Source organism: Caballeronia sp. SL1002 (genome assembly GCF_057814995.1).
In genome coordinates this window covers 1,494,350-2,417,095 of sequence record NZ_JBYMUW010000002.1, presented here as the reverse complement: position 1 = coordinate 2,417,095, position 922,746 = coordinate 1,494,350, and the positions used below count along the sequence as shown (strand labels likewise).

Below are 922,746 nucleotides of genomic sequence, written 5' to 3'. Positions count from 1 at the left end.
AAGGACGGCCGTGTCGCGGCGCTGCGCGTGCCGAAGGGCGGCGAACTGTCGCGTGGCGATATCGACGGTTACACGGAATTCGTGCGCATTTACGGCGCGAAGGGTCTCGCGTGGATCAAGGTGAACGACATCGCGAAGGGCCGCGACGGCCTGCAGAGTCCGATCGTGAAGAACCTGCACGACGCGTCCATCACGGCGATCATCGAGCGCACCGGCGCTCAGAACGGCGACATCATTTTCTTCGCGGCGGATCGCGCGAAGGTGGTGAACGATAGCCTCGGCGCGCTGCGTCTGAAGATCGGCCATTCGGAATTCGGCCGCAACAACGGGCTGTTCGAGAAGGGCTGGAAGCCGCTGTGGGTGACGGATTTCCCGATGTTCGAATACGACGAGGAAGACAACCGCTACGTGGCCGCGCACCATCCGTTCACGAGCCCGAAGGACGAGCATCTCGAATATCTCGAAACCGATCCGGCCCGTTGCCTCGCGAAAGCGTACGACATGGTGCTGAACGGCTGGGAAATCGGCGGTGGATCGGTGCGGATTTATCAGGAAGACGTGCAGAGCAAGGTGTTCCGCGCGCTCAAGATCAACGCGGAAGAAGCGCGTCTCAAGTTCGGCTTCCTGCTCGACGCGCTGCAGTACGGCGCGCCGCCGCACGGCGGTATCGCGTTTGGTCTGGACCGCATCGTCACGATGATGGCCGGCGCCGATTCGATCCGCGACGTGATCGCGTTCCCGAAGACGCAGCGCGCGCAGGATCTGCTCACGCAAGCGCCGAGCGAAGTGGACGAGCGCCAGTTGAAGGAACTGCACATTCGTCTGCGTCAGCCGGAGCAGAAACCGCAGTAATGCTGTCCGAGTAACAAAACGAAAAGGCGCCGTGTGCGCCTTTTTCGTTTTTTGAGTTACATTCGTCGGCCAGTCTCGAAAAAGTTGCGCGCCGTGCCGACCATGATCAAGCCGTCGAAAATTCCCGAATCCGTTCTCGTCGTCATCCACACGCCGGAACTGGACGTGCTCGTAATCGAGCGCGCCGATTACCCCGGCTTCTGGCAATCGGTGACGGGCTCGAAGGACCGGCTCGACGAACCGCTCGCGCTCACGGCCGCGCGCGAGGTGGCCGAGGAAACCGGCATTGTCGTGGGCGAGGGTCTCGTGCCGGAGAACGCGTTGCTCGACTGGCATCATCGGATCGAATACGAAATCTATCCGCAGTGGCGGCATCGTTATGCCGAGGGCGTGACGCGCAATGTCGAACATCAGTTCAGTCTGCTCGTGCCGCACTGTCTCGAAGTCACGCTCGCACCGCGCGAACACACCGCGCATTTGTGGCTGCCGTTGCGCGAGGCGGCCAACCGGTGCTTTTCGTCGTCCAATCGCGAGGCTATTTTGCAGTTGCCCGAGCGCCTCGCCGCGCATAGCCGATGATCGGGTTCACGCAGAAACGCCGTTTCGCACGCCTGAAACATCTGTTCTTTTCCGGACGCCGCCCATTGCGGCTCTGTTTCACGGTCGGCAACGAGGTTCGGCTGTTCAAATGCGGCGTCGAATTTTTCCCGGCGCTGATCGAGCGGATCGACGAGGCGCTGCGCGACGTCACGCTGGAAACCTACATTTTCGCCAATGACGATATCGGCCGCGCGGTCTCGGCGGCCCTGACGCGCGCGGCGGAGCGCGGCGTGCGCGTGCGCGTAATTACCGACGGCATCGGGACCGATCGCAAGCTGCCGCTCTTTGCGCAGTGGGAAGAGGCGCGCGTCGAGCATCGCATTTACAACCCGCATTTGTTCGGCGCGCTGGGGTTTTCGCGCACGCATCGCAAGCTCGCGGTGATCGACGACACCTACGCGTTTTGCGGCGGCGTGAATATCGTCGACGATTTCGAGCAGGAAGGCGTTCATCTCGACCACGCGCGCTGGGACTTCGCGCTGGAAGTGAAAGGCCCGGTGGTCGCCGACGTGCGCGAGGCGTTCGATCTGCAGTGGCAGCGCATCCGGCTCGGCGTGAAGCCGCACACGCCGCGTCCGCCGAACTGCGAGCCGGGCGACGCATCCGCGCCTCAGTCGATGCCCGAACCGATGCGCGAGGCGACGCGCCGTTCGGCGCGTGCGCGTCGGCGCGCGCGCGCGGGCGATATCCACGCGGTCGATCGTCCGTGTGTCGCGTTCGTCGCGCGCGACAATCTGCTGAACCGGCGCGCGATCGAAAAGGCGTATCTCGCCGCCATCGCTCACGCCGAGCGCGAGGTGCTGCTCGCGAATCCGTACTTCATGCCGGGTCGAAAGTTGCGGCGCGCGCTCGTGCATGCCGCGCGGCGCGGTGTGCGCGTGAGTCTCGTGATTGGCCGCAAGGAATTCGTCGCGCTCGACTACGCGACGCCGTTTCTGTATCGCAACTTGCTGAAATACGGCGTGCGGATCGCGGAGTACGAAAAGACGATGCTGCACGGAAAGGTCGCCGTGGTCGATTCCAACTGGGCGACCGTCGGTTCGTCGAACCTCGATGCGCTGAGCCTCGTGCTGAACAACGAGGCGAACCTCGTGCTCGTCAATCACCAGGAAATCGGCGCGCTACACGACGCGATCCTGAAAGCATTCGACGAAGCGCGCGCCATCGACGAAAAACGCTACGCCGCGCGTCCGCTCGGTGAGCGTTTGCTTAATTGGCTCGCCTACAACACGTACCGCACGATGATGAAAATGCTGACCATCGGTCGGTACGACTAACGGGCTGCTCGTCTGCACGTACCGCCGACAAAAAGTGAACCCGGGCAGGCACTAACAGGCAGGCCGGACACAAACAGCCACAATGAACGCCGAACTCGGATTTGTCTTATCGACTAGCGCGTTTATTAGAAACTCGTTTCTAATAAAGCGCTTGTCTCAATAACGGCTGGCACCAATAATAGTACGGCCGTTCGATTTTATGCGGTCACACAAGAACGGTAGAAGATCATGCGAAAAGGCGAGCAGACGCGCGTTGCAATTCTCGATGCGGCACTGGACCTGGCAAGCCGCGACGGAATGGAAGGGCTGACAATCGGCTTGCTGGCCGAGCGGATGCAGATGAGCAAGAGCGGCGTTTTCGCGCATTTCGGTTCGCGCGAAGATTTGCAGGTGGAAGTGGTGCGGGAATATCACCGTCGTTTCGAAGACGAAGTGTTTTTCCCGAGCCTGCGCGAAGCGCGCGGCTTGCCGCGGTTGCGCTCGATGATGGCGCGCTGGATGGAAAAGCGGATTCAGGAAGTGACGACGGGCTGCATCTACATCAGCGGCGCGGTCGAGTACGACGATCGCGCGGCGAGCCCGGTGCGCGAGCAGCTCGTGCACAGCGTGACGGTCTGGCGCGCGGCGCTGACCCGCGCGATCAATCAGGCGAAGGATGAGGGGCATCTGCGCCCGGATACCGATCCCGCGCTGATGTTGTTTGAACTGTATAGCTTCACGCTCGGTCTGCATCACGATGCGCGCTTCCTGCACTTGCCGGAGGCCGTGCAACTGACGCGGGACGCGCTGGAAAAAACGATAGTTTCGTATCAAACCGATAACCGGTAGCGCGACGCACGAAAATCGACGAATTTCGGCGGCGCTCCCGGATTGATTTCCTGAACACTTGGAGAGACACATGGGACAGTACGCCGCGCCGCTGCGTGACATGCAATTCGTTTTGCACGAAGTGCTTAATGTCGAAGCGGAACTGAAGAACATGCCGAAGCATGCCGACCTCGACGCCGAGACCATCAATCAGGTGCTCGAAGAAGCGGGCAAGTTCTGTTCCGAAGTCATCTTCCCGCTGAACCAGAGCGGCGACCAGGAAGGCTGCACCTACGAGGGCGACGGCGTCGTTCGCACGCCGAAGGGCTTCAAGGAGGCGTATCGGCAATACGTCGAGGCGGGCTGGCCCGCGCTCGGCTGCGATCCCGAATTCGGCGGCCAGGGTCTGCCCGCGTTCGTGAACAACGCGCTCTACGAAATGCTCAACTCGTCGAATCAGGCGTGGACGATGTATCCCGGTCTCTCGCACGGCGCGTACGAATGCCTGCACGCGCACGGCACGCCCGAGCAGCAGAAGGTGTTTTTGTCGAAGCTGGTCTCGGGCGTCTGGACCGGCACGATGTGCCTGACCGAGCCGCATTGCGGCACCGACCTCGGCATGCTGCGCAGCAAGGCCGAACCGAACAGCGACGGTTCCTACTCCATCAGCGGCACGAAGATCTTCATCTCCAGCGGCGAACACGACATGGCCGAGAACATCGTCCATCTGGTGCTCGCGCGTCTGCCGGGCGCACCGAACGGCACGAAGGGCATCTCGCTCTTCATCGTGCCGAAGTTCGTGCCGACCGAAGCCGGCGAACCGGGCGAGCGCAACGGCGTGAAGTGCGGCTCGATCGAGCACAAGATGGGCATTCACGGCAATTCGACCTGCGTCATCAATCTCGACGACGCCCGAGGCTGGCTCGTCGGTGAAGCGAACAAGGGCTTGAACGCCATGTTCGTGATGATGAACGCGGCGCGTCTTGGCGTCGGCATGCAGGGTCTCGGCCTGACGGAAGTGGCTTATCAGAATTCGCTGCAGTACGCGAAGGATCGCCTGCAGATGCGCTCGCTGACCGGCCCGAAAGCGCCGGAAAAGGCGGCCGATCCGATCATCGTGCATCCGGACGTGCGCCGCATGCTGCTCACGCAAAAAGCCTACGCCGAAGGTGGCCGCGCGTTCGCATACTGGGCGGCGCTCAATATCGACCGCGAACTGTCGCACGCGGATGAAACCGTGCGCCGCGATTCCGCCGATTTCGTCGCGCTGCTCACGCCGGTCATCAAGGCGTTCCTCACGGACAACGCGTTCGAAGGCACGAACATGGGCATGCAGATCTACGGCGGCCACGGGTTTATCGCCGAGTGGGGCATGGAGCAGTACGTGCGCGACGCGCGCATCAACATGATCTACGAAGGCACGAACTCCATTCAGGCGCTCGATCTGCTCGGCCGCAAGATTCTCGGCGACATGGGCGCGAAGCTGAAGAAGTTCGGCAAGCTGGTGTCGGATTTCGTCGAAGCGGAAGGCGTGAAGCCGGAAATGCAGGAGTTCATCAACCCGCTCGCGGATATCGGCGACAAGGTGCAGAAGCTCACGATGGAAATCGGCATGAAGGCGATGGCGAATCCCGATGAAGTCGGCGCGGCCGCTGTACCTTATCTGCGTACCGTCGGGCATCTGGTGTTCTCGTACTTCTGGGCGCGCATGGCGCGTATCGCGTTGGACAAAGAAGCCGAAGGCGACCCGTTCTACAAGGCGAAGCTCGCCACCGCGCGCTTCTACTTCGCGAAGCTGCTGCCTGAAACGGCATCGACGATCCGCGCCGCGCGCGCTGGATCGAAGACGCTGATGGAATACGACGAAGCTTTGTTCTAAGCCTCAACTACCGCGCGCTGTGTATCCCTGCAAATTCCGCGGATACGCAGCGCGTCGTCATCTCAAGCCGCTTCGTGCGAAGCGCACCGAATACCACACTCCCGGAGGCAAAACGTGAGCAATCTGAAAATCGCCAAGGTGGCCGTACTCGGCGCCGGCGTGATGGGCGCGCAGATCGCGGCGCACCTGATCAACGCCCGCGTGCCGGTCCTGCTGTTCGACCTGCCCGCGAAGGAAGGCCCGAAAAACGGCATCGCGCTGAAGGCGATCGAGAACCTCAAAAAGCTGTCGCCCGCGCCCTTCGGCGTGAAGGAAGACGCGCAGTACATCACGCCCGCGAATTACGAAGACGACATCGAGAAGCTCAAGGAATGCGATCTCGTGATCGAAGCGATCGCCGAGCGGATGGACTGGAAGCACGACTTGTACAAGAAGGTCTCGCCGTTTATCGCGGAAAACGCGATTTTCGCGACCAACACGTCGGGTCTGTCGATCACGGAACTGTCGAACGGTTTCTCCGATGAACTGAAAGCGCGCTTTTGCGGCGTTCACTTCTTCAACCCGCCGCGCTACATGCATCTGGTCGAGTTGATCCCGACCGTGTCCACGCGTCCCGAAATTCTCGATCAGCTCGAAACGTTCTTGACGAGCGTGGTCGGCAAGGGCGTCGTGCGCGCGAAGGACACGCCGAACTTCATCGCGAATCGTGTCGGCGTTTTCTCGATTCTCGCGGTGATCGCGGAAGCGCAGAAATTCGGCCTGCGTTTCGACGAAGTGGACGACCTGACCGGCGCGCGCCTCGGCCGCGCGAAGTCGGCGACCTTCCGTACGGCGGACGTGGTCGGCCTCGACACGATGGCGCACGTCATCAAAACAATGCAGGACAACCTCGTCGACGACCCGTTCTTCTCCGTGTACGAAACGCCCGCCGTGCTCGCCGGACTGGTGAAGCAGGGCGCGCTGGGTCAAAAGACCGGCGCCGGTTTCTACAAGAAGGAAGGCAAAGCCATCAAGGTGCTCGATCCGAAAACGGGCGGCTACGTGGATGGCGGCGCGAAAGCCGACGAACTGATCGGCCGGATTCTGAAGCGTCCGCCAGCGGAGCGTCTCAAGCTGCTGCGCGAATCGGAACATCCTCAGGCGCAGTTCCTGTGGGCGATCTTCCGCGACGTGTTCCATTACATCGGCGTGCATCTGGAATCCATCGCCGACAACGCTCGCGACGTCGATCTGGCGATCCGCTGGGGTTTCGGCTGGAACGAAGGCCCGTTCGAAGGCTGGCAGAACGCTGGCTGGAAGCAGATTGCGACGTGGGTGCAGGAAGACATCGACGCTGGCAAAGCGCTCGCGAACGCGCCGCTGCCGGCGTGGGTGTTCGAAGGCGCGGTCGCCGAAAAGGGCGGCGTGCACACGGCGGAAGGCTCGTGGTCGCCGCAGGCGCAAAAGTTCGCGCCGCGCTCGGACCTGGCCGTCTATGGCAAGCAGGTGTTCCGTGCGCCGCTCGCGGGCGAAACCGTCGATCCGAAAACCTACGGCAAGACGCTGTTCGAGACGGAAGCGGTGCGCGCGTGGGTCGATGATCGCGCGGGCGAGGACGACGTGGTGATCGTGTCGTTCAAGAGCAAGATGAACACGATCGGACCGTCGGTGATCGACGGTCTGACGCAAGCCATCGAACTCGCCGAGAAGGATTACAAGGGCGTGGTGATCTGGCAGCCGACGTCGCTGAAACTCGGCAATCCGGGCGGCGCGTTCTCGGCCGGCGCAAATCTCGAAGAAGCGATGCCCGCGTTCATGATGGGCGGCGCGAAGGGCATCGAGCCGTTCGTCAAGAAATTCCAGCAGGGCATGCTGCGCGTGAAATACGCGAGCGTGCCGGTCGTCGCGGCTGTGTCGGGCATCGCGCTCGGCGGCGGATGCGAACTCGTGCTGCATTCGGCCAAGCGCGTCGCGCATATCGAAAGCTATATCGGGCTGGTGGAAGTGGGCGTCGGTCTCGTGCCGGCGGGCGGCGGCCTGAAGGAAGCGGCATTGCGCGCGGCGGAAGCGGCGAGCGCGGTGAACGCAACCAGCGACCTGCTGAAATTCCTGCAGAAATCGTTCGAAAACGCGGCCATGGCGAAGGTTTCCGCCTCCGCGCTCGACGCCCGCGCGATGGGCTATTTGAAAGCGTCCGACACGATCGTGTTCAACGTGCATGAACTGCTCGACATCGCGAAGAAGGAAGCGCGCGCGTTGTCGGCGGCGGGTTACCGTGCGCCGTTGCGCGTGACGCAAGTGCCGGTCGCGGGCCGCTCGGCCATCGCGACGATCAAGGCGTCGCTCGTCAACATGCGCGACGGCCGCTTTATCAGCGAGCACGATTTCCTGATCGCGAGCCGGATCGCGGAAGCGGTGTGCGGCGGCGATGTGGAAGCGGGCAGCCTCGTGGATGAAGAGTGGCTGCTGAAGCTCGAACGTCAGGCATTCGTCGATCTGCTCGGCACGCCGAAGACGCAGGAACGGATCATGGGCATGTTGCAGACCGGCAAGCCGGTTCGTAACTAACGCGCGCGCAAAACAGGAGTTAAGCATGAGCAAGCAATTGCAGGACGCATACATCGTCGCCGCGAGCCGCACGCCGATCGGCCGGGCGCCGCGTGGCATGTTCAAGAACACGCGGCCGGACGAACTGCTCGTCCACGCTATTCGTTCCGCCGTGGCGCAGGTGCCGGGGCTGGACACGGGGTTGATCGAGGACGCGATCATCGGATGCGCGATTCCCGAAGCCGAACAAGGGCTGAACGTCGCGCGCATGGGCGCGCTGCTCGCCGGCTTGCCGAATACGGTCGGCGGCGTGACGGTGAACCGCTTCTGCGCGTCGGGCGTCACGGCGCTCGCGATGGCGGCGGACCGCATTCGCGTCGGCGAATCGGACGTGATGATCGCGGGCGGCTGCGAATCGATGAGCATGGTGCCGATGATGGGCAACAAGCCGTCGTTGTCGCCGCATATTTTCGACCGCAATGAAGACGTCGGCATTGCCTACGGCATGGGCCTGACCGCCGAGAAGGTGGCCGAGCGCTGGAAGATCAGCCGTGAGGCGCAGGACGCGTTCGCGGTGGAATCGCACCGCCGCGCGCTCGCCGCCCAGCAAGCGGGCGAGTTCAACGACGAAATCGCGCCGTTCATGTTGAACGAGCGTTTCCCCGATCTCGCGACCGGCGAAGTGCGCGTGAACTCGCGCGAAATCCGGCTGGACGAAGGCCCGCGCGCCGATACGTCGATGGAAGGGCTCGCGAAACTGCGCGCCGTATTCGCGGCGAAAGGCTCGGTCACGGCGGGCAATAGCTCGCAGACGTCCGATGGCGCGGGCGCGCTGATCGTCGTGAGCGAGAAGATCCTTAAGCAGTTCAACCTGACGCCGCTCGCGCGTTTCGTGAGCTTCGCGGTGCGCGGCGTGCCGCCGGAAATCATGGGCATCGGTCCGAAGGAAGCGATTCCCGCTGCGCTGAAGGCGGCTGGGCTGAAGCAGGACGATATCGACTGGATCGAACTGAACGAAGCGTTCGCCGCGCAATCGCTGGCGGTGATTCAGGATCTGGGCCTCGATCCGTCGAAGATCAACCCGCTCGGCGGCGCAATTGCACTGGGCCATCCGCTCGGCGCGACCGGCGCGATCCGCGCGGCGACGGTGGTGCACGGCCTGCGCCGCCGTAACCTGAAGTACGGCATGGTGACGATGTGCGTCGGCACCGGCATGGGCGCGGCGGGCATTATCGAGCGGATGTAAGCGTCGGCGCGTGGATTGAAATTGAACGACGGTTCGCGGGCTTTGACTTGCGGACCGTTTTTTACTTTAGGAGACAAGATGGACATTCTCATCGAACGTGCCGACGGCGTGTTGACTATGACGCTCAACCGGCCTGAGAAGAAGAACGCGATCACGGCCGCGATGTATCAGGAGATGGCCGACGCCTTCTTCGAAGCCGAGAAGGACGCGAGCGTGCGCGCGGTGCTGATCCGGGGCGCGGGCGGCGTGTTCAGCGCGGGCAACGATCTCGAGGATTTCGCGAAGTCGCCGCCGTCGTCGCAGGACGCGCCGGTGTTTCAGTTTTTGCGGCGGATCAGCGGCGCGCAGAAGCCGGTGGTGGCGTCGGTTGCGGGCGTCGCGGTGGGGATCGGTACGACGATGCTTTTGCATTGCGATTTGGTCTACGCGTCGCGGAGCGCGAAGTTTTCGCTGCCGTTCGTGCAGTTGGGGTTGTGTCCGGAAGCGGCGTCGAGTCTTTTGTTGCCGCGGATCGCGGGGTATCAGCGGGCGGCCGAGAAGCTGCTCCTCGGCGAGGCGTTCGATGCCGACGAGGCGGCCGGGATGGGCTTCGTGAATCGCGTGATGGATGCGGACGAGGTGGACGCGTTTGCGTTCGCGCAGGCCAGGAAGCTGGCTTCGTTACCGGCGTCGTCGTTGCGGGTCAGCAAGGCGCTGATGAAACACGCCGATGCTGGCGAGGTTGGGCGTCGGATGGACGAGGAGGCCGGGCACTTTTCGCAGATGCTCACTTCGCCCGAGGCTCGGGAGGCTTTTAAGGCGTTTTTTGAGAAGCGAAAGCCGGACTTTCGTCGGTTTGAATGAGGGCGCTGGCGCTGGCGCCGGGGGCGGCTTTAGGGTGGGCGGAGTAAACCGTCTGATGCTCCGGCGCTTTCTGGGAACTTGCTTTCGTGTAGGTTTATTAGCACGCCGCTATGCGCGGCAGCAGTCACTTTCTTTGCTGCTGCAAAGAAAGTAACCAAAGAAAGCAGCTTATCCGGCTAAGTGTCCACCACGAATAACGTTGGGGATAGGCGCGCAAGCTGATTCGGTTAGCGCGCGTTCATTGGTATTGGCACAGCATGTCAGTTCCATCCTCGCTGCGCTCGGAAGACGGGCACAGCTCACAACCAGCGGTCGGTTTCGTTTTGCGGTTATGCCGTTCCGGCAGGCACTTCGTGCCTGCCGGGATGAATGACCGGTTCCACTCTGTTGTGTGGTGCGATGGCCGAATCAGCTTGCGCACCACTCCGGGAAACCGTTCGTGGTGGACACTTAGACGGACTAGCTGCTTTCTTTGGTTACTTTCTTTGCAGCAGCAAAGAAAGTGACTGCTGCCGCGCACAGCGGCGTGCTTATAAACCTACACGAAAGCAAGTTCTCAAAAAGCACAGGCAAACAAAAGCAAAAGCGCCAGCAAAACCAACACCGCCGTCCCAGCCGCGTGCATCGCTAATGAACGCACACGAAAGCGCGTTCCCAGCTAGCACAGGCAAACGAAATCCAAAGCGCCAGCAAACCAACTAGTCCACTTCATACTCCACAAACCCATTCTCCCGAGCAAAACTAACAAGCCGCAAATGGGCAGCCCGAGCGATAGAAATAGCCAGCGACGTAGGAGCGGAAATCGTCACGAGCATCGGCACGCCGACTCGCGCCGCCTTCCGTACAAGTTCATAACTCGCGCGGCTGGATAAAAACACAAACCCCTGCGTGGTATCGACGCGTTGCAGGACCAAATGTCCAATCAGCTTGTCGAGCGCGTTATGCCGCCCGACATCCTCGAACGCGTAGCGAACCGCGCCGCTCGCATCGCACCACGCCGCGGCGTGCAGCCCGCCCGTCAGCTTCGTCAACTGCTGATGCGCGGGCAATTCGCGCGATGCCCGCGCAATCGCGTCCGGCGCGAGGGACGCCAAAAAGCCCGTATCGGGTACGCGTTCCGGCTGCAAATCCAGCAACTCGATACTCTCGATACCGCACACGCCGCATCCCGTCCGCCCGGCCAATGCGCGCCGCTTATCCTTCAACGCGACAAAAGCCTGCTGCACGACCTCCAGATGCACCTCCGCGTGCGGCAGCGCGCCGTCGCGGAAAAACACCTCGATATCATGAATGTCGCTGCCACGTTCCACGATGCCTTCGGTGAGCGAAAAGCCCACCGCGAAGTCTTCGAGGTCGCGCGGCGTGCACATCATCACCGCATGCGAAATGCCGTTGTAGACGAGCGCGACCGGCCATTCCTGGCCGACGCTGTCGTCAGTCACGGTGCTCGCGCCCTCGCGATGGCGTCGTACCGGCCGCGCAAGATAACCCGGCTGGTCGTCGGTTTCGAGTTGGTCCACGTTTCGTTCCTGAAAACTAATCACACGATGAATCGGGCATAAGGTTTGCTGCTTTCTGGTGCAACACGTATATTTTGCCGTTCCAGGCCCCTACAATAACCGAAGCTGCCGACGCACGCGCGCCACGTCCAACGCCCGCCGCGTGCTCGCTTTCACCGCTAACGAGGCTACCGTCATGGGACTTTACGACGCTGCGCGTCTGTTCGAATTCGAAGTGGAATCGTCCGAAAACCTGCGTTTCATCCCGCTCGCCGTGCGCTATAACCTCGACCGCTTCGGCATGCGCATCTCGCTCGAACAATGGCAGATGCTGCCGCACGACGACCGCGTTCTGCTCGCGCGTTTTCCGGTCGAAAACGATCGCGAGATCGAGCCGAACTTCGATCGCGCGCTGATCGAAATGCTGAAAACGCATCTGAATACCGAACCCGAACAGTTTCCCGCCGATACCGACCCGATCTGGGCGCACACGGACGCCGTCCCCGAAAGCGTGATCCGCCAGAGCAGCTTGCAGGGACTCGGCGCGCCGAGTCTCTCGCGCTGGGGCGAGCTCGATTCGTTCAAACGCTACGCGCTTGCCAAACTGTCGCGCAAGAACGAGGTCAATCACGACTTCCTGCCCGCGATGCGCGAATTCGGCCTGGCCGACTAGTTAGGAGGCGAAGGCGGTAACGTTAGGCGGCAACTTGGGCGGCATCCTAGGCGGCAACTTCGGCGGCAGATTAGGCGGCAAATTTGGGCATCAGTTTAGGCGGCAACCCAGGCGACGACCTAGGCCATAACCCAGGCGGCAACCAAGCCACCCACCAAGCCACCCACCAAGCCACCCACCAAGCCACCCACCAAGCCCGCTCGCCGAGCGGGCCTGCCTGCATCAACCGATCCGCGCATCTCCCGGTGCAAATCCCAAGCGCCGGAAAAAATACCCCCGCGCATGGCTAAAGTTCGCCCGCTCGCTGCCGTTATCCGGTTGTCGGCGCGTGGACGCTCAATCCGCGCGCCGTCTGCCTCGCCTCTGATTCGAGCGGCGAGCGTCTAGCCGTCTTTCGCTCCCGCCTTTCGGATCACGCTCGCATACATGATTTATTTCATCTCCCGGCGGCTGCTCGTTCATATCGCCGTCGTTCTCGTCGCGATCGGCGCGAACGCGTTCGTGGCCTACGGACAAATCACCGATCAGCGCGCCGCCGACGGGCGCACGCTGCGCTCGATGAGCCAGATGCGCGATCTCGACGCTTATCGCGGATCGCTCGGCGAAGCGCTGACGGCGCTCAGCCGCTATGAGGCCGCCGGTACCGTCGAAGCGGCGTCCGCGCGCGCTGCACGAACCGCCCATGTCGACGCGCTGGAAAGCCGCCTGCGCGCGCAGTTCGCGCCCGAAGCCGGCATGACGGCCGCGTTCGAGCGCGTGGCACAACGCGGCCGTCAGATGCAGGCCGCCGCCGCGCGCGCCTTCGCCCGCGTGGGCGCGGCAGCGCCGGACGCGCCGCGCGATTGGGTCGATGCGGCGTTCGTCGAGTTGGGCGAAGATCAGCAGGCGCTCGATGCCGAAATCGCCGAGGTCCGCGCGCGCAGCGACCGCGGCTTAAGCGAATCGCTCGCGCAATCCGCGCAGGCGTCGGGCCGCGCGATGCTCATGCTGATCGCGACGATGCTGCTCGGCAGCGCCGTGCTGATCTACACGTTCGCCACGCACGAACGCTCGGCGCGCGGCAAGCTGCGCATCGCGCGCGCGAAGCACCTCAGCAACGAGCGCTTTCGCGGTCTCTTCGACGCGCATCCGGTGCCGATGTGGATCGTCGATGGCGTGACGCTGCGGTTTATCGCGGTGAATCCGGCGGCGATCGAGCATTACGGCTTCAGCGAGCCGGAATTCCTCGATTTGACTTTGCACGACCTGCACGCCGCCGACGACTTCGACCGGCTGGCGGCGCGGCTCGCGCGGGGCGTCGGCGAGACACAAGGTGCGCAACGCTCGGCGGGCGTGTGGCGGCAGCGCTGCAAGGACGGCGCGCAGATCAGCGTGGATATGTCGTATCACGGGCTCGATTATTCGGGACGTCCGGGCATCTTCATGCTCGCGAACGACGTCACCGACCGGATCAACGCCGAAGCCGAAGCGCGGCGCTCGAACCAGATGCTGGAATCGGTCATCGACAATATTCCGCAGCGCGTGTTCTGGAAGGATCGCGAGTCGCGTTATCTCGGCTGCAACACGGCGTTCGCCCGCGACGCCGGTCTTGCCTACAACGAACAGGTGGTCGGCAAGACCGACCATGATCTGCCGTGGCGGCGTTCGGCCGAAATGCTGCGCGCCGACGACGAAGACGTGATCGTGTCGAGCGTGCCGAAAATGAACTGCGAGCACGATGTCATGGTGAACGAAGACCTGCGCACGGTCGTCACCAGCAAGCTGCCGCTGATGGACGGCGAAGGGCAGATTATCGGCGTGCTCGGCTCGTATCACGACGTGACCGAGCGCAAGCGCGCCGAACTCGCGCTGCTGCTCCAGAGCCGCGCGCTCGACGCCAGCGTGAACGCCATTCTGATCACCGGCGCGACCGGCGGCGGCAACGTGATCGAGTATGCGAATCCGGCGTTCAAGCGCATTACGGGCTACGAGCCGAGCGAGGTGATCGGCCGCGATTGCCGCTTCCTGCAAGGCGACGACCGCGAGCAGGACGGACTTGAGTCGATCCGCCGCGGCCTCGCGGCGAATACCGAAGTGAGCGCCGTGCTGCGCAATTATCGCAAGGACGGCGCGCTGTTCTGGAATCAGCTTTTCGTCGCGCCCGTACCGAACGTGCAGGGCCAGACGACGCACCATATCGGCGTGATCAACGATGTAACGGACCTGATCCGCTATCAGGAGCAGCTCGAATATCAGGCGAATTACGACGGATTGACGCGTCTGCCGAACCGCAATCTGCTGCGCGACCGACTTCAGCATGCGATCGAAACGGCGCGGCGGCGCGAGACGCGGCTGGCGGTGGTGTTCATCGACCTCGACGGGTTCAAGAATGTGAACGACAGTCTCGGCCACAGCGTCGGCGACCGCTTGCTCGCGGTCGTCGCGGAACGGCTGTTGCGCTGCGCGCGGGCAAGCGATACGGTCGCGCGCCATGGCGGCGACGAATTCGTGATCGTGCTGCCCGACATGGCCGACGAGCAACCGTTGATCGCGTGGATGGAGCGCGTGCGCGCGGCGATTTCCGAGCCGGTACTGCTCGACGGCACGGAGCTTTACGTGGGTTGCAGCATGGGCGCGAGCCTGTTTCCGCAAGACGGCGACGACGCGGAAACCGTGATGAAGAAGGCCGATCTCGCGATGTATCGGGCGAAGGACATGGGCCGCAACACGTTCCAGTTCTTCCAGCCGGAGATGAACGCGAGCGTCGGCGCGCGGATGAACGTCGAGCGGCGTCTCAGGCGCGCGCTGCGCGACAGCGAATTCCTGCTGCATTACCAGCCGCAGGTGGACCTGGCGACGGGCAGGATCGTCGGCGTGGAAGCGCTCGTCCGCTGGCTCGATCCCGAGCACGGGCTCGTTTCGCCGGACGCGTTCATTCCGGTCGCGGAAGAGTGCGGCCTGATCGGACCGATTTCGGAGTGGGTGCTGCGCGAGGCGTGCCGTCAGAACAAGGCATGGCAGGACGCCGGGCTGCCGCCTGCGCGTGTCTCGGTGAATCTTTCGGCGCGGCAGTTCCAGCAGCGCGATATCGCGTCGCTCGTGATGTCGGTGCTGGCGGAAACCGGCCTCGCGCCGGAGTTTCTGGAACTCGAACTGACGGAAAGCGCGATCATGCGCAACGCCGAGGAAGCCGCGACGATGCTCGCGGAACTGGCGGCGCTCGGGATCGGCATCGCGATCGACGACTTCGGCACCGGTTATTCGAGCCTCAGCTATCTGAAGCGGTTTCCGGTGCACCGGCTGAAGATCGACCGCTCGTTCGTCGCGGATATCGGCGCGTCGGGCGACGACGAAACCATTACGTCGGCCATCATCGCGCTCGCGCATTCACTGGAATTGCAGGTGATTGCGGAGGGCGTGGAAACGTCGGCGCAACTGGATTTCCTGCGCGCCCGCGACTGCGACGAAATGCAGGGCTTCTTCTTCTCGCGTCCGATGCCGCGCGACGCGATCCCCGGGCTGCTCGAGCACGGGATTCTGCTCAACTAAGGCTTGGGACGGCGTTCAGTCGAGCGAGGGCAACGCGCGCGGACGGCGGTCGCTGTCGGTTGCCACGTAGGTCAGCGTGGCTTCCGTCACCTTCACCACGTCTTCGCTCAGGCTCATGCGCTGCGCCCAGACTTCGACGGCAACCGTTACCGACGTGTTGCCCGTCTTCACGATATCCGTATAAAAACTCAGCAGATCGCCGACAAACACCGGCTGCTTGAAGATGAACGAATTCACTGCGATGGTCGCGACGCGGCCGTTCGCGCGCCGGCTCGCCGGGATCGAACCGGCGATATCGACTTGCGCCATGATCCAGCCGCCGAAGACGTCGCCGTGGACGTTGGCATCGGAAGGCTGCGGGACGACGCGCAGCGCGACCGGCTTCTGGGGAAGTTGCAAGTGTTCGTTCATGGGGATTCCAGTTAATGAGGCGGGCGACCGCTGCGGGCGACCGGCTCCCGGCGGCGCGGTCAGCGGCGCGCCGGGCCTTCTGCGACAATGCACGGATAACGATGTCCCGCGCTCGCGGCATTGATTCCGCCGCGCGCGAAGGAAGCCGCGTGGGAACATCGAATTGTACGGGAAAGCACGCATTTTCGATGTGCGCCCGCCCCGCGATACCACGCCGCCGCGCGCCGTTCATGCCCGCGCGCGGACCTATGCAGAACACGAATTCATGCGCCGCAATTCCAATGCCGAACCGGCTCCCGTAGCTCAAGGACCGCGCAACGACTGGCAGACCATCCGCTCGCTGCTGCCTTATCTCACGACCTACAAATGGCGCGTGACCTTCGCGCTGACGTGCCTGATCGGCGCGAAGGTGGCGAACCTGGGCGTGCCGATCGTGATGAAGAAGATCGTCGACAGCCTTTCCTCCGTGCAGCATCTGACCGCGCTCGGACGCGCGCAGGATTCGGCGGCGCTCGTCTTGATCGGCGGCGTGGGGCTGCTCGTGGTCGCCTACGCGGTCGTGCGTCTTTCCACTTCGCTTTTCACCGAACTGCGCGAAATCCTCTTCGCCAAGGTGACGGAAAGCGCCGTGCGCCAGCTCGCGCTCAAGGTGTTCCGCCATCTGCACGCGCTTTCGCTGCGGTTTCATCTGGAACGGCAGACGGGCGGCATGTCGCGCGATATCGAACGGGGCACGCGCGGCATCCAGCAACTCGTTTCGTATTCGCTCTACAGCATCCTGCCGACGCTCGTCGAAGTCGGGCTCGTGCTCGGCTTTCTCGTGACGAAGTACGAGGCGTATTACGCGGTCGTCACGCTGATCGCGCTCGTCACTTATATCGTGTTCACGGTGAAGGTGACGGAGTGGCGCACGCACTATCGCCGCACGATGAACGAGCTGGATTCGAAGGCGAATTCGCGCGCGATCGACTCGCTGCTGAACTACGAGACGGTCAAGTATTTCGGCAATGAGGAGTGGGAAGCGCAGCGCTACGACGAAAACCTGCGGCGCTACCGGGCGGCGGCGATCACGTCGCAACGCTCGCTTTCGATGCTCAATTTCGGCCAGCAGGCGATTATCGGCACCGGGCTCGTGTTCATTCTCTGGCGCGCGACGCACGGCGTGATGGCCGGGCGTCTTACACTCGGCGATCTCGTGCTCATCAACACGTTCATGTTGCAGCTCTACATCCCGCTCAATTTTCTCGGCGTGGTGTATCGCGAACTGAAGCAGAGCCTCACCGACATGGACCGCATGTTCACGCTGCTCGGCGCGGGGCGCGAAGTGCCGGACGCGCCCGATGCGCCGGCGCTCGTCGTGCGCGGCGCGGCGGTGCGCTTCGAGAACGTCAGCTTTTCCTACGAAGCCGCGCGCTCGATCCTGCATCGCGTCGATTTCACGATTCCCGCGGGGACGACGACGGCGGTGGTCGGCCATAGTGGTTCGGGCAAATCGACGCTCGGCCGGCTGCTTTTCCGCTTCTACGATCTCGACCGGGCGAACGGCGGGCGCATCTCGATCGACGGGCAGGATATTCGCGACGTCACGCAGGATTCGCTGCGGGCGGCGATCGGCATCGTGCCGCAGGACACGGTGCTCTTCAACGATTCGATCTACTACAACATCGCGTATGGCCGGCCGACGGCCACGCGCGATGAAGTGATCGCAGCGGCGCGCGCCGCGCATATTCATACGTTTATCGAAGGGCTTCCGGCGGGTTACGACACGCCGGTCGGCGAGCGCGGGCTGAAGCTCTCGGGCGGCGAGAAGCAGCGCGTCGCGATCGCGCGGACGCTTTTGAAGGATCCGCCGCTCCTGATCTTCGACGAAGCCACGTCCGCGCTCGATTCGAAGTCCGAGCGCGCGATCCAGCACGAACTCGATCTCATCGCACGGGAGCGGACGACGCTTATCATCGCGCACCGGTTGTCGACGGTCGTGCACGCGCAGCAGATTATCGTGATGGATCATGGGCGGATTGTCGAGCGTGGTACGCACGCTGAATTGCTGCGGGCGGGGGGACTCTTTTCGCAGATGTGGGCGTTGCAGCAGGAACGCGCCGCTGAGCCGGAGGCGGTCGGTGGGCCTGGCGGCTGAGTAAGCCGACGGGTTTGGTTTTGCTGGCGCTTTTGCTTGGGTTTCTTGGGCGCTTGTTGCGAACTTGTTTTCGTCTACGTTCACTAGCTCTGGCCCTGTCCAGAGCGGCCGTTGTGGATCTGCTGGCGCTTTTTGCTTTTGTTTGCATGCGCTTCTCGAGAACTTGCTTTCGTGTAGGTCCATTAGCTCGCCGCTGTGCGCGGCAGCAGTCACTTTCTTTGCTGCTGCAAAGAAAGTAACCAAAGAAAGCAGCTTATCCGCCTAAGTGTCCACCACGAATAACCGCACGGATAGGCGCGCAAGCTGATTCGGCTAACTCGCAGTTATTGGTATTGGCACAGCGCCTGTCAGTTCCATCCTCGCTGCGCGAGGACGACGGGCATAACAAAAAACCGGCGGTTTGGTTTGCTTTGGTTTTCTTCGGTTATGCCTTACCGGCAGGCACTTTGTGCCTGCGGGGATGAATGAGCGGCTCCACTCTGTGGTGTGGTGCGATGGCCGAATCAGCTTGCGCACCACTCCCGGAAACCGTTCGTGGTGGACACTTAGACGGACTAGCTGCTTTCTTTGGTTACTTTCTTTGCAGCAGCAAAGAAAGTGACTGCTGCCGCGCATAGCGGCGTGCTAATAGACCTACATGAAGGCAAGTTTCCAAGAAGCGCAAGCCGACAAAAGCAGAGAGCGCCAGCGAATCCAAACCGGAGCTCCCCGAAACCACAGGCGCACAAAAGCAAAAAGCGCCAGCAAACCAAAGCCCGTCCGCCCTGCACAGGGCAGAGCTAAGAGACCGACACGAACGCACGTTCCCAGAAACCGCAAGGCAACCCCGTCCCGGACACCCAACCCCGCGCCATCGCGCCCAGCTAAAATACGACCTCCCGCGACGCTCGCCCACGTCCGCCGCGCCAATGCAAGCACGAGGTCCGCATGGAACTGAAATGGCTCGAAGACTTCGTCTCGCTGGCTGAGACTCGCAGCTTCAGCCGGTCCGCCGAACTGCGGCACATCACCCAGCCCGCGTTTTCGCGGCGCATCCAGGCGCTGGAAGCGTGGCTCGGCACCGAGCTCATCGACCGTTCGGTCTATCCGACGCGGCTCACGCAAGCGGGACAAGTGTTCTACGAACAGGCGCTCGCGATGCTCTCGCAATTCCACGAAGCCCGCACGCTCTTGCGCGGACAAGGCGGCGCGCCCGCCGCGACGATCGAATTCGCGGTGCCGCACACGCTTTCGCTCACCTATTTCCCGCGCTGGCTGCAGCATATCGAGGCGCGGCTCGGGCGGATTCATACCCGCCTGCGCGCGCTGAACGTGCACGACGCGGTGTTGTCGCTGGTGGAAGGCGGCTGCGATCTCGTGATGGGCTATCACCATCCAAGCCATCCGGTCGCGCTCGATCCCGCGCGCTACGACATGCTCACGCTCGGCACCGAGCCGATCAGCCCGTTCTCAGCGCCTGGCAAAGGCGGACGTCCGCGCTATACGTTGCCCGCCAGCGCCGATGCCCCCGCGCCGTATCTGTCTTACACGCCGAACGCGTATCTCGGACGCATGACCGAGGTGATCATCGCGACCGCGCCGACGCGCCTTCATCTCGACAAAGTGTACGAAACCGACATGGCCGAAGGCCTGAAAGCGATGACGCTCGCGGGCCACGGCGTCGCCTTCCTGCCCCACAGCGCGGTCGAGGATGCCGTCGAGCAAGGCCAGTTGATCCGGCTCGATCGCGCGACCCGTGGCACGCCCGCCGGCCAGTTCACGCTCACCATGGAAATTCGACTGTATCGCGACAAACTTGCGTCGCAGGGCGACGACCCGCGCCAGGCGCTGATGCGCGCATTATGGGAAGCCGTCGGCGAGGAACTGGCGCGCGAACGGGCGATTGAGTAAATGTTTTGATGGTTATGCGCGAAACGCATAACGGGATAGCGAAACGGCATTGGATTTCGCGATGCGGTTTTTCGACAATGTTTATACCGACCAACCGCTGGAGCGTAGATGTCATCCCCGAAGCAGGAAACGCCGTCTTCCCCGTCGCAATCCGCCCTCGTCAAGCACGCCATTCCCTCGTATCTCGACGCCAACGATCTCGGACCGTGGGGCAACTATCTCCAGCAGGTCGATCGCGTCGCGCCGTATCTTGGCCCGCTGTCGCGCTGGATCGAGACGCTCAAACGCCCGAAACGGATTTTGATCGTCGATTGCCCGATCGAACTCGATAATGGCACGGTCGCGCACTTCGAAGGCTATCGCGTGCAGCACAACACGTCGCGCGGACCGGGCAAGGGCGGCGTGCGTTATCACCAGGATGTGACGCTCTCGGAAGTGATGGCGCTGTCGGCGTGGATGTCGGTGAAGAACGCGGCGGTCAACGTTCCGTACGGCGGCGCGAAAGGCGGTATCCGCGTCGATCCGCGCACGTTGTCGCGCGGCGAACTCGAACGGCTCACGCGCCGCTACACGAGCGAAATCGGCATCATCATCGGACCGAACACCGACATTCCCGCGCCGGACGTGAACACGAACGAGCAGATCATGGCGTGGATGATGGACACGTACTCCATGAATCAGGGCCAGACGGCCACCGGCGTCGTGACCGGCAAGCCGATCTCGCTCGGCGGATCGCTCGGACGCAAGGAAGCGACGGGACGCGGTGTGTTCGTCGTGGGCACGGAAGCGGCGCGGCGCACGGGCTTCGAGATCGAAGGCGCGCGGATCGCGGTGCAGGGCTTCGGCAACGTCGGCGGGATCGCGGCGCGGCTCTTTCAGGAAGCGGGCGCGAAGGTCGTCGCCGTGCAGGATCACAGCGGCTCGCTGCATAAATCGTCGGGTATCGACGCGGTCGCGCTGCTCGAACACGTCGCCCAGCATGGCGGCGTGGGCGGTTTCCCCGGCGCGGAACCTATCGCGACCGATGAATTCTGGACCGTCGAAAGCGACATCCTGATTCCCGCCGCGCTGGAAGGGCAGATTACCGAGAAAAACGCGCACAAGATCCGCACGAAAATCGTCGTGGAAGGCGCGAACGGCCCGACCACGACCGCCGCCGACGACATTCTCCACGACAAGGGCATTCTCGTGATTCCCGACGTGGTGGCGAACGCGGGCGGCGTGACCGTGTCGTATTTCGAGTGGGTGCAGGACTTCTCCAGCTTCTTCTGGACCGAGGACGAGATCAACCAGCGTCTGGAACGCGTGATGCGCGAGGCATTCGCCGCCGTCTGGCAGGTGGCGAGCGAGCACAAGGTGTCGGTGCGAACGGCTGCGTTTATCGTCGCGTGTTCGCGGATTCTGATGGCGCGTGAAATGCGCGGGCTGTATCCGTGACCGGACCGGCAGCCGTCTGAAACGCGGGCGTCATCCTTTGGGGTGACGCCCGCGTTTTTGTATGAAAACACCGTTAGAATGCACGCCGTGCGGGGTTCGCGCGGGGGGCGTCTCAAAAAAGCCAAAGTGTGGTTAACAATCATTCTTTCAAATTAATTACCCTGCTAAACTTGCCCCGTTTTCGCCAAGGAGATCCAACAATGATGGTTAAAAAAGCTGCGCTGCTGCTGGCCGCACTGGGTGTTTTCGCCACCGCCGCTCAAGCACAAGACGCCGGTACGCTGAAGAAGATCAAGGACACGGGCGTGATTTCGCTGGGGCATCGCGAATCGTCCATCCCGTTTTCGTACTACGACGATAAACAGCAGGTTATCGGCTACTCGCACGAATTCGCGCTGAAGGTGGTGGAAGCCGTCAAGCAGAAGCTCGCGCTGTCGGACCTGAAGGTCAAGCTCACGCCGGTGACGTCGCAAAACCGCATTCCGCTCGTGCAGAACGGCACGGTCGATCTCGAATGCGGCTCGACCACGAATAACGCCGAGCGTCAGCAACAAGTGGCGTTCTCGAACACGATTTTCGTGATCGGCACGCGCCTGATGACCAAAAAGGATTCGGGCGTGAAGGACTGGGCGGATCTGAAAGGCAAGACCGTCGTGACGACGGCCGGCACGACGTCCGAGCGCCTGCTTCGCAAGATGAATCAGGACAAGAGCATGGGCATGAACATCATCAGCGCGAAGGATCACGGCGAGTCGTTCCTGACGCTGTCGACCGGCCGCGCGGTCGCGTTCATGATGGACGACGCGTTGCTCGCCGGCGAGCGTGCGAAGTCGAACAATCCGAACGACTTCGTGATTGTCGGCGCGCCGCAATCGCATGAGGCTTACGGCTGCATGCTGCGCAAGAACGATCCGGAATTCAAGAAGGTCGTGGACGACGCCATCGCCAAGGTCGAAACCTCGGGCGACGCGGACAAGATCTACAAGAAGTGGTTCGAAAGCGCGATTCCGCCGAAGGGTTTGAACCTCAACTTCCCGGAAAGCGACGACATCAAGGCGCTCTACAAGAGCCCGAATGACAAGGCAATCGACTAATCTGGTTCGGGTTTGAGTGAACGAAACGGAAGGAGCATTGCGCTTCTTCCGTTTTTCTTTGGAGTGAGTCCATGTCATACCACTGGAACTGGGGCATCTTGCTGAGTCCGGTCTCGACCGGCGAGCCCACGACGTACCTCGGCTGGCTGATATCCGGCTTCTGGGTGACGATCACCGTGTCGCTCGCGGCGTGGGTCATCGCACTCGTAGTCGGCTCGCTGTTCGGCATTCTGCGCACGGTCCCGAACGGCAAGCTCGCGGCAATCGGCACGGTCTACGTGGCGATTTTCCGCAACATTCCGCTGATCGTGCAGTTTTTCATCTGGTATCTCGTGATACCCGAACTGCTGCCCGTATCCATAGGAAACTGGTTCAAGCAATTGCCGCCGGGCGCGCAGTTCTTTTCGTCGTCGATCATCTGCCTCGGGCTTTTCACCGGCGCGCGCGTGTGCGAGCAAGTGCGCTCGGGCATCAACGCGCTGCCGCACGGACAGCGTGCGGCCGGTCTCGCGATGGGCCTCACGCAATGGCAGACGTACCGCTATATCCTGATGCCGGTCGCGTACCGCATCATCGTGCCGCCGCTCACGTCCGAATTCCTGAACGTGTTCAAGAACTCGGCGGTGGCGTCGACCATCGGCTTGCTCGATCTGTCGGCGCAGGCGCGTCAGCTCGTGGATTACACCGCGCAGACGTATGAATCGTTCATCGCGGTGACGCTCGCGTACATGCTGATCAACCTCGTCGTCATGCAACTGATGCGCTGGGTCGAAGCGAAAACCCGGCTGCCCGGCTACATCGGAGGCAAGTGATGCATCAATTCAACTGGAGTGGGATTGTCGGCGCATGGCCGACGCTCTGGACGGGCGCGATCATCACGCTGCAGATCACGGTGCTGGCGATCGTGGTCGGTATCGTGTGGGGCACGGTGATCGCGCTGTTCCGCCTGTCCGGCATCAAGCCGCTCGAATGGTTCGCGAAGCTCTACGTCACGCTGTTTCGCTCGATCCCGCTCGTGATGGTGCTGCTGTGGTTCTTCCTGATCGTGCCGCAGTTGCTGCAAAACGTGCTCGGGCTGTCGGCGGATATCGACATTCGCCTGGCTTCCGCGATGGTCGCGTTCTCGCTTTTTGAAGCCGCGTACTATTCGGAAATCATCCGCGCGGGCATTCAGGCCGTGGCGCGCGGGCAGGTGAACGCGGCGTTCGCGCTCGGCATGACGTACCCGCAAGCCATGCGGCTGATCGTGCTGCCGCAGGCGTTTCGCGCGATGGTGCCGCTCTTGCTCACGCAGGCGATCGTCCTGTTTCAGGATACGTCGCTCGTGTACGTCATCAGTCTCGCGGACTTTTTCCGCACGGCGACCAACGTCGGCGATCGCGACGGTACGACCGTCGAAATGGTTCTGTTCGCAGGCGCGTGTTATTTCGTGGTTTGCGTGTTGGCATCGGCCCTCGTCAAAAGTCTTCAGAAAAAGGTCGCAAGATGATCTCTATCAAGAATGTTTCCAAGTGGTACGGCCAATTCCAGGTTCTGACCGATTGCTCGACCGAAGTGAAAAAGGGCGAAGTGGTGGTGGTCTGCGGCCCGTCGGGCTCGGGCAAATCCACGCTCATCAAGACCGTGAACGGCCTGGAGCCGTTCCAGCAGGGCGAAATCACCATCGACGGCAAGTCGGTCGGCGACAAGAAGACCAACCTCTCGAAGCTGCGCGCGAAAGTCGGCATGGTGTTCCAGCATTTCGAACTGTTCCCGCATCTGACGATCGTGCAGAACCTGACGCTCGCGCAGATCAAGGTGCTCGGCCGGACCGGCGATGAAGCCACGGCGAAGGGTTTGAAGCTGCTGGATCGCGTGGGACTGCGCGCGCACGCCGACAAATACCCGGGTCAGCTTTCGGGCGGCCAGCAGCAGCGCGTGGCGATTGCGCGGGCGTTGTCGATGGATCCGATCGCGATGCTGTTCGACGAACCCACGTCCGCGCTCGATCCCGAGATGATCAACGAAGTGCTCGATGTGATGGTCGAACTCGCGCAGGAAGGCATGACCATGATGTGCGTCACGCACGAAATGGGTTTCGCCAAGAAGGTCGCGCACCGCGTGGTCTTCATGGACCGCGGGTTGATCGTGGAAGACGACAAGAAGGACGAATTCTTCGCGAATCCGAAGTCGGATCGCGCGAAGGATTTCCTGGCGAAGATCCTGCACTGAGATTCACCGTGCAGTTCGCATGAAAAACGCGGCCTGGGTTAAACCGGGCCGCGTTTTTATTTGGTGTTGTCCTGAATCGTGGCGTCCGGTGCGTTCTTCTTCACCGATTCGATCCCGTGATCGCGCGCCGACGCGCTGCTATAAGCCTCGCTCGTGCCGATCACTTCATGGTTGCCCGCTTTCAGGTTGAAGTACGGCGCGCCCGCCTTGTTGTCCTTCTTCTCGTAGCGTTCGTCTTGACCGAGGCAATGCCGTGCTCGGCGGACGCGCGCGTCACGTACATCTCGCTTTTGAGGATCGGCTCGCCGTTGCCGGCCCTGAGATTGAAGTAGAACTGCCCGTTGCTGGCTTTATCGATGACGAACTTCCCTGACATGGCCTTTCCTCTCGTTCGCGGTGAATGAAAGTGCAGTCTTGCGTCTATTCGATCCCGAGTTCCGTTTCGACCGCCGCCGTCGTCTCGATCTTCAGCACCGATTCAACGCAGACCTTGCAAAGCGGCTCGGCGGCTTTTCGCGCGACTTCGTCGGGCACAGGAATGTTCGCCGTCTTGAGCAGCGCGCCGTGCTGGAACATCGCGAGATCGCCGGGTTCGAAGCGCGTCCAGATTTCGTCGTCGGTGAGCGGCGAGGTGGCGATCACGGCCACGCGGTCTTCCGGCGTCGTGTATTTCGCGAAGTCGATCGACATGTCAGCGTCGATCAGATGCGCCGTCGAAAACGGCCAGCTCCGCACGAGATAGTAGAGATGCGTCGAGCAGTGCGAGAACAGCGCCTGCCCGTTCGACATCAGGAAATTGAAGACGCCGTGCTGCGTGATGTCGGCGGTGAGTCGTTTGAGCGTGGCGAAAAGTTCGTCGAGCGGCGGCTGCGAGCCGGGAAATTCGCGACGCAAGCCTTGCAGCAAGGCGCAGAACGCAAGTTCGCTGTCGGTCGTGCCGACCGGCTGATACACGCCGGTCAGTTCCGGCGCGTAGTTCTTCAAGTCGCCGTTATGCGCGAAAATCCAGTGACGGCCCCACAGTTCGCGCATGAACGGATGGCAGTTTTCCAGCAGGATATGACCCTGCGTGGCTTTGCGGATATGCGCGATGGTGTTCTTCGATTTGATCGGATAACGCTTCACCGTTTCAGCCAGCGGGGAACTCGCCGACGATTGATGGTCGATGAACAGCCGGCACGCCTTGTCCTCGAAGAAGGCGATGCCCCAGCCGTCGGCGTGGTGGTCGGTCACGCCGCCGCGCGCCGCGAAGCCGGTGAACGAGAACGTCACGTCCGTCGGCTCGGCGCAGTTCATTCCAAGAAGTTGGCACATGTTGCTGGGACTTGCAGTCTTGTGGATGGAGCGAATTGTTACAATACTGGCTTCCCAAGCATATCACCGAGCGAATCGGCAAAAAAAATGGAATCGTCCGCTGACGCGGCCGCACCGTTGTTGAATTTCCACGGTCCGGCGCGCCGGTATGCGATCCTTTTACCCGACGCCGAGCCGATTGCCAGCGAACGCGCCGGCCGCTTGAGTCCGTTTATGCTTGTCCGTCCCGCCAACGCTTTCGCCGTCATCACGCCATGTCCGCTCCTTCGTCCGCTGCCGTTGAATCTCCGGTTAAATCCGACTCCATCACGCTCGCCCGTCCCGACGACTGGCATCTGCACGTGCGCGATGGCGAAATGCTCGCGGCTGTCCTGCCGCATACCGCGCGCCAGTTCGGCCGCGCGATCATCATGCCGAACCTGCGCCCGCCGGTGACGACGACCGCGATGGCCGCCGCGTATCGCGAGCGGATTCTCGCCGCGTTGCCGAAGGACGGTCCGGGTGCGCGCTTCGAGCCGCTGATGACGCTCTATCTCACCGACAACACGCCGCCCGACGAAATCCGCCGCGCCCGCGAAAGCGGTTTCGTGCATGGCGTGAAGCTTTATCCGGCGGGCGCGACCACGAATTCCGACGCGGGCGTGACGAGCCTTGCGAAGTGCGCCGCGACGCTCGAAGCGATGCAGGAAACCGGCATGCCGCTCCTTATCCACGGTGAAGTGACCGATTCGGCGATCGACTTGTTCGACCGCGAGAAGGCATTTATCGACCGCGTGATGATTCCGTTGCGCCGCGATTTCCCGGCACTGAAAGTGGTGTTCGAACACATCACCACTAAAGATGCGGCCGATTACGTGCGCGACGCCGAAGGCCCGATCGGCGCGACGATCACCGCGCATCATCTGCTGTACAACCGGAATGCGCTGTTTGTCGGCGGGATCCGGCCGCATTACTACTGCTTGCCGGTGCTTAAGCGCGAGACGCATCGCGTGGCGCTCGTCGAGGCGGCGACTTCGGGCAGCGCGCGCTTTTTCCTCGGCACGGACAGCGCGCCGCACGCGAAGGGGCTGAAGGAGCACGCGTGCGGCTGCGCGGGTTGTTACACGGCGCTGCACGCGCTGGAGCTGTACACCGAAGCCTTCGATCAAGCCGGCGCGCTCGACAAACTGGAAGGCTTCGCGAGCTTTTACGGCGCGGATTTCTACGGCCTGCCGCGCGCCGCCGACACCGTGACGTTGAATCGCGAAACCTGGACCTTGCCGGCGGAATTTTCGGTCGGCGATGCGGAGGTCGTGCCTTTGCGCGGTGGCGAGACGATCGGCTGGCGGATGGTTTGACGCTGCTGCGGCACGCTTCGTGACTTCAGAATTCGAGGCGATCGACTGGCTGCGGCCGTGGCTCGCGCCGCTCCGACGCCGTGGCGAGCGCTGGCAGGCGGCAGCGCTCGCGAGCTACAGCGATTACCTTTCGATCCTCAACGTCGATGCCCGCGCGGCGTTTCAATTAACCGGACGCGGAAAGCCGCTCGCCTTCATCGCGCAGGACGACCTGCCAGCGGGTGCGTCGTACGAGGGCCATATCGCCGCGACCGGATGTGTACCGACGCGCCATAACCTGCACGATTTTTTCAACGGCGCGATGTGGTTCCAGTATCCACGCGTGAAAGCGGCGCTGAACGCGCGGCAGGCGGCGGAGATCGACGCGCGGGGCATTGGGCCGACGCGCGGGCGCACGCGCGACGCGCTGACGCTGATCGACGAAAACGCGGTGTTTTTCGCGAGCGCCGATCCCGCGCTGTCCGGCGCGCTGCGTGAGTTCGACTGGCGAGCGCTGTTTATCGACGGCCGCGCCGCGTGGGGACATCGCTGCGAGGCGCGCATTTTCGGCCACGCGCTGTTGGAAAAGCTCGTCTCGCCGTACAAAGCGTGCACGGGACACGCGCTGATCGTGGACGTTCCGGCGTCGTATTTCTCCGCTTCCGAAGAAGAACGCCGCGCCACGCTCGATTCCGCCATCGCCCAGCGGCTCCTCGATCACCCGCTTACAAGCCGCGACTTCGCCCCGTTGCCCGTGCTCGGCATACCGGGATGGTGGGCGGCGAACGAATCGCCCACTTTCTACGAGGACCCTACGGTTTTCCGCGCCGGCCGCGTCGTTCGCGCGTGAGCCGCCAGGCGTCGGCTCCGACCGGCGCGCATGTTAAACTCGCGTCCGCAAAGCAGGCCAGGCAATCGCGGCTTTTCCGGTTTCGGCCGGCGAGGGCGAGGAAAGTCCGGACTCCACAGGGCAGGGTGATGGCTAACGGCCATCCGTGGCGACACGCGGAACAGGGCAACAGAAAGCAAACCGCCGATGGCCCGATGCAAATCGGGATCAGGTAAGGGTGAAACGGTGCGGTAAGAGCGCACCGCGGCTGTCGCGAGACAGACCGGCACGGTAACCTCCACCCGGAGCAATTCCAAATAGGCAGGCGCGCATCTTCGGATGCAGGACGGGGCCCCCGTCTCGTTTGCGGGTAGGAAGCTTGAGCGCGTCAGCAATGGCGCGCCTAGAGGAATGATTGCCACGCGCACCGGTTTTCGGACCGGCGCGTGCACAGAATCCGGCTTATCGGCCTCGCTTTGTGAAATACGCAAAAAGCCGGCGTCAGTGATGACGCCGGCTTTTTCTTTTAGTTTTTCTTTTGGTTTTCTTTTGGCTTGTCGTTGGACTGCGCGCGCTCGGAAGCGCCGCGTTCAAACCGCCACGATCTCGAACGAGTGCGTCAGTTCGGCGGTCTTCGCGAGCATGATCGACGCCGAGCAGTATTTATCGTGCGAGAGGTTGATCGCGCGTTCGACGGTCGTCGGATTCAGGTTCTTGCCGGTCACGGTGAAGTGAAAGTGGATCTTTGTGAACACTTTCGGATCTTCGCTCGCGCGATCGGCCTTGAGCGCGACCGAGCAGCCCGACACTTCCTGACGGCTCTTTTTCAGGATCATCACGACGTCATAGGCCGTGCAGCCGCCGGTGCCGAGCAGCACCATTTCCATCGGACGCGGCGACAGATTGCGCCCGCCGCCTTCCGGCGCGCCGTCCATCGTGACGAGGTGGCCGCTGCCCGTTTCGGCGGCGAACGCCATGCCGTCCTGTCCCATCCAGCTCACTTTGCATTCCATGCTCGACTCCGGCGCGTTCAAAACGTTATTTTACAAAACGTTATTGTAGCGTTACCGACGAGCGCGGGCGCGGGACGCATAGAGGCATGTCCCGGTTGATATTTAACTCAGACACGTTCGGCTCAAAACATCTTGTCACGCGAATTCCCCGCTTGCAGGAAGGGTTTTTACTCACTTTGAATGAACTTTTGACGTTTGAAATTAATGCTAATGCGCTGAATAGAAAGGGAAATTCGAGGGTTCATCGCTCTATTGCTGAATTTTACATAGTGAGATTCGATTTCACGATGCAAATATTCTTGCTTTGCAATAAGTGCCTGCCTATACTCGCTTCATTGGTTGTCGCAGTTCGACAAATCTACCGTGTCTCCTCCACCTCCTCCTTTGGTGGATTAAACCCGAGCCTCTAGGCGCTCGGGTTTTTTTTTCGTCGGCTGATTTCGGAAAAGCGGGCGGCACGTCGCAGCACGGGCCGGAAGACATGCAGGTTTTGACGCGGAACCGAAAAAGCCCTTATAATTCAAAGTTCTCTTCGCACCATGCCCGCGAGGGGGAACCAGGGAGAGCCTGCACGCGCCTCGATGCGCACTAATACAAGCGGGACAAGTCAGGGCACAGTTATTTTTTTGGATCGATCATGAAGACGTTTTCCGCAAAAGCCCATGAGGTTACGCGTGAATGGTACGTGATTGACGCGACGGATAAGATTCTCGGACGTGTCGCCAGTGAAGTGGCACGCCGACTTCGCGGCAAGCACAAACCCGAGTTCACCCCGCACGTCGACACTGGTGATTTCATCATCATCATCAACGCCGGCAAGCTGAAGGTCACGGGTAACAAGACCACGGACAAGAAGTACTATCGTCACTCGGGTTACCCGGGCGGCATCTACGAAACGACGTTTGGCAAGATGCAAGAACGCTTCCCGGGCCGCGCGCTCGAGAAGGCGGTCAAGGGCATGCTGCCGAAGGGTCCGCTCGGCTACGCGATGATCAAGAAGCTGAAGGTCTACGCCGACGCAACGCATCCGCATACGGCTCAACAGCCTAAAGCGCTCGAGATCTAAGGGGAGCCCATATGATCGGTAATTGGAATTACGGTACGGGCCGCCGCAAGAGCGCCGTTGCACGCGTCTTCATCAAGGCAGGCAAGGGCGACATCATCGTCAATGGCAAGCCTATCGCTGACTACTTCTCGCGCGAAACCTCGCTGATGATCGTGCGCCAGCCGCTCGAACTCACGAGCCACGCCACCACGTTCGACATCAAGGTCAACGTGACGGGCGGCGGCGAAACGGGTCAAGCCGGTGCGGTTCGCCACGGCATCACCCGCGCGCTGATGGACTACGACGCAACGCTCAAGCCGACGCTGTCGAGCGCTGGCTTCGTGACTCGCGATGCACGTGAAGTGGAACGTAAGAAGGTTGGTTTCCACAAGGCACGTCGTCGGAAACAATTCTCGAAGCGTTAAGCCGTATCGGTTGTCTTGCCTTTTGGCGAGACCGCTGCAAAAGCCGCCTGCGTCATGCGCCGGCGGCTTTTTTCATGGGCGGCGAGTTCGCGGAATTTACACAGTGCCGAGATAGCCTATTGATTTCATGGACTTCCAGCACGATATTGAGATCAGCCCTACAATAGCGGTTAGAAGCTTTTTTGGAGAGTTCGAATGAACGCTGTCACCGACACCCCCACGACCGAAATGCCGTTGCCGTTCGTCTTCACCGACGCAGCCGCTGACAAGGTCAAGCAGTTGATCGACGAAGAAGGCAATCCGGAATTGAAGCTGCGCGTGTTCGTGCAAGGCGGCGGATGCTCGGGCTTTCAATACGGTTTTACGTTCGACGAAGCCGTGAACGAAGACGACACCGTGATGGACAAGAGCGGCGTCCAGTTGTTGGTGGACTCGATGAGCTACCAGTACCTCGTCGGCGCGGAGATCGACTATAAAGACGATCTCAACGGCGCGCAGTTCGTGATCAAGAATCCGAACGCCTCGACCACATGCGGTTGTGGATCGTCGTTCTCGGTGTGATTGCCTGCTAGATGCAGCAAAAGAAACGGAGCCTCGCGGCTCCGTTTTTTATTGCCCGCGCGTTTGCCGAAAAATCTATCGCGGATAAATCGCCCCCAGCACGCGCTCGCCCGCCGCGCCCGTCACCGCCGCCACGTTGCCCGGTTCGCGCGCGACACAACGCATCGCGAGCCACGCGAACGCGAGCGCCTCGACTTGCTGCGGCGGCACGCCGAGCGCTTCGGTCGTCATGACCGGCACGCCCGACACGCCGCTTTGTTCGAGCGCCTTCTGAATCGCGTCCATCAACACCGGATTGCGCGCGCCGCCACCGCAGACGTACACCGCGCGGCAATCGGAGGCGTGCCGCTCGATCTCGCGCGTCACGCTCACCGCGGTCAACGCGACCAGCGTCGCTTGAACGTCGGCGGCGGGAACGGTCGCGAATGCCGCGAGTTTCGCGTCGAGCCACGCCGGATTGAACAAGTCGCGGCCGGTGCTTTTGGGCGGCTGCTGCTCGAAAAACGGTTCGTCGAGGAGCGCATGCAGCAAGGGCCGATTCACCTCGCCTTGCGCTGCAAAGTGGCCACCTTCGTCGAAGGGCTTGTTCAGATGACGCTGCGCCCATTCGTCGAGCAGCGCGTTCGCCGGGCCGCAATCGAAGCCGCGCACCGAGCCGTTGGCCGACAGGATCGTGATATTGCTGATCCCGCCCAAATTGCAGACCACGCGCGTCTCGTTCTTTGCGCCGAAGACGGTCGCGTGAAACGCCGGCACGAGCGGCGCGCCTTGGCCGCCGGCGGCGACGTCGCGGCTGCGGAAATCGGCGACGACGTCGATATTCGTCATTTCCGCGAGCAGCGCCGGGTTGTTGATCTGCAGCGTGTAGCCCTTTTCAGGCCGATGGCGCACGGTCTGCCCGTGGACGCCGATCGCGCGGACTTTCGCCGCCGAATGGTTGCTCATGCTCTGCAGTTCGTGACAGCACACGGCGTAGCGCGTGGCGAGCGCATGGGCCGCGAGCGCCGCGCGTTCGAGTTCGTTCTCGCCGGGCGCCTGCAATGCGAACAGCGCGTCGCGCAGACCCTTCGAGAAACTCACGTGCGCCTCGCCGATCACGACCGGCGGCTTGCCCGCCGCGAATTGCACGGCGACGCCGTCCACGCCGTCCATGCTCGTGCCGGACATCAAACCGAAGTACACGCCGTCCGCCGCGCCGGGTTCGATTGCTTCGGATTTTCGTCCCACGTCGTTCTCCTGTTCCTACTGCGTTTTTCCGTGAAGGAAGCCGATCAAGCGGGATTATCCGCGTATCGGCGGAAATGGTTAAGCCGTCAGAAAGCGCCACGCACGTCGCGACGGGCGAACTCGACGGCAAAAGCGGGGCAGACGGCGGCGGCATCGCGTAAAATCCGTTGTCTGAACAAGGGATTGCGCGCGTTTTCCGTCTGTCGAAAATGTCGCAAATCACCCTTCGGCCCCCGTGCCGCGCCAACTCATTCCGGCGCCGCGCACCCGGCCAGCCATCGAATCGATTTCACTCCAAGAAGCCGCAAAGCATGAGCACTGATTCCACCGCCGTCGCCCCGAAATCCCTGCCGATCACCGATGAAGTCCGCGCCGCGCTCGCCATTGCGAAGCGCGGTTGCGACGAGCTGCTGATCGAAGATGAATTCGCGCAGAAACTCGCCCGCAGCGCCGCGTCGGGCAAGCCGCTGCGGATCAAGCTCGGCCTCGATCCGACCGCGCCGGACATCCACATCGGCCACACGGTCGTGCTGAACAAAATGCGTCAGTTGCAGGACCTTGGGCACACGGTTATTTTTCTGATCGGCGATTTCACGTCGCTGATCGGCGATCCGTCGGGCCGCAACGCCACGCGTCCGCCGCTCACGCGCGAGCAGATCGAGTCGAACGCGAAGACGTATTTCGATCAGGCCGCGCTCGTGCTCGACCGCGAAAAGACCGAGATCCGCTACAACAGCGAGTGGTCCACGCCGCTCGGCGCCGAAGGCATGATCAAACTGGCGTCGCGCTACACGGTCGCGCGCATCCTGGAACGCGAAGATTTCACCAAGCGTTTCCAGGGCGGCGTACCGATTTCGATCCACGAATTCCTCTACCCGCTGATGCAGGGCTACGACTCGGTCGCGCTCAACGCCGATCTCGAACTCGGCGGCACCGACCAGAAATTCAATCTGCTGGTCGGCCGTGAACTGCAGAAACAGTACGGTCAGGAACAGCAATGCATCTTGACGATGCCGCTGCTCGAAGGCTTGGACGGCGTCGAGAAGATGTCGAAGTCGAAGCACAACTACATCGGTATCAGCGAAAAGCCGACGGATATGTTCGGCAAGCTGATGAGCATCTCCGACACGCTGATGTGGCGCTATTTCGAGCTGCTGTCGTTTCGGAGTATCGAGGAGATTGCGCAGTTCAAGAAGGAAGCCGAAGGCGGGCGTAATCCGCGCGATTTCAAGGTGCTGCTCGGGCAGGAAATCGTCGCGCGGTTTCACTCGGCGGCGGATGCGGAGCGCGCGCTCGACGATTTCAACCATCGCGCGAAGGGCGGCGTGCCGGACGATATTCCGGCTGTCACTTTGAGCGGTGCGCCGCTTGCCATCGGCCAGTTGCTGAAGCAAGCCGGACTGGTGCCGTCGACGAGCGAAGCGCTGCGCAATATCGAACAGGGCGGCGTGAAGATCGACGGCGCGACGGTGTCGGACAAGGGTTTGAAGATCGATGCGGGCGAGTTCGTCGTGCAGGTCGGCAAGCGCCGCTTTGCGCGCGTGACGCTCGCGGCCTGATGATCGCGCTGATCCAGCGCGTGCTGCGCGCCGAAGTGCGCGTGGGCGAGCGCGTGACCGGCGCGATCGACGCCGGATTGCTCGCGCTGGTCTGCGCGGAGCGCGGCGACAACGAGGCCGCCGCCGCGAAACTGCTCGCGAAGATGCTCGCGTATCGCGTGTTCAGCGACGCTGCGGGCAAGATGAACTTGCCGGTGCAGAACATCGACGGCAACGGGCGCGCGGGCGGCGTGTTGCTGGTCTCGCAATTCACGCTCGCCGCCGATACATCGAGCGGCCTGCGCCCCAGCTTCACCCCCGCCGCGCCGCCGGACGAAGGCCGTCGTCTGTTCGACTACTTCGTCGCCGAGGCGCGCGCGAAACATCCCATCGTCGAAACAGGCGAATTCGGCGCCGACATGCAGGTATCGCTCGTGAACGACGGTCCTGTCACCTTCTGGTTGCAAGTGAATCCATGACGACGCAAGTGCTGTTTATCCGCCACGGCGAAACCGACTGGAACCGGATCAAGCGGATTCAGGGGCATATCGACATTCCGCTCGCCACAACCGGGCTCGTGCAAGCCGAGCAGCTGGCGCGGCGGCTCGTGCGCGAAACGCAGGAAGGCGCGGCGCTTGACGCGGTGTATTCGAGCGATCTGGAGCGCGCACAGCAGACGGCGCGCCCGTTTGCCGATGCGCTCGGTTTGCCGCTGCAATTGTGCGAAGGCTTGCGTGAGCGCTGGTACGGCGCGTTTCAGGGTTACGACAGCGCGGAGATCAGCCGGAAATATCCGGACGATTACACCGTGTGGCAAAGCCGCGATCCGGACTTCGCGCCGCCGGGCGGCGAGTCGCAGCGTGTGTTTTTCGAGCGCGTGCGGGCGGCGGTCGCGCCGATCGTCGCGGCGCATCCGGGCGGGCGGATCGCGTGCGTCGCGCATGGCGGCGTGCTCGACTGCGTTTATCGGATGGCGACCGGTACGCCGCTCGCGGTGCCGCGCAACTGGCATCTGCTGAATTCGAGCGTCAACGTGGTGAATTTCGACGGCGAGACGGCGAGCGTGGTGTCGTGGGGCGACATCGCGCATCTGGCGTCGGGCAGCAGCGACGACGACGTCAAGGCGCCCGCGTAGGCTGTTTTTTTAGCTCTTAGCGTCCCACAATTCCTGGACCGGGCCCGCGTCCGGCGCGGCCAATCCGAAATGGCGGTAGGTGAGCAACGTGGCGACGCGTCCGCGCGGCGTACGTTGCAGGAAGCCTTGCTGGATCAGATACGGTTCGAGCACGTCTTCGATCGTATCGCGCTCCTCGCCGATCGCGGCCGCCAGGTTGTCCACGCCGACGGGGCCGCCGTCGAACTTATGCAGGATCGCTTCCAACAGTTTGCGGTCCATCAGGTCGAAGCCGACGGGATCGACATCGAGCATTTTCAGCGCGGCGTCCGCCACGTCGGCCGTGATGTTGCCGTCCGCTTTCACCTCGGCGAAGTCGCGCACGCGCCGCAGCAAGCGGTTCGCGATACGCGGGGTGCCACGCGAGCGTTTCGCGATTTCAAGCGCGCCTTCGGGCACGATTTCCGCCTTCAGCAACGCAGCCGAGCGCGTCACGATGCGCGCCAGTTCGCTCGCGTTATAAAACTCCAGTCTCGACACGATGCCGAAACGGTCGCGCAGCGGATTCGTCAGCATGCCCGCGCGCGTGGTGGCGCCGACGAGCGTGAACGGCTGCAGATCGAGCTTCACGCTGCGCGCGGCCGGCCCTTCGCCGATCATGATGTCGATTTGATAGTCTTCCAGCGCCGGGTACAGAATTTCCTCGACGACCGGCGAGAGCCGGTGAATTTCGTCGATGAACAGCACGTCGTTCGCTTCGAGATTCGTGAGAAGCGCGGCGAGATCGCCTGCGCGTTCGAGCACGGGGCCGGACGTCTGCCGCAAATTGACGCCCATTTCGCGCGCGATGATGTGCGCGAGTGTGGTCTTGCCGAGGCCTGGCGGGCCGAACAACAGGACGTGGTCGAGCGCCTCGGAACGGCGCTTGGCCGCCTCGATGAAGATTTCAAGCTGACCGCGGATTTTCTCCTGACCGACGTATTCGTCGAGTTGGCGCGGACGGAGAGCGCGTTCGAAGGCTTCCTCGTTCCGCGAGACCGGCGTGGCGGAGATGATGCGCTCGGCGGCGAGTTTGTCGGTTTCGATCATTGGTGGATTGTACAGCGCCGGGTTTTGGTTTTGCTGGCGCTGGGGGGCGGGGTCGGTTTGGCGGTCTCTTGAAACTTGGTTGGGTTTTGGTTTGCTGACGCCTCGATGCTCTTGTTTGCGTGCGCTTCTTGGGAACTTGCTTTCGTGTACGTTTATCAGCACTGCCCCTGTCCGGGGCGGGACTTACTTTCTTTGCTGCTGCAAAGAAAGTAAGCAAAGAAAGCAGCGTGACCGTCTAAGTGTCCACCACGAACCGTAACCGGGAGTGGTGCGAAAAAACAGCCGTGGCATCGCACCACCAAACAGAGTGGAGCCTGTCATTCATCCCGACAGGCACGAAGTGCCTGTCGGGAAGGCACAGCTAAAAAACCGAACCAAACCGCCGGTTTTCAGATATGCCCATCGTCCGCGCGCAGCGAGGATGGAGCTAAGAGGCGCTGTGCCAGTCCGAACGAACGCGCGGTGGCCGAGTCAGCTTGCGCGCCTATCCGCAACGTTATTCGTGGCGGACACTTAGGCGGATAAGCTGCTTTCTTTGGTTACTTTCTTTGCAGCAGCAAAGAAAGTGACTGCTGCCCCGCATAGGGGCGAGCTAATAGACCTACACGAAAGCAAGTTCTCAAGAAGCGCACGCAAACAAAACGCATAGGGGCGTCAGCAAACCAAACCCAATTCAAGTTTGCAGAAACCGCGAAAAGTCCAACCCGCAAACCCGAAGCTCTATCCCTTAGATAGAGCCTTAAGCGCGAGCTTGATCCCCTCGGAAACGCCCGTCCCAGCGGGCACATTCTTGACCGCAGCGACCGCTTCCTTCTCTGAATACCCCAGCGCCAACAGTGCATTCAGAATATCGCTCGCGTGATCCGGCGCGGAAACCGTCCCGGCGGCAACGCCCAGGTCCGCCCCGAGCTTGCCCTTCAACTCAAGCAGCAACCGCTCGGCGGTCTTCTTGCCGATCCCCGGCGTGCGCGTCAACCGCGCAGCATCCTGCAAAGTGACGGCCTGCGCGAGTTCCTGCACGCTCATCCCCGACAGCACCGCAAGCGCCATCCGCGCGCCGATCCCGCTGATCTTGAGCAATTCGCGAAACGTCGTGCGCTCCTGCTGCGTGCCGAAGCCATACAGCAGATGCGCATCTTCACGCACGATCAATTGCGTCAGCAGCACGACCTTCTCGCCGTTCTGCGGCAAGTTGTAGAACGTGCTCATCGGTACGGAAATTTCATAGCCGACGCCGCCGCAATCGACGAGCAAATGAGGCGGATTTTTTTCCAGCAGAACGCCGGCGATACGACCGATCATGGTGTGTGCTTTTTATAAAGTTAATCGAGGACCGATTCAGCCGATCAGCCGCCCGCGCCGCACGCGCAAGCCCTTTTTGGCGAGCGACGGCGCAATGCCGCCGAGCATGGCGAGCGCGCCGCCGCCGTGCGCGTGGCAGATCGCCATGCCGAGGGCGTCGGCGGCGTCGGTGCTCGGCACGCCCGACAGCGCGAGCAATCGCACCACCATCTGCTGCATTTGCTCCTTGGTCGCGCGCCCGTAGCCGACCACCGCCTGTTTCAACTGCAGCGCCGTGTATTCCGCGACCGGCACGCCGTTCGCGACGAGTCCGCAAATGGCCGCGCCGCGCGCCTGACCTAGTAGCAGCGTCGATTGCGGATTCACGTTGACGAACACTTTTTCGATCGCCGACTGGTCGGGATTGTGCTGTTTGACCAGCGTCGAAATGCCTTCGAAGATGGTGTTGAGGCGTGACGGAAGATCCGCATCGGCGGTTTTGATGACGCCGCTCGTGACATACGTCAGCGTGTGTCCGGTCTTCTCGATCACGCCGAAACCGGTCACGCGCAGGCCGGGGTCGATGCCTAGGATTCTCATTGGATTCGGTTCGTAACGGACGCTCGGGGGATTCGGCCGCGCGTCATTACGCGACCATGGCGCGCGCTAACGGCGCTGACCAACGGCGCGGCCTTTGCATCTTACTTCGGATCGGCGGGGAAACGCGTGTTGCGCGAAAGCGCGGAGGAGGAGAGTGCTGCCGGTGCGCGTTCGGGGTTTTCACGCCGAACGCGCACCGAGATTGAATCTTAGTGCCGGAAATGGCGCGTGCCGGTGAGGACCATCGCGACGTTGTGCTCGTCGGCGGCGGCGACCACTTCGTCGTCGCGCATCGAGCCGCCCGGCTGGATCACGCAGGTCGCGCCCGCGTTCACGACGACATCGAGGCCGTCGCGGAACGGGAAGAACGCGTCCGATGCCACCGCCGATCCGGCAAGCGTCAAGCCCGCGTTCTGCGCCTTGATGCTCGCGATGCGCGCGGAATCGACGCGGCTCATCTGGCCCGCGCCCACGCCGAGCGTCATGCCGCCCGCGCAGAACACGATGGCGTTCGACTTCACGAATTTGGCGACGCGCCACGCGAACAGGAGATCCTCCATTTCCTTCGGCGTCGGATGACGTTTCGTCACGACGCGCAATTCGTCCGGCTGAACGTTCTTCGAATCGAGCGATTGCACGAGCAGGCCGCCGCCGACGCGCTTGATATCGAACGCGTTATGACCGTCGCCGAGCGCGATTTGCAAGAGGCGCACGTTCTGCTTCGCGGCGAAAACCTGCTTCGCGGCGTCGCTGAACGAAGGGGCGATCAGCACTTCGACGAATTGCTTCGCCACCGCCTGCGCCGCCGCTTCGTCCACTTCGCCGTTGAACGCGATGATGCCGCCGAACGCCGAGGTCGGATCGGTCTGGAACGCCTTCGAGTACGCTTCGAGCGCGTTCGCGCCGATCGCGACGCCGCACGGATTCGCGTGCTTGATGATGACGCAGGCCGGCACGTCGAAGGTCTTCACGCATTCCCACGCCGCGTCGGAATCGGCGATGTTGTTGTACGACAGCTCCTTCCCTTGCAACTGCGTGTAGTTCGCGAGCGCGCCGGCGGGCGAGCTCAGATCGCGATAAAACGCGGCGCTCTGGTGCGGATTTTCGCCGTAGCGCAGGTCCTGAACCTTCGTGAACGCGAGGTTGAAGGTGGACGGATACGTATTGCGACTCGCGTGCTTGAGTTCGTCGGTGAGGCTCGTCAGGTAGTTCGTGATCGCGCCGTCGTATTGCGCGGTGTGCGCGAACACTTTGGTCGCGAGGCGGAAGTTGGTCGGATAGCCGACCGCGTTGCCGTTCGCGCGCATTTCATCCAGCACGGTCGCGTAATCGGCGGGATCGACGATCACGGTCACGTCGCGATGATTCTTCGCCGCCGAACGCAGCATCGTCGGGCCGCCGATATCGATATTCTCGATCGCGTCTTCCAGCGAGCATTCTTCCTTCGCGACGGTTTCGACGAACGGGTAGAGATTCACGACCAGGAGATCGATGGTCGGAATGTCGTGTTCGGCGAGCGCGCTCATGTGCGCCGGCAGATCGCGGCGCGCGAGAATGCCGCCGTGAACCTTCGGATGCAGCGTTTTCACGCGGCCATCGAGCATTTCCGGGAAGCCGGTGTAATCGGCGACTTCGGTGACGGCGAGGCCCGCGTCGGCGAGCAGTTTCGCCGTGCCGCCGGTCGAGAGAATCTTGACGCCGAGTTCAGACAGCGATTTCGCGAAGTCGACGATGCCCGACTTGTCGGAAACGGAGATGAGCGCTTGCTTGATCATGGTGAAGACGAAGGAGCCGAAGTAAGAATGCGGTTGACCGTCGCGACGGTCCGGAGAATCAAATCAATCCGTGCTGTTGCAGCTTCTTGCGCAGCGTGTTGCGGTTGATGCCGAGGTATTCGGCGGCCAGCGACTGATTGCCGCCCGCCCGTTCGAGCACCACTTCGAGCATCGGCTTTTCGACACACGAAATAACCATGTCGTACACGTCGTGCGGATTGGATCCGTCCAGGTCCTGGAAATAGCTGTCCAAGCTCTGGCGGACACATTGTTCAATGTTATGTCTGCTCATGCGGCTAGTCGGTCTGTGTTGTTTTGCCCGTCGCAGGATTCTTCGGCCGTGCTGTCCGACTCCCCGGTTTCGTCTACATAGACGAGACGGTCGGACAGCGCCTTTTGTGCGTCGAAAAATTCGTTGACGGCGAGCAGTTGCTCTCGTGTGGTATCCAGCGTGTTCATCCGATGTCTGAACGTATTGGCGCCAGAAAGGCCGCGAGTGTACCAGCCGATGTGCTTGCGCGCAGTACGCACGCCGGTGAATTCGCCATAAAAATCATAGTGATCTTCGAGGTGGTGATTCATCACCTGCTGGATTTCGTCGATTCGCGGCGCTTCCATCCGCTCGCCCGTCAGAAGGAAGTGCTCGATCTCGCGAAACAGCCACGGACGGCCCTGCGCGGCCCGGCCGATCATGATCGCGTCCGCGCCCGTGACGGCCAGCACATGACGCGCTTTCTCGGGCGTGGCGATGTCGCCGTTCGCCACCACGGGAATGCGCACGGCGGCCTTCACCGCCGCGATGGTTTCGTATTCCGCGTCGCCTTTGTACAAGTCGGCGCGCGTGCGGCCATGCACGGTCAGCATGGAAATGCCCGCTTCCTCGGCGATCCGCGCAATGTTCAGCGCATTCTTGTTCTCGCGATCCCAGCCCGTGCGGATCTTGAGCGTGACCGGCACCGCGTCCGGTCCGACGCCGACCGCCTGCACCACGGCTTCGACGATGCGCTGCACCAGCGCTTCGTTCTGCAGCAGCGCGGAACCCGCCGCGACATTGCAGACCTTTTTCGCCGGACAACCCATGTTGATATCGATGATCTGCGCGCCGTTCGCGACGTTGTGTCGGGCAGCTTCGGCGAGCATCTGCGGATCCGCGCCCGCGATCTGCACGGAAATCGGCTCGACCTCGCCTGCGTGGTTCGCGCGGCGCAGGGTCTTCTCGCTTTTCCAGAGTTGCGCGTTCGACGCCACCATTTCGGAGACGGCGTAACCCGCGCCCATCCGTTTGCACAACTGGCGGAACGGACGGTCGGTCACGCCTGCCATCGGAGCGACGAACAGGTTGTTGCGCAGAACATGAGGCCCGATGACGGGCGTGGCGATGGACATGGAAAGAAGGGCGGCAACCCGCGCGGCAGATTCGGCGCGGCTCGCGAAAACGCTGGAGGAAAACGCGTATTTTACCGCGAAGCGCGTGCTGAAATTAAGTGCAATCTGATGCCAAGTCTTTAAATCTTCTATGAAACCCGGCGCGGTCATAGAGGATAAGTCGGCATCTTTCGCCACTTATCCCGCTGCGAGCGCGACGGGGAAAGCTGTTTAGCGACGCTGACCAAACATCATCTGGCGCGCGAGCGCCGTCTTCACCGGCGGCACGAATTCGAGCGCGGTCAGCGCCAGCCCGCGCAACGCGGCGAGCGGCGGAAAATCGACCGTGAACGCGCGCGCGAGCGTATCGGTCGCGGTGATCGTCAGACGCCGGTCGAGCGCGCGCCGCTCGGCGAAACGGGCGAGCGCGAGCGGGTTGGCGCCGTACTGCGAGAGCGCGTCGACCAGCGCGTGCGCGTCGCGCAGGCCAAGGTTCAGCCCTTGCCCCGCCACCGGATGCAGCGTCTGCGCGGCATTGCCAATAGCGACCGTCCGCCCGTCGACCAGCGCATGCAGCGCGTTCAGGCCGAGCGGAAAGGCGGCGCGTCCGCGGATCGCGGTGAAGCGGCCCATGCGTTCGCCGAACGCCGCGCCGAGTTCGGCGAGGAAGGCGGCGTCGTCGAGTTGATTGCGTCGCGTGGCTTCCTCGGGCGTGCAGCACCACACCAGCGAAAGATCGGCATGACGCGGACCGCCGCACGGCAAAAGTGCGATCGGTCCTTCGCGCGTGAAGCGCTCCCACGCAACGTTCGGCTGCGGCGCGCTCGCGCTCACCGTGCCGATCAGCGCGGTCTGGCCGTAATCGCGCGTGTTCTTGGCGGGATCGGTCTCCGTGTACAGGCCGCCTTCCGCGTTCACGAGCAGACGCACGCGGATCGTGCGCTCGCCGGCGGCCGAGCGCAGTGGCAGTGTCACGCCGTCGCCATCTTTGAGCGGCGCGAGCGCGGTCGTGCCGGTGAGCCATTCGATCCGCCGCGCCCGCACCGCGTCCGCGAGCGCGCTGACCAGCGAACCGTAGCGCACCACGTAACCGAGCGCGGGCAAGTTGTGCTCGTCGTGATCGATCAGCGTCCGGCCAAAGCGGCCGCGTTGCGAAACGTGAATGCGCTTGATCGGCGTGGCGTCGGCGGGAAAGGCGAGCGATTCCAGCAGCACGCGGCTGCCGTGCGACAACGCGAGCGAGCGCGGATCGGCGGACGCGGCTTCCGGCGTGCGCGCGTCGATCAGCGCGACCGACAGCCGCTGCGTCACGCTCCGGCTCGCGAGCCAGCCCGCGAGCGCGAGCCCGACCGGCCCCGCGCCGACGATGGCGATATCGAAATCGAAATGGGATGGGGCTGCGATGGCTTCGGTCGTCATAGTCGGTTCGTGTCGCGCATCAGCGCTTCGATTTCGTCGGCGTCGACGGGCACGTCGCGCGTCATCAGCTCGCAGCCGGTCGCGGTGACGATGGCGTCGTCCTCGATCCGGATGCCGATATTCCAGTAGCGCTCCGGCACGTCGTCGGCGGCGCGGATGTACAGTCCCGGCTCGATGGTGAGCGTCATGCCGGCGACGAGCGTGCGCCACGGACGCGCGCCTTGATCGTCGAGCGCGCCCGCGTGGTCGCGATAATCGCCTGCGTCGTGGACATCCATGCCGAGCCAGTGGCCCGTCCGGTGCATGTAGAAACGCTGATACGCGCGTTCGGCGATCACATCGTCGACGCTCGCGAATTGGGTCCGGTCGAGGATGCCGGTGTCGAGGAGGCCTTGCGACAGCACGCGCACGGCGGCCTGATGCGGCGCGTCGAAACTCACGCCGGCGCAGGTCGCGTCGACGGCTGCGTATTGCGCGGCGAGCACGATGTCGTAAATCTCGCGCTGCGCCGCCGTGAACCGGCCGCTCGCCGGATACGTGCGCGTGATGTCGGACGCGTAGCCGTCCAGTTCGCACGCCGCGTCGATCAGGATCAGGTCGCCTTCCTGCGCGATCGCGTTGCCCGCCGGATAGTGCAGCACGCAGGCGTTCGCGCCCGCCGCCACGATCGATCCATACGCGGGCGCCTGCGCGCCGCGCCGGCGGAGGGTGTAGAGCAATTCCGCTTCGATTTCGTATTCGCGCATGCCGGGCCGCGTTGCGCGCATCGCGCGGCGGTGCGCTTCGGCGGAAATCGATCCCGCGCGCCGCATGACGGCGAGTTCGTGTTCGTCCTTCACGAGCCGCATTTCGTCGAGGAGCGGCGTGATGTCGTGCATCGACGCGGGCGCTGCAATGCCGCTGCGGCTTTGCGCGCGCACCGCGTCGATCCAGCCGCGCACTTTTTCGTCGAGTTCGGCGCTACTGGCGAGCGCGTAATGCAGCGCGGGCGAATCCGCGATCATGCGCGGCAGTTCGGTATCGATCACGTCGATTGCGAACGCGGCGTCGAAGTCGAACGCGGCGCGCGCGCCTTCCGGGCCGAAGCGGAAACCTTCCCACGTTTCGCGTTCGACGTTTTTCTCGCGGCAAAAGAGCGTCGATGCCGGCTCGCCATGCGCGATATCGGCGCTGGCGTCGAGCACGAGCGTGGCTTCGGGTTCGGTGAAACCGGTGAGGTAATAGAAGTAGCTGTCGTGGCGGAACGGATAGTCGGCGTCGCGATTGCGGGCGACTTCACGCGCGGTCTGCACGATGGCGACGCCGCCGCCCGTCGCGCGCAACGCCGCGAGGACACGTTCGCGGCGGGCACGGAAGGGGCAAGCGTCGACGGAATGGGCGAGTTCGTTGGAGGCGTTCATGAAGCGATTGTAGCGCCCGCCTACGAATCGCGATGCCTTGTCGAATGCCGCGGCGAATGCCTCGGCAGACGCGCCGCGCCGCGTTATTCCGGCGCGCTTTCCTGCGGTGCCGGACGATTGCGCACGCTGCCCGCGATCAGGTCGAAGCGGAACAGGCGGCATTCGAGCGCGCCGTTAAAGAGCGGCGTTTTCGTCGATTCGCGCAGCCGCATCATGCCGGGCAGTTTGCGGTCGGAGGTCAGCACGTAGGCGCTCCAGCCGGGAAAGCGCTGCTTGAGCGCATTGCCGAACGAGATGAAGAATTCCTGATCGGCCGGATCGGGCTGGGCGCGCAGGAACGCTTCTTCGTCCTCGTCGCGGCCGCGCGTGCGGCTCGTTTCGCGAATTTCGCCGCGCGGACCACGCCCGCGCACTTCGATCCGCTCGCCATACGGCGGATTCGCGACCAGGATGCCGGGCGCGTCGGTGGGCGGGACCATGTTGCGGGCATCGACCTGTTTAAGCGCTTGGGGCGGCAGCCCGGCGCGCGACATGTTGGCGCGCGCTTTATCGAGCATGTCGCCGGAGATGTCGCTGCCGAAAATCTGCAAGTCGGCGCGCGATGCCGCGGCGGCGCGTTTTGCATCGACGGCCGCGACTTTCAGCTTTTGCCACGCGTTGACGTCGTATTGCTTCAGCTTTTCGAAGCCGAACCGGCGCTCGACGCCCGGCGCGACGTTCAGCGCGACCTGCGCCGCTTCGGCTAAAAACGTGCCGCTGCCGCACATCGGATCGTAAAGCGGCGTGCCGGGCGTCCAGCCGGTCAGGCGCAGAATGCCCGCCGCGAGATTTTCGCGCAGCGGGGCCGCGCCTTTATCGAGACGCCAGCCGCGCTTGAAGAGCGGATCGCCGGAGGTATCGAGATAGAGCGTGCATTCGTTGATGGTCAGGAACGCGAAGACGCGCACGTCGGGTTGCGCGGTATCGATGCTCGGCCGCGAGCCGCTCAGTTCGCGCAGACGGTCGCAGACCGCGTCCTTCACGCGTAGGGTCGCGAATTCGAGGCTGCGCAGCGGCGATTTGATCGCGGTGATATCGACGCGCATCGTCTGGTTCGACGTGAACCACTGTTCCCATTGCTGCTGGTAGGCGAGTTCGTAGATGTCGGTTTCATTGCGATACGCGCCTTGCGCGATCTTCAGCAGCACGCGGCTCGCGATACGCGAATGCAGGTTCGCCGCCATGCCGGCCGCCCAGCCGCCGCGAAAATGCACACCGCCGGGGACTTGCGCGCCCGGTTTGAACGCGGCGCCGTTGAGATGGCGCTGCCCGATTTCGGCGAGTTCAGCCGCAAGCGGCGCCTCGAGACCGCGCGGGCAGGGGACAAACCAGTCGAAGAGGGAAGGGGCCATGGGTGGGTGCGGGGAGAGGTTCTGTGAAGGCGACATTGTACGCGGGGGGCGGGTGTGGCGATTCTCGCGATGCGCCCGCGACGGGATTCCGGTTACGCAAAATGCCAGCGGCCCGCTTCCGGCGGGCCGCTGGCACTGGTCAAATCATGGCGGTTTCACTCCACCGCCTTCACCATATCCTCCACCACCTTCTTCGCGTCCCCGAAAACCATCATCGTCTTATCCATATAAAACAGCTCGTTATCCAGCCCGGCATAACCCGCCGCCATCGAGCGTTTATTCACGATAATCGTCCGCGCCTTATAAGCTTCCAGAATCGGCATCCCCGCGATCACCGATTTCGGATCGGTTTTCGCCGCCGGATTCACCACGTCGTTCGCGCCCAGCACCAGCACCACGTCGGTCTGTCCGAACTCGCCGTTGATATCCTCCATCTCGTGGACGAGTTCATACGGCACCTCCGCTTCGGCCAGCAGCACGTTCATGTGCCCCGGCATCCGCCCGGCCACCGGGTGGATCGCGTAACGCACGTCGATGCCCTTTTCCACCAGCTTGTCGGTGAGTTCCTTCAGCGCGTGCTGCGCGCGGGCGACCGCCAGCCCGTATCCCGGCACGATCACAACGGTTTCCGCGTTGCCGAGCATGAACGCGGCGTCGTCGGCGGAACCGGACTTCACCGGACGCTGCTCCGTCGCGCCGCCCGCCGCCGCCGATCCGCCTTCGTTGCCGAAGCCGCCGAGCAGCACGTTGAAGAACGACCGGTTCATCGCGCGGCACATGATGTACGACAGGATCGCGCCCGACGAACCGACCAGCGACCCGGCGATGATCAGCATCGGATTGTTCAGCGAGAAGCCGATGCCCGCCGCCGCCCAGCCCGAGTACGAGTTGAGCATCGACACGACCACCGGCATGTCCGCGCCGCCGATCGGGATGATGATCAGCACGCCGAGCGCGAACGCGATCAGCGTCATCGCGACGAACGGCAGCCACGACTGCGTCAGCATGAAGATCACGCCGAAGCCGACCATCGCGATGGCGAGCAGCAGGTTGATCATGTGCTGGCCCGGATACACGACCGGCGCGCCCTTGAACAGGCGGAACTTGTACTTGCCCGAGAGCTTGCCGAACGCGATCACGGAACCGGAGAACGTGATCGCCCCGACGAACGTGCCGATGAACAACTCGACGCGGTTGCCGTACGGAATCGGTTCGCCGAGCGCGGCGAGGCCGAACGCGGACGGCTCGGCGACCACCGCATACGCGATGCAGACCGCCGCCAGACCGATCAGCGAGTGCATCGCGGCGACGAGTTCCGGCATCTTGGTCATCTCGACCTTCGCCGCGACATACGCGCCGATCCCGCCGCCGATAATCAGCGCGGCGAACAAAAGCCCGAGCCCAAGGCCGAGATTCGAGCCGAGATACGACGCCTGCTTCACGATCAGCGCGATGGTCGTGAGGATGGCGATCGCCATGCCGGTCATGCCGAACGTGTTGCCGATGCGCGCGGTTTTAGGATTGGACAAGCCTTTCAGTGCCTGAATGAAGCACACCGAGGCGACGAGGTACAGCAGCGTGACGACATTGAGGCTCATCGCGTTGCCTCCTTGTCCACGGCAATTTTCTTCGGCTCTTTCTTCTTGAACATTTCGAGCATGCGCCGCGTGACGAGAAAGCCGCCGAACACGTTCACCGCCGCGAGCGCGACTGCGACCGTGCCGAAGAACTTGCCCGCGCCGCCGACCGTCAGGCCCGCTGCAAGCATCGCGCCGACGATGACGATCGCCGAAATCGCGTTGGTCACGGCCATCAGCGGCGTGTGCAGCGCGGGCGTGACGTTCCAGACGACGTGATAGCCCACGTAGATCGCGAGCACGAAAATGATCAGGTTAATGACCGTGTGATTGACGAGTTCCATGATGTCTCCTCAGGCGGCCCGCGTGACCTGACCGTCGCGGCACAGAAGCGTGGCCGCGACGATGTCGTCCGCGAGATCGATATTGAGCGTGCCTTCGTTCGTGACGATCAGCTTCACGAAGTCGAGCAGGTTGCGTGCATAGAGCGCGGACGCGTCGGCAGCGACCATCGAGGCGAGATTCGTGTAGCCGACCAGATGCACGCCGTGTTTGGTCACGACCTGATCGGTCTCGGTCAGCGGGCAATTGCCGCCGCGCCGGCCTTCGAATTCCGCGCCGCGTCCGGCGGCCAGATCGACGATCACCGAGCCGGGCTTCATCTGCTGCACGGTTTCGACCGAAATCAGCGTGGGCGCGGGACGGCCGGGAATCAGCGCGGTCGCGATCACGATATCGGCGAGTTTCGCGCGCTCGTGAACCTGCGCCGATTGCCGCGCGAGCCAGCTCGGCGGCATCGGCCGGGCGTAACCGCCCACGCCCACCGCCGCTTCGCGTTCCTCGTCCGTCTCGAACGGCACATCGACGAACTTGCCGCCGAGCGATTCGATCTGCTCTTTCACGGCGGGCCGCACGTCCGACGCCTCGATCACCGCGCCGAGCCGCTTGGCCGTGGCGATCGCCTGCAGCCCCGCGACGCCCGCGCCGAGAATCAGCACGCGCGCGGCTTTCACGGTGCCGGCGGCGGTCATCAGCATCGGCATGAAGCGCTGATACAGGTTCGCGGCGACCAGCACGGCCTTGTAGCCGGCGATGTTCGCCTGCGACGACAACACGTCGAGGCTCTGCGCGCGCGTCGTGCGCGGTGCGGCTTCGAGTGCGAACGCGGTGACGCCCGCGGCGGCGAGCCGCGCGGTGTTCTCCGTATTGAAGGGATCGAGCATTCCCGCGATCACCGCGCCGCGCTTGATCTGCGCGAGTTCGGTGTCGTTCGGTGAATGCACCTTGAGAATCAGATCGGCGGCGAACGCAGTGCCCGCATCGACGAGTTCCGCGCCGGAAGCGGCGAAGGCGTCGTCTATATAGCTTGCGGGACCGCCCGCGCCGCGCTGCACCGTAACCCGGTGACCTTGCGACACGAGCTTCTTGACCGTTTCCGGTGTGGCGGCGACGCGCGCCTCGTTCGCCCGCGTCTCGGCGGGCACTCCGATGTGCATTTCCATCCTCCTGACGTTTTTAATTCTTTGCCAAAAGTCGGAGGAATACGCACCGACTTCCGAGATATATCAGATGCAAGAAACCGCGTTTCGCCACTGTAACCGAAGAAGGTGCGCAATTTGCTGCGATCCCACCCGTACTCAGTGAAACTACGGAGTCACGCGTGGAAACCCGCAAAACGGTAAAATAACGATCCATGAAACCAGACCATTGGGCACCGCACGTCACGGTGGCGGCCATCGTCGAGCGCGAAGGGCGCTTTCTCGTGATAGAAGAACACACGTCGGCCGGGTTGCGCATCAACCAGCCAGCGGGGCATCTGGAGGCGGGCGAGACGCTCGTCGAGGCGGTGATCCGCGAGACGCTGGAAGAAACGGCGCACCGTTTCGAGCCAGAGGCGCTGGTCGGCACGTACATGACGCATTTCGAACGGCCGGGCCGCGACGTCACGTATTTGCGCTTCACGTTTTGCGGCGTGGCGGGCGAGGCGCTGGACCGGCCGCTCGATCACGGCATCGTCCGCGCCATGTGGCTCACCGCCGACGAACTGCGCGCCTGCGCGCACCGGCATCGTACGGCGCTCGTCCAGCAATGCGTGGACGATTATCTCGCCGGGCGGCGCGTGCCACTCGATTTCATTCATACACATTCCGTCGCGCCCGCGCGAGCCTAGATCTTCGTCAGGGCGCGCCGCGACTTAAGCAAACGGTAGCAACATGAGCAAGCAAAAAGTCGTGGTGGGCATGTCGGGCGGCGTGGATTCGTCGGTGACGGCGTGGCTGCTCAAGGAGCAGGGCTACGACGTGGTCGGCCTTTTCATGAAGAACTGGGAAGACGACGACGACGGCGAATACTGCTCGACGCGGCAGGACTGGATCGACGTGGTGTCGGTGGCGGATCTGATCGGCATCGACGTGGAAGCGGTCAACTTCGCCTCGGAATACAAGGACCGCGTGTTCGCGGAGTTCCTGCGCGAGTATTCGGCCGGCCGCACGCCGAATCCGGACGTGCTCTGCAACGCGGAAATCAAGTTCAAGGCGTTCCTCGACCACGCCATGTCGCTCGGCGCCCAAACCATTGCCACAGGCCATTACGCGCGCGTGCGCGAGCAGGACGGCCTGTTCCAGTTGCTCAAAGCGACCGATCACACGAAGGATCAATCGTATTTTCTGCATCGGCTCAATCAGCAGCAGTTGTCGAAGACGCTTTTTCCGCTCGGTGAAATGCCGAAGACGAAAGTGCGCGAGATCGCCGCGCAGATCGGTTTGCCGAACGCGAAGAAAAAGGATTCGACGGGAATCTGTTTTATCGGCGAGCGGCCGTTCCGCGAATTCCTGAACCGTTACCTGCCGACCCAGCCCGGTCCGATGAAGACGCCGGACGGGAAGATCGTCGGCGAGCATATCGGGCTTGCGTTCTATACGTTCGGCCAGAGGAAGGGCATCGGGCTGGGCGGCGCGAAGGAAGGCAGCGGCGAGCCGTGGTTCGTCGCGGGAAAGGATATGGCGAGCAATACGCTCTTCGTCGTGCAGGGACACGACCATCCGTGGCTTTTGGCGCCCGTGCTGGAAGCGGGGAATACGAGCTGGGTGGCGGGCGCGACGCCTTCGGAAGGCGCGCTGTGCGGGGCGAAGACGCGGTATCGACAGGCGGATGCGGCGTGTGCATTCGCCGCTTCGGCCACGCAGGAAGGGCATTTCGAACTGCGCTTCGACGAAGCGCAATGGGCGGTGACGCCGGGCCAGTCGGCGGTGCTGTACCAGGGCGATGTGTGTCTCGGTGGCGGAATTATCGAGCGCGCTTTCACGGCGCGGGAGCCGGAGTCCGAGTCGCAATCGCGCGCCGTGGCGTGATCGGCGTCGGGCGTGTTGTGCAAAAACGGGCTTCGGCCCGTTTTTTTTCGATATCCGCGGCGCGCCGGGTTCTTTCCGGACGGCGAATTCCTATTTTGATACAACGATTTAGACGAATCCGCAGACAAACCTTGACTGTCTACCTATGAGTAGGTAAATATCGGGACGGAGCTTCGTTAAGTTAAGTTAAGTTGTGGCTAGAAATTTACTGCGGGTCATCGCTCATGGATAAAAACACAGTACGCGACCAACTGCTGGAACACGCTCAGGCACTCCTCATGACGCGCGGCTATAACGGCTTCAGCTATCGCGATCTGGCGACGCTCGTGGGCGTCAAGACGTCGAGCATCCACTACTACTTTCCCGCCAAGGACGATCTCGTGCTGGAAGCGGTCAACACGTACAGCGCGGAAATGCTGTCGTCGGTGTACGCAATCGATAGCTCCGCCACCGCCGATAAAAAGCTCGACCGTTATGCGCGGCAGCTTGGCCGGATTGCGGATAGCGGCGAGCGGATCTGCCTGTGCGGCATGCTTTCAGCCGATCTCGATTCGCTGTCCGAACCGGTCCGCCAGGCGGTCCAGGCCTATTTCCGGGCGAATGAGTCGTGGCTCGCGAAGGTTCTGGCCGAGGGCGAGGCGCAGCAAACGCTGATCGCCAACGGGCAGCCCGATAGCGCGGCCCGCGCGCTGTTCGCCGCGTTGCAAGGCGCGTTGTTATCGGTACGGCTGTTTGGCGCGCGTACCCGATTCGATGAAATCACGCTGGGAGTGAAACGGACGCAGTGAACCGTATCAGCCGTCTCTGAACACCAGTTTGACAAAGGCAAGCAAAGGTGAAATTCGAATTTTTCACCCGTCTCAAAATCTACCTCTAGGTAGATAGATTTTGTCCGATTTTCGCGGAATTTCTAGATCGGGATGCACTGAATTTGGGCGACAGCCGGAGGCCGCATGATTTCAGTGCCTCTCAAGGCCAAAAACGCCGATGATTTGAGTGTGATCCCGGAAGCCAATTATCTATCTACGAGTAGATTAACTGGGGAGCTGTCTCAAGCCGGCATCGTATCGATAAACGATTGCCGCTGCGACAAACGCTGGAAATGCTTCGCGAGATTCGGATGCGCATCACGCCAGTCGAGTTCCGGCATGCGGAAATCGAGATAGCCAAGCGTGCAACCGCACGCAATATCCGCGAGCGTGAAGTGATTCGCCGAGCACCACGGCTTGGCCGCAAGCCCTTTCGCCATCGCCTTCAAACCGTCGTCGATCTTCAGTTGCTGGCGCGCGACCCACGCGGCATTGCGCTGCGGCTCTTCGCGCAATACGGTTTCCAGGCGCATCAGCACGGCGGCGTCGAGCATGCCGTCCGCGAGCGCTTCCCAGCAACGCACTTCCGTGCGCTCGCGCCGTTCCTGCGGCAACAGTTTGCCGACCGGCGTCAGCGTATCGACGAATTCGCAGATCACGCGCGAATCGAACACCGCTTCGCCGTCGTCGAGCACGAGGCATGGCACCTTGCCGAGCGGGTTGAAGGCGTGGATTTTCGAATCGGGCGCCCAGACGTTTTCGAGCACCAGTTCGCAGTCGATCTTCTTTTCCGCCATCACGATCCGCGTTTTGCGGACAAACGGGCTGCTGAGCGAACCGATCAGTTTCATCATCTTGGTTTTGCGGCTGGAGAGCGGAAGTGGTCTTGGAGATTGATCTTAACCGCCCCGAACCTTGCGACGAAGATTTCGAGATAGCGGCGTTGTCGCCCGGCGACAACGCCGCGCGAACGCGGCGGCGCGGCGAAATACGCGCCGATGCCGTGTTAGGCAAGCGCGCCGCATCGGCGTAACGGGGAACGCGCCCGGAAGCGTTCCGGATGCGTTCCGCCGTTATTGACCGGTCGAGCCGGTTTGCGCGGTAACGGCGCTCGGGCAAGGGAGCACGGTGGCCGCGACCGGTTTCGTTCCCGGTGTCTTCGAAGCAGCCGGCGGCGCGGCCGGCATGGGCGCCGCGCTCACCGTTCGCACGCCTGCAGAAATCTCGGCGGCGAGTTGATCGACGGCGCGCCGGTGGCCCGCCACCAGATCGTCGAAACTCGCGCCGACCGGCTGCTGCGCGAGCGTCCGGCACGTCAGCACCGCCTGATTGGCGACGCCGCGCACGCTCCACACGGCGTCGATCAACGCCTGCTTCGCCGGCCACGATTCGAACCGCTGCACGTTCACCTTCACGCGATACACCGGCACGCTGTCGGGATGCGGCGTGCCGTACACGTCGATCGTGCCGAGTTGCTGCGTGAGATCCGACGACAGCGCGCGCCGCACTTCATCGGCGGGAAGCGAGGCCCAGCGGTCGTCTTCGAGCACGTTGACCTGCGCGGGGCCGGTCTGCACGACGATCTGGGTCCGCGCGTTCTGCTGCGGCATATCGACGGGCGCGACTTCCAGATAAAACGGCGAAGGCGTCGCCGACGACGAATGGATCTCGCCGCCGAGCGTATAAAAGCGGGCGCTCGGCGAGGAACTGCACGCGGCGAGCGCGAGGACGGCGCCGGTTGCGACGGCGGCGGCCGCCAGCGATGAACGAGCCTGGACGGACGTCATGGTTTATCTCCTGGTTTGCCGCGCAACAACGATTCCGGATGACGCTCCAGATAATCGGAGAGCGCATTGAGCGACTGCAGCGTGCGTGTGAGTTCCTGCAACGCCTGATGAACATCGGATTGCAGCGGCGAGTCTTGCTGCAGCGTCGCCTGCGCCTCACCGAACGTCTTCTTCGCGGCGTTCAACGTGTCGCGCGCTTCCGGCGCGACCTGCGTGTCGAGTTGCTTGAACAGGCTGTTCGCGTTCATCAGCGTGCTGTTCAGGTTCGTGCCGATCTCGTCGAACGGAATCTTGTCGAGCTTCCGGGCGATATCCGCGACCTGCAGTTGCAGTTCATCCAGCGTGTTCGGCACGGTCGGCAATTCCACCGGGTCGGCGTTCACGTTGACCTTGACAGGCGCGGCCTTCGGGAAGAAATCGAGCGCGATGTACAACTGGCTCGTCAGCAAGTTGCCGGTTCGCAACTGGCCGCGCAGACCGTGTTGGACAAGCCTTTCGAGCAATTGCTGGCCGAGCGCCGTGCCCGGTTCCGGCACCGACTGCCGGAAGCGCTTGCCGAGCCGCTCGGGATAGACGTTCAGCGTGACGGGCATCTGGAAACTGCGCGATTTCGGATCGTATTCGATCGCGATATTCGTCACCTGACCCAGCACGATGCCGCGGAAATCGACCGGCGCGCCGACCGACAGCCCGCGCAGCGACTGATTGAAATTCATCACGACGCGCAGCGGCTGGCCGTCCGGATCGCGCATGGCGTCGGTTTCGTCCGAACCCAGGCGGAACGTCATGTTGTCCGGCGCCTGCGGCCCCGGCTGCTGGTTGGGCGGCGTCTGGAACGCGATCCCGCCGAGCACGACCGTCGCGAGCGACTGCGTATTAAGCGTGAAACCGTTCGAATCGAGCCGCAGATCCACGCCGCTCGCGTGCCACCAGCGCGAATTCGTGCCGATGTACTGGTCGTAGGGCGCATTCACGAACACGTCCATGGTCACCCCGGTGCCGTCCTTGTCCAGTTTGAACGCGACCACTTGCCCGACCTGAACGCGACGATAGTAAATGGGCGAGCCGATATCGATCGAGCCGAGCGACTCGCCGCGCAGCGTGAAGCGGCGGCCTTTCTGGTCGGCGGTCACGGCGGGCGGGTTTTCCAGCCCGACGAATTGAGTCTCGTCGTCGTCTGATTTCCCCGCGTCCACGCCGATATACGCGCCCGACAACAACGTGCTCAGGCCCGATACTCCGCTCGCGGCCACGCGCGGACGCACCACCCAGAAGCGCGTGTCCTTCACGGCGAAGTCCGACGCTTCCTTCGTCAACTGCACGTCCACGAGCACGCGCGAATGATCTTTCGAGAGGTTGATGGTCTTGACCGTGCCGACATCGACATCCTTGTACTTCAGCTTGGTCTTGCCCGGTTCGAGCCCTTCCGCGCTGACGAAACTGATGGTGATCGTCGGCCCGCGTCCCGCCACCGATTTCACCACGAGCGCAATGCCGATCAGCGCGGCAATCAGCGGAATCACCCACACGAGCGACGGCAGCCAGCGGCTGCGCGGTTCGATCACGGGTTCGGGCAAGTTCGCCGGCAGGCCGCCGATGGGTTCGTCAGGTTGCTTTGGCTCGTTCGGCCCTTGCGGACTAGTCATATTTTTTACCTGAGGGTTCGATGTTGTCCCACATCAGTCGCGGGTCGAATTGCATGGAGGCGAGCATGGTCAGCACCACCACGCCGCCGAACGCGAGCGCGCCCGGCCCGGCGGTGATGACCGCGATCGACTGGAAGCGCACGAGCGCGACGGTCAGCGTGACGACGAAGACATCGAGCATCGACCAGCGCCCGATCCGCTCGACCGCGCGGTACAGCGTCGTGCGCTGGCGGGGCCGCCAGACCGAACGTCGCTGCACGTTCCACGTGAGGAATGCGAGCGTGCCGAGCTTGAGCATCGGCACGAGAATGCTCGCGATGAAAATGATGGCGGCAAGCGGATAGTCGCCGTCGTTCCAGAACAGCGCGACGCCGCTCATGATGGTGTCGTCTTCCGAGCCGACGATCGACGACGTGTGCATGACCGGATAAAGATTCGCCGGAATGTACAGGATCGCGGCGGTGATGAGCAGCGCCCAGGTGCGCGCGATGCTGTCCGGATTGCGCCGGTGCACGGTTGCGCCGCAGCGTGCGCAGCGCTGGCGCTCGACGGTGATCGCGCGCGGCTGCACGAGCCCGCATGCGTGGCAGGACACCAGGTTCGAGCGCGACGCGGTCGTGTAGAAAACCGGTGCGGCGGCTTCGGCGTTTGTGTCTGGCGGAGCGGCGGGCGCCGTGTCCGGCGTGTCGGGCTGATTCACACTGCTCATGTTCGCGGACTCTGGCTGGTTTGGGCCGCGTCGGCGTTCTGGTGCGACGGCTCGGTCGGGCGCAGCATATCGAGCGGCGAATCGGGCGGCGAACGGCGTTTCGGCAGATCGGCGGCGATATCCCAGAGGGCGCGCGGATCGAACATGACGACGACGGCGAACATCAGCGTGAGTGCGCCGAACGCGAACAGCGCGGCTTCCGGGATCACGCGCGCGAGGCTCACCATTTTCACCAGCGTGACGACCACGCCGAGCATGAACACTTCGATCATTCCCCACGGCCGCACGAACTGGATCGCCCGCAGCACATGGTTGAAGCCGACCGGCACGAAGCCCGCGCGCAACGGCACGAGCACGTAGAGCAGCGCGAGCAGTTCGGTCATCGGAAAAAGGATCGTTGAGCAGAACACCATCACCGCGACGATTTCCATGTTTTCGCTGCCGAGCGCCATGATCGCGCCGATCAGCGTGGTTTGCGTGGTGAGCCCGTTCGCGTCGAGTTCGACGATAGGAAACGCCTGCGCGATCAGGAACGTGATGAGCGCGGCGAGCGTCACCGCGCAGATCTTGTCCAGATTCGACGAGACGCTCGCGTACAGCGTCGCGCCGCAACGCGGGCATTTCGCGGTAGTGCGGCGCGGCAACGCGCGCTTCGAGAAAAGCGCGTCGCATTCGTGGCACGCGATGAGATCGTGATGGTCTTCCATAGGTCGAGATGCCGAGGCTCGCGGGGGCGTTCGTGGTGGGCGCCGTGATTCGACGGCGGCGGCCGCTACGAGCTGCGCGCCGGACCAGCCGGCATAGTATCAAACGGTTTGACGCGGCACAGCACGAAGCCTGCCAGCCCACTTGGATACAGCCGCTGCGCGCGCCGCTGACACGCTACCAATACTGCATTTTCGGACCGTTGCACCGGTGGAATAGTTCGTTGCAACAGCGAGAAGATGCCTTCCAGAGTCTTGCTGCGTGCCGCTGGGACTCAATGCCGGCGGGCATCGTGCATGAACGGCGGTACTTTTTGCCCGCTCTCACGCAATGTTTCCCGTTCGGGTACGATGGCGGCCTCAAACACCGATCAGCACGCGCTGGCCGGCCCCGAATATTTTCATCAGGTCCGCCATGGAAAGCCGTCCCAACTTTTCGACCGCTCAATATAGCGGCATCGCCATTGGCCTTCACTGGCTGATCGCCTTGTTGATCGTGTGCGGCTTCTATCTCGGCTGGATCATGACGGACATTCCGGGGTTCACGCCGACCAAGCTCAAATACTTCTCGTGGCACAAGTGGATCGGCGTGACGGTGTTCGCGCTCGCGCTCATCCGGACGATCTGGCGCGCGACCCACGCCGCGCCCGCCATGCCGCGCCAGATGCCCGCCTGGCAGAAGGGCGCCGCGCATGTCACGCACTTCCTGCTCTACGCGCTGATGCTGGTGATTCCCATCTCCGGCTATTTCTACAGTTCGGCCGCGGGCATTCAGGTGGTGTATCTCGGCGTGGTGCCGCTGCCGACCATCATCGGACCGGACAAGGTCCTGAAGGGCACGCTGCGGCTCGTCCATATCGTGCTGAATTACGGCTTGCTCGCGCTCGTCGTCATGCATGTGCTCGCGGCGCTCAAGCATCATTTTGTGGATCGCGATGGTTTGCTCGGCCGCATGCTGCCGTTCCTGAAATAAGGCTTATGCAGTCGATTGTTTCCCGGCTGTTCGCAAGCCATTTCGCGACGGCTGATTGTTTCCGGATGGTTTTGATTTCCAATAACGCGTTACGCGAATTTCGCCGAGCGGGAATGTTAGGCGCGCCGAAATCGTTTCAATGAGTTTAAAGGGCAGACATGAAAGCGAATTTTTCCCGTTGGATGCTGACAGGCGTTGCCGCTGCTGCGATCGTCGTGGCGGTATCGGCGAACGCGCAGGTCGATGTGTCGAAGAGCACGGTCACGGCGACCTCGAAGCAGATGAACGTGCCGGTCGACGGCACGTTCAAGAAGTTCACGGCGCAAATTGCCTTCGATCCCGCGAAACCAGCGGGCGGCTCGGCGAATCTGTCCATCGACACGGGCAGCTACGATCTCGGCGACGACGAATACAACAAGCAGGTTCGCGGCAAGGACTGGTTCGACAGCGCGGCGTTTCCGGCTGCGACCTTCGTCTCGACCGGCATCACGCCGGCCGGCGCGAACCAGTTCAAGGTCGCGGGCAAGCTCACCATCAAGGGCAAGTCGCAGAATGTGACCGTGCCGGTCACCGTGACGCAGCAAGGCGCGACGCAGACCTTCGACGGCACGCTGCCGATCAAGCGCACGCAATTCGACGTCGGCGCGGGCGAGTGGAAAGACACCTCGGTGGTGGCCGATGACGTGGTCATCAAGTTTCATATCGTCGCCGCGAAGAAGTGAGCGGCACGCGGCAATTGGCGCAACTTTGCGCAACAACCAGTTAGGAGAATCACTTGAAAAAGAACATTCTGATCGCAGCGGGCGCGCTCGCAGTCGCCATGTCGGCCAGCGCCATGGCAGCCGAAACGACCTATCAACTCGATCCGTCGCATACGTATCCGAGCTTCGAGGCTGACCACTTCGGCGGCGTTTCGGTGTGGCGCGGCAAGTTCAAGAAGAGCAGTGGCACGGTCACGATCGACCGCGCGGCGAAGACGGGCACGGTGAACGTGACCATCGACGCATCGTCGATCGACACCGGCAACGCCAAGCTCGACGAGCATCTGCAAAAGGCCGAGTTCTTCGACGTCGCGAAATTCCCGACCGCCGAATACAAGGGCACGTCGATCAAGTTCGACGGCGATACGCCGGTCGAAGTGGTCGGCACGCTGACGATGCACGGCGTGACGAAGCCGCTGAACCTGAAGATCGACTCGTTCAAATGCTTCCAGAACCCGATGCTGAAGAAGGAAGTGTGCGGCACGGAATCGACGGCGACCTTCGATCGCGGCGATTTCGGCATGGACTACGGCAAGGCCTATGGCTTTAACCTCAAGACGACGCTGCATATCCAGGCCGAAGGCATCAAGCAGTAAGCTTCGCTGGTTTCCCGGCTGGACGAAAGCCCGCTTCGATTTTCGAAGCGGGCTTTTTTTGGCTTTTTGTTTTTGCCGTCTTCGGCTTTTACGTGCGACGAGCCGATAAAAAACCGCCTGTCGAAAAGACAAAAGGCCGGTTCGCGAGAACCGGCCTTTGTTGTTGCTTGCGCTACTGAGCGACGATAACGCTCAGACTTCCGCGCCCGCGTTCGGATCGTTCGGATCGTATTTCGGCTTCTTGTCCGACACGAGGTCTTCGCGTTTCACGCCGAGCCACATCGCGATCGCGGCGGCGACGAACACCGACGAATAGATACCGAACAGAATGCCGACTGTCAGCGCCAGCGCGAAGTAATGCAGCGTCGGGCCGCCGAACAGGAACATCGAGAGGACCATCATTTCCGTACAGCCGTGGGTGATGATGGTTCGCGACATCGTGCTCGTGATTGCATGGTTGATGACTTCGATCACGCTCATCTTGCGTTGCTTCCGGAACGTCTCGCGGATCCGGTCGAAAATCACGACCGATTCGTTCACCGAGTAGCCGAGCACGGCGAGAATCGCCGCGAGCACGGACAGCGAGAACTCCCACTGAAAGAACGCGAAAAAGCCAAGGATGATCACCACGTCATGCAAGTTCGCGATCACGCCGGCGACCGCGTACTTCCACTCGAAGCGGAACGACAGGTAGATCACGATGCCGATCACCACGCACGCGAGCGCGAGCAAACCGTTGGTCACCAGTTCCTTGCCGACCTGCGGACCGACGAACTCGACGCGCTGCAACTGCGCTTGCGGGTCGGCGGTTTTCAGCGCGGTCATTACCTGATCGCTCTGCTGGGCGGAGGTGAGGCCGGTCTTCAGCGGCAAGCGGATCAGCACGTCGCGGGACGTGCCGAAATTCTGCACTTGTGCGTCGGCGTAACCTAATGACCCAAGCGTGCCGCGCACGGGTTCGAGCGGCACGGCTTGCGGATACTGCACCTCGATCACCGTGCCGCCGGTGAATTCCACCGACAGATGCAGCCCGCGATGCACGAGGAAAAACACGGCCGCGAGGAACGTGATGAGCGAAATGGCGTTGAACAGCAGCGCACGCTGCATCAACGGCAAGTCACGACGAATACGGAAAAATTCCATGATCTATTCTCCGGGGCTCAGTTTGAAGAGCCCGGTTTCTTCGGGGCATCGACGCCCGGCCCGGAGCGGCGGCGCACCGTCGGCTTGCCGGTGCGGGCGGGAGCGGATTGTTTCGGCGCGCGCGCTTGCGCCGGGACCGGCGCCTTGACGCGCGGCGCGGCCTGCACGATTTCATCGACGGCGGAATCGTCGCCGCGCTGGTTCGCGAGATACGCGGCCGTGGCGCTGGCGGCATCGCCTTCCGGACGCCACACCTGGCCGATCGCGAGCGACTGCAGTTTCTTCTTGCCGCCGTACCAGAGGTTCACGAGACCGCGCGAGAAGAACACGGCCGAGAACATCGAGGTCAGGATGCCGATACAGTGGACGACCGCGAAGCCGCGCACCGGGCCGGAACCGAACGCGAGCAGCGCGAGGCCGGCGATCAGCGTGGTCACGTTCGAGTCGAGAATCGTGGCCCAGGCGTGCGAGAAGCCGTTCTGGATAGCCAGTTGCGGCGGCGCGCCGTTACGCAGTTCCTCGCGGATCCGCTCGTTGATCAGCACGTTCGCGTCGATCGCCATACCGAGCGCGAGCGCGATTGCGGCGATACCCGGCAAGGTGAGCGTGGCCTGCAGCATCGAGAGAATCGCGACCAGCAGCAGCAAGTTGACCGACAGCGACAGCATGGAGATCAGGCCGAACAGCATGTAGTACGCGATCATGAAGACGGCGATCGCGGCGAACCCGTAGGTCACCGAGTGAAAGCCTTTCTTGATGTTGTCCGCGCCGAGGCTCGGACCGATCGTGCGTTCTTCGATGATGTCCATCGGCGCCGCGAGCGAACCGGCGCGCAGGAGCAGCGCGAGGTCGGTGGCGGCTTGCGGCGTCGGCTGGCCGGTAATCTGGAAGCGGTCGCCGAGTTCCGACTGGATGGTCGCGACCGTCAGCACTTCGCCCTTGCCCTTTTCGAACAGCACCATCGCCATCGGCTTGCCGATATTGTCGCGCGACACGCTGCTCACCGCGCGGCCGCCGGCGGCGTCGAGACGGATGTTTACCGACGGGCGCTGATGTTCGTCGAAACCCGCCGACGCGTCGATGATGCGGTCACCGGTGAAGATCACCTGCTTGCGCAAGAGAACCGGCGCGGAGTTGCCCTGCGTGAAGAGTTCGTCGCCCGGCGGGACCGGATCGTTCGGGCCCGGATGCGTGTTGGTCGGATCGGCGAGACGCGATTCGAGCGTCGCCGTGCGGCCGATGATGTCCTTCGCCTTCGCCGTGTCCTGTACGCCCGGCAGTTCGACCACGATGCGGTCGGAGCCTTGCTGCTGGATGACCGGTTCGGCCACGCCGAGTTCGTTCACGCGGTTATGCAGCGTCGTGATGTTCTGCTTGAGCGCGCCGTCTTCCACCAGCTTTTGCGCGGCCGGCGTGAACGTGCCGACGACCTGATAGCCGTCGCTTGCCTGACGCGTCGCCCACTGGAGTTCGGGCACGCCCGTCACGAGTTGCGTGCGCGCGGCGTCGGCGACGGACTGGTCGGCGAAATTCACGACCACCGACTGATCCACGCGATTCACGCCGCCATCGCGGATATTCTTGTCGCGCAGGAGCGCGCGGGCATCGGCGGCGTCGGAATCGAGTTTCTTGTTCAGCGCGCCCGCCATGTCCACTTGCAGCAGGAAGTGGACGCCGCCGCGCAAGTCGAGGCCGAGGTACATCGGCAGCGCGTGCAGTGCGGTCAGCCAGCGCGGCGACGCAGCCTGCAAATTCAGCGCGACGACGAATTGCGGATCGGTGGGATCGGCGTTCAGCGATTTCGTCAGCAGATCCTTCACGCGCAATTGCGTGTCGGTGTCTTTCAGGCGCACGCGGATATTCGCGTTGGCCGACGTGTTGTCGAACGTGACTTCGTCGGCGTTGACCTGGTTCGCTGCGAGCGCACTCTCGACTTTATCGAGCGTGGACGAATCGAGCTTGACCGTTGCCTTGCCGCTCGACACCTGCACCGCCGGCGCTTCGCCGAAAAAATTGGGCAGCGTGTAGACGAGGCCGATGACGAGCGCCACCAGCATCACGGCATATTTCCAAAGAGGGTAACGATTCATGGGGATGGCCGAACGGGAAAGTTGGCGTGGGAGAGAGCGATGCGTCCGGCGATGAACGAGGGGCCGCGAGGCCGCGCCGGACGCGAAGAACGGGTCTTACAGCGACTTGATCGTGCCCTTCGGAAGAATCGTCGTGACAGCAGCCTTCTGGATGGTGATTTCCGTGCCTTCGGCGATTTCGACGCCGACATACGCTTCCGTCACCTTCGTGACCTTGCCGACGATCCCGCCGTTGGTCACGACTTCATCGCCCTTCGCCATCGCGCCGAGCATGTTGCGGTGTTCTTTCTGGCGCTTCATTTGCGGGCGGATCATGATGAAGTACAGCACGGCGAACATCAGGATCAGCGGCAGGAAACTCATGATGCTGGATTCGGCGCCACCTGTGCCTTGTGCAAAGGCATTGGAAATAAACGACACGTTGGTCTCTCCGTTATAACAATCGATCAAAATTAGCCGGCTATTCTACCACCGGCCCACGTCGCGGCAGCGCTGGAATGCGCTTTGCGATCAAGCTGTTAAAGTGCGACGTAGGGATATTGTAAGGCTTTCGTTGCGAAGGCTAGTCGATCCCGCGCGCCCGGTTCTCGTGAAACAGCTTCCGGAACGCATCGAAAGTGTGGTTTTCGATGGATTCACGCACTTCGCTCATCAACTGCAGGTAGTAGTGCAGGTTGTGAATCGTGTTCAGTTGCGCGCCCAGAATTTCGCCCACGCGATGCAAATGGTGCAGATAACCGCGTGAGAAATTACGGCAGGTGTAGCAACCGCAGCTTTCGTCGAGTGGCTTCAGCGAGTTCTTGTGCGCGGCGTTGCGAATTTTGACGTCGCCGAAACGCGTGAACAGCCAGCCGTTGCGCGCGTTGCGCGTCGGCATCACGCAGTCGAACATGTCCACGCCCGACGCCACGCCCGCCACCAGATCTTCCGGCGTGCCGACGCCCATCAGGTAGTGCGGTTTGTCGGCGGGAAGCTTCGGGCCAATGTGTTCGAGCACGCGCATCATGTCTTCCTTCGGCTCGCCGACCGACAGCCCGCCGATCGCGAAGCCGTGAAAGCCGATATCCGCGAGACCGGCGAGCGATTCGTCGCGCAGATCCTCGAACATGCCGCCCTGCACGATGCCGAACAGCGCATTCGGATTCCCGAGTCCGTTAAATTCGTCGATGGAGCGCTTCGCCCAGCGCATCGACATGCGCATGGAATCGGCCGCGTCCTGATGCGACGTCGGCACGCCTTTGGTGGCGTACGGCGTGCATTCGTCGAATTGCATTACGACGTCGGAATTCAGAATCTTCTGAATCTGCATTGAGATTTCCGGCGAGAGGAACAGTTTGTCGCCGTTGATCGGCGATGCAAACGTGACGCCTTCTTCGGTGATCTTGCGCAGATCGCCCAGCGAAAACACCTGAAAACCGCCGGAGTCGGTGAGGATCGGACGATTCCAGTTCATGAAGCGATGCAGGCCGCCGTGCGCGCCGATCGTTTCCAGTCCCGGCCGCAGCCACAAATGGAACGTGTTGCCCAGAATGATCTGCGCGTTGATTTCCTCCAGCTCGCGCGGCTGCATCGCTTTCACGGTGCCGTACGTGCCGACCGGCATGAAGATCGGCGTCTCCACGACGCCATGATTCAGCGTGAGGCGGCCGCGTCGCGCCTGACCGTCGGTCGTGATGAGATCGAATTTGAGGCCGTTATCGGGCTTCGGCGGGGTTTGACCGTCGGTCATTCGTGACTCCTGTGCCACCGGAATACAGTCCGGCGCAAATGTTGAGCGGGCCTCGACGGCCCGCGCTAGCGATGGGTAAATGCAAAAACGGCCCGCATTTTACTGCGCGCGCGTGAGGAGCATGGCGTCGCCGTAGCTGAAAAAGCGGTAGCGCTCCTGGATTGCGTGGCGATAAGCCTCGCGGATCGTCTCGACGCCCGCGAACGCGGATACGAGCATCATCAGCGTCGATTTCGGCAAGTGAAAATTCGTCACCAGCCGGTCGACCACGCGAAACTCGTAGCCTGGCGTGATGAAGATATCCGTTTCGGCGGTCGCCGCCGCGAGCGGCACGCCCGCATTCGCGGCGTCGCGCGCGGCGGCTTCGAGCGCGCGCATCGACGTGGTGCCGACCGCGATCACCTTGTTGCCGCGCGCTTTCGTGGCGGCGATCTTGTCGGCGAGCGATTGCGGCAGGTGGTACCACTCGCTGTGCATCTTGTGATCGGCGAGATTTTCTACGCGCACCGGCTGGAACGTGCCCGCGCCCACGTGCAGCGTGAGCGTCGCGCGTTCCACACCGCGCGCGTCGAGCTGGGCGAACAGCGCGTCGTCGAAATGCAGGCCCGCCGTCGGCGCGGCCACCGCGCCCGGATTGGCGGCGTAGACGGTCTGGTAACGCGTTTCGTCGAAGGCGTCGGGATCGTGCTCGATGTACGGCGGCAGCGGCAGACGGCCGTGTGCCTCGATCAGCGTCAGGCAATCGGCTGGGAAATGCAGCGTGTAAAACGGTTCGACACGCTCGCCGACGGTCACGTCGAAGGCATCGGCGAGACGCAGCGTGGTGCCGGGCGCGGGACTTTTGCTCGCGCGGATCTGGGCGAGCGCGGTTGTCGCGCCGGTCAGCCGCTCGACCAGCACTTCGATCCGCCCGCCGCTGGCCTTCTGGCCGAGGAAACGCGCCTTGAGAACCTTGGTATCGTTGAACACGAGCAGATCGCCCGGCGCGATCAGGCCGGGCAGTTCCGCGAACTGGCGGTCGGTGAGCCGCGCGGGCGACCGGCCGTTGTCCACGTCGAGCAGACGGCTTGCGCTGCGCTCCGCGAGCGCCGTTTGCGCGATCAACTCGGGCGGCAGATTAAAATCGAAATCGGAAAGCGTGAGCATGGGAAATGTATCGGTGCGCGGTGTCGATGCGCGGTTTTTGATGCTGATTCGGGGCGTGTTCGCGTGGGCGGCGGGCCATGAAAGTCGTTTTCACGGCGGCGGCGCGGGCATTTATGATGACGAACCACGCCGCCCGAGCCGCGCACGAAGCCGATATTGTACTTGCGAAGAGAGTAGATGCCCTTGCCCGACCGACGCCCGCTTTTGACCACCGACGCCGACGCGAACGCCGACGCGAACGCCGACGCGAATGCCGCCGACGCCGACGCGCCCGAGCGGCTGCCGGCGCGCAAGCGGACGAAAAGCGGCGGCCTCGCGCCGGCCGAACCGCTCAAGGGCGCGAAAGCCGTCGCGAAGAAGGCCGTCGCGCTGCCCAAAACCGTCGATAAGCTCGCGAAGCTCGGCCTTCACTCCGATATCGACCTCGTGCTGCATCTGCCGATGCGCTACGAGGACGAAACCAGCCTCACGCCCATCGGCGAACTGATTCCCGGCGACAACGCGCAGGTCGAAGGCGTCGTGTTCGACAACGAAATCGCGTACCGGCCGCGCCGCCAGTTGCTCGTCAAACTGCACGACGACGCCGGCGAGGAACTCACGCTGCGCTTTCTCAATTTCTACGGCTCGCAAGTCACGCAAATGGCGATCGGCAAGCGCCTGCGCGTGCGCGGCGACGCGCGCGGCGGCTTTTTCGGGATGGAGATGGTGCATCCCGCGGTGCGTCCGGTCGACGAGGACACGCCGCTGCCGCAGGCGCTCACGCCCGTGTATCCGAGCACGGCGGGCGTGTCGCAGGCGTATTTGCGCAAGGCCATCGACAGCGCGCTCGCGCGGGTGACGCTTCCGGAATTGCTGCCCGAGAAGATCGACCGCGCGCATTTGCGGCCGCTCGATGTGCCGGGTCTGCTGGATGCCGTGCGCACGCTCCATCATCCGCATGCGGATTCGGACGAGCACGCGCTGATCGACGGTTCGCATCCGGCGTGGACGCGCATCAAGTTCGAGGAATTGCTCGCGCAGCAGTTGTCGCTCAAGCGCGCGCACGAGGAGCGCCGCACGCGCGCCGCGCCCGCCATGCCGCGGCGGACGAGCGAGCCGCAGTCGCTCGTCGCGCGCTTTCTGGCGGCGCTGCCGTTCAAGCTGACGGGCGCGCAGGAGCGTGTTTGCGCGGAAATCGCGGGCGAACTCACGTTGCCGCATCCGATGCAGCGCTTGTTGCAGGGCGATGTCGGCAGCGGCAAGACGATCGTCGCGGCGCTCGCGGCGGCGCAGGCCATCGACGCCGGTTATCAGGCCGCGCTGATGGCGCCGACCGAGATTCTCGCGGAGCAGCACGCGCGCAAATTGCGCGGCTGGCTGGAACCGCTCGGCGTGACGGTCGCGTGGCTGGCCGGCAGTCTGAAGGCCAAGGACAAGCGCGCGGCGCTCGAAGCGGCGGCGTCGGGCGGCGCGCAACTCGTGATCGGCACGCACGCGATCATTCAGGACGCGGTGGAATTCGCGCGGCTCGGCCTCGTGATCGTGGATGAGCAGCACCGGTTCGGCGTCGCTCAACGGCTCGCGCTGCGGGCGAAGGCGAAGAACGCGGCGGACGGCGCGCGCGATTTCCAGCCGCATCAGTTGATGATGTCGGCGACGCCGATTCCGCGCACGCTCGCCATGACGTACTACGCCGATCTCGACGTGTCGACCATCGACGAACTCCCGCCCGGCCGCACGCCGATCCTGACCAAGCTCGTCTCCGATTCGCGCCGCGACGAAGTGATCGGCCGCGTGCGCGAGGCGGCGCTGACGGGACGGCAAGTGTACTGGGTGTGTCCGCTGATCGAGGAAAGCGAGACCTTGCAGTTGCAAACGGCGGTCGAAACCTACGAGACGCTCGTCGCAACGCTGCCGGAACTGAATGTCGGACTCGTTCACGGCCGGCTCGCGCCCGCCGAAAAAGCCGCCGTGATGGACGCGTTCACGAAGAACGACGTGCAGTTGCTCGTCGCGACGACGGTGATCGAAGTGGGCGTGGATGTGCCGAACGCGTCGCTGATGGTGATCGAGCATGCCGAGCGTTTCGGGCTCGCGCAGTTGCACCAGTTGCGCGGGCGCGTCGGGCGCGGCAGCGCGGCTTCCGTGTGCGTGCTGATGTACGCCGGGCCGCTCTCGCAAACGGCGCGCGCGCGTCTCCAGACGATGCGCGAAACCACCGACGGCTTCGAGATCGCACGGCGCGATCTCGACATTCGCGGACCCGGCGAATTTCTCGGCGCGCGGCAATCGGGCGCGGCGATGCTGCGTTTCGCGAGTCTCGAAAACGACGGCTGGCTGATCGAGCCGGCGCGGGCGGCGGCGGATCAGATGCTCGCGGAGTTTCCCGATGCCGTCACGCAGCACTTGACCCGCTGGCTTGGCGCGCGCGAGCATTTTTTGAAGGCTTGAGCCGCGTCTTGACGTCGGTAACGTGGAAAAGTGATGAGCCTGTGAACTCGCGGCTGCGTCGTCGGTCCCTATTTCACCCGGCGTGAAACGCGGGCGGATACAGCGTACCGGCGGCAAGTTGGCGAATCGCCGCGCCGGGTGTATAAGTCAAACCTATCGAACTAACGTCGCTGATTGGTCCCAAATGACGCTTACTGAATTGAAGTACATCGTCGCGGTGGCACGCGAGCGGCATTTTGGCCGCGCCGCCGAGGCCTGTTTCGTCAGCCAGCCGACTTTGTCGGTGGCCATCAAGAAGCTCGAGGACGAGCTCACCGTGCAGATTTTCGAGCGCGGCACGAGCGAAGTCAGCGTCACGCCGGTCGGCGAGCAGATCGTCACGCAGGCGCAGCGCGTGCTCGAACAAACGCTTGCCATCAAGGAAATCGCCAAGCAGGGGAAGGACCCGCTGGTCGGGCCGCTGCGGCTCGGCGTGATCTATACGATCGGGCCGTATCTGCTGCCGACGCTCGTCAAGCAGATGATCAAGGCCGTCCCGCAGATGCCGCTGATGCTGCAGGAAAATTACACGTTGAAGTTGATCGAGTTGCTGAAGCAGGGCGAGATCGACGTCGCGATCATGGCGCTGCCGTTTCCCGAAACCGGTTTGATGGTGCGCGCGCTCTATGACGAACCGTTTGTCGTCGCGATGCCGGCGGGTCACGCATGGGAAAACCGCGCGAAGATCGATCCGGACGATCTGAAGCAGGAAACCATGCTGCTGCTTGGCAGCGGCCATTGTTTCCGCGATCACGTGCTGGGCGTATGTCCCGAATTGATGCGTTTCTCGCAGAACGCGGATGGTATTCAGAAGACTTTCGAGGGATCGTCGCTGGAAACGATTCGGCATATGGTCGCGAGCGGGGTCGGGATTACGGTGCTGCCGCGGATGTCGGTCATGGAAGTGAAGCCGCACGCGGCCGGCGTCGATGCGGGATTGCTCAGCTACGTTGCGTTCGATGATCCGGTGCCGGATCGCCGCGTTGTGCTCGCTTGGCGGAAGAGCTTTACGCGGATGCCCGCCATCGATGCGATCTGCGATGCGATCGCCGCTTGTGATCTGCCTGGCGTCAGTAAGCTCGATATGCCTATCGCGGTGAATTGAGTGGGTTTTGCCTAGCGGCTGTGGACTGGTTTGCTTTGCTGGCGCCCTTTGCTTTTGTTTGCCTGTGCTTATTGGGAACTTGCTTTCGTGTAGGTTTATTAGCACGCCGCTATGCGCGGCAGCAGTCACTTTCTTTGCTGCTGCAAAGAAAGTAACCAAAGAAAGCAGCTTATCCGGCTAAGTGTCCACCACGAATAACCTCGCGGATAGGCGCGCAAGCTGATTCGGCTAACTCGCAGTCGTTCGGATTGGCACAGCGCCCGTCAGTTCCATCCTCGCTGCGCTCGGACGACGGGCACGTCAAAGACCAACGGTCGGTTTGGCTTCCTGGGTTATGCCCAACTGACAGGCACTTCGTGCCTGTCAGGATGGATGAGCGGCTCCACTTTGTTGTGTGGTGCGATGGCCGAATCAGCTTGCGCACCACTCCCAGAAACGGTTCGTGGTGGACACTTAGACGGACTAGCTGCTTTCTTTGGTTACTTTCTTTGCAGCAGCAAAGAAAGTGACTGCTGCCGCGCATAGCGGCGTGCTAATAGACCTACACGAAAGCAAGTTCCCAAGAAGCGCGTGCAAACAAAAGCAAACAGCGCCAGCAAAACCCAACCGTGCAAGTTCCCAAGAAGCGCGTGCAAACAAAAGCACACAGCGCCAGCAAAACCCAACCGTGCAAGTTCCCAGAGGTACGGGCATCGGAGCGGTGTACCCAACCAACCCCGCTCCCCAAAAGCGGCCCCACCCTGGGCCGCTTTATTTTTACCTATCGCATAGATTAATTTAATCGAATTAGAAATATCGATAGCGTTTGCTATGCTCGTCGCAACAAACCAGAGACAACGGACATGACGGACTCGGCCAAAACATACCGCGATGTGCTCATCGACCTGCTGGCGAATTTCGCTCGCGTTTGCTGAACCTGAACCCACTCGAATTCGACCAAAAAGAGGAACACCCCATGACCCAGCGCACGCTCACGACGGCTTCCGGCGCACCTGTTGGCGATAACCAGAACTCGCAGACCGCCGGCCCTCGCGGTCCCGTCACGTTGCAGGATTTCTGGCTGATCGAAAAGCTGGCTCATTTCGACCGTGAAGTGATTCCGGAACGCCGCGTTCACGCAAAAGGTTCGGGCGCGTTCGGGACGTTCACCGTCACACACGACATTTCGCGTTTCACGAAGGCGAACATTTTCTCGGAAATCGGCAAGCAAACGCCGCTGTTCATGCGCTTTTCGACGGTCGCCGGCGAGCGGGGCGCCGCCGACGCCGAGCGCGACGTGCGCGGCTTTTCGGTGAAGTTCTACACCGAGGAGGGCAACTGGGACGTCGTCGGCAACAACACGCCGGTGTTCTTTATCCGCGATCCGCTGAAGTTTCCCGACTTCATCCACACGCAAAAGCGCGATCCGTACACGAATCTGCGCAGCAACGTAGCGGCGTGGGATTTCTGGTCGCGTCATCCGGAATCGCTGCAGCAGGTCACCATTTTGATGAGCGATCGCGGCATTCCCCGGAATTATCGGCAGATGCACGGCTTCGGCTCGCACACGTTCTCGTTCATCAACGCAAGCAACGAGCGGCATTACGTGAAGTTCCACTTCAAGTCGCAGCAGCCGCTCGAAAATTACACGGATCAGGAAGCGGCCGCCGTCGTGGCGCAAGATCGGGAAAGTGCGCAGCGCGATCTCGTCGACAACATCGATCGCGGCAATTTCCCTCGCTGGAATCTGCGCGTTCAGGTGATGACGGAAGCGGAAGCGGCCGCGTATCGGATCAATCCGTTCGACGTCACGAAGGTGTGGCCGCACAAGGATTACCCGTTGATCGACGTTGGGGTCCTGGAGTTGAACCGTAACGCGGCGAATTATTTCGCGGATGTCGAGCAGTCGGCGTTCACGCCGGCGAACGTGGTGCCGGGTATCGGCTTCTCGCCGGACCGGATGTTGCAAGGGCGGCTCTTTTCTTACGGCGATACGCAGCGTTACCGGCTCGGCATCAACCATCATCAGATTCCGGTGAATGCGCCGCGCGCGCCGGTGCAGAACGCGTTTCATCGCGATGGCGCGATGCGGACGGACGGCAATCAGGGCGGCCGCGTGAACTACGAGCCGAATCGCTTTGGCGATTTCGCGCAGGACGCGAGCGTGAACGAGCCGCCGCTCGCGGCAGGCGACGTGGCGCGCTACGACCATCGCGAAGACGGCGACTATTTCAGCCAGGCGGGCGCATTGTTCCGGCTGTTCGACGCGGCGCAGCGCGAGCGCTTTTTCGGCAACATCGCGCGGCACATTTTCGGCGTGCCGAACGAGATCGTCGAGCGGCAGATCGAGCATTTCCGGCGCGCCGATCCGGCATACGCGGACGGCGTGATCCAGGCGCTCGCCACGTTGGGGCAACACGTCGGCGTGGCGCAGGAACTCGCCGTGAAGTAACGGCAACTCAGGCATTCACGGGGAACGACCATGACACAAGCTTTGATGGCGATCGAAAAAGCCGCGCGCGCAATCGATGAGAAAGGGCTGCGCGCGTCGCGCGGGACGCGGATTGCGCTCGGTTTCGGAATCGTCGCGGCGGGTTACGGCGCGATCGTCGTCGAAGCGTTGCGCGGCAGCGGTGTCGTGTGAAGGTGCGTCGCCACGCCGCGCCGCAAAAGGCCGCGAGCCGTATCGCGTACCAAGCCGCGTAGCGGGCCGCGCCTTGTTTCTAAGATAAACTGTCGAACGCTCGAACGGCCGTGCCCGGTGCATTCACATCCCGTCGCGCGGCGTTCGCACCGTTCGTATCACTCTCTCAAGGAGTCATCATGGCGAAGAAGGACACTGCACCGTCAGTCAATATCGGTATCAGCGACAAAGACCGCAAGAAGATTGCCGACGGTCTGTCGCGTTTGCTGGCCGACACGTACACGCTATATCTGAAGACGCACAATTTTCACTGGAACGTCACGGGGCCGATGTTCAACACGCTCCACCTGATGTTCGAAACGCAATACAACGAGCTGGCGCTCGCGGTGGATTCGATTGCCGAACGGATTCGCGCGCTCGGCGTGCATGCGCCGGGCAGCTATCGCGAGTTCGCGAAGCTCTCGTCGATTCCGGAAGCGGACGGCGTGCCGGCGGCGGAAGAAATGATTCGCCAGTTGGTGGAAGGTCAGGAAGCGGTCGTGCGCACGGCGCGCGAGATTTTCCCGTACACCGACAGCGCGAACGACGAGCCGACCGCCGACCTGCTGACGCAACGCATGCAGACGCACGAGAAGACCGCGTGGATGCTGCGCTCGATGCTCGCGTAAGGTCGATTGCGTCGATGTTTCACGAAACCCCGCGCTCGAAAGAGCGCGGGGTTTTTTATATGGGCGGCGGCATCGGATGTGTGGGTCGCGCTGCCTTAAAATGATGGCTGTCGCATTAATCGGCCACGTCCATGTTCGCCCGTCTACCGCTTTATTTCCGACTCGTTCGCCTCGATAAACCCATCGGCAGCCTGTTGTTGCTGTGGCCGACGCTCAATGCGCTGTGGATTGCCTCCGACGGTCATCCGCAGCCGATGCTGCTGGTGATTTTCGTGATCGGCACGATTCTGATGCGTTCGGCGGGCTGCGCGATCAACGATTACGCCGATCGCGATTTCGATCGGTACGTGAAGCGCACCGAGAACCGGCCGCTCACGTCGGGGAAGATTCGTGCGTGGGAGGCGGTGGCGCTGGCGGCGGCGCTGTCGCTCGTCGCGTTTTTGCTGATATGGCCGCTCAACGCATTGACGAAGGAACTGTCGGTGTTCGCGTTGTTCGTCGCGGGGAGTTATCCGTTCACCAAGCGATTTTTCGCGATTCCGCAGGCTTATCTGGGCATTGCGTTCGGCTTCGGCATTCCGATGGCGTTCGCGGCGGTTCAGGATCACGTGCCGATGCTCGCGTGGATCATGCTGGCGGCGAATGTGTTCTGGTCGGTGGCCTACGACACCGAGTACGCGATGGTCGATCGCGACGATGACGTTCGCATCGGCATTCGCACTTCCGCGTTGACCTTCGGCCGATTCGATGTGCTGGCCGTGATGCTTTGCTATGGGGCGACGTTGGCGGTGTACTTGTGGATCGGCGTAACGCTCGCGTTTGGGTGGATTTACTGGATCGGCTGGGCCGCCGCTTTGGGATGCGCCGTTTACCACTACACGTTGATTCGCGGACGCGACAGGATGGCCTGCTTTGCCGCCTTTAAGCATAACAACTGGTTGGGCGGCGTCTTGTTTGCGGGGATCGCACTGCACTATGCGGTTTTGAAGTGAACTGGGTTGGTTTGCTGGCGCCCTTTGCTTTTGTTTGCCTGCGCTTTTTGTGAACTTGCGTTCGTGTCGGTTTATTAGCACGCCGCTATGCGCGGCAGCAGTCACTTTCTTTGCTGCTGCAAAGAAAGTAACCAAAGAAAGCAGCTAGTCCGTCGAAGTGTCCACCACGAACCGTATCCGGGAGTGGTGCGCAAGCTGATTCGGCCATCGCACCACAAGACGGAGTGGAGCCGCTCATCCATCCCCGCAGGCACAAAGTGCCTGCCGGTACGGCATAACCGAACAACCGAACCGAACAACCAAACCGACCGCTCACCGATGGTTTTTGATGTGCCCGTCGTCCTCGCGTAGCGAGGACGGAACTGACCGGCGCTGTGCCAATCCGAGTGAATGCGCAGCAACCGAATCAGCTTGCGCGCCTATCGGTGTGGCTATGTGTGGTGGACACTTTTAGGCGGTCACGCTACTTTCTTTGCTTACTTCTTTGCAGCTAGCCAAAGGAAGTGATTGCTGCCCCGCACAGGGGCGAGCTAATAGACCGACGCGAGAGCAAATTCCCAAGAAGCGCGTTGCTAGGCTGGGTATGCCCGTCGTCCGAGCGCAGCGAGGAGGGTCCTGACAGGCGCTGTGCCAATCCGAACGAATGCGAGTTAGCCGAATCAGCCTGCGCGCCTATCCGTCTGGTTATTCGAGGTGGACACTTAGCCGGATAAGCTGCTTTCTTTGGTTACTTTCTTTGCAGCAGCAAAGAAAGTGACTGCCGCCGCGCATAGCGGCGTGCTAATAAACCTACACGAGATCAAGTTCCCAGAAAGCACAGGCACACAAAACAAGGGCGCCAGCAAACCAAATCCTGCCGAGCAGCACACCAAACCCCAACCCCAAAAAACGCCCAGCGGGTTCGTTCAACCCCGCCCCATCTCCTCGCCCATCTCCCGCGCCCGAGCATCGGCCGCCAACACGCCCCGCACGATCGCATCCTTAACCCCTTGAGCATCGAAAGACGCCAACGCGGCGGCCGTCGTCCCCCCCTTCGACGTCACACGCTCGCGCAGCACGCCCGCCGGCTCTCCCGACTGCGCGGCAAGCTGGGCCGCGCCCGTGAACGTGGCAACCGCAAGCGCGCGGCCTTGTGCATCGTCGAGACCTAGCTGCCGGGCCGCTTCCTGCATCGCTTCGAGGAAATAGAACACGTAAGCCGGACCGCTGCCGGAGATCGCGGTGACGGCGTCGATCTTGGCTTCGTCGTCGAACCAGACCGTCTCGCCCACCGCACCCAAAACCTCGGAAGCCAGCGTGCGCGCGTCATCGTCCACGCCATCGAGCGCCGCCAGTCCCGTCACGCCCATGCCGATCAAAGCCGGCGTGTTCGGCATGGTCCGGACGATACGTCCATACCCGCCGAGCCAGCGCGACAAATCGGCCGCGCGAATCCCGGCCGCGATGCTGATCACCAGTTGCGATCCAAGATGTGGACGCAACGCGGCGCTGACGTCCTTCAAAACCTGCGGCTTTACGGCGAGCAGGACGGCGTCGTAGTTCCCGAGCGTGGCGTCGATGGCCGCGCCCGTCGCGATGCCGAAATCTTTCTCGGTGCGCGCGCGGGCTTCGTCGTTGATATCGACGGCGTAGAGATCCGCGGGCGCGACGCCGCGCTTGATCAGGCCGCCGATCAACGCCGCAGCCATGTTGCCGCCGCCGATGAATGCAATTTTCATAATGGTTTCAGTCATTTAGTGGTTGTAGCTGCGCGCGCCGAAAATGGCGCTGCCAATCCGCACGATGGTCGCGCCTTCCAGAATGGCCGCCTCCAGATCCGCCGACATGCCGATCGACAACGTGTCGAGCGGCAAACCGTCGGCGCGCAACGTATCCATCAGTTCGCGCAAACGCGCATGCGGCGCGCGCTGCTGGTCGAGCGTGCCGCTGGCTTCGGGAATCGCCATCAGGCCGCGCAGCCGCAAGCCGGGCAACGCGGCGATCCGATGCGCGAGCGCGGCGGCCTCCGCCGGTTCGACGCCGCTCTTCGACGCCTCGCCGCTCACGTTCACCTGCAGGCACACGTTGAGCGCGGCCGCGCCTTCAGGCCGCTGTTCGGAGAGACGCTCGGCAATTTTCAGCCGATCCACCGAATGCACCCAGTCGAATTGCTCGGCGACGAGCTTCGTCTTGTTCGACTGCAGCGGTCCGATGAAATGCCACTCGATCTGCGCGCGAAGATCGGCGAGCGCGGCGATCTTCGCGACCGCTTCCTGCACGTAGTTTTCGCCGAACGCGCGCTGGCCGGCGTCGAACGCGGCGCGCACGTCGTCGGCGGGGAAAGTTTTCGTGACCGCGAGCAGTTCGACGGACGCGGCATCGCGTCCTGCGGACGCGGCGGTATCGGCGATACGTTGCCGGACTTCTTCGAGATGCTGCGCGATGGCGGAAGCGGACATGGCAAGTTCAGGCGGCGCGTGGCGAAGCGTGAATTATACGGACGGCACCTTGGAAACGTGCCGTCCGCGCTTAGCCGTAAAGCAGATGTTCGAGCAGTTGAATCCAGTGCGTGACGGGCGTCGCCGTGCCGCTCTGCAAATGCGCGATACAGCCGACATTGGCCGACACGATCAATTGCGGCTCCAGCTTGTCGAGCTTGCTGAGCTTCTGATCGCGCAGGGTGTAGGAGAGCTTCGGCTGGAGCACGGAGTACGTTCCAGCGGATCCGCAGCACAGGTGGCTATCCGCCGGGAGCCGAACTTCGATACCCAACGCCGTCAGCAACGCCTCGATCCGGCCGCGAATCTGCTGTCCGTGCTGAAGCGTGCAGGGCGGATGGAACGCCACCGTATGTACGCCGCGCCGCCGCGCGAGCGTGACGAGTTCCTCCTCGTAAAGCGGCAGGATTTCGGCCAGATCGCGCGTCATTTCCACGATCCGCGCCGCCTTCTGCGCATAAGCCGGATCGTCGCGGAGCAGGTGCGCATATTCCTTCACCGTCGCGCCGCAGCCCGACGCGTTCATCACGATCGCCTCGACGCCTTGCTCGACATACGGCCACCACGCGTCGATGTTGTTGCGCACGTCGTCCAGCGCGTCCTCGTTATAGCCGAGATGCAGCCGGATCGCGCCGCAGCAACCCGCGCCGGGCGCGCTCACGGTCTCGATGCCGAGCGCGTCGAACACGCGAGAGGTTGCCGTGTTCACGTTCGGCATCATCGCGGGTTGCACGCAGCCGTCGAGCATCAGCACCTTGCGCGCGTGCGTGCGCGTGGGCGGCGCGAGCAGCTTTTGCGGCAGCGGAATCTTGGCGCGCAGGCTGCGCGGCAGGAGCGGCCGGAACTGCTGGCCGAGTTTCATCGCGGGAGTGAAGAGCGCGGCGTTCGGCAGGAAATTCGCGAGCAGTTTGCGCTGGATACGCTGGCGCAGCGGCCGCTCGACCTTCTCTTCCACGACCTTGCGGCCAATTTCGACAAGCCGCCCGTATTGCACGCCCGACGGGCACGTCGTCTCGCAGTTGCGGCAGGTGAGACAGCGGTCCAGATGCAGTTGCGTGCTGCGCGTGACCGGCGCGCCCTCGAACATCTGCTTCATCAGGTAGATGCGGCCGCGCGGGCCGTCCAGTTCGTCGCCGAGCAACTGGTAGGTCGGGCAGGTAGCCGTGCAGAATCCGCAATGCACGCACTTGCGCAGGATGGAATCGGCTTCGTCGCCGTCGGGCGTGCCGCGAATGAAATCGGCGAGGTTGGTTTGCATCGCGTGGGGCTTCGCTCCGGGACTCAGAAATCGGGATACAGACGGCCGCGATTAAAAATGCGGGCGGGATCGAAGGCCGCTTTCAAGCCACGATGAATTTTCATCAGCGGCGCGGGCAGCGGCGTGAACACGCCGGCGTTACGGTCGTAGGCGAGCCCCGCGCGAAAGATCGTGGCGTGGCCGCCCGCCTGCTTTGCGCTGATCCGGACGGTTTGCGGATCGGTATCGGTGATCCACCAGCGCTGCGAGCCGCCCCATTCCATCAGTTGCTCGCCGGGCAGTTGCAGCGGCTCGGCAATCGACGGCAACGCGAGGCGCCAGAGCGCGGCCTTCGGCTGGATCACGGCGAAAAACGGGTCGGTCTGCTCGCGCATGCCGCCCCAGAACCGGCCCGCTTCGACCGCATCGACGACTTCGCCGCCGAGCGACAGACGCGCCGATTTCACCGCCGCTTCCGCGCCCGCGAGCCGCAATGCGAGCGTGCCGTCGCGCCACGCGCTCGCCGACAGCGGCAGCGCGTGGCCGCCCCATTCGTTGAGCTTCCTCACGGCGTCGGTCGCGTGCATGTCGAATTTGAGCGTGGCTTCAGCCACCGGTTTCGGCAAGACCTTGATGGACAGTTCGAGTATCAGGCCGAGCGTCCCGAGCGACCCCGCGATCAGCCGTGACACGTCGTATCCGGCGACGTTCTTCACGACCTGGCCGCCGAAGTGCAGCACCTGGCCCTGGCCGTTCATCACCACCGCGCCGAGCACGAAATCGCGCGGCGCGCCCGTCCACGCGCGGCGCGGGCCGGCCAGACCCGCCGCAATACATCCGCCGATGGTGGCGTCGCGGCCGAAATGCGGCGGCTCGAAAGGCAACATCTGGCCGCATTCGTTGAGCGCGGTTTCCACTTCGCGCAGCGGCGTGCCGCTTTTGACCGTGATCACGAGCTCGGCGGGATCGTAGGCGACGATGCCCCGATGCATGCGCGTGTCGAGGATATCGCCGTCCAGCGTTTGTCCGTACCAGTCCTTGGTGCCGCCGCCGCGAATGCGCAGTGGCCGCGCCTCGCCGGTCGCGCGGCGAACCCGCTCCGACCAGCCCGCGACGATGTCGTCCTCTTCCATGGTGTCCTGCTTTTTATCTGCGGTTCTTATGGCTCTGCAACCGATTGTAATGGCCCCATCGGGCCGCCACACTCGGATGAAACGTGGATGCCGCCCGCGGTTAAAAGCGCGGGATATCCGGATGCGGCAGCAAGCCGCCGCGAATATGCATCTTTCCGTACTCGGCGCAGCGCGCGCGGGTCGGGATGCCTTTATCGGGATTGAGGAGGCCTGGCGGGTCGAAGGCGCGCTTGACCGCATGGAACGCGTCGCGCTCCTCGGGCGAAAACTGCACGCACATCGAATTGATTTTCTCGATGCCTACGCCATGCTCGCCCGTCACCGTTCCGCCCAGTTCCACGCAGGTTTCGAGGATGTCCGAGCCGAACGCCTCCGCGCGGTGCCATTCGTCGAGATCGTTGCCATTGAACAGAATGAGCGGATGCATGTTGCCGTCGCCGGCGTGGAACACGTTGATGCAGCGCAGCCGGTATTTGCGCTCCATGCCTTCGATACGCGCAAGCAGTGGCCCGATCGCCCGGCGCGGCACCGTGCCGTCCATGCAGTAGTAATCGGGCGAGATGCGGCCCGCCGCCGGGAACGCGTTCTTGCGGCCCGACCAGAACTTGAGCCGTTCGGCCTCGGACCGCGAAATCTGGATGCGCGTCGCGCCGTTCTCGCGCAACACGGCCGTCATGCGGACGATTTCCTCGGCCACTTCCTCCATCGTGCCGTCCGATTCGCACAAGAGAATCGCCGCGGCGTCGAGGTCGTAGCCCGCCTTGACGAATTCCTCGACCGCGCGTGTCGCGGGTTTGTCCATCATTTCGAGCCCGGCCGGAATGATGCCCGCCGCGATGATTTCGGCCACCGCGTTGCCGCCTTTCACCACGTCGTCGAAGCTTGCCATGATGACCTGCGCGGTCTGCGGCTTCGGAATCAGCTTGACGGTGATTTCCGTGACGATGGCGAACATGCCTTCGCTGCCGATCAGCACTGCGAGCAGGTCGAGGCCCGGCGCGTCGGGCGCGAGCGAGCCGAATTCGACCACGTCGCCTTCCATCGTGATCGCCCGCACGCGCAATACGTTGTGGCAGGTGAGGCCGTATTTCAGGCAATGGACGCCGCCCGAATTCTCCGAGACATTGCCGCCGATCGTGCACGCGATCTGCGATGAAGGATCGGGCGCGTAGTACAGCCCGTAAGGCGCGGCGGCTTCCGAGATGGCGAGATTGCGCACGCCCGGCTGAACGGTCGCGGTGCGCGCGTATGGATCGACTTCGACGATCTTGCGGAACCGCGCGAGCGACAGCACGATGCCGTGGCGGATCGGCATTGCACCGCCCGACAGGCCCGTGCCCGCGCCGCGCGGGACGATCGGCACGTCGAGCCGCAGGCAGATCTGCACGACGCGTTGAACCTGCGCCTCGGTTTCCGGCAGCGCGACGGCGAGCGGCAGGCGCCGGTAGGCGGCGAGTCCGTCGCATTCATACGCGGCGGTGTCTTCGTCGCGATACAGCAGGCAATGGGTCGGTAATACCGCCATCAGCGCCTGCACGACTTCGCGCTGGCGCTGCGCCAGCACGTCCGGCGTGAGTTCGGCGGATGCGTTCATGTCTCCTCCCGGCAAATGTGCTTCGCGATTGCACGGTTCGGCCCTGTTTTCAGCCGTTCGCGCTATCTTGCGCGATTGTCGTGCGCGCGTCGATCCGGAGGTTTACCGCCGGATCGACCCGAATGATGAATGCGCCCGGGTTCCGGGCGCTGCTTGGGGCGTTGGCGCGGTTCGGCGTTTCGGCGTTTCGGCTATACGCTGCGGCAGCGGCAGCACGCCGGGCCGCGTCAAACCGGACCACTTCAGGCCGCGTAGCTGAAAATCTTGCCCGGGTTCATCAGGTTTTGCGGATCGAGCGCGTGTTTGATCGAACGCATCACGTCGATTGCGTCCTCGCCGTGCTCTTCAACCATAAAGCCCATCTTGTGCAGCCCGACGCCGTGTTCGCCCGTGCAGGTGCCGTTCATCGCAAGCGCGCGCTGGACGATCCGGCGATTGATCCGCTCCGCTTCCTCCATTTCCTCGGGCTTGTCCGGGTCGAGCAGCATCGCGACGTGGAAGTTGCCATCGCCGACATGGCCGACGATCGGGCACGGCAAGCTCGATTCCTTCAGATCGCGCTCCGTCTCGATCACGCATTCCGCGAGCCGCGAGATCGGCACGCAGACGTCGGTCGTGACCGCGCGGCAGCCCGGTTTCAGTTGCAGCATCGCGAAATAGGCCGAATGGCGCGCGTTCCAGAGCCGCGTGCGGTCTTCCGGACGCGTCGCCCATTCGAAATCCGCGCCGCCGTTGTCCGCGACGATTGCCTGAACCGTTTCCGCCTGTTCCTTGACGCCCGCCTCGGTGCCGTGGAATTCGAAGAACAGCATCGGCGACTCGCGCAGCGTGAGGTTCGAATGGCGGTTGATCGCGCGCACGGCCAGCGCGTCGAGGAATTCGACCCGTGCGATCGGCACGCCCATCTGGATGGTTTCGATCACGGCGCGCACGGCGTCGCCCATCGACGAAAACGCGCACACCGCCGCCGACACCGCTTCCGGCTGCGGATAAAGCCGCACGGTGATTTCCGTGATCACGCCGAGCGTGCCTTCCGAGCCGACGAAAAGCCGCGTCAGGTCGTAGCCCGCCGACGATTTGCGCGCGCGCGTGCCGGTCTTGATGACGCGGCCGTCCGCCAGCACGACGGTGAGCGCGAGGACGTTTTCGCGCATCGTGCCGTAGCGCACGGCGTTCGTGCCGGACGCGCGCGTGGCCGACATGCCGCCGATGCTCGCATCCGCGCCCGGATCGATCGGGAAGAAGAGGCCGGTGTCGCGCAGCGCCTCGTTCAACTGTTTGCGCGAAATGCCCGGCTCGACAGTCACGGTGAGGTCTTCGGCGTTGATCGAGACGACCTTGTTCATCTCCGACAAGTCGATCGACACGCCGCCCTGCACCGCGAGCAGATGCCCTTCCAGCGACGAACCGTTGCCGTAGGGAATGATCGGCACGCCGTGTTGCGCGCACAGTTTCACGATCGTCTGAACTTCTTCCGTGCTGCGCGCGAACACGACGGCGTCGGGCAGTTGCGGATCGAACGGCGATTCGTCGCGGCCGTGATGCTCGCGCACCGCCTGCGCGGTCGAGACGCGCTCGGCGAACGCGGCTTTGAGCGCGTCGAGGAGGCCGGACGGGAAGGGGCGGCGCACGGCGAGAGGGGGAACGGGATGATTCACGTGATGTCTCCAGACTTCGGGCTTTAGCGGTTCCCTTTTCCGTGCGTTATCGCGATTCACCGGAATTAGGACTCGGCTTATGGACGTCTATCGGGTTATTTTACGCCGGAAGGCCGTCGCGCCGGGCCGCCTATAATCGGCGGGATGCTGGCCGGATTAACAGGGAGAGATGATGGGCAACCGTTTGAGCAAGATTGCAACGCGCACCGGCGACGACGGCACGACCGGTCTCGGCGATGGCCGACGCGTGCAGAAAGACGACGCGCGTATCGCGGCTATCGGGGATGTCGATGAACTGAACTCGACGCTCGGCGTGCTGTTGTGCGAGCCGCTCCCCGACGATGTGCGCGCTGCGCTGGTCGAAATCCAGCACGATCTTTTCGACCTCGGCGGCGAGTTGTGCATTCCGGGCCACACGATGATCGAAGATGGGCATCTCGCTCAACTCGATATGTGGATCGCCGAGTACAACGCGACGTTGCCGCCGCTTGCCGAGTTTATTTTGCCAGGGGGCGCGCGCGCGGCGGCGCTCGCGCATGTTGGGCGCACGGTTTGCCGGCGTGCGGAGCGGGCGATTGTCGCGCTCGGACGCGTCGATGCCGTCAATGGGGCGGCGCGGCAGTATGTGAACCGTTTGTCGGACTTGTTGTTCGTGCTGGCGCGGGTGTTGAATCGCGCGGCGGGTGGGGCGGATGTGCTTTGGAATAATGAGCGGAGGAGGTGACCGGTTTGGTTTGCTGGCGCACTTGCTTTGGTTTGCGTGCGCTTTTTGTGAACTTGCGTTCGTGTCGGTTTATTAGCACGCCGCTATGCGCGGCAGCAGTCACTTTCTTTGCTGCTGCAAAGAAAGTAACCAAAGAAAGCAGCGTGACCTACTAAGTGTCCACCACGAACCGTAACCGGGAGTGGCGCGCAAGCTGATTCGGCCATCGCACCACACTACAGAGTGGAGCCGCTCATTCATCCCGACAGGCACGAAGTGCCTGTCGGAACGGCATAACCAAACCAAACCAAACCAAACCAAACCAAACCGACCGCCGCCTGCCGCCTGCCGCCTGCCGCCTGCCGATTTTTGATATGCCCGACGTCCTCGCGCAGCGAGGATGGAACTGACAGGCGCTGTGCCAAAAGGAATAACTGCGCGCTAACCGGGTCAGCTTGCGGGCCTATCCGCGAAATTATGTGTGGTGGACACTTAGGCGGACTAGCTGCTTTCTTTGGTTACTTTCTTTGCAGCAGCAAAGAAAGTGACTGCTGCCGCGCATAGCGGCGTGCTAATAAACCTACACGAAAGCAAGTTCCCAAGGAGCGCCAGCAAACAAAGCAAGTGCGCCAGCAAACAAACCAAGTGCGCCAGCAAACAAAACCAAGTGCGCTCCAAGGCAAACCGCTCAGTTGCCGCTCCCCCGAACCACGCGCCGCGCCTTAACGCTATCGGCGAGTCCTTCGAGCACTTTCACGCTCTCTTCCCACCCGATACAAGCATCCGTGACGCTCTGCCCATAAGTCAACGCGCAGCCTTCCTTCAAGTCCTGCCGCCCGGCAACCAGATTCGACTCCACCATCACGCCGACAATCCGCTCATCGCCGCCGGCAACCTGGCGGCCGATATCCGCGCACACCGGAATCTGGTTCTCGTGCTTCTTGGAACTGTTCGCGTGGCTCGCGTCGATCATCAACCGCGCGGCAAGCCCGGCCTTGCCGATATCGCTGCACGCCGCATCGACGCTCTCGGCGTTGTAGTTCGGCGCCTTGCCGCCGCGCAGGATGATGTGGCAATCCTCGTTGCCCGCCGTCGACACGATGGCCGAGTGGCCGCCTTTCGTCACCGAGAGGAAATGGTGCGGCTGCGACGCGGCCTTGATGGCATCGACGGCAATCTTCACGTTGCCGTCCGTGCCGTTCTTGAAACCGACCGGGCACGACAACCCCGACGCCAGCTCGCGATGCACCTGCGACTCCGTCGTGCGCGCGCCAATCGCGCCCCACGAGATCAAATCCGCGATGTACTGCGGGCTGATCATGTCCAGATATTCTGTCCCCGCCGGCAAACCGAGTTCGTTAATGCGCAACAGCAGTTCGCGCGCGGTGCGCAGGCCATCGTTGATCTTGAAACTGCCGTCCATGAACGGATCGTTGATCAAGCCCTTCCAGCCCACCGTCGTGCGCGGTTTCTCGAAATACACACGCATCACGATCTCCAGTTCGCCCGCGAACCGCTTGCGCTCTTCGACGAGCCGCCCGGCATATTCCATCGCCGCTTTGGTATCGTGGATCGAGCACGGCCCGACGATCACGATCAACCGGTCGTCCATGCCGTGCAAGATGCGGTGCATCGCGCGGCGCGAGTTGTAGATCAGCGTCGAAACCGGCTCGGCACAGGCGAATTCGCGGATCAGGTGAGCGGGCGGCGTGAGTTCTTTCAATTCGTGGATACGGACATCGTCGGTGTTATGGGGGGGCATTTCGGTTCTCCGGGAACTCGGTTAGGCGTTGTTCTGATCAAAACGTTGGGCATAAAAAAACCGCCAGATTCGCTGGCGGTTTTTCGAAGATTCCGGGTTTTTTACGACTACGACTCACCCTCTCGATCCGCCAGCGGCTTGAGATGCCAAAAGAAATAAAAATAAAACTTGGCGGACATGGCGGTTTTCGGTCGTTCGTCGAAAAAGAGTGAGTGCCTTTATAACCGCAATGATGCGCGATTGACAAGCAGGGAGTCTGCAAAATGCGGATTATCCGCATGGTTAAGCGCAAACTCGCTCGAAATGTGTGTTTTCGATGCGGGGAATCCGCACGGGAACGGGCGCTCCCGTGCGGAAAACAGGCGTTTAAACCGTCCCGCCGACCGTCATCTTCTCGATGCGCAGCGTAGGTTGCCCCACGCCCACCGGCACGCTCTGGCCTTCCTTGCCGCAGACGCCCACGCCCGTATCGAGCGACATGTCGTTGCCGATCATCGTCACGTACTTGAGCGATTCCGGCCCGCTGCCGATCAGCGTCGCGCCCTTGACCGGATACGTGATCTTGCCGTTCTCGATCATGTACGCCTCGGACGCCGAAAACACGAACTTGCCGTTGGTGATATCGACCTGACCGCCGCCGAAATTCACCGCGTACAGCCCGTTTTTCACCGATGCGAGGATTTCGCCCGGGTCTTTGTCGCCGTTCAGCATGTACGTGTTGGTCATGCGCGGCATCGGCAGCGCAGCGTAGGATTCGCGGCGCGCATTGCCGGTCACCGGCATTTTCATGAGCCGCGCGTTCAGCGAATCCTGAATGTAGCCGGTCAGAATGCCGTCCTCGATGAGCGTCGTGCACTGCGTGGGGTTGCCTTCGTCGTCGATATTGAGCGAGCCGCGGCGGTTCGGCAGCGTGCCGTCGTCCACCACGGTCACGCCCTTCGCCGCGACCTGTTCGCCCATCCGCCCCGCGAACGCCGACGATCCCTTGCGGTTGAAATCGCCCTCCAGACCGTGGCCGATCGCCTCGTGCAGCAGCACGCCCGGCCAGCCCGGCCCGAGCACGACGGTCATCGCGCCGGCCGGAGCAGGGCGCGCGTCCAGGTTGACGAGCGCGGCGTGGACCGCGTGATCGACGTAGGACTCAAGGATCGCGTCGGTGAAATAGCCGTAGTCGAAGCGGCCGCCGCCGCCGCCGCTGCCGATCTCGCGGCGGCCGTCTTTTTCGGCGATCACCGTGACGGATACGCGCACGAGCGGGCGGATGTCGGCGGCGAGCGCGCCGTCGCTGCGGGCGACCAGCACGACGTCGTATTCGCCCGCGAGGCCTGCCATGACCTGCACGACGCGCGGATCGCGGCTGCGCGCCATTTGTTCGACGCGTTCGAGCAGCTTGACCTTGGCGGCGGCGTCGAGGGAATGCAGCGGATCGGACGGCAGATAGAGATCGCGGCCGGCCACGCCCGTCAGCGCACTGGCCGAGCGGATTTTGTGTTTGCCGCCGCCCGCCTTTGCGATCGAGCGCGTGGCGATGGCGGCCTGGCGGATGGCGTCCGGCGAGAGGTCGTCGGAGTAGGCGAACGCCGTGCGGTCGCCCGCGACGGCGCGCACGCCGACGCCCTGGTCGATGCTGAAACTGCCCGATTTGACGATGCCTTCTTCGAGGCTCCACGCCTCGCTGCGGGTCGCCTGAAAATAGAGGTCCGCGTAGTCGATCTTGTGCGTGAAGATCTCGGCGAGCGTGCGCGTGATGAGCGCCTCGTCGAGTCCGTAGGGCGTGAGCAGAACGTCCTTCGCGGTTGCGAGATTTCGGATGCCGGGTTCGATGATGTTCATGCGGTGCCTGTCGGTGCCTGTTACGAGTTCGGTGAGGTATCTGACTATTCTAACGTCGCCGCCCGGGTGCGGCTTGAGGGGCGGCGCGGTCCGAAAGTGCGTTTTAGGACCTATGCATTCAGCCTAGCACGCGATGACGATACGCCGGCAGGCTCTGCCGCACGGCCGCGATGCGCGCCGGGTCGAGATTGCCTGCGACCACGCCCGCGCTTTCGTCCCGCACGGCGACGATTTCGCCCCACGGGTCGATCAGCATGCTGTGGCCCCAGGTCCGCCGGCCGTTTTCGTGCTTGCCGCCCTGCGCCGCCGCGAGCACGTAGCACTGGTTTTCGACGGCGCGCGCCTTGAGCAGCGTTTCCCAGTGCGCCTCGCCGGTCGTGTAAGTGAACGCCGATGGCACGACCATCAGCGCGCAGTCGCCCATTTTCCGGTAAAGCTCGGGGAACCGGAGGTCGTAGCAAACCGACAATCCGACGCGCCCGAACGGCGCGTCGAACGTGACGACGCCGCTGCCGGGCCGGATCGTGCGGGCTTCGTCGAAGGATTCCGCGCCTTTTTCGAAATTGAACAGATGAATCTTGTCGTAGCGCGCCGCCTGCACGCCGTCCGGATTGAAGACGAGCGTGGTGTTGAGCACGCGCGACGGTTCCTCGGAAGCGAGCGGCAGCGTTCCGCCGATCACCCAGACACGATGCTCGCGCGCGGTATCGGCGAGAAATTGCTGGATTGGACCGTCGCCCGGCGTTTCGCGGATGGCCAGTTTGTCCGTGTCCTTCGCGCCCATGAAGCAGAAATACTCGGGCAAGAGGACGAGTTGCGCGCCGTCGCGGGCCGCTTCCGCGATCAGCCGCCCGGCGTCCGCGAGATTGCGGTCGCGATCCGGCGTGCTGACCATCTGCAACGCGGCGACCCTGAAAAGCGCGTTGCGCTCGCTCGATGTCTCGTTCATGTCTGCTGCCGTAGCCGGTGAATGTTGCGCGCTGGAAAATGCCCGGAGATGCTGCCCAAACCAGGCCCGGCGGGCGTCCTGGCACTTTAATCGACGGTGGCCGCAGCGGGTTTTTCGATCTTACCCTGATCGTGATCGACTCGCTGGACCACTGGTTTCGTCCACGTTCCCTTGATGGAATAGTCGCGCGCGAATGCCTTGCCGATCGATTTCGAGAGCAGCAAGTCGGCGGCAAGCGTGCCCAGTCCGAGCAGCGGATTGATGACGGCCGCGCCGATCGCGACCGCGCCCGCGCTGATGGTCGGCACGACGCGCGCGTGCAGATCCTGCGTCTTGTCGGGCAAATCCACCGCGCCGGTCATCTCGACGCGCGCCGGGGATGTGACCATCGTGAAGTCGTTCGTCCGCGCGATGCCGTTGTCGATTTTGGCCGATCCGGTGATCCGGTCGAACGGCAAACCATGACCGACGACATCCTCGAAATGCAGCGTCAGAAAATGCGCGAGGCTCTGCAGGCTCAGGATTCCGAGCAGTTTGGCCGCGCCGGGATCGACTTTCAGGATGCGTCCGTGACGCAGATCGACGGCCAGGTCGCCATTGAGCGTCGGCAGGTCGGGACTCGTCGGACCGCCGTCCCAGACGGCTTTCCCCGACATCGAGCCCGCGCCCGCTTCCATCGTGCGCGGCAGGCCGAGCCGGTCGAGCAGCAGCCCGGCGTCCTTCACGTCCAGCTTGAAATTTGCCGCCGTGCGGCGCGGCGCGGCTTCGTCGCCGGATTCCGGACCCGCCGCCGAGCGCCAGTTCGCGCTGGCCGTCAGTTGCGCGTCCGGGTTGACGAGTTCCAGCCGGTCGAGATACCAGACCGGCGCGCCGCTTTCCACGTCGTTGCGCGCTTCCACCTGAAGCCGGCCGAGCGATCGTTCCCGCACGACCAGTTCATTGACGATCAAATCGATCGACGGCATGTTGCGGCTCGGCCGCTGGATCACGCGTCCGACCAGATCGTTTTCCGCTTTCTCCGGGATCACGACGCGCGCAAAACGGGCGGACAGCGCGCCGGGGCTGTCGCGCGTTGCGCCCGGCGTCCACGCCACGTAGCCGGAAACCTGATTCGACGCGATGTTGGCCTGCCACTTCCGGTCGTGCTCGCTCGCGCCGATCACGACGTTTTCCCAATGGCGGTTGAGCAGTTTGAGCGTGGTGAAATGCAACGCGACGCGCGTCGGCAGAAACTGCTTCACGTTTTGCGCGAGCGGCGGCTTGGGCGCGGCGCTCGGCGGCGGCGGCGGGTTGATCTCGGCGGCGAGCTTTTGCCAGGCGTCGGCGTCGAGTTCGTCGATATCGACGGTGGCCGCCACGCCTTCCGTGGGCAAATCGGCCGGCTTGTTCACGCCGATCGCCCCGCGCACGACGGTGATCGACTTTCCGCTGCCCGCCAACAAGTAATGCGCGTTGAGCGCGCCGAGCTTGAGTTGCGCGTCGTGGATGTCTGCGGAGTCAGCGGTGTCGGCGCTCGACGGCTCGAACGTGAACGAGAAGGGCATCGGCGTGCCTTGCGACTTCGTGAACGGCGCGGGGAAATCGAGCGCGAGGCCGGTCAAGTCCGAACTCGCCTCGATGCTCGGCAGCGCTTTCTTGATGCCGCGCACCCGCAGTCGATACGGCGCCGTGCCGTTCAAATGCCGCAGAACCTGCTGAGTCTGCGGGTTGATCCGCACGTTCAGGGCCTGCGCTGCGTCCGCGCCGATCCGTCCATCGACGCTGAAAGCATAGCGGCCATCGGGCGCGACGCCGCCGTTCGCGCGAATGTCGCCGCCGAGAAACCGGCCGGTCAGTCCGTCGAGCGAAACGGTTTTTTCCGCGAATTCCGCCCGTCCGCGCAGGCGCGTTAGCGGCGGGAAATCCGCGTAGGCGAGATCGTTGCCGCCGAACGTGAGCGAGCCCTTGTAGCCGACTTTCAGCCGCTTCGGCTTCGTGACCGGCGCGCCGGGAATGGGCGGCGGCGCGCGCGGAATGGCGAGTTCGAGCGCCAGCGCGGCGTCGCCGGTTGCGCGGATCTTCGTGCCGACGTGCTGCGACAGCGGCCCGAGCGAACTGTTTTCGACGTAATCGAGCATGTCGGTGAGCGGACCGTGCGCGTGGCCGTCGATCATCAGTTTCGACTCGCGATTGCCCAGATCGTCGATCCGTCCCGTCACTTTCGAAACCGCGACGCCACGGTAATGGCCGCGATCGACGTCGAAACTCAGTTTGTTTTGCGCCAGCTCGAAACGCCCGTCGATGCCGTCGAACGCGGGCCACACGTTCGGCGTGCCGTTCAGCATTTTTCTCGGCGGATACGGCGACGGTTCGAAACGCCCGCCCGAAAACGGCGCGACGATCTGAAACTTGCCGGCGTCCGGAAAGCGGTTATAGGGGAAACGCGTCAGGTCGCCGTGTACTTCGATCGTGCCATGGCGCGAAATGCCGGCCTGCAGCGCGTGACCGAGATACAGCCGGATCTTTTCGCTCAGGCTCGTCGGCAGATAAAGCGGCAGGCTCGTCACCTTCAGGTAATCGACATTGGCCTTCAAATCGAGCGAGCCGCGCCCGTGGCCCGGATTCGAGTAATCCGCCGTGACGCTCGCCGCCGCGTGCTCATTCTTGACCCGCAGCGAGTCGATATGCGCGGTGATCGCGGGGCGCGGCTCGCCCGGCGCGTCGGCGAGGGTCCAACTTGCGCGCCCGGTCATTTCGTCGAAAGTCAGACGCGGATTGTCGAATACGCCCGGCAGCGTGATCGCGACATTTTGCGTCTTGATGACGATACTGCCGTGCGACTGATCCGCATCGATGCTGCCCCACAGGTTCTCGACGCCCGGAATGCCGGCGCGCGGATGATAGGTCGGCGTGAGGCCCGGTCCCGGTTCCTGCGCCTGCACGCTGATGCCTTCCAGGCTGCCCTTGAGCGCGTAGTGAACGAACGGTCCGCTGCCTTGCATGCGCTGCTCGCGCGCGGCCTGTTCGGTGGGCGGCGCGGCGCGCTCGACGAAGATCGAGTAATCGGAAACCAGCCCGCGCGGGTTATAGCGCACGAGTTCGTTGAGCACGCGCTGCGGCAGCGGCAGCGCGCGGGCGAATTCCGCGACCAGCCCGAGATCGACGCGGTCGCCGGCGAGACTGAACAACTGCCCGCGATTGACGGCGGCCGGCCGGAACCGCGCGGTCAGAGTGTTGAAGGCGAGCAGGCGCGTCAGCGGCGTGCCGTCGGCAAGCGCCGCCTGACCCAGTTCCGCGTGGACGTCGGCGAGACGCAGCGTGTAGTCGTTGTCGTGCTGGTCGAGCGTCCAGTTGAAATCGGCGACCGGCATGTCCAGGCGCGGCTGCGTCGGCCGAACGCGCAACGCGACTTCGGTGCTCGTCAGGTCGCCGCTCGCCGATTGCAGATTACCGCCCGCGAAATTCGCCCAGATGCGGTTATTAAAGCGGCCGCTGTAGGTCTGAAACGGCATCTTCAGATACCGCGAAAGCGTCGGAAGATCGACCGGGCCGGTGGACAGATAGGCGCGTCCGCTCCAGTTCTGCGGACGGCCGACCGGCTGGAACGGCTGATGGCGGAAGTCGGCGCGGAAATCGAGCGGACCGTGCAGTACTTCGCCGTCGGCGGGCGCGGAGAGGGCCATCTGGTGCCGCACGCCACCGCTCACGATATCGAGCCGGATGCGCTTCAGCACGAGTTCCGGCGCCTGACGTTCGGCGTCGCGCCAGCGCAGCGTCGCGTCGCGCAAGGTGATGGACTGCTGGTTCAGCAGCCACGTCATGAATGCGTTGTTGCCGGTGCGCTGGCTCGGAATGGGCACGCCCGCGACGCTCAGGTTGCCGTCGGCCGAGCGCGCGATGATCACGTCGGGTCCATCGACGCTCAGGTCCGACAACACCGGCGCGAGCCGGACGAGCGAGCGCCATGAGACCGTCGCGCTCGCGTGCGGAACGGCGAGGCCGGGCGCGCCGTCGGCGGTATCGATACGAAGATTGTCGATATCGACCGAAGGCTGAAGGCCGGACCAGCGTCCGGTAAGCCTTCCGATATGCAGTTGCGCGTGCAGCTTGTCCGAGACCATCTGCTCGATCCGCGGCCGGAACGAGTCGATTTGCGGCAGAACGGCGTAGCGCAGCGCCAGATAGATGCCCGCGACGCCGAAATACAGCACGGCGGCCAGCGCGAAAACGACTTTGAATACACGCGACAACGCACGCTCCGCGCGGGGGCGGGGCTGAGCTTGTCCAACTTCGGGCGGGTCGACGGATTCCTTTCGGTCGGACATGCGGCTACGTTTCGGCGATATGGTAGTTTTGTGTGTTTGACGCTGAAATGTAACACAGCGCAGCGCCGCTCACGCGCCTCGACGGATACAGGATGTAACCGTGAAAGCCACGCCCACACTGCGTTTGCGGCTGTCGTTCCGGTCTCGTCACAACGCGCCAAGACCGCATTCAGACCTGCCTCTTTCCCAAAGCAACTAGCGAGCCCGACCTCTTCATGACCGACGTTTCTCCGCACAGTTCCGAGCGCAGCGCCCACTTCTCGAATTACGCCGCGCGCATGTATGCGGCGCGGCCGGACCTCGCCGCGAAAGTGGCCGACTGGGCGGGCGTGCCGGTCACGCGGGCCTGGGTGGAAGCGCGGTTCGCCGCGCTTTATCAGGCGGGTCCGGCGGGCGAGGCGACGCTTCGCACCGCGCTGCGGCGCTTGCGGGCCGAGGTGTTCTGCACGGTGATGGAGCGCGATCTTGCCGGCCACGCGGACGTCGCGGAAGTGACGAGCGCGATGACCGATCTCGCCGAAGTGGCGATTCGGAACGCGCTCGCCGTTTTGTCGGCGGAACTCGAAACGCTGTTCGGCGAGCCGCGCGGTCCTGAGGGCGAACGGCTGACGCTGGGCGTCGTGGGAATGGGCAAGCTCGGCGGGCGCGAGCTCAACGTGTCGTCGGATATCGATCTGATCTTCGTCTACGAGGACGACGGCGAAACGGCCGGAGGCCAGCGCGCGGCGCTCACCACGCAGGAATATTTCACGCGGCTCGGGCGGCGGCTGATCGGCGCGCTGGCGGAAGTGACCGAGGACGGTTACGTGTTTCGCGTCGATATGCGGCTGCGGCCGAACGGCGATTCCGGCCCGCTCGTGTGCAGTCTCGGCATGCTGGAGGAATATTTCTACGTGCAGGGCCGCGAGTGGGAGCGGTATGCGTGGATCAAGGGACGGCTTGTGTCGGAGGGCGAAAGCGAGGCCGCGCGCCGCCTCCAAACGCAACTGGACGCGCTTGCAACGCCGTTTATCTATCGCCGCTATCTCGATTTCGGTGTGATCTCGGCAATCCGCTCGCTGCATCTGCAGATTCGGCAGGAAGCGCAGCGCCGCGCGTCCATGCGTCCCGACAAGGCCGACGACATCAAGCTCGGACGCGGCGGCATCCGCGAAATCGAGTTCAGCGCGCAGGTTTTTCAGTTGATCCGAGGCGGCCAATCGGCCGAATTCCGCATTCGTCCGACCTTGGCCGTGCTCGAACGCGCCGCCGCGAACGGGTTGATCGCGCCGTCCGTCTGCGACGATTTAAGCGTCGCCTACCGGTTCCTGCGCGAACTCGAACACCGGCTGCAATACCGCAACGACGCGCAAACGCACGCGATGCCCGTCGCGGAAGACGAGCGCGCGTTGCTCGCCGCGTCGCTCGGTTTCGCCGATTACGCTGCGCTGATGACCGTGCTGAACGGTCATCGCACGCGCGTCGAGGAACAGTTCGACCAGATTTTCGCGGACAAGGTGAACGGCGACGGCGGCTGCGGCGTGGCGGACGATTCGGCGGCGTCGTGGATATGGAGCAGCGCGCTCGCCGACGACGGCGCGGAGGAAGAACTCACCGAACGTCTCGCCGGTTTGGGCTTCACCGCGCCCGCCGAAACGCTCGCGCGGCTGCACAGCGTGTGGAACTCGTCGCGTTACGCGGGCTTGCCCGAGCGCAGCCGCGAGCGTTTCGACACGATCGCGCAGCGCGCGCTCGAAGCCGCGCCATCCATCGATCCGCCCGCGCGGCGTGGCGACACCATCGCGCGTCTCTTTGACCTGCTCGAAGCCGTGAGCCGGCGCGGCGCGTATCTCGCGCTGCTCACCGAATATCCAGCGGCGCTCGACCGCGTGCTTTCGGTGCTCGGCGGATCGCGCTGGGCGGCGGGTTATCTGATCCGCCATCCGCAATTGCTCGACGAACTGCTCGACGATGAAGCCATCGCGAGCCCGTTCGACTGGCCGGCGTTCAAGCTCGGCTTGCGCGCGCAACTTGCCGCCGCCGACGGCGCCGAGCAGCAGATGGATTTGCTGCGGCACGCACATCAGGCCGAAGTCTTCCGCATTTTGCTGATCGACCTCGCGGGCAAGCTGACGGTCGAACATGTCAGCGACCGGCTCTCCGAACTGGCCGACGCCGTGCTCGACGTCACTATCGAAACGGTGTGGAAGCAGTTTCCGAAGCGGCATCGCGAGACGCCGCTTTTCAGCGTGATCGCTTACGGCAAGCTCGGCGGCAAGGAACTGGGCTACGCGTCCGATCTCGATCTGATCTTCCTCTACGACGACCCGGACGACGCCGCCGACGTCTACGCGATGTTCGCGCGCCGTCTCGTCACCTGGCTCACCACCGCGACCGGCGCGGGCACGCTTTTCGACGTCGATTTGCGGCTGCGTCCGAACGGCGAATCCGGCATGCTGGTGACGAGCCTCGAATCGTTTCGCCGCTATCAGATTCGCGAGGGCGATGCGGCGAATACCGCGTGGGTCTGGGAACATCAGGCTTTATCGCGAGCGCGCTGGTGCGCGGGCGATGTCGCCATCGGCGAGCGTTTCGAGCAGATCCGCGCCGAAGTCCTCACGATGCCGCGCGATCACGCGCCGCTTGCCCGGGAGATTGTCGCGATGCGCGAGCGCGTGTCGGCGGGGCATCCGAACCGGACGCCGTTGTTCGACCTGAAGCACGATCGCGGCGGCATGGTCGATATCGAGTTCATCGTGCAATTCTGGGTGCTGCTGCACGCGCGCGAGCATCGTGAATTCGTGCGCAACGCGGGCAATATCTCGCTGCTGCGGATCGCGTCCGAATGCAACCTGATTACCGCCGACGAAGCCGAGATCGTGGGTGCGGCTTATCGGCTGTATCGGAAGTTGCAGCACAAGCTGCGGCTCGACGGGATGGAGAAGGCGCGCGTCGAACCGGCGCACGTCGAAGTGGAGCGGGCCGTCGTCACGCAGTTGTGGGAACGGGTTTTCGGCGACGTGCCGGCGTGAAAAAGCCCGGAATCGTGAGATTCCGGGCTTTTTTTACGGCCTTGTTCCCGTTCAAGCGGCCAGCATTTCCTTCGCGTGCTTGCGCGTGGTCGCGGTAATTTCGATCCCGCCCAGCATGCGCGCCACTTCTTCCACGCGCTTTGCCCGGTCGAGCGGCGTCACGGTGCTGACCGTGCCGCCCGCCGAGTCGCCCGCTTTCGCGACCTGAAAATGATGATCGCCGCGCGCCGCCACTTGTGGCAAGTGCGTGACGCAAAGCACCTGACGATCGCGTCCAAGCTGATGCAGCAAACGTCCGACCACTTCCGCGACGCCGCCGCCGATGCCCGTGTCCACTTCGTCGAAAATGAGCGTGGGCGTCGGACTGGCCGTGCTCGCGATCACCGCGAGCGCGAGGCTGATGCGCGCGAGTTCGCCGCCCGACGCGACCTTCGCGAGCGGCCGGAGCGTGACGCCGGCATGGCCGGCCACGCGAAATTCGACTTGCTCAAGTCCATGCGCGCCGCCTTCGTTAAGCGGCACGAGGGCGACCTCGAAGCTGCCGCCCGTCATCGATAACTCCTGCATCCCGCCCGTGACTGCCGCGCCGAGCGACTTGGCGGCTTTGCCGCGCGCCTTCGACAGCGCCTTCGCCACGGTGAGATACGTGTCCTTCGCCTTCTCCACGGCGGCACGCAAGCCTTCGAGATCGGCGGCGGCGTCGAGTTGTGCAAGCTGTTGGCGGCGCGCTTCGTGTTCCTCGGGCAGCGTTTCCGGCGGCAAGCGGAACTTGCGCGCGGTGGAATGCAACTGATCCATCCGGCGCTCGACCTGCGCGAGCCGCTCCGGATCGAGTTCGAGCCGCTGCGCGTAGTGCGAGAGCGAATAGGCCGCTTCCTGCAACTGGATCTCGGCGGGTTCGAGCGACGCGAGCACATCCGACAGCGCCGGGTCGATATCCGTGAGACCGCGCAATTTCGAGACGATCGCAGCAAGTTGCGTAATCATGGCGTCGTCGGATTCGGAGAGCGCGGACAGCGCGCCCTGCACACCTTCGATCAAACTCGCCGAGTGCGAAAGCCGATGATGCTCGGCGCTCACGTCTTCCCATTCGCCCGGCTGCGGCGAGAGCTTGTCGAATTCGCTCAGTTGCCACGCGAGCCGCTCGCGTTCCAGTTGCAACTCGCGGTCGCGGCTTTGCGCCGTTTCGACCGCCTGCGTCGCGTCGCGCCAGGCGCGATAGGCGCGCGTCACGTTCGCGGCGGTGTCGGTCAGACCCGCGTGCGTGTCGAAAAGCTCGCGCTGCGCGTCCGGGCGCATTAACAACTGGTGCGCATGCTGGCCGTGAATATCGACGAGCATTTCGCCCACTTCGCGCAATTGCGCCAGCGTCGCGGGCGTGCCGTTGATGAACGCCCGCGAGCGGCCGTTCGCGTCGATCACCCGTCGCAACATCACGGTATCCGCTTCGGAACCGGCAGACGCGAGCGCATGTTCGTCGAGCCAGCGCGCGACCGCTGCGTGCGTCGCGAACTCGGCGGTAATGTCGGCGCGCGTTTCGCCCGTGCGGATCACGCTTGCATCGGCGCGCGCGCCGAGCGTGAGCGCCAGCGCGTCGATCAGGATCGACTTGCCCGCGCCGGTTTCTCCGGAAAATACAGTGAAGCCGCGATCGAATTCGAGGTCGAGCGCGGCGACGATCACGAAGTCGCGAATCGAGAGGTGACGGAGCATGGAGGCGGTGGCTTCAGGTCTTGGGATCGTCTTCGTGCGACGGATGTTCGTTCCAGTGCAGCTTTTTGCGCAGCGTGGCGAAATAGCTGTAGCCGACCGGATGCAGCACCGGCACCGTATGCCGCGAGCGCCGCACTTCGATGGTGTCGTTCAGCTCGACGGCGGTGAACGACTGCATGTCGAAATTCACGTTCACGTCGCGGCCGGAAATGATCTGGATGCCCACTTTCGAGTCGTCGGGCAGCACGATCGGACGATTGGAAAGCGAATGCGGCGCGATCGGCACGAGCACGAAACCTTCCAGTTGCGGATGGAGGATCGGCCCGGCGGAGGAGAGCGCGTACGCCGTGGAACCCGTGGGCGTTGCGACGATCAACCCGTCCGAGCGCTGGTTGTACATGAAGCGGCCATCCACCGACACGCGCAGTTCCGCCATGCCCGACACGCCGCTGCGGTTCACCACGACGTCGTTGAACGCGAGCGCGTGGTAGATCGGCACGCCGTTACGCACGATCCGCGCTTCGAGCAGCGTGCGCTCTTCGCGCTCGTAACTGCCGGCGAGCATCTGCGGCACGATTTCCTGCCATTCGGCGAGCGAGATGTCGGTGATAAAACCGAGCCGCCCGTGATTGATGCCGATCAGCGGCGTCTTGTACGGCGCGAGTTGCCGGCCGATGCCGAGCATAGTGCCGTCGCCGCCAAGCACGACCGCGACGTCCGCGCGCGCGCCGATTTCCGCCGGCGACAGCGCCGGGTATTCGCTCACGCCGGTCTCTCCGGCGGTGCCCGCTTCGAACACGACCTCGAAGCCGCGTTTGGCGATGCACGAGGCGAGCGACGTCAGCGGCTCCCTGATGCCGGGCGTATTGTTGCGCCCCACGAGCGCGACGGTCTTGAACTGGGTGCCAATTTCCATGCCGGCATTACACCATAGGTGAGAGTCGAAAAGAACCGTGGGCGAACCCGGCGTTCCGGCGTTCCGGCGTTCGGGCGTTCCACGTCCCCACGTCCCGACCCGCGCGCGAGAGCGACGGGCTTTATCGACAATAGCCGTTAGAATGGAGCACGTCCTGAAATGAGGCCGCGCCCAGATGTCCGACCGGCGCGTTGCCGCTCGCCGTTCCCTAACACGTTGAGCTAAAATTTCCCCATGCTAGATCCACGTGCACAAACCCTCCTCAAAACGCTGATCGAGCGCTATATCGCCGAAGGTCAGCCGGTCGGTTCGCGCACGTTGTCACGCTACTCCGGCCTCGAACTCAGCCCCGCCACCATCCGCAACGTGATGTCGGATCTGGAGGAGCTCGGGCTGGTCGTGAGTCCGCATACCTCGGCCGGGCGCATTCCGACGCCGCGCGGCTACCGGCTTTTCGTCGATACCATGCTGACCGTCGCCACGCCCGACGACGAAGCCATGACCACGGCCGTCAAGACGCGTCTGCAAGGCGGCGAGCCGCAGAAGATCGTCGCGGCGGCGGCGAGCGTGCTGTCCAACCTGTCGTCTTTCGCGGGCGTGATTCTCACGCCACGGCGCAGTCACATGTTCAAGCAGATCGAGTTCATGCGCCTGTCGGACAAGCGCATCCTGCTCATCATCGTGACGCCGGAAGGCGACGTGCAGAACCGCATCATGGCGACCCAGCGCGACTATTCGCCGTCGCAACTCACCGAGGCGTCGAACTATATCAACGCGCACTTCGCCGGTTTGTCGTTCGACGAAGTGCGCCGCCGACTGCGCGAGGAAATCGATCAGTTGCGCGGCGACATGACCACGCTGATGCATGCAGCGGTGGCCGCCAGCACGGACGAAACCGATCCCGGCGACACACTGCTCATTTCCGGCGAGCGCAACTTGCTGGAAGTGGCGGATCTGTCGTCCGATATGGCGCGATTGCGCAAGCTTTTCGACGTTTTCGATCAAAAGACGAGCCTCCTTCAATTACTCGACGTATCGAGCCACGCCCAAGGCGTGCAGATATTTATCGGCGGCGAGTCGAATCTCGTACCGATCGAAGAAATGAGCGTGGTGACCGCGCCGTATGAAGTGAACGGCAAGATCGTCGGCACGCTCGGCGTGATCGGGCCGACGCGCATGGCGTACAACCGCGTGATCCCGATCGTGGATATCACCGCGCGGCTGCTGTCCATGTCGCTCAGCCAGCAATAGCGCATCCATCAGTGCGTCCGGAAACTCTGCGCCTTCCGAGCGTCACGCGCCACTAGGCCGAATGGCCGATGCCGCGCGGCGAACCCGCGCCGCTATAATGTTTTTCACTCCACGACGCCATTCGCCCGGCCGCTCCCTCCATGCGTTTCGACCTTGAGTTGCCCTCGCAGCCTTCCGCATCGCATCGCGTAGGCGTGTTGCTGATCAACCTCGGCACGCCCGACGCGCCGACGCCGCGCGCCGTGCGCAAATATCTGGCGCAGTTTCTATCGGATCCGCGGGTCGTCGAGATTCCGGCTTTCCTCTGGCAGATCATCCTGCGCCTCGCGATCCTGCCGTTCAGAAGCCGCGCGTCGGCCCGGAAATACGCGCAGGTCTGGATGCCGGAAGGCTCGCCGCTGCGCGTGTACACCGAGCGTCAGGTGGACGCGCTCCGGCGCCTCTTCGCGGCGAACGATTACAGCGTGATCGTCGATTACGCGATGCGTTACGGCACGCCAGGCATTCCGGCCATGCTGAATCAACTGAAGCTCGAAGGCGCCGAGCGCGTGCTCATCGTGCCGATGTATCCGCAATATTCGTCGTCCACTACCGCAACCGCCTTCGACGATGCCTTCACCGCGCTCAAGCACGTGCGCAACCAACCCGAAATCCGCACGATCCGCCATTACGCCGATCACCCGGCCTATATCGGCGCGCTGGCCGAGCAGGTGCGCGAGTACTGGCGGCAGCACGGCGCGCCGGATTTCGCCGCCGGCGACAAGCTCGTGCTGAGTTTTCACGGCGTCCCGAAGCGCACGATGAATCTCGGCGATCCATACCACGATCAATGCCAGCAAACCGGATCGCTGCTCGCTGCCGCGCTCGGCCTGACGCCGGTGGAATGTCGCGTGACGTTCCAGTCGCGCTTCGGACGCGCCGAATGGCTGCAGCCGTACACCGCGCCGACGCTCGCCGAACTCGGCGCGGCGGGCGTGAGCCGGGTGGACGTGTTCTGCCCGGGCTTCACGGCGGATTGTCTGGAAACGATCGAGGAAATCGGGATCGAAGTGCGCGACGAGTTTCTGCGCGCGGGCGGCAAGCATTTTCACCGTATCGCATGCCTGAACGCTTCGCCCGCGTGGATCAAGGCGCTGGGCGAGATCGTCGCGCAGAACCTGCAGGGCTGGCCGGTTCATGTGCGCGAAACGCTGAGCGCGGCGGCCTGAGTAATCGAATCGTCACCGATGAACTACAAAATATCGACTGAACCCGGCGCGCGTCTGCGTATCGACAAATGGCTCTGGGCGGCGCGCTTCTTCAAGACGCGGTCGCTCGCGAGCGATGCGGTCGAAAAAGGGCGCGTGAGAATCGGCGGGGCCAACGTGAAGCCGTCGAAGGACGTGCGGGTCGGCGATCTCGTGGAAATCGATGTCGACCGGCTGATCTGGCAGGTGGAAGTGCTCGGAATCTGCGAAGTGCGCGGCCCGGCGCCAGTGGCGCAGTCGCTTTATGCGGAAACGTCCGAAGGGCGCGAGAAGCGGGTCGCCGAGAGCGAGCGTCGCAAGAACTTCCGCGAGCCCGCAGCAAATCTGCAAGGCCGCCCGACCAAGCGCGACCGCCGCATTATCGACAAGCTTTCGGGTCCGGATTGAAAAACTGCTCGACGGTCGCGTGGATGCCGCCGTACTCGGAGGTGCGCGCCGTGACCGCGCCGGACATGCAGATCGTGGTGGTTCCCGCGACGAGTACCAGCGCGACCACCGCAATAACCAAGGTCAGTTTCATTGGTACCCCCAGGACGAGAGGCGAACGGAAAACAGCGGGATTTGGCAGTTCGGAAAGCCATGCAGGGACTAGGGGTTAACCTGCGCTCACGAAAGCCTGATCGAAGTGTAGGTGACCAATGGGGGCGGCTCAATGTGAATCTGATCCCGTCTGCAAAATGGTTGTAACGGCGCGTTTCGGTTGCCTCGAAACCATCCGAAAAATGATTCGCAAGCCCTTGAAAACGCTCGGCCACAACCCAACGTGAGCCGCTAGAGCCCAAAGCGCCACGCAGCCCGACTCCCGGTTGTCGCGTATTTGCAACGAGGAGGATCCTTGAATCCATTGGCTTCGTTGTGGCGGTTTGCTTCCGACTTCACTCACAGCAAGACAATCAGCGACATGGAAAACACGCAAGAGAATTCAGCGAGCCAGCAACCCACGCCCGCCGACGACGCAGCGCGCCAAGCCGCCGAGGCCCAGGCGCAACAGGCCGCAACCCAGACGGCGCAAGGCGCGGACGCAACGCCCGCCGTCGATGCGAACGAAACCGAGGCGCAACTCGCCGAGGCGCAGCTCAAAATCGCCGCGCTCCAGGAGGAGTTTCTCCGCGCTAAGGCCGAAACCGAAAACGTGCGCCGCCGCGCACAGGAAGACGTGACGAAGGCGCATAAATTCGCCATCGAAAACTTCGCCGAGAACCTGCTGCCGGTGCTCGACAGCCTGGAAGCGGCGCTGGCCGACGGTTCGTCGGATCTCGCGAAGGTCCGCGAAGGCGTCGAACTGACGCTGCGCCAGTTGACTGGCGCGCTCGAAAAAGGTCGCGTCGTCGCGTTGAATCCGGTCGGCGAGAAATTCGATCCGCACCGCCATCAGGCCATTTCGATGATTCCGGCCGAGCAGGAACCGAACACGGTCGTGAACGTGCTGCAAAAAGGCTACGTGATCGCCGACCGCGTGCTGCGTCCGGCGCTCGTGACCGTCGCGGCACCCAAGTAAGCATCCGGCCGGACACGCGTGATGGCGCACGTTCCGGTCGATGCCACCGCGTTTTCCGTCTTCGACATGCAGGAACTCGGCGCGGACGACTTCGACGCCGGGCTTGCATCGGCCGGCGACGCGCTCGCGGTGGTGTTTTTCTGGGGCGTCGACTGCTTCAACTGCGAAATTGCGAAGAAGGCGATGCTCGCCCAGCCCGACGCCATCCGCGCGCTCGGGCTGAAATGGTTCCATAGCAACGTCTACGAGCATCGCGAACTCGGCCGCCGCTTCGTGCTGCACGGCGTGCCGACGTGGTTCTTCTTCTACCGCGGCAAGCGGCTCGGCCGGGCGACCGGCTGGCATGGCCTCGGGCAGTTCGAAGCGGCGGTCGCGGCGGCGCGCGAGAAAATCCGCGCGCTCGGCGGCGCGGTCTGACGCGGTTTACCGCGTGGGCTGAAAAAAAGAAAAGACTGCATCGTATTTAGGGTCTTGAAAACGATGCGAACGCACTTATGTTGCGTACAGGTATGAATTTTGGGCGTCCGGCCCGGTTAAATCGGCGAAAAACGGCCCTTTTCCAGGTTCCGGACCCGCTGCGATCAAAGTTAGGAGAAACCAAAAATGGGCAAGATTATCGGTATCGACCTCGGCACGACCAACTCGTGCGTGGCGATCATGGAAGGCAATACGGTCAAGGTCATCGAGAATTCGGAAGGCGCGCGCACCACGCCGTCGATCATCGCTTATGTCGATGAAAACGAAATTCTCGTCGGCGCGCCGGCCAAGCGTCAGTCGGTCACGAACCCGCGCAACACGCTGTACGCGGTGAAGCGCCTGATCGGCCGCCGCTTCGAAGAGAAAGAAGTGCAGAAGGACATCGCATTGATGCCCTACAAGATCATCAAGGCCGACAACGGCGACGCCTGGGTGGAAGCGCGTGATCAGAAGCTCGCGCCGCCCCAGATTTCGGCCGAAGTGCTGCGCAAGATGAAGAAAACCGCTGAAGACTACCTCGGCGAGCCGGTCACGGAAGCCGTGATCACGGTTCCCGCGTACTTCAACGACAGTCAGCGCCAAGCCACGAAAGACGCAGGCCGTATCGCCGGTCTGGAAGTGAAACGGATCATCAACGAACCGACCGCAGCCGCGCTCGCGTTCGGTCTCGACAAAGCCGAAAAGGGCGACCGCAAGATCGCCGTGTATGACCTGGGCGGCGGCACGTTCGACGTCTCGATCATCGAAATCGCGGATGTCGACGGTGAAATGCAGTTCGAGGTGCTCTCGACCAACGGCGACACGTTCCTTGGCGGCGAAGATTTCGACCAGCGCATCATCGATTACATCATCGGCGAGTTCAAGAAGGAACAAGGCGTCGATCTGTCGAAAGACGTGCTCGCGCTGCAACGCCTGAAGGAAGCGGCGGAAAAGGCGAAGATCGAACTGTCGTCCACGGCGCAAACCGACATCAACCTGCCGTACATCACGGCCGACGCGTCGGGTCCGAAGCACTTGAACCTGAAATTTACGCGTGCGAAGCTCGAAGCGCTGGTCGAGGAACTGATCGAGCGCACGATCGAGCCGTGCCGCACTGCCATCAAGGATGCAGGCGTGAAGGTCGGTGAGATCGACGACGTGATTCTGGTCGGCGGTATGACGCGTATGCCGAAAGTGCAGGAAAAGGTTAAGGAATTCTTCGGCAAGGATCCGCGCCGCGACGTGAACCCGGACGAAGCCGTGGCCGTGGGCGCCGCGATTCAGGGTCAGGTTCTGTCGGGCGACCGCAAGGACGTTCTGCTGCTCGACGTAACGCCGTTGTCGCTCGGCATTGAAACGCTCGGCGGCGTGATGACGAAGATGATCAACAAGAACACGACGATCCCGACGAAGCACGCTCAAACGTACTCGACGGCCGACGACAACCAGGGCGCCGTGACGATCAAGGTATTCCAGGGCGAACGCGAAATGGCGGCGGGCAACAAGCTGCTGGGCGAGTTCAACCTTGAAGGCATTCCGCCGGCACCGCGCGGCACGCCGCAGATCGAAGTGACCTTCGACATCGACGCGAACGGCATCCTGCACGTCGGCGCGAAGGACAAGGCGACCGGCAAGGAAAACAAGATCACCATCAAGGCGAATTCGGGCCTGTCGGACGCTGAAATCGACCAGATGGTGAAGGACGCCGAAGCGAACGCTGAAGAAGATCACAAGCTTCGCGAGCTGGCCGATTCGCGCAATCAGGGCGACGCGCTGGTCCACAGCACGAAGAAAGCGGTGGCCGAGTACGGCGACAAGGTCGATGCAGCCGAGAAGGAAAAGATCGAAGCAGCGCTGAAGGACCTCGAAGACACGCTGAAGAGCGGTTCGAGCGACAAGGCGGCGATCGACGCGAAGATCGAAACGCTGGCAACGGCCTCGCAAAAGCTCGGCGAAAAGATGTACGCCGACATGCAGGCAGCGCAAGGTGCGGCGGGTGCCGCAGCGGGCGCGGCGGGTGGTGCCGAAGCCGGTGCGGGCGCGAGCCAGCCGCACGACGATGTCGTCGATGCGGATTTCAAGGAAGTGAAGAAGGACTAAGTCATTGAACCGCGCAAGCGTTTCATCGGCTAGACCGGGTCCGAGATGTCGCGTGGTTACGCGCGGTATCGCGCGAAACCGGCAGGTCGAGCGAGAGCGAAGATAAAGAACGCGCCTGGCGAGCCTTTTGGCTCCCCGGGCACGTTGTTTTTTTAGAGGGCGCGCGTGTTTGCTGCGATTGCGGCATCGGGCGTCCAGAGAGTCACACGGGTCGCGAGACCCCCAAGCATCTAAGAGGCAGCCGCTTGGCCGACACGGCCGGTGGCGTTGAACCGATATGGCGAAACGGGATTACTACGAGGTTCTGGGCGTCGCGAAGAATGCGGGCGACGACGAAATCAAGAAGGCGTATCGCAAGCTCGCGATGAAATATCACCCCGACCGCAATCCGGACAACAAGGATGCGGAAGAGCATTTCAAGGAGGCGAAAGAAGCCTATGAAATGCTGTCGGACTCGCAAAAGCGCGCGGCTTACGACCAGTACGGCCACGCAGGCGTCGATCCGAACATGGCCGGCGCGGGCGCGCAGGGCTTCGGCGGTTTCGCCGACGCGTTCGGCGATATCTTCGGCGACATCTTCGGTCAGGCGGCGGGCGGTGCAGCCGGCGGACGCGGTGGCCGTGGCGGTCCGCAGGTGTATCGCGGCGCGGATTTGCGCTACAGCATGGAAATCACGCTGGAGCAGGCGGCGCATGGCTACGACACGCAGATCCGCGTGCCGAGCTGGGCCAATTGCGACATCTGCAAGGGCTCGGGCGCGAAGCCCGGCACCAAGCCGGAAACCTGCCCGACGTGTAACGGGCAAGGCACCGTGCGCATGTCGCAGGGCTTTTTCAGCATCCAGCAGACGTGCCCGAAGTGTCACGGCAGCGGCACCTACATTCCTGAACCGTGCGCGCACTGCCACGGCGCGGGCAAGGTGAAGGAAACGAAGACGCTGGAAGTGAAAATCCCGGCGGGTATCGACGACGGCATGCGCATCCGCTCCGCCGGCAACGGCGAGCCGGGCATCAACGGCGGTCCGAGCGGCGACTTGTATGTGGAAATCCACATCAAGCAGCACTCGGTGTTCGAGCGCGACGGCGACGATCTCCATTGCCAGATGCCGATCCCGTTCACGACGGCGGCGCTCGGTGGCGAGATCGAAGTGCCGACGCTCGCGGGCCGCGCGAGCTTCACGGTGCCGGAAGGCACGCAGTCGGGCAAGACGTTCCGTCTGCGGGGCAAGGGCATCAAGGGTTTGCGTTCGAGCATCGCGGGCGATCTTTACGTGCACGTTCAGGTGGAAACGCCGGTGAAGCTGACCGAGCAGCAGCGCGATATTCTCAAGCAGTTCGAGAAATCGCTGGTCGAGGGTGGTTCGCGGCATAGTCCGCAAAGCAAAAGCTGGTTCGATCGGGTGAAGAGTTTCTTCGATTGATGCAATGACACAAGTTCAGCGCAACGCCACGTTCGCGCTGCTCGACGATTGCGACGCGACCGCCGAAAGGCGGTCGAGTCGTTTATACACGGGCTTCGCGCACGAACACGCATGCACGGACGGCGCGCAACTCGACGCCGTGTGCGCCGCCGTGCAGCGCGATCTGGACGCAGGCTTGCACGCGGTCGTCCTCGCGGCTTACGAATTCGGCCGCAACCTTCAATTGGCGCAACCCGGCGATGCCGCGTTGCGCTTTTTGTTGTTCCGCGATTGCGCGTTTTTGTCGGCGGAGGAAGCGGGCGCGTGGCTCGCGAAGCACGACGACGGCGCGGTGGCCGGCGTGGCGGGGATCGAACCGAGCGTGACGCGCGAGGCGTTCAACCAGGCGATCGACGCGATTCACGACGCATTGCGCGCCGGCGATTCGTATCAGGTCAATTTCACGATGCGCCTCGCGTTCGACGTGTTCGGCACGCCGCTCGCGCTTTACCGGCGCTTGCGGGCGCGCCAGCCGGTGCGCTACGGCGCACTGATCGCGTTGCCGGAAGCCTCGGGACGCGCTGTTCTCTCGTGCTCGCCCGAGCTTTTCATCGAAAAGCAGGGCGACACCTTGCGCGCGCGTCCGATGAAAGGCACCGCGCCGCGCGATGTCGCGCCCGAGTTTCTCTCCGGCGATCCAAAAAACCGCGCGGAAAACGTGATGATCGTGGATTTGCTGCGCAACGACATGTCGCGCGTGGCGGTGACCGGCTCGGTCCGCGTGCCGGCGCTCTTCTCAGTCGAACCGTACAACGCCGTGTGGCAGATGACGTCGACCATCGAAGCGCGCGTGCGGCCGGGAACCGGTTTCGCCGATCTCCTGCGCGCGCTGTTTCCGTGCGGATCGATCACGGGCGCGCCGAAATACAAGACGATGCAGCTGATCGACGCGATCGAAAGTACGCCGCGCGGGCTTTATACGGGCGCGATCGGCTGGCTGGATCGGCACGGCGATTTGTGTCTGTCGGTCGCGATCCGGACGCTGCTGGTGAACGGCGCGCGCGGCGAGATGGGCGTCGGCGCGGGCATCGTGCTGGATAGCGTCGCCGGCGATGAATTCGAGGAGTGTCGATTGAAGGCGAGCTTTCTGACCGGCGCCGTTCCCGGCTTCGCGTTGTTCGAGACCACGTTCGCGACGCGCGAAGGCGTGCGGCATCTCGAACGCCATCTGGCGCGGCTCGATGCGAGCGCGCGCTACTTCGGTTTTCCGTGCGACTTCGCTGCGCTGCGAGCGGCAATCGAGCACGAGTGCGCGGATTTCGACGCGGCGCAGTCGTATCGGCTGCGCGTCGAACTCGATAAAAGCGGCGCATTCGCGTTGACGCACGCGCCGCTCGCGCCATTGGCGCACGACACGGTGGACGTGCTGCTCGCACCGGACCACGGCTTCGCCCCGCAATGTTCCGACGATCCGCTGCTGCGCCACAAAACCACGCGTCGCGAGCAATACGACCGCGCGTGGCGCGCGGCGGAATCGGCGGGCGCGTTCGATATGCTGTTTTTCAACGAGCGCGGGGAGGTGACCGAAGGTGGCCGCACGAATGTGTTCGTGCAACTCGATGGCGTCTGGGGGACGCCGCCGCTCGCGGCTGGACTGCTGCCCGGCGTGATGCGCGGCGTGTTGATCGAAGAACTCGGCGCTGTCGAGCGGCCGGTCAGTCGCGCGGATCTCGAACGCGCCGGATCGATAGTGCTGTGCAACGCATTGCGCGGCGCGGTGAATGCGCGGCTGCGCTGACCGCGAAAATCAGAACGTGTGTTCCGGGCCGGGGAAACTGCCGTCTTTCACTGCCCGGACGAACGCCTCGACGGCCGCGAAAATGCTCGGCTGTCCCTGCATGAAATCCCTTACGAAACGCGGACGCTTGCCAGGGAAAATGCCGAGCATGTCGTGCAGCACGAGCACCTGACCCGAGCAGTCGATTCCCGCGCCGATCCCGATCGTCGGAATGGCGATCTGCTCGGTCACTTCGCGTGCGAGCAGTGTCGGTACGGCTTCGATCACGAGCAGCTGCGCGCCCGCGTCCTGCAGCGCGAGCGCGTCGCGGCGCATCTGGGCGGCCGCGGCGTCGGTTTTGCCCTGCACCTTGAAACCGCCGAAAGCGTGGACCGATTGCGGCGTGAGGCCAAGATGCGCGCAGACCGGAATCGACCGTTCGACCAGAAAGCGTACGGTATCGGCGAGCCATTCGCCGCCCTCGATCTTCACCATTTGTGCGCCCGCGCGCATCAGTTGCACGGCGTTCGCGTAGGCTTCCTCGCGCGAACCGAGCGTGCCGAACGGCATGTCGGCGACAATGAGCGCGCTCTTGTTGCCGCGCGCGACCGACGCCGTGTGATACGCGATATCGGCCAGCGTGACCGGCAACGTCGTGCTGTGACCTTGAAGCACGTTGCCGAGCGAATCGCCGATCAACATGACATCGACGCCCGCGCGATCCAGCAGCGCGGAAAAGCTCGCGTCGTAACACGTCAGCATCACGATTTTTTCGCCTGCGCTGCGCATCGTCTGAAGTTTCGGGACGGTGATCGCGCTGCGGCTGGTTTCCTGCAAGTACGTCATGGAAGTTTCCGGTGATACGGCGCGTCGCTTCGGCTCAACCGGGCGGGGAGCCAAAGCGGCCAGAGCGGCTCAGAGCGACATGCCTTTGACAAAGAATTCCTTGCGCCCGCGCATGGTTTCGATGCGTTCGACGAGCAGCGCAAGATCGGCTTCGGAATCGAGCGGATTCAGATGTTCTGCGTTCACCGTGAGCAGCGGCGTCGCGTCGTAGTGATAGAAGAAATCGTTATAAGCGTCGCACAATGCGCGCAGGTACGCATCGGGAATCTGCAGTTCCATCGGCATCGCGCGTTTCTGAATGCGCGCGAACAGCACTTCCGGACTCGCCTGCAGATAAACCACCAGATCCGGGGCGGGCGCGCTCGACTCGATGCGCGCGGCGAGTTCGCGATACAGCGCGAATTCGTCGTCGGGGAGCGTGAGACGCGCGAACAGCGCGCTTTTTTCGGTGATGAAATCCGCGATCAGCGGCGCGTGGCTGTTCAGCGCCGACGCCACGTCCCGCGTCTGCTTCATGCGTTGCAGCGCGAAGTGGAGCTGGGTCGGCAGCGCGAAACGCGTGGTGTCGTGGTAAAAGCGTTCGAGAAACGGGTTGTCCTGTGGACGCTCGAACAAGGTACGCATCGACCAGCGTTCGGCGAGCAGCGTCGCGAGCGTCGTCTTGCCGACGCCGATCGGTCCCTCGATGGCGATATAACGATGCGGCGGCGCGAGTTGCGGCGCGGTGACGGTCAGCGGCGGCGCAGCGCTCATCGAATGTTGTCCTCGGGTTTTGTTGCGGCTGGCGCCCGCGCGCCCAGCAGCGGACATTGGCAGGTCGCGACCTTTTCGATGCGCTGCGCGTGAACGCCGGCGAGAAAGGTATCGGCGCGGCCTTGCTGCGGAATGATCGCGTCGACGTCGAGTTCGACGAGCGGCACCAGAGCGAACGCGCGCTCGGTCAGACGCGGATGCGGCACGATCAGATCGGCTTCGTCGATGATCGTGTCGCCATATAAAAGAATGTCGAGATCGAGCGTGCGCGGTGCGTTGCGATACGGCCGCTCGCGCCCGAAATGCTCTTCGATGGTGTGGCAAAGACGCAGCAACTGCCGCGCGGGCAGCGTGGTTTCGATCCGCACGACGCAATTGAAATAGTCGTCGCCACCGGCGTCGATGGGCGCGGTGCGATAAAGGCTCGATTTTGCGAGCACGGTGATCGTGTGTTGCTGGGCAAGACACACGACCGCGTCTTTCAGGGTCTGGCGCGCGTCGCCGAGATTCGCGCCGAGGCCCAGATAAGCTACCGTCATGGCATAAGTCCTACGACTGTCGTTCGGCGGACAGCGAGCGTGGAACGTGGCTCAGTGCGTCAATCGTCGTGGCCGCCGTCGTACTGGCCGCCTTCGCGATCGCCGCGATCTTCACGATCCCCGGCGCTCGCGCCGCCCTCCATTCCGTCGCCCGGTGTGCGGCTCTTGGCGTTACTGCTGCGCCGCCGTCGTTTTTTGGGCGCCCGGTCCTTCCCGCCTTGCGAGAGCAGTGCTTCCCGCGCGGCCATGTCCCCGCTGATGAAATCCGTCCACCACTGTCCAACTGCGCTATCCAGTTCGCCGGATTCGCAACGGAGCAGGAGGAAATCATAACCTGCTCTAAATCTTTGGTGTTCCAGCAGCTTAAGCGCACTTCTTCCCGAGCGTTTTTCGAGGCGGTGCTGAAGGCCCCAGATTTCGCGCATATCGGATGAAAAGCGCTTGTGGATGGCGAGCTTCTCGGTCTGCATGTCGAGCACGTCGTCCATCGCGCGATGCAGCGCGGGCACGGGGAATTCGCCCTCGGCCGTGTACTGGTTCCAGCGCGTCTGCATGTCGTTCCACAGCAGCGTGGCGAAGAGAAAGCCGGGGGAAACCGTCTTGCCCGCGCGCACGCGCTCGTCCGTATTGGTGAGCGCAAGCGTGATGAATTTCTCGCCGTGCGGCTGTTCCAGCACGACGTCGAGCAACGGCAGCACGCCGTGATGCAGCCCTTCGGCGCGCAGCCGCGTGAGACACGCGAGCGCGTGGCCCGAGAGCAGCAGCTTGAGCATTTCGTCGAAGAGACGCGCGGCTGGCACGTTGTTGATGAGTTCCGCGAGTTGCTTGATCGGCGCGCGCGTCGATTCCTCGATTTCGAAGCCGAGCTTCGCCGCGAAACGCACCACGCGCAGCATCCGCACGGGGTCTTCGCGATAACGCGTCGCCGGGTCGCCGATCATGCGCAGCAGGCGCGCGCGGATGTCGGCCATGCCGTCGTGGTAGTCCAGCACGGTTTGCGTGGCCGGATCGTAGTACATCGCGTTGATCGTGAAGTCGCGGCGCGTGGCGTCTTCGTGCTGCTCGCCCCACACGTTGTCGCGCAGCACGCGCCCGCTCGCGTCCACCGCGTGCGTGCGCGAATCCAGCTCGCCTCGGCGCAGGCGCGGCGGCGGCGGCGAGGGCGGCGCGTCGGCGGGGGTATCGACGAGCGCGCGGAACGTGGAAGTCTCGATGATGTCCTGCCCGAACTGCACATGAACGATCTGAAAGCGCCGGCCGATGATGCGCGCACGGCGAAACAGCTTCTGCACCTGATCCGGCGTGGCGTCGGTTGCGACGTCGAAGTCCTTCGGCGCGACGCCGAGCAGCAGATCGCGCACCGCGCCGCCGACGATAAACGCCCGGTGGCCCGCCTGCTGCAGTCCGTCGGTCACGCGCACGGCGTTCTTCGAGATGAGCGCCGGGTCGATGCCGTGAATGTCCGACGACAGAATGACCGGCACGTTCGGATCGCGCTTCGCCGGCGCGGCGGTTTTCTTCGCGCGGGTCTTGCGGGCGGCGTCGGTGGCGCGGGCGGGAGCGGCGGTTTCCGTCGATACGTCGGCGGGCGGCGTGCTTTCCTGACCGAACAGCTTGCGGATGAGTTTTTTGATCACGAGTTTTGAAAGAGGTCCAGGATGCGCCAGCCTTTTGCCTGCGCGTGCGCGCGAAGGGTGTCGTCGGGGTTGGTCGCGATCGGGTCGGTGACTTTTTCCAGCAACGGAATGTCGTTGTGGGAGTCGCTGTAGAAGTAGCTGTGCTCGAAGTCGCCGAGCTTTTTGCCAAGCGAGGCGAGCCACGCTTCGGTGCGCACGATCTTGCCTTCGCGATAGCTCGGCGTGCCGGTCGGACGGCCGGTGAACGCGCCGGCCGGGTCGTTATCGACGGTTTCGACTTCGCACGCGATCAGCGTCTCGATGCCGAACGCATCGGCGATCGGCGCGGTAATGAAGGCGTTGGTCGCGGTGACGAGGCAGCACAGGTCGCCGTTGTCCTGGTGCTCGCGCACGAGTTCGAGCGCGGCGGGCACGATGCGCGGACTGATGACTTCGCGCATGAACTGCGCGTGCCAGTTGTCGAGCTGCGCGCGCGAATACTGCGCGAGCGGCCCGAGCATGGCGCGCAGATAAGCCTGAATGTCGAGCACGCCTGCCTTGTAATCGGCATAGAAGGCATCGTTCTGACGCGCGAATTTTTCCGCATCGACGATACCGAGCTTCACCATGAAGCGGCCCCATTCGTGGTCGCTGTCGGTCGGGATGAGCGTGTGGTCGAGATCAAAGAGGGCGAGGTTCATGGGAGCGCATTTTACTTGAAGCGGGTTGAAGCGTTCTCGGCTTCGTCGGCCGGAAGGCGGGCGCCGAACAGGTCGGCTGGCGCGGCGGGATCGCGGGAGGGCGTTTCGGCCGCGATTTCGCTTTCGGCCGCGTCGGAATTTGCTTCGGTCTCGCGCGCGCGTGCGGCCGCGACCCGTGCGATCACGATGCGCAGAAACGGCAAGGTCACCGCGCGTTTCTGTTCGAGCGAAAAGCGGTCGAGTTCGTCGAGGAGCGCCATCAGGCTCGGCATGTCGCGGCGAAAATGCGTGAGCAGATAAGCGGGCACATCGTCGGCGAGCGCGATGCCGCGTTCGCGCGCGGCGTGTTTGAGCACCGAGGCCTTGCCTTCGTCGGTGAGCGGGCTCAGGTGAAATACCAGACCCCAGCCGAGCCGTGTGCGCAAGTCCTCGCGCACCGACAAACCCATCGGCGCGGCGCTGCCGGTCGCGACCAGCGCGCTCGTCGGATGCGCGCGCACCTCGTTGAACAAGTTGAAGAGCGCGATTTGCTGGGCGCCGGACAAGCCGTCGCAATCGTCGATGGCGTAGAGCGTCACGCGTGGATCGAACGTGAACGCGGCGAGCGCGCTCTGCGGCCCGAGAAAGCGCGCGCGCCCGGTCGCCTCGTGGACGAGCGCCTGCAGCAGATGGCTGCGGCCGCTGCCCGGCTCGCCCCAGATATAGAAGGAGCGATCGGCGACCGGACCGGCCGCGAGCGCGCTTTCGAGTTCGCGCAGCCGCGTCACGAGTTCGTGATTGCTGGCGGCGAAAAAATTGTCGAAAGTGGCAGGCGGCGGCGTGCCGAGATCGAGCGTCAGTTGGCGTTGCACGGGAAGTCGGTTCCGTCAGGGCTTATCTTGAAAAACGAGGTGCGGGTACTGCTGGTCTGCCAAAAGTCCGCCAAACGCCGCGCCAGTTCTGGGCGCGCGGTCTTTATACGAATTAATCGGTCGCGCCGGTCAATCTCGAAAAGGCTGCGCGCGGAGTTCGCCCACGCGCGGACTGGATAGAACGGCCAAGCTTCGGACCCAGGTGTCGTCGGAACGGGAGAATTCCAGCCAACCGGCCGGCATCGGGTAAAATCGCATTTTACCGACCTTCTCGCTTATCCCCCATGAATCAGCCGAAATCCGCCCCCGACGCACAAGGTTTGTCCTACCGCGACGCGGGCGTGGACATCGATGCCGGCGACGCGCTCGTCGACCGCATCAAGCCCTTTGCCAAAAAAACCCTGCGCGACGGCGTGCTGGGCGGCATCGGCGGTTTCGGCGCGTTGTTCGAAGTGCCGAAAAAGTACAAGGAACCGGTGCTCGTGTCGGGCACGGACGGCGTCGGCACGAAGCTGCGCCTCGCGTTTCAGCTGAACAAACACGACACGGTCGGCCAGGATCTCGTCGCGATGAGCGTCAACGATATTCTCGTGCAGGGCGCGGAACCGCTCTTTTTCCTCGATTATTTCGCGTGCGGCAAGCTGGATGTGGACACGGCGGCGACTGTCGTGCAGGGCATCGCGCAGGGTTGCGAGCTGTCGGGTTGCGCGCTGATCGGCGGTGAAACGGCTGAAATGCCGGGCATGTATCCCGATGGCGAATACGATCTGGCGGGCTTTGCGGTCGGCGCGGTCGAGAAAAGCAAGATTATCGACGGCAGCACGATCGTGCCGGGCGATGTAGTGCTCGGGCTGGCGTCGAGCGGCATCCACTCGAACGGGTATTCGCTGGTGCGCAAGATCATCGAGCGCGCGCAGCCGGACCTGAACGCCGATTTCGACGGGCGCTCGCTTGCCGACGCGCTGATGGCGCCGACGCATATCTACGTGAAGCCGTTGCTCGCGCTGATGCAGCAGATCGCGGTGAAAGGCATGGCGCACATCACCGGCGGCGGCCTCGTGGAAAACATTCCGCGCGTGCTGCGCGACGGTCTGACCGCCGAACTGGATCACGCCGCATGGCCGCTGCCGCCGCTGTTTGCGTGGCTGCAGAAGCACGGCGGCGTCGCCGATGCGGAAATGCACCGCGTGTTCAATTGCGGAATCGGGATGGTGGTGATCGTGTCCGCCGCCGATGCGGAAGCGGCCACGGGCTTGTTGTCGGCCGCGGGCGAGCAGGTCTGGAAGATCGGCACGATCCGCGCGAGCGCTGAAGGCGAAGCGCAGACCGTGGTGGTTTGAACGGCCGTTGACGTTGCAGGATTGGAAAAGCCGCTCTCGAAGAGCGGCTTTTTTGCGTTTCGGGGCCGTTAAAACTGGGGCGTTAGCGCTATGAAAGCCCGAGCACGCGTTCCAGTACGGTCAGCACTTGCGCGCTCGCGTCCAGTGCGCAGCAATCCACGCCGATCCGCTCCGGCATCGCGCGTAGCCACGTCAACTGGCGCTTACAGAGTTGCCGCGTCGCGAAGACGCCACGATCGCGCATGGTGTCGTAATCCGTTTCGCCGTCGAGATATTCCCACGCCTGGCGATAGCCGACGCAACGCATCGACGGCAGTCCCGGATTCAGATCGCCGCGAGCGCGCAGCGCTTCCACCTCGCCGATAAACCCCGCCGCGAGCATTGCATCGAAGCGCGCAGCGATCCGCGCATGCAGCACGGCGCGGTCCGACGGTTCGAGCGCGACCGGTACGAACTGGCGACGCGCGCTGTCCTCGGGAAGGCGCGGCTTGGCGAGCAGCGTCGACATCGCTTCGCCCGTCAGCATGAACACTTCCAGCGCGCGCTGGACGCGCTGCGAGTCGTTCGGCGCGAGCCGCGCGGCCGTGGCGGGATCGACGGTGGCGAGACGCGCGTGGAGCGCGGGCCAGCCATCGCGAGCGGCATCGGCTTCGAGCGTCGCGCGCAATTCCGGGTTCGCCGCCGGCAGATCGTTCAAGCCCTCGGTGAGCGCCTTGTAGTACATCATCGTGCCGCCGACCAGCAGCGGAATGTTCCCGCGTGCCTCGATCTCGCCGATCAACCTCAGCGCGTCGGCACGAAATTCGGCGGCGGAATAGGCCTCGGCGGGATCGACGATATCGATCAGATGATGCGGCGCGGCCGCCCGCTCAGCGGCGCTGGGCTTGGCTGTGCCGATATCCATCTCGCGGTAGACGAGCGCCGAATCGACACTCACGATTTCCACCGGATGACGCGCCGCGAACGCCAGTGCGGCGGCGGTCTTGCCCGACGCGGTCGGGCCGAGCAGGCACGCGATGGATTGTGTCGAGGAGGCGCCGCTCATTGGCCGCGCATGAAGAGGCGGTCGAGGTCGCCGAGCGTCAACTGGAACCAGGTCGGACGGCCGTGGTTGCATTGATCGGCGCGGTCGGTGGCTTCCATCTGGCGCAGCAGTCCGTTCATTTCGTCGAGCGTGAGGCGCCGGTTCGCGCGCACCGCGTGATGGCACGCGAGCGTGCCGAGCAATTCGTGCTGGCGTTCGGTGAGCACGCGCGAGCCGCCGTAGGCTTGCAGATCGGCGAGCACGGCGCGGGCGAGCGACTGGAGATCGGCGTCCTTCAGGAGCGCGGGCACGGCGCGAATGGCGATGGAAGTGGGCGACAGCACGGCCAGATCGAAGCCGAGTGCATCCAGCGTCGCGCGTTCTTCCTCCACGACGCCGATCTCGACAGCATCCGCGTTCATCGAAACGGGAATGAGCAGCGGCTGCACGGCAATCGCACGGTCCGCGAGCGCGTTCTTGAACTGCTCGTAGAGAATGCGCTCGTGCGCTGCGTGCATATCGACGATCACCAGCCCCTGCGCGTTCTGCGCCAGCACGTAAATACCGTGGATCTGCCCGAGCGCGAAGCCGAGCGGCTGCTCGGCGGTTTCCGCGCGGTAGCTCGCGAACGGCGACGCGGCTTGCGGCGCGTCGCTCGCGTTATCTTCAGCATGCTCGCCGATTGTCGCGCCTTGCGGCGTGCCCGCGTTCACGTCGCGACGGCCGAACAGCGCGTCGTAGAGCGCGAGCGGCTGGGCGACCGGCAGCGTGCCTTGCGCCATGCGCGACTGGCGCAGCCACGTCGTGCCATTCTCGCTCGCGCCGGCGTGATTGCGCGTCAGTGCATCGCCGATGGTGTTCAGCACGCCCGCGCCCGTGAGCGGCCGCGCGCTGAACGACGCCGGCCCGGTCGGCTCCAGTTGCGCGGCGTGCCCGCCTGCGGTCGTTTCCGGCGATGCCCCTGCCTGCCGCGCGAGCGCGCGCTGCACGGCGTGGAACACGAACTGGTGGATCGAGCGGGAATCGCGGAACCGTACCTCGATTTTCGACGGATGCACGTTCACATCCACCGCTTCGGGCGGCAAATCGAGAAACAGCACATACGACGGATAACGGTTGCCGTGCAGCACGTCCTCGTAAGCCGCGCGCACCGCGTGCGTCAGCAGCTTGTCGCGCACGAAACGTCCGTTGACGAAGAAATACTGCTGATCGGCGCGGCCTCGGCTTGCGGTCGGCAAACCCGCGCAACCGTAGACGGCGAGCGGCCCGGCGCGTTCGTCGAGCGGCAGATGCGCGGTTGCAAACACCTCGCCGAGAATTTTAGCGACACGCGTCTGCGGATCGCTCGCGTTCCAGTGCTCGACAGCCTTGCCGTTATGCAGCACGGAAATCGCGACATCGGGACGGGCGAGCGCCGTGCGCCGGATCATTTCGAGACAGTGGCCAAGTTCGGTCTGTTCGCTTTTGAGGAACTTTCGGCGCGCTGGCGTGTTGAAGTAAAGCTCGCGCACTTCCATCGTCGTGCCGACGGTGCCGGCGGCGGGCGTGATCGCGCCGGTCTGTCCGTCGATTCGCGTGGCGTGCGCGCAGGTGTCGGTTCGGCTCGTGATGAAAAGCTCGGCCACCGAGGCTATCGACGCCAGCGCTTCGCCGCGAAAACCGAGCGTCGCGACGGCTTCGAGTTCGGCGAGCGAGCGGATTTTGCTGGTGGCGTGGCGCAGAAGCGCGAGCGGCAACTCGGCGGGCGGAATGCCGCAGCCGTCATCGGCGATCACGATGCGCTTCACGCCGCCTTCGTCGAGTGTGATGCGCAGACTTTGTGCGCCGGCATCGAGGGCGTTTTCGAGCAGTTCCTTCACCACCGAGGCCGGCCGTTCCACCACTTCGCCCGCCGCGATCTGGCTGATCAACTGGTCGGGAAGCGGCTGGATGGCGCGCGCGCGGGGCATGGCGGCGGGCGCGGACGGCGCGGCGGCGGCGTCGGAGATTTCGGTGGTATCGGGCATGCCCAAATTATAACGATTCGCGCACGGCGGGCTTCGGCCAGCACTTTCCCACGGGGTTTTGGCGGGATCGGCTTAGGGTTTGCTGGTTTTTGGCGCGGCAAGTTTCGGTATCATGGCGCGTCTTGGTCGTCTGGCGACGTGGCCTTTCGGGCCGCGCGGTTTATCGCCCGTGACGTCTGTTCACCGCCGGAGCGATCGGCTCACTTTACTTTTTCGTCGGGGAATTCATTTGGACACGCTGCTACAGTTTCTGAGCCTCATCCTTCACATCGACAAATCGCTCGGGTTTTTCATCGAGAATTACGGCGGCTGGGTGTACGCAGTGCTGTTCCTGATCGTGTTCTGCGAGACGGGGCTGGTCGTGTTCCCGTTCTTGCCGGGCGATTCGCTGCTGTTTATCGGCGGCGCGTTTGCGGCGACCGGCTCGATGGATCTCGGCGCGCTGATCGTGCTGCTGCTGGTCGCGGCGGTCGGCGGCAATACGCTGAATTACTGGATCGGCCGCAAGATCGGCCCGAAGGTTTTCGATACGAACCTGCCGGTGATCGAACGATTCCTCGACCGCGCAGCCCTGCAAAAAACCCACGATTTCTACGAGCGGCACGGCGGTAAAACCATCGTGATCGCGCGTTTCGTGCCGGTCGTGCGGACCTTTGCGCCTTTCGTGGCGGGCGCTTCCTCGATGAATCACGGACGCTTCCAGCTTTTCAACGTGCTCGGCGCGCTGATCTGGGTGCTGCTGCTCGTGTTGCTGGGCTACTTCTTCGGCAATATTCCGTTCATCCGGCAATATCTGAACGTGATCGTGCTGGTCGGGATTGGCGCCGCCGTGATTCCGATCGCGCTCGGCGCGCTGTGGAAAGTGCTGCGGCGCGCGCCTAAGGCTTGAGGTACTGAGGGTCCGAGCGACGCACGCGAGACGCGATGCAAAAAACAGCGAGGCCGCCATCGGGCGGCCTCGCTGTTTTATTTACGTGAGCGCTAGAAAGCGATCAACCGCGCCGGAACAGCCGGATGATGAAGAGCAGCACCACGGCGCCGATCACCGCTGTCGCGATCGAGCCGATCCAGCCGCCGCCGAGCGTGATGCCGAGCATGCCGAACAGCCAGCCGCCGATCACCGCGCCGACGATACCCACCAGAATATCGACGATCAGGCCAAACCCGCCGCCCTTGACCAGCAAGCCGGCGAGCCAGCCCGCCACCGCGCCGATGATGAGCCACGCGACCAAACCGTGTTCTATGAATGCCATGTAGAAGCCTCTGTTAAAAGTTGAATGTTCGATGCACCCGCATCGGGCGTGCAGAATTTAGCCGACGCGCGGTGTCGCGTGGACGTTTCAGAAGGTCAAAGTTTGTCTGCGTGAGAGCGGTGCAAGGTGCGCATGGACCCCGTGTCAGCACCGGATGACGGGCTTCCCGGAGGATTTCGATGGAGCTTTCCTCTGGTCCGGCCACGCGTCGCGCTGTGATACTTTCGCGGGTTGCGGGATGAATGAGCACGTCGAAGCGTCGCGACTTGAGCGGCGGTGGCGGCCGTGAGTTGCCGCCAAATGTTTTATGCTCGCGAAGGTGTCGAAAGTGATTGACGAAAAAACAGGTGTGTCGAGTGGGTCGGGGTGGCGTTCGGTCCGGATGGCGTTGGCGATCGCCAGCGCGGTCCTGGCGATGTCGGGCTGTGGCATATTCGGCTGCGGCGGCGCGGCATCGAATGGCGGTGGATTCGGCGGATGCGTCGCCGGGACGCGGTTCTGATGGGCGGAGCGTTTGCCGGATGGCCGGAAACGTTGAAAAAACAAACAGGGCAGGGATTGGAAGTATGGCGGTAGCACGTTCAGTTAAGTTTTTCGCGACGACGGCATGGGCCGTCGTGATTGGAACCGGGTTGGCGGCGTGCTCTTCGGAGCCGCGTATTCCGGCGCCCGTGGTCGACCGTTCCAGCGGCAGCGCGCCGCCGGTCGCGCAGAGTGAGCCGCCCGTTGCGCCGGCGCCCGCGCCGGCCGCGCTCGCGCCGCTCCCGCTTGCGGGACCGGGTTTTTATCGCGTGAAGCCCGGCGATACGTTGTACGGCATCGCCCGGGCGCAGAAGCAAAAGCCCGCCGATCTCATCCGGTGGAACAACTTGCCGCCGAGCATGCAGGTGAATATCGACCAGTTGTTGCGCGTCGCGCCGCCAGGAGCGGCCTCGGCATCGGCGGACGACTGGAATAAGTCGTCGTCCCAGCCGCCTTTGCTGGGCGTCGCGCCGGGAGCGGCTGAGCCCAAGGCTGCGCCGCCGGCAGCGCATGAAGAGGCACCCGCGGTGTCGAAGGGCGACATTGCGCTTGCATGGCCCGCTCAGGGCGACGTCGTGACGAAGTTCGGCGGAGGCAGCAAAGGCATCGACATCGAGGGCAAGGTCGGCGCGCCGGTGAAAGCGGCCGCACCGGGCAAGGTCGTGTATGCGGGCTCGGGCTTGCGCGCTTACGGCCAGATGATCATCGTGAAACATAGCGGCGACTACCTCACCGCCTATGCGCACAACAGCAAGCTGCTCGTGCGCGAAGGCGATACGGTCAAGCAGGGCGCGACCATCGCCGAAATGGGCGTCGGCACGAACAACAAGCCGCTGCTGCACTTCGAATTGCGCAAGTCGGGGCAGGCGGTCGATCCGCTGGCGTCGCTCGGCAAGGGTGGCTGAGATGACTGTGCGCATTGAACGAGGAGCAGGTTGGTGAGAAAAGTTGCGATCATCGCGTGGCTCGCGGCCGGACTTCTGGCAGGCTGCGACAACCAGCAGGGCGACGACGCCATGAACAAGCTCAAGGCGTTTTTCAACGCCGTGAAACCGGACACGCTGCTTCTCAAGAACCTCACGCCCGGCGTGACGACGGAGGCGGAAATCCGCAACCAGATGGGCGAGCCCGACTCCACGCGTACCTTCACCGACGGTTCGAAGCGTCTCGAATATCCGCGCGGCCCGGCGGGCACGACGACCTACATGGTCGATATCGATGCAGCCGGCAAGTTCGTCGCCGTGACGCAAGCGTTGACGGCGGCGAACATCGCGAAGATTCGTCCCGGCATGACGATGGACGAAGTGCGCCGGATCCTCGGCAAGCCGACGACCATCGCCGAATATCCGCTGAAGAAGGAGCGCGTGTGGAGCTGGCACTGGCTCGAAGACGGCGTGAATCGCGATGCGATGTTTAACGCGCATTTCGGGCCGGACGGCATCGTCACGACCACGTCGCGGTCCGAATCGGTAGGTGGCGGCAGCCGCTAACACGACGATGGCATACAGGAAAAGTAATTCGAGTGCGGACGCACGCCGCGCGTTGATGACGTTGGCGTCGGCGTTTCGGGACGCACGGGCGGCGCGCCCGGCGGACGTTCTGCCTGCATGGGAATGCGCGGGCGGCCATGAGTGGGACGATACCGTGAGCGCGTCGCGAAACGTGCGCTGCATGAGTTGCGCGGCCCAGCGGCGCGAAGCGCATCTCGCGCGGTTTGGCGACTTTGCGCGGGCTCGTGGCGGTGAGTTGCTGAGCGAGCGTTACGTCGATGCTTCGACGCCTTTGCGTTGGCAATGCGCGCATGGGCACACGTGGGATGCGACGGCGGGCGAGGTGGAGCAGCGCTGGTGCGTGGAGTGTGTGCGGCAGAAGCGGTATGAGGATGCAGTGATCGCAACGGTCGACGAGGACTGAGATTTTCGGCGCCTGGCTTACGGCGCATAGCGGAATTCCCACTGCTGATAAGTTCGCGCGGCGCCAAATTCTGCCTGCTCGGCGCGAAATCGGGCTGTTTTGATGGGTCTTCGCGACGACGCGCTGCGCACGCCCATCACGCCTCCTTCCGCAGACACAATGGGTACGAACGGCCTGCCGGTAAGCGGATCGGGATAGAGCCTGCGCAAATAGCGGCGCATCCCCGGATAGCGTGGATCGCGCAATAGATCACCGAGTTTCGCCGGATACGGCCGCGCGCCCGTTGGCGTGCTTTGAACATATTGGCGAATGGCATCGCGATACAGATTGCCCGTGTAGATCAAGTCCGCCTCGGCTGCGCGCTGGTTCGACCGGGCGAGATTCTCAAGCAGCTTGCCGAGTCCCAGCGTAATGAACAGGACCATGAGCAACGCCCAGAAATAGGCGACGCCCCGCTCGCGTCGCCGTCCCGGCCATTTTCTTACCACGCGTCGTACTCCGTGCCGTCAAGCGCTTTCCCGCGCGCGCCGCTTTTTACGTCGACGACGCGTTTGTTGTCATCATCCATACCGGGAATGGGCACCCAACTGTCATTGCGGTTCGTCACCGGGTCCAGCGGCAAGGCCCGCAGATAATGGCGCTCCGTCAGCGCGGCGAGCTTTTCCGGATATCTGCCCGTGTCGCTGTAGTACTCGTCGAGCGCCCGGCGCAGGACCGCGAGATTCGCCTTCAACGCGGCTTCTTTCGCGCGGTCGGTCTGATGAACATAGCGCGGCGCGACGATCGAAAGGAGCGTCGCCACGATAGCCAGCACGACCAGCAGTTCGATCAAGGTAAAACCCCGTCTGCGCGCTTTCAGAGGCATTTTTTGGTCACCATTTTCGATACGGGACGCCGTTGGTCCCTTCGCGTTCACTCAGCGAAAACACGTCGTACACGTCGGTGCCTTCCTGCGGGTCGTCGGCGTCGCTTGCGTAGCTGCGCTTACCCCAGGTATCTGCGGAGGGCGCAGATCCTGCCGGATTCATCGGATCGCGCGGCACGCGGCGCAGAAAGTAGATTTTCCGGCCCTTCGGATCGCGCTGGTTCACTGTGCCGGTCACCAGATCGTCCAGCGACTTCGGGTAACCGGTCGAATCCAGCGAACGTGCGATGCGGCCTTCGTCGCCGGCTTGCTTGTAGGCGTCGATCGCGGTCCGGACTTCGCGCAATGCGTCTTTCAGTTCGCGCTCCTTTTCGTGCTGTTCGTGCATTTTCGCGAAAGGCGTCGCGACCGACGCAACGATCGCGACCAGCGCGACGGTGACGATCATTTCGATCAGCGTAAAGCCGGTATTGAACCGGCTCGGCTCGGCTTCACGGCGACACGACGATTTGCCTGGGCAATGCGACCGTGCTGGGAATCTGCACATGGCTCTCTTTCTCCACTTTTACGTTCTGCAATGACAAGTTGAGCGGGCTGCCTGCAGGACGATCAGCCTGGAACGAAATCATCGCGAGCGAGCCGTCGGCCGTGGCCTTGCCGATCGAAATATGGACGTTGTCTCCGTTCCGCTTTGCATTCAGCACGACCCCTGTGCGCGGTTCGACCTTGAGCATCTGGATATCCGGCCGGTCCAGAACAAGATCGAGTTCCGCTTGTTCGAAAGCCGGTCCCTGGGCGAGCAGATTGACCGTGAAACTGCTGTTCGCCGCAGTCTGCGAAGGCGCGGCCAAGTCGAAACGAATCGCGTCAGTCCGCACCTCGGGATTAGCCGGTGCGCTCAGCGCCCGCAGGGCCGGTGACGGCGCGACGACGGCGCCGGTGTCGGCGGGTGCGGCGGGAGGCGGCAAGCTATCGGAATCGCTGTACTGCGCGGCGGGCGTGAGACGCAACGGCCGCGATGACACTTGCTCGGCCGTGCCGCTCGGGAACGTCTGAGCGTAGGAATTTGGCATCGCCAGCGAGCGCACCACGTGCGGCGTGATCAGCAAGACGATTTCCGACCGACTGCCGCTATCGGTCGTGTTGGAAAACAGTCGCCCGAGCAGCGGGATTTTCCCCAAACCAGGAAGATGCGTGCCGGATTCCTGGCTGTCGCTCTTGATCAAACCCGCCAATGCCTGGGTTTCACCTTCGTGCAGGCGCAGCACGGTCGTCGCGTTGCGTGTGCCGATCTGGTAAGCAAGCAGGCCGGTGGACGAGGAGCGGACTTCCTTCACGATATTGCTAACCTCCAGCGCCACTCGCATTGTCACGTCGTTGTCGATGTGAATCTCGGGTTCCACGTCCAGCTTCAGGCCGACGTCGAGGTAGCTGACGGATTCCGTGATGGCGCTCGAAGTCTGGTTGACCGTCGAGGTGATGACGGGCACCTTGTCGCCGATCAGCACGCTGGCCTTTTCGCGGTTCAGCACGCGGATGCGCGGATTGGCGAGCAACCGCGTGCTGCCGCTGGTCTGGCGCAGGTTGAGGACCGCGAGCGGATCGGGAAACGTCAGAGGGAAACTGTTCTTGTTCAGGCCTCTCAGTTGATCGATGGTCAAGCTGGCGGGTAAGCCGGCCGGTCCGACCATGCTGGCGCTCACGCTGGTGGGAAACTGAATGCCCACGTTGAGCAGATCGTTGGAATTGACCTCGAGGACTTCAACGTCGAGCATGACCTCGGGGCTGGCGATATCGTAAAGGTCCAGCAACCGGAGAATCGTGTCCTGAACCGTTTCGGTATCGCGCACCACCAGCATCTTCAGCCGCTCGTCCACGTACATCGACTTCGGCGCCACGACCGTGCGCAGCATTTCCTGCACTTTCTTCGGATCGGCGCTGTTCAGGTAATAGGAGCGCACGACCAGATCGTCATAGCGCTTGCGCTTTTCTTCGGTGGCCGGATAGATGAAAACCGTGCTGTCGTTGAGGATCTTTTTGTCGAGTTGCGACGTTTGCAGGATCAGATTCAGCGCGTCCATGACCGTCGTATTGCGCGCGTAGATCGTGGCGCGCAGATCGGGACTGACGTCCTTGTCGAGTACGAAGCCGATGCCCGATGTCTGGGTCAGGATCGCGAGGACGGAGCGGATATCGACGTCCTTCAGTTCGAGCGTGACCGGCGTCTGCAATGACTGGTTCAGCGCGGGCAGCATCATCGCCGCGCGGGTGTATTTCGCGTCGATTTGCTGCAAGAGCTGGCGCGCCATCACGTGAGCGGCGTTCTCCGACAGAATCGCGTTCAGCAATTGCCTGGCGGTTGCGGCATCGCCTTTCGCGAGCGCGGCCCGAGCTTCGTCCAGTTCCGTCTTTTCGCGCTGTTCACGCGCGATCAATGCGATTCCGCGCAACGCCTCCGTGTTCTGCGAGTCATACCGCAGGACGTCCTGATAGGCCGTGAGCGCATCGTCGACATGGCCGTTCGCGCGCGCTGTCGCCGCCTTTTCCATCGACGTCTGCATTTGACGGTCGCGCTGCGCGATGTACTTCATCCGGTATTGCTCCGGATTTTCCAGCGACGCCAGGCGCATCTGGTCCAGACCTTCGACCGCCTTTCCTTCCTGGAGCAACGTGTTGCCGCTGTGCCAGTTGCCATAGCCGGCACATCCGCCGACGCCCGCCATCAGGACGCTCACGACCAATCCCCGTGCCAGCCGCCGGGTATCGCGGGTATCGCGGGGCGCGCGGGGCGCGCGCGCGTGCGCCGATAACGCGCGATACCAGAATTGCCGGTGACTCATCTGTTTACCTGTTCGATCAATTGCTGTTGCAACGGGTGACTCGCGATAAAGTTTTGGCCGACCTGTCCGGCCGCGACGCCACCGGGACGCGGCGGCGCGTTTCCGCCTGTCGCGATCAGTCGTGTTTCGTTGGTTTGCAGGTGACGGAGCGTGACGCTTTCGGTTGAGATCGACTGGACACGCCAGGTGCCGTTCAAGACTTCTCCCGTGCGGAGCACGGCGGGGTCGCCGCTCGACGCGAAGAAAACCTGCACGATGCCGTCCTTCACGATGCGGCCCAGATAAACCACGTCCGGCTGATTCGGCGTGACGGGTAGCGGCGGCAAGGGCGGCGTGACGTTTGCATCCGCGTCCGCCTTCGCGTGTGGCGCGGGTAGCGGCGGTGTACTTGAAGCAACCCTTGCGGATGATGTCGGCGGCCCGGGTAGCCGAAGCCGCGCCCACGGCTTGTCTTCCACATAAGCGACGCGCGCCGCGGGGGTTTGCGTCGCGGGCGTCGGCGCGGGGAACGGCAGCGGCGATTCGACGGGTTCGGCGCGGAGCAACAACGCGATGGCGCCCACGACGGTCGCGACCAATACCAGTTGCACGGAGGGAGAAATGGTCATCCTCACTCAACGGCCTTTGGACGCGCCCGGTAGTAAAGATCGACCTGAAGTTTCTGTTCGACCTTCAGGGTGCCGTCGGCGCCTTTTGCGTAGGCCAGTCGCGCAATCGCCAGATTCGCAAATGCGTCGAGGGCGGCTTGCAAGAATTTTCGTTGTTGCACTTCCTCGCCGCGCAGGTCGATCTGCAGGGAGAGAGCGATGATCGGCAACGCCGGCAGGGGTTCGTAACGGTAATCGACGCGCACGAGTGCGACGCCAGCCCGGTCCGCGAGTGCGTTCAACGCACGAAGCTGCTCCGGATATTTCTCGAACTCAGGCAGCGCGGCTGCAAATTCAGTGCTGACATCGCGTCGCGTTATCGGCTTCATGGCTGAAGCCGGCTTCGAAGATTGCAAGGCAAGGTACGGAGCGAGCTGCAATGTCGCGCGCTGGATTTCCGCATGCAGCGGGAGATCGACCGTGCCGATCAAAAGGATCCACAAGCCCAAAAGGCCCGCCCCCGCGCTATGCCGCCACTCGACTCGGTTTAATCGACATGTGAGATGCCAGGAAATCAACCGCCGCCAATTTTTGCCGGTCACGGCCGGCCCCATTCGGCGACAAGCGAAAACGAGACACCAGCCGGAGCCGAGACGGGTAGTGGCGGAGGGCTTGCGTCGGCGGCCGGCAGGGCGCTTGTGTCTTCGTTTTTCGCCTGGCTGACCAAACGCACGGACGCCCACGAGCGGTCGCCCTGCAGCGCCACAACGAAATCGAACACGTCCTGTACCCGGCTCGCGACGCCACTGATATTTACGCGTCGGATCGCGCCCGCATCCGGCTCCAGTGTGAGCAACTGGAGTCCAGGCTTCGCTGCCCGCTGAAGGCTGTCCAGCACGTCGAGCCACGGGTATCGCATTTGCGCGAATACCTGGTCGAGCGCAGGCGGCGGCGCGGCCATCCGATATTGGCGCGCCGTGACGTGCCGGGCTGTAGCGTCCACGCGTTCGATCGCGTCTTCACGCTGCGCGAGCAGATGCTGCCGCCACCACAGCGCGTGGACGCAGCCCGAGAACGCGATCACGCAAACGGCGATCCACGGTCGATTCCACCATCGCCGTTCGGCGAAGTTCCAGCGAAGACGGCTCATTCAAAACACTCCGCAGAGCGCGTAGGCGAGACGCGGATCGTCGGCGGGCACGAGACCCTCAGGCGCGAGACCCTTGGGCATTCGTTCGCCGTCCAGCGGTGCCGGCGCGCGACCGATCGGAAACACCCAGGTCGCGTTACAAGGCAGCGGCGGCGAACGGTCCTCGGAAAACGGCTGTACCGTCAGCGAGAGAAGATGCCCGCGCTCATAAGCAATACGCATCAGGCGCGGGCCTTCAATGAGGGCAAGTTCGCCATTTTCGTTCTTCGTATGGACGAGCAAGCGGTTCCAGACGACGCTCAGAGCCGTCTCAATTCGACGCGTGCGGCACTTGTGATGAACCGAAAAGGCTGTAAGCGCGCGGATTTTTTCGTCGGAAATCAGCGCGACGAGGCGCGGCCGGCCGAAGACAAGCGCGGCAAAGCGCAATCGGTGCGCGGAAAAGGGGAGATCGCCGCTCGCGCACTGTTGCGCGAACAACGCCGCCGCCAGCGTGCAGCAAAACGAGGGGTCGGAAAGACGCTCATCCCACGGCAGAACGATATAGCGCACGTGATCGATGCCGACGATCCATTCGATCCCGCCTCGGTGCGGATGCGCTTGAAGCCAGCTCGCAAGCGCTGCGAGCGCGGGCGCGACGTCGTGCATGCCGGACCGGCCGGTCGCGACGAACGGAAGAATGATCTTCGACGTCAATGCCGGTCTTAACCGGCCGCGCACCGTGCAGACGGCCAACGCATCGTGTCCGAGATAGACGCGCAATCGTTCGGACCGGCCGAGTCCGGCAACCGTGCTGCTTATCCGTCTCGCGAATCGAAGCAGACTAGCCCGCATACGTGACACGATTTATCTCCTCCAGGGTCGTCTGGCCGAGCCGCACCGCATCGACCGCCTGCTCGCGCATCTGCCGCATCCCGCGCTCGCGCGCCATCTCCTTCAGCTTGCTCGCCGGCGTCTGCTGCAGGATCGCTTCGCGCAGGTCGTCGTCGAGTGTCAGCACTTCGGCGAGTGCGCGCCGGCCCCGATAACCGCTCCCACGGCATTGCGCGCAACCGCTGCCCTTTCGTAACAGGCCGCCCGCGAGCTGCTCGCGCGTGACGCGCGAATCGTGCAGAAGCGAATCGTCTGGAACGAACGGTGCGGCGCAATGGGTGCAGACGAGCCGGACGAGCCGCTGGGCCACCACGCCGTTGAGCGCCGTGACGAAGCTATACGGGTCGATCTGCATATGCCGAAAGCGGCTCAGTACGTCGAAGACGTTGTTTGCGTGGACGGTGGTGTAGACCACATGACCCGTCAGCGCAGCCTGAATCGCGATCTCCGCTGTTTCGCGATCGCGAATCTCGCCGACCAGGATCCGGTCGGGGTCGTGGCGCAGGATGGAGCGCAGCCCGCGCGCGAATGTCAGCCCCTTCTTTTCGTTCACCGGAATCTGCAGGACGTCGTCGAGCTGGTATTCGACCGGGTCTTCGATCGTGATGATCTTGTCGTCGCCTCGCTTGATTTCGGACAGCGTCGCGTAGAGCGTGGTGGTCTTGCCCGAGCCCGTCGGGCCGGTAACGAGGAGCATGCCGTAGGGCTGGTTCGCGAGCCTGCGTATCACCTGGCGCGTCGTCGGGTCGATGCCCAGCGTGTCCAGATTCAGTTGCGCCATGTCGGTCGTGAGCGACTGACGGTCGAGGATCCGCAGCACGGCGTCTTCGCCGAACAATCCCGGCATGATCGAGACACGGAAATCGACTTCACGTGCCTGGATCGATACCGAAAATCGGCCATCCTGCGGAATGCGTTTTTCGCCGATATCCAGTTCCGCCATCACCTTCAAACGCGACACGACCTGTTCGGACAGGCTTGGGTCGGCAAGCGCGCGCGCCGTGGAAATCACACCGTCGATCCGATACTTGATGGTCAGTCCGCGCAGCGAGTTTTCGAAATGGATATCGGAGACGCGGTTACGGTGGGCATCGTAAAGCGTCGAATTCACGAGGCGCACGACCTGGCTTTCATTGCTGGCGATCGATGTCAGCGAGATCTCTTCGGCCTCTGGCGCGCTTGTGTCCGTCCGGTCGAGCCGGATCAGTTGAGCGAGGGCGTCCTGATCGTTGCCAGAGCGGGCAAGCAACGCCTTCAGTTCGAGCGGATGGGCGAACGCGACATCGAAGTAGCCGTCCAGCCGGTAGCTCGCGAGTGACATCAGCGAATCGTTCCACGGATCGTCGCAGACAAAGGTCCGGGCCCGTTCGCCTTCCGCCTCGTGGAGAACCACGCAGGTGTGCTGCAGACACTCCGCGTAACTAAACGCGGAAAAATCGGGCGTCATGGCTTCCATGCCGGACAGCCGCAGCAATGCCAAGCCGCTTTCGCTCGCTGCAAACAACAGCGTTTCGTCGGGCGTGAATCCTCCGAGCTTTTCCAGCACGGCCAAAACCGGCTCGCCGTCGTTGCGCGCGAGCTCGGTCGCCTTCGCGAGCAGCGCCGCCTGAGTTGCCTCCCCGGTCTGCCGATCGGTCATTGCAGGCTCCCGGCCAGATCGAAAATCGGCAGGTACAACAGCACCACAATCGCACCGATGCCGATTCCCATGAAGAGCATCAACACGGGCTCGACGAGGCGGGCAAACCGTTCGACCCACTGCATGATCTCGCGCTCATGGAACATGGCCGCCTGCTCCAGCATGCCGGCGATCTGGCCGTTGCGCTCGCCGGCGTGCAACAGGCGCCACGCGATCGTCGTCATCAGACCTTCGTTCTGCAGGCTCTCGCTCATTTTCCTGCCTTGAGAAATGCTCGACATCGCGCGGGTCAGGCCCGCCTGAAGCGGAAGCGGCAATAGATCGCGCGTCATTGCGAGCGACGGCAACAGCGCGACGCCGCCTTGCAGCAACATGCCGAGGGATCGATAAAAGCGCGCCAGTTGCATCAGCTTCAAGGTGCCGCCGATCCACCGGATGCGTCCGAGCCACGCCAGACATCGTTGCTGGACGGCCGGGCGCGAGGGCAGCGCGACGGCGGCGATAAGTGTCACAGCGAGACCGCTCAGCGACACGATCGAATGATCACTGACAAACAATCCAAAGCCGATCAGCCATTGCGACAGAAGCGGCAAGTCGGCATGCACCATTCCTTCGTATACGTGTCCGAAGCGGGGCGCGAGGAACCACAACAGAAAGAACGCAACGACAACGCCCGTGAGCAGCAACATGGCCGGATACAGCGAAGCCGAAATCAGTTTCTGACGCACGACGCTGACCTGTCCGTGATATTGCAAAAAGCGGTCGAGCGCCTGCGTCATGCCTCCTGTCTGCTCGCTTGCCGCCACCATGGCGACGAATAACGGCGAGAAACAATCCGGATGCGCGGCCAGCGCGATCGAGAACGCTTTGCCTTGTTGCATGAGGCGATTCAGTTCGGACAGGACATGGTGACCTTTCGATTCAACGCGGGCGTCCGAGCGGTTTTGCCGCCAGCGCTCATCGAGCGTATCGAGCGCCTCTGTGAGCGCAAGTCCGGCGCGCAACAGTGTGAGTAATTCATAGACGAACAGCGATAAGTCGAATCGGTCGCGCCGGAAATAGCGGGCAAGAGAAAAGTGGCGGGACGCGCCCGATCCGCGCGCATTGGCAGCGCAGACCTCCACGATTTGCACTCCCGCTTGCCTTGCGCACCGTACCGCTTCCTGTTGAGCGTCGTCGCGGTTCCCCGCGAACAGTTCGAATTGCTGCAATTGCCCGCGTGCATTCAGCGAGAGCAGCACAAATTTCGTCACGATGCTGGATCACTTTCCGGTTAAAGCCGACTCTCTGACGTCAAGGCTCAGTTATGGATCTCGGGATTTGTATTGGCGCTGGCCGAACTCTTGGCTGCGCCACCCGACGTGATGTCGAAGTCCGTATTGTGCGTACCGGGGTAGATGTACAGATACGGCTTGCCCCACGGATCCGGCGGCACAGGCTTGCTCAGATAGGGACCGCTCCAGCCAGATGCGCCGCCGGCGGGCGCCGTCATGAGCAGCGTCAATCCTTCTTGCGAAGTGGGATAACGGCCGATATCCAGTCGCAATTGATCGACCGCCTTGCTCAAAACATTAATCTGCGCCTTCGCCGTAGTCACTTTTGATTTATCGACGTTGGCAAATAATCGCGGTCCCACGATGCCGGCCAGCAGCCCGATAATCACGAGAACAACCAGCAACTCGAGCAAGGTAAAGCCTTGCCGGCATTTAATCATTCTATTGCTCGCGAGGATGACGGCTTTCCCGTGAGTTGCATTGGACTGATTTTTCTCTTTAATCATCGTCTCACGTTCTTTACTTGAAATAACACTTAGTCATACAGAGTATCCGATACTGAGTTGCGCTCTTGCGGCGGCTTGTCGGCGACCCGGCACGTTCAAGTGCGCGGCCCACGCGGGTCTGAAGCATCGCACATCCGAATTGTGAATTGCAATGTCCATCTCGGATATTTTCGTTTCCGATAGCGCGGGTTCGATAATTTGGCGTTTTTTGTAGGGATCGATAATTAGGGTTGAAAGCTGGGTGGGCATTTCATACCATGAGTCCACGAGTTTCCAGTTCGAAAAAGTTAGGCAGGCTAACAATATTGTTTTAGCCGGCTTAGTTTAAAAAGGCCGATTAACTCGAACAAAAATAATGCAAAAAAGGGGTGAGACAGATGCTTAAGAACGAAGCAGGAGTGGCGCGTGGAATGGGCGATTCGGTCGCCGTTTCTCGCGGCTGGGCGGCGCGACTCGGACTGCGCCGGACGCTCGGGTTTGCGGCTGGTATTGCGCTACTCACGTTATCCGCCGGCGCGTACCCGGCCAGCAGCATCAACTACACGTACGACACGCTGGGCAGGCTTAACAAAGTCTCATATAGCGACGGCGTCAAGACCACCACCATCACCTACAGCTACGACGCCGCGGGCAACCGCACGAGCGTCGTCAGCGCATCGCCGTAAGCGTCGCGGGCCGTCGACGCTACGGCGGCTAGCGGGATACATCGGCGGGTCCCACCGGACTTTTCCGCGCCCAAGACTGGGCGTGAAAGGGATGGTCGTGTCCGATGCCGTCTCGCGAATCCTGAATCAAGCCTTTATCTCTTGAGCACAAGGGAGGGGCCGCTGCGCGCGCAGGTTGGAGACATTCGATGCGATCGCGGCGAGAAGCGCCTAACTACAGAACCACTTCCAAGGAAACGATCGATGTCCGAAGCTGCATCCGTAGGCATCCGCGCGCGCAGTCGCCGTGTTGTCCGCGCACGAAGATGGATTCGCCCTGCCGTGCTTCCCGCACTCGCAGGTCTGCTCGCCTCGTTTCTGAATGTCGCTCACGCCGGCAATCTCCAGTTCTCCAGCGCCACGCCGGCGATTGTCGATATCACCAACACGGCGAACGCGCAGCAAGGTTCGCCGGAGCCAGTCATTCGTCGCGGTCGCGAGACGGCGGCGGCAAGCTCGCGCTCGGCATTGATCCAGCCGGGGCGAGAATTCGCGCCGCAGCCGAACACCCTCAGAGCGGTCATGGCGCCCGTCAGCGACGCGGATGCGGCCGCGCACGATCAGCAGGCAGCCCGCGACGTGCCTGCGGGCGTCAACGCGAATGGCGCGATCGAAACCATCGCGAAGCTCGATGCCAAACGCAAGCATGGCAAAGTCGAGCAAATCAATTTGCAGAACTTCGCGCCGCCGAAGGCGCAAATGTCGCGCAGCCTCGGCATTACCGATTCCAGCGGTATCGTCCATAACGATGCGCCACCGGGGCCGGCGTCGATCGCGGAACTCGCCCGGGCACTGCGCTATCACCCCGACCTGATCTATCAGTTCGTGCGCAACAACATCGAAATCGACCCGGTGCGCGGCATCCACAAAGGGGCGCTCGGCGCGGTGCTGGACAATCAGGGGAGCCCGTTCGACCAGGCGCAGTTGATGGTGTCGCTGCTGAGAACGTCGGGCTACGACGCGAAGTTCGTGCGCGGGGTCGTCAAGCTCAGCGCGCAGCAGTTCGGTGACTGGTACGGCGTGTCCACGGACAACGCCTGCGCCGTGCTGAACCTGATGGGACAGTCGCAGATTCCGGTCTACAGCATCAACGCGACGCAGGCGGGCAGTTGCCCGGGAACGAGCGCGCAACTGACCGATATCTCGATTGAGCACGTTTGGGTCAAGGTCAATATCGACGGCACCTGGTACACGTTCGATCCGAGCTACAAGCCGCATACGGTGAAGCCTGGCATCGACCTGAGCGCGGCCGAGGGTTATAACGCGGCGGCATTCTTGAGGAATGCAACCTCGGGTACGACCGTCACGCCGGATCTCGTGCGCGGCGTGAACCGTACCGGCATTCGCGCAGACCTGCAAACGTCCTCGATGAATCTCGCGAGCTGGATCCGCAAAAACAAGCCGACGGCTACACTCGGCGACATTATCGGCGGCAAGGCGATTGTTCCGTTCTTCGGCGGCGCCGTGCGGCAGACGCAGAATCCCTTGCTGGATACGCGGTGGGCACCCGAAGAGTGGACCGACATTCCCGCCGTCTACAAGCCCACGGTGCGCGTGGTCTATCAGGGTATCGACCAGACCTTCACGTCCGATGCCATCTATGGCAAGCGGCTGACCATCACGTACAACACGTCGAACCAGCCTGTGCTGAAACTCGACGGCGTGGCGATCGGCGCGCCGGGCAGCGCGGTCGCGCCGGGCGCGGACAGCGTGGTGAGTTTCGTCGTATGGCACAACGCCTACACCAGCGCGGCGTCCGACCATGCGTTCGACCAGCACATCAAGGGCGGTGGCACCTATCTGATCGTCAATGGCTGGGGGCCGACAGGTCGCGGCTTGTCGCAAAACTATCTCAGTTATCTGGAGACCATCCGCGCGGCGGGCAACGCAGATAACAGCGAACCCGTGCTCGGCGCGAGCCTCGGCGTCATGGGCGCGCAATGGGTGTCGCAAACGACCGCCAGCGCCGCCATTACCGACCGTCTCGCGAACGCGTACACGGTCCAGCAGCACCAGGTCGGCCTCGCTGGATTCGACAACGGTCCCTATGTCGATTTGCCGAGCAACATGAGTTCCACGGTCCAGATGGCCGGCGACACGAACCTGGAAAGAGCGGTCTTCGACAGCAGCGCAATGCATCTGTCGATTCTAGAATCGACTGCTGTCAATCAGACTTCGGGCGTGTCGGCGGTGTCGACGGTCAAGCTGCTCGACCTGGCGATGAATCAGGGCCAAACGATCTACAACACGGGTGGCGGCCACTACGCGACGGCAATCCAGCCTTCGCTGGTCAATTGCAATGCCCAAGTCGACAACTTCAAGAGTTATATCAACCAGGGCTACCGGTTGCTGATCCCGGGCAACTGCCAGATTGTGGAGAACAACTGGAAAGGCGTTGGTTACTTCGTGCGCGGAGTTGGCAATACGCGCCTGCTTGGTTCGACTATCAGCGGCGGACTGTCGGGCGGCTACTACTCGACGCCCCAAGTGGCGCCTGCCTACAACGTCAACACGATCAACGGCTCGCAGTCGCCGTTCGGCCTCGACAAATCCCCGGGCAACGTTGCCACTGGGGGCGACCCCATCGACATGCTGCACGGCAATTTCCTCTACGAGCATCAGGACGTGAAGACCGGGCTCGGCGATTCGCCCGACAGCCTGAACTTCCAGCGTCTTTACAGCAGCGGAATGAAGAGCCAGTCGGGCCCGGTCGGCCGGGGATGGACGCACAACTATGACATTCGTCTGCGCACGGCATCGGATGGCTTCCTTGGAATGGGCGAGCGCTCGGCGCTGGATGCGGTCGCGACGATCGTCGAACACAAGGCGTCGCTCGACCTGCTGAACGATCCGCTGGCGCCAGCCGAAAAATTCCTGAGCGCAGTCGTGGCCCAGCGCTGGTTTGGCGACCAGCTCATCGATAACACCCGCATCGCGACGTTCGGCTTGAACGGCGAAGTGTTCGTGCGCTTGCCCGATGGCAATTTCAACGCCCCGCCCGGCAAGGCCGTCGCGCTGACGCCGTATGGCGCAACGACGATTTACTCGACGCTTAACGGTGGCCGATATTCGTTCGTCGACGGCAAGGCCGCGCGCTACGATCAGCCGGAAGGCAAGGCAATCGACTTTACCTGGAGCGGAGACTTGCTGACGAAGGTGAGCAACCACGCCGGCCGCAGCTTGACGTTGACGTACTCGAACAACCGCTTGCAAAGCGTCGCGAGTCCGCAGCAGACCGTAGGCTATGCCTACGACTCAGCCGGCAATCTGAGCAGCGTAACCGATCAGGACGGCAACGCGACACGATTCGAGTACGACCAGCCCGGGCGGATCACGAAGTTCTATCAGCAGAGTTTCGCCGGCACGCCGGTGGTGACGAACGTTTATGACACGCTCGGCCGTGTGCAGACGCAGACGAGCGCCGCGGGCAACTTGTTCAATTACTACTTCGCCGGTTACCGCACCGAGGAAGTGGGCCCGGGCGGGTCGAGCCGGACGAACTATATCGACGGCGAAGGGAATTTGCTGCAGGTCGGGGACCCGGTGGGTAACTGGACGTTGAAAGACTTTGACGGCCAGAACCGGCTGGTGCGCGAGACGCGTCCTGAAGGCAATCACACGGACTACGCTTACGACGACGCGACCTGCGCGCTGACTTCGACCGGCTATGTGCGCGGTTGCACGCACAATGTGGCGACCGTGTCACGCTATCCCCGTCCGGGCACGAGCGACCCGGTACTGGTCGATCGGTTCACCTATAACCAGACTTTCGGCAAGGTCGTCACCGCCACGGACGCGCGCGGCCAGCTTACACGGACCTCGTACAACACTGTGGGACAAGCCACGAACATCACGCGGCCGGCGGTAAATGGTGTGTCGCCTGTTACGACATTCACCTACGAAGCGGTCGAGGTCGCGGGCGGCGGCAGCGTCCCGCCGTTCTACCGCCCGGTGCGCGTGACCGAGACGCTGGACGCGACGCGAAGCACTGCGACGGCGATCAGCTACGCAGCCGACTACACCCCGTCGACCACCACCCAGGATGCGGACGGCCAGGCGATCAAAACGGTCACCACGTTCGACACGGAAGGACGGTTGTCGACGAGCAAGCGCGACGGCATCGCGCTGGTCACGAACGCCTACGACAAACGCGGCAACGTGACCCGAACGAACGCGAACCTGCTCGCGGGCGATGAAGTGATCGCTTACGACGCCGACAGCCGCGAGACCATCCGAGGCGTGGCGATCACGGGCGGCGCGATGGTGACGTGCCGTCGTTACAACGCGATGGGCGACATCGTGCGCGTGTGGGGTCCGACGAAGACCGCAAGCGTCGCGACCTGCCCAGCCGAATCCGCACCGACGCCGATCACCGACACGACCTACGACGACCATCATCGCCCGTTGCGAGTGACTCAGTCCTTGGCCGCGGCCGACGGCGGCCCGCGCGTCACCGAGACGCAGTACTACGCCGACGACACCGTGAAGAGCATCCGCCGCGCGCTCGGCACGGGTCTGGAGCAAAGCTACGCGAGCTACACCTACAACCCGAACGGAACGGTCGCGCTCACGAGCGACGCAAAGGGCAACACGACGGTGAATCTGTACGACGGCCACGACCGTCTGTACCGCACGCACTATCCGCTGAACGGACAGCCGGGTATGGGCGATGCGAACAACTTCGAGCAGTACACGTGGGACGCAAAGAGCAACCTGATCGCGTTGAGAAAGCGCGACGGCCAGACCGTCACGCAGACCTTCGACGCACTCGACCGGCTCACGACGCGCACGTTCCCGGGCGGCATCGGCAACGTGCAGTACAGCTACGACTTGCGCGGTTTGAAGACGGCGTCGCAGTACGTCGACGGCAGCCACACGGTGACGAACAGCTACGACGGCATCGGCCAGTTGACGCAGACGAACGCAGGCGGCAGAACGCTGCGCTACACCTACGACGCAGCGGGCAACGTGACCGATGTGGCGTGGCCGGACGGCTTTCACGTCGCGACGACCTACGACACCTACCGCCGGCCATCGCAGATGCTGGAGAACGGCACGCTGAGTCTGGCGAAATACAGCTACGACGTACTGAACCGACGCACGCAGGTGGATCTGGGTAACGGCACGCGCACGGAACTCACCTACGACACCCAGGGCTGGCTGTCGAACCTGAACCACCGCTTCACGAGCAGCACGGAGGATTGGGTCGGGAGCTTCACGCGTAACCAGCTTGGGGACATCAAGCAGGCGAGCGTATCGAACAATCGATACGGCTGGACGCCTGCTGTTTCGACGAGCGCGTACACGTCGAACGCGTTGAACCAGTACACCGGCGTCGCGGGCAAGGCGGTGACGTATGACCTCAACGGCAATCTGACGAGCGATGGGGTGTGGACCTACGGCTACGATCTGGATAACCGTCTGAAGACGGCGAGCCGCGCGGGCACGAACGCGACGCTCAAGTACGACGCGCAAGGCCGGCTGATGCTGAGCACGGTGAACGGCGTCGATACGGGGCTGATGTACGACGGTCAGAAGCTCGCGGCCGAGTACGACGGGGCGGGGACGCTGACGCGTCGGTATGTGTTCGGTCCGGGTGTCGATGCGCCGTTGGTGCAGTACGAAGGCGCGGGCACGAGCGCGAAGAGCTGGTTGTACGCGAATCAGCAGGGCAGCGTCGTGGCGCTGGCGAACGGGACGGGGGCGACGACGGCGAGTCCGGCCTATGGGCCGTTTGGGGAGACGGACGGGACGTTTGCTTCGAGGTTTGGGTATACGGGGCAGCAGTATTTGGCGGGGTTGGGGCTGTACTATTACAAGGCCCGGATGTATTCGCCGGGGCTTGGAAGGTTCTTGCAGACGGATCCGGTGGGATCGAAGGATGATCTGAATCTGTATGCGTATGTGAAGAATAATCCGGTGAATTTGACGGATCCGACGGGGTTGATTGCGTCGCTGTCGGGGAACTTTGGAATCAACGCGACGGCGGCTCCGGCCACTGCGCCCAAGCTTAATGCGCCAGCGATCAGCATGCCGGCAACAGCCGCGGGAACTCAGGCGGGGGTTCAGGTTGCTGTCACTGGAAACTGGTTTGTCGATAAGATTGTGGTGCCGATAGTCTGTCTATATTGCCAACTTCAAGGACAAGAGACTCTACCTGAAGTCCAGTCGGCACCATTGTCTCCTCCGACACCATTCATACAGAAGCCGCCGAAGCGAGATTAATAAACACAGATAGTCCCGGCTTTGCCGTGGGATGCTTACTTAGACGGAACGAGAAAAGTGACGAATCCGATCGATTGGGATCAAGAACCTGATTTGGCAGCGCTCCTGCACGCGATTGATGTGACACGAGTCAACCCTTCGGAGGGAGAGGTGCTGCTGCGCGGGCTTATCGAAAAAGGCTCTGTCCACGCCATGGTGCATCTAGGCTATCTATATGCTCATCGCATCGAAGACGCTGGCGGCTCCGATCTTTGTGAGGCTGAACATTGGTATCGGATGGCATGTGAGGCGGGATCGCCGGAGGCGGGATTTCATTTGGGACGTCTTTATCTAAAGAATCAGAGTAGTGATCAGGCTCGGGAGGCTTTTGAGATTGGCGCGGGTCGTGGTTACGCACCATGCCTTTTCCATTTGGGACGGATTTATCGGGATGGTTTGGGTGTCGAGTCACAGTTTGACCGGGCGCGCGAAATGTTCGAGCGTGCCGCCAGCCTCGATCATATATACGCAAAGCGAGCACTTGGAAGACTGCTACTTTCTGGTCGTTTTGGATTCGCGGGGCGACTCAAAGGGTTGAGGTTAGTTCTTGTCGCAGCAATTGATGCCACCAAAGAGATTCAAAGAAATCCGGATAGCGAGCGGTTGAAGATATGAATTGCCGCCTCAACGGATAAGCCGAAATACGCCGTTGGGGCTGTACTATTACAAGGCGCGGATGTATTCGCCTACGCTTGGAAGGTTCTTGCAAACGGATCCGATCGGTACGAAGGATGATCTGAATCTGTATGCGTATGTGAAGATTAATCCGGTGAATTCGACGGATCCGACGGGGTTGATCGCGAAGACCCAAACTGGGAGTAACTTTAATACCAATGTAGCGGCGGCTCCGGCCACGAATCTGAATGCACCGGCGATCAGCATGCCGGCGAGTCAGATGGGCGATGCGACTCAGGTCGCTGGCGTGAAGAACGGCGACACTATGGGGAACAATGCCCGTGAAAATAGGCAGGCTCAAGACGTTGCCGTGCAGCTTCGATTAAGCGTTCCACAAGCCGATGAATTGCACCGTGCGATTACTAAGCAGGGATATGACTATCAAGAAATCCTTAGGATTGGAAGGGAAATAGCTGGTAAATAATGGAGTGAATAGGGTGCTAAACATAGAAGATATCTTTGCTCCGGTAAGTGGGGAAATCGCTTTCTCAATTACGCAAACTCACGGAAGTTGTTTTTTTATCGAGTTCGGAAGCCCTCACTTGAAAATTCGTGAGCCCAGTGATCCGAGGCCCGACGCAACCGACAGAGTGGCAATCAGCCTACGAAGGCGTCGAGTGTATGTTGTTGGGACGTGGTCGCTTCTTGTCCAGGATTGCAATTGGACGCTGACAAACGAGCAAAAATCTGTCTGTCAGGCGGATACGCCAGAGGATATGGAGAAGCTGTTTCGAGGCGTCGAAGGACAATATCTCGTATCTGTGAGCGTTGTTCAGGCGACGAAAACATGCACGCTGGAGTTCGATCTTGGCGGAAGTTTGAAATTATGGCCACGAAGCGACAGGGATCCGGACCTCGATCCCGAAGAAGATCAATGGCACCTTAGTTATAAGGATGGGTCGTCGGTCGGTTATACAAACGACGGCTCAATCGTGGCTGAGGCAAAGAGCGAACCGGACAAAACCTAAGCGATTGCTAAGCGATACTGTTGCATAACCGAAGGGCCGCGTCAGCGGCCCTTTGCTGTTTTAAGCGGCGGTAAAAACAAGTTTGCGCCGCTCGACGGTGATACGTACGTGCTGGCCGGGAGGAATCCGGCGTGTTCGATCCATCGAGCGGAGAGCTCGATCAGGCGACGATCACCTACGGATCGCTCAACGTCTCAGGCGGCAGCGTCCCGCCGTTCTACCGCCCGGTGCGCGTGACCGAGACGCTGGACGCGACGCGAAGCACCGCGACGGCGATCAGCTACGCAGCCGACTACACCCCGTCGACCACCACCCAGGATGCGGACGGCCAGGCGATCAAAACGGTTACCACGTTCGACACGGAAGGACGGTTGTCGACGAGCAAGCGCGACGCCATCGCGCTGGTCACGAACGCCTACGACAAACGCGGCAACGTGACCCGAACGAACGCGAACCTGCTCGCGGGCGATGAAGTGATCGCTTACGACGCCGACAGCCGCGAGACCATCCGAGGCGTGGCGATCACGGGCGGTGCGATGGTGACGTGCCGTCGTTACAACGCGATGGGCGACATCGTGCGCGTGTGGGGTCCGACGAAGACCCCGAGCGTCGCGACCTGCCCAGCCGAAGCCACCCCGACGCCGATCACCGACACGACCTACGACGACCATCATCGCCCGTTGCGAGTGACTCAATCCTTGGCCGCGGCCGACGGCGGCCCGCGCGTCACCGAGACTCAGTACTACGCCGACGACACCGTGAAGAGCATCCGCCGCGCGCTCGGCACGAGTCTGGAGCAAAGCTACGCGAGCTACACCTACAACCCGAACGGAACGGTCGCGCTCACGAGCGACGCAAAGGGCAACACGACGGTGAATCTGTACGACGGCCACGATCGCCTGTACCGCACGCACTATCCGCTGAACGGACAGCCGGGTATGGGCGATGCGAACAACTTCGAGCAGTACACGTGGGACGCAAAGAGCAACCTGATCGCGTTGAGAAAGCGCGACGGCCAGACCGTGACGCAGACCTTCGACGCACTCGACCGGCTCGCGACGCGCACGTTCCCGGGCGGCATCGGCAACGTGCAGTACAGCTACGACTTGCGCGGCTTGAAGACGGCGTCGCAGTACGTCGACGGCAGCCACACGGTGACGAACAGCTACGACGGCATCGGCCAGTTGACGCAGACGAACGCAGGCGGCCGGACGCTGCGCTACACCTACGACGCAGCGGGCAACGTGACCGATGTGGCGTGGCCGGACGGCTTTCACGTCGCGACGACCTACGACACCTACCGCCGGCCATCGCAGATGCTGGAGAACGGCACGCTGAGTCTGGCGAAATACAGCTACGACGTACTGAACCGACGCACGCAGGTGGATCTGGGTAACGGCACGCGCACGGAACTCACTTACGACACCCAGGGCTGGCTGTCGAACCTGAACCACCGCTTCACGAGCAGCACGGAGGATTGGGTCGGGAGCTTCACGCGTAACCAGCTTGGCGAGATCAAGCAGGCGAGCGTATCGAACAATCGATACGGCTGGACGCCTGCTGTTGCGACGAGCGCGTACACGTCGAACGCGTTGAACCAGTACACCGGCGTGGCGGGCAAGGCGGTGACGTATGACCTCAACGGCAATCTGACGAGCGATGGGGTGTGGACCTACGGCTACGATCTGGATAACCGTCTGAAGACGGCGAGCCGCGCGGGCACGAACGCGACGCTCAAATATGACCCGCAAGGCCGGCTGATGCTGAGCACGGTGAACGGCGTCGATACGGGGCTGATGTACGACGGTCAGAAGCTCGCGGCCGAGTACGACGGGGCAGGGACGCTGACGCGTCGGTATGTGTTCGGTCCGGGTGTCGATGCGCCGCTGGTGCAGTACGAAGGCGTGGGCACAAGCGCGAAGAGCTGGTTGTACGCGAATCAGCAGGGCAGCGTCGTGGCGTTGGCGAACGGGACGGGGGCGACGACGGCGAGTCAGGCCTATGGGAGTTTGGAAGACGGATGGGACGGTGCGTCACCTTACGCTTCTCGACGCGCGGCCCGGCCCCCTCTGATGCCACTTACCCCAAACGACAAAGGGCTGCGCGAAGCGCAGCCCTTTGATTTGTCTTTGGTAGGCCGTACGGGATTCGAACCTGTGACCAACGGATTAAAAGTCCGCTGCTCTACCAGCTGAGCTAACGACCCAAAGAGCCGAAATTATAGTCACCGGCGTTACGGTTTGTCAATCCCTGTGCCATCGCGAATCAAAAATCCGCGCATCGAAACATAATAAAGAACTCGATGCAAAAAGAAAAAGCCCGCAGCACAGCGCTGCGGGCTTTCTCATCGAGAGGCGCGAATTTACACTGCTTCGCTTACTTCACCTGCGACATCTTGCTCTGTGCCGACTGCACGACCTCGGTGCCGGCGTACTGCGAGACGATCTGTTCCAGCGTCTTCTTCGCAGCGGCTTTCTGACCCTGCTCGATCTGGTTGTTCGCGATCGCGAGCAGCGCTTCGGGCGCTCGCGGATGCGTCGGATAGGCCTTCACCAGATTCTGCCAGACTGCCGTCGATCCCTTGTAGTCGCGCTGTGCGTACAGCGCATTGCCGAGCCAATACTGCGCGGTCGGCTGATACGGGCTTTCAGGATACTTCGCTACGAACGCCTTGAACGATGCAGCGGCGTTCTTGAAATCACCGTTACGGAACTGCGTCGACGCAGCGTTGAACGATTCCGTCTCGCCCGGCTGCACGGAGCCCTGCACGCCATCCACCGTCTGTTGCTGGGGCTCGAATTTCTTCACCCGTGCATCGAGATCGGCGTAGTAGTCCTTCTGCTGTTTCTGCAGCGTGGTCAACTCGTTGGACATGTCCTCATTCTGACCTCGAAGCGTCGCGACCTGCTGATTCAACTGGTCGATACGGTTCGATTGATCGAGGATCGTGCGTTGGGCGGCGGACAACTGGTTCGACAGACTGTCCGTCTTCGTGCGCAGGTCGAGCACGGCCTTGCGCGCTTCGTTGTCGTCGAACACGCCGGCATGCGCGGACGTGCCGACGAACGCCGCGCCAATGAGGCAGGCGGCGGCGAGAGTGCGCAACGAGTTCGTGCGCGAGGGGAAGCGTTGCAACATACGGCGACTCACCCGTGACTGGTTACGTTACTGTTGATAAGCGAGATCGGCGCGGCGGTTTTGCGCCCACGACGATTCGTCATGACCCGTCGTTTGCGGCTTTTCCTTGCCGAGACTGACGGCTTCCATCTGCGAATCGGCAACGCCCAGCAGCGACATTGCGCGACGCACTGCTTCAGCACGCTTCTGGCCGAGCGCCAGGTTGTACTCGCTCGTACCGCGTTCGTCGGTGTTGCCCTGGATCAGGACGTGACGCTCCGGATGACCCTTCAGATATTGCGCGTGTTGCGACAGCAGCGGCTGGTAGTCGTCGCGAACGGCGTAGCTGTCGAAGTCGAAGTAGATGCTGCGCTTTGCCAGCGGGCTGTTCGGGTCGTTCAGCGGATCGACGTTCACTTGCTGAACCGCGTTCGGATCGGTTTGCGTGCCGATTGCGCCTTTGTTAGCGTTCGCGCCGTCGTCGAGCTTGACGCCCGAATGACACGCGGCCAAAGCACCGACCATAGCGACTGCAAAGCCGATACGAAGTTTGGACATCATGGTAACTCTCCTAGTGTTATTGCCTGACAACTGCATAAGTTATTGCACGAGTTATCGCACAGGTTATTGCATGAACGGACCCCAGGTCGGCTCGCGAACGCTGCCGCCCTGTACGGACAAGACTTGCCGGGTGCGACCATCGGTCGACACGGCTGCCAACACGCCACGTCCGTTCACCTGGGTGGCGTAGAGGATGTACTGACCATTCGCCGCGAAGCTGGGCGATTCGTCATGCGTCGTGTCGGTCAGTCCCGTCGCCGTGCCGGACCCAAGGTCCTGCAAATACAGCTTGAAACCGCCGCCAGTGCGCGAAATGTACGCGACTTGCTTGCCGTCCGGACTCACGCGCGGGCTCGTATTGTAGTTGCCCGTAAACGTGACGCGCTGTGCCGCGCCGGCGTTTTCGCCGTTCGCGGACATCTTGTAGATCTGGGGCGCGCCACCGCGGTCGCTCGTGAAATAAATGGAATTGCCATCGGGAGAATAGGCCGGCTCGGTATCGATCGAGCTGCCTTGGGTCAGGCGGCGCAAACCGCTGCCATCCGCGTTGACCTGGAAAATCTGCGTGTTGCCGGTGCTCGACAGCGCCACCGCCAACCGGCGGCCGTCCGGCGACCACGCCGGCGCGCTGTTATTGCCCTTCTGGTTCGACACCACGACGCGCTTGCCCGTCGGCAGGTCGTGGATATACACCACCGGCTTTTTCTTCTCGAACGAAACGTAGGCGACCTTGGTGCCATCAGGCGACCACGCCGGCGAGATGATCGGCTCCGGGCTCGACAGGGCGATATGCGCGTCCTGGCCGTCGGAATCCGAAATTTGAAGCTGATAACGCCCGCCCGTCTGAATGACGTACGACAGCCGCGTCGCGAACACGCCACGCCCGCCGAGCAGCTTCGCGTAGATGTAATCCGCGACCTTGTGCGCGCTCATGCGCAGCCCGCTCTCCGGGCTTACCAGCGAGAGGCCGCCGAGGCTCTGCTGCTTGACCGTATCGTAGAGACGGAAGCGCACTTCGAATTGACCGTTCGCGAGACGCGTCACGCTGCCCGAAACGAACGCGTCCGCGCCTTTCGCCTTCCAACTGCCGAGATCGACGGAATCGGTTTCCGACACGGCGGTGCCGCCCGCGTCGATATTCGTGAACTTGCCGCTGCGCTGCAAATCCTGACGGATGATCGCGCTCACTTGTTGCGGCGAATTCCCCTCGTTCGCGAAATTCGCGGTGGCGATCGGAAACTGGGTCGAACCGACGCCCGTCACGAGGACATTCAACTGCGCGTGCGCTGCACCGCCGACCGCGATCAGGCACGATGCCACCAGCGTTTTCAGGCCAAGCTTCGTCATCAAACTCATGCTGTATAGGTTCCAGAAAAAGCGTTTTTAACTATCCGCGACTGCAAGACAGACCGGCGTCCGCACAAATCGTTCCCGATCACGCGTCGCGCCGATCAGCCTCCAGCGGGCCGCAGCGTGATTGTGAACGTCGCGGGCGCCTGGCCGTTGGTGTCGGTCGGCATCGGATCGGAACGCTGCACGGCGCGTAGCGCGGCCTCGTCCCATTGATCGTTGCCGCTCGAACGGCGGATCGTTGCCGAGAGCAGCGTGCCGGTTGGCGAACACCGCACTGCAACAACCGTTTCGAGTCCCGCCGTTTCACCCGCCCAGACGATATTCGGCCGCACGCGGCGCTGCACCTTCTCAGCGTATCCCGCCGACGTCGCCGTACCGCCCGCGCCGGTTCCCGTGCCACTCTTCGCCAGCCCTTCGCCGCTCGAACTCGTGCCGCCGCCTGCCTGTCCCTGCAACTGCGCCAAGCGCGCGCGGCGTTCCGCATCGACCTTGGCTTTCGCCTGGGCATCGGCCTTCGCCTTCGCCTGGGCGTCGGCTTTCGCCTTCGCCTGGGCGTCCGCCTTGGCTTTCGCCTGCTCATCGGCCTTCGCCTTGGCTTCCTGCTGATCCTTCAGTTGCTCAGCTTTCTTGTCTTCGGCCTGCTTGTCCTGCTGCGCCTTCAACTGTTGCTGCTTTTGTTGTTCGAGCTGCTTTTGCTTGTCGGCCTGCTTCTGCTTTTCCTGCGCGGCCTTCTGCGCGGCGGCCATCGCAGCCTGCTGCGCGGCGAGTTGCTGCTGGCGCTTGGCCTCGGCTTCCTGCTGCGCCTGTTGTTGCTGGCGACGTTGCTCGTCTAGTTGCGCTTCACGCGCCGCCGCTTCCTGCTTGCGTTTCTTTTCCTGCAGCGCGATGTCCGCCTCGTCGTCCTTCGCGGGCGGCGGCGCGGGCTGCACTTTCACAGGCGCGGGCGGCGGCGGGAGAGGGCGGGGCGTGAGCGTGTTGAGATCGGGGATCTCGGTCCAGATTTCCGCTTCGGCGCCGGCCGGCGTGTTGTTCTGCCAGTTGACGCCGTGATACAGAAACCAGCCGAGCAGCACATGCATCAGCGCGGCGAGCGCGAATGCTTTCCACGTGCCGCGCTCGCGCGGCGGCCGGATCGGCCTCAGGGATCGGGCGCGGGTCTGCCTGGCGGTCATTGCGATTTGACTAGCAACCCGACGCGTTTCACCCCGCGCGCCTTCATGTCGGACATCACGTTCATGACGACTTCGTATTTGACGGTTTTGTCGGCGGCGATCACGACCGGCTGATCAGGATGCAATTCCTGACGATTCAGCACGAACGAGTTGAGTTCGTCCTTCGTCATATTCTGTTGCTGCGCGGCCGCGCCTTCTTCCTTGTAGCGCACGTTCATGCTGCCGTCGGCCTTGATATTGACGACGACCGGCGGCGTCTGCTCTTGCGGCTGCGCATTGCCGACCGTCGGCAGATTGATGATGGACGGCGAAACGAGCGGTGCCGTCACCATGAAAATGACGAGCAAAACGAGCATCACGTCGATATACGGCACGACATTGATGTCGGCCATCGCGCGGCGCGAACTGCCGCGCATGCTGGAACGCATTGGGCCTCCTGCCATCGTTGCTCCTTAGTGCGCCTGGCGCTGCAAGATGTTCGAGAACTCTTCGATAAACGTTTCGAAGCGGATCGCGAGACGGTCGATGTCGTGCGCGTAACGGTTGTACGCGACCACGGCGGGAATTGCGGCGAACAGGCCGATCGCGGTGGCGACGAGCGCTTCGGCAATGCCCGGCGCCACGTTCGCAAGCGTCGCCTGCTGCACGTTGGCGAGCCCGCGGAACGAATTCATGATCCCCCAGACCGTGCCGAACAGACCGATATACGGACTGACCGAGCCGACCGACGCGAGGAACGCCAGATTCGCTTCGAGGACGTCCATTTCACGCTGGAAGGCCGCGCGCATCGCGCGGCGCGAACCGTCGAGGATCGCGCTCGGATCGGTCATGCGGCGTTCCTTCGCTTTCAGAAACTCGCGCATGCCGGATTCGAAAATGCGTTCGAGCGCGCCGATCGTGTGGCGATTGTTCGCCGCGCTCTGATACAGCGCCTGCAGGTCGCCGCCCGACCAGAAATCGCGTTCGAAACGCTCCGTTTGCGCGCGGGCGCGGCGGATCGCGAACCACTTCCGGAAAATGAAAGTCCACGAGAGCAGCGACAGCAGCAGCAGCAGCGCCATCACGGCCTGCGCCAGCAGGCTCGCGTGGATTACGAGAGAAATGATCGACAGGTCTTGTGTAGTGTTCATAAAGGTCCGCTGTTACGTCCCGAAAGGGGCGTCCGGTCGACACACGCCCGTTCGCCGCCCGGTTGGGCGGCAAGCGCGGGCTGGACGCCGGCTCATGCTGGGTGCTGCATCCCGTAACGGACGCGCAGTGCTCTGCTTAGTGCGCTTCACGCCGATACGAGTTCATTGGCTGTGTTCAAACGAAACGGACGAGCTCCGGGTTGACAACGCATGCTCACCCGCCGCGATCCCGCCAACTCCGACGGGACCAACGCGCAGCGCCTCGAGAACGTGCGCGGGAATGGCGGTGGGGCGGATCGACGCGTGATCGACCGAGGCTACCCGGATGTCGCCGGTTGCCAGCAGAACCTCGCCGCGCCACGCTTCCTGATGGAAATCGACCGAAGCCCGTCCCAGCCGCGCGATCCGGCTTACGATCCGCACGAGATCGTCGAGTCGCGCAGGCGCGCTGTAATCCAGCGTTGTGCGCTTCACGACGAACACCACGCCATGCGATTCGACGAGCTTGCGCTGGTCGACGCCGCACGCACGCAGCCATTCGGTGCGCGCCCGTTCGAAAAACTTCAGATAGTTGGCGTAAAAGACGATGCCGCCCGCGTCCGTGTCCTCGTAATACACGCGAACCGGCCATTCGAAGTTCAAAGGGCCGTTCGCCTGCGGAGGCTCGCTGCTAGACATATTCATCCATACATTTTACCGGAAGCCGCGCGGGGCACGCCAAACTGTCGTGCCCCGCGTGCCATTGCGCCGCGTCAGCCGCGGTGAATTTGCAACGGACCGAAGGTTTGCGCGACCGGCATGAGTTCGATCGTGTTGATGTTGACGTGCGCCGGACGGGTCGCGATCCAGTAGATGGCGTCCGCGATGTCCTCGGCGGTGAGCGGCTGAACGTCCTTGTAGACGCCGGCCGCTTTCTCGTCGTCGCCCTTGAACCGTACGTTCGAGAATTCCGTGCCGCCGCACAGTCCCGGCTCGATGTCGGTGACGCGCAACGCCGTGCCCGCGAGATCGGCGCGCAGGTTGAGGCTGAACTGGCGCACGAACGCCTTGGTTGCGCCGTACACGTTGCCGCCCGGATACGGGTAACTCGCCGCGACCGAGCCGAGATTGAAGACGTGCCCGCGATTACGCTCGACCATGCCCGGCAGCAGCGCGCGAGTCACGGAGACGAGGCCCTTGCAGTTCGTGTCGATCATGTTGGTCCAGTCGTCGAGGTTCGCGCGATGCGCCGGTTCGAGCCCGAGCGCGAGGCCCGCGTTGTTCACCAGCACATCCACTTGCGCGAACGGTTCCGGCAGCGACGCGATGGCCGCATCGATCCCGGCGGCGTCGCGCACGTCGAGTTCGACCGGCAACAGCGCGTCACCGAGTTCCTTCGACAGCGCGAGCAGTCGATCCTTGCGGCGCGCCGTCGCGATCACACGATGGCCGCCCTTAACGAAAGTACGGGCGATGGCGGCGCCGAATCCGGCGGATGCGCCTGTGACGAAAACGATCATGTTCGGAATCCGTTTGGTTGAGACAAGAACGGCCGGCGCGGCGCAAAACCCGGCGAGCCGCGCCGGCAAAGGCGAACAGCGTACTTCCAATGGTGCGGCGCGGCAAGCCGCGTAGCCGGCTAGTGTATTTCGCTCAGTGCAAAGATTAACGTTCAAACCCTATTTTTAACATACCGGGAAATGCGATCCCGGAACGCACGCGCGGCCCGGTTGCCTATTCGGATGCAGCCCATTAAACTACACCGCTCTAACCCTGCGTGACTGGCGATAGAATCTTCGGATTCAAGGTGGAAAAACCCACCGGGAAGCGCAGGGTGTCGTTTTGCCGTTCGCCTGGGCAGCTGAGATCCGCGCGCCGTCGTTGCGTTGCCGGAGGCTGTCCGTCTTGCGCGAGTGAATTCTTCGCTCCGCCGCGCCCGGACTTCTCCCGCTTCCCTCGCTTTGCGCCGTCGAGTATCACTGCATCGGCGGTGTGCGTGCACGCGCGATCCGGTCAACCTGTACCTATCCAACGGAAAACGTATGTTTGACAGAGCCCAAAGCACCATCGCCCAAGTCGATCCCGAGTTGTTCAAGGCGATCGAGCAAGAAAACCGCCGCCAGGAAGATCACATCGAACTGATCGCCTCGGAAAACTACACGAGCCCGGCCGTCATGGCCGCGCAAGGCTCGCAACTGACGAACAAATACGCCGAAGGTTATCCCGGCAAGCGCTACTACGGTGGCTGCGAATACGTGGATATCGTCGAGCAATTGGCTATCGACCGTGTGAAGGAACTGTTCGGCGCGGAAGCCGCGAACGTGCAGCCCAACTCGGGTTCGCAAGCGAACCAGGGCGTGTTCTTCGCGATGCTCAAGCCGGGCGACACGATCATGGGCATGAGCCTCGCCGAGGGCGGCCATCTGACGCACGGCTCGCCCGTGAACATGTCGGGAAAGTGGTTCAAGGTGGTGAGCTACGGCCTGAACGAAGCCGAAGACATCGACTACGACAAGACCGAAGAACTCGCGAAGGAACACAAGCCGAAGCTGATCGTGGCCGGCGCATCGGCGTTCGCGCTGAAGATCGACTTCGAACGTCTCTCGAAAATCGCGAAGAGCGTGGGCGCTTACTTCATGGTCGATATGGCGCATTACGCGGGTCTGATTGCTGCAGGCGTCTATCCGAACCCGGTTCCGTTCGCCGATTTCGTCACGACCACCACGCACAAGAGCCTGCGCGGCCCGCGCGGCGGCGTCATCCTGATGAAGGCGGAGTTCGAGAAGCAGATCAACTCGGCCATTTTCCCGGGCATTCAGGGCGGCCCGCTCATGCACGTGATCGCCGGCAAGGCGGTGGCGTTCAAGGAAGCGCTCGCGCCGGAGTTCAAGGAATATCAGCAACGCGTGGTCGACAATGCGCGCGTGCTGGCTGAAACGCTGGTGAAACGCGGTCTGCGCATCGTGTCGGGCCGCACCGAAAGCCACGTCATGCTCGTCGATTTGCGCGCGAAAAAGATCACCGGCAAGGCTGCGGAAGCCGCGCTCGGCGCCGCGCACATCACGGTGAACAAGAACGCGATCCCGAACGATCCGGAAAAGCCGTTCGTCACGAGCGGCGTGCGACTCGGTTCGCCCGCGATGACCACGCGCGGCTTCGGCACGGCGGAAGCCGAAGCGGTCGGCAACCTGATCGCCGATGTGCTGGACGCGCCGGAAGACGCGGCGAACCTGGAACGTGTCCGCGCGAAGGTGGCCGAGCTGACCAAGCGTTTCCCGGTCTACGGCTAAGCAATGCACTGCCCTTTCTGCCGTCACGACGACACGCAAGTGGTGGATTCGCGCGTGTCCGAGGACGGCGCGGCGATCCGGCGGCGACGCCGCTGCCCGGCCTGCGACAAGCGTTTCACGACGTATGAGCGGGTCGAGCTGGCGTTGCCGTCGGTCGTCAAGAAAGACGGCAGCCGCACGGAGTTCGATCGGCGGAAGATTGTCGCGAGCATGCAACTGGCGCTTAGAAAGCGCCCGGTTGCGGCCGATGCGGTCGACGCGGCGGTCGCCCGCGTCGAATATCAGTTGCTCGGCAGCGGCGAGCGCGAAGTTCGCAGCGAACGACTCGGTGAGCTCGTGATGAACGAGCTGCGCCAGTTGGACACTATCGCCTACGTGCGTTTTGCGTCCGTGTACAAACGTTTCGAAGACGTCTCGGAATTCGAGGACGTGCTCGAAGAGTTTCGTCGCGCGGCACCTCGCAAACCTGCTTCCCGCAAGCGCTAGACCTCGTTTCATCGCTTTTCTCCCGTGATCGCTTCGACAGTGTGTCGGAGTTTTTGCGCGTCCGATACTCGTCCGAACGGCTAATGGCGGCGCCCTGAATTTCTGTCTAGATTGAGCGCTGGTCTCACTCTTTCGTCAGGAATGCCAATGATCCGCCGCGCTCGTCCGGGCTTCACGCTCGTGGAACTTTCCGTCGTCCTTGCCGTGATGGCCGTGCTCGCGACCTTCGCGACGCCTTCGTTCATGGCGTGGCGCGTGCGCGATCAGGTCGATGCGCGGGCGCGAGCATTGATCTCCACGCTCGTGCTCGCCAGATCCGAAGCCGTAAGACGCGGCGCGCGCGTGACGCTGTGCCGGATCGACGCGGCGCGGCATTGTCTGGCGGCGGGCAAGCCTTGCGAGAGCGGCTTGATCGACTGGTCGTGCGGCTGGGGATTGTTTGTCGACCGCAACGGCGATGCGCCCGCCATGCTGCGGATGCAGGCCCGCGCGTCGGCGATCGCTATCGCCGGCGCGGCGACCGAACTGTCTTTCACGCCGCCGGCGGGGCAAGTGATCGGCGGCTTCCGAAGTTTCGATTTCAGTTCGCGCGGCGGTGTGTCGCGTGTCGGACGCTGCGTGCGTCTCGCGGCGGGCGGGCGTGCGCGAATGACGGCGACGGCTTGCGGAGCAGGATCGTGAGGCGCGCTTCGAGGTGGGCCCGCGGGAATTCGCTGCTCGAAGTGCTGATCGCGCTGTCGATCACCGCTGTCGCGTCGCTGTCCGTGATCGCCGCGCAGACCGGTCTCGCGCGCAATGAGCGCGGGCAACTCGAACGTGCGCGCGCGACGTTGATCGCGGATTCCGTCGCGGAAGGGATTCAGCGCGACGCGGACAGTGCGCCGGTCGTGGCGCTCTGGACGAAGCGGGCGGCGTCGATGTTGCCCGAGGGCGAAGCGAGCGTGGTCGAGCGCGGCGACGGCATGCACGTGGCGCTCGTCAGTTGGCGCGCCGCGGAAACCGGTCCGCGTTCGGCATGCGCCGAGCCGGGCGGTCGTCCGGGCACGGCATGCATCGCCGTGACGTTCGCGCGATGAGCCGCCGCCTCGCATGGTCCGCGCCGCGCGGTCACACGCTGCTCGAACTCATGATCGCGCTCGCGCTGGGGATGCTGGTAATCGTCGGTTCGCTCACGCTTTATCGTGGGCAACGCGCCGCATTCGAGCGCGCCGCCGATCTCGCGCGTATCCACGATGCGGGCGTGGCCGCGCTCGACCTAGTCGGCCAACAAGTGCAGATGGCTGGGTTCGCGTCGTCCGGAAACGTCGCGTCGAACCTGCCCGCGCTGTTCGGCTGCGTGCAGGGACGCACGATCGGTACGGACGACGCGCCGGCTTGCGAGACACTCGCGAGCCATTCCGATGGCCTGCTCGTGCGCTACGCCGCCGACGCGGTGGCGACCTGGCCGTCCGCGTCCGGCACGCCTACCGATTGCCTCGGCCAGAGCACGGGCGCGCAGATCGTCAACCGCTATTACGCGAAAGCCAGCAGTTCGACCGGCGAGCCGGAGTTGTACTGCGAGGGGGCGGCCAAGCAGGCGCAGCCGCTGGTCGAGGGCGTCGAGCGCTTGCGTGCAGCGTACTGGATGCCGGGGGCGGCGGCCGCGGTCGATGCTGCCGGCGTGGGACGCGACGGCTGGCGGGCAGTGAACGCGGTCGAGCTGTGCGTGCTGGTCCGAGGTGAGCCGACGGGCGCGGCGCGTCCTGCGGTTTATACGGATTGCGACGGTTCGCGCGTCACGGCGACCGACACGCGAACACATCGGGCGTTTTGGCGGCGTGTCGCGGTGCGCAACGCGGCTGCGCCGGGATCGCTCAACGGGAGCTCATCTTGAAGTCAGCATCTGTATCGGAATCGCGCGGCGTCGCCTTGCCAATCGTCCTCCTGCTTCTCTCGATGACGCTCGTCACGATGGCTGCGTGGCTCGAAACCAGTATCGCGGCGGGACGCGCCAGCGCGAACATGCGCGACCGGGTGCAGGCATTTCACGCCGCCGACAGCGCGTTGCTGCGTTGCGTCAAGCTGATCGGCGGGCCGTCGGCGCGAACGGCCGCTGGTCCGGAACCCGCTGGCTGGCGCAGCAAGGCGTCGTTCGATGGCGCGGGCGCATCGGCCATTCAGCCTTTCGCAGTCTGGCCTTACTCCGTGCGCGTGCCGCAATGTTTGATCGAGGCTTGGCCGGGCAGCGGGAGTGCCTATTTACTGACGGCGCGAGGCTTCGGCTCGGGCGTCGAGACGCAAGCGTGGCTGCAGATGTTTATCGACACCGGGGATACAAGCGAAGGCGGCGCGGTCCGTCGATGGCGACGGGTCGTCGCGCGGCCATTTTAGGAGGTGCCATGCCTGTTTCACTCACGCGATCACGCGGATTCAGCCTGCTCGAACTGATGATCGCGCTCGGCGTCGCGGCGATCATCGCGACTTTCGCACTGCCGGCTTATCGCACGCATGTGGCAAAGGCGCATCGCGTGGACGCGGCGACGGCGCTATTGCGCGCGGCACAGTTTATCGAGACGGCGCGGATGGCACAGACCGCGGATGCCGCGATCACGCCCACTTTGGCCGCTGGCTATGATCAGGCGCCCGCGAGCGGCGCGCCGACGTATCGATTGAAGGTTCTGGCGGAAAACGTCGCGAATGGCGGTTATACGATCGAGGCGGCGCCGCTCGCGAACGGCGCAATGCGCGGCGATCCATGTGGCGTGTACTTTCTCGATGCGACGGGCGCGCGCGGAAACCGCAGCGACGGCGATTCAACCGAAGGCGGAGGCGCCGAAATCTCGGCCGACCAGTCGGCCAACTGCTGGGCCAGCCGATGAAGCGGCTAGAAAATGGTCGGATCGACGGCGTCGTTCGAGGTTTCGGTCGTCGTCGTTTTCATCTGCTGCCAGACGCGGAACGCTTCCCACCCGGCCAGCCCGAGCCCGCCCCATTTGAGCAGCGGCTTCGCGCCGCGCAGCAGTTTCGTGCGGACCGGCTTGGTCAGGACGACCGACGCGAGCGACCCGACGAACGGATATTGCCTCAGCAAACCAGCAATCCCGTTCATCCCGCCCGCGCCGTTCATCAGGCCGCCCAGCAGGCCGAAGAGGCCGTTGGCCGAACTCGCGCCCGCGCCGCTGCCGGACTTGCCCCAGCGTTTTCCCTGCGAGCGCCCCGGAAACAGGAGCTTGAGAAAGCTGAAATGCTTGACCGAATAGCGCAGATCCGACGCGGCCTGCGAAATTTCCATGCGCTCGACATCCGCGCGCGCGATGAGCAGTTCCTTGCGGAGTGCGCGCATATGCGGCGTGCTCAGCTTACGCGCCACGCGTTTTTGCGCCTTGAAGGTTTCGTCGAATTGGCTCATGGGGCTCACGGTCGCTGGTTGGGAAACGGCTCGGTTGATCGGATGGCGCGAAATGGTCGTCGCTGGTGGCGGATCGCAACGCGCTCAGCGGAACATGTCGCGATCCTTCTGGAACTCGGCGAGCGTGCCGTCGAACATGTTGGGTGCATCGCGCAATCCGTTCCGTGCACGCAAACCGCACGCAATCGCGACCAGCGCATAGACCAGCGTAATGCCCGCGAGCGACTGCCATCGGTACGTGTCCCAAAACGCAATCGCGACCAGCACGGTGAGCGTGATGAGCGCCATCATCGTCAGCATCATGGCGGCGAGACCCAGGAACAGCACGCCGATCAAGCGTTCCTTTTCTTCCTGCAGTTCGATGCCGACGAGTTCGAGACGAGTCTCGAAAATGGCGAATGCCGAACTCAGAATCCGGCTCAACGGTCCGGGTGCCGATTGCTGCGGTTGCCTTTCAGTCGTCATGGCGAGGGCGCGAGGAGCGTGTTTGGGTGACGCGGTGGATGACCATGCCAAGCGGCGTCAACCGCGAGGGTCCGGTGTGAAACTGGCCGCCAGGTCTCGACCCGGCTGGGTGCGCGACCTGGCATGCAACTCAGCGGCGGTTGATCAGCAAGCCGATCACGACACCCACGCCTGCGGCGATGCCGATCGACGCCCACGGATGTTCGTGCACGTAGTCGTCGGTCGCGCGCGCAGCCTTCTTGCCTTTTTCGACCACGACGACCTGTGCGTCAGCGGCTCTTTCCTTCGCTTGCTTCAAGCGGCTCAGAGCGGTCTCGCGCAGCTCGGACGCACGCTCGCCGGTGGCGCTTGCAGCCTGCTTGAGCAGGTCTTCAGCATCCGCGAGAACGGTTTTGATATCCGACATGAATCGCTCCTTGTTAATTTCTGACATTGATGGCTCCAATCGGTGAGGCTACGCGAATCGTAACCAAAGATGTGGTCGCTGACGAGCGCCCATCCGGCCTCTTGGAAAGCACTGTGTGCACGATTTGTTCCTGCCGCCGAAAGTACGCGTGACAGGCGTTTCGAACGGCATAACGACGCCGTGACCATTATGGATACGATCTGTCCCGTAAAAGTTTCCGTCGGTGGTCTGAAAATTACAATTCGATCTGTGCATCTGACGGAATGTTCGTTCGTTGTGCAGCAGCGCTCCCGTATGCTCTAATTTTGAGCGCGCTTCGCATGACTGTCGCGCGCGTCCGTGCCCGATGTTTGGTTACGCCCAATTCAACGTATCGGTCGCGCAATCTGCATGCAGCGCGGCCGGATTGAAATTTAAGGAGATGCACCATGAGCTTACGTCTTGGCGATACCGCGCCTGATTTCGAGCAGGAATCGAGCGTCGGACCGATCAAGTTCCACGAGTGGCTGGGCGATAGCTGGGGCGTGCTGTTTTCCCATCCGGCGGATTTCACGCCGGTCTGCACGACGGAACTCGGCCTGACGGCGAAGCTCGCGGGCGAGTTCGAGAAGCGCAATGTGAAGGCGATCGCGCTGTCGGTGGATACCGCCGAGTCGCACAAGGAGTGGATCAAGGACATCAACGAGACGCAGGCGGCGAATGTCGGCTTTCCGATTCTGGCCGACGGCAATCGCAAGGTGTCCGAGCTGTACGACATGATTCATCCGAACGCGAATGCCACGTTGACCGTGCGCTCGCTTTTCGTGATCGATCCGCAGAAGAAAGTGCGGCTAACCATCACGTATCCGGCGAGTACGGGACGTAACTTCGACGAAATCCTGCGCGTGATCGATTCGTTGCAGCTCACCGACAGCCATCAGGTCGCGACGCCCGGCAACTGGAAGCAGGGCGACGATGTGGTGATCGTGCCGTCGCTGAAGGACGAGGAAGAGATCAAACGCAAGTTTCCGAAGGGCTACAAGGCCGTGCGTCCGTATCTGCGTTTGACGCCGCAGCCGAACAAGTAAGCAGCCGGCCGGCACGCAATAAAGCCAACGCGAATGCGTTGGCTTTTTTATTGGCCGCCGCAGCGTTGCGCCGGTCAGAAAAACGCCTGAATCCCGGTTTGCGCGCGGCCGAGAATCAGCGCGTGGATGTCGTGCGTGCCTTCGTAGGTGTTCACGACTTCCAGATTCACCAGATGGCGCGCCACGCCGAACTCGTCCGAAATGCCGTTGCCGCCGAGCATGTCGCGCGCGAGCCGCGCAATATCGAGCGCCTTGCCGCACGAATTGCGCTTCATGATCGAGGTGATTTCAACCGCCGCCGTGCCCTCGTCCTTCATGCGCCCGAGCCGCAGAACGCCTTGCAGACCGAGCGTGATTTCCGTCTGCATGTCGGCGAGTTTTTTCTGCACCAGTTGGTTGGCGGCGAGCGGCCGGCCGAACTGCTTGCGATCGAGCGTGTATTGCCGCGCCATGTGCCAGCACGCCTCCGCCGCGCCGAGCGCGCCCCACGCGATACCGTAGCGCGCCGAATTCAGACAGGTGAACGGTCCTTTCAGGCCGCTCACGTCCGGCAGCATGTTTTCCGCCGGCACGAAGACTTCGTCCATCACGATTTCGCCCGTGATCGACGCGCGCAGCCCGACCTTGCCGTGAATCGCGGGCGCGCTCAGACCTTTCCAGCCCTTTTCGAGGATGAATCCACGAATCGCATCGCGGCCGTCTTCTTCGAGCTTCGCCCAGACGACGAACACATCCGCGATCGGCGAGTTCGAGATCCACATTTTCTGGCCCGACATGCTGAAGCCGCCATCCACCTTTTTCGCGCGCGTTGTCATGCTGGCAGGATCGGAACCGGCGTTCGGCTCGGTCAGCCCGAAGCAGCCGATCCATTCGCCCGTCGCGAGTTTCGGCAGATACTTTTCCTTCTGCGCGGCGCTGCCGAACGTGTTGATCGGCACCATCACGAGCGACGACTGCACCGACATCATCGAGCGATAACCGGAATCCACGCGCTCCACCTCGCGCGCGATCAGGCCGTAACTCACGTAATTCAGGCCGGGACCGCCGTACTGCTCGGGAATCGTTGGCCCGAGCAGGCCGAGTTCGCCCATTTCACGGAAGATCGCCACGTCGGTTTTCTCGTTCCGAAACGCGTCCAGCACGCGCGGCGCGAGCTTGTCCTGCGCGTAAGCGTGCGCGGCGTCGCGAATCATCCGCTCTTCGTCGTTGAGCTGCTGATCGAGCAGCAGCGGGTCTTCCCAGTTGAAACGAGCCTCGGCCATCTACGTTCTCCTGAATCCGTCCTTGACGGTAGTTCCGCTATGCGGAACAATGTTTTGCAAATCAAAGATGAGTGTAGCATCCGATGCCGACCGACTCCATCCGTAGAGCCGACCCGCTTTCGAGCAGCGAACCGGTCGACGAACGCCGCTTCGTCGTGGCGCTCGCACGCGGGCTGGAATTGCTGCGCGCCTTCCGGCCGGGCGAAACATTGCTCGGCAACCGCGACTTCGTCGAGCGGACCGGGTTGCCGAAAGCGACCGTCAACCGGCTCGCCTACACGCTCGCGACGCTCGGCTATCTTCGCTTCGACGAACCCGCCGGCAAATACGCGCTCGACACAGGCGTGCTTGCGCTCGGTTTTTCGCTGCTGGCGGGCGCCGATACGCTCGAACTCGCGCGGCCGCACATGCGCACGCTCGCGCGCGAGATCGGCGCAGCGGTGTCGCTCGGCTGCCGTGACGGGTTGGACATGATTTATCTGGAGACGATCCGCAGCGAGACCGCGCTTACGCTCGGACTCGCGCCCGGCTCACGGCTGTCGATGCTGACGAGTTCGATGGGCCGCGCGTTCCTCGCCGTGCAGGAACCGGACACGCGCGAGGCGTTGCTCGCGGAGTTGTCGGCGAAGGAGAGCCCAGCGTTGCTCGCGGCCACGCGCGCATCGTTCGTGGATTTCGAGCGCGACGGCTGCTGCTATTCATTTCGCGACTGGCATGACGACGTCAACGCGATCGCCGTGCCGTTTCGCGATGTCCGCAACGGCCGCTGGCTGGTGTTGAGCAGCAGCGGACCGGCGTCGTCGATGGATGAGGCCTATTTTCGGGAGACGATCGGCCCGAGGCTGCGCGCGCTCGCCGCGCGCCTCGCCTAAAGTTTCGTGCGAACTTGCCAGAGTTCGGGAAAGAGCACGACATCGAGCATCTTGCGCAAATACGACGCGCCGCTCGTGCCGCCCGTGCCCTGTTTCATACCGATAATCCGCTCGACGGTCGTAACGTGCCGAAAGCGCCACTGACGAAACGCGTCCTCCAAATCGACGAGTTCCTCGGCCATCTCGTAAAGCTCCCAATGTTCGCGCGGCGCGCGATATACCTCAAGCCACGCCGCTTCCACCGATTCATCGTGCTGTGTCGGCTCGCTCCAGTCGCGATCCAGCCGCGCGGGCGGGATCGGGAAGCCGCGCCGCGCGAGCAGGCGAATCACTTCGTCGTAGAAGGAAGGCGCGGCGAGCGTCGCCTGAACTTCAGCCAGAATCTCGGGACGATGCGTGTGCGGTTTAAGCATCTGCACGTTCTTGTTGCCCAGCAAAAATTCGATCTGCCGGTACTGATGCGACTGAAAGCCCGACGATGCGCCCAGATACGGACGGATCGCCGAATATTCGGACGGTGTCATCGTGGCGAGCACGCTCCACGATTGCACCAGCTGCTCGAAAATCCGCGAGACGCGCGCGAGCATCTTGAACGCGGGCGGCAAGTCGTCGCGATGCACCGCGCCGAGCGCCTCGCGCAACTCGCTGAGCGCGAGCTTCATCCAGAGTTCGCTCGTTTGATGCTGCACGATAAACAGCATTTCGTTGTGATCGGGCGAACGCGGATGCTGCGCCGTCAGAATCGCGTCGAGCGACAGGTAATCGCCGTAGCTCATCGAATCCGAGAAATCGAGCTTGGCGTCGTGCCAGCCTTCTTCCGAGGATGCGTTCCCATAGCCCATCGGACAGCCGGAAGTAGGTTGCGTCATGGCCTGCTCCTTACGTTACCGCGCCGCGTTCGGCGAATTCCGGCGCGCGCCAGGCTTCAGTCTGAAGCACGTCGCGCATTGTTTCCACGGCGTCCCAGACGTCGGCGAAACGCGTGTAGAGCGGCGTGAAACCGAAGCGCAGAATGCGCGGCTCGCGATAATCGCCGATCACCCCGCGCGCAATCAGCGCCTGCATCACCTCGTAGCCGTGCGGATGCTCGAAGCTCGCCTGCGAGCCGCGCTCGGCGTGGTCGAGCGGCGTCACGAGCGCGAGCGGAAACTCGCCGCATCGCGTTCGCACGAGTTCGATGAACAGATCGCTCAACGCGAGCGATTTGCGGCGGAGCGCCGCCATATCGGTTTGCAGGAACACGTCGAGCCCGCATTCGACGAGCGCCATCGAGATGATCGGCTGCGTGCCGCACAGGAACCGGCCGATACCGTCGTCCGGGCGATACGCCGGGTTCATCTCGAACGGTTTTTTGTGGCCCCACCAGCCGGAAAGCGGCTGCGAAAAAGCGTTCTGATGCCGCTTCGGCACCCACACGAACGCGGGCGAACCCGGGCCGCCGTTCAGATATTTATATGTGCAGCCGACCGCGTAGTCCGCGCCCGCGCCGTTCAAATCGACCGGCACCGCGCCCGCCGAGTGCGCCAGATCCCACACCGCGAGCGCGCCCGCGCGATGAATCTGCGCGGTCAGCGCCGCCATGTCGTGCATGTAGCCGGTGCGGTAATTGACGTGCGTGATCATCGCGGTCGCCGTGTCGGCGTCGATCGCTTGCGCGAGTTCGGCGGGGCTATCGACGAGACGCAGCGTGTAGCCGCGATCCAGCTGCTCGATCAGACCTTGCGCAATATAGAGATCGGTCGGGAAATTGGCGCGTTCGGACACGATCACGCGGCGATTCGGATCGCGCGCGTTCGCCAAGCGCACGGCCGCCGACAGCACCTTGAACAGGTTGGTCGAGATGGAATCGGTCACGACCACTTCGTCTTCGGCGGCGCCGATCAGCGTGGCGAGCTTGTTGCCGAGGCGCTTCGGCAGCGCGAACCAGCCCGCCGTGTTCCAGCTCCGGATGAGGCCTTCGCCCCATTCCGCGGCGATCACCTCGGCGGCCCGTGCGGCCGCGGCTTTCGGCGGGACGCCGAGCGAATTGCCGTCGAGGTAGATCACGTCGTCGGCCAGTTTGAATTGCTCGCGCAGCGCGCCGAGCGGGTCGTCGCGGTCGAGTGCGACGGCATCGTTACGATGATTCATGGAAATGTCCGGTTCTTCGAGTATAAAAATTCAGGGAAGCGGGCGCAGGACCGCGCGCACCGGACTGGCGTCGAGCGTCGTCAGTTTCAGCGGCAGCGCGATCAGTTCGTAGTCGCCGGCCGGAACGGCGTCGAGCACGAGACCTTCGAGTATCGCCATGCGGTTCGCGCGGATCCGGCGATGCGCGTCCATGGTTTTCGAGTCCTGCGGATCGAGCGAAGGCGTATCGATGCCGATCAGCTTGACGCCGCGCGAGGCCAGCAAGTCGATCGTCTCCGGCGCGATCGCGCAAAACGCGCTGTCCCACGCGTCGAGCGGCGCGCGCGCGTAGGTGCGCAGCAGGACGCGCGGCGGCGGGTTGTCGAGCACGGCGAGAATTTGCTGCGGCGTGACGACCGGCGAAGCGCCGATGCAATGAATGACGCGGCACGAGCCGAGGTACGTATCGAGCGCGACATCGCCGATCGGCGCGCCGTCGGCGTCGTAGTGGAGCGGGGCGTCGGCGTGCGCGCCCGTATGCGGCGACAGCGTGATCCGCGCGACGTTGACGGGCGAACCGGCTTCCATGCGCCAGACGCGCTCGATGCCGACCGGCGTATCGCCTGGCCACACGGGCGTTTGCGGGTGGATCGGCGGGGAAATGTCCCAGAGAGAGGTCATAACGGAGGTTTTGGCGCGTTTAGGATATGGCTCAAATCATAGTCGCGACGTGCTGGAAAGTGATTGCGAAATAACCACCCAAAAGATCGCGGCTTAGAACATAATTCGATGAAACAGCGCCAGGGAGACTAAAAATGACCGGGTTCACGCTCGATGCAACGGATTGCCGTATTTTGGCCGTACTGCAGGAAGACGGAAGGATCAGCAATTTGGACCTTGCGGAACGCATCGCGCTGTCGCCGTCGGCGTGTTTGCGCCGGATGCGGCTGCTGGAAGAAGAAGGGGTGATCGCGAGTTATCGCGCGTGTCTGGATCGTGAGCGGCTGGGTGTCGAACTGGAGGCGTTCGTGCATGTGTCGATGCGCAACGACCAGGAAAACTGGCACGAGAAGTTTGCTGCGGCGGTGCGCGAGTGGCCGGAGGTGGTCGGCGCTTTTGTCGTCACTGGCGATACGCACTACGTGCTGCGCGTGCTTGCCCACAATCTCAAGCATTACTCGGATTTCATTCTTAGCAAGCTTTATAAGGCGCCGGGGGTAATCGACATTCGGTCGAATATCGTGCTGCAGACGATGAAGGATGAGGCTGGCGTGCCGGTGGCGTTGATCGACCGGAGTTAGCCGTTGGCACTTGGGTGGGCTTTTGCACCGCTCGGGCTGTTCGCGCTTTCGCGGAACTTGCTTTCGCGTAGGTTTATTAGCTCGCCGCTGTGCGCGGCAGCAGTCACTTTCTTTAGCTAGCTGCAAAGAAAGTAACCAAAGAAAACAGCACGGAATTCGCGCCGTGGGGGCGGCTTCAGGGTGGGTTACACCGTCTGATGTTCGGGCGGTTTCTGTGAACTTGCTTTCGTGTCGGTTTATTAGCACGCCGCTATGCGCGGCAGCAGTCACTTTCTTTGCTGCTGTGTACAGACCGGAGACATAGCTGACAGGTGTACGGAGACATGGTTGACACTTTCGGGTAATCGAACGCCCGAAATCCTCCCATGCCCTGGAACGTAAAAGACACCATGAGTCTCCGACAGGAATTCGTTCAACTCGCCACCCAACGGAGCGTGCCGTTCAGCGAGTTGTGCCGACGTTTCAACGTCAGCCGCCAGACCGGCTACAAGTGGCTTGCCCGCCACTCGACGCAAGGCCTTGAAGGTCTCGTCGATCGCTCGCGTCGTCCGCACGACAGTCCCGCGCGCTCATCCGATGAGATCGTCGCCGTCGTGCTCGACCTGCGCCGCGAGTACGGCTGGGGCGGACGCAAGATCGAGCGTCGTCTGCAAGATCTCGGCCACGCCAATGTGCCCGCACCCTCCACGATCACCGAGATCCTGCGCCGTCACGACCTGCTCCACGCGCCTGAGGACAGACCGCAGCGGCCCTGGCAGCGCTTCGAGCACGAGCATCCGAATGCGCTGTGGCAGATGGATTTCAAGGGCGATTTCCCGACCCTGGAGGGTGGCCGCTGTGCGCCGCTGACGGTGCTCGACGATCACTCGCGCTTTAACATCGTGCTCGCCGCCTGCGGCCGGACAACCACGGAAGTCGTGCAGACCGAGCTCGAGCGGGCGTTTCGCTGCTATGGGCTACCGTCACGCATCAATACCGATAACGGTGCGCCGTGGGGTTCCCCGAGCGCGCCGGGCCAGTTGACCGAGCTCGCGGTGTGGCTGATCAGACTGGGTATTCACGTGAGCTACAGCCGACCGTATCATCCTCAGACGAATGGCAAGGATGAGCGATTCCATCGGTCGCTGAAAGCTGAAGTGCTGGCGCGGCACGTGTTCACGACCCACGCCCACGTGCAGCAGGAGTTGGAACGCTGGCGACAGGTGTACAACACGCAACGCCCGCATGAGGCGCTGGACCTGGCGACGCCGGTGAGCCGCTACCAACCCAGCCCGCGAGCGATGCCCGAGCATCTGCCAGAACCGCAATACGGGCCTGCCGATGAAGTGCTGCGGGTCAATTCAAATGGCCTGGTGCGTTTCAGAGGCGAGGCGCTGCGTCTGTCGACTGCGCTCAAAGGGCTGTACGTGGCCGCACGTCCAAAGCACGACGAAGACGGCGTAATTGAGTTCTGGTTTGCCCATCAACGCATTGCAAAACTTGACCTGAAAGCAGCAAAACCCTGAACATCAGGTGTCAACGATGTCCTCGTACATGTGTCAACTATGTCTCCGGTCCGTACACTGCTGCAAAGAAAGTAACCAAAGAAAGCAGCTTATCCGCCTAGGTGTCCACCTCGAATAACCACGCGGATAGGCGCGCAGGCTGACTCGGTTAGTGCGCAGTTATTCGTTTTGGCACAGCACCTGTCAGTTCCATCCTCGCTGCGCTAGGACGATGGGCATAACTCGCTTATGCAACACGCTTTCTGAGAACCTGTATTCGTGTAGGTTTATTAGCACGCCGCTATGCGCGGCAGCAGTCACTTTCATTGGCTAGCTGCAAAGAAAGTAACCAAAGAAAGCAGCACGGAATTCGGCGCCGTGGGGGCGGCTTCAGGGTGGGTTACACCGTCTGATGTTCGGGCGGTTTCTGTGAACTTGCTTTCGTGTAGGTCTATTAGCACGCCGCTATGCGCGGCGGCAGTCACTTTCTTTGCTGCTGCAAAGAAAGTAACCAAAGAAAGCAGCTATTCCGCCTAGGTGTCCACCTCGAATAACCACGCGGATAGGCGCGCAGGCTGATTCGGTCGTCACGCAGTCGTTCGAATTGGCACAGCGCCTGTCAGGTCCATCCTCGCTGCGCGTGGACGACGGGCATACCTGAAAACCGTTGGTTGGTTTGGTTTTTCCGGTTATGCCTTACCGGCAGGCACTTCGTGCCTGTCGGGATGAATGAGCGGCTCCACTCTGGTTTGTGGTGCGATGGCCGAATCAGCTTGCGCACCACTCCGGGTTACGGTTCGTGGTGGACACTTAGACGGACTAGCTGCTTTCTTTGGTTACTTTCTTTGCAGCAGCAAAGAAAGTGACTGCTGCCGCGCACAGCGGCGAGCTTATAGACCTACACGAAAGCAAGTTTCCAGAAAGCGCAGGCAACAAAACCAAAAGGCGCCAGCAAAACCCAACCGCGCCAGCAAAACCCCAACCGCGCCAGCAAAAACCTCAGACCGGTCCGAGCGTATGAAACTGCCCCGCCTGAAACACGAGCGGCGCAGTCCCCTGCGCATTCTCATGCACGCCACACCGCTCCACCTCGCCGACAAAAATAACGTGGTCGCCTTCCTGATAGCGGCTCCGGTTGTGGCACTCGAACCACGCCAGTGCGCCGTCCAGCACCGGCATGCCCGTATCGCCCGCCGCGTGCGAAACGCCGGCGAACCGGTCGCCCTTGACGGTCGCGAAGCGCTTGCACAACTCCATCTGCGATGCCGCCAGCACATTCACCACGTAATGGCTGTTCGCCTGGAACACGGGCATCGAAGCCGATTTGGTCGCGAGGCTCCAGAGCACGAGCGGTGGATCGAGGGAAACCGAGTTGAACGAACTGGCAGTAATGCCGATCAACTGCCCGGTCGGCGCTCGCGTCGTGATGACGGTCACGCCGGTGGCGAACTGGCTGAGTGCGCCGCGGAAGGCGTCGACATCGAAATTCGGGGATTTAGCGCGTTTCATCGGGCAAAGGTGTCGTGTGCAACCGGACCGGCCGCGCGTCGCGCATGAGTCGGAAGGACTTCTCGGAAGTCATGTACAAAATAGGCGAATTGTTCGGATTCTAGCGGAATCGCGGCGCGGGCGGCTCCCGAAGCCCGCATCGATGGCGGATCTTTTCAAGGCGCGCCGCGCGCGAAACCTTGAGAAAACATACGCCGCACCCATCTTTTCTGTCCGTGTGAACCCGAACCAAGGAGCGGCAGCCATGACGCAACACTCAAGCCACACAGGACGCGAGACCGCGACACTCGGCGGCGGTTGTTTCTGGTGTACCGAGGCGGTGTTTCTCGGCGTGGAAGGCGTGCTGGCGGTCGAATCCGGCTACGCGGGCGGCCAGGTGCAGAATCCATCCTACGAGCAGATTTGCGACGGTGAAACCGGTCACGCCGAAGTCGTGAACGTGGATTTCGATCCGTCGGTGATCGGCTATCGCGAGATTCTCGACATCTTTTTCGCGACGCACGATGCCACGCAGTTGAACCGTCAGGGCAACGACGTCGGCTCGCAATATCGCTCGGCGATCTTCACGCATTCCAACGCCCAGCGCGAGACGGCGCTCGACGCGATCGCGCAGCTTCAGCGCGACGACCTCTACGGCGGCGAGATCGTGACGCAGGTGACGCCGCTCGACGGCAACTATTTCCCCGCCGAGGCGTATCACCAGAATTACTTCGCGCGGCATCCGGATCAGGGCTACTGCGCGTTTATCGTCGCGCCGAAGGTGGCGAAGTTCCGGCAGAAATTCGCGCATCGTGTGAAAGGTTAAGCCTTCTTTTGCAGCACAAAAAGCCGCTCCGAATTTTCCCGAGCGGCTTTTTTTCGCCCTTGCTATGCCGGTTTTCCCGTCGCCCGCACGATCTCCTGCGCCAGCGCGATGCACGAAAGCGGCGCGGAGCCTTCCGCCTTGTTGTTCGCCGCGATCATCACCGGCTGGCCGGCCAGCGCGTAACGCGTGGCGAGTTCGGCGAGCGCGCGGCGCGTGTCCGGGTCTTCGTCGATGAGTTGGTCGAAGGGCTCGTATTTCGCCTTCGCCTGCTCGTACTTGAAGCCGCTGTGCAAACTCCAGCGCACGACGAGCGGCCCGAGCCGCGCTTCGTCGAGCAATTCGAGCGCCTTTGCCTGACGCCAGAGCGGCGGCATCCGTGCATGAACGCCGAGGCAATATCGAACGTTGGCATCGCGCAGCACGCGGATAAAGCGCGGCGTCAGCATCACCGCGTCGCGCAACTCGACGGCGTAGCACGCGCCGCCGTCGAGCGGCGGCAGGGCGTCAAGGAACGCGGCCAGCCGGTCGAGGAACAGCGCCGGATCGACGATCATCGCGTCCGGCAGCGGCGAAATCTGGAACACGAGCGCGCCCGCTTTCGCGCGCAGACCGTCGATACACGGCCGCACGAACTCGTCGATGGCGATGCGCGCGTTCAGGAACGCCGTGTTCTCGCCGGCGGGCGCGCCGCGCTCGCCGCGCAGCACGGCGTCGGTCACCGAGGCGGGCGCCTTCACGATAAAGCGGAAGTGCGCGGGCACCTGCCCGGCGTAGCGCGCGTAGTCGGCGATGGAAAGCGGCGCGTAGAACGACCGGTCAATCGATACCGAACGTAGCAGCGGATGCGCGCCGTAGGCACTCAGGCCGTCGCGGGAAAGCTTGGCGCTGCTGTAGGCGTCGCCGTAGACGATATCGCGCCAGCCCGGAAACGACCACGTGGACGTGCCGAGATGAACGCCCGGCGGAAGTTGCTTCGCGAGCGCATCGAGTTCGGGGGCGAGGGTCGCGGGCAACACGCCGCGCGATTTGGGCGGTCGGGCGGCAGAGACGGACGGCGGCGCGTCGGCTTCCGTCGCCGCGCCGAACAGGTCCGCTTGATCCGCGCCGCTCAGAGCGCCTTCTCGTACATGTAGCGGCGCGACCACGGAAGCGTCGTCGCGCTGCGGCCCGCTTTGCGGCAGACGATCTGGTAAATCGAGACGTCGTCGTTGACGAACGCGTAGGCGCAGCCTGCCAGATACACGCGCCAGATGCGGAATTTTTCATCGTCGACGAGCTTCCTCGCCTCGTCCGCGCGACTCTCGAAATTTTCCGCCCACAGGTCGAGCGTGCGCGCGTAGTGCCGGCGCAGGCTTTCGACATCGGTCGCCTCCAGCCCGCCGCGTTGCAGCGCTTCCAGCGCGAGGCTGATATGCGGCAGTTCGCCGTCCGGGAACACATAACGGTCGATGAATTCGCCCGCGCCGAGCGCCGTTTCGCCGCTGTCGGCGTCGGTGGACGTGATGCCGTGGTTCATCGCGATGCCGTCGTCGGCGAGCAGTTCGCTCACCTTGCCGAAGTACTCCGGCAGGTTCTTGCGACCGACGTGCTCGAACATGCCGACGCTCGTGATCCGGTCGAACTGGCCGGTGACGTCGCGGTAATCCTGCAGACGGATTTCGATTTTGTCTTCGAGTCCGGCGTCGCGCACGCGCTGCGTCGCGAGGTCGAACTGGTTCTGCGAAAGCGTCACGCCGACACACCGCGCGCCGAACTTCTGCGCCGCGCGCAGCACGAGCGCGCCCCAGCCGCAGCCGATATCGAGCAGGCGCTGCCCCGGCTGCAACTGGATCTTGGTGAGGATGTGATCGATTTTCTTGAGTTGCGCGGTGTCGAGATCTTCGTCGCCATTCTCGAAATACGCGCACGAATACACCATGTTCCGGTCGAGCCAGAGCTGGTAGAACTCGTTCGACACATCGTAGTGGTACTGGATCGCCTTGCGGTCCGAGATCTTGGTGTGCGTGAAGTAGCGGCGCACGCGCGCCAGCTTGCCCGCATGCGTGACCGTGCTTTTCGCGAGCGAATAACCAATATCGATAATGTCCGACAGCTTGCCTTCGATATCGATCTTGCCCTTGACGTAAGCCTCGCCGAGATTGTCGAGGCTGGGTTCGAGCAAGTAGGGCAACGCCGTCGCGCTTTTAACGTGCAGCGTGACCTGCGGCGCGGCGAAACTGCCGAAGTCGTGCTGCTGCCCGTCCCACAAGACCAGACGCGCGGGCAGATTCGCCCGGTTCCGAACGTCCTGCACCCACTGCGTCAGCTTCTTCTCCCAGAACATGCTTGTTTCTCCGCGCTTGGATGAAATTAAAGCAAGGCTTGCATCTTCATGTTCATGCCGCTTGGGATCATGCCGTGGTGTCGCGGGACTCGGGACGGCTCCGTCACACCGCGCCCGATTTCACGCGCGGTGGCGAAAAAGCCGATGTGGTCCGCGAGGAACCGTCCAAGCGAGGCGCCGTCAGGGCGAAAGTCTCGACGTGCGCCAGTTGCCGTCCGTGGTTTCACGTGTGTACACGAGACGGTCATGCAGCCGCGAAGGGCGGCCTTGCCAGAATTCGATGTGGTCGGGTACGAGCCGGTAGCCGCCCCAGTGCGGCGGGCGCGGCGGGTGATCGCCGTATTGCGCGATGATGTCGCGCTCGCGGGCTTCGAGCACCGCACGGCTTTCGATCACCTGACTCTGCTCCGACGCCCAGGCGCCGATGCGCGATCCGAGCGGGCGCGACGCGAAATAGGTGTCGCTTTCCTCGGCGCTCGTCCTGACGACAAACCCCTCGATCCGCACCTGGCGTTCGAGTTCGATCCAGTGAAACAGCAGGCTCGCGGCGCCGTTCGCGGCGAGTTCGCGGCCCTTGCGGCTTTCGTAATTCGTGAAAAACGTGAAGCCGCGCTCATCGACGCCCTTGATCAGGACGATGCGCGCCGACGGCCGGCCACGCTCGTCGACTGTCGCGAGCGTCATTGCATTCGGTTCGGGTAATTTGGCGTCGAGTGCTTGCGCGAACCACGTTTCGAATTGACGAATGGGATTCGTATCGACATCGGACGCGTCTAGCGATCCGATCGAATAGTTTTTGCGAAGGTCGGCAAGTGTGGTCATTTTTATGCAAACGCTACAATCGCGTCAGTATAGTCAAGGTCACGAATTCTTGCGTCGGAGTGCAACGAACGCAATGACCTGCATCACGGCTCTGCCCGTTGTTTTAAACCTTTCAACCTGATTCTGTGCGAAACGCGTGAAGCGTGCCCTTCACGTCGATTAAGGCAGAATACGCAATTCGGCGAAAGCTTGCTGATATCGTTGCTATCGGCGCGATTGAAAAAAACCAGCGCACTTTCGTGCTGGCCGCGCGCCCGTATTTCTCTGTCGGATCACATGAACGCTTCTACCGTTTCAAATTCTAGCGCCGGCCAGACCGGCGATGAAACCGCCGACCGCGCGCGGCGCTTCGGCGGCGTCTCGCGGCTGTACGGCCCGGCTGCGGCCGCCGCATTCGAGCGCGCGCACGTCGCGGTGATCGGCATTGGCGGCGTGGGGTCGTGGGTGGCGGAGGCGCTGGCGCGCAGCGCGATCGGCCGGCTCACGCTGATCGATCTCGACAACGTGGCCGAAAGCAATACGAACCGCCAGATCCACGCGCTCGACGGCAACTATGGCAAGGCCAAAGTAAGCGCGATGGCCGAGCGTATCCGGCTGATCGACCCGGCGTGCGACGTGCGCGAGATCGAGGACTTCGCGGAGCCGGACAATTTCGACACGATGCTGGGCGGCGGTTTCGACTATATCGTCGATGCGATCGACAGCGTGCGGACCAAGACCGCGCTGATCGCGTGGTGCGTCGAGCATCGCCAGCCGCTTATCACGGTGGGCGGCGCGGGTGGCCAGTTCGATCCGACGCGTATCCGTATCGACGATCTTGCGCTCACCATTCAGGACCCGCTGCTCTCCAAGGTACGCGGCCAGTTGCGCAAGCAGCACGGTTTTCCGCGCGGCCCGAAATCGAAATTCAAGGTGAGCGCGGTCTATTCCGACGAACCGCTGGTCTACCCGGACGCGCCAAGTTGCGATATCGGCGAGCCTGCGCCGGGTCCCGCCGGTCTGAATTGCGCCGGGTTCGGATCGAGCGTGTGCGTGACGGCGAGTTTCGGCTTCGCCGCCGCCGCGCACGTTCTGCGCGATCTGGCGTTGAAAGCGCGACGATAAAAGAAAATGGCCAGCTAATTAGCCGGCCATTTTCTTTTTAAAGCCTTTCAAAATTCGACGAATCAAATTATTGAAAGGTATTTCAAAGAATTCAAACCCACCGCGCGATTAATTCATCGCCGCGCTGAGTTTGCGCCGCCATCGCGAGACGATTTCCGGCTGATGCGCGGCGAGATCGAAAACCGATAGCATCGTCTTGCGGCCGACGTCGTCCATGAACGCGCGGTCGCGCACGACGATCGCCAGCAGATGTTCCAGCGCGCCGTTGTAGTCGCGGCCCGCGATCAGCCGGTTCGCCAGCGCGAAACGCGCTTCGAGGTCGTCGGGATTGGCGTTCACGGCGGCGATCAGCGCGTCGGCGGGTGGCAACTCGGCGGCGGCATCGGCGGCGTCCAGTTCCGTTTTCAGCGCGTTATAGCGCGCGTCGATCCCTTGCGTCGTCTTCGGCGAAAGCAGCGCGTCTTCCGCGCGCGCATCGTCGATCCGGTTCGCCGCGAGCAGCCACTCGATCAGGTCGAGCCGGGCGTCGTCGTAACCGGGGTCCATCGCGAGCGCGGCCTTGATGAGGTCGATTGCCTGCTCCATATCGCCCGCCGCGTAAGCCGCGTGCGCCGCCCGACGCTCGGCGTCCGCGCCGTCCGGCACGAGCTTGTCGAGGAACGCGCGCAACTGGCTTTCCGGCAGCACGCCGATGAACTGATCGACCGCGCGGCCATCCGCGAACGCGATCACGTGCGGAATGCTGCGCACCTGGAAGTGCTGCGCAAGTTCCTGATTCTCATCGACATTCACCTTCACGAGCTTCCATGCGCCCGCCGCCTCGGTTTCGAGCCGTTCGAGCATCGGCCCAAGCGTCTTGCATGGGCCGCACCACGGCGCCCAGAAATCGACCAGAACGGGCGTGAGTGTGGAAGCCGTAATCACATCGTTTTCGAACGTGGCGAGTGTTGTTTCCATGGTGTTCCTCCTGATTCAAAAGCGCGTGGGCATCACCGGACATTGGGGCGCGAGCCACGGAAATCAAGCCTGACGGGCGATTGCCGCCACGTCACGCGCCGTGCGTCACGCTTCGGGCGCATTGTTTTCGCGGCGTGGCGGCGGCAGCGGAATGAACTCGGTTTCGCCGGGCACGTGGCCCATGCGCTGCTCGCTCCACGCAATCTTCGCGGCCTCGATTTTTTCCCGCGCGCTCGACACGAAATTCCATTCGATCAAGCGCTTGCCATCGAGCGGCGCGCCGCCGAGCAACATCGCAATCGCGCCGCGCTCGCTCTTCAGCTGCGCGTTGCCGCCGGGCGCGAGCACCGCCATCTGACAAAGCGGCACCGCTTCGCCGTCGATACTCAGGTCGCCTTCGACCAGATACACGCCGCGCTCGGCGTGCTCGGCGTCGAGCGTGAGTTCGCTCCCCGCCGCGAATTGCGCGGCGACATAGAGCGTCGGCGAAAACGTGCGCGTGGGCGCGGTCGCGCCGAACGCGCTGCCCGCGATCACCCGCAGCGTTACGCCGTCGCGCTCGATCTGCGGTAGCGTCGCGGCGGGATGGTGTTCGAACGACGGCTCGACTTCTTCGTCGGCTGTGGGCAGGCCGACCCAGGTCTGGATGCCGTGCATCGTCTGGCCGGCGGCGCGTTCCTCGTCGGGCGTGCGCTCCGAATGGACGATGCCGCGGCCGGCTGTCATCCAGTTGACATCGCCGGGGACGATCTTCTGCACCGAGCCGACGCTGTCGCGATGCATGATCGCGCCTTCGAAGAGGTAAGTGACGGTGGCGAGGCCAATATGCGGATGCGGCCGCACGTCGAGTCCCGCGCCGGGCACGAGCGTTGCGGGTCCGATGTGGTCGAAAAAGATGAACGGACCGACTGTTCGCACGGCCAGCGCGGGCAGAACGCGCCGTACCGTGAGTCCGCCGACATCGTGCTGATGCGGCTTGAGAAGCGCTTCGATCGAAGAAGACATGGAATCCGCCGGAGTATGCGTTCGAGGTTCGGAATTTTGAGACGTGTACTGACCCGATTCTAACTGCCAGTTTCGACGAACGTCCTGGCTGCCACCAAGTTGACGCCTGGCTGCTGGATCCAGGCATGCATCACTATTTCACGCAACCTCAAAAAGGAGTTGAACATGACCAGGAATCGACTTTTGACCGCTTTGACCGCCGGCCTGATGGCGACGGCTATGTCTACGGCCGCTTTTGCGCAATCGGATGCAGCCTCCATGCCGATGCAGGATTCGACCGCCAACGGCGCGGCGTCGGGTACGACCACGCATCACAAGGCCAAGAAGCACCACCGCAACAATGGATCTTCGACGGGCGCTGCGGCTGCCAAGGAAAAGACGCCTGACGTGACGACCGGCGCGAGCGCGGCGGTGACGAACGGTCAGGGCAAGTAAGACGACCGATAGCATCCCGAGAGCGGCCTGAGAGAAAAGCCAGAGAGCGAAGCGCCCGCACCGGTCACGGTGCGGGCGCTTTTTTTCGTCTGCAGGAAACGCCGGTTTGTACAAGCGAGTTGCAAAATCGTCCGTTAAACTGCCCGACTCACTCAGATAACGTATTCGGAGACGGCGATGTCGCCCAAGGATCTCGCGCTTGCATCCGTGGTCATTCTGGCCTGGGGCGTCAATTTCGTCGTTATCAAGGTCGGCTTGCACGGTGTTCCGCCGATGCTGCTCGGCGCGCTGCGCTTCACGCTCGCCGCGTTCCCGGCCGTGTTCTTCGTGAAGCGTCCCGCGATTCCGCTCAAATGGCTGTTCGCCTACGGCCTCTCCATTTCGCTCGGCCAGTTCGCGCTGCTGTTCTACGGGATGTATGTCGGCATGCCGGCCGGTCTCGCGTCGCTCGTGTTGCAGGCACAGGCGTTTTTCACGCTCGGTTTCGCCGCGCTGTTTCTCGGCGAGCGTTTTCGCGCGGCGAATCTCGCGGGTTTGCTGATCGCGGCGTGCGGACTGCTGTTGATCGGCGTACACGGCGGCCAGGCGATGACCGTCGCGGGCTTTCTCTTCACGATCGCGGCATCCGCGATGTGGGCGCTCGGCAACGTCGTGACGAAACTGATGGGACCGGTCGATCTGCTTTCGCTCGTCGTTTGGGGCAGCCTGATTCCGCCGCTGCCGTTCCTCGCGTTGTCGCTGATTTTCGAAGGCCCGGCGCGCATCGAGACGAGTCTCGCGAACATTCCGCTGCAGTCGGTGCTGGCTATCGCGTATTTGTCGTTCGTGGCGACGCTGCTCGGCTACAGCCTGTGGGGCAAGCTGCTCACGCGTTATCCGGCGGGGCAGGTTGCGCCGTTTTCGCTGCTGGTGCCGATTATCGGGCTGGCGTCGGCGGCGCTTCTGCTCGGCGAAAGCTTAAGCGCAATGGAAATCGCGGGCGCGGCGCTGGTGATGGCGGGACTCGCGGTGAACGTGTTCGGCGGGCGGCTCTTCGCGCGCTTTAGCAGCGCGTCACGATAAAGCCGCCCTTCATTACGTCATGCGGTTTTTCGCGAGCGGCGGATTGGCCGCGAAATAGCGCTTGATGCCTTTCATGATCGCGTTCGCCATCTTGTCGCGATAGGCGTCGTCGTTCAGGCGCGCCTCTTCGTCCGGGTTGCTGATGAACGCGGTTTCCACGAGGATCGACGGAATGTCCGGCGCCTTCAGCACGGCGAAACCGGCCTGTTCCACCGATCCCTTGTGCAGCTTGTTGATATCGCCGATCTCGTTCAGCACGAAGTTGCCGTAGCGCATCGAATCGCGGATCTGCGCGGTCGTCGACATATCGAAAAGCGCGCGGTTCACGCTCGCGTCCTGCGTCTTCACGTTGATCCCGCCGATCGAATCCGACGCGTTCTCCTTGTTCGCCATCCAGCGCGCCGCCGCGCTCGTCGCGCCGTGATCGGACAGCGCGAATACCGACGACCCGCGCGCCGACGGCGTCGTGAACGCGTCCGCGTGGATCGAGACGAACAGGTCCGCACCGACGCGCCGCGCCTTTTGCACGCGCACGTTGAGCGGCACGAAGAAGTCGGCGTCGCGGGTCATCATGGCGCGCATGTTCGGTTGCGCGTCGATTTTCGAGCGCAGCTTCTTGCCGATATCGAGCGCGATATGCTTTTCGTAAGTCCCGTTCCCGCCAATCGCGCCAGGGTCTTCGCCGCCGTGTCCCGGGTCGATGGCGACCGTCAACAGGCGCGTCGTGCCGGACTTTTTCGGTGTGGAGAAACCGTAGTTGTCGTCGTCCGCGTCGGTTGAATCGTCTTGCTTGGCGATGGCCACGGGCGGCGGCTTGATCGCGGGCTTCGGTCTTGCGAGCGGCGGCAACGGCGCGGGCGCCTCGTTGCCTTGCGCGTACTTCTGGAAAAATTCGTCGGTGTTGTCGGGCAGATTCGGCTTCGCCGGCGTGGCCGGACCCGCGAGGGTGGAAGGCGGCGGATTCGGATTCGCGTCGTTGAGCGTCTGCTGCTTTTTCTCGGACTGCGCGAGCAGTTCCATCAGCGGATCGGGCGCGACGGCGGGGTACAGGTCGAACACGAGCCGGTACTTGTAGCTACCGATGGGCGTCAGCGTGAACACCTGCGGCTTCACCGATCCTTTCAGATCGAACACCATCCGCACGACATGCGGCTGATACTGACCGATCCGCACCGACTGAATCTGCGGATCGTTCGGCGTGATTTTCGACACCAGATCCTTCAGTTCCTGATCGAGATCGAGGCCGCTCAGATCCACGACAAGCCGGTCCGGACCTTGCAACAACTGTTGTGTGTTCTGCAGCGGCTGATCGCTTTCGATCGTCACGCGCGTGTAGTCGCGCGCGGGCCAGACGCGCACGCCGAGCACGGAACTCGCGTGTGCGAGGCGCGGGCCGAGCAGCGCGAGCGCGATGGTCGACGCACTCGCGCGCAGCACCTGGCGGCGACGCCAGTTATGCGCGGCGCTCGCCGTCGATTCGATCGAATGGAACGGCTTGATCAACATCTTTCGAGACATGTCTTTCCTGTTTCGCTATACGCCCGCGCGACCAGCACGCGGCCTTCGCCTTCGATTTCCAGCGCGAACTCCAGATCCGGCACGCCGAGCAGCCCGCCCGCCTGCTGCGGCCATTCGACGAGACACAGCGCGCCCGCATCGAAATATTCGCGAAAGCCCGCGTCGGCCCATTCCGCGGGATCGGCGAAACGGTAGAGATCGAAGTGATACACGTCGAGCGCGCCCGCCGCCGTTTCGAGCGAATACGGCTCGACCAGCGTGTAAGTCGGGCTGCGCACGCGCCCCGCGTGACCGAGCGCGCGCAAGGTCGCGCGCACGAGCGTGGTCTTGCCCGCGCCGAGGTCTCCGATCAACTGGACCTGCAAGCCGGCAAATCGTTCGTTTTGCGGTTCGTTCTGCGGTTCGATGCTGGGCGCGCGAACGGCGTCGATGGCGGAGGCGAAGCGCTCGCCGAACGCGAGCGTCGCGGCTTCGTCGGGAAATTCGAAGCGGCGTTCGAGACGGCATTCGACACGCGCGCGGTGCGCGGTGCCGGGTGCTTCATTTGATGGGTCGGAGCTTTCGGGCATGCGTAAAATGTCGTGATGAACCGATTGCCGGAACACTCCGCAGCAACCACGGCGGCGTCCGATGAGACCGCCGGGGACGCGCACAGCCTCGATATCCACGACGAAGCCGCGTTGGCGGCGCTCGCGGTGCGCATCAAGGCGTGGGGGCGCGAGCTGGGGTTCGGTGCAGTCGGCATCAGCGATACCGACCTGACGGATGCCGAGGCGGGACTCGCGTCCTGGCTTGAAGCGGGCTGCCACGGCGAGATGGATTATATGGCGAAACATGGGATGAAACGCGCGCGCCCGGCCGAGCTTGTGGCCGGTACGCGACGTGTCATCACCGCGCGGATCGCCTATTTGCCGGCATCGACGCTCGGTACGGACGCGGAAAATCAACACGGCGAACGGCGCGACTGGCGCGCGGTGGAATGGTCGCGTCTCGCCGATCCCGCTGCGGGCGTCGTGTCGATTTACGCGCGCGGCCGCGATTATCACAAGGTCATGCGCCAGCGCCTGCAGCATCTCGCCGAGCGTATCGAAGCCGAGATCGGGCGCTTCGGCTATCGCGCGTTCACCGATTCCGCGCCCGTGCTCGAAGTCGCGCTCGCGCAAAAGGCAGGCGTCGGCTGGCGCGGCAAGCATACGTTGCTGCTGCAACGCGACGCGGGGTCGCTGTTCTTTCTCGGCGAAATCTACGTGGACATTCCGCTGCCGCCCGACGCGCTCACCGATCCCGCGCGCGCGCCCGAGCACGAAGGCGCGCACTGCGGCCAATGCACGCGCTGCATCGCCGCGTGTCCGACCGGCGCGATCGTCGCGCCGTATCGCGTGGATGCGCGGCGCTGCATCTCGTATCTGACGATCGAACTGAAAGGCAGCATCCCGGCCGAACTGCGTCCGTTGATCGGCAACCGTGTGTACGGTTGCGACGATTGCCAACTTGTCTGTCCGTGGAACAAGTTCGCGCAGGCCGCGCCGGTCGCGGATTTCGATGTGCGTCATGGGCTCGACCGCGCGTCGCTCGTCGAACTGTTTGCGTGGAGCGCGGACGATTTCGACGCGCGTCTGCAAGGCAGCGCGATTCGCCGGATCGGCCATGAGCGGTGGCTGCGCAATATCGCGGTCGCGATGGGCAACGCGCTGCGTTCGCCATTGACGGGCGACGCGCGATCCGCTGTAGTCGATGCATTGCGCGCACGGGCCGACGATCCGTCGGAACTTGTGCGCGAGCATGTGCAATGGGCGCTGGAGGCCGCATGACGAACCGCGAAACCACTCAATTCGACGCCGTGATCGACGCGCCTTTCGGCCGCGTCGGCATTCGCACGACGCCGCAGGCGGTGCGCGAGATCGTGTATTTGCCGGATAGCGTCGAAACCGTCGAGCCGCGCACGCCGCTCGCGGCCGAAGCGGCGGCGCAGATTCGCCGCTATTTCGATCACCCCGCGATGCACTTCGATTTGCCGCTCGCCGCTGCGGGAACTGCGTTCCAGCAGCGCGTTTGGAACGGCATCTGCGCGATCCCGCCGGGCGAAACGTGGACCTACGGGCAACTCGCCGCGCAAATCGGCAGCGTGCCGCGCGCGGTCGGGCAGGCGTGCGGCTCGAACCCGCTGCCGATCGTCGTGCCGTGTCATCGCGTGGTCGGCGCGGCGGATATCGGCGGATTCGCGCATCATTCGGGCGATGGTTTTTTCAGAGACGTAAAACGCTGGCTGCTGGCACATGAACGCGTAAAAGAGACCATGAAAGAAACCCATGAGCACTGAACTCGCCGAACCCGTTAGGTTGCCCGGACTGAGCGCGAGCGCGGCCTCGATCGACCAGTTTTGCGACGCCCTCTGGCTCGAACACGGACTGGCGAAGAACTCGCTCGATGCGTATCGCCGCGATCTGCGCCTCTTCGCCGAATGGCTTTCGAAAGCGCGCGGCGCGTCGATCGACGCCGCCCGCGAAGCGGACGTGAACGCGTACATGGCGGCGCGTCGCGGCGACAAGGCCACGTCCGCGAACCGCCGTCTCTCCGTGTTCCGGCGTTATTACGCGTGGTGCCTGCGCGAACACATCGCAACCGACGACCCCACGCTCAAGCTGCGTTCGGCCCGCCAAGCGCCGCGTTTTCCGAAGACGCTCAACGAGGCGCAGGTCGAAGCGCTGCTCAACGCGCCCGACGTCGAGACGCCGCTCGGTCTGCGCGACCGCACGATGCTCGAACTGATGTACGCGAGCGGTTTGCGCGTCACCGAACTCGTGACGCTGAAAACCGTGGAAGTGGGACTGAACGAGGCGGTCGTGCGCGTGATGGGCAAGGGTTCGAAAGAGCGCCTGATACCGTTCGGGCAAGTCGCGCACGACTGGATCGAACGGTATTTGCGCGAGTCGCGGCCCGCGCTGCTTGGCGCGCGCGCCGCCGACGCGCTGTTCGTCACCGCGCGCGGCGAGGGCATGACGCGCCAGCAGTTCTGGAACATCATCAAGCGCCAGGCGCTGGTTGGCGGCGTGAACGCGCCGCTCTCGCCGCACACGCTGCGTCACGCTTTCGCCACCCACTTGCTCAATCACGGCGCGGACTTGCGCGTCGTGCAAATGCTGCTCGGCCACTCCGACATCTCGACCACGCAAATCTATACGCACGTCGCCCGCGAACGTTTGAAGATCCTGCATCGAGAGCATCATCCGCGCGGATAGTTTTACTGCCGGATCAAAGCCCCTCGCGCAGCTTGTGCTTGAGAATCTTCCCCGTCGATGCCGCCGGCAACGCGGCCAGCACGCGGATTTCTGCCGGGCGCTTGTAGGGCGCGAGCCGCGCGGCGCACCAGTCGGTCAGATCGGCGGGCAGCATGTGTACCGACGGCACGAGTTCCACGAACGCCACCACTTCCTCGTTGCCTTCGACCGCGCGGCCGACCACCGCCGATTGCACCACGTCGGGATGCGCGTTCAGCACGTTCTCGACCTCCGCCGGATACACGTTAAAGCCCGAGCGGATGATCAGCTCCTTGCTGCGTCCGACGACATGCAGCGCGCCGTCCGCGTCCTGCCGCGCGAGATCGCCGGTTTTCAGCCAGCCATCGGCGGTCACGGTCGCGTGCGTTTGCGCTTCGTTGCGGTAGTAGCCGAGCATCACGTTCGGTCCGCGCACCCACAATTCACCGACTTCGCCCGCCGCCACGTCCGCGCCGTCCAGTCCGACGAACCGCAACTCGACGCCCGGAATCGGATGACCGGCGGATAGATCGGCGCGCGGCGCATCGAGCCGGGTCTGCGCGACGGTCGGACTGCTTTCGGTCATGCCGTAGCCGTTGTGCAATGTCATGCCAAACACCGATTCGACCCGCGCTTTCAACGCGGCATCGAGCGGCGATCCGCCCGAATACGCAAAGCGCAGCGCGGGCGCCCGCCACTTCTCGCCGTGCGTGTGCAAGTGTTCGAGCAGCTTCGCGTGCATCGCGGGGACGCCCTGGAAGATCGACACGTTCTCTTGCGCGAGCGCTTGCCGCACGGCGTCCGGCGCAAAACGCGGCGCGAGCCTGAGCGCCGCGCCCGCGAACAGGCTGCCGAGACAGACCGACGCCAGCCCGTACACATGCGAAATGGGCAGCACGGCGTAGACCACATCGCCCGGCGCCACGCGACGCAGCGCGCTCGACACCGCCGCGATGTACAGCAAATTGCGATGCGACAGCATCACGCCTTTCGGCGCACCGGTCGTGCCCGTGGTGTAGATCAGCGCCGCGCACTGGCTGGCGGAATCGGCTTCGACCGGCTCGGCCTCGGCGGTCGTATCCAGCGTGTATTGCCACGCGCCGAAGCTCGAACTTGCCTCGACGGCTTGCAGACGCGCGGCGTGCGCGGCGGCATCCGTCGACGATTCCACGGCAAACGCCGTGACACGCGGCCGGGCGTGCTGGCGGATCGTATCGAGTTCGCCAGCCGACAAACGCGCGTTCGCGACCAGCGCCCACGCGTCGAGCCGTGCCGCCGCGAACATCAGCACGATCTGCGCGATGCTGTTCTCCGCGACGATCATCACGCGGTCGCCGCCGCGCACGCCGAGTTTGTCGAGGGCATCGGCGGTCGTGTCGACGGCGGCGAGGAGCGCGGCGGCGTCGAGCGAGCGCGTGTCTTCGATCAACACGCGATGCGCCGGATCGCGGCGGGCGAGCAGCGCGGGAATGTCGGAAATACGATGGGGCAGGCGGGCGAGGTCGAATTCTTCTGTCATCTCAGATCTCCGCGCCGCGCGTGAGACCGCGCGCGATAATCACCTGCTGGATTTGCGACGTGCCTTCGTAAAGCCGGAACAGGCGCACGTCGCGATAGAAGCGCTCGACGCCGTATTCCGCGATATAGCCCGCGCCGCCGTGAATCTGCACCGCGCGATCCGCGACGCGCCCGCACATTTCGGTAGCGAAATACTTGGCGCACGACGCCTCGATCGACCCATTGCGGCCTTCGTCGCGACGCCGCGCGGCATCGAGAATCATGCATTCGGCCGCGTAGATGTCGGTTTTGCTGTCGGCGAGCATGCCTTGAATCAGCTGAAACTCGACGATCGGCTGGCCGAACTGACGCCGTTCAGTGGCGTAGGCAAGCGCGTCGCGCAGCATGCGTTTGGCCGCGCCGGTCGCGATCGCCGCGATGTGGATGCGGCCCTTGTCGAGCACTTTCATCGCCGTCTTGAAACCGACGCCTTCCACGCCGCCAATCAGTTGCGCTGCCGGAACGCGGCAATCCTCGAAGATCACGTCGCTCGTATGTGCGCCGCGCTGACCCATTTTCCGGTCGGGCTTGCCGACGGAAAGCCCCGGCGTCTCGCGCTCGACGATAAACGCCGAGATGCCGCTCGCGCCTTTTGCGTCGCTCGTGCGCGCCATCACCGTGTAGATGCCCGCTTCCGGCGCATTCGTGATGTAGCGCTTGGTGCCGTTGAGCACGTATTCGTCACCGTCGCGGCGGGCCGTTGTCTTGAGCGACGCCGCGTCCGAGCCTGAATCCGGCTCGGTCAGGCAAAACGAGCCGATCAGGTCGCCCGCCGCAAGCCTTGGCAGATAGCGCGCCTTCTGTTGCTCGCTGCCGTCGAGCAAAATCCCGATCGACCCGATGCCGTTATTCGTGCCGATCACCGAGCGAAACGCGGGCGAAGTCTGGCCGAGTTCGAACGCGATCCGCACTTCCTCCTCCATCGTCAGACCGAGGCCGCCGAATTCCTCGGGAATCGTCAGCCCGAAAAGGCCGATCTCGCGCATCGCGGCGAGGACGTCGGCGGGAATCTGGTCGGTTTCGTCCACTTCGGCCTCGCGCGGCACGAGCGCCTCACGCACGAAGCGTCGAATCGTGTCTTCCAGCAAAGTCTGCGTTTCGAGATCCCGAATCATGTGTGTCTCCTGATTTTGTTGCGGCCGCTGCGTATCGTCAAAGCGCTGCGAAGATCATTTTCGAACGATCGTGCCACACGAAGTTCCCCCGCACAATTGGCCGTTCGGCCGAATGGTGGACGCGCCGCGCCGCCGTTACAATGCGCGCATGTCGAAAACAAAACACGTCTCCGAGACGCCCGCTACGCAGTTTTTGCGCCGCAACAAAATCGCGTTCGGCGAGCATCCTTACGATTACGTCGAGCACGGTGGCACGGCGGAATCCGCGCGCCAACTGGGTGTGGATGAGCATTGCGTCGTGAAAACGCTGGTGATGGAGGACGAGCACGCGAAACCGCTCATCGTGTTGATGCACGGCGACCGCACCGTTTCCACCAAGAATCTCGCGCGGCAGACCGGCGCGAAACGTATCGAACCGTGCAAACCGGAGGTCGCGAACCGGCACTCGGGCTATCTCGTCGGCGGCACGTCGCCGTTCGGCACGAAAAAAGCGATGCCGGTTTTTGTCGAATCGAGCATTCTCGATCTCGACACGATCTATCTGAACGGCGGCCGGCGCGGCTATCTGCTGAGCATCGCGCCGTCCGTGCTGACCGGCGTGCTCGGCGCGAAACCCGTGCAGTGCGCGAGCGTCGATTAAAATGCGCGCCATCCCCGATACGTTGAAAGAGTTGAATCCATGAACAATCTGATCGTCGCGATCGCGGCCTACCTGATCGGCTCGATTTCGTTTGCCGTCGTGGTGAGCGCGGCCATGGGCCTCGACGACCCGCGCTCCTACGGCTCCGGCAACCCGGGCGCGACCAACGTGCTGCGCACTGGCAACAAACTCGCCGCCGTGCTCACGCTGCTCGGCGACGCGTTCAAGGGCTGGCTCGCCGTCTGGCTCGTCGTACATTTCGGCGCGCGCTTCGGTCTCGACTCGACGGCCATCGCGCTCGCCGCGATCGCCGTGTTCCTCGGCCATCTCTATCCGATATTCTTCCGCTTTCAGGGCGGCAAGGGCGTCGCGACGGCGGCGGGCGTGCTGCTCGCGATCCATCCGGCGCTCGGTCTCGCGACGCTGCTGACGTGGCTCATCATCGCGTTCTTCTTCCGGTATTCGTCGCTCGCGGCGCTCGTGGCGGCAGTTTTTGCGCCGTTCTTCCAGGTCTTTCTGTTCGGGCCGAGCCGCATCTCGATCGCCGTCGCCGCGATGAGCGCGCTGCTCATCTGGCGTCATCGGGGTAATATTTCGAAGCTGCTGAACGGGCAGGAGAGCCGGATCGGGCAGAAGAAAAAGACTGCGTAAAAGTGCGTCGTTTCAAACGAAAAAGCCGCCCGAGGGCGGCTTTTCGCGTATTCCGGCGGATCAGTCGCGGAAGTTGTTGAAGTCGAGCGGCGTGTCGGTCACGTCCTTCTTCAGCATCGCGATGGCGCTCTGCAGGTCGTCGCGCTTCGTGCCGGACACGCGCACCGCGTCGCCCTGAATGCTCGCCTGCACCTTGATCTTGCTGTCCTTGACCAGCTTGACGATCTTCTTCGCCAGGTCGCCCGAGACGCCTTTCTTGATCTCGACGATCTGCTTCAGCTTGTCGCCACCGATCTTCTCGATCTTCTTGTAATCGAGGAAACGCACGTCCACGCCGCGTTTCGCGAGTTTCGAGAGCAGCACGTCCTTCACCTGGCCGAGTTTGAAGTCGTCGTCTGCAAAGAGCGTCAGTTCGCGCTCTTTCTGCTCGACGCGCGCATCCGAACCCTTGAAGTCGAAGCGCGTGGAAATTTCCTTGTTCGACTGCTCGATCGAGTTTTTCACTTCGATCATGTTTGCTTCGCTGACGACGTCAAACGATGGCATCTCTATTCCCCTTCGTTGAGGCAAGCGCGCGGCGTAACGCACGCGCGCACTCGCTATAATCACGGACCGAACGTCATTCTACCGACGCCGTCCTGTTTTGCCCAAGCGCGCCGCTTGTTGCTCCTTGCCTGGTTTTGCCGTTTCCATGTCCGAACTCCCGCTGATTCCCGACTTTTCCCTGCACGCCCACAACACGTTCGGCTTCGACGTTCGCGCGCGTCTCGGCGGCACGCTGGAAAGCGAGCAGCAGGTCGCCGCGCTCACGAACGATCAGCGCCTGCGCGATTCTGCGCGGCTCGTGCTCGGCGGCGGCAGCAACGTCGTGCTGACGCGCAATTTCGACGGCGTCGCGTTGCTGGTCCGGATCGCGGGGAAGCGCGTGGTGGACGAGAGCGCCGACGCGTATTTCGTCGAAGCCGGCGCGGGCGAAAACTGGCACGATTTCGTCGCCTGGACGCTGGCGCAAGGCATGCCCGGACTGGAGAATCTCGCGCTGATTCCCGGCACGGTCGGCGCCGCGCCGATCCAGAATATCGGCGCTTACGGGCTCGAAATGGGCGAGCGCTTCGAGCGCTTGCGGGCGGTGGATATCGCGAGCGGTGAAACGGTGGAAATGGATCGCGATACCTGCGCGTTCGGCTACCGCGATAGTTTCTTCAAGCGGGCGGGGCGTGGGCGCTTCGTCATTACGTCGGTGGTGTTTCGTCTACCGAAAGCGTGGACGCCGCGCGCGGATTACGCCGATATCGCCCGCGCGCTGGGCGAGTCGCAAAGCGAGGGACCGAAAGCCATTTTCGACGCCGTGGTCGCCGTGCGCCGCGCGAAGTTGCCGGACTGGACGGTGCTCGGCAACGCGGGCAGTTTCTTCAAGAATCCGGTGGTGAGCGCGTCCGCCTTCGAGATGTTGAGCGCGCGCGAGCCGGAGATCGTGTCGTATCGCCAGCCGGATGGGCAGGTAAAGCTCGCGGCGGGCTGGCTGATCGACCGATGCGGCTGGAAAGGGCGCGCGATCGGCGCGGCGGCGGTCCACGACCGGCAAGCGCTCGTGCTCGTGAACCGCGGCGGCGCGACGGGCGCGCAAGTGCTCGAACTCGCCGAAGCCATCAAACGCGACGTACTCGCGCGCTTCGAAGTGGAGTTAGAGGCCGAACCTGTATGTTTGTAGGGTTGGCTTAGCGCGTAAAAAAACCCGCCATCGGCGGGTTTTCTCTGACGCGAAGAAAAATCAATCGCCGCGCTGACGGCGCGCGTTTTCCGCGATCCGCATCCGCAACGCGTTCAGCTTGATGAAGCCGCCGGCGTCGGCCTGGTTATACGCGCCGCCGTCGTCGTCGAAGGTCGCGATGTTCTTGTCGAACAGCGTGTTCTTCGAATCGCGCGCCACTACCGACACGCTGCCCTTATACAGCTTCACGCGCGTCCAGCCGTTCACCTTGGCCTGCGTATGGTCGATCAGCACCTGCAGCGCCGCGCGCTCCGGGCTCCACCAGTAGCCGTTGTAAATCAGCGAGGCGTAACGCGGCATCAGGTCGTCCTTCAGATGCGCGACTTCGCGGTCGAGCGTGATCGACTCGATACCACGGTGCGCCTTCAGCATGATCGTGCCGCCCGGCGTTTCATAGCAGCCGCGCGACTTCATGCCGACATAGCGATTTTCGACCAGATCCAGACGTCCGATGCCGTGCTTGCCGCCCAGACGGTTCAGTTCGGTGAGCATGTCGGCGGGCGACAGGCGCTTGCCGTTGAGTGCGACCGGGTCGCCGTGCTCGAATTCGATATCGAGATATTCCGGCTGATCCGGCGCATCTTCCGGCGCGACGGTCCAGCGCCACATATCGGCTTCCGCTTCCGCCTTCGGGTCTTCCAGATGGCGGCCTTCGAACGAAATGTGCAGCAGGTTCGCGTCCATCGAGTACGGCGCGCCGCCCTGCTTATGCTTCATTTCGATCGGAATGCCCGCTTTTTCCGCGTAAGCCAGCAGCTTTTCGCGCGACAGCAGATCCCACTCGCGCCACGGCGCGATCACTTTGATACCCGGCTCCAGACCGTAATAGCCGAGCTCGAAACGGACCTGATCGTTACCCTTGCCGGTCGCGCCGTGCGACACGGCTTGCGCGCCAGAAGCACGCGCGATCTCGATCTGACGCTTCGCAATCAACGGACGCGCGATCGACGTGCCCAGCAGATATTCGCCCTCGTACACGGTATTCGCGCGGAACATCGGGAACACGTAGTCGCGCACGAACTCTTCGCGCAGATCTTCGATGAAGATGTTTTCCTGCTTGATGCCCAGTTGCAGCGCCTTCTTGCGCGCCGGTTCGAGTTCTTCGCCCTGGCCGATGTCGGCCGTGAACGTGACGACTTCGGCGTCGTAGTTGTCCTGCAACCATTTCAGGATGACGGAGGTGTCGAGGCCGCCCGAATAGGCGAGCACGACTTTCTTGATATCGCTCATGGTGAACTCGTGTGGCTCGTGACAATGCGCGCCGCAATGTGCATCTGGACGCGGGGAAAACGCTATTTTGACATTAAATCGCCGCGTTTCCGCAATTTCGGCCGCAATTTCGGGATAGTGCGGCGCTTAAATCGTGTGCTGCCACAAGCGCTGTGGCCTAGTGGTTGAGCTTGCCGAGCAGCAGATATTCCATCAGCGCTTTCTGAACGTGCAGCCGGTTTTCGGCCTCGTCCCAAACGACGCTCTGCGGCCCGTCGATCACTTCCGCGCTCACTTCCTCGCCGCGATGCGCGGGCAGGCAGTGCATGAAAAGCGCGTCCGGATTGGCGCGCGCCATCATTTCCGCGTCGACGCAATACTCGGCGAACGCCTTCTTGCGCGCCTCGTTCTCCGCCTCGAAACCCATGCTGGTCCACACATCCGTGGTGACGAGATCGGCGCCCGCGCACGCTTCGTTCGGGTCGTCGAATTCCTCGTAGAACGGCGCGCTGTCCTCCGACACCAGCGCGCGGTCGAGCTTGTAGCCCGCGGGCGTCGAGAGCCGCAACTTGAAGCCGAGAATCTGCGCCGCCTCGATCCACGTGTAGAGCATGTTGTTCGCGTCGCCGACCCACGCGACGGTCTTGCCCGCGATCGGCCCGCGCAGTTCGTAGAACGTGAAGATATCGGCCAGAACCTGACACGGATGGTATTCGTTCGTCAGGCCGTTGATGACCGGCACGCGCGAGTTATCCGCGAAACGCTGGATGATTTCCTGGCCAAACGTGCGGATCATGATGATATCGACCATGCGCGAGACCACCTGCGCCGCGTCTTCGATGGGTTCGCCGCGGCCGAGCTGCGTGTCCCGCGTGGAAAGGAACACCGCGTGACCGCCGAGCTGGAAAATGCCAGCTTCGAACGAGAGACGCGTGCGCGTCGAGTTCTTCTCGAAGATCATCGCAAGCGTGCGGTCGTGCAGCGGATGATACGTCTCGTAGCTCTTGAACTTGCGCTTCAGGATGCGCGCGCGTTCGAGTACGTATTCGTAATCGTCGAGCGAGAAATCCTTGAACTGAAGGTAGTGGCGAATTTTTTTGGCGGTCATGAAACGCAGACGGCGGCTCGGGCCCGGTGGGAATTTAGCCGGACTTCGCCGCCGAAAAGGGTGGTATCACAAACGAGCATAAAGGAATTTCCCGCGTTTGACGAGTCGGCCAAAAGGCATAGGCGCGATTGCAGGGGCGCGCCGCGAAGGCCGGTCGCAAGGCGTTTGCAGGCTTGTGTGCAGTGCGGAAAAAGGGCTGCTGCTGTATAATCGTTGAGGTTTCAGCGCGGCTTCAAACCAGCGAATTCAGTGAGTTAGAACGGTTTGAAAAGCGTGGTGACGAGCGTGGTGAGTGGCGGATTTGACCGGCAGCGCGGCTTGCCGGAGGGACGCCAGGCAGGCTTGCAAACCCCGCGCCGTTCCGTCTCCGTTGCCTGAAACCAAATCCGATGCCGATCGCTGCATCGTCGTGGTTGCGGTGGTCGCCCGTCTAAAGTTCCGTGCTCGGCGCCCACGCGTTGCCGCTCATGCATGCGCGTTCGCCGGCCTTCTGCGCCGGCCGTCAAATAGGTATTCCTACATGGCCGAAACAACCCCGACCGAGTTCTTCATTCAAGGCGTTACAAAAAGCGGCAAGACGTTTCGGCCGAGCGACTGGTCCGAGCGACTTTGCGGTGTGATGTCCGCGTATGGCCCGGCGCGACGGGGACCCAACGCCCGGCTGCAATATTCGGTCTACGTCCGGCCGACCATGTTGGGCAACGTGAAAACAGTCATTCTCGACTCGCGGTTGCGCGACATCGAACCCATGGCTTTCGACTTCGTGATGAACTTCGCGAAGGACAACGATCTGCTCGTTACCGAGGCGTGTGAACTTCCGCCGCATCACGGCACGCAGCAGCGTTAAACCAGAAATTGGTGTCTGGCAGACAGCAGGCCAGACAACAAAAAAGCCCGCGAAAGCGGGCTTTTTTGTTGCTGAAGCAGCTGAAACAGGGCAGCTCAACAGGAGGCGGCGGCCGGAGTGGGAGCCATCGCGCCGAACTGATATCGAGTTATTCGACTCGGTCGGACACAGACTCCAACGTTTCCGGCGGCGAGCCGGAATTACTGTGCTGCTGCCGGAGCTTGCAGACCCTTGATGGCTGCAGCCAGGCGGCTCTTATGGCGAGCGGCCTTGTTCTTGTGAACGATGCGCTTGTCGGCGATGATGTCGATCGTCTTGACCGAGTTCTGGAAAATTTCAGCAGCCTTGGCCTTGTCGCCGGCGTCGATCGCCTTGCGGACAGCCTTGATGGCGGTGCGGAACTTCGAGCGCAGTGCCGAGTTGTGCGAGTTTGCTTTTGCGGCTTGACGGGCGCGCTTGCGTGCTTGTGCGGTGTTTGCCATGACGGTTCCTTATCCTGTTCCAGCTATATGTTTCAGCGCTTCCCTCATCGCTTCCGGCAATAGGCCGCACAAGAGAAATCGTATGCGCTGCTTTGATCTAAACCCTTGGGAACGATTGCCCGAGAGCGCAAAAAACGTCGAAAAAAGACGCGAAGGCACCGTATAGACACCTTTACGGAGCTTCGAAACCGGAGATTATAGCAACGAAATACGAGATGTGACAAGCCTGACCTGCGTGGCCGACGCCCGGCGGCTAGCCGAAAGAGCTAAAAAGGGAACCACATCGGCTCACGGCGGACCAATCGCGGTCCTTCATTGCGTTCCCCGCTCACTCCCACGGCGAATTCTGATCTATGCGGTCCATCCCTCGAAGGCCGCACTGCGCCGCCCGTATAATAAGCGCCCCATGAATCTATTCCGAGCCCTCCTTACCGTCAGCGGCTTCACGCTGCTGTCGCGCGTGACCGGTCTGGTCCGCGAAACGCTGATCGCGCGAGCCTTCGGTGCGAGCCAATACACCGACGCGTTCTACGTCGCCTTCCGGATTCCGAACCTGCTGCGCCGTCTCTCGGCGGAAGGCGCGTTCTCGCAGGCCTTCGTCCCGATCCTCGCCGAGTTCAAGAACAGCCAGGGTCACGACCCAACCAAGGCGCTCGTCGATGCGATGTCCACCGTGCTCGCCTGGGCGCTCGCCGTGCTGTCGGTGGCGGGCGTGGCGGGGGCGTCGTGGGTCGTGTTCGCCGTGGCGTCCGGTCTGAAGCAGGACGGCCAGGCCTACACGCTCGCTGTCACGATGACGCGGATCATGTTCCCGTACATCATCTTCATCTCGCTCACGACGCTCGCGTCAGGCGTGCTCAACACCTACAAGCAATTCTCGCTGCCCGCGTTCGCGCCCGTGTTGCTGAACGTGTCGTTTATCGGCGCGGCTATTTTCGTCGCGCCCCACATGAAAATGCCGGTCTACGCGCTGGCTTACGCGGTGATTGTCGGCGGGATTTTGCAGTTTCTCGTGCAGTTGCCTGGCTTAAAGAAAATCGCCATGGTGCCGCGGATCGGCCTGAATTTTTTCCGCGCGCTGCGGCATCCGGGCGTGAAACGCGTGCTCTGGAAGATGGTGCCCGCGATGTTCGCCGTGTCGGTCGGACAATTGAGCTTGATCATCAATACGAATATTGCGTCGCGGCTCGGGCCCGGCGCGGTGTCGTGGATCAACTACTCCGATCGTCTGATGGAATTTCCGACCGCGCTGCTCGGCGCGGCGCTCGGCACGATCCTTCTGCCAAGTTTGTCGAAAGCGCACCTCGACGGCGACGCCACCGAATATTCCGCGCTGCTCGACTGGGGCCTGCGCATTACGTTCCTGCTCGCCGCTCCAAGCGCGGTCGCGCTCTTATTTTTCGCCGAGCCGCTGACAGCGACGCTCTTTCACTACGGAAAATTCGATGCGAATTCCGTCGTGATGGTCGCGCGCGCGCTCGCGGCGTACGGCATCGGGCTGACCGGCCTGATCCTGATCAAGATTCTCGCGCCCGGCTTCTACGCGAAGCAGGACATCAAGACGCCGGTGAAAATCGGGGTCGGCGTGCTGATCGTCACGCAACTGAGCAATTACGTTTTCGTGCCGATTTTCGCGCACGCCGGCCTGACGCTGTCGATCGGGCTCGGCGCATGCGTGAATGCGTTGCTGCTGTTTATCGGATTGCGAAAGCGCGGCATTTATCAGCCGTCGGCGGGCTGGCTGCGCTTTTTCGTTCAGTTGATCGGCGCGTGCCTCGTGCTGGCCGGCGTGATGCACTGGGTGTCGGGCAATTTCGACTGGATCGGCATGCGCGCGGACCCGCTGGAGCGAATCGTGCTGCTCGGTGCGTGCCTCACGGTCTTTGCCGCGCTATATTTCGGTATGCTCTCGGCGATGGGCTTCAAGTACGCGTATTTCAAAAGGCGAACGCTTTGACGACAAGCACGCGCATCCTCGATTATTTTTCGACGCTGGTGGCGGAAGACGAAAGTCTGCCGCTGACGGAGGCGGCGCTGTCGATTGCGCAGGACGCTTATCCTGATCTCGATATTCAGGGCGTGCTGGCCGAAATCGACGAACTCGTGCTGCGCGTGCGCCGCCGTATGCCCGATAACGCCGACATCAAGCAGAAAGTCGGCGTGCTCAACCGGTTCTTTTTTCGCGAACTCGGCTTTTCGAGCAACCTCAACGATTACTACGATCCGGACAACAGCCACCTGAATGTCGTGCTGCGGCGTCGGCGCGGCATCCCTATTTCGCTGTCCGTGATTTATCTGGAAATGAGCGAGCAACTGGGTATTCCGGTGCGCGGCGTCTCGTTTCCCGGCCATTTTTTGCTGCGCGTAACGACGCCCGACGGCGACGTGATGCTCGATCCGACGACCGGGCATTCGTTGTCGGAAGCGCAGATGGTGGATTTGCTGGAACCGTTTGTGCAGCGCGTCGGCGAGTCGATCGGCAGCGCGCTGCGCATGTTGCTGCAACCCGCGACGCGGCGCGAAATCGTCACGCGGATGCTGCGCAATCTCAAGAGCGTCTATCTTCAGACGGAACGGTGGCAGCGTTTGCTCGCCGTTCAGCAGCGGCTCGTGATCGTGTTGCCGGGAAGTATCGAGGAAGTGCGCGACCGTGGATTCGCGTATTCGCGGCTCGATTATCTTCGGCCCGCGCTCGAAGACCTCCAGCATTATCTCGATGACCGGCCGGACGCCGAGGACGCGACCGTCGTGGAAACGGAGCTACACGATTTGCGGCAGCGCACGCAGCACGACGGCGATTGAGCCGTTCGCGCAAAAGAAAACGGCGGCCCACGGGCCGCCGTTTTTTGTTTTCGCCAGCTTATTTCGGCTGCATCCGGATCGCGCCGTCGAGGCGGATCACTTCGCCGTTCAGCATCGGATTGTCGAAAATCTGCTTCACGAGCATCGCGTATTCCGCCGGTTTGCCGAGTCGCGACGGGAACGGCACCATTGCGCCGAGCGCGTCCTGCACTTCCTGCGGCATGCCGAGCAGCATCGGCGTCTCGAAGATGCCGGGCGCGACGGTCATGACGCGGATCGCGTTGCGCGAGAGGTCGCGCGCGATCGGCAGCGTCATGCCGACGACTCCGCCCTTCGACGCGGCATACGCCGCCTGTCCCATCTGCCCGTCGTAGGCGGCGACCGACGCCGTGTTCACGATCACGCCGCGCTCGCCCGCCCCGTTCGGCTCGTTTTTCGACATCGCGGCGGCCGCGAGCCGGATCATGTTGAACGTGCCGATCAGGTTCACGCCGATGGTTTTCGCGAACAGATCGAGCGGGTGAGGGCCGTCGCGTCCGACCGTTTTCGACGCCGGCGCGATGCCCGCGCAGTTCACGAGACCGCGCAGCGAGCCGAGTTGCGTCGCCGCTTCCACCGCGCGCGCGCCGTCCGCTTCCTGACTCACGTCGCATTTCACGAAAACGCCGCCGAGTTCCTGCGCTAGCGCTTCGCCGTCGGCCTGATTCATGTCGGCGATGACCGGCTTGCCACCGTGCTCCGCGACAAGCCGCGCGGTCGCCGCGCCGAGGCCCGATGCGCCGCCCGTGATCAGGAATACGTTATCTCGAATCTCCATGCTGATGGCTCCTTGGTTAAATCTGCGTCGTTCGGGCGATTGTAGCCGGTGGCTTTTTTTGCAACGTTCGAGCGTCGGGCGCGCCAGCGCCAAGCGTAAAAAAACCCGCGGGTAAGCGGGTTTCGTGCAGTGCTGCGTGTGTCAGGCGTTACTTCAACGCATCGACCACGCGGGCGCGGATTTCATCGACCGTGCCGAGGCCCGAAATACGACGATATTCCGGCGCCTTCAGGCCGTTCGTTTCGCCGTGCTGCGACCAGTTGTTGTAGTAATCGATCAGCGGCTTGGTTTGCGCGACATACACGTCGAGACGCTTCTTCACCGTCTCTTCCTTGTCGTCGTCGCGCTGGATCAGCGGCTCGCCCGTCACGTCGTCCGTCATGTCGTTCTTCGGCGGATTGAACTTGACGTGATACGTCCGTCCCGACGCCGCGTGCACGCGACGCCCGCTCATGCGCACGATGATTTCGTCGAACGGAACGTCGATTTCAAGCACGTAATCGATCGCGACGCCCGCGTTCTTCATGGCATCGGCTTGCGGCAGCGTACGCGGAAAACCGTCGAACAAATAACCATTCGCGCAGTCCGGTGCCTGGAGGCGTTCCTTCACGAGATTGATGATGAGCGTATCCGGCACGAGTTCGCCGGCGTCCATGAAACGCTTTGCTTCGACGCCGAGCGGCGAACCCGCCTTCACAGCCGCGCGCAACATGTCGCCGGTCGAGATTTGCGGAATGCCGAACTGTTCCTTGATGAAGTTTGCCTGAGTGCCCTTGCCCGCGCCGGGGGCGCCCAACAGGATCAAACGCATGGTGATATCTCCGAATCGTATGAAAACCGCAGCGGCGCGAGGCTTAATCTGGCATCCGGGAATCACGCGGGCGCGCACGGCGGCGTCGGAAAGACATACGGGCAGAGCCGTTTCGGAAAGAGACGGCGCGACCCAGTCGACAGCGGCGCAACGTGAGCGATGGCGCTGACCGGATGGCTCGCGCAAACGCCCGATTATGCCACGCCTTGCAACGGTCGCGGCCGTAAAAAACGGCTGAGATGCCCGTTATACGGGGCGGAGCGGGGTTTACGATGAGCGCGCGAGAACTTGCGGGCGACCCGACCGCGACCCGACCGCGACCCGACCGCGACCCGCGTGCGACCCGCGTGCGACCCGCGTGCGACCTTAGGTCGCGCCAGGAAACAGCGAGCGGACGCGCGCGAGATCGGCGGGTGTATCGACGCCCGGCGGCGGTGCGTCGTTCGTCACCAGCACGGCGATGCGCTCGCCATGCCACATCGCGCGCAGTTGTTCGAGCGCCTCGGCTTCCTCGATGGGCGCCACCGCGAGCGTCGGATAAACGCGCAGAAATTTCGCGCGATACGCATACAGCCCGATATGGCGCAGCACGTTCGTCGGCAATGGCGAGCGCGCCGCGATCTCGCCGACGTTCGGCCAGTGCTGCTGCCACGCATCGCGCGACCACGGAATCGGCGCGCGCGAAAAATACAGCGCGACGCTGTTTGCGTCGAGCACGACCTTGACGACGTTCGGGCTGAACACGTCGGCGGGATCGTGGATGGGATGCGCGGCGGTCGCGATCGCGCACGACGCGTGCGTCGCCAGATGCGCGGCCACGTTGCGCACCAGCGCGGGGTCGATGAGCGGCTCGTCGCCCTGCACGTTCACGACGATGGTGTCGTCGCTCCAGCCGAAATGGGTCGCGACTTCCGCGAGCCGGTCCGTGCCGTTCGGATGATCGGCGCGCGTGAGCAGCACTTCGATGCCGTGCGCGTTCGCCACCTCGACCACGCGCTCCGAATCGGTCGCGATGAGCACTTGCTGCGCGCCCGACAGTCGCGCGCGCTCAGCGACACGCACGACCATCGGCTTGCCGCCGATGTCCGCAAGCGGCTTGTCCGGCAGGCGCGTGGACGCGAGACGAGCGGGAACAACGGCGATGAAGGGCGGCGTGGCAGCGGGGGTTTTCGACATGGCGGACTGGGCGGGAAAATCAGTTGCCGGCCGGCTTGATCGGCTCGACGGGCGTGCCTTCGACGGTCTGGCGCGCTTCTTCGGTCAGCATGACGGGAATGCCGTCGCGGATCGGGTAGGCGAGTTTGTCGACGCTGCAGATGAGTTCCTGCGCGGCGCGGTCATACGTGAGCTGGGTCTTGCAGATCGGGCAAACGAGAATTTCAAGCAGGCGTGCGTCCACGGAGTTTCTCCACAACTAGAGCGATGAGGCGGGGGCTTAGGACGGCTTCGACTGGTACGACCCAGATGCGCGCGTCGCGCCAGGCCCCGAATTTTACTGCATCCTTCTCGGTGATCAGGATCGAATCCGCGTCCACTGCGCCGAACGGATTGTCGCGATACGTGTAGTGGTCGGGGAACGCGCGGGTCGTCGGCGCGATGCCCGCTGCGCGCAGGGTGGCGAAGAAGCGCTCGGGCGAGCCGATGCCCGCCGCCGCCGTCACCTTCTCGCCCGCGAACTGCGCGAGCGGACGGCGCACGGCGGGGTCGTCGAGAAGCCAGGCGTCTCCCGATTGCAGGTCGAGCGGGAACGTGTTCGGCCACGGCGGCAGCGCGCGCTCGTAAGGGCTGTTGATGAGCGTGGCATCGCGATGGCGCGACATCGGCTCGCGCAACGGACCGGCGGGCAGCAGAAAGTTGTTGCCGCCGAGCCGGTCGTCGAACACCACGAGTTCGAACGCGCGGGCGAGCCGGTAATGCTGCAGGCCGTCGTCGCTCACGATCACGTCCACCGACGGATTCGCCTTCAGCAACGCTTGCGCGGCGGCCACGCGATCCGGCGCCACCACGACCGGCGCATGCGTGCGCCGAGCGATCAGGAGCGGCTCGTCGCCGACTTCGTCGGGCGCGCTCGTCGACGTGACGGCGGTGGCTTCGGCGATCTTCGCGCCGTATCCGCGCGACACCACGCCCGGCGTGTAACCCGCCGCGCGCAACGCCGCGACCAGCGCGATCACGGTCGGCGTCTTGCCGGTCCCGCCGACCGTCACGTTGCCAACCACCACCACCGGCACGCCGACGTCGATCTGCTTGATCCAGCCGAGCGCGAAGCACGCGCGCCGAACCGCCGCGACCGCGCCGAACACGCACGCGAACGGCGTCAATGCCCACGCGACGTAACCGCGCTTGCGCCACTCGCGGGCGAGGAAATTTTCGATCGGCGGTTTGAAGTCAGACATGGCAGGCTCGGGCGGCTTGGCGGATAACGCGCGTCGTCGGGACGCGTAACGGATGTCGCCTTTGCATCGGCACGGATTCTCCAAAGGATGGACGGCGCGGCGCGTAGCCCGCGTCGCCTCGGACCCGGCACTCTAGCGCGGCGCACGCGCGGACGCCAGTCGCGCCCGGCGCGAGATAGCGCTCGCGATGGCTTTGCCAGCCTGTGGATAACTCTGTGAGCAACTTGGCGACCAAATGCCTGGGATCCGCGTCAGGCAAGACTTGCTTCGAGAAAACGCCTGATCTTTCATGGAAAACCGTTATAAAACAACGATATAGAACGAGCCGATGCGGGTTCCCGGTCGGCCTTTTCCGCCAATCGGTAATTCCTGCCATGTGGACACTTGCTACACTTCGCGACGTTTTCAACGCCGCTTGTCCGATTCGCGTATCGTCCGTCTGGCCGACTTCTCTGCCTGCCCAAACATGAATTCCGAAGCCCTCACGCCCGCCGCCGGCGACGCCGTCATTCCCGTTTCCGCGCTTAACCGAGCGATCGGCTCGATGCTGGAACGCTCGTTTCCGCTCGTCTGGGTCGGCGGCGAAGTGTCGAATTTCACGCGTGCGGCGAGCGGCCACTGGTATTTTTCGATCAAGGACGCGCAGGCGCAGATGCGCTGCGTCATGTTTCGCGGACGCGCCCAGCACGCCGATTTCACGCCGCGCGAAGGCGACAAGATCGAGGTGCGCGCGCTCGTCACGATGTACGAACCGCGCGGCGAACTGCAACTGAACGTGGAAGCCGTGCGACGCACCGGTCAGGGGCGTCTCTTCGAAGCGTTCCTGCGGATGAAGGCGCAACTCGAAGCCGAGGGCTTGTTCGCCGCCGAGCGCAAACGCGCGCTGCCGGCGCATCCGCGGGCGATCGGCGTGGTGACGTCCTTACAGGCTGCCGCTTTGCGCGACGTGCTGACGACGCTCGCGCGTCGCGCGCCGCACGTGCCGGTTATCGTGTATCCCGCGCCGGTGCAGGGCGCGGGCGTGTCCGCGAAGCTCGCCGCGATGGTCGATAGCGCGAGCCGCCGCCGTGAGGTGGACGTGCTGATCGTGTGTCGCGGTGGCGGTTCGATCGAGGATTTGTGGGCGTTCAACGAGGAAGTGCTCGCCCGCGCGATCGCCGAGAGCGCGGTGCCGGTGGTGTCGGGTGTCGGGCACGAGACGGATTTCACCATCGCCGATTTCGCCGCCGATGTCCGCGCGCCGACGCCGACCGCCGCCGCCGAACTCGTCAGCCCGCAGCGCGTGTTGCTGCTGCGCGATCTCGATCAACGGCACGCCACGCTCGCACGCGGTTTCGGCCGGATGATGGAGCGCCGCGAGCAACAACTAGACTGGCTCGCGCGCAGGCTCGTGAGCCCGGCCGAACGGCTCGAACGTCAGCGGACGCATCTGCGACAACTTGCGACGCGCCTCGTTTCCGCTGGCGCGCGCCCCGTTCGCGACGCGCGCGGGCGTTTCGCGCTGGTGCAGTTGCGCTGGCAGCGCTGGCGTCCCGATCTCGATGCCGCGCGCGAAGATCTGATGCGCGTCGCGACAAGGCTCGACAGCGCACAGACGCGCCGTCATGAACGCTCGGCCGCGCGGGTCTCCGAACTCGCCGCGCGTCTCGCCGTGCTGAGTCCGCAGCGCACATTGGAACGCGGTTACGCAGCGCTCATCGACACGCAGACGGGCCGCGCCGTACGCACGCCGGGCGCGCTCAAGCCGAAGCGGGCGCTGACCGTTCATCTGGCGGAAGGATCGGCGGATGTGCTGCTCGCGGATGTCCAGCCGCGTCTCTCCGACGAATTCTGATCGCCGTTTCCACCGATGAATCGGCGCGCGGAAAAGCACCTCGCGGACCTGTAGTTTTGACGCTCGCGAGCCGTGCGCCGAGCATTTTTTACGCCGCGAAAACGCACCGGAAACCGATCCTGCTCATAAAGGCCCGTGGTTTGCGGGGTTATCCCAAGTCGCCTACAATCGAGTGCTCCACTGCCTCACTCCTCAGATCCCCACAATCAACATAGAAGGAAGCTCGCAAAATGGAACATACGCTCCCGCCGCTGCCGTTCGACAAGAACGCGCTCGCTCCGAACATGTCGGAAGAAACGCTTGAGTACCACTATGGCAAGCATCACCAGACCTATGTGACGAATCTGAACAAGCTGATTCCGGGCACCGAATTCGAAAATCTGTCGCTCGAAGAAATCGTCAAGAAGGCGTCGGGCGGTGTGTTCAACAATGCAGCACAAGTCTGGAATCACACGTTCTTCTGGAACAGCCTGTCGCCCAAGGGTGGCGGCGCTCCGTCGGGCGCGCTCGGCGACGCGATCAACGCGAAGTGGGGCTCCTACGACAAGTTCAAGGAAGAGTTCGCGAAGGTCGCGATCGGCACGTTCGGCTCGGGCTGGGCGTGGCTCGTGAAGAAGACGGACGGTTCGCTCGATATCGTTTCGACGAGCAACGCGGCCACGCCGCTGACCACGGATTCGAAGGCGCTCCTGACCATCGACGTGTGGGAACACGCTTATTACATCGACTATCGCAATGCGCGTCCGAAGTTCATCGATGCTTACTGGAACATCGTGAACTGGGAATTTGCCGCGTCGAATTTCGCTGCATAAAGCTGAAGGTAGCGCGAACGTTGGGGTCTACAGTCGAACGTGTCGCGCTTAGAAAAGAAAAGCCCTCTGACGAGGGCTTTTTCTTTTTGCGCAGCCAAATACGTTTACCGTCGATTCGTCGCCGCATCCCAGTTGATATCCACGCACAGCACCTGCAATCCGCGCGGCGTTTGCGCGGCGATCGACGCCGTTACGCACAAATGCGCCTCGTTGATCGACAAATACGGGGCCGTCAAATGTACGCGGCCCGGCGAACGCAGCGCCTCGATGAAATACGGACGCCGTTCCCAACTCGCGCCTTCCGAATGCAGCAGCGGCCGGAAACGCTTGGCGCGCTGCGATGCGCGCGCGGCCGGCAGCACGTTATCGCCGATCTGACGTCCGGCACCGTCGAGCAGGAAACAGCGCGCCGTTTCGTGAAGCTGCAGCAAGTCGTGCGTCGCGAGCACAAGCGCCTCGCCTCCGATCAACCGCGTCGCCGCGTTCTCCAGCCCGGTGACATAAGGCGCGAGCCGCGTGGCTTGGGCACGTTCGCGGGCCCACACGCGTTCGCGCGAGGCCGCCGACAACGCGTCCATCACGCCCTGCGCGGCCTGCGGCTTCACCGCTTCGACGCTCGGCCCCGCGAAGTACGCGCCCTGCACGAAATCGACGTTGCATTCGAGCGCGATCAGCGCGTCGCGTTCGGTCGATAAACCGCCCATCAGCACTAGCTGTCCCGATTCGTGCAGCAGCGAAACCAGCCCCGGCAGCACGCGCTCGATATGCGAATGCTCGCTCGCCTGCTGCAAAATGCAGCGGTCGAGCGTGACGATATCGGGCCGCAGATGCCACACGCGGTCGATGTTGGAATGCTTCACGCCGAACCCGTCGAGCGCGATCAGGAACCCCGACTTGCGCAGCGAATCGATGATTTCCGCGAAGCGCGTGGTCTCGCCGCCCGCTTGCTCGGGCACTTCGAGCACGACGCGCTGTGGCGGCAAGCCGATCACCTTCAACGCGGCGAGCAGCGCGTCGCCGTAGCTCGTGTCCATCAGCGCGGCGGGGTGCAGGCTTAAGAAGAGCCATTCGTCGTCGCTGTCGAAGGCGAAGAAGTTGCCCAGATGCAGCGATTCCGCGAGCCGCCCGAGTTCGAGCAGGTCGCCGCGCCGCGCGGCCTGCGTGAATACTTCATGCGACGGCACATGCCGCTCGGAATCGTCGCGGGCGCGCAGCGACGCGTGATAGCCGACCGCGCGCCGATGCGACACCGAAAAGACCGGCTGAAACACGCTGAACACGGTGTATTCGCCGTACAGAACGGTGCGCCGCGAGCCGTCGTCGCCCGCCACGGGACGTGGCGGCTGGAAGCGGGGAGGGTCGATATCAACCATGCTCATGGTAGGTGGCAATGCCGGATGCGAAAACACACGAGTTTACAGGATAGGCGAAGGAAGCCACGAGCAAGAAGCATGCGCATGTGCAACGTTTTCGGGATGGCCGCGCGGCCTGGCGGTGCGTTGCATTGGCTGGCTTGGCGCGAAATCGGACGTGCGTTTCGGCGCTTTCGCCGCACCTCGCAGGTGCATCACGCACGCTGCGATGGCGGAATAATGCTGCCCGCTCCGTCCGTTTCGGCTAGATCGTTCGGACTAGTGCGATTCAGATGGATCGGTCTTGTTCGGCGCGACCGCGCGGATTTCCGGCGCCAGTTGCGCGAAGATCCACGCGGAAGCTGCCGTTATCACGCCGACGCAGAGAAACGTCGCGTGGAACGCAGGCAGCGAGTTGGTCGCGGTGACGCGCGGCAGGAGATCCGTGAAGGTCGCGAGGATCGCGCCCGCGACGGTCACACCGAGGCTCATCGAGAGCATCTGGACGAGCGAGAACAGGCTGTTGCCGCTGCTCGCGCCGCCGGTGCCCAAGTCTTTCAGCGTGAGCGTGTTCATCGCGGTGAACTGCATGGAATTGACGCTACCGAAGATCGCGAGTTGGACAAGCCGCAGCCACATCGGCTGGTGCGCGCTCGCCAGCGAAAAGCTCGCCATCATCAGGCCGACCAGCACGGTGTTCACCACGAGCACCTGCCGGTAACCGTAATTCTCGATCAGCCGCGTCACGACGCGCTTCGCCGCCATGCCCGCGGCGGCGACCGGCAGCATCATCAACCCCGCCTCGAACGCGGAAAAGCCGAGGCTCACCTGGAGCAGAAGCGGGATAAGGTAAGGCATTGCGCCGCTGCCGATCCGCGCGAACAGGTTGCCGAGCAAGCCGACGCTGAACGTGTGGATCTTGAACAGATCGAGCGGGAAAAGCGGTTGCGCCGCGCGCGTGGCGTGCAGGCCGTAAGCGACGAAGCAGCCGAAACTCAGGATCAGCAGCACGAGCACGATGGCGTGCTGAAGGCCGAGATCGGCGAGACCGTCGAGCGACACCGTGAGCGCGACCATCCCGGCCGCGAGCAGCAGGTAGCCTGGCAGGTCGAAGCGGGCGGTCGCCGGGTTGCGGCTGTCGGGCATGTAGAGACGCGTCGCGATACAGCCGGCGATCCCGACCGGCACGTTGATCAAAAAGATCCAGTGCCACGACGCAATCTGCACGAGCCAGCCGCCGAGCGTCGGGCCGATCAGCGGTCCGATCAGCCCCGGAATCGCGACGAACGACAACGCCGACAAATACCGCTCGGCCGGAAACACGCGCAGCACGGCGAGCCGCCCGACCGGCAGCAGCATCGCGCCGCCGACACCTTGCACCACCCGGAACGCGACGAGTTGCGTGAGCGTCTGCGCGTTGGCACAGAGCAGCGAGCCGACCGTGAACACCAGAATCGCGCTGAAAAAGACGTGCCGCGTGCCGAGTTTGTCGGCGAGCCAGCCCGAGACGGGAATCATCATCGCCATCGTGAGCGAATACGCGATCACCACGCCCTGCATGCGCAGCGGCGCTTCGCCGAGACTGCGCGCCATCGCGGGCAGCGCGGTATTGACGATGGTCGAATCCAGCGTCTGCATGAAAAAGCCAGTGGCGACGAGCCACAGCATGATCGTGAGCGAGCGACCCGACGGCGGCGGCGCGGCGGTCGAGGTGAGGGTGTCGGGCATGGTCTGCGCAGCGGGTCCGGGAAAGCGGTGCGGTGATTTTAAGCGCTTACGGCGTTGATCCGCTGTCGCCTTCGACCGTAGACTGGGCTTCGTCTCAAAATTTCCGCGAGGCCGACATGACGCCGCTCGAACAGATTTGGCACGCCGCCGCTTGCGATCCCGCCGCGCTCGACAACGTATCGATCGATGGCGACGATCCGCAATTGCCGTCCGTTTACCGCATCGGCGCGCTGGCAGGCGCGACGATCGCCGCGTCCGCGCTCGCCGCCGCAGAGTGTTTCCGCGAGCGCACCGGCCGCGCGCAGACGGTCGAGGTGGATCTGCGGCGCGCGTGCGTCGCGTTTCGCAGCGAGCGGTATTTGCGGATCGACGCGGGCGCCGCGCCCGAATTGCGCGACCCGCTGATGGGTTTTTTCGAAACGCGCGACGGCCGCTGGATCCAGTTGCACACGAACTTCGCGCATCACCGGGCGGGCGTCGTGCGCGTGCTCGGCTGCGCGGACGACCACGCGTCGGTCACGCAGGCGATTCGCGGCTGGGACGGCGCGACGCTCGATCAGACGCTCGCAGACGCGGGTCTGTGCGCTGCGCTGATCCGCTCGCCCGATGAATGGGGCGCGTTGCCGCAGGCGCAAGCGGTCGCGTCGTTGCCGCTGCTGGAGGTGCTGCGGATCGGCGACGCGCCGCCCGAGCCGATTGGCGCGACCGAGGCCGCGTGTCCGCTGTCCGGCGTGCGGGTGCTCGATCTGAGCCGGATCATCGCCGGGCCGGTTGCTGGGCGCACGCTCGCGCAGCACGGCGCGGACGTGTTGCTCGTCAACGGGCCGCATCTGCCGAATATTGCGCCGCTCGTGATCGACAACGGGCGCGGCAAGCGTTCGGCCGCGCTCGATCTGCGCGAGCCGTCCGCGCGCGACACGATGCAGCGCCTCGTCGCCGATGCCGATGTCTTTCTTCAGTCGTATCGACCGGGCGCGCTGGCCGCGCTTGGTTTTGGTCCCGAGGAGGCGGCGCGCTTGCGGCCGGGGATCGTCTATACGACGGTTTCGGCTTATGGGCACGAAGGTCCGTGGGCGCAAAGGCGCGGCTTCGACAGCCTGGTTCAGTCCGCGAGCGGGATTGCATGGACCGAGGCGCAAGCGGCGGGGCAGGCCGCGCCGCGTCATCTGCCGTGTCAGGCGCTCGATCACGCGACGGGTTACCTCGCCGCGGTCGGCGCGATGGTCGCGCTGCGGCGGCGGGCGATAGAAGGCGGAAGCTGGCTCGTGCGCGTGTCGCTCGCGCAGACGGGCCGTTGGTTACAGTCGATGGGAACGCTGGAAAACGGTCAGCGCGCGGCCGACCCGACTATCGACGATGTGCGCGACGCGCTGCAAACCGTCGACTCGCCGTTCGGCGGCCTCACCTGCACGCAACCGGCGGAGCGCATGTCCGCGACGCCGCCGGGCTGGTCGCGCCCGCCGGCGCCGATCGGCACGGACGAAGCGCGCTGGTGAGTGGCTTTACTTGCGCAATTCCGCGACGAAATCGTAGTAGTCGTTGCGGCAGTAGGTGTCGGTGAGTTCGATCGCGCGTTGATCGGCGGTATAGCCGACGCGCGTAATCAGCAGCAGCGCGTCGTGCGGCGCGATGCCCATTTGCCCGGCGATCTCCGCGCTCGCGTTGACCGCGCGGAAATGTTGCAGGGCGCGAACGATCGACAGACCGCGTTGTTCGAGAAAGCTGTAGAGCGAATCGCCGATCGCTTGCGGATCGGGGATCAGCGCGGCCGGGAAGGTGGAGTTTTCGACAGCCATCACGATGCCATCCGCGAGCCGCAGACGGCGCAGGCGCGTGACGGCGGCGGCGGGCGAGAGCCCGAGCTGGATGACTTCGTCGCGATTGGCCGGTTCGATCACGCGCGAGATCCACTTTGAACTGGGCGTGAAGCCGCGTCGGCGGAGCATTTCGCTGAAGCTCGACAGCCGCGACAGCGGGTCTTCGTAGCGCGGCGTGATGAAACTGCCCGCGCCTTGCGTGCGGCGGATGAGCCCTTGCTCGACGAGGAGCGCGATGGCTTTTCTCGACGTGATGCGCGAGACCCCGAGCGCCTCCGACAGAACCCGTTCCGACGGCAGCGCCTCACCGGCGTTCCAGCGATTATCGTGGATCGCGTTGGCGAGTTTGCGGGCGAGTTGCAGGTAGAGCGGAGTGTCGCTGTCCGGGTCCGGGCGCAGGTCCCGCCAGCGGTCTTCCGTGATCGAGTTCATAAAGCGGACGCATGAGGGCCAAGGGGGCGATTTTAACGCGCCCATGGGGGTTGCTTTTGTTATTTTGGGGCTTTCACGGACGGGGGTCGGCTGGCGCCGGGGTTTGGTTTTGCTCGCGCCCTTGCTTTTGTTTGCTGGCGCTTCTTGGGAACTTGCTTTCGTGTAGGTCTATTAGCACGCCGCTATGCGCGGCAGCAGTCACTTTCTTTGCTGCTGCAAAGAAAGTAACCAAAGAAAGCAGCTTATCCGCCTAAGTGTCCACCTCGAATAACCCCGCGGATAGGCGCGCAGGCTGATTCGGCTAACTCGCAGTTATCGGTATTGGCACAGCGCCTGTCAGTTCCGTCCTTGCTGCGCTCGGACGTCGGGCATATCTCACAACCGGCGGTCGATTTGGTTTGGGTTGTACTGTTATGCCGTTCCGGCAGGCACTTTGTGCCTGTCGGGATGGATGAGCGGCTCCACTCTGTAGTGTGGTGCGATGGCCGAATCAGCTTGCGCGCCACTCCCGGTTACGGTTCGTGGTGGACACTTAGACGGACAAGCTGCTTTCTTTGGTTACTTTCTTTGCAGCAGCAAAGAAAGTGACTGCTGCCGCGCATAGCGGCGTGCTAATAAACCTACACGAAAGCAGGTTCCCAAGGAGCGCCAGCAAACAAAAGCAAGGGCGCGAGCAAAACCAAACCGGAGCAAGTTCCCCGAAACCGCAGGCAAACAAAAGCAAAGGAGCGCCAGCAAAACCAACCCCCGACCATCTCAGGCCGTGGCCGCCCCCCCAACCCCGCGCACCGTGCGCATATAAAGCGCGACCGACAGCGCCACAGCCATCGCAGAAGCGACAGCGGCAAACAAGAACACGGACCCATAGCCGAACTCACCGGCGATATACCCCGCGAGCGGCCCGGTCAACCCGAGCGACAAGTCGAGGAACACCGAATACGCCGACAGCGCCGCGCCCCGGCTCGCGGGCGGCACGAGCCCAACGGCTTCGACGCCAAGCGCCGGAAACACGAGCGCAAACCCGAACCCGGTCAGCCCCGCGCCCACGAGCGCGATCACCGGATCGGCGGCCAGCCACAACAGCAAAAGCCCCGCGCATTCAAACGAAAACGAGACGATCGCGACGCGAAACCCGCCGAACGCCTTGATCGTGTTCGCGAACAACAACCGCGACCCGACGAACAACGTGCCGAACACGGTCAGCGAGAGCGCGGCATTCGGCCAATGATGCGCGGCATAAAACAGCGTGATGAACGTGGCGATCGACCCGAATCCCGCCGATCCCAATGCCAGCCCAAGCCCATGCGGCAACACGCGGAAAAACACGCTGCGATACGACATGCGCTCGCCGTGGACAATCGGCACCGGCGCCATGCGCGTTGCGCTCCAGTATCCGATACCGCCGAGCGCAATCACAATCACCCCAAGCGCCGCGAAGCCGAGCGTATGTTCGATCGCCACGCCAAGCGGCGCGCCGATCGCCAGCGCGCCATACGTGGCGATGCCGTTCCACGAAATCACCTTGGCGTTCTGCGTCACGCCGACCCGCCCAATGCCCCAGGTGATCGCGCCCGTGCCGACCCAGCTTTCGCCGAACCCAAGCACGAGACGCCCAAGAATCAGCAGCGTGAGGCTCACCGCGTGCCATTGTTCCGCGAGCGCGGCGGCGAGCAGCAGCACTCCGCTGATCGCGCACGCCGTCAGGCCGTACAGCACGGTCTGCTTCGGGCCGATGGTGTCGGCGGTGCGGCCCGCGAGCGGACGGGAAGCGAGCGTCGCGAGGTATTGCACGCTGATCGCCGCGCCCGCCATCACCGAGCCGTAGCCCAGATCCGTATGCACGAAGCCCGGCAGCACCGCGAGCGGAATGCCGATGGTCAGGTAGCACAGGAACGTAAAGGAGACGACAGCGACGATCCGCCCGGTAATGGCGAGGTCGCGACGGCGCTGGGACGTGGAGTCGGTGGACATAGGGGTAACTGCGGGGTTGAAAACGGCGGAAAGACGTGATTGTCACATATGTTGCGCTGCAGTGTCGGCCGTTTTCCCCGCCGGGATCGGCTGGCGGCGCGCATTTTCGATTCGCGCGGGCATCCGCTCAGGCCTGCTGGATAAGGCTCAGCGGCGATATCGGGATGGGAGTATGGCGTACATGCAATGCCGCCTATGGGATGTGGTTTTTGTCGATGTTAGCTTTCGAACCGTCAATCAAAGCGATTGAAGCGGTTTTCACGCGGCGGCGCGTCATCAATAGTCCGGCCGCATGAAATTCGCCGAAAACCATCGCCACAGGCTGCGCGGCACGCCGCGTAACCAGCACAAGAGCCGCAAAACCCAGTTCCCGCGAGACCCGAACATGAGCCAGCCGATCCGCTTTTACCACCGCAACGCGATCCGAGAAGTGAGCGACGCCGACACCACCCGCACGGTGCTGCAGTATCTGCGCGAGGACGCGCGCTGCACCGGCACCAAGGAAGGCTGCGCCGAAGGCGATTGCGGCGCGTGCACGGTCGTCGTCGGCGAGCGGGATACGAAGGGCGGCATGTCGTTCAAGGCGGTCAACGCGTGCATCCAGTTCCTGCCGACGCTCGACGGCAAAGCGCTTTTCACCGTCGAAGATTTGCGCCAGCCGGACGGCTCGCTGCATCCGGTGCAGCAGTCGCTGGTGGATTGCCACGGCTCGCAGTGCGGTTTCTGCACGCCGGGTTTCGTGATGTCGATGTGGTCGATCTACGAAAAGCACGGTCATGCGACCACGCAATGCGCGAAGAAAACGGTGCCGACGCGCGATGAAATCGGCAATGCGCTGACCGGCAATCTGTGCCGCTGCACGGGCTACAAGCCCATTCTCGACGCCGCGGAGCAAATGTTCGACGCGCCCGCGCCGCTCGCGCCGGTCGATGTCGTCAAGTTGTCGGCGACGCTCGCCACGCTCGAACGCGATGACACCTTCCACTACGAACGCGCGAATCGTCGCTACGACGCGCCGCGCACGCTGGACGCGCTCGCGCAGATCAAGGCCGAGCGCCCGGCCACGCGCATTCTGGCGGGCAGCACGGACGTCGGCCTGTGGGTGACGAAGCAGCTTCGCGATATCGGCGACATCGTGTATGTCGGGCAGATCGAGGCGCTGCGGCGCTGCGAGACGACCGACGACTGGATCGAACTCGGCGCGGGCGTGACGGTCGAGCGCGCTTATGCGGAACTGGCTAAGCAATATCCCGAGCTCACCGAAATGTGGCAGCGCTTCGCCTCGCTGCCGATCCGCAACGCGGGCACGATCGGCGGCAATGTGGCAAACGGCTCGCCGATCGGCGATTCCATGCCCGGCCTGATCGCGCTGGGCGCGCGGGTGATCGTGCAGAGCGTGGACGGCACGCGCGAAATGCCGCTCGAAGATTTGTACCTCGCGTATCAGAAGAAGGACATGACGGAGCAGGAATTCGTCGCCGGGCTGAAGGTGCCGACGCGTCGCGGGGCGCGCGAAAAGCTGCAATTCCGCACCTACAAGCTCTCGAAACGCTTCGATTCCGACATTTCCGCCGTGTGCGCGGCGTTCTCCTTCATCGCGGATGGCGAGACGATTCGCGAGCCGCGTATCGCGTTCGGCGGGATGGCCGCCACGCCGAAGCGCGCGTCGCATGCGGAAGCCGTGCTCACCGGCGCGCTCTGGCACGAAGCCACGGCGCAAGCGGCGATGGCCGCGCTCGGGAAGGACTACGCGCCGCTCTCCGACATGCGCGCGACCAGCAACTATCGTCTCGACACCGCGAAAAGCGTGCTTTACCGCTTCTGGCTCGAAACGCGTCCGCACAATCCGCTGCCGAAACAGGCACTCGACGTCCGGGCCATCGCGCTCGTCGAAGTACAGTAAAAAGAAGGAACCGAGATCATGAATCAGCAAGCAGAAGCATTCCTCGCCGACGCAGAGACGCTCGCGAACGAGGCGGACACCTTCCAGCAAGTCCACGTTTCGCGTCCGCACGAATCGGCGCATCTGCACGTGAGCGGCCGCGCGACCTACACCGACGACATTCCGGTCGTCGCGGGCACGCTGCACGCCGCGCTCGGCCTTTCGGCGAAACCGCACGCCAAGATCCGTTCGATGGCGTTCGAAGCCGTGCACGCCACGCCCGGCGTGGTCGCCGTGTTCACGGCGGACGACATTCCCGGCACGAACGAATGCGGCCCGATCATCCACGACGACCCCGTGCTCGCGGACGGCGTGGTGCAGTTCGTCGGCCAGCCGATGTTTATCGTGGTCGCGACCTCGCACGACATCGCGCGGCGCGCGGCGCGTCTCGCGAAGGTCGAATACGAAGAATTGCCCGCGCTGCTGACCGCGCAGGAAGCGCGGCGCGAGGCGTCGTATGTGATTCCGCCGCTGAATCTGGCGCGTGGCGATGCAGCCGGCAAGATGGCACAGGCGGCGCACCATGCACGCGGCGAAATGCTGCTCGGCGGGCAGGAACAGTTTTATCTGGAAGGGCAGATCGCCTACGCGGTGCCGAAAGACGACGACGGCATGCACGTCTACTGCTCGACGCAGCATCCGACCGAAATGCAGCATCACGTCGCGCATCTGCTCGGCGTGGCGTCGCATAACGTGCTGGTGGAATGCCGCCGGATGGGCGGCGGTTTCGGCGGGAAGGAATCGCAGTCGGCCATTTTCGCGTGCTGCGCGGCGCTCGCCGCGTGGAAGCTGCTGTGCCCGGTCAAGCTGCGCCCGGACCGCGACGACGACATGATGATCACCGGCAAGCGCCACGATTTCCACTACCGGTTCGAGGCGGGCTACGACGATCGCGGCGTGATCGACGGGGTGTCGGTGGATATGACATCGCGTTGCGGCTTTTCGGCGGATTTGTCGGGCCCCGTGATGACGCGCGCCGTCTGCCACTTCGACAACGCGTACTGGCTGCCGAACGTGCAGATCGCGGGCCATTGCGGCAAGACCAACACGCAGTCGAACACCGCGTTTCGCGGTTTCGGCGGGCCGCAGGGCGCGTTCGGTATCGAGTACATCATGGACGACGTCGCGCGTTCGCTCGGCATGGATTCGCTCGATGTGCGGCTGAACAATCTCTACGGCAAGACCGAGAACAACCAGACGCCTTACGGCCAGATGGTCGAAGACAACGTTCTGCAGGAACTGCTCGGCGAGCTCGAAACCACGAGCGAATACCGGCGTCGCCGTGAAGCGGTGAAGGCGTTCAACGCGCAGAACGAAGTGCTGAAGAAGGGGCTGGCGCTGACGCCGGTCAAGTTCGGCATCGCGTTCAACGTGACGCACTTCAACCAGGCGGGCGCGCTGGTCCACGTCTATACCGATGGCTCCGTGCTCGTGAATCACGGCGGCACGGAAATGGGCCAGGGCCTGAACACCAAGGTGGCGCAGGTGGTCGCGCACGAACTGGGTATCGGCTTCGAGCGCGTGCGCGTGACGGCGACCGACACCAGCAAGGTCGCGAATACCTCGGCGACGGCGGCCTCCACCGGAACCGATCTGAACGGCAAGGCCGCGCAGGACGCGGCGCGGCAGATTCGCGAGCGGCTCGCGGCGTTCGCCGCCGAAAAGTTCGGCGGCGGCGCGGTGGAGGCGAGCGCGGTGCGCTTCGCGGCGGATCGCGTGATGGTCGGCAACGATGCCATTCCGTTCGGCGAAGTGGTCGCGAACGCGTACCGGGCGCGCGTGCAACTGTGGTCGGACGGTTTCTACCGCACGCCCAAGCTCTACTGGGATCAGGCGACGTTGCAGGGCCGGCCGTTCTACTACTACTCGTATGGCGCGGCCGTGTCGGAAGTGGTGATCGATACGCTGACGGGCGAAATGCGCGTGCTGCGCGCCGACGCGCTGCACGACGTGGGCGCATCGCTCAATCCGGCGCTGGATGTCGGGCAGGTCGAAGGCGCGTTTATCCAGGGCATGGGCTGGCTCACGACCGAAGAATTGTGGTGGAACGCGGGCGGCAAGCTGATGACGCACGCGCCGTCCACCTACAAGATCCCGACGGTGAACGACTGTCCGCCCGATTTCCGCGTCAAGCTGTTCAAGAACCGTAGCGTGGAAGACAGCATCCACCGCTCGAAGGCGGTCGGCGAGCCGCCGCTCTTGCTGCCGTTCTCGGTATTTTTCGCGATCCGCGATGCAGTCGCGGCAGTCGGCGATCACAAGGTGAACCCGCCGCTCAACGCGCCCGCCACCGCCGAGGAAATTTTGAAAGCGGTGAACGCGGTGCGCTCCGTCACGGCGGGAGCGGCGCGATGAACGCTGCGCCTCTGCACATCGTGCTGTTCGGCGCGGGGCACGTCGGCCACGCGCTGGTGCGCGTGCTCGGCGCGTTGCCTTGCGTGGTGCAGTGGGTGGACGCCCGCGACGAACTGTTTCCCGACGAAGTGCCGGCCAACGTTCAGATCGAGCCGACCGACACGCCGGACGTGATCGTCGATGAAGCGCCGCCCGGCGCGTATTTCCTCGTGATGACGCACGACCATTCGCTCGACTTTTCGCTCGCAACGCGCATCATGCGGCGCGACGACTTCCGCTATTTCGGCATGATCGGTTCGAAGACCAAGCGCGTGAAGTTCGAGCGCCGTCTCGCGGATCGCGGCGTCCCGCTCCAGCGGATGAGCGAAATGACTTGTCCGATCGGCGTGGAAGGCATCGTCGATAAAGCGCCTGCCGCGATTGCCCTCGCGGTCGCCGCGCAATTGCTGCGCGTGCGCGACGACACATCGTGCATCGGCGCCGCTTGGGCGCAACACCGCGCGGTCGTCTAAACCGGCGCGCGGGTTCCGGCGCCGGCGTCCACGACGCTGACCGGACCCGCCTTCTTCCCCGTCAATTTCTCCGTCACGCCCGCGACGAGTTCGCGCAGCCACGTCACGTCCGTCGGCTGATCGGGCTGCGGCGTCCAGAGCTGATAGCACTTGATCCGCGGAAACGGCACCGGCGAGTCGAGCACCGCGAGCGGCAGCATCGCCGCGTAATGCTGCGCGAATCGGCGCGGCGCGGTGAAGATCAGATCCGATTGCAGCAGCACTTGCGGCACGAGGCCGAAGTACGGAATCGTCGCGACGATACGCCGGCGGATGCCCGCGCGCTCCAGCCCGATATCGATCGGATGGCGCTTCACGCCGCTGTAAGGCGTCGGTGCGAGATGCGCGGCGAGCGCGTAGCGTTCCGCGCTGAGCGGCTCGCGGGCGAGCGGGTGGTTCGCGCGCATCAGGCAGACGAAGACGTCGCTGAACAGATCCTGGCGGGCAAAACGCGTTTCCGGCTTCGCCCAGTTCGCGATCACGAGATCCAGTTCGCCCGAGTCGAGCGCCTTTTCATGGTCGCGGGTCGGGCTGAGCGACTCGATTTCCAGATGCGCGTTCGGCGCGGCGTCGCGGAACGCGGCGATCAGCGTCGGCATCAGGAAGTCGTTCAAATAATCCGGCGCGGCGATGCGGAACGACCGGCGCGAGGTGGCGGCATCGAAATCGCCGTGCGGCGTCGCGACGAATTCCACCTCGCGCAGCGCGCGCTGCGCAGGCGCGAGCAGCGACTCGCCGTATTCGGTCGGCACCATGCCCTGCTTGCCGCGCACGAGGATTGGGTCGTTCAGGATTTCGCGCAGACGCCGCAGCGCCGTGCTGATCGCGGGCTGCGTCTGGTTCAGCCGCAGCGCGGCCTGCGTCACGCTGCGCTCGATCAAAAGCGTGCGAAGCACGCGAATCAGCCAGATGTCGAGGGAATCGGCGAAATCGTTCATGTTGGGTTGCTGGCGCCCTGCTTTTGTTTGCCTGTGTGTGTCTGGGAACTTGTTTTCGTGTAGGTCTATTAGCTCTGCCCCTGTCCGGGGCGGGACTCACTTTCTTTGCTGCTGCAAAGAAAGTAAGCAAAGAAAGCAGCTTATCCATCTAAGTGTCCACCACTCATAACAACCCGGATAGGCTCGCAAGCTGATTCGGCCATCGCGCACTTGCTCGAATTGGCACAGCACCTGTCAGATCCATCCTCGCTGCGCTCGGACGACGGGAACACTAAAAACCGACGGTTGGTTTGGCTCTTTGTGGTTATGCCGTGCTGGCAGGCACTTTGTGCCTGCCGGGATGAATGAGCGGTTCCACTCTGTTGGGTGCAGCGATGCCCGAATCAGCTTGCGCACCACTCCCATGAAACGCCAGTGGTGGACACTTAGAAGGTCACGCTGCTTTCTTTGGTTACTTTCTTTGCAGCAGCAAAGAAAGTGACTGCTGCCGCGCACAGCGGCGTGCTAATAAACGTACACGAAAGCAAGTTCCCAAAGAGCGCAGGCAAACAAAAGCAAGAGCGCCAGCAAACCAGAAGCCGTGCAAGTTCCCAAGAAGCGCAGGCAAACAAAAGCAAGAGCGCCAGCAAGCTAGTACCTGTGGAAAGTTTCCCAAGAACCGCCCGCAAACAAAACAAAACCCAACCGCGCCAGCAAACCACCCCGTCCATCAGGTTAAGCCGTTTCGCTACCACCGCGCCATAGCGGGCGCGCTATGCACGGGATAGCGCGCGTTCTTATTCGTCCGATGCCGGCGCGTTTTTCAGGTCGCCTAAGTCCCGCGTGCCCGGCGGCTGCATCGGCAGTTCGCTGATGCGGCGCACTTCGCGTCCGTCGAGCCAGTTCGGCGAACGCGCGACGTAAAGCAGCATCGGCAGTGTGTCCTCGCCCCAGAAAAGCTGATCGTTCATGATGAAACTCGGCGTACCGAACACGCCGAGCGAAATCGCGCGGTCCGTGTTGGCCTTGAGCGTCGCCTTCGTTTCTTCGAGTTCGATCATCTTTTCGCCGTCCGGCAGGCCGACGTGCTGGCACAGATCGCGAAAGCCTTCCGGCGTGGACGGATCGCGTCCCTCGCGCCAGATGAACCGGAAAATCTCGCGGATACACGCCATCTCGCTGCCCGCCGCGACCGCGAGACGAAGCGGTTTGCTGGAATCGAACGGATGCGACGGCGGCATCTTGAACGGAATGCCGAGCTGCTCGGCGCGAAAGAGCGCGTGCCGGTACGTGAACACGCGCTTGGACGGAATCTGCGCGGCGTACGGCTGGCCCCAGTGTTCGAGGAGCGTCATCAGCCGGACGGGCGTAATTTCGAACGGCATCGCGGGCCATTTGTCATGCTGTTCGAGCAGCAGATACGAAAACGGCGAGATGAAGTCGAAGAAGAAATACGGCTGGCCGGGACTGGCCGAAGACGGGGCGCTCATGACTCTCTCCGTGACGGGTGCGGCTCTGCGGGCGCGCAGGCTTCGTGTGCGGTTCTTAGGTGTCTGGTTGTTATCTTACGTGCTGCATCAAACGGTGTCCGTCGCCGGACTCGCCTCGGCGACGCCCGCCGCGTGCGCGAGCGCCAGGCGCTGGCGCACGAAGCCGATGTGCTCGCGCAGCACGTAGAACTGGTCGGCGTAGGCGAGCGGCACTTTCATCCGGTTCACGGCGTTCTCGATCGCGTCGATCCGCTCGATCAGCGCCTCACGCTGAACGTGGTCCGGGTCGCTCATCGCTTCGCGTTCTATTGCAATCAGCGCGCCATAACAGCGGTAGAGCCGCGAGCGCACGCGCCACCGGTACAGCCCCGGCACGAGCCGCAAGCCCGGAATCAGCACCACGATGATCGGCACCAGCAGCACGATCACCCGGTCCGCGAGGCTCGCGACCCAGAACGGCAACGTCCGGTACAGGAAGCTTTTGCCTGATTTGTAATAACGTTCGGCGTCGTCGCTGATGCGGAATTCGTGGACCAGCGGCGCCGGAAATTCGTTCGCCTGCTGCAAGAGTGTCGCGCGGCCATGCACTTCGCGCGCCGCTTCGATCAGCAAATCCGACAACGCCGGATGCAGTCCGTCGCGGGCGATCAATTCGGCGGTCGGCGCGATCAGGTGAACCGGACGCGGCGGCAGGTTCTTCGCGAAATCGAACGCGCCCATCGGCATGTCGATCACTTTCAGATACGGAAAGCGCCGCGCGTAGGCGTCGGCTTGCGTGAAATCGAACAGCCGAATGCCGGGCGTGCGCAGCAATTTCCCCATCGTGGGCGGCTGCGCGGAGTCGCCCGTGAGAAACGCAGCGTCGATCGTGCCGGCGGTCAGCGCGGCGGCGGCGTCGTCGCCCGCGAGCGGCAGCAATTCGGTGTCGCCGCCCGGCTCGATCCCGTTCGCCTTCAGCAGCGCGAGCGCCAGCGCGTGCGTGCCGCTGCCTTCGGCGCTGATGGCGAGCCGCCGGCCCTTGAGTTCGGAGAGCCGCGTTTCGAGCGGACCGCGATAAAAAACCGCGAGCGGAACATAGGCGACGCTGCCGAGCGACATCAGATTGTCGTGCGTTGCGCCGGGTTTGCTCACGCCGCCCTGCACGAAGCCGACATCGACGTTCGATTTGGGATCGTCGAGGCGCTGGAGGTTTTCGAGCGAACCTTGCGACTCCAGCACGTTGAGCGTGATGCCGTTGCGCGCGAGGATCGCCTTGTATTTTTCGGCGTCGTTCCAGAACGAACTGCCGCGCGTGCCGGCGGAAATGGTCAGCGTATTCGGCGGCGCGGGCTGGATCAGGCGCACGGCAAGGTAGATGGCCGCCGCGCTCACGACGAGGATCGGCCCGAAGGTGAGCGCGAGATCGCGCCAGGAAATCGCGACGAAGCGCGCGACGATGCGCGGCGGGGTTCGGCGTCCGGAAGGCTCGGTCATGTCTGTTTCGAATACGGAAAAGGCGCTCGGGCGGCCTGTTCGAGAGGATTTCGTAAAAAATATGGGCGGCTGCGGGGCCGCTTACCTTCAGTGGAGTATCGCCGGGCCGTCGCCGAAATTGCTGCGATCGCGTCCTGGCCGCAGCGATGGCGTCGCCGGATCCGGTGTCGCCGATGGTACATGAGAACGGCTAGCCGCCGCGCTCAAGTAAAGCCCGAGGTCCGGTTCGCGGCGGCTTTATCGGCGCGGATGCCCGGGCACGGCGTCAGCTCGGTTGGCGCCCGCGCGACGCACCTTCTTAAATGCTTTGCGCTTCTTGCTGCGCTGGATTAAATTGACGTTCGCCGCTGCAATAAGCTGCGCCCGCCACGTCTACCCGGCATTTGGAACACACCAGAGCAGAACCGGGCGCGTCGCGCGATTGGGTGCAGGTTAGGCAGCAGGCCACGTTCGATCGGAACGGTTTCTGGAGGAACCGGCAGACCGGCCGAACGTTCGTTTTTTTGCGCGCCTCTCGCAACACCGTGTCATCACATCAGCCGGTTCGCCGGCGCATAGTGCATGTCGGCGGGCATGAGCCAGTCAGGTCACGCCGCTTTTCGCCGGGTGCAGCGCGTCTGTGAGCCGCTAGATGTCGTAGCCAAGCCGCTGGGTTGATGCGGTCCAAATAGAAGTAACAACTGTGCGAAGTCAAAGCGAAGCAAAAGGAGAAACTATGAAAGCAGTCGATATGTTGAAGGCACTGGGCGTGGTCGTATGCGTGACGGTGGCGTCGAGCGCGTTTGCGCAGGCAAGCGATGCAATGGCCCCGGCCGCGGATTCCGCCGCAACAACGAAGGCAGCGAAGTCGGCGACCAAGAAGACCGATCGCAAGCTCGGTCTGGACGTCCGCCGCGCGCTGTCGAAGGCACAGGGTTTTGACGTGTCGAACGTGTTCGTGCGAGCACGTGGCGGCGCGGTCACGCTGACCGGCACGGTGCCGGAAGGCGCACAGATCGCCCAGGCTGAAGAAGTGGCCAAGGGCGTGGCTGGCGTGACGTCGGTATCGAACAAGATATCGATCGGCACGCAAGGCGGTCAGTAAGTCATCGCGGCATAGCGCCACCTGCGTTTCGCGCAGGCGGCGTGGCTCCGACTGATTATTTAGAAAGGCTCCGGCGCTTGCGCCGGAGCCTTTTTTCGTCTTGGCTTCCGTGGCGGAAGTGCTTATCGGCCAACTGGGCCGACAAGCCGCGATAAACCAAGCCGCTAGCTCGCGCTGGAAAGCCACGGCTTCCAGCCGCCGAATTCGCTGATATCGACCGCGCCGTCGAGCCCGTAAGGCTCGCAGATGAACCCGGTTTCGAACGTGCCGTCGTCGAGTTCGACCTGCCCGAGTCCTAACGGCGCGGGAATCCCGGTCAGGAACGAGCCGAGTTCGCTGCTCGGCATCTCCCACACTTCCACGTCGATCGCGACGCCGCCATCGCTCACTCGCACCATGCCTGGCCGACGCACCGCGCCGTCCTCGCCTTTGAGCGCGTAAAGCCGATACGCCGCCGCGCTCTTGCCCGCGCGCACGAGCCGCGCGCCGCGACGCGTCAACTGGCCGTTGAGCGGCAATCCGTCGAGATGCGCGCCGCACACGACCACGCGCGCCCGATCCGAGCGTGCAGCGCGGGCGGGCGCGGCGGTATCGAGCGACGCGCCGCCGACGAGCGGAAGCGGGAACGTGCGCTGAAGCGTATCGGCGACACTCAGCAGATATTGATCGGTGAAGGCGCGCCCGAACACCGTGACGCCCCACGGCAAGCCGTTCTGCATGAACGCCGTGGGCGCGGCGACTGCGGCGTAATCGAGCAGGTTCATGAAGTTCGTGTAGTAGCCGAGCAGCGAATTCGGGCCGATCGGATCGGCTTCGAGTTCGGCCAGCGTCACCGGACGCGGAAAACTCGGCGTGAGCACGAAGTCGAGACCGCCAAGCGTGGCATCGCAGGTTTGCTTCAACGCCTGCAGCCGATACTGCGCGCGGAACGCATCGACGGCCGTCGTCCCCGGCGCTTTCGCGAGCACGTCGCGGATCACGGGCAGCACGGCCTCGGGCTGGGTTTCCAGCAATGCGCCCGCGACGCTGTAACGCTCCGCGACCCACGGACCTTCGTACAGCAGCTTCGCGGCGTCGGTGAACGGCGTGAAATCGATTTCGACCGCCGTGCCGCCCGCCGCTTCCAGCCCGGCGAGCACTTGCGCGAACAGCGCGGGGCTTTCGACGCAGCCCGCGAATTCCAGCTTCGAGGGCACGCCGAAGCGGAATGGCCGCAAGCGCCCGAACGCGCTGGCGTCGTTAAATTGCGGGTTGGCGCGGCTGTATGCGTCGCGGCTATCGTGCGCGGCGGTCAGCGCGAGCAGTTCGCTCGCCTCGCGCGCACTCGACGTGAAATAGGTCACGCAGTCGAGCGTGCGGCACGCGGGCACGACGCCCGCCGTCGAGAGCAAGCCTTTCGTGCCTTTCAGGCCGACGAGGTTGTTCAGCGCGGCGGGCACGCGGCCCGAGCCGGCGGTATCGGTGCCGAGCGCGAAACTCGCGACGCCGAGCGCCACCGCGAGCGACGATCCCGCGCTCGATCCGCCCGACGGATAATCGGGTAGCACGCTGTTGCGGCACTTGCCGTAAGGCGAGCGCGTGCCGTTGAGGCCGGTCGCGAACTGGTCGAGATTCGCCTTGCCGACCGGCACCGCGCCGAGCGCGATCAACTGCGCGACGAGCGTGGCCGATTCGTCCGGCGTGTAGGCGAACGCGGGGCACGCGGCGGTGGTCGGAATGCCCGCGAGGTCGATGTTGTCCTTGATCGCGAACGGAATGCCATAGAGCGGCAGCGTTTCGATGTCGCGTGCTTCGAGTGCGTCGAAATACGGCGCGAGTTCCGCTTCGCTCAGTACGTGGATGAACAGATGATAGTCATCGTTCAGCGCGACGGCGCGCGCGCGAAGCTCGCCGATCAGCGCGCGTGGCGTCGTCTTTTTGGCGCGATAGGCGGCGCGCAGCGTGGAAAGGCGCAAATCGAATGAGGTCATACGTTAGGTCCCGTTGATGTGCCTAGCCGCGGGCAATGACCGCGACGCGTTGTCCCGCGCGCACCGGCGAACCCGGCGCGACATACACGTCGCCGACCGTGCCCGCGCAGGGCGCGCAAACCGAAATCTCCATCTTCATCGACTCGATCACGAGCAGTACGTCGCCCGCCGCAACCGTCTCGCCCGTCGCGACGCGCACCTGCCACAAATTCCCCGCGATCTCGCTTTCCACGGCCACTTCGTCGTCCGCGAGCGGCGCGTCTTCGGTGGCGGCGGCGGGCGGCGGCTCGATGCTGTCCTCGTTCGCGCCCGCTTCGCGCCAGCGCTCGCGTTCGGCCTGAAACGCCGCTTGCTGACGACCTCGAAACTGCGCGATGCCGGCGGCTTCGCGCGTCAGAAAGTCTTCGTAATCCGCGAGAGACAGGGTTGTCTCCTCGATCCTGAGCGGATAGCGGCCGAGCGGAAAATCGGCGCGGATCCGCAGCAATTCGTCAGCCTCGACTTCGTAGAAGCGGATTTGATCGAAGAAGCGCAGCAGGTACGGACGGCCCGCGAAGTCCGCGATCGCACGATAGCGGTTCCACATCTGCAGCGTGCGTCCGACGAACTGATAACCGCCCGGACCTTCCATACCGTACACGCAAAGATACGCGCCGCCGATGCCGACAGAGTTTTCCGCCGTCCACGTGCGCGCCGGGTTGTACTTGGTCGTGACGAGCCGATGACGCGGATCGAGCGGCGTCGCGACCGGCGCGCCGAGATAGACATCGCCGAGACCCATGACCAGATAGTTCGCATCGAACACGATGCGTTTTACGTCGTCGATGGAAGCGAGGTCGTTGATCCGGCGAATGAACTCCAGATTGCTCGGGCACCACGGCGCGTCCGGGCGCACTGTGGTCATGTATTTGTCGATGGCGAGACGGCACGCCGGGTCGTCCCACGAGAGCGGCAGATGCACGATGCGCGACGGCGCGCGCAAATCCTTTTTCAACAGCACGGCCTGCCATTCGCGCTCGACTTCTTCGAGCAGTCGTGCGAGCGGCAGGCTTTCCGGCCGATAGTGAATCTGCAGCGAACGAATGCCCGGCGTCAGGTCGATCACGCCCGGCAACGCGCGCGCTTCGAGCGCTTGCATCAGCGCGTGGCCGCGAAAACGCAGCACGAGATCGAGTTCGGCGGGACCGATTTCGAGCAGCAGATGCGTGTCGCCGGAAAGCCGTGCGACGAGCCGCTCGTGATCCGAACCGGTGTCGAGCACGATGGGCGACGCGAGCGCCGGTGAGATTTCAAGCGCGGGTAGCGTGAGCGGTTGCAGCGTGGCAAGTTCATGAAGGCGCGCGGCCATCGCGTGCCGGGCGGCGCCGATGGAAACCGGCGTGAAGCGCACCTTGTCGCCCGCTTTCAACTGGCCGATCTGCCAGAGATCGGCTTCGATGATCGTCACTGGACACACGAAGCCGCCGAGGCTGGGACCGTCCGGTCCGAGAATGACCGGCATGTCGCCGGTGAAATCGACTGCACCGACGGCGTACGGATTGTCGTGAATATTCGACGGATGCAGCCCCGCCTCGCCGCCGTCCTCGCGCGTCCATTCCGGCTTCGGTCCGATCAGACGCACGCCGGTGCGGCTCGAATTGAAGTGAATCTCCCACTCGGTCGCGAGGAACTGCGCGATATACCGCTCGCTGAAATATTCCGGCGCGCCGTGCGGTCCGTAGATCACCCGCAAGGTCCGTAACGTTTCGGCGGCGGGCGAGGGCGGCAACGCCGCGCCCGACGTTGGATCGTGAAGCGCGTTCAGATGCAGCACGTCGCCCGCGCGCAACGCGCGTCCGCCGTGACCGCCGAACTGGCCGAGCGTGAACGTGCTGCGGCTGCCGAGATAGAGCGCGACATCCAGACCGCCGCGCACGCAGAGATACGCGCGCGCGCCCGCGCCGCGAATCGTGCCGAGCGCGAGCGTCTGTCCGGCCGCGACGAAAAAGCTCGTGCCGAGCGGCCGCTCCGAATCGTCGAGCAACACGGGCAGCGTCGCGCCGGTGACGGCCACCACAGCGTCGGTGTTGAAGCGCAAGGTCGGACCGCTCATCGTGATTTCGAGCGCGGCGGCGCTTTCGTCGTTGCCGAGCAGACGGTTTCCCAGTCTCAACGCGCGGTCGTCCATTGGACCGGACGGCGGAATACCGACGGCCCAATAGCCGAGCCGTCCCGGAAAATCCTGCACGGTAGTTTGCGTGCCGCCGCTCACGATTTCCACCGTATTCGCGCGATACCGTAATCCTTCGAGACAGCGCGTCCACGGTTCACCGGAGGCGAACGGCGTGTCGTCGATGATCTGGCGCAGATAGTCGCGGTTCGTCTCCACGCCGTAGAGGCGCGTGGCCGCCAGCGCACGTTCGAGCGCGCGGCGTGCGTCGTCGCGCGTCGGCGACCACGCGATCACCTTCGCGAGCATCGGATCGAAATAGGGCGGCACTTCGCAGCCCGCTTCGATCCACGTGTCGATGCGCAGCGCGCGGCCATCGGCGGCCGGGAACGAGACGTCCGTGAGCAAGCCGGGACTAGGCTTGAAATCGCGGCCCGGATCTTCGGCATAAAGACGCGCCTGGATCGCATGGCCTTGCGGCTTGAGCGACGCTGCAAGCTCGGCGAGCGGCGCGAGCGTGCCCGCCGCGAGTTCGATCATCCAGCGCACGAGATCGACGCCCCATACCTGCTCGGTCACGCCATGCTCGACCTGGAGGCGCGTGTTCACTTCCAGAAAATAGAACTGCTCGGCCGCGCTGTCGTAGACGAATTCGACCGTCCCCGCCGAGCGGTAACCGACCGCGCGGGCGAGCCGGATCGCGGCTTCGCACAGCGCGTCCGCCATGCCGTCCGGCAGCGACGGCGCGGGCGTTTCCTCCAGCACTTTCTGGTTGCGCCGCTGTACCGAACAATCACGAACGCCGAGCGCGATGGCATCGCCCCGGCCATCGCCGAATACCTGCACTTCCAGATGGCGCGCACGCTCGATGTACTTCTCGATAAACACGCCCGCGTCACTGAAATTGTTCTGGCCGAGCCGCTTCACCACGTCGAAATGCGCGTTCAGATCGGCGGCGTTCCAGCACACGCGCATGCCGATCCCGCCGCCGCCCGCCGTGCTTTTCAGCATCACCGGGTAGCCAATTTTTTCGGCGGCTTGCAGCGCGGCGTCGATGCCTTCGAGCAGTCCCGTGCCTTCGAGCATCGGCACCCCCTCGCGCGCGGCGATCGCGCGGGCCGTGTGCTTGAGACCGAACGCACGCAATTGCGCGGGCGTCGGGCCGATAAACGCGATCCCCGCTGCTTCGCACGCTTCGCCGAATTCGGCGTTCTCGGAGAGAAAGCCATAGCCGGGATGAATGGCCTGCACGCCGTCGCGGCGCGCGATATCGAGAATCTTCGCGACGTCGAGATAGGTGGACGCGGCCGGGCCGTCGCCGAGCGCGTGGGCGGCATCGGCTTCGCTCACATGCAGGCTCGCGCGGTCGGCTTCCGCATAGACCGCGACGCCCGCGACCTGAAGCTCGCGCAGCGTTCGGAGGATACGGCGCGCGATGGCGCCGCGATTGGCGATCAGGACTTTCTCGAACATGAGATGAGCGCAATGCGTGGGCGGGCCGTCCCGCCACGTGAGAATTGCATGCCGCGGTCGTCCGCGGCAGCGCGCGCTTTTAGCGCTGCTTTAGTTCGTCGCGCGTACGCGTGCAGCTTCGTCCCGCGCGCACGAGCAGCACGAAATACAGCCAGTCGCGCACGCGCTTCAGTTCCATATCAGCAACTCGGCGGGCGTCGGGTTATACGCATTGCACGGGTTGTTCAATTGCGGACAGTTCGAAATCAGCACGATCACGTCCATCTCCGCGCGCAGTTCCACGTACTTGCCCGGCGCGGAAATGCCGTCTTCGAACGTGAGGCCGCCATCGGGCGTGACCGGCACGTTCATGAAGAAGTTGATGTTCGCGCCGATGTCGGTTTTCGACAGACGTCCGTCGTGCGCGCACGCACGCAAATAGTTGTCCCTGCAACTATGCATATAGCGCTTTTCCAGCGCGTAACGCACGGTGTTGCTTTCCTGGGCGCATGCGCCACCGAGCGTGTCGTGACGCCCGCACGTATCCGCGACGATGGTGAGCATCGGATTGCCGAGGTTCGAATACAGCACGGTGCCGGTAGTCAGGTACAGACGCTTCTGGCGGCGCAGCGTGCGCTGCGGGTCGAAGCGTTCACGCGGATCGGCGAGGCTGTAGAAGAGCGTATCGACGGCCTGGTTGCCTTCGAGATCGAGGATGCGCAAGGTCTGGCCCGCTTTCAGTTCCTTGAGCCACGGTTCGCCCGCGGCGAGCGTCTCGCGGAACACGGCGGCTTCGGGTTGCAGGCGGCTTTCGGTCAGCACGCTGGTCATATCAGTTCTCCGCTCAGAGGAAAAAGCGATCGGTGTTGATAAAGCCGCGCACGTTTTCATCGCACGAGGTGCGGCACAGTTCGGCCACTTCGCGCTCGGCGGTGCTCAGTTCCAGCTTCACGGGTTTCGGTGCGTATTCCGGGTTCGTATCGAGTGGATGCTGGATCGCGGTGAGCACGACGAGCGTGTTCATCGGCGCGTAGAGTTCCACCGTGTCGCCCGGCTTGGAATTACCCGCGACGAACTGCAGCGCGCCGTCGTCGGATACGTCCACGCGGCTGAACAGGTTGAGCGTCATCAGCAGGTCGGACACGTTGAGTCCCCACTTGCCGAGTTCGACCAGCAGGTTGTCCGTGCCGTTGCGATAAAACGCGTTACGCAGCGACTGATAATTGCCGTCGCCATATTTCTCGTGCACTTCGTCCGCATTCGATACCCCGCCGATCGCGTCGTGCCAACCGCACGTATCGGCGACGATCGCGGCGAGCACGCGTCCCATGTCGGAGTAAAGGCAGTGTCCGGCGGTGAGCTTCGCGGTGTGCTGGCACTTGAGCGAATCGGGCAGATTCAGGCGTTCGCTTTTTTCAGTGGCGTTCACCATCATGACGCTCACGTTCGCGCCGCCGCGCAGGTCGGTCAGGCGCAACGACTGGCCGCGCTTCACGATCAGCGAAGCATGTCCGCCGCCGGGAACGGTTTCTTCGAGCAGCAAAGTCATGTGTCGGGTTCCTCAGACCGCGACCGCATCCGCGCGCGCCGCGCCTTCCACGGCGGCTTGCGCCACGTGAAGGGACGACGCCGAATCGCGGCTGTGGTCGAGTGGAATGTTGTAGGTGATGCGCGCGCCGTAAGCGCCGGGCGCTTGCGGGTCCACGCGCACCTTGTCGAATACGAGCACGCGGCTGCCGAGCGTGAAGCCTTCCTTCAGATCGTGCGTGACCATGAAAACCGTCACGCCTGTTTCGCGCCACAAACTCAGCAGCAATTCGTGCATGTCTTTACGGATGCCCGGATCGAGCGCGCCGAACGGTTCGTCGAGCAGCAGCACGCGCGGCTTCATTACGAGCGCCTGGGCGATCGCGAGACGTTGCTGCATGCCCCCCGACAACTGATGCGGAAACTTGTCGAGCGACGCGCCGAGACCCACGCGTTCGAGCATCGCGACCGCTTCGCTCACGGCGTTGCGGCGACGCGCGCCGAAGAGCCGCCCGGTGAATTTTGCGTGCGGCAGTTCGAGCCCGAGCAGCACGTTGCGCATCACGCTCAGGTGTTCGAACACGGAATAGCGCTGGAACACGACGCCGCGATGCGCGTCCGGTTCAGGCGGCAACGGCTTGCCGTCGAGCAAAATCTCGCCGCGCGTCGCGCGTTCCTGGCCGAGCAAGAGGCGCAGAAAGGTGGATTTTCCGCAGCCCGACGCGCCGACCATCGAGCAGAATTCGCCTTCCTTGATGGTCAGGTTCAGCCGCTCCAGCACGACCTGTTCGCCGTATTCCTTCCAGACGTTGCGGACTTCGATCATCGCGCGCCTCCGCCGTACCACGGGAACGCGGCTTTGGTGAGACGGCGCAGCGCTTCGTCCATGAGCCACGCGAGCAGCGTGATCCACATGACGTAGGGCAGGATCACGTCCATCGCGAGATAGCGGCGCACGAGGAAGATGCGATAGCCGAGGCCGTCCGTCGATGCAATCGCTTCCGCCGCGATCAGAAAGAGCCACGCGGAACAGAGCGAGAGCCGTAACGCGACGAGCAGGCGCGGCAACAGTTGCGGCACGATCACGCGCAGCATCAGCGTCCAGCTCGATGCGCCGAGCGTCTGCGCTTTCACCCACAGCTCGTTCGGAATTTCGCGGGCGCGCTGCTGAAGATCGCGGATCATCATCGGCGTGATGCCGATCACGATCAGCACGACCTTCGACAGTTCATCGAGTCCGAACACGATGAACAGAATCGGCAGCACCGCGAGCGGCGGGATCATCGAGATCACCGTGATGAACGGCGACAACGTGGCCGTCACGAGCGGAATGCTGCCCGTCAGGATGCCCGCGACCAATGCGATCGACGCGCTCACCACTAGCCCGATGGCGAGCCGGCGCAGGCTCGACGTCGTATCGGCCCACAGTAGATGCTCGCCGGTGCGCTTGTCCTCGGTGAACGCGTATTGCTGGATCGCGTCGCGCATCTGCGTGGCGCTCGGCAGGAGCTTGTCGTCCGCGTTGGCCGCGAGGCGCATCGACGAACTGGTGAAGTACACCGCCACCAGCACGATGAACGGCATGAGAAGCAGCATCAGCGCGCCGCCTCGGCTGGGATGTCGGTTGATGAGTCGCATCGGAACGCCCTTGGCTGTTGCGGATTTAGAGCTTGCCTTCGGCCGCCATGCGCACATAGCTCGGATCGAAACGCAGCTTCACGTTGCTCTTGCTGCCGACGATCACGCCCTTGTCGAATGCCATGCCGACCGCATCCGGATTCGGCGCGCCCTGGCCGAGCAGACCGTGATCGAACGAGAACTTGGCGACGCGCGTCATGGTTTGCGGCAGCGTCGGGCTGGTCGCGAAGTCGAGCGCGGCCTTGGGCGTGTAGAAGAGCGCGGTGGTCGAGAGTTGACCCTTGAAGCCTGCGAGATCGGTGCCGGACGCCTTCGCCATCGACGTCAGCGCCGCCGTGCTGGTGCTGCTCTGCGCGTGCATCAGCGCGACCATTTCGAACCAGGCGCCGGTGAGCGCCTTGCCAAGCGCCGGGTTGTCCTGGAGCGTCTTGGTGTTGACCACCATCATGTCCATGATTTCGCCGGGCACCTTGCTCGAATCGAACACTTCGGTCACGTTCGGCTGCGCCTTCAGATCGGCGAGCATCGGGTTCCAGGTCACGGCCTGCTTGACGGCGGGCGTCGCGAACGCAGCGGAGATATCGGCATCCGACGTATTGACGACCTTGATGTCGCGCTCGCTCATGCCCGCGGATTCCAGCGCGCGGGCCAGCAGATAGTGCGAGACGGAGAGCTCGACGAGGTTGATCGACTGGCCTTTGAGGTCGGCGACCTTTTTGCCCTTGCCCTTGATGAGCACGCCGTCGTTGCCGTTCGAGTAGTCGCTCACGATCAGCGCGGTCGAATCGACGCCGCCGGTCGCGGGAATGGTGAGCGCGTCCATGTTGGTCATGGCGCATCCGTCGAACTTGCCGGCCGTGTACTGATTGATGGATTCGACGTAGTCGTTCAGTTGCACGACGTCCACGTTGATGCCGTACTTCTTGGCCCATTTGGACACGATGCCTTGTGTCTTGGCTTCGCCCCAGGGCATCCAGCCGGCGTAGATGGTCCAGCAGACCTTGAAGTCCGTGCGGGCGGCGAATGAGCTTGAGGCGTAAAGCGAGGCGAGCGAGAACGCGGCAATGCCGATAAGACGGGAGAACTTGGGCATGGATGACCTCGGAAGGCGGTTGATGACGGCAGGAGCGGCGCGACGTTTCGATCGCGTTCTCTCCCGGGCTTTTATCCCGCCGTGTAACCTCGCCTGAGGTCGACAACTCTCGGACCAGCATCCGCGCGAAGCGGACCGGAACCCTAGTCGTCCATTGACAAATTGTGCGTGCTAAACCGGTGAAGCGCCGGCTCCTTGAATTGTTTCAAGCGATAAGCATGCCAGGCGCGTCGGCCTTACGTGGTAAGGATGGACGCGAAGCTGACGGTATGGGATGCACGACAATGAAGCGCGCCACGCGATACGAAAGCGCGCGTCGCACGAATCGGGTGCGCGGTTTTTCGAGGCTAGGGCGCGGATGCGGCTGAGGCCGGCACGACTGGCGCCGGTAACGCCGGAAGTGGCGCCGGCGCGATCGCAGTGGCCGCAGCAGCGGGCGCCTGCACGACGATCGGCGTCGGCGTCAGGTCCGGCGAATTGAGTATTAGCGAGGGCGCGAGCGTGCGGGACTGCACGGTATCGCCGGGAACGGGCGAACTCGTCGGCACCGTTCGCAAGTAAAAGCCGACCAGGCTGAAAAAGCGATCGTAGAACTTGCCCGCCGGGACGGTTTCGCTGGAAATCTTCACCATCGCGTCGCTGTTCGAGCGGATCGGCAGCGAGAGCGAGCCGAGCACGCTCAGGCCCACGCTCGCCGATGTATCGCTTTTCTTCAGCGCGTAGCCGTCCTGCACGGCGTTCACATACGCAATGCTCGTGTTGCTGGCGTTCTCGCCCGGCGTACACACCACGTGAAACGACACCACGACGTGCGTTTCGGCCGCCGGCTGGAAATTCTTGGTGGCATCGACGGTGTCGGGTTGTGTCATCGTCGTCATGTAGCCTTGGGAGAGCAACGCGCGCCGGGAGGCTTCGCAGGTCTGCGCGGTGGTGGCGTCGAAGTTGTGCGCGTAGGGGGTCGAGCCGGTGTTGAACAACTCCTGCTGGTAGCTCGGCGTGGGAGCTTCCTTGCCGCCGCACGCGGCGAGGAAGGCGAGCGGGACGCAAACGAGAAGGGTGCGGAGAAACGGGCTTTGCATGACGGCGACGGGTCGGAACACGGCGGAGGGCCGGTATCGAGTTTGGATCAGCGGGGCTAGATTGTAGTGCGCCCGGCGCGCGGACGTAAAAAAGCAATTGAATCCGTTGGTTACATGAAAGCGGGGCGGCGCTGCGGCGGGTTTGAGACAACTGGAAACTCCTTCTGCACCTATTTCGCGCCGAAAGGGGACAACCCTTCTTGAAATTGTCAAACGGCGTGCCATATAATTGGCACTCGTCGCACTAGAGTGCTAACAAGATTTCCGTCCGGTGGCATGGGCTCGGCTCAACAGCATGCCGGATGGGTTTTCCCGCGTTTCTTCAGTCTCAATCAAGAGAGGAGTGTGTATGAATCTTCGTCCTTTGCACGATCGCGTCATCGTTAAACGTCTGGATCAGGAAACCAAGACTGCGTCGGGCCTCATCATCCCCGAAGCTGCAGCCGAAAAGCCGGATCAAGGCGAAATCCTGGCCGTCGGCCCGGGCAAGCGCGATGACAAGGGTACGCAGAACGCCCTCGACGTCAAAGTGGGCGACCGCGTGCTGTTCGGCAAGTATGCCGGCCAGACCGTCAAGGTCGACGGGCAAGAACTGCTCGTGATGCGCGAAGAAGACATCATGGCCGTTCTGGTCAAGTAAAACCCTTCCAAGTACGTTCGGCTTCGTGCGCGCTTAGCGATTGATCCACGATCTCGCGGCGGCGGCGCAAAGCCTGAAAAAACTGAAACGAATCAAGGAGTTTGGATATGGCAGCTAAAGACGTCGTGTTTGGCGATTCCGCACGCGCAAAGATGGTCGAAGGCGTGAACATCCTGGCCAATGCAGTCAAGGTCACGCTGGGTCCGAAGGGTCGCAATGTCGTGCTCGAGCGCAGCTTCGGCGGCCCGACGATCACGAAGGACGGTGTTTCGGTCGCGAAAGAAATCGAACTGAAAGACAAGCTCCAGAACATGGGCGCGCAGATGGTCAAGGAAGTGGCTTCCCGGACCAGCGACAACGCCGGCGACGGCACGACGACGGCTACGGTTCTGGCCCAGTCGATCGTCCGCGAAGGCATGAAGTACGTTGCATCGGGCATGAACCCGATGGACCTGAAGCGCGGCATCGACAAGGCCGTGACGGCTGCCGTCGAAGAACTGCGCAAGATCAGCAAGCCGTGCACGACCAACAAGGAAATCGCTCAAGTCGGCGCGATTTCGGCGAACAGCGACACGTCGATCGGCGATCGCATCGCTGAAGCGATGGACAAGGTCGGCAAGGAAGGCGTGATCACGGTGGAAGACGGCAAGTCGCTGGAAGACGAGCTGGACGTCGTGGAAGGCATGCAGTTCGACCGTGGCTACCTGTCGCCGTACTTCATCAACAACCCGGACAAGCAAGTCGCGCTGCTCGAAAACCCGTTCGTGCTGCTGCACGACAAGAAGGTTTCGAACATCCGTGACCTCCTGCCGGTACTGGAACAAGTCGCCAAGGCTGGCCGTCCGCTGCTGATCATCGCTGAAGATGTCGAAGGCGAAGCGCTGGCTACGCTGGTGGTGAACAACATCCGCGGCATCCTGAAGACCGTTGCTGTCAAGGCTCCGGGCTTCGGCGACCGTCGCAAGGCGATGCTCGAAGACATCGCCATCCTGACGGGCGGCCAAGTGATCGCCGAAGAAACCGGCCTCACGCTCGAAAAGGCAACGCTGGCTGAACTGGGCCAGGCGAAGCGTATCGAAGTGGGCAAGGAAAACACGACGATCATCGACGGCGCAGGCGAAGCCACGACCATCGAAGCGCGCGTGAAGCAAGTTCGCACGCAAATCGAAGAAGCGACGTCGGACTACGACCGTGAAAAGCTGCAAGAACGCGTGGCCAAGCTGGCAGGCGGCGTTGCAGTGATCAAGGTCGGTGCTGCGACCGAAGTCGAAATGAAGGAAAAGAAGGCACGTGTCGAAGACGCACTGCACGCAACGCGCGCAGCGGTGGAAGAAGGCATCGTGGCAGGCGGCGGCGTTGCGCTGATCCGCGCTCGCAAGGCGATCGAAGGTCTGAAGGGCACTAACGCCGATCAGGACGCAGGTATCAAGATCGTGCTGCGCGCGATGGAAGAGCCGCTGCGCCAGATCGTCACGAACGGTGGCGAAGAAGCCAGCGTCGTGGTGGCAGCCGTTGCAGCCGGTCAAGGCAACTACGGCTACAACGCGGCAACCGGCGAGTACGTCGATCTGGTCGATGCAGGCGTGGTCGATCCGACGAAGGTGACGCGCACGGCACTGCAAAACGCGGCGTCGGTGGCGGGTCTGCTGCTGACGACGGATTGCGCTGTGTCGGAACTGCCGAAGGAAGATGCTCCGATGGGCGGCGGTATGCCCGGCGGTATGGGCGGCATGGGCATGGACATGTAATTTCGGCTTAAACCGGAATGGCATGACGGTGCGGGATTCTTCGGAATCGCGCACTGGACAAGCGAAAAACCCGCGAGACACTCGCGGGTTTTTTTATGCGTGCGCGGTTCTCAACAGCCATGTGAACCGTCAAGCTCGCGCTATTTCGCGTTTTGCACGCGCATCTGCTCGGCGACGGCTTTGTAGTCGTAGGTCGGGTAGAACTCGGTCCGGTAACCGCCCAACGCGGTGGTTTCAATCGCGCGGTTCACGTCGCGCAATTTATCGGCGGGGACGCGCAGCGTCACGACCTGGCCAATTCCCATCATCACGTACCACGACACCACCTGCACGCCGGGCGGCGGGAATGCTTTGAAAAAGCCCTGATCCTTCAGTTGCTCGTTGATCTTGCCGAGCGTCTTCGATTGATCGTGCTTGAGGAAAATGGTCAGCAGGAAAGTGCCGTCGCCTGCCGGTACGGCGTTCTGCGGTGCGTTCTGCGGTGCATCTTGCGCGAAGGCCGATCCCGAAAAGAGCAGGGCAGCCGCCAGACCGAACGTGGCGATCCATTTGCGTCGTGTACGCATCGAGTGTCTCCATCGGATAAAAACGGGTGAGTTCAGCCCGGCGCGACCGGACTCGCCAGATGCAGCCGGCTCGTCAGGCGCAGCGCGTTGGGCTGCGCGCAACCTTCGGCGGTGTTGTCGAAGATGCACCAGACCTCGCGCGCCTTCTTCGCGCGCGCCTGCATGCTGTGCGCGAGCGCGTCGAGATACGGATAGTCGTAGGACGAACGGTATAGATCCGGCGAGCCGTGCAGCCGGAAATACGCCAACGACGGGTCCGCGCGATGGCGTATTTCGCAGCCGTCCGGCTGCGGATCGGCATCGACATACGCGATGCCGTGCGATTTCAGCGCTTCCGCCGAACTCTTCTGGAACCAGCTTTCGTGACGCGCCTCGCACGCGACCGGCAGCGCCGTTCGCGCGCGCAGCGCCTCGAAGAACGGCACAGCGACGGCGGCATCGAAGACGAGCGTGGGCGGCAGTTGAACGAGCCAGCAGCCGAGTTTGTCGCCGAGACCGGTCGCATTGGCGAGGAATTCGTCGAGCAGCGTGTCACAGCCGACGAGCCGCGCGTCGTGCGTGATCGCCTTTGGCACCTTGACCGAGAACCGGAACGACGCCGGCACGCTGTCGCGCCAGCGCACATAGGTTTCGGCGCGATGCGGTTTGTAAAAACTGGAGTTGATTTCGACGCAGGTGAGCACCTGCGCGTAGCGTTCGAGGTGCGAGCCTTCCGATGGAAAGCTCGCGGCGACGGCGTTCGACAATCCCCAACCGGCGCAGCCGACACGCATCGCGCCGTGCGGCGCGGGCTTATGCAGATGAAGCGATCGATTTGGCATCGGTCGTTGGCAACGCAATGGACGGCGGTTTAGGGAAGGCCAGCGCTTCGGTGACGCATTTTCAGTGCCGGGCTTCCCCCGGCGCGGCAGGCGGCAAATCGACGACGGCGGGCGGCGTTTCGTCGTCGGCGTCGTTCGAGCGCGCCCAGAAGAAACGGTCCGGCAAATACGCGCCCATGCCCGGCCGGAACGCGGCCCGAGTGGCCTGGAACAGATATTCCTGCGCCTCGCGTGCGGCTTCGGCCGGTTCCTGGCCGTTCGCGAGCAGCGCGGCGATGGCCGAGCCGAGCGTATCGGTCAGGCCCATGATGCGATTCGGCCCGCGATCCCAGATGTCCTGGCGGATCTGGCCTTCCTCGCTGTAAAGCGTGTTCACATGCCGATGCGTGCCGGTTTCCGTCGCGAGAATGTATTCGCAGCCCTGCGCCAGAAGGTGGGAAATGGCGGCGTCGAGGCTGGGCGCTTCGGCGTCGCCGTCCGGCTGCGCGAGTTGCAGCAGCGTGGCGTGATCGGCGACCAGCATGGTGGTCTGCGGCACGAGGAGATCGGCGAGCGACTCGCGGAGTTCGTCGGCGGCGAGCACGTGTTCGTCGTCGAGCGTGAAATCGGGCGCGAGGATGAGCGGGACGTCGTCGTAGTCGGCCACCACTTCGGCGATCGCGCTGACCACTTCCGCGCGCGTCGCCGCGCCGATCTTGAACGCGGCGACCGGCATGTCTTCCAGCAGCATGCGCGCCTGCGTCGCGACGGTGTCGGGGTCGAGGCCGGTCACTTCGTCGCAGGTCGCGGAGTCGCGCACCGTGTAGCCGGTCAGCACGGACACGCCGTGGCAGCCCATGCTCGCGAGCGTGAGCAGGTCGGCTTGCAAGCCGGACCCGCCCGTGGGATCGGAGAGGGCGAAGGTGAGGACGATCGGAGGGGTGTCGCTGGGCATGACAAAAGCGGACATGTATTTGGGTCTGGCAAGATTGCGGCAGCCGCCGAGGAGTAAAGCCGAAACGGCGCAAACGTCCCGATTATGCGGCCTAACGCTACGGCGGGGCGCGCTTTCCAGACAAATTTCCGACGAAATCGCTCGTATTTCGCCACTTTGTGGGAACGTCTGCCATTCCCGGTCAACGACGGCGCGCGAGTTGTCCGGACAGCGACCTGAGGCCGCGGCCAGCGCCGGGTCGCTAGGCATCGCGACGGCTTCACGGTACCATCATGACCTTAATTTCAACCGATGTTTCGACGCGTATAAGTATGGAATATAGAAGCTGGATGTGCCTGATCTGCGGCTGGATCTACGACGAAGAAGCGGGTTTGCCCGAGGAAGGCATTGCGCCGGGTACGCGCTGGGAAGACGTTCCGATCAACTGGACGTGCCCTGAGTGCGGCGCGCGCAAGGAAGACTTCGAGATGATCCAGATCTAACCGAGGCCGATGCCCCGCGCCGCATGCATGTCCGTCGATCCGGCCGTCATGCGGCGCGCGTATTTTTGCCGGATTCCGTCTGCGCTGGATCGCGTGGACGAGTCACGACCGAACGCACCGTGCGTCTCAGCAAGATGCCGGGCGATTGACAGAGAGGTCTTGCCCATTTTCGGGCCTGACGGCGGCAACGGCGCGCGGAGTCGAACCCAGCGCCGTCTCGCCGTGATGCAGTTCAACCTGCGCGGCGGTTGCTCGCGGCGCAGCTCGTGAGCGCTTCCATGACATCTCCAACCGGTATTGCCGATTCATTCGAAGCGTTGCCCAATCCGCGCGGCGGTGCCGTGCGTCTGGCCGAACGCGCGCTCGCCGATGCCCAGCATGCGTTCCAGCGGCAGGGCGACACACTCGGCGCACTGCGTCGGGCGATCAACGCGTTGCACGCGGCCGGCTGGCAGACCGCGCAGCAATTTGCCGAGACGCTCGCGCTGGTCGCGCCGCTCGGCGAGGTATCGAATGGCAGCCGGGCGCGTTTTGCCGATGCCCTGCGCGATTTCGGCGCGGCAGTCGAGCGGCGCAACCTGCGCGAACTGGCGTGCTCGACCACGCTCTTCGGCCACTATCGCGCGCTCAACGCGCTGATTGCCGCCCACACGCGCGCCGCGCCGGTCGCTTTCGACGATCTCGCGCTCGGCGGCCGCGCCATCGCGCCCGCGACGCTGCGGCCGATCGCGTCGGAACGTCTCGCCCGCGTGCGCGCCCACTACGAGCGCGCGCTGCTCGTTTTGCTGCGCAGCCCATCGAACACCACCCCCGGCACGGCTGATAACGACGCTGAATCGTTTGGTCGGCTCGACGAATGTCTGCAGGAACTGGCCGGTCAGGATCCGTATGACTTTTGGCGGCTCGCAGCAAGCACTGTGCGTTCGCTGCGCACGCGCGCCGCGAACGAACCGGTCGAGAGCGTCGCGGAGAATAGCGCGAATGCGAACGCGAATGCGTCCGCCGACGCCAAGCGTCTCTACGCCCGTTTCAACTTGGTACTCGCCGATCAGGCGCACGCGTCGTCGTATGCGCCGAAATCGCTGGTCCGCGCGACGCTCGCGCTGCTGTGGCGCGATCTGGCGCTTGGCGGGGCATCGGCGGACGACGCTGCGCACGTCGATGTTCTGCGCGATTACGGCCTGACCGTTGACTGGCACGTTGCGGCAACGGAGGCATCCGACGCAGCATGGAAGGCGGGCGCGAGCGAAGCGGGCGCGCCTGGCGATACCGCAACCGAAATCGCGACGCGCGATCTCGGCGTGCTGCGCGTGAACGCCGCCGCCTACGAAGATTTCTTGCAGGGCGCGGAAACGTCGATCGACGTGCTGCTTGCGCGCGGCAACGAGGCGCGGGAAGGCGCGGCCGTGGACGAACACGCCGCGCTGCATGCCGCGGACGCGTCGTATCGGCTGGGCGCGGCGGCGTGCGCGCTCGGGCTCGGCCATGTCGCGCTGCTCGCCGATACGCTCGGCCTCGCGTGGCGGCGGATCGCCTATGAAGGCGCGAACGGCCAGAACCTGCACACACTCGACCCCGCCGTGCCCGAGCGCGCCGCGCAGACGCTCGGCGCGATGCTGCATCAGGCGGCAGCGGGCATTGCGCCGTCGGAAGCCGGCGCGTCGGTCGCGGCCCTGACCGTGATGATCGAGCGTCCCGCGCCGATCCGCTGAACGCGTTTTACTCGCGCGGCGCGGCGGATTTCACGACGTCGTAGCGCAGGAGCGTGCGCTTGCGGGCGACGTCGTGATCGACGATGGGCAGCGGGTAATCCGCACCCAGCGAGAGTTTCGCGGCCTTCAGCGCATCAGGTTTCGAGCGCCACGGCGCGTGGATATCGCGATCGCCGAGCGTCGCGATTTCCGGCACGTAATGGCGGATGAACTTACCTTTGGCGTCGAATTTCTCCGACTGCGTGATCGGATTGAAGATGCGGAAATACGGCTGCGCATCGCAGCCGCTCGACGCCGCCCACTGCCAGCCGCCGTTATTCGACGACAGCTCGAAGTCGTTCAGCAGCGCCTCGAAATACGCTTCGCCACGCCGCCAGTCGATCCCCAGATCCTTGGTCAGAAAACTCGCTACCACCATGCGCAGCCGGTTGTGCATATAGCCGGACTGGTTGATCTGGCGCATCGCCGCATCCACCAGCGGATAACCGGTCTGTCCCGCGCACCACGCGGCGAAATGGGCGTCGGCGGCGTCGCCTTGTTCCCACTTGATGCGGTCATATTCCGGCTTGAACGCGCGATGATCGCCCGGCACGCCGACATGTGGAAAATGGTGCAGCACCGAAAAATAGAAGTCGCGCCAGACCAGTTCCGACAACCACGTTTCCGCGCCTCGATTGCCATGGCGCTGCGCGTCGTGGGCGCTGCGCACGAGGGCGCGGATCGAAATGGTGCCGTGCCGCAAATGCACGCTGAGATAGCTCGGCCCTTTCACCGCCGGGAAATCGCGGGTGCGGTCGTAATCGGCCATGCGGTCGAGGAAGTCGTCGAAAAGCGTGAACGCACCCGATGAACCCGCTGGCAATGCTGGCGCGTGGCGCGCATCGAAACCGAGCGCGGCAAGCGTCGGAATCGCGTGCTTTACGTGGCCGGGCGGCCGGCCGAGCGCATTCAGATGATCCTCCGACGCATACGGCTTAAGCGAATCGGGCGTAAGCGACGCGAGCCAGTTACGCTTGTAGGGCGTGAACACGGTGTACGGCTTGCCCGCGCCCGTCAGGATCTCGTCGCCATCGAAGATGGTCTGGTCCTTGAAGGTGAAAAACGCGACATCCGCGCTCGCGAGCTTTTGCCCGACCGCTTCGTCGCGGGCTTTCGCGGACGGTTCGTAGTCGCGATTCGCGAACACCGCGCTCGCGCCGCACTCGCGGGCGAGCGCGGGAACCTCGTCGAGCGGCACGCCGTGGCGCACCATCAACGCGCCGCCCGCGTCGCGCAACACCTGATCCAGTTCAACCAGGCTCGCGTGAATGAACGGGACGCGCCGATCGTTTTCCGGCAACGAACCGATGATTTCGCGGTCGAAAACGAAGGCGCACAGGACCCGGCGGCAGCGTGTAAGCGCGTGATAGAGTGCAGCATGGTCTGCCACGCGAAGGTCTCGTCGAAACCAGACAAGCCCCAGGTCAAAGTCGGCCATCTCGTATCGCCTTTGCTAAAATCCGAATTATGTCCAAGACTTCCGATCGCATCAATTTGACGAATCAGTTCCTGATCGCCATGCCAAGCATGGCCGATCCGACGTTCTCGGGAACCGTAGTCTACCTTTGCGATCACAGCGAGCGCGGTGCGCTCGGCCTGGTGATCAACCGGCCGACCGATATCGACCTCCAATCGCTTTTCAATCGTATTGACCTCAAGCTGGAAATCGAGCCACTTGTGCATCTGCCAGTCTATTTCGGCGGCCCGGTGCAGACCGAGCGCGGCTTTGTGCTGCACGAACCGGCGGAAGGCGACGCGTACACGTCGTCGATGAGCGTGCCCGGCGGCCTCGCGATGACCACGTCGAAGGACGTGCTCGAAGCGGTCGCGAGCGGCAAGGGTCCCGAGCGTTTCCTGCTCACGCTCGGCCACGCCGGCTGGGGCGCGGGGCAACTCGAAGAGGAAATCTCGAAGAACGGCTGGCTGACGGTGGAAGCCGATCCGCGCATCGTTTTCGACGTTCCCGCCGAGGAAAAGCTCGAAGCCGCGCTGTCGCTGCTCGGCGTGTCGCTCTCCATGCTCTCGGGCGAGGCCGGCCACGCATGACGGGTGACGCATGAACGCGGCCACGTTGCTCGCGTTCGATTACGGTGAAAAGCGCATCGGCGTCGCGGTTGGCAATACGCTCACGCGCCACGCGCGCGCGCTCGTCGTGCTCGAAAACCGCAATCGCGAATACCGTTTCGAAGCGCTCGGCAAGCTGATCGAGGAATGGAAGCCCGATGCGATCGTCGTCGGCATGCCGCTGCATCCGGACGGCGCGCCGCACGAAATGAGCGCGCAGGCGAAGCGCTTCGGCAATCAGGTGAACGGCCGCTTCAATCTGCCGGTGAGCTGGGTCGATGAACGCTATTCGTCGGTCGAGGCGAAAGCGGAGTTGAAGCGCAGCGGCGCGAAGCCCAACGCGCGCGGCCGTTTCGATGAAATCGACGCCGAAGCCGCCCGCATCATCCTTCAACAATTCCTAGACGGACTAGCCGACGACCATGAGTTCCATTGACGCCGAGGCGTTGTATCGCGTGCTGCTCGACCAGATTCGCTTGGCGCGCGGCGAGTCGCTGGCGAGTCCTGGCGGCGCGGTGCTGGTCGGCATTTACAGTGGCGGCGCGTGGCTCGCCGAGCGGCTGGCGAAGGATCTCGGCGCGGCGGAATTCGGCGTGGTGAACGTCTCGCTGCATCGCGACGACTACGCCAAAAAAGGTCTGCACAGCCAGGCCAGCCCGACTTCCTTGCCGTTCGCGGTGGATGGCCGCGAAATCGTGCTGATCGACGATGTGCTCGCAACCGGGCGCTCCGTGCGCGCGGCGCTCAACGAACTCTACGATTACGGCCGCCCGGCCTCCGTCGAACTCGGCGTGCTGGTCGATCGCGGCGGCCGCGAACTGCCGATGGCGGCGCGCTACGTCGGCTCGACGGCCGACGTCCCGGCCGACGCCAATCTCGTGCTCGCCCGCAACGCCGACGGCGCGTTCGCGTTCGAAACCGAAGTCCGCGCCGGCTGAACGCGCGGCGCGCGGTTAAAAATCTTCAAGCGATATTCAGGACCGACATGAACACCGTCACTCAGGGTTCTGCCGAGAGCCGCGCGCCGGACCCGTTCCGCTACGGCTTTCTCAAGGGCAACCCGCAACTCACGAAAAATGGCGAACTGAAGCATCTGCTGACCATCGAAGGTCTGCCGCGCGCTATCGTCACGCATATTCTCGATACCGCCGAACAGTTCGTGAGCGTCACCGACCGCGAAGTGAAAAAGGTGCCGCTCCTGCGCGGCAAGTCCGTCTTCAACCTCTTTTTTGAGAATTCGACGCGCACGCGGACCACGTTCGAGATCGCCGCGAAACGGCTTTCGGCGGACGTGCTGAATCTCAACATCAACGCGTCGTCGACGAGCAAGGGCGAGTCGCTGCTCGACACCATCAACAATTTATCCGCGATGCACGCCGACATGTTCGTCGTGCGCCATGCGTCGAGCGGCGCGCCGTATCTGATCGCCGAGCATTGCGCGCCGCATGTGCATGTGATCAACGCGGGCGACGGCCGTCATGCACACCCGACGCAAGGGCTGCTCGACATGTACACGATCCGTCACTACAAGCGCGATTTCACGAATCTGCGCGTGGCGATCGTCGGCGATATCCTGCATTCGCGCGTTGCGCGCTCGGATATCCACGCGCTGACCACGCTCGGCGTGCCGGAAGTGCGCGCGATCGGGCCGCGCACGCTGCTGCCGAGCAATCTCGACCAATTGGGCGTGCACGTTTATCACAATCTCGACGAAGGCCTAAAGGGCGTCGACGTGATCATCATGCTGCGGCTGCAGAACGAGCGCATGAGCGGCGCGCTGCTGCCGTCCGCGCAGGAATATTTCAAGAGCTGGGGCCTAACGCCCGAGCGGCTCGCGCTCGCCGCGCCGGACGCGATCGTGATGCATCCGGGACCGATGAATCGCGGCGTCGAAATCGACTCGCAAGTGGCCGACGGGCCGCAATCGGTGATTCTGAATCAGGTGACGTTCGGCATTGCCGTGCGGATGGCGGTGATGGGCATCGTGGCCGGGAATAGCGACTAACAATGAAGATCCATATTCAGGGCGGCACGCTCATCGACCCGGTGGCCGGCACGTCGGCCAAGACGGACGTTTTTATCTCGGGCGGTGAAATAGCGGCTATCGGCGCGGCGCCCGCCGGATTTCAGGCGGACAAAGTGATCGACGCGGCGGGGCTGACGGTTGCGCCCGGTTTCGTCGATTTGAGCGCAAGGCTTCGCGAGCCGGGCAACGAACACCGCGCGACGCTCGAATCCGAGATGGCGGCGGCGCTCGCGGGCGGCGTGACGAGCCTCGTGTGTCCGCCGGACACGGACCCCGTGCTCGACGAGCCGGGTCTCGTCGAAATGCTCAAGTTCCGCGCGCAAAAACTCGATCAGGCGCATGTCTATCCGCTCGGCGCGCTGACCGTCGGTCTCAAGGGCCAGGCGATCACCGAAATGGTGGAACTGACCGAGGCGGGCTGTATCGGCTTTTCGCAGGCGGATTCGCCCATTCTCGACACGCGCACCTTGCTGCGCGCGCTGCAATACGCGACCACCTATGGTTACACCGTGTGGCTGCGGCCGCAGGACGCTTATCTGGCGGACGGCGGCGTGGCGGCGAGCGGCGCGGTCGCGTCGCGGCTGGGGTTGTCGGGCGTGCCGGTGTCGGCGGAAACCATCGCCCTGCACACCATTTTCGAACTCATGCGCGTGACGGGCGCGCGCGTTCACCTGTCGCATCTGTCGTCGGCGGCGGGCGTCGCGCTCGTGCGCGCGGCCAAGGCCGAAGGGCTGCCGGTGAGCTGCGATGTGACGATCAACCATGTGCATCTGATCGACGTGGATATCGGCTATTTCGATTCGCAATACCGGCTCGATCCGCCGCTGCGTTCGCAGCGCGATCGCGAAGCGATCCGCGCGGGTCTCGCGGACGGCACGATCGACGCGATCTGTTCCGACCACACGCCGCTCGACGACGACGAAAAGCTGCTGCCGTTCGGCGAGGCGACACCGGGTTCGACCGGGCTGGAACTGCTGCTGTCGCTGACGGTGAAATGGGCGCGCGAAGCCAATGTGCCGCTTGGAAAAGCGCTGTCGCGCATCACGACGGCACCCGCCGACGTGCTGAAACTGCCGGCGGGGCGGCTCGCGGCGGGTTCCGCAGCGGATGTGTGTCTTTTCGATGCCGACGCCGAATGGCGCGTCGATCCACGCAAGCTGAAAAGCCAGGGCCACAACTCGCCGTTCCTCGGCTACGAACTACCGGCTTGCGTGCATACGACGATCGTGTCGGGCCGTATCGCGTTCGAGGCGCGCTGACGATGGCGTTCGGCTGGCGCAAGACGCGGCTCGCTGCTCATCTGCTCGCGGGCATGTGGACTGTCGCGACGCGCTTTCCGGGTGCGACTGCCGCCACGCGGCTCGAACTGAACCGCGCGTGGTCGCGCAAGATGCTCGCGCTGTGCGGAATGAAACTGGTGGTCCATAACGACGCCGCGCGGCTGGATGCGGGCGTGCTGGTGGTCGGCAACCACATTTCTTGGATCGATATTTACGTGATCAACGCGTGGCGGCCGACGCCGTTCGTGTCGAAGGCGGAGATCCGCAATTGGCCGCTGGTCGGCTGGCTGGCGCAGCAACTCGGCACGGTGTTTATTCAGCGCGAAAAGCGCAGCGACGCAAAGCGGATCATGCACGAGCTCGCCAACCGGCTGTCGAGCGGTGAAATCATGTGCGTGTTTCCAGAGGGCACGACGTCGAGCGGCGCCGCGCTCCTGCCGTTCCACGCGAATCTGTTTCAGGCGGCGGTGTCGGCGTCGTCGCCGGTGCAGCCGATCTGTCTGATGTACGAAGATGCGAACGGCCGGCAGTCGCTCGCCCCCGCCTATATCGACGATCTGACGCTCGCCGATTCACTCCACGCGATGCTGCGCGCCGCGCCGCTGACCGCGCATCTTTACGTGTGCGATGCGCTGGCGCCGGGTGCGGATCGGCGGCTCCTGGCGAGCGAGGCGCAAGCGGCGATCGAAACCGCGTTGCGTTCGATGCGCGGCGAACCGGCGCTGCGACCGGCTGCGGTTGCCGTCGAGCCGCTTGCGCCGTAGCGGTCGGCCTGACCGTTCAGGTTTTCGCGCCGCAGTTCACCTGGAAGACGGTGCGCGCGGCGGGATCGGCGGTGAGGCGCACGGCGGTGAGCTTGTTGCCCCACACGCAGCCCGAGTCGAGACAAATTACGTTATCGCGCATCAGGAGGCCGAGCGCCGCCCAGTGGCCGAACACGACCGTCACGTCTTCCGTGCGCCGGCCCGGCACGTCGTACCACGGCAGATATCCGGGCGGCGCCGATTCCGGCCCGCCGTTCGCCGCGAACTCCATCTCGCCTTCCGGCGTGCAAAAACGCAGCCGCGTGAGGGCGTTGTAGGTCACGCGCAGACGCTCGATACGCGTCAGTTTGCCGCTCCAGCTATTCGGCTCGTTGCCGAACAAGGCGGCCAGCGTCTCGATCCAGTCCGGCGCGCGCAATGCCCGTTCGAGTTCACTGGCGAGTTCGAGCGTCAGTGCCACATCCCATTGCGGCAAAACGCCCGCGTGAACCATCAGCATGCCGTGCTCGAAGTGAGCGAGCGGCTTGTGGCGCACCCATTCGATGAGATCGGCGGCGTCCTTCGCGGCCAGGATTTCGTCGATGGTGTCGCCTTTCTTCGGTTTGCGCAGTCCCGCCGCGACCGACAGCAGATTCAGGTCGTGATTGCCCAGCACGACCGTCGCCCGACGCCCAAGCGCGATCACGTCGCGCAGGGCGTTCAGCGATTCCGGGCCGCGATTGATGAGGTCGCCCGCGAACCAGAGCGGCGTCTCGGGGGTGGGCGCGGCTTTGCGCAGGAGGCGTTCGAATGGCTGGCGGCATCCCTGGAGGTCGCCGAAGGCGAGGGGGGCAACGGTCGCGGATACTTCGTTCATCGGAATGGGCAGGATCCAGGAAAGAGTGCGGAACGACGGCTTGCAACATTATGCGTCACGGAAAACGCCGACGCCGGGGCGGAACGGTTCGCGAGGTCGGCGCCATCGGGCGGTCGAAAACAAAGGCGCGCCGCGGTATCCAAATGTTAGCGGTGTCGTATTTGCACGCGTGGCGCTTATAATTAGTGCCTATTCGACGGAAGTCGGCAGCGTGTATTCCGAGTCAGAACTGCCATAACTTCCGCATGAGCGTGCTTGGAAACGCAATTATTTCCACATTCAGAGGGCCGTGTTGCGGCGCGCAACCGGTTCGAAAAAGAGGGCTTCTATGATTCTCGTGACGGGCGGCGCCGGGTTTATCGGTGCCAACTTTGTGCTTGACTGGCTGCAAGGGTCGGAGGAAGCGGTTCTCAACCTCGACAAGCTGACCTACGCCGGCAACCTCGGGACATTGAAATCGCTGCAAGGCAATCCGAAGCACGTTTTCGCGCGCGCGGATATCTGCGATCGTGCTGCGCTCGATGCCTTGCTCGCCGAGCACAAGCCGCGCGCCATTCTGCATTTCGCCGCCGAGAGTCATGTCGATCGTTCGATTCACGGTCCGGCCGATTTCGTGCAGACGAATGTTGTCGGTACGTTCACGCTGCTCGAAGCCACGCGTTCGTACTGGAACGCGTTGCCCGCAGCCGAGAAGGCGGCGTTCCGCTTCCTCCATGTGTCTACCGACGAAGTGTTCGGCTCCCTCTCCGCGACCGATCCGCAATTCTCCGAAACCACGCCGTATGCGCCGAATAGCCCGTATTCGGCGACCAAAGCCGGCTCCGACCATCTGGTGCGCGCGTATCACCACACTTACGGCCTCCCGGTCCTCACGACCAACTGCTCGAACAATTACGGTCCGTACCAGTTCCCGGAAAAGCTGATCCCGCTGATGATCGCGAACGCGCTTGGCGGCAAGCCGCTGCCCGTTTACGGCGATGGCCAGAACGTGCGTGACTGGCTGTATGTCAACGACCATTGCAGCGCGATCCGCGAAGTGCTCGCGCGCGGCACGCCGGGCGAGACGTACAACGTCGGCGGCTGGAACGAGAAGAAAAATCTCGAAGTCGTGCACACGCTGTGTGATTTGCTCGACCGCATGAAGCCCAAGGCCGAAGGCTCGTATCGCGATCAGATCGCCTACGTGACCGACCGTCCGGGCCACGATCGCCGTTACGCGATCGACGCGCGCAAGCTCGAGCGCGAACTCGGCTGGAAACCCGCCGAAACGTTCGAGACCGGTCTCGCGAAGACCGTCCAGTGGTATCTCGACAATCAGGCATGGGCGGACGAAGTCGCTTCCGGCGAGTATCGGAAGTGGGTCGAAACCAACTACGCCACGCGCGCTTGAGGAACTGAACATGGCGCGCAAAGGCATTATTCTCGCGGGCGGTTCGGGCACGCGTCTCTATCCGATCACGCATGTCGTCTCGAAGCAGCTGCTTCCGGTGTACGACAAGCCGATGATCTATTACCCGCTCTCCACGCTGATGATCGCCGGCATCCGCGACGTGCTGATCATCTCCACGCCCGCCGATACGCCGCGCTTCGAAACCATGCTCGGCGACGGCAGCCAGTGGGGCATGAACATCCAGTACGCGGTGCAGCCGTCACCGGATGGTCTCGCGCAGGCGTTTATCATCGGGCGCGATTTCATCGGCAACGATCCTTCCGCGCTGATCCTCGGCGACAACATTTTTTACGGACACGACCTCGCGAAGCAACTGGAAAGCGCCGACGCGCGGACCGACGGCGCGACCGTGTTCGCGTATCACGTGCATGATCCCGAGCGTTACGGCGTGGTCGAATTCGACAAGTCGTTCCGGGCGCTGTCGATCGAGGAAAAGCCGCTGAAGCCGCGCTCGAACTATGCGGTGACGGGCCTGTATTTTTACGACAACGCGGTGTGCGACATTGCTGCGGGCATCGTGCCGTCGCCTCGTGGCGAACTCGAGATTACCGATGTCAACTCGCGCTATCTTGAGCAAAAGAAGCTCGACGTCGAAATCATGGGGCGCGGCTATGCGTGGCTCGATACCGGCACGCACGATTCCTTGATCGAGGCCGCGACGTTTATCGCGACGCTGCAAAAGCGGCAGGGGCTCGTGGTGGCGTGTCCGGAAGAGATTGCTTACCGCCGTCAGTGGATCGGCGACGAGCAATTGCTCGCGCTTGCGAAACCGCTCGCGAAAAACGCCTACGGACAATATTTGCTCAATCTTCCCAAGGACCTAGTTGCATGGCCATCCAAGTAACCGCCACGGCAATCCCCGACGTCAAGATCATCGAACCGAAGGTTTTCGGCGATGCACGCGGCTACTTTTACGAAAGCTTCAACGCGCGTGAATTTGCCGAACAGGTCGCGCCGGGCGTCGAATTCGTCCAGGACAATCACTCGCGCTCGGGGCGCGGCGTGTTGCGCGGGCTGCACTATCAGATCGAACATGCGCAGGGCAAGCTTGTGCGCGTGGTGGAAGGCGAGGTGTTCGATGTCGCCGTCGATATCCGCAAGAGTTCGCCGACGTTCGGGAAATGGGTTGGCGTGACGCTTTCGCAAGACAATCATCGCCAGCTTTGGGTGCCGCCCGGTTTTGCGCACGGTTTTGTCGTGGTGTCCGAATCGGCGCAGTTCCTCTACAAGACCACGGACTTCTGGTATCAGGAACACGAGCGCAGCATCGTGTGGAGCGATCCGGACATTGGCATCGACTGGCCGATCGACGGCGAGCCGCTGGTGGCGGCGAAAGACGCGGCGGGCAAGCGATTGTCCGAAGCCGAGGTGTTCGCATGAGCACGCTTTCTTCTGAGCGCAAGATCCTCGTCACCGGCGTGAATGGACAGGTCGGTTTCGAACTGGTGCGCTCGCTTCAGGGTCTGGGCCAGGTCGTTGCGATGACGCGCGAACAAGCCGATCTGTCGAATCTCGACCAGCTTCGTAGCATCGTCCAGACGATTCGTCCCGCGCTGATCGTCAACCCGGCAGCCTACACGGCGGTCGATCGCGCCGAGGGCGAGCCCGAACTGGCGATGCGCGTGAATGGCGAAGCGCCCGGCGTGCTGGCTGAAGAAGCGAAGAAGATCGGCGCGGCGTTGATCCACTATTCGACCGATTACGTGTTCAATGGCGACAAAGAAGGCGCGTACGTCGAAGACGATCCGACCGATCCGCAAAACGTCTACGGCCGCAGCAAGCTGGCGGGCGAGCAGGCAATCGCGGCGAGCGGCGTGAATCACCTGATTTTTCGCACGAGTTGGGTGTACGGTGCGCGGGGGAAGAACTTTCTGTTGACGATGTTGCGGCTGGGGGCGGAGCGACCGGAGCTGAAGATCGTCGCCGATCAGTTCGGCGCGCCCACCTGGAGCAACACTATCGCGACGCTCACATCGCATGCCGTCGCGCAGGCGTTCGCCGCGTCCGACTCCGGCGAATGGTGGAGCGAGCGCTCGGGCGTGTATCACCTGACGGCATCGGGCTCGACGTCGTGGCAAGGTTTCGCCGAGGCCATCTTCGACACGGCGGCGCTCGAAAAGCGCCCGCAGGTCACGGGCATTCCCGCGGCGGATTACCCGACGCCGGCACGCCGGCCGTCGAATTCGCGCATGTCGAACGACAAGTTCGCGCGCGTGTTCGGTTTGCGCTCGCCCGACTGGAAGGACGCGCTCGGGTTGTGTCTGGAAGCGCGTTGACGGGCTCGGCGGCGCGTGTGCGCACCGGGTGCGTCGTCGTGTTCTACCGGCCGGATCGCGCATGCGTCGAGCGGGCGAACCGGCTGGCTTCGGTTCATCGTGTGGTCGTGGTGGACAATTCCGAAGAGCGCGTGACGGCTGAAGCGCTCGGGTTGTCGGCTGACATCGCTTATCTTCCGAACGGTGAAAATCTTGGCATTGCGACCGCGTTGAATCAGGGCGTCGGGCGGCTGATCGACGAGGATTTCGACTCCGCACTGCTCTTCGATCAGGACAGTTCGCCCTCGATCGAATTGCTCCAGCAGTTGCCGCTAGTCCTCGCGGACCACGTAGCGCGCGGCGAGCGAATCGCTCTGGTCGGCCCAGCATACGACGACGCCCGCCTTGGCGGAGTGGCCCCATTCGTCCAGTTCCGCTATTTCAAGCTGCGGCGCATTGCGCCGGTCGGCAATACGCCGATCGACGTGGATTTCCTGATTACATCGGGGTCGTGCGTCAATCTGCGGTGCTGGCACGAGATCGGCCCGATGGACGACGACCTGTTCATCGATTTCGTCGATCTCGAATGGTGCGCCCGCGCCCGCCACAAAGGGTTTCGTGTACTCGGCGTGCCGTGGCTCACGCTGACTCACGAACTCGGCGACGAGCCGGTTCAGGTGCTGGGTCGAACTTATCCGATGCACAGCGCCGTGCGGCATTACTACCTCTTTCGCAACGCCGTGGCGCTGATGGCCCGCGGTTACATGCCGTGCACCTGGAAATCGACCGAACTGGTGAAGATGCCGCCGCGGCTACTGATCTACGCGTTGCTTCCGCCGCGCAATGGCGTGCATCTGAAGATGGCATTCAAGGGAATCTGGCACGCGCTGCGCGGCCGCGCAGGTCGGCTGTAACGCGTAACCCGCGAGAAGCGGCAAGGGCGCGCCGCGAAGTTATTCGAACTGCCCGATCCGCGGAGGATCCGAGAGGGCGAACGGTGAAACGTCCGTTTTGACCGTGAGGTTGCGGTTGTACGCGGGATCGTTCGCGATCAAATCCGGCCAGCGCGCTTCCATCCAGCGGACTTCACGCACGAACCGCTGGTATTTGTCGGCGTCCATGTCCGAGCCGCGCGTGGCCGACTCGTAGTGGTACAACTCCGCGTGCGGCGTCCAGACGTTCCGGTAACCGGCCGTGAGCACCTTCAGACAGAAATCGACGTCGTTGAACGCGACCGCCAGTTCTTCGTCGAGTCCACCGACTTCCTCGTAGATCGATTTGCGGATCACGAGGCACGCCGCCGTCACAGCCGAAAGATTCTGCGTAACGACCGCGCGGCCGAAATACCCGAGTTGCCAGCGTCGCAACTGGTGGTGCATATGCCCCGCGACCCCGCCGAGGCCGAGCAGAACGCCGCCGTGCTGGAGCGTATCGTTCGGATACCAGAGGCGAGCGCCGACCGCGCCCGCGCCAGGTTGCGCGGCGAGGCTCACCATTTCGCCGAGCCAGTCGGGCGTAATCACTTCGATGTCGTTATTCAGCAGGCACAGGTATTCGCCGGTCGCTTTCGATGCCGCGCGGTTGTTGAGCGCAGAGAAGTTGAACGGAGAATCGTCGCGCAGCACGCGGATCTTGCTGTTGGCGGCCAGCGCGCCGAAGTAGTCGAGCGTTTCCTGCTTCACGCTGCCGTTATCCACGATCAGGATTTCGTAATCCGGATACTGTGTTTTTTCCAGCACACTGTCGATGCACTGGCGCAGCAACTGGACGCCATCGCGCGTTGGAATGATGATCGACACGCGCGGCGCCGGCGTCGGCACCGCATATCGAACACGCAGTTGTCCGGCTTTGCCGAACGGTTCCTCGACGCTCGCTTCGATGCCGCTGCGCTGCAAATGTTCTTCGATCGCCCGGATTCGCGCCGTGTGCGCATAAGGTTTTTCGCTGCCGCTCTGCGCCGTGCTGCCCGGCATGATGCGCCAGTGGTACAGCACGTGCGGAATATGGACCACGCTGCCGTGACCCGCGATCTCGATGCAGCGCAGCGTCAGATCGTGGTCTTGGCTGCCTTCGAGACCCTTGCGAAATCCGCCCGCTTGCCGCACTAGCGCCGTTTCGTACACGCCCAGGTGCGAGAAGAAGTTCTGCGACAGCACGAGGTGCGGATTCCAGTCCGGCTTGAAGTAGGGCGCGGTGCGCACGCCGTCGACCGTGAGTTTGTCTTCGTCGCTGTAGAAGAGGCGGCCGGCCGGGAACCGGTGCGCGTATTGCGCGACCATGAAGAGCGCGTGTTCGGGGAGGATGTCGTCGTGATCGAGCAGCGCGACGAATTTGCCCTGCGCCAGTTCCAGCGCGCTGTTGCTCGCCTCGGAAATGTGGCCGTTGACCGGACGGACCGTGTAGCGGATGCGCGGATCGGCGGCGGCCTCGGCGAGCACGCGGGCGACTTCGGGGTTCGGCGAGGCGTCGTCGGCGATGCACAGTTCCCATTGCTCGTACAACTGCGCGCGCACGGAGCCGATCATCTCGCGCAGCAGTTTTTCGTCGCTGTTATAGGTCGGCACGACGATCGAGATGAGCGGCTTGTCGGGCAGTGCGGCGATAAGGCGGCGAACCTCGGCGCGCTTTGCGTCGTCGAAGGAATCGAAACGTTCGATCCATGCGTGGTAGCGCTCGTCGGATGGCGGACCGTCCGCGAAACCCATGCCGCTGTTCAATCGCTCCAGCCGGCCGAAGATGCCGCGCGGACCTTCGCGCTTGACGATGGTCCAGTAGTAGCCGAGCGCGCTTGCGAGCCCACCCCGAACCTCCGCCTGACGACGGATGGTGTGCGCCACGCGCGGCGCCATTCGTGCGCACTGGATGGCGAGGCGCAATGGCGCGGTGATGCGCCAGGAAATCGATACGTGCCGATTTTTCGGCTCTTTCTCAAGCCCGGCTGTTCCGGCGAGTTCGTCCCGAACAGGAGCCGCGTCGTTTCCGGATGCTTTGATTTGCTCCTTCGTGTCGTCCGACGCGGTGCCGGGGACCGAATCGCGCTGCGGTTCGTCGGGGTGTTGGCCTGGCGTCATAGGTTAGGCGCGGAGATGTTCGCGTTATTCAGAGCAACGATGATTCGAACGGAGGCCAAGCTTTAAGCTTCTTCCACAGCGTCGCGAACGAACAGAGCAATATTGCTCATCGGCTGGCCGATGAGGCCGGTCGTCACGCTCGGCGATTCCGATTTGACGATCAGTACGTCGTGCACGCAGTCCAGGACCGTGGGAGCGGCGCCGTCGCCGCGGACCTCGGCAATCAATACGGTGAATGCGTAGTCGCCGGGGGGCAGGATGGGCATGTCGAACAAGAATTCTGCGTCCAGTGCTTTCGCGGATTTGGACGTCTGACCCTCGTGCGTTTTGGCAAGCGAAGTGTCATCCCCGAACAGCGTCTGTCCGAGCCGGTCTTTTACAAAGAAGGCTATCACCGGTGTTGTACCGTGTTCCGGTCGCTCGGCGCGAATACTGAGAAGCACCCGTTCACCGCCGACGACCCAATTGACCGGCGAACCTTGCGCGTTGGTCAGACGCGCGGTGGTGATGAGCGGCGTGTCCCGCTGCGTCGGAAGGGCGTGCGGATCGACGTTCAGAGCCGGGGCCGATAGTTCTTCGCGCCTCGGTCCGCCGAAGCGTTGCCGCTGGTCCGCCATTTGTATGGTGGCGTTCAAGCGGGCCGCGGGCGGGCTTGCTTTGCCGTCGCCCGCGCCAAGATCGGCCGGGCTGGCCCACGAGGGTCCGTCGCCCTGTTGCTGCCGATAGAACGCCTCGAAATAGCGGGTGCAGACGTCGTTTGCGTCGCCGGACGCCTGGATCACGCCCCGGTCCAGCCAGATGACCCGTTTGCACAGTCCGCGGACGGCCGACGAGTCGTGGCTCACGAAAAGTACCGTTCCGGTCCGCTGGAAGCGGCGCAGAAAGCGCATGCATTTTTGGGTAAAGAACGCGTCCCCGACCGAAAGCGCTTCGTCGATAACGAGCACGTCGGCATCGACGTGAGCAATAACCGCGAACGCCAATCGGACGAACATCCCGCTCGAATATGTTTTGACGGGCTGATCGATGAATTGACCGATATCGGCGAACGCAATGATTTGCTCGAGCCGCGCGTCGATCTGCTCGCGGGACAGGCCGTGCAGTTGCCCGTTCATATAGATGTTTTCGCGTCCGGTGTACTCGACGTCGAATCCGGAGCCTAGTTCGAGCAGCGCGGCAATGCGTCCATTTGTCTGCACTTCGCCGCCGCTTGGCGCAAGCGTGCCGCAGATGATCTGCAGCAAGGTGCTTTTACCCGAGCCGTTGCGCCCAATGATGCCGACGGTTTCTCCGCGCGCAATCTCGAAGTCGACGCCCTTGATGGCCCAGAACGTCCGCACGCATTGTCCGGCGTGCCGGAAGAGCGCTTGTCGAAACGACGGCACGGGTGCGATCGTTCCCAACAATCCGTAGAGGCTGCGCTTTAGCCGATCAGCGGGTTTTTCATAGGACTCGAATCCCTTGGTCAGCCCGATCGCGCGGATTGCAATGTCAGATGACATCGGCGAATCCCCGGCGAGTCTTTTGAAACCACGCAAATCCCATCCACGCGACGAAGACGGCGATCGCTGTGTATACGCCCCAGCGGCTCCAGTCGATCGGATGACCCCAGACGAGCACATCCCGGCTTTGCTCGATCGGATAGGTCATTGGATTCAGATAAACGAAGGTGCGAAACCGCTCCGGAAGCGATGACACGGGGAAAAATACGGGCGACAGGAACATTAACGCGGTGATCAAGACCCCGATGGTCTGGCCGATGTCACGCAAATATACGCCGGTCGCCGCGAGTGTCCAACTCACGCCCAGAATGAATACGCACAGCGGAGCGAGCACGATGGGCAAAAGAAATGCGGTGGGCGGCACGTTGCCAGCGATGCACCATTCAGCGACGAGCAGGATGAAGACGCTTACGCAAAGATGGAAAAGGGCCGACAGCAAGGTCACGCAAGGAAGGATTTCGAGCGGAAACACGATCTTCTTCACGAAGTTCGCGTGCGAAAGGATGAGTGTCGGCGCGCGGCCGATACACTCCGAAAACAGGTTGAACATGATCATCCCGGCAAACAGGACGACGGCAAACTCACCCTTCGAAGCCGTTTCGGCGCCGCCGCCACCCCAGCGCGACTTGAACACCGAACTGAATACGAACGTGTAGATGCATAGCATTAGCAGGGGGGTCAACAAGGACCAGAGAATGCCGAGGAACGACCCTTTGTAGCGGCCGACCGCGTCGCGCTTGGCAAGATCCAACATGAGGCGCCGGTTTTTCACCAGCGATGCTGCGAGGTATCGCGGCGAAACGCTAAATATATCCATAAGCCGGTCGTCGATTCTCAGTGATATTTTGTCGCGCATCGGGTTCATGGAACCTTCTAAAGACGCGCCGGATGCCTTTTGCCGTGCAGGACGATGACCTGCGTGGAGCTAGCCGACAATTATCTCATACGCGTATCGCGCGAAGCGTTGCGAAGCCGAATCACGACGCGGCGAAATGTAAATGCTGCAACGAAGTCTGAGTCGCGGGATCGGCCTTGCGCCACCCGTGGCCGTGGCGAAAAACGCCAGAACGCCCGTCCCGTCTCGATGACTCCGCCGACTGCGAGGCCAAAGCGGCTGAGCTTTACCCAGTCCATCTCATATTGTGAAATGCATGAAACGAGGTAAAATCGCATTCCCAGTTGGGACTGTGCGCGTGGGGAATCTATGTAGGTCGGCGATTCATCTTCGGCGCGTGCGCTAAATCAATCCTAGGGTTGTTGAGGGCCAAACTTTACATGTCGGAAATTTCAGTGATCAAAGCTTCTGGCATCAGCAAAGGCTTTGCGTCCTACGAGCGCCCAGCCGACCGTCTTAAACGAAGCATGCTCGGCGTTGCGGCTCGATTTTCGCCGCATGCCGCCGGCCGGCGCGCGGCGTTTGCTCGCGCCGATGCGTTGTCCAAGGTTTTTTGGGCTTTGCACGACGTCAGTTTTTCGGTGGCCGCCGGCGAAACGGTTGGCATCATCGGGCGGAACGGGTCCGGCAAGAGTACGCTGCTGCAGATCGTCTGCGGTACATTGGCCCCGACAGCCGGCGACATCCGCGTGCAGGGCAGAGTGGCCGCGCTCCTTGAGTTGGGTTCGGGTTTCGACGTGGAGTACACGGGGCGGGAAAACATCTACCTGAACGCTCAACTTTATGGCCTGTCGCGCCAACAGATCGATCAACGCTACAACGATATCGTGGCATTCGCGGACATCGGCGAGTTCATCGATCAACCCGTCAAGACTTACTCGAGCGGCATGTTCGTGCGTCTGGCGTTCGCGGTAATCGCCCATGTCGATGCCGACATTCTCGTGATCGACGAGGCGCTCGCGGTCGGGGATGCGTTCTTCAATCAAAAGTGCTTCCGTTTTCTTGACGAATTCAGGAAAACCGGCACGATACTTTTCGTGAGCCACGACACCTCGACGATCAAGAAGCTCTGCTCTAAGGTCATCTGGATCGACCACGGCCGCGTCATGAGACAGGGCGACCCCGAGGAGGTATGCACAGCCTATCTCGAAGCACGTTACATTTCGTCGTCCGCCGCAGTGGCGACCCCGGGGATGCATGCAATCGGGAGCACGATTCCAGTCGTCGACGAACGGCGCGACGTCATCAATGCGTCCGCGTTGCGCAACGACATACAGGTTTCGAGTTTCAATCAGCAGTCGCAATCGTTTGGTTCGGGCGGTGCCCGCATCGTGGACGTCGCCCTCGTCGACGAAGCAGGCCGGCGCCTTGAATGGATCGTCGGCGGCGAAAATATAACCTTGCAGGTTTCAGTGGTTGCCGGAGAGTCGCTCGTCTCGCCGATTATCGGATTCTTCCTGAAAAACGAACGCGGTCAGGATCTGTTCGGCGACAACACATTCGCAACTTTTGCGGACAGGCCGGTGTCGTGTGGCGTGAACGACCTGCTGTGCGCCGAATTTTCGTTCGTTATGCCGATATTGCCTGTAGGCAGTTTCACGATCAGCGTTGCAGTGGCCGAAGGGACCCAGTACAACCATATTCAGCTTCATTGGATCCACGATGCGGTTCCGCTTCGGGTGCACAGCTCGCTCGTCCAGCACGCGCTGATCGGTATTGCGATGCTCCGCCTGGGAGTGTCCGAGGCAGCCTGACCTCCGCACCCGAGTCCGGGCGCAGCCGGTGTTGTGTTGCTGACAACTCGCAACTTTGTGTCTTTCACCCTATTCGACAGTTTCATCGAGAGCTACGTCAAGCAAGTAGCGCAGGATTTCAAAACATGACAAAGCAAGTCCGAACGTTTCGGTTCAAAGGCGCAGAGGACGGCCACGAATTCACCGGGGAACGCTATCTTCCCGGCGTGGCTGGGCCGATCCAGTACGAGCATTACCATCGGTATCTGTTTTCGGCGCCGCTGTGCGAAGGCAAGGAGGTTCTTGATATCGCATCCGGAGAAGGTTACGGGTCTGCCGTGCTTGCTCAGGCCGCCCGGTCAGTGGTCGGCGTCGATATCGATGAGCAGGCCGTCGTGAACGCTCGCTCACGTTATGGCGATCAACCGAATCTGCGCTACGAGCACGGCAGCGCGACGGCAATCCCGCTGCCGGACGCGTCAGTCGATATCCTCAACTCGTTTGAGACGCTAGAGCACTTTCACGAGCACGAGGCGTTCATGCTGGAAGCGCGTCGCGTCTTGCGGCCGAACGGCCTGATGATCATCTCGACTCCCAACCGCCCGGTTTATTCGCCGCCCGGCTCGCCGCCCAACGAGTATCACGTGCGCGAGCTCGATCGCGAAGAGTTTGTCCGGTGGCTGAAGACTGGCTTCAAGAATTTCGTGCTCTACGAACAGAAGCCGACCGCCGGCTCACTGCTGTTCCGCGAAGGTCGGGAAGGCGCGCGCGAGACAACTTATTGGTCCGAGACCGAGGTGGGCGAATACAGGTCGACGCAAGGGCTCGTCGCTCCGGTCTATTTTATCGCCATCGCATCCGACGGGCCGATTCCCGAGCCGGATGACAACGTTCTCGAAGGCAGCTTCTCGTTCGCTCGCTACGACCATGCGCGCAACGGTCGCATTGGCCAGCAGGCCGTCGAAATTGCCCGACTGACTGGCGAAACGCTTGAACGGGGCGACGAGATCGGACGCTTGACCGCAGAAACGGTCCGTCTCACCGAAGCCACGTTAGCGCGTGATGATGAGATTGGCCGTCTGACGGTAGAGGCCGTTCGGCTGAATAATGAGGTAATCACTCGCGAAAACGAAATTGCGCGGCTCAGCGCAGCGCTGGACGAGCTTCGTGCCCAGCAAAGCATGCCCGAGAAAGTCTCCGCGCAACTTGCCGAACTGACTACGCAGGTCAAAAACTCGAATGTCCTCCTGCGGGCATTGCAGAGCAAGTCGGTCGCTGGCCCCGCGCCGGCTCCGTTGGACAGTGGGCTCAGAAGCGAGAACGATGCACTGCGCGCCCAAGTGAATGCCCTCATGCATTCCACGTCCTGGCGTGTGACGCAGCCGCTGCGGTACGTCTCGCGACGCCTGGGCCCGGCCACGCGAACGCTGAGCTCGACAGCCGGCAAGGTCGCTGCCCTGTCCGGGCTCGACACGGAACAGAAGTTTTCTGCCGACGGCATGCGGCCCCTCCCGGAGCCGCCGGTCCCGTTCGTACAGGCGGTACAGCCGCGGGCGACTATCGTCGTCGTTCAGTCTCCCGGGGGCGGGGCAGCGCTCGACAAGTGCCTGAAGGCGCTGAGCGCACACACCAGCGCTGTCCCGTATTCAGTGTCAGTCGTGGGGAATGGCGATGCCGATTCCCTGCAGGCACGATTCGGTGCGCAATTAGTCCATAGCACGGAAGCCGCTGATTCGTTGTCCGCGTTGCGAGACAGCATCGGCCGGGTCGACGGTGAGTTCCTCGTGATGGTATCGGACCAACTGAGCGCTCACCCAGGATGGCTCGGTGCCGTGGACGAAGCGTTCGCGCGGTTTCCCGACGCGGCGGCGATCTCCTCGCTGATCCTGAGCGAGGACGGGACCGTGGACGCTGCGGGGGCCGCGATCGAAGCAGATGCGCGGCTGCGCCCTAACGGCGCAGGCCTTGCGCCGGCCGACCCTGCCGTCAACGCCGTCATGCGCGTAACGTGCGCGGGGTCCGGGTTCATTGCGATCCGACGCGAAGACTGGGAGCAGATATCGAGCGAATTCGGCGCAGAAGCTCCATTTCGAGCCGGACTGGTGTCGATCGGGCTGCTGCTGTCCGCGCGCGAGAAGAATACCTATCTGCAACCGTTCGCCCGCTTCACACGGTTTCAGCAGCCGGCAATCGCGGAAGATGCCGGCGATGACGACAAATGGAACGACGCACATCAGCGCTGGACCCTCCGCCAGCGTTTCGACAAAATTTTTGCTGCTTCCGGCGCTGACGGCGACGTGCTGGCGCTTGCCGCGCGTCCGAAGATCGTCATGGTGGATGCGTTCGTGCCGAAGCCGGATCAGGATTCCGGTTCCGCCGACGTGTTCTGGTACATGCGAATTTTCCACGCATTCGGCTACCAGGTGAGCTTTATCGCGGCTTTCGAAGAAACGCCGCTCGAGACCTATGCCGACGCGTTGCGCCGCTGGGGGGTACGAGTTCAGTACGCGACCGGTCTGGAGTCTCTGAATCGGCTTGTCATCAATGAGGCTAGTGACGCGCAGGCCGTGCTCGTCCAGCGTGTCATCGTGGCCCGTCACGTGATCGAATCGCTTCGAAGCGGCGCGCCGGATGCGAAAGTGATCTTCGGCACTGTCGACCTCCATTACCTGCGCGAGGAGCGCGCGGCCATTCACGAGCGCTCGGCGCAGGCTCTCGATTACGCGCTGTCGTTGCGCCGCGAGGAAATTCGCGCGATCAGCCTGTCGGACGCGACGATTGTTGTGAGCCGTTTGGAGAAAGACATCGTGACTGGCGTTTTGCCCGGCGCGAACGTTCATCGCATTCCGATTCCCCGCATGCCGACTCGCTCGGCGAACTCGTTCGCTGAGCGGTCCGGCGTAGTGTTCGTTGGCGGATTCGCGCACCGTCCGAACATCGACGCGGTTATGTTCCTCGTCAAGGAAATCTGGCCGATCGTGCGGCAGCGCCTGCCGGACGCCATGCTCCGCGTGGTCGGCAGCAACGTGACGCCTGTTGTCCAGGCACTGGACGATCCCGCAGCTGGCGTGAAGATAGTCGGCTTCGTCGAGGATCTCAGCGACATTCTGGATACCGCTCGGCTCTCTGTCGCGCCGTTGCGGTTTGGCGCGGGGATCAAGGGCAAGGTGGTCTCCAGTCTGTTGCACGGGCTGCCGTGTGTTCTGAGCAAGGTGGCGAGCGAGGGAATGGGGCTCGTCGATGGGGAAGAAGTGCTGGAAGGCGAGACTGCCGCGGAGATCGCCGCTGCGATCGTTCGTCTGCACGAAGATCCCGCGTTGTGGACGCGTATTGCCGACGCTGGTTTCGCCGCGGCGCTCGGCGAATACTCGGTGGAAAGCGTGGCTGCGAAGCTATCGGAGCTGCTCGATTCCATCGGTTTGATCGATGACTCCCGCGAGGTTCGGGCGACTGTGTTCAACATCAAATAACCGATAAATATCAGACGGCCTGTTCCGGAAATTTCATGCTTCAGTCTCTACTTTCGTTGTTTCGAAAATCCCCGCCGCGCCGTGTCGACGGCAAACTTGGCGTCTTGATCGAACTCGCTTCGTTCGACAAGGGCGGCCTCGAAAAAGTCGTCCTGGATTCGGCGATCGCGTTCGACCGTCAGCGGTTCGATGTGACGATCGTCACGCCGGGCAAGGTCGGGCATCTCGGCACGGTGGCGAAGGACGCCGGTTTGCGCGTCGTCGGCTTGCCCGCTAACGACATTGCTGGAAGTTACGACCGCCTTCTAAGGTCGCTGGGCGTCGATGTCGCGATGTCACATTTCTCCGACGTGGGCTATGCGTTGTTCGCGAAGCACAAGATCCCGAATATCACGTTCATCCATAACGTCTATGCGTTTTTTTCTACGGCGCAGGCGGAGTCCTTCTCGCGCAACGATCAATATGTCGATTGCTACGTGTCGGTCTCGAAAAACGCGACACGCTACGCGGTCCAGAATCTCGGGGTGACCGCCAGCAAAGTGATCACGGTTCCGAACGGCTTGATCATCGCGGAGCACGAAGCACGCGACCGGAAGCCGATCAAACTGACTCGCGCCGAGCTGGGACTCGCCGACGACGACTACGTATTCGCAAACATTGCGTCTTACAACCTGCACAAAGGCCACTACGTCATGGCGGATGCCATGCGACATTTGCTTCAGCAGCGTCGCGACGTGAAAATCCTGTGCGTGGGGAACGTGATCTATCCGCCGCATGTCGAGGCCTTGAGACAGTATCTTAAAGATCATGGCCTCGAAGAACACATTCTGATGCCGGGATATTTCCCGGATGTGGAAGATGTGCACCGTGTGACCGATGCGTTCTTGCTGCCTTCGTTTATCGAAGGGTGGAGCATTGCGATGAACGAGGCGATGTTCTATCAAAAGCCTATGATTCTGACTGATACGGGGGCGTCGGCGGAAGTAATCGAGTCTAATGACATTGGGATTCTGGTGCCGAACGAATACGGCGACACGCCCAATTTGACCTCGACGATACTAGATGAGCTGGCTTACGCGCCACGCAGCTACAAGATTGCCCCGATACTCGCCGATGCCATGAATCATATGGCAACGAATCGCGACGAGTGGAAGGCGAAAGCGGCTGACGGCCGTCGGAAAATTTACGAACGTTTCGATTTCTCAAGTATCGTGAAGCGATACGAAGAGATCATCGAGAATGTGGTTAGGACCAAGAGCCGTTAAGGCGCGGGTGAGAGGACGGCATGCTTGAGCCGGTAAAAAGAATATATCGCTTTATCAGGTGGCGGTTCAAACCTGCAGTGTGCTTCTATCTGGGCAATCATCTCTTCATGAACTACATGCCCTATCGGGTGCGGCACGGGTTCCTGCGGCGTTTTTGTCAGGTCCGGATCGGGCACGATTCCAGCATTGCCATGGGTTGCTTCGTCACCGGTTATCACATTTCGATCGGCAATAACACTGTGATCAACCGCTATACATATCTTGACGGCCGGGTGCCATTGACGATCGGCAACAACGTCAATATCTCCCATTACACGTTGATCCAGACGCTGACACATGATCCGCAGAATCCGGATTTCGTATGCTTGAGCAAGCCCGTAGTGATCGAGGATCACGTCTGGATAGGGGCGCGTGCGATCATAAGCCCGGGCGTGCGAATCGGCGAGGGTGCTGTCATCGGCGCGGGTTCAGTGGTCACGCGAGACGTGCAGCCTTACACGATCGTGGCCGGTAATCCAGCCCGTTTCATCAAGGAACGCTCGCGTGATTTGCGGTACATATCACGTTATTTCCCGTTCTTCGATACGGACATTCAATAGCTGGCGCCGGTTTTCGCGTCAGGCTCGCTACTACTTCTCTCTTCGCTATGTCGATTTTTAAACCGCGCCGTACGGCAGCTCGACTCACGACACCCGCTATTTCAGTGGTGGTGCCGCTGTATAACCACGCGCGCTATATCGAAGCTGCGCTCGAAAGCGTTTTGTCCCAGACGTCGCCCGCCGACGAGATTGTCCTGATCGACGACGGTTCTTCCGACCACGGGTTCGAGCTCGCCGAACGCGTGCTGAAGAAGGCGCCGCATGCGAAGCTCTACAAACAAGACAATGCGGGCGCGCACAACACGCTCAATCGTGCCATTGGAATTAGTCGCGGCGACTATATCGCGGTACTGAACTCGGACGACATTTTCACGTCGACCAAACTGGAACGTTGCAGAGAGATTATTCACGAGCGTCCGGGCGTTGGTCTTCTTGCAGGAAAGCCCGGCATCATGGACGACAACAGTGTCAGACAGGACAATGGGACAGCTATTGACTGGCTAGGCCGCGCGGCCCTTTTCCTCGAAGAAACGGCGCTTCCACAACTCGCGCTGCTGAACGAGAACTTCGTTGCCACGACGTCGAATATGGTTTTTTCTCGCGCCCTATGGGGCGCGGCGGGTGGGTTCCAACCGCTTCGTTACTGTCACGACCTCGATTTCCTGATGTTTGCCTACGCGAACAGTTCGGTGTTTCTGGATCACGAAAACGAGCACATCGTCTATCGCGTTCACGAAAACAACACGATCAAAGAGGATCTCAGCAAGGTGCGGGTGGAGATTGCAGCAGTCATTGCGCAGGCTCTGTTCTCATCGGGTCCGCAACTTTTTACCGCGGGACTGGGGGAGGGCGACCTCACAGCATTCGTGCGGTTCCTCCGAAACAAGCAGCTTACCGAAATGCTCTGCTTCTTTCAGACGGTCCTTCCCGGTTTTCCGAGCCGCGCTGCGTTCTACGAATATGCCGCGGACGTCCGTAATGCTGCCGCATTCCGCGCGGCCGTCACAGGTTGACGCGCCCCGAGCGTTGCCGGCCTTTCTTCGCTAATCAGTTAGCTTCTACTTAATGACGATACCGACAGCATCTCCTCTTGAAAGCACGTCCTTGCCGATGCCGTCGCCGGTTCCACTCCAGGCAGTGATTCTGGCGGGCGGATCGGGCACACGGTTGTGGCCGCTGTCGCGCGAGCATTTTCCGAAACAACTTATCGGACTTCTCGGCGAGGAGTCGCTGCTCCAGGCGACGGCACGGCGCCTCGACGCGCTTCAGGGAATACAGCCCATCGCCGAGGAAGTGCTCGTGGTGTGCGGTGAGGATCACCGGTTCACGACAGCCGAGCAGTTGCGAAGCATTGGTCGAACGGGACGGATCATCCTTGAGCCGGCTGGCCGCAACACGGCTCCTGCGCTGACCCTGGCGGCGCTCGCATTGGTAGAAAGCGGCAAGGACGCCGTGATGGTCGTGATGCCCGCCGATCACGCGATGATCGATCTCGCGGCCTTCGCTGAAACGGTCGCTGTTGCCGCCGACTATGCCGCCAACGGGCACGTCGTGACCATGGGAATCGTTCCGACGCGCGCCGACACCGGTTACGGCTATATCAAGGTCGGGGAGAGCCTTGCCGGCAGCGGGGGTTATCGTCTTGAACGGTTTGTGGAGAAGCCCGGCAAGGATCTAGCCGAGCGTTACGTGATGTCGGGGGAGTTCTGGTGGAACAGCGGGATATTCGTTCTGCGCGCTTCGGTATGGCTGAAGCTGATCGCGCACTTCCGGTCCGATATAGACCAGGCGTGCCGACGCGCGTTCGCCGCGTTGGAAGCCGACCGTGATTTTGTTCGTATCGGCAAAGCCGAGTTTGTCGCATGCCCATCCGAGTCGATCGATTTCGCGGTCATGGAGCATCTCGGGGATGCGTCGTCGCCGGCTACGGGCGTCGTTGTCCCATTGCGCGCCGGATGGTCTGATGTCGGATCATGGGATGCCATTTGGGAATTGCTCCCCAAGGACGAAGCCGGAAACGTCGCGCGCGGTCGCGCGATGTTCGATGGCGCGGTGAATACGTACGCGCACTCCGAAGGGCGGCTGATCGCATGTGTGGGCACCGAGGACTTGGTGGTCGTCGAGACGCCCGATGCGATTCTCGTCGCGAAGACTTCCGAGGTGCAGCGGGTAAAGAACATCGTCGCGCGCATCAAGGCCGAAAAGGGTTCGGAGGCGGAAAATCATCGCAAGGTTTATCGGCCGTGGGGATATTACGATTCGATCGACAGCGATCGGGGCTTCCAGGTAAAGCGAATCGTCGTGAACCCGGGGGCGCGTCTGTCGCTGCAGATGCATCATCACCGCGCGGAACATTGGATCATCGTAAGCGGAACGGCGCTTGTCACGCGCGGGGAAGAAACCTTGTTACTCTCGGAGAACGAGTCCACCTACATTCCGCTCGGTCAGAAACACCGGTTGGAGAATCCGGGCAAGGTGCCGCTCGCGATGATCGAAGTGCAGTCCGGTAGTTATCTGGGCGAAGACGACATTGTTCGATTCGACGACAAATACGGCCGATCTTGAACCTATGTTGCCGCGGAAACCAATCGCCGCCGCTGCGACTCGCCCTCCGCAAACCCTGTTCAGGATGAGTAGCCGAATACGCGCAGCGCTTCGGCGGCGGTGGTTTCGCAATGCTGGACGATAGCGGGGTCCAGTTCGTTTTTCCACGACGTCGCGCGTTGGGTCAGAAACGGCTGCGAAAGGTTCCGGTGACTCTGGTCATGGCGCAGCGCCGGCGCGCGGCTTGCGTTATCCAGCATGGCATCCTCGAAAGGCAGGCGCAGGAAAGATGTCGTTTGTGACAATACGTCTCTCGGATTGCCGACGAGGTCTTCATAGCGGGCGAACATATAATTTGGCCGCCCGGACATGGTGTTATGCACGTGCAAGTTTGTGTAGTTCCATAGGCGCGGAAAATATTCTTCGATTCCGGAAGGTGCCCACGAGACGTTCTTTAGCGAAGACATCACGCCGCGTACGTCCCGCACAATGTGAACAAACTTGACTTCTGAATTGAGTAAGCCCACTTGTTCAAGTTTTCGGATCGAGAGCAGGTCGTCGGGCGTTTTGTCGCCGCCGACGATCTTGCCGGCATTACGTGCAATACGGCCATAAACTGCCTCAAGAACACCCGCGAGTGACGGCTCAGCATTTTCCAGCACTTCGCCAACCTCGATAACGCTAATATAAGGTGCCAGGACTTCGGCATAGTCGTCGGTCGATGTAATGATCGTCTTGATTAATTCGCGAGACTTATTCCAGTCGCTGATGCTTCCGATGACATGCGCGATCGGACTGATGAACGTCGTCTGATTTGGGATAAAGATACCGCTGTGCAAATTGAGCGATTCTTTGTAAAGCGTCGTGCCTGAGCGCGGGGAACCGAGCAGAATGAACATTGATGATGAAATCCGGGTTGAGAACCGTTAAATGCGATGCGCGCTGCAGTTGCGCCGCGGAGCAATCGCGGCGTCTGGTAGAACCAGGGTAGCTTAATGCCAACGATAATCGTCGGCAACCTTCGCCTATTACGATCGAAATAATTCTTTTGAAGTAGACGCGTTCTCAATAGTCTTCGTTGAGGAAGGACAGGGCGTTCGCGGAAAGTTAATGTCAGAGAAGTCGCATATCAGGACCAAGTGTTGGTAGCAGCGCAGACCCGCACGCTTCAAATGTCGTGCAAATTTGCAGCGCATATTGCAGCGCATATCTCAGCGCATATCTCAGCGCATATCTCAGCGTGAACGGAATCCTTTGGAAGGTGTGGGAAATAGACCGCCCCAAACAGAGCAATGCTCGTGAATATTGCCTGACCTCCTTCGGATCTTTTGCTGGATATATTCCGCAATCTGCTTTCGTGAAAAGTCCGCGAGTTATCGTCTCCTCAATGCGTTGAGCCTACACCTGCCGAAGTCATCACTCCATCGCCCCGGACCCCGGCGGCCTTTGGTTTTTGGGACGGAAGTGGGCAAGATCGGTCTTATTGACGCGACGCATCCGCGCGCTAGGGATTGGCGGCGCTTCGCTGGCAGCGCTTGAGGGGTGGGATGCACGCGAGGCGCGGTCGTATAATTCGTCGCAAATACATCGTGGAGTGTGCTTTTGAAACAGTTTGCCAAAAATTCGGCCTCACCGTTCGAACGGATGTTCGACGTAAAGTCGATGATCCGATTTGCAGCGGTATTAGGCTTGGGCATGTTCGTATTGTCGGCATGGCTGGCCGTCGAGTATCGAAACACGCCGATCCTGGGTTTTCACGCCTTTCGGCAGACACAGACTGCGCTGACGTCCTACTGGGCATGCCACGGAGGGCTGCACAGTGCCTATTGGACGCCGGTAGGCGGATATCCCTGGTCAATTCCTTTCGAATTTCCAATCTATCAATGGGTCGTTTCGCTGATAGCGTGCCCGCTGAGCTTGGCCCTCGATCCGGTCGGACGTCTCGTAAGCTACGCTTTTTGGATCGGTTCGCTAGCCCCTGCGCTTAAAATCGCAAGACGGTTGTTTGGAGCGCGAGCACCGCTGTATTTTTGGATTTTCTCGGCACTGTTCCTGTCGGCGCCGCTTTATCTCTTCTGGGGGCGCGCGTTTCTTATGGAAAGCGCGGCCCTTTTCTTCGCGCTGTACTTCATCGCTTACGCGCTGGAGTTGATCCGAGGCGACGACCGCTGGCTCGATGCTGCGCTTGCCGGCGTGTTTCTCACGCTTGCCATCCTGCAAAAATCGACGACTGTCCTGCCATTGTTGATCTTCGCCTTGCTTTATTTGCATCGCGTATGGCCGGATATACGGACCCGATGGTTGCGGTCGGGCGGCCTATGGAAAGGTATCGTAGGTTTCGTCATTCCCCTGTTGATCGGCGTGGCCTGGGTCAAATATTCGGACCACGTCAAGATGGCGAATCCGTTTGGTCAGTTTCTGACCTCGAGCGCCTTGAGTGCGTGGAATTTTGGCACTTTGGAAGGCCGTATCGGCAGCGGATTGTGGGTCAACGTCATCTGGCATCGCATTATCGAAGCGAATATCGCCGGGCATCTAGGCGTGTTCGTCATCATCGCCGGGTTGGTATTCGCACGGGCAAAGCGTGGCTTGATCCTGTGGGGCGTCGGCTTGTTCCTGCTGTTTTTCATGGTGTTCGAGAATCTACTGTTTGTGCACGACTATTATCCGGTCTCGAACACCGTCTATCTGATATTCGCGCTCGCCGTCGCGATCGGCGCATTGGTCGAGGAAAAACCAAAGTTCGCAGCGCTGTCGGCGCTCGCGATGGCCGGCGTAATTGCGTTCAACCTTTACGGATATTTCGAAGGACATCTCTTCGACGAGGAACGCCAGGCCTATAACGATAGCTACCCCATCCTCGCAGTTGCGAAATTCCTGCGCGAGCATACGTCGCCCAACGATCCGCTTCTGGTGTACGGCGATGACTGGAGCAGCCAGGTGCCTTATTACGGCCAGCGACGAGCGTTCGTCGTACCGCATTTCTTCTCGCCGTATTTGGCTCCGCTCGATATGCCGGAGAAATATCTCGACCGTGGACCGGGTGCGGTGCTGGTTTGCGGAGCAGCTCGCCAGGAAACGGAAGTCACGCAAAAGATCGCGGCTAACTTCTCGTCCTGGCCCAAGGCCGCTTTTGAGATGTGCGACATTTATCTGCGCGGAAAATAGTTTTTGAAGGGTGATACGTCAGAGCCCGGGCTCGGCGACGCAGCCGTCGAGAGGGCCCTTTCGGCATGAATTGCTTGCCTTGTTGCATCGAAGACTAGCGCATCATTTTTCGTCCAACACAATCGTGCGGTTGGGCGGAAAATTCATACGGATGGCGGTTCCTTCACGCGAGATCACTGTTGCGTCGCCGGTGACCGACGCGTGGGGAAACGGTTTCAGCAACATTCCGATCAACAAGAGCGCAGCGCATAAACGGCCCGCTGTGTAGCGGCCGCGGTAGATCGCGAACAGCAATGCGATCATCATCGCCACTTCCGGCAGCAATACGTAGCGCGCGCCGTAACCAGACCAGTGAATGAGCGTGCCAGGCGTCGCTTGACGAACCACACCGAGGCACCACAGTCCGGCGGCGACCGCAAACAGCGGCGCGGCAACCAGCGTCGGTCGGCGTCCGTTGAAGATCGCAACCGCAACCAATGCGACGATCAAGGCGATCCGCACAAGCGGGGCAGGCAGATTGCTTTGCAGAATGTGCGGATAGAAAACTTCGTACAGCGCGCCGCGCGCGTAATCCGCGATCCACGGATAACCGGCAAACGTCGGTCCCGGCATGTGCGCAGAGAACAATACGAAAGCACCGAGCTGCAGGACACACGCCGCGAAGTACGGCAGGAGTGCCTTCCAGCGGCCGCGCTTGCCGGCCACGAGAATAGCGATAGCCGGAGGCAACATCACCACGCCGAAAGGTCCAGTCAGACCAAGGATGAAACTGCCCGCGCGCCGGCCTAAGGTATCGTGGCCCGTGCACAAATCGACTAGCAGAAACGCGAGGACCGGCGCGAACAGCCATTGCAAGTTTGTCAGCGTGACGTAGACTTCCGGCGATTGAGGCACGATGAACGGCAGCACCGCGACCGCCAGCGCGCCGGCGTCGCCTGATGGCCCGCGCGGGAAATGTCGCCGCGACAAGCCGAATAGCGAAGCGCCGATGACGACATACACCGCAATACTCGACCAAGCGAAGCCGTGCGGAAATCGTTCTGGTTCGGCGAGCAAAACCCAAGCGCCGACGATCAGCCTCGGCACTGCGTGCAAATAACCCGCGTAAGGTGTCCACACAGCGCGGACGCCCAATTCCGCCGCCTGCGCCACGAAAACCACGCCGTCCTCGGCCCACATGAAGCCATGGAAGATTCGATGGGGATACTTGACGATACAGATGAGCGCCGCGAGAAACCCGGCCGCCCACGCCTTGATCCCGGCATGCTCTAAATCAGCTAGCTGTGTTTGGCTCATTGAGTTGGGCGTCTGAGCTTCGTCGGACAATCGCGCTCAATGCTTGAAACTCCACTTTTTATGCCCGATGTAGCTGGTGAAAACCGGTACAACCACGCCGACCAGATGCGCGAGATCGCGGGCATGCGCGACGATCCCGACACGTGGAAACACGTAGTAAGCAAGCCCCATGCTGACCGCCCACGTTTGAGCCACCGCCACGAGATTCACAAGGGTGAAGAACAGAACGGATCGCCCGGTCGACTGCGTGCTTTTAGTGAACACGAACAGCTTGGCGAGAACAAACGCCGTAATCATGCCCGTAATATACGCGACGACGATTGCGGCCGAATAGGGCATCCATTGGTTATAGACGATCCGGCTGCCCCAGTTGACGGCCGCAGCAAAGCCGCCCGTCAGCAGGAACAATAAGAAGCTCCTGGAGACGAACGTACGTTTCAGGACCGAGTGCGCTCGCGTCATATCATCTTCGCCATCTTGCGCGAGAGGTCGATACTTTCCGAAATACCGCGGTCTTCGGGATAGTAGTACGACGTATCGGCGACCAGCAGTCCCTTGACGGGGAGTTGAATCGGCGGCAGCCGGTCGAGGTAGCCCGGCTCGCAGATCGGCTGCGCATAGCGGTAACGGCTCGCCCTGACGTCGATAAAGTCGTCGGCCGTCAATGCCGGATTGATCTTCATCAGATAGCGCTTCACCTTGTCGATGAACACCGAGTCCGCTTCCTGATATTTCGGATGCTCACCCGGAATGTAGAACGGCACATAAACCACGTGATGATCCAGCGGGCGCAGATTGGTGTATTCCACGATGCCGGGAATATCCATCTCGGGATCGTTCGTGTTCAGCCAGAAATTCTCGGTGACCGCTTTTTTCAGCTTCACGATCACACAAACTACCGCGACATTCTTCACGCTACGAAAAGCGTCCAGCACGTCCGCGGGCAGATCGGGCATTACGCGCGGTACGTAAGGCAGGGGAATCGTGCTGATGACCTTGTCGAAGGGCAGCACTTCGCCGCCGACCTGCACGCCCGTGACCTGGCCGTTCTCGATCGCCACTTTCTGCGCGGGCGTGCCCAACCGGAACTCGCCGCCATTCGCTTCGATATAACGCCGCATGCCTTCGAGCAAGGTATCCGAGCCGCCGTCGAGATAGCCGAGTTTCTCGTGAAAGATGTTGTATCGCGAGCGGCCGATTCGACGGATCCGACTCCAGATCCACGCCGCCGAAAGATTGTCCGCGTAATCGTAGAACTTGTAGTCGAACAGACGCCGCCACAGCACTTCCCAGGCTTCCTCGCCGATCCAGCGACGAATCCAGCCGGTCGCCTCGACATGATCGAGCGGCTTCCAGTCCTTGCGCTTCGTCGAGAGGAACGCGTGCAGTCCATAGCGGAATTTCGCCACGAAACTCAAGCCCTTGAATTTCAGCAGCGCCATCGGGTTTCCCCACGCCTGTACGCGGCCTTGGTAGAAGTAGCCCATTTTTGTTTCGCGCCACTGCATCTTGTCCGCAAGGCCGAGTTCGTCCAGTACCTTCAGAAACGCATGATCCGAGATCGCGTGAAAGTGGTAGTAGCGTTCAATGGAAAGCCCACCGAAATCGAAGCACGCAGCCATCCCGCCGACGCGGTCGTCCGCTTCGAAAATCACTGGCTTGCGGCCGTCCTTAACGAGTTGATAGGCCGCGCCGAGACCCATCGGCCCGGCTCCCAGTATTGCAATGCGCTCTGCGGTCATGGTTTGGGTTTGCTCAGAATTCAAGGGCGATGTGACTATAAGTCGGATCGTTGAAGGTCTCGTCCATCGCTGCCGCGAACGGCGTCGCGCGAATATTGAAGATGCTTTCCCAATCGATTACTTCGAATTCATCGCCAGCGGTGAGCGCCTTGAGCTGATCGGCAGTGAAAGGCGGATTCTTGTCGAAGATCGCGTAGATCTTCAGCAACACGTAGAAGAGATGGTACGGAATCTTCACGATCGTGCAGGGGGCTTTAGTCGCGCGCTTGATCTGACGAATGATGTCGATATAGTCGACCCGTTCGAGTCCGGTGATGTTGAATGCCTGGCCCTTGATGCGTGACTCGATGCAGCTGATGATGACGTTGCAGAAATCGCCCACGTAGAGCGGCTGGCGCATGAACTTGCCGTTCCCCGGAATCGGGAAGACCGGTACGCGATGCATGAAGCGCGACAGCCAGCCGAGATGCTTGCGGTCAAACCAGCCGAACATCAGCGTGGGCCGCAGCACGACGCATTCGATACCGGACGCGAGAACGATCTCTTCCTGCTCACGTTTGGTCTCGGTGTAGAAGTCCTCGCCGACCGAATTCACCACCGACGAGCTGATGTGCACGGTATAGGGAATTCGATAGCGCTTGATTGCGTCGAGAATATTGCGGGTCGCGACGATGTTGTTGCGCACGAACGGATCGCGTGTCGGCGCGCCGATTTGCGCCGCGAGCAGTACCACGAGGTCAGCACCCTCGAAGTACTTTTCCCACTCGCCCGGTTCGGCCAGATCGGCGTAGATCGCGGTCACGTCGGGATGGACTTCGCGCAGAACGTCGAGATTGGCCTTGTGTTTGTCGATGACGACCAGATTGTCGTATCCGCGCGCTTTCAAGCGCGCGACAAGATTCTGGCCGACAAGGCCGGCGCCGCCCGGAAGAAGGATTCGCGTCTGATTCATACCAATACTCGTTGAGTGAAATTGCGCTTTGCAAGCGGGGTAAAGACGGCTTCGCGATTACGCGTTGCGGGAACCGTCACAGCGACGCGCGCTTGAACATAAACTTCGGCACCGACCGGATGATCAGCATGATGATCGACCAGAACCACGGCGTGTACAGCACATCCCGGCGCTTTTCGATACCGCGCACGATGTCCTTCGCCACCTTTTCCGGCGTCGCGACGAGCGGGCCCGGCAGCGGCAGGCCGGCGGTCATCGGCGTGGCGACGAAACCGGGCTTGATCGTCATGACGTGCACGCCCGACTTGAACAGACGCGCGTTCAGCCCTTCGCAGAAGGCGCTCAGCGCGGCTTTCGCGCTGCCGTAGAGATAATTCGACGGCCTGCCGCGATCGCCCGCCACGGACGAAATCACCGCCAGCGCGCCGCTCTTTTGCGCTTCCAGCACGTTCGCGATGGGCGTGAGCAGCGCAATCACCGAGACCGCATTCGTGTTGAATTCGCGAACCGCGAGCGCGGGATCGGTCTGGCAAGCGGCTTGATCCGGCAACGTGCCCGGCGCGACCAGCACGATATCGATCGCGCCGAGTTCGGCCTTGCACGCGTCGAGCATCGCGGCGTGCTGGTCGAGGCTGTCGATATCGAGTTGATGACACACGGCGAGTTTCGCGCCGCGCGCGGTGAGATCGTCCGCGACTTGCTGGAGTCGCTCGCCGTTGCGCGCGACGAGAAAGAAGCGCGCGCCTTGCGACGCCCACTGGCGAGCGCATGCAGTCGCGATGGCCGACGTTGCGCCGACGATCAAAATCGTTTTCATATTCTGGTAGTCCGTTCCCAGAAACGCGACAGCAACGCAGGGTCGCGCAACGCTTCCAGTTCTTGCCATTGAGGGTAGGCGCCGCGAAAATCGGCGCCTGACATATGTGCGTCCTTGGCAGGATAGATACGCCCGCCGGCCTCGCGGACAATCGTGTCGAGCTGGGCGAAAAGCCGCGCGTTCAGCGCGTCGCGCTGCGGAAAATCCAGCGCGAGCGACGCGCCTTCGAGCGGAAACGACATCAGTCCCGGCGAGCGGATCGCGCCGCAGCGCTTGAGCACCGCGAGAAACGAGCCGCCGCCGCTCTTCGCGATCGCATCGAGGATAGCGCGGATCGCGTCGCGCGAAACCGCTGCCGGCACCACGCACTGATACTGCTGAAAGCCCGCGCGTCCATAGATACGGTTCCAGTGCAGCACGCTGTCGAGCGGGTAAAAATACGCGTCGTAACCGGTGCGCGTGCGCACCTCGGTCTCTTTCTGGCGGCGATAGTACAGCTCGTTACCGACGCGCAAGGTCGCGCGATTGAAAATCGGCACTGGCAGCGTGAACGGCACCGAACGCTTCTTGCTGGCGGCGACTTCGAGCCCGCCGTCGGGCGCGTGATCGCCGACCATCAGAATGCCACGCCCGAGCGCGCTTCCCCGGCTTTGGCAATCGACCCAGGCAACGCTGTATTCATGCAGCGGATCGAGTTCTTCGGAGAGCGTGAAAAACCCGTCGAGATTGGCGAAGCGAATGCTCCTGACGTCGATCATGCTCGACTGGACCGGCATCAACTGAATCTCGGCCCACACGATCAACCCCGTCAGCCCCAGCCCGCCGATCGTCGCGCTGAAAAAATCGGCATGCTGATCCGGCGCGCATTCCATTTGCGTGCCGTCGCTGCGGACAAGCATGAAGCGCCGCACATGCCGGCCGAACGTGCCGCGCACGTGGTGATTCTTGCCGTGGACATCGTTCGCGATGGCGCCGCCGAGCGTGGCGTACTTGGTGCCCGGCGTGACCGGCAGCATCCAGCCGCGGGGAATTGCGACCTCGAGAATCTGCTCGAGCGTGACGCCCGGTTCCGCGCGCAGCACGCCGGTTTCCCAGTCGACCGCGATCAGCCGGTCGAGCGCCAGCGTCTGGACGACCTGTCCCGACGCCGCGAGACAACTGTCCCCGTAGCTGCGGCCATTGCCGAACGGCAGCGTGGTGAAGTTGCCGGCGAGCGCGTCGCGCCACACCGGCGAAACGGCATCCCGCCACGCAACGACGTGTGCCTCTTGCGGCGCACGGGGATACCGGCCCCAGGATAGGACGGTCGTCATTATCTAGGTCGCCGCCCAGAAGACGATCCCGCATAGCACCACGATCGCGATGCTCACCCGGTCGCGCGCGGCGAAGACGATCGGGTCGTCGTGCATCAGCCCGCGATGCGCGATGATCCATGTGCGGCTGACCCAGTAGAGCAGCATCGGGCAGACGAGCCAGATGAACTCGGGATTGCGGTACAGCACGGCGGTGCGGCTATCCTGGATATACATCGCGAGCACGAGCACCGCGAGATATCCCGAAGCGGAACCCAGCGACGACACAAGTGGCAGATCGCTCGCCACGTAGCCGCGGCCGCGCGTTTTGACGAGCCCGCGCTCTTTCATCGAATGCAGTTCCGCGTAGCGCTTGACGAACGCGAGACTCAGGAAGATGAACATCGAAAACGCGAGCAGCCAGAACGTGAGATGCGCGCCGATAGCCGCCGTTCCCGCAATGATGCGAACTGTATAGAGCCCGGCGAGCGTAACGACATCGACCATCACGCGGCGCTTGAGCACCATCGAATACGCGAGCGTCAGGATGTAATAGCTCGTGAGGACCGCGACGAAGGCCCACGGCAAAAACGCGCAGGCAATTGCGAACGAAGCGACCAGCAGGACGGGAAAAAGTGCGAGACCCCAGGTCAGCGGCATCGCGCCCGAGGCGAGCGGACGGCGCCGCTTCACGGGATGATGCCGGTCGTCTTCCAGATCGAGCAGGTCGTTGAGCAGGTACACACTCGACGCGCACATGCCGAAGGTCAGGAACGCGATCACCGCGGCGATCACCAGTTGAGGCTGATTGACGAAATGACCGGCGAGCAACGGGACGAAGATCAGCAGATTCTTGAGCCACTGATGCAGGCGTAGCGATTTGGCCCAGACTTTCAACTGCTTGGGGCGATTCTCGAAGACACGTTCGACATTGCCGTTTTTTTGGGCGGCCCGTTCTACGCCCGGGAGCGGATTGACAACGTATGCGCGGTCGGCCGCTTCCCAGACCGGTACGTCGTCGTGCGAATTGCCGACGTAATCGAAACCTTTCTCGCCGTAGGCCGCGATGAGTGCATCGCGCTTCTTCCCGGCCGACAAATTAACGCTTTCGCTGGTCGCGAAGACGCGGTCGAAGATGCCCAGATGAGCGGCGATTGCCGCCGCGAAGCGCTCATGGCTCGCGGTGGCGAGAACGATCGTGCGGCCCGCGGCGCGGGCTTCCCGCAGCCATTCGAGCACCTGCCGGTCGTAGGGCAGCACGCTCACGTCGATATGTGCCTTCTCCGCGAGCCTCGACTTGAGCTTCGGCTTGCCGCCGCTCGCGAGCCATTGAATCGGCTCGTAAAAGCGGTGTGGTGCGGATTTCAGGAAGGCGAAGCCGCTCTCGACGAGGACGTCCGAGTGAATCAGCGTGCCGTCCAGATCGACAACGATCGGTTTGCTACCCATTCAGTTTTAACCAATAACGAGGAATGTTTGAGTGGAAACGGTCTGGGTAGACCGCCCTCCGGGTCGGCGCTGGGAATGCCCGATCGGCCGTCGCGGACCGCTACTTTACTATCGGACGCGCGATAGCACAAAACGGCGGTATTTGCGGACACCGTTTTTCTGGGTTTACTGTAGGGTCGGCTGATTGCCGGTCGGGCGCGGGCTACTTTGGAAGAATGGATTACAAATCGAGCGACTAGCGCAACGGTGGCACAGACGTTTTTTGATCAACGATCGACGTAATGAAAGTAGCGGCGGATGGTCCGTACTTGCGGTCACTTCTCGATCTGGCAATTCCGTTCGCGGAACGGTCAACCGCTGCCTGAACTGTATGAACGTCTTTCACCAGGAAACAATGGTCGTTCATTTTACAAGCGTGTCCAAATAATCGCGTCGGCATTTTGAATCGGCGATTGGCGTATATGGTGTAAAATTTTTGTACGAAATTACATCATTCTCCGGAGGGCGTTTGAGTAATGTACTTGGAAGGGTCGCAAGGTCGGCAGCGTGGCGCACTCCGGTTGGGCGTCGTGTTCTTTCTGAGCGGGCCGAGAGCGCTCGACTGATTTCAGAGGCGCGCGCCCAACGAGACGAGTTCGCAGCGAGACTCGACTCCCTCGCGACGAATTTCGATGCACTGACCTCCGAGCGTGATGCCATCGCACGGGAGCGAGACGCACTGAAGATTATCCGGGACGTCCTCCAGTCCGAGCGAGACGAAGTCCAATCGAAACTCTCGAAATATGGTGATGGTCCGCCTTTTGTTCCAAACGGGCATTTTTATTCGCCCGTTCCATCGCAGACAGAAATCCGCCGGGATGCGGATCGTATTTTTTCCGCGTGGCCGCGGACTCTTCCGGAAATAAATTTGCGCGAATCCGAGCAACTGGCGCTGCTTGAGAAAATCGCACTCTTTTATCCGGATCTCCCTTTCGGCGACCAGCGCACCAATAGCTTGCGCTATCAATACGAGAACACCGCATACGGTTGTTCCGATGCGATCTTTCTTAACGGGATGCTTCGGCATTTGAAGCCGAAGCGGGTCATTGAGATTGGTTCGGGACATTCGTCGTGCATGACGCTGGACACCAATGATTTGTGGCTGGGCGGCGAGGTGGACTGCACGTTCGTCGAGCCGTATCCGCAGCTTCTGCTTTCTCTTTTGAAAGACGGCGACGCCGATCGCATTACCGTTCTACCGGATCGAGTGCAGACGGTGGACCGGAAGATTTTCGCTCAGCTCGAAGCAGGCGATATCCTCTTCATCGATTCCACGCACGTCGGAAAAACGGGCAGCGACGTCAACCATCTTTTCTTCGAAGTGCTTCCGGCGGTAGCGGACGGCGTCTATATTCACATTCACGACGTTTTTTACCCGTTCGAATATCCGAAAGCCTGGATTGAGCAAGGAATTGCGTGGAATGAACAATACATGCTCAGAACGTTCTTGCAAAACAATTGCGATTACGAAATCGTATTATTCAATACATTCCTAACGCATTTTCACGCAGATTTTTTTGCCGCAAAAATGCCGTTATGCCTAAAAAATAAAGGCGGTAGTATCTGGCTCAAGAAGACTGGTTCGCGTACCAACGGTCCGCTTGTCCGGCCAGAGCAGATTGGTTGATGACAATATTGCGCGAACACCGAAACGCGGTTTGTCGGTTTTTGCGGCGCGCGTTTAGCACAATCCTCTAGCAATTGGGGCGTCGATCATCCGCTTTCCGAATTTGCCGAAAGGATATTTTATTTTATTCGGAAAGCGGATTTTGACGTAGGGCATTGCCTCCCTGAACTCTCCCCGCATCGAATCCCCGGCGCTCCGTCATACCCGACCCCAAACATTGCGAATTCCCGACCTGTTGACTCGTGAGCGCTAGCGCACAGTTCCGGCCCTTGATGAATTCGAGAATGCCACACATGGACCGAAGCGTACATCGGGTGTTTTGCTGCCCGGCTGCGCCTCGAACACCCCAAAATTTTATCGATTGACCTTCTGGTCAGCGATGAGTCCCAGTTACCCGACGCATGTATCGCAGAGGTCGACAGGCCTCCTGCGTACGTATCCGAAGATTAGCCAACCCACGCCGAAACGTCCGCTCCGCACTGGCGAGCATGAAGTTGCATGCACGATCGGCGATCGGCCAGGACGGGCGCGGGCTCGATGACCGCGAGGGTCCGTTAATCGAGTCGGCCATGGCGTCCGGTAGCACCCACCCAGATTTTGCAACGGAGGCTCAAACGTATGACCAACGTAAAAAACCCGTGTGTCGTTCGTGCACGCGCACCGCTTCGGCTCGGACTGGCGGGCGGCGGAACTGACGTGTCGCCCTATTCGGACGAGTTCGGCGGGTTTGTCCTCAACGCAACCATCGACAAATTTGCCTACGCGACCCTCGAGCCGCGCGACGACGGCAAGACGGAACTCGTCGCCGCCGACAACTCCGTGCGCTGGACAATCGGCTCGCGGCCGGTCATGGACTTGGTGAAGGGGCTGGAACTGCACGTTGGCGTCTACAACCGGATCGTTCGCGATTTCAACAATGGCGAGGCACTCTCGCTCACCATCACGACTCACTCGGAAGCGCCGCCGGGATCGGGTCTCGGCTCATCGTCGACCATGGTGGTCGCGCTCGTGAACGTTTTCGTGGAGTATCTGCAGATTCCGCTCGGTGAATACGAAATCGCGCAATTGGCACACGACATCGAACGCGTCGATCTGAATTTCGCGGGCGGCAAGCAGGATCAGTACGCGGCGGCGTTCGGCGGCTTCAATTTCATGGAGTTCTACGGCGACCGCGTGATCGTCAATCCGCTGCGGATCAAGCAGTCGTACAAGGCGGAACTCGAATCGGCGCTGGTGCTGTTTTATACCGGCGTGTCGCGTGAATCGGCCAAGATCATCGAGGAACAGACCGCGAGCGTCGTCAGCGGCAATACGACCTCGCTCGACGCGCTGCATCGCGTGAAGCAGGAGGCGACGCGCATGAAGGAAGCCATTCTCAAGGGCGATTTCGAGCAGTTCGCGGAATCCATGCGGCAGTCGTGGACGTCCAAGAAGCAGATGGCGGCGAGTATCAGCAATTCGTCCATCGATGCGATTTACGACGCGGCCATCGAGGCGGGCGCGCGCGCCGGCAAGGTGTCGGGCGCGGGCGGCGGCGGTTTCATGATGTTCATCGTGAATCCGACGCGCCGTCCGGACGTGATCCGTGCGCTGGAGAAATTCAACGGTCAGGTGATGACGTGCAATTTCACGGAATACGGCGCGTATTCGTGGAGAACGCAATGAGTGGCGCCGTGAAGACGCCGGCCGCGAATGGCCTTCCTTTGCCCGCTCGCATCGTGCGCGAGTTCGTCGACTCCAGCTATCGTCCAATCGCATGATTCCAGCAATTGTTCTGGCGGGCGGTCTCGGCACGCGCCTGCGCTCGGTCGTGCCCGATCTGCCCAAGCCGATGGCGGAAGTCGCCGGCAAGCCGTTTCTCTGGTGGGTGCTGCGGCGTCTGGAAGAGCAGGGCGTCGCGGACGTTTATCTGTCGGTCGGCTATAAACGCGAAACCATCGCCGGTTATTTCGGCGATGCATTCAACGCCATGCGCCTGCACTACGTGATCGAAGACGAACCGCTCGGCACTGGCGGGGCGATCGCGAAAGCGTTCGCGCAGATTCCCGGCGACGAAGCGTTCGTCCTCAACGGCGACACGATGGCGCTGCTGGATCTCGCGGCGCTGAGCGCGGCCGGTCGCGAAGGCGCGGCCGACGTGACGATGGCGGTCGCGCATCTCGACGACGCCGCCCGCTACGGCGCGGTGGATTACGAGCCGACCGCCGCGCGCCGTGTCGTCGGATTCCGCGAGAAGGGGCAGACCGGGCCGGGTTATATCAACGCGGGCGTGTACTGGTTGCGTCGCGATGCGCTCGCGCGTTACGCGCTGCCGCAGCGCTACTCGTTCGAGCAGGATTTCCTGCACGCGCATCTGGCCGATTTGCAGGTTCACGCGGTGCCGTCGGTGAGCGATTTCATCGATATCGGCGTGCCCGAGGACTACGCGCTGTCGCAAACGGCGGTGCCCGCGATGTTCTCAGACGCATGAGCGCGGCCGTTCCCGCGCTTTTCCTCGATCGCGACGGCGTGATCAACGTGGATATCGGCTATTTGCACCGGGCGGAAGACTGCGAGTTCGTGCCGGGCATCTTCGAAGTCGTGCGCCGTGCGCGCCGGGCCGGTTACGACGTGTTCGTCGTGACGAACCAGGCGGGCATCGCGCGCGGTTACTACAGCGAAGAAACGTTCGATTCGTTCACTCGCTGGATGCTCGACCAGTTCGAAGCCGAAGGCGCGCCGATCACGAAGGTCTACTACTGCCCGCATCATCCGAGCGCGGGACAGGGCGAATATTTGCGCGAATGCGAATGCCGCAAGCCCGCGCCGGGCATGCTGCTGCAGGCGGCGCGCGAGTATCCGGTGGACTTGACGCGCTCGGTGCTGATCGGCGATTCCGCAACCGATATCGACGCCGCGCGCACGGCGGGCGTGCCGACGCGCATTTTGATCGGCGATGCAAAAACGCCCGGCGTTGCGGGCGATTTCATTGCGGTGACGAGTCTCGTCGAGGCAATGGAAGCGCTTCACTGGTACTAAACGGGCGAGATATCGCCGATGCAGGCGATCTCTCCCTTTTCCTCCCCGCCGGGTCAGCGCGGGAAAATCAGTGTCGCCTGCGACTCCAGCGTCGCCCGATAATCGCGGTGCCGTAATGACCGGCATGGGCGAGTTGCTTTCCATTACAATTCCGGTGCTTTTTAAGGCACCGATGAAAAACGACATCCATTCCAATAACGAGAAGCCCGCTTTTTAAATGGCGACGCTAACTGTTTCTCCGACCCGAGAAAGCCATTTGACCGGATACATCGCTCCCGAGCCGCGAGCGGGCAGGGTTTGTTGCATTCGTAACAGTGGGCAACGGGCGTTGATCGCCGTGGCGAACGGGGACAGACTTCAGTTTGTGAAATGCCTGAGTTGCGTCAATGGCTTGTTCGCGCGGGAAGCCGGTCCGGATCGCACCGCTTTTCGTACCCTGATATGAATCGAATTTCTGCCGAAACCGGCGATCGCACGGGAATTTCGGTCTCGGTCGTGATTTATCACCCCGAGCCCGGCTTACTGGATCTGACGTTCTCGAGCCTGCTCGCGGCGCTCGACGCATGCACGAGCGACCGCGCCGGACTGCTGGAACTCATCGTCGTGAATAACGGCGGCGGCGAATTCATCGAGCCGGAACTCGCTTCGTTCGCGCGTCCGAATCTGACCACGCGCTTTATCACCGGACACGGCAATGTCGGTTACGGGCGCGGCCACAATCTGGCGATCGCGCAGTCGCACAGCCGTTTTCACCTGATCCTGAATCCGGATATCGACCTCGACCGCGAAGCGCTTGCGAACGCCGTCCGGTTTCTCGATACGAACCCGCAAGTCGGGCTGCTCACGCCGTGGATCGGCGGCGAGGACGGCCGGCAACAATTCCTTTGCCGGCGCTTTCCGGCCGTGTTCGACCTGTTCGCGCGCGGCTTTTTGCCGGCGAGCGTGCGGCGCTTCTTTGCGCGGCGGCTCGCGCGCTATGAAATGCGCGACGTGATCGACGAGACCAACGTGCTCTGGGATCCGCCGATCGTAAGCGGCTGCTTCATGCTTTTTCGGACCGATGTGCTGAAGCGTCTGAACGGCTTCGATCCGCGCTATTTCCTTTATTTCGAGGACTACGACCTGAGCCTGCGGACGCATGAAGTCGCGCGTGTGGCGTATGTGCCGTCGGTGCGCGTGCTGCATCACGGCGGCGGCGCGGCGAAGAAGGGCAGCACGCATGTGAAGTTGTTCGCGGCGTCGGCGTTCAAGTTTTTCAACCGGTTCGGCTGGAAGTGGTTATGAGCGACGGACGCGTTGGACGGATTGTGGTCAGCGGCGCAAACGGGTTTGTCGGACGTGCGGTGAGCCGGTTGCTGATCGAGCGCGGCGTGCCGGTCAACGGACTGGTGCGCGCGGGCGCCGAATGCGAGCCGGGTGTGACGCCGCTTCTGATCGATTCGCTCGACCTCGTCGCGCCCGCCGCGCTGCAAGGTGCGTCGGCGGTGATTCATCTCGCGGCGCGCGTGCATGTGATGCGCGACGACGTCGCCGATCCGCTCGCCGCCTTCCGAGCGACGAATGTGGCCGGCACGCTGGCGTTGGCCGAAGCCGCGCATCGCGCGGGCGTGCCGCGTTTCGTGTTCATGAGCAGCATCAAAGCGCTCGCGGAAACGGATTCCGGGCGGCCGCTCACCGAGCGCGATGAGCGCCGGCCACCGGATCCGTACGGTGTATCGAAGGCGGAGGCCGAGGTGAAATTGCTGGAATTCGGCGCGCGCTCGGGGCTGGAGATCGTCGTGATCCGCACGCCGCTCGTCTACGGGCCGGGCGTGCGCGCGAATTTCCTGAGTCTCTTCGACGCAATCGCCAAAGGCTGGCCGCTGCCAATCGGCGCGGTGACGGCGCGCCGAAGTCTCTGCTACGTCGGCAATCTGGCGAGCGCGACGGTCGAATGCGCGACGAACCCGCGTGCGGCCGGCGAGATTTTTCACGTGACGGACGGCGACGATCCGAGCGTCGCTGGCCTCGCGCGGCTCGCCGGGCGTCATCTCGGACGACGCGCGCGGCTCGTGCCGGTGCCGGTCGGCTGGTTGAAGCTCGCCGGGCGGATCACGGGTAAAAGCGCGCAGATCGACCGTCTGACCGGCAGCCTGCGAGTCGATTCGACGCATATCCGCGAGCGCCTTGACTGGACGCCGCCCGCGACGCTCAATGAAGGGCTGGCCGCGACCGCCGCGTGGTATCGCACGCCGCTCCCGACGTACCCGCCGCGCGCTGAAACCTTGCCTGACTGAACTGGTAGAACCGATGAACCCGATGTTGTCCCCTTTATTCGTCAAAGCGCCGTGGGCGTCGGCGGCTTGCGTCGCGTTGCTCGCGCTCGGCGCGTGCGCGGCGGTGCTCGCTGTCCTGCTGAAAAGCGGCCTCGCGTGGCGGCTTGCAACGGATGTACCGAACGACCGTTCGCTGCATACCCGGCCGACGCCGCGCGTGGGCGGCTGGGGCATCGTCCCGGTGAGCTGCATCGCAATGTGGCTGGTCGCGCCGTCGATCTGGATGGCCGCGTTGGGCGCGGCGTTTCTCGCGACCGTCTCGCAAATCGACGACCGGCGCGGCTTGCCCGCCCGCGTGCGCTTCGGCGCGCATCTCGCCGCGGTGGCGGTGCTGATCGCGGTGAATCCCGCGCCGGTGCCGTGGTGGGCGCTGGTCGCCGTGGGTTTCCTGATGCTGTGGCTCGTGAATCTGTACAACTTCATGGACGGCGCGGATGGTCTCGCGGGCGGCATGGCGCTGTTCGGCTTCGGTGGGTACGCGCTGGCGGCGCTGACCGGACCCGTGCCGCAACTGGATCTCGGCTTGGCGTGCGCGGCGGTAGTGGGCGCGGCGGCGGGTTTCCTGCTGTTCAATTTTCATCCGGCGCGCATTTTTTTAGGCGACGCCGGTTCGATCCCGCTCGGTTTTCTCGCCGGCGCGCTCGGATATTGGGGCTGGCTGAAGGGCACGTGGCCGGTCTGGTTTCCGGCGCTGACGTTCGCGCCTTTTATCGGCGATGCGTCGGTCACGCTCTTGCGGCGTCTTATTCGCGGCGAAAAGTTTTGGCAGGCGCATCGGGAGCATTATTATCAACGCATGGTGCGGCTTGGCATGGGTCATGCTCGCACGGCGTTCGTCTGGTACGCGCTGATGCTCGCGGGCATCGCGCTGGCCAATCGTGCGCTGGGTTTTACGCCGGCCGGTCAATGGACGGCCGTGGCAGGCTGGGCGGTTGTCGTGGTGCTGGCGGGAATGCTCGTCGATATTCGCTGGCGGCGGCATGAAATCCGTCTTTCGGAACACACTGGAGGTCCACGCGCATGAATCGCTTTAAAGCATCCTGGCTATCGGCCGGCGCGTTCGCATTCGATCTCTTCGCGGTCGGCATCACCTGGCTCGCCGCCTATGCAATCCGCTTCAACGGCTCGGTGCCTGAAATCTACTGGACCGGCGGCCTGATCGCGCTGATGTGGGTGGTGCCGGTCTACGGCATCCTCTTTCGCGTGCTCGGCCTTTACCGCGGCATGTGGGTGTTCGCGAGCCTGCCAGACCTGATGCGCATTTCGAAGGCGGTTGGCGGCGGCGCGCTGGTCGTGATGGTCGGCGCGGTGATGACGCAGCCGACGCCGGTCATCCCGCGCTCCGTGCTGATGGTTGCGCCGCTGCTGCTCTTTCTCGCGATGGGCGGCGCGCGCGCGTTGTACCGCGCGACCAAGGAGTTTTATCTGTACGGCGGGCTGGTCGGTCAGGGTAAGCCTGTGATCGTGCTCGGCGCGGGCCGCGCGGGCGCGAGCCTCGCGCGCGAACTGGCGCGGTCGAGCGAATGGCGTCTGGTCGGCCTGCTCGACGACGATCCCGCCAAGCAGGGCCGCGAAGTGCTCGGCCACAAGGTGCTCGGCGCAATGAGCGAACTGCCGCTGTGGGCCGAAGAACTGAAGACGGATTACGCGATCATCGCGATTCCGTCTGCGTCGGTCGAAGCGCAGCGGCGCGTCGCCACGCTCTGCGTGCGCGCGGGCGTCAAGGCGATGGTGCTGCCCGCGCTTTCGCCGCTCACGCAGGGTCAGGCGTTCCTCTCGCGCGTGCGGCAGATCGACCTGGAAGATTTGCTCGGCCGCGAGGCGGTCAAGATCGATATGCCGCACGTCGAGAAACTGCTGCACGGCCGCGTCGTGATGGTGACGGGCGCGGGCGGGTCGATCGGCTCGGAGTTGTGTCGGCAGATCCTGCGGTTTTCGCCCGCGCAGTTGCTCGCCTACGATCTCAGCGAATTCGCGATGTATCGGCTGACGGAGGAACTGCACGAGAAGTTTCCGGAGTTGTCGGTGATTCCGGTGATCGGCGATGCGAAGGATTCGCTGCTGCTCGATCAGGCGATGTCGCGCTACACGCCGCACATTGTTTTCCACGCGGCCGCGTACAAGCACGTGCCGCTGATGGAGGAGCAGAACGCGTGGCAGGCGGTGCGCAATAATGTGCTCGGCACGTTGCGGGTCGCGCGCGCCGCGATCCGCCACGACGTGCGGCATTTCGTGCTCATCTCCACCGATAAAGCCGTCAACCCGACCAACGTGATGGGCGCGAGCAAGCGTCTCGCGGAGATGGCGTGCCAGGCGCTCCAGCAATCCGCGCCGCGCACGCAGTTCGAGACCGTGCGTTTCGGCAACGTGCTCGGCAGCGCGGGCAGCGTGATCCCGAAATTCCAGCAGCAGATTGCGAAGGGTGGACCGGTCACGGTCACGCATCCGGAGATCACGCGCTTTTTCATGACGATCCCCGAGGCCGCGCAACTTGTGTTGCAGGCGTCGAGCATGGGTCAGGGCGGCGAGATTTTTATTCTCGACATGGGCAAGCCGGTGAAGATCGTCGATCTGGCGCGCGACCTGATCCGGCTTTATGGGTTCTCGGAAGAACACATCCGAATCGTGTTCACGGGGTTGCGGCCGGGCGAGAAGCTGTACGAGGAACTGCTCGCCGACGACGAAACCACGACGCGCACGCCGCATCCGAAATTGCGGATTGCCCGCGCGCGCGAGGTGCCGGATCATTTCCTCGATGATTTGCTGCCATGGCTGATGCAGCACAGAGTGCTGTCTGACGAGGAAGTGCGGCGCGATTTGCGACGGTGGGTGCCGGAGTATCAGACGACCGCGGCGCCGGTCTTGCAGAGTGTGCCCATTGCGCGGGAGATTCGCGATTCTCGGGAAGCGGGGTGAGGTTGGGTGGGGTTTGGTTTGGTTGCTGGCGCCCGGGTTGGGGTGTTGCTTTGGTCACTGACGCGCTCGCTGGAATTCGCCCTGGGTTTTGGTGTGCTGGCGCTTGGTTCTGTTTGCCTGTGCTTCTTATGAACTTGCTTTCGTGTAGGTCTATTAGCACGCCGCTATGCGCGGCAGCAGTCACTTTCTTTGCTGCTGCAAAGAAAGTAACCAAAGAAAGCAGCTTATCCGTCTAAGTGTCCACCACGAATAACTGCGCGAATAGGCGCGCAGGCTGACTATGGCAACTCGCATTCGTTGGTATTGGCACAGCGCCTCTCAGTTCCATCCTCGCTGCGCTCGGACGTCGGGCATATCTCACAACCTTCGGTCGGTTTGGTTTGGTTCGGTTCGGTTCGGTTTGGTTTGTTCGGTTATGCCGTTCCGACAGGCACTTTGTGCCTGTCGGGATGAATGAGCGGCTCCACTCTGTTGTGTGGTGCGACCGCCGGATCAGCTTGCGCGCCACTCCCGGTTACGGTTCGTGGTGGACACTTAGACGGACTAGCTGCTTTCTTTGGTTACTTTCTTTGCAGCAGCAAAGAAAGTGACTGCTGCCGCGCACAGCGGCGTGCTAATAGACCTACACGAAAGCAAGTTCCATAGAAGCGCCCGAACATCAGACGGTGTAACCCACCCTGGAGCCGCCCTACGGCGCCGAAACCCGTGCTGCTTTCTTTGGTTACTTTCTTTGCAGCTAGCCAAAGAAAGTGACTGCTGCCGCGCATAGCGGCGAGCTAATAGACCTACACGAAAGCGAGTTCACAAGAAGCGCCGGCAAACAAAACCACAAGCGCCAGCAAAAACCAAACCCCGGGGCGCCAGCAGCCAAACCAAACCAAACCAAACCCACGTACAAGAAAAAACCCGGGTTTTTTTCAAAACCCAAAGGACAACGCGACCTACCGCCTAGTCGCCACAACTGTCCGCCGTTCATGCTGACCGCACCCAAACTCCACCGCTAAGCCATGACGGATCGCCGTACCTTCCTTGCTCATTCGATCGCGCTCGCCTCGCTGGCGGCCTTCCGCCAAACCCAGGCCGCCGAGGCGTTCTCTCACGCAAATTTCCTCGATGCCCGCGATCTCATCACGCCATTCCAGCACGGCGCAAAAGGCGACGGCATCGCCGACGATACCGCCGCGCTCAACGCCATGTACGCACGCGCCCGCACGCTGCGCCGCCGCGCGGTATTCCTGCGCGGCGGCCGCTTCCGCTTAAGTGGCGGGATCGACGCGCGCGGCGTCGCGACCATCGGCGAGGGCGCCGTGCTGCTGATCGTGCTGAATAGCGCGTCGGCAAGCAACGCGTTCGACTGGGGCGGCACGGACACGTTCGTCACCGAAGTCACCTTCGACCTGTCCAATCGCGGACGCGAAACAATGCAAGGCGTCGTGAACAGCGTCAACGATGCATCGAACCAGCGGTTTTTCCGCAATCGCGTGGTCGCGCGCACGACGGAAAAATCCGGTGTGCAGTCGAACATCTTCGGGATGTGGTTTCTCGGCACGGGACTGGATGGCCTCTTTGTCGAAAGCAACCAGTTCGAGCGATGCAGCTACGGGGTGCAGGTGAACAACCAGCAAGGCATGGACGCGAACGTGCGCAAGAAGCCGCTCGGCAGGCCTTCGCGGCATATTCACATCGCGGGAAATAGCTGTATCGATGCGACCATCGGCGTGAATACGCCGCACATTTTCTGCTCGGACGTGGTGATCGAAGGCAATACGATCACGCCGCGCGCGTTCCAGCTCGATCTGCCGCTGAACGTGGCGCACGTCACGCAGATCGCGATCACCGGCAACACGGTTACGTCGAACGCGGCGAGTGCGAACGGTACGCTGCATATCGAGGACGCGAGCGGCGCGGTGACCGTCACCGCGAACACGGTCACGGTGCTTGGCGCGAACAACGGTATCGAGATCGGGCTGGACCCGAGCGTGAGCCACGACGTCATGCAGAAAACGCGCGCCGTGATTTCCGGCAACCACATTCAGGGCGCGGGCCCGCGCGCCGGCACGTCAGGCATTCTGCTGCCGGACCCCGGCACCGTCGATACCGTTATCGCCAGCAACTACGTCGCGGGCTTCGGCGAAGGCATCACGGTGGTCGCGGCGAGCAACGTGCAGGGCAACACCGTGACGGGCTGCGGCACGCCGCTCAACGTCGCGCGAGACAGTCTCGTCGCGACGAATGTGATCAGGAAGTAAGGCCGTCCAGCGGGGTGGCGTCGCGCATCGGCGCGATCGCCATCGTGGCGGTGGCAGCGACGGCAGCAGCGGCAGCCGCGGCAGCGACGGCGGGCGCGGCCGGCATGATCGGATTCGCGGCCACGAAGTCCGGCGCGTGGCGCGCGGCGAGACGGCGGCTGGCGGCAGGCACGAACGCCATCAGCATGACGTAGGTTGCCGGTGCGCCCGCGATCGGCTGCGAGATCAGCGCGGTGACGAGCAGCGGCGAACACGCGGCCATCTTCCGCCAGTCGATCTTCGTGCCCGGCCGCCACGCGGACAGGATCATCACCTGGCACACGAAGCCGAACAAGCCGATCATGCCGAGCTGCGCGAGCAGACAAATGCCGTCGTTCTGCTCCTTGCCGGTGTAGAGGCCATAGCCGATCGGATTGATCATCGCGTTGTCGATGGCGCGCGAGATGGACGCAGAGCGGTCGGAGATCGACGTGCCATGCGTGGCCGCCTTGTCTTCGAGACCGATGTACGGCGTGTAGAGCGCCACCGGATACACAAGGCTCACGAGCACCAGTGTGACGAGCGCGCGGCCGATCTTGAACTGCGCGCGCGTGAACAAATAGATCAGGCCGATGGTGAGCGCGAGCAGCGCGATGCCGAGCGACGAGAACGCGCAGATCGTGCCGGCAACCAACCCGAACATGATGATTTTCGAGCGGCGCGTGAACGCTTCGTAGGCGAGACAGAAACACGCGACCGCCTGATAGATGCCCGCTTCGCGGAAGAACGCACAGTAGCGGTCGAGCTTGACCGCGCCGGACACGTAGTCGCTATACAGCATCGAGAACGGGAAGTAGATTGCGCCGGTGGTCGCTGTCGGATCGACGTTGGCTTCCGAGTAACCCTTGACCGTGACCGTGAAGAGATAGAGCGGCAAGCGGCCGCCGAGCAGCGAGGTCAGCGCGACCGTGATCACGCTCGACAGGCCGAGCAGCGCGACCACCGTGCAGAACTGGCGGAAGAACAACCGGTTCGCGCGTTCGTCGATGAGGAACACGCCGTAGCACAGCACCACGACGAGCGTGGTGAAGAATTCCTTCATCGTCCAGAGCAGTTCGGACCGCTCGAAGTAGATCGAGATGGGTCCGATGTACACCCAGTAGATCGCGAGCAGCCCGAATAGCCCGGCCATTTCGCCGCGCAGGCGCTGGTTCGAATAGCGCTTGGTGCGGAAACTGTGGAAAAGGTGCAGTCCGGTGAGCGGCAGCGCAAGCGCCATCCCGAGCGCGGTGAACTGTTCGCCGAGCGCGGACGGCCGCATCAGGAACAGGTTCAGCACGAGGCCGAGACTGATGAGACTGGTCATCGAGGGAAGCCGTTGCGGAAGGAAAGAACGCATCTTGATGCCCACCAGATTTCTAGGTTGGTCGATTTAGTCCGGCAGCGTCGATTTGATTCATTCCTCTGGAATGAACGGCGTGTGCGCTTTCGAACGGATTAAGTCGGCGCGCGATTAAATTAATCGAACGCATCCTGCTTTAATTCGGTCATGCAAATACAAAAGTTCCGGGTAAATACGAGTGAAGCTGCTGCCAGGTTTCTGACTGAATGAGTTATCCGCACGGGCTTTATGCGCGTGCGAGGAACTTTGCCCCGGCGCAGCCGAAGCGAACAACCGAAGCGAACAACGAAAGGGAATGACAAAACGCCGCGTCATGTGCGAAAGCGACTAAACGCCTTACACGCCACGCGGATGAACTACGGTGAAGCCCCGAAGACTGGTCGGCCGCAAACGCCGGCGCTCAAGGCGCGTGCGGTTCGAAGCCATTGCGCGAACCGGTACGGGGGAACTCGTGGCTACACCCGTCCAGTCACGTCAATTTACAGCCGCAGCTTAGGCGTTCTTCGCCATCGAAAATAGTAAATTCGACCGGGCGGCGTAAAGTTCGGGTATTTTGGCGGTCGTTGGCTATCGAGTGGTTAATTGGAATGACTAAATGATTTTATGCGTGAGGTTTCGCGCACAGGATTAAGCGATACGCATTTTAATAGCGCAATCGTTTGCGGTTTTTATTCGCGTCGCCGATAAAAAAATCCCGCTCGGGTAAAATGCCGTCATGACGAAACCCGATAGCGCGCTTTCGGCGGACTACCTCGACGAGGCATCCGCGCTGACTCACGCCGGCTCGCTGCTGTCCCCGGCGGGCGACATGGTCGCGTCCTACGATCTTGAAGTGACCGACGCACCCGCCACGGGATTCCGGCCGCTTTCGGCGCTCGCGGATATCCGCAACGCCAATGTCGCCACGTTCGATCCGGACTATGCCGCGCATGGCGAAGTGCATATCGTGAACGGCATGGGCGTCACGCTCGGCGATTCGATCATCGGCCTCACCGCGTTGTTCGCGATCCTCAGGCGTTATCCGCAACTCCGCTTCACGTTGTATCGGCCGGCGCGCGCGCCGCGTTATGTGCAGCATCTGTATGAACTCGCGGCGGCCAGTTCGAACGCATTCGTCGAACTACGCGGCTTGCCGTTTCCCGCTCGCGCACTGCCCGCCGATGCGCTCGCCATCGATCTCGGCAATCACCTGTTCTGGCCGCGCTTCGCCACGCTGCCGATGATCGATTTTTTTCTGTGGGCGCTCGGCGTGACGCCGGAAAGCGTGCCGCCGGGCGACAAGCGCAACGCGTGGCTCGCGAGCCTCGAACGCCCGGCGAATCCGTGGCAAGGCGGCGAGTACGCGCTGCTGTGTCCGTCCGCGAGCACGCCGGTGCGCAGCATCCCCAAGCGCTTCCGCGCGGCGCTGGTGGAGCGCATGTGGCAGACGAGCGGGCTGCCGGTCGCCGGCTTCGGTCCCGTCGATCACCCGCGCTACACCGATATCGCGCCGCATTCCGCCGATACCGCCGCGTTCCTCGGCTGGGTGGCGCGCGCTCGCCACGTGGTGAGCGGCGACTCGGCGGCGGTGCATATCGCGGCCGGATTCGATGTGCCGACCACCGCGTTCTTCACGACCATCGCGGCCGCCCTGCGCGTGCGCGACTATCCGGCGTGCGAGGCGGTGACGCTCGCGTTGCCCGGGATGCAGGGCATTCAGGCGAGCGCGCGGCGCGCGGATATCGAACGCGTCGAACGTGCGTTCGGCGAACTGGATATCGCGAACCTGCGGCTGGCTATCTAAGCTGACCAACCGCGTCGCCGGTGTCTTCGCGATCCGCCGGAACCGTCGTACTATCTCGTTCTCTCTACTCAACGCTCGCACGCAGCGCGCCTTTCGCGCCTCCCGCGAGCCGACCGGAAAAACGAGCATGGACCGCTTCCTTGCGATGAAAATCTTCGCGCGCGTCGTCGAGTCGGGTAGTTTCTCCAGAGCCGCCGACGCGCTGCGCCTGCCGCCGGCGAGCGTGTCGCGCACCGTGCAGGCGCTCGAAGCGCATCTCGGGGCGCGGCTTCTGAACCGCACGACGCGCAGCATCAGCATCACGGAAGACGGCGAGACCTATTACGAGCGCTGCGTGCGCGTACTCGGCGAAGTGGACGACATGGAGTCGGCGCTGTCGCAGTCGCGGACGAGTCCGAAGGGCAAGATTCGCGTGAGCCTGCCCGCGCTGATGGCGAAAAGCACCGTGATTCCCGCGATTCCCGCGTTTCTGGCCGATTTCCCCGACATCACCGTGGAGTTTCACCTGAGCGACCGCCAGGTGGATATCGTCGAAGAAGGGCTCGACTGCGTGATTCGCGTGGGCGAGGTGGGCGATCTCGGGTTGGTGGCGAAGCGGATCGGCTGCTATTCGCAGATCACCTGCGCGTCGCCGTCGTATATCGAAAAATACGGTGAGCCGATCACGCTGGAAGATCTCGAACATCACGTTTCGGTCGGCTACGTGATGAACAATTCGGGTCGCGTGCGCAACTGGGAATTCGTCTCGGACGGCGAGACGCGCACGGTGCCGATGCGTAATCACATCGCCGTGAACGACGCGGATTCGTATTTCGAGTGTGGCCTGCTCGGCCTCGGTTTGATTCAGGGTTCGAGCTACACACTCGAAAAGCACCTGGCGAGCGGCGCATTGCGCGAGGTGCTGAAGTCGTATCCGTCGTATCCGCGCGTGGTGTCGATCCTGTATGCGGCGAACCGGCATCAGCCGCGCCGCGTGCGGGTTTTTATCGACTGGGTGGCCGATCTCTACGCGCGCTTGCCGGCGTTGCAGACTGCGTGAATTAAATCAGAAGGGCAGATTGCTGCACAGCCACGGCGAGTAGTGAACGATCATGCGCTGGAACGGCGCGTGATGCCCGTAGGCGATGGATGAAACGGCGAGCAGTCCGAGGCCCGCGAGCACCGATCGCGGCATCCGGCGCGGCTGGCTGAAAAAGCGCCGCAGGAACAGAAGCGCGATCCCGCCGCCAAGCAACCATCCCACCACCACTTCGATCGGCGTGTGCGCGTCTTCCACTACCCGGCCGACACCGATCGTCGCTGCAAGGAGGAGTCCGGCCACCGCGCCCGCGCGATGCCAGCGCGCTCTCGCGCTCCCCGCGACCAGCGCGATCGCCACGGTCCAGACGGCGGCGGCGAGCATCGTGTGGCCGGAGATCACGCGAAATTGCACCGAAGGAATTTCGACGCCGCATCCCGCATAAAGAATCTTGCTCGCGCCGACGAGCGTCATGCCGACCGCCAGTACGGCCAGCCAGCGCAGCGATTCGCGGCGGTCGGCGGCGTGCAGCCACATCGCGCAGGCGAGCGCGAGGGGCAGCAACAGCGCGGCATCGCCGAGATTCGTGATCCAGCCGACCGCCGCCCAGCCGAAGTCCGTCATTCTTCTTCCAGCTTGCGCCGGCCCGCCAGCCGGTATTCCGTCGGCGAGATCGACAGGCGTTTGCGGAAGATTTTCGCGAGACCGTCGCCGCTGCCCGCGCCGCAACGCCGCGCGATTTTATCGACGGGGAGATCGGTTGCCGCGAGCAGCATGCAGCTTGCGTCGAGCCGCGCGCGCAGCAGATATTCGGACGGCGTGAGGCCGATCTGCGCCTTGAAGCGGCGCAGGAAATTGCGCTCGCTCATTGCGGCGACACGCGCGGCGTCGGCGATGGAAATAGGGCGGATGTAGTTTTCGCGCATCCAGCGCGCCGCTGCGTCGATTTTCTGACGCACGCCGCCGGTGTCGGTGTCGTCGAGGACAGTGGCGAGCTTCGGCCACGCGCCCGGAATCGAACGCTCCGACACTTCGCGCGCGACGCCCGCGCCGTGGTCGCGCTTGATGATCGAAAGCGCCGCCGCGATCGGGCCTTTCGGGTCGTCGAGCGTGAGCGTCTGTTCCGCGATCACGAGCGAGTTCGCGAGCGCGGACGCCGCGGCGGAATCCTCGGCGAAGTCGAGCGAGCGGTTATGGAGCGAGAGATTTGCGGCGTCGAGAATCTGCGAGCCTTCGCCGATCGCCTTCACGAACGGTATTTTTGGCGCGACGCGGGCGAGACGGCGGCGCAGGACGACATCGTGCCGCGCCTGCTGCGCGCCGACGCCACCGGCGATAAAAAGCGCGTCGCAGTCGTTCATCCAGCGCGATTCGAGGCTTTCCGCCCAGATGCGCATGGAGCAGCTGCTCGCCACGCTGCCGCCTTCGCTCGACACGAACATCAGCGCGTAGTTCGGCTCCGAGCCAGTGGGTTCGTGGGGCGCGGCGTCTCCTCGCGACTCGTGAAGTTCGTTGGCCAGCGAGAAGACTTCCGAGATGGAACTGACTTCGACCAGCGAAAAGCCTTCGAAAATAAGTATCCCGATGCGGCGCGCCATCGCGGGCGGCGGCGCGTCCGATTCCGAACGGACGACCTGAAGCCGTCCCATGCTGTTCGCATATCCCATCAACAGTCTCCGTGTCCGATAACGTGTAGCGGGAAGCCATCTCTTATGCGTCGCACTATACGCGGCGCATGCAACACATCGTCCGGGTAGTCGGAAAAGCACGAGATGTTGGCAGATGGTTTCGATATTCGAGTAATAAGCTGGGTTTTCCCTAGTCGGACGAATGACGCGCGGCGCGCGGGCTTGTGTAGCGCGCTTTTGACGTGCCGTTTCGATGCGGCCCCGAACACCAACCCTAAATAAAAGAGGCGAGCATATGCTCAAGGTACGCAAGGCGGTTTTCCCGGTCGCGGGGCTCGGTACGCGCTTTCTCCCCGCCACCAAGGCGAGCCCGAAGGAAATGCTGCCCATCGTCGATAAACCGCTGATCCAGCACGCCGTGGAAGAGGCGGTGGCGGCCGGTATCACGGAAATGATCTTCGTGACCGGGCGCGGCAAGCGTGCGATCGAGGACCATTTCGACAAATCCTATGAGATCGAGGCCGAACTGCAGGCGCGCGGCAAACAGCAGTTGCTCGACCTGGTGCGCAGCATCAAGCCGAGCCATGTCGATTGTTTCTACGTGCGTCAGGCCGAGCCGCTCGGTCTCGGCCACGCGGTGCTGTGCGCGGAAAAGCTGATCGGCAACGAGCCGTTTGCCGTGATGCTCGCCGACGACCTGCTGGACGGCGTGCCGCCCGTGCTCTCGCAGATGATCGACGTGTTCGATCATTACCATTCGTCCGTGGTGGGCGTCGAGGAGATCGATCCGGACGATTCGCGCTCGTATGGCGTGATCGACGGCAAGCCGTGGGACGACCGTCTCTACAAGATGTCGCGCATGGTGGAGAAGCCGGAACCGGCGTTGGCGCCGTCGAATCTCGGCGTGGTCGGCCGTTACGTGCTGATGCCGCGCATCTTCGAACATCTGCGCCGCCAGAAGCCGGGCGCGGGCGGGGAGATTCAGCTGACCGATGCGATCCAGTCGCTGATCGCGCATGAGCAGGTGCTCGCGTATCGCTACGACGGCAAGCGCTTCGATTGCGGCAGCAAGCTCGGGTATCTGAAGGCGACGGTTGAGTTCGCGCTGCGTCACCCGGAAGTGAGCGTGCAGTTCGAGGCTTATCTGCGGGAGTTTTTCGCGGCTAAGAATGAAGCGAAGGTGAAAAGCGAAGTAGCTGTTACGGACGAGGATGCGGAATTGACGGATCTGGCTGCTTGATGGAGGAGGTCTAGCCGGCTTTGCGTGCAACGCACGGAAAGCCGGAATTAGTTCGCTATGCAATGACTTCGTTGCAGTGACTTCGTTGCGATGACTTCGTTGCGATGACTCAGGCCCGCCTTCGTGCGGGCTTTTTGTCGACGTGCGTGAGCATTGGCGGGCCGCTTTTCCTGAGCGGCCCGCTTTTTTGTGGCCCGCGCCCCCTATCGAAAATACGCTTTCGTATTCTCGTGTACGTCCTCGCGTCTGAGCAGGTCGGTGGGCAGAATCCACGCGTAATCGCTGTGCTGATCGAAGCGGCCGATCGGCACCGTGCCGCCGAGCGTCATCGCGTATGCGAGCACGACGTAATGCGTGGAAATGCCGGGCGCGCCGGAAAAGTTATCGCCGTATTTATGCTCGAATACACCGAAAAATCGCGAGGCCGAGCGTTCGACGCTCGCCACGCCCAGTTCGTCGTTGACGATGCGCGTGAACGCGCTGTCGAGCGACTCGTCCTTCTTGATCCGGCCGCCGGGCACGAACCACGTGCCCTTTGCCGGCCGGTTGCGCCGCTGTCCTACGAGTACGCGCCGATTGCCGTCGGTGACGATCAGGTCGATCGAGATGAGCGGCGTCAGGCGAACGACGTCCAGGAAATCCAACTCGCTAAGCATCATGGCTCCGCATTATTGTGTTATTCAAACCGCGCCGGTGTCCGCGCGCGCGGCTGCATGCCGTTTTGATTTTATGGTTCGCAGCGCCAGCCATCCGACAGTCACCCCAGACTGTCAGGCGCGTTTTAACCGTGTGGTTCACATCGTGAGGTAAAGCGGGATTGCTGCGATACCGCGCGTTTTTACGCGCGGCATGCACCGTTAAGGCGAATTCAGTTTAGCCCGCCGCAACTGCGGCGGCGACGCCGTTGCACTGGCGAAAACCGCCGAATGATCGGCAGCGCGGGCCAATCGCACACGTTGTGGGAACGCTTGTCACGGCGCTTCTAAACCCGCCGGCGCGTTGACGTTTGCGCGCATCGCGGCGGCGTTGTCGGAGACGACATAGAGCGGCGCTTCGCTTAAGCGCAACTCGATGCGTCCATCCGCATAGGGCTTCGTCGCGGCGTTGCCCATCATGTCGAAAACGACGACCTTGCCCGACGTTCCCGCGCTGTCGACGATGAGCGAATAGGGCACGGCGCGGATCGCATCGAAGCCGTTCTTCGCGGGCCACGCGGCGTTATCGTGACTCCATAGCGCCGTGACGATGCGGCCACCGTTGAGCCGCTGGAACGCATAGGCATAGACGCCCTTCGGCGTGTCCTTGACCGCGCCGAGTGTGGTCGTCCCGTCGATCAGGCGCGTCATCGCCGCCACGCCGAGCGCGGCGGGCTTCGGGCTGATCTGCGTCTGGCCGAAGCCGCCGCCCGCGTTCACGAGATCGAAGAAGAGCCCGTAGCCCACCTCGGGCGGGTCCGCTGCATAGAACACGAAGCTCACGTCCGCGCCTTCGCCGAGCAGGATCAGATGCGTGCGCGCGACCACCGCGCCTTGCGCATAAAGCACGTTGGCGCTCGGCGTCGACGCGCCGTATTTGCTGCCAATGTCGTAGCTGATGCCTGTCTCGGTGATAAAGAGTTTCGCGCCGGGCTTCATTGTGTCCGCCATGACCCGGCGCAGCGCGCGCATCGAGGCGGGCAGCGATTTCGCGGCGTTGGCCGGGTTCGCGTCGCCATCGAAACGCTCGGGCGGATGCGACGGCGACGTTCCGACGTCGTAATAGCCATGCGCGCTGATGCCGTCCAGATACTTCGCGATACCCAACGGCGCGAGCCGCTTGAGCCATTCGGTATTGGTGCCGAGCATCGCGAGCGTCACGCCCATGACGACCGCGTGCGGATCGCTCGCGTGGATGCCTTCGTAGGTCGCCTTGTACATCGCGACGAGATTGGCGTCGGTGTCGCGCCACGGCAAGCCGCCTTCGTAATCCGGCTCCCACGTGACCTGATAGTAATTGTTCGATTGCGTCGGGAAGTACTTCGTGCGCACGCGGTCGGACTCCTGTCCGACCTTCTTCATGTACGCCTCGTATTGCGCGAGCGAGGCGGGCGCGTAGCTGTGCGTGTCCTTGCCAGTCTTGTTCGCCCAGCCGGGAATGCCGTCGAGCTGGATCAGCCGCAGCAGGTCGCCGGGTTTCAGATACGGCGACACGTTATCCGCCGATGGATTGAACGTGTTCGGCGCTTTCGGCTCGGTCACGTACCAGTTGCGGTTGTCGTTGACCCAGGTGAGGCCGAGCTCGGTGTAGAGCGGGCGATAGCCATCGCCGGAACAGCAGGTCTCGCCCGGTTTCAGATACGCCGTGCCCTGGCCGCCGAACCGGTGCTGGTCCGCGTGCGCGTAGTTCACGGGCGGCAGCGCGCGCGCGATATCGGGCAGCACGCCGAACGTGGCGATGCCCGCGGGCCGCGTGCCGCGCGAGGGTAGCGTGGCGTGCTTTGAAGCTTGATTCGAGCCGAGCGTCGCCGCGATGGCGAAGTAACCCGCCGCCTCGGATTTGCAGGTCAGCGTGTAGGTGGCCGCGCCCGCCGCGACCGCTATATTGCCGCTCGACTTCACGGTGCCCCAGGCGTCGCGGATCGTCCACGCGAGGGTATCGGCGGAGGCGGTGCGCGTGGTGAACGCGATCCGCACCGGTTTGCCAAGCGCGAACAGGCGTGTGCCGTTGCCGCCGGGGGTGTCGGCCTCGACAGCCGCGCCGCCTGCCGGTGCGCCAGTGGACGCCGTGGCCGCCGTGGCCGCCGATGGTGCGCCGCAAGTCAACGGCAAGCTCGCGGCTGGCGCGTCGGCCCGAGGCTGGGCGGCGGCTTCCGGGGTTTCGGCCGGCGCGGAGGCGGCTTGATCGCATCCGCAAATCGCCAGTGCTGCCACGCAAATCGTGGCCGTGCCGAAGTGTTGTACCCAGACGACGCCAGACTTTTTCATCGCGACGTTGGGACTGAGCGTTTTAGCGGCTGATTTCATGGTTTCGCCCGGGGTGAACGGCGGTTGTACTGCGTCGATAAAGATGAGCTTCGCCCGCGGGATCGGCCGTGATGATGCGCGAATGAAACGTTTTTCGATCGATCTGACAAATGTGCGCAAGGTCGGCCCGCCGAGGCTGAATTTCGGCGCGGTCGGCGCAAAACGCGGCAATCGGGGCGAACGTCGGCGGCCTTGAAACCCTTACTGCGCGGCCCTGCCGGGTGAGTACGCTGGTTTTGCGCCGTATCGAAACGAGGATATGACACGCCCCCGCCAAGCACCAGCCATTGCACTGACGATTGGCGGGTGGTGCCAGCATCGAGCGGGCGGGGATTTGCGCGCGTATCGCGTTGCACATCGACCACGGTCGCGATCCGCGTCTAGCCTGTTACAAGTCCGTTACAAGTTCGACGCATTCGCGTTGTCACGCGCGAGCACATCGCAATCGCCTCGCTTCGGTCTCTTTTACCGATACGCACGAGCCTCGCGTCGATGCGAGCGGCGGATATTTCTCCCGCACGCGCGGAGGCTTCCGCCGATTCTTCACACCCTTGAAACCGACCGGCCGACCGTTACACGATCCGATCCACCAAGCGCCGCGCGACGCGCGCCGTTAGTGCCTAAACCGTGTCCGACCAGGACAGGCAAGGCTCCGCGCCGAAATGGGGCATTTGACTGTCCGCGGTCATGGTGCGTCGCAGCATCATTGATCCTACGAAAATGTGCGCTGGGCAACGGTTTAGAGCAGACGAATGCTGTTAAAAGAACGCGTGATCCGTATGTGCGGAACCGCATTTATGGAGTTGCATCGATTAATCAAATCGATTAATCCGGCGCTACTGAATTGCAATATGTATTAGATGAATGCGGAATCAAATCGGTAATGAGCGGACTTTGAGAATCGAAAATCCCGGGCAGTCAATGTCGTTCAGTCCGGGATGATGTTTCAGAAGTGCAACAATTGTGAATTATCCCTGGATGGGGTTGCCAGACCGGTGCGCAGTGTGTACACCGCAAACCCTTACAGATAAAGGCTTCGTGACCAAAACGCAGGGCTCGTCGAAAGCCTTGCGCCATGCACCATCCTGTCACGTGGCGAACGGGCGTTTCAATTTAAATCGAAGGCGCAATAGCGTTTTCGGGGAGGCTTTTTCAATGTGCGCTCCGCCTCATACAAATACAATTTCCCGTAAAACACGATGAAAACCATGAGCATAAAAAACATTGTCTGTTTATGATTCTCCCAGCGGAACTAATCCGCCAACAACTCGCCACCATCGGTCACGGCACCCCGGCGTAAATCGGGGATGTGCATGATGCAGCGCAATGGCAGCGACTTTTCAATAAGCCTTGGATTCACGCATGTTGCAGAGGATGACCATGCCTTACGCCAGTCTCGAACCCGCGGTCATGGGGTGGTTGCCCACTTCGACCCGTAGCACGCAGTCCGAGGTACGACGCATCGCTATCCTGCTGTTCGACGGCTTCTCGCTTCTCGGAGCCGGAATCGTGGCCGAGGTGTTCCACATGGCGAACGAACTCGCCGCAGCGAAGGCGAACACGGCGTGTACCTACGACGTGCGCTTTCTCTCGGTGGAAGGCGGCAACGTCGCGTGTTCGTCGTCGGTGCGCGTTTGGACGGACGGTATGGATGCACGCCATTACGGCGGTTTCGACGCGCTGTTCGTGGCCGGCGGGCGCGGTGCGGACGGTGCGGCGGGCGACGAACGGATCATCGAATGGGTGCGGCGCGTTCACGCCAAGACCACGGTGGTCAAGTCGATCTCCGAGGGCCGCAAGGTGCTGGACGCAGCGGGTATCGGCAACGCGCACGAATCCCATGCGCGTTACGGCTCGGCCGCGATGCACCTGGCCCGCGACGAGCAGGGCGCCGACGCCGGCGACCGCTATGAGTCGATGAAGGGCGCGCTTTTGATCGTCAAGCGCGATCTGGGCCTGGAAGTATCGCGCGGTGTCGCCGAGCGGCTGATGCCCGGCTCCGCCGCGAAGCTCGTCTCGTTGCTCGGCGATAGCGGGGCGGCATCGGCGGGCGACAAGATCCGGTCGGCGGCGCGCTGGTTGCAGGACAACTGCGAGCGGCCGATTTCGGTGGTGGACGCGGCGCAGGTCGCCGCGATGAGCGAACGCAATTTCCTGCGCCGCTTCAAGATCGAGATGGGCATTACGCCGTCGGATTATCTGCTGCAGGCGCGGCTCGCCGTCACCTGTGCATTGCTGACCGATTCGGAACTGCCGGTCGACAAGATCGCGCGGCGAAGCGGCATGGGCAACGGCGACCGGCTCGCCAAGATCTTCCGGAAGCGGCTTCTGATTTCTCCAACCGAATACCGGATGCAAAGCCGGCGCGATACGAACGGTTAACGCGTCGTCAGTTTGAACCCAAGAAATTCCAGTTCCAGAAAGTCTAACGAGGTAGTCCAGGCCACGCGGTCTGGCGATAAGCCATTCGATAAACCGCTCGGGCAGAACGTCCGAACGCAAGAACTTGCAGGCGGGAGTCCTAAGATGAAAGCAAACGAAGTACAGGCAACAGGGGCAGCAATGGAAAGTGGCGCGGCGGATGCAGTGCCGGCGCGTTGCCGCCTCGTGCCGGTGATCCTCGCGGGTGGTTCGGGCACGCGTCTGTGGCCGATGTCGCGCGAGCAGTTTCCGAAGCAACTGATCGGCATTGTCGGCCCGGATTCGCTGCTCCAGGCGACCGTCCTGCGCATGAAGGATTTCCCGGCCGGCTGGAAAGTCGCGTCGGATCCGATCATCGTGTGCGGTGAGGAACATCGCTTCACGACCGAAGAACAGGTTCGCGAAAGCGGCGTGAGCGCTCGCATCATCGTCGAGCCGGCCCGGCGCGATACCGCGCCTGCGCTGACGCTCGCGGCGTCGCTCGCGTGCGCCGACGGCGAAGACGCGATCATCGTCGCCATGCCCGCCGATCATTCGATCGCCGATCTGCCCGCGCTGCATCGCGCGATCGCGGTCGCCGCGAACTACGCGCAAGACGGCGCGATCGCGACGCTCGGCATTCCGCCGACCCGCCCCGACACCGGATTCGGCTATATCCGTCTCGGTGCGGCGTTCGAAGACGGCGCGCAACGCATCGAGCGTTTCGTCGAAAAGCCGGCCGCCGAACTCGCCGCGCAATACGTCGCGTCGGGCAATTACTGGTGGAACAGCGGCATTTTCGTGGTGCGCGCCAGCGTGTGGCTCGCGGCGCTCGAACGCCTGCAGCCGGAGATGCACAGCGCGTGCGTCGAGGCCCTCGCGCAAGGCCGCGCCGATGGCGCGTATCTGCGACCGGACGCCGAAGCGTTCAACCGCGCGCCGTCGGATTCGATCGACTACGCGGTGATGGAGCGTATCGGCGACGCCGGTTCGCCGTGCCAGGGCGTGGTCGTGCCGCTGGTCGCGGGCTGGTCGGATCTCGGTTCGTGGGACGCCGTCTGGGACGCGATGGAAAAGGACGAGTCGGGCAACGTGGCGAGCGGCCGCGTGGTGTTCGAAGGCGCGACCTCGAGCTACGCGCGTTCGGAAGGCGGGCGGCTGGTTGCGTGCGTGGGCACGACCAACATCATCGTGGTGGAGACGGACGACGCGATTCTGGTCGCGGATCGTTCACGCGTGCAGGACATCAAGGGCCTCGTTTCGAGGATCCGTGAGGAGCACGCGCCGGAAGCGAACGCGCATCGCAAGGTGCGCCGGCCGTGGGGCTTTTACGACTCGATCGATCACGGCGACCGCTTCCAGGTGAAGCGCATCGTGGTCACGCCGGGTGCGCGCCTCTCGCTGCAATTGCACCATCACCGCGCGGAACACTGGATTGTCGTGTCCGGCACGGCGCTGGTCACGCGCGGCGACGAAGAGTTTCTGCTGAGCGAAAACGAGTCGACGTACATTCCGCTCGGCGTCCGGCATCGGCTTGAAAACCCGGGCAAGGTACCGCTCGAAATCATCGAAGTGCAGTCGGGTACGTATCTGGGTGAGGACGACATCATCCGCTTCGACGACACATACGGACGCAGTTGACACGAATCAATTCCGCTACGGCCGGCTGACGGCAGTTCGGGGAGAGAGAAGATGCGCGATACACAGGGCTTGCTGGCACGTCTATTCGACGTCGCCATGATCATCACCGGCGCGGCGCTCGCGTCGTACATCCGCTTCGATCATATTTCGGAGCACAGTTTTTTCGCAGCGTTCGTCGCGTTCGCGGCGGCGTTCTCGCTCGCGCTGTTCCCGACCTTCGGGGTCTATCAGTCGTGGCGGGGCCGCTCGAAACTCGTGCTGGCGAGCCAGGTGTCGCTGGCCTGGCTGATCGTGCAGGCCTGTGCGCTCGTGCTGATGTTCTCGCTGCACCGGCTCGATTACGTGTCGCGCCTGTGGTTCGCTTACTGGACTGCGATGTCGGGCGGACTGCTGATCGCCGGACGCCTCGTCACGCACGTCGTGCTGGCCCGCATGCGCAACGCCGGCATGAACCTGCACACGGTCGCGGTGGTCGGTTGCGGCAAGCATTGCGACGCCATCGTGCGCAAGATCGACCGCTCGCCGACTTCGGGCTTCCGTGCGACCGCCGCCTATAACGCGACGCCGGACACGGTGCAGTTCAACACGCGCGTTCCGGTGTTCGAAGAGCACGATGCGTTCGTCAACTATGTGCGTACGCAAAACGTGACCGAGGTCTGGCTCGCGCTGCCGCTGTCGCACGAACGCACGATCATGAAGTTCGTGAACGAGTTCCGCGAAGACCTGATCAACGTGCGCTTCATTCCCGACGTGCGCAGCCTCGCGCTGTTCGAAGGCGGCATGACGGACCTGCTCGGCGAGACGGCCATCAATCTGGTGGCGTCGCCGCTGTCGGCAAGCTCGCTCATGCAGAAGGAAATCTTCGACCGCCTGTTCGCCGCCGCCGCGCTGCTCGCCGTTTCGCCTGTGCTGATCGGCTGTGCGCTCGCCGTGAAGCTGACCTCGCGCGGACCGGTGTTCTTCCGCCAGCGCCGCAAGGGCGCGGACGGACGCGTCTTCCGTATCTACAAGTTCCGCTCGATGCGCATGCACACCGAGCAGGCCGGCGTCGTCAAACAGGCGACCCGTAACGATCCGCGCGTGACCCGCGTGGGAGCGTTTTTGCGTCGCACGAGCCTCGACGAACTGCCGCAGTTCATCAATGTCCTGTTCGGGGATATGTCGGTGGTGGGACCGCGTCCGCACGCGCTGGAACATGACGACCTCTACCAGAAGGTCGTCTCGGGATACATCCATCGCTATCGGATCAAGCCCGGCATTACGGGTTGGGCCCAAGTGAACGGTTTCCGCGGCGAGACCGATCTGATCGAAAAAATGGAGGGACGTGTTGCGCATGATTTGTACTATCTGGGTAACTGGTCGTTCGGACTTGATATGCGAATCATTTTCGCGACGATCTTCAAGGGATTACGCCACACCAACGCTTACTGATGCAGGGGACGACCACAATGTTTAACCAACAACAATCAAGCAGCGCCGCGCCGGCCACGGAACGTGCTGCACCGGGAACGCGATTCGGGGCCATTGCGACGGCCGCCACCATCTGCGTAATGCTGTCAGCTTGCTCGTTCGCACCGGGCATGCGCATGTCGACGCCTGCAACGCTCGCCGAAACGAGCACCGACAGCGGCGATCCTGCAACCGAAGTGAATATTCCGATCACCCCGATCGACCTGACGCTCGTGCGCAAGATGCGCGCATCGGCACAGGGCGACGCCACGGCGGCGGATCCGCTGGCGCCGCTGTACACGAAGCCGGGCCCGTATCTGCTCGGACCGGGCGACGTGCTGCAGATCGTGGTGTGGGATCACCCCGAACTCGTGGCTGCACTCGGCCAGCCGGCGCAGAACGTCCGTACCTCGGACGCGGGTCCTGGCTTCGTCGTCGAGTCCGACGGCACGCTGACGTTCCCTTATGTAGTCGGCTCGATCAAGGCCGGCGGCAAGACGGCCGAACAAGTTCAGCGCGAGGTGTACACCCAGCTGAGCAAGGTGTTCGTGAAGCCGCAGGTCACCGTGCGCGTGTCGTCCTACCGGGCGGGACAGGTGTATATCGACGGCGAAGTGCGTCTGCCGGGTTCGCAGCAGATCAACGACATTCCGATGACGCTCACCGAAGCGATCGGCCGTGCGGGCGGTTATACGGCCGCAGCCGACCAGGGTCGCCTGCAGCTCGTGCGTGACGGCGTGTCGTATCCGATCAGCGTCGCGGGTCTCGTCGAGAAGGGCAAGAGCCCGAACGCCATCATGCTCAAGCCGGGCGACACGCTGCGCGTTTCCGCCCGCGATGAAAACGGCATCTACGTGATGGGTGAAGTGAACAAGCCCGCGACCGTGCTGCCGATGAAGAACGGCAAGCTCACGCTCTCCGACGCGATTTCGCAGGCCGGCAGCATCGACCCGCTGACGTCGAACCCGCGCGAACTGTACGTGATCCGCAACGGCCAGACCGACAATCCGTCGATCTACAAGCTCGATGCACGTTCGCCGGTCTCGATGCTGCTCGCGAATAACTTCGAGCTTCAGCCGAAGGACGTCGTTTATATCGATAACAACGGTCTGGTTCGCTTTAGCCGCGTGCTGAATCTGTTGTTGCCCGCCATTAATGCCGGCCTGACTGCCGCCATCGTGACGAAGTAAGCGATGAAATAAAAGGATCAGGTATTAAGGTAGTAAGTTTTACGTAACGGGATTCAGGTTTCACGTTTTAAAAAGTATTAGGTATTAAGTAATAAGAAGCGCACATAACGCAAAAAGTAAAAAGTATAAAAAGTAAAAAGCAAAAGTGACACAGACCACGGCGCGCCCCCCGGGGGGGCGCGCCGACCCGAAGCAGTAGTCCGACTGAGTGAGCGACACCATCATGGCAATCAACTTCGATACCCGATACTCGGACGTCTCGACCGGAGACGAATTACGTTTGTCCGATTATCTGGCAGCAGTACTGGGGAACTGGCGAATCGTGGCGGTTGTAACGCTTGCGGTCGTCGCATTAGGCACGGCATACGCGTTTTTAGCGCCGCCGGTTTATCGCGCCGACGCAATGATTCAGGTTGAAGAAGCTAATAACAATAACAATAATAATAATGCTAATGCGGTTCAGACGGTGTCGCAGATGTTCGATGCGAAATCCACGACCGCCGCGCAAATCGAGTTGCTGCGTTCGCGGCTCGTGGTCGAGGACACGGTGCGCAGCCTGCACCTCGACATCACCGCATCGCCGCGTTATTTCCCGGTGATCGGCGGCTTGATCAGCAGCACACTGTCCACCTTCGACATCCCGATGCCGGCAGGTCTCATGTCCCGTTTCGCATGGGGCAATGAGTCGATCAGCGTGCCGCTCTTCGATACCCCGAAGGAGCAGTACGGCAAGACCTTCACGCTGACGGCGGGCGAACACGGCGCCTATGTGCTGAACGACCCGGACGGCATCGCGATTCTCAACGGCCGTGTCGGCGAGGAAGTGAGCGGTCAGTCGACGCTCGGCCCGGTCCGTATCAAGGTCGACCAGCTGGTCGGTCCGGCAGGCTCGCAATACGAACTGCAACGGGCGTCGACGCTCGGCACCATCGACGCGCTGCAACGCCGTCTCTCGGTCGCTGAAACGGCGCTGCAGTCTGGCATTATCGGCGTGAGCCTGGAAGGCGGCGACAGCAAGCAGACGACCGCGATCGTCAACAACATCGCCCGCCGCTTCGTCGCTCAGGACGTGGAAAAGCGCTCGCTCGAAGCCGAGCACACGCTTGACTTCCTCGACCAGCAACTGCCGCAACTGCGCGCCCAGCTCGACCAGTCGGAACAGCGCTACAACACGTTCCGCAATCGTCAGGGCACGGTCGATCTCTCGGAAGAGAGCCGTCTGCTGCTGCAACAGATCGTCGATAACAAGACCAAGCTCACCGATCTTCAGCAACAGCGCGCGGAACTGTCGCAACGCTTCACCGCGAACCATCCGTCGGTCGCCGCACTCGACGCACAGATCGGCGCGCTGTCCGGTGCCCAGACGCGTCTCGGCAAGAGCGTCGCTGTCCTGCCCGATACCGAGCAGACCGCGCTGCGTCTCCTGCGCGATGTCCGCGTGAACACGGAGCTGTACACGAACCTGCTCAATAGCGCACAGCAGTTGCGTATCGCGAAGGCAGGCCAGATCGGCAACGTGCGCGTGGTGGACTTCGCCGAAGCCGCTGACGACCCTGTTCGTCCGAAGCGCCTGATCGTGATCCTCATCAGCGCCGGTATCGGCCTCGTGCTGGGCATCCTGGTCGCGTTCGTGCGCAAGTCGCTGTACGGCGGTGTCGAGCGTCCGGAAGAAATCGAACGTCAACTCGGCGTGCGTGTGTTCGGCATCGTGCCGCGCAGCGGCGAGCAGCTTCGCCTGCAACGCAAGGTCGGTCTGCGTCACGAAGGCATGCACGTGCTGGCCGCCAAGGCGCCGGAAGACGCAGCGGTGGAAGGCATTCGCGGTTTGCGTACGTCGCTCAACCTGCAACTCGCCGATGCTCGCAACAACGTGGTCATGCTGACGGGCTCGCGTCCGGAAGCCGGCAAGTCGTTCCTCTCGGTGAACCTCGCGACGCTCGTCGCTTCGTCGAGAAAGCGCGTGCTGCTGATCGACGCCGACATGCGCCGCGGCGACATTCACTCGCACTTCGGCGTGCGTCATCAGCCGGGCCTGTCGGACGTGCTGATGGGCGCGGAAGCCGGATCGGCCGTGCTGCACGACGTGCTGCCGGGCGTGGACCTGCTGACGAAGGGATCGCTGCCGTCGCATCCGGCCGAACTGCTGGAAAGCGACCGCATGAAGGAAATGCTCGACGAACTCGCGCATCAGTACGACCTGGTGATCATCGACACGCCGCCTGTGCTGGCTGTCACCGACGCCACGGTCATCGGCAAGCACGCCGGCACCAGCCTGCTCGTGGTACGCCACGGCAAGAACCAGGTGCCGGAGATCGGCGAGGCGATGAAACGTCTTGCGCATGGCGGGGTGAACATGAAGGGCGTGCTGCTGACCGACGTTCCGCAATCCAGGCTGCTGATGGGCAGCACCTATGCGGGCTACTACGGCTACGAAAGCATCGCCGAATAAGCATTACAAGCGGACACAAAGCATGGCCGCGCGCGTGCGGGGCATACACGCGGCCCATCCAATCGGGTATCGGGTTAAAAAGAGAGGCACATGATGGCTCAAAAAGTCGCGTTGATCACTGGCATTACGGGGCAGGACGGATCGTATCTTGCAGAATTGCTGCTTGCGAAGGGCTATGAAGTTCACGGCATCAAGCGCCGTAGCTCGCTCTTCAACACGGACCGTATCGACCACCTGTACACGGACCCGCATGAAAGCGGCGGCCAGAAGCTGTTCTTGCACCACGGAGACCTGACGGATTCGACGAGCCTCTTGCGCATCGTGCAGCGTGTCATGCCGGACGAAATCTATAACCTCGCCGCGCAAAGCCACGTTGCGGTGTCGTTCGAGGAACCGGAATACACTGCGAACGCGGACGGTATCGGCGCGCTGCGTATTCTCGAAGCCATCCGCATTCTCGGCCTCGAAAAGAAGACGCGCTTCTACCAGGCATCGACGTCGGAACTGTACGGCCTCGTGCAGGAAACGCCGCAGAAGGAAACCACGCCGTTCTACCCGCGCAGCCCGTATGCAGTCGCCAAGCTCTATGCGTACTGGATGACGGTCAACTACCGCGAAGCGTATGGCATGTACGCCTGCAACGGCATCTTGTTCAACCACGAATCGCCGGTGCGCGGCGAGACCTTCGTCACGCGCAAGATCACGCGCGCCATCGCGCGGATCGCGGTGGGCCTGCAAGACGACCTGTACCTCGGCAATCTGTCGGCGCTGCGCGACTGGGGTCATGCGCGCGACTACGTCGAAATGCAATGGCTGATGCTGCAGCAGGAACAGCCGGAAGACTTCGTGATCGCAACGGGCGTGCAGTACAGCGTGCGTGACTTCGTGCAGCAGGCCGCAGCCGAACTCGGCGTGCACGTGCGCTTCGAAGGCGAAGGCGCGAACGAAGTGGGTATCGTGGATCGCGTCGAAGGCCGCGAAACCAAGATCGCCCCCGGCAAGGTGATCGTGAAGGTCGACCCGCGTTACTTCCGTCCGACCGAAGTCGAAACGCTGCTCGGCGATCCGTCGAAGGCGCATTCGAAGCTCGGCTGGCGTCCGGCGACGTCGTTCTCCTCACTCGTGAAGGAGATGGTGCGCTCGGATTACCAGATCGCCCGGCGCGACGCGCTCGTCACGCTGGCGGGCTTCAAGGCTCTCGAACATCACGAGTAAATCATGGACAAGAACGCACGCATCTTCGTGGCTGGGCATCGCGGAATGGTCGGGTCCGCGCTCGTCCGGCGGCTGACCGACGCGGGGTACAGCAACATCGTGACGCGCACTCGTGCGCATCTCGACCTCACCGATCAGGACGGCGTCAATCTCTTCTTCGAGGAGCAGAACATCGACGTCGTGTTTCTCGCGGCGGCGCGCGTGGGCGGCATTCTCGCGAACTCGACGATGCCTGCGTCGTTCATCTACGAAAATCTCGCCATCGAGACGAACGTGATTCACGCGGCCTGCAAGTACAACGTCGCGAAGCTGGTGTTCTTCGGTTCGTCGTGCATCTATCCGAAGGCCTGTCCGCAGCCGATCAAGGAGGAATATTTGCTGACCTCCGCGCTCGAGCCGACGAACGAGGCCTACGCGATCGCGAAGATCGCGGGCTTAAAGCTCTGCGAAGCGTACAACCGCCAGTACGGCACGAAGTTCGTTTCGCTGATGCCGACCAACCTGTACGGTCCGAACGACAACTACGACCTGAAGAGCAGCCACGTGCTGCCCGCGCTGATCCGAAAAGCGCACGAGGCGAAGTTGCGCGGCGACGCGTCGCTCGAAGTGTGGGGATCGGGCATGCCTAAGCGCGAGTTCCTGCATGTGGACGATCTCGCGGCGGCGGCCACGTTCCTCATGGAGAGCGACGTGAGCGACGGCGTGTTCAACGTCGGCGTGGGCGTCGATCTGACGATCCGCGAGCTGGCGGAAGTGATCTGCCGCGTCGTGGGCTTCGAGGGCGAACTGGTGTTCGATGCAACGAAGCCGGACGGCACGATGCGCAAGCTGCTCGATGTATCGAAGCTCGATGTGATGGGATGGCGCGCATCGATCGCGCTGGAAGACGGAATCCGCGCGACGTATGCCGACTTTCTCGCGCGCAACGAAGCACAGCCCCAAGCGGCGGTCGCGGCATGAGCGCAGTTCTCCGTCCATTGCAAGGCAAGAAAGCGACAGCGTCCGTTACGATTTTTCATAACGTCGTCTGGTCGCGGCACAAGGGCGCGGTGCTGTCCGCGCTTCACAATATCTCGGGGGCGGGGACGATCGAGTATTCGATGGTGCAGATCGCGGACACGGAGCATGACCGCATCGGCTTCTCGGATGTCGATTATTCGTTTCACAGCTATCCGATGAAAAAGCTGTACGAAGGCTGCTACGAGGACGTTCCCACCTGGCGCATGACCGCGCGTCTCACGTGGGAAGTGCTCAAGGCGAAGTCGGACCTCGTCGTGCTGCCGGGGTATCACCGTCCCGAGTACTGGGCGATGATGGCCGCTTGCATCGTGACGGGCAAGCGTCGTGCGGTGTTCTGCGATTCGACGAGCCGCGACCAGCCGCGCAAGATGGTCACGTCAATTCCGAAGCGCATTTTCTTCGCGCTCTGCGACGGCTATTTCGGTTTCGGCGTGCGAAGCCGCGAGTATCTGATGTCGCTTGGTGCCAAGCAGGAGAAGATCTTCATTCCCTGCCAGGCTGCTGCGCTGCCGCGTTCGTTCTCGCCGGAGACGGCGTTGCCGGATCGTCTGCATTACCGTGAAGGCAACGCGCCGGTGTTCGTGTATGTCGGCCGGCTCTCGCCGGAAAAAGGCATCGGCACGCTGCTCGAAGCGTTCGCCGTCATCAAGCATCGTCTGCCGGACGCGAAGCTGCGGATCGTCGGAACGGGCCCGATGGGCGAGGCGCTCAAGCAGAAGGTGAAGGACATCGGCCTCAGCGATTCCGTCACGTTCCTCGGCAGCTTGCAGGACGAGCCGCTCTCTCGCGAATACTTCGGCGCGACCTGCATGGTGCTGCCGAGCATGAGCGAGCCGTGGGGACTCGTCGTGAACGAAGCGCTGAGTCACGGCTGCCCTTCGGTCGTCAGCGAAAGCTGCGGCTGCGTGCCGGAACTCGTCGTGGATGGCGTGACGGGTTACTCATTCCCGGCGGGCGATGTCGGCGCATTGCAGCGCACGATGTTGAAGGCAGTCGAAGCGTTTTCGGACACGGCGGGCGTGGCGAAACGCTGCATGGATGTGATCCAACGCTTCGATCCGCCGTCCGCCGCGGCGAACATTGCGCGCGGCTGCGCACTGATGCTTATGGATTGACGCCAGTATGGCGCGTCCGGGCGCGGGGGGTGCCCGGATGTTTGCATCGAACGGTTTGGCGCACTTGGCGGGCGAGGGTGGAGATCAAGCATGAAGATATTGATTTATGGGCTGAACTACGCGCCCGAGCTGACGGGGACCGGAAAATACACGGCGGAGATGGCGGAAGCGCTGGTTGCGGCGGGACATGATGTGCGCGTGGTGTGCGCACCGCCGTACTACCCCGAGTGGAAGATCGGGGAAGGCTATTCGAACTGGCGCGCGGCGCGCGAAACGCTGCGTGGCGTGCGCCTGTGGCGCGCGCCGCTGTGGGTGCCGGCCAAGCCGACGGGCATGAAGCGCATGGTGCATCTCGCGTCGTTCGCAGCGGCCTCGCTGCCGGTGCTGCTCGCGCATGCGTGGTGGCGTCCGCAGGTGGTGATGACGATCGCGCCGAGCCTGTTGAACGCGCCGGCGGCGCTGGCGATCGCGCGTCTTACGGGCGCGCGTTCCTGGCTCCATATTCAGGACTTCGAGGTCGACGCGGCATTCGATCTCGGCTTGCTCAAGAGCGAACGCGCCGGACGCGCGGCGCTCGCGGGCGAGCGCTGGCTGATGCGGCGCTTCGATGTCGTTTCGACCATTTCGGAGAAGATGATCGAGCGCGCGCTGCGCAAGGGCGTCGAAGGTACGAAGGTATTCCGCCTGCCGAACTGGGTGGATACGACCGCGATCTTCCCGCTTGATCGAACCAGCGCGTTTCGTCGCGAACTCGAGATTCCGGAGCACGCGAAGGTCGTGCTGTACTCCGGCAACATGGGCGCGAAGCAGGGGCTCGAAGTGCTGGCCGAAGCGGCGGCTGCGATGGCGTCGAACAAGGATATCGTGTTCGTGTTCTGCGGCAATGGCGCGACCAAGGCGGCGCTGCAGGCGCGCTGCAACGGCTTGTCGAATTGCCGGTTCATCGCGCTGCAGCCGGTCGAGCGTCTGAACGAACTGCTCAATCTTGCGGACGTCCATGTTCTTCCGCAACGTGGCGATGCTGCCGATCTCGTGATGCCCTCCAAGCTGACCGGCATGTTCGCAAGCGGCCGCGCGGTGATCGCGATGGCGATGCCCGGCACCGAGTTGTTCGATACCGTCGCGCCGCGCGGGATTGCGGTGCCGCCGGAGAACGTCGAAGCCTTGTCGGCGGCGATTGCCATGCTCGTGGACGACGCCGGGTTGCGCGCTGAGTTGGGCGCAGCGGGACGGCGTTTCGCGCAGGAAAAGATGTCGCCGTCGGCGGTGCTCGGTCGTCTCGATGAGAAGCTGAGACTGTTGATCGGGTTGCGCCAGCTTGAGTCGGCGGAGACGCGCGCGCCGCGAGTGAGCGATGTCGTAGTGACGGAGAAGGTGGAGTAGGGGCGTGATGCAAGCACTAAAAAGGCCGTTCAGCAGCGATGCTGAACGGCCTTTTTACATCAGCCAAATCCACGCGAAAATTAAAGCCCTTACCAAGGCGACTTATAGATCGCGATCGGCGCGCGCGGCGGCGGAGGACTATTCTTTGCATCGGCCTTGGTTTGCTGGCGATACAGCGCAGCGTTCGCGCCTTCTGGCGAATCGATCGGCTTGGTGTCGTGATTGCGTGCAACCGGCCGATACACCACGCCACCGCGACGCGCAGGCTCGGTGCCGATGGGCTGACTAAGAAGCGCGTCGGTCGGCGAGGCGTTGGTCAGCGCTTGCGCCTTTTTGCCGTTGAGCGGCGTTCCGTAGGGATCCTGATACGTTTGCGGCGCACCGAGGAGATCGCTCTCCGGTGCCGCCGCCGCTGCATCGGCCGCTTGAGCCGCGTGCGCGCCCGGCGCGAACGCGAGGGTCGCCGGGATGACGAACGTGGCCACGCGCATCGTGAAGCGCGTGAACAAGGTCGGTCGGGTAGGGCTTTTCATCGTGGTTCTCCCGCGTGCTGGTCGAAAGTTTTAAGCGCGCTCATATGCGTCAATACGCGTCTAATAAGCTGATAAATCGCGCCATACGTGCGTGACTATACGATCGTAATCGCACTGCCGCGTGGTCGCTTTCGTACACAAAAACAGGATACTTCGCGACTCCGCCCGATCCCGCCAAAAGTCTTTCCGATGCGGCCATTCGTGCTGTACCGCACCAGGTGGCGAGGACGCTTCATCGATAATCCATCACACGCATAGTGCATTTAAAACGAAAACATGCGATGGATCTTCTGGACACTAAAGCGCTCGCCGCAATCAAGGCGCGGTCCGGTGGTGCGGACGTCGAGGACGTCTGGAGCGGCAAACGGGGCGCGCACTCGAGCGCGACGTGGGGCAATGACTCGGGGGTCAGTCACATGGACAGGACAGTACAGCAGCGCCGCGCCAAACCACGCGGCGAAGCGCACGAAAAGCCAGGCAAGCATGAGCGCACCGTAAGCATCGGCGCGCCGGGCCGCGTGATCGATTTATCGGCGGCAGGCCCCGGCAATTATGTCGCGCGGCGTGGCTTCGCGACCGAGCTCGTCTGGTTTTTCGTCGAAGCGTGCTTCATCAATAACAAGCTGAATCCGGTGTCCGCCGTGCGGGTAGCGTTGCTGCGCGCGTTCGGCGCGCGGATCGGCAAGAACTGCAGAATGCCGCATCCGATCCGCGTGAAGGCGCCGTGGAATCTCGAAGTCGGCGACAACTGCTGGTTCGGCGTGAACGCGTGGCTTTACAACCAGGCGCCGATCCGCATCGGCTCGAACGTGTGCGTCTCGCAGGGCAGTTTCTTAACCACCGGTTCGCACGACGCGGCGGGCAACATGGACCTGCAGGTCGCGCCGATCGTGATCGAGGACGGCGTGTGGATCACGTCCAATTGCGTCGTGCAGATGGGCGTGACGATCGGCCGTTCCGCGCTCGTGACGCCGCTTTCAGTGGTGCATCGTTCGCTCGAACCCGAAGGCGTGTACGGCGGCAATCCGGTGCGATTCCTCAGAAAGCGTTTTCCTTCTTAAGACAATTTAGCGGCACACGTCGGGCACTTTGTGTGTGCGCGTCATTCGGCCGTCGATCAGCCGGAGATGAAAAGGCTTGGCCGGACATACCGCTATGTTGGCGGGTTAATCGATTATTCATGGCCGAGTATTAGAGGCAAAAGAAGAGACGAACTAGAACAAAAAACGTCGTGATACAGCGGCGAAAAGTAATAAGAAATAGAAGTCGAGAACAATAACAGCAGGGAAATCCGTTCCAGTTGCGACTGTCATGCACGCGTTGTCGATGCATGCATCGCGATGGAGAACGAGAGGTCGATCGGATCCGGGCGTGGTCCGGCCCGCAGCGGGTGCGTTTGCGCTCACGCTGCGGGCCGAAGACGGGAAGCCACGCGGAGACGGCGTTTCGATAATGGTCGCGATGGCGGACGGTTCCTCGGGGAACTCAGTAAAACCGCTGCACATGAGAAGGGAGTACGGGGCATGTTCATCGACAGCCGCAGTGTAGAAGAGCGCGCAGTGATTGAGACCACGGTTTGCATCATCGGTGCGGGGGTGGCCGGGATCACCCTCGCGCTGGAAATGGAGAAGCAGGGCATCGCTGCCGTGCTGCTCGAAAGCGGCGGCTACAAAGCGGACAGCGAGACGCGGGACTTGTATCGCGGCGAGAACGTAGGCATTCCCTACGAATACGCCGATGGCTGCCGCAGCCGTTTCCTCGGCGGCAGCAGCAACTGCTGGGGCGGCTGGTGCCGTCCGCTCGATTCGTGGGACTTCGAAAAGCGCGACTGGGTGAAGGATAGCGGCTGGCCCTTCGGCCTCGACGAGCTGCGCCCGTACTACGCGCGCACGCATGCGTTGCTCAAACTCGGCGAGAACAATTTCGAGCCGGCGTACTGGGAAGCGGCGATCAATCGCAGCGACGTGAAGCGGCATCCGTTTCCGAGCGGAAAAGTGCGCGATACGATTTCGCAGTTCAGCCCGCCGGTGCGTTTCGGCAAGGTGTATCGCGAGGATCTGGAGCGCGCGAAGAACGTGCGCGTGTTCCTCTACGCCAATGCACTGAACATCGATACCAACGCCGAGGCCAGCACGGTCACCAACATCCAGGTCGGCACGCTGTCGGGCCGGCGCTTCTCCGTCAAGGCGAAGATGTTCGTGCTGGCGACGGGCGGGATCGAGAATGCGCGGCTGTTGCTCTCGTCGAGCGGCGTGCAGAAGGCGGGTCTTGGTAACGGCAACGATCTGGTGGGCCGCTATTTCATGGACCATCCGCGGATCATGCAGGGCAGCATCAACTTCAAGAAGCCGTGGGCGCGCAACAAGCTCTACGACATCAAGTATCACTATCAGAACCGCGCGGTGTCCGCGCACGGCACATTCATCTCGTCGCAATTCGCGCTGACGAAGGACGTGCTCGAACGCGAGAAGTTGCTGAACGCGCGCGTCTGGTTCTATTCGCTGTTTCGCGGCGAGAACACCGAGGGCGCGGAAGCGTTGATCCGCTGCAAGCAGGCGTTGCTGAAGAAAGACCAGCCGGGCTGGAATTTCTCGAAGGACGTGTTGACGATGGCGACGCATCCTGTCGATACCGCCTGCTTCGGTCTTGCGCGTCTGCTTCAACCGCGCGCGCTTATCACCGATGTGAAGTTCCAGACCATCGTGGAAGCCGAGCCGAATCGCGACAGCCGCGTCACGCTGTCCGACAAGAAGGATGCACTCGGACTGAACCGCGTGAAGGTGGACTGGCAACTGACCGAACTGGTCAAGCGCACGTTCGACCGCACGGTGCAGTTGCTCGGCGACGAAATGCAGCGAACCGGTGTAGCCGATGTGCGCCTCGACACACCGCTCGAAGGCCGCGAATGGCCGAAGGAAGTAGAGGGCACGTGGCATCACATGGGCACGACGCGCATGCACGATTCGCCGAAGGAAGGCGTGGTCGATCGTAACTGCAAGGTACACGGCATCAGCAACTTTTATGTGGCGGGCAGTTCCGTGTTCCCGACTGTCGGCGCGAATTTCCCGACCATTACGATCGCAGCGTTGTCGTTGCGGCTCGCCGAGCATGTTGGACGTGCTTTGCGCGGTGGCGAGGGAACGCTCGCGACGGTATCGTCGATTGTCGTGCCGGGGACGGTGGGGGCCGTTGATCGCGCGGCCGATGCGGAGTTGCCGTTTGCGGCTTCGGCTTCGGCATTGCACTTGCCGAATGATCTGGCGTTTATGGCCAAGAAGTAGCACGGGGGGCGTGGCCGCGGGGTGGGGTTTTTCGCCTGGTGGCCACGCGCTTTGTGAGAACCTGCACGGGGGTGGGATGCTGGCGCCCTTGCTTTTGTTTGCCTGTGCTTCTTGGGAACTTGCTTTCGTGTAGGTCTATTAGCACGCCGCTATGCGCGGCAGCAGTCACTTTCTTTGCTGCTGCAAAGAAAGTAACCAAAGAAAGCAGCTTATCCGTCTAAGTGTCCACCTCGAATAACGTTGCGGATAGGCACGCAAGCTGACTCGGTTAGCGCACAGTTATTCCTATTGGCACAGCACCTTTCAATTCCGTCCTCGCTGCGCGTGGACGTTGGGCATAACTGGCCTCGCACGCGCTTTCTGGGAACTTGTTTTCGTGTGCGTTTATTAGCACGCCGCTATGCGCGGCAGCAGTCACTTTCTTTGCTGCTGCAAAGAAAGTAACCAAAGAAAGCAGCTTATCCGTCTAAGTGTCCACCTCGAATAACGTTGCGGATAGGCACGCAAGCTGACTCGGTTAGCGCACAGTTATTCCTATTGGCACAGCACCTTTCAATTCCGTCCTCGCTGCGCGTGGACGTTGGGCATAACTGGCCTCGCACGCGCTTTCTGGGAACTTGTTTTCGTGTGCGTTTATTAGCACGCCGCTATGCGCGGCAGCAGTCACTTTCTTTGCTGCTGCAAAGAAAGTAACCAAAGAAAGCAGCTTATCCGTCTAAGTGTCCACCACGAACCGTAACCGGGAGTGGCGCGCAAGCTGATTCGGCCATCGCACCACACTACAGAGTGGAGCCGCTCATCCATCCCGGCAGGCACAAAGTGCCTGCCGGAACGGCATAACAGAACAACCGAACCGACCGCTTACCGACGGTTTTTGATGTGCCCGTCGTCCTCGCGCAGCGAGGATGGAACTGACAGGCGCTGTGCCAAAAAAGAGCAACTGCACGCTAACCGAGTCAGCTTGCGCGCCTATCCCGGTTGTTATTCGTGGTGGACACTTAGCCGGACAAGCTGCTTTCTTTGGTTACTTTCTTTGCAGCAGCAAAGAAAGTGACTGCCGCCCCGCATAGGGGCGTGCTAATAGACCTACACGAAAGCAAGCTCACAAGAAGCACAGGCAAACAAAACCAAAGCGCCAGCAAACCAAAGCCCCTTCAAATTCCCAGAAAACGCTAGCCGCCAACGCCCCCGTCCAAATCTAGGACTCAAACGAAGCCGGCATGGCACCACGCTCCCCCACGCGAACGTCACCGGCAGCGCCAGCCCGCACCACCCGCAACAAATCCTTCGACATCGCATCAACGGTAAATCGCCGGGCGAACGTGTCGAGCGCATGACGCCGCATCGCGGCCGCCTTGTCGCGCGGCATACAAAGCCAAGCCCGCAGCATCGCGGCTGCACTCTCGACCGTGTCCGATGCCACCAGCCCCGCGCCATCGGCCTGAACCTCGCGCCAGATATTCACCTTGTCGGAGATCAGCACCGGCAGCCCGCAACCCAGCGCTTCGGCGACCGCAATGCCGAAGTTCTCCTGGTGCGACGGCAACGCGAACGCATCGCTCGCATAGAACGCGCCCCACTTGAGATCGCCGCTCAACATGCCCGTCCACGTCACGCGCGCCGCGATGCCGAGTTCGGCCGCGAGGCTCCGCAGCATCGCGCCGTATTCGCCGCCGTCGGGACCGGCCATCACGAGATGCGCCGCCGGATCGATCGAGCAGGTCTGCGCGAACGCTTTCAGAAGCAGATCGCAGCCCTTCTTCTCATGGATCCGCCCAAGGAACAGGATCAATCGTTTGTCGGCGAGCGCCGGATGGGCCGCGAGAAAACGCTCGCGCAGCGCCGCGCCGTCAGTGGGCGGCGCCTTGGTGCCGAACGCCACCACTTCCTCGTTCGCGCGGTACAGCCGGAACGACTGGCGCGCGAGCACGCGTTCTTCTTCGGCGGTGAAGAGCACGCGTTCGGCATCGCGCAGCACGCGATACTCCGCCCACGGCCAATAGAGACATTTCTTCAGATGCTTCAACGGATACGTCCGTTTGAACCACGGGTCCAGCATGCCGTGCGGAAACACGTAGTAGCGCACGCCGCTGCCCCGCAGCGCTTTCCACGCGCCATAGCTGTGGTATTGCCACAGTCCATTGACGATCACCGCATCGAATTGCTTCGCGTGTTGCTTGAGCCACGGCACGAGCGCCGGGCAGTAACCATAGTTGCCCTTCGACGGCCCCAACGCGTGAACCTTCAGCGGAAACGATGCGAGCCAGGCGGCGGCGGGATCGTCGAGCGTGACTACTTCGACATCGTGGCCCATCGTCTGGAGGCTGAGGCCGCTTTGCAGCACGCCTTCGGTCGGGCCGCCCGCACGCGGGTCGATCGTCGACAGCAAATGGAGAATCTTCATAAGCGTGAGGCCGTTGGAAGAAGATGAAGGCCCGCGCGAGAAGTGCGGGCCATGCGTTTCGATCAGGCGGTCGGCGCGAACGAGCTCGACGCCGATGGCGGCGAGTGACGTCCGGTCGCGACGTGCGGAAGACTGGGCGTCGTATGCGGCGGCAGCATGTCGTGCTGCGGCATGGGCGCACTCTCCGGCGCGTCGATGATGTCGCCGTCGAGGTCGTTCACCGGCTTGGCGCCCGCGGACGCGCGGCGATACTGCTCGGATTGTGCTTCGCGCATCCGAGATGCATGGGCGATCCGCGCGCAGGTCGCGACCAGGAGCCCCAGCGCGATGCCGAACACGAGCCCGGAATGGCGATTGCCGAGCGGATTGCCGCCAATGGACGTGGCGGGCAGTGCGGCGAGCACCAGCAGCGCGCGTCCGAGGACCGGCAAGTACAGCGTGCCGGGTGCGCTGCGCCGCCATGAGCGGTACGCGACGGATCCGCGATACAGCGCCCACAGCACGCCGAGCGGCAGTGCAAGCCCGAATAGCAGGCCGCCCGCGAAGATCTGGTAGACCCAGAAGTTGTGGCCGGCCGTCCATTCGTTGATCGCGTAGAAATCCTGCAGCGAGATCTGTCCGGCGAGGTCCGGCAAGTAGGACGGCGAGTAGCGGTAGTAGTGGCCGTAGCCCATTCCCGTCAGCATGGATTCCGCCGACGACATGGTCTGGTCGAATTGATCCTTCATTTCGGCGAGACGCGTGATCGTGGTCGGATCGCGGCCCGAGGCCGTTTCTTGCGACGCGAAAATACGCGTGACCCAGTGCTCGGCGACGCCCGGGAACATGGCCGCCGCGCCGAACGTCATCGCGCCGATCAGCGAGCCGATTGCCGCGGCGCGCACGCCCGCTTTAAGCAAGTGCTTGAGCGACGGGGCGCTGAGCCAGGTCGCGAAAATGAACAGCAAGATCGTGCCGACGAGCAGACTGCGCGTCACGCTCAAGAGCTCGATCACGACCGTCACGAGAAACAGGGCGATCATCACCTTGCCCATGCGCTTCGCGACGACGAACTCGTGCAGCAACAATCCCTGCAGGCAGAGGAAGGTCACGGACACGATGCGAAAACGCAGGTCGTCGAGCACGCCGATCGTCGCGACGCCGTAGGCGAAGCTGAAGAAGAGCGAGAACACCATCGACCAGAACATGGCCCGTTCGATCTGTTCGAGACGTTCCTGATTCCACGGATGATAGGCGACCACGTAGCCGAGCAGGAACAGCAGGAACGGCAGCACCACGCGCAGGTAGTTGCCGATGTCGTTGCCCTGCAGGATCTGCGTGAACGCGCTGCCGGCGATCGTGAGCACGAGCGTACACGTGATAAAGGTACGCAAACGCGAACGCACGGTGAAGCGCGGCGCGATCAGCACGAGGATCAGGCCACCGAGTACGGGTGGAATGGTCAGCAGAATCTGGATGAGCTTGCTTGCGTTCTCGCCGCTCTTGAAGTCGAAGGCGAGTGGCAGCATCAACATCCAGATCCAGAAGACAACGAATTTGTTTCGCATGATGTGGTCTTCTCCCGTCAGCGCGTCTGGCTGCATATGACGGCGCGCTGGCCGTCGTTTTGCCGGGAAAGCCCGCTGGCGTTCAAGCGCCTTTTAATGATGGCTCGCATATCCCCGGTACCCCTTTCTCTGTTTGTCGGAATATATCAGCGGGCGGCGGAGCGGACGTCTGGCGCGGCGTCTAAGAGCTAGCGTTCGGCGCGAAACGACAGCCGGCCTGTGTGCGGCGAAGCACGCAAGGCGCGACGCGGCTCTGCGCGTTTTTTTGGCGGACGTGAAGCGTTTGGTTGCGAACGGTTGCGAACGGATGCGAACGGCTCGATGGCTGCAACTGACCGGATGTTGGCCGATCCAACCGGAAAACTCGGCCGAAGATTGCACTGCGGGAAATATATACATCAACAAACTCCCGCCCGGTGCATTACGCGCCGGACTACGGGGACATTGCAGTGCAAGTGAAAGACGGGGCCGCGCAGCGACGCGCGGCTTCATAAAAAAAGGCTCGCCATAATGCGCCGGCAAAGCCCGGCGCGTGGCCCGTCGTTAAATGAGACCTTCAAGAAGGGGGAAGGTATGGGCTTGTTCGGTGCAACTCGCATGCAGGTGCCCAACCGGTCGATAGAACTCGATTTCATCCGGGGACTCGCGATCATCGCGGTGATGGGATATCACTTTCATTCGTATCCGACTGGCAGCGCCTTGATCGCTGCCATCGAATATCCTCTTAAAAGCTTCGGCCACGAAGGCGTGAATCTGTTTTTCACGCTGAGCGGTTTTCTCGTCGGCGGATTGCTGCTGAAGCAATATTCGCAGGAAGGCCGTATCGACGCGGGGCGCTTCATCATTCGCCGGATCTTCAAGATCTGGCCGGCGTATTACGTGCTGATCCTGTTCCATGTATTCGCGGGCCGTCATCCGACCAGTACGTTCCTCGTGCAGAATCTCACGCACATGCAGAACTACTTCGGATCGTCGATTGCGCAAACCTGGAGCCTCGCCGTCGAGGAACATTTCTACCTGTTCCTGCCCGCATTGCTGATCGTGTTCTCGCGCATGCGGCTGCACGCCAACGCCATTCTCGGCGTGCTGTTCGCACTCTGCGCCGTCGTGCTGATCGCGCGCAGCGCGGCCGTGTCGAACGGCGATTTGCAGGGCACGTTCTTCTATACGCAATACCGTATCGACAGCCTGCTGTTCGGCGTGATTCTCGCGGGCATCTACTGGCTGAAGCCCGACGTGTACCAGTGGTTCGCATCGCGCAAGTGGCTGCTGGTTTCAATGGTCGTGCTGCTCGCCGCGTGGATGGTGCTCGCCACGCCTAACGTCGCACTCGACCAGAGCATCGGCTACACGATCCAGGCTATCGGCTTCACTGCGCTGATCGTGCTCACGCTCGAATATTCCGGCTCGATCAAGACGTCGTGGCTGTATAAGATGATCGGCTGGATCGGCGTGTATTCGTATGGCATTTACCTGTGGCATTCGCTCGCACTCGCGCCCGGAGACATGCTGATCCGCAAGTTCACGGCGTGGGGCGTGCCCGCGATTCCCGCGTGGTGTGCGGTACTGGCCGCGCAGTTTTTCATCGCGATCGTGGTGGGCTACGTGACGACGCGCGCAGTCGAATTCCCGTTCCTGCGCATTCGCGACGCGCTGTTTCCCGCGAAGCGCAAGAAGCCCGTGGTCGATGTTCCGGTGGTCGGGGGACAGGCTTCCTGAAGGTTTTATCGGCAGAAAAAAAACGGCGCGCAGAAATGCGCGCCGTTTTTTTTTAACGCGATGCGTCTTAAGCGATCGCCTGACGCAGCGTCTGCTTGAACTGAGTCAACGTATTGCGCGCGAGCAGATGCGAGCCTGTTGCCGGACGCGCGGCACCTTCAGCGAGCACCTGATCGAGCGCACGGTCGATCGATTCGCGCGACAGGTCGGCCACCACCGGGCCAAGCTCGCCGGTCTTGCAGAACCAGCCGATCAACCCGTCGGCCGTGGCGATGACGGGCTTCGCGAAACGGTAAGCCTGCACGAGCACGCCGCTCATGCCGTAGTGGCCCTTGTAGCCGAGCCACACTGTGTCGCAGGCGGAGAAGAGATCGAGCTCGGTCTCGGCGGAAATGAAGCGGTCGAGAATCACCGGCGGCGGCGTGAGCCGGGCGGCGGCCGTCTGCAGATACGTGCGGATTTCGTCGTCCTCGGCGCCCGCGACCACGAGCGTCGGCGCGTCGCGGCGCAACGCCAGCGCTTCCACCAGTTCGACGATCCCCTTGCGCTCCGTGATCGCGCCGTAGACGAGCACGTGCTTGCCCGCACCGAGGCCGAGCCGCGCCTTCGCCTGCTGCGGATCGGCGGCGCGCGCGTCGGGGAATGGATCGGCGAGATAGTCGATCGTCGCCGCGCCGCGCGGCGGCTGGCCCTTCCGGCGCACGATGCCGGACCACCATTCGGTGAGCGTCGGGTCGATGGTGAGCAGCGTCTTCATGCCGCCCGCGCGGATGGCGCGCTTGAAAAGCTGCGCCTTGACGCCGTTGACGAACGGCCGGTGCGGCGCTTTCACGCCCACTTCGCGGTGATGAAAATTCGAGCGCATCGTAATGCCGACCCACGGCGTCGCGCCGAACGGCGAGCCGAGAAACGGCAGCGCGAGAAAGAAGTAATCGACGTAAGGCACGACCACGAGCGCGACCTGCCGCCCGCGGCTCGAGACCTGATAAGCGTGGCGGAAATCCCGCAAAAAGCGCACATAACTCACCGACGACAACCCGCGCCCGCCGCGTTCCGGCGGCGGCACGAGCGCGATCTGCAATTCGGGGCGGTTCTCCGCCTGGATCTGCTTGACGAGCGGATGCGCCGCGTTGACCGGCTCCGTCACGATCAGACAGCGGTAACCCGCCTCCATGTAGGCGTTTGCCGCCCATTCGGCGTAGCGCCAGCGATGGCCGGTGAAATTCGGTTCGATAATCAGTACGGTGTCGTGTGGCATCGTGTGTGCGCAGGGAGTGGGCCGGTATAGCGGCCGGTGCGTCAACACTAGCACCGCGCCGCCGCGTCCAATCGCCAATCTCCAGCTTTTTTGCGGCGTCAAAAGACAGTGCCGAAGCTCACATCCAAGGCCGAATACGCCTATCAGATGGCGTCCGCCGCAGCGCGCGCCGCGTTACCTTGGCGCAAACGTGGAATAAACATCCGGCGCAGGTTCGACCTGCCCGCACCACACCGTCGAGCGGCGGAAAAAGCGTCGGATAGCCATGACGCTGCGCGGCTCGCTTCAAGTCATGGATCGCTGTACCGGGGAATTACTTTGAGAACTGTCCGCCTTTCCTTCCTGCCGGCGCGCGCGCGGTTCGAACCCGATGCGGCCTTCTGGGTGCTGCTCCAGCAGGTCGTCGTGCGGGGACTCGTCGCGGTGAAGTTTCTCGCGATCGGCCGCATTCTCGGGCCCGCCGCCATCGGCGCGGTCAGCGTCGCGCTGCTCGCGGTGGCGATTGCCGAAGCACTCAGCGACACCGGCCTCGCGCAAGCCGTCGTGCAGGGCCGCGATGCGCCGGACCGCAACGAACTCGGCGCGGTCTGGACGACGCTCGCCACGCGCGGGCTGCTGATCGCCGGGCTGCTCGCCGCCGTCGCGCCGTTCATGACGAACCAGTTCCATCTGCAAGGCTCGATGGGTCTGCTGCTGCTCGCGGCGCTCCTGCCGCTGATTCGCGGCATGGCGTCGCCGGCGTATTTCGTCGTCACGCGGGAGCGCGGTTTTCAGCATCTTGCGGGGATCGAAACGTCGTCGGCCTTCGCCGATTGCGCGATCGGCCTCGTCTGCGCGCTCTCCGGCGCGGGCGCATATTCGATGCTGATCGGGCTCGTCGCGGCGGAACTCCTCAAGACCACGCTGACCTGGACCACGATGTCGCCGCGTCCGCCGCTGCGTCTCAAGTGGTCGGGAATCGGCCATTACGTGAACTTCAGCCGCTGGATCTGGGCGGGCAGCGTCGTCAATCTGCTGCTGAATCAGTTCGACAAGGTGATCGTCGGGCGTCTGCTCGGCCCGGCGCAACTCGGCGCGTACCAGATGTCGTCGAAGCTCGCGCAGATGCTGCTCGCCGATGCCGCAACCGCGATGTCGCAATACCTGTTTCCGACTTTCTCGGCGCACTTCCGGCGCGACGCGCATTCGGCGTCGCGGCTCTTTCGCAAGTATTTGCTGCTCGCGGCCATCGGCCTCGCCGCGCTCGTCATCCTGTTCCGCCTGCTCGCGCAGCCGCTCTTCGAACTGGTCCTCGGGCCGGCGTGGCTGCCCGCCGTGCCGCTCTTCCGCATTTTCGTGATCAACATGGCGATCGGCGCGCTGATCGCGGTGCTGGTGTCGTGGCTGCGCGCGATCGGTTTGCCGAAGGTCGCGACGCACGCGGCGATCATCCAGGCCATCGTGCTGTGCGTGACCGTGCCGGTGGCGCTGCATCTGTGGGGCGTGACGGGTATCGCCTGGTCGATGACGGCGGGACTCGGATCGGCGGCTAGCTGGATGATGTTCCGGATCGCGCGGGAGACCTCGGGCGCGGGCGTGACTGAAGCGTGAGCGAGTAGACGCTCTGCCTGAAATCAAAATTGGACGATGCACCACGCCGGGCCGCTACACGCGGCCCGGCGTTTTTTTGTCGGATGAAACTTTGAGAAAACGCATGAGAGAACGTAGATTCGCGACTAAATCCCACATTGTGCGGATCCTGCCCAACTCGCCGAAAAGCCTTTGTTTTGTGATATCCAAGTAAGCACGGGCTGCATTTCAAGGCTCTCGCGGCGTCTCGCCGCTGCCATCCGGTGCACCGAAACGGATCAGCCGCCCAGCGGCAAAAGCCGTTTCTCGCAACCGCGCGCACACTCGATCCTGTTTTTTCCGCAGCGAACGCAGCACCGCAGTCCGGGCGGCCGCGCATGTGTGCGTCCAGCCCAGCACCGGCATCACGATTCACCGAACACGCCATTCCATCGATCCGCCTCATTTATCGGGAGCACTACATGACTTCGGCAACCCAGAGCACCGGCAGTTTTGTCACCGCCAAAGACGGCACGGCGATTTTCTACAAAGACTGGGGCAGCGGACAGCCCATCGTGTTCTCGCACGGCTGGCCGCTCGACGCCGACGCGTGGGACGCGCAGATGCTGTTCTTCTGGCAAAAGGGCTTTCGCGTGATCGCGCATGACCGGCGCGGCCACGGCCGCTCGGGACAATCGTCCACCGGTAACGAGATGGACACCTACGCCGACGATCTCGCCACCGTGCTCGACGCGCTCGATGTTCAGGGCGCGACGCTCGTCGGCCATTCCACGGGCGGCGGCGAAGTCGCGCATTACATCGGGCGGCATGGGACGAAGCGCGTCGCGAAGGCGGTGTTGATCGGCGCGGTGCCGCCGTTGATGCTGAAAACCGAAGGCAATCCGGACGGCGTGCCGAAGGACGTTTTCGACGGCATCCGCGCCAATGTCGCGAGCAATCGCTCGCAGTTCTACAAGGATCTCGCGATGCCGTTCTACGGCTTCAATCGCGATGGCGCGAAGGTTTCGCAAGGCGTGATCGATGCGTTCTGGCTGTCGGGCATGCGCGGAGGAATCTCCGGACAGTACGCATGCGTCGAACAATTCTCGGAAGTGGATTACACCGAAGACCTGAAGAAATTCGACGTGCCGACGCTGATCCTGCACGGCTCCGACGACCAGATCGTGCCTATCGACAACGCCGGGAAGAAGTCGGCGAAGATCGTGAAGGACGCGACGTTCAAGGTGATCGAAGGCGGCTCGCACGGCATGTGTACCGTGAGCGCCGACCAGATCAACGCCGAACTGCTGGCGTTCATCCAGTCGTAAAAGGCCCGCTCGACGGACTAATAAAGGCGGCGCGTGCCGCCTTTATTTTTTCACCGGATGCGCGCGGCGGAACACCATCCAGCGCGGCGCGCGAAAGCGCACGATGCTCATATAGAGCCATACGTAAGTCGCCGCGAACACGACGACAAAGCAGAACAGATGCACCGTGTGCCGCCAGAACAGCGTCGCGGGAATCACGGCGACGAGGCACAGCAGCCACAAATACGGCGACGTCAGCGAGTTGCGTCGTGTGAGTTCGCGGGCGTTTTGCGCGCCGACGGCCCAGCGCATCAGCCGCTTGTAGACGAGCATGTGCAGATGAACGCCGTCGGGAATACCGGGCGACATGCCGCGAATGAATTTTTTCCGGTAGATCGAAAAGCAGGTTTCGAAGATCGGATACATGAAGAGCAGCACGGGAAACCACGCGGAAACATCGCGGTTGCGCATGACGAGCATGATCGACAGTTCGCCCAGCATGAAGCCGATGAAGTACGCGCCGCCGTCGCCGAGAAAGATGAGGCCAGCGGGGAAGTTCCAGATGAAGAAGCCCATCACCGCGCCCATCATCGTGAGCGACGCCGAGAGCACGATCGGGTCGTGCACCTGGAACGCCACGTAGGCGAGCGACGCGAACATCATGAACGCGACCATCGAGGCGAGGCCGTTGAAGCCATCGATGATGTTGATCGCGTTCGCGAGCGCCGCGACCGCGATGACGGTGACGAGACACGACACGACCGCGTAGCCGAGCAGGAAATCGAGCGGCGGCACGCTGATGCGCGTCACGGCGATGTTCAGGATGAAGTAGGCGAGCGCGGCGGCGGCCATCGTGCAGACGAGGCGCGCGAGCGGACTCACGCGCTTCGTCACATCTTCGATCAGGCCGGAGAAAAACGCGGGCATCCCGCACGCGATCACCGCAAGAATGCCGCCGGACACCGCCGGATACGTCCAGTGCAACTGCACGGCGGACACAGTGAGCCCGATCAGGATACCCACGCCGCCGATACGCGGCACCGGCCTCGCATGGAATTTCTGCACACCGGCAAGATCCGTATCGCCGATGAAGCCTTCATGCAGATGCGCGAATCGCACGATCAACAACGTGACAAGCAGCGAAATCAGAAAACCGAGCGAAAAACTAAGCATGAAGAGCAACCGTCGGAAATAACGTTTAAGCGAAACCGCGCGGGTTTTGCGACTGCCAGCGCCAGTGATCGGCGCACATGCGTTCGATGCCGTATTGCGCGCGCCAGCCGATCAATTTTTCGGCCGCCGACGGGTCTGCATAGCACGCGCCGACATCGCCCGGACGGCGCGCCACGAGTTCATACGGAACCGGCCGGCCCGACGCCGCTTCGAACGCCTTCACTACGTCGAGCACGCTATAGCCGTGACCGGTGCCGAGATTGACGACGAAGCTCGCGTCGAGCGACTTCAGCGCGTCGATTGCGGCGATGTGACCGCGCGCCAGATCGACGACGTGGATATAGTCGCGCACGCCGGTGCCGTCGTGCGTGTCGTAGTCGCTGCCGAAAATACGCAGGCGTTCGAGCTTGCCGACCGCAACTTGCGCCACATACGGCATCAGATTGTTCGGCACGCCCGCCGGATCCTCGCCGATCATGCCACTCTCATGTGCGCCGACCGGGTTGAAATAGCGCAGCGTCGCGATGCGCCAGGTGGGATCGGCGAGTTCCAGATCGCGCAGAATCTGTTCGGCGATCAGCTTGGTCTGACCGTAGGGGTTCGTCGCGGAAAGCGGAAACGACTCGTCGATAGGCACGCTTTGCGGCACGCCGTACACCGTCGCCGACGAACTGAACACGAAGTTCTTCACGTTGCGCGCGCGCATCGTGTCGAGCAGCACGAGCAGGCTGTCCAGATTATTGCGGTAATACGCGAGCGGCTTCGCGACCGATTCGCCGACCGACTTGAGCGCGGCGAAATGGATCGCGGCGGTGATCGGATGCGCGTCGAACACGGCATTGAGCGCGGCTTCGTCGCAAGCGTCGGCCTCATAGAACGACAGGTCGCGGCCCGTGATCTTGCGCACGCGTTCGAGCGATTCCGCGTTGCTGTTGACGAGGTTGTCGATCACGACCACGTCGTGGCCTGCCGCGAGCAGTTCGACGCAGGTATGCGAGCCGATAAAGCCCGCGCCGCCCGTGACCAGAACGGTCTCTTTTGCCTGCGCCCCTGCGTGCTTGGCGGGCTCAGTATTGCTGTTCATAAAATCTCTCCGGGATGCTTTATGGCGCGTCGACCGACGCGCGGACGTCGCTGCTTTTCAGAGCGAAACCCCTGTTATTGCGCGTATTGTGCCTTTATACCGCTCGACCACCTGATTTTCGTCGAATTCGCGCGTCACCTTTTCGCGGCCCGCAACGCCCATCGCGCGGCGCGTTTCGCGGCTCATCGTGAGCATGCGTTCGAGTTGCGCGGCAAGACTCGCCGCATTTTTCACCTCGCAAAGCAGGCCCGTCACGCCGTCGTCCACCACTTCGCGGCAGCCCGGCACGTCGGTCGCGACGATAGGCCGGCCCATCGCCGACGCTTCCATCAGCGTGCGCGGCACGCCTTCGCGATACGACGGCAACACGACGCAATCGGCGCGCGCGATGAACGGCTTCACGTCGTGCGCCTCGCCGAGATACTCGACCACGCCTTCCCGCGTCCACGCGTCCACGTCGCGCTGCACGATCGCGCTCGGATTATCGACACCGACCGGTCCGAGCAACTGAAAGCGCGCATGCGGATATTTCCGGCGCAATTGCCGCGCTGCTTCGACATATTCGGCAACGCCCTTGTCCCATAGCAGACGGCCGATCAATACGAAAACGAAGCCGTCATGCGTTGGCGGCGCTTGATACGCGTATTCGTCGAGATCGACGCCTTCGCCGTGCAAAAGCCGCGCGCGCTCTGGATGCACGAGCAGGTTTTGATCGACGAAGGCGGCACGGTCGTCCTGATTCAGGAACCAGACTTCGCGCGGAAAGCGGAATGCAAAACGATAAAGCTGCTTGGCGATCTGCGCCGTCCGGCTCTTCTGGATGAACACATAGCCAAGGCCGGTCGTGACCGCGATCGACGGTACGCCCGCGAGTTTCGCGGCCAGCGTGCCGTAGATATTCGGCTTGATCGTGTAGTGGAAAACGATCTGCGGACGGCTCGCGCGATATTCGCGATACAGCGCGGCGAGCGTTTTCAGGTCGTCGCGCGGGTTCGTGCCTTTCGACGCGACGGGCAGATCGACGCAGCGGCAGCCCATTGCTTCAAGAAGCTCGAAGGTGCGGTCGCGCGGCGCGATCACGGTGACCTCCGCGCCGCGTGCGACGAGCATCGTGATGAGGCCGCGCCGATACGTGTAGATGGCCCACGCGGTGTTGCAGACGAGCGCGATGCGAAGGCGGGGAGTGTCGGCGTTCATGCGGGCTGTGATGTCGTTTTAGAGTGCGGGCATTAAGCCGCGCGGACGCGAAACAGGCGCGATTTGAGGCTGCGCAGCGCGCCATACGGCAGCAGCAGATGCGCGAGACTTTTCGCCACCCCGATCCAGTCGGGCGCATTGCCCGCACGGAAGTAACGCAACTGCAGCCGCAGCGTTGACAGCGTCTGCGTGCGCCGTTTCGTGGCGCTGATGCCGTGCTCGTTGAGTTCGTAAAAGAGGCCGAATTCCGGCAGATTCGCGCCGTCGTGACGCTGCATGAGGCGCAGCAGCAGATCGAGATCTTCGGCGGCGCGGTATTGCGCGCGGTAATTGCCGACGTCGAGCACGGCGCCGACCCGCAACATCAGCGACGGATGCGCGAAACACGAACGCATCAGCAAGACGCGGCGGATCGCGGCGGGATCGGCGGGCGGCCTGAGATCGAAAAGCGGCGCGCCCTGCATGTCCACCACGTGCGTCCACATGCCGAGCGCGGCCACTTCCGGATGCGCTTCGAGATACGCGCGCTGTTTCGCGAGCCGCTGCGGCGTGGCGAGATCGCCTGCATCGATACGCGCCGCGTAGCGCACGCCGCGCGCGGCGAGCAACTCGATGCCTGTTTGCAACGCGCGCTCGATACCGCCGTTTTGCGGCATCCGGTGAATGTCGATTATGAGACCGGCCACCGTGGGCGCGACGATCGGCGGCGTGCTGCCGTCATCGACGATCAGCACGCGCACCGGCGCGTCCTCGCAAAACGACGCGAGCGTGCGTTCGAGATCGGCCTGGCCGTTGAACGCTGGAATCAGCACGGCGACGTCATTCAAGGTCGAGTCGTTCATGGACGCAATTTCATACGCAGATAATAAAAATTCACGGTCGCCGCCGCGAGATAACCCGCAGCCAATCCCGCCAGCGCGCCGTAGCCGCCGAGCCGGGGAATCGCCGCCCAGTTCACCGCGAACGCCACGGCGAGCGCGAGCAGCCACTTGGCGAGCAACACGAACTTCGCCTGGTATTTCAGCACGATCAGATTGCCGATCGCCTCGATCCCCGCCGGGACGGACAGCCACACGGCCCAGCGGAAAATATCGGCGGCGCCCGCGTAATCCGGGCCGAACACGCGCGCGATGATGAAACCCGCGAGCAGATCGAGCACGATCGCGCCGCCGATCATCAAGAGCGCGGTCATCGCGATCAGCCGCAAGACATTGCGCCGGAGCAGCGCCGAATCCTGCACGCGATAAACGAACGCCGGCGCGAGCGTTTGCGCGAGCATCAGCGCGAGGGTGATCCAGTTTTCGTTGAGTTGCTGCGCGGCGGAATAGCGGCCGAGATCGGCGAACGACAGATGATGCGCGAGCATCAGACGGTCGAGTTTCAGGAACATATACATGCAGATCAGGCCGAGCCAGAACACCGTTCCCGCGCTCGCGAAGTGGCGGAACAGCGCCGGGTCGAAGCGCCAGCCGAGCTTGCCGCCGTGACGCTGCATGTAATAGAGGAGCAGCACGCCGCCGATCGCCGCCGCTTCCGCCGCCCACAGCCAGCCGAAACGCGCGGGCGAGGCGGCGGCGCGCACCAGCACGAACACGAGCGCGGCTTTCAGGATGGCCGTCGTCATGCTGGTCAGCAGTTGCGGACGGCTGAACGTCAGGCTTTGCAGCCACGCGTTGATCACGCCGACGAACGGCTCGCGGAACAGCATCGTGACGGCAAGGCCCGCCAGCATCGCGCCGACCAGCGGATCGGTCAGACCCGCCGCGATGCCGCCCCAGGTCAGCACGAGCGCGAGCGCCGAGACGCCGATCCGCAGCACGAACGCGCTGCCGAGCACCGTGCCAAGTTGCCGGGGATCGCGCGCGACGATGGTCGGCACGAGGATTTCAGCGCCGCACACCCACGTAATCGGCGACAGCACGAGCAAAAGCGTGTTCGCGTACTGCCACTTGCCGAACACGTCCGGACCGAAATAGCGCGCAAGCAAGCCGCTGATGACAATCGCGACCGCGATCTGCGTCAGCCGCTCCAGCCCGAGCCAGACGATATTCGACAGCGCGCGCGCGACGTCGGGATTGGACAGGCTGCGCTTCAGCATCCGCCGCACCGGTTTTCGCGCGGACGTGGCACGCCGTGTGCTGGCAGCGTTGGGCTGAACGTCGCCCGATGCGGCGAAAGCGGCGCGGCGGAGTGTGCGCTGTACCGCAAAGGTCGCATATTCGGGGTCCGAGAGGCCCGGTGGCGTGAAAGCATTGGATTAGAATAATTGCGCAGGAGAAAACGTCCGGACCGGCGGCCCAATCCGCCCTGAACCGCGCCGGACCGCCGGGAGAGTGCGATTATAGGTGCGAAGGCAGGGCCGATGGGAGCGCAGGTGCGACGTCCTGATCCTGCGCTCGGTGCCTTTGCCCGGCCCGGAGATATTTCGTTTTTTCAAAATGGCTTGAGCACGCATCGTGTATGTTCGTGTGCTCATGCACCTCGGCGATATTGAGCGGCGTCCTCGCGCCGCTTGACATCGCCCCGCCCGCTGGCCGACCCGCCCGGATCATCAATTACTAGACAGGTAGCCATACCATGAGCCAGTCCCAGATTTCCCAGTCAATCTTCAAGGCCTACGACATTCGCGGCATTGTCGGCAAGACCGTCGATGCGGACGTCGCGCGCAATATCGGGCGTGCGTTCGGCAGTGAAATTCGCAAGCAGGGCGGCGACTCCGCCGTCGTCGCGCGCGATGGACGGCTGTCGGGACCGGAACTCGTCGGCGCGCTCGCGGACGGGCTGCGGCAGGCAGGCGTCGATGTGGTCGATGTCGGCATGGTGCCGACGCCGGTCGGCTATTTCGCGGCCAGCGTGCCGCTCGCGCTGCCGTCGGGCGAACGCCGCGTCGATTCGTGCATCGTGGTGACGGGCAGCCACAATCCGCCGGATTACAACGGCTTCAAGATGGTGCTGCGCGGCGCGGCCATCTACGGCGAGCAGATCCAGACGCTCTACAAGCGCATCGTCGATAACGACTTCACCGAAGGCGCCGGCACTTACACGGAATACGATATCCAGCAGGTCTATCTGGACCGCATCGTGAGCGACGTGAAGCCCGTGCGCCCGATGAAGATCGTGGTCGATGCAGGCAACGGCGTGGCCGGCGACCTCGCACCCCGTCTTTTCAAGGCGCTCGGCTGCGAACTCGTGGAACTGTTCACCGATATCGACGGCACGTTCCCGAATCACCATCCGGACCCGGCGCATCCGGAAAACCTTCAGGACGTCATCAAGGCGCTGAAGGAAACGGACGCTGAAATCGGCTTCGCATTCGACGGCGACGGCGACCGTCTCGGCGTCGTGACAAAAGACGGCCAGATCATCTATCCGGACCGCCAGTTGATGTTGTTCGCGCAGGAAGTGCTGTCGCGCAACAAGGGCGGCCAGATCATTTACGACGTGAAATGCACGCGCAATCTCGCGAAATGGGTGCGGGATCAGGGCGGCGAGCCGGTGATGTGGAAGACCGGCCACTCGCTCGTGAAGGCGAAGCTGCGCGAAACGGGCGCGCCGCTCGCGGGCGAAATGAGCGGTCACGTGTTCTTCAAGGACCGCTGGTACGGCTTCGACGACGGCCTGTACACCGGCGCGCGGATGCTGGAAATCCTGTCGCGCGTGGACGATCCGAGCAAGCTGCTCAACGACCTGCCGAATTCGCTGTCCACGCCGGAACTGCAACTGAAGCTGGAAGAGGGCGAGAACTTCGAACTGATCGCGCGTCTGCAGAAGTCCGCGAAATTCGAGGGCGCGGACGACGTGCTGACCATCGACGGCTTGCGTGTTGAATATCCGGATGGCTTCGGCCTCGCGCGATCGTCGAACACGACGCCGGTCGTCGTGATGCGTTTCGAAGCGGACAGCGAAGAAGCGCTCAAGCGCATCCAGGAAGATTTCCGCCGCGTGATTCTCGCGGAGAAGGCCGACGCGAAGCTGCCGTTCTAAGCTAAACGCAGCGTAAAAACGGCGCGGTGGCGTGGCTACCGCGCCGTTTTTCTTTGCGCGGCGTGCGCGTGGGCGTCCGGTTTTCGCGCTTCATGCGGCCATCCCGCGATAAAATCGCCCATCTCAATTTTGACCCCGCGCCGTGGCGGTTCGCACGGCGCTTATCGTCTCCAGCGTGCAAAAGATCTTGATTGTCCGGGTGTCGTCGCTTGGCGACGTCGTCCATAACATGCCGGCCATCGCCGATATCCGCCGCCGTCATCCCGGCGCGCAGATCGACTGGCTGGTCGAGGAAAGTTTCACCAGCCTGGTCGAACTGGTCGACGGCGTGCGCCGCGCGATTCCGTTTTCGCTGCGGCGCTGGCGCAAACGCCTGCTTTCCGCCGATAACTGGCGCGAGATCGGCGCGTTCCGGCGCGCGCTCGCCGCCGAGAAATACGATCTGGTGATCGACTGTCAGGGACTCATCAAGACCGCGTGGGTCGCGGGCTGGGCGCGCGGGCCGCTGATCGGTCTCGGCAATCGCACCGACGGCGCGGGCTACGAGTGGCCGGTGCGTTTCTTCTACGACAAGCGCGTGGCGATCGAGCCGCGCACGCATGTCGTCGAGCGCACGCGGCAACTGGTCGCGGCGGCGATCGGCGATCCGCGCCCGGAGCCGACCGACGCGATCGACTTCGGCCTCGATACGCGCCGCGCGGCGCTGGCGTTGTCCGAGACGGGGTTGAACCTGCCGGTGCCGTATGTCGTGTTCGTGCATGCCACCTCGCGCGCCGACAAGCAATGGCCGGATGCCGCGTGGATCGAACTCGGCCAGACGCTGGTGCGGCGCGGTGCGTCGATCGTCTTGCCGTGGGGCAGCGAAGCCGAGCGCGCGACGAGCGAAAAGCTCGCGAAAGAGTTCGGCGCGGCGGCCATCGTGCCGCCGAAGCTCACGCTGCCGGCGGTGGTCGGGTTGATCGACGGGGCGGCGGCGACGGTGGGCGTCGATACCGGGCTCGTGCATATCGCGGCCGCGCTCAAGCGGCCGACGGTCGAGTTGTACAATTTCTCGACCGCGTGGCGCACGGGCGGCTACTGGTCGCCGAACGTGATCAACCTCGGCAGCGCGAGCCAGCATCCGACGCTGCAGCAGGTGAAAGCGGCGCTCGCCGGATTCGGGCTGCTGTAAGCGTCGGCGCTTCTGACGACGCGGCGTTTGCGCGCCGTCAATTGCCGCATCTTTCAGCCGGGGCCGTCGAAAGCCGCGTTGAGCGAAAATGCGCTACCGCGTCCCGCCACGCTTAACCGAATATCGAAGGCACATGACCGAATCTCAAATCATCGAAGTCGCTTCCGCCGACTGGCAAGCGGCGAACCTGTCCGTGCCGCGCGAGACGCTGCTCGCGGGCGTCGAGCGCGGCAAGGTGCTGTACTTTCCGAATTTGCGTTTCACCATCGCGGGCGGCGAGCAGGCGCTGCTCGACCCCGCCATCGCCGATCCCAAGCGCAAGAACATCAGCCTCGCGCCGAACGGCGGCGTGCTCGCCGGCGTGCTCGGCGATGCGGTCACGCAATCGGCGGTGCGCGCGCTGATCGGGCGCTATCAGGCGAACGCGCGCTCGTTGATCGACGGTCTTTTTCCGGAATATCGCGGGCGGCTGCGCGTCGCGCCGACGAGCCTGCGACTGCATCGCGTCGAAACACGCGATACCTCGTGGCGCAAGGACGACAGCCGTCTGCACGTCGATGCGTTTCCGTCGCGGCCGAACTACGGCGAGCGCATCCTGCGCGTGTTCACCAATGTGAACCCGCAGGGCGCGCCGCGCGTGTGGCGCGTCGGCGAGCCGTTCGAGGACATGGCGCAACGTTTTCTGCCCGCCATCAAGCCGCAGCTTCCGGGCGCGCCGTGGCTGATGAACCTGCTGCACATCACGAAAACACCGCGCAGCGACTACGACCATCTGATGCTGCATCTGCACGACGCGATGAAGGCCGACATGGATTATCAGAAGACCTCGCCGCAAGAGGAGATGCCGTTTCCGCCCGGCAGCGTGTGGGTCTGTTTCTCCGATCAAACCTCGCATGCCGTGATGTCCGGCCAGTTCATGCTGGAACAGACATTCTTCCTGCCCGTCGATGCAATGGCGCAGCCGGAATGCGCGCCGCTCGGCATTCTCCAGCGCCTCAAGGGCAGGGCGCTGGTTTGAGCGCGGCGCGCTCATTCGTGCACGCGCGGGCGGCCGCATGCTGATGCGTATCCTGCGGCTGATTTATCGCGCGCTGTGGTGCATCGTCGCGCCGCTCGCCGTGCTGCGCTTGCTGATTCGCTCGCGGCGTGAGCGTGGTTATCGCGAGCATATCGGCGAACGGTTTGGTCTCGGCGCCGGCCGGCACGCCAGCGATCTCGCGCCGCTGATCTGGGTTCATGCCGTATCGGTGGGCGAGACGCGCGCGGCGCAGCCGCTTATCGAAGCGATGATGAAGGCGCATCCCGACGCGCGCCTCCTGATTACGCACATGACGCCGAGCGGCCGCGCGACTGGCGAGCAGTTGTTCGGCGATCGCGTGCTGCGCGCGTATCTTCCCTACGATCACCCGGTGCTCGTCCGCCGTTTTTTGCGCGCGTGGCGGCCGTCGCTTGGGATCGTCATGGAAACGGAAGTGTGGCCGACGCTTATCGACGAATGCCGGCGCGCCGATGTGCCGCTCGTCCTCACGAACGCGCGGATGTCGGCGCGTTCGTACAAGCGCGCGGCGAAATTCGGACGCGCGACCCGCGACGTGTTCGGCGGATTCGCGCGCGTGCTCGCGCAGACGCCGTCCGATGCCGAGCGCCTGACCGCGCTCGGCGCGCGCAATGTCGCCGTGCTAGGAAATCTCAAATTCGACATGAGCGCGCCGCCCGAACTCGAAGCGCGCGGCCATGCGTGGCGCGCGGCGATTGGCGCGCGGCCGGTGTGGGTGGCGGCGAGCACGCGCGAGGGTGAGGAAGCGCTGGTGTTGCAGGCGTTTGCCGCGCTGAATCAGCACGTGCCGGATGCGCTGCTGATTCTGGTGCCGCGTCATCCGCAACGATTTGGCGAGGTCGCGGCGCTCGCGGCGAGTGCCGGGTTCGTGTGCGAGCGGCGTTCGGTGTGGGCGCCGAAAGCGGTGGCGGCGGGATCGGGCGTCGATGCCGCGCCGCCTTTGGCTGGAAGCGTTCAAGTGCTGCTCGGCGATTCGATGGGTGAGCTTGGCGCGTATTACGCGGCGGCGGATCTGGCGTTCATCGGCGGGAGTTTGCTGCCGCTCGGCGGGCAGAACTTGATTGAAGCGTGCGCGGCGGGCGTGCCGGTGCTGATCGGACCGCACACGTTCAACTTCACGCAGGCGACGAACGACGCGATTGCGGCGGGCGCGGCGCTGCGTGTCGCCGATCCGGCCGAGCTTGCGGCGGGTTTGCGCGAGCTATTCAACGACAAGCCGCGAAGGCTCGCGATGAGCGCGGCGGCGTCGGCGTTCGCGGCGCGGCATCGGGGGGCCACTGTGAGGACGGTGGGGGTGTTGGGGGCGTTGTTGGAGGAGTAGGCCGTGCGGCGGGGCTGGCGCGGGTTGAGGGTTTTGCTCGCGCTCTTTGGTTTTGTTTGCCTGTGCTTTCTGGAAACTTGCTTTCGTGTAGGTCTATTAGCTCGCCGCTGTGCGCGGCAGCAGTCACTTTCTTTGCTGCTGCAAAGAAAGTAACCAAAGAAAGCAGCTTATCCGTCTAAGTGTCCACCACTGTCCGTTTCCGGGAGTGGTGCGATAAAACAGCCGTGGCGTCGCACCACTGAACAGAGTGGAGCCGCTCATTCATCCCGACAGGCACGAAGTGCCTGTCGGTAAGGCATAACCGGAAAGACCAAACCAAACTGACCGAAGGTTGCGAGATATGCCCGACGTCCGAGCGCAGCTAGGACGGAACTGACAGGTGCTGTGCCAATCCGAACGAATGCGAGTTAGCCGAATCAGCTTGCGCGCCTATCCCTGTTGTTATTCGAGGTGGACACTTCGGCGGATAAGCTGCTTTCTTTGGTTACTTTCTTTGCAGCAGCAAAGAAAGTGACTGCTGCCGCGCATAGCGGCGTGCTAATAAACCTACATGAAGGCAAGTTCCCAGAAAGCGCCCGAACATCAGACGGCGTAACCCATCTCAAGCCGCCCAATGGTGCCGACCCTGTGCTGCTTTCTTTGGTTACTTTCTTTGCAGCTAGCCAAAGAAAGTGACTGCTGCCGCGCATAGCGGCGTGCTGATAAACCTACACGAAGGCAAGTTCCCAAGAAGCGCCCAAGCAACCAAAGCAAACAACGAGCGCGAGCAAGGCCAAAAATAGTGCAATGTGCGTCATATAGGTCAAAGCAAACCCAGACGCGAGCAAGCACCAACCCCGATCACCCGGCGCGCCGCGCCAATATCCCGTCCACGCAAGCCTCGAACCGCGCATTACTCGCATCGACCCCAAACTCCCGCGCCCGCACCGCGGCGCCGCGTTCGAGTTCCCCGCGCAACGTGTCATCCGTCACCACCCGGCCCATCGCACCCGCGAGCGCCGCCACGTCGCCCAAAGGCACCAGCAACCCATACCGTCCACCATCGAGAATCTCACTCGGCCCGGTCGGACAATCGGTCGCCACCACCGGCTTTTCTAGCGCGAGCGCTTCGAGCAGCACCATCGGCATGCCCTCGTAGCGCGAACTCAGCACGAGCATCCGCGCGCGCCCGACCAGCGCGTGCGGATTGTTCCGATACCCCATGAAATGCACGCGCGCCGCAACGCCCAGTTCGGCCGCGAGCGCTTCGAGTTGTCCGCGATGCTCGCCGTCGCCGACGATCACCAGATCCTCCACCACGCCGCGCTCCCGAACCAGTTGCGCATACGCACGCAACAGCGTCGCGTGATCCTTCTGCACTTCGTCGAGCCGCGCGACCGACACGATGTACGGCGCGGCGCAAGGCGGTGGCTCGACGGCGGCGGCGCTCTCGCGAAGCCGCGCGATATCGATGGCGTTCGGCAACACGAAAAGGTTATGCAGCTTGCCGCCGAACATCGCGACGGCTTCGTCGGCCATGTGCTGGTTGAGTGCGGCCACGCCGTCGTATCGCGCGTATTGCGCCATCAGGCGGCGCATTTTGCGCGCGCGGCCGCCGAGCCGGGCGTCGAAGCTGAAGTGGTTCACGCCGAGCCACGCCACGCCGAAACTGCCGGCGAGACGCCGCAGCGACATGTCGTAATCGACGATGATGTCGTGCCGCCGCGCAAGCGCCGCCACGCGCGAGCGCACGTAAGGACGCACGGCAAGCGTGTTGAACACGTCGCGCGCGATGCGGCCGGTCTTGCTCAAACGCTTTGCGTATCGGCGCGACTGGAAATAGTTGAGCGCGGGGCGATCGGCGAGAATTTCGACCGGCACGTCCGCCGGGATCAGCGCCTTGAACCGCTGCTCGAAAGCGGGCGACGTGAACATGACCGACAGCGTCACGTCAAAACGCGTGCGATCGAATACGCGCAGCCATTGAATGAGCGACGACTCGATCCCGCCGTCGCCGAAATCGACGATATGAAACAACACGGACGTGCGCGCGGTTTTAGCGCGCACGTCGTCGGAATTAGGCATGTGGGGCACTTTCTGGCGACGAAACGCCCGCGAACGCGCAAGCGTATGAAGAAAATTGCGAAGCCGTCATGCTACCGCAATCGTCTCGCCTTCCGCCTCGTGAGGATGTGCCGCCGCCTACGCCGCGAGTAATCCCTTCTTCTCGATGAAGCCGATGATCGCGTCGAGCCCGTCCAGCGCCTTCAGATTGCACATGACGAACGGCCGCTCGCCGCGCATCTTGCGGGCGTCGGACGCCATGATGTCGAGATTCGCGCCGACGTAAGGCGCGAGATCGATCTTGTTAATCACGAGCAGATCCGACTTCGTGATGCCCGGCCCGCCCTTGCGCGGAATCTTCTCGCCGCCCGCGACGTCGATCACGTAGATCGTCAGGTCGGAGAGTTCCGGGCTGAAGGTCGCGGCGAGGTTGTCGCCGCCCGATTCGATGAACACGATGTCGGCGTCGGGGAAGCGCGCGACCATCTGATCGACGGCTTCGAGGTTGATCGATGCGTCTTCGCGGATGGCTGTGTGCGGGCAGCCGCCGGTCTCGACGCCCATGATGCGCTCGGCGGGCAACGCGCCAGCGACGGTCAGGAGGCGCTGGTCTTCCTTGGTGTAGATGTCGTTGGTGATGGCGACGAGGTCGTACTTTTCGCGCATCGCCTTGCAGAGCATTTCGAGGAGCGTGGTCTTGCCGGAGCCGACCGGACCGCCGACGCCGACGCGCAGCGGCGGCAGTTTCTTGGTTCGGCGGGCGGCGGAGGAATAGGCGGGTGCGTTCATGTCGTTAGCGTTCAGGAGCGGAAAAGCCGCGAATATTGCGATTCGTGCCGCGCGGACAAGATGCCCAGTTGCGGCGCGAACGTGTTGATGGCGTGCGGCGGCGTGTCGAGTGCGCGCTGCACGGCTTGGTCGATGGGCGCGCGCAGCGCCACGATAATTCGCTGCCCGGCGAGCTGCCCGAGCGGCACGGCTTTCAGCGCCGCCGCCGCCTGATTCTCGACCCAGCTAAACGCGTAGGCGGCGAGGGCGGCGTCGGTCGCGGCATTGTGTGCAAACGCCGCGTAGGCGAATGCGGAGGGCTGCGAGATCGGCTTGATCGTGTTGAGCGTGGCGCGCCGTTCGGCATCGCCCCATTCGAGTTGCGTACACAATTGCGCGAGCGACCAGCCCATTTGCTGCGTCTCCCGGCGCAATTCCGACGACTCTCGGCTCGCCAGGAATTCTTCATCGGCAGAGGCGAGGGCGGCTGCTTCGTGACGATGCCACCGTTCGATCTGATGCGCGAGAAACGGCAACTCGCCGCGCGCGAGCACATGCGTGAGGCCGCTCGCGATCCACTCGCGCGCGCTGTCGCCATCGTGGATCAGGCCGTGCTCGATCGCCGCTTCCAGCCCCTGCGAGTAACTGAACGCGCCGATCGGCAACGCGGGCGATGCGAGATGCAACAGCGCCGTGAGTTCAGCGATGCGCATGGCTGCAGTTCGAGTGATCGCCGTGGTCGTGCCCGTGATCGTGTGCGTGCTCATGCGCGTGATCGTGGCCATGCTCATGCCCGTGATGCTCGTCGAACACTTTTTGCGCGAGCGCGTAGTCTTCGACGAACGTCTCGTCGTGGCCGTGCTTGTGACCGCCGCCATACGCGCCCGTTTCCGGCTGGAACGGCGCGTTAGCGTGCTCGACCTTCGTGCCGAGACGACGCAGCATGTCTTCGAGCACCGGGTCCGCTTCGAGTTTCAAATAGTCCGCGCCCACTTCGACCGGCGTGTGACGGTTGCCGAGGTGATACGCGGCGCGCGTGAGCGTCAGCGCGTCGGGCGCGCGCACGACGAGCACGGACTCCTCGGCCGCGACGACGGCGACGAGCGCGCCGTCGTCGGCGACCAGCACGTCGCCGTGACGGAGCACGGTGCCGCGCGGCATCACGAGCGCGACTTCTTCGCCGTTGTCGAGCGTGGCGGCGAGCCGGCTTTTACAGCGCGCGTCGAAGGGCAGGGTGAGCGTCGCGGCCCGCTTGACCAGCACGGGCGCGAGTTTCACGGTGACGCGTTTGTCGATGGTGCGCATGGTTTAGAACAGGAAGTAACGTTGCGCCATCGGCAGGACGGTTGCCGGGTCGCAGGTGAGCAACTGGCCGTCGGCCACCACCTGATACGTTTCCGGATCGACGGTGATGGACGGCTGCCACGCGTTGTGGATCATGTCGGCCTTCGAGATGTTGCGGCAGTTCTTCACGGCCACGACGTTTTTCTTCAGGCCATAACGCTCGGCCACGCGCGCTTCGACCGCCATCTGCGAAACGAAGGTGAGGGACGTCTTGCCGAGCGCGCCGCCGCGGGTCGCGAACATTTCGCGGTAATGCACCGGCTGCGGTGTGGGAATGGACGCGTTCGGATCGCCCATCTGCGCGACGGCGATCATGCCTCCCTTCACGATCATCGCGGGCTTCACGCCGAAGAACGCCGGTTCCCAGAACACGAGATCGGCCCACTTGCCCGGCTCGATCGAACCGACTTCATGCGCGATGCCGTGCGTGATCGCGGGGTTGATCGTGTACTTCGCGACGTAGCGTTTCGCGCGGAAGTTGTCGTGGCGCGCGGTGTCCTCGGGCAGCGTGCCGCGCTGCACTTTCATCTTGTGCGCCGTCTGCCACGTTCGGATGATGACCTCGCCGACACGGCCCATCGCCTGCGAATCCGACGACAGCATGGACAGCGCGCCGAGGTCGTGCAGGATGTCTTCGGCGGCGATCGTCTCGCGGCGAATGCGCGATTCCGCGAACGCGATGTCTTCCGCGATCGACGGGTCCAGATGGTGGCAGACCATCAGCATGTCGAGGTGTTCGTCGAGCGTGTTGATGGTGTACGGGCGCGTCGGATTCGTCGATGAAGGCAGCACGTTCGATTCGCCGCATACCTTGATGATGTCCGGCGCATGGCCGCCGCCCGCGCCTTCGGTGTGATACGTGTGGATCGTGCGGCCCTTGAACGCGGCGACCGTCGCTTCGACGAAGCCCGATTCGTTCAGCGTGTCCGTGTGAATGGCGACTTGCGTGTCGGTATCGTCGGCGACCGACAGGCAGTTGTCGATGGCGGCGGGCGTCGTGCCCCAGTCCTCGTGCAGCTTGAGGCCGATCGCGCCGGCCTTCACCTGTTCGATCAGCGGCGCGGGCAGGCTCGCGTTGCCCTTGCCGAGAAAGCCCAGGTTGACCGGCCAGCCGTCCGCCGCTTGCAACATGCGCTCCATGTGCCACGGACCCGGCGTGCAGGTGGTCGCATTCGTGCCGGTCGCCGGACCCGTGCCGCCGCCGAGCATGGTGGTCACGCCGCTCGCGAGCGCTTCGTCGATTTGCTGCGGGCTGATGAAGTGGATGTGCGAATCCACGCCGCCCGCCGTCACGATCATCCCTTCGCCCGCGATCACTTCGGTGGCCGCGCCAATGGCGATGGTCACGCCCGGCTGGATATCCGGATTGCCGGCCTTGCCGATCGCGAAAATGCGGCCGCCCTTGATGCCGATATCGGCCTTGACGATGCCCCAGTGATCGAGGATCAGCGCGTTCGTCACGACGGTATCGACCACGTCGTCGGCGACGCGCTGCGACTGGCCCATGCCGTCGCGGATCACTTTGCCGCCGCCGAATTTCACTTCTTCGCCGTAGGTGGTGAAGTCGCGTTCGACTTCGATCACGAGCTCGGTGTCGGCGAGGCGCACCCGGTCGCCGGTGGTCGGGCCGAACATTTCCGCGTAGGCGCGGCGGCCGATGCGTAGCGTCATTTCGATGATCCTGTTTTTATGCTGGAGTGGAACTCGGACTTGGGCTGGTTCAAAGCGGGCCCATCACGAGGCCGTTGAAGCCGTAGACCGCGCGGTCGCCCGCGAGCGCGACGAGTTCGACGGTGCGTTCCTGGCCGGGCTCGAAGCGCACGGCGGTGCCGGCGGCGATGTTCAGGCGAAAGCCGCGGGCCTTGTCGCGATCGAACGCGAGCGCCGTGTTGGTTTCGAAAAAGTGGTAGTGCGAGCCGACCTGCACGGGGCGGTCGCCGGTATTCGATACGACGACCGAGACGGTTTCGCGGCCAGCGTTCAGCTCGTGCTCGCCATCGTCGATCAGATATTCGCCGGGGATCATGCGCGGCACCTCGTCAGGGGAATCAGGGAATCGGATGATGAACGGTCACGAGTTTGGTGCCGTCGGGGAAGGTTGCCTCGATCTGAATATCGGGGATCATTTCCGGGACGCCTTCCATCACGTCGTCGCGGGTGAGGAGCGTCGTGCCGTAGTGCATCACTTCGGCGACGGTCTTGCCGTCGCGGGCGGCTTCCATCAGCGCAGCGGAGATGAACGCGATCGCTTCCGGATAGTTCAGCTTCAGGCCGCGGGCGCGGCGGCGCTCCGCCAGCAGGGCTGCTGTGAAGATCAGCAGTTTGTCTTTTTCTCTTGGAGTTAGCTTCATTGGTGGGTTGTCGCTTCGCTTGGGGTTTTGGGTTTTCGGTTTTGCTGGCGCTCGTTGTTGCTTTGGTTACTTGGGCGCTTCTTGTGAACCTGTTTTCGTGTGCGTTTATTAGCGATGCCCCTGTCCGGGGCGGGACTCACTTTCTTTGCTGCTGCAAAGAAAGTAAGCAAAGAAAGCAGCTTATCTCTCTAAGTGTCCACCACACATAACCTCGCGGATAGGCTCGCAAGCTGACTCGGTTAGCGCACAGTTATTCGTCTTGGCACAGCGCCTGTCAGTTCCATCCTCGCTGCGCGAGGACGACGGGTGCATCTCAAACCTCGGTTTTCGTTTTGCCCTGCTGGCAGGCATTTATGCCTGCCGGGATGAATGAGCGGCTCCACTCTGTTCAGTGGTGCGATGCCACGGCTGTTCTATCGCACCACTCCCAAAAAAACGCCAGTGGTGGACACTTAGACGGATAAGCTGCTTTCTTTGGTTACTTTCTTTGCAGCAGCAAAGAAAGTGACTGCCGCCCCGCACAGGGGCGTGCTAATAAACCTACACGAAAGCAAGCTCCCAGAAAGCGCCCGAACATCAGACGGTTTACCTAGACCACCCTCAAGCCGCCCCACTGCGCCAAATCACCACGCTGCTTTCTTTGGTTACTTTCTTTGCAGCTAGCCAAAGAAAGTGACTGCTGCCCCGCACAGGGGCGTGCTAACGAACCTACACGAAAGCAAGTTCCCAGAAAACGCTAAGCTAACAGCAGCAAGCGCCAGCAAACAACCCCGTGCAAGCCTCCCGAAAGCAAGCCCCAAGCGCCAGCGTCAACCCTACACTTATTGAATAAACTTGCGCAATTCGATCGAGCTAGGCCGCTCGAAAATCTCCTCCGGCGTGCCGCTCTCCCAAACCCGCCCCTGGTGCATGAACACAACCTTATTGCTAACGCGCCGGGCAAAGCGCATCTCGTGCGTGACCATGATGAGCGTCATCCCATCGCGAGCAAGTCCCTCGACGACAGCAAGCACCTCACCCACAAGCTCGGGATCGAGCGCCGACGTAATCTCGTCGCAGAGAAGCACCGTCGGCTTCATCGCCAGCGCGCGCGCAATTGCAACACGTTGCTGCTGTCCGCCCGACAACTGCTCAGGATAGGCATCGAACTTGTCGCCGAGACCGACGCGCTCCAGCACCTGCTCCGCCGTCGCCCGCGCCTTCGCCTTGTGAACCTTCTTGACCACCGTCTGCGCAAGCATCACGTTTTGACCGGCGGTCAGATGCGGAAACAGGTTGTACTGCTGAAACACCATGCCCACCTTGAGCCGCAGCGCGCGCAAATCCGCATGCCGGGCGTCCATGTGCTCGCCGTCGATCTCGATCGAACCTTCGTCGATACTCTCCAGTCCGTTGAGCGTGCGCAGCAACGTGCTCTTGCCCGAGCCGCTGCGTCCGATGATCGCCACGACCTGACCCGGCTCGACCTGAAAGTCGATGCCCTTCAGTACCTGGTTCGAGCCGAACTGCTTCTTGAGATTGCGCGTTTCAACGAGCGGCATTCCATTTCCTTTGCAGCGTGCGCGCATAGCGCGTGAGCGGATAGCAGAGCACGAAGTAGATCACCGCGACGGTCCCGTACACCACGAAGGGCCGGAACGTCGCGTTGGAGATCATCGTGCCGGCTTTAGTGAGTTCGGTGAAGCCGATAATCGATACGAGCGCCGTGTCCTTCACGGCCTGCACGCCGAAGCCGACCGTCGGTCCGATGGCGATGCGCGCGGCTTGCGGCAGGATCACGTGGCGAAGCTGCTCGAAGTAATTCATCGCGAGGCTCGACGACGCTTCCCACTGTCCCTTAGGCACCGCTTCCACGCAGCCTCGCCAGATCTCGGCAAGATAGGCGCTCGTGAAAAGCGTAAGACCGACCGTCGCGGCGATCCACGGCGCGACCTCGATGCCGAGCAGCGGCAAGCCGAAGAACACCACGAAAAGCTGCATCAGGAGCGGCGTGCCCTGAAAAATCTCGATGTAGCCCTTCACGATGGTGCGCAATAACCGCGAGCCGGACACGCGCATGATCAACAGCGCGAACCCGACGATCCCGCCCGCGACGAACGAGACGATCGACAGCACCACGGTCCAGCGCGCGGCGAGCAGCAGGTTGGTGAGGATCTGCGAAAAGGTGAATTCGATCATCGCGCGGCTCGCAGGTTGCGCGCGAACAGGCGCTTGCCCGCTGCGTTGAGGAAGGCGCGCAGCACGATCGCCATCGCGAGGTAGGCGACGGTGATGAGGAAGTACGTCTCGAACGCGCGGAAGTTGCGCGACTGAATATAGCTCGCCGCATACGTCAGGTCGGGCACCGAGATTTGCGACACGACCGCCGAGCCGAGCATCGTAATGACGATCTGGCTCGTGAGCGCCGGGAACACCTTGGCAAGCGCTTGCGGCAACACGACATGGCGAAACGTTTCGCCGCGCGTCATCGCGAGCGATGCCGCCGCTTCGTGATGACCCTTCGGCACGGCCGCGATACCCGCCTTGACGATCTCGACCGAGTAAGCGCCGAGGTTGAGCGTCATCGCGAGAATCGCGGCGACGTATTCGTCGAGATGCACGCCGAGTGCGGGCAGCCCGAAGAACACGAAGAACAGTTGCACGATGAAGGGCGTGTTGCGGATCGCTTCCACGTAACCCGCGACGAGATTTCGCACCCACGCGTGGCGGCTGTCGCTACCCGCCGCGCCGGCCACGCCGAGCCCGAGGCCGAGCACGGTCGAGACGGCGGTTAAGGCGAGCGTCGTCGCCGCGCCGCTCGCGAACATGCCGGCGTACTGGCCGAGGTCGCCGAACTGGAGTTCATAGGCCATCGAATCGCCTTGAAAAGAAGGGTTAGAGGCCAGCCGGCAGCGGCGCGTTAAACCACTTCTTCGACATCGTTTCGAGCGTACCGTCCTTCTTTGCCTGCGCGATCGCGGTATCGACCTTGGCGAGCAGGCGCGGTTCGTTCTTGTTCATCCCGACGAAACACGGCGAATTCTTGATGACGAATTTCGGCTCCGGACGACGCGGCGGATTCTTCGAGAGAATCGCCGCCGCGACGATATTGCCCGCCGCGATCAGTTGCACCTGACCGGACAGGAACGCCTGGATGGTGGCGTTGTTGTCCTCGAAGCGCTTGATGGTCGCGTTCGGCGCCATTTGCGTCAGCGCGATTTCCTCGAGCGCCCCGCGCGTCGCGCCGACCGTTTTGCCGGTGAGATCGGCGGGGCCGGTCACTTTGATATCGGCGGGGCCGAACACGCCCTGAAAATACGGCGCATAAGCCGCCGAGAAATCGACGACCTTCTCGCGCTCGGGCGTTTTGCCAAGCGACGAGATGACGAGATCGACCTTGTTCGTGCTCAGGTAGGGAATGCGGTTCGCGCTGTTGACGGGCACGAGTTCGAGCTTCACGCCGAGCGATTTCGCGAGGACCGCGGCCATGTCGATGTCGTAGCCTTGCGGCTTCATGTCCGCGCCGACCGCACCGAAGGGCGGATAGTCTTCCGGCACCGCAACGCGGAGCGTGCCGCTTTTCGTGATGGTGTCGAGGGCATCGGCGTGGGCCGCGAGGGGCGCGAAAGCCGCGGCGGAGACGGCTAGGATGGCGGCGAGCCAGGCGCGGCGTTGCACGTTCATGGTGGTCCTTGGTTTGCTTTCGTACGCGCCCCGGGGTGCTCCCGGTGGTCGCTTGGTTTTTGTTTCGGGTTTCCCCATTCGGCAATCTCCTAAGCGAGAGTCATGCCATGCGGGTTTAGGCTTTTGTAATGGACCTTAGACGGACTCTGGTTTTCGTTTGCACGTGTTTGGTGCTCTATTTTGTGCCGTTTTGGTGCGCACGTGAGGTGGGTTGTGGTTTTCACCTACACGGGTTTGGTTTTGCTGGCGCTTTTGGTTTCTTTGCCTGTGCTCGCTGGGAACTTGCGTTCGTGTAGGTTTATTAGCACGCCGGTATGCGCGGCAGTAGGCACTTTCTTTGGCTAGCTGCAAAGAAAGCAGCACAGGGTTCGGCACCGTCGGGCGGCTTGAGATGAGTTACGCCGTCTGACGTTCGGGCGCTTTCTGGGAACTTGATTTCGTGTAGGTCTATTAGCACGCCGCTATGCGCGGCAGCAGTCACTTTCTTTGCTGCTGCAAAGAAAGTAACCAAAGAAAGCAGCTTATCCGCAGAAGTGTCCACCTCGAATAACCTTGCGGATAGGCACGCAAGCTGACTATGGCAACTCGCATTTGTTGGTATTGGCACAGCATCTGTCAGGTCCATCCTCGCTGCACTCGGACGACGGGCGCACCTACAACCAGCGCTCGGTTTGGTTTATTCGGTTATGCCGTTCCGGCAGGCATTTATGCCTGCCGGGATGAATGAGCGGCTCCACTCTGTTTGGTGGTGCGATGGCCCAATCAGCTTGCGCACCACTCCCGGTTACGGTTCGAGGTGGACACTTAGGCGGACTAGCTGCTTTCTTTGGTTACTTTCTTTGCAGCAGCAAAGAAAGTGACTGCTGCCGCGCATAGCGGCGTGCTAATAGACCTACACGAAAGCAAGTTCTCAGAAAGCGCAAGCAAACAAAAGCGACGGGCGCCAGCAAACCACCGAGCACAGGCAAACAAAAGCAAGGAGCGCGAGCAAACCACCAACCGTAGAAAAAAAATCGAAGCGCGCCAGCAAACCCAACCTCTCAAGTCGTCCAAAGCCGCAGAGGCCGCGCCTCAACCCCATGCACGACACCTCGCAACCGAGTCCAACACTCGGTCAGCGCAAGCTGCAACCTCTCCATGGAACCACTAGCGGCGCGCACAACAAGCACCCCCGGCGCGACGCACGAAGCCGCGCCGCGAAACGCGTGATCGAAGGGAAGGGTAGCGGTCAGCGACTCAGCAAGTGCATCGACGCAAGCGGGCGACACCGCCCACAACGTGCCATAGGCGGGAAACCCGCCAAGCCCCTGCGCGGCATCGCGCAAAGCATCGCCGGCATCGAGCAGATTGCGCTCGAACCACATCAAGCGCCCATCGGCGCCGACAATCCGCGAGACCGATTGAAGCCGCCCGTTCGCCCAGCGCTCGCCGGACGCCTGCCGCCCCAACTGCATCGCGTCCCAGCCGATCACGCTCGCGCCCGCCGCGACGCGCATCGTAAATTCGAGCTCCACATTCGATGCCTCGAACACGATGTTGTTCTGCGGCAGCCAGTCGAGCTTCGCCCCTTCGCCGACCCGTATGTCGATACGCTGCGTCGCGAGCTTGCCGTTGGACTTGTACCACTTGGTCGCGCCCGGCGTGGTGACGACACCATGCGTGCCGGCAGCGAGATCAAGGTCGATCGCCAGCCGGTCCCCGCCCGCGACGCCGCCCGGCGGATGCACGATGACAGCGTGGCAAATGCCTTCGCCCTCGGGATAGAGCGGGCGCTGCAAACGCAACGGCCCCACATGGCGACGATGCGTGAGCGCGGTGCGCGTGTTCTGCCGCGTGAAGCCGAGTTCGAGCCGGCCGTGCCATTCGGACGCGTCGGACGCGTCGGACTGCGGATGACGCGCAAGTGTTGCGTGAGGTTCGTGATGCATAGGCGAGGAGTCTTGAACAAGCCGTCATAGTACGGCCGGCGTCAGACTGCAATCAACTCCCGCACGCCGTGCTCTTCCATCTCCGTGCCCGCGCCGCCCGCGACGATCTCGCCGCGGCTCATCACCCAGTAACGGTCCGCGAGTTCGCGCGCGAAGTCGTAATACTGTTCGACGAGCAGCACCGTCATGCCCATTTCATCGACGAGCTGCCGCAAGGTCCGGCCGATATCCTGAATGATCGACGGCTGAATGCCTTCGGTCGGTTCGTCGAGAATCAGCAGTTGCGGCTCGCTCATCAGCGCGCGGCCAATGGCGAGTTGCTGCTGCTGGCCGCCGGAAAGATCGCCGCCGCGCCGGTTCTTCATGTCCTTCAGCACGGGGAAAAGTTCGTAGATCTTGTCCGGCACTTTCGAAGGCGCCTTGCGGCTCGCCGCGCCGACCATCAGATTTTCCTCTACCGTGAGCCGGCCGAAAATGTCGCGTCCCTGCGGCACGTAAGCGAGTCCGCTTGCGACGCGCTTATACGTCGGCATCGACGATATCTTCGTGCCGCGCCATTGGATCGTGCCGCTCTTGGTGGGCACGACACCCATCAAACAGCGCAGCAGCGTCGTCTTGCCGACGCCGTTGCGGCCGAGCAGCACGGTCAGCGTGCCATCGGGCACGGTCATTTTCACATCGCGAAGGATGTGGCTGCCGCCGTAGTACTGGTTGAGCGATTCGACTTCGAGCATTGCCTTTTCCCTTTCCTTTTCTTCGCGCCTAGCGCCCGAGATACGACTCGATCACCGCATCGTTACGCTTCACTTCATCGAGCGTGCCGTCCGCCAGCACGCTGCCTTCTGCCATCACCGTGACCTTGCCCGTCGCGCCGGAAAGCGCGGCGACGAACTCCATGTCGTGTTCGACCACCATCATCGAACACGTGCCGCGCAGCTTGTTCAGCAACTCGGCGAGTTCCATCGTTTCGTGGTCGGTCATGCCGGCGGCGGGTTCGTCGAGCAGCAAGAGCGCGGGCTGCTGCATCAGCAGCATGCCGATCTCGAGCCGCTGTTTCTGGCCGTGCGAAAGCTCGCCCGCGAGCCGCGTGGCGTCATGCTGAAGGCGGATCAGTTCGAGCGTTTCCTCGATACGTGCCTGCGATTCGCGATCGAGCCGCGCGCGCAGCGACGCGAACCAGCGCTTGTCGGTCTTCATCGCGAGTTCGAGGTTTTCCCACACGGGATGGTTCTCGAACACGGTCGGCTTCTGAAACTTGCGCCCGATGCCCGTTCGCGCGATCACCGGCTCCGACATGCGCGCGAGATCGAAGGTCTGGCCGAGAAAGACCTTGCCCGAATCGGGCCGCGTCTTGCCGGTGACGACGTCCATCATCGTGGTCTTGCCCGCGCCGTTCGGCCCGATCACACAGCGCAACTCGCCCACGTCGATCGAGAGCGTCAGCTTGTTCAGCGCGCGGAAACCGTCGAAGCTCACGGTGATATCTTCGAGATACAGGATCGTGCCATGCGACACGTCGATCTCGCCGGGCGCGAGCACATGGCCCAGCCCGGTGATGCCGTTCATGTTGCGCTCGGGCGTGTCGCTATCGGGCTGCTGCGGAATGGGCGGCAAATCGACGATCAATGCGTTGTGTGCGGTCATTGTGCGTGGCCTCCGGCTTTCTTCTTGCGCAGCGCCATGTCGATGAGACCCATGATGCCGTTGGGCAAAAGAAGGGGCACGAGCGTGAAGATCAGGCCGAGAAAGAAAAGCCAGTATTCAGGGAAATTGGCCGTGAAGAAACTCTTCGCACCGTTCACCGCAAACGCGCCGATGATCGGCCCGATCAGCGTGCCGCGTCCGCCGACGGCCACCCAGATCGCCATTTCGATGGAGTTGCCCGGCGACATTTCGCCAGGGTTGATGATGCCGACTTGCGGGACGTACAGCGCGCCCGCGATGCCGCAGAGCACGGCCGACACGGTCCAGATGAAGAGCTTGTACGAGAGCGGGCTGTAGCCTAAGAACATCAGCCGCGATTCGCCGTCGCGCACGCCGGTCACGACGCGCCCGAGCTTCGACGTGACGATCCAGCGCGCCGCGAGAAACGCGAGCACGAGCACCGCGAACGTGATGAGGAAGAGGGCCGTGCGCGTGCCCGGATGCGTGATCGGGAAGCCCGCGATGCGCTTGAAATCGGTGAAGCCGTTATTGCCGCCAAAGCCGGTCTCGTTGCGGTAGAACAGCAGCATCGCGGCGAACGTCATGGCCTGCGTGATGATCGAAAGGTACACGCCCTTCACGCGCGAACGGAACGTGAAGAAGCCGAACACCCACGCCAGAATGCCGGGCACGAGCACGACGAGCGCAAGCGCATACCAGAGATGCTCGGTGCCTTCCCAGTACCACGGCAGCTTGTGCCAGTCGAGGAACACCATGAAGTCCGGCAAGTCGCTTTGATAATTGCCCTCGCGTCCGATCGAGCGCATCAGGTACATGCCCATCGCGTAGCCGCCGAGCGCGAAGAAGAGCGCGTGGCCAAGGCTCAGGATGCCGCAATAGCCCCACACGAGATCGAGCGCGAGCGCGCCGATGGCGTAGCACATCAGCTTGCCGACGAGCGTCATGCCATAGGCCGACAGATGGAACACGCTCGTCTCCGGCATGACGAGGGTCGCGATCGGCACGCAGATTCCCATCGCGATGATGAGCGCGATCAGTGCGAGCCAGCCGTTGCGCGGCAGGAGCGACGCGCGCGGCGGCAGCCCGAGCGCGAAGCCTTCGCGGATCGCGCGTTCGTCGGGTTGCGGCTCGACGTCGAGATTCGCGGTGACGTTGGATGCGTTCATGTCAGGCCTCCGCGCTGCGGCCCTTCAAGGCGAACATGCCCTGAGGACGCTTCTGGATGAAGAGGACGATCAGCACCAGCACCGCGATCTTCGCGAGCACCGCGCCCCAGAACGGCTCCACCGCCTTGCTGATGAGCCCCAGCCCGAAGCCGCCGATCACCGTGCCCGCCAACTGCCCGACGCCGCCGAGCACGACCGCCATGAAGGAATCGATGATGTAGCTCTGGCCGAGATCCGGCCCGACGTTGCCGATCTGCGAAAGCGCACAGCCGCCGAGGCCCGCGATGCCCGCGCCGAACGCGAACGCATACGAATCCACGCGCGCGGTTTTCACGCCGACGCACGCGGCCATCCGGCGGTTCTGGGTAACCGCGCGTACGAACAGGCCGAGCCGCGTCTTCGTCAGCACGACCCACGCGAGCAGCACGACGACAATGGAAAAGCCGAGGATGGTGAGACGGTTGTACGGCAGGATCAGGTTCTGCATGACCGAGACGCCGCCGCTCATCCACGATGGGTTCGTCACCTGCACGTTCTGCGCGCCGAAAATCGTGCGGGTCGCCTGGATCAGGATCAGGCTCACGCCGAACGTGGTGAGGAGCGTTTCGAGCGGACGTCCGTAAAGATGCTTGAGCACGAGCCGTTCGAGCACGATGCCGACCACGGCCGCCGCCGCGAACGCGACCGGCACGGCGAGCAGCGGATACCAGTCGAACAGCGACGGCGCGTAGTGCTGCACGAGGTTCTGCACGACATATGTGGCATACGCGCCGATCATCAGGAATTCGCCGTGCGCCATGTTGATGACGCCGATCAGCCCGTAGGTGATCGCAAGCCCGAGCGCGGCGAGCAGCAGCACGCTCCCGAGCGACAGCCCGGCGAACAGCGTGCCCGCGATCAATCCGCGCTTCTGGATCGAATCGAGTTCTTCGATACCGGCTTGCGCCGCCGCGCGCACGCGCGCATCCGGCTCCGTGAACGTGCCGTCCGCGTTTTTAGCGACAATCGGGCGCAGCAATTCGTTCATGTCGAGGTCGTGTCGCGCGGCGACCAGCTGCACGGCATCGAGCCGCTTGGCGGGATCGGCGTCGTGCAGCGCGGTCATCGCCCAGAGGGTGTCGAGGCGCTTCTTGAGCGTGGCATCGGTTTCGCTCGCACGCGCACGGTCGATCAGCGGCTTCATCGACGGATCGGGATTCTTGAGCAACTGAGTGACGGCATCCTGGCGCTTGGCGATATCCGGCGAGGCGAGTTGCAGTCCCGACAGCGCGCCCGCGACTTTCGCGCGCAGCAGGTTGTTGAGCGTGACCGGCTGCGCATCCGGCGACGCGACGATCTTGCCGGTCAGCGGGTCCTTGTTGCCGTCGTCCGTCTGCACGTACACGTGGCCGTTGTCGGTCGCGACGAGCGAACTGTCGGCGAGCGCGGACAGCACGGCGACCGAAGGCGCATCGGCATTGGCGATGAGTTTGTCGATGGCGGCGGATTTGGCGTCGAAGTCGTCGGCGGCGAGCGGGGCGAGATCGTCGGCGGACAGCGCGGCGAACGCGGCAAGCGGCGAGGTGGCAATCAGCAGTGCCACGACGCCACGGCGGGCAAAGCGTAGGAGCGAACCGGTCATGGTGGCCTTTCAGTAAGACGGGGCGCGACGTGAAAACGCCGCGCCAGGTTGGCGCGGCGGCACGGCATGAAGCATTAAGCCGAAACGCGCGGAATCAGGCGACGCGCGAGCGGCGCAGGAACGCGGGAATCGAGCTGACAACGTCCGGCTTCCCCTGGTTGCCCGGAATGTACGGGCTCCACGGTTGCGCGCGGATCGCGGTCTTGGTGCGCCACACGACGTTGAACTGACCGTCGGCGCGCACTTCGCCGATCATCACCGGCTTGTGCAGATGGTGATTGCCGTCCATTTCCAGCGTGAAGCCCGACGGCGCCGCGAACTTCTGGCCGATCATCGCCACGCGGACCTTGTCCACGTCCGTGCTCTTGGCCTTTTCGACCGCCTGCTTCCACATGTGGATGCCGACGAACGTCGCCTCCATCGGGTCGTTGGTCACGCGCTTGTCGCCGCCCGGCAGGTTGTTCTTCTTCACCCAGTCGGCGAACATCGCCTTGAACTTCGTGTTCTCCGGATTCTTCAGCGACATGAAGTAGTTCCACGCAGCCAGATTGCCGACCAGCGGCTTCGTATCGATCCCGCGCAGTTCCTCTTCGCCCACCGAGAACGCGACGACCGGCACGTCCGTCGCCTTCAGGCCCTGGTTGCCGAGTTCCTTGTAGAACGGCACGTTCGAGTCGCCGTTCACGGTCGAGATCACGCAGGTCTTGCCGCCTTGCGAGAACGTCTTGATATTCGCGACGATGGTCTGGTAGTCGGCGTGGCCGAACGGCGTGTAGACCTCTTGAATGTCGTCGTCCTTCACGCCCTTCGAGTGCAGGAACGAGCGCAGGATCTTGTTCGTCGTGCGCGGATACACGTAGTCCGTGCCGAGCAGGAAGTAGCGCTTCGCGCCGCCGCCTTCCTTGCTCATCAGATATTCGGTGGCCGGAATGGCTTGCTGGTTCGGCGCCGCGCCCGTGTAGAACACGTTCTTCGACATTTCCTCGCCTTCGTACTGCACCGGATAGAACAGCAGACCGTTCAGTTCCTCGAACACCGGCAGCACCGATTTGCGCGAGACCGAGGTCCAGCAGCCGAACGTCACCGCCACTTTGTCTTGCGAGATCAGTTGGCGCGCCTTTTCGGCGAAGAGCGGCCAGTTCGAGGCCGGATCGACGACGACCGGTTCGAGCTGGCGGCCCAGCACGCCGCCGCTCGCGTTGATCTGGGCGATGGTCATGAGCGCAGTGTCTTTCAGCGATGTTTCAGAGATCGCCATCGTGCCGGACAGCGAGTGCAGGACGCCGACCTTGATCGGACCGGTGTCGGCGGCTTGCGCCTTCGAAATCGGCAATTGGCCCGCGATAGCGAGCGCGCCGGACATCGAGCCGAACTTCAGGAGACTGCGTCGTTTCATGTATTTCCCCTTGCCGATATGTTGTGGTGAGTCGTTGTACAGGTTTGTTTTTTGGCGGGTTGAATGCCCGAGTACCAGTGACCAGCACAAATGACACTGCAAGGGGTATGCCAATGGGTATGAATTGCTGGCGCGGCGGTTGGTGCGCCTTGGTGTGGCGGGCGTTTGCGGACTTTTGGTTGCTCCGCCAAGGGGTGTCCGTTTTGGTGCACACGTCGGGTGCGCGCTTTGTTGTGGTGCGGGAGGAGCGTCGACGATGCGCCGGGTGGCGTGGGTCGGGGTTGGGGTTGGCGTACGCCGTTGGGTTGCTTTGCGCTTTTGGAAATTTGTACGGGGCTTGGTTTTGCTCGCGCTCGGTGTTGCTCTGGTTTCTCGGGCGCTTCCTGGGAACTTGCTTTCGTGTCGGTCTATTAGCACGCCGCTATGCGCGGCAGCAGTCACTTTCTTTGCTGCTGTGTACAGACCGGAGACATAGCTGACAGGTGTACGGAGACATGGTTGACACTTTCGGGTAATCGAACGCCCGAAATCCTCCCATGCCCTGGAACGTAAAAGACACCATGAGTCTCCGACAGGAATTCGTTCAACTCGCCACCCAACGGAGCGTGCCGTTCAGCGAGTTGTGCCGACGTTTCAACGTCAGCCGCCAGACCGGCTACAAGTGGCTTGCCCGCCACTCGACGCAAGGCCTTGAAGGTCTCGTCGATCGCTCGCGTCGTCCGCACGACAGTCCCGCGCGCTCATCCGATGAGATCGTCGCCGTCGTGCTCGACCTGCGCCGCGAGTACGGCTGGGGCGGACGCAAGATCGAGCGTCGTCTGCAAGATCTCGGCCACGCCAATGTGCCCGCACCCTCCACGATCACCGAGATCCTGCGCCGTCACGACCTGCTCCACGCGCCTGAGGACAGACCGCAGCGGCCCTGGCAGCGCTTCGAGCACGAGCATCCGAATGCGCTGTGGCAGATGGATTTCAAGGGCGATTTCCCGACCCTGGAGGGTGGCCGCTGTGCGCCGCTGACGGTGCTCGACGATCACTCGCGCTTTAACATCGTGCTCGCCGCCTGCGGCCGGACAACCACGGAAGTCGTGCAGACCGAGCTCGAGCGGGCGTTTCGCTGCTATGGGCTACCGTCACGCATCAATACCGATAACGGTGCGCCGTGGGGTTCCCCGAGCGCGCCGGGCCAGTTGACCGAGCTCGCGGTGTGGCTGATCAGACTGGGTATTCACGTGAGCTACAGCCGACCGTATCATCCTCAGACGAATGGCAAGGATGAGCGATTCCATCGGTCGCTGAAAGCTGAAGTGCTGGCGCGGCACGTGTTCACGACCCACGCCCACGTGCAGCAGGAGTTGGAACGCTGGCGACAGGTGTACAACACGCAACGCCCGCATGAGGCGCTGGACCTGGCGACGCCGGTGAGCCGCTACCAACCCAGCCCGCGAGCGATGCCCGAGCATCTGCCAGAACCGCAATACGGGCCTGCCGATGAAGTGCTGCGGGTCAATTCAAATGGCCTGGTGCGTTTCAGAGGCGAGGCGCTGCGTCTGTCGACTGCGCTCAAAGGGCTGTACGTGGCCGCACGTCCAAAGCACGACGAAGACGGCGTAATTGAGTTCTGGTTTGCCCATCAACGCATTGCAAAACTTGACCTGAAAGCAGCAAAACCCTGAACATCAGGTGTCAACGATGTCCTCGTACATGTGTCAACTATGTCTCCGGTCCGTACACTGCTGCAAAGAAAGTAACCAAAGAAAGCAGCTTTTCCGTCTAAGTGTCCACCACGAATAACCAAACGGATAGGCGCGCAGGCTGATTCGGTTAGCGCGCAGTTCACAGTATTGGCACAGCACCTGTCAGTTCCATCCTCGCTGCGCTCGGACGACGGGCATGTCGAAAAACCGTCGGTTGGTTTGGTCTGGTTTGGTTTGGTTTGGTTTGGTTTGGTTTGGTTTGGTTTGGTTTGGTCTGGTCTGGTCTGGTCTGGTCTGGTCTGGTCTGGTCTGGTCTGGTCTGGTCTGGTCTGGTCTGGTCTGGTCTGGTCTGGTCTGGTTTGGTTTGGTTTGGTTCGGTTTGGTCTGGTCTGGTCTGGTTTGGTTTGGTCTGGTTTGTTCGGTTATGCCGTTCCGGCGGGCACTTTGTGCCTGCCGGGAGGAATGGGCTGCTCCACTCTGTTTCGCGGTGCGGCGGCACGGCTGTTCTATCGCACCACTCCCACAAAACGCTAGTGGTGGACACTTAGACGGACAAGCTGCTTTCTTTGCAGCGGGTACAGACCGGAGACACACGGCGGCAAGAAAGTGACTGCCGCCGCGCACAGCGGCGTGCTGATAGGGCTACGCGAAAGCAAGTTTCCAGGAAGCGTGTTGCTAGGCAAGCGATGCGCGTCGTCCGAGCGCAGCGAGGATGGAACTGACAGATGCTGTGCCAATACCAACGAATGCGAGTTGCCATAGTCAGCTTGCGCGCCTATCCGCGAGGTTATGAGTGGTGGACACTTAGGCGGACAAGCTGCTTTCTTTGGTTACTTTCTTTGCAGCAGCAAAGAAAGTGACTGCTGCCGCGCATAGCGGCGTGCTAATAAACCTACACGAAAGCAAGTTCACAAGAAGCGCGGGCAAGCAAACCCAAAAGCGCCAGCAAACCCAAAAGCGCCAGCAAACCCAAAAGCGCCAGCAAACCCAAAAGCGCCAGCAAACCCAAAAGCGCGAGCGGACCACCCCCGTCCTATCGATTAACCGTCCGCGCTGGCACACTCAGCGCCAAGACCCCGCCAAGCACCAAAAACGCGGCAAGCATATACATGCCGCTCGCATTCGACCCAGTGGACGTCTTTAGCCACCCCACCAGATAAGGGCTCACGAATCCCGCCAAATTTCCGATGGAGTTGATCATCGCGATCCCCGCCGCCGCGCCGGTGCCGGCAAGGAACGCCGTAGGCAAGCTCCAGAACAGCGGCAGCGTAGTGAGGATGCCCATCGTCGCGAGCGTGAGGCCGAGCATGGCGAGCGCCGTGTTGTTCGCCCACATGACCGACAGCACCAGGCCGACCGCGCCGATCGCCGCCGGGATCGCGATGTGCCAGCGCCGCTCGCCGCGTTTGTCGGCGCTGCGGGCGACCAGCAGCATGCCGATCACCGCCGCGCCGAACGGGATCGCGGAAAGCAGGCCGATACTCAGCGCATCGGTCACGCCAGTCGCCTTGATGATCGTCGGCAACCAGAAGCTCACGCCGTATAAACCCATCACGAACGAAAAGTAGATCAGGCTCATCAGCCACACGCGCGGGCTCGCCAGAATCTCGCGCACCGGCATGTCTTCTTTCTCGACGTTATCGGCGGCGATATTGCGCTCCAGCAACGCGCGCTCGTCCGGCGTCAGCCATTTTGCGCGGCTGATCCGGTCGTCGAGCATGATGAGCACAAGCACACCGACCACCACCGACGGAATCCCCTCCAGCAGAAACAGCCACTGCCAGCCGTGCCAGCCGTTCGCGCCGTCGAAGTTCTTCATGATCCAGCCCGACACCGGCCCGCCGATCAACCCGGACAGCGCGATCGCCGTCATGAACAGCGTCGTCATGCGCCCGCGCCGCCGCGCCGGATACCAGTACGTGAGATACAGAATGATGCCAGGGAAGAAGCCTGCTTCGGCGACACCGAGCAGAAAGCGCATCACGTAAAACATCGCGGGCGTGGTGACGAACATCGTGAGCGCGGAGATGATGCCCCACGAAATCATGATCCGCGCGATCCACACGCGCGCCCCCACTTTGTGAAGGATCACGTTGCTCGGAATCTCGAAGATGAAATAGCCGAAGAAGAAGATGCCCGCGCCGAAGCCGTAGACGGCATCGGTCAGGTTGAGATCGGTGACCATCTGGAGCTTGGCGAACCCGACGTTCACGCGATCGAGATAGGCAACCACGTAGCAGAGCAGCAAGAGCGGCGAAAGCCGCCAGGCGACTTTCTTGTACGTGGCTTCCTCGAATGCGGTCGGCGGCGCGCCAGCGCCAGAATGTTGCAGCGGGCTTGGCTGACTTGCCATCGTCGTCTCCGGTGTTTTTATATGGCTGGATTCTAGCCGCTCGGACGCGGTTGTAAGGCATCGTTTAGGATCGGGAAAACACCGAGGCCGCGCCGTTCTTCAAGTAGCTGGGACGGCGCGGCGGCATCGGCTAGACGCAGCGCCCGCCGTCCACTTCCAGCGCGACGCCGGTGACGAACTCGGCTTCGTCGGATGCCAGATAGAGCGCCGCGTTCGCGATGTCCTGCGGCGTCGAAAGGCGCCCGAGCGGAATGCCGGCCAGGAATTTCTGGCGGTTCTCGGGCGTGTCGTCCATGCCCATGAACTCGGTGAGGAGACCCGTCGCGCCCATCACCGGATTGATACAGTTCACGCGGATCCGGTCAGGACCGAGTTCGGCGGCGAGCGCCTTGCTCGCGATAATCACCGCGCCCTTGCTGCCGTTGTACCAGACGAGGCCGGGGCGCGGCCTGACGCCCGCCGTCGATGCGATATTGATGAAAACGCCGCCGCCCTGGCCGCGAAAATACGGCACGAACTGCGCGACGCTCCAATAAATGCTTTTCACGTTCACCGCATACACGCGGTCGAATTCGTCCTCCGATACTTCCAGCACCGGCTTGTTGCGGTGCGTCGTTCCCGCGTTGTTCACGACCACTTGCACGCTGCCGAAATCGTCGATGGCGGCGTCGAAGAGGGTTTGCCAATCCGCTTGCTTCGTCACGTCGCCGGCCACCGCGATCGCACGTCCGCCCGCGAGCGCGATCTCGCTCGCCACGCGCTCCGCCGCCGCGCCATTCAGGTCGTTCACGACGACATTCGCGCCTTCGCGCGCGAACGTCCGCGCGATGCCTTCGCCGAAGCCGGACCCGCCGCCAGTCACTATCGCAGTCTTGTTCTTCAGTCGCATTCGTGTCTCCTCCATTGCGTTTTTCGACGATCAGCCATGCCGGATGGCGATGGTTTTCAGCACCGTGAAGCCGTAGAGCGCTTCGAAACCCTTTTCGCGGCCGTGTCCCGAGTGCTTGACGCCGCCGAACGGCAATTCGACGCCCCCGCCCGCGCCGTAGTTGTTGATGAACACCTGCCCCGAGCGCACCTTGCGCGCCACCCGCATCTGGCGGCCGCCGTCGCGCGTCCACACACCGGCGACGAGGCCGTAGTCGGTGTCGTTGGCGAGCTTGATCGCGGCGTCTTCGCTGTCGAACGGCATCGCGACGAGCACCGGCCCGAATACTTCCTCGCGCGCGAGCCGATGGTCGTGCGGGACGTCGCGCAGGAGCGTCGGCGCCTGATAGAACCCGCCCTCCGGCGCTTCCGCCACGACCTCGCCGTGAGCTGCCATCGGAATGCCGTCGTGCTGGGCATCGGAGAGAAAATCCCACACGCGCTGCTGCTGCTTCGCGCTGATGAGCGGCCCGCAATCCAGATCCAGCTTGCTCGGGCCGACGCGCAATTCGGTGAACGCATCGGCGAGACGCGCGAGCAGCGGCTCGTAGGCGCTCCGCTCGATCAACACGCGACTGCCCGCCGAGCACGTTTGTCCGGCGTTCTGCACGATGGCCGAGACGATCACCGGCAGCGCAGCGTCGAAATCGGCGTCGGCGAAGACGATTTGCGGCGACTTGCCGCCCAGTTCGAGCGTGACGGGGACGTGGTTGTCGGCGGCCATTTTCACGACCGCCGCGCCGGTCGCGGGCGAGCCGGTGAACGAGATATGGTCGATCCCCGGATGATGCGCGAGCGCCGCGCCCGCTTCGTATCCGTAACCGGTGACGATATTCAGCGCGCCTTCCGGCAGACCGGCTTCGGCGGCCAGTTCGGCGACACGGAGCACCGACAGGCACGCGTCCTCGGCCGGTTTCACCACGCACGCGTTGCCGGCCGCGAGCGCCGCGCCGACGCTGCGCCCGAAAATTTGCAGCGGATAGTTCCACGGCACGATGTGGCCGGTCACGCCGTGCGGCTCGCGGATCGTGAGGACGGTGTAGCCGTTTTGATAGGGCAGCGTTTCGCCGTGCAGTTTGTCGGCGGCGCCCGCGTAAAACTCGAAATAGCGCGCGATGCCCGCCGCGTCGGCGCGCGCCTGCTTCAGCGGCTTCCCGGTGTCGCGCGCCTCCAGGTTGGCAATTTCGTCGTGACACGCGCCGATCAGCATCGCGAGGCGCGCGAGCACGCGTCCGCGCTCGGCGGCGCTCGCGTGGCCCCACGCGCCTTCGTAGGCGTGCCGCGCCGCGTGGACGGCCCGGTCGATATCGGCGGCTGTTCCGCGCGCGAGCTGCGTGAAAATCTGTCCATCGGAAGGATCGACGACGGGAATCGTCTCGTTGCTCGACGCGCCGACCCAGCGATTGCCGATGAAATGTTTGGCTTCTTCCATGCGTCTCTCCTGATTCAGACTGCTTTGCGTTTGCTTTTCCTTGTTTCGCTTTGATTGCGCGGCGCGTCCCGGTTCCGCGCCCGAGGGATTTCCCGCATCCGGCGGCAAGCCGCGATGGAGCGCGACGGCCGTGTGCTATGGCCGGACGGGTTTTCCGATTGGCTATAATGCACGCAATCGCGCTGTTTCATGCGCGGGCCGCGAGCAGGAATCGACCCGTGCGAAACTACCCGCATCAATCGGGCCGCGCAGCGTGTCGCCACCCGGTTTCCCCGATCTCCAGCCATCAACTTTCCAGAGAGTGCTCATGAGCTTCAATAACGTACCCGCAGGCAAGGACCTTCCGCAGGATTTCAACGTCATCATCGAAATTCCGGCGCAAAGCGATCCGGTGAAATACGAAGCCGACAAGGACATGGGCCTGCTCGTCGTCGATCGTTTTATCGGCACGGGCATGCGTTATCCGGCAAATTACGGTTTCATCCCGCAGACGCTCGCCGGCGATGGCGATCCGGTCGACGTGCTGGTGATCACGCCGTTTCCGCTGCTGGCCGGCTCGGTCGTGCGCGCGCGCGCGCTGGGCATGCTCGAAATGACGGACGAATCGGGCGTGGATGCGAAGCTTGTTGCCGTGGCGCACGACAAGATTTGCCCGATGACCGCGCATATGAAGGGCATCGACGATGTGCCCGCGTTTTTGAAGGATCAGATCAAGCATTTCTTCGAGCAGTACAAGGCGCTTGAGAAGGGCAAGTGGGTGAAGGTCGAAGGGTGGGCGGGGATTGATGCGGCGCACAAGGAAATCACCGAAGGTCTGGCGAATTTCAAGAAGTAAGGTCGGGGTGGCGCTGGCGCTGGGGTGTTTTGGCCGCTGGCGCGTGGGATTCGCTGGTTTTGTAGAAAGCCGCACGAGATTCCGATGTTTAGGCATCGGCGGTTCGTGCGGTTTTGTTTTTTGTTGGCACCCAGTTTGATTTGCTCGCGCTTTTGATTTTGTTGTTCTGCGCTTGTTGGGAACCTGATCGGGGTTTGGTTTTGCTGGCGCCCTCTGTTTTGGTTACTCGGGCGCTTGCTGGGAACTTGCTTTCGTGTAGGTCTATTAGCACGCCGCTATGCGCGGCAGCAGTCACTTTCTTTGCTGCTGCAAAGAAAGTAACCAAAGAAAGCAGCTTATCCGCCTAAGTGTCCACCACGAATAACCACGCGGATAGGCGCGCAGGCTGATTCGGCTAACTCGCAGTTATTGATATTGGCACAGCGCCTGTCAGTTCCATCCTCGCTACGCTCGGACGACGGGCTTATGCCAAAACCGGCGGCTTGGTCTCGGTTTCGCTTTTTGAGTTAGCCGTGTCGGCGGCCGTTCTCAAAAAAGCGGCGGTCGACCTCCTCAAACTGGTCTAGGTTCGGTTTCGGTTTCGGTTTCGGTTTCGGTTTCGGTTTCGGTTTCGGTTTCGGTTTGGGTTTCGGTTTCGGTTTTTAGTTTTGCCGTTCCGGCAGGCACTTCGTGCCTGCGGGGATGAATGAGCGGCTCCACTCTGTTGGGTGGTGCGATGGCCGAATCAGCTTGCGCACCACTCCCGGAAAGGGTTCGTGGTGGACACTTAGTAGGTCACGCTGCTTTCTTTGGTTACTTTCTTTGCAGCAGCAAAGAAAGTGACTGCTGCCGCGCATAGCGGCGTGCTAATGGACCTACACGAAAGCAAGTTCCCAGAAAGCGCATGCAGACAAAAGCACGAGCGCCAGCAAAAGCAAAGGGCGCTAGCAAACGCAACGGGCCCCTATACCCCGTCAGCCTCAACAACAACAACCCCCTCAGGCACGACCGACCCCAACGTCCTCGTCCCGGCAACCAGCGCGCGCTTCTCAATCGCCGATAACCGCTTAACCCAATACTCAGCGCGCGAAGCCTCCGACCGCCCGGTCAACTCAAACGACGCCAGCACGCGCACCGGCTTCCTCGACCGCGTATAGCGCGCACCTTTGCCGCTCGAATGTTTATCGAAGCGCGCTTGAACATCGGTGGCGATGCCGGTGTAAATGCTGCCGTCGGCGCATTCGATCAGATAGAGAAACCACGGCATGGGCAGGCGTCACAGTGGAAAAGGCGCTCGTATTATCCACGAAGCCTGGATGCGGCAAGCCCGAAACCCAATGACGCGCCGCCGCACGATTTTCCGACTTGCGCGAGAATAGACCTTTCGCGGCGTGCCGGAACCGAACATCGTTCGTCGAAGGCGGCCGCGCATAGCCCAACCAGCGAGGTAGCCTGTTGAACCGCGACGTCGAAATTCATGTCGTCGATACGCTCGACGCCGTTCCCGCCGACGAATGGGACCGGCTCGCCGGCGACAATCCGTTCGTTCGCCACGCGTTCCTGAAGGCGCTCGAAGACACCGGCTGCGCGGCGGCCGGGACCGGATGGCGTCCACATCATCTGTTGCTCAAGCGCGGCGGCGCGCTCGCCGGCGCCATGCCGCACTACGTGAAGGCGCACTCGCGCGGCGAATATGTCTTCGATCACGCCTGGGCCGACGCGTTCCAGCGCCACGGTATCCGCTATTACCCGAAAGGGCTGTCGGCGGTGCCGTTTTCGCCGGTGACCGGTCCGCGTCTGATCGCGCCGACGCATGAGGAACGCGTGCTGCTCGCGCGCGGGGCGATCGAATTGACCAAGCGGATGAAGCTGTCCTCGCTGCACGTGCTGTTTCCCGAGGAGCAGGATCTGGAGGCGCTGACCGACGCGGGCTACATGCTGCGCGAAGGCGTCCAGTTCCACTGGGAAAATCTCGAAGGCGACGGCTACGCGAATTTCGACGCCTTTCTCGCCGCGATGAGTCACGACAAGCGCAAGAAAGTGCGCCAGGACCGGCGTCGCGTGACCGACGCGGGCGTGCATTACACCTGGTTGCGCGGCGCGCAGATCGACACGGCCGCGCTCGATTTCTTCTACGCGTGCTACGAAAACACGTATCGCGAGCACTGGAATCCGCCGTACCTCAGCCGCGATTTCTTCGCGCAGATCCACGCTGCCGCGCCGGACAGCATGTTGCTCGTGATCGCGCACGCCGACGGCGAACGGCTCGCCTGCGCACTCAACATGATCGGTGGCGACGTGATGTATGGCCGCTATTGGGGCACGCGCGAGTTCGTCTCCGGACTGCATTTCGAGACGTGCTACATGCAAGGTATCGAATATTGCATCGAGAACGGTCTGGCGCGCTTCGAAGGCGGCGCGCAGGGCGTCCACAAGATGTCGCGCGGCATGCTGCCGACGCCGACCTGGTCCGCGCACTGGGTGGCGGACGCGCGTTTCGCGCACGCGATCAGCGAGTTCCTCGACGAGGAAACCGCCGCGATGGACCAGCATATCGTCGAGCTTGAAGCACACACGCCGTTCAGGAAGAAGACCTGAAACCCGCATGCGATAATCGACGGGCTTCGAGCCCCGTTTCAGCGCCCTCATTCTCATCGACATGAAAACCCGAATTGCACTAGCCCAGATCAACGTCACCGTCGGCGATTTCGCCGGTAACGTCGCGAAAATCGTCGATGCCGCGCGCGATGCGCACGCGGCGGGCGCGAAACTGCTCGTCGCGCCGGAACTCGCGCTGTCGGGTTATCCGCCGGAAGATTTGCTGCTGCGCCCGGCGTTTTACCGGGCGAGCGCCGACGCGCTCGCGCAACTGGCCGCCGCGCTCAAAAGTTTTCCGGGGCTCCACGTGCTGGTCGGGCATCCGCATCGCATTGACGCTGAGTATGACGCCCCGATCGCGCGTGGCCTGCCGCCGGTGGACACGTTCAACGCGGCGTCGCTGATTGTCGATGGCGAAATTGCCGGCACTTATCTGAAGCAGGATCTGCCGAACACCGAGGTTTTCGACGAAAAGCGCTACTTCGCGTCGAATCCGCAGCCGTTCGTATTCGATCTCGACGGCACGCGCTATGGCGTGGTGATCTGCGAGGACGCGTGGCACGCGTCCGCCGCGCAATTGGCGAAAGCGGCGGGCGCGCAAGTGCTGCTGATTCCGAACGGCTCGCCGTTTCATCTGAACAAGGAATCGGTGCGCTTCGACATCCTGCGCGCGCGGATCCGCGAAACCGGCCTGCCGATGGTCTATGTGAATCTCGTCGGCGCGCAGGACGAACTCATTTTCGACGGCGGATCGTTTGTGCTCGACGGGGAAGGCGAACTGATCGCGAAAATGCCGCAATTCGACGAAGCCGTCGGCTATGTCGAATTCGACGGCGCGACGCCCGAGCGCGCGGCCATTGCCTCGGATTTGTCGGTGGAGGCGCAGGTTTATCGCGCGCTGGTCGTTGGCGTGCGGGACTATATCGGCAAGAACGGATTCCCCGGCGTGATCATCGGCTTGTCGGGCGGCGTGGATTCCGCGCTCGTGCTCGCGGTCGCGTGCGACGCGCTCGGCGCGGACCGCGTGCGCGCGGTGATGATGCCGTCGCAATACACCGCCGACATTTCCACCACCGACGCCGCCGACATGGCGAAGCGCGTCGGCGTCAAGTACGACGAAATCGCCATTGCGCCGATGTTCGAGGCGTTTCGCGGCGCGCTCGCCGACGAATTCCGCGACCGCGCGGAAGACGCCACGGAGGAGAACATCCAGGCGCGCATTCGCGGCACGCTGTTGATGGCGCTCTCGAACAAGTTCGGCTCGCTCGTGCTGACGACGGGCAACAAGAGCGAGATGGCGGTCGGCTATTGCACGCTTTACGGCGACATGGCGGGCGGCTTCGCGGTCATCAAGGACATCGCGAAAACGCTGGTCTACAAGGTGTGCCATTACCGCAACCAGACCGACGCGTACGGCCTCCGCAACGTGATTCCCGAGCGCATCCTGACGCGCGCGCCGTCGGCGGAACTGCGCGACAACCAGACCGATCAGGACAGCCTGCCGCCCTACGACGTGCTCGACGCGATCATGCGCATGTATATGGAGGAAGATTGCTCGCTCGCGCAGATCGTCGCAGCGGGTTATTCGCCGGAAGACGTGAAGCGCATTACGCGCCTCATCAAGATCAACGAATACAAGCGCCGTCAGGCACCGATCGGAATTCGCGTGACGCATCGCGCGTTCGGCCGCGACTGGCGCTATCCGATCACTTCGCGGTTCACGGAACCGCTCGCGTGACTCGGTGAAACCGGAAAACGCGGCTAGAATCGAAAGCATTCGTCTTCAACATTCGTCCATTCGATAGAGGCACGCCATGAAACGCATCACCGCAGTCATCAAACCCTTCAAGCTCGACGAAGTTCGCGAAGCACTGGCCGAAGTCGGCCTGACGGGCCTGACCGTGACGGAAGTGAAGGGCTTCGGCCGGCAGAAGGGACATACCGAGTTGTATCGCGGCGCGGAATACGTCGTCGATTTTCTGCCGAAGGTGAAGATCGAAGTGGTCGTGGCGGACAGCCAGACGGACCAGGTGATCGACGCGATCATCGGCGCGGCGCGCACCGGCAAGATCGGCGACGGCAAGATTTTCGTGTCGGATGTCGAACGCGTGATCCGGATCCGCACCGGCGAGGAAAACGAAGCCGCCGTATAACGTTTCACCCGCCCGCGTTAATTTCCAGCGCGGGCAACTGTTTCACCCGCCCGGGTTAATTTCCAGCGCGGGCAACTGCAGTTCATTTTCGGGCCTGGCCGGGCGTGCACCATCGTGTTGCGCGTCCGCCCGGGCCCGAGTCGCTTGGGCGGTCAACCGTCGTTCCCCATTTGTTTCGTTTCGGCCCATGCGAAAGCGATGCGGTAACATCGGCATTCCGTAGACTTTCTGTAAGGATTTGTAGATGCATCACGCGATCGGCTTCATTCAGGATCTGGCGGTGATCATGGCGATCGCAGGCGTCGTGACCGTGCTGTTTCACCGCCTGAAGCAGCCGGTCGTGCTCGGTTACATCGTCGCGGGCGTGATTATCGGGCCGTACACGCCGCCGTTTCAATTGATCCACGACGAAGCCACGATCCAGACGCTCGGCGAACTCGGCGTCGTGTTCCTGATGTTTTCGCTCGGTCTCGAATTCAGTCTGCGCAAGCTCTTCAAGGTGGGCGCAACGGCGTTCGTCGCGGCGCTGTCCGAGATCGTGCTGATGATCTGGATCGGCTATGAAATTGGCCGCTGGTTCGGCTGGAACTCGATGGATTCGCTGTTTCTCGGCGCGATGCTCGCCATTTCCTCCACGACGATCATCGTCAAGGCGCTCTCCGAACTCGGCATGAAGGGCGAGAATTTCGCGCAGTTGATTTTCGGCATCTTGATCGTCGAGGACATCCTGGCGATCGCGATGCTCGTGCTGCTCTCCGGCATTGCGCAGACCGGCTCGGTCACGGCGGGCGTCGCGTTCGCCACGCTCGGGTCGCTGATGCTCTTCATGACGGTGTCGCTCGTGGTCGGCATTCTGATCGTGCCACGCGCGCTCGATTACGTCGCGCGCGCGAAAAGCGACGAAATGCTGCTCGTTACCGTGCTCGGTTTCTGCTTCGGCTTTTGCCTGCTGGTCGTGAAGATGGATTACAGCATCGCGCTCGGCGCGTTTCTGATCGGCGCGATCATGGCCGAGGCGCGCAGTCTGCATCGCATCGAAAAACTGATCGCGCCGGTGCGCGACATGTTCTCAGCGATCTTCTTCGTGACCATCGGCCTGATGCTCAATCCCGCCGTGCTGGTCGATTACTGGTGGCCGATCGCCGTCATCACGGTCGCGGTCGTCGTGGGCAAGATCGTGTCGTGCGGGCTCGGCACGTTCCTCGCGGGCAAGGACGGACGCACATCGATGCGCGTCGGCATGAGCGTCGCGCAGATCGGCGAGTTCTCGTTCATCATCGCGTCGCTCGGGTTGTCGCTGAAGGTCACGAGCAGCTTCCTGTATCCGATCGCCGTCGCCGTCTCCGCGCTCACCACGCTCTTCACGCCTTATCTGATCCGCGCCGCCGATCCGATCACGCGCCGGATCGCCCGGTCGATGCCCGAACCAGTTGCCAATACGTTCGGCCTTTATTCGCAATGGCTCGCGAGCCTGCGCCCCGACAGCGGCGGGCCAACTATTTTCAGCATGACGCGGCGGATCGTGCTGCAGATCGCGGTCAATCTCGCGCTGGTCGCGGCGATTTTTCTCGCGGCGTCGTACTCCGCGCCGTTCGCGACTGGCTATTTGTCGCGCTGGCTGCCGAACGACGATACCCAGCGCGTCGTCTTGTGGAGCGTGGCGCTTGCCGTATCGATGCCGTTTCTCGTCGCGGTGTATCGCAAGCTCGAAACGCTCGCGCTGCTGCTCGCCGAAGTCAGCGTACAGCCCGCGAAAGCGGGGCGCTTCACGAGCGCGATCCGTTCGACCATTTCCGGCCTGATCCCGATTCTCGCGATGTTCGGCGTGTTCCTGCTGGTCGCGGCGCTGTCGGGCGGTATCTTGCCGCCGTTCGGGCTGATGATCGTCGTGTTGTTGTGCGCGGCTTTATTGCTCACCGTACTCTGGCGCTGGTGCGTGAAAATCCACGCGACATTGCAGATCGCGCTGCGCGATACTTTCGACGAACCTCACGATCACGCCTAATACGACGAAGTACGATCTTCTCGATAGAGAACGCGCACAGGCGCGAGATTCCCGCAATAATGTGAGCAAATGTTTGAAGCTTTGCCGCGGTCGGACCGGAGGCGGATAATTAACTTCTGTCCATTCTCGAAGCGCCTCGCGCGCCTGACATAAGAATGAGCGAAAAAAACAAGCCTTCGAACGCCGGTAAGCCTGATGCCGGTAAAACCGGCGACGCGCCTGACGCCGCCGATCCGTCCGCGATTCCGGACGCGACAACTCCACCTCCCGTTTCCGAGAGCGCCGACATTCCCGCAGCCGCCGCGCTTAGGTCCGACGCCAGCGCGGCCGAACGGGCATCGACGGACGCGCCCGCGAGTGCGGCCAACGTAGAACCCACCGATCCCGCGAAAGCGCGCCGCGACGATGCGGCGGCCGCCCGCGCGTCGGCTGTCAGCGCGACGGCCGCCCAGGAGGCGAATGCGCGCGCGAAGGCGTTCGCCTCGGCCCGCCCGGCAGCGCCCGCAGGCTCCGCACCTGCCCCCGGCTCGCGCGCAAGTCTTGCGCAAAAAGTGGAAAGCGCGACCGAAGCTGAAGCCGCTGCGTCGGCGTCGGCCTCGGCATTGGACGTGGAATCGGTGGAAACCGTCGTGCCGCCGCCGGCGGTTGGCTTGCCGCCCGATTTCACCTCGACACCCGATATCACCGCCTCAAACCCGCCGCCGATCCCGCCCGAACCGCCGCCCGGATCGCAGGCGCCGCCCGCGTATCTGAAGCATTCGGACTCGGCGTGGTCGGTGTTCGGGCGGGTTATCGCGGCGCGCACGCGACAGCTATTCGATCGTGCCGGACAGCGGATCACGCAGCGCACGTTGAAAATCGGCGTATCGGCGCGCATTTTTCATCCGGAACCGGGCGCGAAAGGATTGCGCGGCAAGACGCTCCAATATCTGGAGGAATCGATCGCGCATTGGGTGATGTCGCGCGATGTGCTCGTCTTCATGATCCCGACGGTCGGCCATCAGGGCATGCTGCATCCGAGCAATATCCGTTTGCGCGATTACGCCAAGCATCTCGACGGCCTGCTGTTGCAAGGCGGCGCGGACGTGTCGCCGCAGTCTTACGAGGAATCCGCGACGCGTCCCGAATGGCCGGGCGACCGCGTGCGCGACATGTACGAGCTTGAGTTGCTGCACGAATTCATCGAATCGGGGAAGCCCGTGCTCGGCGTGTGTCGCGGCTGCCAGTTGATCAACGTCGCGTTCGGCGGCACGTTGTATCAGGACATCGCGACCGATGTACCGACGGCGGGCGTCCACGTGAACGATCAGTACGATCAACACCGGCATCCGATCCGGTTTCCGGAAGGATCGACGCTGATCAACATGTTCCCCGGCCATCGCGAAGCCATCGTCAACTCGATCCACCATCAGGCGGTCCGGACCATCGGGCGCGATCTGAATATCGAGGCGGTGTCCGCTGCGGACGGCATCATCGAAGCCATTCGATACCGGCGCGCGCCGTTCGTCATGGGCGTTCAATGGCATCCGGAGTTTCACCGCGCGGGCGGCGACGAGTTGCTCGACTGCACGCCGCTTCTCGACACGTTCTTGCGCGTCGCTCGCGAAACGCGTTTTTGATAGGGCGCCGGGCGCGCGAGCTGCGCGCAAACGCGAAAAAGCCGTTCCGAAGATCTTCGGAACGGCTTTTTTACGACAGGATTTACGGTCTGGCGAATGCGGTTAAAACGTAGGCAAGCCCGCTTCGTTCTGATTTTGAAGCTGCTTGATTTGCTGTTGCAGCGTCCGCAACTTCTGCTCGGCGACGAGCTTGTCGCTTTGCAGCGCCGCCGCTTCGACCGAGAGGCTTTGTTGCTGCTGCGTGACCTGCGTGTCCTGCGCCTGGGCGACCGCGATATCCGCGGAAAGACGGCTAGCACGATCGACGGAAAGCGCGATCACGCGTTCGAGCAGCGCCTTTTGCGCCTGCAACTGCGTCCGGCGGATTTCACCGTCGGCGAGCGTATAGCTCTTGCGCGCGAATTGCGCGTAGAGCGTGTCGGCGCGGCTCTCGTCTTGCGTCTTGATCACGCGCCAGAACTGCTTGTCCTGAAATAGCGCGACGTAATACACCACTTCTTTCGGATAGAAAAACAGACTCGCGCCGTAGTTCGCGTTGTAGGTGACGCGCAATTCCGTCAACTTGTGCGCATCGACCATCTGTTTGAGTTCCGCGACATTGCCTTGCGCCGGTCCGGCCGGCGCGGAGTCGGGGAGCGCCTCGGCGTCGTTTGCGGCGGAGAGCGCGGCGGTTTCCGTCGAAATCGCGGGCGCGGGCACGCTCAGCAATTGCGGTGCGCGCGCGTTCGCGACGGACAAAAAAGCGCCGGCGAAACAAAGAACGCATAGGACAACTGCGCGCGGAAGAGGGATCGATGACTTCATGTGAGCGAGACGCCAGGAAAAAAGTTGAGGCAAATATCGGGGACGCGGGGCGGGATCATTTCGAGAACTCGGCGGGCGCGTCAGTGATGCGGCGATGGCTCAGGCGTTCCGCCGTCACGCTCGCCGATGCGCGACCCGATGTGGGCGCGCTGTTGTCGTCGAGGGTCGGCGAATGCTGGAGCATGCCGTAGAGTTCCGCCGAACTGAGTGAGCGGTCGGCGGCGCGTCCAGCCGATACGCCCACATCGCGCGCGACCACGACGCGGCGCGGCGTGGCATCGATCGCGTCGGCGGCTTTTGCGGCTTCTATAGCGTGACGCCCGGTCATCCGAGCGGGAACATCGGCCACCGGGACTCGGACGCTGACAAGCGCGCGGCGCGCGGGTTTCCGCGATGCCGACGGATCGATGTCCTGCACGGTGGTCGGGATACGTTGCGCTCCGCGAGCGCCGGCGTGCGCTCGCGTTGCCGATTGCGTGGTCTTTTCGGCCGCTTTGGCGTGACGCTGATTGATGGCTCGCGCGGGCTTCGCGGCTACAGCGATCGGTTTCGCCTCGACTGCCCCGCGCGCCACCGGTGTCTCGGATGTCGCGACCGCGCTTGCCACGATGGTTGGTGTGTCGACTGCCTTCGTTGTGAGGGGCCGTGTATCGGCCAGTTTCGCCACGATCGTCGGCGTGTCGGCCTTCGGAACGATGCTCGGTGTGTCGACCATCGTGGCCGGCGCTGCGACCTGCGTCCGTGCGATGACCGGCTTATTTGTGCGGGCAGGCGAAAGCAGCATCCATCCGATCAGCGCAACGCTCCCGAGCGCGATGCCGCCGCCCAGGAACATGCGGCCGTTGCCCGACGCCGGGACGGTGCGCGGAATATGCGCAGGATGGACGGAGAAGGCGGGTTCGTCGGTTTCCGAGGAAGCGGCGACCGGAGGTGACGCCAGTGGGGCAGTTATCGGCGCGGCAGGTTCTCGAATCCGGGCAAATTGTCCCCAGAAGCTGACCGGTTGGTAGCGCAACGGAAGCACAGGACGAGTCGACGCGTCGACATAGCCAGTCAGGCAATACGCGGCGTAGACCGCGATTTCGTACACGTTCAGGGCGGGGCGCGGCGCCGTCAGCGTCCACTCGCGGCCGAACATGGCGAACTGGTTTGCCATCGGGTTCAGGGATGGCAGAAGGAGATCGCCACGAACGGTGATCAATGGAGCGGTCATGTGTCTTCTCGTTAGCGGGGGCGGGCGACGACGGCACTCGGTATCGAGCATGGCGGCGGTTAGACGGCACGCCTTTGACGGCCACAGAAGCAGTTCGGAATGCTATGGGTTTTGAGTTCGCATCCATATCAGAACCTTCCGAAATGGACGCTTAACTCGTATTCAGCAGGGTGACCGGCTGCATGGCGCAATTTCGCACGGGCGCAAAGTTGCGCCTGCTGCGTAGGCTAAAAGATAACTACGCGTAAGCTAATGTTAATGTTCAATTAAACGAAATTAACCGACGTTCGACCGCTGCATATTGATTCAAGCCGCGTTAATATTCGGGATACGCACCTTTCAACTGTAATACTGGTTAACCCTAATGCGGGTCGCGGGCGTGAAATCTTGTCGAATTTTTGGGTAATTCGCTCTTTCTCGCGCTGTGTGTTCCGCTGGTTTCATCGAGAGAGTCATGTCCACGTCGTCCCACGCAGCGCTCCCGAACGAGTCGAAATTCAAGACGGTTTTCCGCGTCGTCAGCGGTAACTTTCTGGAAATGTACGACTTCATGGTCTACGGCTATTACGCGTCGGCCATCGCCAAGACCTATTTTCCGAGCGGCAACGAATTCGCCTCGCTGATGCTCGCGCTTTCGGTGTTCGGCGCCGGATTCCTGATGCGGCCGGTCGGCGCGATCGTGCTCGGCGCCTATATCGACCACCACGGCCGGCGCAAAGGCCTGATCCTCACGCTTACGCTGATGGCGATCGGCACGGCATGCGTCGCGATGGTGCCGGGCTACGCAACCATCGGCGTGCTCGCGCCGATCATCGTGCTGGCCGGACGCCTGTTGCAGGGCTTCTCGGCGGGCGTGGAACTGGGCGGCGTCTCGGTGTATCTGTCGGAGATCGCGACCAAGGGCAACAAAGGCTTCTATTGCGCGTGGCAGTCGGGTAGCCAGCAAGTGGCCGTCGTGTTCGCCGCGTTGATCGGCGTGGTGATGAACCAGATGCTACCGGCCGACCAGATGACCGCCTGGGGATGGCGCGTGCCGTTCCTGATCGGCTGTCTGATCGTGCCGTTCCTGTTCATCATTCGCCGTTCGCTGCGCGAAACCGACGAATTCCTCGCGCGCAAGCATCGTCCCGACATGCGCGAGATCGCGCGCTCGATGGTGCAGAACTGGAATATCGTGATCGCCGGCATGGGCATGGTCATCATGACCACCGTGTCGTTCTACATGATCACGGCCTACACGCCGACCTTCGGCAAGGAAGTGCTGAAGCTCTCGTCCATCGACGCGCTCGTCGTGACGGTGTGCGTCGGCTTGTCGAACCTCGTCTGGCTGCCGCTGATGGGCGCGCTCTCCGACCGCGTCGGGCGTCGTCCGGTGCTGCTCGTGTTCACGATTCTCACCATCCTGACCGCGTATCCGGCGGTGCAATGGCTGGTCGCCGAGCCATCGTTCGTGCGTCTGCTCGAAGTCGAATTGTGGCTTTCGTTCCTCTACGGCAGCTACAACGGCGCGATGGTGGTGGCGCTGACCGAAGTGATGCCCGTCGATGTGCGCACGACCGGTTTCTCGATGGCCTACAGCCTCGCGACCACCATCGGCGGCTTCACGCCCGCGATCTCGACCTACCTGATCCACGCGACCGGCAACAAGGCCGCGCCGGGGATCTGGCTGGGACTCGCCGCGATCTGCGGTCTGGTCGCGACGCTCGTGCTGTACCGCTCGCCGGATGCGCGCAACCAGTACAAGACGGCCTAGCTTTTCGGTTCTTTGGGCTGTCGGAAAATGAAAACCCTCGCCGTGGCGAGGGTTTTTTATTTGCCGGCGGCGAGACCCGCAGCGATATCCGCGGCGATCCGTTCGATCACGCCGCGCCACGCGCCCGGCTCGGCCTGCCGGAACAACTGCGCTTTCGGATACCACGCGCTGCCCGGCGTCTGATCGCCCCAGCGCCAGTCGGCGGCGAACGGCAGCATCAGCCAGAGCGGGCGGCCGAGCGCGGCGGCGAGGTGCGCGAGCGCGGTATCGACGGAAACGACGCCGTCCAGACGCTCGACGATCGCGGCGGTATCGGCGAAATTTTCGAGACGGCTTTCCAGCCGGTGAATGGAACTTGCGCGCGGATGCGCTTTCAGCGCGGCGCGATCCTCCGCGCTCAAGACGGGCTGCAACACGATCCAGTCGATCCCTTCGAGCGCGAACAGCGGATCGAGCAGCGCGAGCGGCGCGGAGCGCGTTTCACCGGGCTGAATGCGCCCCGACCACGCAATCCCGATATTGCGCCGCGCCTGGCCGCCGAGCGAGCCGCGCCACTTGCGCCGATACGTCGCCGGGACGACGAGGTACGGCATGCGCGCCGGAATATCGTCGATTGAAGCGATACCCAGCGCGAGCGGCAAGCTCATCAACGGACAGAAGGCGTCGGCTTTCGGGGCGGGATCGGCGAGACTTTTCAGTTCCACCTTGGCGGCGTGCGCGGCCGGTTCGAGCAAATCGATGAGCGCGGGCTGCACCTGCAGTACGATCTCGCCCGCGCGCTTCGCCGCGAACGGGACGAAACGCATGAACTGGAGCGTATCGCCGAAACCCTGCTCGGCGCGGATCAAGAGCGTGCGCCCGGGCATCGGCTCGCCGTCCCAGCGCGGCGGGAGCGGCGGGAGCGGCGCGAGCGGTCCAAGCGGTCCGAGCGGTGCAGCCGGCCCCGGCAGCGGCGGCACGGCGGCGGGCGTATCGAGACGCGCTTCGTAGGCAGGCAGGCCCCGCGCGTAATCGCCGAGCGCCAGCAGCGCCAGCGCGCGATTCAGGCGCGCGGCGGCGGACCCGGCGTCGAGACGCATCGCCTGATCGTAAGCGCGCACGGCGGCGCGATGGCGACCAAGCGCCAGATGCGCATTGCCGAGACCAAGCCACGCGACCCCGTATTTCGGATCCAGACCGACCGCGCGTTCGAATTGCGGCAGCGCTTCGACATGACGGCCGAGCGCGGAAAGCGCATGACCGAGCCCGAAATGCGCGGGCGCGAAGCGGGGTTGCAGGCGAATGGTGGTTTCGAGCGCGGCGACCGCTTCCACCGGACGACCCACACCGTCGAGCAGATTGCCGAGATTGAAATGCGCGGCCACATAGTTCGGCTCGGCGGCGATCGCCGCGCGAAACTGCGCGATGGCGCCTTCGGGATCGCCGAGCGCGTTGAGCGCCATGCCGAGATTGTTGTGCGCGCCCGCGTGGCCCGGACGGATGGCGAGCGCGCGGCGGAACGCGCGGGCGGCATCGTCGAAGCGGCGCATGCCGGAGAGCGCGTTGCCGAAGTTGTTCCACGTCGGCGCGTCGTGCGGTTGCAGGCGCAGCGCTTTTTCGAAGGCATCGGCGGCGTCTTCGTGACGGCCGGACGCCGCGTAGGCATTGCCCAGGTTGTACTGCGCGAGCGAAAAGCCGGGCTGGAGTGTGAGCGCGTTACGAAAGCGCTCGATGGCATCGTCGAGACGGCCGAGCGCCTTCAGCGCATTGCCGAGATTCAGTTGCAGGCCGGCGTCGCCCGGACGCAGGTCCACCGCGCGCCGCACGAGCTCGGCTGCCTCCGCGTGCTGGCCTTGCTGGTGGCGCAGCACGCCGAGCAGATGCAAGGCGTCGACATGGGAGGGTTCTGCGGCGAGCGCGGCCTGATAGTCGCGTTCCGCATCGGTCAGGCGGCCGTCACGATGGGCCGCGAAACCGCGGGCAAAGACAGTGTCCATGACGGGAATCGAATACTTAAGCCGCTATTTTCCCACACCCGCGCGCCGGATTGACATTTCCGGACCGCCTTCGATAACATGTGAACACCTATTCAACTGTTTATGCGGATGGCCGTGGCCTCGACTTTTATCGCGTCCGACGAGCGCGTCGTACCTCTCGCCGATCTGTTCCGTCTGCTCGGCGATCCCACGCGGCTGCGCATCGTGCTGGCGTGCGTCGACGAGAAGCGCGCCGTCGGTGCGATCGCGGCGTTGCTGGGCTTGTCGGCATCGCTCGTGAGCCATCACTTGCGCTTGTTGCGGGCGGCGCGAATCGTGCGGGCCGAGCGGCAGGGCAAGCAAGTGTTCTATCTCGCCGCCGACCGTCACATTAGCGGCATGCTGGCCGAACTGCTGGAACACGTCGCCGAGCCGCAAACCGATTTCACCCCGGATAACGAATAAATGAACGCGCACTCGCACGAGCAACACGAGCATCAAGAAGGCCACGCGCATGAGCACGCGCATGAGCACGCGCATGACCATAAGCACGCCCACGCCCACGCCCACGATCACGGCGCGGGCGGCCATCATCATCATCACGCACCGCAGGCGGGCCAGGGCCGCACGTTCGCGATCGCCGTCGCGCTGAACGTGATTATCGTGGTGGTGCAGGGCATCTACGGTTTCATCGCGCATTCCACGGCGCTGCTGGCGGACGCCGGCCACAACCTGTCGGACGTGCTCGGCCTTCTGCTCGCGTGGGGCGCGGTCTGGCTCGGTACGCAGAAGCCGTCGCCGCGTTACACGTTCGGCCTCGGCAGTTCGTCGATCCTGGCCTCGCTCGCGAACGCTGCGCTCCTGCTTTTCGCGTGCGGCGCGATCGTGCTCGAAGCGATCCAGCGCCTGCTCAATCCCGCGCCGGTCGCGGGGCTCGACGTGTTTATCGTGGCGACGCTCGGGTTGGTCGTGAACGGCTTCTCGGCGTGGCTCTTCATGCGCGGCAGCAAGGAAGACCTGAACGTGCGCGGCGCCTTCCTGCACATGGCCGCCGACGCCGCCATCTCCGCCGCGGTCGCGGTGAGCGGGCTGATCATCCTGTACACGGGCGCGAGCTGGATCGATCCGGTGATGAGTCTCGTGGTGGTGTCGGTGATCGTCTACGGCACGTGGGGCCTGGGCCGCGACGCGATGCGCCTCGCGATGGCGGCGGTCCCGCCGTCCGTCGATCCGACACGCATCAAACTGTATCTGGCGGCGCTCCCCGGCGTGACCGATGTCCACGACATGCACGTCTGGGCGCTCTCGACCACGGAAAACGCGATGACCGCGCATCTCGTGATGCCGGCGGGCCATCCGGGCGACGTGTTTATCGACGGCATCGTGCAGACGCTCTGCGACGAATATTCGATGCACCACGCCACCTTGCAGGTCGAGATGGGCACGACCGAGCATCATTGTGCGCTGCACGCCCGCACGCAATCTCATTAAAGCCGGCTCGGGCAGACGGGCAACGGCGCCGGGCCAAATTTCGGGATGAGCGGCGTACACTGGGCAGGATGACGTTTCAGGGAGAAGTGCATGTTTGCCCCCAAGCGCTATCCGCACGAGAAACTCGACGTAGCGCCGGTGCTGATCGCGGGTGCCGGTCCGACCGGGCTTGCCGCCGCGATGAGCCTTGCCCGCGCGCGCATTCCGGTGCGCCTGATCGACCGGGCGCGCGAGCCCGCGCCTTATTCGCGCGCGATCGGAATTCAGGCGCGCACGCTCGAACTGCTCGAACAACACCGGATCGTCGAGCCGTTTCTCGAACTCGGTCACCGCGCGCGCGTCGCCAATCTCTATTCGAACGGCCAGCGTCTCGCGCACCTCGATTTCGATCCGCTTCAAACGCGTTATCCCTATCTCCTCTTTCTCGATCAATCCGTGACCGAGCGGCTCCTGACCGAGCATCTCGAAACGTTCGGCGTGTGGATCGAGCGCGGCGTCGAACTCACTGAATTTTCGCAGGGCGCGGCGGGCGTGCAGGCGACGCTTCGGCACTCGAACGGCCGCGAGGAAGTGCTGCGTCCGTCGTACATGATCGCCGCCGACGGCGCGCACAGCACGGTGCGGCATAAACTCGACGTCGGTTTTTCGGGCAAGACTTTCGAGCAGACGTTCCTGCTCGCCGACCTGCATGCCGACACCGAATGGCCCGACGACGAATTCCACATCTTCGCGTCGGGCGAAGGGTTGGCCGCGCTATTTCCGATGGGCGGCTCTCGCGTGCGGTTGATCGGCGATCTGGCGCATCCGCCCTCCGAGCCGACCGGCCCGACGCTTGACGGCTGCCGCGCGCTGGTCGAGCGGCGCATTCACCATCAGGTGAAGGTGTCGTCGCTCGCGTGGTCGTCGTACTTTCACCTGAACGCGCGGATGGTCGATCGTTTGCGGCATGACCGCATCTTCCTGGCGGGCGACGCCGCGCACGTTCACAGCCCGGCGGGCGCGCAGGGCATGAATACGGGCATTCAGGAAGCGCTCAATCTCGGCTGGAAAATCGCGCGGACCCTCGGCGGCGGTGCGCCGGACCGGCTGCTGGACACGTATCACGCCGAGCGGCATCCGATCGAGCGTGACGTGCTGCGGCAAAGCAGCCTGCTCACGCAGGTGGCGAGCGCGGAGCACGGGCCGCTAAAACTGATCCGCGAGCATGTGATGCCCGCGCTAGCGGCGGTCGGGCCGCTGCGCGACGCCATGCGGCGCACGGTCAGCGAACTGTCCATTCACTACCGACGCAGCCCGCTCACGCTGGAGCGCATTCTGGACGGCGGACCGCGCGCGGGCGAGCGCGCGCCGGATGCGCGCGTGCATGTCGTGGATGGGCCGCTCGGCCGCGCGCCGGGAATCGGCTGTCTGTTCGACCTGCACGATCCCGGATACTTCTCGCTGTTCCTGCTCGTCAGTCCCGCCGACGAAGACGATATCGGCCTCGCGCCCGCGACGCTCACAGTGGCGCACGCTCTGCGCGACGCGGATCTGAGCGGACTGGTGGAGTCGATGGAAAAGGTGCTGGCGGGCTCGGTGCGGGTCTGGCGCATCACCGATACTCCGGGCGAGCGCGCCCATTCGCTCACCGATAACTACGGCCGCACGCGGCCCGCGTTCTATCTGGTGCGCCCGGACGGCTATATCGCCGCGCGCGGACGCGCGCCGTCCGACGCTCACGCGCTGCTGCATCATTGCGAGACATGGTTCGGCAAAAACGCGAGTGCCGCGGACGAATCGCCGCGGCACAGGGAACACACCGGAGATTAAGCCGCGACTGCCGGCGTCAGATCGGCGCGATGCTCTTCCAGCGCCTCACGCACGATCTTCGACATCGCGGCGCTCGCCGCCGGATCTTCGAGCGAGTTGAGAATCGCCGTACGCATGCGCGGCGCCCAGAAGCGGCGAATGTGATCGGCGATGCTGTCGGTCGCTTCATGCTGGTCCGGCAGCGAATCGAAAAAATCGCCGATCCGGTTCGCCATGTCGATCAGGTTGTCCAGATCCATCTTATTTCCCCGATGTCGCGGCGAAGTCGCGCAGGTTCAAGAATTCGAGCTGCTGCTCGTTGAACTTCGAATAGTCCTTCTGCCATTGCGACGGCTGCTCGACCGGCATCACCTGAACCGCCGTCACCTTGTATTCCGGACAGTTCGTCGCCCAGTCCGAGGAATCGGTCGTAATCACGTTCGCGCCGGATTCCGGGAAGTGGAACGTGGTGTAGACGACGCCCGGCTGCATCCGCTCCGTGATCTTCGCGCGCAGCACGGTCTGCCCGGCGCGCGATTCGATCCCGACCCAGTCGCCCGTCTTGATGCCGCGATCCTCGGCGTCGTGCGGATGAATCTCCAGCCGGTCCTCATCGTGCCAGCGCGAATTCTCGGTCCGGCGTGTCTGCGCGCCGACGTTGTACTGCGAGAGAATCCGGCCCGTCGTCAGCAGGAGCGGGAATTTACGTGTGACCTTTTCCGGCGTCGCGACGAACTTCGTGATGACGAAACGGCCCTTGCCGCGCACGAATTCGTCGATATGCATCGTCGGCGTGCCTTCCGGCGCGTCTTCGTTGCACGGCCACTGGATACTGCCGAGTTCGTCGAGCCGCTGATACGACACGCCGTGGAACGTCGGCGTGAGGCGCGCGATTTCGTCCATGATCTGCGACGGGTGCGTGTAGTTCATCTCGTAACCGAGCGCGCGGGAAAGACGAATGGTGACTTCCCAGTCGGCGAGACCGGGCAGCGGCGGCATGACTTTACGCACGCGCGAGATGCGGCGCTCGGCGTTGGTGAACGTGCCGTCCTTTTCCAGGAACGACGAACCCGGCAGCAGAACGTGCGCGTATTTCGCCGTTTCGTTCAGGAAAATATCCTGCACGACGATACATTCCATCGACGACAGCGCGCCCGTCACATGATGCGTGTTCGGGTCCGACTGGACGATGTCCTCGCCCTGGCAATAGAGGCCCATGAAGGTGCCGTGCGCGGCGGCGTCGAACATGTTCGGAATGCGCAGGCCCGGCTCCGATTGCAGCGTGCAGTCCCACGCTTCCTCGAAAAGGGCGCGCGTGGCGGCGTCGCTGATATGGCGGTAGCCCGGCAGTTCGTGCGGGAACGAGCCCATGTCGCAGGAACCCTGCACATTGTTCTGGCCACGCAGCGGATTCACGCCGACGCCTTCGCGGCCGACGTTGCCGGTCGCCATCGCCAGATTCGCGATGCCCATCACCATCGTCGAGCCTTGCGCGTGCTCGGTGACGCCCAGGCCGTAGAAGATCGCCGAGTTGCCCGGACGCGCATAGATCCGCGCGGCTTCGCGCACCAGTTGCGCGGGGACGCCGGTGATCGGTTCCATCGCTTCCGGCGAGTTTTCTTCGAGTGAAACGAAGTCGCGCCATTGTCCGAACGCGCGCGCTTCGCAGCGCTCGGCGACGAATTCCTCGTTCACCAGCCCTTCGGTCACGATCACGTGCGCGAGCGAATTGATCATCGCGACGTTGGTGCCGGGGCGCAGCGCGAGGTGATGCGACGCCTTGATATGCGGGCTATCGACGATATCCGTGCGGCGCGGATCGATCACGATCAGTTGCGCGCCTTCGCGGATGCGCCGCTTCATGCGCGACGCGAAGACCGGATGGCCGTCGGTCGGATTCGCGCCGATCACGACGATCACGTCCGATTGCTCGACCGACGCGAACGTCTGCGTGCCGGCCGATTCGCCGAGCGTGGTCTTGAGACCGTAGCCGGTCGGCGAGTGGCAGACGCGCGCGCAGGTATCGACGTTGTTGTTGCCGAACGCCGCCCGCACGAGTTTCTGCACGAGATACGTTTCCTCGTTTGTGCAACGCGACGACGTAATGCCGCCGATCGAATCGCGGCCGTACTTTTCCTGGATGCGGCGGAATTCGCTCGCCGCGTAGTTGATCGCTTCGTCCCACGACACTTCGCGCCACGGGTCCGTGATCTTTGCGCGGATCATCGGCTTGGTGATGCGGTCCTTGTGTGTGGCGTAGCCCCACGCGAAGCGGCCCTTCACGCACGCGTGGCCTTCGTTCGCCTGGCCGTTCTTGTTCGGCGTCATGCGCACGACCTGATTGCCCTTCATCTCGGCTTTCAGCGAGCAGCCGACGCCGCAATACGCGCACGTCGTCACGACCGAATGTTCGGCCTGGCCGAGCATGATGACGGTCTTTTCCTGCAGCGTCGCGGTCGGGCAGGCGGCCACGCACGCGCCGCACGACACGCATTCCGATTCCATGAACGGCACGTTTTCACTCGCCGCCACGCGCGATTCGAAGCCGCGCCCGGCGATGGTCAGCGCGAACGTTCCCTGCGTTTCCTCGCACGCGCGCACGCAGCGATTGCAGACGATGCACTTCGACGCGTCGTAGGTGAAGTACGGGTTCGACTCGTCCTTCTTGTCCTTCAGATGGTTCGCGCCTTCGTAGCCGTAGCGCACTTCGCGCAAGCCGACCACGCCCGCCATGTCCTGCAGTTCGCAGTCGCCGTTGGCGGGGCAGGTGAGACAGTCGAGCGGGTGATCGGAGATATACAGTTCCATCACGTTTTTGCGCAATGACTGCAGCTTGTCGCTCTGCGTGCGAACTTTCATGCCCGCTTCGACGGGCGTCGTGCACGACGCCGGATAACCGCGCTTGCCTTCGATCTCGACGAGACACAGACGGCACGAGCCGAACGGTTCGAGCGAATCCGTCGCGCAGAGCTTCGGCACGTTCACGCCCGCTTCGATCGCCGCGCGCATCACCGACGTACCGGCCGGCACCGTCACCGCTTCGCCGTCGATTTCGAGCGTCACGTCAACATCCGCGTGACGCAGCGGCGTGCCGTAATCGGTGAAGTCGAAGGGATCGCCCCGTTTGACCGATGCCGCGCTCTTGCATGCGCAATTGCCGGAACCGCAACCGTTGTTCGTGTTTGACATTTTTCTCTCCAACTTACGCCGCTTTCTGCGACGGCTCTTTCGCGAGACCGAAGTCTTCGGGGAAATGTTCGAGTGCCGACAGCACCGGGAAGGGCGTCATGCCGCCCATCGCGCAGAGCGACCCGGACACCATCGTGTCGCACAGATCGCGCAGCAGGCCAACCTGTTTCGGCGAGGTATCGCCGTCGCGAATCTTCGCGATGACTTCAACGCCCCGCGTCGAACCGATCCGGCACGGCGTGCATTTGCCGCACGATTCGAGCGCGCAGAAGTGCATCGCGTACTGGGCGAGTTCGGCCAGGTTCGAGGTGTCGTCGTGGATCACGAGGCCGCCGTGGCCGACCACCGCGCCGACCTTCGCGTATTCCTCGTAGTCGAGCGGGATGTCCCACTGGCTTTCCGGCAGATACGTGCCGAGCGGGCCGCCCACCTGCACCGCGCGCGCCGGACGGCCGCTTGCCGTGCCGTCGCCGTATTCGTAGATCAATTCGCGCAAGGTCACACCGAACGCCAGTTCCACGAGCCCGCCTTGCTTGACGTTGCCCGCGAGCTGGAACGGCAGCGTGCCGCGTGAGCGGCCCATGCCGAAGTCTCGATAAAACTGCGCGCCTTTCGCGAAAATGATCGGCACGGTGGCGAGCGTGATGACGTTATTGATGACCGAAGGCTTGCCGAACAAGCCGACCAGCGCGGGCACCGGCGGCTTGGCGCGCACGATGCCGCGCTTGCCTTCGAGCGATTCGAGGAGCGCCGTTTCTTCGCCGCACACATACGCGCCCGCGCCTTTCGCGACCGCCAGTTCGAAAGCGTGCGGGCTGCCAAGCACGCTTTCGCCCAGCCAGCCGGCCTCGCGCGCCCGGTCGATCGCGCGATTCAGCGTCGCGATCGAATGCGGATATTCGCTGCGCACGTAGATATAACCTTGCGTCGCGCCGGTCACGACGCCCGCAATGATCATCCCTTCGATCAGCACGTACGGATCGCTTTCCATGACGAGCCGGTCGGAGAAGGTGCCGGAATCGCCTTCGTCGGCGTTGCAGACGATGTACTTCTGATCCGCCTTCGCGCCGCGCACCGTGCGCCATTTGATGCCGGCCGGGAACGCCGCGCCGCCGCGTCCGCGCAGGCCCGATTCGATCAGCGCTTCGCAGGCGGCGTCGCCGTCGGCGGTCAATGCATTACGTAAGCCGTCGAGGCCGCCGTGCGCGACGTAGTCGTCGATGGAGAGCGGGTCCGTGATGCCGATGCGCGCGAACGTGAGCCGCTGCTGACGCTTGAGCCAGGGCAGTTCATCGACCACGCCGATCCGGCTCGCGTGCGCGCCGCCTTCGATCAAGCCAGCGTCGAACAGCGCGTCGAGCGTGTCGGAATCGACGTTCGAATAGCCGATACGGCCCGCCGCCGTTTCCACTTCCACCAGCGGTTCGAGCCAGAGCATGCCGCGCGAGCCGTTCCGCACGATCTGCACGTCGATACCTCGTGCCGCGGCGCGTTCGGCGATACCGGCCGCGACCTGATCCGCGCCGAGCGCGAGCGCCGAGGAATCGCAAGGAACGTAGATGCGTGTCATGCCGTCTCCTTCGCCGTGTTCGCGGCTTGTGCAGCGGCGAAGAGCCGGTCGAACTTCTGCGGCGTGACTTTCGCGTGCATCTCGCCGTTGATCATCAGCGCGGGCGACAGCGCGCACTGGCCGAGGCAATACACGGATTCGAGTCCGGTTTCGCCGTCGTGCGCATGATGCTGATCGTGGAAATGGCAGCCCGTGTGCGCCTCGATATGCTGCGCGAGCGCCTCCGTGCCCATGCTGCGGCAGGCTTCCGCGCGGCAAAGCTGCACGGTCACGCGCGCGGCCGGTTCCGAGCGGAAATGGTGATAGTAGGTGATCACGCCGTGCACTTCGGCGCGCGAAAGCGTCATGGCTTGCGCAAGCGGCCCGACGACATCCGGCGGCACGAACCCGACTTCATCCTGAATGGCGTGCAGCACGGCGAGCAGCGAGGCACCCGGGACGACGTGACGTTGCACGAGATCGGCGGGACGGAAAGCGTGTGGGTCTATTGCGTTCATGGGGCTCCTCCATTCCTCGGCATATGTTTATCTATGCATATTTCGGTCTTATAATTCGTTCGCCGAGCTGGTGAAATGAACAATAGGTGTCGGCGTTTCCTTTGGCAATAGGAAGGAGGAGTACATATGATCGATGTGGAATGCCGGGCCGAACTCATTTTGCGCGACGCCGATGGCCGCGAAGCCAGTCTCAGCGCGGTTGTGCCGCTTTTGCTGCTCGTTTCGCAAACGGGAAGTATCGCCAATGCCGCGTCCGCTAAGGGTTTGTCCTATCGGCATGCGTGGGGTTTGCTGCGCGAAATCGAGACGCGGCTGGGCGGCGCGCTGATCACGAAATCGCGCGGGCGCGGCTCGGTGTTGTCCGAACTCGGGGAATCGGTGCTGCGCGCGCAACGGACCTGCGCCGAGCGGCTCGACGCGCCTTTGCAAAGCGTGGCGCACGAGATCGCGGGCGACCTGAACCGGCGGCTCGCGCGCGAGATTTCACAGGTGCGCATTCACGCGTCGCACGGCTACGCGGTGGCGACATTGGTTGGCGCGCTTTCCGCCGAGCGGATTCCGGCCGAAATCAAATACCGTGAAAGCGGGGAGTCGGTGAGCGCGCTGGCGCGTGGCGAGTGCGAACTGGCTGGGTTTCATCTGCCGGTCGGCGAATTCCGGGCGACCTGCGCGCAGATGTACCGCGCCTGGCTCGATCCCGAGCGGCATCAACTGATTCATCTGACGCGGCGCACGCAGGGACTCTTTCTGCAGAAGGGCAATCCGAAAGGCATCGAGGGATTGCGTGACCTCGCGCGCGGCGATGTGCGTTTCGTTAATCGCCAGCCGGGTTCCGGCACGCGGATGCTGCTGGATCTCGCACTGCGGCAGATCGGCGTCGATCCCGATCAGATCAACGGCTACGCGACCAGCGAACTGACGCATTCGGCGATCGCCGCGTTCGTCGCGAGCGGCATGGCCGATCTTGGTTTCGGCGTGCAGCCCGCGGCACAGCATTTCGCGCTCGACTTCATTCCGGTGATCGAGGAGGACTATTTTTTCGCCTGCGAGCGCGGCCGTCTCGACGATGCGCGCCTCCAGAGCGTGCTGGCCGTGCTCCGGGGCCGCGCGTTCAGCGACAGCGTGGGGCATCTGGAAGGTTACGATCCGGCGCATTGCGGCCAGATTCTCGACGTTAACACGGGGCTCGCGGGCTAGGAACATGAGACGGCGGCCGATTTCTGAAACGAACTGTAAAATGCGCGCGCGGGCATAACCTGCCGTCTATCTCGATTTAAGTTAACCTAGCGGTTCGCCGTTACGCACTACGCGCCGCATCCACGGCGCCGATATTCCATGAAACTTCTGTTCGCTGTTTCCGCCTCGGCGTTGTTTGCCGCCGGCGTCGTGTCTCTTGCTCCCGTCGCGTTCGCGCAGAATTCGCCCGGCATGCCCGGCGGGATTCTTCAGGACGAGTTCCGCATCAACGAGCATCCGCAGATGCCGTTCGGCGCTTCCGCGCCGTCGGACAAATATCAGCATGGAACGTCGCAAGCGCGCCGCCGCGCCGACAACGGCGACCCGAACGGCTGCAACCTGAAGTGTCCGCTCGACGAGAAGTAGAGCCCGTCCGGCACACAGAAAACGCCGGAAAGCGAAACGCGGATTTTCCCTCATCGGCCGATGGAAGCGGGCTTGCAACGCTTCCACTCCGCGCCGAACGCGCATCCGTCGCGATGCGTTTGCTACCCCTCATTCCCGGCCGAAAAATACGAACCGACGGCATCGCTGACGTGCCGGCATCGGGTATTGTTGGCGTGCGCGATGTGAGAGGATGCCGATTGCCGGCCGAATTTCCCGACGCCATACAAACTAGAACGCGCCGGCCGGAATCCGGCCCCCCGTCGCGAGGGCGACGCGACCCAAAACCGGTATAGACCAGCCGGAAGTCGCTGCATGGGCAAGGCGCATGAGAGATGCCGAAGGGATAACAATGCGAATTCTTCAAATAGTGCTGGCTCCGCGCTTGTCCGGCGCGGAGGTGATTGCGAAGGGCGTGGCAATCGAGCATCGCCAGGCGGGGCATCAGGTCTGCATGGCATCGCTGATGCCGGAGCAGAGCGATTTCGAGCATATCAGCGCCGAACTCAGGGAGCAGGGCGTGACTTGCGATTTCCCTGCGAAAGAGCTGGGACGTCTCGGCCGGATGGTTTTCCTGCATCGCGCGATCCGCCGATTCCGGCCCGACGTGATCTTCGCCCACGCTACCATCGCGGCGCTGTATGTGCGCGCGCTGCCGACGCGGGTGCCGATCATCTGGGTGATGCACTCCGGCGCGAACGATTTCGCCAACAACGCGCTGCAGTTCGCGGAGCGGCTGCTGTCGAGCCGGGCGAAAGCGGTGATCGGCGTGTCGCAGAAGAATATCGATGAATACGTGCGCGACATCCGCACGCATCCGTCGATGATCGTGATACCGAACGGTGTCGACATGACCAGCTTCGCGGCGGCCGGTGGCGAACCCGCACCGGCATCGACGACCAAGCAGATCGTGCAGATCGGCCGCTATATTCCCGAGAAGAATCAGCTGCAGACCGTGCACGCGTTCGCGCGCGTCGCGATGGCGTGCCCCGACGCGCGTTTGTTGCTGTGCGGCGTGATCGAGAATCTCGACTATTACGCGCAGATCGTGAATCTGGTCGCGCAACTGGGACTTGAAGACCGCGTGGAGATTCGCGGCCCGCAGTCGAACGTGGCGCAGATCCTCCGCACGTCGCAGGCTTTCGCGATGCCGTCGAGTTTCGAATCGCAGGGCATTGCGTTTATCGAGGCGCTGGCGTCGGGCGTGCCGGTGGTGGCTAACGCCATCGCGCCGTTCATGTTCGCGGAATCGTTCGAAGCCGTCGAATTGCTCGATACCGCCGACGCCGACATCTACGGCGCCGCGCTCCTCGCCGCGCTCAAGCAGCCGCGCTCGGCGCGTCCGCTCGCCGGTTTGAGCCTGCAAAGCACCGCCGACCGCTACCTCGCCATCGCGCAGGACGTTCTGAAGCCGCGCGCGCGGGAATTCGAACTAGCGCGCTGAAAGGCGCGATTTTGTTCCTAGCGGTATTTTGTCGTTGCAGCACGCCGAGCCACTGGCTCGGCGTTTTCGTTTGCAGCCTCGCGCAGATCGTGCGCCGGTGATTGCTATCGCACGGAACGTGCTGAAACTGCATCCGCATCCGCAACCGCAACCGCAACCGCAACCGCAACCGCATCCGCAACCGCAACCGCAACCGCAACCGCAACCGCAACCGCAACCGCAACCGCAACCTCATCGACACCGAAGCGCTCCAACGCCGCATTACTGCAGCGTGTCGAGCCACAGCGCTTCGGAGAAAAGGCCGGGTAGATCGCCCCAGATTTGCGCAGGTCCGAGTCTGAACGACGGATCGACGGCGTAGCCCGTCAGGCTCGGCGCACCGCCCGTGTAGTAAAAATCGCCGAGACGGACGTTCGCGCGCTTGAACAGCACGAGCGTCTGCGCGCCGTGTACGCGCGCGAGCGCCGGCATCGCGTCGGCGTAGGACGTGCCGTTCAGCCGCGCAATCTTGACCGGCTCGCCGAAGCGCGCGCCGCCCTTCATCGCCCAGACGTCGACCGCCGCGCGATCGCCGCCCGGCTGCAGCACGAGCACGTCGTCGATTCCGTCGCCGTCGATGTCGCCCGCCACCACCTTGGCGAACGCCGGCGCGAATTCCGTGAAAGTATTGCCGCGCAGACGCCCGGTGAACTTGCCGTTCCCGCTGGCGAGCTGGGTGACGGCGAGCGCCGAATTCACCGTTTCCAGCGCGATCAGCCCCGTATGCGCCGATCCGGCGACGTGCGCCGGCAGAAAACGCGCCTTCGCGCCGATACCGCTCGCCGCCATCCACGAGGCAGGCGCGCCGCCTTGCTCGACGATCCAAAGGTCGAGCGTGGCGTCGGCGCGCTTCTGCGCGATCATCACGCTCGCCCGGCCGGTGCCGGTGAAGTCGGCGGCGACGTATTGCTGCGCCTGATCGGGCGTCCACGCCGCGCCCGTCTGCGCCCATAGGCGCGGCGCGTCAAAGCGCGTGCCGGTGCTGCGCATCAGCCAGAACGCCGTGCCGCCCGCTCGCGGCGCGATCACCATCAGGTCGTCGCGGCCGTCGCCGTCGAAGTCGGCGAGCAGGAAGCGCGCGCTGTCGAAGCAAAGCGTGTCGCCCGAGCAGGTGGGTTTGGTCGCGAACGGGTCGAAGCGAACGGTGTTCATGTACCACGATTCGGCGGTGGGTAACCGCGACATGCCCGCGACCCAGACGTTGAAGCCGGGGCCGTCCTTGCGTCGCTGGAGGTAGACCGTGCTTGGACGTTTATCGCCGCGCACGTCGCCGTAAAACGCGGCCTGTTGACGAAGATCGGTCCATTGCGAGTAGGGCGTCGGCGACCAGCGCGAGCGCGCGGTCATCGACGAACAGCCGCCCGCGACCGGCCCGCCGCCTTGCTCGGCAAGACAATGCCCGAGCGGCGTATAGACGATGCCGAAATCCCACGGCGTCCATTTCTGCGCGGCCTCGGCCGCGTTGCAGGCTTCCTCGGCCAGCACGCCGCCGCGCTCGGCGACGCACTGCAGCGTGGTTTCATCCACGAGTTGCGCGGTGTTTTTCTCGCCCGGCGCCGCCGCGACGGGCTGCCAGTGCCAGTTCTGCGTCTTCTCGCCCGAGCAGGCGGCGAGCACGGGCCGCCCGAGCGCGCCCGTCGAGCTAAGACATTGCGACGAATATTCGTTGACCAGCTGGCCCGTGCGCGGCCGGAATTCGTGGCCCGGCTCGCTCGCGCTGGATTCGGTCCAGTAACGCCGCGCGATCCAGTTGCCGTCCCATTGGTATTCGCCGAAGACGTGCTCGCCGTTGTCGTCGCCGTCGACGGCGAAGTAGGACGCGACGTCGTCGCGCTTTTTCTGGGTATCGGCGGCGTCGAGGTTCTTTGGCATCCCGCCCGTCGGATAGGTGACGTGATAGGCGATCGGCACGTCCCGCCCGAGTCCCTGCGCCACCACGCGCGCGATACGCGCGGCGTAGATGTGATCGGGATGTTCGAGGAACGGCACGGTGTCCGGATTCAGCGTGTAGATGGCGGTAGCCGTTTCCAGCATCTGATGCAGCGTCGCGACGAGCGCGGCGCGGTCGTAGCGCGCGGGCTGCGAGCCGTTGTTGTCGGCGGGGAAACTATCGAGTGTCGCGCCTTGATCCCATAACAGGCCGAGCGGCACCTTGCCGCCGCGCACCGCGCCGCCCGGCAGGCGGATCTCCAGCAGCTTGACGCGCGGCTGCTGCGTCAGGACCATCTGGTGAACGGGCTTGCCGCCATAGGTTTCGACCGATTCGGTCCACTCGTCGGCGACGCCCGCCATGCGCGCGTAGGCGAGCCGCGTGCCTTTTTCGCGGAGCTTCACGTAGTCGAATTTCGCGCCGTTCGCCCCGCCGATCAGATGCACGGTCGTCACGCACCAGCCTGCGTCGAGTTTGTCGCTGATGCCGGGATTGACGAAAAGCAGGTCGTCGTCGAGGTGCGCCACGACCGTGACGAGCGTGCCCGCGTGACAATCGGCCGCACGCGCCAGATTCGATCCGAACGCCGCGCACACGGCGATCGCGAGCGAGAAGAGGACTTTTACCGCCGATCGCGCCTTGCTGCTCGCCATACTTCCCCCGACAGGCTGTTTTTATCTGACAAGACGGCACTTTGCGGTGTCGGAGGCGGCGGAGTCGGTGGTCGACCGAACATGTATGAAGTTTCGACCATCGCACGCGCGACAAAGACCGTCGTATAACAAAAAACCCCGCCCGACTTGCGTCGAGCGGGGTTCGTTTGCTGAAGCGGGGAGCTTCACCGCAGAGTGTTTGGTGGAGGCGGCGGGAATCGAACCCGCGTCCAGTAGCGCTCTACGACCAGTTCTACATACTTAGTTCTGTCATTTGATTTAACCGGAACGACGCGGACGAACACGCTTCGTTACAGCGATTCACTAAATTTTCGACCCGGGCGTCGTGACGCCACCAAGGCTTATCTGACGTATATGACCTCTCGCGGTATTGCTACCGGTCTTGCGACTCTAGTCCGTCAGTAAACTAGGGAGAGGCAGGCGGCCCTTAGGCTGCCAGTGCGAACGTTTCGTCGTTTGCAGTTACGTTTTTCCCATTGATTAACGAGGTGACGGGTCCTCGGTATGCCCTAGCCGCTTCGCAACCCCTGTCGAAACCAGGTCGCCCCCAAAAGCGAATCGAAATTATCCCACATAAGCCGCCGCCGCGTGAACGGCATTCGGCATTCCACTTTCAGCCGATATCGCGCAATAAATGCAGCAGTTCCGCCGTATTCGCGGCGACGTGATTGGCGTGCCATTGGGTCGGCGGGATATCGTCGCCGCAGTAACCGTAGGCCGCCGCGATCGTAATCATGCCCGCCGCGAACCCCGCCTGCACATCGCGCAGATCGTCGCCGACATAGACAACCCGCTCCGGCGCGACATCGAGCAATTCGGCCGCGTAGAGCAGCGGCGCCGGATGCGGCTTGGAGTGCGGCGTCGTGTCCCCGCAGACGAGGCACGCCGCGCGCGTGTCGAGCCCGAGCAAAGCGACGAGCGGTTCCGCGAGCCGCGTCACTTTGTTGGTCACGATGCCCCAGCGCACGCCGCGCGCGTCGAGTTGATCGAGCACGGTTTCGACGCCTGGAAACAGCGTCGTCTCGATGCACAGATCCGCTTCGTAATTGGCAAGAAATTCCGCGCGCATTGAAGAAAAGTCAGCGTGCTCCGGGCCGATTTCAAACGCCGCGCCAAGCAAGCCGCGCGCGCCCGCCGACGCAAACGGCCGCAACGCTTCCAGCGGACGCATTTCGAGACCGCGGTCGTGGCGCATCTTGTTCACCGCGGCGGCCAGGTCGGGCGCGGTATCCGCGATCGTGCCGTCGAGGTCGAACAGCACCGCGTGGCACAGGCCGAGCGACGTGTCGCTCGCTTCGCGCTGCAGCAACGGCGTGGGATCGTCGCTCACATTGACGCGCTCGGTGACTACTCGCTCCGATCCGGATTCCGATGATTGATTCATGGGTTCATGCTCGCATGGGTTCATGCCTCGCGGCGGCAGGCCATCAGATAGTTGATGCTGGTGTCGTCGGAGAGGCCGAACTTCTTGGCGAGCGGCCGGTAGGTGATACCTTTGATCTCGACGGTCAGTAATTCTGCGATTCGCGTGAATTGCGCAAGTTCCGACGGCTTGATGAAGCGCGCGTAGTCGTGCGTACCGCGCGGAAGCATGCGCGCCAGATATTCGGCGCCGATTACCGCGAACAGATACGCCTTCGGATTGCGGTTGAGCGTGGAGAAGAAGACCCAGCCGCCCGGTTTGACGAGCGTAGCGCACGCGGCGACCACGCCCGCCGGGTTCGGCACGTGTTCGAGCATTTCCATGCAGGTGACGACGTCGTAGGTGCCCGGCTCGCGCGCGGCCAGCGCTTCCGCCGCGATTTCCTCGTATTGCACCTCTACGCCGCTTTCCAGGCTGTGCAGATCCGCCACGCCCAAAGCGCTTGTCGCCAGGTCGATTCCCTTGACGCTCGCACCGCGCACCGCCATCGATTCCGACAGGATCCCGCCGCCGCAGCCAATGTCGAGCACGCGTTTGCCGCTCAAATGCGCGTGCGCGTCGATCCAGTCGAGGCGGACCGGATTCAGTTCGTGCAGCGGCTTGAATTCGGCGTTCGGGTCCCACCAGCGATGCGCAAGCTCGCTGAATTTTTCGAGTTCGTGGGGATCGACGTTGGTCATGGAAGCGGCCCTCAAAGTCTGATTCGATAAGCCACGAGTATATAGGCGGCGGCGGAGGCGGGCAAAAGCAGGTCGCGCCCGGCCCACGTTCCAAATCGCCGCGAACGGCGCGGCGGCGTTTCCGGCGCAAAAGCGCGCGGACATAAAAAAACCCCCGCCTGAGCGGGGGTTCGACCTGCGGCAGTCCGACGCTTACTGCGCTTGACGCGAGGTACCAACAACTTCGACTTCCACGCGACGATCCGGTGCGAGGCAAGCGATAAGTTGCTTGTGGTTCTTCTGGTTGCAACCGGTCGTGACCGGGTTCTTCTTGCCCTTGCCTTCCGTATAGATACGGTTGGCTTCGATGCCCTTGCTGACCAGGTAAGCCTTCACAGCTTGAGCACGGCGCAGCGACAGACGATCGTTGTACTTGTCCGAACCGATACGGTCGGTGTAGCCGGTAGCGACCACAACTTCCAGGTTCAGGCCGCCGATCTTCGATGCGAGATCGTCCAGCTTTTCCTTACCAGCCGGCTTCAGGACTGCCTTGTCGAAGTCGAACAGAGCGTCAGCTTGGTAAGTAATCTTTTGGCTCGAAATGGCGGGCGGCGGCGTGACCGGAGCCGGCGGCGTCGGTGCTTGAGCGACCAGAGCGCCGTCGCACTTTGCGTTTGCCGTTGCCGGCGTCCAGAACGCATCGCGCCAGCAAAGCTCGTTCGTGCCGTTCATCCACACGTATTCGCCCGTGCCGTTCACCCAGTTGTCATTCACGGCTTGTCGCGATGCCGGCACGGACTGTGCCGAAGCCGATGCAGCCATAACTGCGGTAGCTGCAATGAACGCGAGCTTTGAAAGTTTATTCATATTTCTCCTCTCGAAATTGAGATTACCGCAGGTTTACTGCGAGCCTTGTTGACGAAGACAAGTCATACATTGCTCGAAGTATAACATTACCGCGGAACAAAACGCGCTGTGTAGACTTCGAGCAGTGTCTAACTTTGTGCGTTGGCATTTTGCCATATCGTTCCCTTGCAACGATAAAAATATCCGTGGCCCCTATGCGGCCGCAACCTTATGTGGTGCATGAGCAACAAGAAAGGGACAGAAAACGACTGCGATGCCGCACGTCTTCTGAGCGCACATTTTGTGCCCACCCGGAACTTTTTCACGTTTCAAGAATACACTTTTTTTCGCTTGCCGATTTTGGTGGGGACGCAACAAGTGAGGCGGCATCATAGCCGTTTCAAATGACGAATTCCTATCGCAGGATGCAGCATTTTGTAAGTAAAAGCTGCAGCGTCGGCAGGAATTGCGATCCGCACACTATGTATACGCAGCGCGTCGGGGCGCGGATGTCGCGCATGTTAGAATCGCGTGATGCGCTGCCTTCGCGGCGCCGTTGCGAAATGACCCGAGCGACCAGAAAGGGCGTTTGCGGCTGTCTGGAAGGCGCGTGGTGCGCCTAAACGGCACCGAAAGCGTGCAGGTAGCCTGGTCACCGTCGCACAGTTCAAGAAACGGATAATGGATCAATTCGCCAAAGAGACTCTGCCAATCTCCCTCGAGGAGGAAATGCGCCGTTCGTATCTCGATTACGCGATGAGCGTGATCGTGGGGCGCGCGCTCCCTGATGTCCGCGATGGCCTGAAGCCGGTTCACCGTCGCGCGTTGTACTCGATGCACGAGTTGAACAACGACTGGAATCGCGCCTACAAGAAGTCGGCGCGTATTGTCGGCGACGTGATCGGTAAGTATCACCCGCACGGCGACGCCTCGGTGTACGAGACGATCGTCCGGATGGCGCAGCCGTTCTCGCTGCGCTACATGCTGGTCGACGGCCAGGGCAACTTCGGTTCGGTCGACGGCGACAACGCGGCGGCGATGCGTTACACCGAAATTCGCATGGCGAAGATCGGCCACGAACTGCTCGCGGACATCGACAAGGAAACCGTCGACTTCGGCCCGAACTACGACGGCAGCGAGAGCGAGCCGCTGGTGCTGCCGGCGCGCATTCCGAATCTGCTGATCAACGGCTCGGCCGGTATCGCGGTCGGCATGGCAACGAACATTCCGCCGCATAACCTGCGCGAAATCGTCGATGCGTGTATGCATTTGCTGAACAATCCCGATTCGACGATCGACGAACTCATCGAGATCGTTCCGGCCCCCGATTTCCCGACGGCCGGCATCATCTACGGCGTGGCGGGCGTGCGCGACGGTTATCGCACCGGCCGCGGCCGCGTCGTGATGCGCGCGACCACGCACTTCGAGGAAATCGATCGCGGCCAGCGCATGGCGATCATCGTCGACGAAATTCCGTATCAGGTGAACAAGCGCACGCTGCTCGAGCGCATCGCCGAACTCGTCAACGAGAAGAAGATCGACGGTATTTCCGATATCCGCGACGAGTCCGACAAGAGCGGCATGCGGGTCGTGATCGAGCTGAAGCGCGGCGAAGTGCCCGAAGTCGTGCTGAACAATCTGTATAAGCAGACGCAGCTTCAAGATACGTTCGGCATGAACATGGTCGCGCTCGTCGACGGCCAGCCGAAGCTCCTGAACCTGAAGGAAATGCTGGAGTGCTTCCTGTCGCATCGGCGGGAAGTGCTGACGCGGCGCACTGTATACGAGCTGCGCAAGGCGCGCGATCGTGGCCACGTGCTCGAAGGTCTGGCGGTGGCGCTCGCGAACATCGACGAGTTCATCGCGATCATCAAGGCCGCGCCGACGCCGCCGATCGCCAAGCAGGACTTGATGCTGAAGTCGTGGGATTCGGAAATCGTCCGCGAAATGTTGTCGCGCGCCGAAACCGAGGCTTCGGGCGGCCGCGAGGCGTATCGGCCGGAAGGTTTGAATCCGGCTTACGGCATGCAGGCGGACGGGTTGTATCGTCTGTCGGATGTGCAGGCGCAGGAAATTCTGCAGATGCGTCTCCAGCGCCTGACCGGGTTGGAGCAGGACAAGATCGTCGGCGAGTATCGCGAAGTCATGGCGCAGATCGCCGATTTGCTCGACATCCTGGCGCGGCCGGAGCGCATCCGCGCGATTATTGTCGACGAGTTGGCGTCCATTCGCAGCGAGTTTGGCGACGATCGCCGTTCGCGCATCGAATTGAACGCGACCGAGCTGAACACGGAAGACCTGATCACGCCGCAGGAAATGGTCGTGACCATGTCGCACACGGGCTACGTGAAGTCGCAGCCGCTGTCCGAATACCGCGCGCAAAAGCGCGGCGGACGCGGCAAGCAGGCGACGCAGATGAAGGAAGACGACTGGATCGACACGTTGTTCATCGCGAACACGCACGATCACATGTTGTGCTTCTCGAACCGTGGCCGCGTGTATTGGGTGAAGGTTTATGAGGTGCCACAGGGTTCGCGCAATTCGCGCGGCCGTCCGATCGTGAACATGTTCCCGCTTCAGGACGGCGAAAAGATCAATGTCGTGCTGCCGATCAAGGAGTTTTCGGCGGACAAGTTCGTGTTCATGGCAACCGCGCTCGGCACCGTCAAGAAGACGCCGCTCGAAGCGTTCAGCCGGCCGCTGCGCAAGGGCATCATCGCGGTGGGTCTGGACGAGGGCGATTACCTGATCGGCGCGGCCATCACCGACGGCCAGCACGACGTGATGCTGTTCTCCGACTCGGGCAAGGCAGTGCGTTTCGACGAAAACGACGTGCGGGGCATGGGCCGCGAAGCGCGTGGCGTGCGGGGCATGCAGCTCGAAGACGGCCAGCAGGTCATCGCGCTGCTCGTCGCGGGCGGCGAAAACCAGTCCGTGCTGACGGCGACCGAGAACGGTTACGGCAAGCGCACGCCGATCAACGAATACACGCGCCACGGCCGCGGCACAAAGGGCATGATCGCCATTCAGACCTCCGAGCGCAACGGCCGCGTGGTCGCCGCGACGCTCGTGGAGCCGGAAAGCGAGATCATGCTGATCACCAATTCCGGCGTGCTGATCCGCACCCGCGTTTCTGAGATACGCGAAATGGGGCGCGCAACCCAAGGTGTTACACTCATCAGTCTTGACGAGGGTACCAAGCTGTCGGGGCTGCAGCACATTGCCGAGGCAGAAGCGGAAGCTGAACTCGACGCCGATCTCGAAGGTGACGTCGGCCCGGTCGATGAAAAAGACGCCGGCGACGCGAGTGACGCTTGAGTCGCATGCTTTTGTCGCATGAGTCTTCGCTGATATCAATCGCTTGAATACGTCGTGCTGGCGAGCTTTCGCCGGCGCGTTCCGTCCCGGGAATACGGGTTCGGGCCGCGCGCCGGAGAACATGCCGCCGCACGACGCTGGAAACGAATAAATTTCAAAGGGAGTAATGATGCAAAAAGGATTTAAACAGTGGATGTTGCTGGCTGCTTTCGTGCCGACGCTTGCGATGGCGCAATCGCTTCAGAATCAAGCGAGTGCTCCGGCAGCCCCCGCCGCCACTGCGAATGACCCGGCGAAGCAAGCAGCAATCAAGGATCTGCTGGACGCAATCGACGCACAGAAGCTGGTCGGCGCGATCGGCAACAGCGCGCAAATGCAGTCGAAGCAACTCGTGCCGGCCATCCTGTCGGACGCGTTGAGCGAAAACAAGACGCTGAACGACAAGCAGAAGCAAGCTGCCGTTCCGCAATTGCAGAAAGACACGGTGCCGAAGCTGGTTGACTCGGCAGGCCAGGTGTTCGCGACGGACTCGTTCCGCACGGATGCGATGCAAGCCCAGTACGACGCGTACGCGAAGTACTACACGACGGCTGAAATCAAGGACCTGACCACGTTCTACAAGAGCCCGACGGGTCGCAAGTTCATCCAGGTCCAGGACCAGGTTGGCCGCGACGTCGTGAACGGTCTGATGTCGAAGTACATGCCGCAAGCGATCAAGGCAACGCGCACGCAAGCCGACAAGGAAGTGGCAGCGGTCAAGCCGGCCAAGTAAGCACACGTATTTCCGTCCGCTTCCAAGCGCGGCGCGCTTCGGGCGCGCCTCGCTTGGCGGCTATCCGGGACGGATGCGATAATGGCTGTTTGCGCGCGAGCGCAAGCAGCCATTTCTATTTCAGGCGCGGTTTTCGGCGAAAAATCCCGAATTCGGAGTGAAAATCCGGCGGATTTCAGCGTGCGAGAGCCGCCCCTGCCATTCGGGGTCATCAGATGCGCGTGTTCAATTTCTCCGCCGGTCCTGCGGCAATGCCCGAAGCAGTGTTGCGCCAAGCCGCCGACGAAATGCTCGACTGGAACGGCAGCGGCATGAGCGTGATGGAGATGAGCCATCGCGGCACCGAATTCATGTCGATCCACGAAGCCGCGCTGCACGATTTGCGCGAACTGCTGAATGTGCCGGCGTCGCATCGCATTTTGTTCTTGCAGGGCGGCGGGATCGGCGAAAACGCCATCGTGCCGATGAACCTCCTCGGCGCGCGCCAGACGGCCGATTTCGTCGTGACCGGTTCCTGGTCGCAAAAGTCGTTCAAGGAAGCGCAGAAGTACGGCACGCCGCACATCGCCGCGAACGGCAAGACGGAGCAGGGTTTCACGCACGTGCCGGGCATTGCGGAATGGCATTTGTCCGACGATCCGGCCTACGTGCATCTCTGCACGAACGAAACCATCGACGGCGTCGAGACGTTTGAAATCCCCGATCTGGGCGACATTCCGCTCGTCGCCGATGCGTCGTCGCACATCCTGTCGCGCCCGATGGATATCGCGAAATACGGCGTGCTGTTCGGCGGCGCGCAGAAGAACATCGGCATGGCGGGCGTCACGGTCGTGATCGTGCGCGAGGATCTGCTCGACCGTGCGCTCGCGATCTGCCCGTCGGCGTTCGAGTGGAAGACCATCGCCGCGAACAATTCCATGTACAACACGCCGCCGACCTACGCGATCTACATCGCCGGACTCGTCTTCAAGTGGCTGAATGCGCAGGGCGGCCTCAAGGCGGTCGAAGCAATCAATATCGAGAAATCGAAGCTGCTGTACGACACGATCGACGCCAGCAGTTTCTATCTCAACAAGGTCGAGCGTCATTCGCGCTCGCGGATGAACGTACCGTTCTTCCTCGCCGACGAAACGCGCAACGACGCGTTCCTGGCCGGCGCGAAGGCGCGCGGGCTGCTGCAACTGAAGGGCCACAAGTCCGTCGGCGGCATGCGCGCGTCGATCTACAACGCGGTGCCGCTCGAAGCCGTCACGACGCTTGTCGACTATATGAAGGAATTCGAGCAGTCGCACGCCTGATCCGCGTTGCATCGAGCGCCGCGATGCGGCTCCTTTTCACTGGCCGGCACGTCCGGCCGGAAACATCAGGCCCCAGATTCCACGCATGGACGACGAACTCAATTCACAACTGAAGCCGCTGCGCGAGCGGATCGATGCGCTCGACGCGCAACTCATCGAACTGCTGAACAAGCGAGCCGCGGTGGCGCTCGAAGTGGGCGAGGTGAAGAAGCATTTCAACGCGCCGGTGTTTCGTCCCGAGCGCGAAATGCAGGTCATTCAGCGCCTGCAGGACGTGAGCGCCGGGCCGCTCGCGCCCGAGCACATCAGCGCGATCTGGCGCGAAATCATGGCGGCGAGCCGGGCGCTGGAGAAGAACCTGCGCGCCGCGTTCCTCGGTCCGGTCGGCACGTATAGCGAACAGGCGATGTTCGAGTACTTCGGCCGCTCGATCGAAAGCGTGCCGTGTCCGTCGATCGACGAGGTTTTCCGCTCGGTAGAAGCCGGTGCGGCGGAATTCGGCGTCGTGCCGGTCGAGAATTCGGCGGAAGGCGCGGTGTCGCGCACGCTCGACTTGCTGCTGCAAACGTCGCTTGTGATCGGCGGCGAACTCGCGCTGCCAATTCATCATAATTTGTTGACGGCGTCCGGCACGCTCGATGGCGTGACGCGCGTGTTCGCGCATCCGCAGGCGCTCGCTCAATGCCAGCAATGGCTGAGCGCGAACGTGCCGTCGCTCGCGCGGCAGGCGGTGTCGAGCAATGCGGAAGCGGCGCGGCTCGCGGTCGGCGATCCGACCGTGGCGGCGATCGCCGGCGACCGCGCCGCGACGCATTACGGCCTCGGCACCGTTTTCACGATGATCCAGGACGATCCGCACAACCGCACGCGTTTCGTGATGATCGGCAAGCAGCCGACCGGCGCGAGCGGACACGACCAGACGTCGCTGATCGTCTCCGTCACAAATGAACCGGGCGCAATGTTCAAGCTGCTCGAACCGCTCGCCCGCCACGGTGTGTCGATGACCCGTTTCGAGTCGCGCCCGGCGCGCGTCGGCACGTGGGAGTACTACTTCTATATCGATATCGAAGGTCATCGCGACGATCCGTCGGTCGCGGCCGCACTCGCCGCGCTCGGCGAAAAGGCTGCGTTCCTGAAGATCCTCGGCTCGTATCCGCGAGCGCGCTGAGCGTCTCAGCGCGCGTCGCCGCAGTTTTCTGCCGCGTTTTTCTGAATTTCACCGACTGCCCGCAGCAGCACAGATTGGAGACACTTATGGCATCGCAATTCGGTCCGTCCTACGTTCGCGCCATCGCGCCCTACATCGCCGGGAAGCCGATTTCGGAAGTCGCGCGCGAGTTCGGCCTGGACGAATCGACGATCGTGAAGCTCGCGTCGAACGAAAATCCGCTCGGCATGCCCGAATCGGCCAAACGCGCTATGGCGCTGGCCGTCGAGGAGCTGGGCCGTTATCCGGATTCGAACGGCTTCGAGCTGAAAGCCGTGCTGAGCGCGCGTTACGGCGTGCCGCCGGAATGGATCACGCTCGGCAATGGCAGCAACGACATTCTGGAAATGGCGGCGCACGCGTTCGTCGAGAAAGGGCAGGCGATCGTCTATTCGCAATATTCGTTCGCCGTTTATGCGCTGGCAACGCAGGGTCTCGGCGCGCGCGCGATCGTCGTGCCGGCGGTGGCCTACGGTCACGATCTCGACGCGATGCTCGCCGCCATCGACGACGACACGCGCCTCGTGTTTGTCGCCAATCCGAATAATCCTACGGGCACGTTTATCGAAGGTCCGGCGCTGGAGGCGTTCATCGCAAAGGTGCCGCGCCACGTGGCCGTCGTGCTGGACGAGGCGTACACCGAGTATTTGTCGGCGGAGAACCGCTACGACGCAATCGATTGGGTGCGGCGGTATCCGAACCTGCTCGTCTCGCGCACGTTTTCCAAGGCGTTTGGCCTCGCGGGTTTGCGGATCGGTTTCGCAATTGCGCAACCGGAACTGACCGATCTGCTGAACCGTCTGCGTCAGCCGTTCAACGTGAATTCGCTCGCGCAGGCGGCGGCGATTGCCTCGCTGCAGGACACCGCGTTTCTCGAAAAGAGCGCGGCGTTGAACGCGGAAGGTTATCGGCGTCTGACGGCGGCTTTCGACAAACTCGGTCTCGAATACGTGCCGTCGCACGGCAATTTCGTGATGGTGCGCGTCGGCCACGACGATGCCGCCGGCGCGCGCGTCAATCTCGCGTTGCTCAAGCTCGGCGTGATCGTGCGGCCGGTGGCGAACTACGGTTTGCCGCAATGGCTGCGCGTGACGGTCGGGCTGCCGCAGGAAAACGAAGCCTTCATCGCCGCGCTCGAAAAGACGCTGGCGGCTGCCTGAAACCCGCGCCGCAAGGCGCGCTTTTATCCAAGCTCCGTGGCCGCGTTCACTTTCAATAAACTGGTAATTTTCGGCGTCGGCCTGATCGGCGGGTCGCTTGCGCGCGCGTTGCGCGAGCGCGCGGCGTGCGCGGGCGAGATCGTGGGCGTCGGACGCTCGGCGCAATCGGTCGCGCGCGCGCTCGAACTGCGCGTGATCGATTCGGCCGCGCCGCTCGACGACGACCCCGCGCTCGAAGCCGCGCTGCACGGCGCGGATTTCGTCCTGATCGCGGCGCCGGTCGCGCAGACCGGGCCGCTGCTCGCGCGCATCGCGCCGTTTCTGGATCGCGACACGATCGTGACGGACGCGGGCAGCACGAAAAGCGATGTCGTCGCGGCGGCGCGCGCGGCGCTTGGTAACCGCGTGTCGCAATTCGTGCCGGCGCATCCGATTGCGGGCCGCGAGTCGAGCGGCGTCGATGCGGCGCTGCCCGATCTCTATGTGGATCGGAATGTCGTGCTGTGTCCGCTCGCCGAGAACGCGCCCGCCGATGTCGAGCGTGTCGCCGCGATGTGGCAGGCGGCGGGCGCGTGCGTACACCGCATGTCCGAATCGCAGCACGACCGCGTGTTCGCGGCGGTGAGCCATTTGCCGCACGTGCTGTCGTTCGCGCTCGTCGAGCAGATTCTCGGCGCGCCGGATGCCGCGCTGAAGTTTTCGTTCGCGGCGGGCGGTTTCCGCGATTTCACGCGGATCGCCGCGTCGAGTCCGGAAATGTGGCGCGACGTGTGCATCGCGAATCGCGAGGCATTGCTCGCCGAACTGGACGCGTACACGGCGGTGCTCGCGCGATTCCGCGAAGCCATCGACGCCGCCGACGGCGCCGCGCTCGAAACCGCGTTCGCCCGTTCGCGCGTGGCCCGCACGGAATGGCAGGAACGCGGGGGCGTGGCTCCCGCGAAATCGTCCGGCGACGTCGCCGGAAAATAAAGGACACATCATGGAACACCTCGATCTCGGACCCTTTTCGCGGGCGTCCGGCACGGTGCGGCTGCCGGGTTCGAAGAGCATTTCGAATCGCGTGCTGTTGCTTGCCGCGCTCGCCGACGGCGAAACGACGATCACGAATCTGCTCGATTCCGACGACACGCGCGTGATGCTGGCCGCGCTGGCGACGCTCGGCGTCGCGGTGAATAACGACGGCGAGCGCTGCGTCGTGACCGGCACGGGCGGCGCGTTTCCGTCGAAAAAGGCCGATCTGTTTCTCGGCAACGCGGGAACCGCGGTGCGTCCGCTGACCGCCGCGCTTGCCGTGAACGGCGGCGAATATCGTGTGCACGGTGTGCCGCGCATGCATGAGCGGCCGATTGGCGATCTCGTCGACGGTCTGCGTCAGATCGGCGCCGCGATCGATTACGAAGGCAACGAGGGCTTTCCGCCGCTCAATATCCACGCTGCGAAAATCGCCATCGACCGGCCGATCCGCGTGCGCGGCGACGTGTCGAGCCAGTTCCTGACCGCGTTGCTGATGGCGCTGCCCGTCGTTCAGGGCCAGAGCGCGCCGGTGACGATCGAAGTAGACGGCGAACTGATTTCGAAGCCGTACATCGACATCACGATCCGGCTGATGGCGCGATTCGGCGTGATCGTCGAGCGTGACGGCTGGCAGCGTTTCACGGTGCCGTCGGGCGCGCAGTACCGCTCGCCGGGCGCGATCATGGTCGAGGGCGACGCGTCGTCGGCGTCGTACTTCCTGGCGGCGGGCGCGCTGGGCGGCGGGCCGGTGCGGGTGGAAGGCGTCGGCCGGGCGAGCATCCAGGGCGACGTGGGTTTCGCCGACGCGCTGACCCGCATGGGCGCAAACGTGATGATGGGCGACGAGTGGATGGAAGTGCGCGGCGTCGAATCCGACGACGGCAAGCTCGCCGCCATCGACATGGATTTCAACCTGATCCCCGACGCCGCGATGACCATCGCGGTCGCCGCCTTGTTCGCGACGGGCACGACGACGCTGCGCAATATCGCGAGCTGGCGCGTGAAGGAAACCGACCGGATCGCCGCGATGGCGACCGAGTTGCGCAAGGTCGGCGCGACCGTGGAAGAGGGCGCGGACTATCTCGTCGTCACCCCGCCGGCCGCTTTGACGCCGAACGCCGCCATCGACACTTACGACGACCATCGCATGGCGATGTGTTTCTCGCTCGTAAGTCTTGGCGGCGTGCCGGTGCGCATCAACGACCCGAAGTGCGTCGGCAAGACGTTCCCGGATTACTTCGAGCGCTTCGGCGCGCTCGCTAAAACATGACTGTAATAAAGCATCGCACTGGATTGACTCAATGAAACCGACTCGCCCATTCCATCAGACCCCCGTTATTACCATCGACGGGCCGACTGCGTCGGGCAAGGGCACGGTCGCCGCGGTCGTCGCGGCCACGCTCGGTTTCCATTTGCTGGATAGCGGCGCGCTGTATCGGCTGACGGCGCTGGCAAGCGTGCGCTACAACGTCGATCCCGCGGACGCCGAGGCGCTCGCCAAACTCGTCGAGCAGCTTCACATCACGTTCCGGGAAGGTCTGGCGCAGCTCGACGGCGTGGATGTATCGAAGGAAATTCGCGCCGAGGACATTGGCAACCGCGCCTCGGCGATCGCGGTGCATCCGCAAGTGCGAACGGCGCTGATCGCGCGCCAGCGCGCGTTCCGCAAGCTGCCGGGGTTGGTCGCGGACGGCCGCGACATGGGCACGGTCATCTTCCCGGACGCGACGCTAAAGGTGTTCCTGACCGCCAGTGCCGAAGCCCGCGCGGCCAGACGGCATAAGCAATTGATCCAAAAAGGATTTTCTGCTAATATGGAAGACTTGCTACGAGATTTGCGTGAGCGCGACGCGCGCGACAGTAGTCGTTCAGCCGCCCCACTCAAGCCCGCAGCGGATGCTAGGACGCTCGACACATCCGGCTTGTCCATCGCCGAAACGGTGGATCAGATCATCGGGTGGTTCCAGGCGGTTAGTGTCTAGTAGTTGTTAGCAGCAAGCAGTAGAGGCTGGCGTTCAGAATTAAGCGCCGGTTTGCAAGGTGCTCCGCGAGACACATGAGGTGACGAACGGAGCGTGTTTTAACCCTTTAACCCCGCATGGCGTTCGCCTTTTTTGCCATTAGCCTGTTTCTATGACGGGCAGGCATCGCGAAGCAGCCGCGCAACTATCGATTTTTATGTCCGACCTGCAAACTTCCAACCCGAATACCGAATCTTTCGCGGCTCTGTTCGAAGAGTCGCTGACCAAGCAAGACATGCGCGCCGGCGAAGTGATCTCCGCCGAAGTCGTGCGTGTTGACCACAATTTCGTGGTCGTCAATGCTGGTCTCAAGTCCGAAGCCTACATTCCGCTCGAAGAATTCCTGAACGACGCGGGCGAGGTAGAAGTGCAGGCGGGCGACTTCGTTTCCGTCGCGATCGACGCGCTGGAAAACGGCTACGGCGACACCATTCTGTCGCGCGACAAGGCGAAGCGTCTGGCTTCGTGGCTGTCGCTGGAAAAGGCGCTCGACAACAACGAACTCGTGACCGGCACGATCACGGGCAAGGTCAAGGGCGGCATGACCGTCATGGTCAACGGCATCCGCGCGTTCCTGCCGGGTTCGCTCGTCGACACGCGTCCGGTCAAGGACACGACCCCGTACGAAGGCAAGACCCTCGAATTCCGCGTCATCAAGCTCGACCGCAAGCGTAACAACGTCGTGTTGTCGCGCCGTGCCGTGATCGAAGCGACCCAAGGCGAAGAGCGCGCAAAGTTGCTCGAGACGCTGAAGGAAGGCGCGATCGTGGAAGGCGTGGTCAAGAACATCACCGATTACGGCGCGTTCGTGGACCTGGGCGGTATCGACGGCCTGCTGCACATCACCGACATCGCTTGGCGTCGCGTGCGTCACCCGAGCGAAGTTCTGTCGGTTGGCCAAGAAGTCACCGCGAAGATCCTCAAGTTCGACCAAGAAAAGAACCGCGTTTCGCTCGGCATCAAGCAACTCGGCGACGATCCGTGGGAAGGCATTTCCCGCCGTTACCCGTCGGGCACGCGCCTGTTCGGTAAGGTTACCAACATCACCGACTACGGCGCATTCGTCGAAGTCGAATCGGGCATCGAAGGCCTGGTTCACGTGTCGGAAATGGACTGGACGAACAAGAACGTTGCACCGTCGAAGGTTGTGCAACTGGGCGACGAAGTCGAAGTCATGGTTCTCGAAATCGACGAAGACCGCCGCCGTATCAGCCTCGGCATGAAGCAGTGCAAGCCGAATCCGTGGGACGACTTCAGCCGCAACTTCAAGAAGGGCGACAAGCTGCAAGGCGCAATCAAGTCCATCACGGACTTCGGCGTCTTCATCGGTCTGCCGGGCGGCATCGACGGTCTGGTTCACCTGTCGGACCTGTCGTGGTCGGAAACGGGCGAAGAAGCTGTTCGCAAGTATAAGAAGGGCGACGAAGTCGAAGCCGTTGTTCTGGGCATCGACGTCGAGAAGGAACGCATCTCGCTGGGCATCAAGCAGCTGGAAGGCGACCCGTTCAGCAACTTCGTCGCGATCAACGACAAGGGCGCCACGGTTGACGGCGTTGTGAAGTCGGTGGACGCGAAGGGTGCTGTTGTTACGCTGACGGCTGACGTCGAAGGCTACCTGCGCGCTTCGGAAATCGCTCAAGACCGCGTCGAAGATGCACGTAACGTGCTGAAGGAAGGCGACAAGGTTAATGCGATGATCATCAACATCGATCGCAAGTCGCGTGGCATCAACCTGTCGATCAAGGCCAAGGATTCGGCTGAACAGCAGGAAGCAATTCGCGGTCTGGCATCGTCGGATTCGAACGCAGCTGCTACCGGCACGACGAACCTCGGCGCGTTGCTCAAAGCCAAGCTCGACGGCCAGAACAGCTAAGACCTAAGGGTATTGCTGCAGAATGACCAAATCGGAATTGGTCGCCCAGCTGGCCTTGCGATTTCCGCAACTTGTACTTAAAGATGCGGATTTCGCGGTGAAGACGATGCTCGATGCGATGTCGGAGGCGCTTGCCAACGGCCATCGTATCGAAATTCGTGGCTTCGGCAGCTTCGGCCTCAATCGTCGTCCGTCTCGTGTCGGGCGCAACCCGAAGTCAGGTGAGAAGGTGTTGGTACCGGAGAAATTCGTACCGCACTTCAAGCCGGGCAAGGAATTGCGTGAACGCGTAGACGGTAAGGCAGGAGAGCCGATGACGGCCTCGAACGAGGATGACGACGATCTTTGATCGACGTCGTAAGTCGGGAAGTCCGGCCAGCAGGCATTGACCGGAAAAAAGCACCCTCAGGGGTGCTTTTTTTTCGTCTGCGATTTGAGTCGCGGGGAGTGCGGCGCGGATTAAGAAGCCGAAGGTGGACGCGCTCCGATGCGTGCGCCGCTTGCTTCCAAACGAAGCGCGGACCACAGCGTCGAGCGCGCTACAAGCTTACCGATACCAACGGTTGCACTCCCGGCCAGACGCATCAATTACAATACCGGACACCTCGGCGCGGGCGCAAACGCACGCGAACATTGGCGCACGGCTTCCGAGCCGGCGCCACTGCTCGATCGCTGCGATAAATCCCGATGCCGTCCGACCTTGCCGCCAAGAGACCTTTTATGAAATTTTTCGTCTGGCTGATCCGCGTGCTGGTTTTCGTGTTGCTGCTCGTGCTGGCGCTCGCCAACACGCAAACGGCGACCCTCAACTTCCTGGCCGGGTACTTCTGGCAGGCGCCGCTGATCCTGATCGGACTGGCATTTTTTGTCGTCGGATTGTTGGCTGGGCTATTGTCTGCGTTGCCTGCGCTGTTCCGCCTTCGCATGGAAAATGGCCGGCTCAAGCGCGAACTTCGCGTCGCGCGGGATGTGCCCGTCGTGCCGCAAGATCCGCCGATGCCCCCGCTGATCTGAGCCGACGCGGCTGCACGCACGTTGATCGACGCCAAGCGGACATGACCAAGCGTCAGCAAACGGATGCGGGCAAAATCGGGCTTCGCGTGAACGCCCGATACTAATAAGACTTTCAGACTATTCGCATGGATCTAGATTTTTGGTGGCTGCTCGTTGTTCCGGTCGCGTTTGCGCTCGGCTGGATCGCGTCGCGCTACGACCTGAAAACGCTGCTCTCCGAGAACGCGAATCTGCCGCGCTCGTATTTTCGCGGCCTCAATTTTCTGCTCAACGAACAACACGATAAAGCCATCGACGCGTTTATCGAAGTGGCGAAACTCGATCCCGAAACGATCGAATTGCACTTCGCGCTCGGCAATCTGTTCCGGCGTCGCGGTGAGACGGATCGCGCGATTCGGGTGCATCAGAATCTTTTGAGCCGTGCCGATTTGCCGGTCGCGGAGCGCGATCACGCGTTGTTCGAACTGGGCCAGGATTTCCTGAAAGCGGGCCTGCTGGATCGTGCCGAGGAAACGTTCCGTTCGCTCGAAGCCGGCGAGTACGCGCTCGGTGCGCAGCGGGCGCTCTTGACCATTTATGAGATAGAGAAAGACTGGAACAAGTCGATCACGACCGCGCAGCATATCGAGACGATGGGTGCGCCGTCGCTGGCGAAGGAAGTTGCCCAATTTCATTGCGAACTCGCGCAGGAAGCGCTGCAGCGCAAGAATCCCGCCGACGCACGCGCGCAACTCGATCTGGCGCTCGCGGCGAATCCAGACAACGTCCGCGCGACGATTCTGGTCGGCGATGTGGATGCAGCGGACGGCGATCTGACCGCGGCAATCGCTTGCTGGGCGCGGGTGGAAGAGCAGAATGCGGCTTATTTGCCGCTGGTCGCCGAGAAATTAATGAAGGCGTACAGCGAACTTGGCCGCGCGGACGAGGGCGTCGATCTGCTGATTTCGTATGTGGATCGCTATCCGTCGAACGACCTGCTCGACGCCGCGTTCAAACACGTGGCCGAGTTGCGCGGTCTGGAGGCCGCGCACACGCTCGCGCGCAATCAGATGCAGAAATCGCCGAATCTCGCCGGCATGACGCGCCTGCTCGAGGCGCAAGTGGCGACGGCCGAGGAGCCGCGCCGAAGCGAGCTGGAATTGATGCGAGCGCTCGTCAAGCAGCGCACGAAAAACCTGCCGCGCTACACCTGCCAGACCTGCGGGTTTCGGGCGCGGCTTTTCTACTGGCAATGCCCCGGCTGCAGCGGCTGGGAAACGTATGCGCCGCGGCGGGTCGAGCCGATCATCGCTTCGACCTGACGCCCTCGCGCGAAGAGCGGGCGGGACAGCACACCGCCACGCGCCGGATCGGCGCGGCCCATGAACGGCATTAATCAATAGCGGGAACGCGTATGAAAATCACCATCATCGGCACGGGTTACGTTGGCCTCGTGACAGGCGCGTGTCTGGCCGAAATCGGCCACGACGTGTTCTGCGTGGACGTCGATCCGCGCAAGATCGAAATTCTCAACAATGGCGGCGTGCCGATCCACGAGCCGGGCCTTCAGGAAGTGCTGAAGCGCACGCGCGCGGCCGGGCGCATCCAGTTTTCCACCGATGTGAAGGCGAGCGTCGAACACGGCGAAATCCAGTTTATCGCTGTGGGTACGCCGCCCGACGAAGATGGCTCGGCGGATCTGCAATACGTGCTCGCGGCGGCACGCAACATCGGGCGCTACTCGAACGGCTTCAAGGTGATCGTCGATAAATCGACGGTGCCGGTCGGCACGGCGCAGCACGTGCGCGGCGTGGTCGAGGAAGAATTGAAGGCGCGCGGACTCGAACCTTCGGGCGCGCATGGATTTTCGGTCGTGTCGAACCCGGAGTTCCTGAAGGAAGGCGCGGCGGTCGACGATTTCATGCGTCCGGATCGCATCGTGCTCGGCGCCGACGAAGACGAAGCCGGCCAGCGCGCGCGAGAGAGAATGAAACAACTCTACGCGCCGTTCAACCGCAACCACGAGCGCACGCTGTACATGGATGTGCGCTCGGCGGAATTCACGAAATACGCGGCCAACGCGATGCTCGCGACGCGTATCTCCTTTATGAACGATCTGTCGAATCTGGCCGACACGGTCGGCGCGGATATCGAGGCGGTGCGGCGCGGGATCGGCTCGGACCCGCGGATCGGCTATCACTTTCTGTATGCGGGCTGTGGTTACGGCGGCTCGTGCTTCCCGAAGGACGTGCAGGCGCTAGTGCAGACGGCGTGTGAAAACGGTCATCGGCTGCGGATTCTCGAAGCCGTCGAGGAAGTCAACGATGCGCAGAAGTCCGTGCTGCTGACGAAGATCGTCAAGCGCATGGGCGAGGATCTGCGCGGACGCACGTTCGCGGTGTGGGGCCTCGCGTTCAAGCCGAACACCGACGACATGCGCGCGGCCTCCAGCCGGACGCTCATCAAGTCGCTGCTGGAACGCGGCGCGACGGTTCGCGCCTACGATCCGGTCGCGACCGAAGAAGCGCGCCGCGTGTTCGCGCTCGATCTCGCCGATACGCCCGACGCACTCGGCCGTTTGCACTTCGAGGACACGCAGAAGGACGCGTTGCCCGGCGCGGACGCGCTCGTGATCGTCACGGAGTGGAAGGAATTCAAGAGCCCGGATTTCGCGCATCTCAAGAGCGAGCTGAAAATGCCGGTCATTTTCGACGGCCGTAATCTGTACGAACCCGAAGCGATGGCGGAACTCGGCATCGACTATTACGCGATAGGACGTCCCCATGTCGAACTCGAAAACGCCGGCCGTGGCTGACAGCGGCGCGATTCCGGTCGTGCCGCGCGCGCGCATTGCGGCGGCGCGCGTGTTGATCGTCGGCGATGTGATGCTCGACCGTTACTGGTTCGGCGACGTCGATCGCATTTCGCCGGAAGCGCCGGTGCCGGTCGTGCACGTTCAACGCAAGGAAGACCGGCTCGGCGGCGCGGCGAACGTGGCGCGCAACGCGTCGGCGCTCGGCGCACAAGCGGGCTTGCTGTGCGTGGTCGGGCACGACGAGCCGGGCGAGCGGATCGTGGAATTGCTCGGCGAAAGCCGGGTCGCGGCGTATCTTGAGCGCGATCCCGAGCTGCTGACCACCATCAAGTTGCGCGTATTGTCGCGGCAGCAGCAGCTTTTGCGCGTCGATTTCGAGAACACGCCCACGCATGAGGTGTTGCGCGCGTGCCTGGAGCGTTTCGAGTCGCTCTTGGCCGGGCACGACGTGATCCTGATGTCGGATTACGCGAAGGGCGGCTTGACGCACGTCACGCAGATGATCGCGGATGCGAAGCGCGCGGGCAAACCCGTGCTGGTCGATCCGAAGGGCGACGACTGGGATCGTTATCGCGGCGCCACGCTCATCACGCCGAACCGCGCGGAATTGCGCGAGGTCGTGGGGCACTGGAAGTCGGAAGCGGATTTGCACGAACGCGTCGCCAAGCTGCGCGCGGAGCTGGATTTCGACGCGCTGCTGCTCACGCGTTCCGAGGAAGGCATGACGCTCTTCACGAACGAGCGCGTGGTCCACACATCGGCCGATGCGCGCGAAGTGTATGATGTTTCGGGCGCCGGCGACACGGTCATCGCGACCGTTGCAACCATGCTGGGCGCGGGTGTGCCGCTCGTCGACTCGATTGCCTACGCGAACCGCGCGGCCGGAATCGTGGTCGGAAAACTGGGCACCGCCACCGTCGATTACAACGAACTTTTCGCCTGAAATCACCATGACCATCATCGTCACCGGCGCGGCCGGGTTTATCGGCAGCAACATCGTGAAGGCGCTCAACGAGCGCGGCGAGCAACGCGTGATCGCGGTGGACAACCTCACGCGCGCCGACAAGTTCAAGAACCTCGTGGATTGCGAGATCGACGACTATCTCGACAAAACCGAGTTCGTCGAACGTTTCAAGCGCGGCGATTTCGGCCGCGTTCGCGCGGTGTTCCACGAAGGCGCGTGCTCGGACACGATGGAAACCGACGGCCGCTACATGATGGACAACAACTTCCGCTACAGCCGCGACGTGATGGACACGTGTCTCGCGACGGGCGCGCAGTTTTTGTACGCGTCGTCGGCGGCGACTTATGGCGGATCGGACCGGTTCGTCGAAGAGCGCGAAGTCGAAAAACCGCTGAACGTTTATGGCTATTCGAAGTTCTTGTTCGACCAGATCGTGCGTCAGACGCTGCCGAAAGCGCGTAGCCAGATCGCCGGTTTTCGCTATTTCAACGTCTACGGTCAGCGCGAGACGCACAAGGGCCGCATGGCGTCGGTGGCGTTCCACAACTTCAACCAGTATCGCGCCGAAGGCCGCGTGAAGCTCTTCGGCGAGTACAACGGCTACGGCGCCGGCGAGCAAACGCGCGACTTCATTTCGGTGGAAGACGTGGTGAAGGTGAACCTCTTCTTCTTCGATCATCCGGAAAAGTCGGGCATCTTCAATCTCGGCACGGGCCGCGCGCAGCCGTTCAACGACATTGCATCGACTGTGGTGAATTCGTTGCGCGCGCTCGACGGCGAAGCGGCGCTTTCGCTCGCCGAACTCGTGCAGCGCGGGTTGATCGAGTACATCCCGTTCCCCGACGCGCTGCGCGGCAAGTACCAGTGCTTCACGCAAGCCGATCAGTCGAAGCTCCGCGCAGCCGGCTACGACGCGCCATTTTTGACCGTGCAGGAAGGCGTCGATCGTTACGTACGTTGGCTATTCGGCCAGCTATAAAAGCGCGCGCCGTTTTTCTACACTGAGTCTCCCGGTCAGCGATCGACGCAGGCCGGCTTCTCCAGGGAGACTCACCATGATCAAGAAACTCGTTGCAGCTTTTGCGCTGTGCATGTCGATCGGCTCGGCCTTCGCGGCGGTCGATATCAATACGGCGAATAACGACGCGCTGCGCGGCATCAAGGGCATCGGGCCGGCCAAGGCGAAGGCGATCCTCGACGAACGCACCGCACACGGTCCGTTCAAGGACGCCGCCGAACTCAGCAAGCGGGTGAAGGGCATGGGCGGCAAGACGGTGGATCGTCTGCAAGCCGAAGGTCTGACCATCGGACCGGCCACACGCGCGGCGTCCGCGAACGGCTCCACGGTCGCCGCGACATCCACCGCGCCCGCCAATCCGGCGAACGCCGCGAACCACGCCGTGACCGTCAAGAAGTAGCCGTAGGTGAGCGTGCGGGCTGGCGCGCCGGCCGGTTCGCACGTTTCGTCCTCGGTTTGGTTTGCGTGCTTTGTTCGCGTGTGTCGTTGCTCGGAGCAGAGTTTCTCCTTCAGCCGTCGTTCGATTCTGGATAAGTCCAGCCGGATGAGTCTGGCTCCCGCGTCCTTCTCAGCGCGGGCTTTTTTGCGTGGTTCGGGGCAACTTCCGCGGCTATCCCTTGGAGCTATAGGGGCGAGCGGCAACACATCTGGCGCTGGGCTACAATCGACGGACTCCCCGCATTGAACGCACGCGTCCTGGTTACGCCGCACTCCATCGGGCGCCGCGCACGAGCACTGCACAATCACGCACAACACGTACCGCTATGGCTTACATGACTATCGAAGACACGATCGGCAATACGCCGCTCGTGCAACTCGTCCGGATCCCGGACGATGAAATTCGCAGCCGCAACAACGTGATTCTCGGCAAGCTGGAGGGTAATAACCCGGCGGGATCGGTGAAAGACCGGCCCGCGCTCTCGATGATCAAGAAAGCGGAAGCGCGCGGCCGCATCAAGCCGGGCGATACGCTGATCGAGGCGACGAGTGGCAACACCGGTATCGCGCTTGCGATGGCGGCGGCTATTCGCGGCTACAAGATGGTGCTGCTGATGCCGGAAGATCTGTCGGTCGAGCGGCGTCAAAGCATGGCGGCTTACGGCGCGCAAATCGTGCTGACGCCGGTGACGGGCGGCATGGAATACGCGCGCGATCTCGCTGAGCAGATGCAGCGCGAAGGCAAGGGCATCATCCTCGATCAGTTCGCGAATCCGGATAACCCGCTCGCGCACTATGAAACCACGGGTCCCGAACTCTGGCGCGAGACCGAAGGCCGCATCACGCACTTCGTCTCGGCGATGGGCACGACCGGCACGATCATGGGCGTCTCGCAATATCTGAAGGAACAGAACGAGCGGATCGAGATTGTCGGCGCGCAGCCGGAGGAAGGTTCGCGTATTCCCGGCATACGCAAGTGGCCGGAAGCGTATCTGCCGAAAATCTTCGACCGAAGCCGTGTGGATCGTGTGGAGAACGTTAGCCAGGCGGCGTCGGAGGCGATGGCGCGGCGGCTGGCGTCGGTGGAAGGCATTTTCTGCGGCATTTCGGCGGCGGGCGCGTGCGAGGTTGCGCTGCGCGTTGCGCGTCAGGTTGAAAACGCGACCATCGTGTTTGTCGTCTGCGATCGCGGCGACCGGTATCTGTCGACGGGCGTTTTTCCGGCTTGATCGGCGTAGTCGGCGGGCACAAAAAAACCCGGGCTTGTCCGGGTTTCTTTGTATCTGGAGGCAGCAGCGTTTATTGCGCAACCGGCACGTCGCCCGCCGCCATGCGCGCCTTCACCGCTTCGCCCAACTGGTACACCGCCAGCGCGTAAAAGAAGCTGCGGTTATAGCGCGTCAACACGTAGAAATTCTTCAGGCCCAAGGTGTATTCCGTCGCGCGGCCCGGCGTCGGCAAGTCCACCACGGTGATCGGCGTACCCGACTCGGCCGCCTGATTCACACCCGGTTGGTCCATCAGCATGCCCGCGCGCAGCAGTTGCGAGAGCGACCAGTGCGGCTCCGGCTGCCCATCGGCGGCGGCTTGCGCGATGCCTTGGCTACCCACGTCGCCCGCGATCTTCCAGACGACCGGACGGCCCGTTTCCCAGCCATGAACTTTCAGGTAATTGGCGACGCTGCCGATGGCATCGGCCGGGCTCGTGCGCAGATCGATACGGCCATTGCCGTCGAAATCGACCGCGTATTGCACGATGCTGCTCGGCAGAAACTGCGGAATGCCGATCGCGCCGGTGTAAGAGCCGAGCACGGTTGTAGGATCGATTTGAGAATCGCGCGTCCAGACCAGGAGATCTTCAAGATTCTTCCGGAACGTCGCTTGCCGTTCGGCGCGGTTCGGCGTGTTCGGGTAATCGAAGGTGAGCGTGGTCAGCGCGTCGAGCGCGCGGAAGTTGCCCATGTAGCGTCCGTAAATCGTCTCCACGCCAATAATCCCGACGATCACCTCCGGCGGCACGCCGAACTGCAAGGACGCGCGCTGCAACGCGGCCTGATTCGCGCGCCAGAACTTCACGCCCGCTGCGATCCGCACCGGCTCGATGAAGCGCGACTGATACACGCGCCAGTTCTTGATCGACGGCGTGGGCGACGGCGTGACGAGCTTCACCGCGGTCGCCGAATAGCTGACGTGGTTGAACAGATCATGCAGCGCGGCCGAATCGAAGTCGTAGCGCGCGACCATGTCGTTGATGAACGCATCGACGTTCGGACTGTTCGCGTAACGCTGCGGCACGATCTCCTCTTCGAACTCCTGGCCTTGCTGCGTAGGCGTCTGCGGCTGAGACTGCGCCCACGCGCCGCTCGCGCACGTCACGCTGAGACCGCACAGCAGCGCGACCGACGCGGCGCGCTGTCTGCTGAACGGGTCGGTGAGCGAGTTTGCAAGCGGGGACAAACGGAGCATCGAGAGAGGCTTCAATGCGGATGAAGCCAGCGTGGCAAGCGGAGCAAACTTGAAGGTCATAGTGTGCGTGGTTGTGGCAGGCGTCGGAGAGTCGGGGCAGTATAACCGACGCTTAATCGGCGCTCGTGTGCGGCAGGCGCGGCGCGGAGCCGATTTCGTGGCGCGTGTGGTAACTTAATGTGGACGATGCGTTGGACGATGCGTTGGACGAAGCGCGCCGCCCGCGCCACGAACCATAAGACGAGAGAGACCCGAGACACGCGGCGCTTTATCGAGTGCCGCCATCGAGACATCATGGCGACCGGTTTTTACACCCACAGTGACTGCCTGCTGCACGACATGGGGTCGTGGCATCCCGAATGCCCGGCGCGTTTGCAGGCGATCGAGGATCAACTGATCGCGAGCCGTATCGATGCGCTGATCGAGCGTGAAGACGCGCCGCTCGCAAGTATCACGGATCTCGCGCGCGTTCACACGCCGGCGCATATCGATTACATCTCGAGCCGCGTGCCGCTGGAAGGCCGCGTCGAGATTGACCCGGACACCACGATGTCGCCCGGTTCCTATCGCGCGGCGTTGCGCGCGGCGGGCGCGGCGGTCGCGGCGACCGATGCGGTGATCGAAGGGCGTTATGAAAACGCCTTCTGCAGCGTTCGGCCGCCCGGTCATCACGCCGAACCCGCCCGCGCGATGGGTTTTTGTTTCTTCAACAACGTCGCGATTGCCGCGCGTCACGCGCTGGACGTGCACGGCCTGCAGCGGGTCGCGGTGATCGACTTCGACGTGCATCACGGCAACGGCACGGAAGCCGCCTTCGCGGGCGATCCGCGCGTGCTGATGTGCAGTTTTTTCCAGCATCCGTTTTATCCGTTCACCGGCGCGGACGGCCACGCGTCGAACATGGTGAACGTGCCGCTGCCCGCACGGACCACGGGCATGACGATGCGCGAAGCCGTCGATCTGATGTGGCTGCCGAAGCTCGACGCGTTCAAGCCGGAGATGATCTTCGTATCGGCCGGGTTCGACGCGCATCGCGAAGACGATCTCGGCAACATGGGTCTTGTCGAGGACGACTATACGTGGCTCACCGAGCAGATCCGGCGGGTTGCCGCGCGACACGCGGGGGGGCGGATTGTGAGTTGTCTGGAAGGTGGGTATAACTTGTCGGCGTTGGGGCGTAGTGTGGTCGCGCATGTTCGTGCGCTGGCGCAGATTTGATGGGTTTTGGGACTGGGGGTGGTTCTGCCGGTGCTCGTTGGTTTGGGTTCTTGGGCGCTTTCTGGGAACTTGCTTTCGTGTAGGTTTATTAGCACGCCGCTATGCGCGGCAGCAGTCACTTTCTTTGCTGCTGCAAAGAAAGTAACCAAAGAAAGCAGCTTATCCGGCTAAGTGTCCACCACGAATAACCGAGCGGATAGGCGCGCAGGCTGACTATGGCAACCCGCATTCATTGGCATTGGCACAGCGCCCGTCAGGTCCATCCTCGCTACGCTTGGACGTCGGGCATATCTGAAAACCGTTGGTTGGTTTGGTTTGGTTTGGTTTGGTTTGGTTTGGTTTGGTTTGTTCGGTTATGCCGTTCCGGCAGGCACTTTGTGCCTGTGGGGATGGATGAGCGGCTCCACTCTGTTTCGTGGTGCGATGTCACGGCTGTTCTATCGCACCACTCCCGGAAACGGACAGTGGTGGACACTTAGATGGATAAGCTGCTTTCTTTGGTTACTTTCTTTGCAGCAGCAAAGAAAGTGACTGCTGCCGCGCACAGCGGCGAGCTAATAGACCTACACGAAAGCAAGTTTCCAAGAAGCGCAAGTCACCCAGTCGGTGTACCAAACCCAACTCAACCCAGTTCAGTCCAGTCATCCGAATTAAGAAAAAACTCCGCTGTTTTTCAACAGCCCAGGCGACTAACGCCCCTGCGAGCGCGCCAAATCGGCGCGCACAACCGTCCAGTCGATCACAGCCTGAATCACGCGATCCCGGTCCAGGTCGTTGAGCGTCTCGTGATAACTCCCCTGATAAATCATCAGCGTGGCGTCAGTCGAGCCGACGTTCGCTTCGAACTCGCGGCTGCCGGCAGGCTCAGTGAGCGTGTCGGCGTCGCCGTGGAACACGAGCACCGGCAATGTGATGGACTTGGCGCCAGCGGCGATGCGCTTCATCGCGTCGAGTAACTGTGCGCCGGTCCGCGCGGGCACGGCGTCGTGGTGCACGAGCGGATCGCGCCGGTTCGCCTCGACCACGCCGCGCGCCCGCGACAGCGCGGCCGGATCGATTTTCAGCGCCGGAAAGCGCGGCATCACGCGGCTGACAACCTGGCTCATTGCGAGCATCCAGCGCGGCACGTCGTTGCCCGGCTTGAGCGCGGCGCTCGACAGGATCAGCCCGGCAAGACGCCGTGTCGACTTCGGCAGGCGCTCGGCGGCATACAGCGCGGCAATCGATCCGCCCATGCTGTGTCCCATCAGGATAAGCGGAACGTCGGCGGGCGGGGTCGCCGCGCACACTTCGAGGAGCGCGTCGGCGTCGAGCAGATATTCGTCGAAGTGGCGAATCCACACGCGCTCGCCCGACGAACGCCCATGGCCGCGCAGATCCACCGCCACCAGTTCGATGCCCGCCGCGTTCAGGCGCAGCGCGAACGCGTCGTAACGCTGGCCGTGCTCTGCGAGTCCGTGAATCAGCGCGATCCGCGCGAGCGGCGCAGCGAACGCCGGGACGGCCTGCCAGCGATGCAAATACAGTTCGACGCCCTGCCGCGTCTTGATCGTGCTGGTCGAATAAAGGCCGCGTTCGGCTTGAGCCATGAGGGAATCCAGCAATTTTGAGATGACGCAGATGATAGTCGGTCAAACGCGCGACATGCGCAAAAAGCGTGCAACGGCGCGCCTTTAATGCCAGGAAGTAATTAGCGGATCGGAATTCATTATTAAACGTGATGACAACGCTGCGGTAAAATTGCGGATTCAGGCTCAATCAGACGGCGGCCGGCTGCCCGGGTGGAAACACTCAGCGGGAAAGCCCTCCGCCGTTTGCCGTTTAAATGATCGAAATACGCAATCTTTCGCAACGTTTCGCGGGACCCCGAGGTTGGGTCGAAGCGTTGCACAACGTCAATCTGACGATTCCGGCCGGCGAAGTGTTCGGCATCATCGGGCGCAGCGGCGCGGGCAAGAGCACGCTGGTGCGCACCGTCAACCTGTTGACGCGGCCGAGCGAAGGCAGCGTGATCGTGGATGGACGCGATCTCACGACCCTCAACGCCGCGCAATTGCGCGCCGCGCGCCGCGATATCGGCATGATCTTTCAGCACTTCAACCTCCTGTCGTCGCGAACGGTGTTCGACAACGTCGCGCTGCCGCTCGAACTCGCGGGCATGAAGCGCGCCGAGATCGAGGCGACCGTGTTGCCGCTGCTCGATCTCGTCGGCCTCACCACGCAAAAAGACCGTTATCCCGCGCAGATCAGCGGCGGGCAGAAGCAGCGCGTCGGCATCGCGCGGGCGCTGGCGAGCAAGCCGAAAGTGCTGCTTTCGGATGAAGCCACCTCCGCGCTCGATCCCGAAACCACGCGCGCGATTCTCGACCTTTTACGCAAGATCAACCGTGAACTCGGCCTGACGATCGTGCTCATCACGCACCAGATGGACGTCATCAAGCAGGTGTGCGACCGCGTCGCCGTGCTCGACGCGGGTCGCGTGGTGGAAGAGGGCAAGGTCGTCGATGTGTTCATGCAGCCGCATCACGAAGTCACGCGCGCGCTGATCGGCGATGTGATCGCGCATGAACTGCCGCCGGCGATGAAAAAACGCGTCGCCGAGCGCCTGAAAACCGGCAGCGGCCACTTGCTGCGGCTCGCGTTCACGGGTTCCGGCGTCGATCAGCCGATTCTCTCGGAGACCATCCGCCGTTACGAACTGGATTTCAACATCCTGCACGGTCAGATCGACGAGATTCAGGGGCAGGCGTTCGGCTCGCTCGCGGTGCTCGCGGGCGGCCAGCCGGTGAAGGTCGCGGAGGCGATCGCGTTTTTGCGTACACAGGGTGTCGTGGTGGAGGAGTTGTCGCATGTTGAGTGAAATGCTGGATATGTTCGTGCAGTCGTTCTGGGAAACGCTCGTGATGGTGGGCATTTCCGGGCTGATCGGCGCGGCGCTCGGCCTGCCGCTCGGCGTGCTGCTCTATCTCACCGACCGCGACGGCGTGCTGCGCAATCTCCCTGTGAATCGGGTGCTCGGCGGCGTCGTGAACGCCGTGCGATCCACGCCGTTCATCATCTTGCTGGTCGCGGTGATTCCGTTCACGCGGTTGGTCGTCGGGTCGTCGATCGGCACGATGGCCGCCGTCGTGCCGCTCACCATCGCCGCTGCGCCGTTTATCGCGCGGCTCGTCGAAACCGCGCTGCGCGAAGTGGATCGCGGCTTGATCGAGGCCGCGCAGGCGATGGGCGCGACGACCAGCCAGATCGTCTTCAAGGTGCTGCTGCCGGAATCGCTGCCGGGCGTGGTGGCCGGGCTGACCATCACGTTCGTCTCGCTCGTCGGCTATTCGGCGATGGCGGGCGCGATCGGCGGCGGCGGTCTGGGCGATCTCGGCATCCGCTACGGTTATCAGCGGTTTCTGCCGGAAGTCATGCTGACGGTGGTCGTGATCCTGATCGTGTTCGTGCAACTCGTGCAGTCGTTCGGCGACTGGCTGGTGCGCCGTCTGAGCCACAAATAATTCGGTAAAAACCAAAGGCAGATTCATGCAACGTCGTTTCATTCTCAAATTCGCGGCGCTCGTGGGCGCGACAGCGCTCTTCGTGAACGTCGCGCACGCCGACGAAAACATCAAGGTCGGCGTGACGGGCGGCCCGCATGCACAGTTGATGGAAGTCGTGAAGCAGGTCGCGGCGAAGAACGGCCTGACTATCAAGATCGTCGAATTCTCGGATTACGTGCAGCCGAACGCGGCGCTTGCCGCCGGCGATCTCGACGCGAACAGCTACCAGCACGCGCCGTATCTCGACGCGCAGGTGCGCGACCGCGGCTACAAGCTCATCAAGATTGCCGAGACGGTCACGTTCCCGATGGGCATCTACTCGAAGAAGGTGAAGTCGCTGGCGGCGCTGCAGCCGGGCGCGCGGATCGCCGTGCCGAACGATCCGACCAATGGCGGCCGCGCGTTGCTGCTGCTGCAAAAGCTAGGCGTGATCAAGCTGCGCGCGGACGCGGGTCTGAAAGCGACGCCGCTCGATATCGTCGATAACCCGCGCAAGTTGAAGATCGTCGAACTCGACGCGGCGCAGATTCCGCGCTCGCTGAACGACGTCGACGCCGCCGCGATCAACACCAATTTCGCGATGGAAGCGGGCCTGAAGCCGAAGTCGGACGCCATCGCGATCGAAGATCCGAAAGGGCCGTACGCGAACATCATCGCGATTCGCGCTGTGGACAAGGACAAGCCGTGGGTCGCGAAGCTCGTTGCGGCGTATCACTCGCCGGAGGTGAAGCAATTCATCGAAGGTAAGTACGCGGGCGCGGTGATTTCGGCCTGGTGAGCAGGGCTTTTATATGTTCGCTTCAACCCGTGCCCGGTTTTTAGAGGCCGCGGTCGAGGACCCGGGTTTGCCCCCGGGTTTTTTTCTATTTAAAATAGAACGGTCGTTCGATAAGATTCGGACATATCTGATGGTGCGGTTTCGCAAAAATTGCTCTCAACCGGCAGGCGGTCAGTGGCGGGCGCCACTCGTTATAATGTTGGCCGGGTTGACGTATTCGTAACTTTGGAGCGTGTGCATGAAAATCTTGGTGCCAGTCAAGCGCGTGGTCGATTACAACGTGAAGGTCCGAGTGAAGTCGGACAACACGGGCGTCGATATCGCGAACGTGAAAATGTCGATGAATCCGTTCGACGAGATTGCGGTGGAAGAAGCCGTGCGCCTGAAGGAAGCGGGCATTGCGACCGAAGTGATCGCGGTGTCGTGCGGCGTGACGCAATGTCAGGAAACGCTGCGCACGGCGATGGCGATCGGCGCGGATCGCGGCATTCTGGTCGAATCCGCCGACGAATTGCAGCCGCTGGCGGTCGCGAAAATTCTGAAGGCGCTGGTCGATAAGGAACAGCCGCAACTGATCATCCTGGGCAAACAAGCCATCGACGACGACTCCAATCAGACCGGCCAGATGCTTGCCGCGCTGGCGGGTTTGCCGCAGGCGACGTTTGCATCGAAAGTGACCGTGGCCGACGGAAAAGCCACCGTCTCGCGCGAAGTGGACGGCGGCGCGGAAACGCTGTCGCTGTCGTTGCCGGCTGTCATCACGACCGACTTGCGTCTGAACGAGCCGCGCTACGTGACGCTGCCGAACATCATGAAGGCGAAGAAAAAGCCATTGGAAACGATCAAGCCCGCGGACCTGGGCGTCGATGTCGCGCCGCGTCTGAAGACGCTGAAAGTGACCGAGCCGCCGAAGCGCTCGGCCGGCGTGAAGGTCGCTGACGTGAAAACTTTGGTCGAGAAGCTGAAGACCGAAGCCAAGGTTCTGTGAGGGAGATGAACACAATGACAATTCTGGTAATCGCAGAACACGACAATGCGTCGATCAAGGCGGCGACGCTGAACACGGTCGCGGCGGCGTCGAAAATCGGCGGCGATATTCACGTGCTGGTTGCGGGTTCGAACGCGCAAGCCGCAGCCGATGCTGCCGCGAAAATCGCCGGTGTCGCGAAAGTGCTGCTGGCCGATGCGCCGCAACTGGGCGACGGACTCGCCGAAAATATCGACGGCACGGTGCTGTCGATCGCGAAGAATTACTCGCACATCCTTGCGCCCGCGACCGCTTACGGCAAGAACATCGCGCCGCGTATCGCCGCGCATCTGGACGTCGCGCAAATCAGCGACATCACCGCCGTGGATTCCGCCGACACGTTCGAGCGCCCGATCTATGCGGGCAACGCGATCGCGACGGTGCAATCGAGCGATCCGATCAAGGTCATCACCGTGCGTTCGACCGGTTTCGATCCGGTCGCGGCGGACGGCGGCAGCGCGGCGGTCGAGAAGATCGAAGCCGCCGCGGACGCGGGCATCTCGCAATTCGTGAGCCGCGAACTGACGAAGCTGGACCGGCCGGAACTGACGTCGGCGTCGATCATCGTGTCGGGCGGCCGGGGTCTCGGCAACGGCGAGAACTATACGCAAGTGCTCGAACCGCTGGCCGACAAGCTGGGCGCGGCGCTGGGTGCATCGCGTGCAGCGGTCGACGCGGGCTTCGTGCCGAACGATTATCAAGTCGGGCAAACCGGCAAGATCGTCGCGCCCCAGTTGTACGTGGCGGTCGGCATTTCGGGCGCGATCCAGCATCTGGCCGGCATGAAGGACAGCAAGGTGATCGTCGCGATCAACAAGGACCCGGAAGCGCCGATCTTCGGCGTGGCGGATTATGGTTTGGTCGGCGATCTGTTCACGGTCGTGCCGGAGCTGGTGAAAGAACTCGGCTGATCGAAGCCCGCACTCAAGGCTGAGAACGAAACACAAGGGGCGCGTCGATTGCGCCCCTTTCCACATCTGAAGTGGGAGGAGAACAAAAATGACCTATACGGCACCCGTCAAAGACATGCTGTTCGTGATGAAGGAACTCGCCGATCTCGACAGCATCGCGGCGCTGCCCGGCTTCGAGGACGCGAACTTGGACACCGCGCAAGCCGTGCTCGACGAAGCCGCGAAGTTCAACGGCGAAGTGCTCGCGCCGCTCAACGTCGAGGGCGACAGGCACCCGAGCACCTGGGCGAACGGCGCAGTCACCACCACGCCTGGTTTCAAGGAAGCGTTCCGCCAGTTCAGCGAGGGCGGCTGGCAGGGCGTGCTGCATCCGGTGGAATACGAAGGGCAGGGCTTGCCGAAGCTCATCGCCACGCCGTGTATCGAGATGATGAACGCCGCGAACATGTCGTTTGCGCTGTGTCCGCTGCTCACCGACGGCGCGATCGAGGCCCTCCTGACCGCCGGCACCGACGAGCAGAAAAAGTTGTACGTGCCGAAGCTGATTTCGGGCGAATGGACCGGCACGATGAACCTCACCGAGCCGCAAGCCGGCTCTGATCTCGCGCTGGTGCGCACGCGCGCCGAGCCGCAGGGCGACGGCACGTTCAAAGTGTTCGGCACCAAAATCTTCATTACCTACGGCGATCACGACATGGCGGACAACATCGTCCACCTCGTGCTCGCGCGCACGCCGAACGCGCCCGACGGCGTGAAGGGCATCTCGCTTTTCCTCGTCCCGAAATTCATGGTGAACGCCGATGGTTCGCTCGGCGAGCGCAACGACGTGCAGTGCGTGTCGATCGAGCACAAGCTCGGCATCAAGGCGAGCCCGACCGCCGTGCTGCAATACGGCGATCACGGCGGCGCGGCGGGTTATCTGATCGGCGACGAAAATCGCGGTCTGGAATACATGTTCATCATGATGAACGCCGCGCGGTTCGCGGTCGGCATGCAGGGCGTTGGCGTGTCGGAGCGGGCGTATCAGAAGGCTGTCGCCTACGCGAAGGATCGCGTGCAAAGTCGTCCGGTGGATGGATCGGCGCGTCAGTCGGTATCGATCATCCATCATCCCGATATTCGCCGGATGCTCGCGACCATGCGCGCGCTGACCGAAGGCGCGCGCTCGCTGGCGTACGTCGCGGCCGCGCATTGCGACCTCGCGCATCATCTCCCTGACGACGAAGCGCGCGCCCGACATCAGGCGATCTACGAATTTCTCGTGCCGATCGTGAAGGGCTGGAGCACGGAGCTATCCGTCGATGTCGCGAGTCTCGGCGTGCAGATTCACGGGGGGATGGGCTTCATCGAGGAAACGGGCGCCGCGCAGTATTACCGCGACGCGCGCATCCTGACCATCTACGAAGGCACGACGGCCATTCAGGCGAACGATCTGATCGGCCGCAAGACCGTGCGTGACGGCGGCGCGACCGCGCTCGCGATCCTCGCGCAAGTCGATCAGACCATCGCCGCACTCGCCGAACGCGACGGGCAGGCGTTCATGTCGATGCACCGTCACTTGAGCGCGGCGAGTTTGTCGCTCGCGCGGGTGATCGAGTTCGTGGTGGCGAGGGTCAAGAGCGATCCGAACGCGGTGTTCGCGGGCAGCGTGCCGTATCTCAAGCTGGCGGGGATCGCGCTGTCAGGCTGGCAAATGGCGCGCGCGATGTTGATCGCGAGCGACAAGCGCGCCGACGACGAAAAGTTCTACGGCGCGAAGATCGCAACCGCGCAGTTCTTCGCGGAACATATTTTGTCGCAAGCGCCGGGAATCGAGGCGTCGATCGTCAGCGGCAATGGCGCGGAAGGCATTCTGGCGCTGAGCGAGGATCAGTTCTGAGTTCTTGTTCTGCAATAAAAAAAGGCGCCGCGGCGCCTTTTTTATTGCAGCAATCGTCCGATGGTCATGCGTAAGCCGGTTGCGGCTGCGTCGTTTTCTCGCCGAGATAACGATGGACGGAGATGTCGTCCGATTGAATGGCGGGCTGCTTGCCCGACATCAGATCGGCGAGCAACTGGCCGGAACCGCAGGACATTGTCCAGCCGAGCGTGCCGTGGCCGGTGTTGAGGAACAGGTTCGGCAGCGGCGTGCGTCCGACGATAGGCGTGCCGTCGGGCGTCATCGGACGCAAGCCGGTCCAGAATGACGCCTTGGCCGTGTCGCCGCCGCCCGGGAACAGATCGTTCACGCACATTTCCAGCGTGTCGCGGCGCGCGGCCTTGAGCGATTTGTCGAAGCCGACGATTTCCGCCATGCCGCCCACGCGGATGCGGTCGTCGAAACGGGTGATCGCGATCTTGTAGGTTTCGTCGAGCACCGTGGAAACCGGCGCGGCCGCGGCATTGACGATCGGCGCGGTGAGTGAGTAACCCTTCAGCGGATACACCGGAATCTTGACGATATCGCCCAGGAATTTCGTCGAATACGAGCCGAGCGCGACGACATACGAATCGCCGCGCACCATTTCGCCGCCGCACTGCACGCCCGCGATCCGGCCGTTCGCGACGGCAAGCGCGTCGATCGGCGTGTTGTAGCGAAATTTCACGCCGAGTTCTTCCGCCATCGCGGCGAGGCGAGTGGTGAATTTCTGGCAATCGCCGGTTTCGTCGTTCGGCAGACGCAATCCGCCGGTCAGCTTATGCGACACGGCGGCGAGCGCCGGCTCGGCCTTAAACAGTTCGGCGGGTGTGAGGAGCTCGAAAGGCACGTTGGCATCGCGCAGCACCGCGATATCCTTCGCCGCGCCGTCGAGTTGCGCCTGCGTGCGGAACACTTGCAGCGTGCCGCCGGTACGCCCTTCGTACTGGATACCCGTATCGGCGCGCAATGCCTGCAGACAATCGCGGCTATATTCAGCGAGGCGCACCATCCGCCCCTTGTTCACCGAATACCGCGCTTGCGTGCAGTTTTGCAGCATTTGCCACATCCACTGCAACTGGAAAGTCGTGCCGTCGAGACGCATCGCGAGTGGCGCGTGCTTTTCGAACATCCATTTGATGGCCTTGAGCGGCACGCCGGGCGCGGCCCACGGTGACGCGTAGCCGGGCGAAATCTGGCCAGCGTTGGCGAAACTGGTTTCGAGCGCGGGACCGGCTTCACGGTCGATCACCGTGACTTCGTGGCCCGCGCGGGCGAGGTAATAGGCGCTCGTCACGCCGACAACGCCGCTTCCCAGAATAACGATTCGCATGACTTCTCCGAGCAGATTCGAGCTGATCCGTCAGTGCACGCGTTCGATGTTTGATCGAAGACAATATGTGACGGCATACATAGTGTTATCGACTATGATATTGACGCAGATATAGTTTTTGTTATTGTTTTTGGCGTTTTTTCAGTAGAAACCCATGCGAACTCAACGAAATCCAGTACGTGCACTCGACAAACTCGATCACAAGATTCTGAAGATTCTTCAGAAGGACGGGCGCGTCGCGATGAAGGATCTCGCGGAACAGGTCGGACTGTCGGTCACGCCGTGTATCGAGCGTGTGAAGCGCATGGAGCGCGACAACGTCATCATGGGATATTTCGCGCGCGTGAATCCGCAGGAATTGGGCGCGGCGCTGCTCGTGTTCGTCGAAATCACGCTCGATCACAAGAGCGGCAACATGTTCGAGCAGTTCCGGCGCGAGGTCCAGCGCATTCCGGAAGTGCTTGAATGTCATCTGGTGTCGGGCGATTTCGATTACCTCATCAAGGCGCGGATCGGCGAAATGGCCGATTACCGCAAGCTCCTCGGCGACATTCTTTTGCAATTGCCGGGTGCAGTGCAGTCGAAAAGCTATGTGGTGATGGAGGAAATCAAGGAGACGCTGACCATTTTCGTGGACGTGTAAACGGCGCTTGCACAGACTTGGAAAACCTGTATATTCATACAGTGTTTTTGTGTTTCTGAGTATGCATCCATGCCATCTGAGCCCGACGACCGCGAGTTTCCCATCGCCCCGCCCGTGCCGCTTAAAGGGCGCGGTGCGGTCTCGAACATGCAAGGGCGCTATGAAAAAGACGCGCGTGAAGCGGTGGACGACGGCTGGCTTCACCTTGCCGACGAAAACGAAGACGGCGGCAGGCCGGCGTTGCGTACCCATGTGTTCGAGGAGCGGGCGAAGAGCATCCTGACGCGCAACGCATCGCCCGATATTCCCTTCAGCGTTTCGCTTAATCCGTATCGCGGCTGCGAGCACGGTTGTATCTATTGCTTCGCGCGCCCGACGCACAGCTATCTGGGTTTATCGCCGGGACTCGATTTCGAGAGCCGGATCTACGCGAAAATCAACGCGGGCGAGTTGCTCGAACGCGAACTGAACAAGGCGTCGTACCAGCCGGAACCTATCGCGCTGGGCGTCAATACGGACGCGTATCAGCCCGTCGAGCGCGATTTGCGGATTACGCGGCGGGTGATCGAAATTCTGAGCGAACGCGGTCACCCGTTCGCCGCCATTACGAAGTCATCGTTGATCGAGCGCGATATCGATTTGCTTGCGCCGATGGCCGAGCGCGGTCAGGTAATGGCCGCGGTCACCGTCACGACACTCGATGCCGACATCGCGCGCACGCTCGAACCACGGGCGGCGACGCCGTCGCGTCGGCTGCGCACCATCCGGGCGCTGAGCGATGCAGGTATTCCAGTGGGCGTGAGCATCGCGCCGGTCATTCCATTTGTCACGGAGCCGGATCTCGAGCGAGTGCTGGAAGCGTGCGCCGAAGCGGGGGCGACGAGCGCGAGCTATATCGTGTTGCGCTTGCCTTGGGAAGTCGCACCGCTGTTCAAAGACTGGCTCGGCGCGCATTTCCCGGACCGGGCGGATCGCGTGATGAGCCGCGTGCGCGACATGCGCGGCGGCAAAGATTACGATTCTGATTTCGCGACGCGCATGAAAGGCGAAGGCTTATGGGCGGATATGCTGAAACAGCGCTTTCATAACGCGGTGAAGCGGCTCGGGCTGAATGGGCGTCAGCGCGGCATTTTGGACATGTCTGGGTTTCAGCGTCCGGAACCGGCAGCGCGTACGCGAACTCCGGTCAAACCGGAGAGCCCGCAACTGAAGCTTTTTTGAGCCGCGCTTCAGGTCCTACTGCGAAAGCGTCTTCGCGGCTTCTACCTGAGATTCGAAGTAGGTTTGGAACGTGAGCGCCAGCGCAGTCATCAGCAAAAACGCGCCGACCAGCAACGAGAACATGACGATGAAAATCACCGTCCAGCCGGAATCGCTTTCGCGACCGGTGTTTGCATTGAACTGGGCGTCCCATTTCGCGTCGGGACGCAAGCCGTAGACGATCGCCGAGAGAAACGCCGCGAGGAGCGAAACCGCGCCCGGAAACGCGAGCACCCAGCCAATAGCCGAGGTACGCTCGGTCGCGGCGAGCAGCGCGTAACCGGCCGCGCCAGCCAGAATCCCGACAATGTGCGCCCAGCCGAACTTGTCGCGAAAACCGTACAGATAGAAGCGATGCGCGCCGATACTGCCGAAAAAGAACGCGAGCGCGGCGGTGAGCGTCTTCGAGCGAAAGCGATTGGACGTGACGGATTCAGGTTTCGATGGCGGCATGACGGAAGCGGAAGGCGAGGGATTCATCGGCGAGTCGGGATGGGCGGTTGAGGGCGAGCGTGGACGCGGCATTTTACGCCGCGGGAGCATACGGCTGCGGCAAAGGTCGGTATCAGGGTCCGGTGTAAGTCACTCGATAGATCGCGCCGGCGTAGTCGTCGCTGATGAGGAGCGAGCCGTCGGGCATCGGCAGAACGTCGGCGGGGCGGCCCCAGACGGTGCCGTCCGGGTTCAACCAACCCTGGGCGAAAACCTGCTGACGCGGATGCTCGCCATTCGGACCCGCCGCGATCTGCACGACCCGGTAACCGACCTTCGAACTCCGGTTCCACGAGCCGTGCTCCGCGATGAACATCGTGTTCTTATAAGCGGCCGGGAACATCGAACCCGTGTAAAAACGCATGCCGAGCGCGGCGACGTGCGCGCCGAGCTTCGCGGCCGGTGGCGTGAAACGGCTGCACGGATGCGTCGGACCGCCAAACTGCGGGTCGGCGATATCGCCTGCATGGCAGTACGGAAAGCCGAAGTCCATTCCGGCGCGCGGAGCGCGGTTGAGTTCGTCGTTTGGGCGATCGTCGCCTAGCAGGTCGCGGCCGTTGTCGGTGAACCAAAGCTGCTTCGTGCGCGGATGCCAGTCGAAACCAACCGTATTGCGGATCCCGTGCGCGAAGACCTCGTACTGGCTGCCGTCCGGGTTCATCCGCGCGATCAGGGCGTAGCGCTTGCGATCCGACTCGCAGATGTTGCACGGCGCGCCGGTCGGCACGTACAGCTTGCCATCCGGGCCGAACGCGATGAATTTCCAGCTATGCGAGTCGTCGGTCGGCAACGTATCGATAATGACCGCCGGTTGCGGCGGGGAATCGAGATGCGCGTCGATATCGTCGAAGCGAAGAATTCGCGACACCGCGCTCACATAGAGCGCGCCGTGGCGAAACGCCACGCCGGCCGGCGTGGTGAGCCCGGATGCGATCACGTGGCGGCGCACGGCCCGGCCGTCGTTCAACTCCAGCGCATACACGTGGCCGTCGAGGCTCCCCGCGTACAAAATGCCTTTCGGCGATAGCGCGAGCGCGCGCACGGTGGGCACGTCATCGCTCAGCACGGAGATACGAAAGCCGGGTGGCAGCACGATCTTCTCGATCGGCAGCGCGGCCTGCACAGCGAACGCCGCGCTGAAGAGGATCGCGGCGAGCACCCCTTTTAAACACGCGGACGCTCGGCTTTTGTCATCATTCCTGCCGCCCATACCCCGCTTCACGCTAAAATCCATCTTGTTCTCCGTAGAACAGCCACGAGTTTTATGCCGTGGCGAACAGTTTGCCGGGCGCTCGCGTGTCGCGCGCGCCGACCGGCATCTCGATAAATCCGGTTAAGTGTTTGTTAAGGCACCGGTTTCCCGCTATAATCGCGTGTTTTGGTAGTTCCGAACCCCGGTTTTCAAGGATTTCAGCATGGTCATCATCCGCTTGGCTCGTGGCGGCTCGAAGAAGCGCCCCTTTTACAACATCGTCGCAACTGATTCGCGTAGCCGCCGTGACGGCCGCTTCATCGAACGCGTCGGTTTCTACAACCCGGTCGCCACGAAGGGCGAAGCCCTGCGTATCGCCCAGGATCGCCTGACGTACTGGCAAGACAACGGCGCGCAACTGTCCACGACCGTTGCACGTCTCGTCAAGCAATCGCAACAAGCTCAGCCGGCTGCTTAAGTGAACGTCGGCGGTGACGTGTGCCGCACGCCGGCACATCCGATCCGATCGAATTTCGCTGCCGAGGTTCGCTTGAGTTTTGCTCAGACGTTCGTCCATGTCCGCGCGTGATTCCGGCTCAGGCCAGTCGCGCGGCGTCAAGCCGGGCGCTCAGCCTGAGCAAGCCGAAGAAGCTGCAAGTAGTGCCACGTTTGGCGCGTTTGTCCGCAAGCCGGCAACGCGTCGCGTGGCGCTCGACGTTCCGGACACGGCGTCCACGTCGGCATCCGCGTCGATCGATCCGGTCGATTCCTTGCCGGACGACGCCGTGGAAGTCGGTGCGATCGTTGATGCGTATGGCCTGAAGGGTTGGGTCAAAGTCGTGCCGCACGCGAACGCGGGGCATGGCGGCGACGCGATGCTCGCGGCAAAGCGCTGGTGGCTCGTGAAGAACGACAGCCGGAAGTCGGCGCGTTGTCTGCAGTCGAAGGTGCATAGCGACACGGTCGTGGCGCATCTTGCCGGCTGTGACGACCGCGATACGGCCATGGCGCTTCGCGGGCACACGGTGCACGTTTCACGCAGCGATTTCCCGAAGCTCAAGAGCGACGACGAATTCTACTGGGTCGATCTGATCGGCCTGGACGTCGAAAACGAGGCGGGCGCGGCACTTGGCCGTGTCGCCGACATGATCGACAACGGCGCGCATTCCATCATGCGCGTCGAATATCCGACTACCGCAAAGGACGGCAGGCCCGCTATCGGCGAGCGCTTGATTCCGTTCGTCGGCGTGTACGTCAAATCGGTGGATCAGGCGGCGCGGAAGATTGTCGTCGACTGGGATACCGACTACTAATAACAGGAGAGAGCGATGCAGTTCGATGTCGTCACGCTCTTTCCCGACATGTTTCGTGCGCTCACCGACTGGGGTATCACCAGCCGGGCGGTGAAGCAGGAGCGGTTCGGCCTGCGGACATGGAATCCGCGCGATTTCACGTCCGATAACTACCGCACAGTCGACGATCGTCCCTACGGCGGTGGCCCCGGCATGGTCATGCTGGCGCGACCGCTGGAAGACGCGATTTCCGCGGCGAAAGCGGCGCAGGCGGAGCAGGGCATTGCGAGCACACGCGTTGTGATGATGTCGCCGCAGGGCGCCACGCTCAATCACGATCGCGTAATGCACTTTGCGCACGAACCCGGTCTCGTGCTGTTGTGCGGCCGTTACGAAGCGATCGACCAGCGATTGATCGACCGCGTGGTGGACGAAGAAGTCAGTCTCGGTGATTTCGTGCTGTCGGGCGGCGAATTGCCTGCGATGGCGCTGATGGATTCGATCGTGCGCCAGCTTCCCGGCGTGCTGAACGACGCGCAATCTGCAGTGCAGGATAGTTTTGTCGACGTGTTGCTCGACTGTCCGCATTACACGCGGCCCGAGGAATACGACGGCGTGCGCGTGCCCGATGTGCTACTCGGCGGTCATCACAAGGAAATCGAAGCGTGGCGGCGCCGCGAAGCGCTGCGTAACACGCTGACCAAGCGGCCCGATCTGATCGCGCGGGCGCGCAAGAACAAGATGTTGAACCGTGCCGACGAGGCATGGCTCACGAGTCTCGCAAAAGAAACGTCGAAGGCCGACTAGGTTTTCGATCCTCGCGCGGGACGCCCAGGCGGCGCGGACTTAACAGAACGCGCCAGTTGTAAATCCATCCTCTACCGGGGCCACGCGTTTGCGAGGCACACAACTCCGGCAAGATGGCACCAGGAAACAGTCATGAATCTGATTGAAAAGCTTGAGCAGGAAGAAATCGCTCGCGCGCTCGGCGAGAAAACCATCCCTGTATTCGCTCCCGGCGATACGGTGATCGTCAGCGTCAACGTGGTCGAAGGTACGCGTAAGCGTGTCCAGGCTTACGAAGGCGTCGTCATTGCCAAGCGTAACCGCGGTTTGAACTCGAATTTCATCGTCCGCAAGATTTCGTCGGGCGAAGGCGTCGAGCGTACGTTCCAGACCTACTCGCCGCTGCTCGCGAGCATCGTCGTGAAGCGTCGCGGTGACGTGCGTCGCGCGAAGCTGTACTACCTCCGCGATCGTTCGGGCAAGTCGGCTCGGATCAAGGAAAAGCTCGTGTCGAAAGACCGCGCTGCCAAGGCGTAAGCGTTATAGCCGGTTTGCTGTTCGGCTGTAGGAAAAAGCACCCATCCGGGTGCTTTTTTCTTTGGTGTGTTCAAATTGCAGTTCGCTCATTCATCCCGTCCTCCGTTCCGTGTCTGCCAGCAAGTCCACTCCGCGCATTTTCGAGCCCGAACGCCTGCCGATTGAATCCGTCAGCGACGACCTGCCGCAAATCGACGCCGATCGTCTGAGCGCGGCCGGCCTGCGCGCGCGCTTCCAGCAGACGCGCGAGTGGACGCAGGAAGCGCCCGAGGCGCGGATCAAGGCGATCGGCGGCGATCCGCGCGTCGCTTCGGTCCTGATCGCGCTCGTGCTGCGCGACGAAGGCCTGACCGTGCTGCTCACGCAGCGCGCGGATCATCTCTCCGATCACGCCGGCCAGATCAGCTTCCCGGGCGGTCGTCGCGAACCCGAAGACGCCGATGCCGCCGCGACCGCGTTGCGCGAGGCGCACGAGGAGGTCGGCCTCGATTCGAGTTGCGTGGAAGTGCTGGGCGCGATGCCCGACTATCTGACCGGCACCGGTTTTCGCGTGACGCCCGTGGTCGCGCTGGTGCATCCGCCGTTCGAACTTCACGCCGATGCGCTGGAAGTGGCCGATATTTTCGAGGTGCCGCTCGCATTTCTGATGAATCCCGCGCATCACGAGATACGCGTTTTCAGCTGGGAGGGCGGCGAGCGTCGTTTTTTCGCGATGCCGTATTCGCCGGGCGAGAACAAGGCGCCGTATTTCATCTGGGGCGCAACGGCCGGCATGTTGCGCAATTTCTATCGCTTTCTCGCCGCTTGAGCCACGCGGCCGTGCGGCAGGGCACGCCGCGCGCGGTTTTATGCGCCAAACCGCGTGCGGCGCTGTGCTATCGTTACACGAAATTCGTATAACTCGAATGTCCTGGCGCAACGCATGACTTTTTTCTCCGTATTGCTGGCTCTCACCATCGAGCAAGTGCGCGCGCTCTCGCCGCACAATCCCATCTCGGCGCTGCTTCAATATCATGCGGAATCCGCTGCGCACGGATTCGACGCCGGCAAGCAGAAGCATGGCGTGCTCGCGTGGCTCGTCGTGGTCGTCCCGTGGACGCTTGCGGTCGGCATCGTCTATTACGTGCTGTTCCGGATCAACTTCGTGCTCGCGTTCCTGTGGAACGTGGTGATCGTCTATTTCACGCTCGGTTTCCGGCAGTTCAGCCATTACTTCACCGACATCCATCTCGCGCTCAATAACGACGACGTCCCGCGCGCCCGCGAAGTGCTCAGCGAGTGGACCGGCCTCGACACCGTGGATATGCCGGTCAGCGAAATCGTGCGGCACACGCTCGTGTACGCGGTGGTCGCGTCGCATCGGCATGTGTTCGGCGTGTTCTTCTGGTTCCTGATCCCGATCGGCCCGGCGGGCGCGGTGCTGTACCGGATCGCCGAGTATCTGGCGCGCTCCTGGGGCACGCCGACCGACGAACGTACGGCGGCGTTTTCATCGTTCGCGCGACGTGCGTTTTTTTATATCGACTGGTTGCCGGCGCGGCTGACGGCGCTGGGTTTCGCGATTGTCGGTAATTTCGAGGACGCGATCTACGCGTGGCGCAATCACGCGCGACAGTGGCCGGATGCGAACGAAGGCGTGTTGCTGGCGGCGGGCAGCGGCGCGCTCGGCGCGCGGCTGGCGGGTCCGCTGGCGGAGCCGTTGAGCGTCGAGGCGCTTGCTGTCGGCGATGCGAGTCCGCTTCCGGTCGGCGATGACTGCACGCCGCGCACCTTGCAATCGGCGGTCGGCCTCGTCTGGCGCGCCGTGATTCTGTGGATGCTGCTTCTGCTGATGCTGACGATCGCCGTCTGGCTGGCCTGATCGTTCAGTCGTTCAGCGGATCACGCGCCGTGCCGCACTGCCAGCACACCGTGAATTGCGCTTCCAGCATTTCCCCGCACTGATCGCAACGCCACGCCCGCGCGCTCGCCGCGGGTCCGTTGCGCGCGCGTTCCAGCAAGCCGAGCGCGAGCTTTTCGTCGCGATCGTCGACGAGCCAGATCTCCGGCGCGCACTGATCCGCTGGAATTTCTCCCAACGCGCCGTTCAGATACCGGTTGTGCAACTCGCACGGCACGCCAGCCGTGGCGAGCACGTTGATCCAGTGGTGAGCGGTGATCAGGTTCGGCGCGCGCGTCAGTTTTTTCATGTCGTTATGAGGTGACGTACGAGCCGGGATCGAACATCTATCGCACGATCTGGCTGGCTTCGTGAACGAGTTGCGCATACAGCGCGTGGCGCTCCCGCTTGATCTTTCCGGCTTCCACCGCTTCTAGAATCGCGCAGCCGGGTTCCTGCAGATGATGGCAGTTATAAAACCGGCATTTGCCGAGATACGGACGGAAATCGGCGAATGCGCGCTCCAGTTTCCCTTCCGACAGGTGATGCAGGCCGAATTCCTGAAAACCCGGCGAATCGATCAGCGATCCACCACCCGGCAGCGGATAAAGCCGCGTGAACGTGGTCGTGTGACGGCCGCTGTTCAGCGCGGTCGATATCTCGCGGGTCGCGACTTCGGCGTTCGGCACGAGGATATTCACGAGCGTCGATTTGCCCATGCCCGACTGGCCGAGCAAGAGCGTCGAGCGGTCCTTGAGCCGCGCGTCGAGTTCCGTGTGAACGGTGTCGGGCGACGCTTTCGCCGATAACTCGACCACCGTGTAATTCATCTCCCGATACAGCGCGAGACGTTTGCGGGCGAGCGGCATCGCGGCTTCGACGTCGATCTTGTTCAGCACGATCAGCGGTTCGAGCCCGTGCGCCTCGGCGGCAATCAGCGCGCGTCCGAGCAGATCCTCGCTGAAATGCGGCTCGGTGCCGAGCACGATCAGCAGTTGATCGAGATTGGCCGCGAAGAGTTTCGACTTGAACTGATCCGACCGGTAAAGCAAATTGCGGCGCTCGCCAATCTCGACGATCACCCCCTGATCCGCCGACGACTGCTCGTATCCGACGCGGTCTCCCACGGCCACTTCGCTTTTCTTGCCGCGCGGGAAACATTGCAGCATTGCGCCGCCATCGATTGGCGCGACCAGATAATGCCGGCCGTGCGCCGCGATGACGGTTCCTTCCAGACGCGCGCCCTTCATGCGGCGAACTGCATCAGGCGGTCGATGCGCTGCGACGCCGGCGGATGCGAGTAATAGAACGCGGTATAGATCGGATCGGGCGTGAGCGTCGATGCGTTGTCTTCGTAGAGTTTGACCAGTGCGTTCACTAGATCCTTCGGGTCGGTCTGGCTGGCGGCGAACGCGTCGGCTTCGAATTCGTGCTTGCGCGAACTGAGGCTGCCGAGCGGTGTGATGAAAAACATGAAGACGGGCAGCGCGAGCATGAACAGGACGAGCGCGAGGCCGCTGTTGTCGCCGACGAGCGACGGCCGCACGCCGAGCCCTTCGTAGAACCACACGCATTGCGCCAGCCAGCCGAGCAGCGCGAGCATGACGAGGCTGATCGCGAATGTGACGATCAACCGTTTGATCACGTGACGCCGCTTGAAGTGGCCGAGTTCGTGCGCGAGCACGGCTTCGATTTCGCTGCCGGACAGGCGCGCGAGCAGGGTGTCGAAGAAAACGATGCGTTTCGCCGCGCCGAAGCCCGTGAAATACGCGTTGCCGTGCGCCGAGCGGCGGCTGCCGTCCATCACGAACAGGCCCTTGGCGGCGAAACCGGTGCGCGCCATCAGGTTCTCGATGCGCGTACGCAGCGCTTCGTCGCGCAGCGGCTCGAACTTGTTGAAAAGCGGGGCAATCAGCGTCGGATAAAGGATCAGCACGAGCATCTGGAACACGACCCAGACTACCCACGCCCACAGCCACCACAGCGCGCCGGCTTGCGTCATCAGCCAGAGCGTGACGAACAGCAGCGGCAATCCGATCGCCGCGCCGAGCACGACGCCTTTCAGGAGATCGCCGAAAAAGAGCTTTTTCGTCATGCGGTTGAAGCCGAATTTCTCCTCGATCACGAAATGCCGGATGTAATCGAACGGCAAGTCGATCACGCTCGTGATCGCGACCACCGCCGCCACCAGCGCGATCTGCCCGACGTAGCCGCGCCCGAGCCAGCCGGAAATGGCGAGATCGAGCTGCTGCACGCCGCCGAGCAGCGTCAACGCGACCAGCACGACCGCGCCGACCACGACTTCGACCATGGTGAGGCGCGTGCGCTCGACGGTGTAGTCGGCGGCGCGCTGGTGTGCGGCGAGCGCGATCGTGCCGGTGAACTGCGCGGGCACGCCGCCGCGATGCGCCGCGACATGCCGGATCTGGCGCGAAGCCAGCCACAGCTTGGTTCCGACCATCGCGACGAGCGCCACGACGAACACGACTGAGAAAGCGAGATTGAGATTGGACATCCGGGGATTCCGAGATTTAACTATGCGAGAATTATAGGTTCTTGCCGATTGCCGCGCGTGGCGCTTTGTGTGCGCAGCGCTCGCGGTTTCCACCTATTCAGGCCGCTTCCATGACCGACATCCTCAAGCCATCCGACGAACCCAACCTTGTGCGCAGCGACATGAATCTCGTGTGGCTCGACATGGAAATGACGGGCCTAGAACCCGACAGCGACCGCATTATCGAAATTGCGGTCGTCGTGACCAATTCGACGCTCGATAAGATGGTGGAAGGGCCGGTGCTCGCCATTCACCAGGACGAAGAAGCGCTCGGCAAGATGGATGAATGGAACCGCAACACGCACGGCCGCTCGGGATTGATCGAGCGCGTGCGTGCATCGACGGTCAGCGAAGCCGAAGCCACGCGGCAAATTCGCGACTTTCTCGGCGCTTATGTGCCGCCGGGGAAATCGCCGATGTGCGGCAATTCCATCTGCCAGGACCGCCGTTTCATGGCCCGCTGGATGCCGGAACTGGAAACGTTTTTCCACTACCGCAACCTCGACGTCAGCACGCTGAAGGAACTGTGCCGCCGCTGGCAGCCGGCCATCTACAAGGGTTTCCAGAAGCGCGCGATGCACACGGCGCTGGCCGATATCCACGAATCCATCGACGAACTGAAATATTACCGCCAGCATTTCCTGATTCCCGCGGCGAGCGAAGCGGCCTGATGCTGACTGCGGCTTAATTTGCTTTCGGCGGCCGGATCGCGCTTTTCGGCCTGAAGGCGGCCACCACTTCAGGCCGCAATTCCATATACGGCCCGCCGATCAAGTCGATGCAATACGGCACCGCTGCGAAGATGCCGGGCACGGTGGTGCGGCCATCGGCGTCGCGCAAGCCTTCGAGCGTTTCTTTGATCGACTTGGGCTGCCCCGGCAAGTTGATGATGAGCGCGGCGTGATCCGGCGTTTCGCGGATCACCGCGACCTGCCGCGACAAGATGGCCGTCGGCACGAAGTTCAGGCTGATCTGGCGCATCTGCTCGCCAAAGCCGGGCATGGGTTTCGTCGCCACCGCGAGCGTCGCTTCCGGCGTGACGTCGCGACGCGCGGGGCCGGTACCGCCGGTGGTCAGCACGAGATCGCAGCGCGCTTGATCGACGAGTTCGATAAGCGTCGCCGAAATCGTGGCCGCGTCGTCCTGGATCAAGCGCGTTTCCGCGCGCCACGGCGAACTCAGCGCGGCGCCGAGCCACGCTTCGAGCGACGGAATGCCCTTGTCCTCGTAGACGCCCTGCGAGGCCCGGTCGCTGATCGACACCAGACCCACCACCAGTTCGTCCGGATGATTACGCTTCGTCGTCTTGATCGTCATTTTCGTGATCCGCCGCGTCTTCTTCGTCGTCGTCCGTCACGCCCGCCGCGGTTTTGATCCACTGGAACAGTTCGCGGAAATAGCGCGGCGGCTTCTGCTGCTCGCGTTCCTTGCGCGCATTGCGGATCAGCGTGCGGCCTTCCTGCGGATCGACGCCCGGATGCTGGCGGATGAATTCGGTCAGCGCGGCGTCGTCGGCGAGCAGCTTTTCACGCGTCCGCTCGATCCAGTGCAGCTTCGCGGTCTCCGCCTTGTTGACGCCGCGATGCGTGTCGAGCGCGGTGCGCAGCGCGGCCGTTTCTTCGTCGGTGAGCGAGCGCATCACGCGCCCGACATACTGAACCTGGCGGCGGCGGCCTTCGTGATCGGTGATACGGCGCGCCTCGCGCACGGCATCGTCGAGCTTTTCGGGCATCGGCATGCGCTTGAGCGCGTCTTTAGGCAGCGCGATCAGCGCCTCGCCCAGCACCTGCAGCGCGAGCATGTCGCGCTTGAGTTGGGATTTGCTGGGACGGTCGTATCCGAACTCGCTGCCATCGTTTTCGGCGGCGGCGGCCGGTTCCATCGGTTGAATGCGGGTTTTACGGTTCATACCGATATTGTAACGTGCCGGCCGGTGCAAAACGTCCGGCGGAGCGCGGCGCGGCCCGGCGGCGCGCATGAAGTGGACGGGCCAAGCGCGGCGGTCCTTGTTATGATCGCGTGATACGTCCTGCAACGGGGTCGCCGAGTGCGCGGCATGCAGGCAGCGAACATGCGGGCCGCAAGCGGCCCGACTCCCAAAGGCTACGAAAAATGGCAGCAGACATGGACGTCAAGCAACGCTTTTTCCCGCATACCCAGGACGAACTGAAGGAAATCGCGTCCGATATCCTGCGTCACGCGAAGTCGCTCGGCGCGTCCGACGCCGCGACCGAAATCTCGGAAGGCGACGGCTTGTCGGTGAGCGTGCGGCGCGGCGAAGTCGAGACGATCGAACATAACCGCGACAAGATGGTCGGCGTGACGGTGTTTATCGGCAAGAAGCGCGGTAATGCGAGCACGGCCGACTTCTCCAGCGCGGCGCTCAAGGACACGGTCGCGGCCGCGTACAACATCGCGCGCTTCACGGCCGAAGACAGCGCGGCGGGTCTCGCGGAAGCGGAACTGCTCGAAACCGCGCCGCAGGATCTCGATCTTTATCACCCGTGGGAAATCGACGCCGAAGAAGCCGCCGAACTCGCGCGGCGGGCGGAAGGCGCGGCATTCGCCGTCGATCCCCGCATCAAGAACTCGGAAGGCGCGAGCGTCTCGGCGCAGCACTCGCAGTTCGTGCTCGCGACGTCGCGCGGTTTTCTCGGCGGTTATCCGTTCTCGCGGCATTACGTGGCGTGCGCGCCGATTGCCGGCAGCGGGCGCGACATGCAGCGCGACGACTGGTACACGTCGAAGCGCAGCGCCGCCGATCTCGCGAATCCGGAAGCGGTCGGCCGCTACGCCGCTGAGCGGGCGCTTGCGCGGATCGGCGCGCGCAGTCTCGATACGCGCAAGTGCCGCGTGCTGTTCGAAGCGCCGCTCGCGGCCGGCATTCTCGGCGCGTTCGTGCAGGCGGTGAGCGGCGGCGCGCTGTATCGCAAGACGACGTTCCTCGTCGATACGCTCGGCAAGCCGGTGTTCGCGCCGCACATCCAGGTGCTCGAAGACCCGCACGTGCGCGGCGGCATGGGCAGCGCGCCGTTCGACGAGGAAGGCGTGCGCACGAAAAAGCGCAGCGTGGTCGAAGATGGCGTGGTGCAGGGTTATTTCCTGTCCACGTATTCGGCGCGCAAGCTCGGCATGCAGACGACCGGCAACGCGGGCGGCTCGCACAACCTGTCGCTCCGCAGTTCGCTGACGCAATCCGGCGACGACTTCGAAGCGATGCTGAAAAAGCTCGGCACCGGTTTGCTGCTGACGGAACTGATGGGGCAGGGCGTGAACTACGTGACGGGCGATTATTCGCGCGGCGCGTCGGGTTTCTGGGTGGAGAACGGCCAGATTCAGTATCCGGTCGAGGAAATCACGGTGGCGAGCACCTTGCAGGAAATGTTCCGCCATATCGAGGCGATCGGCGCGGATACCGTCGTGCGCGGGAATAAGGAAATCGGTTCGGTGCTGATCGAGAAGATGACGATTGCCGGGCAATAGGGTTATTACGTAAGAAGAGCGTATTAAAAAAGCCCGGATGATCCGGGCTTTTTGTCGTCTGGCGTGTCCGCAGCTTTAAATCCGCAATTGCCGCATTGTTAAAGCGTTATGCGCGATTGAGGGAAGCGCGCGCGGCGGGCCGACGAAAAGACTTGCAAGCCGCCCGCAAAGCGCCTTTTAAAGCATTCTAAAGCGGCGCTCCCGACGCGTTCACTCAATTATTACTTACCCTCGATTTCCATTACTTACGATGGTATGAAACGAACGCATAAATAAAATCATTCGGCGCCAGCGCGCGGTGCGTCTCGCGCGAGACTTCTTCCCACTGTGCCGGATCGGGGGCGTCGAGATGCGCATCGCCTTCGAAATCCGCATCTATTTCGGTCACGATCAGTTTATTCGCGCGATGAAACGCATCGCGATACAACTGCGCTCCGCCGATCAGAAACGCTTCGCCCGCGCCGTCACGCGCGGCGAGTGCGAGCGCCTCGTCGAGGCTCGTGACCGTATCGCAGCCTTCGTAGCGGCGCGTGGCATCGCGCGACACCACGATATTGCGGCGGCCGGGCAGCGGCCGGCCGATCGACTCGTGCGTCTTGCGACCCATCACGATGGGCGCGCCCATCGTCGTGCGCTTGAAGAACGCGAGGTCTTCCGGCAAACGCCAGGGCAGTTGGTTGTCGCGGCCGATCACGCCATTGCGCGCACGGGCGACGATCAGGGTCAGCGTCGTCATGTCTGGATAGACTGGGTAGAAGATTGGCAAAGGTTAGCGCGCCCAAGAGCGGCGCGGCCCGATTCTACCCGACGCGCCCACAGGCGCCGCTCATCAATCGTGCTTGAGACTCACCGGGGCGCATGGCTGAACGAGCGCCATGGTGCCGGCGGCCGCCGCGTGCGTATTCGCAGCCGGCAGCGGGATCGCCGCGGGCGTGTTCTCGTCCCACAGCGTGACCTTGACGCCGCGCTGCGAGACCATCGAGACGCGCGCGGGCCGCGTTGTCGCGCCCGTCTCGCCCTCGCAAGGCGGCGTCTGTCGACTCGTAACCGCGCCCGGCACGGCGGGCGCGGCCGTGGCGGCGAACGTGCTTGCATCGGCCGATGCGGCGCATAGCGCGACGGCGCCGACGGCAATCTCGGAACAGATAAACGACACAGGGCGCGGATTCTTTCGCATGACGGCCTCCGGTAGCTGTCAGGCTTTAGCGAAAGCTGTGCCACTTGGCGCAATCCGTTGCGGTTATTGAAGTCAGTTCGAATTCACGGCCAAACGGGACGCCGCACCTAACGAAAACGTTTCACCTTTGAAACGGGTTCCTTCAAACAGCGTGAATTACGTGATTAAGCGGAAGATAAGCGGAAGAAATACGTCAGGCTTTATGTCTTAATAAAGTACCTAACGGCTGTTTTGCGAAATGATTCCGAAGTACATAGATCGCGTGCTGGGCGGGCGTTTGCGGTGTGATCACGACTTTCTTATGGATATTTGTTTGCCACGGTTCTGCGGTATAGTAGTCTCTCAAAAACAGCATCAATACAATCAATAAAGACTTTCGCGAGACCGCGCGGCACGAATGCCGTCGCCGGGGTAGGCCGATTGAAATAATCGAATGATCGTTCGTCGTTCAATTGAGGCACTGTAAATACGCGATTTTGTCCAGGTTCCGCGCGCCGGAACCATTCAGCGACCGTTGAGAAAGGATCTGAATAATGGAAGTCGCTCGGCGGCAACTTGTCTATGTGACGCGAGAACCGAACAAGGCGCTCTGCGACCGGTTCGAGGAGCGCGGTTGGCACATTGAAATCGTGGCGTCGGCGCGGGATGCGCGGCGCACGCTGCGGCACGACCTCGCCACCGGCGGGCTGCTCGACCTGTCCAGCCGGTTCGAGGCGCATGAGCTCGCAAGTTTCGAAGCAGCGCTCACGCTGACCAACGTCGGCTGGGTCGCGGCGACCGTCGCCGGGCAACTCGAAGACGCTGCGGTGCGGCGTCTCATCCGCGATTATTGTTTCGACTATGTGACGGTGCCGAGCTCGAACGATCGTATCGTCGATTCCGTCGGCCACGCGTATGGCATGGTCGCGCTGCACGAACCGGCGGCGGGCGCCGACGTGGGCGACGGGCGCGCCGAGGGCGAAATGGTCGGCTCGTGCGACGCGATGCTCGCGCTGTTCCGCTCGATCCGCAAAGTAGCGATGACGGACGCTCCGGTGTTCATCTCGGGCGAATCGGGCACGGGCAAGGAACTCACCGCAGTGGCGATCCACGAACGCTCCGCGCGCCGCGACCAACCGTTCGTCGCGATCAATTGTGGTGCGATTCCCGCGCATCTTCTGCAATCGGAGCTGTTCGGCTACGAACGGGGTGCATTTACGGGCGCGAACCAGCGAAAGATCGGCCGGGTCGAAGCGGCGAACGGCGGCACGCTGTTCCTCGATGAAATCGGCGATCTGCCGCTCGAAAGCCAGGCGAGCCTGTTGCGCTTTTTGCAGGAACGCAAGGTGGAGCGGCTCGGCGGACACGGCTCCACGCCGGTCGATGTGCGCATCATTTCCGCGACGCACGTCGATATGCAGACGGCGATGATCGAAGGCCGCTTTCGTGCCGACCTGTATCACCGTCTGTGCGTGCTGCAAATCGACGAACCGCCGCTGCGCGCACGCGGCAAGGATATCGAATTGCTCGCGAAACACATGCTCGACCGTTTCAAGAAGGACGCGAGCCGCCGTTTGCGCGGGTTTTCTCCGGACGCGATTGCCGCGATTCATAACTACGGCTGGCCGGGCAACGTGCGGGAACTGATCAACCGCGTGCGGCGCGCCATCGTGATGTCCGAAGGCCGGCAGATCACCGCGCGCGATCTCGAACTCGGCGAATACGTGGAAGTCGCGCCGGTTTCGCTCGCGCAAGCGCGCGAAGCGGCCGAACGCCAGGCGATCGAGCTGGCGCTGCTGCGTCATCGCGGCCGTCTCGGCGATGCCGCGCACGAACTTGGCATCTCGCGCGTGACGCTGTATCGGCTGCTGTCGTCGCACGGCATGCGCCATATCGAAGTGGACGTGCCCACCGAACACGCGACGCGCGGCTGACGCCGCCCTTGCGCATCGGGCGGCCGCCCGGTGCGCGTCGCGCATTTCTCGCAAGTCTCCCCGCGCTTGGTAAAATCACGGCTCATCGCTCACAGTGAACGGCCGCGAACGCGCGTCGAAGGAATCACGAATGAAACAGTATCTCGACCTCGTCCAGATGATCCTCGACACGGGAACCTGGCAGGAAAACCGCACCGGCATCCGCACGATCAGCATGCCCGGCGCGATGCTGCGCTTCGATCTGAAGGACGGTTTCCCGGCCGTGACGACCAAAAAGCTGGCGTTCAAGTCGGCGGTCGGCGAATTGGTCGGTTTTCTGCGCGCGTCGCGCAATGCGGCGGATTTTCGCGCGCTCGGCTGCAAGGTCTGGGACGCGAACGCCAACGAGAATCCGCAGTGGCTCGCGAATCCGTATCGCGAAGGCGTGGACGATCTCGGCGATGTCTACGGCGTGCAATGGCGCCAGTGGCCGGCGTACAAGGTGCTCGACGCCACGTCCGCCGCGCAGATCGCCGATGCCGTGAGCCGGGGTTATCGCGAAGTCACGCGCTTCACTGAAGGCGGCAGCGAACAAGTGCTGCTGTACAAGGCAATCGACCAGTTGCGGCAGTGTCTCGACACCATCATCAACAATCCGACCGACCGTCGAATTTTGTTTCATGGTTGGAACCCGGCAAAGCTCGACGAGATCGCGCTGCCCGCGTGTCACCTGCTGTATCAGTTCATTCCGAACGCGGCCAAACGCGAAATCTCGCTCTGTCTCTATATTCGCAGCAACGATGTCGGCCTCGGCACGCCGTACGGACGGCATATTACGTATTGTCTCCATAGGCGGAAGCCTGATGTGGCGGGCACGGTGCCAGTAGGAACTTTTGGAGACCGGCTCCATAGGGACTTGGACCGAGGCAGTGATTTCGCCACGCGCAGGCTCCACTGACGAACGTTTGCATACACCACAGCGTTTGCCACTTGCCGGAGGCGACGTTCGGTCCCCTTTTATGTCTTAGCCGTTGTACGAATGCAATGAGCTTTTGAGGTAGCAAGCGACACCACCGAATTTGACCGGTGTCGTGCCGATGACGGTTACATTCTTGCGGAATCTAAATAAGTACCGACCTACCACTGATATTGGCTTCCAGCCGAGTTCCGGATGGCACTTTTGGGGAAAGTACCACTTTGCCTTAGTGTCACCGCGCTGCACTGCTACTTATCCACATGCAATCCACAGGTGCGTGGATGCCGGTTGCGCCTCCCAACGAACCCGCCTTTCTCTTCCACGTTGCTGCTGTTCAAACTTGCGCTCCCTATAGGTTTGATGTTCACGCCCTAAATAAACAGGGCGTAGCCGCTGCCGGGCGATTCGCTGACTTTTCTTTTGTCGTCGGTTCCAAGAAAAGGCGCCAGGCCAATGACTCTTTACACTCTAGCGGGTTCGTCGTGACCGCCTACCGTTTATGCAGGCTAGCATTGCGGTGAGGTAGGCGCTCGCACATTTCCGTCACCCATCTGCGCACAAAGTCTCGCCCGTCATCATCCAGTTTTGTCAGCAAGCGCGCGATATCCGCTGCCTCGTCCGCCGCGCGATTCGTCGTGCCTCGCAGTAACGCTTCCAGTGGTACCTCGAAGATGTCGGCTAGCTGAATAAGACGCGGCAACGGCGGCAGCGCTTGGCCGCGCTCAAATCTGCTGATGGTCTCTTGTTCCACACCGAGCATCTCCGCAAGCTGCTCCTGCGTCAATTCCCGCGCCGTACGTTCCCGCGCAATTGCTTTTCCTAGCTTGTTTGCAATACCTGTCGTCTGCTTCGCCATTGCCACGCTTTTTGTTGTTTGACCACATGCAGTGTCGGGGCAGCGCTCATGGAAGTTAACGACATGAAATGTGGCAAAACGACTTTTCATGTATATTTCCCCTGATAGGCTGTACCGAAGGTTTGTGCGGGCCAACCAAGTGTGAGTAACGACACGCGAGGACAGTTAGAAGTTATCAATCTCTCTACCGGTCGCACGGATTCGGCCGTCACCACGGCTTGGAGAGTACCCTCGTCTACTGACCGGGCCGCCAACGTCGGATGCGAAATCTCCACCGGTCGCTCCTTAATTCCGGGCTACGAGGTCGACCATTTGCGACGCAACAACCCTCGGTAGCGGTTAACGTTGACCTTGGTATTTTTCCCACAAAGTTGGAGCTCGGATGGTTATCGTTTTCTTTTGCATCAGCGGCGTACTTGGGGCCATTCGTCGGCACCCGTCTATAACGACGCGGGACATTGAAGCTGAGGCGACTCGTTCATTGGACACTGACTGCCGGCTGTTCGCAAAGGCTATTGAGCCGTTTCCGGGTGCAGTCGTTGTCGTCGCTAACGATTGGTCGCTCTTCTTTGACCTCAACGTCCTGAGGCAGGAGTGTGTTCCATTCGGCCACCGCATCGTGAACTCTGTGAAACTCCTCAGTGACACGAAGGAAGACTCGATACTGGCATTTATGGCCTCCCGGTCCGAACAGTACGTCGTGGTCGCGTCGTCGGATTTCGAGTTTAGTGAGGAGACGGCGGGAAAGCGCGTCAGCGTTGGTTCGGAAACGGGTTTTGACGAGGATGCTGCCGACCGCCTGCGAGCGATTCTCGGAGGATACGGCGAGGACGCCACAGGGCCTTTATCTGCTGACGAAGTCCTGAGAGCGACCGTCAACAATCCGATGCTGCGACGTATGCAAAGTTACCTCAACGCATCTCAGGTGGCGAACGAGTCGAATGCTGAACGCAGACTCGTCAAGATGCTGCGTGCTGCAGAAACAGAGACGGTCGAATGAGGGCACCGCCTCAGGCTCCATTACTGCCGCGTGCGCGCGCGTGCCGTTGAAATCGCGCAGATATGCTAATGGCCTTGTGAATCATGGTAACGCGTAAGGTTCTTTTTCTGGATATTGATGGCGTCTTACACCGAGGCAATTCTTATGTTTCGGGAGCGCGCATCGTAACGAGCGCGCCTGGCAGAATCCAGCTCTTCGAATACCTGCCCGTGCTGGTTGAGCTCTTAAGCTCTTATCCAGATGTTGAGGTAGTCCTTTCGTCCGACTGGTCTTATCGATTCGGGGTCGACTCTACGCGGGACATGTTGCCAGACTCGTCATTGCGTAAAAGAGTAACCGCAGCTACGTACCAAGGTTGTGAATTCGAAGAAGTGCTTTGGCCGATGTTGTCTCGCGGAGCCCAGGTTTTGGACTATGTTCGCCGTCATTCCTTACTGCACTGGCTAGCAGTCGATGACAGGCGTGACGGTTTCGGGGCGCACCGGGAGCGATTGGTCCACTGCCAGTCTGACTACGGACTAGGGGATGCTGACGTGGTCGAGCTACTACGCTGCAGACTGCAGCGTTTCTTTTCTTAATCGAAGGTGGCCGGCGTCGCTGTATCGATTCGACGACCACAGAGCGGGCATTGGAGATTGCGGATGCGAACCAGAACACCTCGCACAAGAGCACCCGTTGGATTGCAGAAAAATTTGGAGCGAGAGCTTGCCGTCGCTATCGATTACGGCGTTCGACGGGCACTCGATATCTTGACTCCGCGTGGTTACGTTTGCTTGATGACGATGTCCAGCTTCGAACTCGGATGTGCGTTCAAAGCGGCTCTTCGAAATGAACTCTACGAACGGCGGCGAGGTGCGGCGAGGCGACGCACAACTGCGTTGTAGGCGGTGGAGAAGCGATGAGCAACCCAGACGAGCGGCCGGTTCTTTGGGATGCACGTGTCTGCGCTGGCAAGTATCTATCAGAAGCAAATACTCGTGGCTCGCGTGGACGTTGCTCTTTCTAGACCGAAAAGAGGTCTTGTGCGCGACAGTAAGATGCAGGGCCTCGGTGCTAACAACGTAACCAGCTAGAGATGCGAGGAGGAAGTAACTTTGACGATGCCTGACGAACGAACCCGTGCATTGCTAAATGCGCGCAGGCTGCTATCTGACGTTTCGCAGATTACCTCGGCAACGGACGTCAATGAGCTCCGACAACGTGCCGAGGATGTACTACGTCATTACCCAGACGACGGCCTGACAGCCTTGATTGCAACACAGTCGTCCTGGCTTCAATGGCCGTGCAGGTCGATGGACACCTTATCGAAAAAAGTAACAGACGATGGCGAAGTAGTTGCGGGCTTTAAGATGCCGGATAGCATCGCGATGGGAAATTTCCAGCCGAGCAGGCGGCAAAAAAGGAGGATTGAGGCCGGGCTCAGGGAACATCGCCTTGCGCAGGCAAACGGACGGCCGGCGCCAGAGCGTCTCATTCGCAGATGGAACTCGGAAGCCGGAATCCGCTTGCCAAGCCGGAGCGAACCGTCGAAACTGAATTGCCCTAAAGGGTACTCCCGATTCCGCAGGGGCCTCGTGCCGTTCCTCAAGCGTCTGTTCTTTCGATAAGGTCTTTTCGTAGTCGGGCATTGCACTACGCCCTCGAAGGGCAGCCACACGCCGTCGACCACGTTGGCGGGTGCCGTGCTGCCTGCGGCTTCTGTCAGAATTCATACGCAGATTTTTCTAATGCTGCCGACACTATTGTTAGTGATGGGCTTCAACCCACGGAACCTCCGGCATCGTGTCCGCTCCGAGGTGAAGCGAATCCCTTAGCTCCAGCGTTCAGGACGTCGCGCCCCACGGCAGGAGGAAATCGGATGAAAGTCCGCAAACTGAAGCGCGCGCGAGGCCGAGTCACGCTCAGCCACGCATGCTTACCTAGCGACGAAGCGGCGCGCGTATTACATGTGTCCTCGGCTTATTTCGATGGTTTGGCGAGGGCGGGCGAGTTGGTAGCAATCCGGCGCACGCGAGACGGCCGCGCGTGGTTTCGAATGGCGCACTTGCTAGCATTCAAAGAGCGGACCAAAGCCGAGCAACAGGCCGGAATAGACAGGATGATAGAAGCTAGTCGGCGGATGGGTCTTTACGATGCTGAGCTCGATAAATTGCCGCTACGCTGAAATGAGTTTTGAGCCGTTCTGCAGTGGTCGATGATTGAGCGCGTCGTTTAACGTATCGAACTCTTCGTCGGGTGATGCCGTGCCGCGAGCCAAGGTCAGCATTCAAAATGCGGATTCACTTCGCGGGCCGTCCCCGACGACATCTAGCGCCCAGATGTAAGCGCTAACTTTTGACCTATCTGATGACATCATGATAAACGTTCATGGCATGCTGTCCGTTAGCATCTCAAAATTCAAGCAGAGCCCAAAGAAGGTGGTTAAAGAGGCTCGCACAGTACGATGAGCACTCAAGCCCTTGGCTCTGAACGAGTGCGCGAAGGGCTCAAGGATATCTTGTTGGGACCAGCGCAACTTTATGAAGCGTTGCGTGCCAAGTCCACCAGTGCAGACGGAACGACTACGTCACGCTAAATGGAGTCTGTCGCACAGGTTTTTCCCCCGAATATCTTAAGTTTCGATAAAGGTGCCGTCGCAAAGATAGCAGTAAGGCCGGTCGCGAATCCCGAGGTCTGCCAGCCAACTGTTGTCATTGTGGAAACTAACGGTCCCCAACCAAGAGAACCCAATCTCCGTTTTGCGGGCAACGCGTTTACATAGCCTTTTGATATCGGACCCGCGCGTCGGCCTCAAGAATTCGAAATACGTCCGAATACTTGGCGTCGTATGGATTGGGAAGTACGATTGCAACTGGGGACCGGTCGAGCGCTTTCATTACATGCACAAGTACGAATTGTTCCCGGCTACGCCTGCCTCTCGCGCCAAGCTCCATTGCCAAGCGGATTTCCGACGAACCCAGTTTGAACGTCTCTTCAGTGCCAGTCGATGATTTCACCTCGACGCGAAACAGCCTTCCATTTGCTGAAAAGGAAAAGTCGCATCCGCGTGTATCATCGGCGACGTTTAGCGGAAACACATACTTGCTGTTCTCGGATATCCACGAAGACGCCGAGACAACGTCAGCGCCATACTGTCTTTGTAGCATCCTGAATGCAAAAATTTCACCGGCCAGACCGACAAGTTCGTCGACCGCTTTGGGGCGCCGAGGCGGCAGCGAGAAAGCATTGCTCGACATGTTCTGACGGCGACTGCCCTTTGCAACATCAAACCTTTTGAGCGGCGCGGTCGCAGTTAGACTTAATGGGGTGCTATTCGCGATAGTTGCGTCGGGAATCTTTGTATGCAGGAGTGCCCAAAGTTCCTGCCGATTGTCCTCGGAACTGTCGAACTTCTCGCCGCAGACCTCGACGGTGTTCTTGGAACGTATGAATTCGAGTTGCAGATTCTTGAGTCGTTCTCGGGCACCATCCAGCTCATCATCGGTTATGGCGAGACTGGCCTGTAACGAACGGACGCCGTCTGCCAATTCCATTGCAGTGCGGAACGCTGTCAGTTCGCTGTGCAGGCTAGACTCGCAAATAATCCGAAAAACCTGCGATTCTGTCCAGAAAAGAGCGCTACCGTCACTGGATAGTCGACCCGCCACCGCAGTTTCATAGGCGTCGGTATGACCACGCCATTCAGGCAGGTCAATTGACGTAGACATCTTAAGCCACCAAGCTAGGCGTATCCTTTCGATGCCTTTCACAACTGATTCGACAAGTTGATTGTTTTTCCGAACGCACTCGTCAGGGTCGATGTCGAGCGAAATCCCGAGCGCTTCGATTCTCTCAATAAGATTCGGTACCGAAAGCGATTGGCTTACTGCCGCGTGGAGGTCCGCATCATGTGACCATTTCGACAGAAGGTCTGCAACTGGACTCATGGCAGCAGCAAAGTCCACCTCCCAGAAAGTTTGTGAAAGGTCAATAGTTCGTCTTAGGTTCGAGTAGTCGAAAAGGAAATCTGCCATCGACATGTCGCTGCCGTTTCGGATAAGTGCAGCAACGAGTCGCTTCACAGTGCTCGCGGCAATCTCGACGCATGCATCGAACTGCGAAGTCCAATCGCGATTGCCTATGGGGGAGGCATCCATCTCCTTGAGCACCTCATTCCAGCGCGGCAACGCAAGACGTTCGGGTGAAGCCATCGACACTGATTTTCCGAACGAGAACATGCCCTGACTTTCCCGTGCGATGTTCAACACCGTGTCCAAATCCATTGCAGCGAGTTGCGTCGTCGCCAAAATCGCCTTCAGTTCCTCCTCGTTCGGTGCGGAAAGTATGTCGTCCGTCTCTGGTTCAGAGCCGAATACATTGACAAGGACGTGAAGCAGACGAGCCATATGTCCGACATCGCCGCGAAGATGCTCTCTAACCAGAAGCAGGTTTTCTTCCGAGATGTGCAATGGCGCGAGAAGTGACGCCACGTCGTCTGGCTCGTATTCAATCGTTGTTAGCTTCCCGAATATCAGTCTCAAGGGTAATTCAAGGTCCTCTCGGTCTATCGCTTGAGATAAAGCGGAACTCAACTCGGCTGGTTGGCTCCTGCAATTTTCGGACGCGAGGATGGTTTTCGAATCTGCATCCCATGCGCAGGGCACGTCTGCGTTCACTAGAGGTGTAGTGTCGTCTCGAAAAATCGCGATTTTTAACGATGACACCCACTCGATGCGCAGCGCCCTCAACTTTTCTGCACGCTGCTGAAAGGCTGGCGAGTGAACGCCACGTAGCTGACCGTAAAAAGCCACTAGCGCGAGCATCGGCGATACTAACCACGAAAGCTCGCTTTCTATCAGGAGCGTGCCACCACCGCTTTCCCACGTGACATTCTCGACCAACGGAACTCGCCTTAGCTGGGAGGTCAATTGAATTGCGCCGCCATACGCCTTGCGAAACCAGGGGGCCAACAGGCGTGCGTCTGCGAAATGGATGGTCACTACTGGAATTCCAAACCTTTCGAGGTCGGCTACAAATTGACCTCGGTCAGGAAGATAGGCCGGTGAGTCGGTTGACGCAGCCACCGCCTCGAGCCGTGTGTCTGCTCCTCTTACCGGAAGCCGCGACAACGCCGCGCCGTCCGTAGGGGGGCGGAAGCGATTCCACGCATCTCGAATCTGTCCAAGCAGTATGTTGTCATCAGGGGCGTCATCGCTCCCAATCGAATCCGTAAGTGCCTTGATGAGACTTGGGTCGGTCGTCTCATCATGCAGGTTCAAGAATGGCAAGCCGAGCGTGTGTAGGGATGCAGCGAGTGCCGGAAATGTATCAAGCCGCTTCGATAGAACAAGTGGTAGTGGTTTCAAGTGAGCGTAGTGCTTAACTCGTCCCGCCATCGCATTGGCGGGAACGTGCCATCTGTCAGGCAGTCGTGCCCACTCTGTCGTGCTGCCTTTCGTAATCGGAAGCCAATGCGCATTGCGCAGGAAGTGCGTAAGAGGACCGGTTACATGCATGCGGTGCGAATGCCCCCCCTGTTTTGTCAGGCTCAACGGTGTAAGACCAGACTTCCAACTTGAGAGACTGTGGAAGATTAACTCGGCAAGCACTAGTTTCGTAGCACTACTCATGTGACCAAAATCGCGAAATCCCGGGAAGACGAAAAAATCGTCTACTGCGTACGGTTGAGCATTCGCATAGGGGATATGCATTTCCCGCGCGACACAAGCGCAGTATTCGCGCCACTCGTCGGAATGGAAGCTTTGTGGCGGGGTGGGCGGAAGGGAAACGTGCGAAGAAGAAGCGTAGAAGCCGCTCGGCCAGTCCCGTGAAGAAGTCGGCTGAAGTCTTAGTCCGTCGTAGACCCCTCCCTCGACAAGGGCCTGCTTTCTACGGTCTAGGGTGCCGATTGAATCCCAAACGTCATGTTCGGGATTAAGTAACAGGCGACTCCTGGCGTGGGTGGCGGATTCCAGTTCCGATGCGGCGAGATATTCATAGACAAGAGGGCCCGACGTGCCCATCCATCCGTCTCCGAAAGTGGTCTCAGACATCGGATACCAGCCTCCGAGGCACGGAACAGGTATATCGCGGAGGAGCTTAGAAGTGGTGGCCGCACTCCGCCCGCTTGAAAGAAGTTGTCCCATCAGACGAAGCGCCCAACGCATGATGTCCCGACACAACTCGGAGTGGGGACCTTCGAGCGAGAGCGGCAGCTTCGGGGTCAACTTAAGTAGAACGTCGGAAAGAATCGTGTCGACGCGGAACTGCGATACGAGTCCATTTCCAAGATAAGTCCGAACTGAGGTTTGCAGAGTAGGCCGGTTCGTTTCATACGTCTGAATTTTGTCGCTCAAAAACGCAACCTGCCGCTGCAACGACACTGGGATGTCCGATACGCCACCTTCATCAGCAATATCACCGTCGTCCTGCGTGCCCTGGCGCCGAAGGAAGAAGACGGCACTTTCCGAGTCGACCTTGTGCAGCTTGTCATCCGTGCCAAGGAGAATGTCCAAAGACTGCAATTCTTTTTGGCCTTTTGGCAATAGAGCGGAAACGTCCCGCCAAAATGCATTCCAGTCACAATCGGTCGAGACCAAGGTGGCGGCGACATTCGCGACGGTGCCGGCAATTTGATTGGGAAGCGGGTCAGCTCCGACTGACGGATATCGAATCGACGCCAGTGTCCTGATTTGATGTGTTCTCGAGCGTAGACAAGAATGGAAGATGGAAAAGGTCGCACAGCTACGCAGTACGGCGTCGGTGAGCAATTGGGCTTCAACCCGTGCAGGAACGAGTGAGGTCTCGTTCAGCGGCGTCCATCCGGATTCGCTCAATATTATCGGGTCTTTGTCTAGCGATACACCGGCTTCAGACGCTGCCGTGTCGAGCAGGTCTTGCCATCGCTTCACTGCTTCGGGGTCGTTGCCAACTGGCGACAGGATGTCGATGATGGCCCTTGCCTCACTCTCCCCCTTGCCGGCCAACTGCTGTTTCAACGTGTTGACGCACAGCTCGCCGGCGGTTGTCAAAAGTTGCTCATTGTACGGGTCTTCAAATGGGATAGACGTTCGACTCATGTCGCCGAAGAACGGCGCATTGACGTGGACGGCGCTGCCTGTCTTTACACGCGTTGGAAGATATATGCTGAATCGACCTTCGTCAGGGTCGTCGCCCAAGCGAACGGCAATCGAAACTGGGATGTCCGTAATCTCCGGCCACCTACCCGGCAGTGCAGAAATGGCTGAACGGAACGTTTCCGGTGCGTCGCTCACGTGCAGTAGCGTGCTCCATACGGCGTACTCGAAACCTGAACCGTCAGCATCGGATATCGATACCCGGGTGCCGTCAGACTCACCGTCAAATGGCGTCGAAGTGCGCATGTAACAATGGGTCTTAGTACCCCAGACTTGAAAATTAAGACTCCCCAGTTTTTCAAGAAAAATGACCGTTTGTGGGGACAATTCTTCGAGCTGGCTCAGGACCTTAGCTTGCAACGAGCGGGCCTTAAGCGGCAGTCTGACAACCGTTGAGAAACCCCGCTCTTCCAATCGATGGATAGCTTCGCTATCGGTCACGATAATTGGCTCGGGCAAGAGGTAGGGCGATAGATACTTGGTCTCTGATACAAGCCAGTCGGCTCCTTTCTTTGACGTCCGACGTCGGTATTTTTCTACGGTGTCTGAGGACCATTCAACCAGAGGTCCGCCCCCGACTGGTGACATTGGAATCGTGCCCTGTTCTGCAAGCTCAAGCATCGGACCGACGATGGCCTGTATAACTTCAGGGCGAAAGCCGAAGCAATAGCCGTCAAACACCTCACTTGCTCGGTGAGCCCGTGAGTAGATTTCTGGGCGCTCTGATATCTCGAGAACGCTCCGGAAGCCGATGCCCTTGTTCCCTATGCTCTTTTGCGGGTCCTTGTCACTTTGACCGAGCTGGGAGAGACGCTCGAAGTTCGACGCTGAAAAGGGGATGCCGTCGTTGGCCACGAAGAGCGTTCCATGCTCCGAATCCGAGGGGTCGAAGATTATCTCGATGCGGTTAGGTTCCATCTGCGACGGGCCATTGTCGAACGCGTCGTGGGCATTTTGGATGAGCTCGATAAGAAAGCGGCCGTGATACTGATGCTCGACCTGTTGGGTCAAACTGTGCAGGCTGCGATAATTGGACACGCCTTCCGCGATTTCTGTCATGAACACGCGAATTTTTGCGCCAGTGAGCTCGGAGACGTGCTGCAGGCTCGGTGGTATTAGGGCTTGGGTGTCGGCAACTGTGGCCAATTGATTTCCCTCTTGCTGGTCGTTTTTTGAGCGGTGAGTCTGCATTCTGGCCCGGCTGTTTAACGGCTCCGTCGATGTTGGTGAGTTCGACTCAAAGCGAAGACAGTGACCATTTGGTCTACCGCTTTTTTGAGGGCGGCTGCTATCGACAGCAACACGGCCCGAACCATCAAGATGTGCGCGTCCCTAATGGAACCCTCCGTTGTGCGTGATGTAGACGTCGCGAAGTAATCCGGGCACTTTTCGTTCATAGACTTCGCAAATCGAGTCGGCGCTTTCCCGCTCGTTCGCCAGATAGAGTTGCTCAACACATTCTGTTATTTCGGCAGGGTCGTAAGTTGGTACGAACGACTGAAGTGTAGCGTTGAAAATCTGCCCGATTTCTTCAGGGTGAGCCTTTACTAGTCGGGCTAGGTTTGACACCAGCACAGAGCCGTTGTGCGCAACATCTGCGTATGGCGCGCACTGCATCCACAGAGTCAGTGTCGATGGAGTCAACTCATCGATAAATGCGGAAAGAAAATTTAGCTTGGACAGCAGCTCCGTGCACTGCTCCTCACAGCCGGTAATCCTCGTGGAAAGATATGTCCAAAACGCAATAATCCGTGGAACCTGCTCACGGGGGATGCTTCCGCGCAAGGTCCAAAGGAACCACACGATTTGACCCAAGTTGTTTGTGGATATATCGGCGAGTACTTGACTAATCGAGCTGGTCGCATCGTCAAGTTCCTCGAGTCCGGAAAGATAGGCGAAGGTAATGTATTGACTCGCTCTTTCCCGTGTTTGCCGATATGACATGCTTTCTGCCGCCAATTGTGCAAGCACGCCGGAAGAACGAAGTGCTAAAAACAGAGGCTGAGAATAGTATGGGATACCACTGAACCCATGGGCCGCACTTTTCCACAGTTCTTCATCTTCTAGGGGAAAGATGTTTGCTATGTTGTGAAGAGTCCACTCTTCGCTTAGGTACAAGAGCTGTAATAGATGCCTCGCCGCCAAGGCATGGAACTCATGGTCGCGCCTCTCTCTCGATTTCTGGAGCAGCTCGTTCCATGGAGCGTGTATCCGTTGCCACGCATGCTTACGGTCGCCCCCGATTCGGTCCTCGCTGCGGCCGACGTGCAGCGCGTAATCGACCAACGTCCAGATGGCACGTCCGTGGACCGTGTTGAGAGCCGTGTCCATCGGAGCATCGAGCGAAAACTTCCTTGAGGGAAGAGTACGCGTCGACAATGTCGAGACGACCAATCCGATTTTCTCCAAGACGTCGTTAGGGAATTGAAGGTCTGGCCGTTCGAGAGCCACTCTTAATAGGTCAACCATCGCGTTGAGCGCGCGTTGAACTTCATACCCACCATCAGTTGTGGCTTCGTTAGTGTAGGAGGTCCAGGTGTGCGCCGACGCACAAATCTTGGCGCAGAACTGGACCACTTGCTGCCATGGAATTTCGAGCCCTTCATTGAATCGTGCAAACAAGCCAGCGAACAGGGCCTCCTGATAGGTCCAGCGAAGGTTACCGAACCGGTCCATGTCGCTTACGAATTTTTCGGGAGCCCGTTTGACTACCTCTCTTACAACCTGCGCGAGCCCCGTGATGCTATCTTCATTCCTGCGGCCTGAGGGGACGAAGTCCGTCAGGTATTGGTATATTCCCGCCGTCTCCATTGCGACCATCTGTTCGAAGGATATCGGGCTGGCTTCAGAGAAAACGGTGACCTGAGGGGATGCGTAAGGGAGCTCTGGACGCCCTTCGACAGGTCCGTACTGTTGCACAAGCGCGTCGAATGCTTTGTCTATATTGTCGAAGCCTTGATTCGCGAGCGAAGACAACCAGTCGCGCCGGAGGTTTCCGTTGTAGTAGTCAGCTTTGCTCTGGTCGCTCCACTCACCGGACAAATTCATGATGAGATGGAAAATTCTTGTCTGCTCCGCCATCGAGAACTGAAGAAAGTTGTTCTTTAGAAGAAGGTAGAGTTCATGTTGGTGTTCAATGACAAACCAGGAAGAGTCGAGCGCTTCCCAGAACGCTTCCCTTACCGCCTGATAGTGCGCTGAAGTTGCATGAAGTGCTACACGCTTCAAAGTGGCAAATTCTGACGTTAGCAGCGAGCGGATATAGAGGATGGCTTCGCCGGGAGCGTCTGAGCAGCAGACGTCAAGCACATCGCGTAATCCATTTATCAACGAATCCCTGGCGTTCGCAAGTTCGTATTGCGTTGCTCCAGTTTCTATCGTTTGTCGCCAGATATACCCATACCTGTCGTCCTCTGGGTTTTTAAGGGCTTCAGTCAAGCGCTGGACCAAGTTTGGGATGCAAGCCGCGCCGCATTTTTTTGCAACGTCTCTGGCGCGTGCGGCCATCATCTCGGACAACCAGTGGTCAGTTATAACCGACGTTGCCTCGCCAAATTTATTACCGTCGGAATCTGCTTCGATACCTCTTACCCGGCACAGGACATTGAATAACGCTTTGACTTTGTCAGGCGCCTCAGCCGATTCGTCCTCTAGAAGCCGGGGAAGCAGATGGAAAGCCAGTTCGTAGCCGAAGAGGGATGTGTCGAATCGGCTTTCGAACCATCGACCTGTCAGTTCCAGTAGATGGGTAGGGACCAATGCCGGTGGCAGCGCAGTCAGGCATTTGGCGAAGAACCACCACGTCCGGTCATTGTCCGGACCGCCGAGCTCGGTGACCTGTTTGATGATGCTGGTTATTTCGGTCGCTATGCGGTCGTCAGTACCGACCGAGCACTCTCCTGATAACCGCTCAAGGTACGGAAGGCAGGACCAAAGCGGTATTAAAACAAGTTGCGCGTCTTGTTCGGACGGCTTTGGCGCAGGATTGCGGTTTGGGTCGAAAAAGCCTGCCGCAAGAAAGTCATCAAACCACTCCTTGCCTTTGACTCGAGCGAAAAAGTACGCAGCCAAGTCTTCGTCGTCTGCGATAAGCTCGAAGGCAGCCTTTCGCCATGGTTCTGACGCTGATTTCGCGATTGCCTGGTCTATCTGCTCCTGCTTCTGTACGAAGTGCGGAGGGCGGACATCAACCTGTCCTGACCAAGACTCGATGACGCTGACGAGCTCGCTGTGGCCGCTTTTGTCGATACAGAATGGAACGAGGTTTATCCCGCACTGGTTGCGGAAATAGCGTTGCAGATAAAAAACCTGGACTTTTTCAGAACTTAGGTACGGAAAAAGAAGATAGTGCCGTGCGTCACTAGGCGTCGGGTTGGCCCGAACAATGTAATCCAATACTTCCATGTCGGACATGCTGTAGCCGAGGAACAGCACTGTCTTGCGACTGAACAGTTCGCGCAGAAAGGCGTCAACATACCCATCGGCGTAATGCTGAATGTAGTCACTCAGCGAAATGACCATTCCGCGTGGGTCGGCGCAGCTGCCATGTAGATGCAATACGGTCCCTGGTTCGTCTAGCCGCGCGATATTTAGGTCGTTACGCTTATGAAATATCTTGCGTGCGCTTACTGCCGGGCCGCCAGTCGGCAGAGAGATATCAATGGGAGCCGCAGTGATTGGAGATGTGGGCGTCTCGTCGAGCCAACGGTCATAGTTAGTCGTGACAAAGACCGCACCGATGCTTGCCAGAAACTGATACAGACGTACTCCGTCGTCGCGTGGTGAACCCGCTGGATGAAGAATCCGGTCGAAGTCGATATCCGTTTCCGCACCAATCCATATCTCCTTGGCGACAGATGCCTTGCGTCGGGCGTCGGGTATGCTTTTCAATTGCTGCGAGGCGGAGTAGTCCAAACCGACCTGCCTGGCCAGTTGGTCAATCATTCCGTGGGCGAAGTCTTGCCACGACGGACTCCCGCACAACATCGATGCGCCGGCCCCGACAAATATCACCAACTCACCCCTTCGTGCCGCTTCCTTGATTAGCGTTGGCGCTTCATACGGGTCCGCAAAGGCTGTCAACCGGTCCATGCTCACAAAAATGCCCCGCAACGTGATGCGACGTAGCCGAATGGCCGTAGAAAAATCGTTCCTGCGATTTGCACGGCCAATTTTTTGAAACTAACATGTTACTGCGGTTGCATGAACAACTGGTCCTGCTTAATATTTGGTTCTCGCCCTTCCACAACCCATTGTCTATCGCCGGCGCTCCAGTCTGTGAAAGGCGGCATCGGACCTACAGAACGTCCTTGAAAACGATGGAGTACCTATCAGGATGTCGGACTGCGTGTTTGTATTCCGGCGTAAATCCTCGTTTTTTTAAATAATCCTTATGTTTTTCAATTTCATCTGGTGTCATTCTAAGTCCGAAAAACACCGTTCTTAGTGATTTTTTCGTAAACTCAAGCGTGCCCCATCCTTCCTTTTCTATGGTCTTGATGTTGTGCGCATGCTTTCGTTTCAGGTCTTTGCTGCCGCTTTTTATTTCGTCCCAGTACTTCTCAATATTCGATTTCGCGCGAAGATAAGATTCTTGAGTAGCTGGATAGCCTCCTTGTGCGCGAGCACGTTTTCTCAAGACTCGGAAATGGTAGTCAATGGCCTCCTCCTGAGACGCCGAAAAATCGAAATCAAGTATTCCGTCAAAGGGGTCGTTAAAGCTGGACGCCTTTGCGAAGAATAATTCTGATTTATCAAAATTTTCGAGGTAAAACAGTTTTCAAGCGCGTCGAAATTTATAGGTGGACGATATTTGTATAGAGTGGCCATTGTTTCTTTGATTTTGGCGATAGACTTGCGGGTTGGTCTTTGGTTTTGGCGGACTGCGGGTTAAGCCCTCGCAGTTTTTAATGCTCGCGATAAGCGGCGGCGATTGAGTGTCCAACTGAATACGCTATCGAAGCCCTTAGCATAGTTTAAGGCAAAGAAATGGACAACGCAGCCGATGCGCGCTACGGGCATGCCTCGCTGGCAAAAACCGCGAAGTTGGACGACGCGGCGGCCTCGCCGTCAGACACGCGTCGCGCTTGCCATCGACACAACCGACCTGGCTTGCTGTATTGAATTTGAAAGCTTGGTCTTCGAGCATTCGGTGACCAACATTTTTGGTCGTCGTAATCCTTTGGTGGCGAGTTGACAACGTTTACCTGACGTGAGCGAGCCCGGGTCGTGGGCGGTCAGGGGGTAAAGGGCAAGCCTAGCCAGAACGGGCTGGGTCGCGGACGCGTCTGCGACGATGACCTAGCTTTGGCTGTGTTGTATGCGGTGACTACAAGTTAGAATTGCGCGAAACCGGTTTTCCGAACGAAAATTCATGGCTGACAACAAAAAAGTGCATAACTCGAGCAGCCTCAGATTCAGGCGGGCCAGAAGCCGGGCCGAAAAGCTCGGACAGATTCCGACGCCAGCTGCGATTGCTCGTCTTCTGGCCTTGAGCATCCCTCTCTACTCACGCCGAGTGCTAGACCTAGGAGCTGGTAACGGCGCGCTCGCAACGAGTGTGCTAGATAGATGTAAAAGGAGCCGGGCTCTTCTGGTCGACATTGATGCGCACGCTCTGCGAAATTTAGCCGGTATTCCGTCCGCACGGGGGACGACCGAAACCCTCGATGTTCTGCGGTCCCCCCTTGTCTCGCAGCTGCGTGTGGATGGCGAGCGTCCCGACGTCGTTGTCTCGAACCCGCCTTATGCCATGGCACGCTTGGGCCAAGCTTCAATTGACCGCGTTCGACAAGTCTTTCCTGAGATTGTCGACCAAGGCGGCTGGTTGCGAAGTGACGTCGCCTTCGCGGCGCACGCTTGGTCCCTGATTTCTCCGCAAGGGACGATAGCCTTGATTGTGGCGTCACCTATTGTGACTCAGCCCGCGTTTGCGTCGGTTCGGCAGCAGTTCATCTCAGGCTTATCGAATTTGACTGTGACTCAACTGGCACCCAAGACGTTCGGTGGCGCGGAAGTGGACGCGTTCCTGATAACTGGACATAGGGGCCCCAGCCGCAAGCGAAGTGTCCAACTTCGAAAATGCTCAATCGATGGCTCGATTGTTGCCGAGCGGCGGGTGAGCTACGAGGAAGCACTGCGCAGGATGGACTTTGGGTATCACGACGCGATGGCCGTGATGAATGCCGGAGACCGGCATGTCGCAGGAACTTTGACCTCCCTCGGCGCAGCCGTCACGCGCGGCAGTCGCTCTCGTAAGGAATACGCGGGCCTTGGGTACGAGGCTTTTCACACGTCACACTTCTCGGCCGCAATCGACGATTTGCACCTCACGGGTGGGCGCGACGGATTCCACAACGCGCACGGCGGGGACATATTGCTGGCCCGAGTCGGTTCCCGCTGCTTGGTTCGTGAGGCGCGGGTTGCTGCGGGTTCAGGCTTGTTCACGGATTGCGTTTTCCGCGTGCGAGTCCCTGATGAGCATCAACAGCGGATTTGGAACTCACTGAGCAGCGATTTCGGTCGCGAGTGGCGTCAGACGCATGCTGTTGGAAACTGTGCGAAACACATCACGGTGACGACATTGTTGTCGATGCCGGTCCTCGTCTGAAGTAAGCAAACACTACATTCTTACGCTCGTGTAAATGACATACGCGGATTGCCAAGCGGCCTTTGACGCCGGAACATTTGAGCGGCCGGACGGCCTGGAGTCACTCAAGTTAGCGCTGGTGCACTGCAATTTTCTTGATGCGGAGCAAAAGCCGGCTTCCCCCTCGGAGGCCGAGATTGATGAGGCTATCCGCACCAACGAAAATTGGCCAAACTGGGCGCTGGGACTTCCAGACCGGTGTTACTGGCAGGGTGCCCGCGACACAACAACTCGCGAGGTGTGGTTCATTCGGAAAGCGCGGGACTTGTTTCACGATACGGAAATAGAAGAGCTTTTCCTCGAAGAAAAGATTGAGGAATTCCTTAGACGAGACGCATCGCGTACGGTCTGGGTTAGTGATGGTGTCGTGGAGGGCGGCGGCGAGGTCAATCCCCAAGCTTGTACAGCCGCTGAATTGTATTGTTCGCTAGGTCTGTACAATCGGCTGTTGAATGCGGGTGAGAAATTGGCGTTAGCGTACGTAACGAGTAGCGAAACCTTCAAGCCAACGGTCGCGGACGCTGGAGGCGCGTTTTTCTGGCGGGAAGGAAGCGCAGAAGCGACCCACGGGCTGACCGTACACCTAGGAACTGGGCAACAAGCTCTCCATGAATGGGTCGCGCATCCGGATGCGCTAAAAACTGTCGCCGGACGCAGCTTCGTCCGCGTGCTCGATGCAGACCTGGACACCACTGACGCGGGTATTTCCGATGCGTATTGGAGCGCAGGCCAACAACGCGTAGTTAGGTACAGGGAGGGCCATGACCATCAGAACTGACCATGACGTGCTGTCCGTACTTCGGGCGCTCCAGGGCGACGCGAGCGTTGGTAAGAGTTCGACGGTAGAAGACGCGCTACTCTCGTTGCTCCTGCGCGCGATTCCAGAGCCCGTTGACGCATGCGGGTTGGTCTTGCTCGCGGCGAAGCAAGCGTGGGATAGCGAAGACGGGGAGACGCTCAAGCGTCTGGCGAGGGTGGTGAACCGGCTCAGAGAGAAGGACACCTTAGCTGTCGACCTGGACTGCGATTGGGCGATAGAAGCGCTGAATCGGGACCCCAAAATCGTGTCGTCCGCTATCGAGCGTGCTCCGGAGGCCATTGCAGCTCTCACGGCGATTGTGGCGAATTCGGCGCGGGCCTCAAACGTCCAATGGCGAGAGATAGTCAATCAGGTTCGCACCATCGCGGCACGCGGTGCGGCTGAGCCGACGTTGGCGTCGTACGCGTTGAGAGACATTTGCTTTTATTCTGCGTTAGGCAGTCTTAAGGCGCATGACTTGTCTGTATATGTTGGTGCGGCAGAGGGAATGCTCGAAGCAGGAACCGATTTCGGCGCCGAATTATTCACTGTTGTTAGAGAGATACTGACGAGCACGGACGAGAAGGTCGCGATGACGGCGGTCGTCTCTTGCGGACAACTAATCGCAGCGAATATGGGACTGCGTAAACCGAACGAGTACGAACAAGTGCGCGAACGTGTCGAGCGGGTTGTCGCTCAGGCTCTGAGCAAGACTTACCCGAACTCCCAGAAGGACAAACTTATAAATTTCCACGCGAGGGTCGCTCTGGTCACCGACCGCACTTCGCCTCGTCACCTAATCAGAAGAGCAGCATGAGCGAGACAAGGTTCGTCGCGTTTTATTCGTTCAAAGGTGGCGTCGGCAGAAGCATGACGCTGGCGAATGTTGCATATCACCTCGCGAAGGAAGGCAAGCGAGTTCTGGTGGTGGACTTCGACCTTGAGGCTCCAGGCCAGTCGTTCAGCGACCTATTTCGCGGGATATCCGTGTCTAAGGGCGTCCTTGAGCTACTGACTGCATTTGTAGAGGCCGCGAACTCCGACGATGGCATCAACCGTTTCTTGGATACTTTTGACCTTTCGCACTGGACTGCAATCAGTCCTCTTTCCTCGGACAAGACATCACCGATTCAAGGGACCATCGCGCTGTTGCCTGCCGGTAACTTTGAGGACCCCTCGTACGAGAGGCGTCTGGCAGAGTTCAAATGGGATAGCTTCTATGAACAACGAGGCAGAGCGTTCATAGAAATATTGAAAGAGAGAATTCGGGCAGCCGGCTACGACTATGTCCTGTTAGACAGTCGGACTGGCCTTACAGACGTCTTCTACGTTACGACTTTGGACTTCGCAGACACCGTCGTAATGATGTCTGGGTTGAACCGCCAGAATGTCGCGGGGATACGCAAAGCATATGAATTGCTCCAGTCGCCCAAAGCGAGCGAACTGTATGGCCCTCGGCATATGCTGCTCGTCGCGTCACCCGTGCCCGACGTTCCGCTCGACGACAGGCGCCGCCGTCAGAACGACATTCTCAATGAGTGGCCAGATGCACCTCCATTCGATGTTTTCATTCCATACGTTGGGGAGTTGGCTCTCACCGAACGGCTGCTTTCGTACGAAGGCGACTACCTAAGGCAACCAACTTCCTATGGGCAACAATGCGCCGACCTCACCTCGCGCATTGTCAACAGGACTACAACGTCCGCACCTCAGTCGGATGTGAAGCCCAGTAACCCTTTCTCGATTGTTCGTCGCGACTATATCTCGGAAGATGACCTTGTTCGTTACTATGTGGACCCAGGCAATGTGACAGTTGACGCTCTCCAGGAGTTTCCGCCGGTCATCGTGACAGGGGCACGGGGCTCCGGGAAGACTACGTTAGCATCAATTTTTTCGCTTGAGGCTTGGTTGGCGCGGGCGCGAGCTGAGGGTGCTGTCGCCCATCAGCAGTTGCCGGCCCACATAGGCCTTTATTTCCGAATCGATGCGGACATCCTGCGAAGTTTCGCCCCTGCCGACGACGCAGTGAAACTGTACGAGCAGCTATTCAACCAATACCTCGACCTGACTATTGCGCAGAAGGCTATCCGCGTCTTGGACAAGCTTTCCCCGCTGGGGTCATGGCTGGCTGAAGAACGACTGTTCAGGCGCATGTATCAACAGTTCGGTTACTCAGCGCCCGAAAGCGAACTCAATAAGGGCTCATTCCTCGATTTCATTGAGGACCAGTTGACGCTTGTTACGCTCATCCTCAACAACCCTGACAAGAAGTTTCCCGAGCTTACGTTTGCGCAGCCGAATGCGCTCCTAAAGATACTAGCGGCCGAAGTAGGCCAGTCTGAGATTCTTCGTGACCATTACTTAGCCATCTCAATTGACGAGTTCGAAAACTTTCTACCTTTTCAGCAGCGAGTGGTCAACACGCGACTGAAACAAACCAAACGTGAGGACGGGGTCACTTGGAGGCTGTTTTCCAGGTCGGAAGTATTCCTAACCGCCGAGACTTTGACCAATGACCAGCGCATCGAGGAAACACACGATTTCAGGTCATATTCGCTCGATGAAGTGACGTTTGCCGAATTCGAGGTCCATGTGACGAGAGTTGCCAATAGGCACCTCGAGCTCAATCCATTTTTTAAGGGCTTGGGAGTTAACGACATTCAGCAACTGTTGGCCGCGCTTTCTGATGAGGAAGAAGCTTTGCTTCTCAAAAATTCGGGTAGGAAGCTCAGGCCCCTCATCGAGTGGGTGGAGAAGAGCTTTCCGGATGATGTAGACCTCATCACAGCTTTTATTGAGGCAGAGCCGAATTTTCTCAGGGCCGCGACGGCTATCGTCGTCATGAATCAAGGCAGTGGGTCGTCGGGTCCGAAGAGTCCAAGTGCCGTTATCAAAGCTTTCAGAAGAGACGACGCGGTTGCCAAAGATTGGTACGCGAACTACAAACGCGGAGCACTGTTCTGGTTATGTACGCTTTATCGGAAGAACAAGCTTTATGCCGGCCAAGCTGCGCTTCTCGGGCTATCTGGCAGGAACATGAGGTACTTTCTCGATTTTTGCAATCGCGTTGTCGCGCAATGGCTCAGCATGTACGACTCAGCTGACCGCTCCTCGCTTCTGCCAATCTCACCGTCGGTGCAAGACGAAGCAATCCGCAGCCAGGCAGTGGACTACCAACGCAACGTCCAACGCACCGATAAGAGTGCAAGACAACTGTATCAACTCATCGAGCGGCTAGGACGTGTTTTCGAAGCAGCCCACAAGAGTCCGCGACAGAGCGAACCGGAGATTAACCATTTTGCTATCAAGGAGACCGGCGCGCTTTCTGAGACTGACAGGAGCGCGCTGACGAAATATCTTCATGACGCGGTATTCGAAGATGTCCTAAAGCAGCTTCCCGGGACGAAGCAGAAAAATCTGCGCAGCGCGCGACTCGACGCTTGGCAACTCGCTCCACGGTTTGCCCCGCTGTTCGATTTGTCGACGCGAAAGAAGAAGAGCCTGGATTTGACCGAAGAGGACCTTTTTACATTTTTCTCCGGGACGGACGATGCGTGGGGCAAACTCTTCAACAAATTCAAGAACCGATTCAGCGCGAATGAACTAACCGAGTCATCCTCTGAAAGGCCGGATGAGGTGTCGCAGCCTCGACTGTTTTGACCGTGCCCTGCCGATGAAATATCTACTCACGAATGCTCCTGAAGCCTCTGAGCCGCGAAGTCTTTGCGTCGGAGCAGTGTTGAGCGAGCACACGCAGGTGCACGTTAGTCAGCAAGGTGTTGGCAGCGAACTGTCATTTCGCGTGTCTATAGGTGAAGTTGAAGCGATTGTTCCCTGGATGAAGTTCGGAACGCACATGACGCGTCTGCTTGACGGCGTTTCCGAACTGGACATAGACGTAACCACGTTCTGCTGTGAGACGATTTTTCATGTCGTCCGGTATGCCCTTAGTGTGGAAGTGTCCGTTACGTACCACTACGTCACGCCGATGTCTTACACATTTTCACGGGACCCGTTTCAGCTGCAAGAGCGAAGCGATATCTGCCAGCTTCCTGGATACGTCGCGCGAGTGGGTGATAAGGAGAATCAGCGCCTGCGGCATGTGCTCGCTCTGGGATTTGACGAGGGGCGCGCCCAGAAGTTTGTCGAGCGATATGCTTGGCATGCTGTGGACACGATAGCCTTGGTTGTTGACCCAGAATTTGTGGCTGACGGGCGGCTGCAGGCCCTCTCCGCAGCAAAGGCCTGGCTTGAGGAATTTGAGGAAGCAAATCCCCAAGTCCTTAGAACCGTCACAGTCGCTCCATCGGATATCGCCCGAATGCTTGCTGAAACGCTGAGGAGCTGCGACGCCATGGACATTGTTCTGCTTGGTCCCAAGACACTCACTCTTGGCGCGGCGCTTTTCTGTAATTTCTTGACGGACGCCGAGCGGCTGCGGGTGAGAGTACTTACAGATTTCGCCATTCCGGTAAGTTCGCGCTCTAACGGTGTGGGGACGCATTTAACCTATCGACAGCAGGACGTTTTGAGTGCTGTCGAAACGGTGACCTAACATTGCCTGCTGGGAAACCCGTGGTTTCGTTTGGCCAACCACCAGTCTTTTGCAATTCAAAGATTCCCGCGCGCGTCGTTCGCAGGGGCGCCAGGTCGTTCACCGTGTTTGCCCCTTCAACGCTGCGTCAAGCTAACGATTGCGCGTCGGGCGTAAAATTGCGTACCTCGCCAATCGTTTCGTCGCACTTCCTAAACTTTTATCCAGTTTTTGGGTAATTTAGACTCGAAAAGCGCGGAAATAGGGTCGATTACACTTGTTGCCGCGATTAGTATTTCCCTGTTGCGTTTCCATTGACAACGGATAGCTATCCTATAGGTGAATTTTCAAATATTTCGAAAAGGACAGAAATTTCGCTGTATGCACTTTTTGAGTGAAAAATACTGCACAAGTCCAGACATTGCGTAAAGAAGAACCGACTTATTTGCGTCTTAAGACTATACGGCCTTTTTTTGCAACTACACTGTCTCCATAGACCGACGACGACCACCTCATGGACAAACCTTATCTCGCGATACTTGCTCAGTTGTTCGAGCGAGGCACTTTGAAATCTGACCGAACGGGCACGGGTACTCGTTCCATCTTCGGTGTGTCTTACAGACACGACCTCGCTGATGGCTTTCCTCTGCTCACAACGAAGAAGCTTCACGTCCGTTCGATTCTGCACGAGCTCCTCTGGTTCCTACGTGGAGATACGAACACCTCCTACCTAGTCGAAAACGGAGTGACGATTTGGGATGAATGGGCTACTGAAGACGGCGACCTTGGGCCCGTCTATGGAGCTCAGTGGAGATTTTGGAAGAATCCGGACGGCTCCACAACTGACCAGGTCCAAGGTGTCATTGAATCACTGCGGAAGAAGCCTGATAGTCGCCGTCACATCATCAATGCTTGGAACGTCTCATATCTTCCCGATGAGTCAAAATCCCCGGTTGAGAACGCCCGTGCGGGCAAGATGGCGTTACCGCCGTGCCATGTCATGTACCAGTTCTACGTAGCCGACGGGCGACTGAGTTGCATGCTGACTCAAAGGTCGGGTGACTGGTTCCTTGGCGTCCCCTACAACGCAGCGTCCGTGTCGTTCCTCACGCACATGATTGCTCAGCAAGTTGGGCTTGAGCCCGGCGAGATTGTCCATTCAATCGGCGATGCTCATCTTTATCTAAACCACTTGGAACAGGCAAAGCTCCAGTTGTCTCGTGAACCTCGCCCGTTGCCGAAGCTGATTATCAAGCGCAAGCCTGACAACATTCTCGACTATCGCTTCGAAGATTTTGAGATTGTTGGGTATGACCCATTGCCTCACATTTCCGCACCGATTGCAGTGTGAGCCAGCGGTCGGTATGCCGGCACCGCGTCCTGACTTTCTGAGCGAGGCAGGTATGTCCGAACCAGTCTGTGAGAGCAAAGCGATGCCCGGCAGACGGACCAATTTTTCGCATTTTTACCGCATTTTGCCCCCGTGGTTCGTCAACCGCGCCGTAAACGCCATAAAGGCGATGAAGGGCGAAGTGGACGAAAAAACGTGGTTCGACAACTACGTTGCTCGGCTGTGGGACGTCCTTGAGATTCTTGCGGAGCACTCCGCATGTGGCGGCATCAAGTGGTTGCAAGAAGGGGAGATGGAATATGACGCTGCGGCACTGAGCGCCCTCTTCTATGAGAGGACAGAGAACCCACATCTCGCGGAAAAGACCAGGTCGAAGATTCGGAACTGCATCAACAAGGTCTCTAGGATTCTGGTCCGAGAGAACGTATTGTCCGAGGTACTCAACATCAGAGGCAGCCTTACTGCGAAGCAGGCGGAGTCCGGCAAATCGTTGTATACAGTTCCTGGAAGTCGTCGGGTCCATAAAGCGCCCCCGCCTCAAAGTGATTTTGTTATCTTTTCTGAGGAACATGGTCGGTGTTATGACTACCGGGACTTTGAGAGTTTAGGCGAGAAGTTCATGCGACGCCTCGTGCCGGGCCTGGAGGTAGTCTATAAAAACCTCGCTACAGCGGAAGCGAAAGACCAGCACGAAGTCATGCAAGATTTCCTCCGCTTCCTTGTCGAACGGAAGCGCACGTGTCCAGACGACGGCTTTTTCTCCGAACTTGACGGCGACGCATATCGGACTTTAACCGATACGGATTGGGAGGTCGAGATAGGGTTTTGGAGGGAAGTGCAGCGGACGTACACGTCGAGCGGCGTGAAGCACAACATTCAGACCGGCAGCGAGCGAGTGAAATTGCTGGGTCGGGTACTTTTGTCGCTCGCTCAGCAATCGATTCTTCCAGCCATCCAGGTCAAGGGGTTCAGTAAGGCAAAGGCACGGGCCACCGTGGTACGTCGGACGAGACCTGTATTGGCGCAGCTACCCGTGAAGCCAACGAGCCATGTCTCTGAGGATATACCCGACGCGTTGGCTGCGTCGCTATTGCGTTATTTCCCCGAGAAGTCGCTGTTCGATGAGGCGAAGGAATTTCTGGGAGCTTTATATGTTGAGATGGGGCCGCAAAAACTCGCCGGAGTGACTCCCGAGAGCGCAGCTAAGATGATGTTTGACTTGAACGCAGGGAGACTGAAGGCTCTGCGTGAATACTTCGAACAGGAATTTCTCGCCTGGTGGCGGCACTGGAAGTTTGGCCAAAAAGCGCTTCGGTCAGCGGAGAAAACCGGGCCTGAGATTATCGAACTCGTCGACTCGGACCGCTACACGGCAAGTGAGCGGAAAGCCAACTCTGCGAAACTTTTTGGCGAACTTGATGACCAAAAACAAATCGGCAATCTGCTGAGATATATCTTGTCGTGTCATGATGGACTTATAAGTGACATACATGGGCGCCTACATCATCTATCACTTAAATTGGGGGGTAAAGAAATCATAAAGGCTTACCTTCATCCACACCCAGAAGCAACGATTGCCCTCTGGGGGCTGGTGATGATTGATACCTTCGCCAACGCCGAGGTGGCCAGAGAAATGCCGTGGAAATGCATTCACAAGAGCGCGGCGACTGGGTATAAAAAGCTCAACCTTGGAATAAAGGCACGGGCGCTTGGCAAGAGGATTCTGGATGAATTGCCATCTAAAAGCGAAAGCCACGAACTGACTGTCCCGCAGGCCTTGATTGCATACAAGCGCATGGCTAAACGCATGCGTAAGCTGGCAGCCCAACACGATGAGGGCGACTTTCTGTTGCTATACGAGTATCGCCGGGAAGTTAAGGTACTTCCGGAGTGGACTGGACGTAATCGCATGAAGTTAATGCTGGAACATGATGCGAGATTCGCGAGTTGGGGGCTTACCCCCTCAATGATTCGACCATCAGCTTTAATGAATGCCGAACGTGCAGACGAAGTTCACCTGCCTAGGGCGCAGGTTTACGCTGACCACAGCAAACGCGACACTACTAAAAAGTCATACACCGGGCAGACGCCCTCGCGAATACTAGCGTATCAGGAGGTGCGAAAGTACCAAGAGATATATCAAGCAGTGACTATCCTGTGGGATAAGTCATCGGCAGATGCACTCGGACTTTCGCAGGAGCAAGTCAAACACCTTCGAAGCGAAGCCGCCAGGACAGGGATGGGCGTTGCTTGCCTCGATTCAAAAGCAGGTGTGCAGCCAGGAACAAAAAGGGGAGAGGACTGCGACCAGATGGGAAATTGTTGCGATTGCTCGCAGCGATACGTTGTGGCTACGGAAGACAACTTTGCAGACCTGGTGTTGCTAAACAACTATACGACCGAGAAGGTGCAGAAGTCTGACGCCATGGGAGCCGTCGCAGACGAGAAGGTCATCAGATGGAAATGCTTCACGGATGCCGTGATTGACAAGGCGTCGCAAAGTTCCGCCGCTGCGATTCTTCAGAGAGGCAGAGCGTTGGCTCAGTCTCGAAGAGCCGAATACTTCAAGGCAATTTTTTCGGAGAAGTAGGGTGACCTCAAAATCATACTATGCGTACGACCCAGCAACTTCGTACACCGAAATAAATCCGCATCAATTGCTGACGCATCAGCCAGACTGGTGCATCGGTCCGATTACCGGGCTGGTGTGGTACGTACGGAATCCCGGCAGTAAGAAGCCGTCCAAAATTAACTTTGACTATCCGTTGCCCAACGGAAAGCGCCTGCCTGACTATCCGAACCTTTTGGAAACCAGCCGGCGTCTCGTTCGCTTGATGCGCGACGGCCCTAATGCAACACTCCACACTCGTGACACGCTCGCCCAATTCGCAGGTGCACTGCGGTGTTTGGTTTGCAGTATGGTCCTGGAGGACAAATTCCAGTTTCGAGAGCTGACAGGCGAGGATGCTAAGGACTATGCCCTCAGGGCAAGGTTTGGCGTCCAGAGCGTCTTGGATATAGAAGACCGTTTGGATAAGGAGTGGAACAAGCTTACACAACGTGCCGGATTTGCGCCGACCGATTCTGCGGACGAACGCATCTCGAAGGCTCGAAAAGTCATTCCGCTAAAGAAAGGAAGCGGAGCAAACTCCAAGCTTGACGGATTCGAACTCCTGAGGCGACTGGGCTTTGAAACTGAGCAGATTAGCGGCCTCTTGAGCACGATGTTGCGAAGATTTGAACTGGAATGTCACTCGGCTGGTGGAGCTGAGATTTCAGTTGAGGACATCGAGGAGGAGCTAGTTACTGATGAGCAATTGCGGCGCTTGCTTATGCCGCTGGCCGAGCTCTACGCGCACCGGCGTTTCCTGAACGATGCATTAAAAATGCATCCGTTCAACGGTCAAAGTGCAGGCGTAGTCGCAAGGCAACTCGGTCGCGAGGTGGGCAGGACGAAGCTTCCGTCGATTGCGCAGGCGGTGACTTTTATCGACCGCTGCGCGCGATGGGTTCTGCACTATGCGCCTGCGCTGCTAGCGGAGGCCGGTATCAGATTTCAGGAAGACCAAGTCAAATCCGGAGGTAAGTACACCGTTGAGGTCCTCTTCAAGGGCGCGAAGACTTCCGGCCCGTCGTCTCCGTTTCCTCTTTCTACGGGCCGAGGCGCCAGACGGGGCGCGGCTACTCTTGGAGCAGGTGGGGAGGAAACGGCGAATTTGAGTCTGAAGCGGGCCCTTAGTTTCCTATCCGTCGCATGTGCCGTCCTAATCGCCGTCTTCAGTGCACGCCGGGCATCCGAGATTTGCGGGTTGAGAAGTGGTTGTATTAACTTCGACGCCGCCGGCGACCCATGGATGCGCGTCTTCATCCACAAAAACCTCCAACAGGAAGTCTCGGTGCCTGTGCCTAGGTCCGTTGTCGCTGCAATTTCAGTACTCGAAGCATTGAGTAAGGAAGCTCGCGAAACCTCAGGAACCGACTTCCTGTTTCAGCGCATGTGGAATGGCCAGGTGATTGGGTTATCGAAGGAGGACAAACTCCCGGTGTTTGGCTTTGGTGTCATTCTCGGGGAATTTAGTGTCTTGGTGGATACGCCTCGGGACGACGAAGGACGCAAGTGGATATTTAGGCCCCATCAGTTCCGAAAGTTATTTGCAGTGCTTTATGTTTGGGCCTACGGAGGGAGACTGTCCACCCTATCTTGGTTCCTAATGCATAACGACTTGGATATGACGTGGCGCTATGCGTCCGACGAAACGCTCGGCCAGTACATCGCGATGGCTGACAGACAGAAGACTGCAACCGTCCTGACACAGGCAGCTTTAGGGCAAGCGGAATTCAAGGGGCCCGCCGCTAGGGAGTTCAACGAACTCGCTGCAAGTCTGTACGACGAATACGCACAATCTACTCAGGTGATTTCTGAAGCACGCCTTCACGAAAGAATTATCCGCCACGTTGAGTCCGCTCAGTTAGTTATTACGGGATTCCCTTGGGGATACTGCGGTCGTTTGTGCCATAAAACCGAGGAGGCAGCATGCGGTGCTTCAGCCACTGCAACTCAAGCGGAACTATTGCAAAAGGGGAGTCTTGTAACATGCGGCGACTGCAGTCTGTCGTTCGACACTATCGAGTTTCATCCATTCGTTGCCGCAATGATGCGAAGACATTCAGAGGTTGTTGACGCTGGAATGGCTCCGGCAATCATACTCAATGCTAGCCGGTGCGTTGTTAGCGCTTGCACAAAGAGGCTCGAGACCTGGGAAACTAGGAGGGAATCGCAATGACCGTTGGGAACACACACATTTCGCAGGTGCGCCGCACGGAGTTGACCGAGCGCTTTCAGTGCAAGGTCGACGCATTGAGAGACATTGTTAAAACTAGAGAGTGGGCTGCAGGGCCTGCTGGTCCATCACTGACCAAGTTTTGCGAGTGGTCCTCGGATGAGTTCTTGGTCGAACCCATCTCTTATAGCGCAATACACAAGGACGTCGACGAATACAACCGCCTTCGAGGAGAAGCTGAGAAGTTGCTGAAGGCATTGAGAATAGGCCGGGCTGGAGGCACACCGTCTGGACGCAAGACTGTTACATCGCTGACTAATGAGCTAGCCGTGACGCAACAGTTGAGTCAGAATTTTCTGGACCAGTTGACCATGTTGCGGGTTCAACTCGAGACCGAGCGAGCCGAGGTGTTAAGGTTAAGAGGCGACCTGAACTCTAGTAGGGCCACTCGAGGAAAAGTCGTGCCCATCAAGAAAATGGGTAAATCCAATTCCAGACGGAGTCCAAAATGAAAACGTTGACCGACCCGGATGGATTTCATATTGCCATTACTAGCGAAAATTGCGTTATCGAGGGCGGCTCATGGGCGGGCATCCCTATCATGGTCGGCCCGAGCGGAGTGGTTGATGTCGATACTTCTGATTACTTTCGATATCAGGTGATTAATAACAATTGGAAGATAAATACTAGCCGAACCAACGCCGAAGCGATTCAGCATTGTATGAGCTACAGCCACTCTATCGGGTGCGAGTTTTCAATGGTGCGGGATACTGAGCTGCGAAAGTGGATAAACGCTCAACGTAAAGCAGGCGTTAAAAATAATGTCATTGTGCAAAGAGTAAACATAGTGTACGGGTACTTTCAATGGGCGGAGACAAACGGTCGCACATCAGGCGCCGTAAATGTTGACGGAAGGCCGCCATTGGTAGCTCCGCGCATATCGTCTAAAAGAGTGGTACAGAAGAATAAGCGGTCGGGCTACGAGAAGGTTAGCTATCAGGCAGAAGTGTGCCCAAAGCGAATACCTGATGAACTTCAGGATACTCCATCGCATGCTGATGTCGCCGCACTGCAGGTTGCGGCAACGACCTCTTTTAGCCAGGCGATAGGCGAAAGAAATAGCTTGATTATTCGGTGGGAAGCGCACGGAGGGATGCGTAGATTCGTAAGCGCGCGATTTCCCACACCTAGCTTGCGTTGTTGAGAAGGCTCACGATTGCGTCCGCAACCTCACTTTGCGGACGCAATCCATGACAGAAGATGACCTCAGCTTTTTGCCCCTACGCGTGACGCGTGTTGGTGTCGGCGGCAAGCGAAGCTTCGATCCGACGGACAAACGACGACTCGTCGAAGCCTGTCTGCGGCCAGGCGCTTCGCTATCGGGCCTCGCCCTGAAGGCAGGCGTTAATGCCAACCAGTTGCATAAATGGGTTCAGGCGAGTAATCGCGCCCGGCCCCCGATCGGGCACAACGAGCCGGTCGCACCGTCAGCGTTTGTTCCGGTCGTAGCGATCGACGAGCCGACAGCGGTCATGGCGTCCGCGCCCGCGTCGCACCACGCCACCAGAGCAGAATCATCCCGCGTTTCGCCACGCTCAACACGACTGGCACGGCTGTCTGCCCATCTGCCCAATGGCGTGAAGCTTGAGCTCGAATGTTCAGCAGAGGACGTGGCAATCGTTAATGCGATGGTCGTCGCATTGGGAGCGCGCTGATGTTTCGGTTCGAAGCCGACCTGGCGGTCTTCCTGCATCGCGAACCGATCGACTTCAGGGCCGGCATCAATAGCCTCGTGACGCTCGTCGAGCAGTCCATGCAGCTCGATCCGTTTGCACGCGCCGTGTTCGCCTTCCACAACCGCAAACGCGACCGGGTCAAACTGCTGTTCTACGATCGCAACGGTTTCTGGATGATGTTGAGGCGCCTCGAAGAAGACCACTTCGTCTGGCCAAGCCGGCAGCAAACCGTAGTCAAGCTGACGAGCGAGCAGTTGCACTGGCTCCTGGAGGGCATCGACATTGATGCTGTGCGCCGCCACCCGGTACGGTCGTATCATCACGCCAGTTGAGCATTGCGCGTCACCTGTCAGCGTCAGCCGGCCTGTTACAAATTCCCGTAAACCCATCGCGCGCGACACTTCGTTATCGTGGAAGCATGAACGAGGACGACTTCTCCCGATTGCCGCCAGCCGCCCAGGCCTATATCCGTGAACTCGAGACACGCAATCGGCAGCTGGGCGAACGGATCACGCAGCTCGAAGAGCAGTTCCGCCTCGCGCAAAGCAAGCGATTCGCCCCAAGCAGCGAGAAGCTCAAGGATCGCGTCTTCGACGAGGCCGAACAGGTCGTCGGCTCCGAACCCGACGACATGGACGCCGGCGCCACTGACGACGCGTTTGTGCTCCCCGACACGGGCCTGCCGGATCCGCCGGCACCCACGAGAAGCAAACCGGGACGTAAGCCTTTACCGGCGCACCTGCCACGCCAACGCATCGAATACGATCTGCCCGAGAGCGCGAAGGTATGCCCGTGCTGCGCGCACGCGCTGCACCGCATGGGCGAAGAGCTCAGCGAACAGTTGCACATCGAAGTCAAGGCGTCGGTGCTTCAGCACGTGCGCTTCAAGTATGCATGCCGCCACTGCGAGCGCCACGCCGAGCGCACGCCGGTCATCACCGCACCGATGCCGGCCCAGCCGTTGCCGGGCAGCAATGCCAGTGCGGCGATGATCGCCACGGTCACCGCGGGCAAATACGTTGACGGAACACCGTTGTACCGGATGGCCCATGCGCTGGCGCGCGCGGACATCGAAGTCGGACGCGCTACGCTGGCGAACTGGATCATCCGGCCTGCTGAGTTGCATTACAGCCGTCTGTACGAGGCGCTGCGCAAGACACTGCTGTCGCAACAGCTGATTCACGGCGACGAGACCACGGTACAGGTGCTCAAGGAGCCGGGCAAAGCCGCTCAGAGCACCTCGTATATGTGGGTGTACCGTAGCGCTGAAGACTGCTCTGAACCCGTCGTGCTGTTCGACTACCAGCCAGGGCGCGCTCAGCAATATCCCCAGGCGTTCCTCGCGGGCTACAAGGGCCTGCTGATGACCGATGGATACGCCGCCTGGCGCACGCTCGAAGGTCCGATGCACTTTGGTTGCCTGGCCCACGCCCGGCGTGCCTTCGTGGATGCCCTCAAGGGCATGAAGAAACCAGGCGGGCGGGCCGCACATGCACTGGAATACTTCAAGGCGCTCTACCAGGTCGAAACACTCGCAAAGGGGGATCTGCCCGAAAGCGAGACGCGCGTCGATTACACCTTCCGGCTGCGCCAGCTACACAGCGTGCCGCTGCTCGAATCCTTCAAGAAATGGCTTGACGAACTGGCACCGCAGATCCTTCCTGAGAGCCTGCTGGGCAAGGCGATCTCCTATACACGCAATCAGTGGACGTACCTGAGCCGCTACGTGAACGATGGGCGCGCCCCAATCGATAACAACGTGATCGAGCGTGACATCAGGCCATTCTGCACCGGCAGATCCTCATGGATGTTCAGTGACACGGTTGCTGGCGCGAAGGCCAGCGCCATGATCTACAGCTTGATTCTCACGTGCCGAGCGTGCAACGTCGAACCTTATGCGTATCTCGTACGGGTACTCAGCGAATTGCCGCAACGAGCATTAGACGCCGATGTTACCGACCTGCTGCCGTTTAACTTCTCGAAGCATACGCCTTGACCGCTTAACAACGCTTGATCCAACCACCGTATTGACGCGACTGTTGCCACGCGGTCACGTTGGTCCCGTGTGCCAGATCGAGCGCTTACGTAGATTCGAATGTCGGGCATTGCAAGTGTGCCAATTGCCATCGCGAGAAAAGGCGGTTCTGGCGCTAGCGCGGCGCGAAGCACTCGAAGTGAAGTTGGTGGAAACAAAGAACAGTCGACAACGTATCATCTTGGTTTTGCCGGATTTGATTGAAGACACTTGGGATTACATTGAAAATCAGCGGAGAGCTATTGTCGAGAGGTTCAGCGCCAAGCGTCCGAACAGGGCCCTTCCCAAGGAAGTTTTACTATCGAATAAAACGGGGTTGGCGCTTACTGACAAGGCAATCACGAACGTGTTCACCGCCCTATTTTCTCGTGCTCAGGTGTCGGGTCACGAGCATCGTTTGCGCGCAACGCACCTTTATTATCTATTTGAAGCTAGGCTCGATGCAGAGGAGGCGCGAATGGTCTCGCTGGGCAGGTCGCGGTCGGAGGTGGACTATGAATTGGTATTGCGGATGGTGGCCGACCAAGCGGGACACAAGAGCATCGAAAGCCTTCGTCCATATCTCAATCTAGCGCGAAAGCGGAGGCGCAACCGGAAAGAGGTAGAGGAAGCCGTCACGTTAGAACAGAGTATTGCTTATAAGAAGGCTGAACTCGCTGCGCTTGAGGCGCAATGCGCTGCACGACGCGAAGAAAATGCGGCTTTGGAAGCCGCAGCGATGAAGTAGAAAATGGCGACGAGAAACGAACTCATCATCGAAACGGCCAGAGACCAGAGAGCGCTTGAGTGGCTGGTGCGGCAAGCCGGGTGGGGCCGCATAGACGAGGTTTTAGCCGCGTTGCCGGGTAAAAGAAAGCCCTACGTCTCAAACATCGCGAAAGCGCTGCATATGGTTGTGCCGGAGTCCGTATTAGTGACTCCGGCGGAGCAAGCTCGCCCCGAACTTAAGAAGATATTGGACTATCTGAAGCAAAAGTGACGCTAACAACTATTTTTCAGTTTCCTGAGTCAATGGTCCGCGCGCTTGAGTCGTGACCGCGAACCCGCCGGCACAACATGCTCGGCTCACGGTGGCATTCTAGTCATACATTTCGAGAATACGGGGTGCTGTCGCTCAAATTTCGGTCGGCGTCGTAAAAATACCATTCGACCCCTGTTGATTGATTTTTAAGTTAATAAAATTTTGAACTGCGTTCGTCCCAGGCCGGCCGGCCTGGGACGAAGTCCTCGTTCCGGCAGGAACGAGGACCGGATTTTAGAAATATTGATTCAGGTAACCAGTGGTATGGATACGATTTCGGCGATAGACCCGTCAATGTGCCATAACCGTTTAATCTGACCGAAGGCGCGGCGCTGTTGCATCTCGTTGGACGGCTGACGGGCTATACGCCGCGCTGGTTTACATATTTTATCGGCGACGCGCATATTTACGAGAATCAGCTCGACATGCTCAACCAGCAACTAACGCGCGAGCCTTATCCCGCGCCGCAGCTCGTGTTGTCTGAGCGCGTGCCGGATTACGCGGTCACCGGGCGATACGAACCGGAATGGCTGGAGAAGATCGAGCCGTCGGATTTCTCGCTCGAAGGGTATCGGCATCACGAAGCGCTCAAGGCGCCGATGGCGGTTTAAGCTTCATCGCTTCAATGAAACGCGCGGCTTTAAGCCGCGCGTTTTGCGTTCTGTGTCCGATAACGGCGCCTAACTACGGCGAAAGAAACGCCTCGAAATGCGCGCGGCCGCTTGGCGTCACGCGTAAAACGCGACGCTTCGCCGTCGACTCGATCCAGCCGTGCGCCGTGCAGGAATCGAGGAATGCCGCGCCGAGCGCGCCGCCGAGATGCGGCCGCCGCTCGCTCCAGTCGATACACGTACACGCGAAACGCCGCCGCCGTGCGCGCTCGGCGGAGAGGTCGATCCCCAGCCGCGCAAATTCGAGCGCGCCTTCCGGCGTGGCGACAAGCGTGGTCGGACTGGGCTGCTTTTGCACCGCGTCGGGCTCGAGCCAGCGCCGCGTCATCAGACTGTCGAAAATCCGCACGGCCAACTCGCCCGCCAGATGGTCGTAGCAGGTGCGCGCGTAGCGCATTTCGAGCGGCACGGCGGACGGCGGGCGCGCCGGTTCGCGTTCCGGCGCGCTCACCTGCGCCAGATTCGCCAGCGCCTCGATCGCGGCGGCGATATCCGGCGTGGCGATCCGGTAATAGCGATGCCGGCCGCTCACTTCCATCGCGAGCAACCCGCTCTCGGAGAGCCGCGCCAGATGGCCGCTCGCCGCCGACGGCGATAAACCCGCGATCATCGTCAGCTCGCCGGCGGGGCGCGCGGTGCCGTCCATCAGCGACCACAACATCGCCGCGCGGCCCGGATCGGCGAGCAAAGCGCCAATTCGCGACAGGCCGGGGAAATGGCGGGCGCGCGCCTCGGGGTCGTCGTGGGCGAGAAGGGTCCTGGTCATGGCGTTTCTCCGTTGGAGTCTTAAGCCCTACTTTATCCGGGCCGGACAGCCGATGGTTCAGCGCGCGATGAAATGTCGATGCATCGCGAAGCCGCCCGCTGGCGCCGCGCGCGCTTAGAATGGTTCTTTCCGTTTCGACGTCGAAGTTCGAGGTAAGCCATGTTCAAAATTGTAATTGCCGCGCTCGCCGTGGTTCTGGGCTGCGCCGCGTGCGCGGGCGGCGCATCGTCGTCGGGCGCGTCGCCGTCTGGCGCGTCGCCGTCTGGCGCGGGATCGGGCAGCATCACGATGTACGGCACGGTCGACGAAGGCATCACGCTGCGGAAATAGTCCGCCGCGCAGCTAGTCCGCGCAGCCAGCGGATTTGTGCGCTCGTATAATCCGCGTTTCCATCCCGATAAAGCCGGATTCACCGGTCGCCCCCCATGAACACGCCGATCCCGACTCCGCCCGCCACCGCCTCGGTTGCCGACCGCTCCGAAACCACCTTCCGCTTTCTCGCCGAGCCGACCTCCGTGAATTTCGGCGGCAAGGTACACGGCGGCGCCTTGATGAAATGGATCGACGAAACCGGCTACGCGTGCGCCGCGATGTGGTCGGGCCGCTATTGCGTGACGGTGAGCGTCGGCAATATCCGCTTTCGGCGGCCGATTCTCGTCGGCAACGTGGTCGAGTTGCGCGCGCGTGTCGTCGCGACGGGCCGCACCAGCATGCATCTGCATATTTCCGTGCACGCCGGCGACCCGAAGCGCGCCGAATTGCAGCAGACGACGGATTGCCTCGTCGTGTTCGTCGCCGTCGATGAAATCGGGCAGCCGGTGCCGGTGCCGCCGTTCGTCCCCGTCACCGACGAGCAGAAGCGTCTCGCGAAATACGCGATGGACGTCAAGGACGCGCTCGACGCAATCGTCGAGTTGAAGCCGGAGGAAGTGGCCGCGGGCAAGGTCTGAGGTAAGACCGTCATTGGTTAAATCAGAGATTTCTCATTTATCGGGCAAGGGTTGGCGGGCATAGTCCGTCCTCGTTTCGCGGGCGCTCCAAGGCGGCGCGAGAGCCACGAACCTCGATGAAGGAGAAATGCATGAGCTGGGCTGCGGGATACAACAATTCGGTTGCATACACGACGGGCTTTTATCAGGAACAAAGCCCGACCTGGCTGAAGGCCTGCCTCGTGATGCAGCGCGTCGCGCCGCCGGCCGGCGGCAAGTTCACCTATTGCGAACTGGGTTTCGGCCAGGGTCTCACCTCGCTGATTCTCGCCGCCACGCATCCCGAGGGCGACTTCTACGCCTGCGATTTCAACCCGCTGCATGTGATGGCGGCATCGTCCGTTCGCGACGAAGCGAAGCTTGGCAATCTCACTCTGCTCGAACACAGCTTCGGCCAGTTGGCCGATGGCGAAGCCGCTCTCCCGATGTTCGATTTCGTGACACTTCACGGCATCGTCTCGTGGATTTCGGCCGAAACGCGCGGTCAGATCGTGCGTTTTCTCGCGCGATATCTGAAGCCGGGCGGCGTGGTGCAACTCAGCTATAACGCCATGGCGTCGTGTGCGCAAGTCATGCCGTTGCAGCGCCTTCTCACGGCGCACGCGAAGCATCGCAATGAACAGTGGGCGGGCGCAGCGGCGTTCGCTCAGAAGCTGGTCGCGCAGACGGCGTTCCATTTCGAGCGAAATCCGGATTCGAAAGCGCGCGTGAACACCTTTGCCGACGCGGATCAGCGTTATCTCGTGCACGAATACATGCACGAGCAATGGACGCCGTTCCATTTCACCGATATCGCCGCCGAACTCGCCGACGCCAAGCTGACCTACGCGGGCAGCGCGCGCTTTGTCCAGATGGCGCCGGTCGCGTGGCTGACGGGCGAGCAGGCGGAACTTGTCGCGTCGATCGGGGACCCGGTTTTCGCCGAGGAAGTGCGCGATTTCTTCTGTAATCGCGGGTTCCGCTCGGATGTCTTCGTGCGCGGCAAGGCCACGCTGACCGACGCGCGTCTGCGTGAGGAAGCGAAACACGTTTATCTGTGGCCGGTCGCCGGCGCGCAGTATCGCGCGAGCGTTCAACTGGAACATGCCACGATCGACCGGAGCGAAGACGCGCACCGGCCGCTGTACGATCTCCTTCGCGCGGCGCCCGGGGAACTCACCCTCGATCAGGTGCTGAACGCGCCGCAACTGGCGGCGAACAACGACATCAACGCGATCATGCAACTCGTGCGTTTCTCGATCGCGGCGGGCGAAACGTTGATCCGCTACGGCGAAACGCAACCGGCCGACGCAGCCGAGCGTCTGAACGCCGTGTTGCTGAGCCGCGCGGAGTTGGGCGAGGGCTGGGACGCGCTGGCGTCGCCGCGCATGGCCGGCGGCGTGCCGGTCGGCTTGCTCGACCAGCTGGTGATGGCCGCGATGCAGGGCAGCGCGGGAAAGAAGAACGACACCGACACGATCGTCGAACGGGTTCAGGCCGCGCTCGTGCGTACCGGACTCGTGCTGCGCGTGGGCGGCGAGCCGCCGGCGCCCGAGGATATCCCGGCCGCGCTACGCAAGATCCTCGCGGATTCGGGCGCGCTGCTCGTCGCGAATGCGAAATCGCACGGGCTGTGGGCTACCGTCGAATAAGCGCGGGTTGATCGAGCGGTAACGGCAGCAAAAAAGAAGCGCGGCTCTGGGCCGCGCTTCTTCGTTTCTAAGTCATGCGTTCTAAGCCATGATTTGCGGTGCTGATTCAGCGCGCGCCGACCATCTCATCTGGTTTCACCCACTCGTCGAACTGCTGCTCGGTCACGTAGCCGAGCGCCAGCGCCGACGCCTTCAGCGTCGTGCCTTCCTTGTGCGCCTTTTTCGCGATTTTCGCGGCCTTGTCGTAGCCGATATGCGGATTGAGCGCTGTCACCAGCATCAGCGATTCATTCAGCAAACTCTCGATCCGGCTCTCGTTCGGCTCGATCCCGACCGCGCAGTTATCGTTGAAGCTCTGCGCGCCGTCGGCCAACAGGCGCACGGACTGGAGCACGTTGTGCGCGATCATCGGGCGGAACACGTTCAGTTCGAAATTGCCGCTCGCGCCGCCGAAGTTCACCGCGACATCGTTGCCGAACACCTGGCAGCAGAGCATCGTCACGGCTTCGGACTGGGTCGGATTGACCTTGCCCGGCATGATCGAACTGCCCGGCTCGTTTTCGGGAATCGACAATTCGCCAAGACCGCAGCGCGGGCCGCTCGCGAGCCAGCGGATGTCGTTGGTGATCTTCATCAGCCCCGCCGCGATGGTTTTCAGCGCGCCGTGCGCGGCGACGAGCGCATCGGCGGCGGCCATCACCTCGAACTTGTTCGGCGCCGTTTCGAACGGCAGGCCGGTCAGGCGGCCGATCGCGCTTGCCACCTTCACCGCGAATTCCGGATGCGCGTTCAGGCCCGTGCCGACCGCCGTGCCGCCGAGCGCCAGTTGATAAAGATGCGGCAGCGTCGCCTCGACGTGGCGGATGCCCTGATCGAGTTGCGCGACGTAGCCGGAGAACTCCTGGCCGAGCGTGAGCGGCGTCGCGTCCTGCAAGTGCGTGCGGCCAATTTTCACGATATCGGCGAACGACTTGGCTTTCTGGTCGAGCGTTGCGCGCAGCGTCTTCAACGACGGCACCAGATGCTTGACGATGGCGTAAGCAGCGGCGATATGCATCGCGGTCGGAAACACGTCGTTCGACGATTGCCCGCGATTCACGTCGTCGTTCGGATGGACTTGGCGCGCTTCGCCGCGCTCGCCGCCCATCAGTTCGCTCGCCCGGTTCGCGATCACCTCGTTCAGGTTCATGTTGGTCTGCGTGCCGGAACCGGTCTGCCAGACGGCGAGCGGGAACTCGTCCGGATGCTTGCCCGCGATGATTTCGTCGGCGGCGGCGATGATCGCGCGCGCCTTGTCGTCGGCAAGCACTTTCAGGTCGGCGTTCACCTCGGCGGCGGCGCGCTTCACCACGGCGAGCGCGTGAATCAGTTCCGGCGACTGTTTTTCGCTCGAAATCTTGAAATTCTGCAGCGAGCGCTGGGTCTGTGCGCCCCACAACTTCGCGTTAGGAACGGCAATTTCGCCGAACGTGTCCTTTTCGAGTCGAACGTCGCCTTTGGTATCGTCGGTCACATCGTCGGTCATGGCTTCATCACTCCTTCAGGTTCGCAGGGCGGCACGCGCCGCGTGTCATTCGTTATAGCTGCTGGTCCACGGGCAGCATCATGAAAAGTCCGGTCATCGCGTTGCGGTAGAGACCGGCGTTCGGATCGAAATTGTAGGTAACCGTCGCGTTGTTCTCCTCGGTCGTCCAGACGAGCGGCGACATCGGCGAGCCGGTCGCGCGCAACGACGCGAGTTCGGCGGGCGAGGCGAGCTCGACGCGATAACTCGACGCCGGCTGCACGCTGCGGTCGAACAGCTTGGCGGCTTGATCGGCGATCGGCTTGCTGTAGACCACGAGCGCGAGTTCGGTGTTCAGATCGGCCGAACGCGGATCGAGATTCATCGAGCCGATCACGAGGATACTGCGATCCACGACATACGCCTTGGCGTGCAGGCTCGCGCGCGACTTCGAGCCGAACAGCCCGGCGCGCGGCGCGCTGTCGCCTTCGGCCTGCACCGGCTTGAATTCGTACAGTTCGACGCCTTCGCGCAAAAGCGGCTCGCGATACGGCGCGTAGCCCGCCTGCACGGCGACCGCGTCGGTCGCGGCGAGCGAATTGGTCAGCACGGCCACCCGCACGCGGCGCGCGGTGAGATCGCCGAGCGCCTTCACGCCGACGTCGTGCGGCACGAAATACGGCGACAGCACCAGGAACTCGCTCTGCGCGTTGCTCACGAGTTCGCGGAGGCGCTCCATCGGCGGGCTTTTGTAGTCCGGGTCCGGATGCTCGATCTTCGACGGCGAATCCACTTCGAACTCCGTGCGCGCCCAGACGAGCCCGAGTTCGTCGCGGGCGATCTGCTGGGCGAGCGGCGTGGCGTTCAGCGGCCGGGCGTTCAGCGCGTCCGCCTGCGAGCGCCAGTGCTGGCGCAGGTCGTCGCGGGTGGCGTCGAGATCGGCGGGATCGAAATTTTGCTTGTTCAGCGCGCGCAGCGGATACGCGATGCCGCTGTTCCAGTAATCGTCGAAGCTCGCGGAGATCTTTTGCGTGACCGGGCCCGCGGCGAACGCATCGAGATCGCGGAACTGGAGCGTCGCGCTCGCGCTGAAATACGAATCGCCGAGGTTGCGGCCGCCGACGATCGCAATCTGGTTATCCGCGATCATCGCCTTGTTGTGCATGCGCCGCGTGAAGCCGTCGATCTTCGTGAAGAGATTCGTCGTGCGCTCCGAGAAACTGCGGGTCGCGCTGCCGAACGGATTGAACACGCGAATCTCGATATTCGGATGCGTGTTCAGCGCGGCCATGATGCGGTCGATGTCCTTGAAGTTCAGATCGTCCACGAGCATCCGGACCCGCACGCCGCGATCCGCCGCGTAAAGCGCCGCGCCGAGCAGCAGCTTGCCGGTGTTGTCCTCCTCGGCGATGTAGTACTGCATGTCGAGCGTCTTCGTGGCGGCGCGGGCGAGCGCGACGCGGGCTTGCAGCGCGTCGGTGCCGGTCGGCAGCAGCAAGATGCCCGACTGGCCCGGATGCGCGTGTTCGAGCGGCGCGAGGGCGTCGCCGAGCGCCGTCTGCGTGGCGGCGGGCAAAGCGTGCGTGACGGGGCGGTCGAAAGCGGTAGCGGGCGGGCGCGTGGCGCAGGCGCTGAGCAGCACCGCGGCAAGCGCGGCGGCCGCTAAGCCAAGCGTGCGGCGGGACTGAATCAAGAGAGGCGTGAATGCGTGTGTTGCTGAAAAAAACCTGCTTTCCGACACGTCGAATCCTCAAGGTGACTGTTCCATGGCCCGCCGCGAGGATCGCGCGGGCGCCAGGATCTCGCATTAGCAAGGATCGTGCTTGGAACCAGTATCCATGGGAGATTTTAGGGGATTTGGGATTGGGTCGCGCAATAGGCACGTCACAAGCGCGCCTTTCGCCACATTGCCGAGCCGAAAGCGGACGAAAAAAAGCCCGCTCTGGGAGCGGGCTGAATACCCCTGTCACTGGAGTCTCAAGGAGACGGCTCAATCCTAGCAACGGCCGCACGCGCGGCCAACCAACGATGCGTGCTTTGCTTATGCGCGTGATCTTCGGCTGAACGCTAGGCCGGATGGCGCGGCGCGGTGCCACCCGCTTTCGCGTCGCGCTCGGCCGCCAGCACGCCCCGCTCGACGATCCGCCGGCTTAAGCGATGAAAACGCAGCGTCATCAGCGCGGCGACGCTCGCGAGCCCCGCCGCCAGCCCCCACCACAGGCCCTTCGTGCCCGCCTCGAAGTGAAACGCAAGCAGATAGCCGGTCGGAAAACCGATTCCCCAGTAGCCGAAGGTCGCGGCGAGCATCGGAATGCGGGTGTCCTTCAGACCGCGCAGGCAGCCGGAACCGACCGTCTGCATGCCATCGACGATCTGAAACACCGCCGCGACGCCCAAAAGCGACGTGGCGAGCGCGACGGTCTGCGCGTTCGCGGGGTCGTCGAGCGTGAGATACAGCCCGACGATCCAGTGCGGCGCCACCACCAGCACCGTGCCCGACAGCATCATGAACGCGACGCCCAGCGCGATCGCGACGAAACCCGCGTGGCGCGCGGCCAGCGGGGCGCCCGCGCCGATCCAGTACCCGACCCGCACGTTCGCCGCCTGGCCGATCGCGAGCGGCACCATGAACGCCACCGACGCCACGTTCAGCGCGATCTGATGCGCCGCGAGCGGCGCTTCGCCGAGCAGGCCGACCGTCATGCCGGTGGCGAGTTAGAGCGTCGATTCGACGCCGTAGGTGATGGCGACCGGCCAGCCGATGCCGAACAGTTCGCCCATGAGCGGCATCTGCACGCGTGCTGCGGTGACGAAATGCCGGTAGCGCGGCCGCAGATGCAAGAACGCGACGAGCGCGAACGCCGTGAGCCAGACGGTGATCGACGTGGCCGCCGCCGAGCCGAGAAAGCCGATGCGCGGCAGCCCGTAAGCCCCGTGGATCAGCCCGTAGTTCAGGAAACCGTTCACGAACACGCCCGCAATCGACACCCACAACAGCCGCTTCGCCGCGCCGATCGCGGGCAGGAACGCGCGCATCATCCCGATGCCGATCAGGCTTCCCGGCGCGCCCCAGCGCAGCACCGCGCAGTATTCGCCGACATTCCTCGCGAGCGTCGCGGGCTCGTTGAACGCGAGCAGGATGGCTTCGGCGTAGCTCAGGAGCGCGAAGGCGGGCACCGCGAGCAGCACGGACAGCAGCAACCCGGTCCAGTAGATATGCGGCACGCGATGTTCGGCATTCGCGCCGCGCGCATGCGACACGGACACGCTCACCGAGGTCAGCACGCCCTGCAGCAGCGTCACGACGACGAAGAACAGGTTCGCGCCGAGACCGCCCGCCGCGAGCGCATCGGGGCCGAGCGAGCCGAGCAGGATGGTGTCGGTCACGCCCATCGCCATTTGCGAAAGCTGGGCGATGGCGAGCGGGGCGGCGAGCCGCGCGGTATCGACGGCGTGGCGGGTCAAGCTTGGCGGCGCGTTGGCCGGACGGATAAAGCCGGATTGCATGATGAATTCGGTTGAGAGGCGGGCGCGCCGGAAAGGATACCCGTGCAGCCGCCGCGTTTTCGGACTGGAATAAAAGCGCGGAACGCGTGGAGCAAAAGCAACGGGCGGTGCGGGAAACCGTTTCAGGTTCCGCACCGCCCGCTCGTTCCAGCAACTGAAATGAAACCGAAATTGGAACGAAAGACGACTAGCTTATTGCTTGAGCGTCGCCATGTCGATGACGAAACGGTACTTCACGTCGCTCTTCAGCATGCGCTCGTAGGCCGTGTTGATCTGGTCCATCGGGATAATCTCGATGTCAGACGTAATGCCGTGCTTGCCGCAGAAGTCGAGCATTTCCTGCGTTTCCGCGATCCCGCCGATCAGCGAACCGGCCAGCGACCGGCGCTTGAAGATGAACGGGAAGATCTGCGGCGACGGATGCGGATGCTCGGGCGCGCCGACCAGCGTCATCGTGCCGTCGCGCTTGAGCAGCGTGACGAACTGGTCGAGGTTGTGCGACGCCGCGACCGTGTTCAGGATGTAATCGAAGCTGTTCGCGTGCTGCGCCATCTGGTCCGCGTCCTTCGACACCACCACTTCGTGCGCGCCGAGACGCTTGCCGTCCTCGATCTTGCTCGGCGACGTCGTGAACAGCACGACATGCGCGCCGAACGCCGCCGCGAGCTTCACGCCCATGTGGCCGAGGCCGCCCAGCCCGACGATCCCGACTTTCTGCCCCGGCTGCACGTTCCAGTGGCGCAGCGGCGAATACGTCGTGATGCCCGCGCACAACAGCGGCGCGACGGCGGCGAGTTCGAGGTTCTCGGGAATTTGAAGCGTAAAGGCTTCATCGACGACGATCGACTTCGAATAGCCGCCCATCGTCATTTTGCCGGTGTGCTTGTCCGGCGCGTTGTACGTGCCGACAAAGCCTTCCGGACCTTCGCAATATTGTTCGAGGCCTTCCTTGCAACTGGCGCACGTGCGGCACGAATCGACCATGCAGCCGACGCCCGCGAGCTGGCCGACCTTGAACTTCGTCACTTCCGCGCCGACTTCGACCACCCGGCCGACGATCTCGTGACCCGGCACGACCGGATACACCGCGTTCTGCCATTCGTTGCGCGCCGTGTGCAGGTCCGAGTGACAGACGCCGCAATACAGAATGTCGATGCGAACGTCATGCGCGCCAGTGTCGCGGCGATCGAACGAGTACGGGCCGAGCGGCGCGTCGGCGGATTCGGCGGAATAACCTAGCGTCTTGAACATGGAGAGGCTCCTTTTGGGGCATTGAGCGTGATTGGCTTGCTGGACGAGTGAGCGCTCGGGCGAGGAGCGCCGGTTTGCCAGCAAGGGAAAAACGAGAGGGCGCGAGCGGCTGTAGGGCGGCGCGCCTGAAACGAACTTCGGGGCTGAATCTAACGATACGAGAGGATGCAAACGCCGCCGAAGCGGCGCAACAGCGGCCGGGCGTCGACGGTTGAGGGACGTTACCACCGATGGCGAATCTCTGCCCGATGCGCCCGCGCGATCGCTGACCGAGGCTCAAGCCGGCTTGAGCACCTTGATCTTCGATCCATCGAGCATCACGGTCTGGCCCGCGCGGATCTTGCACGTCTTGCGCAATTCGACGCGGCCGTCGACTTTCACGTCGCCCATTGCGACGCGCGCCTTGGCCGAGCCGCCGCTGTCGGCGAGGCCCATCAGTTTCAGCAGATTGTGAAGTTCGACGTAGTCGCCGGTCAGGGCGAATTCGAGTTGCGGCATGGCGGAGTTTTCTTGGGGGTCAGGAAGGCGCGCGGGCGGATGCCCGAAGCGGCGGCGGACACTGGACGAATCCCGCGCATCGCGCCGCAAGATCGCCATGATAAGCCACGCGGGCATGCGCCGTGCTGTACCGACGGCGCACTGCCGCTTGCGTGAACTTTGATTTTCCCAAATGTCAGGAAATGAAACCTTCGGTAACAATGACTGGTTTTCGCGAACTGACAGGCGAGCGGCGGGTCAATCCTTATGATCGATGCAGTCCCGGTCGTTCTCAACTCGAAGAAGGCGGGCAGCCCGCAAGACGCTAGAAGTACTACGGCATCGCGTTGAATTGCGGCTCGCTCGCGGATCAAAGACAAACCGGAAAAGGAACTACAGATGACTCAAGTTCGAAACCTGCTGTTGGGCACCACTGCTTTTATCGCCATCTCCACTGCGGCTTTCGCGCAGACACCGGCCACTCCCGGCGCCGACGCCGGCCAGATGTCCGCGCAAGTGCAGGGCGCGCCGGGCGTGACGCCGCCGCCGCAGAACCTGGTCGCGCCCGCGCCGACGGACCCGCTGGTTCAGAAGCGCAACGCGAACGCACAGGCGAACGCGGAATACAAGGCATCGAAGAAGGCTTCGAAGGACGCGCGCAACGCCGCCAACAAACAGGCGAAGGCGCAGTACAAGGAAGAACTGAGCAACGCCAAGATCAACCGCAAGGCCGACAAGCAAGCCGCGACCGCCGAACTGAAGGCTGCCGAGCCGAACGGCCCGGATCACCCGACGCTGGAACATTGATAGCCGTCTCTGGACGAGGCATGGAGCTTCGTCCAGCTTGCCGTGCAGCAACCCGTGCAGCAACCCGTGCAGCAACCCGTGCAGCAACCCGTGCAGCATGCCAATAACACTCGAATAGAAGAGCACCAACATGACATCGACCAGCAAAAAACTCAGCGCGTTGCTTCTGGCCGGCGTATTCGCCACGGCCGCGGGCGCTGCGTTCGCACAATCGTCGAGCACCGCCGCGCCGATGACGCACGCCGACAAGAAGGCCGCGAAGAAGCAGGCGCAAGCCGACAAGGACGCCGACGTCGCCCAGGCTAAGGCCGACAAGAAGAAGACCGAATCGCAATCGGAAGCGAACGAAGCCGCCGCCGATGCGAATCTGAAGAACGCGAAGAAAGCCCAGTAAGCCGTTGCAGTCCGCTTGAACGCTGCAAAACGAACGCCGATTGCCCGCCCGGTTCGCCCGTGCGGGCCGTTTCGTTTTTAGGGCCAAAAGCCTGCCGCGCCAAGGACTTGCACACGCGGGTTGTATGGATATACAGTGTGCGTCACCTTTCCCTCGAAGCCACCCGTGCTGACGCTCAACCGACCCGCTCCCGCCGATTTCCCCTATCTCTCGAAGCTCAACGATGCCCAGCGCGAGGCCGTCGAGTTCGGCGCGGACGAGGCGGACCGGATCGGCGGGCCGCTGCTCGTGATCGCGGGCGCGGGGTCGGGCAAGACCAACACGTTGGCACACCGCGTCGCGCATTTGCTGGTGAAGGGCGCCGATCCGCATCGCATCTTGCTGCTCACATTTTCACGCCGCGCCGCGCAGGAAATGACGCGCCGCGTGACGCGCATCGCGATCAACGCGCTCGGCTCGAAGGCCGCGATCGCGCAAGGGCTGCAATGGTCGGGCACGTTTCACGGCATCGGCGCGCGTTTGCTGCGCGATTACGCCGATCTCGTCGGCTTGTCGCCGTCGTTCACCATCAACGACCGCGAGGATTCCGCCGATCTGATGAATCTCGTGCGGCACGAACTCGGGTTGTCGGCGAAAGAAAAGCGTTTTCCGGCCAAATCCACGTGTTTTGCGATTTATTCGCGCGTGGTGAACACGGGCGCGTCGCTCGCCACCGTGCTCGATCAGGCGTTTCCGTGGTGCCGCGAATGGGAAGCCGATCTTCGCGCGCTGTTCGCCGCTTACGTGAACGCAAAACAGGCGCAAAGCGTGCTCGATTACGACGATCTGCTGCTCTACTGGTCGCATCTCGCCGCCGAGCCCGAGATCGCGGCGGACTTGTCGAACCGTTTCGACCACGTTCTCGTGGATGAATATCAGGACACCAACCGTCTGCAGGCGTCCATCCTGCTCGCGATGAAACCGGACGGGCGCGGCCTGACGGTGGTCGGCGACGACGCACAGTCGATCTACTCGTTTCGCGGCGCGACGGTGCGCAACATTCTCGATTTCCCGGCTCACTTCGATCCCCCCGCGCGATGCGTGACGCTAGAACGCAACTACCGGTCGACGCAGCCCATTCTGGAAGCGTCGAACGCGGTGATCGGACTGGCCGCCGAGCGGTTCACGAAGAATTTGTGGACCGACAAGGCGTCGGCGCAGAAGCCGCGCATCGTCACCGTCGCCGATGAAGCCGATCAGGCGCGCTATATCGTCGAGCAGGTGCTCGAAGCGCGCGAGGGCGGCATGACGCTCAAGTCGCAAGCCGTGCTGTTTCGCACCGCGCATCACAGCGCGGCGCTCGAGATTGAACTGACGCGGCGCAATATTCCTTTCGTGAAGTTCGGCGGCCTGAAGTTTCTGGACTCGGTGCACGTCAAAGACGTGCTCGCGGTGCTGCGCTGGGCGGAAAATCCGCGGGATCGCGTGGCCGGGTTTCGTGTCGTGCAACTGCTGCCGGGCGTCGGGCCGGCGATCGCGGGCCGCGTGCTCGATCAGGTCGCGGCGGGAGACACTGCGCGCGCGCTCGCCGGATTTGCCGCGCCGGCGCGCGCGAGCGAGGACTGGCCGCAGTTCGTCGCGATGATGGCGAAAGTGTGCGGCCGCGAGAGCGGCTGGCCCGCTGAATTCGAGATGATCCGGCGCTGGTACGAGCCGCACCTGGAGCGCAATCACGAAGACGCCGCGATCCGCCACGGCGACGTGCTGCAGATGGAAAGCATCGCGTCCACTTACCCGACGCGCGAGCGGTTTCTGACCGAACTCACGCTCGATCCGCCCGATGCCACGAGTGATGAATCCGGTGTTCCGTTGATCGACGAGGATTATTTGATTCTCTCGACCATCCATTCGGCCAAGGGGCAAGAGTGGCGCAATGTGTTCGTGATGAATGGCGTCGATGGGTGTATTCCTTCGGATCTCGGGACCGGTAGCGAAGCTGAGATCGACGAGGAACGGCGGCTTTTATATGTCGCGATGACGCGCGCCAAGGAGGATCTGCACATCGTTACGCCGCAGCGGTTTTATGTGCACAATCAGGCGCATCTCGGGGATCGGCATGTTTGGGCTTCGCGGACGCGGTTTATTCCTGCGGAGCTTTTGGCGCGGTTTGATGCTGCCGCTTGGCCTGTTGTTTTGCGCGGCGGGCCGCCTACTGCTTCGGGGCTTGCTGCTGCCGCGCGGGCCAAGGTCGATATCGCTGCGCGGCTTAAGAAGATGTGGGAGTGACTGTCTTTTTGCGCTGCCGGGAAACTTGCTTTCTTTTTGATCTATTAGCGATGCCCCTGTGCGGGGCGGCAGTCACTTTCTTTGGCTAGCTGCAAAGAAAGTAACCAAAGAAAGTAACCAAAGAAAGCAGCTTATCCGCCCAAGTGTCCACCACTCATAATTTCGCGGATAGGCGCGCAAGCCGATTCGGATATCGCGCAGTTATTCGAATTGGCACAGCGCCTGTCAGTTCCATCCTCGCTGCGCTCGGACGTTGGGGCTTTCCGGGCCTGGCGCTTGTGCCGTTTGCTTCTCTTTCTTTATCGCTGCGCGCGCGATGGTTTCGGCGTTCGCGCCGGGGGCGCGAAGATCGCGCGGAGCCAGGACGCGAAGCGCGTGAAGCCGTCGTAGGGTTCTTCTATGAACAAATCCGGCTTCAGCGAGCGCAAATATTCCAGCACTTGCTGCGCTTCCTGCTTCTGGATCGAACCGTGGAAGATGCCCAGACGCAACAAACATCGCAATTCGCCCAGCTTCTCCCGCGCATTCGATCCCACACTATGCTCGACCGCGATCTTCGTCTCGTAGACGCGCTGCCGCAACGAATCCGCAAGCCGCCACGCCGGCGTCTGCATCTTCGCCTCGACCTCGGTAATGTCCATCGCCGCCGCCTTCATCTGCGCCGCCAACGCATCTATCTGCGACTCGTCGCCCTTCGCCTCCGTCACGATCGCCGTCGCCCACGCTCGCGATGCCTTCACCAGATCCTCAGCCTTCCAGTCGGACCGCACCGCAAAACTGAAACCGTGTTCCGCCGCCTGACCGATCAGAATCTCCACGACCTCCGGAAATTCCTTGTCGAGCGCGCGTTTTGCCCACGCGTACTGGCCGTTTTGCAGCATGCGCTGCACGGCCTGCTCGGTGAGCGGCGTTGGATTGTCGAGCAGCTTCGCGCGCAGGAAATCCTCGAACGACGGCGTGATGAACTGCGGATCGAATTTGAGCGACAGACGAATGAACGACTCGAAATCGCGTTTCAGCGAATCGATCGTCTCTTCCCGCAAATTGAGGGTGATTTGACCCATGTGTGTTCCCGGTTCCGTCCCGAATTAACATCGGGATCGGCAAATACTTTCGGCACCCGAGTAGACGGGGCCATTCGACTCTTATTACGGCACTCGCGCCGGGAACTTGAGTGCTTTATCGTCGCCGCTCCTAGGCGATCACTACCAATTGCCAGAAGAAGAACACGGCAAGCGCCGCGCCGATCGTCACTAGCGGCCGCCGCGTCGCCACGCACACCGCCACGCCCGCAAGCGCGGCGATGAGTTGCGGATTGCGCCAGGTGATTTCCGCGCCGCCGCCGTGCGGGGACACGGTCATCGGAACGATGATCGCGGTCAGCACCGTCACCGGCACAAAGCCGAGCGCGGTCTGGACCACAGGCGGAAACGCCAGGCGCTCGCCGAGCACGAACACGGCGGCGCGGATCAGGTAGGTGACGAGCGCCATGCCGAGAATCAGGACGACATAGCTCGAAAACATCGTGTGCAGAACGGCGCTCATTGCGTGCGCTCCTTGTGATGCGGCTTGGCTGCGCGCGGCGGACGGGCGCGGCCGGCGCGCTTATCGCCGATCAGCGTCAGCGCCATGCCCACCGCGATGCCCGCCAGCACGGCCGCAAGCAAACCGAGCTTGTACGGCCACGCTTGCCACGCGAACGACAGGACGCCCGCGGTGAACGCCGCGCCGATAAACCGCACGGCGACGAGCTGCGGCACCACGATCGCGATAAACGTCGCGACCATCGCGAAATCGAGGCCGAGCGCCTGCAAGCCGGGAAAAGCCGCGCCGAACAACAAGCCGGCGAGCGTCCAGAGCTGCCAGTTGAGATACATCGCGAGGCCCGAGCCGAAGAAATAGTACGGCCCGGTTTCGCCCGGCGCGCGCTTTCGATAATGCGCATAGACGACGGCGAAAACCTCGTCGGTCATCATCGCGGCGAGCGTGAGACGCCAGCGCGCGGGCAAATGCGCGACGTACGGCGCGAGCGTTGCGGAATAGAGCAGATGGCGCAGATTGACGACGAACGTCGTCGCCCAGACCACGGCGAAACTCGCGTGCGCGGCAATCAGTCCCACGCCGATAAATTGCGCCGATCCCGCGAATACGGCGAGCGACATCGACTGGCCGTGCCAGAGCGCGAGCGGGCTCGCGGTCACGAGCGTGCCGAAGATCACGCCGAACGGCGCGGCGCCGATCATCATCGGAATGGTGTCGCGTGCGCCCGCGGCGAATTCGCCGAGGCGGTTGTTGTTGACGGTGGACGGGTCTGACGGGCGATTCACGGTTTCCTCCTGAGGCAGCGAGGATACGGCCAATCCTGCCTCCGAGACTTGTACGTTCTTGCGGTGTGCGCTGAGCCGTGAGCGATTAAGCGATTATCGCCATCGACCCGGCGACACACCGTACGCACGCTTGAAATGCCGCGTGAAATGGCTTTGATCGGTGAAACCGCTGGCGGCGGCGATCTCGGTCACCGGCACGCCCGCGCGCAACGCGCCGAGCGCCCGCAGCAGGCGCATGTGGTTGCGCCACGCGTGCGGCGCGAGTCCGGTTTCGCGCGTGAAAAGCCGTGCCGCATGAAACGTCGATAACCCGACGCTCGCCGCGAGTTCCGCCAGCGTCAGGGGCTCGGCGAGATCGTCGGTGAGGCGCGTTTTCATGGCTTCGACGCGCACGGCGTCCGCGTGCAGGCGCGCGCGCGTGACGCGCGTATCGGCGTGGCGCGCGACGAGCGTGGATACGGCATCGACGAGTGCAGTTTCTGCTGCGAGCGGATCGGCGGCGGATTCGAGCGCTTGATGCGCGCATACGAGGCGATGGGCGAGATCGGGATCGCGGATGATTTCGGCTGCGAACCACGGCGTGGGTTGCTCGCGTCCGGCGATTTCGCTCGTGAGCGATTGCACGAAGTCCACTGGCAGATAGAACACGCGATACCGCCAGCCTGCATCGACCGCCCGCGCGCCGGTATGCACCTCACCGGGATTGATGACCGGAATGGAGCCCGCCTCGGCGACGAAGTGCGACCCGCGATAGTCGTAGCACTCCGCGCCCGCCTCGATCACCGGGACGGCGTACGCGTCGTGCCAGTGCGGCGTGAACGCGTGGTCGTAGTACTCGGCGGTTAGCATGTCCGCGTTGGGGACAAGCGGCGAGCGCCAGTACTTTGCGGAGTTGCTGAAGCGGGGGAGGGACATGGGGCGGTGGACTGAGCGTCGGTCGGACAGTTTACCGCGAACGGATTCGGTTGCTGGTGCGCGTTGTTTTGGTTTGCTGGCGCTTTTTGTTTTTGTTTGCCTGTGGTGTCTGGGAACTTGCTTTCGTGTAGGTTTATAAGCACGCCGCTATGCGCGGCAGCAGTCACTTTCTTTGCTGCTGCAAAGAAAGTAACCAAAGAAACCAGCGTGACCTACTAAGTGTCCACCACGAACCGTTTCCGGAAGTGGTGCGCAAGCTGATTCGGCCATCGCACCACTCGACAGAGTGGAGCCGCTCATCCATCCCCACAGGCACAAAGTGCCTGCCGGAACGGCATAACCAAACCAAACCAAACCAAACCAAACCAAACCAAGCTAGACCAGACCAAACCGACGGTTTTTATATATGCCCGTCGTCCTCGCGTAGCGAGGATGGAACTGACAGGCGCTGTGCCAATACCAAGAACTGCGAGATAGCCGAGTCAGCTTGCGCGCCTATCCGCGAGGTTATTCGAGGTGGACACTTAGGCGGATAAGCTGCTTTCTTTGGTTACTTTCTTTGCAGCAGCAAAGAAAGTGACTGCTGCCGCGCATAGCGGCGTGCTAATAAACCTACACGAAAGCAAGTTCAAAAGAAGCGCAGGCAATCAAAAGCAAAAAGCGCCAGCAAACCAAAACCCACCAGCAAACCCAAAACCCGCACGTAATCAAAAGCAAAGGGCGCCAGCAAACCCAAAACCCCCATTCTATTTGACGGGAATAACCGTCCCCTCAGGCACGGGCACGGCCGTCACACTATTCTTAGCGCTCCCGGTCGCAATCCGATCGCTATAAGTTAGATAAACGAGCGTATTGCGCTTAGCATCGACAATCCGCACCACGTGCAACGTCTTAAAGATGAGCGACATCCGGTCAGAAAACACATCGGCTTTCTGCTTGAGCGGCGCGGCGATCTTGATCGGTGCGACTTGGCGGCAGGCGATCGACGCTTCGGTCGGATCTTCGGCAATCCCGAGCGTGCCCTTAACCCCGCCCGTCCGCGCGCGCGAAACGTAGCAAGTGACGCCCGCGACGCCAGGGTCGTCGTAGGCTTCCACACTCACGCGATCAGAGCCGGTGAAGCGAAAATTCGTGTTCACACTCGCGATTTCCTCGGCGTGAGCGAACGTCGCGCCCGCAGCCAGCAAGGTAACGAAGCACGAGGTAGCGAGGCACGAGTTGATGCGGACGGCACGTTTCATCGGAATCCTTCGGAAAATGAAAAAGGCGTCGTATTGTAACGACGCCTTCGCGCTTGTCTCACGCCTCTTGTTTCCGGCCCAGCCGGAGAGCCGTGATTTCAGTGAAAAATCAGATAAAGGATCACCAGCACGACGACCGGCACACCAAGCAACCATCCGAGTAGATAAGGCATTTTTTGTCCCTCCCGTTCGATATCTGTTTTCGATGAATCCAGTATCGATGAAGCGAGCGTGCGCCGGTAGCAGAGGCCGTCCGATATGCGTGTAGGCGCTGTCCTATGCGCGATTATTCAGACCTGACGGTATAACGCGTCTCCTGACGATACCGCTCGCCCGGCCGCAGTATCACGCGTTCGGCCTCGGGCATGTTGACTTCGTTCGGAAACCCGCCCGCTTCGAGGCAAAAGCCCGCATGCTTGGCGTATTGCCCGCCGCCCTTGGCCAGCGCGCCTTCCAGATAATTGCCGGTGTAGAACTGCAAGCCGCGCTCGGTCGTCGCGACGACGAGTTCGCGGCCGCTCGCCGGATCGACGACCTTCGCGACTTCGCGCAACGTGGGCATTTCGGTCGGCGTCGCGCCGCCGCGCAGCACGTAGCAGTGGTCGAAGCCGCGCGCGAGCGTGAGTTGTTCGTCGGGTGTGTCGAGGCGCGCGCCGAGCGTCGCCGGTTCGCGCAGATCGAACGGCGTCCCGGCGACGTCCGCGCGATGCGTCGGGATCAGTGTGGAATCGACGGCGTAGAACGCGTCGGCGTCGATCGATACGCGATGCCCGCGGATATCGGCCGAACCCGAACCCGATCCCGAACCCGATCCCGATCCCGATCCCGCCAGATTGAAGTACACGTGATTCGTCAGGTTGATCGGCGTGGGCGCGTCCGAGAGTGCGTCGTAGGCGATGGTGAGCGCGCTGCCCGCGTCGGTTTCCTCGAACGTATAGTGGACCGTGACCGTCAGCGCGCCCGGAAAACCGGCTTCGCCCGCGGGCGAATAGTGCGTGAAGGTGAGTGCGTCGCCGCTCGGATCGGTCTGCCAGCGCGCGCGGTGAAAGCCGCTGAAGCCGCCGTGCAGCAGGTTCTCGCCCTGATTGCGGTCGAGCGCGTAGTCCACGCCGTCGAGCGTGAAACGCGCCCGGGCGATACGGTTCGCCCAGCGCCCGATCAGCGCGCCCATGTAGGTCGTGCCCGATAGATAGTCAGCGGGACGGTCGTGGCCGAGCACGATATCGGCAAGCTGGCCGTTGCGGTCCGGCGCGAACCACGAGACGATCGCGCCGCCCAGATCGCTCACCGTGACGCGCGGGCCGTCCGCGCGGCCGAGCGTGTAGAGATGGATGGGCGTGGCATCGTCGACGAGGCCCCAGCGGGTGACGTGTGTGGACATTCGGTTTCCGTTCGAAAGGTAAGAGCGGGGAGAGCGGATCAAAGCGGCGCGGCTGCGCGCCCGTTTTTCGGCGGACGCTCGCGATAGAGCGCCTGCACGTAATCGAGATGACGCCCCGCCGCGTCGCGTGCGGCAGAGGAATCGCGGGCGGCGATCGCATCGAAAATTGCCTGATGCTGCGCGAGCAGATTCGCCTCGACGTCGTCGTCGTAATCGACCAACCGGTGCGACGTGAGCATCGTCTCGCGGATCAATTCGTGCAGTCCGTGCATCACATGCGCGAGCGCGACGTTGTGCGTCGCGTCGGCGATCGCCAGATGAAACGCCGCGTCGCGCTCGGCGATCCGCGTGCGTTTCGGCTCGGCCGCCGCCGCTTTCAGCGACTCGAAGGCGCTCGCGATACGCGCCAGATCGGCGTCGGTCGCGCGCTCCGCGGCGTAGGCGGTCGAAAGAGACTCCAGCCCGTGGCGCAATTCGAGCACGTCCGCGCTCGCATTCGGATGCGCGGAAAGCAGCGCGGCGAGCGGATCGGACACGAGCGGCGCGGTCACGTCCGACACCAGGAAACCACCGCGTGCGACCGCCCGGATAAAGCCATCGGATTCGAGCCGGATCAGCGCTTCGCGCAGCGACGGCCGCGACACGTTCAGTTGCTCGGCCAGTTCCCGCTCGGCGGGCAGCCGCTGACCCGGCAGCAGCGCGCCACTGGAAATCAGCGCGCGGATCTGGTCCGAGACGACATCGGACAAACGCACGCGCGAGTAGGAATGAACGGGCTGAAAAGTCATTAGAGCAGGAGGATTCGCAAGGTTCTGGCCGATGAGACCAGCGGATTATCCTAGTTTGACACGAAAGAGCACAAACCTTAAAGTCGTGGTCAGACCAAGCTGACCAACGCTGGCATTTCATGCGCGCGTCGGCACCATTCCTCACGCCCCGACGCTCATGAAAGTTGCTCTTTTCGTTCCCTGTTTCATCGATGCCTTCTATCCCGAGGTCGGCGTCGCGACGCTCGAACTGCTCGAACGGCTGGGCGTCGAAGTCGATTATCCTGAGTCGCAAACTTGCTGCGGCCAGCCGATGGCGAACAGCGGCGCGCAAAAGGAAGCGGCGGGCGCGGAGCGCGTGTTCGCGCGAAATTTCGCCGATTACGACTACGTGGTCGGTCCGTCGGCGAGTTGCATCAACCATGTGCGCGAGCACCTGACCGCCATCGAGCAAACCGCCGCCGTGAAGAAGGTCCGGGCGAACGCGTTCGAACTCACCGAATTTCTTCACGACGTGCTGCAGGTGCGCGAGTTTCCGTGGGCCGAATTTCCGCATCGCGTGGGGCTGCACAACAGTTGCAGCGCGATCCGGCATTTGCGCGAGGCGTCGGCATCGGAAATCGCCGAGCCGCCGTTTTCCAAGCCGCGTGCGCTGCTCGAACGCGTGAGGGGCATCGAATTCGTCACGCCCGCGCGCCCCGACGAATGCTGCGGCTTCGGCGGAACGTTTTCGGTGACGGAGGAAGCGGTGTCGGTGCGCATGGGTCAGGACAAGGTGCGCGACCATGTCGGCGCGGGCGCGCAGTACATCGTCTCCGGCGACATGTCGTGTCTGATGCACCAACAAGGCTGCGCCGAGCGGCTGAAACTCGGCGCGCGGTTTATCCATATTGCGCAGGTGCTGAACGGAGCGCGCGAATGACCAAGACAGTGCGGATCGACCACGCGAAGGCGGCGGGCGCGTTCATCGCGAAGACGGATCACGTCGCGTTTCACGACAAGCGGCTGTGGGACTTGCGCTCGAAGCGCGATGTTCAGGCGCACGGGATTCCCGAGTGGGAAACGCTGCGCGATCTGGCGTCGGGCATCAAGGAACATACGCTCTCGCATCTCGCCGACTACATCGAGCAATTCGCCGATCAGGCCGCGCGCAACGGCGTGATCGTGCATTACGCGTCGACCGCCGAGGAGCACAACGAGATCGTGCATCGGCTGATGTCCGAGCGCGGCATGACGACGCTCGTCAAGAGCAAGTCCATGCTCACCGACGAATGCGCGATGCGCGCGTACCTCGAACCGCGCGGCATCACGGTGATGGAAACCGATCTCGGCGAGCGCATCCAGCAACTCGACGGCCAGGATCCGAGCCACATGGTCGTGCCCGCCGTCCACAAACTGCGTGCCGACGTGGCCGAGCTGTTCGGCCGCACGATCGGTACGGACCCGACGAACAACGACATTCACTATCTGGCGGAAAGCCAGCGCATGCATACGCGGCCGTACTTCGTGCGCGAGAAGACGGCGGGCATGACCGGCTGCAATTTCGCGGTGGCGGAGACGGGCACGGTGGTCGTCTGCACGAACGAGGGCAACGCCGATCTGTCCGCGAACGTGCCGCCGCTGCACATCGCGTCGATCGGGATCGAAAAGCTGATTCCGCGCATTTCGGACCTCGGCGTATTCGTGCGGATGCTGTCGCGCAGCGCGCTCGGCTCGCCGATCACGCAATACACCTCGCACTTCCGCGCGCCGCGTCCGGGCACGGAAATGCACTACATCCTCGTCGATCACGGCCGCTCGGAGCGGCTCGCGCTCGACGATTTCTGGTATTCGCTGAAGTGCATCCGCTGCGGCGCGTGCATGAATACGTGTCCGGTATATCGGCGAAGCGGCGGGTTGTCGTATGGCGGCACGTATTCCGGGCCGATCGGCGCGATCATCAATCCGACCTTCGATCTGAAGCGCTATAGCAGCTTGCCGTTCGCATCGACGCTGAACGGCAGCTGCACGAGCGTGTGCCCGGTGCGCGTGAATATCCACGAGCAGATTTACAAATGGCGCGAGGTGATCGCCGCGCAGCACGAGGTGCCGTTCGTCAAAAAGGAAGTGCTGAAGATGGCGGGGCGGCTGCTCGCGAGCCCGACGCTTTATCGCGCGACGGTGGCGTCGCTCGGCGGCGCGCTCAAGCGGCTGCCGAATTTCGTGCTGTATAACCCGCTGAATATCTGGGGACGTCAGCGCGACTTGCCGGACGCGCCCGCTGAGACTTTTCACGAGTGGTATCGCAAAAATCGGAAGGCGCAGAAATGACGAACGACACGTTGAACACGCCTGCAACCGCTTCCTTGGGCACGTCGCGCGACGCGTTCATCGCGCGGATCCGCGCCGCTCAGCCCGCCGCGCGACCGCTCCCCGATGTTCCGCTCTTCAGCGCCCGCCAAGACGACCGCGTCGTGCGCTTCACCAACGCACTCGCGATGATGGGCGGCACGTGCATCGAGGCGAGCGGCTTGGACACCGTGCGCGCGCTGCTTGGTGAACGCTTCGGCCCGGAGGCAGTGATTGCGTCGGCGGTGGCGGGGATCGAGGGTAACCGGACGCTCGATGCGAACACGGTGCCGTCGTCGCTTCAGGACGTCGACGTGGGCGTGGTGCGAGGCCGCTTCGGCGTCGCGGAAACGGGTTCGGTGTGGTTCAGCGAGGACGAATACATCGTCAATTCGATTGGCTATCTGGTGCAGCATCTGGTCGTGCTGCTCGATCCCGCTCAACTCGTCGATGGCTTGCAGGACGTCTACCGACGACCGGACTTCAAGACAGCGCGTTATGCCGTGCTCGTCACGGGACCATCGGCGACGGCGGATATCGAAGGCGTGCTGATTCGCGGCGCACAGGGCGTGCGATCGCTGACGGTTGTGTGGCTCGCATAGCGGCGTTCAATAACCAAAAGACCAAAGCAAAAAGCCCAATCTTTCGATTGGGCTTTTTGCTTTGGAACCTTTTGGCTCCCCGACCTGGGCTCGAACCAGGGACCTACGGATTAACAGTCCGGCGCTCTACCAACTGAGCTATCGGGGAACATCTGCAGCACAGAAATGAAATTATATGAGGGGTTATGTACCCTGTCAACACCCTGCGTTCATCTCGATTTAAATTTTTTTGCGGCCGTCTTTGGATGACGCTTTAACCGAGTGGCAGGGGCGCTGACGTCCCTCGCAAGACACCTTATTGCTCGCCTTATCGTTCGAGCAGGTCGAGCTTTTCCTTCACGTCCTTGAAGTCGTCGGCTTCCGGCAGCGGCGCCTTCGTCTTCGTGATGCTCGGCCAGTTGCGCGCGAGTTCGGCATTCAGTTCGGTGAAATGCTGCTGGTCGCCGGGGACGTCTTCTTCGGCATAGATGGCGTTCACCGGACATTCGGCCACGCACACGGCGCAGTCGATGCACTCGTCGGGATCGATCGCGAGAAAGTTGGGACCTTCACGGAAGCAATCCACCGGGCACACGTCCACGCAGTCGGTATAGCGGCACTTGATGCAGCTTTCGGTCACAACGTGAGTCATTCAGGCTCCTGCATGCGGAATTCGGTGGGGGCGGCGTCCAGTGCGGCTACATAGGCCGGGCACGTTGCGCGCGAAAGCCGGTATTGTAGCGTACCGGTAAATATCAGCGCGAGCCCCGTGCAGCGCCTCTTATATCGTTTCGTGATTAGTTTATGGGAGCGTGCGCCAACGCTCATCGGCGCGTGCCGCCGGGCCGCGCGATCCGTCGCCGATTGCGCATTCGGGTAACATGACATGAAGCTGCGGGGCGCTTGAGCGCGGGCTCCGTCATTCGTGTTTCGTTTGTCCGGTTGGAACCATGATCATCAAATCGCTGCTCGATACCGATCTCTACAAGTTCACCATGATGCAGGTCGTCCTGCATCATTTCCCGGCGGCGCACGTCGAATATCGCTTCCGCTGCCGCACGCCGAACGTCGATCTCACGCCGTATATCGACGAAATCCGCGAAGAGATCCGCGAGCTTTGCGAGTTGCGTTTCACCGAAGACGAACTCGACTACCTGCGCCGGATGCGCTTCATCAAGAGCGATTTCATCGACTTCCTGGCGCTCTTTCACCTAAGCGAAAAGTCCATCACGATCACGCCGTCGGCCAAGCAGAATGGCGAGATCGATATCGAGATCGTCGGTCCGTGGCTGCATACCATTCTGTTCGAGATTCCGGTTCTCGCCATCGTCAACGAGGTCTATTTCCGGAACACGCAAATGCACGCCGACTACGAAGTCGGCCGCGACCGGCTGCGCGACAAGATTCAGCTTCTCGGCGCGCGGCCTGAATTCTCGGAATGCAAGATCGCCGATTACGGCACGCGCCGCCGCTTCTCGCAGCGCTGGCACGAGGAAGTGATCCTCACGCTGAAGGAAGGTCTCGGCGAACAGTTCGCCGGCACGAGCAACGTCTTCTACGCGATGAAACACGGCCTGCGTCCGCTCGGCACGATGGCGCACGAGTACTTGCAGGCGTGCCAGGCGCTCGGGCCGCGTCTGCGCGACTCGCAAACCTTCGGCTTCGAAATGTGGGCGAAGGAGTATCGCGGCGACTTGGGTATCGCGCTGTCCGACGTGTACGGCATGAAGGCGTTCCTGCGCGACTTCGACATGTATTTCTGCAAGCTCTTCGACGGCGCGCGCCACGATTCGGGCGATCCGTTCGACTGGGGCGAGCGCCTCATCAAGCATTACGAGGAGAACCGCTGCGATCCGCGCACCAAGGTGCTGGTGTTTTCCGACGCGCTGGATATTCCGAAAGTGCTGCAACTCTATGAGCGTTTTCGCGGACGTTGCCAACTCGCGTTCGGCGTCGGTACGAACCTGACGAACGACCTCGGCTATCAACCGCTGCAGGTCGTCATCAAGATGGTGCGCTGCAACGGCCAGCCGGTCGCGAAGCTTTCCGATTCGCCGGGCAAGAACATGTGCGAGGACAAGGCGTATCTCGCGTATCTGCGGCAGGTGTTCGAGATCGCGCAGCCGGTCGGCGAGCCTTGATCCGCCGACGTTAGCCGTTTGGCGGGTGCGCCACGAGAAGGGCGCTCGTTATAATCGCCGTTCAGAGGCTAACGAGGACAGCATCATGGATACATCGGCCGCCCGCCGAAACATCTTCGCCCGCATTCGCTCGGCACAAAAGCGGCCCGCCGCGCCGAGCCAGTCCGAACGCGATGCCGTCGCCGATTATCTCGAACGCCATCCCGCCGGGCCGCGTCCGCCGATGCCCGAAGACGTCACCGGGCGTATCGCGCGCTTCACCGACGAAGCCGCGCGCCTTTCCACCACCATCGCCGAAGTGTCGCAACTCGCCGACGCGCCCGCCGAGGCCGCACGCTATCTGACGTCGCTGAATCTCGACGCGCGGGTGGTCGCGTGGCCGTCGCTCGCCGCGCTGCCGTGGCGCGAGGCGGGACTCGACGCCGAGTTCCGCAAGCCCGCCGACGCCGATCTCACCGGCATCACCGGATGCTTCTGCGCGACCGCCGAAACCGGCTCGCTCGTGCTGCTGTCCGGACCCGACACGCCCGCGTCCGGCGCGCTGTTGCCGCAGACGCATATCGCGATCGTGCCGGCGTCGCGCATTGTCGACGGTCACGAAGATGCCTTCGCGCTGATCCGCGCCGAACGCGGCGAGTTGCCGCGCGCCGTGAATTTCGTGTCGGGTCCGTCACGCACCGGCGATATCGAGCAAACCATCGTTCTCGGGGCTCACGGGCCTTACCGGGTGCATGTGATCATCGTGCTCGAAGCATGAGCGCCCGACGCGTTGTTCTTGCCGCGACGCTCGCGCTGGCGCCTGTGATCGCGCACGCCGCCACGCCCGACGGCGCCGCGCTCTCCGCGTTCTGGGCCATTCCGTTCGCCGGTATCCTGCTGTCGATCGCCATCGGGCCGCTCGCTGCGCCGAAGCTCTGGCATCACCACTTCGGCAAAATCTCGGCCGCCTGGGCCGTGCTTTTTCTGGCGCCGTTCGCGTGGCGATTCGGCGCGGATACCGCGTTCGCCGCGTTCGTCCACGCGGCGCTCGAAGAATACGTGCCGTTCATCGTCCTGCTCACGACGCTCTATACCGTGGCGGGCGGAATTTGCATGCGCGGCAATCTGCATGGTTCGCCACGGCTGAACACGGGTCTGCTCGCGCTCGGCGCGGCGCTCGCGAGCATCATGGGCACGACCGGCGCGGCCATGCTGCTGATCCGGCCGCTGCTGCGCGCAAACGACAACCGCAAGCACGTCGTGCACGTGGTCGTGTTCTTCATTTTTCTGGTGGCGAACGCGGGCGGCGCGCTGTCGCCGCTCGGCGATCCGCCGCTCTTTCTCGGCTTCCTGAACGGCGTGAGTTTTTTCTGGACCACCGTCCACCTTGCCGCGCCGATGCTGTTTATCTGCGGCGTGCTGCTCGCGCTCTTTTTCGCGCTCGATACGTATTACTTCCGGCACAAGGAAGAATCGCGCAGCGCCTTTCTCGATCCCTCGCCCGACACGCCGCCGCTCGGGATCGACGGCAAGATCAACTTCGTGCTGCTCGCGGTGGTGATTGGGCTCGTGCTGATGAGCGGCATCTGGAAGCCGGACATTCACGTGGATATTTTCGGCACGCACGTCGCGCTGCAAAATCTCACGCGCGACGTGCTGCTCGCGCTGGTCGCGGTGGCGTCGCTCGTCCTCACGCCGAAAAGCGCGCGCGCGGGCAATGCGTTCGAGTGGGCGCCGATCGCGGAAGTCGCCAAGTTGTTCGCGGGCATTTTCCTGACCATCGTGCCGGTCATCACGATCCTGCGGGCGGGCGAATCCGGCGCGTTCGCGGGTGTCGTGCATCTGGTTACGGGCCCGGACGGCAAGCCGCACGATCTCGCGTATTTCTGGGCGACGGGCCTGCTTTCATCGTTCCTCGATAACGCGCCGACCTATCTCGTCTTCTTCAATCTCGCGGGCGGCGACGCGAACGCGCTGATGACGACCGGCGCGACCACGCTCGCCGCGATCTCGGCCGGCGCCGTGTTCATGGGCGCGAACAGTTATATCGGCAACGCGCCGAATTTCATGGTCAAGGCCATCGCGGAATCGCGCGGTGTGCGCATGCCCAGTTTCGTGGCTTACCTCGGCTGGTCGACGGCGGTGTTGCTGCCATTGTTCGTCGTCACCGGCTGGCTATTTTTCTAGGAGAGTTCGATGAAGAAGGTGTTGGTGTCGCGTCCCGTGTTTCCCGAAGTGGTCGAGCGGCTGAAGCAGTATTTCGACGTGGACGCGAATCTGGGTGACGTGCTCAGTCCCGCCGACCTCGTTGTGCGTCTCGCAGACAAGGACGGCGCGTTCGTCGCGGGCGATCCGGTCGGCGAAGCAGTGTTCGCAGCCGCGCCCCGGCTTTCGGTGGTCGCGAACATGGCGGTCGGCTACAACAATTTCGACATGGCGGCGTTCGACGCGCACAACGTGCTCGGCACCAACACGCCCGACGTGCTGAACGAAACCACGGCGGACTTCGGCTGGGCACTGATGATGGCGGCCGCGCGCCGCGTCGCGGAATCCGAGCATTTCCTGCGCGCGGGCAAGTGGGGCAAATGGTCGTTCGACGCGTTCCTCGGCTCGGATGTGCACGGGTCGACGCTTGGCGTGATCGGCATGGGCCGGATCGGCCAGGCGCTCGCCCGGCGCGCGCGCGGCTTCAATATGCGCGTGATCTATCACAACCGTTCGCGCGTTTCACCCACGATCGAGGCGGAACTGAACGCCGAATACGCGTCGAAGGAAGATTTGCTGAAGCGCGCCGATCACGTCGTGCTGGTGCTGCCGTACTCGGCCGAAAGCCATCACACGATCCGCGCCGCCGATCTCGCGCTGATGAAACCCACGGCGACGCTCACGAATATCGCGCGCGGCGGGATCGTGGACGACGCGGCGCTGATCGAGGCGCTGCGCAACAAGACCATCGCCGCGGCCGGGCTGGATGTGTTCGAGGGCGAGCCGAATTTCAATCGCGATTTCCTGACCGTCGATAACGTCGTCCTGACACCGCATATCGCGAGCGCAACCGAGGCCACGCGCCGCGCCATGGCGAATCTCGCCGCCGATAACCTGATCGCTGGATTGGGTGAGGGGCCGCGCGCCGGCAATCCGCCGAATCCGATCAATCCCGGCGTTCTCGGTCAGGCGCGTTCATGATCCTCTGGTTGTCGGGCGCAATCGCCGTGCTGGCGGTCGCGCTGGTGATTGCACTTTTGCTGCTGCTGAGAAACCGCGCGTCGGACGATATCGAAGACTCGTTCGCCGCATTGGCCGACCGGATCGACGATATGGGCGAGGCGCACGCCCGCGCGCAGGAACGGCTCGAGCGCGGCATGCGTAGCGAGGTCGCGGAGAGCGCGCGTGCCTCGCGGACCGAGGCGGGCGCGGGTTTCGCGCAGTTCCAGCGCACGCTGCTCGCGCAACTCGCGAGCACGGCGAGCGTGCAGAACGAACAACTCGCGCATCTTTCCTTGGCGAACGATCGGCGGCTCGCCGAAGTGCGCGATACGCTGGAGGCGCGTCTGAAGGCGATCGAGGCGAACAACGCGTCGAAGCTGGAAGAAATGCGCGTGACCGTCGATGAAAAGCTGCATGCCACGCTCGAACAGCGGCTGGGCGAATCGTTCAAGCAGGTGTCCGACCGGCTAGAGCAGGTTCATCGCGGGCTGGGTGAAATGCAGACGCTCGCGGCGGGCGTCGGCGATCTGAAAAAAGTGCTGACCAACGTCAAGACGCGCGGCACGTGGGGCGAAGTTCAGCTCGAAGCGCTGCTCGAACAGGTGCTCACGCCGGATCAATACGCGAAAAACGTCGCGACGATCCCGAAAAGCAGCGAGCGCGTGGAGTTCGCGATCAAACTGCCGGGCCGTCACGATGCGCCCGGCACGACGGGCGGAAGCGTGGCGACGCCGGTGTGGCTGCCTATCGACGCAAAATTTCCCCGCGAGGACTACGAGCGTTTGATCGATGCGCAGGATCGCGCTGACCCGGTCGGCGTGGAAGAGGCGTCGCGCGCGCTGGAAGGGCGGGTGCGCGCGGAAGCGAAGGCCATCGCCGAAAAGTATGTCGCGCCGCCGCACACGACCGATTTCGCGCTGCTGTTCCTGCCGACCGAAGGGCTGTACGCGGAAATCGTGCGTCGTCCGGGTTTGACGGATTTGCTGCAGCGGGAATATCGCGTGAGTATCGCCGGGCCGACCACGCTCACCGCGTTGCTCAATAGCTTGCAGATGGGCTTTCGTACGCTCGCGATCGAGAAGCGTTCGAGCGAGGTGTGGCAGGTGCTCGGCGCGGTCAAGACGGAGTTCAGGAAGTTCGGCGACGTGCTGGCGAAGACGAAAACGCAGCTCGAAACCGTGACGCGCTCGATCGAACAGGCCGAGACGCGCACGCGTCAGATGAGCAAGAAGCTGCGCGATGTCGAAGCGTTGCCCGGCGAGGAGTCGGCGAATCTGCTGGGTGAAAGCCGTCCGGATGAAGATCCGGACGAGCCTTGAAGTCGAGCGTTAAAGCTTTAAGGCGGTCAAGCGTCAGCCGGCGCGCGCGAGACCTTCGAGCGCGTCGCCGGTGATGCGCACGATGCGCCAGTCGGGCAGCACGGTTGCGCCCATTTTCTCGTAGAAGTCGATGGCGTTCTGGTTCCAGTCCAGCACCGACCACTCGAAGCGTCCGCATCGACGTTCGACGGCAAGCGCCGCCAACGCGCGCAACATCCGTTTGCCGAGGCCGCTGCCGCGCTGATCGGGCTGCACGTAGAGGTCTTCGAGATAAAGGCCGCGCTTGCCGAGAAACGTCGAGAAATTCTGGAAGAAGAGCGCGTAGCCCACCACCTTGCCGCTTTGCTCGGCGACCATCGCCTCGGCGGCCGGCCGCGTGCCGAAAAGCGCGTCGCGCACGCCGGGTTCGGTCGCGATGAACAAGTGCGTGAGCTTCTCGAACTCGGCCAGTTCGAGCATCAACGCGTAGATCGCGCTGACATCGGCGGGCGTGGCGGCACGAATGGTCGCGTTCATCACGCTTCCTCCGGCGCGTCGGACAGCACGATTTCGATCCCGCCGAACCGCGACGCGACCCAGTTGTACGCGTGGCAGGCAATCCACAGCAGGACGAAGCCGAGGATTGCGTTGAGCAGCAGCGCGCTTGTCACCGTGCTCACTTCCACCGACCCGTAACGGAAAAACGCGACCAGCACGCCGAGCAGCACGATCGGCACGCTGAACGTCAGGTACACGAGAATCAGCGCTTTCGCCGTCTGGCCCGGTGCGATGAAGGAAATCTGTTTTTTCATTGAAGGAAGGGTCCCGTGTGTCGATGTTGCGAATGCTTGTGATGCAGGAGTCGTGTTCATATGAGCCCGTCAAAAGGTAGGATCTCGACGGATTCGCCGGCGGCGACATCGCCGCGTTCGTGTTGCAGGACGATAAAACAGTTCGCCGCGCTCATGGAGCTGAGCACGCCCGAGCCTTGCGGTCCCGTCGATACCACTTGCCAGCCGCCATCCGCGCCGCGTTTGGCGACACCGCGCTGGAATTCGGTGCGTCCGGCGCGCTTCTTGAGCGGCTCGGTGGCGACCGCCGCGAAACGGGGCAGCACGTGCGGCGCCGCGCCGGACATTGCCAGAAGCGCCTCGCGGACAATGAAATAAAACGTCGCCATCACCGAGACCGGGTTGCCCGGCAAGCCGAAGAACAACGCCGATTCCCCTTCGCCCGCGCGCGGACCGGACCACAGGCGGCCGAACGCGAGCGGCCGGCCGGGGCGCATCGCGATCTTCCAGAACGCGATATCGCCGAGTGAATTCATCAGGTCGCGGGTGAAATCGGCGTCGCCCACCGACACGCCGCCCGACGTAATCACCACGTCGGCTTCCTGGGTCGCGCGGCGCAGCGCCGCGTCGAGCGAAGCGCGATCGTCGCGGACGATCCCGAAATCGAGCGGTTCGACGTCGAGCCGGCGCAGCATCGCGTAGAGCGTGTAGCGGTTGCTGTCGTAGACGCAGCCCGGCGCGAGCGGCTCGCCGACCGGGCGCAATTCGTCGCCGGTGGAAAAGAACGCAACGCGCAGACGCCGCCTGACCACGACTTCGGCGATCCCGAGCGACGCCAGCAAGCCAAGGTCGGATGCGCACACGACGCGTCCGCGCGCGAGCGCCGGCTGGCCTTTCGCGAGATCCTCGCCCGCGAGCCTGCGGTTCGAGCCCGGACGAAGCGCGTGGGCGGAAAAGCGAATGGCGTCGCCGTCGCGCGTCACGACTTCCTGCGGCACGACCGTGTCACAGCCGGGCGGAAGCAGCGCGCCGGTCATGATGCGAACGCATTGCGAGGCGAGCGGCGCGATATCGAACGGGCGTCCGGCGAGCGCGGTTCCGGCGACTCGCAGCGTCATATCCGACACGCCTTCCAGCGACGAGCCGGCGAACGCGTAGCCATCCATCGCGGAGTTGTCGTGCAGCGGCACGTCCATTGGCGAGATCACGTCTTCGGCCAGCACGCGGCCGAGCGCGTCGTGAAGGCCGACGCGCTCGATCAAGCCGTCCTGACTGCCGTTGCGCGCGCCACGCGGCGTCGCCCATTCGCGCACGATCTGCTGCGCGGCGCGCACGGGCAGGGCATTGGGATCGTACTGGTCGACGCAGCTTGAAAAGTGCTTGGGCGTGGTCATTCGGAACGTGTCGCGGCCGGGACTGGGCGAAAGAGGTTGGGCTTCAAGCGGGGCGGGTCGCGCGAGTTCTGGCTCGCCGCGATTGATGCGTAGCAGGTGCATCGCAGGACTGCGCGATTAACGGCGTTCCAGCCCGGCAAGCTGCTGCAAATCGTTGACATTGTAAAACGCGCGTTCATCGGCGAATGCCACTTCCACGGTCCTGTGGCGCGCGTACCACGCGCGCACCTTGCGCTCGCCCGTGCGCAGCCACGCTTCGAGGTCGTCCGCGAGCGCTACGCGCAACAACGCGAACACCGGTTGCAGATCGCGGCGGCCCGCGTCGTCCACCACGACGGCCAGCGCGATATCGGCGTCTTCGGCGACGAGCGCGGCGGACAACTTTTGCGCGAGCGACGAATCGACGAATGGCGCGTCGCACGGCGCGGTCAGCACGAATTCGGTCTCCGCTGCGCGCAATGCTTCCGCGATTCCCGCGAGCGGGCCGGGGAAATCGGCGAACGCGTCTGTCACGACGCGCGCGCCGAACGGCTCGCCGAGCGCCGCGTAACGTTCGATATTGCGGTTCGCGCTGATCAGCATCGCCCCCGTTTGCGGGCTCAGCCGGCGCATGACGAGGAGCGCGAGCGGATCGCCGTCGAGCAGTTGCAGCCCTTTATCGACGCCGCCCATACGCGCGCCGCGACCGCCCGCAAGGACGACGCCCGTGATGGTTTCTCTGGAGAGCGGCGCGACGGCGGCTTGGACTTCCGCAATCACCCTAGCCGCCGATGTACGACATTTCGACGCGCGGTGCGTCGGGGTTCGCGGCGGGCAATGCGCCGCTGCCGCGCAGTTGCGAATAGCGGTCGCCGCGGCCCTGCCAGATGCGGGCGATCGCGGTGCCGACGATTTCGTCGCTCGCGCCGCTGCGCACCAGGCTGCGGAGGTCGTGTCCTGCGTTGGCGAACAGGCAGAGATAGAGCTTGCCTTCGGTCGAGAGCCGCGCGCGCGTGCAGTCGCCGCAGAACGCGCGCGTCACGCTCGAAATCACGCCGATTTCGCCGCTGCCGTCCGCGTAGCCCCAGCGTTGCGCGGTTTCAGCGGCGCTGTGACCTTCGAGCGGCACGAGCGGGAAGTGCGCACCGATCCGCGCGACAACCTCCGCCGACGGCAACACTTCCGTCATGTTCCAGCCATTCGACGCGCCCACGTCCATATATTCGATAAACCGCAGCACGGCGCCGCTGCCTCTGAAATGCCGCGCCATCGGCAGGATTTCCGCGTCGTTCGTGCCGCGCTTGACCACCATGTTGACCTTCAGCGGCGCGAGACCGGCGGCGTGCGCGGCGTCGATGCCCGCGAGCACGTCGGCGACCGAGAAATCGGCGTCGTTCATGCGGCGGAAAAGGGTGTCGTCGAGCGCATCGAGACTGACCGTGACACGCGACAATCCCGCATCCTTGAGTGACTGAGCCTTGCGGGCGAGCAGCGAGCCGTTGGTGGTCAGCGTGATGTCGAGCGGCCGGCCGGCAGGTGTCTGCAAGCGCGCGAGCGATTCGATCAACCGCTCGATATTCTTGCGCAACAACGGCTCGCCGCCGGTCAGCCGGATTTTCTCGACCCCGTGCGCGACGAAAATCCGCGCAAGCCGCTCGATTTCCTCGAACGAGAGCAACGCGGAATGCGGCAGGAACGGATAGTCCTTGTCAAAGACATCGCGCGGCATGCAGTACACGCAACGGAAATTGCACCGATCGGTCACCGAGATGCGCAAATCGCGGAGCGGCCGCGCGAGCGTATCCACGACAATTCCGCTCGGCGTCGCGATGCTGCCCGCGAAGTGCGGGATGCTGACGGCCGAGCTGATTTCGGTGAGCGGAATGATGCGTCGTGACATGGCGTTTCGGGCTGGTGGGGCGGTATCGCGTGCTTTGGCTTAAATTGGGAAAAGCATGCCGCTTTCAATTGCAAGTATTTTCCTATTCTAACGGATGCACCGCTTCGGAACTTGCGGCCTATTTGTGCAGCCAACGCAAACCACTTATGCAAAAAAAACGCCACACGACTTTCGTCGGTGGCGTTTTTCTAAGCGCCGATACCCAAAGGCACCGGCGCGACGGGTTGACGCTTAGTGCGCGTCCTTGCCCGTTTCGACTTGCTGCATCGGCGCTGCGTCGAGCGGCGGCAACGGCTTGCGCTCACGCGGAGCGCGTTTCGGCGCTTCGAGTTGCGCGGCGGCAGTGGACGCGGCGCGGAGCTTGTCCTCGTCCGTGTTGACCCAGACGAGTCCCGCCGTGTCCAGCATCGGCTGCAGCGCTTCTTCCTTCAGCGGCGCAGCGGCCTGAACCGGCGATGCGGCCTGAACGGGCGCAGCGGCCTGAACCGGTGCCGGCGCGGCGGTTTCCACCGGCGCGAAGGTTTTAACCGGCTCCGACACGACCGGCGCGCTGGCTTCGGCCACGACCGGCGCGGCTGCGGCAACCGCTTCGACCGCGACCGATTCCGGCGATGCCACCACCGCCGCCGTCTTCACCGGCTCGGCTTCGACAGCAGGCGTTTCGACTGCAGGCGCGGCCACTTCGACAGGCTCGACAGCCTCAAGCGCCTTAGCCGGCTCGACGATTTCTGTCGTTTCCGCGGGCGTCGGTGCATCCGCGAACGGATCGACCTTGGTGTCGGAGAGCTTCGGCGTCGGTCCGAACGGGTTCTCGACCGGTTGCGACACCGGTTTCGTGAACAAGTCAGGCGTCGGAGCGAGGTTTTCTTGGGCCGTTTCGGTTTGCGACGTTTCGGCCCGCGCTTCCACGCGGGCTTCTTCGTGCAGCGCCGTCACGCTGGCAGCCGATTCGGCGACCGGCGCCGCAACAGCCGCCGCAACCGGCGCCGCAACAGCCGCCGCAACCGGCGCCACTGCTGCCTCTGCTGCTTCTGCCGCCTCTGCCTCTACCCGGCGCGGACGCTCAACGCGCGCCACCGGTTCCGCCACGACGCGTTCCTCGACGTCCTGCGAAACGCTGGTGTCGAACACGCCAGCTTGCGCCGACATGCTGTCCGTCGCGCCTTCGCTTTCCGCGAGATCCGCAGCGTGATTGACGGTCACGCCATCTTCTTCCCGCTCACGACGACCACCACGACGGCCCCGACGACGGCGGCGGCGTTCTTCACCGTCGCGTGCTGCCTGATCGCCTTGGGTCGAATCGAAGCCCGCATCCTGCGCGTCGGCCTTCGCCTGTGCGGCTTCGACGATATCGGCCGCGACCGTTTCGCCTTGCGTCAGCGCCTCGACGGCGGCTTCCGGCTGCGGCTTGCGGCGTTCACGACGCTCGCCGCGTTCCGGACGATCCGTCCCTTCCGTGCGTTCCGCTGCATTGCGATCCTGCCCGCGTTCGCCACGTTCGCCACGATTTTCACGCGGCTCGCGCGGTTCACGGCCTTCCCGTGCTTCGCGCGGTTCGCGATTCTCGCGCGGCTCGCGGCCTTCGCGTGCTTCACGACCCTCACGCGGCTCGCGGCCTTCACGGCCAGCGCGCGGTTCACGGCCTTCGCGTGCTTCACGCGGCTCACGACCCTCACGCGGCTCGCGATCGTCGCGACGGCCCTGACGGCCGCCCGTTCCCGCGGCTGCGCCGCCCGTGCCGGTTGCCGCAGCCGCGCTGTCACGCGGTGCTGCGCCGCCACGGCGATTGCGGTTGCGATCGCCGCCGCGTTCACCGGTGCGCTCGCCACGGTCAGCGCGATCGCGCGGAGCACGCGCGGGCGCGGCCGTTTCGACCGGTGCCGGCGCCGGAGCCGGTTCCGGCTGAATGCCGAACAGGTTCTTCAGCCAGCCGATAAACCCGCCCGCCGCCGGAGCGGGAGCCGCGACAACCGGAGCAGCCGCCACCGGCGCCGTTTTCACCGGTGCGCTCGGCGCCGGCTTTTCGGGCGTGATGCCCTTGACCACCGCTTCCTGCTTCGGCTTCACTTCCTCGGCGCGCTTGCTGTAGCCGGTTTCCGATTCCAGTTCGGTCGCGGCTTCGACGGCCATCTTCCACGAAGCGCGCGGCTCGTCGAGGCGCGCGTCGTCGTGACGCAGGCGTTCGAGCTTGTAATGCGGCGTTTCCAGATGCTTGTTCGGAATCAGGACGACGTTGACCTTGAAACGCGACTCGATCTTGTTGATTTCGCTGCGCTTTTCGTTCAACAGGAAGGCGGTCACTTCGACCGGCACCTGGCAATGGATTGCCGCGGTGTTTTCCTTCATCGCCTCTTCCTGAATGATCCGCAGCACTTGCAGCGCGGACGATTCGGTATCGCGGATATGGCCCGTGCCGTTACAGCGCGGGCACGTCACGTGGCTGCCTTCGGACAGCGCCGGACGCAGACGCTGACGCGACAGTTCCATCAGGCCGAAACGCGAAATCTTGCCCATCTGGACGCGCGCGCGGTCGTGCTTCAGCGCGTCTTTCAGGCGCTGTTCGACTTCGCGCTGGCTTTTCGCCGACTCCATGTCGATAAAGTCGATCACGATCAGGCCGCCCAGATCGCGCAAGCGCAACTGGCGCGCGACTTCGTCGGCGGCTTCGAGGTTCGTGCGCGTGGCCGTTTCCTCGATATCCGCGCCCTTGGTCGAGCGCGCCGAGTTCACGTCGATGGCAACGAGCGCCTCCGTGTGGTCGATCACGATCGCGCCGCCCGAGGGCAGCGGCACCGTGCGCGAATACGCGGTCTCGATCTGGTGCTCGATCTGGAAGCGCGAGAAGAGCGGTACGTCGTCGTGATAGCGCTTCACCTTCGAGAGGTTGTCGGGCATCACGATGTCCATGAAGGCGCGCGCCTGGTCATGGATTTCGGTCGTATCGATGAGAATTTCGCCGATATCCGGCTGGAAATAATCGCGAATCGCGCGAATCACGAGGCTGGATTCGAGATAAATCAGCATCGGCGTGCCGGCGACGCCGCTCTGCGACGCCGCTTCGATCGCGCGCCACAGTTGCATCAGGTAGTTCAGGTCCCACTGCAGTTCTTCGGCGGAACGGCCGATCCCCGCCGTGCGCGCGATGATGCTCATGCCTTCCGGCAATTCGAGCTGCGCCATGGTTTCGCGCAGTTCCTGACGCTCGTCACCTTCGATCCGGCGCGACACGCCGCCGCCGCGCGGGTTATTCGGCATCAGGACGAGATAGCGTCCGGCGAGCGAGATAAACGTGGTCAGGGCCGCGCCCTTGTTGCCGCGTTCTTCCTTTTCGACCTGAACGATCAGTTCCTGGCCTTCGCGCAGCGCGTCCTGGATGCGCGCGGAGCGCATGTCCACGCCTTCCTTGAAATACTGGCGGGCGACTTCCTTGAACGGGAGAAAACCGTGGCGGTCTTCGCCGTAGTTCACGAAACAGGCTTCGAGCGAAGGCTCGATGCGCGTCACGACTCCCTTGTAGATATTGCCTTTGCGCTGTTCGCGCCCGGCGGTTTCGATGTCGATATCGATGAGTTTTTGCCCATCGACGATGGCGACGCGCAATTCTTCTTGCTGCGTCGCGTTAAACAGCATGCGTTTCATTGAACGGCTCCAGAGCGGCTCTGCCGGCCTTCATCTAGCGAATTCGTGCGGTTGTCAGTCGCACGAAGCGGGAAGGCGGGCGCGCCGCGCTTTTTTGTGTTGTCACAAAAGCACGCTGGAGCGGGAGATCTGGCGGGGAGAATTGCCTGAAGCAGGACTGGAACCGTTTAAGCGACGGAGCGTAATCTCACGCGTCGCGGCGGCCAGACCTTGGGGCACATGCGAAACGGCTTCGACACGCCGTGCATCAACGCGGCTCGTGGCACTTGGGCGCGCACGCGGCTGGTTCGTTCGTCTCCTGGAGACCGTCCGAGCCGGCCACGCCGCCCGCAAAAATGCCGGAATTGTCCTGATGCGGCTTCGGGGCGCGGTCCGCGCAAACTGGCGCGATACGAATGACTGACCGACGACTTCGAAAGCCGCGGTCAGGCCGCGGCGGCAAGTCGTGGGCGTCGAAAGCTCCCGTCGACCTGCCTTGGGTGTCTCGCCTCATTGCGACATGCACTGCGCTTCGCCGGATTCAGCGCAGCTGGCAGTTCACATCGACGTTTCTTCGCAACCGGCGAGCTTTGATTTCCGCTCCGCTCGATACCTCTTGATACCCGAGCCGGAGCCGGAAGCTGCCCGATGTTGAGTCGGACGGCCTCGCATCTCGCCGATAAAATTCTTTTTTACCAAAAATCCGTTACCGGTCGGCGATCGACTCAACCGAACGCGCCTGTGGGCGTCGTCCCTGCCGCGCGATATCGCCGTGCGTGCAACTCGTTACTCGATTTTCCGGGTGAGCAACTGACCCTGGGCGCAAGTAAAATGATGGTTTATCGCCTGCACCTGTACAGTCTGATAATTCCGGCCAAATTTATTGGCTTTTTCAGATTGCTCGCAAATTATATTCAGAATGAATGAGTTAGGCAAAATATCCCAGCAAAAGCCCGCAAGCGAGCAGGTCTCGATGATCGAGATCGACGAAAACTCGGCCGGGCAGCGCATCGACAACTTCCTGCTGCGCGTCTGTAAGGGCGTGCCGAAGAGCCATATCTACCGTATTTTGCGCAGCGGCGAAGTGCGCGTGAACAAGGGCCGTATCGACGCCGCGTACCGGCTCGAAATCGGCGATCTCGTGCGCGTGCCGCCCATTCGGCTTGCGCAATCCGATGCGGCCCCGGTTTCGTCGAATGCGCCGGCCGCCGAGTTTCCCATTTTGTTCGAAGACGACCACATGATCGTCATCGACAAACCGTCGGGCGTCGCCGTTCACGGCGGCAGCGGCGTGGCATTCGGCGTGATCGAGCAATTGCGCAATGCGCGTCCGCAGGCCAAATTCCTCGAACTGGTGCATCGGCTCGACCGGGAAACCTCCGGCGTGCTGATGCTCGCCAAAAAGCGCTCGGCGCTCGTGAATTTGCACGAGCAAATCCGCGAGAATCGCATCGACAAGCGGTACTACGCGGTCGGCCACGGCGATTGGGACGCGGGCTGGGGGCGTCGGCGGACCGTGAAAGCGCCGCTGCACAAGTATCTGACCGCCGACGGCGAGCGCCGCGTGCGGATTCAGGAAGACGGCTTGCCGTCGCATACGGTGTTCAATTTGATCGAGCGCTGGAGCGATTACGCGTGGGTCGAGGCGGAACTCAAGACCGGGCGCACGCATCAGATCCGGGTCCACATGGCGAGCCTCGGGCTGCCAATCGCGGGCGACGCCAAGTACGGCGACTTCGCGCTGAACAAGGATTTGCTGCGCACGAACGCGAAACCGTCGCTCAAACGCATGTTTTTGCACGCTTACCGGCTGAAACTCGCGCATCCGGCGACCGGCGAAACGCTTCAGCTGGAAGCGCCGCTGCCCGCGGAATGCCGCCGGTTCATCGAACAACTCAAACAGCTATCAAGCGAGACCCAATAAATGGCCCGGCAGCAATTTGATCTGATCGTGTTCGACTGGGACGGCACGTTGATGGACTCCACGGTACACATTACGCGCAGCATTCAGGCGGCCTGCCGCGATCTCGGGCTGCCGGTTCCCGGCGACGAAGCCGCCAGTTACGTGATCGGACTCGGCTTGCGCGAGGCGCTGCAAATCGCCGCGCCGACGCTCGATCCCGCCGATTACCCGCGCCTCACCGAGCGTTATCGTTTCCACTATCTGGTGAAGGATCAGCAAACCGAGTTGTTCGATGGCGTGCGCGACATGCTGCGCGACCTGCGCGACGAAGGCTATCTGCTCGCGGTCGCGACGGGGAAAAGCCGGGTCGGCCTGAACCGCGCGCTCGATCAGTCGCGGCTCACGAGCCTCTTCGACGGCACCCGCTGCGCCGACGAAACCTTCTCGAAGCCGCACCCGGCGATGCTCCACGAACTCACGCGCGAACTGGGGCAGGATCTGAACCGCACGGTGATGGTCGGTGACACGACGCACGATCTGCAAATGGCGCTCAACGCTGGAGCTGCGGGCGTGGGCGTCGGTTACGGCGCGCATCGGGCGGATTCGCTGGCCGCGCTGCAGCCGAAATTTTGTGCCGATAGCGTCGCGTCGCTCGCGGGGTGGCTCCGGGAGAACGCATGAGCGACGCGGTCCGGATCTGTGCGGCTGAGGATTTGCTCGATGGCGGCGCGGGCGTTCGCCGCGCGGCCGCCGACAGCAGCGGCGACGCGGTGGTATTTTTCGTCCGTTACGATGGCAAGCCGCACGGCTACCTGAACCGTTGCGCGCACGTTCCGATGGAACTCGACTGGTCCGAGGGACAATTCTTCGAAAGCTCCGGGCTTTATCTGATGTGCGCGACGCACGGCGCGATCTACGAACCCGACACGGGTAAATGCGTCGGCGGCCCGTGCCGTGGCGCGCGGCTGCGCAAGGTCGAAGTGGAAGAGCGCGATACGCCCGAAGGCCGCGCCGTTTTCTGGCTGCCCGACGCCGATCTCCGTCCCGCTTGAATTTTTCATCCTATTTATTCTCTGGCCCTTCAGGCGACGCATGTCCGAACAAACACCGAACGAACCGAACGATCCTCTCGATCAACCCCGCCCCGCGCCCGCCGGCGAGAACTGGGAGCGCGCGGCGCTAGAGCGCATCGCGCTTGCCGCGATCAACGAACAGCGCGCCGCGCGGCGCTGGAAAATCTTCTTCCGCTTCGCGTTCCTGGCGGCGCTGGCTGCAATCGCGTGGGGCGTCTTCGATTTCACCGGCGGTGAAAAAGTATCGCGGACCGCGCGCCACACCGCGCTCGTCGATCTGCAAGGCGAAATCGCGGCCAACGGCGACGCCAGCGCCGACAACATCAACGGCGCGTTGCAGGACGCGTTCGAGGACGCGGGCACGGCGGGCGTGATCCTGCGTATCAACAGCCCGGGCGGCAGTCCGGTGCAGGCGGGCATTATCTATAGCGAAATCAAGCGTTTGCGTGCCAAATATCCGGCGAAACCGCTGTATGTCGTGGTGGACGACACGTGCGCGTCGGGTGGTTATTACGTCGCGGCGGCCGCGGACAAGATTTACGTAGACAAGGCGAGCATCGTCGGGTCGATCGGCGTGCTCATGGACGGTTTCGGCTTTACGGGCTTGATGGAGAAGCTGGGCGTCGAGCGGCGTCTCCACACGTCGGGCGAAAACAAGGGCGCGTTCGATCCGTTCTCGCCGGAAACGCCGAAAATGAACGAGCACGCGCAGCAAATGCTCGATGAGATCCACGCGCAGTTCATCGACGCCGTGAAAAAAGGCCGGGGCAAACGGCTCAAGGACGATCCGGAATTGTTCTCCGGCATGTTCTGGACGGGACAAAAGAGCATCGAACTGGGCCTCGCCGACGGCCTCGGCGACGCGGATTACGTGGCGCGCGAAGTCATCAAGCAGCCGGATATCGTCGATTACACGCAGAAGGAAAGCATCGGCGAAAAGGTCGCGCGGCGTTTCGGCGCGTCGATAGGCAATGCCGCCTTGCATACGCTGATGCTCGGCGGGAAGCTGCAGGTGCGCTGAACGGGTTTCTGCCGGGACGATCCAAGAGCAGTCCGGCTGCGCGAATTAAAAAAAGCCCCGCTTGTCGCAAGCGGGGCTTTTCTATATTTGGGTGCAACTTTGGGGCGAGGAAGCGAAACGAACGGCCCGCTAGTTGTAGGACATGGTGAAGGTGGCGAGCGCTTTAATGGAACCCGAAGCAAGTGTGCCGGTCGTCCTCACGTATCGCGCGGAAAGCGGAATCGTGAGATTGCCGGCCGGCGTTGCGCCGACGAGCCACTGATTGGTGGTGCCTGGCGCGGCCGAGTCGGGACCGTAGGAAACCTTGATGTCGCCCGATCGACGCAACTCAACGCCGACGCCCGCGGCGGTCGAGCCGCTCGCGAGACTGAGCACGTCGGTCGTGTTCGATGGGTTTGTCGCGTCGGTGAACGTAATCGACACTCGGGCTCCGGCCGCGCAAAAGAGATCCAGCGAGAATTGCTGCGATCCGGCGGCATCGCCCGCGGATTGGAGCGAGCGCGTGCTGATCGTAGGCAGTGTCACGGGAACGCTTGAATTCTGCACGGAGCAGGATTGCTGGCGAATCGTGCCGCTGGCGCTGCCGGTGTAGAGATCTGCCTGCGGCCAATCGTTCGGCTGGAAGTCATTTTTGAAGCCCACGCTGACTTTCGGCACCGATGTGAGTACAAGTGTTCCCGCCGCAATCGGACCTGTGGCCACTAACTCGGCGACGACCGAAGAGGGCATGGATTGATCACTCCAAATGGCTCCGGATCTGGGACAGGTCAGTTTTGCCGTTTGGTTGGTGATAACCGCGCTTCGCTCGTTGCATGCGTCTGCGTAAATGGTATAGCGAATGCCGAGGCCGGCAATACTGGTCGGATAGACGTCGGTCGTACCCGCGACGGGTGCAACGCTCACGTTGAAGTACGGCAAATGCGTCGCAGACGTGACAGCCGGCACAGTGGCGGTGAACTGGCAGGACATGACGAAAGGTTCCGGCGGCATGGTTTTGATCGTCTGGCCGGGACTTGCATCCTTGGGCACGGAAATGTAACCCGTGTTTAAGATTTTGGCCGCGTTGCCCATGCTGCAGGCCAGCGTGGCATAAGCGGATGAGGCCGAAAAGAGAAAAGCCATCGCAGCAAGCAAGCGGAGCGCATGCTTGAATGCGCGCAGGCTGGACGCAGACCCGGCAGGTCGCCCGCAAGCGTTGGAGGACGTCCTTTGCTGCACATCTTGACTCACTGAGCGGTTCCTTTTATTGAGCTGATTAGCGTCGCTAAGAAACTGGCAACGCGTGCCGGCATTTCGGACGCTTGCTTAGTGCGACGCCGAGTGCGGAATTGGAAGAAGCACTTTAATTGCTAAAATGTGTCGTCTAAATAAGACGAATCTCAGTCTCGAAATAGTCGCGACGGACAAAGTACCGAGTTAGATCGAGAATTGGTGCGCCGGGGCGCTCAGATTCAAGCGCCGAGCAGCAGGAAAATCGCGGGCCGCTTGTGCAACTCGGGCGCGGCCTTTTTCTTCCAGTCGGCGACGGTGCGCGTCAGGATCGTCTCGGTCGGCAGCGTCAGATCCACCGCGACGCACACCAACGTAGACGGCGCGCACGTTGCGATCAGCGTGTCCAGCAGCGCACGGTTCCGGTACGGCGTCTCGATAAAAATCTGCGTCTGGCTCGCCTTTCGCGACAACTGTTCCAGTTCGCGCAGACGCTTGCCGCGCTCGGCGGCATCGACGGGCAAATATCCGTTGAACGCGAAGCTCTGGCCGTTCATGCCCGACGCCATCAACGCCAGCAGGATCGAACTCGGACCGACGAAGGGGACCACTTTCACGCCGCGTTCGTGCGCGCGGCGGACCAGGAGCGCGCCCGGATCGGCGACGGCGGGGCAGCCCGCTTCCGAAACGAGCCCGGCGTCCGTGCCCGCGAGAATCGGTTTGAGCAGCTTTTCGACCTCGCCCGGCGGCGTGTTCACGTTGAGCTCGCGCACCTCGATTTCCTGGATCGGCCGTTCCGTGCCGACCTTTTTGAGGAACGCGCGCGTGGTCTTGGCGTTTTCGCCTATGTAATAGTGCAGCTTCGCGGCCTGCGCGCGGACGGGCTCGGGCAGGACTTCGGCGAGCGCGGCGGCGTCGCCCTCGCCGAGCGTGTTCGGGATCAGATAGAGGACGCCGCTCATGCTGCCCCCAATACCGGAAAGCCGGCGCGGCGCAACATGCGCGTGAGCGCGATCAACGGCAAGCCGATCAGCGCGGTTGGATCGTCGGATTCGATCGCCTCCAGCAGCGCGATGCCGAGACCTTCGGCTTTCGCGCTGCCCGCGCAGTCATACGGCGTTTCCGCCCGCAGATAGGCGTCGAATTCGGCGTCGGGCAGATCGCGAAAATTGACGCGCGTGACGATATCGGCCGACTGAACCTCGTCCGTGCGGCCGTCGAGGAGACACAGCGCGCTGTGAAATTCCACCCGGCGGCCGCGCATCGCCTGTAATTGCGCGAGCGCTTTCTCGTGACTGCCGGGCTTGCCGATCTGCTGGCCGTCGAAAGTGGCGACCTGATCCGAGCCGATCACAAGCGCTCCGGGCGCCTGCCGCGCGGCCGCGCGCGCCTTCGCGATCGACAGCCGGACGGCCGTTACTTCGGGCGTTTCGCCCGTAGCCGGCGTTTCGTCGATACCGGGCGCAATGACGTCGAACGGAATGCGCAGACGTTCGAGCAACGAGCGCCGATAAGGCGAACTCGACGCGAGAACAAGGCGCGGCGGCGGATTTGAAGCGTCGGACATGAGAGAGATCGCTAGAAAACAGTGAGAAAGAAGGGCGCGGCGCGCGGGATGCCGGCCGTCCCTTAAGTGTTTGACTCCAAAAGACAAAACCGATATAGTTTTGGGCTTTTCATCGGTATGTATTCTCGTTCAAAGCCGTAGCTGGACGCTGAACCGGCAGGTAACCCGGTCGATAAAGCAGCAAGACCACGCCTGAGTTTGCGCGATTTTCACTTCGGGCAAACCACACCAGCCGGAACGCATCGCGCGGTGCATACTGAAGTTTCATCGTTTCATCATAAGTACCACCGGCCCATTGCAGGAGCGCACATGACCCAAAATCCTGGCAAACCTGCGAGCCCCGCCGATCTGCGCGCGCTCGATGTTTTCGAGTTCGCCCAGAGCAACCGGCAAGCAGCCGGCGCCGTGCGCGTCTCGCAACTGCCGCGCATGTTAGCCGAAACCCCGGCGGATGCGCCAGACCGCGATACCGTGTTCACCTGGCAAGCCGAAGGGTCGACCCAGCCCGAATTGCAGGACAACGGCATCGAGGCGCCGCAGCCTTATTTGCGGCTCGCGGTGCACGGTTCGGTATGGATCGAGTGTCAGCGGTGCTTATCGCCGTATTCGCAGCATCTGGACGTCGATGCAACGTATCGCATCGTAACGACCGAAGAGGAAGCCGACGAGTTTCCGCTCGACGACGATGAAGTCGAGGTGATTGTTGGTTCGCGCCAATTTGATCTCGTCGACTTGATCGAAGAGGAGTTGTTGTTGGCCTTGCCGCTCGTGCCCAAGCACGACGTGTGTCCCGAAGTGCACGAGAGCCTGATCACCGGCGCCGAAGGCATCGAGGGCGAGCCCGCCGAGGGTTCGGAAGATGGTAGTGAAGGCGCTCCGGCAGGTGATGAACCCGTCCGCCCGAACCCGTTTGCCGCGCTCGAAAAGCTCAAGCAGGGCGGTCCCGGCGACAAGAAGCATTAATCCCGTGGCGCGATCCGCGCGCGGCAGGCTCGATTGGCTATTCGGCCATAGGCCGCCCGCCAGTCGAGCTGTGTTAGAATTCGCAAAATTTTTCTGGAGTTATCATGGCAGTTCAGCAAAACAAGAAATCGCCGTCCAAGCGCGGCATGCATCGTTCGCACGACTTCCTCACGGCAGCGCCGCTGGCCGTCGAGCCGAGCACGGGTGAAGTGCATCTGCGTCACCACGTGAGCCCGAACGGCTACTATCGTGGCAAGAAAGTCATCAAGACGAAGAACGACTAAGCGAACGACGGTCTCCCCGTCTCGCGTCACCGTTTTGAATTACGGTCGCTCGCGCTTGACATTTTCCCGGTTTGACAGAAAGGCGGCATTTATCTGCCGCTTTTTTGTGCCTGAAATTCGTCGCACTCCATGACTGTAAAGATCACCATCGACTGCATGGGAGGCGACCACGGCCCGGCCGTGACGGTTCCTGCTGCCGTCAGTTTCGTGCGCGCTCATCCCGATGCGCATTTGATGCTCGTCGGGATCGAGTCCGCGATACGCGCGCAACTCAAGAAGTGCAAGGCCGTCGACGAACCTCGTCTGACCGTCGTTTCAGCGACCGAAGTGGTCGCGATGGACGATCCGGTCGAAGTCGCTCTCCGCAAGAAAAAAGATTCATCGATGCGCGTCGCGCTGAACCTCGTGAAGGAGGGACAGGCGCAAGCGTGCATTTCCGCCGGCAACACCGGTGCGCTGATGGCCGTCTCCCGCTACGTTCTCAAGACGCTCGCCGGTATCGAACGGCCCGCCATCGCCTTCGCGATGCCGAGCCAGCGCGGCTACACGACCGTGCTCGACCTCGGCGCGAACGTCGATTGCGAGCCTCAGCATCTGCTCCAGTTCGCCGAAATGGGCCACGCGCTCGTCGCGGCGCTCGAAGGTCGCGAGCGGCCGACCATCGGTCTGCTCAATATCGGCGAAGAGGTCATCAAGGGCAACGAAACCATCAAGCGCGCGGGCGAACTGCTGCGCGCGAGCACGCTCAATTTCTACGGCAACGTGGAAGGAAACGACATCTATAAAGGCACGACGGATGTGGTGGTGTGCGATGGTTTCGTCGGCAATGTCGCGCTCAAGACCTCGGAAGGTCTCGCGAAAATGCTGACCGACATCATCAAGGAAGAGTTCGGCCGCTCGTTGCTCACGAAGGCGATGGCGCTCGTCGCGATGCCCGTGCTCAAACGTTTCAAGCGACGCGTCGATCCAGCGCAATACAACGGCGCGGCGCTGCTCGGCCTGCGCGGGCTGGTCATCAAGAGCCACGGCTCGGCCGAGGCGTTCGGGTTTGAGTGGGCTATCAAACGCGGGTATGATGCCGTCAAAAATGGCGTGCTCGAACGCCTCGTGCGCGCGATGGAAGAAAACGCCGCACCGTTGCAGCAAGCGGCGCTCGACGCGGGCGCGACGGGATCGGTTCTATCGGGCGCCGTCGCCGTTCCCGATCAGCCGAACCAGCCGGCCCAGCCCGGCGCCGCGCTACCCTCGAAGGCATAATGGCTCAATCCAATCTCTACTCACGCGTTATCGGCACGGGCAGTTATCTGCCGCCGGACCGCGTCACGAATCAGGATCTGGCGGACCGGCTCGCAAAGCAGGGTGTCGAAACAAGCGACGAATGGATCGTTGCGCGCACCGGCATCCACGCGCGGCATTTTGCCTCGGCCGATCAAACCACCAGCGATCTCGCGCTCGAAGCATCGCAAAAGGCGATCGAGGCAGCCGGGATCGACGCGCAATCCATCGATCTCATCATCGTCGCTACGTCGACGCCCGATTTCGTGTTCCCGAGCACGGCGTGCCTGCTGCAGAACAAGCTCGGCATCAAGAACGGCGGCGCGGCATTCGACATTCAGGCGGTCTGTTCCGGTTTCGCCTACGCGGTTGCAACCGCCGACGCGTTCATCAAGAGCGGCGCGCATCGCACGGCGCTGATCGTCGGCGCAGAAACCTTCTCGCGCATTCTGGATTTCAACGACCGCACGACCTGCGTGCTGTTCGGCGACGGCGCGGGCGCGGTGATCCTGCAGGCCTCGGACGAACCGGGCGTGCTGGCAAGCGCGCTCCACGCCGACGGCAGCCACGCGAGCATCCTGTGCACGCCGGGCAACGTGAACGGCGGCGTGATCGCCGGCAGCGCGTTCCTGCACATGGACGGCCAGGCAGTGTTCAAGCTCGCGGTCAACGTGCTGGAAAAGGTCGCGGTCGAAGCGCTCGAAAAAGCTGGCCTTTCGTCTAACGAGATCGACTGGTTGATCCCTCACCAGGCAAATATCCGCATCATGCAAAGCACCTGCCGCAAATTGCGTTTGCCGCAGGAGCGGATGGTCGTGACGGTCGGCGAACACGGCAACACGTCAGCGGCGTCGATTCCGCTCGCGCTCGATGTCGCCGTGCGAGACGGCCGTATTCAGCGCGGCCAGAACGTGCTGATCGAAGGCGTCGGCGGCGGCTTCACGTGGGGCGCGTCGGTATTCCGTTACTAAAGCGGCCGCTCGCGCCGCGGCCCGCTGTTTTTGCGCGGGCCGGTGAGCGCGCGCCCGCTCGCTTTCCCCATTCATCGAGGACGATATGAAATTTGCATTCGTTTTTCCCGGACAGGGTTCGCAGTCGATCGGCATGCTCAACGCATTCGCCGATCACGCCGTGGTGCGCGAGACCGTGCAGCAGGCATCCGACGCGCTCGGGCAGGATCTGGCCAAGCTGATCGCCGAGGGTCCGGCCGAGGAGCTTAATCTCACCACCAACACGCAGCCGGTCATGCTTACCGCCGCCTACGCGATTTATCGCGTGTGGGAGAAGGAAGTCGGCGTGCGTCCGGCGCTCGTCGCGGGGCATAGCCTCGGCGAGTACACGGCGCTGGTCGCGGCGGGCGCGCTCGCGTTCGCCGATGCCGTGCCGCTCGTGCGGTTTCGCGCGCAAGCCATGCAGAACGCGGTGCCGGTCGGGCAGGGCGGCATGGCGGCGATTCTCGGCCTCGACGACGACACCGTGCGCGCGGTTTGCGCGGAAGCGTCGGCGGCGGGTGTCGTCGAAGCGGTGAATTTCAATGCGCCGGCGCAAGTCGTGATCGCGGGCGCGAAGGCCGGCGTGGAGAAGGCGTGCGAACTGGCGAAGGCGAAGGGCGCGAAACGCGCGTTGCCGCTGCCGGTGTCGGCGCCGTTCCATTCGTCGTTGCTCAAGCCTGCTTCCGATCAACTGCGCGAATATCTCGCCGGTGTCGAGATCAAGGTGCCGGAGATTCCGCTGATCAATAATATCGATGTCGCCACGGCGTCCGAGCCGGCCGCAATCAAGGACGCGCTCGTTCGCCAGGCGGCGGGCCCGGTGCGCTGGGTGGAATGCGTCCAGGCGTTGGCGCGCGAAGGCGTGACGCACGTGGTGGAATGCGGTCCGGGCAAGGTGCTCGCGGGTCTCACCAAGCGGATCGACGGCACGCTCGTCGGCGCGTCGATTTTCGACCCGGCTTCGCTTGAGGAAACGCGCAAGCTGATCGCGGGCTGATCGCAAGTTAAAACTCGCAAGAACGGACTGAATACCGGACAGGACACGATGGAAAAGACTCTCGACAAACAAATCGCGATCGTCACCGGCGCGTCGCGCGGCATCGGCCGGGCAATCGCGCTGGAACTGGCGCGCTTGGGCGCGACGGTGATCGGCACGGCCACGAGCGAAAGCGGCGCTGCCAGCATCACCGAAGCATTCGCGGAAGCGGGCGTGACGGGCCGCGGCGCGGTGCTGAACGTGAACGACGCGGCTGCGGCCGACGCGTTCATCGACGCCACCGTCAAGGAGTTCGGCGGCCTCAACGTGCTGGTGAACAACGCGGGCATCACAAAAGACCAGCTCGCGATGCGCATGAAAGACGACGAATTCGACGCGGTCATCGATACCAACCTGCGTGCCGTGTTCCGCCTCTCGCGCGCCGTGCTGCGCCCGATGATGAAGGCGCGCGGCGGCCGGATCATCAACATTACGTCGGTGGTCGGGTCGTCGGGTAATCCGGGACAAGCGAACTACGCGGCCGCGAAAGCCGGCGTAGCGGGCATGACGCGGGCGCTCGCGCGCGAGATCGGCAGCCGCGGGATTACCGTGAACTGCGTCGCGCCGGGCTTTATCGATACCGACATGACCAAGGTTCTTCCGGAAGAGCAGCGGACGGCGCTTACCGCGCAGATCCCGCTCGGCCGGCTGGGCAGCACCAGTGACATTGCGCATGCCGTGGCGTTCTTGGCTTCGCCGTTTGCCGGCTATATCACCGGCACGACGCTGCACGTGAACGGCGGCATGTACATGTAATAGGGTATTCGTTTAATATCCGCGCCTTGAGCGGCGCGCAAAATGCTCGGGTGAGAGCGGCATTGGCGCGTTGGCGAAATGCGCGGTAAGGAACGATGTCGATGTAAATGCGCGGCGAGTTCGGATGTACGCTGAAGAAGCGCCACGCAAGGCATTACATGAATTGAAGGCGGTTTTTTGCAGGTGCAAACCTGATAAAATGCGCGCACTCGTATTTTTGAACTTAATTTCCCTCGGAGGGCTGCATGGACAATATCGAACAGCGCGTGAAGAAGATCGTCGCCGAACAACTGGGCGTCGCCGAAGCCGAAATCAAGAACGAAGCATCGTTCGTGAACGACCTGGGCGCTGATTCGCTCGACACCGTCGAACTGGTGATGGCTCTGGAAGACGAATTCGGCATGGAAATCCCGGATGAAGAAGCCGAGAAGATCACGACGGTTCAACAAGCAATCGACTACGCTCGCGCGAACGTCAAGGCCTAAGGCCAGACGCGCCAGCGAATTTCGTAGCTTCGGGCTTGCCGCTCTGTCGCGACCGAAACCGATTTAACAGCCACAGGGCTCACAGGGTGGTTTCCTGTAGCCCCTGTGGCTTTTGCTTTTTGTCATCTATGGAAAAGGGGTTACCGTGAGCCGTCGTCGTGTTGTTGTTACAGGCCTTGGGCTGATTTCGCCTGTCGGCAATACCGTTGCCGACGGCTGGTCGAATCTGGTGGCGGGCAAGTCCGGCATCGCCAATATCACCAAGTTCGACGCGTCGAACTTTTCGACTCGCTTCGCCGGCGAGGTGAAGGGCTTCAATGTTGAGGAGTACATGCCCGGCAAGGAAGCGCGCCATATGGACACCTTCATCCATTACGGCATCGCGGCGGGCGTGCAAGCCATGCAGGACAGCGGCCTCGAGATCTCCGAGGAAAACTCGGAGCGCGTGGGCGTTATCGTGGGTTCGGGTATCGGCGGCCTGCCGATGATCGAAGTCACGCAGACCGAACTGCTCAATCGCGGCCCGCGCCGCATTTCGCCGTTCTTCGTGCCCGCGTCGATCATCAACATGATCTCCGGCCATCTGTCGATCCGCTTCGGCCTCAAAGGCCCGAATCTCGCCATTGTCACGGCCTGTACGACGGGTCTGCACTGTATCGGCGAGGCTTCGCGCCTGATCGAATACGGCGACGCCGACGTGATGATCGCGGGCGGTTCGGAGGCGACGGTTTCGCCGCTCGGCGTCGGCGGTTTTGCGGCGGCGCGTGCGCTCTCGCAGCGCAACGACGATCCGGCGACCGCCAGCCGTCCGTGGGACAAGGATCGCGACGGTTTCGTGCTCGGTGAAGGCGCTGGCGTGATGGTGCTGGAAGAGTACGAGCACGCGAAGGCGCGCGGCGCGAAAATCTACGCAGAAGTCACGGGCTACGGCATGAGCGGCGACGCGTACCACATGACCGCTCCGCCCGAAGACGGCGACGGCGGCCGCCGCAGCATGCTCAACGCGATGAAAAACGCGAAGGTCAACCCGGATGAAGTGCACTATTTGAACGCGCACGGCACGTCCACGCCGCTCGGCGACATGGCGGAAACCACCGGCATCAAGCGCGCGTTCGGCGACCACGCGAAAAGCATGGTCGTCAATTCGACCAAATCGATGACCGGGCACTTGCTCGGCGGGGCTGGCGGGCTGGAATCGGTATTCACGGTCCTGGCTATCCACCATCAGATTTCGCCGCCGACCATCAACATCTTCAACCAGGACCCCGCCTGCGACCTGGATTACTGCGCAAACACGGCGCGGGACATGAAGATCGATGTTGCGCTGAAAAACTCGTTCGGCTTCGGCGGAACGAACGGCACGCTCGTTTTCAAGCGTCATTGAGCCGCCGTTGAGCGTTCTGCGTCCGGTTATGCCCAGGGGAAAGGCGTTGCCGGACGCGAATGGCGCGTCTGGCTTCAGCTAGGCCGTTCATGGGGCCTGCGTTGTGCGGTGACGGGTTTTATCGGCGTGGCGACGCTGGCGGTCTTTCGCTGCGTGGTCGAGAACGCCACCCGCGCACCGATTTTCGACGCACCGGTCGTGGCCGCACTCTGCGCGCTGGCGCTCGGCGCGCTAGCCCGGGCTTGGGAGCGGCGCCAGCCGCCCGCTTTCAGTCTGGGGATCGACGGAATCGTCATGTTCGACGCGCGCGGCGGGTCGCGCCATCTCCGCATTACCGGTTGCGCGCAATGGAGCGATATCCTGCTCGCGCTTACGCTACAACCGGAAGGCGGCCGCCCGGAGCGGTTGATCGTCGCCGCCGACGCCGTCGATCCCGATACGTTCAGGGAATTGTCCGTCCGCGCTCGCCGGGGCGCCGAGGCGAAGCTGTAAAGACTGTAACCGCTGATGAGCACGCAGCGTGGTCCGTGGACGGTAACGCTACAATAGCCGTCCGCGATGCACCCCAAAAGTTAACGGATTTCCCAGGTGAGCGAAAAAGAAATCGACCAAGTGCTGGTCGAACGCGTGCAGAAGGGCGATAAGGCGGCGTTTGAATTACTAGTCGCCAAATACCAACGCAAGATCATCCGATTGATCTCGCGCCTCGTGCGGGACCCCGCCGAGGTCGAGGACGTAGCGCAGGACGCGTTTATCAAGGCGTACCGCGCTTTGCCGCAATTTCGTGGCGAATCGGCGTTTTATACCTGGCTTTACCGTATTGCGGTCAATACCGCAAAGAATTACCTTGCCACTCAGGGACGCCGCGCACCCACTTCTACCGAAGCAGATGCGGAAGAAGCGGAAACTTTCTCCGACGCGGACCAACTAAGGGATATCAACACGCCCGAGTCGATGTTGATGAGCAAGCAGATCGCCCAGACGGTCAATGCTGCGATGGCGGTTTTACCGGAAGAATTGCGCACCGCCATTACTCTTCGTGAAATTGAAGGATTGAGTTACGAGGAAATCGCCGAAATGATGGGTTGCCCGATCGGAACCGTCAGATCCAGAATTTTTCGTGCTCGCGAAGCCATTGCGGCAAAATTGCGTCCTTTGTTGGACACTCCTGAAGGCAAACGCTGGTAGACAGCGAGGTTGCGCGGGGACTGGGACGCGATATCTGAGTTAGTTGGTGTCACTACGGGATGTAGTCAAGATGGGGAGCATCATGGGGTCGGTCTCGATGCAGTCACAAGCAGGCTCGCGCGGCGAGCGGATGTCGGCGTTCGTTGACGGGGAATCGCTCGGCGAGATTGGGAACATCAGTCAATTTCTCGCGGATCTGAGCAATCAGGATCGCGCGGCGTGGTCGGATTACCATTTGATCGGCGACGCGCTGCGTTCCGACGATCTGGCGGTCAGTCCTGCGACCAGCAGCGCGTTCATGGCCGCGTTCTCGCAACGTTTCGAGGCGGAAGCTCACGTGCTCGCGCCCGCCGCGCTGCCCGCTGTAAGCGAAGCGAAGGCGCGTGGCGGCCTGCTGCGTCGTCGCGTGGTGCCGGCTTTTGCCGTTGCCGCCGCCGCGGCCACGCTGACGTGGATCGTCGTGCCGCAGTTGCAGGGCGTCGACAACCACGCTGGCAGCGCTCAGATGGCGAGCGCCGCGCCGGATTCGCTGCAACGCGTGGCCATGGCTTCGCTGCCCGCCGCGACGGTGCAGACGCCGGTGGTGGAAGCGAATATCATCCGCGACGCCAATCTGGATCAGTATCTCGAAGCGCATCAGCAGTTTTCGCAACAGCCCGTGGTGCCCGGCTCGATGCCTTTGATTCGCGCTGCCGTCACCTCGCAAGGCCAATAATCTGATGCAAAGTTTGCGGTTGAACAAAACGACGTACTGGGGGCGGTTGCCGGCTTTGATGTTCTGCGCGGCCGCGTTGTTTTCCGCAACATCGAGCGCAATGGCTCAAGGCGACGATCCGATCGCCACGCGCAAGACCGCCGCGGAATTGCTCAACCGGATTCACGAGGCCGCTCAGCAGCAGAATTACGAGGGCACGTTCGTGTATCAGCGGGGCGCGACGGTGCAGTCGTCGCGTATCGTGCATGCGGCCGCGCGCGGCGAGGGCGAGTACGAATCGCTGGAAAGTCTCGACGGCAAGCCCCGCAAGATGCTTCGCCACGACGACGACATGTACACCTTCGTGCCCGAACGGCATTTGCTGGTCGTGGAAAAGCGCCAGAGCAAGGATTCGTTTCCCGCGCTGCTAGCCGCGAGCGGCGAGCAGGTGCTGTCGGTCTACGAGCCGAAATTGCTCGGCAGCGACCGTGTCGCGGGCCTCGACAGTCAGGTCGTCGAACTCGATCCGAAAGATTCCTATCGTTTTGTCTACAAGTTATGGGCCGATTCGCGCACGGGTTTGCTGCTACGCGCGCAAACGCTCGATCCGGACGGTCAGGTTCTGGAGCAGTTATCGTTTTCGCAGGTGCGGATCGGCGGTTCGGTCGATCGCGCGCCGATTGTGAACGGCATCAAGAGCACGGCGGGCTGGACGATCGTGCGTCCGCCAGTGCAGGCCGTCGATATGGCGGCGCAGGGGTGGCAAATGACGCCGAACGTGCCGGGTTTCCGGATCATCCGCGAATTGCGTCGTCCGATGGCGTCGCGTGAAGCGGGCCAGCCGCCCATTCCCGTCGATCAGGCCGTTTATTCCGACGGTCTCGCCGCGATTTCGATTTTTGTCGAGCCGGTGGAGAAAAATTCGCGTAAGGAAGGGGCCGGCAGCAACGGCGCGACGCATGTGCTGGTCAAGCGTCGTGGCGATTTCTGGATAACCTTGCTCGGCGAGGTTCCGCAGGCCACATTGCAGCAATTTGCTTCTGCCATAGAATACAAGCCTTCCAAGTAATCCCACGGCCAACGATATGAGCAACTTCTCGCTGCGTAAATTTTTCGCGGCCGCGGCAGTCGCCGCGTGCCTGCCGTTCGTCAGCCTCGCGAGCCCGTCGGCCGCGGCGGCGACACCGGCAGCGAGCTTGCCCGATTTCACCACGCTGGTCGACCGGGTTGGGCCGTCGGTCGTCAATATCCGCACGACATCGCGTGTCGGCACGAGTTCGGATCTGCGCGGCCTGCCGCCCGGCATGGACGACGGCGACATGTCCGAGTTTTTCCGCCGCTTCTTCGGGATTCCGATGCCCGGACAGCCCGCACAGCCGGGCGCGCCGCGCGGCGGCAATGGCGACAACGGCGGTCAGGGCGGCGGCGGCAAGGGCAACAACCGCGGCGGCCCGCCGTCGGATAATTCAGATAACCAGGACAATTCCGAGCAAAGCAGCGGCGTTGGCTCCGGGTTCATCCTGTCGGCGGACGGCTACGTGATGACCAACGCGCACGTCGTCGACGACGCGGACACCATCTACGTCACGCTCACCGACAAACGCGAGTTCAAGGCGAAGCTTGTCGGCGTCGACGAACGCACGGACGTCGCGGTCGTGAAGATCCAGGCGACGAACCTCCCGGCCATCACGATTGGCGATTCGAACAAAGTGCGCGTCGGCGAATGGGTGCTGGCGATCGGCTCGCCGTTCGGCCTCGACAACACGGTCACGGCCGGCATCGTGAGCGCGAAGGGCCGCGATACGGGCGACTACTTGCCGTTCATCCAGACTGACGTCGCGGTGAATCCGGGCAATTCCGGCGGCCCGCTCATCAACATGGCGGGCGAGGTAATCGGCATCAATTCGCAGATCTACAGCCGCACCGGCGGTTTCATGGGCATTTCGTTCGCGATTCCGATCGACGAAGCCATGCGCGTCGCCGAGCAGTTGAAGACGACGGGCAAGGTCGTGCGCGGGCGGATCGCAGTGGCGATCGGCGAAGTGACGAAGGACGTCGCCGACTCGCTCGGCTTGCCGAAAGCGCAGGGCGCGCTGGTGTCGAGCGTCGAGGCAGGCGGTCCGGCCGACAAGGCGGGCATCCAGCCGGGCGATATCATCACGCGCTACAACGGCCATAGCGTCGATACGGCGACCGACCTGCCGCGTTTGGTCGGCGATACGAAGCCGGGCACGAAGGCCACCATCACCGTGTGGCGCAAGGGTCAGTCGCGCGAACTGCCCATCACGATCGCCGAAATGCAGCCGGACAAGGTCGCGAAAACCGACGACAAGAAACCGCCCGCGCCGAAAGAACGCGCGAGCAACGCGCTCGGCATGGCCGTGAGCGATATCCCGGCCGATCAGAAAAAGGCGCTCAAGCTGACGAGCGGCGTGATGGTCGATGCCGTGGAAGGTCCGGCGGCACGCGCGGGCTTCCAGAAGGGCGATATCGTGCTGCGGATCGGCGACACCGATATCACGAGCGCCAAGCAGTTCGAGGCGGCCGCGCAAAATCTCGACCCGAGCAAGATGGTCGCGGTGCTCGTACGTCGCGGCGACAACACGCAATTCGTGCCGCTGCGCCCGCGTGCAGCAAAGTGATCCGCACGGTGTGAAACCCGCGCCGCTCGTGCTGTTCGGGCGCGCGTGGTGTCATCTTTGCGACGATTTATACGCGGCGCTCGAACCGCTGGCAGCGGAATTCGGCATCGAAATCGAGACCGTCGATATCGACGCGCAGCCCGAACTTGTGGCGCTCTACGACGAACGCGTTCCGGTGCTGACGCTCGATGGCGTTGAACTTTGTCACTACCATCTGGACGCGCCGCGCGTTCGGGCCGCGCTGGAAGCACGCCGGGCATCGACGTGAATGTGCCGGGCGTCCGACTGGGCGTCGTCCGTAAAAACCGACGGCCGAACCCCTTTTCAGCTAAAATGCTGGGGTTTTCCCCCTATTTTCAAGGCGTGCTCCGCGTTTAGTCAGGGCGCGCCTTTTTCGCTTGATCGGCACTGAATGAATCATATTCGTAACTTTTCGATCATTGCGCACATCGATCACGGCAAGTCCACGCTCGCCGATCGCATCATCCATTTGTGCGGCGGCCTGTCCGATCGCGAGATGGAAGCGCAGGTTCTCGACTCGATGGATATCGAGCGCGAACGAGGCATCACGATCAAGGCGCAGACCGCGGCGCTGAGCTACAAGGCCCGCGACGGCCAGATCTACAACCTCAACCTGATCGACACACCCGGACACGTCGACTTCTCCTACGAAGTCAGCCGTTCGCTGTCGGCGTGCGAGGGCGCGCTGCTCGTGGTCGACGCGAGCCAGGGCGTCGAGGCGCAGACGGTGGCGAACTGCTACACGGCAATCGAACTCGGCGTGGAAGTCGTGCCGGTGTTGAACAAGATCGATCTGCCCGCTGCCGATCCCGAAAACGCGATCGCGGAAATCGAGGACGTGATCGGTATCGACGCGACCGACGCCACGCATTGCAGCGCGAAGACCGGCCTCGGCGTGGTCGACGTGCTGGAAGCGCTGATCGCGAAAGTCCCGCCGCCGAAGGGCGATCCGGAAGCGCCGCTGCAGGCGCTGATCATCGATTCCTGGTTCGACAACTACGTCGGCGTCGTGATGCTCGTGCGTATCAAGAACGGCACGCTGCGTCCGAAGGACAAGATCAAGATGATGGCGACCGACGCGCAGTATCCGGTCGAGCATCTCGGCGTGTTCGCGCCGAAGGCCACGAACCTCGCGTCGCTGTCGGCGGGACAGGTGGGCTTCATCATCGCGGGCATCAAGGAATTGCAGGCCGCGAAGGTCGGCGACACGATCACGCACGTCGCGCGACCCGCAACCGAACCGCTGCCGGGCTTCAAGGAAGTGAAGCCGCAGGTGTTCGCGGGGCTTTATCCGGTCGAGGCGAACCAGTACGACGCGCTGCGCGATTCGCTCGAAAAGCTGAAGCTGAACGACGCGTCGCTCCAGTACGAGCCGGAAGTGTCGCAGGCGCTCGGTTTCGGTTTCCGATGCGGCTTCCTTGGGCTTCTGCACATGGAAATCGTCCAGGAACGGCTCGAGCGCGAGTTCGACATGGACCTCATCACGACCGCGCCGACCGTGGTCTACGAAGTCATCAAGCGTGACGGCGAGCTCATCCACGTCGAGAATCCGGCGAAGATGCCGGAGCCGTCGTATATCGAGGAAGTGCGCGAGCCGATCGTCACCGTGAACCTCTATATGCCGCAGGAGTATGTCGGCTCGGTCATCACGCTGTGTACGAACAAGCGCGGCCAGCAGATCAACATGCTCTATCACGGCCGTCAGGTGCAACTCACCTACGAGATTCCGATGGCGGAAATCGTGCTCGATTTCTTCGACCGGCTGAAGTCCACCTCGCGCGGTTATGCGTCGATGGATTACGAGTTCAAGGAATATCGCGCGGCGGATGTGGTCAAGGTGGACATGCTCATCAATGGCGACAAGGTCGACGCGTTGTCGGTCATCACGCACCGTTCGCAGAGCCAGCATCGCGGGCGCGAAGTGGCGTCGAAGATGCGCGAACTGATCCCGCGCCAGATGTACGACGTCGCGATTCAGGCGACCATCGGCGCGAACATCATCGCGCGCGAGAACATCAAGGCGCTGCGCAAGAACGTGCTGGCGAAGTGCTACGGCGGCGATATCTCGCGCAAGAAAAAGCTGCTCGAAAAGCAGAAAGCGGGCAAGAAGCGGATGAAGCAGGTTGGTTCCGTCGAGATTCCCCAAGAGGCGTTCCTCGCGATTCTTCGCGTCGAAGATTGATCGCGGCGGCCTTCGGGCTGTTCAGCGATTGCCGTCGAACCCATACTTTCAGAAACACACCGGAACCGATTGATGAATTTTGCGTTGATTCTTTTGATCCTCGTCTTGTTGACGGGTGTTGCATGGGTTCTCGATAAACTGGTTTTCCTGCCGCAGCGGCGCCGCGCCGCCGAGGCCGCGGTCGCGGAGTTCGACCGCCAGCAGGAGCGCGTGGGCGAGCGCTTCGCCGATGAAAACGCCGCGCAAACGCGCTCGCGTCTTCACGACGAAAAACTTCGCCAGCCGTGGTGGCTCGAATATTCGGCGAGCTTTTTCCCGGTCATTCTGGTCGTGTTCGTCGTGCGGTCGTTCGTGGTCGAGCCGTTCAAGATTCCGTCGGGGTCGATGGTGCCGACGCTGCTCGTGGGCGACTTCATCCTTGTGAACAAGTTCGAATACGGTCTGCGTCTGCCGATCAGCAACACAAAACTCACGAACGGCAGCCCGCTCTCGCGCGGCGACGTTGTCGTGTTTCGTTACCCGAAAGACGAATCGGTCGATTACATCAAGCGCGTGATCGGCCTGCCGGGCGACACGGTCGCGTATCAGGACAAGAAACTGACGATCAACGGCAAGCCGGTTCCGGAAACGGCGCTGCCCGATTACTTCGACGACGAACGCATCGGCTACGCGAAGCACTTCGAAGAAGACTTGGGCGGCCGCAAGAACGCGATCCTGAACAACACGGCCGTGCCGCCGTTCGTGATCGGCGCGGACGACTTCCCGTTCCGCGACAACTGCGTGTACAACGCGCAGGGCGTGACGTGCAAGGTGCCGGCGGGCCACTACTTCATGATGGGCGACAACCGCGACAACAGTGCGGACAGCCGCTACTGGGGTTTCGTGCCGGACCAGAACGTCGTCGGCCGCGCGTTCTTTATCTGGATGAACTTCAGCGACCTCAAACGCGTGGGCTCGTTCAAGTAATGTCCGTCGCAACGCCAACACGCTGATTCGCGCGAACACGCCGCTCAATGTGCGGCGTGTTCGTTTTGCGCGGCGCGAGTGATCGATCGTCGATCGTCGCGCGTCGCGCATTTCGTCTCACGCATTTCCTCTCATCTTCGAAACTGCGTGAAGAAGGTCGGCTAACGCTTTTTCACCACGCCTTTTTTGCGCTGTGCGGCCGGATTCGCCCCTTCCGGCGCCCGCGTTATACTCTGTCCATGCCCTCAACCCCGTTGGAAAGCCGGCTGCGGTACGAATTTCGCAATGCGGAATTGCTGCGCCAGGCGATGACTCACCGCAGTCACAGTGCCACGCACAACGAACGGCTCGAATTTCTCGGAGATTCCGTTCTAAATTGCGTGGTGGCTGCGCTTTTGTTCCAACGATTCGCAAAACTGGACGAAGGCGATCTTTCTCGCGTGCGTGCGAACCTAGTCAAGCAACAATCGCTTTATGAGATTGCGCAGGCTTTGAACGTTTCGGAATCGTTGCGGCTGGGCGAAGGCGAGTTGCGTAGTGGCGGTTTTCGCCGTCCGTCGATTCTCGCCGACACGCTCGAAGCCATTTTCGGCGCGGTCTTTCTCGACGGCGGATTCGACGCGGCGCACACGGTCATCAAGCGGCTTTACGCGCCCATCCTCGATAGCATCGATCCACGCACCATTGGCAAGGACGCGAAGACGCTGCTGCAGGAATATCTGCAGGGCCACAAGATCGCGCTGCCGACTTACACGGTCGTCGCGACGCACGGCGCCGCGCACAACCAGCAGTTCGAAGTCGAATGCACCGTGCCGAAGCTCGACGTGAAAGTGTCCGGCTCGGGCGCGAGCCGGCGCGCGGCCGAGCAGGCGGCGGCAAAGAAGGCGCTCGACGACGTGATCGCCGCCGCGCCCGCGCTCGCCGTCAAGCCGAAGCGCAAGGGCGCGCGCGCCGCGAAGCATCTCGAAGCCGAGGTCGTGCCGGGCGTGACGGGCGTCCAGACCGCGCTCGATCTGCGTTCGCCGAGCGCGAAGGAACGTGCGCGTAACGGCGAGATCGCGCCGCTCGCGGTGATCCGCGCGGCGCATGTCGAGCCTTCGGCGGGTGCGTTTGCCTCGGCCGAAAAGCCGGCCGATAAGCCCGAGCGTCACACGCTTCACCGCACATCCGATAAAACCGAGCGCGCCGAGTCCAGCGGTGGCGAGACCAATGCGGCCGCAGTCGCCACGCCCGCCGACACCAGCCAGACCCGCGAGACCCACGAGCAGCACGAATCGCAAGAAACCCGTGTTGCACGCGCGGCCGACGCCGGCCACTGACGCCTTATATTCCGGCGCGCCGCGCGCGCCCAACGACTTCTGCAGCACACATATATGAACGCTCCCGCTTCCACTGGTTTCCGCTGCGGCATGGTCGCGATCGTCGGCCGGCCTAATGTCGGCAAATCGACGCTGATGAACGCGCTGGTCGGCCAGAAGGTCAGCATCACGTCGCGCAAGGCGCAGACCACGCGTCACCGCATTACCGGCATTCATACGCTGGACGACGCGCAGTACATTTTCGTCGATACGCCCGGCTTCCAGACCAAGCACAGCGGCGCGCTGAACCGCTCGCTCAATCGCGCGGTGACGTCGACGCTGACCTCGGTGGATGCGATCCTGTTCGTGATCGAAGCGGGCCGTTTCGGTCCCGACGACCAGAAGGTGCTCGATCTGATCCCGAAGGGCACGCCCACGCTGCTGATCGCGAACAAGCTCGACCACGTGACCGACAAGGCCACGCTTTTTCCGTTCATGCAGAAGACGGCTGCGCTTTTCGAGTTCAAGGAAATCGTGCCGATGTCGGCGAAAAATATCGACGATATCAAGCGCCTGATGGACACGGTCAAGCCGTATCTCCCGGAAGGCTCGCCGATCTACGGCGAAGACGATCTCACCGACCGCAGCGAGCGCTTCCTGGCGGCGGAAATCCTGCGGGAGAAGGTGTTCCGCTGGACCGGGGACGAATTGCCGTACACGAGCACGGTGCTGATCGATAAATTCGAGACGGAAGGGCGCTTGCGCCGCATTTTCGCGACCATTCTGGTTGAGCGCGACACGCACAAGGCGATGATCATCGGCCAGAAGGGCGCGAAGCTTAAGCAGATCAGCACGGAAGCGCGCCTCGACATGGCGAAGCTGTTCGACGGTCCGGTCTATCTCGAAACCTTCATCAAGGTTCGGAGCGGCTGGGCGGATAACGAGGCAGGACTTCGCGCCTATGGGTACGAGTGAGGGCGCGAACGAGGCGTGGATGACCTCGCCCCCGTCCGATCCCGACGACACGTTCAGCGCGGACGCCGGCGCACCCAAGCCTGCCGCTAAAAAGCGCCGCAGCGCGCCGGACGCGTCCGCTGCGCCTGCCGCGCTCAAGCGGCCGCGCGCCGCGCCGCGCTCGGACTACCGCATCGCGGAGCAGCCGGGATTCGTGCTGCACAGCTATCCGTATCGCGAGACGAGCCTTGTGATCGACGTGTTTTCGCGCGATCACGGCCGCGTCGCGCTCGTCGCCAAGGGCGCGAAGCGTCCGCATTCGGCGTTGCGCGGCGTGTTGCAGACGTTCCAGCCGCTTGGGCTGTCGTGGTCGGGCAAGGGCGAAGTCCGCACGCTGACGAGCGCTGAATGGGTCGGCGGCATGCTGCCGCTCGGCGGCGACGCGCTGTTGTGCGGTTTCTACGTCAACGAACTGCTCGTGAAGTTCTGCGCGCGCGAAGACTCGCATCCGCAACTCTTCAATCACTACGTTCTCACGCTGTCGCGTCTCGCGCACGGCGAGCCGGCGGTCCAGGTGTTGCGTTCGTTCGAGCGCGTGCTGCTGCGCGAAACCGGCTACGCGATGGCGCTGAACCGCACCGTCAGGCGCCAGAGCGTCGAGGCTGCGCGCAAATATGTCTTCGATCCCGAGCGCGGCGTGCGCGAAGCGTCGGATGAGTGGCCGGTTCAGTGGCCGGTGATCGCCGGACAGACGCTGCTCGACATGGAAAACGACGACTACAGCCGCCCGCAAACGGCGGCACAAAGCAAGACGCTGATGCGTTTCCTGCTCAACGTCTATCTGGGCGGTACGCCGCTCGCCACCCGTCAGATTCTCATCGACCTGCAAAACTTATGAGCTTCTTTCTGTCTTCATCGTCGAATGTGATCGATCTCGGCGTGAATATCGACCACGTCGCCACGCTGCGCAACGCGCGCGGCACCCGTTATCCGGACCCGGTCCGCGCGGCGCTCAGCGCCGAGGAAGCGGGCGCGGACGCGATTACGCTGCATCTGCGCGAAGACCGCCGCCATATCGTCGATGCGGACGTGCGCGCGCTGCGTCCGCTCCTCAAGACGCGGATGAACCTGGAATGCGCGGTGACGCGCGAAATGCTGGATATCGCGTGTGAGATCAAGCCGCACGATGTCTGTCTCGTGCCGGAAAAACGCGCGGAATTGACGACGGAAGGCGGTCTCGATGTGGCCGGGCAGTTCGAGGCGGTGAAGGCCGCGTGCGCGCAACTGGCGCAGGCGGGCGCGCGCGTGTCGCTTTTCATCGACGCCGACGAGACGCAGATTCGCGCCGCGCACGAAGCGGGCGCGCCGGTGATCGAGCTGCACACGGGCCGCTACGCCGAAGCGCACGATCCGGCCGAGCAGCAGCGCGAGTTCGAGCGCGTCGCGAAAGGCGTCGATTTCGGCAATTCGCTCGGCCTGAAAGTGAACGCCGGGCACGGCCTGCATTACACGAACGTGCAGCCGATCGCGGCGCTGGAAGGCATCGTGGAACTGAACATCGGCCATGCGATCGTCGCGCACGCGATTTTCGCGGGCTGGGAAAACGCGGTGCGCGAAATGAAGGCGATCATGGTCGCCGCGCGCCTTTCCGCCGCACGCTAAAACGGAGCGCTCGACATGGCGATCTACGGAATTGGGACGGACGTAGTGCAGGTGAGCCGCGTTGCAGCGGTGATGGAGCGCACGAAAGGGCGTTTCGCCGAGAAAGTGCTCGGCGCCGACGAACTGCGTATCTATCACGCCCGGCGCGCGCGGTCGGAAGTACGCGGACTGGCGTTTCTCGCGACCCGTTTTTCCGCTAAGGAGGCGTTCTCGAAGGCGATCGGCCTTGGCATGCGCTGGCCGATGACCTGGCGCGCGCTCCAGACGCTCAACGAGCCGACCGGCAAGCCGATCATTGCGGCGTCCGGTGAACTTGCCGACTGGCTCGCCGTGCGCGGCATCACGGCGCAGGTCACCATCAGCGACGAGCGTGATTACGCGGTGTCGTTCGTGATCGCCGAAACTCATCCCTGACCTTTTGCTCATTTCCCTTTGAATTCAATGAAACGCACTCCCGGACCGGTCATGCTCGACGTGGCCGGCACGACGCTCGATCACGCCGATATCCGGCGCATCGAGCACCCGAATACCGGCGGCATCATTTTGTTCGCCCGCCATTTCACCGATCGCGCGCAACTCGTCGCGCTCACCGACGCGATCCGCGCAGTGCGGGACGATATCCTGATCGCGGTGGATCATGAAGGCGGCCGCGTCCAGCGCTTTCGTACCGACGGTTTCACGGTGCTGCCCGCGCCCGCGCGTCTCGGTGAATTGTGGGATCGCGACGTGCTGCTCGCGACCAAAGCCGCGACCGCGTTCGGTTTCGTGCTGGCGGCCGAACTGCGCGCGTGCGGCGTCGATATGAGCTTTACGCCGGTGCTGGATCTGGACTACGGCCAGTCGAAGGTGATCGGCGACCGCGCGCTGCATCGCGATCCACGCGTGGTCGCGATGCTCGCGAAGAGTCTGAATCATGGTCTCGCCCTCGCGGGCATGGCGAATTGCGGCAAGCATTTTCCCGGACACGGCTTTGCGTCGGCGGATTCGCATGTCGCGATGCCGGTGGATGACCGGCCGCTCGATGCCATCCTCGCCGAAGACATTCAGCCTTACGACTGGCTCGGCATGTCGCTCGCCTCCGTGATCCCGGCGCACGTGATTTATCCGCAAGTGGACGAAAAGCCCGCCGGATTCTCGCGCGTCTGGCTGCAGGACATCCTGCGCGGCAAGCTCGGCTTCAATGGCGCGATTTTCAGCGACGACCTCTCGATGGAAGCCGCGCGCGCCGGTGGCTCGCTCACCGAAGCCGCGACCGCAGCGCTTACCGCGGGCTGCGACATGGTGCTGATCTGCAATCAGCCGGACGCGGCGGAAGCGGTTCTCGATTCGCTGCGCTTCACGCCGTCGCGCGCGTCGCAGCAGCGTCTGCGGCGCATGCGGCCGCGCGGCCGCGCGTGGCGCTGGAGCAAGCTGATGACGCTGGTCGAATATCAGCAAGCGCGCGCGCTGATCGAGAGCGTGCTGAAATAAAAAACGCCGCCGTTGTTTTTAGCAACGGCGGCGTTTTTTTATTGGTTTTACGCGTTCAAGGCTCGATCTTCATCCGCTGAAGTTTGTTGTAGAGCGTCTTCGGGCTGATGCCGAGCAAAGTGGCCGCGCGATGACGCGTACCGCCGACCGCATCGAGCGTCGCGCGAATCAGCATATCCTCGACATCCGCGAGCGCCGTGCCGACCGTCACCATCAGGCTGCTGCCGTTCAGGCCGCGTCCGCTCAGACCGTTCTGCTCATCTACTCGCAGCGTTTCGATCACGTCGCCCGACGCGTGATAAGCGCGCCGCACGCGCTCGCGCAGTTCGCGCAGATTGCCCGGCCACTCGTTCGCCATGCATTCGCGGATAAATCCCGGCGTCACGCGTTTCGGCGCGCCGCTCGTGATGCCCGCCACGTGATTCTCACGATTCAGTTCATCGACGAAACATTCCGCCAGAAGCGCGATGTCCTCGCCGCGATCCCGCAACGGCGGCAGCGCGATCGACGATGCGTTCAGGCGCAGGAAAAGATCTTCGCGCAGTGAACCGTCGTCGACCGCATCGCGCACGGGCTTGCGCGTCGTGGCGAGCAGACGGAAATCGGTGCCGATGCGGTTGCTGCCGCCGACCCGCATGAAGGTTTGCGAATCGAGCGCGCGCAACAGCGCTTCCTGCTGAGCCGCGGGCAGTGCGTCGATCTGGTCGAGCAGCAGCGTGCCGCCGCCCGCCTGTTCGAGCAGCCCCGGTTCGCGGTTTTCCGCGCCGGCGAACGCGCCGCGTTCATGGCCGAACAGAATACTTTCGATCGAGCGCCCGTTTGCGTCGCGCGGCGCCGAGCAGTCGAACGAGATAAACGGGCCTTTGCGGCGGCGGCTCAGTTCATGGATCGTACGCGCCGCGACTTTTTTGCCCGTGCCCGTCTCGCCGCAGATCAACACGCCGGCTTCGGTCGGCGCGGTGTGTTCGATCAGATCGTAGACGTGCTGGATCGCGCCGCTGCGGCCCATCATCGCGCCGAAGTGGCCGAGATCGCGCAGCGTCGTGCGCAGCACCTGCACTTCCTCGGTCAATTCGTAAGGGCGCGGAATGCGGGCGAGCAGGCTGCGCAATCGCGGAATATTCACGGGCTTCAACAGATAATCCCAAATCCCGTGGCGCAGACCTTCGATCGCGCTTTCGACCGTCGCATTGCCGGTCATCACGATCACCGGCACCGCGCCGTCGGGCGGTTGGGCGGGCATGTTGTGCAGCAGGTCGAGCCCGCTGCCGTCGGGCAGATTCAGGTCGACGAGCACGACGTCCGGGATAAACCGCGTCAGCGCGGCGCGCGCTTCGGCGAGCGTCGTGGCGGTATCGACCGAGAATCCGTCGGCCGTCAGAATCGCGGAGAGGCCGGAGAGGCTATTAGGGTCGTCTTCGACAATCAGGGCGTGTGGCATGGCGGACACAACGTATGAAAATGGTCTGTAATTCGCTTCGGCGCGGACTGCCGTTCTGGCCCGTCTGCGCCGGGCGCGTGGTCGCATGGCGTGCTGTTTTCCGCGTGTTGCCGGACTTGCGCGCGCTGCGTGGTCTCCTGCGTCCTGCTTGCTTCCTTCTACCTGCTGCTACTGCGGCTTCACATGGAGATCGTTTTTGACGGACTGGACGCCCGACACGCTGCGGCTCACGGCGACGGCCTTCTGAATCTGGTCCGGCGAATTCACGAAGCCCGACAACTGCACTTCGCCGCGATACGTTTCGACGCTGACCGCCAGCGACTTGAGGCCGGGATCGGAAAGGAGAGCGGTCTTCACGCGGGCCGTCGTCGCGGTGTCTGTGGTGTATTCGCCGGCCGATTCGTGTGTCGGCGTCGAGGAGCAGGCGGCCATTGTGGCGAGCGTGGAGCCGGCGATCGCAATGGCGATCAACAGTCGTGCAGGGACTTTAATATGCATTTTTTAGCGTTATGAGTTTGCGATCCGAGACTATAAGCAGCATTCATGCCAATCGTGCCGAATGGGGTAAATACCTGCGGCCGTACACGAATCGGCCAATTGCAGCGGCGCCACCATTCGCCGATATTGCTTTGAGCGTGGCTGAACCGGTAAAGTTTGCCTGAACATAGCCAAAACTTCACGCAAAAGAAAAAGCGCCCATCGCGGGCGCTTTTTCTTTTGCAACAAGTACGGATTTTGCCGCCGTGAGCGGCGATGCGACCGGAACGTCCGGTCACACCGTGACGGCCGTGGCGCTTACGCGCGGCTGCGGTACTCGTTCGTGCGGGTGTCGATTTCGATCTTGTCGCCGATCGCGCAGAACAGCGGCACTTGCAGTTCCAGACCAGTGTTGATCTTGGCGTTCTTCAGCACCTTGCCCGACGACGTATCGCCCTTGACAGCCGGTTCCGTGTAGATGATCTCGCGGATCAGCGTGGTCGGCAGTTCGACCGAAATCGCTTTCTCGTTGTAGAACACGACTTCGCACGGCATGCCGTCTTCGAGGTAGTGCATCGCGTCGCCCATCATTTCGGCTTCGACTTCGTACTGGTTGTAGTCGGCGTCCATGAACACGTACATCGGATCGGCGAAGTACGAGTACGTCACTTCCTTGCGCTCGAGCAAGACGACGTCGAATTTGTCGTCGGCCTTGTAGACCGATTCCATGTTCGCCGCCGACAGCAAGTTGCGGAACTTCATCTTCACGACAGCCGAGTTGCGGCCCGATTTGTTGTACTCGGCCTTCTGCACGACCATGGCATCGCTGCCGATCATCACGACGTTGCCAACGCGGAGTTCTTGTGCGGTCTTCATCATAAAAAACTGTCCTGTACGAAATTGAGTTGCTTCAATAGTGCTCGACGGCTCACGGAGGATTCGGACTTATGCCGAAACGCGCGAGGCGCATCGTGGAATCCCGTCCGGCGCGCCCGCCGAAGCTGTCGCGGATGCCGCCTGAGGGCTGGACCGGTGTTCGCGCCACCTGCAATATTCGGGACTCTATGAGAAGCCCGAGGATAGAGCGAGTGACAGTGAAATTCCGCGAATTGCTGCGAAATTGCCGGTTGCCGCGCCTCACCGTGCTTGGCGTTCGGAAGCCAGCCGGGGATTCGTCGACAAGCCGGGAGAGAAGCGATGTTCGAGGCGCAATAAACGCTGTGAAAGCGATGCAAACCACTCGAACTGCGCGACATACTGGCGGATCGACGAACAGGCGGGCGATGAACTGTAAGCCGTTGGATAACCGCTTATTTTAACTGAGTTTTTGCGAATTCCGCCAGATTTCCAGCCAGGTCGCCGACCGACGCCAGTTCGCGCGCCCACGCGGCGCCGCGTTGCGCGAGCGCCGCGCGGTGTCGCCAGAAGTCGCCCCAGTCCACCGATCCGACCCCGTTCCACGCATGCCAAAAACGCGTCACCGACGCGCGGGCGTCGTCGGCGAGACCTTGCGTGTAGTGCGCGAGCGCGGCGTCGAGCTTTGGCAGATGCGCGTCGTCGGCTTGCGGGTAGATGTGCCACACGAACGGCTTTTGCGCCCATTGCGCGCGGATGAAGGAATCCTCGCCGCGCACGAAATTGATATCGGCGGCCCAGAGCAGACCGTCGAACAGCGGTTGATCGACGAAACCGAGCGCGTGCGCCGTGAGCGCGCCGCTCTCGGCACGCGATCCCGCGCGAAAGTGCGGCAGGCCGAAAAAGCGGGCCAGCGTGCCCGACACGCGGCCTTCCGGCGCGAGCAGCACGATCGGCGCGGCGGGCGTGGCGGCGTCGCGCCATTGCGCGAGCAGTGCGTCGAGCGCGGGGTTTTCATACGCGAAGAGCGCGATCACCGTGGCTTCCGGCGGCGGCGCGGCGCAGCCGGCGCGCTCACGCCACCAGGCATCGGGCGAAAACGCCGCGCGGGACGTATCGAGCGTGCTTTCCTTCAGCACGCCGCCGGTGCCGGGACCGAGGCCCGGAAAAAAGAACGTTTTGACGAGCGGATAGCGCGGATGCGGCGAAGGACGCAGATGGAAATCCGCGACCCAATCCTCGGCGCTCAGATATTCGAGATTGATCCACACCGGCTTGCGCTCGCGCCGCGCCATCGCCGCGACGTACACAGCGGGCAGCTCGCAGCCGAACGCTTCGATCACGACATCCGCGATCTGCAGCGTGTCGCCCGCGTGCGACGGCGTGTGCCAGTGTTCGATCGTGACACCGGAGGCCGTCTGACGGTCAAGCGCCGCATCGACTTCGCCGCACAGCGCGCGAAAGGCCTTGAGATCGTCGACATAAAGCCGCACTTCCCAGCCGTGTTCCGCCGCCAATTGGCGCGCGAGCCGCCAGCAGACGCCGATATCGCCGAAATTGTCGATGACCTCGCAGAAAATATCGCAGGCGAGGTCGGTAGGCGCTGGGGTGGCGGTCGAAGGTGACATTGGCGGGTGTCCCGGGCCGCGACTCGGCCGCGTAATGTTCTAAACTGGCGATTCTAAGGCACGGGCGTAAGGCACGGGCGTTGCAGCTTCACGAAGGCGCGGCGCTGAATTTCAGCCACGCCATCCCAGCCCACGAAGCCGACTTCTCTCACTGCGCTGCATGACCGACACCGACGTTTTCGATCCGAAGAAGTTTCTTGCCCAGTTGCCGCATCTGCCGGGCGTCTACCGCTACTACGACGCCGCCGGAAACGTGCTCTACGTTGGCAAGGCGCGCAATCTCAAAAAGCGCGTGTCCAGTTACTTCACGAAAACGCTGCACTCGCCGCGTATCGCGATGATGGTCACGCGCATCCGCAAGATAGAGACGACCGTCACGCGTTCCGAAGCTGAAGCGCTGTTGCTTGAGAATAATCTCATCAAGGCTTTGACGCCGCGCTACAACATCCTGTTTCGCGACGACAAGTCTTATCCGTATCTCAAGCTGACGGGCCATCAATTTCCGCGCATGGCGTATTACCGAGGCGCGGTCGACAAGAAAAACCAGTATTTCGGTCCGTTTCCCAGCGCGTGGGCGGTGCGCGAAAGTATCCAGATTCTTCAGCGCGTGTTTCAGTTGCGGACTTGCGAGGACTCCGTCTTCACGAATCGCACGCGGCCGTGCCTGCTGCATCAGATCGGCCGCTGCACGGCGCCGTGCGTCGGCCTCGTCACCGACGAAGACTACGCGCGCGATGTGTCGAACGCGTCGCGCTTTCTCCTTGGCCGGCAGAGCGAGGTGATGAGGGAACTCGAACAGAAAATGCACGCGTTCGCCGCCGATCTCAAGTTCGAGCAGGCCGCGGCCGTGCGCAACCAGATGAGTTCGCTGTCCACGGTGCTGCATCAGCAGGCAATCGAGGTGGGCGGCGACAACGACGTCGATATTCTCGCGGTCGTCGCGCTGGGCGGGAAAGTCTGCGTGAACCTCGCGATGGTGCGCGGCGGCCGGCATCTCGGCGATAAGGCGTATTTCCCGGCGCACGTCGAAGCTGCGCTGACGGCGGCGGAAGGCGGCGTGGAAGACGAGATCGTCGAGGACGTGGCGACCGTGGCGGTCGCGGAGTTCGATGGCGGCGTTTATGCGGGTGCGGAGGCGCAGGCGGAAGCCGAAGTCGGAGCCGAAGGAGTCGAAACGGAAGGAGCAGAAGCGGAAGCGGAAGCGGAAGGAGCAGAACCCGAACAACAAGTCACCGCCGAAGAAGAAACCGAAGAAGAAATCGAGGAAGGCCCCGAAGAAGAAACCGAATCCCAACCCCCACGCGAAGGCGCGCTCGAATCCGAAGTGCTCGAAGCGTTTATCGCGCAGCATTACCTGGGCAATCGCATTCCGCCGGTTTTGGTCGTGAGCCACGCGCCGGCGAGCCGCGAACTTGTTGGTCTACTGATCGAGCAGGCCGGGCATAAGGTCAGCCTGCTGCGCCAGCCACAAGGCCAAAAGCGCGTGTGGCTTTCGATGGCCGAGCAGAACGCGCGGCTCGCGCTCGCGCGGCTGCTCTCCGAGCAAGGTTCGCAACAGGCGCGCACGCGCACGCTGGCCGATACGCTCGGCCTGGAGATGGACGATCTCGCGCAACTGCGGATCGAGTGTTTCGACATCAGTCACACGATGGGCGAGGCGACGCAGGCGTCGTGCGTCGTGTATCACCATCACAAGATGCAATCGGGCGAGTATCGGCGCTACAACATCACGGGCATCACGCCCGGCGACGATTACGCGGCCATGCGCCAGGTGCTCACGCGCCGTTACGAAAAGATGGTCGCGCAGGCCGCCGCCAATGCCGCCGATGAAGCCGCGCGCCAGCCCGACGCCGATCCCAACCCCACGCCCGACACCGCCGAACCGCCCGCGGCGGGCGGTCTGCTGCCGAACATCGTGTTGATCGACGGTGGCAAGGGGCAGGTGGAAATCGCGCGCCAGGTGTTCGCGGAACTGGGGCTCGACCGGGGGATGCTGGTCGGCGTGGCGAAGGGCGAGGGGCGCAAGGTCGGTCTGGAGACGCTCATTTTCGCCGATGGCCGCGCGCCACTCGAACTCGGCAAGGAGAGCGCGGCGCTGATGCTGGTCGCGCAGATCCGCGACGAAGCGCACCGTTTCGCCATCACCGGCATGCGCGCGAAACGCGCGAAGACGCGGCAGACGTCGCGGCTCGAAGAACTCGAAGGCGTCGGCGCGAAACGGCGTCAGCGGCTGCTGTCGCGCTTTGGCGGGCTGCGTGGCGTGCAGGCGGCGAGCGTGGAAGATCTCGCGAGCGTCGAAGGCATTTCGCACGCGCTCGCCGAGCAGATCTACCGCCAGCTTCACTGACAACTTCATTGACAGCCTTGTCCGACGTGCCGCGCCGCCTTGTGACATGAGGATCGACGCGGCACAATGGCACCTCCCAATCCGATTTGCGCCTGAGCCGATGCCGTTCAACCTTCCGATTTTCCTGACATGGCTGCGAATCGTGCTGATTCCGCTCGTCGTCGGCATCTTCTATTTGCCGGACGTGATGATGAGCCCGGAGCATCGCAATTTGCTCGCCATGGTGATCTTCGTGCTCGCCGCGCTGACCGACTGGTTCGACGGCTTCCTCGCGCGCAAGCTCGACCAGACGTCCGCGTTCGGCGCGTTCCTCGATCCGGTCGCCGACAAGCTCATGGTCACGGCCGCGTTGCTCGTACTCGTGCAGCTCACGCGGCTAAACGCGGTGATCGCGCTTGTGATCGTCGGGCGCGAGATCACGATTTCGGCGCTGCGCGAATGGATGGCGCAGATCGGCGCGTCGAAGAGTGTCGCCGTGAATTCGCTCGGCAAATTCAAGACCGTCTGCCAGATGGTCGCCATTCCGATGCTGCTCTTTTACGGCCAGTTGAAGGTCACCGGCACGCAATACGTGATCGACACGCGCGTGTGGGGTTTGTGGCTGATCTATGTCGCCGCGTTCCTGACGGTCTGGTCGATGCTCTATTACATGAAGCTCGCATGGCCGCAAATTCGCGAAAAAGGCGGGATGCTATAAATTGCGCGATCGAGTGAAAGGGCGCATACAAACCTGTTGACAGGCGTTCGAGGCTTCTACATAATCTCGTTTCTGTCGGGTGAGCGCAAAAACGCAACGCCATAAACGACGGAAAAACGACGGAAAAATGCGGTAAATCAGCAGCAAATAAGCGGGAGTAGCTCAGTTGGTAGAGCGCAACCTTGCCAAGGTTGAGGTCGCGAGTTCGAGCCTCGTCTCCCGCTCCAGTTTTCAAATCGTTCGAGTCACTGAACGGTTTTGCTCGAAGCAAGATAGTTGAATTTGGCAGCATTCAGGAAGTAACCAAGCAGCACATGCGGGAGTAGCTCAGTTGGTAGAGCGCAACCTTGCCAAGGTTGAGGTCGCGAGTTCGAGCCTCGTCTCCCGCTCCAGTCCAAAGGGGAAGCAAGGCTTCCCTTTTTGTTTGGTGGGCCAGTGGATCGGCAAGTTCACGCAGAGCGCGTTGAATCATCACCAGACACCGCTTACGGCGCGATAGCAAAGCGGTTATGCAGCGGCCTGCAAAGCCGTTTAGGCCGGTTCGACTCCGGCTCGCGCCTCCAGTACGGTGAAAAGCCCTGACACGTCAGGGCTTTTTTTCGTCTGCGCGCGGCATAATTGCGGGTCCTGAAATCCGAAATGCGACCACGCCGCCATGCACGCCTCGTCCATGGGGCGGCGCGCGAGCGGCCCGATATGACCGATCACACCACTTCGCCATCAACGTTCCAGTGGCGCTGGAAATCCTTCGACACACTCACGCCCACCGAAGTCTACGAGATGCTCGCCGCACGCAGCGCGGTGTTCGTCGTCGAGCAGAATTGCGTCTACGGCGATATCGACGGACTCGACGCCGACGCGTGGCATCTGTTCGCCTATGGCGCTGGTGAACGGCCGGCTCTCGCGGGTTATCTGCGTGTGCTGCTGCCAGGTTTTCCGGATACTTCCGAAACCGACGTGCGGATCGGCCGCGTGCTGACGACCGCGACTTTTCGCGGCGCGCGTCTCGGCAGCAGCTTGCTCGCCGAAGCGCTCACGCACATCGCGCGGCAATGGCCCGGCCGTCCCGTCAGCCTGCACGCGCAGGCGCATCTGCAGGGCTTTTACGGCGCGTTCGGCTTCACGCCGTCATCCGACATTCACGACGAAGACGGCATTCCCCACGTCTGGATGCGTCGCGCGTAAACATCCCGGCGCATGCCGCCGACTGCGTCCGGCCGCGCGCGGGAACAAAGCGTGCATGGACCGCTTAAAGCCGATAGCGCCGGCACGCCCGCCGGCTTCTCGAAATCGACGACGAGGCGCGGTAAGATGCGCCAAACTTTGCCGGTGACGTGCCGGCTGAAAAGGCAAACTTCGATGCAAATCCTCCCTGGTTCACTTCCCGACTCGCTGCCGCTCGCCGAGACCGCTTTCTTTTTCGACTTCGACGGCACGCTGGTCGAACTGGCATCGACGCCCGACGGCGTGATTGTGCCGCCCGCCGTGCCCGGCCTGCTCGCGACGCTGCGCCGCGAAACCAACGGCGCGCTGGCCGTGGTGTCGGGGCGCGGGATCGAGAGTATCGACGCGTTTCTCGGCATGCCAGATCTGCCGGTGGCGGGACTGCACGGTGCCGAGCGGCGCGATTCGAATGGCGATGTGCAGCGTATCGGTTTCGACGACGAGCGCCTGTTGCGCATGGAGCACGTGCTCGCGGCGGTCGTTACGACGAATCCCGGCATGCTGCTCGAAATCAAGGGCGCCGCGCTCGCGCTGCATTACCGCAACGCGCCCGACCGCGAGCCGGCGGCGCGCGCGGCGACGGAACAACTGGTCGCCCAGTACGCCGATGCCTACGTGCTGCAGCCCGGCAAGATGGTCTACGAAATCAAGCCGAAGGACGTCGACAAAGGCCGCGCCGTGCGCGCGTTTCTAAAGGAACCGCCGTTTACGGGGCGGCGACCGGTCTTCGTCGGCGACGATCTGACCGATGAAAAGGGCTTTGCCGTGGTGAACGAATTCGGCGGCCTGTCGATCAAGGTCGGCGCGGGCGACACGCTCGCGCAGGTGCGGATCGACTCGGTGAGTGGATTTATCGATTGGTTGCAGGTCATTGCAGGGCCGCGTTCGTGAGCCGTCTCATTATTGTTTCGAACCGGGTCGCGCCGATCTCGGAAGGCGGACCGGCGGCGGGCGGCCTGGCGGTGGGCGTCTACGATGCCCTGAAGGAAACCGGCGGCATGTGGTTCGGCTGGAGCGGCGACGTGCTGGCCGCCGCGCCCGAGGGCATCCGGCTGGAAGAGCGCGGACCGGTCACGTTCGCGACCATCGGCCTCGTGCGGCGCGACTACGACCAGTACTACCGCGGTTTTTCGAACGCCACGTTGTGGCCCGCGTTCCATTACCGTCCGGATCTGATCCAGTTCGATCGGCACGAATTCGACGGCTACTGCCGCGTGAACCGATGGCTCGCCGCGCAGCTTGCGCCGCTGCTCAAGCCCGACGACGTGATCTGGGTTCACGACTATCACCTGATTCCGTTCGCGCAGGCGTTACGCGAGCTCGGCGTTAAGAATCGCATTGGATTCTTCCTGCACATTCCGTTTCCGGCGTCGCAGGTTTTGCTGAGCGTGCCGCGTCATCGGGAATTGGCCGAGGCGCTGTGCTCCTTCGATCTGCTTGGTTTCCAGACAGGGCCGGACTTGCGCGCGTTTTGCGATTACATCGAGAGCGAGGCGAACGGGGCGATCGAGCGTCACGCGAACGCGCCCTATGAAGTGAGCGCCTTTGGGCGGACGCTCAGGGCGGGGGCTTATCCGATCGGCGTCTATCCGGACGAAATCGCCGCGCTCGCGAAGGATGGCGAGAGCGGGCGGGACGTGCAGATCGTGAAAAACACGCTGCATGACCGCAAGCTTGTGATGAGCGTGGATCGGCTGGATTATTCGAAGGGGTTGGTCGAGCGGTTTCGCGCGTTTGAAAAACTGATCGAGCATCAACCGGCGCAGCGCAACAGCGTTTCTTTTTTACAGATCGCGCCGCCGACGCGTGCGGATATGGATGCGTATCGCGATATTCGTCTGCAACTCGAAGCGGAGTCGGGGCGGATCAATGGGCGTTATGCGGAGCTGGACTGGACGCCGATTCGCTATATCCATCGACAGTACGAGCGGCCGGTTTTGGCGGCGTTGTTTCGCGCATCGCACGTGGGGTTTGTCACGCCGTTGCGCGACGGGATGAATCTGGTGGCGAAGGAATATGTGTCGGCGCAGGATCCCGAGAATCCGGGCGTGCTCGTGCTTTCGCAGTTTGCGGGCGCGGCCCAGGAGTTGAATGGGGCGCTCGTTGTTAATCCGCTGGATATCGATGGGATGGCCGATGCGCTGGCTGTGGCGCTTGCCATGCCCAAAGAGGAGCGCATTGCGCGCTATTCGGAGATGTTTGCGCAGTTGCGCAGGAATAATGTCTCCGTCTGGCGGGATAATTTTTTGCGCGATTTGAACGTATAGGAGGGGGAGGGCGCTGGCGCTTGGTTGGGTTGGGTTGGTTTTGTTTGCTTGCGCTTCTTGGGAACTTGCTTTCGCGTAGGTCCATTAGCACGCCGCTATGCGCGGCAGCAGTCACTTTCTTTGCTGCTGTGTACGGACCGGAGACATAGTTGACACATGTACGAGGACATCGTTGACACCTGATGTTCAGGGTTTTGCTGCTTTCAGGTCAAGTTTTGCAATGCGTTGATGGGCAAACCAGAACTCAATTACGCCGTCTTCGTCGTGCTTTGGACGTGCGGCCACGTACAGCCCTTTGAGCGCAGTCGACAGACGCAGCGCCTCGCCTCTGAAACGCACCAGGCCATTTGAATTGACCCGCAGCACTTCATCGGCAGGCCCGTATTGCGGTTCTGGCAGATGCTCGGGCATCGCTCGCGGGCTGGGTTGGTAGCGGCTCACCGGCGTCGCCAGGTCCAGCGCCTCATGCGGGCGTTGCGTGTTGTACACCTGTCGCCAGCGTTCCAACTCCTGCTGCACGTGGGCGTGGGTCGTGAACACGTGCCGCGCCAGCACTTCAGCTTTCAGCGACCGATGGAATCGCTCATCCTTGCCATTCGTCTGAGGATGATACGGTCGGCTGTAGCTCACGTGAATACCCAGTCTGATCAGCCACACCGCGAGCTCGGTCAACTGGCCCGGCGCGCTCGGGGAACCCCACGGCGCACCGTTATCGGTATTGATGCGTGACGGTAGCCCATAGCAGCGAAACGCCCGCTCGAGCTCGGTCTGCACGACTTCCGTGGTTGTCCGGCCGCAGGCGGCGAGCACGATGTTAAAGCGCGAGTGATCGTCGAGCACCGTCAGCGGCGCACAGCGGCCACCCTCCAGGGTCGGGAAATCGCCCTTGAAATCCATCTGCCACAGCGCATTCGGATGCTCGTGCTCGAAGCGCTGCCAGGGCCGCTGCGGTCTGTCCTCAGGCGCGTGGAGCAGGTCGTGACGGCGCAGGATCTCGGTGATCGTGGAGGGTGCGGGCACATTGGCGTGGCCGAGATCTTGCAGACGACGCTCGATCTTGCGTCCGCCCCAGCCGTACTCGCGGCGCAGGTCGAGCACGACGGCGACGATCTCATCGGATGAGCGCGCGGGACTGTCGTGCGGACGACGCGAGCGATCGACGAGACCTTCAAGGCCTTGCGTCGAGTGGCGGGCAAGCCACTTGTAGCCGGTCTGGCGGCTGACGTTGAAACGTCGGCACAACTCGCTGAACGGCACGCTCCGTTGGGTGGCGAGTTGAACGAATTCCTGTCGGAGACTCATGGTGTCTTTTACGTTCCAGGGCATGGGAGGATTTCGGGCGTTCGATTACCCGAAAGTGTCAACCATGTCTCCGTACACCTGTCAGCTATGTCTCCGGTCTGTACACTGCTGCAAAGAAAGTAACCAAAGAAAGCAGCTTATCCGCCTAAGTGTCCACCTCGAATAACCTTGCGGATAGGCACGCAGGCTGACTCGGCTAACTCGCAGTTATTGGTATTGGCACAGCGCCTGTCAGGTCCGTCCTCGCTGCGCTCGTACGTCGGGCATATCTCACAACCGGCGGTCGTTTTGGTTTGGTTTGGTTTGTTCGGTTATGCCGTTCCGGCAGGCACTTCGTGCCTGCCGGGATGGATGAGCGGCTCCACTCTGTGGTGTGGTGCGATGGCCGAATCAGCTTGCGCACCACTCCCAGAAACGGTTCGTGGTGGACACTTAGACGGTCACGCTGCTTTCTTTGGTTACTTTCTTTGCAGCAGCAAAGAAAGTGACTGCTGCCGCGCATAGCGGCGTGCTAATAGACCTACACGAAAGCAAGTTCACAGGAAGCACAGGCAGACAAAATCACCGCGCGCCAGCAAACCCCACCGTTCAAGCCGTCTGCTGATGCGGCGGCAGAGCAACAGCAGGAGGCAACTTCCCATGCTGCTTAGAAAGCAGCTCCCGATAAAGCCCGGGCCTATCCCGCAACTCCTCCGGCGAACCATCGTCGATAACCTTCCCCGCGCTCATCACGATAATGCGGTCGAAGTTCTGCAACGTCGACAACCGGTGCGCGATCGCGACCACCGTCCGTCCGACCATCAGCCGGTCGAGCGCCTGCTGAATCGCTTCCTCCGATGAACTGTCGAGCGCGGACGTCGCTTCGTCGAGCAGCAAAATCGGCGCGTTCTTGAGAATCGCACGCGCGATGGCGATCCGCTGCCGCTGTCCGCCCGAAAGCTTCACGCCCCGATCGCCGACAATCGTGTCGAATCCCTCAGGCATCGCTTCGATAAAGTCCGAACAACGCGCCTCGCGCGCGGCGGCGAGCACTTCTTCGCGCGTCGCGTCCGGCCGCCCATACGCGATGTTTTCGTACACCGTCCGGTGAAACAGCGAAATGTCCTGCGGCACGAGCGCGATCGACTGGCGCAAGCTGTCCTGCGTGATCAATGAAATATCCTGCCCGTCGACCTTGATCGAGCCGCCCTGAGCCTCGTAAAACCGCTGCAACAGCGCGAGAACCGTCGATTTGCCCGCGCCCGACTTGCCGATCAGCCCAACCCGCTGACCCGGCTCGATATGCAGATGGAAGTTATCGAGAATCGGCCGGCGGCGCGGATACGCGAACGTCACGGCGTCGAAATCGATCCGCCCGCCTTGCGGCACGAGTTCCGTGGCGTCCGACCGGTCCGGCATGCCGTGCGGCTCGAGCAGCGTCTGCACCGCCTCGGAAAGCCGCGCGACGTGCTGCGTCACATCCACAAGCGCGACGGCCAGGTCACGCGTGCCGTGCAAGATCGTGAAACCAAGTGAACTGACCAGCACGATATCGCCCGACGTCGCGCGCCCCTGCGACCACAGCCACAACGCCCAGCCGAGCAGACCCGCCGACAGAATCGCCGTCACGACCGCGTGGAATAGCCGCAGCTTTTCAAGATAAAGCAGGCTTTGCTGACGCGCGACCATCTCGGCCTTGACCGTCGATCCAAAGCGCTTCTGCTCGCGGAACGTCATGCCGAACGCGCGCACGAGCGCCATGTTGCCGATCACGTCGACCAGTTCGCCGTCCACCGACGCCGCCTTCGACGCGAACGTGTGATGCCGCGCCGAGCCGCGCCCGGCAAGCCGGTAGAGCACGAGCGCGAGGATCGCGGAGGCGAGCATCAGGCCGCCGGCCATCAGCGGATTCACCGCGACGATCATCACGATCGCCCCGATCACCGCGATGCACGGCGGCAACACGTTCCACGCCATCGTGTTCTCGGCGGTGTAGATCGCGTTCGAGGTCGCGGTGATCCGGCTCGCGAGCATGCCGGGCTGTTTCTCGGAGAAGTAAGTGGGCGAGTGGCCGCTCAGGTACTGGAAGAGATCGCGCCGCAAATCGCCCGTCACGACGACGAACGCATGCGCGCCGACCCAGCCGCCGACCCGCCAGAGCAGGTTATCGGCGGCGATCAGCCCGACCAGAATCATGAAGGCGCCCCAAAGCGGGCCGGGATGTCCACGGCCCTGGCCGAGCACGTCGATCAGATGTTTGATCGCGTATTGCGAGGCGAGCGCGCAGCCGACCGCCGCGAACACGCTGACGAGCACGATGCTATGGGCGACGGGATGGCGGCGAATGTAACGGAACAGGAACGCAAGCGGGCGATGCGCGTAGCTCGCTAGCTTGGCGTTGTGCACGTTACGCTGGGAGACGGTGAGTTGGTCCAATTGGGTCGTTTTTTGGTCGAGTGGTGCGGTTGAGCCGGAGTGCGCCTGCGGAATGCGTCTGGGTAGCCTGCCTGAAACGCGCCTGAAAAATGAAAACGGCGCCTGCACTGCTTGCCATGCCTGTCTGCAAAGCCCGCGCGATGGCGGCGAACAACACGATGGTTGAATTGTAGCCAGTAAAGCCGGAAGGCAAATGCTCCAATTCATCGGGCCCGGCATGCACCCGTGATGTGCCCGATGCCAGGTCGGGCGGCCCTGAGCGGCTGGAACGGGCCGCATTGTAAGCAATGTGCGGCCGTTTCGGCGCGCGTAAAACGAAACTTGCGGCAGTTTTTGCCGTATCGACGCGTTTCGCGACGACTTCGGCATATTCCCGAGGAGTTTGCGAAGCACATCCCGGTCCTGAGCCACTGCTCGCGGCGTTCGAACGTCGCTACCGTTCGCGATACTCGATCAATGTAGAACTGCCTTAATAAACAAGGGTTTGCAAAGTGTATCCTCGTTGTAACAACGTAAATAAGTTGAAATGCATCCGCGCGACCCGTGTAAAAACGTCCATACTCAGCTCCGGGTTTGCCCTTAGGAATTTCGACAGGATTTTGTAGGTTCCGGTCAACCCGTCCGCCCGACGTGCGTTTATTGCTGGGTGTGCGGCGCTTTTACGAGATGGAACCGAAATTGCTCTTGTGGGCCATCCGCACAATCCGGTGATCAGCGACCCGCGCTTTTTCACTCGTGCAAGACACGCCGCTGGACGATCAGCGCGAAGTAACCGCCCGAGCCGAGCGATTCGCTTTCGATACGAAACAACCGTAATACCAGTCTGAATCTTTATTAGGAGTCTCCGACATGCGAATCGCTCAAATCGCGCCCCTCCACGAAGCCGTCCCGCCGAAACTGTATGGCGGCACCGAGCGTGTGGTTTCCTATCTGACGGAAGCGCTGGTCGACGCGGGGCACGACGTCACCCTCTTCGCGAGCGGCGATTCGATCACGTCGGCGAAGCTCGAAGCCTTCTGGCCGCAGGCGTTGCGCCTCGATCCGACCATCCGCGACACGATGGCGCCGCACATGCTGCTGCTCGAAGAAGTCCGCCGCCGCGCCGACGAATTCGACGTGCTGCATTTCCACATCGACTACTACCCGTTCTCGCTGTTCGCGCGCCAGCCGGTGCCGTTCCTGACGACGCTGCACGGCCGTCTCGACCTGCCCGAACTGCAGCCGATCTTCAACACGTTCAACGACGTGCCGGTCGTGTCGATATCCGATAACCAGCGTCAGCCGCTGCCGCAAGCCAACTGGCTCTCGACGGTTTATCACGGTCTGCCGGAAAACCTGCTCACGCCGATCCCCAACGTCGAACCGGGTTATCTCGCGTTCCTCGGCCGTATTTCGCCGGAAAAGCGTGTCGATCGCGCGATCCGTATCGCGGCAGCCGCGGGCATGAAGATCAAGATCGCGGCGAAGCTCGACAAAGCCGACCGCGCTTACTACGAAGAGCACATCAAGCCGCTGTTCGCGCTGCCGCACGTCGAGTACATCGGCGAAATCAACGAGCAGCAGAAGACCGAATTCCTGGGCAACGCGCACGCGCTGCTGTTCCCGATCGATTGGCCGGAGCCCTTTGGTCTCGTGATGATCGAGGCGATGGCGTGCGGCACGCCGGTAATCGCGTTCAATCGCGGTTCGGTGCCGGAAGTGATTGAGAACGGCGTGTCGGGCTTTGTCGTCGAAGACGAACTCAGCGCGATCGCAGCCGTGAAGCGTCTCGACACGCTGCCGCGCGCGAAGGTGCGTCAGGCGTTCGAAACGCGCTTCTCGTCGAAGGTCATGGCCGAGCGCTACGTCCAGTCGTATGAGGAACTGCTGCGCCAGAAGCGCCGCACCGTCCTGCGCGAAGTCAACGCAAAGTAAGACTCCGACGGCCGGGCGAAAGCCTTTAACGACCGTCCGCGGCAACCGACGCCCCGTGCGCCTTCCGGCTCACGGGGCGTTGTCACAATCACACGGTTTTGGTGTCCCGCCGCGCACGGCACGACGAAAAACCTGACGAAATCGGTAACGTCCCTATAATGTCCGGGCTTCGCGGCGAGCGGAGCGCCGCGTGGGAAGCCGCGCGGCAAGCCACATGGGTCACGGACAGGAGCGAAGTCTTGGCGAGAACGAAGCAAACCAGCGCAAACCCGGCACCGGGCGCGGGCACCGTTTTCGCGCTGCGGGCGATCGGGCTTGTTCTCGTCGCGCGCTGGGCCTTTTCCATGTCGCAGATGGGCTATCTTTCGTCGATCCGCGCGATGACTTCGTCGCCGTGGGCCTGCATCAATCTCGTTCTTCTTTTCCTGTTGCTGTTTTTGCCGGGCGCGAAAGCGCGCGCCGAACGGCCGCTGCATCCGCTGCCGCAATGGCTGCGTCAGGCGTTGCGCCTCCTTGCGCTCCTGAGTTTCGCGTTCGCGGTGTTTTCGGTCGGCATGTTCGTCTGGCAGGCGGGCTGGCGGCGCGCGCTGCACGCGCTTGCGGAAACCAATGGCTGGCTGATCGCCGCGCCCGCGCTGTACGCCGTGGTCATATGGATTTGCCGGCCGCGCGCGCTGTGGCGCACGAATATCGCGGCGCGCCGTTTTGCGATCGGCCGCTACGCCATCTCCATCGATCCCGCGACCCGCACTGCCGTCGTGTGGGCCGAAAGCCGCAAGCTCGGGCAATATGATGCGCGGGAGTTATCGGTGCGCTGGGCTTCTGGAACGTCCGATTCGAGCGCCTCTGCCCGGAAAACGCGTCGTCCGAAGATCGAATTGCTGTGGAATTCGCCCGCGGCGGCAGGGCACAATCGCAAGACCGTTTTCCGCGCCGCGCTTAAGAGCGAGGGCGATCGCAGCGCCGCCCGTGCGCTCGACGGCACGTTGCGCCAGGCATCGGTGCCGGTTCTGCTAGTGGGCAGCACGTAGTCGGCTCGCAGGTTTCGTCGGTTTCGCGGAATGCTCGATATGCCAGGGAGGCGCACATGGAGATGCGTTGGTTGCTCGCGGCGATTCATTTACTCGCGTTCGGATTCGCGTTTGCGTCGGTGCTGGCCCGCGCCCGCGCACTGCGTCGCCTCGATCCCTCCAATTCCCTGAATGCCAACGCGCCCGGTCTGCGGGACGTTTTTCGCGCCGATGCGCTGTGGGGAATCGCCGCGCTCGTGTTGCTCGTGACCGGCGCGATGCGCGCGTTCGGCGGCTTCGAGAAGGGCGGTTCGTACTATCTGCATGAGCCGCTGTTCCATTTGAAGATGACGGCGCTCGTCGTCATTCTGTTGATCGAGATTTCTCCGATGCTCGCGTTGATCCGCTGGCGCATCGCCGCGCGGCACGGCGGCGCGGTCGATCTCGGGCGCGCGCGGCGTTACGCATGGATGAGCGATCTCGAAGCGGGATTGGTGATGCTGATGGTGATCGCGGCGACCGGAATGGCGCGCGGCGTTTGGGCGGGATGAATGATCAATAAACGCCGTGAAAATCCGGCTGGCCAAATAAAAAACCCCGACGCTTTTCAGCGCCGGGGTTTTCCGGCAAACGTTCCGTGCTGCGAACGTCTGCCTCTGTCGTGGTGGGTAGTACTGGGATCGAACCAGTGACCCCTGCCGTGTGAAGGCAGTGCTCTACCGCTGAGCTAACCACCCGAAGAGAGCCGAATTATGTCAGAGCTTTTTCTGCTCGTAAAGTAGTTCTTTAACGATTCTGCGCATTTATGCCGCTGCGTCGGCATTTTCCACCACGGCTGGGGCGCGCCATACGCTCGTCCCTTTCACCGCCTTGTCGAGTCCGTCGAGCAGCGCGGCGTGCGCGCTCAGTTCGTCGTCGGTGGCGACGATGATGGTCAAATCCAGGTCATCGAACGCAATGCCCGGCATGGCTGTCGCGCCGGCAGCGGGCGTATCGCCGTGCATGTCGATGACGAGGCTTTCCTGGCCGCGCGTCATCGCGAGATAGACTTCCGCGAGCAGTTCCGAGTCGAGCAACGCGCCGTGCAGCGTGCGGTGCGCGTTGCTGATGCCGAAGCGGTCGCACAGCGCGTCGAGCGAATTGCGTTTGCCGGGGAACATCTGCTTCGCCTGCACGAGCGTATCGATTACGCCGCCCGACACCTCGGTCACGCGCGGCAAACCGACCAGCCCGAACTCGACGTCGAGAAAGCCAATGTCAAACGGCGCGTTATGAATGATCAGTTCGGCATCGGCGATAAAATCGCGCAATTCGGCCGCGATTTCGCTGAATTTAGGCTTGTCGCTCAAAAATTCAGTGGTGAGGCCGTGTACTGCGAGCGCGCCCGGATCGCTGTCGCGGCCGGGGTTCACGTAGAAGTGCAGGTTATTGCCGGTAAGCCGTCGATTGATCATTTCGACGCAGCCGACTTCGATAATGCGGTCGCCCGTGCGGGCGTTCAGGCCGGTGGTTTCGGTATCGAGTATGAGTTGGCGCATGTCGTAACAGTTGGTTAGCCTTCGGCGAGCGAGGTCACGCCGCGATTGGCGAGCGCGTCGGCGCGCTCGTTTTCCGGATGTCCGGCGTGGCCCTTCACCCAGCGCCACTCGATCTCATGCTGGACGACGAGCGCGTCGAGTCGCTTCCAGAGATCGGCGTTCTTGACGGGCGTTTTGGCCGCGGTCATCCAGTTTTTCTTCTTCCAGCCGTGGATCCACTCGCTGATGCCTTTCTGCACGTATTGCGAGTCGGTGTGGATGACGGCGCGCACCGGGCGCTTCATCGCTTCCAGCGCGGCGATCACGGCCATCAATTCCATGCGGTTGTTGGTCGTGGCCGGTTCGCCGCCGAACAATTCCTTTTCCTGGTCGCCGAAACGCAGCAGCGCGCCCCAGCCGCCCGGGCCGGGATTGCCCTTGCAGGCGCCGTCCGTATAGATGTCGATAATTTTTGCGGAGTCTGAAGTCATCAATGCTCGTTGCGTGTGTGCGGTGCGGCGACGGGCGCGAGGCCCGGCGCGAGGGCGGGTTTCTTCAGCTTGCGCGGGCCGATCAGGCGCATGCCGCGCACGCGCTTGATCGCCGTGATCATGTAGGCCGCGCCGAAGATCGGCCACCAGCGGTCGCCCGCGGGCTCCATGAACTGATAGCGTTCGAGCCATTTGTCGTTGACGAGGGGCGGACGATAGCAGCCGAAGCGCCCGCGTTCAAGGTCGAATCCGAGCAGCTTGATCCAGTCCTTAATTCGCGTGAAGGCGATCATTTCGTGCGCCGCCGGCACGAACGGCCGCCCCGCGACCTTGCCGAGCGACTGCCGCGCCCCCCAGAGGCTCAGCGAATTAAAGCCGAGGATAATAAGCTGGCCTTCCGGCATCAAAACGCGCTCGGCTTCGCGCAGCAGGCGGTGCGGATCGCTCGTGAATTCGAGCGTATGCGGCATCACCAAAAGATCGACGCTTTGCGCCTCGAACGGCAGATCGAGCAGGTCGCACCAGACGGCGCTGCGGCCTTCCGGGCCGTGCAGTCCGCGCGTGGCGGACGGTAGCGACGACACGCCGGCGCGCGCGTGACCCGCCCCGAACGCGCTCGGGAAGGTGTACGGCGCGCTCGCGCCGCTCGCCGCGTCGAGGACCAGCCCGCGATACGGCATGCGGTTCTCGCGCAACGCGTCGAGTTGCGGCAGGCCGAGTTGCAGCGCGTGATAGCCGAAAATATCCGACACCACGCGATCGAGCTGCGCCTGCTCCCATTCGAGCACGTAGCGTCCGGGTGCGGAATCGGTCCAGGCGGGCCAGTCTATAATCTTTCGGTCTGACATTTCGGAGTGGTCGCTTGTGAAAACGCTCGCTAGGGAAACGCTTGAGTACGTGCCGGTTCCGGCCTTCGACGACAACTACATCTGGCTCATCTCGGACGGGCAAGACGCGGTGGTCGTGGACCCGGGCGACGCGGCGCCGGTTCAGTCCTATCTCGCCGAACGCGGCTGGCGACTGACCGCTATTTTACTCACGCACCACCATCGCGACCACGTCGGCGGTGTCGCCGATCTGCTCGTTAGCCATTCGGCCGATGCACCCGGCGGCCAGATTCCTGTGTACGGTCCGGCTGGCGAGCGGATCGACCATCTCACATCGCGCCTGAAGGAGGGCGATCGCGTGACGATCGCGCATCCGGCGCTCGAATTCTCGGTAATGGACGTGCCGGGCCACACGGCGGGGCACATCGCGTACTTCCAGCCCGCCGACCCGGACGGCGCGCCGCATTTATTCTGCGGCGACACGCTGTTCGCCTCGGGCTGCGGACGTCTTTTCGAAGGCACGCCGAAGCAGATGCTCGCCTCGCTCGACGCGCTGGCCGCGCTTCCCGATGCCACCTTCGTTCATTGCGCCCACGAATACACGCTTTCCAACATCCGCTTCGCGCTCGCCTGCGAGCCGCGGAACGCGGCGCTCGTCCAGTGGCAGCGCGACGCCGAAGCCTTGCGCGCCGCCCATCGACCGACGCTCCCCACCACCATTGCGCACGAAAAAGCGGTCAATCCGTTCCTTCGCGCAGGCGATCCGGCCGTGCAGGGCGCGCTCGCCGCGCACGCGGACCGGGCGATGACGGACCGGCTCGACGCGTTCACCGTGATGCGCGGCTGGAAAGATAAGTTCCGCTAACCCGCAACATCGTGGGGCGAACTTCATGCGAAACGGTGGAAACTTCGCCAGATCGTGGATTTTGCTCGCTTTTTTGTCTTTTATATTGACGTGACAAGTGCGGTTCCGTACTATCGGCTCCAAATTTCCAAGCATTATCTTTTGGAATCCGAGACGTTCATGCGATTGATTTTAAGTGCGCTACTCGTCCTGACGCTGGCAGCTTGTGCCAGCCAGGGACCCGCGACCAACTCCCTCTCTTCACTGCCTTCCAGCCAGCAAGCCGTAGCCGACGCAATCCGCAAGAACGCCACCGCCAAGGAAACCATCAACGTCGATAAAACGTCGGTCGATTCGCTCGCCGGCGCCGATGGCGATTTGTGGGGTCGCATCCGTCGCGGCTTTCAGGTTCCGGATCTGCAAAGCGATCTCGTCGATATGCAGGTCAACTGGTACGCGCAACGCCCGGATTACGTCGAGCGCATGACCGGCCGGTCGCAGAAATATCTGTATCACATTGTCGAGGAACTCGAGCAGCGGCACATGCCGACCGAACTCGCGCTCTTGCCGTTCATTGAGTCCGCGTACAACCCGCAGGCGCTGTCGGTCGCGAAGGCCGCCGGGATGTGGCAGTTCGTGCCGGGCACGGGCCGCGACTACAACCTCAAGCAGAACATGTGGCAGGACGAGCGGCGCGACGTGCTGGCGTCCACCAGCGCCGCGCTCGATTATCTTTCGCGTCTGCACGACATGTTCGGCGACTGGCATCTGGCGCTCGCAGCTTATAACTGGGGCGAGGGCAACGTGCAGCGGGCGATCGCGCGCAACGAAGCGGCGGGGCTACCGACCGATTATCAAAGCCTGCGGATGCCGAACGAAACGCGCAATTACGTGCCGAAGCTGCAGGCGGTGAAAAATATCGTCGCGAATCCGCAGATGTACGGCCTGACGCTGCCGGATATTCCGAATCACCCGTATTTCGTGACGGTCACAACCTCGCGCGATATCGACGTGACCATGGCCGCGAAGCTCGCGGGCATGACCGTCGAGGAATTCCGCTCGCTCAATCCGTCGTTCGCGAAGCCGGTCATTCTGGGCGCGACGAATCCGCAGATCCTGCTTCCCTTCGATAACGCCAGCGCCTTTCAGCGCAATCTCAAATCGTATTCGGGCGCGTTGTCGTCGTGGACCACGTACACCGTGACCGAACGCGCGCGGCCCGCGGCGATTGCCGAGAAGATCGGCGTGGACGCCGACACGCTGATGTCGGTGAACCGGATTCCCGCGGGCATGCGGCTGAAACCGGGCTCGACCATCGTCGTGCCGCGCAACGACGACGACGATGAAGACATCAGCGCCGATGTCGCCGAAAGCGCGGTGCTCGCCGTCGAGCCGGACGTGCCGGACACGCGCAAGATGCTGATCCGCGTGCGCCGCCAGCAGTCCATCGCGACATTTGCCGATCGCTACGATGTCTCCGTCGGTCAGGTGCGCGCGTGGAATCGTACGCGCCGCGACTCGCTGATGCCGGGCCAGGTCGTCGTGTTGCACGTGCCGGTCGGGCGCGCCGTGCCGGCCGAGCCGGGTCCGGTGCGGGTTGAAACGGTGTCGTCGTCGAATCGTTCGGGCGGCGGGGTGTCGAGGATCGGCACGCGGGTTCCTGAATCGAAGGGCTCGGCGCACGGCGCGAAAACTTCATCGCGGACGTCGGCGAAGGCGACCAAAGTGTCGGACAAGCCCGCGAAGGCTACGAAGACCGTCGCCGCACCGGCCACGAGTCACGCGAAGTCGTCAGAAAAGGCGAAAAAGAAGTAAGCGCGAACGCGCTTCGGCGCGTTCAGATATCCCACGCCGTCACCAAGGTGACGGCGTTTTCGTTTGCGCGCGCCGGTTACACTTGGTCTTTAAGAAAAAACATAAATCGATCGCATGACGTCCTCCGTCCGCCTGCGCGTCTTTTTCCTGTTCGCGGCAGGCTATTTCGTCTCGTATGTGTTCCGCGGCGTCAATCTGGGCTTCGCGCCGACCATCACGCAGGATCTCGGCCTGTCCGCCGCCGATCTCGGGCTGCTCACGTCGCTTTACTTCATCGGCTTCGCGCTCGCGCAGATTCCCGTCGGCGTGCTGCTCGATCACTTCGGCCCGCGCCGCGTCACGGCGGGCATGCTGATCTTCGCGGCGCTCGGGATCTGGATTTTCGGCGGCGCGCACAGCTTAGGCACGATGATGCTCGGGCGTTTGTTCATCGGCGTGGGCGTTTCCGTGTGTCTCGCGGCGGCGTTCAAGGCGTCGGCGCAGTTCTTTCCCGTCGCGCGACTGCCGCTCGTGAACGGCTTCACGATGGCGATGGGTGGACTGGGCGGCGTGGTCGTCGGTTCGCCGCTCGCGACGCTGCTCGCGTTCGCGAGTTGGCGGAGCGTGTGCGTCGGGCTTGGCGTGTTCACGCTCGGGGTATCGGCGGCGATCTGGTTTCTCGCGCCCGAGCGTCGCGACGAACGCGGCCACACGAGCATCGTGACCCAGTTCAAGGGCACGCTGCAGATTCTGCGCAGCGCCGTGTTCTGGAAGGTCGCGTCGTTTTCCGTCGTGACGCAGGGCGTGTTCTACGCGATGCAATCGCTCTGGATCCGCCCGTATCTGCTCGATGTCATGCGTCTCTCGCCCAGCCACACGGCCGCGCTGGTATCGCTGCTGGGCTTTGCGATGATGGCGGGCTGCATCGGATTCGGCTCGGCGGCGCGCGTTCTGGAGCGGCGGGGCGTGTCGGTCTATGCGTTTTGCGGGATCGGCATGGCGCTGTTCGTTGTCGTGCAGATTTTGATGGTGTTGCGTGCGCCGTTGCCGCCCGCGCTGCTGCTCGCGGCTTATGGCGCGTTCGGCGGGACCGGCATTCTGAGCTACGCAATCATGGCCGAATACTTTCCGTCGCACATGATCGGCCGGACCAATACCACGCTCACGCTCGTGATCTTCGTGCTGATTTTCGGCTTTCAGGTGGGCGTCGGCGCGGTGCTGTCGCACTGGCCGATCGACGGCGGGCGTTATCCGGCGACGGCGCACCTGAGCGCGTGGGGCGCGCTGATCGTCCTGCAGATCGCGAGCGCAGTCTGGTACGTGCTGCCCAGCCGCGCGCTGGACAAGCGCGACAGGAACGACCATTCGGCAAGTGCCGTCTCTCAAAAATAAGCGCCGCAGCCGGTCAGGCCCGAGCGCCGCGCGTACCGGAGCGCGCCGGGCGGCCGCAGCGTCTCAAATTTGGCGGAATGGGCGTTCTCGGGCTATAATTCGAAGGTTTGAGCACATCAACCCGCACCCTAGCGCCTACCTCCCACTTACCGTTCATCCGCCGCGCCTTGCCGCGTGCGCCCATGCCCGAGCGCCTGTGCAGTTCTCCTGATAGCGGAGTGACGAGCCGGCGGATCCGCGAGGCCGAGCGCCGCACTGCAACCACACGCGATGCGGGTCCGTGCGCGCCACCAAACAGGCAGCGCGCGACCCCGAAGGTCGGATAAACAGGTCGGCAACAGGGTGTTCCCCCAAGGAGCCTCCCGTGTTGCCGTCATTTTCCCCAGCACTTCTCGCACTCGCCGACGGCACGGTCTTTCGTGGTCATTCGATCGGAGCTTCCGGTCATACGATCGGTGAAGTGGTGTTCAACACCGCCATCACCGGCTATCAAGAGATTTTGACGGATCCGAGCTACGCTCGCCAGATCGTCACCTTGACCTATCCGCATATCGGCAACGTCGGCGTGAACGCCGAGGATGTCGAAGCCACCAAAGTCCATGCCGCCGGCCTGATCATTCGCGATCTCCCGGTTCTCGCCTCGAATTTCCGCTCCGAACAATCGCTCGCCGACTACCTCAAGGCTCAGGGTACGGTCGCGATTTCCGGTATCGATACGCGCAAGCTCACGCGCATTCTGCGCGAGAAGGGCGCGCAGAACGGCTGCATTCTCGCCGGCGATGACGAAGCAAAAGCGCTCGAACTCGCGCGCTCGTTCCCGGGTTTGTCGGGAATGGACCTGGCAAAAGTCGTCTCCACGAAAGAGCAGTACGAGTGGACGCAAAGCGAATGGCGCCTCGGCAGCGGCTACGGCACGCAGAACGCACCGAAGTTCCGTGTGGTCGCGTTCGACTACGGCGTGAAGTACAACATTCTGCGCATGCTCGCCGAGCGCGGCTGCCACGTCACCGTGCTGCCGGCCGAAGCCACTGCCGCCGACGCACTCGCGCTCAACCCGGACGGCATCTTCCTGTCGAACGGCCCGGGCGATCCGGAACCGTGCGAGTACGCGATTGCCGCGACGCGCGAATTCATCGCGCGCGGCATTCCGACCTTCGGCATCTGCCTGGGCCATCAGATCATGGGCCTCGCGGTCGGCGCGAAAACCATGAAGATGAAGACGGGCCACCACGGCGCGAACCATCCGGTGAAAGATCTGGAAGACGGGCGGGTCGTCATCACGTCGCAGAACCACGGCTTCGCGGTCGATGCCGCCACGCTCCCCGCAAACGCCAAAGTCACGCACGTCTCGCTTTTCGACGGCACGCTGCAAGGCTTCGCGCTCACCGACAAACCCGCGTTCTGTTTCCAGGGTCACCCGGAAGCGTCGCCCGGTCCGCACGACATCGCGTACCTGTTCGACCGCTTCATCGGCCTGATGGAAGGCCAGAAGGAAGCGGCGTAAGCCAGCCGAGAGCGGCGCGAAAAGACGGGCAGCACAGTACAGAACACAGCAATACATTACCGAGAGCAGTTATGCCGAAGCGGACAGACATCAAGAGCATCCTCATCATCGGCGCGGGACCGATCATCATCGGCCAGGCGTGCGAGTTCGATTATTCGGGCGCGCAGGCGTGCAAGGCGCTGCGTGAGGAAGGCTACAAGGTCATTCTCGTCAACAGCAATCCCGCGACGATCATGACCGACCCGAACACAGCGGACGTGACGTACATCGAGCCGATCTCGTGGGAAGTGGTCGAGCGGATCATCGCGAAGGAGCGCCCGGACGCGATCCTGCCGACGATGGGCGGCCAGACCGCGCTCAACTGCGCGCTCGAACTTTTCCATCACGGCGTGCTGGAAAAGTACAAGGTCGAACTGATCGGCGCGTCGCCGGAAGCCATCGACAAGGCCGAAGACCGACAGAAGTTCAAGGAAGCGATGACCAAGATCGGCCTGGGTTCGGCCAAATCGGGTATCGCGCATTCCATGGAAGAGGCGCTGCAGGTGCAAGCCGATATCGCGGCGCTAACCGGCAGCGGCGGCTATCCGACCGTGATCCGTCCGTCGTTCACGCTGGGCGGTTCGGGCGGCGGGATTGCATACAACAAGGAAGAATTCGAGGAAATCTGCCGGCGCGGCCTCGATCTTTCGCCGACGCGCGAACTGCTGATCGAAGAGTCGCTGCTCGGCTGGAAAGAGTACGAGATGGAAGTGGTCCGCGACACGCAGGACAACTGCATCATCGTCTGCTCGATCGAAAACCTGGACCCGATGGGCGTGCATACCGGCGACTCGATCACCGTCGCGCCCGCGCAAACGCTCACCGACAAGGAATATCAGGTGCTGCGTAACGCGTCGCTCGCGGTGCTGCGCGAGATCGGCGTGGATACGGGCGGTTCCAACGTGCAGTTCGCGATCAACCCGAAAGACGGGCGCATGGTCGTGATCGAGATGAATCCGCGCGTGTCGCGTTCGTCCGCGCTGGCGTCGAAGGCGACCGGTTTTCCGATCGCGAAGATCGCGGCGAAACTGGCCGTGGGCTACACGCTCGACGAACTGCGTAACGAAATCACCGGCGGCCAGACGCCGGCGTCGTTCGAGCCGACTATCGACTACGTCGTCACGAAAATCCCGCGTTTCGCGTTCGAGAAATTCCGCGAAGCCGATTCGCGCCTGACCACGCAGATGAAGTCGGTCGGCGAAGTGATGGCAATTGGCCGCACGTTCCAGGAGTCGTTCCAGAAGGCGCTGCGCGGCCTGGAAGTCGGCGTGGACGGTCTGGACGAAAAGACCACGAGCCGCGACGAATGTATCCGCGAGATCGGCGAACCGGGTCCGGACCGGATCTGGTTCCTCGGCGACGCGTTCCGTCTCGGCCTGACGCCGCAAGAAATTTTCGAGGAAACCTCGATCGATCCATGGTTCCTCGCGCAGATCGAACAGATCATCCTCAAGGAAAAGGCGCTGTCCGGCCGCACGCTGGAAAGCCTGTCGCGCGAAGAACTGCTGTATCTGAAGCAGAGCGGTTTCTCGGATCGGCGTCTCGCGAAATTGATGGGTTCGGACCAGACCGCCGTGCGCAAGTTGCGCCACGCGCTGAAGGTGCGCCCGGTCTACAAGCGCGTCGATACCTGCGCGGCCGAATTCGCGACCAACACGGCCTACATGTACTCGACCTACGAGGACGAGTGCGAAGCAAACCCGACCGACAAGAAGAAGATCATGGTGTTGGGCGGCGGCCCGAACCGGATCGGACAGGGCATCGAATTCGACTATTGCTGCGTGCACGCCGCGCTCGCGATGCGCGAGGACGGCTATGAAACCATCATGGTCAACTGCAATCCGGAAACGGTCTCCACCGACTACGACACGTCCGACCGCCTGTACTTCGAATCGCTGACGCTCGAAGACGTGCTTGAAATCGTCGACCTCGAAAAGCCGGTTGGCGTGATCGTGCAGTACGGCGGCCAGACGCCGCTCAAGCTCGCGCTCGATCTCGAAGCGAACGGGGTGCCGATCGTCGGCACGTCGCCGGACATGATCGACGCCGCCGAAGACCGCGAGCGTTTCCAGAAGCTCTTGCAGGAGCTGAACCTGCGCCAGCCGCCGAACCGCACGGCGCGCGCCGAAGACGAAGCGCTGCGTCTCGCCGAGGAAATCGGTTATCCGCTGGTGGTGCGCCCGTCCTACGTGCTGGGCGGCCGCGCGATGGAAATCGTCCACGAGCCGCGCGACCTCGAACGCTACATGCGCGAAGCCGTGAAGGTTTCGCACGATTCGCCGGTGCTGCTCGACCGCTTCCTGAACGACGCGATCGAATGCGACGTGGACTGCATTTCGGACGGTGAAGCCGTGTTTATCGGCGGCGTGATGGAGCACATCGAACAGGCGGGCGTGCATTCGGGCGACTCGGCCTGCTCGCTGCCGCCGTATTCGCTGGCGCAAGATACCGTCGACGAACTCAAGCGCCAGACCGGCGCGATGGCGCGCGCGCTGAACGTGATTGGCCTGATGAACGTGCAGTTCGCGATCCAGCAGGTGCCGCAGGAAGACGGCACGAAGAAGGACGTGATCTACGTGCTGGAAGTGAATCCGCGTGCGTCGCGCACGGTGCCGTATGTGTCGAAGGCGACCGGCTTGCCGCTCGCGAAGATCGCGGCGCGTGCGATGGTCGGCCAGAAACTCGCCGATCAGGGCGTGACGAAGGAAGTCATTCCGCCGTACTTCAGCGTCAAGGAAGCGGTGTTCCCGTTCGTGAAATTCCCGGCGGTCGATCCGGTGCTCGGACCGGAAATGCGTTCGACCGGCGAAGTGATGGGCGTCGGCCGCACGTTCGGCGAGGCGCTCTTCAAGTCGCAGCTCGCGGCCGGTTCGCGTCTGCCGGAGTCGGGCACGGTGCTTCTGACCGTGATGGACGCCGACAAGCCGAAGGCCGTCGAGGTCGCCGGCATGCTGCACGAACTGGGCTACAAAATCGCCGCGACCAAGGGCACGGGCGCTGCGATTCAGGCGGCGGGCATCCCGGTGAAGGTGGTGAACAAGGTGAAGGACGGCCGTCCGCACATCGTCGATATGATCAAGAACGGCGAGATCGCGCTGGTCTTTACGACCGTCGACGAAACGCGTGCCGCGATCGCCGATTCGCGTTCCATCCGCATGAGCGCGCAGGCCAACAAGGTCACGTACTACACGACCATGTCGGGCGCGCGCGCGGCGGTGGAAGGTTTGCGCTACATGAAGGACCTGGAAGTCTATGATTTACAAGGCCTGCATGCTCGCCTAAACTAAGGCCTCGGTTTTATAAATCAGTCTTGGCATCAAGGGCCGCGGTTAAGCGGCGTCCTCCCAAAGTTACCGGGAGGATGCACTTAACCGCGGTAATTTTTTTACGGCGGTATTTTGCCTCTTGAGTTGTTTATGAGCACAGTTCCATTGACCAAGCGCGGCGCCGAATTGCTGCGCAGTGAGTTGCAACGCCTGAAATCGGTCGAGCGTCCGGCCGTCGTCAATTCGATCGCGGAAGCGCGCGCTCAGGGCGATTTGTCGGAGAACGCCGAGTACGACGCGGCGAAGGAAAAGCAGGGCTTTATCGAAGGCCGCATTGCCGAGCTCGAGTCGAAGCTGGCCGCGGCGCAAGTGATCGACCCGACCACGGTGGAAGCCGACGGGCGCGTGGTGTTCGGCGCGACGGTCGATCTCGAAGACCTGGATTCGGGCCACAAGGTGACCTATCAGATCGTCGGCGACGACGAAGCGGACATCGAGCACGGCCTGGTTTCGATCAGCTCGCCGATCTCGCGCGCCTTGATTGGCAAGGGCGAAGGCGACGTTGCGTCCGTGCAGGCGCCGAGCGGCGCGCGCGAATACGAGATCATCTCGGTGCGTTACGTCTGATGGCGCAACGACTCTTCCGGATCGTGGCGATGGTGTGGGTCGGTAGCGTGCTTACGCTGGGTTATATCGCCGCGCCGGTGCTCTTCGCGATGCTCGACCGCACGTCGGCGGGCTCGGTCGCGGCGCAACTGTTCCGGATCGAGGGCTTTCTCGGCGTGGCGTGCGCGCTGATCCTGCTGTTGATCGGCAATCGGATGGTGCGCAGCGGGTTCGCCGATTATCGCCGCGTGCGGTGGATCGTCGCGGGCATGTTGTTGTGCGTGCTGATCGGCTACTTCGGGCTGCAGCCGTTCATGAATTCGATGCGGGTCGCGGCGCAGGAAGCCGGCACCGATCTCGCGCATTCCGCCTACGCGAAGCAATTCGGCATGCTGCACGGATTGTCGAGCGCGTTCTATCTGGTGGAAAGCGTGCTGGGACTTTTGCTGATCTGGCGTTTGCCGAGTCAGCCTGCGGCGGTGCCGGCCGGTTCGGCCGTCGCTCGCGGACAATCGGCGAGTGTCGCCGCGCGCCGCGCGCGTCGGTGAATCTACGCGGGGATTTCGGTCAGCGCGCTTGAGATAGCGCGCATGACCGAAAGCGCCGGACCTGGATCCGGCGCGGTTTCTTCGCTGCTTACTTCGACGTCTGGTGCTGACGCTTCGCGCTCGTCTGACGCTTCTTGGCCCGCTTGACATTGCCGCCTGCGGTCACGCGTTCATTGCCGCGAACCAGGAGTTTCTGTTTCTTCGGCTTGCGCACGGCGGGTGCATCGCGCGTGATCTTCACGGCCTTGACGATACGCGGCGCCGCGCCCTTCGTGGACGGTTCGCCTGCGGCTTCGCGGGCGCTCGGCAGGGCGGTACGCTTCGAGCCGGGGTTCTTCACGCTTTTCGCGGGCGCGACGGTGCCTTCCGGGCGCCAGATCACGAGCAGCTTGCCGATATGCTGGATTTGCGCGGCGTGCAGACGATCGGCGATCTCGTCGTACATGGCGATGCGCGCTTCGCGGTCGTCGCCGAAAACGCGGATTTTGATGAGCTGATGCGCGCCGAGGTGGACCTCGATCTCGGTCAACACGGCTTCGGTCAGTCCTTCAGCGCCGACGATAACGACGGGCTTGAGCGCGTGGGCCTCGGAACGCAGGTCGGCACGTTGGGCGGGAGAGACTTTGAGGGCTGGCATGAAAAGTAACGGGCTCGACTAAAATAAGGGGCGCCAGAGCGTGATCTGGCTAAAGAAAACGGACTTGAACGGCGTATTGCGAAAGGCGGGCGTGGTTGCAAAGATAGCTTGTCAACCGACCCGGACACGATGACTCAGACTTCCGGCGCGAAAAAGGCTTTCGGCGCGCGGCGGTTACAGGAGCCGGGCCAACCACGCAAACTTTCACTGAACGGCGACTGCGCGATAACTACGGTCGGAGTGCGGGCTGCAGTCGAGCAGACTGCCAGCGCCAGAGAATCAAACATCGCCATCAAGCGACGAAGGGCGCCATCACAGCGCAATTAAACGCGATATCGGCTAAGAACGACGCGACTGCACGGTATCGGCGCGATGAAAAACGCCACAACGGCAACGCGAAAAACAGTTCAACCGGCGGCGGCTGCATCAGCATAACGCGTCGGCCGGGTCAATAAGACGCGTATTATCCGCTAAAAGCATTGCGGAATGCAGCAAATTAATGCAGCAGGCGTCGCGCGACATCACCCTCGTTTCGCGCAAAAACGCGTCTACGCACACTACAAGGCAGCAAGAGTTCTTCTCAATGGCAAAAAATCGCTTCAATCATTCGTGGTTGCATGACCACATCAACGACCCTTACGTGAAGCTCGCGCAGCGCGAAGGGTATCGCGCACGCGCTGCCTACAAGCTGAAGGAAATCGACGAGCAGGACAAGCTGATCCGTCCGGGTCAGGTCATCGTCGACCTTGGATCGACACCCGGAAGCTGGAGCCAGTACGTGCGTAACAAGCTCGCGCAGGGTACGAAGCGCGACGCGACGCGCACGGGCGGGATCGACGGCACGATCATTGCGCTCGATTTGCTGCCGATGGAGCCGATTGCCGACGTCACGTTCATCCAAGGCGACTTCCGCGAGGACTCGGTGCTCGCGCAGCTGCGGGAAATTCTCGGCGAGCGTCAGGTAGACCTTGTAATTTCAGACATGGCCCCCAACCTCTCGGGAGTGGCAAGCGCGGACGCGGCGCGGATCGAGCATCTTTGCGATCTTGCGCTGGAGTTCTCGCAGAATCACCTGAAACCGGACGGCGCCTTGATAGTGAAAGTGTTTCATGGCAGCGGTTACAGCCAGATCGTTGAAAAGTTCAAGCATCAGTTTAAAGTCGTTGCGCCGCGCAAGCCTAAGGCGTCGCGCGATAAATCGTCCGAAACGTTTATTTTGGGCAGGCAGCTCAAGCGTCCCGCCTGATCTGCGTCAAATTTGGCGAAAGGCAGTTGAAAGTTTAGGGCTTTGCCCAATATGCCGGAAATCGCGCTCCATCCGCTATTTACGTGGTAGCTAAACGTTATGGCAGGGGTTATCGGACTGGATTAGAATGCTTTAGTGGTGCCGCAAGGCGAATGTAGGCGCCCGTCTATGAGTGAAGGAGTGGTGCTTTGAACAACAATATGTTCTCTAAGGCAGCAGTGTGGCTCGTAATCGCACTGGTGCTGTTCACGGTGTTCAAGCAGTTCGACAAGCCCCGCGTCCAGGAAGGCGTTTCGTATTCGCAGTTCATGGACGACGCGAAAAGCGGGAAAGTCAAGACAGTCACCGTTCAGGGCCGTAACCTCACGGTCACTCCGGCAGATGGTCAGAAATATCAGATCGTGTCCCCCGGCGACATCTGGATGGTCGGCGACCTGATGAAGTACGGCGTGCAGGTCAGCGGCAAGGCCGACGACGAACCGAACGCGCTCGTTTCCGCGCTGTATTACCTCGGACCGACAATTCTCATCATCGGTTTCTGGTTCTACATGATGCGGCAGATGCAGGGCGGCGGGAAAGGCGGGGCGTTTTCGTTCGGCAAATCGCGAGCGCGGTTGATCGACGAGAACAACAACGCCATCAATTTCACCGACGTCGCGGGCTGTGACGAAGCCAAGGAAGAAGTGTCCGAACTGGTCGACTTCCTGCGCGATCCGCAAAAATTCCAGAAGCTTGGCGGGCGGATTCCGCGCGGCGTGTTGCTGGTCGGGCCTCCGGGTACGGGTAAGACGCTCTTGGCTCGCGCGATCGCTGGTGAAGCGAAAGTGCCGTTCTTCAGCATTTCGGGTTCGGACTTCGTGGAAATGTTCGTCGGCGTGGGCGCGGCTCGTGTGCGCGACATGTTCGAGCAGGCTAAAAAGCATGCGCCGTGTATCGTGTTTATCGACGAAATCGACGCGGTCGGTCGCCATCGCGGCGCTGGCATGGGCGGCGGTAACGACGAGCGCGAGCAGACGCTGAATCAGATGCTCGTCGAAATGGACGGCTTCGAAGCGAATTCGGGCGTGATCGTGATTGCCGCGACCAACCGTTCGGACGTGCTCGACAAGGCGCTGCTGCGCCCGGGCCGTTTCGACCGTCAGGTCTACGTCGGTCTGCCCGACATCCGTGGCCGCGAGCACATCATGAAGGTGCACTTGCGCAAGGTGCCGATTTCGAACGACGTCGATGCTTCGGTCATTGCACGTGGTACGCCGGGATTCTCGGGCGCCGATCTCGCGAACCTCGTGAACGAAGCCGCATTGTTCGCGGCGCGGCGCGGCAAGCGGATCGTCGAAATGCAGGATTTCGAGGACGCGAAGGACAAGATTTTCATGGGTCCGGAGCGCAAATCGGCTGTCATGCGTGAGGAAGAGCGTCGCAATACGGCGTTCCACGAGTCGGGTCACGCGGTGGTGGCGAAGCTGTTGCCGCATGCCGATCCCGTACACAAAGTCACGATCATGCCGCGTGGTTGGGCATTGGGCGTGACGTGGCAGTTGCCCGAGCATGATCGTGTGAATTTGTATCGCGACAAGATGCTCGAGGAAATCGCCATTCTGTTCGGTGGCCGGGCTGCGGAAGAAGTGTTCCTCAACTCGATGTCGACGGGTGCGTCGAACGACTTCGAGCGCGCGACCAAGATGGCGCGCGACATGGTGACGCGTTACGGCATGTCCGACGTGCTCGGCACGATGGTTTATGTCGATACCGAGCAGGACGGCATGTTCGGCAAGATGGCGTCGAAGACGGTGTCGGAAGCGACGCAGCAGAAGGTCGATGCAGAGATTCGCCGGATTCTCGACGAGCAATACGGGCACGCCCGCAAGTTGCTCGAAGACAATCGCGACAAGGTCGAAGCCATGACGAAGGCGCTGCTCGAATGGGAAACCATCGATGCAGACCAAATCAGCGACATCATGGGCGGTCGTCCGCCGCGTCCGCCGAAGAACCTGCCGCCGCCGTCGGGCGATGCGCCGGGTAGCGGCAACAGCGGCACGGAAGTGAAGCCGGGCAACGCAACCGCGCCCGCCTGAGTTTCTAGCCGTTCGATCAAGGGCTGGTGTGTTCGCACACCAGCCCTTTTTCATTCAACGCGCACCGAAGCGTCCCGGCACATCGTTTCCTCATGTATTTCTTCAGATAACTCGCTTGATTAATACCCAGTCGCGGTCTTTACTGACCAGAGAACCCGCCACGCCGCTTCGATGCGGTCGGTTCACGCTCGCATTCGATCGCCCGCTCGTGATGGGAATCCTCAACGTAACGCCGGATTCGTTCTCGGACGGCGGTCGATATATTTCGCGCGAACGGGCGATCGAGCGTGCCACGCAGATGCTGGCGGACGGCGCGGATATTCTGGATATCGGCGGTGAATCGACGCGGCCTGGCGCGCCGCCCGTGCCGCTCGACGAAGAACTGGAGCGCGTCGTGCCAATCGTCGAGGCGTTGCGCGGCGCGAACGTCCCGCTTTCGGTCGATACATACAAGCCTGCGGTGATGCGCGAAGCGCTGAAAGCGGGCGCCGACTTGATCAACGATATCTGGGGTTTGCGGCAGGATGGCGCGATCGACGCCGTTAAAGACAGCAATTGCGGCCTTTGCGTGATGCATATGCTCGGCGAACCGCAGACCATGCAGCTTCACGCGCCGGATTATGCAGATGTGGTGCGGGAGGTGCGCGGCTTCTTCGAGGAACGGATCGCGACGCTGACGGCAGCGGGCATCGATCCAGCGCGCATTTGCCTCGATCCGGGCTACGGATTCGGCAAGTCGGTGGTCGAACATAATTACGCTTTGCTGGCGGGCCTGGCCGCGACCTTGCCCGCGGGCTCGCGCTATCCGCTGCTCGCCGGCATGTCGCGCAAATCGATGCTTGGCGCAGTCACTGGGCGCGCGGCGGGCGAACGGCTGGCGGCGAGCGTCGCGGCGGCGGTGTGCGCGGCGGAGCGGGGCGCGGCGATTATCCGCGTTCACGACGTCGCGGCGACCGTCGACGCGCTAAAAGTGTGGCAAGCGGTACGCGAAGCGAGCCGCGCGGAATAAGCCGTCAAGGGGAAAGCTTCGCGGGGTCCCAACGATGGCGAACAAATCTCGATAAAAACGGCGCACGCGCGGGCGCCAATTTCACAAGTACGCAGACGCATAAACACGCGCGTCCCCGTCTGCGCTGGAGGGTCACGGAACAATGGCACGTCGATATTTTGGAACAGATGGTATTCGCGGCAAGGTCGGCGATGCGCCGATCACCCCCGATTTCGTGTTGCGGCTCGGCTACGCGGCGGGCAAGGTGCTGGCCGGCGCGGATCGCTGGGCGGCGAAGGGCGGTCGGCCGACCGTGTTGATCGGTAAGGACACGCGGGTTTCCGGCTACATGCTCGAAGCTGCGCTGGAGTCGGGATTTTCGGCGGCGGGCGTCGACGTGATGCTGGCCGGCCCGATGCCGACGCCCGGCGTCGCGTATCTGACGCGCGCGTTGCGGCTCGCGGCGGGCGTGGTGATCTCTGCCTCGCACAACCCGTATTACGACAACGGCATCAAGTTTTTCTCCGCCGACGGCAACAAGCTGCCTGACGAAGTCGAACTGGAAATCGAGGCGCAACTCGACCAGCCGATGTCTTGCGCGCCATCGGAACGGCTCGGCAAGGCGAAGCGGCTCGACGACGCGGGCGGGCGCTACATCGAATTCTGCAAGAGCACGTTCCCGGCGAGTTTCGACTTGCGCGGCATGAAGCTGGTGGTCGATTGCGCGCACGGCGCGGCGTACGACGTCGCGCCGCACGTGTTCCACGAACTGGGGGCGGAGGTCATCACGATCGGCGCGTCGCCGAATGGCTTCAACATCAACGACGGCTTCGGCGCCACCGCGCCGGATGCGCTCGTGCGCGCCGTACGGGCCAACAACGCGGATCTTGGCATTGCGCTCGACGGCGACGCGGACCGGCTGCAAGTCGTCGATGCGTCGGGCCGCCTCTTCAATGGCGACGAATTGCTCTACGTGCTGGTGAAGGACCGCATCGCGACCGATGGGCAGGTGAACGGCGCGGTCGGCACGCTGATGACGAACATGGCCGTCGAAGTGGCGTTGAAGCAAGCGGGCGTGCAGTTCGTGCGCGCCGCGGTCGGCGATCGTTACGTGCTGGAAAAGCTGCGCGACAACGGCTGGCAACTCGGCGCGGAAGGGTCGGGCCATATCTTGTCGCTGGATCGGCATTCGACCGGCGACGGCATCGTTTCCGCCTTGCTCGTGCTCGCGGCCATGAAACGCAGCGGGAAGACGCTCGTCGAACAGCTCGACGGTGTGACCTTGTTCCCGCAAAAGCTGATCAACGTGCGGATGAGCGCGGGCGCGGACTGGAAAAATAGCGACGCCATCAAAAAATCCATCGCCGACGCCGAACGCGCGCTCGAATCGAGCGGACGCGTGCTGATTCGCGCGTCGGGAACGGAGCCGGTGCTGCGCGTGATGGTCGAGGCTGCTGCCGAAAAAGACGCAATTCGGCACGCGGAAACGATTGCGCAGGTCGTAAAGGACGCAACATCTTAAGTATGTGCTGTAGTGAAAAAAGCCGTTTCCGGGAGACCGGAAACGGCTTTTTGCGTTCTATATCCCAAATTTCGCGCTGGCTTCCCACAATAACGCGGCACGCCTTTCATCGACGTAAGCCCAGTGACACGCTGGCTTCACGGAGAGTCATATTACTGTCACAGTGAAACCCTATCCTTCGGCTTGTCGTGTCATCCGCTCACAACCTGGAGGTCTCATGAAATTGATGCAAACCGCGCTGGCTGGCGTTATTGGTGCTCTCTTCGCCATCTCCGCGCAAGCCGCCGACATTACCGGCGCGGGCAGCACCTTCGCAGCACCGATCTACACGAAGTGGGCCGACGCCTACCAGAAGACCGGCGGCGGCAAGGTCAACTATCAAGGTATCGGCTCGTCGGGCGGTATCAAGCAGATCGTCGCGAAGACGGTCGATTTCGCCGGCTCGGATGCGCCGCTGAAAGACGACGAACTCGAAAAGCAAGGGCTCTTTCAGTTTCCGACAGTGGTGGGCGGCGTGGTGCCGGTCATCAACGTGCCGGGCGTGAAGGCGGGTGAAGTGACGCTGTCGGGCGAAGTGCTCGGCGACATCTACCTCGGCAAGATCAAGAAGTGGAACGACCCGGCGATCGTCGCGTTGAACCCGAAGGCGAAGCTGCCGGATACCGATATCGCCGTGGTCCGCCGCGCCGATGGTTCGGGCACGAGCTTCATCTGGACGAACTATTTGTCGAAAGTGAACACGGAATGGAAGTCGAAGGTCGGTGAAGGTTCGACCGTCAACTGGCCGACGGGCACGGGCGGCAAGGGCAACGACGGCGTCGCCGCGTTCGTTCAGCGTCTGCCGGGCGCGATCGGCTATGTGGAATGGGCGTACGCGAAGCAAAACAAGATGACCTACGTCGACCTGAAGAATGCGTCGGGTACGGTGGTCGAGCCGAAGACGGAGACGTTCAAGGCAGCGGCCGCGGGCGCGGACTGGTCGAAGTCGTTCTACCAGATCCTCACGAACGAGCCGGGCAAGAACGCATGGCCGATCGTCGGCGCGACTTTCGTGTTGCTGCACACGACGCAAGAGAAGGAAGCGCAGGGCGCCGAAACGCTGAAGTTCTTCGATTGGGCGTTCAAAAACGGCAATCAGGCGGCTAACGACCTCGATTACATCTCGCTGCCGGACGCGGTCGTGGCCGAAATCCGCACGCAATGGAAGTCGAAGGTGAAGGACGCTTCGGGCAAGTCGGTTGCGCAATAAGAAGTCTCTAAAACTGTCCTAAGCTGGTTCAGTAGGACGGCAAAAAGCAGCTTTACCGCGCGGCAGGTGCCGCGCGGTTTCTCCGAAGGCTCCCATGTCGGAAATCCATCTCTCGTCGACCCCGCCCTCGAGCCGCGCCCAGCGCGCGCCGAGCCGCCTCGGCGACATTTTTTTCGGCGGTCTCACGCGGCTCGCGGCTGTCGTCACGCTGCTTTTGCTCGGTGGGATCATCGTTTCGCTGATCTACGCGTCGTTGCCGACCATCGAGAAGTTCGGGCTCAGTTTCCTCTGGCGCTCGGAGTGGGATCCTCAAGCCGATGCGTTCGGCGCGCTCGTGCCGATCTACGGCACCATCGCAACGTCGATCATCGCGCTCATCATCGCCGTGCCGGTCAGCTTCGGCATCGCGCTATTTCTGACCGAACTGTCGCCCGCGTGGCTGCGTCGTCCGCTCGGCGTCGCGATCGAACTGCTCGCCGCGATTCCGTCGATCGTCTACGGCATGTGGGGCCTGCTCGTCTTCTCGCCGATCTTCGCCGCCTATTTCGAAAAGCCGCTCGGCCATTTGCTCGGCGACGTGCCGCTGATCGGGCGCTTCTTTCAAGGGCCGCCGATCGGTATCGGCATTCTGTGCGCGGGCGTGATTCTGGCCATCATGATCATTCCGTACATTGCCTCGGTGATGCGCGACGTGTTCGAGGTCACGCCGGTGCTGCTGAAGGAATCGGCGTACGGAATCGGCTGCACGACCTGGGAAGTCATGTGGAAGATCGTGTTGCCGTTCACGCGAAATGGCGTGATCGGCGGTGTGATGCTCGGCCTCGGCCGCGCGCTCGGCGAAACCATGGCGGTGACGTTCGTGATCGGCAATACCAACTTGCTGGATAACGTGTCGCTCTTTTCGCCCGGCAACAGCATCACGTCGGCGCTCGCGAACGAATTCGCCGAAGCGAGTCCGGGCCTGCATACGTCGGCGCTGATGGAACTCGGGCTGATTCTGTTCATCATCACGTTTGTCGTGCTGTCGCTCTCCAAACTCATGCTGCTTCGCCTCGAAAAAGGGGAGGGCGCAAAGTGAGCCAGCCCACGATGAAATTCCCCGGTTCCGAAGACACTGCGCAGATGGAAGCGACGCGCATCAAGTTGCAACGCCGTCGTCGCGGCACCAACGCGGTCGCGCTGGCGATGTCGCTCGCGGCGATGGCGTTCGGTCTCCTGTGGCTCGTGTGGATCCTGTTCACGACGCTCAAGCTCGGTGTCGGCGGATTGTCGGTCGAGCTATTCACGCAATCGACGCCGCCGCCGAACACGGATGGCGGCGGTCTCGCGAATGCGATCGTCGGCAGCCTGATGCTCGTGCTGCTCGCCACGTTCATCGGCACGCCGCTCGGCATTCTGGCGGGCGTGTATCTCGCGGAATACGGCCAGAAGAACTGGCTCGCGAGCCTGACGCGCTTCATCAACGACATTCTGCTGTCCGCGCCGTCGATCGTCATCGGGCTCTTCGTCTACGCGCTCGTCGTCGCGAAGATGGGCCACTTCTCGGGCTGGGCGGGCGTCGTCGCGCTCGCGCTGCTGCAGATTCCGATCGTGATCCGCACGACGGAGAACATGCTCAAGCTCGTGCCGAACGCGCTGCGCGAGGCCGCGTTCGCGCTCGGCACGCCGAAGTGGAAGATGGTGCTGTCGATCACGCTGAAAGCGTCGGTGGGCGGGATCGTGACCGGCGTGCTGCTCGCGGTGGCGCGGATTACCGGCGAAACCGCGCCGCTCTTGTTCACGGCGCTGTCGAACCAGTTCTTCTCGTGGAACATGAACCAGCCGGTCGCGAACCTGCCGGTCACGATCTACAAGTTCGCGATGAGCCCGTTCCCGCAGTGGCAATCGCTCGCGTGGGCCGGTGTGTTCCTGATTACGCTCGGCGTGCTCGGATTGAACATCCTCGCGCGCGTGATCTTCTCGAAAAAGTAAAGGTGGAGTGATTCCATGAATATGGTCGAAAGTGGTGTCAGCCACCTGAACGCGGAAGCGAATACGGTGGAACGCGGCGCGGTTCCGGGCAGTTTCAAGCCGACGCACAGCGCGCCCGCGCTAGATTCGATGAAGCCGAAGATCGAGGTGAACAACCTCAACTTCTTCTACGGCAAGTACCACGCGCTGAAGAACATCAATTTGCGGATTCCGGCGAGCAAGGTGACGGCGTTCATCGGACCGTCGGGTTGCGGGAAATCCACGCTCCTGCGCACGTTCAACAAGATGTATGCGCTTTATCCGGAGCAGCGCGCCGAAGGCGAAATCCTGATGGACGGCGAAAACCTGCTCGACACGAAGCGCGATATCTCGCTGCTGCGCGCGCGCGTCGGCATGGTGTTCCAGAAGCCGACGCCGTTCCCGATGTCGATCTACGACAACATCGCGTTCGGCGTGAAGATGTTCGAGCAACTGTCGCGCTCGGAGATGGACGACCGCGTGGAATGGGCGCTGACCAAGGCGGCGCTCTGGAACGAAGTGAAGGACAAACTGCAGCAAAGCGGCTATGGCCTGTCGGGCGGCCAGCAGCAGCGCCTGTGCATCGCGCGTGGCATCGCGATCCGGCCAGAAGTGCTGCTCCTCGACGAACCGTGCTCGGCGCTCGACCCGATCTCGACGGGGCGGATCGAAGAACTGATCGCCGAATTGAAGAACGACTACACGGTGGTGATCGTCACGCACAACATGCAGCAGGCGGCGCGTTGTTCGGACTACACTGCCTATATGTATCTGGGCGAACTGATCGAGTTCGGCGATACGGAAAAGATCTTCATCAAGCCGGTTCGCAAGGAAACGGAAGACTACATTACCGGTCGCTTCGGCTAATCGCCGCGCCGGAAAAAGGACTACAGGGAGCACACATGTCCGATAAACATCTGTCGAGCCAGTTCGATGCCGACTTGAATGCAGTGTCGTCGAAGGTGCTGGAAATGGGCGGGCTGGTCGAGTCGCAGATCATCAACGCGATGCAGGCGCTCAACACGTTCGATATCGGCATTGCCGACCAGGTGATCGCCGCTGAAACGCGTCTGAACACGATGGAAGTCGAGATCGACGAGGAATGCAGCAACATCATCGCGCGCCGCCAGCCGGCCGCGCGCGACCTGCGTCTCTTGATGGCGATTTCGAAGACCATTACCAATCTCGAACGCGCCGGCGACGAAGCCGAGAAGATCGCGAAGCGGGTGAAGCGTATCAATGAAGACGGCGCGGGCCGCACGGTGAATATCGCGGAAATCAAGCTGTCGGGCGAAATGGCGGTATCCATTTTGCGCCGCGCGCTCGATGCATTCGCGCGCCTCGACACGGTGGCCGCCGCGCAGATCGTGCGCGACGACAAAGCGATCGACGACGAATTCCGCGCCTTCGTGCGCAAGCTCGTCACCTACATGATGGAAGACCCGCGCACGATTTCCGCCGGCCTCGACTATTTGTTCATCGCGAAGGCGGTGGAGCGGATCGGCGACCACGCGAAGAACATCGCGGAGTTCATCATCTACATCGTGAAAGGCACCGACGTGCGCCACATTTCGCGCGACCAGCTCGAACGCGAAGCACTCAGTTAAACCGCTTCACTCTAAATAAAAGGTCACAGAGGTGCCGATGCCCAGCAGCATTCTCGTCATCGAAGACGAACCCGCGATCTCCGAATTGATCTCGGTGAATCTGCAACACGCAGGACATTGCCCGATCCGCGCCTACAACGCGGAACAGGCGCAAAACCTGATTAGCGACGTACTTCCCGACCTCGTTCTGCTCGACTGGATGCTGCCGGGCAAATCCGGCATCGCGTTCGCGCGCGAACTGCGCGGCAACGAGCGCACGAAGCATATTCCGATCATCATGCTGACCGCGCGCGGCGACGAGCAGGACAAGGTGCTCGGCCTCGAAATCGGCGCCGACGACTACGTGACCAAGCCGTTCTCGCCGAAGGAACTGATGGCGCGGATCAAGGCGGTCTTGCGCCGCCGCGCGCCGCAATTGACCGAGGACCTGGTCGCGATCAACGGACTGCGCCTCGATCCGGCGACGCATCGCGTAGCGGCGAGCCATTCCGGCAGCGACATCAAGCTCGATCTCGGCCCGACGGAATTCCGGCTGCTGCATTTTTTCATGACGCATCCGGAGCGCGTGCATAGCCGCACGCAATTGCTGGATCAGGTGTGGGGCGACCATGTGTTCGTCGAGGAACGCACGGTCGATGTGCATATCAAGCGGCTGCGCGCGGCGCTCAAGCCCGCTGGCTGCGATGCTATGATCGAAACGGTGCGCGGCAGCGGCTACCGGCTGGCAAAGAGCGCCTGAGCGCCTGATCGGTTCGCCGTTCAAGCGCCGACGCACGCACGCGCCAGACGCCTTTCACTCGTTTTTCCGCTAATACATGAACATCATCTGGGCGCGTTCGCTCGTGTCCCTCGCGTTGCTTGGCGGACTGAGCGCTATCGTCGGCGCGCTTTTTGGCGTGCGGGCGGCGCTCGTCTTCGCCGTCGTCATGCTCGTCGTGCAGAGCTTCTTCAGCACCTTTCACACGCAACGTCTCTGGCGTCTGCTCGATGCGCCGGTCTACGGCGAAGTGCCGAGCGCGCCCGGCATCTGGGGCGAAATCTATTACCGTCTGCACAAGCTCGCGAAGCGCTGGCATGCGCAGGTGCGCCAGGTCGAACAGCAGCATTCGCGCTTCATCCAGGCGATTCAGGCGTCGCCGAACGGCGTTGCGATGCTCGACGACCGCGATCAGATCGAGTGGTGCAACGCGATCGCCGAGAACCATTTTGGGCTCGATGCCAAGCGCGATTTGCGCCAGCACATCACGCATCTCGTGCGTCAGCCCGACTTCGTGCGGTACCTGAATTCGCATCATTACGAAGAGATGCTCGTGATGCGCGGCATGGGTGCGGACCGGCATAACGTGTTGTCGGTGCAGGTGTTTCCTTACGGCGAAAACCGCAAGCTGGTCTTGACGAACGACATCACCGAAATCGAGCGCACGGATTCGATGCGTCGCGATTTCGTCGCGAACGTGTCGCACGAACTGAAGACGCCGCTGACCGTGCTGTCCGGTTTCCTCGAAACGATGCGGGAGATTCCGCTCGGCGAGGCTGATCGCGGGCGGTATCTGGAGATGATGGAACAGCAGGCCGTGCGCATGCAGAACATCGTGCGCGATTTGCTGGTGCTCGCGAACCTTGAAGGCGACGCGCGTCCGCCGGGCGACGAATTGCTCGACATGCGCGCGGTGCTGCGCCATCTCGAAGACGATGCGAACAGCTTGTCGGGCGGCCGTCACCGCATCACGTTCCACGCCGATGAAGCGTTGACGCTGGCGGGCGCCGAGACGGAGATCGTGAGTGCGCTCGGCAATCTCGTGACCAACGCGGTGCGCTATACGCCGGATGGCGGCACGATCGACGTGACGTGGCGGCGCGTGCAGGATCGCGCGGTGTTTTCGGTGCGCGATAGCGGGTTGGGGATTCCGGCGGAACATATACCGCGTTTGACCGAGCGGTTTTATCGCGTGGATCGGAGCCGGTCGAGGGATACCGGTGGCACGGGGCTGGGGTTGGCTATCGTCAAGCATGTGTTGCAGAGGCATCACGCCGAGCTTGATGTGAAGAGTGAGGAAGGGCGCGGGAGTACGTTTGCTGTGCGGTTTCCGGCTGCACGGACGGCTTTTCGGCGGTCTATAGCGGTTTGATTTGGCGCTGGCGCTTGGACGGGTTGTTCTATACGCCGTCTGATGCGCTTGTGCTTTTCTTGGAACTTGCTTTCGTGTCGGTTTATTAGCACGCCGCTATGCGCGGCAGCAGTCACTTTCTTTGCTGCTGCAAAGAAAGTAACCAAAGAAAGCAGCTTATCCGCCTAAGTGTCCACCTCGAATAACCTTGCGGATAGGCACGCAGGCTGACTATGGCAACTCGCATTCGTTGCTATTGGCACAGCACCTGTCAGTTCCATCCTCGCTGCGCGAGGACGACGGGCATAACAAAAAACCGGCGGTCAGCGGCCGGTTTGGTTCGTGCGGTTATGCCTTACCGACAGGCATTTATGCCTGTCGGGATGGATGAGCGGCTCCACTCTGTTTAGTGGTGCGACGCCACGGCTGTTCTATCGCACCACTCCCGGAAACGGACAGTGGTGGACACTTAGACGGATAAGCTGCTTTCTTTGGTTACTTTCTTTGCAGCAGCAAAGAAAGTGACTGCTGCCGCGCATAGCGGCGTGCTAATAGACCTACACGAAAGCAAGTTCCCAAGAAGCACACGCAAACAAAAGCAAAGAGCGCCAGCGAACCAAAACCCGAGCAAGTTCCCAGAAAGCGCACGCAAACAAAAGCAAAGGGCGCCAGCGAACCAAAACCCGAGCAAGTTCCCACTAAGCACACGCAAACAAAAGCAAAGGGCGCCAGCAAAGCCCAAGCACACGCATAACCGAACCGCGCCAGCATAAACAAGGCGCTAGGAACAAAACTTCCCCAACAACCCCAACTGCGCGTTGCGCATCGACTTCCCCGGCCGCCGCCGCTTATAGTGCCCGTCGCTTTGCATGAGCCACGCCGACTGGTTATCGCCGAGAAACGCCGACAAACCTTCCGCAATCACGCGACGCTTCAAACGCCGGTCATTCACCGGAAACGCCACCTCGACGCGTCGGAAGAAATTCCGGTCCATCCAGTCGGCGCTGGACAGATAGACATTCTCGCCGCCATTCGCGTAGAAATAATAAATGCGGTGATGCTCCAGAAACCGCCCGATGATCGAGCGCACCGTAATGTTCTCGGACAAATCGGCCACGCCCGGCTTCAGCGCGCACACCCCACGCACGATCAAATCGATCTTTACGCCCGCCTGCGATGCCTCGTACAGCGCGGCAATAACCGTCGGCTCCAGCAGCGCGTTCATCTTCGCGACAATGCGCGCGCGCCGTCCCGCCCGCGCGTGATCGGCCTCGGCGCGGATCGCGTCGATCAGCTTCGGATGCAACGTGAACGGCGATTGCCACAACTGATGCAACTGCAACTCGCCGCCGATCCCGGTGAGCTGCTGAAACACGTGATGCACGTCTTCGCAGATGGACTGATCGGCGGTCATCATGCCGAAATCGGTATAGAGGCGCGCCGTGCGCGGATGGTAATTGCCCGTGCCCAAATGCGCGTAACGCTTGAGCGTCATGCGCCCGTTCTGGGCGACACGCCGCACGATCAACATCATCTTCGCGTGGCATTTATGGCCGACCACGCCGTACACCACGTGCGCGCCGACCGCTTCGAGCTGCGACGCCCAGTTGATGTTCGTTTCCTCATCGAAACGCGCGAGCAGTTCCACCACCACGGTCACTTCCTTGCCGTTGCGCGCGGCCTGCATGAGCGCGTCCATCAGCGGCGAATCGGTGCCGGTGCGGTAGATGGTCTGCTTGATCGCCACCACATGCGGATCCTTGGCCGCCTGCAACAGCAGTTCGAGCACGGGCTGAAAGCTTTCATACGGATGATGCAGCAGGACATCGCCCTGATCGATCACGTCGAAAAGGCTCGCCGCATTCGCGATCGCCTTCGGCACAGCCGGGATGTGCGGCACGAACTTGAGGTCCGGCCGATCCACCATTTCAGGCAACTGCATCAAGCGCACGAGATTCACCGGCCCGTTCACGTGATAGCAGTCGCGATCGTTCAGCTGACTCTCGTCGAGCAGACGCCGGATCATGTGCGGCGGCGTCTCCGCCGACACTTCGAGCCGCACCGCGTTACCCAGATGCCGCGCGGGCAATTCGCCCTGAAGCGCGACTCGCAGGTTGGTGATTTCGTCTTCATCGACGAACAATTCGCTATTGCGCGTGATGCGAAACTGGTTGCAGCTTCGCACGTGCAGATGCGGAAACAGTTCTTCGACAAACCGCTGCAGCAGCGAACTCAGCAACACGAAGCCGTGCGGATAGCCCGAAAGCGCTTCCGGCATACGCACGAGGCGCGGCAGGGCGCGCGGCGCCTGCACGATGCCCATCATCGCCTGGCGGCCGAACGCGTCCTTGCCTTCGAGTTCGACGACGAAGTTCAGGCTCTTGTTGAGCACGCGCGGAAACGGATGCGCGGGGTCGAGTCCGATCGGCGTGAGGACTGGCAGCAGCTCGTTCTGGAAGTAGTCGCGCGCCCAGTCGGTCTGCGCTTCGCTCCACGTCTCGACACCATGAAAATAGATACCCTCGCTTTCGAGCGCGGGCAGCACGGTGTCCTGCAGCATCGCGTATTGCTGGCGCACGAGCCGGTGCGCGCGTTCCACCACGAGGCCGTAGACATGCTGCAGCGACATGCCGTCGGGCGAGAGCGTGCCGGGATTGTCGCGGATCTGCTCTTGCAGACCGGCCATGCGGACTTCGAAGAATTCGTCGAGATTGCTGCTGGTGATGCAAATGAAGCGCAGCCGTTCGAGCAACGGCACCGAGGTATCGGCGGCTTGTGAAAGCACGCGTTCATTAAAACCCAGAATGCCCAGTTCGCGGTTCAGTAAGGGATAGCGGATGGACATCGGCGAAAAGTGTGGTGGGTCGAGAGGACAAAGGAACGTTGGAAAATCCCACAGTAAGATGACGCCTTGATGACATACGAAGTGTCACAAATTCTTCGCGGAAAGGGAATAGCGTCGCGAAAGCGCGGCCGTCGCGTCGACCATGCGCCCGGCCGCTTAGAATAGAATTGCTGCAGCGCCGCGCGTGGCAGGTTTTATCGCGGTTCTTTCCTACGAATCTGGACAATCCCGATGGTCAATCACCCGCATCTACTCGCCGCCGTCGACCTCGGATCGAACAGCTTCCGGCTTATCGTCGGGCGCGTCGAGGAAACGCCGGCCGGCAGCCAGATCTATCAGGTCGACGCCTTGCGCGAGCCCGTGCGCCTTGCCGCGGGCCTGTCGCGGGACAAATATCTCGACCGTGCGTCGCAGTTGCGCGGCTGGGACGCGCTCAAGCGTTTCGGCGAACGGCTGCGCGACTTTCACCCCGATCACGTCCGCGCGGTCGCGACCAACGCGCTGCGAGTCGCGAAAAATGCCGACGAATTTCTCGCCGAGGCCCAAAGCGCGCTTGGCTTCCCGATCGAAGTGATCGCCGGGCGCGAGGAAGCGCGCCTGATCTACGCGGGCGCGGCGCATTCGGTGCCGGCGAGCGCGGGCAAGCGGCTTGTCGTGGATATCGGCGGCGGATCGACGGAATTCATCATCGGCTCGCATTACGAGCCGATCCACATGGAAAGCCTCTACATCGGCTGCGTGAGCCACAGCCGCCAGTTCTTCGCCGCCGGCAACGTCGACGAATACTCGATGCGGCAAGCCGAACTCGCCGCCAAGCGCGAAATCGAGATCATCTCGGGCGAGTACAAGCAGACCGGCTGGGATCAGGCGATCGGATCGTCGGGCACGGCGCGGGCGCTGGCCGAACTGATCGAGGCGAACGGGTTCAACGATCCAGGCGTCACGCACGGCATTTCGCGCGGCGGGCTGGAGCGCCTGAAGCGCGCGGTCATCAAGGCCGAGAACGTGAACCGGCTGAAGCTCGTCGCGCTGAAGGCCGACCGCATTCCGGTGCTCGCGGGCGGGTTGTCGATCATGCTCGGCGTGTTCGAGGAACTGGGCATCGATTACGTCGATACGACCGACGGCGCGCTGCGGCTCGGCGTGCTGTACGACCTGCTCGGGCGATCGCAGCATCAGGACATGCGCACGGTGACGGTGGAAGGATTCAAGCGGCGTTACGGCGTGGACGCCGCGCAATCCGACCGGATCGCTGAACTGGCGATCAGCTTCTACGAGCAGCTCGACGAACCCGACGAAGAGCGCCGCCAGGAAAGCCGCATGTTTCTCGCGTGGGCGGCGGCGCTGCACGAAATCGGGCTGTCGATTGCCCACAGCGCGTATCACAAGCACTCCGCGTACATCGCAAGCCACGCGGACATGCCGGGTTTTTCGCGCACCGATCAGGCGCGGCTCGCGGCTCTGGTGCTCGGTCATGCGGGCAAGCTCGGCAAGTTGTCGCAGGCGCGCGATGTCGACTGGACGCTGCTGTTTTGTCTGCGGCTCGCGGCGCTTTTGAGTCGCCGGCGCGCCGATGTGGGGCTGCCCGCGATCGAGGTGAAGCAGGCGAGCGGCGGCTTCGACGTGCGTCTCGCGAACGACTGGGTCGCGAAAAATCCGCTCACCGATTACAGCCTCGTCCAGGAAGCGGCCGAGTGGGAGAAGGTCGGCCAGCCGTATCGCGTGGTTTATACGGAAGACTGAACGGTCGAGCACATTCGATAAAAAGCCCTGCCGGAAGCGATTTCCGGCAGGGCTTTTTTATTTTGCGTTCAGCGCGAGGCGGCTTTCGTGCTCGTGTCGCCCATGAAGTGCCGGGCGTAGCGCGCGTTGATATCGGTCAGGCGGAACAGCGTGAGAAAGTCGGCCGTGTTGAAGTCCGGATCCCAGGCGGGCGCGCCGCAAATCTTCGCGCCGAGCCGCAGATAGCCCTTCACGAGCGGCGGCGGGCTGACTTCCGCGCCGGTGCGCAACTCCTCGACAGGCAGCGGCGTGTGCGCGAACGCGCGGTATTCGGGCGCGGTGAGCGCATCGCGGCTGAGCGAGCAATAGAGATTCGCCGCGTAATGCCCACCGTCGATCATCCCGACGCTCGCGCAGCCGAGCATTGTCTCGTAGCCGTTTTGCTTCATGTAGGCAGCGAGCCCGCCCCATAGCGACATGATGACGGCGCCGCTGCGGTAATCGGGATGCACGCACGAGCGGCCGACTTCCACGAGTTTCGGGCGCAGGTGCGTGAGGCGCGACACGTCGAATTCGCTCTCGGCGTACAGGCGGCCGATACGCGCCGCCTGGTGCGGCGGTAGCACGCGGTACGTGCCGACCACTTTCAGCGTATCGAGATCGCGCACGAGCAGGTGATCGCAGTATGCATCGAACGCATCGACGTCGAGGCCCGCCGGGCCTTTCAGATGCGCGCCCATTTCCTCCGAGAACACGCGATAGCGCAGGCGTTGCGCCTCGCGGACGGCGTCGTCGGGGCGCGCCCACGACACATGCAGGCGATGCTGACCCGCGACGGTTTCGGCCGCGCGCGGCAGACGGCGCGGATCGAGCGAGAGCGGCAGGGCTGGCGTCGACGGATTTTGCATTGGCGTTCCTCGATAGGACTGGGTCCTTGCCAATGTAGTAATTGCGAATGACGCTCGCGTGGCGCGGGGGTGACGTTTCAATGAACGAGAAGGGGCGCTGGCGCTTGGTTTTGCAGTGGTCTTTGGGGAACTTGCTTTCGCGTGCGGTTAGCAGCGATGGCCCTGTCCGGGCCGCGGTTTTTGGTTTTGCTGGCGCTCGTTGCTTTTGTTTGCCTGTGGTGTCTGGGAACTTGCTTTCGTGTCGGTTTATTAGCACGCCGCTGTGCGCGGCAGCAGTCACTTTCTTTGCTGCTGCAAAGAAAGTAACCAAAGAAAGCAGCTTATCCGGCTAAGTGTCCACCACGAATAACTGCGCGGATAGGCGCGCAAGCTGACTATGGCAACTCGCATTCGTTGGTATTGGCACAGCACTTGTCAGTTCCATCCTCGCTGCGCTCGTACGTCGGGCATATCTCACAACCGGCGGTCGGTTTGGTTTGTTCGGTTATGCCGTTCCGGCAGGCACTTCGTGCCTGCCGGGATGAATGAGCGGTTCCACTCTGTTGTGTGGTGCGATGGCCGAATCAGCTTGCGCACCACTCCGGGAAACCGTTCGTGGTGGACACTTAGACGGACTAGCTGCTTTCTTTGGTTACTTTCTTTGCAGCAGCAAAGAAAGTGACTGCTGCCGCGCATAGCGGCGTGCTTATAAACCTACACGAATGCAAGTTCCCAGAAAGCACAGGCAAACAAAGGCAACGAGCACGAGCGCCCGCTCAAAGCAAATCCGGACACGTCACCGCGCGCAGAACGGCCTGCGCACCCCCACCTCGCGTGCGCCCCTGCAACCACCAGATTCCCGATTTCTTGACCGACCATTCGGCTTCATCGCCGGTCATGAGCCACGATGCAACCTGGCCGATCGTCGGCTGATGACCCACCACAACAACCGTCTGCGCGACGCCCTCCGGCCAACCGGCTGCATCGAGCAGAGCCTGCGCGCTGCCGCCCGGCGCCAGCTCGCGCACCACGCGATACTGATCGCCGAACGCCTCGGCAGTCTGGATCGTTCGCGTGGCGGGACTCACGAGAAAGACGGCGTGATCGCCGAGACGACTCTTCAGCCATCTGGCCGTTGCCTGCGCCTGCCTGCGGCCTCGCGCCGTCAACTGCCGGGCGAGATCGCTCGACGCCTGATCTTCGGCCTCGGCGTGACGCCAGAGAATAAGGTCCATGCGCATTTCTCCTCGGTGATCGGATGTTCCGCGGATGCATCAAGCGCGCTAAAACACGCGCGCTACAGCAGACCGCAGAATCCATTCCAGTATCTTCGACGCTTTTCGTTGCACCCAGTTCGGGAAAACGCTAGAATCTGCGGCTTGGCTTCGGAGCGTAGCGCAGCCTGGTAGCGCATCTGATTTGGGATCAGAGGGTCGTAGGTTCGAATCCTATCGCTCCGACCACGATATAAAAGTAGGGGTTATGAGTTTGCACTCATAACCCCTTTGTCGTTTTTGCAGCTTTCGCACTTCAGCCGTTCCGCGCCGGTCACATTGCCGATACTCTCGGCTTCGCGTCGGAACGGCTCTCTACGGACAGGTTCATGCCGCGCATCGTTATCGCCTTGATTTTCGCCTTGCCGCTCGCGCTCGCCGCGTGCGTCGCCGATCCCGATTCCACGTCGAAGAAACACACGCCGCCGCAAGATCCGCCCGACTATCACGGCGTCCCCACCGACACGCGCCCGCCCTCCATGCTCGACAGCCCGGCCGTCGGCCAGCCGAAATAACGGCGTCATGGCCGCGGCGTATAATTGCGCGATGACGACGCCCGCCACCGAAGCCCCCGATTTGAGCGATCACGCCACCGATCACCCGGGCGACCACGCGCGTGACCACAATCACGCGGCGGCGTCGGCCGAGGCGCTGCAGGCCGCGGTTTCAATGGCCGATGCCTACTGCCGCGAACGCGGCCAGAAGCTCACGCCCATCCGCCGCACCGTACTCGAATTGCTGCTCGCGTCGGGGCGCGCAACCAAGGCTTACACGCTGCTCGACGAGATGCGCGCGATGCATCCGAACGCATCGCCGCCGACCGTTTATCGCGCGCTCGATTTTCTGCTGTCGGCAGGGCTGATCCACCGGATCGAATCGATCAACGCGTTCACCGTGTGCCACGACCTCACGCATTGCCAACACGGCGTGCTCGTGGTCTGCCAGAAGTGCGGCCGCGTGACCGAATTGCCGCAGCAAAAGCAATTGCGCCAGAGTCTTGTCGCGCAAGTCGAGGCGAGCGGTTATCGGCTTACCGGCGACGACATCGAATTAAAAGGCGTGTGCCCCGCATGCCAGGCGGCGGAAGATCCGGCCGCCCATCTGCACGATCAAGCGGTTCGGAATCCCGGGCACTAATCTGGGAGCAAAAGTAAAAAAGACCGCTCAGCGCACGCTGAAGCGGTCTTTTTTTGCTTGTTCGTCGGGCGAGTTCACGCAAAAGTCTTACGACAGCGGTAATATTTCGCGTCATTCACTTCGCGCTAACCGCTGAGCCGACGATGCACCTGCTCTGGATTGTCCTTCTCGTATGGCCGGTGGCGATCGCGTTGCTGATCGCGTTCGCCGTGCATATCGATCCCGCGTCGGGCCGCGTCAGTCAATTCGGACGGCCGGGGCGACGCGCAAACGCATCGTCGCGGCATCGTCACTTCATTGCTTGCAGCGGATCACCATCGACCGGTTCTTGATGTTCGTGCCGAAAATGCCGGCCACCGAGCCACCCGCGGTCGCGCCATTATCGGCGTCCTTCGAGATCACGTCGTAGCCATACGCACCGCAGGTTTCGCCAGCCTTTTGATAGCATTCCGCCCAGCTCGCGCTCGCGTCGCCGCCGCTGCAGTTGATGGCGAATCCGGCGTCGCCCGAGGGCAGGTAGGTCATGGTCGAGGAGTTGGCGCAGCCCGCGAGCACGAGTACCGCTGCGAGCGCCGTGGCTCCAAACATCATTTTCATCGAGTTTTTCCTCAATACTTTGGGTCGGCGCGCGGCAGGATTTGACCGTGTTCGAGCCAGATTTACCGCGTGGGCAGGTAACGCGCCGGATCGATCGAGCGTCCGAGATAGCGCAGTTCGAAGTGCAGCATGACGCGGTTCGTGTCGGTATCGCCCATTTCCGCGATCGGCTGGCCTTGCGCAACGCTCTGGCCTTCCTTCACTAGCAGCGCGCGATTGTGCGCGTAGGCGGTCAGATAATCGGCGTTGTGCTTGATGATCAGCATATTGCCGTATCCGCGCAGGCCGTTGCCCGCGTAGACGACCGAACCTGCCGCAGCCGCCACGATCTTCGTTCCGGGAACGTTAGCAATATCGATGCCTTTCGAGCTCTGGCCGTCGAAGCCGCGGATCTGGCTGCCCGCGGCCGGCCAGACGAGCGCGATACTCGTGGCGGGCTTGGCGGCGGCCGTGTTGGCGTCGCTACCGGACGACGGCGCGCTCCTTCGCGGCGCTGGCGCGGTGGATTGTGCAGCGCCAGCCGATCCCGCCGGCGGCGCGATACGCAAGACCTGGCCGACTTCGATCGCGTCGCTGTTCGGCAGGTTGTTCCAGCGCGCGATGCTCTGCACCGACGTGCGATTTTCCCGCGCGATCTTCGAAACCGTATCGCCCCGTTCAACCCGGTAAAACCCCGGCCCGACCGGTGCCGAGCCACATGCGGCGAGCACTGCGATCAGCGACACGCAGATGAGCCGTCGAATTCTTTTTGCCAACTTTCAACCCCGGAATGCGCCGCCGCGAGCAGAAGGTGCGCGGCGGACCGAAACGTCTGATTTTAACGTCTCGTACGCGCGACGGCGGAAAACCCGCGTCTCCGCCATCGCGCGCCATTGTTTTCGCGGCGTCGGCCGATCACTCGACCGGCGTGACGACCAGGCGCAGCGTCGCCGTTTCTGTCTTGCCCGGCGCAAGCCAGCGCAGGCCGCGCCCGTTGTGGATCGCGTCCGGCAGGCCGAGCCACGGTTCGACGCAGTAGTAATCGACGGTGTCGGACGCCGCCCAGGTCGTCACCGCGTACCAGGACACCGAATCCGGCTGATCCAGCTCGAAGCGGACCTCGCGCTTCAGGCCCGGCGTGATGAAGCGCACGGGTTGTTCGGCTGGACCGGTAAAGCAATGAAACTGGTCGATGATGCTCGCGTCGTCGAGCGTATAGCGCGGCGAACCGGCCGTGGCCTCGCTGATCGTGCCGTCCGGAAACTGGCGGCGGCGCTCCGTGCGCGGCAGTTCCACGCTGCTGATCGCGCGTTGCTCGTGCGGCAGATCGAAGTAGAAATGATGCCCGGCGTAGTAGGGCAGCGGCACTTCGCCCGGGTTCGAGGTGGTCAGTTCGACTTCGAGCGTCGTCGCATCGACGATGCGGTACGCCGCCTCGAAACGAAACGCAAACGGATAACCTTCGCGGGTCGCGTCGCTATCGACGAGCGTCGTGCGTACGCCGTGACCGTCCGCGTCGCGCGTGAACGTAAACGGCAGAACGCGCGCGAAGCCGTGCATCGCGAGCGGACGCACGACGCCTTCCGCGTCACGCCACTTGCCGATTTCGCCATCGACGAAATGCCGGCCCAGGAACGGAAACAGCAGCGGGTTGCCGCCACGGATTTTCGCGAAGTCCGCCAAATCCGCGCCGGCAGGCCAGTGCAGCACATCCTCACCGCCGACCTGCCAGGTCATGAGCCGCGCGCCTTCGGTCGGCGCCACCTTGATGGATGCGCCGTCGCGCTCGATTTCGATGATGTCTTGCTCAGATGCCATGATTCATCCCGCTCCCAGTTAGCGATTCAAGCCTGAATTATCCGATACGGCCCGCTTGCCGCGCGGCTCCGATACCGCGCCGCTCATTGTCCTACGGGCAAACCCTTTGCGGGAAACTGCGGCTGACAAAAACCTGTCCGTTGTGACAATAATGCGTACAGAAATGTCGGGTAACCCACTGACGAGGAGCGGAAATGGATCTGGCGATGACAATGGCACTGGCGATGTTCGGCATGTTCAGCGTGAGCACCGCGCTGTTCCTATATAAGCTCAAACCATAAAGCCATATCGCCGTTTCAGGGAATTAATAGCAGCGAATTAGGCCCGCCTTTCGGCGGGCTTTTTTATTTATTACATTTTTATTATGTTTAACTGACGATTAATTATTCTGTCGGAAGTGTGCGTCAAACGCTTGGCCCGTTAATTCGCGGACGGCATAATCGGTCCCGTTTGCGCGCCGTGCGGCGATGCAACACAGTCACGATATTTCGCCGACAAGCTCATCACGCACGGCGCGCGTTAATCTCCACGACCAAGGATCGACGCGTGACACTCTGGTTTCTGATCTTTCTCAGCGTGCTGCAAGGCGTGACCGAATTGTTTCCGGTCAGCAGTCTCGGCCATACGCTTCTCGTCCCCGGCCTCATCGGGATGCATATCGACAAACACGCGCCGCAATTGCTGCCCTTCCTGGTGGCGCTGCATCTCGGCACCGCCTTCGCGCTACTCTGGTATTTCCGCAAGCGCTGGATTGCGCTGATCACCGGCTGGTTCGCATCGTTCGGCGGACGCCGCAACGACGACGCGCACATGATGTGGGCGCTGATCATCGGCACGATTCCGACGGGGATCGTCGGGCTTGTGCTCGAAAAGCGGCTTGAGTCGATCTTTCACGATTTGCGGATCGTCGCTGCCGCGCTGATGGTGAACGGCGTGTTGCTGTGGGCGGGCGACCGGCTGCAGCGCGCGCGCGCGACGCGTGCGCCCGAAAATCTCACGTTCAAGCAGGCGTTTCTGGTCGGACTGGCGCAGATCGGCGCGTTGATCCCCGGCTTTTCGCGCAGCGGCCTGACGATCATCGCGGGTGTCGGCGCGGGAATGACGGCTGAAAAAGCCGCGGAATTCTCGTTCCTGCTCGGCACGCCGATCATCTTCGCCGCCGGCGTGCTCGAATTGCCGAAGCTTTTCCACGCACCGGACCAGCTCGGCGACGCGCTGCTCGGCGGCGTGCTGACCGGCATCGCGGCGTATCTGAGCGTGCGCTTCCTGATGCACTATTTCGAAGGACGCGGACGGCTGGCGTCGTTCGGCGTGTATTGCGTGATCGCGGGGGCGCTGTGTCTAGGCTGGTTCATGACGCATCCGCAGCCGATCTGATTCGCTGCATGGACGCGGGGTGCGCTGGAACAGTCCGGCGCGCTCCGCGATGAGGTAAAATCCTCGCTCTTCTGGAACGCGGCAGTAGCTCAGCTGGATAGAGCATCGGCCTTCTAAGCCGAGGGGCGGGGGTTCGAGTCCCTCCTGCCGTGCCAGAGACCTCGCTTCATCTGCGTTCATGTCAGAACGCATCACAGCCACCGCATCACCCACGCCCCTCAGCAAGCCGTGCCCTCCGCGCGCCCACTCGCGTGCGCATCGCTTTCGCGTAGCCATGCGGCGCGAACACCCACGTCAGCGCGATCATCGCCGCGACGCCAGCGAGCAGCATTCCCCACGACACCGTAAATCCGCCGCTAGCATCGCGCGCAATACCCGCGACGATCGGCGCGACCGCCGCGATCACGAAGCCCACGCCCTGCACGAACGCCACGAGCCGCGCGGCGAGAGCGGGTTGATCGGCGTGATCGAGCGTCATTACTAGCGTGAGCGCAAACGCGCCGCCCAAGCCCGCGCCGAGCAGCGCGACCACGACGAGCGGCGCTTCGAGCGGCGCGAACAGCAGCATCGCGAAGCCGCACGCCTGCGCCGCCAGCGCCGCCGCGAGCCACGGACGACGATCACGGCAACGCGCCGCCGCCATCGGCAACAGCAGGGCGCTGGCGGCCTGGAAGACGGTCATCATCGCGAGCAGCGCGCCGCTCTCGGCGACGCTCCAGCCGAGTTGCTGGTAATACGCCGGCAACCATGCGACGAGGCACGTATAACCGCCGTTCACCACGCCGAAATGCACGCCGAGCGTCCACGCGCGCCGGTTGAAAAAGAGCGACGAATGCACGGCGCGCGTGTCGTCGCGATGCACGCTGAACGATCGCGCGAGCCACCACCACAACGCAAGCGCTACCACCGCCGGCATCGCCCAGAACGCGAGGCCGGCGTGCCACGACACCATCGCCGCGATCTTCGGCGTGACGCTTGCGCCGAGACCGCCGCCGGCCATGATCGATGCCGAATACAGTCCCATCGCGAACGGCAGGCGGGACGTGAAGCGCGCTTTCATCACGCCCGGCAGCAACGCCTGAACGACGGCGACACCCACGCCCGCAACGACCGCGCTCGCGATCAGCGCGCCGCCGGTCTGAATGAGCGCGCGCGCCGCACACGCGATGGCGATCGCGATCAGTCCAACCGCGACACCTCGCGCCTCGCCGATGCCGCGCGAAAGCAAACCCGCGCCGAACGCGCAGATGCCCATCGCGACCACAGGCAGGCCGGTCAGGAGCGACGCGCTCTGAAAAGCGAGGCCGGTCGAGTCGCGGATCACGCCCATGAGCGGGCTGATCGAGGTGAGGAGAGGCCGCAGATTCAGCCCGATCGAGACGATCACGAGCAGCCAGACGAAGTCGGTGCGCATGGCTTTCATGTTCGATATCTCCGTAAAATGGTCAACCAAAATGCGTTAAGATGGTTGACCAAAAGACGAAGCCTACACGACTCGCCACACTGTGACGCGACCGAATAGTGCTTATAACAGGCGACATTCTCTTCATGTCCAGCAAAGAAAATGCGGTCTCAACCGATCTCTCCATCGACGAACGCGTCCACGCGTCGATCACCGCGGCCTTGCTCCAGGGCAAGCTCGCGCCGGGCGCGCAACTGGTCGAACGCGATCTCGCGGCGGCGTTCGGCTGCACGCGCGGCACGATCCGCAAGGTGCTGACGCGGCTTGGTTTCGAGGGCAAGGTCGTGCTGGAGGCGAATCGCGGCGCGTTCGTGCCGTCGCCTTCGGCGCCGGATATCCGGCGTGTTTATCGGGCGCGGCAGGTGGTCGAGGCGGGCGTCGCGGTGACGTTGTGCGGGAAGCTCAGCGCCGCGCAGCAACGCAGTTTGCGGGCGCATGTGAAGCGCGAGGCGCGGGCGTCGAAGGAAGGGCGCGTCGCGGACAGCGTGCAGCTCGCGGGCCAGTTCCATCTGTTGCTGACCGAGCTCGCGGGCGCGCCGGAACTCGATGTTTTCGCGGGACAACTCGTCGCGAAGACGGAGTTGTACAAGGCGCTCTTCGATCCATCGAAGGCGTCGAGTTGCTCGGCCGACGAGCATCGGCACTTGATCGACGCGCTCGTGGCGGGCGATCTACCGGCCGCGCTCGATACACTGCGCGCGCATCTCGACGAACTCGAAGCGCGCGTGATCGCGCGGGCCGATGCGCGCGGCGAAAACGATCTCGCCGCGCTGTTCGGCGGCGATATTCAGCACGAGTAAATCAAGCGGCGATTCGCCCTATTTGGCCGCCGTACGCGTGGCATTCTCTTCGCGCCAGACGTTGTCCTGCACCGTCACCTGTTTGGGAATCAGCTTCGCCTGATAGAACGCATCGGCGACACCTTGCTGAGTCGTGACGATCTGATCGTTGATCGGCGTCGCGGCGTAAGGCACGCGGCGAATCCACTTTTCGACGATAGCCGTATCCAGCCCGATCTTCGGCGCGAGCAACGCGGCGGTCTCTGTCGGATGCTGCGTCACCCACGCCCCGCCCGCGCGCAATTGCTCGATCACGGCGCGCACCGCTTGCGGATTTTGCTGCGCGAACGTGCGCGTCGCTTCGTAGAAATTGAACGGCTTCGGCAGGCCGGCGTAATCGGCGAGCGTTCGCACCTTCAACGTCTGCTGCGCCGATACGTAGTACGGATCCCACACGACCCACGCATCGACGTCGCCGTTTTCGAACGCGGCGCGCGCGTCGGCGGGCGGCAAATAGACGGGACGGATATCGGCGAGCGTGAGGTTCGCTTTCTTCAGCACTTCGAGCAGCAGGAAGTTCGAACTCGATCCCTTTTGCAACGCGACGCGGCGGCCTTTCAGGTCGGCGAGCGCGCGTACCGGCGAGTCCGCCTTCACGAAGATCGCCTCGTTACTTTCGCCGCCCGGCTCCGCGCCGACATAAACGAAATTGACCCCGGCCGCCTGCGCGAACACGGGCGGCGGCGCGCCGGTGTAGCCGAAGTCGATACTGCCGCCGTTCAGCGCCTCCAGCAGTTGCGGACCGGCCGGAAACTCGTACCACGAGACCGTGTAGCCGAGCGGCTTGAGCTTCTGTTCGAGCGTGCCTTGCGCCTTCAGGACGGCGAGCAGGCCCGCCTTCTGATAACCGACGCGAATCTGATGACCCGGCGCGTCCTCGGCAAAGGCGAGCGGGGCGGCGGTGAGAGAAAGCAGGGCGGCAAGCAGAAGCGGGCGAATGGATTTCATGACGGATCGGAGGTTTCTCGGCAGGACAAATTAGTCGATGTCCAATGACCATATCGGGCCGCGCGCCACCCGTCGACCAAGCGATCGTTCGAAGCTAATCACGAACTGCGTGAAATCTAATCCGGGCTTCAAATAAAACAGAAAGGGCAGCCGAAGTTGCCCTTTCTCGTACTGAAGGAATCAACCGATGCGCGCCTTTAGAAGCTCAGCGCGTTGGTCAGATCGCCCATCGGCTTGTTGCCGTTCGCGGTGAGCGCGGCGTCGCGGGAGACGAGACCCGGCAGGTTAGGCAGCGAATAGCGATGCGTGATGAAGCGCAGGATCGACGTGGTGTCGTATTGCGTGTGATCGACGAAGCCTTTTTTCGCGTACGGCGAGACGATCAGCGCCGGAATCCGCGAACCCGGGCCCCAGCGGTCGCCCTTCGGCGGGCCGACGTGATCCCAGAAGCCGCCGTTCTCGTCATACGTCACGATCACGACCATGTTGCTCCACTGCGGGCTCTTCTGCAGATGCGAGATCAGATCCGCGATGTGGGCATCGCCCGATGAAACGTCCGTGTAACCCGCGTGCTCGTTCAGGTTGCCCTGCGGCTTGTAGAACGACACTTGCGGCAGCGTGCCCGCGTCGATCGCCTTGATGAACTCCGAACCGGCCAGGCCGCCATCGCGCAAATGCTGCGTGCGATTCGCCGTGCCCGGCGCGAGATCGGCGAAGTAGTTGAACGGCTGGTGATGCGTCTGGAAGTTCGGCACCGAATTCGTCGAGCCGTAGATGTTCGTTGCATCGGTGAGCGCCGCGCCCCACGCGCCGCCGTACCACGCCCACGACACGCCCGCGTTGTTCAGCAAGTCGCCGATATGCTGTTGCGTCTGCGGCGGCAGCGTCGTGGCGACAGTCGGATCCGCGAGCGTGGCATCGCCGCCCGACGGCGCTTTGTTGCCGCTCGGCTGATACGGCGGCTGCATCGTGTTGATCGCGTAGAAGTCGGGCGTGAGGTTGCCGGAATTCACGAACTTAGGAATGCCCGTGATCGCCGACGCAGGCGAATTCGACGCAAGTTGCAGCGAGACGCCGTCCGCGTTCACGGCGGACACCGAGCTTGCGGCGGGGCTCGTCGATGCGTTCGGATACACCGGCGTGCACGCGCAGATGAGCCACTGGTGGTTCAGGAACGAACCGCCGAATGCGCCCATGAAGAAGTTGTCGGCGAGCGTGTATTGCTGCGCGATCTTGTAAAGCGGGAGCTTGTCGGCGTTGGTGTTGTAGTGGCCCATGACGAGACCGCCCGAGTCGGCCCACGCGGCGAACTTGTCGTTCTTGCCGCCGTCGATCTGCATCTGGTTCTCGTAGAAACGGTGATACAGGTCGCGCGTCGTGACGGAGAGCGGCAAGTTGAAGCCCGCCGGATCGTCGATGGCGAATGGCGAGTTCGGCAGGTTCACCGTCATCGCTTGCGTGATCGCGGGCGTGACGCCGGTCGCGGTGAGACCGTTCCAGATCGGCGGAAGCGTGCTGAGCAGGCTGCCGTCGCGGTCGAGCTGCTGCGAGTTCGCCGCCGTCACGTTCTGCAGGCCGTTCGCGCCCGGGAAGTTACCGTACAGATTGTCGAAGCTGCGGTTTTCCGCGTAGATCACGACGATGTTCTTCACCGACGAAATATCGGCGTGGCTGTCGTCGTGGCCGCCACAGGCGTACAGGCCGAATGCGGCGAGGGCCGTGAGCGGCACCGCGCAGACGAGTTTCTTGTTCATCAGAGTCTCTCTCTTGTTGGGGAGCCGGCGAACCTTGTAATCACTTGTCGCCGACGCCGTGCAGTCTCGCAGGCGGATTTGACGCACGCATGTAAGGGAGCTTACGAATGCGTAATTTTCAGTAAGCGGTGAGTTAAGGCGCGGCGGTGGCGTCGGCTTCGCGCGGTGTCATGCGTTCGACATATCGGTGACATACGCTGCGGCTTCCCTGGACTTTGCTGCTTCGCCCATGCCCGCTTTTCATCGCTTGCCGTTCGCCGTATCGACACTCGTTTTCGCCGCATTGACGGCCGCGCTCACGGGCTGCGATTCGCATGCGTCTAGCCCTGCGGCCAGCAATGTCCCAAATGCGGTTCAATCTGCAGGCACCGCGACGGCGGGCAAGACCCGCGCCGAAGTCTTCGCGGCGACCTCGCAGATGACCGTCCTCGGCGAAAAGATTTTCTTCGATCCCTCGCTGTCCGGCTCCGGCAAGCTTGCTTGCGTGTCGTGCCACAGCCCGCAACACGCGTTCGGGCCGCCGAACGCGTTGTCCGTGCAATTCGGCGGCAGCGACATGCATCGGCCGGGCTTTCGCGCGGTGCCGTCGCTGAAATACCTGCAATCGGTGCCGCAATTCACCGAGCATTTCCACGATTCCGACGACGAAGGCGACGAGAGCGTCGATGCCGGCCCGACCGGCGGCCTGACCTGGGACGGCCGCGCGGATCACGGTGCGGATCAGGCGCGCATTCCGTTGTTGTCGTCGTTCGAGATGGGCAGCACGCCCGCGAAAGTGGTGGCCGCCGTCAAGGCCGCGCCCTACGCCGATGCGTTCCGCCAAACTTTCGGCGCGACGATTTTCGATCACGACGACCACGCGTTCGCCGCGATCCTGAGCTCGCTCGAAGCGTTCGAGCAGAAGCCCGCGACGTTCTATCCGTACACGAGCAAGTTCGACGCGTATCTCGCCGGCACGACCAAACTCAGCGCCGCGGAAATGCACGGTCTGGAGCTTTTCAACGACGAAACCAAGGGAAATTGCGCGGCCTGCCACATCAGCCAGCGCGCGAAGGACGGCTCACCGCCGCAGTTCAGCGACTTCGGCTTGATCGCGATCGGCGTGCCGCGCAACCGCAATCTGCCGATCAACAAGAACGCGAGTTATCACGATCTCGGCGCGTGCGGCCCCGAGCGGACCGACCTGAAAGGACGCGACGAATTTTGCGGCCTGTTCCGCACGCCGTCGCTGCGTAACGTCGCGACGCGCAAGGTGTTTTTCCACAACGGCGTCTATCACTCGCTCGACGAAGTCGTGCGCTTTTACGTCCAGCGCGATACGAATCCTGAGAAGTTTTATCCGGTGTCGAAGGGGGTGGTGCAGAAATATGACGACTTGCCGAAACGTTACTGGGCGAACGTCAATACGGAAGCGCCGTTCGATCGCAAGCCGGGCGACAAACCCGCGCTCGACGAGAGCGAAATCAAGGACGTCGTGGCTTTCCTGAATACGCTGACCGACGGCTATCAGCCGGCGAAAACGGCCGCGAACGGGATTGTCGCGGCCAAGGCGAACTAGCTGGCAAGCAGCCGGCAGAGCACCATCAACGCGACGAAAGACGCGCCGAGCAGGGTCATGCCCAACCACGTGAGCGCGCGCGGCCATTTCATCGGCACGCCGGACCACGGCTCGATGGACCACGGCGCGGCGGACAGCGGCTCAGCGGGGCGCCGCACGAGCATCCGGTCGAGCGCGACGACCGAGCGCGGCACGCTTGCCGCGCACGCGATGCACGCGCCGCAGAAAAGCCAGTACATCCACGGCGAGAAGTTGTTCGTAAGCAGGGCGATCATGGCGGCTCGCGGAAAGAGAAGAGCTTTCAAGCTTATCGGCGGCCAGTTTTTGCGCCCATCAGATCAATCTCAAAATTACCCGCGGCTTCTCCATGCGATGGCGCCGCGACCCGCCAATCCCTCGCTCAGGGCCGCGCGATAACGTCGCCAGGCGATCAACGCGCCGCGGCCTCATGCTATCCTCGATGAACCCGCCCGACGCGGATTGCCAGTCCCGGCGCCGCGTTTCGGCCACGCAACGCTCATCTCGACGAGGATCTTCCATGCCGATTCACACCCGCCCGCTGATGCACGCCCTCATCTGTTCCGTGAGCGGCGCGGCGCTTCTCGCCGCGTCCGTCGGCGCGTCCGCGGCGAACCTCGGATTTCTCAACGACACGCCGATCAGCTACATGAAGCAGCGCGACATGCAGGCGCTCAACGGCGCGGCGCGCAAGGCGCTCGAGACCAAGCAGGACGGCGAGTCGCTCGACTGGAATAACGAAGGCGCGGGCAATCCGGTCAAGATTCACGGCACCGTGACGCCGCAGACCACGGAAAAAACCGGCGACAAAACTTGTCGCAAGATTCAGCTCACCGCCATTGCCAAAGGCCAGACGCAAACCTGGGCGCCGACCGCGTGTAAATCCGGCGAAGGCAAGTGGCAGCTTCAGAAGCAATAACGCCGCACGCCGATGAATCCGCGAATCGTCGCGAGGCCCGCCCGATGACCGAGCGCACGGTATCGTGCGGCGTCGTCATTCTGAACGCGACCGGCGAGGTCCTGCTTTGTCACGCCACCGAGACGTCGCATTGGGACGTACCGAAAGGGCAGGCCGAGCCGGGCGAGATGCCGGTCGAAGCGGCACTGCGCGAACTGGTGGAAGAAACCGGGATCGTGCTCGACGCCGCGCGGCTTAAGGACCTCGGGCGGTTTTTGTATCGGCGGGATAAGGACTTGCACCTGTTCGCGGTGCGCGTGGGCGCTGAAGTGCGGCTGGAAGACTGCGTCTGCGAGTCGTATTTCCCGCGCCGCCGCGATGGCACCATGATTCCGGAAATGGACGCGTATCGCTGGGTCAACCCGGCGGACGTCGATCAGTACGCGAGCCGCAGCCTCGCACGGCTTTTCCAGACCACGCTCTCGCTCGCCGAACTCGACCAGACGCTCGCTTAGTACGTCGTCTTAATCCAGCGCGCGGTCGTTCGGATTGGCGAACAGCGCCTTCATTTCCGCCGACATCGGGAATTGCAGGTTGATGCCGTTGGGCGGAATCGGCTGCATGAACCAGGTGTCGTAAAGGCGCGCGGCTTCGCCCGAGCGCTGCATCCGCGCGATGGTGTCGTCCACGAGCTGCTTGAACGCGGGGTCGCCCTTGCGCATCATGCAGCCATACGATTCGCGGGCAAGCGGTTCGCCTGTCACCCAGTAATCGTGCCGCGCCGCGCCTTCCTGCGCGATTTTTCCGTACAAGAGCGGATCGTCCATGACGAATGCCACCGCGCGATCCGTCTTCAGCGCGTGGAACGCCTCGGCGTGGTCGCGCGCGCTGATGATGCGCAAGTTGAGATCGCGATCCAGCGACATTTGCCGGAGCATGCGCTCGTCCGATGTTCCGGCGGTCGTCGCGACGGTTTTGCCCGCGAGATCGGCGTAATCGCGAATACCCGATTTGCGCTTCACCGCCATCCGGATGCCGTACTGGAAGAAGCTGTTCGAGAACGCGACCATCGATTCGCGCTCGCGGACGTGCGCCGTCGATCCGCATTCGAGATCGACCTGATTGTTCACGACGAGCGACATCCGGTTCGACGAATTCACCTGCACGTACTTCACGGCGAGCGACGGGCGATTCAGCCGGGTCCTGATGGCATCGACCACGGCGAGCGCGATGGCTTGCGAGTAGCCGACCGGCTGCTGATTGGCGTCGAGATAGGAAAACGGCACTGACGATTCACGCGCGCCCAGCACGACCGCGCCGTTCTCCGCGATCTTGCGCAGCGTGGCGGACGCCTGCAAGGGATCGGTCGATGCGGCGCGTGCGGAAGGCGGGGAGAACAAAACCGCCGCGAGCACGCCGACGGCAAAAACAACGCGGCTGAAGTACGGCGAATTCATCGTGCTCCTCGCTCGATACGGCAAAGCGGGCGTGCCGGCCGGCATCGCATGAGGCGCGGCCGGCCGGGCGAAATCACGCCGGCTTGCCCCAGCTGTCGCGCAGGCTCACGATGCGGTTGAATACCGGCGTGCCCGGCTTCGAATCGATGCGATCAGCCACGAAATAGCCGTGCCGCTCGAACTGGAAGCGATCTTCCGCGTTCGCGCTCTGCGCGCTCGGCTCGACGTAGGCGGTCGCGATGCGCTTCGAATTCGGATTCAGCGCGTCGAGGAATTCCGCGCCGCCCGCGCCCGGTTGCGGTTCCTTGAACAGCCGGTCGTAGATGCGCACTTCCGCCGCGCAAGCCGCCGCCGCGCTGAGCCAGTGAATCGTGCCCTTCACCTTGTACGTGTTCGCGCCGTCCGTGCCGGATTTGCTGTCGGGGAAATAGTTGCAATGAACGGCGGTGATATTGCCGTTTTCGTCCTTGTCGGCACCCGTGCATTCCACGACGAAACCATACTTCAAACGCACCTTGTTACCCGGAAACAGGCGGAAATAGCCCTTCGGCGGCGCTTCGCTGAAATCCTCGCGCTCGATCCACAATTCGCGCGAGAACGGGAACGTGCGCGTGCCGCGCTCCGGATGATGCGGATGCACCGGCGCGCTGCATTCCTCGTTCTGGCCTTCCGGATAGTTATCGATAATCAGCTTCAGCGGATCGAGCACCGCGATCGCGCGCGGCGCTTTTTCGTCGAGATCGTCGCGCAGCGCGCCTTCGAGGATGCTCATGTCGATCCACGAATCCACCTTCGTCACGCCGATGCGCTCCGCCATCAGCCGAATGCTTTCTGGCGTGAAACCGCGCCGCCGCACACCGACGATGGTCGGCATGCGCGGATCGTCCCAGCCTTCCACGTGGTTGTCCTGCACGAGTTGCAGCAGCTTGCGCTTGCTGGTGATCGCGTAGGTCAAATTGAGTCGCGAAAATTCGATCTGTTGGGGAAGCGGCCGCGTGAATACGCCGTCGTCGGCGAGTTGCGCGAGGAACCAGTCGTAAAGCGGCCGGTGATCTTCGAATTCGAGCGTGCAGAGCGAATGCGTGATGTTTTCGAGCGCGTCCGACACGCAATGCGTGTAGTCGTACATCGGGTAGATGCACCACGTGTCGCCCGTGCGGTAATGGTGCGCGAAACGGATACGGTAGATGACCGGATCGCGCATGTTGAAGTTCGGCGAACTCATGTCGATCTTCGCGCGCAGGATGTGCTCGCCTTCCTGGAACTCGCCCGCCTTCATGCGGCGGAAGAGGTCGAGGTTTTCCTCCGGCGTGCGGTCGCGATACGGCGAATTCGTACCCGCTTCGTTCGCGGAGCCGCGATTGGCGCGGATTTGTTCGGCCGACTGGCTATCGACATACGCCTGGCCGCGCTGGATCAGCGTTTCGGCGAATTCGTACAGCTTGTCGTAGTAGTCGCTCGCGAAGTAGATGTGCTCGGTGCCGTCCTTGTTCCAGTCGTAGCCGAGCCACTTCACGGCGTCGATGATCGAGTCGACGTACTCGACGCTTTCCTTTTCCGGATTGGTGTCGTCGAAGCGCAGGTGACACACGCCGCCGTAATCGCGCGCGATGCCGAAGTTCACGCAGATGCTCTTCGCGTGGCCGATGTGCAGATAGCCGTTCGGCTCGGGCGGAAACCGCGTCTCCACTCGCTGCGACCATTTGCCGGTGCGATTGTCGTCGTCGATGATGTTGCGGATGAAATTGGATACCGCTGGGGCGTCGTTACGATCGGTGTTCATGCGAGAAAAGGAGAGCGGACGAGGGCGCGCAATGCGTTCGGGAAGTCTTTATTGATATACCGATTCTACCTTAGCGGGCGCGCCTGGGCTTCCCGGCTGGCCGCGCCGGGCAGCCAGCGTGGCGCGAGCGAGACGGAAGCGAGACCGAAGCGACACGGAAGCGAGACGGAAGCGAGACGGAAGCGAGACGGAAGCGAGACGGAAGCGCCACGGAAGCGAGACCCGCGCCGGCGCGCGCCCGATCTTTCCAACGCTTACCGGACCCGTCCAACGGCCCCCCGGACAGCTACCTTTCGCCCTTCGAAGGCCGTTCCATGGTTACACATGGCCGCGTTCCACCACCGGCGTGTTTCTGGCGTAACCGGACGTAAATCGCGTTGCGACGGCGTTTCGGCCAATTTTAAGATTGCGCCGCGTATGAAAATCAAAACAGACAAAAGGAAAAATAACAGCATGAATACGACCACACGCTTTACCTTGAAGACCGTTGCGATCGCCACGCTGATCGTGAGTCTTACCGCCTGTGCGGGCCTGAGCCGCCAGCAAACCCACGCCGCCATTGGCGCGGGCGCGGGCGGCGCGCTCGGCTACGTGCTGACGGGCGGCCCGCTCGGCACCATTGCAGGCGCGGCGGCGGGCGGTTTGATCGGCGCGGGGACGCGGTAAGCACGCCAGGCGCGGCTAGATAACCTTCGACGCCCTGAGCGCCGCGATTCGCGCGTCGTCGTAGCCCAGCACGTCGCGCAGCACGCTTTCGGTGTGCTCGCCGAGCGTCGGCGGATGCGAACGCGCTTCGGTCGGCGTCGCGCTCATCTTCACCGGATTGCCGACCAGTTTGACCGTGCCGCCGCCCGGATGCGGCAGATCGGCGCGCAAGCCGCGCGCGATCACCTGCGGATCGTCGAACACTTCGCCGAGATCGTTGATCGGACCGCACGGCACGCCCGCCGCTTCGAGCGCCGTGAGCCACGCGTGCTTGCCGCGCTCGCGGACCATCGCCGCGAGGATCGGCACGAGCGTCTCGCGGTTGCGCACGCGCGATGGGTTGGTCGCGAAGTCCGGGTGATCGGCCAGTTCGGGCCGGCCGCCCGCCGCGACGAACTTGCGGAACTGGCCGTCGTTGCCCACCGCGACGATGATCCAGCCGTCGCTCGTCTGGAACGTCTGATACGGCACGATGTTCGGATGCGCGTTGCCCCAGCGCAAGGGCGGCGCGCCGCTCGCGAGGAAGTTGGTGTTCATGTTGGCGAGCATCGCGACCTGCACGTCGAGCAGCGCCATGTCGATATATTGGCCTTCGCCCGTCCGGTCGCGGTGCGCGAGCGCGGCGAGCACGCCGACGCTCGCGTACATGCCGGTCATCAAATCGGCGATCGCGACGCCCGCCTTTTGCGGGCCGCCGCCCGCCTGGCCGTCGCGCTCGCCGGTGATGCTCATGAATCCGCCCATGCCCTGAATGATGAAGTCATAGCCCGCGCGGCCCGCGTAAGGCCCGGTCTGGCCGAAACCCGTCACGGAACAGTAGATCAGATCAGGCCTCACGCTTTTCAACGATGCGTAGTCCAGCCCGTACTTCTTCAGCTGGCCGACCTTGTAGTTTTCGAGCACGACGTCGCTTTGTGCGGCGAGCGCGCGGATCACCGCTTGACCTTCCGGCGTCGCGATATCGACGGTGACGGAGCGCTTGTTGCGGTTCGCCGCCAGGTAATACGCGGCTTCGCGGGTGTCGTCGCCCGCCGCGTCTTTCAGATAGGGCGGGCCCCAGTGGCGGGTGTCGTCGCCGAACTCGGGGCGCTCGATCTTGATGACATCGGCGCCGAAGTCGGACAGGGTCTGCGCGCACCAGGGACCGGCGAGCACGCGGGTCAGATCGAGGACGCGGATATGGCTCAAGGCTCCCATTTTCGGGTTTTGTCTCCGTGGTTTGGCAAGTTCGACGGTGTGTACGGAACGGCGATTTTCTCAGGATGGTACGGGATCGGCGCGCGGCAAGCCGCGCGCATGGACAGTCTTTTTCGCCCGGACGCACGGTTTTGCCGTGGTTTTACCGCGCAAGCCGCAGCGTTTCGAACCCGGCGCGATCCCGTATAATCGGCGGTTCCGCCTGACCTCGTGCGCGAAGCCGTCCGCATCGGGGTCGAGCCAAGATAGTGGCGGCAAGCGCGCGTATCCACGCGGCATCCGATACCAGCGCGCTGCCAGCCCGACGCTACTCACTCTAAGCAGATCGCCCCCGCACGCCATGAAAGCCTCCGAAATCCGCGAGAAGTTCCTCAAGTTCTTCGAATCGAAGGGCCACACGATCGTTCGCTCGTCGAGCCTCGTTCCCGGCAACGATCCGACGCTGCTCTTCACCAACTCGGGCATGGTGCAGTTCAAGGACGTGTTCCTCGGCGCGGAATCGCGCCCGTACTCGCGCGCGACCACCGCGCAGCGCAGCGTGCGCGCGGGCGGCAAGCACAACGATCTCGAAAACGTCGGCTATACGGCGCGCCATCACACGTTCTTCGAAATGCTCGGCAACTTCTCGTTCGGCGACTATTTCAAGCGCGACGCGATCCATTACTGCTGGGAACTGCTCACGAAGGTCTACCAGCTTCCGGCCGACAAGCTCACCGTCACCGTGTATCAGGAAGACGACGAAGCCTACGCCATCTGGGAAAAGGAAATCGGCGTGCCGCCCGAGCGGATCATCCGTATCGGTGACAACAAGGGCGCGCGTTACGCGTCGGACAACTTCTGGCAAATGGCCGACACCGGCCCGTGCGGCCCGTGCTCGGAAGTGTTCTTCGACCACGGCCCGGAAATCTGGGGCGGCCCGCCCGGATCGCCCGAAGAAGACGGCGACCGTTTCATCGAAATCTGGAATCTCGTGTTCATGCAGTTCAACCGCGACGCGCAGGGCAACATGACGCCGCTGCCCAAGCAATGCGTCGATACGGGCATGGGTCTCGAGCGGCTCGCCGCCGTGTTGCAGCACGTCCACAGCAATTACGAAATCGACCTGTTCCAGAAGCTCATCAAGGCTGCCGCGCGTGAAACCGATACGCCGGATCTCACGAACAATTCGCTGAAGGTGATCGCGGATCACATTCGCGCGTGCGCTTTCCTGATCGTCGATGGCGTGATTCCCGGCAACGAAGGGCGCGGTTATGTGCTGCGCCGGATCGTGCGCCGCGCGATCCGCCACGGCTACAAGCTCGGCAAGAAGGGCGGCTTTTTCCACAAGCTCGTGCCGGATCTGGTCGAGGAAATGGGCGCGGCTTATCCGGAACTGGCCGACGCCCAAGCGCGCGTCACCGACGTTCTTCGCCAGGAAGAGGAACGCTTCTTCGAGACGATCGAACACGGCATGTCGATCCTCGAAGGCGAACTCGCCGATCTCGACCAGAAGGGCGCGAAACAACTGGACGGCGAACTCGCGTTCAAGCTGCACGACACCTACGGTTTCCCGCTCGATCTGACGGCGGACGTGTGCCGCGAGCGCGGCATGACGGTGGACGAAGCCGCCTTCGACGAAGCCATGACGCGCCAGCGCGAACAGGCGCGCGCGGCGGGCAAGTTCAAGCTCGCGGCCGGCCTCGAGTATTCGGGCGAGAAAACCACGTTCCACGGCTACGACAAGGAACTCTTCGACGACGCCCGGGTGGTCGCGTTGTACGTGGAAGGCGCGTCGGTCAAGGAAGTGCAGTCGGGCCAGCAGGCGGTCGTCGTGCTCGATCACACGCCGTTCTACGCCGAATCGGGCGGCCAGGCGGGCGATCAGGGCGTGCTCGCGAACGCGAGCGTGCGTTTTGGCGTCGCAGATACGCTGAAGGTGCAGGCCGATGTCGTCGGTCATCACGGCACGCTTGAGCAGGGCACGCTGAAAGTGGGCGACGTGGTGAAGGCGCAAATCGATACGGTTCGCCGTGCCCGCACCGCGCGCAATCACTCGGCCACGCACTTGATGCACCGCGCGCTGCGCGAGGTGCTCGGCGCGCACGTGCAGCAGAAAGGGTCGCTGGTGGACGCCGACAAAACGCGCTTCGACTTCGCCCACAACGCGCCGATGACCGACGAGCAGATTCGCCGCGTCGAGGAAATCGTCAACGCGGAAGTGCTGGCGAACGCGCCGGGCGTCGTGCAGGTCATGTCCTACGACGAAGCGGTGAAGGGCGGCGCGATGGCACTGTTCGGCGAGAAATACGGCGATACCGTGCGCGTGCTCGATCTCGGCTTCTCGCGCGAACTCTGCGGCGGCACGCACGTGCAGCGCACCGGCGATATCGGCCTGTTCAAGATCGTGGTCGAAGGCGGCGTGGCGGCGGGCATTCGTCGCGTGGAGGCCATCACCGGCGACAACGCCGTGCGTTTCGTGCAGGAACTGGACGCACGCATCAACGCGGCGGCGTCCGTGCTGAAGGCGCAGCCGTCGGAACTGACGCAGCGGATCGTGCAGGTTCAGGAGCACGTCAAGGCGCTCGAAAAGGAACTGGGCGCGTTGAAGTCGAAGCTGGCGTCGAGCCAGGGCGACGAACTCGTCTCGCAAGCCGTCGATGTGGCGGGCGTGCACGTGCTGGCCGCGCAACTCGCGGGCGCGGACGTGAAGACGCTGCGTGAAACCGTCGACAAGCTGAAGGACAAGCTCAAGAGCGCGGCAATCGTGCTGGCGTCGGTGGAAGGCGGAAAGGTGAGCCTGATCGCGGGCGTGACCGCCGATGCGTCGAAGAAGGTGAAGGCGGGCGATCTCGTCAACTTCGTCGCGCAGCAGGTCGGCGGCAAGGGCGGCGGCCGTCCGGACATGGCGCAGGCAGGCGGCACCGATCCGGCGAATCTGCCGGCAGCGCTCGCGGGCGTCACGAACTGGGTGCAGGCGCTGCTTTGAACGGTTGAGGATGTGCGTTAAGCGCCGATGAAACCCCCGCTTCGTGCGGGGGTTTTTTATTTTCAGCAGCGAAATGCAACGCACCGTACGGCGAATGTCTCGGCAAAAGAAAACCCACACGTTTTGGAAAACGCGGGGTTCGTCATCGCTTCGTCTCACAGATTCAGGAACACTCTCACCGCGTATCGCGCTGCTGCGAGTTCGCCGTGCGTCGCCTGTTCAGCGTTGCATCGCGAAGCTGCTGCCCATACCGTTCGCGGGAAAAGCGCCGGATCGCGCTGTACGGACGCACGAGCACCTGTCCCTCCTCGACCTGAACGTCCACTTCCTGACCCTCCGAGAACTCCACCTCACTGGCGATATTCGCCGGAATACGAACTGCCAGGCTATTTCCCCAACGCTTCGGGGTTTGAACAGGCATTGCTGTCACCTTGATGTTTGTGATGTCCGCTTCGAAACAGGCGCAAGGATGCGCAGCCTTCCGAGCGTCCGGCTGAAACTCATCCGAAATGTCGACGCTAGGCGTTTTCGCTCCTCTGTATCAGCAGTGTTAATACATCCGTTGATGCGCTTTCTTACGGGCTGTCAGGTACATCTCGTGCGATGCATGTTCAGTGCAAGCGCATCTCTCGCGCGAATGCATCAACTACGGAGATAAAAACGATGAACTGGAAAATCTGCGCAACTGGCCTTCTTTCAACCCTGATTCTGGTGAGCGGCGCGGCGCGCGCTGAAGGCTGTGTCGAAGGCGCGGCGGTGGGCGGCGTCGCGGGACACGTGGCCGGCAAGCACGGTACGACTGGCGCGGTGGCGGGCTGTGCGATCGGCCATCATGAGGCCGGCAAGAAGGAAAAGAAGGCGCAGCAAGCGAATGCCGCGAGCCAGCCGGCAGCGAAGTAACGCTCGAATTTGCGCTGCTATCGCGAGCCGGTAATTACCGCTCGCGATACCGCAGCGCGACCCACGCCAAACCCGCGCTTCCCGCCAACAACGCAGCCGCCGCGAGTCCCAGCGCGATCGAAAACGAGCCGGTATGCGCGGCGATCGGCGCGGCGACGATCGGCCCGGCGATCTGCCCGAGTCCATACGCGGCGGTCGCATAGCCCATAAGGCCGGCGGCGCGCTCGCCGTGCAGGCGGCGCGCTTCGCGCATCGCGAAGAGGGTGATCGCGGTGAACGGCAGGCCGATCAGCACGCTGCCGATGGCGAAACCCAGCGTGCTCGGAAACACGATTCCCGACGCGATTCCCATTGCCTGCAACACGTAGCCGCCCGCAAGCAGCGCGCGATTGTCCCAGTGGAGCGGCAAGCGCGCGGCGAGCAACGCGCCTGCGATCAACGCCACGCCGAAAATCGGCCAGAACAGATCCGGCCACGGTGAACCCGGCAGAGCATGCCGCGCGATCACCGGCAAAAACGTCGCGGTGATGATGTAGCCGAACCCGGCCAGCCCATACAGCACCACGAGCCACGCAGATTCAGCGCGATGCGCGGCAGGATCGGCGATAAGCGGCGTTTTCGTGACGTCCGGTGCCTGAACCGGACGTGCGTCGAACGCGCGCCACACGGCCGCGCCCGCCACCGCCGACAACACGCCGAAGCCGATCCACACGGCCGGCGCGCCCATCGACGCCGCGCTCGCCGCCGCGCCGAGCAGTCCCGTCAACACGATCCCCACGCCCGGTCCCGCGTAGATCACGCCGCTCCAGCCGTGCGCGCCGAGTTCCGCGAGCCGCCGCAAACCCCACTGCGACGCGAACACGAACGTCCACGCGCTCAGTGCGCCCGCCACGAAACGCACGGCGGCCCAGAGCCAGAACGTATCGATCGCGCCCATCGCGAGCGTCAGGACGACGGTCGCGGCGAGTCCGAAACGGACCATGCGGGCATGATCGACGCGGATTGCCGCGCACGACAGCGCGCCCACGAAATAGCCTGCGTAGTTGAACGACGCGAGCCAGCCGCCGTGCCGGATATCGAGCGCGCCGCTTTTGAGCATCAGCGGTAAAAGGGGCGTGAACGCGAAACGCCCGACCCCGAGCGCGACCGCCAGTACGACCGCGCAGGCGATGGCGGCCGTGCGCGCGGGATCGGGCGTGGCGCGCGCGAGACGATCTGAATTGAGAGCGGACATGACGGCGACCTTCGAGCGAAAAGCCCATCCTAGCTTGACCAGGCGATCCTGAAAAATGAATAATCGAGATTCGATGTATCACAAGGAGAGATGCAATGGATCTGGCAGCGCTGAACATTTTCCGGGCGGTCGTCCGCGAGAACGGCGTGACGCGGGCCGCGCGCAAGCTCAACCGGGTGCAATCGAACGTGACGACGCGCATCCGGCAACTGGAGGAGCAACTCGGCACGCCGCTTTTCGTGCGCGATGGCCGCCGCCTCGTGCTGACACCCGCCGGCGAAACGCTGCTGCCGTATGCGGAGCGCCTGCTCGCGCTCGCCGATGAAGCGCGCCACGCCGTCACCGAAAGCCGTCCGCATGGCCGCTTGCGCCTCGGCACGATGGAAAGCACGGCGGCGAGCCGGCTGCCGCCCGTGCTGGCGAATTATCACCAGCGCTGGCCGGAGGTCATGCTGGAATTGACGACCGGCGTGACGCGCGATTTGATCGACCGGGTGCGCAATTTCGAACTCGACGCGGCGCTGGTTGCGCGCCCGGCCGAAGGCGATGCGTGGCTCGACGATCACTTCGACAGCCTGCCGATCTTTCGCGAAGAACTCGTTCTGCTCACGCCGCGCGGTCACCGTCCGATCCGCACGTCGCGCGATCTCGCGCTGAGCACGCTGATCGCGTTCGAGCGCGGCTGTGCTTATCGGGCGCATGCGCAGCGCTGGTACGACGCGAACGGCCTGCGCCCCGAGCGCGTGCTCGAACTCGGCTCGTACCATTCGATCGTCGCGTGCGTGGCGGCGGGCGTCGGCGTGGCGGTCGCGCCGCGTTCGGTGCTCGCGCTCGGCGCGCTCGGCGAGAACATCGCGCTGCATTCGCTCGGCGCGGACGGCGCCATCGACACCTTGCTGATCTGGCGGCGCGGCCACCGGTCGGCGGCGCTCGATGCGCTACGCGATGCGTTGCTCGGGCGGGATCAAGCGCTCACCGAAGCGCCGCCCGAAGTGCCGGTCACGAACGCCGCTTGAGTCTCGCTCGCTCCAACGCATTCACGACGAAGCCGTTAGAATGGCCGCCAGCCCGCGCGCCCTTAGCGGCGCGTCATTCCTCGCAAGCCCACGCCATCGACCGCATGCAACATTTCGCCTCCGACAACTACGCGGGCATCTGCCCGGAAGCGCTTGCCGCGCTGATCGAAGCCAACAACAGCGGCCACGAGCCGGCTTACGGCGACGACTCATGGACCAACCAGGTGTGCGACCGCATTCGCACGCTGTTCCAGACGGATTGCGAAGTGTTCTTCGTGTTCAACGGCACGGCGGCGAATTCGCTGGCGCTCGCGTCGTTGTGCCAGTCGTATCACTCGGTGATCTGCCACGAACTCGCGCACATCGAAACCGACGAATGCGGCGGCCCCGAGTTCTTCTCGGGCGGCTCGAAGCTGCTGACCGCGCCGGGCGAGAACGGCAAGCTCACGCCCGACGCGATCGAGGCGATTGTCACGAAGCGCGCCGATATCCACTATCCGAAGCCGAAGGTCGTCACGCTCACGCAATCGACGGAAGTGGGCACCGTGTACACCGTCGAAGAAATACGCGCCATCGCGGCGATCGCGAAACGGCGGCATCTGAAAGTGCACATGGACGGCGCGCGCTTCGCGAACGCGGTCGCCGCGCTCGATGTGCATCCGTCGGAGATCACGTGGCGCGCGGGCGTGGACGTGCTGTGTTTCGGTGGCACGAAGAACGGTTTGCCGGTGGGCGAAGCAGTCGTGTTCTTCGATAAGGCGCTCGCCGCCGATTTCGCGTACCGGCTGAAACAGGCGGGTCAGTTGGCCTCGAAGATGCGCTTCATCTCCGCGCCCTGGCTCGGTCTGCTGGACAACGACGTCTGGCTGCGCAACGCGCGCCATGCGAACGCGATGGCGCAGTTGATGGCCGAGCGTCTCGCTGCGATCCGCCAAGTGAACGTGCTGTTCAAGCCGCAATCGAACGCGGTGTTCGCGGAATTGCCGCCTGCGGTCGCCGCCGCGTTGCGCCAAACGGGCTGGAAGTTCTATCAGTTCATCGGCTCGGGCGGCTGCCGCCTGATGTGCGCGTGGGACACGCTGCCCGAAACGGTCGAACGCTTCACCGATGAAATCCGCGCACTCTGCGCCAATCTTGCAAGCGCCTGAGCGCCGCCCGCCATGAGCGAATACCGATACTGCCCGCAGTGCGCACGCGAACTGATCGAACGCGCCGATGCCTCGCACGAAGGCGGGCGCGTGCGCCTCGCCTGTCCCGAGGGCCACTTCACGCACTGGAACAATCCGCTGCCGGTGGTCGCGGCGATCGTCGAATATGAGGGGCGCATTCTGCTCGCGCGCAACGCCGCGTGGCCCGAAGGCATGTTCGCGCTGATCACCGGATTCCTTGAAAACGGCGAGACGCCGGAAGAGGGCATCGCGCGCGAGGTGCTGGAGGAAACGTCGCTGGTCGCGGACTCGGTGGAACTCGTCGGCGTGTACGAATTCATGCGCAAGAACGAACTGATCATCGCGTATCACGTGAAGGCGTCGGGGACGATCGCGCTCTCGCCGGAACTGCTCGAATACCGGCTCGTCGAACCGGCGAATCTGCGGCCGTGGCGCGCGGGAACCGGTCACGCCGTCGCGCAATGGATGCGCGCGCGCAATCTGCCCTACGAATACGTGGAGCGTCCGGGACAGTAAGCGCGTTCGCGTTCGCGTCCGCGCTAGCGCCGATTGACACGCCTCGCGCGCGGCTCCTAACATCGCTTACCGCCGCTTGAGTTCTCTCGCGGCACTTTCGCGGCACTTTCGCGGCACTACTCCCGGGGCAGGACACGTCATGGCCTTCATCTTCTATCTCACGCACGTTCATCTCGGCTACGACGCGCTTTCGATGCTCGAATCCGAGTGCGCGCGGATCGGTATCAAACGGCCGCTCGTCATCACCGATAAAGGCGTGGCGGCGGCCGGTCTCGCGGCGCAAGTCGTGGACGCGGCCCGTTTCGGCGCGCTGCCGGTGTTCGACGAAACACCGTCGAATCCGACCGAAGCGATGGTGATGAAAGCCGCCGAGCAGTATCGGCGGGAAGATTGCGATGGGCTGATCGCGGTGGGCGGCGGGTCGTCGATCGACCTGGCGAAAGGCGTCGCGATTGCCGCGACGCACGCGGGAACGCTCACCGAATACGCGACCATCGAAGGCGGCAGCAACAAGATCACCGAGCGCGCCGCGCCGCTCATCGCCGTGCCGACCACGGCGGGCACGGGCAGCGAAGTGGCGCGCGGCGCGATCATCATTCTCGCGGATGGCCGCAAGCTCGGTTTTCATTCGTGGCATCTGCTGCCGAAATCCGCCATCTGCGATCCATCGCTCACGCTCGGCCTGCCGTCCGGCCTCACCGCCGCGACCGGCATGGACGCGATCGCGCACTGCATCGAAACGTTCCTTGCGCCCGCGTTCAATCCGCCCGCCGACGGCATCGCGCTCGACGGGCTGGAGCGCGCGTGGGCGCATATCGAGCGGGCGACGCACGACGGCCAGGATCGCGATGCGCGTCTGAACATGATGAGCGCGTCGATGCAGGGCGCGATGGCGTTTCAGAAGGGTCTCGGCTGCGTTCATTCGCTGTCGCATCCGCTCGGCGGGCTGGCCGTGAATGGGCGCACGTCGCTGCATCACGGCACGCTGAACGCAGTCGTGTTGCCTGCCGTGCTGCGCTTTAACGAAACGGCGGCGAGCGTGATCGCGGAGCGGCGTTTCGCCCGCATGCGCCGCGCGATGAATCTGCCCGATCACGCCGATCTCGCACAAGCCGTGCACGACATGACCGCGCGGCTCGGCCTGCCGACGCATCTCGCGCAGATGGGCGTGGACGAGAGCATGTTCGACAAGGTCATCAAGGGCGCGCTCGCCGATCATTGCCACAAGACGAATCCGCGCGAGGCGAGCGCCGACGATTATCGGCAGATGCTCAAGGCGTCGCTGTAACGATGACGAAGCCGGTTCCCGCCACGCGCGCGGATTTCCCGCACTTTCTCTCGATCGCCACGCGCTGGTCGGATAACGACGTGTACGGGCACGTCAACAATGTCGTCTACTACAGCTACTTCGATACCGTGGTGAACGAGTATCTGATCCGCCATGGCGCGCTCGATCCCGAAGCGGGGCCGGTGATCGGACTGGTGGTCGAGACGCAGTGCAGCTACTTCGCGTCGCTCGCGTTTCCGGAACGCATCGAAGCGGGGTTGCGCGTGACGAAGGTCGGCACGACGAGCGTGCGCTACGAAGTGGCGATCTTCAGCGCCAACGCCGATTCGCCCGCCGCGCAAGGTCACTTCGTGCATGTCTACGTGGATCGCGCGACGCGTCGTCCGGTTCCGTTGCCCGATACGCTGCTCGCCGCGCTGAAACCGCTCGCCAACGGATGAGCGCGCAGCCGTTCGCGCAGTGGTTCGCGATCAATCTTCTGAACGGCGCGAGCGTCGGCTTGCTACTGTTCATGTTGTCGGCGGGACTGACGCTCATTTTCAGCATGCTCGGCGTGCTCAACTTCGCGCACGCGAGCTTCTACATGCTCGGCGCGTACATCGGCTATGCGTGCGCCGCTCGGGGCGGCTTCTGGTTCGCGCTGATTGCGGCGCCGCTTGTCGTGGGCGCACTCGGCGCGCTGTTCGAGCGTTTTCTGCTGCGACGTGTGGCGAGTCAGGGCACCAAAAACGCGCTGCGCGAACTGCTGCTGACGTTCGGCGCGGCGTATCTGATCGAGGAAGCGGTCAAGCTCGTGTGGGGCCTCTCGCCGCTCGCGGCGAACGTGCCCGCCATCCTCGACGGGCCGCTTTTCACGCTATACGGTGCCGCTTTTCCGCGTTATCGCGCGTTCATGATGGCGCTCGCCGTCGCGATACTTGTGCTGCTGCTGGCGACGCTGCGCATTTCGAAAACCGGGCTGATCGTGCGCGCCGCGCTGACGCATCCCGCGACCGTCGAGACACTCGGCCACGACGTGCCGCGCGTGTTCACAACGGTCTTCGCCGTCGGCACCGGGCTTGCGGCGCTGGCGGGCGTGATCGGCGCTCCGCTCGCCGTCATCGAACCGTCGATGGCCGATTCGATGGGGCCGATCGTGTTTGTCGTCGTGGTGATCGGCGGGCTGGGGTCGCTTGGCGGCGCGCTCGCGGCTTCGCTGCTGGTGGGCTGCGTGCAGACCTTCGCGGTCGCATCCAGCGCGTCGCTCGGCACGCTGGCCGCCGCGTTCGGCGCGACGTTGCCGCGCGAATGGTCGGCGCTGTCGGCAGCGCAGGTCGCGCCCGTGTTGCCGTATCTGTTGCTGGTCGGCATGTTGAGCGTGCGTCCGCGCGGTCTGTTCGGGCAACGTGCCGACGATGACGCGTGATCGCCAGCGGGCGTGGCTGCCCTGGATTCTGCTGATCGCCGGTCTCTTGCTGCCACTGTTCTTTTCGGCGCAAAGCTGGCTGCTCGCGTATCTCGCGCAAACCGCCGCGATGATCGTGTTCGCGCTTTCCTACAATCTGCTGCTCGGCGAGACTGGGCTGCTGTCCTTCGGTCACGCGATTTACTCCGGCCTCGGTGCTTTCGCGGCGGCGCAGATATCCAACCGCTACAGCGTGCCGCTGCCGCTGTTGCCGCTGATCGGCGGCGCGGCGGGCGCACTGGCGGGCGCGGTGTTCGGTGTCATCTCGACACGCCGCGCCGGCACGACCTACGCGATGATCACGCTCGGCCTCGGCGAACTCGTCGCGGCAGGTATCTGGCTCGCGCCGGGCTGGTTCGGCGGCGAGGGCGGCGTGTCGATCGACCGCGCGCGCGGTGTGCTGCTCGGCGCGTGGACGTTCGGCCCCGCGCGCGAGGCATATGCGCTGATCGCGGCGTGGTGCGTGGCCGCGTGCATCGCGATGTACGCGTACTCCCGAACGCCGCAAGTGCGGCTCGCGAACGCGGTACGCGACAACGCCACGCGCGCTGCATCGATTGGCGTCGATCCTCGCCGTGTGCGCTTCACGATGACGCTCGTCGCCGCGTTCTTCGCGGGCATCGCAGGCACGCTCGGGCTGATCAACGTGGAGCTGGCATCGGCGGAGGGCGTGAGCCTTGCGCGCTCGGGCAGCGTGCTGATCGCGACGGTGATCGGCGGCGCGGGGTCGTTCTTCGGGCCGGTTGCAGGCGCGGTCGTGCTGACGTTTTTCAGTGTCGCGGCCGCGAGCGTGACGCCGGCGTGGCTCTTTTATCTCGGACTCTTTTTCGTGTGGGTGGTCGTGGCGGCGCCCGGTGGACTGGTCGCGCTCGTGCGAGGCGCGTCCTTGCGCGGCGTGGCCGCCGTAATCGCGGCGTCGGTCGGCATCGTGATCGCGACCGAACTGGCCTACGCCATTCAATTCGATCCGGCAGGTGACGGCTTCGCGCATCTCGCAGGATTCGCGATGAACGGGCGGACGCTCGCGCCGTGGCTCGTGGCGGCGGCGAGCGCGGCGCTCGCGTGTCTGCTGATGCGTCGGAGAAAACGATGACCGCAGCGCTCGAATTGCGTCACGTCACCAAACGCTTCGGGGCGACCGAGATTTTGCGCGGCGTCGATCTGACCGTGCGGCAAGGCGAACGTCACGCGCTGATCGGTCCGAACGGCGCGGGCAAATCCACGCTATTTGATTTGATCGCCGGACGCACGCGTCTCGACGATGGCCGCGTGCTGCTCGACGGGATAGACATTGCCGGCTTGCCGCCGCATCGCGTGAGCCGTCTCGGCGTGGCGCGCAGCTTCCAGACGACGCGCGTGTTCGGCGCGCTTTCGGTGTTCGACAACCTGCGTTGCGCGATGCTCGGCGCAAGTTCGACGCGCCTTCGCGATCGCTGGCTGCGTTCTCGTGCCATCGACGAATCGGTCGTGTCCTTGCTTGAGGAAATCGGCCTTGCCGCGCAACGCGAGGATCTGGCGGCGCATCTTGGCTACGCGCAGCAACGCGCGCTCGACCTCGGCATCGCGCTCGCCACGGGCGCGCCGACGCTGCTTCTCGACGAGCCCACGGCGGGCATGAATCGCGCCGAAAGTGCGCGCGCGGTGGCGTTGATACGAGCAACGACGGCGGGCAAGACCTTGTTGATCGTCGAGCATGACATGCAGACGGTGTTCGGCCTCGCGGATCGCATTTCGGTGCTCGTGCGCGGTCGCGTGATCGCGACGGGGACGCCCGACGAAACACGCCGCGATGCCGCCGTGCAGGAAGCCTATCTCGGCGATGCGGCGGAGTCGTCATCGTGAGGGCGCTGCTTGAAATCGAGGGATTGAACGCGTGGTATGGCGCGAGTCAGGTGCTGCACGGCGTCGATTTGAACATCGCGGAAGGCGAGGTCGTCGCGCTTGCCGGGCGCAACGGCTCGGGCCGCTCGACGCTCGCGAAGTCGATCATGGGACTCGTGCGCGTGCAAGGGCGCATGACGTTTCGCGGTGAGTCGCTCAATGGCTTGCGGCCGTTTCGGATCGCGAGGCTTGGGCTCGGTTACGTGCCGGAACAGCGCGATGTCTTTCCCGCGCTGACCGTGCGTGAGAACTTAGCGCTCGGCATGCAGTCGCGTGCGCCGCGCTTTTCCATCGACGACGCCGAGCGGATTTTTCCCGTGCTACGCGAGCGCAAAAACGTGAAGGCGGGCGTGCTGTCGGGCGGCGAGCAGCAGATGCTCGCGCTCTCGCGAACGCTGCTCGGCGATCCGCAACTGGTCGTGATCGACGAACCCGCTGAAGGACTCGCGCCGCAGGTGATCGCGCAAGTGGCGGCGTGTCTGCGCGAGTTGCGGGAACGCGGCACGGCGATGCTGCTGATCGAGCAGAGGATGACCATCGCGCGCGGGCTTGCCACGCGCGTGGCGGTGATGGGGCATGGCGCGATCGTGTTCGACGACACGGCAGAAGTGTTCGCGGGCGATGCGAGCATCGCCCGCGAGTGGCTCTCGGCGGCTTAGGTTTTACTTAAGCTTTACTATCCCGCTCCACGATCCACTCATGCTTGGGATCGTTTTTAAAGTGCCACGTGCGCTTGTCGCCCGCCATCACGTTGAGATAATAATTGTCGTAGCCATACGGCACGACCACCGGATGGTAGCCGCGCGGCACCATCACGACGTCGTGATTTTCCACCGCCATCGTCTCGTCCAGATCGCGTTCGTCGGTATAGACGCGCTGGAACGCGAAGCCTTGCGGCGGGTTGAGACGGTGGTAATACGTTTCCTCCAGCGCGCTTTCCGTCGGCACGTTGTCGCGGTCGTGCTTGTGCGGCGGATAGCTCGATGCGTGACCGCCGGGCGTCTTCACCTCGACCACGAGCAAGCCCTCGGCCGGCTCCGTCTGCGGAAGAATATCGCATACGTATCGCGTATTTGCACCTTTGCCGCGCGCCGAGCGCTTCATCTGCGAAGGCTCGATCAGCCGCGGCGGGTACAGTCCGATCGCGGGCGCGCTCGCGACGCCAACCTCGGCGTCGCGCTCGGCGCGGACGGTTGCGGCGAGTTTCGGCGGCAGGTACACGGCATACGGCGCGGTGTCCTCGAACACGGTATCGCGCGTGCCGATCTTCTCCCAGCGAAACGCACCGGCTTCTATCGTGACCGTGCCCGAGAGCACCACGATGCACACTTCGCGTGCTGCTTCATGCACATGCACGATGTCGCCCGTTTCGAGCCGGTACGCGGCGAAACCGACATGCCGCCAGCCCGCCGTTTCGGGTGTGACGCGCGCGATGGACTGGCCTTCGCGCGATGCTTTGACGAGCAAGCTCATGCTGCCTCCTTCATGTTTTCATCGACGAGCGCGCGCAGCGTCCGATATCCCTTTTCGGCATACGCGTAGCTCGGCGCGATGACCGGGTCCTGTTCCGCTTCCACCACCAGCCAGCCGTTATAACCGTGCTCTGCGAGCCGCGCGATGATCGCCGGGAAATTCACCGCGCCGTCGCCCGGCACGGTGAACGCACCGTTGATCACCGCGTCGAGAAAACTCCAGTTGCGATTGCGCGCGAGCTTCACGATCTCGGGCCGCACGTCCTTGCAGTGGACGTGACACACGCGCGCGATGTGCTTGTCGAGCATCGCGAGCGGATCGCCGCCCGCGAACGTGATGTGCCCCGCGTCGAACAGCAGGCCGACGTCGTCGCTCGTGAGGCTCATCAGCATGTCGACGTCGGCGGGCGTTTCCACATACGCGCCCATGTGGTGGTGATACGCGAGCCGCACGCCGTGGCTCAACGTGTAGGCCGCGAACGTGTCGAGACGCTCGGCGTACTCGCGCCACTGCGCGTCGGAAAAGAAGCGCGGGCGCTGATACAGCGGTTGCGGCGCGCCCTGAATCGAGTCCGCCACTTCACCGTAGACCATCACGGTCGCGCCGTTTTTCGCGAGCAGTTCGAGATGCGGGCCGACCGCCGCGATCTCTTCCTCGGCGCTACGTTTCGCGAGCCTGCCCGAATACCAGCCCGAGACGAGCGCGAGATCGTAGCTCCCGAGCAGCGACTTGAGCGCTTGCGGTTCGCGCGGAAACTTGTTGCCCAACTCGAACCCGTCGTAGCCGATTTCGCGTCCTTCGGTGAGCGCAACCGATAACGGCGTCTCGCCGCCGAGCGAGGGCAGGTCGTCGTTCATCCACGAAAGCGGATTGATGCCGATGCGTACATTCAGTGTCGTCATTGCGTCATTCCCCGAGATGCGTCGTGCGCTTGCTAGCCCGTTGCGCGACCTTGCCGGCGCGCTCGCCGATTGCCTTTTCATACCGTCCGCGCGCCTCGCGCACGGCCTGGCGCTCGGATACTTCCGGCACGGCGACTTCCCACCACCAGCCGCCGTCTTCCGTCGAACGCGCCGGGTCGGTGTCGATGCTGATCAGATAGCTGCGGTCAGAATCGCGCGCACGCTGCATCGCCGCCGTGAGTTCGTTGAGCGTCGTGACGTGTTCCGCCGCTGCGCCGAGCGAACGCGCGTGCATCGCGAAGTCGATTTGCGGCGCGCCGAGCGGCCCTTGCTTGCAATCGTCGATGAGATTGTTGAACGGCGCGCCGCCACATGCCTGCTGCAACCGGTTGATACAGCCATAGCCACGGTTATCCAGCAACACGACGATGATCTTCGCGCCCAGCATGACGCTCGTCGCGAGTTCGCTGTTCATCAGCAGATAGCTGCCGTCGCCCACCATCACGATCACTTCGCGATCCGGCCGCGCGAGCTTCGCACCCAAGCCGCCCGCGATTTCGTATCCCATGCACGAGTAGCCGTATTCGACGTGATAGCCGCCCGGTTGCGCCGTGCGCCAGAGCTTCTGCAGATCGGCGGGCAAGGTGCCTGCCGCGCACACGACGAGATCGTGCGCGGGCGATTGCGGATGCGAGCGCTGCACTGCGCCGATCACATCGGCTTCGCGCGGCAGCGCACCGTCGGGCGGCACGGTGTGCGTGACTCGCGCGACGGTTGCGCGCCATTCGTCGGCGAGCGTTTCGCCGCGCGAAGTCCACGACGACGGCGCGCGCCACGTTCCAAGCGCGGCGCTCAGCGCGTCGAGCGCGAGACGTGCATCGCTTTGCACGGCAATTGCGCCTTGTTTGATCGCATCGAAGGGATTGGCGTTCACGCCGATCAACCGCGCCTCGGCGAACAATGTGTTCGAGCCAGTCGTGAAATCCTGCAGCCGCGTGCCGATGGCGAGCACGCAATCGGCGTCGTTCGCGAGCGTGTTCGCAGCCGTCCCGCCAGTTACGCCGATCCCGCCCGCGTTCAGCGCGTGATCCCAGGGCAGGGCGCTCTTGCCGGCCTGCGTCTCCGCGACCGGCACGCCGTGGCGTTCGGCGAACGCGCGCAAGGCATCGGTGGCTTCGCCGTACAGCACGCCGCCGCCCGAGACGATCAGCGGCTTCTTCGACGCCCGCAATGCCGCCGCCGCTTCCGCGATTTCTTCGGCAAGCGGCGCGGGCGCATGAAAGCGCACCGTGCGCGGCTCGAAGAACGACGCCGGACAATCGAACGCCATCGCCTGCACGTCCTGCGGCAGCGCGAGCGTGACGGGACCGCAGAGCGCCGCGTCGGTGAGCACGCGAATGGCGCGCGGCAACGCGGAGAGCAATTGCGCCGGATGCACGATACGGTCGAAATAACGCGAGACGGATTTCAGTGCATCGTTCACCGACACGTTGCCGTCGTGAGGATCTTCGATTTGCTGCAGCACCGGGTCCGGCGCCCGTGAAACGAAGATGTCGCCAGGCAGCAGCAACACCGGCAAGCGGTTCACGTGCGCGAGCGCGGCGGCGGTGACGAGGTTCGTCGCGCCGGGACCGATGGAGGTCGTGACCGCCATCATGCGGCGTCGGAAATGCGCCTTCGCGTAGGCGATCGCGCTATGCGCCATCCCCTGTTCGTTGTGCGCGCGATAAGTCGGCAATACCTCGCGATGCTGATAAAGCGCCTCGCCGATGCCCGCGACGTTGCCATGTCCGAAGATCGCGAACACGCCGCCGAACAGCATCTCGCCTGCCGGCGTGCGCTGCGCCGCGAGATAGCGGATGAGCGCCTGCGCGGTGCTCAGGCGAATCGTGCCCGACGCCGCTTCGATTTGAGTAGCGCGCTCGTTCATGCTGCCTGCTCCTGTCGTGCCGCGGCGTTCTGTGGCGGACGTCCTGCGCGCGCCGCCCGCCATGCGCCGATCAGCGTTTCGAATGTCCGGCGCACGCGCGCGATCAGTTCGGCGTCGTCGATATCGCCAGCGAGCCACGCATGGCTCGGTTCATGGAAGATCGTGCGGCCGACGGTAAAGCCACGGCACGTCTTCGATTCGGCTGCCGCGAGAAAGCCGTCGCACAGTTGCTCCACACCCGCCGACAAGCCGAGCATCACGACACCCCGGCACGCCGGATCGCGCTCGGCGATCAGCGCATCGATCGCTTCCCATTGACGCGCGCTCATCGGTTCGAGCTTCCACCATTCCGGATAGATGCCGAGGTTGTAGAGGCGTTTGAGCGCGCGCAGCACGGTGTCGTCGGCGAGCGGCGGGCCGTTCTTCGGCGGAATGATCTCAAGCAGCAATTCATGGCCGCTCGCCTGCGTCGCGTCGTAAAGCGCGCGGATCTGCGCTTCCTGTTCGAGCCGCAATTCGTGCGGATGGTCAGGGTGATATTGCACGAGACACTTCGCGACATGCTCGCGCGGCCAGGTCGCGAGCGTCGTGCCGACCGACCTGCCGTGATCGAAGACGAGCGGCATCGAACCCGGCAATTCCACCGGCCGGCCGATCCACCAGCCGCGTCCCGTTGCCGTGTTCAGCGCGTCCTGACCGTAGCGATCGTCGATCAGCACGCCGATCGCGCCTTGCAGATTCAGCTCACGTTCGGTCGCGGCCACCGCTTCGACGAACAGTCCCTTCAACTGCGCGATACGCGCCTCGCTCGCGCCGGTGCGTTGCGCGAGATCGAAGAACTGGTTGCGATGATCGAAGGCGAAACCGAGCACTTCGCTCCATTGCGTGCGTGCGGGCGTCACGCGATGCAGCCGCGCGAGCGTCGCATCGCGGTCGGGACGCCGCATGCGTTGCGGGTCCGCGCGCGCGGCATCGAGAAAGTAATCGAGTTCCGCGGGCGTCGGCATCGCGGGCGCGCAGCCGTGGCGCGAAACCACCAGCGCGCCGCACGCGTTCGCGCGCGCCGCGCACGCTTCGTTCGGTTCGTCGCGCAGCCATCCGGCGAGAAAGCCCGACGCGAACGCATCGCCCGCGCCCAGCACGTTCAGCACTTCCACTTCGACGCCGCGATGAATCGGCGCGTCGTCGATGGAAGCGGGCACATCGCCCTCGATGATCGAGCAGCCGAGCGGCCCGCGCTTTACCACAAGCGTCGCGTTCGTCACGCGGCGCACGGCCATGAGCGTCTCGATCAGATCGCCTTGGCCGCCCGCGATCCGGAATTCCTCTTCCGTGCCGATCACGAGGTCGATCAGCGGCAGGATGCGCTGCAGGTGCGCGGTCACGCCGTCGTTCGCGACGAAGCGCGTCTCGCCGTCGGCCTTGTTAGCCAGACCCCAGAGCACCGGCCGGTAGTCGATATCGAGCACGGTTCGCACGTCGTTGGCGCGCGCGTAATCGAGCGCGCGGCGGCTCGTGCGATTGACCTGTTCGGTCGAAAAGTGCGTACCTGTTATCAATAATGCCTTCGACGACGCGATGAACGCTTCGTCGAAATCGTTCTCGTCCACGGCCATGTCCGCGCAATTCTCGCGATAGAACACGAGCGGAAACGTGTCGCGGTCTTCCAGGCCGAGCAGCACGAGCCCGGTCAAGCGCTCGGGATCGATGCGAACGTGGCTCGTATCGCAGCCTTCGCGCTGCAGCGTTTCAGTCAGGAAGCGGCCCATGTGGTCGTTGCCGACGCGCGCGAGCATCGCGGAATTCAGGCCGAGCCGCGCGCAGCCGAACGCGATATTCGCCGACGATCCACCGAGATACTTGGCGAAGCTCGTGACGTCTTCGAGCCGCGCGCCGACTTGCTGCGCGTACAGATCGACCGCGAGGCGGCCGAGGCAGATGACGTCGCGCGTGCGTCCCGGCGCGAAGCGCGAGCCGCTCATGCGGGTTTCAGGTTTTACTGGCATGTCTTCATCCTTAGATCGTCGCGCCTTCGAGTTCACCGATCATCTTCTGCATTTCCGCACCGCCCGCCATCATGTCGAGCACTTCGTCCTTGCTGATCGTCTCTTTCGTGAACGTGCCGAGCGAGCGGCCGCGATTGAGCAGCGTGAACGAATCGCCGATGGGATAGGCGTGATGGACGTTGTGCGTAATGAAGATCACGGAGATGCCTTTCGCGCGCGCCGTGTGGATCAGGCGCAGCACGTTGAAGCTCTGCTTCACGCCGAGCGCGGCGGTCGGTTCGTCGAGAATCAGCACGCGCGCGCCGAAGTGGATGGCCCGCGCGATGGCGAGGCATTGCTTTTCGCCGCCGGACATCGTGCCGATAGGCTGATGCGGATCGCGCACGTTGATGCCCATTTCCGCGAGTTTCGCGCCCGAAGTCTGCGCGGCGAGATCGAGGTCCATCACGTTGAAGATGCCGAAGCGCTTCTTTTGCGGCTCGCGTCCCATGAAGAAATTGCGCGCGACCGAAAGGAGCGGCACGAGCGCGAGATCCTGATACACCGTCGCGATGCCGAGATCGAGCGCTTCCTTCGGCGATTCGAACACGACCGGCTTGCCATCGACGAGATACTCGCCGGACGAGGGCGAATGCACGCCCGCGAGCGTCTTGATGAGCGTCGATTTACCCGCGCCGTTGTCGCCGAGCAGGCAGTGCACTTCGCCGCGTTTCAGGCGCAGCGTGACGCCGCTCAGCGCAATGACCTTGCCGAAGAATTTGCTGACGTTTTCCAGCGCGAGGATGATGTCGTCGCCCGCCGCATCCTGGGTCTGCGTTTGCGTTTGCGATTGCTGTTGTTCACGGTTCATGGTCGGCTCCTTCACTGCGCCTGCGAAACGCGGCGGCGCACATAATGGTTGAAGAGCACGGCGAGCAGCAGCATCACGCCGAGAAACACGCGGAACCAGTCCGAGCTCACGTTCGTATAGGTAATGCCAATCTGCACGACGCCGAAGATGAGCGCGCCAAAGCACGCGCCGATCACCGATCCATAGCCGCCGGTCAGCAACGTGCCGCCGATCACCGCCGCGATGATCGCTTCGAACTCTTTTTGCAAGCCGCGATCCGCCGCCGCCGAGCCGATATCGCAAACCTGCAGCACCGCGAACAGGCACGAGCAGAAGGCGGTCAGCACGAACAGCGAAATCTTCACGCGCTTGACCGGGACGCCGACATTCTTCGCCGCGTTCGCATCGCCGCCGACCGCGAGAATCCAGTTGCCGTAGCGCGTTTTCGCGAGGACGAATGCGCTGACCGCGGCGAGCGCGAACCACCAGAGAATCACTTTCGGAATGCCGGGCACAAGCGGCGTGCCGTTATCGAGCAGCTTGCCGATGCCGAGATGCGCGAGCCACGTGAACAAGCCCTGCAGCGCGACGCCATGAAAGAGCGTATTGGCGATCCAGTCGTTCTGCGCGAGATCGCCGACACCGGAGACGATCGTGCGGTCGGCGAAGAGAATCGAGAGCGCGAGCGTGAGGCCGCGCAGGATGAAGAGGAACGCGAGCGTGACGATGAACGAAGGCAGCCGCGTCTTCATCACGAGATAGCCGTTCAGCGCGCCGAGCAGCATCGAGGCGACGAATGCGAACAGGATCGCGACCGAGATCGGCCAGTGAAAATAGACCGAGGGGATCGCGACCATCATCCCGGCGAAGCCGATCATCGAGCCGATCGACAGGTCGAATTCGCCGGCGATCATCAAGAGGCACGCGCCCACCGCGAGCAGGCCGAGGTAGGCCGCGACCTGCGACCAGTTCATTACGCCGTCGAGATTGAACATGCCCGAACTGCCCGCGGCGAATCCGAACACCGCAAACACCAGGACGGTGCCGGAGATGGCGGCGAATTCGGGGCGGTTGAGAAGATGGCCGAACCAGGATTCGCGCCGCACGCGTTCGTCAGGCGACGCCTCGACGGCGGCGTCGGCGCTGGCCGAATCGGTTGGCTTGAGATGACGTGGAAAATGCTTGCCTGCAACGCCCATGATGACTCCTTTCGTGCGCGCGCTCACCGCACCCGGGAACGGGCGCAGCGGGCGGTTAAAGCGAGGCGGGATGCGAACGGGCGGCGGGGAACCTGAGCCGCCCGGGAGGGAACAGCGTTTATCAGCGGTACTGACCCGCGTACTTCAGCACCTTGTCGATATTTTCTTTCGTGATGAAACCCGGACCCGAACGGATGTTCTTCGGCCCGTACGACGGCTGCAATCCGTAGGTCGCGAGGCGCGCCTGGAACTTCGGATTCGCCTCCAGGATCTTGCGGATCTTCACCGGATCGGTCGTCTTGTCCTTCTTCACGATGGCGAGCACCGCGACCGGAATGTAGCCCTGCAAGTACGGCTGCTGGTCGATCGCGAACTGGATCGTGCCCGCTTGAATCGCCTTCGCGATGTCGTCGGAGAAGTCGAACGTGGCGAACCAGATCTTGCCCGCGAGGCCCATCTGCTGCACCGCTTTCAAGGTGGCTGCGGCCGGTGTCGGTCCGAGCGTCAGGATGGCCTGCGTGTTCGGATGGTTACGCAGGAACGCGCTGACCTTCGACTGGATTTCGGTCGGATCCTGCCCGGAATCGAGCGTGGCGGCCTTGTAGTCGACGCCGATCGCATCCGCGAAACCGCGGCAGCGGTCGAACGACACGACGTTGGTCGCAATGTGGTTCACGCACAGGAACGACTTGATGCCCGCCGCCTTCGCCTTCTCGCCGGCGGCTTTGCCCGCGACGTATTCCGGCTGGCCGATGTGCATGATCGCGCCGAGCTTTTCGCTTTCTTCCTCGGTGCCGGAGTTGATCGTGACGAACGGAATATGCTTCGCCGTGACCTTGTTCATCGCGCTTTTCAGCACGTCGTAATCGGCGATGGTGCTGATCACGCCGTCATAGTTGCGCGCCGCCGATTGCTCGATCAGCCGCGCCATGTCGGCCAGGTCGCCGTTCGGCGGATTGCGATAGTCGGTCTCGACGTTGAAATCTTCGTCGGCCTGCTTGATCGCGTTCTTGATGGTGTTCCACCACGAGTCGGAATCCGGCGCATGGCTGATCAGGACGAACTTGGCGTCGGCGGCGTTCGCTGCCGACGGGGTCAGTGCCGCCACGCCGCACAGCGCGGCGGCAGCCGCCAGCGCACGAAGCGCGGCCCGGCCGTTGCAAAGTCTCATTGTCTCCACCTATCTGGGTTGTAGTTTTGAGCGAGCGTCCGGCCCGAATGAATCCCGCTGCCGAAACTCACGGTGCCACCGCTCAGGACCAAGAGTAGGACAAGATTCCACGCTCTGCAATAGGAAGTTTATCGGAGAAGAAAATGGAAAATCCGTTCCATTTGAGCGGCGACGTCTCTATAATCGGCAGCATCGAATGTGCTGACGAAGAGAAGCCATGCAGGAAGAAGCGAACACCGAAATCGAGAATATCGACGAATTGATGCAACGCATCACGGCGGCGTACGACGCGTTGCCGCGCCAGTTGAAAAGCGTGGCGACGTATATCGAGCAGCACCGCCAGAACGTGATGATGGATCGCACGAGCGATATTGCGAGCGCGTGCGGCGTGCATCCGTCGGCGGTCGTGCGCTTTGCGCAGCGCTTCGGCTTTTCCGGTTTCTCGGACCTGCAGGCCGTGTTCCGGCAGGCGTACACCGGCCAGAGCGCATCGGCGCAAAGCTACCAGCAGCGCATCCGCAAGCTGATCGACGACAAGCCGGGCAAGCTCTCCGGCGTCTCGGTCGCGCGCGAATTCATCGCGGCGAGCCGTCACGGGCTGGAAGAACTGGAAGCGGGGCTGGACGACGCCCAGTTCGAAACCGCCGTGAAGATGCTGCAGCAGGCGGAAAACATCTACGTGATCGGCGTGCGGCGTTCGTTCCCGGTCGCGAGCTATATCGTGTACGCGCTGCAACATACGAAAAAGCGCGTGCATCTCGTTTCGGGATTCGGCGGCATGTATCGCGAGCAGATCCGCAGCGTGCGTAAAGGCGATGTCGTGATCGCCATCAGTTTTGCGCCCTACGGCAAGGAAACGCAGCACTGCCTGCGCGCCGCGCAGCACAACGGCGCGCGCACGCTCGTGATTACCGACAGTCAGCTTTCGCCGCTCGCGCGCCACGCGAGTGCGAATCTCTTCGTGAAAGAGGGGAGCGCGTTCGCGTTCCGCTCGCTCACGAGCACCATTTGCCTGTGCCAGGCGCTATTCATCGCGCTCGCGTACCGGCTCGAACTGAACGTAGAAGAATCCAGGGAGACAGGCGGCTATGACGATTGATGTAGCGGTTTTCGGTGCAGGACGGATCGGCAAGATCCACGCGGCCAATCTCGCGCGCCAGCCCGGCGTGCGGCTGAAATACGTGGTGGATGTGAATCGCGAGGCTGCGGCGGCGCTCGCGGCGCAATACGGCGCACAGGTCGCGGATATCGACGGCGCGATGGGCGATGCGTCGGTCGGCGCGACGGTCGTGTGTTCGAGCACGGACACGCACGCGGACCTTATCCTCAAATCGGCGGCGCAGAAGAAGCACGTGTTCTGCGAGAAACCGGTCGATCTGACGCTCAAACGCGCGCGCGCCTGCGCGAGCGCGGTGGCGGAGGCGGGCGTGGTGTGCATGATCGGTTTCCAGCGGCGTTTCGATCCCACGTTCGCGGCGCTGAAGGCGCGCGTGGAGGCGGGCGAGATCGGCGAGCCGGAAATGCTGATCGTCACCAGCCGCGATCCGGGCGCGCCGCCGGTGGAATACATCAAGCATTCGGGCGGCATCTTCAAGGACATGCTGATCCACGATTTCGACATTTTCCGCTGGATGCTCGACGACGAAGCCGACACGCTGCACGCAACCGGAAGCTGTCTGTCGGACCCGGCGATTGCGGAAGCGGGCGATATCGACTCGACGGCCGTGACGATCCGCACGAAACGCGGCCGCCTTTGCCAGATCAACACGTCGCGGCGCGCGGCCTACGGTTACGACCAGCGCTTCGAATTGCTCGGCAGCGCGGGCATGCTGCAGGCGGGCAACGTGCGGCCGACCGAGGTGACCGCGTATTCGAAAACGTCGGTATCGAGCGACGTGCCCGAAGCGTTTTTCCTCGAACGGTATCGCGCGGCGTATGCGCTTGAAATCGCGCATTTCTTCGACGCCGTGACCGAGGGCAAACCCGTGCGCACGACCGTCGCCGATGGCCTGAAGGCGCTGGAACTCGCCGACGCCGCGACGCGTTCGTGGAAGGAAGGGCGCATTGTCAGCTTGAACGAGGCGTCGGTATGAGCGCCGCCGTGCGGGTCGGGATCGTTGGGCTGGGACGGCTCGGGCGCCGTCATGCCGAAAATCTCGCGTATCACGTGCCGGGTGCCGCGCTCGTCGCCGCGTGCAGTCCGGTCGCCGCCGAGCGTGACTGGGCGCGCGAGCATCTGCCGGAACTCGCGCTTCACGACGACTACGCCGCGCTGCTCGCGGATGCGTCGGTGGATGCCGTGTGGCTCGTCACGCCCACGTCGCTGCACGCGGCGCAGATTATCGACGCGTTGCGCGCGGGCAAGCACGTGTTCTGCGAAAAGCCGCTGTCGCTCGATCTCGACGAATGCGACCGCGTGATCGAGGAAAGCGCGCGTTATCCGCATTTGCAGGTGATGATCGGCTTCGTGCGGCGCTTCGACGAAAGTTATCGCGATGCTTATCGGAAAACCGCCGACGGTATGATCGGCCGGCCGTTCATGGTGCGCTCGCAAACCTGCGACATGAACGATCCCGATGGTTTCTTCGTGCGTTTCGCGCCGACCTCGGGCGGACTTTTCCTCGATTGCAGCGTCCACGATATCGATCTCGCGCGCTGGTTTCTCGGCAATCCGAAGGCGACGCGCGTATTCGCGGCGGGCACGATCGCGCTGCACGAAGGCCTGCGCGAATGCGGCGATATCGATAACGGCGTCGCGATCTGCGAGTTCGAGGGCGGCCAGATCGCCATGTTCTACGCTTCGCGCACGACGGCGCACGGCCACGACACGCAGACGGAAGTGATCGGCACGGCGGGCGCGCTTGCGGTCGGACGCAATCCGCGCGCGAACCGCGTGGAAATCGCCGACGCGCACGGCATGCGCAACGAATGCACGCCGTCGTTCTTCGAGCGCTTCGAAGCCGCGTTTCTCACCGAGGCGCGGACGTTTATCGCGAGTCTTGGCGGCGGCGCGCCGACGGGCCTGACACTCGACGACGCCCGCGAGGCGACGCGGCTCGGCATTGCGCTGCGCGAGGCGTTGCAGACGGGGCAGGCGGTGGATTTGCGGGCGCTGCGGTAGAATCGTCGACTCTGTGCAGACCGATCTGCCAAGCAAACCAAGGCTCACCCGATGCAAGTTCACAAGGAAGTCGATGCGCGCGGGCTCACCTGTCCGCTCCCCATCCTGCGTGCAAAAAAGGCGCTCGCCGACATGGAAACCGGCCAGATCCTGAAAGTGCTGGCGACCGATCCCGGTTCGCAGCGCGATTTCGCCGCCTTCGCGAAGCAGACCGGCAATGAAATCGTCGAATCGACGACGCACGACAAGGTCTTCACCTTCCTGATGCGCCGCCGCTAGGCATTTTTCCACGCACGAAAAAAAAGCTCATGACGCAAGTCATGGGCTATTTTACATCGCGCAAGGTCGCTTTTAGCCTTCGAGAATCGGTGAACGCGTGCGCAGATATTGCTCGAAATCCGCCGCGACTTCCGGATGGCGCAGCGCGAATTCCACCGTCGCCTTCAGATAGCCGAGCTTGCTGCCGCAGTCGAAACGCGTGCCGTGATACTTGTACGCGAGCACTTGTTCGTCGGCGAGCAGCGACTGGATCGCGTCCGTCAGTTGCAGTTCACCGCCCGCGCCGGGCTTCAGCGCGCGGATATGGTCGAACACGCGCGGCTTGAGCACATAACGGCCGACCACGCCCAGATTCGACGGTGCGACGGCGGGTTCCGGCTTTTCCACGATGCCCGACAGCTTGAAAATGTTGTCTTCCCATTCCTTGCCGTCGATCACGCCGTAGGACTTCGAATCCTGCTCCGGAATCTCTTCGACCCCGATCACCGAGCTGTGATAGTGATCGAACACTTCGATCATCTGCGTCATGACGGGCGGCGTGCCGTACAGCAAGTCGTCCGCGAGGATGACGGCGAACGGGTTGTCGCCGACCAGCTTCTCCGCGCACAGCACGGCGTGGCCGAGGCCGAGCGCTTCGGCCTGACGCACGTAGAAACAATCCACATGGCTCGGCTTGATGCTGCGCACGAGTTCGAGCAGCTTGTCCTTGCCGCGCGCTTCCAGCTCGGCTTCGATTTCGTATGACTTATCGAAGTGATCTTCGATGGCGCGCTTGCTGCGGCCCGTGACGAAGATCATTTCCGTGATGCCGGCCGCCATCGCTTCTTCCACCGCGTACTGGATCAGCGGCTTGTCGACCACGGGCAGCATTTCCTTCGGGCTCGCCTTGGTCGCGGGGAGGAACCGGGTGCCGAGACCGGCGACAGGAAAGACCGCTTTCGTAACTTTTAGCATGTGATGACCCTGATCCTCTTAATCGTGTTGAAACGTCAGGCAATGAGACGTCAAGCGGTTGGCTTTAAATACGAAGAACGCAAATCAAGCCGGCAGGCGCAATAACTGTGCCTGGAGCTTCTCGATAGTAGTCCCATATTCTGCCAGCCTTTTCCGCTCTTGCTCAACGACCGCTACCGGCGCTTTTGCAACAAAGCTCTCATTCAGGAGCTTGGCGTTACATTTTGAAACTTCGTTAGTCAGGCGATCCACTTCTTTCGACAGACGTTCGCGCTCCGCCGCCACGTCGATTTCCACCTTCAGCACCAATTTGTTCGCGCCGACGATCGCAACCGGTGCGCCGCTCGCTTCGGCGTCGAGCGTGGCTTCGTCGCCGACGATCTTCACCTCCGACAAACGCGCGAGCGCCTGGACATACGGCGCGAAGGTTTCGAGACGCGCGGCGTCGCCGATCGCGAGGAGCGGCACCTTCACGGCGGGCGACAAATTCATCTCGCCACGCAGATTACGACACGCATCGATCACCGCTTTCAGTTCGGCGGTCCACTGTTCCGCCGCTTCGTCGATTTTTTCCGCTTGCGCGCGCGGATAACGCTGCACCATGACCGACGCTTCGCCTTCTTTCGCGTCCTTCGGGTAGGCGTCCGTCATCGGCGCGATTTTTTGCCAGAGCGCTTCAGTGATGAACGGAATCACCGGATGCGCGAGCCGCAGCACGGTTTCGAGCACGCGCAACAGCGTGCGGCGCGTGGCGCGCTGCTGTTCCGGCGTGCCGTTCTGGATCTGCACCTTGGCGAGTTCCAGATACCAGTCGCAGTACTCGTCCCACACGAATTTGTAGATCGCGCTCGCGACGTTGTCGAAGCGGTAATCGGCGAAACCCTTTTCCACTTCGGTTTCCACGCGCTGCAATTGCGACACGATCCAGAAATCGGCGTTCGAAAAGTGCAGGAATCCGCCCGGGCCGCACTCGCCCGCCGCGCATTCGTCCGGCTTGCCGAAGCCGCAGTCGTGGCCTTCGGTGTTCATCAGCACGAAGCGCGTCGCGTTCCACAACTTATTGCAGAAATTCCGATAACCCTCGCAGCGCGCGAGGTCGAAATTCACGTTGCGGCCGAGCGTCGCCATCGACGCCATCGTGAAGCGCAGCGCGTCGGTGCCGAACGCGGGAATGCCGTCGGGGAATTCCTTGCGCGTCTTCTTCTCGATCTGCGCGGCTTGCTTCGGGTTCATCAGGCCGGTCGTGCGCTTGGCGACCAGCGTGTCGAGGTCGATGCCATCGACGATATCGATCGGGTCGAGCGTATTGCCCTTGCTCTTCGACATTTTCTGGCCTTCGGCGTCGCGCACGAGACCGTGGACATAAACCGTGTCGAAAGGCACCTTGCCGGTGAAATGCGTCGTCAGCATGACCATCCGGGCAACCCAGAAGAAAATGATGTCGAAGCCGGTCACGAGCACGGACGAAGGCAGGAAGTGTTTCAGTTCGGGCGTCTCTTGCGGCCAGCCGAGCGACGAAAACGGTACGAGCGCCGACGAGAACCAGGTGTCGAGCACGTCGTCGTCGCGTTTCAGCGCGCCGGTGTAACCCGCCGACGTGGCTTCCGCGCGCGCCTCTTCCTCGGTCTTCGCGACGAAGATTTCGCCGTTATCGCCGTACCAGGCCGGAATCTGATGGCCCCACCAGAGTTGACGCGAAATGCACCAGTCCTGGATGTTTTCAAGCCACTGGTAATACGTCGTGGACCAGTTTTCCGGCACGAACTTGATTTCGCCGTTGCGAACCACGTCGAGCGCAGTTTCGGCGATGGATTTGCCCGGATTGAACGTGCCTTCCGGCGCCGGCTTGCTCATCGCGACGAACCACTGGTCGGTCAGCATCGGCTCGATTACGACGCCCGTGCGGTCGCCGCGCGGCACCATCAGCTTGTGCGGCTTGATCGAATCGAGCAGGCCGAGCGCTTCCAGGTCCGCGACCACTTGCTTGCGCGCCTCGAAACGGTCGAGTCCGCGATACTTTTCGGGCGCGTTATCGCTGATCTTCGCGTCGAGCGTGAGAATTTCGATCATCGGCAGCGTGTGGCGCTGGCCGACCTGATAGTCGTTGAAATCGTGCGCGGGCGTGACTTTCACGACGCCGGTGCCGAATTCGCGGTCCACGTAGTCGTCGGCGATGATGGGAATTTCGCGGTCCGACAGCGGCAGCGCAATGGTCTTGCCGATCAGATGCGCGTAGCGCTCGTCTTCCGGATGCACCATCACGGCGGTGTCGCCGAGCATGGTTTCGGGGCGCGTGGTCGCGACCGTCAGGAAACCGCCGCCCGCGCTTTCCGGCAGCGGATACTTGATATGCCACAGGTGGCCGTTTTCCTCTTCGCTCACCACTTCGAGGTCGGAAACAGCGGTGCCGAGCACCGGATCCCAGTTCACGAGCCGCTTGCCGCGATAAATCAGGCCTTGCTTGTAGAGCGTGACGAACACGTCGCGCACGGCGGCCGACATCTTGTCGTCCATCGTGAAATATTCGCGCGACCAGTCGATCGACGCACCGAGCCGGCGCACCTGATTCGTAATAGTCGAGCCGGATTGCTTCTTCCATTCCCAGACGCGTTCGAGGAATTTCTCGCGGCCGAGATCGTGGCGCGAGACTTTCTGGGCGTCCAGCTGGCGTTCCACGACAATCTGCGTGGCGATGCCCGCGTGGTCCGTCCCCGGCACCCACAGCGTGTTTTCGCCGAGCATGCGGTGATAGCGCGCGAGACCGTCCATGATGGTCTGGTTGAACGCGTGACCCATGTGGAGCGTGCCGGTGACGTTCGGCGGCGGAAGCTGGATGGAAAAGTCCTTGCGGCTTTCGTCGAAGGTGGGGGCGGCGTAACCGCGTTTTTCCCATTCCGGGCCCCACTGGGACTCGATATTCTGGGGCTCGAAACTCTTCGCAAGCGTGCTGTCGCTCATTGTGGGATCTGCCGAAAATGCGTGAAGAAATGCGTAAAAAATGCGTGGCCGTACCGCGCGTCAATGCTGAATTATAAGGTTTTACCGTCGAACCGGACGAACTCTCGGACCTTCGCGAACGCGTCCATCGGCGCGGTCTTATAATGTTCGACCCACCGGAAGACTTTCCCCATGCCCGATCTGCTTGCCAATCTGAATCCCGAACAACTCGCCGCCGTCACGCTGCCGAACGAGCCGGCGCTCATTCTGGCGGGCGCGGGCAGCGGCAAGACGCGGGTGCTGATCACGCGGATCGCGTGGCTCATCAACCAGGGTTTCGCCTCGCCGCCGACCATCCTCGCCGTCACGTTCACGAACAAGGCCGCGAAGGAAATGATGTCGCGGTTGACTTCGCTCTTGCCGATCGACACGCGCGGCATGTGGATAGGTACGTTTCACGGCCTCTGCAACCGCATGCTGCGCGCGCATTTTCGCGACGCGGCGCTCCCGCAGACCTTTCAGATTCTCGATACCGCCGACCAGCTTTCGGCCATCAAGCGTCTGATGAAGGGCCTGAACGTCGACGACGAAAAGTATCCGGCGAAGAATCTCCAGTACTTCATCAACAACGCAAAAGAGCAGGGTCTGCGGCCGAAAGACGTCGATGCGACCGACGCGTTCAACCGCAAGTTCGTCGAACTGTACGAAGCCTACGACCAGCAGTGCCAGCGCGAGGGCGTGGTCGATTTTCCGGAACTGCTGCTGCGTTGCTACGAACTGCTCGCGCACAATCCGCCGTTGCGCGCGCACTATCAGGCGCGCTTTCGCAACATTCTCGTCGACGAATTCCAGGACACGAACAAGCTCCAATACGCGTGGCTCAAGCTGCTCGCGGGCGAGCACAACGCGATTTTCGCGGTCGGCGACGACGACCAGTCGATCTACGCGTTCCGTGGCGCGAACGTCGGCAACATGCACGACTTCGAGCGCGAATACAACGTGCGCAACCTGATCAAGCTGGAGCAGAACTACCGCTCGCACGGTCACATTCTCGATACCGCCAACCTGCTGATCGCGAATAATTCGCGGCGGCTCGGCAAGAATCTGCGCACGGACGCGGGACACGGCGAGCCGGTGCGCGTCTACGAGGCGGCGACCGATTCGCAGGAAGCGGGGTGGATCGTCGAGGAAATCAAGGCGCTGATCAGTTCCGGCGCGAGTCGCGGCGAGATCGCCGTGCTGTATCGGAGCAATGCGCAGTCGCGCACGATCGAGCACACGCTCGTGAATGCGGGCATCGCGTATCGCGTGTACGGCGGTTTGCGCTTTTTCGAGCGGCAGGAAGTGAAGCACGCGCTCGCGTATTTGCGCCTGATCGACAATCCGAACGACGACACCGCGTTCTCGCGCGTCGTGAATTTCCCGACGCGCGGGATCGGCGCGCGCTCGATCGAGCAACTCGCCGACGCCGCGCGTCTCTACAACTGTTCGATGGCCGCCGCCGTGCCTTATGTGACGGGTAAAGCCGGATCGAGCCTCGCGACGTTCGCGATGCTGATCGCGAAAATGCGCGCCGAAACGCAGCAGATGAGCCTGCCGGAAACCGTCGAGCACGTGATCCGCACGAGCGGGCTCGCCGCGCATTACGAAACCGAGCGCGAAGGGCAGGACCGGCTGGAGAACTTGCAGGAAGTGGTGAACGCGGCGGCCGCGTTCGTCTCCGAGGAAGGCTACGGGCTGGATACGCCCGCGCGGTCGATCCCGCTGCGCCCGGGTGCGTCGGCGGCGCCGGAACTCGGCCTCGCGACCGACGATCCCGCCGTCGACGTGCTCGATCCCGAGAATCCCGCCGATCCCGCGCAAAACCCCGACACGATGACGCCGCTCGCCGGTTTCCTGTCGCACGCGTCGCTGGAAGCCGGCGATAACCAGGCGCAGGCGGGCCAGGACGCCGTGCAACTGATGACGGTGCACGCGGCGAAGGGTCTCGAATTCACGGCGGTGTTCATCACCGGCATGGAGGAGGGCCTGTTCCCGCACGAGAACAGCGCGAAGGAAACCGACGGGCTGGAGGAAGAGCGCCGTCTTGCTTACGTGGCGATCACGCGGGCGAAGGAGCGGCTTTATTTGTCGTTCGCGCAGAGCCGGATGCTGCACGGCCAGACGCGCTACAACATCCGCTCGCGGTTCTTCGACGAACTGCCCGAAGGCTCGCTCAAATGGCTCACGCCGAAAATGGAGGCGGGCGCGCGCTGGGGCGGCCGGGCCGATAACGCCGGCTGGGGCCGCGACTGGTTCTCGCGGCCCGACAAGGAGCGCGCCGGTTCCGGCTACGTGAATCCCGACGCCGGCGCGCCGTTGCCCGCGTTCGCGAACACGCAGCGCGCGGCGGAAACCGGCTTTCGCGTCGGCCAGGTGGTGTTTCACACCAAGTTCGGCGAAGGCACGGTGATCGGGCTGGAAGGCTCGGGCGGCGATGCGCGCGCCCACGTGCGCTTCAAGCGGCACGGCGAAAAATGGCTCGCGCTGGCGGTGGCGAAGCTGCAAGCGGTCGAATGAGCGCGCGTCCGATGCTCGGCATCATGGCGGCGCTGCCGCAGGAACTCGGCGATCTCGTCGCGTCGATGCGCGCGGCGGGCGAGACACGCACCGTCACGCTCGGACAGCGCGAATATCACGCGGGCGTCGCGCACGGCGTGCCTTGCGTCGTGACGCTCGCGCGGGTCGGCAAGGTGGCGGCCGCCGCGACGGCGAGCGCGTTGATCCACGCGTTTGGCGTCGAGGAAATCGTTTTTACGGGCGTCGCGGGCGGCGTGCGCGCGGACGTGCAGGTGGGCGATATCGTGGTCGCGGACACGCTCTTGCAGCACGATCTGGATGCATCGCCGCTCTTTGCCCGCTTTGAAGTGCCGCTCCTCGATAAATCCCGCTTCGACGCCGACCGCACGCTGAGCGACGCATTGGCGCGCGCCGCCCATTCGTTTATCGCCGATGAAGGCGCGCGTCTCGCCGCCGAGTTCGGCGTTGCGCGCTCGCGTGTGCATCGCGGGTTGATCGTGAGCGGCGATCAGTTCGTCGCGAGTCACGCGGCGGTGTCGGCGTTGCGCGCCGCGTTGCCGGACGCGCTGGCGGTCGAAATGGAAGGCGCGGCGCTCGCGCAGGTCGCGTTCGAATACGGCGTGCCGTGCGCGGTGATTCGCACCATCTCGGACACCGCCGATGCCGCCGCGCCCGCATCGTTCGTCGAATTCCTCAATGCGATTGCCGGGACGTATTCGTCCGGCATCCTCGCGCGCTTCCTCAGCGAACGCGCATAGAACTCTCCCTCTCGGTTTTGCCGCTTCGGTCTCGTCGATCCTCGAAAACCCTCTTGTAAGTGAGAATGATTCGCAATTACAATGGGCCGGACGACAGGAGGTCCGCATGGCCGAAGTTAAATCCGAATCCGCTCACGATCACGATCACGATCACACCCGTTTGCAGTCCGCGCCGCGCGTCTCGCTCGCTCAGCCGGGCGCGTCCGTCGCGGCCAACGCGGCGAAGGTGCTCGACGTCATGCGTCACGCCTGGCAAGCGAATGCCGACAGCACGACGACAAGCAGAACCGCGAGCGCGGTTGGCCGTGTCGCGCGCGCCGCCGTGAGCCGCGTCGTGCCACGCCGTTCCCAGCGCGCCGATCTGCTCGCCGCCCTGAATTACTGGAGCCCGAGACCGCTGTGACCGCCATTCTTGCTTCCATCGCTTGTTCCGCTGCGCCGCTCGTCGCAGCGACGCCGGAGATCGCCGGCACGCCGTCGGCATCCTTTGTTGCCCGGCTTCACGACGCGAGCCGCTTTCCGCTTGTGCGTCTGCGCCGACGCGCGGTTCAGCCCGGTTACGCGTTCGCGTGGCGCGCCGAAATGCAGCGGCTGCTGGCGCTGAAGACGCCGTTCGTGATCATGTCCGAGCAAACCGACGACGAAACCGCCGACGACGCCCAACTACGCGCCGCGTGGCTGCGCTCGCAGCAGGGCGCGCTGGTTCAGTATTGCCGGGGGTTTATCGTAGTAGAGCCGCGGATCGAAGCGCGCGCGAGCACGCGCGATGCGTGGCGCCGCGCCACCGAAGGCAGCGGCCTGCGCACGGTGGTCGTGTCGAGCATGCGGGTCGCGGGCGAACTCGCGCCCGTGCTGCTCAAGCATTCGGGCGATCACGAAGCGCCCGGCGCGCGGCGCAGGCAGGCGCGCTGAGGGGATTCGACGCGCGTTTTGGGAGAGGTTAAGCGAAGCGTCTCTGCAGGCGTTTCGATGCGTGGTAGGGACGCGCTCGGGACGCGCGCCCAGCACGCGCTCAACTGCCGCCCAGCACGCGCTCTGTACGCTCTCGATGCGTATCCGGCACGCACTCATGGATCACGCACCCAGCACGCACGCGACCCGCACCCAACCCGCACCCAACCCGCACCCAGCACGCACCCACCGTCCATCCCGTCAGGGCCGGCCCTCTCTAGCACGGCCCGCCGGCCTGCTCTATGCTTGGGAGCCGAATCCACAGCGCGCCCGAGGGTGAGAATGCCGACTTACCGTGATGCCCATCGCCGTTCGATCGACTCGCCGGAAGAATTCTGGGCCGAGGAAGCCCGGCGCATTCATTGGGAAACGCCGTTCGAGCAGGTGCTCGATCGCAGCAATCCGCCGTTCGCGCGCTGGTTTACCGGCGGGCGCACCAATCTCTGTTTCAACGCACTCGACCGCCATCTCGCCGCGCGCGCCCAGCAGGACGCGCTGATCTACGTATCGACGGAAACCGGGATCGAGCGGCGCTACACCTACGCCGAACTGCACGCCGAAGTGAACCGCATGGCCGCCGTCATGCGCTCGCTGCACGTCAAAAAGGGCGATCGCGTGCTGATCTATCTGCCGATGATCCCCGAGGCGCTGTTCGCCATGCTCGCCTGCGCGCGGCTCGGCGCGGTCCATTCGGTCGTGTTCGGCGGATTCGCCGCGCCGAATCTGGCGGCCCGTATCGACGATGCGCAACCGGCGCTGATCGTCACCGCCGATGCCGGCGCGCGCGCGGGGCGGGTGATCGACTACACGCCGCTCGTCGACGAAGCGCTGTCGCGCGCGCAATTCAAGGTGCCGCAGGTGTTGCTGATCGACCGGCAATTGGCGCCGGAGCGGCTGCAGGCGGCTTATCTCGTCGCCTACGAACCGCTGCGCGAAAAGTTTTTCGATGCCCGCGTGCCGTGCGAATGGCTGGAATCCAACGAGCCGTCCTATGTGCTCTACACGTCCGGCACGACCGGCAAGCCGAAGGGCGTGCAGCGCGATGTCGGCGGTTACGCGGTCGCGCTGGCGGCATCGATGGAGCATATTTTCGAAGGGCTGCCTGGCGACACGATGTTCACGGCGTCCGACGTCGGCTGGGTAGTCGGGCATAGCTACATCATTTATGCGCCGTTGATCGCGGGACTGACGACCGTCATGTACGAAGGCACGCCGATCCGGCCCGACGGCGGCGTGTGGTGGCGGTTGGTCGAGCAATACCGGATCAACCTGATGTTCACCGCGCCGACCGCGATCCGCGTGCTCAAGAAGCAGGATCCGAAGTTCATGCGCGACGCCGATTTATCGAGCCTGCGCACGTTGTTTCTCGCCGGCGAGCCGCTCGACGAACCCACGGCGCAGTGGATTCAGAGCGCGTTGAAAAAGCCGGTCGTCGATAATTATTGGCAGACCGAGACCGGCTGGCCGATGATCGCGATCCCGCGCGGGATCGAGGCGCTGCCGGCGAAGCTCGGCTCGCCGGGCGTGCCGTCGATGGGTTTCGATCTGAGCGTGCGCGACGAACTGACGGGCGAGGAGTGCGCGGCGGGCGAGAAGGGCGTGATTGCGGTGGCGTATCCGTTGCCGCCGGGCTGCATGCAGACGGTGTGGGGCGACGACGCGCGGTTTATCGATACGTACTGGCGCAGCGTGCCGAACCAGCAGGTGTATTCCACCTTCGACTGGGGCGTGCGTGATGCGGATGGTTATGTGTCGATTCTCGGGCGCACGGACGACGTGATCAACGTGGCGGGGCATCGGCTGGGGACGCGCGAGATCGAGGAAGCGATGAGCCGTCATCCGGCGGTGGCCGAGGTCGCGGTGGTTGGCGTCGCCGAGGCGTTGAAGGGGCAGGCGGCGCTGGCGTTCGTCGTTTTACGCGATGCTGGCCGGGTGGACGCGCCCGGCGAGCGCGAGGGGCTGGAGGCCGAGATGATGCATGCTGTCGAGCGCGAACTCGGGGCGTTTGCGCGGCCCGCACGGGTCTTTTTTGTGGCGATGCTGCCGAAGACGCGGTCGGGGAAGCTTTTGCGGCGGGCGATTGCCGCGCTGGCCGAGCGACGCGAGGTCGGGGAGTTACCCACGATCGAGGACGCTGGCGCGTTGGGGGCGATTCGGGCGGTTTTGGATTAGACAGGGTTTTTTGCTGGCGCTTGGGGTTGGGTGGGTTTGGGTTCTTGCTGGCCGGTTTGGTTTTGCTGGCGCTCTTTGCTTTTGTCTGCTTGCGCTTCTTGGAAACCTGCTTTCGTGTAGGTCCATTAGCACGCCGCTATGCGCGGCGGCGGTCACTTTCTTTGCTGCTGCAAAGAAAGTAACCAAAGAAAGCAGCTAGTCCGTCTAAGTGTCCACCACGAACGGTTTCCGGGAGTGGTGCGCAAGCTGATTCGGCCATCGCACCATACAACAGAGTGGAGCCGCTCATCCATCCCGGCAGGCACGAAGTGCCTGCCGGTAAGGCATAACCGGAAGAACCAAACCGAGCGCTGGTTGTAGGTGTGCCCGTCGTCCGAGCGCAGCGAGGATGGACCTGACAGATGCTGTGCCAATACCAACGAATGCGAGTTGCCATAGTCAGCCTGCGCGCCTATCCGCGCAGTTATTCGTGGTGGACACTTAGCCGGATAAGCTGCTTTCTTTGGTTACTTTCTTTGCAGCAGCAAAGAAAGTGACTGCTGCCGCGCATAGCGGCGTGCTAATAAACCGACACGAAAGCAAGTTCCCCGACACCACAGGCAAACAAAAGCAACGAGCGCCAGCTAAACCAAAAACCCGACCGTCGCCCGCACCGGGCAGTACCAACAGTCCGATACGAAATCAGGTTCCCAGAAACCGCATCCCCCGCCAGGCCGCCCCCACCGGCCGGCATCGCCTCGGGTTCGCCCTGCTTGACCCGCTTTTAAGCGACCCTATACTCCACCTGTTCATTTCGGGGCGCGGTCCACGTCAGCGGTCTACCCAACGATCGCGCCGCAGACAGCGAATTCTCAAAACACACCGGAGACCGTCATGGCTCACGAAGCTGCGACCGGCACAGGACAAACCCGTAACAAGCACTGGCTCTGGCTTCTGATCCTGCCGTGGATCGGCGTGATCTGGGTGCCGTTCTATAACAAGGTCGAACCCGTTCTCTGGGACTTTCCCTTCTTCTATTGGTATCAGTTGCTCTGGGTGCTGATCAGCGCAGTGATCACGGCGCTCGTCTACGTTAAAACCAAATCGATTCCCGGCGCGGTGCGCGAAGGGGACCCGCGATGATGAATTCCACCGCCACCTTCGTCTTCGTGCTGTTCTTTATCGGCGTGACGATTCTCGGGTTTATCGCGGCGCACTGGCGCAAGGCCGATCTCCATCAGCTCGACGAATGGGGCCTCGGCGGACGCCGCTTCGGCACGGTCGTGACCTGGTTCCTGCTCGGCGGCGACCTCTACACGGCGTACACGTTCGTCGCCGTGCCCGCGCTCGTGTTCGGCGCGGGCGCGACCGGATTTTTCGCGCTGCCGTACACCATCCTCATCTATCCGTTCGCGTTCGTGGTGTTCCCGAAGCTCTGGAGCATCGCGAAACGTCACGGCTACGTGACCGCCGCCGACTTCGTCCACGCGCGGTACAGCAGCCGCATGCTCGCGCTGGCGATCGCGCTGACCGGGATCGTCGCGACCATGCCGTACATCGCGCTGCAACTGGTCGGGATCGAAGTGGTGATCGGCGCGCTCGGCTTCGATACCTCGGGCTTCGTCGGCGATCTGCCGCTCATCATCGCCTTCGCGATTCTCGCGGCCTATACGTACACGTCGGGCCTGCGCGCACCGGCGATGATCGCCGTGGTCAAGGACATCCTGATCTACATCACGATCATCGCGGCGATGATCGTGATTCCGGCGCGGCTCGGCGGTTTCGGCGCGATTTTCGGCACGGTGGCGCCGGCGAAACTGCTGCTCAAAGCGCCCGATGCCGCGAGCCTGAACGGCTACAGCGCCTACGCGACGCTCGCGATCGGCTCGGCGCTCGCGCTCTTCCTGTATCCGCATTCGGTGACGGCGATTCTCTCGTCGAAGTCGGGCAACACGATCCGCCGCAACATGGCGCTCCTGCCCGCGTACTCGCTCGTGCTCGGGCTGCTCGCGCTGCTCGGCTACATGGCGCTCGCGTCGGGCGTGCGGGAAATGCCGGAATACGCGCCGTATTTCAAGGCATATGGCTCGAACTTCGCAGTGCCCGCGCTGTTCTTGCACTTCTTCCCGTCGTGGTTCGTCGGCGTGGCGTTCGCGGCGATCGGCATCGGCGCGCTGGTTCCGGCGGCCATCATGTCGATCGCGGCGGCCAATCTCTACACGCGCAACGTGCATCGCGAGTTCTTCAATCGCAACATGACGGGCGAGCAGGAGACGAACGTCGCGAAGCTCGTGTCGCTGCTCGTGAAGGTCGGCGCGGTGGTGTTCATTCTCGCGCTGCCGCTGACCTATGCGATTCAGCTACAACTGCTCGGCGGCATCTGGATCATCCAGACCTTGCCGGCGCTCGTGCTCGGCCTCTACACGCGCATGCTCGATTACCGCGGCCTGCTCCTCGGCTGGGCCGTGGGGATCGGCGTCGGAACGTGGATGGCGGTGTCGCTCAAGCTCGCCGGGTCGATCTACACGCTGCATCTGTTCGGCTATGCCGTGCCGGGTTATGCGGCGGTGTGGGCGCTGATCGTGAATCTGGTCGTCGCGATCGTCGTGAGCGCGCTCGTGCGTATCATGGGTCTCAAGCGTTCGGACGACCGCACGCGTCCCGAGGACTACTACGACATCGTGGAAAGCTGAACGCCCGCGCGGCGGCACGTGGATAAAAAGCCTGTAACGCCTAGCCGTTACGGGCTTTTTTTCTGCTAGCGTCATGTCAATCCACGAGGTTTCGACGCGCTATGTCTTCACTCCCACCAACGACCCCCCGGCGCAGCCACGCGCGACGGAAGCTCCACGTCCTCGGCTCGCCGTATTTTCGATACCGGCACGCCAAGTTCCTGCACGCGGCGCGCGTCGGACTGGCGATGCTCGCGTCGATCGCGCTGACTTCGGGTATTAACATTCCGCACGGCGTCTGGGCGTCGGTCACGTTGCTGGTGGTGATCGGCGGCTTGCAGCATCACGGCAATATCCGCAAGAAAGCGGCCGAGCGAGCGCTCGGAACGTTGCTCGGCGCGGGATTGGGGCTGTCGCTGATCGTGATTCAGGCCGTGTCGGGATCGACCTTTCTGACCTTGCTGCTCACCTGCGTGATCGCGGGCGGCTGCGCGTATTACGCGATCGGCAAAGCCGGTTACGTCGCGTTGCTCACGGCGATCACGATGGTGATCGTCTCCGGTCACGGCGATCAAACCATTGACGTCGGCCTGTGGCGCACGGCGAACGTGCTGATCGGGATTGTGATCGCGCTGGCGTTTTCGTTCGTGTTGCCGCAATACGCGACGTATTCGTGGCGCTACCGTCTCGCCGACAACCTGCGCGAAGCTGCGCGCCTTTACGCCGCGATGCTGGACGGCGCGCCCTTAGCCGCCGACGAACTGACCCGCCGCTTTCTCGCGATGAGCGCACGTCTCGTGCAGTCGCGGTCGCTACTCGATTCGGTCGCGAAGGAAACCGATGTGCCAGTGGACCGGCTGGAGGAAATCCAGCGCCTGCACCGGTCGATTGTCGCGGCGCTGGAGATGCTCGCGAGTGCGTTGCCGCAGGTGGCGGCGAAGCGTTTCGCGGCGGATCGGCGGGTGCTGCACACGTTGCTGCTCATGGCGCGGGCGTTGCGGTTCGGACGGGTCGGGCTGCTGCATACGCCGCGTGAGGCGTCGGTCGCGGGTCCCGGCATGGTCGCCGTTGACGGGCCCGAATGGCTCACGGCGCGGTTTGCCGAGCAGGTGGACACGCTGCGGATGCGGTTGATCGAAATCGAACGGCAGTGGAATATTGAAAGTGCGCGGCCGTTTCATCGGTGAGGGCCCCGGGAGGGTGCTTGCGCTGATGGACTGGTTTGCGCGCGTTTTTGGGGATTTTCGCGGGGGGTGGGTTGCTGGCGCTCGTTGGTGCTTTGGTCTCTTTGACGCTTTTCTGGGAGCTTGCTTTCGTGTCGGTCTATTAGCTCGCCGCGATGCGCGGCGGATTCGGCGCCGTGGGGCGGCTCTAGGGTGGGTTACACCGTCTGATGTTCGGCGCTTCTAGGGAACCTGCTTTCGTGTCGGTTTATTAGCACGCCGCTATGCGCGGCAGCAGTCACTTTCTTTGCTGCTGCAAAGAAAGTAACCAAAGAAAGCAGCTTATCCGCCTAAGTGTCCACCTCGAATAACCTTGCAGATAGGCACGCAAGCTGACTATGGCAACTCGCATTCGTTGGTATTGGCACAGCATCTGTCAGGTCCATCCTCGCTGCGCTCGGACGACGGGCGCACCTACAACCAGCGCTCGGTTTGGTTTATTCGGTTATGCCGTTCCGGCAGGCACTTCGTGCCTGCCGGGATGGATGAGCGGCTCCACTCTGTTGTGTGGTGCGATGGTCGAATCAGCTTGCGCACCACTCCCGGAAACCGTTCGTGGTGGACACTTAGCCGGATAAGCTGCTTTCTTTGGTTACTTTCTTTGCAGCAGCAAAGAAAGTGACTGCTGCCGCGCATAGCGGCGTGCTAATAAACCTACACGAAAGCAAGTTCCCAAGAAGCACAGGCAAACAAAAGCAAAACCGAACTCGGCCGCCCCGGACAGGGGCAGAGCTAGTAGACCGACACGAAAGCAGGTTCCGAAGAAGCGCAAGCAAACAAAAGCAAGCGCGAGCAAAACCGAAGTCGGCCGCCCCGGACAGCGGCAGAACTAATAGACCGACACGAAAGCAAGTTCCGAAAAAGCGCCTAAGTGACCGAAACAAACCCGAGCGCCTAAGTGACCGAAACAAACCCGAGCGCCTAAGCGACCGAAACAACCCCGAGGGCCTCAGTGCCCAAAACAACCCCGAGCGCCAGCGCCCCCCGCCCACTACCTCACTGCAAAGCTTCGATCAACTTCTCAAGCTTCACCGCATCGGCCGCGAACGCACGAATCCCCTCGGCTAGCTTCTCGGTCGCCATCGCATCGTCATTGACGAGGAAACGGAAGCTCGACTCATTCACCTCGATCTTCGAAATCGATTCGTCCTTGACCGATTCCGGCGACAACTTCCGCTCAACCGTATCGTTGCTCTCGGCAAGCTTTTGCAGCAGTTCCGGGCTGATGGTCAACAAGTCGCAACCGGCCAGTTCCGTGATCTGACCGACCGTGCGGAAACTCGCGCCCATCACTTCTGTCTTGTGGCCGAACTTCTTGTAATACGCGTAGATCTTGCGCACCGACTGCACGCCCGGATCGTTCGCGCCGCCCATCTTCGCCTCGTCCCAGTCAGCACCTGCCGACTTCTTGTACCAGTCGTAGATGCGTCCGACGAACGGGGAAATCAGCTGCGCGCCCGCTTCGGCGCACGCTGCGGCCTGCGCGAGCGAGAAGAGCAGCGTCATGTTGCACTTGATGCCTTCCTTCTGCAGCACTTCGGCGGCGCGGATGCCTTCCCAGGTCGATGCCAGCTTGATCAGCACGCGCTCGCGGCCGATGCCCGCGGCTTCGTACAGCTTGATGAGTTCGTGGCCCTTGGCGATGGACGCCTCGGTGTCGAACGACAGACGTGCGTCGACTTCGGTCGATACGCGGCCCGGAATGATCTTCAGGATTTCCGTGCCGAACGCGATGAGCAAATGGTCGATGATCTCGCCCATCGGCTTGCCCGCGTGCTCCTTCACGGTCTTTTCGAGCAGCGGCTTGTAGTCGTCCTTCTGGACGGCCTTCAGGATCAGCGACGGATTGGTCGTCGCGTCCTGCGGCTTGAACTGTTCGAGCTGCTGGAAGTTACCGGTGTCGGCGACAACGGTGGTGTACTGCTTGAGCTGGTCGAGAGCGGTCGTCATGTCGTGTCTTCGGCGCGAGAGCGCCCTTGTCAAAGATGCGGAATGCCCGCAGTGAACGGATTTGCGAGGCCGGCTTGCGCGCGCCGCCTCGCCCTCAACGCCATTCTATGCCTAGCGCGCCGGTCGGCGCTCATACCCACGCTGGCGGTGCTGCGGTCTTGTTCGCCGTGCATTGGTTCGACCGCGAAGGCGAACGCGGGTTCATCGTGTGAAGAATGCGGCGTCTGGAGACGGACATCACGCGCGGCGCGCGTTCAGCACGATCTGCGTCACCACGCCCGCCACCAGACCCCAGAAAGCCGAGCCGATCGACAGCAGCGTCAGCCCGGACGCCGTCACCATGAACGTGACGAGCGCCGCCTCGCGCTGGCGGGCGTCCTGCATCGCGTTCGTGAGGCCGCTCATGATCGATCCGAACAGCGCGAGCGCGGCCACGGAGACGACCAGCGCCTTCGGGAATGAATTGAACAGCGCGGCGATGGTCGCGCCGAAAATCCCGGCGACGAGGTAAAACGCGCCGCACCAGACCGCCGCCATGTAGCGCTTCGAATGGTCTTCGTGCGCTTCCGGGCCGGTGCAGATCGCCGCCGTGATCGCCGCGAGGTTGACGCCGTGCGAACCGAACGGCGCGAGCACGAGCGAGGCGAGACCGGTGGTCGCGATGAGCGGCGAGGAGGGCGTCGTGTAGCCGTCGGCGCGCAATACGGCGATACCCGGCACATTTTGCGAGGCCATCGCCACCACGAAAAGCGGAATGCCGATACTGACCGCCGCCGCGAGCGAAAACGCGGGCATCGTGAACACGGGATGTGCGAGCGCCACTTCGAAATGGCTGAAATCGAGCAGGCCGAGCGCGCCCGCCATCCCCACGCCGACAATCAGCGTCGCCGGAATCGCATAGCGCGCGGCGAGCCGCTTGACGATCAAATAGGTAAAGAACATCGCGAGCACGAGCGCGGTCTGGAACTGCGCGGCGCGGAAAATTTCGATGCCGATCTCGAACAGAATGCCCGCCAGCAACGCCGCGGCGATCCCGCCCGGAATTTTTTTCATCAGCGTGTCGAACCAGCCGGTCAGGCCGACCACGGTCAGGAGCACCGCGCAGATCACGAACGCGCCGATCGCCTCCGGATACGCGACATTGGGCATCGACGATACGAGCAGCGCTGCGCCCGGCGTGGACCACGCGACCACGATCGGCGCGCGGTATTTCAGCGACAGCCCGATCGTGCACAGCGCCATGCCGATGGAAAGCGCCCAGATCCACGAGGAAATCTGCGCGTCGCTCAGGTGCGCGGCGCGGCCGGCCTGGAACATGAGCACGAGGGAACTCGTGTAGCCGGTCATCATCGCGACAAAACCGGCGACGACGGCGGACACCGAGGTGTCGGAAAAAGGACGGAGCGGCTGAGGCGCGACGTTGGACGAGGAAGGCGGATTCATGCGGGTTTTCGGTCGGGAGCGGGCGGTGTGGGCAGGCTTAAGCAGGGCCAGATGTTACCGCGTCCCAATAAAGCGCGCGACGGCCCGGGCCTTACTTCGCCCGTTACTTCGCGCATTACTTCGACAACGCGCGCATCGCACTTTCGAGCCCCGCGATGGTCAGGCCGTACATCCGGTTGCCGAGAATCTGCCGGATAGCCGTGACCGACTGGCGGTATTCCCAGAGCCGCTCCGGCTCGGGATTGAGCCACGCGTGGTGCGGGAATTGATCGGCGAGACGGCGCAGCCACACCGCGCCCGCTTCCGCGTTGTTGTATTCCACCGATCCGCCCGGCTGCAGCACTTCGTAGGGGCTCATCGTCGCGTCGCCGACGAAGATCAGCTTGTAGTCGGGCGTGAATTTGTGCAGCACGTCGAAGGTCGCCGTGCGCTCGCCGTGTCGACGGCGATTGTTCTTCCACAGATGGTCGTAGACGCAATTGTGGAAATAGAAGAATTCGAGGTGCTTGAATTCCGCCTTCGCCGCCGAAAAAAGCTCTTCGACGCGCTTGATGTGGTCGTCCATCGAACCGCCGACATCCAGCAGCATCAGCACTTTCACGTTGTTATGGCGCTCCGGCACCATCTTGATGTCGAGCCAGCCCGCGTTCGCCGCCGTGCTGCGGATCGTGTCCGCCAGATCGAGTTCGTCGGCCGCGCCTTCACGCGCGAAACGGCGCAGCCGCCGTAACGCGACCTTGATGTTACGCGTGCCGATTTCGACCTGATCGTCGTAATCGCGATACGCGCGCTCGTCCCACACCTTCACGGCCGTGCGATTGCCCGCCGAGTCTCCGCCGATCCGGATGCCCTCCGGGTTGTAGCCGCCGTTGCCAAACGGCGACGTGCCACCCGAGCCGATCCATTTGCTGCCGCCTTCGTGGCGCTCGGTTTGTTCGTCGAAGAGTTCTTTCAGGCGCTCCATCAGCGCGTCGATACCGCCCAGCGCTTCGATCCGGCGTTTCTCTTCCGGCGTGAAATCGCGTTCCAGCCGCTTTTTGAGCCAGTCGAGCGGCACGCTGAACGCTTCGTCGTCGAGTTGCGTCACGCCGTGGAAATACGCGCCGAACGCCTGATCGAACTTGTCGAAATACTTCTCGTCCTTCACGAGCGTCATGCGCGCGAGAAAGTAGAACTCGTCGAGCGACGGCGCGATGACCTGCGCCTTCAGCGCTTCGAGCAGCGTCAGATATTCCTTCACCGACACCGGCAGCTTCGCGCCGCGCAACGAATAGAAGAAGTCGATCAGCATGGGCGTTCTCCCGGCGGTTAAGCGATTCAGCGGTCGAGCCGCAGCCGCAGATGCATTTTCACGGCCGGCCATTCCGACTGGATGATCGAGAACACGACCGTGTCGCGCAGCGCGCCGTCGCGCCCGATCTGGTGATTGCGCAGAATGCCGTCCTGCCGCGCGCCGAGCCGGGCGATGGCCGCGCGCGATTGCTGGTTCATGAAATGCGTCCGGAATTCCACGGCGATCGCGTTGAGCGATTCGAATGCGTGGCCGAGCAGCAGCAGTTTCGCCTCGGTATTGAGGCCCGTGCGCTGCACGCGTTTCGCGTACCACGTATGGCCGATTTCGAGCCGCCGATGCGCCGCCTCGACATTGAAATAACGCGTCGAGCCGACGACGTCGCCGGTTTTCGCGTCGATCACGGCGAACGGCTGCGCGCCGAGCTGGTCGCGCATCTGGAGCGCGGCATCGATGTAGTCGAGCGTCTTGTCGGCCGTCGGCACGTGCGTGTACCAGAGCTTCCACAATTCGCCGTCGGCGGCGGCGGCGGCCAGCGGCTCGGCGTGCGAGCGTTCCAGCGGGACGAGCCGGACATGCTCGCCTGACAGGGTGACGGGTTCGATCCAGCGGCTCATGCAGTGTCCTCGGTGCGGGGGTTTAAAGAGGACGCGGGGTCAGCCGAGGTTACCGGTTACTGCGGTTCATGAACACGAGCCGCTCGAAGAGACTCAGGTCCTGCTCGTTCTTGAGCAGCGCGCCGTGCAGCGGCGGGACGATCTGCTTCAGATCGGTCGAGCGCAGCGCCTCGGGCGGAATGTCTTCGGCGAGCAGCAGCTTCAGCCAGTCGAGCAGTTCGGACGTCGAGGGCTTTTTCTTCAGCCCCGAAACCTGGCGCAATTCGAAGAAACTCTGCATCGCGGCGGCGAGCAGTTCCTGCCTGATGCCCGGAAAATGCACCTCGACGATCTGCTGCATCGTCGTCGGTTCCGGGAACTTGATGTAGTGGAAAAAGCAGCGGCGCAGGAACGCGTCGGGCAGTTCCTTCTCGTTGTTCGACGTGATGATGACGAGCGGCCGGTGCTTCGCGCGCACGAGTTCGTGCGTCTCGTACACATAAAACTCCATGCGGTCGAGTTCGCGCAGCAAGTCGTTCGGAAACTCGATATCCGCCTTGTCGATCTCGTCGATCAACAGCACGGTCTGCTGATCGGCGTCGAACGCCTGCCACAGCACGCCCTTCACGATGTAGTTGCCGATATCCTTCACGCGCTCGTCGCCGAGCTGGGAGTCGCGCAGACGCGACACCGCGTCGTATTCGTACAGGCCTTGCTGCGCTTTAGTCGTGGACTTGATATGCCACTGAAGCAGCGGCATGCCGAGCGCGGCGGCGACTTCCTCCGCGAGCATCGTCTTGCCGGTGCCCGGTTCCCCCTTGATGAGCAGCGGCCGCTGAAGTGTCATCGCGGCGTTCACCGCGAGCTTGAGGTCGTCTGTGGCGACATACTGCGATGAGCCTTCAAAACGCATGGCGGGAGTCTCTGAAGGAAAAATTCCAGTATAAGTCAGAAGGGCTTTTGCATCTGCGGGCGGACAGGTATCGTGTGAGCCGGTCAGAAGGCATTGTCCAAGAGGCGTCCAGGCTGGCTTTGCCGGCATGGCCGCGGCCCGCCAGCCGGTGGACGGAGGGTAGGTCGCGCGGTACAATTAGCGCGATTTTTTTGGCCTGCGCGGTCTGGATATAAGAACGTGGCCCCGGGAACCGGCTGCCATACCGGTTGATACGGGACAATATTGGCCGATGCCGAACGATGCGCCGAGCAATGCGCGGAACACGTCGAATCGGTCGCACTCGGCGCGGGCCGTGCCCCCGGTTGATGACAGCGGATCAGAGCAGTCACGGCGGGTCGCAGTGGGCGCCGGATTTCCCCCTCATGCTAGGTTAGAAGCTATGAACAATTTCGTCGGCAAATGTGCCGTGATCGCAGCGTTGTCGGGGCTTGCCGGCTTCGCGACCCAGGCCTCGGCCGATGTCGTGGGCAACGCGAAAGCGGCTCAGGGCAAGGTTGCGATGTGTATCGGCTGTCACGCCATTCCGGGCTATCGCACCGCGTACCCCGAGGTGTATCGCGTGCCGCTGCTTGGCGGCCAGAACGCGAAGTACATCGAGAACGCGCTGCATGCGTACAAGAAGAACGATCGCCACTTCGAAACCATGCACGCCATCGCCGTCACGCTGACCGATCAGGACATCGCCGACATCGCCGCGTACTACGCCGCGCAAACCCCCTCTTCGAAGATCAATCCCGACAAGTAACCGCCGCGCTTCCAGCAACGCATGGCACTCGGCAGCGGTCACTCGGTAATCACATTTTTGCGGGATAGGAGAATTCATGAAGCCCTCTAAGGCACTCCACACAGTGTTTAAAGCAGCGGCGGCGGCGCTGATCGGCGCGGCGTCGTTGAACGCGGCGCAGGCAGCGGATGCCGGCAACGGCAAGGTGCTGTCCGAAACGCACAATTGCTCGGCCTGCCACGGCCCCAATCTGAACAAGCCGGTGAGCGCGGAGTATCCGAAGCTCGCGGGCCAGCACGCGGACTACGTCTACTGGGCGCTGCGCCAGTATCAGATGGGCAATGGCAACCCGAACTTCGGCCGCAGCAACGCGATCATGTCCGCGCAGGTGCAAAACCTGTCGCAGAGCGATCTGAAGGACATCGCGGCGTATGTCGAATCGCTGGAAGGCGATCTCGTCCTGAAGAAATAAGCCGCCGCGCTGGCCGCCGCGCTAGCCGCCGCGCTAGCCGCCGCGCTGTTCGCGATCCGCGAACGAGCGTACAAACGACAACACCCCGCTTTCGCGGGGTGTTGTCGTTTCTGCGGGTGGATTCCGCGCTGTGCGTCAATCCTGCGTCAATCCCGCGAGGCGCGCCTCTCGATCAGCGCGAGATACGCGTCGGTATCCGGCGGCATGCCGGTGCGCTGCGCGTCCCAGATCACCTGGCCGAGACATTCCATGATGGCGTGCTGCGCGTCGTGCGTCGAATTCATGCGCGCGGCGAGCCGCTCGTGCGCGCGCCGGATGCCCGGCGGCTGGTCGATCGACAATTGCTCGCTGATCGCCAGATGCATCGAGAGGTGCAGGAACGGATTGCTCTGGCCGCGCTCGGGCGAATAATCGGTCTGCGCGGCGTCGGGCGAGGCGAGTTCCTGCTGATATTCCGGGTGCTCGCCGATCCAGTCGGCGGCGATACTTTCCAGCGGCGTCAGGATCTCGCCCGCGCGCTGTTTGCGCCAGGTAACGGTGAAGAATTGACGGACTTCGTCGCGGCTGGGGTTGAACATACGGCGGCTTCCTTCGAATGGTTCCGCTATTTTAAGGTGCGCGCGCGCCGGGCGCTCATTCCACCGGCGCGGGCGTTTTCGGCCGGTATTCGCACAGCGGCTCGATGGCGCAATGCCAGCATTCCGGCACGCGCGCCTTGCACACGTAGCGGCCGTGGAGGATCAGCCAGTGATGCGCGTCGTGCTTGAATTCGTCCGGGACGAATTTGTCCAGCGCATCTTCGACCGCTCGCACGTCTTTGCCCGGCGCCAGTCCCGTGCGATTCGCGACGCGGAAAATGTGGGTATCGACGGCGATGGCCGGATGGCCGAACGCCGTGTTGAGAATCACGTTCGCCGTCTTCCGGCCCACGCCCGGCAGGCTTTCCAGCGCCTCGCGGTCGTCCGGCACTTCGCCGCCATACTGGTCGATCAGAATGCGGCACGTCGCGATCACGTTCTTCGCCTTTGTCCTGTACAAACCGATGGTCCTGATGAAATCCGCGACGCCTTCCTCGCCCAGCGCCAACACCTTCGCGGGCGTGTTCGCGACCGGGAACATGCGGCGCATCGCCTTGTTGACCGACACGTCGGTAGCCTGCGCCGACAGCAGCACGGCGATCAGCAACTCGAACGGCGACGTATGTTCGAGCTCGGTCGTCGGATGCGGATTCAGGCTTTGCAGCGTCTCGAAGATCGCGCGGCGTTTTTTAGCGTTCATCGGTCGTGGGGGGCGATGAGGCGTCGCGTTCCGGCGCGGCGCTGTCTTTCAGGCCGAGGCGGGCGCGCCGGGCTTCCGCTTCGTCGATCTGCGCCTGCACGCTGGCGCTCACGGCCTCCGTGTTCTTCGGTCCCGCGCCGAGCCGGGCGAGTTCTTCCTTCTTCTTGCGGGCCCGTTCCATCGCAGCCTGGATGATCGCGCGCTTCTTCGCTTCGGCGTCGTCGGTTGGCGTCGATGTGACGGCTTGGGGCGCGGGTTCGTTCGCGGGTTCGGCGGGTTTCGCCGTCTGACGCGCCGCTGCGCGCGCCTCCGCCGCCGCGCGCTCGCTTGCGAGCCGCGCGGCGCGGCGGTCGTGCGCTTCGCGGGCGGTGTCGGCTTGTGACGCGCTCCAGGCGTCCCAGCCGGTGTGATCGCCGGTGACCGGCACCATCGCGATGCAATCGACCGGGCAGGGCGGCACGCACAGGTCGCAGCCCGTGCAGAGTTCGGGGATGACCGTGTGCATCTGTTTCGCCGCGCCGACGATCGCATCGACCGGACACGCCTGCATGCACAGCGTGCAGCCGATGCACAGGTTCTCGTCGATCACGGCGAGCGGCCTCGGCCGCTCCACGCCGTTCTCCGGATTGAGCGGGATGACGGGGCGCGCGAGCAGCGCGGCGAGGCGCGCGACGCCCTCGGCGCCGCCGGGCGGGCACTGGTTATAGGAGGCCACGCCCGACGCGACGGCTTCGGCGTAGGGCCGGCACGCCGGATATCCGCACTTGGTGCATTGCGTCTGGGGCAGCAGATCTTCGATCCGGTCTGCGAGTGTTTGAGGGGCGGTTGCGGTCACGTGTGCGGCTTGGGGGCGATGCAGCCGTCGCGGATAACGCTTGACCGCGAAGGCCCGTCGCGTCCGGCTTCGGCACGGATCGACGAGCCCGGCGCGGGCCGGCTGCGGGGAGCGGCGCGTGTTTATGCTCACGCACTCGCCAAAGGCGTCATTATCGCCCAATTTTATCGCCCGATTCCTCACCGATCCCAATTGCCAATAGCCAATCAGTGTGCGCATAATCAGAGCGCTTTTCCGATTGACCGCAGGACGGTGTACCCCAATAACTTTGGCGCGCCCGTTCACGTCATGCTCCTTTCTACACGGGACCGCGTGACGCTATCCGGATAACGCGGCTCTCGAATCATGCCACCATGAATCAGCCGAAAATCAAAAGAGATCCTGAAGGCACCCGCCGCCGTATTTTATTGGCCGCCGCGGAGGAGTTTGCAGCAGGTGGTTTGTTCGGCGCTCGCGTCGATCAAATCGCCCGCCGCGCCGAAACCAACGAGCGCATGCTCTATTACTATTTCGGCAGCAAGGAGCAGTTGTTTACCGCCGTACTCGAACACGCTTTTGCTTCACTTGTCGAAACTGAGCGCACGCTCGACCTCGACGGCATTGCGCCCGTTGAAGCCGTGACGCGGCTCGCGCATTTCGTCTGGGATTATTACCGCGATCATCCCGAACTGCTGCGTCTAATCAATAACGAGAATCTGCATGAGGCGCGCTATATCAAAGGCTCAACGCGGATTCGGGAGTTGATATCGCCGGTGGTCGCGACGCTTGCAAGTATTCTCGAACGCGGCGTGCGTGCCGGGCTTTTCCGTAATAACGTCGATCCGCTGAAGTTTTACGTGACCTTGTCCGGGCTCGGGTATTACATCGTATCGAATCGATTTACGCTCGAAGCGACGTTTGGACTCGATTTCAGCCAACAGGCCGAACGCGACGAAATGGTGCGGATGAATACCGAATTGCTGTTGTCTTATCTGATGCGGCGCTGACGGCCGGCTTTCACCGGGTTTTACGGTCAGAAATGTAAAAAGCACGCTGCGGGAAAATTCCCCGCAGCGTGCTTTTGCGCGTCCCTAAATGCCGGCAGGCGAGAATGATTAAGCCGGAATGGCTTCTTTTTTCGGCGCCTTGTCGTGTTCGAGGATGAATTCGCGCAATTGCGGATACACCGTCGTGCGCCAGCGTCGGCCCGAAAAAATGCCGTAATGGCCGGCCTTTTCAGCGGTGAAGTGACGCTTGTTGCGCGCCGGGATACTCGTACAGAGATCGTGCGCCGCGCGCGTCTGGCCGCTACCGGAGATATCGTCGAGCTCGCCTTCGATCGTGAAGAGCGCCGTGTTTTCGATATCCTGCGGCCGCACGCGTTCGCCGTTCACGTCCCACGTGCCCTCGGCGAGCCGGAATTCCTGGAACACGATACGAATGGTTTCCAGGTAATACTCGGCGGCCATGTCGAGCACGGCGTTGTATTCGTCGTAGAACCGGCGATGCTGCTCGGCGTCGTCGTCGTCCCCGCGCAGCAGGTTTTGATAGAAGTCCCAGTGCGCGGTGACGTGGCGCTCCGGATTCATCGCGACGAAGCCCGCATGCTGCAGGAAGCCCGGATACACCTTGCGCCCGATGCCCGGATAGTTCGCCGGCACCGTGTAGATCACGTTGTTCTCGAACCATTCATACGAGTGTTCGTTCGCAAGCGAATTCACGGCGGTGGGACTCCGGCGCGCGTCGATCGGGCCACCCATCATGGTCATCGTGCGCGGCGTGTCCTCGCCGCGGCTCGCCATCAGCGAGATGGCCGCGAGCACCGGCACGGTCGGCTGGCACACGGAAATGACGTGCAGGTCCTTCGCGCCGATGTGGCGGATGAACTCCTGGATGTATTCGACGTAATCGTCCAGATGGAACGCGCCGTCCTCGAACGGCACCATGCGCGCGTCGATCCAGTCGGTGATGTACACCTTGTGATCCTGCAACAGCGTCTTGACGGTGTCGCGCAGCAGCGTGGAATGGTGGCCGGAGAGCGGGGCGCAGACGAGCACGATCGGCTCGTCTTTCAGTTTCTTCACGACGCCGCTGTCGTCGGCGAAACGCTTGAAGCGCAGCAGGCGGCAGAACGGTTTTTCGAGCACGGTCTGCTCGACGATCGGAATGTTGTGGCCGTCTTTTTCGATCTGATGGAGTTCGAACTCGGGCTTCTCGTAGTCCTTGCCGAGCCGGTAGAGCAGTTCGTAGCCGGCGGCGAGTCGGCTGGAGCCGGGCACGTAGGCGAGCGGGCTGGCCGGATTCACAAACGACTTCGATGCAGCCTGAGCCCAGGCGGTCAGCGGACTCAACATGGCCCGCTGGAATTCGTGAAATTGATAGAGCATGTTTGCCCCGTTTTAAAACCGGCGCCCCGTGTTTCGGTTCTGCGCGCCCGGCGATTAGCCTCGAAGGCATTCAGCGGTCTTTCGCGCGGCGTTCGACGCCGGAAGCGGCGCGCGTCGCGTGGTGCTGCGTGGGTAAAACCGGTGCATCGTTCCTGCAACTACTTCCTGTAACTACTTTCTGCGTAACTACTTCATTCGGCAGACACATTTTTACCGGGTCACTGGGCGGATTATCGGCCGCCCGCGCCCGCACCTTGATGGTCGATGCGCAAATCTTTGTAGCCGGTCCGAACGACCGGTCGAAAAGCCTCACCGATCATAAACAACAAAGCCGTTTTGTGCAATGCAGCAATTTCGCCCTGACGCATAGCGAAAACGCTCAAATCCTCAATGCAAACAAATATTTACGTTTTGCTTTCGGCAAGCCCTTTCCCGTCCGCTTGCTGCGCCCGGTGGTCGTGCTGGCTTGCGGGCTGCCCGGTTGCGGCGGCCATTTCCTGCTCGTGGCGCATCAGGTTCATGCCGGTGTGAACCAGCGCGACGTGCGAGAACGCCTGCGGGAAATTACCGACCATCCGCTTTGCCACGGTGTCGTATTCCTCAGCTAAAAGGCCGACATCGTTCGCCAATCCGACCAGCCGCTCGAACATCGCGTGCGCCTGGTCGAAGCGGCCCTGAAGCTGCAGGTTATCGACCAGCCAGAAGCTACACGCGAGAAACGTGCCTTCGCCGGGCGGCAGGCCGTCGTCCACTTCGGTCGTGTGATAGCGCTTGACGAGGCCATCGTGCGTCAGATCGCGTTCGATTGCGTGGACGGTGGCGACCACGCGCGGGTCGTCGGGCGGCAGGAAGCCGACCAGCGGGATCAGCAGCAGGTTGGCGTCGAGCGCTTCGCTGCCGTAGGACTGCGCGAACGAATTCATGCCCGCGTTCCAGCTTTTCTCGCAAACTTGCGCGTGGATCTCGTCACGCAGCGCGCGCCAGTGATCGAGTGGGCCGGGCAGATCGAATTTCTCCGCCGATTTCACCGCGCGGTCGAACGCGACCCACGCCATCACCTTCGAAAACGTGAAGTGCTGACGTCCTCCGCGCACTTCCCAGATGCCTTCATCCGGTTCCATCCAGACGGTTTCGAGATGTTCGAGCATTGCGCACTGGATGGACCAGGCGGTTTCGTCGCTCTGCAATCCGCCGACGCGCGCAAGGTGCAGCGCGTTCATCACCTCGCCGTAGACATCGAGTTGCAACTGCTTCACCGCGCCATTGCCGACCCGAACCGGGCTCGCGCCTTCGTAGCCGGGCAGCCAGTCCACTTCCCATTCGGGCAGCCGGCGCTCGCCCGCGATGCCGTACATGATCTGGATCTGCGACGGCGCGCCCGCCATCACGCGGCCGAGCCACGCGCGCCAGGTGCGCGCTTCGTCGTAGTAGCCGCCGCGCATCATCGCAAGCAGCGTGATGGTGGCGTCGCGCAGCCAGCAATAGCGATAATCCCAGTTGCGCGTGCCGCCGAGCTGCTCGGGCAGCGACGTCGTCGGCGCGGCGACGATCCCGCCCGTCGGCTCGTAAGCGAGCGCCTTCAGCGTGATGAGCGAACGGCGGATTGCGCTCGCCCAGTGGCCTTGCAGTTCGCAGCGGCCCGACCATTCGCGCCAGTGATTTTCGGTGCGTGCGAGGTGCGTGTGCGGATCGTGCATTGCCGGCAGCCGCAGATGCGACGCCGAATACGCAAGCGAGAACGGCACGCGCTCGCCTTCGGTCACGGAGAACGCAGCGAGCGTGCGCATGTTCTCGCCGACCAGATCGACGGGCGTGCGCAACACGGCGCGATCCGGTCCGACGACGGCCAGAATGCCGCTATCGTCCGGCAGGCGGCTGACCCACGGAATGGACGAGCCGTAGTCGAAGCGCAGCACGAGTTCCATCTTCATCTTAACGGTGCCGCGACGCCCGACCACGATCCGCACGAGTTCCGACGAACCGTTGCGCGAAGGCATGAAATCGATGATCGTCACCGCGCCGTCGGCGGTCTCGAAGTCGGTTTCGAGGATCAGCGTGTCGTCGCGATAACGACGCGTGACGACCGGCGGTGGCGCGTCGTCGGCCAAATCCGGCGCGATCAGCCAGCGGCCGTGTTCGGGCGTGCCGAGGAGCGCGGCGAAGCACGCGCCGGAATCGAAGCGCGGCCAGCACAGCCAGTCGACCGATCCGTCGCGGGACACGAGCGCGGCGGTATGGCCGTCGCCAATCATCGCGTAGTCTTCAATCAGTGCGGGCATGGGCAGGTTGTCTCATTCTCAAGATAGGCGGGTGGCGACTTTGCGCGGCGACCGGCCGCGTTGAATTTGCGGAAACGTTGCGGACGCGGTCGCTGCGACGCCGATTCGAACTGGATTCTGCACGATTAGTTCACGGCGCGCGGAGCCGATGGCTGCGTGAGGTGCTCGGAACACCCTTGTTTGCTGCGCCGGTTTCGCGTATTCCTTGCGTATTCCTCATTGGAAATTGCCGTGGCCGTTGGTTAGAATGAAATTACCCACCGGCGGCACGCTGCTGGCAAAACGATATATCACGCCGCGTTGCGTGCGGGTCGGCACTTCGGATGCGGCCATTCGAATTCCCGTCGGTCTGTTCGGTTCAAATCTTAGCGCGACGCTTTCTCGCGCCAATCCGGTTCGCTTGCGTTCACGGCGTTGTCATCGCGCCGCGAACGTTCAGTTTCGATTGTTCAGTCGCTTGCCACCAACGCTGCGAATTTCTGGGACCTGAAAGCCATGCTCAATCCGTCGAAAGCCGATTGCATCGCCATTCTTTCCGCCGCGAGCCGACTCTCGGATTCCGACTCGCTGCTGCCGCTCGATTGCGCGCGTCTCGGCCTGTCGCGCAACGCGATGGAAACCGCCGCGTCGTTTTTGATCGAGCGTGCGTGTTTTACGCGTTACACCAATGGCGATGGCCGGATCGCGGTCGGCAATCTGTCGCTGCAGGGCCGCTTGCGACTCGATCAGCTTGCAAACGGCTGACGCTTCAATTTCTCGGGACTGGACGCGCACGGCACCCGCCGTGCGCGCTTTGTCGCGCTGATTTGAAATGCTGGAACCCCACTACGCGACGCGCGTCGAATGGGGGTCGCAGCACGGACGCCTCGCGCGCCTGCCTCAAAAGTGCGTCGCTCCCAGCCCGAAAAGCCCGATCACGCCAATCACGATCAAATAGATCGCGACGATGAAGTTCAGCAGTCGCGGCATGATCAGAATCAAAATACCCGCGATCAGCGAGACCAGCGGTCCAAGGCTCAAGTGAATGTTCATCGCGACTCCGTAGGGTTTGGTTGGTGGTTTTTATCGGCGGATCGTGTGCGTGTTCGTGCGCGGGCTGGTGTTCACGCGGATACCGGGCTACAAACTTCGCCTACCTTTCGGGCGCGAAGCTTGCGCGCGAGCGTGCTGCGTTGCCCGAAGTACGGCCCAGAGCACGGCCCGCAGCACAGCCTTCTACATAACCTGAAAACAAGCCTTAATACCGACGATCAGGAGCTTCCATGCAACTCACCCGTTCGCGCTTCGCCGCCACCGAACCCCTCGCAGGTTTCAAGCCTGCCCGGTCCCGCGCTGTGTTCGCCGGATCACTCAAGTGGTCGAAAAGCTTCGCCGTGATCTGCTCGTTCGCGGCCGCGCAGGCCTTCGCGCAGGGCGCGGGCGCAACCAATGCCGATCCAGCCAACGCCAACGCACCGGCCACTGTCGCGGCGGATGGCGTCTACGATCTGCTGATCGGCACTTATACGGCCGGCGGCAAGAGCGAGGGCATCTACGTCTACCGCTTCGACACGAAGACCGGCGAAACCACGCGGCTATCCGCGACACAAACGGTGAACCCTTCGTATCTGCTGGTGAGCCACGACCGCAGCTATGTCTACGCGGTCAACGAACTCCCCGGCGACAACGGCCCGGCCTCGCAGCGCGGCGGCGTGAGCGCGTTCCGTTTCGATCGCCAGAGCGGCCAGTTGACCTTCCTGAATCGCGTATCGTCGGATGGCAACGATCCGTGTTATCTCGCGCTCTCGCCGGACGGCCGCTACCTGCTGACCGCCAACTATTCGGTCGCCGCCGATCCTGGCGGCAGCTTCGCCGTGTTCCCGGTGCAGCCGGACGGCCAGATCGGCGCGTCGGTGCTGACCGTGCATCACGAAGGCAACGGGCCGGTGAAAGGGCGGCAGGACAACTCGCACGTCCACTCGACCGTGTTTTCCCCGGACGGCCGCTATCTGTTCTCGCAGGATCTCGGCGTCGACAAGGTCTTTGCGTATCGCTATACGCCCGATGGCAGCCGAGGTCTCTTCGGTCCGACCGATTCGCGCTACACGCCGATCAAGCCCGGTTCCGGACCGCGCCATCTCGTCTTCGACGCCAGCGGAAAACGCGCGTATCTGACGACCGAGATGAATGCATCGGTCACCGTGTTCGATTACAACGACGGCAAGCTCACCGAAGTCCAGCGCCTCGCGATGACCGCGCCCGGCTTCAAGGGCAAGGTCGGTGGCGGCGCGGTGCATTTGTCGCCGGATGGCCGCTTCCTCTACGCGACCAACCGGGGCGACGCCAACGAGATCGTGACCTTCGCCGTCGATCCGTCGAACGGCCAGCTCAAACTCATGGGCCGGCAGCCGTCGCTCGGCAAGACGCCGCGCGAATTCGCGATCGAGCCGGGTGGCCGCTGGTTGATCGTTGGCAATCAGGATAGCGACAGCGTGTATTTTTTCCGCCGCGATCCGCAGACGGGCGCGCTCGCGTCCGATCCGAAGCGGCTCGACATTGGGTCGCCGGTGGATTTCAAGCTGGTGTCGCCGTCGTGAGGCTATGATTCGCGGTTTTTGAAGCAAGCGCGGCGGCGTGCGCCGCCGCGCAGTTTCGCCGTACTGTTTTACTGCAAGCGCAGTTGTTGAAAGGAAGAACATTGAATACTCCCGCCACTTATCCCGATGCAGCCACGAGCGCCGACCGTAATCCGGTGCCGCCGGGCTTCATCAGCGCGTTTCGCTTTGTCGGCGGCGAAGCGCTGCGGCTGTCGTGGGACGAAGCGCGCACGGCGGTCGCGGGCGAAGGTCCGACATGGCTGCACTTGAGCGCAAATGACGACACCGTCGAAAACTGGCTGACGGGCGTGAGTTCCATGCCGGACGTGGCGCGCGAGTTCCTGAACGGCGAGGACAAGCGCCCGCGCGTGCATCTCGCCGCGAACTTCATGTATGGCGTGGTGGCCGATCTGGAGCGGGTGGCCGTCAAAGCACCCGGCGCACCCGGCGCACCCGGCACGAATCGCGACGATGCGGCTGCGGAACGGGCAACCGGCGCGCTGCGTTTCTATGTCGATGGCAACCGCATGATCACCGTGCGCGCGCAGCCGCTGCAATCGACCGACCGGCTGCGTCACGCCGTGCTCGAAGGCGCGATTTTCCGCGATACCGTCGATCTGTTCGCGGGCCTGATCCGCGCGCTCAACGAAACGTTCGTCGATCGTATCGACGATATCGCGGACCGGCTCGACGACGTGGAGGAAGGCGTGCTGGACGGCCGCCACTCCAATTGGCGCGCCGAACTGGGCGACGTGCGGCGTCGGTTGGTGGAAGTGAAGCGCTTCATCGACCCCGAACGCAACGCGCTGACGCAAGTCGTCACGCGGCGGCTCGAATGGGCCGAACCGCGCTCGATGGAAGCGCTGATCCAGGCGATTCAGGTGCTGAACGGCCTCGGCGCTGGGCTGGAAGGGCAGTACGAGCGCGCGAAATTGTTGCAGGACGAGATTGCCGCCGCGCTTTCCGAGGACATCAACCGCAAGCTGCTGTGGCTCGCGATCATGTCGGCGTTGCTGATGCCCGCGACGCTCGTCTCCGGCATTTTCGGGATGAACGTCGCGGGCTTGCCGGGCACACACGATCACTATTCGTTCTGGATCGTGATCGGCGTGATGGCAGTGTGCGCCGCCGGAACGATCTTTTTGTTGCGGCGGTTGCGGCTGTGGTGATGCTCGGTTGAGGTATCACGGAAGCGGCGGAAGCGGCGGAAGCGGCCGCACCAGCCGAACCAGCCGCGCCGCCTTCGATTAGTCCGCCGGGCCGGGCGCGAGCACTTCGCGGTTGCCGTTGTTGCCCATCGGCGAGACGAGTCCGGCGGCTTCCATCTGCTCCACGAGCCGCGCCGCCCGGTTATAGCCGATCCGCAACTGACGCTGCACCGAGGAAATCGACGCGCGGCGCGTGCGCAGCACGAACGCGACGGCTTCGTCGTAGAGCGGATCGGCTTCCGCTTCGGGCGTGTCGCCGAAAAGATCCTGCGATGCCCCTTCCGATGCCGGTCCCGACAGAATCCCTTCCTCGTACTCCGGCTCGCCAAACTGCTTCAGATATTCCACGACGCGATGCACTTCGTCGTCGGCGACGAACGCGCCGTGCACGCGCTGCGGATAGCCCGTGCCCGGCGGCAGGAACAGCATGTCGCCGGCGCCTAGCAGCGATTCGGCGCCCATCTGGTCGAGAATCGTGCGCGAGTCGATTTTCGACGACACCTGAAACGCCACGCGCGTCGGAATGTTCGCCTTGATGAGGCCGGTAATCACGTCCACCGAAGGCCGCTGCGTCGCGAGAATCAAGTGGATTCCGGCCGCGCGGGCTTTCTGGGCGAGCCGCGCGATCAACTGTTCGATCTGCTTTCCGGCGACCATCATCAGGTCGGCCAGTTCGTCGATCACCACGACGATCATCGGCAATGTGGACAACGGTTCCGGCGCGTCCGGCGTGAGCGAGAACGGATTGGTCAGCTTCTTGCCGGCGGCATCGGCGGCGCGCACTTTCTGGTTGAAGCCCTGCAGATTGCGCACGCCGACCGCCGACATCAGCCGATAGCGCTTCTCCATCTCGCCGACGCACCAGTTCAGCGCGTTCGCGGCGAGCTTCATGTCGGTGACGACCGGCGCGAGCAGATGCGGAATGCCCTCGTACACCGACAATTCCAGCATCTTCGGGTCGATCATGATGAGCCGCACGTCTTCCGGCTTCGCCTTGTAGAGCAGCGACAGGATCATCGCGTTGATCGCGACCGACTTGCCCGAACCGGTCGTGCCCGCGACCAGCATGTGCGGCGCGCGCGCGAGATCGGTCACGACCGGATTGCCGACGATGTCCTTGCCCATCGCGATCGTCAGGCTCGACTTGGAATTCCGGTAGATGTCGTCTTCGAGAATTTCGGACAGCCGGATCATTTCGCGCTTCGCGTTCGGCAGTTCGAGGCCCATGCAGGTTTTGCCGGGAATCGTCTCGACGACGCGGATCGACGTGAGTCCGAGCCCGCGCGACAAGTCCTTCATCAGCCCGACGATCTGGCTGCCGCGCACGCCCAGCGCGGGTTCGACTTCGAAGCGCGTGATGACCGGTCCCGCCGATGCCCCGACGACCGTCACCGGCACCTTGAATTCCTGGAGACGCTGCTCGATCAACTGGCCCGTTTCCGCGAGAAGTTCGGCGGAGACGGGGACGATTTCATCGGATGCCGGTTCCAGCAGATCGAGGCCGGGCAATTCCACCGCCGATGCCGTGGGCGCGTGGAATTCGAATTCGGTTGGCGTGAAGCCGCGGATCGGCGGGCGGGGTTCGGGCGTGCTTGTGGCCTGAGCGGCGGGTTGTTCCGGCTCGGGGCGCGGCGGGTCGTTTTGAAGCGGGGCGCTTTGAACCATCGCGGGAAAACGCACGATGTTCGAGGCGGGTTCGTCGGCGGTGCGTTCGTCGGTGCTTTCGGCGGTGCTCGGGTCGAATTCGGGCTCGGTTTGCGTCTGATCCCGCGCGGACTCCGCCCGTGTAATGTCGATCAGCCGCAAGGCCGGGCGTGCGTCCGTTTCCCCGGCCGCTTCCGCCTGGATGTCCGCAGTCTCAGGTTCCGCGCGCAGCGGCGTGTCCCACGGCGGGGTGGTCGAGTGGGGCGGGGCTTGCGTGATCGGCTGCGTGATCGGTGGCGTTACCGGCAGCGTTACCGGCAACGTTACCGGCGGCGAGTCAGGCGGCGAATAGGCTCCGGCGATGTTGGAAAGTGGCATCGACGACGATGCGACCGCCGCCAGCGCTTCGCCGCTTACGTCTTCAGTGCACGCGTCTTCGCGGCGCATGTCGGCAAGGGTTTCGGCGCTTGCAACTTCACCGCTAACTTCGGCGAGGGTTTCGCGGCGGATTTCTTCACCGCTGCCATCGACCAAGCTTGCATTGCCGATGGTTTCACCGCTTCCACTGACAAGGGTCTCGACGGTCGGGGCGATGTCAAAGGCGTCCGGGCGCTCGATTGCGCGCACTTGCTCGGCAGCCGCGTGCGTCAAAACTGTTGGCTTCGGCGAAGGCTGCTCCGGCTCGGGCGTTGCGCTCAAGTCGTGTTCCTTGGCCGGAGTCGCGCTCAAGTTAGCTTCGGCCGGCGCTGCGCTGAAGTCATGCACCACGGCGGGCGTCGCTGCCAAATCCGATTTCACCGCTGGCGTTGCTCCAAAAAACGTCCGCTCGGGGTCCACCTCCAACTCGGCCCGCGGCGTTTCGAGCGCAGCGATTTCCGGGATCGCGGGCGCGCTTTCAAGTGCGGCGGCCGACTCGGTTTCCCCATGCGCAGGGTAGGGCGGCTGTTGCGCCGCGGCGTCATCGATGCCAGCGGTTTCGTTCGCGCTCGTCGCGGCACTGTCTTCGGCGGCCTGATGGCGACGCGCGAGGCTCGCGCCTGCAAGGGTCGTCCAGCGCGCGGCGTTTTCCTCGATCGACCGCAGCGTCGCCGTGATGCTTTCCGGCTCGGGCGGCGGACCGGCAGGCCCGATGGGCCGCGAACGCGACGCAGTAGCCGACCACGCGAGCGCGTCCGACACGCCGCGTGCAGCGGAAGCCGCCGCGCGCGGTGGTGCCGATGAAGCCGATGAAGCCGATGAAGCCGATGAAGCCGATGAAGCCGGCGCGCTGCGCTGAAGGGACGAGCGGGAGACGGCGGGTGTCGCCGATATCGTCGACGCGGCCTGGGCGGCGGCGCGCGGTGTAAGCGGCGTGAGCGGCGTGAGCGGTTCGCGCTGGACAGGCCTAGCGCGCTCGGCCTGATCGCGCCGCTGCGACGCCATCTCGCCGCCGAGCCATCCGGCCGGCGCGACCGGTTCTACCTGTTCGTGGAGCGGCGCATGACGCGCGGTGTTGACCACGGCACCTGGACGGCTGTCAGGTCGAGCAGCGTAAGGATCGACCTTCGCCGACGCCCCCGACGCCCCCGACGCCCCCAACGCCCCCGGCGCAGACGGCTTCGCGCGCGGATTCACCGGCGGACGCCACACGGTCGGACGCTGATAACGCCCGCCGTCGCGCTGGGTCGCCGTCGGCAGTCCGAGCGGCGGGATATCGTGCGACGTGCGTGCGTGGGTGTTTGAAGGATCCGGGCGGGAGGACGAGCGGCCTGTCGAGCGGTCGAAAAACGCGCCGAGTCCCGCCGAAAATCCCGCGCTTTCCCGTGTGCCGGCGCGCCGACGCTCGCCGCTCCGGCTTTCGCGAGCATTGCGCGATTCACGCGACGCCCGCAATTCACGGTTCGATGCCGCGCGCGCCGGTTTTTCCCGCGCGGCGAGCCAGTCCGCGCTGAGTCCGAGGCCGAACGCGCCGTTCGCCCAGCGCAACGCATCGCGCCACTGGAAATCGCACAACCACGGCAGGCTCACGAAAAATACCGCCGTTGCGATCAGTCCGGCGAGCGGCGCGCTCGCGAGCGTCCGCAAGGCCGCGTCGATGACGTGCCCGGCGCGATTGATACCGGCGGCTGCCTCGAAGAACGATCCGAACAGCGCCGCTTCGAGCGTCGCGCTCGCGAGCAGAACGCAGATAAAGCCGAGCCACAGCCGGATCGTGCCCGGCCCGCGCAGGCCGCCGCCATTCGGCAAAACCGATTTGACGAGGCGCCAGAATAGGGGAAGAAACCAGACGACTGATCCGCCGAACCAGCCGAGAACTACCGTGTGCATGCTTGGAACCAACAAATGATGGAAACGGGGAACACCCAGCCGCCGAGTTTAACCGGTGATGCGGCGGCCTTCCGGATCAAGACGCGTCGCGCGCTTATTGCTGCTGCGCGCGAAGCGAATAAGTCAGCACCTGAGCGTCGTCGAGGGTGATCTGCAATTCCTTCGGCGGATTCATCTGCACGCCGGTTTTCGCGATATGCGTGAGCGCGCTCAGATACGGCCCTTCCAGCGCGCCGCCCGCGCCGCCGGTGCACGCCATGCGCGTCCCGGCAAGCGGCCCGAAGCTGAGCTTGCCGTTCTTCAGTTCGTACGTCCCCATGTAGCGGTTACAGCCCGAGAAGCCGTTCGCGCGGCGCTGACCGCCTTCCGTCGAGAAATTCAGGGTGATCGGCTGGCCATTGTCGCCGTGGGGAATCGCGCGCGCTTGACCGGTCGCGTCGGTCCAGCGGGTCAGCTCCCATTGCGTATCGTCGAGGAGTTGCGTCGCGGCCGGGTTGTAGGGATCGGTCGGCGCAGCGGCGGAGTCGGGATGTGTCGGCAAGGCGCAACCTGCGAGGATGACGGCGAGTGCCAGCGCGATGAGGTTCGTACCTGCGCTGGCGCGTAAAAGTGAGGGCTTCTGACGGGTGAAAGGCGAGTGCATCGAAAATCCTCAAGCTGGACAAACCGTAAGGGTAGCGCACTCGTAGGACGATTTGTACGGGGGCGTAGGGTGGTCGGGTGTTATAAGCCTGGCGGACGGGTTTGGTTTGCTTGCGCGTTCGATTGGGTTTCTTTAACGCTTCTTGACAGCCTGGTTCCGTGTCGGTCTATTAGCGCTGCCCCTGTGCCGGGCGGCCGTAACGCTCCTGGGCTAGCTGCAAAGAAAGTAACCAAAGAAAGCAGTTTATCCGCCTAAGTGTCTCCCCCACATAACCACTCGGATAGCAAGCTGACTTGGCCGTCCCGCATTCACTCGAATTGGCAAAGCCATAAATTGCCCGGCTCGCGCCGGGCGACGCTCGCGGGCTGTGGGCGTTGCCCGATCCGTCTCGCGTGGCTGCTGCGTGTTAACATCGCCAGTTATCTCGAAACACGCCACACCTTCCGGAGTTTTCATGCCGAGCGCGAACGCAGCCAGTCCCGATTCCAAAGTCAACCGCGAGGCCGTTCGTATCGGTACGCCGCTTACGCCGGGCGCCACCCGCGTGATGCTGCTCGGCGCGGGCGAACTCGGCAAGGAAGTCATCATCGCGCTGCAGCGGCTCGGCGTGGAAGTGATCGCGGTGGATCGTTACGCCGATGCCCCCGGCCATCAGGTCGCCCACCGCTCGCACGTGATCGACATGACCGACGGCGCAGCGCTCCGCGCGCTGATCGAGGCGGAAAAGCCGCATCTGATCGTGCCGGAAATCGAGGCCATCGCCACCGATACGCTCGCCGAGATCGAGGCGGAGCAAGTCGCCGTCGTCATCCCGACGGCGCGCGCCACGCAATTGACGATGAACCGCGAAGGCATTCGCCGCCTCGCTGCCGAAACGCTCGGCCTGCCGACTTCGCCCTACGCGTTCGCACAGTCGCTCGACGAAATGAAGGCCGCCATCGAAACGATCGGCTTTCCGTGCGTGGTGAAGCCGGTGATGTCGTCTTCCGGGAAAGGCCAGTCGGTACTTCGGAGCGACGCCGACATCGAGCCGGCCTGGCAGCACGCGATGGCGGGCGGGCGCGTGAATCGCGGACGCGTGATCGTGGAAGGGTTCATCGACTTCGAATACGAAATCACGCAGCTCACCGTGCGCGCTGCCGATCCCGCGAGCGGCGAGACGGCTACGTATTTTTGCGAGCCGATTGGCCACGTGCAGGTCGCGGGCGATTACGTCGAGTCGTGGCAGCCGCAGCGCATGAGCCCGGCGGCGCTAGAAAAGGCACGCGACGTGTCGGCGAAAGTGACGGCGGCGCTTGGCGGACGGGGCCTCTTCGGCGTCGAATTGTTCGTGCGCGGCGACGACGTCTGGTTTTCCGAGGTCAGCCCGCGTCCGCACGACACGGGCCTCGTCACGCTCGCCACGCAGCGTTTCTCGGAATTCGATCTGCACGCGCGCGCGATCCTCGGCCTGCCGGTGGACACCGCGTTGCGCGCGCCGGGTGCGTCGGCGGTGATTTATGGCGGGCTGGACGAGGCGGGCGTCGCGTTCGAGGGTGTCTCCGATGCGCTCGCCGTGCCGGATTCCGACCTGCGCCTGTTCGGCAAGCCCGAAAGTTTCGCGAAACGCCGGATGGGCGTGGCGGTCGCGACCGGACGCGACACGGATGAAGCCCGCGCGCGGGCGAAACTGGCGGCATCGAAGGTCAAGCCGGTCTCCACACGTTGACCGGTGGTAAAACGCGCGTCCGACGCGGATCGCGCGAGGGAGCAAGAAAGTGAAGATGCGAGTGTTGGCGTTGCTGTTCGCGGCGTCCGTCCTGAGCGGCTGCGGGCTGGCCGCGGCGCCTTGCCGCGTGGTGTCGGCGGGTTTGAAGATCGTGCCGGTTGTCGGCCACGTCGCGGCTGCGCCGACCGACGTCTGCGCGGACGTGATCGATCCGTGACCCGCGCGTGACCGGCGCAATGCACGAGGAGAAAACCCGAAAGTGATGAATGGAACGATAAAAACGTGCGCGGCGGTGCTCTCGCTGTTCGGCGGCGCAGACCTGGCTTGCGCGATGCCGTTGACCGTGCCGCAGGTGCAGACCAAAACCACCGTCACGAAGCGTTACGCGTGCAAGGACGATAAGTCGCTTGCCGTGACCTATATCAATACGAAGAACGGCCAGAGTTTTGCGCTGATGACGGTCGACGGCAAGAAACTGCTGTTCGTGAACGTCCTGTCCGGGTCGGGCGCGAAATATTCGGCGGAGCAATATGTGTGGTGGACCAAAGGGCCGCAAGGCACATTGACAAGCGAGATGGCCGATCCGAAGGCGCCGCCGCTTCTCGACGATTGTCAGGAACGCGGCTGACAGGTTCTTGCTTCGCGGCGCGCGTTTTCGACACCGGTGGATTCCGCGGGCGCGGCGATTTTCGGAGCGGGAGGCTATGCGGTGCATGGGGCGGCATCGCCGCGACGGCCGGTTGTAAATTTGCGTAGCCCGGACTGCGGTGGCGGCCAGCATTGCGGTCCCGCCGCCGCCCGGCCGAGCGCCGGCGCGCCCGGAAACGTCATGAATGCGGTGCTACAATGGCGGGTTTTCCGGGTTTGAAGACCCTCGGCCACGCGCTCAAAAGCGCGCTCGGCGTTTTGCCTAGCCGACGCCGGCCGACATGGGGTGAGAACGTGGTATCAGATGAGCCGAAGCCTGAGCACAGGCGCGGCGCGGTTGTCGACCCGTTGCAGCCTGTCACGTTTCGGCGCTGCGCAACACGTCCGACGGTCGATAATCGCCGCGACGGGTCGGCCCGATGCGCCGCTACCCGAAAAATCGCCGCAAAAGCGCCAGAGCAGTTTCGATTTGCCACGCATTCAGACGTAATTCAAGAGCAGGGAAGGCCGGCCGCCGGCCGCCATCCAGGTTTTGCGCCCTTGGATCTAGCCGTATTTTGTGCCGTAGTTCTCGGCCGTTGCCGCTCGCGTAGTCCACGCCCGAGGCGCGCCGTACCGGCACCTTTTTAGCGATAGCCATCATAGTCACCATGTCCGATTCCGTCGTCACGAACACGTCCACCGCTGCGTCCGAAGCCACGCCCGGCACCCAGGCCGCGCCGGCCACCGCGCCCACGTTCGACCAGTTCGGTTTGGCCGCCGACATCCTCAAAGCGGTGACCGAATCGGGCTACACGACGCCCACGCCGATCCAGGCGGAAGCGATCCCCGTGGTGCTGGCCGGCCGCGATGTGATGGGCGCGGCGCAAACGGGTACGGGCAAGACGGCGAGCTTCTCGCTGCCGATCATCCAGCGCCTGCTGCCGTTCGCCAGTTCGAGCGCATCGCCCGCGCGCCATCCGGTGCGCGCGCTGATTCTCACGCCGACGCGCGAACTCGCCGACCAGGTCGCCGCCAACGTGCAAGCCTACTCGAAGCACACGCCGCTGCGCAGCACGGTGGTGTTTGGTGGCGTCGATATGAATCCGCAATCCGAAGCGTTGCGCCGCGGCGTGGAAATCCTGATCGCGACGCCGGGCCGCTTGCTCGACCACGTCCAGCAAAAAACGCTGAACTTGGGTCAGGTCCAGATGCTCGTCCTCGACGAAGCCGACCGCATGCTCGACATGGGTTTTCTGCCCGATCTGCAGCGCATTCTGAATTTGCTGCCGAAGGAGCGTCAGACGCTGCTGTTCTCGGCCACGTTCTCGGGCGAAATCAAGAAGCTCGCGGCGACGTACCTGCGCAATCCGCAGACGATCGAAGTCGCGCGCAGCAATTCGACCGCGACGAACGTGCGCCAGATCGTGTTCGAAGTGCACGAAAGCGACAAATCTGGGGCGGTCGCGCAACTGATCCGCGAGCGCGGCTTGAAGCAGGTGATCGTTTTCTGTAACAGCAAGATCGGCGCGAGCCGCCTGTCGCGCGTGCTGGAGCGCGACGGCATCGTGGCGACGGCGATTCACGGCGACCGCACGCAAAGCGAGCGGATGCAGGCGCTCGACGCGTTCAAGCGCGGCGAAATCGAGGCGCTGGTCGCAACCGACGTGGCCGCGCGCGGGCTGGATATCGCGGAACTGCCGGCCGTCATCAATTTCGACCTGCCGTTCAGCGCTGAAGATTACGTACACCGGATCGGCCGTACGGGTCGGGCGGGCGCGTCCGGCGACGCGCTGTCGCTGTGCAGCGCAAACGAAAAGAAGCAACTGGCGGATATCGAAAAGCTCATCAAACGACCGCTCGAAGTGCAGCAACTGACGGTGACCGCGCCCGCGCGGCGCGAAGGCGGACGTCGCGACGAGCGTTCGGAGCGCGGCGAGCGGCCTGAGCGTTCGGAACGCGCGGCGCGTCCGGAACGCGGCGAGCATCGCCATGCCCGCGACGAATCCGGCCCGCGCCGCCGCGCGACGTCGTTCGAGCGTTCGCACGGCCGCCAGCAGCCGATCGACGATTTCTTCCTCAAGCCCTACGAGCCTTCGGCAGCATCGACGAAGCGCCACGAAGAAGCGAGCGCGGCGGAAAGCGAGCGCAAAACCGCGCCGAAACAGCCGCTTGCGGCGTTGCTCGGCGGTCTCGGCATGCCGCGCAAGCGCTCGACGTAAGCGGGAAGGGATTTGCTTCCCTGACGGAAAATAAAAAAAGGCAGCGCGAGAGCGCTGCCTTTTTTTCGTCTGGCGAAGCGAGTTCGGGAGCTAGACGCCGAAGCGCTTCGCCCATTGCGCGGTCGCGTCGCGATAAAACGCATCGAGCGAATCCGCGCGCGCTGATTCGATACCGAGATGGCGCGCCGCGTCTGTGAGCGTTGCGACCGGATCTTGCAGATCCAGCGCCGTCGCGCCGGTCTGTTTGCTCAGTTTTTCCCCATTCGCGGCCGCGACGACAGGCACGTGCAGATAGCTCGGCGTCCGCGCGTTCAGGCGCATCTGCAGATAAACCTGCCGCGCGGTCGAATCGAGCAGATCGGCGCCGCGCACGACATGCGTGATGCCAGCGTCTTCGTCGTCCACGACGACGGCCAGTTGATACGCCCATTGCCCATCGGCGCGTTTCAGAACGAAATCGCCCACTTCGGTCGCCAGGTTCTGAGTATTGCGACCCTGCCAGCGGTCGTCGAAGGTGATTTGCGCCGACGCGCCGTCCGGCACGCGAAGTCGCCACGCGCGTGCTTCACGGCCGTTCAACCCGTGCCGGCAAGTACCGGGATAGGCCAGCGTGGCGTGTCGTTGATGATCTGCATGCGCGCTGACCAGCGAATCGGCGATCTCGCGCCGCGTGCAGCCGCACGGATAGATCGCGCCCGCAGCCTGCAAGCGCTCGAACGCGGCGGCATAAGCCTCGGTGCGCCGGCTTTGCCAAACGGGCGGGGCATCGGAATGCATGCCGAGATGCGCGAGCGTCGCCAGAATATCGTCGGCGGCGCCGGGCACGGTGCGCGGGCCGTCCACATCTTCGATCCGCACGAACCACTCGCCGCCGTGCGCGCGGGCATCGAGGAAGCTGGCGAGCGCGCTCACGAGCGAGCCGAGATGCAACGGCCCGGTGGGCGAGGGCGCGAAGCGTCCGCGATAAATCATAGACGCCGAGCTACGTGCGTCATACGCTCACGCCGCCTTCGACGCGCGTTTCGCCGATGCGTCCGGATGACACGCCGGGCAGTGCTCGCCGGGCACGTAGAACGGCGAGCGTTGTGCGTCGACGCTCACCACCGCCCGGCAGCCGAAACATTGCACGGTGGCGGTGGTCGCGAGCGCCGGATCGAGCGCGGTGCGGTAATCGAACACGAAGCACTCGCCGTGATAGTGCGCGCCGCCGACTTCCTCGAAGTATTTCAGGATGCCGCCTTCGAGCTGATACACATGGTCGATCCCGACCTCCTTCATGTGGATCGCCGCTTTTTCGCAGCGGATGCCGCCGGTGCAGAACGACACGACCGTCTTGCCTTCGAGATCGGCGCGATTGTCCTCGATCACTTGCGGAAATTCGCTGAATTTCGAGATGCGGTAATCCAGTGCCTGATCGAAGGTGCCGACGTCGACTTCGAACGCATTGCGCGTATCGAGCATCACGACCGGACGGCCTTCGTCGTCGTGGCCGCGATCGAGCCAGCTTTTCAGCGTCGGCGCATCGACGGACGGCGCGCGGCCCAGTTCCGGCCGGATCGCAGGCATTTTCATCGTGATGATTTCGCGCTTGAGCTTGACCAGCATGCGCCGGAACGGCTGCTTCTCCGACAGGCTTTCCTTGAATTCGAGATCGGCGAATTTGCCCTCGAACAGCGCGTCCGTACGGAGGTATTCCATGAACGCCCGCACTTCCGGAATTTCGCCCGCGACGAACAGGTTGATGCCTTCGGGCGCGAGCAGGATCGTGCCACGCAGCCCGAGCGCCTTGCAGCGTTCGGTGACGAGCGGGCGCCAGGCGGCGGTGTCGTCGATGGTGACAAATTTATACGAGGAAAGATTGAGGATGCTCATGATCGGGTGCTTTAAAAACATGTCGTGCCGCGCGAAAAATACGCCGGACGGTCCGGCCCGGCGGGCGCGAAAGCCATATTATCCCGCAATCCGGGCACATCGCCCTTGCGGCCGATCAGCCTAAGCCGCGACGCCGCGACACCGGAGAAAATTTGGGAAAGCGGGCCTTGTCCGAACGGCCAATGCGCGGGCGCGTGACGAATTTCGCGAAGAGGCGCATGTACAATATCGACATGTCAGATCCCCGCTTCGTACATCTCCGCGTCCACTCCGAATTCTCGATTGCCGATGGCATCGTGCGGCTGGACGACGTCGTTAAAGCCGCTGCCGCGGACGGTCAGGGCGCGCTCGCGCTCACCGATCTCGGCAACGCCTTCGGTCTCGTCCGTTTCTACAAGGAAGCGCGCGGCAAAGGGGTCAAACCCATCGCCGGCTGCGACGTGTGGATCACGAATCCCGCCGACCGCGACAAACCCGCGCGCCTGTTGCTGCTGGTGAAAAACCAGCGCGGCTATCTCAACCTGTGCGAATTGTTGAGCCGCGCGTGGCTCACGAACCAGCATCGCGGACGCGCCGAAATCGAGTTCGAATGGCTCGAAGCGGGCCTGGCCGAAGGGCTGCTCGCGCTGTCGGGCGCGCAGCACGGCGATATCGGCATGGCGTTTTCCGCCGGCAACGATCAAGCCGCCGAACGCCACGCCGAACGCTGGGCGAAACTTTTTCCGAACGCGTTTTATATCGAAGTGCAGCGGGCCGGGCAGCCGGGTGCCGAGGCGTATATCCAGCAGGCCGTCGCGCTCGCGGCGAAGCTGAAACTGCCGGTGGCCGCGACGCATCCGATGCAGTACATGACACCCGACGATTTCACCGCGCACGAAGCGCGCGTGTGCATTTCGGAGGGCGACATTCTCGCGAATCCGCGTCGCCAGAAGCGCTTCACGACCGCGCAACATTTCCGCACGCAGGAAGAAATGTGCGTGCTGTTCGCCGACCTGCCGTCGGCTATTCAGAACACGGTTGAAATCGCGAAACGCTGCAATCTCGTGCTCGAACTCGGCAAGCCGAAACTGCCGCTGTTTCCGACGCCCGACGGCATGTCGCTCGACGATTACCTCGTGCAATTGTCGAAAGACGGGCTGGAAGTGCGGCTCGCGCAGCTTTATCCCGACGAAGCCGAACGCGAGGCGCAGCGCGAAACCTATTACGCGCGGCTCGATTTCGAGTGCGGCACGATTATCAAGATGGGCTTTCCGGGCTACTTCCTGATCGTCGCGGACTTCATCATGTGGGCGAAGAACAACGGCGTGCCGGTCGGCCCGGGCCGGGGTTCGGGCGCGGGATCGCTGGTTGCCTACGCGCTCGGCATTACCGATCTCGACCCCTTGCGCTACAACCTTCTGTTCGAGCGATTCCTGAATCCGGAACGCGTGTCGATGCCTGACTTCGACATCGACTTTTGTCAGGAAGGCCGCGACCGCGTCATTCAGTACGTGAAGCAGAAGTATGGCGCGGACGCCGTTTCGCAGATCGCCACGTTCGGCACGATGGCGGCGAAGGCGGCGGTGCGCGATATCGGCCGCGTGCTCGATCTCGGCTATATGTTCACGGACGGCATCGCGAAGCTGATTCCGTTCAAGCCGGGCAAGCACGTGACCATCGCGGACGCGATGAAGGAAGAGCCGGCGCTGCAGGAACGCTTCGACAACGAAGACGAAGTACATCAGCTGCTCGAACTCGCGCAACGCGTGGAAGGGCTGACGCGCAATGTCGGCATGCACGCGGGCGGCGTGCTGATCGCGCCCGGCAAGCTGACCGACTTCTGCCCGCTCTACACGCAGGGCGAAGACGGCGGCGTGGTGAGCCAGTACGACAAGGACGACGTGGAAGCCGTCGGCCTGGTCAAGTTCGACTTCTTGGGCCTGACCACGCTCACCATTCTCGACTGGGCCGAGCGTTATATCCGCCGGCTGGATCCGTCGAAGAAAGACTGGAATTTGTCGCAGGTTCCGCTCGACGACCCCGCGTCCTTCTCGATCCTCAAGAAAGCGAATACGGTCGCCGTGTTCCAGCTGGAAAGCCGCGGCATGCAGGGCATGCTGAAGGACGCGCAGCCCGACCGGTTCGAGGACATCATCGCGCTGGTGGCGCTGTATCGCCCGGGCCCGATGGACCTGATCCCGAGCTTCTGCGCACGGAAACACGGGCGGGAGATCGTCGAATATCCGGATCCGCGCGTCGAATCCGTCCTGAAAGAGACCTACGGGATCATGGTCTATCAGGAGCAGGTGATGCAGATGGCGCAGATCATCGGCGGTTATTCGCTCGGTGGCGCCGACTTGCTGCGTCGCGCGATGGGCAAGAAGAAGGCCGAGGAAATGGCCGAGCATCGCGAACTGTTCCGGCAGGGCGCGGCGAAAAACGGTCTGTCCGCCACGAAAGCCGACGAAATCTTCGACTTGATGGAGAAATTCGCGGGCTACGGCTTCAACAAGTCGCACGCGGCGGCCTACGCGCTGCTCGCGTACTTCACGGCGTGGCTGAAGGCGCACCATCCTGCGGAATTCATGGCGGCCAACATGTCGCTCGCCATGGACGACACCGACAAGGTCAAGATCCTCTTCGAGGACTGCCTCGCGAACAGCATGGCGGTCTTGCCGCCGAACATCAACGAATCGGCGTATCGCTTCGAGCCGGTTGCGGAAGCGGACGGCAAGCGCTCGAAAACCATCCGCTACGGTCTCGGCGCGGTGAAGGGCAGCGGCCAGAACGCGATCGAGGAAATCATCCGCGTGCGCGAAGAAGGCGGCGCGTTCACCGATCTGTTCGATTTCTGTATGCGCGTGGATCGCCGCGTGGTGAACCGGCGCACGGTCGAGGCGTTGATCCGCGCGGGCGCGTTCGATCAATTGCATGCGAATCGCGCGCAGTTGATCGCGTCGGTTCCGCTCGCGATGGAAGCCGCCGATCAAGCCGCCGCGAACGAAATGCAGGCCGGTCTTTTCGACATGGGCGACCATCCTCAGCAAGGCCACGAACTCGTGGACGAGCCGGAATGGTCGGATAAAAAACGCCTTCAGGAAGAAAAGACGGCGCTCGGTTTCTACCTGTCGGGCCATCTCTTCGATGCCTACAAGACCGAAGTGCGCCGTTTCGTGCGCCAGAAAGTGGGCGAGTTGAAAGAAGGGCGCGACAAGCTGGTCGCGGGCGTCATCACGACGATGCGCACGCAAATGACCCAGCGCGGCAAGATGCTGATCGTCAATCTCGACGACGGCACCGGTCAGTGCGAAGTCACCGTGTTCAACGAACAGTTCGAGGCCAACAAGACGCTGTTCAAGGAAGACGAGTTGCTCGTGGTGCAGGGCCAGGCGCGCAACGACGCGTTCACGGGCGGCATCCGCTTCACGGTGGAATCGGCGATGGATCTGGAGCGCGCCCGCAGCCGCTACGCGCAAAGCGTGAAGGTGGAAATGAACGGCAACGCCGACGCGGTGCGCCTGAAGAAAGTGCTCGAAGCGCATTGCGCGCCGCCCGATCACGCCGCTTCCGCCGCGCCCGCTGTGCAGATGCCGTCGCGCGGTGGCCGAGGCGATCGCGATGGCGGCCGCCCGCAACGCGCGCCGGTGCAGATTCCGAACGGGCTGAACGTGAGCATCGTGTATCGCAGCGAGCACGCGGAAGGCGAAGTGCGGCTCGGCGATGCATGGCGCGTGAAGCCGACCGACGATCTCATCACGGCATTGCGCGGTGAGTTCGCGGGCAGCGCCATCGAAATCGTCTATTGATGAAAATCGGCATCGCAAGCAACGCGCTCAAGCTGAGCGGCGGTCTGGAGCGTTACGCGATGGACCTCGTGCGCGGCTTCGGCGACGCGGGCTTCCGGCCGGCATTCTTCGCCCGCAAGATTGACACGTCGTTGCCCGAAAGCCGGCTCGTGGAAGCGCACCGGATCGGCGTTTCGCTGTTGCCGGGCAAGCTGCGCGACGGCTATTTCTCCTGGGCGCTGCGGCGCGCGCGCAAGAAGGCGAAGGTGGATGTGCTGATCGGCTGCAATCGGGTCGATTCGTCGGAGATCGCGATTTGCGGCGGCACGCATATTGGTTTTCTGCAGGCGACCGGGCGACGCGAAAAACCGTCCGACCGGCGTCAGATCGCGCTCGAAAAGCGGCAGTATGAAGCGGCGCGGGTGATCGTCGCGCATTCGGACATGATGCGCGACGAATTGCGCACGCTCTATGGAATTGGCGAGCACAAGATCCGCGTGCTGTGTCCGCCGGTGGACGCGAGCCGTTTTTCCCCCGTCGATCCCGCCACGCGCCAGCAATTGCGCGCGAAATTCGGCTTCGCGGAGGGCGAAACGGTGCTGCTGTTTCCATCGAGCAGCCATGTACGCAAAGGTCTGCCGCTGATCGAAGCCGCGCTCGCGGGCAGCGATTTGGCCGTCGTCGTGGCGGTGGCGGGGCGCGCGCCGGAACGGACTTCGGCGCAGATCCGCTATATCGGCTACGCGAAAAATATCGAAGATTGTTATCGCGCGGCGGATTTCACCATTCTCGCGTCGAGTTACGAGCCGTTCGGGCTGGTCGGCGTGGAGTCCGTCATGTGCGGCACGCCGGTGATTTTCCCGACGAGTATCGGCTGCTGCGACGCCATCGCGCCCGAGGCGAAGCACGTTTTCACGCCCGGCGACGCAGCCGATCTGCGCAAGACCATCCGCGACGCGCTCGCCGCGCAAGCACAGCGGCCGCCGCTTTCGGCCGCCGCGATTCTCTACGACGCGAGCATTGCAAGCCATGTCGGAGAGTTGATCGAACTGGCGCGGCGTATCAGCGCGGATCGGTCAGTCGCGCGAGTTTGAGGAAGCGGTAATAGACGGTCTGCGCGTTGAAGACCGCAATCATGTAGCCCGTGCGGCCGTCGAGAAAACCGCGTCGCAGGAAATACGTGCGCATGAAGGCCCAGAGTCCACGCGATACCGCCACGCCGAAGCCGCCCCGTTTGCCCGCCGCGTGCCGCTGGGCCGCGCCCGCGCTCGAATAAGCGTCGAGCTTGCGGAGCACGGTTTCGAAATCCTCGTAGGAATAGTGCATCAACTGGCCGTCGAGGCGGGCCGAGCGCGTCGTCGCGTCGTCTGGGAAAACCAGACGTTCGTGGACGAGATCGTCGGAGAAACGCGCGGTGCCACGTTTGAACAGACGCGGAATCCAGTCCGGATACCAGCCGCTGTGCCGCACCCACTCACCGCAAAAACTCGATAACCGGTCCACGGAATACACATCCGCGCCCGGATTCGCGATCACCGCGCGGATCGATGCAGCGAGTTCCGGCGTGACGATTTCGTCGGCATCGATGGACAGCACCCAGTCGGTCGAAAGCGCATCCAGCGCGCGATTTTTCTGCGGGCCGAAGCCCGGCCAGTCGCGCGCGACGATCACCCGCGCGCGATGCGCCTCGGCAATCGCAGCGGTCGCATCCGTGCTGCCGCCGTCGATCACCACGATTTCATCGGCGAAAGCGACGGCCTGCAGGCACTGCGCGAGCCGCGCGGCCGCGTTGTAGGTGATGAGCGCAATGCCGAGAGTGGGTTGTGTCATAAATCGTTTCGAACAGCCGCGGTTTTTTTCACGCGCGCAAATGCCATTTCAGGAAGAAGAACGGACGCATCAGCGCGGGGCAGGTCGCGTAGACGAACATGCGTACGCGGAAGCCCAAGCTCACCCTGGACGCGCCGATCAGCAAACCGAGGCGGCGTCCGAGACTGCGTTCTTCGAACATCGCCGTGACGTAGTCCTCGCGCGCCGCTTTTTTTGCGAGCAGCGCGCGCATCGGCGCGCCGACGCCGACGCGTTCCGCGTCGCGTTGCAGTTGCCGCGTTTCGCCCGAGCCGTTGATATTCGCGAGCTTGATCCGCGCGACGAAATCGGCGGGCGTGCGCCATTTGCGCTTCCTCGACAACCCGCCGCGCCGGTATTTCACGAGCGGTTCGCGCAGCGTGTAAGCGCCGCCCGTCATGATCGCGCGAAAAACCATGATCTGGTCCTCGCCGTAGATGCCCGGCTCCATCGGGCCGAACGTGTCGAACAGGCGGCGCGACCACGCGTGCGCGGCGCCCACCACATGCGGCCGGTTGCCCGACCAGTCTTCGAACGTGCGATACGTGGCGAGGTCCGAGACGAGCAACTCGCCGTGGACGCGGCCGTCGGCATCGAGATCGAGGAGATCGGTCGCGATCAGGTCGTATCGGCGGCCGCTGTCGAGCCAGACCTGCATGACGCGGGCGCAGCGCTCGGGCGCCGAAATGTCGTCGCCGGCCGCGATGAAGAGCAGTTCGCCCGACGCTTCGGCCGCGAGCGCGCTCAGATGCGCGCTGATGCCGAGGTTTTTCTCGCGGCGAAAAAGGCGCACGGCGTGCGGGCCGGTGTAGCCGCGCACGGCGGCTTCGGCGCGGGCGAATGTTGCATCGGACGAGGCGTCGTCGGAGATCAGGATTTCCAGCGGCGAATAGGTCTGCGCGAGCGCGCCGCGAATGGCGTCCGCGACACTGTCCTGCTGATTGAACGTAATGAGGATCAGGCTCGCGAGCGGTGCAGCCTGCTCTCGATGAGGTGTTGCTGACATTGACGGTCCAGAAGGCGTTTTCGGTCTTGTTCGTACCCGTCGCGCGCGGCCTTTCAGCACGCCGCGCCGGGCGTTACGCCAGGCGGCAGCGGCTATAATAGCGCGGCTTTTTGGGATAAAGACGCGCGAAGCGCACGAGAGCCCTTCATCACGCTACGATTTTGGATAAAAACCTACGTTTTCTCATCGCCAGCATGATTGGTCTGGCAGCCGCGACCACGCTCGGCGTGCGAGGCGGCACGGGGTATTGCTACTTTGGTCTGTTTGCGCTGGCGCTCGGGTGCGCCTTCACGTCGCGCTATCGGCTCGCGCCGAGCCGGCTGATCAGGCACTTTCCGCTTTACGCGGCCGCGATGCTCAGTTTCATGGTCTTGCTGCCCGCGCAGCAGGCGATAGACGGGTATTACCTGCCGCGCGAATTCGACGGCATGTCGCGGTTCGCGCTGAGTCTCGTGATCTTTCTGCTGCTCGTGCAGGCGCCGATGCGCACGCTGAAGTCGCTCGGCTGGGGCGCTGCGTTCGGCGCGATGGCGGCGGGCGGCTGGGGAATCTATTCGTCGATGCAGCCCGGCTGGGTCGAGGCGAACCGGCTCGGCAACGATTTCACCAACGCCATTCCGTTCGGCAACACGGCGCTCTTGCTCGCCTTCGTCTCGGTCATGTCGATCCCCTGGGACAGGGCGGAAATCGGCGCGGACCGGCGCGCGTTCCGCCGCCTCGCGATCGCCGTCAAGCTGCTCGGCGGCGCGAGCGGTTTCTACGCGTCGTATCTGTCGGGCACGCGCGGCGGCTGGCTCGCGATACCGCTTTTCATCGTGCTGTTTTCGCTCAACATGGACTGGATCCGGCATCCGCGGCACTGGCTGGCGGGCGGGGCGGCGATCGTGATCGCGATGGGCGCGCTGATCGTCACGCCGATCGGCCAGGAACGGCTCGCGGCCACGCGTTCGGATCTCACGCGCCTGTCGCACGGCAGCGCCGCCGACAGTTCGCTCGGCGCGCGGCTCGAATTGTGGGGCGCGTCGGTGCGGCTTTTCGAGAAGCACCCGCTGCTTGGCGTCGGCAAGGGCCATCTCGAACGGTCGCTGCAAGGTCTCGCGAGCGCGGGCGAGATTTCGCAGGACGTCGTCAACCAGCGCGCGCACAGCGAATTTTTCTCGACGATCGCCGAACTCGGCGGCGCGGGCGTGCTGTGCCTCGCTTTGATGTATCTTGGACCGCTCGTGTATTTCGTGCGTTACCGGCGCTCCGCCGACCCCGATGTCCGCACGGCGGCGTATTGCGGGATAGGCGTGTCCGGCTCGGTTATCATCTTCGGACTCAGTATCGATGTGTTCACGGTCGTGATGAGCACCTCGCTTATCGCGCTCGTCTGGGCCGTATTGCTCGCGATGATCGCGCACGATCCGCGGATCGCGGCGGCGCCGGCCGATGGACCGAACCCGGCCGGCCGGGTCTGAAAACGCGCCGTGCGCTGCCCGGTCGTCCCGCGCGCGCCGACACGGCGTTCACTGTTGTGCTGTAAAGCGGAGGTCCATTTTTGAATCAGAAAGGCGGTATCAGCAAAACAATCGGCGCGGGTGAGACCACGTCGCCCACGGCGGTCATGAGCCGGCTGTGGCCCTACATTCGTCCGCTGATGGGCGTGGTGACGCTCGGCCTGGTCGCGATGGGTTTCGTCGCGGCGAGCGAGGCGGGTATTCCGATGCTGCTCAAGCCGCTGCTCGACCATGGTTTCGGTTCGAAGGGCAGCGAAAACGCCAAATGGTTCGTGCCGATCGCGGTGATCGGACTTGCGCTCGTGCGCGGTTCGGCGCAATACGCGTCGGGCTATTTGCTGTCGTATGTGTCGAACAAGATCCTGCTGCAATTGCGGCTCAAGATGTTCGACCGCATGATTCATACGAGCGCCGGGTTCTTCCAGCGCGAGACGGCGAGCACGGTGATCAACGCCGTCGTGTTCGAGGTCAACCAGATTCTCAATGTGCTGTCGAGCGTGGTCGTCACGCTCGTGCGCGATTCGCTGACGGTCGTGTTCCTGCTCGGCTATCTGTTCATCCTGAACTGGCGGCTCACGCTGATCGTCGCGGTGATCCTGCCGGGTATCGGCTGGCTCGTGAGCAAGATCAACCGGCGGCTGCGCCGGCTCAACCGCGAGCATCAGATGCTGACCAACGAGCTGTCCTATATCGTCGAGGAGACGGTGGGCGGCTACAAAGTCGTGAAAGTGCATAACGGCGAGGCGTATGAATCCGGCCGCTTCACGGAAATGAGCAACCGGCTGCGCGGCTATTCGATGCGCATGCAGGTGTCGGGCGGTCTCGCGCAGCCGCTCACGCAGTTTCTCGCGTCGATCGCGCTTGCGATCGTCATCACCATTGCCGTGGTCCAGTCGGCGAGCGATCAGACCACGGTGGGCGGTTTCGTCGCGTTCGTCACGTCGATGCTGCTCGTGATTTCCCCGCTCAAGCATTTGATCGACATCAACCAACCGCTGCAGCGCGGGATGACGGCGGCGGAACTGATCTTCGGGCTGATCGACGAGCCGGCCGAGCCGGAAGGCGGCGGACGCAAGCTGGATCGTGCGAGCGGCGACATCGAATTCCGCGACGTGTCGTTCAGCTACGGATCGGTCGAGCGGCCGACGCTCGACGCCGTGTCGTTCAAGGTTGCGCCAGGCGAAATGGTCGCGCTGGCCGGCCCGTCGGGCGGCGGCAAGTCCACGCTGGTCAACCTGCTGCCGCGCTTCTTCGATCCGGCGAGCGGTCAGGTCATGATCGACGGCGTGTCGATCGCCGAATACGACCTGCACGACTTGCGCAATCAGTTGGCGATGGTGAGCCAGGACGTCGTGCTGTTCAACGATACGATCGCGGCGAACGTCGCATACGGGCAGACGCCGGACCGCGAGCGCGTGCTGAAAGCGCTCGCCGCCGCAAATCTCGCGGACGTGATCGCGTCGCTGCCGGACGGCGTCGATACGCTGATCGGCGGCAACGGCATGCGCTTGTCGGGCGGACAGCGGCAGCGTCTCGCGATCGCGCGGGCAATCTACAAGGACGCGCCGATCCTGATCCTCGACGAAGCCACGTCCGCGCTCGATTCGGAATCGGAACGGCACGTGCAATCGGCGCTCGAAACGCTGATGAAGGGACGCACGACGCTCGTGATCGCGCACCGGCTTTCGACCATCGAACGCGCCGACCGGATTCTCGTGCTGGAAGGCGGGAAGATCGCGGAGCAGGGCAGCCACGCGGAGTTGCTGAAGAAGGACGGGCTGTACGCGCATCTGCACAGGATTCAGTATCAGCAGCAGGCGGCGTAAAAAAACCCGGCTTAAGGCACAACCTTAAGCCGGGTTTTTCGTTTGAGCGGGGCGCCTACATCAGCACGATATCGTACTGTTCCTGACTCAAATTCGACTCCACCTGCAGCGACACCGGCTTGCCGATAAAGTCCATCAGCATCGCCAGATGCTGCGACTCTTCTTCCAGAAACAGGTCGATCACCTGCTGCGACGCCACCACGCGAAACTCGCGCGGATTGAACTGGCGCGACTCGCGCATGATCTCGCGCAAGACGTCGTAGCACACGGTACGGGGCGTCTTCACCTGGCCCTTGCCCTGACACACCGGACACGGCTCGCACAGCACATGCGCGAGCGACTCGCGCGTGCGCTTTCGCGTCATCTCGACCAGACCCAGTTGCGAAAATCCGTTCACCGTCACGCGCGTGCGGTCGCGCGAGAGCGCTTTCTTCAATTCGCCCAGAACCTGATCGCGATGCTCGACGTTCTCCATGTCGATGAAGTCGATGATGATGATCCCGCCGAGATTGCGCAGCCGCAATTGCCGCGCGATGGTGTGCGCGGCTTCGAGATTGGTCTTGAAAATGGTGTCGTCGAAATTGCGCGCGCCGACATAGCCGCCCGTGTTCACGTCGATCGTGGTCATCGCCTCGGTCTGGTCGATCATCAGATAACCGCCCGATTTGAGATCGACGCGCCGTGACAGCGCGCGCTGGATTTCGGATTCGATGTTGTACAGATCGAAGAGCGGCCGCTCGCCCGTGTAGTGATGCACGCGCGACGCGACAGCCGGCGTGAACTCGGCCGCGAAGTCGGCCAGCATCTGGTACGTCTCGCGCGAATCCACCTGAATGCGCGTGGTTTCGTCGTTGACGAAATCGCGCAGCACGCGTTGCGCCAGGTTCAGATCCTGATAGAGCAGCGTCGTGGGCGGCACGCGCTGCGCCTGCGCCACGATGGTCGTCCAGGTCTTGCGCAGATACGCGACATCGGCGGCCAGTTCCTCGCTCGACGCGTCTTCCGCGATCGTGCGCACGATATAGCCGCCTTTTTCATCGACCGGCAAAACGGCCGTGAGCCGCGCCCGCACCGCTTCGCGCTCGGCCTCGCTCTCGATCTTCTGCGAGATGCCGATATGCGGCTCCTGCGGCAGATAAACCAGCGTGCGCCCGGCGATACTCACTTGCGTGGAAAGCCGCGCGCCCTTGGTGCCGATCGGGTCCTTCACGACCTGCACCATCAGCGCCTGTCCCTCGAACACGATCTTCTCGATCGGCGTATGCGGCGCCGTGGAATGCGATTCGCCCGCGATGCGCGGATGCCAGATATCGGCGACGTGCAAAAACGCCGCGCGCTCCAGCCCGATATCGATAAATGCAGACTGCATGCCCGGCAACACGCGCACGACGCGCCCGAGATAGACATTGCCGACGCGTCCGCGCGACAGCGTGCGCTCGACGTGAAGCTCCTGCACGGCACCTTGCTGGACGAGTGCGACGCGTGTTTCCTGCGGTGTGACGTTGATCAGGATTTCTTCGTTCATGGCTTGTTTTAGAAGTCGACGCGCGCCACGCGCAAGAGGGCCGCGGTTTCGAAAAGCGGTAAGCCCATGATACCCGAATAGGACCCCTCGATTCGCTCGATGAACGCCGCCGCGCGGCCCTGTACGCCATACGCGCCGGCCTTGCCGAGCGGTTCGCCGGTAGCCGCATAACGTTGCAGCGCAGCAAGGTCGACGCTCGCGAAACGAACCCGCGAACGCGACAGCGCGGGCGGCAGCGCATTGCCCTCGGCATCCACGACAACCACCGCCGTCAGCACTTCATGCTCGCGTCCGCAGAGGCGTTCGAGCATCGCGACGGCGTGCGCCGCGTCGTCGGGTTTGCCCATGATCGCGCCGTCGAGCGTGACGGTGGTATCGGCTACGAGGATCGGCGCGGGATCGTGTTCGCCCGCGATCCGCCGAGCGTGCGCGGCCTGCGCTTTCGCCGCCGACACGCGCACGACGTAGTCATCGGGCGCTTCGCCGGTACGCTCGGCTTCGAGTGCCTCGGCGTCTTCGTCGGGACGCGGCAGCAAGAGCGCATAGCGCACGCCGAGCTGGTCGAGCAGTTCCTTGCGTCGCGGACTTTGCGAAGCAAGATATACAAACGGATGGAGCGGGGAGGAGGACGTCGAGGTCGGCATGGAAGGCGGTTCGATTAGGCGCGCGCCGCGCGAACGCCTGAATCAAGCGGCCTCACGCGCGATGGTACGGATGATTTTGCGTGATGCTCCACGCGCGGTAAAGCTGTTCGGCGAGCAGCACGCGGACCATGCCGTGCGGCAACGTGAGACTCGACACACGCAGCATGACATCGGCGCGCGACTTGACCTGCGGGTCGAGACCGTCCGCACCGCCGATCACGAACGCGACGTCGCGCCCGTCCTGCTGCCAGCCGGGCAATGCGCCGGCAAGCTGCATCGTGGTCCAGTCGCGGCCGCGTTCGTCGAGCACGACGAGCCGCGCGTTCTTCGGCAGCGCGGCCTCGATACGCTGGCGTTCGGCGGCCATCACGCTTTCGGCGTTGCGTCCCGACGAACGTTGTTCCGGCTTGATCTCGCGCAATTCGATCCGCAACTCCGGCGGCATGCGTTTCGCATATTCGTCGAAGCCCGTCGCGATCCAGTCGGGCATCTTGTGGCCGACCGCGAGGATATGCAGTTTCATGACGGCGACAAACCCGCGAGCTTACTTGCGGGTCGTCTTGCGGGCAGGCTTCGCGGCCGGCTCGTCGTCCTCGTCTTCGTCCATCGGCTCGCTCGCTGTCGCGCCGCCGAACGGATTCTTTTGCTGGAGCTTCACGCGCACCGGCTTGTCGCCCCAGACTTCTTCGAGGTTGTAGTACTGGCGCAGCGCCGGTTGCAGAATGTGCACGACCGCGTCGCCACAATCGACCAGCACCCATTCGCCGATCTCTTCGCCTTCGGTGCTGATGACGTCGCCGCCCAGTTCCTTGACCTTCTCGCGCACGCTATTCGCGAGCGCCTTGGTCTGGCGGTTCGAGGTGCCGCTCGCGACGATCACGCGGTCGAAGAGGGCGGTGAGGTGCGTGGTGTTGAACACCTTGATGTCCTGCGCCTTGACGTCTTCGAGACCGTCGATGATCGCGCGTTGAAGTTTTTGAATTTCCATGTTTACCGGTGATACAGATGATGTTGAACAATATAGTCCCACACGGCGGCCGGGACCTGACTCTTGGCGTCGGTGCGGCCCGCCGCGTGGGCGCGAAGTGTTTCGCGAAGCTGCTCGCGGATGCCGGTCGCCGACACGTCGAGCAGCAGCGACTCGTCGATCAGCACATGCCCGTTGCGCGTCGAACGCAAAATTTCCGGCGACGCCCGGCGCTGCGCGATTTCCCCGGTGACGGCGGCTGGCACCGTCGAGAGGTCGAAGCCCGGACGCGTTTCCACGCAGACGTGCGCGAAATCGAAAAGGTGTTTCCAGTCGCGCCACGTATCGAGATGAACGAGCTGATCCGCGCCGATCAAGAGCGCAAGCGACGCGTCGCGTCCCTCGCGTTCACGCCAGCGCGCAAGCGTCTCGACCGTGTAGGTCGGGCCGTCGTGCTCGATTTCATCCGTGGCGACCTCGATCCGCACGCCGTCGATCTTGAGCGAGGCGGCCGCGGCGCGCGTCATCGCGAGCCGGTGTGCGGGCGCCGATACATCTTTTTTCTGCCATGGCTGACCGGCCGGCAGCAGCACCAGTTCGGTCAGCTGCAGAAGGCTCGCAAAACGCCGGGCGAGCGCGAGATGACCGTCGTGGATCGGGTCGAACGTGCCGCCGAGCAGGCCGACACGGCGCGTGCAAAGCTTGGCATTCGGCGAGCGGTCCGTCTCCGGAACTTGGGGGCGCGCCGTCATGCCCAGTCGCGCGCCACGAGGAAATCGGTGTAAAGACGCGCTTCCGGGCTGCCCGGTTCCGGCTGCCAGTCGTAGCGCCAGTTCACGACCGGCGGCATCGACATCAGGATGGATTCCGTGCGCCCGCCGCTTTGCAGTCCGAACAGCGTGCCGCGATCGAAAACGAGATTGAATTCCACGTAGCGGCCGCGCCGGTACGCCTGAAAGTCGCGTTCGACCTGCGTGTAAGGTGTGTCGCGCCGACGCTCGATAATCGGCAGATACGCGTCCAGAAAGCTGTCGCCCACGCTTTTCATCATCTCGAACGATTTTTCGAAGCCCGGCTCCGAGAAGTCGTCGAAGAAAATGCCGCCGATCCCGCGCGGTTCCTGCCGGTGCTTCAGATAAAAATAGTCGTCGCACCACTGCTTGAAGCGCGGATAGAGGCCGTCGCCGAACGGGCTCACGGCATCCCGGCACACGCGATGAAAATGCCGCGCGTCGTCCTCGTAGCCGTAATAGGGCGTCAGATCCATGCCGCCGCCGAACCAGAATAGCGGCGCTTCGCCGTCTTTCGTCGCGATCAGAAGGCGCACGTTCATGTGCACCGTCGGGCAATGCGGATTGCGCGGATGCATCACGAGCGACACGCCCATCGCCTCGAAACCACGGCCGGCGAGTTGCGGACGCGCGGCGCTCGCGGACGCCGGCAACGCGTCGCCCTGCACATCCGAAAAGCCGATCCCGCCGCGCTCGAAAAATTCGCCGCGTTCGAGAATGCGCGTGCAGCCGCCGCCGCGCAGGCGCTCGCCCGGTTCGCGCTGCCACGCGTCGGTCGCGAACGCGGTGCCGTCGAACGCGCCCAGCGTCTCGGCGATCCGCGTCTGCAGGCCGGTCAGGTAGGCGCGGACGGCGGCTACGTCGTAAGTCGTCTCGGTCATCGGTTGCTGCATTGCCGCATTGTGTCCCGGAGTGTGGGGCCGCATGCCGATTGGCATGAGCCTTTACCTTTAAAAACGCGCTGCCGGACGCGAAGGTCCGGCAGCGCGGGTCTTGCTGACGCGGTTCGGCGGTTTAGCCGTGCCGGTCCGTCTGCTTGCGGTTCACCGCGCGATACCCGATGTCGCGGCGGTACTGCATGCCGTCGAACGCGATCTGGTTCACTGTATCGTAGACCACGGATTGCGCGCCGCGAACCGAATCAGACAAACCGACCACGCACAGCACGCGACCGCCCGTTGTCGTGAGCTTGCCGTTTTCGAGCAATGTGGCCGCGTGGAACGTCACGGCGGTCTCGGTTTCCGGCGGAATTCCGTTGATCCGGTCGCCTTTTCGCGGCGTATCCGGGTAATTGTGCGCGGCGAGCACCACGCCGAGCGCCGTGCGGCGGTCCCATTCGAGCTCCGCGCCATCGAGCGTCCCGGCGATCGCGAGTTCCACGACCTTCGAGAAATCGCCCTTCAGGCGCGCCATGATCGGCTGCGTTTCGGGGTCGCCCATGCGGCAATTGAATTCGAGCGTCTTCGGATTGCCTTGCGCGTCGATCATCAGCCCCGCGTACAGGAAACCGGTATAGCGGATGCCTTCGCTTTCCATGCCGCGCACCGTCGGCTGGATGATTTCGCGCATCACGCGAGCGTGCAGTTGCGGCGTGACGATCGGCGCGGGCGAATACGCGCCCATGCCGCCGGTGTTCGGACCGCGATCGCCGTCGAAAAGACGCTTGTGGTCCTGGCTCGACGCCAGCGCGAGGATGTGCTTGCCGTCCACCATCACGATGAAGCTCGCTTCCTCGCCTTCCAGAAACTCCTCGATCACCACCCGCGCGCCCGCGTCGCCGAGTTTGTTGTCCGCGAGCATCGAATCGACGGCCGCATGCGCTTCTTCGAGCGTCGTCGCAACGACCACACCCTTGCCGGCCGCGAGCCCGTCCGCCTTGACGACGATCGGCGCGCCCTTCGAATCCAGATACGCGTGCGCGGCGGCGGCTTCGGTGAAGGTTTCGTACTCGGCGGTCGGAATCTGATGGCGTTTCATGAACGCCTTCGCGAAATCCTTCGAGCTTTCAAGCTGCGCGGCTTCTTTCGTCGGACCAAAGATCTTGAGGCCGCGCGAGCGGAACAAATTGACGATACCGGCCGCGAGCGGCGCTTCCGGACCGACGACGGTCAGCGCGACCTGCTCTTTCTCGCAGAAATCGGCGAGGGCGGCGGGGTCCGTGATGTCGACGTTTCGCAGACGCTCGTCCTGCGCCGTGCCGCCGTTGCCCGGCGCGACATAGACGATCTGGACGCGCGGCGACTGCGCGAGCTTCCATGCGAGCGCATGTTCGCGACCGCCGGAACCGACGACGAGTAACTTCATGTGAATCCCCGAGACTTTAAAAAAACGAGGCGGCGAGCCGTGCCGGAAACACGTCCGGCGCAGCAACCGCATAAATGGCAACTGCGCGGCGCGGAACGTCCGCACGCGAGCGGCGCAGTGGCGCCGGATGCGGGCTCGCGCCGGTCGCGGCTGCGTCACCCGTCCTTCGGCGTTTCATTCGTCCGGCGCGACGTGGGCTGCGGACCCCGAAGAGGCCGGTCGCCGCGCCTGGGTCAAGCTAGACATGCAGCAATCGCGCCAGATGCGAGGAGCGCAGCCCATTCGAACGCCCGCGCCCGTCCCGCCGTCACGATCGCGCCGCGCTCACGCCTCGGCGATCGCGGCGTTTGTATAGACTTCCTGCACGTCGTCGAGATTTTCCAGTGCGTCGAGCAGCTTTTGCATTTTGGCTGCGTCGTCGCCGGTGAATTCGACTTCCGTCTGCGGCTTCATCGTGACTTCGCCGACTTCCGCCTTGAAGCCCGCCGCGTCCAGCGCGTCCTTCACCTTCTGGAAATCGTTGGCGGGACAGATCACTTCGATGCTGCCGTCGTCGTTCGTCACCACGTCGTCCGCGCCGGCTTCGAGCGCGGCGTCCATCAGCGTGTCTTCCGGCGTGCCGGGCGCGAACAGGAACTGGCCGACGTGATCGAACATGAACGCGACCGAGCCGTCCGTGCCCATGTTGCCGCCGAACTTCGAGAACGCGTGACGCACTTCCGCAACGGTGCGGATGCGATTGTCCGTCATCGTATCGACGATGATCGCCGCGCCGCCGATGCCGTAGCCTTCGTAGCGGATTTCTTCGTAATTCGCGCCATCGACGCCGCCGGTGCCGCGCTGGATCGCGCGGTTGACGTTGTCCTTCGGCATGTTGGCGTCGTAAGCCTTGTCGACGGCGAGCCGCAGGCGCGGGTTCGTGTCGGCGTCGCCGCCGCCCATGCGGGCCGCGACCTGAATTTCCTTGATGAGCCGCGTCCAGACCTTGCCGCGCTTGGCGTCGGCCGCTGCCTTCTTATGCTTGATGTTGGCCCATTTCGAATGACCCGCCATACCTTTCTCCGTCGCACGCGAGCATCGTGGCCGCGCGCCTATGTGTCAGTGTTGCGCTGCCGCCCCGCGTGAGCGGCGAGGCGTTAAAGCGGGGTGTTGCGCGAGCGTGTATCGATCTTGCTCGCTCAGGCGCGTTGCTCTCGCTACGTTCGTCACGTCCGTCACGATCCGCGCCTGCGTGGGCAGCGCCGCCGCGCGCGTTCGCTTGCTCGCCGCGGCAAAATCAGCCTGCCTGCGCGGGACAGCCGCGCGGGGCAGTCATTCAGCGGAGACGAATTTTATCATGGCGGGCTCGCTCGGCAGCGTCGAAGTGGCGAAGCGCGCCGCTTGAAGCGGATTCCGGCCCGGAAATCCGCCGTGAACGGGGCGTTTGCCGCGATCTAGCCGCGGTCATGCCAGGCACGCGGCGTGTCCCAATCGCCTCGCGCTCGCAGGAAAACCACCGCCGTTGTCAGTTTTTCGTGCCGAACAACCGGTCGCCGGCATCGCCGAGACCCGGCACGATATAAGCATGGTCGTTCAGATGGGAATCGAGCGAGGCGACGTACAGTTTCACGTCCGGATGCGCGTCCGCGAACACCTTCACGCCTTCGGGCGCGGCCACCAGCGCCATGAAAATGATGTTTTCGCCCTGCACGTTGCGCCGCTTCATCACATCGACGGCATGCACGGCGGAGTAACCCGTCGCGACCATCGGATCGCACAGGATGAACACGCGCTCCTCCAGATCGGGCGGCAGGCGCACGAGATACTCGACCGGACGGTGATCTTCCGCGCGATACACGCCGATATGGCCGACCCGCGCCGACGGCACGAGATCGAGCAGGCCGTCGGACATGCCGATCCCCGCGCGCAGCACGGGCACGATCGCGAGCTTCTTGCCCGCGATCACCGGCGAGTCGATCTCGACGAGCGGCGTTTCCACGCGCTTGGTCGTGAGCGGCAGGTTGCGGGTAATTTCATAACCCATCAGCAAGGTGATCTCGCGCAGCAGTTCGCGAAACGTCCGCGTGGACGTGTCCTTGTCGCGCATGTGCGTGAGCTTGTGCTGGATCAGCGGGTGATCGAGGATGAAAAGATTGGGAAAACGGCTGTCCAGTTTCATGGCGGTTCGCTCGAGCGGCTTCTAGGTTGATTCGGGTGTCGGGACGGGATTGCGGCGGCACGGCGGCAGGTTCCGTCGGAGCTGGCGTGTCCGCTGGGTTCGGGCGGTTTCTCCGCTAGTTCTCCGCAGGCTTTCTTCAATCACGCAATCCCGCCAGTTTACCGAAATTGACCTCTTGCACGAGCGAATTTGCGGGGTGTTGGCGGGCAGGATCGGCGAGCGCCTTGCGGCCATGCGCGTTCGCCGCGCGCGGCGTTTCGATCCGGCGCGAACGTCCGTGCCCCGATTCTTCTAGAATTGCGCGGTGGAATGTCGGATACGACGCAGCAACGCAACCAGCATCACGAACATAACCGGAGAAACGACGATGGACATGGGAATCGCGGGGCGCACGGCGCTCGTCTGTGCGGCGAGCAAGGGTCTGGGACGCGGCTGCGCTGAAGCGCTCGCGGCCGAGGGCGTGAATCTCGTCATCACGGCGCGCACGGCGGAAACGCTCGAAGCGACGGCCGCGGCGATCCGCGCGCAGTTCGGGGTCGAGGTAAAAACGGTCGCGGGCGACATCACGACGCCGGAAGGCCGCGCCGCGGCGCTCGCGGCCTGTCCCGCGCCGGACATTCTCGTGAACAACGCGGGCGGCCCGCCGCCGGGCGATTTCCGCCAGTTTTCGCGCGACGACTGGATCAAGGCGCTCGACGGCAACATGCTCACGCCGATCGAACTGATCAAGGCGACGGTGGACGGCATGATCGGACGCGGCTTCGGGCGGATCGTGAATATCACGAGTTCGGCGGTGAAGGCGCCGATCGACGTGCTCGCGCTGTCGAACGGCGCGCGCTCGGGCTTGACGGGATTCGTCGCCGGGTTGTCGCGCAAGGTCGCGGCGACCGGCGTGACGATCAACAATCTGCTGCCCGGCGCATTCGATACCGACCGGCTCGGCAGCACGCTCCTCGCGCAGGCGAAGGACCAGAACATCTCGCTCGAAGAAGCGCGTTCGCGCCGGGCGAAAACGCTTCCGGCGGGCCGCTTCGGCACTTCGGAGGAATTCGGCCGAGCTTGCGCGTATCTGTGCAGCGCGCATGCGGGCTATATCACCGGGCAGAATCTGCTGATCGACGGCGGCGCTTATCCTGGTACGTTCTGAGCGCCGCCTACGGGCGCGACATACGCCATAAAACATAACCACAACGCAGGAGAGCAATCCATGAGCACACGCGTCGCGCTGATCGCGCACGACATGAAAAAGGACGACATCGTCGCGCTGGCGGGCGAATACGTCGATGCGCTCAGGCGATGCCGGCTTCTTGCCACCGGCACGACCGGCGGGCGGATCGCGGCGGCGCACGGGCTGGAGATCGAGCGCAAGCTTTCGGGTCCGCACGGCGGCGATTTGCAGATCGGCGCGGAACTCGCGGAAGGGCGCGTCGATGTCGTGATTTTCCTGCGCGACCCGATGACGCCGCAGCCGCACGAGCCGGACATCAACGCGCTCGTGCGCGCCTGCGACGTCCACAACGTGCCGTGCGCGACCAACATCGCGACCGCGCGAATGATCCTCGATGAACTGCGGCTGCGTCTCGCGCGCGCCGTTTGAACCTGAACCGGAGACACCGATGACCAAAGCGATTCGATTCGACAAGCCAGGCGGCCCCGACGTGATGAAGTGGGTGGACGTTGCCGTGGGCGAGCCCGCGCGCGGCGAGATTCGCGTGAAGCACCACGCGGTCGGCCTGAATTTCATCGACGTGTATTTCCGCACCGGCCTCTATCCGATGCCGCTGCCGGGCGGTCTTGGCATGGAAGCGGCGGGCGTGGTGACGGCGGTGGGCGAGGGCGTGACGGATTTCAAGGTGGGCGAGCGCGTTGCTTACGCCGCGCGGCCGCCGGGCGCGTATGCGCAGGAGCGCGTGATGTCGGCGGAATACGTGGTGCGTCTGCCGGATGCGATCGGCTTCGAGGACGCCGCGTCGATCATGCTGCAAGGGCTGACCGCGCAGTATCTGCTGCGCCGGACGTATCGCGTGAAGGCGGGCGATACCGTGCTGATCCATGCGGCGGCGGGCGGTGTCGGCATGCTGGCGTGCCAGTGGGCGAAGGCGCTTGGCGCGACGGTGATCGGCACGGTCGGCTCGGACGAGAAGGCGGAACTAGCGAAGGCGCACGGCTGCGATTTCCCGATCGTCTATACGCGCGACAACTTCACGAAGCGCGTGCGCGAGATCACGAATGGCGCGGGCGTGCCGGTCGTCTACGATTCGATCGGGAAGGATACGTACACGGCCTCGCTCGATTGCCTCGCGCCGCTCGGGCTTTTCGTGAGCTTCGGCAATTCGTCGGGACCGTTGCCGCCGATCGATTCGTCGGAGTTTGCCGGACGTGGGTCGTTGTTCTTTACGCGGCCGACGTTGTTCAGCTATATCGCCAAGCGGGGCGATCTCGATGCGATGGCGGCGGATTTGTTCGATGTCGTGGTGACGGGGCAGGTGAAGACGAATGTGCGGCAACGTTATTCGCTTGAGGAGGCGGGGCGCGCGCATGAGGATCTCGAGGCGCGGCGCACGACTGGATCGACCGTGTTTTTGGTCTAGCGGACCGGGGCGGTTTTTGCTGAATTACACGTGGCGGGTTCTGCTGGCGCCCTTGCTTTTGTTTGCTTGCGCTTCTTGGGAACTTGCACAAAGGAGGTTTGCTGGCGCCCTTGCTTTTGTTTGCTTGCGCTTCTTGTGAACTTGCTTTCGTGTAGGTTTATTAGCACGCCGCTGTGCGCGGCAGCAGTCACTTTCTTTGCTGCTGCAAAGAAAGTAACCAAAGAAAGCAGCTAGTCCGTCTAAGTGTCCACCACGAACGGTTTCCGGGAGTGGTGCGCAAGCTGATTCGGCCATCGCACCACACCACAGAGTGGAGCCGCTCATTCATCCCGGCAGGCACGAAGTGCCTGCCGGAACGGCATAACCAACAAACCGAACAAACCAAACCAAACCAAACCAAACCAAACCGCTGGTTGTTAGATATGCCCCGCGTCCGCGCGCAGCGAGGATGGATCTGACAGGAGCTGTGCCAATTCGAACAACTGCGAGTTATCCGAATCAGCCTGCGTGCCAATCTGCAAGGTTATTCGAGGTGGACGCTTAGGCGGATAAGCTGCTTTCTTTGGTTACTTTCTTTGCAGCAGCAAAGAAAGTGACTGCTGCCGCGCATAGCGGCGTGCTTATAAACCTACACGAAAGCAAGTTCCCAAGAAGCGCAAGCAAACAGAATCAAAAGCGCAAACAAAATCAAAAGCGCTAGCAAAACAAACGTGTCCGCTTTGGCCAAGGGCATCGCTACTAGACGCTTGAGGGATCAGGTTCCCTAGAAGCGCCCGGGTAACCAAACCAAACCAAACCAAACACCAAACACCAAGCGCCAGCGACCACCCCCCTCCGCGTTTACGCAATCTTTACACCCCAACAATCACCTTTAACCCGTCCTTTACGCCGCAAGGCCTACTGTTCCATCCATCCAAAGTGCCATCAATGGGGAACAAAAAATGGATGTGGTGTATATCGGCGGGCTGGCGATTTTCGCCGCGCTGACCGTGGCGCTGATCGCCGGATGCGAGCGCTTGTCGCAGATCCGGCAAGTAACGGCACACGGCGTTCAGCCGGCCGCCGTCATTAAAAATCCGACGGCGCAGCGCGTCGAAGGAGAACGGCCATGAACTGGATGCTGTGGCTCTCAACGGCGGCCTGCGCGCTGCTCTTCGCGTATCTCGTCTATGCGTTGCTGCGCGCGGAGAATATCGAATGAATGCGAGCAATCTCATGCAGACGGGACTCTTCCTCGTCGTTCTGCTCGCGGCGGCCGTGCCGGTCGCGGGTTTTCTCACGCGCGTGATGGACGGGTCGTCGCGGGTCGTGCGCGTGCTCGGGCCGCTCGAACGCGCGCTGTATCGCGTGGCGGGCGTCGATCCGCAAAAGGAGATGAGCTGGAAAGGCTACGCGCTCGCGGTCGTTGCATTCAATGTGCTCGGCCTCGCGTTTCTTTACGCGATTTTGCGCCTTCAGCAATGGCTGCCGGGCAACCCGCAACAGTTCGGTCCGATGACGCCCGACGCCGCCTTCAACACGGCGGTGAGCTTCGTGAGCAACACCAACTGGCAGGACTACTCCGGCGAACAAACGCTGAGTTACGTCACGCAGATGCTCGGCCTCACGGTGCAGAACTTCCTCTCGGCGGCAACCGGCATCGTGGTCGTGATCGCGCTCGTGCGCGGCTTCGCGCGGCATAGCGCAAAGACCATCGGCAATTTCTGGGTCGATATCACGCGCGTCACGCTCTGCGTCCTCGTGCCGATGTCGATGCTGATCGCAACCGTTTTCATGAGCCAGGGCGTGATCCAGAACTTCAAGGCGTTCGAGGACGTGCCGACGCTGCAGGCAAGCAGCTACGCCGCGCCGAAACTCGACGCCGCCGGTCAGCCGGTGAAGGACGCGAAAGGCAACGCGGTGATCGTCGATACACCCGTCACGAAGCAGACGCTCGCGATGGGTCCGGTGGCGTCGCAGGAAGCGATCAAGATGCTCGGCACCAATGGCGGCGGTTTCTTCAACGGCAACTCGGCGCATCCGTTCGAGAACCCGACGCCTTTCACGAACTTCGTGCAGATCTTCTCGATCCTCATCATTCCGGCGGCGCTGTGCCTCGTGTTCGGCCGGATGATCGGCGATAAGCGTCAGGGCATCGCCGTGCTCGCAGTGATGACGATCGCGTTCGCGGCCGCGACCTTCGGCGAGATCGGCGCGGAGCAGGGGGGCACGCCCATATTCGCCGCGCTTCACGTCGATCAGAACGCAAGCGCGCTGCAGGCGGGCGGCAACATGGAAGGCAAGGAGACGCGCTTCGGTATCGCGCAGTCCGGCATCTTCACGGTAGCGACGACTGCGGCGTCGTGCGGCGCGGTCGATGCGATGCATGACTCGCTCACGCCGCTCGGCGGCCTGATCCCGATGCTCCTGATGCAGCTCGGCGAAGTGATCTTCGGCGGTGTCGGTTCGGGCCTGTACGGCATGCTCGTGTTCGCGCTTCTGGCCGTGTTCGTCGCGGGTCTGATGATCGGGCGCACGCCGGAATACGTCGGCAAGAAGATCGAATCGTTCGAGATGAAGATGGTGTCGATCGTCGTGCTGCTGACGCCGCTTTTAGTGCTCGTGGGCGCGTCGATCGCCGTGCTCACCGACGCGGGCCGCGCGGGCATTCTGAACCCGGGCGCGCACGGTTTCTCGGAGATTCTCTACGCGTTCAGTTCCGCCGCGAACAACAACGGCAGCGCGTTCGCGGGCCTGACGGTATCGACGCCGTTCTACAACACGTTCACCGCTATCGCGATGTGGTTCGGCCGCTTCGCGACCATCGTGCCGGTGCTCGCGATCGCGGGCTCGCTCGCGGCGAAGAAACGGATCGCCGTGACGGGCGGCACCTTGCCGACGCACGGACCGCTCTTCGTCGTGCTGCTGCTCGGCACGGTCTTGCTGGTCGGCGCGCTGACCTATGTCCCGGCGCTCGCGCTCGGACCGGCCGTCGAACATCTGATGATGGTCGCGGGTCATTGAGAAACTCGGGGAAAACATGGCTGAATCAACCGTAACTCGTTCGATGTTCGACCCGGCGCTGCTGCGCCCGGCGATCGTCGATTCCTTCAAGAAGCTCACGCCGCGCACGCAGTTCCGCAATCCGGTGATGTCTGCGTGTATGTCGGCAGTCTGCTCACCACCGTGCTGTGGATCGCGGCGCTCGCCGGTCAGGCCGAGGCGCCGGCCGGCTTCATTCTCGCGGTCGCGTTGTGGCTGTGGTTCACGGTGCTGTTCGCGAATTTCGCGGAAGCGCTCGCGGAAGGGCGCTCGAAAGCGCAGGCCGCGTCGCTGCGTCAGGCGAAGCGCGACGTGATGGCGAAGAAGCTCAACGAGCCGCATCCGAAGTCGCCGATCCGCATCACCACCGCGACGGATCTGCGTCGCGGCGATGTCGTGCTGGTCGAAACCGGCGACGTGATTCCGGCGGACGGCGAAGTGATCGAGGGCGTGGCGTCCGTCGATGAATCCGCGATCACTGGCGAATCCGCGCCGGTCATCCGCGAGTCGGGCGGCGATTTTTCGTCGGTGACGGGCGGCACGCGCGCGCTGTCGGACTGGATCGTCGTGAAGGTGACGGCGAATCCCGGCGAGGCGTTTCTCGACCGGATGATCGCGATGGTCGAAGGCGCGAAGCGGCAAAAGACGCCGAACGAGATCGCGCTGACCATTCTGCTGGTGGCGCTGACCATCGTGCTCCTGCTCGCGACCGCGACGCTGCGCCCGTTCTCGATGTTCTCCGTCGATGCCGCGCACGCGCTCGGCATGCCGGGCAGCGTGGTCACGATCACGGCGCTCGTCGCGCTGCTCGTCTGCCTGATCCCGACGACGATCGGCGGCCTGCTTTCCGCCATCGGCGTCGCGGGCATGAGCCGCATGATGCTCGCGAACGTGATCGCGACTTCAGGCCGCGCGGTGGAAGCGGCGGGCGACGTGGACGTGCTGCTGCTCGACAAGACCGGCACGATCACGCTCGGCAATCGTCAGGCGTCGGAATTTTTCCCCGCGCCGGGCGTATCGCAGGAAACGCTCGCGGACGCCGCGCAGCTTTCGTCGCTCGCCGACGAAACGCCGGAGGGCCGCAGCATCGTCGTGCTGGCGAAGACGCGCTTCAATATCCGTCAGCGCGACATGGCCGCTTTGCGCGCGACCTTCCTCGCGTTCAGCGCGCATTCGCGGATGAGCGGCGTCGATATGCCGGGCCGCGAGATCCGCAAGGGCGCGTCCGATGCAATCGAGAAATACGTGGAAGCGCACGATGGCGTTTTCGCGGATGACGTCGCGAACGCCGTCGCGGATGTCGCGCGGCGCGGCAGCACGCCGCTCGTGGTGGCCGAGAAGCTGGACGCCGGCGCGCGCGTGCTTGGCGTGATCGAACTGAAGGACGTGGTGAAGGGCGGGATTCGCGAACGCTTCGCCGAGTTGCGCAAGATGGGCATCAAGACCGTGATGGTGACCGGCGACAACCGGCTCACCGCAGCGGCCATCGCGGCGGAAGCGGGCGTGGACGACTATCTGGCCGAGGCGACGCCCGAAACCAAGCTCGCGACGATCCGCGCGCATCAGGCGGAAGGCCGGCTCGTCGCGATGACCGGCGACGGCACGAACGACGCGCCCGCGCTCGCGCAGGCCGACGTCGCGGTGGCGATGAACACCGGCACGCAGGCCGCGAAGGAGGCGGGCAACATGGTCGATCTCGATTCGAATCCGACCAAGCTGATCGAGATCGTCGAGATCGGCAAGCAGATGCTGATGACGCGCGGCTCGCTCACGACCTTCTCCATCGCCAACGACGTCGCCAAGTATTTCGCGATCATCCCCGCCGCGTTCGCCACGACTTATCCCGCGCTCAACACGCTGAACGTGATGCATCTGGCGACGCCCGCGTCGGCCATCATGTCGGCCGTGATTTTCAACGCGCTGATTATCGTGCTGCTGATTCCGCTCGCGCTCAAGGGCGTGAAATATCGGCCGCTCGGCGCAGCGGTCCTGCTGCGGCGCAATCTTCTGATCTACGGTCTGGGCGGGCTGATCGTGCCGTTCGTCGGCATCAAGCTGATCGACATGGTGCTGGCCGCGTTCGGCTGGATCTAAACAACATCGAGGAAAGACCATGAATTCGCTCATTCGCCCGCTTCTCGTGATCTTCGCGTCGCTGACCGTCGTGACCGGACTCGCGTATCCCGCCGCCATGACGGCGGTCGGGCAGGTCGCGTTCAGCGACGCGTCGAACGGCAGCATCCTGACCGACGAGCACGGCAAGCCGGCCGGATCGCGCCTGATCGGCCAGCAGTTCGACGCGCCGAAATACATCTGGGGCCGGCTCTCGGCCACCTCGCCGATGCCGTATAACGGGCAAGGGTCGAGCGGCTCGAATCTCGGGCCGACGAATCCCGCGCTCGCCGATGCGGTGAAGGCGCGCATCGCCGCGTTGCAGGCAGCGGGAACGGACACGCGCGAGCCGGTGCCGGTCGATCTCGTGACTGCATCGGCGAGCGGCCTCGACCCGGAAATCAGCCCGGCCGCCGCGCTTTATCAGGCGGCGCGCGTCGCGAACGCGCGCAAGATTCCGCGGGCGACCGTCGAGGCGCTGATCGACCGCTACACGAGCGGCCGGCAGTTCGGCATACTGGGCGAGCCGCGCGTCAACGTGTTGCAGTTGAACCTCGCACTCGACGCGGCGCAACCGCGAACGTGATGCGTAGCCGCCCCGACTTGCCTCAAATCAGCCGATGAGCCGACCCGATCCCGACCAACTGCTCGACCGCCTTCAACGCGATGAAGAAAAGCGCCAGCGTGGCCGGCTGAAGATTTTCTTCGGCGCGTCGGCGGGTGTCGGCAAGACCTACGCGATGCTGCTTGCCGCGCGACGTCGGCGCGAGGCGGGCGACGACGTGCTCGTGGGCGTCGTGGAAACACATGGGCGCAGCGAGACCGCTGAACTGCTCGACGGTCTCGATATCCTGCCGCCGATGCAGATCGCGTACCGGCAGCGCGAGCTTGCCGAGTTCGATCTCGACGGCGCGCTCGCGCGTCATCCGCAGCTCGTGCTGGTGGACGAACTCGCGCATTCGAACGTGCCCGGCGCGCGTCATTTGAAGCGCTGGCAGGACGTGCACGAACTGCTCGACGCGGGTATCGACGTGTACACGACGGTGAATGTGCAGCATCTCGAAAGCCTCAACGACGTGGTCGGGCAGATCACCGGCATCCGCGTGTTCGAGACGGTGCCGGACCGCGTGCTCGATCAGGCCGACGAGGTGACGCTGGTCGATCTTCCCGCCGAGGAACTGCTGGAGCGCCTGAAGCACGGCAAGGTGTACATGCCGCAGCAAGCCGAGCGCGCGGTGCGCAATTTTTTCCGCAAGGGCAATCTAATCGCGCTGCGCGAACTGGCGCTGCGGCGCACGGCGGATCGCGTGGATGCGCAGATGCGTGAGTATCGCGCGGACCGGTCGATCGAACGGATTTGGCAGGCGCGCGACCGGCTGATGGTCTGCATCGGGCCGGGACACGACGCGCCCGCGCTCGCGCGCGCCGCCGCGCGGCTCGCGGCGGCGTTGCGCTCGGACTGGATCGCCGTGTATGTCGAAACGCCGCGGCTGCAAAAGCGCCCCGATGCGCGGCGCGAAAACACTTTGCAGGCGCTCAGGCTCGCGTCCGAACTCGGCGCGGAAACCGTCACGCTCGCGGGCGCCGATGCCATCGCGACGTTGATCGGTTATGCGCAGGCGCGCAATGTGTCGATGCTCGTCGCGGGCGCGCCGGGGCGTGCTTCTTCGAGACTCAGGCGCGTGCTTCGGCGTCCGTTCGCGGAACGGCTTGCCGAACGCACCGGCGACCTCGATCTCACGCTGATCCGCGCGCGCGACGACGCGCGGCGAAGCGGTGTCGAATCGACCGATCGCGGCGCGCGCGCGTGGCGCGACGCGCTCATGGCCGCGCGCGAGCAGCGTTCGCCGCCGCGCGCGTATGGCTACGCGGTCGGGATCTGCGCGACGATCACGCTCGTCGCGAGCCAGGTGCGCGACCGGCTCGATCTCGCCAATCTCGTCATGCTGTACCTGCTCGGCGTGATCTTCGCGGCGGTGCGGCTCGGACGCGGGCCGGGCGTGCTGCTGTCGTTCCTGAGCGTCGCCGCGTTCGACTTTTTCTTCGTGCCGCCGCGCATGTCGCTCTCGGTGTCCGACACGCAGTACGTGCTGACCTTCGCGGGCATGCTGCTGACGTCGCTCGTCATCAGCCATCTGACGTCGAGCTTGCGGCGCGAAGCGCAGGTCGCGGACAAGCGCGAACGCCGCACGGGTGCGATGTATGCGATGTCGGGCGAACTGGGCGCGGCGCTGACCACCGAGCAGATCGTCGGGATCGGCATGCGGCATGTGAGCGAGGTGTTTCGCGCGAAGGTCGCGATGCTGCTGCCCGATAGCGCCGACAAGGTGCGCCAGAAACTCGATCCCGCCGATACCGGCATGACGCCTTTGCTGCTCGAAGCCGACTCGCTCGATCTCGATGTCGGGCAGTGGGTGTACGACCAGCAGAAGCCGGCCGGGCGTGGCACCGACACGTTGCCCGCCGCAGCCGCGCTTTATCTGCCGCTGAAAGCGCCGATGCGTACGCGCGGCGTGCTGGCCGTGCTCGCGCGCGAGGCGGGCGAACTCGCCGTGCCCGAGCAAAAGCGGATGCTCGATGCCTTCGCCGCGCAGATCGCGCTGGCGCTCGAACGCGTGCATTACGTCGATATCGCCCGCGATGCGCTCGTCAACATGGAGTCGGAGCGCTTGCGCAATTCGCTGCTGTCCGCGATCTCGCACGATTTGCGCACGCCGCTGACCGCGATTGTCGGATTTGCTTCGATGCTGGCCGAGGCGGGCGGCGACACGCATGCCCCGGCGAACGCCGAGTTGATCGAGGCGATTCACGACGAATCGCTGCGCATGACGAGCATCGTCACGAATCTGCTCGATATGGCGCGGCTGCAGGCGGGCGGCTTGCGGCTCAATCTGCAATGGTCGCTGCTCGAAGAAACCGTGGGCGCGGCGTTGCGCGCGTGTCGCCGCGTGCTGGGCGCGCGGCGCGCCGAGGTCCGGCTGCCGGCCGATTTACCGCTTCTGCGGCTGGACGCCGTGCTGATGGAGCGGCTATTTTCCAATCTGCTGGAGAACGCCGCGAAATACACGCCGGCGGATGCGCGTCTGTCGATCGATGCCGAGCGGATCACAGCGGACGGCAATCCGTTCGTGCGCGTGAATATCGACGATACCGGCCCGGGTCTTCCCGCTGGCCAAGAGCCGCGCGTGTTCGAGAAGTTCATGCGCGGCGAGAAGGAGTCGGCGAAGCCCGGGATCGGGCTGGGACTGTCGATTTGCCGGGCGATCGTCGAGGCGCACGGCGGTACAATCGGCGCGGCTAATCGCGTGGGTGCGGCGGGGCGGATCGAAGGCGCGCGCTTCTGGTTCACGCTGCCGGTCGAGGCCGCGCCCTCGGTGCCCGAACTGCCGGGCGAAGGCGATTTCGACGCCGCGCCCACCGATACTTAAACGCACCACGCGTGGTCCACCCGAGCTTATGAGCGAACCGACTGTCACCGTTGTGCTGATCGAGGATGAGAAGCAGATTCGCCGCTTCGTGCGCGTCTCGCTCGAAGCCGAGGGTATTACCGTTCACGAAGCGGCGACGGGCAAAGAGGGGCTGATCGAGGCGGCGACGCGCAAGCCCGATCTCGTGATCGTAGATCTTGGCTTACCCGATACCGATGGGCTCGACGTGATTCGCGAATTGCGCGGATGGACCGAGTTGCCGGTGATCGTGTTGTCGGCGCGCACGCAGGAGGCGGAGAAGGTGGCCGCGCTCGATGCCGGCGCCGACGATTATCTGTAAGCGCGCGATTTCCCACACCTAGCTTGCGTTGTTGAGAAGGCTCACGATTGCGTCCGCAACCTCACTTTGCGGACGCAATCCATGACAGAAGATGACCTCAGCTTTTTGCCCCTACGCGTGACGCGTGTTGGTGTCGGCGGCAAGCGAAGCTTCGATCCGACGGACAAACGACGACTCGTCGAAGCCTGTCTGCGGCCAGGCGCTTCGCTATCGGGCCTCGCCCTGAAGGCAGGCGTTAATGCCAACCAGTTGCATAAATGGGTTCAGGCGAGTAATCGCGCCCGGCCCCCGATCGGGCACAACGAGCCGGTCGCACCGTCAGCGTTTGTTCCGGTCGTAGCGATCGACGAGCCGACAGCGGTCATGGCGTCCGCGCCCGCGTCGCACCACGCCACCAGAGCAGAATCATCCCGCGTTTCGCCACGCTCAACACGACTGGCACGGCTGTCTGCCCATCTGCCCAATGGCGTGAAGCTTGAGCTCGAATGTTCAGCAGAGGACGTGGCAATCGTTAATGCGATGGTCGTCGCATTGGGAGCGCGCTGATGTTTCGGTTCGAAGCCGACCTGGCGGTCTTCCTGCATCGCGAACCGATCGACTTCAGGGCCGGCATCAATAGCCTCGTGACGCTCGTCGAGCAGTCCATGCAGCTCGATCCGTTTGCACGCGCCGTGTTCGCCTTCCACAACCGCAAACGCGACCGGGTCAAACTGCTGTTCTACGATCGCAACGGTTTCTGGATGATGTTGAGGCGCCTCGAAGAAGACCACTTCGTCTGGCCAAGCCGGCAGCAAACCGTAGTCAAGCTGACGAGCGAGCAGTTGCACTGGCTCCTGGAGGGCATCGACATTGATGCTGTGCGCCGCCACCCGGTACGGTCGTATCATCACGCCAGTTGAGCATTGCGCGTCACCTGTCAGCGTCAGCCGGCCTGTTACAAATTCCCGTAAACCCATCGCGCGCGACACTTCGTTATCGTGGAAGCATGAACGAGGACGACTTCTCCCGATTGCCGCCAGCCGCCCAGGCCTATATCCGTGAACTCGAGACACGCAATCGGCAGCTGGGCGAACGGATCACGCAGCTCGAAGAGCAGTTCCGCCTCGCGCAAAGCAAGCGATTCGCCCCAAGCAGCGAGAAGCTCAAGGATCGCGTCTTCGACGAGGCCGAACAGGTCGTCGGCTCCGAACCCGACGACATGGACGCCGGCGCCACTGACGACGCGTTTGTGCTCCCCGACACGGGCCTGCCGGATCCGCCGGCACCCACGAGAAGCAAACCGGGACGTAAGCCTTTACCGGCGCACCTGCCACGCCAACGCATCGAATACGATCTGCCCGAGAGCGCGAAGGTATGCCCGTGCTGCGCGCACGCGCTGCACCGCATGGGCGAAGAGCTCAGCGAACAGTTGCACATCGAAGTCAAGGCGTCGGTGCTTCAGCACGTGCGCTTCAAGTATGCATGCCGCCACTGCGAGCGCCACGCCGAGCGCACGCCGGTCATCACCGCACCGATGCCGGCCCAGCCGTTGCCGGGCAGCAATGCCAGTGCGGCGATGATCGCCACGGTCACCGCGGGCAAATACGTTGACGGAACACCGTTGTACCGGATGGCCCATGCGCTGGCGCGCGCGGACATCGAAGTCGGACGCGCTACGCTGGCGAACTGGATCATCCGGCCTGCTGAGTTGCATTACAGCCGTCTGTACGAGGCGCTGCGCAAGACACTGCTGTCGCAACAGCTGATTCACGGCGACGAGACCACGGTACAGGTGCTCAAGGAGCCGGGCAAAGCCGCTCAGAGCACCTCGTATATGTGGGTGTACCGTAGCGCTGAAGACTGCTCTGAACCCGTCGTGCTGTTCGACTACCAGCCAGGGCGCGCTCAGCAATATCCCCAGGCGTTCCTCGCGGGCTACAAGGGCCTGCTGATGACCGATGGATACGCCGCCTGGCGCACGCTCGAAGGTCCGATGCACTTTGGTTGCCTGGCCCACGCCCGGCGTGCCTTCGTGGATGCCCTCAAGGGCATGAAGAAACCAGGCGGGCGGGCCGCACATGCACTGGAATACTTCAAGGCGCTCTACCAGGTCGAAACACTCGCAAAGGGGGATCTGCCCGAAAGCGAGACGCGCGTCGATTACACCTTCCGGCTGCGCCAGCTACACAGCGTGCCGCTGCTCGAATCCTTCAAGAAATGGCTTGACGAACTGGCACCGCAGATCCTTCCTGAGAGCCTGCTGGGCAAGGCGATCTCCTATACACGCAATCAGTGGACGTACCTGAGCCGCTACGTGAACGATGGGCGCGCCCCAATCGATAACAACGTGATCGAGCGTGACATCAGGCCATTCTGCACCGGCAGATCCTCATGGATGTTCAGTGACACGGTTGCTGGCGCGAAGGCCAGCGCCATGATCTACAGCTTGATTCTCACGTGCCGAGCGTGCAACGTCGAACCTTATGCGTATCTCGTACGGGTACTCAGCGAATTGCCGCAACGAGCATTAGACGCCGATGTTACCGACCTGCTGCCGTTTAACTTCTCGAAGCATACGCCTTGACCGCTTAACAACGCTTGATCCAACCACCGTATTGACGCGACTGTTGCCACGCGGTCACGTTGGTCCCGTGTGCCAGATCGAGCGCTTACGATTATCTGACCAAGCCGTTCGGCGTTTCGGAGTTGATGGCGCGGATTCGCGCGCATTTGCGGCGGCGCAATCTGGCGGCGGCGAGCGAATCGCCGGTGGTCAGGTTCGGCGCGGTGACCGTCGATCTCGCGCGGCGGCTGGTGACGCGCGATGAGGCGCCGGTGCATTTGACGCCGATCGAGTATCGGCTATTGGCGACGCTGGTGCGGCACGCGGGGCGCGTGTTGACGCATCGGCAATTGCTCAAGGAGGTGTGGGGGCCCTCGCATGTCGAGAGCCATCATTACTTGCGTATTTATATGGCGCACCTTAGGCAGAAGCTCGAACGCGATCCCGCGCAGCCGGAGTTTATTGTTACTGAGACGGGGGTGGGGTATCGGTTAATCGAGGGGTGATGGCGCTGGCGCTGGCGCTGGCGCTGGCGCTTGGGGTGGGCTGTTTACGCCGTTTGATTTTGATGCGCTTCTTGGGAACTTGCTTTCGTGTCGGTTTATTAGCACGCCGCTATGCGCGGCAGCAGTCACTTTCTTTGGCTAGCTGCAAAGAAAGTAACCAAAGAAAGCAGCTTATCCGCCTAAGTGTCCACCTCGAATAACCGCGCGGATAGGCTCGCAGGCTGACTCGGTTGGCGCGCAGTTATTCGTTTTGGCACAGCACCTGTCAGTTCCATCCTCGCTGCGCTAGGACGATGGGCATAACTCGCTTATGCAACACGTTTTCTGAGAACCTGTATTCGTGTAGGTTTATTAGCACGCCGCTATGCGCGGCAGCAGTCACTTTCTTTGCTGCTGCAAAGAAAGTAACCAAAGAAAGCAGCTTATCCGCCTAAGTGTCCACCTCGAATAACCGCGCGGATAGGCTCGCAAGCTGACTCGGTTGGCGCGCAATTGTTCGGGTTGGCACAGCACCTATCAGTTCCATCCTCGCTGTGCTCGGACGACGGGCATATCTCAGGGACCGCCGGTTTTTCCGGGAACTTGCTTTCGTGTCGGTTTATTAGCACGCCCCTGTGCGGGGCAGCAGTCACTTTCTTTGCTGCTGCAAAGAAAGTAACCAAAGAAAGCAGCTTATCCGCCTAAGTGTCCACCTCGAATAACCGCGCGGATAGGCGCGCAAGCTGACTCGGCTAACTCGCAATTGTTCAAGTTGGCACAGCACCTATCAGTTCCATCCTCGCTGTGCTCGGACGACGGGCATGTTCAGAAAACCAGTGGGTTGGTCTCGGTCTTTGGGTTTTGCCGTGCCTGGCCACTTTCGGAAAAGCGGCGGCCGGGTCTCGGCCTGGTTTCTTGGTTTCTTGGTTTATGCCGTTCCGGCAGGCATTTATGCCTGTCGGGATGGATGAGCGGCTCCACTCTGTTTTGTGGTGCGATTGCCGAATCAGCTTGCGCACCACTCCGGGATACGGTTCGTGGTGGACACTTAGACGGACTAGCTGCTTTCTTTGGTTACTTTCTTTGCAGCAGCAAAGAAAGTGACTGCTGCCGCGCATAGCGGCGTGCTAATAAACCTACACGAGAGCAAGTTCCCAAGAAGCGCGGGCGAACAAAAGCGGAAGCGCAGCAAACCAACTCCCGTGGAAGTTCTCAGACAGCACCGGCGCATCAGACGGCGTAAACAACAACCAACTAAACCCAACCCAACCCCACCTCAAGCGCGAGCGCCCAGACCCCTCCGCTGCGCAGCCCAAATCCTGACCCGGTCCATATAAAGATAAACCACCGGCGTGGTGTACAGCGTGAGCATCTGACTGACGATCAACCCCCCAACGATGGCAATCCCCAGCGGCGCGCGCATCTCCGATCCCTCGCCAGTCCCGAACGCCAGCGGCAACGCGCCCAAAAGTGCGGCGGCAGTCGTCATCATGATCGGCCGGAAGCGCAGCAGGCAAGCCTGCTCGATCGCTTCACGCGAACTCCGCGCGCCGGCGCGTTGTGCCTCGATCGCGAAGTCGACCATCATGATCGCGTTCTTCTTGACAATGCCGATCAGCAAAATCACCGCGATCAACGCAATGATGCTGAACTCGGTCCTGAACAAAAGCAGCGCGAGCAACGCGCCGACCCCCGCCGACGGCAACGTCGAAAGAATCGTGATCGGATGGATATAACTCTCGTACAGAATGCCGAGCACGATATAAACCGCCGCCAGCGCGGCAAGAATCAAGAGCGGCTGGTCGTTCATCGAACTCTGGAACGCCTGCGCCGTGCCCTGAAAACTGCCGTGTATCGTGGCCGGCATGCCGATGTTCGCCATCGTCTCGTAAATCGCCGCCGTCGCCTCGGACAACGAACGCCCCGGCGGCAAATTGAACGAAATGGTCGATGCGACGAACTGGCTCTGGTGATTCACCGAAAGCGGCGTGTTGCCCGGCCCGAACTTGGCGATCGCCGCGAGCGGGATCATCGTCTCCTTCGAGGTGGACACCGCCGACCCCGACGACGACCCCGACTTGCCGCTCGCCGCGATCGAGTTCGTTGCCGAGTTGCGCACGGAGGCGAGCGACAGCGCCGTGTTCGCATCGACCGTGCTGCCCGCGCTGGTCACGGCCGTCGCGGTCGCGACCGACGTGGTGGTCGAATTGGTGGAGGCCGCGCCGCTCGCTGTGCCGCCCGACGTGCTGACATAAAGCTGCTTCAGCATTTCCGGGTCCTGCCAGTATTTCGGCGCAAGCTCCATCACGACGTGGTATTGCGACAGCGCGTTGTAAATGGTCGAAACCTGCCGCTGGCCGAACGCGTCGTAGAGCGTATTGTCGATTTGCGCGGGCTTGATGTTAAAGCGCGCGGCGGTCGCGCGGTCGAAGGTGACCATGGCTTCGAGTCCGCCTTGCTGCTGGTCCGAGTTGACGTCGGTGAGCTCGGGGCGCGCCTGCAACGCCTCGGTCAGTTTCGGTCCCCATGCGTAGAGGTCGGACGTGGTGTCGGAGAGCAGCGTGAACTGATATTGCGCGTTCGATTGCCGGCCCCCCACGCGAATGTCCTGCACGGCCTGCAGGAACGTGCGCGCCCCGGCGACATCGCCGAGCGGCGCGCGCAGACGCTGGATCACGGCATCGGCCGTCACCTTGCGCTCGCTTTTCGGCTTGAGCGAGATGAACATGAAGCCCGAATTGGTCTGCCGTCCGCCCGTGAAACCGGCGACGCTTTCCACCGCCGGGTCGGCGCGGACGATACGCATCATCTCCGAGAATTTGCCCTTCATCGCCTGGAACGACGTGCTCTGGTCGGCCTGAATGCCGCCGACGATCCGCCCCGTGTCCTGCTGCGGGAAAAAGCCCTTCGGCACGATGATGTACAGATACACGTTCAGCCCGACGGTTGCGATCAGCACGACCAGGATCAGCCGCGGATGCGCCAGCGCCCAGCCGAGTGTGCGCGCGTAGCCGCGCTGCATCCGGTCGAATTGGCGCTCCAGCCAGCGCGAGAAACGGCCGGGCGCCTTCTGCTCGTGCGGCTCTTGCAGGAGGCGCGAGCACATCATCGGCGTGACGGTCAGCGAGACGATCAGCGACACGCCGATCGCGAGCGACAGCGTGAGCGCGAACTCGCGGAACAGCCGCCCGACGATCCCGCCCATCAGCAAAATGGGCAGGAACACGGCGACGAGCGAAATGCTGATCGAGAGCACGGTGAAGCCGACTTCGCGCGCGCCGAGGATGGCTGCCTTCATGCGCGGCACGCCGTTTTCGATGTGGCGCGAGATGTTTTCGAGCACCACGATCGCATCGTCCACGACGAACCCGGTAGCGATGGTGAGCGCCATCAGCGAGAGGTTGTCGAGCGAGAAGCCGAGCAGGTACATCGCGGCGAACGTGCCGATGATCGAGATCGGCACGGCCACGCTCGGGATGAGCGTCGCGCGCCAGTTGCGCAGAAACAGGAACACGACCATGACCACCAGCGCCACGGCAATCAGCAGCGTGAATTCGGTGTCGTGCAGCGACGCCCGGATCGTGGTCGAGCGGTCCGACGTGGGCGTGATCTGGACATCGGCGGGGAGGGCGGCCTGAAGTTGCGGGAGCATGGCCTTCACGCGGTCGATGGTGTCGATGATGTTCGCGCCCGGCTGCCGGTAGAGAATCACGAGCACGCCGCGCTTGCCGTCGATCAACCCGAGGTTGCGCAGGTCTTCCACCGAATCCACCACTTCGCCCACGTCGCTCAGCTTCACCGCCGAGCCGTTGCGATACGCGACCACGAGATCGCGATACTGGTCGGCCTTGCTCGCCTGGTCGTTCGTATAAAGCTGGAGACGGTTGCCCTTGAATTCGATCGCGCCCTTCGGACTGTTCGCGTTCGCGGACGCGAGCGCCGCGCGCACGTCCTCCAGCCCGATGCCGTAATGCGACAGCGCGCCCGGTTCGAGTTCGACGCGCACGGCCGGATTCGCCGAACCGCTCACATCGACTTCGCCCACGCCCGGCACGGTGGAGAGCGTCTGCTGCAAGACGGTCGCGGCGGAGTCGTAAAGCTGGCCGGCGGGGCGGGTGGGCGAGGAGAGCGCGAGGATCAGGATCGGCGCATCGGCCGGATTGACCTTGTGATAAGTCGGATTGCTTCTGAGCGACGTGGGCAGGTCGGCGCGCGCCGCGTTGATCGCGGCCTGCACGTCGCGGGCCGCGCCGTCGATATCGCGGTTCAGGCCGAATTGCAGCGTGATCCGAACCGAGCCGACCGAGCTCATCGACGTCATTTCGCTCACGTCCGCGATCGATCCGAGGTGGCGTTCGAGCGGGCTCGCCACACTCGTCGCGACGGTTTCCGGGCTCGCGCCGGGCAAGGTCGCCTGCACGGAAATGGTCGGGAAATCCACTTGCGGCAACGGCGCGACCGGCAGTTTCGCGAAGGCGAAGAGACCCGCGAGCGCGACGCCGACGGCGAGCAGCGTCGTCGCGACCGGCCGGGCGATGAAAGGGCTCGATAAGTTCATGCGCTTACTCCGCGTCGCCGAGCGCGCGCGGCGCGGGCGGTGGCGGCGCGCGATGGAAACGCGCGCGCACGCGGCGGCCGAGCGAATCGAATGCGAGGTAGATCACGGGCGTCGTGAAGAGCGTGAGCAACTGCGAGACGATCAGGCCGCCGACAATCGCGATACCGAGCGGATGACGCAGTTCGGACCCCGCGCCCCAGCCGACCATCAGCGGCAACGCGCCGAGGAGCGCGGCCATCGTCGTCATCAGGATCGGGCGGAAGCGAAGCAGACACGCCTGATAGATCGCGTCGCGCGGCGCCTTGCCCTGTTCGCGCTCGGCTTCCAGCGCGAAGTCGATCATCATGATCGCGTTCTTCTTCACGATACCGATCAGCAGCACGATGCCGATAATCCCGATGATGTCGAGATCGTGTCCGGTGATCATCAGCGAAAGCAGCGCGCCGACGCCGGCCGAGGGCAGCGTGGAGAGAATCGTGATCGGATGGATGAAGCTTTCGTACAGCACGCCGAGCACGATGTACATCGTGACGATGGCCGCGAGAATCAGGAAGAGTTCGTTCGACAGCGAAGCCTGGAACGCGAGCGCCGCGCCCTGGAAGCGGATCTGGAACGACGCGGGCAAGCCGATGTCGTGCTTCGCCTGGTCGATCGCCTTGACCGCCGCGCCGAGCGACGCGCCGGGCGCGAGGTTGAACGAGACAGTCGTGGCCGGGAACTGGCCCAAGTGCGTGACCAGAAGCGGCGCGGCGCGCTCGTGGAACTTGGCGATGGCCGAGAGCGGCACCTGGCCCGAACTCGCCGTGGACGAGGGCAGGTAGAGCCCGTTGAGCGTCTCGCTGTAGTGCGCGTCGGTCGGCTGGGCTTCGAGAATCACGCGGTACTGGTTCGACTGCGTGAAGATGGTCGAGATGATGCGCTGGCCGAAGGCGTCGTAGAGCGCGTTGTCGACGGTGGCGGGCGTGATGCCGAAACGCGCCGCCGTCGCGCGGTCGATTTCCACGTAGACGGACTGCCCGTTCTCCTGAAGATCGGTCGCGACATCGGCGAGCACCGGCGAATGCTGCAGCCGTTCGACCATTTTCGGCACCCATTCGGCGAACTCGGTGGCGTTCGGATCGGTCAGCATGAACTGATACTGCGTCGGGCTGACGGTCGAATCGATGGTCAGATCCTGCACCGGCTGCATGAAGAGCTTGATGCTTGGAATGTTCGCCACGTCGTTTTGCAGCGCGCGGATCACGTCGCTCGACGTATTGCTGCGGTCGTCGCGCGGTTTCAGGTTGATCAGCATGCGCCCGCTGTTGAGCGTGATGTTCGTCCCGTCCACGCCGATAAACGACGTCAGGCTTTCCACGTCCGGATTTTTCAGGATCTGCGCGGCGAGCGCCTGCTGCTGCTCGGCCACTGCCTGATACGACGCCGCCTGCGGCGCCTGCGTGATCGCCTGGATCACGCCCGTATCCTGGGTCGGGAAAAAGCCCTTCGGAATCAGCACGTACAGCACGCCGGTCAAGACGAGCGTGAGCACGGCGACGAACAGCGTCGCGCGATAGCGGTCGAGCACCCAGGTCAGCGCGACCGCGTAACGGCCGATCACGTAATCGATAAAGCGGTGTGCGCGCGCCTCGAAACGCTTGCTGTCTTTCGGCGGCGTGTGGCGCAGGAGTTTCGCGCACAGCATCGGCACGAGCGTGAGCGACACCACGGCCGAAATCACGATGGTCACGGCGAGCGTGATCGCGAATTCGTGGAAGAGCCGCCCGACGACGTCGCCCATGAACAGCAGCGGAATCAGCACGGCGATCAGCGAAACGGTGAGCGAGATGATCGTGAAGCCGATCTGCTTCGAGCCTTTCAGCGCGGCTTCGAGCGGCGGATCGCCTTCTTCCACGTAGCGCGCGATATTCTCGATCATCACGATGGCGTCATCGACGACGAAACCGGTCGCGACCGTCAGCGCCATCAACGAAAGATTGTCGAGCGAGAAGCCGCACAGATACATCACGGCGAGCGTGCCGACGAGCGACAACGGCACGGAAAGACTCGGAATCAGCGTGGCCCAGACATTCGCGAGGAACAGGTAGATCACGAGCACGACCAGCACGACCGACAGCGCGAGTTCGAACTGCACATCGCGCACGGACGCGCGGATCGTGGTGGTGCGGTCGGTCACGATGCGCACGTCGAGCGCGGCGGGCAGCGACGCCTGCAACTGCGGCAACAGTTTCTTGATGCCGTCCACCACCTGAATCACGTTCGCGCCCGGCTGGCGCTGCACGTTCAGGATGATCGCGGGTGTCGAATCGACCCACGCGCCGAGCTTGGTGTTTTCCGGACCCTGCACGATGGTCGCCACGTCGGTCAGCATGACCGGGCGGCCGTTTTTATACGCGACGACCGCGCTCTTGTACGCGTCGGCGTCGGTGAGCTGGTCGTTCGCGTTGATCGTGTAGGCGCGGCTCGGGCCGTCGAAATTGCCCTTCGGCGTATTGACGTTGAGGTTCGAGATGGTCGTGCGCAGATCGTCGATATTCAGGCCATACGAGGCGAGCGCGCGCGTATTCGCCTGGATCCGAACAGCCGGGCGATTGCCGCCGCTGATCGACACTAGCCCGACGCCCGCAACCTGCGAGATTTTCTGCGCGAGACGGGTGTCGGCGAGATCCTGCACCTGCGTGAGCGGCAGCGTTTTCGAGCTGATTGCGAGCGTGAGGATCGGGGCGTCGGCGGGATTGACCTTGGCGTAGATCGGCGGCGCGGGCAGGTCGGACGGTAACAGATTGCCCGCCGCGTTGATCGCCGCCTGCACTTCCTGCTCGGCGATATCGAGCGGCAAATCGAGGCTGAACTGCAACGTGATGACCGATGCGCCCGCCGAGCTTTGCGACGACATCTGGTTAAGGCTCGCCATCTGCCCGAACTGCTTTTCGAGCGGCGCGGTGACGGCGGACGTCATCACGTCCGGCGACGCGCCGGGGTAGAAGGTCTGAACCTGAATGGTCGGGTAATCGACGGCGGGCAGCGCGGACAACGGCAAAAAGCGCAGCGCCACGAGGCCGACCAGCATGATCGCCGCCATCAGGAGCGCCGTGCCGACCGGACGCAGAATAAAGGGACGCGAAGGATTCATGCTTGTACGTGCTCTTGCCGGTTATTGCTGCGGCTGACGATGACGCCCGCCGTGATGCGCGCCGGAAGCCGCACTCGCCGCGCTTGCTGCGCTCCCTGGCGCGGCACCCGATGCACCTGATGCACCTGATGCCGCCTTGGGCTTGTCCGCCGGAATCGTGATCTTCGCGCCTTCCTTCAGCCGGTCCGAACCGTCGATCACCACGCGCTCGCCCACCTGCAGCCCCGACTTGATGCTGGTGCGCTCGCCATCGACCGGACCGATCTTCACGTTGCGAACGGTGACCGTGTTGTCCGGCTTCGCCACATAGACGAACGCGCCCGACGATCCGTTCAGCACCGCCGACGTCGGCACGATGATCGCGTCCTTGATGACATCGACGAGCAGTTTCGTGTTCACGAACTGGTTCGGAAACAGCATGCCGCCCTTGTTGTCGAAGCTCGCGCGCAGCTTGACCGTGCCGGTGGTGGTGTCGATCTGGTTATCGACGGTGTCGAGATAGCCCGCTTCGAGCGAAGTGGTGTTCGCGCGGTCGTAGGCCGTCACCGACATCTTCGACCCCGCGCGCAGCGGTTTCAGAATCGCGGCGAGATTGTCCTCGGAGGTCGTGAAAATGACGCTGATCGGCTGCAACTGCGTGATGACGACGACGCCGTTCGTGTCGCCCGTCGTCACGTAATTGCCCGGATCGACTTGCCGCAAGCCGACGCGCCCCGACACCGGCGCCGTGATGCGCGCGTAGATCAGGTCGAGCTTGTAGGTGTCCACGTTGGCTTGATCCGACTTCACCGCGCCTTCGTACTGCTTCACGAGCGACGCCTGCGTGTCCACCTGCTGCTTCGCGATCGAATCCTGCGCGAGCAGCGTCTGGTAGCGCTGCGAATCGAGGCGCGCCGTCTGCAGCAGCGCCTGATCTTTCGCGAGCGTGCCTTCCGCGTTGCGCAGCGAGATTTCGTAGGGACGCGGATCGACCTGCGCGAGCAGATCGCCTTTCTTGACCATCTGACCTTCGGTGAAGGCGACGTCCATCAGCGTGCCGTTGATCTGCGTCTTGACCGTCACGCTCGCGAGCGGCGTCACGGTGCCGAGCGAATTGATGACGACCGGCATCTCGCCCTGCGTGACACTCGCCACATGCACCGGCTGCGGCTGATTCGCCAGGCCGCCGGGACCGCCCATGCCCGCACCGCTGCGACGTCCCGCGTGCTGCGCACCGGTCTGCGCGCCATCGCCCTTGTTCCACGGATGCCACCATAGCAGCGCGCCACCCGCGATCGCCACGGCGAGTATCAGCAGCCACAGACGCCGCCGCCGCGTAGGGCGGGGCGGGAGGGGATTCGAGGGATCGGTGGGGCGCGGCGTGGAAGGGTTTTGTTGTTCGTCCATCGTTTCGTAGCGTGTGATCGGTGGCGGTTGGTCGTGCTGATGCGGTGCGGCGTCGGTGCGTTCGGCTTAGTGCGTTCGGCTTGGTGCGTTCGGCTTAGTGCGTTCGGCTTAGTGCGTTCGGCTTAGTCGAGTTCGGGAGTGTTGGCGGTCGGACGCGTGAATTCCCGCTTCGCACATCCGTTCGCGGATATAGACGCGAGGCCGGTGCGGCGTCGGTTTGTACGCGTTTCGAAAGTGACTGGAAAGGATCGAACGCCTGGGCCGGTCAGGCGAAGCATGATGCTACGTCCCGTGCTTCGTCAGCGTCCAGCGATCTTTCTTTCGATTGATTACGAGCGTTACATCGTCGTGCAAGACGCGCTATGAGCAGGATTTTGCCGGATTCGGCGAGCGGATCATTTAACGTGAGGTGACGCGCGATGGACGCGGAGAGACGAGACGCCCGCGCGCTTCGCATGAAAGCGTCGCGCGCGGGCAGCGGCGGGGGCGAACCGCGAGCGTTAGTCGGCGAGGCGCGCGGTAGGCGTGCCGCCGATCTCGCCCACGATCCGCTCGACACATTCAACTAGCGCCGGTCCGACGCTGTCGATCAGCACATCGCGCGGGCACTGGTGCGCCGCGCCGCCGACATTCACCGCATAACGCTGCCCGGACGGGCCGACAAAGCCGGCCGCGACCGCGTTCAGGCCGTGGTGCCATTCGCCGGTCGAGATAGCGAAGCCGAGCTGGCGCGCTTCGTCGAGACCGCTTTGCAGGCCGCTGTGGACGGCCGGCCAGTCGTCGCCCGACGCGGTTTGCAGGCTGGCGAGCAGCGCCTGCCGGTCCGCCGGCGAGAGCACGGACAGATACGCGCGGCCGATCGACGTGCGCGCGAGATCCATACGTCCGCCCACTTCCAGCCGCGACACCAGCACGGCGGTGCGCGGCCGGATGGCATCGATCACCACCATCTCCAGCCGGTCCCGGACACCCAGATGCACGCTGAGCGACGTGTGCTCCGCCAGCGTGATCAGAAAGGGACGGGCGCGCGCGCGGATGTCGAAATTGCGAAGGAAGCCGTTGCTTAATTCCAACACCGAGGCCGTCAACACAAAGCGTTCGCTGTCGGGAAGGCGAAACAGCAAGCCCGCGTTCACCAGCGTCGCGGTGATACGCGACACGGTCGGCTTCGGTATGCCGGTCCACTCGGTTAATTCGCGATTGCTCACCGGTGCATCGGCGGCGGCAATCCGGCGCAGGACATCGAGACCGCGCGCGAGCGCCGTCACTTCCTCGCCGTCTTTTTCCCTGGTCTTTTCCCGACCAGACGGTCGGCTCTCAGCAGTATCCATTGTTTTTTTTGAAACTTTGTTTCATTTGTAAAAGCCGCACGCCATGCAATGTTTCGGCGTGCGGATCGTGCTTCGGTCATGCGATGCAATTCGGAGAAAGTGCAATTCTAATGAGGGTTTAGCGCTGCTCTGCCAATTCTGGATCGCGCGCGAGGGCAGTTGCTCTACTCGGGAGATTTTCCTTGACTTGAACTTCGTTCCCGTAAAAAATGGAACCCGATTTCGAAAGAACGCAGCCCGCGAAATAACTTTGCTGGGCGCGCTTTTGATTACCGGCTCTCAGGTTCTAGCACGGCCCTCGGAATGGCTAGAACTTTTAAGGCGCTACGGAAACGTAGCGCCTTTTTTTTGTGCTTCGCATTTTGGTGTTACGTCCCCGAATATACTCGATCGGACACGTTTTACGCACTGACGAAACGTCGACGCTCAACAGAGCTGAATGGGCTGCATTGGGCTGCATTGTTAGGTCTGCACAAATCGCAATGGCAGTTTGTCCCAATATGTAAAAAGGCCATTCTGACTGACGCCAGAATGGCCCTCTACTTACTGCGACAGTAACTTTTTTTTATCGCGCGCTCATGCGCGGCCGGCGAACATGCGACGCGGCGTCATCAGCCGCCAGCCTCGGAGCATCCAGTAGATACTCGCGGCGGCCAGCACCGCGGCCGATCCAAAGATGAACTGAGCCGAAACGTGCTCGGGCGCAAACGCGCTCGTGACGATCATCAGCGCCGCGAACAGCGCGCATGCCGCCTGCACGAAAGCGCGCCGCGCGGGGCCGCGGTTTTTAGCGCGGGCCGCGCGCGATACCGGCACGCGGGTGAACGGTTCGAACAGCATCAGTCCGGCGACGAGCGCGACCACGAGATTCATCAAATTCATAATGGCAGGAATGGGAGGTCAAGAATTCCCGCACTTTATGAGGATCGACGGCGACGGAATATTAGATATGTCCGAAAGATATAGGGCGCTGCGCCGGAAGCCGCCACAAACGGTTTCCGGCGCGCCGTTGCTTACAGTTCGATGCGCGTGCCAAGCAAGATCAGGAATTGCCGCAGCCACTCGGGATGCGCGGGCCACGCCGGCGCGGTGACGAAATTGCCGTCGGTGATAGCGGCATCGACGGGGATATCCGCGTATTCGCCGCCCGCGAGCTTCACCTCCGGCGCGCAGGCCGGATAAGCCGAAATGCGCCGTCCCTCGATCACGTTTGCCGCCGCGAGCAATTGCGCCGCGTGGCAGACGGCGGCGACCGGCTTCTTCGTCTCCGCGAAATGGCGCACCAGGTCGAGCACGCGCTCATTGAGCCGCAGATACTCCGGCGCGCGGCCGCCCGCGATCGCGAGGGCGTCGTACTGGGCCGGATCGATGTCGTCGAAGGTGGCGTTGAGCGCGAACAGGTGGCCCGGCTTTTCCGTGTAGGTCTGATCGCCCTCGAAATCGTGGATTGCCGTCTTGATGGTGTCGCCGCTCTTTTTGCCCGGACAGACCGCGTCGACGGTGTGTCCTACGGCCTGCAAGGCCTGGAACGGCACCATCGTTTCATAGTCCTCGGCGAAATCGCCGGTCAGGAAGAGAATCTTCTTTGCAGCCATCTAGAACCTCCGGAAAGGGTTGAACACCGTCAGGCGCGTCTCCTCGCGCCCGCCGCACGCATGGCGCGTCGCGCATGATGCGCAAAGCCAGTCTACTCCCGGCTTCTGACAATTCAACGTCGGCGGGGCGCGGCACGGTCCAAAGCAGTGCGGGCGCTGGCGGGCGGCGTATCATGGGCGCGTTTTTACCGCCGACGGCCCGGGCGGCGGATTTATCGGTGGCACGCATGGCGCGGCGCGGGGCCGCGCGCTCAAATGGAATTTCACGATGACGCAGAACACCTCACCGAGGGCGAACCTGAAACGCATCGCCGTCGTGCTCGCCGCGCTGGGCGTGCTCGCCGCCTGCGAAAAGCACGACGCCGATGCGAGCCAGGCCGCCGCCGCGCTCAATAATCTCGCGAGCCAGGCGAACCAGAAAATGGATCAGGCGGCGAGTTACGTCGGCCAGCACGTCGATGCCGCAAAGAGCACGGCGCAACAGAACCTCGATTCGGCGGCGTCCGCGCCGGATATCTCCGCGAGCGGCGTCGCCGAAACGGCGCGCGCCAATCTGGCTGGCGCGGCCAGCGCGACCAATGCGGCCATCGCGGATGCCGCGAGCAGCACCGGCGCGGGTTTGCAGACGGCGGGGCGCAAGCTCCAGCAATGGTCGGCGGCCGATGGCGGCGCGAGCGCGAGCGCCGGCACGCCACGCAGCGACGCCGACAAGTAGCGCGCGATGGACGCGGTGCCAGGCGTGCATGCGTGGTTTCTCGTCGATCCGCACGCCGCGCGGGTTTTCCGCCGCCACCATGCGCGTTTCATGCTCGGCACCCGAGCCTCGACTAACATTCAGTTACGCCGCTCACACTCGGCTGGCGGGACCGAGCGGCTAAACTGGCGGTCTTCTCAAAATTGCCCACCGCCATGAAGTCAAGCATTCGCGTGCGTTCCGGCGCACTGGCGACCGCCGCTGCGTTCGCGCGGGCGGCCCGCGCGGGCATCGCGCTCGACACGCGCATTCGCGTCGCCGCGTTACGCATAGGGGCGCTGCTCGTGACGGTCGTCGCGACTGTGGTCGTTGTATGCGCAACGGTGCCCGTCGCGCACGCGGCCGGGCCAGCGCTCACGCTGCCGTCTCTCGAAGAGCTTCTCAAGCCCGCAGCGCCGGCGCCCGCGTCAGCGCCGGATGCGGCATCGGCCAGCCTGAGCGACGCCGATCTCGCCCGCTCGCTCGACACGGTCATTTCGACGCTCGATAACGACCACCAGCGCGCCGCGCTCGTCGCGCAGCTCAAGAAACTCCGCGATGCCAAGCGCGAAGCCGATGCAAGCCCGGCCACCGCGTCGTCCGGCGTGGCGAACGGTGCGGCGCCGGGCGTGGCTCCTACAGGCTCGTCCGGCGCGAGCACGGTGGCGGTGAGTTCGGCGGCGTCGTCGGTGGTCGCGTCCATCGCGCAGAACGCCGGGCTGCTCGGCGCGATCGCCTCGGGACTGACGAGCCTCGAAGCCGACGTGAAGCGCGGCCGCACGCCGTTCGCCTACTGGGGCGGCCGTTTCAACGCGGCGGGCAACGAACTTTTCACGATCGTCACGAGCCAGAGCCGCGAAAGCTTCTGGCGCACCCTGTTCAACTATTTCGCGACGCTCGCGGTTTGGGGCGCGTGCGCATACCTGCTCGTTTATCTGCAGCGCCGTCTGCACACGCGCTACGGCATCCATTTCGGCCTGCACGCGAATCCGACCACGCGCGAACTGCTGTATTTCGCGCTCCGCCGCGTCGCGCCGTATCTGGTCGCGTTCCTCGCCGCGCTCACCTTCGTGCGGATCGCGCCGCAATCGCTCGGACGCACGCTCGCGATGGTCACCGCCTACGCAATCGTCGCGGGCGCGGTGTTTTCGTCGATTTGCCTGATCATGTTTTCGCTGTTCGGCTCGGCGCACCGGCGCGTGGCCGTTGCCGTGCTCATCATGCGGGCGCGGCGGCTGCTGTTCCTGGTCGGCACGCTCGGCGCGCTCGGCGATGCCGCCGCGAACTACGACGTCGCCCAGCAACTTGGCACGAATTTATCGGCGCTGATCTCGACCTTCGCGAACATGGGCGCGGCCGTGCTGACCGCGTATTTCGCGCTGGCGTTCCAGCGGCCGGTCGCGCATCTGATCCGCAGCCGCTCCTACGATCAGCGCCAGCGCCACAAGGCCGCGACCGAAACGTTCGAAGTCGTCGCGTCGCTCTGGCAAGTGCCGATGCTGCTGCTCGCGTCGGCTTCGGTGATCGCGACGCTCGCCGGCATCGGCACGTCGGAGAACGTCCTGCAAATGGCGATCGCGACCGCCGGCCTGCTCGTCGTCGCGTTTTTTCTGAGCGCGATCGTCCTGCGCGTCACGCGGCTGCCCCCGCGCAAGACGCGCCGGCAATCGGCGTATGTACGGCGGCTGGTCAAATTCATCGGCACGCTGATCGTTCTCTTTGTCTGGGTTGCGTTCTGCGAACTCGCGTCGCGTCTGTGGGGCTTTTCGCTCGCGCAACTCGCGGAGGAGAGCGTCGCCGCGCGCGGCATCACGCATGCTGTCGGCGGGATCCTGACGACGGTGTTCATTGCGTGGCTCGTGTGGATCCTGATCGATACCGCGATTCAGGAGGCGCTCAATCCCAACGCGCCGCGCGGCAAGACGCGCGGGCCGAGCATGCGCGCCCGCACGATGCTGCCGCTCGTGCGCAACGTCGTGTTCGTCTCGCTCCTGACCGTCGCCGCGATCGTGACGGCCGCCAATCTGGGGCTGAACGTGACGCCGCTCCTGGCGGGCGCGGGCGTGATCGGGCTGGCGGTGGGTTTCGGCGCGCAGTCGCTGGTGGCCGATCTGATCACCGGGCTTTTCATCCTGATCGAGGATTCGATTTCGGTCGGCGATTCCATCGAGGTGGACGGCGGCCACGCGGGCATCGTCGAAAGCCTGACGATCCGCACCGTCCGGCTGCGCGACGGGCAGGGCGCGATCCATGCCATTCCGTTCTCGCAGATCAAGATCGTGAAGAATCTGTCGCGCGATTTCGCGTATGCGGTGTTCGAGGTGCGCGTGCCGTTCACGGCGGACGTCGATCAGGTCACGCAGATGATCCGCGAGGTCGGTGCGGAACTGATGGCCGATTTCCGCTACCGGCGCGAGATGCTCGGGCCGGTTGAAGTGTGGGGCCTGGACCGTTTCGATCCGAACTGGATGGTCGTGAAAGGGCAGATCAAGACGCGGCCGTTGCAGCAATGGAGCGTCGCGCGGGCGTTCAATTTGCGGATCAAGCGCAAGATGGACGGCATCGGCATGGAGATTCCGGTTCCGCAGATGCACGTGCGGATGACGCGGGAGGGGCAGCATATGGAGGAGCGGGAGCATCCCGGCAACGAACCCGCGCCGCTTTCGCCGGTCGAGCGGAGCGGGGCAGCCGCGGCGCGCGATGTCTCGCACGAGCCGCGCCCCGCGCCGCCGCCGACCGATCAGTCGGTGCAGGTGCCGCCGCAGATTCCGACGGCGACCGAGCCGGGCAAGGCGTAGGAGCGGCGCTAAGAGCGCGGCGCGATCAGACGCCGAGCGCCACGAGATCGTTCACATGAGTGGCGATCCGAGCGGCTTCGACACCATAGACATGCAGCGAAACGGCATGGCGCGTGCGGTCCGGCGCGGCCGCATTTCCCAGTCGATGAATCCCGCCACGGCCCGCGCCTACGAAGGAAACCGCGCCGGCATCGCGCACATGACGGCGCGTTTCGATTGCCCGGTTATCGTGCGGATCCCAGCGATAGAGCGTTTCGGTGAGCGCGCCCTCGATCACCGCATAGCCACACCACGTATGGTGACCATGCACGGGGCTCGCCTGGCCCGGCGCCCAGACGAGCGCGGCGACGGCGTAGCGGCCGCAAGGATCGGCGGCGAGCAGATGCCGGCGATACGTGGCGGCGTCGCCTTCGCGATGCGCAGGCGTTAGCAGCGCGGGATCGGCCGATGCTTCCGCGAGCGCCGCGCGCACCTGCCGGGCGAACGCGGCGGTGTCCGGTGCATTAGCATGCGCGTCGCACGCGAAGTCGAGCGCGACACACAGGCGTTCGATGGACATACAGGCTGTCGGGGACGAAGAAGGCAGCGGCATCGCGGATCCTTGGGTTGCGGTGGCTTGCGAAGCGCGCCGCGTGCGTTTTTCAGTCCCAAAGTTATACCGGTTTGCACACGGAAAGAGTTTCCATATAATTCCGCTCAATCTTCCAAAAATAGAATAATTTCCTACACGAGGCGCGAGATGGGAATGGACCTTATTGATCGCAAGTTGCTCGAACTCCTTCAGGCCGATGTCACGATGCCGGTAGCGGAACTCGCGCAGCGCGTGAATCTCTCGCAGACGCCGTGCTGGAAGCGCGTGCAGCGGCTGAAGGAAACCGGCGTGATCCGCGCACAGGTGGCGCTCTGCGATCCGCGCAAGCTCGGCGTCGGCACGACGGTGTTCGTCGCGGTGCGCACGAACCAGCACACGCAAAGCTGGGCGGAGGATTTCACGCGCGCCGTACGCGATATTCCCGAAGTGGTCGAGGTGTACCGGATGAGCGGCGAGACGGATTACCTGCTGCGCGTGGTGGTGTCGGATATCGACGACTACGACCGGGTCTACAAGGAACTGATTCGCGCGGTGCCGCTCTACGACGTGAGTTCGAGCTTCGCGATGGAGCAAATCAAATATTCGACGGCGTTGCCCGTGCGTCCGCCGCTGGTCGACACCGAGCGCTGAGCGTCCGTTGCAACCCGGTTGAAATCATCGCCGGGTAACATGGCGCCTTCACTTTTTCCTCTACCCGCTGAGCTTATCCCCCATGACCGACGACCGCAGACAAGGCCCGCGCCGCAAAAATCCGACATTTGCGATCAGCATCTTCATCGTCGTCGTCGTGTTGCTGGTGATCGGGACGCTGTTCTTCAACGCGATCCGCGAGAAGCGCGAATTCGATGAGCACGACGCCACGCCGCCGACCGCTGCGAGCGGTGCCAGTCCCGCCGTGCCGGCGATCGGCGCGTCGCAGTAAGCGGCATCGAGCAGCAACAGGCCGCCTGGTCACTCCGGCAAGCGGATCAGGCTCGCGTCCTTGCGGATCAGCACCGACGCCGCGAGCATCTGCTTGCACTGGTGCGCGAGCAGTTTCAAATCCTGCACGGCATCGCTCGGCACGCTTTCGGCTCGCTCCGCGCCGACCACCATCGAATCGAGCTCACGCGAAAGTTGCTTCGACTGCTCGGGCTGGTCGTCGGGTAACGGCTCGCCGTTCTGCGCCTGCGAGAGATTTTCGCGCACCACCGACAACACGCGCTGCACTGGCTGCGTCGTCGCCGCCTCCGCCTGATTGACGGTCTGCAGGAGCGGCGCGGCGGCGGTGATCTGCGAGGCGAGCACGTGACTGCGGATCAGCAGATCGTTGAGTTCCGGCACGAACTTCTGCTGCGACTTCGGCTCCAGCATCATCCGCTGAAACGCCTGACCGAGATTCGCAAACGCGATATGCACGTTCTTGCGCGCGAGCCGGTAGCGGAAATCGCGGTCGAGCGCGGTCGCCGCAACGGTCGCCGCCGCCGATGCACCCGAGCTTGCGGCCGCCGCCGTGCTTTCGCCCATCTTCGGATTTCCGATACTTTGCGTGAGACGCGCGGCGGCGAGTTTCGCGTTGGTGTCCGGGGTTGACGTTGGCGTTAGTGCTGGCGGCGGCGTTGGCTCGAGGGGCGCCGACGCCGGAACAACTTCTCCCGGCTGCGCGGCGGCCGAGACTGCCGCTACCGCCGCGCCGGTGTTGCCATCGGCGAACGCGGCCGGTTCCGGTTCCTGCGCGCCGGCCGTGTCCGGCGACGCGGGCTTGCCGCTCCACCACCAGCTCGCCTCCAGATAATTGCGCGTCGACGCGATCATGTCGTTCACGAGCTTGCCCATCAGCCGGTATTCCCAGTACGGGAACAGGTGGCTCGCGGCGATCGCGATGGCGCTGCCGACCACGGTATCGATGGCGCGCTCGCCGATCAGCCGCATGCTGCCCGGCGCGAGCAGATGAAACATCAGCAACACGAACGACGACGTGAACACGACGCTCGCCGTGTAATTGAAGAGAAGCAGGCTGTAGCTCATCACCATCGAGGCGAACATGATGACGAGCAGCAAGTGCGGATTCTTCACGATCAAAACGAGCGCGACCGTCGCCGCGCAACCGATCAGCGTGCCGATGATCCGCTGGACGTTGCGCTGCTTGGTGAGCGAATAGCCGGGCTTCAGGATGATGACGGTGGTCATCACGATCCAGTAGGCGTTGGTGAGCGGCAAAATGCGGCCGAGCCAGAAACCGACGCCCACCGCAATGGTCACGCGCAGCGCATGGCGAAAGCTCGGCGAGCTCATCGTGAGATTGGAGAAAATCTGCATCAACGGTACGCGGCGGCTCGAAATGAAGCGCGACAGCGCATGATCGATACGCAGTTCCGTCTCGGTCGTATCGTCGGATGCGCGCGTGTGACGCCGCATCTTGTCGATCAGCCGCGTCCCGCTCCATAAGCGCCGGAAGACGGCCGCGACCGCTGAGTACGCTTCCGGATTCTTCTGCGGCAAGCCGTGCTTGCGCATCAGTTCGAGTTCGTACTCGATCGCGCGCAATTCCGCCTTCATGCTGATGCGCGGCCCCGCTGCCTGATTACGCAGCACCGCAAGGCCGATGCCGTCGAGATCGGCGGCGGCTTTTCGCATCAGATCGCGATAAAAAATCAGCACGTCCGAGCCTTCGAACGCCTGGCGGACAAGCGGATAGTCCGTATGCGCGCCGACAAAAAACTCGTGCAGATCCACCACGTTGATAAACAAATTGAAGAGCTTCGCGCGACGCGGCTGCAGCTTGCCGCTCTTGAGCTTCGGCAGGTTGCGCAACACGATCTCGCGCGCGGCATCCTGCCGTTCGACCGCCGCAATCTGCTTTTCAATCAGCTTTCTATAGCATTCGTCGAGATCGGCTTCGGGATCGTAGAACTCGGCGCGCGCTTCCAGATACTCCGCGCAGCTGAACATGCTTTCGGCGAGCGCCTGCTGCTCGATCCGGTACGCCTGCCAGCGGCTCACGAGCGTCGCCCAGTACGTGTACCAAAGCCCGCCGACCAGAATCCAGGACGCGTTGATAAGCGCCTGCATCGGCGTGAAATGTTCTTCGAGCGTGACGATCATCATGAAGAGCGTCGCGAAGCTGATTTGCGGCCAGCGGTTGCCGTAGACCACGATGAGTGAAAGCGCGAAGGTGAGCGGCACGACGGTCAGCCAGAGCGCGAGCACGTTCGTGCTGGCGATGCCGGTGGCGAGCGCCGAGAAGAAGCCGATCACCGTGCAGGCGAGCATCTCGTTGTGCTTGTATTTCAGCGGGCCGGGCATGTCCACCGCGCAAGCGCCGAGCGCGCCGGTCGCGATCGTGAAGCCGAGTTCGCGGTTGTGGAATACCGTCAGCATGAGCACGGCGGGAAACGACACGCCGAACGCGATGCGCAAGCCGCCGAAGAAATACTGGCTGTAGATGAATTTCTTGATTTCGAGCGAGTAGTGCATCGACTTCCTGTTTGCCGCTGATGGGTTTTGAGCCATGCGTCTTCGGACGGACGGCTCGCCATGACTGGGGTCGAGTCTAACCCAACCTTACCGCGATGAGACCCTGGCCGAACGGCTAGGTTCTGCCCGCCGATAGCGTTTGCTATCCTGTCGGTTCACCTAGAAAACGCACGAGCCGACGGCTTTGCGCCCCGTGCTAACGAACAGGTTTTATGCTCGAACTCTTCTATTCGAACCGCCACGAAACGCTGTCCCAAGCGCTTTTCGACGACCTCGCCGCTTTCGCGATGAACGCGGACGACCCGTTCGCGAGCCAGCCCGTCATCGTGCCGAGCGCGGCCGTGCAGCGCCGGCTCGAGCTGGATATGGCGGCGCGCTTCGGGATCTGCGCGAATGTCGAATTTTGTTATCTGGCGCAATGGCTGTGGACGCAGATCGGCCGCGTGCTGACCGTGCCCGCGCATTCGCCGTTCGCGCCGGACCGGCTCGTGTGGCGCATCTACCGGCTGCTGCAAAGCCCCGCATTCGATGAATCCGCGCGGCTCGCGTCGTATCTGAACGCCGCCGACGATCCGATGCGCTACGAACTCGCGCGCCGTATCGCCATCGTGTTCGATCACTATCTGACGTATCGGCCGGAATGGCTCACGCACTGGCAGGCGGGCGGCTCGATCCTCGCCGCGCCGGGCGCGGGTGAGCTCGACGCACGCGGGCCGCGTTTGGCTGGCGCGAGCGAGATTCATCGCGAGGACGAGCAGTGGCAGGCCGCGCTCTGGCGGGCGCTGCTCCACGATCTTTCAAGCGACGCGGCAGAGAACCCGACTTACGATCCGACGCCGCCCGCGTACCGCTTTATCGCGGAGTCGACGCGGCTCGATCTCGACGCCGTGATGCGCGCCGAGTGGCCGGAGCGCATCAGCGTGTTCGCGCTGCCGACCATGCCGCCGCTGCATATCGCGTTGCTGCGCGAACTGTCGCGCTGGATCGACGTGCGGGTGTATGCGATCAATCCGTGCCGCGAGTTCTGGTTCGACATCGTGAGCGTCGCGCGGGTCGAGCAACTGGAAATGCGCGGCGAGCGCGATTATCAGGAAGTGGGCAATCCGCTGCTCGCGGAATGGGGCCGGCAGACGCAGGCGCAACTGCACATGCTGCATGAACTGACCGAGAGCGCGGCGTCGCGCGAGGCCAGCCATTTCGAGGAGAACCCCGGCGCGACGTGGCTCGCGCGCGTGCAGAACGCGATTCTCGATCTGCGGGAAACCGAGGTGCAGGAAATAGATGACGCGCTCGAACCCGGCGTCGAGGTGCATGTGTGCCACAGCCTGTCGCGGCAGCTTGAGGTGCTGCACGACCGACTGCTCGGCTGGTTCGATGAAATCGAAGGGCTGGAACCGTCCGATGTGCTCGTGGCGTTTCCGGATCTGGCGACGGCGGGGCTGCTGATCGACGGTATTTTCGGCACCGCGCCCGCCGCGTCCTCCGGCTTGGCCGGCGAGCGGCGGCGCATTCCGTATCGGATCACCGGCCTGCCGCCGTCGCAGGCGAACCCGGTCGCGCGCGTGCTGCTCGACTGGCTCGCGCTGCCCGAGCGCAGTGTCGGCGCGCCGGAATTGATCGAGTGGCTGCGGGTGGATGCGGTATCGGCGCGCTACGGTATCGACGCCACGGCGCTCGAGACCGCGCAGGCGTGGCTCGCGGCGGCGGGCGCGCGGCGCGGTCTTTCGCCCGCTGAAGTGAGCGCCGCCGACGTGCCGGCCGCGCGCCACACGTTCTCCGACGCGCTCACGCGGCTCTTTCTCGGCTACGCGCTGCCGGGCGGCGGCGCGCCCGTCGATGCGTGGCTGCCCGTCGAAGGCGCGAACGGTTCCGAGGCGGAACTGCTCGGCCGGCTGACGCGTTTTATCGACGATATCGAGGCGTTTGCCGACAGCATGAGCACGCCGCGCTCGCCGCGTGCGTGGAGCGATCTGCTGCTGACTGCGCTCGAATGCTTTTTCGACGCTGGCATGGCGTTCGCCGATTCGGTCGCGGAAGTGCGCGGCACGCTCGACGCGCTGATCGTCGCGATGGAGCAGGGCGCGGGATCGAGCGAAGTGTCGGCGGCCGTGGTCCGCTCGGCGCTCACCGACGCCCTCGACGATCCCGCGCGCGGCGGCGTGCCCTGGGGCGGCGTCACGTTCTCGTCGCTTACGAGCTTGCGCGGTTTGCCGTATCGCGTGGTGTGCCTGCTCGGCATGGACGACGGCATGCTGCCGAGCCTGTCGCGCGCCGACGAATTCGACCTGATGGCGGCGTTCGGCAAGCTCGGCGACCGGCAGCGGCGCGACGACGAGCGCAATCTCTTCCTCGATCTGCTGCTCGCCGCGCGCGACCGGCTGTTGATCGCGTACACGGGGCGCAGCATCCGCGATAACGCCGCGCTGCCGCCGGCGGCGCTGATCGACGAGTTGCTGGACCATCTTGCGCTCGGCGTCGCGGGCGAGGGCGCGTCGCCCGCCGAGCTCGCGAAGGCGCGTGCCCAATTTGTTTTCGAGCATCCGCTGCAGCCGTTCTCGCCGGAGTATTTCGAGCCGCGCGGCGCGCTTTTCACCTATGAGCCGGAGCGCGCCGAGCTGGCGCGCACGCTGGCTATCGGCGGCAAGTCAGCAGTGCAGCCGTTTTTCAGCGAGCCGCTCGCCGCCGAGGATCCCGCCGAAGCCGTTCCCTTCGACGACTTCGTGCGCTTCTGGCGTCATCCGGCGCGTGCGTTGTTGCGCGACCGGCTGGGCATCGCGCTCTTCGACGCGGAAAGCGAACTGGGCGATACGGAGCCGTTCGAACTCGATTTCGGCGGACGCGATGCGCTGGCGAGCCGCGTGTTGCCCGCGCTGCTGGAAACATCCGATGCATCGGCGAGCCGCGAACGTGCCCGCCGCGTCGCGCGCGCCAGTCCCGAAATGCCGGGCGGCGCGACGGGCGGCGTGTGGCAGGCGCGCGAACTGTCGGCGCTGCATCAACTGGCCGAGCGCGTGCGTGAAGCGGTCAGCGAAGGCGCGGCGCGTTTGCCGTTCACGCTGGATATCGCGCCGCGCTGGCCGGACACGGCGGGCGTCGAGTTGTTCGGCCGCTTCGACGCGCAGCTTGCCGCCGACGCAGAAGACGCGCTGCAACCCTTGCAGCTTCACGGCACGCTGAACCTGCTGACGCGCCAGGGCCAGGTCATCTATCGCTACGACGCGCCACGTGCGCGCGATTACCTGTCGGCCTGGCTCGCGCATCTGGCGTACTGCGCGGCGCTCCCTGACGGCGCACAGCGCACCGCGTGGCACGGACGAGGCGCGGGCGCGCGCTTCGAGTTCGCGCCGGTCGCCGATCCGCTCGCGCACCTCGGCGCGCTCGCCGCGCTCTATCGGGCGGCACGGCGCATGCCCTTGCGGTTCTTCCCGAAAAGCGCGTGGCTGAAAGTCACGGAAGGCGATTCGAAGGCCGAAGGCGCGTGGCTGTCCGAGCGCACCCGCAGCGAATCCGACGACCCCGCGCTGCGCATCGCATTTCGCGGCACGCCGCTCACACTCGACAATGCGTTCGCGCAACTCGCCAAAATCGTGTTCGATCCTTTGATTCAGCATCTGCGGAGCGACGCATGACGGCCGCTCGGCACGACCTCGGCGTGCAGGAACTCGACGTCTTCACCTGCGCGCTCGACGGCGTCAATCAGATCGAGGCGTCGGCGGGAACCGGCAAGACCTGGAATATCTGCGCGCTTTACGTGCGGCTTTTGCTCGAAAAGAAGCTCGCCGCCGACCAGATTCTCGTCGTCACGTTCACGAAGGCGGCCACTGCCGAGTTGCACGAGCGCATCCGGTCGCGGCTCGCGGGTTTGTCCCACGCGATAGAAACCGGCGACGCCAACGGCGACGCGTTCATCGAAACTTTCTTCGACACGACGCTCGCCGAGATCGATCCGCTGGAAGCGAAGCAGCGTATCGACATCGCGCTGCACAGTTTCGATCAAGCCGCGATCCACACGATCCACGCGTTCTGCCAGCGCGCGTTGCAGGAAGCGCCGTTCGCGGCGGCCATGCCGTTCGCGCTCGAAATGGAAGCCGACGACAGCGCGCTGCGTTTCGAACTCGCCGCCGAGTTCTGGCGCGAACGGGTCGAACCCGCCGCCGCGCGCACGCCGTCGTTCGCCGCGTGGCTGGTGGCGAAGGGCGCGGGGCCGGCCTCGCTCGACGCCCAGCTGGCGCGGCGTTTGAAGAAGCCGCTCGCGGCGCTTCTCTGGGGCGACACCGTACTCGAAGCCGCGCAACACGACGCGCGCGAGTTGTTCGATACGGGTTGCGCGCTCTGGCGCGCGGAGCGCGACGCGATCGTCGCGTTGCTTTACGAGGCCGAAGGCAAGCTCAGCAAGACGACGCATAAGCGCACGACCATCGATTCCGCCATCGCCGCGTGGACCGAATATTTCGCGGGCGACGACTGCCATGCAGCGCCACCCGAGCACGCGCTGAAGCTCACCGCGACCGCGCTCAAGAAAGGCACGAAGGTCAAGCACGCGCCGCCCGACCACCCGTTCTTCGACCACGCCGATACGCTCGCCGCCGCGTCGCTCGCGGCCGAAGCGGCGCAGCGCGCGTTGTGGCTCGGCATCGTGCGGGACTGGCTCGACTACGCGCCCGCCGCGCTCGCCGCACGAAAGCGCACGCGCCGCGTGGTGTCGTTCGACGATCTGCTGTCGAACCTCTACGGCTCGCTGTCGCAGCATCCGTGGCTCGCGGGCGCGTTGCGCGCGCGCTATCCGGCGGCATTGATCGACGAATTCCAGGATACCGATCCGCTGCAGTTCGCCATCTTCAACCGCGTGTTCGCGCCCGCTGGGCCACTGTTTCTGGTCGGCGATCCGAAGCAGGCCATCTACAGTTTCCGCGCGGCGGATTTGCACACGTATCTCGCGGCGCGCCGCGAGGCGTCGGCGCGCTATACGCTCGCGGTGAACCAGCGCTCGACCGCACCGATCATCGAGGCGTGCAACCGCGTGTTCGGAACGAATCCGTCGGCGTTCATTCTCGACGGCCTCGACTATCAGCCGGTGCGCGCTGGCACGCGCCGTCGCGAGCCGTTCGTGGACGCGACGGCTGCTGCTTCGTACTCCGATACCGCCGATTTCTGCGTCTGGATGCTGCCGCACGGCGATGCCGCGCGCCTCAAGGCAGGCGCGCAACGCGACGCGGCCGAAGCGTGCGCGGCGGAGATCGTGCGGCTGTTGCGAGGGGCGTCGAAGGCGGAAGTCACGGTCGGCGGAGAGCCGCTTTCACCGGGGCAGATCGCCGTGCTCGTCCAGACGCATCGGCAGGGTAGCCTCGTCAAGCGCGTGCTTGCCGCGTGGGGCGTGGGCAGCGTGGAGCTGGCGCAGGCATCGGTGTTCGGCACGCTCGACGCCGAACAGATCGAGCGCGTGCTCGCCGCCATCGACACGCCGGGCGATTTAAGGCGTTTGCGCGCGGCGCTCGCGACCGACTGGCTCGGCCTCGACGCGGCGGCGCTCTGGCGGCTGGAACACGCGAGTTCCGCGGATGCAGTCGATTCCGGCAACGTGACGAGCGCCGACGCGATGAGCTGGGTCGAACGCTTCTCGCGCTATCGGACGCTTTGGCATGAACGCGGTTTCGCGGTGATGTGGCGCACGCTCGCGCGGGAGTTGGGCATAGCGCAACGGTTGGTGGGCGGCGCGGATGGCGAGCGGCGTCTGACCAACGTGAATCATCTTGCCGAATTGTTGCAGGCGCGCTCGGCGGCGCAGCCGGGCATCGCGCCGACCTTGCGCTGGCTCGCGGCGTCGCGGCAGGACGAAAGCGGCGGCGAGGACGCGCAATTGAGGCTCGAATCGGATCGCAACCTCGTGCAGATCGTGACCGTCCACAAATCGAAGGGACTGGAGTACGGCGTCGTGTTCTGTCCGTTCCTGAATGACGGCGCGTTGCGCGATCCGCCGTCGTCGGGGCTGCCCGACGCGAAGGAATATCACGACGACGAAGGCGCGGCCGTGCTGCATTACGGCTACGACGAGGCCACCGGCGAGCGCGCAGGCGCGATCATCGCGCGCGAGCAGGCGGCCGAGCGCGCGCGGCTCGTCTACGTCGCGCTGACCCGCGCGGTGTATCGCTGCTACGTGGTCGGCGGCGTGTATCTGTCGAGCCGCTCGACCAAGGAGTCGCGCCGCAGCGTGCTGAACTGGCTGATCGCGGGTGCGGGACGCCGCTTCGAAGAATGGCTGCGCGATCCGCCCGAGGAAGCGGAGGTGATCGACGCATGGCGCGCGCTGGCCGCAGGTTCGGGCGGGGCAATTTCAATCGAGCCGCTGCCGGTGATCGACGCCCGCGAGCCGCTCGCGACCCGCACCGAAGCCACGCACGAACTGGCCGTGCGGACGAGCCGCCGGTTGTTGCGCGATCGTTGGCGCGTGACGAGTTTCAGCGCGCTGATCGCGGCGGGCGCACGCGATGAGCACAATCAGCCGCAACCTGCCGACGCGCGGCCCGATCACGATGAACTCGCGGACGCGCTGGCATCGTCGTTTATCGCACCGCCGCCGGACGAGGACGTCCTCGCCGACGACGATATCCTGGCGTTCCCGCGCGGTCCGGCGGCGGGCGAATGCCTGCATCGCATGTACGAACTGGCCGATTTCACCGCGTCCGAAACTTGGGGGCCAGCCGTGGATCGGGCGTTGCGCGAGCATCCGACGCCCACGACGGACGCAATCGCGCAGCATCTCCCGGCGATGATGGCGCGTCTTCTCGCCGATACGGTCGCGACCGAACTCGTACCCGGCCTGCGGCTCGCGGCGATTGCGCCGAAGCGTCGCCTGAACGAACTGGCGTTCCTGTTTCCCGCCGCGTCGCTCGATTTTCCCGCGCTGCGGCGCTTGCTCGTCGCGCACGGTTTCCCCGACGTGGCGCTGGAGGCGGGCGCGCTGCGCGGCTTTGTCAAAGGATTTATCGACATGATCGTCGAGCACGACGGACGTTTCTGGATTGTCGACTGGAAGTCGAACCATCTCGGCGATACGCCGGCCGATTACGCCGCCGGTCCGCTCGCCGAGGCGATGGCGTCGCACGCGTACCACTTGCAGGCGCTTCTTTACGCGCTCGCGCTGCATCGCTATCTGCGCGTGCGGCTCGCCGCCTACGATTACGACACGCATGTCGGCGGCTATCTGTATCTGTTCGTGCGGGGCGTCCGGCCGGACTGGCGTGACGGCGATGCGCCCGCCGGCGTGCATGCCGGGCGTGCGCCGCGCGCGTTGATCGAGGCGATGGACCGGTTGATGTCCGGAGGCGCGGCATGAGCGCGGCGGAAGCGAGGGAAGCGCAGGAAGCGCAGGAAGCGCGCGACGGCGACGACAGCACGGCGCTGGCCGAGGGTTTCGCGCGGCGGATCGGCGTGCTCGCCGAGCGCTTGCGTGCGAATCCGGCCAGCGTGCGTTGGGCGAAGCGCGCGGCGTTCGCCGTGAGCCGCGCGACGACGCAGGGACACGTCTGCGTCTCGCTTGCCGCGCTCGCGCAACGTTACGGCGAGGACGCCGGCCTGGCGCGTGATGCGTTGCTCGCGAGCGGGGTCGCGTGCGGCGACGAGGATGCCCCGGAAGATCTGCTGCCGCTCGTGATCGACCGTGCTGGGCGAATTTATCTCGCGCGCTATTTCGACTACGAGCGGCGGCTCGCAACGGCGCTGGTCGCGCGGGCGGCGCCGCTGGAGACGGCGGCGACCGAACCTGCCGCGATGACGGCCAACGTGGCCCGCGTCGCCCGCTATTTCGAGACGCAGAAGGAGGCGGGCATCGACTGGCAGCGCGTCGCCGCGCTCGTCGCGCTGTCTGGACGGCTGACGGTGGTGAGCGGCGGGCCGGGGACGGGCAAGACGACGACGGTCGTCGGCGTGCTGGCGTGCCTGCTCGACGCCGATCCGAACCTGCGGATCGCGCTCGCCGCGCCCACCGGGAAGGCCGCGCAGCGCATGCAGGAAGCGTTGATCGAGCGTTCGTCGGCGTTGCCGGCCGCGCTCGCCGCGCGTCTGCCGCGCACGTCGTTCACGCTGCAACGCCTGCTCGGGACGCTGGCGTCGGGCGGCTTTCGTCATCATCGCGGTAACCCATTGCCTTACGACGTGATCGTGGTCGATGAAGCGTCGATGATCGACGTCGCGCTCGCCGCACATCTGCTCGAAGCGCTCGGCGCCGATGCGCGTCTCGTCATGCTCGGCGACAAGGACCAGCTCGCCGCCGTCGAGGCCGGCGCGGTCTTCGCCGAACTGAGCGCGCGGCCCGAGTTCAGCGTGGCGGGCGCGGCGCGGATCGCGGGCGCGTTATCGGTGACGCCCGCGGAGTTCATGGCCGCGCTGCCGAACGCAGGTTCTCAGCCAACGCAACCACGCGCCGAAACGGATCTCGCCGACGCCGATTTTCTCATCGACGAAGGCTACGCCGCATTGCATGCCGTCGCGTCCGAGCCGTGGCAACCGGCCGAGGCGGAAACGGCATCCGGCGCGCTCACCGATTGCGTCGTGTGGCTCGAACGCAATTACCGCTTCGGACTGGATTCGGCAATCGGCCGCTTGTCCACCGCGATCCGGCGCGGCGACGCGAACGCCGCGCTTGGCGTGCTCGCGGCATCGGACACTGCGGCCGTGCTGATCGACGACGCCGCGCCCAGCTTGTCGGCGCGCACCATCGCGCGGCTCGGCGCGGGCTTCACGCCGTATTCGGACGCTCTTTCGGCGGCGCTCGACCGAGGCGCGGGCGCGGATCTGGACACCGACGCCGCCGTCGCGCTCTTCGACGCGCTGAATCTGTTTCGCGTGCTCTGCGCGACCCGGCACGGGGCGCGGGGCGTCGAGGAACTCAACGCGCGGATGTCCGCGTTCGTGCGCGAGCGCTCGCGCGTGACGCTCGCACTCGGCGCGCAGTGGTTCGCGGGCCGGCCGGTGATCGTCACGCGCAACGACTACGCGCTCGGTCTGTTCAATGGCGATATCGGCATCGCGCTGCCCGCTGCGGACGGCGCGCTGCGCGTTGCGTTCCGGATCGCGGATGGAACTTTGCGGCATGTTTCGCCCGCCGCGCTCCCGCCGCACGAAACCGCGTTCGCGCTAACCGTGCACAAGTCGCAGGGCTCGGAGTTCGAGCACGCGGCCTTGGTGTTGCCGAACGCGTTTAGCCGCGTGCTGTCGCGCGAACTCGTTTATACGGCGGTGACGCGGGCGAAACGGCGGATCGACGTGATCGGCGCGGCGAGCGTGTTTGCCGAGGCGCTGGCAAGTCCGACCCGCCGCGATTCGGGTCTCGGCGCGCGGATCAAAGCGTCGGTCGCGTCTTCTGTGGAGCATTCGGCATGACCGACTTCCTCGCGATCCCGCCCAACGAGGTCGAACTGACCGCCGTCCGCGCGCAAGGCGCAGGCGGCCAGAACGTCAACAAAGTTTCGAGCGCGATTCATTTGCGCTTCGACATTCGCGCATCGTCGCTGCCCGAGCCGATCAAGCTGCGCTTGCTCGCGTTACGCGATCATCGTGTGACGCGCGACGGCGTGATCATTATCAAGTCACAGGAATACCGCACGCAGGACATGAATCGCGCGGCCGCGATGGCGCGTCTCGATGAACTCGTGCGCAGCGTCAGCGTGACGCGGCGCGCGCGCGTCGCGACCAAGCCGACCCGCGCGTCGCAGCGGCGGCGGGTCGAAGGTAAGGTGCGGCGCGGCGAGATCAAGGCGGGGCGAGGTCGCGTGGACGGGGACTAAGCCGCGCCAACGCGAATGCAATGCAGGTCCGACGCGAGTGCGACGCGAATGCGACGCGAATTCAATGCGGAATCATCCACGTCAGGACGTTCTGTTGCAGCCATACCAGCAGGCCGAGCAACACCGTGAGCAGGATCGAATGCTTGAACGTGCGGGCGAAAACCACGCCTTCCTTGCCCTTGAGTTCGGTTGTCGCCACACCGGTCGAGATGTTCTGCGGCGAGATCATCTTGCCCATCACGCCGCCCGAGGAATTGGTGGCGGCCATCAGGATCGGGTTGAGGTTCAACTGGCGCGCGGCCACCACCTGCAAATTGCCGAACAGCGCATTGCCGGATGTGTCGCTGCCTGACAGGAACACCGCGACCCAGCCGAGGAACGCCGAGACCAGCGGAAAGAACGCGCCGACCGAGGCAACGCCCAGCCCGAGCGTGTAGGTCATGCCCGAATAGTTCATCAGATAGGCGAGGCCGACGATCGTCGCGACCGTGAAGATCGCGATGCGCGTCTGGATCCAGGTATCGGCGAGAGCGTGGCCGAATTCGCGCGGCGGCAGTTTGACCAGAAGCGCGGTGATGATCGCGGCGACGAGGATGGCCGTGCCCGTCGCGAGCGGCTGGAAGTCCCAGATCGCGCCGTAAGGGGTGTTGTAGAGCGTGATAAAGACGGCTTTATCGAGACCCGGCCAAGGAATCTTCACGTCGCCGATAAGAAAGATCTTAAGCACCGTCCACACGATCACGACCACCGCCACGACGATCCACGGCAGCCAGCCCTGCGCGCCCGAGACGGTCGTGCGGGTGACGCCCGCGCGGTCCACGTTCACCGCGAAGCGCTCGTCCATCGCGGGTTTCCAGACGCGCAGGAAACCGATCGTGAGGATGAGTGAGACGAGCGACGAAAGCACATCGGTAAGCGAATAGCTGATGTAGTTCGAGGTGACGAACTGCGTGAGCGCGAAACTGCCGCCGGAGACGAGCAGCACCGGCCACACCCGCAGCATGTTGCGAAAGCCCGCGTACACGCCGATCACGTAGAACGGCAAAAGCAGCGCGAAGAACGGCAACTGGCGGCCGACCATCTTCGCCAGCAGGTCGGTGGGCAAGTGCGTGACCGCGCCGAGCACGGTGATCGGCACGCCGAGCGCACCGAACGCCACCGGCGCGGTGTTGAAGATCAGCGTGAACGTGAGCGCTTCGAGCGTCGGGAAACCGAGCAGGATCAGGAGCGAACTGGTGATGGCGATCGGCGTGCCGAAGCCCGAAATGCCTTCGAGCAGCGCGCCGAACGAAAAACCGATCACGATCAGCACGATGCGCCGGTCGTTCGGCAGGTTATCGATCATCCAGACGCGAAATGCGTCGAAGCGGCCCGAGCGTTGCGCGATGTTGTAGAGCAGGATCGCCGCGAACACGATCCACATGACCGGCCAGAGCGCGAAGACGGCGCCCGCCGCGATGGCGTCGGCGGCAAGCGGGACGGGAAAGTGCCAGCCCGCAATCGCCACAATCACCCCGACCACGAGTCCCGCGAGCGACGCCTGCCACGCTGGCCGGCGAGCCACGCCGAGCATGAGCAACACGACGACGATAGGCAACGCGGCCACGACGAACGACAGCGCGAGCGAGTCCGCTACCGGCTTGAGCAGTTGATGGAACATCTCGTCTCCGTATTTTTTATGGATATGAGCATCTGCCGAACGGCCTTGAGCACATGGAGTCCGAGTAGTTCGGCGGGCGAAGCGCGCGGCGAGCGGCTCAAGCCTTACGGCAATTCAATCGACTTAAGCAATCGACTTAAGCAATCGACTTAAGCATCCGCCTAATGCGCACCGGTTAAGCATAGGTTGAGGTTTGCATCCGTCAAGTTAGGAATGCCCGCAGACGGAAGTCGAGATGCTGCGTTTGCGTTCGCGGAGCACGCCTGATGGCACCGGGAGGCACCCGGTTTGCCAAAAATCTAACCCTTCGCGGTTTCGGCTGATACCGGCTTGGCCTCGCGCAGGTCGCGAAACACCCACATGCCGAGCACGCCAAAGCACGCCACAAGCCAGGCCACAAAGAAAGCGAAGACGAGCATGTCCAGATCCCCGAGACGGTCAGGCAACGGTCGATCAACCGTCGCGATGGCCGAAAAGAGCGAAATTCGTGCCTGAGCTGTCGGGACATGGACAGAAGCTTGTCCTGTAAGGCTGGGCGTATGCGTGGGAATGGTCCCGCACACGGTCGCTCCTCCCGCACCGTGGGAAACTGTTACAAGACAGTGACGCCGCACGCGTGCCCCACGCAGATGCGATCGCGGAGAACTCTTCAGCAGTCGTCAGTGATGGTGATGGCCACCACCGCCGCCATACCAGCCGAAGCCGAGCGAAATGGATGGACCGCCATAACCGTAATAAGCCGGATAGGGTGCGTAGGCGGGATAAACGGGATAGGGCGGTGGATACGGCGGGTAGTAAGCCGGATAGCTCGGCGCATACACGACCGTGGGCGCAGGCGCGGGCGGTTGCGCGGTGGTGTAGGTCTGCGTGGAGCCTTGCGTGGCATCGACATTCGCGGACGCTTGCCCGACAGGCACTTCGCGTTGCGTCGAAGCGCTGCTTACGACCGGATAACCCGGATACGCTGGATACGCATAGCCGTAGGGGACGTAATAGCAACCGCTCAGTGCTGCGGCGGCGCTCAACGCCGCCAGTGCCAGTTTCGCGTTCATGGTCCTGCTCCTGTCTGCCCACACCGACGTTTCATTCGCAGATATTTCGTGTCGGTAGAAGGAGCTTAGCCCATCGCCGGACACCGCGATCAACCGCTCGCGAGGCCAATTGTTTCGGCTTATTTCAAGCCGACGGCGCGTGCGTGCATCGGTTAAAAACGCGCACCGCTGCGCCGCCGAAATCCTTACTTTCCGACCTGATTGCCGATCACGCCGCCAACCGCCGCGCCGCCCAAAGTAGATAACGCGCTGCCGCCGATCGCTGCCCCCGCGACGCCGCCCGCGCCCGCGCCGATCGCGGTATCGCGTTGACGAGTGCTCATGCTGTCGCAGGCCGACAGGCCACCGGCGAGCGCTAGAACGAGCGCCGCGACGCCAATGTGTTTAGTCGTTTTCATTTCAACTCTCCGGTACGTTTTGGTTTGATAAAGGTGGTACGGATTGGGCTGGAAACGGCGGGCGCTCTCATCCTGTTGTACGGGCATGAAGATGCTGGCCGATTCTGCATGTCTAGAAGCACGGAAGATGCCCGCGCGGGTAAACGCAAACGGCCCGCCGCGAGGCAGGCCGTGTGCGTCAACTGTTTGCAGCAACCGCGTGCAATAACTTCAAGCGCGACGCCTACGTGCGCTGATAAATCTCCGCACCCTTCTTCACGAACTCGATCGCCTTCGTCTGCATGCCTTGCGTGAGCGCCTCGCTATCGGACACGCCTTGCTTGGCCGCGTAGTCGCGCACGTCCTGCGTGATCTTCATCGAGCAGAAATGCGGACCGCACATCGAGCAGAAATGCGCGACCTTCGCCGAATCCTTCGGCAGCGTTTCGTCGTGGAATTCGCGCGCCTTGTCCGGATCGAGGCCGAGGTTGAACTGGTCGTCCCAGCGGAACTCGAAACGCGCCTTCGACAGCGCGTTGTCACGCACCTGCGCGCCCGGATGGCCCTTCGCCAGATCGGCGGCGTGCGCGGCAAGCTTGTACGTGATGATGCCGACCTTCACGTCGTCCTTGTTCGGCAAGCCGAGATGCTCCTTCGGCGTGACATAGCAGAGCATCGCCGTGCCGAACCAGCCGATCATCGCCGCCCCGATGCCCGAGGTGATGTGGTCGTAGCCCGGCGCGATGTCGGTCGTGAGCGGCCCGAGCGTGTAGAACGGCGCTTCGTCGCACCACTCCAGTTGCAGGTCCATGTTCTCCTTGATGAGCTGCATCGGCACGTGGCCCGGACCTTCGATCATCACCTGCACGTCATGCTTCCACGCGATCTGCGTGAGTTCGCCGAGCGTTTTCAGTTCGCCGAGCTGCGCTTCGTCGTTGGCGTCGTAGATCGAACCGGGACGCAGGCCGTCGCCGAGCGAGAACGAGACGTCGTACTGCTTCATGATCTCGCAGATGTCTTCGAAGTGCTCGTACAGGAAGCTTTCCTTGTGATGCGCGAGGCACCACTTCGCCATGATCGAGCCGCCGCGCGAGACGATGCCCGTCATGCGGTTCGCGGTCAGCGGCACGTATTGCAGGCGCACGCCCGCGTGGATCGTGAAGTAATCGACGCCTTGCTCGGCCTGCTCGATCAGCGTGTCGCGGAAAATTTCCCAGGTCAGATCTTCAGCTTTGCCGTTGACCTTTTCGAGCGCCTGATAGATCGGCACCGTGCCGATCGGCACCGGGCTATTGCGGATGATCCACTCGCGGGTCTCGTGAATATGCTTGCCGGTCGAAAGGTCCATGACCGTGTCGCCGCCCCAGCGGATCGCCCAGGTCATCTTGTCGACTTCCTCGCCGATCGACGACGTCACTGCCGAGTTGCCGATATTCGCGTTGATCTTCACGAGGAAATTACGGCCGATGATCATCGGCTCCGATTCCGGGTGATTGATATTCGCCGGAATGATCGCGCGGCCGCGCGCGACTTCCTCGCGGACGAACTCCGGCGTGATCGAGCTCAGCGCGTTGGGTCCGAACGCGGTGGCGCCGAACGCCTGGCCCGGATGCTGGCGGCCCATCATCTTCGCGAGCTTTTCGCCGTTCGGGCCGCTCGTGCGCAGACTTTCGAGGTATTCGGCGCGCCGCTGATTCTCGCGGATCGCGATGTATTCCATCTCCGGCGTGACGATGCCCTGCCGCGCGTAGTGCATCTGCGAGACGTTCTTGCCGGCGATTGCGCGGCGCGGCGTGCGATGCAGGCCGGGGAAACGCAGGTCGGCGGTGGCGGCATCGGCGGCGCGCTCGCGGCCGAATTCGCTCGACAGGCCTGAGAGGTTTTCCGTATCGCCGCGCGCTTCGATCCAGCGCTGACGCAGCGCGGGCAGGCCCGAACGAATGTCGATGGCGGCGTCCGGATCGCTATAGGGGCCGGACGTGTCGTACACATAGACCGGCGGATTTTTCTCGCCGCCGAAACTGTCGGAGGTATCCGACTGCGTGATTTCGCGCATCGGCACGCGGATATCCGGCTGCGAGCCGGTCACGTAGACCTTGCGCGAATTCGGCAGCGGGGCGATGGCGAGCGCGTCGACGACTGCATCGGCGGAAAGGAATTTCGGATTGGCATTCATTGCTGTTTCTCCTGGGAACGGTTTTTTATCCAGCCGCTCCGGACGAGCGAAAACGCGTCCGGGGCGAACTGATTCAGGAGCTAAACAGGGAGGACTTGACGGAAGAGAGCGGGTTTTGGAGGATCGGCGCGGCGAGTGGAAGAAGACCCTCGTGCGCCGTAAAACCCGAACGCTTCCCTGCGCTGGCATTATCCAGATCAGGTTCAAAGGGTATTTCTCACCCGCGATACACGGGCAAACCCGGCTTGAGCGTGACTCAAACAAGATTTGCGATGTGCAGCGCAGGACCCCCGCGTTAGCAGCCGTCACAGTACACTGCCGCGTGGCGTCTTGGCAACCGTCTTGGCAACGTTCTGTAACGGCCGAGCGTTTCTCGTCAGACCGTACTGCATAATGGCGTTCTCCGCGGATTCAGCGGTGGCGCGGGTTGCCCGAACGTGCCGCGACCGCGTTTGTAAGCGCCCGAGCGCCTGAGTGCCTGAGTGCCTGAGTGCCTGAGTGGCCGAGTGCCCAAGTACCCAAGTACCCAAGTACCCAAGTACCCAAGTACCCAAGTACCCAAGTACCCAAGTACCCAAGTACCCAAGTACCCAAGTACCCAAGTACCCAAGTACCCAAGTACCCAAGTACCCAAGTACCCAAGTATCCAAGTACCCAAGTATCCAAGTACCCAAGTACCCAAGTGCCCAAGTACCCTAACGGCGATTTTTCCGCCTTCTTTTCTAGTGCTCCAACATGTTGTCCTGCCTTGCCCGTCTTGCCGCCATTTCCGCGCGGCATGCGCGTAGTCCGCGGCCCGCTTTCTCCGGGCGTGCCGGTTTTATCGCCGTCGTGGAGTAACGGATGTCCACGCCGCTGCCGCAGAACCGTCCTCCCAAGTTGCCGTTCAATCTTCCCGATCGTTTTCCGTTCCGCCTTCCAGAGACGCAGAAAGGCCGCATCGCGCTGGCGCTGGCGGTCGTTTATATCGTGTGGGGATCGACGTATATGGCGGTGCATTTGTCGCTGCCGTCGTTTCCGCCGTTGATGCTGTCGGGCCTGCGTAATCTGTTCGCGGGGATCGGTCTGTTTATCTTCGCGGCGCGGCGCAAACCTGTCTGGCCGAGCGGCGCGGAAGTCCGCAACGCGGCGCTGGTCGGCACGCTGCTGGTGGGATTATCGAGCGGCATGCTCGCGTTCGGGATGCGCACCGTCGCGACCGGCACGGCTGCCGTGATGGTCGCGACCGTCCCGCTCTTCGCGACGATCATCGCCGCGGTTGCCGGCCGCAAGATCGCGAAGGGCGAGTGGGTCGCGGTCGGGCTGGGTCTCGTCGGGATTGCGCTCCTGAATCACGGCGACCGCTCGACGGGATCGACCGCCGGCAGTTTCGCCATCCTGTGCGGCGCGCTGTTCTGGGCGGGCGGCGCGCATCTGGCCGGACGGCTCAGGTTGCCGTCTGACCTGTTCGTTTCGACGGCGTTGCAGATTGGGTTGGGCGGGTCTATCTCGACGGTGGTCGCCTTGTTGTCGGGCGAGCGGATCGTGAGTATCGGCTTCGTGCCGGGCGTGTCGTTCCTTTACCTGATGCTGATCGGCACGATGTCGGCGTATGTCGCCTATGGCTATTTGATTCGCCACACCAGTCCGATTATTGCGAGCAGTTGCATGTACGTGAATCCCGTTGTCGCGGTGGCGCTTGGATCGGTGCTGCTGGGCGAGGCCATTACGCAATGGACGGTGATTGCGACTGTCGTGATTTTGATTAGCGTCGGGCTGTCGTTTTGGTTTGATTATCGGCGGCGTGGACTGGTCTGAGGTTTTTGCTGGCGCTTTTGCTTTGGTTTGCCTGTGCTTTTTGGGAACTTGCTTTCGTGTAGGTCTATTAGCTCGCCGCTGTGCGCGGCAGCAGTCACTTTCTTTGCTGCTGCAAAGAAAGTAACCAAAGAAAGCAGCGTGACCGTCTAAGTGTCCATCACGACCCGTAACCCGGAGTGGTGCGCAAGCTGATTCGGCCATCCCACCATACAACAGAGTGGAGCCGCTCATTCATCCTCGCAGGCACGAAGTGCCTGCCAGTAGGGCAAAAACCCAATCCCAATCCCAATCCCAAAACCAAAACAAAACCAATCCCAAAACCAAAACCAAAACCAAAACCAAAACCAAAACCAAAACCAAAACCAAAACCAAAGCCAAAGCCAAAGCCAAAGCCAAAGCCAAAGCCAAAGCCAAAGCCAAAGCCAAAGCCAAGGCCAAGGCCAAGGCCGAATAAGACCAGGTCAAGTTAAGATCAAGTCGAAAAGTGGAACCGTGGGTTTTTGACATGCCCGACGTCCGCGCGCAGCGAGGATGGAGCTGACGGGTGCTGTGCCAAAACCGATGAAGCCGAGTTAGCCTGGTCAGCTTGCGTGCCTATCCGCAAGGTTATTCGAGGTGGACACTTAAATGGATAAGCTGCTTTCTTTGGTTACTTTCTTTGCAGCAGCAAAGAAAGTGACTGCTGCCGCGCATAGCGGCGTGCTAATAAACCTACACGAAAGCAAGTTCTCAAGCAGCGCAAGCAAGCCAACGAGCGGAGCCACGCCACACCACGGAAGGCCACGCCACACTCTGCAAGGCAACACCACGCCCCAAAAAAATCGCAGCCCGTTATTTCCAACGGCCGCTAAAGCCGTGCGGCCACCTCCGCCCCTTCGCGAATCGCGCGTTTCGCATCGAGTTCCGCCGCGAACTTAGCACCGCCGATAACATGAAAGCGCATAGAAGCACCCGACTGCACCGGCCGATGCAACTCCGCAAGCGATTCCTGCCCCGCGCAAACCACAACCGTGTCCACATCGAGCCACGTCGATTCGCCGTTACGCGATATCCGCACGCCACGCGCCGTGATTTCCTCGTACGTCACGCCATCGAGCATGGTCACGCTATTGCGCTGCAGTGTCGCCCGATGCACCCAGCCGGAGGTTTTCCCCAACCCCGCGCCCAGCTTGCCAGCCTTACGCTGCAAGAGAAAAATCTGACGCGCCGGCGCTCGCCCGAGGGGCGTTTTCAGACCTCCGCGCGACGCCACTTCCATTTCCACGCCCCATTCGTCGAACCACGCTTCGCGCGTTTGCGGAAGTGCGTCGCCCGCATGATGCAGCAGGAATTCACACACATCGAAACCAATCCCGCCCGCACCGATCACCGCGACCCGCGCGCCCACCGCCGCGCCGCGCAGCACATCGACGTAGGACAGGACATTCGGCCCGTCGATGCCGGGAATCGCCGGGCGGCGCGGCGCGATGCCGGTCGCGACGATCACGTCGTCGAAGCGGCCGGCGTCGATCAGCGCCGGATCGACGCGGGTGCCGAGGCGAAGCGTCACCTGATGCCGCTCGATCTGGCTCGCGAAATAACGGATGGTCTCCGAAAATTCCTCTTTGCCCGGAATCCGGCGCGCCAGATCGAACTGGCCGCCGATCTGCTCGGCGGCGTCGAACAGCGTCACGCGATGCCCGCGCGACGCCGCAACGGTCGCCGCCGACAAACCCGCCGGTCCCGCGCCGATCACAGCGACCTCGCGCGGCGCGGCGGTGGCGCGATAGACGAGCTGCGTCTCGCGCCCGGCGCGCGGATTGACGAGACACGTCGCGCGCTGATTGCGGAACGTGTGATCGAGGCAAGCCTGATTGCACGCGATGCACGTGTTGATCTCGTCCGCGCGGCCGGTCGCGGCCTTGACGACGAAATCGGGATCGGCGAGCAGCGGTCGGGCCATCGAAACGAGATCGCCCGCGCCGTCTTCGAGCAACTGCTCGGCCACCTGCGGCGTATTGATCCGGTTCGACACGATCACCGGCACGCTGACCGCGCGCTTGAGCCGCGCGGCGAGACCGGCGAACGCCGCGCGCGGCACAGAGGTCACGATGGTCGGCACGCGCGCCTCATGCCAGCCGATTCCTATGTTGAACATTGTCACGCCCGCTTTTTCGAGTGCGCGCGCCGCCGTCTCGGTTTCGGCCCAGGTCGTGCCGCCTTCAACGAGATCGATGACCGACAGCCGGTACACGACGATAAACGCCTCGCCGAGCGCCGCCCGCACGCGCTCGACGATCTGCACCGCGAGCCGCATCCGGTTCTCGATCGGACCGCCGTAATCGTCGTCGCGACGGTTGGTGCGCGGGCACATGAATTGGCTCAGCAGATAACCCTCGCTCCCCATGATCTCGATGCCGTCGTAGCCCGCCGCCTTCGCGAGCCGCGCGCAACGCACGTAAGCGCGGATCGTCCGCTCGATACCGCGAAGCGACAGCGCGCGGGGCGTGAAACGCGAGATCGGCGATTTGATCGCGGAGGCCGACACCACGAACGGCTGATAACCGTAGCGCCCGGCGTGCAGGATCTGTAGCGCGATTTTCGCGCCTTCTTCGTGCACGGCGCGCGTCACCTTCCGATGATTCGGCACGTCGAGCCAGTGATTCAGCGTCCCGCCGAACGGCAGCAGCCAGCCTTCGCGATTCGGCGAAATGCCGCCCGTGATGATGAGTCCGACGCCGCCGCGCGCTCGCTCACGAAAGTATTCCGCAAGCTCACGATAGTGCCAGAAGCGATCTTCCATGCCGGTGTGCATCGAACCCATCACCACGCGGTTGCGCAGCCGCGTGAAGCCGAGATCGAGTTCGGCAAGCAGATTTGGGTAGGGCATGCGGGACGCTTTGTAAAAGTGGTGGGTTCGAACAATACACCCCGGCCATGCGCGCTCATTCCCGCCGATTCGAGGGCTATCTCTAAAACCCGTTTCGACCCCGCCAGTCAACCGTCTGACGAATATCGAGCGATCCCTCCAATGCCAGCGGCACGGCCGTTGCTAAAGCCATGCACCCAAACAGTGCTCGTGGATTTCGGCCAGCGGGCACTACGGGATACATACAAAACGGGCGGGGTGCCCGGATAACGTCTGACGCAAATTTATAAAGGTGGAAATATGAAGCTCATCCGAACAATGGCAGCGATGGCGGGCGTCGCGTCTCTGGTCTCCGCATGCGGCGGCGGCTCCGACGATCTCGGCAAGGAACTCGGCTTGACGAACCCGGAAGTCCATTTCGTCCACGCCATCCCGAGCGGTCCGAACGTTGATTTTTACGTCAACGGGAAGGTGCTTCAGAGCAATCTGGCTTACAAGACCTCCACCAACTTCGCGAATATCGATACCGGACAGCAGAACTTCTCGTACACCGCCAACGGGCAGACCACGACACTAGCCTCGGATACCAGCATCTCGAATGCCGCGAAGGGCCATGAATACACGGTGATCGCGCTGCCGGATGCGGGCTTCCTGCCGTCCATCGCCGTGATCGACGATCCGTTCGACAAGGGCCTGCTGTCGTCGAGCGCGCGCGTACGCGGCTTCAACGCGTCGGCAAATGCGCAGAATCTGGATCTGTATCTGGTGGCGCCGGGGACGGACATCAACACCGTCAGCCCGACCATGCCGAGCCTCGCGTTCAAGAATGCCGTACCGGCGACGACCCAGGATTCGACCTACGTGTCGGGCGGCACGTATCAACTGGTCGCGACGGCGGCCGGTTCGAAGACGCCGGTGTACAAGTCCGCTTCCTTCGACCTCACCAACAACGCCGACTGGCTCATCACTACGCTGCCGTCGGGCAATGCGTTGAGCCAGGTGATCCCGGAAAGCATCCGCTTGCTCGTCTCGCAGGGCGGCAACATGAACAATCCGACGATCGAACTGCCGGACACGAAATAACCGCGTGACCTAAATAACAACCAAAAGATAAAGAGAGCGCCGCCGTAGCATCGAGCGGCGGACGATAAGCTGAGAGGGAACGGCGGTCCGCATCGAGCGGTCCGCCGTTTTTTTTTCGACCGGCCGAAGCGGGAGGCGTGAAGCGCGAGACACGTGACACGAAACGCGAAACGCGAAACGCGAGGCGAAAAGAAACGCGAGGCGAAAAGAAACGCGAAACGAAAAGAAACGCAAAGACGAAAAAAAACCCGCCGCGTGGCGCGACGGGTCGACAGAAACCGGGCGGCCCGAAGGCCGCGAGGCCGAGCGCTTACTTGTGCTCTTCGGCGGAGTTGGTGATGGCGTTGCCGCCCTTCGAGATGTCCTGGCCCGCGCCCGAAACCGTGTTGCAGGCGGCAAGTGCAGCAGAACCAGCGATCAGCAGCAAAGCGATAATTCGAGTCATGAGTGTTCCCCTTGAGTGAAAAGCGCGCGTTTCGCGGCAGAAGCGAGACAACACGCGCATCGTGATCTGGATCAGCCTGGACGCACTGCGCGTCGTCAGGCATTGGTTCTAACCGACCAGGAAGGACGCGCTTCTCAAAGCCCTTCGATCGACTACACCGGTTTGAACAATCATAAAAAATCGGTCGAGGCGAGGCTGTAGGCGTGGCCGTGTTTTTCGTGTCGGCGGTGTCCGCTATTGCTGTCGGCGTCCTCCTACGCGGCGGGTCGCAGCGTGGTTGTCCGGGGCGTGCCGTTTGACTCGTTGCTCGCCGTTCGCGCGCGGGGCAGCGTCGCGAGAATGCTCGTGCCGTGCGGCACGCGCCGTTCTATTTCGATCCGTCCGCCGCGCGCGCTCACGCGCTGGCGCATGCCCAGGAGACCATGCGTGTGCGTGCGTCTCAGGTCTTGCGCTCGGATGCCGACGCCGTCGTCGGTGATATGCAGCGTGACGTTGTGGTCGTCGAGCGTGAGTGCAATCGTGATGCGTTGCGCCCGCGCGTATTTAGCGGCGTTCGTGAGCGACTCCTGCCCGACACGGAACAGCGCGATCTCGATTTCCTCGCCGAGCTTGACGTCGTCGTCGGGGAGCGCGAGTTCGAGCGTCCAGCCATTGCGCTGGGCGGCTTCGTCGCCGAGCGTGCGCAGCGCCGTCACCAGCCCGAAGTTGGCGAGCACGGTCGGCCGCATGTCTTCGATAATCCGCCGCTTGAGCGCGATGCCCTGATCCAGATTGGCGATCGCGCGCATGAGTTTGTCGGACATCGCGGGTTCGCTCGCCTTGAGCCGGTTGTTCACCCAGGCGACGTCCATCTTGCTTGCGGTCAGGATGGAGCCGAGTTCGTCGTGCAGCTCACGCGCGAGTTCCGTCTTTTCGTTTTCGCTCACCGATTGCAAATGCCACGCAAGCGCTTCGAGCTGGCGCGTGCGCTCGAACACGAGCTGATCGAGCTCCTCCTGCTGCGTGATGAGCTTCTTCTGCACCCGATCCTGCTTGTCGAGCTGAATGCCGAGATTACGGAACAGCAGCAGGAACAGCACGATATTGAGCGCGCACAATGCGCCGACGCAGAATGTGGAAATGCGTTGATCGGCGCGGCTCTGGTCGAGCGCGCGCTGGGCACGGCGTTCCTCGTTCAGGCGCAAGAGCGCAAGCGTGCTGTCGAGGATCCCGCCCGCTGGCGGCGCGGCGAGCCCCAGTTCGCGGATGCGCGCGGCAGCTTCGGGAGCGGCGTGCGTGCCGTCGAGCGCGGCAAGCCCGGATGCAACCTGCGCTTCGACGGCGGCGCTGATCTGCGTAAAGCTCGCGAGCGCGGTGTCGTCGGCTTTCTGCCGGTAGTAACCGTCGAGCGACCCGACGGTTGCGCGAATCCTCGCCGCGCTGAGCCGGAAATGCTCGGCGTAAGCGGGATCCGGCTTGAGCGCGAACGCGCGTTCGTCGGCGGCGAGCGTCGCGATAACGGCGGCGAGCGCGGTCAGTTGCGTGGTCGCGCCCTTGGCGTCGAGCGCGGTTTCGTACTCGGCCGCGATCCGCATGCGTCCGGATTCCAGGATCACCAGCCCGCCCACCGTGATGACGATGGCGACCGTCATCGCGACCGCCCAGCTCCAGCGGCGCATCCACTCGTTAAAGCGTGTGGCGCGGCGGCCGTTGCCGGATTCGGCATCGTCGGATGCGGGTTGCGCTGGATACGCGCGGGTGGCCTCAGTCATAGTGCTCATGCGTGTTCGTGCGTGTTCATACATGGTCGGGGTCGATTGAAAGCCGCTGTCAGCGCTCTCCTACAGCAAAAAAGGAGCCTGCCCGGATGCGCCGCGCCGCGCGGGTGTCTACCATGGTTTCGTCAGCCAACTTTTATGCGGGGAAACGATCATGTTGAAGTGGGCCTTGTTTTTCGCGCTCGTCGCGGTGGTTGCCGGCTTGCTGGGTTTCACCGGCATCGCGGCGGGCGCCGCGGGCATCGCGAAGTTCCTGTTCGTGCTGTTCCTGATCCTGTGCGCCGTGTTTCTGGTGCTCGGGTTCGTCATTACGAAAAAAGTCGTCGATTAGCGGAGAGTCGTCATGCTGCACTACGCCGCCATCTTTTTTGTCATCGCGATCATCGCGGCGGTGTTCGGCTTCACCGGCATCGCCGCCGGTGCGGCCGAAATCGCGAAGATCCTGTTCTACATTTTTCTGGTCGTATTTGTCGTCACGCTGCTGCTGGGCGTGTTTCGGACGTAGCGTGGGCTTCATGCGGGCGCGGCTTGCGGCGGGTTTGCCGCCGGCCTGCAACAAAACTCGCCCGCTTTTTTGCGTCTTTCGCGACGGGCGGGCACGCCACGTGCATGCGGTTCCGGCGAAGCGCTCAAAGCGCGCCGCGCTAGCGCTATGCGGCAACGGGCGCGCCGCGCGCCCCGGAACGGCGAACCTCGTGGCGATCCGCGTTGCCTGCCGTCTGTCCTCAACCCAATTCCAGGAGCAATAAATGTCGAAATCGTCTGCTGCAAAAGTCGCGCCGGGCCAGTCGCATGATGCGTTTGTCCTCGACGTCGAGAAAATCCGTTCGGACGCGCGCCAGCACATGGACGAAGGTCCGGTCACGGCGAGTTACGGCGCCGACCGTGAGGTCGTCCTGAAGCTGCTGAACGATTCGCTCGCCACTGAAATCGTCTGCACGCTGCGCTACAAGCGCCACTATTTCATGGCGAAGGGCATCCATTCGGAGGCTGTCGCCGCTGAATTCCTCGAACACGCGAAGGAAGAGCAGGAACACGCCGATACGCTCGCCGAGCGCATCGTGCAACTGGGCGGCGAGCCGGATTTCGCGCCCGACGGCCTGCGCTCGCGCTCGCATTCCGAGTACAAGGAAGGCAGCAACCTGATCGACATGATTCGTGAAAATTTGATCGCGGAACGGATTGCGATCGACACGTATCGCGAAATCATTCGATATCTAGGCGACAAGGACGTCACGACGCGGCGTATCTTCGAGGACATCCTCGCGGTGGAAGAAGAACACGCCGACGACATGGCCGACCTGCTGGAAGGCCGCGACGGCTGAGCGCGATCGATCGATGAAACGCAGGCGCGAAAAGCGCCTGCAAGACCGTAGACGGACCACCAGAGCGCAGATGATTCGAGTGTTGATAGCCGACGACCACGCGATCGTGCGGAGCGGTTTCCGGCAGTTCGTCGCCGACGAACCGGACATGGAAGTGGCGGCGGAAGCCTCCACGGGCGATGAAACCATCGCGCTCGTTCGCGAGCAGGCGTTCGACGTCGTGCTGCTGGATATCGCGATGCCGGACAAGAACGGTATCGATACCTTGCGCGTCGTTAAGCAGTTGCGCCCGGAGCAGGGCGTGCTGATGCTGTCGGGTTATCCGGAGAGCCAGTACGCGATTAATCTGCTGCGCGCGGGCGCGAACGGTTATCTGAACAAGGATGCCGCGCCGGAGGAGATCGTCCGTGCAATTCGGACGGTTGCGCGCGGGCACCGGTATTTGTCGGAATTTATCGCGGATGCGCTCGCGGACAAGCTGGATCGCCCGGCCTCCGAGCGGCCTCACGAGACGTTATCCGAGCGCGAGTTCCAGATTTTCTGCAAGCTGGCGGGCGGGCGGATTCCGACCGAGATCGCCGACGAGCTGCATCTGTCGGTCAAAACGGTCAGCACGTATCGCGCGCGCGTGCTCGAAAAAATGCGCCTCGCGAACAACGCCGATCTCACGTATTACGCGATCAAGAACGGTTTGATCGAGTAGGAGGGCGCCCGCCGTGGGCCAACACACCACCACCGACGACGACCCGGACGCGTCGCGCGCCTCGGCGTGTGGACCGTTGCGGGTTCTGTTGATTGAAGATTCAGCGCTGATCCGGCGCAGTATCGTCGAGGCGATCGATGCGTCGGGCCAGTTGCGGGTCGCCGCATTCGCGGAGTCGCCCGCGGACGCCATCGCGCTGCTCGCGGCCGAAACTTTCGACGCGATCGTCGTCGATCTTCAACTGAAGCACGGCTCCGGCGTCGAAGTGCTCGCGTATCTGCAGAAAGCGGGGCTTGTCGAATCCACCTTCGCCGCCGTCCTGACCAATCACGCGCTACCCGCGTATCGCGAGCGCTGCCTGCAATACGGCGTGCGCCATTTCTACGATAAATCGCTCGAATTCGACCGCGTGATCGACGCGCTGCACGCCTACGCGCGCGAGCGCGCCTGAGCTTTTCCGTCTAACTTTTCTATCCCATCGACGCCGATGCCGCCGCGCGGCCGCGCCAGTGGCTGAACCCGGCGAGCGCCGTCGCGAGCAATCCGGCGGCACACACGCCGATCCAGCCGAGCGCGTGCCACGCAAGCGACGCCACCGCCGACCCCGCCGCGCCGCCGATGAAATACGCCACCATATAGACCGTGTTTACGCGGCTGCGCGCTTCCGGCTTGAGCGCGTAAATGCGCGACTGGTTCGAGATCTGCGCGGCCTGCACGCCCACATCGAGCACGATCACGCCAATCACGAGACCGGCGATGCTGCGCCCCGACAAGCCGAAGATCACGAACGACACGGCCACCAGCGCGATCGACAGCGAAATCACCGCGCGCGGCCCGCGTTTATCGGCGGATTTGCCGGCGAGCGGCGCGGCGAGCGCACCGGCCGCGCCGACGATGCCGAACAGGCCCGCCGCCTGCGGACCGAGATGAAACGGCTCGCCCGCGAGCAGCAACGTGAGCACCGACCAGAAGATGCTGAACGCCGCGAACATCGCCGCGCCGGTCAGCGACGCCTCGCGCAGCGCGGGGTTTTCCACGGCCAGATGCCACATCGACACCAGCAGCTTGCCGTAGGGCAGCGTCGAGGTGGGCTTGCTCTTCGGCAGCCGCGCAACCACGACGACCGCGAGCACCAGCGTCGCCACGACCGATGCGCCGAACACCGCGCGCCACCCGAAATATTCCGCCACGAAGCCCGACACCGTCCGTGCGAGCAGAATGCCGAGCAACAATCCGCTCATCACCGTGCCGACCGCGTGGCCGCGCTCGGCGGCCGGCGCGAGTTCGGCGGCGAACGGCACGGCTTGCTGCGCGATGGTCGCGACCACGCCGATCGCGAGGCTCGCCGCGATCAAAACAGCAAGCGTCGGCGCGGCGGTCGCGACGACGAGCGCCGCGGCCAGACCCGCAAGTTGCAGCAGGATCAGGAGCCGCCGGTCGAAGCGGTCGCCGAGCGGCGCGAGCACGAGCATGCCGAGCGCGTAGCCCAGTTGCGTTGCCGCCGGCACCGCGCCGATGAGATACGCACTGCCGGGAAACGACGCGCGGAAGTCGTCGAGGAGCGGCTGGTTGAAATAGATATTGGCGACCGACACGCCCGCGATGGTCGCGAGCAGCCACAGCGTGGCGCGGGAATAGTGCTGATGCGGCTGGGAAGTCGTCGTGGACATGAAGTGGCGGGTTCGTGGCGGGGTCGGCAGAGCGTCGCCGATCATACTGGAGACGCCCGGGCCGTGCTCGTCGGGCTTGGAGCTAGTCCCGGTACGGAAACGGCCCCGCGCCGGGCTCCACATACGCGTGATGCGTGACCAGACCCGCCGCCTCGGTGTACAGGTGCAGCGAGTAGCCGGGCGGTTCGAGCACGAACGCTTCGGGGCTCGCCTCGCGCAGATCGAGCGTGCTCTGGTGCGCCGTCGACGCCGCGCACCACGCGAGCGTCCCGCCGAAACGCACGGCGATCGGCCGGTGTACGTGGCCGCACAGCACGCGCTCGACGTTCGGGTAGCGCGTAAGCAGCGCGGCGAGACGCGCACTGTCGGCAGGCGCGAGACGCACGCGATCCAGATAGCGGATGCCGCAGTCGAACGGCGGATGATGCAACGCGATGACCACCGGACGCGCGCCGGCGCGATCGAGCTGGCGCGCGAGCCAGTCGAGCCGTGCATCGCACAGGCGTCCTCCGCTCGCGCCCGGATTGAGCGTATCGAGCGCGATCACGCGAAGCGGTCCGGCATCGAACGCGTACTGGATGAACTCGCCTTCGCCATGAAGTTCGGGGTGATCGTGGAAGGTTTCGCGCAACGGCTCGCGCGCGTCGTGATTGCCGACCAGCAGCCTGTACGGAATGCGCAGCGGCGCGAGCAGGGCGCGCAGGTGTTCGTATTCCTCGCGCCGTCCGCTATCGGCCAGATCGCCTGTCATGAGCACTAGGTCGGGACGCGGATCGAGCGCGTTCAACGCATCGACGCAGCGCGCGAGACACGTCGCGGTATCGACGCGTCCGTAGGCAAGCGCGCCGGGCATCTTGATATGCGTGTCACTGATCTGAGCGAGCAGCATGCGTTTCTCCGCATTGAGATGAACGTGCAGCTTACCGAAAGTGTGCAACGTGCGGGCGGCAAGGGCCTGTAAGGATCGCCGACTATCCGAAACATGGAAAATTGACTGATCTCGTTATAATTTGCGCACAGATTTCGGTCATAAATTCTTACTGAGTGTTGCAATGAGCTACATACCGCCTTCCTTCGGCGTCAGCACGGCCATGTTCATCAGGCCGCAACGGCTCGTGCCGAGCGCCTGGACCGGACATATCCCGTTTGGCGCGTGGCTGATCGACGCGATGCGCCCGCAAACTTTCGTCGAACTCGGCTCGCATTTCGGCATGTCTTACGCGGCGTTCTGCCAGACGGTCGCCGCGAGCGAACTGCCGACGCGCTGCTATGCCGTCGACACCTGGCAGGGCGACGAGCACGCGGGTTTCTACGGCGACGACGTCTATAACGACCTCGCGGCGTTCAACGCGCGCCATTTCGCGGGCTTCTCGTCGCTCTTGCGTACGACCTTCGACGAAGCGCGCGATTACTTCCCGGATGGCGGCGTCGATCTGCTGCATATCGACGGTCTTCACACCTATGACGCCGTAAAGCACGACTTCGAAACGTGGCTGCCGAAGCTTTCGGACCGCGCGGTGGTTCTGTTCCACGATACGAACGTGCGCGAGCGCGGCTTCGGCGTCTGGCGCTACTGGGCGGAGATCAGCCAGTCGTATCCGCATATCGAATTCGACCACTCTGCGGGCCTCGGCGTGCTGTTCGTCGGCCGCGAGGTGCCGAAGGCGGCGACGCGCATCGTCGACGACTGGCAGGATCCGGCGGCGCGCCGCAGCCTGAAGGAGGCGTTCGCGAATCTGGGCGAGTCGGTCCTGAAACGCTGGGAACTGCAAACGGCCGTATCGGAAAGCGCGCGCGAACTCGACGCGCTGCGCCGTCACAATATCGACCTCGAAGCGCGATTGGCGAACGCGGAAAATCTTGCGTCGCTGCTATCGGGATCGGTTTCTTATCGCGTGACGGCGCCGCTGCGTGCCGTGCGCGGCTGGTTGCCGCGTTAGGACGGCGACGGGATTCAACCCGCGCAGAATGTGAAAAGCCGCCTGAAAAATTTCAGGCGGCTTTTTTGCGGGCGCGCGAGGCGCGTTTATTCGTCGTCGGCGGGCGGCTGCGGGTCGTAGACCCACGCGAACTTTTGCGGCGCGAGCCAGCGGAAGCTCGTCAGCGTGGCGCCCTCGAACGTGCATTCCACGGCCGCCGGCGCGGCCGTTCGGGTGGCCTTCACCGTGCGCGTCTCGACGTTCTTCTCTTTGGTTACGACAAGCGTCTTCACGACGTTCTGATAGGTCGCCTCGACCACGATCCGCGACCCGTGGATCGCCATCTTCGTGCGGTCGAACGACAACTCGGGCTCCGACTCAGGGTAGGTCGCGATCATCTTCTGCTTGCAGAGACTGGCGTTCGTGTACGCGGTCGTGCAACCGGCCGTGCTGCCGAGCACGAGCGCAAGAGGCACGAAAGCGACGAAAGCGAGGAGCGGGGATCGGATCGTCATGCGGCTCTGAGAGTGGGATGGACGCGGCTGCGTGCGACAGGCTCGATCGCGATTATGACGTTCGCGAGCGGCTCGTGCGCGGGGGCGCGTGACCATCGGCTGACTGTTGGTACCGGGGACCGGACTTGAACCGGCAAGCCGTTAGGCGGCGGATTTTAAGTCCGCTATGTTTACCAATTTCATCACCCCGGCGGGCGGACGCGATTCTACCATTGCGCCGCAGACGGGCCAATTGCTGAGCCCCTCGCGCGAGCAGAACGTGAGCGGCGCAGTCGTCGTCGCCACCGCGCGAAAATATATTTCACCCGATGCGCATCCATCGAGGCGAACGAGCGCGTATCCACTCTTACGATGATCAGCCCTCCTGAGCGGCTCCGGCTGACTGCCCGGCGTCATCGTCTTCCTGTACCGAAGCAACGGCCGCCGTACCACGCAAAAACGCATCAAGCGACGTCTCACGTCTTTCGTGAAACGGCGACGCCGTGCGCGCTCGTCATGTGTAGCCAAACCAAAGAAGGTCAAGGAGATAACCATGTCTGACGATTCATCGAAGCTTGAAATACTGCAGCGCCGCTCGGAGCGGCTCGCGAAACGGCGGCAGTTTTTCCGGAGCGCGGGCGGGCTGGGACTTGGGCTCGTCGGCGGGACGATACTCGGCGCGTGCGGCGGCGGATCGGGCGATAACGCGGTCGCGGCGTCGGGTCCGAGCGATCCCGATATCCTTAACTTCGCGCTCAATCTCGAATATCTGGAAGCCTCTTTCTATCAGTACGCGGTGTACGGCACCGGCCTGCCGGCGAACCTGATGAGCGGCGCGGGCACGCCCGGCACCGTGATACCCGGCATGCAGGTGACCTTCACCGATCCGGTCGTCGCGGCCTATGCGAAGGAAATTGCCCGCGACGAACTCGAGCACGTCACGTTCTTGCGCACGGCGCTCGGCGGATCGGCGGTTGCGATGCCCGCGCTCGATGTCGGCGGCACCGATCCGAACGGCGCGTTCTCGCTCGCGGCGCAAGCGGCGGGTCTCGTGCCCGCGGGCACCGCGTTTAACCCCTACCTCAACGACGAAACGTTCCTGCTCGGGGCGTTCATCTTCGAGGATGTCGGCGTGACCGCGTACAAGGGCGCGGCGCCGCTCATCACGAACAAGACGTATCTGGAGGCCGCTGCCGGCATTCTCGCCGCCGAGGCTTATCACGCGGGGCTGGTACGCACGGTGCTGTACGCGAAAGGCATCCAGACGCCGTCGATTTTCACGGCGGTCCAGGCCATCTCGGACGCCCGCGATTCGCTCGATTCATCGACCGACGTCGATCAGGGCATTCAGGGCGCGGACGCGAGCATTTCGAACATCGTGCCGCTCGACGCCAACGGTATCGCGTTTAGCCGCGGCTACGACGACGTGCTGAACATCGTGTACCTGAACAAGGGCGCGGTCGCGAAGGGCGGGTTCTTCCCGGCCGGCGTGAACGGCACCCTGAAGATGAGCAGCGCGTTCGTCTGAACGGATAAGGCGCGTGCTCGCGCGGGCCGGGCCGGAGCGGGGTATCCGGCTATCGGCCCGCGATCGACACCGCAAGGACAACAGGAGACGACACCCATGAAAACCGCTTCTATCGGCGTCTGGCGGATGCGCACGCGCCTCGGTCTGGGCTTTGGCATCGTCGCGGCGGGCGCGGGCTTGCAGTTGCTGCAATGGCTCCATTCCACCGTGCCGGGTTGATCCGCGACGTTCATCGACAAGCCTTAACGGCTCCCGCATAATCGGCGGCTGAAAAGCGTAGTGACGCGAGCTTGCACCGCTCGCCACGCGCTTCACGCGACCGAGGACCGAGGACCGACGATGGGCAAGAACCGGCTGGAGGCATTCAGCGATGGCGTGATCGCCATCATCATCACGATCATGGTGCTGGAACTGAAGGTCCCGCACGGCGGCGATCTCGACGCGCTCGTGCCGCTTTTGCCCGTACTCTGCGCCTACGTGCTGAGCTTCATCTACGTCGGGATCTACTGGAACAATCACCATCATTTGATGCACGCCGTGCAGCGCGTGAACGGCTCGGTGTTGTGGGCGAACCTGCACTTGCTGTTCTGGCTTTCGCTCTTTCCATTCGCCACCAACTGGATGGGCGAAAACCATATGGCCGCATGGCCGACCGCGCTCTACGGCCTCGTGCTGTTCATGGCGGCGGTCGCGTATTACATCCTGACGCGCGCGTTGATCGCGATGCACGGCTCGAACACGATGCTCGAACGGGCGCTCGGCGCGGACCGCAAGGGCAAACTTTCGGTGGTGGTCTACCTGCTCGCGATCGGTGTGTCGTTCTGGCAGGCCTGGGTCGCGGCGGCGCTCTACACGGCGATGGCGATTGTCTGGCTCGTGCCCGACCGCCGGGTCGAGAAGCTGCTGACGAGCGAAGAAACCTGACGCGCGCGGCGTGCTACGCGCGGCGTGCTACGCTCGGATTCACTTTGTTGAGCGAGGCGCGCCATGGCAGGAATTGTTCGGATTGGTCTGATCTCCGATACCCATAACCTCGTGCGGCCCGAAGCGCTCGACGCGTTGCGCGGCGTCGCGCATATCGTCCACGCGGGCGATATCTGCGCGACCGAAGTGCTCGACGCGCTCGCGAAAATCGCGCCGCTTACCGCCGTGCGCGGCAACAACGACGCGCGCGGCGGCGTGGGGGCGCTGCGCGAATCCGAGCGGATCGTGCTCTGGGGATAGACGGTGTTCGTCGTCCACGATATCGCGGATGTGCCGCGAAATCCGCATGCCGAAGGCATCGACCTCGTCGTGACCGGGCATTCGCACAAGCCGCTGATCGAAACGCGCGACGGCGTGCTGTTCGTCAATCCGGGCAGCGCCGGGCCACGACGGTTCAAGTTGCCGATCACGCTCGCACTCCTCGAAATCGAAGACGGCACGATGCGCGCGCGGATCGTGCCGCTGGTCGAATAGCGTCGCGCAGCAACACAGTGGCTTGGAAAAAACAAAAAGGGCCGGCGAGGTTATCTGGCCGGCCCTTTTGCTTCATTGCGTCGCGTTCGTTGCGTGGCTTCCGAACGCGTTACCCGATCACGCCCGCGCCGTGCCTTCCGGTAGCGCCGAGTCCATTTCGGCGGCTTGCCGCGCGCCGCGCAGCACCGCGTGCGCTTCCGAGCGCGAACCGACCGACGGCGGCGAACCCTTGAGCGGCTTCCTCGCCGTCTCGTGGATCGCGAGCACCGAGACGATTCCGATCAGCGACGCACCCATCAGGTAATACGCCGGCATCATCAGGTTGCCGCTCGATTCGACGAGCCACGCGGTGACGAGCGGCGTCGTGCCGCCGAAGAGCGACACCGACACGTTGAAGCCGATCGCCAACGCGCCGTAGCGGATCTTGGTCGGGAAGAGCGCCGGGAGCGCCGACGGCATCGCGCCGGTGAAGCACGACAGCATCACGCCGAGAATCAGCATGCCGCTGAAAATCGGCAGAACGGTGCCCATGCGGATCAGCGTGAGCGCGGGAATCGACAGCACCAGCAAGCCGATACAACCCGCCATCATCACCGGCTTGCGGCCGATCTTGTCCGACAGGTGACCGGCGAAGAGCGTCATCGGCATCATCAGCACCATCACGACGAGCACGATGAAAAGACCGTGCGTCTCGTTGAACTTGAGCGTCGCCGAGAGATAGCTCGGCAGGTACGAGAGCGCCATGTAATCGGCCACGTTGAAGATCAGCACGAGGCCAACGCACTGCAGAAGCGGCTTCCACTGCTTCATCAGCGTGTCGCGGAATTGCTGTTTCGGCGTGGCGTGCGCTTCCGATTCGCGCTTCTCGGCTTCACGCTGGAACGCGGGCGTCTCTTCGAGCTTCATCCGGATATACAAGCCGATCAGACCCAGCGGCCCCGCGATCAGGAACGGAATGCGCCAGCCCCAGGACAGCAGCGACTGTTCGGTCATCGTCGCGGTCAGCACGGCGACCACGCCCGCGCCGAGCACGTAACCGACGAGCGTGCCGAGTTCGAGAAAGCTCGACATGAAGCCACGCTTCTTATCCGGCGAAAATTCCGCGATGAACGTGGCCGCGCCGCCATACTCGCCGCCGGTCGAGAAGCCTTGCAGCAGGCGCGCGGCGAGCAGCAGGATCGGCGCGAAGATGCCGATGGTCGTGTAGCTCGGGATCAGCCCGATACAGAACGTGCCGACGGCCATCATGATCATCGTCATCGCGAGGACGCGCTTGCGGCCGATTCGGTCGCCAAGCGGGCCGAACACCATGCCGCCGATCGGCCGGACGAGGAACGCGGCGGCGAACGTGCCGAAGGTCGCGATCAGCTGCGCCGACGGGCTGCTGGACGGGAAGAAAACTCGGCCGAGCGTCACGGCGATGTAGCTGTAGACGCCGAAATCGAACCATTCCATCGCATTGCCGATCGCCATCGCGCCGACCGCGCGCTTGAGCAGCGATTGATCGACGATGGTGATGTCGTCGATGTTGAGTGTTTCGGCGCGGGATTCGGTTTTTTGGTCGTGCTTGCGCCAGAGGCCGTCGTAAATCGCAGACATAGGGTGAAAAGCTCCATATTCAGTGCCGGCGGCGTTCAGGAACGCGGCCAACGCGCCAACAGGGGCGGATTTCGATGGAGTGCGGTTTCGTGACGGGCCGCGATGGCCTGGAGACAAACCCAGGCGGCGACCATCCAATGCGTTTCGCGATGAAAAAAACGGCAAAAGCACGGGCCTCGCGGCGAAAGTCGCGAAAAAGCACTCGGTGGGGAACACCAGTTTTGACGCAGCGGGCGGCAACCGAATAACACAGATTGCCGCGAGAGAGTCGCTGCGCCTTCGAAAGAAGGCTTGGTACGAAAAAGGCCGGTTTTTTCGCTTTAGGAAAGCGTTAAAGACCGACGAGCCTCTTTGTAGATCCTGCACAGCACACGAATCGAGACTGCGCGAGGGCGGTCAGGCGTGCGTGAAATGAAGATGAATGACAGTGGATAACGAGAAGATGATACCAGAATGCACGAAGTTTCGCAAACCGTGCTGCGCTGCGGCATGTTTCGGATCACGTGAAACCGTTGCTGGACGGGCGATAGCGGCGTTTTTAGGCAGACGCAGAATAGCGTCACTTGGCGCCCGTTCACATCGTGTCGGGGCCAAGAAAAAAGCCCCGCATGAGCGGGGCTTCGAGGGTTATTCAGAGGCGCGCGGCGCGTTTCAAGCCGGCGGCGGAACGTAACCCTGAGCGGTATCCGCGCCTTCGCCGAAGAAGTACTTCTCGGTCTGCTTGATCAGATACTGACGCGCGCGCGGATCGGCCATGTTCAGACGATTTTCGTTGATCAGCATGGTTTGCTGCTTGAGCCAGCCTTGCCACGCTTCTTTCGAGACGTTTTCGTACAGGCGCTTGCCGAGTTCGCCCGGCAGCGGCGGGAAATCCAGACCTTCGGCTTCCTTGCCGAGCTTCGCGCATTGAATCATTCGAGCCATTATCAGTTTCTCCAGTATCGGGGTCGTGCGGGCGTCGCGCCAAACGCGTAACGCCATGAATTAAATAATCAAAGTGCCTTTTTCAGCACGAGCGACTTGCGCTGCCAGTTATAAAGACGGCGCCGGTCTTCGGGCAGATCGTCCACGGTCACTTTTACGAAACCGCGTTTCAGGAACCAGTGTTCCGTGCGCGTCGTGAGGACGAATATGTGCGTGAGTCCGCGCGCTCTCGCGCGTTGTTCGATGCGTTTCAGGAGCCGTTCGCCGTCGCCGGAACCTTGCGCTTCGGGCGCGACGGTCAGGCACGCCATCTCGCCGATGCGCTCCTGCGTGTACGGATAAAGCGCCGCGCAGCCGAACAGCACGCCATCGTGCTCGATGACCGAAAAATGGTCGATATCGCGCTCGATCTGGTGTCGTCCGCGCCGCACGAGCGTGCCGTCGGATTCGAGCGGTTCGATCAAGGTCAGAATGCCGCCGACGTCGTCCGGCGTCGCTTCGCGCAGGCTTTCGAGATTCTCGTAGGAGATCATCGTGCCGACGCCATCGTGCAGGAACAGTTCGAGCAGCACGCTGCCGTCGAGCGCGTAGGGAATGATGTGCGCCCGCGCCACGCCGCCCCGGCACGCGCGGATCGTATGCTTCAGATAGAACGCGGCGTCGCCCTGCAATTCGCCGCCTTCATGCAGGCGATACGCGTCGTCGAGTGACATTTCGCGCACGAGATCACCGTTTTCATCGACGAGACCCGGCGTTTCGGTCAGGAAAATGATCTTGTCCGCGCGCAACGCGATGGCGGCGGCCGATGCCACGTCCTCCATCGACAGGTTGAACGCCTCGCCGGTCGGCGAAAAACCGAGCGGGGAGAGCAGCACGAGCTTGTTGCTGGCGAGCGACTGGCGCACGGAATCGCCGTCGATTTTGCGGACCACGCCCGTGTGCTGGAAATCGACGCCGTCCAGAATGCCGACCGGTCGCGCCGTCACGAAATTGCCCGACACGACGCTGATGTGCGCGTGCGCCATCGGCGTGTTCGGCAAGCCCTGGCTGATCGCTGCCTCGATGTCGAGACGCACTTCGCCGGCGGCTTCCTTCGCGGATTCGAGTGCGCGGGCGTCGGTAATGCGCAGCCCGTGCGAAAACGACGATTCCACGCCGTGCAGGCTCAGTTGCTCCTCGACTTGCGGTCGCGAACCGTGCACCAGCACGACGTTGATGCCCATGGCGTGCAACAGGCCGACGTCCTGCACGAGCGCATTCAACCGGCCTTCCTGCACCAGTTCGCCGCCGAACGCCACGACGAACGTCTTGTTGCGAAACGCGTGAATATACGGCGCGACGGAACGCATCCAGTCGACGAATTGCGCGTGCGGATTCGGCGCTTCCGGTTCGGCGGGAAGCGGCGACGGCGCGGTGGGGAGGTCGGTTTGAGAATTCATGCGGGGATTATAATGCGAGGCTATGCCGAATGTTTCCAAACGCCGCGCCGACGCGGACAAGCTCGATCCCCAGGACCAGTTGAAAAAGCTGCGCGACAGTCTGCTGCGCGAGGCCGCGACGCAACCGCCAGACGGCGATGACGCCGCTGCAAGTGCGGCGTTGAGCAAGAAGGAGGCCGCCGCGCGGCGGTTTGCGGGCGGCGGGGCGGCTGCGGGGTCGTCTGAATCTGCTGCGCGGCCTGTTGCTAATCAGAAGCCGCCGACGCGCGGTGATGCGTCGGGTTCGGGTTCATCTTCGGTTTCGGCTTCGTCCGCCCGGGTGCCGCAAAAGGGCGTGGCGGGATCGGATGGACGGCGCGTGCAAGCGCCTGCCGCGAGTCCAGCGCCGAAGCGGCCGGAGACGCCGCAAAAACCGGTCGCGAAAGCGCTACCGGTAGATGGGCCGATTGTCGCTAGGCCGATTGTCGCGACCGAGCGCCGGGATGCATCGCCCGCGTTTTTGCCTACGCGGGACACGGCGCGTCAGGCCGTCACGCGGGACGACACCGCCGATACCCGCTCCAACCATCGGAAATCACGCGCGGATCAGCCGAAGTCGTATGCACGCTCCGAATTGCAAAAGCCGCGTGACGAAGCCGGAAAGCCTGAATCGCAAAAGCCGCGCGACGAAGCCGAGAGGCCCGCGCCGCAGAATCCGCGTGAGGAATCCGACAGGCCCGCGCCGTTGAAGTCGCGTGAGGAATCCGACAGGCCCGCGCCGCAGAAGTCGCCTGAGGAATCCGACAGGCCCGCGCCGCAGACGCCGCGCGGCGAAGCCGGAAAGCCCGAATCGCAGACGCCGCGTGACGAAGCCGGAAACCTCGCATCGCAGACGCCGCGTGACCAATCTCAAAAGCGCGCGCCACAGAATCCGCGCGACGAAGCCGAAAAGCGCCGCCCGCAAGGGTCCGGCTCACGCCACGAGAGACGCGATGCGGGCGCAAGCCCGAACGCGTCGGCGGCGCGCGCCCAAACGCCGCCGGTCGCAAGCCAGAAGCCGCGTCAGTTGAAGCCGATTCCCACGCCACGCGTCCCGTCCGGCGCCAACCGCCCCGCGCGCAACGAAACAACCCGTCCCGCCGAGCGCCCGCCGCGCGAACGTCGCGTGGTCGAGCCGAATCCGATTCCGCCGATCCAGTTCCCCGAAGCGTTGCCGGTTTCCGCGCGCCGCGAGGAAATCGCGCACGCGATCCAGCACAACCAGGTCGTGATCGTGAGCGGCGAGACTGGCTCGGGCAAGACGACGCAGTTGCCGAAAATCTGCCTCGCGCTCGGACGCGGGCTCGGCGCGGGCGGCGCGGGGCTGATCGGCCATACGCAACCGCGGCGGATCGCGGCGTCGGCGACCGGGCGGCGGATCGCGGAAGAACTCGGCACGCCGTTCGGCGAAGTGGTCGGCTACAAGGTGCGTTTTACCGACAATCTTTCGCCCGGCGCGTCCGTCAAGCTGATGACCGACGGCATTCTGCTCGCGGAAACGCAGACCGATCCGCTGCTGAAAGCCTACGACACGATCATCATCGACGAGGCGCACGAGCGCAGTCTCAATATCGATTTCCTGCTCGGCTATCTGAAGGAAATCCTGCCGCGTCGTCCCGAACTGAAGCTGATCGTGACCTCCGCGACCATCGACGCCGACCGTTTCGCGCGCCATTTCGGCAGCGACGAAAAACCCGCGCCGGTGATCGAGGTGAGCGGGCGGCTCTTTCCGGTGGAAGTGCGCTACCGGCCGGTGGCGGAAGACAGCCCGGCCGTGAAGAACGCGCAAGGCACGCCGCAAAAGGAGCCGCGCCAGAAAAGCGCGCGCGAGACCGACCGCGATCTGATGGAAGCGATCGTCGATGCCGTGGATGAACTGTGCCGCGAAGGCCCCGGGGATGTGCTCGTGTTCCTGCCCGGCGAGCGCGAGATTCGCGACGCCGCCGAGGCGCTGCGCAAACACCATCCACCGCATACCGAAATTCTGCCGCTGTTCGCGCGGCTCTCGGCGGCCGAGCAGGAGCGCGTGTTCCGCACGTCGAACGCGCGGCGCATCGTGCTCGCCACGAACGTCGCGGAAACGTCGCTGACAGTGCCGGGTATCCGTTATGTCGTCGATACCGGATTCGCGCGCGTGAAGCGCTACTCGTATCGCAATAAAGTGGAACAGCTTCAGGTCGAGCCGGTGTCGCAGGCGGCGGCGAATCAGCGCGCGGGCCGCTGTGGACGGGTCGCGGACGGCGTGTGTATCCGGCTATACGAAGAAGCCGATTTCCAGCTTCGCACGCGTTTCACCGATCCCGAAATTCTGCGTTCGTCGCTCGCCGCCGTCATTTTGCGGATGAAGTCGCTCCATCTGACGGCGATCGAAACGTTCCCGTTCATCGAGCCGCCGCCGGGCCGCGCGATCGCGGATGGTTATCAGTTGCTGAACGAACTCGGCGCGGTGGACGACGACAACGCGCTCACGCCGCTCGGTCGCGAACTGGCGCGGCTGCCGCTCGATCCGCGCGTCGGCCGCATGATTCTCGCCGCGCGCGACCATCAGTCGTTGCGCGAGGTGCTGATCATCGCGGCGGCGTTGTCGGTGCAGGATCCGCGCGACCGGCCGGTCGAGGCGCAGGAACAGGCGGATCAGGCGCATCGCAAATTCGTCGATGAGCGCTCGGAGTTTCTGCAGTGGACGCGGATCTGGGCATGGTTCGAGGACGCCATCGCGCACAAGAAGTCGAACAAGCAGTTGACCGATGCGTGCCGCGCTAACTTTTTGTCGCATCTGCGATTGCGCGAATGGCGCGATGTGCATTCGCAATTGTTGACGGTGGTGCGCGAGCTTGGCTGGCGTCTCAACGAAAGCGAGGCGACGTTCGAGCAGATTCATCTCGCGTTGCTGACCGGCTTGCTGGGCAATGTCGGCCTGAAAGCCGACGACGAGCCGTACTACCTCGGCGCGCGCGGCATCAAATTCTTTCTGTGGCCCGGTTCCGCGCTGCTGAAGAAGGCGGGGCGCTGGGTGATGGCGGGCGAACTGGTCGAGACGAGCCGGCTGTACGCGCGGACGATCGCGAAAATCGAGCCGGAATGGCTCGAACAGGTCGGCGCGCATCTGCTGCGAAAGTCGCTGTCCGAGCCGCACTGGGAAAAGAAGGCCGCGCAGGTTGCCGCATTCGAGCGCGCGACGCTGCACGGCTTGACGGTGTACGCGCGGCGTCGCGTGAGTTTCGGGCGGCAGGATCCTAAGCGCGCGCGCGAATTGTTCATCCGAGGCGCGCTGGTCGAAGGCGAATTCGAGACGAAGCTGCCGTTTTTCGCGCACAACCGCAAGCTGGTCGCGGATATCGAGCAGCTTGAACACAAGTCGCGCCGCCAGGACGTGCTCGTCGATGACGAACTGATTTTCGGTTTCTACGATTCGCTCGTGCCGGAAGGCATCCATACGGGTGCGGCATTCGAGCGCTGGTATCGCGACGAGGAAAAGGCCGGCAAGGCGAAACTGCTGTTCCTCTCGCGCGACGACCTGATGCGCCACGAAGCCGCCGGCGTCACGACCGATCTGTTTCCGAAGCGCATGACGATGGCGGGAATCGAAATGTCGCTGACGTATCACTTCGAGCCGGGCTCGCCGCGCGACGGCGTGACGCTCGCCGTGCCGCTCTACGGGCTGAATCAGGTCGATGCCCGCCGCGCCGAGTGGCTCGTGCCCGGCATGGTGAAGGAGAAAGTGCAACTGCTGCTCAAATCGCTGCCGCAGAAATTGCGTCGGCATTGCGTGCCGCTGCCGGAGTTCGCGGCGGGTTTCGCCGAGCGTCACGGCGGCCCGAAGTTCGGCGCGGGGACGTTGCTGGAAGCGCTGATCGCGGATATTCGCGGACAGACGCAAGTCGCGATGAAAGGCTCGGACTTCAAGCTCGAAACGCTGCCGGCGCATTTGTTCATGAACTTCAAGGTCATCGACGAACACGGCCGCCAACTCGCGATGGGCCGCAATCTCGCGCAGTTGCGGGCGGAACTCGGTGGTCAGGCGCAGCAGCACTTCCAGAAGCTCGCAGCAGGCGTGACGCTCGACGCCGCGGGCGACGTCGCGGATGTTCCTTCGCCGCGTACCGAAACGGCGTCGGGCAGGGAACCGTCCGGAACGGCGCTTTACGAGAATCTGACCACCTGGAATTTCGGCAAGCTGCCGGAATTGCTCGAAATCCGGCGACGCGGCCAGACTTTGTTTGGCTATCCGGCGCTGGTCGATCGGCATACGCACAGCGATGTCGAAGTGTTCGATTCGCCGGAAGAAGCCGCGCGGATTCATCGCGCCGGCTTGCGGCGGCTGTTCTGGTTGCAGTTGCGCGAGCCGATCAAGTATCTGGAGCGCAATCTGAGCGGATTGCGGGAAATGTCGCTGCAATACATGGCGCTCGGAACGCAGGAAGAACTGCGCGACCAGATTATCGACACGGCGCTGGATCGCGCGTGCCTGCAAGACCCGCTTCCCGCCGACGACGTAAGTTTTCACACACGCCGCGACGAAGGTCGCAGCCGGCTCACGCTGCTCGCGCAGGAGATTGCGCGGCTGACAGGGCAGATTCTTGCTGAATATGCGTCTGTTTCGAAGAAACTGGTGCAGGCAAAGGCTTACGGCGCGGCTTATGCTGATATGCAGACGCAACTGGCTGGGTTGATCGGCAAGCGCTTCTTGATCGACACGCCGTATGCGCAGTTGACGCATTTCCCGCGCTATTTGAAAGCGATCGCGTTACGTATCGACAAGCTGAAGTCCGACACGGCGCGCGATGCGCGACTTTCGGCCGATCTCCTGCCGCTCGTCCAGAACTATCAGCGCGCCATTGCGCAGCGGGGCGGTGTTGCAGATGCGCGACTTACCGAATACCGCTGGTTGCTGGAAGAACTTCGCGTTTCCCTGTTTGCTCAGGAATTGCGCACGCCGTTGCCGATTTCCGTCAAACGGCTTCATAAAGTCTGGGAAACGATGCAGCGCTGACTTGGTGCCGCGCTGCATCGGGCGCGGCTTCAGTCTTTCTCGGTTGGCTCGGCTGTTGCTGCCGCAGACTGCTCCAGCTTGCGCCATTTGCCATCGCGCAGCATCTCGATTTCGCCACCGCATTTCCGATAAAACGAACGCGCGGCGCCGTTACCGTTGAACACGGCCTTCAACTGGCAGACCAACTGCGGATTGCCTTCCGAATTGGTTACGTTGACCAGGTAGTCCCATTCGCGCACGCCGAAAAACCCTTCGTTGAATTGCGGCTGGCCGAGCAGCCCTGCAATCTGGTCCTTCGTCATGCCCGGCTTCAGCTTGCGCAGTGCTTCGGTCAACGGATAGCTGCCGCCGCGCACGCGTGCTTCAGCGGCAGGGCGGAATGCGATCACGTCGCTCTTGCCGTCGTCCGAAATGTGGCTGCCGGTGCTGCACGCCCCAAGCAAAAGGGCGACGCCGAGCATGCTGATCGATGCGACTGTTGCGCCTCGGCGGCGAAAAACCTCGATATTTAAATTCATGTAGGTCTTGATGTAGAGATTGGATTAGCTGAAACCGGCTGGGCGCGGCGCGGCGCGGCGCGAAACGACGAATCCTCGCGCCAACCGGCGCGAAACGACGAAGCCTCGTGCCAACCGGCGCGAAACGACGAAGCCTCGCGCCGCGCACGCTGTATTACCAGTGCATGCCCGCGCCGACGGAGATGCCGAATTCGCCACGCGAACTCGTCGTGCCGGTGGCCTTATAGGCCCAGATGCCGTTTTCCGACAATTGCGACACCCCCAGCGCCACTGCCGACTGTCCGCCATAAGTCCCACCGCCGATCGCGACCATGCCGCGACCCGGCAACACGGCTTGCGGCAAGCCCGCAACCGCGAGCGCGGCTGCCGTGCCGCCGTAGCTGTCCTTGCGGACGCTGTCGATTTTGTTGTCGGTGTAGCTGTTGGCTTGCCGGAGGGCGCTGGACGAACTTGCGTTCAACTGGTTGACGTTGACTGCGTCGGTGCCTTGCGTGCCGGCCGCGACGTTCGTCACCTGGCGTTCGCTACCGGCCGCGCCGACCGACACCGTGTTCGCGCGATCCGCCACGGAGTTCTGGCCGAGCGCGACCGATCCGTCGCCGCTCGCCTTCGCGCCGTTACCGAGCGCGAGCGCACCCGCGCCGCTCGCCGATGCGCTTGCGCCCACGGCCACTGAATGCACGCCGGTGGACGACGCACCTTCCGTGTCGCGGTTGCCGTCCGCGCTGACGAACGGGTTCGCCGCATTGATCACCGCATTGGTGACCTGACCCACGGCGTCGTTCAACTGGCCGACGTTGACCGCGTCGGTCGTGGCGACGCCCGCCGCGACATTGTGAATGCCCGTATTGCCTTCCAGCGTGATGCTGTCGTGATTCACCGTGCCGTCGGCGTTGCGGTCGTATTTCACCGCGCCCTCGACGGCTTGAGCCGCGACCTGGGCGGCGGCATCGGCCTTACCGGCCACGGTTTTCAACTGCGCGACGTTGACGGCTTCGTCGTCGGTCATGCCCGGCGCGACGCCGCTGATCGTGCGATTGCCGATATTCACTTCGCCGCTAGACGATTGCGTGCCAGTGAGACCGTAGCCGGTATAGGCGCCGCGCGCGCCGGTCAGCGTGACGGAATTGGAGCCGAGCGCTACGCTGTCGGCGAAGGTGGATTGAGCGCCCTGGCCGATTGCGATGCCGTTAATGCTGCTGACGGCACTGTTCTGGCCCAGCGCGATGCCGCCGGACGGGCCATCCGCTTTGGCATTCGTGCCGATTGCGATGGTGTCGCTTCCGCTCGACGCAGCCGATTGCCCGGCCGCAATGGCTCGCGCGCCCGTGGCAGCAGCGGTGGCGCCCAACGCCATCGACGAGTCGCCGGTCGCACGCGAGCTCACGCCCATCGCAACGGCGCTGTCGCCCGATGCGCGCGCCATTTCGCCGACGGCGATGGCATCGGTTTCGGTGGAATTAGCTTGATTGCCCATTGCAATCGCTCCCGCGCCGCTTGCCTGCGCTGCGTGACCTGCCGCCACCGCCTGAGAAGCGGCGATAGCGCCGGCGCCGTTCGCCACGCTCTGTTCGGCCGCGATCGCGCCCGCGCCCGTTGCGACGGCCGCGGTCGCTGCGCTCGCGCTAGCACCCACTGCAACCGCTTGCGCCGCGGCATTTGTGCTGCCGCCCACAGCGACTGCGCCGTCGCCGGTCGCGTTTGAATAGCTGCCGGTGGCGATGGCGTCGGTCCCTGCCGCATTCGCCACCGCGCCGGTGGCAATGCTGGAATCACCGGTGGCACGCGAGCTCACGCCCATCGCAACGGCGCTGTCGCCCGACGCGCGTGCCATTTCGCCGACGGCGATGGCATCGGCTTCGGTGGAGTTCGCTTGATTGCCCATTGCAATCGATCCCGCGCCGCTCGCTTGCGCGCTGTGACCTGTCGCCACCGCCTGAGAAGCGGCGATAGCGCCGGAGCCGTTCGCCACGCTCTGTTCGGCAGCGCTCGCGCCCGCGCCCGTTGCGACGGCCGCGGTCGCTGCGCTCGCGCTAGCACCCACTGCAACCGCTTGCGCCGCGGCATTTGTGCTGCCGCCCACAGCGACTGCGCCGTCGCCGGTCGCGTTTGAATAAGTGCCGGTGGCGATGGCGTTGGTCCCTGCCGCGTTCGCGACCCCGCCGGTGGCGATACTGAAATCACCCGTGGCGTGCGAACTAACGCCTATCGCCACCGCGCTGTCGCCGGCCGCGTTGGAAAGCGTCCCGACGGCGATCGTGTCGACGTTACTGGTTGCTGCGCCCGCGCCTGCCTGCAATGCGCCAGTTGCCGGGTCCGCCGACCATTCGTCCGCGTGCGCCTGCGTCGTCATTACGCAGACACCGCCCGCTAGCGTCGCACACACGATTGCAAGTTGTTTGAGCGAGGGCGCGCGCGAGGACGTCGAACGCGCTGTCTCCGAAGCCGCAACCCATGTTCCGGTCGACATGTTCCAGACGACCCTGAAAATCTTATTCATTGTGAGAGGAATCCTAACTATTAATGAAAGTGCTGATTGCGTTGAAACCTCGGCGGCGTGGCCGATGCGGCCGGCGGGCGGCGTCAGCTGATCTGCGCGATGGCCTGCGCGAGGGATGCACACGTACGCCGAAATCGGCGACGGCGCGTCAACAAGCGCTTACATCGTCCTTTTTCCATGGCAGGGTCAATACACGTAATTTCTTAAAAGTGTACGAACACCCGATTCGAAGGAAATTCGCGAGGCGAGACGCTGACGAGAGACGGCCGCCATAAAAAACTTGGCATCTTTTGCGTCGGGGATGCAGAAAATCTCGCTCGTCTGCGTTGCGTCAACGGCTCCGCGCCCCAAACGTTCTACAATGACTGCTTGTTTCCGACGTGAGCTTTCATGCGCAATTTTTCGTTTTCCGGTGGCGTTCGCGCTGCCGTCGGCGCCGCGGCCTTTGTTGCCGGCGCGGTTTTTTTCGCCACTTCCGCTTACGCGAACAATGTGATCGTGCTGAACTCGGGCGAAGCCACCCTCAGCCTGATCGACGAGACGACTCGTCAGGTCGTCGGCACGGTCCCGACCGGCAAGGAGCCGCACCATTTGATGGCGACGCCCGACGGTTCGTCGCTGATCGTCGCGAATTCCGTGTCGAACAATTTGATGTTTGTCGACCCGAAAACCGGCAAGACGCAGCGCTGGGTGGAGGGTATTGAAGATCCCTACCAGATCGGCTTCTCGCCGGACCGCAAATGGTTCGTGTCGACCGGTTTGCGCCTCGACCGACTGGATATCTACCATTACGACGGCGCTAATATTTCGCTCGCGAAGCGTTTGCCGCTCGCCGTGATGCCGAGCCACATCGCGTTCACGAACGACAGCAAGACGGTATTTATTTCGCTGCAGGTGTCCGGCGAAGTCGCCGCGATCGATCTGGCGACGCAGACGGTCAAATGGAAAATGAAGGTCGGCAAAGTGCCGGCGGGCCTCTGGATGACGCCCGGCGACAAATATATGTTGATCGGCATGACGGGCGCGGATTACGTGGCCGTGCTCGACTGGCGCAACCAGAAAATCGTGAAGACCATCCCGACGGGCAAGGGCGCGCATAACTTCCGATCGCTGGCCGACGGCAAGCACGTCGCGGTGTCGAACCGGGTGGCGAGCACCATCAGCATCATCGACGAAGACACGCTGACGAACGTCGGCGATATCACGGGTTTGATGCCCGGACCCGATGACATGGAACTTTCCGCCGACAAACGCTATCTTTGGGTTACGTTCCGATTCGCGAAGCACATTGGAATTATTGATCTGACAAATCGCAAGCTGATCCAGACCATCGCGGTCGGCCGGTCGCCTCACGGTATTTATTTCTTCGACCGGGCGCCCGTGACCGCGCCCAACGGGGCCTGATCGGTTGGAAAATGTATGACGCCGCGCAGGAACGCGGGCCGCGCGGCCCGCGTTCCTGAGCACCGGGCAAGTAATGGAGCACCATGTTTCAAGCCATTTTTTCGTCGCTGGATAACGTCGTCTCGACATTGCAGACGCTGCTTTACGTCGATGTCGTGCAGCCGTTTCTTTTCAAGGTCGGCCTGATGGGCTACGACGAGGACACCTACGACGCGCTGTACTGGGTGATCGTCGGCGTGTTCGAGGTGATCGCGATGTACGCGATCCTCCGTCCGCTCGAGGCGTTGCGGCCGGCGGAAAAGTGGCAGGACCGCAAGAGCGTGAGGGTGGACGTGCTCTACACGTGGATCGTGAAGCTCGGCATCCTGAACCTGTTTTTCTTTTTCACGTTCCAGCCGGTGTTCGATGCGTTCCAAAGCTGGCTGCGCATTCACAACATTTCGAATATCGATCTCGATAACCTCTGGCCCGGCGTGACCTCGCAGCCGCTGGTCGCGTTCATGATCTACATGGTCGTGCTCGATTTCGCCGGCTACTGGTATCACCGGCTCGAACACACCATCGGGTTTTGGTGGGAACTGCACGCGGTTCATCACAGCCAGCAGCAGATGTCGCTGTGGTCGGATGACCGTAACCACTTGCTCGACGACATTCTCCAGGCCGGTTTCTTCGCTTCGGTGGCGCTTGTGATCGGCGTGGAGCCGTCGCAATTCGTCGTGCTGGTCGCCATTACGAACCTCATGCAAAGCGTGCAGCACGCCAATATCCGCCTGCATTACGGCTGGCTCGGCGAGCGCTTGCTGGTGAGTCCGACTTTCCATCGGCGGCATCACGCAATGGGGTACGGCCACGAAGGCACGCGTTTCGGCTGCAACTTCGGCGTTTTGTTCCCGTGGTGGGACATGCTGTTCCGTAGCGCGTCGTGGAAGCGTCAAATCGAGCCGACCGGGATTCTCGATCAACTCGCGCAGGCCGGCGAGCCGGGCCGTTATTACGGCGACGGGTTTATCGAACAACACTGGCTCGCGTTCAAGCGGATCGGTGCGCGCCTCTCGGGCCGCCGCAACCGCGCGGCGACCGACACGGATACGGCCGCTGTCTAGTTTGTGTTTCATCCGAGCATGGCGCGACGCGCCATGCTGGCCGAACGGCCGACTGCGCGTTCACGCCGCGCTGGTTTATCCTGTCTCCTTTCCCTTTAGATCCCATCTCGCATGAATGACTTGTTGCGCTCGTTCGTGCGCGCGCTCGCGAACGCGTTTCACCCGAAAATGCTCTGGCTCACCTTCATGCCGTTCGCCGTCGCGACCATCGGCTGGGGCGCGCTGCTGTGGTTCTTCTGGCAGACGCTAACGGGCGCCGCGCGCGGCTGGCTCGACGGCTGGGCGCTGACATCGGCCCTATACAGCCTCTTCGACAGCGTCGGATTTTCTTCGCTCCACGCCGTCATCGCGCCGTTCCTCGTGGTGATCATGACGATCCCGTTGATTGTCGTGACCGTTCTTTTGCTGATCGCCACGATGTCGATGCCCGCGGTCGTCAAGCTCGTGACGCGGCGCCAGTATGGCTCGCTCGAAGTCCGGCGGGGCGGCTCGTGGTACGGCAGTCTCGCGCATTCCGTCGTGACGACGCTGGTGTGTCTGGTGCTGCTCGTCGTGACGCTGCCGCTGTGGCTCATCCCGCCGTTCTTCGCCCTGATCCCGCCGCTTCTGTGGGGCTGGCTCACGTATCGCGTGATGACCTACGACGCCCTCGCACTGCATGCGAGCGCCGACGAGCGCCGCGCGATCGTGCGGCGCGCGCGCTGGCCGCTGCTCGGCATCGGCGTCGTGAGCGGGCTGCTCGGCTCGCTGCCGACCATGCTTTGGGCCTGGTCGGTATGGCTGCTGCCGCTTTTTCCCGTGGTCGCGGCCGTCACCATCTGGATCTACGCATTCATTCTGGTTTTTTCGGCGCTCTGGTTCGCGCATTACTGCCTGCATGCACTCGAGCGCCTGCGCGCCGAGACGCCGGCGAGCGCGTCCGTCGTGCCGGTTCACTTCTGAGGGGCATTCATGGGCATTGGCGTCATTATCATCGGCGACGAAATCCTGTCCGGCCGCCGTACCGACAAGCATCTGCCGAAGGTGATCGAACTGCTGGCCGCGCGCGGTCTCGCGCTGTCGTGGGCCGAGTATGTCGGCGATGAACCCGAGCGCATCACGGCGACGCTCGCGCGGACGTTTGCGTCCGGCGATATCGTGTTCTCGACGGGCGGGATCGGCACGACGCCGGACGATCACACACGGCAGTGCGCGGCCGCGGCGCTTGGCGTGCCGCTCGAACTGCAGCCGGAGGCGGCCGAACTGATCCGCGCGCGTATCCGTGAAACGGCGGGCGATAAACCCATCGATCTCGACACGCCCGAGAATCTGCATCGGCTGAATATGGGCACTTTTCCGCAGGGCGCCGCGATTATTCCGAACAGCTACAACCGGATTCCGGGCTTTTCCGTCGGCGATCACCATTTCGTGCCGGGCTTTCCGGTCATGGCGTGGCCGATGATCGAATGGGTGCTGGACACGAAATACGCGCATCTGCATCACGCGCAACCTTACGTGGAGCGCTCGGTGCTGGTTTTCGGATTACCCGAGTCGCGGATCACGCCGTTGATGGAGTCAATCGAGCGTGATTTCGCGGGCGTGCGCGTGTTCAGCTTGCCGAGTGTCGGCGATGCGGCGCGCGGTGAGGTCTTCGCGCGTCCGCATATCGATCTCGGCGTGAAGGGCGATCCGGCGAGCGCCGACGCCGCGTTCGAAGTGCTCCGCGACGGCGTTCGTGCGCTGGGCGGCGAGATGGTGGAAGTGGCGCCGGACTAGAGCGAAAACGGCTACTTCAAGCGCCAATCCAAGGCAGCCCGCGGAAACACCAGCCAGAGACGGTTTTGCGGTGGCCCTGGCCGTCCTTGTCGCCTTCGAAGCCTTCGAGCAGATCGTACGCTTTGGCAAAGCCTTCTTTCTGGGCCAGCACCGCCGCCAGCTTCGAGCGCGCGGCGCTGCGGCACAAGAAAAGAATGGGCGTGTCCGGGCTGGCGACCTGCCGCAGTTGTTCTATAAACTCGGCATTCGGCACGGAACCGGGATACCGGATCCACTCGATATGCGCGTATTGCGTGCTTTCGACGCCCGGTCGCCCGACCCAGTCGAGTTCCGCGCGGGTGCGGACATCGACGAGACGCGCGCTTGGGTCGAGTTGCAGCAGTTCGAACGCTTCGGCGGGGGCGATAGCGCCCGCGTAGGGCAGCTGGTTCTCCGCGGCGCGTTTCGCGGCTTGGTCATACAACTGTTCTAGTGTGCTCATGGCAGGTTTCCCGTTGAGGCCGAAGAATTCATTCTAGCTTGCGGCTTGTGCCGCCGAAGGGCGAGCAACGCAACGCCGGAGTTCATGCATCATTATGGTGCTCTCGGATCGCGTTACACTCTTTTGGTGCGGTCCGAAAAAGAATTGCAGATGAATGCACCGAGTTTGTGCGTAGAACGCGGGTGAGGGTTTAAATTCATCCGGCGCCGATTTGGGGCTCCACTGGAAATGCGCGCTGCTTCAAGTGCTTAGCGCAAAGTTGGTGCGCTTGGCACGGAAGCTGCTTTTTAACCGCCGATGCTTTTCGAATCGGTCGGGGCGGCGAAAGAACTTCGCCGACTTTTGTTAATCAGGAGATAGGTAATGAGTAAATCCGTGGCCGACGTCATGCAACTCGTCAAGGACGAGGACGTCAAGTTTGTCGATTTCCGTTTCACCGACACGCGCGGTAAAGAACAACACGTTTCGGTGCCGGTTTCGGCATTCGACGAAGACAAATTTGAAAGCGGCCACGCTTTCGACGGTTCGTCGATCGCCGGCTGGAAGGGCATCGAAGCTTCGGACATGTTGCTCGTACCGGACGCCGACACGGCGTTCATCGACCCGTTCTACGAAGAATCGACGCTGGTTCTGTCGTGCGACGTCGTCGAACCGGCCGACGGCAAGGGCTACGAGCGCGATCCGCGCTCGCTCGCGAAGCGCGCTGAAGCCTATCTGAAGAGCTCGGGTCTCGGCGACACCGCGTACTTCGGTCCGGAACCCGAATTCTTCATTTTCGACTCGGTCAAGTGGAACACGGACCAGTCGGGCACGTTCGTCAAGATCGGCTCGGAAGAAGCACCGTGGTCGTCGTCGATGGACTTCGAAGGCGGCAACACCGGCCACCGTCCGGGCACGAAGGGCGGCTACTTCCCGGTGGCACCGGTCGACACGTTCCAGGACATCCGTTCGGAAATGTGCCTGTTGCTCGAACAGATCGGCATTCCGGTCGAAGTTCACCACCACGAAGTGGCGGGCCAGGGCCAGAACGAAATCGGCACGAAGTTCTCGACGCTGGTTCAGCGCGCGGACTGGCTGCAACAGATGAAGTACATCATCCACAACGTCGCGCACACGTACGGCAAGACGGCGACGTTCATGCCGAAGCCGATCGTCGGCGATAACGGTTCGGGCATGCACGTTCACCAGTCGATCTGGAAGGACGGTCAGAACCTGTTCGCGGGCAACGGCTACGCAGGTCTGTCGGAATTCGCGCTGTTCTACATCGGCGGCATCATCAAGCATGCTCGCGCGCTGAACGCGATCACGAACCCGTCGACGAACTCGTACAAGCGCCTCGTGCCGCACTTCGAAGCACCGGTGAAGCTGGCTTACTCGGCGCGTAACCGTTCGGCATCGATCCGTATTCCGCACGTGCCGAACCCGAAGGGCCGCCGTATCGAAACGCGTTTCCCGGACCCGATGGCGAATCCGTACCTGTGCTTCTCCGCGCTGATGATGGCGGGTCTCGACGGCGTGCAGAACAAGATTCATCCGGGCGAAGCTGCCGACAAGAACCTGTACGACCTGCCGCCGGAAGAGGATGCAAAGATCCCGACCGTGTGTGCCGGCCTCGACCAGGCGCTGGACGCACTCGACGCGGATCGCGAGTTCCTGACGCGCGGTGGCGTGTTCACGGATTCGATGCTCGACGCGTACATCGAACTGAAGACGGGCGAGCTGCAGCGCTATCGTCAGGCGGTGCATCCGATCGAGTTCGAAATGTACTACTCGCTGTAAGCGCGTCCGATGGCGTGTGCGCTTCGTCGGTCTGGATTCGATGAAGCGCGCGCCATCCCCGCGTGGAACTGATCAAAAAAGGGACGGCGCGCCGTCCCTTTTTTTAATCGCCGTGTCTTAAAAAGTTTTTGCTCATCCCCGAGAGGCCGCCCTGCACGATGGTTCTCAAGAATCTGATCAAGGCCAGAAGGAATATCGCCGACGCGCTTTCCGACGACGTGCAGCTCGTCAACACCGGCTTGCTGCCCGGCTTCGAAGCGCTGCCGACTGTCGTACTCGTGCTCGCCAAGCGCAGCCTGACGATCGCATTCGCGAATCCGTCGGCCGAGGCGATGCTCGAAATGTCGCGCAAGCAGCTGGCGCAAACGCATTGGCCCGAGCTTTTCGCCAACGCTGATGAACTCGTGAACACGATCGCGTCGATCGCCGAGCACCGCTTCAACGCGACTCATCTCGACGCCGTGCTCGAACGGCCGGGGCGCGAGGCGCTGCATGTTCACGCAGTGGTCGCGTATCTCGAAAGCGCGTCCGACTACGTGCTGCTCGAACTATTCGAGAACGAGCGCCATATCCGCACCGACCGCGAGGAGCGCATTCACGACCTCACGGCGGTCAACAAACAACTGATCCGCAATCTGGCGCACGAAATCAAGAATCCGCTCGGCGGCATTCGCGGCGCGGCGCAGTTGCTGGAGTTCGAACTGGGCGCGCGCGAGCGTGACGAATTGCGCGAATACACGCAGGTGATCATCAAGGAATCCGATCGCCTGCAGACGCTCGTCGACCGGTTGCTGGAGCCGCATCGGCATCCGCATATCGTCGGCGATGTGAATATCCACGAAGTGTGCGAGCGTGTGCGCGCCGTGATTCTTGCGGAGTTTCCGCGCGGCCTCACGATCGACCGCGACTACGACGTGAGCGTGCCCGACCTGCGCGGCGACAAGGAGCAGCTCATTCAGGCACTCCTGAATATCGTGCGCAACGCGGCCGAGGCGCTGCGCGAACGTATCTCGCAAGGCGACGCGCGTATCGAGTTGCGCACGCGGATCGCCCGCAAGATTACGATCGGCAAGAAATTACATAAGCTGGCATTGGACTTGCATATCACTGACAACGGCCCGGGTATTCCTCCGGACATTCGCGACCGGATCTTTTTTCCGCTGGTCTCGGGCCGCGAGGACGGTAGCGGTCTCGGCCTCACGCTCGCGCAGACTTTCGTGCAGCAGCACGATGGGTTGATCGAAGTGGAAAGCCGGCCGGGATGCACCGAGTTCGCGATCATGCTTCCATTCGAGCCTTGAACGCCGCATCAAGGGCAACCGACTGACAACTAACCGGCACATCACCGCGAGGCCGCAGCTTTTTCAGCATCACGCTTTTGCGCCTGACCGTTTCGACGGGCTCACACCGAACCACACGAAGACTTCTCGCCGAACGATATGAAGCCGATCTGGATAGTAGACGACGACCAATCCATCCGCTGGGTGCTCGAAAAAGCCCTGGCGAGAGAAAACTTCGCGACGCGCAGTTTCTCCGGCGTGCGCGACGCGCTCGCCGCGCTCGAACAGGAAAGCCCGCAAGTGCTGGTATCCGACATCCGCATGCCGGGCGGGTCGGGCCTCGAACTGTTGCAAACCGTGCGCGACAAGCTGCCTGGACTTCCGGTCATCATCATGACGGCGTTCTCGGACCTGGACAGCGCGGTCGCCGCGTTTCAGGGCGGCGCGTTCGAATATCTCGCGAAGCCGTTCGACGTCGACAAGGCGGTCGAACTGATCCGCCGCGCCGTCGACGAAAGCATGCGCGGCGAAGCCGCCTATGACGACCGGATGACCGAAGCGCCCGAAATGCTCGGCCAGGCACCGGCGATGCAGGACATGTTTCGCGCGATCGGCCGTCTGTCGCATTCGGCGGCGACCGTGCTCATCACGGGCGAATCGGGCACCGGAAAGGAGCTTGTCGCCCGCGCGCTGCACCGACATAGCCCGCGCGCGAACGGTCCGTTCATCGCGCTGAACACGGCGGCGATCCCGAAGGATCTGCTGGAGTCCGAATTGTTCGGTCACGAGCGCGGCGCGTTCACCGGCGCGCAAGCCATGCGGCAGGGCCGTTTCGAGCAGGCGGAAAACGGCACGCTGTTCCTCGATGAGATCGGCGATATGCCGTTCGATCTCCAGACGCGGCTTTTGCGCGTGCTGTCGGACGGGCAGTTTTATCGTGTCGGCGGGCATAACCCGTTGAAGGCGAACGTGCGGGTGATCGCGGCGACGCACCAGAATCTCGAATCGCGCGTCCGTCAGGGCCTGTTCCGGGAGGACTTGTATCACCGCTTGAACGTGATCCGGCTGCGCTTGCCGGCATTGCGCGAGCGCAGCGAGGACATTCCGCTGCTGACGCGCCATTTCCTGCAGAAAAGCGCGCGTGAACTCGGCGTCGAGCCGAAGCGCGTGTCGGAGGAAGCGCTTGCATATCTCGCGTCGCTGCCGTTCCCCGGCAACGTGCGTCAGCTTGAGAACCTCTGCAACTGGCTCACCGTGATGGCGCCTGCGCAGACGATCGAGCAGAAGGACTTGCCGCCCGATCTCACGCCGACGCAGGATTACGCGAGCGAGGGCGTCGCGGCGGGTGCGAATTCCGTCGAAGCGGCCGCGCAGATTGCGACGGCGGCGAATGGATCGGTGCTCGCGGGCGCACTCGGCGCCGCGCCGCCGGGGGTGCCGGTCAGCGTGTGGGAGAACGGTTTGCGGACCGAGGTGGCGCGGCTGCTGCGTGAAAACACAGCCGATGTCATGGACGAACTTGCGCGGCGGTTTGAAGCCGCTGTGATTCGCGAGGCGCTCGATTTTACGCGTGGACGCAAGGTGGAGGCGGCCGAGCGGCTTGGGATTGGGCGCAATACTATTACGCGGAAGATTCAGGAACTGCACCTGGACGCTTGATTCTCGCGTTGGTTTTTTGGGGGGGTGGTGGTCTGCCTGCGCTTCTTTGGAACTTGCATTCGTGTAGGTTTATTAGCACGCCGCTATGCGCGGCAGCAGTCACTTTCTTTGCTGCTGCAAAGAAAGTAACCAAAGAAAGCAGCTTGTCCGTCTAAGTGTCCACCTCGAATAACCACGCGGATAGGCACGCAGGCTGACTCGGCTAACCCGCGTTCGGTCGTTTTGGCACAGCTCCGGTCAGTTCCATCCTCGCTGCGCGAGGACGTTGGGCACATCTAAAAACCGTCGGTCGGCAGTCGGTTCGGTTTTCGGTTATGCCTTACCGGCAGGCACTTCGTGCCCGCGGGGATCGATGAGCGGCTCCACTCTGTTTCGTGGTGCGACGTCACGGCTGTTCTTTCGCACCACTCCCGGAAACCGTTCGTGGCGGACACTTAGGCGGAATAGCTGCTTTCTTTGGTTACTTTCTTTGCAGCTAGCCAAAGAAAGTGACTGCTGCCGCGCACCGCGGCGAGCTTATCGACCTACACGAATGCAAGTTCCCAGAAAGCGCTTGCATAGGTTGGCTATGCCCGTCGTCCGCGCGCAGCGAGGACGGAACTCACAGCCGCTGTGCCAAAGAGAAAAACTGCGCGCTAATCGAATTAGCCTGCGTGCCTATCCGCGTGGTTATTCGTGGCGGACACTTAGACGGAATAGCTGCTTTCTTTGGTTACTTTCTTTGCAGCAGCAAAGAAAGTGACTGCCGCCGCGCATAGCGGCGTGCTAATAAACCTACACGAAAGCAAGTTCCCAGAAAGCGTGAGGCAATCAAACGGTGTTGCAGACCTCAAGCGAAGCCAAAACCCTCGAGCCCACCAAGCGCCAGCACAACAAAACCCTCATCCAATAGCCGCCACCACCGGCGCATGATCCGACGGCTGATCCCACTTCCGCGGCACGCGATCCACCTCACACCCCGAGCACTGCGAGGCCAGTTCCGCCGACAGCAGGATATGGTCGATCCGCAATCCCGCGTTGCGGCGAAACGCCAGCATCCGATAATCCCACCACGTAAAGGTCTTTTCCGGCTGATCGAATTGACGGAACGAGTCCGTGAGCCCAAGCGCGACCAGCTCCGCGAAATGCGCGCGCTCCTCCGGCGACACCAGATTCTGGCCTTCCCAAGCTTTCGGATCGTGGACGTCGCGGTCTTCCGGTGCGATGTTGTAATCGCCCAAAAGGGCGAGCTTCGGATACACGGCCATCTCCGCCTTCAGCCAGTCGTGCAGCGCGTCGAGCCAGCGCAGCTTGTACGCGAATTTCTCCGTTCCCGGCGCCTGCCCGTTCGGAAAATACGCCGACACGATCCGCACGCCATCCACAGTCGCCGCGATCACGCGTTGCTGCGGATCGTCGAAACCGGGGATATTGCGCACGATCGTGGCTTCGTCCACGTTCAACCCTTCGCGCACCAGAATCGCGACCCCGTTGTATGTTTTCTGTCCCGCGAACCAACTTTTGTAGCCCACGGCTTCGAGTTCGGCGCGGGGGAATTTGTCGTCGGTGAGCTTCAGTTCCTGGAGACACAGCACGTCGACGTGGCTCACCGCGAGCCATTCGATCACATGCTGCTGGCGGACCTTGAGGGAATTGACGTTCCAGGTTGCGATTTTCATGGAGGAAGCGCGCCTTGCGGGTTCGGGTGAAGAAAGGCTGCATTTTACGGGACTCCCGCGCCATTTTTTCGACACGTCCGCGTCCGCTTTTACTCCGCCCCGATCCAGCGCTTTTCTATCCCGCTACAATCGTTCAACGCTTTCACATTCCGCACGAGGATTCGTTCATGGACCTGATCATTCGCCGCGCCGCGCTCGCACATTCGCGCGGGCCGGGGGTTACCGAAACCCTTGCCGATACGCTCGTCGACGGGCTTGTCGATATCGGCATCGAAGCCGGGAAAATCGCGGCGATCGAGCCGCGTCTGGCGGCCACGGCGCGCGAGGAAATCGATGCGGACGGCTCGCTCGTCAGCGCGCCGTTCGTCGATGCGCATTTTCATATGGACGCGACGCTGTCCTACGGCCTGCCGCGCGTGAACGCGTCGGGCACGCTGCTCGAAGGCATCGCGCTCTGGGGCGAACTGAAGCCGGATTTGACGCAGGAAGCGCTTGTCGAGCGCGCCATGCAGTATTGCGACTGGGCGGTCGCGCGCGGGCTGCTCGCAATCCGTTCGCATGTCGATGTCTGCGATCCGCGTCTGCTCGCCGTCGAGGCGCTCTTGGAAGTGAAGCGGCGCGTGAAGCCGTATCTCGATTTGCAACTGGTCGCGTTTCCGCAGGACGGCATCCTGCGGCACGCGGGCGCGTTCGAGAACCTGAAGCGGGCGATCGGAATGGGTGTCGATGTGGTCGGCGGCATTCCGCATTTCGAACGCACGATGGCGGACGGCGCGGCATCGGTGAAATTGCTGTGCGAATTCGCGGCGGACAAGGGCCTGCGCGTGGACATGCATTGCGACGAATCCGACGATCCGATGTCGCGCCACATCGAAACGCTCGCGGCCGAAACGCATCGGCTCGGGCTGCACGGGCGCGTGACCGGCTCGCATCTGACCTCGATGCACTCGATGGACAACTATTACGTCAGCAAGCTGATTCCGCTGATGCGTGAATCGGGCGTCGCGGCCATCGCGAATCCGTTGATCAACATTACGCTGCAAGGTCGCGCGGATACGTATCCGAAGCGGCGCGGCATGACGCGCGTGCCCGAATTGATGGCGGCGGGGATCGACGTGGCGTTCGGCCACGATTGCGTGATGGACCCGTGGTATAGCCTCGGTTCGGGCGACATGCTGGAGGTGGCGCACATGGGCTTGCACGTCGCGCAGATGACCGGCCTGGACGCGATGCGCGCCGCCTTCGAAGCCGTGACGACCACGCCCGCGAAGATTCTCGGGATCGAAGGGTACGGGATCGCGGTGGGCTGCAACGCGGACTGCGTGGTGCTCGACGCCCGCGATCCGGTCGAGGCGATCCGGCTGCGCGCGGCCCGCACGGCGGTGATCCGGCGCGGCAAGGTGGTGAGCCGCGCGCCCGCGATGCGCGCGACGCTCGCGCTGGAAGGACGTCCGCGCGAGGTGAATTTCAGGCTCGAACGATAAGGGCGGCGGCGTCTGAGGCCATGAAAAAAGGGAGCCAGACGCTCCCTTTTTTTCGACTTACTCGCTTAGTGCGCGGCAGCCGGCGTCATGCCGTTATGCCGCAGCAGCGCGTCGATGGTCGGCTCGCGTCCGCGAAACGCCTTGAACGATTCCATCGCGGGCCGGCTGCCGCCCACTTCCAGAATCTCGCGACGATAACGCGTGCCCGTCGCCGCATCGAGCACCGATCCGCCGCCGAGCTTCGCCGCTTCCTCGAACGCCGCGTAGGCATCGGCCGAGAGCACTTCCGCCCATTTATAGCTGTAATAGCCCGCCGCGTAGCCGCCCGCGAAAATGTGGCTGAACGTGTTGGTCCAGCGCGAAAACGGCGCTTGCGGAATGACGTGGAAGCGTTCGTTGATCTCGCGCGCGTAGTCGTTGACGCTCTGGCCCGTGGCGGGATCGTAGTTCGTGTGCAGCAGGATGTCGAACATGGACAGCACGATCTGACGCAAGGTGCCGAGGCCGCTCTGGAAATTCTTCGCCGCAAGCATCTTGTCGAAGAGATCGCGCGGCAAGGTCGCGCCGGTATCGACGTGCGACGACATGTCGGTCAGCACGTCCCACTCCCAGCAGAAATTCTCCATGAACTGCGACGGCAGTTCGACCGCATCCCACTCGACACCGTTGATACCCGACACGCCAAGCTCGTCCACGCGCGTCAGCATGTGATGCAACCCGTGACCGAATTCGTGGAACAGCGTGATGACTTCGTCGTGCGTGAAACACGCGGGCTTGCCGCCCACCGGCGCGGAGAAATTGCAGGTCAGATACGCGACGGGCGTCTGCACGTTGCCGCCGGTTTTCCGCTGACGCGCGCGCGCGTCGTCCATCCACGCGCCGCCGCGCTTGCCTTCGCGGGCGTACAGATCGAGATAGAACTGCGCAACCAGCGAGCCGTCCTTGTTCTCGACGCGGAAAAACCGCACGTCCGGATTCCAGACCGGCGCTTCGTCGCGGCGGATCGACACGCCGAAGAGCGTTTCCGTGACCTTGAACAGGCCCTTCAACACCGCTTCCTGCGGGAAATACTGCTTCACTTCGTTCTCGGAGAACGAATAGCGCTGCTGGCGCAAGCGTTCGGCGGCGAACGTCGTGTCCCACGGCTGCATGTCGGTCATACCGAGTTCGCTCGCCGCGTAGGCGCGCAGTTCCGCCCAGTCTTTTTCGCCATAAGGCCGCGCGCGCACCGCCAGATCTTCGAGGAACTCGGCGACCTGACGCGGCGACTCCGCCATCTTCGGCGCAAGCGACACTTCCGCGAAATTGTTATAGCCGAGCGTCTTGGCTTCTTCGGTGCGCAGCTTCAACTGATCGACGACGATCGCCGTGTTGTCCCATTCCGGCTTGCCTTCGCCGTAGAGCGCGCCCAGTTCCGACGCCCGCGTGACGTAGGCGCGGTACATCGCTTCGCGCAGCGCGCGGCTTTCGGCGTACTGGAGCACGGGAAAATACGAAGGGAAGTGCAGCGTGAATTTCCAGCCTTCGACGCCCGCTTTTTGCGCAGCCTCGCGCGCCGCTTCGATCACGTCTTCCGGCAGGCCGGCAAGCTCGCTTTCCTGCGTGACGATGTGCGCGAACGCGTTGGTGGCGTCGAGAACGTGGTCGGAGAACGCCTTGGCGAGCGCCGCTTGTTCTTCCTGCAATTGCGCAAAACGCGGTTTCTGTTCTTCGGGCAATTCCGCTCCGGACAGGCGGAAATCGCGCAGGGAATTGTCGAGAATCTTCTTGCGTTCGGTCGACAGCGTCGCGAATTCGGCGCTTGCGGCGATGGCTTTGTACTTTTCGTACAGCGCCAGATTCTGGCCGACGCTCGCGGAAAATTCCGTCACGCGCGGCAGATTTTCACCGTAGACGGCGCGCAGTTCGGGCGTATCGGCGACAGCATTCAAATGGCCGATCACGCCCCATGCGCGCCACAGCCGCTCGGACGGACCTTCCACCGATTCGACGATATCGCGCCAGGTGGCGGGCGTCGCGGCGTCGCTCGCGTAATCGATCGCTTTTTTCGCGGCGGCGAGCAGCAGGTCGAGGGCGGGCGTGACGTGTTCCGGACGAATCTCGCCGAAACGGGGCAGGTCGGTGAAATCGAGCAGCGGGTTGGCGGAATAATCGCCCGGCGTGGCTTCGGTCGCGATGGGTGTCTGACTGGACATGGCTCTCCCGTTCTCAAATTAGGGGCGAGCGGCGCGCGGCAAGGCGCGGCCGCTCGCGGAAATCGGCGTTACCCGGTGATTATTGGGGCGATGTGCGCATTTTCCAAATCGTTTGTCGCTACGAAGACGATTGGCGCGGGCGATCTTATTCCGCCGCTTAGGACACGGAGGCCGCGCGTTCGGCGGCTTCGATGGTGTTCACGAGCAGCATGGTGATGGTCATCGGTCCGACGCCACCCGGGACCGGCGTGATGTAGCCCGCGACTTCGCGCACGCTGGCGAAATCGACGTCGCCGCACAATTTGCCGGCGTCGTCGCGATTCATGCCGACGTCGATCACAGTCGCGCCCGGCTTCACCATGTCCGCCGTCAGCACGTTGCGGCGGCCGGTCGCGGCCACGACGATATCCGCCGTGCGCGTGTGCGCCGCGAGATCGCGCGTCTTGCTGTTACAGATCGTGACGGTCGCGCCGGCTTCGAGCAGCAGGAGCGCCATCGGCTTGCCGACGATATTCGACCGCCCGATCACCACGGCATTCGCGCCCGGCAGATCGATCTTGTAAGCCTCGAACATTTTCATCACGCCGTAGGGCGTGCAGGGGCGGAAAAGCGGCTTGCCGGTCATCAGCGCGCCTGCGTTCGCGACGTGAAAACCGTCGACGTCCTTTTCCGGCGCAATCGCTTCGATCACCTTGTGGCTGTCGATATGCGCGGGCAGCGGCAACTGGACGAGGATGCCGTGGATGTCCGGATCGCGGTTCAGCGTGTCGATATGGGCGAGGAGGCCGTCTTCGCTGAGCGTTGCGGGAAAGCGGTCGAACACCGAGTGCAGACCGTTGTCCTGACAGGCTTTCACCTTGTTGCGCACATACACTTCGCTCGCCGGGTTATCGCCGACCAGCACCACGGCCAGTCCCGGCTGATGGCCGCGAGCGGCCAGTGCGGCGGCGCGCGTGGCGACATCGGCGCGAATTGTCTTGGAAAGGGCGATACCGTCGATCAGTTGGGCGGTCATGGTGAGTCGGTCGAGAGTGGGCAAGGGAAGCGGCGCGCCGCGCGCGGTGCGTGGCGGGTGCTCGAACCGGCGGGAGGGCGAGCATTCGCCTCGGGCGGGACGCACGCGCATCGGCGCTGCGGGAAAGCCCTAAATTATACCGGTTCGGGCGCGGAGGCTCGCTGGCCGGATGGGCGGATCGCCGCGGCGCGGGTTCGGTGATGTGCCGGTATGGCGGTACTTCGTTGCCCCAACGCGGCAATCCCCCAACGCGGCAATCCCCCAACGCGGCAATTTCCCAACGCGGCAATCCCCGACGCGGCAATTCCCCAACGAGCCAACCCCCAGCGCGCCGGCCGCCCAACGCGCCGGACGCCCAACGCGCCCACGCGCCAACGCGCCGGCCGCCCAACGCGCCCAACGCGCCGGACGCCGTAACGCCGGTTCTCCAATACGCTAGACCGTGGGCCGCTTGCCGGTCGCGCTACCGGCTCGCGCCCGGCTCACGGCGAAACAGGCTTCCACGACGGATCGGGATCGAAGGCGCGGGTGGATTCCGCTATGCGCGGCGTGGCGGGCCCCAGATTTTTCTGATAAACCTGCCCGTCCTGATTGACGATAAAGCTCATCACGCCGGTATTGCCGTATTTCGCGGGCCACGCGATCAGCGCATACCCGCGCGTCAGCACGCCGCTTTCGAGGTAACTCTTCGCGCCGCCGTCGACGTGCGGACCCTGCGCGGTCAGGATGCGATAGTGATAGCCGTGGTAAGCGTCGGCGGGCAGCGTGCCGTTCGGCATCGTCGCGGCGAGCGGCCCGAGCGGGCTGTCCGGCTCGCCGGGCTGGGTGACCCAGAACAGTCCGTCGCGTTTGTTCGCGCTGCTGACGAAGCGGTCGGCGTAATGCTGCTGCGACTGCTTGTACTCGTTCTGGGCATCGACGTAGCCGAGCGCCGCGAGAATCGCCGACTGCTCATTGCGCCCGATCCGGCGAGTCAGCAGTTCGTCGCGGCCCGCTTGCAGATCGAAGCGCCAGCCTTTCGATTGCTGCACGATCGGAATCGGCACCGTCCAGCCGCTGTCGCCCACCTCGAGGTGCGCGCTCGCGTGGCCGCCGAGCGGCGCGGTGTCGGTCACGATCCGGTGTCCCTTCGACCACGCGCCGAGAAACGCGTAAATATCCGTTTCACCGATTTCGCTGGTCGGGATGAAGGTCTGGTAGTCGCTGCCGAGCACGGTGCGAAGTGCCGCGTGATCGGTGGTCGCGATGGCATCGACGAACGCGTTGGCCGCCGCATCGGGACTCGGATAAAACGCCTGCGCGCGCACGGCCGGCGCGGCGGCGAGGAGCGCGAAGGCGAGCGCGAAAGCCGGAACCCAGGCTGGATGCGCGCAGTTTGCGGCGCGCGAGATCGTCGATACGGCGTGTTCGGGTGAATGGTTCATCTCACGGCTCCTGATTTGCGAATGTTGAGTGGATAAAGGCCAAGGCCGGCTGCTCGCTGGAATCAGCGACGCATGTGCCCGCCGCCGCCACCGCCCATGCGGCCTCCGCCACCGCCTCCGCCGACGTGTCCACCGCCTCCGCCGACGTGTCCACCGCCGCGTGCGCCGCCGCCTCCGCCTCCGCCGCCAAAATGTCCACCACCGCCGCCTCCGCCACCGCCGTTGAACCCGCCGCCGCCACCGTGCTGCGCGCCGAGCGATTCGCGGCTCGCCTGTCCGCGCTGCGTATCGCGGCGCGCGGCATTGCCGTCGCCGGCGTCGCGCAGTGCGCTGTCGCGGTTCACGCTTTGCGCACGCTGCTTGACGTCGTTGTTCATCCCGCCCGCGCCGCCGCCACGTTGTTCGCGCGCATTGCCGCCCGCGCCTCCGCCGCGCTGGTCGCGTGCGCCGCCTTGCTTGATGTCCTGTACGCGCTGGTTTGCCGGACCGCTCACGTCCTGCCCGGTGCGGCTTTGTAATGTCTGACGGGCCTGGGCGCGCGGGTCGTCGCGGCCGCGCAGGTCGTTGCGCGAATCGCGGTTGGCCGCGCCGCCCACGTTGTTCTGCCGGTTCGCCGCGTTATTGCCGACGTTATTCCCCACGTTATTACGCGTGTTGTTCCGGTTGAATTGCGGATCGTTCCGGTTCCAGTTCGTGTTGCCGGAATTCGCGTTCAGCCGGTTGTTCGTGTTGATGTTGTTGTATCGATTGACGTTGATATTGACGTCGTGATTGTTCCAGTTGAAGCCGCCCCACAGCGAATTCGTCACCGCGATCCCCACGCCGAACGCGATGCCCGTCGCGAACCCCGTCGCAATCGCGTAACCGGGCGGCGGCGGCACGTAGACCGGCGGATACGCGGGATACGGCCACGCGCCGTACACGACGGTCGGGTTATACGTCGGCACGTAGACGACTTGCGTGCTGGTCGGCTGGATCTGGATCGTGCTTTGTTCCACGACCACTTTCTGCTGCTCGGTCGATTTCAGGTTGCCCGCCGACTGCGCGGCGCGGCGCAGGCGCTGCACGGAATCCATCACGTCGTTCGGCTGCGCGATGAACGCATCGCCCAACTGGGTCATCCAGTCGCGTTTCGACACCATGGTCGCGAGCACCTGCGGGAACGCGACGAGCGACTGGACGCTCGGATCCCACGGCATTGACGCGACGGCTTTCACGGCGTCGTCGCCTTTCACGTTCGGATTCGACTTCGACCACGCGGCGGCCGCATCGACGTCGGCGGGATAGGTGGCCGCCATCAGCACTTGAGCGAGCAGGGCGTCGGGATAGAGCGCGACCGGTGCGGTCAGCGAGTCCAGTTGTTCGTTCGTGCGTTTGGCTGGCGCGGGCGCGTTGGACTGTCCGTTAGACTGCGGCGCGGCGCTTTGCGCCGCGGCGGGCGGCACGGCGAGCGCGAATGGCGCGGCCACGAGCGCGGCGCAGAGGACTAATCGGCAGGAACGCGGCGCGGCGTGCAGCGCATTCAGACGGAAGAAGCCCGTTATGGACGAGCGGTTTCGATTCACGGTCAGTTCCTCCGGGCCTTCGCCGGGAGGCGAGGGCCGCTTGACAGGGGCCGGCGGTTGCGTCGGCGAGCATGGCGTGCGACAGCCGGACGAGTATGACGGACGGGCAATGCGGCACGCCGTTTTCCACGGCCGGCGCGCCTCGCGCCCGGGCGAGACGACGGCCGTCCGAGCCTTCGATCCAGGCCCGGCGGGAACCGGTTAAGTACCGATACCAGATATCCCGCGAGGTGTCACCGCGTGCGATCGCGCTCGCCGATGGCGCCGAAAAATCAGGGGACGACACGAGCAGCGCAGGCGCGGCGGACGAAAAAAGCACGACGCGCTGAAACGGCGGCACGACGCGCTGAAACGGCGGCACGAAACGCTGAGACGGCGGCACAAAGCGCTGAGACGGCGCGAGGAGCGCGTTCAGCGGGCTGCAATGAAGGCGGGGCGGACGAAGAAACGCGCACCGGACAAGCACTGTCCGGTGCGGAAGGTGAAGCCGCTTGGTTACTGCTGCGGTTTGTTGGACAGCGCGAGGCGAAGCAGGTCGGCGACCGTGTTCACGCTCAGCTTTTCCATGATGTTCGCGCGGTGCGCTTCGACGGTCTTGATGCTGATGCCGAGGTCGTCGGCGATCTGCTTGTTAAGACGCCCGGCGATGATCCGCTCGAGCACCTGATGCTCGCGCGCCGTCAGCTTGCCGAGCCGTTCGGCGGCGGCGCGCTGTTGCTGAACACTCGAGCTCTCGCTGCGCGCCTTGTCGAGCATGCGCTCGACGAGCTTGCGCAGTTCGGCTTCGTCGAACGGCTTTTCGATAAAGTCCATCGCGCCTTTTTTCATCGTCGAGACCGCCATCGGCACGTCGCCGTGACCCGTCACGAAGATGATCGGCAGGATGGCGTTTTCGCTGATCAGGCGTTCCTGCAGTTCCAGCCCGCTCATGCCGGTCATGCGCACGTCGAGGATCAGGCACGAGATCGCGCCCGAGTGGGAGATCGGCAGGTAGGCGTCGAGATACGTCTCGGCGCTCGCGAAACACTGCACGCGGTAGCCATTGGCTTCAAGCAGCCAGCGCAATGAATCACGCACGGCCTCGTCATCGTCGACGACAAAGACGGTTTCCTGAGTGGTGACTGGACTGCTCATAGCTCTCCCGTAACGGTTTGTTGTCTGGTTTGTTGACTGAGCGCGTCCGACCCGCCGTTGCTCGGGCCGTCCGCCTCTCCAATAGGCAGACTGCAATGGAACGTGGCGCCCGTGACGTGGCCGTCGGCTTCGACGTTATTCACTACCCACAGGCGTCCACGATGCGATTCGATAATCGAACGGCAAATGTTCAGCCCCATGCCCATGCCATCGGACTTGGTGCTGTAAAACGGTTCGAACAGGCGCTCGGCGGTGGCTTCGTCGACGCCCGGTCCCTGATCCACCACGCTGATGCAAACGAAATTGCCGTCGGTGCGCAGCACGACCACGCGAATCACCGGGTCGATGGCGTTCGGCTTCGCGTCGTGCATGGCTTCGGCGGCGTTCTTCAGCAAATTCACGAGAACCTGCTCGATCAACACCGGATCCACGTAAATCACCGGCATCCGCGAGCGAATCTCGGTCAGGATGCGGATCTTGCGCTTTCGCGCCTCGATTTCGGCGAGACCGACCGCATCCGCGACGATATCGGCGACGCGCGTCGGCTGGCGCTTCGGCTCGCTGCGCTTCACGAATTCGCGGATCCGCTTGATGATCATGCCCGCGCGTACCGCCTGTTGCGCGGTCTTTTCGAGCACCGGCAGCAGGTTTTCCTGCGTCATCCGGCCTGATTTGACCATTGCCACGCAACCGGAGCAATAGTTGTTGATCGCGGCGAGCGGCTGATTCAGTTCGTGCGCGAGCGACGACGCCATTTCGCCCATCGTCATCAGGCGGCTCGTGAACTGGAGTTTCTCTTCCTGCTGATGCGCGAGTTCCTGCGCTTGCTTCCTCTGCGTGATGTCGGTCGCGATCTGCATCTGCGCGAGATGGCCGTCCACCCACTGAATGTACTGGCGGCGCACTTCGAACCACTTCTGGATGCCTTCCACATACACTTCCTGCGCGTCCGCCGTGCTCTCGGTGAGCGCCGTGGTGGGCAGACCCGCGTAGGTATCGACCATGTCGATCGTGTCGGATGAGGTTTGCGCCGTGTCGAAACCCGCGCCCGCGAGTTCCAGATGGCCGTCCGGGCGGATGCCGAACAGATGCCGGTAATAGCGGTTCGCGAAGAGCAATTCGGCTTCGTCGGCGGCGAGCACGGACACGGCCGCGTCGAGACTTTCGAGCACGGTCGTGAAGCGTTCGTGTGCGGCGGCGAGTTCCTCGCGCGCGCGCTTCGGCTCGGTGATATCCGTCATCGACGACATCCAGCCGGTCTGCCGCCCCGAACTGTCGATCAGCGGCGACACGTAAAGCCGCGCGTGGAAGAACGAGCCGTCCTTGCGGCGCACGCGCAATTCGAAGCCGGACGAGGGCGCTTTGCCGCGCAAAGTCATGTCGAGTTGACGCTGCATTTCCGGGAACGAATCACGTGGCCAGTACGGAAACGGCGCCGTCTTGCCGACGAGATCGCTTTCGTCCCACGCGGTCATCCGGCAAAACGCGGGATTCACGTGCGTGATGCGCCCGTGCATGTCGAGCACGCGCATGCCGATCAGCACGGAGTTTTCCATCGCGCGCCGGAAAAACGCTTCGGCGTACAGCGCCTGTTGCGCCTCGAAGCGCTGCCGCGTGTGCTTCCAGAGGCTCCAGAGGCTCCACAGCACGAAACACGACAACCCCGCGACCAGCCAGACGAGCGTGTTGTTCGTGAAATTCGTCAGTTGCGGGTAGGAGTAAACGCGCACCGAAACGCCTTGTCCCGGCGGATCGAGCGGCAAGTCGTAGAACATGTCGCGCGGCAGGCGCGGGCGGCTCGACGTGGTCGCGAGTTCGCGATTGTTCAGATCGGTGATCGAAATCTTGTACTTCGCGGACAACTCGGCCGGGATATCGTGCTTGAGAATGCCTTCGATCGAAAACACCGCCGCGATCGAGCCTAAGAAGTCGCGGTCGCGAAACACCGGCGTCTGCAGCGTGATGTAGCCGTTGCCGAGGTCGTCGTAGAGCAGCGGCGAATAGGTCTGGCGGCGCGTGGTGCGGGCTTCCTCGAACGACGCCTGGACCGCTTCGTCCATTTGCGTGTCGCTCGGCTTGGCAAGCCGGGAGCCGAGCACCGGCAGCGGCGTGTTCGGCCAGCGCGGCTTGTGCTCGCTCGTGTACCAGTTCATGTACAGGATCTCGGGATGACCCTGCATGATGTCCGTGGTGGACGTCTGAAAAGTTTGGGGATCGCCGTGACCGCTCGCGATATCGCGGGAAAGCGCCTGAATCTGTTCTTGCGCTCCGGTCATGGAAAGGCGAATCTGCTGCTGAGCCCACGCGACGTTTCTATATAGCGTGTCCTCTTGCTGCTGCTGTTCGCGCCTGTTCAGGCTCCACAGAATCAGGCTCATCACCACCAGAAACACCAGAATGGAGATCAGCGGCGTGAGCAAATAGGAGTTCGACCACCACGGTCCGTGGTGCCAGCGGGAAGGCGCCGAGTCCGGGCCATGAGCCCGCGATCGTGCCGAGCGTGCGAAAAGCCGGTCGGTGAACATGGCGGCAATTGTAACGCAGCGTCCGATTGTTAAATGGCGTAAAAATACGGGAAAACACCTTCAAATGGTCGCAAGGTAACGAATCGTCTATCAAAAATAAATCAATTGACGGTGCGTTGCAGCAATTTTCCGCATTATGAGATGAACTCTCATGATTCGAAAAATTCCTTGCGTGATGGTCTGGAGCCTCTTTAGAATTGCCGCACGCGGCCGTGCCCATTGGGTTCGCGTCGTCTGTTCAAAGAGCGTTCCTCAAATCAGGAGACGAGCATGTCCGCTGTACCCGACGAAGTGATGAAGTATGTCGCCAACGCAAACGACGACGATCCGCAGGAAACCGCCGAGTGGCTCGAAGCGCTCGACGGCGTGATTTCCGCGGTCGGCCCCGACCGCGCGCACTACCTGATCGAGAAGCAGATCGAATTTGCGCGCGTGCACGGCGAACACCTGCCGTTCTCCGCGAACACGCCGTACATCAACACGATTCCGGTCATCAACCAGGCGAAGATTCCTGGCGACCAGGACATCGAACACCGTATTCGCTCGTACACGCGCTGGAACGCCATCGCGATGGTGCTGCGCGCGGGCAAGGACACGAACGTCGGCGGCCACATCGCGTCGTTCGCCTCCGCCGCGACGCTTTACGACGTCGGCTTCAACCATTTCTGGCACGCACCGTCGCCGGAACATGGCGGCGATCTCGTGTTCGTGCAGGGCCATTCGTCGCCGGGTGTGTACTCGCGCGCGTTCCTGCTCGGCCGGCTGACCGAAAAGCAACTGAACAACTTCCGCCAGGAAGTGGGCGGCGAGGGCATTTCGTCGTATCCGCATCCGTGGCTGATGCCGGATTTCTGGCAATTCCCGACCGTCTCGATGGGCCTCGGCCCGATCATGGCGATCTATCAGGCGCGCTTCATGAAGTACATGGCCGCGCGCGGCATGGCGAAAACCGAAGGCCGGAAGGTCTGGGCGTTCCTCGGCGACGGCGAAACGGACGAGCCGGAATCGCTCGGCGCGATCGGCATGGCGGGGCGCGAACGCCTCGACAACCTCGTCTTCGTGATCAACTGCAATTTGCAGCGTCTCGACGGCCCGGTGCGCGGCAACGGCAAGATCATCCAGGAACTCGAAAGCGAGTTCCGCGGGGCGGGCTGGAACGTCATCAAGGTGGTGTGGGGCAGCCGCTGGGATGCACTGTTCGCACGCGACAAATCGGGCGCGCTGATGCGCCGGATGATGGAAGTGGTCGACGGCGAATATCAGACGTACAAGTCGGAATCGGGCGCGTTCGTGCGCGAACACTTCTTCAACACGCCGGAACTGAAGGCGCTGGTCTCCGACTGGTCCGACGAAGACATCTGGAACCTGAACCGCGGCGGCCACGATCCGCACAAGATTTACGCAGCCTACGATCAGGCGCAAAAGGCGAAGGGCTCGCCGACCGTCATCCTCGCCAAGACCATCAAAGGTTACGGCATGGGCGAGCACGGCCAGGCGATGAACATCACCCACCAGCAGAAGAAGCTGCCGATCGAGACGCTGAAGAAATTCCGCGACCAGTTCAAGCTGCCGATTTCCGACGAGCAGATCGTCGACGTGCCGTATCTGACGTTCGACGAAGGTTCGAAGGAACTCGAGTACATGCGCACTCGCCGTCAGGAACTCGGCGGCTATCTGCCGGCGCGTCGCCAGAAGGCGGAATCGCTGCCGGTGCCGGATCTTTCCGTGTTCGAACCGGTGCTGAAGGGCACGGGCGAAGGCCGCGAAATCTCCACGACGATGGCGTTCGTGCGGATTCTCAATATCCTTTTGAAGGACAAGGCACTCGGCAAGCGCATCGTGCCGATCGTTCCGGACGAGTCGCGCACTTTCGGCATGGAAGGCCTGTTCCGCCAGATTGGTATCTGGAATCAGGACGGCCAGAAGTACATTCCGGAAGATTCCGACCAGCTGATGTTCTATCGCGAATCGGAAACCGGTCAGATCCTGCAGGAAGGGATCAACGAAGCCGGCGGGATGTGTGACTGGATTGCGGCCGCGACGTCGTATTCGACGCACGGCGAGATCATGATCCCGTTCTACATCTTCTATTCGATGTTCGGCTTCCAGCGTATCGGCGATCTGGCGTGGGCCGCGGGCGACATGCGTTCGCGCGGTTTCCTGCTCGGCGGCACGGCGGGCCGCACGACGCTCAATGGCGAAGGCTTGCAGCACGAAGACGGCCATTCGCTTCTGTGGGCGGCATCGGTGCCGAACTGCGTGAGCTACGACCCGACGTTCGGTTACGAACTCGCGGTCATCATGCAGGACGGCCTGCGCCGCATGGTCGCGGATCAGGAAGACGTGTACTACTACGTCACAGTGATGAACGAGAACTACGAGCATCCGGCGATTCCGCAGGGTGACTCGGTTGCCTCCGACATCATCAAGGGCATGTACGCGTTCAGGAAGTCCGACGCCGACGCGAAAGCGCCGCGCGTTCAACTGATGGGCGCGGGCACGATCTTTAACGAAGTCATCGCTGCTGCCGACCTGCTCAAGAACGACTGGGGTGTCGCCGCCGACCTGTGGAGCGTGCCGAGCTTCACCGAACTGGCTCGCGAAGGCCAGGCGATCGAGCGCTGGAACCTGCTCAACCCGACCGAAGAACGCAAGGTGTCGCATGTCACCAAGCTTCTGAAGGATGCGAAGGGTCCGGTGATTGCATCGACCGATTACGTGCGCGCGCTCGTCGATCAGATCCGCGCCTTCGTGCCGAACAAGTTCGTGGTGCTCGGCACGGACGGCTACGGCCGTTCGGATACGCGTGAAGCGCTGCGCCACTTCTTCGAGGTCGACCGTTACTGGGTCACCGTCGCGGCGCTCAACGCGCTTGCGGACGAAGGCGCAATCGAGCGCAAGGTCGTCGCCGAGGCTATCAAGAAGTACAACCTCGACCCGGCAAAACCCAACCCGATGACCGTCTAAGGCATCGCCCCCCGCGTGTTGCGCGGCGTGAACGCCCCCCGGTTTCAGGCGGGGCGTTTCGCGTCGTGCAACCCAGGAGACACTAATAATGAGTCAAGCGATCGAAGTCAAAGTGCCGGACATCGGCGATTACACGGACATTCCGGTGATCGAGGTGCTGGTGAAAGCGGGTGATGTCGTCGAGAAAGAGCAGTCGCTCGTCACGCTCGAATCCGACAAGGCCACGATGGACGTGCCGAGTTCCGCGGCCGGCACCGTGAAGGAAGTGAAGGTCAAGGTGGGCGATAACGTGTCGATGGGCACGTTGATCGTCGTGCTGGAAGCGGGCGGGGCCGAAGCTGCGCCCGCTGCTGCCGCCGCCGCCGCTGCGCCCGCCGCCGCTCCCGCACCCGCGAAGGAAGAAAAGGCCGCGCCGCAAGCTTCGGGCGGCGGGACGGTCGAAGTGAAGGTGCCGGATATCGGCGACTTCAAGGACATTCCGGTGATCGAGATCGGCGTGAAGGTCGGCGACAAGGTCGAGAAGGAACAGTCGCTCGTCACGCTCGAATCCGACAAGGCGACGATGGACGTACCGTCGCCCGCCGCCGGCACGGTCAAGGAACTGAAGGTGAAGATCGGCGACAACGTGTCGGAAGGCAGGCTGATCGTGATTCTCGAAGGCGGAGATGCTGCACCGGCCGCGGCACCTGCTACGACTGCGGCCGCACCGAAGCAGGAAGCGCCGAAGGCCGCCGCGCCTGCCGCAAAGGAAGCGCCATCCGCGCTCGCGCAGGCGCCGGTGATTCCGGCCGGCGAAGGCGCGCGCTCGTCGCATGCATCGCCTTCCGTGCGCAAGTTCGCGCGCGAGCTGGGCGTGGATGTATCGCGCGTGACGGGTTCGGGTCCGAAAGGACGCATCACGCAGGCCGATATCACCGCGTTCGTGAAGGGCGTGATGTCCGGAACTGGCGCAACGCCCGCGGCGGCTGCCGCGCCGGCTGGCGGCGGTGGTGGCGAACTGGGCCTGCTGCCGTGGCCGAAGGTCGATTTCACGAAGTTCGGTCCGGTCGATCCGAAACCGCTTTCGCGCATCAAGAAAATCTCGGGTGCGAACCTGCATCGCAACTGGGTGATGATTCCGCACGTCACGAACAACGACGAAGCCGATATCACCGAGCTCGAAGCGCTGCGCGTGCAGTTGAACAAGGAAAACGAGAAAGCGGGCGTGAAGTTCACGATGCTCGCGTTCGTCATCAAGGCAGTCGTTTCCGCGCTGAAGAAATTCCCGACCTTCAACGCGAGCCTCGACGGCGACAACCTCGTCTTCAAGCAGTATTACAACATCGGTTTCGCCGCCGATACCCCGAACGGCCTGATGGTGCCGGTCATCCGCAACGCGGATCAGAAGGGTCTCGTCGATATCGCGAAGGAAATGGCCGAGTTGTCGAAGGCGGCGCGCGACGGCAAGCTGAAGCCCGATCAGATGCAAGGCGGCTGCTTCTCGATTTCGTCGCTCGGCGGCATCGGCGGCACGCACTTCACGCCGATCATCAACGCGCCGGAAGTCGCGATTCTCGGGCTCTCGCGCGGCGCGATGAAACCGGTCTGGGACGGCAAGCAGTTCGTGCCGCGTCTGACGCTGCCGCTGTCGCTGTCCTACGATCACCGGGTGATCGACGGGGCGGAAGCTGCGCGCTTCAATGCGTATTTGTCGGGGATTCTGGCGGACTTCCGTCGGGTGATTCTGTGATTCGCTAGTGTTTGGCGGACCCTGTTTCGGGGTTCGCCGGCCTTGCATTCACTGAACCTGCATTCGCGTCTGCCGACGGCCAACCGGGCGCACATTCATCGCGTCCGGTTCGCTCCGCACTATCTTTAGGGGACAACATGAGTCTCGTCGAATTAAAAGTACCCGATATCGGCGACTTCACCGACGTCGAAGTCATCGAAGTCAGCATCAACGCGGGCGACGCCATCGAGAAAGAACAAGGCGTCATCACGCTCGAAACCGACAAAGCCACGATGGAAGTGCCGAGCGACCTCGCGGGCACCATCAAGGAAGTCAAGGTCAAGGCCGGCGACAAGGTCTCGCAAGGTTCGGTCATCGCGATGATCGAGACGGCCGAAGCCGCTGCCGCCGCGCCCGCATCTGCGCCCGCGCCGACGAAGGAAGCGGCTGCGTCCAAACCTGCCGAGCAAAAGCCCGCCGCGGCCGGTGGTGGCACGCAAGATGTGAAAGTGCCGGATATCGGCGATTTCACGGACATTCCGGTGATCGAAATTCACGTGAAGCCGGGCGATACGGTCGAGAAGGAACAATCGCTCGTCACGCTCGAATCCGACAAGGCGACGATGGATGTGCCGTCGCCCGCGGCCGGTACGGTCAAGGAAGTGAAGGTCAAGGTTGGCGACAACGTCTCGGAAGGCACGCTTATTCTGACGCTCGAAGGCCAGGGCGGCGGCGTGAGCCAGGTTGAGACGAAGCCTGCGGCAGCCGCGCCGCAACCGGCCGAAAAAGCCACCGCAGCGCCCGCACCGAAGGCGGGTTCGTACGCGGGCGCAGCCGATATCGAATGCGACATGCTCGTGATCGGCGCGGGTCCCGGCGGTTATTCGGCGGCGTTCCGCGCGGCCGATCTCGGCATGAAAACCGTGCTGGTGGAACGCTACGCCACGCTCGGCGGCGTTTGCCTGAACGTCGGTTGCATTCCGTCGAAGGCGCTGCTGCACACGGCGTCCATCACGGAAGAAGCCAAAGCGCTCGAACATCACGGCATCACGTTCGGCGCGCCGCAGATCGACCTCGACAAGCTGCGCGATTTCAAATCGGGCGTCGTCAAGAAGCTGACCGGCGGTCTGGCCGGCATGGCGAAGGCGCGCAAGGTGGAAGTGGTGACGGGCGTCGGCAATTTCGTCGATCCGAACCATATGGAAGTGCAGGGCGAGAGCGGCAAGAAGGTCGTCAAGTTCAAGCAGGCGATCATCGCGGCCGGTTCGCAGGCCGTGAAGTTGCCGTTCATGCCGGAAGATCCGCGCGTGGTCGATTCGACCGGCGCGCTGGAGTTGCGCCAGATTCCGAAGCGCATGCTCGTGATCGGCGGCGGCATCATCGGGCTGGAAATGGCGACGGTTTATTCGGCGCTCGGCTCGGAAATCGACGTCGTGGAAATGCTGGACGGCTTGATGGCTGGCGCTGACCGCGATCTCGTCAAGGTCTGGGAGAAGTACAACGCGAAACGCTTCGCGAACGTCATGCTCAAGACCAAGACCACCAAGGCCGAAGCGAAGGAAGACGGCATCTACGTGACGTTCGAGGGCGAAAAGGCCCCGGCGGAAGCGCAGCGTTACGACCTCGTGCTGGTCGCGGTGGGCCGTAGCCCGAACGGCAACAAGATCGGCGCGGACAAGGCGGGCGTGGCCGTGACGGATCGCGGCTTCATCAACGTCGACAAGCAGATGCGCACCAACGTGCCGAACATTTTCGCGATCGGCGATCTGGTCGGCCAGCCGATGCTCGCGCACAAGGCCGTGCATGAAGGCCACGTCGCGGCGGAAGTGGCGCACGGCGAGAAGGCGTACTTCGACGCGCTGCAGATTCCATCGGTCGCTTACACCGATCCGGAAGTGGCGTGGGCCGGCAAGACCGAAGACCAGTGCAAGGCCGAAGGCATCAAGTACGGCAAGGCCACGTTCCCGTGGGCCGCGTCGGGCCGCGCTATCGCGAACGGCCGCGATGAAGGCTTCACGAAGCTGATCTTCGACGAAGAAACGCATCGGATTATCGGCGGCGGGATTGTCGGAACGAGCGCCGGCGATCTGATCAGCGAGGTGTGCCTTGCGATCGAAATGGGCGCGGACGCGACGGATATCGGCAAGACGATCCATCCGCATCCGACGCTCGGCGAATCGGTCGGCATGGCCGCCGAGTTGTACGAAGGCGTGTGTACGGACTTGCCGCCGCAGCGCAAGAAGTAAGCGTATTCGGCTGCAATGCAAAAAAGCGCGCCCCGGAAGGGGCGCGCTTTTTTTACTTCAGCGGTTTGCTTTAACCAACCGGGCGGGCAACAAAAAACCCGGCCAGAGCAGAGTCGGGGCCGGGTTTTTCGGTATAGCGCCAAGCGTGGCGATTAAGCTTAGATAGCCTTCTTCGCGCCGCGCGATGCCTGAGCAGCGGCTTGCGTCGCTGCCTTCGACGCTGCGGTGGCCGCTGCGTTGAAGTTGCTTTCCGCGATTTCGACGGCTTGCTTCGTCGCCTTGTGAACCGTTTCGTAGGTCGTGTTGGCGGCGGTGATGGCCGACTTCATGACCGCGACAGCCGTTTCCGAGCCTGCCGGTGCGTTCTTCGCGACGTTGTCGACGAGCGTTTGCACGTTGCGGTTCTGCTCTTCGAACTGGGCTTCCGCGACGCGAGTGAATTCAGCTTGCGTGGCCGAGGCGATTTCATACAGGTGACGGCCATACGACAGCGCCTTCTCGGCAACCGGCTGAGCCAGGCTTGCCTGCAGCGCGAGCAATTCTTGCGCGTCCTTGACCGACAAAGCGCGCTGCGCGTTTTCCTGGCCTTCCGCGAGCGTCGACTTCACGACTTGCAGATTCAGTTCAACCAGCTTCTCGATGCCTTCGAACGCCTTGTTCGTGAGGCCGAAGAGGGTGTCGAACTGGGCTTTCTGGGCGGCGGCGATTTGTTCGGGGGTCAACAGGGTCATCTCACACTCCTGAAATTTTCGACCCATTCATCGCGGGTCGTGGGTTTTAACGGTGAACGGACATCCGTCCTGCCGGTTGTGCAACGGCGTTTTGGTGCGTCGCAACATGAGACCCATTTTAGAGATATCCAAAACGTTGTCAAGCGCTTTTTGTGCGCCGCAGCATTCGTACTAAATGGTTTATTAAACAAGGGTTTACGCGAACGGTCGAACGTTTTTTCGAAGCTGTCTCGAAAAGCCTGCGCACCATGGCGGGGCAAGGTTTCCGGGACTTTCAGCGAAATTATTTTGGCAGGCGGAGGGACGAAACCGGACCGGGCAGAGCACGCGCGTTCCCGATACACTCCCGGACTATTTTTAAGATAAGTCCGTAAACCGAACGATGGGAAGGAACGTTAATAATTGATTGCAGTCGAACCGCCGGTTGCCATTCGGCAATCACGTTCCGGCCGTTTCTTCGAAGAACTGTTCGATAGAACGAGGCCGGGCAGTCTGGAAGTCGACAATTCATTCAAGTTGCTGAATATTTTGCCGTTAAGCATGGATAGCCCCGGCGTGGGCATGCTTTTCGGTGCTTTCTGCTTCGCAGCGCGATCGATTTTGACGATCGACATAGCGGTTCTTATTGGCCGTTCGAACCGTTGCTTACAACACGGTTTAACGATCGTCGATAAGTGCTTAATATTGCTTAAATTTCGTAGCTTTACTACACTGGCGGTACTCTCTCGCCGCCCCAGAACAGAACACTAATGAAAACCGAAATGTTTTCGTCGCTGAAAGTGATGCAAGGCGTGGCGCTCCGGACCGCAATGTCGGTGGCCGTGTCTCTCGCGGTCGCGACCTCTTTTGCGGCCGCGCCCGGCGAGGCCTTCGCAAAGACCGCTGCACAAACCACTTCCGCGTCGAAATCCCCCAAGAAAGTGAGTTCGAGCGCCGCTGCGCCCGCTCGTGTCAAATCCGCCAAAACCCGGTCCGTTGCGTCAGCCAAATCGTCGAAGGGCGCGAAAGTAGCCGCCGCCGCCGATGCCGACGACGACGCGCCCCGGGTTTCGAAACGTCATCGCGTTAATTACAAGATGGATCCGCACGGGCGTCGGGCCGCGGTGCGCTCGGTCGCGTTCCAGCCGCGGCCGCCGTCGGTCGGTCAGGCGTTCGGCCTGCACGAGACGCCGGACACGCTGGCGCTGCGTTCGAGCGTCGCGTATGTCGTCGACCAGAACACTGCCGAAACGCTCTTCGACAAAAACTCGCGCGCCGTCGTGCCCATCGCGTCGATCACCAAGCTGATGACCGCGATGGTCGTGCTCGATTCGAAGGCGCCGCTGACCGACGACATCCAGGTCACCGACGAAGACAAGGATTACGAGAAGTACACGGGTTCGCGCCTCGCGGTCGGATCGACGTTGAGTCGCGAAGATATGCTGCATATCGCGCTGATGGCGTCTGAAAACCGCGCCGCAGCGGCGTTGTCGCGCTATGTCGCGGGCGGCCGTCCGGCATTTATCGCGGCGATGAACGCGAAAGCGAAGTCCCTCGGCATGACCGACACGCATTTCGAAAACTCGACCGGACTCACGAGCCTGAACGTGTCGAGCGCGCGCGACCTCGTGAAGATGGTCAACGCGGCGTATCAATATCCGCTGATTCGCAAGTTCTCGACCGATCGCAGTTACGAGGTCTACACCGGCAAGCGCAATCTGGCTTACAACAGCACGAATGCGCTGATCCGCAATCCGTCGTGGGATATCGGGCTGCAAAAGACCGGGTTCATCAACGAAGCGGGCGAGTGCCTGGTGATGCAGGCCACCATTCACGATCGTCAGGTCGTGATGGTGCTGCTGGATTCGTCGGGTAAGTATTCGCGCTTCGCCGACGCCGGGCGTCTGCGTTCCTATCTCGATACTGCGGGCGAGCCGCGTATCACGAGCGCCGACGCAGGCGGCAGCGGAACCTGAGTCTCCGCCGAGTCAGCAAAAAAGCCGGATTCGTCTCACGACGATCCGGCTTTTTCTATGATGCTTCGAGACTTTCTCAGCGCTGCTGCGAATCGGCGACGTTATCCGGCCGGTAGCCAAGCGAGCGTGAAATTTCGAGCGCCGTATGGCTCAACTGGTTGAGCCACGCGTCCTGCAGACGATCCGCTGGCGCCGACAACGACAGCCCGGCGACCAGCCGGCCGGTGTCGTCGTAGATACCCGCCGCGATGCAGCGCACGCCCAGTTCGAGTTCCTCGTTGTCGCGCGCGCATGCCTGCTGGCGCACGAAGGTTAGTTCGCGTTCGAGTTTGGAAAGATCGGTGATGCTGTTTTGCGTGTGTCCCGACAAGCCGGTCCGCGTGGCGTAGGCGCGCACGCGGGCGGATTCGTCGGCGGCGAGGAAGAGCTTCCCGACCGAGGTGAGGTGCAACGGCGCGCGCCCGCCGATGGCACGCACCACCTGCATGCCCGACCGTTCGGAATAGGCGCGCTCTATATAGACGATCTCGTCGCCCTGACGCACCGAGAGATTCACCGTCTGCCCGGTCTGGCGATGCAGTTCGCGCATCGGCGGCATGGCCGCTTCGCGTACCGAGAGCCGCGCCTTCACGAGATTGCCGAGTTCGAGCAGGCGCATGCCGAGCCGGTACGTGCCGGGATCGGAACGATCGACGAGACGGCACAGCACCATGTCGTTCAGGATGCGGTGCGCCGTCGACGGATGCAGTTCCGTGCTCTGGGCGAGTTCTTTCAGGCTGACGGGATCGGTATGCGCGGCGAGTGCGTCGAGAAGCCGCATCATGCGTTCGATCACCTGAATGGACGTCTTGGATTCCAGGTTTGTATCGCTCATCGTGAAAAATCGGTTGACGCGTCAAACAGCGGAACGACGATTGTATCTCGTATCGTGAAAAGAAACTAAGCGGCTGGCGCGAGTAGGGGCTCTAGGGAAGAGAGCCGCGCATCGCGCAAAACGTTCGCGCAGCGCCCCGTTTCGCGGATAATCAGGGCAGTTTCATGCTCGGATCAAGAAAGGAGTGCCCATGCGAGTCGGATTGTTCGTCACGTGCCTGATCGATTTGATGCGCCCGGATATCGGCTTTTCCGTCGTCAAGCTAATCGAGGCCGCCGGCCACGAGGTCATCGTGCCGCCCGCGCAAACCTGCTGCGGCCAGCCGGCCTACAACTCCGGCGATCGGCCGCTTGCGCGCGATCTCGCCGAAAAAACGCTGCGCGAGTTCGAACAGTTCGATTATGTCGTGGTTCCGTCGGGATCGTGCGGCGGCATGATCCGCGCGCACTACGGCGATCTTTTCCGCGACGACCCCGAACTGATGAACCGCTACGCGCGGGTTCAGTCGCGCGTCTATGAATTGACCGATTTTCTCGTCAACGTGGCGAAGGCGCGCATCGAACCGGGTGTGTTCGAAGGTGCCGTGACCTATCACGATTCCTGTTCGGGATTGCGCGAACTCGGCGTCAAGAGCCAGCCGCGCTCGCTACTCGCCGATGCGGGCGTGCCGATCGTCGAAATGAAGGGTTGCGAGCACTGCTGCGGCTTCGGCGGAACGTTCGCGGTGAAGTACGGCGACATTTCGACGGCGATCGTCGATGAAAAGTGCGCGAATATTCGTGAAAGCGGCGCGCCGGCCGTCGTGCTCGGCGATCTCGGCTGCATGCTCAATATAGAAGGGCGCTTGCGGCGCACGGGCGATGTCACGACGCGCGTGCTGCATATCGCGCAAGTGCTCGCGGGCGACGCCTGACGTTTCGACCACCGGACCCGCCATGCAAGCTCAAACCATGCAGTTCAAGGCGCGCGCCGGCGCCAAGCTCGCCGATCAGCGGCTGCAACAGAATCTCACAAAACTATCGACGAAATTCGTCAGCGCACGGGCCAGCGCGATCACCGCGATCGACTTCGAGGCGACCCGCGCCGCGTTGAAGGAACGGCGCGACCGGGCGATCGCCAACCTCGATGTGTGGCTCGAAACCTTCGAGCGCGAGGCGACCCGGCGCGGCGCGACGGTGTTGTTCGCCGAATCGACGCGCGATGCGGCGCGGCTTGTCGCGGATATCGCCCGCAAACACGACGTGAAAAAGATCATTAAGACCAAGTCGATGGTCACCGAGGAAATGCAGTTGAACCGCGTGTTGGGCGAGATGGGCGTGCAGTCCATCGAGACGGATCTCGGCGAATACATCCTGCAGATCAACGACAACGAGCCGCCGAGCCACATCATCGCGCCCGTCGTGCATAAGGATAAGGACGAGATTGCGGATCTGTTCGCCAAAACGCACGGCAAGCCGCGACTGACCGAGATTCCCGACATGACGCGGGAAGCGCGCGAGGTGCTTCGGCCGCACTTCATGTCGGCGGATATGGGCGTGACGGGCGGGAACTTCGTGATTGCCGAGACCGGTTCGGTCGCGGTCGTGACGAACGAGGGCAACGAGGGCATGTGTACCGTGATGCCGCGCGTGCACGTGGCCGTGACCGGTATCGAAAAAGTGTTGCCGACGCTGGAAGACCTCGCCACCGCAATGCGGCTGCTGCCGCGATCGGCGACTGGCCAGACCACGTCGAACTACTTTTCGCTCTTGACCGGACCGCGCGCCGAGGGCGAACTGGACGGGCCGGAGCATATGTATTTCGTGCTGGTCGACGGTGGGCGCAGCGGGTTGATCGGCGGCGACTTCGAGGAAATGCTGCGCTGTATTCGCTGCGGCGCGTGCATGAATCATTGCCCGGTGTATCAGAAGATCGGCGGACACGCGTACGGATGGGTCTATCCGGGGCCGATGGGGTCCGTGCTGACGCCGGCTTATACGGGCATCGAGCGGGCGCTCGATTTGCCGCAAGCCGCGACGCTGTGCGGCGAGTGCAACAGCGTGTGTCCGGTCGGGATTCCACTGTCGGATCTATTGCGGAAATTGCGCGAGAAGCAGGTCGAGCGGCGGCTGCGCCCGTGGTCGGAGCGCGCGGCGCTCGCGTTCTGGGGTTATCTGGCGCGGCGGCCGACGCTCTATGCGTTATTCACGAAGGCATCGGTGCGAATTCTGGAGCGCATGGGCGGAAACCGGAAAGCGATCGCGCGCCTGCCGCTCGGCAGCGGCTGGACGCAGACCCGCGATCTGCCCGCGCCCGTCGGACGGACGTTCCGCGAGTTGTACAAGGCGCATCACTCGCATTTGGGTTGACGCGGACTTGCGGCAAATGAGCGTCGAGGATGCAAAAAAGCCCGCACGGAATTGAGTTCCGTGCGGGCTTTTAATTTTTACCGACCAGCGAAGGTAATTAGCGGCTGGATCCGTCGTGAGGCTGGCTGCCGCCGCGATTTCCACCGCCTTGGCCGCCGCCTTGGCCACCACCACTTACGCGGTAGTTTCCACCGCCGCCGCCACCGCCCTGCTGGGGCGGAGGAGCCGCGTTCCCCGTCGCGCCGGGTGGACGTCCGCCGACCGCGCGCCCCGGGCCGGGCTCGGGTGGCCGTTGTCCGCCGTTGCCGGCCTGAGGCGGCGGCCCGCCGTGATTTCCGCCGTTCGCCTGCGGTCCTTGCCCGCTGTGGCCGCCGGGTCCGGGTCCGCCGGGACCACCGTTCCCGCGCGGCGGGCCGCCGTATCCCTGATTGCCGTTCCAGCCGGGACCATGCCGGTATCCGGGGCCGTCATCCCAATAGCGACCTTGCGGCGGGCCGCCGTAGTAGCCGCCGCCTCCGCCGCCGTAGTAACCGCTTCCGCCGCCGATATACACGCCCGACTGCACAACGGGGCCGCCGTAGTAGCCGGGGCCGGGGTCATAGGTCGCCGGATAGCCGCCACCATAGGCGGGCGTTCCGTCGGGATAGACCGCGCAGCCGCCCAGAAGGGCGGCCGAGGCGGCGATGAGTGTAGCGGCGGCAAATTTCATGGTGAGGATTACCTTGACTGATTACTTACTCTGACATCGCGATCAGCTCGTTATCGCGATAAGTTTGTAAGGTTTTATGACCGCTCGTAACCAGTTGCGTCCTGGAGTCACGCGACCGTCGCGCGACCGTCACACGACCTTCTCGGGCAACGAATCTTTCTATTGTTCCCAGCGCAACGCTGCTTTGCTCTGAGCGATCTTTTTAAGATAAGGGCAAACCCTTAAAATCTAGCTGTCGGAAAGTGGGCCTGTCAGCCCACGCGACGCACAAAAGACCGCCATCATGAAAAAGACAATATCGACCTACTGGCCCCTCGCGATGTTCGTGCCTATCGCGCTTGCTGCTTATCTCAACGCTTTCGGATCGAAACGCGCCGACACGCTGCCGCACGCCCAGATCACCGCCGCCAGCGTCAGCGATGAATTCGCGCGCGCGATTTCGTTTGGACTCGTCGAGCCGGACGCCATGGACGCAATGCCCGGCCGCGCGGAATCCGTCCAGCAGGCGCTGTAAGCTAGCTGGACGCTCGGGCCGGCCGCGCGCGTTTTACCGCGCTTTTGTATAATTCGGTGCGCTTCGAGCGGACCGCCCGGAAGCGCTTACGCGAATCTCGCGCGCCCACGCCCACGCTTCCACTGGATTCCGATGACCACCATCGCCGTCTGCTTTGTCTGCCTCGGCAACATCTGCCGCTCGCCCAGCGCGGAGGCGGTGATGTTGCATCAGGTGGCGGCCGCGCGGCTCGGTGGGCGGATCGTGGTCGATTCGGCGGGCACCGGCGACTGGCATATCGGCCAGCCGCCCGATGAGCGCGCGCAACGCGCCGCGAAACGTCGTGGCTACGATCTCTCGGCGCTGCGCGGACGCCAGATCGGCGCGGCCGATTTCGCGCGTTTCGACCTGATCATCGCGATGGACGACGCCAACGCATCCGCGCTAGCCGACGTCTGTCCGCCCGAATACCGCGACAAAATCCGTCTGCTGATGGAATTCGCGACGCGCGACGACAGCCGCGTCGTCGTGGACCCGTATTTCGGCGGCGACGAGGGCTTCGAACGCGTGCTAGATCAATGCGAGGACGCCTGTGAAGGCCTGCTCAACGCGTTGCGCGCGCAACTCGTCGCCTAGCCCGCATTAAGTAATTTCCTATAGATTTCCTGATCGAGAACTTGACTAAATTCGTAGGCTATTTATACTTGACGAAAATCATCGAGTATTAGCGGTAGCCCCCAAACTATGAGACTCACCACGAAAGGCCGTTTCGCCGTCACGGCGATGATCGACCTGGCATTGCGCCAGGAGCAGGGCCCGGTGACGCTGGCAGGTATCAGCCAGCGCCAGCACATCTCGCTCTCGTACCTCGAGCAACTTTTCGGCAAGCTGCGCCGGCATGAGATCGTCGAATCGGTTCGCGGACCGGGCGGCGGCTACAATCTCGCGCGCCGCGCCGAGAACGTCACGGTGGCCGACATCATCATCGCGGTGGACGAGCCGCTCGACGCCACGCAGTGCGGCGGCAAGGGCACCTGCGAAGGCACGAAGCAGCACGACGGCCATTGCATGACGCACGAACTGTGGTCGACGCTCAACCAGAAGATGGTCGAGTATCTCGATTCGGTCTCGCTCAAGGACCTGGTGGATCAGCAGCGCGCGCGCGAAGGCAGCGCCTCGGTGCTGCGCGATCGCCGCGCCGAGCCGGCGAGCGTGGACGCCGCGCGCGTCGTGCCGAAAGGACCGAATTCCGTTTTCAACCTGGCTGGCTGACGGTGGTCGATCGCATTTCGCCGCACACGATCCCACGAGCCAAGACTCAAAATTCCCGGAGCGACTGATGAACAACGATATTCCCCACCTGCCCATTTACATGGATTACAGCGCGACGACGCCGATCGACCCGCGCGTGGTGGACAAGATGATTCCGTACCTGCGCGAGCAGTTCGGCAATCCGGCGTCGCGCAGCCACCAGTACGGCTGGGACGCGGAACGTGCGGTCGAGGAAGCGCGCGAGAACGTCGCCGCGCTGGTGAACTGCGATCCGCGCGAGATCATCTGGACGTCGGGCGCAACCGAGTCGGACAACCTCGCCATCAAGGGCGCGGCGCATTTCTACAAGAGCAAGGGCAAGCACATCATCACGGTGAAAACCGAGCACAAGGCCGTGCTCGACACCACCCGTGAGCTAGAACGCGAAGGATTCGAAGTCACGTATCTGGATGTGAAGGACGACGGACTGGTCGACCTCGACGTACTCAAGGCGGCGATCCGCCCGGACACGATTCTGGTGTCGGTGATGAGCGTGAACAACGAGATCGGCGTGATTCAGGACATCGCCGCGATCGGCGAGATCACGCGTGAAAAGGGCATCATTTTCCACGTCGATGCCGCGCAGGCCACGGGCAAGATCGCGATCGACCTGCAAAAGCAGAAAGTGGATCTGATGTCGTTCTCGGCGCACAAGACGTATGGCCCGAAGGGCATCGGCGCGCTGTTCGTGCGCCGCAAGCCGCGTATTCGTATCGAAGCGCAGATGCACGGCGGCGGTCACGAGCGCGGCATGCGTTCGGGCACGCTCGCGACGCATCAGATCGTCGGCATGGGCGAGGCGTTCCGGATCGCGCGTGAAGAAATGGCAACGGAAAACGAACGCATCCGCATGCTGCGCGACCGGTTGCTCGCGGGTCTTTCGGAAATGGAAGAGACCTATGTGAACGGCCACATGGAACAGCGTGTGCCGCACAACCTGAACATCAGCTTCAACTTTGTCGAAGGCGAGTCGTTGATCATGGCGGTGAAGGACGTGGCGGTGTCGTCGGGATCGGCTTGCACGTCGGCTTCGCTGGAACCGTCGTATGTGCTGCGCGCGCTCGGCCGCAACGACGAACTGGCGCATAGCTCGATCCGCTTCACGGTCGGCCGTTTCACGACCGAGCAGGACGTCGATTACGTGATCAACCTGCTGAAGAGCAAGATCGCCAAGCTGCGCGATTTGTCGCCGCTGTGGGAAATGCATCAGGACGGTATCGACATCTCGTCCATCCAGTGGGCCGCGCATTAAGCGCTACGCGCTGCAGACATACACGGAATACGAAAGGAGTTTGAATCATGGCATATAGCGACAAGGTTCTGGACCACTACGAAAACCCGCGCAACGTCGGTTCGTTCGGCAAGGACGACGACACGGTCGGCACGGGCATGGTCGGCGCGCCGGCGTGCGGCGACGTGATGAAGCTGCAGATTCGCGTGGGCGCGGACGGCGTGATCGAAGATGCGAAGTTCAAGACGTATGGCTGCGGCTCGGCGATTGCGTCCAGCTCGCTCGTGACCGAGTGGGTGAAGGGCAAGACGCTGGATCAGGCGCTCACCATCAAGAACACGCAGATCGCGGAAGAACTCGCGCTGCCGCCGGTGAAGATTCACTGCTCGATCCTCGCGGAAGACGCGATCAAAGCAGCGGTCGCCGATTACAAGCAGCGCCATGGCGCGGGCACGGCAGAAGCCGCGCCGGAAGCCGCAAAGCAACACGCGGCGTAAGTGACGCGACATGAGTGTAAAGGGCGACGTGCGGAAGCTCCGCGTATCGCCCCTGATTTTCGATGCGGATAAAGCCGCGCGCGCGACGCATAGAAGCGTGGCGTAACAGCCAGGCGGCTGCGGGAATAAAAGACTATGGCAATCACGTTGACGGATAAGGCAGCACAGCACGTGCAGAAGTATCTGGCCCGCCGCGGCAAGGGCGTCGGCCTGCGCCTCGGCGTGCGCACGACGGGCTGCTCGGGACTCGCCTACAAGCTGGAATATGTCGACGAACTGGCGCCTGAAGACAAGGTGTTCGAGTCGGCGGGCGTGAAGATCATCATCGATCCAAAAAGTCTCGCGTATCTCGACGGCACCGAGCTCGACTTCGCCCGCGAAGGGCTGAACGAAGGGTTTCGCTTCAATAATCCGAACGCGAAGGACGAGTGCGGCTGCGGCGAGTCGTTCCGCGTCTGATGCGCGGGCAGTCAGTCAGAGAGGCGGCGTGTGCCGCCTTTTTCATTCGTGGCGCGTGTTCTTGCTGCGTGTTCTAGTTCTGGATCCCCGGTCATCATGGCTTCGCTCACCGACAGTCACTTCGACTTGTTTAATCTTCCGCCGACCTACGCGGTCGACGCGCAAACGCTCGACGACGCCTATCGCACCGTGCAGGCGCAAGTGCATCCGGACCGTTTCGCAGCGGCCGGCGACGCGCAAAAGCGCATCGCGATGCAATGGGCGACGCGCGCGAACGAGGCTTATCAGACGTTGCGTCATCCGCTGAAACGGGCGACGTATCTGCTGTCGCTGCGCGGGATCGACGTGGGCGCGGAGAACAATACGGCGATGGAGCCGGCCTTCCTGATGCAGCAAATGGAATGGCGCGAAACCATCGAAGACGCGGCGGGCGCGAAGAATCTCGGCGCGCTCGAAGCGTTGCTCGACGAACTGCGCGGCGAAGCGCGAGTGCGTTTCGACAAGCTCGCGGCGTTGATCGATAGCCGCTCGGATCAGGCTGCGAGCGAAGCGGTGCGTCAGTTGATGTTCATCGAACGCGTCGAGAGCGAGATCGGCACGCAGATCGAGAAGCTCGAACAAGCTTGATCGGCCGCGCCGTTATCGGCCACGCCGTTATCGGCCACGCCGTTACCGGCCGCGCCGTTATCGGCTCGTCGTCTCCTACGCCGCAACACATTCCCCAATAGAACAACGATGGCTTTACTGCAAATCTCAGAACCCGGCATGGCACCCGCGCCGCATCAGCGGCGAATCGCGGTCGGCATCGATCTCGGCACGACCAATTCGCTCGTCGCCGCCGTTCGCAACAGCGTGCCCGAAGTGCTGCCCGACGAAGACGGCCATCTGTTGCTGCCGTCGGTCGTGCGCTATCTGGAAAAAGGCGGGCGGCGGATCGGCCGGATCGCGAAGGACGAAGCGGCGCTCGATCCGCGCAATACCATCGTCTCGGTCAAGCGCTTCATGGGCCGTGGCAAGAGCGAAGTGGAAGGGGCGGAAAACGCGCCCTACGATTTCGTCGATGCCCCCGGCATGGTGCAGATTCGCACGATCGACGGCGTGAAGAGTCCGGTCGAAGTGTCGGCGGAGATTCTCGCGACGCTGCGTTACCGCGCGGAAGATTCGCTCGGCGACGACCTCGTCGGCGCGGTCATCACGGTGCCCGCGTACTTCGACGAAGCGCAGCGCCAGGCCACCAAGGACGCAGCGAAACTCGCGGGCCTGAACGTGCTGCGTCTTCTGAACGAGCCGACAGCGGCGGCGATCGCCTACGGTCTCGACAACGGCTCGGAAGGCATCTACGCGGTCTACGATCTCGGCGGCGGCACGTTCGATCTGTCCATTCTCAAGCTCACGAAGGGCGTGTTCGAGGTGCTCGCGGCGGGCGGCGATTCCGCGCTCGGCGGCGACGATTTCGACCACGCGCTGTATCGGCACGCGATCGCGGCGGCGGGCGTCACGCCTTCGACGCCCGAAGACGTGCGGCTCTTGCTCGACCGCGTGCGCACGGCGAAGGAAGCGTTGTCGGACGTATCGGAGACGTGCGTGCAAGCTGCGCTTTCGAGCGGCGAAAACGTCGATGTGAAGGTGACGGAAGCCGAATTCGCCGCGCTCGTCGAAGCGCTGGTCGCCCGCACGCTCGCGCCTACGCGCCGCGCGCTGCGCGACGCGAAGGTGGCAACGGCGGACGTCAAGGGCGTCGTGATGGTCGGCGGCGCGACGCGCATGCCGGTCGTGCGACGCGCGGTCGAAGCGCATTTCGGCCAGCCGCCGCTGACCAATCTCGATCCCGATCAGGTCGTCGCGCTCGGTGCCGCGATTCAGGCGGATCTGCTCGCCGGCAATCGTCGCGGCGAAGGCGACGACTGGCTGCTGCTCGACGTCATTCCGCTGTCGCTCGGTGTCGAAACGATGGGCGGCCTGACGGAGAAAATCATCCCGCGCAACTCGACCATCCCGGTCGCGCGCGCGCAGGACTTCACGACGTTCAAGGACGGCCAGACCGCGATGGCGATCCACGTCGTGCAGGGCGAGCGCGAACTGGTGTCGGATTGCCGGTCGCTCGCGCGCTTCGAATTGCGCGGCATTCCACCGATGGCCGCGGGCGCCGCGCGCATCCGCGTGACGTATCAAGTGGACGCCGATGGCCTGCTTTCCGTGTTCGCGCGCGAGCAGGAATCGGGCGTGGAAGCATCGGTCGTGGTGAAACCATCCTACGGTCTCGCCGACGACGACGTTGCGCGCATGCTCGAAGACAGCTTCAACACGGCGGAGATCGACATGCGCGCCCGCGCGCTGCGCGAGGCACAGGTCGATGCGCAACGCCTCGTCGAAGCGACTCAGGCTGCGCTTGCAGCCGACCCCGAACTGCTCGACGACGACGAACGCGCTGAAGTCGACGCACGCGTCGCGGAACTGGCAGCGGTCGCTAACGGCGACGCGGTGGACGCGATCGAAGCGGCCACGAAAACGCTTTCGGTCGCCACCGACGAATTCGCCGCGCGCCGCATGAACAAGAGCATTCGCCGCGCACTCGCGGGCCGCAAGCTCGACGACATCTGAACGAATACCCGAACACACGGAATTGCCCCATGCCCCAAATCGTTGTACTGCCTCATGTGGAACTGTGCCCGGACGGCGCGGTGATCGACGCCGATACCGCCAAGAGCATCTGCGACAATCTGCTGGATAACGGCATCGAGATCGAACACGCGTGCGAGAAGTCGTGCGCGTGCACGACGTGCCACGTCATCATCCGCGAGGGTTTCAACGCGCTCGTGCCGTCCGGGGAAGACGAGGACGATCTGCTCGACAAGGCCTGGGGTCTCGAGCCGACATCGCGGTTATCATGTCAGGCGATGGTGCCGGCGGGGGAGGATCTGGTGGTCGAAATTCCGCGCTACACCATCAATCACGCGAAAGAAAATCACTGACAGGAGCGCTCGCCATGAAGTGGACAGACACGCAAGACATCGCGATGGCACTGACCGACGCGCATCAGGACATCGATCCCCAATACGTGCGTTTCACGGACCTGCATCGCTGGATCACGGAACTGGAAGGTTTCGACGACGATCCCACGAAGTCGAACGAGAAGATTCTCGAAGCCATTCAGGCGGCGTGGATCGAAGACGCGGATTATTGATCGACATTCTGAGCGCGCATGTCATGGCGCTCGACTTGAAGCTGCAAGCAAAAGCAAAACGGCGATTCCGCGAGGAATCGCCGTTTTGCTTTCGGGGCGTGTTTCTAAGCTTTGCTTTTAACCCGCGACGAGCGTGCCGTTTTGCACATGCACGCGTTCGCCTTGACTGAACGGCGGCGTGTCGCGATACGTGAACGTGCGCGTCTTGCCGTTTTCCATCCGCACGTGAACCGAATAATCCGTCTCGCTGCGCACGTGTTTCTCGACCGAATTGCCCGCGAGACCGCCGCCGAGTGCGCCGAGGAGCGTCATCGCCGTGCGGCCGCTGCCCCGGCCAAACTGATTGCCGACAACCCCGCCGCCGACCGCGCCCGCCACTGCGCCGATGCCAGTGCCTTGGCCTTCACGACGTACCGCCGAAATCGATTCGACCGTGCCGCACGAGGAGCAGTAGGCGGGTTGTTGCGGTGGCTGCTGTTGGGCGGTTTGCCGCGCGGCGGCTTGTTGAGCAGCCGCTTGTTGAGCCGCAGCTTGTTGAGCCGCGGCTTGTTGTGCGGCCTGTTGCTGGGCCTGTTGTTGGGCCGCTTGCTGAGCCGCCGCCTGCGCCGCTGCCTGCTGTTGCGCTTGGGTATCGGCGGCCTGAGGTGCGACGACCGCAGCCTGAGTCTGGGCGTTCTGCGCGTCGTTGCTCGACGCTTTCGGGAACAAGCCCGTCACCGCAGCCGTAGCCGCGAGACTCGCGACGATCACCGCACCCGCAGCCGTTGCGACCAGCGGATGCAGACGGCGACGGCCGTCGCCATTGGGCGTGGTCTGTTGTGTGTTGTCCATTTTTGAACCTCCGTCTGAGCAGAGTGGAAATCGATTCCGGAATCGGAAAAGTCTAAGCCGAATCGCCTAGTGTTGCAGTGTCGGCCAAAGCGTACCGGCACGCATTTCAATCTGTAACCAATGTTCCTCCAGCAATCGCGTGCTCCGTGCCGAAGCCCGCGAGACGCGGCGAGGGCGCGGTTGCGCGTCAGACGAATCGACGGCTTTTACCGATAGTTACAAACTACGCACGGTTCCAGCGCCAAAAAAAAACGCGCGCCGGATGGGCGCGCGTTCTTCGATGCATCGTGCGACAAAAATCAGTCTTCGCGACGCAGATGCGGGAACAGGATCACGTCGCGGATGCTCGGGCTGTCGGTGAGCAGCATCACCATCCGGTCGATACCGATCCCGCAGCCGCCCGTCGGCGGCATGCCGTATTCGAGCGCGCGGATATAGTCGGCGTCGTAGAACATCGCTTCTTCGTCGCCGGCGTCTTTCTGATCCACTTGTTTCTGGAAGCGCGCGGCCTGGTCTTCCGGATCGTTAAGCTCCGAGAAACCGTTGGCGATTTCGCGGCCCGTGATGAACAGCTCGAAACGCTCGGTGATGCCATCGACCGTATCCGAAGCCCGCGCGAGCGGCGACACTTCAATCGGGTAATCGACGATGAAAGTCGGCTCCCACAATTGCGACTCGGCCGTTTCCTCGAACAGCGCGAGTTGCAGCGCGCCGATGCCCGCGTTCAGGAACGCCGGCTGCGACGGATCGACGCCGAATTTTTTCAGCTCGGCGCGCAGGAACGTGTCGTCGGCGAGTTGCTCGTTCGTGTATTGCGGCGCGAATTTCTGAATGGCCTGGCTGATCGTCAGACGATGGAACGGCTTCGCCAGATCCAGTTCGCGGCCCTGATACGTGATGGTGGCGCTGCCGCGCGCGTCGATGGCGGCCTGGCGGATCAGTTCTTCGGTGAAGTCCATCAGCCACTGGTAATCCGTGTACGCGGCGTAGAACTCCATCATCGTGAATTCCGGATTGTGACGCGGCGACACGCCTTCGTTACGGAAATTCCGGTTGATTTCGAACACGCGCTCGAAGCCGCCGACAATCAGCCGCTTCAAATACAGTTCCGGCGCGATACGCAGGAACATCTGCATGTCGAGCGCGTTGTGATGCGTGACGAACGGCTTCGCCGCCGCGCCGCCCGGGATCGGGTGCAGCATCGGCGTTTCGACTTCCATGAAGTTCGCTTTCGCCATGAAATTGCGGATCGACGAGAACGCCTTCGTGCGCGCGACGAAGGTCTGGCGCGTTTCCGGCGTGACGATCAGATCGACATAGCGCTGGCGATAGCGCATTTCCTGGTCGGAGAGACCGTGGAACTTGTCCGGCAGCGGACGCAGCGACTTCGACAGCAGCCGCAATTCCGTGCAGCGCACCGACAGTTCGCCCTTGTTGGTTCGGAACAGCACGCCTTTCGCCGCGACGATATCGCCTAGATCCCACTTCTTGAACGCGTCGTAGACTTCTGCGCCGACATCGGCGGGCGTGATGAAGAACTGGATCTGGCCGCTGCCGTCCTGCACGGTCGCGAAGCTCGCCTTACCCATGACGCGCTTGAGCATCATGCGGCCGGCCAGCGCGACGGGCAACGGATTGGCTTCGAGCGCGTCTTTGTCGTGCTCCGCGTACTCGGCTTGCAAGGTCGCGGCCTGATGCGTCGGGCGGAAGTCGTTCGGATAGGCGATGCCTTGCTCGCGCAGCGCGCGCAGCTTTTCGCGGCGTTCAGCGACGATCTGGTTTTCTTCCAGTTCGGGAGCGGCGCTCGTCTGGGTCGGTTCGGTCATGGTGGTTCGCTTTTGAATTCGGTCGGAGATGCGGGCTGGCGCGGTTCGGCATGAAATGCCATGACAGCGCGCATGGGCACCGCGCGGTCCTGAAACGACGCGGCGCGGCCTGGATCGAGCCGCGCCGTTTGCGCTTAGACGCCCTGTTTCAGGCTGGCGCTGATGAAGTCGTCGAGGTCGCCGTCGAGCACGGCCTTCGTGTTGCTGATTTCGACGTTCGTGCGCAGATCCTTGATACGGCTGTTATCGAGCACGTACGAGCGGATTTGATGGCCCCAGCCCACATCGGTCTTGCTCGATTCGAGCTTGTCCTGTTCGGCCTGGCGCTTGCGCATTTCGAACTCGTAGAGCTTGGCTTTCAGCATCTGCATGGCTTCGGCGCGGTTGCGGTGCTGCGAGCGGTCGTTCTGGCACTGCACGACAATGCCGGTCGGCGCGTGCGTCAGACGCACCGCCGAATCGGTCTTGTTGATGTGCTGGCCGCCCGCGCCGGACGCGCGATACGTATCGGTGCGGATATCGGCCGGATTGACCTCGATTTCGATCGAATCGTCGATTTCCGGGTACACGAACACCGACGAAAACGACGTGTGGCGTCCGCCCGACGAATCGAACGGCGACTTGCGCACGAGCCGGTGAACGCCGGTTTCGGTCCGCAGGAAACCGTACGCGTATTCGCCTTCGACCTTGATGGTCGCGCTCTTGATGCCCGCGACGTCGCCTTCGGATTCTTCCAGCACTTCGGTCTTGAAGCCCTTGCGCTCGCAGTAGCGAACGTACTGGCGAAGCAGCATCGCCGCCCAGTCGCAGGCTTCCGTGCCGCCCGCGCCCGCTTGAATGTCGATGAAGCAATTATTCGGGTCGGCCGGGTGCGAGAACATCCGGCGGAATTCCATGCCTTCGACGCGCTTTTGCAGCCCGGCGGCATCGGCCTCGCACGCGACGAGCGTGTCCTCGTCATTTTCCTCGCGCGCCATGTCGAAGAGATCCTGCGTGTCGCGCAGGTCGTCGTCGAGTGTGGCGAGCGACATGACGACGCCTTCGAGCAGTTTCTTTTCCCGGCCAAGCGCTTGCGCGTTCTTGGAGTCGTTCCAGACGTTCGGGTCTTCGAGTTCGCGGTTGACTTCGGTCAGGCGCGTGGATTTCGCGTCGTAGTCAAAGATACCCCCGTAGCTCGCCCGCGCGGCGGCGCAGGTCGGACAGCAGGCTTTCGATCGCGTTGAGACGTTCCGCTTCCATGAGATGGCTTTTCTGCTTCGTGAAAAACGCAAATTATAGCTTATCGGACATAGGGTTAGCGCGGGTGTGCGCCTTTTCCGGCGCGCATCGGCGTGCTTTTTTGCCGTCCGCAATCGAACCGCTCACCCAAGCGCGTGCTCGACGATCATCTGCACGCGCGCGACGCCGTTCCACGTATCGCTCACGAGCCGGTACGCGACCGTCGTGCGCTGCGGCAGCGGCTCGATATGGTTGAACCAGATCGCGCTGAACCGCTGGCGTCCGCGCAAAAGCTGCAGTTTCAGGTGCTTGTCCTTCACCAGCGCCTGCGACGCCACCTCGAATTCGCCCGAGAACACCGGCGCGGGAAAGCCCTGGCCCCACACCGCCGCGTCGATCATTTCGACGAATTGCGGCGTGAAATAGGCGTCTTCGAGCTCGCCATCCGTTTCGACCACGCGCGACAGCGTGTCCGCCGTCAGCCATTCGCGCCCGACGGCTTCGAACGCGGCGGTAAAGCGCGGGATATCGGCGGTGACGATGGTCATGCCGGCCGCCATCGCGTGGCCGCCGAACTTGACGATCATCCCGGCCTCGCGCTTCGAGATCAGGTCGAGCGCGTCACGCAGATGGAAACCCGGAATCGAGCGGCCGGAGCCTTTCGACAGCACGCCGGTTTCGTCGGCGTGCGCGAAGGTGAACGAGGGCCGGTGGAAGCGCTCCTTCAACCGTCCCGCGACAATGCCGATCACGCCCTGATGCCAGCCCGGATTGAACAGCGTGAGCGTCGCGGAGTCGGCCGGGTCGATGGTGGCGAGTTCGTCGAGCGCCTGCTGCTGCATGCCCGCTTCGATTTCGCGGCGCTCGCGGTTGATCGAATCGAGTTGCTGGGCGAGCGCCCACGCGCGGCCGATATCGTCGGTGGTCAGGCATTCGATCCCGAGCGACATGTCGGAGAGCCGGCCCGCTGCGTTCAGCCGCGGCCCGAGCGCGAAGCCCAGATCGAAGCCCGACGCCGCGCGCGCGTCGCGGGCGGCGGCGCGAAAGAGCGCGGCGATGCCCGGCTGCATGCGTCCCGCGCGAATCCGCTTGAGACCCTGCGCGACGAGAATGCGGTTGTTCGGATCGAGTTTCACGACGTCCGCGACCGTGCCGAGCGCGACCAGGTCGAGCAGGCCGTCGAGGCGCGGCTCCGGCAACGCCTCGGTGAACGCGTTGCGGCGGCGCAATTCGGCCCGCAGCGCGAGCAGCACGTAAAACATGACGCCGACGCCCGCGATGCACTTGCTCGGAAACGTGCAGCCCGGCTGGTTCGGATTCACGATGGCGACGGCGGCGGGCAATTCGTCGCCGGGCAGGTGGTGATCGGTCACGAGCACGTCGATACCGAGCGCGTTCGCAGCCGCCACGCCGTCCACGCTCGCGATGCCGTTATCCACGGTAATCAGCAGATCCGGTTTGCCCGACGGCCGCCGCGCGGCCAGTTCGACGATTTCCGGCGTCAGTCCGTAGCCGTATTCGAAGCGGTTCGGCACCAGATAATCGATCTGCGCGCCGAACATGCGCAGGCCCCGCACGGCGACCGCGCAGGCCGTCGCGCCGTCGCAGTCGTAATCGGCGACGACCAGCATCCGGCGGCCGGCGGCGAGCGCATCGGCGAGGACGACGGCGGCGTCCTCGCAGCCGCGAAGCCCGGCGGGCGCGTGTAATTTCTTGAGTTCGGTCTCGATTTCTTCCGGCGACGTGATGCCGCGCGACGCATACAGGCGCGCCATCACGGGGTGCAGGCCGTTGCGGGCGAGCACGGCGGCATCGACAGGGGATGCGGCGCGAGTAACGATTCGGGTCATGCGGATATAGCCTTCGTTCGGTAGCGTTACTCGATCAACAGCGCGGCGATCGGACGGCGACGCCAGAATTTGCGCAGCGCGCCGCGCGTGACGGTCAATGTCACCGAACCGGTATCGCTGCAAAGCGTGAGGCGCAGCGTGCCGAGCGTGCCGTTTTGAAGCGCGGCGAGCGCGGGGGCGAACCAGTCGGCTTCGAGCTGATTGAGCGCCGCGTTCCAGCGCGCCCAGTCCTGTTCGATGAACGGCGCGGAAAACGGATCGAGTTCCACGAGCGTGCGGCCTGGCGCATCGGCATTGGCGTCGTGCAGCGCGGCGAACGAGGCGGGCGGTGCGAGCGGCACGAGATCGGCGGCGAGCGCGAGACCGCGTGTCGCGGCGGCGTCGGACATCACGCGGGCGAACGGACTCGTGACGGAGCGCAACGTACCTTGCGCGTGCAGCCAGATCGAATTGATCGTGGGCAGGCCGCGCGCCTCGCGCGCTTCGTTCAGCGGATGCTCGAACCAGCCCATCTGCACTTCGTTCTGCAGCTTCATCCACGCGCGCGAGCGTTCGCCGGTGCGGGCTTCGTGCGGCAGCCAGATTTCGATATTGCGCCCGCTCGCCCTGAGCGGCGACGCGCCCGTGAGCGTGCCGAGAGTCGTGCCCGCGACGTACCAGCGGATCGCGCGCGGCGCCTGCACGGTAATGCCGAGATCCTCGATTAGCGGCTGCACGGCGGCGAGCAGGACGCGCGCTTCGTCGGCGGTGACGTCGAGCGTCGCCGGGTCGATCAGCACGAGATGGTCATGGGCGATCCGCACATGAACCGGCTCGACGCAGGCCCATGCGAGCTCGCCCGGCGTACCGCCATCGGCGAGCAGCATGTAGGGCGCGAGCGGCGCTTCGTCGCCGGCGGGACTGCTGGGGTCCGTGCCGTCGGCGAGGCCGAATGCACGCGCGATCCAGCGTTCGTGCGGCAGCGTGCGCTGGAAATCCTCGCCGATCACCCGCTCGTCGAGCGTCGCGCGCGCCAGCAACTTTTCAAGCGCCGGACGCTCCAAGTTGTGCAGCGCGGTAGCGGCGTCGGCGGCGGGCGGCAGCGCGAACGGCAAGAGAAGGTGAAGATCGTGAAGAGGCATGATGCTCGGCATTGTATGGCAAACTTCGCGGTTGGCCGGTGCGGGCGACGGCCTGAATCGCCGGGCGGGCCCGGATTCTGCACGACACCGCCGCCAAGTTGCGAACACACGCATAAAACAATCTCACCCGGCGTCCCGCCTCAAGCTGCACGGAACTCCGGCGTGCGATGAAAGAAACGAAGAACGCTGAAAGGAATCGCTTGAAACTTCCCTATGAATGGCAGATCGGCTGGCGCTATACGCGCGCCGGCAAACGCACGACCGGCAACGGTTTCATCTCGTTCATCGCGCTGGTTTCCATGTCGGGCATCGCGCTCGGCGTCGCGGCGCTGATCGTCGTGCTCTCGGTGATGAACGGCTTCCAGAAGGAAGTGCGCGACCGGATGCTGTCCGTGCTTGCGCACGTCGAAGTGTTTTCCCCGACCGGTTCGATGCCCAACTGGCAACTGACTGCGCAGGAAGCGCGCCGCAATCCGGAAGTGATCGGCGCGGCGCCTTATGTCGAAGCGCAGGCGCTGCTGACGCGCCAGGGTGCGGTGAGCGGCGTGGCGTTGCGCGGGGTCGAGCCGTCGCTGGAGCCGGAAGTGTCGGATATCGGCCGCGAAATGCGCGCGGGGAGCCTCGCCAATCTCGCGCCCGGCACGTTCGGGATCGTGCTCGGCGCGGATCTCGCCACGAATCTCGGCGTGACGACCGGCGACAAAATCACGCTCGTCGCGCCGGAAGGCACGATTACGCCGGCCGGCATGATGCCGCGCCTGAAGCAGTTCACGGTGGTCGGCGTGTTCGAATCGGGACACTACGAATACGACTCCACACTCGCGCTGATCTCGATCAACGATGCCCAGGCGCTGTTCCGGCTGCCCGCGCCGACCGGCGTGCGGCTCAAGCTGAAGGACATGCAGCGCGCGCCCGAAGTCGCGCGCCAGCTTGCGCACACGCTCTCCGGCGATCTCTACATTCGCGACTGGACGCAGCAGAACAAGACGTGGTTCTCCGCCGTGCAGATCGAAAAACGCATGATGTTCATCATTCTCACGTTGATCATTGCGGTGGCGGCGTTCAATCTCGTGTCGTCGCTCGTGATGACGGTGACCGACAAGCAGGCCGATATCGCGATCCTGCGCACGCTCGGCGCGCAGCCGGGTTCGATCATGAAAATTTTCGTGATCCAGGGCGTGACGATCGGCTTTATCGGCACGGCGATCGGCGTCTCGCTCGGCTGCCTGATCGCGTGGAGCATTCCGTGGCTCGTGCCGATGATCGAACATCTGATCGGCGTGCAGTTCTTGCCGCCGTCGGTGTACTTCATCAGCGAGTTGCCGGCTGAACTCGTCCCCGCCGATGTCGCGAAGATCGGCCTGATCGCGTTCGTGCTGTCGTCGCTCGCGACGCTCTACCCGAGCTGGCGCGGCGCGAAGGTGCGCCCGGCGGAGGCGCTGCGTTATGAATAATTCCACCATGAATCGTCCCGATATCGTCCTTGAAGCGTCGTCCATTTCGAAAACCTTCGTGCAGGGCGGCTTCAACGTGCAGGTGCTCGACAACGCGCAACTGGAAGTGCGCAAGGGCGAGAAACTCGCCATCGTCGGCGCGTCGGGCTCGGGCAAGAGCACGTTGCTGCACGTCCTCGGCGGTCTCGACGAACCGAGCGCGGGCAAGGTGTCGCTGCTCGGCAAGCCTTTCACGCAACTGAAGGAACGCGAGCGCAACGAACTGCGCAACCGCGCGCTCGGTTTCGTGTATCAGTTTCACCATCTGCTCGCGGAATTTACGGCGCTCGACAACGTCGCGATGCCGCTCAGAATTCGCCGGATGAGCGAGGATGCCGCGCGCCGCGAAGCCATGACGATGCTGGAGCGCGTGGGCATCGGGCATCGCGCGAAGCATCGGCCGGGCGAACTGTCGGGCGGCGAGCGGCAACGGGTTGCAATCGCGCGCGCGCTCGTCACGCATCCGGCGTGCGTGCTCGCCGATGAACCGACCGGCAATCTCGACGGCGGCACGGCGGACACCGTTTTCAACCTGATGCTGGAACTGTCGCGCACGCTCGAAACGAGCTTCGTGATCGTCACGCACGACCCCGATCTGGCCGCCCGCTGCGACCGCATCATGCGACTGCGCGACGGCGTGCTGCACGAAGAGCCGTCCGTTCCGGTCTAGTTTTCACTCGACGCCATGTGGATCGATACGCACTGCCACCTCGATGCATCGGAATTCGACGCCGACCGCGACGAGGTCGCGGGTTCCGCGCGGCGGGCGGGCGTGTCGCGCATCGTGATTCCGGGCGTGGATCGCGCCAATTTCGACACCGTGCGCGCGTTGGCGCACCGGATCGACGGCGGGGCGTATGCCCTCGGCATTCATCCGCTCTTCACGCCGCGCGCGCAAGACGACGACTTGCGCGTGCTGCGCGAGCAGATCGTGGCGAGCCTCGACGATCCGCTTTTCGTGGGAATCGGGGAAATCGGGCTGGACTATTTCGTTCCGACTCTCGACGACGCCCGCCAGCAGTTCTTCTACAACGCGCAGTTGAAACTCGCGCGCGAATTCGATCTTCCGGTGATCTGTCATGTCCGGAAATCGCAGGACAAAGTGCTCAAAGGGCTGCGCGTTCACGCGGTGCGGCGCGGGATCGCGCACGCGTTCAACGGCAGTTTCCAGCAGGCCGAGGCGTTTATCGCGCACGGCATGCATCTGGGGTTCGGCGGCAATCTGACGTTCGAGCGCGCGCGGCAAATTCGCCGGCTCGCCGAGCAATTGCCACTCGACGCGATCGTGCTTGAAACCGACGCACCCGATATCGCGCCGTCGTGGCGTTATCGCGAGCGCAACGCGCCCGACCAGGTTCCCGGCATCGCGGCGGTGCTCGCCGACTTGCGCGGCATTACGCAAGAAGCCCTTTCCATAGGCACAACGGCTAACGCTCACGCCGCGCTGCCCCGGCTCGCGAACGCCGCGCCATAATCGTTTCGACCGAATGCAGGCGCCGATGACGTGGGTTCATCGGCGGGCGGGCGCTCGCGTGTCAACGTGACGAGGTGCGGGCGTGCGTGGAATTTTGCTGGGCTTTGCGCTGGGCGTCGCGTGCCTCCAGCAGCAATCGCTGTTGCCGGGATGGATTGGCTGGTGCGTTGTTGTTGGCGCGTTGACGGGTACGGCATTACTGGCGCGTTTCTTTCGGGACCGGCCGGCGCTTAAGTGGTCTGCGGTCGCTTGCGCGGCGTGCGTCGTGGGTTTCGGCTACGCGGCGGGGCGCGCGGAACTGCGTCTCTCGGACGCGCTGCCGCTCGCGCTCGAAGGCCGCGATCTCGAACTGACGGGCTTTGTGCGCGGTCTGCCTGCGCGCGCTCCCGACGGCACGCGCTTTCTGTTCGAAGTGGAATCGAACGGTTCACGCGCGGCGCATTTTCCGCCGCTCATACAGTTGTCGTGGTTCGCGGCGCGTCGGGTGCGGGGTTCGGCGCAATCCGGCGGCGAGCCTCCGAAGTTGCGGGCGGGACAGCGCTGGACGCTGACCGCGCGCCTGCAGCGGCCGCATGGAAACGCGAATTTCGGCGCGCGGGATGCCGAAGCCGCGCTGCTCGAACGCGGCATCCGCGCGACGGGATATGTGTCGACCGCGCTGCCCGCCCGCCGCCTGGCCGGCGATGCGCACGGTCTGCGGATCGCGCTCGATCGCTGGCGCGCGTTCGTGCGGGATCGCGTCGACACGGCGCTGGGCGAGGCGGCGCATCGGGGAATCGTCGTGGCGCTGGCGGTCGGCGCGCAGGATGCGGTCAGCGACGACGACTGGCTGCTCATGCGGCGCACCGGCACGAGCCATCTGGTCGCGATTTCGGGACTGCACATTGGCTTTGTCGCGGGGCTCGCGGCGGCGCTGGCGGGGTTTGCCTGGCGGCGGCTGCGTTGGCGCGGCATGCCGGCTTCGCTGTGGGTTTCGTCGCAGAAGGCATCGGCGATCGCGGCGGCTGCGTTCGCCACGTTCTACGCCGGGTTGTCGGGGTTCAATATCCCGGCGCAACGCTCGCTCTGGATGTTGTGCTTTGTCGCCTTGGCGGTCGTGGCGGGGCGCCGGCCCGCCGCGTCGCTCGTGCTGGCGTGGGCGGCTGCGCTCGTACTGCTCGCCGATCCGTGGGCGGTCACCTCGGCGGGTTTCTGGCTGTCGTTTTGCGCGGTCGCGGCTATCTTGCTGGCAATCGCCGGACACGGCCGTCACGCGATGCGAGCGCGCGAACTCGATGGGCCGAGCGATGAAGAGGCGTATGCCGAAGCGATCGATCGTGCGGACGGGGCGGCTATTTCTCCTTCACGCTCCAGCATCAGGCCGCGTCTCGCTCGCTTCGCCCGTTCGGTTGTCAGTCGCATGAAGAGCGCGGCCCGCATCCAGTACGCGATCACGATCGCTCTCGCGCCGCTCACGGTCTGGTTTTTCTCGCAAATCCCGCTGATCGGTCCGCTCGCCAATGCGTTCGCGATCCCGTGGATCAGCGCGCTCGTCACGCCCTGCGTGCTCGCAGGCGTGCTGCTGCCCGCGCCGCTCGACATCCACGCGTATCGGCTCGCGCACGCCTTGCTCGCCGTCATGTGCGACGCGCTCGCGCCGCTCGCCGCCTCGCCGTGGACGCTCTGGCGGCTGCCTCGTCCCGATGCGTTCGCGATGGCCGCGGCTGCGTTCGGCGTCGCGTGGGCGCTCACGCCGCGCGGCTGGCCGTTGCGGTTCGCCGCGCCGCTTACGTGGTTGCCGCTGCTCGCGCCGGGCGGTCCCGCGATCGCCGTGGGCGCGCTTCGGCTGACCGCGCTGGATATCGGGCAGGGCGCGTCGATCGTCGTCGAAACGGCGCATCACACGCTGCTTTTCGATGCCGGTCCCGGGCCTGAATCGACGCGCGCGGGCGAGCGGATCGTCGTGCCGTATCTGTTCGCGAACGAGACGGCTCACGCGCCAGGAAGTGACGCGGGATCGCTCGATACGCTACTCGTGAGCCATTCCGATTCCGATCACGCCGGTGGCGCGCCGGCGGTGCTCGATTCGGTCCGCGTCGGCCAGTTTCTTGCTTCGTTGCCGCCGCGCGAGCCGTTGTGGGCGCTCGCCGATACGCGCGGCGCAGCGCCGCTTCGATGCGTCGCGGGTCAACGCTGGCGCTGGGACGGCGTCGCGTTCGAGGTGTTATGGCCGCTTGCCGGACCCTTGCGCGGCAAGCCGAACGAGCAGTCCTGCGTGCTGAAGGTGACAGGCGCAACAGGCCGCTCGGCGCTGTTGACGGGCGATATCGAAGCGGATGTCGAGCGCGAACTGCTGCGGCGCGGAAAATCCGCGCTCAGAGCCGACGTGCTGCTGGTGCCGCATCACGGCAGCAAGACGTCCTCGACCGAGCCTTTCCTCGATTCCGTCGAGCCGCGCGTGGCGGTATTTCAGGTAGGCTATCGCAACCGTTTTCACCACCCGCACCCCCAGGTTTTCGAGCGCTACCGGCTACGCGGCATCGCGCTTTCGCGTAGCGATGAAGACGGCGCCGCGCGTGTCGATATCAGCGCGGATGCCGGCGCCGATATCGTGCTGGAGCGCTTCCGGCAGACCCATGCGCGCTACTGGATGGGGCGCTGATCGGCGTATTGAAGCCTCGTAAAGCATCGCTCACCGGAGATATCGCCGCTTGAAGGACATCATCCATTTTTCGCACGCGAACGGCTTCCCGGCATCGACGTACCGGACGATCTTCGCCGAACTCGCCGACGACTACGAGATCCGCGCCGTCGAGCGCTTCGGCCACGATTCGCGGTATCCGGTCACGCGCGACTGGCCGCATCTCGTGGACGAACTGCTGGCCGATATCGCCCGCGAACGCGATACCCAAGGAGCGGCGCCCGCGAAAGCGTGGCTCGTCGGCCATTCGCTCGGCGGCTATCTTTCGATGATGGCGGCGCTCAAGCGCCCGCACTGGGTGAAAGGCGTCGTGATGCTGGACTCGCCGGTGATCTCCGGCTGGCGCAGCAGTTTGCTGCGCGTGTCGCAATGGACCGGGCTCGACGAGCGGCTTTCGCCTGCCGCCGCGACGCGCAACCGCCGCATGCACTGGTCGAGCCGCGACGAAGCGTGGCGGCACTTCCACGCGAAGCCCGCCTTCGCGCGCTGGGACGAGCGCATGCTCTCCGATTACATCGACTTCGCGATCCCGCCGCGCGATCATTCCGGCGCGCGCTCGCTCGCGTTCGACCGCGAGGTGGAATACCGGATTTACCGCACGCTGCCGCACACGCTCGGCGCGAGGCTCGCGCATGGCGCGCCGGTGCCGGTCGGGTTCATCGCGGGGACGCACTCGCGCGAGGTGCGCCAGGTCGGACTCGATATGACGCGGCGGCTCGCCGGCGAGCATTTCGAGTGGATGGAAGGCAGCCATTTGTTCCCGATGGAGCATCCGATCGAAACGGCGCGCGCCGTACACCGGATTTTGAGCCGGCTGGGCGCGGTGGTGTCGGACGCTGAAAATCCGGCGTGAATCGTCTGGTGCGAACTCGGACGCGAACGGTGGATTCCGTCAAATTCGAGCGGGCGGGCGTGTAAAAACTGCGCCCGGCGCGCTGGGTTGGCGGGTCGCTTTACGGTATAATCCGTTTTTCCCGCGAGCACCTAGCGATGACCAAATATGTATTCGTCACCGGCGGCGTAGTTTCTTCCCTCGGCAAGGGTATTGCCGCCGCTTCTCTCGCCGCGATCCTCGAATCGCGCGGCCTCAAAGTCACTCTCCTCAAGCTCGATCCCTACATCAATGTCGACCCCGGCACGATGAGCCCGTTTCAGCACGGGGAAGTGTTCGTGACGGAAGACGGCGCGGAAACCGACCTCGACCTCGGCCACTATGAGCGCTTCATCAGCACGAAGATGCGCAAGGCCAACAACTTCACGACCGGCCAGATCTACGAATCGGTGATCCGCAAGGAACGCCGGGGCGAGTATCTCGGCAAGACCGTGCAGGTCATTCCGCACATCACAAATGAAATCCAGGCGTTCGTCGAACGCGGCGCGGCTTCCGCGACGTGTGGCGAACCGGACGTGGCGATCGTCGAAGTCGGCGGCACGGTGGGCGATATCGAATCGCTGCCGTTCCTCGAAGCCGCGCGCCAGATGAGCCTGCGCATGGGTCGCAACAGCGCGTGCTTCGTGCACTTGACGCTCGTGCCCTGGGTCGCCACCGCCGGCGAACTCAAGACGAAGCCGACTCAGCACAGCGTGCAGAAGCTGCGCGAAATCGGCATCTCGCCGCACGTGCTGCTGTGCCGCGCCGACCGTCCTATTCCGGACGACGAGCGCGCGAAAATCTCGATGTTCTCGAATGTCCCTGAAGATGCGGTGATTTCCGTGTGGGACGCCGACAGCATCTACAAGATTCCGCAAATGCTGCACGATCAGGGTCTCGACGCGATCATCTGCGAAGAGCTCAAGCTGACGCCGAAGCCGGCGGACCTGTCGATGTGGTCGAATCTCGTCGAAAAGCTGGAGAGCCCGAAGAGCGAAGTGACGATCGGCATGGTCGGCAAGTATGTCGAGCTGACCGAATCGTACAAATCGCTGATCGAGGCGCTCAAGCATGCGTCCATCCACACGTCCACTCAGGTCAACATCGAGTACATCGACTCCGAGCAGATCGAAACGGAAGGCGTGGACGGCTTGCGTCATCTCGACGCCGTGCTCGTGCCTGGCGGTTTCGGCCGGCGTGGCACGGAAGGCAAGATCAAGGCGATCGAATACGCGCGCGAATCGAAGACGCCGTATCTCGGCATCTGCCTCGGCATGCAGCTCGCCGTGATCGAATTTGCGCGTGACGTCGCGGGCCTTTCGGACGCGAACAGCACGGAATTCGATCAGAACACGCAGAACCCGGTCGTCGCGCTCATCACCGAGTGGTACGACCGCGCGGGCCGCGTCGAGAAGCGCACGGAAGAATCCGATCTCGGCGGCACGATGCGCCTCGGCTCGCAAAAATGCCCGATCAAGCCGGGCACGATGGCCGAACGCATTTACGGTTCGGACGTGAACGAGCGGCATCGCCATCGTTATGAAGTGAATAACCGCTTCGTGCCGCAACTCGAAACGGGCGGCCTCATCATCAGCGCCCGCACGCCGAGCGAAGATCTGCCGGAAATGATGGAACTGCCGCAGTCGATGCACCCGTGGTTCGTCGGCGTGCAGTTCCATCCGGAATTCACCTCGACGCCGCGCGACGGCCATCCGCTGTTCAAGGCGTTCGTCGAAGCCGCGCGCGCGCATCACGAAGCGCAGCCGGCGGATGCCGCACCCGTCGCCATCGGAGCGCAGGCATGAAACTCTGTGATTTCGAAGTCGGTTTAGACAAGCCGTTTTTCCTTATTGCGGGGACGTGCGTGGTCGAATCGGAGCAAATGACGATCGACGTCGCGGGCCGGCTGAAGGAAATCTGCGCGAAGCTCGGCATTCCGTTCATCTACAAGTCGTCGTATGACAAGGCGAACCGTAGCTCCGGCAAGACGTTTCGCGGGCCGGGCATGGACGAAGGCCTGCGCATTCTCGGCGAAGTGAAAAAGCAGTTGGGCTTGCCCGTGCTCACCGACGTGCATTCGGAGCATGAAATCGAAGCGGTCGCCTCGGTCGTGGACGTGCTGCAAACGCCCGCGTTCCTGTGCCGCCAGACCGATTTCATCCACGCATGCGCGCGTTCGGGGAAGCCGGTGAACATCAAGAAAGGCCAGTTTCTCGCGCCGCACGACATGAAGAACGTCATCGACAAAGCCCGCGACGCCGCACGCGACGCCGGTTTGTCGGAAGACCGCTTCATGGCCTGCGAACGCGGCGTATCGTTTGGCTATAACAACCTCGTTTCCGACATGCGCTCGCTCGCGATCATGCGGGAAACGGCGGCGCCGGTCGTTTTCGACGCAACCCATTCGGTGCAATTGCCGGGCGGGCAGGGCACGAGTTCCGGCGGTCAGCGCGAATTCGTACCGGTGCTGGCGCGCGCGGCCGTCGCGGTTGGGGTGGCGGGCGTCTTCATGGAAACGCATCCGAACCCGGCGAAAGCGATGTCGGACGGCCCGAACGCCGTGCCGCTGCATCGCATGGAAGCGTTGCTGGAAACGCTGGTCGCGCTCGATCAGGCCGTGAAGCGCGGCCCGTTCCTCGAAAACGACTTCAACTAAGTTTGACCCGCGAGCCGCTGAACCGGCGCTCGCGTCAGGAATTACCCATTAGAAACGTCACCCGAGTGACATCCGGACGGAGGAGAGTGCAATGGTGAAGGGCTATGTCATCGCGAACGTCGATGTGACGGACCCGGAGAAATACGCCGACTATCGGCCGCTCTCCACGAAAGCGATGGAAGCGTTCGGCGGCAAGGTGCTGGTGCGTGGCGGCCAGAGCGAAACGCTCGAAGGCGAGTTCCACGCGCGCACCGTGGTGATCGAATTTGCTGATTTCGCTACCGCGAAGCAGTTTTATCATTCGGCCGAATACGCACTCGCGCGCAACGCGCGGGAAGGGGCGGCGCGAATGAACCTGATGGTCGTCGAAGGAGTCTGAGCGGTTCGATTCACGCTCAGGTCCGTCAAAAGTCCCCTAGACGCCGGTCACGCTGGATCGCCGGCTGAAAGAATTCACCGTCATTTCTTGAGGAAACCATGAGTGCTATCGTAGATATCATCGGCCGCGAGATTCTCGATTCGCGAGGAAACCCCACTGTCGAATGCGACGTCCTGCTCGAATCGGGCACGATGGGACGCGCAGCCGTCCCGTCGGGCGCATCCACGGGTTCGCGCGAAGCGATCGAATTGCGCGACGGCGAGACCGGCCGTTACGGCGGCAAGGGCGTGCTGAAGGCCGTCGAGCACATCAACACCGAAATTTCCGAAGCCATCATGGGCCTCGACGCGTCGGAACAGGCGTTCCTCGACAAAACGCTGCTCGAACTCGACGGCACCGAGAACAAATCGCGCCTCGGCGCGAACGCGATGCTGGCGGTTTCGATGGCTGTCGCGAAAGCGGCTGCCGAAGAAGCGGGCCTGCCGCTCTACCGCTATTTCGGGGGCTCTGGCGCGATGCAACTGCCGGTCCCGATGATGAACATCGTCAATGGCGGCGCGCACGCGAACAACAGCCTGGACATCCAGGAATTCATGATCGTGCCGGTCAGCCAGCCGACCTTCCGCGAAGCGCTGCGCTGCGGCGCCGAAGTGTTCCATGCGCTGAAGAAGATCCTGAGCGATCGCGGCATGAGCACGGCGGTCGGCGACGAAGGCGGCTTTGCGCCGAACTTCGGCAGCAACGACGAATGTCTGTCGACCATCCTGCAAGCTATCGAAAAAGCCGGTTATCGCGCGGGTGAAGACGTTTTGCTGGCGCTCGACTGCGCGGCGAGCGAGTTCTACCACGACGGCAAGTACCAGCTCGCGGGCGAAGGGCTGCAACTTTCATCGACGGAATTCGCCGACTATCTGGCGACGCTCGCCGATAAATTCCCGATCGTGTCGATCGAAGACGGCATGCACGAAAGCGATTGGGACGGCTGGAAGATTCTCACCGAAAAGCTCGGCAAGAAAATCCAATTGGTCGGCGACGATCTCTTCGTGACGAACACGCGCATCCTGAAGGAAGGCATCGACAAGGGCATCGCCAATTCGATCCTGATCAAGATCAACCAGATCGGTACGCTGACGGAAACCTTCGCGGCGATCGAAATGGCGAAGCGCGCGGGCTACACGGCCGTGATTTCGCACCGTTCGGGCGAAACCGAAGACTCGACCATCGCGGATATCGCGGTCGGCTTGAACGCAGGCCAGATCAAGACCGGCTCGCTGTCGCGCAGCGACCGTATCTCGAAGTACAACCAGCTGCTTCGTATCGAGGAAGACCTGGGCGATATCGCGAGCTATCCGGGCAAGTCGGCGTTTTACAACTTGCGCTAAAGCTTTCGGCCAATTGGACGTTAGTTAACTTTTCAGCCCGCCGCCCTGCGTTTTTTGAGACGCGGGGCGGCGCTTATTTCGGCTCCCTACATGCGGCTTGTTACTGTCGTCCTCATCTTCCTGCTGGCGCTGATCCAATATCCGCTTTGGTGGGGGCATGGTGGCTGGTTGCGCGTTCACGAACTGCAAGGTCAGCTCGCGCAACAAACCCAGAAAAACGCCGATCTCAAACTGCGCAACGAGCGCGTGCAGGGCGAGGTGCAGGATCTGCAAAACGGTACGGCGGCGGTTGAAGAGCGCGCGCGCTATGAAATGGGCATGGTGAAGGACAGCGAGGTATTCGTGCAGTTCGTCTCGCCGAATTCGCCCGCGCCCGCTAATTCCGCCAACGCGGCAGGGGCTAACACGTCGACGCGCGGTCAGGTTTCCGCTGCGCCGATGCGCGTGGTGCCGAATCCTGTTTCGCGATCGAAGGAAGAGCGCCGCGCCTTCGAGCGCAAGGCGACGAAGGAAAAGGAAGACGCGGCCAAGAAGAAATCGGCTGGCTGAAACGATTGGGCGTAAAAATGGGCGTAAAAAAAGCGCAGTTCGAAAGAACTGCGCTTTTTTTTCATCAACCGCTCAAGGCACATCTCACCAAGCGTATCCCGTGCTGTAACCGATCCCGACGCCGCTTCCCCAGCCGTGGCCCCATCCGCCGCCACCGCCGTAGTAGCTTCCATATACGCTGACAGGCGGCCGGTAATATTGCGACCACGCCTGCGCGGCGGCATCGGCGGCCATGGCGTGTTGTTGATCGGCGAGGGCTTGCGCGTCGATCTGGTTGTAGCGCTCTTGCTCATCCTTCGACAGCGGCTGAGCGGACTGCGTTTGCGCCGACGGCAAGCGGCTATACACCGGCGACGGCCCCGGCGGATCCATCATGCATCCGCCGAGCATCGACGCACCGATCAGCGCACCAGCAAGCAGGGACAAACGGCGATCCGACAACACGTTAATCAAGGGTTTCATATCGACCTCCAGCGGGCCGGACAATCAGACGAAACGTAAATCATAGCGCGTTGCCGAACGCGGTTGCAGGTTGCGGCCAGCGCGGTCCGATCGACTAAAAACCGCGCAAAAACCGTTGTAGATCAAGCCTCAATGACGCTGTTCGGGCGCTTGGCTCACACCTTGTGAGAGTTCGCCTGCGACAAAAAGTTGCGCCACATCGACCGGATCGAACTCGTAGCGCTGATTGCAATACTCGCAATGCACTTCGACGTGTCCACGCTCTTCGATCACGCTATCCACTTCCTCGCGACCGAGCATTTTCAGCATGCCGCCGACCTTCTCTCGCGAGCAGGTGCATTGGAAACGCGCCGGCGCCGGTTCGAAATGCTGCACTTTTTCTTGCCAGAAGAGCCGCCGGAAAACCGTTTCCGGTTCTTCCTTCAGCAATTCCTCATTCGAAAGCGTGCCGCCGAGATGGCAGACGCGCTGCCATGTGTCGGCGTCGTGTTCACCCGGATGCGGCACGATCCCGCCGTCGCCCGGCAGCTTTTGCAGCAGCATCCCGACCGCGCGATCCGTGTTTGCGGCGAGCCACATGCGCGTATCGAGCTGTTCCGAGTGATGCATATAGTGTTCCAGCACCTCGGCCATCGACGCGAGCGGGCCGTCGAGACCCGACAGCGGCACGATGCCTTGATAAGCCTGCTGGCCCGGCTTCTTGTCGTGCGGATCGAGCGTGATGACGCAGCGGCCCTGGCCGTTCTGGTTGAGCAGAGCGGGGAGAAGCATGTCGTCGGTGATGACGGCGTTGTCGACGAGCTTCGCCGTTGCGCGCAGCGACAGATCCGAATTGCACTGGACGACGAGCATCGCCACGGGACCGTCGCCGTAGATCTGCATGATGAGCGTGCCGTCGAACTTCAGATTCGCCGACAGCAACGCGCACGCCGCCATCATCTCGCCGAGCAGGTTGCGCACGGGCGCGGGATACGAGCGGCGCGCGAGCACTTCCTGCCACGTGTTTCGCAGCGAAACGATCTCGCCGCGCACCGGCGCCGAATTGAACATGAATTTTTGCAGCTGGTCGTTCACAACGTTGGTCCTTGATAACGGCGGCCAACTTGAACGTGCGAATTGGATTAGCCGATCCGCACGAGTTCCGCCTTGTAATAGTCGCGCTTGTCCGCGTAACTTTTCGTGCCCGAATGCATGCGGGCGATGTCTTCTTCCGTGATCTCGCGCACAGCTTTCGCCGGCGCGCCGAGAATCAGCATGTTGTCGGGGAAAACCTTGCCTTCCGTCACCACCGCGCCCGCGCCAACCAGACAGTTGCGGCCAATGACCGCTCCATTCAAGACCACGGCCTGAATTCCGATCAACGCGCCTTCCTTGACCGTGCATCCGTGCAGCATCGCCTGATGGCCGACCGTGACGTTCGCTTCAATCGTCAGCGGAAAGCCGGGGTCCGTATGGAGAACCGAGCCTTCCTGCACGTTGCTGCCGCGCCCGATCGTGATCGGCTCGTTATCCGCGCGGAGCGACGCGCCGAACCACACGCTCGAATTTTCTTCGAGCGTCACTTGCCCGATGATGGTCGCGCTGTCCGCGAGAAACACGCTTTCGTGGATATTCGGGGCGAAATCGCCGAGTTTGTAAATTGCCACGCTGTCTCCTGATGGTCGCGCCGGGCCGCGGTGTGCGTCGCGGGCCCGGGCGCTACAATGCCGCACATCGCGAACCGGCGCTCTTGTCGGCCCCTGTCCGCGCCAAGGCGCTATTTTAGCCGGTTGGCGAAAAATCCCGCCGTGCGCCGGCACTCAACGCGGAATTGCCTACGTTCTCGTCTTATGCGCACTCAATCTGAAGCACGCTCCGCCGCGCTCGCGGTGCTGATCGAACGCGATCCGGCCGTGAAAGCCGTCCGCGCGCGTCAGCTTTACGCCGATTTCCATTCGGGCGCGCTCGCCGTCGATCCCGCTGCGCACATCGATGCGCCTTCCGGCTTGCCAGGGCGCCCCGACGCGCCGCCGCTCGTCGAACCGTCGTCGCTCAAGCGCCGCTCGATGCAATCGGACGCCGGGCGCGCCGTCCTGCTGCACGCACTCGCGCATATCGAATTCAACGCGATCAATCTCGCGCTCGACGCCGTCTGGCGCTTTTCGTCGATGCCCACCGATTTCTATCTCGACTGGTTGAAAGTCGCCGCCGAGGAAGCGCACCATTTCACGCTCCTCACCACGCGGCTGGCCGCTTTCGGCCATGTCTACGGCGATTTTCCGGCCCACGACGGCCTCTGGGACATGGCCGAGCGCACACGCAGCGACGTTCTCGCGCGCATGGCGCTCGTGCCGCGCACGCTCGAAGCACGCGGACTGGACGCATCGCCGCCAATCCGAGCCCGCCTCGCGCAAGCGGGCGACCACGAATCGGCGGCGATTCTCGACGTGATACTCCGCGACGAAATCGGTCATGTGCTGATCGGCAATCGCTGGTTCCGGTTCCTCTGCGAGCGCGCCGCACGCGATCCGCACGCCGCCTACGCCGAACTCGCCACCCAGTATCACGCGCCAAAACTTCGCGGTCCGTTCAACTTCGAGGCCCGCCGCGACGCCGGTTTCGACGAAGCCGAACTGCGCGCGCTGGCCGGACTGGACGGCTGAAAAGCGTCTCGAAAATAAGCGCCGCAGCTACAATCGAACGATCATTCTTTTCGAAAAGCCGGACGACCATGAGCGATACCGTTTCAGAATTCGTGACCGTGCGCGGCGTGCGCCTGCATGTCCGCCGATCCGGCCCGCGCGACGCGCCGCAGCTTTTCATGCTGCACGGCTGGATGGACGTGGCTGCGTCGTTTCATTTCGTGACCGAGGCGCTCGGTGGCGGATGGCAGGTGATCGCGCCCGACGCGCGCGGTTTCGGGCTGTCGGACTGGCCGGCGGCGGCGCAGGGCGGCGGCCATTACTGGTTCCACGACTATCTCGCCGATCTCGACGCGCTTCTCGATCACTATGCGCCGGCGGGCCAGGTGAATCTGGTCGGCCATAGCATGGGCGCGAACGTCGTCGGCCTGTACGCGGGCGCGCGGCCCGGGCGCGTGCGCCGCGTGGTCGATCTGGAAGGGTTTGGGCTGGCCGCCGCGTCGCCGTCGCAGGCGCCCGCGCGGCTTGCGTCGTGGCTCGACGATCTGCGCGCGCCGCCCGAATTGCGCACGTATGCGTCGCTTGCGGAGGTCGCCGCGCGCCTGATCCGCACGAATCCGCGTCTCGCGCCCGAGCGGGCCGCGTATCTCGCGCCGCACTGGTCGCGCGAGGACGGCACCGGGCGCTACGAACTTCTCGCCGATCCCGCTCACAAGCAGCGCGGGCCGCTGTTGTATCGGGTGGACGAGGTGATGGCGGTCTGGTCGAAGGTGACCGCGCGCGTGTTGCACGTCGAGGCCGCGAATTCGCCGACGCTCGCGGCGATCGCGGGCGACGTGCCGATCGGCGAATTCAAGGCGCGTTTTACGGCGTTCCCCGACTGGCGCGAGAAAATTATCGACGACGCCGGCCATATGATTCACCACGATCAGCCCGAGCAGGTCGCGGCGCTGATCGATGCGTTTTGCGCGTAAATCCATGCGGGGCCGGCTGTGATGCGTTGCAGTAGAATGCTAGGAGAAATCCTAACCTGCTCACGATGAACGCCGATCTGCATTGCCATTCCAACGTCTCCGACGGCCTGCTCGCGCCCGCCGATGTCGCCGCGCGCGCGCATGCGGGCGGGGTGACGCTCTGGGCGCTCACCGACCACGATCAACTCGCCGGCCAGCGCGAAGCACGCGCGGCGGCGGAGTCGCTTGGCATGCGCTATGTCGCGGGCGTCGAAATTTCGGTGACCTGGGCGGGGCGGACGGTTCACGTCGTCGGTCTGAACGTGGACCCGGAATGCGAGCCGCTCATCACAGGGCTCGCCGCGACGCGCAACGGCCGCGCGGCACGCGGTGAAGCGATCGGCGAGGCGCTGGCGGCGGCCGGCATTCCCGGCGCGTTCGAAGGCGCGCTGCGCTACGCAAGCGATCCCGACACCGTTTCGCGTACGCATTTCGCGCGTTTTCTCGTGGAAGAGGGCTACGCCGCGTCCACGTCCGACGTGTTCGCGCGTTATCTCGGCGACGGCAAGCCGGGCTACGTCGGGCATCGCTGGGCGAAACTCGCTGACGCCATGTCGTGGATCAAAGCCGCGGGCGGCGATGCCGTGATCGCGCATCCCGGCCGCTACAATTATTCGCAGGTCGAATTCGCCGCGCTCTTCGACGAGTTCATCCAGCTCGGCGGCGAGACGATCGAAGTGGTGACTGGCAGCCACACGCCGGATCAATATCGCGAATACGCGGAGGTCGCGCGACGCTACGGCTTTTACGCCTCGCGCGGGTCGGATTTCCACGCGGCGGGCGAGGGCCGGATCGATCTCGGCATGCTTCCGCCGCTTCCCGCCGATCTCAAGCCCGTGTGGGAGCGCTGGGCCTGAGCGTCAAATCAGTGTCCTGCGGCGTGTCTTGCGCACGTTCCTTGCATCGCCGGGCGTTTCCCGTGCGCCACGAAGAACAATTAGACCGATATGTCTCAATACTTTCGAATTCATCCGGACAATCCGCAGCCGCGCCTGATCAACCAGGCGGTGCAGATCATCAACGACGGCGGCATCGTGGCGTTGCCGACCGATTCGAGCTACGCGCTCGCGTGCCATCTCGACGATAAAGACGCCGTCGAGCGCATCCGCCGCATTCGCGGGCTGGATGAGAAACAGTTGCTCTCGCTGCTGGTGCGCGATTTATCGGAGTTGTCGAATTTCGCGATGGTCGATAACCGGCAGTACCGTCTGATCAAATCCGTCACGCCGGGGCCTTACGTGTTCGTGCTGCAAGCGACCAAGGAAGTGCCGCGTCGGCTGTCGCATCCGTCGCGCAAGACCATCGGCCTGCGCGTGCCGGACCACGCGATCACCCTCGCGCTGCTCGAAGCGCTTGGCCAGCCGCTGCTCGGCTCCACGCTCATCCTGCCGCCCGATACCGAACCGATGAACGACGCCGAGCAGATTCGCGACCGGCTGGAAAAGCAGGTCGATCTGGTGATCGATGCAGGCGCGTGTCCGGCGCAGCCTTCTACCGTGATCGACCTGACTGGGCCGGAAGCCGTCCTCGTGCGTCCGGGGCGAGGCAGCCTGGAGCCTTTCGGCTTGACCGCGGATTAGCACGTTTCAGCCAAATGGCGCGCCCGAGCGCGGCCGGGCGAACGCATCGGTGCAATAAATTCCGACAGCTTTTTGCGGTGCAGGCATTATTCCCGGCGCGACCCGTAAAACCGCTCGCCATCCGGCGCACTTGGCTTTCCGCGTGACGACTTCCGTCAGCGCGGCTGCGAGTGGCGCCACAACTGCTTGATACAATAGCGAGCTATGGATTCTTCCCTGATACAGACAATCGCGGTCTACGCGCTCCCCGTCATCTTCGCGATCACGTTGCACGAGGCCGCGCACGGCTACGCGGCGCGCATGCTCGGCGACAACACGGCCTACGTGCTCGGCCGCGTTTCGCTGAACCCGATGCGCCATATCGACCCGGTCGGCACGATCCTGATTCCGCTCGTGCTCTATTTCGTAACGAGCGGCGCCTTTATGTTCGGCTACGCGAAACCGGTGCCCGTCGCCTTCGGCAACCTGCGTAATCCACGCTGGGGCAGCTTGTGGGTCGCCGCCGCCGGGCCGGGCAGCAATTTCGCGCAGGCGCTGATCTGGGGCGTGATCGCCGTGTTGCTGGCCGCGCTCAACGTCGACGAGCCGTTCCTCACGCGCATGGCGGCGGCGGGTGTCGGCGTGAATCTCGTGCTCGGCGTGCTGAATCTCTTTCCGCTGCCGCCGCTCGACGGCGGCCGCGTGCTGATGGCGTTGCTCCCGGTGCGCGCATCGCTTACGCTGCAAAAGCTGGAACCGTATGGCTTTTTCATCGTGATGGCGCTCGTCGTCTCGGGCGTGCTGACGCGTTATTGGCTCGGGCCGCTCGTGAATGCCGGCTATGTCGCGGTTTCGGCCGTTTTGAATCCCCTTGCTTCGCTATTTCAATAAAACCATGTTCCCTGACCGAATCTTCTCCGGCATGCGGCCGACAGGCTCGCTGCACCTCGGCCACTATCACGGCGTGCTGAAAAACTGGGTCCGGCTGCAGTCCGAATACCCGTGTTTCTTCGCGGTCGTCGACTGGCACGCGCTCACGACCCACTACGAAACGCCGGACGTGATCGAGAAGAACGTGTGGGAAGTGCTGATCGACTGGCTCGCCTCCGGTATCGATCCGGCGCAGGCCACGCTGTTCATCCAGAGCAAGGTGCCGGAACACGCCGAATTGTCGCTGCTGCTCGGCATGGGCACGCCGCTCGGCTGGCTCGAACGCGTGCCGACCTACAAGGAACAGATCGAAAAGCTGCGCGAGAAAGATCTCTCCACCTACGGTTTTCTCGGCTATCCGGTGCTGATGGCCGCCGACATCCTGCTGTACCGCGCGTCGCTCGTGCCGGTCGGCGAGGATCAGGTGCCGCACGTCGAAATGACGCGTGAAATCGCGCGCCGCTTCAATTATTTGTACGGTCGCGAGCCCGGTTTCGAGGAAAAAGCGCTCGAAGCGGCGAAGAAGCTTGGCGGCAAGCGCGCGAAGCTTTATCACGAATTGCGCGTCGCCTATCAGCAGGAAGGCAACGACGAAGCGCTCGAACAAGCGCGTGCGATGCTGCAGGAATCGCAGAGCCTCTCGATGAGCGACCGCGAGCGCCTGTTCGGTTATCTCGAAGGCGCGCGCAAGATCATCCTGGTCGAGCCGCAGGCGATGCTGACGGCGGCGTCGCGCATGCCGGGTCTCGATGGTCAGAAGATGTCGAAGTCGTATGGCAACACGATCGGTTTGCGCGAGGACGCGGAAACCATCGCGAAAAAAGTTCGCACGATGCCGACCGATCCGGCGCGCGTGCGCCGCACCGACCCGGGCGATCCGGACAAATGCCCGGTGTGGCAACTGCATCAGGTCTATACCGACGAAACCACGCACGAGTGGGTGCAGAAGGGCTGCCGGACGGCGGGTATCGGCTGTCTCGACTGCAAGCAGCCGGTGATCGAAGGCATTCTGCGCGAGCAGCAGCCGATGCTCGAACGCGCGCAAAAATACATGGACGATCCGTCGCTGTTGCGCGCGATCGCGGCCGACGGCTGCGACAAGGCGCGCAAATTCGCGGTGGAAACCATGCGCGACGTGCGCGACGCGATGGGCCTGTCGTACAACTGATGCGCGACTGATGCAGCCGACCGTTTTCACGCCGCCAACCGAAGCGTCGCGCTGGGTGCGCGAGTGGTCGCATCTGGTGGCGGCGGCCGGCGCGGTGCTCGATGTCGCGACCGGCAACGGGCGTCACGCGCGCTGGTTCGCGTCGCGCGGCCACGCGGTGCTGGCAGTCGATCGCGATGCCGACGCGCTCGCGCGTTTGTCCTCGGAGCCGAACATCAGGACGCGCGAAGCCGATCTTGAAAACGCGCCGTGGCCGCTGAACGCCGATGAAAAATTCGCCGCGGTCGTCGTGACGAATTATCTGCACCGGCCGCTCTTCGCGCAGCTTTTCGCGGCGCTGGCGCCGGGCGGCGTGCTGATCTACGAAACGTTCGCTGCCGGTAACGCGCAGTTCGGCAAGCCGTCGAATCCGGCGTTCCTGCTGGAGCCGGGCGAACTGCTCGCGGCGGTGCATGGCACGCTGCGTGTCATCGCTTATCAGGATGGTTTTACGCCCTCGCCGCGCGCATCCTGCGTGCAGCGAATCTGCGCGATCCGCGAGCGCGATGCTTCGCCGGATCGTCCCGAAACGGGTCTTACCGATCGTAACGAAGCCGCGAACCCGCCTCGTTACGATTTGCCGGGCTAATCCGCTACAATTGCTGTTTACCGATCAAATTCATAGCGTTTCATGACAAACGAAACACACGGCGGCATCCAGATCCGCGGCAGCATTCCTGCCATCGTCACACCGATGCACGAGGACGGTAGTCTCGATCTGCCGGCGTTTCGAAAGCTGATCGACTGGCATGTCGAGGAAGGCACGAACGGCCTCGTCGTGGTGGGTACGAGCGGCGAGTCGGCCACGCTCACGGTCGAAGAACACATCCTGATGGTGAAGACGGCGGTCGAGCATGCGGCCGGCCGCTTTCCGATCATCGCGGGCGCGGGCGGTAATTCGACGGCTGAAGCCATCGAGTTGTCGAAAGAGGCGAAGAAGGTCGGCGCCGATGCCACGTTGCAAGTCGTGCCTTACTACAACAAGCCGACTCAGGAAGGCATGTTCCGGCACTTCTCGAAAATCGCGGAATCGGTTGATATTCCGGTGATTCTCTACAACGTGCCGGGCCGCACCGTCGCCGATATGGCGAACGAAACCATTCTGCGACTCGCTTCCGTGCCGGGCATTATCGGCGTGAAGGAAGCGACGGGCAGCATCGACCGCGCGGCGCATCTCATCAAGCACGCACCGAAAGATTTCGCCATTTTCAGCGGCGACGATCCCACGGCCATCGCGCTGATGCTGCTCGGCGGTCACGGCAATATTTCGGTCACGGCGAACGTTGCGCCGAAGGCCATGAGCGAACTGTGCCGGGCGGCGCTAGCAGGCGACGCCATCACCGCGCGCAAGATTCACTTGAGCCTGCTTGCATTGCACAAGAACCTTTTCTGCGAGTCGAATCCGATTCCGGCGAAATGGGCGCTCCAGGCGCTCGGCCGCATGGAAGGCGGGATTCGTTTGCCGCTTACGCCGCTCGACGCGCGCTATCACGACATCGTGCGTGACGCGTTGCGCGAAACAGGGCTCGTGGCCTGATGGTCCGCGATACGGCCACGGCGCGTGAATGCGTCGTGGCCGTGTCGCGTGCCACCGAGTTTGGCCGCATCGCCAGTCATCAACCGTCGTTCATCGACCCGTTCCCGGCATCGACTCCAGGCAACGCGCTTTCAGCATCACGAAGGACCCCATGAAACGTTTCGCACTTTCCACTCACGCTCGCCGCCTGAGCGCGTTGTCGCTTGCTCTCGGCACGGTCGTCGCGCTCGCGGGTTGTGACACGCTGAACGACTGGCTCGCGCCGGATCGCGTCAATTACAAAGGCGCGGAAACTGCGCCGTCGCTCACCGTTCCGTCCGATCTCTCGACGGGCGACATCAGCCAGCGCTATGCCGCGCCGCCCAAGGTGAACGCGCTCGGCGGCGGCACCGAACGCCTGCTCACGCCGGCCGGCAACGCCACGCTCGGCGTGCCGACCGCGCAGGACCCGTACGGCATGCACGTCGAAAGCGACGGCGACCGCCGCTGGCTCGTGATCGACGGCCGCACGCCCGATCAAGTCTGGCCGCAGTTGCAGGAGTTCTGGCCCGAGAACGGCTTCACGCTCAAGACCGATGCGCCGCAGACCGGCATCATGATGACGGACTGGGCCGAAAACCGCGCGAATATCCCGGACGACTGGTTCAGGAAGAGCCTCGGCAAGCTGGTCGATTTCGCGTATTCGTCGGGCACGCGCGACCAGTTCCGCACGCTCGTCGAGCGTACGCAGGATGGCTCGACCGACATTTCCGTCACGCACAGCGCGATGGAAGAAGTGCTGACGGGACAGGACAAGACCGGCTCGCGCTGGGAAGCGCGTCCGCGTAATCCGGCGCTCGAAGCCGCGTTCCTCGCGAAGATCATGGAGAAGTTCGGCCTGACCGACGCGCAGGCCAAGCAGTTGCTGACCGATGCACGTCCGGCGGGCGCAAAAGTCGCCGTCGATCAATCCGCGGGCACCTCGACGCTTGATCTCTCGGAATCGTTCGATCGCGCGTGGTTGCGTGTCGGCCTGGCGCTCGACCGCACGAATTTCACGGTCGATAACCGTGACCGGACGAAGGGTCTGTACTACGTGCATTACTCGGATTCGATGCAGGAAATCAAGAAGGACGGCCTCTTCGGCAAGTTCTTTTCGAGCAACACGCCGAAGCCGACGCGTCAGTTCCTCGTGAACGTCCGTCCGAAGACCGACGGCGTGACGCAAATCGCCGTGGTCGATGCGAACGGGCAGGCCGATACGTCCACCGACGCGCAGCGCATCGTTTCGCTGCTGCACGCGCAGCTCAACTAACGTTGTCGATGCGCTTCGCCAGTCTCGGCAGCGGCAGCGAGGGCAACGCGTTGCTGGTCGAGGCGGCGAGCGGCGCGACCACCACCCGCGTGCTGCTCGACTGCGGGTTTTCCGCCCGCGAGATCGAGCGGCGCCTCGGCCGCATTGGCTTGTCAATCGGCGATATCGACGCCGTCGTCATTACCCACGAACACACGGATCACATCGGCAGCGCGCTCACGCTCGGCCGTAAATGGTCGATCCCGCTCTATATGAGTTGGGGCACGGCCCGCGCGATCGGCGCGGACGAGGCGCCGGTGGATTTGCGGGTGCTGTGGGGTGACGAGAGCGTCGCTGTGGGCGATCTGAGCCTCTTGCCGTACACAGTGCCGCACGACGCGCGCGAGCCGCTGCAATACGTCTTCTCCGATGGCGCATGCCGTCTTGGCGTTCTGACCGACGTCGGTGTATCGACGCCGCATATCACGAGCGTGTTGAGCGGCTGTGACGCGCTCGTGCTCGAATCCAATCACGATATCGAGATGCTCGCGACGAGCCGTTATCCGGCTTCGTTGAAAGCGCGGATCGGCGGTCTGCACGGCCATTTGAACAACGGTGCGGCGGCCGAGATTCTGGCTTCGCTCGATCGCTCGAAACTGCGGCATCTGGTGGCCGCGCATTTGAGTCAGCAGAATAATCTGCCGGAACTGGCGCAGACGGCTTTGTCGGCGGTGCTGGGCGGCGAGTTGAGCGATGTGATCGTCGCCACGCAGGCCGAGGGCTTCGACTGGCTCACGCTTTAGCGCATCGCCTTAGACGCGATCCGGCGGTCGTATAAGACAACGAATACTCATGCTGCAGACGCAAAAAAACCGGCCCGAGGGCCGGTTTTTTCTTTGCAAGTCTCGCCAGGAGACTCGCGGCAAACCTTACTGGCTTGCGCCCGATGCCGGAGCAGCTTCAGCCGGAGCAGCAGCCGAAGCCGTTGCGTCCGAAGCAGCGGTAGCAGCCGACGATGCGTCGCTTGCAGCAGCCGATGCGCTCGATGCTGCAGCGTTTGCGTCCGATGCAGCAGCAGCCGGTGCCGAAGCAGCCGACGTATCGCTAGCAGCGCCCGGAGCAGCCGTATCGCTAGACTTGTTGCATGCAGCAAGAGCAACAGCAGCCAACAGGGATGCTACGAGGAGAGATTTCTTCATGATCACGTCCTTTTATGGTTAAAGGTAAGCAACAGCGCAAAGTACCGGTAATGTGTGCTCCAACACCGACTTGGGCCGCTGTGGAGACTCACATTTATATTAGTGTGAGACTTACTACGGCTTGGGCGGAAATTATATGCACTTTCGTATCGACCGTCGATAAATGCGGGGCCAATACGTTGTCTTTCTCATACAAACTTTCGCAATGCGGAACAGCAAGACGGACCAAAGACGAAGCCTCAGGCGTCAACCTGAATCCAGCCCGCACAATACCACTCGTGCAGTAACGCTGTCATTGACGAATCGTCCGATAGTGTTACAAACCGTTTCGCTTCAAAACGCCGCAAATCGGCCAGTTCCGGCAGCCATTTTCGCGTATCTGCCGCCATTTTTTCGGCTTCGCCATTCAGAAAATAATGGCGTTTGTCGTACAGCAAAACCGTCTTCCGATCGAGCTTTAAACCGCTCTTTTTCACGCGTTCGATAAAACGCGTTTCGGTGAGCGGCCGCTCCGGTGGATCGAAGACGACGTTCGCCTTCGGCTCGCTTAGATACGTCCCGAGAAACGCCGCGACATCCTTCTCATTCCAGCTAACATTCGCAAGGATCGCGCCAACCCGCTCGATCAGGAGCGCCGGCAGTTCCGCGGGCTTCGTGACCGCGGGTTGCGCCGGATCGCGATACCGAGTGTCCGCGCGCGCCGAATCGCCGATGCGCTCCGCCAGGTGATACAGAAACTGCCCGGTTAGTTCCTGCGTGGAGGGCGCGCGAAAGCCGATCGAACACGTCATGCATTCGCCCTCCGCTACGCCGTCGTGCGCGATATGCGGCGGCAGATACAGCATGTCACCCGGTTCGAGCAGCCATTCTTCCTGCGGTTCGAAATGCTGTAAAACTTTCAACGGCAGTCCCGGTTTTAGCGACAGGTCGCTCTGAGCGCCGATCCGCCAGCGCCGCTTGCCATGCACCTGCAGAAGAAACACATCGTAGGAATCGAAATGCGCGCCGACGCCGCCGCCATCGGTCGCATAGGAGATCATCAGATCGTCGAGGCGCGCGTCCGGCACGAAACGAAAACGGTCGAGCAGGGCGCGCGCGCGATCGTCGTGCAGGTTCGCGCCTTGCACGAGCAACGTCCATTCGCGCTTTTTGACCGGCGGCAATTCGTCGGGCGCGAACGGTCCGTGCTCCATCGCCCAGGTCTTGCGAAAATGCGTGAGAAGGCGCGATTCGACGTCTTCGTCGTCGGCGAGATCGAACAGTTCGTCGCGCGAAAGCGGCGCCTGGATGCCGGGAATGGCCTGCCGGATCAGGAGCGGTTTCTTCTGCCAGTAACGGCGCATGAACTGCGCCGGAGTGAGATTGCCGAGCAAAGGCGTGCGCTCGTCGGGAAGCGGCGCCGCGAAGGGGCCGGGGGAAGCATCAAGGGGCCGCGTCGGCATCGTATAATTCAGGCTTGTATCTTGGAGAATCCAATGAAAATCGCAAAAGACACCGTCGTTTCAGTCGCCTACAAGCTTTCCGACGCACACGGCAATCTGATCGAGGAAAGCGACGAGCCGATGGTCTATCTGCACGGCGGCTATGATGGCACGTTCCCCAAGATCGAGGAAGCGCTCGACGGCCAGGAAACGGGCTACGAGACGCAGATCCAGCTCGAACCGGTTGACGCGTTCGGCGAATACGATCCGGAACTGGTGAAGATTGAAGCGCGCAGCCGCTTCCCTGAACCCATCGAAGTGGGCATGCAGTTCGAAGGCACGCCGGAAGACGGCGAAGATGAACTCGATTCGCTGATCTACACCGTGACGGACGTCGCGGAAGACAAGATCGTGCTCGATGGCAACCATCCGCTCGCGGGCATGGCGCTGCGTTTTGCGCTGAGCGTGCAAGAAGTGCGCGAAGCCACCGACGACGAAAAAGAACACCAGCACGCGCACGGCGCCGAAGGTCTGGAAATCCTCGACGAGGACGAAGACGACGCCGACGAACCGGGCAAGGAATCGGGCCCGACGCTGCACTGAGGCATCGATTTGTTTAGCGAAAAGGGCGCGGCCACGGCTGCGCCCTTTTTGTTTGGCGATCGCGTGTTCGGTGTCTAGGGATTCTGCTTCGCGGGCGGCGCGATGATGTTCGGATCGGCGTTCAGATCCTGCGGCGCGTAGGGTCCGGTGACGCTCGATCCGGACGCGGGAAGTAGCGGCGGCATCGGTGCTGGTGCGCTTAGGATCGGCGGCATCGCGGGCGGTGTGGACGGCGGCAGGGCGGGGGGCGCCGGAACCGATGCGGGCAGATCGTTGCGCGGCTGACCGGGCTGAAGCCGCTGGAAGAACGGCTCGGTGGCGTCCGTCGGCGACGCTTCGACGGGCGCGTCGGGACGCGCGGTCATATTGAGTCGCGTCGTTGCATCGCGTACGCGGACGCGAAACGGCGGACGCCATCCAGAATCCGTCTGGACATCGAGCCATTGCGTCTGCGGCTTTTTAAGCGCCATCGCGATGCGCGTCAAATTCGTGACGACGACACCCTTGTCGTTGCGCAGCGGCTGATCGATCCGGAATCCGAACGGCAGCGGTTCGTTGGTGCCGTGAATCACGATGATCGGGCCGTGAAAAAGCTCGGCCGCCTTCACGAGACTGCGCTTGATCTCGAGAAAGCCGTCGCGGGTCGGATTGTTGCGCGTAAAGCGCAGCCACGCGAAGCGGTCGCGCCGTTCGAAGCGGGCGAAATCCGGATCGCCTTGAATGACGACGACCACCGCGCGCGCCTCCGCGCGCCGCGCCGATTCCACCGCGTGTTCGAGCCAGAACGCGTTCGCGACGCTGCGGTCTTCGAACTCGCCATTGCGTCCGCCCGCGGTCAGGTAGTGGTTGTTCGGGCCGGGCGCGTTCAGCCCGATAAACGCGATGCCGTTCGCCTGCCAGCGCACGTTTTCACGAAACGGCCGAAAGCGGGCGACTTCGCTTTCGCGCGTGACGGACATGGGCGTCTGTCCGAGCGAATTGCCGTCGACGTAGAAAAGCTGGCGCACGAAATCGAGCCGTTCCACGGGGTCGTAGGCGCCTGCTTGCGCAAGGCCGCAATCGGCCCAGTCGTGCTGGCCGGGCAACAGAACGAGCGGCACGCGCGACGCATCGAGGAGCGCGTGGCGCGCGTCGTAGATCGTGTCGCGGCACGGCTCGGCCGCGCCCTTGAGATTGCCGTCGTAGACGATAAACGACGTGTCGCGGTCGCGCCCGATCGTATCCAGCAACTGACGCACCGGCGCTTCGTCGGCGGGGCGCGCGAGTGCGTCGGCGATAACCGCAAAACCTAGTTTCGACGCACTGTCAGGCTGCGCGCGCAGATCGGCGCTCGCCAACGCGATCAAGCTCGCTGCCGCGAGTCCGAGCCCGATGCGCGCGGACAAATGGCGAGCGCGCCGTCTCAGCGGCGCGCTCGCGGCGACGTCGCGCTCAACGCGAACCATCCGCGCCGGACTTCGCCAGTTCGTGCAACTCGTACAGCAGATCGAGCGCGTCGCGCGGACGCAGATCGTTCGGATCGAGCGCGCGCAATTTGTCGAGCACGACGTGCGGCGCGGCGAATTCGCGTTCGTCCGCTTCCGGCTCGCTCGCTTCGGGCGGCGGCGCGGCGAACAGGTCGAATTGCGGCGACGGCTGGCCGATCGACTGTTGCTCCAGATGCACGAGATGCTTGCGCGCCGCGCGGATCACCGCTTGCGGCACGCCCGCGAGTTGCGCGACCTGAAGTCCGTAACTCTGATTAGCCGGACCTTCGCTCACGGCATGCAGAAACACGATGCCGTGATCGTGTTCGACCGCCGATAAATGCACATTCGCGGCCTGCGCGAACTCCGAGGGCAACTGTGTGAGTTCGAAATAATGCGTGGCGAACAGCGTGTAGCAACCGTTATGCGACAACAGATGCCGCGCGATCGCCCACGCGAGCGCGAGGCCGTCGAAGGTCGACGTGCCGCGCCCGATTTCGTCCATCAGCACGAGGCTCGATGCGCTCGCGTCGTTGAGAATCGCGGCGGCTTCCGTCATTTCGACCATGAACGTCGAACGGCCGCCCGCGAGATCGTCGGCGGCGCCGATCCGCGTGAAGATGCGGTCGAGCGCGCCGAAGCGCGCGCGCTTCGCGGGGACGTAACTGCCCGCGTAAGCCATCAGCGCGATCAGCGCGGTTTGCCGCATGAACGTGGACTTGCCGCCCATGTTCGGTCCGGTGATGAGCAGCAGCTTGCGTTCCGGGCGGAGGTCGCAGTCGTTGGCGATGAACTGCTCGACCTGCGCTTCCACGACCGGGTGCCGGCCCTGTTCGATATCAATACCCGCTTCTGCCGAGAACTCCGGCGCGACCCAGTCGAGCGCGCGCGCGCGCTCGGCGAACGCCGCGAGCAGATCGAGTTCGGCCAGCGCGCCGGCGACACGCTGACAATCGCCGATAAACGGCAGCAGGTTTTGCAGCAGCGCGTCGTAAAGCGCGCGTTCGCGGGCGAGCGCGCGTTCCTGCGCCGACAGCGCTTTATCTTCGAACGCCTTCAGTTCCGGCGTGATGTAGCGCTCGGCGTTTTTCAGCGTCTGGCGGCGGCGGTAATCGTCAGGCACTTTGTCGGTCTGGCCGCGCGTCACCTCGATATAAAAGCCGTGAACCTTGTTGTACTCGACCCGCAGATTCGAGATTCCCGTACGCGTGCGTTCCCGCGTTTCAAGATCGATCAGGAACTGTCCGCAATTTTCCGAGATATCGCGAAGCTCATCGAGATCGGCGTCGAAGCCGCGCGCGATCACGCCGCCGTCGCGGATCAGCGCGGCCGGTTCCGTTGCGACCGCGCGCGTGAGCAAATCGAGACAGTCGGGCGGCGGTTCGAGCGAATCGTGGATACGTTCCAGCGCGCTCGAATGCGCCCGCACGCCGTCCCGATGCTCATGCAGCAACGCGCGCAGCGACGGCAGCGTCGCGAACGTATCGCGCAGACTCGACAGATCGCGCGGACGCGCCGACAGGAGCGCGAGCCGTCCCGTGATGCGCTCGATATCGGAGATTTGACGCAGCGCCGTTCGCACGCGATCGACGCTCGCGTCCGCCGGACCGTCGAGCAGCGCGCCGATGGCCTGCTGACGCGCGCGGGCAATCGACGAATCGCGCGGCGGGTGATGCAGCCAGTGACGCAGCAGGCGGCTGCCCATGCTCGAACAGCACGTATCGAGGAGCGAGCAGAGCGTGGGCGATTCGGTGCCGCGCAGTGTTTCAGTGAGTTCGAGATTGCGACGCGTCGAGGGATCGAGGCCGATGTATTCCGATTCGTATTCGACCTTGAGACTGCGCACATGGCGCAGTTGCTGGCCTTGCGTGGCGGCCGCGTAGAGCAGCAGCGCGCCCGCCGCGCCGCACGCGCAGGTGAGCGTCTGCGCGCCGAAACCGTCGAGGCTTGCGACGTCCAGTTGCTCGCAAAGCCGCTGTCCGCCCGACGCGGTGTCGAAATGCCAGGCCGGCACGCGCGTGGTCGCGCCGACGCTCGGCACGCTGAACGACGCGTTGAGATCGGTGATGGAATCCGCGATCAGCGTTTCCGCCGGACGAATCCGTTCCAGCGCCGCGCCGACTTGTTCCGGCGCGACTTCGGCAAGGCGCAACCCGCCGCTCGCGAGGTTCAGCCACGCCAGCCCGACGCTCGTGACTACGCCGCGGCGATTGTGCGACGGGCAGAGCGCGAGCAGGAACACGTCGTTTTTGTCGGAGAGCAGGGCGGCGTCGGTCAGCGTGCCAGGCGTCACCACGCGCACGACTTTGCGTTCAACCGGGCCTTTCGACGTGGCCGGGTCGCCGATCTGTTCGCAAATCGCCACCGACTCGCCCAGTTTCACCAGCTTCGCGAGATATTGCTCGCACGAATGATGCGGGACGCCGGCCATGCGGATGGGATTGCCGCCCGATGCGCCGCGTTGCGTGAGGGTGAGATCGAGCAGCCGCGACGCCTTGACGGCGTCGTCGAAGAAAAGCTCGTAAAAATCGCCCATCCGGTAGAAAACGAGCGTGTCCGGGTGGTCGGCCTTGATACGCAGATACTGCTGCATCATGGGCGTGTGATGCGACAGATCAGCGCCGCCCGGAGCATTCGCGGATTCGTTTTCGGTGGATTTGCTCAAGCTGACAGGAATTTCGGACAATTAAAAAGCTCGCGAACGATGATTTTTTGCGCGTGACGCGAAGAGGTTGCGACACCGAGCGCCAATTATCGCCGCTATGGCGCGGCGCGTCGAATTAGCCGAACGGCTAACGCGCGAAGCCGCGCCAGGCCGCGTCCAGCAATCGCGAACGCAATAAAAAACGCCGGGAAGCCCGGCGTTTTTTATCGGGAAGCGCCGCGAAGGCGCAAAAAACTTACGAACGCCCGGCCAGAAAGCCGACGAGCAGCGCCAGGCCCGCGACCGCGCCCAGCGTCTGCCACGGACGATCGTGGACGAATTCATCGGCGTAACCGGCGGCGTCGTTGAATTTGCCCGTGATGAGCGAACCCGAGCCGTCGAACTGCGAGCGGGCCGCTTTCAGCTTCGACTGGAGATCGCGGCGAAGCTTGTCGGCGTCGATGTCCTTCGCGTCGCGAATCGAGCTATCGAGATCGTCGAGAAGGCTGCGCAGCTGGCTGCTGGCGGTATCGACGGCGTCGCTCGCACCGCGCACGGCGCGCTGGCCGACATTGGCGGCGCCATTGATCTTGCTGTCGAGCGTAGAACGTGTGAACAATCCCATTTACTGCTCCTTTGACGTGTCGAAAAGTATCTTGCGGTCAGAACGAGTGATCTTACGGCATAAATGCCCGAAAATACCCGACGAACCGCACTTTTATAGAAGACTTACATCCTGTACGACCTGAACCGGCCGCAGGCGTTCCCGCCCGGAAACCGGATGGATTGACCATCAGCAAGACTCGTTCCTCGCCGTCATTCTTCAACCAGCGCGCCAAGATCGGCGTCGCGCTCGTTGCGCGCATGGAGGCGCATCGCGAGGAACATCATCACGCACACAAACAGCCCGAACACGACGATGATCCACTGCACAGGCAGTTTCGTCGTCAGCAGATAAGCGTAGGCGCCGAGCATCGCGAGCACGGCGATGTTCTGGTTGAAATTCTGCACGGCGATGGAATGTCCGGCGGTCAAAAGCGTCGCCCCGCGATGCTGCAGGATCGCGTTCATCGGTACGATGAAAAATCCCGACAAGCCGCCGAGCAGGATCATCAGCGGATAGGCCATCAGGATGTACATCGGCGCGAAAAATCCGCCCACGTGAACGCCTGAGCCCGCGGGGAACAGGTCCTTGTTGTAGAACGCCATCGCGATCGCGACGCCGCCCGTGATCAGCCCGACCGGCAACACCTTGAGCGACTGGCGCAGCGGAACCCACGCGGCGGCCGCAGTTGCGCCGAGCGCGATGCCGAGGCCGGTCACGCCCTGCAGCACGGCCGCCTTGGAGAGCGACAAGCCGAGATTGGCGCCCGCCCATTTCAGCACCAGCAATTGCAGCGTGACGGCCGCGCCCCACAGCAGCGTGGTGACCCACAACGCAATCTGCGCGAGCTTGTCCGCCCACAGCACCTTGAAGCAACGCGAAAAATCGCCGATCAACCGCGTCGGTTCGGTCAGCCGGTTCGGGTAACGCGCGCCGGTATCGGGAATGCCGACGTTGATCAGCGCCGCCGCCGCGTAGATCAGCATGACGGCGAACATGGCGGCATCGGCGGCGGTGCGCACGAGCGGCAGATGCTCGGCGGAAATCCATTGATCGACAAGCTGGCTCACCAGCGCGCCGCCGATCACCGTGCCGAGGATCGTCGAGCCGACCGTCGCCGATTCCAGCCACGCATTCGCCGCGATCAGTTTTTCCGGTGGCAGCAGCTCCGTCAAGATGCCGTATTTGGCGGGCGAATACGCCGCCGCGCCGAGGCCGACCACGCCGTACGCGATCATCGGATGCACGCCCGCGATCATCAAAGCGCAACCGGCCGCCTTCAGCGCGTTCGAGATGAACATGACGTGGCGCTTTTGCAGCGCATCGGCGAACGCGCCGACGAAGGGCGCGAGCAGCACGTAGGAAATCGTGAAGAAGATTTGCAGAAGCGGCGTGATCCACGATGCGGAATGCATCACGGTGAGCATGGCGATCGCGGCGATCAGAAGCGCGTTGTCGGCAAGCGACGACACGAACTGCGCGGCGATGATCGTAAAAAAGCCTTTTTTCATGGAGCGTGGGCAGGAGCGGGCGGATCGTTGTCGCGCGGGCGCAGCGGCGGAAAAAGAAACCGCGCGGCCAAGAGATGCACTGTAGCCGAGCGGCGTATTACGTGCAGGGCGTGACCGGCGGCGTTGCACGAAAGGCGCGCGAAATTTCCGAAATGCGGCGCGCCAATAAAAAAGCGGCCGAAGCCGCTTTTTTGTGAACCTGAACTCGGCGAAGCGTTACTTCGCTTCGGTCTGGCGCGTGCGCGAGTACGGGTCGAGGATCTTGATCATCTGCGCGTACACCTTCGGATTGCCCGCGACGATTTCATTGCGATGCAGGAAATCCGATTCGCCGGTGTAATTGCCGACCAGCCCGCCCGCTTCCGTGATGAGCAGGCTGCCCGCCGCCACGTCCCACGCGTGGATGCCTTGCTCGAAGAAGCCATCCATCCGGCCGGCCGCGACGTTCGCGAGATCCAGCGCGGCGGCGCCCGGGCGGCGCAAGCCCGCGCACGATTCGGTCATTTCCGAGAACAGGCGGCAATAGTCGCGCAGTCCCGCGCCGTCGCGGAACGGAAAGCCGGTGCCGACGAGCGCGTCGCTCAGACGGTCGAGCTTGCCGACGCGGATCCGGCGATCGTTCAGGTACGCACCGCGCCCGCGCGAGGCGGTGAAAAGGTCATTGCGGGTCGGATCGTAGATGACGGCCTGCGTCACGATGCCCTTATGAGCCAGCGCGATGGAGACGCAGTAGTACTGGAAGCCGTGGATGAAGTTCGTGGTGCCGTCGAGCGGGTCGATGATCCACTGATATTCGGATTCGCGATGATCCTCACCCGATTCCTCGGCGAGGATGGAGTGATCCGGATAAGCGGTGTGCAGCGTCTCGATAATCGCGGCTTCGGACGCCTTGTCGACTTCCGTGACGAAATCGTTGTGCTGCTTCTTGCTGACCTGAACGCGATCAAGGTCGAGCGACGCGCGATTGATGATCTGTCCGGCGCGGCGGGCGGCCTTGACAGCGATATTGAGCATCGGATGCATGAGCGGAATCCTTTGGGCGCGTGGACGGATGACACCGACACGAACCGGAAATGGGCGACAACGATATCAGTCGACGGAAACGAATTGGAGAAGAGCGGGGTGCCTGGACGCGAAACTGGGCCGCATCGAGCGCACGAACTAGGTATTTTACCTGAGTCGACGCCACGGCGTGATTTTTTGGGCTTTATCCGATGGCGAGCGGCGCTTGTGCGGTTGGTGGCGGCCGCGTCTTTCCGCGCGTCGGGGCGAAGCGGCGATACCATAGCGGGTTCACGACCTCTTTCCCCTTGTCCGCGCTCATGTCATCTCAATCTCAAGCCGTCTCAGATACGCCGATCTCGCACGATGGTTTCGCCACGACCCGTTTCGTGCTCGTCGAGCCGAGCCATCCCGGCAATGTCGGCGCGGCGGCGCGCGCGCTGAAAACCATGGGCTTCTCGCGGCTCGTGCTGGTCGCGCCGAAAATCGCCGAGGTGAAAACGGAGCCGGAAGCGATCGCCATGGCGTCTGGCGCCGACGACGTGCTGGCGTCGGCGGAGATCGCCGGATCGCTCGCCGAGGCGCTTAACGGCGTTCACTGGTCGATCGCGCTCACCGCGCGCACCCGCGAATACGGGCCGCCGCAAGCGCCGCCGCGCGCGGCGGTCGCGCGCGCGCTGGAAGTTGCGGCAGGCGCGGGCGTCGGGAGTATTGCGCTGGTGTTCGGCAATGAGCGCACCGGTTTGTCGAATGCGGACGTCGAGCGATGCAGCGCGCTCGCGCATATTCCGGCTAATCCCGTGTATAGCTCGCTGAATTTGTCGCAAGCGGTGCAGGTGCTCGCCTACGAATTGCGGCTCGCGCTTCTGGAAGGCGAAGCGTCGTCGTCCGGACAGAATGCAATCGACAGCGCGCCGAGCGATGAAATCGAAGGGATGTACGCGCATCTCGAAAGCGCGCTGATCGCGCTCGATTTCCTCGATCCGGCCAATCCGAAGAAACTGATGTCGCGCGTGCGGCGCATGTTCGCGCGCTCGGGGCTGGAACGCGAAGAGGTGAATATCCTGCGCGGGATCGCGAAACATATTTTGTTGCGCGACAAGCGGGGTTGAGCGGCGTTAACGCGCTCAATCGAGCGGTAACGCGCGGATACCCTCCGCGTCGATCCGCAGATATCCGCCGCGCGCCTCGCCGTGGTCGAGTTCCCAATCGGGAATCACCCAGCGCGTGCCGTCCGCCTCGCGATGACGCGCCGGCAGATGCGTGTGTCCATGGATCATCGTGTGCGTGTGCGTGCTCGCGAAGAGGCGCGCGACGGCTTCGCGCGTCACGTCGTATTTCGCCGACACAGGGCGCATCCGGCCGCCTTCGCTTTTGGCGCGCATGCGCTCCGCGATCGAGAGCCGGAGCTTGAGCGGCAGCGCGAGGAAAAGCCGTTGCGCCAGCGGATTGCGGGCGACGCGGCGAAATTTTTGATATCCGGCATCGGCGGTACAGAGCGCGTCGCCGTGAGCGATCGCGATGCGCGTGCCGAACGCGGTGAGCGTGAACGGATCGGGAAGCGGCAACGCGCCGGCTTCGCGCATGAAACGGCGGCCGAGCAGGAAATCGCGGTTGCCATGCATCACGTAGAGCGCGATGCCGCGCTCGGATAGCGTGTGCAGCAATGCCGTCATGCGTCGCGCAAAGCGCGCGATGGGTTGGTCGTCGGGCGCGGCGAGCACGTCGTCGCCCACCCAGAATTCGAACAGATCGCCGAGGATGAAAACGGAGTCCGCGTCGTTCGCGGTCACGCCGATAAAGTGCTCGAACGCCGCGACCGTGTGTGGAATCGCTTCGCTCAAGTGAAGATCGGCGATAAAAAACAGCGGGCGCTGAGTGGTTTCAGCGCCCGCTGTTTGCGCACCGGAATGCGTCGAGTCGTTCATCGCGTGCGAATTAATCGACGACGACTGCCTTCTCGATCACGACGTCGTCCACCGGCACGTCCTGATGGAAACCCTTCGAGCCGGTCTTCACCTTCTTGATCTTCTCGAGCACGTCGAGACCGTCGACCACCCGTCCGAACACGGCGTAGCCCCAGCCCTGCGGCGTCGGCGACGTGTGGTTCAGGAAGTCGTTGTCGTTCACGTTGATGAAGAACTGAGCGGTCGCCGAATTCGGATCGTTCGTGCGGGCCATTGCAAGCGTGCCCTTTTCGTTCTTCAGGCCGTTGTTCGCTTCGTTCGCGATCGGCGCGTCGGTCGGCTTTTGCTGCATGCCCGGCTCGAAACCGCCGCCTTGAATCATGAAGCCGTCGATCACGCGGTGGAACACCGTATTGTCGTAATGACCCTTCTTCACGTAGTTCAGAAAGTTTTCGACCGATTTCGGCGCCTTTTCCGCGTCGAGTTCGATCTTGATGATGCCGTGGTTCGTGTGCAGTTCGACCATGATGAGTTCTCTCCAGTGTTCGGTGAATAAAGCGCGCGCCAGCGAGGCGTGCGCCAGCTTACTGCGGATTTACTTCGCAACCACCGTCGCCGATTCGATGACGATGGGTTTCTGCGGCACGTCGCCCATCGGGCCGCGCGTGGTGGTGGGCGTCGCCTCGATCTTCTTCACGACGTCCATGCCCGCGACGACCTTGCCGAACACCGCGTAGCCGTTGCCGTCCGGATTCGGATAATCGAGGCCGGCGTTATCGACCGTGTTGATGAAGAACTGCGCGGTGGCGGAGTTCGGGTCGCCTGTGCGCGCCATCGCGAGCGTGCCGGCCATGTTCTTCAATCCGTTGCGGCTTTCGAGCGGGATCGGCGCGCGGGTCGGCTTTTCAGCGAAGCTCGCGTTGTAGCCGCCGCCCTGAATCATGAAGCCCGGAATCACGCGATGGAAGATCGTGCCGTTGTATTGACCTGACTTCACGTAGTCGAGGAAGTTCTCGACACTTTTCGGCGCCTTAGCCGGATACAACTCGACGCGGATGTCGCCTTGCGACGTCTTGAAGAGCACGTTCGGAAGCGCGCCTGCACCTTGCGCCGCCGGCTGGGCAAAAGCCGGCGCCTGGGCGATGAGGGCGGCGCTGCCGAGCGCCAACATCAGCAATTTCATTGGAAATCCATCCTCTGGTTAGGGATACGACGGGTGCCACGGGTACATCGATTCAGCGAGATGCTAGCGTGAGGCGTGAGACGTCAGGGCTGCGTATTCGGCACGACATAAGGCGAGGTCGGCAAAGAACCCGACGGGCCGCCGAATGCGCCGCCGAACGGCGATCCGTTGGGGGGCGTCAGCGGCATCCATTGGTCCGAGGGCACAGGCTGCGTGGGCGCAACGGCGGTCGGCACGGCGCGCTTTTTCGGCGCGGGCGAGAGGACCTTCTGGATGTCGGCGGCGCGCTGGCTCGTGAGCGCGCTCTTCGATCCGAGCGCCTGCGCGCGCTTGTACGCGACGCCCGCGAGCCGCAGATAAAGATCGCCGAGATTGTCGTAGGCGAGCGCATAGCCCGGGTTCGCGCGCGTGGCGGTTTCGAGCGCGACGCGCGCCTCGTCGTAACGGCCGGCCTTCGCATAGAGCGCGGCCAGGTTGTTGTACGGCTCGGGCAATTCGGGGTACGCCTGCGTGAGTTCGGTGAACACGGCGATCGCTTCGTCATCGCGATTCAGGCGCGCGAGCACGGTGCCGCGCTTGAACTTCGCCTGCACGTCGCGCGGGTTCGTCGCGAGCCGCGCGTCGAGTTGCTTCAGCGCCTCGTTCCAGTTCTTCTGCGCGATGCTCGCGTCCACGTCCGGCGTTCCGTCGGTGGTCTTCGCGGGGGTCTGCGCGAGCGCCGCGGAGGTGGGCAAAAGGCATGCCGCAAGACCGATCCCCGCAGTGGCGAAGACAGTCGCAGCAAGGGTTGCGGCCCGGTTGGCGATGCTCGGCGCGCGGCCGCTGGAAGGTTTCATAGGCTCAAGTCTGGATGTTATACTCCGACCCATTCTAACAAAACGTCTGCCCGTTCCGTCGAACGTCGGACTGTCTTTACGTCACTCGTGGTCGTCTCCGTTTTGATCGCAGTGTGAGTCCATGATGATGTGCAGTGTGACTGCATGGCGATGTGCAGCATAAGCTTGTCGCTTTCGACGGCGTGACGCATGATCCAAAGTGTTTTTGTCTGGCGCCGCATGTTACCCGCTCGCGCTCAGGCAACGCGCGGCAACGCTCGCGCGTCTTCGCGTCGCGCGGCGTTCATGAACACACGGATGCCAGCCTCCACACGATCATTGCGCGGCTTCGGCGGCTACATACGCGGCTACACTGCGCGGCTACACCGCACGACCACTGCACGACCACTGCACGACCACCGCAACGCCTTCTATGAATTCTCTGCGCATCTACAACACGCTCGCGCGTGACAAGCAATCTTTCGTGCCGCTTCGCGCAGGCGAGGTGCGCATGTATGTCTGCGGAATGACCGTGTACGACTATTGCCACGTCGGTCACGCGCGTGTGCTCGTCGTGTTCGATCTCGTGCAGCGCTGGCTGCGCACGCTCGGCTTCAAGGTCACGTATGTCCGCAATATCACCGATATCGACGACAAAATCATTCGTCGCGCCGTCGAGAACGGCGAGACGATCAAGGCGCTGACGCAGCGGTTTATCGACGCACTTCACGAAGACGCCGACGCGCTCGGCGTCGCGCGCCCGGACCTGGAGCCGCGCGCGACCGAGTTCGTGCCGCAGATGCTCGGCATGATCGACATGCTGGCGGCGAACGGCTACGCCTATCAGGCGCGCGACGGCGACGTGAACTACGCCGTGCGCAAGTTCAGCGGCTACGGCAAGCTCTCGGGCAAGTCGATCGAAGACTTGCGCGCGGGCGAGCGGGTCGCCGCCAACGACGCGAAGGAAGATCCGCTCGACTTCGTGTTGTGGAAACAGTCGAAAGAGGGCGAGCCCGCCGATACCGGCTGGGACTCGAAGTGGGGCCGAGGGCGGCCGGGCTGGCATATCGAATGTTCGGCGATGGGCTGCACGCTGCTCGGCGACACCTTCGATATCCACGGCGGCGGTCAGGATCTGCAATTCCCGCACCACGAGAACGAGATCGCGCAAAGCGAGGCTGCGACCGGCGTGCAGTTCGTGAACTACTGGATGCACAATGGCTACGTGCAGATCGATAACGAAAAGATGTCGAAGTCACTCGGCAACTTTTTCACGATCCGCGAAGTGCTTGAAAAATTCGATGCCGAAGTGGTCCGTTTCTTTATTGCGCGCGCACACTATCGGTCGCCGCTGAATTACAGCGACGTGCACATCGACGACGCACGCGGCGCTTTAACGCGCTTGTACACGGCGCTGAAGGAAGTGGCTATCGGCGTGGAAGACGACACGACGCCGCTCGACTGGAACGAAGCGCACGCCGCGCGGTTTCAGGCGGCGATGAACGACGACTTCAACACGCCGGTCGCGATCGCCGTGCTGTTCGATCTCGCGAGCGAGGTGAATCGCACGCGCGATCCGGTGCTTGCGCGTCAGTTGAAACGGCTGGGCGGGCTGCTCGGACTGTTGCAGCGCGAGCCGCGAGTATTTCTCCAGCAGGCGACGGGCACGGCCGATGAAGGCGCGCTCTCGCCGGCGGATATCGAAGCAAAGATCGCTGCTCGCGTTAGCGCGAAGCAGTCAAGAAACTATGCCGAAGCAGACCGTATTCGGGCTGAGTTGCTCGAAGCTGGGATTGCTCTTGAAGACAAACCGGGCGGGTCGACCGAGTGGCGCCGCGTATGAGCGTAGCACTCGTCCTTTAATCGACTCGTCAGGCAGGAGGCAGGATGGCAACGGCCAGGAAGACGCCGGCTAAACGAGCCGCGTCCGCAGGAAACGTCACGCCCGCTCTCAAGCGCGCGCGGCGCGCTACGCTCAAAAACGGCGCGGCGGAGGAAGCACCGCGCACGGCTGCGTCGAAGAAGACCGCAGTCCGGCGCGCCAACGGTGTCGACCACGCGAATGGTGCAAGCGGCGCTTCGGCACGTGTACGCAAGTCGGCAACGGTGGCGGGCGGGGCGGCGGCGAAGCCCGCCGCATCGCGCAAGAAGGCGAACGGTGCGGCCGACGCGGGCGCCGTGCAGGCGCTCGTGCGCGATCCGCTGCACGAAGGCGAGATCGTCCGCAAGACGCGCGCGGTCACGGTGGATGCCGCCGTGCCGGTGCAGATCGGCGGGCTGACACCTGAAGTCACGCGGCCGGCGTATTGGGACCGTGCGTGCGCGGATCTCGTGAAGCGCGACCGAATTCTGAAGAAACTGATCCCGAAGTTTGGGCCTGTGCACCTGATCAATCGCGACGATCCGTTCACGACGCTTGCGCGTTCGGTCGTCGGCCAGCAGATTTCGGTGCGGGCCGCGCAAGCCATTTGGGAGCGCGTGGAGACGGCTTGTCCGAAACTCGCGCCGCAGCAGTTCATCCGGCTCGGGCACGAAAAATTGCAGGCGTGCGGGTTGTCGAAGCGCAAATCCGAATACATTCTGGACGTCGCGCAGCACTTCGTGTCGGGCGCGCTGCACGTCGATAAATGGACATCGATGGAAGACGAGGCGGTGATCGGCGAATTGACGCAGATTCGCGGCATCGGCCGCTGGACGGCGGAAATGTTCCTGATCTTCAACCTGTCGCGGCCGAACGTACTGCCGCTCGACGACCTCGGCCTGATCCAGGCAATCAGCGTGAATTACTTTAGCGGCGAACCGGTCACGCGCAGCGAAGCGCGGGAAGTCGCCGCGAACTGGGAGCCGTGGCGAACGGTCGCGACGTGGTATATGTGGCGCAGCCTGGACCCGGTTCCGGCCGACCATTGAATAAGCACTGAGTAAGCATTGAATAAGCACGGAGCATGCGGCGCGGGGCACTCGCCGGATCTTCCGGTACTGAACAGACGAATTAAATCCGGGGTTTGCGGCGTTATCTTATAATTGCTGGTTACGACCCGGGTTTGTTAGGGACCGAGCGCGGTTAGAATACGCGCTGCCCGATTCTAGGATTCGAACAAATGAAGACCACGTTTCTGGATTTCGAACAGCCCATCGCTGAACTCGAAGCGAAGATTGAAGAATTGCGCTTCGTTCAGGATGATTCCGCTGTCGATATTTCGGAAGAGATCGAGCGGCTTTCCAAGAAAAGCCAGCAACTCACGAAAGACCTCTACGCGAACCTGACGCCCTGGCAGGTTTCGCAGATCGCGCGCCATCCGCAGCGTCCTTACACGCTCGACTACGTGAACGAACTGTTCACGGATTTCCACGAGCTTCACGGCGACCGTTCCTACGCGGACGACCTCGCCATCGTCGGCGGTCTTGCGCGGTTCAACGGGCAGCCGTGCATGGTGATCGGCCAGCAGAAAGGGCGCGACACCAAGGAACGCGCGCTGCGCAATTTCGGCATGCCGCGTCCGGAGGGGTATCGGAAGGCCGAGCGCCTGATGCGTCTCGCGGAAAAGTTCGGCTTGCCGCTCTTCACGTTCATCGACACGCCGGGCGCGTATCCGGGCATCGGCGCGGAAGAGCGCGGGCAGTCGGAAGCGATCGGCCACAACCTGTACGTGATGGCCGAGCTGAAGACGCCGATCATCGCGACGGTGATCGGCGAGGGCGGCTCCGGCGGCGCGCTGGCAATCGCGGTGGCCGACACGGTCATGATGCTGCAATTCTCGACGTATTCCGTGATCTCGCCCGAAGGCTGCGCGTCGATTCTGTGGAAGAGCGCCGCGAAGGCGCCGGAAGCGGCCGAAGCGCTGGGTTTGACGGCGCATCGTCTGAAGGCGCTTGGTTTGATCGACAAGATCGTGAACGAGCCGCTCGGCGGCGCGCATCGCGATCCGAAAGGCATGGCCGCGATGCTGCGCCGTGCGCTCGCCGATTCGCTGCGCCAGTTCCACGGCATGAGCGCGCAGGATGTGCGCCAGCGCCGTTTCGACAAGCTGATGGCCTACGGCAAGTTCAAGGAAACGCTGCCCGGCGCTTAAGGTCGGCAGACTCGGTCGGCACGCTCTCATCGCAGTTTCCAACGGGCTTTCGTGAACGCCGAAATCGACACTCCCGCCAGCCGCCTCGTCTACGGGGCGGTGCGCGTGGCGCTCGGCGAAGACGACTCGCAGCGCCCGGATCGATCCAACTCCGCAGTATTCGCAGTCGCGTTGAGCGGCGGTCTCGATTCGACCGTGCTGCTCGACGCCGCCGTGCATTGCGCGGGCGCGCAACGCGTCGTCGCGCTGCACGTTCATCATGGATTAAGCCCGAACGCCGATGCCTGGGCGTCGCATTGCGAGGCGTTCGCGCGTTCGCTCGGCGTGCGGTTCGCCGAACGTCGCGTCGATATCGAGCGTGAGGGCGGCGAGAGTCTTGAGGCGTTGGCGCGCGAGGCGCGTTATCGCGCGCTCGATGCGCTCGGTGCCGAGTTCGGCGCGCGGTCGCTCTGGCTCGCGCATCACGCCGACGATCAGGCCGAAACCGTCTTGCTGCAACTCTTGCGCGGCGCGGGCGTGGCCGGTCTCGCCGCGATGGCGCCGGCGAGCACGGGCGGCGCCGTGGTGCCGCGCGTGCGGCCGCTGTTGCATCTGCTGCGCGCGCAGCTCGAACGTTACGCGCACGAGCGCGATCTGCGCTGGATCGACGATGAATCCAATCTCGACACGCGCTATGCCCGCAACGCGCTGCGTCACGATGTCCTGCCGGCGCTCGCCGTGCATTTCCCCGGTTTTCGCGATGCATTTTCGCGCACCGCGTCGCACGCGGCGTCGGCGCAACGTCTGCTCGACGATCTCGCGCGCATCGATTTCGCAAACGCAACGCAAGGCGTGTCGCGCGACGACGAACACGCCATCGCGCTTTCCACGCTGCTCACCCTCGACGACGACCGCGCGCTCAACCTCCTGCGTTACTGGATGCGCTCGCGCGGGCTTCCGGCGGCGTCGACGGCGCGGATCGGCGATGTGCTGCGCCAGTTGCGCGACGCCGGACGCGGCGAGAACGGCCACGCGCTGCGCATCGATCACGCCGGGCATTGCCTGCGCGTGTATCGCGACGCCGTGTTCTGGGAGAAGGGCGACAGCGCCGACGCCGCCGATCTCGACGAAGGCGCGGCCCAACCGCGCATGGCAAGCGAGCTGCATTGGCGCGGCGAATCCGTGTGGCGTCTGCCGCAATGGCGCGGCACGCTGGTGTTCGAAGCGGCATCCGCCGACGACCACGACGCCATTGCCGAGAGCGTCTTGCGCGCCGCGCCGTTGTCGGCGCGTTCGCGCGCGGGCGGCGAGCGCATGCGCGTCACGGCGGACGCGCCCGCGCGCACGCTCAAGAACCTGTTTCAGGAGCGCGGCGTGCCGGCGTGGAAGCGCGATGTGCCGCTCGTGTTCGTCGGCGAGACGCTGTTGTTCGTCGCGCTGATCGGCGTGAACCGGGCGGTCGCGACGCTCGCCGCCGATTCATCCGGTCCTCGCTGGCGGCTCGTCTGGCAACCCGATCTGACGATCGCATAATATCGCCGCCGCAGCCGGTAAAAGGGGCGCGTAGAGCGATGCGCGGAAGTGGTGAAATCGGCAGAAAACGGGCCCGAGTCTTGTAATTTGAGCCCTAATCGGGTACGTTTACCCGTTTGTTCGCCTCGTGTTTTGTGCAGCAATTTGGACCGGTTGGCTCAAAAGTGGGCCCCAAAGCCCGGTCCAGAAAACCCAGTTCAAAAGACCCGGTTTTACGCCGCCAGAATGCGTATTTCGCGAGCAGACGCGCGCCCAAGCGGCATCTGCGCCCAGTCGCCGATCTACGCCACCCACAAGTCGTCGATTCGCCGACGCCAGCAGCGCGCCAGCGCGGTTTCCCCTCCAGTTCAAAACGACAATGGCACTCATCGTACATAAATACGGCGGCACTTCGATGGGCTCCGTCGAGCGCATCAAGAACGTCGCCAAGCGCGTCGCGAAATGGCACAAGGCCGGCCACAAACTCGTGGTCGTCCCGTCGGCGATGTCCGGCGAAACGAACCGCCTGCTCGGCCTCGCGAAAGAAATCACACCCCAGCCCGACCCGCGCGAGCTCGACATGATCGCGTCCACGGGCGAGCAGGTCAGCGTCGGCTTGCTCGCCATCGCGCTGCACGCCGAAGGGCTCGAAGCCGTCAGCTACGCCGGCTGGCAAGTGCCGATCAAAACCGATAGCGCATTCACGAAAGCGCGCATCAGCGACATCGACGGCACGCGCGTGCTCGCCGATCTCGACGCGGGCAAGGTGGTCGTGATCACCGGCTTCCAGGGCGTCGATCCCGACGGCCACATCGCGACGCTCGGCCGCGGCGGCTCGGATACATCGGCGGTGGCGATCGCCGCGGCGCTGAAAGCCGACGAATGCCTGATCTATACGGATGTCGACGGCGTCTATACGACCGACCCGCGCGTGGTGGAAGAAGCGCGCCGGCTCGACCGCGTGACGTTCGAGGAAATGCTGGAAATGGCGAGCCTCGGATCGAAGGTGCTGCAGATCCGTTCGGTGGAATTCGCCGGCAAATATCAGGTGAAGACGCGTGTGCTTTCGAGCCTGACCGACCCGCTGATCCCGCTTGAAGGCGAGATGCGCTCGGGCACCCTGATCACTTTTGAAGAAGACGAGACTATGGAAAAAGCAGTCATTTCGGGCATCGCGTTCCAGCGCGACGAAGCGCGTATCGCCGTCATGGGCGTGCCCGACAAGCCGGGTATCGCGTATCAGATTCTGGGGCCGGTCGCCGATGCGAACATCGACATCGACATGATCATCCAGAACCAGAGCGTGGCCGGCAAGACCGACTTCACGTTCACGGTCGGCCGTGGCGATTACGCGCATGCCATGGAGATTCTCAACGGCCAGGTGAAGGATCACGTGAAGGCCGAGCAGGTGCTGGGCGACCCGAAGGTGTCGAAGGTTTCGGTGGTCGGCGTGGGCATGCGTTCGCACGTGGGTATCGCGAGCACGATGTTCCGCACGCTGTCGGAAGAGGGCATCAACATCCAGATGATCTCGACGTCCGAGATCAAGATCTCGGTACTGATCGACGAGAAGTACACCGAGCTTGCCGTGCGCGCGCTGCACAAGGCGTTCGAACTCGATCGCGCCTGATTTGGCTGGACGTGTTTGACGCGATTGCGGCGGCTTGAGGGCCATCGTATTTCGTGAGTGGCGTTCGATGTTCGGGCTATGTCATTTGATGACAAAAAATTCGTCTATGAAATTGACCGGGCCCTTCGAACCCGCTATTATCTTGGCTTCGTCGCGCTGACTCCCTGCGCGACCGAAAGTTTGGGAGACGTGGCCGAGAGGTCGAAGGCACTCCCCTGCTAAGGGAGCATCTGGGCCAAAACCTGGATCGAGGGTTCGAATCCCTCCGTCTCCGCCAGTGATGGTGGAGAAAACCCCGTAGAGTCTAGGCTCTGCGGGGTTTTTGTTTTTGGGTTCGTGAAATCACTCGTTTTCGGTTTCAACCTCACTCTCCGCGCTGCCTCGATCCGCCACCCCACGCGCCGGCCGCCGCACGGTTCTAATCTTCCCGCTGTTTCCGCCTCCGCAGAAGAACTGCTCGGCGCCATCGGATTCCAGTCCCGATACGCCCACGCCCTCCGGCATATCTAGACTTTCAAGAACTTCACCAGTCTCGACATCGATCCGTCTCAACTCGCTCGCGTCGTTTTCCCAGGTGCCGTGCCAGAGTTCGCCATCGAGCCACGTGACGCCGGTGACGAACCGATTCGACTTGATCGTGCGCAGGATCGCGCCCGTCTCCGGGTCGATTTGCACGATCTTCCGGTCGCGATACTGTCCGACCCACAGCGTGCCTTCGGCCCACGTCAGGCCGGAATCGCCGCCGCCGGGCGCGGGGATCGTCGCGAGCACGCGGCCCGTTTTCGGATCGATTTTCTGGATGCGGCTTCCCGCGATCTGGAAAAGATGCTCGCCGTCGAAGGCCGTGCCCGCGTCGGCGGTGACATCGATCGAGCGCAGCGTAGTGCCGCTCGCCGGGTCGAGCGCGTTGATCTTTTCGCCGGACGCGAACCAGACATGCTCGCCGTCGAACGTGACGCCGGCGACGCTTGTCACGCCCGGAAACGGTCCGTACTCGCGGACGATATCGGCTGCTGATTTTTTCATGGCTTCATCCTAGTCGCTCGCGAACGGGGCGGGAAGTAACAAGGCCGTCGTGAATCCCGGCGCGGACGGCGTCGTCCAGCGGCGCGCCCGGCCGCCGCCGAACGACTGCACACGGCCGGCGGCTGCGAGTGCGTCGAGCGCGCGCTGCACGGTGCGCTGGCTCGCGCCGAGCGCCACCGCGACGGCGGAACTCGACCACGCTTCGCCGCCCGCCAGCAGCGCGAGCACGGCGGCGTGTTTTTCCTCGACGGGCCGCGCGAGCACGACCACGTCGCGCGCGCGGTGCGGCACGAGTTGAAAGCCGCGCGGGGTCGCGTTCACGTCGGCGAACGCGCGAAGCATCGTGCGAAGCCGGCCGATTTCGACACGCAAGCGTGCGCGATGCGATTCGTCGATGAGCCGCGTGCCGAACGCCCGCGCGAATAGCGTGTCTCTCGGCACGTCTTCCGGCCAGGCTTCGCCGAGCGCGCGTGCGAGCGCGAAAAGGACGGGGCGCGTGGCGAGCGCCACGACGGCGTGGGTGTCGCGCACGGAGTAACGGCACGCATCGACGACAAGCGCGTTCGATGCAAAAAGCGCCTCCACTTCATCGAGCAGGATGAGCCGCGCTTCGCCCCGCACGATCAGCCGCGCGGCGGGCGCGTCCAGCAGAAGCGCGGCGCTTTCGACTTCGGCCATCAACGCAGGGATGCCGGCGAGCCGCGCCGCGTTCGCCGAACGTGTCAGCGCGGCGCGGGCGCGGCGGGCCTGTACGCGGCGGATCGCGATGCCCGCGACGGCCAGTTCGTGAATCGCTCGGGACAAAGGCGGCACGCGCGCTGGATCGAGTGGATGAAGTAGGCGCTCGGCTTCGTCGAGATGTCCTATCAGGAGAAGCCGGCGGATCGCGAGATAGCGTGCGTGGGCGGCGTTTATGCGGTCGCCGTGGGCGTCGAGGGTGGCGCGCGCGGCGTCGAGCGCGGTCTCCAGCGAATGCGTGGACCAGTTCAAATCGCGCGAAGCGAGCGCGATCTCGGCCTCGGCGACGACGCACCGCGCGCGCGCCACGGCCGCGTGCGGACCGAACGCGCGCGCCGCGCTGCGCACGAGCGCCTTCGCGCGAACGAGATCGCCGAGCTGCGCCATCGCGATGCCGCGCAGCGCGAGGGCCGGTGCGTCGTCGCGCAACGCTACGCGGTCGAGTGCGCCGAGCGGATCGCCCGCGGCGAGCGCTCGCGCGGCGGCGGCGATCAGCGAGTCCATGGTCTCATCGAATCCCGCCACACTTGTCACTCCCGGCATCGGTGTCCCAAGACTAATCTATCACGACCCACCAACCAACCAACCAACCAACCAACCAACCAACCAACCAACCAACCAACCAACCAACCAACCACCCGCCGGCCGCGCCGGGCCGAAGGTCCGCGCGGCGACGGCAATCCGAAGGAGGCAGGCATGACGACGCAACACACGACTGGCACGCGTGACGAATGGCTGGCGGCGCGGCTCGAATTACTGGAAGCCGAGAAGGCGCTGACGCGGCGTAGCGACGAAGTGGCGCGGCAGCGTCAGGCGCTGCCGTGGGTGCGGGTCGACAAGACGTATCGGTTCGATACGGATTCCGGCAGCGCGTCGCTCGCGGATCTGTTCGGCGGGCGCTCGCAGCTTCTTGTCTATCACTTCATGTTCGGGCCGGACTATACGGCGGGATGCCCGTCGTGCTCGGCGATCGCCGATGGCTTCGATGGCTTTGCGGTGCATCTGGCGCATCACGATGTCGCGTTGCTGGCGGTGTCGCGCGCGCCGCTCGCGAAATTGCAGACATATAAGGCGCGGATGGGCTGGACGTTTCCGTGGGCGTCGTCGGCGAGCGGCGAATTCAACTTCGACTTCAACGTGTCCTTCACGGAGACGCAGCAGCGCGAAGGCGGGATCGAATATAACTACGAGCGCGGCGGCCATGCGATGGACGCGGCCGAGGTGCCGGAGCCGGTCGTCCGGATGGCGGCCACCTGCGGCACCGATGCGCCCACGTACACGCGCGACCGGCCTGGAGTGAGCGCATTCGTGATCGAGGACGGCGTGATCTATCACACGTATTCGACCTACGCGCGCGGCGTCGATGGTCTGTGGGGCATGTATCAGTGGCTCGACCGCGCGCCGAAGGGGCGCAACGAAACGGGCATCTGGTGGCGTCGCCATGACGAATACGTAAGTCACCCACGCTGATGCGTCGTGACCGGTCGCTATCCCGCGTTCTGGTTCGCCTGCGTCGCCGCGACGGTGTTTGTCGTGAGCGTCGCGGTGACGATCTTCCACTGTGTCTCGATGACTGCGATGGGCGAGATGCCGATGTCCGGCGGCTGGTCGATGTCGATGACCTGGATGCGTATGTGCGGCCAGAGCTGGGGCGGCGTCGCAGCGTCGTTCCTCGGCATGTGGGTAGCGATGACGGCGGCGATGATGCTGCCCTCGCTCGCGCCGTCACTCTGGCAGTACGGCGAGCGTGTAAGCCGAAGGGTCCGGCTCCTGGCGCTTGCGAGCGCGGGCTACTTCGCGGTGTGGATCGCGGCTGGCATCGGCGTATTCGCGCTCGGCGCGGCGCTGGCGGCGCTCGCGATGCAATGGCCCGCGTTTGCGCGCGCCGTCCCGGGCGCGCGCGGTATCGTGGTCGTGATGGCCGGCGCTTTTCAGTGCAGCGCTTGGAAGGCGCGTCATCTGGCATGCTGCCGCCAGTCGTCATGGCCCGGCGATGCAGCCGCCGCCTGGCGAGCGGGTCTCCACCTCGGTCTCCATTGCAACTACTGCTGCGCGGGCCTGACGTCGATCCTCGTCGCCGTCGGCATCATGGATCTGCGGGCGATGGTGCTTATTACAGCGGCGATCACCGCAGAACGTCTCGCGCCCGATGGAGTGCGGATCGCGCGGGTGACCGGTATGGTCGCCGTGGTCGTGGGATGCGTGCTGATCGCGCAGGCGTCGTGACGCAATATCAACCGCGCGCGGGCGGCTGCGGATTGTTCGCGGGATTCGTGTCGATCTTGACCACGTTCTCGATTCCGTCGCGGCCGACGAGCGCGGCGAGTTCCGTCCGCAATGCTTCGGCGATATCCCCGGCGTAAATCTCCTCGCCATCGACATACACCGTGAACGACTGCAGATACTTCGCCTTTTTCGCGGGGTTTTCAATGGTTTGCCGCGTCCATTCGTAAAGCGGATAGTTATCCGGATCGAATTGCTCGGCTTCGTTTACGTAGTCTGCGAATGCGTCGAACTGGCACTTCACGGTCGCGTCGTGACGTTGCAGAACATCGTGAAGCGCGGCGTGCGAGGCGATACCGGCGTCGCCTCGCAGACGCGCGGAAAGTTCGGCCGAAACCGACATCCTGACCTGATACAGCCATGCTTCACTCATGTTTTGCTCCGTTCGGTTCGCACGATCAATCGCCTCGCCCGAGAGACTAGCGCAGTACGGGTTCTCGCCATCTTCCTCCGACACGCGATCCGGCGCTCGACCACCTCGCCGATGCCGTCACGCTGCATTACAAAGCCGATGCCGATCTAAATGTCGCTGTCCGCTGGCCGGAAGTCGAACGTGCGCATCGGCGCGAGGGAAAACGTTCGGGAAAACACGCGGCGAAGCATGAGTTGCCGCCGCTGAATGGAGGTTGATCGAAGGCGCGATTAGTGCGCCGGTTTCCGGCAACAAGGATCGCCCTTCGCGCACTGCGGAATATCGCAGATTGCATGCGGCGCTTTCAGCAGAGGCGGCGCTTTCGGAGCGGGCGTGGCGGCCATCGTTTTCGGTGTGATGGCTTTTTGCACTTCGCGGCGGGGGTTCATAACCGGTTCCGCAGCCTCGTGATTTGCACGCTGCACGCTCGCGGCCGGCGCTGGGCTTTTCGCTTTCGGCACCGTTTTCGCGATCCCCGCCGACGTGCCGGAAATCCACTCCTCGACATATTTCGCGTGCGCCGTGCCTGCCAGAAGCAAGCACGCGACGACGCCCCACATCACGATCCGCGGATGCTCGTCCAGTTTCACTGCTTCAGTTTCCTCGGGGCTTACGTGTAGTTGAAATAGCACGCCGATGCGCGCGGGTTGGACCCGTTGGCATCGGCATCGTATGGCCTGCCCGAACGCTTACTTGTTCGAGGCGATCCGTTCCTCGATATGCTTCGCCCGGGCCGGCGACGCCGGGTGCGAACTGAGCATGCTCGACTGGCCGCCATCGACCTTCGCAAGCTTGTTGAACGCGCTCACGAGGCCGGACGGATCGAGTCCCTTCTTCTTTTGCGCGTCGAAGGAATAATCGTCGGCGGCGGATTCCTGCGACTGCGAGAACTGCGCGTTGATCAGCTTCTCCGAGAAATCGCCGAGCTGCGACGCCGACAGGCTCGCGACCGCGCCGCCGGATGCCGACGCCGCCGAGCGCGCCGCCGATGCCGCGTAGGCCACCTGCATCGACTTTTTCGTGTGCCCGAGCGCGACGTGGCCCATCTCATGGCCGACGACGCCGCGCACTTCGTCGTCGGTCATCAGGTCCATCAGGCCGCTGTAGACGCGCACGCAGCCGTTCGCCATCGCCCAGGCGTTGACGTCCTTCGTGACGTAGACCTTGTAGTTGACCGGCACGCCGTTGATGTTGTTGCCGAGCTGCGCCGCGATCTTGTTGAGGCGCTTGGTGTAGGGGCTGTTCGCGGCGGCGATCTTGTTCTCGCCGTCCAGTTGCACGCAGGATTTATCGGAGAGCGTGCGCACGTCGGTGTCCGACAGCGTGACGGCCTTGAGCGCGGACCCGCCGGACTGGATCAGCGCGGACGGGTCCATGCTGGACACGCCCGCGCAGGCGGCGAGTGCGCAAGAGAGGGACGTAAGGGACGTGAGGAGAAAGAAGCGATGCAGTTTCAAAGGGAATTTCCTTCTTATGAGTTTTATGGGTGTTCTTCGGCGCGATGCCGCGTCGGCGTTGCCGCTCCGGCGAATGCCGCTCCGGCGAATGCCGCTCCGGCGAATGCCGCTTCGGCGAATGCCGCTCCGGCGAATGCCGCTCCGGCGAATGCCGCTCCGGCGAATGCCGCTTCGGCGAATGCCGCTCCGGCGAATGCCGCGCGAACAAGCTCGATAGGCTAACGACCTGAATTTCGGCGTCTAACCGATAAATCCTAAAAAAGGAAACGAGGGCGACGCGCGCTGGCGTTCTGCGCGCTAGGCGCCGCTGTGGAGTGTTCAGCGGGAAAGGGTGACGATTCGACGCGGCGCGCGATGGCGGATTCACATGCGGATAACCGTCGACGGATGCGGAAAATGCTTACGAACCGTAATTATTAATAATAGTAATACGAGGTTACCAACTTGAAACACCTCGCCCGAAGCCATCCGCTATATTCGCCTTCATACAAATAAACAACCCGTTGAGGTGTGTTTCAAATGAACAAAATTTCGAAGAAATCGATGTGGGCGGGCGCGCTGGGCGCGGTGGCAGTCGGGGCCTTTTGTCTGTCGAGCGGTGCAATGGCGCAAGTGCGGATTGGCGTGAACATCGGGGTTCCCGCGCCGGTTTATGTCGCACCCGCGCCGGTGTACGCACCGCCGCCGCCGCCCGTGGTCTACGCGCCGCCGCCTCCGCCCGCTTATGCCTACGCGCCGCCGCCGGTGATCGTGGTCGGCTGGCATGGCGACCGTTATTACGATGGCCGTCGCTACTGGGATCGCGATGACTGGAATCGCCATCACGGCCACGATGACCACCACGACGATCATCACGATCACGGTCATCACAACGGCTGGCATTGAACGCGAACGCGCGTTTGCCGCTCCGCCAATAAAAAAGGCCATCCATTCATTCGGATGGCCTTTTTCAATTTGCGTAGTGAAGACGCTTTGTTATGACGTTATCATGCCGCAATGTAACAAAAGGTAAGCTTTCTCCAGACATTACGTCGAACCGAAAAACAACTTACAAAGTTGAAATGGGGAATTGAAAGCGGTCCGTTATATTGGCTTCAACAACAACCGAATTACGAGGTGCGCTTTACATGAACAGCAATTCGATGGGCCGGCTTCTGATGATGGCAGCGGCAGTGGGCGCGCTGGCGAGCGCGAATGTCGCGCACGCGCAGGTGCATATCGGCGTGAATGTCGGCATTCCCGTGCCCGTGTATGTCGCGCCGCCGCCGGTGTACGCGCCGCCGCCGCCGCCGGTGATCTACCAGCCCCAGCCTTATTACGCGCGTCCGCCGGTCGTGATCGGCTGGTATGGCAACCGCTATTACGATGGCCGCCGCTACTGGGATCGCGACGAATGGTATCGGCGTCATGGCCGCGGACCGGACCGTCACTACGACCACGGTTACAACCACGGCCACGGTGGATATCACCGTTAAAACGCGGTCTTTGCACTGCTATTGAACCGCTTCCAGACGGCGCATGAAAACAAAAAAGCCGTCCATTCTGCGAATGGACGGCTTTTTCAATGCAAAACGCGCGGCCGGCGATTATTCGCTGATGGCCGCCATTCCGCCGACCACGGCGTTAAAGCCGCTGTCCACGTGGATGATCTCGGCGCTCACGCCGCCCGCCAGATCCGACAGCAGGAACGCGGCGACGTTGCCGACCTGATCGATCGTGACATTGCGCTTGAGCGGCGCGTTGTTCTCGACGAACTCCAGAATCTTTCCGAATCCCTTGATGCCGCTCGCGGCCAGCGTCTTGATCGGACCGGCCGAAATGCCGTTCACGCGCACGCCCTTCGAACCGAGCGATGCCGCCAGATACCGCACGCTGGCTTCGAGCGAAGCCTTGGCGAGACCCATCGTGTTGTAGTTCGGGATCGCGCGCTCCGCGCCGAGGTAGCTCAGGGTGAGGAGCGATGCGTCGGCGGCGAGCATCGGCTGGGCGGCCTTGGCGAGCGCCGGGAAGCTGTACGCCGAGATATCGTGCGCGATGCGGAAGTTCTCGCGCGTCATGCCGTCGAGAAAATCGCCGGCGATAGCTTCGCGCGGCGCGAAACCGATCGAATGGACCAGGCCGTCGAGCGAATCCCAGCGTTCTTTCAGCGAGGCGAAGAGGGCGTCGATCTGCGCGTCGTCGGCGACGTCGCACGGGAACACGAGATCGCTCTCGAATTCGGTCGCGAATTCGGTGATGCGGTCCTTGAAGCGCTCGCCCACGTAGGTGAAGGCGAGTTCCGCGCCTTCGCGCTTGCAGGCCTGCGCGATGCCATAGGCGATCGAACGGTTCGACAGCAAGCCCGTCAGCAAAATTCGTTTTCCAGCGAGAAAGCCCATGAATGCTCCTTGTGAAGTCAGTGTCGCGCGCTCGTCCGTGCCGAGCGGCGGGTGTCCTGTACCGTGCGTCGTACGCGGGACATGCGCAGAAGTGCTTCGTGCGTCGTTGTCGCCGACCGGATCCGCGCGGGATTTTGGGTAGAATTCTCTCACATTGCAACTGCCGCACGAGCGCGGGCGCGGCGGATGCTCCATCGGACGATTCTCAATTTTTCCAAAGACGACTATGACGATTGGCGCGCGACGATCCTGTGCCGTTCTGCTCGGAAGCATTCTGATAGGCACGGCCGGTCTCGCGATGTCCGGCCACGCGCAGGCGGTCTACGCGATCGCCCAGTATGGCGAGCCGAAATATCCGCCCGGTTTCGAACACTTCGACTACGTGAATCCCGACGCCCCGCGCGGCGGCACGCTGGTCCTCGCCAATCCGAGCCGCCTGACGAGTTTCGACAAGTTCAACCCGTTCACCATGCGCGGTAATGCCGCGCCCGGCCTCGGATTCCTGTTCGAGAGCCTGACCACCGGCAGTCTCGACGAGGTGGCGAGCGCCTACGGCCTGCTCGCCGACGATATCCGCGTGGCCGACGACGGCCTGTCCACCACGTTCCACCTGAACCCGCTCGCGCGCTTTTCCAATGGCGATCCGGTGACGGCCGCCGATGTCAAATATTCCTTCGATACGCTCAAAAGCCCGCAAGCCGCGCCGCAGTTTTCGGTCTACTACGGGCAGATCGCGCGCGTGGTGATCGTCGATCCGCAGACGGTGCGCTTCGAGTTCAAGGCGCGCACGCGGGAAATGCCCTTGCTCGCGGGCGGCATGCCGGTGTTTTCGCGCAAGTGGGGCATGAAGCCGGACGGCACGCACATTCCGTTCGACCGGCTCGCGTTCGAACAGCCGATCGGCAGCGGTCCGTATTTAATCGATCGTTACGATAACGGCCGCACCATCACGTACCGGCGCAATCCCGCGTACTGGGGCGCTCGGCTGCCGGTGCGCATCGGCACCAATAATTTCGAGCGCGTTTCGTACAAGCTCTATTCGGACGGCGTCGCGCGGCTCGAAGCGTTCAAGGCGGGCGAGTACGACGTATTGGTCGAGAACGTCGCGCGCAACTGGGTGCGCCGCGATATCGGCAAGCGTTTCGACAGCGGCGAGCTCATCAAGCGTGAATTCCCGCATCACAACGGCAGCGGCATGCAGGGCTTCATGCTGAACCAGCGCCGTCCGATTTTTCAGGACGTGCGCGTGCGCCGCGCGCTCGATCTTGCGTTCGACTTCGAATGGCTCAACCGGCAACTGTTCTTCAACCAGTACAAGCGCACGGACAGTTTCTTCGTCAACACGGACCTGCAGGCGAAAGGGCGGCCATCGGCGGGCGAACTGGCGATCCTCGATCCGCTGCGCACGCAGCTCGACCCCGCCGTGTTCGGCGAGATGCCGCAGCAGCCGGTGACGAGCCCGCCGCATTCGCTGCGCGCGAATTTGATCGAAGCGCGCGAACTGCTGGCGCAAGCGGGCTGGACGTATCGCGACGGCGCGCTGCGCAACGCGAAGGGCGAGCCGTTCGTGTTCGAAATTCTCGACGACTCCGGCGGCGCGACGTCGATGGAACCGATCATCGCGACCTTCACGCGCAATCTGCAGAAGCTCGGCATCGTCGCGAATTACCGGACGGTGGATTACGCGCTGATCCAGAAGCGGCTCGACGCGTTCGATTTCGACACCACCATCGTGCGCATGCCCGACGTGCAGATTCCGGGCACCGAAGAAGTGGCGCGTTTCGGCAGCAAATCCGCCGACGAACCCGGCTCCGACAATCTGCTGGGCGTGAAATCGCCGGCGGTGGACAGCATCCTGCAACAACTCGTGTCGGCGCAGACCCGCGAGCAGCTCGTCGATTCGACGCACGCGCTCGACCGGGTTTTGATGCACGGCTACTATGTGATCCCGCATTGGTACACGGCGTCGCATCGCGTCGCGTACCGGCGCACGCTGGGCTTTCCGGCGACCTTGCCGCTGTATTACACCGCCGAGGACTGGATCACGTCCGTCTGGTGGTTCAAGGCACCCTGACGCACCTACTTCGGACCCGCGCACCATGTGGAGCTACATCCTCAAACGCATCCTGCTGATGATCCCGACGCTCGTCGGCGTGCTCACGCTGACCTTCGCGGTGATCCAGTTCGTGCCGGGCGGCCCGGTCGAGCAAGCGGTACACGACCTGCGGCGCGGCGCGAGCGAAGGCGGCACGTTCGGCATGCGCGCCCACACCGGCGTGGATGCGCAGCAGGTCGCGCAACTCAAGGCGCTCTACGGCTTCGACAAACCGCCGCTCGAACGCTACATGCTGATGCTCGGCAAGTTCGCGCGCTTCGATCTCGGCGAGAGTTATTTCCGCCATCAGAGCGTGTGGTCGCTGATCGTCTCGAAATTGCCGGTGTCGATCAGCATCGGTCTATGGACGTTTTTCATCACGTATCTGATTTCGGTGCCGCTCGGCATCGCGAAAGCCGTGCGCAACGGCTCGACCTTCGATATCGCGACGAGTTTGATCGTGCTCGTCGGCTTTGCGATTCCGGGCTTCGTGCTCGGCGTGCTGCTGCTCGTGCTGTTCGGCGGCGGCTCGTTCTGGCAGCTTTTTCCGCTGCGCAATCTCACCTCCGACAACTGGGCGACGCTCAGTCTCGGCGGCAAGATCGCCGATTATCTGTGGCACATCACGTTGCCCGTGCTGGCGTCGGTGGTGGGCAGTTTCGCCGTCATCACGATGCTCACGAAGAACGCCTTCCTCGACGAAATCCGCAAGCAATACGTGCTGACCGCGCGCGCGAAGGGCTTGTCCGAGCGGCGCGTGCTGTGGAAACACGTGTTCCGCAACGCGCTGCTGCCGCTGATCGTGGGGTTTCCGGCGGCGTTTATCGGCGCGTTTTTCACGGGCAGCTTGTTGATCGAGACGCTTTTTTCGCTCGACGGGCTGGGGCTGCTGTCCTACGAATCCGTCGTCCGGCGCGACTATCCGGTGGTGCTCGGCACGCTCTACCTCTTCACGCTGATCGGCCTCGCGACCAAACTGATCTCCGACCTGTGCTACGTCTGGGTCGATCCGCGCATTCAATTCGACCAACTGGAGCGCTGATTTGAACCGGACCGCCCGCCAACGCCGCGCGCCCAACGGCAGCGACGCCCAGCCGATCCGCGCGCCGCGCTCATCCACACCCGGACAACGCGTCTGGCTGCGTTTCCGGCAAAACCGGCTTGGCTACTGGAGCCTGATCGTGTTCCTGATCGCGTTCGCGGTGAGTCTCGCCGCGCCGCTGTGGTCGAACGACAAGCCGCTCGTCGTGCGCTATGAAGGGCACCTGTACTTTCCGCTTGTGCAAACCTACGCCGAAACCACGTTCGGCGGCGATTTCCCGACGCCCGCCGATTACCTCGATCCGTACATCCGCGACCGTTTCAGCGCGCCGGGCAATTTCGCGGTCTATCCGCCGAATCACTACTACTACGACACGCTGAACTACTTCTCGAAGGGCTCGAACCCCGCGCCGCCGTCGCGCGAAAACTGGCTCGGCACCGACGACCGCGGCCGCGACGTCTTCGCGCGGCTCGTCTATGGCTTTCGCGTGTCGGTGCTGTTCGCGCTCGTTCTGACGGCGATCGGCACCGTGCTCGGCATTCTCGCGGGCGCCGTGCAGGGCTATTTCGGGGGACGCACGGACATCACCGGGCAGCGGCTGATCGAAATCTGGAGCGCGATGCCCGAGCTTTACCTGCTCATCATCTTCGCGTCGATTTTCGAGCCGAGCTTCGTGCTGCTGGTCGTGCTGCTTTCACTCTTCGGCTGGATCGGCCTGTCGGACTACGTGCGCGCCGAATTTCTCCGCAACCGCACGCAGGATTACGTGCGCGCCGCGCGGGCGATGGGTTTGTCGAACGGGCAGATCATCTGGCGGCATATCCTGCCGAACAGCCTCACGCCCGTCATCACCTTCTTGCCCTTCCGGATGAGCGGGGCGATCCTCGCGCTCACCAGCCTCGATTTTCTCGGACTCGGCGTGCCGTCGCCGACGCCGTCGCTCGGCGAACTTCTCGCGCAAGGCAAGGCCAATCTCGACGCGTGGTGGATTTCGCTCTCCACCTTCGGCGTGCTGGTCGCGACGCTGCTCTTGCTGACCTTCATGGGCGACGCGCTGCGCAATGCGCTCGACACGCGCATCTCCGACGCCGTCAAAGCCGGAGGCGGGCAATGAGCGCGCTGCTGGAAATTGAAAACCTGCAGGTCCGTTTCGGCGAAACGATCGCCGTCGATAACGTGAGCCTCACGATCGCGGCGGGCGAGCGCGTCGCGCTGGTCGGCGAATCCGGCTCGGGCAAGAGCGTGACGGCGCTCGCCGTGCTGAGACTCTTGCGCGACGCCGAAATGCGCGGCGCGATCCGCTTCGACGGCGTCGATCTCCTCGCTACAAGCGAACGCGCGATGCGCGGCCTGCGCGGCTCGGACATCGCGATGATCTTCCAGGAGCCGATGACCGCGCTGAACCCGCTATACACAGTGGGGGATCAGATTGTCGAGACGATCGTGCTACACGACGGCGTGTCCGCGCGCGACGCCCGCAAGCGCGCAATCGCGCTGCTGGCGCGCACGGGGATCGCCGAGCCGGAAAAGCGGATCGACCGTTATCCTCACCAGTTGTCGGGCGGACAGCGCCAGCGCGTGATGATCGCGATGGCGCTCGCGTGCCGTCCGCGCCTGCTGCTCGCCGACGAGCCCACCACCGCGCTCGACGTGACGATCCGCGCGCAGATCGTCGAGTTGCTGCTCGAACTTCAGCGCGACGAAGCCGAAGCGCGCGGCATGGCCGTGCTGCTGATTACGCACGACCTGAACCTCGTGCGCCGCTTCGCGCAGCGCATCGCGGTGATGGAGAAGGGCGTGCTCGTGGAAAGCGGGGCCGTCGATACGATTTTCGCGTCGCCGCAGCATCCGTACACACAGCGTCTGCTCGCGAGCCGTCCTCAACGCAGTGTGTTACCCGTGCTGCCGCTTGCGCCGGTCGTGCTCGACGCCCGAAACGTCACCGTCGATTACCCGACGCGCGTGCCCGGCATCGGCGGCTGGTTCCGTCGCGGCGCGTTCAAGGCGGTCGATCGGGTGTCCGTGTCGGTTCGGCAGGGCGAGACGCTTGGGATCGTCGGCGAATCGGGTTCCGGCAAATCCACGCTCGCGATGGCGCTGCTGGGCCTGCAGCGTTTGTCGGGCGGTGAGGTGGACTTTCAGGGCCGTGCGCTCGGCGACTACCGCGGCCGAGAGCGGACCGCGCTGCGATCGCACATGCAAGTGGTGTTTCAGGACCCGTTCAGCTCGCTATCGCCGCGCCACACGGTCGAGCGGATCGTCGGAGAAGGGCTCGCGCTGCATCGGCCCGAACTCGATGCCGCCGCGCGCCACGCCAAGGTCGTCGCCGTGTTGCGCGAAGTCGGCATCGACCAGACGGCGCTCGCGCGGTATCCGCACGAATTCTCCGGCGGCCAGCGCCAGCGCATTGCGATCGCCCGGGCGCTGGTGCTGGAACCGCGCATTTTGATCCTCGACGAACCGACAAGCGCGCTGGATGTGTCGATTCAGGCTCAAGTTTTGAAATTACTTGCCGATATACAGCAGAAGTACAACCTCGGTTACGTCTTTATTAGCCACGATCTTCAGGTGATCGGGGCGATGGCGCATCGGGTGGCGGTCATGCAAGATGGAATTATTGTGGAAACCGGTGAGGTGGAGAATATTTTTGCCGCGCCGTCGCACGCCTACACAATAAAGCTGCTGAAAGCGGCAATGGAAACCTAATTTTCACCAATTAGGTGCCTGTCTCAATTGTATTTTTCTATTCCTTTTGACAGCCAAATAATTCCTAGCTAGTATCGTCCAAACTTTCCGTATCGCTCTGATTTCTCAGACATTTCTCGCAAAAACTACCGACCGATGCAGCAATTAAATTTGACTCAGACATGCGTGCGCGCCGCAGCCGGCATGTTGATCGGCCTACTGATGACAGCAGCTTCGCCGGTGTTCGCCGACGAAGCCAGCAGTTCGACCCAAAATGCCAGCAATGGCATTTTTTTGTCGTCTAAAGCAAACGATGTCTACCCCGTAGCCGACGCGGGTAGCACGCCCGGTACAACCCGCTCGTTCCTCTCCGGCATGGCAAGCAAGGCAGGCGACGTCGTCGTCGGCGCGCTCAACATGATCGGCGTGCGTTATCGCTGGGGCGGCAACACACCGGATTCGGGTCTCGATTGCAGCGGTTTCGTCCGTTACGTGTTTCAAGACACGCTCGGGATGACGTTGCCGCGCCGTGCCGAAGAAATGAGCCGCGTGGGCGAGAAGGTTCGCGTAAGCGAACTGAAACCCGGCGATCTCGTCTTCTTCAATACGATGCGCCGCTCGTTTTCGCACGTGGGCATCTATATCGGCGACAACAAGTTCGTGCATTCGCCGTCCACCGGCAGCACGATCCGCGTCGACGATATGGACAACAGCTACTGGGAAAAGCGTTTTACCGGCGCGCGACGGATCGACGCTGCGTTCACGGTCGATGGCGCGGATCTGCGTCAACGCGTGAGCGCGACCATCGGTAACGGCAGCGGCAACTAAGCAGCTGTATCGGTCGTAGCAGCAAAAAGCCCGCCTTCGCAAGAAGGCGGGCTTTTTACGTTTGGATCATTCGATCCGCATCCAGCACAAAAAAGCACCGCCTTCGGCACACAACTTGACAGGCCGCCGTTGTGCCGCGCTGAACCCTTTCCGTACAATCCGCGTCCGTTGATCCGCGTTCTTTGATTCACATCAACGGCGTTCGCAACCCATCCGCGCAAAGCCCGCTTCCTCGATATCGCCGGTGCCGCTGCCCGAAGACAACGAGTCAACGAGGCAAGTCAAAAACATTACGTGCGCGCGACTATTTTGCAATCCGAATTAAAGGCGTCCGCGTGTTCACGCGCGGACGCCTGTCTTACCTCTTAACACCCGTTACCGCTCACGAATGGAGAAGGATCATGGGAAAACTTGACCTGTCGCGTCGCGGTTTTCTGAAAACCAGCGTCTTGGCTGGCGTATCGGTGGTCATTGCGCCGATCGGCAGCCGTGCGTTCGCGGCGCTCTTCGAGGAGCGCATCCTCGCGCCCGCGCCGTGGGATGTCGCGACCGGCCAGCCGAAGTCGCGGCTCGACGGCATCGCGAAGGTGACGGGCGCCAAGGTGTTCGCGCGCGACATGCGCGCCGCCGATCTGCCGCACTGGCCGAACCGTCAATCGCACGCGCTCATCTTGCGCGCGACGCTCGCGGACCGTCTCTACGAAGGCTTCGATCTCACGCGTCTCGGCGATCATTTGCAGCCGGACCGTGTCGTCACCGCGGACGATCTCGCGCGCGACGGCCTCGCGTTCCCGGCGTTCTACGGCGACGACGCGCTCTTGCCGCCCGGCAAGACGCCCGCGTATCTCGGGCAGGCCGTCGCGATGCTGATCTACCACGACTTCGCGCGCTTTCGTTTTGCGAAGGACGCGCTGCAATTTCACGACGACACGATTCGCTACGGCGCGAAATCCGGGCCGCTCGAACGCGATCCTTGGGGCACGTTCCGCTTCGTGCGGGTCGGCGGTGAGAAGCCGGACGACGACGACATCTTTTCGAGCCTGAAGGACGCGCCGATCTTCCCGAGCATGATGCGCAAGCACGCGCCGGTGTGGCCCGACGGCCGCGATCACGGCAAGCTCGACGAGACCGGCATGTTCCACGCAAACAGCATCGCGGCCGAGCTCGATCATCCGCCGGCCGGCTGGACGGTGCTGAACAAGACCTACAACACGCAATCGGTCGATACCGCCGCGCTCGAACCCGACAACGCGAACTGCTGGTACGACGCGGCCACGCAGTCGCTGCACATGGTGGTGCCGACGCAATCGCCGCAGGAAGTCGCCGACAGCGCCGCGGGCATGGTCGCCAAGTGCCGGTTCCCGGTGAAGAACCTGTTTCTGCATCCGTGCTACACGGTCGGCTATGGGTCGAAGGATCACTTCAACATGCCGTTCTACGGCCTGATCGCGGCGATGTACGGCGATGGGCATCCGGTGCGCCTCGCCAACGACCGCTACGAGCAGTTCCAGAGTTCGCTCAAGCGCCACGCGTTCAAGATGGACTACACGCTCGCCGTCGATACGAAGACGGGCCTCATGCAGTCGTTCAAGGCGTATTTCGAGGCGAACGGCGGCGGCCGCTGCAACTTTTCACCGTCGGTCGCGATGGTGGGCGCAACCGCCGCGCAATCGATCTATTACCTGCCGAAAAGCGATTTGACCACGGTGGCGATCGCGTCGCGCGCCGTCGATGCCGGTTCCGCGCGCGGCTACGGCACGCTGCAGAGCATGGCCGCGACCGAGATGATGGTCGATGAAATCGCCTCGCAGCTGAATCTCGATCCGATCGAATTCCGTCTGACCAACGCGCTGCGTTCCGGCATGAAGAACACGCAAGGTGCGATTGCGGCAGGCGCGATCCGTGTGGACGAAGTATTGAAAAAGGCCCAGCAGCACGCCCTGTGGACCGGGCGCGCGGACCGGAAAACGCAGTACGAACTGATGCATCCGGCCAAGCGTTACGGCGTGGGTTTTGCGTGCGTGCAGAAGGATTTCGGCACCGGCGCGGAGAGCTCGCTCGCGAAGGTCGAGATCGACGCGCACGGGCGGATCGCGCTGTACCACTCGGCCGCCGAGATCGGCACCGGCATGTCGACCTCGCAGGCGTTCGCGTGCGTGAAGTGGCTCGGCAAGCCCGCGTCGGACGTTTTCACCTCGGTGACCGAATGGCGCGATTTGCCCGTCACGACGAGCGGCGATCCGTACATCATGTCGCAGGCGGAGCAAGACCGCTTGTCGAAGAATCCGCGCTGGTCGCCGTCCTATGTCTCGCCGTCGAGCGCATCGAACTCGGCGTTCTACTTCGCGCACACGACGCGCGAGGCCGCGCGCGTTGTCTTCACACACGGGCTCTGGCCCGCCGCGATGTCGATCTGGCGTCGCGGGATCGGCGGCGGGCAGGCTGCGCCGATCGTGGTGAGGATCGACGACGCGCGCTGGGTCGATGGCAAGCTGTCCGCCGACGGGCTCGAACCGTTGCCGCTCGAATTGCTGGCGAAGACGGCGCACGAACTTGGGCTCGTGACCGGCGCGGCCGTGCACGGCTTTAACCGCTGGCAGTGGAGCGAGGCGGAGTTCGAGATCGGCGGCGCGCTTCTGCGGCTGCCGCTCGACGGGCTTTCTCTGCGGATGGGTGCAGGCGCAAAGACCGCGAAAGACGCGAAAGACGCGAAAGACGACGCGCCGCCGCAGCCATACCGCGTGCTCGATCGAAAGCGCGTCTTTATCCCGCCGGTTGCGCGCAACAACGCGGACGTGACGTATTACAGCGCCGTCGGCACGCTCGTTGAACTCGCGGTCGCAACGGGCAGCGGCGAAGTCGAATTGCTTTCGCATCATTCGATCGTGGAGTGCGGCAACATGATTTCGCCTCAACTGGTCTCGGGCCAGTTGCAGGGCGGCCTCGCGATGGGGATCGGCCATGCGCTCCACGAATATCTGCCGCTCTACGAAGACGGCCCGGGCAACGGCTCGTGGAACTTCAACCGCTACAAGATCCCGCGCGCCGCCGACGTCGCCGTCTGGACGCAAACCGGCGAAATCCTCCCGCCGCTGACCGACACCGATCCACCGAAAGGCATGGCCGAAGTGACGATGATCCCCGTGGTCGGCGCGATCGTGAATGGTCTCGCGCACGCGATCGGTCACCGCTTCACCGATCTGCCCGTCACGCCGCAACAGATTCAGGACGCACTCGCATGACAACTTCGACCGCAATCGCGGAGCAAGCGCTCTCGCTCACCCTCAACGGCCAGCCGGTCGGACCGTTCCAGGTGCCCGAAGGGCTGATGATGATCGACTTTCTCCACAACTATCTGAACCTGACCGGCTCGCGGCTCGGCTGCGGCCAGGGCGTGTGCCACGCGTGCGTGGTGATCGTCGATGAAGCGGGGCGGCAACCCATCGAAGTTCGCACCTGCATTACCGGCGCGCATTTTTTCGCGGGCAAGCGCGTGCGCACGGTCGAAGGCCACGCGACGCGCGATGCGAACGGCGCGGTGCTCGAACTGTCGCCCGTGCAGCAGGCGTTTCTGACGCACTTCAGTTTCCAGTGCGGTTACTGCACGCCGGGCTTCGTCAACGCGGCGACGATTCTGGTCGAGCGGCTCGCGCACGAGCCGGTAGCAAAGGAACGGCTCGAGGACACCATCATGCAGGCGCTCGGCGAGCATCTCTGCCGCTGCACCGGCTACGTGCGCTACTACGAGGCCGTGAAGGCGCTCGTGCTCGCGACGCCGGGTCTCGTCAAGGACGCGAAATGAGCCGCCGGTCGACTGGCATGTCCTTGCGCTTTCTCGGGCTGACGCTTGTCTGCGCGCTGTTCGCTGCGTGCGGACCGGCAGCGCCGTCCACATCGTCCGCATCGACGAAGGCCGCCGATGCCGCGCAGATCGAGCGCGGCCGCTATCTCGCCAAAGCCGCCGATTGCGCCGCGTGCCACACCGCGCCCGGCGGCGCGCCGTTCGCGGGCGGCATCGCGCTTTCGTCGGGATTCGGCACGTTTTATGGCACGAACATCACGCCGGACCGGCAGTACGGCATCGGCGCATGGAGCGCGGACGCGTTCTATCGCGTGTTGCACGAAGGCGTGACGCCCGCGCGGCGTCTGTACCCGGCGATGCCCTACACGTCGTATCGCGCGATGTCGCGCGACGATTCCGACGCCATCTACGCGTACCTGATGACGCAGAAGCCGGTCGCGGTCGCGAGCCGGGAAGCCAAGCTGCGCTTTCCGTTCAACCTGCGCGAGGGCATGCTGGTGTGGAACGTTCTGTTCCGCGATACGGCGCTGCCGGATGCATCGTCCGGAGCGTCGGCCGACTGGACGCGTGGCCGCTATCTTGCCGGGGCGCTCGGACACTGCGCCGAATGCCACACGCCGCGCAGAATTTTCGGCCAGCTCGATGCCAGCAAGACGCTGCAAGGCGCGGCGCTCGGCCGCGTCGCCGCGCCCGACATCACGTCGAACGGTCTGGTCGCGCGTGGCTGGACGGCGGCGGATCTGCAGACGTTCTTCGCGAGCGGCGTTGCGCCGCAAGGCTCGGCGTATGGCGAGATGCATCCGGTGGTGATGCTGAGCACGCAATACCTCAGCCACGACGATCAGCGCGCGCTCGCCGTCTATCTGCTCGGCGACACGCCGCCCGCCGCGCCGCCGCCGCGCCCGGCGTCAGCCGACGCCGCCCCGTTGCGTGCAGGCCGCGATCTGTATCTCGGCGTCTGCGCGGGTTGTCATGGCCGCAGCGGCGAGGGCAAGCCGCACGTTGCGGTATCGATGGCGGGCAACTCGACGGTCCGCGACGCCGATCCGCGTAACCTGCTGGTCGCGATGCTCGACGGCATCGAAACGCAGCGCTTTACCGGTCACGACAGCATGCAGTCGATGCCCGCGTTCGCGACGCAACTCAGCGACGCCGAATTCGCGCAACTCGCCAACTACCTGCGCGTGAGCTGGGGCGGCGGGGACGCGGATGTATCGGCGGCGTCGGTCGCGGCGTTGCGCTGATCGGCTGAGCCGGCGACTCGCCTAGACCGCCGCGCCACGCTGAACCAACTGGCGCTGCAATTCCGGCCAGATCTTCGCGACCGCTTCCTCGCCCGCGAGAATCGCCGCGTTGCGCTGGCCGAAATCGCTGCCGCTCATCGCGGCGAGGTTCGGGCGGATCACGACGTCGGCGTATTTGTCGAGTTCGTAGGCCTTGATGGTCTGGCCCATGATCGTGAAAGTTTGCATCAGCACGTCGAACGAACTTTGCGTGAGCGCCGCTTCCGGCCGCGCGGAAATATCGACGGCGATCACGAAATCCGCGCCCATCTTGTGCGCGAACGCGGCGGGCACCGGGCTGACCAGGCCGCCGTCCACGTATTCGTGGCCGCCGATCGTCACCGGCTCGAATATCGACGGCACGCTGCACGAGGCCCGCACCGCGACGCCGGTATTGCCGCGCTGAAACAGGATCGGCTGACCGGTTTTCAGATCGGTCGCGACGATCCCGAGCGGCTTCGCCATCTTTTCGATCGGCCGGTTATTGAGCACCTTGTTCAAATAATTCTGCAGCGCGACGCCTTGCAGAAAGCCGCGTGTGCGAAACGGCATGGCCCAGTCGCTGATCGACGCTTCGTCCATCGTCAGCGCCAGTTTGTTGATGCCGATGCCGCTCATGCCGGACGCCGACAGCGCCGCGATCACCGATCCCGCGCTCGTCCCGGCAAGCAGGTCCACTTTCACGTTGCGCGCTTCGAGTGCCTTGATCACGCCGATATGCGCGAACCCGCGCGCCGCGCCGCCGCCGAGCGCCAAGCCGATTCGAAGCGGACGAGCCGGACGTGAGGCAGGTTCCGCGGGCGGAACGGGCGCGGTGTTCTGGGCCGTCGTGGAAAGCGTGGACGTCGTGCAGGCGGTGAGCGCGGCGGAAAACGCCGCGAGCGAAAACGTGCGGCGCGAGAGGCGGGAAGACGAAGATTTCAAGAAATTCTCCAGCGATGCCGGGTTTCCGGCGTCGGGTTCAGGCATGTGCGTGTAGTGCGTGAATGCGATTGGCGTTGCGCCGAATCACGGTCGCGCGAGGCGAAAGTGACGCAAAATCGGCGCGCACATCATAAAACAACTGGAATGGCGCGAGCAAAGGAAGTCGGCGGCGCGCGTTTCGTGGGCGTGTGACGGCGACGGCGCGGCGAATGCAATAACGCACGGCAGGTATAATTTCGTCTCATTTTGATCGTCGGTGGCGGACGAACATCCCGCCCGCGTTTCGCCGACGCAACGTTCGGCCGCCATCGCCGCCCGCTTTATCCGGCGCGTGCGTGGCGTTTCTGCCGAACGCATTCCGCTATCGAGTAAAAGGCACATGACCCAAGTCCGCACCCGTTTCGCTCCGAGCCCGACCGGCTTCATCCATCTCGGCAATATCCGCTCCGCGCTTTATCCGTGGGCGTTCGCGCGCAAGATGAAGGGCGTTTTCGTGCTGCGTATCGAAGACACCGATCTGGAGCGTTCGAGCGACGCGTCCGTCGATGCGATCCTCGAAGGCATGGAATGGCTCGGCCTCGATTTCGACGAAGGCCCGTTCTACCAGATGCAGCGCATGGACCGTTATCGCGAAGTGCTCGGCCAGATGCTCGAGAACGGCCTCGCGTACCACTGCTACATGTCGACGGAAGAACTCGATGCGCTACGCGAACGTCAGCGCGAAGCCGGCGAAAAGCCACGCTACGACGGCACCTGGCGTCCGGAACCGGGCAAAACGCTGCCGCCGGTGCCCGAAGGCGTGAAGCCGGTGGTGCGCTTTCGCAATCCGGTCGACGGCGCAGTGAGCTGGGACGACGCGGTGAAGGGCACGATCGAAATCTCGAACGGCGAACTCGACGACCTCGTGATCGCGCGCCCGGACGGCACGCCGACCTATAACTTCTGCGTGGTCGTCGACGATCTCGACATGAAGATCACGCACGTCATTCGCGGCGATGACCACGTGAACAACACGCCGCGTCAGATCAACATCCTGCGCGCGCTCGGCGGCGAAACGCCGGTGTACGCGCATTTGCCGACCGTGCTCAACGAGCAGGGCGAGAAGATGAGCAAGCGGCACGGCGCGATGAGCGTGGTCGGTTATCGCGATGCCGGCTATCTGCCGGAAGCGGTGCTGAACTATCTGGCGCGCCTCGGCTGGTCGCATGGCGACGCGGAAGTGTTTTCGCGCGAGCAGTTCGTCGAGTGGTTCGATCTGGATCATCTGGGCAAATCGCCCGCGCAATACGATCACGACAGGCTGAATTGGCTGAACGCGCATTACATCAAGGAAGCCGACAACGCGCGCCTCGCGACGCTCGCGAAGCCGTTCCTGGCCGAACTGGGTATCGACGCTTCGGCGACCGAGCAGGGCGCGCCGCTTGAACTGGTGGTCGGGCTGCTGAAGGATCGCGCGTCGACGGTCAAGGAAATTGCCGAAAACGCCGCCATGTTCTATCGCGAACCCGTGATCGATGCGGACGCGTTCGCGCAGCACGTGACCGACGCGGTGCGTCCGGTCATCGCCGATCTGCGCGCGGCGCTCGGCGAAGTGGAGTGGAGCAAGGAAGCGATTTCGGCGGCCTTCAAGGCGACGCTCGGCGCGCACAAACTCAAGATGCCGCAACTCGCGATGCCGGTGCGGCTGCTGGTGGCGGGCACGACGCATACGCCGTCTATCGACGCCGTGCTGTTGCTGTTCGGGCGCGAAACCGTGCTGGCGCGTCTGGAAAAAGCGTCGGCCTGACGGTTGTCCGCGAGCACGGACCGTCGATGCAGCGCGTCCGTGCGCCCGAGAAACGCAAAATGCTCGAATCTTAGGCAGGGCGGCGAATAAATTTCAGTCCACGTCGCAAAAGGTATTTACAAGTTCAAAAACGGCCTTTAGAATCTCGTTTCTGTTCTGCAAGGGGGTATAGCTCAGCTGGGAGAGCGCTTGCATGGCATGCAAGAGGTCAGCGGTTCGATCCCGCTTACCTCCACCACAGAACGGTTTGAACGATTTTTTAGCGAGTTTTAAGGTTGAGTTCGAAGCCTGAAGCTATCGCAAAAAAGACTTCACAAGATGCAAAAAGCTGTTTAGAATTTCGCTCTTCGCTGGCACGGTTCGGTAGTAAAAGCAAGCCGGCGAAAGTAATAAGGCAGAGATAGTTTTCCAAGTTTCTGTCCCCTTCGTCTAGAGGCCTAGGACATCACCCTTTCACGGTGAGTACAGGGGTTCGAATCCCCTAGGGGACGCCAGAACATCGGCGGCTGCTAGAAAGCGCTGCTTAATTTGCGAGACGACGGTCCGCGAGTCGATGAAAAAGTAGTGGAGCGGTAGTTCAGTTGGTTAGAATACCGGCCTGTCACGCCGGGGGTCGCGGGTTCGAGTCCCGTCCGCTCCGCCAACTAGCATTAAGCGTTCTGAAAAGAATCCGGCTGATGAGCCGGTTTTTTTTTCCCGGAGCGAGAAGTTTTCCCGAGTTTGTCCCCTTCGTCTAGAGGCCTAGGACATCACCCTTTCACGGTGAGTACAGGGGTTCGAATCCCCTAGGGGACGCCAGAACATCGGCGGCGCTCGAAGTGCCGCAAGCCCGACGCGAAATACGTTTTACGCCGGGTCGATGAAAAGAAGTGGAGCGGTAGTTCAGTTGGTTAGAATACCGGCCTGTCACGCCGGGGGTCGCGGGTTCGAGTCCCGTCCGCTCCGCCAACGTAGAAGAAAAAATCCAGCCTCGCGCTGGATTTTTTTTCGCCCGATTTTTGCCTGATTCTCCGGCCAGATTTTGGCAAGCATCGCGAGCGACGCGCGCAACGAGGTAAAACTCTCCATTGCCAGCCCGTGCGCTCTGTCTTAGTGTTGAGGCACTTGATTCGGAGCCACGCTCCCGCCCGCGCGATGCTCGACCCCACAGAAGCGCTTTCTCCTTTTCATTTGCGTCAGGCGACGATGGCCGATTTCCAGTTCGCCGAAATGCTGACGCACGCGAACATGGACGGTTACTACCGTCGACACAATCTCGTCTGGCGCGGCGATCTCTTCCTCTGCAGCTGGTGCGAATCGGAAAATTTCGTGCTGGAGTCGGACGGCGTGCCGATCGGCGTCATGCGGATCACGGAGGAGAACAATTCGCTCCATATCCGCGATGTCCAGATCGTCGACGGTTGGCGCGGTCACGGCGCCGGCACCTATCTGCTTAACACCGCTCACCGCTGGGCGCGCGCGCGTGGTCTCGCCGAATGCCAGTTGCGCGTGTTTGTCGATAATCCGGCGGCGCGTCTCTATGTGCGCATGGGTTACCGGCCCGCCGGCCCGCGTCTCGCGCAACTCGGCGCGATCCGCCATATGGCGCGGCGCGTCTGACGCGCCGCCTCTGCAAAAACGCTCACTCTCGGCTGCGTTCCTGCGCGTCGCCTTGTCCGTCGCGGACAAAAAACGCCCGCGGACTTTCCCCGAACGCGCGCCGGAACATCGCGGAAAACGCACTCTGGCTTTGATATCCCAATTCGCGCGCTACCTGCGATAGCGGCCGCCCCTGGCTTAGCAGCGGAATCGCGCGCGCGAGGACGGCTTGTTGCCGCCATTGCGAAAAGCTCACGCCGAGTTCACGCCGGAACAGGCGCGCGATCGTGCGCGTGCTCGCACCCACTTCCGCCGACCAGCGTTCGAGCGAGTCGGCGGCGGCCGGATCGGCGAGAACGGCTTCGCAGAGCGCGCGCAGCCGCTTTTCGGCCGGCATCGGAACGGCGAGCGGCAGCGGCTCCGAACGCGTGATTTCGTCGAGTGCGAGCGTGCCGAGAAGCTGCTCGCGTGCGCGGGAAATCGCGGGATCGTCGAGGGCGGCGATCACTTCGCGCAACAACGGCGATACTTCCACGACGCGGCACGCATCGAGCGCTGGCGGCACGACGCTCTGATCGACATAAAGCGTGCGCAGAAAGGCATCTTCGACAATCACCATTTCGTGCGTCACGTTCGGCGGCAGCCAGATTGCGCGCGAGGGCGGCACCATCCACGTCGATCCGGCCGTCGCCATGCGCAACACGCCGCGCGACGTGTACGCGACCTGCGCCCACGCGTGCGTATGCAGCGCGATCCGCACGCCCGCGGACACGGCGCGCGAGCGCACGCGGATCGGATGCGCGTCAGTGGGCGCGTGCTCGGCGGGAATATCGAGATGCTCGACCTGTTCGTGCCAGGCGTTCGGTTCGGCGGATAAGGTCATGGTAGAGATTGCGTTTTGCCCGGCAATTTCCGATGGTAAGGCTTTTGCGCCATGCTCTGCATTTCAGCCTCTGTACGCGGCTTTTTCGTGCGGCATAATGCGTCGCTTGAGCGATGGTGACAGGGCAACGGAACGATGCAACACGTATTTATCTACGGCACGCTTCGCGCGGGCGAGATCAACGATATCCACCGCGCCGCCGAGCGCCACGGTATCGCGCAGCCGGAGCGGCTGGGATCCGCCTTCGTGAGCGGGCGTCTGTACGATTTCGGCGCGTATCCGGGCCTCGTGATCGACGCGGAGGGCGATCCGGTGCGCGGCGATATTTATCTCATCGACGACGCGCTTGCGCCCGTGCTCGATGAAATCGAAGAAGTGTATCCGGGCGTCGAGGGGCTGTTCATGCCGCATCGGCTGCGGGTGCGTATCGACCGTTCCGGCATTGAAGAAGCGTTCGATTGCCTGATTTATCCGGTGGCCGCGCGGGCGGTAGACGGTTTGCCGCGTATCGTCGGCGGCGATTGGGTCGAGCATCGCGCGAAAGCGTTGAAGCGCGCATGAAAAAACCGCCCGAGGGCGGCTTTCTTTTGAGACGAACGAACGGAATCGCTCAGATTTCCTCGTAAAGCGGCAACGTGAGGAATTCCGTGAAGTCCTCCGACGTCGTCATATCGACGAAAATTTTCGCCGCGCGGTCGTAAGGCTTCGTGTCGCCGCCGACCGACTGCTTGACCTTCTCTAGTTCCTGCTGCGAGAACTCCGTCACCATCGCGACCGTGACCTTGCGGCCGTCGTCGAGCTTGCCCTTCGGCGAGCGCAACCATTGCCACACTTGCGAGCGCGAGATTTCGGCGGTGGCGGCGTCTTCCATCAGGTTGTGAATCGGCACGCAACCGTTGCCCGCGAGCCACGAGCCGAGATAGTGAATCCCGACGTTGATGTTGCCGCGCAAGCCCGCTTCGGTGATCGGCGCTTCCGGACGGAAATCGAGGAGATCGGTGGCCGTCACCTGCACATCGGGGCGCTGCTTGGCGATCTGGTTGGGCTTGTCGCCCAACACCTTGACGAACTCTTCCATCGCGATCGGCACGAGGCCCGGGTGCGCGACCCAGCCGCCGTCGTAGCCGTCGCCCGCGTCGCGCGCCTTGTCGGAGCGCACGCCGCCCATCGCGCGGTCGTTGGCCGCCGGGTCGTTCTTGATCGGAATCAGCGCGCTCATGCCGCCGATCGCCGGTGCTTGGCGCTTGTGGCAGGTCTTCAGCAATTCGAGCGCGTAGGCGCGCATGAACGGCACGGTCATCGTGATCTGCGCGCGGTCGGCGAGGCAGAAATCGGCGTCTTTCTTGAACTTCTTGATCGCCGAAAAGATGTAGTCCCATCGTCCCGCGTTCAGGCCCGAGCTGTGCTCGCGCAGTTCGTAGAGGATTTCATCCATTTCGAAGGCCGCGAGAATCGTCTCGACCAAAACGGTCGCGCGGATCGTGCCACGCGGGATGCCGACGCTTTCCTGCGCCGCGACGAAAATGTCGTTCCACAGGCGCGCTTCGAGATGGCTTTCGAGCTTCGGCAGATAAAAATACGGACCCGCGCCACGCGCCAGTTGCTCCTTCGCGTTGTGAAAGAGGAACAGCGCGAAATCGAAGACGCCGCCCGACACGCGCTGACCGTCCACGGTGACGTGCTTTTCGTCGAGATGCCAGCCGCGCGGACGCACGATCAGCGTCGCGATCTTATCGTTGAGGCGATACGACTTGCCGTTCTGTTCGAGCGAAATCGTGCCGCGCACGGCTTCCTTCAGATTCAGATGGCCGGTCAACTGGTTATCCCAGTTCGGCGTGTTCGAATCCTCGAAATCGGTCATGTAGGAATCCGCGCCGGAATTCAGCGCGTTGATGATCATCTTGCGTTCGACCGGACCGGTGATTTCCACGCGACGGCATTCGAGCGCCTTCGGCAGCGGGGCGATGGTCCAGTCGCCTTCGCGGATCGCGCGGGTTTCGGCCAGGAAATCGGGCCGCTCGCCGGCGTCGAGACGCGCGGTGCGCTCGATGCGCGCCTTGAGCAGTTCCTGACGACGCGGCTCGAACGCGCGATGCAGTTTCGCGACGAGTTCAAGTGCGTCGGGCGTCAGGATGGTTTCGTAACCCGGCTTGATATCGGCGGTAATTGTCATGCCCTGGGGCAGCGTGAGCGAGTGAGCCATAGGTTCTCCTTGGTCGGTCGGACGGATTGCGTGAGGTTGTCTAGTGTTGAAAAAGTGCGGTGTGCCGGTCATACACCCGGGCTGTGGCGCATGCGGTCGGCGCTGCCGGCGTTTGCCTTGAAAACCTGCTGCTGACAGCCGCCCGCGATGAACGCCAGCAGATCGGCCATGCCGCGCCCGCTGCCGCGCGTCGTGACACCGAGCTCCTCGGCGGGAAGCGCGGCGCGATTGATCCAGAACGTCGTGTAGCCGAACCACGCGGCGCCCGCGACGTCCCAGCCATTCGACGAGACGAACACGATCTCGCGCGCCGCCGCGCCGAATGCCGTCGTGCCGAGCGCGTAGGCGGCGGACGCGGGCTTATAGGCGCGCACGGAATCGACGGAAAGCACGTGGTCGAAGAGGCCCGCCATGCCCGCGCTTTTCACGGCGATATCGAGCATCTGCGGATTGCCATTCGACAAAATGGCAAGCGGAATGCCGGTGCGCTCGCGCAGTTGGCGAAGCGCGGCGAGCGTGTCGGGGAACGCGGAAAGACACGCGTATTCGTCCATCAGACGCTTTTCGGCGGCGGCGTTGAGCGACGCGTCGAGCTTCAGACGCGTCGCGGCGAACCGCAGCGCGTCTAGCGTGATCGCCCAGAACGGCTCGTAATGGCTGCCGGCGGGATCGGCGAGCGTGCGCAACTGCGTGTATTCGATCTGCTTTTGCCGCCACAACTGCGAGAGCGCATCGCCGTGACCGGGAAAAAGCTGCTCCGCGGCGGCGACGACCGAATGCACGTCGAACAGCGTGCCGTAGGCATCGAAGATCACGGCGCGCGGCTGGCTGGGCAAAAGACTCGGATGACTGGCCGGCACGGCTCAACTCCTCTATAAGACACAAGAATTGTATTAGTGATCGAAGTGCGTCAGAAGAGGCACTCGAATCACTTGATCTTTTACTTTTTCATACCTAATCTTGGCGAAAATATAACGAATCAGGAATGTTGCGCATGGATCGCTTCAAGCAGATCGAAACTTTCTCGGCGGTCGCGGCGAAAGGCAGTTTGTCGGCGGCGGCGCAGGCGGAGGGCGTCGCGCCGGCGGTGATCGGACGGCGGCTCGACGCGCTGGAGGAGCGGCTCGGCGTCAAACTGCTGGTGCGCACGACGCGCAAGATCACGCTGACGTTCGAGGGATCGGCGTTTCTGGAGGACTGCCAGCGCGTCATCAACGATATGCAGAACGCGGAGGCGAGCGTTTCGGCGGGCGGCGTGAAGGCGAGCGGGCATCTGCGCGTATCGGCGCCAGCGGGTTTCGGACGCCGACACGTCGCGGCGCTCGTGCCGACTTTCACGGCGCAGCACCCGGATGTTTCGATTTCCCTCGATCTCACCGACCGCATGGTCGATCTCGTCAACGAAGGTTTCGATTGCGCGGTGCGGTTGGGCGACTTGCCGGATTCGTCGCTGGTGTCGCTCAAGCTCGGCGAAAACCGGCGCGTGTGCGTGGCGTCGCCTGAGTATCTGGCGCGGCGCGGCGCGCCCGCCAACCTCGCGGCGCTCGGTGGGCACAACTGCCTCGCGCTCGGCGCGAGCGCGAACCAGCAGCGCGGCTGGGTGTTCAGCCAGGCGGGCAAAGTGGTCGCGATCAAGGTGTCCGGCACGATGGAATGCTCCGATGGCGCGGTGCTCCACGAATGGTGTCTCGCGGGGTACGGGCTCGCGTGGCGCTCATGGTGGGAAGTGGGCGACGACGTCGCGGCGGGGCGGCTCGTCGCCGTGCTGGAGGAATTCGCCGCGCCGCCGATCGGCATTCACGCGGTCTTTCCGCAGCGCCGCCATTTGCCGCTGCGCGTGCGGCTCTTTCTCGATTTGCTGAAGCACACGTACAGTTCTCCGGGATATTGGGCCTGACCTCGGCTGACTGTTTGGCTGGCAGTTTGGCGCGAGCCGCCGGGCGGCTGTTACTACAATGGAAGGACGCAGCGACTGCTCAAGGAGAGCGCCATGTTCAAACACATTCTGGTTCCGACCGACGGCTCCGAGCTGTCGCAAAAGGCGATAGACGGCGCGATCGACCTGGCGCAGTCCGTCGGCGCGCGCCTCACCGCGTATGCGTGTCTGCCGCAATATCCGTATTCGCCGTTCGCGGATGTCGCCGTCGAGCCGCCCGACGATTTCCACGCGCGCGCCGAAAAGGAAGCCCTGGAGCATTTGCAGGCGGTCGAAGCGGCCGCCGCGCGGGTGGGCGTTGCGTGCGCGAGCGTGACGAGCGTGCAATCGGCGCCGTATGTCGGGATTATCGAGGCGGCGGTGGAGGGCGGTTGCGACGTGATCTTCATGGCGTCGCACGGACGGCGCGGGCTCGGCAGCCTGCTGATCGGCAGCGAGACGCAGCGCGTGCTCACGCATACCAAGATTCCGGTGATCGTTTATCGGTGAAGCTGTTTTAACTTTTCTCAGGTCAAGCGGCCTTCGTCGTGCGAAGGCCGTCTCCCTGATTTCTGCCTGCCGGCCCTAAGCTATCAAGCCACTTTCTTGTCGAAGAACTGCTCGTCTTCGGTCGAACCGTGGAGCGCCGTCGTCGATGCATCGCGCTCCACCGTCTGCGTGACCGCGTCGAAATAGCCCGTGCCCACTTCGCGCTGATGCTTCACCGCCGTGAAGCCCTTTTCGGCGGCGGCGAATTCGGCTTGCTGCATCTCGACGAACGCGCTCATTTGCGTGCGCGCGTAGCCGTGCGCGAGGTTGAACATCGAGTAGTTCAGCGCGTGGAAGCCCGCGAGCGTGATGAACTGGAACTTGTAGCCCATCGCGCCAAGTTCCTTCTGGAATTTGGCGATGGTCGCGTCATCGAGATTCTTCTTCCAGTTGAACGACGGCGAGCAGTTGTACGACAGCAGCTTGCCCGGGAATTCCTTGTGGATCGCTTCGGCGAATTTCTTCGCGAATTCGAGGTCCGGCTTGCCGGTTTCGCACCAGATCATGTCGGCGTAGGGCGCGTAGGCGAGACCGCGCGACACGGCTTGCTCGATACCCGGCTTCGTGCGGTAGAAGCCTTCGATCGTGCGTTCGCCGGTGAGGAACGGCTTGTCGTTATCGTCGACATCCGACGTCACGAGGTCCGCCGCTTCCGCGTCCGTGCGGGCGAGCAGGATGGTCGGCGTGCCGGACACGTCGGCGGCGAGACGCGCGGCGGTCAGTTTCGCGACGTTTTCGCGGGTCGGGACGAGCACCTTGCCGCCCATGTGGCCGCATTTCTTGACCGACGCCAGTTGGTCCTCGAAGTGAACGCCGGCCGCGCCCGCTTCGATCATCGATTTCATCAACTCGAACGCGTTCAGCACGCCGCCGAAACCGGCTTCGGCGTCGGCGACGATCGGCGCGAAGTAGTCGATATAGCCTTCATCGCCCGGATTCTTGCCTTCCGACCACTGAATCTGGTCGGCGCGCGTGAGCGTGTTGTTGATGCGCTTCACGACGAGCGGCACCGAATTCGCCGGATACAGCGACTGGTCGGGATACATTTCGCCCGCGACGTTGGCGTCGCCCGCCACTTGCCAGCCCGACAGGTAGATAGCCTTGAGGCCGGCTTTTACCTGCTGCATCGCCTGGTTGCCCGTCAGCGCGCCGAGCGCGTTGACGAACGGTTCATCGTGGATCGACGCCCACAGCTTTTCCGCACCGCGCTTCGCGAGCGTGTGCTCGACCGGCACCGAGCCGCGCAGACGCACGACGTCTTCCGCGCTATATGTGCGCTTCACGCCTTTCCAGCGCGGATCGGTTTCCCATTGCTGATGCAGTTCCTGAGCTTGCTGTTGACGCGACATGGCGTTTCTCCTTGATTTACCGATAGGCCGAATGGGATAAGTCTGTCTCTTTTGAGGTGAGCTGCACTCGCTCCGGAGGGCGTTTCGTTTGCTCAACTCTTATATAAGAGTCTAGGCAAATCCGAGAGTGAGAGGCGGTCGGTCGAACGCTTTCCGAGATAAATTTAAGCGTTAATAATCAGGTGCTTGTAGTCTAGATTTCACAATGAGAAACGACATCTTCCATCTTGCAACGAGGCGAATTGTGCCAAGCAGCAAATCTTTTGCGAGACAAAACATCATTTCGCATCGTGAAAAATCGGGACGATCCAGCACGCGCCATTGAAAACCGGCTTACGCGAAGCTTTTGCGGCCATGCATACTGGCGAAACTGAAAGCAGCGGACGACGGGGCGACATGGCGGCGACAGCGGAGCGCAGCGGGTGGTTGAGGTTTGTCGGAGAAGGGCCGGGCACGGGCATCGGCCTGATGATCGCCACGACGGCGCTCTTCGCGGCGAGCGACTCCACGGTGAAGGTGATCGGCGGAGCGGTGCCGTTGCTCGCGCTTTTATGGGTGCGATACCTGTTCCAGACGATCGTGCTCGGCGCGTGGCTCGCACGCACCGACCTACGCGGCCTTTTTCGCACCGGCAATTTCAAGCTTCAGGTGGTGCGTGCGTTGTTGCTGTTGACCAATTCGGCGTGCACGTTTGCGGGATTGCGCAGTCTGCCGCTGCCGGTCACGACTTCTCTTGCAATGCTCGCGCCGCTCATCTCGACGCTGCTCGCGGCCGTCGTCCTGAAGGACGAGGTCTCGAAAGGGCGCTGGGCGCTGGTCGTGCTCGGATTTATCGGCATGCTGCTGGTAGTGCGCCCGGGCAGCGGCCAGTTTACGTGGGCCGTCGCGTTTCCGATCGGCGCGGCCACGACTTTCGCGTGCTTCCAGGTCGTGTCGAGCCATCTGTCGCGGCTTGAGGATCCGGTCACCACCAATTTTCTGACGGGACTCGTTTCGACCATCGTGCTGTGTCTGCTCGTCTGGGCCGGACAGGCCGAGATCCTGCCCGCGATCGCGCAGGTCACGTGGAGCCACTGGTTGCTCGTGCTGCTGATGGCAACCGTCGCCACCGCCGGACAATTGCTGATGCTCCAGGCGCTCAAGCGCGCGCCGCTTTCGCTTTTGACGCCGTTCAGCTACGGGCAGCTCGGTTTTGCGGCGTTCTTCAGCTGGCTGCTCTTCGATCAGGTGCCGGACCTGTGGATGGCGATCGGTATGGGCGTGATCGCGCTCTCCGGCATCGCGACGGTGGTGCTGAATACGCGCAAGCCGCTGCCGGGCGTGAGCGTCGAGCCTTTGGAACCGTGAGCTTGGGCGTCGGCGTTCGCGTTGCCGCGCGCGGACGAAAAAAAACCGATGCGTAAGCATCGGTTTTTTGTTTGGTGCAGCCGGAGGAGGCCTTGAAGCGGGATCGTCCAGCTTGCCGCAGCATCGATCACTCCGACGCTGGCTGGCGCTAAGCCAACAGCTTAGCTGCCGCGGCGGGGAGCGCGCGGGCCGTCGTTGCGGCGTGCGCTGTAGCCGTCGCGCGAACCGCCGCCGAAGCCGCCTTCACGCGAACCGCCGCCAAAGCCGCCTTCACGCGAACCGCTGCCGGCATTGCTGCCGCGATAGCCGCCTTCGCTGTTGCCGCCGCGATATCCGCCTGTGCCGCCGTCGCGCGAACCTGCGCCCGCCGACTTGTTGCCCCAGCCGCCCGGCTTGCCCGAACCGCCGTTGCCGCCGGTGCCGGCACCGCTACCGAAGCGGCGACCACCCGTCGAACCGCCGCCCGGACGGCCACGACCGCCGCCGAAACCGCCACGGCCGCCGCTCGGCGCCGACTTGCGCGGCTCGAAGCCCGCAATCACGCTGACGTTCAGCGGTGCGCGCACGAAACGCTCGATGCGCTTGAGCGCACCTTGTTCGGCATGGTGCACGAGGCTGACAGCCGTGCCCGTGCGGCCTGCGCGGCCGGTACGGCCGATACGGTGAACGTAGTCTTCCGCGAATTTCGGCAGATCGTAGTTGAACACGTGCGTGATGCCGGGAATGTCGATGCCGCGAGCCGCGACGTCCGTTGCCACCAGCACGCGCACACGGCGCTCGCGCAGCGCACGGATCGTGCGGTTACGCGCGCCTTGCGGCAGGTCGCCATGAAGCGCGGCCGATTCGAAACCTGCGTCGCCGAGGCGGATCGCCAGTTGGTCGGCGTCGTTTTTCGTTGCCGTAAAGACGATGGCTTGATCGAGACCGTCATCGCGCAACAGGTGATCGAGCAGACGATCCTTGTGATCGCGGTCGTCCACGTAGTGAACGGTTTGCGCAATGTTGTTCTGTGCTTCGAGCTTCTGAACGATTTCGATCCGTTCCGGATCCTTCAGCAGGCGGCCGGTCAGCGAGCTGATCTTGCCGTCGATGGTGGCCGAGAACAGCAGCGTCTGGCGCGTTGCCGGCGTGCGCGAAACGATCGTCTCGATATCGTCGATAAAGCCCATGTCGAGCATGCGGTCGGCTTCGTCGAGCACGAGCATCGTCAGTTCCGACAGGTCGATACGACCGCGTTCCAGGTGATCGAGCAGACGGCCCGGCGTCGCCACCAGGATTTCCGGGTTCTTCGCGAGCAGCATCAACTGCTGGCCGTATGCCACGCCGCCGAGAATGCTGACGGTGCGCAGACGGCGCAGGTGCTTGCCGTAGGTCGTCGCGGCGGCGGTGACTTGCATCGCGAGTTCGCGGGTCGGCGTGAGAACGAGCAGGCTCGGACGCGCCACCGGTTGCTGGCGGCGTGCCGGGCGGGCGTTCGGGTCACGCGCTTCGCGCGGTTGCGATGCCTGCAGTTTTTCGAGTTGCGAGAAACGTTCGATGGCGGGCAGCATGAAAGCTGCCGTCTTGCCCGAACCGGTCGGGCTGGAGACGAGCAGGTCGCGACCGGCGAGCGCTGCGGGAATCGCGCGCTGCTGCACGGGCGTCGGGACCTGATAGCCTGCGGCGGTCAGTGCCGAGACGATATCGGCGGACAAGCCGAGCGATTCGAAGCTCGGGCCGGCCGGAACGGCGGGCGCGGCTTGAACCGCGGCTTCTGCTTGAACCGCGCCGACGACTGCTGCGGTTTCTGCTGTGGGAATGGCGATGTCGTTGCCGAGTGCTTGCGCTGCGATGTTGTCCAACGGGCTTTGGGTGTTGCTCGAAGTCATGTCGATCCTTGAAACGGGAAATGAGGCGTTGGCGCCAATCGGCATACCCAAGTCGTTGGATTCAGCGAGCGAAGAAACAGCGAGCAAATCGAAAAACGGGGGCAACTCGCGAACGAAACGAGGCGAGCTTTGTTGTTAGAAGCTGTATCGGATACGGCAGGCCGGTGGAGGCGCTGTCGTCAGCCTGGTGCATGACGGGCCGAAATTGGCCTGGCAAAGGGGGACAGTTTCTAAACTGGATTGGAGCAAAACGCTACGGGGCGCCGCGCTGCGCGCTTGAAAACGGGAAAAGCCCGAATCAGATAAGCAACAACGAAACGCAGCGCAGATTGTAACGGATTTTGCTGCACCGCGCCAGAGATAGCGAAGAATTCCGTTGGGGGCGCTGGCGCCGTTTGGTTTTGGTGTCCGGGCGTTTTCTGGGAAGTCGTACGAGTTTTGGTTGCTGACGCCCTTCGCTTTTGATTGCCGAAGTAACCAAAACAAAGGGGCAAGCAGAAACCCAAAACAGCGGCCAATGGCAAAACCGTTAAGCCGAAGCCTTCAGTTCGGCAACCAGCCCAACATACTGCGCCCGCGCATCCTCCTTCGATGTGCCCTTGAGCGCTGCCCAAGCGTCGTACTTATATTTGCCGACGATATCCGCGAAACCGGGCTTCTCGCCGGTCACGTCGCCTTCGCTCGCCTGCTTGAAGAGCGCGTAGAGGCGCAGAAGTGTCAAATTGCCCGGCCGTTCCGGGAGTTCCTTGACGTCGGCTTGTGCCTGGATAAATTGCGTATCGAGAGTGCTCATTCGCGGCTCCACTGGAGATTTCAGGATGGACGCCGATCATAACAAGCCATACCCCGCGCGGCTCCCGAGGTTTTCTTCCAAACGCGGCGTGCTGCAATCGCTGGTTAAAAACGCATTCGTGCCGCAATTGAGCCGCCCGCAAGCCGCATTACAATAGCGGCTATGACACGCACCGTTCTGCTCGCCCTCGATACCTCGACGGAATTCTGTTCCGTCGCGCTCCTTATTGCGAATACCGCAGCAAAAACTGCGGCGGATACCGCAGCGAGTACCGCAGCGAGTACCGCTTCGAACACCGCTTCGAACACCGCAGCGGGTCCAGAAGCGAATCCCCCCTCGCATCCGCCCGCAAAACCATCCGCCGACGCTTCGCCCGTGCCGCCGCACTTCATCTCGGGATCGGCGTGCGTGTGGTTCCGTCACGAATCCACCGGGCCGGTCGCGAGCACGCGGCTTTTGCCCGCCCTGCGCGAGCTCTTCGACGAAGCCGGCCTTGTGCTCGCCGATTGCTCGGCAATCGCCTTCGGCTCCGGCCCCGGATCGTTCACCGGCTTGCGCACGGCGACCGGCGTCGCGCAAGGGTTGGCGTTCGGGCTAGGCGTGCCGGTCGTCCCGGTCGGCACCTTGCTCGCGTGCGCGGAATTCGCGCGGATCGCGGATTCATCGGTCACGCGCGTGCTGGCCGTGCTCGACGCGCGCATGGACGAGGTGTACTGGGCCGATTTCGCATGCGATGACGCCACCGGCGACTGGCGCACCGTGCGCGCCGCGTCGCTCGATGCGCCGGACGCGCTCGCGCTGCCCGACGTTCCGTTCACGCTCGCGGGCAATGCGGCGGCGGCGTTCGGTGATCGCCTGCCGGCGATCGCGGCGGCGGCGAAGGTCGATCTCGCGGCGCTTCCGCATGCGCTGCCGGTGGCGCTCGCCGGGTTGCGGGCGTGGCAAGCCGGCCGCGCGATTCCCGCCGATCAGGCGATGCCCGAATACATCCGCAACAAGGTCGCGCAGACCACGGCGGAGCGCATGGAAGCCCGCGCGGCAAAACAAGCTGAAGAACTCGCCGCAGGATCGGGCGCGGCTAAAACGGAGCCGGTACGGTGAGCGGCGTGCTGCTCGCGGACCGGTATCTCGCGCCGATGACCGAGGCCGATCTGGACGAGGTCGCGGTGATAGAAAAGCTGGCCTACGAATTTCCGTGGAGCCGCGGCAATTTCCAGGATTCGCTGCGCAACGGCTATTACGGCGTGTGTCTGCGTCACGTGACCGGGACGCTGATCGGCTATTGCGTGCTGATGCCGGTGGTCGACGAGATGCATCTGCTGAACCTGTGCGTCGCGCCGCAAGCGCAGGGCGCGGGCGCGGGACTCACGCTCTTGCGCGAGGCCGTGCGGATCGCGCGCGCCGATAAACTCGACGGCGTGCTGCTCGAAGTGCGCCCGTCCAATCCGCGCGCGATCCAGTTGTACGAACGCTTCGGCTTTACGTCGATCGGACGCCGCAAAAACTATTACCCCGCGCGGCACCGTTCGCGCGAGGACGCAATCGTCATGCGTCTCAATTTTAGGGAGAGTGCGCATGGCGCTGCTTGAATCGCGGGAAACGCTGAATGCGTCGATGCTCGAGGAATTCGGGATCGGACCGGTCTGGGTGCGAAAGCGCGTGAAAGAAGCCGCTCAGGCCGAGGCCGCGCCGATTGAGTTGGCGATTGAACCAGCCGTCGAGCCGTCCGTCGTGCCACCCGTCGAGCCGCCCGTCGCGCCGCCCGTCGCGCCGCCCATCAAGCCCGAAGCGACCCTCATAGCGCCCCGCGAAGCCGACGATCTCCCATGGCTCGACGAAGCCCCCGCGCCCGCGACGGCGCGCGACACCCGTCCCGACGCCGACTCAGGCGATATCGCGACGCTCGACTGGGACACGCTGGCGGCGCGCGTCGCTGCGTGCGAACGCTGCGGATTGTGCGAACGCCGTACGCAGGCGGTGTTCGGCGTGGGCGACCGGCAGGCGGACTGGATGCTGATCGGCGAGGCGCCGGGTGAAAACGAGGACAAGGAAGGCGATCCGTTCGTCGGCCCGGCGGGCAAACTGCTCGACAGCATGCTGCGCGCCGTGACCTTGTCGCGTGAATCGAACGTGTATATCGCGAACGTGATCAAGTGCCGGCCGCCCGCGAACCGCAACCCGGAGCCGGCGGAACTCGCGCGTTGCGAGCCGTATCTGCAGCGTCAGGTGGCGCTGGTCAAGCCGCGGCTGATCGTCGCGCTTGGCCGGTTCGCCGCGCAGAGTCTGCTCAAGACCGAGGCGAGCATTGCGTCGCTGCGCGGGCGCGTGCATGAATACGAAGGCGTGCCGGTCGTCGTCACTTATCACCCGGCGTATCTGTTGCGCAGCCTGCCCGACAAGGCGAAGGCGTGGGCCGATCTGTGCCTCGCGCGCGCCACTTACCGGGCGGCGCTGGACGCATCCGGGGTCGAGCCGGGCGGCCAATGACAGCGGGGCTGCTGGGACCGTCGGCGTCGGTGGAAGACGCATTCACCGATCCCGCCGTCCGCGATCTCGCGTGGCTCCTGTTCGCGCCCGGTCTCCTCGCTCCCGCCCGCGCGGGCGCGCTGCTCGCCGATCCAACCGCTGATGCGCCGCGCGCCACGCTCGATTATCTCCATGCGCTCGACCGCGATCCCGCCGCGCTGCACGCGCGCGTTCATCGGCCCGCGCTGAGAAGGCTCGGTTTCTACGCCGAAGCCCTGCTCGAATTCTTCCTGATGCACGGTCCGGCCGCGCGGCTCGTCGCGGCGAACGTGCCGTTGCGGCGCGCTGGCGTGACGATCGGCGAATGCGATTTTCTGCTGGAGACGCCACGCGGCGCGCGGCTGCACTGGGAACTGGCCGTAAAGTTCTATTTGCATGTCGGCGAGGGCAAGACCGATTGCTCGCCGCTCGCGGGCTATGTCGGGCCGAATCTGAAGGATCGTTTCGATTTGAAGCACGCGCGGTTGATCGGTCATCAACTGGCGTTGAGCGCGCGCGAGGCGTTCGCGACGCTTGGGTTTGAAGGGCCGTGGGCCGCTCAATTGTTCATCAAGGGCCGGCTTTTTTACCGGCACGGCGAGGTGCCAAATTCACCCGATTCACCCGATTCACCGATCGCGGCCGATCATCCGCGCGGCTGGTGGATGACGGCGAGCGAGTGGCGCGCGCGAGACGCCGCCGCCTCAGGCGACGTGTTGACCGCGATTCTGCCGCGTCTCGCGTGGCTCGCGCCGCGTGAGTTGAGCGCCGCCGATGCCGCCGCGCTTCGCGAGCATCGGCCGGAACTGACGCAACTCGATACGCCCGCGATGGTCGCGCAATACATCCGTCGCGAGGATGCCGTGTGGATCGAGCATTCGCGCGGCTTCGTCGTGCCCGACGACTGGCCGGACCGCGCCGCCGCCTACGCGTCAAGCGTCGTTTGACGCGCAGCCCAGTCGCTCACCACCACCGATAAAAATGATGCACCGGCCCGACGCCGTGGCCGACCGCGAGCCGCGCGCTGTGTTCGATCGCGCCGGTCAGATAGACCTTGGCGTCGCTCGTCGCGCCCGCGAGCGTGTCGCGTTGCGGAATCAGCGCAGCAATCGCCGAAGACAACGTGCAGCCCGTCCCGTGCGTATTCGGCAGCGGCACGCGCGCGCCGCCGAGCCGCAGCGCGCCGCTTGCCTCGATCAGCCAGTCCGGACTCTCCGACGAAGCCAGATGGCCGCCCTTCACCAGCACCGCCGCCGCGCCGAGGCCACGCAGCGCTTCGCCTTGACGCACCATCGCGTCTTCGTCGGCGGCGGGCGGCTCGCCCAGGAGCGCGGCCGCTTCGGGCAGGTTCGGCGTCACCAGCGTCGCGAGCGGCAACAATTCGTCGCGCAACGCGGCAACCGCTTCCGGCGCGAGCAGCGCGTGATTACTCTTGGAAATCATCACGGTGTCGAGCACGACTTGCGCCGGCCGATACCGCCGCAGCGCCGCCGCGACCGCGCGCACGATGTCGGCGTTCGCGAGCATGCCGATCTTCACGGCATCGATGCGGATGTCGTCGAAAACCGCGTCCAGTTGCGCCGCGATGAACCCGGCGTCGGGCGCGTGGATCGCCGTTACGCCGCGCGTGTTCTGCGCGGTGAGCGCGGTGATGACGCTCGCGCCATACGCGCCGAGCGCCGAAAACGCCTTCAGGTCGGCCTGGATGCCCGCGCCGCCGCCGGAATCGGAGCCGGCGATGGTCAGGACGTTGGGAATCTGCTGAGTCATGATGGTCGGGTGTCGGACGAAGTGTGGGTCGACGTATCGAAGGCCGCGAGGAGCCGGGCGGCGGCGTGTCGTGGATCCGCGGCGCGGCAGATCGCCGAGACGACCGCGAGACCGTGCGGACCCGCGCGCGCGACCTCGGCTGCGTTGTGCAACTGGATTCCGCCGATCGCAACCGCGGGATACCGCGAGCGCGTACACAACGCGGCCAGCCCGCCGAGTCCGCACGGCGCGGAAGCGTCGGTTTTGGTCGGCGTGGCGTAGACGGGGCCGATGCCGAGATAGTCGATGGTGTCGCCGAGCGTGTTGGCGTCGTCGAGCTGGGCGTCGTCGGAGACCGACAGGCCGATCAGCGCATCGGGTCCGAGCAAACGGCGCGCGACGTCGGGCGGCAGATCGCGCTGGCCGACATGAACGCCGTCCGCGCCCGCAGCCAGCGCAATATCCAGATGATCGTCGATGATGAGCGGCACGCCGCGCGCGCGCGTCAGCGGCAGCAAATCGCGGGCGAGCGCGAGCCACGCGCGCTTATGCCATTCGGGCGCGCGCAGTTGCACGACCGTCGCGCCGCCTTCGAGCGCCGCGCGCGTCACGTCGAGCGCGCCGGCATGGCCGCCGCATTGATCGGGATCGAGCACGAGATAAAGCGAGAGATCGAACGGGGCGCGCATGGCTTTGTGCTCCGTTCAGGGAGACGCGACGTCGCGCTGCACGAGGGTCGCGGCGAAACCGGCGGCGTCGAGCGAGGCCAATTGATCGAGATACGCGACCGCGAAACTGCCCGGCAGCGCGGCTTGCCGCGCGGCCAGTTCGCCCGCGACGGCGGTGTGCGCGAGCGCGGCTACGGTCGCTTCCCAGAACGACCCACGCTCGGCCGCGCCGATAAACGCGGCGACGCTCGCGGACAGCGCGCAGCCCACGCCCGTCACGCGTGTCATCAGCGGCGAGCCGTTCGAGAGCGCGACGGTGCGGCGTCCGTCGGTGATGAAGTCAGTCGGTCCGGTCACCGCGACCACAGCCTGCGTTTTCAGCGCGAGAATTTGCGCGGCGTCGAGCGCGGCATCGGCGAGCGCCGTGCTGTCCACGCCGCGTCCGCTCGAAGCGCCGCCCGACAGGCTGATGATCTCCGACGCGTTGCCGCGGATCACCGCCGGTTTCGCCGCGAGCAGTTCGAGCGCGAACTCGGTGCGAAACGAGAGCGAGCCGACCGCGACCGGATCGAGCACCCAGGGCGTGTCCGCGCCGTTGGCGGCCTCGACGGCGGCGCGGATCGCGCGCGATTGCGGTACGTCGAGCGTGCCGAGGTTCACCGAAAGGGCGCTCGCGATCGGCGCGAATTCGGCCACTTCCTCGCGCGCGACGACCATCGCGGGCGCCGCGCCGATCGCGAGCAGCACGTTCGCCGTGAAATTGGTCACGACGAGGTTCGTCAGGCAGTGAACGAGCGGTGCGCGGTCGCGCACACGCGTCGCGAATTCGAAGAGAGCGTCGGCGGCGAGCATGATGGGATCGGGGCGAAAAAGGGGATTATCGCGGAAAACGGCGGCGGCGCGGCGGCGGCGCGGCGGCGGCACGATGTCCGCCCGCGCCGCGCGACGGGCCGTTCAGTGGTGCGATTCGCCGATCAGCGAGACCGAATCGAACGCCCGCTGATTCGCCTGATGGCGGCGCATCACGAAATACATCATCAGGCAGACGAAGGTGCCGAACAGCACGATCACGAACTGGATTGGCACGTCGAGCCACACGAGCACCGCGTACAGGCAGAGCATCACGAGCACGGAGAGGTTTTCGTTGAAGTTCTGCACGGCGATCGAGTGGCCGGCCGAGAGCAGAACGTGGCCGCGATGCTGGAGCAGCGCGTTCATCGGCACGACAAAAAAGCCCGACAGGCCGCCGACGATCATCAAGAACACATACGCGATCAGCAGGTAGAACGGCATGCGCATCGGCCCGAACGTGATGCCCCAGTGCGCCGGAAAGAGATGCCGGCTATAGAACGCGAGCAGCATCACCGCGATGCCCATCACGATCCCGACCGGCAGCACGGACAGCGACTTCTTGAGCGGCACGCGCGCCGCCGCGAGAATCGCGCCCACCGCCACGCCGACGGCGATGATCGCCTGCAGGATGGCCGCTTCCGAGAGCGACATGCCGAGCGACACTTCGGCCCATTTCAGCACGATGAATTGCAACGTCGCGCCCGCGCCCCAGAACAGCGTGGTGACGGCGAGCGAAATCTGGCCGAGCTTGTCGCGCCAGAGCGCGTTGAAGCAGTCGGCAAAATCGGTGATGAGCTTGAGCGGGCGATGCTCCTGCTTCGGATATCGCGCGCCGGTGTCGGGAATGCGCAAGTTGAAGATCGCGGCCACGATGTACATCAGCACGATCACGAGCATGGCGGCTTCGGCCGGCGAATGAATTTTCGGGATGTTCAGCCCGATGATATGCGACGCGATATGCGGGCTGATGAGCGCGCCGCCCATGACGGTGCCGAGAATGATCGAGCCGACCGTCGTGCCTTCGATCCACCCGTTCGCCGCGACCAGGCGGTCGGCAGGCAGGAGTTCGGTGAGAATGCCGTATTTGGCGGGCGAGTAGGCGGCGGCGCCGAACCCGACGATGCCGTAGGCGAGCAGCGGATGCGCGCCGGTCAGCATGGTGAGACAGCCGACGACCTTGATGGAATTGGTCACGAACATCACGCGGCCTTTGGGCCGGGAATCCGCGAAAGCGCCGACGAACGCGGCTAAGACGACATATGACAGCACGAAGAACAGTTTGAGCAGCGGCGTCATCCAGTTCGGCGCGTGAAGATCTTTCAGCAGTGCAATAGCAGCGATCAGAAGGGCATTGTCGGCCAGCGATGAAAAAAACTGCGCGGCCATGATGGTGTAAAAACCTTTTTTCATCTGATCCGAAGCTTTCCTCACTGCGGGTGATCCGCCCCGTCCACTGAACATGCGTCCGGGCTTATACCGTTCGAAATGGGTTGTACGCACGGCTTTATAACACGAAAATAGGCAGATTCTGACTAGCAGTAACGTCGATTAGGTACACCGCGGCCGTCGCTGGTTCAGCCGGGTGTTCATAAGATACTGATTCGCAAGGCGTCTCGAATTCGTTTCCGCCCTGCGGCCTTTTCCGGTCCGTTATCCAAACATCCATGCCGCGCCCCCTTTCAGCCACTATTCACACCGCCGCTCTCGCCAACAACCTCGCCGTCGCGCGCAAATACGCGCCGAAGTCGAAGATCTGGGCCGTCGTCAAGGCTAATGCCTACGGCCATGGATTGGCGCGAGCGTTCCCCGGATTGCGCGCGACGGACGGTTTCGGTTTGCTCGATCTCGAAGAGGCCGCGCGCCTGCGCGAACTCGGCTGGGCCGGGCCGATTCTTCTGCTGGAAGGCTTTTTCCGGCCGACCGATATCGACGTGATCGACCGTTATAGCCTCACCACTGCCGTTCACTGCGACGAGCAGCTGCGCATGCTCGAAATGGCGCGACTTTCGAAGCCGGTGAATATCCAGTTGAAGATGAATACCGGCATGAACCGGCTCGGCTATACGCCGGAGCGTTTTCGTCCGGCGTGGGAGCGGGCGCGCGCCGTGCAGGGCGTCGGCCAGATCACGCTGATGACCCATTTTTCCGACGCCGACAGCCCGCGCGGCATCGGCTATCAGCTAGAGGCGTTCGAGCGCGGCGCGGAAGGGATCGCGGGGGCGCGCAGTCTCGCGAATTCCGCCGCGACGCTCTGGCATCCGGCGGCGCATTTCGACTGGGTGCGGCCCGGCATCATCCTGTACGGCGCGTCGCCGACGGGCGTCACCGCCGATATCGCCGGCACCGGCCTGCGTTCGGCCATGACGCTTTCGTCGGAGCTGATCGCCGTGCAGACGCTCGAAGCCGGGCATACGGTCGGCTATGGCTCGATCTACAAGGCGGGCCATCCGATGCGCATCGGCGTGGTGGCGTGCGGTTACGCGGACGGCTATCCGCGCGTCGCGCCGGAAGGCACGCCGGTGATCGTGGACGGCATCCGCACGCGGATCGTCGGACGCGTCTCGATGGACATGCTCACGGTCGATCTCACGCCGTGCCCGAGCGCCGGTATCGGCACGCGCGTGGAACTGTGGGGTCCGAACCTGCCGATCGACGACGTCGCGCAGTCGTGCGGCACGATCGGGTACGAATTGATGTGCGCGATCGCGCAACGCGTGCCGGTGCGCGCGGAATAGCTAGCAAACTAAACACGCAACATAAGCGCAAAACAACCTGAAAGCAGCAAGGAAAGCAGTGGCGAAAGCAGCGAAGGCGAAGACGTTGTACGTGTGTACCGAATGCGGCGGACAAGCGCCGAAGTGGTCGGGTCAGTGTCCGGCGTGCGGGGCGTGGAATACCTTGGTGGAGTCGGTCGCGGAAACGCCCTCGGCGCATCGCTTTCAGGCGCTCGCCAAAAGCTCGCCGGTGCAGCGGCTGTCGGAGATCGAGGCGTCGGATGTGCCGCGTTTTACGACCGGCATCGGCGAATTCGATCGCGTGCTCGGCGGCGGTCTGGTGGCGGGCGGGGTGGTGCTGATCGGCGGCGATCCGGGGATCGGCAAGTCCACGCTGCTCCTGCAGTCGCTCGCGGAAATCGCGCGCGACCGGCGCGCGCTTTATATCAGCGGCGAAGAATCCGGCGCGCAGATCGCGTTGCGCGCGCAGCGGCTCGGCCTTCTCGGCGGCGCGGACGATGGCCGCGCCGCGCCCGATCTCCAGTTGCTCGCGGAAATCCAGCTCGAACGCATCCAGGCCACCATCGACGCCGAGCGGCCCGAAGTGGCCGTGATCGATTCGATCCAGACCGTCTATTCCGAGGCGCTCACGTCCGCGCCCGGCTCGGTCGCGCAGGTGCGCGAGTGCGCGGCGCAACTCACGCGGATCGCCAAGCAGACCGGCACGGCCATCATCATGGTCGGCCACGTCACGAAGGAAGGCGCGCTGGCGGGGCCGCGCGTGCTGGAACACATCGTCGATACGGTGCTGTACTTCGAAGGCGACACGCACTCGTCGTTCCGGCTCGTGCGCGCGTTCAAGAACCGGTTCGGCGCGGTGAACGAGTTGGGCGTCTTCGCGATGACGGAGCGCGGCTTGCGCGGCGTGGCGAATCCGTCGGCGCTCTTTCTGTCGCAGCACGAGCAGAGCGTGCCGGGATCCTGCGTCCTGGTGACGCAGGAAGGCTCGCGGCCGTTGCTGGTCGAAGTGCAGGCGCTGGTGGATACCGCGCACGTGCCGAATCCGCGCCGGCTGGCGGTCGGTCTCGAGCAGAACCGGCTTGCGCTGCTGCTGGCCGTGCTGCACCGCCACGCGGGTATCGCATGTTTCGATCAGGACGTGTTCCTGAACGCGGTCGGCGGCGTGAAGATCACCGAGCCGGCGGCGGATCTGGCCGTGCTGCTCGCGATTCATTCGTCGATGCGCAACAAGCCGTTGCCGAAGGGCCTGATCGTGTTCGGCGAGGTTGGGCTGGCGGGTGAGATTCGTCCTTCGCCGCGCGGTCAGGACCGCTTGAAGGAAGCGGCCAAGCTCGGTTTCACGATCGCGCTGATTCCGAAGGCGAACGCGCCGAAGCAGCCGATCGACGGGCTGGAGGTGATCGCGGTGGACCGGATCGAGGAAGCGATCGACCGCGTGCGCACGCTGGAATAGACGCTTTTGCCGCGCGATTCGGGACTCGGCGCGGCCACTCGTAACGGCGCGTAAAAATGTTACGGGCGGATGTAACCCGCAGGCGTTTTGGATTTCCTATCCTTCGATAAGTGTCAGAACGCATATCACGCCGATACGCGTTGACGAGCGGATGAGGACCACGCCTTGAAACACTCAGATCAATCCCGGCCTAACCCTTCGTTTCAGCTGCGCGGCTGTCGCGTCTCCGCGCCGATCACGCAGCCGTGGGGCGGCGGATGCCGGATCGTCGAATGGATCGACGCCGAAGGGCAGATTTCGCGCCGCGTGGTGGCGGCGGACGTGACCGAGGACGAAGTGGTGGCGACCATTCGGCACCACGTGAAAGGCCGCAAGCACGTTTTGATCGACGATGAACGCCTGCCGCGCCAGACCTTGCCGCGTCGTTGAAACGTGGTGCTAGAACGCGGAGGTAAAGCGTGGCGTCAAGTTGCCGCGTTAAGACTTCACGTTCCAGCCGCCGATCCCGCGAATAACGGATGCACCGCCGCTTCGGCCGGCGTGAGCACGGGCGCGGCGCAGCAATCGAGCGGTTCGAGCAGCGCGATCCATTCGTCGCGCGTGCGCTCGCGAAACCGCGCGCCGAGCGCGGCGGCCAGCGCGGCGGCATCCGCGCCGCCGATCGCCTGGCCTTGCGTCCAGTGGCGCGAAACCCAGCCCGGCTCGTCGAGCGCCAAACACAACGCTTCCCAAAACTTGAATTCGAGCGCGCCAATCGCGACGAAGCGGTCGTCGCGCGTGCGATACACGTTGTAGCAGGGCGCGCCGCCGTTGAGCAATCCGGCGCCCGCGCGCGTCACCGCGTCGGCGCACGACGGGTCGTTTTCCAGCGCGACGTGCGCCATGACGTTGTGCGCGTGAACGGCGTGCGTGATCGACAGGGAAATCGCGCGGCCGTCGCCGCCGCGCGCGACGTGCCAGAGCGCGGCCAGAATCTGCGTGAGCGCGGAGAGCGCGCCGCCGAGCAGATCGGCGATCTGGAAATTCGGCACAATCGGCGTGCCGTCCTCGTGCCGAAGCTGATCGAGCACGCCCGCGTAGGCGATGTAGTTGAGATCGTGGCCGGGACGCGCCGCGAACGGGCCATCCGCGCCGAAGCCGGTGATCGCGCAGTAGACGAGGCGCGGGTTCGCTTCGCGCAACACGTCGTAACCCACGCCGAGGCGCGCCATGACGCTTGGCCGGAAACCTTCCACGAGTACGTCGGCGTCGCGCGCCAGGTCGATCAGCGCCGCGCGGCCGTCGGCGCTTTTCAGGTCGAGCACGCGCTCGCGCTTGCCCCGGTTCAATTGCCGATAGAACGCGCCCGGGATGCCCGCGGCGCGGTCGGCTTCGCTTTGCAAGATCGTGCGCGCGTAGTCGCCTTCGCCGGGCGCCTCGATTTTCAGGACATCCGCGCCGAGTTCCGCGAGCCGCATCGTCGCGAGCGGACCGGGCAAGAGGCGAGTCAGGTCGAGTACGCGCAGACCTTCGAGTGGGCTTGCTTGCGTCATGGATCGTTTCTCCAGATGCTCAGGCGCTGCATTTCTAGCCGATCTGCTCCAGTTCCTCGTGCGCGTCGAGCCATTCGGCTTCCAGCGTTTCGATCCGTCCGTTGACATCTGCCTGGCGGCGGATCGACTCGGTCAACCGGGTTTTCAGCGCGGCGTCGTAGCTGGCGGGATCGGCGACGAATGCATCGAGCGCGTCTTTCTCGGCGTGCAGCTTCTCCATTTCCTTCTCGATCTTCGCGATCCGCGATTGCAGCGGCTTTTTCAGATGCGACAGTTTTTGCCGCTCCTGCGCCTCCAGCTTGCGCTGCTCGCGACGATTCTGGCCGTTGTCGTCCCCACGGCCCGCGCCGTCCGAGGACGCCGCTTCCTTCGCTGCCGCGCGCTGTTCGGCGGCGTGCTGGAGCAGCCAGTCGCGGTAATCGTCGAGATCGCCGTCGAACGGTTGCAGCCGATGCTTCGCGACCAGCATGAAGTCGTCGGTCGTGGCGCGCAGCAGCGCGCGATCGTGCGAGACGAGGATCAGCGTGCCTTCAAACTGCGCGAGCGCCATGGTCAGCGCGTGACGCGTTTCCAGGTCGAGGTGGTTGGTCGGTTCGTCGAGGAGCAGCAGGTTCGGCTTCTGCCAGATGATCAGCGCGAGCGCGAGGCGCGCCTTCTCGCCGCCGGAGAACGGCGCGATCGCGGCGGTTGCCATTTCGCCCGAGAAGTTGAATCCGCCGAGGAAATCGCGCAGTTCCTGCTCGCGCGTGTCGGGCGCGAGGCGCGCGACATGCTGCAGCGGGGAATCGTCGGGACGAAGCGTTTCCAGTTGATGCTGCGCGAAATAGCCGATCCGCAAGCCTTTGCCCTCGCGCACCGTGCCCGACAGCGCGTCGAGCGTGCCGGCGAGCGTCTTGATGAGCGTCGATTTGCCTTGCCCGTTTGCGCCCAGAAGGCCGATTCGCTGGCCGTTCTGAATGGACAGCGTCACCTTTTCGACGATCGGCACTTCGCCCAGATCGGTGTGATAACCGCAGCGCACACCGTCCATCACCATCATCGGATTCGGCGCGGCGTCGGGCGTGCGGAATTCGAACGTGAACGGCGAACTCGCGTGCGCCGGCGCGATCAGCTCCATCTTTTCGAGCGCCTTCACGCGGCTCTGCGCCTGCTTCGCCTTGGTGGCCTTCGCCTTGAACCGGTTGATAAAACTCTGCAGATGCTCGACCGTCTTCTGCTGCTTCTCATAAGCGCTCTGCTGCAGCGCGATCTGCTGCGCGCGCAGGATTTCGAACTGGCTGTAATTGCCGCCGTAGCGCTTGATCTGCCGGTTTTCGAGGTGCAGCGTCACGTTGCAGACCGAATCGAGGAATTCGCGGTCGTGCGAAATCACGATCAGCGTCCCCGGATAGCGGTGCAGCCAGTCTTCGAGCCAGACGATCGCGTCGAGGTCCAGGTGGTTGGTCGGTTCGTCGAGGAGCAGCAGGTCCGAACGGCACATCAGCGCCTGCGCGAGGTTCAGACGCATCCGCCAGCCGCCCGAGAAACTCGTGACCGGCTCGCGGGTCTGCGCGAGCGTGAAGCCGAGGCCGATCAGCAGCGTCTCCGCGCGCGCGGGCGCGGTGTAGCCGTCGGCGTCGGCGAATGCAGCGTGCGCCTCCGCTTCGGCCGCGCCGTCATGCGCGGCGGACGCCGCCGCGATGCGGGCTTCGATCGTGCGCAATTGCGTGTCGCCGTCGAGCGCGTAGTCGAGTGCGGTGCGATCGACGGCGGGCGTTTCCTGCGCGACATGCGCGATCTGCCATGACGGCGGCATCGAGAAATCGCCGCCGTCCGCGTGAATTTCGCCGCGCAGGACCGAGAACAGCGTGGACTTGCCCGCGCCGTTTGCGCCGACGAGGCCGGCTTTCTCGCCCGGATTGAGGGCGAACGTGGTCGCGTCGAAGAGCGGCTTGGTGCCGCGGGCAAGGCTGAACTGGCTGAAGCGAATCACGACGTGGAGACCGGGTTTTGACGGAAAGCGCTATTTTAGACTGTCGGCGGTGGCGGGGCGCGGCGTTCGATGCCGGATTCCGCGACACGCTGTCCGCCGCCTGCTTTTGGCTTAGACTGGCCCTTTTTCCAGGCGGAGCACCGGATGACTTCTGTTTACACGTTCTCGGCCGAGACGCTCGATGGCCGCACTGTCGGTCTCGACCAGTATCGCGGTCGCGTGCTGCTGATCGTCAATACGGCGAGCGAGTGCGGATTCACGCCGCAGTACAAGGGTTTGCAGGAACTTCATACGCGGTTCGAGTCGCGCGGGCTCACCGTGCTCGGTTTTCCGTGCAATCAGTTCGGCAAGCAGGAACCGGGCGATGCCACGCAGATCGGCGATTTCTGCGAGAAGAATTTCGGCGTCACCTTTCCGATGTTCGCGAAGATCGATGTGAATGGGGCGGGGGCGCATCCGCTCTTCAAATACCTGACGGAGAAGGAGCCCGGGGTGCTTGGGCTTGAGGCCATCAAGTGGAATTTCACGAAGTTTTTGGTCGATCGCGAGGGGAATGTGATACGGCGGTTTGCGCCGATTACCAAGCCGGAGGCTATTGTTGGGGATATCGAGAAACTACTCTGAGGCTGGCGGCTGGCGCCTTGGTCGGTTGGGTTGGTTTCTTGGGCGTTTCTGGGAACTTGAACGAGGTTTGGCTTGCTGGCGGCTTTTGTTTTTGTTTGCCTGTGCTCGTTGGGAACTTGCTTTGCGCATCTGTCGTCTTGGGTTTGCTTGCGCTCTTTGCTTCTGTCTGCCTGCGCTCTCTGTGAACTTGCTTTCGCGTAGGTTTATTAGCACGCCGCTATGCGCGGCAGCAGTCACTTTCTTTGCTGCTGCAAAGAAAGTAACCAAAGAAAGCAGCTTATCCGTCTAAGTGTCCACCACGACCCGTAACCGGGAGTGGCGCGCAAGCTGATTCGGCCATCGCACCTCCAAACGGAGTGGAGCCGCTCATCCATCCCCGCAGGCACGAAGTGCCTGCCGGTAAGGCATAACCGGAAAACCAAACCAAACCAAACCAAACCAAACCAAACCAAACCAAACCAAACCAAACCAAACCAAACCAAACCAAACCAAACCAAACCAAACCAAACCAAACCAAACCAAACCAAACTAACCAGCCCGCCCTCCCGACGGTTTTCAGATATGCCCATCGTCCGCGCGCAGCGAGGATGGAACTGACAGGTGCTGTGCCAATCCGAACGACTGCGAGATAGCCGAGTCAGCTTGCGCGCCTATCCGGGTGGTTATTGGTGGTGGACACTTAGGTGGATAAGCTGCTTTCTTTGGTTACTTTCTTTGCAGCAGCAAAGAAAGTGACTGCTGCCGCGCATAGCGGCGTGCTAATGGACCTACACGAAAGCAAGTTCCCAGAAAGTGCAGGCAGACAAAAGCAAAGCGCGCCAGCAAACCCGAAAACCCACCTCAAAGAATCGGCGCAAACAGCCGAGCCACGTGCATGGCAACGCGCCGCCACGCCGCCGCCCCGCGATAATCGCTCGTATCGATCTCGCTGGAAAGCGCAAAGTCCCGCAGCAACATCGTCTCGACATCGCTGGCAAACTGCCTGTCCACGGTCAACACCATGATCTCGAAATTAAGCCGAAAGGACCGGTTATCGAGATTCGCGCTGCCGATCGCGGCGCCGATATCGTCCACCAGCACGACCTTCTGATGCAAAAACCCCGGCTGATAGCGAAAGATCCGCACGCCCGCGAGCAGCGCGTCATACGCGTAGAGCTTCGACGCGGCGAAGACCACGTGATGATCGCGTCGGCTCGGAATCAGAATCCGCACGTCCACGCCGCGCAGCACGGCAAGCCGCAGCGCCGAAAAGACGGCTTCGTCGGGAATCAGATATGGCGTCGTGATCCAGATGCGCTCGCGCGCTGCGTTGATCGCCTCGACGAAGAAAAGCGAACACGTTTCCTGCTTGTCGGCGGGACCGCTCGACAGGATCAGACAGTGCATGTCGTCGCCGGATGGCTTCGTCGGACCGACCTCGGGCACGCGTTGCGTCGCCCAGAACCAGTCTTCGATAAACACGAACTGGATGCTCGCGACCGCCGGGCCGCGCACCTCGATGTGCGTATCGCGCCACGGCGACAGGCGCGGATTGCCGCCGAGATACTCCACACCCACGTTATGCCCGCCGACAAATGCGCGCTCGCCATCCACCACGACGATCTTCCGATGGTTGCGGAAGTTGATCTGAAACCGGTTGACGAACTTGCGCTTCGCGGCGAACGGATGCGTCTCGACGCCGCCCGCGCGCAACGCGCTCACGTATCGATGCGGCAAATCGAAACTGCCAATGCTGTCGTACAGGAAATAAACGCGCACGCCCGCCCGCGCCCGCGCGATCAGCACTTCCTTCAGCAGTTCGCCGAGCGGATCGGCGCGCACGATAAAGAACTGCACGATCACATAGCTTTTCGCCGATTCGATCGCGTCGAGGATCGCGGAAAACGTGGCGTCGCCGTTGATGAGCAGACGCACCGAATTGCCGCGCAGGAACGGCATGCCGCTCAAGCGGGTGAGGGCGCGGATCGTGGGATGGGCGAGATATTCGGCGGGACCGCTCGCCGTCACCCCGCGCAACGCGGCGGCTTCCTGCGGCGAACCGGGCAGCAGCGTGCCGTGGCCTTCCCATTCGGCAGGTTGCGCGCGGCTGCGCAGCATTTCATTTTCGAGACGGCGTTCGTCGATGTAGCCCGCGAACTTGCTGCGGCCGAGGAACAGATACGGGATGAGCGTGAAATACGGCATCGCGACGAGCGAGACCGCCCAGGCGACCGCGCCCTGCGAGGTGCGCGTGTTGATCACGGCGTGGCACGCGGCGGCCACGCCGAGCAGGTGCGCGACCATGACGAGCGTGCCGAGGTGTAGCCAGTCGAGTTGCATGGATGCGCGGACGGCCTTCGATAACGTTGATGAGACGGCGACGCAGCAAGACTCGCCGCGTTTCGCCATCTTACCGAACAGGAAGGCGTCCCGGCCCCTGAAACCACGGCGCAGGCGCGTGCGCCGTTATTCCGGCAGATCGGCTGCCTGGATCAGGAACACGTTGTCGTCGCCGGCGCTGGTCGAAAGCCACACGAGGTCGAGTCCGCCGAGCGACGCTTCCACGTTTTCGCGCTCGTTGCCGATCTCGACCACGAGCACGCCGTCTTCGGTCAGCCACTTGCGCGCTTCGCCGATAATCCGCCGCACGATGTCCATGCCGTCCGCGCCGCCCGCGAGCGCGATTTCCGGCTCGTGTCGATACTCTTGCGGCAAGTTCTGCATTGCCGTCGCGTTGACGTAGGGCGGATTCGTGATGATGACTTCGTAGCGGCCGGCGGGCAGCGGCGCGTACAGGTCGCCTTCGTAGAGCGCGACGCGGTCGTCGAGGTCGTAGTCGTCCACGTTCTTGCGCGCGACTTCGAGCGCGGCCGGCGAAATATCGACGGCGTCGACGTCCGCGTTCTGGAACGCCTCGGCCGCGAGAATCGCGAGGCAGCCCGAGCCGGTGCACAGTTCCAGCACACGGCCGACGTGATCCGGGTCCGGCACGTAAGGCTGCAAACCATCCTGCAGCAACTCGCCGATAAACGAGCGCGGCACGATCACGCGTTCATCGACGTAAAAACGGTGGCCGTGCATCCACGCTTCCTGCGTGATGTACGCGGCCGGCACGCGGTCTTTCGCGCGGCGCTCGATCACTTTCATGACGGCGTCGATTTCGGTGTCGAGCAGGCGTGCGTCGAGGAACGGATCGAGCGTGTCGAGCGGCAGATGCAGCGTGTGGAGAATCAGGTACGCGGCTTCGTCGTAAGCATTCGACGAACCGTGGCCGAACGACAGCGCGGCCTCGGTGAAGCGCGACACGCCGAAGCGCAGCAGGTCGCGCAGAGTGGTGAAGGGCAGCGCCATGGAGAGTTCCTTAAATTAAGCAGGCAATTAAGCGACCAATTGTTCGAGCACGCGGCGGTACACGTTCTTGAGCGGCTCGACGAATTGCAGTTCGATGTGTTCGTCGATCTTGTGGATGCTGCCGTTCGGCGGTCCGAATTCGACCACCTGCTCGCAGATGCGCGCGATAAACCGTCCGTCGGACGTGCCGCCCGTGGTGGACAGTTCGGTGCGCACGCCGGTTTCGTCGAGGATGGCTCGTTCCAGTGCGTTCGAGAGCGATCCGCGCGGCGTCAAGAACGGCAGGCCGCTGACGGTCCAGACGAGGTCGTAATCGAGCGCGTGTTTGTCGAGGATGGCGTGGACGCGCGCCTGCAGACCTTCCACCGTGCTCGCGGTCGAAAAGCGGAAGTTGAACAGCAGTTCGATATGGCCCGGAATCACGTTGGTCGCGCCCGTGCCGCCGTGCAGGTTCGACACTTGCCAGGTAGTCGGCGGGAAATATTCGTTGCCTTCGTCCCAGTGCTCGGCCACGAGTTCGGCGAGCGCGGGCGCCAAGAGATGAATCGGATTTTTTGCCAGATGCGGATACGCGATATGACCTTGCACGCCCTTGATCGTGAGCTTGCCGGACATCGAGCCGCGCCGGCCGTTCTTGACCATGTCGCCGAGCGTCTCCGACGAAGTCGGCTCGCCGACGATGCAGTAATCCATGCGCTCGCCGCGCGCCTTCAGCGCCTCGACCACCTTCACGGTGCCTTCGATCGCCGGACCTTCTTCGTCGCTCGTGATGAGGAACGCAAGCGTGCCGCGATGGTTCGGATGCGCCGCGACGAACTCCTCGCTCGACACGACGAACGCCGCGATCGACGTCTTCATGTCCGCCGCGCCGCGCCCGAACAGCTTGCCGTCGCGGTGAGTGGGCGTGAACGGCGGCGAGGTCCACTGGTCGAGCGGACCGGTCGGCACGACATCCGTGTGGCCAGCGAACGCGAGCAGCTTGCCCGCAGTGCCGTCGATGCCGCGTTTCACGGCCCACAGGTTCGTGACGCCGCCCGATTCGATGGTTTCGCATTCGAAGCCGATCGCGGCGAGCCGCTCGGTCAGAAGCTGCTGGCAGTTCTGGTCGTCGGGCGTGACGGAGGCGCGCGCGATCAGTTCTTCGGTAAGCAGGAGAGTGCCGGACATGGATTCAGCCATTTCAATGAAAAATGCCGGCGCGGCGGCCGGCAGGATTTAAAGCGCGTGTGCAAGCGCCGACGAAGCGCGGCAACTCACGCGAACAGCGTTTCGTAGGCCTCGGCCGAAAAGCCGAGTTGCTTCACACGGCCGTTTATGACCAGCACGGGGCGTTTGATGATCGACGGTTTGTGGATCATCAGCGCGATCGCGCCGGCGGTCGAGCCGGCTTCGGCCTTGTACGTGTCGGACAGGCCGCGCCAGGTCGTGCCGCGCCGGTTGATGAGCGCGTCGAGCGTCACGTCCTTCAGCCAGTCCTGCAAGAGCGCCGTCGATACACCGGCTTTCTTGAAATCGTGGAATTCGAACTCGACGCCGTGCTCCTCCAGCCACACGCGCGCTTTTTTCACGGTGTCGCAATTCGGAATGCCGTAGACGACGGTTTTCTTCGCCACGATCAGTCGCTCCGCAGCAGCTCGTTCAGGCCGACTTTCGCGCGCGTCTTGGCATCGACTTTCTTCACGATTACCGCGCAATACAGGCTGTGCGAGCCGTCTTTCGAGGGCAGGTTGCCCGCGACCACGACCGAACCCGCCGGGATGCGGCCGTAGGTGACCGAGCCGGTTTCGCGATCGTAAATCTTGGTGCTCTGGCCGAGATATACGCCCATCGAAATGACCGAGTTCTCTTCGACGATCACGCCTTCCACCACTTCCGAACGCGCGCCGATAAAGCAGTTGTCCTCGATGATGACCGGGTTCGCCTGGAGCGGCTCCAGCACGCCGCCGATCCCCACGCCGCCCGACAAGTGCACGTTCTTGCCGATCTGCGCGCACGAACCGACCGTCGCCCACGTATCGACCATCGTGCCTTCGTCCACGTAAGCGCCGATGTTCGTGTACGACGGCATCAGCACGACGTTCTTCGCGATGAACGCGCCACGGCGCGCGATAGCCGGCGGCACCACGCGGAAACCGCCCGCCGCGAAATCTTCAGCGGTGTAGTTCGCGAACTTCGACGGCACTTTGTCGTAGAACTGCGAGTAGCCGCCAGCGGGCATCGGCGCGTTGTCTTCCAGGCGGAACGACAGCAGCACGGCCTTCTTCAGCCACTGATTGACGATCCACTCGCCGTCCTGCTTCTCGGCGACGCGCAGCGCGCCTTTATCCAGTTGCTCGATCGCGTGGGCGACGGCTTCGCGCACGTCGGCGGGCGCGGCCTTCGGCGACAACTCGGCGCGGTTGTCCCAGGCGGTGTCGATGATCTGCTGAAGTTGTTGCGACATGTTCGTGATTTCGGTAATGGAAGGGAATGGATTACGGCGCGAGCTGACGGCAGAACTCGACGATGCGGCGGGCGCCTTCGACGCACTCGCGGGTGTCGGCGACGAGCGCGATACGCACGAAGCCCTCGCCCGGATTGACGCCATGCGCGGTGCGCGCGAGAAAGGAGCCCGGCAGAACCGTCACATTATAGTCGGCGTACAGGCGCGCCGCGAACTCGGTATCCGACAAGCCAGTGCCCGCGACGTTCGCCCACAGATAGAACGCAGCGTCCGGCAGACGAACGTCGAGCACCTCGGCGAGCATCGGCGTGACGGTGTTGAACTTTTGCAGGTACTGGGCGCGGTTGTCGCGGACGTGCGCTTCGTCGTTCCAAGCCGCAATGCTCGCCGACTGAAACACGGGCGAGAGCGCCGCGCCGTGGTACGTCCTGTAAAGCAGGAATTTCTTCAGAATATTCGCGTCGCCGGCGACAAAACCCGAGCGCATGCCGGGCACGTTCGAGCGCTTCGACAGGCTCGACAGCATCACGAGGCGCTCGAAACCGCGACCGAGCAGGCGCGCGGCTTCCAGACCGCCGAGCGGCGGCGTGGCTTCGTCGAAGTAGATTTCCGAATAGCACTCGTCGGAGGCGATCACGAAACCGTGCTCGTCCGAGAGCGCGAAGAGTTCGCGCCAGTCGTCGAGCGTGAGCACGGCGCCGGTCGGATTGCCCGGCGAGCAGACGTACAGCAGTTGCGTGCGCGCCCAGACCGTGGCGGGGACGGCGGAATAATCGCAGGCGAAATTGCGCGCCGGATCGCTATTAACGAAATACGGCTCGGCGCCCGCGAGCAGCGCCGCGCCCTCGTAGATTTGATAAAACGGGTTCGGGCAGAGTACGATCGGCGGTTCTGCCGCTGCGTCGCGCGCGCCGTCCGTTCTGCTGTCGATCACCGTCTGCGCGAGCGAAAAAAGTGCTTCGCGCGAACCGGAAACCGGCAGGACTTCGGTCGCGGCATCGAGCGCGGGCAGGCCGTAGCGCGCTTTCGCCCAGTTCGCGATCGACTGGCGCAATGCTTCGGTGCCGGCCGTCGCCGGATACGAAGAAAGGCCGCCGAGCGACGCCACGACGGCATCGCGGATCAGCTCGGGCGTCGGATGCTTCGGCTCGCCGATCCCGAAGCTGATCGGCTTCAATTCCGTGCGCGACGCGATGTCCTTGAACAGCACGCGCAGCTTTTCGAACGGATACGGCTGAAGTTTCTGGAGTAGAGGATTCACGGCGAGGTCAGGGCTGATGCGGCTGGATTCACGTCCGCGCGCGGCCGGAGATGCGCCGGCAAACGCTGCGGACGAAGCGAACGAAGCGAACGAAGCGAACGAAGCGAACGAAACGGAACAAAACAGAATGAAGCGAGGCGCGCCGAAGGCCGGCAAACGGCGCGGCGCGCGAAGCGGCAATTATAACGTGGCATAAGCGCGTGGCAGCAGCGCCCGCAATAACTTGGCATAGGCGCGTGGCGGCAGCGCCCGCCGGACCGCGTGGCGCAAGCGCCCGCAAAACCGCGCCGGCAAACCCGGCACACGACGCACGGAGCACGAATGCAGTTCTTGCAGCACGCAAACAAGAGGGCGGCCCGATGAGCCCCCGTTTTCAACGCGCGATGCCCACCCTCGCGATCATGCTCGGCGCGTCGGTCTGGGGCCTCGTCTGGTATCCGTTACGCATGCTCGCCGCGCTCGGCCTGACCGGCACGGCGGCGAGCGCGCTCACGAGCGGCGCCGCGTGCCTCTTCGTGCTGCTCGTCCGGCATCGCGCGATCCGCACGATGCGCTGGCACGGTCTGCTCGCCGCGCTCGCCATCTGTTCCGGCGTGACGAACATCGGCTTCGTGTGGGGCGCGATCCACGGCGAGGTGATGCGCGTGCTGCTGCTGTTCTACCTCACGCCCGCGTGGACGGCGATCTTCGCGCACTTCATCCTGCGCGAGCGGCTCGCCGGGAGCGGCATCGCGCTCGCCGCGCTGTCGCTCGCGGGCGCGGCCACCATGCTGTGGTCGCCGGAACTGGGCATGCCGCTGCCCGCCAATCTGGCCGAATGGGCGGGACTTATCGCCGGCATGGGCTTCGCGATGAGCAACGTGCTGATCGTGAAGGTGAGCCGCGTGCTGCCCGAGATCAAGGCCGAAATGCGCACGGCGACCATCTTCGGCGGCGCGGCGATCGTCGCTTCGTTTGCGACGCTGTTCGAGCCGATGACCGCGCCGCCCGCCGCCGCGCAACTGCCGATGGTCGCGCTCCTCGTGCTCGGGCTGGGCGTCGCGCTCGCCTCGAACAACATGCTCGTGCAAATTGGCCTCGCCCGCGTGCCCGCCAACCGCGCGTCGATCATCATGCTGTTCGAGCTCGTCGTGACGGCGCTCTCGGCGTGGGCTTTCGCCGGTGAGACGCCCGGCCCGCGCGAGTGGGCGGGCGGCGCGTGCATCGTCGCGGCGTGCGTGCTGTCGAGCTGGGTGCATCGGCCGAATGACCGTGGCGACGAGCCGCCGCCCGACCGGAAACCGGCACGCGCGATGGTATGATTGTGACCGCTCGCCGGGCCGCACTTGCATGTTGTCGCAGAAGTCAATCAGACGCCGCCGGACAATTGGGCATTGGCGTTGGGAAAATTCTCAATTCAAAGCCATGTCATGTCGAAGCAGCGTTCGACGATGCGCCCGAGCGTTTTCGACCGGCAACGTTTCGCGCCGCGTATTGGTCGTGCAGCCGTCCAGCAAACGGTTTTGCACACGATGCGCAGGCAGCGCGGCCTCGCCGGCCCGTATCCGAGAATACGCAGAAACCTTTTCCGACAGCGATATCGCCGTGCGTCTGACCTCGATAAAACTCGCTGGCTTCAAGTCCTTCGTCGATCCCACGCATTTCCAGGTTCCGGGCCAACTCGTTGGCGTCGTCGGACCGAATGGCTGTGGTAAATCCAACATCATCGACGCCGTGCGCTGGGTGCTCGGCGAGTCGCGCGCTTCCGAGCTGCGCGGCGAATCGATGCAGGACGTGATCTTCAACGGCTCGACCGCGCGCAAGCCCGGCAGCCGGGCCAGCGTCGAACTGATCTTCGACAACGCCGACGGACGCGCCGCCGGCCAGTGGAGCACCTACGCCGAGATCGCCGTGAAGCGCGTGCTCACGCGCGACGGCACCTCCAGCTACTACATCAACAATCTGCCGGCACGCCGCCGCGACATCCAGGACATCTTCCTCGGCACGGGCCTTGGGCCGCGCGCCTACGCGATCATCGGGCAGGGCATGATCGCGCGGATCATCGAGGCGAAGCCGGAAGAACTGCGCGTGTTCCTCGAAGAAGCCGCGGGCGTCTCGAAATACAAGGAACGCCGCCGCGAGACCGAGAATCGTCTTCACGACACGCGCGAGAACCTGACGCGGGTCGAGGATATCGTCCGCGAGTTGAGCGCGAATCTCGAAAAGCTCGAAGCGCAGGCGGTGGTTGCGACCAAATACAAGCAGTTGCAAGCCGATGGCGAGGAAAAGCAGCGCTTGCTGTGGCTTCTGCGCAAGAACGAGGCGGGCAGCGAGTCCGAGCGCCAGCAACGGGCGATCGGCGAGGCGCAGGTCGAACTGGAAGCGCAGACGGCTCGCTTGCGCGAGGTCGAAGCGCAACTGGAAACGCTGCGCGTCGCGCACTACAGCGCGAGCGACGCGATGCAGGGCGCGCAAGGTTCGCTGTATGAAGCGAATGCCGAGGTGAGCCGGCTCGAAGCGGAGATCAAGTTCATCGTCGAATCGCGCAACCGCGTGCAGGCGCAAATCGCCGCGTTGAGCGCGCAGCGCGACCAGTGGCAGATGCAGGCCGAAAAGGCGCGCGGCGAGATCGAGGACGCTCAGGAAGCGCTCGCGATCGGCGAGGAAAAAGCCGCCGTTGCAGAGGAAACCGCGGCGGCGAAGCAGGACGAACTGCCCGCGCTCGAAGCGCGTTTCCGCGATGCGCAAACACAGTTGAACGAGGAGCGCGGCGGGATCGCGCAGACCGAGCAGGCGCTCAAGTTGGAAGCCGCGCATCAGCGCAATGCCGACCAGCAATTGCAGCAACTGCAGCAGCGCCACGAACGTTTGAAAACCGAGGCGGGCGGGCTCGACGCGCCCGACGAGGCGCAGCTCGAAGAAATGCGGATGCAACTCGCCGAGCACGAGGAAATTCTTGGCGAGGCGCAGGCGCGTCTCGCGGATGCACAGGAAAGCGTACCGCGTCTCGACGGCGAACGCCGCGCCGCGCAGGAGCGCGTGCAGGCGGAAAGCGCGCAGATTCATCAACTGGAAGCGCGGCTTGCCGCGTTGAAGCAGTTGCAGGAGAACGTGCAGACCGAGGGCAAGATCCAGCCGTGGCTCGATAAGCACGAACTGGGCGGCTTGCCGCGTCTCTGGAAGAAGCTGCACGTCGAAGCGGGTTGGGAAACGGCGCTCGAAGCTGTGCTGCGCGAGCGGCTCGCCGCGCTGGAAGTATCGAATCTGGATTGGGTCAAGGCGTTCGCCACCGACGCGCCGCCCGCAAAACTCGCGTTCTACGCGCCGCCGGCCGCCGGCCGTCGGGCGGAATCCGCAGCGGGCTTGCGGACGCTGCTGTCGCTGGTGCGGATCGACGATCCGGGCCTGCGTGCCGTGCTGAACGACTGGCTCGGCGCGGTGTACGTCGCCGACGACCTCGCACAGGCGCTCGCCGCGCGTGCGCAACTGGCCGATGGCGCGGCGTTTGTCGTCAAGGCCGGTCATGTCGTGACGCGGGTTGGCGTGCAGTTATACGCCGCCGATTCCGAACAGGCCGGCATGCTCGCGCGCCAGCAGGAAATCGAGAATCTGACGCGGCAGGTGCGCGCACAGGCGCTCCTCGCCGATGAAGCCAAGGCCGCCGCCGTGCGCGCCGAAGCCGCGCACACGCAGGGCGCGCACGCGCTCGCCGACGCCCGCGCCGCCGCCGAGCGCGCGACCCAGCGCGTTCACGCGCTGCAAATGGACGTGCTCAAGCTCGCGCAGGCGCACGAGCGCTACACGCAGCGCAGCACGCAGATTCGCGAGGAACTCGAAGAAATCACTGCGCAGATCGAGGAACAGCGCGCGTTGCGGGCGGAGTCGGAGGCGAATTTCGAGCGCCACGACGGCGAACTCGCCGAATTGCAGGCGCGTTTCGAAGATCACCAACTTGCCTTCGAGGCACTCGACGAATCGCTCACGGCCGCGCGCCAGGAAGCGCGCGATCTCGAACGCGCGGCCACCGACGCGAGTTTCGCGGTGCGCGGGCTGGCGGCGAAGATCGAGGAATACAAGCGCAATATCGAGACGGCGCAGGACCAGAGCGAACGCGTCGCGGGTGCGCTGGAAGACGCGCGCGCCGAACTCGAAACCATCAACGAGCAGACGGCGCATACCGGCTTGCAGGACGCGCTTGAAGTGCGCAGCGCGCGGGAAGAGGCGCTGCAGTCGGCGCGGATCGAACTCGACGATCTCACCGCGCGTCTGCGTCAGTGCGACGAAATGCGGCTGATGGCGGAACGTTCGCTGCAGCCGCTGCGCGACCGCATCAACGAGTTGCAGTTGAAGGAGCAGGCCGCGCGCATCAGCGGCGAGCAGTTCGTCGAGCAGTTGCAGGCGGCGGGTGTCGACGAAGCCGAATTGCAGGCGAAACTCACGCCGGATCTGAAGCCGTCCTATTTGCAGGGCGAAGTGACGCGGCTGAACAACGCGATTGCGGCGCTCGGTCCCGTGAACATGGCGGCGCTCGACGAACTCGCGACCGCCAGCGAGCGCAAGCTGTTCCTCGACGCGCAATCGGCCGATCTGAACAGCGCCATCGGCACGCTGGAAGACGCGATCCACAAGATCGACCAGGAAACGCGCGCTTTGCTGCAAGGCACCTTCGACGAGGTGAACCATCATTTCGGCGAACTGTTCCCGCGTCTGTTCGGCGGCGGGCAGGCGAAGCTCATCATGACCGGCGACGAAATTCTCGACTCCGGCGTGCAGGTGATGGCGCAGCCGCCGGGCAAAAAGAATTCGACCATTCATCTGCTGTCGGGCGGCGAGAAGGCGCTGACGGCCACCGCGCTCGTGTTCGCGATGTTCCAGTTGAATCCGGCCCCGTTCTGCTTGCTGGACGAAGTGGACGCGCCACTCGACGACGCCAATACCGAGCGTTTCGCCAATCTCGTGCGGGCTATGTCGGAAAAGACACAGTTCCTTTTCATCTCGCACAACAAGATTGCAATGGAGATGGCGCAGCAGCTGATCGGTGTGACGATGCAGGAACAGGGTGTATCGCGGATTGTGGCCGTGGACATGGAATCCGCCGCCGGTTTCGCCCAGAATGCGAGCTAGGGCGCAATCGCGGCCCGCATGAAAACGAACGTGGATCGGCCGGCCGGCCGGTCCTGACGCGCCTTTGTCGCGGAGCCGGGCACGTATGTCGTGTTTCCGGCTGATCGCGCGGCGCACTTGCAACTAAAAGAATGATGGAGCGTGCATGGACGAGTTGACACTCGGTTTGATCGGAGCGGGCGCCGTGGTGGTGGGCGGCGTCGTGGTGTACAACGCGTGGCAAGGCGCCAAGGTGCGCCGCCGGATGCCGCGCCCGATGCCCGACGAGGCGGCCGACACGCTCGCGCGTCAGGACGCCGACGAGGAGCATCCGTTTATCGAGCCGGTGCGTCCGACCACCCGCCGCGAGCCGGCCATGAGCGAGGCCGACAGCGAGGGCCAGTCGGCCGAGTCGCGGGTCGAGCCGAGTTTCGGTGGTGCGCCGATGCCGGGCGTGGCGCCCGCCGACACCGCCGTCGATATTCAGGCGGAAGCGACCTCGGTGAATGGCGACGCGATCGCCGAAGAAGATGCGCAAGAACCCGTTCTGCCGGCCGCGACGACCATTTCGTCGGCGCCGCCCGCGATCGTCGACGGGCGGATCGACTGCATCGTGCCGATCCGGCTCAACGCGCCGCTTGCCGGCGACAAGCTGATCCCGTTCGCGCAGAAATTGCGCCGCGCGGGCAGCAAGCCCGTGAATATCGAAGGCAAGCCGGAAGGCGAAACCACCTGGGAACTGCTCAAGAACGGCGCGCGCTACGAGGAACTGCGCGCCGCCGCTCAGCTCGCAAACCGTAGCGGGCCGCTGAACGAACTCGAATTTTCGGAGTTCGTGACGGGCACGCAGCGTTTCGCCGACGCCATCGACGGCGCGCCGGAATTTCCCGACATGCTGGAAACCGTCGGCATGGCGCGCGAACTCGACGCGTTCGCGGCCCAGTGCGACGCCCAGCTGTCGATCAACATCCTCTCCGACGGCGCACCGTGGTCGGCGAACTACGTGCAGGCCGTGGCCTCGCAGGACGGCCTGCTGCTCTCGCGCGACGGCACCCGCTTCGTCAAGCTGGACGCGCGCCAGAACCCGGTCTTCATGCTTCAGTTCGGCGACACCAACTTCCTGCGCGACGACCTGACCTACAAGGGCGGCCAGATGATCACGCTCGTGCTCGACGTGCCGGTCGCCGACGAAGACATCCTGCCGTTCCGCCTGATGTGCGACTACGCAAAATCGCTGTCCGAGCGGATCGGCGCGCGCGTCGTGGACGACCAGCGGCGGCCGCTGCCGGAGTCCGCGCTGCTCGCGATCGAAAAGCAGTTGATGACGCTTTACGCCAAGCTCGAACAGGCCGGCATTCCGGCGGGATCGCCCGCGACGCGGCGGCTCTTCAGCCAGTAAGCGCGCCCCGCGCTACGTTCGACCAGCATGCCGTAAAACGCGGCGCAGCGGCATCGTCCATTCGGCCGATGCCGCATCCGATCGCGCGATGCTACGATTTGCCGGTCTTTCTGAGACAATCGAACGACCGGATTGCTCTTAGTCCGACGCCCTTATTCAACGTCTTTCCCGACCACGCATGTCCGCCAAATCCAAAGCTGAAGCTGCCGCCATTGCCACGTCCGCCGCGCCGGTGCCGAGTGCAGATCGGCCGGCCGAGCGCGCGGCCTGGTTGCGCTCGGAACTGGAGCGCGCGAACTACGCTTACTACGTGCTCGACCAGCCGGATCTGCCGGACGCCGAATACGACACGCTCTTCAAAGAGTTGCAGCGGATCGAAGGCGATCATCCGGAACTCGTCACGCCCGAATCGCCGACGCAGCGTGTCGGGGGCCAGGTGGCCCAAGGCTTCGAACCGGTCGTGCACGACGTGCCGATGCTGTCGCTGAACAACGGTTTCGCCGACGAAGACATCCTTGCATTCGACAAACGCGTGTCGGATGCGCTCGGTCACGCCGACGTCGATTACGCGTGCGAGCTGAAATTCGACGGCCTCGCCATTTCGCTACGCTATGAGGACGGCCGCTTCGTACAGGCGGCGACTCGCGGCGACGGCGCGACCGGCGAGAACGTTACGGAAAACGTCCGCACGATCCGCTCGATCCCGCTGAAACTGAAGGGCAAGAACATTCCGAAGCGCATCGACGTGCGCGGCGAAGTGCTGATGTTCAAGCGCGACTTCGACCGGCTGAACGCCCGTCAGCGCGACGCCGAGCAGCGCGAATTCGCGAATCCGCGCAACGCGGCCGCGGGCAGCCTCCGGCAACTCGACCCGAAAATGACTGCGCAGCGGCCGCTATCCTTCTTCGCCTACGGTATCGGCATGCTGGAAGGCGCGGAGATGCCGGAGACGCATTCGGGCCTGCTCGATTGGTATCGCGACATGGGTTTGCCGGTCAACGGCGAGCGCGCGGTCGTGCAGGGCGCCGAGGGTTTGCTCGATTTTTTCCGGAAGACGGGCGAGAAGCGCGACGGCTTGCCTTACGACATCGACGGCGTCGTGTACAAGGTGAATCCGCGCGACGAGCAGGACAAACTCGGATTCGTCTCGCGTGCGCCGCGTTTTGCGCTGGCGCACAAGTTTCCGGCGCAAGAAGCATTGACGGAATTGCTCGCGATCGACGTGCAGGTCGGCCGGACGGGCGCGATCACGCCGGTGGCGCGCCTGGCGCCGGTGTTCGTCGGCGGGGCGACGGTCACGAACGCAACGCTGCACAACGAAGACGAAGTACGGCGCAAGGACATCCGGATCGGCGATACGGTGATCGTGCGGCGCGCGGGCGATGTGATTCCGGAGGTCGTCGGCGCAATTCTGGACCGGCGTCCGGACGATGCCCGCGAATTCGTGATGCCGACCGAGTGTCCGGTGTGCGGATCGGCGATCGAGCGGCTGCCCGATGAAATCATCGCGCGCTGCACGGGCGGGCTGATCTGTCCGGCGCAACGCAAACAGGCGCTGTGGCATTTCGCGCAGCGGCGCGCGCTCGATATCGACGGGCTGGGCGAAAAGATCATCGATCAACTGGTCGAGCAGAACATTGTGCGCACGCCCGCAGACCTTTTCAGTCTCGGCGTCGCAAAATTGGCTGCGCTGGACCGTTTCGCGGATAAATCGGCGCAGAACCTGTACGAATCGCTCGAAAAGGCGCGCACGACGACGTTGCCGCGCTTCTTGTACGCGCTCGGCATCCGTCACGTCGGCGAGTCCACGGCGAAAGATCTCGCGAAGCATTTCGGCTCGCTCGACCCGATCATCGCCGCCACCACCGAGGAATTGCTGGAGGTGAACGACGTCGGGCCGGTCGTAGCCGAATCGATTCATAACTTTTTCAGCGAGGCGCACAACCAGCTCGTGATCGAGCAGTTGCGGCTGAAGGTAAGCTGGCCCGAGGGACCGCCCGCGCCGAAAGCGCCGCAGGGCGCGCTCGCGGGCAAAACCGTGGTGCTGACGGGTACGC

General features: G+C 62.9%; 784 protein-coding genes, 15 tRNA genes, 2 other RNA genes, 13 pseudogenes and 3 riboswitches (2 of these 817 only partly in view). Of the genes and pseudogenes, 455 read left to right on the top strand and 359 right to left on the bottom strand.

From position 1 onward, the window contains the following. From aspS to AC3D25_RS13575, 8 genes are all read left to right on the top strand, one after another. A protein-coding gene (gene aspS, locus AC3D25_RS13610) for an aspartate--tRNA ligase (RefSeq protein WP_488888895.1) crosses the window boundary here: on the top strand, window positions 1-852 show its 3' portion. The gene continues 951 nt to the left of window position 1, outside the view; only the last 852 of its 1,803 coding nucleotides appear in the window; its start codon lies off the left edge, out of view; its stop codon occupies window positions 850-852. A gap of 102 nt (window positions 853-954) precedes the next feature. Next, complete coding sequence (gene nudB, locus AC3D25_RS13605) at window positions 955-1,431, top strand: dihydroneopterin triphosphate diphosphatase (protein ID WP_488889693.1); 477 nt, start codon at window positions 955-957, stop codon at window positions 1,429-1,431. Beyond that, the gene (clsB, locus tag AC3D25_RS13600) at window positions 1,428-2,729 is read left to right on the top strand and encodes a cardiolipin synthase ClsB (protein ID WP_488888894.1); all 1,302 of its coding nucleotides are present in this window, start codon (window positions 1,428-1,430) and stop codon (window positions 2,727-2,729) included. Before nudB ends, clsB begins: the two co-directional genes overlap by 4 nt. Window positions 2,730-2,957: 228 nt before the next feature. Beyond that, window positions 2,958-3,557: a TetR/AcrR family transcriptional regulator gene (locus AC3D25_RS13595; protein ID WP_488888893.1), complete on the top strand. Its 600-nt coding sequence runs from the start codon at window positions 2,958-2,960 to the stop codon at window positions 3,555-3,557. A 70-nt stretch (window positions 3,558-3,627) separates the two neighbouring features. Further along, on the top strand, window positions 3,628-5,415 hold the full coding sequence (locus AC3D25_RS13590) for an acyl-CoA dehydrogenase C-terminal domain-containing protein (RefSeq protein WP_488888892.1): 1,788 nt from the start codon (window positions 3,628-3,630) through the stop codon (window positions 5,413-5,415). Window positions 5,416-5,529: 114 nt separating this feature from the next. After that, window positions 5,530-7,962, top strand: coding sequence for a 3-hydroxyacyl-CoA dehydrogenase/enoyl-CoA hydratase family protein (locus AC3D25_RS13585; RefSeq protein ID WP_488888891.1), 2,433 nt, complete (start codon window positions 5,530-5,532; stop codon window positions 7,960-7,962). Between the two features lie 25 nt (window positions 7,963-7,987). Beyond that, window positions 7,988-9,187 carry an acetyl-CoA C-acyltransferase gene (locus AC3D25_RS13580; RefSeq protein ID WP_488888890.1) on the top strand — a complete coding sequence of 400 codons (1,200 nt, stop codon included), beginning with the start codon at window positions 7,988-7,990 and terminating at the stop codon, window positions 9,185-9,187. Window positions 9,188-9,265: 78 nt separating this feature from the next. Further along, window positions 9,266-10,030, top strand: coding sequence for an enoyl-CoA hydratase (locus tag AC3D25_RS13575; RefSeq protein ID WP_488888889.1), 765 nt, complete (start codon window positions 9,266-9,268; stop codon window positions 10,028-10,030). Between the two features lie 698 nt (window positions 10,031-10,728). Here AC3D25_RS13575 and fdhD read toward each other — a convergent pair. Further along, window positions 10,729-11,550, bottom strand: coding sequence for a formate dehydrogenase accessory sulfurtransferase FdhD (gene fdhD / locus AC3D25_RS13570; RefSeq protein WP_488888888.1), 822 nt, complete (start codon window positions 11,548-11,550; stop codon window positions 10,729-10,731). A 175-nt stretch (window positions 11,551-11,725) separates the two neighbouring features. Here fdhD and AC3D25_RS13565 point away from each other — a divergent pair, with 175 nt between their 5' ends. Continuing rightward, window positions 11,726-12,202, top strand: a complete 477-nt coding sequence (locus AC3D25_RS13565) for a nitrate reductase associated protein (protein ID WP_488888887.1) — start codon at window positions 11,726-11,728, stop codon at window positions 12,200-12,202. A gap of 426 nt (window positions 12,203-12,628) precedes the next feature. Beyond that, window positions 12,629-15,730: a sensor domain-containing protein gene (locus tag AC3D25_RS13560; protein WP_488888886.1), complete on the top strand. Its 3,102-nt coding sequence runs from the start codon at window positions 12,629-12,631 to the stop codon at window positions 15,728-15,730. Between the two features lie 15 nt (window positions 15,731-15,745). On the opposite strand, the gene AC3D25_RS13555 is transcribed toward AC3D25_RS13560, so the two are convergent. Further along, window positions 15,746-16,141: an acyl-CoA thioesterase gene (locus tag AC3D25_RS13555; protein ID WP_488888885.1), complete on the bottom strand. Its 396-nt coding sequence runs from the start codon at window positions 16,139-16,141 to the stop codon at window positions 15,746-15,748. A 265-nt stretch (window positions 16,142-16,406) separates the two neighbouring features. On the opposite strand from AC3D25_RS13555, the gene AC3D25_RS13550 reads away from it, so the two are divergent. The 7 genes from AC3D25_RS13550 to AC3D25_RS13520 all read left to right on the top strand — a co-directional run bounded on the left by AC3D25_RS13550 (window position 16,407) and on the right by AC3D25_RS13520 (window position 24,910). Further along, window positions 16,407-18,278, top strand: coding sequence for an ABCB family ABC transporter ATP-binding protein/permease (locus tag AC3D25_RS13550; protein WP_488889692.1), 1,872 nt, complete (start codon window positions 16,407-16,409; stop codon window positions 18,276-18,278). Between the two features lie 927 nt (window positions 18,279-19,205). Then, window positions 19,206-20,168: a LysR family transcriptional regulator gene (locus AC3D25_RS13545; RefSeq protein ID WP_488888884.1), complete on the top strand. Its 963-nt coding sequence runs from the start codon at window positions 19,206-19,208 to the stop codon at window positions 20,166-20,168. 108 nt (window positions 20,169-20,276) lie between these two features. Further along, window positions 20,277-21,605, top strand: coding sequence for a Glu/Leu/Phe/Val family dehydrogenase (locus AC3D25_RS13540; protein WP_488888883.1), 1,329 nt, complete (start codon window positions 20,277-20,279; stop codon window positions 21,603-21,605). Window positions 21,606-21,805: 200 nt separating this feature from the next. Further along, entirely contained in the window at window positions 21,806-22,699 is an 894-nt protein-coding gene (locus AC3D25_RS13535) for a glutamate/aspartate ABC transporter substrate-binding protein (RefSeq protein WP_488888882.1), read from the top strand. A gap of 71 nt (window positions 22,700-22,770) precedes the next feature. Continuing rightward, window positions 22,771-23,511: an amino acid ABC transporter permease gene (locus AC3D25_RS13530; protein ID WP_488888881.1), complete on the top strand. Its 741-nt coding sequence runs from the start codon at window positions 22,771-22,773 to the stop codon at window positions 23,509-23,511. After that, window positions 23,511-24,188, top strand: a complete 678-nt coding sequence (gltK, locus tag AC3D25_RS13525; RefSeq protein ID WP_488888880.1) for a glutamate/aspartate ABC transporter permease GltK — start codon at window positions 23,511-23,513, stop codon at window positions 24,186-24,188. The genes AC3D25_RS13530 and gltK overlap by 1 nt, the downstream gene beginning before the upstream one ends. Beyond that, complete coding sequence (locus AC3D25_RS13520) at window positions 24,185-24,910, top strand: amino acid ABC transporter ATP-binding protein (protein ID WP_488888879.1); 726 nt, start codon at window positions 24,185-24,187, stop codon at window positions 24,908-24,910. Before gltK ends, AC3D25_RS13520 begins: the two co-directional genes overlap by 4 nt. Before the next feature lie 56 nt (window positions 24,911-24,966). On the opposite strand, the pseudogene AC3D25_RS13515 reads toward AC3D25_RS13520, so the two are convergent. The 3 genes and pseudogenes from AC3D25_RS13515 to AC3D25_RS13505 form a co-directional block, all read right to left on the bottom strand. Then, window positions 24,967-25,286, bottom strand: a pseudogene (locus tag AC3D25_RS13515) (YegP family protein). A gap of 44 nt (window positions 25,287-25,330) precedes the next feature. After that, complete coding sequence (locus AC3D25_RS13510) at window positions 25,331-26,224, bottom strand: class II glutamine amidotransferase (protein ID WP_488888878.1); 894 nt, start codon at window positions 26,222-26,224, stop codon at window positions 25,331-25,333. A gap of 38 nt (window positions 26,225-26,262) precedes the next feature. Then, window positions 26,263-26,475, bottom strand: coding sequence for a hypothetical protein (locus AC3D25_RS13505; RefSeq protein WP_488888877.1), 213 nt, complete (start codon window positions 26,473-26,475; stop codon window positions 26,263-26,265). Between the two features lie 3 nt (window positions 26,476-26,478). On the opposite strand from AC3D25_RS13505, the gene pyrC reads away from it, so the two are divergent. The 3 genes from pyrC (at window position 26,479) to rnpB (ending at window position 28,851) form a co-directional block, all read left to right on the top strand. Continuing rightward, window positions 26,479-27,561, top strand: coding sequence for a dihydroorotase (pyrC, locus tag AC3D25_RS13500; protein WP_488888876.1), 1,083 nt, complete (start codon window positions 26,479-26,481; stop codon window positions 27,559-27,561). Then, complete coding sequence (locus AC3D25_RS13495) at window positions 27,506-28,390, top strand: DUF3025 domain-containing protein (RefSeq protein WP_488888875.1); 885 nt, start codon at window positions 27,506-27,508, stop codon at window positions 28,388-28,390. Before pyrC ends, AC3D25_RS13495 begins: the two co-directional genes overlap by 56 nt. A 49-nt stretch (window positions 28,391-28,439) precedes the next feature. Then, window positions 28,440-28,851, top strand: an RNA gene (gene rnpB, locus AC3D25_RS13490) — RNase P RNA component class A. Between the two features lie 108 nt (window positions 28,852-28,959). On the opposite strand, the gene AC3D25_RS13485 is transcribed toward rnpB, so the two are convergent. Continuing rightward, window positions 28,960-29,382 (bottom strand): OsmC family protein, encoded by a 423-nt coding sequence (locus AC3D25_RS13485; protein ID WP_488888874.1) that lies wholly within the window; start codon window positions 29,380-29,382, stop codon window positions 28,960-28,962. Window positions 29,383-30,019: 637 nt separating this feature from the next. Between AC3D25_RS13485 and rplM the strand changes: the two genes are divergently transcribed. The 3 genes from rplM to erpA all read left to right on the top strand — a co-directional run bounded on the left by rplM (window position 30,020) and on the right by erpA (window position 31,413). Beyond that, on the top strand, window positions 30,020-30,448 hold the full coding sequence (gene rplM, locus AC3D25_RS13480; RefSeq protein WP_062632786.1) for a 50S ribosomal protein L13: 429 nt from the start codon (window positions 30,020-30,022) through the stop codon (window positions 30,446-30,448). 11 nt (window positions 30,449-30,459) lie between these two features. After that, entirely contained in the window at window positions 30,460-30,852 is a 393-nt protein-coding gene (gene rpsI / locus AC3D25_RS13475) for a 30S ribosomal protein S9 (RefSeq protein ID WP_087655906.1), read from the top strand. Between the two features lie 195 nt (window positions 30,853-31,047). After that, a complete protein-coding gene (gene erpA / locus AC3D25_RS13470) occupies window positions 31,048-31,413 on the top strand; it encodes an iron-sulfur cluster insertion protein ErpA (protein ID WP_488888873.1) in 366 nt (121 codons plus the stop codon). Between the two features lie 75 nt (window positions 31,414-31,488). On the opposite strand, the gene AC3D25_RS13465 is transcribed toward erpA, so the two are convergent. Then, complete coding sequence (locus AC3D25_RS13465; protein ID WP_488889691.1) at window positions 31,489-32,619, bottom strand: anhydro-N-acetylmuramic acid kinase; 1,131 nt, start codon at window positions 32,617-32,619, stop codon at window positions 31,489-31,491. Window positions 32,620-32,951: 332 nt separating this feature from the next. Between AC3D25_RS13465 and tyrS the strand changes: the two genes are divergently transcribed. Genes tyrS through AC3D25_RS13450 form a run of 3 tightly spaced genes read left to right on the top strand, consistent with a single transcriptional unit; the run spans window position 32,952 to window position 35,313 of the window. Further along, window positions 32,952-34,199: a tyrosine--tRNA ligase gene (tyrS, locus tag AC3D25_RS13460; RefSeq protein ID WP_488888872.1), complete on the top strand. Its 1,248-nt coding sequence runs from the start codon at window positions 32,952-32,954 to the stop codon at window positions 34,197-34,199. Further along, window positions 34,199-34,657, top strand: a complete 459-nt coding sequence (gene dtd, locus AC3D25_RS13455; protein ID WP_488888871.1) for a D-aminoacyl-tRNA deacylase — start codon at window positions 34,199-34,201, stop codon at window positions 34,655-34,657. Before tyrS ends, dtd begins: the two co-directional genes overlap by 1 nt. Further along, window positions 34,654-35,313, top strand: a complete 660-nt coding sequence (locus AC3D25_RS13450) for a histidine phosphatase family protein (RefSeq protein WP_488888870.1) — start codon at window positions 34,654-34,656, stop codon at window positions 35,311-35,313. Before dtd ends, AC3D25_RS13450 begins: the two co-directional genes overlap by 4 nt. A 9-nt stretch (window positions 35,314-35,322) precedes the next feature. Here the strand turns inward: AC3D25_RS13450 and ruvB are convergent, their stop codons facing one another. From ruvB to AC3D25_RS13390, 12 genes are all read right to left on the bottom strand, one after another. Continuing rightward, window positions 35,323-36,381, bottom strand: a complete 1,059-nt coding sequence (gene ruvB / locus AC3D25_RS13445; RefSeq protein WP_488888869.1) for a Holliday junction branch migration DNA helicase RuvB — start codon at window positions 36,379-36,381, stop codon at window positions 35,323-35,325. Between the two features lie 720 nt (window positions 36,382-37,101). After that, complete coding sequence (gene ruvA / locus AC3D25_RS13440; protein ID WP_488888868.1) at window positions 37,102-37,683, bottom strand: Holliday junction branch migration protein RuvA; 582 nt, start codon at window positions 37,681-37,683, stop codon at window positions 37,102-37,104. 36 nt (window positions 37,684-37,719) lie between these two features. Next, window positions 37,720-38,262: a crossover junction endodeoxyribonuclease RuvC gene (gene ruvC / locus AC3D25_RS13435; protein ID WP_488888867.1), complete on the bottom strand. Its 543-nt coding sequence runs from the start codon at window positions 38,260-38,262 to the stop codon at window positions 37,720-37,722. A 209-nt stretch (window positions 38,263-38,471) separates the two neighbouring features. Continuing rightward, window positions 38,472-40,037 carry a bifunctional phosphoribosylaminoimidazolecarboxamide formyltransferase/IMP cyclohydrolase gene (gene purH / locus AC3D25_RS13430; protein ID WP_488888866.1) on the bottom strand — a complete coding sequence of 522 codons (1,566 nt, stop codon included), beginning with the start codon at window positions 40,035-40,037 and terminating at the stop codon, window positions 38,472-38,474. A 58-nt stretch (window positions 40,038-40,095) separates the two neighbouring features. Next, window positions 40,096-40,329: a Fis family transcriptional regulator gene (locus AC3D25_RS13425; RefSeq protein ID WP_488888865.1), complete on the bottom strand. Its 234-nt coding sequence runs from the start codon at window positions 40,327-40,329 to the stop codon at window positions 40,096-40,098. Next, on the bottom strand, window positions 40,326-41,423 hold the full coding sequence (dusB, locus tag AC3D25_RS13420; RefSeq protein WP_488888864.1) for a tRNA dihydrouridine synthase DusB: 1,098 nt from the start codon (window positions 41,421-41,423) through the stop codon (window positions 40,326-40,328). The genes AC3D25_RS13425 and dusB overlap by 4 nt, the downstream gene beginning before the upstream one ends. Before the next feature lie 210 nt (window positions 41,424-41,633). Continuing rightward, on the bottom strand, window positions 41,634-42,821 hold the full coding sequence (locus AC3D25_RS13415) for a UbiH/UbiF/VisC/COQ6 family ubiquinone biosynthesis hydroxylase (protein WP_488888863.1): 1,188 nt from the start codon (window positions 42,819-42,821) through the stop codon (window positions 41,634-41,636). Further along, window positions 42,818-44,221 (bottom strand): aminopeptidase P N-terminal domain-containing protein, encoded by a 1,404-nt coding sequence (locus AC3D25_RS13410; protein ID WP_488888862.1) that lies wholly within the window; start codon window positions 44,219-44,221, stop codon window positions 42,818-42,820. The genes AC3D25_RS13415 and AC3D25_RS13410 overlap by 4 nt, the downstream gene beginning before the upstream one ends. 83 nt (window positions 44,222-44,304) lie before the next feature. Continuing rightward, complete coding sequence (locus AC3D25_RS13405) at window positions 44,305-45,612, bottom strand: THUMP domain-containing class I SAM-dependent RNA methyltransferase (RefSeq protein WP_488888861.1); 1,308 nt, start codon at window positions 45,610-45,612, stop codon at window positions 44,305-44,307. A 155-nt stretch (window positions 45,613-45,767) separates the two neighbouring features. Further along, window positions 45,768-47,210 (bottom strand): NAD(P)(+) transhydrogenase (Re/Si-specific) subunit beta, encoded by a 1,443-nt coding sequence (locus tag AC3D25_RS13400; protein WP_488888860.1) that lies wholly within the window; start codon window positions 47,208-47,210, stop codon window positions 45,768-45,770. Further along, complete coding sequence (locus AC3D25_RS13395) at window positions 47,207-47,533, bottom strand: NAD(P) transhydrogenase subunit alpha part 2 (RefSeq protein ID WP_488888859.1); 327 nt, start codon at window positions 47,531-47,533, stop codon at window positions 47,207-47,209. The genes AC3D25_RS13400 and AC3D25_RS13395 overlap by 4 nt, the downstream gene beginning before the upstream one ends. A 9-nt stretch (window positions 47,534-47,542) precedes the next feature. Beyond that, complete coding sequence (locus AC3D25_RS13390) at window positions 47,543-48,685, bottom strand: Re/Si-specific NAD(P)(+) transhydrogenase subunit alpha (RefSeq protein WP_488888858.1); 1,143 nt, start codon at window positions 48,683-48,685, stop codon at window positions 47,543-47,545. A gap of 197 nt (window positions 48,686-48,882) precedes the next feature. Between AC3D25_RS13390 and AC3D25_RS13385 the strand changes: the two genes are divergently transcribed. From AC3D25_RS13385 to AC3D25_RS13375, 3 genes are all read left to right on the top strand, one after another. Then, window positions 48,883-49,359 (top strand): NUDIX hydrolase, encoded by a 477-nt coding sequence (locus AC3D25_RS13385; protein WP_488888857.1) that lies wholly within the window; start codon window positions 48,883-48,885, stop codon window positions 49,357-49,359. A gap of 43 nt (window positions 49,360-49,402) precedes the next feature. After that, entirely contained in the window at window positions 49,403-50,539 is a 1,137-nt protein-coding gene (gene mnmA / locus AC3D25_RS13380) for a tRNA 2-thiouridine(34) synthase MnmA (RefSeq protein ID WP_488888856.1), read from the top strand. A gap of 224 nt (window positions 50,540-50,763) precedes the next feature. Continuing rightward, window positions 50,764-51,327: a TetR/AcrR family transcriptional regulator gene (locus tag AC3D25_RS13375; protein ID WP_488888855.1), complete on the top strand. Its 564-nt coding sequence runs from the start codon at window positions 50,764-50,766 to the stop codon at window positions 51,325-51,327. Between the two features lie 263 nt (window positions 51,328-51,590). Here the strand turns inward: AC3D25_RS13375 and AC3D25_RS13370 are convergent, their stop codons facing one another. After that, window positions 51,591-52,202, bottom strand: coding sequence for a glutathione S-transferase family protein (locus AC3D25_RS13370; RefSeq protein WP_488888854.1), 612 nt, complete (start codon window positions 52,200-52,202; stop codon window positions 51,591-51,593). 32 nt (window positions 52,203-52,234) lie between these two features. On the opposite strand from AC3D25_RS13370, the gene AC3D25_RS13365 reads away from it, so the two are divergent. After that, the gene (locus tag AC3D25_RS13365) at window positions 52,235-52,381 is read left to right on the top strand and encodes a hypothetical protein (RefSeq protein WP_488888853.1); all 147 of its coding nucleotides are present in this window, start codon (window positions 52,235-52,237) and stop codon (window positions 52,379-52,381) included. A 40-nt stretch (window positions 52,382-52,421) separates the two neighbouring features. On the opposite strand, the gene AC3D25_RS13360 is transcribed toward AC3D25_RS13365, so the two are convergent. The 4 genes from AC3D25_RS13360 to AC3D25_RS13345 are packed head-to-tail and all read right to left on the bottom strand — an operon-like array spanning window position 52,422 to window position 56,197. Further along, window positions 52,422-53,135 (bottom strand): PqiC family protein, encoded by a 714-nt coding sequence (locus AC3D25_RS13360; protein WP_488888852.1) that lies wholly within the window; start codon window positions 53,133-53,135, stop codon window positions 52,422-52,424. Then, a complete protein-coding gene (locus AC3D25_RS13355) occupies window positions 53,132-54,781 on the bottom strand; it encodes a PqiB family protein (RefSeq protein ID WP_488888851.1) in 1,650 nt (549 codons plus the stop codon). Before AC3D25_RS13355 ends, AC3D25_RS13360 begins: the two co-directional genes overlap by 4 nt. Beyond that, complete coding sequence (locus AC3D25_RS13350; RefSeq protein WP_488888850.1) at window positions 54,774-55,490, bottom strand: paraquat-inducible protein A; 717 nt, start codon at window positions 55,488-55,490, stop codon at window positions 54,774-54,776. The genes AC3D25_RS13355 and AC3D25_RS13350 overlap by 8 nt, the downstream gene beginning before the upstream one ends. Continuing rightward, on the bottom strand, window positions 55,487-56,197 hold the full coding sequence (locus AC3D25_RS13345) for a paraquat-inducible protein A (protein WP_488888849.1): 711 nt from the start codon (window positions 56,195-56,197) through the stop codon (window positions 55,487-55,489). Before AC3D25_RS13345 ends, AC3D25_RS13350 begins: the two co-directional genes overlap by 4 nt. Before the next feature lie 412 nt (window positions 56,198-56,609). Here AC3D25_RS13345 and AC3D25_RS13340 point away from each other — a divergent pair, with 412 nt between their 5' ends. From AC3D25_RS13340 to AC3D25_RS13330, 3 genes are all read left to right on the top strand, one after another. After that, window positions 56,610-57,167 carry a cytochrome b gene (locus AC3D25_RS13340; protein ID WP_488888848.1) on the top strand — a complete coding sequence of 186 codons (558 nt, stop codon included), beginning with the start codon at window positions 56,610-56,612 and terminating at the stop codon, window positions 57,165-57,167. Between the two features lie 158 nt (window positions 57,168-57,325). Continuing rightward, complete coding sequence (locus tag AC3D25_RS13335; RefSeq protein WP_488888847.1) at window positions 57,326-57,889, top strand: YceI family protein; 564 nt, start codon at window positions 57,326-57,328, stop codon at window positions 57,887-57,889. A 53-nt stretch (window positions 57,890-57,942) separates the two neighbouring features. Next, window positions 57,943-58,524 (top strand): YceI family protein, encoded by a 582-nt coding sequence (locus AC3D25_RS13330; protein WP_488888846.1) that lies wholly within the window; start codon window positions 57,943-57,945, stop codon window positions 58,522-58,524. Between the two features lie 192 nt (window positions 58,525-58,716). On the opposite strand, the gene secF is transcribed toward AC3D25_RS13330, so the two are convergent. The 5 genes from secF to queA form a co-directional block, all read right to left on the bottom strand. Continuing rightward, a complete protein-coding gene (gene secF, locus AC3D25_RS13325) occupies window positions 58,717-59,667 on the bottom strand; it encodes a protein translocase subunit SecF (RefSeq protein WP_488888845.1) in 951 nt (316 codons plus the stop codon). Between the two features lie 17 nt (window positions 59,668-59,684). Further along, window positions 59,685-61,757 carry a protein translocase subunit SecD gene (secD, locus tag AC3D25_RS13320; protein WP_488888844.1) on the bottom strand — a complete coding sequence of 691 codons (2,073 nt, stop codon included), beginning with the start codon at window positions 61,755-61,757 and terminating at the stop codon, window positions 59,685-59,687. A gap of 96 nt (window positions 61,758-61,853) precedes the next feature. After that, window positions 61,854-62,177, bottom strand: coding sequence for a preprotein translocase subunit YajC (gene yajC / locus AC3D25_RS13315; protein ID WP_488888843.1), 324 nt, complete (start codon window positions 62,175-62,177; stop codon window positions 61,854-61,856). A 142-nt stretch (window positions 62,178-62,319) separates the two neighbouring features. Beyond that, on the bottom strand, window positions 62,320-63,486 hold the full coding sequence (gene tgt / locus AC3D25_RS13310; RefSeq protein ID WP_488888842.1) for a tRNA guanosine(34) transglycosylase Tgt: 1,167 nt from the start codon (window positions 63,484-63,486) through the stop codon (window positions 62,320-62,322). Between the two features lie 99 nt (window positions 63,487-63,585). Next, window positions 63,586-64,632 carry a tRNA preQ1(34) S-adenosylmethionine ribosyltransferase-isomerase QueA gene (queA, locus tag AC3D25_RS13305; RefSeq protein ID WP_488888841.1) on the bottom strand — a complete coding sequence of 349 codons (1,047 nt, stop codon included), beginning with the start codon at window positions 64,630-64,632 and terminating at the stop codon, window positions 63,586-63,588. A gap of 177 nt (window positions 64,633-64,809) precedes the next feature. On the opposite strand from queA, the gene recG reads away from it, so the two are divergent. The 6 genes from recG to ubiA all read left to right on the top strand — a co-directional run bounded on the left by recG (window position 64,810) and on the right by ubiA (window position 72,489). Next, window positions 64,810-67,062: an ATP-dependent DNA helicase RecG gene (gene recG, locus AC3D25_RS13300; protein ID WP_488888840.1), complete on the top strand. Its 2,253-nt coding sequence runs from the start codon at window positions 64,810-64,812 to the stop codon at window positions 67,060-67,062. 184 nt (window positions 67,063-67,246) lie between these two features. Continuing rightward, window positions 67,247-68,206, top strand: a complete 960-nt coding sequence (locus AC3D25_RS13295) for a hydrogen peroxide-inducible genes activator (protein WP_488888839.1) — start codon at window positions 67,247-67,249, stop codon at window positions 68,204-68,206. A 955-nt stretch (window positions 68,207-69,161) separates the two neighbouring features. Beyond that, on the top strand, window positions 69,162-70,637 hold the full coding sequence (locus tag AC3D25_RS13290) for a catalase (protein WP_488888838.1): 1,476 nt from the start codon (window positions 69,162-69,164) through the stop codon (window positions 70,635-70,637). Between the two features lie 30 nt (window positions 70,638-70,667). Then, the gene (locus tag AC3D25_RS13285; RefSeq protein ID WP_488888837.1) at window positions 70,668-70,829 is read left to right on the top strand and encodes a hypothetical protein; all 162 of its coding nucleotides are present in this window, start codon (window positions 70,668-70,670) and stop codon (window positions 70,827-70,829) included. Between the two features lie 179 nt (window positions 70,830-71,008). Next, complete coding sequence (locus tag AC3D25_RS13280; RefSeq protein ID WP_488888836.1) at window positions 71,009-71,497, top strand: Dps family protein; 489 nt, start codon at window positions 71,009-71,011, stop codon at window positions 71,495-71,497. 131 nt (window positions 71,498-71,628) lie between these two features. Further along, a complete protein-coding gene (ubiA, locus tag AC3D25_RS13275; protein ID WP_488888835.1) occupies window positions 71,629-72,489 on the top strand; it encodes a 4-hydroxybenzoate octaprenyltransferase in 861 nt (286 codons plus the stop codon). Between the two features lie 905 nt (window positions 72,490-73,394). On the opposite strand, the gene proC is transcribed toward ubiA, so the two are convergent. The 6 genes from proC to AC3D25_RS13245 all read right to left on the bottom strand — a co-directional run bounded on the left by proC (window position 73,395) and on the right by AC3D25_RS13245 (window position 80,588). Further along, complete coding sequence (gene proC / locus AC3D25_RS13270) at window positions 73,395-74,207, bottom strand: pyrroline-5-carboxylate reductase (protein WP_488888834.1); 813 nt, start codon at window positions 74,205-74,207, stop codon at window positions 73,395-73,397. 15 nt (window positions 74,208-74,222) lie between these two features. Continuing rightward, entirely contained in the window at window positions 74,223-74,927 is a 705-nt protein-coding gene (locus AC3D25_RS13265) for a YggS family pyridoxal phosphate-dependent enzyme (protein ID WP_488888833.1), read from the bottom strand. 70 nt (window positions 74,928-74,997) lie between these two features. Then, window positions 74,998-76,224: a glycolate oxidase subunit GlcF gene (gene glcF / locus AC3D25_RS13260; protein WP_488888832.1), complete on the bottom strand. Its 1,227-nt coding sequence runs from the start codon at window positions 76,222-76,224 to the stop codon at window positions 74,998-75,000. Window positions 76,225-76,247: 23 nt separating this feature from the next. Then, window positions 76,248-77,336 (bottom strand): glycolate oxidase subunit GlcE, encoded by a 1,089-nt coding sequence (gene glcE, locus AC3D25_RS13255; protein WP_488888831.1) that lies wholly within the window; start codon window positions 77,334-77,336, stop codon window positions 76,248-76,250. A 100-nt stretch (window positions 77,337-77,436) separates the two neighbouring features. Next, entirely contained in the window at window positions 77,437-78,930 is a 1,494-nt protein-coding gene (locus AC3D25_RS13250) for an FAD-linked oxidase C-terminal domain-containing protein (protein WP_488888830.1), read from the bottom strand. A 242-nt stretch (window positions 78,931-79,172) separates the two neighbouring features. After that, a complete protein-coding gene (locus AC3D25_RS13245; RefSeq protein WP_488888829.1) occupies window positions 79,173-80,588 on the bottom strand; it encodes an FAD-binding oxidoreductase in 1,416 nt (471 codons plus the stop codon). Window positions 80,589-80,760: 172 nt separating this feature from the next. Here AC3D25_RS13245 and AC3D25_RS13240 point away from each other — a divergent pair, with 172 nt between their 5' ends. Beyond that, window positions 80,761-81,312, top strand: a complete 552-nt coding sequence (locus AC3D25_RS13240; protein ID WP_488889690.1) for a cob(I)yrinic acid a,c-diamide adenosyltransferase — start codon at window positions 80,761-80,763, stop codon at window positions 81,310-81,312. A gap of 667 nt (window positions 81,313-81,979) precedes the next feature. Here AC3D25_RS13240 and aroG read toward each other — a convergent pair. The 4 genes from aroG to AC3D25_RS13220 all read right to left on the bottom strand — a co-directional run bounded on the left by aroG (window position 81,980) and on the right by AC3D25_RS13220 (window position 90,139). After that, window positions 81,980-83,053 (bottom strand): 3-deoxy-7-phosphoheptulonate synthase AroG, encoded by a 1,074-nt coding sequence (gene aroG / locus AC3D25_RS13235; protein WP_488888828.1) that lies wholly within the window; start codon window positions 83,051-83,053, stop codon window positions 81,980-81,982. A gap of 366 nt (window positions 83,054-83,419) precedes the next feature. Beyond that, complete coding sequence (tldD, locus tag AC3D25_RS13230) at window positions 83,420-84,886, bottom strand: metalloprotease TldD (RefSeq protein ID WP_488888827.1); 1,467 nt, start codon at window positions 84,884-84,886, stop codon at window positions 83,420-83,422. A 118-nt stretch (window positions 84,887-85,004) separates the two neighbouring features. Next, window positions 85,005-85,835 (bottom strand): carbon-nitrogen hydrolase family protein, encoded by an 831-nt coding sequence (locus tag AC3D25_RS13225; protein WP_488888826.1) that lies wholly within the window; start codon window positions 85,833-85,835, stop codon window positions 85,005-85,007. Between the two features lie 86 nt (window positions 85,836-85,921). Continuing rightward, window positions 85,922-90,139, bottom strand: a complete 4,218-nt coding sequence (locus AC3D25_RS13220; protein WP_488888825.1) for a YhdP family phospholipid transporter — start codon at window positions 90,137-90,139, stop codon at window positions 85,922-85,924. A gap of 215 nt (window positions 90,140-90,354) precedes the next feature. Between AC3D25_RS13220 and glnE the strand changes: the two genes are divergently transcribed. Continuing rightward, the gene (gene glnE / locus AC3D25_RS13215) at window positions 90,355-93,150 is read left to right on the top strand and encodes a bifunctional [glutamate--ammonia ligase]-adenylyl-L-tyrosine phosphorylase/[glutamate--ammonia-ligase] adenylyltransferase (protein WP_488888824.1); all 2,796 of its coding nucleotides are present in this window, start codon (window positions 90,355-90,357) and stop codon (window positions 93,148-93,150) included. Between the two features lie 51 nt (window positions 93,151-93,201). Here glnE and recN read toward each other — a convergent pair whose 3' ends face one another. Further along, window positions 93,202-94,863 (bottom strand): DNA repair protein RecN, encoded by a 1,662-nt coding sequence (gene recN / locus AC3D25_RS13210; RefSeq protein ID WP_488888823.1) that lies wholly within the window; start codon window positions 94,861-94,863, stop codon window positions 93,202-93,204. 13 nt (window positions 94,864-94,876) lie between these two features. After that, on the bottom strand, window positions 94,877-95,779 hold the full coding sequence (locus tag AC3D25_RS13205) for an NAD kinase (RefSeq protein ID WP_488888822.1): 903 nt from the start codon (window positions 95,777-95,779) through the stop codon (window positions 94,877-94,879). Window positions 95,780-96,013: 234 nt separating this feature from the next. Between AC3D25_RS13205 and hrcA the strand changes: the two genes are divergently transcribed. The 3 genes from hrcA (at window position 96,014) to AC3D25_RS13190 (ending at window position 98,664) form a co-directional block, all read left to right on the top strand. Beyond that, window positions 96,014-97,030, top strand: coding sequence for a heat-inducible transcriptional repressor HrcA (hrcA, locus tag AC3D25_RS13200; RefSeq protein WP_488888821.1), 1,017 nt, complete (start codon window positions 96,014-96,016; stop codon window positions 97,028-97,030). Window positions 97,031-97,170: 140 nt separating this feature from the next. Further along, on the top strand, window positions 97,171-98,238 hold the full coding sequence (gene hemH, locus AC3D25_RS13195; RefSeq protein ID WP_488888820.1) for a ferrochelatase: 1,068 nt from the start codon (window positions 97,171-97,173) through the stop codon (window positions 98,236-98,238). A gap of 18 nt (window positions 98,239-98,256) precedes the next feature. Then, window positions 98,257-98,664, top strand: a complete 408-nt coding sequence (locus AC3D25_RS13190) for an RNA-binding S4 domain-containing protein (RefSeq protein ID WP_488888819.1) — start codon at window positions 98,257-98,259, stop codon at window positions 98,662-98,664. Here the strand turns inward: AC3D25_RS13190 and AC3D25_RS13185 are convergent. Then, a complete protein-coding gene (locus AC3D25_RS13185; protein WP_488888818.1) occupies window positions 98,636-98,797 on the bottom strand; it encodes a hypothetical protein in 162 nt (53 codons plus the stop codon). The genes AC3D25_RS13190 and AC3D25_RS13185 overlap by 29 nt on opposite strands. Window positions 98,798-99,178: 381 nt before the next feature. Here AC3D25_RS13185 and grpE point away from each other — a divergent pair, with 381 nt between their 5' ends. From grpE to pabB, 5 genes are all read left to right on the top strand, one after another. Continuing rightward, window positions 99,179-99,775 (top strand): nucleotide exchange factor GrpE, encoded by a 597-nt coding sequence (gene grpE / locus AC3D25_RS13180; RefSeq protein ID WP_488888817.1) that lies wholly within the window; start codon window positions 99,179-99,181, stop codon window positions 99,773-99,775. Window positions 99,776-99,796: 21 nt separating this feature from the next. Further along, on the top strand, window positions 99,797-100,192 hold the full coding sequence (locus tag AC3D25_RS13175) for a thioredoxin family protein (protein ID WP_488888816.1): 396 nt from the start codon (window positions 99,797-99,799) through the stop codon (window positions 100,190-100,192). 186 nt (window positions 100,193-100,378) lie between these two features. Continuing rightward, on the top strand, window positions 100,379-102,331 hold the full coding sequence (gene dnaK, locus AC3D25_RS13170) for a molecular chaperone DnaK (RefSeq protein ID WP_488888815.1): 1,953 nt from the start codon (window positions 100,379-100,381) through the stop codon (window positions 102,329-102,331). Window positions 102,332-102,608: 277 nt separating this feature from the next. Then, the gene (gene dnaJ, locus AC3D25_RS13165) at window positions 102,609-103,751 is read left to right on the top strand and encodes a molecular chaperone DnaJ (RefSeq protein WP_488888814.1); all 1,143 of its coding nucleotides are present in this window, start codon (window positions 102,609-102,611) and stop codon (window positions 103,749-103,751) included. 4 nt (window positions 103,752-103,755) lie between these two features. Further along, window positions 103,756-105,528, top strand: a complete 1,773-nt coding sequence (pabB, locus tag AC3D25_RS13160) for an aminodeoxychorismate synthase component I (RefSeq protein ID WP_488888813.1) — start codon at window positions 103,756-103,758, stop codon at window positions 105,526-105,528. A gap of 9 nt (window positions 105,529-105,537) precedes the next feature. Here the strand turns inward: pabB and panB are convergent, their stop codons facing one another. The 6 genes from panB to hda all read right to left on the bottom strand — a co-directional run bounded on the left by panB (window position 105,538) and on the right by hda (window position 110,813). Next, window positions 105,538-106,353 (bottom strand): 3-methyl-2-oxobutanoate hydroxymethyltransferase, encoded by an 816-nt coding sequence (gene panB / locus AC3D25_RS13155; protein ID WP_488888812.1) that lies wholly within the window; start codon window positions 106,351-106,353, stop codon window positions 105,538-105,540. Window positions 106,354-106,422: 69 nt separating this feature from the next. Further along, window positions 106,423-107,106 carry a deoxynucleoside kinase gene (locus tag AC3D25_RS13150; protein WP_488888811.1) on the bottom strand — a complete coding sequence of 228 codons (684 nt, stop codon included), beginning with the start codon at window positions 107,104-107,106 and terminating at the stop codon, window positions 106,423-106,425. Continuing rightward, complete coding sequence (folK, locus tag AC3D25_RS13145; RefSeq protein WP_488888810.1) at window positions 107,103-107,645, bottom strand: 2-amino-4-hydroxy-6-hydroxymethyldihydropteridine diphosphokinase; 543 nt, start codon at window positions 107,643-107,645, stop codon at window positions 107,103-107,105. Before folK ends, AC3D25_RS13150 begins: the two co-directional genes overlap by 4 nt. Before the next feature lie 59 nt (window positions 107,646-107,704). Further along, window positions 107,705-109,282 carry a polynucleotide adenylyltransferase PcnB gene (gene pcnB / locus AC3D25_RS13140; RefSeq protein ID WP_488888809.1) on the bottom strand — a complete coding sequence of 526 codons (1,578 nt, stop codon included), beginning with the start codon at window positions 109,280-109,282 and terminating at the stop codon, window positions 107,705-107,707. Continuing rightward, a complete protein-coding gene (locus AC3D25_RS13135) occupies window positions 109,279-109,962 on the bottom strand; it encodes a histidinol-phosphatase (RefSeq protein ID WP_488888808.1) in 684 nt (227 codons plus the stop codon). The genes pcnB and AC3D25_RS13135 overlap by 4 nt, the downstream gene beginning before the upstream one ends. An 11-nt stretch (window positions 109,963-109,973) precedes the next feature. Further along, entirely contained in the window at window positions 109,974-110,813 is an 840-nt protein-coding gene (gene hda / locus AC3D25_RS13130; protein ID WP_488888807.1) for a DnaA regulatory inactivator Hda, read from the bottom strand. A 284-nt stretch (window positions 110,814-111,097) separates the two neighbouring features. Between hda and purM the strand changes: the two genes are divergently transcribed. After that, the gene (purM, locus tag AC3D25_RS13125; RefSeq protein WP_488888806.1) at window positions 111,098-112,153 is read left to right on the top strand and encodes a phosphoribosylformylglycinamidine cyclo-ligase; all 1,056 of its coding nucleotides are present in this window, start codon (window positions 111,098-111,100) and stop codon (window positions 112,151-112,153) included. Window positions 112,154-112,241: 88 nt separating this feature from the next. On the opposite strand, the gene miaA is transcribed toward purM, so the two are convergent. Continuing rightward, window positions 112,242-113,198 carry a tRNA (adenosine(37)-N6)-dimethylallyltransferase MiaA gene (gene miaA / locus AC3D25_RS13120; protein ID WP_488888805.1) on the bottom strand — a complete coding sequence of 319 codons (957 nt, stop codon included), beginning with the start codon at window positions 113,196-113,198 and terminating at the stop codon, window positions 112,242-112,244. Further along, entirely contained in the window at window positions 113,195-115,183 is a 1,989-nt protein-coding gene (gene mutL, locus AC3D25_RS13115) for a DNA mismatch repair endonuclease MutL (RefSeq protein WP_488888804.1), read from the bottom strand. The genes miaA and mutL overlap by 4 nt, the downstream gene beginning before the upstream one ends. Before the next feature lie 229 nt (window positions 115,184-115,412). On the opposite strand from mutL, the gene AC3D25_RS13110 reads away from it, so the two are divergent. Continuing rightward, window positions 115,413-116,072 (top strand): VTT domain-containing protein, encoded by a 660-nt coding sequence (locus AC3D25_RS13110; protein ID WP_488888803.1) that lies wholly within the window; start codon window positions 115,413-115,415, stop codon window positions 116,070-116,072. A gap of 103 nt (window positions 116,073-116,175) precedes the next feature. Here AC3D25_RS13110 and AC3D25_RS13105 read toward each other — a convergent pair whose 3' ends face one another. Continuing rightward, window positions 116,176-116,427 (bottom strand): GlsB/YeaQ/YmgE family stress response membrane protein, encoded by a 252-nt coding sequence (locus AC3D25_RS13105; RefSeq protein WP_488889689.1) that lies wholly within the window; start codon window positions 116,425-116,427, stop codon window positions 116,176-116,178. A gap of 680 nt (window positions 116,428-117,107) precedes the next feature. Between AC3D25_RS13105 and AC3D25_RS13100 the strand changes: the two genes are divergently transcribed. From AC3D25_RS13100 to AC3D25_RS13090, 3 genes are all read left to right on the top strand, one after another. Further along, a complete protein-coding gene (locus AC3D25_RS13100; RefSeq protein WP_488888802.1) occupies window positions 117,108-117,863 on the top strand; it encodes a peptidoglycan DD-metalloendopeptidase family protein in 756 nt (251 codons plus the stop codon). A gap of 111 nt (window positions 117,864-117,974) precedes the next feature. Then, window positions 117,975-118,448 carry an outer membrane protein assembly factor BamE domain-containing protein gene (gene bamE, locus AC3D25_RS13095; RefSeq protein WP_488889688.1) on the top strand — a complete coding sequence of 158 codons (474 nt, stop codon included), beginning with the start codon at window positions 117,975-117,977 and terminating at the stop codon, window positions 118,446-118,448. A 55-nt stretch (window positions 118,449-118,503) separates the two neighbouring features. Next, window positions 118,504-118,872, top strand: coding sequence for a hypothetical protein (locus AC3D25_RS13090; protein WP_488888801.1), 369 nt, complete (start codon window positions 118,504-118,506; stop codon window positions 118,870-118,872). A 17-nt stretch (window positions 118,873-118,889) separates the two neighbouring features. Here the strand turns inward: AC3D25_RS13090 and AC3D25_RS13085 are convergent, their stop codons facing one another. The 11 genes from AC3D25_RS13085 to gspG all read right to left on the bottom strand — a co-directional run bounded on the left by AC3D25_RS13085 (window position 118,890) and on the right by gspG (window position 128,606). Beyond that, a complete protein-coding gene (locus AC3D25_RS13085) occupies window positions 118,890-119,360 on the bottom strand; it encodes a type II secretion system protein (protein ID WP_488888800.1) in 471 nt (156 codons plus the stop codon). Further along, window positions 119,354-119,737: a type II secretion system protein gene (locus AC3D25_RS13080; protein WP_488888799.1), complete on the bottom strand. Its 384-nt coding sequence runs from the start codon at window positions 119,735-119,737 to the stop codon at window positions 119,354-119,356. The genes AC3D25_RS13085 and AC3D25_RS13080 overlap by 7 nt, the downstream gene beginning before the upstream one ends. 7 nt (window positions 119,738-119,744) lie before the next feature. Beyond that, window positions 119,745-120,284, bottom strand: coding sequence for a type II secretion system protein (locus AC3D25_RS13075; protein WP_488888798.1), 540 nt, complete (start codon window positions 120,282-120,284; stop codon window positions 119,745-119,747). Continuing rightward, the gene (locus AC3D25_RS13070; protein ID WP_488888797.1) at window positions 120,229-122,577 is read right to left on the bottom strand and encodes a hypothetical protein; all 2,349 of its coding nucleotides are present in this window, start codon (window positions 122,575-122,577) and stop codon (window positions 120,229-120,231) included. The genes AC3D25_RS13075 and AC3D25_RS13070 overlap by 56 nt, the downstream gene beginning before the upstream one ends. Further along, window positions 122,574-123,185: a hypothetical protein gene (locus AC3D25_RS13065; RefSeq protein ID WP_488888796.1), complete on the bottom strand. Its 612-nt coding sequence runs from the start codon at window positions 123,183-123,185 to the stop codon at window positions 122,574-122,576. The genes AC3D25_RS13070 and AC3D25_RS13065 overlap by 4 nt, the downstream gene beginning before the upstream one ends. 2 nt (window positions 123,186-123,187) lie before the next feature. Next, window positions 123,188-123,766 (bottom strand): hypothetical protein, encoded by a 579-nt coding sequence (locus tag AC3D25_RS13060; protein WP_488888795.1) that lies wholly within the window; start codon window positions 123,764-123,766, stop codon window positions 123,188-123,190. Beyond that, a complete protein-coding gene (locus AC3D25_RS13055) occupies window positions 123,763-124,314 on the bottom strand; it encodes a PilN domain-containing protein (protein ID WP_488888794.1) in 552 nt (183 codons plus the stop codon). Before AC3D25_RS13055 ends, AC3D25_RS13060 begins: the two co-directional genes overlap by 4 nt. Beyond that, the gene (locus AC3D25_RS13050) at window positions 124,315-125,076 is read right to left on the bottom strand and encodes a hypothetical protein (protein WP_488888793.1); all 762 of its coding nucleotides are present in this window, start codon (window positions 125,074-125,076) and stop codon (window positions 124,315-124,317) included. 61 nt (window positions 125,077-125,137) lie between these two features. Next, window positions 125,138-126,826, bottom strand: a complete 1,689-nt coding sequence (locus AC3D25_RS13045; protein WP_488888792.1) for a GspE/PulE family protein — start codon at window positions 126,824-126,826, stop codon at window positions 125,138-125,140. After that, window positions 126,823-128,079, bottom strand: a complete 1,257-nt coding sequence (locus tag AC3D25_RS13040; RefSeq protein ID WP_488888791.1) for a type II secretion system F family protein — start codon at window positions 128,077-128,079, stop codon at window positions 126,823-126,825. Before AC3D25_RS13040 ends, AC3D25_RS13045 begins: the two co-directional genes overlap by 4 nt. A gap of 47 nt (window positions 128,080-128,126) precedes the next feature. Then, window positions 128,127-128,606 carry a type II secretion system major pseudopilin GspG gene (gene gspG / locus AC3D25_RS13035; RefSeq protein WP_488888790.1) on the bottom strand — a complete coding sequence of 160 codons (480 nt, stop codon included), beginning with the start codon at window positions 128,604-128,606 and terminating at the stop codon, window positions 128,127-128,129. A gap of 377 nt (window positions 128,607-128,983) precedes the next feature. Between gspG and AC3D25_RS13030 the strand changes: the two genes are divergently transcribed. The 6 genes and pseudogenes from AC3D25_RS13030 to AC3D25_RS13005 form a co-directional block, all read left to right on the top strand. Beyond that, window positions 128,984-129,271 (top strand): RHS repeat domain-containing protein, encoded by a 288-nt coding sequence (locus AC3D25_RS13030; RefSeq protein ID WP_488888789.1) that lies wholly within the window; start codon window positions 128,984-128,986, stop codon window positions 129,269-129,271. A gap of 321 nt (window positions 129,272-129,592) precedes the next feature. Then, window positions 129,593-135,535 (top strand): RHS repeat-associated core domain-containing protein, encoded by a 5,943-nt coding sequence (locus AC3D25_RS13025; protein WP_488888788.1) that lies wholly within the window; start codon window positions 129,593-129,595, stop codon window positions 135,533-135,535. 57 nt (window positions 135,536-135,592) lie between these two features. Next, a complete protein-coding gene (locus tag AC3D25_RS13020; protein ID WP_488888787.1) occupies window positions 135,593-136,189 on the top strand; it encodes a tetratricopeptide repeat protein in 597 nt (198 codons plus the stop codon). A gap of 1 nt (window position 136,190) precedes the next feature. Next, a complete protein-coding gene (locus tag AC3D25_RS13015; protein WP_488888786.1) occupies window positions 136,191-136,673 on the top strand; it encodes an RHS repeat-associated core domain-containing protein in 483 nt (160 codons plus the stop codon). Between the two features lie 13 nt (window positions 136,674-136,686). Continuing rightward, window positions 136,687-137,217, top strand: a complete 531-nt coding sequence (locus AC3D25_RS13010) for a hypothetical protein (protein WP_488888785.1) — start codon at window positions 136,687-136,689, stop codon at window positions 137,215-137,217. 536 nt (window positions 137,218-137,753) lie between these two features. Further along, window positions 137,754-138,602 (top strand): annotated as a pseudogene (locus tag AC3D25_RS13005) (RHS repeat-associated core domain-containing protein); the annotation flags it as partial. Window positions 138,603-138,634: 32 nt separating this feature from the next. Here the strand turns inward: AC3D25_RS13005 and AC3D25_RS13000 are convergent. The 10 genes from AC3D25_RS13000 to ydfG form a co-directional block, all read right to left on the bottom strand. Then, window positions 138,635-138,859 (bottom strand): hypothetical protein, encoded by a 225-nt coding sequence (locus tag AC3D25_RS13000; RefSeq protein WP_488888784.1) that lies wholly within the window; start codon window positions 138,857-138,859, stop codon window positions 138,635-138,637. A gap of 488 nt (window positions 138,860-139,347) precedes the next feature. Continuing rightward, a tRNA-Lys gene (locus AC3D25_RS12995) sits at window positions 139,348-139,423 on the bottom strand. Between the two features lie 170 nt (window positions 139,424-139,593). After that, window positions 139,594-140,355 (bottom strand): tol-pal system protein YbgF, encoded by a 762-nt coding sequence (gene ybgF / locus AC3D25_RS12990; protein ID WP_488888783.1) that lies wholly within the window; start codon window positions 140,353-140,355, stop codon window positions 139,594-139,596. 27 nt (window positions 140,356-140,382) lie between these two features. Further along, window positions 140,383-140,895 carry a peptidoglycan-associated lipoprotein Pal gene (gene pal / locus AC3D25_RS12985; protein ID WP_488888782.1) on the bottom strand — a complete coding sequence of 171 codons (513 nt, stop codon included), beginning with the start codon at window positions 140,893-140,895 and terminating at the stop codon, window positions 140,383-140,385. A gap of 63 nt (window positions 140,896-140,958) precedes the next feature. Then, a complete protein-coding gene (gene tolB, locus AC3D25_RS12980; protein WP_488888781.1) occupies window positions 140,959-142,251 on the bottom strand; it encodes a Tol-Pal system beta propeller repeat protein TolB in 1,293 nt (430 codons plus the stop codon). A 95-nt stretch (window positions 142,252-142,346) separates the two neighbouring features. Continuing rightward, window positions 142,347-143,420, bottom strand: coding sequence for a cell envelope integrity protein TolA (tolA, locus tag AC3D25_RS12975; RefSeq protein WP_488888780.1), 1,074 nt, complete (start codon window positions 143,418-143,420; stop codon window positions 142,347-142,349). Next, window positions 143,417-143,863, bottom strand: coding sequence for a protein TolR (gene tolR, locus AC3D25_RS12970; protein WP_488888779.1), 447 nt, complete (start codon window positions 143,861-143,863; stop codon window positions 143,417-143,419). The genes tolA and tolR overlap by 4 nt, the downstream gene beginning before the upstream one ends. Window positions 143,864-143,872: 9 nt before the next feature. Beyond that, on the bottom strand, window positions 143,873-144,550 hold the full coding sequence (gene tolQ, locus AC3D25_RS12965; protein ID WP_488888778.1) for a protein TolQ: 678 nt from the start codon (window positions 144,548-144,550) through the stop codon (window positions 143,873-143,875). 162 nt (window positions 144,551-144,712) lie between these two features. Further along, entirely contained in the window at window positions 144,713-145,228 is a 516-nt protein-coding gene (ybgC, locus tag AC3D25_RS12960; RefSeq protein WP_488888777.1) for a tol-pal system-associated acyl-CoA thioesterase, read from the bottom strand. 74 nt (window positions 145,229-145,302) lie between these two features. Beyond that, window positions 145,303-146,049, bottom strand: a complete 747-nt coding sequence (gene ydfG, locus AC3D25_RS12955; protein ID WP_488888776.1) for a bifunctional NADP-dependent 3-hydroxy acid dehydrogenase/3-hydroxypropionate dehydrogenase YdfG — start codon at window positions 146,047-146,049, stop codon at window positions 145,303-145,305. A 247-nt stretch (window positions 146,050-146,296) separates the two neighbouring features. Next, window positions 146,297-146,395: riboswitch (ZMP/ZTP riboswitch) on the top strand. 176 nt (window positions 146,396-146,571) lie between these two features. On the opposite strand from ydfG, the gene glyA reads away from it, so the two are divergent. The 7 genes from glyA (at window position 146,572) to AC3D25_RS12920 (ending at window position 151,163) form a co-directional block, all read left to right on the top strand. After that, window positions 146,572-147,819 carry a serine hydroxymethyltransferase gene (gene glyA, locus AC3D25_RS12950; protein WP_488888775.1) on the top strand — a complete coding sequence of 416 codons (1,248 nt, stop codon included), beginning with the start codon at window positions 146,572-146,574 and terminating at the stop codon, window positions 147,817-147,819. Between the two features lie 3 nt (window positions 147,820-147,822). Further along, window positions 147,823-148,305, top strand: coding sequence for a transcriptional regulator NrdR (gene nrdR / locus AC3D25_RS12945; RefSeq protein ID WP_488888774.1), 483 nt, complete (start codon window positions 147,823-147,825; stop codon window positions 148,303-148,305). A gap of 141 nt (window positions 148,306-148,446) precedes the next feature. Then, complete coding sequence (locus tag AC3D25_RS12940) at window positions 148,447-148,986, top strand: GspH/FimT family pseudopilin (protein ID WP_488888773.1); 540 nt, start codon at window positions 148,447-148,449, stop codon at window positions 148,984-148,986. After that, a complete protein-coding gene (locus tag AC3D25_RS12935; protein ID WP_488888772.1) occupies window positions 148,983-149,381 on the top strand; it encodes a type IV pilus modification PilV family protein in 399 nt (132 codons plus the stop codon). The genes AC3D25_RS12940 and AC3D25_RS12935 overlap by 4 nt, the downstream gene beginning before the upstream one ends. Next, window positions 149,378-150,178 carry a PilW family protein gene (locus AC3D25_RS12930; protein WP_488888771.1) on the top strand — a complete coding sequence of 267 codons (801 nt, stop codon included), beginning with the start codon at window positions 149,378-149,380 and terminating at the stop codon, window positions 150,176-150,178. Before AC3D25_RS12935 ends, AC3D25_RS12930 begins: the two co-directional genes overlap by 4 nt. Then, window positions 150,175-150,675 carry a pilus assembly PilX family protein gene (locus tag AC3D25_RS12925; protein WP_488888770.1) on the top strand — a complete coding sequence of 167 codons (501 nt, stop codon included), beginning with the start codon at window positions 150,175-150,177 and terminating at the stop codon, window positions 150,673-150,675. Before AC3D25_RS12930 ends, AC3D25_RS12925 begins: the two co-directional genes overlap by 4 nt. A gap of 8 nt (window positions 150,676-150,683) precedes the next feature. Next, on the top strand, window positions 150,684-151,163 hold the full coding sequence (locus tag AC3D25_RS12920; RefSeq protein ID WP_488888769.1) for a type IV pilin protein: 480 nt from the start codon (window positions 150,684-150,686) through the stop codon (window positions 151,161-151,163). Window positions 151,164-151,168: 5 nt separating this feature from the next. Here the strand turns inward: AC3D25_RS12920 and AC3D25_RS12915 are convergent, their stop codons facing one another. The 3 genes from AC3D25_RS12915 to AC3D25_RS12905 form a co-directional block, all read right to left on the bottom strand. Then, complete coding sequence (locus AC3D25_RS12915) at window positions 151,169-151,693, bottom strand: DUF3318 domain-containing protein (protein WP_488888768.1); 525 nt, start codon at window positions 151,691-151,693, stop codon at window positions 151,169-151,171. An 84-nt stretch (window positions 151,694-151,777) separates the two neighbouring features. Further along, complete coding sequence (locus tag AC3D25_RS12910) at window positions 151,778-152,158, bottom strand: phage holin family protein (RefSeq protein ID WP_488888767.1); 381 nt, start codon at window positions 152,156-152,158, stop codon at window positions 151,778-151,780. 130 nt (window positions 152,159-152,288) lie between these two features. Then, window positions 152,289-152,591, bottom strand: a complete 303-nt coding sequence (locus AC3D25_RS12905; protein ID WP_488888766.1) for an ElaB/YgaM/YqjD family protein — start codon at window positions 152,589-152,591, stop codon at window positions 152,289-152,291. Window positions 152,592-152,992: 401 nt separating this feature from the next. Between AC3D25_RS12905 and AC3D25_RS12900 the strand changes: the two genes are divergently transcribed. Further along, the gene (locus AC3D25_RS12900) at window positions 152,993-153,631 is read left to right on the top strand and encodes a peroxiredoxin (protein WP_488888765.1); all 639 of its coding nucleotides are present in this window, start codon (window positions 152,993-152,995) and stop codon (window positions 153,629-153,631) included. Window positions 153,632-153,705: 74 nt separating this feature from the next. On the opposite strand, the gene AC3D25_RS12895 is transcribed toward AC3D25_RS12900, so the two are convergent. Next, complete coding sequence (locus AC3D25_RS12895) at window positions 153,706-154,893, bottom strand: acyl-CoA dehydrogenase (RefSeq protein ID WP_488888764.1); 1,188 nt, start codon at window positions 154,891-154,893, stop codon at window positions 153,706-153,708. Between the two features lie 83 nt (window positions 154,894-154,976). Here AC3D25_RS12895 and AC3D25_RS12890 point away from each other — a divergent pair, with 83 nt between their 5' ends. After that, window positions 154,977-155,765, top strand: coding sequence for an IclR family transcriptional regulator (locus tag AC3D25_RS12890; RefSeq protein ID WP_488888763.1), 789 nt, complete (start codon window positions 154,977-154,979; stop codon window positions 155,763-155,765). Here AC3D25_RS12890 and kynA read toward each other — a convergent pair. The 3 genes from kynA to kynB are packed head-to-tail and all read right to left on the bottom strand — an operon-like array spanning window position 155,762 to window position 158,555. After that, on the bottom strand, window positions 155,762-156,634 hold the full coding sequence (gene kynA, locus AC3D25_RS12885) for a tryptophan 2,3-dioxygenase (protein ID WP_488888762.1): 873 nt from the start codon (window positions 156,632-156,634) through the stop codon (window positions 155,762-155,764). The genes AC3D25_RS12890 and kynA overlap by 4 nt on opposite strands. 10 nt (window positions 156,635-156,644) lie before the next feature. Next, window positions 156,645-157,895 carry a kynureninase gene (kynU, locus tag AC3D25_RS12880; RefSeq protein ID WP_488888761.1) on the bottom strand — a complete coding sequence of 417 codons (1,251 nt, stop codon included), beginning with the start codon at window positions 157,893-157,895 and terminating at the stop codon, window positions 156,645-156,647. Window positions 157,896-157,925: 30 nt separating this feature from the next. Continuing rightward, a complete protein-coding gene (kynB, locus tag AC3D25_RS12875) occupies window positions 157,926-158,555 on the bottom strand; it encodes an arylformamidase (protein WP_488888760.1) in 630 nt (209 codons plus the stop codon). A 134-nt stretch (window positions 158,556-158,689) separates the two neighbouring features. Here kynB and AC3D25_RS12870 point away from each other — a divergent pair, with 134 nt between their 5' ends. Together AC3D25_RS12870 and AC3D25_RS12865 are read left to right on the top strand one after the other, a co-directional pair. Next, window positions 158,690-159,175, top strand: a complete 486-nt coding sequence (locus AC3D25_RS12870) for an Lrp/AsnC family transcriptional regulator (protein ID WP_488888759.1) — start codon at window positions 158,690-158,692, stop codon at window positions 159,173-159,175. A gap of 365 nt (window positions 159,176-159,540) precedes the next feature. Then, window positions 159,541-160,680, top strand: a complete 1,140-nt coding sequence (locus AC3D25_RS12865) for an IS481 family transposase (RefSeq protein ID WP_488888469.1) — start codon at window positions 159,541-159,543, stop codon at window positions 160,678-160,680. Between the two features lie 978 nt (window positions 160,681-161,658). Here the strand turns inward: AC3D25_RS12865 and AC3D25_RS12860 are convergent. After that, entirely contained in the window at window positions 161,659-162,168 is a 510-nt protein-coding gene (locus AC3D25_RS12860; RefSeq protein ID WP_488888758.1) for a flavin reductase family protein, read from the bottom strand. A gap of 244 nt (window positions 162,169-162,412) precedes the next feature. Between AC3D25_RS12860 and msrA the strand changes: the two genes are divergently transcribed. Continuing rightward, window positions 162,413-162,973, top strand: a complete 561-nt coding sequence (gene msrA, locus AC3D25_RS12855; protein WP_488888757.1) for a peptide-methionine (S)-S-oxide reductase MsrA — start codon at window positions 162,413-162,415, stop codon at window positions 162,971-162,973. A 62-nt stretch (window positions 162,974-163,035) separates the two neighbouring features. On the opposite strand, the gene AC3D25_RS12850 is transcribed toward msrA, so the two are convergent. The 3 genes from AC3D25_RS12850 to pdxH form a co-directional block, all read right to left on the bottom strand. After that, window positions 163,036-164,118, bottom strand: coding sequence for a DUF72 domain-containing protein (locus AC3D25_RS12850; protein ID WP_488888756.1), 1,083 nt, complete (start codon window positions 164,116-164,118; stop codon window positions 163,036-163,038). Further along, a complete protein-coding gene (locus AC3D25_RS12845; RefSeq protein ID WP_488888755.1) occupies window positions 164,082-165,296 on the bottom strand; it encodes a class I SAM-dependent methyltransferase in 1,215 nt (404 codons plus the stop codon). The genes AC3D25_RS12850 and AC3D25_RS12845 overlap by 37 nt, the downstream gene beginning before the upstream one ends. 180 nt (window positions 165,297-165,476) lie before the next feature. Then, a complete protein-coding gene (pdxH, locus tag AC3D25_RS12840) occupies window positions 165,477-166,118 on the bottom strand; it encodes a pyridoxamine 5'-phosphate oxidase (protein WP_488888754.1) in 642 nt (213 codons plus the stop codon). A 276-nt stretch (window positions 166,119-166,394) separates the two neighbouring features. Between pdxH and tcdA the strand changes: the two genes are divergently transcribed. Beyond that, a complete protein-coding gene (gene tcdA / locus AC3D25_RS12835) occupies window positions 166,395-167,222 on the top strand; it encodes a tRNA cyclic N6-threonylcarbamoyladenosine(37) synthase TcdA (protein WP_488888753.1) in 828 nt (275 codons plus the stop codon). 108 nt (window positions 167,223-167,330) lie between these two features. Here the strand turns inward: tcdA and trxA are convergent, their stop codons facing one another. Further along, complete coding sequence (gene trxA, locus AC3D25_RS12830; protein ID WP_488888752.1) at window positions 167,331-168,179, bottom strand: thioredoxin; 849 nt, start codon at window positions 168,177-168,179, stop codon at window positions 167,331-167,333. A 105-nt stretch (window positions 168,180-168,284) separates the two neighbouring features. Further along, window positions 168,285-169,184, bottom strand: a complete 900-nt coding sequence (locus AC3D25_RS12825) for a pirin family protein (protein ID WP_488888751.1) — start codon at window positions 169,182-169,184, stop codon at window positions 168,285-168,287. A gap of 165 nt (window positions 169,185-169,349) precedes the next feature. Between AC3D25_RS12825 and AC3D25_RS12820 the strand changes: the two genes are divergently transcribed. Beyond that, window positions 169,350-169,619: a hypothetical protein gene (locus AC3D25_RS12820; protein WP_488888750.1), complete on the top strand. Its 270-nt coding sequence runs from the start codon at window positions 169,350-169,352 to the stop codon at window positions 169,617-169,619. A 177-nt stretch (window positions 169,620-169,796) separates the two neighbouring features. Next, window positions 169,797-170,681 carry an EamA family transporter gene (locus tag AC3D25_RS12815; RefSeq protein WP_488888749.1) on the top strand — a complete coding sequence of 295 codons (885 nt, stop codon included), beginning with the start codon at window positions 169,797-169,799 and terminating at the stop codon, window positions 170,679-170,681. A gap of 12 nt (window positions 170,682-170,693) precedes the next feature. Here the strand turns inward: AC3D25_RS12815 and AC3D25_RS12810 are convergent, their stop codons facing one another. Then, on the bottom strand, window positions 170,694-172,199 hold the full coding sequence (locus tag AC3D25_RS12810; protein ID WP_488888748.1) for an N-acetylmuramoyl-L-alanine amidase: 1,506 nt from the start codon (window positions 172,197-172,199) through the stop codon (window positions 170,694-170,696). Beyond that, on the bottom strand, window positions 172,181-172,768 hold the full coding sequence (gene tsaE / locus AC3D25_RS12805) for a tRNA (adenosine(37)-N6)-threonylcarbamoyltransferase complex ATPase subunit type 1 TsaE (RefSeq protein ID WP_488888747.1): 588 nt from the start codon (window positions 172,766-172,768) through the stop codon (window positions 172,181-172,183). The genes AC3D25_RS12810 and tsaE overlap by 19 nt, the downstream gene beginning before the upstream one ends. Before the next feature lie 15 nt (window positions 172,769-172,783). Here tsaE and queG point away from each other — a divergent pair, with 15 nt between their 5' ends. From queG to xerD, 3 genes are read left to right on the top strand one after another with little or no spacing between them, the layout of a single operon-like run. Next, window positions 172,784-174,010, top strand: coding sequence for a tRNA epoxyqueuosine(34) reductase QueG (gene queG / locus AC3D25_RS12800; RefSeq protein ID WP_488888746.1), 1,227 nt, complete (start codon window positions 172,784-172,786; stop codon window positions 174,008-174,010). Then, the gene (locus tag AC3D25_RS12795) at window positions 174,007-174,519 is read left to right on the top strand and encodes a methylated-DNA--[protein]-cysteine S-methyltransferase (RefSeq protein ID WP_488888745.1); all 513 of its coding nucleotides are present in this window, start codon (window positions 174,007-174,009) and stop codon (window positions 174,517-174,519) included. The genes queG and AC3D25_RS12795 overlap by 4 nt, the downstream gene beginning before the upstream one ends. Beyond that, entirely contained in the window at window positions 174,509-175,438 is a 930-nt protein-coding gene (gene xerD / locus AC3D25_RS12790) for a site-specific tyrosine recombinase XerD (protein WP_488888744.1), read from the top strand. Before AC3D25_RS12795 ends, xerD begins: the two co-directional genes overlap by 11 nt. Window positions 175,439-175,451: 13 nt before the next feature. Here the strand turns inward: xerD and AC3D25_RS12785 are convergent, their stop codons facing one another. Next, the gene (locus AC3D25_RS12785; protein ID WP_488888743.1) at window positions 175,452-176,975 is read right to left on the bottom strand and encodes a class I adenylate-forming enzyme family protein; all 1,524 of its coding nucleotides are present in this window, start codon (window positions 176,973-176,975) and stop codon (window positions 175,452-175,454) included. Window position 176,976: 1 nt separating this feature from the next. Beyond that, the gene (locus tag AC3D25_RS12780; RefSeq protein ID WP_488888742.1) at window positions 176,977-178,128 is read right to left on the bottom strand and encodes an acyl-CoA dehydrogenase family protein; all 1,152 of its coding nucleotides are present in this window, start codon (window positions 178,126-178,128) and stop codon (window positions 176,977-176,979) included. 148 nt (window positions 178,129-178,276) lie between these two features. Between AC3D25_RS12780 and ybaK the strand changes: the two genes are divergently transcribed. Continuing rightward, a complete protein-coding gene (ybaK, locus tag AC3D25_RS12775; protein ID WP_488888741.1) occupies window positions 178,277-178,768 on the top strand; it encodes a Cys-tRNA(Pro) deacylase in 492 nt (163 codons plus the stop codon). Between the two features lie 39 nt (window positions 178,769-178,807). Continuing rightward, entirely contained in the window at window positions 178,808-179,419 is a 612-nt protein-coding gene (plsY, locus tag AC3D25_RS12770; RefSeq protein ID WP_488888740.1) for a glycerol-3-phosphate 1-O-acyltransferase PlsY, read from the top strand. Window positions 179,420-179,479: 60 nt separating this feature from the next. Here plsY and AC3D25_RS12765 read toward each other — a convergent pair whose 3' ends face one another. Beyond that, window positions 179,480-179,965, bottom strand: a complete 486-nt coding sequence (locus tag AC3D25_RS12765; protein ID WP_488888739.1) for a YajQ family cyclic di-GMP-binding protein — start codon at window positions 179,963-179,965, stop codon at window positions 179,480-179,482. A gap of 145 nt (window positions 179,966-180,110) precedes the next feature. Here AC3D25_RS12765 and murB point away from each other — a divergent pair, with 145 nt between their 5' ends. After that, window positions 180,111-181,130, top strand: coding sequence for a UDP-N-acetylmuramate dehydrogenase (gene murB, locus AC3D25_RS12760; protein WP_488888738.1), 1,020 nt, complete (start codon window positions 180,111-180,113; stop codon window positions 181,128-181,130). Window positions 181,131-181,190: 60 nt separating this feature from the next. Here the strand turns inward: murB and AC3D25_RS12755 are convergent, their stop codons facing one another. Both AC3D25_RS12755 and argF read right to left on the bottom strand, forming a co-directional pair. Further along, complete coding sequence (locus AC3D25_RS12755; RefSeq protein WP_488888737.1) at window positions 181,191-182,420, bottom strand: argininosuccinate synthase; 1,230 nt, start codon at window positions 182,418-182,420, stop codon at window positions 181,191-181,193. Between the two features lie 157 nt (window positions 182,421-182,577). Beyond that, on the bottom strand, window positions 182,578-183,507 hold the full coding sequence (gene argF, locus AC3D25_RS12750; protein ID WP_488888736.1) for an ornithine carbamoyltransferase: 930 nt from the start codon (window positions 183,505-183,507) through the stop codon (window positions 182,578-182,580). Between the two features lie 520 nt (window positions 183,508-184,027). Between argF and AC3D25_RS12745 the strand changes: the two genes are divergently transcribed. Next, complete coding sequence (locus tag AC3D25_RS12745; protein WP_488889687.1) at window positions 184,028-184,354, top strand: DUF3579 domain-containing protein; 327 nt, start codon at window positions 184,028-184,030, stop codon at window positions 184,352-184,354. 200 nt (window positions 184,355-184,554) lie between these two features. Here AC3D25_RS12745 and rpsT read toward each other — a convergent pair whose 3' ends face one another. Continuing rightward, window positions 184,555-184,836, bottom strand: a complete 282-nt coding sequence (gene rpsT / locus AC3D25_RS12740; RefSeq protein ID WP_488888735.1) for a 30S ribosomal protein S20 — start codon at window positions 184,834-184,836, stop codon at window positions 184,555-184,557. Between the two features lie 343 nt (window positions 184,837-185,179). Here rpsT and murJ point away from each other — a divergent pair, with 343 nt between their 5' ends. Beyond that, complete coding sequence (gene murJ, locus AC3D25_RS12735; protein WP_488889686.1) at window positions 185,180-186,793, top strand: murein biosynthesis integral membrane protein MurJ; 1,614 nt, start codon at window positions 185,180-185,182, stop codon at window positions 186,791-186,793. Next, window positions 186,790-187,638 (top strand): SirB1 family protein, encoded by an 849-nt coding sequence (locus AC3D25_RS12730; RefSeq protein WP_488888734.1) that lies wholly within the window; start codon window positions 186,790-186,792, stop codon window positions 187,636-187,638. The genes murJ and AC3D25_RS12730 overlap by 4 nt, the downstream gene beginning before the upstream one ends. A 58-nt stretch (window positions 187,639-187,696) precedes the next feature. Here the strand turns inward: AC3D25_RS12730 and AC3D25_RS12725 are convergent, their stop codons facing one another. From AC3D25_RS12725 to lpxK, 5 genes are all read right to left on the bottom strand, one after another. After that, window positions 187,697-188,455 carry a 3-hydroxyacyl-CoA dehydrogenase gene (locus AC3D25_RS12725; protein WP_488888733.1) on the bottom strand — a complete coding sequence of 253 codons (759 nt, stop codon included), beginning with the start codon at window positions 188,453-188,455 and terminating at the stop codon, window positions 187,697-187,699. A 148-nt stretch (window positions 188,456-188,603) separates the two neighbouring features. Beyond that, on the bottom strand, window positions 188,604-189,266 hold the full coding sequence (gene adk, locus AC3D25_RS12720; protein WP_488888732.1) for an adenylate kinase: 663 nt from the start codon (window positions 189,264-189,266) through the stop codon (window positions 188,604-188,606). A gap of 366 nt (window positions 189,267-189,632) precedes the next feature. Continuing rightward, entirely contained in the window at window positions 189,633-190,442 is an 810-nt protein-coding gene (gene kdsB / locus AC3D25_RS12715; RefSeq protein ID WP_488888731.1) for a 3-deoxy-manno-octulosonate cytidylyltransferase, read from the bottom strand. A gap of 19 nt (window positions 190,443-190,461) precedes the next feature. Beyond that, window positions 190,462-190,665 (bottom strand): Trm112 family protein, encoded by a 204-nt coding sequence (locus AC3D25_RS12710; protein ID WP_488888730.1) that lies wholly within the window; start codon window positions 190,663-190,665, stop codon window positions 190,462-190,464. Then, entirely contained in the window at window positions 190,646-191,662 is a 1,017-nt protein-coding gene (lpxK, locus tag AC3D25_RS12705) for a tetraacyldisaccharide 4'-kinase (RefSeq protein WP_488888729.1), read from the bottom strand. Before lpxK ends, AC3D25_RS12710 begins: the two co-directional genes overlap by 20 nt. Window positions 191,663-192,128: 466 nt before the next feature. Between lpxK and xseA the strand changes: the two genes are divergently transcribed. Together xseA and sodB are read left to right on the top strand one after the other, a co-directional pair. Further along, on the top strand, window positions 192,129-193,496 hold the full coding sequence (gene xseA / locus AC3D25_RS12700) for an exodeoxyribonuclease VII large subunit (RefSeq protein ID WP_488888728.1): 1,368 nt from the start codon (window positions 192,129-192,131) through the stop codon (window positions 193,494-193,496). A gap of 230 nt (window positions 193,497-193,726) precedes the next feature. Next, the gene (gene sodB, locus AC3D25_RS12695; RefSeq protein WP_488888727.1) at window positions 193,727-194,308 is read left to right on the top strand and encodes a superoxide dismutase [Fe]; all 582 of its coding nucleotides are present in this window, start codon (window positions 193,727-193,729) and stop codon (window positions 194,306-194,308) included. A 104-nt stretch (window positions 194,309-194,412) separates the two neighbouring features. On the opposite strand, the gene AC3D25_RS12690 is transcribed toward sodB, so the two are convergent. Continuing rightward, window positions 194,413-195,687 carry an EAL domain-containing protein gene (locus AC3D25_RS12690; protein ID WP_488888726.1) on the bottom strand — a complete coding sequence of 425 codons (1,275 nt, stop codon included), beginning with the start codon at window positions 195,685-195,687 and terminating at the stop codon, window positions 194,413-194,415. A 252-nt stretch (window positions 195,688-195,939) separates the two neighbouring features. Beyond that, complete coding sequence (gene mdtD / locus AC3D25_RS12685) at window positions 195,940-197,328, bottom strand: multidrug transporter subunit MdtD (protein WP_488889685.1); 1,389 nt, start codon at window positions 197,326-197,328, stop codon at window positions 195,940-195,942. A 176-nt stretch (window positions 197,329-197,504) separates the two neighbouring features. Between mdtD and AC3D25_RS12680 the strand changes: the two genes are divergently transcribed. Beyond that, entirely contained in the window at window positions 197,505-198,884 is a 1,380-nt protein-coding gene (locus AC3D25_RS12680) for a CoA transferase (RefSeq protein ID WP_488888725.1), read from the top strand. Window positions 198,885-198,890: 6 nt separating this feature from the next. Here AC3D25_RS12680 and AC3D25_RS12675 read toward each other — a convergent pair whose 3' ends face one another. Together AC3D25_RS12675 and AC3D25_RS12670 are read right to left on the bottom strand one after the other, a co-directional pair. Next, complete coding sequence (locus AC3D25_RS12675) at window positions 198,891-199,637, bottom strand: GntR family transcriptional regulator (RefSeq protein ID WP_488888724.1); 747 nt, start codon at window positions 199,635-199,637, stop codon at window positions 198,891-198,893. Between the two features lie 756 nt (window positions 199,638-200,393). Further along, complete coding sequence (locus AC3D25_RS12670; RefSeq protein WP_488888723.1) at window positions 200,394-201,608, bottom strand: MFS transporter; 1,215 nt, start codon at window positions 201,606-201,608, stop codon at window positions 200,394-200,396. A 385-nt stretch (window positions 201,609-201,993) separates the two neighbouring features. Between AC3D25_RS12670 and xdhA the strand changes: the two genes are divergently transcribed. Genes xdhA through xdhC form a run of 3 tightly spaced genes read left to right on the top strand, consistent with a single transcriptional unit; the run spans window position 201,994 to window position 206,417 of the window. Beyond that, window positions 201,994-203,511: a xanthine dehydrogenase small subunit gene (gene xdhA, locus AC3D25_RS12665; protein ID WP_488888722.1), complete on the top strand. Its 1,518-nt coding sequence runs from the start codon at window positions 201,994-201,996 to the stop codon at window positions 203,509-203,511. An 18-nt stretch (window positions 203,512-203,529) separates the two neighbouring features. Beyond that, a complete protein-coding gene (gene xdhB, locus AC3D25_RS12660) occupies window positions 203,530-205,905 on the top strand; it encodes a xanthine dehydrogenase molybdopterin binding subunit (RefSeq protein WP_488888721.1) in 2,376 nt (791 codons plus the stop codon). Continuing rightward, window positions 205,902-206,417 carry a xanthine dehydrogenase accessory protein XdhC gene (xdhC, locus tag AC3D25_RS12655; protein WP_488888720.1) on the top strand — a complete coding sequence of 172 codons (516 nt, stop codon included), beginning with the start codon at window positions 205,902-205,904 and terminating at the stop codon, window positions 206,415-206,417. The genes xdhB and xdhC overlap by 4 nt, the downstream gene beginning before the upstream one ends. Here xdhC and AC3D25_RS12650 read toward each other — a convergent pair. From AC3D25_RS12650 to AC3D25_RS12640, 3 genes are all read right to left on the bottom strand, one after another. Further along, window positions 206,414-207,394: a LysR family transcriptional regulator gene (locus AC3D25_RS12650; RefSeq protein ID WP_488888719.1), complete on the bottom strand. Its 981-nt coding sequence runs from the start codon at window positions 207,392-207,394 to the stop codon at window positions 206,414-206,416. The two genes, xdhC and AC3D25_RS12650, sit on opposite strands and share 4 nt — an antisense overlap. 776 nt (window positions 207,395-208,170) lie before the next feature. Further along, the gene (locus AC3D25_RS12645) at window positions 208,171-208,863 is read right to left on the bottom strand and encodes a 2-hydroxychromene-2-carboxylate isomerase (protein WP_488888718.1); all 693 of its coding nucleotides are present in this window, start codon (window positions 208,861-208,863) and stop codon (window positions 208,171-208,173) included. Window positions 208,864-208,950: 87 nt separating this feature from the next. Beyond that, window positions 208,951-210,336, bottom strand: a complete 1,386-nt coding sequence (locus AC3D25_RS12640; protein ID WP_488888717.1) for a TAXI family TRAP transporter solute-binding subunit — start codon at window positions 210,334-210,336, stop codon at window positions 208,951-208,953. Window positions 210,337-211,051: 715 nt separating this feature from the next. On the opposite strand from AC3D25_RS12640, the gene AC3D25_RS12635 reads away from it, so the two are divergent. After that, window positions 211,052-211,420 (top strand): BON domain-containing protein, encoded by a 369-nt coding sequence (locus AC3D25_RS12635; RefSeq protein WP_488888716.1) that lies wholly within the window; start codon window positions 211,052-211,054, stop codon window positions 211,418-211,420. A gap of 164 nt (window positions 211,421-211,584) precedes the next feature. On the opposite strand, the gene atzF is transcribed toward AC3D25_RS12635, so the two are convergent. From atzF to AC3D25_RS12595, 8 genes are all read right to left on the bottom strand, one after another. Then, window positions 211,585-213,390, bottom strand: coding sequence for an allophanate hydrolase (gene atzF, locus AC3D25_RS12630; protein WP_488888715.1), 1,806 nt, complete (start codon window positions 213,388-213,390; stop codon window positions 211,585-211,587). A gap of 22 nt (window positions 213,391-213,412) precedes the next feature. Further along, window positions 213,413-217,012, bottom strand: coding sequence for an urea carboxylase (gene uca, locus AC3D25_RS12625; protein WP_488888714.1), 3,600 nt, complete (start codon window positions 217,010-217,012; stop codon window positions 213,413-213,415). 168 nt (window positions 217,013-217,180) lie between these two features. Continuing rightward, the gene (locus AC3D25_RS12620; RefSeq protein WP_488888713.1) at window positions 217,181-217,822 is read right to left on the bottom strand and encodes an urea amidolyase associated protein UAAP2; all 642 of its coding nucleotides are present in this window, start codon (window positions 217,820-217,822) and stop codon (window positions 217,181-217,183) included. A gap of 13 nt (window positions 217,823-217,835) precedes the next feature. Then, window positions 217,836-218,540, bottom strand: coding sequence for an urea amidolyase associated protein UAAP1 (locus tag AC3D25_RS12615; protein WP_488888712.1), 705 nt, complete (start codon window positions 218,538-218,540; stop codon window positions 217,836-217,838). Window positions 218,541-218,552: 12 nt separating this feature from the next. After that, the gene (locus AC3D25_RS12610; RefSeq protein WP_488888711.1) at window positions 218,553-219,344 is read right to left on the bottom strand and encodes an ABC transporter ATP-binding protein; all 792 of its coding nucleotides are present in this window, start codon (window positions 219,342-219,344) and stop codon (window positions 218,553-218,555) included. Beyond that, window positions 219,341-220,156: an ABC transporter permease gene (locus AC3D25_RS12605; RefSeq protein WP_488888710.1), complete on the bottom strand. Its 816-nt coding sequence runs from the start codon at window positions 220,154-220,156 to the stop codon at window positions 219,341-219,343. The genes AC3D25_RS12610 and AC3D25_RS12605 overlap by 4 nt, the downstream gene beginning before the upstream one ends. A gap of 25 nt (window positions 220,157-220,181) precedes the next feature. Next, window positions 220,182-221,249: a putative urea ABC transporter substrate-binding protein gene (locus tag AC3D25_RS12600; protein ID WP_488888709.1), complete on the bottom strand. Its 1,068-nt coding sequence runs from the start codon at window positions 221,247-221,249 to the stop codon at window positions 220,182-220,184. Between the two features lie 58 nt (window positions 221,250-221,307). Continuing rightward, window positions 221,308-221,407: riboswitch (guanidine-I (ykkC/yxkD leader) on the bottom strand. Window positions 221,408-221,596: 189 nt separating this feature from the next. Then, the gene (locus AC3D25_RS12595) at window positions 221,597-222,328 is read right to left on the bottom strand and encodes a DUF2242 domain-containing protein (RefSeq protein ID WP_488889684.1); all 732 of its coding nucleotides are present in this window, start codon (window positions 222,326-222,328) and stop codon (window positions 221,597-221,599) included. Window positions 222,329-222,677: 349 nt separating this feature from the next. Between AC3D25_RS12595 and AC3D25_RS12590 the strand changes: the two genes are divergently transcribed. Together AC3D25_RS12590 and groL are read left to right on the top strand one after the other, a co-directional pair. Beyond that, on the top strand, window positions 222,678-222,968 hold the full coding sequence (locus AC3D25_RS12590; protein ID WP_087669983.1) for a co-chaperone GroES: 291 nt from the start codon (window positions 222,678-222,680) through the stop codon (window positions 222,966-222,968). Window positions 222,969-223,075: 107 nt separating this feature from the next. Further along, entirely contained in the window at window positions 223,076-224,716 is a 1,641-nt protein-coding gene (gene groL, locus AC3D25_RS12585; protein ID WP_488888708.1) for a chaperonin GroEL, read from the top strand. 140 nt (window positions 224,717-224,856) lie between these two features. Here the strand turns inward: groL and AC3D25_RS12580 are convergent, their stop codons facing one another. From AC3D25_RS12580 to thiD (AC3D25_RS12570), 3 genes are all read right to left on the bottom strand, one after another. Next, entirely contained in the window at window positions 224,857-225,282 is a 426-nt protein-coding gene (locus tag AC3D25_RS12580) for a hypothetical protein (RefSeq protein ID WP_488888707.1), read from the bottom strand. Window positions 225,283-225,314: 32 nt separating this feature from the next. Continuing rightward, complete coding sequence (locus AC3D25_RS12575; protein WP_488888706.1) at window positions 225,315-226,103, bottom strand: DUF72 domain-containing protein; 789 nt, start codon at window positions 226,101-226,103, stop codon at window positions 225,315-225,317. 61 nt (window positions 226,104-226,164) lie between these two features. Further along, window positions 226,165-227,037: a bifunctional hydroxymethylpyrimidine kinase/phosphomethylpyrimidine kinase gene (gene thiD, locus AC3D25_RS12570; protein ID WP_488889683.1), complete on the bottom strand. Its 873-nt coding sequence runs from the start codon at window positions 227,035-227,037 to the stop codon at window positions 226,165-226,167. Window positions 227,038-227,348: 311 nt separating this feature from the next. Between thiD (AC3D25_RS12570) and AC3D25_RS12565 the strand changes: the two genes are divergently transcribed. Together AC3D25_RS12565 and AC3D25_RS12560 are read left to right on the top strand one after the other, a co-directional pair. Then, a complete protein-coding gene (locus AC3D25_RS12565; protein ID WP_488888705.1) occupies window positions 227,349-227,519 on the top strand; it encodes a rubredoxin in 171 nt (56 codons plus the stop codon). Window positions 227,520-227,797: 278 nt separating this feature from the next. Beyond that, window positions 227,798-229,231 (top strand): hypothetical protein, encoded by a 1,434-nt coding sequence (locus tag AC3D25_RS12560; RefSeq protein ID WP_488888704.1) that lies wholly within the window; start codon window positions 227,798-227,800, stop codon window positions 229,229-229,231. Between the two features lie 7 nt (window positions 229,232-229,238). Here AC3D25_RS12560 and AC3D25_RS12555 read toward each other — a convergent pair whose 3' ends face one another. Next, complete coding sequence (locus AC3D25_RS12555; protein ID WP_488888703.1) at window positions 229,239-230,708, bottom strand: cryptochrome/photolyase family protein; 1,470 nt, start codon at window positions 230,706-230,708, stop codon at window positions 229,239-229,241. A 29-nt stretch (window positions 230,709-230,737) separates the two neighbouring features. Between AC3D25_RS12555 and AC3D25_RS12550 the strand changes: the two genes are divergently transcribed. Genes AC3D25_RS12550 through AC3D25_RS12525 form a run of 6 tightly spaced genes read left to right on the top strand, consistent with a single transcriptional unit; the run spans window position 230,738 to window position 235,404 of the window. Next, window positions 230,738-231,316, top strand: a complete 579-nt coding sequence (locus AC3D25_RS12550) for a YqgE/AlgH family protein (protein ID WP_488888702.1) — start codon at window positions 230,738-230,740, stop codon at window positions 231,314-231,316. Window positions 231,317-231,326: 10 nt separating this feature from the next. Continuing rightward, window positions 231,327-231,770, top strand: a complete 444-nt coding sequence (gene ruvX, locus AC3D25_RS12545; RefSeq protein ID WP_488888701.1) for a Holliday junction resolvase RuvX — start codon at window positions 231,327-231,329, stop codon at window positions 231,768-231,770. Further along, window positions 231,757-232,272: a bifunctional pyr operon transcriptional regulator/uracil phosphoribosyltransferase PyrR gene (pyrR, locus tag AC3D25_RS12540; RefSeq protein ID WP_488888700.1), complete on the top strand. Its 516-nt coding sequence runs from the start codon at window positions 231,757-231,759 to the stop codon at window positions 232,270-232,272. The genes ruvX and pyrR overlap by 14 nt, the downstream gene beginning before the upstream one ends. Before the next feature lie 47 nt (window positions 232,273-232,319). Then, on the top strand, window positions 232,320-233,339 hold the full coding sequence (locus tag AC3D25_RS12535) for an aspartate carbamoyltransferase catalytic subunit (protein ID WP_488888699.1): 1,020 nt from the start codon (window positions 232,320-232,322) through the stop codon (window positions 233,337-233,339). Between the two features lie 2 nt (window positions 233,340-233,341). Continuing rightward, window positions 233,342-234,619: a dihydroorotase gene (locus AC3D25_RS12530; RefSeq protein ID WP_488888698.1), complete on the top strand. Its 1,278-nt coding sequence runs from the start codon at window positions 233,342-233,344 to the stop codon at window positions 234,617-234,619. Between the two features lie 2 nt (window positions 234,620-234,621). Next, window positions 234,622-235,404, top strand: a complete 783-nt coding sequence (locus AC3D25_RS12525) for a lysophospholipid acyltransferase family protein (RefSeq protein ID WP_488889682.1) — start codon at window positions 234,622-234,624, stop codon at window positions 235,402-235,404. Between the two features lie 16 nt (window positions 235,405-235,420). Here the strand turns inward: AC3D25_RS12525 and AC3D25_RS12520 are convergent, their stop codons facing one another. Next, window positions 235,421-236,260: a symmetrical bis(5'-nucleosyl)-tetraphosphatase gene (locus tag AC3D25_RS12520; RefSeq protein ID WP_488888697.1), complete on the bottom strand. Its 840-nt coding sequence runs from the start codon at window positions 236,258-236,260 to the stop codon at window positions 235,421-235,423. Window positions 236,261-236,588: 328 nt separating this feature from the next. Here AC3D25_RS12520 and rfbB point away from each other — a divergent pair, with 328 nt between their 5' ends. Genes rfbB through AC3D25_RS12495 form a run of 5 tightly spaced genes read left to right on the top strand, consistent with a single transcriptional unit; the run spans window position 236,589 to window position 240,879 of the window. Beyond that, complete coding sequence (gene rfbB / locus AC3D25_RS12515) at window positions 236,589-237,650, top strand: dTDP-glucose 4,6-dehydratase (protein ID WP_488888696.1); 1,062 nt, start codon at window positions 236,589-236,591, stop codon at window positions 237,648-237,650. Window positions 237,651-237,660: 10 nt separating this feature from the next. Next, on the top strand, window positions 237,661-238,554 hold the full coding sequence (gene rfbA, locus AC3D25_RS12510; RefSeq protein ID WP_488888695.1) for a glucose-1-phosphate thymidylyltransferase RfbA: 894 nt from the start codon (window positions 237,661-237,663) through the stop codon (window positions 238,552-238,554). Next, a complete protein-coding gene (gene rfbC / locus AC3D25_RS12505; protein ID WP_488888694.1) occupies window positions 238,539-239,090 on the top strand; it encodes a dTDP-4-dehydrorhamnose 3,5-epimerase in 552 nt (183 codons plus the stop codon). Before rfbA ends, rfbC begins: the two co-directional genes overlap by 16 nt. Further along, window positions 239,087-239,986, top strand: a complete 900-nt coding sequence (rfbD, locus tag AC3D25_RS12500) for a dTDP-4-dehydrorhamnose reductase (RefSeq protein ID WP_488888693.1) — start codon at window positions 239,087-239,089, stop codon at window positions 239,984-239,986. The genes rfbC and rfbD overlap by 4 nt, the downstream gene beginning before the upstream one ends. Next, window positions 239,968-240,879 (top strand): glycosyltransferase family 2 protein, encoded by a 912-nt coding sequence (locus AC3D25_RS12495; protein ID WP_488888692.1) that lies wholly within the window; start codon window positions 239,968-239,970, stop codon window positions 240,877-240,879. The genes rfbD and AC3D25_RS12495 overlap by 19 nt, the downstream gene beginning before the upstream one ends. A 39-nt stretch (window positions 240,880-240,918) precedes the next feature. Here the strand turns inward: AC3D25_RS12495 and AC3D25_RS12490 are convergent, their stop codons facing one another. The 3 genes from AC3D25_RS12490 to AC3D25_RS12480 all read right to left on the bottom strand — a co-directional run bounded on the left by AC3D25_RS12490 (window position 240,919) and on the right by AC3D25_RS12480 (window position 245,355). Next, window positions 240,919-242,814 carry a glycosyltransferase family 2 protein gene (locus tag AC3D25_RS12490; RefSeq protein ID WP_488889681.1) on the bottom strand — a complete coding sequence of 632 codons (1,896 nt, stop codon included), beginning with the start codon at window positions 242,812-242,814 and terminating at the stop codon, window positions 240,919-240,921. Window positions 242,815-243,098: 284 nt separating this feature from the next. Continuing rightward, window positions 243,099-244,538, bottom strand: a complete 1,440-nt coding sequence (locus tag AC3D25_RS12485) for an ABC transporter ATP-binding protein (RefSeq protein WP_488888691.1) — start codon at window positions 244,536-244,538, stop codon at window positions 243,099-243,101. Continuing rightward, window positions 244,528-245,355: an ABC transporter permease gene (locus AC3D25_RS12480; protein WP_488889680.1), complete on the bottom strand. Its 828-nt coding sequence runs from the start codon at window positions 245,353-245,355 to the stop codon at window positions 244,528-244,530. Before AC3D25_RS12480 ends, AC3D25_RS12485 begins: the two co-directional genes overlap by 11 nt. A gap of 458 nt (window positions 245,356-245,813) precedes the next feature. On the opposite strand from AC3D25_RS12480, the gene AC3D25_RS12475 reads away from it, so the two are divergent. The 6 genes from AC3D25_RS12475 to AC3D25_RS12450 all read left to right on the top strand — a co-directional run bounded on the left by AC3D25_RS12475 (window position 245,814) and on the right by AC3D25_RS12450 (window position 255,065). Continuing rightward, the gene (locus tag AC3D25_RS12475; RefSeq protein ID WP_488888690.1) at window positions 245,814-247,187 is read left to right on the top strand and encodes an ABC transporter ATP-binding protein; all 1,374 of its coding nucleotides are present in this window, start codon (window positions 245,814-245,816) and stop codon (window positions 247,185-247,187) included. 125 nt (window positions 247,188-247,312) lie between these two features. Next, the gene (locus AC3D25_RS12470; RefSeq protein WP_488888689.1) at window positions 247,313-250,636 is read left to right on the top strand and encodes a methyltransferase domain-containing protein; all 3,324 of its coding nucleotides are present in this window, start codon (window positions 247,313-247,315) and stop codon (window positions 250,634-250,636) included. 35 nt (window positions 250,637-250,671) lie between these two features. Next, window positions 250,672-251,901 carry a glycosyltransferase family 4 protein gene (locus AC3D25_RS12465; RefSeq protein WP_488888688.1) on the top strand — a complete coding sequence of 410 codons (1,230 nt, stop codon included), beginning with the start codon at window positions 250,672-250,674 and terminating at the stop codon, window positions 251,899-251,901. Between the two features lie 20 nt (window positions 251,902-251,921). Then, window positions 251,922-252,500: an acyltransferase gene (locus tag AC3D25_RS12460; protein ID WP_488888687.1), complete on the top strand. Its 579-nt coding sequence runs from the start codon at window positions 251,922-251,924 to the stop codon at window positions 252,498-252,500. Window positions 252,501-252,547: 47 nt separating this feature from the next. Next, complete coding sequence (locus tag AC3D25_RS12455; protein ID WP_488888686.1) at window positions 252,548-253,513, top strand: glycosyltransferase family 2 protein; 966 nt, start codon at window positions 252,548-252,550, stop codon at window positions 253,511-253,513. Between the two features lie 52 nt (window positions 253,514-253,565). Then, window positions 253,566-255,065, top strand: a complete 1,500-nt coding sequence (locus AC3D25_RS12450; protein ID WP_488888685.1) for a mannose-1-phosphate guanylyltransferase/mannose-6-phosphate isomerase — start codon at window positions 253,566-253,568, stop codon at window positions 255,063-255,065. Between the two features lie 59 nt (window positions 255,066-255,124). Here the strand turns inward: AC3D25_RS12450 and AC3D25_RS12445 are convergent, their stop codons facing one another. Continuing rightward, window positions 255,125-255,943 (bottom strand): sulfotransferase, encoded by an 819-nt coding sequence (locus AC3D25_RS12445; protein WP_488888684.1) that lies wholly within the window; start codon window positions 255,941-255,943, stop codon window positions 255,125-255,127. 703 nt (window positions 255,944-256,646) lie between these two features. Between AC3D25_RS12445 and AC3D25_RS12440 the strand changes: the two genes are divergently transcribed. Next, window positions 256,647-258,212: an ArnT family glycosyltransferase gene (locus tag AC3D25_RS12440; RefSeq protein ID WP_488888683.1), complete on the top strand. Its 1,566-nt coding sequence runs from the start codon at window positions 256,647-256,649 to the stop codon at window positions 258,210-258,212. 102 nt (window positions 258,213-258,314) lie between these two features. On the opposite strand, the gene AC3D25_RS12435 is transcribed toward AC3D25_RS12440, so the two are convergent. The 7 genes from AC3D25_RS12435 to AC3D25_RS12405 form a co-directional block, all read right to left on the bottom strand. Further along, the gene (locus AC3D25_RS12435; protein ID WP_488888682.1) at window positions 258,315-259,508 is read right to left on the bottom strand and encodes a hypothetical protein; all 1,194 of its coding nucleotides are present in this window, start codon (window positions 259,506-259,508) and stop codon (window positions 258,315-258,317) included. 36 nt (window positions 259,509-259,544) lie between these two features. After that, on the bottom strand, window positions 259,545-259,970 hold the full coding sequence (locus tag AC3D25_RS12430) for a GtrA family protein (protein ID WP_488888681.1): 426 nt from the start codon (window positions 259,968-259,970) through the stop codon (window positions 259,545-259,547). Beyond that, window positions 259,967-261,250 carry an NAD(P)/FAD-dependent oxidoreductase gene (locus tag AC3D25_RS12425; RefSeq protein ID WP_488888680.1) on the bottom strand — a complete coding sequence of 428 codons (1,284 nt, stop codon included), beginning with the start codon at window positions 261,248-261,250 and terminating at the stop codon, window positions 259,967-259,969. The genes AC3D25_RS12430 and AC3D25_RS12425 overlap by 4 nt, the downstream gene beginning before the upstream one ends. Window positions 261,251-261,263: 13 nt before the next feature. After that, on the bottom strand, window positions 261,264-262,202 hold the full coding sequence (locus AC3D25_RS12420) for an NAD-dependent epimerase/dehydratase family protein (protein WP_488888679.1): 939 nt from the start codon (window positions 262,200-262,202) through the stop codon (window positions 261,264-261,266). Between the two features lie 76 nt (window positions 262,203-262,278). Beyond that, window positions 262,279-263,019, bottom strand: a complete 741-nt coding sequence (locus AC3D25_RS12415; protein ID WP_488888678.1) for an SDR family oxidoreductase — start codon at window positions 263,017-263,019, stop codon at window positions 262,279-262,281. Then, window positions 263,016-264,332 (bottom strand): FAD-binding oxidoreductase, encoded by a 1,317-nt coding sequence (locus tag AC3D25_RS12410; RefSeq protein WP_488888677.1) that lies wholly within the window; start codon window positions 264,330-264,332, stop codon window positions 263,016-263,018. Before AC3D25_RS12410 ends, AC3D25_RS12415 begins: the two co-directional genes overlap by 4 nt. 3 nt (window positions 264,333-264,335) lie before the next feature. Further along, window positions 264,336-265,760 (bottom strand): UbiA family prenyltransferase, encoded by a 1,425-nt coding sequence (locus tag AC3D25_RS12405; protein WP_488888676.1) that lies wholly within the window; start codon window positions 265,758-265,760, stop codon window positions 264,336-264,338. Window positions 265,761-266,268: 508 nt separating this feature from the next. Here AC3D25_RS12405 and AC3D25_RS12400 point away from each other — a divergent pair. The 9 genes and pseudogenes from AC3D25_RS12400 (at window position 266,269) to AC3D25_RS12360 (ending at window position 277,924) form a co-directional block, all read left to right on the top strand. After that, window positions 266,269-267,426, top strand: coding sequence for a class I SAM-dependent methyltransferase (locus AC3D25_RS12400; protein ID WP_488888675.1), 1,158 nt, complete (start codon window positions 266,269-266,271; stop codon window positions 267,424-267,426). A gap of 618 nt (window positions 267,427-268,044) precedes the next feature. Beyond that, window positions 268,045-269,091, top strand: coding sequence for a GHMP family kinase ATP-binding protein (locus AC3D25_RS12395; protein ID WP_488888674.1), 1,047 nt, complete (start codon window positions 268,045-268,047; stop codon window positions 269,089-269,091). 91 nt (window positions 269,092-269,182) lie between these two features. Continuing rightward, a complete protein-coding gene (locus tag AC3D25_RS12390; protein ID WP_488888673.1) occupies window positions 269,183-269,896 on the top strand; it encodes a nucleotidyltransferase family protein in 714 nt (237 codons plus the stop codon). After that, window positions 269,887-270,444 (top strand): annotated as a pseudogene (gmhB, locus tag AC3D25_RS12385) (D-glycero-beta-D-manno-heptose 1,7-bisphosphate 7-phosphatase); the annotation flags it as partial. The gene AC3D25_RS12390 and the pseudogene gmhB, both read left to right, overlap by 10 nt. 441 nt (window positions 270,445-270,885) lie before the next feature. Next, window positions 270,886-271,728, top strand: coding sequence for a glycosyltransferase family 2 protein (locus AC3D25_RS12380; RefSeq protein WP_488888672.1), 843 nt, complete (start codon window positions 270,886-270,888; stop codon window positions 271,726-271,728). After that, complete coding sequence (locus AC3D25_RS12375) at window positions 271,725-272,720, top strand: NAD-dependent epimerase/dehydratase family protein (protein WP_488888671.1); 996 nt, start codon at window positions 271,725-271,727, stop codon at window positions 272,718-272,720. The genes AC3D25_RS12380 and AC3D25_RS12375 overlap by 4 nt, the downstream gene beginning before the upstream one ends. 22 nt (window positions 272,721-272,742) lie before the next feature. Further along, entirely contained in the window at window positions 272,743-273,783 is a 1,041-nt protein-coding gene (locus AC3D25_RS12370) for an MraY family glycosyltransferase (protein WP_488888670.1), read from the top strand. Continuing rightward, complete coding sequence (locus AC3D25_RS12365) at window positions 273,780-275,675, top strand: polysaccharide biosynthesis protein (protein WP_488888669.1); 1,896 nt, start codon at window positions 273,780-273,782, stop codon at window positions 275,673-275,675. Before AC3D25_RS12370 ends, AC3D25_RS12365 begins: the two co-directional genes overlap by 4 nt. 1,007 nt (window positions 275,676-276,682) lie before the next feature. Then, a complete protein-coding gene (locus AC3D25_RS12360; protein WP_488888668.1) occupies window positions 276,683-277,924 on the top strand; it encodes a hypothetical protein in 1,242 nt (413 codons plus the stop codon). Here AC3D25_RS12360 and AC3D25_RS12355 read toward each other — a convergent pair. Beyond that, window positions 277,914-279,269 carry a hypothetical protein gene (locus AC3D25_RS12355; RefSeq protein WP_488888667.1) on the bottom strand — a complete coding sequence of 452 codons (1,356 nt, stop codon included), beginning with the start codon at window positions 279,267-279,269 and terminating at the stop codon, window positions 277,914-277,916. The two genes, AC3D25_RS12360 and AC3D25_RS12355, sit on opposite strands and share 11 nt — an antisense overlap. A 751-nt stretch (window positions 279,270-280,020) precedes the next feature. On the opposite strand from AC3D25_RS12355, the gene AC3D25_RS12350 reads away from it, so the two are divergent. Together AC3D25_RS12350 and AC3D25_RS12345 are read left to right on the top strand one after the other, a co-directional pair. After that, window positions 280,021-281,088: a glycosyltransferase family 9 protein gene (locus tag AC3D25_RS12350; protein WP_488888666.1), complete on the top strand. Its 1,068-nt coding sequence runs from the start codon at window positions 280,021-280,023 to the stop codon at window positions 281,086-281,088. 127 nt (window positions 281,089-281,215) lie between these two features. After that, window positions 281,216-282,127, top strand: coding sequence for a LysR family transcriptional regulator (locus AC3D25_RS12345; protein WP_488888665.1), 912 nt, complete (start codon window positions 281,216-281,218; stop codon window positions 282,125-282,127). A 6-nt stretch (window positions 282,128-282,133) separates the two neighbouring features. Here AC3D25_RS12345 and AC3D25_RS12340 read toward each other — a convergent pair whose 3' ends face one another. Then, a complete protein-coding gene (locus AC3D25_RS12340; protein ID WP_488888664.1) occupies window positions 282,134-282,730 on the bottom strand; it encodes a phosphatase PAP2 family protein in 597 nt (198 codons plus the stop codon). Continuing rightward, entirely contained in the window at window positions 282,727-283,773 is a 1,047-nt protein-coding gene (locus tag AC3D25_RS12335; RefSeq protein ID WP_488888663.1) for a GlxA family transcriptional regulator, read from the bottom strand. The genes AC3D25_RS12340 and AC3D25_RS12335 overlap by 4 nt, the downstream gene beginning before the upstream one ends. A 256-nt stretch (window positions 283,774-284,029) precedes the next feature. Here AC3D25_RS12335 and galU (AC3D25_RS12330) point away from each other — a divergent pair, with 256 nt between their 5' ends. Continuing rightward, entirely contained in the window at window positions 284,030-284,974 is a 945-nt protein-coding gene (galU, locus tag AC3D25_RS12330; protein WP_488888662.1) for a UTP--glucose-1-phosphate uridylyltransferase GalU, read from the top strand. Between the two features lie 203 nt (window positions 284,975-285,177). On the opposite strand, the gene AC3D25_RS12325 is transcribed toward galU (AC3D25_RS12330), so the two are convergent. Further along, window positions 285,178-285,630, bottom strand: a complete 453-nt coding sequence (locus AC3D25_RS12325) for a GDP-mannose mannosyl hydrolase (protein WP_488889679.1) — start codon at window positions 285,628-285,630, stop codon at window positions 285,178-285,180. Window positions 285,631-285,945: 315 nt separating this feature from the next. Continuing rightward, on the bottom strand, window positions 285,946-287,976 hold the full coding sequence (locus AC3D25_RS12320) for a hypothetical protein (RefSeq protein ID WP_488888661.1): 2,031 nt from the start codon (window positions 287,974-287,976) through the stop codon (window positions 285,946-285,948). A gap of 43 nt (window positions 287,977-288,019) precedes the next feature. Here AC3D25_RS12320 and AC3D25_RS12315 point away from each other — a divergent pair, with 43 nt between their 5' ends. The 10 genes from AC3D25_RS12315 to AC3D25_RS12270 all read left to right on the top strand — a co-directional run bounded on the left by AC3D25_RS12315 (window position 288,020) and on the right by AC3D25_RS12270 (window position 301,838). After that, on the top strand, window positions 288,020-288,172 hold the full coding sequence (locus AC3D25_RS12315; RefSeq protein WP_488888660.1) for a hypothetical protein: 153 nt from the start codon (window positions 288,020-288,022) through the stop codon (window positions 288,170-288,172). 1,184 nt (window positions 288,173-289,356) lie between these two features. Then, complete coding sequence (locus AC3D25_RS12310; RefSeq protein WP_488889678.1) at window positions 289,357-290,358, top strand: GlxA family transcriptional regulator; 1,002 nt, start codon at window positions 289,357-289,359, stop codon at window positions 290,356-290,358. A 144-nt stretch (window positions 290,359-290,502) separates the two neighbouring features. Further along, window positions 290,503-292,017, top strand: a complete 1,515-nt coding sequence (locus AC3D25_RS12305; RefSeq protein WP_488888659.1) for a mannose-1-phosphate guanylyltransferase/mannose-6-phosphate isomerase — start codon at window positions 290,503-290,505, stop codon at window positions 292,015-292,017. Between the two features lie 51 nt (window positions 292,018-292,068). Then, window positions 292,069-293,448, top strand: coding sequence for an undecaprenyl-phosphate glucose phosphotransferase (locus tag AC3D25_RS12300; RefSeq protein WP_488888658.1), 1,380 nt, complete (start codon window positions 292,069-292,071; stop codon window positions 293,446-293,448). Between the two features lie 17 nt (window positions 293,449-293,465). Further along, window positions 293,466-294,656 (top strand): polysaccharide biosynthesis/export family protein, encoded by a 1,191-nt coding sequence (locus tag AC3D25_RS12295; protein WP_488888657.1) that lies wholly within the window; start codon window positions 293,466-293,468, stop codon window positions 294,654-294,656. Between the two features lie 223 nt (window positions 294,657-294,879). Continuing rightward, window positions 294,880-297,105, top strand: coding sequence for a polysaccharide biosynthesis tyrosine autokinase (locus tag AC3D25_RS12290; RefSeq protein ID WP_488888656.1), 2,226 nt, complete (start codon window positions 294,880-294,882; stop codon window positions 297,103-297,105). A 93-nt stretch (window positions 297,106-297,198) separates the two neighbouring features. Beyond that, the gene (gmd, locus tag AC3D25_RS12285) at window positions 297,199-298,320 is read left to right on the top strand and encodes a GDP-mannose 4,6-dehydratase (RefSeq protein WP_488889677.1); all 1,122 of its coding nucleotides are present in this window, start codon (window positions 297,199-297,201) and stop codon (window positions 298,318-298,320) included. A 3-nt stretch (window positions 298,321-298,323) separates the two neighbouring features. Then, window positions 298,324-299,280, top strand: a complete 957-nt coding sequence (locus AC3D25_RS12280; protein WP_488888655.1) for a GDP-L-fucose synthase family protein — start codon at window positions 298,324-298,326, stop codon at window positions 299,278-299,280. Beyond that, window positions 299,277-300,455, top strand: coding sequence for a glycosyltransferase family 4 protein (locus AC3D25_RS12275; protein ID WP_488888654.1), 1,179 nt, complete (start codon window positions 299,277-299,279; stop codon window positions 300,453-300,455). The genes AC3D25_RS12280 and AC3D25_RS12275 overlap by 4 nt, the downstream gene beginning before the upstream one ends. A gap of 90 nt (window positions 300,456-300,545) precedes the next feature. Next, window positions 300,546-301,838, top strand: a complete 1,293-nt coding sequence (locus AC3D25_RS12270) for a glycosyltransferase WbuB (RefSeq protein WP_488888653.1) — start codon at window positions 300,546-300,548, stop codon at window positions 301,836-301,838. Between the two features lie 89 nt (window positions 301,839-301,927). Here the strand turns inward: AC3D25_RS12270 and AC3D25_RS12265 are convergent, their stop codons facing one another. Continuing rightward, entirely contained in the window at window positions 301,928-302,371 is a 444-nt protein-coding gene (locus AC3D25_RS12265; RefSeq protein WP_488888652.1) for a hypothetical protein, read from the bottom strand. A 416-nt stretch (window positions 302,372-302,787) separates the two neighbouring features. Between AC3D25_RS12265 and AC3D25_RS12260 the strand changes: the two genes are divergently transcribed. Both AC3D25_RS12260 and AC3D25_RS12255 read left to right on the top strand, forming a co-directional pair. Then, a complete protein-coding gene (locus tag AC3D25_RS12260) occupies window positions 302,788-303,432 on the top strand; it encodes a DapH/DapD/GlmU-related protein (RefSeq protein WP_488889676.1) in 645 nt (214 codons plus the stop codon). Window positions 303,433-303,894: 462 nt separating this feature from the next. Next, on the top strand, window positions 303,895-305,652 hold the full coding sequence (locus AC3D25_RS12255; protein WP_488888651.1) for an FAD-dependent oxidoreductase: 1,758 nt from the start codon (window positions 303,895-303,897) through the stop codon (window positions 305,650-305,652). A 1,198-nt stretch (window positions 305,653-306,850) separates the two neighbouring features. Here AC3D25_RS12255 and AC3D25_RS12250 read toward each other — a convergent pair. Continuing rightward, window positions 306,851-308,056, bottom strand: a complete 1,206-nt coding sequence (locus AC3D25_RS12250) for a glycosyltransferase (RefSeq protein WP_488888650.1) — start codon at window positions 308,054-308,056, stop codon at window positions 306,851-306,853. Between the two features lie 62 nt (window positions 308,057-308,118). After that, a complete protein-coding gene (locus AC3D25_RS12245; RefSeq protein WP_488888649.1) occupies window positions 308,119-309,603 on the bottom strand; it encodes a hypothetical protein in 1,485 nt (494 codons plus the stop codon). A 573-nt stretch (window positions 309,604-310,176) separates the two neighbouring features. Between AC3D25_RS12245 and AC3D25_RS12240 the strand changes: the two genes are divergently transcribed. Further along, window positions 310,177-311,322: an acyltransferase family protein gene (locus AC3D25_RS12240; protein WP_488888648.1), complete on the top strand. Its 1,146-nt coding sequence runs from the start codon at window positions 310,177-310,179 to the stop codon at window positions 311,320-311,322. A 67-nt stretch (window positions 311,323-311,389) separates the two neighbouring features. On the opposite strand, the gene AC3D25_RS12235 is transcribed toward AC3D25_RS12240, so the two are convergent. Beyond that, on the bottom strand, window positions 311,390-312,580 hold the full coding sequence (locus tag AC3D25_RS12235; RefSeq protein WP_488888647.1) for a glycosyltransferase: 1,191 nt from the start codon (window positions 312,578-312,580) through the stop codon (window positions 311,390-311,392). A 318-nt stretch (window positions 312,581-312,898) separates the two neighbouring features. Here AC3D25_RS12235 and AC3D25_RS12230 point away from each other — a divergent pair, with 318 nt between their 5' ends. Together AC3D25_RS12230 and AC3D25_RS12225 are read left to right on the top strand one after the other, a co-directional pair. Further along, the gene (locus AC3D25_RS12230; RefSeq protein ID WP_488888646.1) at window positions 312,899-314,170 is read left to right on the top strand and encodes an oligosaccharide flippase family protein; all 1,272 of its coding nucleotides are present in this window, start codon (window positions 312,899-312,901) and stop codon (window positions 314,168-314,170) included. Window positions 314,171-314,610: 440 nt separating this feature from the next. Beyond that, window positions 314,611-315,456: an alpha/beta fold hydrolase gene (locus AC3D25_RS12225; RefSeq protein WP_488888645.1), complete on the top strand. Its 846-nt coding sequence runs from the start codon at window positions 314,611-314,613 to the stop codon at window positions 315,454-315,456. A gap of 42 nt (window positions 315,457-315,498) precedes the next feature. Here the strand turns inward: AC3D25_RS12225 and AC3D25_RS12220 are convergent, their stop codons facing one another. Genes AC3D25_RS12220 through AC3D25_RS12200 form a run of 5 tightly spaced genes read right to left on the bottom strand, consistent with a single transcriptional unit; the run spans window position 315,499 to window position 320,987 of the window. Then, window positions 315,499-316,608, bottom strand: a complete 1,110-nt coding sequence (locus AC3D25_RS12220; protein ID WP_488888644.1) for an MraY family glycosyltransferase — start codon at window positions 316,606-316,608, stop codon at window positions 315,499-315,501. A gap of 25 nt (window positions 316,609-316,633) precedes the next feature. After that, on the bottom strand, window positions 316,634-317,692 hold the full coding sequence (gene galE, locus AC3D25_RS12215; RefSeq protein WP_488888643.1) for a UDP-glucose 4-epimerase GalE: 1,059 nt from the start codon (window positions 317,690-317,692) through the stop codon (window positions 316,634-316,636). A 57-nt stretch (window positions 317,693-317,749) separates the two neighbouring features. Further along, window positions 317,750-318,889 carry a glycosyltransferase family 4 protein gene (locus AC3D25_RS12210; protein ID WP_488888642.1) on the bottom strand — a complete coding sequence of 380 codons (1,140 nt, stop codon included), beginning with the start codon at window positions 318,887-318,889 and terminating at the stop codon, window positions 317,750-317,752. A gap of 32 nt (window positions 318,890-318,921) precedes the next feature. Next, window positions 318,922-319,731, bottom strand: a complete 810-nt coding sequence (locus tag AC3D25_RS12205) for a glycosyltransferase (protein WP_488888641.1) — start codon at window positions 319,729-319,731, stop codon at window positions 318,922-318,924. Beyond that, window positions 319,728-320,987 (bottom strand): oligosaccharide flippase family protein, encoded by a 1,260-nt coding sequence (locus tag AC3D25_RS12200; protein ID WP_488888640.1) that lies wholly within the window; start codon window positions 320,985-320,987, stop codon window positions 319,728-319,730. Before AC3D25_RS12200 ends, AC3D25_RS12205 begins: the two co-directional genes overlap by 4 nt. A 479-nt stretch (window positions 320,988-321,466) precedes the next feature. On the opposite strand from AC3D25_RS12200, the gene AC3D25_RS12195 reads away from it, so the two are divergent. From AC3D25_RS12195 to waaA, 4 genes are all read left to right on the top strand, one after another. Further along, on the top strand, window positions 321,467-322,873 hold the full coding sequence (locus AC3D25_RS12195; RefSeq protein WP_488888639.1) for a phosphomannomutase/phosphoglucomutase: 1,407 nt from the start codon (window positions 321,467-321,469) through the stop codon (window positions 322,871-322,873). A 175-nt stretch (window positions 322,874-323,048) separates the two neighbouring features. Beyond that, entirely contained in the window at window positions 323,049-324,044 is a 996-nt protein-coding gene (gene waaC, locus AC3D25_RS12190) for a lipopolysaccharide heptosyltransferase I (protein ID WP_488888638.1), read from the top strand. A 133-nt stretch (window positions 324,045-324,177) separates the two neighbouring features. Continuing rightward, on the top strand, window positions 324,178-325,062 hold the full coding sequence (kdoO, locus tag AC3D25_RS12185) for a Kdo hydroxylase KdoO (protein WP_488888637.1): 885 nt from the start codon (window positions 324,178-324,180) through the stop codon (window positions 325,060-325,062). Between the two features lie 49 nt (window positions 325,063-325,111). After that, entirely contained in the window at window positions 325,112-326,422 is a 1,311-nt protein-coding gene (gene waaA / locus AC3D25_RS12180; RefSeq protein WP_488889675.1) for a lipid IV(A) 3-deoxy-D-manno-octulosonic acid transferase, read from the top strand. An 840-nt stretch (window positions 326,423-327,262) separates the two neighbouring features. On the opposite strand, the gene AC3D25_RS12175 is transcribed toward waaA, so the two are convergent. From AC3D25_RS12175 to urtA, 17 genes are all read right to left on the bottom strand, one after another. Beyond that, the gene (locus AC3D25_RS12175; RefSeq protein ID WP_488888636.1) at window positions 327,263-328,486 is read right to left on the bottom strand and encodes a glycosyltransferase; all 1,224 of its coding nucleotides are present in this window, start codon (window positions 328,484-328,486) and stop codon (window positions 327,263-327,265) included. Between the two features lie 117 nt (window positions 328,487-328,603). Continuing rightward, window positions 328,604-329,254 carry an urease accessory protein UreG gene (gene ureG, locus AC3D25_RS12170; RefSeq protein ID WP_488888635.1) on the bottom strand — a complete coding sequence of 217 codons (651 nt, stop codon included), beginning with the start codon at window positions 329,252-329,254 and terminating at the stop codon, window positions 328,604-328,606. Between the two features lie 11 nt (window positions 329,255-329,265). Beyond that, the gene (locus AC3D25_RS12165) at window positions 329,266-329,946 is read right to left on the bottom strand and encodes an urease accessory protein UreF (RefSeq protein ID WP_488889674.1); all 681 of its coding nucleotides are present in this window, start codon (window positions 329,944-329,946) and stop codon (window positions 329,266-329,268) included. After that, window positions 329,933-330,538: an urease accessory protein UreE gene (gene ureE / locus AC3D25_RS12160; protein ID WP_488888634.1), complete on the bottom strand. Its 606-nt coding sequence runs from the start codon at window positions 330,536-330,538 to the stop codon at window positions 329,933-329,935. The genes AC3D25_RS12165 and ureE overlap by 14 nt, the downstream gene beginning before the upstream one ends. A 3-nt stretch (window positions 330,539-330,541) precedes the next feature. Continuing rightward, window positions 330,542-332,248: an urease subunit alpha gene (ureC, locus tag AC3D25_RS12155; protein WP_488888633.1), complete on the bottom strand. Its 1,707-nt coding sequence runs from the start codon at window positions 332,246-332,248 to the stop codon at window positions 330,542-330,544. 49 nt (window positions 332,249-332,297) lie between these two features. After that, window positions 332,298-332,603, bottom strand: coding sequence for an urease subunit beta (locus tag AC3D25_RS12150; protein ID WP_488888632.1), 306 nt, complete (start codon window positions 332,601-332,603; stop codon window positions 332,298-332,300). A gap of 22 nt (window positions 332,604-332,625) precedes the next feature. Beyond that, the gene (ureA, locus tag AC3D25_RS12145; protein WP_087632612.1) at window positions 332,626-332,928 is read right to left on the bottom strand and encodes an urease subunit gamma; all 303 of its coding nucleotides are present in this window, start codon (window positions 332,926-332,928) and stop codon (window positions 332,626-332,628) included. Between the two features lie 821 nt (window positions 332,929-333,749). After that, a complete protein-coding gene (locus tag AC3D25_RS12140; protein ID WP_488888631.1) occupies window positions 333,750-334,469 on the bottom strand; it encodes an amino acid ABC transporter ATP-binding protein in 720 nt (239 codons plus the stop codon). Continuing rightward, on the bottom strand, window positions 334,456-335,106 hold the full coding sequence (locus tag AC3D25_RS12135; protein ID WP_488888630.1) for an amino acid ABC transporter permease: 651 nt from the start codon (window positions 335,104-335,106) through the stop codon (window positions 334,456-334,458). The genes AC3D25_RS12140 and AC3D25_RS12135 overlap by 14 nt, the downstream gene beginning before the upstream one ends. Continuing rightward, the gene (locus AC3D25_RS12130; protein ID WP_488888629.1) at window positions 335,103-335,780 is read right to left on the bottom strand and encodes an amino acid ABC transporter permease; all 678 of its coding nucleotides are present in this window, start codon (window positions 335,778-335,780) and stop codon (window positions 335,103-335,105) included. Before AC3D25_RS12130 ends, AC3D25_RS12135 begins: the two co-directional genes overlap by 4 nt. A gap of 22 nt (window positions 335,781-335,802) precedes the next feature. After that, a complete protein-coding gene (locus AC3D25_RS12125; RefSeq protein WP_488888628.1) occupies window positions 335,803-336,591 on the bottom strand; it encodes a transporter substrate-binding domain-containing protein in 789 nt (262 codons plus the stop codon). 1,040 nt (window positions 336,592-337,631) lie between these two features. After that, window positions 337,632-338,519 carry an urease accessory protein UreD gene (locus AC3D25_RS12120; RefSeq protein WP_488888627.1) on the bottom strand — a complete coding sequence of 296 codons (888 nt, stop codon included), beginning with the start codon at window positions 338,517-338,519 and terminating at the stop codon, window positions 337,632-337,634. Between the two features lie 41 nt (window positions 338,520-338,560). Next, complete coding sequence (gene urtE / locus AC3D25_RS12115; protein WP_488888626.1) at window positions 338,561-339,253, bottom strand: urea ABC transporter ATP-binding subunit UrtE; 693 nt, start codon at window positions 339,251-339,253, stop codon at window positions 338,561-338,563. 28 nt (window positions 339,254-339,281) lie between these two features. Then, a complete protein-coding gene (urtD, locus tag AC3D25_RS12110) occupies window positions 339,282-340,163 on the bottom strand; it encodes an urea ABC transporter ATP-binding protein UrtD (protein WP_488888625.1) in 882 nt (293 codons plus the stop codon). Beyond that, a complete protein-coding gene (urtC, locus tag AC3D25_RS12105; protein ID WP_488888624.1) occupies window positions 340,160-341,350 on the bottom strand; it encodes an urea ABC transporter permease subunit UrtC in 1,191 nt (396 codons plus the stop codon). The genes urtD and urtC overlap by 4 nt, the downstream gene beginning before the upstream one ends. 1 nt (window position 341,351) lies before the next feature. Then, window positions 341,352-342,971: an urea ABC transporter permease subunit UrtB gene (urtB, locus tag AC3D25_RS12100; RefSeq protein WP_488888623.1), complete on the bottom strand. Its 1,620-nt coding sequence runs from the start codon at window positions 342,969-342,971 to the stop codon at window positions 341,352-341,354. A gap of 94 nt (window positions 342,972-343,065) precedes the next feature. Further along, on the bottom strand, window positions 343,066-344,367 hold the full coding sequence (gene urtA / locus AC3D25_RS12095; RefSeq protein ID WP_488888622.1) for an urea ABC transporter substrate-binding protein: 1,302 nt from the start codon (window positions 344,365-344,367) through the stop codon (window positions 343,066-343,068). A gap of 536 nt (window positions 344,368-344,903) precedes the next feature. Between urtA and AC3D25_RS12090 the strand changes: the two genes are divergently transcribed. Next, complete coding sequence (locus AC3D25_RS12090; protein ID WP_488888469.1) at window positions 344,904-346,043, top strand: IS481 family transposase; 1,140 nt, start codon at window positions 344,904-344,906, stop codon at window positions 346,041-346,043. 168 nt (window positions 346,044-346,211) lie between these two features. Continuing rightward, window positions 346,212-346,598: a hypothetical protein gene (locus AC3D25_RS12085; RefSeq protein ID WP_488888621.1), complete on the top strand. Its 387-nt coding sequence runs from the start codon at window positions 346,212-346,214 to the stop codon at window positions 346,596-346,598. Between the two features lie 499 nt (window positions 346,599-347,097). Here AC3D25_RS12085 and AC3D25_RS12080 read toward each other — a convergent pair whose 3' ends face one another. From AC3D25_RS12080 to AC3D25_RS12070, 3 genes are all read right to left on the bottom strand, one after another. Further along, on the bottom strand, window positions 347,098-348,417 hold the full coding sequence (locus AC3D25_RS12080; protein ID WP_488888620.1) for an MFS transporter: 1,320 nt from the start codon (window positions 348,415-348,417) through the stop codon (window positions 347,098-347,100). Window positions 348,418-348,547: 130 nt separating this feature from the next. Further along, entirely contained in the window at window positions 348,548-349,306 is a 759-nt protein-coding gene (locus AC3D25_RS12075) for an SDR family oxidoreductase (RefSeq protein WP_488888619.1), read from the bottom strand. A gap of 30 nt (window positions 349,307-349,336) precedes the next feature. Next, window positions 349,337-350,776 carry an aldehyde dehydrogenase family protein gene (locus tag AC3D25_RS12070; protein ID WP_488888618.1) on the bottom strand — a complete coding sequence of 480 codons (1,440 nt, stop codon included), beginning with the start codon at window positions 350,774-350,776 and terminating at the stop codon, window positions 349,337-349,339. 307 nt (window positions 350,777-351,083) lie between these two features. Here AC3D25_RS12070 and ppa point away from each other — a divergent pair, with 307 nt between their 5' ends. Beyond that, entirely contained in the window at window positions 351,084-351,611 is a 528-nt protein-coding gene (gene ppa / locus AC3D25_RS12065; RefSeq protein WP_488888617.1) for an inorganic diphosphatase, read from the top strand. 943 nt (window positions 351,612-352,554) lie between these two features. Here ppa and AC3D25_RS12060 read toward each other — a convergent pair. Then, a complete protein-coding gene (locus tag AC3D25_RS12060) occupies window positions 352,555-352,857 on the bottom strand; it encodes a GIY-YIG nuclease family protein (protein WP_488888616.1) in 303 nt (100 codons plus the stop codon). 188 nt (window positions 352,858-353,045) lie between these two features. On the opposite strand from AC3D25_RS12060, the gene AC3D25_RS12055 reads away from it, so the two are divergent. The 5 genes from AC3D25_RS12055 (at window position 353,046) to AC3D25_RS12035 (ending at window position 359,965) form a co-directional block, all read left to right on the top strand. Continuing rightward, window positions 353,046-354,188 (top strand): GNAT family N-acetyltransferase, encoded by a 1,143-nt coding sequence (locus AC3D25_RS12055; RefSeq protein WP_488888615.1) that lies wholly within the window; start codon window positions 353,046-353,048, stop codon window positions 354,186-354,188. A 61-nt stretch (window positions 354,189-354,249) separates the two neighbouring features. Next, window positions 354,250-355,926, top strand: coding sequence for an NAD+ synthase (locus AC3D25_RS12050; protein WP_488888614.1), 1,677 nt, complete (start codon window positions 354,250-354,252; stop codon window positions 355,924-355,926). 76 nt (window positions 355,927-356,002) lie between these two features. Then, a complete protein-coding gene (locus AC3D25_RS12045) occupies window positions 356,003-356,341 on the top strand; it encodes a P-II family nitrogen regulator (RefSeq protein WP_488888613.1) in 339 nt (112 codons plus the stop codon). A gap of 244 nt (window positions 356,342-356,585) precedes the next feature. Then, window positions 356,586-358,346, top strand: coding sequence for a cation:proton antiporter (locus AC3D25_RS12040; RefSeq protein WP_488888612.1), 1,761 nt, complete (start codon window positions 356,586-356,588; stop codon window positions 358,344-358,346). 155 nt (window positions 358,347-358,501) lie between these two features. Then, window positions 358,502-359,965, top strand: a complete 1,464-nt coding sequence (locus AC3D25_RS12035) for a gamma-glutamyl-gamma-aminobutyrate hydrolase family protein (protein WP_488888611.1) — start codon at window positions 358,502-358,504, stop codon at window positions 359,963-359,965. Between the two features lie 102 nt (window positions 359,966-360,067). On the opposite strand, the gene AC3D25_RS12030 is transcribed toward AC3D25_RS12035, so the two are convergent. Further along, window positions 360,068-360,703 carry a DUF2968 domain-containing protein gene (locus tag AC3D25_RS12030; RefSeq protein ID WP_488888610.1) on the bottom strand — a complete coding sequence of 212 codons (636 nt, stop codon included), beginning with the start codon at window positions 360,701-360,703 and terminating at the stop codon, window positions 360,068-360,070. A gap of 121 nt (window positions 360,704-360,824) precedes the next feature. Continuing rightward, complete coding sequence (locus AC3D25_RS12025; RefSeq protein WP_488888609.1) at window positions 360,825-361,982, bottom strand: hypothetical protein; 1,158 nt, start codon at window positions 361,980-361,982, stop codon at window positions 360,825-360,827. 454 nt (window positions 361,983-362,436) lie between these two features. On the opposite strand from AC3D25_RS12025, the gene AC3D25_RS12020 reads away from it, so the two are divergent. Continuing rightward, complete coding sequence (locus tag AC3D25_RS12020) at window positions 362,437-363,735, top strand: MFS transporter (protein WP_488888608.1); 1,299 nt, start codon at window positions 362,437-362,439, stop codon at window positions 363,733-363,735. Window positions 363,736-363,791: 56 nt separating this feature from the next. Here the strand turns inward: AC3D25_RS12020 and AC3D25_RS12015 are convergent, their stop codons facing one another. Then, entirely contained in the window at window positions 363,792-365,711 is a 1,920-nt protein-coding gene (locus AC3D25_RS12015) for a tetratricopeptide repeat protein (RefSeq protein WP_488888607.1), read from the bottom strand. A gap of 114 nt (window positions 365,712-365,825) precedes the next feature. Between AC3D25_RS12015 and AC3D25_RS12010 the strand changes: the two genes are divergently transcribed. The 3 genes from AC3D25_RS12010 to AC3D25_RS12000 all read left to right on the top strand — a co-directional run bounded on the left by AC3D25_RS12010 (window position 365,826) and on the right by AC3D25_RS12000 (window position 368,990). Beyond that, window positions 365,826-366,155 carry an ArsR/SmtB family transcription factor gene (locus AC3D25_RS12010; protein ID WP_488888606.1) on the top strand — a complete coding sequence of 110 codons (330 nt, stop codon included), beginning with the start codon at window positions 365,826-365,828 and terminating at the stop codon, window positions 366,153-366,155. After that, entirely contained in the window at window positions 366,156-367,181 is a 1,026-nt protein-coding gene (locus AC3D25_RS12005) for a cation diffusion facilitator family transporter (RefSeq protein WP_488888605.1), read from the top strand. Window positions 367,182-367,271: 90 nt separating this feature from the next. After that, complete coding sequence (locus tag AC3D25_RS12000) at window positions 367,272-368,990, top strand: FAD-dependent monooxygenase (protein WP_488888604.1); 1,719 nt, start codon at window positions 367,272-367,274, stop codon at window positions 368,988-368,990. On the opposite strand, the gene AC3D25_RS11995 is transcribed toward AC3D25_RS12000, so the two are convergent. The 4 genes from AC3D25_RS11995 to AC3D25_RS11980 are packed head-to-tail and all read right to left on the bottom strand — an operon-like array spanning window position 368,987 to window position 374,225. Beyond that, complete coding sequence (locus tag AC3D25_RS11995; protein WP_488888603.1) at window positions 368,987-369,229, bottom strand: formate dehydrogenase subunit delta; 243 nt, start codon at window positions 369,227-369,229, stop codon at window positions 368,987-368,989. The two genes, AC3D25_RS12000 and AC3D25_RS11995, sit on opposite strands and share 4 nt — an antisense overlap. A gap of 1 nt (window position 369,230) precedes the next feature. Further along, a complete protein-coding gene (fdhF, locus tag AC3D25_RS11990) occupies window positions 369,231-372,158 on the bottom strand; it encodes a formate dehydrogenase subunit alpha (RefSeq protein ID WP_488888602.1) in 2,928 nt (975 codons plus the stop codon). A 13-nt stretch (window positions 372,159-372,171) separates the two neighbouring features. Then, window positions 372,172-373,728, bottom strand: coding sequence for a formate dehydrogenase beta subunit (locus AC3D25_RS11985; protein WP_488888601.1), 1,557 nt, complete (start codon window positions 373,726-373,728; stop codon window positions 372,172-372,174). Further along, a complete protein-coding gene (locus tag AC3D25_RS11980) occupies window positions 373,725-374,225 on the bottom strand; it encodes an NAD(P)H-dependent oxidoreductase subunit E (RefSeq protein ID WP_488888600.1) in 501 nt (166 codons plus the stop codon). The genes AC3D25_RS11985 and AC3D25_RS11980 overlap by 4 nt, the downstream gene beginning before the upstream one ends. Window positions 374,226-374,351: 126 nt before the next feature. Between AC3D25_RS11980 and AC3D25_RS11975 the strand changes: the two genes are divergently transcribed. The 3 genes from AC3D25_RS11975 (at window position 374,352) to AC3D25_RS11965 (ending at window position 377,289) form a co-directional block, all read left to right on the top strand. Continuing rightward, window positions 374,352-375,422, top strand: coding sequence for a substrate-binding domain-containing protein (locus tag AC3D25_RS11975; protein ID WP_488888599.1), 1,071 nt, complete (start codon window positions 374,352-374,354; stop codon window positions 375,420-375,422). A gap of 138 nt (window positions 375,423-375,560) precedes the next feature. Next, window positions 375,561-375,827: a hypothetical protein gene (locus tag AC3D25_RS11970; RefSeq protein WP_488888598.1), complete on the top strand. Its 267-nt coding sequence runs from the start codon at window positions 375,561-375,563 to the stop codon at window positions 375,825-375,827. Window positions 375,828-376,197: 370 nt separating this feature from the next. Beyond that, window positions 376,198-377,289 (top strand): glycosyltransferase family 4 protein, encoded by a 1,092-nt coding sequence (locus AC3D25_RS11965; RefSeq protein ID WP_488888597.1) that lies wholly within the window; start codon window positions 376,198-376,200, stop codon window positions 377,287-377,289. 261 nt (window positions 377,290-377,550) lie between these two features. Here AC3D25_RS11965 and AC3D25_RS11960 read toward each other — a convergent pair whose 3' ends face one another. The 5 genes from AC3D25_RS11960 to ompA all read right to left on the bottom strand — a co-directional run bounded on the left by AC3D25_RS11960 (window position 377,551) and on the right by ompA (window position 382,881). Further along, window positions 377,551-379,911 carry an FG-GAP repeat domain-containing protein gene (locus AC3D25_RS11960; protein ID WP_488888596.1) on the bottom strand — a complete coding sequence of 787 codons (2,361 nt, stop codon included), beginning with the start codon at window positions 379,909-379,911 and terminating at the stop codon, window positions 377,551-377,553. 200 nt (window positions 379,912-380,111) lie between these two features. Beyond that, window positions 380,112-380,481: a transfer-messenger RNA gene (gene ssrA / locus AC3D25_RS11955) on the bottom strand. A 64-nt stretch (window positions 380,482-380,545) separates the two neighbouring features. Continuing rightward, the gene (gene gph / locus AC3D25_RS11950) at window positions 380,546-381,316 is read right to left on the bottom strand and encodes a phosphoglycolate phosphatase (RefSeq protein ID WP_488888595.1); all 771 of its coding nucleotides are present in this window, start codon (window positions 381,314-381,316) and stop codon (window positions 380,546-380,548) included. A gap of 20 nt (window positions 381,317-381,336) precedes the next feature. Then, complete coding sequence (gene ubiG, locus AC3D25_RS11945) at window positions 381,337-382,035, bottom strand: bifunctional 2-polyprenyl-6-hydroxyphenol methylase/3-demethylubiquinol 3-O-methyltransferase UbiG (protein ID WP_488888594.1); 699 nt, start codon at window positions 382,033-382,035, stop codon at window positions 381,337-381,339. Between the two features lie 192 nt (window positions 382,036-382,227). Beyond that, window positions 382,228-382,881, bottom strand: a complete 654-nt coding sequence (ompA, locus tag AC3D25_RS11940; RefSeq protein WP_488888593.1) for an outer membrane protein OmpA — start codon at window positions 382,879-382,881, stop codon at window positions 382,228-382,230. A 660-nt stretch (window positions 382,882-383,541) separates the two neighbouring features. Between ompA and gyrA the strand changes: the two genes are divergently transcribed. The 17 genes from gyrA to cysM all read left to right on the top strand — a co-directional run bounded on the left by gyrA (window position 383,542) and on the right by cysM (window position 402,983). Next, window positions 383,542-386,178: a DNA gyrase subunit A gene (gyrA, locus tag AC3D25_RS11935; protein ID WP_488888592.1), complete on the top strand. Its 2,637-nt coding sequence runs from the start codon at window positions 383,542-383,544 to the stop codon at window positions 386,176-386,178. Window positions 386,179-386,347: 169 nt separating this feature from the next. Further along, window positions 386,348-386,950, top strand: a complete 603-nt coding sequence (locus tag AC3D25_RS11930; protein ID WP_488888591.1) for a DUF2059 domain-containing protein — start codon at window positions 386,348-386,350, stop codon at window positions 386,948-386,950. Between the two features lie 215 nt (window positions 386,951-387,165). After that, window positions 387,166-388,248, top strand: a complete 1,083-nt coding sequence (gene serC, locus AC3D25_RS11925; RefSeq protein WP_488888590.1) for a 3-phosphoserine/phosphohydroxythreonine transaminase — start codon at window positions 387,166-387,168, stop codon at window positions 388,246-388,248. Window positions 388,249-388,333: 85 nt separating this feature from the next. Further along, window positions 388,334-389,416: a prephenate dehydratase gene (gene pheA / locus AC3D25_RS11920; RefSeq protein WP_488888589.1), complete on the top strand. Its 1,083-nt coding sequence runs from the start codon at window positions 388,334-388,336 to the stop codon at window positions 389,414-389,416. 86 nt (window positions 389,417-389,502) lie between these two features. Beyond that, the gene (gene hisC, locus AC3D25_RS11915) at window positions 389,503-390,615 is read left to right on the top strand and encodes a histidinol-phosphate transaminase (protein WP_488888588.1); all 1,113 of its coding nucleotides are present in this window, start codon (window positions 389,503-389,505) and stop codon (window positions 390,613-390,615) included. Between the two features lie 36 nt (window positions 390,616-390,651). After that, on the top strand, window positions 390,652-391,587 hold the full coding sequence (locus AC3D25_RS11910; protein WP_488888587.1) for a prephenate dehydrogenase: 936 nt from the start codon (window positions 390,652-390,654) through the stop codon (window positions 391,585-391,587). A 10-nt stretch (window positions 391,588-391,597) separates the two neighbouring features. After that, the gene (gene aroA / locus AC3D25_RS11905; protein WP_488888586.1) at window positions 391,598-392,902 is read left to right on the top strand and encodes a 3-phosphoshikimate 1-carboxyvinyltransferase; all 1,305 of its coding nucleotides are present in this window, start codon (window positions 391,598-391,600) and stop codon (window positions 392,900-392,902) included. 31 nt (window positions 392,903-392,933) lie between these two features. Continuing rightward, complete coding sequence (gene cmk, locus AC3D25_RS11900) at window positions 392,934-393,614, top strand: (d)CMP kinase (RefSeq protein WP_488888585.1); 681 nt, start codon at window positions 392,934-392,936, stop codon at window positions 393,612-393,614. Window positions 393,615-393,810: 196 nt separating this feature from the next. Further along, window positions 393,811-395,526, top strand: coding sequence for a 30S ribosomal protein S1 (rpsA, locus tag AC3D25_RS11895; RefSeq protein ID WP_488888584.1), 1,716 nt, complete (start codon window positions 393,811-393,813; stop codon window positions 395,524-395,526). A 22-nt stretch (window positions 395,527-395,548) separates the two neighbouring features. Next, window positions 395,549-395,875, top strand: a complete 327-nt coding sequence (locus AC3D25_RS11890) for an integration host factor subunit beta (protein WP_488888583.1) — start codon at window positions 395,549-395,551, stop codon at window positions 395,873-395,875. A 371-nt stretch (window positions 395,876-396,246) separates the two neighbouring features. Beyond that, window positions 396,247-396,540: a lipopolysaccharide assembly protein LapA domain-containing protein gene (locus tag AC3D25_RS11885; protein ID WP_488889673.1), complete on the top strand. Its 294-nt coding sequence runs from the start codon at window positions 396,247-396,249 to the stop codon at window positions 396,538-396,540. 125 nt (window positions 396,541-396,665) lie between these two features. Further along, window positions 396,666-397,841, top strand: coding sequence for a lipopolysaccharide assembly protein LapB (gene lapB / locus AC3D25_RS11880; protein WP_488888582.1), 1,176 nt, complete (start codon window positions 396,666-396,668; stop codon window positions 397,839-397,841). 92 nt (window positions 397,842-397,933) lie between these two features. Next, complete coding sequence (locus AC3D25_RS11875) at window positions 397,934-399,334, top strand: UDP-glucose dehydrogenase family protein (RefSeq protein ID WP_488888581.1); 1,401 nt, start codon at window positions 397,934-397,936, stop codon at window positions 399,332-399,334. Beyond that, window positions 399,303-400,277 carry a D-glycero-beta-D-manno-heptose-7-phosphate kinase gene (rfaE1, locus tag AC3D25_RS11870; RefSeq protein WP_488888580.1) on the top strand — a complete coding sequence of 325 codons (975 nt, stop codon included), beginning with the start codon at window positions 399,303-399,305 and terminating at the stop codon, window positions 400,275-400,277. The genes AC3D25_RS11875 and rfaE1 overlap by 32 nt, the downstream gene beginning before the upstream one ends. A gap of 7 nt (window positions 400,278-400,284) precedes the next feature. Beyond that, on the top strand, window positions 400,285-401,277 hold the full coding sequence (gene rfaD, locus AC3D25_RS11865) for an ADP-glyceromanno-heptose 6-epimerase (protein ID WP_488888579.1): 993 nt from the start codon (window positions 400,285-400,287) through the stop codon (window positions 401,275-401,277). Window positions 401,278-401,353: 76 nt separating this feature from the next. Then, window positions 401,354-401,716, top strand: coding sequence for a ComEA family DNA-binding protein (locus tag AC3D25_RS11860; protein ID WP_488888578.1), 363 nt, complete (start codon window positions 401,354-401,356; stop codon window positions 401,714-401,716). Window positions 401,717-402,080: 364 nt separating this feature from the next. After that, window positions 402,081-402,983 (top strand): cysteine synthase CysM, encoded by a 903-nt coding sequence (gene cysM, locus AC3D25_RS11855; RefSeq protein ID WP_488888577.1) that lies wholly within the window; start codon window positions 402,081-402,083, stop codon window positions 402,981-402,983. A 70-nt stretch (window positions 402,984-403,053) separates the two neighbouring features. On the opposite strand, the gene mltB is transcribed toward cysM, so the two are convergent. After that, window positions 403,054-404,220: a lytic murein transglycosylase B gene (gene mltB / locus AC3D25_RS11850; protein ID WP_488888576.1), complete on the bottom strand. Its 1,167-nt coding sequence runs from the start codon at window positions 404,218-404,220 to the stop codon at window positions 403,054-403,056. A 294-nt stretch (window positions 404,221-404,514) separates the two neighbouring features. On the opposite strand from mltB, the gene AC3D25_RS11845 reads away from it, so the two are divergent. Then, entirely contained in the window at window positions 404,515-405,438 is a 924-nt protein-coding gene (locus tag AC3D25_RS11845) for a histone deacetylase family protein (RefSeq protein WP_488888575.1), read from the top strand. Between the two features lie 689 nt (window positions 405,439-406,127). Here the strand turns inward: AC3D25_RS11845 and AC3D25_RS11840 are convergent. Beyond that, window positions 406,128-407,027, bottom strand: coding sequence for an alpha/beta hydrolase (locus AC3D25_RS11840; protein ID WP_488888574.1), 900 nt, complete (start codon window positions 407,025-407,027; stop codon window positions 406,128-406,130). Between the two features lie 236 nt (window positions 407,028-407,263). Between AC3D25_RS11840 and AC3D25_RS11835 the strand changes: the two genes are divergently transcribed. The 6 genes from AC3D25_RS11835 to AC3D25_RS11810 all read left to right on the top strand — a co-directional run bounded on the left by AC3D25_RS11835 (window position 407,264) and on the right by AC3D25_RS11810 (window position 413,578). After that, window positions 407,264-408,298 (top strand): methionine ABC transporter ATP-binding protein, encoded by a 1,035-nt coding sequence (locus AC3D25_RS11835; protein WP_488888573.1) that lies wholly within the window; start codon window positions 407,264-407,266, stop codon window positions 408,296-408,298. After that, window positions 408,288-408,941, top strand: coding sequence for a methionine ABC transporter permease (locus AC3D25_RS11830; protein ID WP_488888572.1), 654 nt, complete (start codon window positions 408,288-408,290; stop codon window positions 408,939-408,941). The genes AC3D25_RS11835 and AC3D25_RS11830 overlap by 11 nt, the downstream gene beginning before the upstream one ends. 25 nt (window positions 408,942-408,966) lie before the next feature. After that, on the top strand, window positions 408,967-409,761 hold the full coding sequence (locus AC3D25_RS11825) for a MetQ/NlpA family ABC transporter substrate-binding protein (RefSeq protein ID WP_488888571.1): 795 nt from the start codon (window positions 408,967-408,969) through the stop codon (window positions 409,759-409,761). 238 nt (window positions 409,762-409,999) lie between these two features. Further along, window positions 410,000-410,749 (top strand): electron transfer flavoprotein subunit beta/FixA family protein, encoded by a 750-nt coding sequence (locus AC3D25_RS11820; protein WP_488888570.1) that lies wholly within the window; start codon window positions 410,000-410,002, stop codon window positions 410,747-410,749. 14 nt (window positions 410,750-410,763) lie between these two features. Then, window positions 410,764-411,699 carry an electron transfer flavoprotein subunit alpha/FixB family protein gene (locus tag AC3D25_RS11815; RefSeq protein ID WP_488888569.1) on the top strand — a complete coding sequence of 312 codons (936 nt, stop codon included), beginning with the start codon at window positions 410,764-410,766 and terminating at the stop codon, window positions 411,697-411,699. Between the two features lie 88 nt (window positions 411,700-411,787). Further along, window positions 411,788-413,578, top strand: coding sequence for an acyl-CoA dehydrogenase (locus AC3D25_RS11810; protein ID WP_488888568.1), 1,791 nt, complete (start codon window positions 411,788-411,790; stop codon window positions 413,576-413,578). A gap of 64 nt (window positions 413,579-413,642) precedes the next feature. Here the strand turns inward: AC3D25_RS11810 and AC3D25_RS11805 are convergent, their stop codons facing one another. Then, window positions 413,643-414,929, bottom strand: a complete 1,287-nt coding sequence (locus AC3D25_RS11805; RefSeq protein ID WP_488888567.1) for a D-amino acid dehydrogenase — start codon at window positions 414,927-414,929, stop codon at window positions 413,643-413,645. A gap of 154 nt (window positions 414,930-415,083) precedes the next feature. Here AC3D25_RS11805 and AC3D25_RS11800 point away from each other — a divergent pair, with 154 nt between their 5' ends. Together AC3D25_RS11800 and AC3D25_RS11795 are read left to right on the top strand one after the other, a co-directional pair. Continuing rightward, the gene (locus AC3D25_RS11800; RefSeq protein WP_488888566.1) at window positions 415,084-415,572 is read left to right on the top strand and encodes an Lrp/AsnC ligand binding domain-containing protein; all 489 of its coding nucleotides are present in this window, start codon (window positions 415,084-415,086) and stop codon (window positions 415,570-415,572) included. Window positions 415,573-415,641: 69 nt separating this feature from the next. Further along, window positions 415,642-416,793, top strand: coding sequence for a PA0069 family radical SAM protein (locus AC3D25_RS11795; protein WP_488888565.1), 1,152 nt, complete (start codon window positions 415,642-415,644; stop codon window positions 416,791-416,793). Between the two features lie 15 nt (window positions 416,794-416,808). Here the strand turns inward: AC3D25_RS11795 and AC3D25_RS11790 are convergent, their stop codons facing one another. Beyond that, window positions 416,809-417,285, bottom strand: coding sequence for an NINE protein (locus AC3D25_RS11790; protein ID WP_488889672.1), 477 nt, complete (start codon window positions 417,283-417,285; stop codon window positions 416,809-416,811). A 112-nt stretch (window positions 417,286-417,397) separates the two neighbouring features. Further along, window positions 417,398-418,534 (bottom strand): PQQ-dependent sugar dehydrogenase, encoded by a 1,137-nt coding sequence (locus tag AC3D25_RS11785; protein WP_488889671.1) that lies wholly within the window; start codon window positions 418,532-418,534, stop codon window positions 417,398-417,400. 205 nt (window positions 418,535-418,739) lie between these two features. Here AC3D25_RS11785 and rpsP point away from each other — a divergent pair, with 205 nt between their 5' ends. From rpsP to AC3D25_RS11755, 6 genes are all read left to right on the top strand, one after another. Continuing rightward, window positions 418,740-418,994: a 30S ribosomal protein S16 gene (rpsP, locus tag AC3D25_RS11780; RefSeq protein ID WP_488888564.1), complete on the top strand. Its 255-nt coding sequence runs from the start codon at window positions 418,740-418,742 to the stop codon at window positions 418,992-418,994. A 97-nt stretch (window positions 418,995-419,091) separates the two neighbouring features. After that, complete coding sequence (gene rimM, locus AC3D25_RS11775) at window positions 419,092-419,829, top strand: ribosome maturation factor RimM (protein ID WP_488888563.1); 738 nt, start codon at window positions 419,092-419,094, stop codon at window positions 419,827-419,829. A 15-nt stretch (window positions 419,830-419,844) separates the two neighbouring features. Continuing rightward, window positions 419,845-420,615 (top strand): tRNA (guanosine(37)-N1)-methyltransferase TrmD, encoded by a 771-nt coding sequence (gene trmD, locus AC3D25_RS11770; protein ID WP_488888562.1) that lies wholly within the window; start codon window positions 419,845-419,847, stop codon window positions 420,613-420,615. 132 nt (window positions 420,616-420,747) lie between these two features. After that, a complete protein-coding gene (gene rplS / locus AC3D25_RS11765) occupies window positions 420,748-421,131 on the top strand; it encodes a 50S ribosomal protein L19 (protein ID WP_488888561.1) in 384 nt (127 codons plus the stop codon). 109 nt (window positions 421,132-421,240) lie between these two features. Next, a complete protein-coding gene (locus AC3D25_RS11760) occupies window positions 421,241-421,939 on the top strand; it encodes a CoA pyrophosphatase (protein ID WP_488888560.1) in 699 nt (232 codons plus the stop codon). Between the two features lie 114 nt (window positions 421,940-422,053). After that, entirely contained in the window at window positions 422,054-422,992 is a 939-nt protein-coding gene (locus AC3D25_RS11755) for a CobD/CbiB family protein (RefSeq protein WP_488888559.1), read from the top strand. A 4-nt stretch (window positions 422,993-422,996) separates the two neighbouring features. Here AC3D25_RS11755 and AC3D25_RS11750 read toward each other — a convergent pair whose 3' ends face one another. The 3 genes from AC3D25_RS11750 to AC3D25_RS11740 are packed head-to-tail and all read right to left on the bottom strand — an operon-like array spanning window position 422,997 to window position 425,525. Next, window positions 422,997-423,320: a putative signal transducing protein gene (locus tag AC3D25_RS11750; protein WP_488888558.1), complete on the bottom strand. Its 324-nt coding sequence runs from the start codon at window positions 423,318-423,320 to the stop codon at window positions 422,997-422,999. Between the two features lie 37 nt (window positions 423,321-423,357). Then, window positions 423,358-424,260, bottom strand: a complete 903-nt coding sequence (gene rsgA, locus AC3D25_RS11745) for a ribosome small subunit-dependent GTPase A (protein ID WP_488888557.1) — start codon at window positions 424,258-424,260, stop codon at window positions 423,358-423,360. Then, window positions 424,257-425,525 (bottom strand): M48 family metallopeptidase, encoded by a 1,269-nt coding sequence (locus tag AC3D25_RS11740; protein ID WP_488888556.1) that lies wholly within the window; start codon window positions 425,523-425,525, stop codon window positions 424,257-424,259. Before AC3D25_RS11740 ends, rsgA begins: the two co-directional genes overlap by 4 nt. Before the next feature lie 110 nt (window positions 425,526-425,635). Between AC3D25_RS11740 and orn the strand changes: the two genes are divergently transcribed. Next, entirely contained in the window at window positions 425,636-426,235 is a 600-nt protein-coding gene (gene orn / locus AC3D25_RS11735; protein WP_488888555.1) for an oligoribonuclease, read from the top strand. 13 nt (window positions 426,236-426,248) lie between these two features. Here the strand turns inward: orn and mog are convergent, their stop codons facing one another. Together mog and yjgA are read right to left on the bottom strand one after the other, a co-directional pair. Continuing rightward, window positions 426,249-426,881, bottom strand: coding sequence for a molybdopterin adenylyltransferase (mog, locus tag AC3D25_RS11730; protein WP_488888554.1), 633 nt, complete (start codon window positions 426,879-426,881; stop codon window positions 426,249-426,251). After that, entirely contained in the window at window positions 426,856-427,473 is a 618-nt protein-coding gene (gene yjgA, locus AC3D25_RS11725) for a ribosome biogenesis factor YjgA (protein WP_488888553.1), read from the bottom strand. The genes mog and yjgA overlap by 26 nt, the downstream gene beginning before the upstream one ends. A 203-nt stretch (window positions 427,474-427,676) precedes the next feature. Between yjgA and pmbA the strand changes: the two genes are divergently transcribed. Beyond that, the gene (gene pmbA / locus AC3D25_RS11720; protein WP_488888552.1) at window positions 427,677-429,047 is read left to right on the top strand and encodes a metalloprotease PmbA; all 1,371 of its coding nucleotides are present in this window, start codon (window positions 427,677-427,679) and stop codon (window positions 429,045-429,047) included. Window positions 429,048-429,288: 241 nt separating this feature from the next. On the opposite strand, the gene AC3D25_RS11715 is transcribed toward pmbA, so the two are convergent. Next, window positions 429,289-429,783, bottom strand: a complete 495-nt coding sequence (locus AC3D25_RS11715; RefSeq protein WP_488888551.1) for a dihydrofolate reductase — start codon at window positions 429,781-429,783, stop codon at window positions 429,289-429,291. Window positions 429,784-429,876: 93 nt separating this feature from the next. Then, window positions 429,877-430,224, bottom strand: a complete 348-nt coding sequence (locus tag AC3D25_RS11710) for a hypothetical protein (RefSeq protein WP_488888550.1) — start codon at window positions 430,222-430,224, stop codon at window positions 429,877-429,879. 533 nt (window positions 430,225-430,757) lie between these two features. Between AC3D25_RS11710 and AC3D25_RS11705 the strand changes: the two genes are divergently transcribed. Both AC3D25_RS11705 and thyA read left to right on the top strand, forming a co-directional pair. After that, window positions 430,758-432,137, top strand: coding sequence for a sigma-54 dependent transcriptional regulator (locus AC3D25_RS11705; RefSeq protein WP_488888549.1), 1,380 nt, complete (start codon window positions 430,758-430,760; stop codon window positions 432,135-432,137). Between the two features lie 130 nt (window positions 432,138-432,267). Beyond that, window positions 432,268-432,939, top strand: a pseudogene (gene thyA / locus AC3D25_RS11700) (thymidylate synthase); the annotation flags it as partial. Window positions 432,940-433,582: 643 nt separating this feature from the next. Here thyA and AC3D25_RS11695 read toward each other — a convergent pair. Further along, window positions 433,583-434,038, bottom strand: coding sequence for a helix-turn-helix domain-containing protein (locus tag AC3D25_RS11695; protein ID WP_488888548.1), 456 nt, complete (start codon window positions 434,036-434,038; stop codon window positions 433,583-433,585). A gap of 292 nt (window positions 434,039-434,330) precedes the next feature. Between AC3D25_RS11695 and AC3D25_RS11690 the strand changes: the two genes are divergently transcribed. From AC3D25_RS11690 to AC3D25_RS11680, 3 genes and pseudogenes are all read left to right on the top strand, one after another. Then, window positions 434,331-434,948 (top strand): HAD domain-containing protein, encoded by a 618-nt coding sequence (locus AC3D25_RS11690; RefSeq protein WP_488888547.1) that lies wholly within the window; start codon window positions 434,331-434,333, stop codon window positions 434,946-434,948. Window positions 434,949-435,031: 83 nt separating this feature from the next. Further along, the gene (locus AC3D25_RS11685) at window positions 435,032-435,526 is read left to right on the top strand and encodes an HAD domain-containing protein (protein WP_488888546.1); all 495 of its coding nucleotides are present in this window, start codon (window positions 435,032-435,034) and stop codon (window positions 435,524-435,526) included. 522 nt (window positions 435,527-436,048) lie between these two features. Beyond that, window positions 436,049-436,192, top strand: a pseudogene (locus tag AC3D25_RS11680) (BPSL0761 family protein); the annotation flags it as partial. Here the strand turns inward: AC3D25_RS11680 and AC3D25_RS11675 are convergent. From AC3D25_RS11675 to AC3D25_RS11655, 5 genes and pseudogenes are all read right to left on the bottom strand, one after another. After that, window positions 436,163-436,240, bottom strand: a pseudogene (locus tag AC3D25_RS11675) (hypothetical protein); the annotation flags it as partial. The pseudogenes AC3D25_RS11680 and AC3D25_RS11675 sit on opposite strands and share 30 nt — an antisense overlap. A 9-nt stretch (window positions 436,241-436,249) precedes the next feature. Beyond that, window positions 436,250-436,576: a hypothetical protein gene (locus tag AC3D25_RS11670; protein WP_488889735.1), complete on the bottom strand. Its 327-nt coding sequence runs from the start codon at window positions 436,574-436,576 to the stop codon at window positions 436,250-436,252. 1,125 nt (window positions 436,577-437,701) lie between these two features. Beyond that, window positions 437,702-443,254: a sacsin N-terminal ATP-binding-like domain-containing protein gene (locus AC3D25_RS11665; RefSeq protein WP_488888545.1), complete on the bottom strand. Its 5,553-nt coding sequence runs from the start codon at window positions 443,252-443,254 to the stop codon at window positions 437,702-437,704. Between the two features lie 141 nt (window positions 443,255-443,395). Further along, window positions 443,396-447,154, bottom strand: coding sequence for an SIR2 family protein (locus tag AC3D25_RS11660; RefSeq protein WP_488888544.1), 3,759 nt, complete (start codon window positions 447,152-447,154; stop codon window positions 443,396-443,398). A gap of 205 nt (window positions 447,155-447,359) precedes the next feature. After that, window positions 447,360-447,701, bottom strand: coding sequence for a hypothetical protein (locus AC3D25_RS11655; protein ID WP_488888543.1), 342 nt, complete (start codon window positions 447,699-447,701; stop codon window positions 447,360-447,362). 735 nt (window positions 447,702-448,436) lie between these two features. On the opposite strand from AC3D25_RS11655, the gene AC3D25_RS11650 reads away from it, so the two are divergent. From AC3D25_RS11650 to AC3D25_RS11580, 15 genes and pseudogenes are all read left to right on the top strand, one after another. After that, window positions 448,437-449,672: a methyltransferase gene (locus tag AC3D25_RS11650; RefSeq protein WP_488888542.1), complete on the top strand. Its 1,236-nt coding sequence runs from the start codon at window positions 448,437-448,439 to the stop codon at window positions 449,670-449,672. 34 nt (window positions 449,673-449,706) lie between these two features. Further along, on the top strand, window positions 449,707-450,489 hold the full coding sequence (locus AC3D25_RS11645) for a hypothetical protein (protein WP_488888541.1): 783 nt from the start codon (window positions 449,707-449,709) through the stop codon (window positions 450,487-450,489). Beyond that, entirely contained in the window at window positions 450,473-451,327 is an 855-nt protein-coding gene (locus AC3D25_RS11640; RefSeq protein ID WP_488888540.1) for a hypothetical protein, read from the top strand. Before AC3D25_RS11645 ends, AC3D25_RS11640 begins: the two co-directional genes overlap by 17 nt. Continuing rightward, window positions 451,324-454,170: a tyrosine-protein kinase family protein gene (locus AC3D25_RS11635; protein ID WP_488888539.1), complete on the top strand. Its 2,847-nt coding sequence runs from the start codon at window positions 451,324-451,326 to the stop codon at window positions 454,168-454,170. The genes AC3D25_RS11640 and AC3D25_RS11635 overlap by 4 nt, the downstream gene beginning before the upstream one ends. A 13-nt stretch (window positions 454,171-454,183) precedes the next feature. Continuing rightward, complete coding sequence (locus AC3D25_RS11630) at window positions 454,184-455,065, top strand: hypothetical protein (RefSeq protein ID WP_488888538.1); 882 nt, start codon at window positions 454,184-454,186, stop codon at window positions 455,063-455,065. Between the two features lie 493 nt (window positions 455,066-455,558). After that, window positions 455,559-456,395 carry a thymidylate synthase gene (locus AC3D25_RS11625; protein WP_488888537.1) on the top strand — a complete coding sequence of 279 codons (837 nt, stop codon included), beginning with the start codon at window positions 455,559-455,561 and terminating at the stop codon, window positions 456,393-456,395. A 52-nt stretch (window positions 456,396-456,447) separates the two neighbouring features. Then, window positions 456,448-458,985, top strand: coding sequence for a hypothetical protein (locus AC3D25_RS11620; protein WP_488888536.1), 2,538 nt, complete (start codon window positions 456,448-456,450; stop codon window positions 458,983-458,985). Window position 458,986: 1 nt separating this feature from the next. Continuing rightward, complete coding sequence (locus tag AC3D25_RS11615) at window positions 458,987-461,179, top strand: site-specific integrase (RefSeq protein ID WP_488888535.1); 2,193 nt, start codon at window positions 458,987-458,989, stop codon at window positions 461,177-461,179. Window positions 461,180-461,684: 505 nt separating this feature from the next. Beyond that, on the top strand, window positions 461,685-462,380 hold the full coding sequence (locus AC3D25_RS11610) for a hypothetical protein (RefSeq protein WP_488888534.1): 696 nt from the start codon (window positions 461,685-461,687) through the stop codon (window positions 462,378-462,380). Window positions 462,381-462,426: 46 nt separating this feature from the next. Next, window positions 462,427-462,891 carry an IS66-like element accessory protein TnpA gene (gene tnpA, locus AC3D25_RS11605; protein WP_309787805.1) on the top strand — a complete coding sequence of 155 codons (465 nt, stop codon included), beginning with the start codon at window positions 462,427-462,429 and terminating at the stop codon, window positions 462,889-462,891. After that, window positions 462,891-463,244, top strand: a complete 354-nt coding sequence (gene tnpB, locus AC3D25_RS11600) for an IS66 family insertion sequence element accessory protein TnpB (protein WP_309787806.1) — start codon at window positions 462,891-462,893, stop codon at window positions 463,242-463,244. The genes tnpA (AC3D25_RS11605) and tnpB (AC3D25_RS11600) overlap by 1 nt, the downstream gene beginning before the upstream one ends. 86 nt (window positions 463,245-463,330) lie before the next feature. Beyond that, window positions 463,331-464,908, top strand: coding sequence for an IS66 family transposase (gene tnpC / locus AC3D25_RS11595; RefSeq protein ID WP_488888343.1), 1,578 nt, complete (start codon window positions 463,331-463,333; stop codon window positions 464,906-464,908). A 67-nt stretch (window positions 464,909-464,975) separates the two neighbouring features. Next, complete coding sequence (locus AC3D25_RS11590) at window positions 464,976-465,674, top strand: hypothetical protein (protein WP_488888533.1); 699 nt, start codon at window positions 464,976-464,978, stop codon at window positions 465,672-465,674. Between the two features lie 3 nt (window positions 465,675-465,677). Further along, on the top strand, window positions 465,678-465,926 hold the full coding sequence (locus tag AC3D25_RS11585) for a CppA family protein (RefSeq protein WP_488888532.1): 249 nt from the start codon (window positions 465,678-465,680) through the stop codon (window positions 465,924-465,926). Between the two features lie 347 nt (window positions 465,927-466,273). After that, a pseudogene (locus AC3D25_RS11580) lies at window positions 466,274-466,579 on the top strand (thymidylate synthase); the annotation flags it as partial. A 73-nt stretch (window positions 466,580-466,652) separates the two neighbouring features. Here the strand turns inward: AC3D25_RS11580 and AC3D25_RS11575 are convergent. Continuing rightward, window positions 466,653-467,405: an ArsR/SmtB family transcription factor gene (locus AC3D25_RS11575; RefSeq protein ID WP_488888531.1), complete on the bottom strand. Its 753-nt coding sequence runs from the start codon at window positions 467,403-467,405 to the stop codon at window positions 466,653-466,655. 159 nt (window positions 467,406-467,564) lie between these two features. Here AC3D25_RS11575 and AC3D25_RS11570 point away from each other — a divergent pair, with 159 nt between their 5' ends. From AC3D25_RS11570 to AC3D25_RS11560, 3 genes are all read left to right on the top strand, one after another. Continuing rightward, window positions 467,565-467,735 (top strand): hypothetical protein, encoded by a 171-nt coding sequence (locus AC3D25_RS11570; RefSeq protein WP_488888530.1) that lies wholly within the window; start codon window positions 467,565-467,567, stop codon window positions 467,733-467,735. 95 nt (window positions 467,736-467,830) lie between these two features. Further along, window positions 467,831-468,355 (top strand): acyl-CoA thioesterase, encoded by a 525-nt coding sequence (locus AC3D25_RS11565; protein WP_488888529.1) that lies wholly within the window; start codon window positions 467,831-467,833, stop codon window positions 468,353-468,355. A gap of 131 nt (window positions 468,356-468,486) precedes the next feature. Continuing rightward, window positions 468,487-470,025, top strand: a complete 1,539-nt coding sequence (locus AC3D25_RS11560) for a methyltransferase regulatory domain-containing protein (protein ID WP_488888528.1) — start codon at window positions 468,487-468,489, stop codon at window positions 470,023-470,025. Between the two features lie 106 nt (window positions 470,026-470,131). Here the strand turns inward: AC3D25_RS11560 and fumC are convergent, their stop codons facing one another. From fumC to AC3D25_RS11535, 5 genes and pseudogenes are all read right to left on the bottom strand, one after another. Next, the gene (fumC, locus tag AC3D25_RS11555; protein ID WP_488888527.1) at window positions 470,132-471,550 is read right to left on the bottom strand and encodes a class II fumarate hydratase; all 1,419 of its coding nucleotides are present in this window, start codon (window positions 471,548-471,550) and stop codon (window positions 470,132-470,134) included. A gap of 52 nt (window positions 471,551-471,602) precedes the next feature. Further along, complete coding sequence (locus AC3D25_RS11550; RefSeq protein WP_488888526.1) at window positions 471,603-473,222, bottom strand: phospholipase D family protein; 1,620 nt, start codon at window positions 473,220-473,222, stop codon at window positions 471,603-471,605. A gap of 374 nt (window positions 473,223-473,596) precedes the next feature. Continuing rightward, a pseudogene (locus AC3D25_RS11545) lies at window positions 473,597-475,039 on the bottom strand (MATE family efflux transporter). A gap of 189 nt (window positions 475,040-475,228) precedes the next feature. After that, window positions 475,229-476,287 carry an NAD(P)-dependent alcohol dehydrogenase gene (locus AC3D25_RS11540; protein WP_488888525.1) on the bottom strand — a complete coding sequence of 353 codons (1,059 nt, stop codon included), beginning with the start codon at window positions 476,285-476,287 and terminating at the stop codon, window positions 475,229-475,231. 276 nt (window positions 476,288-476,563) lie between these two features. After that, a complete protein-coding gene (locus AC3D25_RS11535) occupies window positions 476,564-476,785 on the bottom strand; it encodes an RNA-binding S4 domain-containing protein (protein ID WP_488889670.1) in 222 nt (73 codons plus the stop codon). 378 nt (window positions 476,786-477,163) lie between these two features. Here AC3D25_RS11535 and AC3D25_RS11530 point away from each other — a divergent pair, with 378 nt between their 5' ends. From AC3D25_RS11530 to AC3D25_RS11520, 3 genes are all read left to right on the top strand, one after another. Beyond that, window positions 477,164-477,571 carry a hypothetical protein gene (locus AC3D25_RS11530; RefSeq protein WP_488888524.1) on the top strand — a complete coding sequence of 136 codons (408 nt, stop codon included), beginning with the start codon at window positions 477,164-477,166 and terminating at the stop codon, window positions 477,569-477,571. A 130-nt stretch (window positions 477,572-477,701) separates the two neighbouring features. Beyond that, the gene (locus tag AC3D25_RS11525) at window positions 477,702-477,965 is read left to right on the top strand and encodes a hypothetical protein (RefSeq protein ID WP_488888523.1); all 264 of its coding nucleotides are present in this window, start codon (window positions 477,702-477,704) and stop codon (window positions 477,963-477,965) included. 165 nt (window positions 477,966-478,130) lie between these two features. Then, window positions 478,131-480,230, top strand: coding sequence for an ATP-dependent helicase (locus AC3D25_RS11520; RefSeq protein ID WP_488888522.1), 2,100 nt, complete (start codon window positions 478,131-478,133; stop codon window positions 480,228-480,230). A 299-nt stretch (window positions 480,231-480,529) separates the two neighbouring features. Here AC3D25_RS11520 and AC3D25_RS11515 read toward each other — a convergent pair whose 3' ends face one another. From AC3D25_RS11515 to AC3D25_RS11485, 7 genes are all read right to left on the bottom strand, one after another. Beyond that, window positions 480,530-481,294 (bottom strand): DUF4088 family protein, encoded by a 765-nt coding sequence (locus AC3D25_RS11515; RefSeq protein ID WP_488888521.1) that lies wholly within the window; start codon window positions 481,292-481,294, stop codon window positions 480,530-480,532. A 130-nt stretch (window positions 481,295-481,424) separates the two neighbouring features. Beyond that, entirely contained in the window at window positions 481,425-481,775 is a 351-nt protein-coding gene (locus AC3D25_RS11510) for an AzlD domain-containing protein (protein WP_488888520.1), read from the bottom strand. Beyond that, entirely contained in the window at window positions 481,772-482,476 is a 705-nt protein-coding gene (locus tag AC3D25_RS11505) for an AzlC family ABC transporter permease (RefSeq protein WP_488889669.1), read from the bottom strand. Before AC3D25_RS11505 ends, AC3D25_RS11510 begins: the two co-directional genes overlap by 4 nt. Window positions 482,477-482,650: 174 nt before the next feature. After that, window positions 482,651-483,472, bottom strand: a complete 822-nt coding sequence (locus AC3D25_RS11500; RefSeq protein ID WP_488888519.1) for a helix-turn-helix transcriptional regulator — start codon at window positions 483,470-483,472, stop codon at window positions 482,651-482,653. Between the two features lie 746 nt (window positions 483,473-484,218). Further along, window positions 484,219-484,713 (bottom strand): CreA family protein, encoded by a 495-nt coding sequence (locus tag AC3D25_RS11495; protein ID WP_488888518.1) that lies wholly within the window; start codon window positions 484,711-484,713, stop codon window positions 484,219-484,221. A gap of 286 nt (window positions 484,714-484,999) precedes the next feature. After that, window positions 485,000-486,094: an aldose epimerase family protein gene (locus AC3D25_RS11490; protein WP_488888517.1), complete on the bottom strand. Its 1,095-nt coding sequence runs from the start codon at window positions 486,092-486,094 to the stop codon at window positions 485,000-485,002. A 38-nt stretch (window positions 486,095-486,132) separates the two neighbouring features. Continuing rightward, complete coding sequence (locus AC3D25_RS11485) at window positions 486,133-486,882, bottom strand: FadR/GntR family transcriptional regulator (RefSeq protein ID WP_488888516.1); 750 nt, start codon at window positions 486,880-486,882, stop codon at window positions 486,133-486,135. Window positions 486,883-487,039: 157 nt separating this feature from the next. Between AC3D25_RS11485 and AC3D25_RS11480 the strand changes: the two genes are divergently transcribed. Genes AC3D25_RS11480 through AC3D25_RS11470 form a run of 3 tightly spaced genes read left to right on the top strand, consistent with a single transcriptional unit; the run spans window position 487,040 to window position 489,791 of the window. After that, on the top strand, window positions 487,040-487,783 hold the full coding sequence (locus AC3D25_RS11480) for a (Fe-S)-binding protein (RefSeq protein ID WP_488888515.1): 744 nt from the start codon (window positions 487,040-487,042) through the stop codon (window positions 487,781-487,783). Then, window positions 487,780-489,171, top strand: coding sequence for a lactate utilization protein B (locus AC3D25_RS11475; RefSeq protein ID WP_488888514.1), 1,392 nt, complete (start codon window positions 487,780-487,782; stop codon window positions 489,169-489,171). Before AC3D25_RS11480 ends, AC3D25_RS11475 begins: the two co-directional genes overlap by 4 nt. Further along, window positions 489,168-489,791 carry a LutC/YkgG family protein gene (locus AC3D25_RS11470; RefSeq protein WP_488888513.1) on the top strand — a complete coding sequence of 208 codons (624 nt, stop codon included), beginning with the start codon at window positions 489,168-489,170 and terminating at the stop codon, window positions 489,789-489,791. Before AC3D25_RS11475 ends, AC3D25_RS11470 begins: the two co-directional genes overlap by 4 nt. A gap of 72 nt (window positions 489,792-489,863) precedes the next feature. Here AC3D25_RS11470 and AC3D25_RS11465 read toward each other — a convergent pair. Then, window positions 489,864-489,939, bottom strand: a tRNA-Asn gene (locus AC3D25_RS11465). A 159-nt stretch (window positions 489,940-490,098) separates the two neighbouring features. Next, a complete protein-coding gene (gene fdxA, locus AC3D25_RS11460) occupies window positions 490,099-490,422 on the bottom strand; it encodes a ferredoxin FdxA (protein WP_087642698.1) in 324 nt (107 codons plus the stop codon). Window positions 490,423-490,720: 298 nt separating this feature from the next. Between fdxA and pncB the strand changes: the two genes are divergently transcribed. From pncB to AC3D25_RS11435, 5 genes are all read left to right on the top strand, one after another. Beyond that, complete coding sequence (gene pncB, locus AC3D25_RS11455; protein ID WP_488888512.1) at window positions 490,721-491,911, top strand: nicotinate phosphoribosyltransferase; 1,191 nt, start codon at window positions 490,721-490,723, stop codon at window positions 491,909-491,911. Between the two features lie 85 nt (window positions 491,912-491,996). Then, window positions 491,997-492,668: a LutC/YkgG family protein gene (locus AC3D25_RS11450; RefSeq protein WP_488888511.1), complete on the top strand. Its 672-nt coding sequence runs from the start codon at window positions 491,997-491,999 to the stop codon at window positions 492,666-492,668. Beyond that, window positions 492,665-494,077: a sodium:proton antiporter gene (locus tag AC3D25_RS11445; RefSeq protein WP_488888510.1), complete on the top strand. Its 1,413-nt coding sequence runs from the start codon at window positions 492,665-492,667 to the stop codon at window positions 494,075-494,077. Before AC3D25_RS11450 ends, AC3D25_RS11445 begins: the two co-directional genes overlap by 4 nt. Window positions 494,078-494,086: 9 nt before the next feature. After that, entirely contained in the window at window positions 494,087-495,076 is a 990-nt protein-coding gene (locus tag AC3D25_RS11440; protein WP_488888509.1) for a 2-hydroxyacid dehydrogenase, read from the top strand. Next, window positions 495,073-496,416 carry a DNA recombination protein RmuC gene (locus tag AC3D25_RS11435; protein WP_488888508.1) on the top strand — a complete coding sequence of 448 codons (1,344 nt, stop codon included), beginning with the start codon at window positions 495,073-495,075 and terminating at the stop codon, window positions 496,414-496,416. Before AC3D25_RS11440 ends, AC3D25_RS11435 begins: the two co-directional genes overlap by 4 nt. Window positions 496,417-496,449: 33 nt before the next feature. Here the strand turns inward: AC3D25_RS11435 and AC3D25_RS11430 are convergent, their stop codons facing one another. From AC3D25_RS11430 to AC3D25_RS11405, 6 genes are all read right to left on the bottom strand, one after another. After that, a complete protein-coding gene (locus tag AC3D25_RS11430; protein WP_488888507.1) occupies window positions 496,450-496,932 on the bottom strand; it encodes a GNAT family N-acetyltransferase in 483 nt (160 codons plus the stop codon). After that, entirely contained in the window at window positions 496,932-497,207 is a 276-nt protein-coding gene (locus tag AC3D25_RS11425) for a hypothetical protein (RefSeq protein ID WP_488888506.1), read from the bottom strand. The genes AC3D25_RS11430 and AC3D25_RS11425 overlap by 1 nt, the downstream gene beginning before the upstream one ends. A gap of 56 nt (window positions 497,208-497,263) precedes the next feature. Next, window positions 497,264-498,580, bottom strand: coding sequence for a molybdopterin molybdotransferase MoeA (gene moeA, locus AC3D25_RS11420; protein WP_488888505.1), 1,317 nt, complete (start codon window positions 498,578-498,580; stop codon window positions 497,264-497,266). Between the two features lie 117 nt (window positions 498,581-498,697). Next, entirely contained in the window at window positions 498,698-499,252 is a 555-nt protein-coding gene (gene mobA, locus AC3D25_RS11415) for a molybdenum cofactor guanylyltransferase MobA (RefSeq protein ID WP_488889668.1), read from the bottom strand. An 88-nt stretch (window positions 499,253-499,340) separates the two neighbouring features. Then, window positions 499,341-500,459: a GTP 3',8-cyclase MoaA gene (gene moaA / locus AC3D25_RS11410; RefSeq protein ID WP_488888504.1), complete on the bottom strand. Its 1,119-nt coding sequence runs from the start codon at window positions 500,457-500,459 to the stop codon at window positions 499,341-499,343. A 231-nt stretch (window positions 500,460-500,690) separates the two neighbouring features. Beyond that, window positions 500,691-504,098: an Rne/Rng family ribonuclease gene (locus AC3D25_RS11405; protein ID WP_488888503.1), complete on the bottom strand. Its 3,408-nt coding sequence runs from the start codon at window positions 504,096-504,098 to the stop codon at window positions 500,691-500,693. A 627-nt stretch (window positions 504,099-504,725) separates the two neighbouring features. On the opposite strand from AC3D25_RS11405, the gene AC3D25_RS11400 reads away from it, so the two are divergent. The 5 genes from AC3D25_RS11400 to AC3D25_RS11380 are packed head-to-tail and all read left to right on the top strand — an operon-like array spanning window position 504,726 to window position 508,074. Further along, entirely contained in the window at window positions 504,726-505,004 is a 279-nt protein-coding gene (locus AC3D25_RS11400) for a hypothetical protein (RefSeq protein ID WP_488888502.1), read from the top strand. Beyond that, the gene (locus AC3D25_RS11395; protein WP_488888501.1) at window positions 504,997-506,001 is read left to right on the top strand and encodes an RluA family pseudouridine synthase; all 1,005 of its coding nucleotides are present in this window, start codon (window positions 504,997-504,999) and stop codon (window positions 505,999-506,001) included. The genes AC3D25_RS11400 and AC3D25_RS11395 overlap by 8 nt, the downstream gene beginning before the upstream one ends. After that, window positions 506,002-506,661: an HAD-IIIA family hydrolase gene (locus tag AC3D25_RS11390; protein WP_488888500.1), complete on the top strand. Its 660-nt coding sequence runs from the start codon at window positions 506,002-506,004 to the stop codon at window positions 506,659-506,661. Beyond that, window positions 506,658-507,032, top strand: a complete 375-nt coding sequence (locus tag AC3D25_RS11385; protein ID WP_488888499.1) for a Rieske (2Fe-2S) protein — start codon at window positions 506,658-506,660, stop codon at window positions 507,030-507,032. The genes AC3D25_RS11390 and AC3D25_RS11385 overlap by 4 nt, the downstream gene beginning before the upstream one ends. Before the next feature lie 40 nt (window positions 507,033-507,072). Next, window positions 507,073-508,074 (top strand): S49 family peptidase, encoded by a 1,002-nt coding sequence (locus AC3D25_RS11380; RefSeq protein WP_488888498.1) that lies wholly within the window; start codon window positions 507,073-507,075, stop codon window positions 508,072-508,074. A 129-nt stretch (window positions 508,075-508,203) separates the two neighbouring features. Here the strand turns inward: AC3D25_RS11380 and AC3D25_RS11375 are convergent, their stop codons facing one another. The 3 genes from AC3D25_RS11375 to AC3D25_RS11365 all read right to left on the bottom strand — a co-directional run bounded on the left by AC3D25_RS11375 (window position 508,204) and on the right by AC3D25_RS11365 (window position 510,850). Next, window positions 508,204-509,304 carry a fimbrial protein gene (locus AC3D25_RS11375; RefSeq protein ID WP_488888497.1) on the bottom strand — a complete coding sequence of 367 codons (1,101 nt, stop codon included), beginning with the start codon at window positions 509,302-509,304 and terminating at the stop codon, window positions 508,204-508,206. Between the two features lie 221 nt (window positions 509,305-509,525). Further along, complete coding sequence (locus tag AC3D25_RS11370; protein ID WP_488888496.1) at window positions 509,526-510,245, bottom strand: SAM-dependent methyltransferase; 720 nt, start codon at window positions 510,243-510,245, stop codon at window positions 509,526-509,528. Then, window positions 510,242-510,850 carry a Maf-like protein gene (locus tag AC3D25_RS11365; RefSeq protein WP_488888495.1) on the bottom strand — a complete coding sequence of 203 codons (609 nt, stop codon included), beginning with the start codon at window positions 510,848-510,850 and terminating at the stop codon, window positions 510,242-510,244. Before AC3D25_RS11365 ends, AC3D25_RS11370 begins: the two co-directional genes overlap by 4 nt. A gap of 309 nt (window positions 510,851-511,159) precedes the next feature. On the opposite strand from AC3D25_RS11365, the gene AC3D25_RS11360 reads away from it, so the two are divergent. The 22 genes and pseudogenes from AC3D25_RS11360 (at window position 511,160) to nagZ (ending at window position 531,102) form a co-directional block, all read left to right on the top strand. Continuing rightward, on the top strand, window positions 511,160-511,813 hold the full coding sequence (locus AC3D25_RS11360) for a DUF177 domain-containing protein (RefSeq protein ID WP_488889667.1): 654 nt from the start codon (window positions 511,160-511,162) through the stop codon (window positions 511,811-511,813). Between the two features lie 104 nt (window positions 511,814-511,917). Next, window positions 511,918-512,097 (top strand): 50S ribosomal protein L32, encoded by a 180-nt coding sequence (rpmF, locus tag AC3D25_RS11355; RefSeq protein WP_047844776.1) that lies wholly within the window; start codon window positions 511,918-511,920, stop codon window positions 512,095-512,097. Between the two features lie 129 nt (window positions 512,098-512,226). Beyond that, on the top strand, window positions 512,227-513,354 hold the full coding sequence (gene plsX, locus AC3D25_RS11350; RefSeq protein WP_488888494.1) for a phosphate acyltransferase PlsX: 1,128 nt from the start codon (window positions 512,227-512,229) through the stop codon (window positions 513,352-513,354). Continuing rightward, window positions 513,354-514,343: a beta-ketoacyl-ACP synthase III gene (locus AC3D25_RS11345; protein WP_488888493.1), complete on the top strand. Its 990-nt coding sequence runs from the start codon at window positions 513,354-513,356 to the stop codon at window positions 514,341-514,343. Before plsX ends, AC3D25_RS11345 begins: the two co-directional genes overlap by 1 nt. An 85-nt stretch (window positions 514,344-514,428) precedes the next feature. Further along, window positions 514,429-515,361, top strand: a complete 933-nt coding sequence (gene fabD / locus AC3D25_RS11340) for an ACP S-malonyltransferase (RefSeq protein ID WP_488888492.1) — start codon at window positions 514,429-514,431, stop codon at window positions 515,359-515,361. A 48-nt stretch (window positions 515,362-515,409) separates the two neighbouring features. After that, window positions 515,410-516,156 (top strand): 3-oxoacyl-ACP reductase FabG, encoded by a 747-nt coding sequence (gene fabG, locus AC3D25_RS11335; protein ID WP_488888491.1) that lies wholly within the window; start codon window positions 515,410-515,412, stop codon window positions 516,154-516,156. A gap of 245 nt (window positions 516,157-516,401) precedes the next feature. Continuing rightward, window positions 516,402-516,641 (top strand): acyl carrier protein, encoded by a 240-nt coding sequence (gene acpP, locus AC3D25_RS11330; RefSeq protein ID WP_004197638.1) that lies wholly within the window; start codon window positions 516,402-516,404, stop codon window positions 516,639-516,641. Window positions 516,642-516,786: 145 nt separating this feature from the next. Continuing rightward, a complete protein-coding gene (fabF, locus tag AC3D25_RS11325; RefSeq protein ID WP_488888490.1) occupies window positions 516,787-518,025 on the top strand; it encodes a beta-ketoacyl-ACP synthase II in 1,239 nt (412 codons plus the stop codon). Between the two features lie 84 nt (window positions 518,026-518,109). Beyond that, a pseudogene (locus AC3D25_RS11320) lies at window positions 518,110-518,517 on the top strand (protein YgfX); the annotation flags it as partial. A 96-nt stretch (window positions 518,518-518,613) separates the two neighbouring features. Beyond that, entirely contained in the window at window positions 518,614-519,213 is a 600-nt protein-coding gene (gene rpoE / locus AC3D25_RS11315) for an RNA polymerase sigma factor RpoE (RefSeq protein WP_488888489.1), read from the top strand. An 82-nt stretch (window positions 519,214-519,295) separates the two neighbouring features. After that, the gene (locus AC3D25_RS11310; protein ID WP_488889666.1) at window positions 519,296-519,928 is read left to right on the top strand and encodes a sigma-E factor negative regulatory protein; all 633 of its coding nucleotides are present in this window, start codon (window positions 519,296-519,298) and stop codon (window positions 519,926-519,928) included. Between the two features lie 4 nt (window positions 519,929-519,932). After that, the gene (locus AC3D25_RS11305; protein ID WP_488888488.1) at window positions 519,933-520,976 is read left to right on the top strand and encodes a MucB/RseB C-terminal domain-containing protein; all 1,044 of its coding nucleotides are present in this window, start codon (window positions 519,933-519,935) and stop codon (window positions 520,974-520,976) included. A gap of 16 nt (window positions 520,977-520,992) precedes the next feature. Then, window positions 520,993-522,549 carry a DegQ family serine endoprotease gene (locus AC3D25_RS11300; protein WP_488888487.1) on the top strand — a complete coding sequence of 519 codons (1,557 nt, stop codon included), beginning with the start codon at window positions 520,993-520,995 and terminating at the stop codon, window positions 522,547-522,549. Then, entirely contained in the window at window positions 522,536-522,817 is a 282-nt protein-coding gene (locus AC3D25_RS11295; RefSeq protein ID WP_488888486.1) for a glutaredoxin family protein, read from the top strand. Before AC3D25_RS11300 ends, AC3D25_RS11295 begins: the two co-directional genes overlap by 14 nt. Window positions 522,818-522,961: 144 nt before the next feature. After that, complete coding sequence (gene lepA, locus AC3D25_RS11290) at window positions 522,962-524,752, top strand: translation elongation factor 4 (RefSeq protein WP_488888485.1); 1,791 nt, start codon at window positions 522,962-522,964, stop codon at window positions 524,750-524,752. Window positions 524,753-524,824: 72 nt separating this feature from the next. Then, on the top strand, window positions 524,825-525,718 hold the full coding sequence (gene lepB, locus AC3D25_RS11285) for a signal peptidase I (protein ID WP_488888484.1): 894 nt from the start codon (window positions 524,825-524,827) through the stop codon (window positions 525,716-525,718). A gap of 239 nt (window positions 525,719-525,957) precedes the next feature. Next, window positions 525,958-527,037, top strand: a complete 1,080-nt coding sequence (rnc, locus tag AC3D25_RS11280) for a ribonuclease III (RefSeq protein ID WP_488888483.1) — start codon at window positions 525,958-525,960, stop codon at window positions 527,035-527,037. 54 nt (window positions 527,038-527,091) lie between these two features. Then, complete coding sequence (gene era / locus AC3D25_RS11275; RefSeq protein WP_488888482.1) at window positions 527,092-527,991, top strand: GTPase Era; 900 nt, start codon at window positions 527,092-527,094, stop codon at window positions 527,989-527,991. Window positions 527,992-528,010: 19 nt separating this feature from the next. Next, a complete protein-coding gene (recO, locus tag AC3D25_RS11270) occupies window positions 528,011-528,868 on the top strand; it encodes a DNA repair protein RecO (RefSeq protein WP_488888481.1) in 858 nt (285 codons plus the stop codon). Beyond that, complete coding sequence (gene pdxJ / locus AC3D25_RS11265) at window positions 528,865-529,632, top strand: pyridoxine 5'-phosphate synthase (RefSeq protein WP_488888480.1); 768 nt, start codon at window positions 528,865-528,867, stop codon at window positions 529,630-529,632. The genes recO and pdxJ overlap by 4 nt, the downstream gene beginning before the upstream one ends. A gap of 15 nt (window positions 529,633-529,647) precedes the next feature. Then, window positions 529,648-530,046 (top strand): holo-ACP synthase, encoded by a 399-nt coding sequence (acpS, locus tag AC3D25_RS11260; RefSeq protein ID WP_488888479.1) that lies wholly within the window; start codon window positions 529,648-529,650, stop codon window positions 530,044-530,046. A 27-nt stretch (window positions 530,047-530,073) separates the two neighbouring features. Then, entirely contained in the window at window positions 530,074-531,102 is a 1,029-nt protein-coding gene (gene nagZ, locus AC3D25_RS11255; RefSeq protein WP_488888478.1) for a beta-N-acetylhexosaminidase, read from the top strand. 55 nt (window positions 531,103-531,157) lie between these two features. Here the strand turns inward: nagZ and AC3D25_RS11250 are convergent, their stop codons facing one another. From AC3D25_RS11250 to earP, 4 genes are all read right to left on the bottom strand, one after another. Then, entirely contained in the window at window positions 531,158-532,543 is a 1,386-nt protein-coding gene (locus tag AC3D25_RS11250) for a sigma-54-dependent transcriptional regulator (protein ID WP_488888477.1), read from the bottom strand. Window positions 532,544-532,711: 168 nt separating this feature from the next. Beyond that, window positions 532,712-533,041 (bottom strand): BON domain-containing protein, encoded by a 330-nt coding sequence (locus tag AC3D25_RS11245; protein WP_488888476.1) that lies wholly within the window; start codon window positions 533,039-533,041, stop codon window positions 532,712-532,714. A gap of 297 nt (window positions 533,042-533,338) precedes the next feature. Then, window positions 533,339-533,896 carry an elongation factor P gene (gene efp / locus AC3D25_RS11240; protein WP_488889665.1) on the bottom strand — a complete coding sequence of 186 codons (558 nt, stop codon included), beginning with the start codon at window positions 533,894-533,896 and terminating at the stop codon, window positions 533,339-533,341. A gap of 434 nt (window positions 533,897-534,330) precedes the next feature. Then, a complete protein-coding gene (gene earP, locus AC3D25_RS11235) occupies window positions 534,331-535,503 on the bottom strand; it encodes an elongation factor P maturation arginine rhamnosyltransferase EarP (protein WP_488888475.1) in 1,173 nt (390 codons plus the stop codon). A 160-nt stretch (window positions 535,504-535,663) separates the two neighbouring features. Between earP and uvrC the strand changes: the two genes are divergently transcribed. The 8 genes from uvrC to otsA all read left to right on the top strand — a co-directional run bounded on the left by uvrC (window position 535,664) and on the right by otsA (window position 542,038). Further along, complete coding sequence (gene uvrC / locus AC3D25_RS11230) at window positions 535,664-537,850, top strand: excinuclease ABC subunit UvrC (protein ID WP_488888474.1); 2,187 nt, start codon at window positions 535,664-535,666, stop codon at window positions 537,848-537,850. Window positions 537,851-537,950: 100 nt separating this feature from the next. Further along, entirely contained in the window at window positions 537,951-538,547 is a 597-nt protein-coding gene (gene pgsA / locus AC3D25_RS11225; protein WP_488888473.1) for a CDP-diacylglycerol--glycerol-3-phosphate 3-phosphatidyltransferase, read from the top strand. Between the two features lie 151 nt (window positions 538,548-538,698). After that, window positions 538,699-538,774, top strand: a tRNA-Gly gene (locus AC3D25_RS11220). Window positions 538,775-538,863: 89 nt separating this feature from the next. Then, window positions 538,864-538,939 (top strand) — tRNA-Gly (locus tag AC3D25_RS11215). Between the two features lie 97 nt (window positions 538,940-539,036). Continuing rightward, window positions 539,037-539,110: transfer RNA gene (locus tag AC3D25_RS11210), tRNA-Cys, on the top strand. 133 nt (window positions 539,111-539,243) lie between these two features. Continuing rightward, on the top strand, window positions 539,244-539,732 hold the full coding sequence (locus AC3D25_RS11205) for a GNAT family N-acetyltransferase (RefSeq protein WP_488888472.1): 489 nt from the start codon (window positions 539,244-539,246) through the stop codon (window positions 539,730-539,732). Window positions 539,733-539,906: 174 nt separating this feature from the next. Next, window positions 539,907-540,662: a trehalose-phosphatase gene (gene otsB / locus AC3D25_RS11200; RefSeq protein ID WP_488888471.1), complete on the top strand. Its 756-nt coding sequence runs from the start codon at window positions 539,907-539,909 to the stop codon at window positions 540,660-540,662. Beyond that, entirely contained in the window at window positions 540,659-542,038 is a 1,380-nt protein-coding gene (otsA, locus tag AC3D25_RS11195; protein ID WP_488888470.1) for an alpha,alpha-trehalose-phosphate synthase (UDP-forming), read from the top strand. Before otsB ends, otsA begins: the two co-directional genes overlap by 4 nt. 186 nt (window positions 542,039-542,224) lie before the next feature. On the opposite strand, the gene AC3D25_RS11190 is transcribed toward otsA, so the two are convergent. Together AC3D25_RS11190 and AC3D25_RS11185 are read right to left on the bottom strand one after the other, a co-directional pair. Next, on the bottom strand, window positions 542,225-543,364 hold the full coding sequence (locus AC3D25_RS11190; RefSeq protein WP_488888469.1) for an IS481 family transposase: 1,140 nt from the start codon (window positions 543,362-543,364) through the stop codon (window positions 542,225-542,227). Between the two features lie 564 nt (window positions 543,365-543,928). Continuing rightward, a complete protein-coding gene (locus AC3D25_RS11185; RefSeq protein ID WP_488888468.1) occupies window positions 543,929-545,755 on the bottom strand; it encodes an ABC transporter ATP-binding protein in 1,827 nt (608 codons plus the stop codon). 849 nt (window positions 545,756-546,604) lie between these two features. On the opposite strand from AC3D25_RS11185, the gene AC3D25_RS11180 reads away from it, so the two are divergent. The 3 genes from AC3D25_RS11180 to AC3D25_RS11170 all read left to right on the top strand — a co-directional run bounded on the left by AC3D25_RS11180 (window position 546,605) and on the right by AC3D25_RS11170 (window position 549,230). Then, window positions 546,605-547,669 (top strand): glycosyltransferase family 4 protein, encoded by a 1,065-nt coding sequence (locus AC3D25_RS11180; RefSeq protein ID WP_488888467.1) that lies wholly within the window; start codon window positions 546,605-546,607, stop codon window positions 547,667-547,669. A 239-nt stretch (window positions 547,670-547,908) separates the two neighbouring features. Next, window positions 547,909-548,700: a hypothetical protein gene (locus AC3D25_RS11175; RefSeq protein ID WP_488888466.1), complete on the top strand. Its 792-nt coding sequence runs from the start codon at window positions 547,909-547,911 to the stop codon at window positions 548,698-548,700. A gap of 56 nt (window positions 548,701-548,756) precedes the next feature. Beyond that, window positions 548,757-549,230: a DUF2214 family protein gene (locus AC3D25_RS11170; RefSeq protein ID WP_488888465.1), complete on the top strand. Its 474-nt coding sequence runs from the start codon at window positions 548,757-548,759 to the stop codon at window positions 549,228-549,230. Between the two features lie 111 nt (window positions 549,231-549,341). Here AC3D25_RS11170 and AC3D25_RS11165 read toward each other — a convergent pair. The 4 genes from AC3D25_RS11165 to AC3D25_RS11150 all read right to left on the bottom strand — a co-directional run bounded on the left by AC3D25_RS11165 (window position 549,342) and on the right by AC3D25_RS11150 (window position 551,535). Next, window positions 549,342-549,416: transfer RNA gene (locus tag AC3D25_RS11165), tRNA-Val, on the bottom strand. 66 nt (window positions 549,417-549,482) lie between these two features. Continuing rightward, window positions 549,483-550,217, bottom strand: a complete 735-nt coding sequence (gene dnaQ, locus AC3D25_RS11160; protein WP_488888464.1) for a DNA polymerase III subunit epsilon — start codon at window positions 550,215-550,217, stop codon at window positions 549,483-549,485. A 14-nt stretch (window positions 550,218-550,231) separates the two neighbouring features. After that, complete coding sequence (gene rnhA / locus AC3D25_RS11155; protein ID WP_488888463.1) at window positions 550,232-550,687, bottom strand: ribonuclease HI; 456 nt, start codon at window positions 550,685-550,687, stop codon at window positions 550,232-550,234. Beyond that, on the bottom strand, window positions 550,687-551,535 hold the full coding sequence (locus AC3D25_RS11150; RefSeq protein ID WP_488888462.1) for a class I SAM-dependent methyltransferase: 849 nt from the start codon (window positions 551,533-551,535) through the stop codon (window positions 550,687-550,689). Before AC3D25_RS11150 ends, rnhA begins: the two co-directional genes overlap by 1 nt. A gap of 16 nt (window positions 551,536-551,551) precedes the next feature. On the opposite strand from AC3D25_RS11150, the gene gloB reads away from it, so the two are divergent. The 7 genes from gloB to AC3D25_RS11115 all read left to right on the top strand — a co-directional run bounded on the left by gloB (window position 551,552) and on the right by AC3D25_RS11115 (window position 561,507). Beyond that, window positions 551,552-552,379, top strand: a complete 828-nt coding sequence (gene gloB / locus AC3D25_RS11145; RefSeq protein WP_488888461.1) for a hydroxyacylglutathione hydrolase — start codon at window positions 551,552-551,554, stop codon at window positions 552,377-552,379. A 159-nt stretch (window positions 552,380-552,538) separates the two neighbouring features. Next, the gene (locus AC3D25_RS11140; RefSeq protein WP_488888460.1) at window positions 552,539-554,173 is read left to right on the top strand and encodes a transglycosylase SLT domain-containing protein; all 1,635 of its coding nucleotides are present in this window, start codon (window positions 552,539-552,541) and stop codon (window positions 554,171-554,173) included. 114 nt (window positions 554,174-554,287) lie between these two features. After that, window positions 554,288-555,544 carry an MFS transporter gene (locus tag AC3D25_RS11135; protein WP_488888459.1) on the top strand — a complete coding sequence of 419 codons (1,257 nt, stop codon included), beginning with the start codon at window positions 554,288-554,290 and terminating at the stop codon, window positions 555,542-555,544. A gap of 364 nt (window positions 555,545-555,908) precedes the next feature. Then, a complete protein-coding gene (gene carA, locus AC3D25_RS11130; protein ID WP_488888458.1) occupies window positions 555,909-557,048 on the top strand; it encodes a glutamine-hydrolyzing carbamoyl-phosphate synthase small subunit in 1,140 nt (379 codons plus the stop codon). Between the two features lie 71 nt (window positions 557,049-557,119). Beyond that, on the top strand, window positions 557,120-560,374 hold the full coding sequence (carB, locus tag AC3D25_RS11125; RefSeq protein WP_488888457.1) for a carbamoyl-phosphate synthase large subunit: 3,255 nt from the start codon (window positions 557,120-557,122) through the stop codon (window positions 560,372-560,374). Window positions 560,375-560,503: 129 nt separating this feature from the next. After that, window positions 560,504-560,980: a transcription elongation factor GreA gene (gene greA, locus AC3D25_RS11120; protein ID WP_488888456.1), complete on the top strand. Its 477-nt coding sequence runs from the start codon at window positions 560,504-560,506 to the stop codon at window positions 560,978-560,980. Further along, window positions 560,980-561,507, top strand: a complete 528-nt coding sequence (locus AC3D25_RS11115; protein WP_488888455.1) for a DUF4149 domain-containing protein — start codon at window positions 560,980-560,982, stop codon at window positions 561,505-561,507. The genes greA and AC3D25_RS11115 overlap by 1 nt, the downstream gene beginning before the upstream one ends. Before the next feature lie 88 nt (window positions 561,508-561,595). Here the strand turns inward: AC3D25_RS11115 and AC3D25_RS11110 are convergent, their stop codons facing one another. After that, window positions 561,596-562,144 (bottom strand): YhbY family RNA-binding protein, encoded by a 549-nt coding sequence (locus AC3D25_RS11110; protein WP_488888454.1) that lies wholly within the window; start codon window positions 562,142-562,144, stop codon window positions 561,596-561,598. A gap of 583 nt (window positions 562,145-562,727) precedes the next feature. Between AC3D25_RS11110 and AC3D25_RS11105 the strand changes: the two genes are divergently transcribed. The 11 genes from AC3D25_RS11105 to phoR all read left to right on the top strand — a co-directional run bounded on the left by AC3D25_RS11105 (window position 562,728) and on the right by phoR (window position 574,949). Further along, window positions 562,728-563,390: an RlmE family RNA methyltransferase gene (locus AC3D25_RS11105; RefSeq protein ID WP_488888453.1), complete on the top strand. Its 663-nt coding sequence runs from the start codon at window positions 562,728-562,730 to the stop codon at window positions 563,388-563,390. A 188-nt stretch (window positions 563,391-563,578) separates the two neighbouring features. Next, window positions 563,579-565,465 carry an ATP-dependent zinc metalloprotease FtsH gene (gene ftsH, locus AC3D25_RS11100; protein ID WP_488888452.1) on the top strand — a complete coding sequence of 629 codons (1,887 nt, stop codon included), beginning with the start codon at window positions 563,579-563,581 and terminating at the stop codon, window positions 565,463-565,465. A gap of 211 nt (window positions 565,466-565,676) precedes the next feature. After that, window positions 565,677-566,474: a dihydropteroate synthase gene (gene folP / locus AC3D25_RS11095; RefSeq protein WP_488888451.1), complete on the top strand. Its 798-nt coding sequence runs from the start codon at window positions 565,677-565,679 to the stop codon at window positions 566,472-566,474. 142 nt (window positions 566,475-566,616) lie between these two features. Then, entirely contained in the window at window positions 566,617-567,975 is a 1,359-nt protein-coding gene (glmM, locus tag AC3D25_RS11090; RefSeq protein WP_488888450.1) for a phosphoglucosamine mutase, read from the top strand. A 217-nt stretch (window positions 567,976-568,192) separates the two neighbouring features. Then, a complete protein-coding gene (pstS, locus tag AC3D25_RS11085; RefSeq protein WP_488888449.1) occupies window positions 568,193-569,224 on the top strand; it encodes a phosphate ABC transporter substrate-binding protein PstS in 1,032 nt (343 codons plus the stop codon). Between the two features lie 94 nt (window positions 569,225-569,318). Then, window positions 569,319-570,302 (top strand): phosphate ABC transporter permease PstC, encoded by a 984-nt coding sequence (gene pstC / locus AC3D25_RS11080; RefSeq protein ID WP_488888448.1) that lies wholly within the window; start codon window positions 569,319-569,321, stop codon window positions 570,300-570,302. 11 nt (window positions 570,303-570,313) lie between these two features. Then, window positions 570,314-571,195, top strand: a complete 882-nt coding sequence (gene pstA / locus AC3D25_RS11075; RefSeq protein ID WP_488889664.1) for a phosphate ABC transporter permease PstA — start codon at window positions 570,314-570,316, stop codon at window positions 571,193-571,195. A gap of 15 nt (window positions 571,196-571,210) precedes the next feature. Then, window positions 571,211-572,080 (top strand): phosphate ABC transporter ATP-binding protein PstB, encoded by an 870-nt coding sequence (gene pstB / locus AC3D25_RS11070; protein WP_488888447.1) that lies wholly within the window; start codon window positions 571,211-571,213, stop codon window positions 572,078-572,080. Window positions 572,081-572,115: 35 nt separating this feature from the next. Further along, entirely contained in the window at window positions 572,116-572,820 is a 705-nt protein-coding gene (phoU, locus tag AC3D25_RS11065) for a phosphate signaling complex protein PhoU (protein WP_488888446.1), read from the top strand. A gap of 37 nt (window positions 572,821-572,857) precedes the next feature. Continuing rightward, entirely contained in the window at window positions 572,858-573,559 is a 702-nt protein-coding gene (gene phoB / locus AC3D25_RS11060) for a phosphate regulon transcriptional regulator PhoB (RefSeq protein WP_488888445.1), read from the top strand. A 76-nt stretch (window positions 573,560-573,635) separates the two neighbouring features. Then, the gene (gene phoR / locus AC3D25_RS11055) at window positions 573,636-574,949 is read left to right on the top strand and encodes a phosphate regulon sensor histidine kinase PhoR (protein WP_488888444.1); all 1,314 of its coding nucleotides are present in this window, start codon (window positions 573,636-573,638) and stop codon (window positions 574,947-574,949) included. A gap of 760 nt (window positions 574,950-575,709) precedes the next feature. Here phoR and ppk1 read toward each other — a convergent pair. Next, on the bottom strand, window positions 575,710-577,773 hold the full coding sequence (gene ppk1, locus AC3D25_RS11050; RefSeq protein WP_488888443.1) for a polyphosphate kinase 1: 2,064 nt from the start codon (window positions 577,771-577,773) through the stop codon (window positions 575,710-575,712). Between the two features lie 231 nt (window positions 577,774-578,004). On the opposite strand from ppk1, the gene ppx reads away from it, so the two are divergent. Beyond that, the gene (gene ppx / locus AC3D25_RS11045; protein ID WP_488888442.1) at window positions 578,005-579,516 is read left to right on the top strand and encodes an exopolyphosphatase; all 1,512 of its coding nucleotides are present in this window, start codon (window positions 578,005-578,007) and stop codon (window positions 579,514-579,516) included. A 68-nt stretch (window positions 579,517-579,584) separates the two neighbouring features. On the opposite strand, the gene AC3D25_RS11040 is transcribed toward ppx, so the two are convergent. Both AC3D25_RS11040 and AC3D25_RS11035 read right to left on the bottom strand, forming a co-directional pair. Beyond that, entirely contained in the window at window positions 579,585-580,403 is an 819-nt protein-coding gene (locus AC3D25_RS11040) for a GNAT family N-acetyltransferase (RefSeq protein ID WP_488888441.1), read from the bottom strand. A gap of 755 nt (window positions 580,404-581,158) precedes the next feature. Beyond that, window positions 581,159-581,617 (bottom strand): SixA phosphatase family protein, encoded by a 459-nt coding sequence (locus AC3D25_RS11035; RefSeq protein WP_488888440.1) that lies wholly within the window; start codon window positions 581,615-581,617, stop codon window positions 581,159-581,161. 151 nt (window positions 581,618-581,768) lie between these two features. On the opposite strand from AC3D25_RS11035, the gene AC3D25_RS11030 reads away from it, so the two are divergent. The 3 genes from AC3D25_RS11030 to AC3D25_RS11020 all read left to right on the top strand — a co-directional run bounded on the left by AC3D25_RS11030 (window position 581,769) and on the right by AC3D25_RS11020 (window position 582,793). Further along, window positions 581,769-581,845, top strand: a tRNA-Pro gene (locus AC3D25_RS11030). Between the two features lie 140 nt (window positions 581,846-581,985). Then, a complete protein-coding gene (locus AC3D25_RS11025; RefSeq protein WP_488888439.1) occupies window positions 581,986-582,171 on the top strand; it encodes a hypothetical protein in 186 nt (61 codons plus the stop codon). Between the two features lie 31 nt (window positions 582,172-582,202). Continuing rightward, window positions 582,203-582,793, top strand: a complete 591-nt coding sequence (locus AC3D25_RS11020) for a Fur family transcriptional regulator (protein ID WP_488888438.1) — start codon at window positions 582,203-582,205, stop codon at window positions 582,791-582,793. Window positions 582,794-583,087: 294 nt separating this feature from the next. On the opposite strand, the gene AC3D25_RS11015 is transcribed toward AC3D25_RS11020, so the two are convergent. The 3 genes from AC3D25_RS11015 to AC3D25_RS11005 form a co-directional block, all read right to left on the bottom strand. Next, window positions 583,088-583,390 carry a hypothetical protein gene (locus AC3D25_RS11015; protein ID WP_488888437.1) on the bottom strand — a complete coding sequence of 101 codons (303 nt, stop codon included), beginning with the start codon at window positions 583,388-583,390 and terminating at the stop codon, window positions 583,088-583,090. 62 nt (window positions 583,391-583,452) lie between these two features. After that, on the bottom strand, window positions 583,453-584,145 hold the full coding sequence (locus AC3D25_RS11010) for a peptidoglycan DD-metalloendopeptidase family protein (protein WP_488888436.1): 693 nt from the start codon (window positions 584,143-584,145) through the stop codon (window positions 583,453-583,455). Window positions 584,146-584,284: 139 nt separating this feature from the next. Beyond that, on the bottom strand, window positions 584,285-585,187 hold the full coding sequence (locus tag AC3D25_RS11005; RefSeq protein ID WP_488888435.1) for an aldose epimerase family protein: 903 nt from the start codon (window positions 585,185-585,187) through the stop codon (window positions 584,285-584,287). A gap of 546 nt (window positions 585,188-585,733) precedes the next feature. Here AC3D25_RS11005 and AC3D25_RS11000 point away from each other — a divergent pair. Together AC3D25_RS11000 and AC3D25_RS10995 are read left to right on the top strand one after the other, a co-directional pair. Next, entirely contained in the window at window positions 585,734-586,564 is an 831-nt protein-coding gene (locus tag AC3D25_RS11000; protein WP_488888434.1) for an undecaprenyl-diphosphate phosphatase, read from the top strand. 78 nt (window positions 586,565-586,642) lie between these two features. Beyond that, window positions 586,643-586,719: transfer RNA gene (locus AC3D25_RS10995), tRNA-Arg, on the top strand. A gap of 50 nt (window positions 586,720-586,769) precedes the next feature. Here the strand turns inward: AC3D25_RS10995 and AC3D25_RS10990 are convergent. Then, a complete protein-coding gene (locus AC3D25_RS10990) occupies window positions 586,770-587,987 on the bottom strand; it encodes a cyanate transporter (RefSeq protein ID WP_488888433.1) in 1,218 nt (405 codons plus the stop codon). A 125-nt stretch (window positions 587,988-588,112) separates the two neighbouring features. On the opposite strand from AC3D25_RS10990, the gene AC3D25_RS10985 reads away from it, so the two are divergent. Then, a complete protein-coding gene (locus AC3D25_RS10985) occupies window positions 588,113-588,826 on the top strand; it encodes a GntR family transcriptional regulator (RefSeq protein ID WP_488888432.1) in 714 nt (237 codons plus the stop codon). A gap of 18 nt (window positions 588,827-588,844) precedes the next feature. Here the strand turns inward: AC3D25_RS10985 and AC3D25_RS10980 are convergent, their stop codons facing one another. Together AC3D25_RS10980 and AC3D25_RS10975 are read right to left on the bottom strand one after the other, a co-directional pair. Continuing rightward, window positions 588,845-589,813: a sulfonate ABC transporter substrate-binding protein gene (locus tag AC3D25_RS10980; protein ID WP_488888431.1), complete on the bottom strand. Its 969-nt coding sequence runs from the start codon at window positions 589,811-589,813 to the stop codon at window positions 588,845-588,847. A 197-nt stretch (window positions 589,814-590,010) separates the two neighbouring features. Next, complete coding sequence (locus AC3D25_RS10975) at window positions 590,011-591,567, bottom strand: acid phosphatase (RefSeq protein WP_488888430.1); 1,557 nt, start codon at window positions 591,565-591,567, stop codon at window positions 590,011-590,013. Window positions 591,568-591,796: 229 nt separating this feature from the next. Here AC3D25_RS10975 and AC3D25_RS10970 point away from each other — a divergent pair, with 229 nt between their 5' ends. Next, window positions 591,797-593,125, top strand: a complete 1,329-nt coding sequence (locus AC3D25_RS10970; protein ID WP_488888429.1) for a cytochrome-c peroxidase — start codon at window positions 591,797-591,799, stop codon at window positions 593,123-593,125. Here AC3D25_RS10970 and AC3D25_RS10965 read toward each other — a convergent pair. Further along, window positions 593,122-593,400 carry a hypothetical protein gene (locus tag AC3D25_RS10965; RefSeq protein ID WP_488888428.1) on the bottom strand — a complete coding sequence of 93 codons (279 nt, stop codon included), beginning with the start codon at window positions 593,398-593,400 and terminating at the stop codon, window positions 593,122-593,124. The genes AC3D25_RS10970 and AC3D25_RS10965 overlap by 4 nt on opposite strands. Before the next feature lie 263 nt (window positions 593,401-593,663). On the opposite strand from AC3D25_RS10965, the gene AC3D25_RS10960 reads away from it, so the two are divergent. Next, entirely contained in the window at window positions 593,664-594,062 is a 399-nt protein-coding gene (locus tag AC3D25_RS10960; RefSeq protein WP_488888427.1) for an RT0821/Lpp0805 family surface protein, read from the top strand. A gap of 44 nt (window positions 594,063-594,106) precedes the next feature. Continuing rightward, window positions 594,107-594,556, top strand: a complete 450-nt coding sequence (locus AC3D25_RS10955) for an NUDIX hydrolase (protein WP_488889663.1) — start codon at window positions 594,107-594,109, stop codon at window positions 594,554-594,556. A gap of 9 nt (window positions 594,557-594,565) precedes the next feature. Here AC3D25_RS10955 and AC3D25_RS10950 read toward each other — a convergent pair whose 3' ends face one another. Beyond that, window positions 594,566-595,498, bottom strand: coding sequence for a transporter substrate-binding domain-containing protein (locus AC3D25_RS10950; RefSeq protein WP_488888426.1), 933 nt, complete (start codon window positions 595,496-595,498; stop codon window positions 594,566-594,568). 73 nt (window positions 595,499-595,571) lie between these two features. Beyond that, window positions 595,572-597,281, bottom strand: a complete 1,710-nt coding sequence (locus AC3D25_RS10945) for a glutamine--tRNA ligase/YqeY domain fusion protein (protein WP_488888425.1) — start codon at window positions 597,279-597,281, stop codon at window positions 595,572-595,574. 453 nt (window positions 597,282-597,734) lie between these two features. Here AC3D25_RS10945 and AC3D25_RS10940 point away from each other — a divergent pair, with 453 nt between their 5' ends. Then, entirely contained in the window at window positions 597,735-597,947 is a 213-nt protein-coding gene (locus AC3D25_RS10940) for an ornithine carbamoyltransferase (RefSeq protein ID WP_488888424.1), read from the top strand. Window positions 597,948-597,962: 15 nt separating this feature from the next. Here AC3D25_RS10940 and AC3D25_RS10935 read toward each other — a convergent pair whose 3' ends face one another. Next, window positions 597,963-599,183, bottom strand: coding sequence for a CaiB/BaiF CoA transferase family protein (locus AC3D25_RS10935; protein WP_488888423.1), 1,221 nt, complete (start codon window positions 599,181-599,183; stop codon window positions 597,963-597,965). 340 nt (window positions 599,184-599,523) lie between these two features. On the opposite strand from AC3D25_RS10935, the gene alaS reads away from it, so the two are divergent. After that, entirely contained in the window at window positions 599,524-602,148 is a 2,625-nt protein-coding gene (gene alaS / locus AC3D25_RS10930; RefSeq protein ID WP_488888422.1) for an alanine--tRNA ligase, read from the top strand. Between the two features lie 175 nt (window positions 602,149-602,323). Here the strand turns inward: alaS and AC3D25_RS10925 are convergent, their stop codons facing one another. After that, the gene (locus AC3D25_RS10925) at window positions 602,324-602,569 is read right to left on the bottom strand and encodes an AbrB/MazE/SpoVT family DNA-binding domain-containing protein (protein WP_488888421.1); all 246 of its coding nucleotides are present in this window, start codon (window positions 602,567-602,569) and stop codon (window positions 602,324-602,326) included. A 242-nt stretch (window positions 602,570-602,811) separates the two neighbouring features. Between AC3D25_RS10925 and AC3D25_RS10920 the strand changes: the two genes are divergently transcribed. Then, window positions 602,812-603,048 (top strand): hypothetical protein, encoded by a 237-nt coding sequence (locus tag AC3D25_RS10920; RefSeq protein WP_488888420.1) that lies wholly within the window; start codon window positions 602,812-602,814, stop codon window positions 603,046-603,048. Window positions 603,049-603,082: 34 nt separating this feature from the next. On the opposite strand, the gene AC3D25_RS10915 is transcribed toward AC3D25_RS10920, so the two are convergent. Further along, on the bottom strand, window positions 603,083-604,282 hold the full coding sequence (locus AC3D25_RS10915) for a YbfB/YjiJ family MFS transporter (protein WP_488888419.1): 1,200 nt from the start codon (window positions 604,280-604,282) through the stop codon (window positions 603,083-603,085). 95 nt (window positions 604,283-604,377) lie between these two features. Between AC3D25_RS10915 and AC3D25_RS10910 the strand changes: the two genes are divergently transcribed. The 9 genes from AC3D25_RS10910 (at window position 604,378) to AC3D25_RS10870 (ending at window position 612,255) form a co-directional block, all read left to right on the top strand. Beyond that, complete coding sequence (locus AC3D25_RS10910; RefSeq protein WP_488888418.1) at window positions 604,378-605,298, top strand: LysR family transcriptional regulator; 921 nt, start codon at window positions 604,378-604,380, stop codon at window positions 605,296-605,298. A gap of 104 nt (window positions 605,299-605,402) precedes the next feature. After that, window positions 605,403-606,446 carry a threonine aldolase family protein gene (locus tag AC3D25_RS10905; protein WP_488888417.1) on the top strand — a complete coding sequence of 348 codons (1,044 nt, stop codon included), beginning with the start codon at window positions 605,403-605,405 and terminating at the stop codon, window positions 606,444-606,446. 12 nt (window positions 606,447-606,458) lie between these two features. Further along, window positions 606,459-606,983 (top strand): NUDIX domain-containing protein, encoded by a 525-nt coding sequence (locus AC3D25_RS10900; protein ID WP_488888416.1) that lies wholly within the window; start codon window positions 606,459-606,461, stop codon window positions 606,981-606,983. A 139-nt stretch (window positions 606,984-607,122) separates the two neighbouring features. Continuing rightward, the gene (locus AC3D25_RS10895) at window positions 607,123-608,271 is read left to right on the top strand and encodes an iron-containing alcohol dehydrogenase (RefSeq protein ID WP_488888415.1); all 1,149 of its coding nucleotides are present in this window, start codon (window positions 607,123-607,125) and stop codon (window positions 608,269-608,271) included. 2 nt (window positions 608,272-608,273) lie between these two features. Then, a complete protein-coding gene (locus tag AC3D25_RS10890) occupies window positions 608,274-608,711 on the top strand; it encodes an acyl-CoA thioesterase (RefSeq protein WP_488888414.1) in 438 nt (145 codons plus the stop codon). After that, entirely contained in the window at window positions 608,708-609,676 is a 969-nt protein-coding gene (locus AC3D25_RS10885; RefSeq protein WP_488888413.1) for a branched-chain amino acid ABC transporter permease, read from the top strand. The genes AC3D25_RS10890 and AC3D25_RS10885 overlap by 4 nt, the downstream gene beginning before the upstream one ends. After that, complete coding sequence (locus AC3D25_RS10880) at window positions 609,666-610,808, top strand: branched-chain amino acid ABC transporter permease (RefSeq protein ID WP_488888412.1); 1,143 nt, start codon at window positions 609,666-609,668, stop codon at window positions 610,806-610,808. Before AC3D25_RS10885 ends, AC3D25_RS10880 begins: the two co-directional genes overlap by 11 nt. Beyond that, window positions 610,805-611,557, top strand: a complete 753-nt coding sequence (locus AC3D25_RS10875; protein ID WP_488888411.1) for an ABC transporter ATP-binding protein — start codon at window positions 610,805-610,807, stop codon at window positions 611,555-611,557. Before AC3D25_RS10880 ends, AC3D25_RS10875 begins: the two co-directional genes overlap by 4 nt. After that, entirely contained in the window at window positions 611,554-612,255 is a 702-nt protein-coding gene (locus AC3D25_RS10870; RefSeq protein ID WP_488888410.1) for an ABC transporter ATP-binding protein, read from the top strand. Before AC3D25_RS10875 ends, AC3D25_RS10870 begins: the two co-directional genes overlap by 4 nt. A 7-nt stretch (window positions 612,256-612,262) precedes the next feature. On the opposite strand, the gene iolB is transcribed toward AC3D25_RS10870, so the two are convergent. The 7 genes from iolB to AC3D25_RS10835 form a co-directional block, all read right to left on the bottom strand. After that, window positions 612,263-613,069 carry a 5-deoxy-glucuronate isomerase gene (gene iolB / locus AC3D25_RS10865; protein ID WP_488888409.1) on the bottom strand — a complete coding sequence of 269 codons (807 nt, stop codon included), beginning with the start codon at window positions 613,067-613,069 and terminating at the stop codon, window positions 612,263-612,265. Next, entirely contained in the window at window positions 613,066-613,971 is a 906-nt protein-coding gene (gene iolE / locus AC3D25_RS10860; RefSeq protein WP_488888408.1) for a myo-inosose-2 dehydratase, read from the bottom strand. Before iolE ends, iolB begins: the two co-directional genes overlap by 4 nt. A gap of 4 nt (window positions 613,972-613,975) precedes the next feature. After that, the gene (gene iolD, locus AC3D25_RS10855) at window positions 613,976-615,901 is read right to left on the bottom strand and encodes a 3D-(3,5/4)-trihydroxycyclohexane-1,2-dione acylhydrolase (decyclizing) (RefSeq protein ID WP_488888407.1); all 1,926 of its coding nucleotides are present in this window, start codon (window positions 615,899-615,901) and stop codon (window positions 613,976-613,978) included. Further along, a complete protein-coding gene (locus tag AC3D25_RS10850) occupies window positions 615,898-617,907 on the bottom strand; it encodes a bifunctional 5-dehydro-2-deoxygluconokinase/5-dehydro-2-deoxyphosphogluconate aldolase (RefSeq protein ID WP_488888406.1) in 2,010 nt (669 codons plus the stop codon). Before AC3D25_RS10850 ends, iolD begins: the two co-directional genes overlap by 4 nt. 10 nt (window positions 617,908-617,917) lie before the next feature. Then, complete coding sequence (locus AC3D25_RS10845) at window positions 617,918-618,757, bottom strand: ATP-binding cassette domain-containing protein (protein ID WP_488888405.1); 840 nt, start codon at window positions 618,755-618,757, stop codon at window positions 617,918-617,920. 11 nt (window positions 618,758-618,768) lie between these two features. Continuing rightward, window positions 618,769-619,935 (bottom strand): ABC transporter permease, encoded by a 1,167-nt coding sequence (locus AC3D25_RS10840; protein WP_488888404.1) that lies wholly within the window; start codon window positions 619,933-619,935, stop codon window positions 618,769-618,771. 121 nt (window positions 619,936-620,056) lie between these two features. Further along, complete coding sequence (locus AC3D25_RS10835; RefSeq protein WP_488888403.1) at window positions 620,057-621,106, bottom strand: sugar ABC transporter substrate-binding protein; 1,050 nt, start codon at window positions 621,104-621,106, stop codon at window positions 620,057-620,059. Between the two features lie 217 nt (window positions 621,107-621,323). Between AC3D25_RS10835 and AC3D25_RS10830 the strand changes: the two genes are divergently transcribed. From AC3D25_RS10830 to AC3D25_RS10815, 4 genes are read left to right on the top strand one after another with little or no spacing between them, the layout of a single operon-like run. Then, entirely contained in the window at window positions 621,324-622,205 is an 882-nt protein-coding gene (locus AC3D25_RS10830; protein ID WP_488888402.1) for a MurR/RpiR family transcriptional regulator, read from the top strand. Further along, window positions 622,195-623,199, top strand: a complete 1,005-nt coding sequence (gene iolG, locus AC3D25_RS10825) for an inositol 2-dehydrogenase (RefSeq protein WP_488888401.1) — start codon at window positions 622,195-622,197, stop codon at window positions 623,197-623,199. Before AC3D25_RS10830 ends, iolG begins: the two co-directional genes overlap by 11 nt. Continuing rightward, window positions 623,196-624,227, top strand: coding sequence for a Gfo/Idh/MocA family oxidoreductase (locus tag AC3D25_RS10820; protein WP_488888400.1), 1,032 nt, complete (start codon window positions 623,196-623,198; stop codon window positions 624,225-624,227). The genes iolG and AC3D25_RS10820 overlap by 4 nt, the downstream gene beginning before the upstream one ends. A gap of 51 nt (window positions 624,228-624,278) precedes the next feature. After that, window positions 624,279-624,506 carry a sulfurtransferase TusA family protein gene (locus tag AC3D25_RS10815; protein WP_488888399.1) on the top strand — a complete coding sequence of 76 codons (228 nt, stop codon included), beginning with the start codon at window positions 624,279-624,281 and terminating at the stop codon, window positions 624,504-624,506. Between the two features lie 72 nt (window positions 624,507-624,578). On the opposite strand, the gene galU (AC3D25_RS10810) is transcribed toward AC3D25_RS10815, so the two are convergent. Both galU (AC3D25_RS10810) and AC3D25_RS10805 read right to left on the bottom strand, forming a co-directional pair. After that, entirely contained in the window at window positions 624,579-625,460 is an 882-nt protein-coding gene (gene galU, locus AC3D25_RS10810; RefSeq protein ID WP_488888398.1) for a UTP--glucose-1-phosphate uridylyltransferase GalU, read from the bottom strand. An 84-nt stretch (window positions 625,461-625,544) separates the two neighbouring features. Then, a complete protein-coding gene (locus AC3D25_RS10805) occupies window positions 625,545-628,418 on the bottom strand; it encodes a valine--tRNA ligase (protein ID WP_488888397.1) in 2,874 nt (957 codons plus the stop codon). 171 nt (window positions 628,419-628,589) lie between these two features. Here AC3D25_RS10805 and AC3D25_RS10800 point away from each other — a divergent pair, with 171 nt between their 5' ends. The 8 genes from AC3D25_RS10800 (at window position 628,590) to AC3D25_RS10765 (ending at window position 638,675) form a co-directional block, all read left to right on the top strand. Then, window positions 628,590-630,956 carry a UvrD-helicase domain-containing protein gene (locus AC3D25_RS10800; protein WP_488888396.1) on the top strand — a complete coding sequence of 789 codons (2,367 nt, stop codon included), beginning with the start codon at window positions 628,590-628,592 and terminating at the stop codon, window positions 630,954-630,956. Further along, window positions 630,953-631,714 carry a 5'-methylthioadenosine/adenosylhomocysteine nucleosidase gene (locus tag AC3D25_RS10795; RefSeq protein WP_488888395.1) on the top strand — a complete coding sequence of 254 codons (762 nt, stop codon included), beginning with the start codon at window positions 630,953-630,955 and terminating at the stop codon, window positions 631,712-631,714. Before AC3D25_RS10800 ends, AC3D25_RS10795 begins: the two co-directional genes overlap by 4 nt. A 106-nt stretch (window positions 631,715-631,820) precedes the next feature. Continuing rightward, the gene (locus AC3D25_RS10790) at window positions 631,821-632,117 is read left to right on the top strand and encodes a hypothetical protein (protein ID WP_488888394.1); all 297 of its coding nucleotides are present in this window, start codon (window positions 631,821-631,823) and stop codon (window positions 632,115-632,117) included. After that, on the top strand, window positions 632,114-632,626 hold the full coding sequence (locus AC3D25_RS10785) for a hypothetical protein (protein ID WP_488888393.1): 513 nt from the start codon (window positions 632,114-632,116) through the stop codon (window positions 632,624-632,626). Before AC3D25_RS10790 ends, AC3D25_RS10785 begins: the two co-directional genes overlap by 4 nt. Before the next feature lie 57 nt (window positions 632,627-632,683). Beyond that, window positions 632,684-634,837 (top strand): propionate--CoA ligase, encoded by a 2,154-nt coding sequence (locus tag AC3D25_RS10780; RefSeq protein WP_488888392.1) that lies wholly within the window; start codon window positions 632,684-632,686, stop codon window positions 634,835-634,837. Between the two features lie 873 nt (window positions 634,838-635,710). Next, the gene (locus AC3D25_RS10775; RefSeq protein WP_488888391.1) at window positions 635,711-635,959 is read left to right on the top strand and encodes a DUF3311 domain-containing protein; all 249 of its coding nucleotides are present in this window, start codon (window positions 635,711-635,713) and stop codon (window positions 635,957-635,959) included. Next, window positions 635,959-637,509 (top strand): monocarboxylate uptake permease MctP, encoded by a 1,551-nt coding sequence (gene mctP, locus AC3D25_RS10770; RefSeq protein WP_488889662.1) that lies wholly within the window; start codon window positions 635,959-635,961, stop codon window positions 637,507-637,509. The genes AC3D25_RS10775 and mctP overlap by 1 nt, the downstream gene beginning before the upstream one ends. 101 nt (window positions 637,510-637,610) lie before the next feature. Beyond that, entirely contained in the window at window positions 637,611-638,675 is a 1,065-nt protein-coding gene (locus tag AC3D25_RS10765) for an FUSC family protein (protein WP_488888390.1), read from the top strand. A 1,032-nt stretch (window positions 638,676-639,707) separates the two neighbouring features. On the opposite strand, the gene tal is transcribed toward AC3D25_RS10765, so the two are convergent. The 5 genes from tal to AC3D25_RS10740 all read right to left on the bottom strand — a co-directional run bounded on the left by tal (window position 639,708) and on the right by AC3D25_RS10740 (window position 644,904). After that, window positions 639,708-640,661, bottom strand: a complete 954-nt coding sequence (tal, locus tag AC3D25_RS10760; protein WP_488888389.1) for a transaldolase — start codon at window positions 640,659-640,661, stop codon at window positions 639,708-639,710. Between the two features lie 237 nt (window positions 640,662-640,898). Continuing rightward, window positions 640,899-642,104: a benzoate/H(+) symporter BenE family transporter gene (locus AC3D25_RS10755; protein ID WP_488888388.1), complete on the bottom strand. Its 1,206-nt coding sequence runs from the start codon at window positions 642,102-642,104 to the stop codon at window positions 640,899-640,901. 115 nt (window positions 642,105-642,219) lie between these two features. Further along, window positions 642,220-643,395 carry a vWA domain-containing protein gene (locus tag AC3D25_RS10750; RefSeq protein WP_488888387.1) on the bottom strand — a complete coding sequence of 392 codons (1,176 nt, stop codon included), beginning with the start codon at window positions 643,393-643,395 and terminating at the stop codon, window positions 642,220-642,222. A gap of 26 nt (window positions 643,396-643,421) precedes the next feature. Further along, window positions 643,422-644,012: a GNAT family N-acetyltransferase gene (locus tag AC3D25_RS10745; protein WP_488888386.1), complete on the bottom strand. Its 591-nt coding sequence runs from the start codon at window positions 644,010-644,012 to the stop codon at window positions 643,422-643,424. A 49-nt stretch (window positions 644,013-644,061) separates the two neighbouring features. Next, window positions 644,062-644,904: an AAA family ATPase gene (locus tag AC3D25_RS10740; protein ID WP_488888385.1), complete on the bottom strand. Its 843-nt coding sequence runs from the start codon at window positions 644,902-644,904 to the stop codon at window positions 644,062-644,064. 421 nt (window positions 644,905-645,325) lie between these two features. Here AC3D25_RS10740 and AC3D25_RS10735 point away from each other — a divergent pair, with 421 nt between their 5' ends. Both AC3D25_RS10735 and AC3D25_RS10730 read left to right on the top strand, forming a co-directional pair. Next, window positions 645,326-645,691 (top strand): c-type cytochrome, encoded by a 366-nt coding sequence (locus AC3D25_RS10735; RefSeq protein WP_488888384.1) that lies wholly within the window; start codon window positions 645,326-645,328, stop codon window positions 645,689-645,691. Window positions 645,692-645,767: 76 nt separating this feature from the next. Continuing rightward, the gene (locus tag AC3D25_RS10730) at window positions 645,768-646,142 is read left to right on the top strand and encodes a c-type cytochrome (protein ID WP_488888383.1); all 375 of its coding nucleotides are present in this window, start codon (window positions 645,768-645,770) and stop codon (window positions 646,140-646,142) included. Window positions 646,143-646,288: 146 nt separating this feature from the next. Here the strand turns inward: AC3D25_RS10730 and AC3D25_RS10725 are convergent, their stop codons facing one another. Genes AC3D25_RS10725 through rsxB form a run of 3 tightly spaced genes read right to left on the bottom strand, consistent with a single transcriptional unit; the run spans window position 646,289 to window position 648,255 of the window. Next, complete coding sequence (locus AC3D25_RS10725; protein ID WP_488888382.1) at window positions 646,289-646,720, bottom strand: DUF1841 family protein; 432 nt, start codon at window positions 646,718-646,720, stop codon at window positions 646,289-646,291. A gap of 55 nt (window positions 646,721-646,775) precedes the next feature. Next, the gene (gene nth / locus AC3D25_RS10720; RefSeq protein ID WP_488888381.1) at window positions 646,776-647,420 is read right to left on the bottom strand and encodes an endonuclease III; all 645 of its coding nucleotides are present in this window, start codon (window positions 647,418-647,420) and stop codon (window positions 646,776-646,778) included. Next, window positions 647,410-648,255: an electron transport complex subunit RsxB gene (rsxB, locus tag AC3D25_RS10715; RefSeq protein WP_488888380.1), complete on the bottom strand. Its 846-nt coding sequence runs from the start codon at window positions 648,253-648,255 to the stop codon at window positions 647,410-647,412. The genes nth and rsxB overlap by 11 nt, the downstream gene beginning before the upstream one ends. Window positions 648,256-648,608: 353 nt before the next feature. Here rsxB and AC3D25_RS10710 point away from each other — a divergent pair, with 353 nt between their 5' ends. Further along, window positions 648,609-649,241 (top strand): TetR/AcrR family transcriptional regulator, encoded by a 633-nt coding sequence (locus AC3D25_RS10710; protein WP_488888379.1) that lies wholly within the window; start codon window positions 648,609-648,611, stop codon window positions 649,239-649,241. 108 nt (window positions 649,242-649,349) lie between these two features. On the opposite strand, the gene AC3D25_RS10705 is transcribed toward AC3D25_RS10710, so the two are convergent. Continuing rightward, complete coding sequence (locus AC3D25_RS10705; RefSeq protein WP_488888378.1) at window positions 649,350-650,621, bottom strand: polyhydroxyalkanoate depolymerase; 1,272 nt, start codon at window positions 650,619-650,621, stop codon at window positions 649,350-649,352. Window positions 650,622-651,025: 404 nt separating this feature from the next. Continuing rightward, window positions 651,026-652,900, bottom strand: coding sequence for a glycoside hydrolase family 15 protein (locus AC3D25_RS10700; RefSeq protein WP_488888377.1), 1,875 nt, complete (start codon window positions 652,898-652,900; stop codon window positions 651,026-651,028). 495 nt (window positions 652,901-653,395) lie between these two features. Here AC3D25_RS10700 and AC3D25_RS10695 point away from each other — a divergent pair, with 495 nt between their 5' ends. Continuing rightward, window positions 653,396-653,644: a hypothetical protein gene (locus AC3D25_RS10695; protein WP_488888376.1), complete on the top strand. Its 249-nt coding sequence runs from the start codon at window positions 653,396-653,398 to the stop codon at window positions 653,642-653,644. Between the two features lie 135 nt (window positions 653,645-653,779). Here AC3D25_RS10695 and AC3D25_RS10690 read toward each other — a convergent pair whose 3' ends face one another. Continuing rightward, window positions 653,780-653,932, bottom strand: coding sequence for a DUF3096 domain-containing protein (locus tag AC3D25_RS10690; protein ID WP_488888375.1), 153 nt, complete (start codon window positions 653,930-653,932; stop codon window positions 653,780-653,782). Window positions 653,933-654,162: 230 nt separating this feature from the next. Between AC3D25_RS10690 and AC3D25_RS10685 the strand changes: the two genes are divergently transcribed. Together AC3D25_RS10685 and AC3D25_RS10680 are read left to right on the top strand one after the other, a co-directional pair. Further along, window positions 654,163-655,476, top strand: coding sequence for a lactonase family protein (locus tag AC3D25_RS10685; RefSeq protein ID WP_488888374.1), 1,314 nt, complete (start codon window positions 654,163-654,165; stop codon window positions 655,474-655,476). Between the two features lie 101 nt (window positions 655,477-655,577). Then, window positions 655,578-656,645, top strand: a complete 1,068-nt coding sequence (locus AC3D25_RS10680; RefSeq protein WP_488888373.1) for a transporter — start codon at window positions 655,578-655,580, stop codon at window positions 656,643-656,645. A 78-nt stretch (window positions 656,646-656,723) separates the two neighbouring features. Here AC3D25_RS10680 and AC3D25_RS10675 read toward each other — a convergent pair whose 3' ends face one another. Both AC3D25_RS10675 and AC3D25_RS10670 read right to left on the bottom strand, forming a co-directional pair. Next, on the bottom strand, window positions 656,724-660,635 hold the full coding sequence (locus AC3D25_RS10675) for an FtsK/SpoIIIE family DNA translocase (RefSeq protein ID WP_488888372.1): 3,912 nt from the start codon (window positions 660,633-660,635) through the stop codon (window positions 656,724-656,726). A 94-nt stretch (window positions 660,636-660,729) separates the two neighbouring features. Further along, window positions 660,730-661,278, bottom strand: coding sequence for an META domain-containing protein (locus AC3D25_RS10670; RefSeq protein ID WP_488888371.1), 549 nt, complete (start codon window positions 661,276-661,278; stop codon window positions 660,730-660,732). A 454-nt stretch (window positions 661,279-661,732) separates the two neighbouring features. On the opposite strand from AC3D25_RS10670, the gene purT reads away from it, so the two are divergent. The 4 genes from purT (at window position 661,733) to AC3D25_RS10650 (ending at window position 665,835) form a co-directional block, all read left to right on the top strand. Further along, entirely contained in the window at window positions 661,733-662,986 is a 1,254-nt protein-coding gene (gene purT / locus AC3D25_RS10665) for a formate-dependent phosphoribosylglycinamide formyltransferase (protein ID WP_488888370.1), read from the top strand. A 55-nt stretch (window positions 662,987-663,041) separates the two neighbouring features. Beyond that, window positions 663,042-663,203, top strand: coding sequence for a DUF6726 family protein (locus AC3D25_RS10660; protein ID WP_488889661.1), 162 nt, complete (start codon window positions 663,042-663,044; stop codon window positions 663,201-663,203). Between the two features lie 45 nt (window positions 663,204-663,248). Further along, window positions 663,249-663,614 (top strand): MliC family protein, encoded by a 366-nt coding sequence (locus AC3D25_RS10655; protein WP_488888369.1) that lies wholly within the window; start codon window positions 663,249-663,251, stop codon window positions 663,612-663,614. Between the two features lie 670 nt (window positions 663,615-664,284). Then, window positions 664,285-665,835, top strand: a complete 1,551-nt coding sequence (locus AC3D25_RS10650; protein WP_488888368.1) for a DEAD/DEAH box helicase — start codon at window positions 664,285-664,287, stop codon at window positions 665,833-665,835. 90 nt (window positions 665,836-665,925) lie between these two features. Here AC3D25_RS10650 and gluQRS read toward each other — a convergent pair whose 3' ends face one another. Then, complete coding sequence (gene gluQRS / locus AC3D25_RS10645; protein WP_488888367.1) at window positions 665,926-666,807, bottom strand: tRNA glutamyl-Q(34) synthetase GluQRS; 882 nt, start codon at window positions 666,805-666,807, stop codon at window positions 665,926-665,928. Window positions 666,808-666,834: 27 nt separating this feature from the next. Then, complete coding sequence (locus AC3D25_RS10640) at window positions 666,835-667,707, bottom strand: sulfurtransferase (protein WP_488888366.1); 873 nt, start codon at window positions 667,705-667,707, stop codon at window positions 666,835-666,837. Window positions 667,708-667,925: 218 nt separating this feature from the next. Here AC3D25_RS10640 and dnaE point away from each other — a divergent pair, with 218 nt between their 5' ends. Continuing rightward, window positions 667,926-671,492 carry a DNA polymerase III subunit alpha gene (gene dnaE / locus AC3D25_RS10635; protein ID WP_488888365.1) on the top strand — a complete coding sequence of 1,189 codons (3,567 nt, stop codon included), beginning with the start codon at window positions 667,926-667,928 and terminating at the stop codon, window positions 671,490-671,492. Continuing rightward, window positions 671,492-672,565 (top strand): glycosyltransferase family 4 protein, encoded by a 1,074-nt coding sequence (locus AC3D25_RS10630; RefSeq protein WP_488888364.1) that lies wholly within the window; start codon window positions 671,492-671,494, stop codon window positions 672,563-672,565. The genes dnaE and AC3D25_RS10630 overlap by 1 nt, the downstream gene beginning before the upstream one ends. Here AC3D25_RS10630 and AC3D25_RS10625 read toward each other — a convergent pair. Both AC3D25_RS10625 and AC3D25_RS10620 read right to left on the bottom strand, forming a co-directional pair. Next, window positions 672,534-673,301: a glycosyltransferase family 2 protein gene (locus AC3D25_RS10625; protein WP_488888363.1), complete on the bottom strand. Its 768-nt coding sequence runs from the start codon at window positions 673,299-673,301 to the stop codon at window positions 672,534-672,536. The genes AC3D25_RS10630 and AC3D25_RS10625 overlap by 32 nt on opposite strands. Window positions 673,302-673,329: 28 nt before the next feature. Next, window positions 673,330-674,325, bottom strand: coding sequence for a glycosyltransferase family 2 protein (locus AC3D25_RS10620; protein WP_488888362.1), 996 nt, complete (start codon window positions 674,323-674,325; stop codon window positions 673,330-673,332). Window positions 674,326-674,519: 194 nt separating this feature from the next. Between AC3D25_RS10620 and AC3D25_RS10615 the strand changes: the two genes are divergently transcribed. Next, entirely contained in the window at window positions 674,520-675,785 is a 1,266-nt protein-coding gene (locus tag AC3D25_RS10615) for an O-antigen ligase family protein (protein WP_488888361.1), read from the top strand. Window positions 675,786-675,931: 146 nt separating this feature from the next. Further along, the gene (gene msbA, locus AC3D25_RS10610; RefSeq protein ID WP_488889660.1) at window positions 675,932-677,650 is read left to right on the top strand and encodes a lipid A export permease/ATP-binding protein MsbA; all 1,719 of its coding nucleotides are present in this window, start codon (window positions 675,932-675,934) and stop codon (window positions 677,648-677,650) included. A gap of 55 nt (window positions 677,651-677,705) precedes the next feature. On the opposite strand, the gene rng is transcribed toward msbA, so the two are convergent. The 9 genes from rng to upp form a co-directional block, all read right to left on the bottom strand. After that, window positions 677,706-679,175 carry a ribonuclease G gene (gene rng, locus AC3D25_RS10605; RefSeq protein WP_488888360.1) on the bottom strand — a complete coding sequence of 490 codons (1,470 nt, stop codon included), beginning with the start codon at window positions 679,173-679,175 and terminating at the stop codon, window positions 677,706-677,708. A gap of 8 nt (window positions 679,176-679,183) precedes the next feature. Beyond that, entirely contained in the window at window positions 679,184-679,819 is a 636-nt protein-coding gene (locus AC3D25_RS10600; protein WP_488888359.1) for a Maf family protein, read from the bottom strand. 52 nt (window positions 679,820-679,871) lie between these two features. After that, on the bottom strand, window positions 679,872-680,342 hold the full coding sequence (rlmH, locus tag AC3D25_RS10595) for a 23S rRNA (pseudouridine(1915)-N(3))-methyltransferase RlmH (RefSeq protein WP_488888358.1): 471 nt from the start codon (window positions 680,340-680,342) through the stop codon (window positions 679,872-679,874). Between the two features lie 21 nt (window positions 680,343-680,363). Then, entirely contained in the window at window positions 680,364-680,807 is a 444-nt protein-coding gene (rsfS, locus tag AC3D25_RS10590) for a ribosome silencing factor (RefSeq protein ID WP_488888357.1), read from the bottom strand. A gap of 2 nt (window positions 680,808-680,809) precedes the next feature. Next, window positions 680,810-681,538 carry a nicotinate-nucleotide adenylyltransferase gene (locus AC3D25_RS10585; protein ID WP_488888356.1) on the bottom strand — a complete coding sequence of 243 codons (729 nt, stop codon included), beginning with the start codon at window positions 681,536-681,538 and terminating at the stop codon, window positions 680,810-680,812. Next, entirely contained in the window at window positions 681,535-682,458 is a 924-nt protein-coding gene (hemF, locus tag AC3D25_RS10580) for an oxygen-dependent coproporphyrinogen oxidase (protein ID WP_488888355.1), read from the bottom strand. Before hemF ends, AC3D25_RS10585 begins: the two co-directional genes overlap by 4 nt. 133 nt (window positions 682,459-682,591) lie before the next feature. After that, a complete protein-coding gene (purD, locus tag AC3D25_RS10575; RefSeq protein WP_488888354.1) occupies window positions 682,592-683,881 on the bottom strand; it encodes a phosphoribosylamine--glycine ligase in 1,290 nt (429 codons plus the stop codon). A gap of 324 nt (window positions 683,882-684,205) precedes the next feature. Further along, complete coding sequence (locus tag AC3D25_RS10570; RefSeq protein ID WP_488888353.1) at window positions 684,206-684,934, bottom strand: YebC/PmpR family DNA-binding transcriptional regulator; 729 nt, start codon at window positions 684,932-684,934, stop codon at window positions 684,206-684,208. 451 nt (window positions 684,935-685,385) lie between these two features. After that, window positions 685,386-686,039 (bottom strand): uracil phosphoribosyltransferase, encoded by a 654-nt coding sequence (gene upp / locus AC3D25_RS10565; protein ID WP_488888352.1) that lies wholly within the window; start codon window positions 686,037-686,039, stop codon window positions 685,386-685,388. Between the two features lie 367 nt (window positions 686,040-686,406). Here upp and AC3D25_RS10560 point away from each other — a divergent pair, with 367 nt between their 5' ends. The 15 genes and pseudogenes from AC3D25_RS10560 (at window position 686,407) to AC3D25_RS10490 (ending at window position 700,779) form a co-directional block, all read left to right on the top strand. Next, window positions 686,407-687,186 (top strand): SDR family oxidoreductase, encoded by a 780-nt coding sequence (locus AC3D25_RS10560; protein WP_488888351.1) that lies wholly within the window; start codon window positions 686,407-686,409, stop codon window positions 687,184-687,186. Window positions 687,187-687,246: 60 nt separating this feature from the next. Next, a complete protein-coding gene (locus AC3D25_RS10555) occupies window positions 687,247-687,636 on the top strand; it encodes a methylglyoxal synthase (RefSeq protein ID WP_488888350.1) in 390 nt (129 codons plus the stop codon). Window positions 687,637-687,655: 19 nt separating this feature from the next. Further along, window positions 687,656-688,630 (top strand): quinone oxidoreductase family protein, encoded by a 975-nt coding sequence (locus AC3D25_RS10550; RefSeq protein WP_488888349.1) that lies wholly within the window; start codon window positions 687,656-687,658, stop codon window positions 688,628-688,630. A 941-nt stretch (window positions 688,631-689,571) separates the two neighbouring features. Further along, window positions 689,572-689,742: a hypothetical protein gene (locus tag AC3D25_RS10545; RefSeq protein ID WP_488888348.1), complete on the top strand. Its 171-nt coding sequence runs from the start codon at window positions 689,572-689,574 to the stop codon at window positions 689,740-689,742. Further along, on the top strand, window positions 689,739-689,831 hold the full coding sequence (gene kdpF, locus AC3D25_RS10540; protein ID WP_488888347.1) for a K(+)-transporting ATPase subunit F: 93 nt from the start codon (window positions 689,739-689,741) through the stop codon (window positions 689,829-689,831). Before AC3D25_RS10545 ends, kdpF begins: the two co-directional genes overlap by 4 nt. After that, window positions 689,828-691,633 carry a potassium-transporting ATPase subunit KdpA gene (gene kdpA / locus AC3D25_RS10535; RefSeq protein ID WP_488888346.1) on the top strand — a complete coding sequence of 602 codons (1,806 nt, stop codon included), beginning with the start codon at window positions 689,828-689,830 and terminating at the stop codon, window positions 691,631-691,633. Before kdpF ends, kdpA begins: the two co-directional genes overlap by 4 nt. Window positions 691,634-691,649: 16 nt before the next feature. Next, window positions 691,650-693,745, top strand: a pseudogene (kdpB, locus tag AC3D25_RS10530) (potassium-transporting ATPase subunit KdpB). A gap of 19 nt (window positions 693,746-693,764) precedes the next feature. Then, a complete protein-coding gene (gene kdpC / locus AC3D25_RS10525; RefSeq protein ID WP_488888345.1) occupies window positions 693,765-694,349 on the top strand; it encodes a potassium-transporting ATPase subunit KdpC in 585 nt (194 codons plus the stop codon). Between the two features lie 34 nt (window positions 694,350-694,383). Then, complete coding sequence (locus AC3D25_RS10520; RefSeq protein WP_488888344.1) at window positions 694,384-697,191, top strand: DUF4118 domain-containing protein; 2,808 nt, start codon at window positions 694,384-694,386, stop codon at window positions 697,189-697,191. 28 nt (window positions 697,192-697,219) lie between these two features. Then, window positions 697,220-697,528: pseudogene (locus AC3D25_RS10515) on the top strand (response regulator); the annotation flags it as partial. An 84-nt stretch (window positions 697,529-697,612) separates the two neighbouring features. Next, complete coding sequence (gene tnpA / locus AC3D25_RS10510) at window positions 697,613-698,077, top strand: IS66-like element accessory protein TnpA (protein WP_309787805.1); 465 nt, start codon at window positions 697,613-697,615, stop codon at window positions 698,075-698,077. Further along, the gene (tnpB, locus tag AC3D25_RS10505) at window positions 698,077-698,430 is read left to right on the top strand and encodes an IS66 family insertion sequence element accessory protein TnpB (protein WP_309787806.1); all 354 of its coding nucleotides are present in this window, start codon (window positions 698,077-698,079) and stop codon (window positions 698,428-698,430) included. Before tnpA (AC3D25_RS10510) ends, tnpB (AC3D25_RS10505) begins: the two co-directional genes overlap by 1 nt. A gap of 86 nt (window positions 698,431-698,516) precedes the next feature. After that, entirely contained in the window at window positions 698,517-700,094 is a 1,578-nt protein-coding gene (tnpC, locus tag AC3D25_RS10500) for an IS66 family transposase (RefSeq protein WP_488888343.1), read from the top strand. Between the two features lie 83 nt (window positions 700,095-700,177). Then, window positions 700,178-700,579: pseudogene (locus AC3D25_RS10495) on the top strand (winged helix-turn-helix domain-containing protein); the annotation flags it as partial. Continuing rightward, a complete protein-coding gene (locus tag AC3D25_RS10490; protein ID WP_488888342.1) occupies window positions 700,579-700,779 on the top strand; it encodes a hypothetical protein in 201 nt (66 codons plus the stop codon). The pseudogene AC3D25_RS10495 and the gene AC3D25_RS10490, both read left to right, overlap by 1 nt. 1,055 nt (window positions 700,780-701,834) lie before the next feature. Here the strand turns inward: AC3D25_RS10490 and AC3D25_RS10485 are convergent. From AC3D25_RS10485 to AC3D25_RS10460, 6 genes are all read right to left on the bottom strand, one after another. Further along, on the bottom strand, window positions 701,835-705,116 hold the full coding sequence (locus AC3D25_RS10485; protein WP_488888341.1) for an efflux RND transporter permease subunit: 3,282 nt from the start codon (window positions 705,114-705,116) through the stop codon (window positions 701,835-701,837). Between the two features lie 4 nt (window positions 705,117-705,120). Further along, a complete protein-coding gene (locus AC3D25_RS10480) occupies window positions 705,121-708,249 on the bottom strand; it encodes an MdtB/MuxB family multidrug efflux RND transporter permease subunit (protein ID WP_488888340.1) in 3,129 nt (1,042 codons plus the stop codon). A 21-nt stretch (window positions 708,250-708,270) separates the two neighbouring features. Further along, window positions 708,271-709,635 (bottom strand): MdtA/MuxA family multidrug efflux RND transporter periplasmic adaptor subunit, encoded by a 1,365-nt coding sequence (locus AC3D25_RS10475; protein WP_488888339.1) that lies wholly within the window; start codon window positions 709,633-709,635, stop codon window positions 708,271-708,273. Between the two features lie 500 nt (window positions 709,636-710,135). Further along, complete coding sequence (locus tag AC3D25_RS10470; protein ID WP_488888338.1) at window positions 710,136-710,966, bottom strand: IclR family transcriptional regulator; 831 nt, start codon at window positions 710,964-710,966, stop codon at window positions 710,136-710,138. Between the two features lie 576 nt (window positions 710,967-711,542). Beyond that, window positions 711,543-711,839, bottom strand: a complete 297-nt coding sequence (locus tag AC3D25_RS10465) for a hypothetical protein (RefSeq protein WP_488888337.1) — start codon at window positions 711,837-711,839, stop codon at window positions 711,543-711,545. A gap of 140 nt (window positions 711,840-711,979) precedes the next feature. Beyond that, window positions 711,980-712,561 carry a DJ-1/PfpI family protein gene (locus AC3D25_RS10460; protein ID WP_488888336.1) on the bottom strand — a complete coding sequence of 194 codons (582 nt, stop codon included), beginning with the start codon at window positions 712,559-712,561 and terminating at the stop codon, window positions 711,980-711,982. Window positions 712,562-712,829: 268 nt separating this feature from the next. Here AC3D25_RS10460 and AC3D25_RS10455 point away from each other — a divergent pair, with 268 nt between their 5' ends. Together AC3D25_RS10455 and AC3D25_RS10450 are read left to right on the top strand one after the other, a co-directional pair. Further along, complete coding sequence (locus AC3D25_RS10455; protein WP_488888335.1) at window positions 712,830-713,276, top strand: BCAL1086 family glycoprotein; 447 nt, start codon at window positions 712,830-712,832, stop codon at window positions 713,274-713,276. A 194-nt stretch (window positions 713,277-713,470) separates the two neighbouring features. Next, entirely contained in the window at window positions 713,471-716,092 is a 2,622-nt protein-coding gene (locus AC3D25_RS10450; protein WP_488888334.1) for a mechanosensitive ion channel family protein, read from the top strand. A gap of 25 nt (window positions 716,093-716,117) precedes the next feature. Here AC3D25_RS10450 and AC3D25_RS10445 read toward each other — a convergent pair whose 3' ends face one another. After that, the gene (locus AC3D25_RS10445) at window positions 716,118-716,651 is read right to left on the bottom strand and encodes a cysteine dioxygenase family protein (protein WP_488888333.1); all 534 of its coding nucleotides are present in this window, start codon (window positions 716,649-716,651) and stop codon (window positions 716,118-716,120) included. Between the two features lie 180 nt (window positions 716,652-716,831). Between AC3D25_RS10445 and AC3D25_RS10440 the strand changes: the two genes are divergently transcribed. Beyond that, complete coding sequence (locus AC3D25_RS10440) at window positions 716,832-717,314, top strand: Lrp/AsnC family transcriptional regulator (RefSeq protein ID WP_488888332.1); 483 nt, start codon at window positions 716,832-716,834, stop codon at window positions 717,312-717,314. 82 nt (window positions 717,315-717,396) lie between these two features. Further along, a complete protein-coding gene (locus AC3D25_RS10435; protein ID WP_488888331.1) occupies window positions 717,397-717,606 on the top strand; it encodes a hypothetical protein in 210 nt (69 codons plus the stop codon). A 29-nt stretch (window positions 717,607-717,635) separates the two neighbouring features. Here AC3D25_RS10435 and AC3D25_RS10430 read toward each other — a convergent pair whose 3' ends face one another. Further along, the gene (locus tag AC3D25_RS10430) at window positions 717,636-720,140 is read right to left on the bottom strand and encodes an FUSC family protein (RefSeq protein ID WP_488888330.1); all 2,505 of its coding nucleotides are present in this window, start codon (window positions 720,138-720,140) and stop codon (window positions 717,636-717,638) included. Between the two features lie 212 nt (window positions 720,141-720,352). Between AC3D25_RS10430 and recC the strand changes: the two genes are divergently transcribed. From recC to arfB, 4 genes are read left to right on the top strand one after another with little or no spacing between them, the layout of a single operon-like run. Continuing rightward, the gene (gene recC / locus AC3D25_RS10425) at window positions 720,353-723,769 is read left to right on the top strand and encodes an exodeoxyribonuclease V subunit gamma (RefSeq protein ID WP_488888329.1); all 3,417 of its coding nucleotides are present in this window, start codon (window positions 720,353-720,355) and stop codon (window positions 723,767-723,769) included. Beyond that, window positions 723,766-727,473 (top strand): exodeoxyribonuclease V subunit beta, encoded by a 3,708-nt coding sequence (recB, locus tag AC3D25_RS10420; protein ID WP_488888328.1) that lies wholly within the window; start codon window positions 723,766-723,768, stop codon window positions 727,471-727,473. Before recC ends, recB begins: the two co-directional genes overlap by 4 nt. Continuing rightward, complete coding sequence (locus AC3D25_RS10415) at window positions 727,470-729,518, top strand: AAA family ATPase (RefSeq protein ID WP_488888327.1); 2,049 nt, start codon at window positions 727,470-727,472, stop codon at window positions 729,516-729,518. The genes recB and AC3D25_RS10415 overlap by 4 nt, the downstream gene beginning before the upstream one ends. Further along, the gene (gene arfB, locus AC3D25_RS10410; protein ID WP_488888326.1) at window positions 729,515-729,922 is read left to right on the top strand and encodes an alternative ribosome rescue aminoacyl-tRNA hydrolase ArfB; all 408 of its coding nucleotides are present in this window, start codon (window positions 729,515-729,517) and stop codon (window positions 729,920-729,922) included. Before AC3D25_RS10415 ends, arfB begins: the two co-directional genes overlap by 4 nt. A gap of 61 nt (window positions 729,923-729,983) precedes the next feature. Here arfB and AC3D25_RS10405 read toward each other — a convergent pair whose 3' ends face one another. The 4 genes from AC3D25_RS10405 to thiC form a co-directional block, all read right to left on the bottom strand. Further along, window positions 729,984-731,582, bottom strand: coding sequence for an L-lactate permease (locus AC3D25_RS10405; RefSeq protein WP_488888325.1), 1,599 nt, complete (start codon window positions 731,580-731,582; stop codon window positions 729,984-729,986). 659 nt (window positions 731,583-732,241) lie between these two features. Then, window positions 732,242-732,634 (bottom strand): hypothetical protein, encoded by a 393-nt coding sequence (locus AC3D25_RS10400; RefSeq protein WP_488888324.1) that lies wholly within the window; start codon window positions 732,632-732,634, stop codon window positions 732,242-732,244. A gap of 185 nt (window positions 732,635-732,819) precedes the next feature. Continuing rightward, window positions 732,820-733,032: a YMGG-like glycine zipper-containing protein gene (locus AC3D25_RS10395; protein ID WP_488888323.1), complete on the bottom strand. Its 213-nt coding sequence runs from the start codon at window positions 733,030-733,032 to the stop codon at window positions 732,820-732,822. 223 nt (window positions 733,033-733,255) lie between these two features. Then, window positions 733,256-735,187, bottom strand: coding sequence for a phosphomethylpyrimidine synthase ThiC (gene thiC, locus AC3D25_RS10390; RefSeq protein WP_488888322.1), 1,932 nt, complete (start codon window positions 735,185-735,187; stop codon window positions 733,256-733,258). A gap of 156 nt (window positions 735,188-735,343) precedes the next feature. Next, window positions 735,344-735,489: riboswitch (TPP riboswitch) on the bottom strand. A 541-nt stretch (window positions 735,490-736,030) separates the two neighbouring features. Between thiC and AC3D25_RS10385 the strand changes: the two genes are divergently transcribed. Beyond that, window positions 736,031-736,984 (top strand): EamA family transporter, encoded by a 954-nt coding sequence (locus tag AC3D25_RS10385; RefSeq protein ID WP_488888321.1) that lies wholly within the window; start codon window positions 736,031-736,033, stop codon window positions 736,982-736,984. A gap of 231 nt (window positions 736,985-737,215) precedes the next feature. Here the strand turns inward: AC3D25_RS10385 and AC3D25_RS10380 are convergent, their stop codons facing one another. Then, the gene (locus AC3D25_RS10380; protein ID WP_488888320.1) at window positions 737,216-737,491 is read right to left on the bottom strand and encodes a hypothetical protein; all 276 of its coding nucleotides are present in this window, start codon (window positions 737,489-737,491) and stop codon (window positions 737,216-737,218) included. A gap of 340 nt (window positions 737,492-737,831) precedes the next feature. Further along, window positions 737,832-739,853, bottom strand: coding sequence for a 2,4-dienoyl-CoA reductase FMN-binding domain-containing protein (locus AC3D25_RS10375; RefSeq protein WP_488888319.1), 2,022 nt, complete (start codon window positions 739,851-739,853; stop codon window positions 737,832-737,834). A gap of 279 nt (window positions 739,854-740,132) precedes the next feature. Between AC3D25_RS10375 and AC3D25_RS10370 the strand changes: the two genes are divergently transcribed. After that, window positions 740,133-740,915: a DUF4397 domain-containing protein gene (locus AC3D25_RS10370; protein ID WP_488888318.1), complete on the top strand. Its 783-nt coding sequence runs from the start codon at window positions 740,133-740,135 to the stop codon at window positions 740,913-740,915. A gap of 310 nt (window positions 740,916-741,225) precedes the next feature. On the opposite strand, the gene AC3D25_RS10365 is transcribed toward AC3D25_RS10370, so the two are convergent. Continuing rightward, window positions 741,226-741,360, bottom strand: coding sequence for an entericidin A/B family lipoprotein (locus AC3D25_RS10365; protein ID WP_488888317.1), 135 nt, complete (start codon window positions 741,358-741,360; stop codon window positions 741,226-741,228). 254 nt (window positions 741,361-741,614) lie between these two features. After that, window positions 741,615-743,120: a sensor histidine kinase gene (locus AC3D25_RS10360; RefSeq protein ID WP_488888316.1), complete on the bottom strand. Its 1,506-nt coding sequence runs from the start codon at window positions 743,118-743,120 to the stop codon at window positions 741,615-741,617. Between the two features lie 151 nt (window positions 743,121-743,271). Here AC3D25_RS10360 and AC3D25_RS10355 point away from each other — a divergent pair, with 151 nt between their 5' ends. From AC3D25_RS10355 to AC3D25_RS10335, 5 genes are all read left to right on the top strand, one after another. Further along, window positions 743,272-743,448: a DUF1328 domain-containing protein gene (locus tag AC3D25_RS10355; RefSeq protein WP_488888315.1), complete on the top strand. Its 177-nt coding sequence runs from the start codon at window positions 743,272-743,274 to the stop codon at window positions 743,446-743,448. Window positions 743,449-743,460: 12 nt separating this feature from the next. Continuing rightward, complete coding sequence (locus AC3D25_RS10350) at window positions 743,461-743,622, top strand: DUF1328 domain-containing protein (RefSeq protein WP_035936253.1); 162 nt, start codon at window positions 743,461-743,463, stop codon at window positions 743,620-743,622. 244 nt (window positions 743,623-743,866) lie between these two features. Then, complete coding sequence (locus AC3D25_RS10345; protein WP_488888314.1) at window positions 743,867-744,442, top strand: ferritin-like domain-containing protein; 576 nt, start codon at window positions 743,867-743,869, stop codon at window positions 744,440-744,442. A 70-nt stretch (window positions 744,443-744,512) separates the two neighbouring features. Beyond that, window positions 744,513-745,145, top strand: coding sequence for a response regulator (locus tag AC3D25_RS10340; protein WP_488888313.1), 633 nt, complete (start codon window positions 744,513-744,515; stop codon window positions 745,143-745,145). Between the two features lie 13 nt (window positions 745,146-745,158). Then, window positions 745,159-745,596: a response regulator gene (locus tag AC3D25_RS10335; protein ID WP_488888312.1), complete on the top strand. Its 438-nt coding sequence runs from the start codon at window positions 745,159-745,161 to the stop codon at window positions 745,594-745,596. 19 nt (window positions 745,597-745,615) lie between these two features. On the opposite strand, the gene AC3D25_RS10330 is transcribed toward AC3D25_RS10335, so the two are convergent. After that, entirely contained in the window at window positions 745,616-746,815 is a 1,200-nt protein-coding gene (locus AC3D25_RS10330) for an MFS transporter (RefSeq protein WP_488888311.1), read from the bottom strand. Between the two features lie 82 nt (window positions 746,816-746,897). After that, the gene (locus tag AC3D25_RS10325; RefSeq protein ID WP_488888310.1) at window positions 746,898-747,704 is read right to left on the bottom strand and encodes a phosphodiesterase; all 807 of its coding nucleotides are present in this window, start codon (window positions 747,702-747,704) and stop codon (window positions 746,898-746,900) included. Window positions 747,705-747,867: 163 nt separating this feature from the next. Here AC3D25_RS10325 and AC3D25_RS10320 point away from each other — a divergent pair, with 163 nt between their 5' ends. Continuing rightward, window positions 747,868-748,755, top strand: a complete 888-nt coding sequence (locus AC3D25_RS10320) for a class I SAM-dependent methyltransferase (RefSeq protein ID WP_488888309.1) — start codon at window positions 747,868-747,870, stop codon at window positions 748,753-748,755. 86 nt (window positions 748,756-748,841) lie between these two features. On the opposite strand, the gene AC3D25_RS10315 is transcribed toward AC3D25_RS10320, so the two are convergent. Both AC3D25_RS10315 and AC3D25_RS10310 read right to left on the bottom strand, forming a co-directional pair. Next, a complete protein-coding gene (locus AC3D25_RS10315) occupies window positions 748,842-749,249 on the bottom strand; it encodes a hypothetical protein (RefSeq protein ID WP_488888308.1) in 408 nt (135 codons plus the stop codon). 107 nt (window positions 749,250-749,356) lie between these two features. After that, window positions 749,357-749,441, bottom strand: a tRNA-Leu gene (locus AC3D25_RS10310). A gap of 340 nt (window positions 749,442-749,781) precedes the next feature. Here AC3D25_RS10310 and AC3D25_RS10305 point away from each other — a divergent pair. From AC3D25_RS10305 to AC3D25_RS10290, 4 genes and pseudogenes are all read left to right on the top strand, one after another. After that, a complete protein-coding gene (locus AC3D25_RS10305; RefSeq protein ID WP_488888307.1) occupies window positions 749,782-750,756 on the top strand; it encodes a ferritin-like domain-containing protein in 975 nt (324 codons plus the stop codon). Between the two features lie 96 nt (window positions 750,757-750,852). After that, entirely contained in the window at window positions 750,853-750,975 is a 123-nt protein-coding gene (locus AC3D25_RS10300; RefSeq protein WP_488888306.1) for a hypothetical protein, read from the top strand. A gap of 120 nt (window positions 750,976-751,095) precedes the next feature. Next, the gene (locus AC3D25_RS10295; RefSeq protein WP_488888305.1) at window positions 751,096-751,680 is read left to right on the top strand and encodes a TMEM175 family protein; all 585 of its coding nucleotides are present in this window, start codon (window positions 751,096-751,098) and stop codon (window positions 751,678-751,680) included. Between the two features lie 63 nt (window positions 751,681-751,743). Next, window positions 751,744-752,214, top strand: a pseudogene (locus tag AC3D25_RS10290) (metallophosphoesterase family protein). Window positions 752,215-752,331: 117 nt separating this feature from the next. On the opposite strand, the gene proP reads toward AC3D25_RS10290, so the two are convergent. The 3 genes from proP to argA form a co-directional block, all read right to left on the bottom strand. Beyond that, a complete protein-coding gene (gene proP, locus AC3D25_RS10285) occupies window positions 752,332-753,813 on the bottom strand; it encodes a glycine betaine/L-proline transporter ProP (RefSeq protein ID WP_488888304.1) in 1,482 nt (493 codons plus the stop codon). A 651-nt stretch (window positions 753,814-754,464) separates the two neighbouring features. Next, window positions 754,465-754,737: an oxidative damage protection protein gene (locus tag AC3D25_RS10280; protein WP_488888303.1), complete on the bottom strand. Its 273-nt coding sequence runs from the start codon at window positions 754,735-754,737 to the stop codon at window positions 754,465-754,467. Between the two features lie 68 nt (window positions 754,738-754,805). Further along, complete coding sequence (argA, locus tag AC3D25_RS10275) at window positions 754,806-756,176, bottom strand: amino-acid N-acetyltransferase (protein ID WP_488888302.1); 1,371 nt, start codon at window positions 756,174-756,176, stop codon at window positions 754,806-754,808. Window positions 756,177-756,198: 22 nt separating this feature from the next. Between argA and hrpA the strand changes: the two genes are divergently transcribed. Further along, window positions 756,199-761,187 (top strand): ATP-dependent RNA helicase HrpA, encoded by a 4,989-nt coding sequence (hrpA, locus tag AC3D25_RS10270; RefSeq protein ID WP_488888301.1) that lies wholly within the window; start codon window positions 756,199-756,201, stop codon window positions 761,185-761,187. Window positions 761,188-761,216: 29 nt separating this feature from the next. Here the strand turns inward: hrpA and AC3D25_RS10265 are convergent, their stop codons facing one another. Together AC3D25_RS10265 and AC3D25_RS10260 are read right to left on the bottom strand one after the other, a co-directional pair. Then, on the bottom strand, window positions 761,217-761,705 hold the full coding sequence (locus AC3D25_RS10265; RefSeq protein ID WP_488888300.1) for an outer membrane protein assembly factor BamE: 489 nt from the start codon (window positions 761,703-761,705) through the stop codon (window positions 761,217-761,219). Window positions 761,706-761,859: 154 nt separating this feature from the next. Further along, window positions 761,860-764,205: a YadA family autotransporter adhesin gene (locus AC3D25_RS10260; protein WP_488888299.1), complete on the bottom strand. Its 2,346-nt coding sequence runs from the start codon at window positions 764,203-764,205 to the stop codon at window positions 761,860-761,862. A gap of 390 nt (window positions 764,206-764,595) precedes the next feature. Here AC3D25_RS10260 and AC3D25_RS10255 point away from each other — a divergent pair, with 390 nt between their 5' ends. The 4 genes from AC3D25_RS10255 (at window position 764,596) to AC3D25_RS10240 (ending at window position 768,467) form a co-directional block, all read left to right on the top strand. Beyond that, on the top strand, window positions 764,596-765,609 hold the full coding sequence (locus AC3D25_RS10255) for a YVTN family beta-propeller repeat protein (RefSeq protein ID WP_488888298.1): 1,014 nt from the start codon (window positions 764,596-764,598) through the stop codon (window positions 765,607-765,609). An 83-nt stretch (window positions 765,610-765,692) separates the two neighbouring features. Further along, window positions 765,693-766,712 carry a sterol desaturase family protein gene (locus AC3D25_RS10250; protein WP_488888297.1) on the top strand — a complete coding sequence of 340 codons (1,020 nt, stop codon included), beginning with the start codon at window positions 765,693-765,695 and terminating at the stop codon, window positions 766,710-766,712. A 111-nt stretch (window positions 766,713-766,823) separates the two neighbouring features. Beyond that, the gene (locus AC3D25_RS10245) at window positions 766,824-767,654 is read left to right on the top strand and encodes an EI24 domain-containing protein (RefSeq protein ID WP_488888296.1); all 831 of its coding nucleotides are present in this window, start codon (window positions 766,824-766,826) and stop codon (window positions 767,652-767,654) included. A gap of 9 nt (window positions 767,655-767,663) precedes the next feature. After that, entirely contained in the window at window positions 767,664-768,467 is an 804-nt protein-coding gene (locus AC3D25_RS10240) for a competence/damage-inducible protein A (protein WP_488888295.1), read from the top strand. Window positions 768,468-768,483: 16 nt separating this feature from the next. On the opposite strand, the gene AC3D25_RS10235 is transcribed toward AC3D25_RS10240, so the two are convergent. Beyond that, window positions 768,484-768,948: a rhodanese-like domain-containing protein gene (locus AC3D25_RS10235; RefSeq protein ID WP_488888294.1), complete on the bottom strand. Its 465-nt coding sequence runs from the start codon at window positions 768,946-768,948 to the stop codon at window positions 768,484-768,486. Window positions 768,949-769,311: 363 nt separating this feature from the next. On the opposite strand from AC3D25_RS10235, the gene glnA reads away from it, so the two are divergent. The 3 genes from glnA (at window position 769,312) to ntrC (ending at window position 773,666) form a co-directional block, all read left to right on the top strand. Continuing rightward, a complete protein-coding gene (glnA, locus tag AC3D25_RS10230) occupies window positions 769,312-770,727 on the top strand; it encodes a type I glutamate--ammonia ligase (protein WP_488888293.1) in 1,416 nt (471 codons plus the stop codon). A gap of 158 nt (window positions 770,728-770,885) precedes the next feature. Next, a complete protein-coding gene (glnL, locus tag AC3D25_RS10225) occupies window positions 770,886-772,028 on the top strand; it encodes a nitrogen regulation protein NR(II) (RefSeq protein WP_488888292.1) in 1,143 nt (380 codons plus the stop codon). 138 nt (window positions 772,029-772,166) lie between these two features. After that, window positions 772,167-773,666: a nitrogen regulation protein NR(I) gene (gene ntrC, locus AC3D25_RS10220; protein WP_488888291.1), complete on the top strand. Its 1,500-nt coding sequence runs from the start codon at window positions 772,167-772,169 to the stop codon at window positions 773,664-773,666. Between the two features lie 881 nt (window positions 773,667-774,547). On the opposite strand, the gene xth is transcribed toward ntrC, so the two are convergent. Next, the gene (gene xth / locus AC3D25_RS10215) at window positions 774,548-775,324 is read right to left on the bottom strand and encodes an exodeoxyribonuclease III (RefSeq protein ID WP_488888290.1); all 777 of its coding nucleotides are present in this window, start codon (window positions 775,322-775,324) and stop codon (window positions 774,548-774,550) included. A gap of 167 nt (window positions 775,325-775,491) precedes the next feature. Between xth and AC3D25_RS10210 the strand changes: the two genes are divergently transcribed. Continuing rightward, entirely contained in the window at window positions 775,492-776,808 is a 1,317-nt protein-coding gene (locus AC3D25_RS10210; RefSeq protein WP_488888289.1) for an amidohydrolase family protein, read from the top strand. Between the two features lie 65 nt (window positions 776,809-776,873). Here the strand turns inward: AC3D25_RS10210 and AC3D25_RS10205 are convergent, their stop codons facing one another. The 6 genes from AC3D25_RS10205 to fixL form a co-directional block, all read right to left on the bottom strand. Continuing rightward, the gene (locus tag AC3D25_RS10205) at window positions 776,874-779,003 is read right to left on the bottom strand and encodes a M3 family metallopeptidase (protein WP_488888288.1); all 2,130 of its coding nucleotides are present in this window, start codon (window positions 779,001-779,003) and stop codon (window positions 776,874-776,876) included. 157 nt (window positions 779,004-779,160) lie between these two features. After that, window positions 779,161-780,018, bottom strand: a complete 858-nt coding sequence (gene folD / locus AC3D25_RS10200; protein WP_488888287.1) for a bifunctional methylenetetrahydrofolate dehydrogenase/methenyltetrahydrofolate cyclohydrolase FolD — start codon at window positions 780,016-780,018, stop codon at window positions 779,161-779,163. Between the two features lie 482 nt (window positions 780,019-780,500). After that, the gene (locus AC3D25_RS10195) at window positions 780,501-781,442 is read right to left on the bottom strand and encodes a DUF2950 domain-containing protein (protein ID WP_488888286.1); all 942 of its coding nucleotides are present in this window, start codon (window positions 781,440-781,442) and stop codon (window positions 780,501-780,503) included. A 62-nt stretch (window positions 781,443-781,504) separates the two neighbouring features. After that, a complete protein-coding gene (locus AC3D25_RS10190; protein WP_488889659.1) occupies window positions 781,505-782,887 on the bottom strand; it encodes a DUF3300 domain-containing protein in 1,383 nt (460 codons plus the stop codon). Window positions 782,888-783,502: 615 nt separating this feature from the next. Further along, complete coding sequence (fixJ, locus tag AC3D25_RS10185; RefSeq protein ID WP_488888285.1) at window positions 783,503-784,141, bottom strand: oxygen response regulator transcription factor FixJ; 639 nt, start codon at window positions 784,139-784,141, stop codon at window positions 783,503-783,505. Continuing rightward, window positions 784,138-786,666: an oxygen sensor histidine kinase FixL gene (fixL, locus tag AC3D25_RS10180; protein WP_488888284.1), complete on the bottom strand. Its 2,529-nt coding sequence runs from the start codon at window positions 786,664-786,666 to the stop codon at window positions 784,138-784,140. Before fixL ends, fixJ begins: the two co-directional genes overlap by 4 nt. A gap of 270 nt (window positions 786,667-786,936) precedes the next feature. Between fixL and aceE the strand changes: the two genes are divergently transcribed. From aceE to lpdA, 3 genes are all read left to right on the top strand, one after another. After that, window positions 786,937-789,633 (top strand): pyruvate dehydrogenase (acetyl-transferring), homodimeric type, encoded by a 2,697-nt coding sequence (gene aceE / locus AC3D25_RS10175; protein WP_488888283.1) that lies wholly within the window; start codon window positions 786,937-786,939, stop codon window positions 789,631-789,633. Window positions 789,634-789,721: 88 nt separating this feature from the next. Continuing rightward, on the top strand, window positions 789,722-791,362 hold the full coding sequence (aceF, locus tag AC3D25_RS10170; protein ID WP_488888282.1) for a dihydrolipoyllysine-residue acetyltransferase: 1,641 nt from the start codon (window positions 789,722-789,724) through the stop codon (window positions 791,360-791,362). A gap of 137 nt (window positions 791,363-791,499) precedes the next feature. Further along, the gene (gene lpdA / locus AC3D25_RS10165; RefSeq protein WP_488888281.1) at window positions 791,500-793,587 is read left to right on the top strand and encodes a dihydrolipoyl dehydrogenase; all 2,088 of its coding nucleotides are present in this window, start codon (window positions 791,500-791,502) and stop codon (window positions 793,585-793,587) included. 158 nt (window positions 793,588-793,745) lie between these two features. Here the strand turns inward: lpdA and AC3D25_RS10160 are convergent, their stop codons facing one another. Then, complete coding sequence (locus tag AC3D25_RS10160; RefSeq protein ID WP_488888280.1) at window positions 793,746-794,318, bottom strand: phasin family protein; 573 nt, start codon at window positions 794,316-794,318, stop codon at window positions 793,746-793,748. 402 nt (window positions 794,319-794,720) lie between these two features. Here AC3D25_RS10160 and AC3D25_RS10155 point away from each other — a divergent pair, with 402 nt between their 5' ends. Together AC3D25_RS10155 and pbpG are read left to right on the top strand one after the other, a co-directional pair. Further along, entirely contained in the window at window positions 794,721-795,068 is a 348-nt protein-coding gene (locus tag AC3D25_RS10155) for a hypothetical protein (RefSeq protein ID WP_488888279.1), read from the top strand. Then, a complete protein-coding gene (gene pbpG / locus AC3D25_RS10150) occupies window positions 795,068-796,273 on the top strand; it encodes a D-alanyl-D-alanine endopeptidase (RefSeq protein ID WP_488888278.1) in 1,206 nt (401 codons plus the stop codon). Before AC3D25_RS10155 ends, pbpG begins: the two co-directional genes overlap by 1 nt. A gap of 76 nt (window positions 796,274-796,349) precedes the next feature. Here the strand turns inward: pbpG and AC3D25_RS10145 are convergent, their stop codons facing one another. Further along, the gene (locus AC3D25_RS10145) at window positions 796,350-797,147 is read right to left on the bottom strand and encodes an IclR family transcriptional regulator (RefSeq protein WP_488888277.1); all 798 of its coding nucleotides are present in this window, start codon (window positions 797,145-797,147) and stop codon (window positions 796,350-796,352) included. Between the two features lie 190 nt (window positions 797,148-797,337). Here AC3D25_RS10145 and AC3D25_RS10140 point away from each other — a divergent pair, with 190 nt between their 5' ends. Further along, window positions 797,338-798,060, top strand: coding sequence for a (Fe-S)-binding protein (locus tag AC3D25_RS10140; RefSeq protein ID WP_488888276.1), 723 nt, complete (start codon window positions 797,338-797,340; stop codon window positions 798,058-798,060). Window positions 798,061-798,082: 22 nt separating this feature from the next. Continuing rightward, the gene (locus AC3D25_RS10135) at window positions 798,083-799,495 is read left to right on the top strand and encodes a lactate utilization protein B (protein WP_488888275.1); all 1,413 of its coding nucleotides are present in this window, start codon (window positions 798,083-798,085) and stop codon (window positions 799,493-799,495) included. 97 nt (window positions 799,496-799,592) lie between these two features. Here AC3D25_RS10135 and AC3D25_RS10130 read toward each other — a convergent pair whose 3' ends face one another. Further along, entirely contained in the window at window positions 799,593-800,204 is a 612-nt protein-coding gene (locus tag AC3D25_RS10130) for a hypothetical protein (protein WP_488888274.1), read from the bottom strand. Between the two features lie 283 nt (window positions 800,205-800,487). Here AC3D25_RS10130 and AC3D25_RS10125 point away from each other — a divergent pair, with 283 nt between their 5' ends. From AC3D25_RS10125 to iscX, 10 genes are all read left to right on the top strand, one after another. Continuing rightward, window positions 800,488-800,718, top strand: a complete 231-nt coding sequence (locus tag AC3D25_RS10125) for a hypothetical protein (protein ID WP_488888273.1) — start codon at window positions 800,488-800,490, stop codon at window positions 800,716-800,718. A gap of 132 nt (window positions 800,719-800,850) precedes the next feature. Next, complete coding sequence (locus AC3D25_RS10120) at window positions 800,851-801,333, top strand: low molecular weight protein-tyrosine-phosphatase (RefSeq protein ID WP_488888272.1); 483 nt, start codon at window positions 800,851-800,853, stop codon at window positions 801,331-801,333. 108 nt (window positions 801,334-801,441) lie between these two features. Next, entirely contained in the window at window positions 801,442-801,969 is a 528-nt protein-coding gene (gene iscR / locus AC3D25_RS10115; RefSeq protein WP_488888271.1) for a Fe-S cluster assembly transcriptional regulator IscR, read from the top strand. Window positions 801,970-802,036: 67 nt separating this feature from the next. Further along, complete coding sequence (locus AC3D25_RS10110; RefSeq protein ID WP_488888270.1) at window positions 802,037-803,260, top strand: IscS subfamily cysteine desulfurase; 1,224 nt, start codon at window positions 802,037-802,039, stop codon at window positions 803,258-803,260. Window positions 803,261-803,307: 47 nt separating this feature from the next. Beyond that, a complete protein-coding gene (iscU, locus tag AC3D25_RS10105) occupies window positions 803,308-803,736 on the top strand; it encodes a Fe-S cluster assembly scaffold IscU (protein WP_488888269.1) in 429 nt (142 codons plus the stop codon). 135 nt (window positions 803,737-803,871) lie between these two features. Further along, the gene (gene iscA, locus AC3D25_RS10100; RefSeq protein ID WP_488888268.1) at window positions 803,872-804,195 is read left to right on the top strand and encodes an iron-sulfur cluster assembly protein IscA; all 324 of its coding nucleotides are present in this window, start codon (window positions 803,872-803,874) and stop codon (window positions 804,193-804,195) included. A gap of 96 nt (window positions 804,196-804,291) precedes the next feature. Further along, entirely contained in the window at window positions 804,292-804,822 is a 531-nt protein-coding gene (hscB, locus tag AC3D25_RS10095) for a Fe-S protein assembly co-chaperone HscB (RefSeq protein ID WP_488888267.1), read from the top strand. Between the two features lie 108 nt (window positions 804,823-804,930). Continuing rightward, entirely contained in the window at window positions 804,931-806,796 is a 1,866-nt protein-coding gene (gene hscA, locus AC3D25_RS10090) for a Fe-S protein assembly chaperone HscA (RefSeq protein WP_488888266.1), read from the top strand. 29 nt (window positions 806,797-806,825) lie between these two features. Next, a complete protein-coding gene (gene fdx / locus AC3D25_RS10085; protein WP_488888265.1) occupies window positions 806,826-807,167 on the top strand; it encodes an ISC system 2Fe-2S type ferredoxin in 342 nt (113 codons plus the stop codon). 14 nt (window positions 807,168-807,181) lie between these two features. After that, the gene (gene iscX, locus AC3D25_RS10080; RefSeq protein WP_488888264.1) at window positions 807,182-807,379 is read left to right on the top strand and encodes a Fe-S cluster assembly protein IscX; all 198 of its coding nucleotides are present in this window, start codon (window positions 807,182-807,184) and stop codon (window positions 807,377-807,379) included. 117 nt (window positions 807,380-807,496) lie between these two features. Here iscX and AC3D25_RS10075 read toward each other — a convergent pair whose 3' ends face one another. From AC3D25_RS10075 to AC3D25_RS10055, 5 genes are all read right to left on the bottom strand, one after another. Further along, entirely contained in the window at window positions 807,497-808,210 is a 714-nt protein-coding gene (locus AC3D25_RS10075; protein ID WP_488888263.1) for a glycine zipper 2TM domain-containing protein, read from the bottom strand. A gap of 299 nt (window positions 808,211-808,509) precedes the next feature. Then, window positions 808,510-810,036 carry a lysine--tRNA ligase gene (gene lysS, locus AC3D25_RS10070; RefSeq protein ID WP_488888262.1) on the bottom strand — a complete coding sequence of 509 codons (1,527 nt, stop codon included), beginning with the start codon at window positions 810,034-810,036 and terminating at the stop codon, window positions 808,510-808,512. A 134-nt stretch (window positions 810,037-810,170) separates the two neighbouring features. Next, window positions 810,171-811,275 (bottom strand): peptide chain release factor 2 gene (gene prfB / locus AC3D25_RS10065; RefSeq protein ID WP_488888261.1). Its coding sequence is split into 2 segments (ribosomal slippage): window positions 810,171-811,202 and window positions 811,204-811,275, totalling 1,104 coding nucleotides; the frame shifts between segments, so codons are not numbered across the junction. A 122-nt stretch (window positions 811,276-811,397) separates the two neighbouring features. Then, window positions 811,398-813,104, bottom strand: a complete 1,707-nt coding sequence (gene recJ / locus AC3D25_RS10060) for a single-stranded-DNA-specific exonuclease RecJ (RefSeq protein WP_488888260.1) — start codon at window positions 813,102-813,104, stop codon at window positions 811,398-811,400. Window positions 813,105-813,130: 26 nt separating this feature from the next. Next, window positions 813,131-814,237, bottom strand: a complete 1,107-nt coding sequence (locus AC3D25_RS10055) for a regulator (protein ID WP_488888259.1) — start codon at window positions 814,235-814,237, stop codon at window positions 813,131-813,133. A gap of 188 nt (window positions 814,238-814,425) precedes the next feature. Between AC3D25_RS10055 and AC3D25_RS10050 the strand changes: the two genes are divergently transcribed. The 10 genes from AC3D25_RS10050 (at window position 814,426) to ftsB (ending at window position 825,709) form a co-directional block, all read left to right on the top strand. Next, on the top strand, window positions 814,426-815,679 hold the full coding sequence (locus AC3D25_RS10050) for a lipoprotein-releasing ABC transporter permease subunit (RefSeq protein ID WP_488888258.1): 1,254 nt from the start codon (window positions 814,426-814,428) through the stop codon (window positions 815,677-815,679). Beyond that, window positions 815,672-816,388, top strand: a complete 717-nt coding sequence (lolD, locus tag AC3D25_RS10045; protein ID WP_488888257.1) for a lipoprotein-releasing ABC transporter ATP-binding protein LolD — start codon at window positions 815,672-815,674, stop codon at window positions 816,386-816,388. Before AC3D25_RS10050 ends, lolD begins: the two co-directional genes overlap by 8 nt. A gap of 15 nt (window positions 816,389-816,403) precedes the next feature. Then, a complete protein-coding gene (locus tag AC3D25_RS10040; RefSeq protein WP_488888256.1) occupies window positions 816,404-817,192 on the top strand; it encodes a TatD family hydrolase in 789 nt (262 codons plus the stop codon). A gap of 82 nt (window positions 817,193-817,274) precedes the next feature. Beyond that, window positions 817,275-819,833: a ComEC/Rec2 family competence protein gene (locus AC3D25_RS10035; protein WP_488888255.1), complete on the top strand. Its 2,559-nt coding sequence runs from the start codon at window positions 817,275-817,277 to the stop codon at window positions 819,831-819,833. 49 nt (window positions 819,834-819,882) lie between these two features. Beyond that, on the top strand, window positions 819,883-820,725 hold the full coding sequence (locus AC3D25_RS10030; RefSeq protein WP_488888254.1) for an alpha/beta fold hydrolase: 843 nt from the start codon (window positions 819,883-819,885) through the stop codon (window positions 820,723-820,725). Between the two features lie 137 nt (window positions 820,726-820,862). Beyond that, entirely contained in the window at window positions 820,863-822,548 is a 1,686-nt protein-coding gene (gene pyrG, locus AC3D25_RS10025) for a CTP synthase (RefSeq protein ID WP_488888253.1), read from the top strand. After that, on the top strand, window positions 822,545-823,399 hold the full coding sequence (gene kdsA, locus AC3D25_RS10020) for a 3-deoxy-8-phosphooctulonate synthase (protein ID WP_488888252.1): 855 nt from the start codon (window positions 822,545-822,547) through the stop codon (window positions 823,397-823,399). The genes pyrG and kdsA overlap by 4 nt, the downstream gene beginning before the upstream one ends. 94 nt (window positions 823,400-823,493) lie before the next feature. Further along, a complete protein-coding gene (locus tag AC3D25_RS10015; protein WP_488889658.1) occupies window positions 823,494-823,778 on the top strand; it encodes a DUF1330 domain-containing protein in 285 nt (94 codons plus the stop codon). 98 nt (window positions 823,779-823,876) lie between these two features. Further along, on the top strand, window positions 823,877-825,160 hold the full coding sequence (eno, locus tag AC3D25_RS10010) for a phosphopyruvate hydratase (RefSeq protein WP_488888251.1): 1,284 nt from the start codon (window positions 823,877-823,879) through the stop codon (window positions 825,158-825,160). A gap of 90 nt (window positions 825,161-825,250) precedes the next feature. Continuing rightward, window positions 825,251-825,709, top strand: a complete 459-nt coding sequence (gene ftsB / locus AC3D25_RS10005; protein ID WP_488888250.1) for a cell division protein FtsB — start codon at window positions 825,251-825,253, stop codon at window positions 825,707-825,709. A gap of 84 nt (window positions 825,710-825,793) precedes the next feature. Here ftsB and AC3D25_RS10000 read toward each other — a convergent pair whose 3' ends face one another. From AC3D25_RS10000 to AC3D25_RS09990, 3 genes are all read right to left on the bottom strand, one after another. Beyond that, window positions 825,794-826,171 carry a hypothetical protein gene (locus AC3D25_RS10000; protein WP_488888249.1) on the bottom strand — a complete coding sequence of 126 codons (378 nt, stop codon included), beginning with the start codon at window positions 826,169-826,171 and terminating at the stop codon, window positions 825,794-825,796. Window positions 826,172-826,300: 129 nt separating this feature from the next. After that, a complete protein-coding gene (hslO, locus tag AC3D25_RS09995; RefSeq protein ID WP_488888248.1) occupies window positions 826,301-827,245 on the bottom strand; it encodes an Hsp33 family molecular chaperone HslO in 945 nt (314 codons plus the stop codon). Between the two features lie 47 nt (window positions 827,246-827,292). Then, window positions 827,293-827,817: a gamma carbonic anhydrase family protein gene (locus AC3D25_RS09990; RefSeq protein ID WP_488888247.1), complete on the bottom strand. Its 525-nt coding sequence runs from the start codon at window positions 827,815-827,817 to the stop codon at window positions 827,293-827,295. A 183-nt stretch (window positions 827,818-828,000) separates the two neighbouring features. Between AC3D25_RS09990 and AC3D25_RS09985 the strand changes: the two genes are divergently transcribed. From AC3D25_RS09985 to AC3D25_RS09940, 10 genes are all read left to right on the top strand, one after another. Further along, window positions 828,001-828,813, top strand: coding sequence for a ferritin-like domain-containing protein (locus tag AC3D25_RS09985; RefSeq protein WP_488888246.1), 813 nt, complete (start codon window positions 828,001-828,003; stop codon window positions 828,811-828,813). 68 nt (window positions 828,814-828,881) lie between these two features. Then, window positions 828,882-829,766, top strand: a complete 885-nt coding sequence (locus AC3D25_RS09980) for an alpha/beta fold hydrolase (protein WP_488888245.1) — start codon at window positions 828,882-828,884, stop codon at window positions 829,764-829,766. Window positions 829,767-829,831: 65 nt separating this feature from the next. Beyond that, entirely contained in the window at window positions 829,832-830,662 is an 831-nt protein-coding gene (locus AC3D25_RS09975) for a 3',5'-nucleoside bisphosphate phosphatase (protein WP_488888244.1), read from the top strand. Window positions 830,663-830,752: 90 nt separating this feature from the next. After that, window positions 830,753-831,385, top strand: coding sequence for an L-threonylcarbamoyladenylate synthase (locus tag AC3D25_RS09970; protein ID WP_488888243.1), 633 nt, complete (start codon window positions 830,753-830,755; stop codon window positions 831,383-831,385). Between the two features lie 204 nt (window positions 831,386-831,589). Further along, entirely contained in the window at window positions 831,590-832,255 is a 666-nt protein-coding gene (locus tag AC3D25_RS09965) for a site-2 protease family protein (RefSeq protein ID WP_488888242.1), read from the top strand. Between the two features lie 4 nt (window positions 832,256-832,259). After that, window positions 832,260-833,462: a tryptophan--tRNA ligase gene (locus AC3D25_RS09960; RefSeq protein ID WP_488888241.1), complete on the top strand. Its 1,203-nt coding sequence runs from the start codon at window positions 832,260-832,262 to the stop codon at window positions 833,460-833,462. Window positions 833,463-833,472: 10 nt separating this feature from the next. Beyond that, on the top strand, window positions 833,473-834,090 hold the full coding sequence (locus tag AC3D25_RS09955; RefSeq protein WP_488888240.1) for a class I SAM-dependent methyltransferase: 618 nt from the start codon (window positions 833,473-833,475) through the stop codon (window positions 834,088-834,090). A gap of 42 nt (window positions 834,091-834,132) precedes the next feature. Continuing rightward, a complete protein-coding gene (gene dapA / locus AC3D25_RS09950; RefSeq protein ID WP_488888239.1) occupies window positions 834,133-835,038 on the top strand; it encodes a 4-hydroxy-tetrahydrodipicolinate synthase in 906 nt (301 codons plus the stop codon). Window positions 835,039-835,189: 151 nt separating this feature from the next. After that, window positions 835,190-836,332 carry an NlpB/DapX family lipoprotein gene (gene bamC, locus AC3D25_RS09945; protein WP_488888238.1) on the top strand — a complete coding sequence of 381 codons (1,143 nt, stop codon included), beginning with the start codon at window positions 835,190-835,192 and terminating at the stop codon, window positions 836,330-836,332. A gap of 8 nt (window positions 836,333-836,340) precedes the next feature. Continuing rightward, window positions 836,341-837,114 carry an MBL fold metallo-hydrolase gene (locus tag AC3D25_RS09940; protein ID WP_488888237.1) on the top strand — a complete coding sequence of 258 codons (774 nt, stop codon included), beginning with the start codon at window positions 836,341-836,343 and terminating at the stop codon, window positions 837,112-837,114. Between the two features lie 126 nt (window positions 837,115-837,240). Here AC3D25_RS09940 and AC3D25_RS09935 read toward each other — a convergent pair whose 3' ends face one another. Together AC3D25_RS09935 and AC3D25_RS09930 are read right to left on the bottom strand one after the other, a co-directional pair. Next, window positions 837,241-837,510 carry a hypothetical protein gene (locus AC3D25_RS09935; RefSeq protein WP_488888236.1) on the bottom strand — a complete coding sequence of 90 codons (270 nt, stop codon included), beginning with the start codon at window positions 837,508-837,510 and terminating at the stop codon, window positions 837,241-837,243. A gap of 239 nt (window positions 837,511-837,749) precedes the next feature. Beyond that, complete coding sequence (locus tag AC3D25_RS09930) at window positions 837,750-838,952, bottom strand: JmjC domain-containing protein (RefSeq protein WP_488888235.1); 1,203 nt, start codon at window positions 838,950-838,952, stop codon at window positions 837,750-837,752. A 33-nt stretch (window positions 838,953-838,985) separates the two neighbouring features. Between AC3D25_RS09930 and AC3D25_RS09925 the strand changes: the two genes are divergently transcribed. Continuing rightward, complete coding sequence (locus AC3D25_RS09925; RefSeq protein ID WP_488888234.1) at window positions 838,986-839,534, top strand: FKBP-type peptidyl-prolyl cis-trans isomerase; 549 nt, start codon at window positions 838,986-838,988, stop codon at window positions 839,532-839,534. Between the two features lie 74 nt (window positions 839,535-839,608). On the opposite strand, the gene AC3D25_RS09920 is transcribed toward AC3D25_RS09925, so the two are convergent. From AC3D25_RS09920 to AC3D25_RS09900, 5 genes are all read right to left on the bottom strand, one after another. Then, window positions 839,609-840,979 (bottom strand): hypothetical protein, encoded by a 1,371-nt coding sequence (locus AC3D25_RS09920; RefSeq protein WP_488888233.1) that lies wholly within the window; start codon window positions 840,977-840,979, stop codon window positions 839,609-839,611. After that, window positions 840,966-843,596, bottom strand: coding sequence for a DNA mismatch repair protein MutS (gene mutS, locus AC3D25_RS09915; protein ID WP_488889657.1), 2,631 nt, complete (start codon window positions 843,594-843,596; stop codon window positions 840,966-840,968). Before mutS ends, AC3D25_RS09920 begins: the two co-directional genes overlap by 14 nt. Before the next feature lie 304 nt (window positions 843,597-843,900). Further along, window positions 843,901-844,269, bottom strand: a complete 369-nt coding sequence (locus AC3D25_RS09910) for an ElaB/YgaM/YqjD family protein (RefSeq protein ID WP_488888232.1) — start codon at window positions 844,267-844,269, stop codon at window positions 843,901-843,903. Window positions 844,270-844,460: 191 nt separating this feature from the next. Continuing rightward, on the bottom strand, window positions 844,461-845,759 hold the full coding sequence (lplT, locus tag AC3D25_RS09905) for a lysophospholipid transporter LplT (protein ID WP_488888231.1): 1,299 nt from the start codon (window positions 845,757-845,759) through the stop codon (window positions 844,461-844,463). Window positions 845,760-845,975: 216 nt separating this feature from the next. Next, window positions 845,976-846,782: an inositol monophosphatase family protein gene (locus tag AC3D25_RS09900; RefSeq protein WP_488888230.1), complete on the bottom strand. Its 807-nt coding sequence runs from the start codon at window positions 846,780-846,782 to the stop codon at window positions 845,976-845,978. Window positions 846,783-847,081: 299 nt separating this feature from the next. Between AC3D25_RS09900 and AC3D25_RS09895 the strand changes: the two genes are divergently transcribed. After that, a complete protein-coding gene (locus AC3D25_RS09895; protein WP_488888229.1) occupies window positions 847,082-847,873 on the top strand; it encodes an RNA methyltransferase in 792 nt (263 codons plus the stop codon). Between the two features lie 15 nt (window positions 847,874-847,888). On the opposite strand, the gene AC3D25_RS09890 is transcribed toward AC3D25_RS09895, so the two are convergent. The 4 genes from AC3D25_RS09890 to AC3D25_RS09875 all read right to left on the bottom strand — a co-directional run bounded on the left by AC3D25_RS09890 (window position 847,889) and on the right by AC3D25_RS09875 (window position 850,687). Continuing rightward, the gene (locus AC3D25_RS09890) at window positions 847,889-848,689 is read right to left on the bottom strand and encodes a UDP-2,3-diacylglucosamine diphosphatase (RefSeq protein WP_488888228.1); all 801 of its coding nucleotides are present in this window, start codon (window positions 848,687-848,689) and stop codon (window positions 847,889-847,891) included. A 10-nt stretch (window positions 848,690-848,699) separates the two neighbouring features. Further along, entirely contained in the window at window positions 848,700-849,194 is a 495-nt protein-coding gene (locus AC3D25_RS09885; protein ID WP_488888227.1) for a peptidylprolyl isomerase, read from the bottom strand. Window positions 849,195-849,263: 69 nt separating this feature from the next. Next, entirely contained in the window at window positions 849,264-849,851 is a 588-nt protein-coding gene (locus tag AC3D25_RS09880; protein ID WP_488888226.1) for a peptidylprolyl isomerase, read from the bottom strand. An 83-nt stretch (window positions 849,852-849,934) separates the two neighbouring features. Beyond that, a complete protein-coding gene (locus AC3D25_RS09875; RefSeq protein WP_488888225.1) occupies window positions 849,935-850,687 on the bottom strand; it encodes a tetratricopeptide repeat protein in 753 nt (250 codons plus the stop codon). A 412-nt stretch (window positions 850,688-851,099) separates the two neighbouring features. Here AC3D25_RS09875 and cysS point away from each other — a divergent pair, with 412 nt between their 5' ends. From cysS to AC3D25_RS09845, 6 genes are all read left to right on the top strand, one after another. Continuing rightward, on the top strand, window positions 851,100-852,509 hold the full coding sequence (gene cysS, locus AC3D25_RS09870) for a cysteine--tRNA ligase (protein WP_488888224.1): 1,410 nt from the start codon (window positions 851,100-851,102) through the stop codon (window positions 852,507-852,509). 44 nt (window positions 852,510-852,553) lie between these two features. Further along, window positions 852,554-853,576, top strand: a complete 1,023-nt coding sequence (locus tag AC3D25_RS09865; RefSeq protein WP_488888223.1) for a DNA-3-methyladenine glycosylase family protein — start codon at window positions 852,554-852,556, stop codon at window positions 853,574-853,576. Between the two features lie 191 nt (window positions 853,577-853,767). After that, entirely contained in the window at window positions 853,768-854,739 is a 972-nt protein-coding gene (locus AC3D25_RS09860; RefSeq protein WP_488888222.1) for an acetyl-CoA carboxylase carboxyltransferase subunit alpha, read from the top strand. A gap of 51 nt (window positions 854,740-854,790) precedes the next feature. Further along, the gene (gene tilS, locus AC3D25_RS09855) at window positions 854,791-856,251 is read left to right on the top strand and encodes a tRNA lysidine(34) synthetase TilS (RefSeq protein ID WP_488888221.1); all 1,461 of its coding nucleotides are present in this window, start codon (window positions 854,791-854,793) and stop codon (window positions 856,249-856,251) included. Window positions 856,252-856,609: 358 nt separating this feature from the next. Beyond that, window positions 856,610-857,860 carry an aspartate kinase gene (locus tag AC3D25_RS09850; RefSeq protein WP_488888220.1) on the top strand — a complete coding sequence of 417 codons (1,251 nt, stop codon included), beginning with the start codon at window positions 856,610-856,612 and terminating at the stop codon, window positions 857,858-857,860. 183 nt (window positions 857,861-858,043) lie between these two features. After that, window positions 858,044-858,137 (top strand) — tRNA-Ser (locus AC3D25_RS09845). Window positions 858,138-858,202: 65 nt separating this feature from the next. Here the strand turns inward: AC3D25_RS09845 and AC3D25_RS09840 are convergent. Both AC3D25_RS09840 and AC3D25_RS09835 read right to left on the bottom strand, forming a co-directional pair. Then, the gene (locus AC3D25_RS09840) at window positions 858,203-858,886 is read right to left on the bottom strand and encodes a Vgb family protein (protein ID WP_488888219.1); all 684 of its coding nucleotides are present in this window, start codon (window positions 858,884-858,886) and stop codon (window positions 858,203-858,205) included. A 9-nt stretch (window positions 858,887-858,895) separates the two neighbouring features. Then, window positions 858,896-860,128, bottom strand: coding sequence for a helix-turn-helix domain-containing protein (locus AC3D25_RS09835; RefSeq protein ID WP_488888218.1), 1,233 nt, complete (start codon window positions 860,126-860,128; stop codon window positions 858,896-858,898). A gap of 192 nt (window positions 860,129-860,320) precedes the next feature. Here AC3D25_RS09835 and AC3D25_RS09830 point away from each other — a divergent pair, with 192 nt between their 5' ends. Together AC3D25_RS09830 and AC3D25_RS09825 are read left to right on the top strand one after the other, a co-directional pair. Further along, on the top strand, window positions 860,321-861,094 hold the full coding sequence (locus tag AC3D25_RS09830) for a DUF899 domain-containing protein (RefSeq protein ID WP_488888217.1): 774 nt from the start codon (window positions 860,321-860,323) through the stop codon (window positions 861,092-861,094). Window positions 861,095-861,100: 6 nt separating this feature from the next. Then, the gene (locus tag AC3D25_RS09825; RefSeq protein ID WP_488888216.1) at window positions 861,101-861,850 is read left to right on the top strand and encodes a DUF2182 domain-containing protein; all 750 of its coding nucleotides are present in this window, start codon (window positions 861,101-861,103) and stop codon (window positions 861,848-861,850) included. A gap of 7 nt (window positions 861,851-861,857) precedes the next feature. Here the strand turns inward: AC3D25_RS09825 and AC3D25_RS09820 are convergent, their stop codons facing one another. The 3 genes from AC3D25_RS09820 to loiP form a co-directional block, all read right to left on the bottom strand. Further along, window positions 861,858-862,280 (bottom strand): hypothetical protein, encoded by a 423-nt coding sequence (locus tag AC3D25_RS09820; protein WP_488888215.1) that lies wholly within the window; start codon window positions 862,278-862,280, stop codon window positions 861,858-861,860. Window positions 862,281-862,549: 269 nt separating this feature from the next. After that, window positions 862,550-862,909 carry a hypothetical protein gene (locus AC3D25_RS09815; protein ID WP_488888214.1) on the bottom strand — a complete coding sequence of 120 codons (360 nt, stop codon included), beginning with the start codon at window positions 862,907-862,909 and terminating at the stop codon, window positions 862,550-862,552. 99 nt (window positions 862,910-863,008) lie between these two features. Beyond that, a complete protein-coding gene (loiP, locus tag AC3D25_RS09810; protein ID WP_488889656.1) occupies window positions 863,009-863,770 on the bottom strand; it encodes a metalloprotease LoiP in 762 nt (253 codons plus the stop codon). A gap of 525 nt (window positions 863,771-864,295) precedes the next feature. Between loiP and AC3D25_RS09805 the strand changes: the two genes are divergently transcribed. Both AC3D25_RS09805 and AC3D25_RS09800 read left to right on the top strand, forming a co-directional pair. Then, on the top strand, window positions 864,296-864,661 hold the full coding sequence (locus tag AC3D25_RS09805) for a hypothetical protein (protein ID WP_488888213.1): 366 nt from the start codon (window positions 864,296-864,298) through the stop codon (window positions 864,659-864,661). Window positions 864,662-864,903: 242 nt separating this feature from the next. Then, window positions 864,904-865,251 (top strand): hypothetical protein, encoded by a 348-nt coding sequence (locus tag AC3D25_RS09800; protein ID WP_488888212.1) that lies wholly within the window; start codon window positions 864,904-864,906, stop codon window positions 865,249-865,251. 111 nt (window positions 865,252-865,362) lie between these two features. Here AC3D25_RS09800 and fabI read toward each other — a convergent pair whose 3' ends face one another. After that, entirely contained in the window at window positions 865,363-866,154 is a 792-nt protein-coding gene (fabI, locus tag AC3D25_RS09795) for an enoyl-ACP reductase FabI (protein WP_488888211.1), read from the bottom strand. Between the two features lie 298 nt (window positions 866,155-866,452). On the opposite strand from fabI, the gene AC3D25_RS09790 reads away from it, so the two are divergent. From AC3D25_RS09790 to AC3D25_RS09755, 8 genes are all read left to right on the top strand, one after another. Next, complete coding sequence (locus AC3D25_RS09790; protein ID WP_488889655.1) at window positions 866,453-868,228, top strand: extracellular solute-binding protein; 1,776 nt, start codon at window positions 866,453-866,455, stop codon at window positions 868,226-868,228. A gap of 25 nt (window positions 868,229-868,253) precedes the next feature. Beyond that, complete coding sequence (locus AC3D25_RS09785) at window positions 868,254-869,291, top strand: microcin C ABC transporter permease YejB (RefSeq protein ID WP_488888210.1); 1,038 nt, start codon at window positions 868,254-868,256, stop codon at window positions 869,289-869,291. A gap of 55 nt (window positions 869,292-869,346) precedes the next feature. Continuing rightward, entirely contained in the window at window positions 869,347-870,405 is a 1,059-nt protein-coding gene (locus tag AC3D25_RS09780; RefSeq protein ID WP_488889654.1) for an ABC transporter permease, read from the top strand. After that, entirely contained in the window at window positions 870,402-871,997 is a 1,596-nt protein-coding gene (locus AC3D25_RS09775) for an ABC transporter ATP-binding protein (protein ID WP_488888209.1), read from the top strand. The genes AC3D25_RS09780 and AC3D25_RS09775 overlap by 4 nt, the downstream gene beginning before the upstream one ends. A gap of 135 nt (window positions 871,998-872,132) precedes the next feature. Continuing rightward, on the top strand, window positions 872,133-872,804 hold the full coding sequence (locus AC3D25_RS09770) for a C40 family peptidase (protein ID WP_488888208.1): 672 nt from the start codon (window positions 872,133-872,135) through the stop codon (window positions 872,802-872,804). Between the two features lie 401 nt (window positions 872,805-873,205). Beyond that, entirely contained in the window at window positions 873,206-876,046 is a 2,841-nt protein-coding gene (locus AC3D25_RS09765; protein WP_488888207.1) for a xanthine dehydrogenase family protein molybdopterin-binding subunit, read from the top strand. After that, window positions 876,043-876,606, top strand: coding sequence for a (2Fe-2S)-binding protein (locus AC3D25_RS09760; protein WP_488888206.1), 564 nt, complete (start codon window positions 876,043-876,045; stop codon window positions 876,604-876,606). Before AC3D25_RS09765 ends, AC3D25_RS09760 begins: the two co-directional genes overlap by 4 nt. Beyond that, window positions 876,603-877,850 (top strand): c-type cytochrome, encoded by a 1,248-nt coding sequence (locus tag AC3D25_RS09755; protein ID WP_488888205.1) that lies wholly within the window; start codon window positions 876,603-876,605, stop codon window positions 877,848-877,850. The genes AC3D25_RS09760 and AC3D25_RS09755 overlap by 4 nt, the downstream gene beginning before the upstream one ends. A 21-nt stretch (window positions 877,851-877,871) precedes the next feature. On the opposite strand, the gene AC3D25_RS09750 is transcribed toward AC3D25_RS09755, so the two are convergent. After that, window positions 877,872-878,813 (bottom strand): patatin-like phospholipase family protein, encoded by a 942-nt coding sequence (locus tag AC3D25_RS09750; RefSeq protein WP_488888204.1) that lies wholly within the window; start codon window positions 878,811-878,813, stop codon window positions 877,872-877,874. Window positions 878,814-879,192: 379 nt separating this feature from the next. Between AC3D25_RS09750 and gltX the strand changes: the two genes are divergently transcribed. The 7 genes from gltX (at window position 879,193) to AC3D25_RS09715 (ending at window position 882,198) form a co-directional block, all read left to right on the top strand. Next, a complete protein-coding gene (gltX, locus tag AC3D25_RS09745) occupies window positions 879,193-880,599 on the top strand; it encodes a glutamate--tRNA ligase (RefSeq protein WP_488888203.1) in 1,407 nt (468 codons plus the stop codon). A gap of 162 nt (window positions 880,600-880,761) precedes the next feature. Beyond that, window positions 880,762-880,837, top strand: a tRNA-Ala gene (locus AC3D25_RS09740). Window positions 880,838-881,017: 180 nt separating this feature from the next. Beyond that, window positions 881,018-881,093: transfer RNA gene (locus tag AC3D25_RS09735), tRNA-Glu, on the top strand. 72 nt (window positions 881,094-881,165) lie between these two features. Further along, window positions 881,166-881,242: transfer RNA gene (locus tag AC3D25_RS09730), tRNA-Asp, on the top strand. A 79-nt stretch (window positions 881,243-881,321) separates the two neighbouring features. Further along, window positions 881,322-881,397 (top strand) — tRNA-Glu (locus AC3D25_RS09725). Window positions 881,398-881,470: 73 nt separating this feature from the next. After that, window positions 881,471-881,547, top strand: a tRNA-Asp gene (locus AC3D25_RS09720). 186 nt (window positions 881,548-881,733) lie between these two features. After that, entirely contained in the window at window positions 881,734-882,198 is a 465-nt protein-coding gene (locus AC3D25_RS09715; protein ID WP_488888202.1) for a GNAT family N-acetyltransferase, read from the top strand. Window positions 882,199-882,220: 22 nt separating this feature from the next. Here the strand turns inward: AC3D25_RS09715 and AC3D25_RS09710 are convergent, their stop codons facing one another. Then, a complete protein-coding gene (locus AC3D25_RS09710; protein WP_488888201.1) occupies window positions 882,221-883,060 on the bottom strand; it encodes an AraC family transcriptional regulator in 840 nt (279 codons plus the stop codon). 135 nt (window positions 883,061-883,195) lie between these two features. Here AC3D25_RS09710 and AC3D25_RS09705 point away from each other — a divergent pair, with 135 nt between their 5' ends. Then, window positions 883,196-883,621, top strand: coding sequence for a gamma-glutamylcyclotransferase family protein (locus tag AC3D25_RS09705; protein ID WP_488888200.1), 426 nt, complete (start codon window positions 883,196-883,198; stop codon window positions 883,619-883,621). 49 nt (window positions 883,622-883,670) lie between these two features. Here AC3D25_RS09705 and aceB read toward each other — a convergent pair whose 3' ends face one another. Continuing rightward, a complete protein-coding gene (gene aceB, locus AC3D25_RS09700; protein ID WP_488888199.1) occupies window positions 883,671-885,263 on the bottom strand; it encodes a malate synthase A in 1,593 nt (530 codons plus the stop codon). Window positions 885,264-885,331: 68 nt separating this feature from the next. Next, on the bottom strand, window positions 885,332-886,123 hold the full coding sequence (locus AC3D25_RS09695; protein ID WP_488888198.1) for a haloacid dehalogenase type II: 792 nt from the start codon (window positions 886,121-886,123) through the stop codon (window positions 885,332-885,334). A gap of 134 nt (window positions 886,124-886,257) precedes the next feature. Here AC3D25_RS09695 and AC3D25_RS09690 point away from each other — a divergent pair, with 134 nt between their 5' ends. Beyond that, window positions 886,258-887,160, top strand: coding sequence for a LysR family transcriptional regulator (locus tag AC3D25_RS09690; RefSeq protein WP_488888197.1), 903 nt, complete (start codon window positions 886,258-886,260; stop codon window positions 887,158-887,160). Window positions 887,161-887,253: 93 nt separating this feature from the next. Beyond that, on the top strand, window positions 887,254-887,688 hold the full coding sequence (locus tag AC3D25_RS09685) for a universal stress protein (protein ID WP_488888196.1): 435 nt from the start codon (window positions 887,254-887,256) through the stop codon (window positions 887,686-887,688). An 83-nt stretch (window positions 887,689-887,771) separates the two neighbouring features. On the opposite strand, the gene aceA is transcribed toward AC3D25_RS09685, so the two are convergent. Further along, window positions 887,772-889,076, bottom strand: a complete 1,305-nt coding sequence (aceA, locus tag AC3D25_RS09680) for an isocitrate lyase (protein WP_488888195.1) — start codon at window positions 889,074-889,076, stop codon at window positions 887,772-887,774. A gap of 396 nt (window positions 889,077-889,472) precedes the next feature. Between aceA and AC3D25_RS09675 the strand changes: the two genes are divergently transcribed. Beyond that, entirely contained in the window at window positions 889,473-890,423 is a 951-nt protein-coding gene (locus AC3D25_RS09675; protein ID WP_488888194.1) for a DMT family transporter, read from the top strand. A 161-nt stretch (window positions 890,424-890,584) separates the two neighbouring features. Here the strand turns inward: AC3D25_RS09675 and AC3D25_RS09670 are convergent, their stop codons facing one another. Beyond that, the gene (locus AC3D25_RS09670) at window positions 890,585-892,291 is read right to left on the bottom strand and encodes a DEAD/DEAH box helicase (RefSeq protein ID WP_488888193.1); all 1,707 of its coding nucleotides are present in this window, start codon (window positions 892,289-892,291) and stop codon (window positions 890,585-890,587) included. 529 nt (window positions 892,292-892,820) lie between these two features. Next, on the bottom strand, window positions 892,821-893,084 hold the full coding sequence (locus AC3D25_RS09665; RefSeq protein WP_488888192.1) for an acyl-CoA-binding protein: 264 nt from the start codon (window positions 893,082-893,084) through the stop codon (window positions 892,821-892,823). Window positions 893,085-893,246: 162 nt separating this feature from the next. Here AC3D25_RS09665 and tsaB point away from each other — a divergent pair, with 162 nt between their 5' ends. Genes tsaB through AC3D25_RS09645 form a run of 4 tightly spaced genes read left to right on the top strand, consistent with a single transcriptional unit; the run spans window position 893,247 to window position 896,536 of the window. Continuing rightward, on the top strand, window positions 893,247-894,185 hold the full coding sequence (gene tsaB / locus AC3D25_RS09660) for a tRNA (adenosine(37)-N6)-threonylcarbamoyltransferase complex dimerization subunit type 1 TsaB (RefSeq protein ID WP_488888191.1): 939 nt from the start codon (window positions 893,247-893,249) through the stop codon (window positions 894,183-894,185). Continuing rightward, entirely contained in the window at window positions 894,182-894,673 is a 492-nt protein-coding gene (gene rimI, locus AC3D25_RS09655; RefSeq protein WP_488888190.1) for a ribosomal protein S18-alanine N-acetyltransferase, read from the top strand. Before tsaB ends, rimI begins: the two co-directional genes overlap by 4 nt. Beyond that, a complete protein-coding gene (locus AC3D25_RS09650; RefSeq protein ID WP_488888189.1) occupies window positions 894,660-895,571 on the top strand; it encodes a uracil-DNA glycosylase in 912 nt (303 codons plus the stop codon). Before rimI ends, AC3D25_RS09650 begins: the two co-directional genes overlap by 14 nt. Beyond that, window positions 895,568-896,536 (top strand): DUF1853 family protein, encoded by a 969-nt coding sequence (locus tag AC3D25_RS09645; RefSeq protein WP_488888188.1) that lies wholly within the window; start codon window positions 895,568-895,570, stop codon window positions 896,534-896,536. Before AC3D25_RS09650 ends, AC3D25_RS09645 begins: the two co-directional genes overlap by 4 nt. 16 nt (window positions 896,537-896,552) lie before the next feature. Here AC3D25_RS09645 and thiD (AC3D25_RS09640) read toward each other — a convergent pair whose 3' ends face one another. The 4 genes from thiD (AC3D25_RS09640) to lplT (AC3D25_RS09625) all read right to left on the bottom strand — a co-directional run bounded on the left by thiD (AC3D25_RS09640) (window position 896,553) and on the right by lplT (AC3D25_RS09625) (window position 900,268). Further along, on the bottom strand, window positions 896,553-897,359 hold the full coding sequence (gene thiD / locus AC3D25_RS09640; protein WP_488888187.1) for a bifunctional hydroxymethylpyrimidine kinase/phosphomethylpyrimidine kinase: 807 nt from the start codon (window positions 897,357-897,359) through the stop codon (window positions 896,553-896,555). Then, entirely contained in the window at window positions 897,356-898,027 is a 672-nt protein-coding gene (thiE, locus tag AC3D25_RS09635; RefSeq protein ID WP_488888186.1) for a thiamine phosphate synthase, read from the bottom strand. Before thiE ends, thiD (AC3D25_RS09640) begins: the two co-directional genes overlap by 4 nt. A gap of 15 nt (window positions 898,028-898,042) precedes the next feature. Next, the gene (gene thiM / locus AC3D25_RS09630; RefSeq protein ID WP_488889653.1) at window positions 898,043-898,858 is read right to left on the bottom strand and encodes a hydroxyethylthiazole kinase; all 816 of its coding nucleotides are present in this window, start codon (window positions 898,856-898,858) and stop codon (window positions 898,043-898,045) included. A gap of 102 nt (window positions 898,859-898,960) precedes the next feature. Further along, the gene (gene lplT, locus AC3D25_RS09625) at window positions 898,961-900,268 is read right to left on the bottom strand and encodes a lysophospholipid transporter LplT (RefSeq protein WP_488888185.1); all 1,308 of its coding nucleotides are present in this window, start codon (window positions 900,266-900,268) and stop codon (window positions 898,961-898,963) included. A gap of 254 nt (window positions 900,269-900,522) precedes the next feature. On the opposite strand from lplT (AC3D25_RS09625), the gene alr reads away from it, so the two are divergent. The 3 genes from alr to AC3D25_RS09610 all read left to right on the top strand — a co-directional run bounded on the left by alr (window position 900,523) and on the right by AC3D25_RS09610 (window position 903,475). Further along, window positions 900,523-901,593 (top strand): alanine racemase, encoded by a 1,071-nt coding sequence (alr, locus tag AC3D25_RS09620; RefSeq protein ID WP_488888184.1) that lies wholly within the window; start codon window positions 900,523-900,525, stop codon window positions 901,591-901,593. A 58-nt stretch (window positions 901,594-901,651) separates the two neighbouring features. Beyond that, window positions 901,652-903,046, top strand: coding sequence for a DNA repair protein RadA (radA, locus tag AC3D25_RS09615; protein WP_488888183.1), 1,395 nt, complete (start codon window positions 901,652-901,654; stop codon window positions 903,044-903,046). Between the two features lie 165 nt (window positions 903,047-903,211). Further along, window positions 903,212-903,475 carry a DUF2866 domain-containing protein gene (locus AC3D25_RS09610; RefSeq protein WP_488888182.1) on the top strand — a complete coding sequence of 88 codons (264 nt, stop codon included), beginning with the start codon at window positions 903,212-903,214 and terminating at the stop codon, window positions 903,473-903,475. A 56-nt stretch (window positions 903,476-903,531) separates the two neighbouring features. Here AC3D25_RS09610 and AC3D25_RS09605 read toward each other — a convergent pair whose 3' ends face one another. After that, window positions 903,532-904,578, bottom strand: coding sequence for a CaiB/BaiF CoA transferase family protein (locus AC3D25_RS09605; protein WP_488888181.1), 1,047 nt, complete (start codon window positions 904,576-904,578; stop codon window positions 903,532-903,534). 34 nt (window positions 904,579-904,612) lie between these two features. Further along, window positions 904,613-906,550 (bottom strand): ATP-binding cassette domain-containing protein, encoded by a 1,938-nt coding sequence (locus tag AC3D25_RS09600; protein ID WP_488888180.1) that lies wholly within the window; start codon window positions 906,548-906,550, stop codon window positions 904,613-904,615. 144 nt (window positions 906,551-906,694) lie between these two features. Between AC3D25_RS09600 and AC3D25_RS09595 the strand changes: the two genes are divergently transcribed. Further along, complete coding sequence (locus AC3D25_RS09595; RefSeq protein WP_488888179.1) at window positions 906,695-907,174, top strand: glutathione peroxidase; 480 nt, start codon at window positions 906,695-906,697, stop codon at window positions 907,172-907,174. A gap of 840 nt (window positions 907,175-908,014) precedes the next feature. Here AC3D25_RS09595 and cls read toward each other — a convergent pair. From cls to dapC, 6 genes are all read right to left on the bottom strand, one after another. Beyond that, window positions 908,015-909,493, bottom strand: coding sequence for a cardiolipin synthase (cls, locus tag AC3D25_RS09590; protein ID WP_488888178.1), 1,479 nt, complete (start codon window positions 909,491-909,493; stop codon window positions 908,015-908,017). 126 nt (window positions 909,494-909,619) lie between these two features. Then, window positions 909,620-910,504: a 50S ribosomal protein L3 N(5)-glutamine methyltransferase gene (gene prmB / locus AC3D25_RS09585; RefSeq protein ID WP_488888177.1), complete on the bottom strand. Its 885-nt coding sequence runs from the start codon at window positions 910,502-910,504 to the stop codon at window positions 909,620-909,622. Window positions 910,505-910,531: 27 nt separating this feature from the next. Then, entirely contained in the window at window positions 910,532-911,671 is a 1,140-nt protein-coding gene (gene dapE, locus AC3D25_RS09580) for a succinyl-diaminopimelate desuccinylase (RefSeq protein WP_488888176.1), read from the bottom strand. A gap of 86 nt (window positions 911,672-911,757) precedes the next feature. Next, the gene (locus tag AC3D25_RS09575; RefSeq protein ID WP_488889652.1) at window positions 911,758-912,123 is read right to left on the bottom strand and encodes an ArsC family reductase; all 366 of its coding nucleotides are present in this window, start codon (window positions 912,121-912,123) and stop codon (window positions 911,758-911,760) included. Next, window positions 912,120-912,947: a 2,3,4,5-tetrahydropyridine-2,6-dicarboxylate N-succinyltransferase gene (gene dapD, locus AC3D25_RS09570; protein WP_488888175.1), complete on the bottom strand. Its 828-nt coding sequence runs from the start codon at window positions 912,945-912,947 to the stop codon at window positions 912,120-912,122. The genes AC3D25_RS09575 and dapD overlap by 4 nt, the downstream gene beginning before the upstream one ends. A gap of 31 nt (window positions 912,948-912,978) precedes the next feature. Continuing rightward, window positions 912,979-914,208 (bottom strand): succinyldiaminopimelate transaminase, encoded by a 1,230-nt coding sequence (gene dapC / locus AC3D25_RS09565; protein WP_488888174.1) that lies wholly within the window; start codon window positions 914,206-914,208, stop codon window positions 912,979-912,981. 359 nt (window positions 914,209-914,567) lie between these two features. On the opposite strand from dapC, the gene AC3D25_RS09560 reads away from it, so the two are divergent. The 4 genes from AC3D25_RS09560 to ligA all read left to right on the top strand — a co-directional run. Further along, the gene (locus tag AC3D25_RS09560) at window positions 914,568-915,509 is read left to right on the top strand and encodes a DMT family transporter (RefSeq protein WP_488888173.1); all 942 of its coding nucleotides are present in this window, start codon (window positions 914,568-914,570) and stop codon (window positions 915,507-915,509) included. 283 nt (window positions 915,510-915,792) lie between these two features. Next, window positions 915,793-919,311, top strand: a complete 3,519-nt coding sequence (gene smc / locus AC3D25_RS09555; protein ID WP_488888172.1) for a chromosome segregation protein SMC — start codon at window positions 915,793-915,795, stop codon at window positions 919,309-919,311. A 145-nt stretch (window positions 919,312-919,456) separates the two neighbouring features. Beyond that, window positions 919,457-920,689 carry a cell division protein ZipA C-terminal FtsZ-binding domain-containing protein gene (locus AC3D25_RS09550; RefSeq protein ID WP_488888171.1) on the top strand — a complete coding sequence of 411 codons (1,233 nt, stop codon included), beginning with the start codon at window positions 919,457-919,459 and terminating at the stop codon, window positions 920,687-920,689. Window positions 920,690-920,867: 178 nt separating this feature from the next. Beyond that, on the top strand, window positions 920,868-922,746 hold the 5' portion of the coding sequence (gene ligA, locus AC3D25_RS09545; protein WP_488888170.1) for an NAD-dependent DNA ligase LigA. It continues 200 nt past the right edge of the window; 1,879 of the gene's 2,079 nt are visible here — the first part of the coding sequence; the start codon lies at window positions 920,868-920,870; the stop codon falls past the right edge of the window.

Excerpts from the sequence above, each read along its gene's own strand:
- nudB (WP_488889693.1), top strand. The coding sequence starts at position 955 with ATGATCAAGCCGTCGAAAATTCCCGAATCCGTTCTCGTCGTCATCCAC.
- clsB (WP_488888894.1), top strand. The coding sequence starts at position 1,428 with ATGATCGGGTTCACGCAGAAACGCCGTTTCGCACGCCTGAAACATCTG.
- AC3D25_RS13595 (WP_488888893.1), top strand. The coding sequence starts at position 2,958 with ATGCGAAAAGGCGAGCAGACGCGCGTTGCAATTCTCGATGCGGCACTG.
- AC3D25_RS13590 (WP_488888892.1), top strand. The coding sequence starts at position 3,628 with ATGGGACAGTACGCCGCGCCGCTGCGTGACATGCAATTCGTTTTGCAC.
- AC3D25_RS13580 (WP_488888890.1), top strand. The coding sequence starts at position 7,988 with ATGAGCAAGCAATTGCAGGACGCATACATCGTCGCCGCGAGCCGCACG.
- AC3D25_RS13575 (WP_488888889.1), top strand. The coding sequence starts at position 9,266 with ATGGACATTCTCATCGAACGTGCCGACGGCGTGTTGACTATGACGCTC.
- AC3D25_RS13565 (WP_488888887.1), top strand. The coding sequence starts at position 11,726 with ATGGGACTTTACGACGCTGCGCGTCTGTTCGAATTCGAAGTGGAATCG.
- AC3D25_RS13560 (WP_488888886.1), top strand. The coding sequence starts at position 12,629 with ATGATTTATTTCATCTCCCGGCGGCTGCTCGTTCATATCGCCGTCGTT.
- AC3D25_RS13555 (WP_488888885.1), bottom strand. The coding sequence starts at position 16,141 with ATGAACGAACACTTGCAACTTCCCCAGAAGCCGGTCGCGCTGCGCGTC.
- AC3D25_RS13550 (WP_488889692.1), top strand. The coding sequence starts at position 16,407 with ATGCGCCGCAATTCCAATGCCGAACCGGCTCCCGTAGCTCAAGGACCG.
- AC3D25_RS13545 (WP_488888884.1), top strand. The coding sequence starts at position 19,206 with ATGGAACTGAAATGGCTCGAAGACTTCGTCTCGCTGGCTGAGACTCGC.
- AC3D25_RS13540 (WP_488888883.1), top strand. The coding sequence starts at position 20,277 with ATGTCATCCCCGAAGCAGGAAACGCCGTCTTCCCCGTCGCAATCCGCC.
- AC3D25_RS13535 (WP_488888882.1), top strand. The coding sequence starts at position 21,806 with ATGATGGTTAAAAAAGCTGCGCTGCTGCTGGCCGCACTGGGTGTTTTC.
- AC3D25_RS13530 (WP_488888881.1), top strand. The coding sequence starts at position 22,771 with ATGTCATACCACTGGAACTGGGGCATCTTGCTGAGTCCGGTCTCGACC.
- gltK (WP_488888880.1), top strand. The coding sequence starts at position 23,511 with ATGCATCAATTCAACTGGAGTGGGATTGTCGGCGCATGGCCGACGCTC.
- AC3D25_RS13520 (WP_488888879.1), top strand. The coding sequence starts at position 24,185 with ATGATCTCTATCAAGAATGTTTCCAAGTGGTACGGCCAATTCCAGGTT.
- AC3D25_RS13510 (WP_488888878.1), bottom strand. The coding sequence starts at position 26,224 with ATGTGCCAACTTCTTGGAATGAACTGCGCCGAGCCGACGGACGTGACG.
- pyrC (WP_488888876.1), top strand. The coding sequence starts at position 26,479 with ATGTCCGCTCCTTCGTCCGCTGCCGTTGAATCTCCGGTTAAATCCGAC.
- AC3D25_RS13495 (WP_488888875.1), top strand. The coding sequence starts at position 27,506 with ATGCGGAGGTCGTGCCTTTGCGCGGTGGCGAGACGATCGGCTGGCGGA.
- AC3D25_RS13485 (WP_488888874.1), bottom strand. The coding sequence starts at position 29,382 with ATGGAATGCAAAGTGAGCTGGATGGGACAGGACGGCATGGCGTTCGCC.
- rplM (WP_062632786.1), top strand. The coding sequence starts at position 30,020 with ATGAAGACGTTTTCCGCAAAAGCCCATGAGGTTACGCGTGAATGGTAC.
- rpsI (WP_087655906.1), top strand. The coding sequence starts at position 30,460 with ATGATCGGTAATTGGAATTACGGTACGGGCCGCCGCAAGAGCGCCGTT.
- erpA (WP_488888873.1), top strand. The coding sequence starts at position 31,048 with ATGAACGCTGTCACCGACACCCCCACGACCGAAATGCCGTTGCCGTTC.
- tyrS (WP_488888872.1), top strand. The coding sequence starts at position 32,952 with ATGAGCACTGATTCCACCGCCGTCGCCCCGAAATCCCTGCCGATCACC.
- dtd (WP_488888871.1), top strand. The coding sequence starts at position 34,199 with ATGATCGCGCTGATCCAGCGCGTGCTGCGCGCCGAAGTGCGCGTGGGC.
- AC3D25_RS13450 (WP_488888870.1), top strand. The coding sequence starts at position 34,654 with ATGACGACGCAAGTGCTGTTTATCCGCCACGGCGAAACCGACTGGAAC.
- ruvB (WP_488888869.1), bottom strand. The coding sequence starts at position 36,381 with ATGATCGAAACCGACAAACTCGCCGCCGAGCGCATCATCTCCGCCACG.
- ruvA (WP_488888868.1), bottom strand. The coding sequence starts at position 37,683 with ATGATCGGTCGTATCGCCGGCGTTCTGCTGGAAAAAAATCCGCCTCAT.
- ruvC (WP_488888867.1), bottom strand. The coding sequence starts at position 38,262 with ATGAGAATCCTAGGCATCGACCCCGGCCTGCGCGTGACCGGTTTCGGC.
- purH (WP_488888866.1), bottom strand. The coding sequence starts at position 40,037 with ATGATCAAGCAAGCGCTCATCTCCGTTTCCGACAAGTCGGGCATCGTC.
- AC3D25_RS13425 (WP_488888865.1), bottom strand. The coding sequence starts at position 40,329 with ATGAGCAGACATAACATTGAACAATGTGTCCGCCAGAGCTTGGACAGC.
- dusB (WP_488888864.1), bottom strand. The coding sequence starts at position 41,423 with ATGTCCATCGCCACGCCCGTCATCGGGCCTCATGTTCTGCGCAACAAC.
- AC3D25_RS13415 (WP_488888863.1), bottom strand. The coding sequence starts at position 42,821 with ATGACGACCGAAGCCATCGCAGCCCCATCCCATTTCGATTTCGATATC.
- AC3D25_RS13410 (WP_488888862.1), bottom strand. The coding sequence starts at position 44,221 with ATGAACGCCTCCAACGAACTCGCCCATTCCGTCGACGCTTGCCCCTTC.
- AC3D25_RS13405 (WP_488888861.1), bottom strand. The coding sequence starts at position 45,612 with ATGGCCCCTTCCCTCTTCGACTGGTTTGTCCCCTGCCCGCGCGGTCTC.
- AC3D25_RS13400 (WP_488888860.1), bottom strand. The coding sequence starts at position 47,210 with ATGAGCCTCAATGTCGTCACGCTGCTGTACCTCGTCGCCTCGGTGTGC.
- AC3D25_RS13395 (WP_488888859.1), bottom strand. The coding sequence starts at position 47,533 with ATGGAACTCGTCAATCACACGGTCATTAACCTGATCATTTTCGTGCTC.
- AC3D25_RS13390 (WP_488888858.1), bottom strand. The coding sequence starts at position 48,685 with ATGCACATCGGAGTGCCCGCCGAGACGCGGGCGAACGAGGCGCGCGTC.
- AC3D25_RS13385 (WP_488888857.1), top strand. The coding sequence starts at position 48,883 with ATGAAACCAGACCATTGGGCACCGCACGTCACGGTGGCGGCCATCGTC.
- mnmA (WP_488888856.1), top strand. The coding sequence starts at position 49,403 with ATGAGCAAGCAAAAAGTCGTGGTGGGCATGTCGGGCGGCGTGGATTCG.
- AC3D25_RS13375 (WP_488888855.1), top strand. The coding sequence starts at position 50,764 with ATGGATAAAAACACAGTACGCGACCAACTGCTGGAACACGCTCAGGCA.
- AC3D25_RS13370 (WP_488888854.1), bottom strand. The coding sequence starts at position 52,202 with ATGATGAAACTGATCGGTTCGCTCAGCAGCCCGTTTGTCCGCAAAACG.
- AC3D25_RS13360 (WP_488888852.1), bottom strand. The coding sequence starts at position 53,135 with ATGACGTCCGTCCAGGCTCGTTCATCGCTGGCGGCCGCCGCCGTCGCA.
- AC3D25_RS13355 (WP_488888851.1), bottom strand. The coding sequence starts at position 54,781 with ATGACTAGTCCGCAAGGGCCGAACGAGCCAAAGCAACCTGACGAACCC.
- AC3D25_RS13350 (WP_488888850.1), bottom strand. The coding sequence starts at position 55,490 with ATGAGCAGTGTGAATCAGCCCGACACGCCGGACACGGCGCCCGCCGCT.
- AC3D25_RS13345 (WP_488888849.1), bottom strand. The coding sequence starts at position 56,197 with ATGGAAGACCATCACGATCTCATCGCGTGCCACGAATGCGACGCGCTT.
- AC3D25_RS13340 (WP_488888848.1), top strand. The coding sequence starts at position 56,610 with ATGGAAAGCCGTCCCAACTTTTCGACCGCTCAATATAGCGGCATCGCC.
- AC3D25_RS13335 (WP_488888847.1), top strand. The coding sequence starts at position 57,326 with ATGAAAGCGAATTTTTCCCGTTGGATGCTGACAGGCGTTGCCGCTGCT.
- secF (WP_488888845.1), bottom strand. The coding sequence starts at position 59,667 with ATGGAATTTTTCCGTATTCGTCGTGACTTGCCGTTGATGCAGCGTGCG.
- secD (WP_488888844.1), bottom strand. The coding sequence starts at position 61,757 with ATGAATCGTTACCCTCTTTGGAAATATGCCGTGATGCTGGTGGCGCTC.
- tgt (WP_488888842.1), bottom strand. The coding sequence starts at position 63,486 with ATGACCGACGGTCAAACCCCGCCGAAGCCCGATAACGGCCTCAAATTC.
- queA (WP_488888841.1), bottom strand. The coding sequence starts at position 64,632 with ATGCTCACGCTTTCCGATTTCGATTTTAATCTGCCGCCCGAGTTGATC.
- recG (WP_488888840.1), top strand. The coding sequence starts at position 64,810 with ATGCCCTTGCCCGACCGACGCCCGCTTTTGACCACCGACGCCGACGCG.
- AC3D25_RS13295 (WP_488888839.1), top strand. The coding sequence starts at position 67,247 with ATGACGCTTACTGAATTGAAGTACATCGTCGCGGTGGCACGCGAGCGG.
- AC3D25_RS13290 (WP_488888838.1), top strand. The coding sequence starts at position 69,162 with ATGACCCAGCGCACGCTCACGACGGCTTCCGGCGCACCTGTTGGCGAT.
- AC3D25_RS13285 (WP_488888837.1), top strand. The coding sequence starts at position 70,668 with ATGACACAAGCTTTGATGGCGATCGAAAAAGCCGCGCGCGCAATCGAT.
- AC3D25_RS13280 (WP_488888836.1), top strand. The coding sequence starts at position 71,009 with ATGGCGAAGAAGGACACTGCACCGTCAGTCAATATCGGTATCAGCGAC.
- ubiA (WP_488888835.1), top strand. The coding sequence starts at position 71,629 with ATGTTCGCCCGTCTACCGCTTTATTTCCGACTCGTTCGCCTCGATAAA.
- proC (WP_488888834.1), bottom strand. The coding sequence starts at position 74,207 with ATGAAAATTGCATTCATCGGCGGCGGCAACATGGCTGCGGCGTTGATC.
- AC3D25_RS13265 (WP_488888833.1), bottom strand. The coding sequence starts at position 74,927 with ATGTCCGCTTCCGCCATCGCGCAGCATCTCGAAGAAGTCCGGCAACGT.
- glcF (WP_488888832.1), bottom strand. The coding sequence starts at position 76,224 with ATGCAAACCAACCTCGCCGATTTCATTCGCGGCACGCCCGACGGCGAC.
- glcE (WP_488888831.1), bottom strand. The coding sequence starts at position 77,336 with ATGGAAGAGGACGACATCGTCGCGGGCTGGTCGGAGCGGGTTCGCCGC.
- AC3D25_RS13250 (WP_488888830.1), bottom strand. The coding sequence starts at position 78,930 with ATGAACGCATCCGCCGAACTCACGCCGGACGTGCTGGCGCAGCGCCAG.
- AC3D25_RS13240 (WP_488889690.1), top strand. The coding sequence starts at position 80,761 with ATGGGCAACCGTTTGAGCAAGATTGCAACGCGCACCGGCGACGACGGC.
- aroG (WP_488888828.1), bottom strand. The coding sequence starts at position 83,053 with ATGCCCCCCCATAACACCGACGATGTCCGTATCCACGAATTGAAAGAA.
- tldD (WP_488888827.1), bottom strand. The coding sequence starts at position 84,886 with ATGAACATCATCGAACCCGGCATCCGAAATCTCGCAACCGCGAAGGAC.
- AC3D25_RS13225 (WP_488888826.1), bottom strand. The coding sequence starts at position 85,835 with ATGAACGAGACATCGAGCGAGCGCAACGCGCTTTTCAGGGTCGCCGCG.
- AC3D25_RS13220 (WP_488888825.1), bottom strand. The coding sequence starts at position 90,139 with ATGTCCGACCGAAAGGAATCCGTCGACCCGCCCGAAGTTGGACAAGCT.
- glnE (WP_488888824.1), top strand. The coding sequence starts at position 90,355 with ATGACCGACGTTTCTCCGCACAGTTCCGAGCGCAGCGCCCACTTCTCG.
- recN (WP_488888823.1), bottom strand. The coding sequence starts at position 94,863 with ATGCTCCGTCACCTCTCGATTCGCGACTTCGTGATCGTCGCCGCGCTC.
- AC3D25_RS13205 (WP_488888822.1), bottom strand. The coding sequence starts at position 95,779 with ATGGAAATTGGCACCCAGTTCAAGACCGTCGCGCTCGTGGGGCGCAAC.
- hrcA (WP_488888821.1), top strand. The coding sequence starts at position 96,014 with ATGCTAGATCCACGTGCACAAACCCTCCTCAAAACGCTGATCGAGCGC.
- hemH (WP_488888820.1), top strand. The coding sequence starts at position 97,171 with ATGCGTTTCGACCTTGAGTTGCCCTCGCAGCCTTCCGCATCGCATCGC.
- AC3D25_RS13190 (WP_488888819.1), top strand. The coding sequence starts at position 98,257 with ATGAACTACAAAATATCGACTGAACCCGGCGCGCGTCTGCGTATCGAC.
- AC3D25_RS13185 (WP_488888818.1), bottom strand. The coding sequence starts at position 98,797 with ATGAAACTGACCTTGGTTATTGCGGTGGTCGCGCTGGTACTCGTCGCG.
- grpE (WP_488888817.1), top strand. The coding sequence starts at position 99,179 with ATGGAAAACACGCAAGAGAATTCAGCGAGCCAGCAACCCACGCCCGCC.
- AC3D25_RS13175 (WP_488888816.1), top strand. The coding sequence starts at position 99,797 with ATGGCGCACGTTCCGGTCGATGCCACCGCGTTTTCCGTCTTCGACATG.
- dnaK (WP_488888815.1), top strand. The coding sequence starts at position 100,379 with ATGGGCAAGATTATCGGTATCGACCTCGGCACGACCAACTCGTGCGTG.
- dnaJ (WP_488888814.1), top strand. The coding sequence starts at position 102,609 with ATGGCGAAACGGGATTACTACGAGGTTCTGGGCGTCGCGAAGAATGCG.
- pabB (WP_488888813.1), top strand. The coding sequence starts at position 103,756 with ATGACACAAGTTCAGCGCAACGCCACGTTCGCGCTGCTCGACGATTGC.
- panB (WP_488888812.1), bottom strand. The coding sequence starts at position 106,353 with ATGACGTACTTGCAGGAAACCAGCCGCAGCGCGATCACCGTCCCGAAA.
- AC3D25_RS13150 (WP_488888811.1), bottom strand. The coding sequence starts at position 107,106 with ATGAGCGCTGCGCCGCCGCTGACCGTCACCGCGCCGCAACTCGCGCCG.
- folK (WP_488888810.1), bottom strand. The coding sequence starts at position 107,645 with ATGACGGTAGCTTATCTGGGCCTCGGCGCGAATCTCGGCGACGCGCGC.
- AC3D25_RS13135 (WP_488888808.1), bottom strand. The coding sequence starts at position 109,962 with ATGAACCTCGCCCTCTTTGATCTCGACCACACGCTCATCCCGACCGAC.
- purM (WP_488888806.1), top strand. The coding sequence starts at position 111,098 with ATGAATCAGCCGAAATCCGCCCCCGACGCACAAGGTTTGTCCTACCGC.
- miaA (WP_488888805.1), bottom strand. The coding sequence starts at position 113,198 with ATGAGCGGCGCCTCCTCGACACAATCCATCGCGTGCCTGCTCGGCCCG.
- mutL (WP_488888804.1), bottom strand. The coding sequence starts at position 115,183 with ATGCCCGATACCACCGAAATCTCCGACGCCGCCGCCGCGCCGTCCGCG.
- bamE (WP_488889688.1), top strand. The coding sequence starts at position 117,975 with ATGAACAAGCTCAAGGCGTTTTTCAACGCCGTGAAACCGGACACGCTG.
- AC3D25_RS13090 (WP_488888801.1), top strand. The coding sequence starts at position 118,504 with ATGACGTTGGCGTCGGCGTTTCGGGACGCACGGGCGGCGCGCCCGGCG.
- AC3D25_RS13080 (WP_488888799.1), bottom strand. The coding sequence starts at position 119,737 with ATGCCTCTGAAAGCGCGCAGACGGGGTTTTACCTTGATCGAACTGCTG.
- AC3D25_RS13075 (WP_488888798.1), bottom strand. The coding sequence starts at position 120,284 with ATGTGCAGATTCCCAGCACGGTCGCATTGCCCAGGCAAATCGTCGTGT.
- AC3D25_RS13070 (WP_488888797.1), bottom strand. The coding sequence starts at position 122,577 with ATGAGTCACCGGCAATTCTGGTATCGCGCGTTATCGGCGCACGCGCGC.
- AC3D25_RS13065 (WP_488888796.1), bottom strand. The coding sequence starts at position 123,185 with ATGACCATTTCTCCCTCCGTGCAACTGGTATTGGTCGCGACCGTCGTG.
- AC3D25_RS13055 (WP_488888794.1), bottom strand. The coding sequence starts at position 124,314 with ATGAGCCGTCTTCGCTGGAACTTCGCCGAACGGCGATGGTGGAATCGA.
- AC3D25_RS13045 (WP_488888792.1), bottom strand. The coding sequence starts at position 126,826 with ATGACCGATCGGCAGACCGGGGAGGCAACTCAGGCGGCGCTGCTCGCG.
- gspG (WP_488888790.1), bottom strand. The coding sequence starts at position 128,606 with ATGATTAAAGAGAAAAATCAGTCCAATGCAACTCACGGGAAAGCCGTC.
- AC3D25_RS13030 (WP_488888789.1), top strand. The coding sequence starts at position 128,984 with ATGCTTAAGAACGAAGCAGGAGTGGCGCGTGGAATGGGCGATTCGGTC.
- ybgF (WP_488888783.1), bottom strand. The coding sequence starts at position 140,355 with ATGTTGCAACGCTTCCCCTCGCGCACGAACTCGTTGCGCACTCTCGCC.
- pal (WP_488888782.1), bottom strand. The coding sequence starts at position 140,895 with ATGATGTCCAAACTTCGTATCGGCTTTGCAGTCGCTATGGTCGGTGCT.
- tolB (WP_488888781.1), bottom strand. The coding sequence starts at position 142,251 with ATGAGTTTGATGACGAAGCTTGGCCTGAAAACGCTGGTGGCATCGTGC.
- tolA (WP_488888780.1), bottom strand. The coding sequence starts at position 143,420 with ATGACCGCCAGGCAGACCCGCGCCCGATCCCTGAGGCCGATCCGGCCG.
- tolR (WP_488888779.1), bottom strand. The coding sequence starts at position 143,863 with ATGGCAGGAGGCCCAATGCGTTCCAGCATGCGCGGCAGTTCGCGCCGC.
- tolQ (WP_488888778.1), bottom strand. The coding sequence starts at position 144,550 with ATGAACACTACACAAGACCTGTCGATCATTTCTCTCGTAATCCACGCG.
- ybgC (WP_488888777.1), bottom strand. The coding sequence starts at position 145,228 with ATGTCTAGCAGCGAGCCTCCGCAGGCGAACGGCCCTTTGAACTTCGAA.
- ydfG (WP_488888776.1), bottom strand. The coding sequence starts at position 146,049 with ATGATCGTTTTCGTCACAGGCGCATCCGCCGGATTCGGCGCCGCCATC.
- glyA (WP_488888775.1), top strand. The coding sequence starts at position 146,572 with ATGTTTGACAGAGCCCAAAGCACCATCGCCCAAGTCGATCCCGAGTTG.
- nrdR (WP_488888774.1), top strand. The coding sequence starts at position 147,823 with ATGCACTGCCCTTTCTGCCGTCACGACGACACGCAAGTGGTGGATTCG.
- AC3D25_RS12940 (WP_488888773.1), top strand. The coding sequence starts at position 148,447 with ATGCCAATGATCCGCCGCGCTCGTCCGGGCTTCACGCTCGTGGAACTT.
- AC3D25_RS12930 (WP_488888771.1), top strand. The coding sequence starts at position 149,378 with ATGAGCCGCCGCCTCGCATGGTCCGCGCCGCGCGGTCACACGCTGCTC.
- AC3D25_RS12920 (WP_488888769.1), top strand. The coding sequence starts at position 150,684 with ATGCCTGTTTCACTCACGCGATCACGCGGATTCAGCCTGCTCGAACTG.
- AC3D25_RS12915 (WP_488888768.1), bottom strand. The coding sequence starts at position 151,693 with ATGAGCCAATTCGACGAAACCTTCAAGGCGCAAAAACGCGTGGCGCGT.
- AC3D25_RS12910 (WP_488888767.1), bottom strand. The coding sequence starts at position 152,158 with ATGACGACTGAAAGGCAACCGCAGCAATCGGCACCCGGACCGTTGAGC.
- AC3D25_RS12905 (WP_488888766.1), bottom strand. The coding sequence starts at position 152,591 with ATGTCAGAAATTAACAAGGAGCGATTCATGTCGGATATCAAAACCGTT.
- AC3D25_RS12900 (WP_488888765.1), top strand. The coding sequence starts at position 152,993 with ATGAGCTTACGTCTTGGCGATACCGCGCCTGATTTCGAGCAGGAATCG.
- AC3D25_RS12895 (WP_488888764.1), bottom strand. The coding sequence starts at position 154,893 with ATGGCCGAGGCTCGTTTCAACTGGGAAGACCCGCTGCTGCTCGATCAG.
- AC3D25_RS12890 (WP_488888763.1), top strand. The coding sequence starts at position 154,977 with ATGCCGACCGACTCCATCCGTAGAGCCGACCCGCTTTCGAGCAGCGAA.
- kynA (WP_488888762.1), bottom strand. The coding sequence starts at position 156,634 with ATGACGCAACCTACTTCCGGCTGTCCGATGGGCTATGGGAACGCATCC.
- kynU (WP_488888761.1), bottom strand. The coding sequence starts at position 157,895 with ATGAATCATCGTAACGATGCCGTCGCACTCGACCGCGACGACCCGCTC.
- kynB (WP_488888760.1), bottom strand. The coding sequence starts at position 158,555 with ATGACCTCTCTCTGGGACATTTCCCCGCCGATCCACCCGCAAACGCCC.
- AC3D25_RS12870 (WP_488888759.1), top strand. The coding sequence starts at position 158,690 with ATGACCGGGTTCACGCTCGATGCAACGGATTGCCGTATTTTGGCCGTA.
- AC3D25_RS12865 (WP_488888469.1), top strand. The coding sequence starts at position 159,541 with ATGCCCTGGAACGTAAAAGACACCATGAGTCTCCGACAGGAATTCGTT.
- AC3D25_RS12860 (WP_488888758.1), bottom strand. The coding sequence starts at position 162,168 with ATGAAACGCGCTAAATCCCCGAATTTCGATGTCGACGCCTTCCGCGGC.
- msrA (WP_488888757.1), top strand. The coding sequence starts at position 162,413 with ATGACGCAACACTCAAGCCACACAGGACGCGAGACCGCGACACTCGGC.
- AC3D25_RS12845 (WP_488888755.1), bottom strand. The coding sequence starts at position 165,296 with ATGTTCTGGGAGAAGAAGCTGACGCAGTGGGTGCAGGACGTTCGGAAC.
- pdxH (WP_488888754.1), bottom strand. The coding sequence starts at position 166,118 with ATGACCACACTTGCCGACCTTCGCAAAAACTATTCGATCGGATCGCTA.
- tcdA (WP_488888753.1), top strand. The coding sequence starts at position 166,395 with ATGAACGCTTCTACCGTTTCAAATTCTAGCGCCGGCCAGACCGGCGAT.
- trxA (WP_488888752.1), bottom strand. The coding sequence starts at position 168,179 with ATGGAAACAACACTCGCCACGTTCGAAAACGATGTGATTACGGCTTCC.
- AC3D25_RS12825 (WP_488888751.1), bottom strand. The coding sequence starts at position 169,184 with ATGTCTTCTTCGATCGAAGCGCTTCTCAAGCCGCATCAGCACGATGTC.
- AC3D25_RS12820 (WP_488888750.1), top strand. The coding sequence starts at position 169,350 with ATGACCAGGAATCGACTTTTGACCGCTTTGACCGCCGGCCTGATGGCG.
- AC3D25_RS12815 (WP_488888749.1), top strand. The coding sequence starts at position 169,797 with ATGTCGCCCAAGGATCTCGCGCTTGCATCCGTGGTCATTCTGGCCTGG.
- AC3D25_RS12810 (WP_488888748.1), bottom strand. The coding sequence starts at position 172,199 with ATGTCTCGAAAGATGTTGATCAAGCCGTTCCATTCGATCGAATCGACG.
- tsaE (WP_488888747.1), bottom strand. The coding sequence starts at position 172,768 with ATGCCCGAAAGCTCCGACCCATCAAATGAAGCACCCGGCACCGCGCAC.
- queG (WP_488888746.1), top strand. The coding sequence starts at position 172,784 with ATGAACCGATTGCCGGAACACTCCGCAGCAACCACGGCGGCGTCCGAT.
- AC3D25_RS12795 (WP_488888745.1), top strand. The coding sequence starts at position 174,007 with ATGACGAACCGCGAAACCACTCAATTCGACGCCGTGATCGACGCGCCT.
- xerD (WP_488888744.1), top strand. The coding sequence starts at position 174,509 with ATGAGCACTGAACTCGCCGAACCCGTTAGGTTGCCCGGACTGAGCGCG.
- AC3D25_RS12785 (WP_488888743.1), bottom strand. The coding sequence starts at position 176,975 with ATGACAGAAGAATTCGACCTCGCCCGCCTGCCCCATCGTATTTCCGAC.
- AC3D25_RS12780 (WP_488888742.1), bottom strand. The coding sequence starts at position 178,128 with ATGATTCGGGATCTCGAAACGCAGACTTTGCTGGAAGACACGATTCGA.
- ybaK (WP_488888741.1), top strand. The coding sequence starts at position 178,277 with ATGTCGAAAACAAAACACGTCTCCGAGACGCCCGCTACGCAGTTTTTG.
- plsY (WP_488888740.1), top strand. The coding sequence starts at position 178,808 with ATGAACAATCTGATCGTCGCGATCGCGGCCTACCTGATCGGCTCGATT.
- AC3D25_RS12765 (WP_488888739.1), bottom strand. The coding sequence starts at position 179,965 with ATGCCATCGTTTGACGTCGTCAGCGAAGCAAACATGATCGAAGTGAAA.
- murB (WP_488888738.1), top strand. The coding sequence starts at position 180,111 with ATGTCCGAACTCCCGCTGATTCCCGACTTTTCCCTGCACGCCCACAAC.
- AC3D25_RS12755 (WP_488888737.1), bottom strand. The coding sequence starts at position 182,420 with ATGAGCGATATCAAGAAAGTCGTGCTCGCCTATTCGGGCGGCCTCGAC.
- argF (WP_488888736.1), bottom strand. The coding sequence starts at position 183,507 with ATGACCGCCAAAAAAATTCGCCACTACCTTCAGTTCAAGGATTTCTCG.
- AC3D25_RS12745 (WP_488889687.1), top strand. The coding sequence starts at position 184,028 with ATGGCCGAAACAACCCCGACCGAGTTCTTCATTCAAGGCGTTACAAAA.
- rpsT (WP_488888735.1), bottom strand. The coding sequence starts at position 184,836 with ATGGCAAACACCGCACAAGCACGCAAGCGCGCCCGTCAAGCCGCAAAA.
- AC3D25_RS12725 (WP_488888733.1), bottom strand. The coding sequence starts at position 188,455 with ATGGAGATTCGAGATAACGTATTCCTGATCACGGGCGGCGCATCGGGC.
- adk (WP_488888732.1), bottom strand. The coding sequence starts at position 189,266 with ATGCGTTTGATCCTGTTGGGCGCCCCCGGCGCGGGCAAGGGCACTCAG.
- kdsB (WP_488888731.1), bottom strand. The coding sequence starts at position 190,442 with ATGTCGAAAACCCCCGCTGCCACGCCGCCCTTCATCGCCGTTGTTCCC.
- lpxK (WP_488888729.1), bottom strand. The coding sequence starts at position 191,662 with ATGTCTGACTTCAAACCGCCGATCGAAAATTTCCTCGCCCGCGAGTGG.
- xseA (WP_488888728.1), top strand. The coding sequence starts at position 192,129 with ATGAATTCCGAAGCCCTCACGCCCGCCGCCGGCGACGCCGTCATTCCC.
- sodB (WP_488888727.1), top strand. The coding sequence starts at position 193,727 with ATGGAACATACGCTCCCGCCGCTGCCGTTCGACAAGAACGCGCTCGCT.
- AC3D25_RS12690 (WP_488888726.1), bottom strand. The coding sequence starts at position 195,687 with ATGAGCATGGTTGATATCGACCCTCCCCGCTTCCAGCCGCCACGTCCC.
- mdtD (WP_488889685.1), bottom strand. The coding sequence starts at position 197,328 with ATGCTGTGGCTCGTCGCCACTGGCTTTTTCATGCAGACGCTGGATTCG.
- AC3D25_RS12680 (WP_488888725.1), top strand. The coding sequence starts at position 197,505 with ATGACGCCGCTCGAACAGATTTGGCACGCCGCCGCTTGCGATCCCGCC.
- AC3D25_RS12675 (WP_488888724.1), bottom strand. The coding sequence starts at position 199,637 with ATGAACTCGATCACGGAAGACCGCTGGCGGGACCTGCGCCCGGACCCG.
- AC3D25_RS12670 (WP_488888723.1), bottom strand. The coding sequence starts at position 201,608 with ATGTCCACCGACTCCACGTCCCAGCGCCGTCGCGACCTCGCCATTACC.
- xdhA (WP_488888722.1), top strand. The coding sequence starts at position 201,994 with ATGAGCCAGCCGATCCGCTTTTACCACCGCAACGCGATCCGAGAAGTG.
- xdhB (WP_488888721.1), top strand. The coding sequence starts at position 203,530 with ATGAATCAGCAAGCAGAAGCATTCCTCGCCGACGCAGAGACGCTCGCG.
- xdhC (WP_488888720.1), top strand. The coding sequence starts at position 205,902 with ATGAACGCTGCGCCTCTGCACATCGTGCTGTTCGGCGCGGGGCACGTC.
- AC3D25_RS12650 (WP_488888719.1), bottom strand. The coding sequence starts at position 207,394 with ATGAACGATTTCGCCGATTCCCTCGACATCTGGCTGATTCGCGTGCTT.
- AC3D25_RS12645 (WP_488888718.1), bottom strand. The coding sequence starts at position 208,863 with ATGAGCGCCCCGTCTTCGGCCAGTCCCGGCCAGCCGTATTTCTTCTTC.
- AC3D25_RS12640 (WP_488888717.1), bottom strand. The coding sequence starts at position 210,336 with ATGACCGAGCCTTCCGGACGCCGAACCCCGCCGCGCATCGTCGCGCGC.
- AC3D25_RS12635 (WP_488888716.1), top strand. The coding sequence starts at position 211,052 with ATGAAAGCAGTCGATATGTTGAAGGCACTGGGCGTGGTCGTATGCGTG.
- atzF (WP_488888715.1), bottom strand. The coding sequence starts at position 213,390 with ATGACCTCATTCGATTTGCGCCTTTCCACGCTGCGCGCCGCCTATCGC.
- uca (WP_488888714.1), bottom strand. The coding sequence starts at position 217,012 with ATGTTCGAGAAAGTCCTGATCGCCAATCGCGGCGCCATCGCGCGCCGT.
- AC3D25_RS12620 (WP_488888713.1), bottom strand. The coding sequence starts at position 217,822 with ATGACCAGCGTGCTGACCGAAAGCCGCCTGCAACCCGAAGCCGCCGTG.
- AC3D25_RS12615 (WP_488888712.1), bottom strand. The coding sequence starts at position 218,540 with ATGACTTTGCTGCTCGAAGAAACCGTTCCCGGCGGCGGACATGCTTCG.
- AC3D25_RS12610 (WP_488888711.1), bottom strand. The coding sequence starts at position 219,344 with ATGATCGAAGTCCGCAACGTCTGGAAGGAATACGGCGAACAGGTCGTG.
- AC3D25_RS12605 (WP_488888710.1), bottom strand. The coding sequence starts at position 220,156 with ATGCGACTCATCAACCGACATCCCAGCCGAGGCGGCGCGCTGATGCTG.
- AC3D25_RS12600 (WP_488888709.1), bottom strand. The coding sequence starts at position 221,249 with ATGCCCAAGTTCTCCCGTCTTATCGGCATTGCCGCGTTCTCGCTCGCC.
- AC3D25_RS12595 (WP_488889684.1), bottom strand. The coding sequence starts at position 222,328 with ATGCAAAGCCCGTTTCTCCGCACCCTTCTCGTTTGCGTCCCGCTCGCC.
- AC3D25_RS12590 (WP_087669983.1), top strand. The coding sequence starts at position 222,678 with ATGAATCTTCGTCCTTTGCACGATCGCGTCATCGTTAAACGTCTGGAT.
- groL (WP_488888708.1), top strand. The coding sequence starts at position 223,076 with ATGGCAGCTAAAGACGTCGTGTTTGGCGATTCCGCACGCGCAAAGATG.
- AC3D25_RS12580 (WP_488888707.1), bottom strand. The coding sequence starts at position 225,282 with ATGCGTACACGACGCAAATGGATCGCCACGTTCGGTCTGGCGGCTGCC.
- AC3D25_RS12575 (WP_488888706.1), bottom strand. The coding sequence starts at position 226,103 with ATGCCAAATCGATCGCTTCATCTGCATAAGCCCGCGCCGCACGGCGCG.
- thiD (WP_488889683.1), bottom strand. The coding sequence starts at position 227,037 with ATGCCCAGCGACACCCCTCCGATCGTCCTCACCTTCGCCCTCTCCGAT.
- AC3D25_RS12565 (WP_488888705.1), top strand. The coding sequence starts at position 227,349 with ATGGAATATAGAAGCTGGATGTGCCTGATCTGCGGCTGGATCTACGAC.
- AC3D25_RS12560 (WP_488888704.1), top strand. The coding sequence starts at position 227,798 with ATGACATCTCCAACCGGTATTGCCGATTCATTCGAAGCGTTGCCCAAT.
- AC3D25_RS12555 (WP_488888703.1), bottom strand. The coding sequence starts at position 230,708 with ATGGCCGACTTTGACCTGGGGCTTGTCTGGTTTCGACGAGACCTTCGC.
- AC3D25_RS12550 (WP_488888702.1), top strand. The coding sequence starts at position 230,738 with ATGTCCAAGACTTCCGATCGCATCAATTTGACGAATCAGTTCCTGATC.
- ruvX (WP_488888701.1), top strand. The coding sequence starts at position 231,327 with ATGAACGCGGCCACGTTGCTCGCGTTCGATTACGGTGAAAAGCGCATC.
- pyrR (WP_488888700.1), top strand. The coding sequence starts at position 231,757 with ATGAGTTCCATTGACGCCGAGGCGTTGTATCGCGTGCTGCTCGACCAG.
- AC3D25_RS12535 (WP_488888699.1), top strand. The coding sequence starts at position 232,320 with ATGAACACCGTCACTCAGGGTTCTGCCGAGAGCCGCGCGCCGGACCCG.
- AC3D25_RS12530 (WP_488888698.1), top strand. The coding sequence starts at position 233,342 with ATGAAGATCCATATTCAGGGCGGCACGCTCATCGACCCGGTGGCCGGC.
- AC3D25_RS12525 (WP_488889682.1), top strand. The coding sequence starts at position 234,622 with ATGGCGTTCGGCTGGCGCAAGACGCGGCTCGCTGCTCATCTGCTCGCG.
- AC3D25_RS12520 (WP_488888697.1), bottom strand. The coding sequence starts at position 236,260 with ATGAACGAAGTATCCGCGACCGTTGCCCCCCTCGCCTTCGGCGACCTC.
- rfbB (WP_488888696.1), top strand. The coding sequence starts at position 236,589 with ATGATTCTCGTGACGGGCGGCGCCGGGTTTATCGGTGCCAACTTTGTG.
- rfbA (WP_488888695.1), top strand. The coding sequence starts at position 237,661 with ATGGCGCGCAAAGGCATTATTCTCGCGGGCGGTTCGGGCACGCGTCTC.
- rfbC (WP_488888694.1), top strand. The coding sequence starts at position 238,539 with ATGGCCATCCAAGTAACCGCCACGGCAATCCCCGACGTCAAGATCATC.
- rfbD (WP_488888693.1), top strand. The coding sequence starts at position 239,087 with ATGAGCACGCTTTCTTCTGAGCGCAAGATCCTCGTCACCGGCGTGAAT.
- AC3D25_RS12490 (WP_488889681.1), bottom strand. The coding sequence starts at position 242,814 with ATGGCGCCGCGCGTGGCGCACACCATCCGTCGTCAGGCGGAGGTTCGG.
- AC3D25_RS12485 (WP_488888691.1), bottom strand. The coding sequence starts at position 244,538 with ATGTCATCTGACATTGCAATCCGCGCGATCGGGCTGACCAAGGGATTC.
- AC3D25_RS12480 (WP_488889680.1), bottom strand. The coding sequence starts at position 245,355 with ATGGATATATTTAGCGTTTCGCCGCGATACCTCGCAGCATCGCTGGTG.
- AC3D25_RS12475 (WP_488888690.1), top strand. The coding sequence starts at position 245,814 with ATGTCGGAAATTTCAGTGATCAAAGCTTCTGGCATCAGCAAAGGCTTT.
- AC3D25_RS12470 (WP_488888689.1), top strand. The coding sequence starts at position 247,313 with ATGACAAAGCAAGTCCGAACGTTTCGGTTCAAAGGCGCAGAGGACGGC.
- AC3D25_RS12465 (WP_488888688.1), top strand. The coding sequence starts at position 250,672 with ATGCTTCAGTCTCTACTTTCGTTGTTTCGAAAATCCCCGCCGCGCCGT.
- AC3D25_RS12460 (WP_488888687.1), top strand. The coding sequence starts at position 251,922 with ATGCTTGAGCCGGTAAAAAGAATATATCGCTTTATCAGGTGGCGGTTC.
- AC3D25_RS12455 (WP_488888686.1), top strand. The coding sequence starts at position 252,548 with ATGTCGATTTTTAAACCGCGCCGTACGGCAGCTCGACTCACGACACCC.
- AC3D25_RS12450 (WP_488888685.1), top strand. The coding sequence starts at position 253,566 with ATGACGATACCGACAGCATCTCCTCTTGAAAGCACGTCCTTGCCGATG.
- AC3D25_RS12445 (WP_488888684.1), bottom strand. The coding sequence starts at position 255,943 with ATGTTCATTCTGCTCGGTTCCCCGCGCTCAGGCACGACGCTTTACAAA.
- AC3D25_RS12435 (WP_488888682.1), bottom strand. The coding sequence starts at position 259,508 with ATGAGCCAAACACAGCTAGCTGATTTAGAGCATGCCGGGATCAAGGCG.
- AC3D25_RS12430 (WP_488888681.1), bottom strand. The coding sequence starts at position 259,970 with ATGACGCGAGCGCACTCGGTCCTGAAACGTACGTTCGTCTCCAGGAGC.
- AC3D25_RS12425 (WP_488888680.1), bottom strand. The coding sequence starts at position 261,250 with ATGACCGCAGAGCGCATTGCAATACTGGGAGCCGGGCCGATGGGTCTC.
- AC3D25_RS12420 (WP_488888679.1), bottom strand. The coding sequence starts at position 262,202 with ATGAATCAGACGCGAATCCTTCTTCCGGGCGGCGCCGGCCTTGTCGGC.
- AC3D25_RS12415 (WP_488888678.1), bottom strand. The coding sequence starts at position 263,019 with ATGAAAACGATTTTGATCGTCGGCGCAACGTCGGCCATCGCGACTGCA.
- AC3D25_RS12410 (WP_488888677.1), bottom strand. The coding sequence starts at position 264,332 with ATGACGACCGTCCTATCCTGGGGCCGGTATCCCCGTGCGCCGCAAGAG.
- AC3D25_RS12405 (WP_488888676.1), bottom strand. The coding sequence starts at position 265,760 with ATGGGTAGCAAACCGATCGTTGTCGATCTGGACGGCACGCTGATTCAC.
- AC3D25_RS12395 (WP_488888674.1), top strand. The coding sequence starts at position 268,045 with ATGACCAACGTAAAAAACCCGTGTGTCGTTCGTGCACGCGCACCGCTT.
- AC3D25_RS12390 (WP_488888673.1), top strand. The coding sequence starts at position 269,183 with ATGATTCCAGCAATTGTTCTGGCGGGCGGTCTCGGCACGCGCCTGCGC.
- AC3D25_RS12380 (WP_488888672.1), top strand. The coding sequence starts at position 270,886 with ATGAATCGAATTTCTGCCGAAACCGGCGATCGCACGGGAATTTCGGTC.
- AC3D25_RS12375 (WP_488888671.1), top strand. The coding sequence starts at position 271,725 with ATGAGCGACGGACGCGTTGGACGGATTGTGGTCAGCGGCGCAAACGGG.
- AC3D25_RS12370 (WP_488888670.1), top strand. The coding sequence starts at position 272,743 with ATGTTGTCCCCTTTATTCGTCAAAGCGCCGTGGGCGTCGGCGGCTTGC.
- AC3D25_RS12365 (WP_488888669.1), top strand. The coding sequence starts at position 273,780 with ATGAATCGCTTTAAAGCATCCTGGCTATCGGCCGGCGCGTTCGCATTC.
- AC3D25_RS12360 (WP_488888668.1), top strand. The coding sequence starts at position 276,683 with ATGACGGATCGCCGTACCTTCCTTGCTCATTCGATCGCGCTCGCCTCG.
- AC3D25_RS12355 (WP_488888667.1), bottom strand. The coding sequence starts at position 279,269 with ATGACCAGTCTCATCAGTCTCGGCCTCGTGCTGAACCTGTTCCTGATG.
- AC3D25_RS12350 (WP_488888666.1), top strand. The coding sequence starts at position 280,021 with ATGACGAAACCCGATAGCGCGCTTTCGGCGGACTACCTCGACGAGGCA.
- AC3D25_RS12345 (WP_488888665.1), top strand. The coding sequence starts at position 281,216 with ATGGACCGCTTCCTTGCGATGAAAATCTTCGCGCGCGTCGTCGAGTCG.
- AC3D25_RS12340 (WP_488888664.1), bottom strand. The coding sequence starts at position 282,730 with ATGACGGACTTCGGCTGGGCGGCGGTCGGCTGGATCACGAATCTCGGC.
- AC3D25_RS12335 (WP_488888663.1), bottom strand. The coding sequence starts at position 283,773 with ATGGGATATGCGAACAGCATGGGACGGCTTCAGGTCGTCCGTTCGGAA.
- galU (WP_488888662.1), top strand. The coding sequence starts at position 284,030 with ATGCTCAAGGTACGCAAGGCGGTTTTCCCGGTCGCGGGGCTCGGTACG.
- AC3D25_RS12325 (WP_488889679.1), bottom strand. The coding sequence starts at position 285,630 with ATGCTTAGCGAGTTGGATTTCCTGGACGTCGTTCGCCTGACGCCGCTC.
- AC3D25_RS12320 (WP_488888661.1), bottom strand. The coding sequence starts at position 287,976 with ATGAAATCAGCCGCTAAAACGCTCAGTCCCAACGTCGCGATGAAAAAG.
- AC3D25_RS12315 (WP_488888660.1), top strand. The coding sequence starts at position 288,020 with ATGAGCTTCGCCCGCGGGATCGGCCGTGATGATGCGCGAATGAAACGT.
- AC3D25_RS12310 (WP_488889678.1), top strand. The coding sequence starts at position 289,357 with ATGCCTTACGCCAGTCTCGAACCCGCGGTCATGGGGTGGTTGCCCACT.
- AC3D25_RS12305 (WP_488888659.1), top strand. The coding sequence starts at position 290,503 with ATGAAAGCAAACGAAGTACAGGCAACAGGGGCAGCAATGGAAAGTGGC.
- AC3D25_RS12300 (WP_488888658.1), top strand. The coding sequence starts at position 292,069 with ATGCGCGATACACAGGGCTTGCTGGCACGTCTATTCGACGTCGCCATG.
- AC3D25_RS12295 (WP_488888657.1), top strand. The coding sequence starts at position 293,466 with ATGTTTAACCAACAACAATCAAGCAGCGCCGCGCCGGCCACGGAACGT.
- AC3D25_RS12290 (WP_488888656.1), top strand. The coding sequence starts at position 294,880 with ATGGCAATCAACTTCGATACCCGATACTCGGACGTCTCGACCGGAGAC.
- gmd (WP_488889677.1), top strand. The coding sequence starts at position 297,199 with ATGGCTCAAAAAGTCGCGTTGATCACTGGCATTACGGGGCAGGACGGA.
- AC3D25_RS12280 (WP_488888655.1), top strand. The coding sequence starts at position 298,324 with ATGGACAAGAACGCACGCATCTTCGTGGCTGGGCATCGCGGAATGGTC.
- AC3D25_RS12275 (WP_488888654.1), top strand. The coding sequence starts at position 299,277 with ATGAGCGCAGTTCTCCGTCCATTGCAAGGCAAGAAAGCGACAGCGTCC.
- AC3D25_RS12270 (WP_488888653.1), top strand. The coding sequence starts at position 300,546 with ATGAAGATATTGATTTATGGGCTGAACTACGCGCCCGAGCTGACGGGG.
- AC3D25_RS12265 (WP_488888652.1), bottom strand. The coding sequence starts at position 302,371 with ATGAAAAGCCCTACCCGACCGACCTTGTTCACGCGCTTCACGATGCGC.
- AC3D25_RS12260 (WP_488889676.1), top strand. The coding sequence starts at position 302,788 with ATGGACAGGACAGTACAGCAGCGCCGCGCCAAACCACGCGGCGAAGCG.
- AC3D25_RS12255 (WP_488888651.1), top strand. The coding sequence starts at position 303,895 with ATGTTCATCGACAGCCGCAGTGTAGAAGAGCGCGCAGTGATTGAGACC.
- AC3D25_RS12250 (WP_488888650.1), bottom strand. The coding sequence starts at position 308,056 with ATGAAGATTCTCCATTTGCTGTCGACGATCGACCCGCGTGCGGGCGGC.
- AC3D25_RS12245 (WP_488888649.1), bottom strand. The coding sequence starts at position 309,603 with ATGCGAAACAAATTCGTTGTCTTCTGGATCTGGATGTTGATGCTGCCA.
- AC3D25_RS12240 (WP_488888648.1), top strand. The coding sequence starts at position 310,177 with ATGGGCTTGTTCGGTGCAACTCGCATGCAGGTGCCCAACCGGTCGATA.
- AC3D25_RS12235 (WP_488888647.1), bottom strand. The coding sequence starts at position 312,580 with ATGCCACACGACACCGTACTGATTATCGAACCGAATTTCACCGGCCAT.
- AC3D25_RS12225 (WP_488888645.1), top strand. The coding sequence starts at position 314,611 with ATGACTTCGGCAACCCAGAGCACCGGCAGTTTTGTCACCGCCAAAGAC.
- AC3D25_RS12220 (WP_488888644.1), bottom strand. The coding sequence starts at position 316,608 with ATGCTTAGTTTTTCGCTCGGTTTTCTGATTTCGCTGCTTGTCACGTTG.
- galE (WP_488888643.1), bottom strand. The coding sequence starts at position 317,692 with ATGAACAGCAATACTGAGCCCGCCAAGCACGCAGGGGCGCAGGCAAAA.
- AC3D25_RS12210 (WP_488888642.1), bottom strand. The coding sequence starts at position 318,889 with ATGAACGCCGACACTCCCCGCCTTCGCATCGCGCTCGTCTGCAACACC.
- AC3D25_RS12205 (WP_488888641.1), bottom strand. The coding sequence starts at position 319,731 with ATGAACGACTCGACCTTGAATGACGTCGCCGTGCTGATTCCAGCGTTC.
- AC3D25_RS12200 (WP_488888640.1), bottom strand. The coding sequence starts at position 320,987 with ATGCTGAAGCGCAGCCTGTCCAATCCCGACGTCGCGCGCGCGCTGTCG.
- AC3D25_RS12195 (WP_488888639.1), top strand. The coding sequence starts at position 321,467 with ATGAGCCAGTCCCAGATTTCCCAGTCAATCTTCAAGGCCTACGACATT.
- kdoO (WP_488888637.1), top strand. The coding sequence starts at position 324,178 with ATGACCGAATCTCAAATCATCGAAGTCGCTTCCGCCGACTGGCAAGCG.
- AC3D25_RS12175 (WP_488888636.1), bottom strand. The coding sequence starts at position 328,486 with ATGCCTAATTCCGACGACGTGCGCGCTAAAACCGCGCGCACGTCCGTG.
- ureG (WP_488888635.1), bottom strand. The coding sequence starts at position 329,254 with ATGAACGCACCCGCCTATTCCTCCGCCGCCCGCCGAACCAAGAAACTG.
- AC3D25_RS12165 (WP_488889674.1), bottom strand. The coding sequence starts at position 329,946 with ATGCGCATCGCTGAACTCACGGCGCTGTTGCATCTCGCATCGCCCGCG.
- ureE (WP_488888634.1), bottom strand. The coding sequence starts at position 330,538 with ATGCGCACCATCGACAAACGCGTCACCGTGAAACTCGCGCCCGTGCTG.
- ureC (WP_488888633.1), bottom strand. The coding sequence starts at position 332,248 with ATGACGCTACGCATCGGCCGCCGCGCCTACGCGGAAATGTTCGGCCCG.
- AC3D25_RS12150 (WP_488888632.1), bottom strand. The coding sequence starts at position 332,603 with ATGATCCCCGGCGAATATCTGATCGACGATGGCGAGCACGAGCTGAAC.
- ureA (WP_087632612.1), bottom strand. The coding sequence starts at position 332,928 with ATGAAGCTAACTCCAAGAGAAAAAGACAAACTGCTGATCTTCACAGCA.
- AC3D25_RS12140 (WP_488888631.1), bottom strand. The coding sequence starts at position 334,469 with ATGCCGCTCGTTGAAACGCGCAATCTCAAGAAGCAGTTCGGCTCGAAC.
- AC3D25_RS12135 (WP_488888630.1), bottom strand. The coding sequence starts at position 335,106 with ATGATCGAATTCACCTTTTCGCAGATCCTCACCAACCTGCTGCTCGCC.
- AC3D25_RS12130 (WP_488888629.1), bottom strand. The coding sequence starts at position 335,780 with ATGGCCTATGAACTCCAGTTCGGCGACCTCGGCCAGTACGCCGGCATG.
- AC3D25_RS12125 (WP_488888628.1), bottom strand. The coding sequence starts at position 336,591 with ATGAACGTGCAACGCCGCGCCTGGCTCGCCGCCATCCTAGCCGTCTCC.
- AC3D25_RS12120 (WP_488888627.1), bottom strand. The coding sequence starts at position 338,519 with ATGCATCACGAACCTCACGCAACACTTGCGCGTCATCCGCAGTCCGAC.
- urtE (WP_488888626.1), bottom strand. The coding sequence starts at position 339,253 with ATGCTCGAAGTCGAATCGCTCAACCAGTACTACGGCGGCAGCCACATC.
- urtD (WP_488888625.1), bottom strand. The coding sequence starts at position 340,163 with ATGACCGCACACAACGCATTGATCGTCGATTTGCCGCCCATTCCGCAG.
- urtC (WP_488888624.1), bottom strand. The coding sequence starts at position 341,350 with ATGAACGCATCCAACGTCACCGCGAATCTCGACGTCGAGCCGCAACCC.
- urtB (WP_488888623.1), bottom strand. The coding sequence starts at position 342,971 with ATGACCGGTTCGCTCCTACGCTTTGCCCGCCGTGGCGTCGTGGCACTG.
- urtA (WP_488888622.1), bottom strand. The coding sequence starts at position 344,367 with ATGAAACGACGCAGTCTCCTGAAGTTCGGCTCGATGTCCGGCGCGCTC.
- AC3D25_RS12090 (WP_488888469.1), top strand. The coding sequence starts at position 344,904 with ATGCCCTGGAACGTAAAAGACACCATGAGTCTCCGACAGGAATTCGTT.
- AC3D25_RS12080 (WP_488888620.1), bottom strand. The coding sequence starts at position 348,417 with ATGGCAAGTCAGCCAAGCCCGCTGCAACATTCTGGCGCTGGCGCGCCG.
- AC3D25_RS12075 (WP_488888619.1), bottom strand. The coding sequence starts at position 349,306 with ATGCGACTGAAGAACAAGACTGCGATAGTGACTGGCGGCGGGTCCGGC.
- AC3D25_RS12070 (WP_488888618.1), bottom strand. The coding sequence starts at position 350,776 with ATGGAAGAAGCCAAACATTTCATCGGCAATCGCTGGGTCGGCGCGTCG.
- ppa (WP_488888617.1), top strand. The coding sequence starts at position 351,084 with ATGAGCTTCAATAACGTACCCGCAGGCAAGGACCTTCCGCAGGATTTC.
- AC3D25_RS12060 (WP_488888616.1), bottom strand. The coding sequence starts at position 352,857 with ATGCCGTGGTTTCTCTATCTGATCGAATGCGCCGACGGCAGCATTTAC.
- AC3D25_RS12050 (WP_488888614.1), top strand. The coding sequence starts at position 354,250 with ATGAAAACCCGAATTGCACTAGCCCAGATCAACGTCACCGTCGGCGAT.
- AC3D25_RS12045 (WP_488888613.1), top strand. The coding sequence starts at position 356,003 with ATGAAACGCATCACCGCAGTCATCAAACCCTTCAAGCTCGACGAAGTT.
- AC3D25_RS12040 (WP_488888612.1), top strand. The coding sequence starts at position 356,586 with ATGCATCACGCGATCGGCTTCATTCAGGATCTGGCGGTGATCATGGCG.
- AC3D25_RS12035 (WP_488888611.1), top strand. The coding sequence starts at position 358,502 with ATGAGCGAAAAAAACAAGCCTTCGAACGCCGGTAAGCCTGATGCCGGT.
- AC3D25_RS12025 (WP_488888609.1), bottom strand. The coding sequence starts at position 361,982 with ATGACCGCTCCATTGATCACCGTTCGTGGCGATCTCCTTCTGCCATCC.
- AC3D25_RS12020 (WP_488888608.1), top strand. The coding sequence starts at position 362,437 with ATGTCCACGTCGTCCCACGCAGCGCTCCCGAACGAGTCGAAATTCAAG.
- AC3D25_RS12015 (WP_488888607.1), bottom strand. The coding sequence starts at position 365,711 with ATGGACACTGTCTTTGCCCGCGGTTTCGCGGCCCATCGTGACGGCCGC.
- AC3D25_RS12005 (WP_488888605.1), top strand. The coding sequence starts at position 366,156 with ATGAACGCGCACTCGCACGAGCAACACGAGCATCAAGAAGGCCACGCG.
- AC3D25_RS12000 (WP_488888604.1), top strand. The coding sequence starts at position 367,272 with ATGTTTGCCCCCAAGCGCTATCCGCACGAGAAACTCGACGTAGCGCCG.
- AC3D25_RS11995 (WP_488888603.1), bottom strand. The coding sequence starts at position 369,229 with ATGGATCTGGACAACCTGATCGACATGGCGAACCGGATCGGCGATTTT.
- fdhF (WP_488888602.1), bottom strand. The coding sequence starts at position 372,158 with ATGTCAAACACGAACAACGGTTGCGGTTCCGGCAATTGCGCATGCAAG.
- AC3D25_RS11985 (WP_488888601.1), bottom strand. The coding sequence starts at position 373,728 with ATGACACGCATCTACGTTCCTTGCGATTCCTCGGCGCTCGCGCTCGGC.
- AC3D25_RS11980 (WP_488888600.1), bottom strand. The coding sequence starts at position 374,225 with ATGAACGCAATAGACCCACACGCTTTCCGTCCCGCCGATCTCGTGCAA.
- AC3D25_RS11975 (WP_488888599.1), top strand. The coding sequence starts at position 374,352 with ATGATCGATGTGGAATGCCGGGCCGAACTCATTTTGCGCGACGCCGAT.
- AC3D25_RS11970 (WP_488888598.1), top strand. The coding sequence starts at position 375,561 with ATGAAACTTCTGTTCGCTGTTTCCGCCTCGGCGTTGTTTGCCGCCGGC.
- AC3D25_RS11965 (WP_488888597.1), top strand. The coding sequence starts at position 376,198 with ATGCGAATTCTTCAAATAGTGCTGGCTCCGCGCTTGTCCGGCGCGGAG.
- AC3D25_RS11960 (WP_488888596.1), bottom strand. The coding sequence starts at position 379,911 with ATGGCGAGCAGCAAGGCGCGATCGGCGGTAAAAGTCCTCTTCTCGCTC.
- gph (WP_488888595.1), bottom strand. The coding sequence starts at position 381,316 with ATGAATCAATCATCGGAATCCGGATCGGAGCGAGTAGTCACCGAGCGC.
- ubiG (WP_488888594.1), bottom strand. The coding sequence starts at position 382,035 with ATGACCAACGTCGATCCCCACGAACTCGAAAAATTCAGCGAGCTTGCG.
- ompA (WP_488888593.1), bottom strand. The coding sequence starts at position 382,881 with ATGAATAAACTTTCAAAGCTCGCGTTCATTGCAGCTACCGCAGTTATG.
- gyrA (WP_488888592.1), top strand. The coding sequence starts at position 383,542 with ATGGATCAATTCGCCAAAGAGACTCTGCCAATCTCCCTCGAGGAGGAA.
- AC3D25_RS11930 (WP_488888591.1), top strand. The coding sequence starts at position 386,348 with ATGCAAAAAGGATTTAAACAGTGGATGTTGCTGGCTGCTTTCGTGCCG.
- serC (WP_488888590.1), top strand. The coding sequence starts at position 387,166 with ATGCGCGTGTTCAATTTCTCCGCCGGTCCTGCGGCAATGCCCGAAGCA.
- pheA (WP_488888589.1), top strand. The coding sequence starts at position 388,334 with ATGGACGACGAACTCAATTCACAACTGAAGCCGCTGCGCGAGCGGATC.
- hisC (WP_488888588.1), top strand. The coding sequence starts at position 389,503 with ATGGCATCGCAATTCGGTCCGTCCTACGTTCGCGCCATCGCGCCCTAC.
- aroA (WP_488888586.1), top strand. The coding sequence starts at position 391,598 with ATGGAACACCTCGATCTCGGACCCTTTTCGCGGGCGTCCGGCACGGTG.
- cmk (WP_488888585.1), top strand. The coding sequence starts at position 392,934 with ATGAAACCGACTCGCCCATTCCATCAGACCCCCGTTATTACCATCGAC.
- rpsA (WP_488888584.1), top strand. The coding sequence starts at position 393,811 with ATGTCCGACCTGCAAACTTCCAACCCGAATACCGAATCTTTCGCGGCT.
- AC3D25_RS11890 (WP_488888583.1), top strand. The coding sequence starts at position 395,549 with ATGACCAAATCGGAATTGGTCGCCCAGCTGGCCTTGCGATTTCCGCAA.
- AC3D25_RS11885 (WP_488889673.1), top strand. The coding sequence starts at position 396,247 with ATGAAATTTTTCGTCTGGCTGATCCGCGTGCTGGTTTTCGTGTTGCTG.
- lapB (WP_488888582.1), top strand. The coding sequence starts at position 396,666 with ATGGATCTAGATTTTTGGTGGCTGCTCGTTGTTCCGGTCGCGTTTGCG.
- AC3D25_RS11875 (WP_488888581.1), top strand. The coding sequence starts at position 397,934 with ATGAAAATCACCATCATCGGCACGGGTTACGTTGGCCTCGTGACAGGC.
- rfaE1 (WP_488888580.1), top strand. The coding sequence starts at position 399,303 with ATGTCGAACTCGAAAACGCCGGCCGTGGCTGACAGCGGCGCGATTCCG.
- rfaD (WP_488888579.1), top strand. The coding sequence starts at position 400,285 with ATGACCATCATCGTCACCGGCGCGGCCGGGTTTATCGGCAGCAACATC.
- AC3D25_RS11860 (WP_488888578.1), top strand. The coding sequence starts at position 401,354 with ATGATCAAGAAACTCGTTGCAGCTTTTGCGCTGTGCATGTCGATCGGC.
- cysM (WP_488888577.1), top strand. The coding sequence starts at position 402,081 with ATGGCTTACATGACTATCGAAGACACGATCGGCAATACGCCGCTCGTG.
- mltB (WP_488888576.1), bottom strand. The coding sequence starts at position 404,220 with ATGCTCCGTTTGTCCCCGCTTGCAAACTCGCTCACCGACCCGTTCAGC.
- AC3D25_RS11845 (WP_488888575.1), top strand. The coding sequence starts at position 404,515 with ATGGCGACCGGTTTTTACACCCACAGTGACTGCCTGCTGCACGACATG.
- AC3D25_RS11840 (WP_488888574.1), bottom strand. The coding sequence starts at position 407,027 with ATGGCTCAAGCCGAACGCGGCCTTTATTCGACCAGCACGATCAAGACG.
- AC3D25_RS11835 (WP_488888573.1), top strand. The coding sequence starts at position 407,264 with ATGATCGAAATACGCAATCTTTCGCAACGTTTCGCGGGACCCCGAGGT.
- AC3D25_RS11830 (WP_488888572.1), top strand. The coding sequence starts at position 408,288 with ATGTTGAGTGAAATGCTGGATATGTTCGTGCAGTCGTTCTGGGAAACG.
- AC3D25_RS11825 (WP_488888571.1), top strand. The coding sequence starts at position 408,967 with ATGCAACGTCGTTTCATTCTCAAATTCGCGGCGCTCGTGGGCGCGACA.
- AC3D25_RS11820 (WP_488888570.1), top strand. The coding sequence starts at position 410,000 with ATGAAAATCTTGGTGCCAGTCAAGCGCGTGGTCGATTACAACGTGAAG.
- AC3D25_RS11815 (WP_488888569.1), top strand. The coding sequence starts at position 410,764 with ATGACAATTCTGGTAATCGCAGAACACGACAATGCGTCGATCAAGGCG.
- AC3D25_RS11810 (WP_488888568.1), top strand. The coding sequence starts at position 411,788 with ATGACCTATACGGCACCCGTCAAAGACATGCTGTTCGTGATGAAGGAA.
- AC3D25_RS11805 (WP_488888567.1), bottom strand. The coding sequence starts at position 414,929 with ATGCGAATCGTTATTCTGGGAAGCGGCGTTGTCGGCGTGACGAGCGCC.
- AC3D25_RS11800 (WP_488888566.1), top strand. The coding sequence starts at position 415,084 with ATGCGAACTCAACGAAATCCAGTACGTGCACTCGACAAACTCGATCAC.
- AC3D25_RS11795 (WP_488888565.1), top strand. The coding sequence starts at position 415,642 with ATGCCATCTGAGCCCGACGACCGCGAGTTTCCCATCGCCCCGCCCGTG.
- AC3D25_RS11790 (WP_488889672.1), bottom strand. The coding sequence starts at position 417,285 with ATGCCGCCATCGAAACCTGAATCCGTCACGTCCAATCGCTTTCGCTCG.
- AC3D25_RS11785 (WP_488889671.1), bottom strand. The coding sequence starts at position 418,534 with ATGGGCGGCAGGAATGATGACAAAAGCCGAGCGTCCGCGTGTTTAAAA.
- rpsP (WP_488888564.1), top strand. The coding sequence starts at position 418,740 with ATGGTCATCATCCGCTTGGCTCGTGGCGGCTCGAAGAAGCGCCCCTTT.
- rimM (WP_488888563.1), top strand. The coding sequence starts at position 419,092 with ATGTCCGCGCGTGATTCCGGCTCAGGCCAGTCGCGCGGCGTCAAGCCG.
- trmD (WP_488888562.1), top strand. The coding sequence starts at position 419,845 with ATGCAGTTCGATGTCGTCACGCTCTTTCCCGACATGTTTCGTGCGCTC.
- rplS (WP_488888561.1), top strand. The coding sequence starts at position 420,748 with ATGAATCTGATTGAAAAGCTTGAGCAGGAAGAAATCGCTCGCGCGCTC.
- AC3D25_RS11755 (WP_488888559.1), top strand. The coding sequence starts at position 422,054 with ATGACTTTTTTCTCCGTATTGCTGGCTCTCACCATCGAGCAAGTGCGC.
- AC3D25_RS11750 (WP_488888558.1), bottom strand. The coding sequence starts at position 423,320 with ATGAAAAAACTGACGCGCGCGCCGAACCTGATCACCGCTCACCACTGG.
- rsgA (WP_488888557.1), bottom strand. The coding sequence starts at position 424,260 with ATGAAGGGCGCGCGTCTGGAAGGAACCGTCATCGCGGCGCACGGCCGG.
- AC3D25_RS11740 (WP_488888556.1), bottom strand. The coding sequence starts at position 425,525 with ATGTCCAATCTCAATCTCGCTTTCTCAGTCGTGTTCGTCGTGGCGCTC.
- orn (WP_488888555.1), top strand. The coding sequence starts at position 425,636 with ATGACCGACATCCTCAAGCCATCCGACGAACCCAACCTTGTGCGCAGC.
- mog (WP_488888554.1), bottom strand. The coding sequence starts at position 426,881 with ATGACGATCAAGACGACGAAGCGTAATCATCCGGACGAACTGGTGGTG.
- yjgA (WP_488888553.1), bottom strand. The coding sequence starts at position 427,473 with ATGAACCGTAAAACCCGCATTCAACCGATGGAACCGGCCGCCGCCGCC.
- pmbA (WP_488888552.1), top strand. The coding sequence starts at position 427,677 with ATGGCAGCAGACATGGACGTCAAGCAACGCTTTTTCCCGCATACCCAG.
- AC3D25_RS11715 (WP_488888551.1), bottom strand. The coding sequence starts at position 429,783 with ATGACGACGCTGACCCTGATCGTCGCCCGTGCGCGCAATGGCGTGATC.
- AC3D25_RS11710 (WP_488888550.1), bottom strand. The coding sequence starts at position 430,224 with ATGCGAAAGAATCCGCGCCCTGTGTCGTTTATCTGTTCCGAGATTGCC.
- AC3D25_RS11705 (WP_488888549.1), top strand. The coding sequence starts at position 430,758 with ATGGAAGTCGCTCGGCGGCAACTTGTCTATGTGACGCGAGAACCGAAC.
- AC3D25_RS11695 (WP_488888548.1), bottom strand. The coding sequence starts at position 434,038 with ATGAAAAGTCGTTTTGCCACATTTCATGTCGTTAACTTCCATGAGCGC.
- AC3D25_RS11690 (WP_488888547.1), top strand. The coding sequence starts at position 434,331 with ATGGTTATCGTTTTCTTTTGCATCAGCGGCGTACTTGGGGCCATTCGT.
- AC3D25_RS11685 (WP_488888546.1), top strand. The coding sequence starts at position 435,032 with ATGGTAACGCGTAAGGTTCTTTTTCTGGATATTGATGGCGTCTTACAC.
- AC3D25_RS11670 (WP_488889735.1), bottom strand. The coding sequence starts at position 436,576 with ATGCCCGACTACGAAAAGACCTTATCGAAAGAACAGACGCTTGAGGAA.
- AC3D25_RS11665 (WP_488888545.1), bottom strand. The coding sequence starts at position 443,254 with ATGCAGACTCACCGCTCAAAAAACGACCAGCAAGAGGGAAATCAATTG.
- AC3D25_RS11660 (WP_488888544.1), bottom strand. The coding sequence starts at position 447,154 with ATGGACCGGTTGACAGCCTTTGCGGACCCGTATGAAGCGCCAACGCTA.
- AC3D25_RS11650 (WP_488888542.1), top strand. The coding sequence starts at position 448,437 with ATGGCTGACAACAAAAAAGTGCATAACTCGAGCAGCCTCAGATTCAGG.
- AC3D25_RS11645 (WP_488888541.1), top strand. The coding sequence starts at position 449,707 with ATGACATACGCGGATTGCCAAGCGGCCTTTGACGCCGGAACATTTGAG.
- AC3D25_RS11640 (WP_488888540.1), top strand. The coding sequence starts at position 450,473 with ATGACCATCAGAACTGACCATGACGTGCTGTCCGTACTTCGGGCGCTC.
- AC3D25_RS11635 (WP_488888539.1), top strand. The coding sequence starts at position 451,324 with ATGAGCGAGACAAGGTTCGTCGCGTTTTATTCGTTCAAAGGTGGCGTC.
- AC3D25_RS11630 (WP_488888538.1), top strand. The coding sequence starts at position 454,184 with ATGAAATATCTACTCACGAATGCTCCTGAAGCCTCTGAGCCGCGAAGT.
- AC3D25_RS11625 (WP_488888537.1), top strand. The coding sequence starts at position 455,559 with ATGGACAAACCTTATCTCGCGATACTTGCTCAGTTGTTCGAGCGAGGC.
- AC3D25_RS11620 (WP_488888536.1), top strand. The coding sequence starts at position 456,448 with ATGTCCGAACCAGTCTGTGAGAGCAAAGCGATGCCCGGCAGACGGACC.
- AC3D25_RS11610 (WP_488888534.1), top strand. The coding sequence starts at position 461,685 with ATGAAAACGTTGACCGACCCGGATGGATTTCATATTGCCATTACTAGC.
- tnpA (WP_309787805.1), top strand. The coding sequence starts at position 462,427 with ATGACAGAAGATGACCTCAGCTTTTTGCCCCTACGCGTGACGCGTGTT.
- tnpB (WP_309787806.1), top strand. The coding sequence starts at position 462,891 with ATGTTTCGGTTCGAAGCCGACCTGGCGGTCTTCCTGCATCGCGAACCG.
- tnpC (WP_488888343.1), top strand. The coding sequence starts at position 463,331 with ATGAACGAGGACGACTTCTCCCGATTGCCGCCAGCCGCCCAGGCCTAT.
- AC3D25_RS11585 (WP_488888532.1), top strand. The coding sequence starts at position 465,678 with ATGGCGACGAGAAACGAACTCATCATCGAAACGGCCAGAGACCAGAGA.
- AC3D25_RS11575 (WP_488888531.1), bottom strand. The coding sequence starts at position 467,405 with ATGACCAGGACCCTTCTCGCCCACGACGACCCCGAGGCGCGCGCCCGC.
- AC3D25_RS11570 (WP_488888530.1), top strand. The coding sequence starts at position 467,565 with ATGTTCAAAATTGTAATTGCCGCGCTCGCCGTGGTTCTGGGCTGCGCC.
- AC3D25_RS11565 (WP_488888529.1), top strand. The coding sequence starts at position 467,831 with ATGAACACGCCGATCCCGACTCCGCCCGCCACCGCCTCGGTTGCCGAC.
- AC3D25_RS11560 (WP_488888528.1), top strand. The coding sequence starts at position 468,487 with ATGAGCTGGGCTGCGGGATACAACAATTCGGTTGCATACACGACGGGC.
- fumC (WP_488888527.1), bottom strand. The coding sequence starts at position 471,550 with ATGACCGACGATGTGACCGACGATACCAAAGGCGACGTTCGACTCGAA.
- AC3D25_RS11540 (WP_488888525.1), bottom strand. The coding sequence starts at position 476,287 with ATGTTCAAGACGCTAGGTTATTCCGCCGAATCCGCCGACGCGCCGCTC.
- AC3D25_RS11535 (WP_488889670.1), bottom strand. The coding sequence starts at position 476,785 with ATGCCGCAACTCGAATTCGCCCTGACCGGCGACTACGTCGAACTTCAC.
- AC3D25_RS11530 (WP_488888524.1), top strand. The coding sequence starts at position 477,164 with ATGACTCAAGTTCGAAACCTGCTGTTGGGCACCACTGCTTTTATCGCC.
- AC3D25_RS11525 (WP_488888523.1), top strand. The coding sequence starts at position 477,702 with ATGACATCGACCAGCAAAAAACTCAGCGCGTTGCTTCTGGCCGGCGTA.
- AC3D25_RS11515 (WP_488888521.1), bottom strand. The coding sequence starts at position 481,294 with ATGGGTCAAATCACCCTCAATTTGCGGGAAGAGACGATCGATTCGCTG.
- AC3D25_RS11510 (WP_488888520.1), bottom strand. The coding sequence starts at position 481,775 with ATGAGCGCCGTTCTGCACACGATGTTTTCGAGCTATGTCGTCCTGATT.
- AC3D25_RS11505 (WP_488889669.1), bottom strand. The coding sequence starts at position 482,476 with ATGATGATCGGCGCCGCGCCGTTCGGCGTGATCTTCGGCACGCTCGTG.
- AC3D25_RS11500 (WP_488888519.1), bottom strand. The coding sequence starts at position 483,472 with ATGTCCCTCCCCCGCTTCAGCAACTCCGCAAAGTACTGGCGCTCGCCG.
- AC3D25_RS11495 (WP_488888518.1), bottom strand. The coding sequence starts at position 484,713 with ATGAAACGTGCCGTCCGCATCAACTCGTGCCTCGCTACCTCGTGCTTC.
- AC3D25_RS11490 (WP_488888517.1), bottom strand. The coding sequence starts at position 486,094 with ATGTCCACACACGTCACCCGCTGGGGCCTCGTCGACGATGCCACGCCC.
- AC3D25_RS11485 (WP_488888516.1), bottom strand. The coding sequence starts at position 486,882 with ATGACTTTTCAGCCCGTTCATTCCTACTCGCGCGTGCGTTTGTCCGAT.
- AC3D25_RS11480 (WP_488888515.1), top strand. The coding sequence starts at position 487,040 with ATGAAAGTTGCTCTTTTCGTTCCCTGTTTCATCGATGCCTTCTATCCC.
- AC3D25_RS11475 (WP_488888514.1), top strand. The coding sequence starts at position 487,780 with ATGACCAAGACAGTGCGGATCGACCACGCGAAGGCGGCGGGCGCGTTC.
- AC3D25_RS11470 (WP_488888513.1), top strand. The coding sequence starts at position 489,168 with ATGACGAACGACACGTTGAACACGCCTGCAACCGCTTCCTTGGGCACG.
- fdxA (WP_087642698.1), bottom strand. The coding sequence starts at position 490,422 with ATGACTCACGTTGTGACCGAAAGCTGCATCAAGTGCCGCTATACCGAC.
- pncB (WP_488888512.1), top strand. The coding sequence starts at position 490,721 with ATGATCATCAAATCGCTGCTCGATACCGATCTCTACAAGTTCACCATG.
- AC3D25_RS11450 (WP_488888511.1), top strand. The coding sequence starts at position 491,997 with ATGGATACATCGGCCGCCCGCCGAAACATCTTCGCCCGCATTCGCTCG.
- AC3D25_RS11445 (WP_488888510.1), top strand. The coding sequence starts at position 492,665 with ATGAGCGCCCGACGCGTTGTTCTTGCCGCGACGCTCGCGCTGGCGCCT.
- AC3D25_RS11440 (WP_488888509.1), top strand. The coding sequence starts at position 494,087 with ATGAAGAAGGTGTTGGTGTCGCGTCCCGTGTTTCCCGAAGTGGTCGAG.
- AC3D25_RS11435 (WP_488888508.1), top strand. The coding sequence starts at position 495,073 with ATGATCCTCTGGTTGTCGGGCGCAATCGCCGTGCTGGCGGTCGCGCTG.
- AC3D25_RS11430 (WP_488888507.1), bottom strand. The coding sequence starts at position 496,932 with ATGAACGCGACCATTCGTGCCGCCACGCCCGCCGATGTCAGCGCGATC.
- AC3D25_RS11425 (WP_488888506.1), bottom strand. The coding sequence starts at position 497,207 with ATGAAAAAACAGATTTCCTTCATCGCACCGGGCCAGACGGCGAAAGCG.
- moeA (WP_488888505.1), bottom strand. The coding sequence starts at position 498,580 with ATGACCACGCCCAAGCACTTTTCAAGCTGCGTCGACCAGTACGATCCC.
- mobA (WP_488889668.1), bottom strand. The coding sequence starts at position 499,252 with ATGGGCGGCGTCGATAAAGGGCTGCAACTGCTCGACGGCGATCCGCTC.
- moaA (WP_488888504.1), bottom strand. The coding sequence starts at position 500,459 with ATGTCACGACGCATCATTCCGCTCACCGAAATCAGCTCGGCCGTCAGC.
- AC3D25_RS11405 (WP_488888503.1), bottom strand. The coding sequence starts at position 504,098 with ATGAAACGCATGCTGTTTAACGCGACGCAGCAAGAAGAATTGCGCGTC.
- AC3D25_RS11400 (WP_488888502.1), top strand. The coding sequence starts at position 504,726 with ATGTTGAGTCGGACGGCCTCGCATCTCGCCGATAAAATTCTTTTTTAC.
- AC3D25_RS11395 (WP_488888501.1), top strand. The coding sequence starts at position 504,997 with ATGAATGAGTTAGGCAAAATATCCCAGCAAAAGCCCGCAAGCGAGCAG.
- AC3D25_RS11390 (WP_488888500.1), top strand. The coding sequence starts at position 506,002 with ATGGCCCGGCAGCAATTTGATCTGATCGTGTTCGACTGGGACGGCACG.
- AC3D25_RS11385 (WP_488888499.1), top strand. The coding sequence starts at position 506,658 with ATGAGCGACGCGGTCCGGATCTGTGCGGCTGAGGATTTGCTCGATGGC.
- AC3D25_RS11380 (WP_488888498.1), top strand. The coding sequence starts at position 507,073 with ATGTCCGAACAAACACCGAACGAACCGAACGATCCTCTCGATCAACCC.
- AC3D25_RS11370 (WP_488888496.1), bottom strand. The coding sequence starts at position 510,245 with ATGAGCGGCGTCCTCTATCTGATCCCGAACACGCTCGGCGAGGGCGAC.
- AC3D25_RS11365 (WP_488888495.1), bottom strand. The coding sequence starts at position 510,850 with ATGTCCGACGCTTCAAATCCGCCGCCGCGCCTTGTTCTCGCGTCGAGT.
- AC3D25_RS11360 (WP_488889667.1), top strand. The coding sequence starts at position 511,160 with ATGACCCAAAATCCTGGCAAACCTGCGAGCCCCGCCGATCTGCGCGCG.
- rpmF (WP_047844776.1), top strand. The coding sequence starts at position 511,918 with ATGGCAGTTCAGCAAAACAAGAAATCGCCGTCCAAGCGCGGCATGCAT.
- plsX (WP_488888494.1), top strand. The coding sequence starts at position 512,227 with ATGACTGTAAAGATCACCATCGACTGCATGGGAGGCGACCACGGCCCG.
- AC3D25_RS11345 (WP_488888493.1), top strand. The coding sequence starts at position 513,354 with ATGGCTCAATCCAATCTCTACTCACGCGTTATCGGCACGGGCAGTTAT.
- fabD (WP_488888492.1), top strand. The coding sequence starts at position 514,429 with ATGAAATTTGCATTCGTTTTTCCCGGACAGGGTTCGCAGTCGATCGGC.
- fabG (WP_488888491.1), top strand. The coding sequence starts at position 515,410 with ATGGAAAAGACTCTCGACAAACAAATCGCGATCGTCACCGGCGCGTCG.
- acpP (WP_004197638.1), top strand. The coding sequence starts at position 516,402 with ATGGACAATATCGAACAGCGCGTGAAGAAGATCGTCGCCGAACAACTG.
- AC3D25_RS11310 (WP_488889666.1), top strand. The coding sequence starts at position 519,296 with ATGGGGTCGGTCTCGATGCAGTCACAAGCAGGCTCGCGCGGCGAGCGG.
- AC3D25_RS11305 (WP_488888488.1), top strand. The coding sequence starts at position 519,933 with ATGCAAAGTTTGCGGTTGAACAAAACGACGTACTGGGGGCGGTTGCCG.
- AC3D25_RS11300 (WP_488888487.1), top strand. The coding sequence starts at position 520,993 with ATGAGCAACTTCTCGCTGCGTAAATTTTTCGCGGCCGCGGCAGTCGCC.
- lepA (WP_488888485.1), top strand. The coding sequence starts at position 522,962 with ATGAATCATATTCGTAACTTTTCGATCATTGCGCACATCGATCACGGC.
- lepB (WP_488888484.1), top strand. The coding sequence starts at position 524,825 with ATGAATTTTGCGTTGATTCTTTTGATCCTCGTCTTGTTGACGGGTGTT.
- rnc (WP_488888483.1), top strand. The coding sequence starts at position 525,958 with ATGCCCTCAACCCCGTTGGAAAGCCGGCTGCGGTACGAATTTCGCAAT.
- era (WP_488888482.1), top strand. The coding sequence starts at position 527,092 with ATGAACGCTCCCGCTTCCACTGGTTTCCGCTGCGGCATGGTCGCGATC.
- recO (WP_488888481.1), top strand. The coding sequence starts at position 528,011 with ATGACCTCGCCCCCGTCCGATCCCGACGACACGTTCAGCGCGGACGCC.
- pdxJ (WP_488888480.1), top strand. The coding sequence starts at position 528,865 with ATGAGCTTCTTTCTGTCTTCATCGTCGAATGTGATCGATCTCGGCGTG.
- acpS (WP_488888479.1), top strand. The coding sequence starts at position 529,648 with ATGGCGATCTACGGAATTGGGACGGACGTAGTGCAGGTGAGCCGCGTT.
- nagZ (WP_488888478.1), top strand. The coding sequence starts at position 530,074 with ATGAAACGCACTCCCGGACCGGTCATGCTCGACGTGGCCGGCACGACG.
- AC3D25_RS11250 (WP_488888477.1), bottom strand. The coding sequence starts at position 532,543 with ATGCCACACGCCCTGATTGTCGAAGACGACCCTAATAGCCTCTCCGGC.
- AC3D25_RS11245 (WP_488888476.1), bottom strand. The coding sequence starts at position 533,041 with ATGCATATTAAAGTCCCTGCACGACTGTTGATCGCCATTGCGATCGCC.
- efp (WP_488889665.1), bottom strand. The coding sequence starts at position 533,896 with ATGAAGACCGCACAAGAACTCCGCGTTGGCAACGTCGTGATGATCGGC.
- earP (WP_488888475.1), bottom strand. The coding sequence starts at position 535,503 with ATGTCACCTTCGACCGCCACCCCAGCGCCTACCGACCTCGCCTGCGAT.
- uvrC (WP_488888474.1), top strand. The coding sequence starts at position 535,664 with ATGACCGACACCGACGTTTTCGATCCGAAGAAGTTTCTTGCCCAGTTG.
- pgsA (WP_488888473.1), top strand. The coding sequence starts at position 537,951 with ATGCCGTTCAACCTTCCGATTTTCCTGACATGGCTGCGAATCGTGCTG.
- AC3D25_RS11205 (WP_488888472.1), top strand. The coding sequence starts at position 539,244 with ATGACCGATCACACCACTTCGCCATCAACGTTCCAGTGGCGCTGGAAA.
- otsB (WP_488888471.1), top strand. The coding sequence starts at position 539,907 with ATGCAAATCCTCCCTGGTTCACTTCCCGACTCGCTGCCGCTCGCCGAG.
- AC3D25_RS11190 (WP_488888469.1), bottom strand. The coding sequence starts at position 543,364 with ATGCCCTGGAACGTAAAAGACACCATGAGTCTCCGACAGGAATTCGTT.
- AC3D25_RS11180 (WP_488888467.1), top strand. The coding sequence starts at position 546,605 with ATGCGAATCGCTCAAATCGCGCCCCTCCACGAAGCCGTCCCGCCGAAA.
- AC3D25_RS11170 (WP_488888465.1), top strand. The coding sequence starts at position 548,757 with ATGGAGATGCGTTGGTTGCTCGCGGCGATTCATTTACTCGCGTTCGGA.
- dnaQ (WP_488888464.1), bottom strand. The coding sequence starts at position 550,217 with ATGCGCCAACTCATACTCGATACCGAAACCACCGGCCTGAACGCCCGC.
- rnhA (WP_488888463.1), bottom strand. The coding sequence starts at position 550,687 with ATGACTTCAGACTCCGCAAAAATTATCGACATCTATACGGACGGCGCC.
- AC3D25_RS11150 (WP_488888462.1), bottom strand. The coding sequence starts at position 551,535 with ATGTCAGACCGAAAGATTATAGACTGGCCCGCCTGGACCGATTCCGCA.
- AC3D25_RS11140 (WP_488888460.1), top strand. The coding sequence starts at position 552,539 with ATGCGATTGATTTTAAGTGCGCTACTCGTCCTGACGCTGGCAGCTTGT.
- AC3D25_RS11135 (WP_488888459.1), top strand. The coding sequence starts at position 554,288 with ATGACGTCCTCCGTCCGCCTGCGCGTCTTTTTCCTGTTCGCGGCAGGC.
- carB (WP_488888457.1), top strand. The coding sequence starts at position 557,120 with ATGCCGAAGCGGACAGACATCAAGAGCATCCTCATCATCGGCGCGGGA.
- greA (WP_488888456.1), top strand. The coding sequence starts at position 560,504 with ATGAGCACAGTTCCATTGACCAAGCGCGGCGCCGAATTGCTGCGCAGT.
- AC3D25_RS11115 (WP_488888455.1), top strand. The coding sequence starts at position 560,980 with ATGGCGCAACGACTCTTCCGGATCGTGGCGATGGTGTGGGTCGGTAGC.
- AC3D25_RS11110 (WP_488888454.1), bottom strand. The coding sequence starts at position 562,144 with ATGCCAGCCCTCAAAGTCTCTCCCGCCCAACGTGCCGACCTGCGTTCC.
- AC3D25_RS11105 (WP_488888453.1), top strand. The coding sequence starts at position 562,728 with ATGGCAAAAAATCGCTTCAATCATTCGTGGTTGCATGACCACATCAAC.
- folP (WP_488888451.1), top strand. The coding sequence starts at position 565,677 with ATGGGAATCCTCAACGTAACGCCGGATTCGTTCTCGGACGGCGGTCGA.
- glmM (WP_488888450.1), top strand. The coding sequence starts at position 566,617 with ATGGCACGTCGATATTTTGGAACAGATGGTATTCGCGGCAAGGTCGGC.
- pstS (WP_488888449.1), top strand. The coding sequence starts at position 568,193 with ATGAAATTGATGCAAACCGCGCTGGCTGGCGTTATTGGTGCTCTCTTC.
- pstC (WP_488888448.1), top strand. The coding sequence starts at position 569,319 with ATGTCGGAAATCCATCTCTCGTCGACCCCGCCCTCGAGCCGCGCCCAG.
- pstA (WP_488889664.1), top strand. The coding sequence starts at position 570,314 with ATGAAATTCCCCGGTTCCGAAGACACTGCGCAGATGGAAGCGACGCGC.
- pstB (WP_488888447.1), top strand. The coding sequence starts at position 571,211 with ATGAATATGGTCGAAAGTGGTGTCAGCCACCTGAACGCGGAAGCGAAT.
- phoU (WP_488888446.1), top strand. The coding sequence starts at position 572,116 with ATGTCCGATAAACATCTGTCGAGCCAGTTCGATGCCGACTTGAATGCA.
- phoB (WP_488888445.1), top strand. The coding sequence starts at position 572,858 with ATGCCCAGCAGCATTCTCGTCATCGAAGACGAACCCGCGATCTCCGAA.
- phoR (WP_488888444.1), top strand. The coding sequence starts at position 573,636 with ATGAACATCATCTGGGCGCGTTCGCTCGTGTCCCTCGCGTTGCTTGGC.
- ppk1 (WP_488888443.1), bottom strand. The coding sequence starts at position 577,773 with ATGTCCATCCGCTATCCCTTACTGAACCGCGAACTGGGCATTCTGGGT.
- ppx (WP_488888442.1), top strand. The coding sequence starts at position 578,005 with ATGGTCAATCACCCGCATCTACTCGCCGCCGTCGACCTCGGATCGAAC.
- AC3D25_RS11040 (WP_488888441.1), bottom strand. The coding sequence starts at position 580,403 with ATGCAAAATCCGTCGACGCCAGCCCTGCCGCTCTCGCTCGATCCGCGC.
- AC3D25_RS11035 (WP_488888440.1), bottom strand. The coding sequence starts at position 581,617 with ATGGACCTTATTCTCTGGCGTCACGCCGAGGCCGAAGATCAGGCGTCG.
- AC3D25_RS11025 (WP_488888439.1), top strand. The coding sequence starts at position 581,986 with ATGCCGCGCATCGTTATCGCCTTGATTTTCGCCTTGCCGCTCGCGCTC.
- AC3D25_RS11020 (WP_488888438.1), top strand. The coding sequence starts at position 582,203 with ATGACGACGCCCGCCACCGAAGCCCCCGATTTGAGCGATCACGCCACC.
- AC3D25_RS11015 (WP_488888437.1), bottom strand. The coding sequence starts at position 583,390 with ATGAAAATGATGTTTGGAGCCACGGCGCTCGCAGCGGTACTCGTGCTC.
- AC3D25_RS11005 (WP_488888435.1), bottom strand. The coding sequence starts at position 585,187 with ATGGCATCTGAGCAAGACATCATCGAAATCGAGCGCGACGGCGCATCC.
- AC3D25_RS10990 (WP_488888433.1), bottom strand. The coding sequence starts at position 587,987 with ATGAAAGCCATGCGCACCGACTTCGTCTGGCTGCTCGTGATCGTCTCG.
- AC3D25_RS10985 (WP_488888432.1), top strand. The coding sequence starts at position 588,113 with ATGTCCAGCAAAGAAAATGCGGTCTCAACCGATCTCTCCATCGACGAA.
- AC3D25_RS10980 (WP_488888431.1), bottom strand. The coding sequence starts at position 589,813 with ATGAAATCCATTCGCCCGCTTCTGCTTGCCGCCCTGCTTTCTCTCACC.
- AC3D25_RS10975 (WP_488888430.1), bottom strand. The coding sequence starts at position 591,567 with ATGAACAAGAAACTCGTCTGCGCGGTGCCGCTCACGGCCCTCGCCGCA.
- AC3D25_RS10970 (WP_488888429.1), top strand. The coding sequence starts at position 591,797 with ATGCCCGCTTTTCATCGCTTGCCGTTCGCCGTATCGACACTCGTTTTC.
- AC3D25_RS10965 (WP_488888428.1), bottom strand. The coding sequence starts at position 593,400 with ATGATCGCCCTGCTTACGAACAACTTCTCGCCGTGGATGTACTGGCTT.
- AC3D25_RS10960 (WP_488888427.1), top strand. The coding sequence starts at position 593,664 with ATGCCGATTCACACCCGCCCGCTGATGCACGCCCTCATCTGTTCCGTG.
- AC3D25_RS10955 (WP_488889663.1), top strand. The coding sequence starts at position 594,107 with ATGACCGAGCGCACGGTATCGTGCGGCGTCGTCATTCTGAACGCGACC.
- AC3D25_RS10950 (WP_488888426.1), bottom strand. The coding sequence starts at position 595,498 with ATGAATTCGCCGTACTTCAGCCGCGTTGTTTTTGCCGTCGGCGTGCTC.
- AC3D25_RS10945 (WP_488888425.1), bottom strand. The coding sequence starts at position 597,281 with ATGAACACCGATCGTAACGACGCCCCAGCGGTATCCAATTTCATCCGC.
- AC3D25_RS10940 (WP_488888424.1), top strand. The coding sequence starts at position 597,735 with ATGAATACGACCACACGCTTTACCTTGAAGACCGTTGCGATCGCCACG.
- AC3D25_RS10935 (WP_488888423.1), bottom strand. The coding sequence starts at position 599,183 with ATGGGAGCCTTGAGCCATATCCGCGTCCTCGATCTGACCCGCGTGCTC.
- alaS (WP_488888422.1), top strand. The coding sequence starts at position 599,524 with ATGAAAGCCTCCGAAATCCGCGAGAAGTTCCTCAAGTTCTTCGAATCG.
- AC3D25_RS10925 (WP_488888421.1), bottom strand. The coding sequence starts at position 602,569 with ATGCCTGTTCAAACCCCGAAGCGTTGGGGAAATAGCCTGGCAGTTCGT.
- AC3D25_RS10920 (WP_488888420.1), top strand. The coding sequence starts at position 602,812 with ATGAACTGGAAAATCTGCGCAACTGGCCTTCTTTCAACCCTGATTCTG.
- AC3D25_RS10915 (WP_488888419.1), bottom strand. The coding sequence starts at position 604,282 with ATGTCCGCTCTCAATTCAGATCGTCTCGCGCGCGCCACGCCCGATCCC.
- AC3D25_RS10910 (WP_488888418.1), top strand. The coding sequence starts at position 604,378 with ATGGATCTGGCAGCGCTGAACATTTTCCGGGCGGTCGTCCGCGAGAAC.
- AC3D25_RS10905 (WP_488888417.1), top strand. The coding sequence starts at position 605,403 with ATGCAACATTTCGCCTCCGACAACTACGCGGGCATCTGCCCGGAAGCG.
- AC3D25_RS10900 (WP_488888416.1), top strand. The coding sequence starts at position 606,459 with ATGAGCGAATACCGATACTGCCCGCAGTGCGCACGCGAACTGATCGAA.
- AC3D25_RS10895 (WP_488888415.1), top strand. The coding sequence starts at position 607,123 with ATGGCCTTCATCTTCTATCTCACGCACGTTCATCTCGGCTACGACGCG.
- AC3D25_RS10890 (WP_488888414.1), top strand. The coding sequence starts at position 608,274 with ATGACGAAGCCGGTTCCCGCCACGCGCGCGGATTTCCCGCACTTTCTC.
- AC3D25_RS10885 (WP_488888413.1), top strand. The coding sequence starts at position 608,708 with ATGAGCGCGCAGCCGTTCGCGCAGTGGTTCGCGATCAATCTTCTGAAC.
- AC3D25_RS10880 (WP_488888412.1), top strand. The coding sequence starts at position 609,666 with ATGACGCGTGATCGCCAGCGGGCGTGGCTGCCCTGGATTCTGCTGATC.
- AC3D25_RS10875 (WP_488888411.1), top strand. The coding sequence starts at position 610,805 with ATGACCGCAGCGCTCGAATTGCGTCACGTCACCAAACGCTTCGGGGCG.
- iolB (WP_488888409.1), bottom strand. The coding sequence starts at position 613,069 with ATGAGCTTGCTCGTCAAAGCATCGCGCGAAGGCCAGTCCATCGCGCGC.
- iolE (WP_488888408.1), bottom strand. The coding sequence starts at position 613,971 with ATGACGACACTGAATGTACGCATCGGCATCAATCCGCTTTCGTGGATG.
- iolD (WP_488888407.1), bottom strand. The coding sequence starts at position 615,901 with ATGAACGAGCGCGCTACTCAAATCGAAGCGGCGTCGGGCACGATTCGC.
- AC3D25_RS10850 (WP_488888406.1), bottom strand. The coding sequence starts at position 617,907 with ATGCCAGTAAAACCTGAAACCCGCATGAGCGGCTCGCGCTTCGCGCCG.
- AC3D25_RS10845 (WP_488888405.1), bottom strand. The coding sequence starts at position 618,757 with ATGAACCGTGAACAACAGCAATCGCAAACGCAAACGCAGACCCAGGAT.
- AC3D25_RS10840 (WP_488888404.1), bottom strand. The coding sequence starts at position 619,935 with ATGGGCGTTGCAGGCAAGCATTTTCCACGTCATCTCAAGCCAACCGAT.
- AC3D25_RS10835 (WP_488888403.1), bottom strand. The coding sequence starts at position 621,106 with ATGAGACTTTGCAACGGCCGGGCCGCGCTTCGTGCGCTGGCGGCTGCC.
- AC3D25_RS10830 (WP_488888402.1), top strand. The coding sequence starts at position 621,324 with ATGCAGGAAGAAGCGAACACCGAAATCGAGAATATCGACGAATTGATG.
- iolG (WP_488888401.1), top strand. The coding sequence starts at position 622,195 with ATGACGATTGATGTAGCGGTTTTCGGTGCAGGACGGATCGGCAAGATC.
- AC3D25_RS10820 (WP_488888400.1), top strand. The coding sequence starts at position 623,196 with ATGAGCGCCGCCGTGCGGGTCGGGATCGTTGGGCTGGGACGGCTCGGG.
- AC3D25_RS10815 (WP_488888399.1), top strand. The coding sequence starts at position 624,279 with ATGCAAGTTCACAAGGAAGTCGATGCGCGCGGGCTCACCTGTCCGCTC.
- galU (WP_488888398.1), bottom strand. The coding sequence starts at position 625,460 with ATGCTAAAAGTTACGAAAGCGGTCTTTCCTGTCGCCGGTCTCGGCACC.
- AC3D25_RS10805 (WP_488888397.1), bottom strand. The coding sequence starts at position 628,418 with ATGAGCGACAGCACGCTTGCGAAGAGTTTCGAGCCCCAGAATATCGAG.
- AC3D25_RS10800 (WP_488888396.1), top strand. The coding sequence starts at position 628,590 with ATGCCCGATCTGCTTGCCAATCTGAATCCCGAACAACTCGCCGCCGTC.
- AC3D25_RS10795 (WP_488888395.1), top strand. The coding sequence starts at position 630,953 with ATGAGCGCGCGTCCGATGCTCGGCATCATGGCGGCGCTGCCGCAGGAA.
- AC3D25_RS10790 (WP_488888394.1), top strand. The coding sequence starts at position 631,821 with ATGGCCGAAGTTAAATCCGAATCCGCTCACGATCACGATCACGATCAC.
- AC3D25_RS10780 (WP_488888392.1), top strand. The coding sequence starts at position 632,684 with ATGCGTGGTAGGGACGCGCTCGGGACGCGCGCCCAGCACGCGCTCAAC.
- AC3D25_RS10775 (WP_488888391.1), top strand. The coding sequence starts at position 635,711 with ATGGCTCACGAAGCTGCGACCGGCACAGGACAAACCCGTAACAAGCAC.
- mctP (WP_488889662.1), top strand. The coding sequence starts at position 635,959 with ATGAATTCCACCGCCACCTTCGTCTTCGTGCTGTTCTTTATCGGCGTG.
- AC3D25_RS10765 (WP_488888390.1), top strand. The coding sequence starts at position 637,611 with ATGTCTTCACTCCCACCAACGACCCCCCGGCGCAGCCACGCGCGACGG.
- tal (WP_488888389.1), bottom strand. The coding sequence starts at position 640,661 with ATGACGACCGCTCTCGACCAGCTCAAGCAGTACACCACCGTTGTCGCC.
- AC3D25_RS10755 (WP_488888388.1), bottom strand. The coding sequence starts at position 642,104 with ATGAATCCGCCTTCCTCGTCCAACGTCGCGCCTCAGCCGCTCCGTCCT.
- AC3D25_RS10750 (WP_488888387.1), bottom strand. The coding sequence starts at position 643,395 with ATGCTGATCGACTTCTTCTATTCGTTGCGCGGCGCGAAGCTGCCGGTG.
- AC3D25_RS10745 (WP_488888386.1), bottom strand. The coding sequence starts at position 644,012 with ATGAGCCGCTGGATCGAACCCGTCACCCTGTCAGGCGAGCATGTCCGG.
- AC3D25_RS10740 (WP_488888385.1), bottom strand. The coding sequence starts at position 644,904 with ATGCGTTTTGAAGGCTCATCGCAGTATGTCGCCACAGACGACCTCAAG.
- AC3D25_RS10735 (WP_488888384.1), top strand. The coding sequence starts at position 645,326 with ATGAACAATTTCGTCGGCAAATGTGCCGTGATCGCAGCGTTGTCGGGG.
- AC3D25_RS10730 (WP_488888383.1), top strand. The coding sequence starts at position 645,768 with ATGAAGCCCTCTAAGGCACTCCACACAGTGTTTAAAGCAGCGGCGGCG.
- AC3D25_RS10725 (WP_488888382.1), bottom strand. The coding sequence starts at position 646,720 with ATGTTCAACCCCAGCCGCGACGAAGTCCGTCAATTCTTCACCGTTACC.
- nth (WP_488888381.1), bottom strand. The coding sequence starts at position 647,420 with ATGAACGCTAAAAAACGCCGCGCGATCTTCGAGACGCTGCAAAGCCTG.
- AC3D25_RS10710 (WP_488888379.1), top strand. The coding sequence starts at position 648,609 with ATGAATCAGCCGAAAATCAAAAGAGATCCTGAAGGCACCCGCCGCCGT.
- AC3D25_RS10705 (WP_488888378.1), bottom strand. The coding sequence starts at position 650,621 with ATGCTCTATCAATTTCACGAATTCCAGCGGGCCATGTTGAGTCCGCTG.
- AC3D25_RS10700 (WP_488888377.1), bottom strand. The coding sequence starts at position 652,900 with ATGCCCGCACTGATTGAAGACTACGCGATGATTGGCGACGGCCATACC.
- AC3D25_RS10695 (WP_488888376.1), top strand. The coding sequence starts at position 653,396 with ATGCTCAATCCGTCGAAAGCCGATTGCATCGCCATTCTTTCCGCCGCG.
- AC3D25_RS10690 (WP_488888375.1), bottom strand. The coding sequence starts at position 653,932 with ATGAACATTCACTTGAGCCTTGGACCGCTGGTCTCGCTGATCGCGGGT.
- AC3D25_RS10685 (WP_488888374.1), top strand. The coding sequence starts at position 654,163 with ATGCAACTCACCCGTTCGCGCTTCGCCGCCACCGAACCCCTCGCAGGT.
- AC3D25_RS10675 (WP_488888372.1), bottom strand. The coding sequence starts at position 660,635 with ATGCACACGGTAGTTCTCGGCTGGTTCGGCGGATCAGTCGTCTGGTTT.
- AC3D25_RS10670 (WP_488888371.1), bottom strand. The coding sequence starts at position 661,278 with ATGCACTCGCCTTTCACCCGTCAGAAGCCCTCACTTTTACGCGCCAGC.
- purT (WP_488888370.1), top strand. The coding sequence starts at position 661,733 with ATGCCGAGCGCGAACGCAGCCAGTCCCGATTCCAAAGTCAACCGCGAG.
- AC3D25_RS10660 (WP_488889661.1), top strand. The coding sequence starts at position 663,042 with ATGCGAGTGTTGGCGTTGCTGTTCGCGGCGTCCGTCCTGAGCGGCTGC.
- AC3D25_RS10655 (WP_488888369.1), top strand. The coding sequence starts at position 663,249 with ATGAATGGAACGATAAAAACGTGCGCGGCGGTGCTCTCGCTGTTCGGC.
- AC3D25_RS10650 (WP_488888368.1), top strand. The coding sequence starts at position 664,285 with ATGTCCGATTCCGTCGTCACGAACACGTCCACCGCTGCGTCCGAAGCC.
- gluQRS (WP_488888367.1), bottom strand. The coding sequence starts at position 666,807 with ATGATTTATCGCGGACGCTTCGCGCCCTCGCCCACCGGGCCGTTGCAT.
- AC3D25_RS10640 (WP_488888366.1), bottom strand. The coding sequence starts at position 667,707 with ATGAGCATCCTCAATCTTTCCTCGTATAAATTTGTCACCATCGACGAC.
- dnaE (WP_488888365.1), top strand. The coding sequence starts at position 667,926 with ATGTACAATATCGACATGTCAGATCCCCGCTTCGTACATCTCCGCGTC.
- AC3D25_RS10630 (WP_488888364.1), top strand. The coding sequence starts at position 671,492 with ATGAAAATCGGCATCGCAAGCAACGCGCTCAAGCTGAGCGGCGGTCTG.
- AC3D25_RS10625 (WP_488888363.1), bottom strand. The coding sequence starts at position 673,301 with ATGACACAACCCACTCTCGGCATTGCGCTCATCACCTACAACGCGGCC.
- AC3D25_RS10620 (WP_488888362.1), bottom strand. The coding sequence starts at position 674,325 with ATGTCAGCAACACCTCATCGAGAGCAGGCTGCACCGCTCGCGAGCCTG.
- AC3D25_RS10615 (WP_488888361.1), top strand. The coding sequence starts at position 674,520 with ATGATTGGTCTGGCAGCCGCGACCACGCTCGGCGTGCGAGGCGGCACG.
- msbA (WP_488889660.1), top strand. The coding sequence starts at position 675,932 with ATGAGCCGGCTGTGGCCCTACATTCGTCCGCTGATGGGCGTGGTGACG.
- rng (WP_488888360.1), bottom strand. The coding sequence starts at position 679,175 with ATGAACGAAGAAATCCTGATCAACGTCACACCGCAGGAAACACGCGTC.
- AC3D25_RS10600 (WP_488888359.1), bottom strand. The coding sequence starts at position 679,819 with ATGCCGACCTCGACGTCCTCCTCCCCGCTCCATCCGTTTGTATATCTT.
- rlmH (WP_488888358.1), bottom strand. The coding sequence starts at position 680,342 with ATGAAACTGCATATCCTCGCGGTCGGCCACAAGATGCCCGACTGGATC.
- rsfS (WP_488888357.1), bottom strand. The coding sequence starts at position 680,807 with ATGGAAATTCAAAAACTTCAACGCGCGATCATCGACGGTCTCGAAGAC.
- AC3D25_RS10585 (WP_488888356.1), bottom strand. The coding sequence starts at position 681,538 with ATGACGGCGCGCCCCCAAGTTCCGGAGACGGACCGCTCGCCGAATGCC.
- hemF (WP_488888355.1), bottom strand. The coding sequence starts at position 682,458 with ATGACCGAGACGACTTACGACGTAGCCGCCGTCCGCGCCTACCTGACC.
- purD (WP_488888354.1), bottom strand. The coding sequence starts at position 683,881 with ATGAAGTTACTCGTCGTCGGTTCCGGCGGTCGCGAACATGCGCTCGCA.
- AC3D25_RS10570 (WP_488888353.1), bottom strand. The coding sequence starts at position 684,934 with ATGGCGGGTCATTCGAAATGGGCCAACATCAAGCATAAGAAGGCAGCG.
- upp (WP_488888352.1), bottom strand. The coding sequence starts at position 686,039 with ATGAAACTGGACAGCCGTTTTCCCAATCTTTTCATCCTCGATCACCCG.
- AC3D25_RS10560 (WP_488888351.1), top strand. The coding sequence starts at position 686,407 with ATGGACATGGGAATCGCGGGGCGCACGGCGCTCGTCTGTGCGGCGAGC.
- AC3D25_RS10555 (WP_488888350.1), top strand. The coding sequence starts at position 687,247 with ATGAGCACACGCGTCGCGCTGATCGCGCACGACATGAAAAAGGACGAC.
- AC3D25_RS10550 (WP_488888349.1), top strand. The coding sequence starts at position 687,656 with ATGACCAAAGCGATTCGATTCGACAAGCCAGGCGGCCCCGACGTGATG.
- AC3D25_RS10545 (WP_488888348.1), top strand. The coding sequence starts at position 689,572 with ATGGATGTGGTGTATATCGGCGGGCTGGCGATTTTCGCCGCGCTGACC.
- kdpF (WP_488888347.1), top strand. The coding sequence starts at position 689,739 with ATGAACTGGATGCTGTGGCTCTCAACGGCGGCCTGCGCGCTGCTCTTC.
- kdpA (WP_488888346.1), top strand. The coding sequence starts at position 689,828 with ATGAATGCGAGCAATCTCATGCAGACGGGACTCTTCCTCGTCGTTCTG.
- kdpC (WP_488888345.1), top strand. The coding sequence starts at position 693,765 with ATGAATTCGCTCATTCGCCCGCTTCTCGTGATCTTCGCGTCGCTGACC.
- AC3D25_RS10520 (WP_488888344.1), top strand. The coding sequence starts at position 694,384 with ATGAGCCGACCCGATCCCGACCAACTGCTCGACCGCCTTCAACGCGAT.
- tnpA (WP_309787805.1), top strand. The coding sequence starts at position 697,613 with ATGACAGAAGATGACCTCAGCTTTTTGCCCCTACGCGTGACGCGTGTT.
- tnpB (WP_309787806.1), top strand. The coding sequence starts at position 698,077 with ATGTTTCGGTTCGAAGCCGACCTGGCGGTCTTCCTGCATCGCGAACCG.
- tnpC (WP_488888343.1), top strand. The coding sequence starts at position 698,517 with ATGAACGAGGACGACTTCTCCCGATTGCCGCCAGCCGCCCAGGCCTAT.
- AC3D25_RS10490 (WP_488888342.1), top strand. The coding sequence starts at position 700,579 with ATGGCGCTGGCGCTGGCGCTGGCGCTGGCGCTTGGGGTGGGCTGTTTA.
- AC3D25_RS10485 (WP_488888341.1), bottom strand. The coding sequence starts at position 705,116 with ATGAACTTATCGAGCCCTTTCATCGCCCGGCCGGTCGCGACGACGCTG.
- AC3D25_RS10480 (WP_488888340.1), bottom strand. The coding sequence starts at position 708,249 with ATGAATCCTTCGCGTCCCTTTATTCTGCGTCCGGTCGGCACGGCGCTC.
- AC3D25_RS10475 (WP_488888339.1), bottom strand. The coding sequence starts at position 709,635 with ATGGACGAACAACAAAACCCTTCCACGCCGCGCCCCACCGATCCCTCG.
- AC3D25_RS10470 (WP_488888338.1), bottom strand. The coding sequence starts at position 710,966 with ATGGATACTGCTGAGAGCCGACCGTCTGGTCGGGAAAAGACCAGGGAA.
- AC3D25_RS10465 (WP_488888337.1), bottom strand. The coding sequence starts at position 711,839 with ATGAATCTCGTGGTCGCGCTCGTCGCCGGACTGATGCTGTTCGAACCG.
- AC3D25_RS10460 (WP_488888336.1), bottom strand. The coding sequence starts at position 712,561 with ATGGCTGCAAAGAAGATTCTCTTCCTGACCGGCGATTTCGCCGAGGAC.
- AC3D25_RS10455 (WP_488888335.1), top strand. The coding sequence starts at position 712,830 with ATGACGCAGAACACCTCACCGAGGGCGAACCTGAAACGCATCGCCGTC.
- AC3D25_RS10450 (WP_488888334.1), top strand. The coding sequence starts at position 713,471 with ATGAAGTCAAGCATTCGCGTGCGTTCCGGCGCACTGGCGACCGCCGCT.
- AC3D25_RS10445 (WP_488888333.1), bottom strand. The coding sequence starts at position 716,651 with ATGTCCATCGAACGCCTGTGTGTCGCGCTCGACTTCGCGTGCGACGCG.
- AC3D25_RS10440 (WP_488888332.1), top strand. The coding sequence starts at position 716,832 with ATGGGAATGGACCTTATTGATCGCAAGTTGCTCGAACTCCTTCAGGCC.
- AC3D25_RS10435 (WP_488888331.1), top strand. The coding sequence starts at position 717,397 with ATGACCGACGACCGCAGACAAGGCCCGCGCCGCAAAAATCCGACATTT.
- AC3D25_RS10430 (WP_488888330.1), bottom strand. The coding sequence starts at position 720,140 with ATGCACTACTCGCTCGAAATCAAGAAATTCATCTACAGCCAGTATTTC.
- recC (WP_488888329.1), top strand. The coding sequence starts at position 720,353 with ATGCTCGAACTCTTCTATTCGAACCGCCACGAAACGCTGTCCCAAGCG.
- recB (WP_488888328.1), top strand. The coding sequence starts at position 723,766 with ATGACGGCCGCTCGGCACGACCTCGGCGTGCAGGAACTCGACGTCTTC.
- AC3D25_RS10415 (WP_488888327.1), top strand. The coding sequence starts at position 727,470 with ATGAGCGCGGCGGAAGCGAGGGAAGCGCAGGAAGCGCAGGAAGCGCGC.
- arfB (WP_488888326.1), top strand. The coding sequence starts at position 729,515 with ATGACCGACTTCCTCGCGATCCCGCCCAACGAGGTCGAACTGACCGCC.
- AC3D25_RS10405 (WP_488888325.1), bottom strand. The coding sequence starts at position 731,582 with ATGTTCCATCAACTGCTCAAGCCGGTAGCGGACTCGCTCGCGCTGTCG.
- AC3D25_RS10400 (WP_488888324.1), bottom strand. The coding sequence starts at position 732,634 with ATGAACGCGAAACTGGCACTGGCGGCGTTGAGCGCCGCCGCAGCACTG.
- AC3D25_RS10395 (WP_488888323.1), bottom strand. The coding sequence starts at position 733,032 with ATGAAAACGACTAAACACATTGGCGTCGCGGCGCTCGTTCTAGCGCTC.
- thiC (WP_488888322.1), bottom strand. The coding sequence starts at position 735,187 with ATGAATGCCAATCCGAAATTCCTTTCCGCCGATGCAGTCGTCGACGCG.
- AC3D25_RS10385 (WP_488888321.1), top strand. The coding sequence starts at position 736,031 with ATGTCCACGCCGCTGCCGCAGAACCGTCCTCCCAAGTTGCCGTTCAAT.
- AC3D25_RS10380 (WP_488888320.1), bottom strand. The coding sequence starts at position 737,491 with ATGTCAAAAACCCACGGTTCCACTTTTCGACTTGATCTTAACTTGACC.
- AC3D25_RS10375 (WP_488888319.1), bottom strand. The coding sequence starts at position 739,853 with ATGCCCTACCCAAATCTGCTTGCCGAACTCGATCTCGGCTTCACGCGG.
- AC3D25_RS10370 (WP_488888318.1), top strand. The coding sequence starts at position 740,133 with ATGAAGCTCATCCGAACAATGGCAGCGATGGCGGGCGTCGCGTCTCTG.
- AC3D25_RS10365 (WP_488888317.1), bottom strand. The coding sequence starts at position 741,360 with ATGACTCGAATTATCGCTTTGCTGCTGATCGCTGGTTCTGCTGCACTT.
- AC3D25_RS10360 (WP_488888316.1), bottom strand. The coding sequence starts at position 743,120 with ATGAGCACTATGACTGAGGCCACCCGCGCGTATCCAGCGCAACCCGCA.
- AC3D25_RS10355 (WP_488888315.1), top strand. The coding sequence starts at position 743,272 with ATGTTGAAGTGGGCCTTGTTTTTCGCGCTCGTCGCGGTGGTTGCCGGC.
- AC3D25_RS10350 (WP_035936253.1), top strand. The coding sequence starts at position 743,461 with ATGCTGCACTACGCCGCCATCTTTTTTGTCATCGCGATCATCGCGGCG.
- AC3D25_RS10345 (WP_488888314.1), top strand. The coding sequence starts at position 743,867 with ATGTCGAAATCGTCTGCTGCAAAAGTCGCGCCGGGCCAGTCGCATGAT.
- AC3D25_RS10340 (WP_488888313.1), top strand. The coding sequence starts at position 744,513 with ATGATTCGAGTGTTGATAGCCGACGACCACGCGATCGTGCGGAGCGGT.
- AC3D25_RS10330 (WP_488888311.1), bottom strand. The coding sequence starts at position 746,815 with ATGTCCACGACGACTTCCCAGCCGCATCAGCACTATTCCCGCGCCACG.
- AC3D25_RS10325 (WP_488888310.1), bottom strand. The coding sequence starts at position 747,704 with ATGCTGCTCGCTCAGATCAGTGACACGCATATCAAGATGCCCGGCGCG.
- AC3D25_RS10320 (WP_488888309.1), top strand. The coding sequence starts at position 747,868 with ATGAGCTACATACCGCCTTCCTTCGGCGTCAGCACGGCCATGTTCATC.
- AC3D25_RS10315 (WP_488888308.1), bottom strand. The coding sequence starts at position 749,249 with ATGACGATCCGATCCCCGCTCCTCGCTTTCGTCGCTTTCGTGCCTCTT.
- AC3D25_RS10305 (WP_488888307.1), top strand. The coding sequence starts at position 749,782 with ATGTCTGACGATTCATCGAAGCTTGAAATACTGCAGCGCCGCTCGGAG.
- AC3D25_RS10300 (WP_488888306.1), top strand. The coding sequence starts at position 750,853 with ATGAAAACCGCTTCTATCGGCGTCTGGCGGATGCGCACGCGCCTCGGT.
- AC3D25_RS10295 (WP_488888305.1), top strand. The coding sequence starts at position 751,096 with ATGGGCAAGAACCGGCTGGAGGCATTCAGCGATGGCGTGATCGCCATC.
- proP (WP_488888304.1), bottom strand. The coding sequence starts at position 753,813 with ATGTCTGCGATTTACGACGGCCTCTGGCGCAAGCACGACCAAAAAACC.
- AC3D25_RS10280 (WP_488888303.1), bottom strand. The coding sequence starts at position 754,737 with ATGGCTCGAATGATTCAATGCGCGAAGCTCGGCAAGGAAGCCGAAGGT.
- argA (WP_488888302.1), bottom strand. The coding sequence starts at position 756,176 with ATGAATTCTCAAACCGACCTCCCCACCGCGCCGTCGCCGCTTCCCGCC.
- hrpA (WP_488888301.1), top strand. The coding sequence starts at position 756,199 with ATGCCGAATGTTTCCAAACGCCGCGCCGACGCGGACAAGCTCGATCCC.
- AC3D25_RS10265 (WP_488888300.1), bottom strand. The coding sequence starts at position 761,705 with ATGAATTTAAATATCGAGGTTTTTCGCCGCCGAGGCGCAACAGTCGCA.
- AC3D25_RS10260 (WP_488888299.1), bottom strand. The coding sequence starts at position 764,205 with ATGAATAAGATTTTCAGGGTCGTCTGGAACATGTCGACCGGAACATGG.
- AC3D25_RS10255 (WP_488888298.1), top strand. The coding sequence starts at position 764,596 with ATGCGCAATTTTTCGTTTTCCGGTGGCGTTCGCGCTGCCGTCGGCGCC.
- AC3D25_RS10250 (WP_488888297.1), top strand. The coding sequence starts at position 765,693 with ATGTTTCAAGCCATTTTTTCGTCGCTGGATAACGTCGTCTCGACATTG.
- AC3D25_RS10245 (WP_488888296.1), top strand. The coding sequence starts at position 766,824 with ATGAATGACTTGTTGCGCTCGTTCGTGCGCGCGCTCGCGAACGCGTTT.
- AC3D25_RS10240 (WP_488888295.1), top strand. The coding sequence starts at position 767,664 with ATGGGCATTGGCGTCATTATCATCGGCGACGAAATCCTGTCCGGCCGC.
- AC3D25_RS10235 (WP_488888294.1), bottom strand. The coding sequence starts at position 768,948 with ATGAGCACACTAGAACAGTTGTATGACCAAGCCGCGAAACGCGCCGCG.
- glnA (WP_488888293.1), top strand. The coding sequence starts at position 769,312 with ATGAGTAAATCCGTGGCCGACGTCATGCAACTCGTCAAGGACGAGGAC.
- glnL (WP_488888292.1), top strand. The coding sequence starts at position 770,886 with ATGGTTCTCAAGAATCTGATCAAGGCCAGAAGGAATATCGCCGACGCG.
- ntrC (WP_488888291.1), top strand. The coding sequence starts at position 772,167 with ATGAAGCCGATCTGGATAGTAGACGACGACCAATCCATCCGCTGGGTG.
- xth (WP_488888290.1), bottom strand. The coding sequence starts at position 775,324 with ATGAAAATCGCAACCTGGAACGTCAATTCCCTCAAGGTCCGCCAGCAG.
- AC3D25_RS10210 (WP_488888289.1), top strand. The coding sequence starts at position 775,492 with ATGGACCTGATCATTCGCCGCGCCGCGCTCGCACATTCGCGCGGGCCG.
- AC3D25_RS10205 (WP_488888288.1), bottom strand. The coding sequence starts at position 779,003 with ATGTCCAGTCAGACACCCATCGCGACCGAAGCCACGCCGGGCGATTAT.
- folD (WP_488888287.1), bottom strand. The coding sequence starts at position 780,018 with ATGACCGCCCAACTGATCGACGGTATCGCCCTTTCCAAGACAATTCGC.
- AC3D25_RS10195 (WP_488888286.1), bottom strand. The coding sequence starts at position 781,442 with ATGAACCATTCACCCGAACACGCCGTATCGACGATCTCGCGCGCCGCA.
- fixJ (WP_488888285.1), bottom strand. The coding sequence starts at position 784,141 with ATGAGCAGTCCAGTCACCACTCAGGAAACCGTCTTTGTCGTCGACGAT.
- fixL (WP_488888284.1), bottom strand. The coding sequence starts at position 786,666 with ATGTTCACCGACCGGCTTTTCGCACGCTCGGCACGATCGCGGGCTCAT.
- aceE (WP_488888283.1), top strand. The coding sequence starts at position 786,937 with ATGTCCGCTGTACCCGACGAAGTGATGAAGTATGTCGCCAACGCAAAC.
- aceF (WP_488888282.1), top strand. The coding sequence starts at position 789,722 with ATGAGTCAAGCGATCGAAGTCAAAGTGCCGGACATCGGCGATTACACG.
- lpdA (WP_488888281.1), top strand. The coding sequence starts at position 791,500 with ATGAGTCTCGTCGAATTAAAAGTACCCGATATCGGCGACTTCACCGAC.
- AC3D25_RS10160 (WP_488888280.1), bottom strand. The coding sequence starts at position 794,318 with ATGACCCTGTTGACCCCCGAACAAATCGCCGCCGCCCAGAAAGCCCAG.
- pbpG (WP_488888278.1), top strand. The coding sequence starts at position 795,068 with ATGAAAACCGAAATGTTTTCGTCGCTGAAAGTGATGCAAGGCGTGGCG.
- AC3D25_RS10145 (WP_488888277.1), bottom strand. The coding sequence starts at position 797,147 with ATGAGCGATACAAACCTGGAATCCAAGACGTCCATTCAGGTGATCGAA.
- AC3D25_RS10140 (WP_488888276.1), top strand. The coding sequence starts at position 797,338 with ATGCGAGTCGGATTGTTCGTCACGTGCCTGATCGATTTGATGCGCCCG.
- AC3D25_RS10135 (WP_488888275.1), top strand. The coding sequence starts at position 798,083 with ATGCAAGCTCAAACCATGCAGTTCAAGGCGCGCGCCGGCGCCAAGCTC.
- AC3D25_RS10130 (WP_488888274.1), bottom strand. The coding sequence starts at position 800,204 with ATGAAATTTGCCGCCGCTACACTCATCGCCGCCTCGGCCGCCCTTCTG.
- AC3D25_RS10125 (WP_488888273.1), top strand. The coding sequence starts at position 800,488 with ATGAAAAAGACAATATCGACCTACTGGCCCCTCGCGATGTTCGTGCCT.
- AC3D25_RS10120 (WP_488888272.1), top strand. The coding sequence starts at position 800,851 with ATGACCACCATCGCCGTCTGCTTTGTCTGCCTCGGCAACATCTGCCGC.
- iscR (WP_488888271.1), top strand. The coding sequence starts at position 801,442 with ATGAGACTCACCACGAAAGGCCGTTTCGCCGTCACGGCGATGATCGAC.
- AC3D25_RS10110 (WP_488888270.1), top strand. The coding sequence starts at position 802,037 with ATGAACAACGATATTCCCCACCTGCCCATTTACATGGATTACAGCGCG.
- iscU (WP_488888269.1), top strand. The coding sequence starts at position 803,308 with ATGGCATATAGCGACAAGGTTCTGGACCACTACGAAAACCCGCGCAAC.
- iscA (WP_488888268.1), top strand. The coding sequence starts at position 803,872 with ATGGCAATCACGTTGACGGATAAGGCAGCACAGCACGTGCAGAAGTAT.
- hscB (WP_488888267.1), top strand. The coding sequence starts at position 804,292 with ATGGCTTCGCTCACCGACAGTCACTTCGACTTGTTTAATCTTCCGCCG.
- hscA (WP_488888266.1), top strand. The coding sequence starts at position 804,931 with ATGGCTTTACTGCAAATCTCAGAACCCGGCATGGCACCCGCGCCGCAT.
- fdx (WP_488888265.1), top strand. The coding sequence starts at position 806,826 with ATGCCCCAAATCGTTGTACTGCCTCATGTGGAACTGTGCCCGGACGGC.
- iscX (WP_488888264.1), top strand. The coding sequence starts at position 807,182 with ATGAAGTGGACAGACACGCAAGACATCGCGATGGCACTGACCGACGCG.
- AC3D25_RS10075 (WP_488888263.1), bottom strand. The coding sequence starts at position 808,210 with ATGGACAACACACAACAGACCACGCCCAATGGCGACGGCCGTCGCCGT.
- lysS (WP_488888262.1), bottom strand. The coding sequence starts at position 810,036 with ATGACCGAACCGACCCAGACGAGCGCCGCTCCCGAACTGGAAGAAAAC.
- recJ (WP_488888260.1), bottom strand. The coding sequence starts at position 813,104 with ATGACCCGAATCGTTACTCGCGCCGCATCCCCTGTCGATGCCGCCGTG.
- AC3D25_RS10055 (WP_488888259.1), bottom strand. The coding sequence starts at position 814,237 with ATGCCGAGCATCATGCCTCTTCACGATCTTCACCTTCTCTTGCCGTTC.
- lolD (WP_488888257.1), top strand. The coding sequence starts at position 815,672 with ATGAATAATTCCACCATGAATCGTCCCGATATCGTCCTTGAAGCGTCG.
- AC3D25_RS10040 (WP_488888256.1), top strand. The coding sequence starts at position 816,404 with ATGTGGATCGATACGCACTGCCACCTCGATGCATCGGAATTCGACGCC.
- pyrG (WP_488888253.1), top strand. The coding sequence starts at position 820,863 with ATGACCAAATATGTATTCGTCACCGGCGGCGTAGTTTCTTCCCTCGGC.
- kdsA (WP_488888252.1), top strand. The coding sequence starts at position 822,545 with ATGAAACTCTGTGATTTCGAAGTCGGTTTAGACAAGCCGTTTTTCCTT.
- eno (WP_488888251.1), top strand. The coding sequence starts at position 823,877 with ATGAGTGCTATCGTAGATATCATCGGCCGCGAGATTCTCGATTCGCGA.
- ftsB (WP_488888250.1), top strand. The coding sequence starts at position 825,251 with ATGCGGCTTGTTACTGTCGTCCTCATCTTCCTGCTGGCGCTGATCCAA.
- AC3D25_RS10000 (WP_488888249.1), bottom strand. The coding sequence starts at position 826,171 with ATGAAACCCTTGATTAACGTGTTGTCGGATCGCCGTTTGTCCCTGCTT.
- AC3D25_RS09985 (WP_488888246.1), top strand. The coding sequence starts at position 828,001 with ATGCGCACTCAATCTGAAGCACGCTCCGCCGCGCTCGCGGTGCTGATC.
- AC3D25_RS09980 (WP_488888245.1), top strand. The coding sequence starts at position 828,882 with ATGAGCGATACCGTTTCAGAATTCGTGACCGTGCGCGGCGTGCGCCTG.
- AC3D25_RS09975 (WP_488888244.1), top strand. The coding sequence starts at position 829,832 with ATGAACGCCGATCTGCATTGCCATTCCAACGTCTCCGACGGCCTGCTC.
- AC3D25_RS09970 (WP_488888243.1), top strand. The coding sequence starts at position 830,753 with ATGTCTCAATACTTTCGAATTCATCCGGACAATCCGCAGCCGCGCCTG.
- AC3D25_RS09965 (WP_488888242.1), top strand. The coding sequence starts at position 831,590 with ATGGATTCTTCCCTGATACAGACAATCGCGGTCTACGCGCTCCCCGTC.
- AC3D25_RS09960 (WP_488888241.1), top strand. The coding sequence starts at position 832,260 with ATGTTCCCTGACCGAATCTTCTCCGGCATGCGGCCGACAGGCTCGCTG.
- AC3D25_RS09955 (WP_488888240.1), top strand. The coding sequence starts at position 833,473 with ATGCAGCCGACCGTTTTCACGCCGCCAACCGAAGCGTCGCGCTGGGTG.
- dapA (WP_488888239.1), top strand. The coding sequence starts at position 834,133 with ATGACAAACGAAACACACGGCGGCATCCAGATCCGCGGCAGCATTCCT.
- bamC (WP_488888238.1), top strand. The coding sequence starts at position 835,190 with ATGAAACGTTTCGCACTTTCCACTCACGCTCGCCGCCTGAGCGCGTTG.
- AC3D25_RS09940 (WP_488888237.1), top strand. The coding sequence starts at position 836,341 with ATGCGCTTCGCCAGTCTCGGCAGCGGCAGCGAGGGCAACGCGTTGCTG.
- AC3D25_RS09935 (WP_488888236.1), bottom strand. The coding sequence starts at position 837,510 with ATGAAGAAATCTCTCCTCGTAGCATCCCTGTTGGCTGCTGTTGCTCTT.
- AC3D25_RS09930 (WP_488888235.1), bottom strand. The coding sequence starts at position 838,952 with ATGCCGACGCGGCCCCTTGATGCTTCCCCCGGCCCCTTCGCGGCGCCG.
- AC3D25_RS09925 (WP_488888234.1), top strand. The coding sequence starts at position 838,986 with ATGAAAATCGCAAAAGACACCGTCGTTTCAGTCGCCTACAAGCTTTCC.
- AC3D25_RS09920 (WP_488888233.1), bottom strand. The coding sequence starts at position 840,979 with ATGGTTCGCGTTGAGCGCGACGTCGCCGCGAGCGCGCCGCTGAGACGG.
- mutS (WP_488889657.1), bottom strand. The coding sequence starts at position 843,596 with ATGATGCAGCAGTATCTGCGTATCAAGGCCGACCACCCGGACACGCTC.
- AC3D25_RS09910 (WP_488888232.1), bottom strand. The coding sequence starts at position 844,269 with ATGGGATTGTTCACACGTTCTACGCTCGACAGCAAGATCAATGGCGCC.
- lplT (WP_488888231.1), bottom strand. The coding sequence starts at position 845,759 with ATGAAAAAAGGCTTTTTTACGATCATCGCCGCGCAGTTCGTGTCGTCG.
- AC3D25_RS09900 (WP_488888230.1), bottom strand. The coding sequence starts at position 846,782 with ATGCATCCGATGCTCAATATCGCTGTCAAGGCCGCCCGCCGCGCCGGA.
- AC3D25_RS09895 (WP_488888229.1), top strand. The coding sequence starts at position 847,082 with ATGTCATCTCAATCTCAAGCCGTCTCAGATACGCCGATCTCGCACGAT.
- AC3D25_RS09890 (WP_488888228.1), bottom strand. The coding sequence starts at position 848,689 with ATGAACGACTCGACGCATTCCGGTGCGCAAACAGCGGGCGCTGAAACC.
- AC3D25_RS09885 (WP_488888227.1), bottom strand. The coding sequence starts at position 849,194 with ATGGTCGAACTGCACACGAACCACGGCATCATCAAGATCGAACTCGAC.
- AC3D25_RS09880 (WP_488888226.1), bottom strand. The coding sequence starts at position 849,851 with ATGAAATTGCTGATGTTGGCGCTCGGCAGCGCCGCCCTCATCGCCCAG.
- AC3D25_RS09875 (WP_488888225.1), bottom strand. The coding sequence starts at position 850,687 with ATGAAACCTTCCAGCGGCCGCGCGCCGAGCATCGCCAACCGGGCCGCA.
- cysS (WP_488888224.1), top strand. The coding sequence starts at position 851,100 with ATGAATTCTCTGCGCATCTACAACACGCTCGCGCGTGACAAGCAATCT.
- AC3D25_RS09865 (WP_488888223.1), top strand. The coding sequence starts at position 852,554 with ATGGCAACGGCCAGGAAGACGCCGGCTAAACGAGCCGCGTCCGCAGGA.
- AC3D25_RS09860 (WP_488888222.1), top strand. The coding sequence starts at position 853,768 with ATGAAGACCACGTTTCTGGATTTCGAACAGCCCATCGCTGAACTCGAA.
- AC3D25_RS09850 (WP_488888220.1), top strand. The coding sequence starts at position 856,610 with ATGGCACTCATCGTACATAAATACGGCGGCACTTCGATGGGCTCCGTC.
- AC3D25_RS09840 (WP_488888219.1), bottom strand. The coding sequence starts at position 858,886 with ATGAAAAAATCAGCAGCCGATATCGTCCGCGAGTACGGACCGTTTCCG.
- AC3D25_RS09835 (WP_488888218.1), bottom strand. The coding sequence starts at position 860,128 with ATGGACTCGCTGATCGCCGCCGCCGCGCGAGCGCTCGCCGCGGGCGAT.
- AC3D25_RS09830 (WP_488888217.1), top strand. The coding sequence starts at position 860,321 with ATGACGACGCAACACACGACTGGCACGCGTGACGAATGGCTGGCGGCG.
- AC3D25_RS09820 (WP_488888215.1), bottom strand. The coding sequence starts at position 862,280 with ATGAGTGAAGCATGGCTGTATCAGGTCAGGATGTCGGTTTCGGCCGAA.
- AC3D25_RS09805 (WP_488888213.1), top strand. The coding sequence starts at position 864,296 with ATGAACAAAATTTCGAAGAAATCGATGTGGGCGGGCGCGCTGGGCGCG.
- AC3D25_RS09800 (WP_488888212.1), top strand. The coding sequence starts at position 864,904 with ATGAACAGCAATTCGATGGGCCGGCTTCTGATGATGGCAGCGGCAGTG.
- fabI (WP_488888211.1), bottom strand. The coding sequence starts at position 866,154 with ATGGGCTTTCTCGCTGGAAAACGAATTTTGCTGACGGGCTTGCTGTCG.
- AC3D25_RS09790 (WP_488889655.1), top strand. The coding sequence starts at position 866,453 with ATGTCCGGCCACGCGCAGGCGGTCTACGCGATCGCCCAGTATGGCGAG.
- AC3D25_RS09785 (WP_488888210.1), top strand. The coding sequence starts at position 868,254 with ATGTGGAGCTACATCCTCAAACGCATCCTGCTGATGATCCCGACGCTC.
- AC3D25_RS09775 (WP_488888209.1), top strand. The coding sequence starts at position 870,402 with ATGAGCGCGCTGCTGGAAATTGAAAACCTGCAGGTCCGTTTCGGCGAA.
- AC3D25_RS09770 (WP_488888208.1), top strand. The coding sequence starts at position 872,133 with ATGCAGCAATTAAATTTGACTCAGACATGCGTGCGCGCCGCAGCCGGC.
- AC3D25_RS09765 (WP_488888207.1), top strand. The coding sequence starts at position 873,206 with ATGGGAAAACTTGACCTGTCGCGTCGCGGTTTTCTGAAAACCAGCGTC.
- AC3D25_RS09760 (WP_488888206.1), top strand. The coding sequence starts at position 876,043 with ATGACAACTTCGACCGCAATCGCGGAGCAAGCGCTCTCGCTCACCCTC.
- AC3D25_RS09755 (WP_488888205.1), top strand. The coding sequence starts at position 876,603 with ATGAGCCGCCGGTCGACTGGCATGTCCTTGCGCTTTCTCGGGCTGACG.
- gltX (WP_488888203.1), top strand. The coding sequence starts at position 879,193 with ATGACCCAAGTCCGCACCCGTTTCGCTCCGAGCCCGACCGGCTTCATC.
- AC3D25_RS09715 (WP_488888202.1), top strand. The coding sequence starts at position 881,734 with ATGCTCGACCCCACAGAAGCGCTTTCTCCTTTTCATTTGCGTCAGGCG.
- AC3D25_RS09710 (WP_488888201.1), bottom strand. The coding sequence starts at position 883,060 with ATGACCTTATCCGCCGAACCGAACGCCTGGCACGAACAGGTCGAGCAT.
- AC3D25_RS09705 (WP_488888200.1), top strand. The coding sequence starts at position 883,196 with ATGCAACACGTATTTATCTACGGCACGCTTCGCGCGGGCGAGATCAAC.
- aceB (WP_488888199.1), bottom strand. The coding sequence starts at position 885,263 with ATGGCTCACTCGCTCACGCTGCCCCAGGGCATGACAATTACCGCCGAT.
- AC3D25_RS09690 (WP_488888197.1), top strand. The coding sequence starts at position 886,258 with ATGGATCGCTTCAAGCAGATCGAAACTTTCTCGGCGGTCGCGGCGAAA.
- AC3D25_RS09685 (WP_488888196.1), top strand. The coding sequence starts at position 887,254 with ATGTTCAAACACATTCTGGTTCCGACCGACGGCTCCGAGCTGTCGCAA.
- aceA (WP_488888195.1), bottom strand. The coding sequence starts at position 889,076 with ATGTCGCGTCAACAGCAAGCTCAGGAACTGCATCAGCAATGGGAAACC.
- AC3D25_RS09675 (WP_488888194.1), top strand. The coding sequence starts at position 889,473 with ATGGCGGCGACAGCGGAGCGCAGCGGGTGGTTGAGGTTTGTCGGAGAA.
- AC3D25_RS09670 (WP_488888193.1), bottom strand. The coding sequence starts at position 892,291 with ATGACTTCGAGCAACACCCAAAGCCCGTTGGACAACATCGCAGCGCAA.
- AC3D25_RS09665 (WP_488888192.1), bottom strand. The coding sequence starts at position 893,084 with ATGAGCACTCTCGATACGCAATTTATCCAGGCACAAGCCGACGTCAAG.
- tsaB (WP_488888191.1), top strand. The coding sequence starts at position 893,247 with ATGACACGCACCGTTCTGCTCGCCCTCGATACCTCGACGGAATTCTGT.
- AC3D25_RS09650 (WP_488888189.1), top strand. The coding sequence starts at position 894,660 with ATGGCGCTGCTTGAATCGCGGGAAACGCTGAATGCGTCGATGCTCGAG.
- AC3D25_RS09645 (WP_488888188.1), top strand. The coding sequence starts at position 895,568 with ATGACAGCGGGGCTGCTGGGACCGTCGGCGTCGGTGGAAGACGCATTC.
- thiD (WP_488888187.1), bottom strand. The coding sequence starts at position 897,359 with ATGACTCAGCAGATTCCCAACGTCCTGACCATCGCCGGCTCCGATTCC.
- thiE (WP_488888186.1), bottom strand. The coding sequence starts at position 898,027 with ATGCGCGCCCCGTTCGATCTCTCGCTTTATCTCGTGCTCGATCCCGAT.
- thiM (WP_488889653.1), bottom strand. The coding sequence starts at position 898,858 with ATGCTCGCCGCCGACGCTCTCTTCGAATTCGCGACGCGTGTGCGCGAC.
- lplT (WP_488888185.1), bottom strand. The coding sequence starts at position 900,268 with ATGAAAAAAGGTTTTTACACCATCATGGCCGCGCAGTTTTTTTCATCG.
- alr (WP_488888184.1), top strand. The coding sequence starts at position 900,523 with ATGCCGCGCCCCCTTTCAGCCACTATTCACACCGCCGCTCTCGCCAAC.
- AC3D25_RS09605 (WP_488888181.1), bottom strand. The coding sequence starts at position 904,578 with ATGACGCAAGCAAGCCCACTCGAAGGTCTGCGCGTACTCGACCTGACT.
- AC3D25_RS09595 (WP_488888179.1), top strand. The coding sequence starts at position 906,695 with ATGACTTCTGTTTACACGTTCTCGGCCGAGACGCTCGATGGCCGCACT.
- cls (WP_488888178.1), bottom strand. The coding sequence starts at position 909,493 with ATGCAACTCGACTGGCTACACCTCGGCACGCTCGTCATGGTCGCGCAC.
- prmB (WP_488888177.1), bottom strand. The coding sequence starts at position 910,504 with ATGGCGCTGCCCTTCACCACTCTGCGCGACCTGCTGCGCTTCGGCGTG.
- dapE (WP_488888176.1), bottom strand. The coding sequence starts at position 911,671 with ATGTCCGGCACTCTCCTGCTTACCGAAGAACTGATCGCGCGCGCCTCC.
- dapD (WP_488888175.1), bottom strand. The coding sequence starts at position 912,947 with ATGTCGCAACAACTTCAGCAGATCATCGACACCGCCTGGGACAACCGC.
- AC3D25_RS09560 (WP_488888173.1), top strand. The coding sequence starts at position 914,568 with ATGAGCCCCCGTTTTCAACGCGCGATGCCCACCCTCGCGATCATGCTC.
- AC3D25_RS09550 (WP_488888171.1), top strand. The coding sequence starts at position 919,457 with ATGGACGAGTTGACACTCGGTTTGATCGGAGCGGGCGCCGTGGTGGTG.